At 67.2% G+C, this 905224-nt stretch carries 820 protein-coding genes, 18 tRNA genes, 2 other RNA genes and 8 pseudogenes (1 of these 848 cut by a window edge); 474 read left to right on the forward strand and 374 right to left on the reverse strand.

Going from position 1 to position 905224, the window contains the following annotated elements; all coding sequences use genetic code 11:
• Positions 1-11 precede the first annotated feature (11 nt).
• Positions 12-413, forward strand: coding sequence for a DUF6165 family protein (locus ACZ0AE_RS04375; protein WP_038690128.1), 402 nt, complete (start codon positions 12-14; stop codon positions 411-413).
• Positions 414-475: 62 nt separating this feature from the next.
• Here the strand turns inward: ACZ0AE_RS04375 and ACZ0AE_RS04380 are convergent, their stop codons facing one another.
• Positions 476-1525, reverse strand: coding sequence for a glycosyltransferase family 9 protein (locus ACZ0AE_RS04380; RefSeq protein WP_463600460.1), 1050 nt, complete (start codon positions 1523-1525; stop codon positions 476-478).
• A 21-nt stretch (positions 1526-1546) separates the two neighbouring features.
• Here ACZ0AE_RS04380 and ACZ0AE_RS04385 point away from each other — a divergent pair, with 21 nt between their 5' ends.
• From ACZ0AE_RS04385 to ACZ0AE_RS04395, 3 genes are read left to right on the forward strand one after another with little or no spacing between them, the layout of a single operon-like run.
• The gene (locus ACZ0AE_RS04385) at positions 1547-2296 is read left to right on the forward strand and encodes a 3-deoxy-D-manno-octulosonic acid kinase (RefSeq protein WP_038690124.1); all 750 of its coding nucleotides are present in this window, start codon (positions 1547-1549) and stop codon (positions 2294-2296) included.
• Positions 2296-3063: an MBL fold metallo-hydrolase gene (locus ACZ0AE_RS04390; protein ID WP_463600461.1), complete on the forward strand. Its 768-nt coding sequence runs from the start codon at positions 2296-2298 to the stop codon at positions 3061-3063. The genes ACZ0AE_RS04385 and ACZ0AE_RS04390 overlap by 1 nt, the downstream gene beginning before the upstream one ends.
• Positions 3064-3065: 2 nt before the next feature.
• Positions 3066-3470: a nuclear transport factor 2 family protein gene (locus ACZ0AE_RS04395; RefSeq protein WP_463600462.1), complete on the forward strand. Its 405-nt coding sequence runs from the start codon at positions 3066-3068 to the stop codon at positions 3468-3470.
• Between the two features lie 103 nt (positions 3471-3573).
• Here ACZ0AE_RS04395 and ffs read toward each other — a convergent pair.
• Together ffs and ACZ0AE_RS04405 are read right to left on the reverse strand one after the other, a co-directional pair.
• Positions 3574-3670: signal recognition particle sRNA small type (gene ffs / locus ACZ0AE_RS04400), an RNA gene on the reverse strand.
• 133 nt (positions 3671-3803) lie between these two features.
• Positions 3804-4196: a hypothetical protein gene (locus tag ACZ0AE_RS04405; RefSeq protein WP_038690120.1), complete on the reverse strand. Its 393-nt coding sequence runs from the start codon at positions 4194-4196 to the stop codon at positions 3804-3806.
• 218 nt (positions 4197-4414) lie between these two features.
• Here ACZ0AE_RS04405 and ACZ0AE_RS04410 point away from each other — a divergent pair, with 218 nt between their 5' ends.
• Positions 4415-4732: a DMT family transporter gene (locus ACZ0AE_RS04410; RefSeq protein WP_448133117.1), complete on the forward strand. Its 318-nt coding sequence runs from the start codon at positions 4415-4417 to the stop codon at positions 4730-4732.
• Between the two features lie 66 nt (positions 4733-4798).
• Here the strand turns inward: ACZ0AE_RS04410 and ACZ0AE_RS04415 are convergent, their stop codons facing one another.
• Positions 4799-5251: a GNAT family N-acetyltransferase gene (locus ACZ0AE_RS04415; protein ID WP_463600463.1), complete on the reverse strand. Its 453-nt coding sequence runs from the start codon at positions 5249-5251 to the stop codon at positions 4799-4801.
• 100 nt (positions 5252-5351) lie between these two features.
• On the opposite strand from ACZ0AE_RS04415, the gene ACZ0AE_RS04420 reads away from it, so the two are divergent.
• Both ACZ0AE_RS04420 and ACZ0AE_RS04425 read left to right on the forward strand, forming a co-directional pair.
• The gene (locus tag ACZ0AE_RS04420) at positions 5352-6041 is read left to right on the forward strand and encodes a hypothetical protein (protein WP_463600464.1); all 690 of its coding nucleotides are present in this window, start codon (positions 5352-5354) and stop codon (positions 6039-6041) included.
• 137 nt (positions 6042-6178) lie between these two features.
• Positions 6179-6880: a hypothetical protein gene (locus ACZ0AE_RS04425; protein WP_463600465.1), complete on the forward strand. Its 702-nt coding sequence runs from the start codon at positions 6179-6181 to the stop codon at positions 6878-6880.
• A 121-nt stretch (positions 6881-7001) separates the two neighbouring features.
• Here ACZ0AE_RS04425 and ACZ0AE_RS04430 read toward each other — a convergent pair.
• Positions 7002-7094, reverse strand: a tRNA-Ser gene (locus ACZ0AE_RS04430).
• Between the two features lie 135 nt (positions 7095-7229).
• On the opposite strand from ACZ0AE_RS04430, the gene dnaX reads away from it, so the two are divergent.
• From dnaX to ACZ0AE_RS04450, 4 genes are all read left to right on the forward strand, one after another.
• A complete protein-coding gene (gene dnaX / locus ACZ0AE_RS04435) occupies positions 7230-9200 on the forward strand; it encodes a DNA polymerase III subunit gamma/tau (protein ID WP_463600466.1) in 1971 nt (656 codons plus the stop codon).
• A 6-nt stretch (positions 9201-9206) separates the two neighbouring features.
• A complete protein-coding gene (locus ACZ0AE_RS04440) occupies positions 9207-9527 on the forward strand; it encodes a YbaB/EbfC family nucleoid-associated protein (RefSeq protein ID WP_038690110.1) in 321 nt (106 codons plus the stop codon).
• A 99-nt stretch (positions 9528-9626) separates the two neighbouring features.
• Positions 9627-10226, forward strand: coding sequence for a recombination mediator RecR (gene recR, locus ACZ0AE_RS04445; RefSeq protein ID WP_038690108.1), 600 nt, complete (start codon positions 9627-9629; stop codon positions 10224-10226).
• A 150-nt stretch (positions 10227-10376) separates the two neighbouring features.
• Positions 10377-10736 carry a histidine triad nucleotide-binding protein gene (locus ACZ0AE_RS04450; protein WP_141057369.1) on the forward strand — a complete coding sequence of 120 codons (360 nt, stop codon included), beginning with the start codon at positions 10377-10379 and terminating at the stop codon, positions 10734-10736.
• Between the two features lie 183 nt (positions 10737-10919).
• On the opposite strand, the gene ACZ0AE_RS04455 is transcribed toward ACZ0AE_RS04450, so the two are convergent.
• The 4 genes from ACZ0AE_RS04455 to ACZ0AE_RS04470 are packed head-to-tail and all read right to left on the reverse strand — an operon-like array spanning position 10920 to position 15267.
• The gene (locus ACZ0AE_RS04455; protein ID WP_038690103.1) at positions 10920-11444 is read right to left on the reverse strand and encodes a Slp family lipoprotein; all 525 of its coding nucleotides are present in this window, start codon (positions 11442-11444) and stop codon (positions 10920-10922) included.
• A complete protein-coding gene (locus ACZ0AE_RS04460; RefSeq protein WP_463600467.1) occupies positions 11441-13390 on the reverse strand; it encodes a transglutaminase TgpA family protein in 1950 nt (649 codons plus the stop codon). Before ACZ0AE_RS04460 ends, ACZ0AE_RS04455 begins: the two co-directional genes overlap by 4 nt.
• Positions 13383-14339, reverse strand: coding sequence for a DUF58 domain-containing protein (locus ACZ0AE_RS04465; protein WP_447592202.1), 957 nt, complete (start codon positions 14337-14339; stop codon positions 13383-13385). The genes ACZ0AE_RS04460 and ACZ0AE_RS04465 overlap by 8 nt, the downstream gene beginning before the upstream one ends.
• Before the next feature lies 1 nt (position 14340).
• Positions 14341-15267: an AAA family ATPase gene (locus ACZ0AE_RS04470; RefSeq protein ID WP_425598281.1), complete on the reverse strand. Its 927-nt coding sequence runs from the start codon at positions 15265-15267 to the stop codon at positions 14341-14343.
• Positions 15268-15334: 67 nt separating this feature from the next.
• Here ACZ0AE_RS04470 and ACZ0AE_RS04475 point away from each other — a divergent pair, with 67 nt between their 5' ends.
• Positions 15335-17176 (forward strand): glycosyltransferase family 39 protein, encoded by a 1842-nt coding sequence (locus tag ACZ0AE_RS04475; RefSeq protein ID WP_463600468.1) that lies wholly within the window; start codon positions 15335-15337, stop codon positions 17174-17176.
• A 19-nt stretch (positions 17177-17195) separates the two neighbouring features.
• On the opposite strand, the gene ACZ0AE_RS04480 is transcribed toward ACZ0AE_RS04475, so the two are convergent.
• A complete protein-coding gene (locus tag ACZ0AE_RS04480) occupies positions 17196-17768 on the reverse strand; it encodes a Maf family protein (protein ID WP_463600469.1) in 573 nt (190 codons plus the stop codon).
• Positions 17769-17880: 112 nt separating this feature from the next.
• Here ACZ0AE_RS04480 and ACZ0AE_RS04485 point away from each other — a divergent pair, with 112 nt between their 5' ends.
• The 17 genes from ACZ0AE_RS04485 (at position 17881) to ACZ0AE_RS04565 (ending at position 30880) form a co-directional block, all read left to right on the forward strand.
• A complete protein-coding gene (locus ACZ0AE_RS04485; RefSeq protein ID WP_038690091.1) occupies positions 17881-18390 on the forward strand; it encodes a YceD family protein in 510 nt (169 codons plus the stop codon).
• A gap of 108 nt (positions 18391-18498) precedes the next feature.
• On the forward strand, positions 18499-18696 hold the full coding sequence (rpmF, locus tag ACZ0AE_RS04490; protein ID WP_038690090.1) for a 50S ribosomal protein L32: 198 nt from the start codon (positions 18499-18501) through the stop codon (positions 18694-18696).
• Positions 18697-18784: 88 nt separating this feature from the next.
• A complete protein-coding gene (locus ACZ0AE_RS04495) occupies positions 18785-19762 on the forward strand; it encodes a beta-ketoacyl-ACP synthase III (RefSeq protein WP_038690087.1) in 978 nt (325 codons plus the stop codon).
• A 74-nt stretch (positions 19763-19836) separates the two neighbouring features.
• Positions 19837-20619: a BUD32 family EKC/KEOPS complex subunit gene (locus ACZ0AE_RS04500; protein WP_313247169.1), complete on the forward strand. Its 783-nt coding sequence runs from the start codon at positions 19837-19839 to the stop codon at positions 20617-20619.
• Positions 20620-21230: 611 nt separating this feature from the next.
• Positions 21231-22175 (forward strand): ACP S-malonyltransferase, encoded by a 945-nt coding sequence (gene fabD / locus ACZ0AE_RS04505; protein ID WP_038692457.1) that lies wholly within the window; start codon positions 21231-21233, stop codon positions 22173-22175.
• Between the two features lie 70 nt (positions 22176-22245).
• The gene (fabG, locus tag ACZ0AE_RS04510) at positions 22246-22989 is read left to right on the forward strand and encodes a 3-oxoacyl-ACP reductase FabG (RefSeq protein ID WP_038690081.1); all 744 of its coding nucleotides are present in this window, start codon (positions 22246-22248) and stop codon (positions 22987-22989) included.
• A 153-nt stretch (positions 22990-23142) separates the two neighbouring features.
• A complete protein-coding gene (acpP, locus tag ACZ0AE_RS04515) occupies positions 23143-23382 on the forward strand; it encodes an acyl carrier protein (RefSeq protein WP_017357544.1) in 240 nt (79 codons plus the stop codon).
• A 136-nt stretch (positions 23383-23518) separates the two neighbouring features.
• On the forward strand, positions 23519-24781 hold the full coding sequence (fabF, locus tag ACZ0AE_RS04520) for a beta-ketoacyl-ACP synthase II (RefSeq protein ID WP_038690078.1): 1263 nt from the start codon (positions 23519-23521) through the stop codon (positions 24779-24781).
• Between the two features lie 85 nt (positions 24782-24866).
• Positions 24867-26222, forward strand: coding sequence for an aminodeoxychorismate synthase component I (locus ACZ0AE_RS04525; protein ID WP_463600470.1), 1356 nt, complete (start codon positions 24867-24869; stop codon positions 26220-26222).
• Between the two features lie 66 nt (positions 26223-26288).
• Positions 26289-27347 (forward strand): endolytic transglycosylase MltG, encoded by a 1059-nt coding sequence (gene mltG / locus ACZ0AE_RS04530; protein WP_463600471.1) that lies wholly within the window; start codon positions 26289-26291, stop codon positions 27345-27347.
• Entirely contained in the window at positions 27344-28012 is a 669-nt protein-coding gene (tmk, locus tag ACZ0AE_RS04535; RefSeq protein WP_038690072.1) for a dTMP kinase, read from the forward strand. The genes mltG and tmk overlap by 4 nt, the downstream gene beginning before the upstream one ends.
• Complete coding sequence (locus tag ACZ0AE_RS04540; protein ID WP_038690070.1) at positions 28005-28964, forward strand: DNA polymerase III subunit delta'; 960 nt, start codon at positions 28005-28007, stop codon at positions 28962-28964. The genes tmk and ACZ0AE_RS04540 overlap by 8 nt, the downstream gene beginning before the upstream one ends.
• Complete coding sequence (locus ACZ0AE_RS04545) at positions 28961-29314, forward strand: PilZ domain-containing protein (protein ID WP_038690068.1); 354 nt, start codon at positions 28961-28963, stop codon at positions 29312-29314. The genes ACZ0AE_RS04540 and ACZ0AE_RS04545 overlap by 4 nt, the downstream gene beginning before the upstream one ends.
• Before the next feature lie 65 nt (positions 29315-29379).
• Positions 29380-29454: transfer RNA gene (locus ACZ0AE_RS04550), tRNA-Val, on the forward strand.
• A 128-nt stretch (positions 29455-29582) separates the two neighbouring features.
• Positions 29583-29879 (forward strand): hypothetical protein, encoded by a 297-nt coding sequence (locus ACZ0AE_RS04555; RefSeq protein WP_448133129.1) that lies wholly within the window; start codon positions 29583-29585, stop codon positions 29877-29879.
• Positions 29879-30325 carry a hypothetical protein gene (locus ACZ0AE_RS04560; protein WP_463600472.1) on the forward strand — a complete coding sequence of 149 codons (447 nt, stop codon included), beginning with the start codon at positions 29879-29881 and terminating at the stop codon, positions 30323-30325. The genes ACZ0AE_RS04555 and ACZ0AE_RS04560 overlap by 1 nt, the downstream gene beginning before the upstream one ends.
• 171 nt (positions 30326-30496) lie before the next feature.
• Entirely contained in the window at positions 30497-30880 is a 384-nt protein-coding gene (locus ACZ0AE_RS04565) for a YbjQ family protein (protein ID WP_141057391.1), read from the forward strand.
• Positions 30881-31177: 297 nt separating this feature from the next.
• Here the strand turns inward: ACZ0AE_RS04565 and ACZ0AE_RS04570 are convergent, their stop codons facing one another.
• From ACZ0AE_RS04570 to ACZ0AE_RS04580, 3 genes are all read right to left on the reverse strand, one after another.
• Positions 31178-31801, reverse strand: a complete 624-nt coding sequence (locus ACZ0AE_RS04570) for an SMI1/KNR4 family protein (RefSeq protein ID WP_463600473.1) — start codon at positions 31799-31801, stop codon at positions 31178-31180.
• A 2-nt stretch (positions 31802-31803) separates the two neighbouring features.
• Positions 31804-32442 (reverse strand): SMI1/KNR4 family protein, encoded by a 639-nt coding sequence (locus tag ACZ0AE_RS04575; RefSeq protein WP_159495930.1) that lies wholly within the window; start codon positions 32440-32442, stop codon positions 31804-31806.
• Positions 32443-32618: 176 nt separating this feature from the next.
• Complete coding sequence (locus ACZ0AE_RS04580; RefSeq protein WP_463600474.1) at positions 32619-33692, reverse strand: NucA/NucB deoxyribonuclease domain-containing protein; 1074 nt, start codon at positions 33690-33692, stop codon at positions 32619-32621.
• A 394-nt stretch (positions 33693-34086) separates the two neighbouring features.
• Here ACZ0AE_RS04580 and ACZ0AE_RS04585 point away from each other — a divergent pair, with 394 nt between their 5' ends.
• The 3 genes from ACZ0AE_RS04585 to ACZ0AE_RS04595 all read left to right on the forward strand — a co-directional run bounded on the left by ACZ0AE_RS04585 (position 34087) and on the right by ACZ0AE_RS04595 (position 36865).
• A complete protein-coding gene (locus ACZ0AE_RS04585; RefSeq protein WP_463600475.1) occupies positions 34087-35469 on the forward strand; it encodes a serine hydrolase domain-containing protein in 1383 nt (460 codons plus the stop codon).
• A 31-nt stretch (positions 35470-35500) separates the two neighbouring features.
• Complete coding sequence (locus ACZ0AE_RS04590; protein WP_463600476.1) at positions 35501-35911, forward strand: hypothetical protein; 411 nt, start codon at positions 35501-35503, stop codon at positions 35909-35911.
• Between the two features lie 75 nt (positions 35912-35986).
• Complete coding sequence (locus ACZ0AE_RS04595; protein ID WP_038690043.1) at positions 35987-36865, forward strand: SDR family NAD(P)-dependent oxidoreductase; 879 nt, start codon at positions 35987-35989, stop codon at positions 36863-36865.
• A gap of 66 nt (positions 36866-36931) precedes the next feature.
• Here the strand turns inward: ACZ0AE_RS04595 and ACZ0AE_RS04600 are convergent, their stop codons facing one another.
• Genes ACZ0AE_RS04600 through ACZ0AE_RS04615 form a run of 4 tightly spaced genes read right to left on the reverse strand, consistent with a single transcriptional unit; the run spans position 36932 to position 40069 of the window.
• Positions 36932-37741 (reverse strand): hypothetical protein, encoded by an 810-nt coding sequence (locus ACZ0AE_RS04600; protein WP_038690041.1) that lies wholly within the window; start codon positions 37739-37741, stop codon positions 36932-36934.
• 30 nt (positions 37742-37771) lie between these two features.
• Positions 37772-37954 (reverse strand): hypothetical protein, encoded by a 183-nt coding sequence (locus tag ACZ0AE_RS04605; protein WP_463600477.1) that lies wholly within the window; start codon positions 37952-37954, stop codon positions 37772-37774.
• Positions 37951-39087, reverse strand: a complete 1137-nt coding sequence (locus tag ACZ0AE_RS04610; RefSeq protein WP_463600478.1) for a PepSY-associated TM helix domain-containing protein — start codon at positions 39085-39087, stop codon at positions 37951-37953. The genes ACZ0AE_RS04605 and ACZ0AE_RS04610 overlap by 4 nt, the downstream gene beginning before the upstream one ends.
• Positions 39088-39145: 58 nt before the next feature.
• Positions 39146-40069 (reverse strand): LysR family transcriptional regulator, encoded by a 924-nt coding sequence (locus ACZ0AE_RS04615; protein ID WP_463600479.1) that lies wholly within the window; start codon positions 40067-40069, stop codon positions 39146-39148.
• Positions 40070-40177: 108 nt separating this feature from the next.
• Between ACZ0AE_RS04615 and ACZ0AE_RS04620 the strand changes: the two genes are divergently transcribed.
• Complete coding sequence (locus ACZ0AE_RS04620; RefSeq protein WP_463600480.1) at positions 40178-41701, forward strand: MFS transporter; 1524 nt, start codon at positions 40178-40180, stop codon at positions 41699-41701.
• Here the strand turns inward: ACZ0AE_RS04620 and ACZ0AE_RS04625 are convergent.
• The 3 genes from ACZ0AE_RS04625 to ACZ0AE_RS04635 form a co-directional block, all read right to left on the reverse strand.
• Positions 41685-43784: a TonB-dependent siderophore receptor gene (locus ACZ0AE_RS04625; RefSeq protein WP_463600481.1), complete on the reverse strand. Its 2100-nt coding sequence runs from the start codon at positions 43782-43784 to the stop codon at positions 41685-41687. The genes ACZ0AE_RS04620 and ACZ0AE_RS04625 overlap by 17 nt on opposite strands.
• 92 nt (positions 43785-43876) lie before the next feature.
• Positions 43877-45262, reverse strand: a complete 1386-nt coding sequence (locus ACZ0AE_RS04630) for a sensor histidine kinase (protein WP_463600482.1) — start codon at positions 45260-45262, stop codon at positions 43877-43879.
• Positions 45240-45923: a response regulator transcription factor gene (locus ACZ0AE_RS04635; RefSeq protein ID WP_354287172.1), complete on the reverse strand. Its 684-nt coding sequence runs from the start codon at positions 45921-45923 to the stop codon at positions 45240-45242. The genes ACZ0AE_RS04630 and ACZ0AE_RS04635 overlap by 23 nt, the downstream gene beginning before the upstream one ends.
• Positions 45924-46176: 253 nt before the next feature.
• Between ACZ0AE_RS04635 and ACZ0AE_RS04640 the strand changes: the two genes are divergently transcribed.
• On the forward strand, positions 46177-47355 hold the full coding sequence (locus ACZ0AE_RS04640) for an efflux RND transporter periplasmic adaptor subunit (RefSeq protein WP_463600483.1): 1179 nt from the start codon (positions 46177-46179) through the stop codon (positions 47353-47355).
• A 4-nt stretch (positions 47356-47359) separates the two neighbouring features.
• Positions 47360-50461 carry an efflux RND transporter permease subunit gene (locus tag ACZ0AE_RS04645; protein WP_463600484.1) on the forward strand — a complete coding sequence of 1034 codons (3102 nt, stop codon included), beginning with the start codon at positions 47360-47362 and terminating at the stop codon, positions 50459-50461.
• Positions 50462-50733: 272 nt separating this feature from the next.
• Here ACZ0AE_RS04645 and ACZ0AE_RS04650 read toward each other — a convergent pair whose 3' ends face one another.
• Complete coding sequence (locus ACZ0AE_RS04650; RefSeq protein ID WP_038690030.1) at positions 50734-51147, reverse strand: GFA family protein; 414 nt, start codon at positions 51145-51147, stop codon at positions 50734-50736.
• 164 nt (positions 51148-51311) lie between these two features.
• On the opposite strand from ACZ0AE_RS04650, the gene ACZ0AE_RS04655 reads away from it, so the two are divergent.
• A complete protein-coding gene (locus tag ACZ0AE_RS04655; protein ID WP_038690028.1) occupies positions 51312-52289 on the forward strand; it encodes an Lnb N-terminal periplasmic domain-containing protein in 978 nt (325 codons plus the stop codon).
• Positions 52286-54235 (forward strand): esterase/lipase family protein, encoded by a 1950-nt coding sequence (locus ACZ0AE_RS04660; protein WP_463600485.1) that lies wholly within the window; start codon positions 52286-52288, stop codon positions 54233-54235. The genes ACZ0AE_RS04655 and ACZ0AE_RS04660 overlap by 4 nt, the downstream gene beginning before the upstream one ends.
• Positions 54236-54475: 240 nt before the next feature.
• Here the strand turns inward: ACZ0AE_RS04660 and ACZ0AE_RS04665 are convergent, their stop codons facing one another.
• Positions 54476-55852 carry an MFS transporter gene (locus ACZ0AE_RS04665; RefSeq protein ID WP_463600486.1) on the reverse strand — a complete coding sequence of 459 codons (1377 nt, stop codon included), beginning with the start codon at positions 55850-55852 and terminating at the stop codon, positions 54476-54478.
• 92 nt (positions 55853-55944) lie between these two features.
• On the opposite strand from ACZ0AE_RS04665, the gene soxR reads away from it, so the two are divergent.
• Positions 55945-56379, forward strand: a complete 435-nt coding sequence (gene soxR, locus ACZ0AE_RS04670) for a redox-sensitive transcriptional activator SoxR (protein WP_181393942.1) — start codon at positions 55945-55947, stop codon at positions 56377-56379.
• A 185-nt stretch (positions 56380-56564) separates the two neighbouring features.
• Here soxR and ACZ0AE_RS04675 read toward each other — a convergent pair whose 3' ends face one another.
• A complete protein-coding gene (locus ACZ0AE_RS04675) occupies positions 56565-57374 on the reverse strand; it encodes a short chain dehydrogenase (protein WP_447592274.1) in 810 nt (269 codons plus the stop codon).
• Here ACZ0AE_RS04675 and ACZ0AE_RS04680 point away from each other — a divergent pair.
• A complete protein-coding gene (locus ACZ0AE_RS04680) occupies positions 57265-58146 on the forward strand; it encodes a LysR family transcriptional regulator (protein WP_038690022.1) in 882 nt (293 codons plus the stop codon). The genes ACZ0AE_RS04675 and ACZ0AE_RS04680 overlap by 110 nt on opposite strands.
• A gap of 193 nt (positions 58147-58339) precedes the next feature.
• On the opposite strand, the gene proC is transcribed toward ACZ0AE_RS04680, so the two are convergent.
• Positions 58340-59161, reverse strand: a complete 822-nt coding sequence (proC, locus tag ACZ0AE_RS04685; protein ID WP_463600487.1) for a pyrroline-5-carboxylate reductase — start codon at positions 59159-59161, stop codon at positions 58340-58342.
• Positions 59162-59192: 31 nt separating this feature from the next.
• Entirely contained in the window at positions 59193-59873 is a 681-nt protein-coding gene (locus tag ACZ0AE_RS04690; protein WP_463600488.1) for a YggS family pyridoxal phosphate-dependent enzyme, read from the reverse strand.
• Between the two features lie 86 nt (positions 59874-59959).
• Between ACZ0AE_RS04690 and ACZ0AE_RS04695 the strand changes: the two genes are divergently transcribed.
• The 4 genes from ACZ0AE_RS04695 to ACZ0AE_RS04710 all read left to right on the forward strand — a co-directional run bounded on the left by ACZ0AE_RS04695 (position 59960) and on the right by ACZ0AE_RS04710 (position 64094).
• Complete coding sequence (locus ACZ0AE_RS04695; RefSeq protein ID WP_038690018.1) at positions 59960-60997, forward strand: type IV pilus twitching motility protein PilT; 1038 nt, start codon at positions 59960-59962, stop codon at positions 60995-60997.
• A gap of 78 nt (positions 60998-61075) precedes the next feature.
• Positions 61076-62218, forward strand: coding sequence for a PilT/PilU family type 4a pilus ATPase (locus ACZ0AE_RS04700; protein WP_038690016.1), 1143 nt, complete (start codon positions 61076-61078; stop codon positions 62216-62218).
• 176 nt (positions 62219-62394) lie between these two features.
• Positions 62395-62973 (forward strand): hypothetical protein, encoded by a 579-nt coding sequence (locus ACZ0AE_RS04705; RefSeq protein ID WP_448133148.1) that lies wholly within the window; start codon positions 62395-62397, stop codon positions 62971-62973.
• A 137-nt stretch (positions 62974-63110) separates the two neighbouring features.
• Positions 63111-64094, forward strand: a complete 984-nt coding sequence (locus ACZ0AE_RS04710) for an aldo/keto reductase (protein WP_463600489.1) — start codon at positions 63111-63113, stop codon at positions 64092-64094.
• A gap of 204 nt (positions 64095-64298) precedes the next feature.
• Here ACZ0AE_RS04710 and ACZ0AE_RS04715 read toward each other — a convergent pair whose 3' ends face one another.
• The gene (locus ACZ0AE_RS04715) at positions 64299-65120 is read right to left on the reverse strand and encodes an alpha/beta fold hydrolase (protein WP_463600490.1); all 822 of its coding nucleotides are present in this window, start codon (positions 65118-65120) and stop codon (positions 64299-64301) included.
• Between the two features lie 171 nt (positions 65121-65291).
• Between ACZ0AE_RS04715 and ACZ0AE_RS04720 the strand changes: the two genes are divergently transcribed.
• From ACZ0AE_RS04720 to ACZ0AE_RS04730, 3 genes are all read left to right on the forward strand, one after another.
• Positions 65292-65510: a DUF4287 domain-containing protein gene (locus ACZ0AE_RS04720; protein WP_038690009.1), complete on the forward strand. Its 219-nt coding sequence runs from the start codon at positions 65292-65294 to the stop codon at positions 65508-65510.
• A 64-nt stretch (positions 65511-65574) separates the two neighbouring features.
• Positions 65575-66276 carry a hypothetical protein gene (locus ACZ0AE_RS04725; RefSeq protein ID WP_463600491.1) on the forward strand — a complete coding sequence of 234 codons (702 nt, stop codon included), beginning with the start codon at positions 65575-65577 and terminating at the stop codon, positions 66274-66276.
• A gap of 68 nt (positions 66277-66344) precedes the next feature.
• The gene (locus tag ACZ0AE_RS04730) at positions 66345-67052 is read left to right on the forward strand and encodes a YitT family protein (RefSeq protein ID WP_038690005.1); all 708 of its coding nucleotides are present in this window, start codon (positions 66345-66347) and stop codon (positions 67050-67052) included.
• Positions 67053-67062: 10 nt separating this feature from the next.
• On the opposite strand, the gene ACZ0AE_RS04735 is transcribed toward ACZ0AE_RS04730, so the two are convergent.
• Positions 67063-67608: a DNA-3-methyladenine glycosylase I gene (locus ACZ0AE_RS04735; protein WP_463600492.1), complete on the reverse strand. Its 546-nt coding sequence runs from the start codon at positions 67606-67608 to the stop codon at positions 67063-67065.
• Entirely contained in the window at positions 67605-69407 is a 1803-nt protein-coding gene (locus tag ACZ0AE_RS04740) for a DUF4153 domain-containing protein (protein ID WP_463600493.1), read from the reverse strand. The genes ACZ0AE_RS04735 and ACZ0AE_RS04740 overlap by 4 nt, the downstream gene beginning before the upstream one ends.
• Positions 69408-69487: 80 nt before the next feature.
• On the opposite strand from ACZ0AE_RS04740, the gene ACZ0AE_RS04745 reads away from it, so the two are divergent.
• The 3 genes from ACZ0AE_RS04745 to ACZ0AE_RS04755 are packed head-to-tail and all read left to right on the forward strand — an operon-like array spanning position 69488 to position 71512.
• Positions 69488-70054, forward strand: coding sequence for a YqgE/AlgH family protein (locus ACZ0AE_RS04745; protein WP_038689999.1), 567 nt, complete (start codon positions 69488-69490; stop codon positions 70052-70054).
• Positions 70047-70544 carry a Holliday junction resolvase RuvX gene (gene ruvX, locus ACZ0AE_RS04750; protein WP_051598879.1) on the forward strand — a complete coding sequence of 166 codons (498 nt, stop codon included), beginning with the start codon at positions 70047-70049 and terminating at the stop codon, positions 70542-70544. The genes ACZ0AE_RS04745 and ruvX overlap by 8 nt, the downstream gene beginning before the upstream one ends.
• Positions 70545-70561: 17 nt before the next feature.
• Entirely contained in the window at positions 70562-71512 is a 951-nt protein-coding gene (locus ACZ0AE_RS04755) for an aspartate carbamoyltransferase catalytic subunit (protein ID WP_463600494.1), read from the forward strand.
• 441 nt (positions 71513-71953) lie between these two features.
• Here the strand turns inward: ACZ0AE_RS04755 and ACZ0AE_RS04760 are convergent, their stop codons facing one another.
• From ACZ0AE_RS04760 to ACZ0AE_RS04840, 17 genes are all read right to left on the reverse strand, one after another.
• On the reverse strand, positions 71954-72403 hold the full coding sequence (locus tag ACZ0AE_RS04760) for an REP-associated tyrosine transposase (RefSeq protein WP_463602058.1): 450 nt from the start codon (positions 72401-72403) through the stop codon (positions 71954-71956).
• A 330-nt stretch (positions 72404-72733) separates the two neighbouring features.
• Positions 72734-73495, reverse strand: coding sequence for a carboxylesterase family protein (locus ACZ0AE_RS04765; RefSeq protein WP_463602059.1), 762 nt, complete (start codon positions 73493-73495; stop codon positions 72734-72736).
• Between the two features lie 100 nt (positions 73496-73595).
• The gene (locus ACZ0AE_RS04770; protein ID WP_038689991.1) at positions 73596-73862 is read right to left on the reverse strand and encodes a hypothetical protein; all 267 of its coding nucleotides are present in this window, start codon (positions 73860-73862) and stop codon (positions 73596-73598) included.
• A 13-nt stretch (positions 73863-73875) separates the two neighbouring features.
• A complete protein-coding gene (gene mgtE, locus ACZ0AE_RS04775) occupies positions 73876-75237 on the reverse strand; it encodes a magnesium transporter (RefSeq protein WP_038689989.1) in 1362 nt (453 codons plus the stop codon).
• A 218-nt stretch (positions 75238-75455) separates the two neighbouring features.
• Positions 75456-77225 carry a phosphoenolpyruvate--protein phosphotransferase gene (ptsP, locus tag ACZ0AE_RS04780; protein WP_244880132.1) on the reverse strand — a complete coding sequence of 590 codons (1770 nt, stop codon included), beginning with the start codon at positions 77223-77225 and terminating at the stop codon, positions 75456-75458.
• Between the two features lie 2 nt (positions 77226-77227).
• Entirely contained in the window at positions 77228-77497 is a 270-nt protein-coding gene (locus ACZ0AE_RS04785; protein WP_038689987.1) for an HPr family phosphocarrier protein, read from the reverse strand.
• The gene (locus ACZ0AE_RS04790) at positions 77490-77882 is read right to left on the reverse strand and encodes a PTS sugar transporter subunit IIA (protein ID WP_038689985.1); all 393 of its coding nucleotides are present in this window, start codon (positions 77880-77882) and stop codon (positions 77490-77492) included. The genes ACZ0AE_RS04785 and ACZ0AE_RS04790 overlap by 8 nt, the downstream gene beginning before the upstream one ends.
• A 193-nt stretch (positions 77883-78075) precedes the next feature.
• Positions 78076-78966, reverse strand: coding sequence for an RNase adapter RapZ (rapZ, locus tag ACZ0AE_RS04795; protein WP_038689983.1), 891 nt, complete (start codon positions 78964-78966; stop codon positions 78076-78078).
• Entirely contained in the window at positions 78963-79913 is a 951-nt protein-coding gene (gene hprK, locus ACZ0AE_RS04800; RefSeq protein ID WP_038689981.1) for an HPr(Ser) kinase/phosphatase, read from the reverse strand. Before hprK ends, rapZ begins: the two co-directional genes overlap by 4 nt.
• Positions 79910-80362, reverse strand: a complete 453-nt coding sequence (locus ACZ0AE_RS04805) for a PTS sugar transporter subunit IIA (protein ID WP_038689979.1) — start codon at positions 80360-80362, stop codon at positions 79910-79912. Before ACZ0AE_RS04805 ends, hprK begins: the two co-directional genes overlap by 4 nt.
• A gap of 21 nt (positions 80363-80383) precedes the next feature.
• Entirely contained in the window at positions 80384-80701 is a 318-nt protein-coding gene (gene hpf, locus ACZ0AE_RS04810) for a ribosome hibernation-promoting factor, HPF/YfiA family (RefSeq protein WP_038689977.1), read from the reverse strand.
• A 55-nt stretch (positions 80702-80756) separates the two neighbouring features.
• Positions 80757-82196: an RNA polymerase factor sigma-54 gene (locus tag ACZ0AE_RS04815; RefSeq protein ID WP_447592308.1), complete on the reverse strand. Its 1440-nt coding sequence runs from the start codon at positions 82194-82196 to the stop codon at positions 80757-80759.
• A 41-nt stretch (positions 82197-82237) separates the two neighbouring features.
• Complete coding sequence (gene lptB, locus ACZ0AE_RS04820) at positions 82238-82957, reverse strand: LPS export ABC transporter ATP-binding protein (RefSeq protein ID WP_463600495.1); 720 nt, start codon at positions 82955-82957, stop codon at positions 82238-82240.
• Positions 82957-83508, reverse strand: a complete 552-nt coding sequence (lptA, locus tag ACZ0AE_RS04825) for a lipopolysaccharide transport periplasmic protein LptA (RefSeq protein WP_463600496.1) — start codon at positions 83506-83508, stop codon at positions 82957-82959. Before lptA ends, lptB begins: the two co-directional genes overlap by 1 nt.
• Positions 83509-83648: 140 nt before the next feature.
• Positions 83649-84209: an LPS export ABC transporter periplasmic protein LptC gene (gene lptC / locus ACZ0AE_RS04830; protein ID WP_038689969.1), complete on the reverse strand. Its 561-nt coding sequence runs from the start codon at positions 84207-84209 to the stop codon at positions 83649-83651.
• Positions 84206-84754, reverse strand: coding sequence for a KdsC family phosphatase (locus ACZ0AE_RS04835; protein ID WP_038689968.1), 549 nt, complete (start codon positions 84752-84754; stop codon positions 84206-84208). The genes lptC and ACZ0AE_RS04835 overlap by 4 nt, the downstream gene beginning before the upstream one ends.
• A gap of 45 nt (positions 84755-84799) precedes the next feature.
• Entirely contained in the window at positions 84800-85801 is a 1002-nt protein-coding gene (locus ACZ0AE_RS04840) for a KpsF/GutQ family sugar-phosphate isomerase (protein ID WP_463600497.1), read from the reverse strand.
• A 53-nt stretch (positions 85802-85854) separates the two neighbouring features.
• Between ACZ0AE_RS04840 and ACZ0AE_RS04845 the strand changes: the two genes are divergently transcribed.
• From ACZ0AE_RS04845 to ACZ0AE_RS04855, 3 genes are all read left to right on the forward strand, one after another.
• Positions 85855-86085, forward strand: coding sequence for a BolA family protein (locus ACZ0AE_RS04845; RefSeq protein WP_313246431.1), 231 nt, complete (start codon positions 85855-85857; stop codon positions 86083-86085).
• Positions 86086-86180: 95 nt separating this feature from the next.
• A complete protein-coding gene (gene murA / locus ACZ0AE_RS04850) occupies positions 86181-87458 on the forward strand; it encodes a UDP-N-acetylglucosamine 1-carboxyvinyltransferase (RefSeq protein ID WP_038689962.1) in 1278 nt (425 codons plus the stop codon).
• Positions 87455-87766, forward strand: coding sequence for a hypothetical protein (locus ACZ0AE_RS04855; protein WP_038689960.1), 312 nt, complete (start codon positions 87455-87457; stop codon positions 87764-87766). The genes murA and ACZ0AE_RS04855 overlap by 4 nt, the downstream gene beginning before the upstream one ends.
• Positions 87767-88053: 287 nt before the next feature.
• Here ACZ0AE_RS04855 and ACZ0AE_RS04860 read toward each other — a convergent pair whose 3' ends face one another.
• The 6 genes from ACZ0AE_RS04860 to purM all read right to left on the reverse strand — a co-directional run bounded on the left by ACZ0AE_RS04860 (position 88054) and on the right by purM (position 92485).
• Positions 88054-88737, reverse strand: coding sequence for a DUF3108 domain-containing protein (locus tag ACZ0AE_RS04860; protein ID WP_038689958.1), 684 nt, complete (start codon positions 88735-88737; stop codon positions 88054-88056).
• 3 nt (positions 88738-88740) lie between these two features.
• Positions 88741-89535 (reverse strand): DUF3108 domain-containing protein, encoded by a 795-nt coding sequence (locus ACZ0AE_RS04865; protein ID WP_038689956.1) that lies wholly within the window; start codon positions 89533-89535, stop codon positions 88741-88743.
• A 67-nt stretch (positions 89536-89602) separates the two neighbouring features.
• Complete coding sequence (purN, locus tag ACZ0AE_RS04870) at positions 89603-90262, reverse strand: phosphoribosylglycinamide formyltransferase (protein ID WP_463600498.1); 660 nt, start codon at positions 90260-90262, stop codon at positions 89603-89605.
• Entirely contained in the window at positions 90259-90900 is a 642-nt protein-coding gene (locus ACZ0AE_RS04875) for a DUF2238 domain-containing protein (protein WP_463600499.1), read from the reverse strand. The genes purN and ACZ0AE_RS04875 overlap by 4 nt, the downstream gene beginning before the upstream one ends.
• A 17-nt stretch (positions 90901-90917) precedes the next feature.
• Positions 90918-91409, reverse strand: a complete 492-nt coding sequence (locus ACZ0AE_RS04880) for a hypothetical protein (RefSeq protein WP_463600500.1) — start codon at positions 91407-91409, stop codon at positions 90918-90920.
• Positions 91410-91429: 20 nt separating this feature from the next.
• Positions 91430-92485, reverse strand: a complete 1056-nt coding sequence (gene purM / locus ACZ0AE_RS04885; RefSeq protein ID WP_463600501.1) for a phosphoribosylformylglycinamidine cyclo-ligase — start codon at positions 92483-92485, stop codon at positions 91430-91432.
• A gap of 108 nt (positions 92486-92593) precedes the next feature.
• Between purM and ACZ0AE_RS04890 the strand changes: the two genes are divergently transcribed.
• Genes ACZ0AE_RS04890 through hda form a run of 3 tightly spaced genes read left to right on the forward strand, consistent with a single transcriptional unit; the run spans position 92594 to position 95591 of the window.
• On the forward strand, positions 92594-93715 hold the full coding sequence (locus tag ACZ0AE_RS04890) for a DUF2066 domain-containing protein (protein WP_181406134.1): 1122 nt from the start codon (positions 92594-92596) through the stop codon (positions 93713-93715).
• On the forward strand, positions 93712-94884 hold the full coding sequence (locus ACZ0AE_RS04895) for an AI-2E family transporter (RefSeq protein WP_038689945.1): 1173 nt from the start codon (positions 93712-93714) through the stop codon (positions 94882-94884). Before ACZ0AE_RS04890 ends, ACZ0AE_RS04895 begins: the two co-directional genes overlap by 4 nt.
• Complete coding sequence (hda, locus tag ACZ0AE_RS04900) at positions 94881-95591, forward strand: DnaA regulatory inactivator Hda (protein ID WP_463600502.1); 711 nt, start codon at positions 94881-94883, stop codon at positions 95589-95591. Before ACZ0AE_RS04895 ends, hda begins: the two co-directional genes overlap by 4 nt.
• 100 nt (positions 95592-95691) lie before the next feature.
• Here hda and murU read toward each other — a convergent pair whose 3' ends face one another.
• From murU to ACZ0AE_RS04920, 4 genes are all read right to left on the reverse strand, one after another.
• Complete coding sequence (murU, locus tag ACZ0AE_RS04905) at positions 95692-96405, reverse strand: N-acetylmuramate alpha-1-phosphate uridylyltransferase MurU (protein WP_038689941.1); 714 nt, start codon at positions 96403-96405, stop codon at positions 95692-95694.
• On the reverse strand, positions 96402-97427 hold the full coding sequence (locus tag ACZ0AE_RS04910; RefSeq protein WP_447592332.1) for an aminoglycoside phosphotransferase family protein: 1026 nt from the start codon (positions 97425-97427) through the stop codon (positions 96402-96404). The genes murU and ACZ0AE_RS04910 overlap by 4 nt, the downstream gene beginning before the upstream one ends.
• A gap of 59 nt (positions 97428-97486) precedes the next feature.
• Positions 97487-97762, reverse strand: a complete 276-nt coding sequence (locus ACZ0AE_RS04915; RefSeq protein WP_038689937.1) for a GlsB/YeaQ/YmgE family stress response membrane protein — start codon at positions 97760-97762, stop codon at positions 97487-97489.
• Positions 97763-97832: 70 nt separating this feature from the next.
• Positions 97833-99326, reverse strand: a complete 1494-nt coding sequence (locus ACZ0AE_RS04920; protein ID WP_038689935.1) for a M20 family metallopeptidase — start codon at positions 99324-99326, stop codon at positions 97833-97835.
• Positions 99327-99555: 229 nt separating this feature from the next.
• Here ACZ0AE_RS04920 and ACZ0AE_RS04925 point away from each other — a divergent pair, with 229 nt between their 5' ends.
• The 4 genes from ACZ0AE_RS04925 to ACZ0AE_RS04940 all read left to right on the forward strand — a co-directional run bounded on the left by ACZ0AE_RS04925 (position 99556) and on the right by ACZ0AE_RS04940 (position 102713).
• Positions 99556-99855: a ComEA family DNA-binding protein gene (locus ACZ0AE_RS04925; protein WP_463600503.1), complete on the forward strand. Its 300-nt coding sequence runs from the start codon at positions 99556-99558 to the stop codon at positions 99853-99855.
• Positions 99856-100291: 436 nt separating this feature from the next.
• Complete coding sequence (locus ACZ0AE_RS04930; RefSeq protein WP_463600504.1) at positions 100292-101359, forward strand: L,D-transpeptidase; 1068 nt, start codon at positions 100292-100294, stop codon at positions 101357-101359.
• Between the two features lie 26 nt (positions 101360-101385).
• The gene (locus ACZ0AE_RS04935; protein WP_463600505.1) at positions 101386-102099 is read left to right on the forward strand and encodes a murein L,D-transpeptidase catalytic domain family protein; all 714 of its coding nucleotides are present in this window, start codon (positions 101386-101388) and stop codon (positions 102097-102099) included.
• Between the two features lie 14 nt (positions 102100-102113).
• Positions 102114-102713, forward strand: a complete 600-nt coding sequence (locus tag ACZ0AE_RS04940) for a HutD/Ves family protein (RefSeq protein ID WP_463600506.1) — start codon at positions 102114-102116, stop codon at positions 102711-102713.
• Between the two features lie 1332 nt (positions 102714-104045).
• On the opposite strand, the gene ACZ0AE_RS04945 is transcribed toward ACZ0AE_RS04940, so the two are convergent.
• The 12 genes and pseudogenes from ACZ0AE_RS04945 to ACZ0AE_RS05000 form a co-directional block, all read right to left on the reverse strand.
• Positions 104046-105653, reverse strand: coding sequence for a sulfite reductase subunit alpha (locus tag ACZ0AE_RS04945; RefSeq protein WP_463600507.1), 1608 nt, complete (start codon positions 105651-105653; stop codon positions 104046-104048).
• Positions 105650-106631: pseudogene (locus ACZ0AE_RS04950) on the reverse strand (FAD:protein FMN transferase). Before ACZ0AE_RS04950 ends, ACZ0AE_RS04945 begins: the two are co-directional and overlap by 4 nt.
• Positions 106632-106743: 112 nt before the next feature.
• A complete protein-coding gene (locus tag ACZ0AE_RS04955; RefSeq protein WP_038692444.1) occupies positions 106744-107550 on the reverse strand; it encodes a DUF4198 domain-containing protein in 807 nt (268 codons plus the stop codon).
• 124 nt (positions 107551-107674) lie between these two features.
• Complete coding sequence (locus ACZ0AE_RS04960; RefSeq protein ID WP_137188805.1) at positions 107675-108193, reverse strand: DUF2271 domain-containing protein; 519 nt, start codon at positions 108191-108193, stop codon at positions 107675-107677.
• A gap of 21 nt (positions 108194-108214) precedes the next feature.
• On the reverse strand, positions 108215-108850 hold the full coding sequence (locus tag ACZ0AE_RS04965; protein WP_463600508.1) for a PepSY-associated TM helix domain-containing protein: 636 nt from the start codon (positions 108848-108850) through the stop codon (positions 108215-108217).
• A gap of 348 nt (positions 108851-109198) precedes the next feature.
• The gene (locus tag ACZ0AE_RS04970) at positions 109199-110113 is read right to left on the reverse strand and encodes an IS110 family RNA-guided transposase (protein WP_038690353.1); all 915 of its coding nucleotides are present in this window, start codon (positions 110111-110113) and stop codon (positions 109199-109201) included.
• A 615-nt stretch (positions 110114-110728) separates the two neighbouring features.
• Positions 110729-113161: a TonB-dependent receptor domain-containing protein gene (locus ACZ0AE_RS04975; protein ID WP_463600509.1), complete on the reverse strand. Its 2433-nt coding sequence runs from the start codon at positions 113159-113161 to the stop codon at positions 110729-110731.
• A gap of 151 nt (positions 113162-113312) precedes the next feature.
• Entirely contained in the window at positions 113313-113744 is a 432-nt protein-coding gene (locus ACZ0AE_RS04980; protein ID WP_338092358.1) for a hypothetical protein, read from the reverse strand.
• 151 nt (positions 113745-113895) lie between these two features.
• Positions 113896-114615 carry a tetratricopeptide repeat protein gene (locus ACZ0AE_RS04985; protein WP_463600510.1) on the reverse strand — a complete coding sequence of 240 codons (720 nt, stop codon included), beginning with the start codon at positions 114613-114615 and terminating at the stop codon, positions 113896-113898.
• Positions 114608-115297, reverse strand: a complete 690-nt coding sequence (locus ACZ0AE_RS04990) for a Fe2+-dependent dioxygenase (protein WP_463600511.1) — start codon at positions 115295-115297, stop codon at positions 114608-114610. The genes ACZ0AE_RS04985 and ACZ0AE_RS04990 overlap by 8 nt, the downstream gene beginning before the upstream one ends.
• 49 nt (positions 115298-115346) lie before the next feature.
• Positions 115347-117632 carry a TonB-dependent receptor gene (locus tag ACZ0AE_RS04995; RefSeq protein ID WP_463600512.1) on the reverse strand — a complete coding sequence of 762 codons (2286 nt, stop codon included), beginning with the start codon at positions 117630-117632 and terminating at the stop codon, positions 115347-115349.
• Between the two features lie 159 nt (positions 117633-117791).
• Positions 117792-118184 (reverse strand): hypothetical protein, encoded by a 393-nt coding sequence (locus ACZ0AE_RS05000; RefSeq protein WP_463600513.1) that lies wholly within the window; start codon positions 118182-118184, stop codon positions 117792-117794.
• Positions 118185-118498: 314 nt separating this feature from the next.
• Here ACZ0AE_RS05000 and ACZ0AE_RS05005 point away from each other — a divergent pair, with 314 nt between their 5' ends.
• The 7 genes from ACZ0AE_RS05005 to ACZ0AE_RS05035 are packed head-to-tail and all read left to right on the forward strand — an operon-like array spanning position 118499 to position 124426.
• Positions 118499-118723 (forward strand): hypothetical protein, encoded by a 225-nt coding sequence (locus ACZ0AE_RS05005; protein WP_463600514.1) that lies wholly within the window; start codon positions 118499-118501, stop codon positions 118721-118723.
• Positions 118723-119598, forward strand: coding sequence for a TraB/GumN family protein (locus ACZ0AE_RS05010; protein ID WP_463600515.1), 876 nt, complete (start codon positions 118723-118725; stop codon positions 119596-119598). Before ACZ0AE_RS05005 ends, ACZ0AE_RS05010 begins: the two co-directional genes overlap by 1 nt.
• A gap of 4 nt (positions 119599-119602) precedes the next feature.
• On the forward strand, positions 119603-120808 hold the full coding sequence (locus ACZ0AE_RS05015) for a hypothetical protein (RefSeq protein WP_463600516.1): 1206 nt from the start codon (positions 119603-119605) through the stop codon (positions 120806-120808).
• A 2-nt stretch (positions 120809-120810) separates the two neighbouring features.
• Positions 120811-121902: an efflux RND transporter periplasmic adaptor subunit gene (locus ACZ0AE_RS05020; RefSeq protein ID WP_463602060.1), complete on the forward strand. Its 1092-nt coding sequence runs from the start codon at positions 120811-120813 to the stop codon at positions 121900-121902.
• Positions 121903-121932: 30 nt separating this feature from the next.
• Positions 121933-122619, forward strand: a complete 687-nt coding sequence (locus tag ACZ0AE_RS05025) for an ABC transporter ATP-binding protein (RefSeq protein ID WP_463600517.1) — start codon at positions 121933-121935, stop codon at positions 122617-122619.
• Positions 122616-123704, forward strand: coding sequence for a hypothetical protein (locus tag ACZ0AE_RS05030; protein ID WP_463600518.1), 1089 nt, complete (start codon positions 122616-122618; stop codon positions 123702-123704). Before ACZ0AE_RS05025 ends, ACZ0AE_RS05030 begins: the two co-directional genes overlap by 4 nt.
• Before the next feature lie 11 nt (positions 123705-123715).
• Positions 123716-124426: a hypothetical protein gene (locus tag ACZ0AE_RS05035; RefSeq protein WP_463600519.1), complete on the forward strand. Its 711-nt coding sequence runs from the start codon at positions 123716-123718 to the stop codon at positions 124424-124426.
• A gap of 85 nt (positions 124427-124511) precedes the next feature.
• On the opposite strand, the gene ACZ0AE_RS05040 is transcribed toward ACZ0AE_RS05035, so the two are convergent.
• The 8 genes from ACZ0AE_RS05040 to ACZ0AE_RS05075 all read right to left on the reverse strand — a co-directional run bounded on the left by ACZ0AE_RS05040 (position 124512) and on the right by ACZ0AE_RS05075 (position 131659).
• The gene (locus ACZ0AE_RS05040; RefSeq protein WP_141057317.1) at positions 124512-124844 is read right to left on the reverse strand and encodes a non-heme iron oxygenase ferredoxin subunit; all 333 of its coding nucleotides are present in this window, start codon (positions 124842-124844) and stop codon (positions 124512-124514) included.
• A complete protein-coding gene (locus tag ACZ0AE_RS05045) occupies positions 124841-125377 on the reverse strand; it encodes a GNAT family N-acetyltransferase (RefSeq protein ID WP_463600520.1) in 537 nt (178 codons plus the stop codon). The genes ACZ0AE_RS05040 and ACZ0AE_RS05045 overlap by 4 nt, the downstream gene beginning before the upstream one ends.
• A gap of 63 nt (positions 125378-125440) precedes the next feature.
• The gene (locus ACZ0AE_RS05050; RefSeq protein WP_463600521.1) at positions 125441-126202 is read right to left on the reverse strand and encodes an energy transducer TonB; all 762 of its coding nucleotides are present in this window, start codon (positions 126200-126202) and stop codon (positions 125441-125443) included.
• 166 nt (positions 126203-126368) lie between these two features.
• Positions 126369-127625, reverse strand: a complete 1257-nt coding sequence (locus ACZ0AE_RS05055) for a cysteine desulfurase (RefSeq protein ID WP_447592367.1) — start codon at positions 127623-127625, stop codon at positions 126369-126371.
• Positions 127622-128884, reverse strand: a complete 1263-nt coding sequence (gene sufD, locus ACZ0AE_RS05060; protein ID WP_463600522.1) for a Fe-S cluster assembly protein SufD — start codon at positions 128882-128884, stop codon at positions 127622-127624. Before sufD ends, ACZ0AE_RS05055 begins: the two co-directional genes overlap by 4 nt.
• Entirely contained in the window at positions 128884-129648 is a 765-nt protein-coding gene (sufC, locus tag ACZ0AE_RS05065; RefSeq protein WP_088432788.1) for a Fe-S cluster assembly ATPase SufC, read from the reverse strand. Before sufC ends, sufD begins: the two co-directional genes overlap by 1 nt.
• Positions 129649-129714: 66 nt before the next feature.
• Complete coding sequence (sufB, locus tag ACZ0AE_RS05070) at positions 129715-131190, reverse strand: Fe-S cluster assembly protein SufB (RefSeq protein ID WP_038689899.1); 1476 nt, start codon at positions 131188-131190, stop codon at positions 129715-129717.
• A gap of 16 nt (positions 131191-131206) precedes the next feature.
• Positions 131207-131659, reverse strand: coding sequence for an SUF system Fe-S cluster assembly regulator (locus ACZ0AE_RS05075; RefSeq protein WP_038689897.1), 453 nt, complete (start codon positions 131657-131659; stop codon positions 131207-131209).
• Positions 131660-131834: 175 nt separating this feature from the next.
• Between ACZ0AE_RS05075 and ACZ0AE_RS05080 the strand changes: the two genes are divergently transcribed.
• On the forward strand, positions 131835-132302 hold the full coding sequence (locus ACZ0AE_RS05080) for an SET domain-containing protein (protein ID WP_038689895.1): 468 nt from the start codon (positions 131835-131837) through the stop codon (positions 132300-132302).
• A 123-nt stretch (positions 132303-132425) separates the two neighbouring features.
• Complete coding sequence (locus tag ACZ0AE_RS05085) at positions 132426-132968, forward strand: type 1 glutamine amidotransferase domain-containing protein (protein ID WP_463600523.1); 543 nt, start codon at positions 132426-132428, stop codon at positions 132966-132968.
• Positions 132969-133037: 69 nt separating this feature from the next.
• Here the strand turns inward: ACZ0AE_RS05085 and ACZ0AE_RS05090 are convergent, their stop codons facing one another.
• From ACZ0AE_RS05090 to ACZ0AE_RS05105, 4 genes are all read right to left on the reverse strand, one after another.
• Positions 133038-133634 (reverse strand): DUF1439 domain-containing protein, encoded by a 597-nt coding sequence (locus tag ACZ0AE_RS05090; protein WP_038689892.1) that lies wholly within the window; start codon positions 133632-133634, stop codon positions 133038-133040.
• Positions 133635-133733: 99 nt separating this feature from the next.
• Positions 133734-134072, reverse strand: a complete 339-nt coding sequence (locus ACZ0AE_RS05095; RefSeq protein ID WP_463600524.1) for a hypothetical protein — start codon at positions 134070-134072, stop codon at positions 133734-133736.
• Between the two features lie 262 nt (positions 134073-134334).
• Complete coding sequence (locus ACZ0AE_RS05100; RefSeq protein ID WP_038689888.1) at positions 134335-134643, reverse strand: DUF3861 family protein; 309 nt, start codon at positions 134641-134643, stop codon at positions 134335-134337.
• A 493-nt stretch (positions 134644-135136) separates the two neighbouring features.
• Complete coding sequence (locus ACZ0AE_RS05105) at positions 135137-135535, reverse strand: HU family DNA-binding protein (RefSeq protein ID WP_038689886.1); 399 nt, start codon at positions 135533-135535, stop codon at positions 135137-135139.
• A gap of 376 nt (positions 135536-135911) precedes the next feature.
• Between ACZ0AE_RS05105 and ACZ0AE_RS05110 the strand changes: the two genes are divergently transcribed.
• Positions 135912-136343: an OsmC family protein gene (locus ACZ0AE_RS05110; protein WP_038689884.1), complete on the forward strand. Its 432-nt coding sequence runs from the start codon at positions 135912-135914 to the stop codon at positions 136341-136343.
• An 83-nt stretch (positions 136344-136426) separates the two neighbouring features.
• Here ACZ0AE_RS05110 and ACZ0AE_RS05115 read toward each other — a convergent pair whose 3' ends face one another.
• Entirely contained in the window at positions 136427-137302 is an 876-nt protein-coding gene (locus tag ACZ0AE_RS05115; RefSeq protein WP_463600525.1) for a PhzF family phenazine biosynthesis protein, read from the reverse strand.
• A 132-nt stretch (positions 137303-137434) separates the two neighbouring features.
• On the opposite strand from ACZ0AE_RS05115, the gene ACZ0AE_RS05120 reads away from it, so the two are divergent.
• From ACZ0AE_RS05120 to murD, 3 genes are all read left to right on the forward strand, one after another.
• Complete coding sequence (locus tag ACZ0AE_RS05120; protein ID WP_463600526.1) at positions 137435-140083, forward strand: bifunctional aspartate kinase/diaminopimelate decarboxylase; 2649 nt, start codon at positions 137435-137437, stop codon at positions 140081-140083.
• Between the two features lie 70 nt (positions 140084-140153).
• The gene (gene murL / locus ACZ0AE_RS05125) at positions 140154-141506 is read left to right on the forward strand and encodes a UDP-N-acetyl-alpha-D-muramoyl-L-alanyl-L-glutamate epimerase (protein WP_447592382.1); all 1353 of its coding nucleotides are present in this window, start codon (positions 140154-140156) and stop codon (positions 141504-141506) included.
• Positions 141487-142896 (forward strand): UDP-N-acetylmuramoyl-L-alanine--D-glutamate ligase, encoded by a 1410-nt coding sequence (murD, locus tag ACZ0AE_RS05130; RefSeq protein WP_463600527.1) that lies wholly within the window; start codon positions 141487-141489, stop codon positions 142894-142896. The genes murL and murD overlap by 20 nt, the downstream gene beginning before the upstream one ends.
• 204 nt (positions 142897-143100) lie before the next feature.
• Here murD and ACZ0AE_RS05135 read toward each other — a convergent pair whose 3' ends face one another.
• Positions 143101-143700 (reverse strand): SMI1/KNR4 family protein, encoded by a 600-nt coding sequence (locus tag ACZ0AE_RS05135; protein WP_463600528.1) that lies wholly within the window; start codon positions 143698-143700, stop codon positions 143101-143103.
• Positions 143701-143912: 212 nt separating this feature from the next.
• On the opposite strand from ACZ0AE_RS05135, the gene ACZ0AE_RS05140 reads away from it, so the two are divergent.
• Positions 143913-144713, forward strand: a complete 801-nt coding sequence (locus ACZ0AE_RS05140; protein ID WP_463600529.1) for a dienelactone hydrolase family protein — start codon at positions 143913-143915, stop codon at positions 144711-144713.
• Between the two features lie 458 nt (positions 144714-145171).
• On the opposite strand, the gene ACZ0AE_RS05145 is transcribed toward ACZ0AE_RS05140, so the two are convergent.
• Positions 145172-146170 (reverse strand): polyprenyl synthetase family protein, encoded by a 999-nt coding sequence (locus ACZ0AE_RS05145; protein ID WP_463600530.1) that lies wholly within the window; start codon positions 146168-146170, stop codon positions 145172-145174.
• 304 nt (positions 146171-146474) lie between these two features.
• On the opposite strand from ACZ0AE_RS05145, the gene ACZ0AE_RS05150 reads away from it, so the two are divergent.
• A complete protein-coding gene (locus ACZ0AE_RS05150; RefSeq protein ID WP_038689869.1) occupies positions 146475-148088 on the forward strand; it encodes an alpha-glucosidase in 1614 nt (537 codons plus the stop codon).
• A gap of 488 nt (positions 148089-148576) precedes the next feature.
• Here the strand turns inward: ACZ0AE_RS05150 and ACZ0AE_RS05155 are convergent, their stop codons facing one another.
• Together ACZ0AE_RS05155 and ACZ0AE_RS05160 are read right to left on the reverse strand one after the other, a co-directional pair.
• Positions 148577-151336 carry a TonB-dependent receptor gene (locus ACZ0AE_RS05155; RefSeq protein ID WP_463600531.1) on the reverse strand — a complete coding sequence of 920 codons (2760 nt, stop codon included), beginning with the start codon at positions 151334-151336 and terminating at the stop codon, positions 148577-148579.
• A gap of 313 nt (positions 151337-151649) precedes the next feature.
• On the reverse strand, positions 151650-153719 hold the full coding sequence (locus tag ACZ0AE_RS05160) for a glycoside hydrolase family 97 protein (protein ID WP_463600532.1): 2070 nt from the start codon (positions 153717-153719) through the stop codon (positions 151650-151652).
• A 274-nt stretch (positions 153720-153993) separates the two neighbouring features.
• On the opposite strand from ACZ0AE_RS05160, the gene ACZ0AE_RS05165 reads away from it, so the two are divergent.
• The 6 genes from ACZ0AE_RS05165 to ACZ0AE_RS05190 all read left to right on the forward strand — a co-directional run bounded on the left by ACZ0AE_RS05165 (position 153994) and on the right by ACZ0AE_RS05190 (position 163618).
• Positions 153994-156195 (forward strand): alpha-L-rhamnosidase-related protein, encoded by a 2202-nt coding sequence (locus tag ACZ0AE_RS05165; protein ID WP_463600533.1) that lies wholly within the window; start codon positions 153994-153996, stop codon positions 156193-156195.
• On the forward strand, positions 156192-157679 hold the full coding sequence (locus ACZ0AE_RS05170; protein ID WP_463600534.1) for an MFS transporter: 1488 nt from the start codon (positions 156192-156194) through the stop codon (positions 157677-157679). The genes ACZ0AE_RS05165 and ACZ0AE_RS05170 overlap by 4 nt, the downstream gene beginning before the upstream one ends.
• Positions 157679-159394, forward strand: a complete 1716-nt coding sequence (locus ACZ0AE_RS05175) for an alpha-amylase family glycosyl hydrolase (protein WP_463600535.1) — start codon at positions 157679-157681, stop codon at positions 159392-159394. The genes ACZ0AE_RS05170 and ACZ0AE_RS05175 overlap by 1 nt, the downstream gene beginning before the upstream one ends.
• Before the next feature lie 114 nt (positions 159395-159508).
• The gene (locus tag ACZ0AE_RS05180; RefSeq protein WP_314403253.1) at positions 159509-159889 is read left to right on the forward strand and encodes an SseB family protein; all 381 of its coding nucleotides are present in this window, start codon (positions 159509-159511) and stop codon (positions 159887-159889) included.
• Between the two features lie 179 nt (positions 159890-160068).
• Positions 160069-161580, forward strand: coding sequence for an ATPase domain-containing protein (locus ACZ0AE_RS05185; RefSeq protein WP_447596198.1), 1512 nt, complete (start codon positions 160069-160071; stop codon positions 161578-161580).
• Complete coding sequence (locus ACZ0AE_RS05190; protein ID WP_463600536.1) at positions 161570-163618, forward strand: hybrid sensor histidine kinase/response regulator; 2049 nt, start codon at positions 161570-161572, stop codon at positions 163616-163618. The genes ACZ0AE_RS05185 and ACZ0AE_RS05190 overlap by 11 nt, the downstream gene beginning before the upstream one ends.
• 62 nt (positions 163619-163680) lie before the next feature.
• Here the strand turns inward: ACZ0AE_RS05190 and ACZ0AE_RS05195 are convergent, their stop codons facing one another.
• On the reverse strand, positions 163681-167259 hold the full coding sequence (locus ACZ0AE_RS05195) for an ABC transporter permease/M1 family aminopeptidase (protein ID WP_463600537.1): 3579 nt from the start codon (positions 167257-167259) through the stop codon (positions 163681-163683).
• Between the two features lie 13 nt (positions 167260-167272).
• Positions 167273-168167, reverse strand: a pseudogene (locus ACZ0AE_RS05200) (ABC transporter ATP-binding protein).
• 209 nt (positions 168168-168376) lie between these two features.
• Between ACZ0AE_RS05200 and ACZ0AE_RS05205 the strand changes: the two are divergent.
• Positions 168377-169753, forward strand: coding sequence for an alpha/beta hydrolase family protein (locus ACZ0AE_RS05205; RefSeq protein WP_463600538.1), 1377 nt, complete (start codon positions 168377-168379; stop codon positions 169751-169753).
• On the opposite strand, the gene ACZ0AE_RS05210 is transcribed toward ACZ0AE_RS05205, so the two are convergent.
• Complete coding sequence (locus tag ACZ0AE_RS05210; RefSeq protein ID WP_038689848.1) at positions 169739-170770, reverse strand: LacI family DNA-binding transcriptional regulator; 1032 nt, start codon at positions 170768-170770, stop codon at positions 169739-169741. The two genes, ACZ0AE_RS05205 and ACZ0AE_RS05210, sit on opposite strands and share 15 nt — an antisense overlap.
• A gap of 292 nt (positions 170771-171062) precedes the next feature.
• Here ACZ0AE_RS05210 and ACZ0AE_RS05215 point away from each other — a divergent pair, with 292 nt between their 5' ends.
• The 5 genes from ACZ0AE_RS05215 to ACZ0AE_RS05235 all read left to right on the forward strand — a co-directional run bounded on the left by ACZ0AE_RS05215 (position 171063) and on the right by ACZ0AE_RS05235 (position 175960).
• Positions 171063-171629, forward strand: a complete 567-nt coding sequence (locus ACZ0AE_RS05215; protein ID WP_038689838.1) for a single-stranded DNA-binding protein — start codon at positions 171063-171065, stop codon at positions 171627-171629.
• Between the two features lie 385 nt (positions 171630-172014).
• The gene (locus tag ACZ0AE_RS05220; protein ID WP_463600539.1) at positions 172015-172911 is read left to right on the forward strand and encodes a hydroxypyruvate isomerase family protein; all 897 of its coding nucleotides are present in this window, start codon (positions 172015-172017) and stop codon (positions 172909-172911) included.
• A 30-nt stretch (positions 172912-172941) separates the two neighbouring features.
• Positions 172942-174627, forward strand: a complete 1686-nt coding sequence (locus tag ACZ0AE_RS05225) for a GMC oxidoreductase (protein ID WP_463600540.1) — start codon at positions 172942-172944, stop codon at positions 174625-174627.
• Positions 174627-175202: a gluconate 2-dehydrogenase subunit 3 family protein gene (locus ACZ0AE_RS05230; protein WP_320490490.1), complete on the forward strand. Its 576-nt coding sequence runs from the start codon at positions 174627-174629 to the stop codon at positions 175200-175202. The genes ACZ0AE_RS05225 and ACZ0AE_RS05230 overlap by 1 nt, the downstream gene beginning before the upstream one ends.
• Positions 175202-175960, forward strand: a complete 759-nt coding sequence (locus tag ACZ0AE_RS05235) for a 3-keto-disaccharide hydrolase (RefSeq protein ID WP_463600541.1) — start codon at positions 175202-175204, stop codon at positions 175958-175960. Before ACZ0AE_RS05230 ends, ACZ0AE_RS05235 begins: the two co-directional genes overlap by 1 nt.
• A gap of 30 nt (positions 175961-175990) precedes the next feature.
• Here the strand turns inward: ACZ0AE_RS05235 and ACZ0AE_RS05240 are convergent, their stop codons facing one another.
• From ACZ0AE_RS05240 to ACZ0AE_RS05260, 5 genes are read right to left on the reverse strand one after another with little or no spacing between them, the layout of a single operon-like run.
• Positions 175991-176287, reverse strand: coding sequence for a c-type cytochrome (locus ACZ0AE_RS05240; RefSeq protein ID WP_141057290.1), 297 nt, complete (start codon positions 176285-176287; stop codon positions 175991-175993).
• Between the two features lie 18 nt (positions 176288-176305).
• Positions 176306-177169 carry a sugar phosphate isomerase/epimerase family protein gene (locus tag ACZ0AE_RS05245; protein ID WP_463600542.1) on the reverse strand — a complete coding sequence of 288 codons (864 nt, stop codon included), beginning with the start codon at positions 177167-177169 and terminating at the stop codon, positions 176306-176308.
• Positions 177170-177188: 19 nt separating this feature from the next.
• On the reverse strand, positions 177189-178313 hold the full coding sequence (locus ACZ0AE_RS05250) for a Gfo/Idh/MocA family protein (protein ID WP_463600543.1): 1125 nt from the start codon (positions 178311-178313) through the stop codon (positions 177189-177191).
• Between the two features lie 12 nt (positions 178314-178325).
• Positions 178326-179543: a nucleoside permease gene (locus tag ACZ0AE_RS05255; protein ID WP_463600544.1), complete on the reverse strand. Its 1218-nt coding sequence runs from the start codon at positions 179541-179543 to the stop codon at positions 178326-178328.
• Positions 179544-179569: 26 nt separating this feature from the next.
• The gene (locus ACZ0AE_RS05260; RefSeq protein WP_463600545.1) at positions 179570-180622 is read right to left on the reverse strand and encodes a sugar phosphate isomerase/epimerase family protein; all 1053 of its coding nucleotides are present in this window, start codon (positions 180620-180622) and stop codon (positions 179570-179572) included.
• Between the two features lie 95 nt (positions 180623-180717).
• Between ACZ0AE_RS05260 and ACZ0AE_RS05265 the strand changes: the two genes are divergently transcribed.
• The 4 genes from ACZ0AE_RS05265 to ACZ0AE_RS05280 all read left to right on the forward strand — a co-directional run bounded on the left by ACZ0AE_RS05265 (position 180718) and on the right by ACZ0AE_RS05280 (position 183710).
• The gene (locus tag ACZ0AE_RS05265) at positions 180718-181725 is read left to right on the forward strand and encodes a LacI family DNA-binding transcriptional regulator (RefSeq protein ID WP_463600546.1); all 1008 of its coding nucleotides are present in this window, start codon (positions 180718-180720) and stop codon (positions 181723-181725) included.
• Between the two features lie 156 nt (positions 181726-181881).
• A complete protein-coding gene (locus ACZ0AE_RS05270) occupies positions 181882-182259 on the forward strand; it encodes a hypothetical protein (protein ID WP_463600547.1) in 378 nt (125 codons plus the stop codon).
• Complete coding sequence (locus ACZ0AE_RS05275) at positions 182256-182543, forward strand: hypothetical protein (RefSeq protein WP_463600548.1); 288 nt, start codon at positions 182256-182258, stop codon at positions 182541-182543. The genes ACZ0AE_RS05270 and ACZ0AE_RS05275 overlap by 4 nt, the downstream gene beginning before the upstream one ends.
• A 141-nt stretch (positions 182544-182684) precedes the next feature.
• Entirely contained in the window at positions 182685-183710 is a 1026-nt protein-coding gene (locus tag ACZ0AE_RS05280; RefSeq protein WP_463600549.1) for an AI-2E family transporter, read from the forward strand.
• A gap of 27 nt (positions 183711-183737) precedes the next feature.
• Here ACZ0AE_RS05280 and ACZ0AE_RS05285 read toward each other — a convergent pair whose 3' ends face one another.
• Complete coding sequence (locus ACZ0AE_RS05285) at positions 183738-185717, reverse strand: hypothetical protein (RefSeq protein WP_463600550.1); 1980 nt, start codon at positions 185715-185717, stop codon at positions 183738-183740.
• A gap of 151 nt (positions 185718-185868) precedes the next feature.
• Here ACZ0AE_RS05285 and ACZ0AE_RS05290 point away from each other — a divergent pair, with 151 nt between their 5' ends.
• Positions 185869-186084 carry a hypothetical protein gene (locus tag ACZ0AE_RS05290; RefSeq protein WP_463600551.1) on the forward strand — a complete coding sequence of 72 codons (216 nt, stop codon included), beginning with the start codon at positions 185869-185871 and terminating at the stop codon, positions 186082-186084.
• Here the strand turns inward: ACZ0AE_RS05290 and ACZ0AE_RS05295 are convergent, their stop codons facing one another.
• Both ACZ0AE_RS05295 and ACZ0AE_RS05300 read right to left on the reverse strand, forming a co-directional pair.
• Positions 186085-187146: an MBL fold metallo-hydrolase gene (locus ACZ0AE_RS05295; RefSeq protein WP_463602061.1), complete on the reverse strand. Its 1062-nt coding sequence runs from the start codon at positions 187144-187146 to the stop codon at positions 186085-186087. It abuts the gene before it with no gap.
• A 112-nt stretch (positions 187147-187258) separates the two neighbouring features.
• Positions 187259-187828 carry a TetR/AcrR family transcriptional regulator gene (locus ACZ0AE_RS05300; protein ID WP_463600552.1) on the reverse strand — a complete coding sequence of 190 codons (570 nt, stop codon included), beginning with the start codon at positions 187826-187828 and terminating at the stop codon, positions 187259-187261.
• Between the two features lie 165 nt (positions 187829-187993).
• On the opposite strand from ACZ0AE_RS05300, the gene ACZ0AE_RS05305 reads away from it, so the two are divergent.
• The 6 genes and pseudogenes from ACZ0AE_RS05305 (at position 187994) to ACZ0AE_RS05330 (ending at position 192313) form a co-directional block, all read left to right on the forward strand.
• Entirely contained in the window at positions 187994-188500 is a 507-nt protein-coding gene (locus ACZ0AE_RS05305; protein WP_448133207.1) for a GNAT family N-acetyltransferase, read from the forward strand.
• A 74-nt stretch (positions 188501-188574) separates the two neighbouring features.
• Positions 188575-189024 carry a DUF1801 domain-containing protein gene (locus ACZ0AE_RS05310; RefSeq protein WP_463600553.1) on the forward strand — a complete coding sequence of 150 codons (450 nt, stop codon included), beginning with the start codon at positions 188575-188577 and terminating at the stop codon, positions 189022-189024.
• A gap of 54 nt (positions 189025-189078) precedes the next feature.
• Entirely contained in the window at positions 189079-189597 is a 519-nt protein-coding gene (locus ACZ0AE_RS05315; protein ID WP_463600554.1) for a DUF1801 domain-containing protein, read from the forward strand.
• 146 nt (positions 189598-189743) lie between these two features.
• Positions 189744-190862 (forward strand): annotated as a pseudogene (locus tag ACZ0AE_RS05320) (metallophosphoesterase); the annotation flags it as partial.
• A 102-nt stretch (positions 190863-190964) separates the two neighbouring features.
• Entirely contained in the window at positions 190965-191897 is a 933-nt protein-coding gene (locus ACZ0AE_RS05325; protein WP_447596201.1) for an alpha/beta hydrolase, read from the forward strand.
• Positions 191898-191899: 2 nt separating this feature from the next.
• A complete protein-coding gene (locus ACZ0AE_RS05330) occupies positions 191900-192313 on the forward strand; it encodes a hypothetical protein (protein WP_463600555.1) in 414 nt (137 codons plus the stop codon).
• Between the two features lie 10 nt (positions 192314-192323).
• Here ACZ0AE_RS05330 and ACZ0AE_RS05335 read toward each other — a convergent pair whose 3' ends face one another.
• Positions 192324-193733: a DUF2867 domain-containing protein gene (locus ACZ0AE_RS05335; protein WP_463600556.1), complete on the reverse strand. Its 1410-nt coding sequence runs from the start codon at positions 193731-193733 to the stop codon at positions 192324-192326.
• Positions 193734-193763: 30 nt separating this feature from the next.
• A complete protein-coding gene (locus ACZ0AE_RS05340) occupies positions 193764-194078 on the reverse strand; it encodes a metalloregulator ArsR/SmtB family transcription factor (protein WP_016922200.1) in 315 nt (104 codons plus the stop codon).
• Positions 194079-194492: 414 nt separating this feature from the next.
• Between ACZ0AE_RS05340 and ACZ0AE_RS05345 the strand changes: the two genes are divergently transcribed.
• The 6 genes from ACZ0AE_RS05345 to ACZ0AE_RS05370 all read left to right on the forward strand — a co-directional run bounded on the left by ACZ0AE_RS05345 (position 194493) and on the right by ACZ0AE_RS05370 (position 199253).
• Entirely contained in the window at positions 194493-194936 is a 444-nt protein-coding gene (locus tag ACZ0AE_RS05345; protein WP_463600557.1) for a hypothetical protein, read from the forward strand.
• Between the two features lie 99 nt (positions 194937-195035).
• Positions 195036-195470: a pyridoxamine 5'-phosphate oxidase family protein gene (locus tag ACZ0AE_RS05350; protein ID WP_038689788.1), complete on the forward strand. Its 435-nt coding sequence runs from the start codon at positions 195036-195038 to the stop codon at positions 195468-195470.
• Positions 195471-195481: 11 nt separating this feature from the next.
• Positions 195482-196222 (forward strand): DUF72 domain-containing protein, encoded by a 741-nt coding sequence (locus ACZ0AE_RS05355; protein ID WP_463600558.1) that lies wholly within the window; start codon positions 195482-195484, stop codon positions 196220-196222.
• Complete coding sequence (locus ACZ0AE_RS05360) at positions 196215-196943, forward strand: DNA-formamidopyrimidine glycosylase family protein (RefSeq protein ID WP_463600559.1); 729 nt, start codon at positions 196215-196217, stop codon at positions 196941-196943. The genes ACZ0AE_RS05355 and ACZ0AE_RS05360 overlap by 8 nt, the downstream gene beginning before the upstream one ends.
• Positions 196944-197138: 195 nt before the next feature.
• Entirely contained in the window at positions 197139-197810 is a 672-nt protein-coding gene (locus ACZ0AE_RS05365; protein WP_463600560.1) for a class I SAM-dependent methyltransferase, read from the forward strand.
• A gap of 204 nt (positions 197811-198014) precedes the next feature.
• The gene (locus ACZ0AE_RS05370) at positions 198015-199253 is read left to right on the forward strand and encodes an MFS transporter (RefSeq protein WP_463602062.1); all 1239 of its coding nucleotides are present in this window, start codon (positions 198015-198017) and stop codon (positions 199251-199253) included.
• 256 nt (positions 199254-199509) lie between these two features.
• On the opposite strand, the gene ACZ0AE_RS05375 is transcribed toward ACZ0AE_RS05370, so the two are convergent.
• The 11 genes from ACZ0AE_RS05375 to mqo all read right to left on the reverse strand — a co-directional run bounded on the left by ACZ0AE_RS05375 (position 199510) and on the right by mqo (position 212738).
• On the reverse strand, positions 199510-200229 hold the full coding sequence (locus ACZ0AE_RS05375) for a GntR family transcriptional regulator (RefSeq protein WP_038689779.1): 720 nt from the start codon (positions 200227-200229) through the stop codon (positions 199510-199512).
• Between the two features lie 92 nt (positions 200230-200321).
• Positions 200322-201689: an SLC13 family permease gene (locus tag ACZ0AE_RS05380; RefSeq protein WP_038689777.1), complete on the reverse strand. Its 1368-nt coding sequence runs from the start codon at positions 201687-201689 to the stop codon at positions 200322-200324.
• A gap of 86 nt (positions 201690-201775) precedes the next feature.
• A complete protein-coding gene (mdcH, locus tag ACZ0AE_RS05385; RefSeq protein WP_463600561.1) occupies positions 201776-202696 on the reverse strand; it encodes a malonate decarboxylase subunit epsilon in 921 nt (306 codons plus the stop codon).
• Entirely contained in the window at positions 202693-203550 is an 858-nt protein-coding gene (gene mdcB / locus ACZ0AE_RS05390; protein ID WP_463600562.1) for a triphosphoribosyl-dephospho-CoA synthase MdcB, read from the reverse strand. The genes mdcH and mdcB overlap by 4 nt, the downstream gene beginning before the upstream one ends.
• Positions 203547-204197: a malonate decarboxylase holo-[acyl-carrier-protein] synthase gene (gene mdcG / locus ACZ0AE_RS05395; RefSeq protein ID WP_038689771.1), complete on the reverse strand. Its 651-nt coding sequence runs from the start codon at positions 204195-204197 to the stop codon at positions 203547-203549. The genes mdcB and mdcG overlap by 4 nt, the downstream gene beginning before the upstream one ends.
• On the reverse strand, positions 204190-204894 hold the full coding sequence (mdcE, locus tag ACZ0AE_RS05400) for a biotin-independent malonate decarboxylase subunit gamma (RefSeq protein ID WP_038692426.1): 705 nt from the start codon (positions 204892-204894) through the stop codon (positions 204190-204192). The genes mdcG and mdcE overlap by 8 nt, the downstream gene beginning before the upstream one ends.
• Positions 204895-204896: 2 nt before the next feature.
• On the reverse strand, positions 204897-205805 hold the full coding sequence (locus tag ACZ0AE_RS05405) for a biotin-independent malonate decarboxylase subunit beta (protein ID WP_463600563.1): 909 nt from the start codon (positions 205803-205805) through the stop codon (positions 204897-204899).
• A complete protein-coding gene (mdcC, locus tag ACZ0AE_RS05410) occupies positions 205802-206122 on the reverse strand; it encodes a malonate decarboxylase acyl carrier protein (RefSeq protein WP_038689767.1) in 321 nt (106 codons plus the stop codon). The genes ACZ0AE_RS05405 and mdcC overlap by 4 nt, the downstream gene beginning before the upstream one ends.
• Positions 206123-206133: 11 nt before the next feature.
• Positions 206134-207777 carry a malonate decarboxylase subunit alpha gene (gene mdcA, locus ACZ0AE_RS05415; protein ID WP_463600564.1) on the reverse strand — a complete coding sequence of 548 codons (1644 nt, stop codon included), beginning with the start codon at positions 207775-207777 and terminating at the stop codon, positions 206134-206136.
• Positions 207778-208086: 309 nt separating this feature from the next.
• The gene (locus ACZ0AE_RS05420) at positions 208087-210279 is read right to left on the reverse strand and encodes a TonB-dependent siderophore receptor (protein ID WP_448133219.1); all 2193 of its coding nucleotides are present in this window, start codon (positions 210277-210279) and stop codon (positions 208087-208089) included.
• 761 nt (positions 210280-211040) lie between these two features.
• Complete coding sequence (mqo, locus tag ACZ0AE_RS05425) at positions 211041-212738, reverse strand: malate dehydrogenase (quinone) (RefSeq protein ID WP_463600565.1); 1698 nt, start codon at positions 212736-212738, stop codon at positions 211041-211043.
• 207 nt (positions 212739-212945) lie between these two features.
• On the opposite strand from mqo, the gene ACZ0AE_RS05430 reads away from it, so the two are divergent.
• The 3 genes from ACZ0AE_RS05430 (at position 212946) to ACZ0AE_RS05440 (ending at position 215139) form a co-directional block, all read left to right on the forward strand.
• The gene (locus tag ACZ0AE_RS05430; RefSeq protein WP_463600566.1) at positions 212946-214061 is read left to right on the forward strand and encodes a PAAR domain-containing protein; all 1116 of its coding nucleotides are present in this window, start codon (positions 212946-212948) and stop codon (positions 214059-214061) included.
• On the forward strand, positions 214046-214549 hold the full coding sequence (locus ACZ0AE_RS05435) for a hypothetical protein (protein ID WP_038689760.1): 504 nt from the start codon (positions 214046-214048) through the stop codon (positions 214547-214549). Before ACZ0AE_RS05430 ends, ACZ0AE_RS05435 begins: the two co-directional genes overlap by 16 nt.
• A gap of 80 nt (positions 214550-214629) precedes the next feature.
• Positions 214630-215139 carry a hypothetical protein gene (locus ACZ0AE_RS05440; RefSeq protein ID WP_463600567.1) on the forward strand — a complete coding sequence of 170 codons (510 nt, stop codon included), beginning with the start codon at positions 214630-214632 and terminating at the stop codon, positions 215137-215139.
• A 45-nt stretch (positions 215140-215184) separates the two neighbouring features.
• Here the strand turns inward: ACZ0AE_RS05440 and ACZ0AE_RS05445 are convergent, their stop codons facing one another.
• Together ACZ0AE_RS05445 and ACZ0AE_RS05450 are read right to left on the reverse strand one after the other, a co-directional pair.
• Positions 215185-215769, reverse strand: a complete 585-nt coding sequence (locus ACZ0AE_RS05445) for a hypothetical protein (RefSeq protein ID WP_038689755.1) — start codon at positions 215767-215769, stop codon at positions 215185-215187.
• Positions 215770-216080: 311 nt separating this feature from the next.
• Positions 216081-216986, reverse strand: coding sequence for a LysR family transcriptional regulator ArgP (locus ACZ0AE_RS05450; protein WP_038689753.1), 906 nt, complete (start codon positions 216984-216986; stop codon positions 216081-216083).
• Positions 216987-217121: 135 nt separating this feature from the next.
• Between ACZ0AE_RS05450 and ACZ0AE_RS05455 the strand changes: the two genes are divergently transcribed.
• Both ACZ0AE_RS05455 and ACZ0AE_RS05460 read left to right on the forward strand, forming a co-directional pair.
• A complete protein-coding gene (locus ACZ0AE_RS05455; protein WP_038689752.1) occupies positions 217122-217757 on the forward strand; it encodes a LysE/ArgO family amino acid transporter in 636 nt (211 codons plus the stop codon).
• Between the two features lie 668 nt (positions 217758-218425).
• Positions 218426-220399 (forward strand): alpha/beta hydrolase family protein, encoded by a 1974-nt coding sequence (locus ACZ0AE_RS05460; RefSeq protein ID WP_463600568.1) that lies wholly within the window; start codon positions 218426-218428, stop codon positions 220397-220399.
• A gap of 70 nt (positions 220400-220469) precedes the next feature.
• Here ACZ0AE_RS05460 and ACZ0AE_RS05465 read toward each other — a convergent pair whose 3' ends face one another.
• Entirely contained in the window at positions 220470-222245 is a 1776-nt protein-coding gene (locus ACZ0AE_RS05465; RefSeq protein WP_463600569.1) for a peptide MFS transporter, read from the reverse strand.
• 202 nt (positions 222246-222447) lie between these two features.
• The gene (locus ACZ0AE_RS05470) at positions 222448-223599 is read right to left on the reverse strand and encodes an acetyltransferase domain-containing protein (RefSeq protein ID WP_463600570.1); all 1152 of its coding nucleotides are present in this window, start codon (positions 223597-223599) and stop codon (positions 222448-222450) included.
• A 223-nt stretch (positions 223600-223822) separates the two neighbouring features.
• On the opposite strand from ACZ0AE_RS05470, the gene ACZ0AE_RS05475 reads away from it, so the two are divergent.
• From ACZ0AE_RS05475 to ACZ0AE_RS05485, 3 genes are all read left to right on the forward strand, one after another.
• Positions 223823-225793 carry an OPT family oligopeptide transporter gene (locus ACZ0AE_RS05475; protein ID WP_463600571.1) on the forward strand — a complete coding sequence of 657 codons (1971 nt, stop codon included), beginning with the start codon at positions 223823-223825 and terminating at the stop codon, positions 225791-225793.
• A gap of 136 nt (positions 225794-225929) precedes the next feature.
• On the forward strand, positions 225930-227993 hold the full coding sequence (locus tag ACZ0AE_RS05480) for a dipeptidyl-peptidase 5 (protein ID WP_463600572.1): 2064 nt from the start codon (positions 225930-225932) through the stop codon (positions 227991-227993).
• Between the two features lie 303 nt (positions 227994-228296).
• On the forward strand, positions 228297-229541 hold the full coding sequence (locus ACZ0AE_RS05485) for a DUF819 family protein (RefSeq protein ID WP_463600573.1): 1245 nt from the start codon (positions 228297-228299) through the stop codon (positions 229539-229541).
• Between the two features lie 120 nt (positions 229542-229661).
• On the opposite strand, the gene ACZ0AE_RS05490 is transcribed toward ACZ0AE_RS05485, so the two are convergent.
• The 5 genes from ACZ0AE_RS05490 to ACZ0AE_RS05510 are packed head-to-tail and all read right to left on the reverse strand — an operon-like array spanning position 229662 to position 232705.
• Complete coding sequence (locus ACZ0AE_RS05490) at positions 229662-230147, reverse strand: hypothetical protein (protein WP_447592491.1); 486 nt, start codon at positions 230145-230147, stop codon at positions 229662-229664.
• 45 nt (positions 230148-230192) lie between these two features.
• Positions 230193-230453, reverse strand: coding sequence for a cell division topological specificity factor MinE (minE, locus tag ACZ0AE_RS05495; RefSeq protein WP_017355894.1), 261 nt, complete (start codon positions 230451-230453; stop codon positions 230193-230195).
• Positions 230454-230455: 2 nt separating this feature from the next.
• Positions 230456-231265 (reverse strand): septum site-determining protein MinD, encoded by an 810-nt coding sequence (gene minD / locus ACZ0AE_RS05500; protein ID WP_038689737.1) that lies wholly within the window; start codon positions 231263-231265, stop codon positions 230456-230458.
• Between the two features lie 35 nt (positions 231266-231300).
• Entirely contained in the window at positions 231301-232095 is a 795-nt protein-coding gene (gene minC / locus ACZ0AE_RS05505; RefSeq protein WP_463600574.1) for a septum site-determining protein MinC, read from the reverse strand.
• Between the two features lie 13 nt (positions 232096-232108).
• Complete coding sequence (locus tag ACZ0AE_RS05510; RefSeq protein ID WP_038689735.1) at positions 232109-232705, reverse strand: GNAT family N-acetyltransferase; 597 nt, start codon at positions 232703-232705, stop codon at positions 232109-232111.
• A gap of 137 nt (positions 232706-232842) precedes the next feature.
• Here ACZ0AE_RS05510 and ACZ0AE_RS05515 point away from each other — a divergent pair, with 137 nt between their 5' ends.
• From ACZ0AE_RS05515 to ACZ0AE_RS05535, 5 genes are all read left to right on the forward strand, one after another.
• On the forward strand, positions 232843-234033 hold the full coding sequence (locus tag ACZ0AE_RS05515) for a sensor histidine kinase (protein ID WP_038689733.1): 1191 nt from the start codon (positions 232843-232845) through the stop codon (positions 234031-234033).
• A gap of 11 nt (positions 234034-234044) precedes the next feature.
• Positions 234045-234686, forward strand: coding sequence for a response regulator (locus tag ACZ0AE_RS05520; protein ID WP_038689731.1), 642 nt, complete (start codon positions 234045-234047; stop codon positions 234684-234686).
• A gap of 315 nt (positions 234687-235001) precedes the next feature.
• A complete protein-coding gene (locus tag ACZ0AE_RS05525; protein ID WP_038689730.1) occupies positions 235002-236081 on the forward strand; it encodes a polyketide cyclase in 1080 nt (359 codons plus the stop codon).
• Between the two features lie 101 nt (positions 236082-236182).
• On the forward strand, positions 236183-236554 hold the full coding sequence (locus ACZ0AE_RS05530; RefSeq protein ID WP_038689728.1) for a DUF423 domain-containing protein: 372 nt from the start codon (positions 236183-236185) through the stop codon (positions 236552-236554).
• A gap of 1 nt (position 236555) precedes the next feature.
• The gene (locus tag ACZ0AE_RS05535) at positions 236556-237230 is read left to right on the forward strand and encodes a DNA-3-methyladenine glycosylase family protein (RefSeq protein ID WP_448133229.1); all 675 of its coding nucleotides are present in this window, start codon (positions 236556-236558) and stop codon (positions 237228-237230) included.
• Between the two features lie 229 nt (positions 237231-237459).
• Here the strand turns inward: ACZ0AE_RS05535 and ACZ0AE_RS05540 are convergent, their stop codons facing one another.
• From ACZ0AE_RS05540 to ACZ0AE_RS05565, 6 genes are read right to left on the reverse strand one after another with little or no spacing between them, the layout of a single operon-like run.
• The gene (locus ACZ0AE_RS05540; protein WP_463600575.1) at positions 237460-238278 is read right to left on the reverse strand and encodes a M15 family metallopeptidase; all 819 of its coding nucleotides are present in this window, start codon (positions 238276-238278) and stop codon (positions 237460-237462) included.
• 9 nt (positions 238279-238287) lie between these two features.
• Entirely contained in the window at positions 238288-238842 is a 555-nt protein-coding gene (locus ACZ0AE_RS05545) for a PH domain-containing protein (protein WP_463600576.1), read from the reverse strand.
• Positions 238839-240137: an alpha/beta hydrolase gene (locus tag ACZ0AE_RS05550; protein WP_463600577.1), complete on the reverse strand. Its 1299-nt coding sequence runs from the start codon at positions 240135-240137 to the stop codon at positions 238839-238841. Before ACZ0AE_RS05550 ends, ACZ0AE_RS05545 begins: the two co-directional genes overlap by 4 nt.
• A 1-nt stretch (position 240138) precedes the next feature.
• Positions 240139-240315 carry a DUF4177 domain-containing protein gene (locus tag ACZ0AE_RS05555; protein ID WP_081797247.1) on the reverse strand — a complete coding sequence of 59 codons (177 nt, stop codon included), beginning with the start codon at positions 240313-240315 and terminating at the stop codon, positions 240139-240141.
• On the reverse strand, positions 240312-240491 hold the full coding sequence (locus tag ACZ0AE_RS05560) for a type II toxin-antitoxin system antitoxin (RefSeq protein ID WP_038689718.1): 180 nt from the start codon (positions 240489-240491) through the stop codon (positions 240312-240314). The genes ACZ0AE_RS05555 and ACZ0AE_RS05560 overlap by 4 nt, the downstream gene beginning before the upstream one ends.
• 3 nt (positions 240492-240494) lie before the next feature.
• Positions 240495-241364 (reverse strand): SPFH domain-containing protein, encoded by an 870-nt coding sequence (locus ACZ0AE_RS05565; RefSeq protein ID WP_448133232.1) that lies wholly within the window; start codon positions 241362-241364, stop codon positions 240495-240497.
• A gap of 123 nt (positions 241365-241487) precedes the next feature.
• Here ACZ0AE_RS05565 and purT point away from each other — a divergent pair, with 123 nt between their 5' ends.
• On the forward strand, positions 241488-242672 hold the full coding sequence (purT, locus tag ACZ0AE_RS05570) for a formate-dependent phosphoribosylglycinamide formyltransferase (protein WP_463600578.1): 1185 nt from the start codon (positions 241488-241490) through the stop codon (positions 242670-242672).
• An 85-nt stretch (positions 242673-242757) separates the two neighbouring features.
• On the opposite strand, the gene ACZ0AE_RS05575 is transcribed toward purT, so the two are convergent.
• A complete protein-coding gene (locus ACZ0AE_RS05575; protein ID WP_463600579.1) occupies positions 242758-243960 on the reverse strand; it encodes an endonuclease/exonuclease/phosphatase family protein in 1203 nt (400 codons plus the stop codon).
• Between the two features lie 41 nt (positions 243961-244001).
• Positions 244002-244757 (reverse strand): arginyltransferase, encoded by a 756-nt coding sequence (locus ACZ0AE_RS05580; RefSeq protein WP_463600580.1) that lies wholly within the window; start codon positions 244755-244757, stop codon positions 244002-244004.
• 152 nt (positions 244758-244909) lie between these two features.
• On the opposite strand from ACZ0AE_RS05580, the gene ACZ0AE_RS05585 reads away from it, so the two are divergent.
• Positions 244910-245500, forward strand: coding sequence for an EF-hand domain-containing protein (locus ACZ0AE_RS05585; protein WP_463600581.1), 591 nt, complete (start codon positions 244910-244912; stop codon positions 245498-245500).
• A gap of 54 nt (positions 245501-245554) precedes the next feature.
• Here ACZ0AE_RS05585 and ACZ0AE_RS05590 read toward each other — a convergent pair whose 3' ends face one another.
• From ACZ0AE_RS05590 to ACZ0AE_RS05605, 4 genes are all read right to left on the reverse strand, one after another.
• Positions 245555-246760 (reverse strand): RNA polymerase sigma factor, encoded by a 1206-nt coding sequence (locus tag ACZ0AE_RS05590; RefSeq protein ID WP_038689706.1) that lies wholly within the window; start codon positions 246758-246760, stop codon positions 245555-245557.
• A 266-nt stretch (positions 246761-247026) separates the two neighbouring features.
• Positions 247027-247530 (reverse strand): putative signal transducing protein, encoded by a 504-nt coding sequence (locus tag ACZ0AE_RS05595; RefSeq protein ID WP_463600582.1) that lies wholly within the window; start codon positions 247528-247530, stop codon positions 247027-247029.
• Between the two features lies 1 nt (position 247531).
• On the reverse strand, positions 247532-248440 hold the full coding sequence (gene tesB / locus ACZ0AE_RS05600; protein WP_038689702.1) for an acyl-CoA thioesterase II: 909 nt from the start codon (positions 248438-248440) through the stop codon (positions 247532-247534).
• A gap of 120 nt (positions 248441-248560) precedes the next feature.
• On the reverse strand, positions 248561-249340 hold the full coding sequence (locus tag ACZ0AE_RS05605; RefSeq protein WP_038689700.1) for an enoyl-CoA hydratase/isomerase family protein: 780 nt from the start codon (positions 249338-249340) through the stop codon (positions 248561-248563).
• Between the two features lie 34 nt (positions 249341-249374).
• Here ACZ0AE_RS05605 and ACZ0AE_RS05610 point away from each other — a divergent pair, with 34 nt between their 5' ends.
• Entirely contained in the window at positions 249375-249818 is a 444-nt protein-coding gene (locus ACZ0AE_RS05610; protein ID WP_463602063.1) for a copper chaperone PCu(A)C, read from the forward strand.
• 40 nt (positions 249819-249858) lie between these two features.
• On the opposite strand, the gene ACZ0AE_RS05615 is transcribed toward ACZ0AE_RS05610, so the two are convergent.
• The 3 genes from ACZ0AE_RS05615 to uvrA all read right to left on the reverse strand — a co-directional run bounded on the left by ACZ0AE_RS05615 (position 249859) and on the right by uvrA (position 254208).
• Positions 249859-250632: an enolase gene (locus tag ACZ0AE_RS05615; protein ID WP_463600583.1), complete on the reverse strand. Its 774-nt coding sequence runs from the start codon at positions 250630-250632 to the stop codon at positions 249859-249861.
• 175 nt (positions 250633-250807) lie between these two features.
• A complete protein-coding gene (locus ACZ0AE_RS05620; RefSeq protein WP_463600584.1) occupies positions 250808-251215 on the reverse strand; it encodes an acyl-CoA thioesterase in 408 nt (135 codons plus the stop codon).
• Entirely contained in the window at positions 251215-254208 is a 2994-nt protein-coding gene (gene uvrA / locus ACZ0AE_RS05625; RefSeq protein ID WP_463600585.1) for an excinuclease ABC subunit UvrA, read from the reverse strand. Before uvrA ends, ACZ0AE_RS05620 begins: the two co-directional genes overlap by 1 nt.
• A 294-nt stretch (positions 254209-254502) precedes the next feature.
• On the opposite strand from uvrA, the gene rplU reads away from it, so the two are divergent.
• The 3 genes from rplU (at position 254503) to obgE (ending at position 256349) form a co-directional block, all read left to right on the forward strand.
• Positions 254503-254820 carry a 50S ribosomal protein L21 gene (gene rplU, locus ACZ0AE_RS05630; RefSeq protein WP_038689690.1) on the forward strand — a complete coding sequence of 106 codons (318 nt, stop codon included), beginning with the start codon at positions 254503-254505 and terminating at the stop codon, positions 254818-254820.
• A gap of 15 nt (positions 254821-254835) precedes the next feature.
• A complete protein-coding gene (rpmA, locus tag ACZ0AE_RS05635) occupies positions 254836-255096 on the forward strand; it encodes a 50S ribosomal protein L27 (RefSeq protein ID WP_038689688.1) in 261 nt (86 codons plus the stop codon).
• 200 nt (positions 255097-255296) lie between these two features.
• Positions 255297-256349: a GTPase ObgE gene (gene obgE / locus ACZ0AE_RS05640; protein WP_038689686.1), complete on the forward strand. Its 1053-nt coding sequence runs from the start codon at positions 255297-255299 to the stop codon at positions 256347-256349.
• Between the two features lie 385 nt (positions 256350-256734).
• Here the strand turns inward: obgE and rpsT are convergent, their stop codons facing one another.
• The gene (gene rpsT / locus ACZ0AE_RS05645) at positions 256735-257004 is read right to left on the reverse strand and encodes a 30S ribosomal protein S20 (RefSeq protein ID WP_019184515.1); all 270 of its coding nucleotides are present in this window, start codon (positions 257002-257004) and stop codon (positions 256735-256737) included.
• A gap of 116 nt (positions 257005-257120) precedes the next feature.
• Between rpsT and murJ the strand changes: the two genes are divergently transcribed.
• From murJ to ACZ0AE_RS05695, 10 genes are all read left to right on the forward strand, one after another.
• On the forward strand, positions 257121-258725 hold the full coding sequence (gene murJ / locus ACZ0AE_RS05650) for a murein biosynthesis integral membrane protein MurJ (RefSeq protein ID WP_463600586.1): 1605 nt from the start codon (positions 257121-257123) through the stop codon (positions 258723-258725).
• A 75-nt stretch (positions 258726-258800) separates the two neighbouring features.
• On the forward strand, positions 258801-259748 hold the full coding sequence (locus tag ACZ0AE_RS05655; RefSeq protein ID WP_463600587.1) for a bifunctional riboflavin kinase/FAD synthetase: 948 nt from the start codon (positions 258801-258803) through the stop codon (positions 259746-259748).
• A complete protein-coding gene (gene ileS, locus ACZ0AE_RS05660; protein WP_463600588.1) occupies positions 259745-262576 on the forward strand; it encodes an isoleucine--tRNA ligase in 2832 nt (943 codons plus the stop codon). Before ACZ0AE_RS05655 ends, ileS begins: the two co-directional genes overlap by 4 nt.
• The gene (gene lspA / locus ACZ0AE_RS05665; protein WP_128095195.1) at positions 262576-263082 is read left to right on the forward strand and encodes a signal peptidase II; all 507 of its coding nucleotides are present in this window, start codon (positions 262576-262578) and stop codon (positions 263080-263082) included. Before ileS ends, lspA begins: the two co-directional genes overlap by 1 nt.
• Positions 263083-263137: 55 nt before the next feature.
• Entirely contained in the window at positions 263138-264088 is a 951-nt protein-coding gene (ispH, locus tag ACZ0AE_RS05670) for a 4-hydroxy-3-methylbut-2-enyl diphosphate reductase (RefSeq protein ID WP_038689676.1), read from the forward strand.
• A gap of 136 nt (positions 264089-264224) precedes the next feature.
• Positions 264225-265787 carry an AAA family ATPase gene (locus ACZ0AE_RS05675; protein ID WP_463600589.1) on the forward strand — a complete coding sequence of 521 codons (1563 nt, stop codon included), beginning with the start codon at positions 264225-264227 and terminating at the stop codon, positions 265785-265787.
• A complete protein-coding gene (locus tag ACZ0AE_RS05680; RefSeq protein WP_463600590.1) occupies positions 265780-266655 on the forward strand; it encodes an HNH endonuclease in 876 nt (291 codons plus the stop codon). The genes ACZ0AE_RS05675 and ACZ0AE_RS05680 overlap by 8 nt, the downstream gene beginning before the upstream one ends.
• A gap of 517 nt (positions 266656-267172) precedes the next feature.
• Entirely contained in the window at positions 267173-267424 is a 252-nt protein-coding gene (locus ACZ0AE_RS05685) for a hypothetical protein (protein WP_463600591.1), read from the forward strand.
• Between the two features lie 294 nt (positions 267425-267718).
• On the forward strand, positions 267719-269602 hold the full coding sequence (locus tag ACZ0AE_RS05690; protein WP_463600592.1) for a M61 family metallopeptidase: 1884 nt from the start codon (positions 267719-267721) through the stop codon (positions 269600-269602).
• Positions 269599-270297: a lysoplasmalogenase gene (locus ACZ0AE_RS05695; protein WP_463600593.1), complete on the forward strand. Its 699-nt coding sequence runs from the start codon at positions 269599-269601 to the stop codon at positions 270295-270297. The genes ACZ0AE_RS05690 and ACZ0AE_RS05695 overlap by 4 nt, the downstream gene beginning before the upstream one ends.
• Positions 270298-270315: 18 nt before the next feature.
• Here ACZ0AE_RS05695 and treA read toward each other — a convergent pair whose 3' ends face one another.
• Positions 270316-271944 (reverse strand): alpha,alpha-trehalase TreA, encoded by a 1629-nt coding sequence (treA, locus tag ACZ0AE_RS05700; protein WP_463600594.1) that lies wholly within the window; start codon positions 271942-271944, stop codon positions 270316-270318.
• A 114-nt stretch (positions 271945-272058) separates the two neighbouring features.
• On the opposite strand from treA, the gene ACZ0AE_RS05705 reads away from it, so the two are divergent.
• The 13 genes from ACZ0AE_RS05705 (at position 272059) to ACZ0AE_RS05765 (ending at position 288141) form a co-directional block, all read left to right on the forward strand.
• Positions 272059-272134 (forward strand) — tRNA-Thr (locus tag ACZ0AE_RS05705).
• 289 nt (positions 272135-272423) lie between these two features.
• Positions 272424-273353, forward strand: a complete 930-nt coding sequence (locus ACZ0AE_RS05710; protein ID WP_463600595.1) for an RHS repeat-associated core domain-containing protein — start codon at positions 272424-272426, stop codon at positions 273351-273353.
• The gene (locus tag ACZ0AE_RS05715; protein ID WP_463600596.1) at positions 273331-273852 is read left to right on the forward strand and encodes a hypothetical protein; all 522 of its coding nucleotides are present in this window, start codon (positions 273331-273333) and stop codon (positions 273850-273852) included. The genes ACZ0AE_RS05710 and ACZ0AE_RS05715 overlap by 23 nt, the downstream gene beginning before the upstream one ends.
• 486 nt (positions 273853-274338) lie before the next feature.
• The gene (locus ACZ0AE_RS05720) at positions 274339-275196 is read left to right on the forward strand and encodes an RHS repeat-associated core domain-containing protein (RefSeq protein ID WP_463600597.1); all 858 of its coding nucleotides are present in this window, start codon (positions 274339-274341) and stop codon (positions 275194-275196) included.
• On the forward strand, positions 275193-275624 hold the full coding sequence (locus ACZ0AE_RS05725; protein WP_463600598.1) for a hypothetical protein: 432 nt from the start codon (positions 275193-275195) through the stop codon (positions 275622-275624). The genes ACZ0AE_RS05720 and ACZ0AE_RS05725 overlap by 4 nt, the downstream gene beginning before the upstream one ends.
• Positions 275625-275858: 234 nt before the next feature.
• Positions 275859-276251 (forward strand): hypothetical protein, encoded by a 393-nt coding sequence (locus ACZ0AE_RS05730; RefSeq protein ID WP_463600599.1) that lies wholly within the window; start codon positions 275859-275861, stop codon positions 276249-276251.
• Positions 276252-276595: 344 nt separating this feature from the next.
• The gene (locus ACZ0AE_RS05735; RefSeq protein ID WP_463602064.1) at positions 276596-277609 is read left to right on the forward strand and encodes an RHS repeat domain-containing protein; all 1014 of its coding nucleotides are present in this window, start codon (positions 276596-276598) and stop codon (positions 277607-277609) included.
• A gap of 15 nt (positions 277610-277624) precedes the next feature.
• Complete coding sequence (locus ACZ0AE_RS05740; protein WP_463600600.1) at positions 277625-277957, forward strand: hypothetical protein; 333 nt, start codon at positions 277625-277627, stop codon at positions 277955-277957.
• Between the two features lie 162 nt (positions 277958-278119).
• Entirely contained in the window at positions 278120-278773 is a 654-nt protein-coding gene (locus ACZ0AE_RS05745; protein ID WP_463600601.1) for a polymorphic toxin type 47 domain-containing protein, read from the forward strand.
• Positions 278770-279195, forward strand: a complete 426-nt coding sequence (locus ACZ0AE_RS05750) for a hypothetical protein (protein ID WP_463600602.1) — start codon at positions 278770-278772, stop codon at positions 279193-279195. Before ACZ0AE_RS05745 ends, ACZ0AE_RS05750 begins: the two co-directional genes overlap by 4 nt.
• A 316-nt stretch (positions 279196-279511) precedes the next feature.
• Entirely contained in the window at positions 279512-280486 is a 975-nt protein-coding gene (locus tag ACZ0AE_RS05755; protein ID WP_463602065.1) for an RHS repeat-associated core domain-containing protein, read from the forward strand.
• Between the two features lie 1202 nt (positions 280487-281688).
• The gene (locus tag ACZ0AE_RS05760; protein WP_463600603.1) at positions 281689-287298 is read left to right on the forward strand and encodes an RHS repeat protein; all 5610 of its coding nucleotides are present in this window, start codon (positions 281689-281691) and stop codon (positions 287296-287298) included.
• Positions 287299-288015: 717 nt separating this feature from the next.
• Positions 288016-288141, forward strand: coding sequence for a hypothetical protein (locus ACZ0AE_RS05765; RefSeq protein ID WP_463600604.1), 126 nt, complete (start codon positions 288016-288018; stop codon positions 288139-288141).
• A 42-nt stretch (positions 288142-288183) separates the two neighbouring features.
• Here the strand turns inward: ACZ0AE_RS05765 and ACZ0AE_RS05770 are convergent, their stop codons facing one another.
• Both ACZ0AE_RS05770 and ACZ0AE_RS05775 read right to left on the reverse strand, forming a co-directional pair.
• Positions 288184-289494, reverse strand: a complete 1311-nt coding sequence (locus tag ACZ0AE_RS05770; protein WP_463600605.1) for a GGDEF domain-containing protein — start codon at positions 289492-289494, stop codon at positions 288184-288186.
• A complete protein-coding gene (locus ACZ0AE_RS05775) occupies positions 289491-290291 on the reverse strand; it encodes an alpha/beta fold hydrolase (RefSeq protein ID WP_447592557.1) in 801 nt (266 codons plus the stop codon). Before ACZ0AE_RS05775 ends, ACZ0AE_RS05770 begins: the two co-directional genes overlap by 4 nt.
• A 145-nt stretch (positions 290292-290436) precedes the next feature.
• Here ACZ0AE_RS05775 and ACZ0AE_RS05780 point away from each other — a divergent pair, with 145 nt between their 5' ends.
• From ACZ0AE_RS05780 to cyoD, 6 genes are all read left to right on the forward strand, one after another.
• Positions 290437-291441 carry a 2-hydroxyacid dehydrogenase gene (locus ACZ0AE_RS05780; protein ID WP_463600606.1) on the forward strand — a complete coding sequence of 335 codons (1005 nt, stop codon included), beginning with the start codon at positions 290437-290439 and terminating at the stop codon, positions 291439-291441.
• Positions 291442-291489: 48 nt separating this feature from the next.
• Positions 291490-293112, forward strand: coding sequence for a lactate permease LctP family transporter (locus ACZ0AE_RS05785; RefSeq protein ID WP_463600607.1), 1623 nt, complete (start codon positions 291490-291492; stop codon positions 293110-293112).
• Between the two features lie 266 nt (positions 293113-293378).
• Positions 293379-294467 carry a ubiquinol oxidase subunit II gene (gene cyoA / locus ACZ0AE_RS05790; RefSeq protein WP_137188923.1) on the forward strand — a complete coding sequence of 363 codons (1089 nt, stop codon included), beginning with the start codon at positions 293379-293381 and terminating at the stop codon, positions 294465-294467.
• Positions 294468-294475: 8 nt separating this feature from the next.
• Positions 294476-296473, forward strand: a complete 1998-nt coding sequence (gene cyoB, locus ACZ0AE_RS05795) for a cytochrome o ubiquinol oxidase subunit I (RefSeq protein WP_038692409.1) — start codon at positions 294476-294478, stop codon at positions 296471-296473.
• Positions 296470-297111: a cytochrome o ubiquinol oxidase subunit III gene (gene cyoC, locus ACZ0AE_RS05800; protein ID WP_038689650.1), complete on the forward strand. Its 642-nt coding sequence runs from the start codon at positions 296470-296472 to the stop codon at positions 297109-297111. Before cyoB ends, cyoC begins: the two co-directional genes overlap by 4 nt.
• Positions 297111-297455, forward strand: a complete 345-nt coding sequence (gene cyoD, locus ACZ0AE_RS05805; RefSeq protein WP_038689648.1) for a cytochrome o ubiquinol oxidase subunit IV — start codon at positions 297111-297113, stop codon at positions 297453-297455. Before cyoC ends, cyoD begins: the two co-directional genes overlap by 1 nt.
• Positions 297456-298382: 927 nt before the next feature.
• Here cyoD and ACZ0AE_RS05810 read toward each other — a convergent pair.
• Entirely contained in the window at positions 298383-300446 is a 2064-nt protein-coding gene (locus ACZ0AE_RS05810) for a putative bifunctional diguanylate cyclase/phosphodiesterase (protein ID WP_463600608.1), read from the reverse strand.
• 151 nt (positions 300447-300597) lie between these two features.
• Between ACZ0AE_RS05810 and radA the strand changes: the two genes are divergently transcribed.
• The 4 genes from radA (at position 300598) to ACZ0AE_RS05830 (ending at position 306846) form a co-directional block, all read left to right on the forward strand.
• Positions 300598-301980 carry a DNA repair protein RadA gene (radA, locus tag ACZ0AE_RS05815; protein ID WP_038692408.1) on the forward strand — a complete coding sequence of 461 codons (1383 nt, stop codon included), beginning with the start codon at positions 300598-300600 and terminating at the stop codon, positions 301978-301980.
• A gap of 127 nt (positions 301981-302107) precedes the next feature.
• Entirely contained in the window at positions 302108-303964 is a 1857-nt protein-coding gene (locus ACZ0AE_RS05820) for an ATP-binding protein (RefSeq protein ID WP_463600609.1), read from the forward strand.
• 45 nt (positions 303965-304009) lie between these two features.
• Complete coding sequence (locus ACZ0AE_RS05825; RefSeq protein ID WP_463600610.1) at positions 304010-306316, forward strand: hypothetical protein; 2307 nt, start codon at positions 304010-304012, stop codon at positions 306314-306316.
• Between the two features lie 59 nt (positions 306317-306375).
• Entirely contained in the window at positions 306376-306846 is a 471-nt protein-coding gene (locus ACZ0AE_RS05830; protein WP_463600611.1) for a hypothetical protein, read from the forward strand.
• 180 nt (positions 306847-307026) lie between these two features.
• Here ACZ0AE_RS05830 and ACZ0AE_RS05835 read toward each other — a convergent pair whose 3' ends face one another.
• Positions 307027-307821, reverse strand: a complete 795-nt coding sequence (locus ACZ0AE_RS05835) for a cytochrome C assembly family protein (RefSeq protein ID WP_038689637.1) — start codon at positions 307819-307821, stop codon at positions 307027-307029.
• A gap of 131 nt (positions 307822-307952) precedes the next feature.
• Between ACZ0AE_RS05835 and ffh the strand changes: the two genes are divergently transcribed.
• The 9 genes from ffh (at position 307953) to ACZ0AE_RS05880 (ending at position 314666) form a co-directional block, all read left to right on the forward strand.
• A complete protein-coding gene (gene ffh, locus ACZ0AE_RS05840) occupies positions 307953-309332 on the forward strand; it encodes a signal recognition particle protein (protein ID WP_038689636.1) in 1380 nt (459 codons plus the stop codon).
• Positions 309333-309481: 149 nt separating this feature from the next.
• Positions 309482-309916: a hypothetical protein gene (locus ACZ0AE_RS05845; RefSeq protein ID WP_463600612.1), complete on the forward strand. Its 435-nt coding sequence runs from the start codon at positions 309482-309484 to the stop codon at positions 309914-309916.
• Positions 309917-309991: 75 nt separating this feature from the next.
• Positions 309992-311068: an NAD(P)H-dependent flavin oxidoreductase gene (locus ACZ0AE_RS05850; protein ID WP_463600613.1), complete on the forward strand. Its 1077-nt coding sequence runs from the start codon at positions 309992-309994 to the stop codon at positions 311066-311068.
• Complete coding sequence (locus ACZ0AE_RS05855) at positions 311065-311871, forward strand: aminotransferase class IV family protein (RefSeq protein ID WP_463600614.1); 807 nt, start codon at positions 311065-311067, stop codon at positions 311869-311871. Before ACZ0AE_RS05850 ends, ACZ0AE_RS05855 begins: the two co-directional genes overlap by 4 nt.
• Positions 311872-311983: 112 nt before the next feature.
• The gene (rpsP, locus tag ACZ0AE_RS05860; RefSeq protein ID WP_017356068.1) at positions 311984-312244 is read left to right on the forward strand and encodes a 30S ribosomal protein S16; all 261 of its coding nucleotides are present in this window, start codon (positions 311984-311986) and stop codon (positions 312242-312244) included.
• 43 nt (positions 312245-312287) lie between these two features.
• Entirely contained in the window at positions 312288-312800 is a 513-nt protein-coding gene (gene rimM / locus ACZ0AE_RS05865; RefSeq protein ID WP_038689629.1) for a ribosome maturation factor RimM, read from the forward strand.
• 4 nt (positions 312801-312804) lie between these two features.
• Positions 312805-313563: a tRNA (guanosine(37)-N1)-methyltransferase TrmD gene (gene trmD, locus ACZ0AE_RS05870; protein ID WP_038689627.1), complete on the forward strand. Its 759-nt coding sequence runs from the start codon at positions 312805-312807 to the stop codon at positions 313561-313563.
• A 154-nt stretch (positions 313564-313717) separates the two neighbouring features.
• Entirely contained in the window at positions 313718-314128 is a 411-nt protein-coding gene (rplS, locus tag ACZ0AE_RS05875; protein WP_038689625.1) for a 50S ribosomal protein L19, read from the forward strand.
• A gap of 169 nt (positions 314129-314297) precedes the next feature.
• Entirely contained in the window at positions 314298-314666 is a 369-nt protein-coding gene (locus ACZ0AE_RS05880) for a DUF6404 family protein (protein ID WP_463600615.1), read from the forward strand.
• Here the strand turns inward: ACZ0AE_RS05880 and ACZ0AE_RS05885 are convergent.
• Positions 314663-316153, reverse strand: coding sequence for an MATE family efflux transporter (locus ACZ0AE_RS05885; RefSeq protein WP_463600616.1), 1491 nt, complete (start codon positions 316151-316153; stop codon positions 314663-314665). The two genes, ACZ0AE_RS05880 and ACZ0AE_RS05885, sit on opposite strands and share 4 nt — an antisense overlap.
• Positions 316154-316217: 64 nt before the next feature.
• Between ACZ0AE_RS05885 and ACZ0AE_RS05890 the strand changes: the two genes are divergently transcribed.
• The 3 genes from ACZ0AE_RS05890 to ACZ0AE_RS05900 all read left to right on the forward strand — a co-directional run bounded on the left by ACZ0AE_RS05890 (position 316218) and on the right by ACZ0AE_RS05900 (position 318228).
• Positions 316218-316505: a hypothetical protein gene (locus ACZ0AE_RS05890; RefSeq protein ID WP_244880126.1), complete on the forward strand. Its 288-nt coding sequence runs from the start codon at positions 316218-316220 to the stop codon at positions 316503-316505.
• Between the two features lie 9 nt (positions 316506-316514).
• On the forward strand, positions 316515-316919 hold the full coding sequence (locus ACZ0AE_RS05895; RefSeq protein WP_038689619.1) for an RNA-binding S4 domain-containing protein: 405 nt from the start codon (positions 316515-316517) through the stop codon (positions 316917-316919).
• A gap of 112 nt (positions 316920-317031) precedes the next feature.
• The gene (locus ACZ0AE_RS05900; protein ID WP_463600617.1) at positions 317032-318228 is read left to right on the forward strand and encodes a glycoside hydrolase family 5 protein; all 1197 of its coding nucleotides are present in this window, start codon (positions 317032-317034) and stop codon (positions 318226-318228) included.
• 84 nt (positions 318229-318312) lie between these two features.
• On the opposite strand, the gene katG is transcribed toward ACZ0AE_RS05900, so the two are convergent.
• From katG to mutS, 3 genes and pseudogenes are all read right to left on the reverse strand, one after another.
• The gene (gene katG / locus ACZ0AE_RS05905) at positions 318313-320538 is read right to left on the reverse strand and encodes a catalase/peroxidase HPI (RefSeq protein ID WP_463600618.1); all 2226 of its coding nucleotides are present in this window, start codon (positions 320536-320538) and stop codon (positions 318313-318315) included.
• Between the two features lie 308 nt (positions 320539-320846).
• Positions 320847-321488, reverse strand: coding sequence for a DUF937 domain-containing protein (locus tag ACZ0AE_RS05910; protein WP_137188936.1), 642 nt, complete (start codon positions 321486-321488; stop codon positions 320847-320849).
• Between the two features lie 372 nt (positions 321489-321860).
• Positions 321861-324460, reverse strand: a pseudogene (gene mutS, locus ACZ0AE_RS05915) (DNA mismatch repair protein MutS).
• 206 nt (positions 324461-324666) lie between these two features.
• Between mutS and ACZ0AE_RS05920 the strand changes: the two are divergent.
• Positions 324667-325023: a hypothetical protein gene (locus ACZ0AE_RS05920; protein ID WP_463600619.1), complete on the forward strand. Its 357-nt coding sequence runs from the start codon at positions 324667-324669 to the stop codon at positions 325021-325023.
• A gap of 555 nt (positions 325024-325578) precedes the next feature.
• Here ACZ0AE_RS05920 and ACZ0AE_RS05925 read toward each other — a convergent pair.
• Complete coding sequence (locus tag ACZ0AE_RS05925) at positions 325579-325971, reverse strand: barstar family protein (protein ID WP_463600620.1); 393 nt, start codon at positions 325969-325971, stop codon at positions 325579-325581.
• Positions 325972-326249: 278 nt separating this feature from the next.
• Here ACZ0AE_RS05925 and ACZ0AE_RS05930 point away from each other — a divergent pair, with 278 nt between their 5' ends.
• Both ACZ0AE_RS05930 and ACZ0AE_RS05935 read left to right on the forward strand, forming a co-directional pair.
• Positions 326250-326591, forward strand: coding sequence for a glycine zipper 2TM domain-containing protein (locus ACZ0AE_RS05930; protein ID WP_463602066.1), 342 nt, complete (start codon positions 326250-326252; stop codon positions 326589-326591).
• A gap of 125 nt (positions 326592-326716) precedes the next feature.
• The gene (locus ACZ0AE_RS05935; RefSeq protein WP_448133261.1) at positions 326717-328093 is read left to right on the forward strand and encodes a hypothetical protein; all 1377 of its coding nucleotides are present in this window, start codon (positions 326717-326719) and stop codon (positions 328091-328093) included.
• Between the two features lies 1 nt (position 328094).
• Here ACZ0AE_RS05935 and ACZ0AE_RS05940 read toward each other — a convergent pair whose 3' ends face one another.
• From ACZ0AE_RS05940 to ACZ0AE_RS05955, 4 genes are read right to left on the reverse strand one after another with little or no spacing between them, the layout of a single operon-like run.
• Complete coding sequence (locus tag ACZ0AE_RS05940) at positions 328095-329210, reverse strand: ABC transporter permease (protein WP_463600621.1); 1116 nt, start codon at positions 329208-329210, stop codon at positions 328095-328097.
• Positions 329207-330388: an ABC transporter permease gene (locus ACZ0AE_RS05945; RefSeq protein WP_463600622.1), complete on the reverse strand. Its 1182-nt coding sequence runs from the start codon at positions 330386-330388 to the stop codon at positions 329207-329209. Before ACZ0AE_RS05945 ends, ACZ0AE_RS05940 begins: the two co-directional genes overlap by 4 nt.
• Entirely contained in the window at positions 330385-331401 is a 1017-nt protein-coding gene (locus ACZ0AE_RS05950) for an HlyD family secretion protein (RefSeq protein ID WP_038689594.1), read from the reverse strand. The genes ACZ0AE_RS05945 and ACZ0AE_RS05950 overlap by 4 nt, the downstream gene beginning before the upstream one ends.
• Positions 331394-332722: a TolC family protein gene (locus ACZ0AE_RS05955; RefSeq protein WP_463600623.1), complete on the reverse strand. Its 1329-nt coding sequence runs from the start codon at positions 332720-332722 to the stop codon at positions 331394-331396. The genes ACZ0AE_RS05950 and ACZ0AE_RS05955 overlap by 8 nt, the downstream gene beginning before the upstream one ends.
• Before the next feature lie 364 nt (positions 332723-333086).
• Between ACZ0AE_RS05955 and ACZ0AE_RS05960 the strand changes: the two genes are divergently transcribed.
• The gene (locus ACZ0AE_RS05960) at positions 333087-335069 is read left to right on the forward strand and encodes an oleate hydratase (protein WP_447592594.1); all 1983 of its coding nucleotides are present in this window, start codon (positions 333087-333089) and stop codon (positions 335067-335069) included.
• A 95-nt stretch (positions 335070-335164) separates the two neighbouring features.
• Here ACZ0AE_RS05960 and fabR read toward each other — a convergent pair whose 3' ends face one another.
• Entirely contained in the window at positions 335165-335830 is a 666-nt protein-coding gene (fabR, locus tag ACZ0AE_RS05965) for an HTH-type transcriptional repressor FabR (RefSeq protein WP_038692404.1), read from the reverse strand.
• Between the two features lie 92 nt (positions 335831-335922).
• Here fabR and ACZ0AE_RS05970 point away from each other — a divergent pair, with 92 nt between their 5' ends.
• The gene (locus tag ACZ0AE_RS05970) at positions 335923-336999 is read left to right on the forward strand and encodes a ferredoxin reductase (protein ID WP_463600624.1); all 1077 of its coding nucleotides are present in this window, start codon (positions 335923-335925) and stop codon (positions 336997-336999) included.
• A 2-nt stretch (positions 337000-337001) separates the two neighbouring features.
• Positions 337002-338135: a fatty acid desaturase family protein gene (locus ACZ0AE_RS05975; RefSeq protein WP_038689586.1), complete on the forward strand. Its 1134-nt coding sequence runs from the start codon at positions 337002-337004 to the stop codon at positions 338133-338135.
• A gap of 16 nt (positions 338136-338151) precedes the next feature.
• On the opposite strand, the gene ACZ0AE_RS05980 is transcribed toward ACZ0AE_RS05975, so the two are convergent.
• Together ACZ0AE_RS05980 and ACZ0AE_RS05985 are read right to left on the reverse strand one after the other, a co-directional pair.
• Positions 338152-339282, reverse strand: coding sequence for a metallophosphoesterase (locus ACZ0AE_RS05980; RefSeq protein ID WP_463600625.1), 1131 nt, complete (start codon positions 339280-339282; stop codon positions 338152-338154).
• 124 nt (positions 339283-339406) lie between these two features.
• Complete coding sequence (locus ACZ0AE_RS05985) at positions 339407-340831, reverse strand: GGDEF domain-containing protein (protein WP_463600626.1); 1425 nt, start codon at positions 340829-340831, stop codon at positions 339407-339409.
• A gap of 148 nt (positions 340832-340979) precedes the next feature.
• Between ACZ0AE_RS05985 and ACZ0AE_RS05990 the strand changes: the two genes are divergently transcribed.
• The 3 genes from ACZ0AE_RS05990 (at position 340980) to ACZ0AE_RS06000 (ending at position 345166) form a co-directional block, all read left to right on the forward strand.
• Complete coding sequence (locus ACZ0AE_RS05990) at positions 340980-342011, forward strand: cation diffusion facilitator family transporter (protein WP_463600627.1); 1032 nt, start codon at positions 340980-340982, stop codon at positions 342009-342011.
• A gap of 87 nt (positions 342012-342098) precedes the next feature.
• The gene (gene gpmA, locus ACZ0AE_RS05995) at positions 342099-342848 is read left to right on the forward strand and encodes a 2,3-diphosphoglycerate-dependent phosphoglycerate mutase (RefSeq protein ID WP_354287303.1); all 750 of its coding nucleotides are present in this window, start codon (positions 342099-342101) and stop codon (positions 342846-342848) included.
• 221 nt (positions 342849-343069) lie between these two features.
• On the forward strand, positions 343070-345166 hold the full coding sequence (locus ACZ0AE_RS06000; protein ID WP_463600628.1) for a M13 family metallopeptidase: 2097 nt from the start codon (positions 343070-343072) through the stop codon (positions 345164-345166).
• A gap of 1719 nt (positions 345167-346885) precedes the next feature.
• Here the strand turns inward: ACZ0AE_RS06000 and ACZ0AE_RS06005 are convergent.
• The 5 genes from ACZ0AE_RS06005 to ACZ0AE_RS06025 all read right to left on the reverse strand — a co-directional run bounded on the left by ACZ0AE_RS06005 (position 346886) and on the right by ACZ0AE_RS06025 (position 353393).
• On the reverse strand, positions 346886-347491 hold the full coding sequence (locus ACZ0AE_RS06005) for an HD-GYP domain-containing protein (protein WP_463600629.1): 606 nt from the start codon (positions 347489-347491) through the stop codon (positions 346886-346888).
• A gap of 51 nt (positions 347492-347542) precedes the next feature.
• Positions 347543-348064 (reverse strand): kinetochore Spc7 family protein, encoded by a 522-nt coding sequence (locus ACZ0AE_RS06010; RefSeq protein WP_038689572.1) that lies wholly within the window; start codon positions 348062-348064, stop codon positions 347543-347545.
• An 82-nt stretch (positions 348065-348146) separates the two neighbouring features.
• Positions 348147-351614, reverse strand: coding sequence for a transcription-repair coupling factor (mfd, locus tag ACZ0AE_RS06015; RefSeq protein ID WP_038689570.1), 3468 nt, complete (start codon positions 351612-351614; stop codon positions 348147-348149).
• 280 nt (positions 351615-351894) lie between these two features.
• Complete coding sequence (locus ACZ0AE_RS06020) at positions 351895-352440, reverse strand: GNAT family N-acetyltransferase (protein ID WP_038689569.1); 546 nt, start codon at positions 352438-352440, stop codon at positions 351895-351897.
• Between the two features lie 95 nt (positions 352441-352535).
• Positions 352536-353393, reverse strand: a complete 858-nt coding sequence (locus ACZ0AE_RS06025; protein WP_137188950.1) for a 23S rRNA (adenine(2030)-N(6))-methyltransferase RlmJ — start codon at positions 353391-353393, stop codon at positions 352536-352538.
• A gap of 45 nt (positions 353394-353438) precedes the next feature.
• Here ACZ0AE_RS06025 and creB point away from each other — a divergent pair, with 45 nt between their 5' ends.
• The 7 genes from creB to ACZ0AE_RS06060 all read left to right on the forward strand — a co-directional run bounded on the left by creB (position 353439) and on the right by ACZ0AE_RS06060 (position 361166).
• Positions 353439-354131 carry a two-component system response regulator CreB gene (creB, locus tag ACZ0AE_RS06030; RefSeq protein WP_463600630.1) on the forward strand — a complete coding sequence of 231 codons (693 nt, stop codon included), beginning with the start codon at positions 353439-353441 and terminating at the stop codon, positions 354129-354131.
• A gap of 3 nt (positions 354132-354134) precedes the next feature.
• Positions 354135-355595 carry a two-component system sensor histidine kinase CreC gene (creC, locus tag ACZ0AE_RS06035; protein ID WP_447592614.1) on the forward strand — a complete coding sequence of 487 codons (1461 nt, stop codon included), beginning with the start codon at positions 354135-354137 and terminating at the stop codon, positions 355593-355595.
• Positions 355596-355694: 99 nt separating this feature from the next.
• Positions 355695-357014, forward strand: coding sequence for a cell envelope integrity protein CreD (gene creD, locus ACZ0AE_RS06040; protein ID WP_159496236.1), 1320 nt, complete (start codon positions 355695-355697; stop codon positions 357012-357014).
• A gap of 10 nt (positions 357015-357024) precedes the next feature.
• Positions 357025-357435 carry a hypothetical protein gene (locus tag ACZ0AE_RS06045; protein ID WP_038689558.1) on the forward strand — a complete coding sequence of 137 codons (411 nt, stop codon included), beginning with the start codon at positions 357025-357027 and terminating at the stop codon, positions 357433-357435.
• Positions 357436-357603: 168 nt separating this feature from the next.
• A complete protein-coding gene (locus ACZ0AE_RS06050) occupies positions 357604-359166 on the forward strand; it encodes a M28 family metallopeptidase (protein ID WP_463602067.1) in 1563 nt (520 codons plus the stop codon).
• Between the two features lie 94 nt (positions 359167-359260).
• A complete protein-coding gene (gene gltX / locus ACZ0AE_RS06055; RefSeq protein WP_463600631.1) occupies positions 359261-360664 on the forward strand; it encodes a glutamate--tRNA ligase in 1404 nt (467 codons plus the stop codon).
• 16 nt (positions 360665-360680) lie between these two features.
• On the forward strand, positions 360681-361166 hold the full coding sequence (locus ACZ0AE_RS06060; RefSeq protein WP_137188956.1) for a Fur family transcriptional regulator: 486 nt from the start codon (positions 360681-360683) through the stop codon (positions 361164-361166).
• 577 nt (positions 361167-361743) lie between these two features.
• On the opposite strand, the gene ACZ0AE_RS06065 is transcribed toward ACZ0AE_RS06060, so the two are convergent.
• From ACZ0AE_RS06065 to ACZ0AE_RS06100, 8 genes are all read right to left on the reverse strand, one after another.
• Complete coding sequence (locus ACZ0AE_RS06065; protein ID WP_463600632.1) at positions 361744-362475, reverse strand: hypothetical protein; 732 nt, start codon at positions 362473-362475, stop codon at positions 361744-361746.
• Positions 362472-363665 carry an HlyD family secretion protein gene (locus ACZ0AE_RS06070; protein WP_463600633.1) on the reverse strand — a complete coding sequence of 398 codons (1194 nt, stop codon included), beginning with the start codon at positions 363663-363665 and terminating at the stop codon, positions 362472-362474. The genes ACZ0AE_RS06065 and ACZ0AE_RS06070 overlap by 4 nt, the downstream gene beginning before the upstream one ends.
• 8 nt (positions 363666-363673) lie before the next feature.
• Positions 363674-365359, reverse strand: a complete 1686-nt coding sequence (locus tag ACZ0AE_RS06075; protein ID WP_038692398.1) for an MFS transporter — start codon at positions 365357-365359, stop codon at positions 363674-363676.
• Positions 365356-365922, reverse strand: coding sequence for a TetR/AcrR family transcriptional regulator (locus ACZ0AE_RS06080; RefSeq protein ID WP_038692396.1), 567 nt, complete (start codon positions 365920-365922; stop codon positions 365356-365358). The genes ACZ0AE_RS06075 and ACZ0AE_RS06080 overlap by 4 nt, the downstream gene beginning before the upstream one ends.
• Before the next feature lie 122 nt (positions 365923-366044).
• Positions 366045-366272: a hypothetical protein gene (locus tag ACZ0AE_RS06085; protein WP_447592625.1), complete on the reverse strand. Its 228-nt coding sequence runs from the start codon at positions 366270-366272 to the stop codon at positions 366045-366047.
• Positions 366273-366285: 13 nt separating this feature from the next.
• Positions 366286-367524 (reverse strand): MFS transporter, encoded by a 1239-nt coding sequence (locus tag ACZ0AE_RS06090; RefSeq protein WP_463600634.1) that lies wholly within the window; start codon positions 367522-367524, stop codon positions 366286-366288.
• The gene (locus ACZ0AE_RS06095) at positions 367521-367955 is read right to left on the reverse strand and encodes a MarR family winged helix-turn-helix transcriptional regulator (protein WP_038689550.1); all 435 of its coding nucleotides are present in this window, start codon (positions 367953-367955) and stop codon (positions 367521-367523) included. Before ACZ0AE_RS06095 ends, ACZ0AE_RS06090 begins: the two co-directional genes overlap by 4 nt.
• A 769-nt stretch (positions 367956-368724) precedes the next feature.
• Positions 368725-370920 (reverse strand): TonB-dependent receptor, encoded by a 2196-nt coding sequence (locus ACZ0AE_RS06100; RefSeq protein WP_463600635.1) that lies wholly within the window; start codon positions 370918-370920, stop codon positions 368725-368727.
• A gap of 157 nt (positions 370921-371077) precedes the next feature.
• On the opposite strand from ACZ0AE_RS06100, the gene ACZ0AE_RS06105 reads away from it, so the two are divergent.
• Positions 371078-371491, forward strand: coding sequence for a MerC domain-containing protein (locus ACZ0AE_RS06105; protein WP_038689545.1), 414 nt, complete (start codon positions 371078-371080; stop codon positions 371489-371491).
• A 116-nt stretch (positions 371492-371607) separates the two neighbouring features.
• The gene (locus ACZ0AE_RS06110) at positions 371608-371790 is read left to right on the forward strand and encodes a 30S ribosomal protein THX (RefSeq protein ID WP_038689543.1); all 183 of its coding nucleotides are present in this window, start codon (positions 371608-371610) and stop codon (positions 371788-371790) included.
• Between the two features lie 91 nt (positions 371791-371881).
• Here the strand turns inward: ACZ0AE_RS06110 and ACZ0AE_RS06115 are convergent, their stop codons facing one another.
• The 3 genes from ACZ0AE_RS06115 to ACZ0AE_RS06125 form a co-directional block, all read right to left on the reverse strand.
• A complete protein-coding gene (locus ACZ0AE_RS06115; RefSeq protein ID WP_463600636.1) occupies positions 371882-373138 on the reverse strand; it encodes an alkaline phosphatase family protein in 1257 nt (418 codons plus the stop codon).
• An 87-nt stretch (positions 373139-373225) separates the two neighbouring features.
• Positions 373226-373717, reverse strand: coding sequence for a methylated-DNA--[protein]-cysteine S-methyltransferase (locus ACZ0AE_RS06120; RefSeq protein WP_038689539.1), 492 nt, complete (start codon positions 373715-373717; stop codon positions 373226-373228).
• The gene (locus ACZ0AE_RS06125; protein WP_463600637.1) at positions 373714-375180 is read right to left on the reverse strand and encodes a DNA-3-methyladenine glycosylase 2 family protein; all 1467 of its coding nucleotides are present in this window, start codon (positions 375178-375180) and stop codon (positions 373714-373716) included. The genes ACZ0AE_RS06120 and ACZ0AE_RS06125 overlap by 4 nt, the downstream gene beginning before the upstream one ends.
• A gap of 169 nt (positions 375181-375349) precedes the next feature.
• On the opposite strand from ACZ0AE_RS06125, the gene ACZ0AE_RS06130 reads away from it, so the two are divergent.
• From ACZ0AE_RS06130 to ubiM, 4 genes are all read left to right on the forward strand, one after another.
• Complete coding sequence (locus tag ACZ0AE_RS06130; RefSeq protein ID WP_038689537.1) at positions 375350-376495, forward strand: COG3904 family protein; 1146 nt, start codon at positions 375350-375352, stop codon at positions 376493-376495.
• Positions 376496-376551: 56 nt separating this feature from the next.
• On the forward strand, positions 376552-377085 hold the full coding sequence (locus tag ACZ0AE_RS06135; RefSeq protein WP_463602068.1) for a DUF4019 domain-containing protein: 534 nt from the start codon (positions 376552-376554) through the stop codon (positions 377083-377085).
• Between the two features lie 30 nt (positions 377086-377115).
• Positions 377116-377505: an MAPEG family protein gene (locus tag ACZ0AE_RS06140; protein ID WP_038689533.1), complete on the forward strand. Its 390-nt coding sequence runs from the start codon at positions 377116-377118 to the stop codon at positions 377503-377505.
• A gap of 99 nt (positions 377506-377604) precedes the next feature.
• Positions 377605-378825, forward strand: coding sequence for a 5-demethoxyubiquinol-8 5-hydroxylase UbiM (gene ubiM, locus ACZ0AE_RS06145; protein ID WP_463600638.1), 1221 nt, complete (start codon positions 377605-377607; stop codon positions 378823-378825).
• Between the two features lie 6 nt (positions 378826-378831).
• On the opposite strand, the gene ACZ0AE_RS06150 is transcribed toward ubiM, so the two are convergent.
• A complete protein-coding gene (locus ACZ0AE_RS06150) occupies positions 378832-379062 on the reverse strand; it encodes an RNA-binding S4 domain-containing protein (RefSeq protein WP_038689530.1) in 231 nt (76 codons plus the stop codon).
• A gap of 265 nt (positions 379063-379327) precedes the next feature.
• Between ACZ0AE_RS06150 and ACZ0AE_RS06155 the strand changes: the two genes are divergently transcribed.
• The 6 genes from ACZ0AE_RS06155 to ACZ0AE_RS06180 all read left to right on the forward strand — a co-directional run bounded on the left by ACZ0AE_RS06155 (position 379328) and on the right by ACZ0AE_RS06180 (position 388829).
• On the forward strand, positions 379328-381283 hold the full coding sequence (locus ACZ0AE_RS06155) for a DEAD/DEAH box helicase (RefSeq protein WP_137188966.1): 1956 nt from the start codon (positions 379328-379330) through the stop codon (positions 381281-381283).
• 175 nt (positions 381284-381458) lie between these two features.
• Complete coding sequence (locus ACZ0AE_RS06160; RefSeq protein WP_038689526.1) at positions 381459-383888, forward strand: putative bifunctional diguanylate cyclase/phosphodiesterase; 2430 nt, start codon at positions 381459-381461, stop codon at positions 383886-383888.
• A 141-nt stretch (positions 383889-384029) separates the two neighbouring features.
• Positions 384030-385694, forward strand: coding sequence for a sensor domain-containing diguanylate cyclase (locus ACZ0AE_RS06165; protein WP_038689525.1), 1665 nt, complete (start codon positions 384030-384032; stop codon positions 385692-385694).
• A gap of 45 nt (positions 385695-385739) precedes the next feature.
• A complete protein-coding gene (locus tag ACZ0AE_RS06170) occupies positions 385740-386462 on the forward strand; it encodes a pseudouridine synthase (RefSeq protein WP_038689523.1) in 723 nt (240 codons plus the stop codon).
• Between the two features lie 70 nt (positions 386463-386532).
• Positions 386533-387603: a sensor domain-containing diguanylate cyclase gene (locus ACZ0AE_RS06175; protein ID WP_447592653.1), complete on the forward strand. Its 1071-nt coding sequence runs from the start codon at positions 386533-386535 to the stop codon at positions 387601-387603.
• 65 nt (positions 387604-387668) lie between these two features.
• The gene (locus tag ACZ0AE_RS06180; RefSeq protein ID WP_463600639.1) at positions 387669-388829 is read left to right on the forward strand and encodes an AAA family ATPase; all 1161 of its coding nucleotides are present in this window, start codon (positions 387669-387671) and stop codon (positions 388827-388829) included.
• Between the two features lie 31 nt (positions 388830-388860).
• Here the strand turns inward: ACZ0AE_RS06180 and ACZ0AE_RS06185 are convergent, their stop codons facing one another.
• A complete protein-coding gene (locus ACZ0AE_RS06185) occupies positions 388861-389808 on the reverse strand; it encodes a DMT family transporter (RefSeq protein WP_141058815.1) in 948 nt (315 codons plus the stop codon).
• 70 nt (positions 389809-389878) lie between these two features.
• On the opposite strand from ACZ0AE_RS06185, the gene ACZ0AE_RS06190 reads away from it, so the two are divergent.
• Positions 389879-390559, forward strand: a complete 681-nt coding sequence (locus ACZ0AE_RS06190; protein ID WP_051598865.1) for a Pr6Pr family membrane protein — start codon at positions 389879-389881, stop codon at positions 390557-390559.
• A gap of 64 nt (positions 390560-390623) precedes the next feature.
• Here the strand turns inward: ACZ0AE_RS06190 and ACZ0AE_RS06195 are convergent, their stop codons facing one another.
• Together ACZ0AE_RS06195 and ACZ0AE_RS06200 are read right to left on the reverse strand one after the other, a co-directional pair.
• On the reverse strand, positions 390624-391439 hold the full coding sequence (locus tag ACZ0AE_RS06195) for a DUF72 domain-containing protein (RefSeq protein ID WP_448133293.1): 816 nt from the start codon (positions 391437-391439) through the stop codon (positions 390624-390626).
• Positions 391436-391876, reverse strand: a complete 441-nt coding sequence (locus ACZ0AE_RS06200) for a VOC family protein (protein WP_463600640.1) — start codon at positions 391874-391876, stop codon at positions 391436-391438. The genes ACZ0AE_RS06195 and ACZ0AE_RS06200 overlap by 4 nt, the downstream gene beginning before the upstream one ends.
• Positions 391877-392008: 132 nt before the next feature.
• Here ACZ0AE_RS06200 and ACZ0AE_RS06205 point away from each other — a divergent pair, with 132 nt between their 5' ends.
• Together ACZ0AE_RS06205 and smrA are read left to right on the forward strand one after the other, a co-directional pair.
• Positions 392009-393586, forward strand: a complete 1578-nt coding sequence (locus ACZ0AE_RS06205) for a serine hydrolase (RefSeq protein ID WP_448133294.1) — start codon at positions 392009-392011, stop codon at positions 393584-393586.
• A gap of 87 nt (positions 393587-393673) precedes the next feature.
• Complete coding sequence (gene smrA, locus ACZ0AE_RS06210; RefSeq protein WP_463600641.1) at positions 393674-395506, forward strand: multidrug efflux ABC transporter SmrA; 1833 nt, start codon at positions 393674-393676, stop codon at positions 395504-395506.
• 130 nt (positions 395507-395636) lie between these two features.
• Here smrA and ACZ0AE_RS06215 read toward each other — a convergent pair whose 3' ends face one another.
• A complete protein-coding gene (locus ACZ0AE_RS06215) occupies positions 395637-397448 on the reverse strand; it encodes a DUF885 domain-containing protein (protein WP_038689511.1) in 1812 nt (603 codons plus the stop codon).
• Between the two features lie 103 nt (positions 397449-397551).
• On the opposite strand from ACZ0AE_RS06215, the gene ACZ0AE_RS06220 reads away from it, so the two are divergent.
• Together ACZ0AE_RS06220 and ACZ0AE_RS06225 are read left to right on the forward strand one after the other, a co-directional pair.
• Positions 397552-397908: a GFA family protein gene (locus ACZ0AE_RS06220; protein ID WP_038689509.1), complete on the forward strand. Its 357-nt coding sequence runs from the start codon at positions 397552-397554 to the stop codon at positions 397906-397908.
• Positions 397909-398721 carry a DUF4349 domain-containing protein gene (locus ACZ0AE_RS06225; protein ID WP_455898844.1) on the forward strand — a complete coding sequence of 271 codons (813 nt, stop codon included), beginning with the start codon at positions 397909-397911 and terminating at the stop codon, positions 398719-398721.
• A 44-nt stretch (positions 398722-398765) separates the two neighbouring features.
• Here the strand turns inward: ACZ0AE_RS06225 and ACZ0AE_RS06230 are convergent, their stop codons facing one another.
• Together ACZ0AE_RS06230 and ACZ0AE_RS06235 are read right to left on the reverse strand one after the other, a co-directional pair.
• Entirely contained in the window at positions 398766-399059 is a 294-nt protein-coding gene (locus ACZ0AE_RS06230; RefSeq protein WP_038689504.1) for a hypothetical protein, read from the reverse strand.
• A gap of 69 nt (positions 399060-399128) precedes the next feature.
• Positions 399129-400076: a LysR substrate-binding domain-containing protein gene (locus ACZ0AE_RS06235; RefSeq protein WP_463600642.1), complete on the reverse strand. Its 948-nt coding sequence runs from the start codon at positions 400074-400076 to the stop codon at positions 399129-399131.
• A gap of 161 nt (positions 400077-400237) precedes the next feature.
• On the opposite strand from ACZ0AE_RS06235, the gene ACZ0AE_RS06240 reads away from it, so the two are divergent.
• On the forward strand, positions 400238-401119 hold the full coding sequence (locus ACZ0AE_RS06240; protein WP_463600643.1) for a DMT family transporter: 882 nt from the start codon (positions 400238-400240) through the stop codon (positions 401117-401119).
• A 234-nt stretch (positions 401120-401353) separates the two neighbouring features.
• Here ACZ0AE_RS06240 and ACZ0AE_RS06245 read toward each other — a convergent pair whose 3' ends face one another.
• A complete protein-coding gene (locus ACZ0AE_RS06245) occupies positions 401354-402256 on the reverse strand; it encodes a peptidylprolyl isomerase (protein ID WP_463600644.1) in 903 nt (300 codons plus the stop codon).
• A gap of 124 nt (positions 402257-402380) precedes the next feature.
• On the opposite strand from ACZ0AE_RS06245, the gene ACZ0AE_RS06250 reads away from it, so the two are divergent.
• The 3 genes from ACZ0AE_RS06250 to ACZ0AE_RS06260 all read left to right on the forward strand — a co-directional run bounded on the left by ACZ0AE_RS06250 (position 402381) and on the right by ACZ0AE_RS06260 (position 405459).
• The gene (locus ACZ0AE_RS06250; protein ID WP_463600645.1) at positions 402381-403865 is read left to right on the forward strand and encodes a hypothetical protein; all 1485 of its coding nucleotides are present in this window, start codon (positions 402381-402383) and stop codon (positions 403863-403865) included.
• Between the two features lie 230 nt (positions 403866-404095).
• Complete coding sequence (locus ACZ0AE_RS06255) at positions 404096-404461, forward strand: PadR family transcriptional regulator (RefSeq protein WP_038689494.1); 366 nt, start codon at positions 404096-404098, stop codon at positions 404459-404461.
• Positions 404458-405459, forward strand: a complete 1002-nt coding sequence (locus tag ACZ0AE_RS06260; RefSeq protein WP_313425822.1) for a sensor domain-containing protein — start codon at positions 404458-404460, stop codon at positions 405457-405459. The genes ACZ0AE_RS06255 and ACZ0AE_RS06260 overlap by 4 nt, the downstream gene beginning before the upstream one ends.
• Positions 405460-405742: 283 nt before the next feature.
• On the opposite strand, the gene ACZ0AE_RS06265 is transcribed toward ACZ0AE_RS06260, so the two are convergent.
• Both ACZ0AE_RS06265 and ACZ0AE_RS06270 read right to left on the reverse strand, forming a co-directional pair.
• A complete protein-coding gene (locus ACZ0AE_RS06265; protein WP_038689490.1) occupies positions 405743-407059 on the reverse strand; it encodes a polyhydroxyalkanoate depolymerase in 1317 nt (438 codons plus the stop codon).
• Between the two features lie 97 nt (positions 407060-407156).
• On the reverse strand, positions 407157-407753 hold the full coding sequence (locus ACZ0AE_RS06270; protein ID WP_038692386.1) for a class I SAM-dependent DNA methyltransferase: 597 nt from the start codon (positions 407751-407753) through the stop codon (positions 407157-407159).
• Between the two features lie 162 nt (positions 407754-407915).
• On the opposite strand from ACZ0AE_RS06270, the gene ACZ0AE_RS06275 reads away from it, so the two are divergent.
• The gene (locus ACZ0AE_RS06275) at positions 407916-408371 is read left to right on the forward strand and encodes a CopD family protein (protein WP_463600646.1); all 456 of its coding nucleotides are present in this window, start codon (positions 407916-407918) and stop codon (positions 408369-408371) included.
• A 217-nt stretch (positions 408372-408588) separates the two neighbouring features.
• Here ACZ0AE_RS06275 and ACZ0AE_RS06280 read toward each other — a convergent pair.
• The 17 genes from ACZ0AE_RS06280 to ACZ0AE_RS06360 form a co-directional block, all read right to left on the reverse strand.
• Positions 408589-409823 (reverse strand): IS3 family transposase gene (locus ACZ0AE_RS06280; protein ID WP_463600647.1). Its coding sequence is split into 2 segments (ribosomal slippage): positions 408589-409472 and positions 409472-409823, totalling 1236 coding nucleotides; the frame shifts between segments, so codons are not numbered across the junction.
• A gap of 119 nt (positions 409824-409942) precedes the next feature.
• Entirely contained in the window at positions 409943-410902 is a 960-nt protein-coding gene (locus tag ACZ0AE_RS06285; protein ID WP_038689484.1) for an acetyl-CoA carboxylase carboxyltransferase subunit alpha, read from the reverse strand.
• A gap of 113 nt (positions 410903-411015) precedes the next feature.
• Positions 411016-411888: a hypothetical protein gene (locus tag ACZ0AE_RS06290; protein ID WP_038689483.1), complete on the reverse strand. Its 873-nt coding sequence runs from the start codon at positions 411886-411888 to the stop codon at positions 411016-411018.
• Between the two features lie 56 nt (positions 411889-411944).
• Positions 411945-415526: a DNA polymerase III subunit alpha gene (gene dnaE, locus ACZ0AE_RS06295; protein WP_463600648.1), complete on the reverse strand. Its 3582-nt coding sequence runs from the start codon at positions 415524-415526 to the stop codon at positions 411945-411947.
• 986 nt (positions 415527-416512) lie between these two features.
• The gene (locus ACZ0AE_RS06300; protein WP_038689479.1) at positions 416513-417157 is read right to left on the reverse strand and encodes a ribonuclease HII; all 645 of its coding nucleotides are present in this window, start codon (positions 417155-417157) and stop codon (positions 416513-416515) included.
• Positions 417154-418422: a lipid-A-disaccharide synthase gene (gene lpxB / locus ACZ0AE_RS06305; RefSeq protein WP_447592684.1), complete on the reverse strand. Its 1269-nt coding sequence runs from the start codon at positions 418420-418422 to the stop codon at positions 417154-417156. Before lpxB ends, ACZ0AE_RS06300 begins: the two co-directional genes overlap by 4 nt.
• The gene (lpxA, locus tag ACZ0AE_RS06310; RefSeq protein WP_448133303.1) at positions 418419-419210 is read right to left on the reverse strand and encodes an acyl-ACP--UDP-N-acetylglucosamine O-acyltransferase; all 792 of its coding nucleotides are present in this window, start codon (positions 419208-419210) and stop codon (positions 418419-418421) included. The genes lpxB and lpxA overlap by 4 nt, the downstream gene beginning before the upstream one ends.
• A gap of 18 nt (positions 419211-419228) precedes the next feature.
• On the reverse strand, positions 419229-419687 hold the full coding sequence (gene fabZ / locus ACZ0AE_RS06315) for a 3-hydroxyacyl-ACP dehydratase FabZ (RefSeq protein ID WP_038689474.1): 459 nt from the start codon (positions 419685-419687) through the stop codon (positions 419229-419231).
• Positions 419684-420706, reverse strand: a complete 1023-nt coding sequence (gene lpxD, locus ACZ0AE_RS06320; protein ID WP_447592688.1) for a UDP-3-O-(3-hydroxymyristoyl)glucosamine N-acyltransferase — start codon at positions 420704-420706, stop codon at positions 419684-419686. The genes fabZ and lpxD overlap by 4 nt, the downstream gene beginning before the upstream one ends.
• 525 nt (positions 420707-421231) lie before the next feature.
• A complete protein-coding gene (gene bamA / locus ACZ0AE_RS06325; protein ID WP_448133304.1) occupies positions 421232-423652 on the reverse strand; it encodes an outer membrane protein assembly factor BamA in 2421 nt (806 codons plus the stop codon).
• 73 nt (positions 423653-423725) lie between these two features.
• Positions 423726-425084 carry an RIP metalloprotease RseP gene (rseP, locus tag ACZ0AE_RS06330; RefSeq protein WP_038689469.1) on the reverse strand — a complete coding sequence of 453 codons (1359 nt, stop codon included), beginning with the start codon at positions 425082-425084 and terminating at the stop codon, positions 423726-423728.
• 34 nt (positions 425085-425118) lie between these two features.
• Positions 425119-426309: a 1-deoxy-D-xylulose-5-phosphate reductoisomerase gene (dxr, locus tag ACZ0AE_RS06335; RefSeq protein WP_038689467.1), complete on the reverse strand. Its 1191-nt coding sequence runs from the start codon at positions 426307-426309 to the stop codon at positions 425119-425121.
• 2 nt (positions 426310-426311) lie between these two features.
• Positions 426312-427136, reverse strand: coding sequence for a phosphatidate cytidylyltransferase (locus tag ACZ0AE_RS06340; RefSeq protein ID WP_463600649.1), 825 nt, complete (start codon positions 427134-427136; stop codon positions 426312-426314).
• Positions 427133-427903, reverse strand: a complete 771-nt coding sequence (gene uppS, locus ACZ0AE_RS06345; protein WP_463600650.1) for a polyprenyl diphosphate synthase — start codon at positions 427901-427903, stop codon at positions 427133-427135. The genes ACZ0AE_RS06340 and uppS overlap by 4 nt, the downstream gene beginning before the upstream one ends.
• Before the next feature lie 5 nt (positions 427904-427908).
• Positions 427909-428466 (reverse strand): ribosome recycling factor, encoded by a 558-nt coding sequence (frr, locus tag ACZ0AE_RS06350; RefSeq protein WP_038689461.1) that lies wholly within the window; start codon positions 428464-428466, stop codon positions 427909-427911.
• A 151-nt stretch (positions 428467-428617) separates the two neighbouring features.
• The gene (gene pyrH, locus ACZ0AE_RS06355) at positions 428618-429349 is read right to left on the reverse strand and encodes a UMP kinase (protein ID WP_038689459.1); all 732 of its coding nucleotides are present in this window, start codon (positions 429347-429349) and stop codon (positions 428618-428620) included.
• 123 nt (positions 429350-429472) lie between these two features.
• Positions 429473-430972: a GGDEF domain-containing protein gene (locus ACZ0AE_RS06360; protein WP_038689457.1), complete on the reverse strand. Its 1500-nt coding sequence runs from the start codon at positions 430970-430972 to the stop codon at positions 429473-429475.
• Positions 430973-431209: 237 nt separating this feature from the next.
• Here ACZ0AE_RS06360 and ACZ0AE_RS06365 point away from each other — a divergent pair, with 237 nt between their 5' ends.
• Entirely contained in the window at positions 431210-431905 is a 696-nt protein-coding gene (locus ACZ0AE_RS06365) for an AIM24 family protein (RefSeq protein ID WP_038692384.1), read from the forward strand.
• Positions 431906-432746: 841 nt separating this feature from the next.
• Here ACZ0AE_RS06365 and tsf read toward each other — a convergent pair.
• The 7 genes and pseudogenes from tsf to ACZ0AE_RS06400 form a co-directional block, all read right to left on the reverse strand.
• Positions 432747-433625, reverse strand: a complete 879-nt coding sequence (gene tsf, locus ACZ0AE_RS06370) for a translation elongation factor Ts (RefSeq protein WP_038689454.1) — start codon at positions 433623-433625, stop codon at positions 432747-432749.
• A 126-nt stretch (positions 433626-433751) separates the two neighbouring features.
• Positions 433752-434594 carry a 30S ribosomal protein S2 gene (gene rpsB, locus ACZ0AE_RS06375; protein WP_038689452.1) on the reverse strand — a complete coding sequence of 281 codons (843 nt, stop codon included), beginning with the start codon at positions 434592-434594 and terminating at the stop codon, positions 433752-433754.
• A 211-nt stretch (positions 434595-434805) separates the two neighbouring features.
• Positions 434806-435504 carry a fimbrial biogenesis chaperone gene (locus tag ACZ0AE_RS06380; protein ID WP_463600651.1) on the reverse strand — a complete coding sequence of 233 codons (699 nt, stop codon included), beginning with the start codon at positions 435502-435504 and terminating at the stop codon, positions 434806-434808.
• 361 nt (positions 435505-435865) lie between these two features.
• Complete coding sequence (locus ACZ0AE_RS06385; RefSeq protein ID WP_463600652.1) at positions 435866-436915, reverse strand: Csu type fimbrial protein; 1050 nt, start codon at positions 436913-436915, stop codon at positions 435866-435868.
• A pseudogene (locus tag ACZ0AE_RS06390) lies at positions 436912-439259 on the reverse strand (fimbria/pilus outer membrane usher protein). The gene ACZ0AE_RS06385 and the pseudogene ACZ0AE_RS06390 overlap by 4 nt, the downstream one beginning before the upstream one ends.
• A gap of 7 nt (positions 439260-439266) precedes the next feature.
• A complete protein-coding gene (locus ACZ0AE_RS06395) occupies positions 439267-440013 on the reverse strand; it encodes a fimbrial biogenesis chaperone (RefSeq protein ID WP_463600653.1) in 747 nt (248 codons plus the stop codon).
• Between the two features lie 9 nt (positions 440014-440022).
• Entirely contained in the window at positions 440023-440547 is a 525-nt protein-coding gene (locus ACZ0AE_RS06400) for a Csu type fimbrial protein (protein WP_463600654.1), read from the reverse strand.
• A 264-nt stretch (positions 440548-440811) separates the two neighbouring features.
• Between ACZ0AE_RS06400 and map the strand changes: the two genes are divergently transcribed.
• Genes map through dapE form a run of 5 tightly spaced genes read left to right on the forward strand, consistent with a single transcriptional unit; the run spans position 440812 to position 446792 of the window.
• Complete coding sequence (gene map / locus ACZ0AE_RS06405) at positions 440812-441585, forward strand: type I methionyl aminopeptidase (protein ID WP_038692380.1); 774 nt, start codon at positions 440812-440814, stop codon at positions 441583-441585.
• 20 nt (positions 441586-441605) lie between these two features.
• Positions 441606-444224, forward strand: a complete 2619-nt coding sequence (locus ACZ0AE_RS06410) for a [protein-PII] uridylyltransferase (protein WP_463602069.1) — start codon at positions 441606-441608, stop codon at positions 444222-444224.
• Positions 444224-445297, forward strand: coding sequence for a 2,3,4,5-tetrahydropyridine-2,6-dicarboxylate N-succinyltransferase (gene dapD / locus ACZ0AE_RS06415; RefSeq protein ID WP_137189005.1), 1074 nt, complete (start codon positions 444224-444226; stop codon positions 445295-445297). Before ACZ0AE_RS06410 ends, dapD begins: the two co-directional genes overlap by 1 nt.
• An 8-nt stretch (positions 445298-445305) precedes the next feature.
• Positions 445306-445668 (forward strand): Spx/MgsR family RNA polymerase-binding regulatory protein, encoded by a 363-nt coding sequence (locus tag ACZ0AE_RS06420; RefSeq protein WP_038689439.1) that lies wholly within the window; start codon positions 445306-445308, stop codon positions 445666-445668.
• The gene (gene dapE, locus ACZ0AE_RS06425; RefSeq protein WP_447592712.1) at positions 445665-446792 is read left to right on the forward strand and encodes a succinyl-diaminopimelate desuccinylase; all 1128 of its coding nucleotides are present in this window, start codon (positions 445665-445667) and stop codon (positions 446790-446792) included. The genes ACZ0AE_RS06420 and dapE overlap by 4 nt, the downstream gene beginning before the upstream one ends.
• 197 nt (positions 446793-446989) lie before the next feature.
• Here the strand turns inward: dapE and ACZ0AE_RS06430 are convergent, their stop codons facing one another.
• Together ACZ0AE_RS06430 and ACZ0AE_RS06435 are read right to left on the reverse strand one after the other, a co-directional pair.
• Entirely contained in the window at positions 446990-447673 is a 684-nt protein-coding gene (locus ACZ0AE_RS06430) for a pentapeptide repeat-containing protein (protein WP_447592714.1), read from the reverse strand.
• A gap of 320 nt (positions 447674-447993) precedes the next feature.
• Complete coding sequence (locus ACZ0AE_RS06435) at positions 447994-448872, reverse strand: tetratricopeptide repeat protein (protein ID WP_463600655.1); 879 nt, start codon at positions 448870-448872, stop codon at positions 447994-447996.
• Between the two features lie 337 nt (positions 448873-449209).
• On the opposite strand from ACZ0AE_RS06435, the gene asnB reads away from it, so the two are divergent.
• A complete protein-coding gene (gene asnB, locus ACZ0AE_RS06440) occupies positions 449210-450901 on the forward strand; it encodes an asparagine synthase B (protein WP_314404613.1) in 1692 nt (563 codons plus the stop codon).
• A 71-nt stretch (positions 450902-450972) separates the two neighbouring features.
• The gene (locus tag ACZ0AE_RS06445; protein ID WP_463600656.1) at positions 450973-452355 is read left to right on the forward strand and encodes a cation:proton antiporter; all 1383 of its coding nucleotides are present in this window, start codon (positions 450973-450975) and stop codon (positions 452353-452355) included.
• A gap of 211 nt (positions 452356-452566) precedes the next feature.
• On the opposite strand, the gene ACZ0AE_RS06450 is transcribed toward ACZ0AE_RS06445, so the two are convergent.
• Complete coding sequence (locus ACZ0AE_RS06450) at positions 452567-454924, reverse strand: penicillin acylase family protein (RefSeq protein ID WP_463600657.1); 2358 nt, start codon at positions 454922-454924, stop codon at positions 452567-452569.
• A 154-nt stretch (positions 454925-455078) separates the two neighbouring features.
• On the opposite strand from ACZ0AE_RS06450, the gene bfr reads away from it, so the two are divergent.
• Complete coding sequence (gene bfr, locus ACZ0AE_RS06455) at positions 455079-455567, forward strand: bacterioferritin (RefSeq protein ID WP_038689427.1); 489 nt, start codon at positions 455079-455081, stop codon at positions 455565-455567.
• 428 nt (positions 455568-455995) lie between these two features.
• Here bfr and parC read toward each other — a convergent pair whose 3' ends face one another.
• Positions 455996-458239 carry a DNA topoisomerase IV subunit A gene (parC, locus tag ACZ0AE_RS06460; RefSeq protein ID WP_038689425.1) on the reverse strand — a complete coding sequence of 748 codons (2244 nt, stop codon included), beginning with the start codon at positions 458237-458239 and terminating at the stop codon, positions 455996-455998.
• Positions 458240-458297: 58 nt separating this feature from the next.
• Positions 458298-459176, reverse strand: coding sequence for an AraC family transcriptional regulator (locus ACZ0AE_RS06465; RefSeq protein WP_463600658.1), 879 nt, complete (start codon positions 459174-459176; stop codon positions 458298-458300).
• A 147-nt stretch (positions 459177-459323) separates the two neighbouring features.
• On the opposite strand from ACZ0AE_RS06465, the gene ACZ0AE_RS06470 reads away from it, so the two are divergent.
• From ACZ0AE_RS06470 to emrB, 4 genes are read left to right on the forward strand one after another with little or no spacing between them, the layout of a single operon-like run.
• The gene (locus ACZ0AE_RS06470; protein ID WP_038692375.1) at positions 459324-459767 is read left to right on the forward strand and encodes a MarR family winged helix-turn-helix transcriptional regulator; all 444 of its coding nucleotides are present in this window, start codon (positions 459324-459326) and stop codon (positions 459765-459767) included.
• Complete coding sequence (locus ACZ0AE_RS06475) at positions 459764-461257, forward strand: efflux transporter outer membrane subunit (RefSeq protein ID WP_038689421.1); 1494 nt, start codon at positions 459764-459766, stop codon at positions 461255-461257. The genes ACZ0AE_RS06470 and ACZ0AE_RS06475 overlap by 4 nt, the downstream gene beginning before the upstream one ends.
• A gap of 10 nt (positions 461258-461267) precedes the next feature.
• Entirely contained in the window at positions 461268-462449 is a 1182-nt protein-coding gene (gene emrA / locus ACZ0AE_RS06480; RefSeq protein ID WP_447592730.1) for a multidrug efflux MFS transporter periplasmic adaptor subunit EmrA, read from the forward strand.
• 7 nt (positions 462450-462456) lie between these two features.
• Positions 462457-464043: a multidrug efflux MFS transporter permease subunit EmrB gene (gene emrB / locus ACZ0AE_RS06485; RefSeq protein ID WP_038689417.1), complete on the forward strand. Its 1587-nt coding sequence runs from the start codon at positions 462457-462459 to the stop codon at positions 464041-464043.
• A gap of 896 nt (positions 464044-464939) precedes the next feature.
• Here emrB and ACZ0AE_RS06490 read toward each other — a convergent pair.
• Both ACZ0AE_RS06490 and ACZ0AE_RS06495 read right to left on the reverse strand, forming a co-directional pair.
• Positions 464940-465026 (reverse strand) — tRNA-Leu (locus tag ACZ0AE_RS06490).
• A 187-nt stretch (positions 465027-465213) separates the two neighbouring features.
• Positions 465214-465300 (reverse strand) — tRNA-Leu (locus tag ACZ0AE_RS06495).
• 154 nt (positions 465301-465454) lie between these two features.
• Here ACZ0AE_RS06495 and ACZ0AE_RS06500 point away from each other — a divergent pair.
• Positions 465455-466141: a glutathione S-transferase family protein gene (locus ACZ0AE_RS06500; RefSeq protein ID WP_463600659.1), complete on the forward strand. Its 687-nt coding sequence runs from the start codon at positions 465455-465457 to the stop codon at positions 466139-466141.
• Positions 466142-466216: 75 nt separating this feature from the next.
• Here the strand turns inward: ACZ0AE_RS06500 and ACZ0AE_RS06505 are convergent.
• Positions 466217-466303 (reverse strand) — tRNA-Leu (locus ACZ0AE_RS06505).
• Between the two features lie 86 nt (positions 466304-466389).
• Here ACZ0AE_RS06505 and rnr point away from each other — a divergent pair.
• The 3 genes from rnr to rlmB all read left to right on the forward strand — a co-directional run bounded on the left by rnr (position 466390) and on the right by rlmB (position 470386).
• On the forward strand, positions 466390-468900 hold the full coding sequence (gene rnr, locus ACZ0AE_RS06510; protein WP_425598278.1) for a ribonuclease R: 2511 nt from the start codon (positions 466390-466392) through the stop codon (positions 468898-468900).
• Positions 468901-469074: 174 nt separating this feature from the next.
• A complete protein-coding gene (locus ACZ0AE_RS06515; RefSeq protein WP_463600660.1) occupies positions 469075-469533 on the forward strand; it encodes a GFA family protein in 459 nt (152 codons plus the stop codon).
• Positions 469534-469639: 106 nt separating this feature from the next.
• The gene (gene rlmB / locus ACZ0AE_RS06520; protein ID WP_038689409.1) at positions 469640-470386 is read left to right on the forward strand and encodes a 23S rRNA (guanosine(2251)-2'-O)-methyltransferase RlmB; all 747 of its coding nucleotides are present in this window, start codon (positions 469640-469642) and stop codon (positions 470384-470386) included.
• 166 nt (positions 470387-470552) lie between these two features.
• On the opposite strand, the gene ACZ0AE_RS06525 is transcribed toward rlmB, so the two are convergent.
• Genes ACZ0AE_RS06525 through ACZ0AE_RS06535 form a run of 3 tightly spaced genes read right to left on the reverse strand, consistent with a single transcriptional unit; the run spans position 470553 to position 475197 of the window.
• On the reverse strand, positions 470553-471992 hold the full coding sequence (locus ACZ0AE_RS06525; RefSeq protein ID WP_463600661.1) for a TolC family protein: 1440 nt from the start codon (positions 471990-471992) through the stop codon (positions 470553-470555).
• On the reverse strand, positions 471989-473959 hold the full coding sequence (locus tag ACZ0AE_RS06530) for a MacB family efflux pump subunit (protein ID WP_463600662.1): 1971 nt from the start codon (positions 473957-473959) through the stop codon (positions 471989-471991). Before ACZ0AE_RS06530 ends, ACZ0AE_RS06525 begins: the two co-directional genes overlap by 4 nt.
• Positions 473956-475197: an efflux RND transporter periplasmic adaptor subunit gene (locus ACZ0AE_RS06535; RefSeq protein ID WP_038689403.1), complete on the reverse strand. Its 1242-nt coding sequence runs from the start codon at positions 475195-475197 to the stop codon at positions 473956-473958. Before ACZ0AE_RS06535 ends, ACZ0AE_RS06530 begins: the two co-directional genes overlap by 4 nt.
• A gap of 201 nt (positions 475198-475398) precedes the next feature.
• Between ACZ0AE_RS06535 and ACZ0AE_RS06540 the strand changes: the two genes are divergently transcribed.
• From ACZ0AE_RS06540 to ACZ0AE_RS06550, 3 genes are all read left to right on the forward strand, one after another.
• Positions 475399-476127 (forward strand): response regulator, encoded by a 729-nt coding sequence (locus tag ACZ0AE_RS06540; RefSeq protein WP_038689401.1) that lies wholly within the window; start codon positions 475399-475401, stop codon positions 476125-476127.
• Complete coding sequence (locus tag ACZ0AE_RS06545) at positions 476124-477527, forward strand: ATP-binding protein (RefSeq protein WP_463600663.1); 1404 nt, start codon at positions 476124-476126, stop codon at positions 477525-477527. Before ACZ0AE_RS06540 ends, ACZ0AE_RS06545 begins: the two co-directional genes overlap by 4 nt.
• A gap of 153 nt (positions 477528-477680) precedes the next feature.
• Positions 477681-480704: a two-component regulator propeller domain-containing protein gene (locus ACZ0AE_RS06550; protein WP_463600664.1), complete on the forward strand. Its 3024-nt coding sequence runs from the start codon at positions 477681-477683 to the stop codon at positions 480702-480704.
• A 465-nt stretch (positions 480705-481169) separates the two neighbouring features.
• On the opposite strand, the gene rnt is transcribed toward ACZ0AE_RS06550, so the two are convergent.
• From rnt to ACZ0AE_RS06630, 16 genes and pseudogenes are all read right to left on the reverse strand, one after another.
• Positions 481170-481820 (reverse strand): ribonuclease T, encoded by a 651-nt coding sequence (gene rnt, locus ACZ0AE_RS06555; protein WP_425598277.1) that lies wholly within the window; start codon positions 481818-481820, stop codon positions 481170-481172.
• A 40-nt stretch (positions 481821-481860) separates the two neighbouring features.
• Positions 481861-482370 carry an HvfX family Cu-binding RiPP maturation protein gene (locus tag ACZ0AE_RS06560; protein ID WP_463600665.1) on the reverse strand — a complete coding sequence of 170 codons (510 nt, stop codon included), beginning with the start codon at positions 482368-482370 and terminating at the stop codon, positions 481861-481863.
• Between the two features lie 22 nt (positions 482371-482392).
• Positions 482393-483148, reverse strand: coding sequence for an HvfC family RiPP maturation protein (locus ACZ0AE_RS06565; protein WP_463600666.1), 756 nt, complete (start codon positions 483146-483148; stop codon positions 482393-482395).
• Positions 483141-484013 carry an HvfB family MNIO-type RiPP peptide maturase gene (locus ACZ0AE_RS06570; protein ID WP_038689393.1) on the reverse strand — a complete coding sequence of 291 codons (873 nt, stop codon included), beginning with the start codon at positions 484011-484013 and terminating at the stop codon, positions 483141-483143. The genes ACZ0AE_RS06565 and ACZ0AE_RS06570 overlap by 8 nt, the downstream gene beginning before the upstream one ends.
• Positions 484000-484377 (reverse strand): HvfA family oxazolone/thioamide-modified RiPP metallophore, encoded by a 378-nt coding sequence (locus ACZ0AE_RS06575; RefSeq protein ID WP_463600667.1) that lies wholly within the window; start codon positions 484375-484377, stop codon positions 484000-484002. Before ACZ0AE_RS06575 ends, ACZ0AE_RS06570 begins: the two co-directional genes overlap by 14 nt.
• A 659-nt stretch (positions 484378-485036) precedes the next feature.
• Positions 485037-485743, reverse strand: a pseudogene (gene phoU, locus ACZ0AE_RS06580) (phosphate signaling complex protein PhoU).
• 31 nt (positions 485744-485774) lie between these two features.
• Positions 485775-486605, reverse strand: a complete 831-nt coding sequence (pstB, locus tag ACZ0AE_RS06585) for a phosphate ABC transporter ATP-binding protein PstB (RefSeq protein WP_038689387.1) — start codon at positions 486603-486605, stop codon at positions 485775-485777.
• Between the two features lie 19 nt (positions 486606-486624).
• Positions 486625-487500 carry a phosphate ABC transporter permease PstA gene (gene pstA / locus ACZ0AE_RS06590; protein ID WP_463600668.1) on the reverse strand — a complete coding sequence of 292 codons (876 nt, stop codon included), beginning with the start codon at positions 487498-487500 and terminating at the stop codon, positions 486625-486627.
• Entirely contained in the window at positions 487500-488468 is a 969-nt protein-coding gene (gene pstC / locus ACZ0AE_RS06595; RefSeq protein ID WP_038689384.1) for a phosphate ABC transporter permease subunit PstC, read from the reverse strand. Before pstC ends, pstA begins: the two co-directional genes overlap by 1 nt.
• A gap of 109 nt (positions 488469-488577) precedes the next feature.
• Positions 488578-489669, reverse strand: a complete 1092-nt coding sequence (gene pstS / locus ACZ0AE_RS06600) for a phosphate ABC transporter substrate-binding protein PstS (protein ID WP_463600669.1) — start codon at positions 489667-489669, stop codon at positions 488578-488580.
• A gap of 881 nt (positions 489670-490550) precedes the next feature.
• Complete coding sequence (pstS, locus tag ACZ0AE_RS06605; protein ID WP_038689379.1) at positions 490551-491570, reverse strand: phosphate ABC transporter substrate-binding protein PstS; 1020 nt, start codon at positions 491568-491570, stop codon at positions 490551-490553.
• Positions 491571-491693: 123 nt separating this feature from the next.
• A complete protein-coding gene (locus ACZ0AE_RS06610) occupies positions 491694-492470 on the reverse strand; it encodes a PA3715 family protein (RefSeq protein ID WP_463600670.1) in 777 nt (258 codons plus the stop codon).
• Positions 492471-493131: 661 nt separating this feature from the next.
• Entirely contained in the window at positions 493132-494343 is a 1212-nt protein-coding gene (locus tag ACZ0AE_RS06615) for an OprO/OprP family phosphate-selective porin (protein WP_038689373.1), read from the reverse strand.
• 181 nt (positions 494344-494524) lie between these two features.
• Positions 494525-495214, reverse strand: coding sequence for an endonuclease III (gene nth / locus ACZ0AE_RS06620; protein ID WP_038689371.1), 690 nt, complete (start codon positions 495212-495214; stop codon positions 494525-494527).
• Positions 495214-495573, reverse strand: a complete 360-nt coding sequence (locus ACZ0AE_RS06625) for a hypothetical protein (protein WP_463600671.1) — start codon at positions 495571-495573, stop codon at positions 495214-495216. Before ACZ0AE_RS06625 ends, nth begins: the two co-directional genes overlap by 1 nt.
• A gap of 3 nt (positions 495574-495576) precedes the next feature.
• A complete protein-coding gene (locus ACZ0AE_RS06630) occupies positions 495577-496359 on the reverse strand; it encodes an enoyl-CoA hydratase-related protein (protein ID WP_448134830.1) in 783 nt (260 codons plus the stop codon).
• Positions 496360-496541: 182 nt separating this feature from the next.
• On the opposite strand from ACZ0AE_RS06630, the gene ACZ0AE_RS06635 reads away from it, so the two are divergent.
• The 3 genes from ACZ0AE_RS06635 to ACZ0AE_RS06645 all read left to right on the forward strand — a co-directional run bounded on the left by ACZ0AE_RS06635 (position 496542) and on the right by ACZ0AE_RS06645 (position 499108).
• Positions 496542-497243, forward strand: a complete 702-nt coding sequence (locus ACZ0AE_RS06635) for an FKBP-type peptidyl-prolyl cis-trans isomerase N-terminal domain-containing protein (protein WP_038689367.1) — start codon at positions 496542-496544, stop codon at positions 497241-497243.
• A gap of 162 nt (positions 497244-497405) precedes the next feature.
• A complete protein-coding gene (locus tag ACZ0AE_RS06640) occupies positions 497406-498209 on the forward strand; it encodes a CoA pyrophosphatase (RefSeq protein WP_394343854.1) in 804 nt (267 codons plus the stop codon).
• Entirely contained in the window at positions 498206-499108 is a 903-nt protein-coding gene (locus tag ACZ0AE_RS06645; RefSeq protein WP_463600672.1) for a sulfurtransferase, read from the forward strand. The genes ACZ0AE_RS06640 and ACZ0AE_RS06645 overlap by 4 nt, the downstream gene beginning before the upstream one ends.
• Positions 499109-499181: 73 nt before the next feature.
• On the opposite strand, the gene ACZ0AE_RS06650 is transcribed toward ACZ0AE_RS06645, so the two are convergent.
• Positions 499182-499751 carry an N-acetylmuramoyl-L-alanine amidase gene (locus tag ACZ0AE_RS06650; RefSeq protein ID WP_038689364.1) on the reverse strand — a complete coding sequence of 190 codons (570 nt, stop codon included), beginning with the start codon at positions 499749-499751 and terminating at the stop codon, positions 499182-499184.
• 57 nt (positions 499752-499808) lie between these two features.
• On the opposite strand from ACZ0AE_RS06650, the gene ACZ0AE_RS06655 reads away from it, so the two are divergent.
• The 3 genes from ACZ0AE_RS06655 to ACZ0AE_RS06665 all read left to right on the forward strand — a co-directional run bounded on the left by ACZ0AE_RS06655 (position 499809) and on the right by ACZ0AE_RS06665 (position 503307).
• The gene (locus ACZ0AE_RS06655) at positions 499809-500336 is read left to right on the forward strand and encodes an alpha/beta hydrolase (RefSeq protein ID WP_447592765.1); all 528 of its coding nucleotides are present in this window, start codon (positions 499809-499811) and stop codon (positions 500334-500336) included.
• A gap of 275 nt (positions 500337-500611) precedes the next feature.
• Positions 500612-502756 carry a bifunctional 23S rRNA (guanine(2069)-N(7))-methyltransferase RlmK/23S rRNA (guanine(2445)-N(2))-methyltransferase RlmL gene (gene rlmKL / locus ACZ0AE_RS06660; protein WP_038689361.1) on the forward strand — a complete coding sequence of 715 codons (2145 nt, stop codon included), beginning with the start codon at positions 500612-500614 and terminating at the stop codon, positions 502754-502756.
• Positions 502757-502770: 14 nt separating this feature from the next.
• A complete protein-coding gene (locus ACZ0AE_RS06665) occupies positions 502771-503307 on the forward strand; it encodes a GNAT family N-acetyltransferase (RefSeq protein ID WP_463600673.1) in 537 nt (178 codons plus the stop codon).
• Positions 503308-503488: 181 nt separating this feature from the next.
• Here the strand turns inward: ACZ0AE_RS06665 and ACZ0AE_RS06670 are convergent, their stop codons facing one another.
• From ACZ0AE_RS06670 to ACZ0AE_RS06685, 4 genes are all read right to left on the reverse strand, one after another.
• Positions 503489-503824 (reverse strand): DUF3325 domain-containing protein, encoded by a 336-nt coding sequence (locus ACZ0AE_RS06670; RefSeq protein WP_448135558.1) that lies wholly within the window; start codon positions 503822-503824, stop codon positions 503489-503491.
• Positions 503821-505467, reverse strand: coding sequence for a PepSY-associated TM helix domain-containing protein (locus ACZ0AE_RS06675; RefSeq protein ID WP_463600674.1), 1647 nt, complete (start codon positions 505465-505467; stop codon positions 503821-503823). Before ACZ0AE_RS06675 ends, ACZ0AE_RS06670 begins: the two co-directional genes overlap by 4 nt.
• Positions 505464-505787 (reverse strand): DUF3649 domain-containing protein, encoded by a 324-nt coding sequence (locus ACZ0AE_RS06680; protein ID WP_038689355.1) that lies wholly within the window; start codon positions 505785-505787, stop codon positions 505464-505466. The genes ACZ0AE_RS06675 and ACZ0AE_RS06680 overlap by 4 nt, the downstream gene beginning before the upstream one ends.
• 118 nt (positions 505788-505905) lie before the next feature.
• The gene (locus tag ACZ0AE_RS06685) at positions 505906-508140 is read right to left on the reverse strand and encodes a TonB-dependent siderophore receptor (RefSeq protein WP_463600675.1); all 2235 of its coding nucleotides are present in this window, start codon (positions 508138-508140) and stop codon (positions 505906-505908) included.
• Between the two features lie 373 nt (positions 508141-508513).
• Between ACZ0AE_RS06685 and ACZ0AE_RS06690 the strand changes: the two genes are divergently transcribed.
• On the forward strand, positions 508514-509728 hold the full coding sequence (locus ACZ0AE_RS06690; RefSeq protein WP_463600676.1) for an aminotransferase class V-fold PLP-dependent enzyme: 1215 nt from the start codon (positions 508514-508516) through the stop codon (positions 509726-509728).
• A gap of 6 nt (positions 509729-509734) precedes the next feature.
• Here the strand turns inward: ACZ0AE_RS06690 and ACZ0AE_RS06695 are convergent, their stop codons facing one another.
• The 6 genes from ACZ0AE_RS06695 to aptA all read right to left on the reverse strand — a co-directional run bounded on the left by ACZ0AE_RS06695 (position 509735) and on the right by aptA (position 514798).
• A complete protein-coding gene (locus ACZ0AE_RS06695) occupies positions 509735-510040 on the reverse strand; it encodes an addiction module antidote protein (RefSeq protein WP_038689351.1) in 306 nt (101 codons plus the stop codon).
• Between the two features lie 39 nt (positions 510041-510079).
• Positions 510080-510370, reverse strand: a complete 291-nt coding sequence (locus tag ACZ0AE_RS06700; RefSeq protein WP_038692358.1) for a type II toxin-antitoxin system RelE/ParE family toxin — start codon at positions 510368-510370, stop codon at positions 510080-510082.
• A 56-nt stretch (positions 510371-510426) separates the two neighbouring features.
• A complete protein-coding gene (locus ACZ0AE_RS06705) occupies positions 510427-510825 on the reverse strand; it encodes a DUF4124 domain-containing protein (protein ID WP_181406228.1) in 399 nt (132 codons plus the stop codon).
• A 97-nt stretch (positions 510826-510922) separates the two neighbouring features.
• Positions 510923-512215 (reverse strand): DUF445 domain-containing protein, encoded by a 1293-nt coding sequence (locus ACZ0AE_RS06710; RefSeq protein ID WP_038689349.1) that lies wholly within the window; start codon positions 512213-512215, stop codon positions 510923-510925.
• Between the two features lie 257 nt (positions 512216-512472).
• On the reverse strand, positions 512473-513345 hold the full coding sequence (locus ACZ0AE_RS06715; RefSeq protein WP_448133335.1) for a ParB N-terminal domain-containing protein: 873 nt from the start codon (positions 513343-513345) through the stop codon (positions 512473-512475).
• 100 nt (positions 513346-513445) lie between these two features.
• Positions 513446-514798, reverse strand: coding sequence for an omega-aminotransferase AptA (gene aptA / locus ACZ0AE_RS06720; protein WP_463600677.1), 1353 nt, complete (start codon positions 514796-514798; stop codon positions 513446-513448).
• A gap of 110 nt (positions 514799-514908) precedes the next feature.
• Here aptA and ACZ0AE_RS06725 point away from each other — a divergent pair, with 110 nt between their 5' ends.
• Together ACZ0AE_RS06725 and ACZ0AE_RS06730 are read left to right on the forward strand one after the other, a co-directional pair.
• Positions 514909-516411 (forward strand): aldehyde dehydrogenase, encoded by a 1503-nt coding sequence (locus tag ACZ0AE_RS06725; protein WP_463600678.1) that lies wholly within the window; start codon positions 514909-514911, stop codon positions 516409-516411.
• Between the two features lie 106 nt (positions 516412-516517).
• Positions 516518-517810 carry an MFS transporter gene (locus ACZ0AE_RS06730; protein WP_463600679.1) on the forward strand — a complete coding sequence of 431 codons (1293 nt, stop codon included), beginning with the start codon at positions 516518-516520 and terminating at the stop codon, positions 517808-517810.
• Here ACZ0AE_RS06730 and ACZ0AE_RS06735 read toward each other — a convergent pair.
• Positions 517791-518252 carry a bacteriohemerythrin gene (locus ACZ0AE_RS06735; protein ID WP_038689338.1) on the reverse strand — a complete coding sequence of 154 codons (462 nt, stop codon included), beginning with the start codon at positions 518250-518252 and terminating at the stop codon, positions 517791-517793. The two genes, ACZ0AE_RS06730 and ACZ0AE_RS06735, sit on opposite strands and share 20 nt — an antisense overlap.
• 70 nt (positions 518253-518322) lie before the next feature.
• Positions 518323-519663 carry a GGDEF domain-containing response regulator gene (locus ACZ0AE_RS06740; protein ID WP_038689337.1) on the reverse strand — a complete coding sequence of 447 codons (1341 nt, stop codon included), beginning with the start codon at positions 519661-519663 and terminating at the stop codon, positions 518323-518325.
• A gap of 340 nt (positions 519664-520003) precedes the next feature.
• Here ACZ0AE_RS06740 and ACZ0AE_RS06745 point away from each other — a divergent pair, with 340 nt between their 5' ends.
• Positions 520004-520450, forward strand: coding sequence for a hypothetical protein (locus tag ACZ0AE_RS06745; RefSeq protein WP_463600680.1), 447 nt, complete (start codon positions 520004-520006; stop codon positions 520448-520450).
• Between the two features lie 96 nt (positions 520451-520546).
• On the opposite strand, the gene ACZ0AE_RS06750 is transcribed toward ACZ0AE_RS06745, so the two are convergent.
• On the reverse strand, positions 520547-522175 hold the full coding sequence (locus tag ACZ0AE_RS06750; RefSeq protein ID WP_463600681.1) for an MASE1 domain-containing protein: 1629 nt from the start codon (positions 522173-522175) through the stop codon (positions 520547-520549).
• A gap of 165 nt (positions 522176-522340) precedes the next feature.
• Positions 522341-523636 (reverse strand): NAD(P)/FAD-dependent oxidoreductase, encoded by a 1296-nt coding sequence (locus ACZ0AE_RS06755; RefSeq protein WP_463600682.1) that lies wholly within the window; start codon positions 523634-523636, stop codon positions 522341-522343.
• Positions 523637-523818: 182 nt separating this feature from the next.
• Here ACZ0AE_RS06755 and ACZ0AE_RS06760 point away from each other — a divergent pair, with 182 nt between their 5' ends.
• From ACZ0AE_RS06760 to ACZ0AE_RS06790, 7 genes are all read left to right on the forward strand, one after another.
• Positions 523819-524577: a gamma-glutamyl-gamma-aminobutyrate hydrolase family protein gene (locus ACZ0AE_RS06760; RefSeq protein WP_038689329.1), complete on the forward strand. Its 759-nt coding sequence runs from the start codon at positions 523819-523821 to the stop codon at positions 524575-524577.
• Complete coding sequence (locus ACZ0AE_RS06765) at positions 524574-526007, forward strand: glutamine synthetase family protein (protein ID WP_038689327.1); 1434 nt, start codon at positions 524574-524576, stop codon at positions 526005-526007. Before ACZ0AE_RS06760 ends, ACZ0AE_RS06765 begins: the two co-directional genes overlap by 4 nt.
• A gap of 136 nt (positions 526008-526143) precedes the next feature.
• On the forward strand, positions 526144-527250 hold the full coding sequence (locus tag ACZ0AE_RS06770; RefSeq protein ID WP_038689325.1) for a polyamine ABC transporter substrate-binding protein: 1107 nt from the start codon (positions 526144-526146) through the stop codon (positions 527248-527250).
• Positions 527251-527434: 184 nt separating this feature from the next.
• Positions 527435-528568, forward strand: a complete 1134-nt coding sequence (locus ACZ0AE_RS06775) for an ABC transporter ATP-binding protein (protein ID WP_463600683.1) — start codon at positions 527435-527437, stop codon at positions 528566-528568.
• Positions 528565-529476 (forward strand): ABC transporter permease subunit, encoded by a 912-nt coding sequence (locus ACZ0AE_RS06780; RefSeq protein WP_038689321.1) that lies wholly within the window; start codon positions 528565-528567, stop codon positions 529474-529476. Before ACZ0AE_RS06775 ends, ACZ0AE_RS06780 begins: the two co-directional genes overlap by 4 nt.
• A complete protein-coding gene (locus ACZ0AE_RS06785; protein WP_463600684.1) occupies positions 529473-530318 on the forward strand; it encodes an ABC transporter permease subunit in 846 nt (281 codons plus the stop codon). Before ACZ0AE_RS06780 ends, ACZ0AE_RS06785 begins: the two co-directional genes overlap by 4 nt.
• Before the next feature lie 933 nt (positions 530319-531251).
• Positions 531252-532616, forward strand: coding sequence for an NAD-dependent succinate-semialdehyde dehydrogenase (locus ACZ0AE_RS06790; protein ID WP_038689317.1), 1365 nt, complete (start codon positions 531252-531254; stop codon positions 532614-532616).
• Between the two features lie 578 nt (positions 532617-533194).
• Here the strand turns inward: ACZ0AE_RS06790 and ACZ0AE_RS06795 are convergent.
• The 7 genes from ACZ0AE_RS06795 to ACZ0AE_RS06825 form a co-directional block, all read right to left on the reverse strand.
• Positions 533195-534193: a magnesium and cobalt transport protein CorA gene (locus ACZ0AE_RS06795; protein WP_038689315.1), complete on the reverse strand. Its 999-nt coding sequence runs from the start codon at positions 534191-534193 to the stop codon at positions 533195-533197.
• Positions 534194-534208: 15 nt separating this feature from the next.
• Positions 534209-535423, reverse strand: a complete 1215-nt coding sequence (locus tag ACZ0AE_RS06800) for a lipoprotein N-acyltransferase Lnb domain-containing protein (RefSeq protein WP_244880247.1) — start codon at positions 535421-535423, stop codon at positions 534209-534211.
• 62 nt (positions 535424-535485) lie between these two features.
• Positions 535486-536367 (reverse strand): HlyC/CorC family transporter, encoded by an 882-nt coding sequence (locus ACZ0AE_RS06805; RefSeq protein WP_038689313.1) that lies wholly within the window; start codon positions 536365-536367, stop codon positions 535486-535488.
• A 64-nt stretch (positions 536368-536431) separates the two neighbouring features.
• A complete protein-coding gene (locus ACZ0AE_RS06810) occupies positions 536432-537019 on the reverse strand; it encodes a hypothetical protein (RefSeq protein ID WP_463600685.1) in 588 nt (195 codons plus the stop codon).
• A gap of 31 nt (positions 537020-537050) precedes the next feature.
• Positions 537051-537536, reverse strand: a complete 486-nt coding sequence (ybeY, locus tag ACZ0AE_RS06815) for an rRNA maturation RNase YbeY (RefSeq protein ID WP_128095419.1) — start codon at positions 537534-537536, stop codon at positions 537051-537053.
• A 56-nt stretch (positions 537537-537592) separates the two neighbouring features.
• Positions 537593-538459, reverse strand: a complete 867-nt coding sequence (locus tag ACZ0AE_RS06820; protein WP_463600686.1) for a hypothetical protein — start codon at positions 538457-538459, stop codon at positions 537593-537595.
• Between the two features lie 38 nt (positions 538460-538497).
• Entirely contained in the window at positions 538498-539481 is a 984-nt protein-coding gene (locus tag ACZ0AE_RS06825; protein ID WP_038689307.1) for a PhoH family protein, read from the reverse strand.
• 660 nt (positions 539482-540141) lie between these two features.
• Here ACZ0AE_RS06825 and ACZ0AE_RS06830 point away from each other — a divergent pair.
• From ACZ0AE_RS06830 to ACZ0AE_RS06870, 9 genes are all read left to right on the forward strand, one after another.
• On the forward strand, positions 540142-543366 hold the full coding sequence (locus ACZ0AE_RS06830) for a type VI secretion system Vgr family protein (RefSeq protein WP_463600687.1): 3225 nt from the start codon (positions 540142-540144) through the stop codon (positions 543364-543366).
• A 3-nt stretch (positions 543367-543369) separates the two neighbouring features.
• On the forward strand, positions 543370-546741 hold the full coding sequence (locus ACZ0AE_RS06835; RefSeq protein ID WP_447592813.1) for a phospholipase D-like domain-containing protein: 3372 nt from the start codon (positions 543370-543372) through the stop codon (positions 546739-546741).
• Positions 546738-547466, forward strand: a complete 729-nt coding sequence (locus tag ACZ0AE_RS06840; RefSeq protein ID WP_463600688.1) for a hypothetical protein — start codon at positions 546738-546740, stop codon at positions 547464-547466. Before ACZ0AE_RS06835 ends, ACZ0AE_RS06840 begins: the two co-directional genes overlap by 4 nt.
• A gap of 37 nt (positions 547467-547503) precedes the next feature.
• Entirely contained in the window at positions 547504-548364 is an 861-nt protein-coding gene (locus ACZ0AE_RS06845) for a hypothetical protein (protein ID WP_463600689.1), read from the forward strand.
• Positions 548361-548822 carry a hypothetical protein gene (locus ACZ0AE_RS06850; RefSeq protein WP_354282297.1) on the forward strand — a complete coding sequence of 154 codons (462 nt, stop codon included), beginning with the start codon at positions 548361-548363 and terminating at the stop codon, positions 548820-548822. Before ACZ0AE_RS06845 ends, ACZ0AE_RS06850 begins: the two co-directional genes overlap by 4 nt.
• Before the next feature lie 78 nt (positions 548823-548900).
• Positions 548901-550430: a hypothetical protein gene (locus ACZ0AE_RS06855; RefSeq protein WP_463600690.1), complete on the forward strand. Its 1530-nt coding sequence runs from the start codon at positions 548901-548903 to the stop codon at positions 550428-550430.
• A gap of 178 nt (positions 550431-550608) precedes the next feature.
• Positions 550609-551577, forward strand: a complete 969-nt coding sequence (locus ACZ0AE_RS06860) for an HlyD family secretion protein (RefSeq protein ID WP_463600691.1) — start codon at positions 550609-550611, stop codon at positions 551575-551577.
• 77 nt (positions 551578-551654) lie between these two features.
• Entirely contained in the window at positions 551655-552590 is a 936-nt protein-coding gene (locus ACZ0AE_RS06865) for an ABC transporter ATP-binding protein (protein ID WP_314403040.1), read from the forward strand.
• A complete protein-coding gene (locus tag ACZ0AE_RS06870; RefSeq protein WP_038689288.1) occupies positions 552587-553702 on the forward strand; it encodes an ABC transporter permease in 1116 nt (371 codons plus the stop codon). Before ACZ0AE_RS06865 ends, ACZ0AE_RS06870 begins: the two co-directional genes overlap by 4 nt.
• Before the next feature lie 126 nt (positions 553703-553828).
• On the opposite strand, the gene miaB is transcribed toward ACZ0AE_RS06870, so the two are convergent.
• Positions 553829-555286 carry a tRNA (N6-isopentenyl adenosine(37)-C2)-methylthiotransferase MiaB gene (gene miaB, locus ACZ0AE_RS06875; RefSeq protein WP_463600692.1) on the reverse strand — a complete coding sequence of 486 codons (1458 nt, stop codon included), beginning with the start codon at positions 555284-555286 and terminating at the stop codon, positions 553829-553831.
• Between the two features lie 198 nt (positions 555287-555484).
• Between miaB and ACZ0AE_RS06880 the strand changes: the two genes are divergently transcribed.
• From ACZ0AE_RS06880 to ACZ0AE_RS06905, 6 genes are all read left to right on the forward strand, one after another.
• On the forward strand, positions 555485-556429 hold the full coding sequence (locus ACZ0AE_RS06880; RefSeq protein ID WP_463600693.1) for a lytic transglycosylase domain-containing protein: 945 nt from the start codon (positions 555485-555487) through the stop codon (positions 556427-556429).
• Between the two features lie 182 nt (positions 556430-556611).
• Positions 556612-557232, forward strand: coding sequence for a ubiquinol-cytochrome c reductase iron-sulfur subunit (gene petA / locus ACZ0AE_RS06885; protein WP_038689281.1), 621 nt, complete (start codon positions 556612-556614; stop codon positions 557230-557232).
• A 2-nt stretch (positions 557233-557234) separates the two neighbouring features.
• A complete protein-coding gene (locus tag ACZ0AE_RS06890; protein WP_128095957.1) occupies positions 557235-558494 on the forward strand; it encodes a cytochrome b in 1260 nt (419 codons plus the stop codon).
• The gene (locus tag ACZ0AE_RS06895) at positions 558487-559233 is read left to right on the forward strand and encodes a cytochrome c1 (protein ID WP_137189071.1); all 747 of its coding nucleotides are present in this window, start codon (positions 558487-558489) and stop codon (positions 559231-559233) included. The genes ACZ0AE_RS06890 and ACZ0AE_RS06895 overlap by 8 nt, the downstream gene beginning before the upstream one ends.
• Positions 559234-559393: 160 nt before the next feature.
• Positions 559394-560029, forward strand: a complete 636-nt coding sequence (locus tag ACZ0AE_RS06900; RefSeq protein ID WP_038689276.1) for a glutathione S-transferase N-terminal domain-containing protein — start codon at positions 559394-559396, stop codon at positions 560027-560029.
• A gap of 149 nt (positions 560030-560178) precedes the next feature.
• Positions 560179-560622, forward strand: coding sequence for a ClpXP protease specificity-enhancing factor (locus tag ACZ0AE_RS06905; protein ID WP_463600694.1), 444 nt, complete (start codon positions 560179-560181; stop codon positions 560620-560622).
• Between the two features lie 244 nt (positions 560623-560866).
• Here the strand turns inward: ACZ0AE_RS06905 and ACZ0AE_RS06910 are convergent, their stop codons facing one another.
• The 4 genes from ACZ0AE_RS06910 to ACZ0AE_RS06925 all read right to left on the reverse strand — a co-directional run bounded on the left by ACZ0AE_RS06910 (position 560867) and on the right by ACZ0AE_RS06925 (position 563674).
• Positions 560867-561223, reverse strand: a complete 357-nt coding sequence (locus tag ACZ0AE_RS06910; protein ID WP_038689272.1) for a DUF3301 domain-containing protein — start codon at positions 561221-561223, stop codon at positions 560867-560869.
• An 81-nt stretch (positions 561224-561304) separates the two neighbouring features.
• Positions 561305-562408: a DUF2272 domain-containing protein gene (locus ACZ0AE_RS06915; protein WP_463600695.1), complete on the reverse strand. Its 1104-nt coding sequence runs from the start codon at positions 562406-562408 to the stop codon at positions 561305-561307.
• A 142-nt stretch (positions 562409-562550) separates the two neighbouring features.
• Positions 562551-563408: a carboxylating nicotinate-nucleotide diphosphorylase gene (nadC, locus tag ACZ0AE_RS06920; protein ID WP_038689271.1), complete on the reverse strand. Its 858-nt coding sequence runs from the start codon at positions 563406-563408 to the stop codon at positions 562551-562553.
• Entirely contained in the window at positions 563405-563674 is a 270-nt protein-coding gene (locus ACZ0AE_RS06925) for a Trm112 family protein (RefSeq protein WP_128095951.1), read from the reverse strand. The genes nadC and ACZ0AE_RS06925 overlap by 4 nt, the downstream gene beginning before the upstream one ends.
• A 59-nt stretch (positions 563675-563733) precedes the next feature.
• Between ACZ0AE_RS06925 and purE the strand changes: the two genes are divergently transcribed.
• The gene (gene purE, locus ACZ0AE_RS06930; protein WP_038689267.1) at positions 563734-564237 is read left to right on the forward strand and encodes a 5-(carboxyamino)imidazole ribonucleotide mutase; all 504 of its coding nucleotides are present in this window, start codon (positions 563734-563736) and stop codon (positions 564235-564237) included.
• Positions 564234-565382, forward strand: a complete 1149-nt coding sequence (locus ACZ0AE_RS06935) for a 5-(carboxyamino)imidazole ribonucleotide synthase (RefSeq protein ID WP_463600696.1) — start codon at positions 564234-564236, stop codon at positions 565380-565382. Before purE ends, ACZ0AE_RS06935 begins: the two co-directional genes overlap by 4 nt.
• Positions 565383-565528: 146 nt before the next feature.
• Here ACZ0AE_RS06935 and ACZ0AE_RS06940 read toward each other — a convergent pair whose 3' ends face one another.
• The gene (locus ACZ0AE_RS06940; RefSeq protein WP_141058632.1) at positions 565529-566110 is read right to left on the reverse strand and encodes a superoxide dismutase; all 582 of its coding nucleotides are present in this window, start codon (positions 566108-566110) and stop codon (positions 565529-565531) included.
• Positions 566111-566229: 119 nt separating this feature from the next.
• Between ACZ0AE_RS06940 and grxD the strand changes: the two genes are divergently transcribed.
• From grxD to ACZ0AE_RS06995, 11 genes are all read left to right on the forward strand, one after another.
• Entirely contained in the window at positions 566230-566550 is a 321-nt protein-coding gene (gene grxD / locus ACZ0AE_RS06945) for a Grx4 family monothiol glutaredoxin (protein WP_038689261.1), read from the forward strand.
• Positions 566547-567293 (forward strand): SDR family NAD(P)-dependent oxidoreductase, encoded by a 747-nt coding sequence (locus tag ACZ0AE_RS06950; protein ID WP_463600697.1) that lies wholly within the window; start codon positions 566547-566549, stop codon positions 567291-567293. Before grxD ends, ACZ0AE_RS06950 begins: the two co-directional genes overlap by 4 nt.
• Before the next feature lie 289 nt (positions 567294-567582).
• Positions 567583-570795 carry a TonB-dependent receptor gene (locus tag ACZ0AE_RS06955; protein ID WP_038689258.1) on the forward strand — a complete coding sequence of 1071 codons (3213 nt, stop codon included), beginning with the start codon at positions 567583-567585 and terminating at the stop codon, positions 570793-570795.
• A 263-nt stretch (positions 570796-571058) separates the two neighbouring features.
• Positions 571059-572447, forward strand: a complete 1389-nt coding sequence (gene ppnN / locus ACZ0AE_RS06960) for a nucleotide 5'-monophosphate nucleosidase PpnN (protein ID WP_128095943.1) — start codon at positions 571059-571061, stop codon at positions 572445-572447.
• Between the two features lie 218 nt (positions 572448-572665).
• Positions 572666-573181: a GspH/FimT family pseudopilin gene (locus ACZ0AE_RS06965; protein ID WP_463600698.1), complete on the forward strand. Its 516-nt coding sequence runs from the start codon at positions 572666-572668 to the stop codon at positions 573179-573181.
• Positions 573178-573654, forward strand: a complete 477-nt coding sequence (gene pilV / locus ACZ0AE_RS06970) for a type IV pilus modification protein PilV (RefSeq protein WP_038689254.1) — start codon at positions 573178-573180, stop codon at positions 573652-573654. Before ACZ0AE_RS06965 ends, pilV begins: the two co-directional genes overlap by 4 nt.
• Positions 573651-574820, forward strand: coding sequence for a PilW family protein (locus ACZ0AE_RS06975; protein WP_463600699.1), 1170 nt, complete (start codon positions 573651-573653; stop codon positions 574818-574820). The genes pilV and ACZ0AE_RS06975 overlap by 4 nt, the downstream gene beginning before the upstream one ends.
• A 4-nt stretch (positions 574821-574824) precedes the next feature.
• Positions 574825-575334 carry a pilus assembly PilX family protein gene (locus tag ACZ0AE_RS06980; RefSeq protein WP_038689250.1) on the forward strand — a complete coding sequence of 170 codons (510 nt, stop codon included), beginning with the start codon at positions 574825-574827 and terminating at the stop codon, positions 575332-575334.
• Between the two features lie 10 nt (positions 575335-575344).
• A complete protein-coding gene (locus ACZ0AE_RS06985) occupies positions 575345-579199 on the forward strand; it encodes a pilus assembly protein (protein ID WP_463600700.1) in 3855 nt (1284 codons plus the stop codon).
• Positions 579200-579211: 12 nt separating this feature from the next.
• Positions 579212-579640 carry a type IV pilin protein gene (locus ACZ0AE_RS06990; protein WP_447592857.1) on the forward strand — a complete coding sequence of 143 codons (429 nt, stop codon included), beginning with the start codon at positions 579212-579214 and terminating at the stop codon, positions 579638-579640.
• A gap of 58 nt (positions 579641-579698) precedes the next feature.
• Positions 579699-579775 (forward strand) — tRNA-Asn (locus ACZ0AE_RS06995).
• A gap of 61 nt (positions 579776-579836) precedes the next feature.
• Here ACZ0AE_RS06995 and ACZ0AE_RS07000 read toward each other — a convergent pair.
• Positions 579837-580373 (reverse strand): GspH/FimT family pseudopilin, encoded by a 537-nt coding sequence (locus ACZ0AE_RS07000; protein WP_038689245.1) that lies wholly within the window; start codon positions 580371-580373, stop codon positions 579837-579839.
• A gap of 151 nt (positions 580374-580524) precedes the next feature.
• On the opposite strand from ACZ0AE_RS07000, the gene uvrB reads away from it, so the two are divergent.
• The 12 genes from uvrB (at position 580525) to ACZ0AE_RS07060 (ending at position 594108) form a co-directional block, all read left to right on the forward strand.
• Complete coding sequence (uvrB, locus tag ACZ0AE_RS07005; RefSeq protein WP_038689243.1) at positions 580525-582549, forward strand: excinuclease ABC subunit UvrB; 2025 nt, start codon at positions 580525-580527, stop codon at positions 582547-582549.
• A gap of 107 nt (positions 582550-582656) precedes the next feature.
• Positions 582657-582731: transfer RNA gene (locus ACZ0AE_RS07010), tRNA-Val, on the forward strand.
• 190 nt (positions 582732-582921) lie between these two features.
• Entirely contained in the window at positions 582922-585324 is a 2403-nt protein-coding gene (locus ACZ0AE_RS07015) for a DNA internalization-related competence protein ComEC/Rec2 (RefSeq protein ID WP_463600701.1), read from the forward strand.
• Between the two features lie 3 nt (positions 585325-585327).
• On the forward strand, positions 585328-585999 hold the full coding sequence (locus ACZ0AE_RS07020; protein WP_038689241.1) for a MotA/TolQ/ExbB proton channel family protein: 672 nt from the start codon (positions 585328-585330) through the stop codon (positions 585997-585999).
• 3 nt (positions 586000-586002) lie between these two features.
• Complete coding sequence (locus tag ACZ0AE_RS07025) at positions 586003-586425, forward strand: ExbD/TolR family protein (RefSeq protein WP_038689239.1); 423 nt, start codon at positions 586003-586005, stop codon at positions 586423-586425.
• Positions 586422-588170, forward strand: coding sequence for a lipid A export permease/ATP-binding protein MsbA (msbA, locus tag ACZ0AE_RS07030; RefSeq protein WP_448133369.1), 1749 nt, complete (start codon positions 586422-586424; stop codon positions 588168-588170). Before ACZ0AE_RS07025 ends, msbA begins: the two co-directional genes overlap by 4 nt.
• Complete coding sequence (lpxK, locus tag ACZ0AE_RS07035) at positions 588170-589192, forward strand: tetraacyldisaccharide 4'-kinase (RefSeq protein ID WP_038689235.1); 1023 nt, start codon at positions 588170-588172, stop codon at positions 589190-589192. The genes msbA and lpxK overlap by 1 nt, the downstream gene beginning before the upstream one ends.
• A 49-nt stretch (positions 589193-589241) precedes the next feature.
• Positions 589242-590015 carry a 3-deoxy-manno-octulosonate cytidylyltransferase gene (gene kdsB, locus ACZ0AE_RS07040; protein WP_463600702.1) on the forward strand — a complete coding sequence of 258 codons (774 nt, stop codon included), beginning with the start codon at positions 589242-589244 and terminating at the stop codon, positions 590013-590015.
• A gap of 78 nt (positions 590016-590093) precedes the next feature.
• Positions 590094-591509, forward strand: a complete 1416-nt coding sequence (locus ACZ0AE_RS07045) for a nhl repeat protein (RefSeq protein WP_038689231.1) — start codon at positions 590094-590096, stop codon at positions 591507-591509.
• Positions 591506-593353, forward strand: a complete 1848-nt coding sequence (gene uvrC, locus ACZ0AE_RS07050) for an excinuclease ABC subunit UvrC (RefSeq protein WP_038689230.1) — start codon at positions 591506-591508, stop codon at positions 593351-593353. Before ACZ0AE_RS07045 ends, uvrC begins: the two co-directional genes overlap by 4 nt.
• 9 nt (positions 593354-593362) lie before the next feature.
• Positions 593363-593986 (forward strand): CDP-diacylglycerol--glycerol-3-phosphate 3-phosphatidyltransferase, encoded by a 624-nt coding sequence (gene pgsA, locus ACZ0AE_RS07055; protein WP_128095903.1) that lies wholly within the window; start codon positions 593363-593365, stop codon positions 593984-593986.
• Between the two features lie 46 nt (positions 593987-594032).
• Positions 594033-594108 (forward strand) — tRNA-Gly (locus ACZ0AE_RS07060).
• Between the two features lie 90 nt (positions 594109-594198).
• Here ACZ0AE_RS07060 and ACZ0AE_RS07065 read toward each other — a convergent pair.
• Complete coding sequence (locus ACZ0AE_RS07065) at positions 594199-594546, reverse strand: hypothetical protein (protein WP_463600703.1); 348 nt, start codon at positions 594544-594546, stop codon at positions 594199-594201.
• 169 nt (positions 594547-594715) lie between these two features.
• Between ACZ0AE_RS07065 and ACZ0AE_RS07070 the strand changes: the two genes are divergently transcribed.
• Entirely contained in the window at positions 594716-595828 is a 1113-nt protein-coding gene (locus tag ACZ0AE_RS07070) for an NAD(P)/FAD-dependent oxidoreductase (RefSeq protein ID WP_463600704.1), read from the forward strand.
• 56 nt (positions 595829-595884) lie between these two features.
• Here ACZ0AE_RS07070 and ACZ0AE_RS07075 read toward each other — a convergent pair whose 3' ends face one another.
• Positions 595885-598173 carry a hypothetical protein gene (locus tag ACZ0AE_RS07075; RefSeq protein ID WP_463600705.1) on the reverse strand — a complete coding sequence of 763 codons (2289 nt, stop codon included), beginning with the start codon at positions 598171-598173 and terminating at the stop codon, positions 595885-595887.
• A gap of 258 nt (positions 598174-598431) precedes the next feature.
• Between ACZ0AE_RS07075 and ACZ0AE_RS07080 the strand changes: the two genes are divergently transcribed.
• The 6 genes from ACZ0AE_RS07080 (at position 598432) to ACZ0AE_RS07105 (ending at position 600234) form a co-directional block, all read left to right on the forward strand.
• Positions 598432-598507: transfer RNA gene (locus tag ACZ0AE_RS07080), tRNA-Gly, on the forward strand.
• A gap of 146 nt (positions 598508-598653) precedes the next feature.
• Positions 598654-598729: transfer RNA gene (locus ACZ0AE_RS07085), tRNA-Gly, on the forward strand.
• Between the two features lie 73 nt (positions 598730-598802).
• A tRNA-Cys gene (locus tag ACZ0AE_RS07090) sits at positions 598803-598876 on the forward strand.
• 135 nt (positions 598877-599011) lie between these two features.
• Positions 599012-599461: a BLUF domain-containing protein gene (locus ACZ0AE_RS07095; RefSeq protein WP_463600706.1), complete on the forward strand. Its 450-nt coding sequence runs from the start codon at positions 599012-599014 to the stop codon at positions 599459-599461.
• A gap of 84 nt (positions 599462-599545) precedes the next feature.
• Complete coding sequence (locus ACZ0AE_RS07100; RefSeq protein ID WP_463600707.1) at positions 599546-599767, forward strand: hypothetical protein; 222 nt, start codon at positions 599546-599548, stop codon at positions 599765-599767.
• 230 nt (positions 599768-599997) lie between these two features.
• Positions 599998-600234, forward strand: coding sequence for a hypothetical protein (locus ACZ0AE_RS07105; RefSeq protein WP_038689216.1), 237 nt, complete (start codon positions 599998-600000; stop codon positions 600232-600234).
• A 65-nt stretch (positions 600235-600299) separates the two neighbouring features.
• Here the strand turns inward: ACZ0AE_RS07105 and ACZ0AE_RS07110 are convergent, their stop codons facing one another.
• The gene (locus tag ACZ0AE_RS07110; RefSeq protein WP_463600708.1) at positions 600300-601319 is read right to left on the reverse strand and encodes a 4Fe-4S dicluster domain-containing protein; all 1020 of its coding nucleotides are present in this window, start codon (positions 601317-601319) and stop codon (positions 600300-600302) included.
• A 74-nt stretch (positions 601320-601393) separates the two neighbouring features.
• A complete protein-coding gene (locus tag ACZ0AE_RS07115; protein WP_447592878.1) occupies positions 601394-601690 on the reverse strand; it encodes a hypothetical protein in 297 nt (98 codons plus the stop codon).
• A 138-nt stretch (positions 601691-601828) separates the two neighbouring features.
• Between ACZ0AE_RS07115 and ACZ0AE_RS07120 the strand changes: the two genes are divergently transcribed.
• The 4 genes from ACZ0AE_RS07120 to ACZ0AE_RS07135 all read left to right on the forward strand — a co-directional run bounded on the left by ACZ0AE_RS07120 (position 601829) and on the right by ACZ0AE_RS07135 (position 604890).
• Positions 601829-602266, forward strand: a complete 438-nt coding sequence (locus ACZ0AE_RS07120) for a group III truncated hemoglobin (protein WP_038689210.1) — start codon at positions 601829-601831, stop codon at positions 602264-602266.
• Positions 602267-602310: 44 nt separating this feature from the next.
• Positions 602311-603720, forward strand: coding sequence for an oxygen-independent coproporphyrinogen III oxidase (gene hemN, locus ACZ0AE_RS07125; protein WP_463600709.1), 1410 nt, complete (start codon positions 602311-602313; stop codon positions 603718-603720).
• Positions 603721-603787: 67 nt separating this feature from the next.
• Positions 603788-604750 (forward strand): hypothetical protein, encoded by a 963-nt coding sequence (locus tag ACZ0AE_RS07130; RefSeq protein WP_463600710.1) that lies wholly within the window; start codon positions 603788-603790, stop codon positions 604748-604750.
• Between the two features lie 53 nt (positions 604751-604803).
• Positions 604804-604890 (forward strand) — tRNA-Leu (locus ACZ0AE_RS07135).
• A gap of 174 nt (positions 604891-605064) precedes the next feature.
• Here the strand turns inward: ACZ0AE_RS07135 and ACZ0AE_RS07140 are convergent.
• Entirely contained in the window at positions 605065-605265 is a 201-nt protein-coding gene (locus tag ACZ0AE_RS07140) for a hypothetical protein (protein ID WP_038689206.1), read from the reverse strand.
• 210 nt (positions 605266-605475) lie between these two features.
• Here ACZ0AE_RS07140 and ACZ0AE_RS07145 point away from each other — a divergent pair, with 210 nt between their 5' ends.
• Both ACZ0AE_RS07145 and ACZ0AE_RS07150 read left to right on the forward strand, forming a co-directional pair.
• Positions 605476-606180, forward strand: a complete 705-nt coding sequence (locus tag ACZ0AE_RS07145; protein WP_463600711.1) for a glutathione S-transferase family protein — start codon at positions 605476-605478, stop codon at positions 606178-606180.
• 36 nt (positions 606181-606216) lie between these two features.
• Positions 606217-607191, forward strand: a complete 975-nt coding sequence (locus tag ACZ0AE_RS07150) for a hypothetical protein (protein ID WP_463600712.1) — start codon at positions 606217-606219, stop codon at positions 607189-607191.
• Between the two features lie 9 nt (positions 607192-607200).
• Here ACZ0AE_RS07150 and ACZ0AE_RS07155 read toward each other — a convergent pair whose 3' ends face one another.
• Complete coding sequence (locus ACZ0AE_RS07155; protein WP_447592890.1) at positions 607201-607533, reverse strand: phosphohydrolase; 333 nt, start codon at positions 607531-607533, stop codon at positions 607201-607203.
• Positions 607534-607759: 226 nt separating this feature from the next.
• Here ACZ0AE_RS07155 and ACZ0AE_RS07160 point away from each other — a divergent pair, with 226 nt between their 5' ends.
• The 5 genes from ACZ0AE_RS07160 to ACZ0AE_RS07180 all read left to right on the forward strand — a co-directional run bounded on the left by ACZ0AE_RS07160 (position 607760) and on the right by ACZ0AE_RS07180 (position 613129).
• Positions 607760-608776, forward strand: a complete 1017-nt coding sequence (locus tag ACZ0AE_RS07160) for a TraB/GumN family protein (protein WP_463600713.1) — start codon at positions 607760-607762, stop codon at positions 608774-608776.
• Positions 608777-608888: 112 nt separating this feature from the next.
• The gene (locus tag ACZ0AE_RS07165; RefSeq protein WP_038689196.1) at positions 608889-609344 is read left to right on the forward strand and encodes a BLUF domain-containing protein; all 456 of its coding nucleotides are present in this window, start codon (positions 608889-608891) and stop codon (positions 609342-609344) included.
• A gap of 294 nt (positions 609345-609638) precedes the next feature.
• Positions 609639-610925 carry a nucleotide sugar dehydrogenase gene (locus ACZ0AE_RS07170; RefSeq protein WP_463600714.1) on the forward strand — a complete coding sequence of 429 codons (1287 nt, stop codon included), beginning with the start codon at positions 609639-609641 and terminating at the stop codon, positions 610923-610925.
• A 30-nt stretch (positions 610926-610955) separates the two neighbouring features.
• Entirely contained in the window at positions 610956-612578 is a 1623-nt protein-coding gene (locus ACZ0AE_RS07175) for an FMN-binding glutamate synthase family protein (protein WP_141058656.1), read from the forward strand.
• Between the two features lie 104 nt (positions 612579-612682).
• On the forward strand, positions 612683-613129 hold the full coding sequence (locus tag ACZ0AE_RS07180) for a GNAT family N-acetyltransferase (protein WP_463600715.1): 447 nt from the start codon (positions 612683-612685) through the stop codon (positions 613127-613129).
• Between the two features lie 354 nt (positions 613130-613483).
• Here the strand turns inward: ACZ0AE_RS07180 and ACZ0AE_RS07185 are convergent, their stop codons facing one another.
• On the reverse strand, positions 613484-614731 hold the full coding sequence (locus ACZ0AE_RS07185) for a TIGR03862 family flavoprotein (protein ID WP_463600716.1): 1248 nt from the start codon (positions 614729-614731) through the stop codon (positions 613484-613486).
• Positions 614732-614740: 9 nt separating this feature from the next.
• Positions 614741-615181: an FKBP-type peptidyl-prolyl cis-trans isomerase gene (locus ACZ0AE_RS07190; RefSeq protein ID WP_137189118.1), complete on the reverse strand. Its 441-nt coding sequence runs from the start codon at positions 615179-615181 to the stop codon at positions 614741-614743.
• A gap of 64 nt (positions 615182-615245) precedes the next feature.
• Between ACZ0AE_RS07190 and ACZ0AE_RS07195 the strand changes: the two genes are divergently transcribed.
• The 4 genes from ACZ0AE_RS07195 (at position 615246) to ACZ0AE_RS07210 (ending at position 618174) form a co-directional block, all read left to right on the forward strand.
• Positions 615246-615611 carry a DUF6164 family protein gene (locus ACZ0AE_RS07195; RefSeq protein WP_038689187.1) on the forward strand — a complete coding sequence of 122 codons (366 nt, stop codon included), beginning with the start codon at positions 615246-615248 and terminating at the stop codon, positions 615609-615611.
• Positions 615612-615665: 54 nt separating this feature from the next.
• Positions 615666-616421, forward strand: coding sequence for a sulfurtransferase (locus ACZ0AE_RS07200; RefSeq protein ID WP_038689185.1), 756 nt, complete (start codon positions 615666-615668; stop codon positions 616419-616421).
• Between the two features lie 152 nt (positions 616422-616573).
• Positions 616574-617560: an LLM class flavin-dependent oxidoreductase gene (locus ACZ0AE_RS07205; protein ID WP_448133388.1), complete on the forward strand. Its 987-nt coding sequence runs from the start codon at positions 616574-616576 to the stop codon at positions 617558-617560.
• 104 nt (positions 617561-617664) lie between these two features.
• Complete coding sequence (locus tag ACZ0AE_RS07210) at positions 617665-618174, forward strand: pyridoxamine 5'-phosphate oxidase family protein (RefSeq protein WP_128096695.1); 510 nt, start codon at positions 617665-617667, stop codon at positions 618172-618174.
• A gap of 217 nt (positions 618175-618391) precedes the next feature.
• Here the strand turns inward: ACZ0AE_RS07210 and ACZ0AE_RS07215 are convergent, their stop codons facing one another.
• Positions 618392-619048, reverse strand: coding sequence for an exopolysaccharide biosynthesis protein (locus ACZ0AE_RS07215; RefSeq protein ID WP_448133389.1), 657 nt, complete (start codon positions 619046-619048; stop codon positions 618392-618394).
• Complete coding sequence (locus ACZ0AE_RS07220) at positions 619032-620342, reverse strand: hemolysin family protein (protein ID WP_137189122.1); 1311 nt, start codon at positions 620340-620342, stop codon at positions 619032-619034. The genes ACZ0AE_RS07215 and ACZ0AE_RS07220 overlap by 17 nt, the downstream gene beginning before the upstream one ends.
• 282 nt (positions 620343-620624) lie before the next feature.
• On the opposite strand from ACZ0AE_RS07220, the gene ACZ0AE_RS07225 reads away from it, so the two are divergent.
• The gene (locus tag ACZ0AE_RS07225; RefSeq protein ID WP_038689176.1) at positions 620625-621251 is read left to right on the forward strand and encodes a DUF47 domain-containing protein; all 627 of its coding nucleotides are present in this window, start codon (positions 620625-620627) and stop codon (positions 621249-621251) included.
• 13 nt (positions 621252-621264) lie between these two features.
• Positions 621265-622386: an inorganic phosphate transporter gene (locus ACZ0AE_RS07230; protein WP_038689173.1), complete on the forward strand. Its 1122-nt coding sequence runs from the start codon at positions 621265-621267 to the stop codon at positions 622384-622386.
• Between the two features lie 732 nt (positions 622387-623118).
• On the opposite strand, the gene ACZ0AE_RS07235 is transcribed toward ACZ0AE_RS07230, so the two are convergent.
• The 3 genes from ACZ0AE_RS07235 to parE all read right to left on the reverse strand — a co-directional run bounded on the left by ACZ0AE_RS07235 (position 623119) and on the right by parE (position 626197).
• Positions 623119-623670: a GNAT family N-acetyltransferase gene (locus ACZ0AE_RS07235; RefSeq protein ID WP_141058661.1), complete on the reverse strand. Its 552-nt coding sequence runs from the start codon at positions 623668-623670 to the stop codon at positions 623119-623121.
• Between the two features lie 12 nt (positions 623671-623682).
• Positions 623683-624141 (reverse strand): acetyltransferase, encoded by a 459-nt coding sequence (locus ACZ0AE_RS07240; RefSeq protein ID WP_463600717.1) that lies wholly within the window; start codon positions 624139-624141, stop codon positions 623683-623685.
• A gap of 166 nt (positions 624142-624307) precedes the next feature.
• Positions 624308-626197 (reverse strand): DNA topoisomerase IV subunit B, encoded by a 1890-nt coding sequence (gene parE / locus ACZ0AE_RS07245; RefSeq protein WP_038689167.1) that lies wholly within the window; start codon positions 626195-626197, stop codon positions 624308-624310.
• A 162-nt stretch (positions 626198-626359) separates the two neighbouring features.
• On the opposite strand from parE, the gene ACZ0AE_RS07250 reads away from it, so the two are divergent.
• From ACZ0AE_RS07250 to truD, 8 genes are all read left to right on the forward strand, one after another.
• Complete coding sequence (locus ACZ0AE_RS07250) at positions 626360-626599, forward strand: hypothetical protein (RefSeq protein WP_038689165.1); 240 nt, start codon at positions 626360-626362, stop codon at positions 626597-626599.
• A gap of 379 nt (positions 626600-626978) precedes the next feature.
• Positions 626979-628637, forward strand: coding sequence for a CTP synthase (locus tag ACZ0AE_RS07255; protein ID WP_313243816.1), 1659 nt, complete (start codon positions 626979-626981; stop codon positions 628635-628637).
• 37 nt (positions 628638-628674) lie between these two features.
• Positions 628675-629019, forward strand: a complete 345-nt coding sequence (locus ACZ0AE_RS07260) for a hypothetical protein (RefSeq protein WP_463600718.1) — start codon at positions 628675-628677, stop codon at positions 629017-629019.
• Positions 629020-629147: 128 nt separating this feature from the next.
• On the forward strand, positions 629148-630440 hold the full coding sequence (gene eno / locus ACZ0AE_RS07265; protein ID WP_313424615.1) for a phosphopyruvate hydratase: 1293 nt from the start codon (positions 629148-629150) through the stop codon (positions 630438-630440).
• A gap of 4 nt (positions 630441-630444) precedes the next feature.
• Complete coding sequence (ftsB, locus tag ACZ0AE_RS07270) at positions 630445-630792, forward strand: cell division protein FtsB (protein WP_038689160.1); 348 nt, start codon at positions 630445-630447, stop codon at positions 630790-630792.
• Positions 630789-631487, forward strand: a complete 699-nt coding sequence (ispD, locus tag ACZ0AE_RS07275; RefSeq protein WP_038689158.1) for a 2-C-methyl-D-erythritol 4-phosphate cytidylyltransferase — start codon at positions 630789-630791, stop codon at positions 631485-631487. Before ftsB ends, ispD begins: the two co-directional genes overlap by 4 nt.
• 35 nt (positions 631488-631522) lie before the next feature.
• Positions 631523-632020: a 2-C-methyl-D-erythritol 2,4-cyclodiphosphate synthase gene (gene ispF / locus ACZ0AE_RS07280; protein WP_038689156.1), complete on the forward strand. Its 498-nt coding sequence runs from the start codon at positions 631523-631525 to the stop codon at positions 632018-632020.
• Entirely contained in the window at positions 632017-633054 is a 1038-nt protein-coding gene (gene truD, locus ACZ0AE_RS07285; protein ID WP_463600719.1) for a tRNA pseudouridine(13) synthase TruD, read from the forward strand. The genes ispF and truD overlap by 4 nt, the downstream gene beginning before the upstream one ends.
• Before the next feature lie 455 nt (positions 633055-633509).
• On the opposite strand, the gene ACZ0AE_RS07290 is transcribed toward truD, so the two are convergent.
• Positions 633510-634049: a Smr/MutS family protein gene (locus ACZ0AE_RS07290; RefSeq protein ID WP_463600720.1), complete on the reverse strand. Its 540-nt coding sequence runs from the start codon at positions 634047-634049 to the stop codon at positions 633510-633512.
• 187 nt (positions 634050-634236) lie between these two features.
• Here ACZ0AE_RS07290 and surE point away from each other — a divergent pair, with 187 nt between their 5' ends.
• The 4 genes from surE to ACZ0AE_RS07310 are packed head-to-tail and all read left to right on the forward strand — an operon-like array spanning position 634237 to position 637103.
• Complete coding sequence (gene surE, locus ACZ0AE_RS07295; RefSeq protein ID WP_038689150.1) at positions 634237-635016, forward strand: 5'/3'-nucleotidase SurE; 780 nt, start codon at positions 634237-634239, stop codon at positions 635014-635016.
• Positions 635013-635690, forward strand: coding sequence for a protein-L-isoaspartate(D-aspartate) O-methyltransferase (locus ACZ0AE_RS07300; RefSeq protein ID WP_038689147.1), 678 nt, complete (start codon positions 635013-635015; stop codon positions 635688-635690). Before surE ends, ACZ0AE_RS07300 begins: the two co-directional genes overlap by 4 nt.
• Positions 635691-635709: 19 nt before the next feature.
• Positions 635710-636324, forward strand: a complete 615-nt coding sequence (locus tag ACZ0AE_RS07305) for a YqaA family protein (RefSeq protein WP_038689145.1) — start codon at positions 635710-635712, stop codon at positions 636322-636324.
• Positions 636321-637103, forward strand: a complete 783-nt coding sequence (locus ACZ0AE_RS07310; RefSeq protein WP_038689143.1) for a peptidoglycan DD-metalloendopeptidase family protein — start codon at positions 636321-636323, stop codon at positions 637101-637103. The genes ACZ0AE_RS07305 and ACZ0AE_RS07310 overlap by 4 nt, the downstream gene beginning before the upstream one ends.
• A gap of 387 nt (positions 637104-637490) precedes the next feature.
• On the opposite strand, the gene ACZ0AE_RS07315 is transcribed toward ACZ0AE_RS07310, so the two are convergent.
• Together ACZ0AE_RS07315 and yhbY are read right to left on the reverse strand one after the other, a co-directional pair.
• A complete protein-coding gene (locus ACZ0AE_RS07315; RefSeq protein WP_463600721.1) occupies positions 637491-637865 on the reverse strand; it encodes an Mth938-like domain-containing protein in 375 nt (124 codons plus the stop codon).
• Positions 637866-637878: 13 nt separating this feature from the next.
• Entirely contained in the window at positions 637879-638184 is a 306-nt protein-coding gene (yhbY, locus tag ACZ0AE_RS07320) for a ribosome assembly RNA-binding protein YhbY (protein WP_038689139.1), read from the reverse strand.
• A 65-nt stretch (positions 638185-638249) separates the two neighbouring features.
• Between yhbY and rlmE the strand changes: the two genes are divergently transcribed.
• The 17 genes from rlmE to ACZ0AE_RS07405 all read left to right on the forward strand — a co-directional run bounded on the left by rlmE (position 638250) and on the right by ACZ0AE_RS07405 (position 655426).
• The gene (gene rlmE, locus ACZ0AE_RS07325; protein ID WP_038689137.1) at positions 638250-638882 is read left to right on the forward strand and encodes a 23S rRNA (uridine(2552)-2'-O)-methyltransferase RlmE; all 633 of its coding nucleotides are present in this window, start codon (positions 638250-638252) and stop codon (positions 638880-638882) included.
• A gap of 53 nt (positions 638883-638935) precedes the next feature.
• A complete protein-coding gene (gene ftsH, locus ACZ0AE_RS07330; protein WP_038689135.1) occupies positions 638936-640882 on the forward strand; it encodes an ATP-dependent zinc metalloprotease FtsH in 1947 nt (648 codons plus the stop codon).
• A 100-nt stretch (positions 640883-640982) separates the two neighbouring features.
• The gene (locus tag ACZ0AE_RS07335; RefSeq protein WP_038689133.1) at positions 640983-641171 is read left to right on the forward strand and encodes a hypothetical protein; all 189 of its coding nucleotides are present in this window, start codon (positions 640983-640985) and stop codon (positions 641169-641171) included.
• Between the two features lie 24 nt (positions 641172-641195).
• Positions 641196-642140 carry a dihydropteroate synthase gene (gene folP / locus ACZ0AE_RS07340; protein WP_463600722.1) on the forward strand — a complete coding sequence of 315 codons (945 nt, stop codon included), beginning with the start codon at positions 641196-641198 and terminating at the stop codon, positions 642138-642140.
• The gene (gene miaA / locus ACZ0AE_RS07345) at positions 642140-643093 is read left to right on the forward strand and encodes a tRNA (adenosine(37)-N6)-dimethylallyltransferase MiaA (protein ID WP_463602070.1); all 954 of its coding nucleotides are present in this window, start codon (positions 642140-642142) and stop codon (positions 643091-643093) included. Before folP ends, miaA begins: the two co-directional genes overlap by 1 nt.
• Positions 643094-643199: 106 nt before the next feature.
• Positions 643200-643484: an RNA chaperone Hfq gene (gene hfq / locus ACZ0AE_RS07350; protein WP_137190031.1), complete on the forward strand. Its 285-nt coding sequence runs from the start codon at positions 643200-643202 to the stop codon at positions 643482-643484.
• A 26-nt stretch (positions 643485-643510) separates the two neighbouring features.
• Positions 643511-644821 (forward strand): ribosome rescue GTPase HflX, encoded by a 1311-nt coding sequence (hflX, locus tag ACZ0AE_RS07355; RefSeq protein WP_038689128.1) that lies wholly within the window; start codon positions 643511-643513, stop codon positions 644819-644821.
• A gap of 297 nt (positions 644822-645118) precedes the next feature.
• A complete protein-coding gene (locus ACZ0AE_RS07360) occupies positions 645119-645613 on the forward strand; it encodes a CinA family protein (protein WP_137189137.1) in 495 nt (164 codons plus the stop codon).
• A gap of 35 nt (positions 645614-645648) precedes the next feature.
• Complete coding sequence (gene ubiB, locus ACZ0AE_RS07365) at positions 645649-647325, forward strand: 2-polyprenylphenol 6-hydroxylase (RefSeq protein WP_038689124.1); 1677 nt, start codon at positions 645649-645651, stop codon at positions 647323-647325.
• Between the two features lie 746 nt (positions 647326-648071).
• Positions 648072-648722, forward strand: coding sequence for a transcriptional repressor LexA (lexA, locus tag ACZ0AE_RS07370; RefSeq protein WP_128096926.1), 651 nt, complete (start codon positions 648072-648074; stop codon positions 648720-648722).
• A 204-nt stretch (positions 648723-648926) separates the two neighbouring features.
• Positions 648927-649967, forward strand: a complete 1041-nt coding sequence (gene recA / locus ACZ0AE_RS07375) for a recombinase RecA (protein WP_038689120.1) — start codon at positions 648927-648929, stop codon at positions 649965-649967.
• 115 nt (positions 649968-650082) lie between these two features.
• Positions 650083-650574 (forward strand): recombination regulator RecX, encoded by a 492-nt coding sequence (recX, locus tag ACZ0AE_RS07380; protein WP_313424594.1) that lies wholly within the window; start codon positions 650083-650085, stop codon positions 650572-650574.
• 105 nt (positions 650575-650679) lie between these two features.
• On the forward strand, positions 650680-653328 hold the full coding sequence (gene alaS / locus ACZ0AE_RS07385; RefSeq protein ID WP_463600723.1) for an alanine--tRNA ligase: 2649 nt from the start codon (positions 650680-650682) through the stop codon (positions 653326-653328).
• A 141-nt stretch (positions 653329-653469) separates the two neighbouring features.
• Positions 653470-653673 (forward strand): carbon storage regulator CsrA, encoded by a 204-nt coding sequence (gene csrA / locus ACZ0AE_RS07390; RefSeq protein WP_019183311.1) that lies wholly within the window; start codon positions 653470-653472, stop codon positions 653671-653673.
• An 81-nt stretch (positions 653674-653754) separates the two neighbouring features.
• Positions 653755-653847 (forward strand) — tRNA-Ser (locus ACZ0AE_RS07395).
• Positions 653848-654047: 200 nt separating this feature from the next.
• Positions 654048-655052 (forward strand): sensor histidine kinase, encoded by a 1005-nt coding sequence (locus tag ACZ0AE_RS07400; protein ID WP_463602071.1) that lies wholly within the window; start codon positions 654048-654050, stop codon positions 655050-655052.
• A complete protein-coding gene (locus ACZ0AE_RS07405; protein WP_038689114.1) occupies positions 655049-655426 on the forward strand; it encodes a response regulator in 378 nt (125 codons plus the stop codon). Before ACZ0AE_RS07400 ends, ACZ0AE_RS07405 begins: the two co-directional genes overlap by 4 nt.
• Positions 655427-655498: 72 nt before the next feature.
• Here the strand turns inward: ACZ0AE_RS07405 and ACZ0AE_RS07410 are convergent, their stop codons facing one another.
• Entirely contained in the window at positions 655499-655870 is a 372-nt protein-coding gene (locus ACZ0AE_RS07410) for a hypothetical protein (protein ID WP_038689112.1), read from the reverse strand.
• Between the two features lie 331 nt (positions 655871-656201).
• On the opposite strand from ACZ0AE_RS07410, the gene ACZ0AE_RS07415 reads away from it, so the two are divergent.
• Both ACZ0AE_RS07415 and ACZ0AE_RS07420 read left to right on the forward strand, forming a co-directional pair.
• Positions 656202-658349: a TonB-dependent siderophore receptor gene (locus tag ACZ0AE_RS07415; protein WP_463602072.1), complete on the forward strand. Its 2148-nt coding sequence runs from the start codon at positions 656202-656204 to the stop codon at positions 658347-658349.
• Positions 658350-658489: 140 nt separating this feature from the next.
• Positions 658490-659653 (forward strand): aldo/keto reductase, encoded by a 1164-nt coding sequence (locus ACZ0AE_RS07420; protein ID WP_463600724.1) that lies wholly within the window; start codon positions 658490-658492, stop codon positions 659651-659653.
• A gap of 54 nt (positions 659654-659707) precedes the next feature.
• Here ACZ0AE_RS07420 and ACZ0AE_RS07425 read toward each other — a convergent pair whose 3' ends face one another.
• The gene (locus ACZ0AE_RS07425; RefSeq protein WP_313424585.1) at positions 659708-660409 is read right to left on the reverse strand and encodes a pirin family protein; all 702 of its coding nucleotides are present in this window, start codon (positions 660407-660409) and stop codon (positions 659708-659710) included.
• A gap of 142 nt (positions 660410-660551) precedes the next feature.
• Here ACZ0AE_RS07425 and ACZ0AE_RS07430 point away from each other — a divergent pair, with 142 nt between their 5' ends.
• Positions 660552-661478 (forward strand): LysR family transcriptional regulator, encoded by a 927-nt coding sequence (locus tag ACZ0AE_RS07430; protein ID WP_463600725.1) that lies wholly within the window; start codon positions 660552-660554, stop codon positions 661476-661478.
• A gap of 130 nt (positions 661479-661608) precedes the next feature.
• Positions 661609-662754 carry an alpha/beta hydrolase family protein gene (locus ACZ0AE_RS07435; protein ID WP_463602073.1) on the forward strand — a complete coding sequence of 382 codons (1146 nt, stop codon included), beginning with the start codon at positions 661609-661611 and terminating at the stop codon, positions 662752-662754.
• Between the two features lie 477 nt (positions 662755-663231).
• Here the strand turns inward: ACZ0AE_RS07435 and ACZ0AE_RS07440 are convergent.
• From ACZ0AE_RS07440 to ACZ0AE_RS07485, 10 genes and pseudogenes are all read right to left on the reverse strand, one after another.
• Positions 663232-663308, reverse strand: a tRNA-Arg gene (locus ACZ0AE_RS07440).
• Between the two features lie 82 nt (positions 663309-663390).
• Positions 663391-663467: transfer RNA gene (locus tag ACZ0AE_RS07445), tRNA-Arg, on the reverse strand.
• Between the two features lie 53 nt (positions 663468-663520).
• Positions 663521-663597 (reverse strand) — tRNA-Arg (locus ACZ0AE_RS07450).
• Positions 663598-663658: 61 nt separating this feature from the next.
• Entirely contained in the window at positions 663659-664498 is an 840-nt protein-coding gene (locus ACZ0AE_RS07455) for an alpha/beta hydrolase family protein (protein WP_463600726.1), read from the reverse strand.
• The gene (gene thiD / locus ACZ0AE_RS07460) at positions 664495-665304 is read right to left on the reverse strand and encodes a bifunctional hydroxymethylpyrimidine kinase/phosphomethylpyrimidine kinase (RefSeq protein WP_448133394.1); all 810 of its coding nucleotides are present in this window, start codon (positions 665302-665304) and stop codon (positions 664495-664497) included. The genes ACZ0AE_RS07455 and thiD overlap by 4 nt, the downstream gene beginning before the upstream one ends.
• Before the next feature lie 36 nt (positions 665305-665340).
• The gene (locus ACZ0AE_RS07465; protein WP_038689100.1) at positions 665341-666012 is read right to left on the reverse strand and encodes a YoaK family protein; all 672 of its coding nucleotides are present in this window, start codon (positions 666010-666012) and stop codon (positions 665341-665343) included.
• A 42-nt stretch (positions 666013-666054) separates the two neighbouring features.
• Complete coding sequence (locus ACZ0AE_RS07470; protein WP_425598275.1) at positions 666055-666561, reverse strand: hypothetical protein; 507 nt, start codon at positions 666559-666561, stop codon at positions 666055-666057.
• A complete protein-coding gene (locus ACZ0AE_RS07475; RefSeq protein ID WP_038692321.1) occupies positions 666558-667955 on the reverse strand; it encodes a PhoH family protein in 1398 nt (465 codons plus the stop codon). Before ACZ0AE_RS07475 ends, ACZ0AE_RS07470 begins: the two co-directional genes overlap by 4 nt.
• Before the next feature lie 81 nt (positions 667956-668036).
• Positions 668037-668516: a peroxiredoxin gene (locus ACZ0AE_RS07480; RefSeq protein ID WP_463600727.1), complete on the reverse strand. Its 480-nt coding sequence runs from the start codon at positions 668514-668516 to the stop codon at positions 668037-668039.
• Between the two features lie 78 nt (positions 668517-668594).
• Positions 668595-669154 (reverse strand): annotated as a pseudogene (locus ACZ0AE_RS07485) (glycine cleavage system transcriptional repressor).
• Positions 669155-669317: 163 nt separating this feature from the next.
• Between ACZ0AE_RS07485 and dapA the strand changes: the two are divergent.
• Positions 669318-670211: a 4-hydroxy-tetrahydrodipicolinate synthase gene (gene dapA / locus ACZ0AE_RS07490; RefSeq protein ID WP_463600728.1), complete on the forward strand. Its 894-nt coding sequence runs from the start codon at positions 669318-669320 to the stop codon at positions 670209-670211.
• A gap of 27 nt (positions 670212-670238) precedes the next feature.
• Positions 670239-670760: a hypothetical protein gene (locus tag ACZ0AE_RS07495; protein ID WP_038689092.1), complete on the forward strand. Its 522-nt coding sequence runs from the start codon at positions 670239-670241 to the stop codon at positions 670758-670760.
• Positions 670761-670993: 233 nt separating this feature from the next.
• Here the strand turns inward: ACZ0AE_RS07495 and fdxA are convergent, their stop codons facing one another.
• From fdxA to ACZ0AE_RS07510, 3 genes are all read right to left on the reverse strand, one after another.
• The gene (fdxA, locus tag ACZ0AE_RS07500) at positions 670994-671317 is read right to left on the reverse strand and encodes a ferredoxin FdxA (RefSeq protein ID WP_137189155.1); all 324 of its coding nucleotides are present in this window, start codon (positions 671315-671317) and stop codon (positions 670994-670996) included.
• 254 nt (positions 671318-671571) lie between these two features.
• Entirely contained in the window at positions 671572-672480 is a 909-nt protein-coding gene (locus ACZ0AE_RS07505; protein ID WP_463600729.1) for an SMP-30/gluconolactonase/LRE family protein, read from the reverse strand.
• A complete protein-coding gene (locus tag ACZ0AE_RS07510) occupies positions 672477-672674 on the reverse strand; it encodes a hypothetical protein (protein WP_463600730.1) in 198 nt (65 codons plus the stop codon). The genes ACZ0AE_RS07505 and ACZ0AE_RS07510 overlap by 4 nt, the downstream gene beginning before the upstream one ends.
• A 135-nt stretch (positions 672675-672809) precedes the next feature.
• On the opposite strand from ACZ0AE_RS07510, the gene ACZ0AE_RS07515 reads away from it, so the two are divergent.
• Complete coding sequence (locus ACZ0AE_RS07515) at positions 672810-674240, forward strand: sugar porter family MFS transporter (RefSeq protein ID WP_463600731.1); 1431 nt, start codon at positions 672810-672812, stop codon at positions 674238-674240.
• A gap of 152 nt (positions 674241-674392) precedes the next feature.
• Here ACZ0AE_RS07515 and ACZ0AE_RS07520 read toward each other — a convergent pair.
• Positions 674393-674467: transfer RNA gene (locus tag ACZ0AE_RS07520), tRNA-Glu, on the reverse strand.
• Positions 674468-674517: 50 nt separating this feature from the next.
• Here ACZ0AE_RS07520 and pcnB point away from each other — a divergent pair.
• The 6 genes from pcnB (at position 674518) to pgi (ending at position 680259) form a co-directional block, all read left to right on the forward strand.
• Positions 674518-675891: a polynucleotide adenylyltransferase PcnB gene (pcnB, locus tag ACZ0AE_RS07525; RefSeq protein WP_038689084.1), complete on the forward strand. Its 1374-nt coding sequence runs from the start codon at positions 674518-674520 to the stop codon at positions 675889-675891.
• Between the two features lie 3 nt (positions 675892-675894).
• A complete protein-coding gene (gene folK, locus ACZ0AE_RS07530) occupies positions 675895-676383 on the forward strand; it encodes a 2-amino-4-hydroxy-6-hydroxymethyldihydropteridine diphosphokinase (RefSeq protein ID WP_463600732.1) in 489 nt (162 codons plus the stop codon).
• A gap of 31 nt (positions 676384-676414) precedes the next feature.
• The gene (gene panB, locus ACZ0AE_RS07535; protein WP_038689080.1) at positions 676415-677230 is read left to right on the forward strand and encodes a 3-methyl-2-oxobutanoate hydroxymethyltransferase; all 816 of its coding nucleotides are present in this window, start codon (positions 676415-676417) and stop codon (positions 677228-677230) included.
• Entirely contained in the window at positions 677227-678069 is an 843-nt protein-coding gene (gene panC / locus ACZ0AE_RS07540) for a pantoate--beta-alanine ligase (RefSeq protein ID WP_038689077.1), read from the forward strand. The genes panB and panC overlap by 4 nt, the downstream gene beginning before the upstream one ends.
• Before the next feature lie 298 nt (positions 678070-678367).
• Complete coding sequence (panD, locus tag ACZ0AE_RS07545; protein ID WP_038689075.1) at positions 678368-678748, forward strand: aspartate 1-decarboxylase; 381 nt, start codon at positions 678368-678370, stop codon at positions 678746-678748.
• Positions 678745-680259 (forward strand): glucose-6-phosphate isomerase, encoded by a 1515-nt coding sequence (gene pgi, locus ACZ0AE_RS07550; protein WP_463600733.1) that lies wholly within the window; start codon positions 678745-678747, stop codon positions 680257-680259. Before panD ends, pgi begins: the two co-directional genes overlap by 4 nt.
• Positions 680260-680475: 216 nt before the next feature.
• On the opposite strand, the gene ACZ0AE_RS07555 is transcribed toward pgi, so the two are convergent.
• Together ACZ0AE_RS07555 and ACZ0AE_RS07560 are read right to left on the reverse strand one after the other, a co-directional pair.
• Positions 680476-681039: a response regulator transcription factor gene (locus ACZ0AE_RS07555; protein ID WP_463602074.1), complete on the reverse strand. Its 564-nt coding sequence runs from the start codon at positions 681037-681039 to the stop codon at positions 680476-680478.
• A 10-nt stretch (positions 681040-681049) separates the two neighbouring features.
• Positions 681050-682276, reverse strand: a complete 1227-nt coding sequence (locus ACZ0AE_RS07560) for an ATP-binding protein (protein ID WP_038689069.1) — start codon at positions 682274-682276, stop codon at positions 681050-681052.
• Positions 682277-682404: 128 nt separating this feature from the next.
• Here ACZ0AE_RS07560 and ispG point away from each other — a divergent pair, with 128 nt between their 5' ends.
• The 4 genes from ispG (at position 682405) to ACZ0AE_RS07580 (ending at position 685648) form a co-directional block, all read left to right on the forward strand.
• Positions 682405-683670 carry a flavodoxin-dependent (E)-4-hydroxy-3-methylbut-2-enyl-diphosphate synthase gene (gene ispG / locus ACZ0AE_RS07565; RefSeq protein ID WP_038689067.1) on the forward strand — a complete coding sequence of 422 codons (1266 nt, stop codon included), beginning with the start codon at positions 682405-682407 and terminating at the stop codon, positions 683668-683670.
• Positions 683651-684400, forward strand: a complete 750-nt coding sequence (locus tag ACZ0AE_RS07570; protein WP_038689065.1) for a phosphatase PAP2 family protein — start codon at positions 683651-683653, stop codon at positions 684398-684400. Before ispG ends, ACZ0AE_RS07570 begins: the two co-directional genes overlap by 20 nt.
• 181 nt (positions 684401-684581) lie before the next feature.
• Positions 684582-685229: a response regulator gene (locus tag ACZ0AE_RS07575; RefSeq protein WP_038689063.1), complete on the forward strand. Its 648-nt coding sequence runs from the start codon at positions 684582-684584 to the stop codon at positions 685227-685229.
• Between the two features lie 167 nt (positions 685230-685396).
• Complete coding sequence (locus ACZ0AE_RS07580) at positions 685397-685648, forward strand: hypothetical protein (protein WP_463600734.1); 252 nt, start codon at positions 685397-685399, stop codon at positions 685646-685648.
• A 173-nt stretch (positions 685649-685821) separates the two neighbouring features.
• Here the strand turns inward: ACZ0AE_RS07580 and ACZ0AE_RS07585 are convergent, their stop codons facing one another.
• The 5 genes from ACZ0AE_RS07585 to zwf form a co-directional block, all read right to left on the reverse strand.
• Positions 685822-686481: a bifunctional 4-hydroxy-2-oxoglutarate aldolase/2-dehydro-3-deoxy-phosphogluconate aldolase gene (locus tag ACZ0AE_RS07585; protein ID WP_128095761.1), complete on the reverse strand. Its 660-nt coding sequence runs from the start codon at positions 686479-686481 to the stop codon at positions 685822-685824.
• 195 nt (positions 686482-686676) lie between these two features.
• Complete coding sequence (gene edd / locus ACZ0AE_RS07590; protein WP_447592964.1) at positions 686677-688593, reverse strand: phosphogluconate dehydratase; 1917 nt, start codon at positions 688591-688593, stop codon at positions 686677-686679.
• 45 nt (positions 688594-688638) lie between these two features.
• Positions 688639-689361, reverse strand: coding sequence for a 6-phosphogluconolactonase (gene pgl, locus ACZ0AE_RS07595; RefSeq protein ID WP_141058688.1), 723 nt, complete (start codon positions 689359-689361; stop codon positions 688639-688641).
• The gene (gene glk, locus ACZ0AE_RS07600) at positions 689358-690365 is read right to left on the reverse strand and encodes a glucokinase (protein WP_137189169.1); all 1008 of its coding nucleotides are present in this window, start codon (positions 690363-690365) and stop codon (positions 689358-689360) included. Before glk ends, pgl begins: the two co-directional genes overlap by 4 nt.
• Entirely contained in the window at positions 690362-691804 is a 1443-nt protein-coding gene (gene zwf, locus ACZ0AE_RS07605; RefSeq protein ID WP_038689052.1) for a glucose-6-phosphate dehydrogenase, read from the reverse strand. The genes glk and zwf overlap by 4 nt, the downstream gene beginning before the upstream one ends.
• Before the next feature lie 354 nt (positions 691805-692158).
• Between zwf and ACZ0AE_RS07610 the strand changes: the two genes are divergently transcribed.
• Positions 692159-693250, forward strand: coding sequence for an ABC transporter ATP-binding protein (locus ACZ0AE_RS07610; RefSeq protein ID WP_038692319.1), 1092 nt, complete (start codon positions 692159-692161; stop codon positions 693248-693250).
• Positions 693251-693390: 140 nt separating this feature from the next.
• Here ACZ0AE_RS07610 and ygfZ read toward each other — a convergent pair whose 3' ends face one another.
• Entirely contained in the window at positions 693391-694254 is an 864-nt protein-coding gene (gene ygfZ, locus ACZ0AE_RS07615; protein ID WP_463600735.1) for a CAF17-like 4Fe-4S cluster assembly/insertion protein YgfZ, read from the reverse strand.
• Positions 694255-694293: 39 nt separating this feature from the next.
• Here ygfZ and ACZ0AE_RS07620 point away from each other — a divergent pair, with 39 nt between their 5' ends.
• The 10 genes from ACZ0AE_RS07620 (at position 694294) to ACZ0AE_RS07665 (ending at position 701387) form a co-directional block, all read left to right on the forward strand.
• The gene (locus ACZ0AE_RS07620; protein ID WP_081797234.1) at positions 694294-694467 is read left to right on the forward strand and encodes a DUF1674 domain-containing protein; all 174 of its coding nucleotides are present in this window, start codon (positions 694294-694296) and stop codon (positions 694465-694467) included.
• A gap of 56 nt (positions 694468-694523) precedes the next feature.
• Positions 694524-694916: a succinate dehydrogenase, cytochrome b556 subunit gene (gene sdhC, locus ACZ0AE_RS07625; protein ID WP_038689047.1), complete on the forward strand. Its 393-nt coding sequence runs from the start codon at positions 694524-694526 to the stop codon at positions 694914-694916.
• Positions 694913-695299 (forward strand): succinate dehydrogenase, hydrophobic membrane anchor protein, encoded by a 387-nt coding sequence (sdhD, locus tag ACZ0AE_RS07630; RefSeq protein WP_038689045.1) that lies wholly within the window; start codon positions 694913-694915, stop codon positions 695297-695299. Before sdhC ends, sdhD begins: the two co-directional genes overlap by 4 nt.
• Positions 695300-695330: 31 nt before the next feature.
• A complete protein-coding gene (sdhA, locus tag ACZ0AE_RS07635) occupies positions 695331-697121 on the forward strand; it encodes a succinate dehydrogenase flavoprotein subunit (protein ID WP_141058690.1) in 1791 nt (596 codons plus the stop codon).
• 163 nt (positions 697122-697284) lie between these two features.
• On the forward strand, positions 697285-698070 hold the full coding sequence (locus tag ACZ0AE_RS07640; RefSeq protein WP_038689041.1) for a succinate dehydrogenase iron-sulfur subunit: 786 nt from the start codon (positions 697285-697287) through the stop codon (positions 698068-698070).
• A 148-nt stretch (positions 698071-698218) separates the two neighbouring features.
• Positions 698219-698467, forward strand: a complete 249-nt coding sequence (locus ACZ0AE_RS07645; RefSeq protein WP_038689039.1) for an FAD assembly factor SdhE — start codon at positions 698219-698221, stop codon at positions 698465-698467.
• Positions 698418-698867 carry a hypothetical protein gene (locus tag ACZ0AE_RS07650; protein WP_448133404.1) on the forward strand — a complete coding sequence of 150 codons (450 nt, stop codon included), beginning with the start codon at positions 698418-698420 and terminating at the stop codon, positions 698865-698867. Before ACZ0AE_RS07645 ends, ACZ0AE_RS07650 begins: the two co-directional genes overlap by 50 nt.
• A 23-nt stretch (positions 698868-698890) precedes the next feature.
• The gene (locus ACZ0AE_RS07655; RefSeq protein WP_038689035.1) at positions 698891-700132 is read left to right on the forward strand and encodes a lipoprotein-releasing ABC transporter permease subunit; all 1242 of its coding nucleotides are present in this window, start codon (positions 698891-698893) and stop codon (positions 700130-700132) included.
• Positions 700125-700838 carry a lipoprotein-releasing ABC transporter ATP-binding protein LolD gene (gene lolD / locus ACZ0AE_RS07660; protein WP_038689033.1) on the forward strand — a complete coding sequence of 238 codons (714 nt, stop codon included), beginning with the start codon at positions 700125-700127 and terminating at the stop codon, positions 700836-700838. The genes ACZ0AE_RS07655 and lolD overlap by 8 nt, the downstream gene beginning before the upstream one ends.
• An 87-nt stretch (positions 700839-700925) precedes the next feature.
• The gene (locus ACZ0AE_RS07665) at positions 700926-701387 is read left to right on the forward strand and encodes a DUF6491 family protein (protein ID WP_038692317.1); all 462 of its coding nucleotides are present in this window, start codon (positions 700926-700928) and stop codon (positions 701385-701387) included.
• Positions 701388-701482: 95 nt separating this feature from the next.
• Here the strand turns inward: ACZ0AE_RS07665 and ACZ0AE_RS07670 are convergent, their stop codons facing one another.
• The 3 genes from ACZ0AE_RS07670 to ftsY form a co-directional block, all read right to left on the reverse strand.
• Positions 701483-701752 carry an oxidative damage protection protein gene (locus tag ACZ0AE_RS07670; RefSeq protein ID WP_128095612.1) on the reverse strand — a complete coding sequence of 90 codons (270 nt, stop codon included), beginning with the start codon at positions 701750-701752 and terminating at the stop codon, positions 701483-701485.
• Between the two features lie 3 nt (positions 701753-701755).
• A complete protein-coding gene (gene mutY / locus ACZ0AE_RS07675; protein ID WP_463600736.1) occupies positions 701756-702895 on the reverse strand; it encodes an A/G-specific adenine glycosylase in 1140 nt (379 codons plus the stop codon).
• Between the two features lie 181 nt (positions 702896-703076).
• Positions 703077-704534 (reverse strand): signal recognition particle-docking protein FtsY, encoded by a 1458-nt coding sequence (ftsY, locus tag ACZ0AE_RS07680; RefSeq protein ID WP_463600737.1) that lies wholly within the window; start codon positions 704532-704534, stop codon positions 703077-703079.
• A gap of 234 nt (positions 704535-704768) precedes the next feature.
• On the opposite strand from ftsY, the gene ACZ0AE_RS07685 reads away from it, so the two are divergent.
• Entirely contained in the window at positions 704769-705101 is a 333-nt protein-coding gene (locus ACZ0AE_RS07685) for a hypothetical protein (RefSeq protein ID WP_463600738.1), read from the forward strand.
• Positions 705102-705242: 141 nt separating this feature from the next.
• Here the strand turns inward: ACZ0AE_RS07685 and htpG are convergent, their stop codons facing one another.
• Entirely contained in the window at positions 705243-707141 is a 1899-nt protein-coding gene (htpG, locus tag ACZ0AE_RS07690) for a molecular chaperone HtpG (protein ID WP_038689026.1), read from the reverse strand.
• 545 nt (positions 707142-707686) lie between these two features.
• Between htpG and rsmD the strand changes: the two genes are divergently transcribed.
• The 6 genes from rsmD (at position 707687) to ACZ0AE_RS07720 (ending at position 712491) form a co-directional block, all read left to right on the forward strand.
• Positions 707687-708292, forward strand: a complete 606-nt coding sequence (gene rsmD / locus ACZ0AE_RS07695) for a 16S rRNA (guanine(966)-N(2))-methyltransferase RsmD (RefSeq protein ID WP_448133409.1) — start codon at positions 707687-707689, stop codon at positions 708290-708292.
• Positions 708293-708299: 7 nt separating this feature from the next.
• Positions 708300-708809, forward strand: a complete 510-nt coding sequence (gene coaD / locus ACZ0AE_RS07700; RefSeq protein ID WP_038689023.1) for a pantetheine-phosphate adenylyltransferase — start codon at positions 708300-708302, stop codon at positions 708807-708809.
• A 48-nt stretch (positions 708810-708857) separates the two neighbouring features.
• Positions 708858-709349 carry a hypothetical protein gene (locus ACZ0AE_RS07705; protein WP_038689021.1) on the forward strand — a complete coding sequence of 164 codons (492 nt, stop codon included), beginning with the start codon at positions 708858-708860 and terminating at the stop codon, positions 709347-709349.
• Between the two features lie 125 nt (positions 709350-709474).
• Positions 709475-709756: a YfhL family 4Fe-4S dicluster ferredoxin gene (locus tag ACZ0AE_RS07710; RefSeq protein WP_038689019.1), complete on the forward strand. Its 282-nt coding sequence runs from the start codon at positions 709475-709477 to the stop codon at positions 709754-709756.
• Complete coding sequence (gene ggt / locus ACZ0AE_RS07715) at positions 709753-711495, forward strand: gamma-glutamyltransferase (protein WP_463600739.1); 1743 nt, start codon at positions 709753-709755, stop codon at positions 711493-711495. Before ACZ0AE_RS07710 ends, ggt begins: the two co-directional genes overlap by 4 nt.
• Before the next feature lie 108 nt (positions 711496-711603).
• Entirely contained in the window at positions 711604-712491 is an 888-nt protein-coding gene (locus ACZ0AE_RS07720; protein ID WP_038689015.1) for an MBL fold metallo-hydrolase, read from the forward strand.
• 212 nt (positions 712492-712703) lie between these two features.
• On the opposite strand, the gene ACZ0AE_RS07725 is transcribed toward ACZ0AE_RS07720, so the two are convergent.
• Both ACZ0AE_RS07725 and upp read right to left on the reverse strand, forming a co-directional pair.
• The gene (locus ACZ0AE_RS07725; RefSeq protein ID WP_463600740.1) at positions 712704-712988 is read right to left on the reverse strand and encodes a PsiF family protein; all 285 of its coding nucleotides are present in this window, start codon (positions 712986-712988) and stop codon (positions 712704-712706) included.
• Between the two features lie 106 nt (positions 712989-713094).
• Positions 713095-713730: a uracil phosphoribosyltransferase gene (upp, locus tag ACZ0AE_RS07730; protein ID WP_019183235.1), complete on the reverse strand. Its 636-nt coding sequence runs from the start codon at positions 713728-713730 to the stop codon at positions 713095-713097.
• A gap of 199 nt (positions 713731-713929) precedes the next feature.
• On the opposite strand from upp, the gene ACZ0AE_RS07735 reads away from it, so the two are divergent.
• The 6 genes from ACZ0AE_RS07735 (at position 713930) to ACZ0AE_RS07760 (ending at position 720589) form a co-directional block, all read left to right on the forward strand.
• A complete protein-coding gene (locus tag ACZ0AE_RS07735; RefSeq protein WP_463602075.1) occupies positions 713930-716434 on the forward strand; it encodes a TonB-dependent receptor in 2505 nt (834 codons plus the stop codon).
• Positions 716434-717534 carry a phytase gene (locus ACZ0AE_RS07740; RefSeq protein WP_463600741.1) on the forward strand — a complete coding sequence of 367 codons (1101 nt, stop codon included), beginning with the start codon at positions 716434-716436 and terminating at the stop codon, positions 717532-717534. Before ACZ0AE_RS07735 ends, ACZ0AE_RS07740 begins: the two co-directional genes overlap by 1 nt.
• The gene (locus ACZ0AE_RS07745) at positions 717531-718913 is read left to right on the forward strand and encodes a purple acid phosphatase family protein (RefSeq protein ID WP_463600742.1); all 1383 of its coding nucleotides are present in this window, start codon (positions 717531-717533) and stop codon (positions 718911-718913) included. Before ACZ0AE_RS07740 ends, ACZ0AE_RS07745 begins: the two co-directional genes overlap by 4 nt.
• Before the next feature lie 49 nt (positions 718914-718962).
• Positions 718963-719598 carry an inorganic diphosphatase gene (locus ACZ0AE_RS07750; RefSeq protein WP_463600743.1) on the forward strand — a complete coding sequence of 212 codons (636 nt, stop codon included), beginning with the start codon at positions 718963-718965 and terminating at the stop codon, positions 719596-719598.
• 44 nt (positions 719599-719642) lie between these two features.
• Positions 719643-720074, forward strand: a complete 432-nt coding sequence (locus ACZ0AE_RS07755) for a hypothetical protein (protein WP_185753342.1) — start codon at positions 719643-719645, stop codon at positions 720072-720074.
• 86 nt (positions 720075-720160) lie between these two features.
• Positions 720161-720589, forward strand: a complete 429-nt coding sequence (locus ACZ0AE_RS07760) for a hypothetical protein (protein WP_185753341.1) — start codon at positions 720161-720163, stop codon at positions 720587-720589.
• Between the two features lie 6 nt (positions 720590-720595).
• On the opposite strand, the gene ACZ0AE_RS07765 is transcribed toward ACZ0AE_RS07760, so the two are convergent.
• The 5 genes from ACZ0AE_RS07765 to ACZ0AE_RS07785 are packed head-to-tail and all read right to left on the reverse strand — an operon-like array spanning position 720596 to position 723206.
• Positions 720596-720922, reverse strand: a complete 327-nt coding sequence (locus ACZ0AE_RS07765) for a tetratricopeptide repeat protein (RefSeq protein ID WP_463600744.1) — start codon at positions 720920-720922, stop codon at positions 720596-720598.
• Positions 720913-721479, reverse strand: a complete 567-nt coding sequence (locus ACZ0AE_RS07770; protein ID WP_463600745.1) for a flavin reductase family protein — start codon at positions 721477-721479, stop codon at positions 720913-720915. The genes ACZ0AE_RS07765 and ACZ0AE_RS07770 overlap by 10 nt, the downstream gene beginning before the upstream one ends.
• Positions 721479-722108: a superoxide dismutase gene (locus tag ACZ0AE_RS07775; RefSeq protein WP_038689000.1), complete on the reverse strand. Its 630-nt coding sequence runs from the start codon at positions 722106-722108 to the stop codon at positions 721479-721481. The genes ACZ0AE_RS07770 and ACZ0AE_RS07775 overlap by 1 nt, the downstream gene beginning before the upstream one ends.
• A gap of 55 nt (positions 722109-722163) precedes the next feature.
• Positions 722164-722610, reverse strand: a complete 447-nt coding sequence (locus ACZ0AE_RS07780; protein ID WP_463600746.1) for a hypothetical protein — start codon at positions 722608-722610, stop codon at positions 722164-722166.
• Positions 722607-723206 carry an RNA polymerase sigma factor gene (locus tag ACZ0AE_RS07785; RefSeq protein ID WP_463600747.1) on the reverse strand — a complete coding sequence of 200 codons (600 nt, stop codon included), beginning with the start codon at positions 723204-723206 and terminating at the stop codon, positions 722607-722609. The genes ACZ0AE_RS07780 and ACZ0AE_RS07785 overlap by 4 nt, the downstream gene beginning before the upstream one ends.
• A 111-nt stretch (positions 723207-723317) precedes the next feature.
• On the opposite strand from ACZ0AE_RS07785, the gene ACZ0AE_RS07790 reads away from it, so the two are divergent.
• Positions 723318-723644 carry a hypothetical protein gene (locus ACZ0AE_RS07790; RefSeq protein ID WP_463600748.1) on the forward strand — a complete coding sequence of 109 codons (327 nt, stop codon included), beginning with the start codon at positions 723318-723320 and terminating at the stop codon, positions 723642-723644.
• A 6-nt stretch (positions 723645-723650) separates the two neighbouring features.
• Here ACZ0AE_RS07790 and ACZ0AE_RS07795 read toward each other — a convergent pair whose 3' ends face one another.
• Both ACZ0AE_RS07795 and ACZ0AE_RS07800 read right to left on the reverse strand, forming a co-directional pair.
• On the reverse strand, positions 723651-724724 hold the full coding sequence (locus ACZ0AE_RS07795; protein ID WP_463600749.1) for a catalase family protein: 1074 nt from the start codon (positions 724722-724724) through the stop codon (positions 723651-723653).
• A gap of 182 nt (positions 724725-724906) precedes the next feature.
• Positions 724907-725485: a hypothetical protein gene (locus ACZ0AE_RS07800; protein WP_463600750.1), complete on the reverse strand. Its 579-nt coding sequence runs from the start codon at positions 725483-725485 to the stop codon at positions 724907-724909.
• Positions 725486-725626: 141 nt separating this feature from the next.
• On the opposite strand from ACZ0AE_RS07800, the gene ACZ0AE_RS07805 reads away from it, so the two are divergent.
• A complete protein-coding gene (locus ACZ0AE_RS07805; RefSeq protein WP_463600751.1) occupies positions 725627-727042 on the forward strand; it encodes a cryptochrome/photolyase family protein in 1416 nt (471 codons plus the stop codon).
• A 136-nt stretch (positions 727043-727178) separates the two neighbouring features.
• Positions 727179-727874, forward strand: coding sequence for a YiaD family glycine zipper/OmpA-like lipoprotein (locus tag ACZ0AE_RS07810; RefSeq protein WP_038688990.1), 696 nt, complete (start codon positions 727179-727181; stop codon positions 727872-727874).
• Between the two features lie 200 nt (positions 727875-728074).
• On the opposite strand, the gene ACZ0AE_RS07815 is transcribed toward ACZ0AE_RS07810, so the two are convergent.
• Positions 728075-729097, reverse strand: coding sequence for a LysR family transcriptional regulator (locus ACZ0AE_RS07815; RefSeq protein ID WP_038688983.1), 1023 nt, complete (start codon positions 729095-729097; stop codon positions 728075-728077).
• Positions 729098-729301: 204 nt separating this feature from the next.
• Between ACZ0AE_RS07815 and ACZ0AE_RS07820 the strand changes: the two genes are divergently transcribed.
• The 7 genes from ACZ0AE_RS07820 to ACZ0AE_RS07850 all read left to right on the forward strand — a co-directional run bounded on the left by ACZ0AE_RS07820 (position 729302) and on the right by ACZ0AE_RS07850 (position 737482).
• Entirely contained in the window at positions 729302-729466 is a 165-nt protein-coding gene (locus tag ACZ0AE_RS07820; RefSeq protein ID WP_236546213.1) for a hypothetical protein, read from the forward strand.
• Positions 729463-730236, forward strand: coding sequence for an SDR family NAD(P)-dependent oxidoreductase (locus ACZ0AE_RS07825; protein WP_038688979.1), 774 nt, complete (start codon positions 729463-729465; stop codon positions 730234-730236). The genes ACZ0AE_RS07820 and ACZ0AE_RS07825 overlap by 4 nt, the downstream gene beginning before the upstream one ends.
• A 91-nt stretch (positions 730237-730327) precedes the next feature.
• A complete protein-coding gene (locus ACZ0AE_RS07830) occupies positions 730328-731542 on the forward strand; it encodes an efflux RND transporter periplasmic adaptor subunit (RefSeq protein ID WP_038688977.1) in 1215 nt (404 codons plus the stop codon).
• Between the two features lie 160 nt (positions 731543-731702).
• Complete coding sequence (locus ACZ0AE_RS07835; RefSeq protein ID WP_038688975.1) at positions 731703-734873, forward strand: efflux RND transporter permease subunit; 3171 nt, start codon at positions 731703-731705, stop codon at positions 734871-734873.
• Between the two features lie 25 nt (positions 734874-734898).
• A complete protein-coding gene (locus ACZ0AE_RS07840) occupies positions 734899-735636 on the forward strand; it encodes an SDR family oxidoreductase (RefSeq protein WP_141058713.1) in 738 nt (245 codons plus the stop codon).
• Positions 735630-737060, forward strand: a complete 1431-nt coding sequence (locus ACZ0AE_RS07845; protein WP_320488147.1) for an efflux transporter outer membrane subunit — start codon at positions 735630-735632, stop codon at positions 737058-737060. The genes ACZ0AE_RS07840 and ACZ0AE_RS07845 overlap by 7 nt, the downstream gene beginning before the upstream one ends.
• A gap of 155 nt (positions 737061-737215) precedes the next feature.
• Positions 737216-737482: a hypothetical protein gene (locus ACZ0AE_RS07850; RefSeq protein WP_463600752.1), complete on the forward strand. Its 267-nt coding sequence runs from the start codon at positions 737216-737218 to the stop codon at positions 737480-737482.
• A gap of 1 nt (position 737483) precedes the next feature.
• On the opposite strand, the gene ACZ0AE_RS07855 is transcribed toward ACZ0AE_RS07850, so the two are convergent.
• The 5 genes from ACZ0AE_RS07855 to ACZ0AE_RS07875 form a co-directional block, all read right to left on the reverse strand.
• The gene (locus tag ACZ0AE_RS07855; protein ID WP_463600753.1) at positions 737484-737867 is read right to left on the reverse strand and encodes a VOC family protein; all 384 of its coding nucleotides are present in this window, start codon (positions 737865-737867) and stop codon (positions 737484-737486) included.
• Between the two features lie 150 nt (positions 737868-738017).
• Positions 738018-738884 (reverse strand): endonuclease/exonuclease/phosphatase family protein, encoded by an 867-nt coding sequence (locus ACZ0AE_RS07860; RefSeq protein ID WP_463600754.1) that lies wholly within the window; start codon positions 738882-738884, stop codon positions 738018-738020.
• 131 nt (positions 738885-739015) lie between these two features.
• Entirely contained in the window at positions 739016-739258 is a 243-nt protein-coding gene (locus tag ACZ0AE_RS07865) for a hypothetical protein (protein ID WP_038688965.1), read from the reverse strand.
• Between the two features lie 88 nt (positions 739259-739346).
• A complete protein-coding gene (locus tag ACZ0AE_RS07870) occupies positions 739347-740015 on the reverse strand; it encodes a hypothetical protein (RefSeq protein ID WP_463600755.1) in 669 nt (222 codons plus the stop codon).
• Positions 740016-740017: 2 nt separating this feature from the next.
• The gene (locus tag ACZ0AE_RS07875; RefSeq protein ID WP_137189209.1) at positions 740018-740428 is read right to left on the reverse strand and encodes a g-type lysozyme inhibitor; all 411 of its coding nucleotides are present in this window, start codon (positions 740426-740428) and stop codon (positions 740018-740020) included.
• A gap of 118 nt (positions 740429-740546) precedes the next feature.
• Here ACZ0AE_RS07875 and ACZ0AE_RS07880 point away from each other — a divergent pair, with 118 nt between their 5' ends.
• Genes ACZ0AE_RS07880 through ACZ0AE_RS07890 form a run of 3 tightly spaced genes read left to right on the forward strand, consistent with a single transcriptional unit; the run spans position 740547 to position 742167 of the window.
• Positions 740547-740858, forward strand: a complete 312-nt coding sequence (locus tag ACZ0AE_RS07880) for a hypothetical protein (RefSeq protein WP_038688959.1) — start codon at positions 740547-740549, stop codon at positions 740856-740858.
• A gap of 34 nt (positions 740859-740892) precedes the next feature.
• Complete coding sequence (locus ACZ0AE_RS07885) at positions 740893-741564, forward strand: hypothetical protein (protein ID WP_463600756.1); 672 nt, start codon at positions 740893-740895, stop codon at positions 741562-741564.
• Between the two features lie 54 nt (positions 741565-741618).
• Positions 741619-742167 (forward strand): GNAT family N-acetyltransferase, encoded by a 549-nt coding sequence (locus ACZ0AE_RS07890; RefSeq protein ID WP_463600757.1) that lies wholly within the window; start codon positions 741619-741621, stop codon positions 742165-742167.
• On the opposite strand, the gene ACZ0AE_RS07895 is transcribed toward ACZ0AE_RS07890, so the two are convergent.
• Positions 742125-742646, reverse strand: a complete 522-nt coding sequence (locus ACZ0AE_RS07895) for a DUF1203 domain-containing protein (protein ID WP_463600758.1) — start codon at positions 742644-742646, stop codon at positions 742125-742127. The genes ACZ0AE_RS07890 and ACZ0AE_RS07895 overlap by 43 nt on opposite strands.
• A 188-nt stretch (positions 742647-742834) precedes the next feature.
• Between ACZ0AE_RS07895 and ACZ0AE_RS07900 the strand changes: the two genes are divergently transcribed.
• Together ACZ0AE_RS07900 and ACZ0AE_RS07905 are read left to right on the forward strand one after the other, a co-directional pair.
• Complete coding sequence (locus ACZ0AE_RS07900; protein ID WP_463600759.1) at positions 742835-743560, forward strand: enolase; 726 nt, start codon at positions 742835-742837, stop codon at positions 743558-743560.
• A 130-nt stretch (positions 743561-743690) separates the two neighbouring features.
• The gene (locus ACZ0AE_RS07905) at positions 743691-744185 is read left to right on the forward strand and encodes a GNAT family N-acetyltransferase (protein ID WP_463600760.1); all 495 of its coding nucleotides are present in this window, start codon (positions 743691-743693) and stop codon (positions 744183-744185) included.
• Here ACZ0AE_RS07905 and ACZ0AE_RS07910 read toward each other — a convergent pair.
• Complete coding sequence (locus ACZ0AE_RS07910; RefSeq protein ID WP_463600761.1) at positions 744154-744663, reverse strand: P-loop nucleotide/nucleoside kinase family protein; 510 nt, start codon at positions 744661-744663, stop codon at positions 744154-744156. The genes ACZ0AE_RS07905 and ACZ0AE_RS07910 overlap by 32 nt on opposite strands.
• A 249-nt stretch (positions 744664-744912) precedes the next feature.
• Here ACZ0AE_RS07910 and ACZ0AE_RS07915 point away from each other — a divergent pair, with 249 nt between their 5' ends.
• Complete coding sequence (locus tag ACZ0AE_RS07915) at positions 744913-745818, forward strand: ADP-ribosylglycohydrolase family protein (protein WP_463600762.1); 906 nt, start codon at positions 744913-744915, stop codon at positions 745816-745818.
• A 96-nt stretch (positions 745819-745914) separates the two neighbouring features.
• Here ACZ0AE_RS07915 and ssrA read toward each other — a convergent pair.
• The 6 genes from ssrA to smpB all read right to left on the reverse strand — a co-directional run bounded on the left by ssrA (position 745915) and on the right by smpB (position 749390).
• Positions 745915-746314, reverse strand: a transfer-messenger RNA (tmRNA) gene (gene ssrA, locus ACZ0AE_RS07920).
• 115 nt (positions 746315-746429) lie between these two features.
• Entirely contained in the window at positions 746430-747500 is a 1071-nt protein-coding gene (locus ACZ0AE_RS07925) for a tetratricopeptide repeat protein (protein WP_463600763.1), read from the reverse strand.
• A gap of 89 nt (positions 747501-747589) precedes the next feature.
• Positions 747590-747952 (reverse strand): DUF6713 family protein, encoded by a 363-nt coding sequence (locus ACZ0AE_RS07930; protein ID WP_463600764.1) that lies wholly within the window; start codon positions 747950-747952, stop codon positions 747590-747592.
• A gap of 49 nt (positions 747953-748001) precedes the next feature.
• Positions 748002-748361, reverse strand: coding sequence for a hypothetical protein (locus ACZ0AE_RS07935; protein WP_038688945.1), 360 nt, complete (start codon positions 748359-748361; stop codon positions 748002-748004).
• Positions 748362-748452: 91 nt separating this feature from the next.
• On the reverse strand, positions 748453-748890 hold the full coding sequence (locus tag ACZ0AE_RS07940; protein WP_463600765.1) for a GNAT family N-acetyltransferase: 438 nt from the start codon (positions 748888-748890) through the stop codon (positions 748453-748455).
• Positions 748887-749390 (reverse strand): SsrA-binding protein SmpB, encoded by a 504-nt coding sequence (gene smpB / locus ACZ0AE_RS07945; RefSeq protein WP_038688943.1) that lies wholly within the window; start codon positions 749388-749390, stop codon positions 748887-748889. Before smpB ends, ACZ0AE_RS07940 begins: the two co-directional genes overlap by 4 nt.
• Positions 749391-749449: 59 nt before the next feature.
• Between smpB and ACZ0AE_RS07950 the strand changes: the two genes are divergently transcribed.
• A complete protein-coding gene (locus ACZ0AE_RS07950; protein WP_128096163.1) occupies positions 749450-749878 on the forward strand; it encodes a type II toxin-antitoxin system RatA family toxin in 429 nt (142 codons plus the stop codon).
• A 3-nt stretch (positions 749879-749881) separates the two neighbouring features.
• Positions 749882-750142 (forward strand): RnfH family protein, encoded by a 261-nt coding sequence (locus ACZ0AE_RS07955; protein WP_038688939.1) that lies wholly within the window; start codon positions 749882-749884, stop codon positions 750140-750142.
• Positions 750143-750159: 17 nt separating this feature from the next.
• On the opposite strand, the gene ACZ0AE_RS07960 is transcribed toward ACZ0AE_RS07955, so the two are convergent.
• A complete protein-coding gene (locus ACZ0AE_RS07960; RefSeq protein ID WP_038688937.1) occupies positions 750160-750555 on the reverse strand; it encodes an outer membrane protein assembly factor BamE in 396 nt (131 codons plus the stop codon).
• Positions 750556-750658: 103 nt separating this feature from the next.
• Between ACZ0AE_RS07960 and fur the strand changes: the two genes are divergently transcribed.
• Positions 750659-751075: a ferric iron uptake transcriptional regulator gene (gene fur, locus ACZ0AE_RS07965; RefSeq protein ID WP_038688936.1), complete on the forward strand. Its 417-nt coding sequence runs from the start codon at positions 750659-750661 to the stop codon at positions 751073-751075.
• 171 nt (positions 751076-751246) lie between these two features.
• Positions 751247-751726, forward strand: coding sequence for a CPCC family cysteine-rich protein (locus ACZ0AE_RS07970; protein ID WP_463602076.1), 480 nt, complete (start codon positions 751247-751249; stop codon positions 751724-751726).
• Between the two features lie 25 nt (positions 751727-751751).
• Here the strand turns inward: ACZ0AE_RS07970 and ACZ0AE_RS07975 are convergent, their stop codons facing one another.
• Positions 751752-752975 (reverse strand): SGNH/GDSL hydrolase family protein, encoded by a 1224-nt coding sequence (locus ACZ0AE_RS07975; protein WP_463600766.1) that lies wholly within the window; start codon positions 752973-752975, stop codon positions 751752-751754.
• A 95-nt stretch (positions 752976-753070) separates the two neighbouring features.
• Between ACZ0AE_RS07975 and ACZ0AE_RS07980 the strand changes: the two genes are divergently transcribed.
• Positions 753071-753988, forward strand: coding sequence for a LysR family transcriptional regulator (locus ACZ0AE_RS07980; RefSeq protein WP_463600767.1), 918 nt, complete (start codon positions 753071-753073; stop codon positions 753986-753988).
• A gap of 217 nt (positions 753989-754205) precedes the next feature.
• On the opposite strand, the gene recN is transcribed toward ACZ0AE_RS07980, so the two are convergent.
• The gene (recN, locus tag ACZ0AE_RS07985; protein WP_463600768.1) at positions 754206-755867 is read right to left on the reverse strand and encodes a DNA repair protein RecN; all 1662 of its coding nucleotides are present in this window, start codon (positions 755865-755867) and stop codon (positions 754206-754208) included.
• Between the two features lie 111 nt (positions 755868-755978).
• Here recN and hrcA point away from each other — a divergent pair, with 111 nt between their 5' ends.
• From hrcA to ACZ0AE_RS08015, 6 genes are all read left to right on the forward strand, one after another.
• Positions 755979-757046 carry a heat-inducible transcriptional repressor HrcA gene (gene hrcA, locus ACZ0AE_RS07990; protein WP_038688925.1) on the forward strand — a complete coding sequence of 356 codons (1068 nt, stop codon included), beginning with the start codon at positions 755979-755981 and terminating at the stop codon, positions 757044-757046.
• Positions 757047-757130: 84 nt separating this feature from the next.
• On the forward strand, positions 757131-757646 hold the full coding sequence (gene grpE, locus ACZ0AE_RS07995) for a nucleotide exchange factor GrpE (protein ID WP_038688923.1): 516 nt from the start codon (positions 757131-757133) through the stop codon (positions 757644-757646).
• A gap of 186 nt (positions 757647-757832) precedes the next feature.
• A complete protein-coding gene (gene dnaK, locus ACZ0AE_RS08000; RefSeq protein WP_463600769.1) occupies positions 757833-759761 on the forward strand; it encodes a molecular chaperone DnaK in 1929 nt (642 codons plus the stop codon).
• A 161-nt stretch (positions 759762-759922) separates the two neighbouring features.
• Positions 759923-761056, forward strand: a complete 1134-nt coding sequence (dnaJ, locus tag ACZ0AE_RS08005) for a molecular chaperone DnaJ (RefSeq protein WP_038688919.1) — start codon at positions 759923-759925, stop codon at positions 761054-761056.
• Between the two features lie 285 nt (positions 761057-761341).
• Positions 761342-762250: a pyridoxal kinase gene (gene pdxY / locus ACZ0AE_RS08010; RefSeq protein ID WP_463600770.1), complete on the forward strand. Its 909-nt coding sequence runs from the start codon at positions 761342-761344 to the stop codon at positions 762248-762250.
• Positions 762247-763356: a prephenate dehydrogenase gene (locus tag ACZ0AE_RS08015; RefSeq protein WP_463600771.1), complete on the forward strand. Its 1110-nt coding sequence runs from the start codon at positions 762247-762249 to the stop codon at positions 763354-763356. The genes pdxY and ACZ0AE_RS08015 overlap by 4 nt, the downstream gene beginning before the upstream one ends.
• 168 nt (positions 763357-763524) lie before the next feature.
• Here ACZ0AE_RS08015 and ACZ0AE_RS08020 read toward each other — a convergent pair whose 3' ends face one another.
• From ACZ0AE_RS08020 to ACZ0AE_RS08040, 5 genes are all read right to left on the reverse strand, one after another.
• Positions 763525-763728: a hypothetical protein gene (locus ACZ0AE_RS08020; protein ID WP_463600772.1), complete on the reverse strand. Its 204-nt coding sequence runs from the start codon at positions 763726-763728 to the stop codon at positions 763525-763527.
• Between the two features lie 71 nt (positions 763729-763799).
• Positions 763800-765566 (reverse strand): ABC transporter transmembrane domain-containing protein, encoded by a 1767-nt coding sequence (locus ACZ0AE_RS08025; protein ID WP_463600773.1) that lies wholly within the window; start codon positions 765564-765566, stop codon positions 763800-763802.
• Positions 765559-766167, reverse strand: a complete 609-nt coding sequence (locus ACZ0AE_RS08030; protein ID WP_463600774.1) for an IMPACT family protein — start codon at positions 766165-766167, stop codon at positions 765559-765561. Before ACZ0AE_RS08030 ends, ACZ0AE_RS08025 begins: the two co-directional genes overlap by 8 nt.
• A gap of 42 nt (positions 766168-766209) precedes the next feature.
• Entirely contained in the window at positions 766210-767196 is a 987-nt protein-coding gene (locus ACZ0AE_RS08035; RefSeq protein WP_463600775.1) for a hypothetical protein, read from the reverse strand.
• A complete protein-coding gene (locus tag ACZ0AE_RS08040; protein ID WP_244880244.1) occupies positions 767193-767711 on the reverse strand; it encodes an RNA polymerase sigma factor in 519 nt (172 codons plus the stop codon). The genes ACZ0AE_RS08035 and ACZ0AE_RS08040 overlap by 4 nt, the downstream gene beginning before the upstream one ends.
• Positions 767712-767983: 272 nt before the next feature.
• On the opposite strand from ACZ0AE_RS08040, the gene ACZ0AE_RS08045 reads away from it, so the two are divergent.
• Positions 767984-770833: a bifunctional diguanylate cyclase/phosphodiesterase gene (locus ACZ0AE_RS08045; protein ID WP_425598274.1), complete on the forward strand. Its 2850-nt coding sequence runs from the start codon at positions 767984-767986 to the stop codon at positions 770831-770833.
• 43 nt (positions 770834-770876) lie between these two features.
• Here ACZ0AE_RS08045 and ACZ0AE_RS08050 read toward each other — a convergent pair whose 3' ends face one another.
• Both ACZ0AE_RS08050 and ACZ0AE_RS08055 read right to left on the reverse strand, forming a co-directional pair.
• Positions 770877-771470: an LOG family protein gene (locus ACZ0AE_RS08050; RefSeq protein ID WP_038688904.1), complete on the reverse strand. Its 594-nt coding sequence runs from the start codon at positions 771468-771470 to the stop codon at positions 770877-770879.
• A 259-nt stretch (positions 771471-771729) separates the two neighbouring features.
• Complete coding sequence (locus ACZ0AE_RS08055) at positions 771730-773226, reverse strand: aminotransferase class III-fold pyridoxal phosphate-dependent enzyme (protein WP_038688902.1); 1497 nt, start codon at positions 773224-773226, stop codon at positions 771730-771732.
• Positions 773227-773439: 213 nt separating this feature from the next.
• Between ACZ0AE_RS08055 and queA the strand changes: the two genes are divergently transcribed.
• From queA to fabV, 6 genes are all read left to right on the forward strand, one after another.
• Positions 773440-774504, forward strand: coding sequence for a tRNA preQ1(34) S-adenosylmethionine ribosyltransferase-isomerase QueA (gene queA, locus ACZ0AE_RS08060; protein WP_463600776.1), 1065 nt, complete (start codon positions 773440-773442; stop codon positions 774502-774504).
• A gap of 232 nt (positions 774505-774736) precedes the next feature.
• Positions 774737-775867: a tRNA guanosine(34) transglycosylase Tgt gene (gene tgt, locus ACZ0AE_RS08065; protein WP_128096752.1), complete on the forward strand. Its 1131-nt coding sequence runs from the start codon at positions 774737-774739 to the stop codon at positions 775865-775867.
• A 151-nt stretch (positions 775868-776018) separates the two neighbouring features.
• Positions 776019-776366: a preprotein translocase subunit YajC gene (gene yajC / locus ACZ0AE_RS08070; RefSeq protein WP_038688897.1), complete on the forward strand. Its 348-nt coding sequence runs from the start codon at positions 776019-776021 to the stop codon at positions 776364-776366.
• Between the two features lie 60 nt (positions 776367-776426).
• On the forward strand, positions 776427-778280 hold the full coding sequence (secD, locus tag ACZ0AE_RS08075) for a protein translocase subunit SecD (protein ID WP_038688895.1): 1854 nt from the start codon (positions 776427-776429) through the stop codon (positions 778278-778280).
• A gap of 16 nt (positions 778281-778296) precedes the next feature.
• Entirely contained in the window at positions 778297-779274 is a 978-nt protein-coding gene (gene secF, locus ACZ0AE_RS08080; protein WP_038688893.1) for a protein translocase subunit SecF, read from the forward strand.
• 463 nt (positions 779275-779737) lie between these two features.
• Positions 779738-780994: an enoyl-ACP reductase FabV gene (gene fabV, locus ACZ0AE_RS08085; protein ID WP_038688887.1), complete on the forward strand. Its 1257-nt coding sequence runs from the start codon at positions 779738-779740 to the stop codon at positions 780992-780994.
• Between the two features lie 50 nt (positions 780995-781044).
• On the opposite strand, the gene ACZ0AE_RS08090 is transcribed toward fabV, so the two are convergent.
• Together ACZ0AE_RS08090 and ACZ0AE_RS08095 are read right to left on the reverse strand one after the other, a co-directional pair.
• Positions 781045-782250, reverse strand: coding sequence for an MFS transporter (locus tag ACZ0AE_RS08090; protein WP_463600777.1), 1206 nt, complete (start codon positions 782248-782250; stop codon positions 781045-781047).
• Complete coding sequence (locus ACZ0AE_RS08095) at positions 782247-783488, reverse strand: MFS transporter (RefSeq protein WP_463600778.1); 1242 nt, start codon at positions 783486-783488, stop codon at positions 782247-782249. Before ACZ0AE_RS08095 ends, ACZ0AE_RS08090 begins: the two co-directional genes overlap by 4 nt.
• Positions 783489-783620: 132 nt before the next feature.
• Here ACZ0AE_RS08095 and ACZ0AE_RS08100 point away from each other — a divergent pair, with 132 nt between their 5' ends.
• Entirely contained in the window at positions 783621-784208 is a 588-nt protein-coding gene (locus ACZ0AE_RS08100) for a TetR/AcrR family transcriptional regulator (RefSeq protein ID WP_463600779.1), read from the forward strand.
• Between the two features lie 62 nt (positions 784209-784270).
• On the opposite strand, the gene ACZ0AE_RS08105 is transcribed toward ACZ0AE_RS08100, so the two are convergent.
• From ACZ0AE_RS08105 to ACZ0AE_RS08115, 3 genes are all read right to left on the reverse strand, one after another.
• Positions 784271-786343, reverse strand: coding sequence for a GGDEF/EAL domain-containing response regulator (locus tag ACZ0AE_RS08105; RefSeq protein WP_463600780.1), 2073 nt, complete (start codon positions 786341-786343; stop codon positions 784271-784273).
• Positions 786344-786433: 90 nt separating this feature from the next.
• Positions 786434-787618 carry a BaiN/RdsA family NAD(P)/FAD-dependent oxidoreductase gene (locus ACZ0AE_RS08110; protein WP_463600781.1) on the reverse strand — a complete coding sequence of 395 codons (1185 nt, stop codon included), beginning with the start codon at positions 787616-787618 and terminating at the stop codon, positions 786434-786436.
• Between the two features lie 8 nt (positions 787619-787626).
• Positions 787627-788175: a YaeQ family protein gene (locus ACZ0AE_RS08115; protein WP_038688875.1), complete on the reverse strand. Its 549-nt coding sequence runs from the start codon at positions 788173-788175 to the stop codon at positions 787627-787629.
• A 122-nt stretch (positions 788176-788297) separates the two neighbouring features.
• Here ACZ0AE_RS08115 and ACZ0AE_RS08120 point away from each other — a divergent pair, with 122 nt between their 5' ends.
• Together ACZ0AE_RS08120 and ACZ0AE_RS08125 are read left to right on the forward strand one after the other, a co-directional pair.
• Positions 788298-788672, forward strand: coding sequence for a hypothetical protein (locus ACZ0AE_RS08120; protein WP_463600782.1), 375 nt, complete (start codon positions 788298-788300; stop codon positions 788670-788672).
• Entirely contained in the window at positions 788669-789550 is an 882-nt protein-coding gene (locus ACZ0AE_RS08125; protein WP_463600783.1) for a pseudouridine synthase, read from the forward strand. Before ACZ0AE_RS08120 ends, ACZ0AE_RS08125 begins: the two co-directional genes overlap by 4 nt.
• 476 nt (positions 789551-790026) lie before the next feature.
• Here the strand turns inward: ACZ0AE_RS08125 and ACZ0AE_RS08130 are convergent, their stop codons facing one another.
• Positions 790027-790503 carry a YaiI/YqxD family protein gene (locus ACZ0AE_RS08130; protein WP_447593131.1) on the reverse strand — a complete coding sequence of 159 codons (477 nt, stop codon included), beginning with the start codon at positions 790501-790503 and terminating at the stop codon, positions 790027-790029.
• 300 nt (positions 790504-790803) lie between these two features.
• On the opposite strand from ACZ0AE_RS08130, the gene ACZ0AE_RS08135 reads away from it, so the two are divergent.
• The 15 genes from ACZ0AE_RS08135 (at position 790804) to pcaC (ending at position 805652) form a co-directional block, all read left to right on the forward strand.
• Complete coding sequence (locus ACZ0AE_RS08135; protein ID WP_017356920.1) at positions 790804-791013, forward strand: cold-shock protein; 210 nt, start codon at positions 790804-790806, stop codon at positions 791011-791013.
• 154 nt (positions 791014-791167) lie between these two features.
• Positions 791168-791860 carry a glutathione S-transferase family protein gene (locus tag ACZ0AE_RS08140; protein ID WP_038688868.1) on the forward strand — a complete coding sequence of 231 codons (693 nt, stop codon included), beginning with the start codon at positions 791168-791170 and terminating at the stop codon, positions 791858-791860.
• A 37-nt stretch (positions 791861-791897) separates the two neighbouring features.
• Entirely contained in the window at positions 791898-793463 is a 1566-nt protein-coding gene (locus ACZ0AE_RS08145) for a protein adenylyltransferase SelO (RefSeq protein WP_463600784.1), read from the forward strand.
• Positions 793464-793763: 300 nt separating this feature from the next.
• Positions 793764-795275: a right-handed parallel beta-helix repeat-containing protein gene (locus ACZ0AE_RS08150; RefSeq protein WP_463600785.1), complete on the forward strand. Its 1512-nt coding sequence runs from the start codon at positions 793764-793766 to the stop codon at positions 795273-795275.
• A gap of 23 nt (positions 795276-795298) precedes the next feature.
• Positions 795299-796594 (forward strand): carbohydrate porin, encoded by a 1296-nt coding sequence (locus ACZ0AE_RS08155; RefSeq protein ID WP_463600786.1) that lies wholly within the window; start codon positions 795299-795301, stop codon positions 796592-796594.
• Positions 796594-797481, forward strand: coding sequence for a type I 3-dehydroquinate dehydratase (gene aroD, locus ACZ0AE_RS08160; protein WP_463600787.1), 888 nt, complete (start codon positions 796594-796596; stop codon positions 797479-797481). Before ACZ0AE_RS08155 ends, aroD begins: the two co-directional genes overlap by 1 nt.
• 49 nt (positions 797482-797530) lie before the next feature.
• A complete protein-coding gene (locus ACZ0AE_RS08165) occupies positions 797531-798850 on the forward strand; it encodes an MFS transporter (RefSeq protein ID WP_447593139.1) in 1320 nt (439 codons plus the stop codon).
• Positions 798851-799000: 150 nt separating this feature from the next.
• A complete protein-coding gene (locus ACZ0AE_RS08170) occupies positions 799001-799696 on the forward strand; it encodes a 3-oxoacid CoA-transferase subunit A (RefSeq protein ID WP_038688858.1) in 696 nt (231 codons plus the stop codon).
• Positions 799693-800340 (forward strand): 3-oxoacid CoA-transferase subunit B, encoded by a 648-nt coding sequence (locus tag ACZ0AE_RS08175; RefSeq protein WP_137189252.1) that lies wholly within the window; start codon positions 799693-799695, stop codon positions 800338-800340. Before ACZ0AE_RS08170 ends, ACZ0AE_RS08175 begins: the two co-directional genes overlap by 4 nt.
• A 1-nt stretch (position 800341) precedes the next feature.
• On the forward strand, positions 800342-801556 hold the full coding sequence (gene pcaF, locus ACZ0AE_RS08180; RefSeq protein WP_463600788.1) for a 3-oxoadipyl-CoA thiolase: 1215 nt from the start codon (positions 800342-800344) through the stop codon (positions 801554-801556).
• 106 nt (positions 801557-801662) lie between these two features.
• Entirely contained in the window at positions 801663-802373 is a 711-nt protein-coding gene (pcaH, locus tag ACZ0AE_RS08185) for a protocatechuate 3,4-dioxygenase subunit beta (protein ID WP_038688855.1), read from the forward strand.
• Between the two features lie 4 nt (positions 802374-802377).
• Positions 802378-802941 carry a protocatechuate 3,4-dioxygenase subunit alpha gene (gene pcaG, locus ACZ0AE_RS08190; protein ID WP_038688853.1) on the forward strand — a complete coding sequence of 188 codons (564 nt, stop codon included), beginning with the start codon at positions 802378-802380 and terminating at the stop codon, positions 802939-802941.
• A gap of 69 nt (positions 802942-803010) precedes the next feature.
• Positions 803011-804354, forward strand: coding sequence for a 3-carboxy-cis,cis-muconate cycloisomerase (locus tag ACZ0AE_RS08195; protein WP_463600789.1), 1344 nt, complete (start codon positions 803011-803013; stop codon positions 804352-804354).
• 19 nt (positions 804355-804373) lie between these two features.
• Positions 804374-805150: a 3-oxoadipate enol-lactonase gene (pcaD, locus tag ACZ0AE_RS08200; protein ID WP_463600790.1), complete on the forward strand. Its 777-nt coding sequence runs from the start codon at positions 804374-804376 to the stop codon at positions 805148-805150.
• Between the two features lie 109 nt (positions 805151-805259).
• A complete protein-coding gene (gene pcaC / locus ACZ0AE_RS08205; protein WP_463600791.1) occupies positions 805260-805652 on the forward strand; it encodes a 4-carboxymuconolactone decarboxylase in 393 nt (130 codons plus the stop codon).
• A 270-nt stretch (positions 805653-805922) separates the two neighbouring features.
• Here pcaC and ACZ0AE_RS08210 read toward each other — a convergent pair whose 3' ends face one another.
• Entirely contained in the window at positions 805923-806777 is an 855-nt protein-coding gene (locus ACZ0AE_RS08210; RefSeq protein WP_051598847.1) for an IclR family transcriptional regulator domain-containing protein, read from the reverse strand.
• A gap of 95 nt (positions 806778-806872) precedes the next feature.
• Entirely contained in the window at positions 806873-809314 is a 2442-nt protein-coding gene (locus tag ACZ0AE_RS08215) for a membrane-bound PQQ-dependent dehydrogenase, glucose/quinate/shikimate family (RefSeq protein ID WP_463600792.1), read from the reverse strand.
• A 307-nt stretch (positions 809315-809621) separates the two neighbouring features.
• Here ACZ0AE_RS08215 and ACZ0AE_RS08220 point away from each other — a divergent pair, with 307 nt between their 5' ends.
• Positions 809622-810158, forward strand: coding sequence for an adenine phosphoribosyltransferase (locus tag ACZ0AE_RS08220; RefSeq protein ID WP_038688841.1), 537 nt, complete (start codon positions 809622-809624; stop codon positions 810156-810158).
• 151 nt (positions 810159-810309) lie between these two features.
• Here ACZ0AE_RS08220 and dbpA read toward each other — a convergent pair whose 3' ends face one another.
• The 3 genes from dbpA to ACZ0AE_RS08235 are packed head-to-tail and all read right to left on the reverse strand — an operon-like array spanning position 810310 to position 813021.
• Positions 810310-811686 carry an ATP-dependent RNA helicase DbpA gene (gene dbpA, locus ACZ0AE_RS08225; RefSeq protein WP_038688839.1) on the reverse strand — a complete coding sequence of 459 codons (1377 nt, stop codon included), beginning with the start codon at positions 811684-811686 and terminating at the stop codon, positions 810310-810312.
• Between the two features lie 48 nt (positions 811687-811734).
• The gene (locus tag ACZ0AE_RS08230) at positions 811735-812019 is read right to left on the reverse strand and encodes a hypothetical protein (RefSeq protein WP_038688837.1); all 285 of its coding nucleotides are present in this window, start codon (positions 812017-812019) and stop codon (positions 811735-811737) included.
• Positions 812020-812046: 27 nt separating this feature from the next.
• Complete coding sequence (locus ACZ0AE_RS08235) at positions 812047-813021, reverse strand: YeiH family protein (RefSeq protein ID WP_463602077.1); 975 nt, start codon at positions 813019-813021, stop codon at positions 812047-812049.
• 210 nt (positions 813022-813231) lie between these two features.
• Between ACZ0AE_RS08235 and ACZ0AE_RS08240 the strand changes: the two genes are divergently transcribed.
• Together ACZ0AE_RS08240 and ACZ0AE_RS08245 are read left to right on the forward strand one after the other, a co-directional pair.
• Positions 813232-814134, forward strand: coding sequence for a LysR family transcriptional regulator (locus ACZ0AE_RS08240; RefSeq protein ID WP_463600793.1), 903 nt, complete (start codon positions 813232-813234; stop codon positions 814132-814134).
• Between the two features lie 36 nt (positions 814135-814170).
• On the forward strand, positions 814171-816057 hold the full coding sequence (locus tag ACZ0AE_RS08245) for an ATP-binding cassette domain-containing protein (RefSeq protein ID WP_463600794.1): 1887 nt from the start codon (positions 814171-814173) through the stop codon (positions 816055-816057).
• A gap of 311 nt (positions 816058-816368) precedes the next feature.
• Here ACZ0AE_RS08245 and ACZ0AE_RS08250 read toward each other — a convergent pair whose 3' ends face one another.
• Together ACZ0AE_RS08250 and ACZ0AE_RS08255 are read right to left on the reverse strand one after the other, a co-directional pair.
• The gene (locus tag ACZ0AE_RS08250) at positions 816369-816830 is read right to left on the reverse strand and encodes a c-type cytochrome (RefSeq protein ID WP_038688828.1); all 462 of its coding nucleotides are present in this window, start codon (positions 816828-816830) and stop codon (positions 816369-816371) included.
• Between the two features lie 9 nt (positions 816831-816839).
• Positions 816840-817256, reverse strand: coding sequence for a c-type cytochrome (locus ACZ0AE_RS08255; RefSeq protein WP_463600795.1), 417 nt, complete (start codon positions 817254-817256; stop codon positions 816840-816842).
• 206 nt (positions 817257-817462) lie between these two features.
• Here ACZ0AE_RS08255 and ACZ0AE_RS08260 point away from each other — a divergent pair, with 206 nt between their 5' ends.
• The 3 genes from ACZ0AE_RS08260 to ACZ0AE_RS08270 are packed head-to-tail and all read left to right on the forward strand — an operon-like array spanning position 817463 to position 825206.
• Positions 817463-818617: an efflux RND transporter periplasmic adaptor subunit gene (locus ACZ0AE_RS08260; RefSeq protein WP_463600796.1), complete on the forward strand. Its 1155-nt coding sequence runs from the start codon at positions 817463-817465 to the stop codon at positions 818615-818617.
• Entirely contained in the window at positions 818614-822120 is a 3507-nt protein-coding gene (locus ACZ0AE_RS08265; protein ID WP_463600797.1) for an efflux RND transporter permease subunit, read from the forward strand. The genes ACZ0AE_RS08260 and ACZ0AE_RS08265 overlap by 4 nt, the downstream gene beginning before the upstream one ends.
• Entirely contained in the window at positions 822117-825206 is a 3090-nt protein-coding gene (locus ACZ0AE_RS08270) for an efflux RND transporter permease subunit (protein ID WP_463600798.1), read from the forward strand. Before ACZ0AE_RS08265 ends, ACZ0AE_RS08270 begins: the two co-directional genes overlap by 4 nt.
• 370 nt (positions 825207-825576) lie before the next feature.
• Here ACZ0AE_RS08270 and ACZ0AE_RS08275 read toward each other — a convergent pair whose 3' ends face one another.
• The 6 genes from ACZ0AE_RS08275 to ykgO all read right to left on the reverse strand — a co-directional run bounded on the left by ACZ0AE_RS08275 (position 825577) and on the right by ykgO (position 830520).
• Positions 825577-826812, reverse strand: a complete 1236-nt coding sequence (locus ACZ0AE_RS08275; RefSeq protein ID WP_038688820.1) for a TraB/GumN family protein — start codon at positions 826810-826812, stop codon at positions 825577-825579.
• Positions 826805-827335: a GNAT family N-acetyltransferase gene (locus tag ACZ0AE_RS08280; RefSeq protein WP_038688819.1), complete on the reverse strand. Its 531-nt coding sequence runs from the start codon at positions 827333-827335 to the stop codon at positions 826805-826807. The genes ACZ0AE_RS08275 and ACZ0AE_RS08280 overlap by 8 nt, the downstream gene beginning before the upstream one ends.
• Before the next feature lie 19 nt (positions 827336-827354).
• Positions 827355-828242 (reverse strand): carbon-nitrogen hydrolase, encoded by an 888-nt coding sequence (locus ACZ0AE_RS08285; protein WP_038688817.1) that lies wholly within the window; start codon positions 828240-828242, stop codon positions 827355-827357.
• A 583-nt stretch (positions 828243-828825) separates the two neighbouring features.
• Positions 828826-829863, reverse strand: a complete 1038-nt coding sequence (locus ACZ0AE_RS08290; RefSeq protein WP_447593173.1) for an agmatine deiminase family protein — start codon at positions 829861-829863, stop codon at positions 828826-828828.
• A 49-nt stretch (positions 829864-829912) separates the two neighbouring features.
• Entirely contained in the window at positions 829913-830239 is a 327-nt protein-coding gene (locus ACZ0AE_RS08295) for a hypothetical protein (protein WP_038688813.1), read from the reverse strand.
• A 155-nt stretch (positions 830240-830394) separates the two neighbouring features.
• The gene (ykgO, locus tag ACZ0AE_RS08300) at positions 830395-830520 is read right to left on the reverse strand and encodes a type B 50S ribosomal protein L36 (RefSeq protein ID WP_005409283.1); all 126 of its coding nucleotides are present in this window, start codon (positions 830518-830520) and stop codon (positions 830395-830397) included.
• A 194-nt stretch (positions 830521-830714) separates the two neighbouring features.
• On the opposite strand from ykgO, the gene cmk reads away from it, so the two are divergent.
• From cmk to galU, 8 genes and pseudogenes are all read left to right on the forward strand, one after another.
• On the forward strand, positions 830715-831395 hold the full coding sequence (gene cmk / locus ACZ0AE_RS08305) for a (d)CMP kinase (protein ID WP_463600799.1): 681 nt from the start codon (positions 830715-830717) through the stop codon (positions 831393-831395).
• A gap of 193 nt (positions 831396-831588) precedes the next feature.
• Entirely contained in the window at positions 831589-833274 is a 1686-nt protein-coding gene (rpsA, locus tag ACZ0AE_RS08310; RefSeq protein ID WP_038688807.1) for a 30S ribosomal protein S1, read from the forward strand.
• Positions 833275-833360: 86 nt separating this feature from the next.
• Positions 833361-833666 (forward strand): integration host factor subunit beta, encoded by a 306-nt coding sequence (locus ACZ0AE_RS08315; RefSeq protein ID WP_017355596.1) that lies wholly within the window; start codon positions 833361-833363, stop codon positions 833664-833666.
• A 97-nt stretch (positions 833667-833763) separates the two neighbouring features.
• Positions 833764-834054 (forward strand): LapA family protein, encoded by a 291-nt coding sequence (locus ACZ0AE_RS08320; RefSeq protein ID WP_038688804.1) that lies wholly within the window; start codon positions 833764-833766, stop codon positions 834052-834054.
• Positions 834055-834060: 6 nt separating this feature from the next.
• Positions 834061-835239 carry a lipopolysaccharide assembly protein LapB gene (gene lapB / locus ACZ0AE_RS08325; protein ID WP_038688802.1) on the forward strand — a complete coding sequence of 393 codons (1179 nt, stop codon included), beginning with the start codon at positions 834061-834063 and terminating at the stop codon, positions 835237-835239.
• Between the two features lie 3 nt (positions 835240-835242).
• Positions 835243-836216: pseudogene (locus ACZ0AE_RS08330) on the forward strand (MraY family glycosyltransferase).
• A 16-nt stretch (positions 836217-836232) separates the two neighbouring features.
• The gene (locus tag ACZ0AE_RS08335; RefSeq protein WP_038688798.1) at positions 836233-838140 is read left to right on the forward strand and encodes a polysaccharide biosynthesis protein; all 1908 of its coding nucleotides are present in this window, start codon (positions 836233-836235) and stop codon (positions 838138-838140) included.
• Positions 838137-839021 carry a UTP--glucose-1-phosphate uridylyltransferase GalU gene (gene galU / locus ACZ0AE_RS08340; protein WP_081797227.1) on the forward strand — a complete coding sequence of 295 codons (885 nt, stop codon included), beginning with the start codon at positions 838137-838139 and terminating at the stop codon, positions 839019-839021. The genes ACZ0AE_RS08335 and galU overlap by 4 nt, the downstream gene beginning before the upstream one ends.
• A 220-nt stretch (positions 839022-839241) precedes the next feature.
• On the opposite strand, the gene ACZ0AE_RS08345 is transcribed toward galU, so the two are convergent.
• From ACZ0AE_RS08345 to ACZ0AE_RS08355, 3 genes are all read right to left on the reverse strand, one after another.
• Complete coding sequence (locus ACZ0AE_RS08345) at positions 839242-840450, reverse strand: acetyl-CoA C-acyltransferase (RefSeq protein WP_137189272.1); 1209 nt, start codon at positions 840448-840450, stop codon at positions 839242-839244.
• Between the two features lie 131 nt (positions 840451-840581).
• On the reverse strand, positions 840582-842954 hold the full coding sequence (locus ACZ0AE_RS08350) for a 3-hydroxyacyl-CoA dehydrogenase/enoyl-CoA hydratase family protein (protein WP_463600800.1): 2373 nt from the start codon (positions 842952-842954) through the stop codon (positions 840582-840584).
• Positions 842955-843029: 75 nt separating this feature from the next.
• The gene (locus ACZ0AE_RS08355; protein WP_038688790.1) at positions 843030-843692 is read right to left on the reverse strand and encodes a TetR/AcrR family transcriptional regulator; all 663 of its coding nucleotides are present in this window, start codon (positions 843690-843692) and stop codon (positions 843030-843032) included.
• Between the two features lie 321 nt (positions 843693-844013).
• On the opposite strand from ACZ0AE_RS08355, the gene ndk reads away from it, so the two are divergent.
• The 12 genes from ndk (at position 844014) to guaA (ending at position 858354) form a co-directional block, all read left to right on the forward strand.
• Positions 844014-844439, forward strand: coding sequence for a nucleoside-diphosphate kinase (ndk, locus tag ACZ0AE_RS08360; RefSeq protein WP_038688788.1), 426 nt, complete (start codon positions 844014-844016; stop codon positions 844437-844439).
• A 10-nt stretch (positions 844440-844449) separates the two neighbouring features.
• Positions 844450-845655, forward strand: a complete 1206-nt coding sequence (gene rlmN / locus ACZ0AE_RS08365) for a dual-specificity RNA methyltransferase RlmN (protein WP_038688786.1) — start codon at positions 844450-844452, stop codon at positions 845653-845655.
• Positions 845642-846439, forward strand: coding sequence for a tetratricopeptide repeat protein (locus tag ACZ0AE_RS08370; RefSeq protein WP_038688785.1), 798 nt, complete (start codon positions 845642-845644; stop codon positions 846437-846439). Before rlmN ends, ACZ0AE_RS08370 begins: the two co-directional genes overlap by 14 nt.
• A 6-nt stretch (positions 846440-846445) precedes the next feature.
• Positions 846446-847315, forward strand: a complete 870-nt coding sequence (locus ACZ0AE_RS08375; RefSeq protein ID WP_447593192.1) for a helix-turn-helix domain-containing protein — start codon at positions 846446-846448, stop codon at positions 847313-847315.
• Between the two features lie 58 nt (positions 847316-847373).
• Positions 847374-848012 (forward strand): YfgM family protein, encoded by a 639-nt coding sequence (locus ACZ0AE_RS08380; RefSeq protein WP_463600801.1) that lies wholly within the window; start codon positions 847374-847376, stop codon positions 848010-848012.
• On the forward strand, positions 848012-849220 hold the full coding sequence (gene bamB / locus ACZ0AE_RS08385) for an outer membrane protein assembly factor BamB (protein WP_038688778.1): 1209 nt from the start codon (positions 848012-848014) through the stop codon (positions 849218-849220). The genes ACZ0AE_RS08380 and bamB overlap by 1 nt, the downstream gene beginning before the upstream one ends.
• Before the next feature lie 12 nt (positions 849221-849232).
• On the forward strand, positions 849233-850624 hold the full coding sequence (der, locus tag ACZ0AE_RS08390) for a ribosome biogenesis GTPase Der (protein WP_038688776.1): 1392 nt from the start codon (positions 849233-849235) through the stop codon (positions 850622-850624).
• 138 nt (positions 850625-850762) lie between these two features.
• Positions 850763-851902: a molybdopterin-synthase adenylyltransferase MoeB gene (gene moeB, locus ACZ0AE_RS08395; protein WP_463600802.1), complete on the forward strand. Its 1140-nt coding sequence runs from the start codon at positions 850763-850765 to the stop codon at positions 851900-851902.
• Between the two features lie 272 nt (positions 851903-852174).
• Entirely contained in the window at positions 852175-854001 is a 1827-nt protein-coding gene (locus tag ACZ0AE_RS08400; RefSeq protein ID WP_038688772.1) for a monovalent cation:proton antiporter-2 (CPA2) family protein, read from the forward strand.
• Positions 854002-854070: 69 nt separating this feature from the next.
• Positions 854071-854955 (forward strand): bifunctional methylenetetrahydrofolate dehydrogenase/methenyltetrahydrofolate cyclohydrolase FolD, encoded by an 885-nt coding sequence (gene folD / locus ACZ0AE_RS08405; RefSeq protein ID WP_038688770.1) that lies wholly within the window; start codon positions 854071-854073, stop codon positions 854953-854955.
• A gap of 264 nt (positions 854956-855219) precedes the next feature.
• Positions 855220-856677: an IMP dehydrogenase gene (gene guaB / locus ACZ0AE_RS08410; protein ID WP_038692289.1), complete on the forward strand. Its 1458-nt coding sequence runs from the start codon at positions 855220-855222 to the stop codon at positions 856675-856677.
• Positions 856678-856788: 111 nt separating this feature from the next.
• A complete protein-coding gene (gene guaA / locus ACZ0AE_RS08415; RefSeq protein ID WP_463600803.1) occupies positions 856789-858354 on the forward strand; it encodes a glutamine-hydrolyzing GMP synthase in 1566 nt (521 codons plus the stop codon).
• 236 nt (positions 858355-858590) lie between these two features.
• On the opposite strand, the gene ACZ0AE_RS08420 is transcribed toward guaA, so the two are convergent.
• The gene (locus ACZ0AE_RS08420; protein ID WP_463600804.1) at positions 858591-859460 is read right to left on the reverse strand and encodes a hypothetical protein; all 870 of its coding nucleotides are present in this window, start codon (positions 859458-859460) and stop codon (positions 858591-858593) included.
• Positions 859461-859961: 501 nt separating this feature from the next.
• Here ACZ0AE_RS08420 and ACZ0AE_RS08425 point away from each other — a divergent pair.
• Positions 859962-860924, forward strand: a complete 963-nt coding sequence (locus ACZ0AE_RS08425; RefSeq protein ID WP_463600805.1) for a PIN domain-containing protein — start codon at positions 859962-859964, stop codon at positions 860922-860924.
• An 809-nt stretch (positions 860925-861733) separates the two neighbouring features.
• Here ACZ0AE_RS08425 and ACZ0AE_RS08430 read toward each other — a convergent pair.
• Positions 861734-862654, reverse strand: coding sequence for a LysR family transcriptional regulator (locus ACZ0AE_RS08430; RefSeq protein ID WP_463600806.1), 921 nt, complete (start codon positions 862652-862654; stop codon positions 861734-861736).
• A 96-nt stretch (positions 862655-862750) separates the two neighbouring features.
• On the opposite strand from ACZ0AE_RS08430, the gene ACZ0AE_RS08435 reads away from it, so the two are divergent.
• From ACZ0AE_RS08435 to ACZ0AE_RS08445, 3 genes are all read left to right on the forward strand, one after another.
• Positions 862751-863590: a type 1 glutamine amidotransferase domain-containing protein gene (locus ACZ0AE_RS08435; protein WP_463600807.1), complete on the forward strand. Its 840-nt coding sequence runs from the start codon at positions 862751-862753 to the stop codon at positions 863588-863590.
• A 190-nt stretch (positions 863591-863780) separates the two neighbouring features.
• Positions 863781-864563, forward strand: coding sequence for a 3-hydroxybutyrate dehydrogenase (locus ACZ0AE_RS08440; RefSeq protein ID WP_463600808.1), 783 nt, complete (start codon positions 863781-863783; stop codon positions 864561-864563).
• A gap of 195 nt (positions 864564-864758) precedes the next feature.
• A complete protein-coding gene (locus ACZ0AE_RS08445; RefSeq protein WP_463600809.1) occupies positions 864759-865397 on the forward strand; it encodes a hypothetical protein in 639 nt (212 codons plus the stop codon).
• 182 nt (positions 865398-865579) lie between these two features.
• On the opposite strand, the gene ftrA is transcribed toward ACZ0AE_RS08445, so the two are convergent.
• Positions 865580-866578, reverse strand: a complete 999-nt coding sequence (gene ftrA / locus ACZ0AE_RS08450) for a transcriptional regulator FtrA (protein ID WP_463600810.1) — start codon at positions 866576-866578, stop codon at positions 865580-865582.
• A 397-nt stretch (positions 866579-866975) separates the two neighbouring features.
• On the opposite strand from ftrA, the gene ACZ0AE_RS08455 reads away from it, so the two are divergent.
• From ACZ0AE_RS08455 to ACZ0AE_RS08500, 10 genes are all read left to right on the forward strand, one after another.
• Positions 866976-869552: a TonB-dependent receptor plug domain-containing protein gene (locus ACZ0AE_RS08455; protein ID WP_463602078.1), complete on the forward strand. Its 2577-nt coding sequence runs from the start codon at positions 866976-866978 to the stop codon at positions 869550-869552.
• A 96-nt stretch (positions 869553-869648) separates the two neighbouring features.
• On the forward strand, positions 869649-870224 hold the full coding sequence (gene msuE, locus ACZ0AE_RS08460) for an FMN reductase (RefSeq protein ID WP_463600811.1): 576 nt from the start codon (positions 869649-869651) through the stop codon (positions 870222-870224).
• Between the two features lie 10 nt (positions 870225-870234).
• Positions 870235-871272: an LLM class flavin-dependent oxidoreductase gene (locus tag ACZ0AE_RS08465; RefSeq protein WP_463600812.1), complete on the forward strand. Its 1038-nt coding sequence runs from the start codon at positions 870235-870237 to the stop codon at positions 871270-871272.
• Positions 871273-871421: 149 nt separating this feature from the next.
• Entirely contained in the window at positions 871422-871784 is a 363-nt protein-coding gene (locus ACZ0AE_RS08470) for a DUF3088 family protein (RefSeq protein ID WP_447593229.1), read from the forward strand.
• Between the two features lie 14 nt (positions 871785-871798).
• On the forward strand, positions 871799-872794 hold the full coding sequence (locus tag ACZ0AE_RS08475) for an MsnO8 family LLM class oxidoreductase (protein ID WP_463600813.1): 996 nt from the start codon (positions 871799-871801) through the stop codon (positions 872792-872794).
• A gap of 17 nt (positions 872795-872811) precedes the next feature.
• Positions 872812-874155 (forward strand): LLM class flavin-dependent oxidoreductase, encoded by a 1344-nt coding sequence (locus ACZ0AE_RS08480; RefSeq protein WP_463600814.1) that lies wholly within the window; start codon positions 872812-872814, stop codon positions 874153-874155.
• 12 nt (positions 874156-874167) lie between these two features.
• Entirely contained in the window at positions 874168-875379 is a 1212-nt protein-coding gene (locus ACZ0AE_RS08485; RefSeq protein ID WP_463600815.1) for a M20 aminoacylase family protein, read from the forward strand.
• Positions 875376-875921, forward strand: a complete 546-nt coding sequence (locus ACZ0AE_RS08490; RefSeq protein WP_447593236.1) for a GNAT family N-acetyltransferase — start codon at positions 875376-875378, stop codon at positions 875919-875921. The genes ACZ0AE_RS08485 and ACZ0AE_RS08490 overlap by 4 nt, the downstream gene beginning before the upstream one ends.
• Positions 875918-877663 carry an amino acid ABC transporter permease/ATP-binding protein gene (locus tag ACZ0AE_RS08495; protein WP_463600816.1) on the forward strand — a complete coding sequence of 582 codons (1746 nt, stop codon included), beginning with the start codon at positions 875918-875920 and terminating at the stop codon, positions 877661-877663. Before ACZ0AE_RS08490 ends, ACZ0AE_RS08495 begins: the two co-directional genes overlap by 4 nt.
• 29 nt (positions 877664-877692) lie before the next feature.
• Complete coding sequence (locus ACZ0AE_RS08500; protein ID WP_463600817.1) at positions 877693-878667, forward strand: ABC transporter substrate-binding protein; 975 nt, start codon at positions 877693-877695, stop codon at positions 878665-878667.
• A gap of 3 nt (positions 878668-878670) precedes the next feature.
• Here the strand turns inward: ACZ0AE_RS08500 and ACZ0AE_RS08505 are convergent, their stop codons facing one another.
• The 3 genes from ACZ0AE_RS08505 to ACZ0AE_RS08515 form a co-directional block, all read right to left on the reverse strand.
• A complete protein-coding gene (locus ACZ0AE_RS08505) occupies positions 878671-879078 on the reverse strand; it encodes an Imm1 family immunity protein (RefSeq protein ID WP_463600818.1) in 408 nt (135 codons plus the stop codon).
• The gene (locus tag ACZ0AE_RS08510; RefSeq protein WP_463600819.1) at positions 879075-882191 is read right to left on the reverse strand and encodes a discoidin domain-containing protein; all 3117 of its coding nucleotides are present in this window, start codon (positions 882189-882191) and stop codon (positions 879075-879077) included. Before ACZ0AE_RS08510 ends, ACZ0AE_RS08505 begins: the two co-directional genes overlap by 4 nt.
• Positions 882192-882306: 115 nt before the next feature.
• Complete coding sequence (locus ACZ0AE_RS08515) at positions 882307-883206, reverse strand: LysR family transcriptional regulator (RefSeq protein ID WP_463600820.1); 900 nt, start codon at positions 883204-883206, stop codon at positions 882307-882309.
• A gap of 83 nt (positions 883207-883289) precedes the next feature.
• Between ACZ0AE_RS08515 and ACZ0AE_RS08520 the strand changes: the two genes are divergently transcribed.
• The 3 genes from ACZ0AE_RS08520 to ACZ0AE_RS08530 all read left to right on the forward strand — a co-directional run bounded on the left by ACZ0AE_RS08520 (position 883290) and on the right by ACZ0AE_RS08530 (position 885454).
• Positions 883290-884069 (forward strand): NAD(P)H-dependent oxidoreductase, encoded by a 780-nt coding sequence (locus tag ACZ0AE_RS08520; RefSeq protein WP_463600821.1) that lies wholly within the window; start codon positions 883290-883292, stop codon positions 884067-884069.
• A gap of 58 nt (positions 884070-884127) precedes the next feature.
• Positions 884128-884940 carry an APH(3')-II family aminoglycoside O-phosphotransferase gene (locus tag ACZ0AE_RS08525; RefSeq protein ID WP_463600822.1) on the forward strand — a complete coding sequence of 271 codons (813 nt, stop codon included), beginning with the start codon at positions 884128-884130 and terminating at the stop codon, positions 884938-884940.
• A 214-nt stretch (positions 884941-885154) separates the two neighbouring features.
• On the forward strand, positions 885155-885454 hold the full coding sequence (locus tag ACZ0AE_RS08530) for a DUF6916 family protein (RefSeq protein ID WP_038688735.1): 300 nt from the start codon (positions 885155-885157) through the stop codon (positions 885452-885454).
• Here the strand turns inward: ACZ0AE_RS08530 and ACZ0AE_RS08535 are convergent.
• Genes ACZ0AE_RS08535 through ACZ0AE_RS08550 form a run of 4 tightly spaced genes read right to left on the reverse strand, consistent with a single transcriptional unit; the run spans position 885447 to position 887606 of the window.
• Positions 885447-885992 (reverse strand): GNAT family N-acetyltransferase, encoded by a 546-nt coding sequence (locus ACZ0AE_RS08535; protein WP_463600823.1) that lies wholly within the window; start codon positions 885990-885992, stop codon positions 885447-885449. The genes ACZ0AE_RS08530 and ACZ0AE_RS08535 overlap by 8 nt on opposite strands.
• Entirely contained in the window at positions 885989-886522 is a 534-nt protein-coding gene (locus tag ACZ0AE_RS08540; protein ID WP_463600824.1) for a phage tail protein, read from the reverse strand. Before ACZ0AE_RS08540 ends, ACZ0AE_RS08535 begins: the two co-directional genes overlap by 4 nt.
• Before the next feature lie 51 nt (positions 886523-886573).
• On the reverse strand, positions 886574-887104 hold the full coding sequence (locus ACZ0AE_RS08545) for a phage tail protein (RefSeq protein WP_463600825.1): 531 nt from the start codon (positions 887102-887104) through the stop codon (positions 886574-886576).
• A 13-nt stretch (positions 887105-887117) separates the two neighbouring features.
• Positions 887118-887606 (reverse strand): phage tail protein, encoded by a 489-nt coding sequence (locus tag ACZ0AE_RS08550; protein WP_463600826.1) that lies wholly within the window; start codon positions 887604-887606, stop codon positions 887118-887120.
• Positions 887607-887789: 183 nt separating this feature from the next.
• Between ACZ0AE_RS08550 and ACZ0AE_RS08555 the strand changes: the two genes are divergently transcribed.
• The 3 genes from ACZ0AE_RS08555 to ACZ0AE_RS08565 all read left to right on the forward strand — a co-directional run bounded on the left by ACZ0AE_RS08555 (position 887790) and on the right by ACZ0AE_RS08565 (position 897344).
• Positions 887790-894749: a putative Ig domain-containing protein gene (locus tag ACZ0AE_RS08555; protein WP_463600827.1), complete on the forward strand. Its 6960-nt coding sequence runs from the start codon at positions 887790-887792 to the stop codon at positions 894747-894749.
• Between the two features lie 137 nt (positions 894750-894886).
• Positions 894887-895906 (forward strand): phosphotransferase, encoded by a 1020-nt coding sequence (locus ACZ0AE_RS08560; RefSeq protein ID WP_463600828.1) that lies wholly within the window; start codon positions 894887-894889, stop codon positions 895904-895906.
• A 271-nt stretch (positions 895907-896177) separates the two neighbouring features.
• On the forward strand, positions 896178-897344 hold the full coding sequence (locus ACZ0AE_RS08565) for a nucleotide sugar dehydrogenase (RefSeq protein WP_463600829.1): 1167 nt from the start codon (positions 896178-896180) through the stop codon (positions 897342-897344).
• 78 nt (positions 897345-897422) lie between these two features.
• Here the strand turns inward: ACZ0AE_RS08565 and ACZ0AE_RS08570 are convergent, their stop codons facing one another.
• The 9 genes from ACZ0AE_RS08570 to ACZ0AE_RS08610 form a co-directional block, all read right to left on the reverse strand.
• A complete protein-coding gene (locus ACZ0AE_RS08570; protein WP_463602079.1) occupies positions 897423-898310 on the reverse strand; it encodes a DMT family transporter in 888 nt (295 codons plus the stop codon).
• A 32-nt stretch (positions 898311-898342) separates the two neighbouring features.
• The gene (gene murB / locus ACZ0AE_RS08575) at positions 898343-899392 is read right to left on the reverse strand and encodes a UDP-N-acetylmuramate dehydrogenase (protein WP_463600830.1); all 1050 of its coding nucleotides are present in this window, start codon (positions 899390-899392) and stop codon (positions 898343-898345) included.
• Positions 899389-900444, reverse strand: a complete 1056-nt coding sequence (locus ACZ0AE_RS08580) for a quinone-dependent dihydroorotate dehydrogenase (RefSeq protein WP_141058388.1) — start codon at positions 900442-900444, stop codon at positions 899389-899391. The genes murB and ACZ0AE_RS08580 overlap by 4 nt, the downstream gene beginning before the upstream one ends.
• A gap of 9 nt (positions 900445-900453) precedes the next feature.
• Positions 900454-901224, reverse strand: a complete 771-nt coding sequence (locus ACZ0AE_RS08585; RefSeq protein ID WP_137189316.1) for a class I SAM-dependent methyltransferase — start codon at positions 901222-901224, stop codon at positions 900454-900456.
• Between the two features lie 7 nt (positions 901225-901231).
• A complete protein-coding gene (locus ACZ0AE_RS08590) occupies positions 901232-901516 on the reverse strand; it encodes a DUF4190 domain-containing protein (RefSeq protein ID WP_038688720.1) in 285 nt (94 codons plus the stop codon).
• Between the two features lie 86 nt (positions 901517-901602).
• Positions 901603-902376, reverse strand: a complete 774-nt coding sequence (locus ACZ0AE_RS08595; RefSeq protein WP_463600831.1) for an SDR family NAD(P)-dependent oxidoreductase — start codon at positions 902374-902376, stop codon at positions 901603-901605.
• Entirely contained in the window at positions 902376-903908 is a 1533-nt protein-coding gene (gene amaB / locus ACZ0AE_RS08600; protein WP_141058386.1) for an L-piperidine-6-carboxylate dehydrogenase, read from the reverse strand. Before amaB ends, ACZ0AE_RS08595 begins: the two co-directional genes overlap by 1 nt.
• Positions 903909-904131: 223 nt before the next feature.
• Positions 904132-905163, reverse strand: coding sequence for a UDP-glucose 4-epimerase GalE (gene galE / locus ACZ0AE_RS08605; RefSeq protein WP_463600832.1), 1032 nt, complete (start codon positions 905161-905163; stop codon positions 904132-904134).
• 52 nt (positions 905164-905215) lie between these two features.
• A protein-coding gene (locus ACZ0AE_RS08610; protein ID WP_463600833.1) for an acyltransferase family protein crosses the window boundary here: on the reverse strand, positions 905216-905224 show its 3' portion. Its footprint extends 918 nt past the window's final position; 9 of the gene's 927 nt are visible here — the last part of the coding sequence; its start codon lies off the right edge, out of view; the stop codon is at positions 905216-905218.

Below are 905224 nucleotides of genomic sequence, written 5' to 3' on the forward strand. Positions count from 1 at the left end.
GGATGGCCCCCATGACCGCTGAAATCCTTGTTCCCGTGTCCTTTGGCGAGCTGCTGGACAAGATCTCGATCCTGCAGATCAAATCCGAGCGCATCGACGATGCGGCCAAGCTGGCCAACATCCACGCCGAGCTGAGCGCGCTGGACAAGACCTGGATGGCGCACCCGGCCGCGGTGAAGGACATCGCGCGCCTGCGTGCCGACCTGAAGGCGGTCAACGAGCGTCTGTGGGACATCGAGGACAACATCCGCCTGCAGGACAAGGCGCAGGCCTTCAACGAGGACTTCGTCGCGCTGGCCCGCAGCGTGTACCTGCAGAACGACGAGCGCGCCCGCATCAAGAAGGCCATCAACCTGGCGCTGGGCTCGAGCTACGTGGAAGAGAAGTCGTACAAGGATTACGCGGCCCGGTAGTGCCGGCCGCTGGCCGGCAACCCCGCATCGCCTGACGTCGGAGGACGTTCCCGGCCAACCGATTACCCGGGCCGGTGATCGGCCACGTAGCGCTCGAACGCCGCAACCCCGTCCTCCACCGTGATCAGCTGCATCACGTCGTCGAACTCCACCTTCGCGCCCCACTTCAGTTCGCTGGCTGGCTTGCCCAGGAATTTGCGCGCGGCATCGTCGTAACGGTCCACGCAGTAGCGCCGGTCGGAGTAGGGGCCGCTGCGGTGCGGGTTGCTGGCCGCGTGCAGGCCCAGCACCTTGGTGCCCATGGCGTTGGCGATGTGCATCGGGCCGGAGTCCGGGGTCATCACCAGCGCGGCACGCGCCAGCAGCGCCGGCAGCTGCTTCAGCGTGTCCTTGCCCACCAGGTCCAGCGCCGGGGTAGTCAGCTGGGCCAGGATGGCATCGCTCATGCCGCGCTCCAGTTCACTGCGGCCCCCGCACAGCACCACCCGCCAGCCGCGCGCGGTGGCATGGTTGGCCACGGCGGCGTAGCGGTCGGCGTACCAGTTGCGGCGCACATGGCTGGAGCAGGGCGAGATCATCAGCACCGGGCGGCCGTCGTCCTGCCACTGTGCCTGCGCCCATTCCACCGCGGCAGGCGGCACCGCCAGATCCCAGCTGACCTGCTGCTGGACGATGCCCAGCGGCTCGCTGAAGCTGCCGATCGCGTCCAGCACGTGGATGCCGGGGCGGTCGGGAATGCGTTCGTTGATGAAAAGCCCGTGAAGGTCCTTCGAGCGTGCCTTGTCGTAGCCGATGCGGCGCACGGCCGGCACGAACGCCGACAGCACATTGGCGCGGAAGGCCACCTGCATCTGCAGCAGCGCCTCGAAACGGCCGGGCGGGAAGGTCGCCTTCAGCGCCCGCATGCCGGCCAGGCCGGTCTTCTTGTCGTAGGGGTGGAAGACCACGCCGGGCAGGCCGTCGAGCAGTTTGTGCCCGGCCTTGTCGATGATCCAGTGCAGCGGCGTGCCCGGCCTGGCCTGCTGCAGGGTCCGCACCAGCGGCACCACGTGGGTGACATCGCCCAGGGCGGACAAACGCAAAAGACACAAGGAAGAGGACGTTGGTGCCATGGTGTTGTTAGACTCGAAGGAATGGTCGCATTCGACGCCAATGAAGCGCTGACGCCCTGCCGTGATGGACGCGGACTGGGTGCCATTCTGTTCGACCGCGAACGGCTGCGGCAAGCCGAGATCGAGTTGTTCTCGCCGGCCCACTGGGCCGAGCGGGCGCGGCCGGTCGGTGATGGCGGCCGCGGTGGTGCCTGGTTCGTGGATGCGCCGTTCGGCCAATGCGTGCTGCGCCAGTACCTGCGCGGCGGCATGGCGGCCAAGCTGAGCCGCGACGCCTACCTGTGGCGCGGCGCCGACCGCACCCGCAGTTTTGCCGAATTCCGCCTGATGCGCGCCCTGCGCGCGCTGAAGCTGCCGGTACCGCGCCCGATCGCCGCGTTCTACATGCGCGAGGGCATGCGCTACCGCGCCGCCATCCTGATGGAGCGGCTGGAGGGCGTGCGCTCGCTGGCCGATCGCGCGCTGGTCGCCGGGCGCGGCGCCCCGTGGGAGGAAACCGGCCGGCTGGTCGCGCGCTTCCATCGCGCCGGGCTGGACCACGCCGACCTCAACGCACACAACATCCTGTTCGATGCCAACGGCCACGGCTGGTTGATCGACTTCGACCGCGGCGTGCAGCGCATTCCGGCCACGCGCTGGCGCGAGCGCAATCTCAAACGCCTGCTGCGGTCGCTGCTCAAGCTGCGCGGCGAGCGCAGCGTGGAAGACGTGGAAAAAGACTATGCACGGCTGCGCCGCGCCTACGACCTGGCCTGGAACCGGGGCTACTGATGGACTGGGCACTGCGCTTCATGGGGGTCGGCAATGCGTCGGCCGTGCAGCTGGGCTCGCCGATGGCGGTGATCGAGCGTGACGGCCGGCCGTGGCTCACCATCGACTGCGGTGGCGAAGGCCTGACCGCCTTCCTGGCGCAGTATGGGCAGGTGCCGCAGGCGCTGTTCGTCACCCATGTGCACCTGGACCACGTGGCCGGTTTCGAGCGGTTGTTCGTGGATGCGTATTTTTCGCCGCACCGGCGCGGGCGCATCCGCGTGTACGTGCCGGCCACGGTGGTGCCGCTGCTGCACAAGCGCGTGGCCGACTATCCCAACGTGCTGGCCGAGGGCGGCGCCAACTTCTGGGACGCCTTCCAGCTGATCGTGGTGGGCGATGCGTTCTGGCACGACGGGGTGCGCCTGGAAGTGTTCCCGGTGCGCCACCACTGGCCGGAAACCGCCTATGGCCTGCGCCTCAAGGGCGCGGTGACCTGGAGCGGCGATACCCGCCCGATTCCGGAAATGCTGGCCCGCTACGCCGATGACAACGAACTGATCGCCCACGACTGCGGCCTGCACGGCAACCCGTCGCATACCGGCGTGGACGACCTGGAGCGTGAGTACAGCAGTGCGCTGCAGGCGCGGATGATGCTGTATCACTACGCCAGCGAGGCCGATGGGGCCGCGCTTCGCCAGCGCGGGCATCGCGTGGCGCTGCCGGGCGAGCGTGTGGCGCTGGCCGCGCCGACCGCCCTGCACGTGCTGACGCAGGATCCGCCCTGAGCATGGCGCAGGCGACGGACAGCACCGCGCTTGCCGCCCATCTGGAAGCGCTCGAACGCGCCCTGCATGATCCGGTGGTGCGTGCCGATGCCGCGCGCCTGGACGCACTACTCGATCCGGAGTTCAGTGAAATCGGCAGCTCGGGCACCTGTTACGGGCGCGCTGCCGCGCTGGCTGAGATTCCCGCCGAGCGCGCCGTGGTGGAGATCATCTCCGACGACTACCGCGTTTCCCTGCTGGCCCCGACCGTGGCGCAGGTGCGCTATTGCAGCTGGTATGTGGTCGACGGTGTGCGCCAGCGCGCGGTGCTGCGCAGTTCGCTGTGGCGGCTGCACGATGTGGGGTGGCGCGTGCTGTTCCACCAGGGCACGCCCGGCGTAGAGCCGACCGTTGGTCGGCTGACGTAATCATCCGGGGAGCTGAGGGCAGCCGACCAACGGTCGGCTCTACGGATCAGCCGACCAACGATCGGCGCTACGCGCGCGATGGCAGGGGCCCAAAAAGGTGGCGGCCCCGCCGGCTGACCTCGGCGCCCGCGTCGATCGATACCGTTGCTGCCTTCCGGCCCTGGCGGGATTTTCGACCTAGCGTCGCGAGGGGCCGACGGGGCCACCATAGAGACGTTCCAGACACCGGGTGATCAAAATCAGCGGGTGCCGGAGGTGCAGTGCAGGGACAGCCCCGCAGTGCAGTCGCGCATTCTAGCGCATGCGCCGCGTGCAGTGCCAGCGGCGCGCCACTCAGCCGTCACGCTGCCACAGCAGCTGCAGGTCGCCATCGACGAAGCCCAGCCCGATGCCCTGCACCTGCGCGGTCAGGCGCGGGCCGAAGCGGGGCGTGGCCAGGGCCTGGAGCAACGCGGTGTGCAGCGCGGTCAGGCAATCTTCCCAGTGGTGGCCGGTCAGCGAATACGGCACTTCGATTTCGCGGACCTCCGGTGCCCAGACTTCATCACAGGCCCAGTCAGGATCCTGTGCATCGAAACGGTCGGTACCGACCAGTTCGATGCAGAAGCCGGCATCGTCGCCCGCCGCACCTTCGCTGAGGTTGAATGACAGGCCCACCACCGCGTCGGGGAGTGGCGACTGCAGCGCTTGTTCCAGCCAAGGGGCGAGCGTCGAATCAAGCGTCATGCGGGCCTTCCTGTGCCAGGGCGGGTCAGGATGCCATGCCTGCCGAGCGTCCGTGTGGCTGAATCGGCGGTAGCCGGGGGCTGAACCCCGCGAAAAGCGCCGGGCATGCAGGTGCCGGCCATGGTCCGGCGTTGCTAGAATCGCCGCAGGAGGAACGGCCTCCCCCGCAGCGGGACACACTGACCAGGACGGCCTGGCCCCTATCAAAGGAGGGCCACATGGCCTGGATCTATCTGTTGGCAGCCGGCGTACTGGAAATTGTCTGGGCGTTCGCGATGAAGCAGTCCGACGGCTTCAGCAAGCTCACCCCCAGCATCATCACCGTGGTCACCATGATCGCCAGTTTCTGGCTGTTGTCGCTGGCCATGCGCACCTTGCCCCTGGGCACCGCGTACACGATCTGGACCGGTATTGGCGCAGTGGGGGCGTTCATCATCGGCATCACGTTCCTGGGCGAGCAGGTGAGTGCGATGCGTATCGCCGCGGCGGTGCTGATCGTGAGCGGGCTGGTGCTGATGAAGCTGTCGAGCACCTGAGTCCACGCGGTAGCGGCGAGGGCGCCACGCCCTGCGTGGTGGCCCTGCGCGCATACCTTTCGGCGTTCAACCCAGCGACAGCACGCATTGCATGTCCACCGCGTCCAGGCCCGGGCCGTGGCCATCGGTCACGACCCGGGTGATGCCGAATCCCAGTGCGCTGTAGAAGTCGCAGGTGTGCTGGCTGGTGCTAAGCACCACGCGGCGCGCGCCACGTGCGCGTGCCTGCTGCAGGCGCGCCTGCGCCAGCTCACGGCCCAACCCCTGCCGGTGCACGGTGTGGTCGACCATGCCCCAGCAGAACGCGGCGGTCAGCGCATCGTCCATCGCCAATCCGCCGCAGGCCACCACCCGGTCGCTGCGTTCGATCACCAGATAGTCCGCAGCGCGCGCAGGCTGCTGCAGGTAGGTGGAAAAATCCGCACGTTCATGCGCGCCGAAGAAGCGCGGCACATTGCCATCGAAGATGGCCAGGCAGGCGGGTGCATCGGCGGCGGTGAAGGCGCGGATCGTGGACATGGGACGGCTGGCAGTGGCGGGGTAGCGCGACTGTGCCACGGAACCCGCTGTTGGTCCGCCGCGCTACCATCGGGGCGGACAGGTGAGGCAGGAGGCCGGAATGTTCAGAGCGAAGATCGCCGCATGCGTCGTGCTGGCGTCGTCGGTGTCGGGGTGCACGTACGTGGTCAAGGACACGGCCGTGGTCTGCGACACGGTCGGTCACGCGCCGGCACAGGCGACGCTGCCGGCGATGGCGGGGCAGCCGGCACGCCGCATCGCGCTGGTGCTGGACTACTGGCTGGTGGAGACCGCGCCGGGCCAGGCAGACAACGTGGTATGGCTGGCGTTGAGTGCGAGCAATGAAGGGCGGCGGCGCTACGACACGCGCCGGCACGGCCCGTACGCGCCAACCGTGTGGGGCCCGGGCGAAGCGCCGGTACCGCTGTGGTATTCCTCGGCGGGGGCGTACCTGGTCCGCGAAGACGGCCAACGCATCGCCGCCGATCCGGCGTTGTATCGCGGTTTCAGCACGGCATTGAGCGCCCGCCAGCGCCGCCCGGAGCGGTACGACGCGCGCCGGCTCGACCTCAACAGCGATGTCATCTGGGGGCCGCGCCAGGGCGGAGACCTCAACCAGGCCATCATGATCCGCTTCGATATTCCGCCACCGGCGCCGGACGCGCGCTGGACGCTGCATCCGGGCGAGGTGACCGTGGGTGACACCGACGCCGTCGTGGCATTTCCCGCGCGCGGGTTGTGCCTGCGCAAGGGCCATCGCGGCAAGGTGCACTGGAGCATGCTGCCGTGACGCATGCGGATCTGCGTCGCCCGTTGCTATGCTTGCTTCACAGGGAATGGATGCCCACGTCGGGCGTGATGAGGATCATCAACATGTCGCATGCTGCACCCCGTGTCTGCAATGAACCCGCACCTACGGCGCGCCCGATGACGACGCAGCCCGGGCCGATGCGTCTGCGCCTGCTGCGCGGCGCGTTCTATTCAGGCCTGGTGCTGGCCATGGCCGCCTGCCAGCCTGCGCCCGACGTCGCGCAGGACGCGGCATCTACAACGGGCGCTGCGCCCGCATCGTCGCCCGCACCTGGCACTGGTTCGGCGCCGCTCGCATTCAAGGTCGCCACGTTGCCGGTATCGCGTGCACCCTTGGGCCCATTCCCGTATCTGGATCTGCCGCCGGGGTACGTCCGCCAGGACGAGCTCCAGGGCGGATTCGACCGCGTGCCGTTCTGGACCGGCGACCGCGTGGAGTGGGTGGACGGAACGGTGTACTCGACGATGATCCACAGCGACGGCGCGCACGCGTTTTCGCCGGTGGCGCTCAGCCGCCACGTGCAGGCGCGGGTGGAGTCACTGGGCGGCCAGCGCATCTTCAGCGGGACGTTGCCTGCCGAGGCGTCCGGCGCGATCGGCAACAGCAAGGCAGCGGTCACCTATGTGGGCGGGCTGGGGGACATCTACAACGCCCCGGCCCAGACCTTTGTGATCCATCGTGCCGACCGGGATATCTGGGTGCACCTGGGCGAATCCGGCGATGCCGCGGGCCTGCTGGTGGTGGAAACCCGGCCGGTACAGGTCACCGGCGGTGGCCGGCCCCTGGATGCATTGAAGCGGGAGCTGGGCAAGGGGTAGAGCCAACCCATGGGTGGCTGCAGGCCGGGAAGCGAAGCCACCCATGGGGTGGCTCGACCGGGGATTCTTTTGCGTCGCGCAAACAAAAAGGCCGCCCCGTAGGGCGGCCTTTTCATGTGTGTGGCGGAGAGAGGGGGATTCGAACCCCCGAAGCGCGGTTTAGACGCTTACACACTTTCCAGGCGTGCTCCTTCAACCGCTCGGACACCTCTCCGGACCTGCTGCGATAACCCGCTGCAGGGGCGCAGATTCTAGCGGGGGAATTGCATTCGCACAAGCGGTACGCCGCCGGGGCGGGAGGACTGGACAGGCGTGGCACAATGGACGTCCCGATGAAGACGGTGGCCTGATGTCCTATCTCGTCCTTGCCCGCAAGTGGCGTCCGAAGCGTTTTGCCGAGCTGGTGGGCCAGGAACACGTGGTCCGTGCGCTCAGCAATGCGCTGGACAGCGGCCGGGTGCACCATGCGTTCCTGTTTACCGGTACCCGCGGGGTGGGTAAGACCACCATCGCGCGTATCTTCGCCAAATCGCTGAACTGCGAGCAGGGCACCAGCGCCGACCCGTGCGGCCAGTGCCCGGCCTGCCTGGATATCGACGCCGGGCGCTACATCGACCTGCTCGAGATCGATGCCGCGTCCAACACCGGCGTGGATGATGTCCGCGAGGTGATCGAGAACGCCCAGTACATGCCCTCGCGTGGCAAGTACAAGGTCTATCTGATCGACGAAGTGCACATGCTCTCCAAGGCGGCGTTCAATGCGCTGCTGAAGACGCTGGAAGAGCCGCCGGAGCACGTGAAGTTCCTGCTGGCCACCACCGACCCGCAGAAGCTGCCGGTGACGGTGCTGTCGCGCTGCCTGCAGTTCAACCTGAAGCGGCTGGACGAAGACCAGATCCAGGGCCAGATGACCAGGATTCTGGCGGCCGAGGAGATCGAGTCCGACCCGACCGCGATCGTGCAGCTGGCCAAGGCCGCCGACGGCAGCCTGCGTGATGGTCTGTCGCTGCTCGACCAGGCCATCGCCTACGCGGGCGGCGCGCTGCGTGAAGACGTGGTGCGCACCATGCTGGGCACGGTCGACCGTACCCAGGTGGCCGCCATGCTGGACGCGCTGGCCGATGGCGACGGCGTGCGCCTGCTGCAGGTGGTCGCCGCGCTGGCCGAGTTCTCGCCAGACTGGAGTGGCGTGCTCGAGGCGTTGGCCGAGGCCCTGCACCGCATCCAGGTGCAGCAGCTGGTGCCGGGCGCGCAGTCCGACGGCGAGGGTATCGATGCGGCGGCGTTCGCCCAGCGGTTGCGCCCGGAAGTGGTGCAGCTCTGGTACCAGATGGCGCTGGGTGGTCGACGCGACCTGTACCTGGCCCCGAGCCCGCGTGCGGGCTTCGAAATGGCCGTGCTGCGCATGCTGGCGTTCCGCCCGGCTGCCGCGGTACCGCCGGTGCCGCGCGATCCGGGCACCGGCACCGAGGTGAACAACGGCGCTGGCAGCCCCGCCCAGGGCAGCGGCATGGCGGCAGCGCCTGCCGCCGTGGCCGCCGCGCCGGTCGCCCGGGTGGTACCGGCCGCAGCCAGCGTCACCCCGGTGGCCCCGGTGGCCCCGGTAGTTGCGGTGGCGGCCCCTGTGGCTGCCCCGGCCGCCGCGCCGGAACCCGCCCGGCCGACCCCGCCGCCGGCGGCAGAGCCGGCGCCTGAAGACGACCTGCCGCCGTGGCACCAGGCCGGTGCCGAGGAGCGTGACGAGGCGCTGGCCGCCGAACTGGCCAGCCCCGACGCGGCCATGGTGGCACCATGGGAGGCGCCGCCGGCGCGTCCTGCCGCCCCGGCCCCGGCCCCCGTGGTAGCGCCGGCTGCCGTGGCGCGCCCGCAGGGCATCGCCATTGCGCCCTCGGCGCCGGCCGCCGAGGCAGGGGCTGCCGCGCCAATCGCCCTGGCCTCGCCCGAAGCCTGGCTGGAACTGGTCGCCCAGAGCCAGCTCAACGGCCCCTCGCGGCAGCTGGCGGCCCACGCGGCGTTCATCAGTTTTCAGCACGGCATCTTGAAACTGGCGGTATCGCCCGGATTTGAGTACTTGTGTTCGGACCGTTCGCTGGCGGCGCTGACCGATGCGCTGTCCGGCCCGCTGGGGCAGACCCCGCGGATCGTGATCGAACATGGCGACGCCGAGGCCGAAACGCTGCACCAGCGTTCCGACCGCCAGCGTGGCGAGCGGCAACAGGCGGCCGAAGCCGCCTTCATGGCCGACCCGCAGGTGCAGGTGCTTATCCAGCAGCACGGCGCGCGGGTCGTGACCGATTCCATCCGTCCTTTTGATGAGTAACACGACATGCGCGGCAACATCGCCCAATTGATGCAGCAGGCCCAGAAGATGCAGGAAAACCTGCAGAAGGCCCAGGAAGACCTCGCCAAGCTGGAAGTCACCGGCAGCGCCGGCGGTGGCATGGTCAGCGTGACCCTGACCGGCACCAAGGAGTGCCGCAAGGTGCGTATCGATCCGTCGATCCTGGGCGATGCGGAAATGACCGAAGACCTGGTCGCGGCCGCCTTCAACGATGCGTCCAACAAGATCGACGCCGAATCGAAGAACCGCATGGGCTCGGCCACGGCCGGCATGCAGTTGCCGCCGGGCATGAAGCTGCCGTTCTGACCCACCGCAGGTGCCGGGCCCGTGCCCGGTACCGGTGGGGTGACCGCGACGCGAAGCCTTCGGGCTTCGCGCGTTCGTTTCTGAGATGAGCCCATCGCCATGAGCCTGCCCCTGCTCGAACAATTGATCGAGGCCTTCCGTGTGTTGCCGGGCGTTGGCCAGAAGACCGCCCAGCGCATGGCCTACCACGTGCTCGAGCGCGAGCGCGTGGGCGGGCAGAAGCTGGCCGAGGTGCTGGCCAAGGCCATCGAACGTATCGGCCATTGCGTGCAGTGCCGCGATTTCAGCGAGACCGAGACCTGCGCGGTGTGCGCCAACGGCAGCCGTGAGCGGCAGCAGCTGTGCGCGGTGGAATCGCCCGCCGACCGGCTGGCGATCGAGCATGCGACGGGGTTCCGCGGCGTGTACTTCGTGCTGCAGGGGAGGTTGTCGCCGCTGGACGGCGTGGGCCCGCGCGAACTCGGCCTGGACCAGCTGGAGGCCCGCCTGAAACAGGGTGAGGTGCAGGAACTGATCATCGCCACCAGCGCCACGGTGGAGGGCGAAGCCACCGCGCATTACCTGGCGCAGCTGGCACGCGCACACAAGGTGCGCCCCAGCCGGTTGGCGCAGGGCCTGCCGTTGGGCGGCGAACTGGAATACGTGGACCGCGGCACGCTGTCGCACGCCTTCGGCACGCGCACCGAAATCCAGGAATGACCCCGGGCAACCGCGCCGCGCCGACAGGGTAGAGCCGACCGTTGGTCGGCTGGCCGCGCTGACCGCAGCGCCCGTGCACCGCGCCGCACCCGTCGAAACCGGCAGCGCATCCGCGCTACTCTCCTAGCCCGTGTTCCAAAGAGGTGCCCCATGAGCCAAGACACCCTGTTCGGCAAGATCATCCGCCGTGAAATCCCGGCCACTATCGTCTATGAGGACGACGACGTGCTCGGCTTCAAGGACATCGCGCCGCAGGCGCCGGTGCACGTGCTTTTCATTCCCAAGAACGAGGCGATCCCGACCCTGGACGACGTGCAGCCCGCGCAGGCGCACCTGATCGGCAAGCTGGCGCTGGCGGCGGCCGAGTACGCCCGCCGCGAAGGCTTCGCCCAGAACGGCTACCGCATCGTCATGAACTGCCGCGAGGACGCCGGGCAGACCGTGTTCCACATCCACCTGCACCTGCTGGCCGGCGCGCCGCTGGGCCACTTCGGCACGCCGAACGGCTGAGGCACCCCACGCCGACGGCCTCCCGGGGTAGAGCCACCCCATGGGTGGCTGCACGCGATGGTCGATGCCACACCGCGCTGCATCGGCCCGCGGTGGAACAAAAAAGCCGCCCTTGGGCGGCTTTTTTTGCAAGGCGTACCGACCAACGGTCGGCAGCTACCTTTGCGGTCGGTATCTACCCGTTTACCACCAGCCCCAACCGCGGTAGCCCCAGCCCGGGCCCCAGCCCGGACCCCACGGCCCGTACGGGTAGGCCGGCACCACGTCCACCTGGCGCTGTTCCGGCCACAGGTAGATGACATCGGCATCGAGCTTGGGCAGGCGGTAGTCGTACTCGCCGATGCGGGTGTTCTCGTAACCGGCGATCTTGCCGATGAAGGTCACATCACGGCCCGGCTCGAACACGGCCGGGTCGTAGAAGCCGGCGCGGCAGGCGACGAAGCGGCCGTCGCTGGCATCAGCCGAGGTGGTGCTCGGGCGGCCACTGCCGTTGAGCGGGCGCGAGATCATCTGGAAACAGGTCTGGCCCTGCACCGGATTGGTTTCGATGATGCGGCCACCCCAGCGCACCGGGGTACCCACCTGCTGGGTGGGCACCGCATCGCGCGGGCTGACCATGCTGAACTGGCCTTGCAGCGGTTTGGGCGCGGTGGCGCAGGCGGCCAGCGCCAGCGAAGCAGCGAGGGGAAGCAGAATCTGGATCTTCATGGGGATGCTCCGGAGGACGGGCGATGCCTGCGCAGGTCGCGCAATAATGAAGTGAGGTCGACGTCCGCGCCAGCGTAGCGCGCGAGAACGAAACGGCTGCTGAGCGACAACAGCGCCGGGTCGGGCCGCTGCTGGTGGACGCGCTGGGCCCAGCGGTCCGCTGGCTCGGCACTGTCACGCGCCAGGCCAAGCCGGGCGTAGCGCCGCCCCAGCCGGTGCCAGGCGCGCAGCAATGGATCGCGCTCGCGTTCGCCACGGCCCAGCAGCCACGCCATCCAGCCTAGCGTGGCCAGCGCGAAGACCGTGAAAACGGCAATCAGCTGTGCCGGTTCCAGCTTGTCGATGCCCAGCGGGCGCAGCATGCGCTGCTGGCGATCGGCATCGAAGGACAGCACCAGGTCGTTCCAGCCCCGGCGCAGCCAGTCGGTGGCCTGGCCCAGCTGCAGCCAGCGGCTCTGCAGGGTGGCCCCGCCGCCGCCCTGCAGACGGTCTTCCAAGGTGTCGTAGATGCGCTCGGGGGCGACCGCGGCGGTCGGGTCCACGCGTACCCAGCCGCGCTCGGGCAACCACACCTCGGCCCAGGCATGGGCATCCATGCGCCGCACCACCCAGTAGTTGCCGTAGGGGTTGCGCACGCCGCCGGCAAAGCCGGTCACCACGCGTGCGGGAATGCCGGCGTTGCGCATCAGCACCACGAACGCCGAACTGAAGTGCTGGCAGAAGCCGACCTGCTGGTCGAACAGGAACTCGTCCACGCCATCGCGACCGGGCAGCGGCGTGGTCAGGCTGTAGGCGAAGCGGGCACGGATCCAGTCCAGCGCGCGCGCCACGATGGCCGCATCGTTGCTGCCGGCCTCGGCGCGCCACTGCCGGGCCAGCGCGGCCGTGCGCGGATTGAAGCCGTCCGGCAGTTGCAGTGCCTGCTGGCGCTCGTACGGCCGCAGTGCGTCGCGGTAGCGGCTGGGCGGGGCGGACTGCAGGCGCCAGCGGGTCAGGGTGCTCAGGTTGCTGCGGCTGCGCAGGCTGTGGTCGGCATCCAGCGCGCTGCCGGGCGGTGCCTGCAGCGGCAGGTCCAATGCCACCAGCTGGCGGCGGTCGGTGGGCTCGTAATCGATCTGGTAATCCCAGCGCAGCGTGCCCGAGGTGACCGCGGCGGGTGGGCGCTGCCGGGCGTCCTGATCCCGGGTCCAGCTGCGGCCATCGAAGCGGGTCATCACCGGGCCGCGCCAGTAGCGCTGCTCGGGCGCCGGCACCGCGCCGAAGAACGTCACGCGCAGGGCGGGCGCATCGTCGGCCATCAGGTCCAGCCACTGCCCCGGTTCCATGCGGTCGGACAGGCCCGGCTTGCCCACCGCGCGGTCGGGAATGCCCCACAGCGGCTCGCTCAGGCGCGGGAACAGCCAGAACCCGGCCAACGCCAAGGGCAGGCCCAGTGCAACCAGGCGGCCAACGCCGCGCAGTTGGCCGCCCAGGCGCGGGCTGGGCGCTTGGCCTTCGGCATGGGCCAGCCGCTGCAGGGCGAGCAGGGCGGTCAGCGCGGCCAGTACGGCCAGCGCCATGGTCAGCGGCCCCTGGTCGAGCAGGAAGGCGGCGAACGGGGCAAACAGGGCAAACCCGAGCAGGCTGCGGGCATCGCGCAGGCTGCGCAGTTCGCTGGATTTCAGTGCCAGCATGGCCGCCAGCAATGCGCAGCCGGTATCGCGGCCGGGGCGTGCGCCCATCTGCCAGTAAATGGCGGCCAGCATGCACAGCACCAGGGCCAGGCGCAGCACGGCAGGCAGCACGCGTTGGCGGGCCGCCAGGGCGGTCACCAGCGCGACCAGCGCGATGATGGCGGCGAGCAGGTCAGGCAACTGCAGCAGCAGCGGCACCAGGCCGAGCGCGGCGCTGGCCAGGGTCCAACGCCGCGCGCTGGGGCTCAGGGTGGGGGAGGTGGGCTCAGCCATGCGGCATCAGCGCCAGTGCGCGTTGGCACAGGTGGTGGTGGGCGCTGCCATTGCCAGGCCCCAGTATCGGCTGCCCGGGCAACTGCAGGGTGTAGCGGCGGCCATCGCGCTCGGCGAGGTCCACCCAGCGCGCCAGCCGCGCGATGCGTGCTTCGACCGGCAGCGCGGCCAGTTGCCGCCAGTCCAGCAGCACGTCCACGCCCACCGGTTTTTCATACTCGCGCACCAGCAGGGTGTCGCGCCGGGCGGAGTGCTTCCAGGCGATGCTGCGCGGCGGGTCGCCCGCGCGGTAGGGGCGCAGTTGATGCAGCTCATCGCCGCTGGCATGCACGCGGGTATGCAGCGGGTCGCCGCCACTTTCCGGCAGCGCGGGCGCCTGGAGTTCGGGGGCGGCGTAGACCAGCAGCGGCGCGTCGGGCCACACCCACGACCAGGCGCGCACCAGGCCCAGCGGCTGGGTGGTGGAAATGCGGATGCGCGTGAGGTCGAGCCAGCCGCGTCGCACGGTGGGCAGCATCAGGTCCACTTCGATCTGGTCGGTGTCCAGCAGATGGCCGAAGGCCACCGCCTGATCAAGGGCCAGTTCCAGCCCGCGTCGTGCGCGCGCGTCGGGCCGCGACAGGCTGATCCGCAACCGCATCGGCTGGCCGGCATGCACCGGTTCGGCCGACACCGCATCGATCTGCAGACCGGACAACTGCAGGTGCGCGCTGATGGTGCTGGCAATCGCCACGGTGGCCAACAGCAATGCCAGCAGCAATGCCGGGTTGTTGTTGTAGTTCAGCGCGCCCAGCAACATCGCCACCAGCAGGGTGGTCACGAACATGCCGAAGCGGGTGGGCAGCACGTAGATGCGGCGCCGGTCCAGCCGGCGCGGCAACGCTTCGGGCTGCCGTGGCCGCGCCAGCAACTGCAGCTTCTGCCAGCGGTCTCCCCAGCCGCGGCGCATCTCAATCCACCGCGACGGTCTGGAGGATCGCGCGGGCCAGTGCCGGGCCGGTGCTGGCTTCTGCTTCGGGCACCAGGCGATGGCCGGCGACGGCCACGAACAGGGTCTGCACGTCTTCGGGCACCACGTGCGTGCGACCGAGCAGCAGCGCATGCGCCTTGGCCGCGTGCAGCAGGGCCAGCCCGGCGCGGGGCGACAGCCCCACGCGCACGCCGGCGTGCTGGCGGCTGCGGGTAAGCAGGGCCTGCACGTAGTGGATGAGTGCGTCGCTGGCATGCACCTGGCGGGCCGCGTCGCGCAGCGTGCGCACCTGTGCCTCGTCCAGGCGTGGCTGCGCCTGTGCGATCAGGTGGCGGCGGTCGGTACCGCGCAGCAGCTCGCGTTCGGATTCGGCATTGGGGTAGCCCAGTGCCAGCCGCAGCAGGAAGCGGTCCAGCTGCGAGTCGGGCAGCGGGAACGTACCCGACAGGTCCACCGGGTTCTGCGTTGCGATCACGAAGAAGGGATCGGGCAGCGGGTGGGTGACACCGTCCAGGGTGACCTGCTGTTCGGCCATCGCTTCGAGCAGCGCGCTCTGCGTGCGCGGCGGTGCGCGATTGATCTCGTCGGCCAGCAGCACGTGGGTGAACACCGGGCCGGGATGGAACTGGAACTGCCGGCTGGCGGCATCGTAAACCGAGACGCCGAGCACATCCGCGGGCAGCAGGTCCGAGGTGAACTGCACGCGCTGGAAGCCCAGCCCGAGGCTGGAGGCCATCGCATGGGCCAGCGTGGTCTTGCCCAGGCCCGGCAGATCTTCAATCAACAGGTGACCGCCCGACAGCAGGGCGACGAACGCCAGCCGCACTTCATGTGCCTTGCCCAGCACCAGCCCGTTGACCTGGTCCTGGGCGCTGCGGAGGGCCTGTCGCACTACATCGGTTAGCATGGCTGGCACCTGGGGCGAATTTTCCATGTCCGTCTCGTGTCGATGATTCCTTCGATTCTATAGAGCAATGCAGGGCGAACAACGCGCACGCACAATTTTTCTGCTGTTGTGGACGCTGGTCACCGCAGTAAAGCTGGTGATCGCCGCGCGTCTGCCGTTGTTCGTGGACGAAGCGTTCTACTGGCAGGAAGGCCAGCACCTGGCCGCGGCCTATTCCGACCTGCCGGGGCTGACGGCCTGGCTGTCGCGGCTCGGGGTGGAACTGGGCGGCGCGCACGTGCTGGCCCAGCGCCTGCCGTTCCTGGCCATCGGCGCAGCGCTGCCGTGGTTGGTCTCGCGCATTGCCACGCGCTGGTTCGGTGCAGTGGCCGGCTGGCAGGCCGGCAGCCTGACCTTGCTGATGCCGTTGTCGGGCACGCTGGGCATCCTGGCGGTGCCGGACGTGCCGATGGCCCTGGCCGCGGTGCTGTGCCTGGATGCCGGCGCGCGCCTGCTGCGCAACGTCGACGCTGCGTCGGCCATGAAGCTGGCACTGGGCCTGATGATCGGCGCGCTCAGCCATTACCGTTTCATCGGCGTGATCGTGGTTGGCTTCATCGCCCTGCTGCTGTTGCCGCAGGGGCGCCGCATGCTGCGCGATCCGCGCGTGTGGGTGGCGCTGGCGGTGGGGGTGTTGGCGTGGTTGCCGCTGCTGTCGTGGAATGCCGACAACCAGGATGCCGGCCTGAAATTCCAGGTGGTCGAACGCCACCCGTGGGCATTCGAATGGAGTGGTCTGTGGTTCCTGGTGATCCAGCCGATGCTGGTCACCCCGATCCTGTGTATGGCGATGTGGAAGGTGGCGCTGGCCGGCACCCGCAGCGGTGGCGGTGCGCGTGCGCAGTGGCGCTACTTCGGTCTGGTGGGCGCGGTCTCCACGGTGGCGATCTTCGGGCTGGGCTTCTTCACCGATGTGGAGCGCATCAGCTTCCACTGGCCGTTGCCGGGGTATCTGGCGCTGCTGGTGGCGGTGCCGGTGGTGCTCAACGGCTGGCCGCGCTGGCTGCGGCGCGCCGGCTGGTGGCTGGCCGGTGCCGGCCTGGCACTGGCCTTCGGCTACTACCTGATGGCGTCCACGCCGAGCCTGCGCGAGCAGCTGGCCGGCGACAAATACTACCCGCGCAATTTCGCCGGCTGGGAACCGCTGGCCGCCGCGGTGCGCGACGAACTCGCTGGCATGCCCGAAGGTACCCGGGTGCTGGCCGGCAACTTCAAGGTAGGCGCCGAGCTCGGCTTCCAGCTACGTGATCCGTCCATCGAAGTGCTGCGCCACCCGCTCAACGACAAGCACGGTCGCAGTGCGCAGCTGGGGCTGTGGGGGCTGTTGCACGATGGCCGGCGCAACGCGCCGATGCTGCTGGTGCTGTCGCCCAGCGACCAGCGTTACCGCGACCTGCTGCAGCGCTACCACGCAGTGTGCGAGCAGGTGGGCCCGCTGCCGCCGCCGCGGGTGGTCAGCAACGATCATGGCTACCAGCGCTTCCTGTTGTTCAAGCTGCCGGCCGAGCGCGCGTCCGGCCCGTGCGTGACCCCGGCGATGGCCTGGATCGACACGCCGCAGGCGGACGCAACCGTGACCGGCGTGGTGGAAGTGCGCGGCTGGGCCTTCAAGGACGGGGTGGGGCTGTCGCGGGTGGAGGTGCTGCTGGATGGCAAGGCCGTGGCCGAGGCGGACTACGGCCGCACCTACGACATCACCAGCTTCTGGACCAACTCCAACGATCCGCAGCACCCCAACGTGGGCTTCACCGCCCGGGTCGATACGCGCGCGCTGGCGCCGGGCAGGCATTGGCTGGGCCTGCGCCTGCACGGGCGCGACGGCAGCGTGGAGCCGTGGCAGGAGCAGGCACTGCAGGTGCCCGCGCGCTGAGCGTGCGCGGCGGCAGGGATCAGGGCAGGATGTAGCCGGCCTGGCGCAGCAGCTGGCTGGTGGCGATCAGGGGCAGCCCGATCAGCGCGGTGGGGTCGCGGTTCTCGATGGCCTCGAACAGGGCGATGCCCAGCCCCTCGCATTTGAAACTGCCGGCGCAGTCCAGCGGCTGCTCGGCAGCCACGTAGCGGGCGATCGTGGCCGCATCCAGGGCGCGGAAGTGCACCCGGGTCAGGTCGCAGGCCGCCAGCTCGCGATCGTCGCAGCGCAGGCTGACCGCCGTATGGAACGCCACCACTTGGCCGGACATCGCCGCCAGCTGCGCCTGTGCGGCCGCCACCGTGCCCGGCTTGCCCAGCGGGGAACCGTTCAGCTCGGCGACCTGGTCCGACCCGATCACCCAGCGCCCGGGGTAGCGGGCGGCCACCTCGGCGGCCTTGGCCCGGGCCAGACGCACCGCCACCGCACGCGGGGTTTCACCCGGCTGCGGGGTCTCATCCACGTCCGGGCGTGCGCAGTCGGGGGCCAGGCCCAGCCGTTGCAGCAGTTCCAGGCGGTAGCGGGAGGTGGAGGCAAGCACGGGCGGAAGCATGCGAAAATACCGGTTGGTGGGGTCGGCAGTCTGGCCGCGGCGGCCGGGCGGGGCAAGCCGGTACACGAGGGATTTGACAGCCGGGCAGACGGTCCTTAACATTCAGCGGCTTATGTCCGCGAACGTGCCCGAATTGCTGGATGCTTGGCGGATGGTTGCAGCACGCAGGTGCTTCGACGGCCAGGTGAATCTAGCTGAATTGACCCGCCTGCAAGGGCTTGTTGCCGATACCGAAGGTCAGTGCACCTATGCACTGGAATTCGCGCACGACGACATCCTGCGGGTATCCTATGTTGAACTGACCATTGAAACCGCGCTGCCGCTGATCTGTCAGCGCAGCCTGCAGCGCTTCCTGCTGCCGGTCTCGATGGTGCAGCGGCTCGGCCTGATCCGCAGCGAAGAGGAAGAATCCTCGTTGCCGGAAGGGTACGAACCGTGGCTGGTGCCCGAAGACGGCATGCTGCGACCGCTGGAACTGGTCGAGGACGAACTGGTCCTGGCCGTGCCCGTTGTGCCGTTGTCTCCCGATGGGCAGGCAGTGGACCGCGACTGGGCACCGACCGAAGAAGAAATCAGCAAGGCCAATCCGTTCGCGGCGTTGGCGGCACTGAAAAAACAATAGCAGCCGGATTGTCGTCGGCGGCTGCGGCGAAAGCGAAGACTGTGCTGGGCGCTGGCGTCCTGCGCGACGAAACGACGAAGCAAAACGAACCGAGTTTGGAGCAATCCCATGGCTGTGCAGAAATCCCGTGTCACCCCGTCCCGCCGCGGTATGCGCCGTGCGCATGACGCCCTGAGCGCCAAGCAGCTGTCCACCGATCCGACCACCGGTGAAGTGCATCTGCGTCACCACATCACCGCTGACGGTTTCTACCGTGGCAAGAAGGTGATTGCGACCAAGTCGAATTCGGCCGTCGAAGAAGATTGATCCGTGAAGGCCGCTGCCCGGTCGGGCAGCGGCCTTTACTCCATTCTTCCCGGCTGTCGGTGTTGATGGCCGTGCTACAGGACATGCAATGAGCAAGCGGATCTACTCGAGGATCGCGGGCACTGGTAGCTATTTGCCCGAAAAAGTGTTGACCAACCAGGATCTGGAGAAAATGGTCGACACCACCGATGAGTGGATCCAGTCGCGAACGGGTATCCGTGAGCGGCACATTGCAGCGGAAAACGAAACCACCAGCGACCTCGGCTATCACGCCGCGGTGCGTGCGCTGGAAGCGGCCGGTATCGACGCTTCGCAGCTGGACATGATCGTGGTGGGTACGACCACGCCCGATCTGATCTTTCCCTCCACCGCGTGCCTGATCCAGGCCAAGCTCGGTGCGAGCGGGTGCCCTGCCTTCGACGTCAACGCCGCCTGTTCGGGCTTCGTGTTCGCGTTGAGCGTGGCGGACAAATTCATTCGTTCCGGTGATGCACGTCATGTGCTGGTCATCGGTGCGGAAACCCTGACCCGGATCGTCGACTGGACCGAGCGCACCACCTGCGTGCTGTTCGGCGACGGCGCCGGCGCGGTCGTGCTGAAGGCCGACGAAGACACCGGCATCCTTAGCACCCACCTGCATTCGGATGGCAGCAAGAAAGAGCTGCTGTGGAACCCGGTGGGCGTGTCGGCTGGTTTCGGCGAGGGCGAGAACGCCCGCGGCGCGATCCTGATGAAGGGCAACGACGTGTTCAAGTACGCCGTGAAGGCGCTGGACTCGGTCGTCGACGAAACCCTGGAAGCGAACGCGCTGACCAAGGCCGACCTGGACTGGCTGATTCCGCACCAAGCCAACCTGCGCATCATCGAAGCCACGGCCAAGCGCCTGGACATGTCGATGGAGCAGGTGGTGGTGACGGTGGACAGGCACGGCAATACGTCGTCCGCCTCGGTGCCGATGGCGCTGGACGTGGCGATCCGTTCGGGCCGCGTCGAGCGTGGCCAGCTGCTGTTGCTGGAAGCCTTCGGTGGCGGCTTCACCTGGGGTTCGGCTCTGCTGCGCTATTGATAGTGCTCGTTACGACAACGTGACGTTTTCATTACGGCCCCATTTGGGGCCGTATGCATTTCAGGAGACCTGTCATGGTTGAGCCCATCGTCATTGAAGGGCAACGTGCCTGGCTGAAGCAGTACGGCGAAGGAAGCCGCGCGGTAGCCTTGGGCCTGCTCAATTTTGTTGCACACCGTTTCCAGCTGGATGCGCTGCGCCCGCCGCCGCATCGCGGTGGCGATGCCGCGAAGGAAACCGAGGCGCGCCGTCTGGGCGAGCTGGCCGCGCAGGGCGTGAACGTGCCGCACGTGATCGGCAGTGGTCACGCGGCGTTGGTGCTGGAAGACAACGGCAGTTCGTTCAATACCTGTCTGCGCCAGGCGGATGCGGCCGGGCGCGACGTGCTGGTGGCGGCGGCGATGCAGGCGATTGCGGCAGCGCATGCGAAGGGGGCCTACTTTGGGCAGCCGTTGCCGCGCAACCTGACCTGGGACGGGGCGAAGGTGGGCTTCATCGATTTCGAGGAAGACCCGCTGGAGGTGATGGACCTGGCGCAGGCGCAGGCACGCGATTGGCTGATGTTCGGCTACGGTGTGGCGAAGTATTACGAGGACCGTCCGCAGCAGTTGCAGGCGCTGATGGCGCAGGCGATGGACGGGGTGGAGGCGCCGGTGATCGCGCATGCGCACGCGGTGTCGGGGCGGCTGCAGGGGCTGGCCCGGGCGAGTCTGAAGATGGGCCGTTCGGCGCGCGCGCTGGCCCACGCGATTCTGATCGTGCACGGGGCCACGACGCTGGGGGTGCTGATGCTGGCGGTGATCTGCTACGACTTCTTCTCCGACGGCGACCTCGACATCCTGCAGTTGTTGGTTTGATCGGGTGGGGCTTTTTTTTGAAGCCAGAGCTTTTAAGAGCGTAGAGCCAGAGCGTTGTTGCTCGCTTGCGGCGTGCCGGGTCGGCGTGGGTGGGTTGGCGGGACACGCCGTAAACCCATCCATGGGGGCTCGTGGGCGCCATCCATGGCGCCCAACGGTCCCGCCAACCCACCCACGCCGACCCCCGAGAGATTCCGGGCGGGCATGGGCAATCAACGGCACTTCGTCTCAGCGTTGCTGAGCCTCAGCAGAGCATCCCCGCCCGTGAGAGGGGGGAGGGGTAGTGCCGAGCGAAGCTCGGCACCTCTCAAACCCAAAGCAGGCCGCTGCGCTGCTCTTGATCTACGTTGCGCACCAGCCATGTCTGGAGAGGCTGGGGTGGGTGAGGTTGCGGGGCCCTCCACCGCATGGATGCGGTGGCGGAGCTTACAAGGACGTACTTGCAGCGTGCCCCGCAACCTCACCCACCCCAGCCCACTTCCCGACAGTGACTGACCGCTCTGGCTCCATGCTTGCGCTCAAAGCGGCCAAGCCACATACGCGTCAGTACAGACGGAGGGCGGTATTCCCCCTTATCATTCGCCGTTCGATTTTTGCAGGCGGATGACCGCGTGACCGATTCCAATCTCGCATTCGTGTTCCCCGGCCAGGGCTCGCAGTCGCTGGGCATGCTCGCCGAACTGGCTGAGCTGCACCCGCAGGTCCGCGAGGCCTTCACCGAGGCCTCCGATGGCGCCGGCGTCGACCTGTGGGCGCTGTCGCAGGGCGGCCCCGAGGAAATGCTCAACCGCACCGAATTTACCCAGCCCGCCCTGCTGGCCGCCAGCATCGGCGTCTGGCGCGTCTGGAATGCCGTCGGTGGCGCCAAGCCCGCCGTGCTGGCCGGCCACAGCCTGGGCGAGTACACCGCCCTCGTTGCCGCGGGCGCCCTGACCCTGCGCGATGGTGCCCACCTGGTGCGCCTGCGTGGCCAGCTCATGCAGGAAGCCGCCCCCGCCGGCGTGGGTGCCATGGCCGCCGTCCTCGGCGCCGAAGACGCCCTGGTCCTGGACGTCTGCGAACAGGCGGCCGGCAGCCAGATCGTCGTGCCCGCCAACTACAACTCGCCCGGCCAGATCGTCATCGGTGGCGACGCTGCCGCCGTCGACCGCGCCCTGGCCCTGCTCGCCGAAAAGGGCGTCCGCAAGGCCGTCAAGCTCGCCGTCAGCGTCCCCTCGCACACCCCGCTCATGCGCGAAGCCGCCAACCGCCTGGCCGAAACCATGGCCGGCCTGGACTGGCGCGCGCCCGCGCTGCCGGTCGTGCAGAACGTCGACGCCCGCATCCACGACGGCGTCGAGGCCATCGCCCAGGCCCTGGTCCAGCAGCTTTACCTGCCCGTCCAGTGGACCGGCTGCGTGCAGGCCCTGGCCGCCCGTGGCGTCACCCGCGTCGCCGAGTGCGGCCCGGGCAAGGTCCTGACCGGATTGATCAAGCGCATCGACAAATCGCTGGACGCGCGCACACTGTCCACGCCCGCCGATTTCGAGGCAGCCCGCGAAACCTGGGCCGCCTGATCCTTTGACTGGCTTTGCGTCGCCCGGCCCCGGCCTGGCGCGTGGACCGGTCCCGTTCGAGGAACTACAGATGAGCAAGCCCCTTCAGGGTGAAATCGCACTGGTGACCGGCGCCAGCCGTGGCATCGGCGCCGCCATTGCCGACGCATTGGCCGCGCAGGGCGCGACCGTCATCGGCACCGCCACCACCGACGCCGGTGCCGCCGCCATCGGCGAGCGCCTGGCCGCCGTGGGTGGCCACGGCCGCGCGCTGAACGTCACCGACGCCGCCGCGCTGGACGCCGTGCTGGACGGTATCGCCAAGGAATTCGGCGCCATCAGCATCCTGGTCAACAACGCCGGCATCACCCGCGACAACCTGCTGCTGCGCATGAAGGACGAGGACTGGCAGGCCATCCTCGACACCAACCTGACCAGCGTGTTCCGCACCTCCAAGGCGGTCATCCGCGGCATGATGAAGGCCCGCAAGGGACGCATCATCAACATCGCCTCGGTGATCGGCGTGACCGGCAATGCCGGCCAGGCCAACTATGCCGCCGCCAAGGCCGGCATCATTGCCTTCTCCAAGTCGCTGGCCAAGGAAATCGGCTCGCGCGGCATCACCGTCAATGTGGTCGCTCCCGGCTTCATCGACACCGACATGACCAAGGCCCTGCCGGAAGAACAGCGCACCGGCCTGGTCAAGACGATCGCCCTGGAACGCCTGGGTGAACCGTCCGACATCGCCAACGCGGTGGCGTTCCTGGCCGGTCCCTCGGCCAGCTACATCACCGGCGAAACCCTCCATGTGAACGGCGGCATGTACATGCCGTAAGCATGTGGCGCACGGATCGCGCCGCAAGTGGTTGATCTGAAAGATGTTTTGCGGCAATGCAAGGCATCGCCGGTTTCCACTACACTATCCCACGGTCATCCGACATCGGATGGCGTCATTTTTGAACCACTACTCCATCTGGAGCGATATCCAATGAGCACCATCGAAGAACGCGTCAAGAAAATCGTCGTCGAACAGCTTGGCGTCAAGGAAGAAGAAGTCACCAACAGCGCATCGTTCGTCGATGACCTGGGCGCTGACTCGCTGGACACCGTTGAACTGGTGATGGCGCTGGAAGAAGAGTTCGAGTGCGAAATCCCGGACGAAGAAGCCGAGAAGATCAGCACCGTCCAGGCTGCAATCGACTACATCAACGCCCACGTCAAGGCTTGATGTCAGGCGGCTTGCGCGCGGCGGTGGCACCAGCCCCGGCCGCGCGCGGCAATCCCATGGGGCCGCACTTGCGGCCCTGTGCATTTGAGCGTTACACCGCGTCATACCCGTGAACCACGGGCCAGGAGAATCAGCAATGAAGCGTCGCGTCGTCGTCACCGGCATGGGCATGGTCTCGCCCCTTGGCAATGATCTGGACACCAGTTGGAAGGGCATCAGCGAAGGCCGTTCGGGCATCGCTGCGCTGACCAACGTTGCCGACAGCTACCTGGAACGGTTCACCACCAAAATTGCAGGTGAGGTCAAGGGATTTGACATCACCGCCGACAACGCACTGTTCGGCACGTACCGGGTCAGCGGCAAGGATGCCAAGAAGATGGACCCGTTCATCCATTACGGCTTGGGCGCAGCGTTCATGGCCCTGCACGATTCCGGCCTGGAGATCACCGACGCCAATGCCGAGCGCATCGGCGCGATCGTCGGCGCCGGCATCGGCGGCCTGCTTGGCATCGAAGAGCAGACCATCGATTTCCATGAGGGCAAGAAGATCTCGCCCTTCTACGTGCCCAAGACCATCATCAACATGTTGCCCGGCCAGCTGAGCATCATCAGCGGCCTGAAGGGCCCGTCGTTCTCGGCGGTGTCGGCCTGCGCCACCTCGAACCATTCCATCGGCACCGCCATGCGCATGATCCAGTACGGCGATGCGGACGTGATGGTGGCCGGTGGCGCCGAGCGTGGTTCCTCGCCGACCGCCCTGGGCGGCTTCTGCGCGATGAAGGCCATGAGCACCCGCAACGATGATCCCGAAGCGGCCTCGCGGCCGTGGGACAAGGACCGCGACGGCTTCGTGCTCGGCGATGGTGCCGGCATCCTGATCCTGGAAGAGTACGAACACGCCAAGGCCCGTGGCGCGAAGATCTACTGCGAACTGGCCGGTTTCGGTGCCAGCTCCGACGCCTACCACATGACCGCGCCGAGCGAGAACGGCGAAGGCGCCGCGCGCTGCATGGTCATGGCCATGAAGGACGCCGGTGTGACCCCGGAGCAGATCGGCTACCTCAACGCGCATGGCACCTCGACCCCGCTGGGTGACCTCGGCGAGACCATGGCGATGAAGGCCGCCTTCGGTGACCACGCCTACAAGATGATGGTCAGCTCGACCAAGTCGATGACCGGCCACCTGCTCGGTGCCGCTGGCGGCGTCGAAGCGATCTTCTCGGTGCTGGCCCTGCGCGACAACGTGATTCCGCCGACCATCAACCTGCACCAGCCGGGCGAAGGCTGCGACCTGGATTACGTGCCCAATGAAGCACGCCAGGCCAAGGTGGACGTGGTGATGTCCAACGGTTTCGGCTTCGGTGGCACCAACGGCACGCTGGTGTTCAAGCGCGTCTGATCGCCGCGCTGCCGTACCCGCACCCGGGCCGCCATCTTGGCGGCCTTGGTGTATCTGGCCCTCCCGCACCTTCCGGTTCCCCGCCATGCTGCTGACCCATCCGCTGCCCGCCACCACCGACCTGCTCGCGCTGCAGCGCGTGGCGCCATCGCGCTATCCGCTGCTGATGGAGTCCACCGCCTCGGGCACCGCGCAGGGCCGCTGGGACCTGCTGCTGATGGGCAACGGGCAGGTGCTCGCGCTGCACGCGGATGGCGTCGTGCGCGATGCCGAAGGCGTTGCCCATCCGGGCACCTTCCTGGGCGTGCTGGACGCGCAGTGGGCGGCGCTGCGCCAGCCACGCGAGGAGATCCAGCTGCCGTTCCGTGGTGGCTGGGCGCTGATGCTGGATTACGAACTGGCCGGACAGATCGAAACGGTGCTGCAGCTGCCCGCGCGCGCCGACGGGCTGCCCGCCGCCCTGGCCCTGCGCTGCCCCGCAGCGGTGCTCCACGACCGCGTGCTGGGCCAGTACCACGCCGTGTGCGAAACCGACCACGCCGCACTGCTGCAGACCCTGCTGGCCGACCTGGACGCCGCACGTGCGTTGCCGCCGCTGCCGGCCTGGCAGCCGCCGGCCGAGGTGGGCGAGGATGCGCCTGCGCGCTTCACCGACGGCGTGGGCAAGGTCATCGAGTACCTGCGTGCCGGCGATGTGTTCCAGGTGAACCTGTCGCGGCGCTGGAACGCGCAGTTCGCCAGCACGCTGTCGCCGCAGGCGCTGTACGCGCAGCTGCGGGTGGCCAACCCGGCCCCGTTCGCCGGGCTGTTCATGGCGCAGGGCAGGGCGGTGGTCAGTTCCTCGCCGGAGCGGCTGGTGTCGGTGCATGGCCACGACGTGCAGACCCGGCCGATCGCCGGTACCCGCCCGCGCTTTGCCGGCGACGATGACGCCGCGCGCATCCAGGAGCTGGTGGGCCACCCCAAGGAACGCGCCGAGCACGTGATGCTGATCGACCTGGAGCGCAATGACCTGGGTCGCATCTGCACGCCCGGCAGCGTCGAGGTCGACGAGCTGATGACGGTGGAAAGCTACGCCCACGTGCACCACATCGTGAGCAACGTGCGCGGCCGCCTGCGCGCGGGCGTGAGCCCCGGCCAGGTGATCGCCGCCACCTTCCCGGGCGGCACCATCACCGGGTGCCCGAAGGTACGCTGCATGCAGATCATCGCCGAGCTGGAGCAGACCGCGCGTGGCGCCTACACCGGCGCGTTCGGCTGGCTCAACCGCGATGGCGACCTGGACCTGAACATCCTGATCCGCACCGCCGAAGTGGCCGCGGCCAGCGCCACCTTCCGCACCGGTGCCGGCATCGTGGTCGATTCGGACCCGGACAAGGAACTGGACGAAACCCGCGCCAAGGCGCGTGGCCTGATGCGTGCGCTGGGCCGGCATGACTGAGCCGTTTGGGCGTGTGCAGCGGTCGCGCGGTATGCTGCGCGGCGGCGAAAACCATTCGAGGTGACCATGGCGGGTGCGAAACGGGGATGTCTGGCCGTGCTGGCGGTGCTGCTGTTGGGGGCATTGCTGCTGGCTGGTGCAGGGGCGTGGTTCTGGCATAGCCAGCGCGGCTTCGCCGATGCGCCGTTGACCCCGGACCAGCCCAGCGTGGTGATCGCCTCCGGCGACGGCCTGAACACGGTGCTGGGCAAGCTGCGTGCGGCCGGCGTGGACGAAGGCAGCGACACCCAGTGGCAACTGCTGGCGCGCCAGCTGGATGCGGCCGGCAAGCTCAAGGTGGGTGAATACGCGCTGGACCCCAGCCTGACCCCGCGCGAGCTGCTGCTGCGCATGCGCCAGGGCCGCGTGCTGCAGCACCGGGTGACCATCGTGGAAGGCTGGAACATCCGCCAGGTCCGGGCCGCGCTCAAGCGCGCCGACCCGCTGGTGCACACCACCGACAGCCTCGACGACGCTGCCCTGATGAAGGCCATCGGCTTCCCCGGCGAACACCCCGAAGGCCGCTTCCTGCCCGAAACCTACGTGTACCAGCGCGGCGACAGCGACGTGGACGTGCTCAAGCGCGCGCACGCGGCGATGGAAAAGGAACTGGCCGCCGCGTGGGACAGCCGTGCCGACGATCTGCCGCTGAACACGCCGTACGAACTGCTGACCCTGGCCTCGATCATCGAGAAGGAAACCGCGCTGCCCAGCGAGCGGCCGCAGATCGCCGGCGTATTCATGCGCCGGCTGAAGATCGGCATGCGCCTGCAGACCGACCCGACCGTGATCTACGGCATCGGCAGCAGCTACGACGGCAACATCCGCAAGCGCGACCTCACCACCGATACGCCGTACAACACCTACACCCGGGCTGGCCTGACCCCGACTCCGATCGCCATGCCGGGTCGCGACGCCCTGCAGGCCGCCGCGCAACCGGCCGCCGGCGATGCGCTGTACTTCGTGGCGGTGGGCGATGGCAGCGGCGCGCACGTGTTCTCGGCCAATTACACCGACCACAACGCCGCCGTGGCGCGCTACCTGCAGCAGCTGCGCCAGCAGCGCAGCCAGGCCGCACCGCAATGACCGCCTCGCTGCTGCGCCACCCGCGTTTTGTCAGCCTGGAAGGTGGCGAAGGCGCGGGCAAGACCACCGCCATCAATGCCATCCGCGAGGCCCTGCACGCACGCGGCCACGAGGTGTTGTTGACCCGCGAGCCCGGCGGCACGCCGTTGGCCGAGCGCATCCGCGCGCTGGTGCTCACCCCTGATGCGGAGATCGCCGCCGAGCCGTTGTCGGCCGAGGCCGAGCTGCTGCTGGTGTTCGCCGCGCGGGCCCAGCACGTACGCCAGGTGATCGAGCCGGCGCTGCGCCGCGGCTGCTACGTCGTCAGCGACCGCTTCACCGATTCCAGCTACGCCTACCAGGGCGGCGGTCGCGGCCTGGACGCGGCGTGGATCGCCGACCTCGAGCGCCGCGCGGTGGGCCTGCTGCCCGGGCTGACCCTGCTGCTCGACGTGGATGTGGCCGTCGGCCGCGCCCGCGCCAATGGCCGCGACCTGTGGCCGGACCGCATCGAGAGCGAGCAGGACGACTTCTTCCAGCGCGTGCGCGCGGTATTCCGCCAGCGCGTCAGCGCCGACCCCGCCCGTTTCCGCCTGATCGACGCCAGCCAGGACCAGGTCGGCGTTGCCGCATCGGTGGTGGCGGCGGTGGATGCCTGGCTGGCACCGGAGCCTTCCCATGAGTGAGACCTTTTCCCCGTGGCAGCAGCGCGCCTATGACCAGACCGTGGCCGCGCTGGACGCCGGGCGCCTGGGCCATGGCCTGCTGATCTGCGGCCCAGCCGGGCTGGGCAAGCGCGCCGTGGCGCTGCGCATGGCCCAGCACATCCTGTGCAGCGGTGAACCGGCCGCTGCCCAGCGCAGCGCCCAGCTGATCGCCGCCGGCACCCACCCGGACCTGCAGCTGATCTCGTTCGTGCCGAACAAATCCGGCGACAAGCTGCGCACCGAGATCGTGATCGAGCAGATCCGCGAGATCTCGCAGAAGCTGGCGCTGACCCCGCAGTACGGCATCGCCCAGGTGGTGATCGTCGACCCGGCCGATGCGATCAACCGCGCGGCCTGCAACGCGCTGCTCAAGACCCTGGAAGAGCCGCAGCCGGGCCGCTACCTGTGGCTCATCAGCAGCGACCCGGCGCGCCTGCCGGCGACCGTGCGCAGCCGCTGCCAGCGACTGGAGTTCAAGCTGCCCCCGCGTGAGGAAGCACTGGCCTGGCTGCACGCCCAGGGCCACACCCCGCGCAGCGCCGAAGAGGCCCTGGACGCCGCGCGCGGCCACCCCGGGCAGGCCGACGACTGGCTGCGCGAGGATGGCCTGGCGCTGCGCCGGCAGGTGGCCACCGACCTGGAGGCGCTGGTGGCCGGGCGCGCCGGTGCGGTGGAGCTGGCCCAGCGCTGGACCGCCGACGACAACGCGGCGCTGCGCCTGCGTCACGCCGCCGATCTGGCGCTGGCCCAGGCCAGCACGGGCGGCTTGACCGATCCGGACCGATTGCACAAGCTGGCGGCGTGGTTCGACGCCGCCAACCGTACCCGCGATCTGCTGCGCACCACCGTGCGCGCCGACCTTGCGGTGGTGGAATTGTTGTTGGCCTGGAACAAGGTCAACGAGCGGCAAGCAAAGGGGAATAGAGCATGAGTGCCACCAACGCCCGCCAGGGCATCCTGTCGCTGGCGGTCAAGGACAAGGCCGCGCTGTACAGCGCGTACATGCCGTTCGTGAAGAACGGCGGCGTCTTCGTCCCCACCCCCAAGCGCTACTTCCTGGGCGATGAGGTGTTCCTGCTGCTGACCCTGCCGGACTCCAGCGAGCGCCTGCCGGTGGCCGGCAAGGTCATCTGGGTGACCCCCGCCGGCGCCCAGGGCAACCGCGCGGCCGGCATCGGCGTGCAGCTGGCCGAAGGGGCCGAGGGAGAGAACGTGCGCAACAAGATCGAGACGTTGCTGGCCGGCATCCTGACCTCGGACAAGCCCACGCACACGATGTGAAGAAATTTCGGCGAAACCGTTGACGCCGAAAATTGCCGCCCTATAATGAGCGGCTCAGCAGCATCGGGCGGTTAGCTCAGCGGTAGAGCATTGCCTTCACACGGCAAGGGTCGCAGGTTCGAACCCTGCACCGCCCACCACGATTCAGTCGAAAAAGCCTCCGGAAACGGGGGCTTTTTTGTTGGGCGTTTTCCCGGCGCCTCCGCTTGCAGCGGGTGCGGTAAGGTGGCCATGCAGGCATTCCCGCCCCTTTGACCCGGAGATGTGCATGGCTCCCGCTGGAACGGCTTCCGCCGTTGGCACCCCGGCCGATTACAGCAATGCGCTGTACCGGGTGTACGTCGAAGTAGGGGAGTCGGACTTCATTGCGCGTGACGCCATCACGGCGTTCCTGGTCGAGCGCAGTGCGGATCATCCTGCGTTCCACTTCGTCCCTGAGGCGCTTCTCGCCCGTGACCACGGCTACGAACTGGACCTGCCGATGCAGTTGATTCCCGAGGTGGTGCGCGCGCTGGCTGCGGCCAATGTCGCTGTCTACCAGGTCCGGCGGCTGGGGCTGGCCTGATGCGCCGCCATGCCGCGCAGTTGACCACGCCGACTGTGCGCCTTTTGCTACGTGCAGGGTGGTTGCTTCCTGCACTGCTGTGCATGCCGCTCCCGGCGCTGGCGGCGGATCCGGCAGGCATGCTCACCGTCTTCGTCGGCTTGCCGATACTGGTCGCCGCGGTTGTGGTCCTCGGTGTGCTGGCGCTGTTTCGGCGGCATGCCTGGGTGCGCGGACTGGGCACGTTGGTCGGCGCATGCGTGCTGCTGATCGGCGTGTACGTCGCATGCGTGGATACGTGGCGATTCTGGCCAGACCGCGGGGGTGCCGATGCACCGACGCAGGTGGCCATCGTCATTGGTTATGGGCTGCTATGGCTATGTCTGGTAGTGCTGACGTCTGCAGTGTGGCGGGGCACGTCGCGCGTGGCAGGCGACGATGTTCGCGCACCGACGCGGTATCCCTGATCGGGGTTTCAGGACGTTGCGCCGGCCTCGTTGATGGCTTGCTGGGTCTTTATCGGCGCCATAAGATCGTGGAGGCACCCGGGGGAAACGGGTGCCCCGCCCAACCTGTTCAAACCGATACCGACGCACGCGTTGTTGTCGGTCATGTTCTCAACGCAGATCGAGGTAGCAATGGCAGATCCCTACAACAGCGGACCACGGCCGCCGTCCGCGCCGCGTCTGGACGATTCGATGGTCACCACGGCAATGGAATTGCCCGGCTTCCGCGTTGTGCGCAGTCTGGGCGTGGTGCGCGGCATCACGGTGCGCTCGCGTTCCATCGTGGGCAATTTTCTGGGCGGATTGCAGACGATCTTCGGTGGCAACATCACCATCTACACCGAACTCTGCGAACAGGCCCGGGAAGAAACCTACCGCGACATGGCCAAGCACGCGCGGATGCTGGGGGCGAACGCGATCATCGCGATGCGCTATGACGCTACCGATGTGATGACCGGTCTCACCGAGGTGCTGTGTTACGGCACGGCGGTGGTGGTGGAGCCGGTGCGGTTGTAGTGCCGGGTAACGCGTCGGTAGTTCGAGGCCGAGGTGTTGCTCGGCCTCTGGCGCTCCCTACGGCGTCCATGCCAACTACGTGGTCAGTTCCTTCGTGTGTCTACAGCAAGCAGGGTCATACTGCCGCTTGGATACCCTTCTATCATCTTGGTCATCCCGAGTCCCAGCGAAGGAGGGGCCAGAGCGTGCGGGATGATCTCCTGGCAACGTTGGTTAAGTTCGATCAGAAGCGAACGCCAGGTTTAGGTGGATGAGCCGATCACCAACGCCGCCTCATGGGTCACAGTTGTGGGTCTTTCATCTGCGAAAGCTTGCTTGGTAGGAGCTGACGAGCTCCTGGATGAGATCCAAAAAAGTCTCCTCACAGTCATATCCCTGGCGGCTGTACATGACCGTCCATGGCTCGCCTTTGGGGCTCGCATTGATCGGGTCGAACAGGACGAACCAGTCATAGTCCGAAGGCTCAGCGGTTACCTGGATGGCGTCGCCCATGCGATAGGTCACATCCTCGATATCAAGTAGCGGGTCCTTGGCGTGCGCATTCGCCCACATCGCGACGATCTGCGCATTGTCGTCCCCGAACTTTCGGACCAGCTCCACGGGAAGCAGGACGCAACAGTAAGTTCCAGGAACTAGAAAGCCGTTCGACTCCAAGAGGAACTCCCGGTAGCTGTCAGGGAACCTAAATCCAAGTCGCTCTTCAGCGTCAGCGATCTGTTGGGGTGTTGCGCCCTTCTGACCCAGCCATGTCAGTTCTTCACGACCAACCTTTGATGCAAGCACCGCTAGAGGGGCGTCTGGGAATCCGTTGATGAACGGCTCCAGGCCAAGGTACTCAATGGCATCATCCCTGCCGCGTTCAATGCACGCCAGTCCCACTGCATTGAGCTCCACAAGAAGCTCTTTCCACAAGGCGCTCATGTCTATTTTTCCTGGTACAGGCGAAGGCCGTAATTCACTGAGAAGAGCTGGAGCTCCATGAACTGCTCAAAACCATCGATGTATTCCGCGCCCTCATGAACGAGTTTCACCACCTCCACCTCTCCCTTTGGTGACTTTTCCTGTGGGTCAAGAAGGACGAATTCGGGGCGGTGATTGGGTGGGCCCGAAAGCTGGATCGTGCCCTCAAGGCGATTCTGGACGTAGTCGTCCACTTCAGCTGGCCAGGTGTCCAATGTCTCTCGGTAGAACCGTGCTACGTCTGCATGGTCGTCGCCGAGGTGCGCGATCAGTTCTACAGGCAGGATCGAGCTTGTTGATTGGCCTGGCATGAGAAAGCCGTTCGAAACGCGAAGAAATGCCGTGTAGGTAGAGGGCAGCGTGACGCCCAGCCGCTGTTCGGCGGATGTGATCTGCACCTGCGTTGCAGGCGGCATACCAAGCCAGGTAGCGTGCCCGGCCATCGCAGAAATCGCAACCTGAGCCATTGCGCTGTTTGAGTGCCGGTCGACAAACTGCTGCATCCCCAACTCAGGGGGAGGGTTCGCCACGATGTACGGGATGCTGGTGAGACATGCTTGATTGAGATCGGTGAGGAGGCGGCGCCAGTCTTGTTCGTTCATGGACTTCTCGATCCTTGGCAGTTCAAGGGAGTTCTGTCGCGCTCGTACCTTGAGATGTTGAGGCGGACACGTGGCTTTCTTCCTGGCATGTACACTTTGCTGAGATCATGGCGGGCCAGAGCATAAGCTCCGTCTGCCAGCTACAGTTGGTCTGGCATTTCCGATCTGCACTTCTACTACTCCACTACCCTCACCCAGAACTCCTCCCCATCGAGCACCCTCGCTTCCGTGCACAGGAACCCTCCTAGTCGATTGCCAACCTTCTGGTTGTCCGCGCCAAGAATGTACTTGACGGACATTGAGGTTTCCGGGACCAAAGAAGCGCCTTGGTTGGTAGATGCGAAGGGGTACTCATCGCAGTTGAGACCTGCCTCGTAGCCCTCCGGAAATCGCTTCCTGCACAGTGTTCCCGATGCATTTCGATTGGCATTGTTGATCTTGTCATCTCTCGTGCGGGTCAATGCCGCACCGCGGCGCGCAGGATCTACATGCCAGCGTCCTATCATGCCAGGAAGAATCTCCTGCGCGACTTTGATGTGCGTTGCCGATTCATCCGTTTCCGAGTCGGAAAGGCTGACGTCAAACACTGCGGGATACTCCAGGAATCTGCACCCAGATGTTCGCTTCTTGGACAGCGTGTCGCAGCGCAATTGCGGCGCGACCATTTGTATTGGCGTCTGGTCGACGTTGAATCGGGTCAAAACCAGCTGTGTGTTCTGACTGGTCTTGCCATCGTCCGTATCGAAGCGAAGCGCTGCGGAGAATTCGTAGATTCCTGGTCCACTCAGCGTTTGTGGCTCAAACTGCTGCTTCTCAGTGCAACTGCCGCAGTATAGATCGGGGGCTACGATCAGCCCGGCCATTGCGTTGCCTTGTATGGCTTCAAACTCGACGCGGACGCGGTGCGTCCATGCGGTACGACTTTGCGGGACAGACACATAGTCATACATCGTCACGTTTGCCACTTCTTCCTCACCCGTTTCCGGGTTGTGCGAGGAGTACGTCGCGACCCGTTTTACGCAGTAGTGCTTTCGCGATCCAGTGGCTTCTTCCTCATCCTTGTCCGTCGCGTCCTTGCAGGCTTCTTCGAAGGACATCTCCGGATTCTGCAGGCTGTGCTCGTACTGCCGCAGTTCGTCCAGCGTCATGCTGGCGACCATTTCTTCATCGGTGGGGCAGCCTTCTTCATCCTGCGCATGGGCAGGCAATGCGAACAGCGCGACGGCCAGGGCCAACGGACTGAGCTTCATGTATTGCTCCTGGAAGTTGGATGCGTGGCTGCATCCGGTATCCCGGTGTTACGCCTGCTCAAGGTGCTTCGATGTAGGGAAACTACACGGCGTGCGCGAAGCGTGACGCTCCGTCGGCGGCGGCTGTGCCGCACTGCACGCTTGGCGACGGGGAAGTGAGTTGGCGGCACGGCTACATAACCATCCCTCACTGTCAGAGCGTGTCGCGATCGGCCGCTTGATGCGCGTTCCAATCAGAATCGGCGGTAGAGACGTGCATGCCGAGGCCGTTCCGCCACGTCCTGCGCCGCCGTTGAAACCGGCCGCCATCTATCCGATAGTGTCCCGGCCACGCACCTGCCCCGGCGCGGTGGACATTCTCCAAACGGACGAGGTGGAATGCATGCGGCGGTTGATGATTGTCGGAATTGCAGCCCTGCTGCTGGTCTCACTGGCGTCCCATGCCAAGCCACCGGTGGCGAAACAGGACACGGCCCAACAGGCCCTCACGGCGTGGCTGGCCGCCTTCAACAACGCCGATGGCGATGCCCTGCGCGCGGTGCGCGAGACGTACGGCATGCGCTCCAAAGGCCAGGCCGATCTGGATTTCCGCAAGGACACCGGCGCCCTGCAGATCCTCGAAGCCAGGCCGGGCAAGCCAGGCACGGCGCAGGTACTGGTGCTGCCAACGGTGAATGACCGCGCGATGCTCGTCACCGCGACCGTCGACCCAACATCAGGCGCGACCACGCTCCAGTTCGAAGGCGCCGAAACGCCGCCCCGGTTCGCGCCCAAGCGTGTGCCCGAAGCCGCCCTCCTGGCCGAGGCGACGACCCGGCTCGACGCATTGCAGGCGTCGGACGAGGTGGCCGGTGCCTTCCTGGTCGCCAGGAACGGCGAGGTGCGCATGCAGTGGCACGGTGGCCTGGCCGACCGCCAGCGTGCGCTGGCCGTCTCCCCCGACACGCGGTTCCGCCTGGCCTCGTTGAACAAGATGTTCACTGCCGTGGCGATCCTGCAGCTGGAGCAGGCGGGCAAGTTGACCCTCGAGGATTCCTTGGGCAAACACCTGCCCACCTATCCGAACCGTGCGGTGGCCGATGCAGTCACGCTGCGCCAGCTGCTGAACCACACCAGTGGGCTTGGCGACATTTTCGGCGAGAAGGCCAGCAGCAATGCCGCTGCGCTGCGCACCCTGCAGGACTATTGGGCGGTGTTCGCCGACGAGCCGCTGGCCTTCCCGCCGGGCAGCAAGGACCAGTACTCGAACTACGCCTACATTCTGCTGGGCTCGGTGATCGAGGCGGTGTCGGGGCAGTCTTACTACGACTATGTGGATACCCACGTCTACCGGGTTGCGGGCATGACCGCGACCGGATCACTGCCGGAGTCGACCCCGGTCCCGGCAAGGGCGAACGCGTATACCCGGGTGGATGGAAAATGGACGCTGGAAACGGCGTCGCTGCCCTGGCGCGGCACCTCGGCGGGCGGGGGCTACAGCACGGTGGGCGACCTGCTGAAGTTCGGCGAGGCACTGCGCACGGGAAAGCTGCTGGCTCCGCGTGCATTGGCCGCAGCCACCGCGCCGCAGAACACCATGGCGTGGTATGGCTATGGCTTCATGGTGCGTGGCCAGGGCAGGGAGCGTGTGTATGGGCACGAAGGCGGGGCACCCGGCGCAAACGCGGTGTTCTATGTGCTTCCCGAGCAGGGCTATGTACTGGTGGGGTTGAGCAACGTGGATCCGGAGGCGATGGGCAATGTGGTCAACTTCGTGGCCAACCGGCTTCCCTTGTGAGCGTGCTCGCGCGGACACAGGCGGCAGCACGGTGAGCGCGTACCTCGCGGGTCCGTGCCTGGGCAGGCGCCTGGCGCGGTTGTATGTGGGCCTTCTGGCCTGTCTGCCACTGCCGGCGCTGGCGTCGGATTTCACCGGCCTGCTCACTGGCATGACGCTGCTGCTGCTCGCGGCCACCCTGGTGATGCTGCTGCCCTTGCTGCTGGTCCGCCGGCATGCCTGGGTGCGGTGGCTGGGCACGTTCGTGGGCGTGGGCGTATTGCTCATTGGCCTTGGCACCGCGGGCGTGGATACCTGGCGGCTGGTGGCCCGGACCGAGGCCAACGACGTGCTGTCGGTGGGCACCGGCCTGCTGCTCTACCTGCTGCTATGGCTGGCCATTGCCTACACGACGTACCGTCTTCAGCGCAGGCCGCCCGGCCCGGGCACGCGCCAGCGCTGACGATACGCGCAGCGTATCGCCACGGCACGCAACAGATATTGGCGGCGCACCCCGTCGCTGCCCGATGCTGTGCGGATGACGACATCGAATCCCGTTTCCTTCGACGGCCAGGTGGGCCTGGTGACCGGCGCGGCCAGCGGGCTGGGTCTGGCCTATAGCCGCCTGCTGGCCCAGCGCGGCGCACAGGTGGTGATGCACGACGTGGGGGCCGGGCTGGATGGCACCGGCCAGGATCCGCAGCGGATTGCCCGCACGGTCGCGCTGCTGCGCGAGGGCGGGCTGGGCGTGCATGCGGCACACGGCAGCATCGACACGCGCGCCCACTGCCAGGCCTTGGTCGCCGCGATCCTGCAGCACCACGGTCGCCTGGATTTCATCATCCACAACGCCGGTTGGGTGGAATACCAGCCGATCGAGGCGCTGGATGACGAGCACTTCGACCGCATGATGACCCTCGCTGCCAAGACGCCGCTGTGGCTGGCGGAGGCCGCGTGGCCGTCGATGCAGGCCAATCGCCATGGTCGCATCGTGCTCACCACGTCCGACCGTGCGTTGTACCCGCAGTATGTGCAGAAGGGGCTGGCGGCCTATGCGGCGGCCAAGCTGGCGGCGGTGGGCATCGTCAACGTGCTGGCCGCCGAGGGCGCAGCGCACGGCATCGTGGTCAACGCGGTGTCGCCGGTGGCCAAGACCCGCATGTGGGGCGTGGAAGGCGAGCCGGACGAGCTGCACCCGGACGCGGTGGCCCCGGGCGTGGCGTTCCTGGTGTCCCGTGCATGCGTGGACGGCGGCTGGATCCTGCGGGCCAGCAACGGCCAGTTCCACGCCACGCGCAGCACCGAGGCCGACGGCGTGGCGTATCCGCGCGATTTGCGTGCGGTGCGTGCCGGCAGCATCGAGGACATTGCCGGGCAGTGGCCGGCGATTGCGCCGACGGTGGCGGAACCGCGCTGACGGCCGCCCGCAGCGGCGCGCAGGCGCCGACATTGCGCGGCGCTCACGTCGCGGTCGTGCCGACGGTCACCGCTGTGCAGGATGCCGGGCGCGCAGACCCTGGGTGAGGCGGAACACATCACTGACGACGTACAGGCCGTCGCGTCGCTGCAGGTGCTGGTTGTCCGGGCCGTCCACCGCGCTGGCGAGCAGCACGAACTGGTGGGCAGGATCGGGCTGGTGGACCAGCCCGAACAGGGCGTGCCGATCCAGATAGCTGCCTTCGTCCGACGCCGGCGTGCCACGCGCACGCAGCGCGCGCAGGGTGTCCATCGTGGGCGGCTGACGGTCCACGTAGTCGTAGAACTCGACGATTGGTGCGCCGTGGGCGACCTGCAGCACGTACATGGCGTGGAAGTGGTCGTCCACCTGCACCGAGGCCACGTCGCCGGCGCGCCACAGCGTGAGCGATTTCTTGTGAGGGGGACGGCGTGCGGGCATCAGCGGTGCGCTTTGCAGCAGCGCGCGGATCTCGCCACTCTTGCGGTAAAAGTGATCGCTCAGGGCCACGGCGTCGTTGAGCGCGGTGATCGCGGTGAGAGCACGGGCGGTCAGCGCAGGTGCGTGAAAGCCCTGCTGGTGCAGCGCGGTGGCCAGTGCCAGTGCGGTCGTGTGGCGGTACAGCGGAGTGGTGATGCTGTCGTCACTGTCCAGGATGCACTGCCAGCGCAGCATCAGGGTGGCAATGACCTCCGCGCCGATCTCGGCCGGATCGCGGGCGGCCTTGTCCGGGGCAAGGCGCGCCCGCAGCGCGCAGCGCTTCACGTCCGATTCGATGGCTTCCACCAGTTCGCCGCCGGCCAAGTGGTTGAGCACGCTGCGGTAGGTGATGGTCATGGTGGCCTTTCGGTGTGCAGGCCGGACAGTTTAACGGGTGCGTTTGACCCACGCGCGCACGGCCAGCGCCACCAGCCCGGCAAAGACCACCCACGACACCGCATCGAAGATGCCATCGCCGAGCAGGGCGCTCACCAGCCCGAGCAGGCTGGCCAGGGCGATCCAGGCCGGGGCAACGAACGGGCTGCGCGGGGCGGAGGAGGGTCCGCTCATTCGGCCGCTCCGGTGCGTGCGGCGCGTTCGATCTCACTCACGCGCGCGTCGGTGTTGCCGCGCTTGAACCACAGGTACAGGCCGCTGATGAGTACGCCGATCGTGAGCAGATCCAGCAGCGCCCAAAGGATTTTCAACGGCAGCTTGCCGTAGTCACCGAAGTGCAGCGGCTGGCTGAGCAGCAGCACGCTCATGTAGAGCGGCAGCTGCGGCTGCGCGGTGAGCGCGCCGGTCTGCGCGTCGATCAGCACCGGGCGGTACAGGCGCTCGGTGAGTGCGCTGTTGCCCTGCATGAACACGCCATAGTGGTGGTTGCCGCTGTAGCCGGTGCCGGGGAAGCTGACGAAGGCCGGGCGCATGCCCGGTTCGGCGGCGCGCGCGGTGTCCACCGCGGCCTGCAGCGAGGCCAGCGTGGTGGGGCGTGGCTGACCGGCGTAGCGCGCGGCGAATTCGCCGAGCTGTTCGCCTTGCCAGGCTTGTTCGAGCGGCTTGGCGATGGTGTTGATCGCCCCGGTGATGCCCACCACCAATGCCCAGCCCAGGGTGACGATGCCGAGCACGTTGTGCAGGTCCAGCCAGGCCAAGCGGCGGCTGCGCCCGGTGCGCAGGGTGCCGAACGGCTGCTTGCGCATGAACGGGCCATACAGCACCAGGCCCGAGATGATCGCCACGGCGAACAGCAGGCCCATCGCGCCCATGAACAGCATGCCGGGCAGGCCCAGGAACAGGTCGGTGTGCAGGCGATACAGGAAGTACATCACGCCTTCGTTGAACTGCGCGGCCGGCAGCACCTCGCCGCTGATCGCATGCAGCAGCGCGGTCTGCATCTGCGGCGGCGGGGTGTCGGCGCGTGTACCGGTGTTGACGTATACGGTGGGCGCGTCCGGGTCCCAGCCGACGAACAGCGGCACGTTGCCCGGATACTGCGCCAACGCGGTGCGCACCTGTGCGTCAAGATCGCGTGGGGCGGCATCGGTGGCCGGTGCGTCCACATGCGGTTCGGCCAGATGGGCGATCTCTTCGCCAAACACCAGCGGCAGGCCGGTCAGGCACAACAGCAGCAGGAACACGGTGCAGACCAGGCTGGTCCACTTGTGCACGAGGAACCAGGCTTTGAGGGTGGATCGTTGCATTCGGCTGGCGCAGGGCTGGCGGGGATGCGGGCGATGGTACGGGATGCAGCCGGCGCGGTCAGCGCCGCGGGCGCGGCGCAGGCGGCGACGGCGCGGCGTTGAACAGGTGCTCGGCCATGAAGTCGATGAACACCCGCAGGCGCGCGCTGGGCTGCCGCGTGCCCGGCCACAGCAGTGAAAACTGGCCGGGCTGCCGCGGCTGGTCGGGCAGCAGCGCCTGCAGCCGGCCGTCGGCCAGCGCGTCGGCGGCCAGGAAGTCGGGCATCCACGCCACGCCCAGCCCACCCATGGCGGCGGCCAGCAGGGCTTCCATGTTGTTGCAGGTCATCACCGTGGCCAGCGCGGCGCCGGCATCGCCCTCGTGCCCGGGCAGCAACCACGGCTGCAGCTTGCCCGTGGTGGGGTAGCGGAAGCGCACCGCCGGATGCGTTGCCAGCTGCGCCAGCGTGGCCGGTTCCCCGTGCGCATGCAGGTGCGCCGGCGCGGCGCACAGCACGAAGTGGAACGGTCCCAGGCGGCGCGCCATCAGGCTGGAGTCGGCCAGTTCACCGCTGCGGATCACCACGTCCAGCCCTTCGCTGACCACATCGACCAGGCGGTCATTGAAGTCCAGCTCCAGCTGCACGTCCGGATAGCGTTGCCGGAACAGCGGCAACAGCGGCAGCAGGAAACGGTAGCCAATGGTGGGCAGGCCCACCCGCAGCAGGCCGCGGGGCGATTGCTGGCGCTGGGCCAGGTCCGCCTGCACATCGGACAGCTCATCCAACGCGCGTCGGCAGCGCTGCAGCAGCAGCTCGCCTTCTTCGGTGAGGTGCACCCGCCGCGTGGTGCGCTGGAACAGGCGCACGCCCAACTGCTGCTCCAGACGCGCAATGCGCTTGCCGACCGTGGAAGGTGACAGGCCCAGGCTGCGGGCAGCGCCGACGAAGCTGGCGGTTTCGGCGGTGCGGACGAAGGCGAGCAGGGCGGTAAGCGAATCCATGGGGGCGATGATTGCGGAACAAACGTCCGTAATCAAATGCCTTGGCGGGCATTTTTGCCGAATAGACGCCGCTGTATCGTCAATTTCCCCTTGTTGTCTGGAACCACCATGTATTTGTTGTCCCGTGATGACCTGCGCCGCGATCCGCGCTGGGGCGTGCTGGCGGTGTGTCTGGTGGCGCTCGCGCTGCCGTTGTCGTTCTCGGCCGGTGCGGTGGCGGTGCCCGCGCTGGCCGGCCGGTTCCAGGGCGCGCCGAGCGCGCTGGCATGGGTCACCAACGCCTTCATGCTCAGCTTCGGCAGCCTGCTGCTGGCCGCCGGGGGGCTGGCGGACCGGTGGGGTCGCCGCCGGCTGTTCCTGTGCGGCAGCGCGGGCTTCGCACTGGCGACGTTGGCGGTGTGCCTGGCCGCGGACCTGCGCGCGCTGGACCTGGCGCGTGGCGTCCAGGGCGTGGCGGCCGCCGCCGCGTTGGCGTCGGGCAGTGCGGCGTTGGCGCAGCGTTTTGAGGGCCATGCGCGTACGCGGGTGTTCGCGCTGATGGGCACGATGTTCGGGGTGGGGCTGGCGCTGGGGCCGCTGCTGGCCGGCCTGCTGCTGCAGACGCTGGGCTGGCGCGCGGTGTTTGCCAGTGGTGGGGTGCTGGCGCTGGCCGGCTGGGCGCTGGCCTTGCGCCACCTGGACGAGAGCCGCGGCCCGCCGGCGCGCCTGGACGTGGCCGGCATGCTCTGCTTCAGCCTGATGCTGGCCGCGCTGACGGTGACGCTGCTGGTGCTGGCCGAGCACGGGGTGGGGTCGCCACAGGTGATTGGCGCGGCGCTGGCCACGCTGCTGTTGCTGGTGCTGTTCGTGCGGGTGGAAGCACGTGCGCGGCCGCCGCTGCTGGATCTGTCGCTGTTCGCGCAGCGCCGCTTCCTGGGCGTGCAGTTGCTGCCGGTGGCCACCTGCCTCGGCTATGTAGTGTTGTTGGTGGTCCTGCCGTTGCACCTGCTCGGGGTGCAGGGTCAGTCGCCGAGCCGGGTGGGTCTGCAGATGCTGGCGTTGTCGGCGCCGATGCTGGTGCTGCCGATGCTGGCAGCCGGCTGGTCGCGACAGGTGGGCGCGGCGCGGTTGTGCGTGCTGGGGCTGCTGGTGTGTGCGGCGGGGTTGTATGCGCTGTCACGCCAGGTGCTGCACGCACCACCCGCGCAGTGGTGGCCGGCGCTGCTGCTGATCGGCGCGGGCACCGCGCTGCCGTGGGGGCTGATGGATGGTTTGTCGGTGAGCGTGGTACCGGTGCAGCGCGCGGGCATGGCCGCGGGGATCTTCGGGACGGTGCGGGTGGCCGGCGAGGGCATCGCGCTGGCTGCGGTCACTGCGTTGCTGGCGATGCTGGTGGCGCAGCGGTTGGCGGTGGACGGCGGGTTGCCGGCCGCCACGCTGGCGCGGGCCGGCGCCTACCTGGCCACCGGGTCGCTGGCGCAGGCCGCCGCACTGCTGCCGGGCCTACCGCCGCAGGCGCTGCAGCAGGCCAGCAGCGAGGCGCTGGTGGCGCTGCTGCGCGGGCTGGCCGTGCTCACCGCCGGCAGCGCGCTGCTGGTGCATGCGCTGCTGGGGCGGTCGCCGGCACCGGCGGCGATCAGAACCGGTAGCTGATCGTGCCGGTGACCGTGCGCGGGTTCCCGGTGAAGCAGTCACCGAAGTTGCGGCACGGCGCGAAGTATTTCTTGTCGGTGAGGTTGGTGATGTTCAGCGCCATGGTCCAGTCGGTGACCTGCACTTCGAACAGGCCGTCGACCAGCGTGTAGCTGGGGGTGCGGATGAAACCGCCGTAGCCCAGCGACTGGGTGTTGCCGACATAGCGGCCGCCCACGCCCACGCGCAGGCGCGCGTCGGCATCGAGCGTGAAGCCCTTGGCGATCCACAGCGAGCTCAGCTCCTGCGGGGTGTCGTTGAGGCGCTGGTCCACTTCCATGGCGAAGTTGCTCTTGGTGACTTCGGCCTTGTTGCGCGCGTAGGCGGCGGTGATGGTGAGGTCGTTGGCGAAGGAGAACTGGCCTTCCAGTTCGACGCCCTTGGACTGGATTTCGCCGGTCTGGATGACGTTGAGCACGTTGTCCGGATCGTTGGTCTGGCGGTTGGTTTCGGTGATGCGGTAGAGCGAGGCGGTGACCAGCACGGCGCGCGCCGGCTGCCACTTCACACCCGCTTCGGTCTGGTGGCCCTGCATCGGCTTGAACGCGCGGCCGTACAGGTCCTGGCCGTTGACTGGCAGGAACGACTCGCTGTAGCTGATGTACGGCGATACGCCCGCGCCGATATCGCCGATCAGGCCGGCGCGGTAGGTGGTGGCGTTGTCGGTCTGGCTGGCCAGGCCTTCGGTCTTGCTGCGCGCATGGTCGCGACGCGCGCCGAGCACCAGCGAGACGCGGTCGGCCCAGCGGATCTGGTCCTGCACGTAAACGCCCAGCTGGGTGGTGCGCTGGTTGGGCAGGCGGTTCCAGCCGTTGATGGTCACCCCGGTGGAAACCGGTGCGTAGATATCGATCGGGGTCGGGGTGGCATCCAGGCTCAGCGATTCCTCGCGGTAGTCGGTGTAGTCCACGCCGGCCAGCAGCAGGTGCTGGAACGCGCCGGTGGCCACGTCGAACTGCAGCGCGGTGTCGCTGGTCAGCACGCGCACGTCCGGGCGCACGCCGTAAGCGTTGCGGTTGACCACGCGCTTGTCGGCATCGATGAACGGGTCGGTCGGGTTGGTGTAGGTGTCCGGGTACAGCTCGCGGAATTCGGTCTTGCCGTCCAGGTAACGCACCGAGGAGCGCAGGCTGACGGTGTCGTTGAAGGCGTGGTCGAACAACGCGGTGAGGCTGTACACGCGCGAATCGAGCGTGTCGAAATCGTGGTCGCCCAGGAAGGTCGACGGGTCCAGGCGCGGTCGGCCGGCCGGTGCGTTCAGGGTGGCCACCACCGGCAGGAACTGCTGGCTGGAGGCGGTCTTGTCATGCTGGTAGCTGGCCAGCAGGGTGAGCGTGCTGCGCTCGCCGCGCCAGCTGATCGACGGGGCGATGTACACGCGGTCGTCGTCGACGCCGTCGGTCTGCATGCCCGCGTTGCGGACCAGGCCGACCACGCGGCCGGCCACGGTGCCAGCGTCGTTGAGGCTGCCGCCGATGTCGCCCTGGAACTGCTTGCGGTCGAAGTTGCCCAGTTGCACGCCCAGCTCACCGCCGATGTCGGTGAAGGTGGGGCGCTTGGTCATGGCGTTGATGATGCCGCCGGTGGCGCCGGCGCCGTACAGCACCGACGACGGGCCGCGCAGTACTTCCACCCGCTCCAGGCCATACACCTCGGTGCGTGCCATCGGGTTGAAGCCGTAGCTGCGGCGCAGGCCGTCCAGGTACTGCACCGGGTCCAGGCCGCGCACGGTGCTGCCGTCGCTGCGGGTGTCCAGGCCGTAGGCATCGGCGGTGACACCGGCGCTGTAGCGCAGGGCTTCCTGCAGGTTGTGCGCGCCCCGGTCGGTGAACAGCTCGCGGGTTACCACGCTGATCGCCTGCGGGGTCTGGGTCAGCGGGGTGTCGGTCTTGGTGGCGGTGCTGGCGCGCTCGGCCACCACGCTCACTGCGTCCAGGGTACGTGCGGCGCTGGCGTCCTGGGCCTGGGCGATGGCCGAGGCCAGCAGGGTGGGGGTAGCCAGCGACAACAGCAGCAAGGTGCGGGAACAAGGCAGGGCGGGCATCGGGGTGGTCCGGGCAGGCAGGTGGCGACGGATTATCCGGATGGCCTATTGCGAATACAAATGATTCTCAAACTGAACGGATGGGGGTGTCGTCAGTGCAGGGCGTCGGCCACGCAGCGGATGCTCAGCCAGGCACCGCCGTCCGGGCTGGCGTCGGTACGCAGGCGGAACCCATGCAGGCCGACGATCGCCGCCACGATCGACAGCCCCAGCCCGAAGCCTTCGCCATGCCCGGCCTCGGCGTTGCCGCGGAAGAAGCGCTGGTAGACCAGGGTGCGGTCCTGCGGGGCGATACCCGGGCCGTTGTCGATGACATCGATACGGGTGGCGCCGCCTTCGTCCACCGCCCGCAGCAGGATGCGTCCGTGTTCGGGGGTGAAGCGCAACGCGTTGGACAGCAGGTTGGCCAGTGCCTCGAACAGCAGTTCGCGGTCGCCGCTCACCGGCGCCAGCGACGGTGCGATTTCCAGTGCCAGTACCTGCTGCTTCTCTTCGGCCAGGGGCAGGTAGAACTGATGCACCTCCTGCAGCAGGTCGGCCACGTCGATATCGATGAAGGCCGAGCGGCGTTGGTGGCTTTCCAGTTCGGACACGCGCAGCAGCGCCGCGAAGCGCGCCATCAGCAGGTCGGTTTCCAGCAGCGCCTTGTCGATCTGGTCTGCATGCGGGTCGTGTTCGTCCAGCGCTACCCGGGTGCGGTACAGGTGGGCGCGCAGCCGGGTGAGCGGCGTGCGCAGGTCGTGCGCGATGCTGTCGCACACCCCTTTGACCTCGGTCATCAGCTGCTCGATGCGCTCGAGCATGGCGTTGACGATGCTGGACAGACGGTCGATCTCATCGCGCCGGTCCGACACCGGCAGGCGCTGCCCCAGATCACCGGCGACGATGCGGTTGGTGGCCGCCTCGATCTGCTGGATGCGCTTCAGCGGGCGCCGCCGCAGGATGTGCCACCCGGCCAGCCCGGGAATGACCGTGAGCGACACACCCCACAGCAGGGCGTCCAGGATGATGCTGTTGACCGCGGTCAGCTTGCCGTTCTGGCGGACGAACACCAGCACCCGGCCGTCGTGGGTGGCCACGCCGAGTGCGCTGCCCCCTTCATCACGCGCGCCCGTTGCCAGGACCCAGCCGTCCACCGGATGCGAGCGGCCGTCAAGGGGCAGCTCCGAAGGCACGGCCACCAACGGACCCGCCAGCGGTTGCCCGGCGGCCGTGAACAGGCCATAGGCGTATACCTGGTGCAGGTCGTAGCGGAGGCTGTCGCGCAAGGCGTCATCCAGCGCCGGGCCCTCGAAGGTCATGAACAGGTGCGCGCGCTGCTGCAGGCCCGATTCGGACAGGTCGTTGAGATAGTCGGAGATGCGCCAGTACATGACCCCGAGCAGCATGCTCGACCAGGCCACGAACAGGATGCAGTACAGGCCCAGCAGGCGGCTGCTGGAGGAGCGCCATTGCTCAGGGGTGTGGGTCGAGGACATAGCCGGTTCCGCGTACGGTCTTGATCGGCTGCTCGCGGCCGGGATGTTCGATGCGCTTGCGCACCCGCCCGATGTGCACGTCGATCAGGTTGGTGCCAGGGTCGAAGTGGTAGCCCCACACTTCCTGGAACAGCATGCTGCGGGTGACCACCTGGCCGGCGTTGCGGACCAGGAATTCCAGCAGTTTGAACTCGGTGGGCAGCAGCGCGATCTCCTGCCCGGCGCGGCGCACCGAGCGGGTCATCAGGTCCAGTTCCAGGTCGCCGGCGCGCAGCACGTTGTCGGCGACGCTGGCCTGGCCGTGGCGGCGGATCAGCACTTCCACCCGCGCGGACATTTCATCGGAGGCGAACGGTTTGGTCAGGTAGTCGTCGCCGCCGGCGCGCAACCCGCGCACGCGTTCGTCCACGTCGGACAACGCGCTGATCATCAGCACCGGGGTGGTGATGCCGTCGCGCCGCAACGCCGTGACCAGCGCCAGGCCGTCGATGCCGGGCAGCATGCGGTCCAGGGTGATCACCGCGTAGTCGCCGCGACGCGCCATCGCCAGGCCGGTGTCGCCGTCGGCCACCAGGTCCACCTCGAAGCCGTGGCTGCGCAGTTCGGTGGCGATTTCCTCGGCGGTGACAAGGTCGTCCTCGATGGTGAGTACGCGCGGCATGGGCCACTTTGAAGGCTGGGTCCTGCGCATCGTCGCAACCGGGGGCAGCCACTGCAAATGAAAAATGTTTCATGCGTTCTTCGCTGGATCACGCTGCTGCGTCTTCTATATTCGGCCCCGTGGAACCCCGCTGCGGCCCTGGCCGGGCGTGTCCACACAGGACGTCTGCCTTGGGTATCGACGTCCCCGGGCCGTGCGCCGTTGCAGTGGCGGCACGGCCAGCGCTTCCCCCACGCCTGGAACCCCGTACCCGATGATCCCCACGTATTCCTCCTTCCCGGCCCGTGACCGGCCGTCTCCCCGGGCCTGGCGCGCGCTCTGGCTCGCCGTCGGCATGGCCACCCTGCTGGCGGCATGCGGCAAGGACGCACCCAAGGCGGCGTCCGCCGCGCCGGAGGTGAGCGTGCTGACCCTGCAGGGCCAGCCGCTGGCGCTGGACCAGGAGTTGCCGGGGCGCACGGTGGCCTCGCAGGAATCGGAGGTGCGCCCGCAGGTGGACGGGGTGCTGGTGGCGCGGCTGTTCGAGCAGGGCCAGATGGTGCGGGCCGGGCAACCGTTGTTCCAGATCGAACCGGCGCTGTACCAGGCCGCGCTGAACGAGGCCCAGGCCAACGTGACGACCGCCGAAGCCACGGCGGTGGCCGCGCGCCTGCGCGCGCAGCGGCTGCAGGCGCTGGGCAAGGACCAGCTGGCCGCGCGCCAGGACGTGGACGACGCCATCGCCAGCGGGCAGCAGGCGGCTGCGGCGGTGCAGGCCGCGCAGGCCGCGCGCGATACCGCCCGTACCCGGCTGGGCTTTGCCACGGTAACCGCGCCGATCGCCGGCCGGATCGGCCGCGCGCTGTTCACCCCGGGCGCGCTGGTCACCTCCGGCCAGGCCGAACCGCTGGCGCGGATCCAGCAGGTGGACCCGATGAACGTGGACATCACCCAGTCCAGCAACGAATACCTGGCGCTGCGCCGGGCGATTGCCGAGGGCGGTGTGCAGGCCAGTACCGCGCCGGTGCGGCTGCGCCTGTCCGACGGCACCGACTACCCGCTGCCGGGCACGCTGGAATTTGCCGACATCGATGTCGAGCAGGCCACCGGCAGCATCACCCTGCGCGCGCAGTTCCCCAACCCGGCCGGCCAACTGCTGCCGGGCATGTACGTGCGTGGCCAGGTGGGCCAGGGCATCCGCCAGCAGGCGCTGCTGGTGCCGCAGGCGGCGGTGGACCGCAGCCCCAAGGGCGAGGCGCAGGCGTGGGTGGTGGACGCCGATGGCAAGGCGCGCTTGCGCGTGTTCCGCACCGCCCGCGCGGTGGGCAACCAATGGCTGGTGCTGGATGGCATCGCGGCCGGCGAACGGGTGGTGGTGGCCGGCGCGCAGGGCCTGGCCGACGGCATGCCGGTACGGGTGAAGCCTGCCGCCGCCCCCGCCGGGAAGGGCTGAGCGCATGCTGCCGCGCTTCTTCATCCATCGCCCGGTGTTCGCCTGGGTGCTGGCGATCTGCATCATGGCGCTCGGCGCGATTGCAGTGACCCAGCTACCCGTGGAGCAGTATCCGGACATCGCCCCGCCGCAGGTCAACATCACCGCCAACTACACCGGCGCCTCGGCGCAGACCGTGGAAGACAGCGTCACCCAGGTGATCGAACAGCAGATCAAGGGCATCGACCACCTGCTGTATTTTTCCTCCACCAGTTCGTCCTCGGGCCAGGCGCGCATCACGGTCACCTTCGACCAGCGCGCCAATCCGGACATCGCCCAGGTGCAGGTGCAGAACAGCGTCAACCAGGCCATCAACCGGCTGCCGCAGGAAGTGCAGCAGCAGGGCGTGACGGTGGCCAAGTCGCAGGGCGATGCGTTGATGGTGGTGTCGCTGTACGACACCAGCCGGCGCATGGAACGCGTGGACGTATCCGACTTCCTGGTCAGTAACGTGCAGGACCCGATCAGCCGCATTCCGGGCGTGGGCGAGATCAACGTGTTCGGTGCGCAGTACGCCATGCGCATCTGGCTGGACCCGCACAAGCTGCGTGCCTTCAACCTGATGCCCGCCGATGTGCGCAGCGCCATCGAAGCGCAGAACACGCAGGTGACCGCCGGTGAACTGGGGGCGTTGCCGGCCGCGCCCACGCAGGGCCTCACGGCCACGGTCACCGCGCAGTCGCGGTTGCAGACCCCCGAACAGTTCCGCGCGATCATCCTGCGCACGCTGCCCAGTGGCGCGGCGGTGCACCTGGCCGACGTGGCGCGGGTGGAGATCGGTGCGGAGAATTACCAGACCAGCAGCTACCTCAACGGCTACCCGGCGGCGGGCTTCTCGGTGACGCTGGCCTCCGGTGCGAACGCGCTGGAAACCGCCGACGCGGTACGCGCCACCCTCGAGAAACTGCGCCCGGGCTTCCCGCCCGGGGTGCAAGTGGCCTACCCGCGCGACAGCACGCCGTTCGTGCGGGTCTCCATCGAGGGAGTGATCCACACGCTCATCGAGGCCATCGTGCTGGTGGTGATCGTGATGTTCCTGTTCCTGCAGAACGTGCGTGCCACGCTGATTCCGGCGATCACCGTGCCGGTGGTGCTGCTGGGCACGTTCGGCGTGCTGGCGGTGGCTGGCTTCACCATCAACACGCTCACCCTGTTTGCGATGGTGCTGGCGATCGGCTTGCTGGTGGACGATGCCATCGTGGTGGTGGAGAACGTGGAGCGCATCATCCACGAGGAACACCTGCCGCCGCGCGAAGCCACCGAAAAATCCATGGGCGAGATCACCGGCGCGCTGGTCGGCATCACCGTGGTGCTGGGGGCGGTGTTCCTGCCGATGGCGTTGTTCGGCGGTTCCACCGGCATCATCTACCGGCAGTTCTCGATCACCATTGCCTCGGCGATGGCGCTGTCGGCGCTGGTCGCGCTGACCTTGACGCCTGCGCTGTGCGCCACGCTGCTCAAACCATCGGCGGCACAGAAACCGCCGGGCCGTTTCTTTGCGTGGTTCAACCGCGGCGTGGAGCGCAGCCAGGACGGTTACCGGCGGCGGCTGGGCGGTGTGGTGGCCGCGCCCAAGCGCTGGATGGCGTTTTACGTGTTGGTGATCGTGGCCATGGTGGCCCTGTACGCACGCATGCCCACCGGCTTCCTGCCGGTGGAAGACCAGGGCCAGGTGATGTTCCAGTTTTCCACCCCGGAAGGCACGCCGATGGCGCGCACCGAGGCGCTGGGCGCGCAGATCAGCCAGTACTTCCAGCAGAACGAAAAGCAGAACCTGGAAGCGGCGTTCGTGGTGGTGGGGCGCAACAATGCCGGCACCGGGCAGAATGCCGGGCAGGGCTTCCTGGCGCTCAAGCCGTGGGGCGAGCGCGATGGTGACAACACCGCCGCGGCGATCATCGCGCGGGCCAACGCGCATTTCCGCGGGCTGGCCGATGCCAAGGTCAACGTGCTGGCCCCGCCGGCAGTGCGTGGGCTGGGCCAGTCCAGCGGTTTCGAACTGTGGCTGCAGGACAGCAGCGCCGCCGGGCGCGCTGCGTTGCAGGCCGCGCAGCAGCGGGTGGTGGGCGCGGCCAACCAGGACGACGGGCTCAGCTCGGTGCGCTTGAACGGGCTGGGCGACAAGGCCGAACTGCACCTGGATATCGACCACGCCCAGGCCAGTGCGCTGGGGCTGGCGCAGGCCGACATCAACAGCACCCTGGCCGCGGCCTGGGGCGGTACCTACGTCAACGACTTCCTCGACCGTGGCCGGGTCAAACGCGTCTACCTGCAGGGCGATCAGCCCTACCGCAGCGTGCCCGACGACATCGGCCAGTGGTACGTGCGCGGCAGTGACGGGCAGATGGCGTCGTTCGCCAGTTTCGCCAGCAGCCACTGGGCGCGCGGCCCGCAGCTGCAGCAGCGCTTCAACGGCCTGCCGGCGATGGAAATCCAAGGCAGCGCCGCAGAAGGACGCAGTTCCGGCGAGGCGATGCAGCGCATGCAGGCGCTGGTGGCCGCCGAACCCGGTTTCGAGCTGCAATGGAGCGGGCTGTCCTACCAGGAACAGCTGTCGAGCAACCAGACGCTGTGGCTGTATGCGGCGTCGATCGCCTTCATCTTCCTGTGCCTGGCTGCACTCTACGAGAGCTGGACGGTGCCGGTGGCCGTGCTGCTGGTGATTCCGTTGGGCGTGCTGGGTACCGTGCTGGCCACCACGGCGGCCGGGTTCGTCAATGACATTTACTTCCAGGTGGGCCTGCTCACCACGATCGGGTTGTCGGCCAAGAACGCCATCCTGATCGTGGAATTTGCCGAGGCCCGGTACCGCGCCGGCAGTTCGGCGGTGGACGCGGCGCTGCAGGGCGCGCGCCTGCGCCTGCGTCCGATCGTGATGACCTCGCTGGCGTTCATTGCCGGCGTCATTCCGCTGGCCCTGGCCACCGGCGCCGGTGCGGTCAGCCGCCGCGAGATCGGCATGAGCGTGATTGGCGGCATGCTGTCGGGCACGCTGCTGGCGATCGTGCTGGTGCCGCTGTTCTTCGTGCTGGTGCGGCGGCTGGGCAGGCCCGTGCCGACCGCGTAACCGGCGCGGCGCGGCCGTCACATGGCTGTCGTGCCGACCTCACCTGGCCTATGCCGGGGCGCCGGTAACGTGACACGTCCCCGTCCCCCACGGAGACATGCCATGTGGTTGCTTGACCGACTCTGGCCCGCACGCCCGGCCCCTGAGGCCGCTACGCCCCCGCCGTTGCCCGATGCCGCCCAGCGCAGACTGCTGCTGAAGCGGCCTGCACGCGCGGGCCGCACCCGCATGGCGCCCTGGCAGAAAGTGGGTACCCCGGCGCGGCGACGCAGTCACTGAGCCGGCGGCCGGTCGGCAGGGTGGTTGACCCCGTCGTTCACCGGCACCTCGCCCAGCGCATACGGATTGATCCCGTCCAGGCAGCCCAGGTTGTAGCCGTACTCGTCCGGCGATGAGCGCCGCTGGTGGTGGGTGTAGATGCCGCAGGTGCCGCAGAACCAGTGCTTGGCCACGTGCGTGTTGAACTGGTACAGCCGCAGCGCGTGCTTGCCTTCGATGACCTCCAGGTCGGCCAGCTTCACCGACCCGACGATGGCGCCCTTGCGCCGGCACAGCGAGCAGTCGCACCGCCGCGGCGACAGCACGCCGTCGGGCAGGTGCAGGCGCAGGACCACCGCGCCGCAGTGGCAACGGGCCAGGTGGTGGCGCTGGATCGGCACCCCGCCGATGGAATGAATACCGGGCATCGCAAGCGCCTCCTGTGCGCAATGGGGACGCCGCCAGTATGCCGCCGGCCCAAGCTGAACACGCGGACATGTAACCCACACCGCGGTTGTGGCTAACTAGCGCCCCCGAACCAACGATGGACCGACGCGTGAAGAAGGCAGGACGATGGGGGCTGGCGCTGTTGATGCTGGTCGCAGCGCTGTGGGTGACCGGCCTGTTGGCCTACCAGCTGCCCGGACCGGGCTGGCTGCGCTGGGTGGCCATCGCGGCGTGGGCGGGCTTTGCGCTGACCACGGCGGTGGGCGTGGCGCGTGCGCGGGCAGGGCGCTGGCCGGGTGCGGTGTACGTGGGCGCGCTGGTGCTGTGCGGCGTCTGGTGGCTGCTGCTTACCCCGCGCCAGGACCGGGTGTGGGCCGACGACGTGGCGCAACGGCTGAAGGTGGTCGAATTTGACGGCACCCACGTGGTGCTCGACAACGTACGCGCCTTCACCTGGCGCAGCGAGGACGACCACGACGTGCACTGGGTGCGCCGCAGCTATGACCTGGACCAGCTGCGCTCGGCCGACCTGGTGATGTCGTACTGGATGGGGCCGATGATCGCCCACACGCTGATCTCCTTCGGCTTCGCCGACGGTCGCCAACTGGTGTTCTCGCTGGAGATCCGCAAGGAGCGCGGCGAGTCGTTCTCGGCGCTGGGCGGGTTCTTCCGCAAATTCGAAATGACCCTGGTGGCGGCCGAAGAGACCGACATCATCCGCGTGCGCAGCAACGTGCGGGGCGAAGACGTGTACCTGTACCGCCTGCAGGGCATGACCCGTGAGCAGCTCAAGGGCCTGTTCGTGTCCTACCTGGGCGAGGCGCGCAAGCTGGACGCGGCCCCGGCGTTCTACAACACCCTGACCAGCAACTGCACCACCATCGTCTATGAGCTGGCCAAGCAGATCGCCCCCGGCCTGCCGCTGGACTACCGGCTGCTGGTGTCGGGCTATTTCGCCGAATACGCCCGCGACCTGGGCGTGCTCACCCCCGGCGTGGACTTTGCCACGCTGAAGGCGCGGGGCCGCATCACCGACCGCGCCCGCGCCGCCGGCAACGACCCGGCGTTCTCGCAGTTGATCCGCCAGGGCGTGCCGGGCATGCACCAAGGAACCGCACCATGACCTCGCCCCACGCGTTCTCCCGCCGCCTGCTGCCGCTGCTGGCGGTGGTGCTGTCGCTGCTGCTGTCCAGCGGCTGCGCCATGGTCACCATGAAGCAGGTCGCGCCCACCGACTACCTGGCCAACAAGCGCGGCGACGTGCTCACCTCGGGCAAGCTCAGTGCGGCGTCGCAGGAAACCCTGAGCGTGGTCGGGCTGGACGAGGACCTGTGCGCCAAGGACGTGGTCACCTGCCAGAAGACCCTGGTAGACACCGCGGTACTGCCGGAAGAACAGCGTCTGTCGGCGCTGTCGGAGCTGTGGGTGAAAACCGCGCTGGGGCTGAGCCCCAAGCCGAAGGACCGCGACAAGCATCCGATGAGCGATGCGGCGCTGGATGCATGGCTGGAAGCGGCGCGTTACGCCTATGCCTACCTGTTCTTCAGCGGGCGCACGCCGTCGGACCGTGCCTTCGAAGACCGCCAGACCCAGGTGCGCGACTACTACAACTACGCCGCCGAGCAGACCGCAGCGGTGGTGTTCAAGCGCGCACGCGAGAGTGCGCTGGAGGGCGAGGACTACAACGCCCCGGTGGCGGGCGAGCGCTGGACGCTGACGTCTGACTTCGATGAACTGCGCATGCCCAGCATTCCCACCCGCATGGTGTCGGCTTCGTCGGTGAGCTTTGCCGGCCTGCGCAGCACCTACCGGCGTGATGGCTTCGGCGCCGAGCTGGTGGTGGTGATGGACCCGCCCAAACTGATTGCCGCCGCCGACGGCACCAAGGCGGAGATTCCGCAGTACAGCGAGATGTCGGCGATCAACGCCACCGCGCTGCTGCGCTTCAAGGGCGACAGCCTGCAGCAGGTGCTCGACACCACCCAGGTGCTGTTCGATGTGTATTCGCCCGAGTCCACCGAAAGCGTGGACCTGCACGGCGAGAAGGTGCCGCTGGCCGGCAACTTCACCGCCGCCTACGGCATGTGGCTGGCGCAGTCGGGGTTTGCCACGCAGTCGCTGCGCACGCTGTTCGGGCTGAGCGAGGGCATCGGCGAACCGCACATGTACCTGATGCAGCCGTGGGACCCCAACCGCCGCATCATCTTCATGCTGCACGGCCTGGGCAGCAGCCCGGAGGCGTGGGTGAACGTGGCCAACGAGATCATGGGCGATCCCGAGCTGCGCAGGCACTTCCAGGTGTGGCAGGTGTATTACCCGACCAACGCGCCGATTGCGTTGAACCGGTTCGAGATCGACGCGGCGTTCGACAACACGCTCAAGCACTTCGACCCGACCGGCAGCAGCCCGGCGTCGAAGGACATGGTGTTCATCGGCCACAGCATGGGCGGCGTGCTGGCCCGGCTGCTGGTGACGTCCTCCGGTGACGTGCTGTGGAACGACCTGCTGGCCAACTACGACCTCAAGGGCGAGCGCCTGAAACGGGTGCAGGCCAAGCTGGGACCGCTGCTGCATTTCAACGCCGAGGCGAATGTGGAGCGCGCGATCTTCATCGCCGCCCCGCACAAGGGCACCGACATCGCCGGCAACCGGCTGGGGCGGCTGATCGGGCGCCTGGTGCGCCTGCCGATCACGATCCTGGGCAAGTTCGATGACGTGTTCCAGACCCTGCAGCAGTCGGAAAGCCAGTCAGCGCAGCCGACCAAACTGCAGATTCCCAACAGCATCGACAACCTCAAGGCCAGCGATCCGTTCGTGAAGGCGGCCGGCGCGTTGCCGATCATGCCGGGGCTGAAGTACCACTCGATCATTGCCCAGCGCAAACCCGACGTGCCGCTGCAGCAGTCCGACGATGGCCTGGTGCCGTACTGGAGCGCGCACCTGGACGGGGCGGTGTCGGAGAAGGTGATCATCTCCGGGCACAGCGTGCAGGAAACCCCGCAGGCCGTGCTGGAAATCCGTCGCATCCTGCGCGAAGACCTGAAGGAAGTGGGCGACACGCACCCCTGAAGCGGGGACCGGCCTGCTGAAACGCGCCCGGCGGGAAACGGGCGCGTTTGGGGATGTGCATTCAGCGGCGAACGGATCGATCGGCAATGTGCATTCATCGTCGAACCGGGCCGACCGGCACTGTGCGGTCGCTCGTAGAGCGGGGCTCTGCCCCGCTGCCCTTCGCGGTGAAAGACAGCCGGGCAGAGCCCGGCTCCACGGTCCAGCCGGGCAGAGCCCGGCTCTACGCGCGTGCGGTGTTCAGATCCGCCGGGCGACGACTACGCTGGCCACGGCCAGTACCAGCATGATGGCGTAGGTGAGCAGGTAGCCCAGCATCACGTTGCCCTGCAGAAACAGCGCGAACAACGAACCGGAGATCGCCAGCGTGGTGGCCACGCCCAGCGCTTCGCTCAGCTGCAGCGCCGAGGTGTTGGCGCCCTGTTGCGCGGGCGGCGACAGCGACAGGGTCAGCACCGACAGCGCCGGGTAGATCAGGCCCATGCCAAAGCCGGTAAGGGTCCAGCCGGCCAGCGCGAACCACAACGGCGTGGCCGGTTGGATCGCCAGCGACGTGGCCACGATGCCCACGCACATCAGCAGCGCGCCGACGATGAGCAACTGCTGGCGCGTCCAGCCGCGTTGCTGGTGGCCCTGCAGCCAGGAGCCGCTGAACCAGCCCAGCGCGCCCAGGCTCAGCGCCACCCCGGCCAGCAGCGGGCTCAGCCCGCGTTCGCGCTGCAGCAGCAGCGGCAGGAAGGCTTCGCAGCCGAAGAAGGCCGACGCAGCGATGCCACGCAGCGCAATCACGCTGGGCAGCCCCCGGCGCAACCGCAGCGTGCCGGTGGGCAGCAGCTTCCAGCTGCACAGCGCCAACAGCGCCAGTGCCGGTGCCAGCATCGCCAACGCGGTCCAGCCCTGTTGCTGGCCGCCGATGTACAGCAGCAAGGCCCCGGCGGCGGCCCCGATCGCCCAGCGGATGACGCGGTCATCGTTGCGTGCCGACGGCGGCGGCGCGCCCACGTCGCGCAGGGCGGGGCGCAGCAGCAGGGCGGCCGGCACCGCCAGCAGGGGCACGATCAGGAACACCCAGCGCCAGCCCAGGTGCTGCACGATCAGCCCGCTGATGCCAGGCCCGATCAGCGACGGCACCACCCAGCCGGCCGAGAACGCGGCAAAAACACGCGGCCGCATCGCCTCGGGAAAGGTGCGCCCGACCATCACATACAGCGACACCGAGACCGCACCGGCCCCCAGCCCCTGCAGCAGCCGGCCCAGCACCAGCTGCGGCATGGTGTGGGCGAAACCGGCCAGCAGCAGCCCGGCGATGAAGCAGCCCAGGCCCAGCCACAGCGGCCGCGCCGGCCCCAGCCGATCGCTCCAGCGCCCCGCCAGGGTCATGCCGATCACGCTGGTGGCCAGGGTCCCGCCAAAGGCCAGCGCGTACAGGCGCAGGCCGTCCAGTTCGTGGGCCACCGTGGGCATGGCGGCGGCCACGGCCAGCGCTTCGAAGCCATACAACGAGACCAGCGCGACCATGCCGATGGTGGTGGCGCGGTAGCGGGGCGACAGGATCGACGGCGTTGGCACGTCGGCAGGGGCCGCGGCGGCGGCGGCGGCGGTTACATCGGAAGACATGCGGGATACCAGGCAGCGGACGGGCAGGGTGTGCTTGCAGCGCATCCCCGCGTCACGCAGGATGCCACCTGAACCATGGTTGAGGTCAAGCAGTGATCGCGCAGGAACTGAGTGTGGGTGAAGTGGCCAAACGCAGCGGGGTGGCGGTGTCGGCGCTGCACTTCTATGAACGCAAGGGGCTGATCCGCAGTCTGCGCACCGCCGGCAACCAGCGCCGGTTCGCGCGCGATGTGCTGCGCCGGCTCGCGGTGATCCGCGTGGCCCAGCGCGTGGGCATGCCGCTGGAAGCGGTGGCGACCGCCTTTGCGGCGTTGCCGGAGAACAAGACGCCGACCAAGGCCGAGTGGGCGCGGATGTCGGCGTTGTGGCGCAGCGAGCTGGACCAGCGCATCGAGCAGTTGTTGTTGCTGCGCAACCAGCTGACCGACTGCATCGGCTGCGGCTGCCTGTCGTTGAAGCGCTGCAGGCTGGCCAACCCGGGCGATGCGCTGGGCGACCAGGGCGATGGACCGCAGCGGTGGGGGTGAGGGGGCTTACAGGGCGTGCGGCTGGCACCGCGGGGAGCCGGCCAGCGGCCGGCACTACCGTTCTGCCGACCAACGGTCGGTAGCTACCGTTTCGTTCGGTCGTTGCCGTTTCATCAACGTTCGGTCGTTGACGCCGGTAGGTATCGACCGTTGGTCGATACGCATCGTCCGCCCACGGCCACACCTCACCATACGTTGAACACCTGCCCGCTCTGCACGCCTTCCACGCTGCGCTGGTAGGCCAGCGACGCGCGCTGGGCGGTGACCGCTTCAAAGCCGGGGAAGTAGGCGCCGTAGTCGGCCAGGGATTCGACCAGCACGTTCGGGCTGACCACGTTGATGCGCAGCCCGCGCGGCAGCAGTTCGCAGGCGGCGCCACGCGCGAAGCCCTCCAGCGCGGCGTTCACCGCGGTGGCATTGGCACCGTCGCGGATCGGCTGGGCGCTGACGATGCCGCTGGTGAGGGTGATCGAGCCGCCGGCCGTGAGGTGGTGCTGGGCCGCCAGCGCCAGCCGTACCTGGCCCAGCAGCTTGTCCTGCAAACCCACGTTGAACTGCGCCGGCGTCATGGACCCCAGCGGGCCGAAATGCAGCTTGCCGGTGGTGGCCACCACCGCGTCCACCGTGCCGACCTGGGCGAACAGGGCCTGCACGCTGGCATCGTCGGTGAGGTCCACCTGCACGTCACCGCCATGGCGGCCGGCGCGGATCAGCTGGTGATGGGTGCCCAGGGTCGCGGCGACGGCCTGGCCAAGGGTGCCGCTGGCACCGACGAGAAGAATCTTCATGCGGGAGGCTCCAGAAAGGACGTGCAGCCAGTCTGCGCCCGCGGCGGCAGTTCGGTAACCGGCGTATGCTTTGCAGATTGCAAACCAGTGGTTACCAATGGATACCTTGCGCTGCATGCAGGCCTTCGTGGCCGTGGTCGAACACGGCAGCTTCAATGCCGCCGCCGAGCACATGGCGGTGTCGTCGGTGATGGTGGGCAAGTACATCCAGCAGCTGGAAACGCACCTGGGCGTGCGCCTGCTGCAGCGGAACACGCGCCGGCAGAGCCTCACCGATGCCGGGCGCAACTACCTGGCCGGCTGCCGCAGTGTGCTGGAACAGGTGCAGCAGGCGAACGCCAGCGTGGCCGGCCTTCAGGCCCAGCCCCAGGGGCTGCTGCGGATCAGCGCGCCGGTCACCTGGGGCAGCTGCGTGCTGGCCCCGCTGGTGGCGCAGTACCTGGCCGCCTACCCGCAGGTAACGGTGGAGCTGGACCTGAGCAACCGCCGGGTGGACCTGATCGAGGAGCAGTTCGACGCGGTGGTGCGGATGGGGCGGATCGGCTCGGCCGAATGGGTGGCGCGGCCGTTGCCGCCGTACGCGATGCAGATCTGCGCCGCGCCGGCCTACCTGCAGCGCAAGGGCATTCCGCAGCATCCCGGCGAGCTGCGCGATCACGACTGCCTGACCCACGTGGCCTGGCGCGGGGGCCATGGCTGGCGTCTGCGCGGGCATCCCGAGCAGGACTGGTCGGAGCATTCGCGGCTGCTGTGCAACGACGGTGATGGCCTGCGCCGTGCCGCCTTGGCCGGGGCCGGGCTGATCCTGCAGCCGGCGGTGCTGCTGGCCGACGACATCGCCAGCGGACGCCTGCAGCCGGTGCTGGCCGACTACCTGCCCGAACCGCGTCCGCTGCACCTGGTGTACCTGCCGGATCGCCGCCCGCGGCCGAAGTTGTCCAGCTTCGTGGATTTTCTGCTGGACCGGATGACCCGGTAGAGCCACCCCATGGTTGGCTGTCGAGCTGGACCGGTAGAGCCACCCCATGGGTGGCTGTCGTGCGATCACGGTTTCCGTCAGCCACCCATGGGGTGGCTCTACCTTGCGATCGGGGTTTCCTTCAGCCACCCATGGGGTGGCTCTACCGTCCCGGAGAGGGGCGGGGCATCGGGATCAATCGGCCGTCGGTGTCTCAGTCGTTCGCGGCCGACAGCGCCTGGCCGCGCCGGGTCGCTGCGTCGATCGCGCGCGCGACGATGGCCTCGAAACCGTCGGCCTGGAAGGATTCAATCGCCGCCTGGGTGGTGCCGTTGGGCGAGGTCACCCGGCGGCGCAGTTCGGCCGGGGCGTCGCCGGATTCGTCGAGCATGCGGCTGGCGCCCAGCAGGGTCTGCACCACCAGCGTGCGTGCTGCCTCGGCCGGCAGGCCCTGGGCCACCGCGGCGGCTTCCATCGCTTCGGCCAGCAGGAACACATACGCCGGGCCACTGCCGGACACCGCGGTCACCGCATCCATGCGGGCTTCGTCGTCGATCCACACGGTGCGCCCGGCGCTGGCCAGCACGGTATCGGCCTGGGTCCGCTGGGCATCGCTCACCGTGGCGGTGGCATACAACCCGGTCACCCCCGCGCCGAGCAGGGCAGGGGTGTTGGGCATCGCCCGCACCACCGCCGCGCTGCCGCCCAGCCAGCGTTCCAGCTGCGCACTGGTGATGCCGGCGGCGATGGACACCACCAGCGGCTGCCGGGCACCGGCCAAGGGCACGAGCGACGCGCACACATCGCGCAGCACCTGCGGTTTCACCGCCAGCACCCACACCTCGCCCTGGGCGGCCGCTTCGGTGGCACTGGCGTAGGTCTTCACGCCGAAGTCGGCGGTCAGCTGTTCGCGCAGCGCGGTGACCGGCTCGGCCACGTGGATATGCGCGGGCGCAACGCCCTGGCGGACCAGCCCGGCGATCAGGCTGCGGGCCATGTTGCCGCCGCCGATGAAGGTAAGTGTGATGGCGCTCATGCAATCTCCGGGTAGTGCGTATGAAAGGGAGTCAGGCCGGGCGCGGGCGCGCGCCGAACAGGGCGGTGCCGATCCGCACCAGGGTGGCGCCCTGGGCGATGGCCTCGGCGTAGTCGCTGCTCATGCCCATCGACAGTGTGTCCACCTGCGGATGCGTCGCGGCCAGTGTGTCCAACAGGGCGCGCATGCGCGCGAACGCCTGCTGGCGGCGCTCGGCCTGGGGCCACGGGGCGGGAATGGCCATCAGCCCGCGCAGCTGCAGGCGTGGCGCGGCCTCGATGGCAGCGGCCAGCGCAGGCACGTCCTCGGGGGCGCAGCCATGCTTGCTGTCCTCGTCGTCGATGTTGACCTGGATGAGCACGTTCAACGGGGCCAGCGCCGCCGGCCGGTGCGCGGCCAACGCCGCCACCAGCTTGGGCCGGTCCACGCTCTGCACCCAGTCGAAGCGCTGTGCGGCCAGCTCGGCCTTGTTGGACTGCAGGTGGCCGATCAGGTGCCATTCCAGCCCCAGCGCCGCCAGTGCGTCGATCTTGGCCACGGCCTCCTGCACGTAGTTTTCGCCGAATGCACGTTGGCCCTGGGCGGCCAGTGCCGCCACCGCCTCGGCCGGCTGGGTCTTGGAGACCGCCAACAGCACCGGGTCTGGCCGCCCGGCGGCGGCAGCCGCGTTGCGCAGGTTCAGCAATATCGTGGACAGGGGCAGCGCGGACACGGGCGTTTTCCGGTAGATCAGGAACGCTATACTGCCGCCCGGGGAAAGAACCTTCCAGTCGCAGCAGTCATGGGGAGTAGCAGCGCATGGATATCGCCGAACTGTTGGCGTTTTCCGTAAAGAACAAAGCGTCGGATCTTCATCTGTCGGCCGGCTTGCCGCCGATGATCCGCGTGGACGGCGATGTCCGTCGCATCAACATTCCGGCTTTGGACCACAAGCAGGTGCATGCGCTTGTGTACGACATCATGTCGGACAAGCAGCGCCGCGATTACGAGGAATTCCTCGAGGTCGACTTCTCGTTCGAGATTCCATCGCTGGCGCGTTTCCGCGTCAATGCGTTCAACCAGAACCGGGGTGCCGGTGCGGTGTTCCGTACCATTCCCTCGGAAGTGTTGACCCTGGAAGACCTGGCCGTGCCGCCGATCTTCCGCGAGCTGATCGACCAGCCGCAGGGCCTGATCCTGGTCACCGGCCCGACCGGTTCGGGCAAGTCGACCACGCTGGCGGCGATGATCGACCACATCAACAAGAACGAATACGGCCACATCCTCACCGTCGAGGATCCGATCGAATTCGTGCACACCTCGCAGAAGTGCCTGATCAACCAGCGCGAAGTGCACCGCGATACGCACGGCTTCAACGAAGCGCTGCGCTCGGCCCTGCGTGAAGACCCGGACATCATCCTGGTCGGCGAATTGCGCGACCTGGAAACCATCCGCCTGGCGCTGACCGCCGCGGAAACCGGCCATCTGGTGTTCGGCACGCTGCATACCAGTTCGGCGGCCAAGACCATCGACCGCATCATCGACGTGTTCCCCGCCGGCGAGAAGCCGATGGTGCGCTCGATGCTGTCCGAGTCGCTGCGTGCGGTGATCTCCCAGGCCCTGTTGAAGAAGGTCGGTGGCGGGCGTACCGCTGCATGGGAAATCATGGTGGGCACCCCGGCCATCCGCAACCTGATCCGCGAGGACAAGGTGGCGCAGATGTACTCGGCCATCCAGACCGGCCAGCAGATGGGCATGATGACTCTGGACCAGCACCTGCAGGACCTGGTCAAGCGCAGCCTGATCACCCGCAACCAGGCGCGCGAGTACGCCAAGGACAAGCGGATCTTCGAATGATGGTAGAGCCGGGCGCTGCCCGGCGTCCTGCATCGCCGGCCGCTGGCCGGCTCCCGGCAATCTTCGGAGCACACCGCAATGAACACCACCACCACGACCATCGACTTCACCTCGTTCCTCAAGCTGATGGCGCACCAGAAGGCGTCGGACCTGTTCATCACCGCGGGCATGCCGCCGGCGATCAAGGTCAACGGCAAGATCTCGCCGATCACCCAGACCCCGCTCACGCCACAGCAGAGCCGCGACCTGGTGCTCAACGTGATGACGCCGGCGCAGCGCGAAGAGTTCGAAAAGACCCACGAGTGCAACTTCGCCATCGGCCTGTCCGGCGTCGGCCGGTTCCGCGTGAGCTGCTTCTACCAGCGCAACCAGGTGGGCATGGTGCTGCGTCGCATCGAGACGCGCATTCCCACCGTGGAAGAGCTGAGCCTGCCGCCGATCATCAAGACGCTGGCGATGACCAAGCGCGGCATCATCCTGTTCGTGGGCGCTACCGGTACCGGTAAATCGACCTCGCTGGCGGCGATGATCGGCTACCGCAACCACAACTCGACCGGGCACATCATCACCATCGAAGACCCGATCGAATTCGTGCACAAGCACGAGGGCTGCATCATCACCCAGCGTGAAGTGGGCATCGATACCGACAGCTGGGAAGCGGCGCTGAAGAACACCCTGCGCCAGGCACCGGACGTGATCATGATCGGCGAGGTGCGTACCCGCGAGGGCATGGACCACGCCATCGCCTTCGCCGAAACCGGCCACCTGGTGCTGTGCACGCTGCACGCCAACAACGCCAACCAGGCGATGGACCGCATCATCAACTTCTTCCCCGAAGACCGCCGCAACCAGTTGCTGATGGACCTGTCGCTGAACCTCAAGGGCGTGGTGGCGCAGCAGCTGATTCCCTCGCCGGATGGCAAGTCGCGCAAGGTGGCGATGGAGATCATGCTGGGCACGCCGCTGGTGCAGGACTACATCCGCGATGGCGAGATCCACAAGCTCAAGGAAGTGATGAAGGAGTCGGTGCAGCTGGGCATGCGCACCTTCGACCAGAGCCTGTTCGAGCTGTACCAGGCCGGTGAGATCAGCTACGAAGACGCGCTGCGCTACGCCGATTCGCAGAACGAAGTGCGCCTGCGCATCAAGCTGTCGCAGGGCGGCGACGCACGCACGCTGTCGCAGGGCCTGGACGGGGTGGAGATCTCCGAGGTCCGCTGACCGCACCGGGCGCGCACGACGCGCGCCCGTGCCCCGGCAGCCTTGGCGCGCCGGGCCGCGGGGGATCTGGAAAAACCCCCGGCGCTCTGCGATAGTCGCGCCGTCCCGGGTTCCCGGGATACAGGGGGCGCCGGCACCTCGCCGGTAGATGCATTACAGGTGATCCGCATATGGAAGTGGACGATCCTTACCGTGCGCCGGCAACTCTGCCGGTCGCAGCACCACCGTTTACCCCGGCACCCCGCATCGCCACGCGCGATGTGGTCGCTGCCGCGTACTACTCACCGCCCACGCTGAAACTGGCCTCGCTGTCGCTGGTGACGCTCGGGCTGTACCCGTTGTACTGGTTCTGGCAGAACTGGCGGGCGATCAAGCGCGAAACCGGCGGCACCCAGTGGCCCTGGGCACGGGCCCTGTTCGCCCCGCTGTGGTCATTCCTGTGCTTCAGCGACCTGCGTGACATCGCCGTCAGCCGCCGCCGCGAACTGGCCTTCGCGCCGGGCCTGCTGGCGGCCGTGTACTTCCTGCTCAACCTGGGCGGACGCCTGCCGGGCGGCATGGGGCTGGTGTCGTTGTTGACCTTCGTGCCCATTCTGCCGATCAACAGCCTGCTGCGGCGCTACCACCGCGAGGAAGGCGTGGACATGCAGCGCATGGACCGTTTCGGGGTGTGGCACATCCTGTTGCTGCTGTTCGGGGCGGGGTTCCTGCTGCTGGTGCTGTTCGGGCTGTCACTGCCGGATACGGAGCGCTGAGGCAGGCACGGGCATAGCGCTGGATTGATGAGCCTGTTTCATTACCACCAGCGATCACGCCGGTTCATTTCCTGCCGTCGGGCGGTTCAAGATGGGCATCCCCCATCAACGCCGACCCCGCCGGCAGGAGCACCACCATGCAGACACGAGAACTGGGCAACAGCGGCCTGCGCGTTTCCGCGCTGGGCCTGGGGTGCATGGGCCTGAGCTTCGGCTACGGCCCGGCCACCGACAACGGTACCGCCACCGCCCTGCTGCACGCGGCCGTGGCACAGGGCGTGACCTTCTTCGATACCGCCGAGGTGTACGGTCCGTTCCGCAACGAGGAACTGCTCGGCCAGGCATTGGCGCCGTATCGCGACCAGGTGGTGATCGCCACCAAGTTCGGGTTCAAGGACGGCCACGCCGATGCCGGGCTGGACAGCCGCCCCGAACGCATCCGTGCGGTAGCCGAGGCCAGCCTGCAGCGGCTGCAGACCGACCGCATCGACCTGTTCTACCAGCACCGGGTGGACCCGAACGTGCCGATCGAAGACGTGGCCGGCACGGTCAAGGACCTGATCGCCGAAGGCAAGGTGAAGCACTTCGGGCTGTCCGAGGCCGGTGCCGATACCATCCGCCGCGCGCACGCGGTGCAGCCGGTGGCCGCCCTGCAGAGCGAGTACTCGCTGTGGTGGCGCGAACCGGAGCAGAGCGTGCTGCCGGTACTGGAGGAACTGGGCATCGGCTTTGTACCGTTCAGTCCGCTCGGCAAGGGCTTCCTGACCGGCGCGATCAACGCCGACACCGCGTTCGCCGCCGACGACTTCCGCAACAGCGTGCCGCGCTTCGCCGCCGACGCGCGCCAGGCCAACCAGGTGCTGGTAGATCGGATCCGTGCGATTGCCGCCGCCAAGGGTGCAACGCCTGCCCAGGTTGCACTGGCCTGGCTGCTGGCGCGCAAGCCGTGGATCGTGCCGATTCCGGGCACCACGAAACTGCACCGCCTGCAGGAAAACCTCGGCGCCGTCGCGCTGCAGCTCAGCACCGACGATCTGCAGCAGATCGGCGTAGCGCTGGACAGCATCGCCATCGTCGGCGACCGCTACAACGCCGCGCGACAGAAGCTGGTCGCGCGCTGATACCTGCAAGGCGCACGCACGACCAACGGTCGTGCGCTACCGGCCCCGTGATCGGCACGCCGATCACCCCGCCATCCCGGGGTAGGTACCGACCGTTGGTCGATACCCCGATCATCCAATCACCCCGGTACGTACCGACCGTTGGTCGGTACCCCGATCACCCAACCACCCCGGGTAGGTACCGACCGTTGGTCGGTACGCCCCTCATCCCCGGATAAACGCCAGAAGATCCCGGTTGATCACCTCGGCATGCGTGGTGCACATGCCGTGCGGATACCCCGGGTAGACCTTCAACGTGCCATGCCTGAGCAGTTTGATCGCAAGCTCGGCCGAATCGGCGATCGGCACGATCTGGTCGTCATCGCCATGCATCACCAGCACCGGCACATCGATCTTCTTCAGATCCTCGGTGAAGTCGGTTTCCGAAAACGCCTTGATGCAGTCGTAGTGCGCGTTGATCGCCCCCATCATCCCCTGGCGCCACCAGTTGTCGACCACCCCCTGCTGGACCGGCGCACCGTCGCGGTTGAAACCGTAAAACGGAATGGGCACCTCGCGGTAGAAGTTGGCGCGGCCTGCAGCCAGCTGCTGGCGGAAGCCGTCGAACACCGCCTTCGGCGTTCCGCCCGGGTTGCGCTCGCTCTGCACCATGATCGGCGGCACCGCGCCGATCAACACCGCCTTGGCCACCCGGCCAGGTTTCGCCTGGGCCACGTAGTGCGCCACTTCGCCGCCACCGGTGGAATGACCCACGTGCACCGCATCGCGCAGGTCCAGGTGGTCGGCCAGCGCGTTGACGTCCGCCACGTAGGTGTCCATCTCGTGGCCGCCGCTGGTCTGCGAGGACCGGCCATGGCCACGGCGGTCGTGCGCGATGACCCGGTAGCCCTGCAGCAGGAAGAACTGCAGCTGGGTGTCCCAGTCATCGGCAGTGAGCGGCCAGCCGTGGTGGAACACGATGGGCTGGCCCTGGCCCCAGTCCTTGTAGAAGATCCGGGTGTTGTCGGCGGTGGTCAGGTAGGGCATGACGCGGACTCCTGCAAAGGACGAGGGGAGGGTGCGGAGGTGCCCTGGCATGCTGCGGCAGCGGGGTGTTCAGCGGGCATGAAAGCCCGTGTCGATTTCGCGCCCCCCGCCACGTCATACACAACGAGCCCCGCCATTCCGGCGGCGCGCCACCCCTGCGAGGCATCCGCCATGAGCGATACCCCCACCCTGAAAGGCCCGGCGTCGTACTTCCCGTCCATCGAAAAGACCTACGGCCAGCCGGTCGGCCACTGGCTGGCGCTGCTGGTGGCCCAAGGCGGGCTCAAGCACATGGAGCTGGTGGCCTTCCTGAAGACCGAGCACGGCCTGGGCCATGGCCACGCCAACGCGCTGGTGGCCCATCACCTGGCCGCTGCACGGGTCGGTTGAGCGCAGCGGCCCGCGTGACAGTGGCATGCTGTGCGGCCTTGCCGCCGACAGGAGTCACGCCGCGATGCCCCGCTTCACCGAACTACGCGTGGAATCCAGCCCCGACGGCACCCACGCCGGGCGCGTGCTCGACGGCGTTCCGTTTCGCGCGGACGCCTACCATGTGGCCGCGCTCTTCATGGCGGCGTTGCCGCGCGACTACGTACTCGATGGCGCCAGCCTGCTGACCCTGCAATGCGGTCCGCCCGGCGATGAACCGCGCTACCAGCGTTTTCCCGGGGCCAGCGTGGTGTGCGTGGACCCGTTCGATTTCGCTGCCTACGCCGGCAGCGACCCCGCAACCCGCGAGCGCGCGGTACTGGCGTTGATCGAACAGCACGGGCTGGCGCTGATCGACCGCGTGGGGGCCGATCCCGGCCCGTGGCGGGCGGCTGCCGCTGCGGTGCGCGCACAGGGCTTCCAGCGCGAGGACGAGGTGGCACGGCTGGGGCGGGCGCTGCCCGGCCGGGCCGGTTGGGTCCGGGTCTACCGCGGCCTGGGGGCCGGGTTCGGCGAGCGTTGGCAGGCACGCGTGCTGGACCGTGGCGGGGCGCTCATCGCCTGCCACCCGATGCGCAGCCCGGCCGCGCTGGACCAGCGCGACTGGTTCAAGCGCTCGGCGTGGGAGCAGGGCGTGTTCGTGGTGCGCCAGCGCCTGGGCCAGGCGGTTTTCAGGCTGGAGCCGCCGAGCGCCGCAGGTCCGGGCAGCAGCTGGATGGCTGTCTGAATCATTTCACCTGCAACTGTCACGCTGATCGTGTCTAATACCGCTCCCCACGCACAGCCCCCACCCCCATGTCCCTTGATTCCCATGGCCCCGCGCCGTGCGACGACGCTGACGGCCACCTGGTCACCGCTGGCCCGCTGACCCCGCCGCCGGACAGTGCCGGCACCGTCGCCGATGAAAAAGCGCTGCGCCATTCGGTGGCCGAGGACGTGCAGGGCATGATCCTGGCCACGTTGGTGGCCTCGCTGGGCCTGGCCATCTTCGCCAAGGGTGGGCTGATGATCGGCGGCATGGCCGGGCTGGCCTTCCTGGCGCACTACGCCTTCGACTGGAACTTCGGCCTGGTGTTCGTGCTGGTCAACCTGCCGTTTTACTGGGTGGCCGTGCGGCGGATGGGCTGGGAGTTCACCCTGAAGACGTTCGCGGCGGTCACCGCGTGCGGCGCGCTCACCGACCTGCTGCCGCGCTGGGCCGATTTCGCCCATATCGCCCCGCTGTATTCGGCCCTGGTGGGCGGCGCGCTGGCCGGCCTCGGCATCCTGTTCTACATCCGCCACCGCGCCAGCCTGGGCGGCATCGGCATCCTGGCGGTGTACCTGCAGCGCACCCGCGGCTGGAGCGCCGGCAAGGTGCAGATGTCCTTCGATACCCTGCTGATGTGCGTGGCGTTCTTCGTGCTGTCCCCGTCGCAGGTGATGTACTCGGCGATCGGTGCGGTGGTGCTCAGCCTGGTGCTGATGTTCAACCACCGCCCGGGCCGTTACATGGGGGTGTAAGCCCCCTGCATCACCCGGTCGGTGCCGACCGTTGGCCGGCACGCAGGCGTTGCAGGCGCGCGTATACCGGGCAGTCCGGGCTGTGCGCGCCGGGCAGGTAGCCCAGGCTCATCAGGAACTCGCCGGTGATCTCGCCGCCGGTGAAGCGGAACGTCTTCTTGAACAGCTTCACCCACGCCGCCTTGTCCTGCGGATGGTGTGCGTCCAGCCACGCCGCGAAACTGCCGTGGCTGGCGCGCAGCTGCTGGATCACCTGCGCGTTGTGCACCGCTGCGTGCACCTTGAGCCGGTTGCGGATGATGCCGGCATCGTTGAGCAGGCGCTCGATGTCGCGCTCGCCGTAAGCGGCCACGGTATCCACGTCGAAGCCGGAATAGGCCGCGCGGAAGCCCTCGCGCTTCTTCAGGATGGTTTCCCAGCTCAGGCCGGCCTGGTTGATTTCCAGCAGCAGCCGTTCGAACAGCTCGCGCTCGTCGCGCTGCGGGAAGCCGTATTCGTGGTCGTGGTAATGGCCGTGGACCGGGTGGCCGGGGGCGATGAGGCAGTAGCCGCTCATGGGCGTGATTCCTTGTAGGCGGTTTCGTCGATGGTCTGGGCCGGCCCGCCGTCGATGGACAGGCGGGGCCAGCGCGGTGCCTGCAGGTGCAGCTGGCCGTCGCGCAACGCGGTGTTGCCACGGGCGACCCCGCCGCTGCCGTCGCCTTCCGGGAAGGACGCCGTGCCGACGTCCTGCCACCCGCCTGCGTCACGGGCATGCACCCGGCAGTAGGCGCGACGATGCGGCGACAGGTTGCACAGCAGCACCTCGTCCACGCCGTCGCTGTCCAGGTCGCGGCGCAGCACCACGCAGTCCTGGCCCACGTCCAGGCAGTCGCTGGTGGCCAGCGTGCGCGCCAGCACGGCCTGCCACCAGTCCGGGTCCGGGGTGGGCAGGCCCTTGGCGAGGGTCAGCTGGCGCTGCAGTGCAGGCAGGTCGGCAATGCCATCGTCGATGTCACCCAGTTGATTGTCCCGGCCCCACCGCGTGTCGCGGGCCAGCGCGGAGGCGATCACGCCGGCGGCGCGTGCATCCTGGCTGAAACGCGGGTCGCGCTGCAGCGTCTTGAGCGCGTCCACGCCGTGGCGGCCGTAGGCGAAGCGCAGGGTAGTGGCCTGCTCGGCGTCGATCGCCGGTGCACCGGCCTGCACGCGCGCCAGCTGGCTGCCGGCACTGATCCGCAGCGGGTCGAGCAGCGGCGAGTTGGCCAGCACCGCGCTGCCCAGCACCGCCCAGCACATCCAGCGGTTCACCGGTTCAAGCCGCTGCAGCCAGCGCGCGCCCGGGCGCAGCACCGCCAGCGCATAGCCCAACGCGTAGCCGCATACCAGCACCGCCACCAGCGCGCCCCAGAAGCGTTCCGGGGTCCACCCGTACTGGGCGATGCGCAGCCCCATCGCGTACAGCGCCACGGCCGCGTATACCGGCAGCGCGAGCAGGGCGGCCTCGATCAAGCGGCGCAGCCAGGCCGGGTAGGGTGGCTGCTCGCTGTCGTGCTGGTAGACCGCATTGACGAACACCACCAGCAGCAGCGACAGGGTGATCAGCAGGCTGGCCGCCGAGCGGGTGCGCCACAGCGGCTCGAGCCCGGTGAACGGCAGGCTGAGCACGAACAGCAGCGCAATGAAGGCCAACAGCGGCAACAGCCCACGGCCCACCGCGAACAGCACCGAACGCACCGTCTGGATGGCGCGGTGCTGGGTTCGCCCGATCAGCACGCCAAAGCCGAACAGCGTGCCGGTGGCCAGCGCGATGAAGGCATCGTCGCGGAACAGGGTATGGAAGAAGCCGATATCCACCAGCTGGAACAGCGCCGCCCACAGCCACAGCAGCAGCCAGGTCAGGCCGGTGAAAGCCACCGCCAGTGCCAGCGTCAACCCGTTCTGCCAGGCGTGTTCGAACAGGGCGGCGTAGGACGCGCGCCAGTGGCCGTGCTGCAGGCGGAACTGCCACCACGGCAGGCTGACAAACACCGCGATGGCCATGCTGACCGAGAACGGCCACAGCACGCCGCTCTGCTCCAGCCCCTTGGCGCCGCCACCGAGCGTCCAGCCGATGCCGCTGGCCAGGGCCAGCACCAGCACCGTGGCCAGCCCGGCATGCAGCCACAGGCGTCGATCACGCAGCTGCACCAGCGTCAGGGCGACGGCGGTGGGCACGCTCAGCACCCAGGCATACCAGCACACGCGGTTGCCGAGATCGTGGAAGGGCCAGCTGTCGGCGGCTTCCTGTGCGGCGTACAGCATCAGCCCCTGCAGCAACGCGATCAGCACGATGGCGCTGCGCGACGCAGTAGGGAGTGCAGGGCTGGCGGTCATGCGGTGCGATCCTTCCTGGAAGGCCTGCATCCTAGCAGCGCTCACGCCCGTGTCCCGGGCCCAGCGGGTAGAATGGGCCCATGTCCGAGCTCTCCACCTCCCTCGCCCATCACCTGCTGGTCGCGCTGCCGTCGCTGACCGATCCCACCTTCGCGCGCAGCGTGGCGCTGATCTGTCAGCACGACGACAACGGTGCCATGGGCGTGCTGGTCAACCAGCCGTCCGAGTACACCCTGGGCGACGTGCTGGCGCAGATGGAAATCACCACCGACAGCCCCGACCTGCGTGGCCAGATCGTGCTCAACGGCGGCCCGGTGCATCCCGAGCGCGGCTTTGTCATCCATGACGATGCGCGCAGCTGGGATTCCAGCCTGGCCGTCGGCGAGGGCGTGTACCTGACCACCTCGCGCGACATCCTCGAGGCGATGGCCCGCGGCGAAGGCCCACGCAACGCGCTGGTCACCCTCGGCTGCGCCGGCTGGAGCGAAGGCCAGCTGGAAAGCGAGCTGGGTGAAAACAGCTGGCTGACCGTGCCGGCCGATACCGAACTGCTGTTCAGCACGCCGTTCGAACAGCGCTGGCAGGGCGCCGCCTCGCGCATTGGCGTCGACCTGTTCCTGCTGACCGATTACAGCGGACATGTCTGAGCCGACCCCGCCGCCGCCCGCTGCAGCCGCCCCCGGCACCATCCGCCGCGATGGCACCGTGCTGGGCTTCGACGTCGGCTCGCGCCGCATCGGCGTGGCCATCGGCAGTTCGTTCGGCACCCACGCCCGCGCGATCGCGGTGGTGGATGTGCACGGCAACGGCCCGGACTGGGCCGCGGTGGAGCGCCTGATCAAAGAATGGCGGCCTGACGGCCTGGTGGTGGGCGACCCGCTCACCCTGGACGGCCAGGACCAGCCCAACCGCAAGCGTGCGCAGGGCTTTGCCCGCCAGCTGCGGGAGCGTTTCAAGCTGCCGGTGGTGCTGGTCGACGAGCGCTCCAGCTCGGTCGAAGCGGCCCGCCGGTTTGCCGTCGAACGTGCCGAAGGCCGCAAGCGTCGCCGCGATGCTGCCACCCTCGATGCCGTGGCCGCCGCGGTCATCATCGAGCGCTGGTTGTCCTGCCCGGACGATGCCACCCCCGTTTCCTGACTCACAGACTCCCGCCCATGACCGCTTCGCAACTTGATTCCGATGGACGCCTGCGCCACCTGCTGACCCTGGAAGGTCTGCCCCGTCAAACCTTGTTGCAGCTGCTCGACCGTGCCGGCCAGATCCGCGATGCGGCAGTGGGCCGGGTGGGCAACAAGCGCCACGTGCTGGGCGGCGCGGCGGTATGCACGCTGTTCTTCGAACCGTCCACGCGTACGCGCAGCTCGTTCCAGCTGGCCGCGCAGCGGCTGGGCGCGGACGTACTGAACTTCGACGCGTCCACCTCGTCCACGCGCAAGGGCGAAACCGCCTGCGACACGCTGAAGAACCTGGAAGCGATGGGCGTGCGCGGCTTCGCGGTGCGCCACCCCGACGACGGCGCCGTGGCGGCACTGGCGGCCGCCGCAGGCGAGGGCACCGCGCTGGTCAATGCCGGTGACGGCCGCAGCTCGCATCCAACCCAGGGCCTGCTGGACATGCTGACCCTGCGCCAGGCCAAGGGCAGCGATTTTTCCAAGATGAAGGTGGTGATCGTCGGCGACGTGAAGCACTCGCGCGTAGCCCGCACCGACCTGCACGCGCTGCGCACGCTGGGCGTGGGCGAGATCCGTGTGTGCGGCCCGCAGTCGCTGCTGCCGGACGATGACACCCTGAAAGGCTGCATCGTCGGCCAGGATTTCGACGCCATGCTGGAAGGCGTGGATGCGCTGATGATGCTGCGCCTGCAGCGTGAGCGCATGGAAGAAGGCCTGGTGCCGTCGATCGAGCAGTACCACACGCAGTACGGCCTGGACGCGAAGCGCCTCAAGCGCGCCGGCACCGATGCCGCCGTGCTGCACCCGGGCCCGATCAACCGCGGCGTGGAAGTCACCGACGAAGTGGCCGACGGCCCGCAGTCGTGGGTACTGCGCCAGGTCGCGAACGGCGTCGCCGTCCGCATGGCAGTGTTGGAAACGTTGTTGGGGTGAGGCGCGGAATGTGCGGCGTGCGGAGCATCCGGATACGTCCGTGCCCGCCGCCGCCCCTCCAACCTCCCGCACCACGGTAGTGCCGGCCGCTGGCCGGCTCCCCAGCCAACCACCCGCCCAAGGGTAGTGCCGGCCGCTGGCCGGCTCCCCAGCCAACCACCCGCGCAGGGGTAGTGCCGGCCGCTGGCCGGCTCTGCATGAATCCAGCGGTATGAGGAGCCGGCCAGCGGCCGGCACTACCGGTGGGTCCATACGAAGAGCCGGCCAGCGGCCGGCATTGCCGGTGGGTCCATACGAAGAGCCGGCCAGCGGCCGGCACTACCGGTGGGTCCATGCGAAGAGCCGGCCAGCGGCCGGCATTGCCGGTGGGTCCATACGAAGAGCCGGCCAGCGGCCGGCATTGCCGGTGGGTCCATACGAGGAGCCGGCCAGCGGCCGGCACTACCCGGTCCATAGGCTCCAGGCGTACGGGTAGTCCTCGATCTGCTCAGTCAGGCCTGCCCGGACCGGATTGCCCAGGATGTACATGGCATGGCGATGCAGCGAATCGTCCGACCGTACGGCGTGATCGTGATAGCCAGCCTGCCACAGCGCGCCACCGCGACCGAGCGCTCGGTTGATGGCCAGGGCACTCGATGATTTGAAACGGCGCGCGATACCTTCCAGCGGCTGGGTCCCGAGTTCCACCAGCCAATGCACGTGATCGGGCATCACCACCCAGGCCAGTGACCGGGCGTAACCACGTTGGTCGATGTCGCGCAGGTGATGCATGGCGATGGCGGCCATGCCGGGATCATCAAACCAGCGGTGCCGGTTGTGGCACACCATCGTCAGGGTGTACGTCTGCCCGGGAAGCGAACAACGGCCGATGCGCAGTCGGGAAGAGCTCATGGGGCATCGTGATTCATCGCCCAGCGCAAGGGTGTCAGGCAAGCGCGCACGCGCCCGTGGTGCAACACCGCGGCAATGCAGGCCGCCGGCCGCAAACGGGTAGTGCCGGCCGCTGGCCGGCTCTGCATGAATCCAGCGGTATCGAGGAGCCGGCCAGCGGCCGGCACTACCGGGTTGGATTGCGAGGAGCCGGCCAGCGGCCGGCACTACCCGGTTGGATTGCGAGGAGCCGGCCAGCGGCCGGCACTACCCGGTTGGATTGTGAGGAGCCGGCCAGCGGCCGGCACTACCCGGTTGCGGGATCCAGGAACCCGGTATGCGGCGTTACGTTTACCGCTTCTGCGCCCACAACCACGCCCACATCGCGTCATCGGCATACGTGGCATCCCAGGCGTTGTGGTTGCCATCCGGGTACTCGGTGTAGCGCACGTCCTTGGCCCCGGCCTGCTCGAAGGCCGCCTTCAGCCGGCGGTCGTCTTCCGGCGGCACCACGTCGTCGCGTGCGCCATGGAACATCCAGATCGGGGTGTGTTTCAGGCGCTGGGCGATGGCCGCGTACGGGTCGGCTTCATGCGCCACGTCTTCCACGAACAGGGTCGGGCGCACCGCACGCGGGGCCAGTACCGCGCCGCACACCGGCACGATGGCGGCGAAGCGCTGCGGGCTGTCCAGCGCGATGTTCCAGCTGCCGTAGCCGCCCATCGACATGCCGGTGAGGTACTGGCGCTGCGGGTCGGCGTTGAACTCGGCCACGGTGGCATCCAGCGCGGCCAGCGCGACGCGGTTGTTGTCACCCGACCATTCGCCGTCGTCCGGCGCCTGGGGCAGCACCACCAGCGCGGGGAACGTATCGGCATGGCGGCGCAGGTACGGGCCCAGTCCGGCCTCGGTCTGGGCCTGGTTGTCGTTGCCGCGTTCGCCCGAACCGTGCAGGAACAATACAACCGGCAGGCGATCGGCCTGTGCCCGTGCGCTGCGAGGCACGAAGACCTGGTAATACGCGGTACGTCCGTCAACCTTCACCGCGCGGGCTTCAAACCGGCCCACCTCCTCGCGGGTGGGCGCACACCCGGCCAGCGTCACCATCGCCATTGCCCACAGCAGCCACCCGGTGCGTCGTGCCATTGTCCATCCTCGACTGAAAGCGTTTTCAGTCTAGGCGCCCTGGCGCGCCGGGGCATCGTGCAGTGCATCAGTCCGGGCGCGGCGCGGCGGCCAGGATCTCCATCTGCTCGATCGCCTCGGGATGCCCGTCGGCGGCGGCCGCCTGCACCTGGGCCAGGGTGGGGTGGACCACCAGCAGGATCGGGTTTTCGCACTGCGGGCAGTCGAACTGCGCTTCGTCTTCGTGCAGTTCCATCGGCATCTGGCGCGCGCTGCCCTGCCATTCGCAGGCGGCGCAGGTATACGTCGCGTCGCGCCAGCCGGGGACGAAGTAGTTGTCGAGGGTCACGGCCATGCGGGGTCCAGGGTCAGTGCAGCAGGATCAGGGTGGCCAGCCCAAGGAAGCTGAAGAAGCCCATCACGTCGGTGACCGCGGTCACCACCACGGTGCCGGCCACGGCCGGATCGACGTTCATGCGCTTGAGCATCAGCGGCAGCAGCACGCCGGCCAGCGCAGCGGCGCAGAAGTTGATGATCAACGCCAGGGTGATGACCAGCGACAGCAGGAAACTGTGGAACCACAGGAAGGCGATGATGCCCACCACCGTGCCGATCAGCGTGCCGTTGATCAGCGCCACGCGCGATTCCTTCCACAGCAGGATGCGTGCATTGCTCGGACCCACCTGGCCCAGCGCGATGCCGCGCACCATGAGGGTCAGCACCTGCACGGCGGCATTGCCGCCGACGCCGGCCACGATCGGCATCAGCACCGCCAGCGCCACCACCTTCTGCAGGGTCAGCTCGAACTGTCCGATCACGCTGGCGGCCAGGAACGCGGTGCACAGGTTGATGCCCAGCCAGACCACGCGGCCGCGCACGGCGCGCTTGATCGGCGAGAACAGGTCTTCCTCTTCGTCCAGACCGGCGGCGCCCAACGCCTGGTGCTCGGCCTGCGAACGGATGATGTCGACCACGTCATCGATGGTGATGCGGCCGAGCAGGATGTTGTTGTCGTCCACCACCGGCGCGGACACCCAGTCATGATCGGAGAACTGCCGGGCCACTTCCTCGGCGCCCTCGCCGACGTCGATGGCCGGCTGCTCGTCGTCGATCAGCCGGTTGATCGGGGTGTTGTCTTCGTGGGTGACCAGCGCGGCCAGCGACAGCCGGCCCAGGTACTGGTGGCGACGGCTGACCACGAACAGGTGATCGGTGTGGTCGGGCAGTTCGCCGCGCAGGCGCAGGTAGCGCAGCACCACGTCCACATTGACGTCGGCGCGCACGGTCACCACGTCCGGGTTCATCAGGCGGCCGGCGCTGTCCTCGGGGTAGGACAGCACCTGCTCGAGCCGCTCGCGGTTCTCGCGGTCCATCGACTTGAGCACTTCGTCGATGACCGTGTCGGGCAGGTCTTCGACCAGGTCGGCCAGGTCATCGATGTCCAGGTCTTCGACCGCGGCGATGATTTCGTCCGGGTCCATGTCGGCCAGCAGGCTTTCGCGCACTTCTTCGCCGACGTGGACCAGCACCTCGCCATCGTCTTCCGGGTCGACCAGGCCCCACACCACTTCGCGCTTGCCCGGCGGCAGCGATTCCAGCAGGTTGCCGATCTCGGCCGGCGCCAGCGTGTTGACCAGCCGGCGCACCGGACCCAGTCGCCCGCTGTCCAGTGCATCGGACAACAGCCGCAGCTGGCGTGCCGTCTTGTCGTGGCGTACGGCTTCGGCCATGGGCAGCTCCTGCGGGAAAAGAAAAGGCCGCGATCCGGACAGGATGCGGCATGCGGGGTGGTCAGCGCGTCATTATCGCGTGCTTGTGTGTCAATCGGGTAGGCCGCCGACGGCGATGCGCGTGGGACGCGCGCATTCAACGACGGTAGTGCCGGCCGCTGGCCGGCAACCACGCATGCCGATCCGAAGGTTCATGCGGAGCCGGCCAGCGGCCGGCACTACCGGGCTTTTTCGATCCAGCGTTCAATGCCGCGGCGGTCGCGCGCCTGCATCAGCTTCGGCGCCATCGCCTGCAGCACGGACAGGTCGCTGTCGCGGATCGCGCGGCGCACTTCCAGCAGCGTGCCCGGGTGCAGGCTGAACTCGGTGAGGCCCAGGGCCAGCAGCAGCGGGGTCATGCGCGGGTCGCCGGCGATCTCGCCGCACACCGCCACCGGGATGTCGTAGGCCTGGCCGGTGCGCAGGATATGCGCCAGCAGGCGCACCACCGCCGGATGCAACGGCGAGTACAGCTCGGTCACCGCTTCGTTGTTGCGATCGGCCGCCAGCAGGTACTGCACCAGGTCGTTGGTGCCGATCGACAGGAAGTCGACCAGGTCGATGAAGCTCTCCAGCGCGATCGCCGCGGCGGGCACTTCGATCATCGCGCCGAAGGGAATGTGCTCGGCCACCTCATGGCCTTCGGCGCGCAGCAGCTCGGCCTGCTTGGCCAGGCGCCGGCGCACCGCAAGGATTTCCTCGCGGGTGCTGACCATCGGGATCAGGATGCGCAGCTTGCCGTAGGCCGAGGCACGCAGGATCGCGCGCAACTGCGTGTCAGCCACTTTGGGCCGGGCCAGCGACAGGCGGACGCCACGCAGGCCCAGCGCCGGGTTTTCCTCGTTGCTCAGGGTCAGCCCGGTGCGGTCGGCCTTGTCCGCGCCCAGGTCCAGGGTGCGGATGGTCACCGGCCGCCCGCTCATGCCGAGGGCGGCATCGCGGTAGGTTTCAAACTGTTCCTGCTCATCGGGCAGCTCGTTGCGCTGCAGGAACAGGAATTCGGTGCGGTACAGACCCAGCCCGTGTGCGCCCAGTGCATGGGCCTGGGTGACGTCTTCGCTGGATTCGGCGTTGGCCAGCAGCGCGATGTCGACGTTGTCGCGGGTGCGGGTCGGCTTGGTGCGCAGGCGGCCGAGTTCGCGCTGTTCGCGCGCGTGCTCGCGCAGGCGCACGCGGTAGTCGCGCAGGTCCGGGGCCTGCGGGTTGATGGTGACCGTGCCGTCGCTGCCATCCATGATCAGCACGTCGCCGTCGGCGACCTTCTGCAGCACGTTGGGGACGTTGACGATCAGCGGCAGGTGCAGGCTGCGGGCCAGGATCGCGCTGTGCGACAGCGCACTGCCGCCGGCGGTGACGATGCCGACCACACCGTGCGCCTGCAGCTGGGCCAGCTCGGACGGGGCGATGTTGTCGCAGACCAGTATTTCGCCGGCCATGCCTTTGACGTCCGGCGGGCGCTTCTGCAGGAAGGCATGGATGCGGCCGATCACATGGTCCAGGTCGTCCATGCGGCTCTTCAGGTAGGCATCGTCCATGCCGTCGAAGACCTTGGCCAGGCGGTCGCGCTGCACCCGCAGCGCATACCCGGCGCTGTAGGGGCCGCTGCGGATCAGCTCATCCAGCCCGAACAGCAGCTCCGGGTCGTCCAGCAGCAGTGCGTGCAGGTCGAGGAATTCGCCGACTTCCTTGTTCAGGGCACCCTGCAGTCGCTGGCGCAGGTCGTGCATTTCCGCACGCGCCGCGTCCACGGCCTGGTGCAGGCGCTGCAGTTCGGCCTCCACCTTGGCCGGGGGGATGCGCTGCTCGGCCACTTCCAGCGCGTGCGGCAGCCTCACCCGGGCGCGGCCGAGCGCATTGCCACGCGAGGCACCGTGCCCGGTCAACAGCAGCGCGCCGGACGCCGTCCGGCTGGCGGCGGTCGATCCCGGTCGCGACGGCTGCCCCGGCATGGTCAGTTGTCCTCGTCGAAGCGCCGCTCGAACAGGCCCACCACCGCGTCCATCGCGGCGGCTTCGTCTTCGCCGTCGATGCGCACGGTGACCGGGGTGCCCTGGCCGGCGGCCAGCAGCATGACGCCCATGATGCTCTTGGCGTTGATCTCACGGCCCTTGGCGGCCATGGTCACGTTGCAGCGGAAAGGGGCCAGCTCCTGCACCAGCTTTGCAGTGGCGCGGGCGTGCAGGCCCAGGCGGTTGGATACGGTGAGTTCACGTTCAAGCATCGTCGACAATCGCTCCATTGCGAGTGCCTGCCGCGGCAGTGGCAGGCAGTTGATCCAGTCCCTGTTCCGGATAATTCATCACCCGCAACAACATCGGCAGGCTAAGCGCCGAAACCCGGCGAGCCGGGGTGCCCAGACGAGCCAGTTGCCCGGCCAGATTGCTGGGGCTGGCGCCGTACAGGTCGGTCAGGATCAGCACGCCCTGGCCACTGTCCACCCGGCGCAAGGCGGCCGAGGCGAGTGGGAGCAGGACGTCCAGGTCTGCGTCGAACGGTACTTCGAAAGCTTCGGTCTTCAGCGGCAGGTGCCGCAGCAGCCGGGTCGCCACATCCAACAGGGACGTGCCGACGCCGGGGTGTGTTACGAGGAGAATGCCACAGGTCATCCCCGAACGTTAACAGGTCAACATGAATTGGGGGTAGGGGTAGCCCGCATGCGGGCTACCCCGGGTAGCGCCCGATCGTCGGTCGGGTGACATTTCAAAGTGCTCCAGTGGCCGCAAAAAAAGCGCTTCCGCGCGCACAGCCCCCAATCCAACGACATTTCTGTGTTCCAAATCGGGTGCCCCAGGCACGCCGTCAATCCAGTTCCCGGTGGAAGGTGGCCACTTCCGGCCAGCCCTGCTCACGGGCGTGGCGGGCCATGCGTTCGGCCAGGTACACCGAGCGGTGCTTGCCGCCGGTGCAGCCGAAGGCCACGGTGACATAGCTGCGGGTGTCGTTGCCCAGCCGCGGCAGCCAGGTATCCAGGAAGTCGATCAGCTGGCCGGCATAGCGCTGCACGTCGGGCTGGGCGTCCAGGTACTCGCGCACGGGGCGCTCGCGCCCGGACATCGGGCGCAGTTCGGGGTCCCAATGCGGGTTGGGCAGCACCCGGGCGTCGAACACGAAGTCGGCTTCGGCCGGCACGCCGCGCTTGTAGGCGAACGATTCAAACAGCAGCGACAGCTTGCTGCCATGGTTCAGCGCGAACTCGGTGACCACCTTGCGGCGCAACTGGTGCACGTTGAGGGTGGTGGTGTCGATCACCGCGTCGGCGGCGCGCCGCAGCGGGGCGGTCAGTTCACGCTCGCGCGCGATCGCTTCGGGCAGCGACAGGCCCAGCTGGCTGAGCGGGTGGCGGCGACGGGTGTCGGCGTAGCGCTTGAGCAGGGTTTCGTCGGTGGCATCGAAGAACAGCAGCTGCGCGTCCAGGCCGGCCGCCAGCGCATCTTCGCGCCAGTGCGAGAGCTGGCTCAGGTCGCTCTGCCCGCGCACGTCGATGCCCACGGCCAGGCGGCGCGGTGCATCGGCATCATGGCCGGCCAGCAGGCTGCGCACGAAGTCCGGCAGCAGGTTGATCGGCAGGTTGTCCGAGCAGTAGTAATCGAGGTCTTCGAAGGTTTTCAATGCGACCGTCTTGCCGGAACCAGACAGCCCACTGACGATGATCAGGGTGGCGGCGGTCGGGGCGGAGGCGGGGGTGTTCATGGCGTTCGGCGTTCCAACAGGTTGCTGTGGCGGGCGATGAACATCGCCGCAGGATCGATGCCCTTGGTGCGCAGGATGTGCAGCCGGGTGGCGGCTTCGGTCAGCACCGACAGGTTGCGCCCGGGCATCACCGGCAGGGTGATCAGCGGCACGTCCAGGTCCAGCACGTGGCGGGTGCCGGAATCGCCGGTCAGGCGCTCGTAACCATGCGGGGTGGGCTCGGTCATGGGCTTGGTCAGGTGCACGATGAGCCGAAGGTACTTGTTCTTCTTTACAGCGGTGTCACCGAACATCTCGCGCACGTTGAGCACGCCCAGGCCGCGCACTTCCAGCAGGTCCTGCAGCAGTTCCGGGCAGGTGCCGTCGAGCACGTCCGGGGCGATCTGGGTGAATTCCGGGGCGTCGTCGGCCACCAGCCGGTGCCCGCGGCTGAGCAGCTCCAGGGCCAGTTCGCTCTTGCCCGAGCCGGCTTCGCCGGTGATCAGCACGCCAATGGAGTAGATCTCCATGAACACGCCATGCAGGATCACCCGCGGCGCCAGCGTGCGCGCCAGGTGGTAGGACAGGTGGTTGAGCAGTTCGTGGCCGCGCTTGGGCGAGATCCACAGCGGGGTCTGCGATTCGTCGGCGGCTGCGCGCAGGTCTTCCGGGCACGCCTGGTTGCGGGTGATCACCAGCGCCAGCGGGTGCGAATGCATGATCCGCTCGATGGTTTCCCAGCGCTGGCGCGAGTCCAGCGAGTCCAGCCAGGACAGCTCCTCGGTGCCCAGGATCTGCACCTTGTTGGGGTAGATCGCGTTGAGGTAGCCGGCCAGCGACGGCCGCCGCGAGACGGTGTTGCCCGCTTCCAGTTCGCGGCGCTCGCCCTGCTGCCCGGCCACCCAGCGCAGGGCCAGGCGGTCGCGCTGCTGTTCGAACAGCTCACGCGCGGTGATGCTGGTATTCATGCGGCACTCGCCGGCGGGGGAAATTCGATGACCTGGCGCAGTGCCTCGCCGTCGCGCGCTTCGCGCAGCGCCTGGCGGATGTCCGGCTCGGAAAACAACTCGGCCAGCTCTGACAGCAGCATCAGGTGTTGATGGGTGTAATGGGCCGGGACGGCAATGGCGAACACCAGGTCCACCGGTTCGTCGCCGCCGAATTCGACCGGGCGTTCCAGTCGCAGCAGGGCGCCGCGCGGGCGCTCCAGCAACGGCGCGCGACCGTGTGGAATGGCGATGCCGTGGCCGATCGCCGTGCTGCCCAGCTGCTCGCGCTGGCACAGGTTCTGGTAGATCAGGTCGGCATTGGCTTCGCGGCAGGCCAGCAGCCGGGCGGCGGCATGCAGGACGCTGTCGCGATCGGCGGCCGGCAACACTTGCGTGCGCACGGCCGCCAGGAGATCAGTCAAGGGCATGTCAGGGGAAGAACGAGGACGTCAGTCGTCATTGTCGCCCACTGGCAGCGGCGCGTGCTGCTGTTTTTTCTCCTTGTGCTTGATCACAAGGCGGTCCAGCTTGTCGGCCAGGATATCGATCGCGGCATACATGGTCTGACCGCCAGCCTCGGCGTGCAGGGTCTGGCCGGGGACGTTGGCACTGGCATCGACGTGGTGTTCGTTCTTGCGCAGCTCCAGGGTGACCCGCACCTCGCAGTGCTGGTCGAAGTGCTTGCCCAGGCGCTGCAGCTTGGTTTCCACGTACTCGTGCAGGGCCGGGGTGACTTCTACGTCTTTGCCAAACGTCTCGATGCGCATCGGGTTTCTCCTTTGTTCGGATGAGCCAATGAACCTTTCCGCCGGGCGCGGTGCGTCAGGCGATTCGTACCCGTTCGTGCGAGGCGGAAATGTTCATGGCCTCACGATACTTCGCCACGGTGCGCCGCGCTACCGGTATTCCCGAGGTCTTGAGCAGGTCAGCCAGCTTGGCGTCAGAAAGCGGCTTGCGCGGGTTCTCGTCGTCGATCAGGCGCCGGATCATGGCCTGGATGGCAGTGCTGGACGCTTCGCCGCCACTGTCGGTGTCGATGCCCGAGGCGAAGAAGCTGCGCAGTGCCAGGGTGCCGCGCGGGGTACGCACGTACTTGCGCGCGATCGCCCGGGAAATGGTCGATTCGTGCAGGCCCAGTTCGGCCGCCACCTCGCGCAGGGTGAGCGGGCGCAGCGCCTGTTCGCCGAACTCCAGGAACGCGGCCTGCTGCTGCAGCAGGCTGCGCATTACCCGCAGCAGGGTTTCCCCGCGTGCCTCCAGGCCCTTGAGCAGCCAGCGCGCTTCCTGAAGGTGCGCACGCAGGTAGCCGGCGTCGGCCTCGCCGCAACGGCGGATCATCTGTTCGTAGCCGCGGTGGATGACCACTTTCGGCCCGGCATGGCTGGCCAGCGCGGCGCGCCAGACCCCATTCTGGCGCCAGACCACGCAGTCGGGCACGACGTAGCTGTCATGGGCCAGCTCGCCGATCTGGGTGCCCGGGCGCGGGTCCAGCGTGCGCAGCAGCTGCACGGCCACCTCCACCTCGGCCACCGGTTCCCGCAGTTCGTGCGCCAGCCCGGCCACGCCGCTGCGCGGCAGCCGCTCCAGCGGGCCATCGGCGATGCGCCGCGCCAGGGCCAGGCCCGGGGTGTCCGGGCACAGCACGTCCAGCTGCAGCCGCAGGCATTCGCCCAGCGTGCGCGCGCCGACCCCGATCGGGTCGAAGCGCTGGATCTGGTGCAGCACCGTGAGGATCTCGGCGTCATTGGCATGAATGGCCGGCAGCAGGGTCTCGGCAATGGCCGACAGCGGCTCGCGCAGGTAGCCGTCGTCCTCGAACGCGTCGATGAGTGCGGCGCCGATGCTGCGATCGCGCGTGGACAGGTGCGACAGATGTAGCTGCCAGAGCAGGTGGTCGACCAGGCTGTCGGTGTCGGCCACGCGCTCGGCGGCGCTGCCGTTGTCGTCATCGTCGAACGAGCCGCCGCTGTTGCCGCTGCTCCAGTCGCCTTCCCCCGGGGCCCAGTCTTCACTGGCTGAGGCCTGGTGCTCGCCGTCGCCGTGGGTGTCGGTCGGGGTGGGCGGGCGCTCGTCGTCGCTGGGCGCCACCTCCAAGGCGGGCTCGGCGTTCTCGGCCCAGTCCAGCAGGGGGTTGGTTTCCACCGCCTCGGCGATTTCCAGCTCCAGCTCGGCGCTGGACATCTGCAACAGCTTGATCGCCTGACGCAGCTGCGGCGTCATGACCAGTTGTTGTCCCAGCGATGTCTGCAGCCGTGCTTTCATGCCTGTGCCGAACGAAGGGAAGGCGCCGCAGCGGCCGGGCGTCAGAGCTTGAAGGTGTCCCCAAGGTAGACGCGACGGACATCGGCGTTGGCCAGAATCGCCTCTGGTGCCCCCTGCGCCAGTACGCTGCCTTCGTTGAGGATATACGCGCGGTCGCAGATTCCCAAGGTTTCCCGCACATTGTGGTCGGTGATCAGCACCCCGATGCCGCGCTGCTTGAGGTGGGTGACGATGCGCTGGATCTCGCCGACCGAGATCGGGTCCACGCCGGCGAAGGGTTCATCGAGCAGGATCAGGCGCGGCCGGGCGGCCAGCGCGCGGGCGATTTCGCAGCGCCGGCGCTCACCGCCGGACAGGCTGGCGCCCAGCTGGTCGGCCACGTGGCCGATCTGCAGCTCGTCCAGCAGCGAATTCAGCTCGTCCTCGCGGCCGGCCTTGTCCAGGTCCTCGCGCAGCTCCAGCACCAGGCGGATGTTGTCGGCCACGGTCAGCTTTCGGAATACGGACGGTTCCTGCGGCAGGTAACCCACGCCCTGCTTGGCCCGGGTGTACATCGGGTCGCCGGTGATGTCCTTGCCGTCCAGCACGATGCTGCCGGCGTCGGTTTCGACCAGGCCGACGATCATGTAGAAGCAGGTGGTCTTGCCGGCACCGTTGGGGCCCAGCAGGCCCACCACTTCACCGGCTTCCAGGGTCAGACCGAAGTCCTTGACCACTTCGCGCTGCTTGTAGCGCTTGCGCAGGCCTTTGGCGACGAGCATTACTTCTTGCTCCCGGCAGTGGGGACAGTGGTCTTGGCGGCCGGGGTGGCCGCGGCGGGCGCCGCAGTCTTGTTCTTGGGCGGAATCACGGTGCGCACGCGGGTGCCGTCGCCGCCGCTGTTCATTTCGCCGGTGCGGGTGTTGTAGGTCATCTTCTGGCCGGCGTTGGTGCCGCGCGCGCTCTTGACGTGGTAGTTGCCGGTCATCACCAGCACCTCGGACTTGATGTCGTAGTCGATGCGGTCGGCGCTGGCGTCCATCCAGCTGCCGTCATCGAGCTGCTGCCTGAGCTTGGCCTGCTTGCCGGTGAACACCGCGCGTACCGCCTCGCCGTCCTTCATGTAGATCTCGGCATCGGACGAGCGCAGGTCCAGCGTGCCTTGGGTGATCACCACGCCCTGGGACAGGGTGGTCTTGCCATCGCCGACCAGGGTGCCCGACTGGGCGCCGGCGTCGATGGTCATGTCCTGGTTGCGGTCGGTGGACTTCGCGCTGGTGAAGGTGGGCACCAGAAGACTGATCGCGCAGAGGGCTGCAAATGGGATCTTCATGAAAGGGTCTGTCCTGCCGGAGAAGGGGCGTGGCCGGAAGCCACGGGGTAAGGGGGCATTGGCCAGGCACGGGCCTGGCCGGCGGGTGGGGCGATGCAGCGGCGCCGGTCCAGGAGGACGTCGCCTGCGGGTGCACCGGCTCAGCGTTGGGGCGTGTAGCGGCCCTTGGACTGGCTCAGGAAATGGTAGGTCTTGTTCTTGGAATCCAGCTCGAACCCCACGCCGGACTGGGTCATGCCCGGGCGGGTCATGGTCACCAGCGCATCGGTCTTGGCCCGGTTTTCCTTCGGGAACACGTCCAGGTGGTCGGTGCGGAAGGTGGTGGGCGGCACGTTGGCCACCTTGGGGCTGTCGCCACTGACGTTGCCGGCAAGCTTGAGCTGGTCGCCCTTGGCGCTGACCCAGCCAGTGTCGCTGCGCAGTTCCCAGTGGTTGCCGTCCTGGTCGGGCAGCAGGAACAGCGGGGTGGTGATGCTCATCGTTTCGTCGTTGCGCGACCGCTCCAGCAACGGCGCACGCAGGGTGGTGGATTCCTTGCCCTGCTCATCCAGCGCGATGATCTGGAAGTCGTGCAGCACGTAATCCTTGCTGCCGTCGTCGGTGGCCTGCGCGGCCGGCTTGTCGCGGTGGCGCAGCAGCGACCAGCCGCTGAGTACGGCAGCCACCAGCAGCAGACCGCCCAGAACGGTGCGCCAGTTCATGCGCCGAACCTCGCCAGTACCGCGTCCACGTGGCCCTGTGCGGCCAGCAGCACGTCGCACAGCTCGCGCGCCGCGCCACGGCCGCCATCGCTGCGGGTCTGCCAGTGCACGCGCTCGGCAATCCAGGGATGGGCATTGGCCGGTGCCACTGCCAGGCCTACCGCGCACAGCGGGGCCAGGTCGGGCAGGTCGTCGCCCATGAAGGCGACCTGGTCCAGCCCGATGCCGTGGGTAGCGCACAGCGCGCGTACGCTGGCCAGCTTGTCGCCCACCGCGATCTGGGTGTCGATGCCCAGGTCCGCGCCACGCTTCTGTGCCGACAGGCTGTTGCGCGCGGTGATCAACACCGGGTGGATGCCGTGTTGCTGCAGCAGTTTCAGGCCAAGTCCGTCCTGCACGTAATACGCCTTGCTCTCGTTGCCGTCACGGTCGTAGTAAAGCCGACCATCGGTGAGCGTGCCGTCCACGTCGAAACAGGCCAGCCGGATGCGGCCGGCAACGGCATGCAGGTGGGACGGGAAACCGGGCAACGGGGAATAGGGCATCGGCAGGGGGCAGGTCGTGGCTGAATGGAGGAAGGCAACTGTGGTTTAAACCACCCGCGCCCGCAACAGGTCATGAATGTTGAGCGCGCCGACCAGCTTTCCCTGGCCGTCCACCACCATCAGGCCGGTGATCTTGTGGGTCTCCATGAGCCGGGCGGCCTCGGCGGCCAACTGGTCGGCGCCGATGGTGCGCGGGTGGCGGGTCATCACCTCGGCGATCTTCGCGCTGCGCACGTCCAGCTCGGTGTCCAGCGCACGGCGCAGGTCGCCGTCGGTGAACAGGCCGATCAGGCGCTGGTCGGCGTCCACCACGGCGGTCATGCCCAGCCGCTTGCGGCTCATTTCCAGCAGCGCCTCGCTGAGGCTGGCGTCGGCGTCCACCTGCGGCAGCTCCTCGCCGCTGTGCATCACATCGGTGATGTGCAGCAGCAGGCGGCGGCCGAGGCTGCCGGCCGGGTGCGAGCGGGCGAAGTCGTCGGCGGTGAAGCCGCGTGCGTCCAGCAGGGCCACGGCCAGCGCATCGCCCATGGCCAGCGAGGCGGTGGTGCTGGAGGTGGGGGCCAGCGCCAGCGGGCAGGCCTCGGCGGGCACGCTGACGTCCAGGTGGACGTCGGCGGCCCGCGCCAGGCTGGACTGCGGGCGGCCGGTCATGGCGATCAGCCGGTTGCCCTGGCGCTTGAGCACCGGCAGCAGCATCAGCAGTTCGTCGGACTCGCCCGAGTAGGACAGGGCCAGCACCACGTCGTCTTCGGTGATCATGCCCAGGTCGCCGTGGCCGGCCTCACCGGGATGCACATAGAAGGCCGGGGTGCCGGTGGAGGCCAGGGTGGCGGCGATCTTGCGGGCCACGTGGCCGGACTTGCCCATGCCGGTGGCCACCACCCGGCCCTTACCGTGCAGGACCAGCTGGCAGGCCTGGCTGAACGCATCGCCAAGCCGGCCGGCCACGGCGGCCAGGGCGTCGGCCTCGATCTGGAACACGCGGCGGCCGCTGGCGACCAATGCCGCAGGGTCGGCCGGATGGGGGAGCAGGGGCGATACAGCCATGCGGGCGCCACGCGGAAGAGTAGAATGAGCGCTCATTTTATTAGGAAAGCCCGTTGGACGCCGAGACCATCCGCAATCTGATCGAAACCGGCCTGCCCGGCGCCCGCGCGGACGTGCAGGGCGACGATGGCGTTCACTTCGAGGCCACCGTGGTCTGCGACGCCTTTGCCGGCAAGCTGCCGCTGGCGCGCCACCGCATGGTCTATGCCACCCTGGGCGATCTGATGGGCGGGGCGATCCACGCGCTGGCGCTGAAGACGGTGACCCCGGCCGAAGCGGGTTAGTCCGCGGACCGATCAGATCAGCCGACCAATTAGATCAGCCGACCAATTAGATCAGCCGACCAACGGTCGGCTCTACCTCATTCAAAGTAGATTCCATGGCCAAGATTGTAGTGACCGGCGGCAAGCCGCTGCACGGTGAAGTGAACATTTCCGGCGCCAAGAACGCCGTCCTCCCCATCCTGTGCGCCACCCTGCTGGCCGACGCGCCGGTGGAAATCACCAACGTGCCGCACCTGCACGACGTGGTCACCACGGTGAAGCTGCTGGGCGAACTGGGGGCCAAGGTCACCATCGACCAGGGCACGCTGTCGCGCGGCAGCGCGATCGTGGTCGACCCGCGCCCGGTGAACCAGCACGTGGCCCCGTACGAGCTGGTGCGCACCATGCGCGCCTCGATCCTGGTGCTGGGCCCGCTGCTGGCCCGCTTCGGCGCGGCCGAAGTGTCGCTGCCCGGCGGCTGCGCCATCGGCTCGCGCCCGGTTGACCAGCACATCAAGGGCCTGCAGGCGCTGGGTGCGGAAATCACCGTCGAGAACGGCTTCATCAAGGCGCATGTCGCCACGCGCCTGAAGGGCGCGCACTTCACCTTCGACATGGTCAGCGTCACCGGCACCGAGAACGTGCTGATGGCCGCCGTGCTTGCCGAAGGCACCACCGTGCTGGACAACGCGGCGATGGAACCGGAAGTGACCGACCTGGCGCACTGCCTGATCGCACTGGGCGCGAAGATTGAAGGCCTGGGCACCGCCCGCCTGGTGATCGAAGGCGTGGAGAAGCTGTCCGGCGGGCGTCATGAAGTGCTGCCCGACCGCATCGAAACCGGCACCTTCCTGGTGGCCGCGGCGATGACCGGCGGCAAGGTCACGGTGAACCGCGCGCGTCCCAACACCATGGACGCGGTGCTGTCCAAGCTGGTGGAAGCCGGTGCGAAGATCGAGACCACCGAAGACAGCATCACCCTGGACATGGAAGGCAAGCGCCCGCGCGCGGTCAACCTGACCACCGCGCCGTACCCGGCGTTCCCGACCGACATGCAGGCGCAGTTCATGGCGCTCAACTGCGTGGCCGACGGCGTGGGCGTGATCAACGAAACGATCTTCGAAAACCGCTTCATGCACGTCAACGAACTGCTGCGCCTGGGTGCGGACATCCAGGTGGAAGGCCATACCGCGATCGTGCGCGGTGCCGAGCACCTGAGCGGTGCGCCGGTGATGGCCACCGACCTGCGCGCGTCGGCGTCGCTGATCCTGGCCGGTCTGATGGCCGACGGTGACACCACCATCGACCGCATCTACCACCTGGACCGTGGCTACGAGAACATCGAAGAGAAGCTGTCTTCGCTGGGCGCGACCATCCGGCGCGTGGCCGCATGATCCTGCGCGGCTCGTTCACCCGCCGCCGCAAGGCGCTGCTGGTGCTGATCCTGGTGGTGCTGGCGTGGCTGGGCTATGCCTGGTACGCCAACATCGCCATTACCCAGGGCATCGAGCAGCAGGACATGGACTGGAACGCCGACGGTACCGTCAGCCGCACCGAAGTGCTGCAGGCGTTCTATGCGGTGGGCGTGACCAACCAGCAGGAAGGCAACCGGCACTGCCGCACCTTCTACTGGCGCAGCAACGGCGAGCAGATCCGCGTGGACTGCAAGACGGTGTTCGGCGACGAGGCCAAGAAAGAATGAAAAAAAGCCCGCGCAAGCGGGCTTTTTTGTATCCGGCGGCATAGAGCAATGGCCACACGCCGCAATGGCGAAACGCCGCAATCGGTAGGTACCGACCGTTGGTCGGTACCCATGCAAGCAGCCGACCAACGGTCGGCTCTACCGCGGGAATGGCGGCATAGCGCAATGGCCACACGCTGCAATGGCGACGCGCCGCAGTGGTGGCGGCACGCCGCAATCGGTAGGAACGGACCGTTGGTCGGTACCCATGCAAGCAGCCGACCAACGGTCGGCTCTACCGCCCGCGCTTAATTCATCCCTTTGATCGTCAGGTCCAGCGCGTCCTTGCCGCCCTCACGCTGCAGCAGGCGGGCCGGTACCGGGAACTCCTTGACGATCCAGGCGATCAGTTCCTTGTTGCCGTCGGTGCGCGACACCTTGGTGGCGTCATACGACTTGCCGCCCACCGTGATCTTTTCCTGGCCGACCACCTTGTAGCTCATCGGCTTGATGCGGCCTTCGTCCACCATGCGGTAGTTCAGCGGCTTGCCGGCGGCCAGGTCGCGCGCGATCGCCAGGTTGATCAGCAGCGCGTCCATGTCACCAGTCTTCAGCGCCACCGGGCCACGGCGGTCGCCCTTGACGTCACCGGTCCAGGTGGCCTGGTTGCTGGACCAGTTGTAGGTGGCATCCACGTTGCGCTTCTTCACCAGCAGCACCGAACGGTCGTTGCTGCTGAGCGGGCGCAGGCGGCCGTTGGCTTCCTCGAACACGGTGCTCTGGCTGAGATCGGCCAGCTGGTTCTTCACGTTCAGGCTGTAGCGCCACTTGTTGCTGCCCTCGCTGGCCAGCGTCATCGTGCCGTTGGCCTGCATGCCCATGTAGCTGGCCAGGTAGTCAGCCTTGAACGGCTGCAGCGCCATGGCCGGCAGGCTGACCAGGGCCAGGGCACCAGCGGCGAGCCAGCTCAGGGGGCGGTTCATCAGGTTCATTGCTCAGACTCCTTGGTATTCGATCAGGCGAAGATCGATCCGATCTTCCCCATCTTCGCGTTGCAGGATGCGCACCGGCGTGGGAACACCGTTGGCGATCCAGAGGATGGTTTCGTCATTGCCGCCGTTGGTCCGGTGGACCCGCAGCGCGTTGTAGGACAGGTCGCCGACCTGCACGTTCTCGGTGTCGGCCGCCGCCTGGTAGTCGTGCTGGCGCACGCGGCCCACGTCGACATAGCGGTAGTGCATCTGGCTGCCGGGGCGGGCGTCGCGCATGATCGCCAGGTTGATCAGCAGCGCGCTCTGGTCGCCGGGCTGCAGCGGAATCGGCTGGGTGCGTTCCTTCTTCAGGTCGCCCAGCCATTGCGCGGTGCCGGCCTGCCAGTTGTAGGTGCCACTGACCTTCTTGCCCAGGAACAGGCCCTTGCGCACGGTGGCCTGGCTGATCGGTACGTAGACCTCGCCCTGCTTCTCGAACACGGTGCTCTGTTCCAGGTTCAGGCCCAGCACGCTGGCAAAGCCGCGCCGGCCCACGACCTGCATGTCCACCCGCCACTGCGCGCCGCCGGTGTGGGTCACCTTCATGGTGGCGTCGCCCGCATCCTTGCCCTTGTACAGGGCCTGGTAGGTGGCGGTGAACGGCTCCAGCGGCGGCGCTTCCCAGCTGATCGCCGGTACCGGCAACGGCGCGGCCGCCTGTTCCGGCGCGGCCGCAGGCGGTTCCTGTGCCTGTGCGATCGCCACGGTGCACAGCAGGGATGCAATCAGCAGCACTGGCTTGGACAGGGAGGTGTTCATGCGGGCACGGGAAAGGAGGAAGGGGGAGGATGCCAGCGTCCGGATCAGCAGCGCGTGTGCGCGCCGCTCACCTGTTCAGCTTACCGGCGGAATCTAGGCGCAAGGGGCTAAACAGGGGGTGACCGTCGACCACCAGCTCTCCGTGCCGTTCAGCCACGCGGCCCGACACCAGCCACTGCAGGCTGGCAATCAGCAGCGGGTGTTCCACCGCCAGCACCCGCTGGGCCAGTGTTTCGGGGGTGTCGCCGGCCAGTACCGGCACCCGCGCCTGCGCCAGCACGGTGCCGGCATCCAGTTCGGGCACCACGAAGTGCACGCTGGCGCCATGCGCGACGTCACCGGCTTCCAGTGCGCGGGCGTGCGTGTGCAGACCCTTGTACAGCGGCAGCAGCGACGGATGGATGTTGACCAGCCGGCCGTCGAAACGTTCGACGAAGGCCTGGCCCAGGATGCGCATGTAACCGGCGCAGACCACCCAGTCCGGGGCGAACCCGGCCAGTGCGTCGCCCAGTGCAGCATCGAAGGCGGCGCGGTCGGCGAAGGCCTTCGGCGAGCGCGCCCAGCGCTGTTCGGCAGCAACCTGCTGCAGGGCCGGCGCATCGGGTTTGTCCGACAGCACCGCCACGACCTGCGCATCGAGCTGGCCGGCCGCGATGGCCGCGGTGATCGCCTGCAGGTTGCTGCCGCGGCCGGACGCGAGCACCGCCAGGCGTGCCGGTGCGCTCATCGCTGCACGCTCCGCTGCGCCACCGGCCACACCAGCAGGCTGCCCAGCGTGGCCAGCAGCATGTCGGCGTGCGCGTCCCACATATCGCCCTGCTGGCCGTTGTAGGCCTCGGCCGCTTCGGGCGACAGCAGCAGCGCAATGCCCCATTCCAGCCATTCGTAGGCCAGGCTGGAACACATCACCACCATCACCGCCAGGGTGAAGGCCTGGCCGATGCGCAGCGCCGGCCACGCATGGCGCGCCAGTTGCAGCAGCGCCGGGGTGAAGCAGACGCCGTACAGGAAATGGATGAGCCGGTCGAAGTGGTTGCGCTGCCAGCCGAAGGCGGCGTTCGGCGACCAGTGCAGCGCCGCCTGCAGCCACGCGTCGTAGGGCACGTTGGAATACAGCCAGCGCGCGGCGATGCAGTGGATGGCGATGAAGCCGCAGATCGCGGCGAACGCGCCGCTGCCCAGCCCCCAGCGGCGGTCGACCCGCCACAGCGCCACCAGACCGATCACGGTCAGCGAGCTGTGCAGGGTCTGCTCAAGCGGCCACAGCGGTTGGATCCAGCTGGCCGCGAACACCCCCAACACGGCGGCAAGGGCGAGCTTCTTGGCCATCGAAAACGGACGGGCACTGCGGCCACGGTGGTTCATGCGCGTCAGCCGGCAGGTCAGGGCGTGGAAGGGGGCGGGGTGGCGCCGTGCGCGAAGCGCTCACGCACCGAGGTGCGGGTCAGGGTGACCAGGGTGAACACGCCCAGGATGGTGCCCAGCGGCATGAACATGCAGCACACGCCGGCGGCGACCATGCACAGCGTGTGGCGCTGCTCGCGCGCCAGGCAGCGCCCGGCGTAGCCGACCAGTCCGGCCATGCCGAGCATGCCCACGAAGAACACCGCACCCAGGCCGGTGAACACCCAGCCCATCAGCTGGACCTCGCCCGGCGACGACGCCGTGCTGCTGTCCACCGGCATGGACCCGCTGAGCACCGCGATGCCCAGCACCAGGTAGATCACCGGGAAAAAGGAAAACAGCGCGGTGAAGCCGGCCATTACGTAGTGCAGCACCGACAACAGGCGCAGCTGCGCCGCGTCGTCCTGGCCGCCGCGCGGCGGTGCCATGGGCAACCGGGGCGGCAGCGGCGGTGGAGCGAGGGCATCCATGCGGGGCTCCATGGGCGCGATCAACCGATCTTGACGCGCTCGGCACCGTCGGCGACGGTCACCGTGCCGATGGTCCAGTGGTCCAGGCCCTGTGCGGTCACGGCAGCGGACACGGTCTCCACTTGGTCAGCGGCCACGATCAGCACGAAGCCGATGCCGCAGTTGAAGGTGCGCCACATCTCGCTGTCGGCCACCGCGCCTTCCTTCTGCAGCCACTGGAACACCGGCGGCAGGGTCCACGCGTTGGCCTGGATGTCCAGGCCCAGGCCATCGGGCACCACGCGGATGATGTTCTCGGTGAGGCCGCCACCGGTGATGTGGGCCATGCCGTGGATGGCCGCGCCATGTTCCTTCAGCAGCGCCAGGATCGGCTTGACGTACAGCCGGGTGGGGGCCATCAGCGCGTCGACCAGCTTGACCCCGCCGTCGAGCTCCAGGTCCGCCGGCTGGCCGGCGCGGTCGTAGATGCGGCGCACCAGCGAGTACCCGTTGGAGTGCGGGCCGGAGGAGGCGATGCCCATCAGCACGTCGCCGGCGGCCACGCTGGCGCCGTCCTTCAGTTCGCTCTTCTCGACCCCGGCCACGGTGAAACCGGCCAGGTCGTACTCGCCCGGGGCGTACATGTCGGGCATTTCAGCCGTTTCGCCGCCGATCAGCGCGCAGCCGGCCTCGGTGCAGCCGTTGGCGATGCCGCCCACGACCGCCGCGGCGGTGTCGATGTCCAGCTTGCCGGTGGCGAAGTAGTCCAGGAAGAACAGCGGCTCGGCGCCCTGCACCAGCACGTCGTTCACGCACATGGCCACCAGGTCGATGCCGATGGTGTCATGGCGGCCCAGCTGTTGTGCGAGCTTCAGCTTGGTGCCCACGCCGTCGGTGCCCGACACCAGCACCGGCTCGCGGTACTTGTTGGACAGGTCGAACAGCGCGCCGAAGCCCCCCAGCCCGCCCATCACTTCGGGGCGGAAGCTGCGCTTGACCAGCGGCTTGATGCGCTCGACCAGTGCATTGCCCGCGTCGATGTCGACACCGGCGTCGCGGTAGGTCAGGGGAGAGGGGTTGGACGGGGAGTTGGTCACGGGCGTCGGCGCTGCGCTGGGGTGAATCGGCGATTTTAACAGGCCACGTTGGCGCGCAGGCCCTATTCGGGCAACAATTCCCCCCGGATACGCTCAATGGAAGTCCTGATGCGCCGCAGCCTCTTTTTGATGATGCTCCTCACGCTATGCCTGCCGGTGGCCACGATGGCCCAGAGCGGCCTGCGTACCGAAGGCGACGTGGCCAGCGCCACGGGCGCCTATGAGGCCGAAGTGCCGGTCAACAGCCAGGCCGACGCCGACCGCAATGGCGCGTTGGCGCGCGCGCTGGGCAACGTGCTGGCCAAGCTGTCGGGCGACCGCAGCGTGATGGGCCGCCCGGGCGTGGCCCAGGCCCTGCGCGGGGCCAAGGATTACGTGGCCAGCTATGACTATCGGCAGGACCAGAGCACCTCGGCCAGCGGGGCGCCCAGTTTCCGCACCACCCTGGTGGCCCGTTTCCGCCAGGACGACGTGGATGGGCTGATTTCCGCGCTGGGGCTGCCGCTGTGGCCGCAGCCGCGGCCCAAGCCGGTGGTCTGGCTGGCCATCGACGATGGCAGCGGCCCGCGTCTGGTCAGCGTGCAGCAGGCCAACGCCGCCCGCCCGTTGCTGAACCGCGCCATCGAACGCGGTTACAAGCTGGGCCTGCCCGGTGGCAGCGCCGCCGAGCAGGCGGTGGTGGGCGCCATCTGGCGCCAGGACACCGCCGCGGTGGCCCGCGCCTCCTCGCGCTACGCCCCGCCGATGCAGCTGGTGGGCAAGCTGTACCGCGCCAACGGCGGCTGGGTGGCCGACTGGGTGTTCGTGGACGGTGGCAAGGAACTGAACAAGTGGACCACCAAGGACACCGACGCCCGCCGTGCCATGGCCAGCGGCGCCGACGGCACCGCCGACGCGCTGGTCCGGCGGTACGCCAAGGCCGGGGCCGCCACCGGCGCGGCCGGCAGCTACACCATCGTGGTGAGCGGGCTGGACAGTGCCGAGGACTACCTGCGCCTGGCCGCCGGCCTGCGTGAAAACCCGGTGGTGCGCAACATCACCCCGCTGCGCGCGTCGGGCAACCGCCTGGAGCTGTCGCTGGAGATGACCACCGGCCTGTCCGGCCTGAACCGCATGCTCGGCGACAACGGCGTGATCGTGCCGCTGGCCCCGCTGCCGGTGCCGGTCGACGGCGATGACGCCCCCGGCACCCCGCCGCCCCCGGCCAGCAACGAGTACCGACTGCGATGATCCTCACTCCCGAAGCCGAGATCGCGCAGTTCCTGCGCCGCCTCAAGTACGTTCTGGCGGCGCTGGCAGTGGGCTGGGTGATCTGGCTGCTGGGCCCGATCCTCACCCCGTTCGTGCTGGCCCTGGCGCTGGCGTGGCTGGGCGACCCGCTGGTCGACCGCATCGAAGCCACCGGCCGCTCGCGCAACACCGGCGTGGTGCTGGTGTTCGTGGCGATGATCCTGCTGATCACCGCCGCGCTGCTGATCCTGGTGCCGATGATCGAGCGCCAGATCGCCACGCTGGTGGCGGCCATCCCGCAGGCCCAGCAGTGGCTGATGCAGACCGGCATTCCGTGGTTCGAGCAGAAGACCGGGTTGGAGATCATGCAGTGGATGGACCCGGACCGGCTGATCGAGTGGGTACGCAGCCACTGGCAGCAGGCGGGCGGCTTCGCCAAGACCTTCTTCGGCTACGTGTCGCGCTCGGGCTTCACGATGGTGACCTGGGTGGTCAACATCCTGCTGCTGCCGATCCTGGCGTTCTACTTCCTGCGTGACTGGGACAAGTTGGTGGAGCGGGTGGCGTCGATGATCCCGCGCAACCACATCGGCACCATCACCAAGCTGGCCCGCGAGTCCGACGAGGTGCTGGGCGCGTTCATCCGCGGCCAGTTCCTGGTGATGATCGCGCTGGGCGTGGTGTATGCCGCCGGCCTGTCGCTGGTGGGGCTGAAGCTGGGCCTGTTGATCGGCCTGGTGGCCGGCCTGATCAGTTTCATTCCCTACCTGGGCGCCACCACCGGCATCGTGATGGCCATCGGTGCCGCGCTGGTGCAGGCGCAGGGCTTCGACCTGAAGCTGCTGATCCTGGTCGGCGTGGTGTTCACCGTCGGCCAGCTGCTGGAAAGCTACGTGCTCACCCCGCGCATCGTGGGCGACAAGATCGGCCTGCACCCGGTGGCGGTGATCTTCGCGGTGATGGCCGGTGGCCAGTTGTTCGGCTTCCTGGGCATGCTGCTGGCGCTGCCGGTGGCGGCGGTGAGCAACGTGCTGCTGCGCTATGCACACCAGCGTTACCGCCAGAGCGACCTGTATGCCGGCGAGAAGTCGGCGATCGTGCTGGATTCCTACATCGACACGCCCACCATCATCGTGGATACCTCACCGAAGGCGCCTGACTCGAAGTGAGCGTCGTTCCGCAGTTGCCGCTCGCCCTGCGCTACCCGCAGGACGAGCGACTGGAAACCTTCATCGGTGCACCGGATGGTGCGCTGGCGCAGCTGCGTGCGATCGCGGTGGGGGCCGCGCACGACTGGGTGTACCTGGAAGGCGCGGCCGGCACCGGCAAGACCCACCAGGCGCTGGCGATGTGCTCGCTGGCCGAACAGGTCGGCCGCCAGCCGACCTACCTGCCGCTGAAGGCGGTGGTGGGGCGCACCCGTGCCGCGCTGGAATCGCTGGAAGGGCGCGACCTGGTCGCGCTGGATGGGCTGGATGCGGTGGCCGGGCAGCGCGAGGACGAGGTGGCGCTGTTCGATTTCCACAACCGCGCGCGCAGTGCCGGCATCACCCTGCTGTATACCGCCCAGCACGGGCCGGACCAGCTCGGCCTGGTGCTGCCGGACCTGCGCTCGCGCCTGCAGCAGTGCGTCCGCGTGCAGCTGCAGCCGCTGGATGACGAAGGCCGCGCGGCGGTGCTGCGCGAACGCGCGTTGCGCCGTGGCCTGGCCATCGACGAGGCGGCGATCGAATGGCTGCTGACCCGCACCGGCCGCGAACTGGGCAGCCTGGTCAGCCTGCTGGACTGGCTGGACCGCGAATCGCTGGCCGCACAGCGACGCATCACCGTGCCGTTCCTGCGGCAGGTCCTGGAAGACGGCCCGCACCGGTTGTAGAGCCGACCGTTGGTCGGCTGCTCTGGTCGGCTCGGGCGGAGAGCAGCCGACCAACGGTCGGCTCTACCACCGGGTCGCCCAGGTTCGTGCCTGCGGTGTTTTACCCGTGCCGGGACTGCAACTGGGCGTCCAGCTGCGCCAGACGCTCCGGCGTGCCCACGTCGGTCCAGCGCCCGCGGTGATGCTGCCCGCCCACGCGGCCCTGGCCCATGGCATGCCGCAGCAGCGGGGCCAGGCCGAACTGCGGCGGTTGGGCCGCCGCGCCTGCGGTGGCGCCGATCACCGCGCGCCAGCGGTCAAGGATGGCCGGGCGGTACACGCCGATGCCGGCATAGGTCAGGCGTGCGGCGTCGCCATCTTCATCAATGCGGCCATCGGGATGCAGGATGAAATCGCCGCGCGGATGCTGGACCGGATTGTCGACCAGCACCAGGTGCGCATCGCCCGCCGGTGCCTCCGGCAGCGTGCCGAAATCCAGGTCGGTCCAGACATCGCCGTTGACCACCAGGAACGGCGCATCGCCGAGCAGCGGTAAGGCGTTGAGGATGCCGCCGCCGGTTTCCAGTGGTACCGGGCCTTCGTCGATGAGGTGCAGGCGCAGGCCCCAGCGCGCGCCGTCGCCCAAGGCGGGGGCGAACTGGTCCCCCAGCCACGAGGTGTTGACCACCACCTCACGGACGCCCGCAGCGGCCAGCTTTTCCAGGTGCCAGGCGATCAACGGCTTGCCGCCGGCCCGCAGCAGCGGCTTGGGCGTGTGCAGGGTCAGCGGGCGCATGCGCTCGCCTTTGCCCGCCGAGAAAATCAGTGCCTTCATGGGCGCGCCAGCACCGGGCTGGCCAGCTGCGCCAACGCCGGTTTGATGCGCCGCTGCAGCAGGTCGTCCAGCGCGGCCAGTTCGGGATGGCGCGGCAGCACTTCGTCCAGGTAGGCGATGAAGCGCGGCGCGTCGTCGAAATAGTGGCCCTTGCCGTCGCGGTCGCGCAGGCGCACGAACAGGCCCAGGATCTTCAGATGGCGCTGCACGCCCATCCAGTCGGCGTCGCGCAGGAATTGCGGCCACGGCCGCACCGGCAGGCCCGCGGCCAGCGCCTGGGCGTGGTAGCGCGCCAGCCACGCATCCACCTTGGCCAGCGGCCAGCTCAGGAACGCATCCTTGAACAGGCTCACCGGGTCGTAGGCGATCGGCCCGCGCACCAGGTCCTGGAAGTCCAGCACGGCCGGGCCGCCGTCGACCGGCATCAGGTTGCGCGGCATGAAGTCGCGGTGGGTGAGCACCTGCGGCTGGTTCAGCGCGTTGTCCATCAGCCGCCGGTGTACCAACTGCAGCTGCTCCAGCTCGCCACAGTCCAGCTGCAGGCCCAGGTGGCGCTGCAGGAACCATTCGTCAAACAGCCCGGCGTCGCGCTGCAGCAGCGCCTCACCGAAGCTGCCCATGCCCTCGGGCACGGGAATCTGTTGCAGGCGGATCAGCTGCGCGAACGCGGCATCGAACCACGCATCGGCATTGCGGTCGTCGATGTGCCGGGCCAGCGTGGGCCCGCCCAGGTCTTCCAGCAGCAGGAAGCCCTGCTCGACATCGCGCTCGAGCACCTGCGGCACGCGCACGCCGTTGGGTTCCAGCAGGTCGTGCATGCGCAGCCACGGGCGCACGTCCTCCAGCCCGGGCGGGGAGTCCATCACGATGTGGCTGCCGCGCGTGCTGGTGGCACGCCAGTAGCTGCGGAACCCGGCGTCGACCGAGGCGCGGTCGAGCGCCAGCTGCGGGTCGTTCAGCGCGGTGCTGGCCCACTGGCGGCGCAGTTCGGCGCGCAGGGGATCGGAAGCAGGATCGTTCATGGACAGGTACGTCGAAGCGGCACCGGGGGGCGCCAGGGGAATGGGAAACGTGCGGGGGCTCAGCGCTTGTCGCCGCCGCTGACCAGTCGCAGCACTGCGAGCACGGCCACCGCACCAAGGACCGCGCCGAGGAAACCGGCCGGCTCACCGGCGGCATACCAGCCCATGTACTGGCCGAACCAGCCGGCCAGCAGTGCGCCGACGATGCCCAGCACGATGGTCAGCAGGCAGCCCATGCGATTGTTGCCGGGCATGAAGAAGCGCCCGAGCAGGCCGACCACGAAGCCGACCAGGATGATGTAGAGCCAGCTGGTGCTGCCAAACAGTCCGTTCATGCCATCTGCGCCGTCGAAGGATGGACGCAGCCTAGCAAGGCCAGGCTGCGTCCGTCACGGCATCACGCAATCAGCAGCAGCCGTGGCCGCCGTGGCGGGTGCCGCTGTCGGCGGCAACCGGCGAACCGCTGGTCTCGCCGCGCAGGCTGGCCGCGTAGTGCTCGCTGATCACCTTGGACACGCACGCGGTGACCTTCTTGCCCATCGGAATGTGCAGGAACTCGTTCGGGCCATGCGCGTTGGAATGCGGGCCCAGCACGCCGGTGATCATGAACTGCGCGCCGGGGAACTTCTCACCCAGCATGCCCATGAACGGGATCGAGCCGCCTTCGCCCATGTACATCGCCGGCTTGCCGAAGAAGGTCTGGCTGGCATCGTCGATGGCCTGGGTCAGCCACGGCGCCATGGCCGGGGCGTTCCAGCCGCTGGAGGCCTTTTCCAGGTCCAGCTTCACTTCCGCACCGTTCGGCGGATCGCGCAGCAGCGCTTCCTTGAGCAGCTCGCCGCAGGCCTTGCCGTCGGCGGTGGGCGGCAGGCGCAGCGACAGCTTCACCGCGGTATGCGGGCGCAGCACGTTGCCGGCCGACGCCAGCGGCGGCATGCCGTCCACGCCGGTCACCGACAACGCCGGGCGCCAGGTGCGGTTGAGCACCAGCTCGGTGAGGTCTTCGTTCATCGGCTTCAGGCCGTCGACCATCGGGAATTTCTCGAAGATCGCGGTGTCTACCACATCGGCGGCGCGCTTGGCCTGTTCCAGGCGCTCGGCCGGGATCTCGACATTCATGCCGTCGATCAGGATGCGGCCGGTGTTCTCGTCCTCGATGCGCGACAGCAGCTGGCGCAGCAGACGGAAGCTGGACGGGATCACGCCGGAGGCATCGCCGGAATGCACGCCTTCGTTGAGTACCTTGACCGAGAAGTTGCCGCCGGTCAGGCCGCGCAGCGAGGTGGTGCACCACAGCTGGTCGTAGTTGGCGCAGCCCGAATCCAGGCACACCACCAGCGACGGCTTGCCGATGCGGTCGGCCAGGTGGTCCACGTAGGCCGGCAGGTCGTAGCTGCCCGATTCTTCGCAGGCTTCGATCAGCACCACGCAGCGCGCATGCGGCAGGCCCTGTTCCTGCAGCGCCAGCACGGCAGCCAGCGAACCGAACATGGCGTAACCGTCGTCGGCGCCACCGCGGCCGTACAGCTTGTCGCCGCGCAGCACCGGAATCCACGGGCCCAGGTCGTCGTCCCAGCCGGTCATTTCCGGCTGCTTGTCCAGGTGGCCGTACAGCAGGATGGTGTCGTCGCCGGTCTCGGCGCCGGAGGCGGGGATTTCCAGCAGCAGCAGCGGCGTGCGGCCTTCCAGGCGCACCACCTCCACCGTCAGGCCCGGCAGATTCTGGGCACGGGCCCAGGTTTCCATCAGGGTAACGGCCTGCTCCATGTACCCATTGGCCACCCAATCTGCGTCGAACATCGGCGATTTGTTGGGAATACGGATGTAATCGACCAATTGCGGGACGATTTCGCTGTCCCACTTCTCACTGACGAATTGGCCGAGTTTGGTGCTGTCCATCTGACACTCCGGATGCATTGGCAAGTCCTCACATTCTACGCCCGGGAGAGGGGTAGGGATTTCCCTACACAACGTCAGGTATTTGGCTGGCTGTGTGAAGCTGCTGTGGACGATAGGCTGTGTGTATGTGGCGAGGCACGCTGGAGCTTCCGACGGGATAGCCGGCAGGCACCGGTTCCGAGCCACAAGGAGTAGCAAGGTGGGGCCTTGGTTTTCGTGTAAGGCGCTGGTGCTGGGACTGTTGCTGATGGGGGCTGCGCAAGCATCCGACCGGATCGACATCAATACAGCAGATGCGTCGACGCTGCAGCAGGGATTGGCGAACGTGGGGCCACACAAGGCCGACGCGATCGTCGCGTACCGGCGACAACACGGCCACTTCCTTCGCGTCGAGGATTTGACGCGGGTGAAGGGGATAGGGACAGCAACGGTCGAACGGAATCGACAACGGATGACGACGGGGATCATGAAGAGTCCCGCCGCGGAATCGCCCAGGAGGGCGTTGCCGGCATCCGTACCGAGGCGCTGACCAGACAGGACAGGTCGGGGACGGGCAGGGAGCCTGTCACTGGTTGCCGCGCAGGACGCGCGGTGACACCGACATACGCAGGGACGCGGTGCGCAGGGATGCGGGCGCGGAAGGAATGGCGCGGATCCACCAGGACGGTGGCATCCAGACCCGGGAAGGGCTGTGATGGCGGAACAGGATACGGCCGAGTGCAGGGAGCATGGCCGGCACCCATACTGGGCAGGATGCACAGGGGGAAGGCGGGATGCCGACAAGGATGTGACGATTGCCCGGTACTGCGCAGGGATGCGTGGCCGGGCAATTTCTTTTTGGACGGCGTGGTGTGTTCGCGCCGCTGGCGCCACACGCTGCGTGGCGGCGGCTCCCCGCCCTGCGAACACCTGTTTCATGCAGCGCGTTGGTGTAGCGTCTGCGCATCACTGGATGGAATGACCCCATGGCACCACGCCGCGCGTTGCTTACCCTGGCCCTGGCCACCCTGTTCGCCAGCGGACTCTGCTCGGTTGCGGTCGCTGCACCGCCGGCCGCAGCCGCCGTCGAAAAAGCCACCGCCGCACCGCGCGGGCCCACCGATCTCAAGCCGGGCGAATTTCTCTGGCATCCGGAAATCTCGCCGGCCGGGCCGATCGTGCTGGTGGTCAGCCTGGACGAGCAGCGCGCCTATGTGTACCGCAACGGCATCGCCATCGGCCTGAGCACGATCAGCTCGGGCAAGACCGGGCATGAAACCCCCACCGGTGTGTTCACCATTCTGCAGAAGGACAAGGACCACAAGTCCAACCTCTACAACAGTGCGCCGATGCCCTACATGCAGCGGCTGACCTGGGACGGCATCGCCCTGCACGGCGGCAACCTGCCCGGGCACCCGGCCTCGCACGGCTGCGTGCGCCTGCCGCAGGCGTTCGCACAGAAGCTGTTCGGTGAAACCAAGCGCGGCGACACCGTGGTGGTGGCCGACGCCAAGAGCGCGCCGATGACCCTGGCCTACCCGGCGGTGCTGGCCCCGGTGAACAGCACCGGCAAGCCGCTGGTGGAAACCACCGATGCGCCGGCGCATTACTGGAACGACGCGGCCGCGCCGAATGGCCAGGTGGGCATCCTGGTCAGCCTGCACGACCAGCGCCTGTACGTGCTGCGTGATGGCGTGCTGATTGGCGAATCGCGGCTGGAGGCCAAGGCGCTGCCGGCGTTCGAGGGCACCACCCTGTTCGTGATGCAGCAGGGCTACTCGGACGTGCCCAGCCCGCTGGACGCGCACCAGCGCCTGCACAAGTGGACCGCCTACCCGTTGCTGGGGCAGAGCGCCGGCAACGCCAGCCCGGACCTGCTGGCTACCCCCAGCCTGCCGATGGCGCTGCCGCCTGAATTTGCCGAGCAGCTGTACAAGGCGCTGGTGCCGGGCACCACGCTGTTGGTGACCAGCCTGCCGGCGGTACGCCCGGTGGCCGATGAACAGAACCTGCAGCCGGTGTTGGAATCGGACGCGGGTGGGTCCACCTTGTAGGGATTGGCCCTGTTGGTATGTCGTCCATGCGCGTGACCCGGATAACTCGAACTGCCCTGTGTGGGCTGGCGCTGGCCGGGTCGGCCGTGGGCGCGTGCGCTGCCGCCGCGCCGGCACCGCTGCCGCCGGCGAAGCTGGCCGACATGCTGGCGCGCGCGGCGCCGGGCGCCGACCGCAAGGTGCTGCAGCTGGCGGCCAAGGCGATGACCTGCGCGCTGCGGCGGCCGGAGCTGGGCATCGACCCGACCCGGCTGAGCGTGATCGACTACTCGCGCCCGTCCACCGAGCAGCGCATGTGGGTGTTCGACCTGGCCCGGCAGAAACTGCTGTTCGAGGAATGGGTGGCGCATGGCCGCAACAGCGGCGGCAACCAGACCGAACATTTTTCCAATCGCGATGGCAGCTTCATGTCCAGCCTGGGCGCGTTTACCGCCAAGGAAACCTATATGGGCGGCAATGGGTATTCATTGCGCCTGGAAGGGCTGGAGCCGGGCTTCAACGACAAAGCGCGCGACCGCGCCATCGTCATCCACGGTGCGCCGTATGTGAACCCGACGATGGCCCGGTTGCAGGGCCGGCTGGGCCGCAGCCTCGGCTGCCCGGCGGTACGGCTGACCGTGGCCAAGCCGCTCATCAACAGCCTGCGTGACGGTGCGATGGTGTTCGCCTACTACCCCGACAAGGACTGGCTGGCGCGCTCGCAGCTGCTGGGTCCGGACTGCGGCGGCCGCGCCGGCTGAGGCACAATGCGGGCATGTCGACCGACCCTGTCCTGAGCGCGGCCACGCGCGTGATTCCAAGTTTTGAGTACCGCCGCGAGCGCTGGCGCAATGGGCTGGGCTGGACGCGGGAAATTCTGCGCGTGCCCGACACCGATGATTGGCAGGTGCGCCTGTCGATCGCCGAGATCGAGCAGGATGCGGCGTTCTCCTCGTTCCCCGGCATCGAGCGCGAACTGGTGTTGCTGCGCGGCGAAGGCCTGCGTCTGCGCTTCGCCGACGGGGCCGTGCAGACGCTGCTGCCGCCGCACGACCGGGTGCGCTTTGCCGGCGAAGCGGAGATCCACGGCGAGCTGGTGGACGGGCTCACCCACGACTTCAACCTGATGTGGCGCCGCGACGCACTGGAGGCCGAACTGCTGCACCGACCGCTGGTGGGCAGCATGTTCTTCTTCACCGAACCGACCACGGCGTGGGCGATCCATTTGTTGGCCGGGCAGGCGCAGTTCGAGGGCGACACCGACCTGCCGCCAATGGAAGCCGGCGACACCGCCTGGCTGGCGGCCGGCCCGCGCACGCGATTTGCGTTGCGTGGCGGCGGTGAACTGCTCGCGATTCGACTGAGCCCACGGTAGGGTCGCATCCCGATCGACTGCCGATAACCTGTGCAGCGTTCGGTGGTGGCATGACCTGTGTCGAAGACGGCCACGTTGCGGGTCATGCGTTCGCCGCGTCGATCACCGTCATCGGCAGTCGTTTGGGAACCCACCCTACCGGTGGTCGTGCAAACGGTCATCGGCGGTCGCGCGAGAGGTCATCGGCCGTCGCTTGGAAACCGGCGTTGGTGCGAGAGGTCATCGGCCGTTTATTGGGGGCGGTGGCGGCGTGATCTGCCTTGGTAGGGTCGCATCCCGATCGACTGCCGATAGCCTGTGCAGCGTTCGGTGGTGGCATGACCTGTGTCGAAGGCGGCTCCGTTGCGGGTCATGCGTTCGTCGCGGCGATCACCGTTATGGGCAGTCGTTTGGGAACCGACCCTACCGGTGGTTGTGCCAACGGTCATCGGCGGTTGATTGGGAGCCGGCGGTCGCGCGAGAGGTCATCGGCCGTCGCTTGGAAACCGGCGGTGGCGCGAGAGATCATCGGCCGTTTATTGGGGGCGGTGGCGGCGTGATCTGCCTTGGTAGGGTCGCATCCCGATCGACTGCCGATAGCCCGTGCAGCGTTCGGTGGTGGCATGACCTGTGTCGAAGGCGCCCCCGTTGCGGGTCATGCGTTCGCCGCGGCGATCATTGCCATCGGCAGTCGTTTGGGAACCGACCCTACCGGTGGTGGTGCCAACGGTCATCGGCGGTTGATTGGGAGCCGGCGGTCGCGCGAGAGGTCATCGGCGGTCGTTTGGAGGCCGGTGGCGGCGCGAGAGGTCATCGGCCGTTTATTGGGGGCGGTAGCGGCGTGAACTGCCCTGGTAGGGTCGCATCCCGATCGACTGCCGATAGCGTGTGCAACGTTCGGTGGCGGCATGACCTGTATCGAGGGCGGCCCCGTTGCGGGTCATGCGTTCGCCGTACCGATCACCGTCATCGGCAGTCGTTTGGGAACCGACCCTACCGGTGGTTGTGCAAACGGTCATCGGCGGTTGATTGGGAGCCGGCGTTGGTGCGAGAGGTCATCGGCCGTTTATTGGGGGCGGTGGCGGCGTGATCTGCCTTGGTAGGGTCGCATCCCGATCGACTGCCGATAGCCCGTGCAGCGTTCGGTGGTGGCATGACCTGTGTCGAAGGCGGCTCCGTTGCGGGTCATGCGTTCGTCGCGGCGATCACCGTTATGGGCCGTCGTTTGGGAACCGACCCTACCGGTGGTGGTGCCAACGGTCATCAGCGTCGATTGGGAGCCGGTGGTGGTGCGAAAGATCTTCGGCGGTCGTTTGGGCACCAACGTCACCGGCGCGCGGCGCGTCCGTGCACTCAATACACGTCGCGCCGGTAGCGGCCGGCCACGATCAGCGCTTCCTTGCCTTCGCGGCCCAACGCGCGTTCGATCACTGCGTCCACGGCCGGGGCCATGCCCTGCAGGCTGCCGCAGACCAGGATCGTGGCGCCTTCGCGCGACCACTCCCACAGCCGGTCGATGTGGGCCTGCAGGCGATCCTGCACGTAGCGGTGCTCGCCGCCGTCGCGGCTGAACACCGTATCCAGGTGTTCGATCCAGCCGGCCTGCTGCCAGGCGGTCAGTTCGTCGCCAAAGTAGAAATCGTGCGCCTGCGTGCGCTCGCCGAACAGCAGCCAGGTGCGCCGCGCGCCGGCGTCGATGCGGGCACGCAGGTGCGCGCGCAGGCCGGCGATGCCGGTGCCGTTGCCGATCAGGATCAGCGGGGCGTCTGGCGCAGGGGCATGGAAATTCGGGTTGCTGCGGAAGCGCAGGTCGATGCGGCCGCCCAGCGCTGCGTGGTCGCACAACCAGCCGCTGCCCAGACCGGGCGTGCCGTCCGGACGCAGTTGCCGGCGCAGCAGCAGCTGCACGTGGCCTTCGCCGGGCATGCTGGCGATGGAGTATTCGCGGTGCGGCAACGGGCGCAATGACGCCACCAATGCCGCCGCATCGTTGTCCGGTGTTTCATCGGCATCGGGCAGATGCGCGCGCGACAGGTGCGTGTGCAGGGTGTCGCCGTCGATCTGCTGCGTGCCGTCCAGCGCGGTGGCGGCCAGCCACGCATCCACCGCGGCGGGCGCATGCCGCGGGCCGATTTCCACCACGTCGCCGGCCTGCCACGCGGGCAGGACGCCGTCGGCGGGCACCAGCGATACGCGCCAGGTGCCGGCACCGGGGCTGCCCGGGTTTTCCAGCGTGCGGCTGCGCAGCTGCCAGTACAGGTAATCGGCCGGGGTCCAGTCGGGCAGGTCGGTGGCGGTGCCGCCGAGCTGGCCCAGCAACTGCTGCCAGTGGCGCAGCGCAGCCGGGTCGGCGTTGTCCACTTCCACGGTGTCGAACAACGGGTGCGCACCGTGCTGGCGCAACCACGCATCCAGTTGGTGGCCGAACGCGCAGAAGTGCCCGTAGCTGCGGTCGCCCAGTGCAAGCACGCCGTACTGCAGCTGCGGTAGTGCCAGCGCCTGTGGCATCACCGTGCGCAGGAACGGCAGCGCGTGGTCGGGCGCATCGCCCTCGCCGGTGGTGCTGGCGATGAACAGGACCTGCGTGGCCTGCTGCAGCGTGCTGGCGTCCACCTGGTGCAAGCCGCGCAGCCGCACCGGTATGCCCGCCGCGCGCAGGGCCTCGGCGCTGCGTTCGCACAGTTGCTGGGCAAAGCCGGTCTGGCTGGCCCAGACCAGCAGCAGTGGTGCCTGCCCGCCTGCCACCGCGGCATCGTCGCGCGGCCGGCCCCGCCACCAGATCAGGGCGCAGAGCACGGCATAGCCGAACACGCTGGCGGCGGCGATGCGCCAGTGCGATGCCAGCGGTGCGCCCTGCCACCACGGTTCCTGCAGGTGCAGGCGCAGCAGCAGCCACGCCATCACCACCAGCAGGGCGATCACCAGCACGTTGCCGACCGTGGCGCGCGACGGACGGCTCATGCGCGCGGCGCCGGCGGTGCATCAAGCAGCTGCGCGAAGGCCGGGCTCATGTGTTCTTCGATGCCGTGCGCGCCGCGGCTGACAAAACGTGCGGCCAGCGCGTGCTCGCGGGCGAAGGCCAGGCCCTGCGTAACGCCCATCACGGTCAGCGCGGTCGCCCAGCCGTCGGCGTGCATCGCATCGTGTGCGGCCACGGTGACGGCCGCGGCGGCACGCGTGACCGGCGCGCCGGTGCGCGGGTCCAGGGTGTGGCTGAACTGCGCGCCGTCCTGTTCGAAGTGGTGCCAGCGGTCGCCGGAGGTGGCCACGGCCAGGTCATCCAGTGCGAGCACCCGCGGTGGCAGCGCGGCGCTGGCCTCTTCCTCGGGACCGGCTTCGACCAGTACGCGCCATGGCTGGCCATCGGGCTTGCGGCCGTAGCCGTGCAGTTCACCGCCCACTTCCACCAGCGCGGCGTGCACGCCCTGCTGGCGCAGCCAGGCGCTGACCTGGTCCACGCCGAAGCCTTTGGCAATGGCGGACAGATCCAGTTCCACGCCACCGGGTTGCTGCAGGGTCTGGTCGGCCCAGTGCAGGCGCTGCCAGCCGCAGCGGGCGCGGGTGGCGGCCAGCGTGGCGGGGTCGGGAATGCGTTGTGCGTGGGCGTGCGCGCCAAATCCCCACAGCGCGACCAGCGGCCCCACGGTGGGGTCGAAGGCGCCCGCGCTGCGGCGGGCGATGTCCACGGCGGCGTCCACCACGCGTGCGAACAGGTCGGGCACGCGCTGTGCGCTGCCGGGCGCGGCACGGTTGAAACGGGCGATGTCACTGTTGGCTTCCCAGGTGCTCATCTGCGCCACGATGGCGTCGAGCTGGGCCTGGATGCCGGCATGCAGGGGGTGCAGATCGCGCGCGCGCGCGACCACCAGCTTTACCTGCCAGGTGGTGCCCATGGTGCTGGCCACCGAGGCTGGCGATGTCGAGGGGTACGTCATTCATGGGCTGGGGCAGGGTGGGCATGCGGCCCGCGCCATCATCGATCCTGGTCAAAGGCCCCCTCCGCCGGGGAGGGGGCGTGCCGCCGGTGCGGCCTGAAGTGGAACTGCGCGGGTTACTGCGGCAGCACTTCGAGGGTGGCCACGTAGCTCAGACGGCGGGTCTTGGCCTGCTTGAGCGAGGTCTTCTTGTCTTCGCTGCCGGTTTCCAGCCAGTACATGCCAGCCTCGGGCCAGGTGACGCTGAACTCGCCCTTCTTGTCGGTGGTGACCTTGATCTCTTCCTGGGCGTTGCGGTAGCGCGTGCCGCCACGGGTGATCTCGAAGGCCAGGCCGGCGCGCGGCTTGCCGTCGACCAGCACGCGGAAGCGGGCGGCTTCGCCGGCAACCAGGTCGTTGGGATGACCCAGTGCGACCATTTCGATGCCCTGCTTGGTCGGCTTCAGCGCGGTGTCGTTGGGGGTGCCGTTGGTGACGAAGGTTTCCACCCGGCCGACCGACTGCGCTACCTGCAGCTTCTTGGCCTTCTTCGGCACTTCGGTGGCGAAGGTGGCCGGGGTGCCGCGCCAGCGCTTGGGCTTGCCGTCTTCTTCCCAGCTGGCCGACAGGCCGTTGTTGACGGTGGCCAGGCGGTAGGTGCCCTGCTGGGTGAGCTCGACATCGAACACGCTGCGGAACTTGCCGGTGGCCGCGTTCTGCGGCTGCACGAGGGTGCCGTCCGGGGCGGTGATGATCAGGTTGTCCAGGCGCAGCGGCACGTGGTTGAAGTAGAACAGGTCGTTGGACACGGCCGCATCGACGGTGATCCACGGCTTCTCGCCGGCGACGACGGTCTGCGAGGGCTGCAGCCAGGCTTTGTGGGCCAGGGCGGAGAACGGAAGTGCGGCGGCCAGGGCGGCGGCTAGGACGAGCGAGCGCTTCATCAACAACTCCATGTAAGGGGGCAGGTGCAAGGGACGTGCCCGGTGAACGGGGAACGGTCCGACCGCCGATGCTACGCGGCGGTGCGGGGGTGTGGTGTGCCCGCCGGCGAAGACGGGCGGAAGGTCACGGTTTGGCGGTGAGGGTGACCAGGCCGAGTTCGGTGGCGCCCTGCGCCTTGCCGTTCTGGGCGGTGGTGACCGGCCAGGTGAAGGGGATTTTGAGCAGTTCGCGGCCACCGACTTCGCGCACGGCTTCGACCACGAGGGTGTAGTTGCCGGGGGCCAGGGCCTTCAGCGCGGGCTGCTTGTCGTTGAACGACAGGGCCTGCTTGCCGGCGGGGCGGGTGGGGCCGGTGACGCCGTCGACGGGCACGTCCAGGGTGCGGCCGCTCTTGCGCCACCACTGGCGCAGGTCGGGCAGCCACTTGGTGCCATGGCCTTCGCTGTTGCCGGTCTGCTGGTACCAGACCGAGAGGTTGGCGGCCACTTTCTGGTCGGCGCCTTCCAGCCACACGGCGACGTAGGGGCGGTGATATTCGGCGACGGTGAGCTTGGGCACTTCGACGTTGATGTCGAGGGTGGCGGCGTAGGCGGGGCTGGTGGCGAGCAGGCCGCTCAGGGCGATGGTCAGGGTGACGCGCATGGTGCGGCTCCGTGGGGGCGATCAGTGGATGAGGATGAGGGCGATGAGCAGGGGGATCATCAGGCCGAGGCCGACCAGGGGCCAGGTCATGCGCCGCTGGCGGGCATGCAGGTGGAGCAGGAACAGGCCGGTGATGCAGAAGACCAGGCAGGCGGCAGCGAACACGTCGAGGAACCAGCCCCAGGCGGGTCCGGCGTTGCGGCCTTTGTGGAGGTCGTTGAAGTAGGAGACCCAGCCGCGGGTGGTAGCTTCGTATTCGACGGCGCCACTGTCGCGGTCGATGCTGAGCCAGGCGTCACCGCCGGGGCTGGGCATGGAGAGGTAGATTTCGCCATCGGACCATTCGGCGGGGCGGCGGCCGATGGCGATGTGCAGTTGGGCATCGAGCCAGCGGGTGGCGGCACGGGGCAGGGGCGCGTTGCCGTCGGCGCGGTCGCCGAGCGTGGCGAGCAGGTCGGCGGGCAGGTCCAGCTGGCGGTTGACGACCTGCGGGGTGGCTTCGATCCTGGCGGCGTGGTTGAGGGTGATGCCGGTGGCGGCAAACAGGAGCATGCCGATGAGGCAGACGGCCGAGCTGATCCAGTGCCACTGGTGCAGGGTGCGCAGCCAGAAGCCGCGACTTTGTTGCTGCTGCACGCTGGAGGTTGGAGTGGGCACTGGGGTGGACTTTGATCGAATGGCGAATTACACCATTGATGAGAATGGTTCGCAATTTGTGGGTGGTTTTGGCCAAAGCTCAAAGCTTTCAAGCAAAGCAGCACTTTGATGTGTGGGGGCGTGACGGCGGGTATGGGTTCACGGGACACGCCGCAAGTCCCGCTCCGCGGCCCGGCCCAGCCGCTGGCGGCTGTGCGTTCGGGCGCATGCGAGGCGATGCCTCGCAAGCAATGCGCCCTCACCCGTGTAGCAACTGTGTTGCTGGAGGAGGCTTCGGCCCCTCCAGCAGACGGGCACGGTAGTGCCGGCCGCTGGCCGGCAGCCGTTGGAGATGTGCCCGGGCGCGCTTCAGGCGGGGATCGGTCCGCTTTGAGCGTCGCGCACGCGGGCGTTGAGGATCACCAGCATCTTTCGCATTACCGCCACGATGGCTACTTTGGCCTCCTTGCCGCGGGCCCGTAGCGACCGGTAAAAGTCCCGTATGCGCGGTTCGTGCTGCAGGGCTGACATGCCGGCCATGTAAAGCACCTGACGGATCTCGGCTCGACCGCCGTGGATGCTTCGTTTTCCACGCATCGTCCCGCTGTCGTGGGACATCGGCGCCACGCCCACCAGGCTGGCGATGGCCTTTCCACTGATATGGCCCAGCTCAGGCAGGTAGCTGGCCAGCACCGCCTGTACCACCGGCCCCACGCCCTTCATCGACTTCAGAACCGTGAGCTGGGGCTGTTGAGCGAGCTGCTCGGCAATCTGCTTTCCCAGGCGTTTGACCAGTGTCTTCAGGTGGGTGATGTTGGCCTGCAAAAGCCGGCGCAGTTCACGATCACCCACCATTTCCTGCTGCTGTCGCGCGACGGCCAAGGCCTGGATCATCTGTCGACGTGCCCGCACAAACTCCCGCAGTTTCTGCTGCCAAGGCTCCAACGGCTGATAGGCCGGCAGCTTCACCAGCGTGGCCATCTGTGCCAATGCATAGGCATCCAAGCGGTCGGTCTTGGCCCTCTGGCCCAGCCCCTGAGCAAGCTTCCGCGCCCGCAAGGCATTGGCCCGAACCACCGGATGACCGGCCTTGTGCAGAAAATCCAGCACAGGCTGTTCGTAGCCACCGGTGGCCTCCAGCACGATCTGGTTACTCGGGCGCTGCCTCAGCCAGAGGTCCAATTCAGTGAAACCGGAGGGGTCATTGCTGACCTGCAGGGTTTGGCCGTCGGAGGTTCCAACATCCAGCCGGCGCTTGCTTACATCAATCCCGATCCCGTTCATCGCCCGACTCCGTATAGTCTGGAAGGGTCGAGAGCTCCCCGCTTGCCCAGTCTTATCGCTTCGAGTGACAGCTCCAGCAACTGTTCGGGCGGATCAAGGGAGATTCCGGCGTGGGCGCCAAGCTACACGGCGATCGTCGAGATCCAGGCTCACACGGCGGCCCACGCCGGCTCTCGACACCTAAACTGCCAGATTCCGGTCAGATAAGGCTCCGCCACCGCATCCATGCGGTGGAGGGTCCCGTGAACCCATACCCGCCGTCGCGTGGACACAGGGTCGGCGCGCATGGGAAGAGCGGACTGTTGGCCGTTTTTTGGAGAGGGGTGCCGAGCATGGCTCGGCGAAAACCAGGCCCCGATCCGGTAGAGCCGAGCGTTGCTCGGCTGCTGTTGCACTCGCTGTTGCACTTGCTGTTGCTCTTGCTCTTGCTCCCCCGCCCTTGACTGCGCCGGGGCCCCCGACCACCTGTCTGGGGTCGGTGGGGGTGGGGTTGCGGGGCCCTGAGCCGCATGGATGCGGCGACGGAGCTTACACGGACGTACTTGCAGCGTGCCCCGCAACCCCACCCCCACCGACCCAGCCATAGACCCAAAAAAGCCCCGACGCACTTGTTCCTCAGAACTTCGCGTTCAACGAAACCCAGTAGCTGCGGCGCTGGTCCTTGGTCGCGTAGTCGTCCACGCAGTTGTATTCGCTGTCGCTGATCAACACGCACGACTGCGACACGAAGTCCTTGTCGAACAGGTTGTTCACCCGCGCATTGAGCGTCAGCCAGCGGTTGATGTTCCAGCTGCCGCCCAGGTGGAAGATCGTGTAGTCCTCGTAATACCGCACCTGCGACGTGCTTACCCCGCCCACGTTGCCCACCAGCGTGTCGCGGTAGCGGTCGTAGCGGCCTTCGCCGATCAGCGACAGACTGACCGCATCGTTGAGCTGCCAGTTCAGGCTGGCATTGGCCATGTGCCGGGCCGGCGTGGTCGTGCCGCCCACCGGCTTGCCCTTGTCCACGCCGCTGGTCTGCTCGGACGTGGTGTAGGAGTAGTTGCCGCGCAGCTGCAGGCTGTCCAGCAGGTCCACGTAGGCCGCCGCCTCGACACCACGCGTTTCGGCCTTGTCGATGTTCACGCTCTGGCTGAAGGTGCTGTAGCCCAGCGCTGCCCAGCCCGGACCCACGTCCACGCAGTAGCCGTTGCCGGCCGGGGCCACTTCGCAGTTCGGGAACGTGCCGCCGCTGGCGATCTTGTCGTCGAACTTGTTGAGGAACCCGGTGACGTTGAAGCCCCAGTCGCTGCCTGCGTAGTACGCCGCCACCTCATAGTTGGTGCTCGTTTCCGGCTGCAGGTTCGGTGAACCCACCAGCGGCAGCACGCCCTGGCCACCGAACCCGGTCACGCCCGGGAACAGCTGGTCCGGGCGCGGGGTCTTGTAGCCGGTGCTCACCCCGCCCTTGATCGTCCACGCGTCGCTCGCGTTCCACACCAGATACCCGCGCGGGCTGACGTGGCTGCCGAAGATGTTGTGGTCGTCGTAGCGCACGCCCACCGTGGCGGTCAGCGCGTCGGTCAGCGACCAGTTGTCCTCGGCGAACACCGACCACATCCGGTGCTGCTGCTTGACGTTGTCACGGTAGCCGGCGCCGTCCATGCCGAACACGCCGTCCACCATGTCGGTGTCGTTGTACTGGCCACCCACGGTCAGCTTGTGCGCGCCGAAGGTCATGTCGAGCATCGTGTCCAACACGTAGCCTTCCAGCTCCATCGTGCGCAGCGGGCGCGGCAGGAACGCCTGCAGGCGGGCCTGCTCGCTGGCGTTCAGGGCGGTCAGCGCATTGCCACGCCCTGCGGCGCAGTTGGCCGCCGCGCCGGTGCGTGCGCACACATCGTTCCACAGCGTCTGCAGGTCCGCGCGCTCGTCCAGGGTCAGCGGCAGCGAGCGGCCCAGGTTGTTGCTGGTGGTGTGGGTCAGCGTGGTCTGCCAGGTACCGAAGCTGTAGCGGCCCTGGTGGCTCAACGCCAGCTGGTCGCGCTCATAGCGCTGGTAGGCGGTGTAGCCCACGCGCGGCTGCACCACGCGGCGGGTGACCGTGCCGCTGCCGTTCGGATTGGGAATGGTCGCGTTGCCCACGCGCCACAGGCTGGCGGCGCTGTCCAGGGTGCCGGTCTGGCCTTCGCTGTTGTCGTACTTCTGGCGCGAGACGTCGTAGTCCAGGCTCAGGTCGTGGTCGTCGTTGATCGTCCAGTTCAAGCGCAGGCCGGTATTCCAGTTGGTGTTGGCCACCGCCTTGCCGCCACCGCCGAAGCCGATGCTGCGCTCCCACAGCGTGCCGTCCGGCAGCGGCAGGTCATCCCACTCCGGGTTGGATGCCTTGGCGTCGTAGTAGCTGCCGCGCACCGCCAGGGCCAGGCGGTCCTTGAGCAACGGCCCAGTCAGATACACATCGGTGGTGCGCGCATCGCCGAACTGGTCGTCCTGCTGCACGGTGAAGCCCTGGGTGACCGAGCCGTGCCAGCTGTCCTGGTTGCGCCGGGTGATGATGTTGATCACCCCGCCCATCGCATCGGAGCCATACAGGGTGGACATCGGGCCGCGCACCACTTCGATGCGCTCGATCGCATCCAGCGGCGGCAGGTAGGCGAACTGGCCGCCGCCGAAGTTGTTCGGGTACAGCTGGCCCACGTTGCTCTGGCGGCGGCCGTCGATCAGCACCAGGGTGTATTCGGACGGCATGCCGCGCATGGAGATGGTGGCGCGGCCGTTCTTGTCGGTGGTTTCCATGCCCACGTCGATGCCTTCCACGTCGCGCAGCGCATCCACCAGGCTGGTGTACGGGCGCTTGCTCAGTTCTTCGCGGCTGACCACGCTGATGCTGGCCGGGGCGTCAGTGATCTTCTGCTCGAAGCCGGCGGCGGTCACCACCACCTTGTCCAGGGTGGTCGGCGAGCTGGCAGCGGCACCGTTGGCGAAGGCCGGGGCACTGAGCGCGCCGAGCAGGGCGATGCTCAGCGAACAACGGGAAAGGGACGTATGACGACGCTGGCGCTGGGCCATGGCAATAACCTCGAAGGAAAGCAGACAGACGCGCGCGGGCGCGGCCAGCAGGCCACGCCGCGCACCACAGATCAGGAAGGGACCCGCAGGGCGGGCAGACAGGCGGTGATCGGCATCGACGGCGCGTTGGCGCCGCAGGCGATGCGCGGGATCAGCCCTGCGGTGGCGCCTGGCCGCGCTGTACGCGCAGCCCCGGGGCCGACGGCAACGGCGTGGCCGGTGCCGAATCAACAGACGGCGATACCTGCGGCGGCAAGGCGATCATCGTGGCCATCAGCGCGCCCAGTGCATCCACCGGTTCGGGCAATGGCGGCAGCGGCGTACGCGACGCCCGCGCGCTGGCCACCCGGCGCAGCTTGGCCGGTGCGTCTTCCTGCGCGGCGGTTTCGCCGCCGCCAGCCGGGCGTTCTTCCACCGGCATCTGCAGCACCATGGCGCTGCTGCCTGGTACGGCGTGCTCCAGCACCGGCAGGCCGGTGAGCAGCATCGCCACCAGGGCCAGCCAGGCCAGCACGCTCGCCAACGCCGGACGCTGCCCGCGCATGGCGGGGGCGAAGCTGCGGTGGCGGTGCGGGTGGCGCAAGTGGGATTCCCTGCTCAGGACATTCGGCGAAGGGGGGCACGGATGCCCCGCGCCACGCGTACGGAGGCGTGGCGCGGCGGATTGTAGTGAGATACGTTTACGGACGCAAATGGGAATGATTTGCGAATGGGCAGGCTCCCGACGGAATCGCCTATGGATGCTCTACCAGTGCCCGGATCTGCGGGTGCGGCGACACCGCCAAGGTGGGGCGGATGTGCGCCAGAAACGCCGGGCTGCCCTGGCTGAGCGCGCGCTGCAGCCACCCCGCGGCGGCGTCAACGTGGCCGGTGGCCAGCAGCACCGAGGCATGGCTGGCCTGGCCGCGGAAGTCGCCGGCTTCGGCCGAGCGCTTGTACCAGGCCGGCGCAGCGGCGGGATCGGCCGCCACGCCAACGCCGTCTTCCAGGCAGCGCCCGACGAGGTTCATCGATTTGGCATGGCCGGCGCGCGCGGCCTGCAGGTACAGCGCAAACGCAGCGGCGTCATCGCGCGGCACGCCACGGCCGGTGCCGAGCAGGTTGGCCAGGTTGTACAGGCCCCACTCCAGCCCATGGTCGGCCGCCTTGCGGTACCAGACCGCTGCCAGCGCCAGGTTGAGCGGGGTGCCGGTGCCGAGTTCGTGGCAGCGCCCGAGCATGTTCATGGCCAGGGCGAGGCCACCGTTGGCAGCGCGCTCGAACCAGAGCACGGCCGCGGCGGCATCGGACGCGATACCGCGTCCTTCCATCCGGGCCTGGCCGAGCAGGAACTGCGCCTGCGGGTCGCCGCGCTGGGCGGTGGCTTCCAGCGTGGCGAGTGCGGCGGCCGGCTCATGCTGTAGTTGGGCGGCCAGTGCCGCTACGTCGAGTGCAGGCAGTGCGGACTCAGACATCGGCCCATTGCCGCAGCAGGTTGTGGTACACGCCGGTCAGGTTGACCAGCGCGGGGTGTTCGGGGTGGTCGTGGGTGAGGCGGCGGATCGAGGTGTCCAGGTCCCACATCAGGCGCCGCTGGCCATCGTCGCGCAGCATGCTCTGGATCCAAAAGAACGAGGCCAGCCGCGCGCCGGCGGTCACCGGGGTGACCTGGTGCAGGCTGGTGCCCGGGTACAGCACCATGTGCCCGGCCGGTAGTTTCACCCGCTGGTTGCCGTAGGTGTCTTCGATGACCAGTTCGCCGCCGTCGTATTCGTCCGGGTCGCTCAGGAACAAGGTGGCCGACAGGTCGGTGCGCACCGGTTGCGGTTGCCCTTCGGCGCTGTAGTCGTAGCGTACGGCGTTGTCGACATGGAAGCCGAAGTTCTGCCCCGGCTGGTAGCAGTTGAACAACGGCGGAAAGATGCGCCGCGGCAATGCGGCGGAAAAGAACGTGCTGTTGCGGCCGAGCGCATCCAGGATGGCCGAACCGACCGCACGCGCGGCCGGATCGGTGTCGGGCAACTGCAGGTTGTGCTTGGCCTGCGCGGACTGGTAGCCGGCGGTCAGGCGTCCGTCGGTCCAGCCGGCCGTGGCCAGCTGCTTGCGGGCCAGGGTGACCTGGTCGGCGGTAAGGACGTCGGGGATGTGCAGCAGCATGATCGGCTCCAGCCCCTCCCGCACCGGGGTGCGGGAGGGAGCGTATCGCTTAGAACTTGAAATTGAAGGCCAGCGTTGCCGAACGGCCCGGCGCGATGGCGGCGTAGTGCGAAGCGTACGCCTTGGTGAAGTAGGTTTTGTTGGTCAGGTTCTGCACGTTCAACTGCAGGCTGTAGCGCGGGTTGAAGGCGTAGCCGACCATCGCGTCCCAACGGGTGTAGGACGGCACCCACTTGGTGTTGTTGACGTTGCCGTAGACCTTGCCCACGTAGTTGGCACCGGCGCCCAGGCTGAGCCCTTCTACGAACAACGGCGACCAGGTGGTCCACAGGCTGGCGCTGTGCCTGGCGGTGTTGGGGAAGACATTGCCGTTGAACGGCGACGGCACGTAGGCGCCATTGACCAGCGCGAAGCCGTTGTCCTCGACCACCGGATCCAGGTAGGTGTAGCCACCGAAGACCTGCCAGCCGTCCACGATCGTGCCGCTGAAGCCGATCTCCGCGCCCTTGACCTTCTTGCGTCCGGCATTCTGGGTGGTGCCGGCATCGCTGGTGACGCGTGCGTTGGTCATTTCGGTTTCGAAGATCGCACCGGTCAGCGACAGGCGTGCATCGAACAGGTCCCACTTGGTGCCCAGCTCGATGTTGCGGCTGCGCTGCGGCTTGAGGTCCTGGATGGTGGCGCTGATGCCGTCTGCGCCATCACCGCCATCCACGCCAACCGGGGTGGAGGAGGTGCCCCAGGACAGGTAGATGCTGCCGTTCTGGGTCGGCTTGAACACCAGGCCGGCCTGGCCGTTCCAGAAGGAGGTGTCGTTGCGCAGGTGCTGCAGGTTGGCCGCGGCGGTCGGCACGAACTGGTGGGTGCTGTAGTCGTCGAAACGCGCGCCCAGGTTCAGCATCCACTGCTCGCTGAAGCTGATGGTGTCAAACACATACGCCGACTTGGTGCGGGTGGTCTGGCGCACATCGTTGAGCGGGTTGCTGCGCGTAACCGTATGGCTGGCTGACCACGGATCGTGCGGGTTCGGGTTGGTCAGGTCGGTGCAGTTGTAACCAGTGGCCGCGCCGGTGGTGGGGCAGCTCTGGTTGCCGGTGAGCGGGTTGTTGGTGCCGCCGGTGGTCTGGCCATTCGGGCGCACCACATCGCCGATCACGAAGTTGCCGCGCACGGTCTTTTCACTGCTGTACTCCACGCCCGCGTTGAAGCTGTGGCGCAGCGGGCCGGTCTCGATCTCGCCGGTGACGCTGGTCTGGTTGACGAAGCTGTCGGTCTGGGTGGCGCGCGAGTTGGTGCGGCGCCAGACGGTGCCGAACAGGTTCGGGTTGCCCTTGCTGTCGTCCGGCTGGGTCCACAGGTAGTCGTTGCGGGTGTCGCCGTAACGGGTGATGTTGCGCAGCACGATGCCGCCGAAATCATGCGACAGGTTCAAGGTGGTGATGTCGGCGCGGGTCTTCTGGAAGTCGCGGTCGACCAAGCCGTAGAACGCGTCGCGGTTGGTCACGATCGGGCTGCCGTCGCCATTCAAGGGCAGGTTCGGGCCGCTGGCGAACGGGTTGTTGTACGGGAAGCCGCCGGCGTCGGGCAGGTCGTCGGTTTCCATGTGGTAGTGGCTGATCACCGCCTGGGTCGGGCCGTTCAGGCCGAACGCCAGCGACGGGGCGATGCCCCAGCGGCGGCTGTTGACCTCATCGCGGCCGGCCACGTCGGCGTCGTGCTTCATCAGGTTCACGCGCGCGGCGATGCCATCGCCGATCACCTGGTTGGCATCCAGCGTGCCGCGGTAGTAGCTGTCGGTGCCCGCGGCCAGCGAGCCCTGCACGAAGTTGTCCAGCTTCGGGGTCTTGCTGACCAGGCTGATGGTGCCACCGGCCGAGCCGCGGCCGGAGTAAGCCGAGCTGGGGCCCTTGACCACGTCGATCTGCTCGATGGCGAACACCTCGCGGGTCTGGCTGCCGGCATCGCGGATGCCGTCCACATAGATGTCCGAGGCCGAATCGAAGCCGCGGATGAAGGGCCGGTCGCCGGTCGGGTTGCCGCCTTCGCCGGCACCGAAGGTGATGCCGGGCACGGTGCGCAGCGCGTCCAGCAGGGTGGTGGCGGCGGTCTGCTCGATCACCTGCTGGGAAATCACGCTCACCGACTTCGGGGTGTCCAGCAGCGGCGCGGTGAACTTGGACGACTGCGCGCGCACGCGTTCGGCATGGACGTCCACGCCGTCCAGTTCGGTCGCGCGCTGCGGGTCGGCGGCGGTATCGGTGTCAGCGTGGGCGAGGGCGGGCGCGGCGATGGCCAGCAGCAGGGCGGACGACAACGGGGTCGGGCGGACGGTCATGGGCATTCCTGAAGGTGCGGACGACGACGGACGGCCGGAAACGGCGGTCACGGCGAACAGGTGAGGACAACGGAAAAGGGGAAGCGGCGAACAGGCGCGGCCGCTGGCTGCGCGACGCGCAGGCAGGGCAGGGCCACCACGCGGTGCGTGGCAGCGGGATCAGGCGTGGGGAGGGGCGTGGCCGGGGTTGAGCCGCAGCGACGGTTCCATCCGCTGCCAGCGCAGCGCATCGGCCGGCCACAGCGGCACCACCGCCACCCAGGCGGTGCGGCGCAGGCGCAGGGCCACCCCCGCGGCGCTGGTGTCAGGATCGGCGCCGCCTTCGGTGGTGGCGGCCTGTTCACTGGCCGGGGGTTCGGGGCAGGGGGCCGGTGTCTGCGGTAGCGTGGCGGTGGCATCGACAGGCGACAGGGACAGCGCGGACAGTGCCACGGCCGGCGGTGCCAGCGGGATGCTGGCGCGTGCGCCGCTCAGCCAGCTCGCAGCCAGCAGCACCACGCAGAGCGTGGCCCACAGGGCAGCAACACCGAGGGCGGAACGGGTGGCGGACACGGTTTACCAGGCAGGCGCGGCCGGGCGGCCGCGGTGCACATGGTAATGCTAGCGATTCGCATTTTCAAAACATCCCCGTTCAGTCCAGATGTTCACTGGACGGGCAAGCGGAAAGGGCTGAGGCATAGCCAGCGCTGCTTGCCTACCACGCGTCGTATGTGCGCGCACGCGACGCATATTTGCCCGTTCATGGTTCATTGACAAATATGAATTGACCTCGGCATCATCGGCCCGTTCCTGCAGGGACAAGTAGTGTGGATTGAGTAGTTAAACGAATAAGGAAGTTCGTACTCTGATAAATAAGGACATTGCACATGAACAGAATAAAGCTGCTCGCTATGGCGCTGGTTTTTGGTGCTGCCGGGGTTCTTGCTCCCAACGGAAATGTATCGGCATCGCCAAGTATGGTGCTTGACAGTGTGGCTCCGTGGGTAGAAGTCGTTCGCTACATCCCGGTCTATGTTGACGGCAAGTTGGCCGGCTACATTGCTTCTGTTGAATGGGTCTACGTTGTTGAAGAAAGCCCGATCGAGTCCTGATGTTGCAGGCAAGTCAATTGCCGTTTAGCCAAGCAAGGGCTTTTGCCCTTGCTTGGCTTCTGCTCGCGTCCAGCGCGCCGGTGAGTGCGTCCTCGATCATCGCGTGGCAATTTGAGCGAGGAAACGTGAAGGGCGTCGTTGTCGCCACGATGCACGCTATTCCAGTGGAGAATCGCCAACAGCGAGCGACAGCTCTGCATTTCAGGCAGGATCTGCGGAAACTGACGGCGAACGCAACACACATCTATTTTGAGAGGCCTCCGTTCGACCGGGTTAGGCCTGATCGACAACGGAAGAAGCCGCTGCCGGCGAATACGTGGGACGCGATATCGCGGCGCCTGTCTGCGATGCCTGCTGCTGCGAGGAGCGCACTTGCCGACAAGCCTGACTGGGAAATCGCAATGGCCGTGGGGGAGGTTCGTCTGGCCCGCATTCGTATGAAGAGTCAGCTTGGGAGCACAGAGTCGGAAATACTGAAGTTGACCGCCGATGTCACAAGGACGTATGACGGCTTGGAACAGGCGTCGACGCTGTTTGCCGCTTTCAACGACTTGTCAGGCGCGGCCCAGGCGGAAATGCTGCGTGATGCGCTCGCTGATGACGACCAATATGAGGCTGAGCTCCAGGAGCTGGCAGGATCCTATCTGTCCGGCGACCATGCGGCCCTTTGCAGAAAGATTGCTGCAGGTGGCCGACAGTCGGAGTACTGGAAGAGCGTTGTGGCCGGAAGGAATCGGCGATGGATTGAAACCCTGGATCGTTTCGAAAGTCCTGGCTCTTACCTGCTGGCGGTTGGTGTGGCACACACATGTGGTCCAGGAAGCCTGCAGGAGTTGATGGTGGCTGCTGGATTCAGACTGACAAGGTTGGAATGAGACAATGCAGAAGTTCGATTGGTTCTGTCTGATCTTGATTGGATGTCTGAGTGCCGTGCATGCGGGCGGCGAGTGGCTGGCTGCCGACTACGTGCAGAACATCGAGAATCAGCGGCGAGCACATCATTTCGATCGCACGCTGATCATCAGTGGCGAGCAGTCGGCACGGATGGTCGCGCGTGATGCCAGCGCGGCCCCAACACAGGCGCCGGGGAGCGGCGGAGGACAGGCTTCCACGCAGTTTCTTTCCTCTGCCAGCCTTGAATGGCTGCTGCGGCGCCCGTTCGTAAGCTCCGTTCACCCATGGTCGGTGCAGAACTGGGAAGCCAGCGCGGCCAGCGCTCCCCCCTTTCAAGTCAGTGTTTACGGGATTGATGCCCGGGACGTCAGTGCGTTTCGTCTCGGGGATCAGAATGCACTGGAAGATGGCTCTCTAGTGCTTTCTGAAACCACCCGTAAAGCGCTGCGGCTTGGGTCCGGCGAGGTCACGTTGAGTCTTCCCAGCGAGATCCTGGCGCAGCTGCCTGCTGAGACTGCCGAGTTCGCACGCCAGTCTGGAAGCGCGATTCTTCCGCTCTCCAGAGAAACACTTGCCGATCCTCCCGGACTCAAGCCAGGGAAGAATGTCGCCTACATCCATCGTGATGCTGATCAGATCAGCGGTGTAATGAAGCCGGCGGCGCTCTATCTGGTTCTGCTGGTCGATGGTGCCGATCTGGCGGATGCCAAGGCTGAAATGGGGGCCTATCTTGATGAGTTTGAACGCACAAGCTCCCTCGGCGTGCGCCCGGTGGTACGTGCCGTTGATGAGTACTTCCCGCCTGTAGTCAGCGATGCGGAGGTGCGCACCTGGCTGATCTGGCTGCGCATTCTACTTGTCGCTCTTTACCTGGTTGCTGGCCTGGGCGCAGCCTGGTTGAAGCTGCGCCAGCACGAGGTTGAAATGGCCTTGAGAGTGGCGCTGGGATTTACCCCCGTAGATGCGTTCGGTGTGGTTTACGGGCGATGGCTGGGGCAGCTGGCATTGGCGTCGCTGGTGGGCTTTGTTGCAGTCTCCAGCGTCGCGGTCTTCATGGGGCAACTGAATCACCTGCCGGTATCGATGGGCGTGCTGCTCCTGGCTTTACTGGCGCTGCTGTTGGGTACATTGTGGGTCGCGCGTGCGTCCCTTGAACAAGAGCCATTGCGCACGCTGGCCGGAGAGAGTTGAAGATGGTTGTCCGATCTGTGCTGTTGGCGGTTGGGTTGGCGTCGTTGTTGTCCGGCTGCGACCAAGGAGAGACTGAGTCCGTCGTTGCCGATCGAACCGTGGTGTTCGGGCAATCGCAGGCGACCGAGCGGACCTCGTCACCGTGCGTCATTCGAGCCAAGACGCTGGTGAAGATCAAGTCAGAAGTGGCAGGACGGGTCAATGTGATCGAAGTCGCGCCAGGTGATGAGATTACCAAGGAGGCATTGCTTGCCAGCATTGATACGCGTGCGCTCAAGAATGATCTTGAACGCAACGAGCTGGCCCAGCGTCGCGTGCAGTCCGAGATGAAGCTGCTGCGCCTGCAGAGCGAGCGCGCACGACGCGCAAAGCAGGCCATTGACGAGATCAATTCACGCGCGGAGTACCTGAGTCCGGCTGCCCGCAGCTCCGCCGTCGTGGGGCGCTATGGCTCGGAGGCAATGGAGATGAACGAGCGCGACGCAAGCCTGGAGCAGCTGTCGATTTCCTTGCAGGACATGCAGTTGCAGGAGCGCGAAATCATTCGAAATCTCGGATTGGCACAGATACGGTCCCCGCTGGACGGTGTCGTGCTTTCCCGTTTCGTAGAAGAAGGCGCAATCGTGGGATCGGGTACGAGCCAGTTCGGCGGCGGGGACGTACTGTTCGAGGTCGCCGACGTGGGAACGCTTCGTGCCGAATGCTATGCCAGGGAATCTGAATCCTGGAACCTGAGGGTGGGTATGCCCGCAAAGGTCACCCTTGATGTTCGGAGCAATCGTGCCGTAGAAGCGGCGATCACGCATGTATCCCCTGCCGTGGAGATGGTGTCGGGCGTACCACGGCTGAAGTTTGAGGCGGACTTTGCGCCTCCTGATGCAGGGTGGAGGGTGGGGGCGAATGCCGCGATCGCCATCGAGGCACCCGGTGCCGCGGATTCAAACACGTTGCCAGCGTCCGCGGTCGGCACTGAGGGGGGAGGCAAGTGGTTCGGGTGCGGAGGGGCCGTGCGTTCGTGGTTACCCCGGTGGTTGCGCAACGCGAGGGCTCGGGTTGGGTGGTTACCAAGGGCATTGCGGACGGGGATCTTGTAGCACTCTCGTTCAACATCGATGGGGCTCGGAATGGCCAGTGAGTTGATTGGTCTTGGTGCAGTGCGCTATGCGTATGCGAGGTCGGGCCAGGCGCCCGTCCTGGACGGATGTGACCTGAGTGTGGGTGCCGGCGAGTCGGTCGCAATCGTCGGGCAGAGCGGGGCTGGCAAGTCGACGGTGCTTGGTATCCTGGGGGGACTGTTGCGCCCTGAAGCTGGCGAGTACCGATTCAAGGGAAAACCCATGCCGTTGCAGGATGCAAATGCCATGGCCATTTACCGCCGCGAACATACCGGTTATGTGTTCCAGAACTTTTGCCTTCTCCCTCAATTGAGTCTGCTTGACAACGTATTGCTACCTTCGCGGGTCGCCCGTTTGAGCGGCTCGAGATGGCGAGATCGAGCTGTCGGGTTGTTGGATCGCCTGGGGCTGGATGGCATGCACTCGAGAAAGCCCAATCAGATTTCCGGCGGCCAGGCGCAGCGCGTCGCGATCGCTCGTGCCCTGCTGCGTGAGCCGGAGATTCTTCTGGCTGATGAGCCGACGGGAAATCTGGATGCGGAGACAGCTGCGGCTATCACCGACGAGTTGCTCCGCCACGTCGAGAGCGGAGGCGTCCTGGTGCTTGTCACGCACAGTTGGGAGGCTGCCAGGAAGATGCAACGCGTTCTCGAGCTTCGAGGAGGTCAACTGCTGGCACCTGATCTGTCCACTTGATGCTGCAGCTCACTCTCCAGCGGATGTGGCTGATGCCCGCACGATTGGTGCTGGCGCTGCTGTCGGTCTGTGTCGTTTTCTGCGGTCTTGGATGGATGCAGTACTACGCCTGGCAGGTGAATCAACGCTTGGCGGATTCGGTTCTGTTCGACGGCAACGAACTGTATGTCCTGACGACGTCACCCACGGGTGGAGGCTACAACGATCTGGTCGCACCTTATCTGGATCAACGCGTGCTTGATCAATTATCAGGCGTAACCAACGTAGGCATCTGGTTGCTTGCCACGGAACAGCCGGTGCAGGTGGGAGATGAGGGGGCTGTCCGGAATCAGAGGCTGGCTGTCGCGGTCAACGATGAGGCGCTGGCCGCGGCACACCACCCGCGATGTGTTTGGATTGGCGGGGAAGAGCCTTCGGTTTCACAGGAAGTGATTCGCTTCCCGCTGGGTATGGAGTGTCAAGTGGTTGAAGCTCCCGCCGCGTGGCGTGCCGTGCAGCATGCAACGGAGTCGCGGATTCTGGTGGTGTCGCTGCCGTTTGCAGAGCAGGTCTCGGGGCCTCGCTGGACGTGGATGATCACGAAGGCGATGCTGTCGCTTCCCATGGAAGAAGCGACGATCTCCGCCGCGTTTGCCGAGGCAGGGGTGGGAGTGAAGATCAATCGCCCTGGAAGTGATGCAATGCCCATCTCTGACGTGGAGCACAGGCGGAGACTCAACAGGACGACGGACTACCTGCGTACGTTCGGGATTGTGGTGAGCAGCGTCTGCTTTCTGCTGTTGTTGGCTGGACAGTCTTTTCTGCAAGTGAGGGAGATCGGCTTGCTTCAGCTGCTTGGCGCATCACCTCGCAGGGCCGTATGTTTTTTCCTCCAGGACGTTACGCTGCAGGCTGTTCTGGTCAGCGTGCCGGTGCTTCTGCTACTGCCGGTGGCCATGTTCCTTCCGTATTCCGGCCCATTGCTGAGGTTCGGTGTGGTGTTCTTCGGTGTGTTGGTTTTGGTGGCATGGGGGTATGCATTGGTCGAGCTTTGGCTGATTAGACGTATGGAGCCTGGTGCCATGGTGAGAGGAGATCGGTCATGAGGGTGTGGGGAATGATGTTGCTGGGGTCGGTGCTCGCTTCATCGAGTGTCGTTGCCACGGCCGATACCCGTTCAGGCGGTTGGTATGTAATCAGTCCAAAGCAGAGTCAGAGTGAGCCGCCACGTCGCAGTGCGCAGCGTTTCGTGCCGCTGGCGGTGTTGGGCGCGGCGAGGACCGACCCATGCGTCGCGGCAGTGGGAACGTTGCAGCTGCAATCGGTGGCTGTGGAGGCCAGGGATCGGCGTACGATCAACCTGTTGAGCGCACAGGTTTCACCTGCGATTCTCTCCGCAATGGCGGGTGCGACTCTCGATCGTCCTGTCCTGGACGGCCGTACGTCCATCATCCTGCCGCGCGGCATGCAGCAGCTCGGATGGCAGCAGGACGCGCTGCCGCGCACGCTCACGCGCGTGATTCAGGTCAAGTCTGTGCCGGGTGCGCCACCGGACGCTGCTCAACGGGTACTTGAGTCATTCCCCGTGGTGTCAGCAGATCGTCTGGATATGAGAAGTTCCGCGGTGCTGGAGCGCGTCGCAATTCTCCAGGCCAGAGATGACAACCGGCTTACGTCGCCATTTTCGCCGCCGACCTTGGTAGTGAAGCTTGCTCAGACTACCCCGCAATGTACGGCGCGGATCGAGGAGTGGGCCGCATTGCTCAGCCGCAACCCGGTGGGGCAGGCTTTTCAGGCACAGCCTATGGCTGAGCCAAAGCGCAGGTAGCTGCGCTTTGGCTAGACCGCGAATGGACTGTGATCGCGAGCTTGCAGCCGCGAGGCACAGGTTCGGAGTGTCACGGTGACGGCTGTCAGTCGCGGTCGTCGCGGGCCCAGACCCCGTCGTGTTCGCGCTTGACCGGGAACCTGGCCACCGGCGAATAGGCCGGGGCGCACAGGGCGCGGCCATCGCGGATGTCGAAACGGGCGCCATGCAGCACGCATTCGATGCTGGCCTCGGCGGTGTCAAAGGTGCCCGAGGACAGCTCGAACTCGTCGTGGGTGCACTGGTCTTCCAGGGCGTACAGCTCGCCGTCCAGGTTGAACACCACGATCGGGGTACCGGTGACCTCGTCGAAGGTGCTTTTCATCTCGCCCGGCAGCAGGTCGGCGCTGGCGCAGACGAAGGTCCAGGTGTCGCTCACGCCGGGACCACCAGCGGCTTTTCCAGGATCTCAAAGCGCAGGTCGTCGCGCTTGGGGATACCGAAGCGCTCATCGCCATACGGGAACGGCTTCTTGATGCCGGTGCGCGCGTAGCCACGGCGCTCGTAGAAGGCGATCAGCTCCTCGCGCACGTCGATCACGGTCATCTGCATCACCGACACGCCCCATTCGCGGGCGGCGTGGGCCTCGGCAGCGTCCATCATCTGCTTGCCGATGCCGCCACCCTGCTGGGCGGGGTCGACCGAGAACATGCCGAAATAGCCCTTCCCGTTGTCGTCGGCCACGTGCGCGCAGGCCAGCAGGTAGCCATCGCGCTCAGCCAGCAGGATCGTCGAACGCGGCTTGGCCAGGTCGGCCTGCAGGCCCTGCGCGTCGATACGGGCGCCGTCCAGCAGGTCGGCTTCGGTGGTCCAGCCGGCGCGGCTGGCGTCGCCGCGGTAGGCCGAGGTGACCAGGGTGATCAGGGCGGGGATGTCGGCGGCAGTGGCCGCGCGGAAGGTCAGGGTGCTCATGCCGCCCATTCTAGGCGGGGGGCGCGGCGCCGGGTAGGTACCGGCCGTTGGCCGGTACGCGCTTCAGCGCATGAAAAACTCCACCGGGAACGACAGCTCCACCGGTGCCGGGCGCTCTTCCGGCACCTTGGGCAACGGCGCGGCGCGGCGGAAGGTTTCCAGCGCGGCTTGGTCCAGCAGCGGGAAGCCGGAGGTGGCTTCCAGCGAGAGCGCCAGCAGGCTGCCGTCGCGGGCCACGCTGACCCGCAGCTGGGTGATGCCTTCCTGGCGACGCGCGCGGGCGGCGTTGGGGTAACGCCGGAAGCGCTCCAGGCGCGCCATTACCCGGCCCTCCCAGCTGTCGCGGCCGGGCGTGGCTTCGCTGGGGCCGGCCGGCAGCGGCGGGCTGGGCGGTGCGGCGGCAACCGAGGCCTCCTGCTGCTGGGGCGCGGGTGAATCGGGGGTGGGCTGCGGTGGTGTAGGCGGCGGAATGACCCAGTTGGCGGTGGCGCGTGGCGGTGTCTGCGGCAGCGGGCGTGGCGGTTCGGGCTTCTGTTTGGCCACCGATGCGGCGGTGCTGGGCGTGGGCGCGACGATCTCTTCCAACGGCACTTCGGGCGCACGCGGCGGCAGCAGGATCAGCTGGGTGCGCTCGGCCGGCGGTGGGGGCAGGTTGGCGGGCGAATAGGTCTGCGTCCAGAGCAGGGCAACGAAGACGCCCACATGGGCCAACGCTGTGATGCCGGCCGCCAGGGCACGCGCATGGCGTTCGCCGAACGCCGGCAGGCGGGGCGACAACGGCGGACCGACGTGCGGCTGGCCCGTGCGAAGGAGGGGAGACGACATCGCCAAGTGCGCAAATGAGAAGTGTTCGCATTATCGCATTGTTGGGCCGCTGGCGGCGTGCCCTGGGCTACGGTGCCCGGAGCGAACGTGGGGCCACCGGGAGCGCCGGAACGCAGAACGCCGCGATCTCTCGCGGCGTTCCGGGGTACCCAACGTTCGGCTGCCGTCAGCCCAGCAGCTTGCGCACCTTGTTCAACGCCACGATGAAGCGCTCGATCTCGTCGTGCGTGTTGTAGAACGCCAGCGATGCACGGCAGGTCGCCGCCACCCCGTAGTACTGCAACAGCGGGTGCGCGCAATGTTGGCCGGACCGCACGGCCACGCCTTCCAGGTCCAGCAGGGTGGCCAGGTCGTGCGAGTGGGCGCCTTCGATCAGGAACGACACCACCGCCGCCTTGTCCGGCGTGGTGCCGAAGATGCGCAGGCCGTCGATCTTGCCCAGTTCTTCGTTGAAGTGCGCCAGCAGTTCGGTTTCGCGTGTTTCCACGTGGTCCAGGCCGAGCGATTCAAGGTAGTCCACCGCCACGCCCAGGCCGATGAAACCGGCGATGTTCGGGGTGCCGGCTTCGAACTTGTGCGGGGCATCGTTGAACACGGTGCCCTCGAAGCTCACTTCCTTGATCATCTCGCCGCCACCGATGAACGGCGGCATCGCGTCCAGGTGCTCGCGGCGTGCCCACAGTGCGCCGGTGCCGGTGGGGCCACACATCTTGTGGCCGGTGATGGCATAGAAGTCGCAGCCGATGGCGGCCACGTCCACCTTGCGGTGCGGCACGGCCTGCGAACCGTCCACCACGGTGATGATGCCGCGCTTGCGCGCTTCCCGGCAGATCTCGCGAACCGGGTTCACCGTGCCCAGCACGTTGGACACGTGCGCCACGGCAAGCAGCTTGACCTCGGCGGTCATCGCACGGCGCAGCGCGTCCAGGTCGAGCGCGCCGTCGGGGGTGATTTCGGCCACGCGGATCGTGGCGCCGGTGCGCTCGGCTACCAGCTGCCACGGCACGATGTTGGCATGGTGCTCCATGCGCGACACCAGAATCACATCGCCGGCCTTCAACCGCGGCAGGGCCCACGAATAGGCCACCAGGTTGAGTGCGAAAGTGGTGCCGCTGCACAGCACCAGTTCGCTGGCGCGCACGTTGAGGAAGCGCGCCAGCTTGGTGCGCGCGCCTTCGTAGGCATCGGTGGCCTCGGTGCCCAGCGCGTGCACCGCGCGGCTCACGTTGGCGTTGTAGCGGCGGTAGAACTCATCCACCGCGCCAATGACCTGCACCGGCTTCTGACCGGTGTTGGCATTGTCGAAGTACACCAGCGGCTTGCCGTGCACTTCGCGCATCAACAGCGGGAAGTCCAGGCGGACGCGGTCCCAGTCCGGGGCCACCGCGGTATCGGGGGCCGGGCGCGCGGTGGAGAGGTTCATGCCACGCCTGCCTGGGCCAGGGCGATGTCGAGCTGGCGGCGCAGCTGTTCGGTCAGGCGGGCGTCCAGTGCGTTCAGCGGTTCATGGCAGAACGCCGCACTGAGCAGCTGCTGGGCCTGGTCGGCGGCCAACCCGCGCGAGCGCAGGTAGAACAGGGCGTTGGCATCGAGCTGGCCGACGGTGGCACCGTGGGCGGCCTTCACTTCGTCGGCGTCGATCACCAGCGTGGGCTGGGTATCGATCTCGGCATCGGCCGACAGCAGCAGGTTCTTGTTGGACAGGTTGGCATCGGTGCCATCGGCGCCGGCGCGGATGTGGATGCCACCATGGAACACCACGCGGCTGCGGTTGGCCGCCACGCCACGCCACAGCATCTGCGAGCTGGTGTCGCGGGCGATGTGCTCGATGCCCAGGCGGGTATCGATATGGCGGCGGCCATTGCCCAGCAGCACGCCGTTGGCAGTGAGCTGGGCGTTGTCGCCTTCCAGGCGCACGTTGAGCTCGTGGCGGCTCAATGCGGCGCCCAGTTCCAGGTCGATGCGGCGGTACTGCGCGTTACGCGCGAGCACGGCATCGGTGCGCAGCAGAGTGGTGGCGCGACCGCTGTCGGCCTGCACGCGGGCGTGCGAGAGCACGGCGTCCTGGGCCAGGTGCACGTGCACCAGGGTGTTGCCCAGGTGCGCGGCATCGCCTACATGCAGGTGGTGTTCGACCACGCCGAGCGCAGCGCCGGCGCGCAGTTCGATCAGGTGGCGATGGTGCCAGGACAGGTCGGTCTCGCCGGCCACGCTGATGAAGACCAGCTGCAGCGGCAGTTCGACCTGTGCACCGTCTTCCACGCGCACCACCACGCCTTCATCGGCGAGGGCGGCGTTGAGGCGCGCGAACACTTCGTCGCTGCGCTCGAAACGGCGGCCGAGAAAGCGCAGGGCTTCGTCGCCGGCGGCCAGCGCCGAGGACAGGGTCTGCAGCTGGACGCCGGCCGGCAGCGCGGCCACATCGCTCAGTTCCTGCGACGGACGGCCGTTGACGAACACCAGGCGCGGCGACGGAATGTCGGCCAGCAGCGCGGCATCGACGTCGGTGGCGGCCAGGGGCGCCGGGCTGAAGCTGCGGCGTTCCAGCTGGCGCAGCGAGGTGTACTTCCAGGCTTCGGTACGCGGGCCGGGCAGGCCGGCCTGCAGGGCGGCGTCCAGTTCGGCGCGGCGCGCGTCGCTGCCGCAGAAGCCGCTGGCAAGGGAATCGAGCAGGGCGCTCATCAGACCGCTGCCTCCGGCACCACGCGGTCCTTCAGGAAGTGGTAGCCGTGGGCTTCCAGTTCCAGGGCCAGTTCCGGGCCGCCGCTCTGCACGATCTTGCCGTCGGCCAGCACGTGCACCACGTCCGGCTTGATGTAGTCGAGCAGGCGCTGGTAGTGGGTGATGACGATGAACGAACGGTCCGGCGAGCGCAGCGCGTTGACGCCGTCGGCCACGCTCTTGAGCGCGTCGATGTCCAGGCCCGAATCGGTTTCATCCAGGATCGCCAGCTTGGGTTCAAGCACGGCCAGCTGGAAGATCTCGTTGCGCTTCTTCTCGCCACCGGAGAAGCCTTCGTTGACGCCGCGGTGCAGCAGTTCGTCCTTCAGGTGCAGCACGGCCAGCTTCTGGCGCACCAGCTTGAGGAACTGCATCGAATCCAGTTCCTCTTCGCCGCGCGCCTTGCGCTGGGCGTTGAGCGCGGCGCGCAGGAAGTAGGTGTTGTTGACGCCGGGGATTTCCACCGGGTACTGGAAGGCCAGGAACAGACCGGCGGCGGCGCGTTCTTCCGGCGCCAGCTCGAGCAGGTCGCGGCCTTCGAACTGCACGCTGCCCTCGCTCACGTCATAGCCGTCGCGGCCAGCCAGCACGTTGCCCAGGGTGGACTTGCCGGCGCCGTTGGGGCCCATGATGGCGTGCACCTGGCCGGGCTTCACGTCCAGCGACAGGCCCTTGAGGATTTCTTTCTCGCCGATGCGGGCGTGGAGGTTGTCGATCTTCAGCATGATACGAATCCGGGGTAGCGCCACGCCATGCGTGGCTGAAAAATTCAAACGAAGGCGGCGGTGGGGTTAACCCACAGACCCTTCCAGCGACACTTCCAGCAGCTTCTTGGCTTCCACCGCGAACTCCATCGGCAGCTCGCGGAAGACCTGCTTGCAGAAGCCATCGACGATCATCGACACCGCGTTTTCCTGGTCGATGCCGCGCGCGCGGCAATAGAACAGCTGGTCGTCGGAGATCTTGGAGGTGGTTGCCTCGTGCTCCACCGTCGCGCTCGGGTTCTTGACCTCGATGTACGGGAAGGTGTGCGCGCCGGAGGTCTTGCCGATCAGCAGCGAGTCGCACTGGGTGTAGTTGCGCGCGCCGTCGGCGTTGCGGTCCACCTTGACCAGGCCACGGTAGGTATTCTGGCCACGCCCGGCACTGATGCCCTTGCTGACGATCTTGCTCTTGGTGCGCTTGCCGATGTGGATCATCTTGGTGCCGGTATCGGCCTGCTGACGGTGATGGGTCAGCGCGACCGAGTGGAACTCGCCCACCGAGTCATCGCCCAGCAGCACGCAGGACGGGTACTTCCAGGTGATCGCCGAGCCGGTTTCCACCTGGGTCCAGGTGACCTTGCTGCGCGCGCCACGGCATTCGGCACGCTTGGTGACGAAGTTGTAGATGCCGCCGACGCCGTTCTCGTCGCCCGGGTACCAGTTCTGCACCGTGGAATACTTGATTTCGGCATCTTCCAGCGCCACCAGCTCGACCACCGCGGCGTGCAGCTGGTTTTCATCGCGCATCGGCGCGGTGCAGCCTTCCAGGTAGGACACGTACGCCTTGTCCTCGCAGATGATCAGGGTGCGCTCGAACTGGCCGGTGTGGCCGGCGTTGATGCGGAAGTAGGTGCTCAGTTCCATCGGGCACCGCACGCCCTTGGGAATGAACACGAAGCTGCCGTCGGAGAACACCGCCGAATTCAACGCGGCGAAGTAGTTGTCGCCAACCGGCACCACGGTGCCCAGGTACTGTTTGACCAGTTCCGGGTGCTCCTTGATGGCTTCGGACATCGAGCAGAAGATCACGCCCTTCTCGGCCAGTTCCTTGCGGAAGGTGGTGCCCACCGAGACCGAATCGAACACCGCATCCACGGCCACGCCGGCCAGCTTGGCGCGCTCGTGCAGCGGCACGCCCAGCTTGTCGTAGGTGTCCAGCAGTTCCTTGGGCACGTCGTCCAGCGAGGCATACTTCGGGCCCTTCGGCGCCGAGTAGTAGCTGAGCGACTGCAGGTCGATCGGGGCGATCTGCAGCTTGGCCCAGTTCGGCATCGGCATGGTCAGGAAGTGGCGGTAGGCGTCCAGGCGCCACTGCGTCATCCATTCCGGCTCTTCCTTCTTGGCCGACAGGGCACGGATGGTGTCCTCGTCCAGGCCAGGCGGCAGCGAGTCCGATTCGATATCGGTGATGAAGCCGGCCGAATACTTGCGGCCAAGCTGCTCGTGGATCTCGCGGTTGGGGGTGTCGCCGGTGGCGACGGTGTCGAGGATATCGGTGGCCATGGGGGCTGCCTGTGGATCAGGAGACGACATCGGCCGCGATCACGCGGCGCGAAGCATCAACAAGGGGAAGAGGGGGCAGGATCTGCGCCAGGCTGACCGCGCGCAGTGCTTCGGACACCACGTCGTTGATCAGCCGCCAGCTGCTGCGCGCGCCGCATTGCATCTCGCGCCCGCACTGACTGTGCTCGTGGGCGCACTCGGTCAGCCCCAGCGGGCCCTCCATGGCTTCCACGATCTCGAACAGGGTGATCTGCTCGGCCGGGCGGGTCAGGCGGTAACCGCCGCGCACGCCGCGCAGGCCTTCGACCAGCCCGGCCTGGGCCAGCGGCTTGAGCAGCTTGCTGACGGTGGGCGGTTCAAGGCTGGCGAACTCGGCCAGTTCGGTCGCACTGAGCACTTCGCCCGGGCGGGCGGCGAGCACGGTCAGCACGACGGTGGCGTAATCGGTGAGTTTGGTGACGCGGAGCATGGGGAGGGTGGAATCGTAAAGCGGACTGAAATTGTACGCTTTTCTCCGCGGGCATCCAACCCACCCCGTTCAGGGGCGATCCGGCGAGGCGTTGCAGGGGCTGGGTGTCGCGTGGCTTTGGCAATCACAAAGATTAAGCGAGAATCGGGGCTTACCTTCCGCAACGGCCAGCCACATGCCCAAGAAGATCCAAGCCCGCAAGTCCTCCATCCACGGCAATGGCGTGTTCGCGCTGGCGCCGATCAAGCAGGGCGAGCGGGTCATCCAGTACAAGGGGTTGCTGCGCAGCCACGCCGATGTGGATGCCGATGATACCGGGGATGTCGAGAGCGGGCACACGTTCCTGTTCACCCTGAACGACGATTACGTCATCGATGCCAACTACAAAGGCAACGACGCGCGCTGGTTGAACCACAGCTGCGACCCGAACTGCGAAGCGGTGATCGAGGAAGCCGAGGGCGACAACCGCCGCGAGGACAAGGTGTTCATCGAGGCGATCAAGGACATCAAGCCGGGCGACGAGCTGACCTACAACTACGGCATCACCCTGGCCGAGCGCCACACCGCGCGCCTGAAGAAGATCTGGGAATGCCGCTGCGGGTCGAAGAAGTGCACCGGGACGATGCTGCAGCCCAAGCGCTGATCCGGCGGCGTGCGCGGGGTGCCGGTGGCCGCCGGCACTGCCCACGCGGCCTGCACATGCCGGTCACCGTTGCCCAATACGCGGCGCGGCAGACTGAAGGCTCCTTTCTACCGGAGCCTTTTCATGGCACACGCACTCAACGGCAAGCAGGTGGCGATCCTGGCCACCGACGGTTTTGAACAGTCCGAGTTGCAGGAACCCAAGCGCCTGCTGGAAGGCTGGGGCGCCACGGTCACGGTCATCGCGCCGGGCGATGCCAGCCAGATCCGCGGCTGGAGGGGCAAGGACTGGGGCGAATCGGTGGCGGTGGATCAGGCGCTGACGGCGGCGAAACCGGACGCGTACCACGCGCTGGTGCTGCCGGGTGGGGTGATCAACCCCGACAAACTGCGCATCGACACGCAGGCCGTGGACTTCATCAAGGCATTTGGCGCGTCGGGCAAGCCGGTCGCGGCGATCTGCCATGGCCCGTGGCTGCTGGTGGAATCGGGGTTGGCCAAAGGCCACGCGGTTACCTCGTGGCCGTCGCTGAAAACCGACCTGACCAACGCGGGCGCGCAGTGGCGCGATGCCGAGGTGGTGGTGGACGGCAACCTGATCACCAGCCGCAAGCCCGATGACATTCCCCCGTTCGCCGACGCGGTGGCCAAGGCATTGGCCGGTTGATCGGAGCGGGGACCGACGGGGCGCGTACCGACGTGATGCGTACCGACCAACGGTCGGTACGCCCTTGCATCACTTGCCCAACATACCCGCCGGGACCAGCTTGCCCAGGTCCTGGTTGAAGGTCACCACCAGCTTGCCGTTCTCCACCTGCGCCGACTGCACCTGCAGCGCGCCGAGCACGCTGGCCACGGTGGGGTCGATCTTGTAGATCGGCTCGCGGCGCGCATAGTCGGTCAGCCAGGCATTGAGCAGGCTGCGCGTGCGCGAATCCAGGCGCCCGCCGTTGTTGGCCGGGGTGAAGTCATCCACGGTCGGCTGGTCCAGGTGGAAGCCCTGGGTCTGGGCGTCGTAGCGCAGGCCACTGCTCAGTTTCACCTTGCCCAGCGCGGCCGGCGCACTGCCGGCCGTGGCCATGGCCACATCAAACCCCAGGTCCAGGCGGTTGCCCTGCGGCAGCGCCAGCTGCGGGTGGCTCATGGTCATGGCGATCAGGCCGCCGAGCGCATCCTGGGTGCGCGGGAAGCTGCCGTCCAGGTACTGCTGCACGTCGCTGGCGCCTACCGACAACTGGCGACCGGACACACTCGGCGCCGCCTGCGCACCAACCGCGGCGGCGATCAGCACGGTGCATGCGGCGAGGCGGGACAACAACGGGCGTGCGTTCATGGGGGCGGGCCGTGGCGAAGGAGGAGACGCCAACGATAGCGCTTCCGGCTGAATCCAGCTTGGACGCCGCCTCGACGTGGCGCTGTCGTTGCCGGGCGGTCAGTCCAGTACCGGTTGCAGCGACGCGCCGTGGATTTCCCAGCCGCTGCCGTCGGCCCGCGGCTGCAGGCGGTACCAGCCCTGGAACCGCAACGTGCGCTCGCCGGTGACCACGCGGATCCGCACCGGTACTTCGCGCAGGCGCGAGGGCTGTGCGTCGTCGCGGGCGATGGGCAGGTCGCTATCCATGCGCAGTGAGCGCACGTCGGCCTGGTCGGGGTGATCGGCGAGGCGGCGCAGCGCCGCGTCATCGGCGTGCGAGGCCGGCTGCCCGCCGCTCCAGAACGCGTCGGCGGTGGCACGGTCGCCCCGCATCAACGCATTGAAGTAGTCGCGCACCACGGTGCTCTCATCATCGGCGCCCGCGGCGACGGCACTCAGCGCCGCCAGCGGAGCCGCCGCCAGCGCGGTGGCGGTAGCCGGGGCGTGATCGGTGGCGGCGACGGGTGCATCGGCGGTCGGTGGCGCCGGGGGGGAGTGCTGTCATCCCCGTGGCGCTGGCAGGAACACCCACCCAGCAGGAGCAGCGGCAACAGGATCACGGCACGACGCATTGGACTCTCCCCGGGCAAGGGCAGAGTGTAGCGGCCTGTTGCGGTGATCAGGGTGCCTGCTGGATCGCCTCGAGCGCCTGCAGCACGTCGCCCAGCTGCGGCTGAAGCGCCGTCAGAGGGTGGCTCGGGTCCTGTGCGTGGCGGCGCGCCAAGTCGTGCAGCAGCTGGGTGGCGACGATGGCGGCGGCACGCTCGTCACCGCTCAGGCCGGTCTGGCGTCGCGCGATTTCCAGCAGGCGCATCCAGTCCTGCTGCGCGCGGTGTTCCAGTTCGATCGTGCAGCGTCCGCTGCACTGCAACCCGTCCTTCTCGATCGGGGTGACGGTAATGCGGTAGCGCTGGGAGGGGCTGGTCATGGCGGCAGGTGTTGGGGGGACGAACCCACCATAGGCGTGCCCGTGGCCGGCGGCGACGGGCGCCGCCGCACGCAGTGTTCCACCGTGTGCGTTCCACGCCGGTGCACGCGGCCGGAGATGGCCGTGGGCGCAGCGTTTGCGCGGCATGCGGGACGGTTTGCCCCAATTGGCAACGCTGTGTTTCGCTGCGTGCGAGGGGGGGCAAAGACCGCTTGTTTGTCTCCTCGCCGGGGAAGACAGACGGTTGGCGCTGTTGCCTGCATCGGGACAGAGCCGGGATAGGTGAGCCCCAAAGAGATTTGTTTGCGAATGCAGTGAACGCTCTGCGTTTCCGTGTCCCGCCCATCCCTCCGCATCTGCCCACACACGGTACCGTCCGCACTAGCCGCGCTGGTTCTGGCGCCATTCCAGCTGAGTGTTCCCAAACGAAAGACGCCAAAAAAGAACGGGACGGCCAAGGCCGTCCCGTTCGGTGCTGCAGGAAACGCGCTGTTTAGAGCGCAGCGTCCTTGAGCTTCTTGAGCGGACGCACCTTCAGCTTGGTGGAAGCCGGCTTGGCGGCAAACCACTGCTCTTCCTTGGTGAACGGATTGATCCCCTTGCGCTTCGGCTTGGCCGCAACGCTGACGGTGGTGATCTTCAGCAGGCCCGGCAGGGTGAAGCTGCCCGCGCCCTTCTTGTGCACCGAAGCGGCGACGGCGCCTTCCAGCGAGGCGAGCACGGCGCGCACGTCCTTGGCGACAACGCCGGACGTTTCAACGATGTGTGCAACCAGACCAGACTTGCTCAGTACGTCCTTGATCGGCTTGGGAGCGGCCGGCTTGGCGGCTGCCTTGGTAGCGACTTTCTTTACTGCCTTCTTCGGGGCAGCCTTCTTAGCGGTCTTTGCCATGGTTTCCTGTTCCGTGAACGGTTGGTTGTTTGGTCGCGCCGAACCCGGTCGGCAAGCGAAATGTAGGCCAACCAGGCGGCGCCGCCAATAGGCAATCGCATAAAAGTTCGCGATTTCCTGCCTGCCGGTTACTGCAGTGCATCAGCACATGCCCGAAAAACAGGGCCGACGGTCGGTCCTGTGGCGTCGGTCAGGATCGCCTGGCGGCCTGCCGCTACCGCCCAAACCCCTTGAAAACAGCGGTTTTCCTGTTGCCGTGTGGTGCGGCGACGGGGCCTGGGTCAGCGCCCGGCGTGGGCGCGGCCGCCGGACCGACGCCGTGCTAACGCCGCCTCGTCCATGCTGGACCTGCCATTCATCCGCAGGAGACACACCGATGGGTATTTCGCGTCATGCCACCGCGCACTGGGAAGGTGACCTCAAGACAGGCAAGGGACAATTGAGCACGCCGCAGAGCGGCCTGCTGGACAAGACCCGGTATGCCTTCAGCAGCCGCTTTGGCGATGAGAAGGGCACCAACCCCGAAGAACTGATCGCCGCCGCGCACGCCGGCTGCTTCACCATGGCGCTGTCGGCCAAGCTCACCGAGGCCGGGTTCGTGCCGACCTCGCTGGATACCGAAGCCAAGGTGGATCTTTCCATGGAAGGCGGCCCGCAGCTGTCGCAGATCACCTTGAAGGTGAAGGCCGTGGTGCCCAACATCGACGCCACCCAGTTCCGGGCGATCGCCGATGACGCCAAGCAGAACTGCCCGGTGTCCAAGGCGCTGAGCGCAGTGCCGATCAGCATGGAAGCCGAGCTGGCGTAACGCCCGACGGCTGCTTCAGGGGTGCCGGCCAATGGCCGGCACCCGCAGGGCCGCGGTACCCGTAGGGCAGGCCGCGGCTGGTTCTACCAGTCCAGGGTGCCGCGGATCACGGTCTGCACCTGGCCGCCCGACCACACATCCCCGTCGGCATCGATATACAGGCTGAGCCGCGCGTCGTGGCCCACTTCGCGACCCTGGCTCACCACGTAGCGGCGCCCTTCGCCGGGCAGCGCATTGCGGGTGTCCAACCACGCGGCGAGCACCGCGTTGGCGGCCCCGGAGGCGGCGTCCTCGAAGCGGCGACCATTGCCGACGAACGCCCGCACCGCCAGGTCCCACGACTCGCCGGTGCTGCGCGCATAGGCGAACACACCCATGCTGTCGGTGCTTTCGGCCAGTGCGGCAATTGCGTCCCAGTCGGGCCGCAGCGCACGCAGGGTGGCCTCATCGCGCAGTTCCACCACCCACCAACTGCGTCCACCGGCCATGCGCGCCGGCGGCAATGCGCCCAGCGCCCAGCCGGCCAGTGCGGCCTGCAGGCGCGGGTCGCCCGGCTGCGCCACCTCGGCCACGCTGGCGCGCGGGGTGCGGATGGCGATGGTGCGGGCCGCGCCCGTGCCCTCCACCTGCAAGGGCAGCGTGCCGGCAATGCCGTCCTGGAGCAGCACGCCGTCCACCGGCGCGGCCACCGCTTCCTCCAGCACCGCGTGCGCGGTGCCCACGCTGGGGTGGCCAGCGAAGGGGACTTCCTTCTGCGGGCTGAACATGCGCAGGCGGTAGCTGCTGCCGGGCGCCTCCGGTGCGAACACGAAGGTGGTCTCCGGCAGCCGGGTCCAGCGCGCGATGGCCTGCATCGCCGCCTCGTCCAGCCCTTCGGCGTCCAGCACCACCGCCAGGGGGTTGCCGGCGCCGGGGTAAGGGGAAAACACGTCCAACTGCAGGAAACGGCGGGAAGTCATGGCGTCAGGGTCTGCGAAACGGTCGGGCAGCTTACCAATCCGGGACGGCCCCGGGCCCGGTTTCGGGGCGCCCAAGGTGGCCGCGCAGGCCCTGCCGGGGCCGGGCTTGGCATAGAATCGGGAGTTCGGCCGGTGTGCCGGGCGAATCCCCCCTCACTACGAAACCCTCTTTACTTCCATGTCAGCTTCCCCCTTGTCGATCGTTGGATCGTACTGAAGTTCGGCGGCACCTCCGTGTCGCGTCGTCACCGCTGGGACACGATCGGGAAGCTGGCGAAAAAACGTGCGGAGGAGACCGGCGCGCGCGTGCTGGTGGTGGTGTCGGCGCTGTCCGGGGTCACCAACGAACTGACCGCCATTGCCGACGGCGCCGCCGACAGCCGTGCCCGCGTGGACGCGCTGGTGGCCCGCCACCGCGAGTTCCTGGGCGAGCTGGGGCTGGACGCCACCGCGCTGGATGAACGCCTGGCCGGGTTGTCCGGACTGCTCGATGACCCGCGCGCGGCCAGCCGCCCGCTGGACTGGCAGGCCGATGTGCTGGGCCAGGGCGAGCTGCTGTCCTCCACCGTGGGCGCGGCGTACCTGCATGCCAGCGGCCTGGACTTCGGCTGGATGGACGCGCGGCAGTGGCTGGATGCGCTGCCGCCGCAGCCCAACCAGAGCGACTGGTCGCAGCGGTTGTCGGTGAACTGCCAGTGGCGTGCCGATGCCGACTGGGCCGCGCGTTTCCGCGCCCAGCCCACGCGCATGCTGATCACCCAGGGCTTCATCTCGCGCCACGCCGATGGCGGCACCGCCATCCTCGGCCGCGGCGGCTCGGACACCTCGGCGGCGTACTTCGGTGCGCTGCTGGGCGCCAGCCGCGTGGAAATCTGGACCGACGTGCCGGGCATGTTCAGCGCCAATCCGCGCGACGTGCCCGATGCGCGCCTGCTGACCCGGCTGGACTATTACGAAGCACAGGAAATCGCCACCACCGGCGCCAAGGTGCTGCACCCGCGCTCGATCAAGCCGTGCCGTGACGCCGGCGTACCGATGGCCATCCTGGACACCGAGCGCCCGGAACTGCCGGGCACCAGCATCGACGGCAATGCCGCGCTGGTGCCGGGGGTGAAGGCGATCAGCCGCCGCAACGGCATCGTGCTGGTGTCCATGGAAGGCATCGGCATGTGGCAGCAGGTGGGCTTCCTCGCCGACGTGTTCGGGCTGTTCAAGAAGCACGGGCTGTCGGTGGACCTGATCGGTTCGGCCGAAACAAACGTCACCGTGTCGCTTGACCCGTCCGAGAACCTGGTCAACACCGACGTGCTGGCCGCGCTGTCGGCCGATCTGTCGCAGATCTGCAAGGTGAAGATCATCGTGCCGTGCGCGGCGATCACCCTGGTCGGGCGCGGCATGCGGTCGCTGCTGCACAAGCTGTCGGACGTGTGGGCCACGTTCGGGCGCGAGCGCGTGCACATGATTTCGCAGTCGTCCAACGACCTCAACCTGACCTTCGTCATCGATGAAGCCGACGCCGACGGCCTGCTGCCGATCCTGCACGCCGAGCTGATCGACAGCGGCGCGATGCCGGTGGAAGAAGGCGAAGTGTTCGGCCCGCGCTGGCGCGAGATCGCCGGCACCGTGCGCCCGCGCGAAACCGCCTGGTGGCGGGGCCAGCGCGCGCACCTGCTGACGCTCGCCCAGGCCGGTACGCCGCGCTACGTGTACAACCTGCCCACGGTGCGCGCCCGTGCGCGCGCGCTGACCGCGATCAAGGCCATCGACCAGCGTTACTACGCGATCAAGGCCAACTCGCACCCGGCCATCCTGGAAGTGCTGGAGCAGGAGGGCTTCGGCCTGGAGTGCGTGTCGCACGGCGAGCTCAAGCACGTGTTCAACACGCTGCCCACGCTGTCGCCCAAGCGCGTGCTGTTCACCCCCAGCTTCGCCCCGCGCAGCGAGTACGACGCGGCGTTCGCGCTGGGCGTCACCGTGACCGTGGACAACGTGGAGGCGCTGCAGCGTTGGCCGGACCTGTTCCGCAACCGCGAACTGTGGCTGCGCGTGGACCTGGGCCGTGGCGAAGGCCACCACGCCAAGGTCCGCACCGGCGGCAAGGACTCCAAGTTCGGCCTGCCGATCGCCCGCGTGGACGAGTTCGTGCGCCTGGCCACCGAGCTGGGCACCCGCGTGGTGGGCCTGCATGCGCACCTGGGCAGTGGCGTGGAAACCGCGCAGCACTGGCGCCTGATGTGCGATGAGCTGGCCGGTTTCGCGCGGCGCATCGGCAGCGTGGAAACCATCGACATTGGCGGTGGCCTGCCCATTCCCTACAGCGCCGACGACGAACCATTCGACCTGGACGCCTGGGCCGTCGGCCTGGCCGAGGTCAAGGCGGTGCACCCGGCGTTCCGGCTGGCGATCGAACCGGGCCGCTACCTGGTGGCCGAATCGGGCGTGCTGCTGGCCACGGCCACCCAGGTGATCGAAAAGGACGGCGTGCGCCGCGTGGGCCTGGATGCGGGCATGAACACGCTGATGCGCCCGGCCCTGTATGACGCCTGGCACGACATCGAGAACCTGAGCCGGCTCGGCGGCTACGCCGAGGCTGCGTTCGACGTGGTCGGCCCGATCTGCGAGTCCAGCGATGTGTTCGGCAAGCGCCGCAAGCTGCCGGTCTCGACCGCGCCGGACGATGTGATGCTGATCGCCGATGCCGGTGCCTACGGTTACGTCATGGCCAACACCTACAACCAGCGCGAGCTGCCGCGCGAGGACGTCATCGATGACGGTCCTTGACCGCCGCCTGCCGCCCACCCTTGAAGACGCGCCGTGCACACGCACGGCCGCCCTCTGAACCGGATACACCATGACTGCTTTCGATAAACACCAGGTTGCCGTTTTCCGCTTCGTCCGCTGCGAGTTCGCCGCGGATACCGGCGTGGCGCAGCTGGTCTATGCCTTCGACGACGGCCCCGAGCTGACCGAGACGGTCACCATTCCCGGCGCACCGTTCGCGCTGGACGGCGCGCGTGCCGAGGCGGTGCAGCGCGCCCTGCGCCTGCTGCACCTGATTGCCGGCGTGAGCTACTACAAGGCCGGCGTGCCCGAACAGGTCCGCATCGACAGCTACAGCATCGACGCGGCCACCGCGGCGCTGGTGGAGGAGATCTACCTCAACGGCCTGGGCGAGTTCGCCTACCGCAACGGCCTGAACCTGCGCGGTCGCTTCCGCCTGCCGGTGGACGGCGAGGCGTTCAGCGCCCCGGCGGTGGGCCTGCGCGAACACGCGCTGGTGGCCATTGGCGGCGGCAAGGATTCGCTGGTCAGCATCGAGGCCCTGCGCGGGCTGGGCATTGCCGAAACGGTCACCTGGATCGGCGGTTCGCAGCTGATCCGCGCCTGCGCCGAGCGTACCGGCCTGCCCACCTTGAACATCGGTCGCGCGCTGGCCCCGGAACTGTTCGACCTGAACCGCCAGGGCGCGTGGAACGGGCACATCCCGGTGACCGCGGTGAACTCGGCGATCATGGTGCTGGCGGCGCTGCTGCAGGGCGTGGACCAGGTGGTGTTCTCCAACGAGCGCTCGGCCAGCTATGGCAGCCAGATTCCCGGCACCGGCGAGGTGAACCACCAGTGGTCCAAGGGCTGGGCGTTCGAGCAGGCGTTCGGGGAATACCTTGAGCAGCACGTGGCCGCCGACCTGCACTATTACTCGCTGCTGCGCCCGCTGTCGGAGCTGGCGGTGGCGCGGCAGTTCGCCAAGAGCGACTTCTACGACGCGCACTTCTCCAGCTGCAACCGCAACTTCCACATCCTGGGCGAGCGCCCGGTGAACCGCTGGTGCGGGGTCTGCCCGAAGTGCCACTTCGTGTTCCTGGCGCTGGCCCCGTTCATGCCCAAGACCCGCCTGGTGGCGATCTTCGGCCGCAACCTGCTGGACGATGCGGAACAGGCCGGCGGCTTCGATGCGCTGCTGGAATTCCAGGACCACAAACCGTTCGAATGCGTGGGCGAAGGCCGCGAATCGCGCGCGGCCATGGCCACCCTGGCGGCACGCCCGGAGTGGGCCGAAGATGCGCTGGTGAAGCGCTTCGTCAGTGAGATCCAGCCGCAGCTGGACAGCGCCGAGCTGGGCATCGCGCCCTTGCTGGTGCTGGAAGGCGAGCACCGCATTCCGGCGCGGATCTGGGAGCGCCTGCGTGCGAATTTCGCAGCTTGAGGGCAAGCGCGTTGCGTTGTGGGGCTGGGGACGGGAAGGGCGCGCTGCCTTCGGCGTGCTGCGTCAGCGGCTGCCATCGCTGACGCTGACCCTGTTCTGCCCCGACGCCGAGGCCGCTGCCGCACGCGCGGAAACCGCCGGTGCGTTGACCGTGCGTTCGGACGTGACCGGCGAGGCCTTGGCCGCGTTCGAGGTGGTGATCAAATCGCCGGGCATCAGCCCGTATGGCGAGGCGGCACTGCACGCGACGGCGGCGGGCACACAGTTCATCGGCGGCACCTCGCTGTGGTTTGCCGAACACGCCGCGGCTGATGGCACCGTGCATGACACTGTGTGCGTGACCGGCACCAAGGGCAAAAGCACCACCACCTCGCTGCTGGCGCACCTGCTGCGCGCGTCCGGCGCACGCACCGCGCTGGTGGGCAATATCGGCCTGCCGCTGCTGGAAGTGCTGGACCCGCAGCCGGCGCCGCAGTACTGGGCGGTGGAGTTGTCCAGCTACCAGACCGGCGAGGTCGCGCGCAGTGGCGCGCACCCGCAGGTGGCGATCGTGCTGAACCTGTTCCCCGAACACCTGGACTGGCACGGCAGCGAAGCGCGCTACATCGCCGACAAGCTGCGCCTGGTCACCGAGGCGCAGCCGCGCATCGCCGTGCTCAATGCCGCCGACCCGCACCTGGCCGCGTTGTCGCTGCCGCACAGCCAGGTGGTGTGGTTCAACCAGCCGCAGGGCTGGCACATGCGGGGCGAGGTGGTGTATCGCGGCGAACACGCGGTGTTCGATACCGCCAACACGCCACTGCCCGGGCGGCACAACCGCGGCAACCTGTGCGCGGTGCTGGCCGCGCTGGAGGCGCTGGGGCTGGATGCCGCGGCATTGGCACCGGCCGTGCAGGACTTCCGCCCGCTGCCCAACCGCCTGCAGACCCTGGGCACGCGCGATGGCCTGACCTTCGTCAACGATTCGATCAGCACCACCCCGCACGCCAGCCTGGCGGCGCTGGACTGTTTCGCCGGGCAGCGCATCGCGCTGCTGGTGGGCGGCCATGACCGCGGGCTGGACTGGCACGACTTCGTGCAGCACATGGCCCACGACGTGCCGCCGGTGGAGATCATCACCCTGGGCGCCAACGGCCCGCGCATCCATGCGCTGCTGCAACCGCTGGCCGACGCCGGCCGCTTCGGGCTGCATGCCGCCGCCGACCTGCCTGAAGCACTGCAGTTGGCCCGCACCGCACTGGGCGATCAGGGCGGGGTGGTCCTGATGTCGCCGGGCGCGCCCAGCTACGGCGTCTACCGCGACTACGTCGCCCGCGGCCGCCATTTCGCCGAACTGGCCGGGTTCGACCCGGACGCCATCACCGCCATCGCCGGCATCGGCATCGCGTAGCGCCGACCGTTGGTCGGCTTCCGAACCGGACGGTGGATCGGCCTTCGTCACCGTTGGTAGAGCCGACCGTTGGTCGGCTGCCGCACCGGACGATGGGTCGGCTCTCATCGCCATTCGTAGAGCCGACCGTTGGTCGGCTGCGTCCCCCAAGGCAAACGACCCCGCGCCCCACGCGTGCACCCGATCCCACCGGGCTTCAACCCATCACCCGTCCTGCTCAGCCATGAACAGGTACTCGCCCTCGATCAACTGCTCCAGGTACGCATCGAAACCCGGCGCGATCACCGCATAGCTGTCCGGATCATGCAGGTAGCGCACCACTTGGCCCACGGTGCCGCCAGGCGCGGGATCGAAATCCAGGTACAGCACCGAGGTGCCCCCGTTGTTGCAGCAGTGCGAAAAGCACAGGCGCTGGCCCATCGGCAGGTCGGCATCGATGCCGGCGCCGAGGATGTCGGGGTCTTCCTCCAGCCATTCCTCGTAGATCGAGCGGATGCTCTCGCCCCAGCTGTCCCACTGGGCGGTGTCTTCGAAGATCTGTTCGACCGACCGCAGGTAGTACGGATAGTGGCCGACGTCCGAGCCAAGCATCAGCACGCAGACTTCGCCGGCGGGGTAGGCACGGTAATGCGTGCCATCGATCCGGCCCAGCAGTTCCACCAGGCTGTCGGGCACCTGCGGCCAACGGGCACGCAGGCGCTGCAGGTCGGCTGCGCTGGCACCTTCGGTCCAGGCCCACATGGCGACGTCGTCGTCGGGCAGGCGGGGCACCAGGCCGGTGAGGAAGCGGTCGACAAGCGTCATGGAACAGCGTCCGTGCAGAAGCGGCCGACAAGGGTGACAGATTTTCGTAGAGCGGGGCTCTGCCCCGCTGCTTTGGATTCCGCGTGGTACGGAAGGGCAGCGGGGCAGAGCCCCGCTCTACGGGATGTGCACAGCGGGGCAGAGCCCCGCTCTACACGGGGTGTTCGCCTGGCCGTCCTACACTCGGGGTTCTTATCCGGAGGAGCAGGCGCATGGTCAGGCAATGGCGGTGGGGGGCGGCGGTGCTGTTGGGGATGGTGGCGCTGCCGGCGATGGCGGCAATGAAGACCCAGCCGGTGGAGTGGCAGCTGGACGGCACCACCTTCAGTGGCGTGCTGGTCTACGACGACGGTGACAGCGAAAAGCGCCCCGGGCTGGTGATGGTGCCGAACTGGAAGGGGGTCAACGACTCGGCGATCGCCAAGGCCAAGCAGTTGGCCGGCGACGACTACGTGGTGCTGGTGGCCGATGTGTACGGCAAGGGCGTGCGCCCGAAGACCGACGCCGAGGCGGGGCCGGTGGCGACCAAGCTGCGCAACGAGCGCCCCGTGCTGCGGGCGCGCGCGCTGAAGGCCATCGACGTGCTCAAGGCCCAGGCCGGCAAGGCGCCGCTGGATGCATCGCGGATCGGCGCGGTCGGCTTCTGCTTCGGCGGCACCACCGTGCTGGAAATGGCCCGGGCTGGCGCACCGCTGGCCGGCGTGGTCAGCCTGCACGGCGGGCTGGGCTCACCGTTGCCGGCCAAGGCCGGTGGCCCCCATCCGTCGGTGCTGGTGCTCAATGGCGCTGACGACAAGGGCGTGAGCAAGGACGACATCGCCAGCTTCGAGCAGGAAATGAACGCGGCCAAGGTCGACTGGGAGTTCACCAACTACAGCGGCGCGGTGCATTGCTTCGCCGAAGCCGACGCCAACAGCCCGCCGGGCTGCCTGTACAACGAACGCGCCGCCAAACGCGCCTGGAAGGCGCTCGACGAATTCTTCGACGAGCGTTTCGAGACGCGCCGCCGGTAGAGCCGACCGTTGGTCGGCAAAGGCAAGCGGTAGAGCCGACCGTTGGTCGGCTGCACCGCGCAGCGCGCGGTGCATGTATCGGGTATCGCGGCGCTGGGAGGGAGGGCAGCCGACCAACGGTCGGCTCTACCTGGGAGGGACCAGATTGCCTCGGGTGCCGATACGAACAACCCGGTAGAGCCGACCGTTGGTCGGCTGCACCGCGCGGAGCGTGGTGCATGTGTCAGGTATCGCGGCGTTGGGAGGGAGAGCAGCCGACCAACGGTCGGCTCTACCTGGGTGGGCCCAGATTGCCTCGGGTGCCGATACGAACAATCCGGTAGAGCCGACCGTTGGTCGGCTGCACCGCGCATGGCGCGGTGCATGTATCGGGTATCGCGGCGTTGGGAGGAAGGCAGCCGACCAACGGTCGGCTCTACCGGTGAGGGCCGGTGCCGGCGGTCAGCCAGCACACCCCGTCAATGCGAACGCTGCACCGCGTAACGGGCCAGCCCGCGCAGGGCGGCAACGGCGTCGTTGTCGGCCAGGCCGTCAAGCGCGCGTTCGGCGGCATCGGCGTATTCCACGGCGCGGGCGCGGCTGTATTCCAGGCCGCCAGTGGCGTGGATGGCGGCCAGCACTTCCGGCATGGCGTCGGCGTCGCCGGTCTGCACGATCGCGCGCAGGCGCTCGCGGGTGGTCGCGTCGGTATGCGCCATGGCGTGGATCAGCGGCAGCGTCGCCTTGCCCTCGGCCAGGTCGTCGCCGAGGTTCTTGCCCAGCTCGTCGGCGTTGGCCGAGTAGTCCAGCACGTCATCGGCAATCTGGAAGGCATACCCCAGCGCCATGCCGTAGTCGTACAGCGCCTGCTGGGTGGCCTCATCGACCCCGCTGGCCAGCGCGCCCAGGCGGGTGCCGGCCGCGAACAGCACGGCGGTCTTGCGCTCGATCACCCGCAGGTAGGCCGCTTCGTCGGTATCGGGGTTATGCACGTGCAGCAGCTGCAGCACCTCGCCTTCGGCGATGCGGTTGGTGGTGTCGGCCAGGATCCGCATGACCGGCATGCGGTCCAGTTCGACCATCAGCTGGAAGCTGCGCGAGTACAGGAAGTCGCCCACCAGCACGCTCGGCGCGTTGCCCCACAGGGCATTGGCGGTACTGCGGCCGCGGCGCAGGTTGGATTCGTCCACCACGTCGTCGTGCAGCAGGGTCGAGGTGTGGATGAACTCGATGATCGCCGCCAGCTGGTGGTGTTCCGGGCCGGCCTGGCCCACCGCGTGGCCGGCCAGCATGACCAGCATCGGCCGCAGGCGCTTGCCGCCGGCGGAGATGATGTGGTCGGCGATCTGGTTGATCAGCACGACATCCGAGGACAGTCGGCGGCGAATCAGCGCATCGACGGCGGCCATGTCGGTCGCGGCGAGCGTCTGGATCTGGGGCAGGCCCAGCGCGGGGCGGGTGTCTTCGGTGATGGTCATGCGGTCTGACTTTCAGGCTTGACCTTAATTATAGGCGGTGCCGTCGTGTTTCGCCCGCGAAGGCCGGCCGCGGCCCGCTGCCCGGCGCGCGGGCGGTCATCCGGCCCGCCGGAGGGGCCGGCGGCACCTGACCATGACCCCGGCGCCCGGTGGTCCCACAGGTCGGCCCGGAGGGCGCCATCGGCGCGTATGACGTGAATACGTATGCATGCAGCGCCATCGCTGAAGGTGCAGGGCTAAGCTTGTCGGGTTCGTTTTGGCACCCCGTTCGGCGGGTGCATGGAAGCCCGGAGGGGGGCCCTCGATGTCGCAGACTCCATGGTGGCGCGGTGCCGTCATCTACCAGATCTACCCGCGCAGTTTCCTCGACGCCAACGGCGACGGGGTCGGTGACCTGCCCGGCATCATCGACCGGCTGGAGTACGTGGCCGCGCTGGGCGTGGACGCCATCTGGGTGTCGCCGTTCTTCACCTCGCCGATGGCCGATTTCGGCTACGACATCGCCGACCATCGCGACGTGGACCCGCTGTTTGGCACGCTGGCCGATTTCGACCGGCTGCTGGCCAAGGCGCATGCGCTGGGCCTGAAGGTGATGATCGACCAGGTGTTCAGCCACACTTCGATCGACCACGCCTGGTTCCGCGAGAGCCGCCAGGACCGCACCAATCCGAAGGCGGACTGGTACGTGTGGGCCGACCCGCGCGAGGACGGCACGCCGCCCAACAACTGGATGTCAATCTTCGGCGGGGTGGCCTGGCAATGGGAACCGCGCCGGGAACAGTACTTCCTGCACAACTTCCTGGCCGACCAGCCGGACCTGGATTTCCATAACCCGGCGGTGCAGCAGGCCACGCTGGACTACGTGCGCTTCTGGCTGGACCGGGGCGTGGACGGGTTCCGCCTGGACTCGATCAACTTCTGCTTCCACGACGCGCAGCTGCGTGACAACCCGGCCAAGCCGCTGGAAAAGCGCGTGGGCCGTGGCTTCAGCGCGGACAATCCGTACGCCTACCAGTACCACTACTACAACAACACCCAGCCGGAGAACATCGGCTTCATCGAGCGCCTGCGCGGGCTGCTGGACGAGTACCCGGGCACCGTGAGCCTGGGCGAGATCTCCGCCGAGGACTCGCTGGCCACCACCGCCGAGTACACCGCGCCGGGCCGCCTGCACATGGGCTACAGCTTCGAGCTGCTGGTGAAGGATTTCAGCGCCGGCTACATCCGCGACACCGTGTCGCGGCTGGAAGCGACGATGACCGAAGGCTGGCCGTGCTGGGCGATCTCCAACCACGACGTGGAGCGTGCGGTGACCCGCTGGGGCGGCCATCCGGCCCAGCCGCGGCTGGCGCGGATGCTGGTGGCGCTGCTGTGTTCGCTGCGTGGCTCGATCTGCCTGTACCAGGGCGAGGAGCTGGGCCTGGGCGAGGCGGACGTGCCGTTCGAGGCGCTGCAGGATCCCTACGGCATCACCTTCTGGCCGAACTTCAAGGGCCGCGACGGCTGCCGCACGCCGATGCCGTGGATCGATGCGCCGTTGGCAGGGTTCACCAGCGGTGAGCCGTGGCTGCCGATTCCGGCCGAGCACCGCGCCGCAGCGGTGGCGGTGCAGGAACACGACCCGCACTCGGTGTTGAACGCGTTCCGCCAGTTCCTGGCATGGCGCAGGACGATGCCGACGCTGCTGGTGGGCGACATCGTCTTCCTGCAAACGGCCGAGCCGGTGCTGATGTTCGAGCGCCGCCATGCGGGGGAGACGCTGCTGCTGGCCTTCAATCTGGCGGCCGACACCGCGCACGTGGCGCTGCCCGCCGGCAGCTGGCAGCCGATGCACGTACCGGGCCCGGACGTGGGCCAGGCCGACAACGGCACGCTGGTACTGCCGGCGCAGTCGATGTACTGCGCGCGCCTGGGCTGATTCGATTTCCGGTGGTATTGAGAGGGCGGGGCTTGATGGCCTCGCCCTTTTTTTTGTCTTCTCCCCGGTCCAGGGGCAATGTGGATCTGGTGGTGTCTTCGCTCGGGCGTGCCGCGATCCGAAGGGCTCCGTAGCCGCCGGCAGGCCCCTGGCGCAAATGTCCCCCGGCCGCGTGGCGGCCTCCTCCTTTATTTTGCCCAGGGGCCTACCGGCGGCCACGGAGCTCGGCGTGCGGTGCGCAGCAGGAAGCGCGGCTTTTCTGGCTCTGGTCGGTGGGTCGGGCGTTGGGCCCCGATGCCCTTGGAGGCGAAATAAAGGGGGAGGGGGCGGCCGCAGGCCGACGCCGGAGGCCGACGCCGGAGGACATTCGCCGGAAAGGGTATCGGGGCCCAGCGCCCGACCCGCCGACCGCCGCCGCCGTTCATGGCACAACAAAAAACCCCGCTGCCGAAGCAGCGGGGTTTTTTGTTGGTGCAGCTACCGTTGGATCAGAACTTGTAGTTCACGCCCAGCATGTAGGTGCGGCCCCACTCGATGTATTCCAGCGGGCGGTCCTTGGTGCCGGCATAGGTGCGGTACGGCTCGTTGGTCAGGTTGCTTCCCTGCAGCAGCAGCGTCAGCCCGTGCAGGCTGCTGTCGTCGGCGAAGGTGTAGCTGATCTGCGCGTCGGTCACGTTCTCGCCCACCACGTAGCGCAGCGTGCGGTTGCCGTTGAAGTTGCCGATCTCGCCAATGAAGTCCGACCGACGACGCTGGCTTACGCGGGCCTCGAACCCACTCCGCTCGTAGTACGCAGTGAAGTTGTACACGCGCTTGGACAGCCCCGGCAGACTGATCGGATCGCTGCCCACGCTGGACGCGCTTTCCGGGTCCAGGATCTCGATGTTGCTGTCATTGAACGTCGCACTGGCCTGCACGCCGAACCCGCGCAGGCTGTCGGTGAACATGTCCAGCGGGAACGACGCCGTCAGCTCCAGGCCCTTCAGCTTGCCACCCTTGCCGTTTTCCGGCGAAGAGAAGGTGCCGGTGGTCAGCAGCGGGGCGGTCATGCCTGGCGGAATCACGTAGCTGGCCAGCAGGTCGCTGAAATCGTAGTCATCGCGCGACTGCGTGTAGACATACGACTTCAGGTCCTTGTAGAAGATCGCCGCCGCGACATAGGCCTTCTCGCCGAAGTACTTTTCATACGACAGATCCAACGCATTGGCGCGCCACGGATCCAGCAGCGGATTGCCGCCGCTGCCGCCCGGCTTGCCGGTGGCCGTATCCACGCCGAACTCCAGGCCGGCGCGCATCTGGTCCACGCGCGGACGTGCCACCTGCTTGGCCGCGGCGAAGCGCAGCGTCTGCTGGTGCGGGAACATGAACACCAGGTTCAAGCTTGGCAGCCAGTCGGTGTAGGTCTTGCCCGCATCGATCGGCAGCACTTCCTGCCCGGCCGGGCGCGACCGGTCGAAATAGTTGGACTGCGAACTCTGGTCGGTGCGCACCATCTGCACGCCTATGTTGCCGCGCACGCCCACCGCGCCGATGTCGGTATTGATGTTGGCGCGCACCCACGCCGTGCTGGTCTTCTCCTGCACCGTCCACGCCTTGGGAATCAGGTAGTCCAGGTTGGTGACCGGGTTGAACACCATGTAGCGGTCCACCGCGCCCGGCACGTTCCAGGCCGGAATGCTGCCCAGCCCGGCAAAGCCCAGGTTGACCGGACGGTACTGCAGGTCGCCGGCGATGTTGGCATCGCCCTGGTCGCCAAGCAGGATGTTGCCTTCGGCCTGGGTCTTGTCCTTGCGGCGGTCGGCGTAGTTGACGCCCACGTCCACGTCGGCAAACCACTTCATCGCCTCGGGCAGCGCGAAGGTGGCCTGCAGGCGCGCGGCCTTCAGGCGGTCTTCCACCTGCGGCACCTTGCCGTAGCCGGAGCCGTAGATGGTGTTGGTCAGGAACAGCGCATCGGGGTTGGAATAGTCCAGGCCCGGGCGGATCTGCGAGAACCCGTTCGGGTTCACCACCACGCCCACCGTATCCAGCTGCGGCATCGGCGTGAGCTGCAGGTTGTTTTCCAGGTTCAGTTCGTCGCGGGTGGCCTTGGAGTAGTTGACGTCCGCCACCACCTTGACCGATTCGAAGTTGAACTCGTTGTTCCAGCCAAACGCATCGATCTTGTCCTTGCGCTTGTTGTACATGCCGCGCACCAGCGGATACACGCCGCTGGCCACGCCACCGGTGAAGGTGCCATCGGCATTGACCTGCGGGTTGCTGATCAGCAGGCCCGGGGTGTAGTTGCCGTTGTAGTTGCTGAGATTGAGCTCGAACTGGTTGGCGGTGTCGATCTGCTCGGCTTCGGTGTGGAACGCATCCAGGGTGCTGGTCCACACGTTGGACGGGCGGAACTGCACGGTGGCCATCACGCCGTCGCGCTTGGTGTTGCCGGTGCGGCGCAGGGCCTTGATGCCGTCGGAGAACACCGTGCCCGGGGCCAGCCCGGGGCGGTTGCCGTTGTCGGTGTTTTCAGTGGTCCACGGCTCGTACAGGCCCACCTGGTTTTCCTGGATCGGCATGTCGCTGTGCGCGTAGCCGATCGCAACACCCCAGGTGTTGTCCATGAACTGGTCGATGTAGCTGGCGCTGAAGCGGTTGCCGTAGGGGTCCACATTGGCCGCCTTGCCCAGCGAGCTCTTCTGGTAGCGGCCGCTGACGGCGATGACGCGCTCGGCGAAGCTGAGCGGGCGCGCGGTCTGCATGTCGATGGTGCCCGACAGGCCCTGGCCGACCAGCGCCGCATCGGGCGTCTTGTAGACCACCACGCCGTTGACCAGTTCCGAGGGGTACTGGTCGAATTCGACGCTGCGGTTGTCGCCGGTGCTGACCACTTCACGCCCGTTGAGCAGGGTGGTGGCGAAGTCCGGCGACAGGCCGCGCACGCTGATCACCTGGGCACGGCCGGCCACGCGCTGGGCAGCCAGGCCGGGCAGGCGCGAGATGGATTCGCCGATGCTCACATCGGGCAGCTTGCCGATGTCTTCGGCCGAGATCGCCTCGACCACCGAGGTGGCGTCCTGCTTGATCGCAATGGCGTTCTCGATACCGCGGCGGATACCGGTGACCTGCACGGTATCCAGGTTGGTGGCCGCGGTCCCGCTCGACGGGGTGGCGGTAGTGGGTTCGGCGGTCTGCGCCGACGCCATCAACGGCGTCAGGGCGACGGCCAGCGCGATACTCAGCGCGCTGCGCTTGCGGTTCAACATTTTCCCCTCCCAGGCAATGTTGCCAATCGATTTTTTGGTTGCCCGGAGAACCGGGAGCGTCACGGCACGGTGGCCGTTGACTGCGTGGCTATGGTAGGCAGCGGGTCGGCTGCGGGAACCACCCTGCATACGTATTCAATGGCATTTGCAGCGTTGGAATCGGTTACAGGTGCGTCATCACAGCCGCACCGACACACACGCGCCCGGTAGGTGCCGACCGTTGGTCGGCACGCCGTATCCACGCACGGATGGGCCGGCGCCGCGTGCGTCGCCCGACCATCGGTCGGGCGCTACCCGGGGCTGGCGTAGCCACCTACAACGGGGTGAAACGGATCGCCTGGCCGCCGCCGGGGGCCAGCGTCAGCACCAGTGCGTCGGCGCTGGTGACCTCGCGGGTTTCGCGCACGAAGGCGAACGGGTTGCTGCGGAAGTCCGCGCCGTCGCCGTCCCGGTAGATCTCGGCGCGGTAGCGCACGCCCGGGTCCAGGAAGCCCAGCGGTACCGGCAGCACGCGGCCGTGTTCGTCGGTGATGCTGCCCAGGAACCAGTCGCGGCTGTTGCGGTCCTTGCGCACGAGGGTCACGTAGTCGCCCACCTCGCCATTGAGCACGCGGCTGTCCTCCCAATCCACCGCCACGTCCTCGATGAAGCGGAACGCTTGGCGGTGCTGCAGGTAGTGTTCGGGCAGGTCGGCGGCCATCTGGATCGGGCTGTAGATCGCCACGTACAACGCCAGCTGCCGCGCCAGCGTGCTGGGAATGGCCTGCCCGCCGCGGCCCTTCAGGCTCAGGATGCCGGGCGTGTAATCCATCGGCCCGGACAGCATGCGCGTGAACACCAGGTTGACCTCGTGCTCGGGCGGGTTCGGCGGCTGGCCCCAGGCGTTGTATTCCATGCCGCGCGCGCCTTCGCGCGAGATCCAGTTCGGGTAGGTGCGGCGCAGCCCGGTGTCCTTGATCGGCTCGTGCGGGTTCACCGCGATGTGGCGTTTGGCCGCTTCCTGCACCACCTTCAGATGGTGGCGGGCCATGAACTGGCCGTCGTGCCACTCGCGCCACAGCGGACCGCCGGCCGGGTTGCGCCGGTCCACCTGGCCGTCGTCGCACACATAGCCACTCTTGAACGCATCCACGCCCAGCCGCGCGTACAGGTCCAGCGCGGCGCCCAGCTGGTCTTCGTAGTGCTCGATGGCGCAGCCGGTTTCATGGTGGCCGATGAGGTGCACGCCCTTCTTCGCGCCGTAGGCCGACAGCGCCTCGATATCGAAGTCGGCGGTGGGCCGGGTGAAATCGAAGTCGTAGCCGTTACCTACCCAGTTGCCGTCCCAGCCCGGGTTCCAGCCTTCCACCAGCACACCGCGGAAGCCATGTGCGGCGGCGAAGTCGATCACTTTCTTCGTCTTGGCGGTGGTGGCCGCATGCCTGGGCCCGGTGGCCCAGCTTTCGTGGTCCAGGTGCATCGACCACCACACGCCCAGGTACTTGGACGGCTTCACCCAGCTCACATCGCCCAGCGCGTTGGGTTCGTTGAGGTTGAGGATCAGGTCCGATTCCACCAGTCCACCGGCGCGGTCGCTGATCTGCAGGGTGCGCCACGGGGTATCGAAGGGCACGCTGCGGCGTACCTTCCAGCCTTCGGCCGACGGCGACAGTTGCGCGCGCAGGCGCTGGCCGTCGGTGCGGCGCAGCCACATGCCTGCGTAGTCGACCAGGGCGGCTTCATGGATGGCGATGTGCAGGCCGTCTTTGCTGCGCAGGGTGATCGGGGTATGCACCAACGGCACCTGGTCCAGCGGCGTGCGCTGGTACAGGTACTCGTAGTGGATCGGCTCGCCGGCCGGGATCCACCAGGCGGTGGCGGCCGGGGCAATCGCAAATTCGGTCAGTTCGTCGTCGATGATCGCCTCGCGCAGGCCCGGCTGCTCGGGGAAGCGGTAGCGGAAGCCCACGCCGTCATCGAAGGCGCGGAACACCACCTCGAAGCGGCGCTTTGCCCCACTGCGCTCGCCCAGCTGCACCACCACTTCGTTGTAGTGGTTGCGCACCCGGCGGCGCTCGCCCCAGGGTTGTTCCCAGGTCTCGTCGAACGCACGCGTGTGCTGGCCGAGCACCTCCAGATCGCGGTCGAGCCGGCCATCGCGCAGCTGGAAGCCCAACCGCGACGGCGCCACCACCGTGTCACCCAAGCGTTCCACCTGGTAGCTGGGCGTGCCGCCATCCAGCTGCACCGACACCCGCAGCACCTTGCCCGGCGACGCCACGCTGGCCACCGTGACCGGTTCGGCGGCAGCGCCGAAGGCCAGCAGAAGCACGGCGGCAGCCAGCCAGGGCAAGCCGCTGATAGTGCGTGATCCACGCGGTGAATGCGGCTGTTTCGTCGGCATTTTCCCCTCCCAAGGCGGCCGTTGTCTGGCTCGGACTATAGCCACGCCGTCCCGCTCGTCCCGCCGCTGCGCCATGAATACGTATGCAAGGCGGCGCGCACCGGAGCCTGCCGTCTACCATGGGGCCAGGCACCCTGGGAGGGGGCCGCGAGCGCAACGCCACACCGGTGCACAGACCGGGAGGTACCGACCTTGGCCGGCACCGTGCGTTGCGTAACCACAACGCGTGCAAAGAGGGAGGGAGGCGCCGGGCGCAAGCCGGGTAGCCGCTTCGATGCTGAAGATGATCTGCCTGACCGCTGCCCTTGGGCTGGCGCTGGGTTCGACCGCAACCGCGGCGGACCTGACCTTCGACGGCCGCACCGCGCGCGCCGACACGGCCGCCGATGGCGGCTTCCGCCTGCAGGCCGCCGGCCAGACGGTGGCCATTGCCGCCCAGCCGATGCGCAGCCGCACCGACAGCGTGCTGTTCGATGCCCTGTTCGCACTGGCCCAGCAGGAGATGGACGCCGACCGCGTGGATGCGATCCGCGACCCGGCCTTCAACCAGGGCAACCCGGTGCCGTGCGACTGCTTCCAGACCGGCGAGCGCTGGCCCTACGTGTGGACCCGCGATGTCAGCTTCGCAGCCGACCTGGCACTGGCCCGGCTGGACCCGCAACGTACCCGGCAGTCGCTGCAGTTCAAGCTGTCGCCTGCGCGCGACGGGCGCACCCCGGGGTTGTTCGTGGCCCAGGACACCGGCTCGGGCGGCAGCTGGCCGATCAGCAGTGATCGGGTGGTGTGGTTCCTGGCCGCGCGCCACCTGCAGGATGACCCGGCCTTCGCCGAGCAGACCTGGCAGGCGCTGCAGGCCACCCTGGCGCAGGACCGCGCGGCGGTGTTCGATGCGCGCATCGGCCTGTACCGCGGCGAGACCTCGTTCCTGGACTGGCGCGAACAGACTTACCCGGACTGGACCCGCCAGGACGTGCGCTTCATCGGCGACTCCTTCGCGTTGTCCACCAACGTTCTGCACTACCAGGCGCTGCGCCTGGCCGAGCAGCTGGCGCGCGCCCGCGGCGACGCCCGCGCCAGCCAGTACGCCGGCTGGGCCGCTGCGCTGGCCACGCAGATCGACGCGCGCTTCTGGCGCGACGATGCCGGTATGTACATGAGTTACATCGGCGAGGCGGCGCACCCGGTGCCCTATGCCAAGTACGACCTGCTGGCGCTCTCGCTGGGCGTGCTGGCCGACGTGTTTCCCGCCGACCGCGCGCGCCGCGCGCTGGCCGCTTACCCGGCGGTGGAGGGCGGCAGCCCGGTGGTATGGCCGCAGGAAGCGCAGCAGCCGATCTACCACAACCGCGCGGTCTGGCCGTTCGTCAGCGCGTATTCGCTGCGCGCCGCGCGCCGGCTGGACGATGCCGCACGCATCCAGCTGGAGATCGAATCGCTGATGCGTGGCAGCGCGCTGGCCGGTTCCAACATGGAAAACTACGAGATGCGCAGCCTGGCCGTGCATGTCGACGAGGGCGCATTGAGCGGCCCGGTGGTCAATTCGCCGCGCCAGCTGTGGTCGGTGGCCGGTTACCTGTCGATGGTGCTGGAAGGTGTGTTCGGCGTGGAAGCCGACGGCACGGCGGCGCCCAAACTGCCGACCGCGCTGGTGCCGCAGTTGTTCGGCACGCGCCGCAGCATCGAACTGGACGACGGCCAGCGCCGCTACATCCTCACGCGCCCGCGCACGCTGGACGGCGACCTGCTGGTGGCAAAGAAGATCGTGCGCCGGGGCAACACGGTCACCGTGCATCTGGTGGCCCAGGCCGCCGCAGGCAGCGCCGAGCCACGCCCGGCCGCGTCTGGATCTGCAACCGCCTACGCCCCCGCCACGCCCGCCGCACCGACACCCACCGCGCGCGGCACCGCATGGTCGATCCCGATCCCGGCCAACCACGTACTGTGGCGGGATGGTCGCGCCGTCACCGCCGCCTCGCCGCTGCTGCTTACCGACGACGGCGACCAGCACTGCCTGAGCTTCACCCGCCGCGAAGGTGCGCTTGAATCGCTGCACAGCCCGACGACCTGCATCGGACCGCAGCAGCGGCTGCGCGGGTCCACCACGTGGAACTGGACCGCCACCAAGGCCACCCGGGTGCGCGTGCGCCTGCGCTACGACAACCCCAATGGCCCGATCAACACCGGTGTGACCGCTGCGGTGAAGCAGCTGGTGGTGCAGTGCCCGGGCCAGCCGGCGCAGCGTGCCAGCGTGGTGATGCCGCACAGCGTAGGTCCGCAGGACTCCACCGCCGCCGAATTCGAGCTGCCCAGGGGGCGCTGTCGCTTCGCGCTGGAAGACGGCGTCAACATGAGCGCACTGGCGCACTTTGCCACCTACAACGGCGGCAAGGGCGGGCGCGACGGCGTGCTCAACCAGGCCACGGTCAGCGCGCTGCTGATCGCGCCGATTGCCGCCACCGACGGGGACGCACGATGAGCCGCCCCGACAAGCCCACGCTGTCGTTCTGGCAGATCTGGAACATGTGCTTCGGCTTCATGGGCATCCAGTTCGGGTTCGCGCTGCAGAACGCCAATGCCAGCCGCATTTTCGAGACCCTCGGCGCGCCGATGGATGCCGTGCCCGGGCTGTGGATCGCCGCGCCGTTGACCGGGCTGCTGGTGCAGCCGGTGATCGGCTACTGGTCCGACCGCACCTGGACCCGCTGGGGCCGGCGTCGCCCCTACTTCATGATCGGCGCGGTGCTGACCACGCTGGCCCTGCTGGTGATGCCCAACTCGCCCACGCTGTGGATCGCCGCCGGCACGTTGTGGGTACTGGACGCGTCCATCAACGTGTCGATGGAGCCGTTCCGTGCCTTCGTCGGCGACCAGCTGGCGCCGCGGCAACGGCCGACCGGCTACGCGATGCAGAGTTTCTTCATCGGCATCGGCGCAATCGTGGCCAGCTTCCTGCCCTTCCTGCTGGCCCACTTCGGCGTAGCCAACACCGCCGGGGCAGGGCAGGTGCCCGACACCGTGCGCTACGCGTTCTACGTGGGCGCGGTGGTGCTGCTGGCGGCCATCTGCTGGACGGTGTTCAGCACCCGCGAGTACTCGCCGGCCGAGCTGGCCGGGTTCGCCGACGCCGAGCCGCCCGCGCACCAGGCCGGTGCCGCCCTGCGCGGGCCGGCACCGTGGTACCAGGCGGCGCTGTGGCTGGGGGTGGGCGTGGTACTGGCCGGGCTCATCGCCTGGTACCGGGGCGACAAGATGCTGTACGTGCTGGCCGGGCTGTGTGCCGCGTACGGCGTGCTGCTGGGCTTGGCGCGGGTAGTGCCCGGCACCCACATGCTGGCGCAGATCGTGGGCGACCTGCGCACCATGCCGACCACCATGCGGCGGCTGGCATGGGTGCAGTTCTTCTCGTGGTTCGCGCTGTTTGCGATGTGGATCTTCACCACGCGTGCCGTTGCCGGCGTCCACTTCGGTGCGACCGAGACCGAATCGGCGGCCTATAACGAAGGCGCCAACTGGGTGGGCGTGCTGTTCGGGGCCTACAACGGCTTCGCCGCGCTGGCGGCGCTGTTGATCCCGCCGATGGTGCGCGCGCTCGGGCTGCGCTGGAGCCATCTGCTCAACCTGTGGCTGGGCGGCGCGGGGCTGATCTCGATGATGTTCATTGACGATCCGCGCTGGCTGCTGCTGTCGATGGTGGGCGTGGGCATAGCCTGGGCCTCGATCCTGTCGCTGCCGTACGCACTGCTGTCCGACAGCGTGCCGGCGGCGAAGATGGGCGTGTACATGGGCATCTTCAATTTCTTCATCGTGATCCCGCAGCTGGTGGCCGCCAGCGCGCTCGGCTTCGCCCTGCGTGCCTGGCTGGGTGGCCAGCCCATGCATGTGCTGGTGCTGGGCGGCTGCAGTCTGCTGGTGGCCGGTCTGTGCGTGCTGCGGGTTCCGTCCCGTCCGGAGGTGGTGTGATGCGTGGTGCGTTGTCTGTTGCTGTCCTGCTTGTTCTGTCCGCCGGCCAGGCCGTGGCTGCGCCGCGCCCGGACTACATCGGTACCACCGAGCCGTTCGCCAGCGATGCGGTGTACTTCGTGGTCACCGACCGCTTCGTCAATGGTGATCCGTCCAACGACCACCGCGACCAGGGCGGCAAACACCGCACCTTCGACATCCCGGTGCCGTGCCCGGACAAGGTGGACGGCAACATCGGCTACCTGGGTGGCGACTTCAAGGGCGTGCTGGACAATGCCGACTACATCCGCCGCCTTGGGTTCGGTGCGGTGTGGATCACGCCGATCGTGGACAACCCCGACGAGGCGTTCACCGGCAGCAAGCCGATCAGCTGCACCAGTACCCTGACGGACCGCGGCAAAACCGGCTACCACGGCTACTGGGGCGTCAATTTCTACACGCTGGACGAGCACCTGCCCAGCGCCGACCTGGACTTTGCCGGGCTCACCCGCGGCCTGCACGCGGCCAAGCTGAAGGTGGTGCTGGACATCGTGGGCAACCACGGTTCGCCGGCCTGGACCATGCCCACGCGCCAGCCGCAGTTCGGCCAGATCTTCGACAAGGACGGCACCCTGGTCGCCGACCACCAGAACCTGCCGCCGCAGCAGCTGGACCCGCAGCACAACCGGCTGCATGCGTTCTACAACACCACCGGCCCGGTCGACGGCAAGAACGGCTCGATCTTCGACGGCAACCTGGCCGAGCTGTCCGACTTCAACGAACACAACCCGGCGGTAATGGACTACCTGGTGGGTGCCTACCTGCAGTGGACCGCGCAGGGCGTGGATGCGCTGCGCATCGACACCATCGGCTGGCTGCCGCATCCGTGGTGGCACGAATTCGTGGGCCGCATCCGCGCCGCGCACCCGGGCATGTTCATGTTCGGCGAAGCGTTTGACTACGACGCCAGCAAGATCGCCGAACACACCTGGCCGGCCAACGCCAATGTCAGCGTGCTGGATTTCCCGCTGCGCGGCGCGCTGTCGTCGGTATTCGGCAAGGAGCAGAAGGGCTTTGAAACGCTGGCCGAACCGCTGCACCTGGTGGGCGGCCCGTACGCCAACCCGTACGAGCTGATGAGCTTCTACGACAACCACGACATGGCCCGCCTGGACGCCACCGACGCCGGCTTCATCGACGCGCACAACTGGCTGTTCACCGCGCGCGGCATTCCGGTGCTGTACTACGGCTCGGAAACCGGCTTCATGCGCAGCCGTGCCGAGCACGCCGGCAATCGCGCCTACTTCGGCCAGCCGCGCGTGGACGCCGCGCCGCAGAGCCCGATCTTCGGGCCGCTGCAGCGCATCGCCACCCTGCGCGAGGCGACCCCGGCGCTGCAGCGCGGCCTGCAGGTCAATGAGCGGCTGCAAGGCGACGAAGCGGTGTTCTTCCGCGTGCTCCAGCACGGCGACACCACCCAGACCGCACTGGTGCTGCTCAACAAGGGCGACACCGCGCGCAGCATTGAGGTTCGTCGCTATCTGCAGCCGGGCCAGTGGCACGACGCGTTGGACGGGGGCAGCCAGCAGGTGGGCGGCAGCCTGAAGGCCACGGTGCCGGCGCACGGGGTCAAGGTGTATCTGCTGGATGCTCCGGTGAAGCAGAAGGACCTGCAGGCCGAACTGCAGCGCGCCATCGCTGACCAGCAGGCACGCAGCGCACGGCTGGCCCGCTGACCTGTTCTGCCGGCCGCTGGCCGGCTCGCGGGATACTGTGGTGCGATCGGCGTGCCGGCCAGCGGCCGGCACTACCGGTACAATTCCGGCCCGCCACGCCCCGACAGGTTGCCCATGACCGAACTGCCCCCGCAAACGCCGATCGAAACCCTGCTGCAGTCCGCGATGGACGGCCAGTTGCCGATCGGGTTGTTCATGAAGGCCTTCGTGGCCTCCGAGGTGGTGCTGCTCACCGGCAGCCTGGTCACCCCCGACGGCAGCGGGTTCGACCCGTTGCTGTTCGACAAGCAGGGCGTGCTGCACGTGGCCGTGTTCACCGATATGGCGCGGGTGGGCTTCCACAGCCAGCAGGCGCCGCACACGATCCGGATGCAGATGATCGAGGTGTTGAAGCGGGTGCCCGGCGGCTACGGCGTGGTGGTCAACCCGGGGACGCGATTGGGGCTGGAACTGTCGGCGGCGGGGATCGGCGAGATTTTGAAGGATTTTGGTTGATCGACGGCCGCCGGGCAGAGCCCAGCGTTACGGGGTGGGGCGGCCGGGCAGAGCCCGGCTCTACGCGTGGGGCACGGTTGCTTTTTACGCGGCATCGACATTACTTAATCGGTCCTCGTCGAGAGGTGCCGGTCACACAATATCTACACAGAAGCCGTTGCTAGACTCGCCGCGTCGAAATTGGCGAACCTATGCAGACACAAACTTCCCGCGTCACCACCGGCATCCAGGGCCTGGATCAGATCCTCCGCGGCGGCTTCCCGCAAGGGCGGCTGTACCTGCTGGAAGGCCCCCCAGGCTCCGGCAAGACCACGCTGTCGCTGCAGTTCCTGCTGCAGGGACTCAAGAAGGGCGAGCGCTGCCTGTACATCACCCTGTCCGAGACCGCCGAGGAGCTGCGCGAAGTCGCCAGCGCACACGGCTGGTCGCTGGAAGGGCTGCACCTGTTCGAACTGGGTTCGGCCGAGGACGCGCTGGGCAACGGCCGGCTGCAGTCGGTGCTGCACGCCTGGGAGGTCGAGCTGGATGAAACGGTCAACCTGATCCTGGGGGAAGTGGACCGCATCCGCCCCAGCCGGGTGGTGTTCGACTCGCTGTCCGAGCTGCGCCTGCTGGCGCAGGATTCGCTGCGCTACCGTCGCCAGATCCTGGCGCTGAAGCAGTTCTTCGCGCCCAAGAGTACGACCGTGTTTCTGGTCGATGACCTCACCTCCACCAGCGAAGACCGCGACGGGCAGCTGCACAGCCTGTGCCACGGCGTGCTGTCGCTGGAGCGGCTGACCCTGGACTTTGGCGCCGCACGTCGTCGGCTGCAGGTGCAGAAACTGCGCGGCGTGGATTTCGTCGCTGGCTACCATGACATGGTGATCCGCGAAGGCGGGCTGGAAGTGTTTCCGCGCCTGATCGCGTCCCAGCACCACGAGCAGTTCGTGGGAACCACGATCAGCAGCGGCGTGCCCGCGATCGATCACCTGCTCGGCGGGGGACCGCTGCGCGGCACCTGCACGCTGTTGACCGGCCCGGCCGGCAGCGGCAAGACCAACGTGGCCCTGCAGTACATCTGGGCCGCCTGCGAGCGGGGCGAGAAGTGCTGCATCTTCGAGTTCGATGAGCGCGTAGGCACGCTGCTGATCCGGGCCAAGGCGCTGGGCATGGACCTTGAGGCGCACCTGCAGGCCGGTCGCCTGGAGATCATGCAGATGGACCCGGCGGAGATCTCGCCGGGCGAGTTTTCCTGGAACATCCAGCGCGCGGTCGAGGAACGCGGCTGCAGCGTGCTGTTGATCGACAGCCTCAACGGGTATGTCGCGGCGATGCCGCAGGAAAAGCAGTTGATGCTGCAGCTGCACGAGATGCTCTCCTACCTCAACCAGAAGGGCGTGGTGACGTTCCTGATCAATCCGCAGCACGGACTGGTCGGCACCATGTCCACCGGCAACATCAACGTGTCCTACATCGCCGATGCGGTCATCCTGTTCCGCTTCTTCGAGGCACAGGGCCGGATCCGCAAGGCCGTCTCGGTGATCAAGAACCGGGGCGGTGGCCATGAAGACACCATCCGCGAGCTCAAGATAGACGGCCGCGGGGTGTCGCTGAGCAGCCCGCTGAAGGAATTCAAGGGCATCCTGACCGGCACCCCGGAGTTCGTCGGCGACAACGGCGCGTTGCTGGGCCATCCCTATGCCGGATGACAGCGGCGGGGCGGGCGTTGTCCACATCGTTGCCCCGTTTGGACGCGATGCCGAGAGCATCGCCGCGGTGCTGCACAGTGCCGGGCTGGCCACCGCGATAGCGCCGACCCTGGCCGCACTGGGCGACGCGCTGGATGCGCGCGCCGGGGCGGTGCTGGTCACCGAAGAGGCGGTCGCAAGCGGCACCGATGCGTTGGTGGAGGCGCTGGCGCAGCAACCGGCCTGGTCGGACCTGCCGTTCATCCTGCTGCGCTCGCCGCGCGCGCACCGCCGGTCGCCGGCCGATGGCCTGCTGCCACGCACGCTCAACGTGATCGAGCTGGACCGGCCACTGGGCAGCATTTCGCTGCTCAGCGCGGTGCAGGGCGCGCTGCGTGCACGCGAGAAGCAGTACGTGGTCCGCGACCAGATGCAGGCACTGGCCGACAGCCGCGTGGCGCTGGTCCGCAGCGAAGCCGAGCTGCGCCTGATCGCCGACGCCATGCCGGTGCTCATCGCCTTCATCGACCGCTCGCTGCATTACCGGTTTGCCAACAAGGCCTACGAAGCCTGGTTCGACCTGCCGATCGGTGAGGTCATCGGCCAGCATGTCAGTAAGGTGATCGGTGCCGAGGCGTGGGAGTCGCGCAAGCCGGCGATGGCGCGCGCGCTGGCCGGGCGCGAAGCGCTGTTCGAGACCAGCTGGCCGCGCCGGGATGGCCGCCGCCGCGATGTGGAAGTGCGCTATTCGCCGCGCTTCGGCGCCGATGGCAGCCCCGACGGCTTCCATGTGTTCGTCACCGACATCACCGCCTCCAAGGTGGCCCTGGAGGTCAGCCGGCAGCACGCCCAGCAGCTGGAGATGATGGTTGCCCAGCGCACGCGTGAGCTGGAAGCGCAGATGGCCGCGCGCGAAGCCAGCGAAGCCGCGTTGCGCCAGTCACAGAAGATGGAGGCCATCGGCCAGCTTACCGGCGGCATCGCGCACGACTTCAACAACATGCTCACCGGCATCCTGTCGGCGCTGGACATCGTGCGGCTGCGGCTGGAAAAGGGCCGCTACGATGACCTGGAGCGCTTCCTGGACACAGCCACCGCGTCCAGCCAGCGTGCGGCCAGCCTCACCCAGCGCCTGCTGGCGTTCTCGCGCCGGCAGTCGCTGGACTCCAAGCCGGTGGAGCTCAATGAACTGGTGGGGTCGCTGCAGCACCTGCTGCGCAGCACGCTGGGCGAAACGGTGCACATCCAGACCCGGCTGGCGGACGATCCGCTGCATGCCGCGCTGGACACCAACCAGTTCGAAAGCGCGGTGCTGAACCTGGCGATCAACGCACGCGATGCAATGCCCAATGGCGGCCAGCTTGAACTCAGCACGTCGCTGGTGCGGGTGGGCGAGGGCGTGTCGGCCACGATCCCGGCCGGCGTCTACGCGGTCGTCGGGGTCGCCGACACCGGCACCGGCATGCCGCCGGAGGTGGTGGAGCGCGCCTTCGAGCCGTTCTTCACCACCAAGCCGATCGGCAAGGGCACCGGCCTGGGCATGTCGATGGTGTATGGCTTCATGCAGCAGTCCGGTGGCCACATCGCCATCGACTCCGTGCCCGGCCAGGGCACCACCATTTCGCTTTACATCCCGCTGGCCGAGCCTGCGGCGGAGCCGGACCCGGTCGTCAGTGCGGCCCAGGTCTCGCTGGGCGCCGGCCAGTCCATCCTGGTGGTCGAAGACGACGAACAGGTACGCATGCTGGTGACGGTGGTGCTGGAGGACCTCGGCTATCAGGTGGAGGTGGTGGGCGATGCCAATGGCGCGATCCCGATCCTGCAGTCCGCGCGCGGCATCGACCTGCTCATTACCGACGTCGGGCTGCCCGGGCTCAACGGCCGCCAGCTGGCCGAGATCGCGCGACAGTCGCGCCCGGTGTTGCCGATCTTGTTCATGACCGGCTATGCGGAAAAGGCGCAGGAGCGCGCAGCGTTTCTGGAAACGGGCATGGCGATGATCGCCAAGCCGTTCCTGCTCGATGAGTTCAGCGCGGCAGTAAGGCAATCCCTCGGGTAGAGCGGGGCTTTTGCCCCGCTGCTCCACTGCGGTTGTACCCGACAGTCGGGTAGAACCCGGCGCTACAGGCTCACCTTGCGCCGGTTGTCGTCGCTGACCCGGTCGATCAACTTGTTGTACGGATCAAATCCGGCCTCGTCCGGCTTGCCGTCCACCACCACGGTGATCGTCGGCGCCGCCTCGGTGACGTGGTGGCGCTGCAGGTACAGCACCTTCTGGTCGCGCTCCTTGCCCGAGGGGGCATTGGCGAATACGCCCAGCTCGATCCAGTCGTCCATGGTGCCGGCCGTCTCCTTGCCGCCGCCGTCGGCGTAGCGCTTTTCGGCGTGCAGCTTCAGGGTGACCTCGTACTTGCCATCGGCACGCTTGCGCGCCTTGGCGTCCAGCAGGCGGTTGTCGTACAGGGTGATCTTCTCGAACAGGTCGGTGACCACCTGCTGGCGATCGGCCGGGGTCTCGGCGCGGATGTAGCCCAGCAGCTCGCGTGAGGTGGTGTACGGCGGCTGCTGGTAGCCCTTGTCCTGCAGGAAGCGCTTGAGCGCGCGGTTGAGCGCGGCCTCGCCGATCTCCTCGCGCAGGCGGTAGAACACCAGCGAACCCTTCTCGTAGTGGATGTACTGCTGGTTCTCCACCCGCTCCAGCGGCAGCTCCTTGATGCGCTCGCCGCCACGCCCGGCCAGGTAGCGGTCCAGTTCGGTCTTGAGGAACTGGCGCATGTGCGCGCGGCCGTACGTCTTCTCCATCACCATCAGCGCCGAGTACTGCGACAGCGACTCGGACAGCACCGTGGCCCCCTGCACGTTGGCACCGATCACCTGGTGCGCCCACCACTGGTGCGCGATCTCGTGCGCGGTCACGTAGAACACGTAGTCGATCTTGTCCGGGTCGCGCAGGTCGGCGATGAAGCCGATCGACTCGGCGTAGGGAATGGTGTTGGCGAAGGACTGCGCGAAGCTTTGGTAGCCGGGGAACTCGATGATGCGCACCTGGCGGTGCTGGTACGGGGTGAAGTTGGCCTCGTAGTACGCCAGCGACTTCTGCACCGCCTCGATCATCCGGTCCACGTTGTAGCCGTGGCGCGGGTCGTAGTACACCTCGATCGGGATGTCCTTGTACGTGCCGCGCTTGACCTCCCAACGCGCGGACAGGTACGCGTAGAAGTTGAGCATCGGCCGGTCCATGGCATAGCGGAAGCAGCGCCGCCCGTCCACCGTCTTCTCCTCCTGCAGGTAGCCGGGTGCCAGCGCGATCTGGTCCGGTGCGGTGCAGATGGTGGTGCGGAAGTCGAGCCAGTCGGCATCATCGGAAATGTAGGTGTTGGCGCGCGCAGCCTCGTCCTCCAGCTTGGGCATGCGGGTTGGCTCACCCAGCCCGCGCTTGCGGCGCTCGTTGCGGTCGTCCAGCTCGTTGCCTGCGTCGTAGCCGAACGAGGGCAGCATGCGGCTGTTGAAGAAGCTGCCGTTGGCCACCAGGTTGGTTGGCGCCTGCCCGGCGGTGATGCCGTTCGGGTGCTGGTCCACGCGGAAGTGCACGCGGCGCTCCTCGCCCGGCTGCAGCGGCGTTGCCAGGCGGTAGATGCGGTAGCCCAGGTCCACGTCGTGGAAGGCCAGCGTCTGCCCGCCCAGCTCCACCGCCACCAGCTGGCGGTCATCGCCCATCGCGATATGGATATCGGTGATCGGCGCGGCGTGGGTGTTGCGCACGGTCCAGTCGGCTTCAATGGTGACCGACTGGGTTTCCGGGTGCAGGTCCACGCGGTTGTCCACCGCGGTGATCCGCGGCTGCGGCAGGTGGCGGTACTTGGACAGCTCGCGCTCGTAGCGCACCTGCAGGTCGCGTTGCTGGTCCGGAGAGAGGAACGGATTGCGGATGTTGGTGTTCCAGTACAGCCAGCCGCCTACCGCGACGAAGGCCAGCAAGGCCGCCACCGCGCCCACGCCGGCGGGGCCGCGCAGGCGGCGTCCGGCCAGGGCGAGGCGTTGGCGCAGCCCCATGCCGACCCCGCGTACCCAGAACGCCGACGCCAGGCACAGCAGCGCCACCAGCAACAGGCCCCAGTAGCCCTGGAAGGCCAGCTGCCCGGTCAGGAAGTGGCCGAAGCCGTTCATGTCCGAATACGGTGCGTTGGGCCAGTTGCCGAAGTTGTAGAGGTTCTGGGTGTAGTCCAGCATTCCCAGCGCCACCTGGCCGATCATCACCACGATCAGCAGCGCATAGCCGAGGAACTTGTTGTTGGTCAGCACCTGCAGCACCAGTGCCATGCCGCCCATCAGCACGTAGAACACCGAGCCCAGCGCCAGCGTTTTGAGGTACACCAACGGCTCAAGGTGGGTGTAGCCCTGGCCCAGCTGCAACGCCATCGAGGCCAGCGCGCCAATCGCCTGGAAGCACACGATCACCATCACCAGCACGCTGAACTTGGCCAGCAGCGGCACCCAGTTGGGCACCGGCATAGCGTCGTTGACTTCATTGAGCCGCGCGGTGCGTTCCTTCCACACCAGCTCGCCGGCGTAGAACAGCACGATGATCACCAGCAGCCAGCTGTAGGCGCCCTGCAGCGCGCCGAGCATCTGCGCCGTGACCGGGTAGATCGGCGTGCCGTACAGCGTCTCCTGCGACAGCGCGCCCGGGATGAAGTTGGCCAGGCCCAGCACCAGCAGCACCAGGAACGGCACGCTGCGTAGCACGCCGGCGGTGTCGAAGCGGACCTGGCGCAGGTACTGCCGCCAGCCGGTAACGGCGCCGAAGGTCGGGTGGATGCGCGGCACGGTGAGCTGCGTGGGGCGGGTGGCGGCGGCGGTCGGCGCGGCGGGCTTGCGGCCCCAGCGTCGGCGCCCACTGCCGCTGCGCTCGGTGCGGAACAGCGCGAAGGTCGCCGCGAACAGCGCCACCGCCACGCCCAGCCACAGCGCGCGGTTGGCCAGCACGTAGCCGGCCAGCTGCGGCAGCTGGGTGTTGCTCTGCTCGGTCGCCCAGTAGCGCACGGTGCGGCCCAGCGCACGCATGCCGAGCGGTTCGGCCAGCGTGGCGATCCAGGTGTTGTCGATGTCGCGCAGCAGCGAGGCGCTCACCCCGTACAGCACGAAGTAGCCCACCAGGCCGATGTACACCCACAGGATCGAGCGGGTCAGCGCGGCCAGCATGGCCAGCAGCGCGGTGGTGAACACCAGGTTGGGCAGCACGATCACCGCGAACGTCCACGCGTAGGCGCGCAGCGGGGTGGGGCCTATCCGTGCCGGGTCCACCCACGGCATGAACGGGGCCAGCAGCAGGCCCAGCGCGATGATCAGGTAGAACAGCAGACCGGCGCACAGCGCGGCCAGGATGCGCCCGGCCAGGTAGTCACGGCGTTTGATCGGGCTGGCGAAGATCAGCTCGGCGGTGCCCAGCTCGAAGTCGCGCAGCAGCGCGTTGCTCACCAGCAGCGCGGACACCAGCATGCCCATCATGGTGAAGATGCCCATGAAGCGGGCAATCACGATCGGGGCGTTGCTGTGCACGTTGCCGGCACCCCCGCCGATCTGCACGGCATCGCTGGAGGCCGCCGCGAAGGCCAGCGCGGCAAACAGCACCGACAGCAGCCACAGCAGCGGGGAACGGAGCTGCTCGCGCAGCTCGAAGCGGAAGAAGGCAGTGATCATCGGCGCGCTCCGGTCAGGCGGCCCGCGACTGCAGGCGCAGTCGCTGGAAATACACATCCTCAAGGTCCGGGGCCACCGGCTGGAACCCGTCGCCGGGGTCGCTGGCGCTGTGCACGTGGATCACCGGGCGGCCGCCCACCAGACGGGTGGACAGCACCACATGGTTGGCTTCGTAGGCTGGCCAGTTCCGCACTGTCCACCTGCTTGCGCCAGACCTGCTGCTGCAACGCGTCGATGGCATCGCTCGGCTTGCCGGTCAGCAGTACCTGGCCCTTGTTCATGATGGCCATGCTCGGGCACAGGTCGGTGACGTCTTCGACGATATGGGTGGACAGGATCACCGCCACGTTCTCGCCGATGGCGGCCAGCAGGTTGAGGAACCGGTTGCGCTCTTCCGGGTCCAGCCCGGCGGTGGGCTCATCGACGATCACCAGCCGCGGGTCGCCCAGCAACGCCTGGGCAATGCCGAAGCGCTGGCGCATGCCGCCCGAATACGTGCCCAGCTTGCGCTTGCGGGCATCCCACAGGTTCACCTGCTGCAGCAGCCCGTCCACCACCTCGCGGCGCTGCGCCTTGTGGGTGATGCCCTTGAGCACGGCGAAGTGGTCCAGCAGATCCAGTGCGCTGACCTTGGGGTACACCCCGAAATCCTGCGGCAGGTAGCCCAGCCGGCGGCGCACCGCATCCTTGTCGCGCAGCACGTCGATGGCCGGCTCGCCGGGAATCTCCAGGGTCACGCTGCCGCTGTCGGCTTCCTGCAGCGTGGACAGCGTGCGCATCAACGATGACTTGCCCGCGCCGTTGGGGCCGAGCAGCCCGAACATGCCGCGCGGAATGTCGAGGGTGACGCCGTTGAGTGCGTGCACGCCGTTGGCGTAGGTCTTGGACAGCGAGCGGATCTGCAGCATGCGTCGGACACCTTCCCCTGAATGGTGAACGACTTATCGCGGCAAAGCGGCCCGGCCACATCACCCGTAAGTCATGGGTGCGGTCGGGAGCGGCGCCCCTCTGCTCCCGGCACGACGGGCTTCATCGCGGCCAGATCGGTTTCATCGCACCGCGCTGGCGCCTGGCCAGCCGGGCAGGCAGGCTGGGCCATCCACTGCAGGAGCGTGCCATGCCGATCCACCTCCATCTGACCCGCACGGCCCTGCGCGGGAGCGCGTTGTGGGCGCTGCTGGCCAGCAGCGCACTGGCCAGCGCCGCGCCGGCGCCCGATGCCGCAACCGCCGCGCAGTGCGCGGTCGGCAGCTACCGCATGGCCGATGGCGGCAGTCTGGACATCGGGCCGGGAGCAACGGCCGAACAGCTGCGCTGGCGGCTCCCGGACGGACGCACCGGGCAGCTGCACGCGCGCGGCCATCGTCGCTGGGCCAGTACGCTGGGCTGGACTGACCGCGCCGATGGCCACACGGTCGTGCTGCCTGCATGCGGCAGCACGGCCATCCGCTTCGACGGCCAGCCCGGTGAGCGCATCGCACTGGTACAGACCGACACCCGCTTCGTGTCCGGCGGCGTCACGCTGGCCGGGCGGCTGACCTTGCCGCCGGGCAACAGCCAGGTGCCGATCGTGGTGCTGGTGCATGGCGCCGAGCACGATGCCGCGTTGCCGGCCTATTCGCTGCAGCGCGAATTCGCCGCCGCCGGCATCGGCGTGTTCGCCTACGACAAGCGCGGCACCGGTGCCTCGGGCGGGCGCTACACCCAGAACTACCTGACCCTGGCCAACGACGCCATCCACGCCGCACGCCAGGCCCGCCGCCTGGCGGGCGCGCGGGCCGGCCGGCTCGGCTACCAGGGCGGCAGCCAGGGCGGGTGGGTGGCGCCGCTGGCGGCACGCATTGAGCCGGTCGACTTCGTCATTGTCAGTTTCGGGCTGGCGGTATCGCCGCTGGACGAGGATCGCGAAGCCATCGCCTATGACATGGCACGCGCAGGCGTAAGCGCCGATGACACCGCCAAGGCGATGGAGGTGGCCGACGCGTCGGCGGCCATTGTCGGCAGCGGCTTCACCGACGGGTTCACGCAGATGGCGTCCGTCAAAGCCCGCTACGGCCACCTGCCCTGGTTCAAGGCGGTGCGCGGCAACATCAGTGGCTACCTGCTGGCGACCCCGGAAGCGACCGTGCGCGTCGACGGCCCGCGCCTGCTCGAGGGCGTGCCGGCCGACTACGACCCGCTGCCGGTGCTGGAACACCTGGACGTGCCGCAGCTGTGGCTGCTGGCCGGGCAGGACCGCGACGCGCCGCCCGGCCAAACCCTGCAGCGGTTGGCCTGGCTGCAACGCGATGGCCGCCCGATCCAGACCGCGGTGTTTCCCGATGCCGACCACGGCATGTACGACTTCGAACGGGACGCGGCCGGCGAGCGCGTCTCCACCCGCCAGCCCGACGGCTACCTGCGGCTGATGCAGGACTTCATCCTGGCGCGGCCGTTGGCGGCGTCCTACGGTGCGGCAAAGCTTGCGGCGGGGCCGCGCTCAACGCCGCCGTGACGACTCGCGCAGCACCTGCTTCACCGGAATGGTCTGCCCGTCCACCGGCGCGCCGCTGATCAGCGCCAGCAGCTTTTCCACCAGCAGCTGCCCGGCCTGTTTGGTGTCCTGCTGCACGGTGGTGAGCGGCGGCGACACCGATGCGGCCAGCGGGATATCGTCGAAGCCGGCCAGGGCCACATCCTGCGGCACGCGCAGACCGTGCTCGCGCAGCGCCCGCATGGCGCCGATCGCGATCAGGTCGCTGGCCGCGAACACGCCATCCACTGTCTCGCCGCGTGCCAGCAACGCCTGGCAGGCGTCGAACCCGTCCTGCTCGGTGGTGATCGCGTCGTGCTGCAGGCCCGGTTCGGCGCGGATGCCGCGTGCCGCCATCGCCGCCACATGCCCGCGGTAGCGCTCCTCGAACTCGGGATAGTGGCTGGACGCGTGGCCGATGAAGGCGATGCGCTGGCAGCCCTGGTCGAGCAGGTGGGCGGTGATGTCGAACCCGCCCTGGAAATTGTCGCTGCCGATCGAGACCCCGGGCTGGTCGGGCAGGGCCGCGCCCCAGCGCACGAAGTGGGTGCCCTGTTCAACCAGCCGCTGCAGCCGCTCGCGCGACTCGTGGTAGTCGCCATAGCCGAGCAGGATGATGCCGTCGGCCTTGTTGCTGTCTTCGTAATCGGCCTGCCAGTCGGTGGACAGCTGCTGGAAGGACACCAGCAGGTCGTAGCCGCGCAGCGCGCAGGCACGGGTGATCGAGCCCAGCATGGCGTGGAAGAACGGGTTGATCAGCGAGTCGTCGTTGGTGGGGTCTTCGAAGAACAGCAGGGCCAGCGTGCCGGCATTGCGCAGGCGCAGGCTGGAGGCGTTCTTGTCGACCTTGTAGTTCAGCTCCCGGGCGATGCGCAGGATGCGCTCGCGGGTTTCCGGATTGACCATCGGGCTGCCGCGCAGGGCGCGCGAGACGGTCGGCTGCGACACCCCGGCCAGGTGGGCGATGTCCAGGGAGGTGGCTTTGCCGCGGATGGTCATTGCTGGGAACGGCGGGAACGACGACCTGCATGATGCCATGCGGCCGCGCGGGTGGGCGCGGCCGGGCGGGAGGCGGCCTGGCTGGACCGGCGCGGGCCTTGCCGGCCTTGGGCTGCGGGGGAATCCGACGGGTTCTGGCCGGAATCCTGACGGGGGCGGGCGGGGCGGCGATGGTAAGATGGGGCATTCTGGACCCCACCCCATTCTCCCGTGGGTGGCCCTGCGTATCTGCAGCCCGCACGGCGCTGTGTTATGACTGCGGCCTGCCCTCGGACAACGGAAGAGCAACCCTATGGCGCGCGGCATCAATAAAGTCATCCTGGTCGGCAACCTCGGCAACGACCCGGACGTGAAGTACACCCAAGGCGGCATGGCGATCACCCGCATCAGCCTGGCCACCACCAGCGTCCGCAAGGACAAGGATGGCAACCAGCAGGAGCGCACCGAATGGCACCGCGTGGTGTTCTTCGGCAAGCTCGGTGAAATCGCCGGCGAATACCTGCGCAAGGGCAGCTCGGTCTACGTCGAAGGCAGCCTGCGGTACGACAAGTACACCGGCCAGGATGGCGTGGAGAAGTACTCCACCGACATCATCGCCGACGAAATGCAGATGCTGGGCGGCCGCGGTGAAGGCGGCGGTGGCGGCGGTGCAGGCGCCGGTGCCGGTGGCAACTACGGCGGCGGCGAGCGTCCGCAGCGCCAGCAGGCCCCGCGCCAGGAGTACGGCGGTGGCGGCGGTGGCGGTGGTCAGCGCCAGGGCGGGCAGGGCGGTGGTTACGGCCAGCAGCGCCCGCAGCAGCAGCCGCAGCAGCCGGCCCCGCCGATGGACGACTTCGCTGACGACGACATTCCGTTCTAAGCAAAACTCACCGGTACATCCCGGCAGAGTTTCAAGAAAAGCCCCGTTCTTACGGGGCTTTTTTGTGGGTCTTCGCCTGTTCACGGGGAGCAACGCAGACCGATCAACGGTTCGGGCAACGCAGGCGCCCGTGAAACCGGATCTGTCTGCGCGGGAAGATTGCACGCGCACCGGTAGAGCCGACCGTTGGTCTGCTTCTCCCAGCGCCCGACGATACCGACGTAAGCCCCAAGGTCGAGCCAAACGCACGTGGGCTTTGTGCTCTGCAGCATAGGTTTTTAGTGCACTGCGTCTTGCAAAAAAAAGACGCGCTCCTCTATGGTGCAATCGATTGCATTAAACCGAATCGTCAGCGTGTGATACCGGTTGGGAGGCCGGAAAGTGGATGCCTATCCATTCGATCGGACCCGACCCGGCCCCGGGGCTCACACGGCGCGATGCGCTGCGCATGGCGGTGGCCGGGAGCGTTGGCCTCGGCGCAGCGGCCGTTCTGCCCGCGTTCGCAGCCACCGCGCCGCTCAAGGGCAACCTGAAGCACTCCGTCGCCCGCTGGACGTTCCCGCAGCAATCGATCGCCCAGCTCTGCCAGACGGTGAAGGGCATCGGGTTTTCCGCCATCGATCTGGTGGGGCCGGAGGACTGGCCCACGCTGAAGGCCCATGGCGTGGACAGCGCGATGTGCAACGGCGCAGAGCTGGGCCTGACCAAGGGCTTTGCCGGCCGCGAGTTCCACGAGGAGCTGGTCGAGCGCTATACCCGGCACATCGATCTGGTAGCCGATGCCGGCTATCGCAACCTCATCTGCTTCTCCGGCAACCGCAACGGCATGGATCCCCAGGAGGGCATGACCCATGCCGAAGCAGGGCTCAAGCGCATCCTCGGGCATGCCGAGAAGCGCGGCGTGGTGCTGGTCATGGAGCTGCTGAACTCCAGGGTCGATCATCCCGACTACCTGTGTGACCACTCCGCATGGGGCGTCGAGCTGTGCCGACGGATCGGCTCGGATCACTTCGGCCTGCTATACGACATCTACCACATGCAGATCATGGAGGGCGACATCATCGCCACCATCGGCCGGCATCACGCGTACTTCAAGCACTACCACACCGCGGGCGTGCCTGGCCGACACGAGATCGGCGACCAGCAGGAGCTCCATTACCCCGCCATCTGTCGCGCGATCCGCGACACCGGTTTTGATGGGTATCTGGCGCAGGAGTTCATGCCTGCCGCGCCGGATCCCGTCGGCTCGCTGCGCGAGGCGATCCGCCTCTGCGACGTCTGAAACGCTATCCACCCAGGTGAAGTAGAACCCATGGCAGACAATCACTATGACGCAATCGTCGTTGGCTCCGGCATCAGCGGCGGTTGGGCGGCGAAGGAACTGACCGAGAAAGGTCTCAAGGTTCTGATGCTGGAACGCGGACGCAACATCGAGCACGTCAAGGACTACGTCAACGCGATGAAGGAGGCGTGGGATTTCCCGCACCGCAACCGGCCCACCCAGGCGATGAAGGCCGACTATCCGGTGTTGATGCGCGACTACGGTCTGGCCGAGAACCTTGAGGGCATGTGGGCCAACGAAAAGGAATCGCCCTACACCGAGACCAAACGATTCGATTGGTTCCGCGGCTATCACGTCGGCGGGCGGTCACTGATGTGGGGGCGGCAGAGCTATCGCTTCTCCGACCTGGACTTCGAGGCGAATCTCAAGGACGGCATCGCCACGGATTGGCCGATCCGGTATGCCGACATCGCACCGTGGTACGACCATGCGGAGAAGTTCGCGGGTATCGCCGGCACCCGGGAGGGGCTGGATGTGCTGCCCGATGGCGAGTTCCTGCCGCCGATCCCGTTGAACATCGTCGAGAAGGACGTGGCCGCGCGGATCCGGAAAGCCTTTGGCGGAACGCGCCATATGATCCACTCGCGCACCGCCAACATCACCCAGCCCATGCCCGAACAGGGCCGGGTCAACTGCCAGTACCGCAACAAGTGCATCCTGGGCTGCCCCTTTGGCGCCTATTTTTCGACCCAGTCGGCGACGCTGCCGGCGGCGATGAAGACCGGCAACCTGACATTGCGGCCGTTTTCGATCGTCAAGGAAGTGCTCTATGACAAGGACCGCAAGCGTGCGCGCGGCGTTGAGATCATCGACGCCGAGACGGGCCAGACCTACCAATACACGGCCAAGGTCATCTTCCTCAATGCGTCGTCCTTCAATTCGACCTGGCTGCTGATGAACTCGGCGACCGATGTCTGGGACGGTGGGCTGGGATCCTCGTCCGGCGAACTCGGGCACAACGTGATGGACCATCACTTCGGCGCGGGCGCCTCCGGTCGGGTCGAAGGGTATGAAGACAAGTACTACTTCGGCCGCCGTCCTTGCGGCTTCTACATTCCCCGTTTCCGCAACGTCGCTGCGGACAAGCGCGGTTACCTGCGTGGGTTTGGCTATCAGGGCGGTGCCAGCCGCAACGGGTGGTCCCGCGAGATCGCCGAGCTGAACATCGGTGCCGACCTGAAGGAGGCGCTGACCGTTCCCGGTGACTGGCGCATCGGCATGACCGGCTTCGGCGAAATGCTGCCGCACCACGACAATACGATCCGCCTGGACGCCGAGCGCAAGGACAAGTGGGGCCTGCCGGTATTGGCGATGGACGTGTCCATGCGCGCGAACGAAAAGGCGATGCGCAAGGACATGGCCGCCGATGCCGCCGAGATGCTGGAAGCCGCCGGTGTGAAGGACGTGGAGATGCACGACAACGACTACGCCCCGGGCAAGGGCATCCACGAAATGGGGACCGCGCGCATGGGCCGTGACCGCAAGACCTCCGTACTCAACCAGCACAACCAGGTATGGGATGCGCCCAACGTCTATGTCACCGACGGTGCCTGCATGACTTCCAGCGCCTGCGTGAATCCTTCACTGACCTACATGGCACTCACCGCGCGCGCTGCCGACCACGCCGTGCGCGAACTGAAAGCGGGGAACCTCTGATGGATCGCCGCGAACTGCTGAAGATGATCGTCGCCGCCACCGGCGCGGCCATGATCGGCCTGCCCGCGCTCGTCCAGGGCCAGGCGCCCGCCGCAGGGATGAAGACGCCTTTCTCCGACGCCGATGTAGGCACGCTGGATGAGATCGCCGAGACCATCCTGCCGCGCACCGCAACGCCGGGCGCGAAGGACGCCGGGGCCGGTCTGTTCATGGCGCGGTTCGTCACCGACTGCTACACGGCCCGGCAGCAGGCGACGTTCCGGGCCGGCCTGGCCGATATCGACAAACGCGCGGGCGGCCGGTTCGTTTCGCTTGCGCCGCAGGCCCGCACCGAACTCCTGCGCGCGCTGGATGCAGAGGCCCGGAAACACGCGGTCGACGTGACCGAGACCGGCACCGCCGAGGAAGGAGAAGCGATGCCGCACTACTTCACGATGATCAAGCAGCTCGCCATCTTCGGCTTCTTCACTTCGAAGGTTGGCGCGACCGACGTGCTGCGCTACGTCGCGGTACCGGGTCGCTACGACGGCGATCTGGCCTATGTTCCTGGCACGCCCGCCTGGGGGACCAGCTGATGGACCGCAGCACGTTGATCAGGTCTCTCCACGTCGCAGCGGGCCTGCTGGCCACCGCATCCGTGTTTGCGCAGGCCGAGACTGATCCTGCGCGCGATCCAGCCAAGACCGAGGTGTGGACGCCCGTGCCTGCCGTGGTGTCCACGCCGCCGGGCAAGGCTCCTTCCGATGCGATCGTGCTGTTCGACGGCAAGGATGTGTCTGCCTGGGAGTCGGAGCAGGGCGGACGCGTGCCTTGGCGCATAGCCGACGGCGCGCTCACGGTGGTTCCGGGCAGCAAGGGCATCCGCACCCGGCAGCGCTTCTGCGACATCCAGCTGCATGTCGAGTGGCGCACGCCCACCGACACGAAGGGGTTCGACGGTCAGAACCGGGGCAACAGCGGCATCTTCCTGCAGGAGCTCTACGAGCTGCAGGTGCTGGACAGCTACAACAACCCGACTTACGCCAACGGCCAGGCTGGCTCGATCTACAAGCAGGCCATGCCACGGGTGAATGCCTCGCGTGCGCCGGGCCAGTGGCAGGCCTACGACATCCTCTGGAAGGCGCCGCGCTTCTCGCCGGGTGGCGGGCTCATCTCGCCCGCGCGCATTACCGTGCTGCACAACGGTGTTCTGGTGCAGGACGACACCGTTCTCTCGGGCAAGACCGAGTACATCGGCGCACCGTCGTACGCGCCACACGGGTGCGCGCCGCTCTACCTGCAGGAGCACGATGCCAAGGTCAGCTACCGCAACATCTGGGTACGCGAACTCTGACGGCGCAGGACCGGTGCCAGTGCCGGCCTGCTACTTCGCCAGGTAACTGCTGATGTCGTCGATCTCCTGCTGTGACAGGTGGGAGAAGGGCGGCATCAGCCCGCCACCTTTGCTGATCTTCTCCTTGATCTGCACCGGCGTCATGCGCTTGCCGATGTCGGTCAGCGCGGGGAACGCGCCGGGCATGCCCGCACGGTCCGCGCCATGGCAGGCCGTGCAGTTGCTCGCGTACAGCTTCGCGCCCGCCGCAGGGTCGTCCTTGGACCACGCCGCCGGGGCATGCGTTGCCGCCCACAGGGCCAGCGTCAGTATCAGGGTCGTTTTCAAGCAGGGCTCCTTTGCGGGCTAGCGCGGTGCGCGGGCGGGCAGGCTGACGGTCAGGTGGTCGCGCAGGTAATCGGCACCGGTCTTGATGACCTTGGCAGGATCACGGGGTTGGTCGTGTTCGACGATGTACCACTGCACACCGGCACCCGCCGCCGCCGGGAGGATCGCGTTCCAGTCGAGCACGCCCTGACCGACCGCGGCGAAACCGCCTTCGTCTTCGGCCTGGCCCTTGGGCGCATTGTCCTTGGCATGGACGGCGAACAGCCGGCCGCGGAACTTGCCCAGCATCACCGCCGGGTCGTAGCCGGCGCGCGCCACCCAGGCAAGATCCAGCTCGGTCTGCAGGTCAGGCCCGGCCGCGGCGAACAGCAGTTCCAGGCCGGTCCTGCCATTGAAGTCGACCAGCTCGAAGTCGTGATTGTGGTAGGCCAGGCGCATGCCCTCAGCCCGTACCTGTTTGGAGATCCGGCCCAGTTCCTGGCCCAGTGCGGTCCAGCCTGCGGCGTCTGTGGGCCGATCCTTCGCATCCAGGTAAGGCACCACCAGCGTGGTGTTGCCGATCGACCGGTTGAAGGCCACCACGCCGGGCAGGTCCTTGCGCAGCTCGGCCAGGGGCACGTGCGACGAAATCGCCTTGATCGCGTATCGGTCCAGCAACCGCTTGAGTTCGGGGGCGCTGACGCCCTGCGTGCCCACCGTTTCCACCGCACCTACGCCCGCGTCATGGACGATCTTCAACTGCTGGTCGAGCGAGCCGGCGTTGCGCAGTGAGTACATCTGCACTGCGATGGGCTTCTGCGGAGTGGCCATGTCGTGCGCGAAGGCGGGCAGGGCAGCGAGCAGCAGGGCGAGGATTGCAGTTCCGCGAACAGAGGTGTTCATCAAGAAAGTCTCCCGGGATTCAGCTGATGGTGGTCCAGGCGCGTGTCCTGGCCGATGCAATGACGCGGTCGACGATCAGCGCCGAGCGCACGCCGTCTTCGAAGGTGGGCAGGCCTTGCGGCTGCTCGCCTTCGATGGCGCGATAGGTGTCGGCGACAAACGCCTCGAAACACTGGGCGTAACCCTGCGCATGCCCGGCGGGCAACACCGATAGCCGGCGTTGTTCGGCACTGCCGGCGCTCGGCCCACGCACGAAGACTTCCTCGCGCTGGTCGGGCAGGCCGATCCACAGCCGCTCGGCGTCTTCCTGGTTGAACGCCACGCTGGCCCTGGCGCCATCGATCTCGAACCAGAGGCGATTGTGGCGTCCAGCCGAGACCTGGCTGACCGTCAGCGACGCCAATGTGCCTGCACCGGTCCGGAACATCGCCGCCGCCACGTCCTCGCTTGCAACCGGCTGCATCGCGCCACCGGCCACCGCTGTGGTGAAGCTCTGCCCGGTGTCGGTGCTGCGTTCGGCGATCACCGTGGCGAACGCCGCGCTGACCTCGGCGAAGCGCTCGCCGCTGACCCATTCCACCAGGTCGCACCAGTGCGAGCCGATGTCGGCGAACACGCGCGACGCGCCGCCCAGCGCCGGGTCCACGCGCCAGTTGTTGCTGGCCGGGTCCAGCAGCCAGTCCTGCAGGTAGCTGCCATGGATGAGGTGCAGCGGCCCCAGTTCGCCCTGCGCGATCCGGGCGCGGGCCTCGCGGATCACCGGATGGTAGCGGTAGACGAAGGGCACCGTGGCGACCAACGCGTTCGAGGCGGCCAGTGCAGCCAGGGCCTGGGCGTCTTCCAGCGTCGTCGCCAGCGGCTTCTCACAGATCACGTGCTTGCCCGCTTCCAGCGCCGCCTGTGCCATGCCGCGGTGCAGATGGTTGGGCGTGCAGACGTGCACCACCTGGACCTGTGGATCGGCGACCACGTCCTCGATGTCCCGATAGGCACGCGGAACACCCCACGCCTCCGCCACGTCGCGTGCGCGTTGCGGTGACGAGGCGGCCACGCCACGGATCTCCGCACCGGCCAGCAGCGCCGCGCGACGATGCACGGCGCCGATCATGCCGGTGCCGACGATGGCAATTCCAAGCTTGGGCATCGGGTGGGGTCCTCAGGGTGTGGAAGGGGCGACCGCGACCACCGGCCGGTCGCGGAACAGCAGCAAGAAGGCGATCAGCACGACCAGCGCCACACCTGCCGGGAACAGCCAGATCTTCTGCCAGTCCGGGCCAGCTGCGGTGGTGTAGTGCTCCACCACCGCGCCGGACAGGAACGTGCCGATCAGCATGCCCACGCCATACGTGGCCAGGGTGATGAAGCCCTGCGCGCTGCTGCGCGCGGCCGGGCCGGCATGCGCATCGGTGTAGATCTGGCCGGTGACGAAGAAGAAGTCGTAGCAGATACCGTGCAGCACGATGCCGATCACCAGCAGGGAGAAGCCGCTGCCTGCATCGCCAAAGGCGAACAGGACGTAGCGCACCACCCACGCGGCCATGCCCACCGCCAGCATGGTCTTGACCCCCAGCCGCACGAACAGGAACGGCATGGCCAGCATCAGCAGGACCTCGGACACCTGGCCCAGCGATTGCAGGCCGGCGGCGCTGCGCACGCCCAGATCGTTGAGATACGGGTTGGTGAAGTTGTAGTAGAACGCCAGCGGGACGCAGATGGCGATGGAGGACAGGAAAAACACCAGGTAGGCGCGCGACTTCAGCAGCCGCAGCGAATCCAGCCCCAGGATCTGCCCGAGACCGGCGTCGCGCTGTTGCGCCAGCGGCGGCGTGTGCGGCAGGGTGAATGCATACAGGCCCAGGGCCAGCGACGCCATCGCGGCCATCTGGAAGGTCAGCTCCAGCCGGTGTGCCTGTTCCCAGCCCAGCCAGCCGATCAGCACGCCCGCCACGATCCAGCCGACGCTGCCGGCCACCCGCACCAGCGGGAAGTGTTTCTCAGGCGATTGCATGTGCCGCATCGCCACGCTGTTGGCCAATGCCAGCGTCGGCATGAACAGCAGCATGTAGCCCATGACGCAGGCGAAGAACATGCGGAAATCGGTTGCGGTGGACGCCAGCCACATCAGCACCGCGCCGGCCAGGTGCAGCACCGCGAGAATGCGCTGCGCCGCGAAGTAGCGGTCGGCGATCAGGCCGACCAGGAACGGCGCGACGATGGCGCCGATGGACTGGCTGAGGAAGGCCGTCGCCACCTGGCTCGCACTGGCCTGCAACGGCCCCTGCACCAGGTACGTTCCCAGGGTCACGAACCACGCGCCCCAGATGAAGAACTGCAGAAACATCATCGCGCCCAAGCGCGACATGGTGTGCGTCATGGCTTGCCCTCCCAGGCAGTGATGGCTCAGATCCCCAGCATGCGGCGCAGTGATCCAGGATCGGTGCCGCTGTCGGCAAAGTCGTCGAAGGCGCGCTCGGTCACGCGGATGATGTGGTCGCGGATGAACGCGGCGCCCTCGCGCGCACCGTCTTCCGGATGCTTCAGGCAGCACTCCCACTCCAGCACCGCCCAGCCGGGGAAGTCGTACTGCGCGAATTTCGAGAAGATCGCCTTGAAGTCGATCTGCCCATCGCCGAGCGAGCGGAACCGGCCCGGACGATCGATCCAGTCCTGGTAGCCGCCATACACCCCACTGCGCGCGCTGGCGTGATACTCCGCGTCCTTGACATGGAAGATGCCGATGCGCGCGTGGTAGCGGTCGATGAAGCCGAGGTAGTCCATCTGCTGCAGCAGCAGATGGCTGGGGTCGTACAGGATCTTTGCGCGGGGATGGTGGTCCACCACGTCGAGGAAGCGCTCGAAGGTCGCGCCGTCATGCAGGTCCTCGCCCGGGTGAATCTCGAAACACAGGTCCACGCCGCAGGCGTCGAAGGCATCCAGGATGGGGCGCCAGCGGCGGCCGAGTTCGGCGAAGGCTTCTTCCACCAGTCCGGGCGGGCGTTGCGGCCAAGGATAGAAGTAGGGCCACGCCAGTGCGCCGGAGAAGGTGGCATGCGCCGTCAGCCCCAGGCGTTGGCTGGCCTTGGCCGCCAGCAGCAGCTGTTCCACTGCCCAGGCCTGGCGGGCGGCCGGATCGCCGCGCTTGTCCGGCGGCGCGAAGCCGTCGAACAGGCTGTCGTAGGCGGGATGCACGGCAACCAGCTGCCCCTGCAGATGGGTGGACAGCTCGGTGATCTGCAGGCCGTGCCCGGCCAGCATGCCGGCGACGTCGTCGCAGTAGGTCTGGCTGCGCGCCGCCTCGGCCAGATCGAACAGGTGGGGCGCGCTGGTCGGTACTTGTACGCCAGAATAGCCCAGCCCCGCGGCCCAGCCGGCCAGCGTGTCCAGCCGATCAAAAGGAGGTGTGTCGCCGATGAACTGCGCCAGGAACAGCGCTGGACCCTTGAGCGTTTTCAAGAGGATTCGCCCTCGATGCAATCGATTGCATTATCCTAGCAGGGGCATTCGAAAGACCCGTTGTGCACTGCACAGCGGAAGGAAGAGGTAACGCCATGGCCACCATCTACGACATTGCAAAGCACGTCGGCGTCTCGGCCGGCACGGTGTCGCGGGCGCTGTCCCGGCCGGAGAAAGTGCTGCCGGCCACGCGCGCGCGCATCGAGCAGGCGGCCGCCGCGCTGGGCTATGTCCCCAACACGGTGGCCAGAACGCTCAAGACCCAGCGCAGCGGCAAGATCCTGGTCACCGTGCCGGACATCGCCAACCCGTTCTTCGCCCAGATCCTGCAGGGCGCGGAGGACGCGGCGCAGGCCGTTGGCTACGCCGTGCTGTTGGGCGATACCCAGAACCTGCCCGAGCGCGAGGAGCGCTACGCGCAGATGCTCCGGCGCAACGAGGCCGACGGCCTGATCGTGCTGGGGCATCGCCTCCCGCCTACGGCACGTGACATCGTCCAGCAGCAGGGCAGTGCCGCGCCGGTGGTCAACGGCTGCGAGTTCGATCCCGCGCTGGGCATCCCCAGCGTCCACATCGACAACGCGGCTGCCGCGCGCGCGGTGATGGACCACTTGTATGGCCTGGGACACGAACGCATCGCCGTGGTCGGCGGGCCGCCGGACAATCCCCTGCACCAGCAGCGACTGGAAGGGGTTCGGGCCGCCGGCAAGGCGCGCGGTCGCCTGCGTCACCTGAGCGTTGTCCCGGGTGACTTCTCGGTGGAATCCGGCCATGCGGCCGGGATGGAACTGCTGGCCCGCGCGTCGGTGCCGACAGCGGTGTTCTGCTTCAGCGACCAGATGGCACTGGGCGTGCTGGCGGCCTGCCGGGATCTGGGCATCGGCGTGCCCAATGGCCTGTCCGTCGTCGGCTTCGACGACCTGGCGTCGTCGCGTTACCTCACGCCCCCGTTGACGACCATCCGGCAACCCATGCGGGAGATCGGCGCCCGCGCGGTCCACCTGCTGCTTGCCATCATCGAACGTGTCGATGTGCCGCTTCAGCAGACCCTGGATTTCAGCTTGATGGTGCGGGGTTCGACGGCTGCGCCGGGGAGCAGGTAATGGCAGGGGCCCAGGCGCGGTAGAGCCACCCCATGGGTGGCTGCTGTTCCGACCTGCACCACGTGCAGCTACCCGTGGGGCGGGGGCAGCACGATAAGATCACTCGAACAGCCACTACGGAACGGTGTGCAATCACATGGAGAGGAGCGCAGAGCGATGGCACGACAGGTTGCTGCTTTCCTGACCCTGCTGGCCCTGTCACTGGCGGCCGCGTATTTTCTGCAGATTGCGATAGTGGCCAAGGGCCGGTTCGAATTCGGCGTGGCGGACATCGTCTCGTGCGAATCCGGACTGCTGTTCGCAGTGGCGGCAGGCTTGATTTCCAGGCGCTATGGTTTCGCCGTGGTGGTCGGCGTGACGTACGCGGCCTTCTGGGCATTGGCGATCTACCACCTGAATACATCCACGGGCGGCGGTTGGGTCTTGGAAATTCTTTCGGTGAACGCAGTGAACATTGCCGTATCAGTGCTCGCCGGTATCGCGGGCGCGTGCCTCGGGGTATTCCTTCGCAACCGCAACCGGGCGCGGCCGTGAGTAGCCTGAAGCGACGCAGCGCTGCGCTTGGATGGAGCCTGCTGCTGGGTTGGATCGCGCTGCCATGGCTACTGGCGCGGGCGGACAACCTGGCGTTGTTCGCGCTCCATCAGTTGTACCACCTTCCGCTCGCGGCGTGGATCGGCGCACCGTTCTTCCGTGCCGACAGCGAGGTGATGTTCGTTGTGCAGCCTGCGGGTCGGGTGTTGATAGGCCTGTTCTACCTGGCGATCGGCGGTGCAATCGCGCTGGTCGGCCAACGACGGAACAAGCGCACCGGGTGACCACCACGCAGGTAGCCTTGACCGCAGGCGGGCAAGCGCGCTGCGCATGCCGGGTGGTGGGTCACGTGCGGGTCACCCGCGGGTCACCCGCCCTGCCATCGGCATCCACTACCATGGGCCGACCCCGCCGGATGCTCCCCCATGTCCCTTGTGATCCCCACGTTACCCAGGCCCCCCACCGCCCGCATCGCGGCCTGGCTGCTGATGCTGCTGGGCATGTGGCTGGCGTTGAAGCTGGGCCTGGTGGTGACGCTGCTGTCGGGCCTGCTGGTGTTCCAGCTGACCCACGTGCTGGCATCGGTGGTGGAAGGGCGGCTGCGGCCGGGGCGGGCGCGGGCCATCGCGGTGATCGTGCTGGCGGCGGTGATCATCGGCGTGCTGGTGTTGGCCGGCATCGGCATCGCGGCGTTCTTCCGCAACGAGACCGGCGGCCCGGACGTGCTGCTGGCGCGCCTGATGGACATTCTCAATACCTCGCGCCACCAGGTACCCGCGCTACTGCAACCCTATATCCCCGAAGACCTTACCGCGCTGCGCGCGGCACTGAACGACTGGGCCGCCGAACACCAGCGCCAGCTGGGTGTGGCCGGCACGTCGGTGGTGCAGGTGAGCGTGCGGGTACTGATCGGCATGGTGCTGGGCGCGATGATCGCGCTGTACGACGAACTGCCGCTGCCGAAGATGGGCCCGCTGGCGCAGGAACTGATCGGCCGCACCTCGCGGCTGGCCACTGCGTTCCGCCAGGTGGTGTTCGCACAGGTCAAGATTTCCCTGCTCAACACGCTGTTCACCGCGATCTTCCTGCTCGGCGTGCTGCCGCTGTTCGGGGTGCACGTGCCCCTGTCCAAGACCTTGGTGCTGATCACCTTCCTGGCCGGTCTGTTGCCGGTGGTGGGCAACATCATCTCCAACACCGTCATCACCATCGTGGCGCTGTCGGTGTCGTTCTACGTGGCGATGGCTGCGCTGCTGTACCTGGTGGTGATCCACAAGCTGGAGTACTTCCTCAACGCGCGCATCGTCGGCGGCGAGATCCAGGCACGGGCCTGGGAGCTGCTGCTGGCGATGCTGGTGATGGAGGCGGCGTTCGGGTTGCCCGGGTTGGTGGCCGCGCCGGTGTTCTATGCGTACATCAAGCGCGAACTGCTGGACCAGCGCTGGATCTGAGCGCGACCGCGCACACCCTGGGCGGCGCTACCGCCGGGTGATTTTGCTGCGGCGGTAGTCGGTGCGGTTGGCCTGGAAGCGGGCGATGCTCTGGCCCAGTTCGTCCAGCGCCCCGGCCGGCAGCCACAGCTGCTGGGTGCCGCGCGTCATTGCCGTGTACGCCGCACGCACCGGGTTGTGCGCGTAGCCCCGGCCGAAGCCGGTGCGGAAGCAGCACATCGACATCGCCACCACCGCGAACTCGGTGTTCTTGGCATGCTCCACCAGCAGCAGTTGCAGCGTGGCGTCGTGGAACTCGGCCAGGCGCTGGCCCAGTTCGATGAAGCGGTCACGGTTGTAGCCGCGCATGAACATGCGCGGGATCTGCGGCATGTCCTGCTCGCTGCATTCGGCCAGCAGCGCTTCCCAGCGCTGGCTGCTGCCGCCATGCGAGGTCATTTCGCGGTAGGCCTCTTCGCCGCGGTTCACCTCGCGGCCCACGCTGGTCAGCGTGTCGGGGTGGATGCCGAACGGGATGCCGGCGGCAGCCAGGCGCTGGGCTTCTTCCAGCAGCCGCCATGGGTTGCCGAAGACGCGCGCACCCTTGCCGGGAACCTCGTCCCAGCGGGTGTAGGTCCGGGTCAGCGTGGGCTGGTCGGCCGAGCCTTCGAACGGCCCGTCGAAGAAGCCGGTGGCGTCCAGCGCCACGGTCTCGTTGACCAGTTGCTCCACCAGCCGGCCCTGGCGCACGGACTGGGCGATCTCCAGCTTCATGCCGGTGGCAAAGCGCGGCGCACGTCCCACCAGGCGCTGATTGGGGTCGCCCAGGCTGATCACCGACCCTTCGTAGCCGGACAACAGGCCTTTCCAGGCCGGGCTCATGTCGTGACCTTCATCGATCAGCAGCGTGCCCCACAGGGTCGGAATGCGCGCGCGATGGAGCGCCAGCCACTTGCCGATGTGGTCGACGTTGAGGCTGAGCAGGGGGGTCTTCTGCACGGTCGGGTCGAACATGCAGCGCCACACGTGCTCGGCGGCGGCGATGTAGGGGCCGGCATCGATCATCGCCCACGGCAACGCGCGGGCGAAGTGGCGCGGCTCCAGCCGCTCGGCCGGGGACCGGCACCATGCGGCGATGCCGTCGAAGGCCACGCGCAGCACGCTGGTGGGGGCATGGTTGCCGATCGGCTGCAGGCCGATGCGCTGGGCGATATCCCGGAACGAGGCCTTGCTGATCTGGAAGGTCGGGCGGAACGCGGTGCCCAGAATGCCCTGGCGGAACGCGGCGCCGGCGATCTGGTTGGCGAAGCTGATCTGCGACAGGATCTCGATCGGCAGCGCGCCACTCAGCCGGCGCCGGAATGCCTGCACCTGGCTGGGGCGTGGCGCGATGTAGGTGTAGCGCCGGGTCGCGCTGTCCAGCAGCTGCAGGATCAGGTGGGTCTTGCCCGCGCCTGCATAGGCGTCCAGGTCGATGTGTTCGTCATCGTTGGCCACGATCGCGCGCAGTGCACGGGCCTGCTCGGCGGTGTAATCGTGGGTGCGCTCGACATAGGCCGGTGCCTGCGCACTATCGATTCCGACGTCGTCGGGTTCTTCACCGGCGGCGTCGGTATAGAAACGGATGGTGTGCGGCTCCAGGGTGGTGCGGCAGGCCGCCTGGAACGGGTCGACCGGGTAGTCCGTCGGCGACATCCGGCAGAACTCGGCCACCACCGCGTCCGGGCCCAGCACCACGCTCTGTGCGGCCAACGCCTGCAACGCGTCGTTGAGCTGGCCAGGCATGCCGGCGGCCAGGGCCTTGAACTGGGCATCGGCATCGTCGGGCTGCGCGGCAAACAGCGCGCAGGCCTGGTCGATCAGGCGGGTCAGCGCGGCGCTGTGATGGGCGCGCCCCTGGCACAGCGCTGCGGCGAACAGGCCGGCACGCTCCAGCGCGCTGGCCGGGATCTGCCCCACATCAAGGAACGCGGCAAGCGCTGTTTCGCTCAGCGGCAGGAAATACACGGGTTGGGTCGGCAGGGGCATTGCAGGGGCAGTCGGACGGCTGCCGGCACGGTAGCAGATGCATCCCGGCTGCGCGTGCAACCGGGGTGCGTTGGCTTATGCTGCGGCAGTGCCCGGCACCTGCCCGGGTCGCCGTGCCTCTTCCAGCATCACCCGGATCAAGGACCTGTCCATGTTGTTCTTCCTGCTGTTGCTGGCCATCACTGCGGTGAGTTTCTGGATCGTCTTCCTGGGCGGCGCCGAGCGCGTGCAGGGGCTGTTTTCGCTGCTCAGCTTCGACCTGGTCGACCTGTTCACCGACCCCCTGACCGTGCAGCAGGTGCGCCTGTGCACGGCGATCACCTGGTGCATCGCGGTGGTCATCATCGCGGTGGTCGGCCTGCGCTGATCACATCGCGCTGCCCACCGGGGTGATCCGGCGCGCGTCCTGTTCGGCCTTCACCTGGCGCCACCACGGCGTGCCGGGTTGCGGGGCGTCCAGGTCCAGGCGTTCGCCCATGCCCGGTGTTGCCAGCGGAATGGCGCGCTGCCGCGCCAGGGCGCTGACCCGTTCAAACGGCTCGTCCCACTGGTGCAGGGCCAGGTCGAAGGTGCCGTTGTGGATCGGCAGCAGCCAGCGGCCCCGCAGGTCCTGGTGGGCCTGCACGGTCTGCTCGGGCTGCATGTGCACGAACGGCCACTTGGCGTCGTAGGCACCGGTTTCGATGAAGGTGACGTCGAACGGCCCATAGCGCTCGCCAATCTGGCGAAAACCGTCGAAGTAGCCGGTGTCGCCGCTGAAGAACAGGCGCAGGCCGTCATCCAGGATCACCCATGACGCCCACAGCGTGCGGTTGCCGTCGCGCAGCCCGCGGCCGGAGAAGTGCTGGGCCGGGGTGGCCGCGAAGCGCACGCCGTCCACCTCGGTTTCCTGCCACCAGTCCAGCTGGCGCACGCGGTCGCGCGGCACGCCCCAGGCGATCAGCCGGTCGCCCACGCCCAGCGGGGTCAGGAACACATCGGCGCGGCTGGCCAGGTACTTGATGGTGGCGCGGTCGAGGTGGTCGTAGTGGTCGTGCGAGAGCAGCACGCCACGGATGGGCGGCAGGTCGTGCAGGGCGATCGGCGGGGCGTGGAAGCGCTTGGGGCCCATCCACTGCACCGGCGAGGCACGCTTGGAGAACACCGGGTCGGTCAGCCACCAGCCGCCGCGCAGCTTCACCAGCAGGGTCGAATGGCCCAACCGGTACAGGCTGTGCTCGGGGGCACTGGCCAGCTCGGCGGCGGTGATCGCGCGCACCGGTGGCGGCGCGGGTGGCGTGCTGCCTGCGGGGCGGTCGAACAGGAATTCCCACAGCAGCTTGAGCGTACCGGTCACGGTTTCCTTGGGCTTGGGGGCAACGTTGGTGAAGTGGCCGTCGTGCATCTGCGGCGACTGGTCATTGGGGGCGATAGGCACGGTCAGGGTCATCCCGATAAGTAGGGTGAGGGAGAAGGCAAGGGCAAGCAGGGGGAGGGCTCTCATGCGGTGCCTTCTGGTTTATGAGTGTGTACGCACTCATTTAATGGAGGAAAAAACGGGTTCATCGTTGGATGCCTTTCCAGAACAGGTCGAACCCGGCCTGCTGCAGCGTGGCGGCGTGCGCGGGGTCGGCCGCCATCGCCTCCAGCGTGGTTTCCAGCAGGTTGATCAGCACCCGGCCCAGGTAGAACGGCAGCCGTTCGGGATCGATGTGGCCGGCCAGGCTGGTTTCCAGCGCCTGCAGCATGCTGCCGAACAGGCCCGCGCATTCGCTGCGGGTGTGCGCGCTGATGCGCTCGGACACCTTGAGCTGGCGCAGCGCCATGCGATCAATGGGGTAGGTCGAGCCCCATGCGATCAACGCATTCCAGGCATGCAGCACCAGGTCGCGGGCGTCGGCCTGGTCCGGGAAGTCCGCGCCGAGCACCATGGCCAGCCGGGTTTCCAGACGCACGAACAGCGCGTTGAGCAGCGCGTCCTTGGTCTCGAAGTAGGTGAACACCGTGCCTTCGGCCACCTTGGCCGCCCGTGCGATCTGCGCCGTGGACGCGCCAATGCCCTGCGCGGCCACCAATTTGGCGGTAGCGTCGAGGATAGCGTCGCGTTTCTGTTCGCTGAGCGGGCGGGCCATGGGAATGAGTAAGTGAGTGCTTGCTCATTTATAGGCGCGCGACCTTCCCGGCGCAAGTGCTGGCGGCCGCGCTGGCGGGTTTTGTTCAGCCACGCCGGTCCAGGGGCTTGATCGGCCGGTGGCCCCCGCGTGACCATGCCGGCCTGTCCACCTTGGGACCCTGAAATGGCGCCCGCCGCCCCGATCACCTTGCGCACCCCGCGCCTGCTGCTGCGCGCGCAGGCCATCGCCGATTTTCCCGCGTATGCCGCGTTCCTGGCGTCGCCGCGCGCAAGCGGGCTGGGCGGTCCGTTCGACCTGCGCGCGGCGTGGGGCATGTTCTGCCATGACCAGGCCTGTTGGCACTTCTTCGGCCACGGTGCGCTGATGATCGAGCACGCCGACACCGGCACCTGCCTGGGGCAGATCGGCATCAACGACGGCCCGTTGTTTCCGGAAAAGGAGCTGGGCTGGCTGCTGTATGCCGGCCACGAGGGGCACGGCTATGCCACCGAGGCGGCGCAGGCCATGCGCGACTGGGCCTTCGGCACGTTGGGCGTGGCCACGCTGGTCAGCTACGTGGCGGCCGACAACCCCGGTTCGGCGCGGGTGGCCCAGCGGCTGGGCGGAACGCTGGATGCCGGCGCCCCGCGCAGCGATCCGCACGATCGGGTGTACCGCTACGCGCGCTGAGCCCTGCCCGCGTTGCCATCCCATGCGCTGGGGTCTATAAGGCGGTTCTGATCTGCTTCCGGAAGGCGTACACCATGCCAACGCGATCGACACCGTCTGCCACCACTCCGCCCGCCAACGCCGCGCCGCGCCTGTTGGCCGGCGGCAATCCGCAGATTGCCAAAGGCGAGGGCGACGCGCCCGTGCAGGCCTACATCGCGGCGATGCCCGGCTGGAAATGCGCCGTGGGTGAACGCCTGGATGCCCTGATCAGCGCGGCGGTGCCGGGCGTGCGCAAGGCGGTGAAGTGGAATTCACCGCTGTATGCCGCCGGCGATGACGGCTGGTTCCTGAGCCTCCATTGCTTCACCGGGTACATCAAGGTGGCCTTCTTCCGCGGCACCGCGCTGAAGCCGGTGCCGCCGGAGCCGTCGAAGAGCCAGGACACGCGCTACCTGCATATCCGCGAAACGGTGCCGTTGGATGAGGCGCAGTTCAGCGCCTGGGTCCGCCAGGCCAGCCGCCTGCCCGGCGAGCGCATGTAACCGGCCCGCGTGCCGGTGGCGCCTTCCAACCGTCATCCCTGCCAGGACATTCCCATGACCAAGGCTACCTCCAGCGTCACCCCGAGCGCATCGGCCGACACGGAGGGGCCTTCGGCCGCGCAACTGATCGACGCGAAGATTGCCGGCCTCGACGACTGGCGCGGTACCACCCTGGCGCGCGTGCGCCGCATCATCCACCAGGCCGACCCGGCCGTGGTGGAAACGGTGAAGTGGCGCGGCGTGCCGGTCTGGGAGCACGACGGCATCCTGTGCACCGGCGAAATCTACGCGCGGGCGGTCAAGATGACCTTCGCCAAGGGCGCCGCACTGGCGGATCCGGCCGGGCTGTTCAACGCGAGCCTGACGGGCACCACGCGCCGGGCGATCGATTTGCATGAAGGCGAGACCATGAACGCGACGGCCTTGAAGGCGTTGATCCGTGCGGCGGTGGCAGCGAACGTGGCGGCCACGACAGCGAAAACGCCGCCAGCGCGCAGACGTGCCGCAACAAAGACGCCAGCGGACACGCGTGCCGCGGCGCCTACCAGCAGGTCACGCACTCCGCGGCGATAGGTGGTCGCACGCCGGCCGCGAGGCGCATCGCGGCCCACATGACAGTGGCGCGGTGGCAGCCACCGGCGGATTCGGCAAAGATGGGGGCTGCCTTGTCGCCGTGTAGCGGCGATGTCGGCTCTCCCCCATTGAAACTGGATCTGCCTGTGCTGAGTGTTGTTGGTGTGTTGCTTGCGCTGTACGTGGTGTGGCGTGTGGTGTGGCCGTTGCGGGTGTCGCTGTCGCTGCGCGGCCCGCTTGGATTGCTGGTGGTGTCGCTGGCCCTGCATCACCGCATCGTGGCCCGGTTCGCCGGCACCATGGCCTCGCCGGAACTTCCCAAGCCGGTCATCGCGGTGCTGGCCACCGGCTTCACCGCGCTGCTGATCGGCGCGCTGGCGGTACTGCTGCTGGATATCCTGCTGCTGGGCGCGCGCCTGTTGCGCCGCCCCCGTGCCACCGCCGCACTGCGCACCCCATGGCTGCGGCCAGCCGCGATGGGCGCTGCACTGGTGGTATCGGCCTATGGCATCTGGCAGGGTATGGCCGTGCCGCAGACGCGGCAGATCGAGGTGACCCTCGATGGCCTGCCGGCACAGTTCGACGGCTACCGCGTGCTGCAGCTCACCGACATCCACGCCAGCCGCCTGCTCACCGGTGGCTGGGTGGCCCAGGTGGTGGCCAACAGCAATGCGCTGTCGCCGGACCTGGTGGTGATCACCGGTGACCTGATTGACGGCACGGTGGCGGCACGTGCCGCCGACTTTGCCCCGCTGGCCGGGCTGCGCGCCCCTGATGGTGTCATCGCCATCACCGGCAACCACGAGTACTACGCGCAGTACGCCGACTGGATGCAGGCGTTCCGCGCGCAGGGCATGCAGGTGCTGGAGAACTCCCACACCGAGGTCCGCCGCGACGGCGCCGTGCTGACCATTGCCGGTGTCACCGACCCGGTGGCCGTGCGCTATGGCCTGCCCATGCCGAACCTGGCCGCCGCACTGGCCGGCGCCGATCCGCGCGCCCCGGTGATCCTGCTCGACCACCGCCCGGGTGCGGCGCGCGCGAACGCCGCGCACGGCGTTGCACTGCAGTTGTCCGGGCATACCCACGGCGGTCACATCCTGGGCATGGACCAGCTGGTCAAGCACGCCAACGGTGGCTACGTGTCCGGGCGCTACACGGTGGACGGCATGACCCTGTATGTCAGCAACGGCGCCGGTCTGTGAGCCGGATTCGCCGCGCGCATCGGCGTACCGTCGGAGATCACGCTGATTACCCTGCGCCAGGGCGCGGCCGGCCGCACCGCAGCTGAACGCCCCGGCTTGGCAAGCCCGCAGGGAATTGCGACGCTTGCGCGCTGATACGGCGGAAGAACGCGGATGAAAGCAATGCGCAACGTGCTGGGAACGATGATGGTGCTGGCCACCACCGGTGGCTGTGCGCTGCACGGCGATGCGCTGCGCAGTGCACCTGCGGCGGCGGTGCCGGCGGCAGGCGTGGTCCTGCCCGATACCGAGAGCTGGAGCGTGCATGATCCGGCCGGGCGCGACTACCCGATCTGGGTGGCGCTGCCGGCCAGCTACGCGCAGCACCCGGAGCGGCGCTACCCGGTGCTGTTCGTCACCGACGCGCTGTACAGCTTTCCGCTGGTGCGCAGCGTGCGCAACCTGGTGGGGCAGGGCGGCGCCAACCTGGAAGATTTCATCCTGGTCGGGCTGCCGCCGCAGCAGGGGCTGACCTCCAAGCAGAGCCGCTCGCGCGACTACACGCCCACCCAGCCGCAGCGCACTGCCGACGACGACTACAGCAACGACGTGGTCTACGGCGGTGCCGCGCACTACCGCGATTTCCTGGCCACGCACGTGTTGCCCGCGGTGGACGCGCGCTACCGCACCGATCCGGCACGGCGCAGTTTCGCCGGGCATTCCTACGGGGGTCTCTTCGGCACCTATGTGCTGCTCACACGCCCGCAGATGTTCCAGACCTACATCCTGTCCAGCCCGTCGCTGTGGTTCGACGGGCACTATATCGACCGCCTTGAACAGGACTACGCGCAGCAGCACCGCGCACTGCCGGCACGGGTACTACTGGCGATCGGTAGTGAAGAGACGCCCACGCCCGATACGGTAGATGGCCCGCGCAACGACATGGTGCGCGATACGCAGGCCTTCGCCGATCGCCTGCGCCAGCGCGGCTACCAAGGCTTGCAGGTGGACAACCGGGTGGTCCCGGCCGAAGACCACCTCACCGTGTACCCCAGCACGCTCACCCGCGCGCTGCTGCAGGTTTACCCGGGCACCGGGCCGTACAACGGCGGCTGAGCATGCAGACCGTGCGCACCGTGCCGTTGTTTGATGCCCGCTGCAGCCACTGCGGTGAGGCGTTTGCCCATCCCAGCCTGGGCGATGCGGTGTACGGCGCGCTGATGCTGTGCAGTGTGGACGGACGCCAGCACGCGATCGTGGACGGCTTCAGCGCGGTGCCAGCGCAGGTCGCCGCGCTGCTCGCTGACGATCCGGACACCGCGCTGTGGCCGGTGCTTGCCGCGTTGGCCGATCCACCTGAAGGCTCGGCCTGGTCGGTGGAGCTGCATTGCCCGCACTGCGGTCAGCCCGATCCGGCCTTCCAGGAAGGCACGCGCCGCGGCATGGCGGACATTCCGCTGGCCCGCTTCGGCCAGTGCGCAGCGGGCGACCTGGCCGCGCAGGTCGCACGGCTCGGGGGTCGCCAGCGCTGAGCCCACCCGATCAGGCCAGGGCGGTGTCCTGCAGCGATATCGCGGTGGCCAGTTCCGGTGCCAGCGCATGTGCCACGGCCATGCGCAGCATCGCCGGGCTGACGTGGCGGCGGTGCACCCGGTTGATCGCCGCCATGTACAGGCGGCCGAACGCATTGAGCGTGCGCACCCGGGTGCCCAATGCGATCACCGCCGCACCATCGTCCAGCACCTGCACGCGCACGCACGAGCGGAACTGCAGGTGGCGGTCGTCGGCACCGAGCAGGACTTCGGCGCTGCGGTCGGCGGCGTCGGTGGCCTGGGCATGCACCGGGAAGCGACCGGCGAAACGCTCGCCGGGCCCGTCGGACAGCAGCGAGGACACCGGGCAGCCCAGCGGCGAGGTGCGCAGCCGCAAGGGGGTCACCAGCACATTGCGCAGGGCCATCAGCCGGCCCACGCCCGGCGGTGGGTTGCGGACGAATCCCTCCAGCACCGCTTCCAGCAGCGCACGCGCCGAGTGCCCGCCGAGGCTGTGGGCGGGCAGGGTGAGACAGGTGTAATCCTGGTGGTCGAAGCCCTGCGGCAACGCGTGCTGCAGCAGTGAATCGGCCGGCGCTGCAGGTTGCGTGGCCAGCGTGCCGCATGCCGCGCGCTGCCCGATGTAGCCATGGGCCGGGCGCAACCGCGCCAGGCCGCTGCGCACCCGCCCGACCAGGTCGCGGCTGCCGGCGCACCAGCGGGCCAGCACCGACGCGGCCGGTGCGCGCAGCGACAGCGTCACCCGCGGAAGCTGGTCCAGGTCGGTCTGGTCAAGCAGCTGCTGCAACGCCGACGGCAGGGTGTCGGTCAGCGAAGGAATGTCGGCGGCGCCTGCATCGATGCGCACACGTTGCGCCTCGCTCAATGCGCCACTGCGCTCATCGGCATGGCAGGACAACGCAAACAGCGCCGGGTGCCGGGGATGACGCGACACGAACTGGTGCCAGGTACCGCTGCCGAAGCGCACGGTGAACAGGCAGTCCGGCGGCACGTCGATGCAGCGCAGGGCGCGCACGAAGGCGGCCAGGTCCTGCTGCAGCTGTGCGTCGGACACGGTGGAAAAACGCAGCTGGGCGCCGCCGCTGCCGGCAATGGCGGTGAACATGCGCGGGCCGGCATGGCGATGAAACGGATGCCCAGTCCGGCCTACCGAGAACGAGTACAGCGACGAGGCATCGCCGTGCGCCAGGTGCATGCCGCCCAGCCGCGCGGAGGGTTCGTCCAGTGCATCAACGAAGCGCGGATGCTGCGCCTGGCGCAGGCCCGCATCGCGCAGCAGCGCATCGCCGGCACCGATCCCAAGCTGGGCGATCAACGCTACCTCGACCGGGCTGCCATCGCCGCAGGAGGGCAGGCTGATGCTGGGAAACGAACGACTCACGTGGGCGGTGTCCAGCATGCCGATCTCCTTGTCGTTGGGTCGCTCAGCTCACGCGGTGGGTTTGCGGCGCGCACGGGCGCGGCTTTCGCGCTGCAGCGGGCCGCCCACCGGACAGACCTCGGCGGCCCACGCGAACAGGGTATTGGCCAGCGTGTCGGGCACCTGCCGGAAATACACGAACTGGCCGCGCTTCTCGCGCTCGATCAGCCCGGCGTCTTCCAGGATGCGCAGGTGGCTGGACAGCGCCGGCTTGCTGAAATCGAAGCGCTCGCCCAGCTCGCCCGCGCTCAACTCGCCGCCATTGAGGTAGGCCAGGATCTGCCGGCGTGCGGTGGAGGCGAGGGCTTCGAAGATGCGGTCCATGGGTGGTAGTTAACTAATTCGTTAACTGATGGTGTTCCGCCAGCGCACTGATGTCAAGCGCCTTTTCAAGCGCGACCTGGGCGTTACCTGTCCCTGCCTGCGGAGTCTTGTGCGCGCCCGCGGCAGCAACACGGGCGTGCCTACCCCGCTGGCCGACCTCAAGGGCGAAGACCCGTGGCAGGACCTGTGGTTCCACTCCAACCCGTGTTCATCGACGCGCGCCCCCGGTAGGGCCACGCCATGCGTGGCTGTGGGACCATTCGCGCATAATCAGCCCGACGCATGCGCGAAGAGGTGCGTGCGCAGGCCAATGGCGTGATGCCCTGCGGTTCTCGGCCTGGCGTTGTGGGTCGCCTGGGCGGTGGATGTAGTGTAGGCGTTCTCTCCCGATCCTCGTCCAACCAGGAATCAGACATGAACTACCTGTGGAGCCTGATCGTCGCACTGTGCGCATTTCCAGCCTCGGCGACCTCCATAGTGCCGAAGTCCCTGGAGGAGATGGTCGCAGAGTCGGATCACATCGTGGTGGCCACCATCCGCGCGGTGGACATGGTCAATGCGCGTGGAGTGCCCGTCCTTGCCCCTGACGCGCGTACCGGTCCCGGCGAAACCAACCAGATGCGCCTGCAGCTGGAGATCAGTGAAGTATTGTCGCCGCGCGACGGTGCCATACCCGTTGCGGTGACCGTGCCGCTATGGAAGATGTGGCACTACCGTCTGGGCACGATGCAGGAAGAACTGGTGGGATCACGCGGCATCTTTCTGCTGGTCGGCCCGCAGCATGCGCCGGTGTATCCGATCGGTTTCCAGCGCTCACCGGAGGAGCGTCAGGCCATTCTCGCCTTGCTCCGGAACTGAGCGCCCGCGCCCGCGCGTGAAGGGTATGACAGGAACCGTGCACGGCGCGGTCACCGTGGCGCGCCGACGCTGGCACCCTGTCCCCAACCCGGATCCGCCATGACCACGCTGACCCTGCCCGAACTGGCCAAGAAGATGGCCAACATCGACTTCACCATGCTGCAGACCCATGCCGACAGCGGCGAGATCGCGGCTCGGCCGATGAGCAACAACGGTGATGTGGACTACGACGGCGACAGCTGGTTCTTCACCACCGAAGACACCGACATGGTCCGCGAGATCACGCACGACCCGAAGGTGGCGCTGAGCTTCACCGGCAGCAAGTCGCTGCTGGGCAAGCCGCCGCTGTTCGTGGCGGTGCAGGGCAGGGCGACCCTGATCCGCGACAAGGCGGTGATGCAGCAGCACTGGGTGAAAGACCTGGAGCGCTGGTTCGAGCAGGGCGTGGACAGTCCTGGGCTGGTCCTGATCCAGGTGGCTGCGGCGCGCATCCACTACTGGGATGGGGAAGACCAAGGCGAAATCCTGCGCTGAAGGAGGCACGCATGGCTGCGTCGCGTATGCCGAAGATCGGGTGTGCCGGCTGGTCGATCCCCAGCCGCTACGCCACCCACTTCGGGCCCGGCGACAGCCTGCTGGCGCGCTATGCCACGCGCTTTGACGTGGTGGAGATCAACTCCTCGTTCTACCGGCCGCACCAACGCACGACCTACGCGCGCTGGGCGGCCACCGTACCGGCCGACTTTCGCTTCTCGGTAAAGCTGCCGCGGACCATCTCGCACGATTCGGGACTGGTCGGCGTGGGCCCATTGCTGGACCGCTTCCTCGACGAGGTGGGCGGACTGGGGCGCACGCTGGGCGCCCTGCTGCTGCAGTTGCCTCCATCGCTGGTACTGGACACGCGCCGCGCCGGGAGCTTTTTCCGCGCGCTGCGTCGACGCAGCCCGGTGCCCGTGGTCTGCGAGCCCCGCCATGCCAGCTGGTTCAGCACGCAGGCCGATGCGCTGTTGCAGCGCCACGCGATTTCCCGGGCCGCAGTGGATCCGGCGCGCGTTGCCGCCGGCGCGCTGCCTGGCGGCGCGCAGGGCTGGCACTACTGGCGGTGGCACGGTTCGCCGCGCATGTATTACAGCGATTACCCCGATGCCGCACTGGCCGATCTGGCGGCACAGGTCGTGCACCAGCCTGGGCAGGCGCAGGCACCGTGGGTGATCTTCGACAACACCGCGCATGGCTTTGCGATTGCCAATGCCCTGCGCCTGAAGGAGATCGCCGCGCATGCCTGAAGGCCCTTCCATCGTCATTCTGCGCGAAGCCACCGCCAAGTTCCGCGGCAAGACCGTGCGCCGCGCACTGGGCAACAGCAGCCTGGACCTCACCCGCATGGAAGGGCGGCGGGTGCTGGCGCTGCGCAGCTGGGGCAAGCATTTTCTGATCCAGTTCAGCGGCTTCAGCCTGCGCGTGCACATGCTGATGTTCGGCAGCTACCGCATCGACGAACGCAAGCCCTCACCGCCGCGCGTGTCGCTGCAGTTCGACAACGGCGAGTTGAACATCTACGCCTCGTCGCTGAAGTACATCGAAGGACCGCTGGAGGACACCTACGATTGGCGTGGCGACGTGCTCTCGCCGGACTGGGATCCGCGCCTGGCCCGGCGCCGGCTCAAGCAGCAGCCAGACACCCTGATCTGCGATGCGCTGCTGGACCAGGCGATCTTTGCCGGGGTCGGCAACATCATCAAGAACGAGGTGCTGTTCCGCACCCGCGTGCATCCCGAATCGACGGTGGGCAGCATCCCGCCGCGCACGTTGGGCAAGGTGATCGCCGACGCGCGCACCTACAGCGAGGCCTTCCTGGCCTGGAAGAAGGCCGGCACGCTGCGCCAGCACTGGCAGGTGCACACCAAACGGACGTGTCCGTGCTGTGGCGGGCCGTTATCCAAGACCTACCCGGGGCGCAGCAAGCGGCGGACCTTCTTCTGCCCCAACTGCCAGGTGAAGTACTGACACAACGGGCGTATGGGCCGCCGTAGAAGGCATCAGACGGGTGAAACTGCCGGTGGGCAAGCTGCTGTAGGATGGCTGCGTCACACGCCATTACGCGCGTCCTGCGCGGTCTGCACCTGACCGCCCGCTTCGCTCCACTTTTCGGGTACGGCGTCCAACAGGGCCGCCGTGCTCCCCGTGTCCAACGGAGCGCACATGCCGGGCTATACCACCCGCATTCTCACCATCCCGGTCGGGGGTCACGACTTCCGTATCCGCGCGCTCAGTGATCTGCAACAGTTCGCCGATCCCACCGGTCGCGCCCAGCGCGCCGGCATCCATTCCTCGTTGTGGAGCCTGTTCGGCCAGATCTGGCCGGCCGGTCGCGTGCTGGCCGAAACGATGCACAGCTTCGACGTGGCCGGCAAACGCGTGCTGGAACTGGGCTGCGGGCTCGGTCTGGCCAGCCTGGTGCTGGCCCATCGCGGCGCCGACGTGGTGGCGAGCGACCACCACCCGCTGGCCGAATCGTTCCTGGCCTACAACGCCGGGCTCAATGACCTGCCCGCGCTGCACTACCGCGATCTGCCGTGGGAACTGCCAGATACGACACTCGGTCGCTTCGATCTGATCATCGGCAGCGACGTGCTGTACGAGCGCGGCCACGCGCTGCAGATCGCCCGCATGATGGAGCGCCACGCACGGCCCACCGTCGAACTGCTGCTCACCGATCCGGGGCGCGGCAACGTGGGGTCGTTCTCGCGTGCCATGGCCGCGCAGGGCTACACCGTGGACGAGGCCTACGGCCTGTTTGATGACGAAGGCGATGCGCCGGGGCGCGGGCGGCTGCTGCGCTACACGCGCGAGGCGGCCTCCCAGGCGGCCTGAGGTGGTCCGGCGGTTTCTGCGCGGTCGCGATGTGGTGACTGCGTGAGCCTGCTGCGCGGTCGCATATCGTAGGCTCGGCGGCATTCCAGTGCAGGTGGGAGTCGTGATGCCGTTGAGTCTGTCCCGCTGTCGTGTCGACAGCGCACCCGCGCGTTGGCGGTGCCGGTGAGCGCGCCGTCGTCGGCCCCGGCGCGTACCCGTTCGATGATCGTGGCCGGGTTGTCGACCGTGGTGGAGTGGTACGACTTCACCTTGTACCTGTACCTGGCCACGGTGCTGTCGCGGGTGTTTTTTGGCGGCGGCGACAACGCCCTGCTGGCCACGCTGGCGGGGTTTGCGGTGTCCTACCTGATGCGCCCGCTGGGTGCGCTGTGCTTTGGCCACCTCGGCGATCGCTTCGGGCGGCGCTACATGCTGCTGGCCTCGATGCTGCTGATGACCCTGGCGATGCTGGCCACCGCGTTGCTGCCCACCTTCGACAGCATCGGCGCCAGCGCCGGGGTGCTGCTGTTGCTGCTGCGCTGCCTGATGGCGTTTTCGGTAGGTGGTGAATACACCGGCGTGGTGGCCTACCTGCTGGAGACCGCGCCCGCCCGCCGGCGTGGCCTGGTTACCTCGTTGGCCTCGGCGGCCAGCGAGGTCGGTGCGCTGCTGGCGGTGGCGCTGTCGGCCTTGACCGTGGCGGTGTTGAGCACCGCGCAGCTGGACGGGTGGGGCTGGCGCATTCCGTTCTTCGTCGGCGCGGCGTTGGCCGGGGCGATCCTGCTGGCACGCTCGACCATGCACGAATCGCCCGAGTTCGAGCGGCAACAGGCGGCCGGCACCGTGCCCACCTCGCCGATCCGCGACACCTGGCGTTACCACCGGGGCGCGGTGGCCCGCACCTTCGCGATTTCCGCACTCGGCTCGATCACCTATTACGTGGGCATCACCTACGTGCCGGCGTTCCTGGGATCGGCCGGTGAGGTGGGGGAATCGGAGGCGCTGTGGCTGTCCACGGTGGCCGCGGTGGCGGTGATCGTGGTGACCCCGCTGGCTGGCGCATTGTCTGATCGGATCGGGCGGCGACCGGTATTGATCGCCCTGGCGCTGTTGTCGGCGTTGCTGCCGTTGAGCATGTTCAGCCTGATGGCCGGGGGCAATACCTGGTTGATTGGCGGCGCGGCGGTGGTGCTGGCCTGTCTGGCCGGCGGCGTGAGCGCGGTGGCTGCACCGGCCACCGCCGAACAGTTTCCCGGCGAGGGCCGCCTCAGCGGTTTGGCGCTGGGGGTCACCATGGCCACCGCGTTCTTCGGCGGCGCCACCCCGCTGCTGGCCGAGCTGCTGGTGCGCCAGACCGGCTGGGCCGCCGTGCCCGGCGCGATGATCGCCGTGGTGGCGCTGCTGGTGTTGCCGGTGATGTGGACCCTGCGCGAAACCCGTCCGCCGCGCACACCCGGGTAGGTACCGACCGTTGGTCGGTACACCGCAATGCACCCTGGAACACCGCGCGCACCTCGGAACATCGCGCGCACCCCGGAACATCGCGCGCACTGGTAGTGCCGGCCGCTGGCCGGCTCTGCACCATGTTGGATCGCGAGGAGCCGGCCAGCGGCCGGCACTACCGGTGAGGTGGATTTGCGAGGAGCCGGCCAGCGGCCGGCACTACCGGTGAGGCGGGTCTGCGGGGAGCCGGCCAGCGGCCGGCACTACCGGGGGGTCAGGTCCCACCCTCGGTGGGCAACGGCGCGGGCACGTTCAGCAGGCCGCCCGAGGCGACGTAGGCGGCCAGCGCCTGGCCCTGGCTGAGCAGGTGGCGTTCCATGGTGCGTTCGGCCGCCTCGGCATCGCGCTCACGGAAGCACGCCAGCAATTCACGGTGTTCGGCCAGCGATTGCGCGGTGCGACCCGGTGCCAGCAGCTGGCGGCCGCGGTGCATCTTCAGGATGCGGTGCAGGTCATGGGTGATGCGGATCAGCCACGGGTTGCCGGCGTAGTGCTGCACGGTCTCGTGGATGCGGTAGTTGTTGCGGTAGTACTCGGCAATGTTGCCCTCGGCGGCCGCGGCCTCCATGGCTGCATGCAGCTCTTCCAGCAGTTGCACGCCCGCATCGTCGATATGTTTGACGGCCTCGTGGGCGCAGCGGCCTTCCAGCATCGCCATCACCGGGAACAGCTGGTTCAGGTCTTCCAGGGTCAACCGGGTCACCCGGCACCCACGCCCGGCATCGATCTGCACCAGGCCTTCGGCGGCCAGCAGCTTCAGCGCCTCGCGCAGGGGAGTGCGGCTGATGCCCAGCTCCTCGCACAGCGCCGGCTCGTCGATCCACTCGCCCGGGGGCAGGCGGTAGTCGTAGATGCGCTCGCGCACGTGCTCGGCCACCTCTTCGTACAGCGGGGCGCGTTTCTTGGTCGAGCGTGGTGCGGGAGCAATGGCCATGCGGAATTGTAATCCCTCCGTTCGTTGACCGGCCCTGACAGCATGCTTCCGGGCGGAAAGCCCCCTGAGTCAGGGGGCGACAGCACGTAGCCTTACATCCAGCCCGGCACCACGAACACCAGCCAGGCCAGCAGCGGGCCAAAGGCGACCACCAGGCCGCTGTAGATGAGGAACTGGCGGAACAGCGATTCACGCTCTTCCTTGGCGGCCGAGGCCACCACCAGCGCACCGTTGGTCGAGAACGGGCTGACATCCACGATGGTCGAGGAGACCGCCAGCGCGCAGATCACGCCCGCCGCGCCCAGGTGCCCCTGCATCAGGAACGGCACCGCCAGCGGGATGGTGGCGCCCAGCACGGCCGCCGACGAGGCGAACGCCGAGACGATGCCGCCCACGTAGCAGACCAGCAGCGCGCCCAGCAGCGGAATGCCGATCTGCGATACGCCGTTGCCGATGAAGTCGACCGCGCCGGCTTCCTGCAGCACGCCGATGTAAGTGACCACGCCGCAGATCAGCAGCACCGTGGACCAGCTGATGCCGTCCACCGCGCCCTTCTGGCTCTTCGGCGACAGCAGTGCCAGCGCCACCGCAACGGTGATCGACACCAGGCCAACGTTGAGGTTGTAGATCAGCGCGGCCACGCCCAGCCCGAGCAGGCCGATCAGGGTGAACACACGCTCGCGGGTGATGCCCACCGCCTCCAGTGCATCGGGGTCGTTGGACAGCGTGCCGCCACCGGCCGACACCAGCGCACCGTGGCCTTCAATCGCGAACTGCCGCGACGACGCCTGCGGCCCACCGGCCATCGCCAGCTCGGCCGTACCCACGCCACCGCCCACCGACACCGCACCGCGCCGCAGCAGCGCCACGCCGCCGAAAGCGAAGAAGCAGATCGTGGCCATCATGAAGTTGAAGCCCAGGCTGGTCAGGAACACCGCCATCTCGGTCACTTCCAGCCCGGCCTTCTGCACCACGCCGTTGGTGATGCTGCCGTACACGCTGATCGGCGAGAAACCGCCGGCCTGCGCGCCATGGATGACCAGCAGGCCCATCAGCAGCGGGTTGATCTTGTACTGCTTGGCAAACCGCAGCGCCACCGGACCGATGATCGCCACCGCGGCCGGTCCCAGCGCACCGAATGCGGTGAGCACGGCGGTCACCACGAACATCACCCACGGAATGGCCACGATGCGCCCACGCACCGCACGGACCGCCCAATGCACCAGCAGGTCGATGGTGCCGTTCTTCTGGGCGATGGAAAACAGGTAGGTGATGCCGACCAGGGTCAGGAACAGGTCCCCGGGGAATCCGCCCAGCACCTCTTTGCCTTCCATGCCGACGAACACACCGCCGATGATGAAGGCCAATGCAAACGCGACCGCACCCATGTTGATCGGCAAGGCGGTGGCGACGATGAACATGATCACCAGACCGATGATCGTTGCGACTTGTGGACTCATGCGCCCTCCCAGACACTTGACTCGCGTACAGCAAGGATGGAAACCCGCCATCCCGGGTTACGGCGTGCTACAGGCAACTCCCACCTTCATTGCTGCCGGCCCAGCGCGGCATGTACCCACGCCGCCGCGCCCTCCAGCTGCTGGAACTCTTCCACCGCGCGCACCTCGCAGCACGGGTACGCGCTGGCCACCATGCGCGCCAGCGCCGTGCCGGGACCCAACTGCAGGAACACCCGCGCGCCGCGCTCGAATGCCTGGCGCATCAGCTGCGCCCACTCGATGGTCTGCGCCAGTTGCGCGGCCAGACTCTGTTCCAGCGCGGCCCGCGTGCGCACCGGACGTGCATCGATGCCCGCCAGTACCTGCAGCTGCGGCGCCTGCAAGGGCGCCTGCGCGAGTACCTGGGCGAAGCCGTCGGCGGCGCTGGCCAGCAGCGGGGTATGGGCCGGCACATACACCGGCAGCACGCGCACGTCGGCACCCTGCTGCACGGCGGCAGCGGCCAGCGCATGCAGCGCGAGCAGACGCCCGCCCAAGATGAAATGATCGGCGCCGTTGGCAATGGCGATGTACGCGCCGTGTGTCTCGCACAGCGCCTGGACAGCGGCACGCGGCAGGCCCAGCACCGCCTGCATGCCCGCGTCGGGCGGGCTGGCGGCATCCATCAGCTGCGCGCGTTGGGACGCCAGCGTCAGGCAGGTGGCCGCACTGAAACTGCCGGCAATCGACTGCGCCGCCAGTTCACCGATGCTGTAGCCGGCCACCAGCGCAGGCGGCGGCAACCGCTCGCGCAGGCCGTGCCAGTGCGCCAGGCTGGCCGCGCAGAGCAGCGGCTGGGCCACCGTGTTGTCGAAACGATCGTCTGCCGCCGCCGCTGCGGTGACATCGCGGCCCAGCAGCGCGGAGGCGGTGTCGAGCACCTCGCGTGCGGCGGGCAGGTCGCGCACCCGGTCGAACATCGCCGGATGCTGCGCACCTTGGCCGGGGCAGAGCAGGGCCAGGGTCATACGCGCTCCTGCTGCAGCAGGAACCAGCTGCAGGCCAGCAGATCGGCGCTGCCACCGGGGCTGAGCCGGCGCGCCACGAAGGCATCGCCAAGCTGCTGCAGGCGGGTACGCCAGTGCGGTGAAAAGGCGCCGCCGTCGGCGATGAAGCTCGCCGCCTGCGCACGTGCCCACGCCAGTCCCTGCGCACCGCCGCGATGCAGCAGGTTGAGGTCATCGGTGTGGGCCAGCAGGTGCATCAAGGTGTGGCACAGCGCGGCCTCACGCGGCAGCCCGGCCGCCAGCGCGTTCCGCAGCACGGGCACGCCGATGTCACGCAGCAGCGGATAGCCGGCGATGGCCTGCTCACGGACCCCGGCGATGCCGTGCTGTGCACGTGCGCGTTGGCCGGGGCTGTTTGGATCCAGCGGGGCCACGGCCAGCGCCGGCGCCCAGCGCTGCACTGCCACGCACACGGCGTCGGCGGTAATCACGCCGCGGCGCTCGCGCCGGCAGGCGGCCGCCGCGGCCACCAGCAGGCCCAGGCTGAAGATCGCGCCGCGATGGGTATTGATGCCGCCGGTGGCGCGCAGCATCGCCGCTTCGGCGGCGATGCCATGGCCGCGCAACACGGAGAAGGGAGCGCTGTCAGCGCCGGCCTGGGCCACGTGGCGGAAATAGTGGCGCAGCGCGAACAGGCTGCGCAGGAAGCTGCCGGCATCCATGTCGGTGTGGCTGCCGCAGTCGAACGGCGTCACCAGCCCCGGCTTGGGCGCGCAGGCCAGTTCGGCGTGCAGGCTGACGATGGCCAGCCGCCCCAGGCGCGCGCAGTCGACCTGTGCAGCCGCCGGGGGATGCGCCTGTACCACGGCGTTCATGCGGCAACACCGGCGGGCACGAACAAGGTGTCGCGCGGGGCCAGCATGGCGCCGTCGATGCGCTTGACCAGCACCTCCCGCGCGCTGCCGGCGTACTCGCGCCAGTTCACCGCCGCGCCGCCGGGCAGGCACAGCTCGCCATCCACACGCCGACCCTCGCGCACTTCCCACGCCTGCAGCCGTTGCACCAGGCGGTCGGCCACTTCCGGCGCGTGCACCTGCCACAGCAGATCAATGTCCGACTGGGCGTGCACATAGGGCAGCCCGGTGAGGGCCTGCCAGGCAAACGCGCCAAACACCCGTGCCGGTGCGATCGCGTCCAGTCCCTGCAGCGCCGTGTACCACTCGGCGCTGATCAGGCGGTCGGGCCGGGCGATCAGCGCGTGCAACGCCAGCGGTGGTTGCTGCCGCGCGATGTCCTGCAGCGGCACGCGCAACGCCAGCCGCTGCTTGCCTTCGTTCGGCGGCAGCGGCACGCCCAGGCGCACGCGCGGATCGGGATCGTCGGCGGCGCGGCGCGCCACCACCGCCGGCCAGCCCTGGGCGAACCAGGTGGCCAGGCGCGGGTCCTGCGCGGGCACGTCGGCGCGCCAGTGGGCCTGCGCGGACATCCACACCAGCGTGTGGCGGGCAGGCTGCTCAGGCATCGCCGGCCACCACCGCCGCAGCGACCGACGCGGCCAGGGTACGACCGCCGCGTTGCGCGCCGAGGACCGCGCGGCGATCGCCGTCGGCGGGTGTGCGCAGCGCTTCCAGCAGGGCCTGGGCCAGGTCGTGCTCCCACACCGTGTGCACCGCGCCCATGGCCACGTAGTTCTCCACGCCGGGCGCGAACACCGGTGAGCTCTGGCTCAGCGCCTGCAGCTTTTCCAGGGGTTGTTTGGTGACGCGCGCCATGGCGCGCAGGTCCATCACCCGCACCTGTGCGTCGGGCAGGGCGTGGATGTGGTCGGCCATCAGGCCGAAGGACAGGAACCCACCGCTCACCGATTCGCCGTACACCAGGGTGACCAGCGTCGCGCCGCGGCGGCGGGCCAGGTCCAGCGTCTGCGCCAGGTGGGCGAAGTAGCCGTTGATGCCCAGCAGTTCATCGCGTCGGGCTAGGCGCTGGCCGGCGGTGTCGACCAGCATCACGATCGGCCGCCGAGGATCGGCGGCGGTACTGGCGAGCACGGCGGCGGCCAGGGTGAGCGCATGGTCCACGCCGACCTCAAGCTTGTCGGTGGTGCCGATCACGGTCACCTCGCCTTCGTCGGTGCTGGCGCTGCCGGTCAGCACCGCATCGTTCACCGCGACGGCGTGCCCGCGCGGGAACAGCGCATCCAGCAGCGTGTTCAAGGGCATGCTCATGGCAGTCTCCGGGCGGCGGTGGCGGCAAGGAAGGCGTCGGTCTCCAGCAGCGGCAGTTGCTGCGGATCGGCAATGCCCTGCAGCGCCCAGATGTCCAGCCCATCCCGGCAGCCGCCCCAGGCCTGCACCCGTGCCTGCAATGCGGCATGGCGGGCCTGCAAGGCGGCCAGTGCCGCATCGGTGTCGGTGCTGTCGGTATCGGGCCCCAGTGCATCGAAGGCGGCCTGCGCGAAGGCGCTGATCGCATCGGTCACCAGTACCTGGGCCTGGTCGATCAGGTAGCGGTGCTTGCCGCCGGTGACGCGCCACACCAGGGCGCGGTCGCGGGCGTCGAACTCTTCCACGCCGCGCACCGTTTCGATCACCTCCGGCCCGGACAGCGACAAGCGCCCCTCTTCGGACATGATCACCGTGGTGCAGCAGCGCGCCACGATGCCCATGCCGCCGAACGCGCCGTTGCCGCTGCCGATCAGGGCAATCACCGGCACCCCGGCGGCACGCGCGGCCAGGGTGGCGCGCATGATCTCGGAAATGGCGATCAGCCCGGCATTGGCTTCATGCAGTCGCACGCCGCCGGTATCCAGCAGCAGCAGCACGCCGTCGGGGCGCTGTTCGGCGGCACGGCGCAGCAGGCCGGTGAGCTTGGCGCCGTGCACCTCGCCCACGCCGCCGCCCATGAAGTGGCCTTGCTGTGCGGCCACCAGCACGTGCTTGCCGCGCAGCAGGCCTTCGCCCACCACGATGCCGTCGTCGAACGCGGCGGGCTGGTCCAGCTGCGCCAGGTGCGGGCTCATCGCGCGCCGGGCCGGGCCCAGCAGTTCCTTGAACGAGCCTGCATCGAGCAGGCCGGCGATACGCTCGCGCGCATCGGCTTCGTAATAGCTGTGGCGGTGGGCGATGCTCATGGCTGGGCTCCACTGCGCAGGGTCTGCACCGCCTGGTCCAGGCGCAGGCTGACCACGGCCGGGGTGGCGCCGGCATCGTTGATCGATACCTGTACGTCACGCAGCGGATGGCGTTGCGCGAAGTCGCCGATCACCGCGGCCCAGATGGTGCCGAAGCCCTTCGCAGCGGTGACGATGTGGACCGCCATGGCGCCGTCCAGCGCGGCCGGTTCCAGCAGCACTTCGAGGTTGCCCGACGCGAGCACGCCGACCAGTACCGCCTCGGTGGGAAAGCGCACGGCGGTGGTGCCGTCGAATCGATATGTGAGGGTTTCCATGGGCCTGTCCCTTACCAGTTGCGGAAGCGCTTGGGCGGGTCGTACAGACCGCCGGACCAGCGCACCAGGTCTTTCACCGAGCGCGCGGCCAGCAGGTCGCGGCTGGCATCGCGTACGTTGATGCCCAGGTCGTCGGGGCGTTGGATCACGCCGCGGTCGCGCAGGTTCTCGACCATGGCCCGGTCGCGGCCCAGGCCCACCGCGGTGTAACCGGCCACGCCACGGATGGCCTGTTCGCGCTCTTCGGGAGTGCGGCACAACAGCAGGTTGGCGATGCCTTCTTCGGTGAGCACGTGGCTCACGTCGTCGCCGTAGATCATCACCGGCGGCAGGGGCATCGCGGCGCGTTCGGCCAGCTCCCACGCATCCAGGCGATCGACGAACGCCGGCGCCATGTGCTCGCGGAAGGTTTCCACCATCTGCACCACCAGCTTGCGCCCGCGCGGCATGTCGCCGGGGCGTGCGGCCTGCTGGCCGGCCTTGAGCCAGGCATCGCTGGCATGGCGGCGACCGCGCGCATCCGAGCCCATGTTGGGTGCGCCCCCGAAGCCGGCGATACGGTCGCGGGTGGCCGTGGAGCTGTTGCCCTGCAGGTCGATCTGCAACGTGGAGCCGATGAACATGTCGCAGGCATACAGGCCGGCGGTCTGCGAGAACGCGCGGTTGGAGCGCATCGACCCATCGGCACCGGTGAAGAACACATCGCCGCGCGCGGCGATGTACTTCTCCATGCCCAGTTCCGAGCCGAACGAATGCACCGATTTGACGAAGCCCGACTCGATGGCCGGGATCAGCGCCGGGTGCGGATTGAGCGCCCAGTGCTGGCAGATCCTGCCCTTCAGCCCCAGCGATTCGGCATAGGTGGGCAGCAGCAGTTCGATCGCCGCCGTGTCGTAGCCGATGCCATGGTTGAGGCGGTTGACCCCGTACTCGGCGTAGATGCCCTTGATGGCCATCATCGCCATCAGCACCTGGATCTCGGAGATCTGTGCCGGGTCGCGGGTGAACAGCGGCTCGATGTGGTTCGGGCGCGGCGCCTGCACCACGAAGTTGACCCAGTCGGCGGGGATGTCGACGCGGGGCAGGGTATCGACGATCTCGTTGACCTGCGCGATGACGATGCCGCCTCCGAAGGCGGTCGCTTCGACGATCACCGGGGTGTCTTCGGTATTCGGGCCGGTGTAGAGATTGCCGTGCCGGTCCGCCGCCTGCGCCGCCACCAGCGCCACCCGCGGGGTGAGGTCGATGAAGTAGCGGCCGAACAGTTCCAGGTAAGTGTGGATCGCGCCGATCTGGATGCGCCCTTCGGCGACCAGGTTGGCCAACCGCACCGACTGCGGCCCGGAGAAGGAGAAGTCGAGCTTCGAGGCGATGCCGCGCTCGAACACGTCCAGGTGCGCGGGCAGCGACAGCACCGATTGCACCATGTGCAGGTCGTGTACGCGCGCCGGGTCGAGGTCGGCCAGGGCCTGGGCGAGGAAGTCGGCCTGCTTCTGGTTGTTGCCCTCCAGGCAGACCTTGTCGCCCGGTTCAAGCAGGGCGTGCAGCAGCGCGGCGACATCGCCGGCCGCCACCTCACGGCCCCTGGCCCATGGCGCGGCGCGTTCCAGCCGTGCCTGGCGGCCGCGCTCCAGTGTGTCCCAGCTCGGGTTCATCGACGGACTTCCGATTGGCGTTGAGATAATTACGCCATAATTATGGAGCCGTGCGCAACCCGCAGTGCAGCAAAAAAAGGCCCGCCGAGCGGCGGGCCTGTTCAGGTTGATGGCGTGGGACGCCGTAGCGCCGGGCTCTGCCCGGCCGGTGTCCGCAGCCGGGCAGAGCCCGGCTCTACGTGTGTGGTCCGGCAGCCGGGCAGAGCCCGGCTCTACGTGAGTGGTCCGCAGCCGGGCAGAGTCCGGCTCTACGTGTGTGGTCCGGGTAGTGCCGGCCGCTGGCCGGCAACCCCATGACCCCCGGCAGCCTCAGAACGTCCAGCGCAGGCTGGCCGCCACGAAGCGCGGTTCGCCGTAGTTGTTGTAGTCCAGGTTGGCCCAGTAGGTCTTGTCCAGCGCGTTGCGCACGCTCAGGGTGGCCGTCCAGTTGTCGGTGAGGCGGTAGTTGGCGTTGAACTGCACCAGCGCATACGCCGGCTGGTTCACCGTGACCGTGCCGCCCAGCGGGTAGGGGATGTTGTAGCCCTGCACCTTGCTCTGCCACTGCACGCCGCCGCCCACGCTCAGGCGCGACAGCGCGCCGCGCAGCTGCACCTGCGTGTTGAGCTGCAGCAGGTCTTCGGCCGGGTTGGCGTACAGCTGGTCGGTGGCCGCGCGGGTCACCTTGACGTGGGTGAAGCCGGCATTGACCGTCCAGCCCGGCAGGATCTCGCCGTTGATGTCCACTTCCCAGCCGCGCGCCTTGGTGCCGTTGACGCCGATGTAGGCCGAGCTGCCGTCGCTGAGCGAGCCGTCCGGCACGCTCATGTCGCGCATCGCGTAGTTGTCCTGCTTGGCCTCGAACACCGCCGCGTTGGCGGTCAGGCGGCCGTCGAACCACTGGCTCTTGATGCCCGCTTCCAGGTTGGAGCCCTGCACCGGCGCCAGCAGGTTCTCGTTCTTGTCCTTGAAGTTCTGTGGATTGAAGATTTCGGTGTAGCTGCCGTAGACCGAGAACTGCGGGGTGATGTCATACACCAGGCCCACGTACGGCGTCACTTCGTCCTTCACCTTGTAGGCGCCGCTGGTGGCGGTATACGCACCGGCCACGTTGTAGGCGCGGGTCAGCGTCTCCCAGCGGCTCAGGCGCGCGCCGGCGATCAGCGACAGCGGATCGGCCAGGCGCAGGCGGGTAGCCAGGTACACGCCGCTCTGCCGGGTGCGCGCCACGCGGCGGGCACCGGTACGGGTGTAGGTCACTTCGGAAATGTCGCCGTCCCACGACCGGATGTTGGGAATGTAGTAGCAGCGCTCGGTGCCGCAGCGCGCCCAGTCGGTGGGGTAGTTCAGGGCGAGGGTGTTGGTGGTGCTTTCCAGGTCGGACCACTGCCCGCCCAGGGTCACGTCATGCTCGCGGCCGAACAGATTGAAGGTGCCGCTCAGGTAGGCATCCACGTTGCGCCGGGTGTCTTCAGAATCGCCGGCGGCCGTACGCAGGTAGATGCCCGCGCCGGTGGTCGGGTCCGGGTAGCCGGTGCCATACAGGCGCACGTTCTGCACGTTGCCACGGGTGTAGGCGGTGTTGACCTTGAGCAGCCAGTTCTCGCCGAAATGCTGTTCCAGGTTGGCGAACACGGTACTGGTTTCGCGCTGCCAGTAGCTCCACTTCGGGGCCACGTTGGTCGAGCGCGGCAGGTGCGCGAAGTTGCCCTGGCTGTCGAAGAACGGCACGGTGCCCCAGGTCGAGCCGACCGGGTTGTTGTCCTGGGTCTGGTAGCCCACGGTCACGGTGGTGCTGTCGGTGAGATCACCTTCGAGCACGGCCATGCCGGCCATCTTGTTTTCCTTGTAGCGGTCGTAATAGAAATCACGATCGGTGTAGGCGGCCACCACGCGGCTGCGGAAACGGCCGTCGGCGGTCAGCGGCGCGGTCACGTCCGCTTCCATGCGGCGATAGTCCCAGCTGCCGGCGCTGACCGAGAAGGACGCGTCGAACTCCTTGCCCGGGCGCTTGCGCAGCAGGTTGACCGTGGCCGAGGGCACGCCGGCGCCGCTGAGCAGGCCGTTGGCGCCGCGAATCACTTCCACGCTGTCGTAGAAGGCGGTGTCGTATTCCTGGTTGGTCGAGCCGCTGTAGGTGGGAATGCCATCCACCTGGAAGTCGGTGATGGCAAAGCCGCGCGCGTAGTACAGCGGGCGCTGGGTGTCATAGAAGGACACGCTGACGCCGGTGACGTTGCGCATCACGTCGTTGAGGCTGAACAGCGATTCGTCCTGCAGCCGCTGCAGGCCGATCACGCTGGACGACTGCGGGGTTTCCTGCAGGCTGATGGGCAGGCGCGTGGTGCTGGACGGCGCAGCGCGCTCGCCCAGCACGCTGACCTTGTCCAGGGTTTTGGCATCGCTGGCGTCGGCGGCGGTGTCGGCCTGGGCCAGGGGCGAGGCCAGCGACAGCACGGAGAGCAGGGCCAGGCCCAGCGGGGCGCGGCGGAGGGGGCGGGGCGAAAGATCGCGGAGGGACATGCGCAGGTCTCGAATCGGTCTCGGGAGGGAAACAGCAGGCGGCAGGCACAGCACGTCGGGCGCTCGGGCGCCAGGCGGTAGATCCTTCTGGGGTGGGAGCCAGCGGGTGGCGCCATTGCGGCCGTGGGGCGTGCAGCAGGCCCGGCGGCAGTCCATTGAGGCCGTCCCGGCCCGCGCCGGCAGCGCAGGGGTGCGTAAATGTAAAGCGTTCTCATTCGCTTTACAAATACTGAATGCGGCCGGAGGCCCTCTGAGGGGAGCGTCGTGTTGCAAGAGCCGTCGCGGAGTGAGCACGACGCTACGCGGGTGGCCGGGTGTGCCAGGTGACGTTTGGATCGGCGTCTCCGATCGGGGCGGTCGCGAGCGTGAGGGCCCCGTAGTGGCCGGTAGGCCCCTGGTGCAAATGTCCCCCGGCCGCGGTCGCGGCCTCCTCCTTTATTTTGCCCAGGAGCCTACCGGCCACTACGGGGCTCGGCTTGCGGTGCGCAGGTGGACGCCACGCTTTTGGGAGGTGGTCGGCGGGTCGGGCGCTGGGCCCCGATGCGCTTGGAGGCGAAATAAAGGGGGAGGGGGCGGCCGCAGGCCGACGCCGGAGGACATTCGCCGGAAAGGGTATCGGGGCCCAGCGCCCGATCCGCCAACAACCGCGCCCGCAAAAATTCAAAGCACGCTTCTATTTACCCCGCTTGATCAGGGGCGAAGAACGCAAAAAAAATCCGGCCCACGATGGGGCCGGATCTGATTCACGCACGCGGCAGGCGTTACAGCGCCTGCAGCTCCTCGTTGGCGTTGCGGCTCTTCTGCTTCTGCGCCGGCGCGTTGGCCGGCGGCGGGGTCAGCATCACCGCCGGCGAGGTCTCCACCGGCACGTCCAGGTAGGGCAGTTTCAGCGTATCGCTGGTCTGGCGGCGGATCTCGTTGGTCAGCGCCGCGCTCTCGTTGAGCTTGCGCCCATAGGACGGCACGATCTGCTGCAGGCGCGCTTCCCAGCCGGCAGCCATCTGCTGCGGGAACGCCTTCTTCAGCAGGTCCAGCATGATCGGCGGCGAGGTCGAGGCACCCGGCGAGGCACCCAGCAGCGCGGCCAGCGTGTGGTCCTTGTCGGTCACGATCTCGGTGCCGAACTGCAGCACCGGACCCTTCTCCGGATCGCGCTTGATGATCTGCACGCGCTGGCCGGCGGTGACCAGCTTCCAGTCCTCGCGCTTGGCGTTGGGGAAGTACTTCACCAGTTCGGCCTGGCGGTCGGCATCGTTCAAGCGCGCCTGGCCCATCAGGTACTTCACCAGGTCCAGGTTCTCCGCGCCCACGTCCAGCATGCCGGCCACGTTGTTGTGGTTCACCGACGAATACAGGTCGAACCACGAACCGTGCTTGAGGAACTTGGTGCTGTACAGGGCGAACGGACCAAACAACACCACCGGCTTGCCGTCCAGCTTGCGCGCATCCAAGTGCGGCACCGACATCGGCGGCGACCCGGTTTCGGCCATGCCGTAGGCCTTTACCGAATGGCGCCCGGCAACGGCCGGGTTCTGGAAGGCCAGGAACTGGCCGCCCACCGGGAAGCCAGCGTAGTTCTTCGACTCGGGAATGCCCGACAGCTGCAGCAGCTTCAGCGCCGCACCACCGGCACCGATGAACACGAAGCGCGACTTGATCGTGGACTCGGTGCCGGACGTCAGGTCCTTCACGGTCACGTTCCAGGTCTTGTCATCGTTCTGGCGCAGCGCGCCCACTTCGTGCTGCAGGTGCAGCTGGAAGTTCGGGCTGCGCTGCAGGCCGGCGGTGAGCTGGCGGGTGATCACGCCGAAGTTGACGTCGGTGCCCAGCGGCATCCACGTCGCGGCCACCTTCTGCTTCGGGTCGCGGCCTTCCATCAGCAGCGGCGCCCACTGCTTGATCTGCGCGGCGTCTTCGGAGTACTGCATGCCGTAGAACAGCGGGTTCTTCACCAGCGCCTGCTGGCGCTTGTGCAGGTAGGCGATGTTGTCATCGCCCCAGACGAAGCTCATGTGCGGGGTAGGGTTGATGAAGTCCGACGGCTGGCTGAGCCGGCCCGCCTTCACCTGGTGCGACCAGAACTGGCGCGAGATCTCGAACTGCTCGGCGATGCCCACCGCGCGCTTGGTCTCGATGCTGCCATCGGGCAGTTCCGGGGTGTAGTTCAGCTCGGCGAAGGCCGAATGGCCGGTGCCGGCGTTGTTCCAGCCGTCCGAGCTTTCCAGCGCCACGCCGTCCAGGCGCTCATACACCTGGATGTTCCAGTCCGGCTGCAGCTCCTGCAGGAACGTGGCCAGGGTGATGCTCATGATGCCGCCACCAACCAGCACGACGTCTACCGGCTTGTCGTTGCCGGCGGCCGGGACCGAGCGCTGATGCAGCGGCCAGTACAGGAACACGGCCGCCACCAATAGCAGCAGCACGAACAGGCCGAGGACGACCTTCGCGAGTTTTTTCATGGGAATCTCAAAGGGGGGAGATATGGAAAGGATGCCGCCGTTGGCGCGCAAGCCTGTGAAGACGGGCTCAAAGCGGCTTCCTGGCACGGATTTTAGCCCTTTTTGGTACGGATTTGGTGCAACGCAGCATCCGACGGGGTGCCGGTGGCAGGGAGTCTCCGGTTAAACTGACAAGGCTGAATACGTCGAAATAAAGATAGGTACGCAATGGCAAGGATGCTGGTCGTGGTCGGTGACCACCTCCATCTGGGCGGTACGGTAGTAGCCGGTTCCCCGTTCACGGATATCGACGGGCGCGCCGTCGCCCGGGTCAACGACCCGGTGGTCTGCAAGGTGCATGGCCCCGGGGTGATCGCCAGCGGCGACGCCACTCTCATCATTGACGGCAACCCGGTGGCCCGCCACGGCGACAAGGCCAGCTGCGGCTGTACGCTGCTGGCTGGCCAGCAGGCGATGGTCAGCGTGGATGCCGGTGGCAGCGGGGGGGCCAAGGGCAGCAGTGGCGGCGCAGGCAAGGCGGCGGTGATCGCTGCGGCGGTGTCGCTGGCCGGGGCGGTGCTGAAACAGACCGCCGCCGCGTCGCCGCCGTCGCAGACCCCGCCGCCGCAGTGCTGGCTGCGCGACCATGAAGCGCAGATCGCGGTGGATGCCGATGGCCGCTATTTCGAAACCCTCGACCCGCAGGGCACCAAGTACGAAGGCCCGTTCCCGGTGTCCTACCACATTGCCGTGCCGGCCAAATCCGGTGGCGATGTGGTGGTGTCGATCAAGGCACGCGTCACCGCGCTGGCCGGGGTCACGCCGGGCGACGTCACCACGGCCAAACTGCGCATGATGGAAGGCGTGGCCAGCCACTGGAACGGCAAGTTCACCCTGGCGGTGAACGACCCGCAGTGCGGCACGCGGTCCTTCCCGATCCGCTACGAGATCCAGTGGGTCGATGCCGGGCAGGATTACACACTGCTGCTGCACAAGGACTACGATCGCGAAATGGTCGATCCGCCCACGGTCTACGTTGCCACCACCACCGACGGGTGGACCTACGCGCACGAGTTCGCCCACTGCCTGGGCCTGCCCGACGAGTATTCGGAGAACGAAGACGACGCCCCGGACACCGTGCGCTACATACGCCCGGATGGCAGTGTCGATCCGGCCACGGTGGAGGCGCTGGCGTTCCGCGACAGCACCGATGCGCTGGCCACCATCATGTCCACCTACCATGCCACCCGTACCCACCCCAGGCACGCCTGGAACATAGGTCGCGAGGTGCAGGAACTACTCCGCCGCGACCTTGGCCGGGAGATAACATGCACCGTTTCCTGATTCCGCTGATTGCCCTGTTTGCCGCCTCACCCACGTTTGCCCAGACCCCGGAACCCGCCCCCATGATCGAACTCCACGCCCGCTGCATCGATGATGCCCAGTGCCGTTTCCTTGGCGATGACGTGCGTGTCGAGCTGGAGCTGCGCAACAGCGGCCGCAACAACGTGTCGCTGCCCGTGGCCTTCCTGCGCAAGCGCGGCCCGGCCGTGCGCCTGGTGGACCGCCATTCGGGCAAGGAAAAGCAGTTGCGGCGCAATCCTGTCGACGGCCTGATGCTCAAGGACCTGGAGACGCTGGCCCCGGGCCAGTCGGTGCGCTTCACCTGGCCGATCACCCCGAAGGAAATCACCGACTTCGCACTGCGCCCGATCGATCTGGACGCGGTGTTCGGTTTGAACATCACGCCCGAGCGCAAGGGCGCAGACGCCACCATCATCCGCGCCAAACTGCACATCGTGGACGGCCGGGTGGGCGAGGGCGCGCGCTGAGGCGCGCCGTTCCCGGCGACATGACGGCGCTGCCAGGTACATCCACTGCCGCGGTCGACCGGCCCGGGAAGAATCGGGTGATGGACAAGCGATATCCGATGCGCTGGTGCAGGGCGCTGTTCCTGCTGGCCTTGGTGTCTCTCCCTCACCTGTCGGTATCGGCAGGTGAGGCCGAAGCGTCCGTTGAACTGCATGCGCGCTGCCTGGATGCCCGCTGCCGCTTCTCCGACGGCAGGCTCGATGTCGAACTGGAGATACGCAATACGGGATCAGAACCGGTCGTCCTGCCCTTGGAGTACTACCAACGCCGTGGGCCGACAATCACCTTTGTGGACAACCACTCTGGAAAGCGCATTCGGAATCGGATGGGACCTCCCAATTCCCGGCTTCTTGATCACCTGCAGGTGATCGAACCTGCGCAATCCCGACGGTTGCGCTGGATACTGATGCAGCATGACATCGGCCAGCAGCCCGGTCAGCCGGCTGACGTCACGGTGGAATTCGGGTACAGCGTGCAACCATGGCGAGGCGCAGAAGCTCAGATGATTCGTACCACGCTCCGGGTCGGCGCAGACCCGGGTACCGATTAGACGCAGCCTGTTCCCACGCCGTATCCACGCTTCCTCCAGGCGCGCTCAATCGCTCCCCAGCGTGAAGTACTCCGCTGCGAAATACCCGCACTGGTAACCCAGCGCCGCCAGTGCCAGCCACAGGTGGCCCCGCCGGGTTTTCATCGCCATACCCAACGCGGCGATGGCCAGCATCAGCACGGTATGCACCCAGTACGCCTGGCCCAGCATCTGCCAGCGGCTGTGGCCTTTGATCGCGGTGTCCACCAGGTCCAGCACGGTGATCAGCGCCAGCACCCCGAAGAATCCGCCGCGCCGCTGCAGCAGGTAGTTTTCCAGGCTGCCGAACTCGCGCACGTCGTCGGGGAACAGCAGGGTGCACAACATGAACCACGAGGCGCAGTAGCCGATGACGAACAGGTAGGTCTCGACGTTCCAGTGCCGCACCTCGCCCAGGCGGAACTCCCACCACCAGAAGGTGACCACCGACACCAGCGCCCACACTACCCAGCACAGGTGGATCCACGACCAGCCACGTCGTTTCGGGTGCTCGATGATCGAGGCCAGCCCGCGCAGCAGGGTGGTGATGCTCAGGCCCAGGATGATGCTGAGCACCACCCGGATATGCAGGTAGACCGGATCGCTGTCCATTGAGGCCCCCGTGGCTGGATTGCGCTGATGCTGCGCTGGGCGGGGTGGTCGGGTCGTGTAGGGCTTGGGTACGGCCCTGGTCAGGCAGCCGACCAACGGTCGGCTCTACCGCGGGGTGTGAACGGTGGATTTGTGCAGCCGACCAACGGTCGGCTCTACCGCGGGGTGTGAACGGTGGATTTGTGCAGCCGACCAACGGTCGGCTCTACCGGGGGTGTGAACGGTGATTTGTGCAGCCGACCAGCGGTCGGCGTTGCACGGGGGCGTTGGATTTCTGCAGCCGGCCAGCGGTCGGCGTTACGGGCTGGCGGTTATCGCTTCTTTCTTACCAGCGCCGCCGAGGCGGCCAGCACGGCCCGGGTGAGCAGGGCCATTGTCTGCACATCGCCCTTCCAGTGCTGCCAGTACAGCGGCACGTCTTCCCACGCGCGCTGCTTCATGTAGACCAGTCGGCCAGCTTCCAGGTGGCGCTTGACCAGCGGCAGCGGGTTCATGGTCCAGCCCAGCCCGCCCAGGTTGGCCTGCACGAAGGCGCGGGTGGAGGGAATCCACCAGGTCGGCGCGGTCAGCGGCAGGTCCTCGCCGGCCAGACGCCGGGCGAAGCGCGCCTGCAGGTCGTCCTTGCGGTTGAACACCAGCACCGGGGCCTGTGCCAGCGACTGCGCGTTGACCCCCTTGGAGAAGTGCCTTTCGTGGAACGCCGGGGTGCAGGTGGCGGCATAGCGGATGCTGCCCAGCGCGTGGATCTGGCAGCCCTGCACCGGCTCATCCAGCGTGGTAACCGCGCCCAGCACCGCGCCCTGGCGCAGCAGCGCCACGGTGTGGTCCTGGTCTTCCAGGCGCAGGTCCAGGGTGGTCCCGGTCTGCGAGGCGAAGCTGCGCGCCGCCTCGGGGAACCAGGTTTCCAGGCTGTCGTGGTTCACCGCCACCGGGATGCTGGCCTGCGGCAGGTCTTCGTCGGCCAGGCCCATCCGGTGCAGGGCGTCGTGCTCGAGCAGGGCGGTCTGCTCGGCCAGCTGCACCAGCACCTGGCCCTCGGGGGTGGCCACGGCCGGCGAAGACCGCTTGACCAGCAGCCGTCCCACCCGGTCTTCCAGTGCCTTGATCCGCTGCGAAACCGCGGAGGAGGTGACATTGAGCGACTGCGCGGCGCGCTCGAAGCTGCCCTCGCGGACCACGGCGGCAAGGGCGCGAAGCTGGGCATGGTCGATCCGCATGGTCTTAAGCCTGGCTAATGGTGGTTAAGCAAGTTTAGCTCTACTTTTCCATGTTGCGGCGCGACAATATGCGCCATCCGGTGCTGTACGCCTTGGCGAGGCACCGCCCCCACAAGCAAGACAAGGCGGTATCCCATGTTCTCCTTCATCTCCGGCGGCCCCGGTCTGGCCGCGTGGTTCAGTGGTGCGGCAACCGGCATCGGCCTGTTCGCGGTGGTGGGTGCACAGAGCGCCTTCATCCTGCGCCAGGGCATCCTGCGCAAGCACATCGTGCCGGTGGTGGCCACCTGTGCGGCCATCGATGGCATCTTCATCTTCGCCAGCGTGGCCGGCCTGCGCACGCTGACCCAGGCGCTGCCGTGGCTGACCACCGTGGTGCTGTGGGGCGGCGTGGCCTTCCTGGCGTGGTACGCCTGGCAGTCGGCGCGGCGCGCGCTGGCCGGTGGCGGCGGCATGCACGTGGACGACGGCGACAGCACGTCGCGCCGCGCGGTGCTGATGTCGGCGGTCGGCTTCTCGCTGATCAACCCGCATTTCTGGCTCGACATGATGGTCATTGGCGGCATCGCCGAAAACTTCGGCAATGCGCGCATGGCCTTCGCGGCCGGCGTGTTCACCGCCAGCTGCCTGTGGCTGACCGCCCAGGGCCTGGGCGCGCGCCTGCTGGCCCCGCTGTTCACCAAGCCGAAGACCTGGCGCATCCTCGACGGCACCATCGCAGTGATCCTGTCGATCCTCGCCTTGACCCTCGCGTTCCGCGGCATGCATTGAACTCTCTCCTCAATGTATTCCTGGAGTGGCACCGCTTGCGGTGCCATTTTTTTTGCTTCTTCGTCCATATGCGGTGCAAGCAAAAACGTGCCTTGACGCTTTCCAAGCGCAGCCGTCGGCGGCTCGGGCGCTGGGCCCCCATGCCCTTTCCGGCGAATGTCCTCCGGCGTCGGCCTGCGGCCGCCACCTCCTCCTTTATTTCGCCTCCAAGGGCATGGGGGCCCAGCGCCCGACCCACCGCCCAGCGTCAAAGAAGCGTGGCGTCCACCTGCGCACCGCAAGCCGAGCCCCGGAGCAGCCGGTAGGCTCCTGGGCAAAATAAAGGAGGAGGCCGCCCCGCGGCCGGGGGACATTTGCGCCAGGGGCCTACCGGCTGCTACGGGGCCCTCACGCTCGCGACCAGCCTGATCGGAGACGCCAGCCGATCCAAGCCTGCACACCCGACAACCCGCGTAGCGTCGTGCTTACGCTGCGACGGCCTTGCTGCAAGACACTCCCCTCAGATGGGCGAAGAACTGTTTTTTTGTCCCCATTCGAAGGGAGAAGCACCATCCTCCCGGGGCAAGAGCGACACCGCCTGCCGGAATTGACGCTCACTGGCACCCGCGCGGCGCTTACGCCTAGAATCGGCCACCCGGACAAGGTGTCCGGACGTACAGGGGATAAGGATGCGCACGACGACGTGGGTGGCGTTGATCGCCATGGGGATGCTGGCCGGGCAGGCCAGCGCAGTGGATCTGGAGCACTACCTCAAGCGTGACCAGTTCACCGATATCAAGATCTCGCCCGATGGCGAGTACTACGCGGCCACCGTGCCGATGGAAGACCGCACCGCACTGGCCATCCTGCGCCGCACCGACGGCAAGATCGTCGGCTCGTTCGTGCCGCCGCCCAAGAACCATGCCACCGAGTTCGACTGGGTCAACCGCGAGCGCGTCCTGATCGGCCTGGCCGAGAAAATGGGCTCGCTGGACCAGCCGCGCCTCACCGGCGAGCTGTACGCCATGAACGCCGACGGTGGCCGTGGCGAACTGCTGGTCGGCTATCGCGTGGAAGGCAGCGGCCCCGGCACGCGCATCCAGCCCAAGAAAGTCGAAACCGTTGCCGCCTTCATGTTCGATGAGCTGGCCCAGGACGACCGCAACGTGCTGGTCTCGATCTGGCCGTTCGCCGAAGACCCCTTCACCCGCGTTGATCGCCTCGACGTACAGAGCGGGCGTCGCACCACCATCGCCCGCTCGCCGGTGCGGCGCGCCGACTTCACCAGCGACAACGCTGGCCAGGTGCGGTTCGCCCACGGCGCCGGTGCCGACAACGTCAACAAGCTGTACTACCGCGAAGCCAGTGGCGACACCTGGAAGCTGGTCAACGACGAAGCGGTCAATGGCCGGATCGAACAGGCGATCGGCTTCTCGGCCGACAACAGCCTGGCCTACTTCACCAGCGAACAGGACAAGGGCCCCGACGTGATCGTGTCGTGGGACCCGGCCACCGGCAAGCGCACCCCGCTGCTGCGCGACCCGCAGGTGGACCCGAGCCGGATCATCCGCCGCCCCGGCACCTCGATTCCAGTGGGCGCGTTGTACCTGGGCGACAAGCCGCGCACCCGCTTCTTTGATGAAACCTCGGCCGACGCGCGCCTGTACCGCAGCCTCGAAGCGGCGTTCGGTGGCGATGCCATCTACATCACCTCCAGCACCCGCGACGGCAAGCAGCTGCTGGTCCAAGCGTGGTCCGGACAGAACCCCGGCGACTTCTACATCTTCAACACCGACGCCAAGAAGGCCGAGCACCTGATCAGCCGTAGCAGCTGGGTCGACGCCACGATGTCGGCCAAGGTCACCCCGGTGGCATTCAAGGCGCGCGATGGCTTGGACATCAACGGGTTCCTCACCGTGCCCGCTGGCAAGGCCGGCGCCAAGCTGCCGCTGGTGGTGCTGCCGCATGGCGGCCCGTTCGGCATCTTCGATGACGGCAGCTATGACATCGAACCGCAGCTGCTGGCCGCGGCCGGGTATGCGGTGCTGCAGGTGAACTTCCGCGGCTCGGGCAACTTCGGGCGTGCGTACCGCTCGGCCGGTGCGCGCCAGTGGGGCGGGGCCATGCAGGACGATGTCACCGACGCCACCCGCTGGGCGATCGCCCAGGGCCATGCCGACCCCGCGCGCATCTGCATCTACGGCGCCAGCTACGGCGGCTACGCCGCGTTGATGGGGGCGGCCAAGGAGCCGGCGCTGTACAAGTGCGCGGCCGGCTATGTGGGCGTATACGACCTGCCGATGATGTTCACCAATGGCGACATCCAGAGCCAGGGCTCGGGCGAAACCTACCTGAAGGAATGGCTGGGCAACCCGCAGCAGCTGGGCGCGATGTCACCGGTCAACCTGGCCGCGCAGATCAAGGTGCCGGTGTTCCTGGCGGCCGGCGGCGAAGACAAGCGCGCGCCGATCCAGCACACCAAGCGCATGGAAGCGGCCTTGAACAAGGCTGGTGTGCCGGTGGAATCGCTGTACTACCCGACCGAAGGTCATGGCTTCTACACCGACCCGCACCGCCGCGAGTACTACACCAAGCTGCTGGCGTTCCTGTCCCGGCACCTGGGCGGAGAAACGGCCGCTGCCAGCAAGCCGGCCCAGCCCTGAGCCGACGCACAGCGCAGACACAACAACGGCACCGCGAGGTGCCGTTGTTGTTGATGGCCCCGCACGCGGCTTACTTCACCCCGTGCATCATCTTCTTCAGCAGCGGCGAGCAGGCCAGGGCCACCGCCGCGCAGCCCAGGCCGATCCACATCAGCAGCCAGAACAGGTGTTCGTAGCTGGCGGCGGCGCTGGCGATGTTCATCGTCTGGCCTTCGGGCACTTCGATCGCGGCCAGCTTGCCGAACAGCGCGGCCAGCGTTTCGGAGAACGCCGTGGCCAGGAACCAAGTGCCCATCATCAGGCTGACCACGCGCGGTGCGGCCAGCTGGGTCACCGCCGACAGACCCACCGGCGACAGGCACATCTCGCCGATCTCCAGGATCAGGTAGGCCAGCACAAGCCACCATACGCTGGCCATCTGCCCGGTCGCGCCCACCTGCTGCGCAGCCAGTGCCAACGGCACGAACGACAGCGCGGCGAAGATCAGCCCGAACGACGACTTCACCGGCTTGGACGGGTCCAGCCGACGCCGGTCCAGCCAGGCCCACAACGTGGCGAACAAGGGCGCCAACACCACCAGGAACAACCCGCCCAGGTAGGTCAGCGAACCGGCGGTCTGCGGAATCACCAGACAGTCGCGGACCAGCATCACCAGCATCAGCACGACGATGCCGACGAACAGGTTGCGCGGAGCCGTCGAGCCGGGGTTGCGCTCGGACAGCCGTGCCGCCACCACGAAGCCCAGCGGCGCCAGCAGCAGCGAGGCGATCGACCACGGCAGCGGCGTGCCGCCCTGGATCACCAGCGACGGCACCAGGTCCTTGGTCAGCAGGCGGTCGGTGAAGGTCACCCACGAACCGTAGGTCTGCTCATACAGGGTGAAGAACACCAGCGCCATGAAGATCAGCGCCATCAGCGCGATCATCTGCTGGCGCTGCACCGGCGTGCAGCGGGTGCCGGTGAACCAGGCGAACCACACCAGCACGCCGCCCAGCACCACGATCATCAACATCAGCGCCAGGCTGATTTCACCGCCCAGCGCGAACGCGCCATTGGCAGCGGCCCACATCAGCGCTGCCACCGGCACCACCCCGAGCACGGCCACCGCATAGATCAGCCATTCGCGGCGGATGCCCAGCACGCGCTGGCGCAGGGCGGGCACGTCGGTGGGCTCGGCGTGGCCCTGCAGGTACTTCTGGCCCCACAGGAACATGCCCAGGCCGATCACCATGCCGATCCCGGCGGCACCGAAGCCGTACTTCCAGCCGTAGGCCTCGCCAAGGAAGCCACACACCAGCGAGGCGAACAGCGCCCCCAGGTTGATGCCGGCATAGAACAGCGAGAAGCCCGAATCGCGGCGCGGATCGTTTTCCGGGTACAGCTTGCCGACGATGGTGGAGATATTGGGCTTGAGGAAGCCCACGCCCATGATGATCAGCGCCAGCGACAGGTAGGTGATGCCCAGCGCGGCATCATCGCGCACCACCTGGCCGTCGATGCGGGTGGCCGCGTGGCCTTCAAAAGCCATGCCCAGGTGCCCCAGCACCAGCAGCACGCCGCCGAACACCACCGCCTTGCGCATGCCCAGCCAGCGGTCGGCCAGCAGGCCGCCGAACACCGGAATGCAGTACACCAGCCCGCCATACGCCCCCAGCAGGTCCAGCCCGGCCTTGTCGCCGAACAGGTGGTACTTGGTGAGGTACAGCAACAGCAGCGCCTTCATGCCGTAGAACGAGAACCGCTCCCACATCTCGGTGAAGAAGCAGACGTAGACGCCCTTGGGATGGCCGAGGAAGTCGTCGGTAGCGGTGGACGTGGCGGAGGCGGGCAGGGCGGCTGCGGTCATCGAGGGATCGGGCAGGGCGGACAAGGGGGCGAGTATAGGCCCGGGGCGAAGGGACAGCCGTGCCACATCTGGCCGCTCCGCCGTCGTGGTGTCGGCCGCTCCGCTCCCGCAGTGCCGGGCGCTCCGCTCTCGTACTGCCGGCCGCTCCATTGTCGTAGTGCCGGCCGCTGGCCGGCAGCCTCACCATCCCGGCATCGCGCGCTTACAGATAGCGAAGCCAGGCCAGATCCCGCCGCCGCGCCTTGAACCGCGCGAATGTTCTGGTCGGCCAGTACAGCGCCAGTGCCAGCGCCGCGGTGATCACCCACAGGCTCGCCACGTGGTCCACGGCGAAATACGCGCCGTGGGTGTGCCCCCAGCGGGCTTCGGCCAGCACATACAGCAGCTTCAGCACGTACAGGTGCAGCAGGTAGAAGAACATCGGTGCCGCGCCGATGTCGGCCAGCGGCGCCAGCGCCCGGGCCACGCGCGGCTGCTCGTACAGGCGCAGTAACAGCAGGCCGATGCCCAGGGTCAGCAGCAGGAACAGCAGCGAAGGCGGGTACTTGGTGACATTGAAGATGCTCATCAGCGTGCTGCCCACTGTGGCGAAGGACTGCCACGGGCTGTCCCCGTAGAGGTTTACTGCCCGCAGGATGACGAACGCCAGCAGCGCACCGGCGCCGGCCATCCACAGGCGACGCTGGCGCAGGAGGGCATCGCCGCCGCGCGCGAACCACGGGCCGATCACCCAACCCAGCGCAATGACGCCGATCCACGGCAGCACCGGGTAGGAGGTGCGCAGGCGCAGCCCGTCGGTCACGGCGATCCAGTCGCGCTGGTGCAGCACCTTCCACAGCACGGCCAGCGCCCCGTCGCCCTGCACGCGGACGCCATCGAGCAGGTTGTGGCCGGCGATCACGGCCAGCGCCAGCACCGCCAGTGCGCCGCGTGGCAGCCACAGCAGCCCGGCCAGCGCGATCATGCTGATACCGATCGCCCAGATCACCTGCAGGTACATCACGCTGGGCGGGAACTGCAGCGTCCACGCGAAGTTGACCACCAGCAGTTCCAACGCCACCAGGAACAGGCCGCGCTTGAGCAGGAAGGCCGACGCGGCCCGGCGCCCATCCGGCTTGCCATTGGCGTACAACCAGGCCGACAGGCCGGTGAGCAGCACGAACACCGGGGCACACAGGTGCGCCAGCAACCGGCTGACGAACAGTGCCGGCTCGACCTGGTCCACCGCCATCGGGTCGCCGACCTGCTGGTGCATATGGAAGGTTTCGCGCACGTGGTCGAGCAGCATCAGCACGATGACGGTGCCACGCAGCTGGTCGATGGAGGTCAGGCGGGAGGTGGGGGGATACGTCACAGCAGCGCCAGTTGCTCGGTGCGATAGGATATAACATAACTAAAGTGGGCGGGCCCGGCCGTGGACGTTGCCGAGTCCGGCGTGTCGCGGCTGCGGCGGCACGCGTAGGTCAACGGGGGCCTGGATCGGGTGGTGCAAGGTTGCCGGCCAGCGGCCGGCACTACTGGACTTGCCCGTACATGAACGCTAGCGTGGCAGGGATTTTTTGCCATCAGGGGCATCCATGAACAACGACGCTGCGCCCAAGCAGCTCACCCTCCGCGCGGTGGTGCTTGCCATCGTGCTGGCGGTGGTGCTGTCGGCCGCCAACGCCTATCTCGGTCTGTTCGCAGGCCTGACCATCGCCACCGCGATTCCCGCGGCCGTCATCTCCATGGGCGTGCTGCGCCTGCTGGGCGGTGGCACCATCCTTGAAAACAACATCGTCCAGACCGGCGCTTCGGCCGGCTCGTCGATCGCCGCCGGTGTCATCTTCACCATCCCCGCGCTGGTGATCATGGGCTACTGGCCGGACTTCAAGTATTGGTGGGTGCTGGGCATCGCCGGCCTCGGTGGCCTGCTGGGCGTGCTGTTCTCGGTGCCGCTGCGGCGTTCGATGATCGTCGAAGACCCGCTGCCCTTCCCGGAAGGCAAGGCGGCCGCCGAAGTGCTCAAGGCCGGTGAAAACCCCGGCCCGGGCCTGAAGATCCTGGCCGTGTCGGCCGTGATCGGTGCGTTCGTGAAGGTCGCTGCCGCCAGCGGCATGCGCCTGATTCCCGATGCCTGGGCGCAGTCGGCCTACATCGGCAGTTCCAAGATCACCGCCTTCATCGGCACCAACCTGTCGCCGGCGCTGCTGGGCGTGGGCTACATCGTCGGCCTCAACGTCGGCATCGTGGTGGTGTCCGGCTCGATCCTGTCCTGGCACATCGCCATTCCGCTGTACCAGGCGTTCTTCATGGACAGCGACCCGGCGCTGGCCGCCTCGATCGTCAGTGCGTCCTCCACCGATGCGGCCTTTGCGATCTGGAGCGCCAAGATGCGTTACCTCGGCGTCGGCGCGATGCTGATCGGCGGCGTGTGGACCCTGATTTCGCTGCGCAAGTCACTGCTCAGCGGCGTCAAGAGCGGCTTTGCCGCCGCGCGCAAGAGTGGCGGTCCGGCCCTGGCCGAGACCGAGCGCGACCTGCCCATGAAGTGGATGCTGGTGGCGCTGGTGGTGTTCACCCTGCCGCTGCTGGCGCTGTACCAGGCCATCGTGGGCCAGTGGCACGTGTCGATCCCGATGACCATCATCATGATCGTCGCCGGCTTCCTGTTCGTCTCGGTGTCGGCCTACCTGGCCGGCCTGATCGGCTCGTCCAACAACCCGGTCTCGGGCATCACCATCTCCACCATCCTGTTTGCCTCGGCCGTGCTGGTAGTGCTGCTGGGCAAGAGCGGCCTGACCCCGGTCGGCGTGGGCGGTGCCCCGCTGGGTGCGGTGGCGGCCATCATGATCGGCGCGGTGGTGTGCTGCGCCGCTGCGGTCGGCGGTGACAACCTGCAGGACCTCAAGGCCGGCTACATCGTCGGTGCGACCCCGTGGAAGCAGCAGTTGATGCTGGGCATCGGTGCGTTCTCGTGCGCATTGATCATGGCGCCGGTGCTGAACCTGCTGGCCACCGCGTACGGCATCGGTGCGCCGACCGCCGCGCACCCCAACGCGCTGGCGGCGCCGCAGGCCAACCTGATGGCCTCGGTGGCCAAGGGTCTGTTCGGTGGCCAGTTGCCGTGGACCTTCATCGCCATCGGTGCGGGCATCGGTGCGCTGATCATCGCCTTCGATGGCTGGCTGAAGTCGCGCGGTTCCCGTTTCCGCGTGCCGGTGCTGGCCGCGGCGATCGGCATCTACCTGCCGCTGGAGCTGATGGTGCCCATCTTCCTGGGCGGCCTGATCTCCTACCTGGTCGAGCGCTTCCACAAGGTGCGTGCCGAGGACGAAGAAGGCCGCGACTGCGTGCACAAGCCGGGCGTGCTGTTCGCCGCCGGCCTGATCACCGGTGAAGCGCTGATGGGTATCGCCATTGCGATCCCGATCGTGCTCAGCGGCCGCGCCGATGTGCTGGCCTTGCCGTTCGCCCTGCCGGGTGCCGACTGGATCGGCCTGGCCGTGCTGTTCCTGGTGGGCTGGCTGATCTACCGCACCGGCAAGCGGTCCGGCGGCAAGGTCTGACCGACCTGGTCTGATGCCCGACAAACCCCGCCCCGGCGGGGTTTGTCGTTTCCGGGCAGCGCCATGACCGATGGCCTTTGCAAGGGCCACCCCCTCGGCCCTACCATCGGCGTTTTGCCGTTCCGCGGAGAACCCGATGAAACTTCGTTACGCCCTGCTGCCGTTGTGCCTGCTGACCGCGCTGCCGTCGCTGGCCGCCACGCGTGGCCTGGATGTGCGCGACATGATCGCGCTGGATCGGGTTTCGGCCCCGCTGCTCACCGCCGACGGTGGCAACGTGGTGTTCGCCAAGCGCGTGGTCGGCGCCGACAGCAAGGCCAGCACCGGCCTGTTCATCCGCAACCTGCGCACCCGCGATGCCGCTCCGCCCAAGCCGCTCACCCCGGCCGGCTGGAACGTCAACTCGGCCGCGCTGTCGGCCGACGGCCAGAGCGTGTACTTCCTGAGCGCCAAGGGCGGCAGCCAGCAGCTGTACGTGCAGCCGATCAGCGGCGGCACCCCGCGCCAGCTGACCGATTTCCCGGTCGACGTGGACGGCTTCCACATCTCCCCGCAGGGCGACCGCGTGGTGTTCAGCAGTGGCGTGTTCCAGGCCTGTGGTTCGGACCTGGCCTGCACCAGCAAGAAGCTGGACGCGCACAAGGCGCGCAAGAACACCGGCGAAGTGTTCGACAACCTGTTCGTGCGCCATTGGGACACCTGGAACGATGGTCGCCGCAACACCCTGTTCGTGGCCCCGCTGCCGGCCGCCAAGGGCGCGGCGGTGAAGGGCGCCTCGGCGATCAGCGCCACCCTGGATGGCGATGCGCCGTCCAAGCCGTTCGGCGGCAATGACGACTTTGCCTGGGCGCCGGACGGCAAGACCGTGGTGGCCTCCATCCGCGTGGCCGGCAAGCAGGAACCGTGGTCGACCAACTTCGACCTGTACCAGCTGGATGTGGACGGCAAGCAGGCGCCGGTCAACCTGACCGCCGCCAACCCGGCCTGGGATGCCGGCCCGGTGTTCAGCGCCGACGGCAAGACCCTGTACTACCGCGCCATGAAGCGCCCGGGCTTCGAAGCCGACCGCTTCGGCGTGATCGCGCTGGACCTGGCCACCGGCAAGGCCCGCGAGATTGCCCCGACCTGGGACCGCTCGGCCGGCGAGATCGTCCTGAGCGCCGACGGCAGCAGCTTCTACACCGCCGCCGATGACCTGGGCGAGCACCGCCTGTTCAACATCGACATCGCCAGCGGCAAGGCCACGGTCGTCGCCGAGGGCGGCAGCATCGGCTCGCCGGTGATTGCCGGCACCACCCTGGCGTACACGAAGAACAGCCTCAAGAGCGGTGACCAGATCGTGGTGGCCGGCGCCGACGGCAGCAGCCCGCGCGAGATCACCCCGAGCGCGGCGCAGATGCTGCCGGACGTGGCCTTCGGCGATTACGAGCAGTTCCAGTTCAAGGGCTGGAACAACGAAACCGTGCACGGTTACGTGGTCAAGCCGTACAACTACCAGGAAGGCAAAACCTACCCGGTGGCCTTCCTGATCCACGGCGGCCCGCAGGGCAGCTTCGGCAACGGCTGGAGCTACCGCTGGAACCCGCAGACCTATGCGGGCCAGGGCTACGCCGTGGTGATGATCGACTTCCATGGGTCCACCGGCTACGGCCAGGCGTTCACCGACGCAATCAGCCAGCACTGGGGCGACCGCCCGCTGGAAGACCTGCAGAAGGGCTGGGCCGCGGCGCAGAAGCAGTACGCCTTCCTCAACGGCGACAAGGCCTGTGCGCTCGGCGCCAGCTACGGCGGCTTCATGGTCAACTGGATCGCCGGGAACTGGAATGCGCCGTGGAAGTGCCTGGTCAACCATGACGGCGTGTTCGACCAGCGCATGATGGGCTACGCCACCGAAGAGCTGTGGTTCACCGAGTGGGAGCAGGGCGGCACGCCGTACCAGAAGGCGGCCAACTACGAGAAGTTCAACCCGGTCAACCACGTGTCCGACTGGAAGAAGCCGATCCTGATCATCCACGGCCAGCTCGACTACCGCATTCCGGTCGAACAGGGCCTGGCCGCGTTCACCGCAGCACAGCGCCAGGGCATCGAGTCCAAGTTCCTGTACTTCCCGGACGAGAACCACTGGGTGCTCAAGCCGCAGAACAGCGTGCAGTGGCACGACACCGTCAACGGCTGGCTGAAGCAGCACATCGGCGAATAAGCCGGATGGACGCGCCGCCCCATGGGGCGGCGCTTCTTCATGGCACCGGCTCTTGTTGGCCGCGGTATCACCGGTGATCGGCGGCTGTGCAACCGGCCATCGCCGGCGGTGCAACCGGTCATCGTCGGCGGTGTAACCGGTCATCGTCGGCGGTGTAACCGGTCATCGTCGGCGGTGTAACCGGTAGGGCCGACCGTTGGTCGGCTGCTCTTTTACGGCAGCCGACCAACGGTCGGCTCTACCGGTGATTGTTTTCCCGAAACGTGTGGAATCGCACGCCCCTCCTCCAGGTACTCCACACCCGTGAAAGCTCCCGCCCTGATCCAGAACGACATCGTCGTCTTCGGCCTGATCGCCGCCACCCTCGGCGCCGTGTTCTGGACCGCCTCGCGCGAGCAGGGGGTGTGGAAGCGCTTCTATACCGTCGTGCCGGCGTTGCTGCTGTGCTACCTGATCCCGGGCATCTACAACACGTTCGGGCTGATCGACGGCCAGAACACGCACCTGTACAACCCGATCGCCCGCGACATCCTGTTGCCGGCGGCGCTGGTGCTGCTCACCCTGGCGGTGGACATCAAGGGCATCCTGCGGCTCGGGCCGAAACTGATCGTGATGTACCTGGGCGCGTCCTTCAGCATCATGCTGGGTGCGGTGGTGGCGTTCCAGTTGATGAAGTGGCTGCACCCGGACACGGTGGCCGGCGACACGTGGGCCGGCATGGCGGCGCTGGCCGGCAGTTGGATCGGCGGCGGCGCGAACATGCTGGCGATGCGCGAGGTGTTCGACGTCAACGCCACCACGTTCGGCCAGTTCGCGGTGGTGGACGTGGGCGTGGGCTATGTGTGGATGGCGGCGCTGATTTTCCTGGCCGGGCGGTCGGCGAAAATCGATGCGCGCAGCGGGGCCGATACGTCGGGCATCGACGAGCTGAAGCTGCGTATCGAGAAGTTCCGCAGCGAGCATGAGCGGGTGGCGAGCCTGACCGATCTGATGCTGATCGTGGCAGTGGCCTTCGGCACGGTGGGGCTGTCGCACGCGATCGCAGGGCCGCTGTCGGCGTGGTTCAAGGGCCATGTGTCGTGGGCGTCGCAGTTCAGCCTGGACGCGCCGTTCGTGTGGGTGGTGGTGATTTCCACGACGTGCGGGTTGGCGTTGAGTTTCACGCGCGCGCGCAACCTGGAAGGGGCGGGGGCGTCGAAGCTGGGCTCGCTGCTGCTGTACTTCCTGATTGCCTGCATCGGGATGCAGATGGATCTGCTGGCGCTGCTGGACCGGCCGTGGCTGTTCCTGCTGGGCATCATCTGGATCGCGGTGCACATCGTGTTGCTGTGGGCATTGGCGCGGGTGCTGAAGGTGCCGTTCTTCTACTTCGCCATTGGTTCGCAGTCCAACATCGGCGGGCCGGCGTCTGCGCCTGTTGTTGCGGCGGCCTTCCATCCTTCGCTTGCGCCTGTTGGGGTGCTGCTGGGGACGATGGGGTATGCCACTGGGACGTATCTGGCCTACATCGTGGGCATCACCCTGCGCGCGATGGCGGGGCAGGGCTGATCCGGGTAGTGCCGGCCGCTGGCCGGCAATCTCCTGGACAAGTGACGCATCGCCTGGTTGCCGGCCAGCGGCCGGCACTACCGGGGATCAAGGCCGCCAGGAATGACCGCGCGTGCGGATTTACGCAGGAAGAAGGCCGCGTTCGAGCAACCACGCTTTGGCATCTTCCGCATCCTGCTCGAACCACGCCCGGGTGGAACCAAGGCGGTACGTATACCCCCACGCGTCCATGTCCAGCATCAGGCGGTCGCTGCCCACGCCGGGCAGTTGCCCGGCCAGCACGATCTGCAGGTAGCAGGTGGCGTCTTCTTCGGGGACCGAATCGGTGGCGTCGGTGTGCACCAGCGCGCGTCGCTCCGGTGGCAGCACGATCAGGTGGCAGGCCTCGTGCAGCATCGAGTGCACCGGCGTGTCGTCGCGCACGTACACATCGCTGCCGATGATGCCCGCCTCCGGCTCGCCCCAGTAACTGCCTGGAATCGGCGCGGCGGCGGCTACCCGGTGCAGCCGCAGGTCGTGCGCGGCAAGCAGGGCAACGGCATCATCAAAGTGGATATCGCCGACGCAGGTAACCTGCACATCGGCGGCGGCAACGTCGGTCGTCATGGCATGCATTCAACCGCCCCTCCCGTCGGGAAGGGGCGACAAGGCTCAGGGCTGCTGCGGGCCTTCCGGCAAGGCGACGGAAATATCGAGCACATCGTGCTCCCCGTCCTTCACCAGATCGACCTTCACCGCATCCGCGTCGATGTTCACGTACTTCTTGATCACTTCCAGCAGCTCACGCTGCAGAAGCGGCAGGTAGTCTGGGCCACCGCGATGGCTGCGCTCCTGCGCAATGATGATCTGCAGGCGGTTCTTCGCCGTTTCGGCCGTCGTCTTCTTCCGGTTCAGGAAATCGAACAGTCCCATGCTTACCCTCCGAACAGCTTGCTGAAGAAGCCTTTCTTCTCCACGGTGGTGAAGCGCATCGGACGCTCTTCGCCAAGAATGCGGCCAACCGCATCTTCATACGCCTGGCCCGCCGCCGATTCGGGGTCCAGGATCACCGGCTCGCCCTTGTTGGACGCATTGAGCACGTCGCCCGACTCGGGCACCACGCCAATGGCCTTCAGGCCCAGCACTTCCTCAACGTCGGTGATGCTCAGCATCTCGCCACTTTCCACCCGGGCCGGGCTGTAGCGCGTGAGCAACAGGAACGCCGGCACGTTCTGGCCCGATTCGGCCTTGTGCGTCTTCGAGTCCAGCAGCCCGATGATCCGGTCCGAGTCGCGTACCGACGACACTTCCGGGTTCACCACCACCACCGCACGGTCGGCGTAGTACATCGCCAGGAACGCACCCTTCTCGATACCGGCCGGCGAGTCGCAGATGATGTACTCGAAACCGTCCGCGGCCAGGTCCTTCAGCACCTTGCCCACGCCTTCCTGGGTAAGCGCATCCTTGTCGCGCGTCTGCGAGGCTGCCAGCACGTACAGGTTGTCGAAGCGCTTGTCCTTGATCAGCGACTGCTTGAGCGTCGCTTCGCCGTGCACCACGTTCACGAAGTCGTACACCACCCGGCGCTCGCACCCCATGATCAGATCCAGGTTGCGCAGGCCGACGTCGAAGTCGATCACCGCCACCTTCTTGCCGCGCCGCGCCAGGCCGCATGCCAGGCTGGCGCTGCTGGTGGTCTTGCCCACGCCGCCCTTGCCGGAAGTGACTACGATGATTTCAGCCAAAGGACTTCTCCTGATTCATATGGTTGGGCGCCGGATCAGTCCAGCGCCGCGATCTTGATCTGGTCCTGCTCCAGCCACACCTGCACGGCCTTGCCGCGCAGCGTGTCCGGAACATCGTCCAGTACCTTGTAATGGCCGGCAATGGCGACCAGTTCAGCATGGAATTCACGGCAGAAGATACGTGCCGTGGTGTTGCCTTGGGCACCGGCCAGGGCACGGCCCCGCAGCGTACCGTAGATATGGATGCTGCCATCGGCGATCACCTCGGCCCCGGCGCCCACCGTGGCCATCACCGTCAGGTCGCAGTTCTCTGCGTACAGCTGCTGGCCCGAGCGCACGTTGCTGGTCTGCATGCGGCCCGGCTGCGGTGCCTTGGCCGGGGTGGCAGGTACGGCGGCCGGCGTGGCCGCGCGTGCACGCCGTGCCGGTTCCGGCGCAGGCGCAGGCGCAGGGGCGGGGGCGGGCGGCGGCGGGGCGACCGGGACCGCGTCCAGCTCGGCGCGTTCGTACTGCGCGCGGAACTTGGCCAGCAACGGCAGCCCCAGCTGCTGCGAGAGCAGCTCGGTCTCGGTGGTGCCGTAGGCCAGCGCCACCGGCAGCACGCCGGCGCTGCGCAGCCCATCCAGCAGTGCCTTGGCCGTGGCCACGTCCGGGATCTGGCTGAGCCCGCCGAAATCCAGGATCACCGCGGCGCGCCCGAACAGCTTCGGCGCACGCGCCACGCGGTCGTGCATCTCGCGGGTGAGGCGTTCCACATCCAAGGTGCGGATGCGCAGGTTGGCAATCCCCACCTGGCCGATCTTCAGTTCACCGGCCTGTTCAAAATCCATGTTCGCCGCCACCTCAGGTCCCCGTCGGCCGGTGCGCACGCAGCGGCTCGCGACGATGGCCCACCCAGGGCACGTCGGGCAGCTGGTCGCCGTAGGTAGCGTGTACCCACTGGTAACTGCACAGGTCCTTGAGCAGCATGCTGGCGCGCACGTCGACGTGGGCCATGTTGTTCTGCCCGACCTCGCGGAAGCCGAAGCTGCCATGGAACAGCAGCGCCGCGTCGGCGCCGTGGTCCAGGAACACCTCGCAGGTCATCTGCGGGTAGCGCAGCTCGGCGTAGCTCTGTGCATCGGCATAGAACGCACGGCCGACGCCACCGCCGCGACGGCGGCTGGCGACCACGATGCGGTCGATATAGAAGAATTTGCTGTCCAGCTGCTGCTGGAACCAGGCGAAGTTGCTGCTGTCGTGCTGGCTGTCGCTGCCGAAGCCGATCAAAAAGCCGGCCAGGTTGCCGTCGCGCTCGGCGACGCGGAAATACTCAGCGGTTTCATAGAACAGGCGCAGGCGGGCGGCATCCAGCGGCAGGATGGCCAGGCCGGCGTTGTTGTTCAGGGCCAGGACGGAATCGAGCTCGTGCTCGCGCACGTCGCGGATGACAATCGACATTGTGACTCCGTGGGGTAACGCGGTTGGTCCATCAAGGGACCCTCATCGGATTATTGCACGGGTGGCGGGCCCGGGCGAATCGCCGCCCATGACTTATGTGGGAGTGCAGGGGCGCAGGTTCAGCCTAAGATGCGTCCATGTTGGGATACCTGAGCCAAACCCGAGTACTGCGACTGGCCGGCCTGTTCACCTGGGTCATGGTCGGCCTGCCCGTGGTCTATTCCCAATACGAGTCGCTGCTGCGCCACCGTGGCGACGGCCTGGACAGCTGGGCGGTCTGGCTGTTCACCGCCTACCTCACCTTCGGCGCCTGCTACTTCTGGCTGACCCGCGGCCTGCGCGATGGCGGCGGCCATTCGGCCTGGTACGACCGGGTGGTGCTGCTGCTGCTCACCACCTCGGCGCTGGGCGTGAGCTACCTGAGCGGGTCGGGCCTGGGCAGCATCCTGATGATGGTGGCCGCCGGGGTCATCCCCTGGATGCTGCAGGTGCGCGGCGGGGTCCTGTGGCTGTTGCTCAGCCAGCTGGCGGTGCTGCCGGTGTACTACCTGATCCTGCGCATGCCGCTGTTCGAGGCGCTGATGCAGTCGCTGCTGTATGGCGGGTTCTCCATGTTCATCTTCGTGACCAGCCTGGTCGCGCGGCAGCAGACCGACGCCCGTGAAGAACAGCGCCGGCTCAACACGGAGCTGCGTGCCACCCGCGTGCTGCTGGCCGAGAGCGCCCGGGTCAACGAGCGCACCCGCATCTCGCGGGAACTGCACGACCTGCTGGGCCACCACCTCACCGCGCTCAGCCTGAACCTGGAAGTGGCCGGCCACCTCACCGACGGCCAGGCCCAGGAGCATGTGCACCAGGCCCATACCCTGGCCAAGCTGCTGCTCACCGACGTGCGCGAGGCGGTCAGCCAGATCCGCGACAGTGGCGCCATCGACCTGGCCGCCGCGCTGCGCCCGCTCACCGAACAGGTGCCGTCGCTGGCCATCCACCTGGACATCGCCGAACCGCTGAACGTCGAAGACCCCGAGCGCGCCCATGTGCTGCTGCGCTGCACCCAGGAAATCATCACCAACGCGGTGCGCCACGCCAACGCGCGCAACCTGTGGATCCAGGTCCGGCGCGAAAGTGGCGGCGAAGTGGTCATTCAGGCGCATGATGACGGGGTGGGCGCGGACGGCATCGTGGTCGGCAATGGCCTGCGCGGCATGCGTGAACGCTTGTATCAATGTGGCGGTGAGCTGCAGATTGAAACCCGCCGGGGTCAGGGCTTCCGCCTGCGCGCCTCGGTTCCCGGCGCGCCAGTGCTGATGCTGGCCCCCGTTACTTGAGGAGTTCGTTGATGATTCGCGTCTGCCTGGTCGACGACCAAACCCTGGTGCGGCAGGGGATCCGCTCGCTGTTGGCGCTCGACGACGGGATAGAAGTGGTCGCCGAGGCCGCCGACGGCCGCCAGGCGGTCGAGGTGGTCCCGCAGATCCGTCCGGACGTGGTGCTGATGGACATGCGCATGCCGGTGATGTCCGGGCTGGAGGCGCTGCAGATGCTGTCCCGGCTGGGCCAGCTGCCGCCGACCATCATCCTGACCACCTTCGACGACGACCAGCTGGTGCTGGCCGGGCTCAAGGCCGGTGCCAAGGGCTACCTGCTCAAGGACGTCACCCTGGAACAGCTGGTGGGCGCGATCCGCACCGTGGCAGACGGCGGTTCGCTGGTGCAGCCGGCGGTGACCCAGCGGCTGCTGTCCGGGCTGGAGCACATGCGCAATGAGTTCGTCAGCCTGGACCGGCCGGACCCGCTGACCGACCGCGAGACCGAGATCCTGCGGCTGATGGCCAGCGGTTTCTCCAACAAGGAGATCGCCAATTCACTGGGCGTGGCCGAGGGCACGATCAAGAACCACGTGTCCAACATCCTGTCCAAGCTGGGCGTCCGCGACCGCACCCGCGCGGTATTGAAGGCCTTCGAGCTGCAACTGGTCTGAGACCGCGCCAGGGCCACCGGCGAGCCGTTGCCGGTGGTCTTTGTGCAATATCCTGAATATGCGCCGGATCCCTTGTGCCACAAGGGCTGCGCGCCGAGAAACGGCCCATTCGGCCGAATCCGGCAAAGAAATATTCCCGAACCGCTACGTGCTGACACGCGCGATACGTTATCGTTCCGCTCCTTGTCTATGCAAAACCGCTGCCGGCATGGAAACCGGTGCGCCAATCCTGATCTACAACACCCGCGAAGCCTGCTAGGATTGGCGCTTCGCTTCAATCAACCCGGCCGTGGGATCGGCCCCGGAGACTTCTGAATGACCCGTATTATCGAGTTCCTGATCGCCTTGGGGATCGTGGCTGGCCTGTTCGTCATCATTGGCGTATGTCTGCCGGGCGAGCGCCATATTTCCGAAAGCATCGAGACCAACCGCAAGATGACGATCGTGTTCGACACGGTCAACAGCCTGCGCCGCTTCAAGGACTGGAACCCGCTCGTACTGCGCGATCCCGCCGTTGAACTGAAGCTCTCCGGCCCTGCTGCCGGCGTTGGCGCACGTCTGGATTATTCTTCCAAGGAAAGCTCGTTGGGCCAGGGCAGCTGGGAGATCACCGAGTCGGAGAAGAACAAGCTGGTGTCCATCGCCATCGAGGACCCGACCAAGGGCCACGACAAGAAGACCAGCTTCACCCTGGAGCCGACCGGCAAGGGTGGCCGCAACGTCAAGATCACCCAGGACTACAGCATCAAGTACGGCTTCAACCTGTTTGGCCGTTACGCGGGTCTGTATGTCAGCCGTCACGTCGGTGACGACCTGAAGCTGGGTCTGTCGCGCATGGCCAACATGCTGGCCACCGTGCCCAACATCGACTACCGCACCGCCGAAGCCCCGCTGACCGATCTGGCCATCGTGGACGTCCCGGTTGAAGACCTGCTGGTGGTCACCGCCGGCAACGTCGATCGCGGCCAGGAGACCATCACCAAGTCCATCAAGGACAACCAGGAGTGGATCAAGCGCGTGATGGAGGCCAATGACCTCGAAGCCGCCGGTCCGTTCCGCATCATCACCACCGATTTCGGCGCCGAGAAGTACGCCTTCGACGTGGCCCAGCCGGTCAAGAAGAAGGGCACCCAGGGTGCTGCTGCTGATGCCCTGACCGTCAAGATCGACGCCGGTGCCCCGGTGAAGTACGTGCACGTCGCTCCGCACCGTTCGGCCCACGCGGCCTACACCGGCCACATGGCTGGCCTGGACATCGCCCGCAACGCCCTGCGTGCGTGGTCGGTGACCAACGGCAACGAAGTGATCGACCGTCCGTACGAGTCCTGGAAGGACGGCGTGGACAAGTCGTTCACGCCGGAAGGCACGTACGACATCTACTGGGCCGTCAAGTAATCCGACGGTCACCGGTGATGTAACGCACGACGAAAAACGCGCCGCTTCCTGCGGCGCGTTTTTTTGCTCCGCCCGCGGAGCATTCATCGAAGGATGCCCGCATGCTCAACCTGGAACGACGCGCACGCAAACCCTCCCTGCTGGCCTGCTTCGGCGGCCTGCTGGCCGCCACCGCCGTGGGCCTGTCGGCCTACGCCTCACATGGCATCGCCGACCCGTTGGCACAGTCGCACGTGACCACCGCCGCGCTGTATGCGTTCGGCCACGGGGTGGCCCTGGCGGTCCTCGGGCCCACCCAGCAGAACAGCCTCGGCAAGCTGGCGCTGTATGTGCTGCTGATCGGCACGCTGCTGTTCTCCGGCAGCCTGGTGGCTGGGGCGTTGTGGAAGCTCAGTACGCAGTTGGCGCCGGTCGGCGGCACCGCACTGATGCTGGGCTGGCTGGCGTACGGCCTGAACGCGCTGCGCCGCTGACATGCCACGCTTCGCTCGCGGCTTCGACGTAGCGGAGGCACACGCCTGGCTGAGCCGACGCGACCGCCGCCTGGGCACGTGGATGAAACGGCTGGGTCCGATTGATGCCCAGCCCGGCTGGGCCAAGCGCTTCGACCCGGTCGATGCGCTGGCGCGCGCGATCCTGTTCCAGCAGCTCAGCGGCAAGGCCGCCTCGACCATCGTAGGGCGGGTAGAGGTAGCCATTGGCAGCCAGCGCCTGCATGCCGATACGCTGGGCCGCATCGACGACGCCGCGTTGCGCACCTGCGGGGTATCGGGCAACAAGGCACTGGCGCTGCGCGACCTGGCCCGGCGCGAAGCCGACGGCCAGATTCCCGACCTGCGCCGGATGTCGGTGATGGGGCACGACGCGATCATCGACGCGCTGGTGCCGATCCGCGGCATCGGCCGCTGGACTGTGGAAATGATGCTGATGTTCCGCCTGGGCCGCCCGGACATCCTGCCCATCGACGACCTGGGCATCCGCAAGGGCGCCCAGCGCGTGGACAAGGCCGAGACCATGCCCACCCCGAAGGAACTGCAGGCGCGCGGCGAGAAGTGGGGCCCGTACCGCACCTACGCCAGCCTGTACCTGTGGCGCATCGCCGATTTCAGCGCGGACGCCAAAGAAACAACCAACCGCTCGCAGGACTAGACCAACCGGTAGTGCCGGGCTCTGCCCGGCAACGCAAGATCCCGTAGCGCCGGGCTCTGCCCGGCAACGCAACCTCGTAGTGCCGGGCGCTGCCCGGCAACGCCACGCCAGCAAAAAAGCAGCCGGGCAGAGCCCGGCTCTACGCGGGAACGCCATCCCAGCCCAAGTGCAGCCGGGCAGAGCCCGGCGCTACGCGGCCATGCCAGCCCAGCGCAGCCGGGCATACGACTCAGCCCACCGGGCTTCCAGCACGCCAGCACCAGTGCCAAGGCTCGTAAACGATGCCGTGCGTGTTGTCGCGCGGGTAGCTCAGCTGGAAGCCGAACCGCCCCGCATTGTCCTGCAGCCACGCAAACGCGGCGGTGTGTTCGAAACTCTCTTCGGCCGGCGGTTCGCCGGGCGTGCCGATATCCAGCGCGAAACCGCTGTGGTGTTCGCTGTAGCCGGGGGCGGCATTGACCTGGAGGATGTCGGCCACGGCCAGCCCGCGCGCGCGCTTGCGCTCGAAAATGCCCAGTTGATAGGCATGGCTGCGGTAACCGGAGATCGCATCCAGCGCGACGCCCTCGGCGGCGGCCGCCAGCTGCAGGCGCTGCCAGCCGCGTGCGGCAGATCGGCGCAACCACAGGGGGCGCCGGTAGCGATCGAACCCAGCCAGGTGCAGCTGCGCCGGCTCGGCCTCCAGCGCCAGCCCGGTAGCGGCTTCATAGCCGTCTGCATCGATCTCCAGCTGCGCCAGCCGCTGCTGCAGGCCGCTCAGTGGCAGCAGCGTGCTGTCGGCCGCCGCGCGACGGGCAGGGGCCAGCGCCTGCTGGTCCAGCGCGTCGAGCGCGGCTTCAATCCCGTCCTCACGCATCAGGCGCGGCACCAGGGGCAGCACGCCGTGTGCGGTGGCAACAGCGAGATAGCGGCCATCGCGCTTGCGCCGCAGTACCCAGCGCGCCTGGGCCAGCGCGCGCGCGTCGGCGTTGCTGCGTGCGCGCAGCAGGCCGCCGGGCCACAGTTCGATGTCGGCGGTGTTGATCAGCAGGGCAGGGGCGCGGCGCATGCGACAAGCTTAGTGCGTGCGCCCAGGCGCGGCCAGCGCCTGCAGGGCCGCCAACAGGTCGCGGGGCTTTTCCGGGCTGAGCACCAGCACGCTGCCATCGCGCAGCGGCAGATACAGAACGCGGCTGGCATCGGTGAGCAGGCAGAACGCCTTGCGCCGGTCACGCATGCGGTAGTGCCCGGACAGGAAGCCGGGCATGCCGTAGCCGTTGGTCTTCACCATCGGCTTGAGGCTGCCATGCTCGGCCAGGTCCACCACCCGCGCCTGGTCCAGCTGCAGGGCGTCCACCGCCACCCGCTTGCGATAGAACGTGGACACCACCTCCAGTTCGCGACCCTGCAGGTGGATGCGGCGGCGGAAGAACGCCGCGCTCAGCACCGCCGTGAGCACCGCCAGGAACGGCAGCGTCAGGCCCAGTTCGTGCGGGGTGCGCTGGGCCGACTGCAGCGTGGTGGCCACGATCACCGCCGCCACGGCCAGCATCGGCACCCACAGCCACAGCAGGCGCCAGATCGGGGCCGGAGCCACGGCAAAGGCGGTGTCGGTCGCGCGCGCCACACTCATGGCTGCGCCGCTATCCACGCGGCGACATCGTCGATCAGCGCCGGCAGCACGTGGCCCGGCCGGCTGTACTCCTGCAGCGACCCCGGTCCTTCGCCGGCGATGCCGAGGTGGTTCAACGGCGGGTAGTGCTTGAAGCTGACCTGGCGCTGGCGGGCCAGGCCGCGCTGCCACAGCTGCCAATCGGTCTCCACCACCTGGAAGTCACGGCCGCCCTGCAGCAACAGCATCGGCAGCGGCGACGCCCGGGCATCGGCGACCGGATCGATCGCCTCGAATGTGCGCCAGTAGTGGGCCGGCATGCGCAGCGGCAGGTCGGCCGGGGCCACGTCGGCATCACTGCGGGCCGCGGCGATCTGGCGGTCCAGCGTGTCCAGGAACACGTGTTCGTCGGCGCTGATCTGGCCGTCCAGCCCGAGCAGATAGCGGTTCTGTTCGGGCAGCAGGGTCAGCAGCGACCGGGCCGGTGCCGCCCACAGGATCAGCCCGGCCACCTTGCCCGATTGCGCGGCGATGCGCGGCGCCAGCATCCCGCCCTGGCTGTGCCCCATGACGTAGACATGGCGCGGATCGATCCCGCGCTGGGCGGCCAGCGTCGCTACGGCGGCGATGGCGTCGTGGGTGGTCTCATCGTCCACGGTGTAGCGGTTGCCGCTGAAATCCTGCGGCCGCACGCGGCTGCGCTTTTCGTAGCGCAGCACCGCGATGCCCTGCGCGGCCAAGCCGCGCGCCACGTCCAGGAACGGACGGTTGGCACCGATGGTTTCATCCCGGTCCTGTGGTCCGGAGCCGTGTACCAGCACCACCGCGCGCACGGGGCCGTCGCCCTGCGGCCGGGCCAGCGTGCCGGGCAGGGTGCCCGTGGCGGTCACCACGTCCAGCGGCACTTCGGCGTAGGGGGCATCGGCCGGTACCGGCGGCGCGGCGGCAGGCGCGGCGGGCTTGAAAAGCAGCCCGGCGATACGGCCCTGGTCGTCTACCACCACGGTGGCCGCAATGGTGCCGGCGGCAAACTGCAGCGGTTGCGTCACCACGTCGGGGCGGTGGCTCGTGGAGATGACCTCCGCTGCGCCGCGGCCACGGGGTTCGCCGAACGATTGCCACAGGGCCAGCAAGCCGGGCGCGGGGGCGGCCTTGGCCATTTCCGGGGTGAACATCGCCACGGCGGCGGCACCGTCACCGGCCTGCAGATGGTCGAGCAGCCGGGTAGCCACCTCCTGGGGTGGCGTGGCGGCCGAGGCGGCAAAGGCCAGCGTGGACAACAGCAGTGCAGCACCGCGCCAAAGCAGGGCGACCACCTCAGACCTCCTTCTTGAACATCAGCACCGCCACGCCCATCGGCTGGGTCTGCAGCACGTTCACCAGCTCCCAGCCGAGTTGGCCGTGGCGGTTGAGTTCGGTCTGCAGCTCATCGGACTTCACCCCGGTCCACGACGGCTTTACTTCGACAGTCAGGTAGCTCCAGCGCTTGCTCATTCCTTGCTCTCCTTGCTCGACTCGGGTTTGGGAAGGCGTCCAGCCTTGCGCAGTGCATCGCGCAGGACGTACTCGATCTGCGCATTGGCACTGCGCAGTTCGTCATCGGCCCAGCGCTGCAACGCCGCCAGGATGTCGGCGTTGATCCGCAGCGGGTAGGCTTTCTTCTCGCTCATGGCTCAGTACAACGAGCCGGCGTTGACCACGGGCTGGGTGCCGCGGTCCGAGCACAGCACCACCAGCAGGTTGCTGACCATGTGCGCCTTGCGCTCTTCATCCAGCTGCACCACGCCGTTCTTCTGCAGCTCGGCCAGCGCCATTTCCACCATGCCCACCGCGCCGGCGACGATCCGCGTGCGCGCGGCGATCACAGCGTTGGCCTGCTGGCGCTGCAACATCGCCTGCGCGATTTCCGGTGCGTAGGCCAGGTGGCTGATGCGCGCATCGATGACCTGCACACCGGCATCGGCCAGGCGCTCGGCCAGTTCGTCCTTGAGGTGCTGGGAAATCTCGGCGGCGTGGCTGCGCAGCGACAGCTGGCCTTCCTCGTGCTGGTCGTAGGGGTAGCTGGTGGCCATCGCGCGCAGCGCCGATTCGGACTGGATGTGCACGAAGCTCTCGTAGTCATCCACGTTGTAGACCGCCTCGGAGGCGTCCACCACTTGCCAGACGATCACCGCGGCGATTTCGATCGGGCTGCCGTCCAGTTCGTTGACCTTGAGCTTGCCGCTTTCGAAGTTGCGCACGCGCTGGCTGACCTTCTTCTTGCTGAAGAACGGGTTGTTCCAGCGCAGGCCGTTGTCCTTGACCGTGCCCACGTACTTGCCGAACAGGCTCAGCACCACGGCCTGGTTGGGCTGCACCGTGTACAGGCCGGTCAGGCTGAGCATGGCCACGATCGCCAGCGCGACGCCGCCCAACATCAGGCCGGGCGACACCGGAAGCGTGCGCGCGCCTGCGATGAACAGCCACGCGGACAGCCCCAGCAGGACCAGTACCCCGAGCAGGAACGGCAGGCCGGACAGGGAACGGGTGGGCATCTCTTTCATGGCGGGGCGTCCTTGGGTGGTTGACTGAAACGATATCAAATTGATATCAGGTTGCAAGTGCCCGGTTTCGCCCGCGAGGAAGCCTTAAAATGCGCTCCCACCCTGTTGCCCCGGAATACCGCCATGTCCACGCTCGGCACGCCGTTGTCTCCCTCCGCCACCCGCGTCCTGCTGCTGGGCTCCGGTGAACTGGGCAAGGAGGTCGCCATCGAGCTGCAGCGCCTGGGCGTGGAGGTGATTGCCGCCGACCGCTATGCCGATGCGCCGGCCATGCAGGTGGCGCACCGCTCGCACGTGATCGACATGCTGGACGCGATGGCGCTGCGCGCGCTGATCGCCCTGGAGCAGCCGCACCTGGTAGTGCCGGAAATCGAAGCCATCCACACCGAAACCCTGGTCCAGCTGGAGCAGGAAAGCGGCCTGCGGGTGATTCCGACCGCGCGCGCCGCCCGCCTCACGATGGACCGCGAAGGCATCCGCCGGCTGGCCGCTGAAACCCTGGGCCTGCCGACCTCGCCGTACCGGTTCGTGGATACGGAGGCCGAGTACCGCGCCGCGGTGGCCGCGATCGGCCTGCCGTGCGTGGTCAAGCCGGTGATGTCGTCCTCGGGCAAGGGACAGAGCACGCTGCGCAGCGAGGCCGACATCGCCCCGGCCTGGGAGTACGCGCAGACCGGCGGCCGTGCCGGTGCCGGGCGCTGCATCGTGGAAGGCTTCATCGACTTCGAGTACGAAATCACCCTGCTGACCGTGCGGCATGCGGGCGGGACGTCGTTCTGCGCACCGATCGGGCACTGGCAGAAGGACGGCGACTACCGCGAAAGCTGGCAGCCGCAGCCGATGTCGCCGCGCGCGCTGGCGCGTGCCGAGGAAATCTCGCAGGCGATCACCGACGACCTCGGTGGCTGGGGCCTGTTCGGCGTGGAGCTGTTCGTGAAGGGCGACGAGGTGTGGTTCAGCGAAGTGTCGCCGCGCCCGCATGACACCGGGCTGGTGACGCTCGCATCGCAGGAGCTGAGCGAATTTGCCCTGCATGCACGCGCGATCCTGGGCCTGCCGATCCCGCTGATACGCCAGAACGGTCCGTCGGCCTCGTGCGCGATGCTGGCCCACGGCGAAGGCGTGCCGTTCTTCAGCAACGTGGCCGAAGCGCTGGTGCAGCCGGATTCGGCGCTGCGCCTGTTCGGCAAGCCGAGCGTGCATGGGCACCGCCGCGTGGGCGTGACCCTGGCGCGTGGCGAAGACATCGATGCCGCGCGGAAGATCGCGCGTGAGGCGGCGGAAGCGATCGGGATCGAATTGCGGTGATCGAACGGGGGCGACGACCAACCGTCGTCGCCTATCGCGGGGATGGATTACCGGTAGGTACCGACCGTTGGTCGGTACGCTTTTGTCAACGCACGTCCACCCACACCAGATGGTGGTCGCTGCCATCGGCGATCTTCGCGTCCGGGCTTTCGTTGGCCGGCCAGAACACGCCGCTGCCGATGTAGTTGAAGCCGACCGAGGGCAGGACGTAGTCCAGCCGCATCGTGCCCGACTTCGGGCCGAAATCGCCGGTGGCATGGAACGGCGCGCCCTTGCGGACGATGCCCTTCTCCGCATACGCCAGGCTGGTCTGCTCCGCGCCGACGCTGCGCGGGGTGGGGTAGCGCAGGACGCGGGGGTTTTCGATCAGTTCGACGATTGCTTCGTGGCGGCCATCGCCATCGACCGGGTCGTTGTTGAGGTCGCCGAGGATCACGAAGCGCGCGTCCTGCGGGAGGCCGCCGCAGTGGCCACGGTCATCGCACAGCCACGAGGTGTCGCGGTCCTTGAGGTAGTCCTGCCACAGCCGCAGCTCGTCGTGGTTGCGCGCCGCGTTGCGCTTCTCCGGGCCGTCGAACACCGGCGGGGTGGGGTGGGACACCAGCGCATGCACCACGCCATTGGGCGTGGTCACCGGGACGTCCCAATGCGACTTGGACGACAGCCGCAGCTGCGACCAGACATGGTCGTTGTAGAAGGATTTGCCGGTGCGCGGGTCGATCGGGCGCAGCGCGCCGGGCATCGTGCTCCACTTCAGCAGCTGGAAGCTGCGCACCTTGGCCTCGTCGATCGGGTAGCGCGACAGCACCAGCATGCCGTACTGGCCCGGGTGCAGTCCGTAGCCCCAGGCGTCGTTGCCACGGGCGCGGCCATCGCCGCCGATCTGGCCGTTGTTGTCCAGGTCCAGACCGCTCTGCACGCCGGTGTTGACCGGCGCCAGGTAGCGGTAGGCGTAGTGCAGCGGCTTGCCGCCGCCGGGCTGGGCGGTTTCCAGGTAGCGCTGCTGGAACAGGTCGGCGGCGCGGTGCGCGTCGTCGTAGTCGAACTCGTTGAGCAGCACCAGGTCCGGGCGGACCTGCTGCAGCACCGCGGCGATCTTGCGGGCGTGCTCGCTGTCGCCTTCCAGCTCGGCGATCAGCCCGCCGGTCTCGTCGCTGTACAACGAGGTGTTGTAGGTGGCAATCCGCAGCGGTTCGGTGGCGGCTTCCTGCATGGCGGTCTTGGCGGGTGTCTGGGCGCAGGCGCTGCACAGCAGGGCCAGGGCGAGGATCAGGGGATGGGCTTTCATGCGCCTATTCTGCACCGGCGCGCATTGCATTGCTGGGTCAGTCAGCGCCCTTCCCGGGCGTCGTCGAATTCGTGCCAGCGGCGCCCGTCGTAGGCCTCCAGCGGACGGAAGCGGCGCTTGTAATCCATCTTGCGGTGGTCGCGGATCCAGTAGCCCAGGTACAGGTGCGGCAGCTGCTCGCGCCGGGCCCAGGCAATCTGCTGCAGGATCGCGAACGTGCCCAGGCTGCGGTGCGCATGCTCGGGGTCGAAGAAAGTGTACACCGCCGACAGCCCCTGCGGGGTGACATCGGTGACCGCCACGCCCAGCAGATCGCCGCGCCTGCCGGGCTGGCCGGGCGCGCGCAGTTCCATGAAGCGGCCCTGTGCCCATTGCCCGATCAGGAACTGGTCGAACTCGTGCGGCCCGTGCCCGTCCATGCCGCCCTGCGCGTGGCGGTGGGTGAGGTAGCGGTGGTAGAGCGCGAACTGCTCTTCGGTCTGCTCGGCCGCCACGATCCGCACCTCCAGGTCCGCGTTGCGGGCCAGGCAGCGGCGCTGGCTGCGGTCCGGCGCGAAGCGTGCCACCGGAATGCGCACCGACACACAGGCGTGGCAGTTGGCGCAGTGCGGCCGGTACACCAGGTCGCCGGAGCGCCGGAAACCCCAGCTCAGCGCCATCGGGTACAGCGTGCCCAGCCGCGCATCGTGCGGGTCCAGTACCAGGTCGCGCGCGGCCCGTTCCGGCCAGTAACCACAGGGGTGGTCACCGGTCTGGAACAGTCGCAGCTCGTCGTCGCGGTCGCCATGCATTGCCATGCCCACAGCATAGCGCCGGGGCGTCGCAGCCGGCGCGACTGTCCGCCAGATGAACATGACCGGCGGGGCTGTCAACGCCGCCGGCGGCCGCGCGTTGTTGTAGGCGTGGGTGCCGATGCACCGCACGCCGATTTCCCCTACCGGAGTGACCCATGCGCAATCGCAAACCCCTTCTGCTGCTGGCCCTGCTGCTGTCCACCGGCGCCGCCGGCCTGGCCATGGCTGCTGATGTTCCGCCCCCGGCCGGTGCGCCGCCGCGCGCCAAGCTGGACACCAATGGCGATGGCGTCATCGACCGTGCCGAAGCCGCTAAGGCGCCGCGTCTGGCCGCGCAGTTCGACACGCTGGACAAGAACAAGGACGGCAAACTGTCGCGCGACGAACTGCCGCGTTGGCACGGCAAGCGGCATGGCCGCGGCCCGGGTGGCCGTGGCGAGATGATGGCCAAGCTGGACACCAACAAGGACGGCCGCATCAGCCGCGAGGAAGCCAAGGCCGATCCGCGCCTGGCCGCGCGCTTCGATCAGATGGACGTCAACAAGGACGGCTACCTGGACAAGGCCGACCGCGAGCTGGGCCGGAAGCAGCACCGCGATGCGTGGTTCGCCGCCGCTGACACCAACAAGGACGGGCAGCTGAGCAAGGCCGAGTTCGACGCGGCCAAGGGCCCGATGGGTGGCCCGCGTGGCGGCCACCGCGATGGCAAGCCGCCGATGCCGCCGAAGGCGCCGGCGGCCAAGTAAGCCCCCGCTGTACTACGCACGGGCGCCGGTCATCGACCGGCGCCCGTTTTTCGTTCAGAGCCGCCCGGTGCGCACCAGGCTGTACAGCACCAGTGCGGCCACGCCCAGGGTCACCAGCACGATCGCCCAGCGGCCGTACATCAGCTGATAGGCCCAGCTAGGCCCATTGCGGCCGTGGCGCGCCGCATCGCGCGCCAGCATGGGCGCCATCACCTTCTGCAGCGGGTACAGGCACTGGTAGTTGACCGCGGCCATGCCAAGCGCCATCGCCGACAACAGCATCCAGACCGGCGCTTCCAGCACGCTCAGCATCAACACCGACAGGCACATCACCATCGCGGTGACGCTGCTGAGCACCACGAACCGGCGGATCTGTTCGCGTTCGCCGGACGATTCGGCATACGACAGCAGGTAGCGCCCGCCGAGATAGCTGCCCAGCATGCCGCCGACCAGGCCGCCGATGGCCGCCCCCAGGCTCAGCATCTCGCCCGGTGCCGCATTCTGGCTGAACGCCGCGCTGAGCGAGCCCAGGGCCGTGCCGCCGGAGACCGTGGCCCCGCCCAGGCCGAGCTTGCCGGTGCCCAGCCCGGTGCCGAGCAGGATCGCGGCACTGGCGGTGCCGGGCGCGGCGATCATCAGCGCCGAGGCCAGGGTGGTGGCGAACGCGGCGCTGGGAGCGCTGCTGCGCGCGAAATCGCCGAAACGGCGCAGCATCTCTTCGCGCACGCTGGCACGGGCGCGCGACAGGCGCTTGCGCACAGCGGCATCGCTGAGCCCCAGCAGGTCGGCCACCTGCTGCGAGCGCTGGCCCTCGCGGTAGTACAGCAGCAGGGTTTCGCGGGCGTCTTCGGGCAGGGCCGAAATGATCTCTTCGGCCGCCAGTTCCTCTTCCACCCGCTGCAGGCGCTCCGGTGCGGTCGGGCCGGGGTCGGCGGCCATGCTGATCGCGATCTCGGCCGCTTCGCCGGACAGCGGGCGGCCTCGGTTGGCGCGCAGCCAGTCGCGGGCCAGGTTGCGGGTGATCTGGCGCAGCCACGGCAGGAAGCTGGACGGATTGCTCAGCTGGTTGAGCTGCTGCCAGGCCTTGATGAAGGCCTCCTGCGCAATGTCCTCGCTGGCCTGCACGTCGCGGGTGATCGCCAGGGCGATCGCGGTGACGGTGTTCTGGCAGGCCAGCACGATGCGCCCGTACGACTGGGTGCAGCCGGAGGCGGCCGCGGGCAGTTCGCGTTCCAGGGTGGCGGTCAGCAGGGGCGTCATGGCGGAATTTCCGGAGGTGATCCGAGTATGACGATGGCCGCGAAAGAATGTGACGGGGTAGGGGCCGGTTGCTTGTGCCCGGTAGTGCCGGCCGCTGGCCGGCTCTGCATGGGGCAGGCCGTACGGGCAGCCGGGCAGAGCCCGGCTCTACGTGGGCGGGCTGTCGGGCAGCCGGGCAGAGCCCGGCTCTACGTGGAGCCGGCCGTACGGGCAGCCGGGCAGAGCCCGGCTCTACGGGGCGGCCGGGCAGCGCCCGGCATTGCCGGTTACTTCGCCGGTTGGATCCGTACCCGCACTTCCTCTTCTTCCGGGGGCGCGGGCTGGGCCGGGGCTGCGGCCGGGGCCTGCTGTACGGCGGGGGTCGGGGCCACCGGTGGGGCGTTGCGGTGGCGCATCACCACCACCATCGCCACGGCGGCAATCACCAGCAGCAGGCCGATGCGGATGCGCCAGGCCCAGTTGCGGCGCGGGGCCACCTCGCCCACCTGGTCGCGGAAGGCGAACTCGGCGGTGGGGTGGTCGCGCCGCGTGGTTTCCAGCAGGCGCGCGTCGCGCAGGATCTCGCGCGCACGCGGCTGGTCATTGGCATGCACCACCCAGAGCGTGGGATGGGTGGTGGCCTTGCTGGTATCCAGATAGCTGAACTGGCTGCCGCGCTTGCTGTGGTACGAACGGCCGTTGGTGATGCGCACCTCGATGCCGGCATCGCGCAGCAGCTGGGCCACGCCTTCCACGGTTTCCACGCGCTGGCTGTTGAAAATCTGTCTCATGTCAGTCCTTGGCCGGAACGGCGGCCGCCGCGGCGCTGTCGGGTACCACGCGGATCAGGCCTTCCTGCGCGGTGCTCGCCACCAGCAGGCCATCGCGGGTGAAGAACTGGCCACGGGCCAGTCCGCGTGAATCCTGCGCGCTGGGGCTGTCCAGCGAGTACAGCAGCCAGTCGTCGGCGCGGAACGGGCGGTGGAACCAGATCGCGTGGTCGAGCGAGGCCATCTGTACGTGCGGCTGGTAGTAGCTGATGCCGTGCGGGAAGGTCGCCGTGCCCAGCAGGTGGAAGTCCGAGGCATAGGCCAGCAGCGCCTGGTGCAGCTCCGGCGCATCGCCCACTTTTTCATTCAGGCGCAGCCAGACCTGGTGGTAGGGCGGGCGCTTGGGCGGGTTGAGTTCGTCGCGCGGGTACACGTGGCGGAACTCGAACGGGCCGCCGCGCGACAGCCAGCGCTGCACCTTGATCGGCAGGCGTTCGAGCACCTCCGGCGGCAGCGGGCGGTTGGGTTCGATGTCTTCCGGCTGCGGCACTTCGGGCATCTTGTGCTGGTGCTCAGCGCCCTGTTCGGCCTGCTGGAAGGAGGCCGCGCAGAAGAAGATCACCTTGCCGTGCTGGATCGCGGTGACCCGGCGCACCGAAAAACTGCCGCCGTCGCGGGTGCGGTCCACGTCATAGACGATGGGGTGGTCGATGTTGCCCGCGCGCAGGAAGTAGGCATGCAGCGAATGCACGTGGCGACCGTTGTCCACGGTGGCCTGCGCGGCCGACAGCGCCTGGCCCAGCACCTGGCCGCCAAACACGTACTTGGTCCCGATGTCGCGGCTCTGGCCGCGGAACAGGTTGTCTTCCAGGCGCTCGAGCGTGAGCAGGTCGATCAGCTCGGAGACGACGGGTTCGTGCGTGTCGGACAAGGGAAGCAACCTGCAGGGGGCAAGCCCGAATTATAAGGTAGTGCCGGCCCATGGCCGGCAACCAGGCAATGAACGATCAAAGGAGTGCGTGGTTGCCGGCCAGCGGCCGGCACTACCGGGTCAGGCCTTGCCGAGTCGGGCTGCCAGCTGCTGCAGCGCCTGCTGGGCGTCCGGGGCGTACCAGGCCTCGACGAAGCGGTCGAGCTGGATCAGGTCGGCGTGCAGGGCTTCGTGCAGGTCGGCGCGGGCGATGGCGCGGGTCAGCAGCATCGGCTGGCGGGGCAGCTTGAGCAGGCGCTGCAGCCACGCCACCGCGCGCGGCACCACCTGGGCGGCGTCGGCCAGTTCGTCCACCAGCCCGATTTCCAGCGCACGCTCAGCCGGCACCATCTCCCCGCCCACCAGCAGCTGGGTGGCGCGGTGATGGCCGACCACGCGGCGCATCAGGCGCTGGATGCCTTCGGGGGCCACCAGCCCCACCTGGACCTCGTTCAGGCCGATCACGGTTGGCTGGGCCGGGTCCGGGCTGCGCGCCAGAATCCGGTAATCGCAGCACAGCGCCAGCACGCAGCCGCCGGCCGGCGCATGCCCGGTCAGCGCGGCCACCACCGGTACCCGGCATTCGGCCAGGGTGCGCACTGCGCCGAAGAAGGCCTGCCAGCTGTCGAGCAGCTTATGCCTGTCCTCGCCATGGCCGAGCAGGTGCGGCACGTCCATGCCGGCGCTGAAGATGCGCGCGCTGCCCGACAGCACGATGCCGTGCGCGTCATCGGCCATGGCCTGGTTGATCGCGTGGATCAGGTGGCGGCACAACTCGGTGTCCAGCGCGTTGACCGGCGGCCGCGCCAGCCGCAGTTCGCGGATGGGGCCATGGTTGATCACCTCGATAAGCGTCGTCATGCTGCGATCTCGTTGCGGACGGGAAACTGAGGCGATGATAACCAAACCATTCGTGTGCGTATTGTTGGGCCTGTGTGCGCTCGCAACATCGGCCGTCGCTGCCGAGCCGGCCTGCGTGTCGGTGCGCGAGGGCTGGGTACGGCTGCCGCCGGGGCCGATGCCGATGGCGGCCGGCTACGGCACGATCCGCAACGACTGCCGCAGTACGGTGGTGGTGGTCGGCGCCGGCAGCAAGGCCTTCGGCGATGTGTCGCTGCACGAAACGACCCTGGTGGAGGGCATCAGCCGCATGCGCGAGGTGGAGCGGTTGCCGATTGCGGCGGGCGCTACGGTCGAACTCAAACCCGGTGGCCTGCATCTGATGCTGATGCAGCCCGAGGTGACCCTGAAGGAGGGCGCCGCGTTGCCGTTGCGGCTCAGTCTTGAAGATGGGCGCAAGGTGGATGGCGTGTTGCAGGTCCGCAAGACGGCGCCGTGAGGCGTTCAGCGGCTGCCGTTCACGACCACGGCGCGGTCTGTCACGACCAGTCGAAGGTGAACAACACCGTCCGGCTGCGCGGCTCGTAGAACATCAGGATCGCGTCGGCGCCGCCGGCGCACCAGTTGTAGGACGCGACATCGGCGACGTGGAAGAACGGCTCGCCGTCGCGCGTGATGCGGATGCCGTCGTCCGGCAGGTGTGCGCTTTCGTTGCGGAAGTGCAGGGTGCCGCGCTGAGTGGTGCCGGCCAGGTCTTCGATCCGGAATGCCGACGGGATCGTGCTGTAGTCGGTCCAGTTGCCGTGCCAGAACGGGCCGCCCAGGTTGTCCAGGTAGGCCTGCTGCTGCGGTTCTTCGTCATCGTCATCGACGTCCACGCCGCTGACCAGCATGCCGTGCTGCTGAAAATACGCACGGGCTGCGGCATGGCTGTCCTGCATTTCCGCGGCGTGCTCACGCAGGTCCTCATCCACTGGCAGCGCATCGCTGTTCTGCGGCGCGCGCTGGAAATAGCCTTCGTTGCCGAGGAAGCGCAGCCGGTTGTCGGCCTGCAGTTCGAAGGCCAGCCAGTTGCTGCCGGTGAACGCGTTGTGGTGCGCCTCGGTGCCATCGCCCAGGCAGCCTTCGTACGGCTCGATCGGGCACAGCAGCGTGACCACGCTACCAGCCAGTTCCGGCCGCAGCAGGCCCAGGTCGATGCCGATCAACGGCAGCAGGTGGTCGGCCAGCCAGGGCTGGTCGGGCGCGAACACATCGACGGGAAACGGCGTAAGCCCCGGCTGCAACACGCGGACATCGGTCTGATGAAACATGGCGATCCTTTGCACACAACGCGGTAATGGCGCCCGAGGAAATCCCGGTGGTGCCGGCCGCTGGCCGGCAACCAGGTACATCCGTCCGGCGTCATGAAGCTGCCGGCCGCTGGCCGGCAACCAGATGCATCCGTCCGGCGTCATGAAGCTGCCGGCCAGCGGCCGGCACTACCCATCAGGTGGAGGCGGTGCGGATCGCGTCGGGCAGCGGTGCGCTCTTGCCGGTCTGGGTATCCATCCACACCACCACCACGTTGCCATCCGAATACAGCGTGCTGTCGTTCTTCTCGTCCACGATGCGATGGCCGATGGTGACACTGCTGTTGCCCAGGCGTTCGACGAACAGCTCCACCACGATGTCGTTGGGCCACACGATGGGCAACCGGTAGTTGACGTTGGTGGCGGCCACCACCGGTGCGATGCGGTCGGTCATCGCGACACCGTCCACGCCCAGCATCCAGCGCACGCGCGCCTCTTCCAGGTAAGAGATGTACTTGGCGTTGTTGACGTGGCCCATGCTGTCCATGTCGCGCCAGCGCACGCTGATCGGTACGCGGGCCAGGATCTTGTGTTCGCTGCTCATCAGGCGTCCTTCTTCTTCTTGCTGGCGGTGCTGGTCTTGCTGGCCTTGCCGGTGCTCTTTGCCGCGGCCGCCTTCTTGGCCGGCTTCTCCGGCTTGGCCTTGCGGGGCGGGCGCGCATCGGGCTTGTTGGCCATCGCGGCGGGCTGCTGCGGGCGGGCGCTGATCGAGGGCAGCATCTTGGCCAGGAACTGGCCGGTGTACGAGGTCGGGCAGGCCGCCACGTCTTCCGGCGTACCGGTGACCAGGATGGTGCCACCGCGGTGGCCGCCCTCCGGACCCAGATCGACGATCCAGTCAGCGGTCTTGATCACGTCCAGGTTGTGCTCGATCACCACCACCGTGTTGCCTTCGTCGCGCAGCTTGTGCAGCACGCCGAGCAGCGCTTCGATGTCGTGGAAATGCAGGCCGGTGGTCGGCTCATCCAGGATGTACAGCGTGCGGCCGGTATCGCGCCGCGACAGTTCCTTGGACAGCTTCACGCGCTGGGCTTCACCACCGGACAGCGTGGTCGCGCTCTGGCCCAGCTTGATGTAGCTCAGGCCCACGTCGACCAGCGTTTCCAGCTTGCGCGCGATGCTCGGCACCGGCTCGAACAGCTTCAGCGCATCTTCGACGGTCATCTGCAGCACGTCGTTGATGTTGAAGCCCTTGTACAGAATCTCCAGCGTTTCGCGGTTGTAGCGCTTGCCATGGCACACGTCGCAGGGCACGTACACGTCCGGCAGGAAGTGCATTTCCACCTTGATCAGGCCATCGCCCTGGCACGCTTCGCAGCGGCCACCGCGGACGTTGAAGCTGAAGCGCCCCGGCGAATAGCCGCGCGCACGCGCTTCGGGCACCTGTGCGTACAGCTCGCGCAGCGGCGTGAACAGACCGGTGTAGGTGGCCGGGTTCGAGCGCGGGGTGCGGCCGATCGGCGACTGGTCGATGTCCACCACCTTGTCGAACAGGTCCAGCCCGTCCACTTCCTTGTACGGCGCGATCGGGTGCGAGGCACCATTGATCTCGTTGGCGGCCAGCGAGAACAGGGTGTCGTTGATCAGGGTCGACTTGCCCGAGCCGGACACGCCGGTGATGCAGGTCAGCAGGCCCGACGGAATGTCCAGGTCCACGCCCTTGAGGTTGTTGCCGCTGGCACCGCGCAGGTGCAGCGTCATCTTCGGGTTGGGCTTGTGCCGGCGTGCGGGAATCTCGATGGCGCGCTTGCCCGACAGGTACTGCCCGGTGAGCGAACGCGGCGCATCCAGAATGTCCTGCAGGGTGCCCTGGCCGACGATCTCGCCGCCATGCACGCCTGCGCCCGGACCGATGTCCAGCACGTAATCGGCCAGGCGGATCGCGTCTTCGTCGTGCTCGACCACGATCACGGTGTTGCCAAGGTCGCGCAGGCGGGTGAGGGTGCCGAGCAGGCGTTCGTTGTCGCGCTGGTGCAGGCCGATGGACGGCTCATCGAGCACATACATCACCCCGACCAGGCCGGCGCCGATCTGGCTGGCCAGGCGGATGCGCTGGGCTTCGCCACCGGACAGGGTGTCGGCCTTGCGCTCCAGGGTGAGGTAATCCAGGCCCACATCGACGAGGAAGCCGAGGCGCTCGCCGATCTCCTTGACGATCTTGCCGGCAATCTCGCCGCGCCAGCCGGGCAGGGTCATGCCGCTGAAGAACTTCAGCGCTTCATCAATCGGCAGCACCACCAGTTCCGGCAGTGCGCGGTCGGCCACGAACACGTTGCGCGCGGCCTTGTTCAAGCGCTGGCCCTGGCACTCAGGGCAGTTGCGCTCGCTGATGTACTTGGCCAGTTCTTCGCGCACCGCCGCCGATTCGGTTTCCTTGTAGCGGCGTTCGAGGTTCGGAATGATGCCCTCGAAGCGGTGCTTGCGCTGGGTACGGCCGCCGGCTTCGGTGAAGTAGGTGAAGGTGATGGTCTCTTCGCCGCTGCCGTACAGCACCGCCTGGCGCACGTCCTCGGGCAGGGTCTGCCAGGCCGCATCGACGTCGAACTTGTAGTGCTTGGCCAGCGAGGCGATCAGCTGGAAGTAGTACGCATTGCGGCGGTCCCAGCCGCGCACGGCACCGGCCGACAGCGACAGCTCCGGGTGCACCACCACGCGCGAGGGGTCGAAGAACTCGGCCATGCCCAGCCCGTCGCAGCCCGGGCAGGCGCCGACCGGCGAGTTGAACGAGAACAGGCGCGGTTCCAGCTCCGGCAGCGAGTAGTCGCAGACCGGGCAGCTGTACTTGGACGAGAACAGGTGGGCCGGCGCGTCTTCGACGTCCAGCGACTGCACCGAGACCATGCCGTCGCCCAGCTTCAGCGCGGTTTCAAAGCTCTCGGCCAGGCGCTGCTTGATATCCTCGCGCGGGCGGAAGCGGTCGATCACCGCCTCGATGGTGTGCTTCTGGCGCAGCGCCAGCGGCGGCACCGCGTCGATTTCATGCAGGATGCCGTCCACGCGCACGCGCACGAAGCCCTGCGCGCGCAGCTGGTCGAACACCTGGGCGTGCTCGCCTTTGCGCTCGCGGATCACCGGGGCCAGCAGCATGTAGCGCTGCTCGGCATCCAGGCTGAGCACGTGGTCGACCATCTGGCTGACCGTCTGCGCCTCCAGCGGGTAGCCGTGGTCGGGGCAGCGCGGGCTGCCGACGCGGGCGTACAGCAGGCGCAGGTAGTCGTAGATCTCGGTGATGGTGCCCACGGTGGAACGCGGGTTGTGCGAGGTCGACTTCTGCTCGATCGAGATCGCCGGGGACAGGCCCTCGATGTGGTCCAGGTCCGGCTTTTCCATCACGCTGAGGAACTGGCGGGCATAGGCCGACAGCGACTCCACGTAACGACGCTGGCCTTCCGCGTAGATGGTGTCGAACGCCAACGAGGACTTGCCCGAGCCGGACAAGCCGGTGATGACAATGAGCTTGTCGCGGGGCAGGTCGAGATCGATGTTCTTGAGATTGTGCGTCCGCGCGCCGCGGATGCGGATGAAATCCATCGCCATGGGGGATCCGTTGTGGGGCTCTGGCCCGGAGGGCCGGCAAGCGGGTGGGGCAAGCGGAGACGGCAATCGGTCAGCCTACCGAGCTTGGGATTTGGGGGCAATCGCGCACATTGCCAGCCCCGGGTCTCACCGCCTGAGACCTGCCGGGGCGTTACCTGAACAGGATTCAGCCCCAGACAGGGCAAGGCGGGGGGTGACTTGACCCGACCCACTACCAGTCATTAAAATCCCGCTTCTGTCTGCCCTCGATGGCAGCAGTCCATAGACCACAATAACTACAGAGGAAGTCTGGTCATGTACGCAGTACTGGTAACCGGCGGTAAGCAATACCGCGTGGCGCAGGGCGAAACGCTCCGCGTCGAAAAACTCGAAGTCGAAGTCGGCAACGAGATCACGTTCGACACCATCCTGATGCTGGGTGACAGCGACGGCATCAAGCTGGGCGACGCTCTGAGCGGCGCTTCGGTCACTGCCAAGGTCGTGTCCCAGGGTCGTGCTGACAAGGTCCGGATCATCAAGTTCCGTCGCCGTAAGCACCACATGAAGCGCCAGGGTCACCGTCAGTACTACACCGAAATCGAGATCACCGGCATTGCCGGTGGCAGCAAGTAATAAGGAGAACCAGTCATGGCACATAAAAAAGGCGTAGGCTCTTCGCGCAACGGTCGCGACTCCAACCCGAAGTACCTCGGCGTCAAGATCTTCGGTGGCCAGGCCATCGATGCCGGCAACATCATCGTGCGTCAGCGCGGCACCCAGTTCCACCCGGGTAGCGGCGTTGGCCTCGGCCGTGACCACACCCTGTTCGCGCTCGTCGACGGCAAGGTGGAGTTCTCGGTCAAGGGCCCGAAGAAGCGTCGTACCGTCAGCGTCGTCGCCGAAGCCTGATCTTCGCGATACGCAGGCGCCCACGCCTAGCGCGTGGGGCCGCTGACGAAAGCCCCGCTTCGGCGGGGTTTTTGTTTTTTGTTTTTGTTCGAACATGGGCGGGGATCCTTCCCGCCACCGTCCACGGATCGTACCGGGGACGTTAGACTCTGCGGTCGGGTGCATCCGCTGCCCGCCGCCTCCAGTTGGCATCCAGAATCATGAAACTTGTAGACGAAGCAGAAATCCAGGTCACCGCCGGCAATGGCGGCAACGGCTGCGTCGGTTTCCGTCGCGAGAAGTTCATTCCGCTGGGCGGCCCGGACGGTGGCGATGGTGGCAATGGCGGCAACGTCTGGATCCGCGCCGACGCCAACCTGAACACCTTGGTCGACTTCCGCCACGAGCGCATCTTCAAGGCGCAGCGCGGTGAGAACGGCATGGGCCGCCAGGCCTACGGCAAGGGCGGCGAAGACCTGGTCATCACCGTGCCGGTTGGCACCGTGGTCATGAACGTGGCCACCGATGAAATCATCGGCGACCTGACCCAGCACGACGACCGCCTGCTGGTGGCCAAGGGCGGCCGCGGCGGCCTGGGCAACATGCATTTCAAGAGCTCCACCAACCGTTCGCCGCGCCAGGCGCTGCCGGGCGAAGAGGGTGAAGAGCGCCTGCTCAAGCTGGAGCTGAAGCTGCTGGCCGACGTGGGCCTGCTGGGCTTCCCCAATGCCGGCAAGAGCACCCTGATCCGTGCGGTGTCCGCCGCCACGCCGAAGGTGGCCGATTACCCGTTCACCACGCTGTACCCGAACCTGGGTGTGGTGCGCGTTGAAAATTACCGCAGCTTCGTCATCGCCGACATTCCGGGCCTGATCGAAGGGGCCGCCGACGGTGCCGGCCTGGGCGCGCAGTTCCTGCGCCACCTGCAGCGCACCCGTCTGCTGCTGCACCTGGTGGACATCTCCCCGATGGAAGGTGGCGTGGAAGGTGTCTCGCCGATCGAGCAGGTCCGTGCGATCGAGCGCGAGCTGGAAAAGCACGATCCGGAGCTGCTGGACAAGCCGCGTTGGCTGGTGCTGAACAAGGCCGACCTGATGTTCGAGGACGAGGCCAAGGCCGCGGCCGAGAAGATCGTCGCCGAGCTGGGCTGGACCCAGCCGTGGTACCTGGTCTCGGCGCTGGGCCGTGAAGGCACCTGGCCGATCATGACCAACATCATGGCCTTCTTCGATCGCCAGAAGGAAGACGAGGCGCAAGCGCGCGATGCGTACTGAGCGCCTCCGCGCGCCCCTGAACAACCCGGCTGCGGCCGGGTTTTTCTGTGGTGCGCCCGCACCGCGTGTGCAGGGCATCGTCTTGCGGACGCTGCGTTTGAATGGCCTCGTAGAGCCGGGCTCTGCCCGGCTGGCGTCCGACGTTCACGATATTGCCGCGCAGGGCAGCCGGGCAGAGCCCGGCGCTACGACGGTGCTTGCTCACGATATCGCTGCGAAGGTCAGCCGGGCAGAGCCCGGCGCTACGGGGCGGCTTGCTCATGATGTCGCCGCCAAGGGCGCTACGGTTCTGCGGGCAACAAAAAACCCGGCCGGGGCCGGGTCTTTTTCTGCGGTTGGGTCGAAGCCACGCGGGGCGTGGCTCTACGACACCCGCAGCGCCGTATCAGGCGGCCTTGATGGCCTTGATGCGCGCGGTCAGGCGGCTCTTGTGGCGAGCAGCCTTGTTCTTGTGGATCAGACCACGCGAGCTGAAACGGTCGAGGATCGGCTGGGCAACAGCAAAGGCTGCCTCGGCGCCGGCGGCGTCATTGGCATCCAGAGCCTTGATCACCTTCTTGACAGCGGTGCGCAGCATCGAACGCTGAGCCGTATTGCGCGCGTTGCGCACGACGGTCTGCTTGGCGCGCTTCTTGGCGGACTTGATATTGGCCACAGTGGTGGTTTCCTGAAAAATCGGTGTAATGGGAACAGCAAGCTGGAAAGTATGATGGCTCGAAAAATGTACGTCAAGTCAATTGTCAAGAGGGAACACGGGTGAGTTCACCAAGGATGTTGCGGGGTCTGCTGTCTTTCAGCAGCATGACCATGATTTCGCGGGTGTTGGGGCTGGTTCGCGACCAGGTCATCACCACCACGTTCGGCACCAATGCGGTGACCGACGCCTTCTGGGTGGCCTTCCGAGTGCCCAACTTCCTGCGCCGGCTGTTCGCGGAGGGCTCCTTCGCCACCGCCTTCGTGCCGGTGTTCACGGAAGTGAAGGAAACCCGCCCCCACGCCGAGCTGCGCGAGCTGATGTCGCGGGTGGCCGGCACCCTGGGCGGCGTGTTGATGCTGGTCACCGCGCTGGCGCTGATCTTCGCGCCGCAGCTGGCGACCCTGTTCTCCAGCGGGGTGGACACCGACCCGGCCAAGCACGGCCTGCTGGTCGACCTGTTCCGGCTGACCTTCCCGTTCCTGCTGTTCGTGTCGTTGACCGCGCTGGCGGGCGGCGCCCTGAACAGCTTCCAGCGTTTTGCGATGCCGGCGCTGACCCCGGTCATCCTCAACCTGTGCATGATCGCCGGCGCGGTGTGGCTGGCGCCCCGGCTGGGCGGCACCCCGGAGAAGCAGATCCTGGCCCTGGGCTGGGCGGTGCTGGCAGCGGGCCTGCTGCAGCTGCTGTTCCAGCTGCCCTCGCTGAAGGGCATCAACCTGCTGACCCTGCCGCGCTGGGGCTGGCGGCATCCGGGCGTGCGCAAGGTGCTCACCCTGATGGTGCCGACCCTGTTCGGCTCCTCGGTGGCCCAGATCAACCTGCTGCTGGATACCGTGATCGCGGCCAAGCTGACCGACGGCTCGCAGTCCTGGCTGTCGCTGGCCGACCGCTTCCTGGAGCTGCCGCTGGGCGTGTTCGGCGTCGCGCTGGGCACGGTGATCCTGCCGGCGCTGGCCCGCCACCACGTCAGCACCGACAAGGCCGGCTTCTCCAGCGCGCTGGACTGGGGCCTGCGCACGACCCTGCTGATCTCGGTGCCGGCCATGCTGGGCCTGGTGCTGCTGGCCGAGCCGCTGATCGCCACGCTGTTCCAGTACAAGGAATTCACCGCCTTCGACACCCGCATGACCGCGCTGTCGGTGTACGGCCTGAGCTTCGGGCTGCCGGCGTTCGCGCTGCTCAAGGTGGTGCTGCCGGCGTTCTACGCGCGCCAGGACACCCGCACCCCGGTCCGGGCCGGTATCGCCGCGCTGGTGGCCAACATGGTCTTCAACTTCATCCTGCTGGCCGTGCTGTACCAGGTGATGGTGCCGGATGAACTGAAATCGCAGGGCGTGTGGGTGGCGCTGGGCAAGCAGCCGGGCCTGCATCTGGCGCTGGGCATCGCCAGCGCGCTGTCCAGTTACCTGAACCTCGGCCTGCTTTGGTACTGGCTGGGCAAGACCGATGTGTACCAGCGCAAGCCCGGCTGGGGCGGCTATGTGACCCGCCTGGGCCTGGCCTGCGCGGCCATGGTGGCGGTGCTGCTGGGCCTGCTGCACGGCATGTCCGGCTTCACCGAGATGGACAAGTGGCACCGGATGGGCAACCTCGCGCTGCTGGTCGGCGGCGGCGGCCTGACCTACCTGGTGGCCCTGGTGGCGATGGGGTTCCGCCCGCGCCACCTGCGCGAGCATTGATCCGTGGACACCCCGGCTATACTTCATGGCTATCCCTTGCACTCTATCGGGCCTGGTGGGCCGGATTCCCAGTTGATGAGCAGGTTGTTCAGAAGCATTGAAGGCGGGCAGTTGTTCCCGCACGGAAGCGTGGTCTGCATCGGCGCATTCGACGGCCTGCACCTCGGCCATCGTGCGTTGGTGCGGCATGCGGTGGCGCGCGCGCGCGCGTTGGGCGTGGCCGCCGTGGCGGTGGCGTTCGAACCGTTGCCGCGCGAGTACTTCGCCCAGGGCGAGCCGCCGCCGCGGCTGACCCTGGCCCGCGACAAAGTGGCCATGCTCAACGAACTGGGTGTGGATGCGGTGGGCCTGCTGCGCTTCGATGCGCGCATGGCCGCCATGCAGCCCGAAGACTTCGTCCAGCAGCTGCTGGTGCAGCGCCTGAGTGCGCGTGAAGTCTGGATCGGCCCGGAGTTCTGCTTCGGCAACCGCCGTCGCGGCGACCTGGCGCTGCTGCAGGCCATGGGCGCGGAGCAGGGCTTTACGGCGGGCGAAATCGAGCCGGTGGACCTGCACGGCGAGCGCATTTCCAGCACCCGCATCCGCCAGCTGCTGCGCGAAGGCAACTTCACCCACGCCAACGACCTGCTTGGCCGCCCGTACTCGATCGGCGGCCGGGTGGTGCGTGGGCGCCAGCTGGGCCGTACGCTGGGCTTCCCGACGGCGAACCTGCGCTTCCCCAAGACCCCGGCGTTGTCGGGCATCTACGCTACCTGGGTGCACGGCGTGTTCGACCAGCCGTGGCCGTCGGTGTCCAGCTTCGGCACCCGTCCCACCGTGGACGGCGTGGAGCCGCTGCTGGAAGCCCACCTGTTCGATTTCCAGGGCGACCTGTACGGTCGTCATATTGAAGTGGAATTCGTCGCCAAGCTGCGCGATGAAGAGAAGTTCCAAGATCTGGCTGCGTTGACCGACCAGATGCACCGTGACGCCGAACAGGCGCGTCACATCCTTTCCGAACACAGATTGCGAGCCACTGCGTGAGCCAGGACTACAAAGCCACCCTTCATCTGCCGGCAACCGAATTCCCGATGCGCGGCGACCTGCCCAAGCGCGAGCCGGGCATTCTGTCGCGCTGGGAAGACGAGGGCCTGTACGCCCGCCTGCGCGAGAACGCGCAGGGTCGCCCGCTGTTCGTGCTGCACGACGGCCCGCCCTACGCCAACGGCCAGATCCACCTGGGCCATGCGGTCAACAAGATCCTCAAGGACATCATCGTCAAGTCGCGCTACCTGGCCGGCTTCGATGCGCCCTACGTGCCGGGCTGGGATTGCCACGGCCTGCCGATCGAGATCGCGGTCGAGAAGAAGTGGGGCAAGGTCGGGGTCAAGCTGGACGCCGCGCAGTTCCGCCAGAAGTGCCGCGAATTCGCCGAAGAGCAGATCGAGCTGCAGCGCCGCGACTTCAAGCGCCTGGGCGTGATCGGCGATTGGGACAACCCGTACAAGACGCTGAGCTTCGATTTCGAGGCCAACGAAATCCGCGCGCTGTCCAAGGTGTTCGCCAACGGCCACATCGTGCGCGGCGCCAAGCCGGTGCATTGGTGCTTCGACTGCGGCTCGGCCCTGGCGGAAGCGGAAATCGAATACCAGGACAAGACCTCGCCGGCAATCGACGTGGCCTACGCCGCGCGTGATGGCGCGCAGCTGGCCGCGCGCTTCGGCGCGACCGTGCCGGCCGATGTCGAGGTGGCCGTGCCGATCTGGACGACCACCCCGTGGACGCTGCCGGCCTCGCTGGCGGTGTCCCTCGGTGCGGAGATCGAGTACGTGCTGGCCGAAGGCCCGGCCCACAACGGCACGCGTCGTTGGCTGGTGCTGGCGGCCGCGCTGGCCGAGCGTTCGCTGCAGCGCTACGGCGTCGATGGGCTGGTCGTGCACGGCCACGCCACCGGTGCGGCGCTGGAAAACCTGCTGCTGGCCCATCCGTTCTATCCCACCCGCGACATCCCGCTGCTCAACGGCGAGCACGTCTCGGCCGAAGACGGTACCGGTGCGGTGCACACCGCTCCGGGCCATGGCCAGGAAGATTTCGTGGTCAGCCAGCAGTACGGGCTGATGGAGAAGTACAACGCAGGCCAGATCAACCCGGTCGACGGCCGCGGCGTGTACCTGTCTTCGACGCCGCCGGCCGGCGATGTCGAGCTGGCCGGTGTGCACCTGTGGAAGGCGCAGCCGCTGATCGTGGACGTGCTGCGCGCCTCCGGTGCGCTGCTGGCCTACGTCGAGATCGTGCACAGCTACCCGCACTGCTGGCGTCACAAGACCCCGGTGGTGTTCCGCGCCACCCCGCAGTGGTTCATCTCGATGGACAAGGCCAACCTGCGCAGCGATGCGATGGCCGCCATCGACAACGTCGGCTGGTTCCCGAGCTGGGGCAAGGCGCGCATCGGCGGCATGGTCGAAGGGCGCCCGGACTGGTGCATCAGCCGCCAGCGCACCTGGGGCGTGCCGATCGCGATGTTCACCCACCGCGAAACCGGCGAGCCGCACCCGCGCACCGTTGAACTGATGCAGCAGGTGGCCGACCGCGTGGAGCAGGGCGGCATCGACGTCTGGTATTCGCTCGACAGCGCCGAGCTGCTCGGTGACGACGCCGCGCAGTACGAGAAGGTCACCGACATCCTGGATGTGTGGTTCGATTCCGGCGTCACCCACGAAGGCGTGCTGCTGGCACGTGGCTTCGGCAAGCCGGCCGACCTGTACCTGGAAGGGTCGGACCAGCACCGCGGCTGGTTCCAGTCCTCGCTGCTGACCGGCGTGGCCATCGACAAGCATGCCCCCTACAAGCAGTGCCTCACCCATGGCTTCACCGTGGATGAGAAGGGCCGCAAGATGTCCAAGTCGCTGGGCAACGGCATCGAGCCGCAGGACATCATGAAGACGCTGGGTGCGGACATCCTGCGCCTGTGGATCGCCTCGGCCGACTACAGCAATGAAATGTCGCTGTCGCAGGAGATCCTCAAGCGCAATGCCGACGCCTACCGGCGCCTGCGCAACACCGCGCGCTTCCTGCTGGGCAACCTGGACGGCTTCGATCCGGCCCAGCACCTGGTGGCGCCGGCCGACATGGTCGCGCTGGACCGCTGGATCGTGCATCGCGCCTTCGAGGTGCAGGAGAAGATCAAGGCCGCCTACACCAGCTACACCATGGCCGAGATCGTGCAGCTGCTGCTGAACTTCTGCAGCGTCGACCTGGGCTCGCTGTACCTGGACGTCACCAAGGACCGGCTGTACACCATGCCGGTGGACTCGCGCGGCCGCCGCTCGGCGCAGACCGCGATGTACCACATCGCCGAAGCGTTCACCCGCTGGATCGCCCCGATCCTGAGCTTCACCGCCGACGAGCTGTGGGGCTACCTGCCGGGCGAACGCAAGGACAACGTGCTGTTTGCCACCTGGTACGACGGTCTGGAACCGCTGCCGGCCGACGCGCCGCTCACCGCCGCCGATTTCGACCAGCTGCTGGCCCTGCGCGAGCAGGTGTCCAAGGTGCTCGAGCCGATGCGCGCCAACGGTGCCATCGGTGCGGCGCTGGAAGCGGAGATCACCGTGGCCGCCGACGCGGACACCGCCGCCCGCTGGCAGCCGCTGGCTGACGAACTGCGCTTCCTGCTGATCAGTGGCGATGTGCAGGTGCGCCCGGCGACCACCGATGAGGTGTTTGTCAGTGCGCAGCCGACCGAAAAAACCAAGTGCGTGCGCTGTTGGCATTACCGTGCCGATGTAGGCACGGTGGCGGCCCATCCGGAACTGTGCGGTCGCTGCGTGACCAACATCGACGGTGCCGGCGAAGATCGGCGGTGGTTCTGATGAGCGCCGTCCGTCCGCGTCCCAATGCGTTGGTGTGGTTGCTGCTTTCGGTGGCGATCATCGGCCTGGACCAGTGGAGCAAGGCCTGGGTGCTGTCCAGCCTGCCCGAGTACCAGCCGGTGGTGGTCATCGAGGGCTTCTGGAACTGGTTCCGCACCTATAACACCGGTGCGGCGTTCAGCTTCCTGAGCGATGCCGGTGGCTGGCAGCTGTGGTTCTTCACCGCGCTGGCGGTGGGCATCAGCGGCCTGATGGCGTTCTGGCTGTCGCGCACCGCCCGTGCCCACTGGCGCAGCGCAGTGCCTTACGCGCTGGTCATCGGCGGGGCGATCGGCAACGTCATCGACCGGCTGATGCACGGCCACGTGGTGGACTTCATCCAGTGGCACATCGGCGACCATTACTGGCCCTCGTTCAACATCGCCGATGCGGCGATCGTGGTCGGGGCGGTCGGGATCGCTGTGTTTGGCCTGTTCGACGGCAAGTCCGAGAAAAAAGCGGGATAATTCCCTCCTGTTTCCTGCAATCAACCGGCCGCGTGCCGGCCGGAGTATCTGACCGATGGACGTGTTGCTCGCCAATCCGCGTGGTTTCTGTGCCGGTGTCGATCGTGCGATCGAGATCGTCAAGCGCGCGATCGAGACCCTTGGGGCGCCGATCTACGTGCGCCACGAGGTCGTGCACAACCGTTTCGTGGTGGATGACCTGAAGGCGCGCGGCGCGATCTTCGTCGAGGAACTCGACGAAGTGCCCGACGACAACACGGTCATCTTCAGCGCCCACGGCGTGTCCCAGGCCGTGCGCCAGGAAGCCGAGCGCCGTGGCCTGAAGGTGTTCGATGCGACCTGCCCGCTGGTCACCAAGGTGCACCTGGAAGTGGCCCGGCATTGCCGGGCCGGCCGCGACGTGGTGCTGATCGGCCACGCCGGCCACCCGGAAGTGGAAGGCACCATGGGCCAGTGGAACCGCGAACGCGGCACCGGCCGCATCTACCTGGTGGAAGACGTTGAAGACGTGGCCACGCTGGAGATCGAGCAGCCGGAAAACTTCGCCTACACCACCCAGACCACGCTCTCGGTGGACGACACGCGCGGCATCATCGAGGCCATGCGTGCGCGCTTCCCGGCGATGCAGGGGCCGAAGAACGACGACATCTGCTACGCCACCCAGAACCGCCAGGACGCCGTGCGCGACCTGGCCCAGCGCTGTGACCTGGTGCTGGTGGTGGGCTCGCCGAACAGCTCCAACTCCAACCGCCTCAGTGAACTGGCGCGCCGTGAAGGCGTGGAGTCGTACCTGATCGACGGCGCCCACGAGATCGATCCGGCCTGGGTGGTGGGCAAGAAGCACATCGGCCTGACCGCCGGCGCATCGGCACCGCAGGTGCTGGTGGACGGCGTGATCGCACGCTTGAAGGAGCTGGGTGCCACCGGCATCGGCGAACTCGACGGCGAACCGGAATCGATGGTGTTCGCGCTGCCCAAGGAACTGCGGCTGCGTTTGATCAGCTGACGCGGCAAATCTGTCCGGGAATTTGTTGCCGCCCAACCACTCAAATTGAGCTGGCTGTACGGAGTGCCTCGTTGCAATCCCCATTTGCATTGAGCTCCTGCGCTGTACGATATGCCTCGTATGAATGGAGAATCTCATGGAAGAGCTTATTAAGTTCATTATAGTGCCGAGATCCGGAAGAAATCCGGCGCCGTCTCGCCGAACCGTTCACCTCCATGTGGATCATTGGAACGATTATTCCTTCGTTACGATGTTCTACGCTCGATTTTTTGATTCCGAAGGAGTCGAGCATGAGCTAGGTCAGTTAAAGATTGGATTCAAAGGGCAGGCGGAGGAACAGTCAACCTATAGCGTGCTGGGTTCATTCTTCGAAGAGCTCGATGAGTCGTTCTTCTCTCTCGGGCAGGACGTGGATTATTACAAGCGCTTATCCAGTCTCCTTCCTAAGGATCGCGACGTGCTAGTTCGATCAGTGCGAGACCTTGTTGCATTCCCGGAACTAATTGCCGGGGTGGAGAGTGAGGCAGTTCTTAAGACGTCTCTTCTCCGCCATGTAAGTGTTTCGCTTGTGAAGGGGCAATACGGACGAGTGCTAAGGGGCGCTGCCGAACTAACAAATTACAAATTTTCATTCATTAAATCCCCGGTTGGAGATTTTGATGGATTGCGTATGGACTTCAATGTCGAGGCGGAATCTTCTCCTAGTACAAACATACATGCGATCATTGGACGAAATGGTGTTGGGAAAACTACGATTCTCAATGGGATGATCAATGCTGTAATGTCGCCGGGTGGATCAGATAGTTTTGTTCAGAGGGACGACTTTGCTGACGTGCCCATTGATAAAGATTATTTTAGTGCGCTTGTTTCTGTTTCATTTAGTGCGTTTGATCCTTTTGATCCTCCTGAGGAACAGCCGGACCCGACTAAGGGGACTTGTTATTTCTATGTGGGTTTGAAGGATAGGAGGAATCCAGGGGGGCTGCGTACTATCGAAGCACTTCGGATTGATCTTGCGAAAGGTTTGATAGAGTGCTTCTCAAATGTAAGGAAGAAGTCTCGCTGGATTGCTGCGATTGAAAAGCTGAACTCCGATGATGTATTTGCATCCATGGATTTACTCAAGCTGCCGAGCTATTACGATCAGCAAAGCTCGCCTGGCTTGTCGGATGGATTGAGGAAATTTAGGCTCAATATTGAAGAGTTTCTTCACAAGTTGAGTTCGGGGCATGCCATCGTTTTGTTGACGGTGACAAGGTTGGTATCTCGTGTCGAGGAGAAGACTCTTGTCCTTCTCGATGAGCCTGAGAGCCATCTCCATCCTCCGCTCCTTTCTGCTTTCGTCCGGGCACTTTCCGATTTACTTCAGGATAGAAACGGCGTTGCGATAGTGGCTACGCATTCTCCTGTGGTTCTTCAAGAGCTTCCGAGGGATTGTGTATCCAAAATTTGTAGGGTAAAGAAAAGGATTGCTGTGGATGCACCTCTGATCGAGACATTTGGTGAAAATGTCGGAATTCTCACTTCTGAAGTCTTCGGGCTTGAGGTGGCAAGGTCTGGATTTCATGACCTCTTGGCTAAGTCCGTTGATGCGGGAATGAGCTTTGATGAGGTTATTTCTTTGTATGGTGGTCAGCTGGGGTTTGAAGGAAGGGCGGTTTTGGCTGCGTTGGTACACGCAAGGGTGGGGAATGAATAGGATCGAGCGTCCCGCCATGGAGTATGCTGACGTGCTTGCGCTATGTGCAGAAGGAGTTACAGGATCTAGATCGCTTAAAGCCCGCTTCGAATCGAGTCGACAGGCGCTCTTGGAGATGGCGCTGGATTATGAAGTCCGTGCAGAGGTGGGTGGGTTTTATCAAATTCTGCCGTTCCAGGGCTCCGACGACTCCATAGCGGTTGGTGATCTTTCGCCCGCTGATCTCACTAAAATGTACAAGCAGTATTTTTCTGCAAAGGGGAAGCCTGCGAGAGAGGTGTATGAACGTCTGATGCTCGCGGCTCGAGAGCATTGTCCTTTCTGTGGGGGAATTGGAAGGCCTTCGAATTTGGATCATTTTCTTCCAAAGGCGAAGTTCCCTGCCTACGCTGTTTCACCCGCTAATCTTGTTCCAAGTTGTAGGGATTGCAACATGGGAGAGAAGGGCGAGGTTTTTTCCTTGAGCTATGAGAATCAGTTGATCCATCCGTACTGGGAGAATGAGAAGTTCTTCTCCACTCAATGGGTCTTTGCTAAATTCACTGCTTGGCCATCCGCGGATGATAGTGTTATTGCGTATTCTGTGAGTGCGCCTGCTGACTGGCGGGGCTTGGAGCGAGAGAGGGTTCGTCATCACTTCGAGTCGTTGAATCTTCCAAGCCGTTACTCAGTGAAGGCGGCCGAGCAGCGCGGAACAGTCGTGGCTCAGATTGAGGAAATGCTGAAGTTGGGCATGGGGCCAGATCAGATAGAGCGCGTACTATTGGCTCCTGCCATTGCAAGCTTGCCACTGCCCAACGCTTGGATGCGCTGCATGTATCAGGCATTCTCAGATTGGTTGCTCAGGCATGGGCGCGTTCGGCAGTAGTGGTCTGGTGGCGGAATGCGCACCTGATAATCAGCCATCGCGCTAGGCTTTGCGCCTCCTGCCCCGTCAGCCCTGCATCCAGTCTTTCCAACTCGCCCTCCGACAACCGCTGGCACTGGAGGCTCTGAACCGGTGTTGGGCCTCTCCCCGGAATCTCGCACGGGTAGGATGATGCCTTTGCCTAAGAGCATGTAGCCGATGTGCGGTGCCACCACTAAGCTACGCAGCGAGCTCCGCGCGCTGCCCGCGGGTGCCTGCTGCCACTCCAAATGTGCATACGCGCCCGCGACGACGCCATCGTCGCCTGGCGCCGGTCGTTGAACGTTGGAATCTGGAAATTTTCGCTGGTGTAGGTTCGCTCGGCTTGCAGTACCACCATTGGTCTGCGCGCGGGCTGAGCGGCCTGCGCGCAACGCGTCGCCAGTGGCCTAGCCTAGTCCCGACAGTGCCGGGCAGTTCATCCACGGCGTGGTGACTTACTCAAGCGCCAACGCTACGGACTACCCACCGATCACCCATGCGAGCGCACGCCCCGCATGCCGGTTTTGCGTGCACGCGCCAGCAGGTGCGGATCAACCAGCGGCGCCAATCCCGCAACTGCTTCGTCACGGGCGAATTGGCATGTGGCATCAGGATGGAGCTGCGGAATACCATCGCCGCGACGTCTCGGCTCAACACCAAGGGATCGACCTGCGCCACCTCGGTGGCCAGCGAACTGGCAAGGTGTGGACCGAACGAGTTGAACGCCAGGATCCAGAGCCATAGCTGAGCCGGCCCCGGCAATCGGAGCAGCCTTCATGAGTGGCAGCGCGGCCAACTGCTCGTCAATGCGGCGGTGGCGACTGCTGCCGAGACAACCAGCGGTCCCGACAATCAGCGTTCATGCATGCGCAGCGTCTCCAACACTGCAGGGTGCGGCCGGTGTGGCGTGGCCCCGGTGAATGGCGCGCCCCGCTGCCCATGCTTTGCCCGTTCTGGCCGCTGCCCCACGCATGACCTTTGGCCATGGGGAAGGGCAGTGACGAGGGCTAGGATCGGCTCTATCACCGCCGGAGCGTTGCCGATGAACATGCGTACCACCGTCCTGTCCGTGCTGCTGGCACTTACCGCCACCGGCGTACAGGCGCAGACGCCGCCCCCGCAGGATGTTGCCTGGCCGGGTGTGCTGCGCATCGAGGTGGACGCGCGCGACATCGGCCGGCGCATCTTCAAGGTCAAGGCGACCATTCCGGCCAAGCCCGGTCCGCTCACCCTGCTGTATCCACAGTGGCTGCCCGGTGCGCATTCGCCCAGCGGCCCGATCGACAAGGTGGCCGGGCTGGTGGTCACCGCCAACGGCAAGCCGCTGCCGTGGACGCGTGATCAGTACGACGTCTACGCCTTCAAGGTGAATGTGCCCGACGGTGCCAGCGAAGTGGTGGCCGAGTTCAAGTTCCTGTCCTCGCAGGGCGGCAGCCAGGGCCGGGTGGTGATGACCCCGGAAATGCTCAACCTGCAGTGGAACGCCAACTCGCTGTATCCGGCCGGCGTGATCACCCGCAACCTGCAGGCGCAGGCCAGCGTGACCCTGCCCAAGGGCTGGAACTACGCCACCGCGCTGGAAACCGAGCGCCGCGACGGCGACACCGTGGTATTCAAGCCAATCAGCTACGACCACCTGGTCGATTCGCCGCTGTTTGCCGGCCGCTACTACCAGCAGTTCGACCTGGATCCGGGTGCCAAGGTACCGGTGCGCCTGAACGTGTTTGCCGACGATGCCAAATCGCTGGTCGCCAAGCCCGAACAGCTGCAGGCGCACCGCGCGCTGGTGCAGCAGATCTACAAGCTGTACGGCGCACGCCACTTTGATCATTACGACTTCCTGCTGGCGCTGACCAGCAAGCTTGGCGGCATCGGCCTGGAGCACCAGCGCTCCAGCGAGAACAGCGCCGAACCGGGCTATTTCACCGAGTGGGACAAGAACTGGCTGGGCCGCGACCTGCTGCCGCACGAGTTCAACCACTCCTGGAATGGCAAGTACCGGCGCGGTGCGGATCTGTCCACGCCCAACTTCAACGTGCCGATGGGCGACAGCCTGCTGTGGCTGTATGAAGGCCAGACCCAGTTCTGGGGCCAGGTGCTGGCCGCGCGCTCGGGATTGTGGAGCGTGCAGCAGACCCGCGAAACCCTGGCCAACGTGGCAGCCACCTACGATCGCGGCCGGCCGGGCCTGGCGTGGCGCGCGCTGCAGGACACCACCAACGATCCCACCATCGCCCAGCGTCGCGCGCTGGCGTTCCGCAACTACCAGCTGAGCGAGGACTACTACTCCGGTGGCCAGATGGTGTGGCTGGAAGTGGAAGGCAAGCTGCGCGCGCTGACCGGCAACAAACGCAGCCTCGACGATTTCGCCAAGGCGTTCTTCGGCGTGAACGATGGCGACTGGAACGTCCATCCCTACACCTTCGAGGACGTGGTGCGCACCTTGAACGGGATCGCCCCGTTTGACTGGGCCAGCTTCCTGCGCGAGCGCCTGGACGGGCATGGATCGCTGACCGGCGGGTTGGAAGCGGCCGGCTGGAAACTGGTCTACACCGATACCCCGAGCGATGCGGTCAAGGCCCAGGAAACCCGCGCCGCCGGTATAAACCTGACCTACTCGCTCGGCGTCAGCGTGGCCAACAGCGGCGCGCTGACCGACGTGCTGTGGGACAGCCCGGCGTTCAACGCCGGCCTGGCGCCGGGCATGACGGTGCTGGCCGTCAACGGGCGCGTGTTCAAGGGCGACGTACTGAAAGACGCAGTGACGGCCGCCAAGACCGACAAGGCGCCGATCACCCTGCTGGTGCGCAGTTTCGACCGCATCGACACGGTGAGCCTGGACTACCACGGTGGCCTGCTGTACCCGTCGCTGCAGCGCATCGCCGGCAAGCCTGATCGCCTGGCCGAGCTGTGGAGAGCCCGATGACCTCGCGCGGCCGCGATGTACTCATCGTGGCCGTGGCCATCGCGGCCATCGTCGGCGCGGGCCTGGACGGCGATGGACGTTGGGTGCACTGGCTGGCCAAACCACTGGCGACCTTGTTGATCGCTTCGATCGCATGGCAGGCCGTGGCCTCATCAATGTCACCGGCACCCGGCTACCGCCGTGCGGTGCTGGCCGGTATGGGCCTTTCCTGCCTCGGCGACATCGCGCTGATGCTGCCGATGGACGCCTTCGTGCCGGGCCTGGTGGCGTTCCTGCTGGCGCATGTCTGCTACATCGTCGCGTTCCGCGCCGGCATCCACGCCGGGCGCGGACTGGGCGTGGCGGTCGTGCTGCTTGGCGCGTTCGCCGCAGGCAATCTCATCGCGTTGTGGCCGCACCTTCCGGCCGACATGCGCGTGCCCGTCCTGGCCTACGTGGTGGTGCTGGCGTTCATGGCGATCCTCGCGCTGGCCCGGCACTGGCGCGCGCCGGCACCGCACGGCATCGATCGGCGCAGCACGGCGTGGGCGGCCGGCGGCGCGGTGTTGTTCGTGGCCAGCGATTGCCTGCTGGCCTGGGACCGTTTCGGCGGTGGGTTGCCGATGGCCAGCCTGCTGGTGCTGAGTACGTATTACGCCGCGCAATACGGCATTGCGCGGTCGGTACCGGGCGCCCACGGCACGCGCGGAAGTTGATTGCCGCTGCGCCGCAGCTCAGTCTGCGGCGCCCACATCCTGTGCACTGACGCACATACGTCGCGGCGGACACAGCCGGTCCAGCAGCGCCAGGGTCACGCCGTTGCTCCACCCGAAGCCATCCTGCAGCGGGTACTCGCCGCCACCGCCGCCGCCGGCCGAGCCGTCCACCACGTACTTCTCCACCAACTTGCCTTCGCTGTCGTACACGGCCTGCACGGTGTGCAGGAAGCGCGTGCCGATGCGACGCGCCAGTGTGTTCTCGCCATAGCGCTGCAGCCCATCCACGGCGATCCACTGCAGCGGCGCCCAGCCGTTGGGCGCGTCCCACTGCTGCCCGGTGCGCTCCGTGGTGGTGAGCAGGCCGCCCTGGCGCAGCAACTGCGCATCCACCGCCGCTGCCGTCTGCCGGGCCTGCGCGCGGGTGGCCACCTGCAGCCATAGCGGAAACAGCGCCGCTGCCGTGAGAGCAGGGCGGGTTTGACCGCGCCCGATATCACGATCCACATACCAGCCTTGGGCGGCGTCCCAGAGCAGCGTATTGATCGCCTCCTGGCGCGCCTGCGCCCGCTGCTCGTAATCGCGTGCAGCAGCGCGGTCACCGGCCACCTTGCTCGCGCGGGCCACGGTTTTTTCCAGATGGAACAGCAGGCTGTTCAAGTCCACCGGCACGATGGTGGTGGTGTGGATGCTGCCCAGCGCGGCCGGGTCGGCCAACCAGCGGGAGCTGAAATCCCAGCCCGATTCCGCGCCCGCGCGCAGGTCGCGATACACCTGCGATGGCGCGCGTCGGGGCGCCTGCGCCGCGGTGGCCAGATCGTCGGTCCACGATTCAGTACGCGGTACCGCACGCGCATCCCAGTAGCGGTTGAGCAGTTGGCCGTCGGCCAGGCGCACCACGCGCTCGCTGGCCGCACCCGGTGGCAGGCCGTCGGCACCGCGCATCCAGAACGCATGCTCGGTCCGCAGCTGGGGCAGGTAGCGGCGGTAGGCGTCATCGCCTTCGTGGGTGGCCAGTAGATCCACCATGACGCTAAAGAAGGGCGGCTGCGAGCGGCTCAGGTAGTAGCTGCGGTTGCCGTTGGGGATGTGCCCGTACTGGTCCAACTGCCAGGCGAAGTTGTCGACCATGTCGCGCACCTGCTGCCAGCGCCCGCTGGACGCCAGCCCCAGCATCGTGAAGTAGCTGTCCCAGTAGTACACCTCGCGGAAACGCCCGCCCGGCACCACGTAGGGCTTGGGCAGCGGCAGCAGTGAGCCGTGCGGGTCGACAGTGCGGGTGGTGCGGGTCAGTACCGGCCACAGGCCGTCGATGTGGGCCCGCAGGCTTTCGCCGGCCGGGGGCACGTAGGCGGCCGTATCGCCGGGTACCGTGAACTGGGCGGCGACGAAGGCGGGCAGGCTGTAGCCTGGCCGCGTCTGCGCCTGCTGCCAGTGATCAAGCAGCGCACGGGCGTCCTCGCGCGGAATGGCGTCGGCGAAGGTCTTCTGGTCCTTGAACAGGTGAGCACCTTGGACCTGCTGGAACAGCGGCTGCCACTGCTGGTCCGGTGGCTGCGGCGTCTGGCGGGCGGGTTCGGCGGCGGCGCTGCCGGTGCAGAGCAGGGCGGCCAGCATGAGGCCGGTCAGTCGGGAACAGGCGGGCATCGCGGGCTTCCAAGCGGGACAGGGCCACTGTAGGTGGCCTTGCGTCAACGCCTGGTGGGGTGGGGCGGTGCCAATTGACCGCTTGGGGGCCTCCACCGTAGAATTACCTGCTCAGCCGGAATAGCTCAGTTGGTAGAGCGGCGCATTCGTAATGCGTAGGTCGTAGGTTCGATTCCTATTTCCGGCACCAGATACAGCAGAAAGCCCCGGCCTTGGTCGGGGCTTTTTGTTTGGGGCGATACGGCCGTTGGTAGCGCCGGCCGCTGGCCGGCAACCCGGTAGTGCCAGCCCATGGCTGGCAGCCCAGAATTTCCGAGCCGCGCGACTCGCCCCAGCGGCTTCCCAGGCGCTTAGGTCCTGGCACCGTTCCTGACCTCGAAACCGCAACCGGCCATTGCTGTGCTATGAATACCCGGCCTTGCTTCAAGGCTCTTTCAGGGATTGGAGGGATGGGGAGTTTCGGGGGAACTGCAAGCGGTGTGTTGACCCGCTTCAGAGGATTTGAAGATCGAATTCGGAAGTTGGGGGCATTAGGTGCCTGGCTGAGCTGCGTGCTGTTGCTGGGTGTGGCTGCTGTGCCGACCGCAAGCGCACAAACGGTCACCTACATTCACACCGATGCACTGGGCTCCGTTGTGGCCGAGAGCGATGCCAACGGCAACGTGACCAAACGCTATGACTACGAACCTTACGGGGCAGTCGTAGGTGGTCAGGTCGCGGATGGGCCGGGATACACCGGGCACGTAAGCGACTCGGCCACTGGCCTGAGCTACATGCAGCAGCGCTACATGGATCCGAAGTTGGGGATGTTCCTGTCGGTGGATCCGGTGACTGCGTATGAGCAGCCTGTGGAACAGTTCAATCGGTACCGGTATGCAAACGGGAATCCGTACAAGTTCACGGACCCGGATGGGCGGAATGCCACGATGGTGGCGCCGTTGGTTCTCGTACCCATCGTCGTTGGTGTTACTTACTACGCCACTACGACGCCAGCGCAGCGAGCTGAGACTGCGAAGGCGATCGATAGGGGCGTCAAACGCCTGTTCCAAAATGCAGAGGTCGGTGACCCAAGTGGTGGGGGCGCTGATGCAGGCAAACCAAAGGTGCCAGCGTTGCCTAACGGCTTGGTTGGAGACCAAAGTAGCCCGCTCGCCGGACCTAACAAGGCAGGTACAAGAAACACAAGTGGAAATTTGACACCTGAGAATGGTGGGACAGGCAACTACGACGATGACCTCAAGACACTTGCCGGAGATACGAGGCCTGCAGTGAAGGGAGACAGCGCTCCGCCAGGAGCTAAAATCGGAGAGAACGGCGTATTCGGTCGCGACACCAACAGTTCAGGTGGGAAGAGCATAGACATTCCCGCTAACGGAAATAAACCACATGAAACCCTTCACTACGATTGATTCTCTAGCTGATGGATCGCTCTACCTTCCAGCGCAGCTTAAGGGGCTGGATTCTTTCGATCAACTTGATTTGTTGCGTGGGGCGGAAGTAACGCGTTGCTGCATTCCTGCTGCTCAGCGCTCGGATCTTGCGTGGTGGGCCTGTCTGGAGTTCAGTTCTGGGTACTCACTTGAAATTACTTCATCCAGCACCCTGGTTCGTGGCTGGGATGAGTATGGGACGATCAATCTTGCTTTGGCACCAAGTGCCGTCAGCGATGGGGATCAGGTTGGCCTCTCAGAACCGGTGGGCTTTGTGGTAGGCCAGATCAGCATCCTCCGGTGGCAACGTGATGGCATCCTTGTCGATGCGGGAATAGAGTTCCGTTCAAAGGATGGCGGAGAGGTATTCAGTGCAGTAGCTGTCGACATTCCCGGTGCCTTTTCGATGTCGTTTCCTGGAGGAGCCCCCAAAAATTGGCAGTTCCCTGCGGACGAGTACGCGCGGGTAGATGTATGAATGCGTAGGTCGTGGGTTCGATTCCTATTTCCGGCACCAGATACGGCAGAAAGCCCCGGCCTTTGTCGGGGCTTTTTGTTTGTGGCGATACGGCCGTTGGTAGCGCCGGCCGCTGGCCGGCGCCCAGTAGTGCCAGCCCATGGCTGGCAGCCCAGAATTTCCGAGCCGCGCGACTCGCCCCAGCGGCTTCCCAGGCGCTTAGGTCCTGGCACCGTTCCTGACCTCGAAACCGCAACCGGCCATTGCTGTGCTATGAATACCCGGCCTTGCTTCAAGGCTCTTTCAGGGATTGGAAGGATGCGCAAGTTAGGGGGAGCTGTACGCGGTGTGTCGACCCGCTTCAGGGGAATTGAAGGTCGAATTCGGAAGCTGGGAGCATTAGGCGCCTGGCTGTGCTGCGTGCTGCTGATCGGCCCTGGCCTGTCGTCAGCCGCAACTGCCTAGACGACGGTCACGTACATCCACACTGACGCACTGGGCTCCGTTGTGGCTGAGAGCGATGCCAGTGGCAACGTAATCAAGCGCTATGACTACGAGCCGTATGGAGCGGTGGTTGGTGGCCAAGTTGAAGATGGCCCGGGGTACACAGGGCATGTGAGCGATGCGGCAACTGGGCTGAGCTACATGCAGCAGCGGTACATGGATCCGCAGTTGGGGGTTTTCCTGTCGGTTGATCCGGTGACGGCGTATGAACAGCCCGTGGGGCAGTTCAATCGGTATCGGTATGCGAACGGGAATCCGTATCGCTTCACCGACCCAGACGGACGCCTGTCACGTGGTACGGGCTGGACCGAGAGACAATGGAATCAGTTCGACCGCGCCCAACAAAGTGCCGCAGGTAGCTTGGAGAAGGCGGCTGGAAAGATCACCGGCGCCATGGCCGAAGGAGGTAAATCGCTTCAGCGCGCCGAGAAGGCATTTGAGCGGAACTTTGGCGCTGGCTCAGCGACGGCAGAGAATATGTCCAAGGCAGCCTCGGATATGAGTTCCATGGCTGCGGCATTGCGGGATACCAGCGCAGGAGCCATTCCGGCCAATGGCATGACGGGCGCACAAATCACCGCCACGTATGGGGGCGCTGGAGATACCTTGGCGGGGGTGCCTACTACCGGGCCGAAAATGGTCATCGTCAACACTACGCATGCGAGTTTTAGTGATTCCTCCAAATTGGCCTGGGGGGTGGGCCACGAAACCGGACATGCCGTGCTGGGCTATAAGGACCAGTTCTTCAATGGAGACACGGCATACAAGTTTGGAACCCCTCAGCAGCAAAATATCTTCAAGACGTTGCCCAGTGAGCAGCGCCTTATCAATCCGGACCACATCATGGATCAGGCTCGATGAAAAAGTTATTGGTGGCTGCCTTGTTGTGCATGTTGATACCGGCCTGTGCAACTCAGCTTCGGCGTGCGGACTCCAAGGATTTCAGCGTTTCTGTGACTGACCGCGCGACGGAAAAGCGATACGATGTAGTCTTGGATTCTGCCGCTGACGGGCCTCTTTGCCTGTCAAAGGAAAGCTGGCCTATCGAAAATGGAACGTTTCCGATGGGTTACGAAGGAGCCGTCTTGACCACGACCAACGGCCCTCTGCATCCGAAAGCAGCTATGACCGCGTACTGCCCCGGAGGATGTGGCGAGGTTCGCTTGGAGCCAGGTCAAACCTTGCGGGCCAGCATTGCCTATGCAGCATTTGGCGATGCGGAAGTCATCGCAGCTGACGCAGTTCGCTCGCTATCATTTCCTGTCTACCCCTACTACTGCGAACGGTAGTTTTACTCCTCAATGGCGTTGAGATAAACAATTCCGGTGGCAAAGTCATCGGAATCCATGCGATCGTTCGTAAGGCGGATGAAGCGCCGCTCAATGATCACGTTGATTGGATGAGAGCGCAACGAGGCACCATGTCGAGCGACACGCCGATGGTGGTTCTACAACATCCCGCAATTCTGAGACTGGTCAGATCATCGAGCCAAAAACTGTGATCAATCCATAGGTGAGTGTCGTATGAAAGTACAGGCGTTGAGAATGGGCATGGATGTGTCGCCTTCGTTGGGTACAGATCGGCGGAGGGAATTCCCGATCAACATTGGGCATGAGTACCTTGTGTACACGGTTGCCTGCATCTTCGAGAAGGGCGAATACCATGGTTTGACTCTCTACGGAGTCGAAGATGAGTTCGGACGATTGATTCCTGTCCCTTCAGGGTTGTTCGAAATCACCGATCCAAGAGCTTCACGCTTTTGGGTGGTCACCAGTGACGAAGGCTCGTTCTATATGCGGCCACGTGAGTTTGTAAACAACGTGTATCTTTCAGACGACATCCATGAGGATCTCCCTGGAGCACGAGCGACGCTCCAGGAGATCAAGGCTCGGCTTGAGGCCGAAAGCCTCGAATAGTTGATGCAGGTCCGGACTTCCTCATTGCGTAGGTCGTAGGTTCGATTCCTATTTCCGGCACCAGATACAGCAGAAAGCCCCGGCCTTGGTCGGGGCTTTTTTGTTTGTGGCGACACGGCCGTTGGTAGCGCCGGCCGCGGGCCGGCAACCTCAGCTCCGCTTGATGCGCCTTGGCTGACATCGCCACCACGACCCGATCCGGCTTCGCTGGCGCTTAGCGCCAAGAGCGCTGCTCCCGTCAGGATGGCGTGATTGGCCTCAATCACACCGTTGGATTCCTGGCCGATCGTTCCTGTGCTATCAATACCAAGCCTTGCTTCAAGGCTCTTTCAGGGATTGGAAGGATGCGCAAGTTAGGGGGAGCTGTACGCGTTGTGTCGACCCGCTTCAGGGGAATTGAAGGTCGAATTCGGAAGCTGGGAGCATTAGGCGCCTGGCTGTGCTGCGTGCTGCTGATCGGCCCTGGCCTGTCGCCAGCCGCAACTGCCCAGACGACGGTCACGTACATCCACACTGACGCACTGGGCTCCGTTGTGGCTGAGAGCGATGCCAGTGGCAACGTAATCAAGCGCTATGACTACGAGCCGTATGGAGCGGTGGTTGGTGGCCAAGTTGAAGATGGCCCGGGGTACACAGGGCATGTGAGCGATGCGGCAACTGGGCTGAGCTACATGCAGCAGCGGTACATGGATCCGCAGTTGGGGGTGTTCCTGTCTGTGGACCCGGTGACACCACACGACAATCCTGGATCGTCCTTCAACCGATACAAATACGCTGCAAACAATCCTTACCGGTTTAATGACCCTGACGGTCGTCAGGAGCGTGCAGCCGAGCGACACGCTGATTCGGTAGCAAGCGATCCTGCCGCGTACAACACATTTGGTCCCGCGGCCCTTGTGTTGACCTACGCGATAATTCGAGCAACTCCCGTCGTTGGTCCTGCCGCCGCCTCGTTGATGTCAGGCGCGATCGACTCTGCACAACAGTCTCGGGCACTACCCGCACCAACAACAGCGGCGTCAACATCTGCTTCAGTTGCCGCTCCAGCACCTGCTTCCTCTCCAAATTTTGTTGTCTCATCAAACGGAACGGCGTTTCCTGTGCCCCCAGGCTCAACAGGGCCCTCTCCAGTGAAAAATCCGGGGGGCAAGCAAACCGGTGTCGCCTTTACAGGTGGGGCGGGGGGCGCCAACCGACAAGTGGCAACGATGCGGATGATGGATCCGACGCCGCCAAAGGGGGCCAGTCCCGGATACCCGGCGGGCTACATCAAATATGAGAACGCAGGTAAGCAAGGTGTTGATCCATATTCAGGAAAGACCCTGCCCAATTCAAAGTCGCATTTTCCAATCAAGTAGGGTGAGATACGTCACATGAACGAGCATCGATCAGACGCTTTTCAACATCTCAAGGGCAAGTATGTAACGTTGACCGTCGAGGATGAGCAGCTCCAGGTTGGAACTGATGATGGATGGTCGCTTCATATTTATAACGGATACACGCTCTCCTGCGGCGAGCGGGTGGGCGCACTGACGCATGCGTCGCTCCGATTGAAGTTGGTCGATTGCCTGGTCGATGACGTCAAAATGACCATGATGTTTTCGGGCGATAATTTTCTCACCGTCGACTTGACAGACGACGGATACTCCGGGCCGGAAGCCATGCAGCTGAACGGGCCCGACGGTAGCATCGTTATCTGGAGCTGAGCCTGTTTATTCATATAATGATGAATGGCGCATGTCTGAAGATAATGAAATGGCAAGGACTAACTCAACCCAGCTGCATACGGTGTCAGTGCAACTTGCCCGTGCGTGGCCTCGGATATCTCATTGACCGCGGCCGTGAGCTGCTACATGTAGTAGCGGTACATGGATCCGCACTTGGGCGTGTTCCTGTCGGTGGATCCGGTCACGGCGTATGAGCAGCTTTTGGGGAAGTTCAATCGATACCTGTACGCGAACGGGAATCCTTACAGGCTCAAAGACCCTGACGGTCGCATCGTCGAGGCCGTATGGACTGTTGCCAACATCGCGATGGGTGCGGCCAGCGCCTATTCGAACTTCAGTCAAGGCAATGTAGGTGCCAGCATCGTCCATTCTATTGGGGTAGCGATAGATGCAACTGCGGCGGCCCTGCCATTCGTTCCCGGCGGAGCTGGAACGGCGATCAAGGCAGCGAGAGGAATTGAGAAGGCTGTTGAAGGTGCACGTACGGCAGAAAAAGCGGGAGACAGCTTCGACTCCGCGAGACGTGGTGCGTTTGAGAGCGCTGGGATGAATGATCCCAGCAAGGTTACCTTCTCAAAGGTTGATGAGAAGACCGGTACAGTTGTGGAATTCAACGGGGAGGGTGGGGCGAAGATTGGATACGATGGACCACATGCCAGTCCGGGGCCTCACCATGACACCCAGCATATAAGTTGGCAGTCTGCGGGAAAGAGAGGCGGCGGTGGTGCACAGCCGGGAAATATCCCATATTCCGGAGAACGCCCTCCATCAAGGCCGGATAGGAAAGACCAATGAGCACGAAAGATAGTGGTGCTGTGGCGGCATCTAAACAAATTTGCTCTCTTGGGTATGGCAGTGTTTCAGTAGCGTCTGATGCGGATGTGCTGCTTCGAAGGCTGGTCGAGATACATGGGATTGATTCAACCAGGCACTATTGGTGGGAGTCTTTGGAGACGTCCCGTTTCGTTCGCTACAGCACATCAGGCCATGGTTGGAGGGAGCAGATTGCGGTGTTTCTGGCTGACATGGAAGATCCCGTATTTCTTGCCATCACCGATGATGAGCCACCGCCGTGGCCGGTGTTGAGAATTGAGCATGGTTCGGAAGTTGCAACTTTGCTCAGCGAAATGCACTTTTTTGAGTATTTCGTATTCTCGCAAGACTGCGCGCGAGTCTTCTTTGATACACACCATAACGTTTTGATCTCCTCGCCATAAGGGTAGTGGTCGTAGGTTCGGTCCCTATTTCCGGCACCAGATACAGCAGAAAGCGCCGGCCTTGGTCGGGGCTTCATGTTTGGTATCGCTTGCGGGTGGTGCCGGCCGATGGCCGGCCACCTCAGGTCCGTTCGACGCACCCCGGACTGACATCGCCACCACGACCCGATCCGGCTTCGCTGGCGCATAGCGCCAAGAGCGCTGCTCCCGTCAGGATGGCGTGATTGGCCTCAATGGCACCGTTGGATTCCTGGCCGATCGTTCCTGTGCTATCAATACCAAGCCTTGCTTCAAGGCTCTTTCAGGGATCGGAAGGATGCGCAGGTTCGGGGGAGCTGCAGGCAGTGTGTCGACCCGCTCCAGGGGAGTTGAAGATCGAGTTCGGAAGCTGGGTGCGGTAGGCGCTTGGCTATGCTTTGTGCTGTCGCTGGGTCTGGCTGCGGTCCCGACCGCAAGCGCGCAAACGGTCACCTACATCCATACCGATGCCTTGGGCTCAGTTGTGGCTGAGAGTGATGCCAACGGCAACGTGACCAAGCGCTATGAATACGAACCCTACGGTGCCGTTGTAGGTGATCAGGTCACGGATGGGCCGGGGTACACAGGGCATGTGAGCGACTCGGCCACCGGGCTGAGCTACATGCAGCAGCGGTACATGGATCCGCAACTGGGAACGTTCCTCTCGGTGGATCCGGTGACGGCAGATGGTGGCGATTGGAGACACTTCAATCGGTACGCGTACGCGTACAACAATCCTTACCGCTTCACGGATCCGGATGGACGTTGCCCTGTCTGTCCCGTTCCCGTGGTCATCTTTTTCGTAATGGCATTAACGCACTCGGACCCTGCCAATGCTCCCGCCCAAGGCGAACAAATTCAAAGTGGATCTGTGGGAGATGCCATTGCAGATGCCGTGCCCGGTGGACGAATTCTCTCTCCCCTGAAGGGTGCCGTTGGATCGGCGGAAAGACTTAGCCAGCGTGCGTCGACCAGAGAGGCCAAGCGACAGGGAAAAATTCCAACGAGCCAGCAACCTGTGAGTCAAACAAATGGACGGGCGCGTGACGGTACACAAGTTGGCCGTCAACAAAGCTACGAAGTCGCGAAGCCTGGTGGGGAGGTTGAGACGAAGTCGGTACAAGTATCTCGAGACATCAGGGGAGAGCATGCGGGGATGCCACAGATTGAGGTGGGTACAGTGAAAGCTAACGGGCAGATGGACAGCGCAGGACGGCCAAGAATTCAAAATGAGGGAAAAATTCGAGTGGACTATAAGCGGAGAGGAGAGTAGCCATGTCGGAGGAAAGGACTCGCAGAGCTAAGGCGGTAAGGCTGAATGCCATACTTCAGCGGGAAAACGTAGAGAAGCGGGACAGGTATGCTCCTCGTTTGGTCAGGTCGGTCAATGAGTGCATGGGTACTAGTCTCAACCTGGCGGATTTCTGCAATATCCCTGGAGTCGCTAATGTTGAATGGCCCTCCAACCTGCACGACGCTCCAGGGCTTGTCGCGGCATCTGTTGATCTAGAGAGTGCCCGCAGAATAATGGACTGCATTAGTAACAATATTGGTCCCGTTGACGGTGTAATCTCTTTTCATGAAAAGGATTTCCTTGGAGGTGCGCCGGTCCGAGGGGTGCGCGTGGCGGGGCTGCTTCCGCTTTCAGCGCAGACTGAGGATTCTGTTGTTCTATCTCTCGATGCTCCAAGGGGAGTAATACTGGTTGACTGCTATTTGGTTGCCTGTTCGCCCGAGTTCAGTGTCGTTGTACAAGGCGATGATCTGGTAGCGAAACTTCACGCTTGCTTTGGTTCTGGATAGGTTGTTTCTCTGGTTAAGTTGGTTGCTTGTTTTATCTATCTTTGTCCGCGGTCTGTCGCCACTTACGGACCGTCCGGACTATGTCATCCGCCCTCAGGGACACCTGAGCAGCAGGTGGCAAAGCCTACAGCTCAGCCAGATCATCAAGCCAAAACTGCAGATGGGTACGCTCCTGCCAGGGTGGACAAGAGCTCTTCAAATCCTGATGCAATCGCTGGATGCGAGCAGCGCCTTATTGAAAGTAATGGTGGGGCTCAGTCCCAAGGATGGACATCAGCCAACAATATCAATGCAAGCTCTCCCAGTAATCCAAGACACGACGCCCGAATGGAGGCGTGCAAGAGTGAGTTCGGTGAGGGGCCGCTGACGGACAGATTGCTTGCTCGGCGTCTCTGCTGCTAGTTGCGGATGGTTGTTGTCCGCGCGGATGGGGCGCGTTGGCTTGATAAGTTGGCTTCATTCCAACTTATAGGAAAGTGTCCAATGGCCTCGCTGATCGAGGCTGCCCCGATGTCTTCGGAAAAATTTGGATGGTAGTAGCACAGTAGGCTCTGATGGGTTACGTTCCGCTGTTGCCGGTGCGGGAACCGCATGATGGGTAGTGGAAATGACACCTTCATTCAAACTGGGAAGTTGAACCTACGGGAGTAGTTGACGTTGAACGGATTCAACTTGAAGTTTGTCGTGGGCGCACTTGTACTGGGAACGCTGGCTTCATCCTACGGCCTGCACGCACAGGAGCGGAGGGTCTGGGAGGAGTACGGAAGCCGGGTAGGGCGTGCCACGCAGCCGACACAGGTAGGGAGTGCTGCGTTCGGGGAAGAGGTTGACACGTATATGGGTGGCATATCCTTCAAGATGACGGATGTGGATCTCCCGGGGAACAACGACTTGCCCGTCAGGTTCGAGCGGTCCTTCCGGGTGAGAAACAACCCCATCCCAGGTGTGTTCTACCGCAGCTTCGCGATGGCGGACTGGGAGGTGCAGCTGCCTTCGTTGTCGGCCGACTTTGCACCGAACTGGGAAGTTTCGCTTCTGGAAGAGCCCAACCGGCGCTGCTCAGTGCCGAACGTCTCTGACGCACGGCCCCTCCCGATCCGGGTGGGCACCGAATACGTCAGGCCGGATGAGTACTGGGATGGCGTCAACCTGCAGATTCCCGAAGGCGGCGGGGAGTTGCTCTACATCGCCGGGAACGTGCCTGTTCCGGGCGATGCGGCCACCTACTACTGGACCGCCGGCGACAATATCCGCATTTCCTGCCTGCCTTCGCTGGCCAATGGCAGTGGCGAGGGCTTTCTGGCGGTGGCGCCGAACGGGAACCGGTATCGGTTCGACTGGATGGCACAGGACGTCGAGCCTTCGCTCGTGTCGCAGACAGCAGAGTCGGTGTCCAATATCTCCCACACCGTCGAGCGCCGCATTCCGCGTAGCAGGAATTCCATCTACCCAACGCGCGTAGAGGACAAATACGGGAACTGGGTCGCCTACACATATGCAAATACGTGGAACCAAGCCGTCAAGCTGACCCGCATCGAGAGCAGCGATGGTCGGTGGATTGCGGTGCGGTATGACACGTCGGGAAACATCAGCCAGGTCGAAGCTAACGGACGGGTCTGGAACTACGGCTACGTCAGTGACAGCGGAAAGCGCTCCCTGAGCAGCGTTCGTCTGCCGGACCAGACGCAATGGCAGATCGATCTGCGCGGACTGGGGAGGGCGCACATCGCGTACGCAGTGGTAGAGCCGGGCGATCAGGTCACGCGCAACTGCACGCGCCAGGGAACGTTGATGGAGCCCAGCCAGTTCTCGGGAAGCATGGTGCACCCTTCCGGGCTTCTCGCACAGTTCACGGTGGGCATCGTGCTGCATGGACGCAGCAATGTTCCGCTGTACTGCAAGAACGTGACGCGGCCATTCAACGACCGCAGTGACGACATTGCGTGGATTCCTCCGGCCCACCACGGCCTTTCCCTGCTTCGCAAAGAGCTGAGCGGTGTGGGCATTGCGCCGATGCTGTGGACCTATGAGTACTCCACGGGGAGCAGCTACAAATATCTGAGCACTGACAGCAAGTTTCCGATCTGCCCGCCCGAGGTGCTCGACTGCACCGCGCCGCTCTGCACGTCCGACGATTGTGCGGGAGCGAAGGGTACAACCATCACGGCTCCGGACGGCTCCTCCGTTCAGTATCGCTATGGAAACTCCTATCGCTACAACGAAGGAAAGTTGCTGGGCACCGTTCACAAGGGCAGCAACGGGGAAACGTTGCGCAGTGAGCAGCTGCGCTACGACTTCAGCCTGGCCGACGGGGTCTATCCCGCGCGATGGGGCGTCAGTCCCCGGTACCGGCAAGCAGGATTTCCCTCGGAGCTGCACCGGCCGCTGGTGTCCAAGACCATTACCCAGGACGGCGTCAACTTCGCCCTCAGCGTCCAACAGTTCGACTCGTTGGCGCGCCCGGTCATTGTTCGCAAGCAAAGTAGCGTGCCTGGGGCTGCGGCGCGCAGCGAGTCGACGCAGTACCATGACAATGTAGGGAAATGGGTGATGGGTCAGGCTAAAAGCCTGTCTGTGAATGGTGTGCTGGCCTATGAAACGCAGTACAACGCCCAGGCTGCGCCGGAAGTTCAAAAGGAGTTCGGGCGTGTCGCGCAGACGATTGGCTATGGACCGGACGGTACGGTCAGCTCGGTGCGTGACGGTAATGGAAACCTGACCGCCCTCGGTGCCTGGAAGCTCGGCGTGCCGCAGCGCGTCACGTTTGCAGATGGGGCATCCGTGTCCGCTGTTGTGGATGACAACGGTTGGATCACCCAGGCGGTCGACGAAGGTGGCTACGCCACGAGCTATCAGTACGATGTCATGGGCAGGATTGTGCGCACCGCCTATGCGGCAGGTGACTCGGTGGCGTGGAATCCTGTCGTGCAGACCTTCGAACGGGTTGCAGGTGCGGAGTACGGACTGCCCGCCGGGCACTGGCGGCACACGGTAGAGACAGGGGCTGCGCGCAAGATCAGCTATCTCGACGCGATGTGGCGTCCCCTTCTGGTTCGCGAGTTTGACGCCAATAACGTTGCAGCGACGGAGCGGTTCAGCGGCATCGAGTATGACCACGAGGGTCGCAAGCTGTTTGCGTCGTATCCCTCCACGTCGAGCAATTCCGATGTGGGTGTCTGGACGCGTTACGACGCTCTGGGTCGGGTGACGGGCGTATCGCAGAACAGTGAGTTGGGCCTGCTGACCACCACCACGGTCTATGCGTCTGATGGTGAGGGGGCCTACTCCAAGGTCACACGCGCCGATGGCCGATCGGTGCTTACTCGCTTCCAGGCATTCGACGAACCCGCGTACGAATCTGCCCTGGTGGTATCCGAGCCGGAGGGCGTCGTCACCCGGATTGCCCGCGACGTCTTCGCTCGCCCGCTGACGATTTCAAGAGGCAGCGCGGACGGTACCACCCAGCTGACCCGCAGCTACGCCTACGATGCCCAGGGCCGGCTGTGTCGCCAGATCGAACCAGAAACCGGGGCAACCCTGACCGGCTATGACGGCGCTGGCAATGTCACATGGTCGGCAGCCGGCCTGGCAGCCAATAGCGCGTGCAGTGCCAGCGGTGACGGGGCGGGTACGGCCGCCGTCCGGGTCACCCGCACATATGACTCACGCAACAGGTTGAGAACGCTGGTCTTCCCTGACGGGAATGGCGACCAGCTCTGGCGTTACACGAGCGCTGGGAAGCCGGACCAGATCGTGACCAAGGCTGCGGGTTCACCCGACGTGATAAATGTCTATGCCTACAACCGTCGCGGGCTGCTGACAGGGGAATCGGGCGGCGAGCTGGGGGCACACAACTGGTCGGTGGGCTATGCATACGACAGCAACGCCACATTGTCTGGTGTGCGCTACCCCAGCGGCCTGTTCGTGGACTACGCACCAAACGCACTGGGCCAGGCAACACGTGCGGGGACCTATGCGCAAGCGGTCAGCTATCACCCCAATGGTGGGATGAAGGGCTTCGCGTACGGAAACGGTATTCAGCACACCATGCAACAGAACGCGCGCCAGCTTCCCGCGCGCGTGCAGGACGGGGCAGTGCTGGACAATGGTTACACCTACGACAGCGCCGGCAACGTCATGGCTATACAGGACGGACACGATGCGACCCGAACCCGGACGATGCAGTACGACGGCCTTGACCGACTGGTACGGGCGGTCTCTCCCTCCTTCGGTGGCGATGGTATCGCCAGGTTTTCCTACGATGCCATCGACAACCTTCGGTCCTCGCATCTCGGAGGCAAACGTCAGTTCAACTATCTGTATGACGTCAGCAATCGCCTCACCAACATCCGGGATGACGCGGGGGCAACCACTATTGGGCTGTCCTATGACGCAAAGGGCAATCTGAAGAGCAAGAACGGAATGCAGTTTGCCTTCGACCATGGCAATCGCCTGCGGCAGGTAGCGGGCGTGGAGTCCTACCGCTATGACGGGCATGGCCGTCGCGTGGCCAATATTCGTCCCGGCGGTGCTTCACGTCTTTCCTTCTATGGCTTTGACGGAGTGCTGAGGCGGCAGCAGGATGCGGCGGGGAAGGGGGACGAGTACGTCTACCTCAACGGCAGCCTGGTTGCCCAGGTCGAGACAGGAGAAGTGATGTCCAGCCCTGTATTGACGCTGCCGTCCTTCAGTCCTGGTGGCGCCTACGCCGTCGCATGGACCAGCGTTGCATCAGCAAGTACTTATGAACTCCAGATGCGAGTGGGGGGCGGCGCTTGGAGCGCGGTCTACTCCGGTGCCGCGACGTCCTGGAATGCCACGGGACATGGCTCCGGCATCTATGCCTATCGGGTCCGCTCATGCAAAAGCGGCGCTTGCGGCGAATGGAGTGCCGAGGCAAGCGTGCGCGTTCAGCTTCCGCCCTCCGGCGTACCAACGGCCAGTGTGCCCGCGCTTTCCACCGACGGTCGTTTTACGGTCAGTTGGACGCAGGCCAATGGCGCGACGGATTACCGCCTGGAGGAGAACGTCAACGGCGGTGGTTGGTCCACTATCGCCACTACATCGGCCGCCTCGCACGCACTGGCAGGGAAATCAGCCGGTAGCTATGCCTATCGGGTGGCTGGATGTGCAGGGGGAGCCTGCGGTACCGCCAGTCCTGTTGTCACGGTGCTGGTGGCGTTTCCACCAAGCGGCGTGCCGGTGCTCAGTGCTCCTCCGCGAAGCCCCAATGGCGCCTACGTGGTTCAATGGGCTGCGGTGGCAGGTGCCAACCGCTACGTGCTTGAAGAAAGTGCCAACGGCGCAGGTTGGCAACAGGTGCACGCAGGAGCGGCGGCGTTGCTCGCTGTCAGCGGAAAGATGGCGGGCACCTACAGTTACCGGGCATCGGCATGTAGCGCGGGGGGCTGTGGCAACGTAAGTGCTGCGGTGGTGGTGGTGGTGCTGTACCCGCCTTCCGGGGCTGCCACGATCAGCGTTCCTTCGTTCTCGCCCGATGGCAGCTACACCGTCAGTTGGACGAGCGTGGCGACAGCTGGCAGCTATCTGCTTGAGGAGAGCGTCAATGGGGGTGCCTGGACCCCGGCACCTGAAAGTGGCGGTGTCGTCCGGACCTACTCAGGAAGGGCTATCGGGCAGTACAGCTACCGGGTGCGGGCAGCAAACGTATCCGGGATTGGGCCCTATTCGTCGGTCGTGTCAATCAATGTGCTGCGACGTCCATCGCCGCCCCAGCTCAGTGGCCCAACCTACAACGGTGAGAACGGCTATGTGATCAGCTGGAACGCAGGCGACGGCGGCGGATCGCACTCTTATCGGGTGGAGCTCTCCGCCAATGGAGGAGCGTGGGGGCAGGTGGCCATCGCTGACACGCTGTGGCACGTGATCAATCGCCCTGACACGGGTTCGTATGGAATACGCATCCAGGCATGCAATCTGGCTGGATGTAGCGACTACTCCAACGTGGTGGGGCTCAATATTGCGCCTGAGCCTATCCCGGCAACGCCATCGATCACCTATTCCGTGAAGACGCAGCGAAAGGTGGGGGCGACGCTGCAGTTCAGTTGTTCAGTGCGTTGGACGGTATCGCAGGGTACGACACGCTACGAGTTGGTATCGGTGCCCACGAGCCAGATCCAATATTCGGGTCCGTTGAACGACCTGACGCGGTCCGGCAGTTACTACTGTGCCTCTTCGCATGTCGTAAGGGCCTGCAACGCGACGGGTTGTTCGGCCAACTCTGTTCCGTTCCGGCAGGAGACAGTGAATATTGCGCAGTAAGTGTCACGACGTGGAGAGCTTGCCGACAGTGCACCGTCGGCAGTGCTCGCCGGTGCAGTGGAGCCTTTGGGTGGGCGCTGTAAATCGCAGATCGGCGAATGCGGGATCTGCGACCTCCCTTAAGAACTGACGAGGCGCCAGACTTTAAGGTCACGCGCTGAATGGCCTGAACAACCGGGCTCACGATTGAAGCGAGATTGACGGTGCGTCGAAACGGAGAGCATCTCATGGGCGTCAGAAAGCTGTTGGCTGTAGCTGCACTGGTGATATGTGCCACATCGTGCAGAACCCACCTCCCCGCTGTTCAGGGCGAAACAACACTCCGCGGGGTCATGACGGTGTACGTCGGTGGGCATGGATTGGGCTCACTCCAGACGCAGTCGGGCGAGTGCGTTGATCTCGCTCTACCCAAGAACGTCCTGCGCAGATCTGGTGCGTGGGATGGAAAGGCCGTGGTACTCACCGGGACCATGGATTCTCGGCCGCGGTCTTTGAATCTACTGTGGTACGACATCAGAGACAGGCGCATTGAAGGCGGTGGATGCTCCGACGACGTCCTGTATGTTCAGACCATCGAGGCACTGCGGTGACAAGGGGGCGATCTTCAATAGCCCTCTATCCAAGCGCCGATGGCGGCGCGCTGTTTTGCCTCGCTCCTGAGGTTTGGTGACGAACGCTACAGGCGTATGGCAATGCCGATGCCGCCAGGAAACGGGCATGACGTTCATCAGCGACGCGCGTTCGGACACCGCCTGGTCCTGCGAGTACGAAGGCGATGGCCGGTTGTGCAGGGTGTGGGTGGGGGATGACGGAAAGGTCGAGATCGATCCGCTCCAGAACTGAGGCCTGCGCGACCCGTGCCGGTGATGGTCGAGACCGATCAGCCTACGCCGCCATGCTCACCCGGTTACGCCCGGCCGTCTTCGCCTGGTACAACGCCTCATCCGCACGCGCCACCAGGTCCTCCAGCAGCGTCGCATCGCAGCCCGGCAGCGCTTCGCCCACCGCACCGCCCACGCTCACCGACACCGCAATGCGGGTGCCGCCCACGGTGATCGGCTCGGCGGCAATCGCATTGCGCAGGCGCTCGGCGGCGGCGGGTACTTCATCGATCACAGGCGCCGACAGCAGTGCAATGAACTCCTCACCGCCGAACCGCGCGAACAGGTCGCGGTCGCGCAGCGCGTCGCGGCAGCGCCGGGCCACGATCTTGAGCACTTCATCGCCCACCGGGTGGCCGTGCGTGTCGTTGATCGCCTTGAAATGATCCACGTCGACCATGAGCACCGCCACCGAATGTCCGCTGGCTTCGCGGGCGGCGATGATCTGCGCGGAACGTTCCTCAAAATGACGTCGATTGGGAACGCCGGTCAACGGGTCCGACGACGCCAGGCGGCGCAGTTCGGCGGCCATCAACAGGTCGGCGGTGACGTCGGTGAACAGCCAGATGCGGCCATGCTCGCCGTTGCCGCGCACCGGGTGGGTGTCCACCTCGAAGGTGCGTTCGCCGAACGTCCAGTTCAACGTGGCGGCGAAGTTGACGTTGCCCATCTGCGCGGCATACGCCTGCTCCAGCTCGGCGTGATTGTCGCTGCGCAGGCGCAGCGCCCGCATCGGGCCGGCCAGGTCGGCGGCGCGGAGGTTGCCTGCGGCACAGCCCAGTAGTGCCGCAGCACGTTCGTTGATCACCGCGCCCACGCCATCGCCGTCGATCAGCACGATGCCGGCCGGCACGCTTTCCACCAGATCGATGAACTGATTGTGTGCAATGAGCTGGCGGGTGGCCTCGCGTCGCGCGGAGAGAAGTCCGGCCACGCTGCTGGACAGCAATGGCAGCTGGGCCGTGATCCCCTCGGCAGGCGCCTGGTGTTTCCAGAGCAGCAACAGGCCGCTGTGCGGGCTGTCGGCCGACGGGGCCGGCACATACAGCAGGTGGGTGGGGGCACCCTGCAGGGCATGCAGGATGGCCGTCGGCAGGCGGAAGCCGGCCGCGTCCACGGGTTGGCCCTGCCAGGCGCGCTCGAGAATGCCGCTGCGCGCCAGGTTGAAGCCGGACAGTGGCAACGCGGGCGATCCGGTCGACCACGTCGAACGGCCCTGCGCATCCAGTTCAACGGCCAGGGCCAGGTCTGCGTGGGTGGTGAGCCGGGCGAAGCTGCACAGCGCCGCGAGTGCCTCGCTGCTGGGCGCGTTCAAGCCGCCGCCCCCATCAATCGCCGTTCCAGGATTCGGGTCACCTCGTCGGCGGCGGTCATATGCGGCAGGTGCCCCGACGCATCGATGATATCCAGCGTTGCCCCGTCGATGGTATCGGCCAGCCACTGGGCCACCTCGACCGGAACCGCCATGTCCACCGCGGTCTGGATCACGTGCACCGGCATGGACAACTGCGGCGCCAGCGTGCGCATGTCCGAGGTGAAAATGGTGCGCGAGGTGTTGAGCGCGATGTCCGGCTGCATCTGGAACAGCGTGCGCGAGAAGTCCGCGAGCACGCGGTTGTCCTCGACGCCCACCACCATGGGCGCGAACCCGGCCACCCAAGCCTGGTAATTGGCCTGCATGCTCTCGAACAGGTTGTCCAGGTCCTGCGGCTTGAAGCCGCCGGTGTAGCCGTCATCGTCGAGGTAGCGCGGCGAAGCGCCGATGGTCACGACGCGTTCGAACAGCTCCGGGCGTGCAACCGCGGCGGCCGCCCCGATCATGCCGCTCATCGAGTGCCCGACATACGTAAATCGGTGCAGGTCGAGCTCGTCGACGATATCGAGCAGATCGTCGGCATAGCCGAACATCGCGCCATGCCGGTCGAAATCGTAGGTGTCCGCGCCGTTGGGACCGCAGCCGGCGAGATCAAACGAGATCACGTCGAACCGTTGGTCGAACCAGGGCCGCAATGCCGTCCACGCGGTCTGGTCGGTGCCGAAGCCGTGGGAGAGGATGACGACGTCGTTGCCCTGACCGCTGCGGCGGCCGTTGAAGCGCTCAAAACTGCCCAAGTACGTTTACCCATGGCGTTTCCCAAGGGGCGAATACTAGGGCAGGTGGGCAGCCGGGTCCATGGTGGGGGCCGGTATCTGGCGCGTGTTTCCGTGTGTCATCGAGGAGCGGTATGGTGGGGCTGGAATTCCCGGAGAGCCCGTCATGCGAACTGCCGTCTTCAGCGCCCGGCCCTACGACCGCCGCTTCCTCGAGGAGGCCACCCAGCGTGCCGATGCGGCCCGCCCGGTGGAGTTCCTTTACTTCGACGCCACCCTCGACGTGCATACCGCGGCGCTGGCGCAGGACTGCGAGGCGGTCTGCGTCTTCGTCAACGACCGTCTGGACGCGCCGGTGCTGCAGGCCCTCCACGCCCTGGGCGTGCGCGCGCTCCTGCTGCGCTGCGCCGGCTTCAACAACGTGGACCTCGCCATGGCCGGGCAGCTGGGCTTCTTCGTGGCGCGGGTGCCGGCGTATTCGCCCGAGGCGGTGGCCGAGCACGCATTGGCGCTGGTCATGACGCTCAACCGGCACACCCACCGCGCCTACAACCGGGTACGCGAAGGCAACTTCATGCTCGACGGGCTGCTCGGGCGCACGCTCTACGGCAAGACGGTGGGCATCGTGGGGACCGGCAAGATCGGCCTGGCCACGGCGCGCATCTTCAAGGGCATGGGCTGCACCGTGCTCGGCCACGATCCGTACCCGTCGTCCGCGTTCGATGCGATCGGTACCTTCGTCGCGCTTGACGAGCTGCTGGCGCGCGCGGACATCGTGTCACTGCATTGCCCGCTGACCCCGGACACCCACCACCTGATCAACGCCACCTCGCTGGCGCGGATGAAGCCCGGCGCGATGCTGGTCAACACCTCGCGTGGCGGGCTGGTCGATACCCACGCGGTGATTGGTGCGCTCAAGGCGCGGCACCTGGGGTACCTGGCCATCGACGTGTACGAGCAGGAAAGCGCGCTGTTCTTCCAGGACCGCTCCGGGGAGATCATCGATGACGACGCCTTCCAGCGCCTGATGACCTTCCCCAATGTGCTGGTCACCGGGCACCAGGGCTTCTTCACCGTGGAGGCGCTGCAGGAAATTTCCGAGATCACCCTGCGCAACCTGGGGGATTTCGCCGCTGGCCGGCCGTGTCCCAATGCGGTGCCGCTGCCCTGATCCACGCGTACCGCTGTTCCCCGTCTTTTCCCACCGCAGGGGCTGACCATGTGGCATCAGAACTACGATCCGCTCGGCAATGCGAATCTCTCGGCGCTGTTGGCCGTGTTGCCGGTGCTGGTGTTCCTGCTGGCGCTCACCGTGCTTCGCCTCAAGGGCCTCACCGCCGCGCTGCTGGCGGTGCTGGTCTCGGCACTGGTGTCGTCGCTGGTGTTCGGCATGCCGCTGGACACCCTGCTGGGGGCGGCGTTGCTCGGCATTGCCAACGGCGTATTCCCGATCAGCTTCATCGTGCTGATGGCGGTCTGGCTGTACAAACTGGCCATCCGCAGCGGCAAGTTCGAGGTGATCCGCGGCAGCATCGCGACCATTTCCGAGGACCAGCGCATCCAGGTGCTGCTGATCGCGTTCTGTTTTGGCGGCTTCCTCGAAGGCGCCGCCGGTTTCGGCGTGCCGATCGCGATCTGCGCCGCGCTGCTGGTTGAACTCGGCTTCCGCCCGTTGAAGGCGGCCATGCTGTGCCTGGTCGCCAACGGCGCGGCCGGTGCCTACGGCGCGATCGGCATTCCGGTGCTGGTGGGTGCGCAGCAGGGTGGGGTGGGGCTGGGCGAGATGTCGCAGATGCTGATTCCGCTGGTTCAGCTCTGCGCGCTGCTGCTGCCGGCGGTGCTGGTGCTGCTGCTGGACGGCTGGCGCGGGGTGCGCGAGACCTGGCCGGTGCTGCTGGTGGTCGGCGGCGTGTTCAGTGGCAGCCAGACGCTTGTGCTGTACCTGCTGGGGCCCGAACTGGTGGATATCATCGGGCCGCTGGCCGCGATGGGCAGCCTGGCAGCCTTCATGCAGGTTTGGCGCCCGCGCCGGATCTACCGCGAGGCGCAGGCGCCGCCGGTGTCCAGCCAGCGCTGGACGCTGCGGCAGGTGCTGCTGGCCTGGTCGCCGTTCTACATTCTTACCGCCACCATCCTGGTCTGGAGCCTGCCGGCGTTCAAGGCGTTGTTCGCCGCCGATGGCGCGCTCGGGTCCACGGTGCTGCACCTGCCGGTCAGCCTGCTCCACCAGCGCGTGCAGGAATTGCCGCCGCTGGTGGCCGCCGCGCACACGCTGTCGGCGGTCTGGACCGTGGGCTGGCTCAACGCCTCGGGCACCGCGATCCTGATCGCCGCGCTGCTTACGGTGGTGCTGTCGCCGAAGCTGGGCCTGCGCGCGGCCGGCGAGGAGCTGGCCCAGTCCGGCCGGGAGATGTGGAAGCCGCTGGCCACCGTGGCGCTGGTGATGGCCGTGGCCTACATCACCAATTACTCGGGGGCCTCGTCCGCGATCGGGCTGGCGCTGGCCCAGGCCGGCGGGGTGTTCCCGGCGCTGGCGCCGGTGATCGGCTGGACCGGCGTGTTCATCACCGGCTCGGTGGTCAACAGCAACACCCTGTTCGCCCACCTGCAGGCGGTCACTGCTGCGCAGATCGGGGTCAGCCCGGCGCTGCTGGTGGCCGCCAACACCGCCGGCGGGGTAATGGCCAAGCTGGTGTCGCCACAGTCGATCGCCATCGCGGCCGCGGCGGTGAAGCTGGTGGGCCAGGAATCGGCGATCATGCGCACCACCCTGGCGGTGAGCCTGGCGCTGCTCGGCTATGTCTGCCTGTGCACGCTGCTGCTGTCGTGGCTGCTCGGGTGACGGGCAGGGCATTCATGTCTATACATGAACGTGTTGGCGTGCTGAATCGGGCGTATTGCCCGCACTGCGACAACGTGTCGCAGCCAAAACGGGGCTTTCCTGCGCTGGATCATTGTCAATGCCTTTCTTAAATGATGCATGACGGCCTAAAATTAGAGGGCTGACATGATCGTCCCCTGTGCCTGTCCCCCTGGACCGGCACAACCGGCCTTTGGCCGGGACGGGGCGCGCTTGAGCTGGCATTCCCTACGCAATTGGATCGACCGATGATTCCGTTGAAACCCCTTGGACGCTATTTGCGTCCGGGCCTGCTGTTCGCGTTGTCCGTGTTCCTGACGGGCTGCAACTCGGCCATCCTCAACCCCAAGGGCCAGATCGGCCACGATGAGAAGACGCTGCTGATCACGGCTACCGTGCTGATGCTGCTGGTCGTCGTGCCGGTCATCATCATGACCCTGACCTTCGCCTGGAAGTACCGCGCGACCAACACCAAGGCCCGTTATGAGCCGAAGTGGTCGCACTCCACCGCGATCGAAGTGGTGGTGTGGTCGATCCCGTGCATGATCGTGCTGGTGCTGGCCGTGCTGACCTGGCGTTCCTCGCACGCGCTGGACCCGTACCGTCCGCTGGAGTCGGACAAGAAGCCGGTGGTGATCGAAGCCATCTCGCTCGACTGGAAGTGGCTGTTCATCTATCCGGAAGAGAAGATCGCCACGGTCAACGAGATCACGTTCCCGGTCGATACCCCGCTGAACTTCAAGATCACGTCCGATTCGGTGATGAATGCCTTCTTCATCCCGCACCTGGGCAGCATGATCTACTCGATGACGGCCATGGAGACCAAACTCCACCTGATCGCCAACGAGACCGGTGAGTTCCCGGGCATGTCCTCGCACTACAGCGGCGCGGGCTTCAGCAAGATGCATTTCAGCGCCCATTCGGTGACGGATGCGCAGTACCAGCAGTGGCTGGCCAAGGTCCGCGCCGACACGGCGACCCTGGACAAGACCGCGTTCAATGCGCTGGTGGCCGAAAAGAACCACGACTGGCACCCGGTGACGTACTTCGGTACCGCCGAAGCCGGCCTGTTCGACTGGGTCATCGCCAAGCACATGGGCGACAACCAGCACTACGGCATGAAGCACGACCACAACGCGATGGGCCATGACGGCGCCGCAGGCGAAAGCCACGCCGGCCACGACATGCCTGCCGCTGCAGGTCCTGCCCCGGCGGACGTGCACGCCGACGACACGCACGCGGCGCATGCCGCGGGTGCTGACGCCGAGCACGCCGAACACACTGCAGACGAGCATGCCGCCGCCGGTCACACCGGCCACGCAGGCTCGGGAGAATAAGCATGAATCTGTTGGGTAAACTGACATTTGCCGACATCCCGCACGATCCGATCATCATCACCACGTTGATCGGTGCTGGTATCGGTGGCCTGCTGGTGCTGGCCCTGATCACCAAGTTCAAGCTGTGGGGCTATCTCTGGAAAGAGTGGTTCACCTCGGTGGACCACAAGAAGATCGGCGTGATGTACCTGGTCATCGCCTTCGTCATGCTGCTGCGCGGCTTCGCCGACGCGATCATGATGCGTGTCCAGCAGGCCATGGCCGCCGGCGGTAACGAAGGCATCCTGCCCCCGCATCACTACGACCAGATCTTCACCGCCCACGGCGTGATCATGATCTTCTTCGTGGCGATGCCGCTGATCACCGGCCTGATGAACGTCGTGGTGCCGCTGCAGATCGGCGCGCGCGACGTGGCCTTCCCGTTCGTCAACTCGCTCAGCTTCTGGCTGTTCGTGGCGGGCGCGGGCCTGGTGATGATCTCGCTGGGCGTCGGTGAGTTCGCGCAGACCGGTTGGCTGGCCTTCCCGCCGTTGTCGGGCAAGGAATACAGTCCAGGGGTAGGTGTCGACTACTACATCTGGGGCCTGCAGGTAGCAGGCCTGGGTACCACGCTGAGCGGCATCAACTTCTTCATCACCATTTTGAAGATGCGTACCCCGGGCATGAAGCTGATGCACATGCCGGTGTTCACCTGGACCGCGCTGGTCACCAACGTACTGATCATCGCCGCCTTCCCGGTGCTGACCGTCACCCTGGTGCTGTTGACCCTGGACCGTTACCTGGGCACGCACTTCTTCACCAACGACGGTGGCGGCAACGCCATGCTGTACATCAATCTGATCTGGATCTGGGGTCACCCGGAAGTCTATATCCTGGTGCTGCCGGCCTTCGGCGTGTTCTCCGAGGTCATCGCCACGTTCTCGCGCAAGGCGCTGTTCGGCTACAAGGGCATGGTCTACGCCACCGCCTGCATCGGCGTCCTGTCGTTCATCGTGTGGCTGCACCACTTCTTCACCATGGGCTCGGGTGCCAACGTCAATGCCTTCTTCGGCATAACGACGATGATCATCTCCATTCCCACCGGCGTGAAGATCTTCAACTGGCTGTTCACCATGTTCCGCGGTCGCGTGCAGTTCACCACGCCCGTGCTGTGGACCATCGGCTTCATGGTCACCTTCACCATCGGCGGCATGACCGGCGTGATGCTGGCGATTCCGGCCATCGATTTCGTGCTGCACAACAGCCTGTTCCTGATCGCCCACTTCCACAACGTCATCATCGGCGGCGTGGTGTTCGGCATGTTTGCCGGCATCACCTACTGGTGGCCGAAGATGTTCGGCTTCCGCCTCAATGAAACCTGGGGCAAGCGCGCGTTCTGGTGCTGGTTCATCGGCTTCTACGTGGCCTTCATGCCGCTGTACATCCTGGGCTTCATGGGCATGACCCGCCGCATGCAGAGCTACCCGAACCCGGAATACCAGCCGCTGCTGGTGATTGCGATGTTCGGTGCGTTCATCATCGGCGCCGGCATCCTGTGCCAGGTGATCCAGATCGCCGTGTCGATCCGCGATCGCAAGAAGACCGCCGACCTGACCGGCGACCCGTGGGATGCACGTACGCTGGAGTGGGAAACCTCTTCGCCGCCGTCGTTCTACAACTTCGGCTCGCTGCCGCGCGTCACCGAACTGGACGAGTTCTGGGAGCGCAAGCAGCGTGGTGAAGCGTGGGAGCGCCCGGCCAAGTACACCGACATCCACATGCCGCGCAACACCGGCACGGGCGTGGTGATCGGTGCCTTCAGCCTGGTCCTGGGCTTTGCGATGATCTGGCACATCTGGTGGCTGGCCATCGTCGGCATCGTCGGCATGATCGGAACCTTCATCTGGCGCACCTTCGACAAGGACACCGATTACTACGTGCCCGCCGCCGAAGTGGAGCGCATCGAAAATGAGCACCGTCGCCACCTGGTGGCGCAGGGCCTGGTGAAAGCGGAGCTGAAGGCATGAGCAGCACTACCTCCAACGCCATGAACCATGGGCACGCCGCGCACGCGGCGGCCCACGGCCATGATGACCACGAGCACCACGACACCGGCGGCAATACCGTCTTCGGTTTCTGGGTGTACCTGATGAGCGACTGCCTCATCTTCGCCAGCCTGTTTGCCACCTACATCGTGTTGTCCGGTGGCACCAACGGTGGCCCGGGCCCGAAGGATCTGTTCGACCTGACCTTCGTTGCCTGGGAAACCACGCTGCTGCTGGTCTCTTCGCTGACCTTCGGCTTGGGCATGATTGCCCTGCACAAGCACAAGGTGGGCCAGATGTACCTCTGGCTGGGCCTGACCTGGCTGTTGGGCTTCGGCTTCATGGTCATGGAAGTGTGGGAGTTCAACCACCTCATCCATGAGGGCTTCGGTCCGGACCACAGTGCGTTCCTGTCGGCGTTCTTCGCGCTGGTGGGCACCCACGGCCTGCACGTCAGTGCCGGTCTGCTGTGGCTGCTGATCATGTTCATCCAGATCAAGCAGAACGGCCTGACCCCGACCAACAAGACCCGTATGGCGTGCCTGAGCCTGTTCTGGCACTTCCTGGACCTGATCTGGATCGGCGTGTTCTCCGTCGTCTACCTGAAGGGAGCGCTGTAATGTCCGCACACGACAACCACGCACACGACCATGGTGCCGGCGGCGAAAGCCACGGCAGCGTCAAGTCGTACCTGGTCGGCTTCGCGCTGGCCGCGATCCTGACGATCATCCCGTTCTGGCTGGTGATGCACGGCAACCTGCCGACCTTCACCACCGGCGTGATCATCGTGATCGCCGCGGTGCTGCAGATCCTGGTGCACCTGGTGTTCTTCCTGCACTTGAACCGCTCGTCGGAGCAGCGCTGGAACGTCAGCGCGGCGGCCTTCACCGTGGTGGTGATCGGCATCATCGTCGCCGGCTCGCTGTGGGTCATGCACAACATGAACGTGCACATGATGCACTGACGTCCTCGCGACGTTGCTGCACGGAGAAAGGCCGCCTTCGGGCGGCCTTTCTGCGTCTGGCACCCGCCGAGGCAGGGCCGGTTCCCAAACGACTGCCGATATCCCGTCCACACCCGGCGAACGCATGACAATCATCGCGGCCGCGCACCGCAACGGCAGAGCCGGCGTCGTTCAATGGCACGGCAGAGCCCGCGCCGTTCAACAGTCATGTCGCCACCGCGCGTTGCACCGTTACCGGCAGTCGACCAAGGTTCGACCCTACCGGCAATCTGGCACCCGCCGAGGTAGGGTCGGTTCCCAAGCGACTGCCGATATCCCGTCCACACCCGGCGAACGCATGACAATCATCGCGGCCGCGCACCGCAACGGCAGAGCCGGCGTCGTTCAATGGCACGGCAGAGCCCGCGCCGTTCAACAGTCATGTCGCCACCGCGCGTTGCACCGTTAACGGCAGTCGACCAAGGTTCGACCCTACCGGCAATCTGGCACCCGCCGAGGTAGGGTCGGTTCCCAAACGACTGCCGATATCCGGTCCACACCCGACGAACGCATGGCAATCATCGAGGCCGCGCACGGCAACGGCAGAGCCGGCATCGTTCAATGGCACGGCAGAGCCCGCGCCGTTCAACAGTCATGTCGCCACCGCGCGTTGCACCGTTACCGGCAGTCGACCAAGGTTCGACCCTACCGGCAATCTGGCACCCGCCGAGGTAGGGTCGGTTCCCAAACGACCGCCGATATCCCGTCCACACCCGACGAACGCATGGCAATCATCGCGGCCACGCACGGTCACCGCAGAGCCGGCATCGTTCAATCGCAGGGCAGGACCTGCGCCGTTCAACGGTCATGTCGCCACCGCACGTTGCACCGTTACCGGCAGTCGATCAAAGGTTCGACCCTACCGGCGGACGCGGTGCGTGCGGTCTCCTACGCCGCCTGTGCCAGGCGCAGGAACGCGTCGGCGGCCACCGGCCGGCCCAGGTGGTATCCCTGCAGCAGGTCGCAACCGAGGTCGCTCAGGTACTGGCGCTGGCCATCGGTCTCCACGCCTTCGGCGACGATCTGCAGCTGCAGCGAGCGCCCCAGCGCGATGATCGAGGACACGATCGCGGCGTCTTCGGCGTTGTCTTCCAAGTCGCGCACGAACGCACGGTCGATCTTCAGTTCCGTGGCTGGCATGCGCTTGAGGTAGAGCAGGCTGGAATAGCCCGTGCCGAAATCGTCGATGGAGATGTTCACGCCCATGTCGGTCAGGCCGTGCAGGATCTGCAGGCTGGCTTCCACGTCCTTCATGGCGGTGGTTTCGGTGACTTCCAGGGTCAGGTGGCGCGGATCCAGGGCGTGCTTTTCCAGCGTGCGCCGCACCGTTTCCAGCAGGGAACTCGAGGCGAACTGCAGCGGCGACAGGTTCACGGCCATCGACCAGTCCGGGTGGCCGGCGTCGTGCCACTGCCGCAGCTGCGCGCAGGCCCGGTCCAGCACCCAGTCGCCCAGCGGCAGGATCAAGCCGCTGCGTTCGGCCACCGGAATGAAGCTGTCCGGACTGAGCAGGCCCAGCTCCGGGTGCTGCCAGCGCACCAGGGCTTCGGCGCCGATCAGGGCCTGGCCATTGGCCGGGAACTTGGGCTGGTAGTGCAGCACCAGTTCGTCGCGCTGGATGGCGCGGCGCAGTTCCTGCAGCAGCTTGAGCTGGCGGTTGGCGCTGACATGCATCGATTCGGTGAAGAACGTATAGCCGTTCCGGCCCGAATCCTTGGTGTGGTACATCGCCGCGTCGGCATGCGCCATCAGCGCCCGCTCGTCGGTGGCATCGGCCGGGTACAGCGCGATGCCCAGGCTGGCGGTGACCTGCAACTCCAGCGCATCGATAAGGAACGGCTCGGCCACGCAGGCGATGATGCGTTCGGCAACCACGGCGGCATCTTCGGGATCGTCCACCTGGAACACGATCACGAACTCATCCCCGCCCAGCCGCGCGAAGGTGTCGTGGCTGCGCAGCAATGCACTCACGCGCTCGCTCATCTGGATCAGCAGCTTGTCGCCAAGCTGGTGGCCGTAGGCATCGTTGATGGCCTTGAAGCCGTCCAGGTCGCAGAACATCACCGCAAAGCTGAACTGCCGCCGCTGCGCCTTCTCGATGGCCTGTTCGATCCGGTCCTGCAGCAGCATGCGGTTGGGCAGCTGGGTCAGGGGGTCGTGCAGGGCAGCCTGCAGCAGCTTCTCGTTGGCGTGGGCCAGTGAATCGGCCAGCAGGCCGGTGCGGGTGCGCATCTGGCGGTCGAACACCGAGGCCAGCAGGGCAATGCCGAGCGTGGCCAGGGTGGTCACGATGACCAGCACCGCCAGCCACTTGCTGTCCAGCCCGTCGCCGATCACCGCGCCGCAGATGCTGCCGGCGGGGAAGTTCGCCGCCGCCATGCCGGTGTAGTGCATGCCCACAATGGCCAGCCCCATCACCACCGAGGCCATGCCACGCAGCAGCAGTGCACGGCGCTGTTCCAGCCGCAGCCGGAAGGCGATCCAGAGGGCTGCACCGGCCGCAACCACGGCAATCAGCAGCGACAGCGTGAACCAGAACGGGTCGTACTCGATGCCCGGCTGCATCTGCAGTGCGGCCATGCCCAGGTAATGCATGGCCGCGATGCCCAGGCCCATCAGTACCGCCCCGGCGCACAGCCGCGTCCACGGCAGTGCCGGGCGCGAGACCAGCCACAGCGCGTAGGCCGACGCGCCCACCGATACCGCCAGCGAGAACAGGGTGATGCCCAGGTCGTAGCCCACCGGGATCGGCAGGTGGAAGGCCAGCATGCCGATGAAGTGCATCGACCAGATGCCCAGCCCCATCGCACCGGCGCCGCCGGCCAGCCACCAGCGGGCGACCCGCCCCTGGGTGCTGGCCAGCCGACCGGCCATGTCCAGCGCGGTGTACGAGGCGAGGATGGCGACCAGCAGCGAGAACACGACAAGACTCTGGCTGTAGGTGCCGGTCATGGAAAAGCCTGGAAAAGAACGGAAGGGGCAGTCGCCCGCTGTGGTATCGGCATCGCCGGGAGGATCTTTAGCGATGGGGGTGAGGCGGCGTCTCGGTTGCTGCGACGCGGCTCGGCTATCCTGCCCGACAACCGATGAAGTGGAAGTGGACATGGCCAAGCGACTCACCGCGTACGTCTGCAGTGAATGTGGCGCCGAATACAGCAAGTGGCAGGGCCAGTGCAGCGAGTGCGGGGTCTGGAACGTGCTGACCGAGATCACTCTGGAAAGCGCGACCCCCGCCGGCAAGGCCTCGCCGGCGTCGCGCCGCTCGGGCTGGGCGGGCAAGGTCGACGCGCCCAAGATCATGGCGCTCAAGGACGTGCAGCAGACCGAACACCTGCGGGTGAGTACCTGCATCGGCGAGTTCGATCGCGTGCTCGGTGGTGGCCTGGTGGAGGGCGCGGTGATCCTGGTCGGCGGTGACCCGGGCATCGGCAAGTCCACGCTGCTGCTGCAGGCGGTGGCGAAGATGGCCGCCACCCTGCCGGTGCTGTACATCACCGGCGAGGAATCGCTGTCGCAGGTCGCCGGCCGTGCGGTGCGGCTGGATCTGCCGCTGGACAACGTCAACGCACTGGCCGAAACCCAGGTGGAAGCGATCCTGCAGCACGCCAGCGTGGCCCGGCCGAAGCTGATCGTGGCCGACTCCATCCAGACCCTGTGGACCGAATCGCTGACCGCCGCGCCCGGCTCGGTCAGCCAGGTCCGCGAGAGCGCCGCGCGGCTGGTGCGCTTCGCCAAGGAAACCGGCACCGCCGTGTTCCTGGTCGGCCACGTCACCAAGGAAGGTGGTATCGCCGGGCCGCGCGTGCTCGAGCACATGGTCGATGCGGTGCTGTACTTCGAAGGCGAGAGCGGCAGCCGCTTCCGCCTGCTGCGCGCGTTCAAGAACCGCTTCGGGGCGGTCAACGAACTGGGCGTGTTCGCGATGGGCGAGAAGGGCCTGAAGGAAGTCTCCAACCCGTCGGCGATCTTCCTGTCCGGCGGCAGCACCCAGCAGCCGGGCAGCTGCGTGATGGTCACCCGCGAGGGCACCCGGCCACTGCTGGTGGAGGTGCAGGCGCTGGTGGACACCTCGCCGTTGTCCAACCCGCGCCGCGTCGCGGTGGGGCTGGAGCAGAACCGGCTGGCGATGCTGCTGGCGGTGCTGCACCGTCACGGCGGCGTGCTCACCGGCGACCAGGACGTGTTCGTGAACGTGGTGGGGGGCATCCGGGTGCAGGAAACCGCGGTAGATCTGCCGGTGCTGTTGGCGGTGCTGTCCTCGCTGCAGGACCGGCCGCTGGCCGAGAAGACCATTGCCTTTGGCGAGGTTGGCCTGTCGGGCGAAATCCGCCCGGTGCCCAACGGCGAAGATCGCCTGCGCGAAGCGGCCACCCATGGGTTCAAGCGCGCGATCGTGCCCAAGGCCAACGCGCCCAAGACCGGCAGCGTGAAGGGCATGGAGGTGATCGCGGTGGAGCGGCTGTCCGAGGCGATCGAGGCGATCTGAACGCGGTGTTTCCGAGGCACCCGCCGCGCAGGTAATGCGCGGCCAGGCTGTGCTAGTTTTCCTCCCCTGAAATCCTCGTTCCAGCGCGTATCCCGGCCGGGGTGCGCCCGCCAGAGAAAACGATTCCATGCAAGAGACTCCCCTGGATGTACAGGGCGCCAGCGAGATCCGTCGCGCGGGTGTCGACCTCAACGGATTGATGACTGTCCTTGGCAAGCATCTGTATTCCACCCCGGTGGTGGCACTGCGCGAACTGGTGCAGAACGCGCACGATTCGCTGGTGCGACGGCGCCTGGAACAGGCCGACTGGCAGGAGCCGGGCCGGATCGAGGTGCACGGCGATGCGGTCAACGGCATCGTGCGCATCATCGATACCGGCGCCGGGCTGACCCAGCAGGAAATCCACGATTACCTGGCCACGGTTGGCGTGGGCTATACCCGTGGCCTGCGCCAGGCCGGCGAGGACGACGAAGGCCTGATCGGCATGTTCGGGCTGGGCTTCCTGTCCGCGTTCGTGCTGGCGCGCCGGGTGACCGTGCGCACCACCTCCTACCAGCAGCCGATGCTGGGCCACTGCTATGTCTCCAGCAACGCCGAGCAGTACACGGTGTCCCCGATGCCGGCGCGCGCGGTCGGCACCGAAGTGGTGCTGGAACTGCATGGCAGTTACGTGCACCTGGCGCAGGAGCAGAACCTGCGCGATATCCTCGGCCGCTATTGCGCGCTGCTGGGCGAGCCGATCCACATCGGCCAGGATGCGCGCGCGATCAACCCCGAGCCGCCGCCGTGGCGTCCGCAGGCCGGCGTGGTCATGCACCCGCTGCAGGCGCAGCGCCGCGGCCTGGAGTTCGCCGCGCACTTCGAGCGCAGCTTCGAGCCGATCGCCTGCATGCCGCTGCGCGCCGATGGCGGCAGCGATGCGGTGGGCCTACTCTGGGTACAGGACGGCGCCACCTACGGCACCAGCGACAACCGCAATCTCTCGGTGTTCGTGCGCGGCATGCTGCTCGATGACGACGCACGCGAGCTGCTGCCGCCCTGGGCCGGTTTCATCGGTGGTGTCATTGAATCCAGCCGGTTGACGCCTACCGCCAGCCGCGAGGACCTGCAGCGCGATGAAACCTACAGCGCAGTCCAGCATGCATTGGGCGAGGCGCTCATCGATGGGCTGGTGGAGATCGCACGGCAGCAGCCGGAGGCCTGGCGACGCATCCTGGCGCGGCACAATGAAGCGCTGCTGGGTGCCTCGCTGTGCGATGACCGCCTGTTCCAGTTGCTGCTCGAACACGTGCGCGTGCCAAGCTCGCAGGGCGACATCAAGGCAAGCGAACTGCCGTCGCGCGGTGCGGTCCACGTGATCCTGGACAACGGCGGCGGTTTCGAGGAAATGCTGTTCCGCGCGATGGGCGTGCCGGTGGCGCATGGCAACCGTTACGCGGTGGTGCCGTTCCTGCGCCGCTGGACCCAGGCCAAGGGCATGCGCCTGGTGGAGCTGGGCACCGAACAAGGCAACCGCGCGCTGTTCCGCACCGATACGCTGCCCGAGGCGGACATGGAGTGGCTGCAGACCCACCTGGGCGACGGTGAGCAATTGTTGCCGGCGCATTTCAGCCCGGCCGAACTGCCGGTGGTGGTGGTGCCCGACCGCGAGGCCGAGCTGAAACGCCGCCTGGAAGACGACGAAAACGACAAGCGTGTATCAATGGCCGCGCTGCGGCTGGCGCGCCAGTTCACCGCCCGGATCGTCGCGCGCGCACCCTCGCGCCTGTACCTCAACCTGGACAACCCCGCCGTGCAGGCGTTGCTGGCGGCGATGCGCGCCGGCAACCCGCAGGCCGCGTCCGCCGCGCGCCTGCTGCGCTCGCTGAAGGTGATCGTCAGCGCGCAGGGTCGCGCCCAGGACGGCGGCGCGGCCAGTAGCGACCTCAACCGCGCGTTCGGCGACATCGCCGATGCCTTGCAGCAGATGCTGCAGGCGCGCTGATACTCCCTTTCTTCATCATTACGCACTGCAGGACGACACGACCGCATGGATATCTGGAACTGGGTGGAAAAACTGCAGGATGATCTTGGCGAAGCCGGGCAGGCGCAGAGCGCACAACTGCTGACGCGCTTGACCGACGAAGTCTGCGAACTGCGCCTGGACCGTGTGGACGCCTTGCTGCCCGAAGCGCGTGCGTTGGGCAAAACGCTGGGCAATCCGTGGCTGGACGTGTTCGTCGGCCATTGGGACATGCGCAACCGCGTCGGCAACCGCCTGGAAGGCGAGTCGGCGCTGGGTGACGCCGTGGCGCTGTTCGAGCGCGCGCACCGTGCCGACACGGTGGAGTGCCCGCAGTCGATCTGCGTAACCCAGGACCTGGCCGCCTGTTACGGCAACATCGACGGCCCCGGCTGGGTGCCCGAGCGCATCGAGGTCTGCGAGGAAACGCTGGCGCGGATCGATCCGAGCTGGGCATGCTTCCAGTGCCTCAGCTGCGAGAAGGCCGATGCATTGCTGGACGACGGCAACAGCCAGGGCGCCCTGGATTACCTGGACGTGCAGGCCGGCACCGTGCTGGCGCATGGCGGCAAGGTGTACGACAGCTTCCCGGAAATGCGCATCAAGATCCTGCTCGCCAGCGGCCGCGCGGCCGAGGCGCTGGCATTGATCGACGCGCGCCAGGCCGAGGTGGATGCCGAGGGTGACTACGAGCCGGCAAACTGCACCATCCCGCGCAAACTGTCGCGCGCATGGGCGCTGGCGCAGCTGGGTCGCGATGAAGAAGCGCTGGAATCGCTGGTGCCATGGAACCAGTTGTCGCCGAACTACCGCCGCATGTGGGCGCATACGGTGGCGCTGCTGGTGCGCAACGCACCCGAGCGCAACAGCTGGGACCTGGGCCGCCGGCTCAGCGCGACCCTGGCGCATTACGCAGCAGTCGGCGCGCATCGCTTCGTGATCGAGATTGCCGGACTGTGCGTGGACATGGCGCTGCAGCGTGGCGCGGTGTGGACCGCACGGCGCCACCTGGCGCTGGCCCGGGAGCACCTGGGCAGCCTGCGCCAGGACCGCGGTGCAAGCGAGGCCGTGGCCGCGATGGCTGCGCGCCTCGATGCCGCCCCCGGCGCGGCGGCGTTGCCGGTGCCCGCCGAGGGCCTGCTGGACTGGCTGGTCGAACAGGGCGAGCAGGGCGACGGGCGCGACCCGGAACGCGAGGCGCAGTGGTTGCTGCAGGGCGTGGAGCAGCGTCCCGACGACGCGGCGATGCTGGATGTCGCCGCCTCGGCGCTGAATGCCTGCGGCGCCGAGAATGACGCGATTGCGATGCTGTGGGCGTTCGTCGAGCGCCACGCGCATGAGGATGCTCCCCCGGCGTACTCCTTGATGGGCCTGCTGGTGCAGCGTGGCGACCAGGCTGGGGTGGATCGCCTGGCGCAGCATTACCAGGCGCGGGTGCCGGTGTTCGCACTGTGGTGCCAGGCGCAGATGGCGCACAAGCTCTCCGACTGGCCCGCGCTGGAGCAGGCGAGCAGCGCGCTGCTGGCACTTTCGCCGCAGTCGCATGGCGCCCGCAACCTGCTGGCGATGGCCCTGATGGCCATGCAGCGCTTCCAGGACGCGGCCGCGCAGTACCGTCACCTCACCGAGGTGCTGGAAGAGCCGCGCAGCGCGCACTGGGACCACATGACCGCCGCCAGTGCCGCCCGCGACTGGGCCGCCGTGCGTGGCTCGGCAGCGGCCATCGGCATGGAACTGGAAAGCACCGATGGCCCGGTCGAGGAATCCTTCGGCTGGGTGATCATCCGCTGCGCGGACGGCGGCGAGCCGATCGAATACTATGCGCGCCGCACCGGCCCGGTCACCGCGCGCATTGTCGAGAACGCGCCGGCCAACCGCCGCCAGCGCGTGGATGACTGGGTGGTGTTCGACGCCGAACTGGTCCATCCGGCACCGGAGGACGAGCAGGAGCGCGAGCGCTTCATGCCCACCTACGCCGAAGTCCACCTGCTTCAGCGCGGTGGCTATGCAGGCAGCTGGCTGGTCGATGGCGTGCACCCCGGTGAAGACGCGTGGACCGCATTCTCCGAGGCCGTGGAGGCCCGGGGCTGGAAGCTGTGGACGCACAGCCCGGACGATTACCAGCTCACCGATGCCCAGGGCGACGATGCGCCGCTGCCGGGCGTGCTGTTCACCCTGGCGCAGCCGCTGGAACAGCCGCCGCTGGACCTGCACCGGTTCCTGCTCGAGGCCACCGCGCACTGGCCGCACCGGCTGTGCTGGCTGCGCCTGGCCGAGGCCTGTGGCCAGGACGAGCAGCGTCATGTGGACGTGATCGAGCGCTACGGTCTATAAGAGCCAGGCCGGGTGCGCCACTGGGGCGCCTGGCCCATTCACAGGGAAGGGAACGGGATATGCGGACACGTGGTTGGAAAATGTGCGGTGGCATGGTGCTGATGGCGCTGTGCGTGCCGGTGGTACAGGCCGCGCCGGCCTGTAGCGATCCGGTGGCAGTGGGGCAGGCCTTCCTGAAGGCCAGTGCGGACGATTTCCTCGCCACCTCGCCGAGCGTGCTTACCCCCGGTTTCGCCCAACTGCTGGCGGCCGAACGCGAATGCCAGCGGGTGGAGGAGGGTATCTGCCGGTTCGACAGCGATCCGTGGCTGGATGGGCAGGACGGTGAGATCGATGCGCCGCCGGTGTTCACGGCCACGCCGTCGACGCAGGCCACGCGCGTCACCGTGGAAGCGCGCTACCGGGTGTGGAAGGCCGCGCGGTTGACCCGCCTGACGCTGGTGCGCGCCGACGATGGCTGCTGGCGGGTGGATGACATGATCACCAACAGCGGGCAATCGCAGCGCGCCTTGTTGTCGGCGCCGATGTAACCCATTGCCCGGGTCCCGCCCGGCAATGGGAACCCCCGTAGTGCCGGGCTCTGCCCGGCAACCCTGGATCAGCAGCCGAGCGTAGTGCCGGGCTCTGCCCGGCAACCCTGGATCAGCAGCCGGGCAGAGCCCGGCTCTACGAGGCAACCCGTGGATCACGCAGCCGGGCAGAGCCCGGCTCTACCTGGAATGGCCGAACACCAGTTCGATCACGAACTGGCTGCCGAAGAACGCCAGCAGCAGCAGCGCCATCGCGGTGAGGGTCCAGTGCACGGCCTTGGCGCCCCGCCAGCCGTACCGGCGGCGGCCGATCAGCAGCGTGCCGAACACGATCCACGACAGCACGCTGAGCACGGTCTTGTGCACCAGCTTCTGGGCCAGCAGGTCATCGACGAACAGCACGCCGGTGACCAGGGTCAGGGTGAGCAGCGCGAAGCCGACCGTGATCACCCGGAACAGCAGGGCCTCCAGGTCGGCCAGCGGCGGCAGGGCCCGCAGCCAGGGACGGAAGTCGCGGCGGCGCAGCGCACGTTCCTGCAGCCACAGCATGATCGCCAGCAGCGCGGCCACGCTCAGGGTGGCGTAGGCCAGCAGCGCCATCCATGCGTGCGTGGCCAACTGCCAGCCCAGCGGCTTGCTCGGCTCGTGCCCATACCCGTGGTAGATGCACAGCACCGCTGCGGCCATCGGGAAGACCAGTACGCCGAGCGCTGCCATGCGCCCGCGCGCGGCCACCAGCGAGGTCAGCCAGGCCATGCCCAGGCCCACCAGCGACAGCGCGGCGAAGAAGTGCATGTCCGGGCCGCCGGTGGTGCGCATCGCCACCAGCACGTGGTAGCCGCCGTGCAGCAGCATGGCCGGCAGCGCCGGCCACAGCCAGGCAGGTGAGCGGATCGCGTCATCGCGGCTGACGGCGCGCACCAGCAGGGCGGTGGCGGTCAGGTACAGCAGGGTCGCGATGAGAACGATTGTCATCGTGGCAGTTTCGCATACCCCCGGGGTGCTGGCGATGCCTGCGGCCACGGGGCGCAGGTGCGGTCCGGGGTGCTTGGTGGACCCGCTATACTGTGCGTCTCTCTGTCTTTCGTTCTGAACAGGTTGCCTCCATGTTCGAGTCCCTGACCCAGCGCCTCTCCGGCACCATCGAGCGGCTGCGTGGCCGCGGTCGCCTCACCGAGGAAAACATCCGCGAGGCCACCCGTGAAGTGCGCATCGCGCTGCTCGAAGCCGACGTCGCCCTGCCGGTCGTGCAGGCGCTGGTCGAGCGCATCAAGGTGCGCGCCGTCGGCCAGGAAGTGCTCAAGTCGCTGACCCCCGGCCAGGCGCTGATCAAGGTCGTGCGCGACGAGCTGACCACGGTCATGGGCTCGGCAGCGTCGGACCTCAACCTCAACGTGCCGGCCCCGGCGATCATCCTGATGGCCGGCCTGCAGGGTGCGGGCAAGACCACCACGGTGGCCAAGCTTGCCAAGCACCTGAAGGAAAAGCGCAAGAAGAAGGTGATGGTGGTGTCGGCCGACGTCTACCGTCCGGCCGCGATCGAGCAGCTCAAGACCCTGGCCGACCAGGTGGGCGTGCTGTTCTTTGCCTCCAGTGCCGACCAGAAGCCCGAAGCGATCGTGCGCGCGGCCATCGATGACGCACGCAAGTCGTTCGCCGATGTGCTGATCGTCGATACCGCCGGCCGCCTGGCCATCGACGACGCCATGATGGCCGAGATCAAGGCGCTGCACGCGGCGGTCAACCCGGCTGAAACCCTGTTCGTGGTCGACGCCATGACCGGCCAGGACGCGGCCAACACCGCCAAGGCCTTCGGCGAAGCGCTGCCGCTGACCGGCGTGGTGCTGACCAAGACCGACGGTGACGCCCGCGGCGGTGCCGCGCTGAGCGTGCGCTACATCACCGGCAAGCCGATCAAGTTCGTCGGCGTCAGCGAAAAGCCCGACGGCCTGGACGTGTTCCACCCCGACCGTATCGCCAGCCGCATCCTGGACATGGGCGACGTGCTGTCGCTGGTGGAGCAGGTCGAGCAGCAGGTCGACAAGGACAAGGCCCAGAAGCTGGCCGAGAAGGTCGCCAAGGGCAAGAAGTTCGACCTGAACGACATGCGCGACCAGCTCGAGCAGATGCAGAACATGGGCGGCATTGGTGGCCTGATGGACAAGCTGCCGGGCCTGGGCAACATTCCCGAGCACCTCAAGCAGCAGGTCAGCCAGGGCAAGGAAGTGCCGCGCATGATCGCCATCATCAACTCGATGACCAAGAAGGAACGCCGCAACCCGGGCCTGCTCAACGGCTCGCGCCGTGCCCGCATCGCGCGCGGTTCCGGCCTGACCCCGGCCGACGTCAACAAGCTCATGAAGCAGTTCCAGCAGATGGAAAAGATGATGAGCAAGATGGCCGGTGGCGGCATGAAGGGCATGATGCGCAGCATGAAGGGCATGATGGGGGCCATGGGCGGCCGCGGCGGCCTGCCATTCCGCTGAGCACCCTGTGCGCGGAAGGCCTGCGGGCCCCGCGCGCCTCTGCTTCAACGTAATGTCCGCATGCGTCATCGGCCTGCGCTGTTGCCTCTTGCCAGCGTCTTGGCCGGGTGATTGACTAGCCCGCTGTTGAACCTCTCAAAGGAATGCCCGTGAACAAGTCGATCGTGGTGGTGGCGCTGGTCCTGGCGCTGGCCGCCTGCAAGGACGACACGTCGATGTCGCAGAAGGCAGGCAGTGCCATCAGCGGCACCGCCGCCGATTTCGTCGCCGGCCTGGGCGAGGGCGTGGACAAGCGCATGAGCGTGACGCTGCAGACCGACCCCGGTCTGGCCGCGCGCGGCCTGACCGTGACCCAGGGCAAGAGCCGTGGCATGGGCTCCAAGGACGCGGCGGTGTACGTGGTGGCCGACAAGCCGTTCAAGGGCAAGCTGGTGGCACGCGCGCTGGATGCCGACGGCACCGAGATCGGTCGGGCTGTGGTCGAAGAGGAATTCTCCGCCGACGACGCGCGCTATGTGACCTTCACCTTCAACGAAGAAATGGACAGCCAGCTGGTCCGCACCTACGCGGTGTCGGCGCGCTGAATCCTGCCGGCGTGCATGCCGGGCAGGGCGGTGCGGCGTATGCTGGCCGGGTCTGACCCTACAGGTGCGCCGCGCGTGAGTCTTTCGCCGATCCTCGAACGCGCCGACAGTTTCTGTCGGCGTTTTGCCTTGCAGGCCCCGATCCTGCTCGCCCCGATGGCCGGCGCCTGCCCGGTGCCGCTGTCGGCCGCGCTGGCCACCGCCGGCAGCATGGGCGCGATGGGTGCGGTGTTGTCCCAGCCGCAGGACATCGTGGCGTGGATGGACGATTTCCGCGCGCAGTCCAGCGGGCCGGCCCAGGTCAATGTGTGGGTGCCCGACGCGCCGCCGCAGCGCGATGCGCAGGCCGAGGCCGCCACGCGCGCATTCCTGGCGCAGTGGGGGCCGGAGGTGCCAGCCAGTGCCGCCGATGCCGGCCCGGCCGATTTCGATGCGCAGTTCGATGCGCTGATCACCGCGCGTCCGGCGGTGGCCTCGACCATCATGGGTGTGTTGAACGCCGGCCAGGTGCAGCGTCTGAAGGACGCCGGCATCGCCTGGTTCGCCTGCGCCACCACCTTGTCCGAAGCATTGGCCGCGCAGGCCGCCGGTGCCGATGCCGTGGTCGCGCAGGGCTTTGAAGCGGGCGGCCATCGCGGTGCCTTCGAGCCGGACGCGGCTGAGCGCCAGCTGGTGGGGCTGTTCGCGCTGCTGCCGCGGCTGGCCGACAACCTGCAGGTGCCGGTAATCGCCGCCGGTGGCATTGCCGATGGGCGCGGCGTTGCGGCGGCGTTGCTGCTCGGTGCCAGTGCGGTGCAGGTGGGCACCGCCTTCCTGCGCACCCCCGAATGCGCGATCGACCCGGCCTGGTCGGAGGCGCTGGCCGCGGCCGAGCCGGAAGACACCTGGCCGACGCGGGCCTTCAGTGGCCGTCTTGGTCGCGGGCTGGCCACCGCCTACGTGCGTGCCGCTGCCGGTCCCGACGCGCCGCCGCCGCGGCCGTATCCAGTGCAGCGTGGGCTCAGTGCGCCGATGCGCGCGCAAGCCAACCGCGAGCACCGCATCGACGCCATGCAGGCCTGGGCCGGGCAATCGGCCTGGATGGCACCGGCGCGCCCGGCCACCGAGGTACTGCAGCAGATGTGGTCCGACGCACGGGCGCTGCTGGAATGACGCTCTACTGCAACGGCCAGCGCGCCAGCGTCGAGGATCTTGCCGGCGCGTTGACCAACTACGGCCACTTCACCTCGCTGCAGGTGCGCGGTGGCGCGGTGCAGGGCCTGGACCTGCACCTGCAGCGCCTGCAGGAGGGCACCGAGGCCTTGTTCGGCACCGCGCTGGATGTGGCGCAGGTACAGGCCTGGATGCAGCACGCGCTGCACGCCGAAGAAATGCGCGATGCCGCGTTGCGGGTGACGGTGTTCTCGCGTGCGTTCGATTTCCGCCAACCGCTGCGCCCGGTCGCGGTGGATGTGCTGGTGACCGTCGCAGCGCCGGTGTCGATGCCGGCCACGGCGCGGCGCGTGCGTTCGGTGGTGTACCAGCGCGAGCTGCCGCACCTCAAGCACGTAGGCACCTTCGCGCTGTTCGAACAGCGTCGGCGGGCGGTGCAGGACGGGTTCGATGATGCGCTGTTTGTCACCGACGACGGCGAGGTCAGCGAGGGCAGCACCTGGAACATCGCCTTCCTGCACGACGACCAGGTCGTGTGGCCGCAGGCGCCGGCCCTGCGCGGTACCCACGAGCGGCTGCTGCAGGCCGGGTTCGCAGCGGCGCAGCAGCAGGTGCGCCCGGTGGCGCTGGCCGAGCTGGACCGGTTCAGTGGTGCCATCGCCTGCAATTCGGCCGGGGTCTGGCCGATAGAAGCGATCGACGGGGTGGTCTTCGCCCGGTCCGAGATGTTCTGCCAGTGGGCCCGGGGCAGCCTGGAGGCCGCCCCCTGGCAGCCTCTGGGGGGCATCAGTAGCGCAGGTTAGCGCGCTATTCAGCTTGGCCGGTCTTCACAGGCTTGGAATGGCGGCAGGCCGCCGCTATAATCGCCGGCTTACCGCGCCATCCTGGCGACTGGGCAATTGAGGAAACAACACCATGGTCAAGATTCGACTGACCCGCGGCGGCGCCAAGAAGCGTCCCTTCTACCACATCATCGTGACCGACTCGCGCAGCGCCCGTGATGGCCGCAACATCGAGCGCGTCGGTTACTACAACCCGGTGGCCCAGGGTGCGGAATCCCGCATCGTGCTGGACCTGCCGCTGGTCGACAAGTGGGTTGCCAACGGCGCCCAGATGACCGACAAGGTTCGCAACCTGTACAAGGAAGCGACCAAGGCCCAGGCCTCGGCGGCCTGATCCTGAAGGGCCGCGCCTGCCGCGGCCCATTCGGTCTATTCAGATGAAAGATACCGAGCGCCGGATCCTGCTGGGCAGGATTGTCGGCGCTTTTGGTGTGCGAGGCGAGATCAAGCTCGAGTCCTGGACCGAGCCGCGTACCGCCATTTTCAACTATCAGCCCTGGATCCTGCGTACGCCCGCCGGCCAGGAGAGCACCCTGACCGGGGCACGCGGACGTCAGTCCGGCAAGCATCTGGTCGCGGTGTTTCCGGGCATCACCGACCGCGATGTGGTCGAGTCGATGTACGGAACCGAAGTCTATGTATCGCGCAGCGCACTGCCGCCGCCGAAGGCCGACGAGTATTACTGGGTCGACCTCGAAGGGTTGCAGGTGCGTACCGTTGACGGCGTCGAACTGGGGCGGGCTTCGCACCTGTTCTCGACCGGCTCCAACGATGTGCTGGTGGTGCAGGGCGACCGTGAGCGGATGATTCCGTTCGTGCAGCCCGAATTCGTTGTCTCGGTGGATTTCGAGACCAACCTGATCGTGGTCGACTGGGACCCGGAGTTCTAATCCGGTGCGCATCGACGTCATCACGTTGTTCCCCGAGTTCATGGCACAGTCGGCCGCGCTGGGCGTGGTCGGCCGTGCCGCCGAGCGCGGCCTGCTCGACCTGCATGGCTGGAATCCGCGTGACTATGCCGAAGGCAACTACCGCCGGGTGGACGATCGTCCGTTCGGCGGCGGCCCTGGCATGGTCATGCTGATCGAGCCGCTGCGCGCCTGCCTGGCCGCGGCCAAGGCGGCCGATCCGGCGCCTGCGCCGGTGATCTACCTCAGCCCGCAGGGCGCGCCGCTGACCCAGGCCAAGGTTCGCGAGCTGGCCGCGTTGCCGCGCATGATCCTGCTGTGCGGGCGGTATGAAGGCATCGATGAGCGGTTCCTCGATGCGGAGGTCAGCGAGGAAATCTCGATCGGCGATTACGTCCTGTCCGGCGGTGAGCTGGGTGCGGCGGTGATCGTCGATGCCGTCACCCGGTTGCAGGAGGGCGCCCTGGGCGATGCCGAATCGGCGGCCCAGGACAGTTTCGAAGGCCCGCAGGGGCTGCTGGACTGCCCGCATTTCAGCCACCCGGCACAGCATGAATGGGGCACTGTCCCGGATGTGCTGCGCTCGGGCAACCATGCCGCCATCGCCCGCTGGCGCCGCCAGCAGTCGCTGCTGCGGACCGCAACCCGGCGGCCGGACCTGCTTGACGAGGCCCAGCTGTCCAAGGCCGACCGGATTCTGCTCGCGCAGGCCCGGCAGGCCCTTGCCGACGACCCTTCCCCCTAGCGCGGGGCGGGAATCTTCGGTTATCATTGGCGATTCCCATCAGGCCTTTGCGTCCGGTGGTGGAAACCCTACAAAAAACGTGCAGCACAGTCCGGTGACTGCATGAGCCCACGTTGTCGAACGACACGACCACCCGAACACTATCGGTGCACCCATGAGCAAGCTGAACAAAACCATCCTTGCGGATTTCGAATCCGCCCAGATCACCCGCGAGCTGCCGAAGTTCAGCCAGGGTGACACCGTCGTCGTCAACGTGAAGGTCAAGGAAGGCAACCGTGAGCGCGTCCAGGCTTACGAAGGCGTCGTGATCGGCACCAAGAACGCCGGCCTGAACTCCGCTTTCACCGTCCGCAAGATCTCGCACGGCTACGGCGTCGAGCGCGTCTTCCAGACCCACAGCGCCATCATCGACTCGGTCGAAGTGAAGCGTCGTGGTAAGGTCCGCGCCGGTAAGCTGTACTACCTGCGTGGCCTGGAAGGCAAGGCTGCCCGCATCAAGGAAGATCTGGCTGCCGCTGCGCAGGCCAAGCAGGCCCGCCTGGCTGCTGCCAAGGCTGCCCAGTAATACCGCGCCGACAACCCCGGTTGTCGCGCAACGAACGGCCACCTTCGGGTGGCCGTTTTCGTTTGTGGCGCAGGCCAACGGCGTGGGCATGATCCGCAGGTGTCCGTTGGAGTTGCCCTACCGGCCACGCACCGATTACGGTAACCCCCCCGCTCAAGTCAGGACGACGATGCCCCATTACCCCGCCAAGGTCCGCACCGCGCTGCAGCTCATGCACGACGCGGGTGTTCCGCAAACGCTGCGCGCGCCGCCGTTGCACCGGCTGCTGTGGCGGTTGGGCATCGCGGTGCCGCCACCGCTGCTGGCCGGGTTCGCCGCCAACGCGCTGTCGATGGGCGTGTTCTTCGGCGTGACCTGGGGCGTGTTGATGCTGCCGCTGTTCGGGCTGCTGGTACCGCTGAAGACGTGGGGGATCGCGGGTAGCGCCTGCTTGGCCGGCGCATTGTTCGGCGTGATCATGGGGCTGATCATGCGCGCCCAGCAGCAGCGCTACCGGCTGCCGGCCTGGCGCAGCCTGCCGGGTGGGCGCGCGGCTTAACCGGTGCGGGTCGGCACCGGTTGCGGGGCCGCCGAGGGCGGCGCTTCCGGGTTGAGGTCGGCCACGGGCGAGGGCGGCATGGCCGGCACTTCGGCCGGGGCCGCCAGTTCCTCGCGATGAGTCGGCAGCATGTGCGCCTTGCGCCAGCCGCCCCAGCGGTAGTACGCCAGCGACAGCAGCATCGCGCAGAACGAGCTGACGGGGAAACTCCACCACACCGCGTCGGCACCCCAGCTGTCCTGCAGCAGTTCGGCGAACGGCACGCGGATGCCCCACAGCGAAACGGCCAGGATCAACAGCGGCGGAATCACCGCGCCGGTGGAGCGCACCACGCCGGAGATGACGAAGTTCACGCCGAAGAACAGGAACGACCACACCGCGATGTGGTTGAGGTGGCGGGCCACCTCCAGCGACTCGCTGGCCTCGGGCAGGAACAGCGCCAGCGTGTAGCGGTCCAGCAGGATCAGCGGCAGGATCAGCACGCCGGTGAGCAGGAAGTTGTACAGCACGCCACTGCGCGCGGTGCCCCGCACGCGATCCCAGTTGCCGGCGCCCACGTTCTGCGCGGCCATCGATGAGCAGGCCGCGCCGATCGCCATCGCCGGCATCTGCACGTACGTCCACAGCTGCAGCGATGCGCCGTAGGCGGCGGCCGTGTCGGTGCCGTAGCCGTTGACCATGCTCATCATCAGGATCATCGACAGCGAGATCAGCACCATCTGCAGGCCCATCGGCACGCCCTTGACCACCAGCGCACGCAGGATGGTGGGGTCGATGCGGAACATGGCCATGTCCTTGCGGCCCAGCCACAGCACGTGCCGCTTGTTGCGCATGTACCAGAGCAGGCCGATCAACGACAGCGTCTGCGCGATCAGCGTTGCCCAGGCCGCGCCGGCGATGCCCAGCTGCGGGAACGGACCGATGCCGAAGATCAGCAGCGGGTTGAAGCCGATGTCCAGCACCACCGACAGCAGCAGGAAGCGGAACGGTGTGCGCGAATCGCCAACACCGCGCAGCGCCGAGCTCAGGAACGCGAAGGCATACAGCGTGGGCATCGCCAGGAAGATGATGCGCAGGTACGCCTCGGCCAGCGGCAGCGATTCGGCCGGGGTGCCCATCGCGGCCAGCAGCGGGTGCGACAGCCACCAGCCGGCGATGGCGATCACCACCGACAGCCCGATGAAGAAGGTGGCACTGGTGCCCATCACCCGGCGCGCCTGGGGGATGTCGCGCGCGCCCATGGCCTGGCCGATCAGGATGGTGGCGGCCATGCCGATGCCGAACACCGAGCCGATCAGGAAGAACATGATGTTGTTGGCGTTGGCCGTGGCCGTCAGCGCCGCTTCGCCGAGGAACCGCCCCACCCAGATCGCATTCACCGACCCGTTCAATGACTGGGCGATGTTGCCGGCCAGGATCGGCAGCGCGAACAGGAACAGGTTGCGCCCGATGGGGCCGGTGGTCAGGTCAAGCGGCGCCTTGGCCATGTGCGGTGGAGATCGGGCTCGGGGAGAGGCACACTAGCATCAAGCCCGTCAGGGGAACATCGCGATGCCAACCTTCATCCGCAACAGGTGCCGGCGCGCCGCGCTTGCTGACCGGTTCATGCCCGCGCTGGCGCTGCTCTTGATTGCCGCGGTGCTGCCCGCATGTTCTTCGGGTATGGACCGCCTCGGCGATGCGCAGGTGCGGCCCATGGACCGACCGGAATGCCAGGTCGGCAGCGAGCGCCGGGATCTCGATGCGGGCGTGCCCGTGCTGATCGGTGGCACCGGCTGCCGCGGCAATCCGGCGGCGCCGCAACCCTTGAACCGACGACCGGCAGAGCCGGGGAGCTGAACAACCCGCATGATCGAAGCAACGCCGTTGGCCGCCGTGCGGCTGGACGTGTGGCTGTGGGCCGCACGCTTCTTCAAGACCCGCAGTCTGGCCAAGCAGGCCGTGGAGACGGGCAAAGTGGACGTGGCCGGGCAACGCCCCAAATCCTCGCGCGCGGTGCGCGTGGGCGAGCAGCTGCAGATCAGCCGGGGCGACGACGTCTACGAGGTGCAGGTGCGCGGCCTGAGCGAGCTGCGCGGGCCGGCACCGGTGGCGCAGCAGCTGTACGAGGAAAGCGAGGCGTCGCGCGCGCGACGGGCCGAGGCGCATGCCCAACGGCAGGCTGCGCGCAACGGTTACCTGCCGCCGGAGCATCGGCCGGACAAGCGCGCACGTCGCTTGATTCGTGCGCTTGGGGACATCGATTCGCTCTAGTGGTTTCGTGGCTTCCACGCATTGTGACTATTGATGCCGGAAACAGGGCCTTAGTCACGGTGTGGTCCATGGGCATGCGTCAGGCTGCCGCTTCGCTCAAGGAGGTGCGCCCATGCGCCCGCTGTCGATTCGCCTTTGCTGCATGCTGCTATGCCTGTTCGCTTTCAGCGCGCAGGCCGCCGTCAACACTTTCTGGAGCCAGCCGCAGCGCGGCGGCAACAGCTTCAACGAACAGCCACCGGACCGCGCCTATTTCGATGCGCTACGTGCCACCGGCGCCACCTGGGTACGGCTGACACCGGACAAGTGGCGTTCGGCCGGCGGCCGCGATTTCCTGATGGGCAATGCCGATCGCTACCAGGGCTTGGTGCCGGCCGACGTCGCCACCCTGCGCCGGGTGCTCGACGATGCCGATGCCGCCGGCATCAAGGTGGTGCTGGTGCCCTTGTCGCTGCCGCTGCTGCGCTGGAAGCAGAAGAACGGCGGGGTGGTCGACCAGCGGCTCTGGCAGTCGTTCGACAACCATCGGCCCGCGCAGGCGTTCTGGCGCGACCTCGCGCGTGCGCTGCACGGGCACCCGGCGCTGGTGGCGTACAACCTGATCAACGAGCCCGCCCCGGAGTACGGCACCCCGCTGCGCGAGCATGCCGACCCGGCCGCGATGCGCGCGTGGTATGCCACCGTGAAGGACGGGCCGCGTGATCTGCCACGCTTCTACACCGGCTTGATCGCGGCCGTGCGCGAGGTCGATGCCGAGATGCCGTTGATGCTGGACCCGGGCTGGTATGCCGCGGCGGACGCGCTGGCGTACTGGCCCGCGCCGCTGAAAGATCCGCATCTGCTGTACAGCGTGCACATGTATGAGCCGTATGCGGCCACCAGCGCCCCCAACCAGAAGCGGGCCACGCCGTATCGGTATCCGGCCGTGGTGCCGTTCGGCCCGGGCAAGACGCAGTGGAATGCAACGCGCGTGGCCAGCTATCTGCAGCAGCCCCTGGCGTGGGCCGACGAGCATGGCGTGGCGCGAAGCCAGATGGTGGTCGGTGAGTTCGGCTGCATGCGCCGTTGGCCGGATTGCCCGGCCTATCTGGACGATGTCCTGCGCGTGCTCGAGGCACAGAAGGTGCATTGGGCGTTCTACGCCTTCCGCGAAGACGCGTGGGATGGCATGGACTACGAACTGGGCGACGCCGCACTGCCGGCGTCGTACTGGCGTGACGTGGAGGCGGGCAAGGTGCCTACGCCCATGCGCACCGAAAGCCCACAGTTCGCGCCGATCCTCAAACGTCTGCGCGCTGCCGGCCGCTGATACCCGCATGCGGCTGCAGGCCGTGGCATTGCATGTCGACGGACGCTTGAAGGGACCGACCCGCAGGTCGGTCCCCTGGATCACTCAAGCGTGCAGGTCGTAGCGATCCAGTTCCATCACCCGCGTCCAGGCGGCAACGAAATCCTGGACCAGCTTCTTCTCGCCGTCGGCACTGGCGTACACCTCGGCCAGGGCACGCAGCACCGAGTTGGACCCGAACACCAGGTCAGCCCGGCTGCCGGTCCAGCGCTTGGCGCCGCTGCTTTCATAGCCACCGCCAGCGGCCTTCCACTGCGTGCGCATGTCCAGCAGATTGACAAAGAAATCGTTGCTCAACGTGCCCGGGCGATCGGTCAGTACACCCTGCGCATTGCCATCGACGTTGGCACCGAGCACGCGCAGCCCGCCGACCAGCGCGGTCAGCTCCGGCGCGGTCAGCGTGAGCAGCTGCGCCTTGTCGATCAGCAGCACCTCGGCGGGCACGCTGTAACGGCCCTTGAGGTAATTGCGGAAGCCGTCGGCATACGGTTCCAGCACCGCGAACGAGTCCACGTCGGTCTGTTCCTGGCTGGCATCGGTGCGGCCGGGCGTGAACGGCACGCTGATGTCGTGGCCACCGGCCTTGGCCGCCTGTTCAACACCCACGCCGCCGGCCAGCACGATCAGGTCGGCCAGCGATACCTGCTTGCTGCCGCTGCCGTTGAAGCCCGACTGGATCTTCTCCAGCGCGGCCAGCACCTTGGCCAGCTGCTGCGGCTGGTTCACCGCCCAGTCTTTCTGCGGGGCCAGGCGGATGCGCGCGCCGTTGGCACCACCACGCTTGTCCGAGCCGCGGAAGGTTGATGCCGACGCCCACGCGGTGGACACCAGCTCGGCCACGCTCAACCCGGCGCTGGCGATCTGTTGCTTCAAGCCGGCGATGTCCTGGGCGTCGATCAACGGCCGTGTCGCTGCGGGCACCGGATCCTGCCAGATGAATTCCTCGGCCGGGATCTCCGGGCCCAGGTAGCGCGAGCGCGGGCCCATGTCGCGATGGGTCAGCTTGAACCAGGCGCGTGCGAAGGCGTCGGCGAAGGCCTGCGGCTCGGCCAGGAAGCGGCGCGAGATCTTCTCGTAGGCCGGGTCCACGCGCAGCGACAGGTCGGTGGTGAGCATGGTCGGGCGATGCTTCTTCGACGGATCATGCGCGTCGGGAATGATCGCCTCGCTGTCCTTGGCCACCCACTGATGGGCACCTGCCGGGCTCTTGGTCAGTTCCCACTCGTGGCCGAACAGGATCTCGAAGAAGTCGTGGCTCCACTGCGCCGGGGTGCGCGTCCAGGTCACTTCCAGGCCGCTGGTGATGGTGTCGCCGCCCTTGCCGGTGCCGAATCTGTTGGCCCAGCCCAGGCCCTGGCTCTCCAGGCCCGCCGCTTCCGGTTCTACATCGACGTTGTCGGCCGGACCGGCGCCGTGGGTTTTGCCGAAGCTGTGGCCGCCGGCGATCAGGGCAACGGTTTCCTCGTCGTCCATGGCCATGCGCCCGAACGTGTCGCGGATGTCGAAGGCGGCCTTGAGCGGATCAGGATTGCCGTCCGGGCCTTCCGGGTTCACGTAGATCAGGCCCATCTGCACGGCCGCCAGCGGGTTCTCCAGGTCGCGCGAGTGCACGTCGCCGTCGGCGTCGTCATCGGACACCAGCACGCCGTGGTCTTCCTGCACGCCCTCGGAGCCATGCGCATAACGCACGTCGCCGCCAAGCCAGGTGGTTTCGCGGCCCCAGTACACGTCCTGGTCCGGTTCCCAGGTATCGGGGCGGCCACCAGCGAAGCCCAGCGTCTTGAAGCCCATCGATTCCAGCGCGACGTTGCCGGTGAGGATCAGCAGGTCAGCCCAGGAGATGGCTTGGCCATACTTTTGCTTGATCGGCCACAGCAGGCGGCGTGCCTTGTCCAGGCTGACGTTGTCCGGCCAGCTGTTGAGCGGGGCGAAGCGCTGCTGGCCGCGACCGCCGCCGCCGCGCCCGTCGCCGATGCGGTAGGTGCCGGCGCTGTGCCAGGCCATGCGCACGAACAGGCCGCCGTAATGGCCGAAGTCGGCCGGCCACCACTCCTGCGAGTCGGTCATCAGTGCGGTGAGGTCGGCTTTGAGCGCGGCGTAGTCCAGCCCCTTGAACGCGGTGGCGTAGTCAAAGCCGTCATCGAGCGGGGTGGAACGGTTGGAATGCTGGTTGAGCAGGTCCACGCGCAGCTGCTTGGGCCACCAGTCGCGGTTGGTGGTGGCATCGCCGACGAGGGCGTGGTTGAACGGGCACTTGGCTTCGCTTTTCATGGGTCGCTACCTGTGTACTTGCGAATGTGGGCACCTGCCGCGGTTGGGCAGGGCAATCGGAAAGAGCGCTTCGCTCAGGGCGAGGAGCATCCGGCACGGTCGATGGGCATGGATTGGACGCGCGTGCGCGATGGGGTCAATCGATGCATCCGAGGATCTCCTGCGGGAATGCCTCTACGTTAAGCACGTTCAGGCATTCGGTAAATTCGAACGAATCAACCAAAGCGATAGGACAGGCCTATACCAAAGCGGCCCGCCGGTAGTGCCGGCCGCTGGCCGGCTCCCAGCACCCTATGGTCAATCGGACATCACCGCTTGCCGAGCAACCCGCCCCCCAGCTTGAGCAGATCCCCAATTCCCAGCTGGCCATCGCCGTCCTGGTCCAGCACCGAGGTGAGCAGGCCGCCACTGCTGGCCGCTTCCGCTTCCTGGCCGAGCGCCTGGCTGAGCTGGCCGGCGTTGCCGCCGTTGGCGAAGCGCTGCGCCAGGTAGGACATGACGATCGGGGCGAGGATGGCGAGCAGCTGGCTGGTCTTGCTGCTGTCCAGCCCGGTGGCCTGGCTCAGGCCCTGCGCGGCGCGGTCGCTGTTGCCGCCAAACACATGGCCGAGGATGCCGGCCCCGTTGGTGGCGTTGCCACCGCCGCCGCCCAGCACGCTGCCGAGCAGGCCGCCCAGATCGAAGCCACCCCCGGCGGCCGGCGCGTGATCGCGCTGCAGTGCGCCAAGCAGGGCGTCGGCGCCCTGCGGTTGCTGGGCGTTGCGGCCCATCGCGCCTAGCAGCAGCGGCAGCGCGGCGCCGACGGCGCTGCTGGCCTGGGCAGGTTCGATGCCCAACTGCTGGGACACCTGCTGCAGGCCTTGGCCCTGCTGCAGTTGTTGGAAGAGGGAAGCAGCAAGCGATGCGTTGTTCACGACGGACTCCAGGCAGGTGGCGGACCGCCCGAGCATACCGCCGGATTTACTACGGGGATGCGAAGGGCCCACCCGACCAACGGTCGGGTGCTACCGGGGGAAGAGGCCACCCGACCAACGGTCGGGTGCCACCGGTGTGGGGGGCCGTCCGACCAATGGTCGGTCGCCCCCGTTGTGGTGTTCCGTGGGCGGTGCCCGGTTATCACCCGGTAGGGCACGGCCGTTGGTCGTGCTGCGGTGGGGGTGCGTGGAGCCGGCCAGCGGCCGGCACTACCGGGGCTGTCCGATGGGTGGCGTCGTTGGGTTCGTCGTGGCCAGCCCGACCGACGGTCGGGTGCCACTGCGTGGGCGCGTGGGCGTCCTCGCATCGCCCGGTAGGGCACGACCGTTGGTCGTGCCGGGCGCCGGTCAGACCAGCGCCTTCAACCGGTACAGCGCTTCCAACGCCTGCTTGGGGGTGAGCTCGTCGGGGTCGATCGCGGCCAGCGCGTCCTGCGCGGCGGTGTTGGGCGCGTTGAACAGGCCGAACTGCTGCGGTGCATCCAAGGCCTGCGGGGTGACCGTGGCGACGTGGCTTTCCCCGCCACGCTGCTCCAGTTCGGCCAGACGCCGGCGGGCCTGGGCCACCGTGGATTTCGGCAGTCCGGCCAGCGCGGCTACCTGCAGGCCGAAACTGCGGTTGGCCGGGCCGTCCTTCACCGCATGCATGAACACCAGCGCGTCGCCATGCTCCACTGCATCCAGATGCACGTTGGCGATACCGCTGGTGCCGCCTTCGTGCTGCTCGTCGGCCAGTGCGGTCAACTCGAAGTAATGGGTGGCAAACAGCGTGTAGCAGCGGTTCTGGTAGGCGAGGTGGCGCGCCACCGCGTCGGCCAGGGCCAGGCCGTCGTAGGTGGACGTGCCGCGACCGATCTCGTCCATCAACACCAGCGAGTGGGCGCTGGCGTGGTGCAGGATGTAGCTGGTTTCGGCCATTTCCACCATGAACGTCGACTGCCCGCGCGCGAGGTCGTCGCCGGCACCGATGCGGGTCAGGATGCGGTCGATCGGGCCGATCACCGCGCGGCTGGCCGGCACGAAGCTGCCGATGTGGGCCAGCAGCACGATCAGCGCGTTCTGGCGCATGTAGGTGGATTTACCGCCCATGTTCGGGCCGGTGATCACCAGCATGCGGCGGTCCGGGTGCAGGTCCAGGTCGTTGGGTTCGAACGGCTGCTCGCGCACCGCTTCCACCACCGGGTGGCGGCCACGCTCGATGCGCAGGCACGGTGCGGTTTCCAGTTCCGGGCGCGCCCAGTCCAGCGCCTGGGCGCGCTCGGCGAAACCGGCCAGCACGTCCAGCTCGCTCAAGGCACCGGCGCACTGCTTGAGCGGCTCCAACTGCCCGCCCAGCGTGTCCAGCAACTGCTCGTACAACACCTTCTCGCGCGACAGCGACCGCTCGCGCGCGGACAGTACCTTGTCCTCGAACGACTTCAGCTCTTCGGTGATGTAGCGCTCGGCATTGGTCAGGGTCTGGCGGCGGGTGTAGTGCACCGGCGCCTTGTCGCTCTGGCCCTTGCTGATTTCAATGTAGTACCCGTGCACGCGGTTGTAGCCGACCTTCAGCGTGGCGATGCCGCTGCTGATGCGCTCGCGCTGCTCCAGGTCGATCAGGAACTGGTCGGCATGGGTGGACAGGCGGCGCAGTTCGTCCAGCTCTGCATCGAAGCCTTCGGCGATCACGCCGCCATCGCTCAGCTTCATCGGGGGCGTCGGCGCGATCGCGCTGGCCAGCAGGTGCGCGCATTCGTCGTGCTCACCCAGCGCTGCATGCAGCGCCACCAGGCGCGGCGAATCCAGCGGCGCCAGTACCGCGCGGACCTCGGGCAGCAGGCCCAGGCCATCGCGCAGGGTGGAAAAATCGCGCGGGCGCGCCGAACGCAGCGCCACGCGGGTGAGGATGCGCTCCAGGTCGCCGAGCGCCCGGAAGGCATCGCGGATGTCGCCCTCGGCACCGCGGTCGATCAGCGTGGCCACCGCATCGTGGCGGTGCACCAGCACCTCGCGCAGCCGCAGCGGGCGGTGCAGCCAGCGCCGCAGCAGGCGCCCGCCCATCGGGGTCACCGTGGTGTCGAGCACGCCGAGCAGGGTGTTGCGGGTATCGCCGTCTACCCGCGTGTCCAGTTCCAGGTGACGGCGCGTCGCCGCGTTCATCGCGATGGCCTCGCTGGCCGTCTCGGTGGCGATCGCGGTCAGGTGGGGCAGGCGCTGTTTCTGGGTCTCTTCGACATAGCCCAGCAGCGCGCCGGCCGCGGCGGTGGCGCGCGGCTTGTCGTCGATGCCGAAGCCGGTCAGGTCGTGCAGTTTGAAGAACGCCAACAGCTGGCGGCGGCCGCTGTCGGCGTCGAACAGCCACGGCGCGCGACGGCGGATGCCGTTGCGGTGCTTGAGGAACTCGGGCCAGTTTTCTTCATCGGGCACCAGCAGCTCGGCCGGCTCCAGCCGGGCCAGCTCGGCCTCCAGCGCGTCTTCCGAATCCACCTCGTTCACCAGGAAGCGGCCACCGGCCAGGTCGGCCCAGGCCAGGCCATAGCCGTGCTTGCCGCGCGACAGCGCCATCAGCAGGGTGTCGCGGCGCTCGTCCAGCAGCGCTTCGTCGGTGACCGTGCCGGGGGTGACGATGCGCACCACCTTGCGTTCCACCAGGCCCTTGGCCAGGGCCGGGTCGCCGATCTGCTCGCAGATCGCCACCGATTCGCCCAAGGCCACCAGCCGGGCCAGGTAGCCTTCATAGGCATGCACCGGCACGCCGGCCATCGGGATCGGCGCGCCGCCGGAGCTGCCGCGCTGGGTAAGGGTGATGTCCAGCAGGCGCGCGGCCTTGCGCGCGTCGTCGTAGAACAGCTCGTAGAAATCGCCCATGCGGAAGAACAGCAGCAGGTCCGGGTACTCGGACTTTGCGGCGAAGAACTGCTTCATCAGGGGGTATGTTCCGCGGCCCCCTTGCTGTCCTTGGATTTCATTGTCGAATCAGTGGTTTGCAAGAAACGTCCTTACGAAACTGGCGGTCAATCCGGGTGCTCACGGGGAGAATCGGTACCCTGGTGGCGCTGCGCGGGAACCGGGTGGGATTGACCATGGATCTGGTGGGTGCGATCGAGGGGGAAGCCCTTCGTCGGCGTGACGCCAAGTGTAACGTGACACCCTCCGACGGATGCCAGGAAGCCCTATGCGCGATGCCAAGAAGACCCTGCTGCCGCTTATGAGCGGCATGCGCTGGCCGGGTGGGTCCTATGTTGAGGTGGCCAAGCTCTCCATCACGGACGCGGATGTGACCGGCTACTTTGGCTGCGATCTGGTCCGGGGCAATGAACCCGGTCTGGGGCCATGGCGATCGATCGGAATGCAGTGTGCCTCCGGCGCCATTGCCGAATTGATTTCCTACGAGGCGGAGGAGGGGCAGGGATTTACGCTGCGGATCGATGCGCTCTCGGACCCGCCCAGCGTATTCAACGAAATTGTGTCCGAGCTTGTGCCCAGCAGGAATCACGTTCTATGGCGAAGCGCCCTGATCGGATCCGCGTAGACGGGTAGCTGCAATGACCACCGCACACGCACGCCCACCCACGGCCGACATGGATGCATCAAGGCGAGGTACCACCGTGAAGCAATGGCTACGCGCACTGACAAGCACGGCTGTGTTTGCATGTGTCCTGGGCATGATCTCTCCGGCGGGTCTGACCCACGACCGGCAAATGCGATGGTCGCCGAGTGAGGATCTTTCCCATTACAGCGGGCTTGACGGTGATGCGTCCGGGGGCGGGAGTACGGCCTTCCCTGCATACCTCAATGCTGCTCTTCAGTCGCCGAACTATCGTGAGGGCACGCGCCGGGCTTCCGAATCCGCTTGCAGTGCCTGGGTCGCGGTGCAGGTGATCAACGCGTACTCCTCGATGTACGCATACACGTTCCACGCGCCAGAAGCTGCGTCGTCAAGCGGAGACTCCCGCGCGGTCTCAGCGGTCTCAGCGGTGTCGCTTGTGCGCGGTGTGGAAGACCTGGCCAGACGCGCAAGGCAGAAATGATCCTTCTGTGTCGCGCCGGGCAACGCGGCCGTCATGTTCGCAGTATGCGTGTCCCCTCAGGAGGTCAGCCGCACGTTGGGATGCGCGGCGAAGATGTCCATCACGATGTCGAAGTAGGTCTGCCCCTGGCCGCGCTCCAACGCTTCGAGCTGGGCATCGATAGCACGGATATTGAAGGTACCGGGGCGCGCGCGTTTTTCCTGCAGCCAGACGCGCGTTGCTGCCTCGCCGAGTGCCACACGGCTGTGTGCGATGTCTTTCCAGTGCACGCTCACTGCCGCATGCCCGGCCATTGCGCCGTAGCCGCCGTACAGCAGGTCATCCAGCGCGTCCAGGCTGGGCCCGAGCTGCCAGTCTTCGTCGGCCATGAACACGCGGTTGATCTCGGCATAGAAGCTGGCGATGTCGTGTATCGCGCTGCCGTCGATAAGCAGCGAGGGGGATCTCATCGCGCTACCCACGGGCTGGCAGCAAAAGATGGTTTTCCAGTGCAGCGCATGGAGGTCCACCACGGCGTGGGTGAGAGGGTCACGCCGGATCATACCGGGCCGTTGGACACGCCTGCGTCGACGCCGCGCCGCATCGCCCGCAGGTGTCCGCCGCCTGAACACAATCACGACATTGACGTGGCCTCGACATGTTTTCACTGCCGGTTGCAGCCAACGGGCGCAGGCTGGCCCCATGTCCTGCGAATGAGGAGACGAACGTGAAGACGATTCAACGTGTGATGTGCATGGGCGCGCTGGTGGCCGCTTCGTTCGGCGCCGCTGCGCAGACCTATGGTCCGAAGGACGAAGGCCGCCGTTTCAACGACGGCAGCAAGGTGGTCTGCAAGAACGTGGAAGTGCAGCGCAACGCCAAGGACCCCAATCGTATCGCCGGTACCGCCACGGGTGCGGTGGTGGGTGGCCTGCTGGGCAACCAGGTGGGCGGTGGCAACGGCAAGAAGCTGGCGACGGTGGCCGGTGCCGTCGCGGGTGGCGCTGCAGGCCGTAACATCCAGGGACGCAGCCAGCAGAAGAACGGCGACCGCGTGGTCGAGCGCCGCTGCGAGCGTCAGTACCGCTGATTCTGCGCCCCCTGTAGCGATGACACGATGCCGGCCACTGGGGGCCGGCATTTTCGTGTCCGGGCCAGTGGCAACCTCGGGGACCGGCCGTATACTCCGGCAACACACCCCAGCACGAGCTGCCCGTGAGCGAAGCATTGGAGCCTGGCAGTACCCCCGGCCACCCGCCAACGGCGCCGGACCACGAGGGACGCTTCGCACGCCTGCGCGAACGCACCGATGAGCTGGAGCTGTTCATTTCGGGCCTGTTGGCGTTCGCGCTGTTGGCCGTGCCGGGGCGCATCTTCGAGGCGTGGGCCACCAGTACCGTGCATACCGAGGGCGTCTACGGCTACGCGTTGTGGTTTGGCTTCAGCACCAGCGTGGGCCTGTGCTACGTGGTGGCGGTAGCGCTCATCGCACACCTCGCCATCCGCGGGTACTGGGTGGGCCTGATCGGGTTGAAGGTCCACTTCCCCGACGGAATCCGCTGGGAACGGATACCGCTCATGGGGCGGGTGTCGCGGGTGTTCTACCAGGCACGCGTGGGTAGTCTGGACGGGGTGATCGCCAACGCCGACCGCGCCGCGTCCACGCTGTTTTCGGCCACCCTGCTGTTCGCCCTGACCATGGTGCTGATCGGCGCGGGCGCGGTTCTGCTGTTCGCCGTCGCCGGCGCCATCGGCGCGCTGTTCGGGAATGCCGACCGCTTCATGCTGATCATCGCCGGGCTGTTCTTCACCGTCCTGGTGCTGAGCAACTGCGTGCCCCTGGTACTCGAGAAAGTGATCGCGCGCCGGCACCTGCGCGGCGTGGCCAGCCCGGGGCTGGAACGGATCACCCATCGCGTGCTTGCCTTCAACCAGTGGTTGATCCCGATGCGCCTGCTGCTGCCGGTGCAGTTGACCCTGCAGAGCAACCGCTACGCCCGCAATTTCATGGTGGCGTACTTCGTCGCGGTGATGGTGGCGATGTCCATCGGTGGGTTGCAGGCGATCAGCTCGGCCAAGTTCTCGCTGTTCAACCGCTATGAGGTCATCACCACCGAAGCGGTGGACGAGGGCATGGTCAGTGCGCATTACGAGTCGCTGCGTGCCGACCACGATCGCCTGCTGCGCTACCCGATGATTCCCACCGACGTGGTGGAGGGTGCGCTGCTGCGGGTGTTCATTCCGCACCAGCCGCAGCGTGACAATGAACTGGCACGGCGGCTGTGCGGCGCACTGCCCGGCGGCGAGAACCGGCTGCGCGGGCCGGCGGCTGAAACGGCGGCGGTGCAGTGCGTGGCGCGCTTCTGGGCGGTCACCCTGGATGGCACGCCGGTCGCGTTGGACGGATTCGTGGCAATGGAGCGGCGCGACCTGGAAATGCGGGGCCTGGTCGGCTACCTGCCGCTGTCGGCGTTGTCACCCGGCCGCCACGACCTGCGGCTGGTCTGGAATGCCGGCGGGCCCGAGCGGGGCGCCATGCGCCACCGCGAGTTCCGCATTCCGTTCTGGTACGCGCCGGACGCTTCGCGCTGACTCAGGGCGTGCGCCGGCGCGCGCCCAGCCGCCACACGGCAAGCGCACCGTAGAGCACCAGCAACGCGGCCAGCGTCCACAGCTCATGGCTGACCTCGCCCAGGCGGGCATCCATCTGGTTCAGGCGCACCATCAGGTTGATGCCGGTGGTGGTGGGCAGCAGGTGTGCCAAGGCGACCAGCGCTGGCGGCGAGGTAACCGCGGGCCAGGACAGGTTGGCCAGGAAGAACAGCGGGATCGAGCAGGCGATCACCACCTGGAAGGCGCGTTCGCGGGTGGCGAAGAAGCTGCCGACGAACAGGCCGAACGCCACCGTGGCGGCAATGAACAACGTCCCGCCCAGCAATTGCCCGAGCGGATTTCCGCCGCGCGGATAGTCCTGCACCCACGCGGTGAAGCCAGCGTAGTAGAGCAGGCCCAGCAGGCCGATGATGCCGAAGCCAAGCGCCATGCCGGCCAGGGTGGGCAGGTCGAAGCGCAGGCGCCGGCCGAGTGCCCGACGCCGCGTACCCAGCAGCACGCCAATGCCCATCAACAGCGTCTGGTGCACGATCAATTCGGCCACACCGGGCACGATGGCGCTGCCGTAGCCTTCCAGCGTGTTGAACAGCGGCCGCTGCACCAGGGTGATCGGCGGTGGCTGCGGGGCGCCCATGAAGGCGGCCTGCGAGACCGCTGTTTCGCGCGCGAACGCGGTCAGTGCATCGGCCACGCCACCGAGTACCCAGCTGGCCCGGCCGAGGTAGGCACCGTTACCCATCAACACCAGGTGACCGGCGCCGCCGCGCAGGATGTCGCGCTCCAGTTGGGCGGGAATCAGCAGGATGCCTTCGGCCTCCCCACGCTCGAGCGCGTGGCGGGCCTGGTCGAGGGTGGCGGGTTGGGCAACGATGCGAACGGTACGCAACGCGTCCACGCGCCGCAGCAGTTCGCGGCTGGTGGCACTCTGGTCGTGGTCGACCACCACGATGGGCAGGTTGCTGGCCACCTGGTGGCGGTACGCGGCCGGGTAGAAGAACGAGTACAGCACCACCGCGCCAATCATCAGCACCACCGCATAGCGGTCGGTCAGCACCGCACGCAGGGTCTGGCGCAGGCTGGTGGTGAAGCGGCTCATGCGGCCGCCCCGTTGGAGGCCACCGGCGTGGGCAGGGCGCGCGCTGCGACGATCAGGCGCCAGCCGCCGATGCCGCCGGCCACCAGCACCATCAGCAGCAGCGTAGCCAACGGCCACAGCGATACCGTCCACGGCGCGCCGACAAACTGCTGCTGCGTCTGCAGCTTGACGTAGGCGGTGAGCGGCAGCAGCAGGTTCCAGATGCGGGTGAACAGCGGCGCATCCACCACCGGGAAGGTGGCCCCGGAGAATGCCAGCGCGGTGCCGATGCTCAAGCCGATGGCCGACAGCGCGGTGCCCATGTCACGGGTGAGCCCCACAAACAGCAGCGCCACCGCCGCGCACGCGAGGTAGAACAGCGGCTGGCCCAGCATCAGCAACAGCAGGCTGCCGGCGATGCCGTCGCCGCGCAGCAGCGCCAGGTACAGCACGCCGAGTGCGCCATACACCGAGAACAGCGCGACATAGGGGCAGATCTTGCCGGCGATGGCCGCCCAGGGCGTGCTGCCCAGCCACGCACGCAGCTGGCCGTCGCGCACCTCGCGGCCCAGGCTGGCGGCCACCGCCAGCGCCAGGCCCAGCGACAACACTGCCGGAAACAGCAGGGGCAGCAGGAACAGTTCGTAGCTGCGCGCCGGGTTGTGCAGGATGTCCGACTGCACCGCGATGGGCGGCGCGCGCAGTTTGGCCGGGCCGACCTGTTTGCCGATGCCGCCGGTCAGCAGGCGCGCGTTCCAGGCACCGACCGCTTCCACGATATCGCGCACCGCCGACTGCCCGGTGGTGAGGTAGGTCGCGTTGTAGTAGGCGAACACGGTGCCCTGGCTGCCACGCAGCGCCTGGCGGGTGGCGTCGCGGGGGACCAGCACCACGGCAAAGACCTCCAGCCGCCGCAGCTCGGCCTGTGCATCGGCCAGGCTGGCCGGTTGGCTGGCCACGGCGATGCCCGGGCTGGCATCCAGCATGCGGGCCAGCAGGCGGCTCTCGGCACTGTGGTCGAGGTCGACAAGGGCAATGGGGATGTCGCGCATCACCGACGCGGCAAACAACCAGGCCATCACCGCCAGCATCAGCAGCGGCAACAGTGTCACCAGCAGCAGGTCGGCGCGGTCGCTACGCAGGTGCTGCAGCTCGCGTTGGAAGGCGGCGCCGAAGCCCGCCCGCCGCGACCGGTTCATCCCTGCGGCCACGCGAACAGCACGCTCATGCCAGGGCGGAAGCCCTCCACGCGCGCCACCGGGCGCAGCCGGATCTCGAAACTGCGCACGTCGTAGCCCGACGACTGCCGGGTAGCGCGCCAGGTGGCGTAATCGCCGGCCGGGTTGATGAAGTACACCTCGAACTCGACATCGCGATCCAGCGCGGGGACCTGACCGCGCAGTCGGTTGCCGATCTTCAGGCCCCGCATCTGCGATTCGCGCAGGTTGACCGATACCCACATGCGGTCGATGTCGACCAGGGTGAACACCGGGTAGCCTGCCGGCACCAGTTCGCCCACATCGGCCATGCGCTTGTTGATCTCGCCGGCCAGCGGCGCGCGGCCGTTGACCTCCTCGCGCGCGGCATCCACTTCGGCCACTGCGCCGCGTGCCTGGCGGACCTGGCCCTGTGCGGCACGCTTGTCCTGCTCGCGCGCGCCGGCCAGCGCCTGGTCGTACTGCGCACGGGCGGCATTGGACAGCTCGCGCGAACTGCGTGCCTGGGCCAGCGCTTCGTCGCGCTTCTGCCGGGTCATCACGCCTTCGTTGAACAGGTTCTGCACGCGCTGGTAGGTGGCATCGGCCAGCGTGGCACCGGCTTCAGCGCGTTTCCAGTTGGCCTGCGCGGCGCGGATGTCTTCGCTGCGCGCGCCGGCATCGGCCTTGTCGGCCACGGCGCTGGCAGCCTCCAGCGCGCCTTGCGCCTGTTCTTCCTTGGCGGCCACTTCCGGGCTGTCCAGCACGAACAGCACCTGGCCGGCCTGGACCCGGTCGCCTTCGCGCACCTTCAGTGCGGCCAGACGTGCGGTGATCTTGGCGGCCACGTTGACGGTGTCGGCGTCGGCCATGCCCTGCAGCTGTTCGGCCGGGCTGCGCCAGGCCAGCCACAGGCCAACCACCACCACGATCGCCAGCACCAGCGCGAGGGCAATACCGAGTTTGCGCTTGTTCGGCGGCGGCGCATCGGCGGGCGCCTGCAGTGTGTCATTCATGCGCGATCACCTCGTCGGCCTGGCGGCGGAATTCGTCATAACGGTCCATCTGTCCACTGATCTCCAGCAGTTGTGCCAGCGCCACGTCGTACTGGTACGCCGCCTGTGCGCGTTCCACCTGTGCACCGCCCAGCCCCAGCCGCGCATCGATCACGTCCAGCGAGGTGGCCTGGCCTTCGCGGAACGCCAACTCCTGCAGGCGCAGGTTCTCGCGGTTCTGTTCGATGCTGCTGTCCAGCAGCAGGAACTGCTGGCGTGCGGTATCCAGTTCGTACCAGGCCTTGCGCACGCCCAGGGTGACCTGGTTTTCCGCTTCGCGCAGGCCGGCCTCGGCCTGCTCCTGCTGCGCGCGCGCGGCGCTGATCTGCGCCGGGCGTGAACTGGGGGACAGGAAGGTGTACTTCAGGCCGATGCCGAACGCCCAGTCCGGGTCGGTCAGCATTTCGTCGCGGCGCAGGAAGTCGTACTGGCCAAACAGATACACGGTGGGCTTGAGCTTGGCCTGCTGCACGCGTACGCCTTGCTCGGCCTGAGCTACCAGTGCGCGCAGCCGCGCGATCTGCGGCTGCCGGGCCTGCGCATCGCGTTCGAAGCTGGGAAGCGCGCCGATCGGCGTGCGATGTACGAACAACGGCGACAGCGGGCGCACTTCGCCCCCGCTGCGCAGCAGGGTGGCCAGCGCGGCCTTCAGGGTCTGCAGGTCGTTGAGCGACTTCTGGTAGTCGCGCTCGGCCTTGTCGCGGGCCACGTTGGCCTGCAGGCGCTGGGCGCGGGTGGCGAAGCCTTCGCGTTCCAGCTTCAGTGCATCGTCGAGGTGGCGCTGCAGCCCGTCGCGCACGTCACGGCGCACGTCCACGGCCTGCTCGGCCAGGCGCTGCCCGAAGTAGGCCTGGGCCAGCTGCACGCTCAACGACTGGCGCTGCGATTCGCGTTCGGCGCTGGCCTGCGCGGTGGCGCCGGCGGCGGCCTGCTGCGCAGCCGGGATCAAACCGCCGGTGTACAGCGGCAGCACCGCGGTGACGACCGGGCGGGTGCGCCAGTCGCGCTCGGTGAACTGCAACGGCGACTCGATGCCGAACGCCTCGGCCACCGGGGCCAGCGAGCCCAGGGGCAGGGTCAGCGTCTTCTGGAACTGCAGGCGGCGCACTTCACCGGTGATCTCCGGCAGGCGCAGCAGGCGGGTGGCGTCCTGCAGGTCCTGCTTGTTGCGCACCGAGGCATCGGCGGCGGCCAGTGCGTCGGACACCTGTTCCAGGCGCTGCTGCGACTGCTGCCAGTCCAGCGCCGGAACGGCCGTCTCGCCGATGGGCGACTGGGCCATGGCCGCGCCGCTGCACAGGAGCAGGGCGGTGCAGTGAAGTCCTTTCTTTGCGCGCGCAAGCGCCGTGTGCCGGCTCACGAATGGGCGTTCCGTATGTAAAGCATTCGGCAAAGTATGGTGCGCGCCGCGTGAAGCCCGGGTCTTCACGCCGGTCACGTGCGGTGGCGGCGGTCTGCGAACCGCGTTGAGATGCGGTGCCTCGCATCATCGTTCGCTCGCACGCAGGCGATGCCGTGCGTATTGATGTCGATCAAGGCGCGGCGGGATCGGCGGCGTAACCTGACGGAAAGCACGGCGGTGCTACCGTCGGCGCAAGGCCGCGAGCGGCCATGCGATACCCCTGCAGACCAGAAGGATAGGTGCAATGACCCAGCAGCCCGCGCAGTCCGCTACGCCCGCCACGTCGCCCACGTTCGACCATGAGCCCGACGGCAGTGGCACCTACTGGTCCAACCAGCCGCTCAACACCCTGCCGCCGCCGGACACGATGGGCGCCTACATGCGCAATCGCCCGCTGCCGACGGAAGGCATCGCGCAGCGCCATGCGTACATCATCGGCACCGGCATTGCCGGGCTCGCCGCGGCGTTCTACCTGATCCGCGATGGCGGCATGCCGGCGGCCAACATCACCCTGATCGACAGCCTGGACATCGAAGGCGGGTCGCTCGATGGGGCAGGCAATCCCGAGCAGGGTTACCTGGTGCGCGGCGGGCGCGAGATGAACTGGAACTACGACAACTTCTGGGACCTGTTCCAGGATGTGCCCGCGCTGGAACTGCCCGAGGGCTTCAGCGTGCTGGACGAGTACCGCGCGGTGAACGACCACGACCCGAACTGGTCCAAGGCGCGGCTGCTGCACCAGCAGGGCAAGGTCCAGGATTTCTCGACCTTCGGCCTGAGCCGTGGCCAGCAGTGGGAACTGGTGAAACTGCTGCTCAAGCGCAAGGAAGAGCTGGACGATGTGACCATCGAGGACTACTTCAGCGAAGGCTTCCTGCAGAGCAATTTCTGGTTCTTCTGGCGATCGATGTTCGCCTTCGAGAACTGGCAGAGCCTGCTGGAGATGAAGCTGTACATGCACCGCTTCCTGGACGCGATCGACGGCCTCAACGATATGTCGGCGCTGGTATTTCCCAAGTACAACCAGTACGAGAGTTTCGTGGTGCCGCTGGCGCGCATGCTGCGTGCGCAGGGCGTGCAGATCCAGTTCGATACGCGCGTGCATGACCTGGAAATGGCCGTGGACGGCGATGCACGCACCGTCACTGCGATCCGCTGCAAGGTGGGCGGGCGCGAGGACCGCATCGCGGTGGGCGAGGGCGACCTGGTGTTCGCCCTGACCGGTTCGATGACCGAAGGCACCGCCTACGGCGACATGGATACCGCGCCGGTGCTGCAGCGTGATCGCCACGAACCGGGCGAAGACAGCGACTGGTCGTTGTGGCGCAACCTGGCGCGGCAGTCGCCGGTGTTCGGCAAGCCGCACAAGTTCTACGGCGACGTGGACCGCTCCATGTGGGAGTCGGCCACGCTCACCTGCCGTCCGTCACCGTTGGTGGACAAGATCGCCGCGCTGTCGGTCAACGACCCGTATTCGGGCCGTACCGTCACCGGCGGGGTCATCACCATCACCGACTCCAACTGGGTGCTCAGCTTCACCGTGAACCGCCAGCCGCATTTCGTCGACCAGCCACGCGACGTGCTGGTGGTCTGGGTGTACGCACTGCTGATGGACCAGGACGGCAACCACATCAAGAAGCCTATGCCGGCCTGTACCGGTCGCGAGATCCTGGCCGAGTTGTGCCACCACCTGGGCATTGGCGACCAGCTGGATGTGGTGGCCGAGGCCACCAAGGTCCGGCTGGCGCTGATGCCGTACATCACCGCGCAGTTCATGCCGCGTGCCGCTGGCGATCGCCCGCACGTCGTCCCGGCCGGCTGCACCAACCTGGGCCTGCTCGGCCAGTTCGTGGAAACCCGCAACGATGTGATTTTCACCATGGAAAGCTCGGTGCGTACCGCGCGGGTGGCGGTGTACACGCTGCTGGGGCTGGCCAAGCAGGTGCCGGACATCAGCCCGGTGCAGTACGACGTGCGCAACCTGCTCAAGGCGGCGCGGGCGTTGAACAACGGCGAGCCGTTCCCGGGCGAGCGGGTGCTGCATCGGTTGCTCGGCAAGAGCTACTTCGCCCACATCCTGCCGCCGCTGCCGGACGCGGAGAAGGCGCAGGACAAGCGCGGTTTCATGGAGGACGAACTGTCGTGGCTGTCCAGCAAGGGCAGCCTGGCATTGAAGGAGGTCTCGGCCCGCCTGGACCGCCTCGGCGACAAACTCGGCAAACGGTAGGTACCGACCGTTGGTCGGTACGTTGCGCGACCACCAACGGTGGTCGCCTACCGGGGCATTCACGTTGGGGTTGGCCGTGGGTCGACCGACACCGGTCAACGCGTCGGCGGATTCCCGGCGATGGTGCGCGCGCCGGTGATGATCATGCGCAGCATCTGCGACAGCTGCTCGATCAGTTCGGCGTCCTTTTCCTGCGGCTGGTCCACGGCGGTGGCCCCCATGGCAAACACCAGCCGGGTGATCGCCTTGGACGCGAGCGCCGGTTCGTGCAGCACCGCGCCGCCATCGGCGGCGGCCAGCCGGATCAGGTCGACCCGCAGTTCGTCTTCGAAGTAGTTCAGTTCGCGATCCACTGCCTGCTTGAACGCGTCCGAGCCGGCGCTGCCTTCGCGCAGCAGCACGTGCAGCAGCTTGTGGTCGGCGCGCAGCTGCTCGAAGAAGGTCTCCACCGACAGCCGGATCACGCTGCGCTCGGACGACGCCGCGCGCTGGCGCGCCTCGCCGATGATCGTGCGGAGAGAACGCCCGGACAGATCGATCAGCGCCACGGTCAGTTCGTCCATGTCGCGGAACTGGCGGTAGAACGAATTCGGGGCGATGCCGGCCTCGCGGGCCACTTCGCGCAGGCTCAGCGTGGAGACACTGCGGTGCGGGCCGATCAGGGCCAGCGCGGCGGCCAGCAGGTCGTCGCGCGAGATCGAGGCTTTGCGCGCCGGATGGGCATCGTCGGCAGCGGACAGGGGCAGGTCTGGGGAGGTCATCGGGGGCAGGGCGGTCAAGTCCCTGAATCATAGCCCGTCCGGTCAATATACAAGTGTATACACGCCTGTATGTGCGTGCGTATAGTGACCCCATGAGCGCCCAACCCCGCCCCCCGATCCGCCGCCGCAACCCGATCTCGCCCCGTCATTGGGTGTCCGAGGAGCTGTTCGACTTCTGGGCCGGGCGCCTGCACCCGTTGTGGACCCTGCGCCGGGCGCGGGCGCGGCTGGTGGCGCGCGAGCAGGCCAGTGCCGATGCGGTCACCCTGGTGCTGCGCCCGAACCGGCATTTCCGTGGGATGCAGCCGGGCCAGCACGTCACCCTTGGGGTGGACGTGGATGGCCGTCGCCTGTCGCGCAGCTACAGCCCCACGCGGCTGGCCGATGGCACCCTGGCGATCACCGTCAAGGCGATCGAGGGTGGCAAGGTCAGCCAGCACCTGGCCCACCATGCCGTGATCGGCGAGGCGTTCGAACTGGGCCAGGCCTTCGGCGAGATGACCGTGGACCCGCGCCAGGCCCAGCGCCTGCTGCTGTTGGCCGCCGGCAGCGGGATCACCCCGATGCGTGCGCTGCTGCGCCAGCTGGATGCCGCCGGCATGCCCGGCACGGTGGACCTGGTGTACTGGGCCCGCCGCCGCGAGGAACTGTGCTTTGCCGACGAACTGGCGGCACTGGCCGCGCGTCACCCGAACCTGCGCGTGCACCTGGCACTGACCCGCGACCCACACGCCGCGTCGCCGCGCGTGGATGCCTACGCGTTCGATGCACTGGGCGACCTCCGTGCGGCCCAGGTGCTGGTGTGCGGCCCGGGTGGCTTCGTTGATGCTGCCCGCGCACGCCTGCAGGGCAGCGTGGCCGCGCTGCAGTTCGAAGCGTTCACCCCGCCGCTGCTGCCCGACGCGGAAACCGGCACGGTGCAGGTCGAACTGCGCCGCAGTGGCCGCACCCTGACCCTGCCGCGCGGCACCTCGCTGCTGCAGGCGCTGGAAGCCGAAGGCCTGCGCCCGGCCAGCGGCTGCCGCATGGGCATCTGCAATACCTGCGTGTGCGGCAAGGCGTCCGGCGTCACCCGGCACACCCTGACCGGCGACTACGCTGATGAACCGGCCACGCAAGTGAAGCTGTGCGTCAACAGCGCCAGCACCGACCTGATCCTGGAGCTCTGAGCATGTCTTCCGTGCACAACCGCGTGCTGTCGCCTACCGAACTGGATGCGTTCGGCAATGAACTCGATGCGCTGCGTGCGCGCCAGCTGGCCACGCTGGGGGCCGCCGACGCGCGTTACATCCGCCGCGTGGTGGCCGGCGTGCGCTGGACCGGCGTGGCCGGCCGCGCGCTCCTGTTCCTGGGTGCCTTCGTGCACAGCGTGCTGATCCCGGCGTGGATCGCCGGCGTGGTGCTGCTGGCGCTGTCCAAGATCCTGGAAAACATGGAGCTGGCGCACAACGTCATCCACGGCCAGTACGACTGGATGGGCGACCCGCAGCTGCAGGGCAGTACCTACGAATGGGACATCGTCGGCACCGCCGACAACTGGCGCAAGACCCACAACTTCCGCCACCACACCTACACCAACGTGCGCGGGCTGGACGATGACATCGGCTACGGCCTGCTGCGCATCTTCCCCGAACAGCGCTGGCGCCCGTTTTACCTGACCCAGCCGGTGGTGGCGGTCGTGTTCGCACTGCTGTTCGAATGGGGCATCGCCATCCAGGACCTGCGCCTGGGCCGCTGGTTCGCCGGCAAGATCACCTTCCGCCAGCTGCTGGCGCAGGCGCGCCCGGTGGGCCGCAAGATGGGCAAGCAGATGTTCAAGGACTACCTGCTGTTCCCCGCGCTGGCCGGCCCGTTCTTCCTGCCGGTGCTGCTGGGCAACGTGGTGGCCAACCTGATCCGCAATGTGTGGACCTACGTGATCATCTTCTGCGGCCACTTCACCGCCGACGCCGAGACCTTCCCCAAGGAATGCGTGCGCGACGAAAGCCGTGGCCACTGGTACCTGCGCCAGCTGCGCGGCTCGTCCAACCTGACCGGTGGCAAGCTGATGAATGTCATGTCGGGCAACCTCAGCCACCAGATCGAACACCACTTCTTCCCGGACATCCCGGCCAACCGCTATGCAGCCATCGCGGTGGACGTGAAGGCGATCTGCGCACGCTACGGCCAGCACTACAACACCGGCTCGTTGCCGAAGCAGTTCGGCCAGGTGATGTGGCGCATCGTGCGGCATGCCTTCCCGAGTCGACCGGTGCGCGCCAAGGCCGCTGCCGTCAACGCTCAGCCACTGCCGCAGCAGGGCTGAGCCGGAACGCCGGGGCTCAGTCCTCCAGCCCCATCGTCCCCTCGGCCAGCGGCACCCGGCTGCCGTCGAGCAGGCCGCGGCTGAGCACCCCGTCCTCGATGAACAGCAGTTCGCCGTTCTCGCCATTCTTGATGCTGCTGTCGATGGCGATGATGCGGTCGCCGTGGAAACTGCTCACGTGCGGCATCGAGGTGTGCCCGACCACGATGCGCTTGAGGTCCAGCTGGGTGAGCAGCGCATCGACCTGGGCGGTGTCAAGTTGCCCGTCGAAGTAGCCGCGGTACCAGATCGGGCTGGTCTTGCCGTCGAACAGGCGCGCCGTGTCAGGCGCTGCCTTGACCTGATCGCGCGGCAGCCCCACGGCGGCCTGGTAGGTGGCGTTGGTGGCGTCCATGCCGCGCACCAGGTCCAGGTTCTCCGGTGCTATGCCACCGTGCAGGAACAACGTGTCGCCGATCTTCAGCAGCACCGGGCGGGTGCGCAGCCACTGCCCGATCACCGAATCCGGCCCGTACAGCGCCGGGTAGCTGCGGCCCAGCAGCTGCGCGCTCCGGAGGTACTTCGGGTTCACGTAGCGCAGGTCGTCGTAAAGCACCATCGTTTCGTGGTTGCCCAGCACGAAGTGCACCGCGCCGCCGGCCGCGCGCGCCTGCTGCTGCAGGTTGTACAGCAGCCAGAACGCCTCGGTCACCTGTGGGCCGCGGTCGAAGACGTCCCCGGCCACCACCAGGGTGGCACCGCCCAGCGACCACTGGTCGTGCGCGTCGATCACGTGGTGGGCGCGCAGCAGCCTGACCAGCAGGTCGTACTGGCCGTGGATGTCCGACACCGCGACGATGCGGGGCGTGGCCGGATACTGCGCCACCTCGGCAGTGCGCGGCGGCAGCACGGTCACCGGATGCGGGTAGCCACACTCGGGCAGCACCTGGGTGGTATCGCCGCGGGCGTTCAGCGTACGGCGCACGATGTGGTCGTTGCAGATCCACTCTGCCTCGTGGCCCTTGGCGGTAACGAACACGTACGGGCCGTCTGCATCGACGTGCTCGGCCGGTGCGGCCACCTCGCGCGCGCTGGTTGTGGACGTGGCCAGCAACAGCAGGCAGGGAAGCAGCGCGTGCATCGCGCGCAGGGAACGGCAGGCAGGCATCGGCGACGTCCAGGCAGAAAAAGGCGTGCGCAGGCGCACCGGATGATCCTACTCGGCGGCGCATGCGGTGGGCATGCGCCGTTGGTACCGATGGATGTGCAGGAACAGGCGGTTGGCGGGTGACTCAGCCGCGCTGCAGGGCCTGACGGCCCGGCGCTTCCGGCAACGTATCGTCGGCCAGCACCACGCGGTTGCGGCCGCGCTTCTTGGCCTGGTACATCGCTGCATCGGCGCGCGCCATCAAGCGCTCATAGTCCGGGTGACCATCGTGCGCCGCCACGCCGATGCTGGCGGTCAATGCCAGTGCGGTGCCATCGGCCAGCTGTGCCGGGGCCTGTGCAATCTGCCGGCGCAGGTTCTCGGCGATCACCTCGGCCTGTGCCGCGGTGGCCGCCACCAGCACCACCACGAACTCCTCGCCGCCATAGCGGAACAGGTAGTCGCTGCCACGCGTCAGCTGCCCGAGCAGCGCGGCCACGTGCTGCAGGGCGCGATCGCCGCCGTCGTGCCCGTGCGCATCGTTGATCGCCTTGAAATGGTCCAGGTCCAGCAGCAGGACCGAGAAGGGGGTGCTGGCCGAGGTGGCCAGTTCGATCTCACGGCGCAGCACGGTGGGCAGGAAGCGCCGATTGAGCAGGTTGGTCAGGGCATCGCTGCCTGCGTCCAGTTCGCCGATCCGCTCGAACAGCATGCCCATCAGGGTGCGGATGCGCGCCAGCTGCTCGCGGATGCCCTGCAGCGCGCCGAAGCGTGCGGCCACATCGGCATGGGCCAGTGCGGCGTGCAGCTGCGCGTCCACCTGGGCCACCAGTGTGCCCACCTGCGCGGTCTCACTGCTTTCGCCGAAACTGGGAATGCCCTTGTGGGTGAACCACAGGCCGAAGTCGGAGTGCGCCAGATCGACGGTATCGGCGTCGGTGGCCTGGCTGGCGATGGCGTACAGCAGCGCGTTTTCCCAATCCAGCAGCAGGGCCCGTTGGCGTTCGCGTTCGGTGCTGACGTTCTGCACCAGCGAAAACAGCCGGTACGCCGCATCGGTGCGCGAGGAGCGCTCGCGTGCGTGCGTGTAAGCCAGGGTCATGCCTTCCAGGGCGATGTCCACCGAGGCACTCAGGCAACTGATGGCGTCGAACGCCACGTGGCTGTTCGGTGCCTGGGCGACGATCCGCTCGAACAGGCGCTGCTTGAGCACGCGCGTGCCGCGCGTGACCAGGTCCACCGGAATGCCGACGCGCGCATGCACGTCGCCGATCACCCGTTGCGCAGCCACCAGTGCGGCGACGCTGGCGGGCGTGGCCGTCAGCAGCTGGGTCAGCCAGCGCTGCATGGCCGGCTTCAGCCGCAGCCGCACCTGGTCGTGGGACAGGAAGCGGCTGGCGCGCGGGTCCTCCAGCAGTACGTCATAGAAGTGATGGGCCAGGTCAGGCGGCGAGTGGGCTGCCAGATCGGCCAGCAGTGCGGCCGCCTCGGGGCGGGTGGCCTGCAGCGTCTGCTGCCATGCATCGGCCAGTGGCCGGCTGGCCTCATCCAGGTTTGGAACGATATCCACGATGGTTGCTCTTCCCGCCACACAGGCCGTCGAAGGTTAACGGCCGCGCGTGGCTGTAATGAAGTTACAGAATGAACGCGAGCCCAAGTGTAATAGTCTCCGCCGCATTGCCTGCTTACTCTGCGCGCATTGCAACGGAGACACCTTCATGGGTCACGACCACGATCACCTGCCCAGCGAAATCCGCCACGAAAAACCCTTGTGGTGGGCGCTGGGCCTGACCACCACCTTCCTGCTGGTGGAAGTGGCCGGCGCGTTCTGGACCAACAGCCTGGCGCTGCTGTCCGACGCGGCGCACATGGCCACCGATACGCTGGCGTTGATGATCGCACTGGTGGCGGTGCGGCTCAGTCGCCGCCCGCCGGATGCCAAGCGCACCTATGGCTACGCGCGGCTGGAAGCGCTGGGCGCGATGTTCAACGGCGGCATGCTGTTCGTGGTGGCCGGCTACATCCTCTGGGAAGCCATCGAACGGTTCCGCCAGCCGCAGGAGATCGCCTCCACCGGCATGCTGGTGATCGCCGCGTTTGGTCTGGTCATCAACCTGATCTCGATGCGCCTGCTGCGTGCGGGCAGCGGCGAAAGCCTCAACGTGAAGGGCGCCTACCTGGAAGTCTGGGCCGACATGCTCGGGTCGGTTGCGGTGATCATCGGCGCGCTGCTGATCCGCTGGACCGGCTGGAAACCGATCGATCCGATCCTGGCGGTGCTGATCGGTCTGTGGGTGCTTCCGCGGACGTGGGTGCTGATGCGCGAGGCCATCAACGTGCTGCTTGAAGGCGTGCCCAAGGGCACCGACATCGCGGCCGTGCGCGCGGCGTTGTGCGCGCAGGACGGCGTGGTCGATGTGCACGATCTGCACGTATGGGCGCTGGCATCCAGCACACCGGCATTGACCGCGCACGTGGTGATGGCCGACGGCGTGGAGGCCGATGCGCTGCGACGCGCGCTGACCACCACGCTGCATGACCGGTTCGAGATCGAGCATGTCACCCTGCAGATCGAAGCCGATCATTGCGGCGACAGTTGCAGCGTGGGCAGCCCCAAGGCGGGCGATGCGCATGCCGGCCATGACCACGGCGACCACGCCCATGCCCATGCCGATCACACGCATGCTGCCACCGAAAGCGGTCGCACCGGCACCGACGCGCAGGGCCACCACGGTCATCCACATCCCTGAACCGGCCCGCCCGGCTGCCGGGTGCGGGGCAGGGCAGGCTTGCCGCTACAATGCGGGTCTGCCTTGCCATCTGTCGGAGATACTGCAGTGACCCGGAAACTCGTACTGTTGCGCCACGGCCAGAGCCAGTGGAACCTGGACAACCGCTTCACCGGTTGGGTGGACGTGGAACTCACCGAACAGGGCCGCCGCGAGGCCGCCGCCGCCGGCCGCCTGATGCGCGAAGAAGGGCTGCAGTTCGATGTGGCGCATACCTCGGTGCTCAAGCGCGCCATCCACACCCTGCAGGGTGCACTGGCCGAGCTGGACCAGGACTGGCTGCCGGTGAGCAAGAGCTGGCGCTTGAACGAACGCCATTACGGCGGGCTGCAGGGCCTGGACAAGGCCGAGACCGCGGCCAAGCACGGCGAGGACCAAGTCAAGATCTGGCGCCGCTCCTACGACATTCCGCCGCCGGCGATGGACGTCGAAGACCCGGGCCATCCGATCCACGACCGCCGCTACGCCGGCCTGGACCGCAACGCGCTGCCGGGCACCGAATCGCTGGCCACCACGCTGGACCGCGTGCTGCCGTACTGGTTCGATGCGATCGCCCCGCAGCTGAAGGACGGCAAGACGGTGCTGGTGACCGCGCACGGCAATTCGCTGCGCGCGCTGTACAAGTACCTCAACAACGTCTCGCAGGAAGCCATCCTGGAGCTCAACATCCCGACCGGCATTCCATTGCTGTTCGAGCTCAACGACGACCTGACGGTGCAGTCGTTCCGCTACCTGGGCGACCCGGAGGCCGCCCGCAAGGCCGCCGAAGCGGTGGCCAACCAGGGCAAGGCGAAATAACAACGAAAGGCCGGCGCAAGCCGGCCTTTTCTTTACCCCTGCGGGTAGAGCCACCCCATGGGTGGCTGCACGCGATGCACGGTTCACGCAGCCACCCATGGGGTGGCTCTACCGGCGTGTGATGGTGTGACCTTTGGCCGGTCCCCCGCCGCCGCTCCCGCGCTACGCTGCCTGATTGCCCGCCCGCCGGGCAATGCATCCATCTGTAGCCGGAGAGACGAATGAAGTTTTCCAAGCTGGTCCCGCTGGGCCTGACCGTTGCCATCGCCGCGTCGCTGGCGTCCTGCGGCAAGACCGATACCGCGCCTGCCGCCACCGCCGATGCGGCCACGCCGGCGTTTGATCAGTCGCAGATCAAGACCGCGCTGATCTCGCTCAACAGCGCCGACCTGGACCCGTCGATCGCCGCCTGCACGGACCTCAACGGCTTCGTCAACAGCAAGTGGCTCACTGCCAACCCGGTGCCCAACGACCAGACCACCTGGGGCAGCTTCGAGATCCTGCGCGAGCGTTCGCTGGAAGTGCAGCACGCGCTGGTCCAGCAGGCCGCCGCCAGCAAGCCCAAGGCCGGTTCGGTGGAAGCCAAGATCGGTGACATCTGGAGCACCGGCTCGGACGAGGCCAAGATCGAAGCGGCCGGCATCACCCCGCTGCAGCCGCAGCTGGACAAGATCGCCGCGCTGAACGACACCGCCGCCATCACCCAGTACCTGCGCGACAGCCAGGCGCAGGGCCAGGGCGTGCTGTTCTCGCTGTCGGCCAATGCCGACTACAAGGATTCGGCCAACGTCATCGCCTACGTGGGCCAGGGCGGGCTGGGCCTGCCGGAGAAGGGCTACTACGTCGATGATGCGCAGGCCAAGATCCGCGACGCGTACGTGGCTTACATCGCGCAGGCGCTGACCCTGTCCGGCGTGGATGCCGCGCAGGCCAAGACCGAGGCCAAGGCCGTGCTGGACTTCGAAACCCGCCTGGCCAAGGCCTCGCTGTCGCGCATCGAACTGCGCGATCCGGCCAAGCGCTACAACCCGGTCAGCGCCGCCGAAGCCGACAAACTGACTCCGAACTTCAGCTGGACCGCGCTGTTTGACACCCTGAAGGTGCCGGCCGCGCAGAAGTTCTCGCTGGCCCAGCCGGGTTTCTTCACCGAAGTGGACAAGATGCTCGCCGACGTGCCGGCCAGCACCTGGCAGGCCTACCTGCGCTTCCACACCATCGATGATGCCTCGCCGTACCTGAGCAGCGCGTTCGAGAAGGCCAACTTCGACTTCTACAGCACCACCCTGCGTGGCCAGAAGGAAATGCAGCCGCGCTGGAAGCGTGTGCTGGAATCGGTGAATGGCGCGATCGGCGAAGGCCTCGGCCAGCTGTACGTCAACGCGGTGTTCCCGGCCGACTCCAAGGTGCAGATGCAGCACCTGGTGGAGAACCTCTCGGTGGCGCTGAAGGCGCGCCTGGAGAAGCTGGGGTGGATGGGCGAGGACACCCGCAAGAAGGCGCTGGAGAAGTGGGCCAGCTTCACCCCGAAAATCGGCTACCCGGACAAGTGGCGCGACTGGTCGGGCTATGAAACCAACGCCGACAGCTACCTGGGCAACATGCAGGCCGCGCGCGCGTTCAACTACCGCTACATGCTGAACAAGATCGGCAAGCCGGTGGACAAGACCGAGTGGGGCATGACCCCGCAGACCGTCAACGCCTACTACAACGCCACCAAGAACGAGATCGTGTTCCCGGCCGCCATCCTGCAGGCGCCGTTCTTCGATGCCAAGGCGGATCCGGCGCTGAACTACGGCGGCATCGGCGCGGTGATCGGCCATGAAATGATGCACGGCTACGATGACTCGGGCAGCCAGTTCGCCGCCAACGGCAACTTTGACAACTGGTGGACCGACAGCGACCGCAAGGCCTTCACCGGCCGCACCGACCAGCTGGTGGCGCAGTTCGACGGCTATGAATCGCTGCCGGGCGTGAACGTGAAGGGCAAGCTGACCCTGGGCGAGAACATCGGCGACCTGGGCGGCCTGACCGTGGCCTACGACGCGCTGCAGATGGCGTTGAAGGAAGACCCGAAGGCCAACGTGGCCGTGGACGGTCACAGCCAGGACCAGCGCTTCTTCATGAACTGGGCCACCGTGTGGCGCCGCAACTTCAACGAAGGCGAGCTGCGCGTGCGTCTGAACACCGACCCGCACGCCCCGGCCAACTTCCGCGCCAACGGCGCACCGTCCAACATGCCGGCTTATGCCAAGGCGTTCGAGTGCAAGGCGGGCGATGCGATGGTGCGTGCCGATGACAAGCGTGTTGTGATCTGGTGATCGCACGCGGTTGAGTGAAACAAAGAACCCGGCGCAAGCCGGGTTTTTTGTTGGAGCATCGCTGCGAGGCGGTTGGCCATGCCTGGCGATCCGTGCGCGTCGCCGTGGCACGCGGAGGTAGGGTTGGATCCCAATCAACTGCCGTGAGCGGGTCAACATGCTCTGGCGCATGGACCTTGAACCGGAAAGCGCCTTCACCGTTCTCAGCTCATGCGTTCGTCGCGTGTTGAATGATGGTCTGCGGTCGATTGGGATCCGACCCTACCTCGGTCGGGCAGGCGCTCGGTGACGCGCGGCATCGGAACGGAGAACGAGAGTGTTCTCCGCCCGCGTTGCCGTGGCACGCGGAGGTAGGGTTGGATCCCAATCAACCGCCGTGAGCGGGTCAACACGCTTTGGCGCATGGACCTTGAACGGGAAAGCGCCCTCACCGTTCACAGGTCATGCGTTCGTCGCGTGTTGAATGGTGGTGTGCGGTCGATCGGGATCCGACCCTACCTCGATCGGGCAGGCGCTCGGTGGCGCGCGGCATTGGAACGGAGATCGAGAGCGTTCTCCGCCCGCGTCGCCGTGGCACGCGGAGGTAGGGTTGGATCCCAATCAACTGCCGTGAGCGGGTCAACACGCTTTGGCGCATGGACTCTGAACGGGAAAGCGCCTTCACCGTTCTCAGGTCATGCGTTCGTCGCGCGTTGAATGATGGTCTGCGGTCGATCGGTATCCGACCCTACCTCGATCGGGCGGGCGCTCGGTGACGAGCGGCATTGGAACGGCGTTCGAGGGTGTTCTCCGCGAGCGTCGCCGTGGCACACGGAGGTAGGGTTGGATCCCAATCAACTGCCGTGAGCGGGTCAACACGCTTTGGCGCATGGACTCTGAACGGGAAAGCGCCTTCACCGTTCACAGCTCATGCGTTCGTCGCGCGTTGAATGATGGTCTGCGGTCGATCGGGATCCGACCCTACCTCGGTCGGGCAGGCGCTCGGTGACGCGCGGCATTGGAACGGAGATCGAGAGTGTTCTCCGCTCACGTTGCCGTGGCACGCGGAGGTAGGGTTGGATCCCAATCAACCGCCGTGAGCGGGTCAACGTGCTTTGGCGCATGGAGCTTGAACGGGAAAACGCCTTCACCGTTCACAGCTCATGCGTTCGTCGCGCGTTGAATGATGGTCTGCGGTCGATCGGGATCCGACCCTACCTCGGTCGGGCAGGCGCTCGGTGACGCGCGGCATTGGAACGGAGATCGAGAGTGTTCTCCGCTCGCGTTGCCGTGGCACGCGGAGGTAGGGTTGGATCCCAATCAACCGCCGTGAGCGGGTCAACGTGCTTTGGCGCATGGAGCTTGAACGGGAAAGCGCCTTCACCGTTCATGGGTCATGCGTTCGTCGCGCGTTGAATGATGGTCTGCGGTCGATTGGGATCCGACCCTACCTCGGTCGGGCAGGCGCTCGGTGGTGCGCGGCATTGGAACGGAGATCGAGAGTGTTCTCCGCCCGCGTTGCCGTGGCACGCGGAGGTAGGGTTGGATCCCAATCAACTTCCGTGAGCGGGTCAACACGCTTTGGCGCATGGACCTTGAATGGGAAAGCGCCTTCACCGTTCTCAGGTCATGCGTTCGTCGCGTGTTGAATGGTGGCGTGCGGTCGATCGGGATCCGACCCTACCACTGTGGGGCAGGACCGCTTCTATACGTTGGGCTCATGGACCTTGCGTTCGGGCCTTACGCCAGCGCCGGTTCGCGCCGCAGCAGGTCCTGGAAGGCATCCAGCAGGTACGCGTCGATCATGCCACCGGACGCATCGTCCAGGATGCGCATGACCCGGCCGCGCTCCATGGCGCCGCGGTAGGGACGGTCGCTGGTCATCGCGTCCCAGGCGTCGACGATGGTGAGGATGCGTGCGCCCAGCGGAATGCTCTCGCCGCGCAGGCCGTCGGGATAGCCGCTGCCGTCGAAGGCTTCGTGATGGGCGCGGATCAGGCGGGCCACGTCGGCGGCGTCGGCGCGCCCGGTGGCCAGGAAAATGCGTTCGCCGTGTTCGGGGTGTTGGCGCATGATCGCCTGCTCGGCGTGGTCATGCCGCCCGGGGTTGAGCAGGACGTCGTCGGGAATGCCGATCTTGCCGATGTCATGGAAGCAGGCGGCCAGTTCGATCTGGTCGCACTGGGCAGGGTCCAGGCTGCAGTGCCGGGCCAGCGAGCGGGCCAGCAGGCCGACGCGGTCGCAGTGGTGGCGGGTGTAGGCATCGCGCAGCTGCAGCGACACCGACAGCGCGTCGATGGAGCAGGCCAATGCGGCGGGGGCGTCGTGTGGGGAGTAATCGGTCACGGGGAAATACTGCCACGCTCCCGGTCGCCGAAGCGACCGGGAGCGGCGGAATCAATGCCTCTGCAGCTGGATGCCGTGCTTCTTGGCGTACGCATCCTGCGCCGCGTCCAGGGCCTGCATTTCCGTATCGATACGGTTGCCGACGGTCTGCAGCTTCTCGGCCAGCGGCATGACCTGTTCCTTGGTCTTGTCGGCCGGCAGCGCGGCCATTTCCACCAGGATGCCGAACATTTCCTCGGCGCTCTGCACGTAGGCGCGCAGCTTCTGGTGCACGTCCTTGGCATCCTCGTCCGGCGGCATCTGGTCGATGCGGGTCAGGTACTGCTGCATCTCGGTGCGGGCGCGTTCCAGGCCGGGCTTGAGCGTGTCCAGGCCCTCACCGGTGGCCAGCGCCTTCTGCAGCGGCTCGCTCTTGTTGCCGACGGTCCACTCCTGCACGGTGCTGGCAGCGCCGTTCCAGAAGGCGACGTTCTCGGTGAGGTATTCGCTGGCGCTCATGCCACTGCCACTGCCACCGCAGGCGCTCAACAGGCCGAGGCTGGCAGCCAGCAGCAGGGTACGGAATCGTTTCAAAGCAACTCTCCTTGTCGCGGGCAGATAACAGGGAAAAAACCCTCCGGCCCGCAGAAGCGGAGGGTCACAGGGGAAACAGGGATCAGCGTGGCGACAGGGTCAACAACAGGGCCTTGGCCGCGCTGAAACGGTCTTCGGGCAACGGCAACGGGTGCTTGATGCGCAGTTTGTCCGGGCCGTCCATGGTGTACAGCTTGGGCTGCTTCTGGATCATCTGGATGACCGCCATCGGGTCGATCGCCGGCTTGGCCTCGAACACGATGCGCCCGCCATTTTCGCCCAGTTCCAGCTTGCGCACGCCCAGCACGTTGGCCTGCAGCTTCAGTTCGGCGATGGCGAACAGGTGCTTGGCCGGGTCGGGAAGCAGGCCGAAGCGGTCGATCATCTCCACCTGCAGTTCGCGCAGTTCATCGGTGTCGCGCGCGCTGCTGATGCGCTTGTACAGGGTCAGGCGGGTATGTACGTCGGGCAGGTAGTCGTCGGGGATCAGCGCCGGCACATGCAGTTCGACCTCGGCACCGCGCACTTCCTCGCCGGCATCCAGGTCGGGCAGCTTGCCCAGGCGGATGCTGCGCACCGCCCGTTCCAGCAGTTCGGTGTACAGGCTGAAGCCCACCTCGGCCATCTGGCCGCTCTGGTCTTCGCCGAGCAGTTCGCCGGCACCGCGGATTTCCAGGTCATGGGTGGCCAGGGTGAAGCCGGCGCCCAGCTCGTCCATCGACGCGATCGCATCCAGGCGCTTCTGCGCGTCGGGGGTCATCGCGCGCTTGTCCGGCACCACCAGGTAGGCATAGGCGCGGTGGTGCGAGCGCCCCACGCGGCCGCGCAGCTGGTGCAGCTGGGCCAGGCCGAAGCGGTCGGCGCGGTTGATGATGATGGTGTTGGCGTTGGGGATGTCGATGCCCGATTCGATGATCGTGGTCGACAGCAGCACGTTGTAGCGCTGCTTCTGGAAGTCCAGCATCACCCGTTCCAGCTCGCGCTCGGGCATCTGCCCGTGGGCGATGCCGATGCGGGCCTCGGGCACCAGTTCGGCCAGGTCGCGCTGCATGCGGCCGATGCTTTCCACGTCGTTGTGCAGGAAGTACAGCTGGCCACCGCGGGCCAGTTCGCGCTGGAAGGCTTCGCGCAGCAGCGCGTTGTCCCAGGCAGTGATGAAGGTCTGCACCGCCAGCCGGTTCGGCGGCGGGGTGGCGATGATCGACAGGTCGCGCAGCCCGGCCATGGCCATGTTCAAGGTGCGCGGGATCGGGGTGGCGGTGAGGGTGAGCAGGTGCACGTTGGCGCGCATCGCCTTCAACGCTTCCTTCTGGCGCACGCCGAAACGCTGCTCCTCGTCCACCACCACCAGGCCCAGGTCCTTGAACTTCACGTCCGGCTGCAGCAGGCGATGGGTACCGATGATGACGTCGATGGTGCCGGCGGCGACCTTCTCCAGCTCGGCCTTGATTTCCTTGGTGGTCTTGAAGCGCGACAGCACTTCCACGCGCAGCGGCCAGTCGGCGAAACGGTCGCGGAAGTTGCGGTAGTGCTGCTCGGCCAGCAGCGTGGTCGGCACCAGCACGGCCACCTGCTTGCCGGCACTGGCGGCGGCGAACGCGGCGCGCACGGCCACTTCGGTCTTGCCGAAGCCGACGTCGCCGCAGACCACGCGGTCCATCGGCTGGCTGCTGGCCAGGTCGCGCAGGGTGGCGTCGATGGCGGCCAGCTGGTCGGGGGTTTCCTCGAACGGGAATCCGGCCGCGAACGGCTCGTACATCGAGCGGTCCACGTGCAGCGCCAACCCCGCACGGGCGCGCCGGCGGGCCTGGATTTCCAGCAGTTCGGCGGCCACGTCGCGGACCTTTTCGGCCGCACGGCGCTTGGCCTTGCTCCACTGCTCGCCGCCCAGCGAATGCAGCGGCGCGGTTTCGGCCGATGCGCCGGAGTAGCGACTGATCAGGTGCAGCTGCGCGACCGGCACGTACAGGCGGTCGCCCTTGGCGTATTCGATCTCCAGGAATTCGCCCGGCATGCCGCCGGCGTCGAGCACGATCAGGCCGCGGTAGCGGCCCACACCGTGGTCTTCATGGACGATCGGCGCGCCTTCGGTGAGCTCGCCGAGGTCGCGGATGATCGCTTCCGGCTCGCGCCCCACGCGGCGGCTGCGGCGGGTGGTGCCGGCGCGCTCGGGGAACAGCTGGCGCTCGGTCAGCACCGCGATCTGCGGCGTGTCCAGCGCGAAACCGTCTTCCAGCGGCGCCACGGTGATCGCAAAGCGGTTGCTGGCGTCGGCCAGGAACGCCGGCAGGTCGACCACCACCGGCGGCTTCAGCTCGGCTGCCTGCAGCACTTCCAGCAGCGCTTCGCGGCGCCCCGGCGAATCGGCGGCAATCAGCACCCGACCCGGGTAGTGGCCTATGAAGGACTTCAGTGCTTCGCCGGCCGGCGCATCGCGCGCGGCCACCGGCAGCGGCGGCAACGGCTGGTCGCCCAGCGGCTGCGCGTCGTCGATGCGCGCGTGGTCGGCGTTCCAGATCTCGATGCGGGGCAGGGCATTGAGGGTGGAGTTCAATGTTTCCGGGCTGAGGTACAGCTCCTGCGGCGCCAGCAACGGGCGCTCCACGTCATGCCGGCGCTGCTCGTAGCGGTTGCCGGTCTGCGCCCAGAAGGCGGCGGCCGCTTCGCCCACGCCGGCGCCGACCACCGGCAGCACGTTCGGCTGGAGGTAGTCCAACAGGGTCGCGGTCTGGTCGAAGAACAGCGGCAGGTAGTACTCCACGCCGGCCGGGGCCAGCCCGGCCTTGAGATCCTGGTACAGCGCGCTGCGCCGGGTATCCACATCGAAGCGCTCGCGCAGGGTGGCCAGCACCCGCGACACGGCCAGGTCGTCCAGCGGCACTTCGCGGCCGGGCAGCATGCGGACCGCATCCACCTTGTCCAGCGAGCGCTGGCTCTCCGGGTCGAAGGCGCGGATCGAATCGATGTCCTCGTCCAGCAGCTCGATGCGCAACGGCGTCTGTGCGCCCATCGGGAACACGTCGAGCAGCCCGCCGCGCACGGCGAAATCGCCCGGGTCCATCACCTGCGGCACGTTGCGGTAGGCCGCCGCTTCCAGGCGTCGCTTCTCCGCATCCAGGTCCAGGCGCTGGCCGACCTTCAGGTCGAAACTGCCCCCGATGATGTACTTGCGCGGGGCCAGCCGCTGCAGCAGGGTCTGCACCGGCACCACCACGATGCCACGGGTGAGCGTGGGCAACTGGTGGAGCGCGGCCAGGCGCTGGGAGATGATGTCCGGGTGCGGGCTGAAGGCGTCGTAGGGCAGGGTTTCCCAATCCGGGAACGCGACCACCGGCAGCGCGGACGCGCTGCCCAGCAGGGTGCGCAGATCCGATTCGATCTGGTTGGCCCCGTGGTTGTCGCGTGCGATGACCAGCAGGGGCCCGTCATGGACCTCTGCGGCACGGGCGACGTACCAGGCCAACGCCGTGGCCGAAGCGGGAGCGCGCCACCAGGCGCGGAGCTGGCCGGAACGGGGCAGCGGCGGAGCGGGATAGGAGGGACGTGACATGAACCGTCGATTTTAGCAGACGCCGAAGTCACGGCCATGTCAGCCCGGCTCGTCGCCGCTCGGCCCGCCCCGCTCACCGTTGCGTGTCGGGTGGCAAAGCCCCGCTAGGTGCCGGCCGTTGGCCGGCACGCGCGCAAAAAGGCAGGTGCCGACCGTTGGCCGGCACGCGCGCAAAAAGGCAGGTGCCGACCGTTGGCCGGCACGCGCGCAAAAAGGCAGGTGCCGACCGTTGGCCGGCACGCGCACAAAAGGTAGGTGCCGGCCGTTGGCCGGCACATCCTCAGCTATCGAGCTCTAAAACCATGCGCACCAACCCGGGCGTGCCCTGCGGGTGCGGCACCGGCTTGAAGCCCAGCGAAGCGGCCAACTGCTTCATCGGCTCGTTCTCTTCGGCCACGTCGCCGTACAGGCGATCCAGGTACTTGCCGCGCGCCCACTTGACCAGCTTGCGCATCAGCTGCCGGCCCAACCCCTGGCCCACCAGGAAGCGGCTGACCAGGATGGCGTACTCGGCCTCGCGGGTGCCTTGGATGATCGAAGCCCGTGCCACCGCGCCGACCACGGCTTCACCGGCGGGCAGCGACTCGGCCGCCACCAGGGTGATTTCGCTCTTCGGATTGGGGTGGGTCAGGCGCTGGGTGGTTTCCGGCGACAGCTCGGTCACCGATTGCAGGAAGCGGTCGCGGATCTCTTCGGGCCCGAACAGGCTGAAGGCCGCATGCAGCGGCGCCCCGTCTTCGGGGCGGATCGGGCGGATCAGCAGCTCGTGGCCACTGGGTGCCTTGAAAATCTCGTGCCAGGGCGGCATGCGGTTACGGGTAGCCATACCGGTGATTCCTAGGTGGTCTTTGGATTCTCGCATCCCGGGGCGCCGGTTCCGTGAACGGAACGCTCACGCCGTTCAGGGGCGCGCAAGGACGCTCATTCGGCCTGCTTGAGCCACTGCAGCCGGGTGCTGGCGCCGGCCTCGCCCAGGAACTGCTTCAGCGCCGGCATGGCCGGGGCCAGCACCTGGTCGAACTGCCAAGGCGGGTTGAGCAGCAGCATGCCGCTGCCATTGAGCCGCAGCGGCGAGTCGTCCGGCCGGATCAGCAGTTCGGCGGTCAGCACCGACTTCACCGGCAGCGCACAGGCCTTGCGCAGGAAATGCAGGATGGTGCGGCGCTGCTTGATCGGGAACCAGATCGCGAAGGTGGCCTGTGGCCAGCGGCCGAGGATCTCGCTCACCGAGGCCAGGATGGCCTGGTATTCGGCGTCCTGGCCCTCGTAGGGCGGGTCGATCAGGACCAGCCCGCGGCCGATCTTCACACCGTTGGCCTTGGGCGGCAGCAGGGCACGGTTCTGCGCGTAGCCGTCGGCGTGGTAAACGCCGACCCGGCTGTCATGGGCGAACAGCGCCTTCAGCGAGGCGGCCTCGTCGTCCTGCACCTCGCAGACCGCCATGCGGTCCTGCTCGCGCAGGGCGCGGGCGGTCAGCAGTGGCGAGCCCGGGTAGCTGATCATGGCCCCGACCGGGTTGTCGGCCTGGACGGCCTTCAGGTAGCGCTCGACCACCGCCGGCAGCGTGGGCTGGGCCATCAGGCGCATCACCCCGTCCTCGGCCTCCAGGGTCTTGCGGCTTTCCTCGCTGGCCAGCAGGTAGCGGCCAGCGCCGCCGTGGGTGTCCAGCACGAAGAACGGGCTGTCCTTGCGCTTGAAGGTGTCGAGCAGGGCAAGCTGCACGATGTGCTTGAGCACATCGGCATGGTTGCCGGCATGGAAGGCGTGGCGGTAATTCATCGGCGCAGTGTACGGGGCGGCGGGCCCAGCGGCTATGCTGCGCGCATGAACCGCCCCCTGCACAACGTCCTGGTCGTCGAAGACGAAACCGCCATCGCCGACACCGTCCTGTATGCCCTGCGCAGCGAGGGCTACGGCGCCCAGCACTGCCTGCTGGGCGGTGGCGCGCTGGAGGCCCTGCGCCAGCAGGCCTTCGACGTGGTGGTGCTGGATGTGGGGCTGCCGGACATGAGCGGGTTTGATGTGTGTCGCAGCCTGCGCACCTTCAGCGAGGTGCCGGTGATCTTCCTGACCGCGCGCAACGACGAGTTCGACCGCGTACTGGGCCTGGAACTGGGCGCGGACGATTACATGGCCAAGCCTTTCTCGCCGCGCGAGCTGGTGGCCCGGGTGCGTGCGCGGCTGCGCCGCAGCAGCAGCGCCCCGGCCGAGCAGGCCGGCTGGCAGCAGCACGGCCGCTTCGCGATCGACCGCGAGGGCCGTCGCATCCGCTTCGCCGAGCAACCGCTGGAGCTGACCCGCTACGAGTACGCACTGATGGCCGCGCTGCTGCAGCGCCCGGGGTCCATCCTGAGCCGCGCCCAGCTGATGGACCGTGGCTGGGACACCGACGCCGACAGCGCCGACCGCACCGTGGATACCCACGTCAAGACGCTGCGGGCCAAGCTGCGTGCCGCAGGGGCTGACCCCGACCCGATCCGCACCCATCGCGGGCTCGGCTACGCGCTGGAGGTCTGAGCCATGCGGCTGGGCCTGAAGCTGTTCCTGGGGTTCTTCCTGATCGTGGGCATCGCCGCGTTCTTCGTGATGCGCATCTTCGTCAACGAGGTCAAACCGGGCGTGCGCCAGGCGATGGAGTCGACTCTGGTCGACGCTGCCAACGTGTTGGCCGAGATGGCCGCTGCCGACCTCAAGGCCGGGCGCATCCGCAACGGTGCGTTCGTGGCCAGCCTGGCGCGCGCGCAGCGCCGCGACCCCAAGGCGATGGTGTGGCGTTTTCCCAAGCGCACGCTGGATTACCGGGTGACCATCACCGACGCCAAGGGCATCGTGGTGTACGACTCCACCGGGCAGGGCATCGGCCGCGACAACTCGCGCTGGAACGATGTCTACCGCACCCTGCGCGGCGAATACGGCGCCCGCTCCAGCCCGGAAACGCCCGGCGACGACACCCATTCGGTGATGCACGTGGCCGCGCCGATCCATGACCCGGCCGATGCCACGCGCCTGATCGGCGTGCTCAGCCTGGCCCAGCCCAACCGCAGCATCGACCCGTTCATTGCCGCCAGCCAGCGCGCCATCATGCGGCGGGGCGCGTGGTTGATCGGCTTGTCGGCGCTGATCGGGCTGTTGATGACGGCGTGGTTGATGCATGGCGTGAACCGGCTTAACCGCTACGCCAAGGCGGTCAGCGCCGGCGAACCGGTGCCGCCGCCGAAGCCGCGCCGCGATGAGATCGGCGACCTTGGCCAAGCGCTGGAAACCATGCGCCGCAAGCTGGAGGGCAAGGCCTACGTGGAGCAGTACGTGCAGTCGCTGACCCACGAAATGAAGAGCCCGCTGGCCGCGATCCGCGGTGCGGCCGAGCTGCTGCAGGAACCGTTGCCCGATGCCGACCGCGTGCATTTCGCGCGCAGCATCCAGGGCCAGGAGCAGCGCCTCACCGAAACCATCGACAAGCTGCTGGCGCTGGCCGAAGTGGAACAGCACGGCTGGCTGCAGAAGCGCGAACGCATCGCGCTCGCCCCGTTGCTGCAGGCCGCTGCCAGCGCGGTGGCAGTGCGCGCGCAGGCGGCCGCGGTGGCGATCGACGTGGAGGTCCCCGATGGCCTGGTCATCCAGGGCGACGGTTATTTGTTGCGGCAAGCCTTGAACAACCTGCTGGAGAACGCGCTGGCGTTTTCCAGTGCCGACAGCCGGCTGCAGCTGAGCGCCGCGCGCGAGGGCGACGGCGTGGTGCTGCGCGTGGCCGACCGCGGCAGCGGCGTGCCCGACTATGCGCTGGACCGCGTGTTCGAGCGCTTCTATTCGCTGGCGCGGCCCGCTACCGGCCTGCGCAGCTCCGGGCTGGGGCTGTCGTTCGTGCAGGAAGTGGCGCGCCTGCATGGTGGGCGGGTGCAGCTGCGCAACCGCGAAGGCGGCGGTGCGCTGGCCTCGCTGTGGCTGCCAGAGCGCGACCCGGGCGCGCCGATCCGGCGCTGAGCCCAGTCGCCGCGGGCACTTCACACAGACTTCAAACTCAGCACAAACCCCGCACACCACCGCGCCCGAAGCTGGCCCCCTCCCAACCGAGGACGGGCCATGAAATCCCTGAAGATGCTGTTGCGGTTCGCCATTGTCGGCGGGCTGATCCTGTTGCTGCTGATCCCGTTGATGATGATCAAGGGCGTGATCAAGGAGCGCGAGGCGTACCGCGACGAAGCCTACCTGCGCGTGTCGCAGAGCCGCGCCGGCGCGCAGACCCTGACCGGCCCGGTGCGCGTGGTGCCGTGGACCGATACCCGCGAGGTCGAGGTGGTCGACGCGGCCGGCAACAAGAAGAAGGAAATCCAGACCGAGCACAGCTACTGGCTGCAGATGCCGGCCACGCTGCGGGTGGACGGGCAGATGCAGCCCGACGAACGCCGCGTCGGCCTGTTCCGGGTGCCGGTATACAGCTGGAAGGCGAAGATCACCGCCGAGTTCGCCGACGATGATTACCCGATCAAGGCCGGGCGCGTGTATGGCACCCCCTACCTGGCCGTCGGCATCGCCGACCTGCGTGGCCTGGTCGGTTCGCCCACGCTGCAGGTCGATGGCCAGGCGTTGACGCTGCAGCCGGGCATTGGCGAGGTCAACGGGCTTGGCAAGGGTCTGCACGTGCCGCTGCGCGACTTCGACGACAGCATCGGCGGCATGCTCAAGGGCAGCCGCCTGCAGTTGGACATGGTGCTCGACGGCACGCGTTCGCTGGCGGTGGTGCCGGTGGGTGACGACAGCCGCATCGCGATCCGCTCGCCGTGGCCGCACCCGCTGTTCGGCGGCAGCTTCCTGCCCAACCAGCGCACCGTCACCGACACCGGGTTCGACGCCCAGTGGGCCGTCTCCTCGCTGGCCTCCGAAGCACAGCGCCAGCTGCGCGACAGCAAGGACCTGGACCCGGAAACGGTCAGCGTGGAACTGGTCAACCCGGTGGACATCTACACCCAGGCCGATCGGGCCAGCAAGTACGGCATCCTCTTCATCCTGCTCACCTTCGTCGGCTTCATCCTGTTCGAGCTGATCAAGCGCCTGCGCATCCATCCACTGCAGTACCTGATGGTGGGCCTGGCCCTGGCGATCTTCTTCCTGCTGCTGCTCAGCCTGTCCGAGCACATTCCGTTCTGGCTGGCCTATCTGGTGTCGGCGGTGGCCTGCATCGGGGTGCAGGCGGTGTATCTGTCGGGGGTGTTGAAGAGCTGGACGCGCGGCCTGGGCTTTGCCGGCATGCTCACGGTGCTGTACGGCGCGCTGTACGGCCTGTTGATCTCGGAGAACAACGCGTTGCTGATGGGCTCGCTGCTGCTGTTCGGCGTGCTGGCCAGCGCCATGTGGATCACCCGCCGGATCGACTGGTACGAAGTCGGCGCGAGCCTGAAGTAAGGAGAGGCACATGAGCTGGCGCAACGGGTTGCGGCAACGCGCGTGGCAGGGCATTCCGGAACTGCTGGAAGTGGACGCGCTGCTGCAGGCCAGCAGCGTGCTGGCGGCCTTGCCGGGGGCGCGCATCGCCCCCGGCCTGGTGCGCTTCAAGCTCGCGGCGCGGACCTGCGAAGGGGTGCAGCAGCAAGGCCTGGACTGGTTGTCCGGCGCACGCCAGGGCCGCGGTGCCCTGGCCGGAAAGGTGCCGCGTTACCGGCCATGGAAGGCCGGCAATGCGGCGCTGGCCGAGATCGGCATCGCCGGGCTGCCCATGGACTGGCCGGCGCACGCGGCGGTGTATGGCTGCAGCAGCGTTGACCGCCGGCACTGGCTGTTGCTGGTGCCGGGCAGCGCTCAACTGTGGCTGGGCTGGACCGGCTGAGCAGCGCCCGCCGGACACATCCATGCGTGCGCACATGACCGATGGGACGGGGGCCAGGCGCTCGCGCTGGCTAGACTCGATGGCTTGACGAGCAGTGCCGAAGGGCCGGGGTGGGGCGTGTTGAAGTGGAGCGGGCTGAAGTGGGGCGTGCTGGCTGTAGCGCTGGCGATGGGTGGCAATGCAATGGCGCAGCAGCGCGAAACGGTGGACCTGGACATGGTGGGGAAGATCCGCCAGCAGGCCTTCCACCAGTCCCAGGTGATGGACACCTTCAGCTACCTCACCGAACGCATCGGGCCGCGCCTGACCAACTCGCCGGCGATGGGGCGCGCCAATGCCTGGACGCGCGGCCGGTTCAACGACTGGAAGCTGGACAACGTCCACGACGAAGCCTTCGATGCCTTCGGCCGTGGCTGGGAATTCACCTCGGCCAGCGTGGAAATGCTGGGCGATCGCGTGCAGCCACTGCATGCGCTGCCCAAGGCCTGGACGCCGGGTACCCAGGGCCCGGTCGAGGGCGAGCTGGTGCAGGTGGACATCAAGAAGCCCGACGACATCGAGAAGTACCGCGGCAAACTGCGCGGGAAGATCCTGTTGCTGGGCGAGGCGCGCGAGTACAAGCGGGGCACCGACGCCGATTCGCACCGGCATGACGCAACCTCGCTGGAGGGCCTGCAGGAATTCACCCTGCCCAAGGACAAGGACGTGGCGGCCGACCGCGCCAAGCGGGTCAAGGAGTACCAGGAGAAGCAGGCGCTGGCGGCCAAGGTCAACGCCTTCTTTGTCGACGAAGGCGCACTGGCCTCAATCAGCATCAGCGGCTGGGACAACGGCATCATCCGTGTTGCCGGCGGTGGCTCGCGCAAGGCGGGTGAATCGGCCGGCATTCCCGAGCTGGCGATGATCGCCGAGCATTTCAATCCGCTGGCGCGTGCGCTGGAGGCCAAGCAGACCGCGCGCCTGCGCGTGGATGTCGCGGCGCGCTTCACTGACCAGACCGACCAGCCGGGCTACAACACGCTGGCCGAGATCCGCGGCAGCAGCCGGCCCGATGAAGTGGTGATGATCGGCGCGCACCTGGATTCGTGGCACAGCGGCACCGGCGCCGCCGACAACGCCGCCGGCGTGGCGGTGATGATGGAGGCCATGCGCATCCTCAAGGCCGCTGGCGCCAAGCCGAAGCGCACCATCCGGGTGGCCCTGTGGAGTGGTGAAGAACAAGGGCTGATCGGCTCGCAGGCCTATGTGGCCAAGCACTTCGGTGGCTTCCCCGAGCCTGCCGATGCGGCGCAGAAGGCGCTGCCGGCCTCGTTGCGCGAACCGACCGGTGCCCTGCAGAAGACCCGCGATTACAGCAAGTTCCAGGTCTACTTCAACATGGACAACGGTTCGGGCCGCTTCCGCGGGATCTACGCGCAGGAGAACATGGCGGCCGTGCCGATCTTCGAGGCCTGGCTGGCCCCCTTCCATGACGTGGGTGCCACCACCGTGGCCACCCGCAACACCGGCAGCACCGACCACATCAGCTTCGACCGCATCGGCCTGCCGGGCTTCCAGTTCATCCAGGACCGGCTGGACTACTTCACCAACGTCCACCACAGCCACCTCGATACCTGGGACCACGCCGAACCGGAAGACCTGAAGCAGGCCGCCGCCATCGTGGCGTCCTTCGCCTACCACGCGGCCATGCGCGAGCAGTCCTTCCCGCGCAAGCCCGCGCCGCAGCCGTAGCCGTAAGGAGGCCGGACGGAGGGGGCGCCCGCCGCCTCCGTGCCCTCCCGGGGGTAATGGTAAAATCGGGGGATTCCCGTTCCCCGAGCCTTCCATGACCTGCCGCACCCGCTTCGCCCCCAGTCCCACCGGCTACCTGCACATCGGTGGCGCCCGCACCGCGCTGTACTGCTGGCTGGTGGCCCGTCACCGTGGCGGCGAATTCGTGCTGCGCATCGAAGACACCGACCGCGAGCGCAGTACCCAGGGCGCGATCGACGCGATCCTGGAGGCAATGGACTGGCTGGGCCTGGGCTACGACGAAGGTCCGATCTACCAGACCCAGCGCGTGGCCCGGTACCTGGAAGTGGCCGAGCAGCTGGTCGCCGACGGCAAGGCCTATTACGCCTACGAAACCCGCGAAGAGCTCGACGCGATGCGCGAAGCGGCGATGGCGAAGCAGGAAAAGCCGCGCTACAACGGCGCCGCGCGCGACCTGGGCCTGCCGTACAAGGACGACCCCAACCGCGTCATCCGCTTCAAGAACCCGCTCGAGGGCACGGTGGTGTTCGACGACCTGATCAAGGGCCGCATCGAGATCGCCAACAGCGAGCTGGACGACATGGTCATCTTCCGCCCGGACGGCTTCCCCACCTACAACTTCGCGGTGGTGGTGGACGACTGGGACATGCGCATCAGCGAAGTGATCCGCGGCGATGACCACATCAACAACACCCCGCGCCAGATCAACCTGTACGAAGGCATCGGCGCGCCCGTGCCGAAGTTCGGCCACATGCCGATGATCCTGGACGAGCAGGGCGCCAAGCTGTCCAAGCGCACCGGCGCGGCCGACGTGATGCAGTACAAGGACGCCGGTTACCTGCCCGATGCGCTGCTGAGCTACCTGGCCCGGCTGGGCTGGTCGCACGGTGACCAGGAACTGTTCAGCCGCCAGGAGCTGATCGACCTGTTCGACGTGACCAACTGCAATTCCAAGGCCGCGCGCCTGGACATGGCCAAGCTGGGCTGGGTCAACCAGCACTTCCTGAAGACCGAAACGCCGGACAGCATCGCCCCGCACCTGGTCTACCAGCTGAACAAGCTGGGCCTGGATCTGGCCGCCGGCCCGGCCCCGGCCGACGTGGTGGTGGCACTGCGCGACCGCGTGCAGACCCTGAAGGAGATGGCCGAGAAGGCGGTGGTCTGGTACCAGCCGCTGACCGAGTACGACGAGGCGGCCGTGGCCAAGCACTTCAAGCCGGGCGCGGAACTGCCGCTGGGCAAGGCCCGCGAGCTGTTGGCAGGGGTTTCCGACTGGACCGCCGAGGGCGTGTCGGTGGCGCTGCATGAGGTGGCCACGGTGCTGGAGATCGGGATGGGGAAGGTGGCCCAGCCGCTGCGCGTGGCCATCACCGGCACCCAGGTCAGCCCGGACATTTCACAGACGGTATTCCTGGCCGGGCGTGAAGAGGCCTTGAAACGCATCGACGTCGCACTCACTAAAGTACCGACGGCCTGACCACAGGAGACCGCGCATGCCTGCCAAAACCGCTTGTACCGCCCCGCACCACCACGTCCACGACGCATCCGACTTCGTGAAGGTGGTGGAACGCGTGTGCTCGGAACGCGGGCTGCGCCTGACGCCGATCCGCGCCAACGTGCTGCGCCTCATCGCCGAGGCCGGCAAGCCGGTCAAGGCCTACGAACTGCTGGAGTGGGTGCGCAACGGCAAGGGCGTCGGTGCCGACGCCCCGCCCACGGTGTACCGCGCGCTGGATTTCCTGATGGCCAACGGTTTCGTGCACAAGCTCGAATCGGTCAACGCGTTCGTGGCCTGCCACCATCCCAGCAGCGCACAGCATTCGGTGCCGTTCCTGATCTGCAACAGCTGCCACAGTGCGGTGGAACTGGAAGACAAGGAGATCGTGAGCCAGCTGGAAAAGCGCGCCAAGGAGCTGGGCTTCCAGCCGCAGGCGCAGACCCTGGAAGTGCACGGCCTCTGCGCGCGCTGCGCCGGGTAGGTACCGACCGTTGGTCGGTGCGCTCCCTGCAAAAATCGCCGCGCCCTGCGCGGCTTTTCTTTGGTTTTTCGCCCATATGCGGGACAAGCAGAAACGCCCCTTGACGCTTTCCAGGCGCGGCCGTCGGCGGGTCGGGCGCTGGGCCCCCATGCCCTTTCCGGCGAATGTCCTCCGGCGTCGGCCTGCGGCCGCCACCTCCTCCTTTATTTCGCCTCCAAGGGCATGGGGCCCCAGCGCCCGACCCACCGACAGGGCCAGAAAGCCTGGCTTCCCCTGCTTACCGCAAGCCGAGCCCCGTAGCAGCCGGTAGGCTCCTGGGCAAAATAAAGGAGGAGGCCGCCCTGCGGCCGGGGGACATTTGCGCCAGGGGCCTACCGGCTGCTACGGGGCCCTCACGCTCGCGACCAGCCCGATCGGAGACGCCGGCCGATCCAAACGGCGCCCGCACACCCCGGCACCCGCCCTTGCAACAAAGACGCCCCCCTCTGATGGTGATGGGAGAAGAGCCTTTTCTACGCGATCTCCCGGATCGATCATCCCCTTGGCAGAGCCACGCCATGCCTGGCCGCCCCGGTGATCAGGTGGCCCTGCTGCGTGCCTTCGCGATCTCACGCCGCTTCCGGGCGTCCGGGGCTGCGTAGTTCGCATCCAGGCGGCGTGTGAGACATTTCAGGACGCCCCGGCGGGCGGATACGAGATCGGGGTCCGCCACGACCAGCGCATCAACCCACGCAAGCGATGCGGCCACGGGGGCGCCGCGCAGGGCGTAGAGCGAGACGGCCTTGAGGTGCGTAACAGAGGTCGCATCCCATGCCTTCACGGCCGTCTCGTACAGCGCATGCTGAAGCGTCGCATCGATCGGCACACTGTCGTCGAAGGAAAGCTGCAGGTTCAACGCACCCAGCGCCCTCCACGGCGCTGCGTCCGCGTCGCTCGCCCGCCAGTCGGCACGTTCGCAGTAGGCAAGCAGTTCGGCGACGGCGTCGCGCGTGCGTACCGCTTCAAGCACGTCGATTGCGAAGGCGGCCATCACCGGATCGGCCAGCAGGGCGCGCAGTCCGGCAACACCGTCGCGCGCGTACGCCGCGCAGGCGGTCGCCCATCGCGCGAACGGCACCACGCGACGGCCATCCGGCAGCAGGCCGTCCTCCAACCAGCCATGCAGGGCGCACAGACGCTCGATTTCGTCGGCGCCCGCAGCACCATGTTCGAGGGCGAAGGCGATCAGCTGCTCCACCTCCAGCGCACCACCGTAAGCCGCCGGCGCACTGCCCTTGGCCGCCTTCTGCGCCAGTGCGTTGAACTTCATCGGCGCTCCGCCGCGGCGGTATCGCTGCCGTCTGCCGCCGTATCCACCTTCACCACCACCGACATGCCCGGGCGCAGCCGCTTGGCCAGCGGCTGGTCCGGGTCGATGGAAATGCGGATCGGCAGGCGCTGCACCACCTTGGTGAAGTTGCCGCTGGCGTTGTCCGGGCGCAGCACGCTGAACTCCGAGCCGGTGGCCGGGGCGATCTGTTCGATGTGCCCGTGCAGCTTTTCACCGTCGAAGGCATCCACCTTGAACGAGGCGGGCTGGCCGATGCGCATTTTCCAGGTCTGGCCTTCCTTGAAGTTGGCCACCACCCACAGCGTGTCCGGCACCAGGAACAGCAGCTGCGAGCCGGCCGTGACGTACTGGCCCAGGCGCACCGAGGCTTCGCTGATCTGGCCGTCGCGCGGGGCATGGATGACCGTGTTGGCCAGGTCGATCCGGGTCAGTTCCAGCTGCGCCTGTGCGGTTTCCACGCGGGCTTCCAGACTCTTGCGTGCCACCTGGGTGGAGGTCAGCGTTTCCTCGGCGATGCGGATCTGCGCCTGCGACTGCAGCACGGCCGCCTGCGCCGACTGCGCCCCGGTGCGCAGCTTGTCGCGGTCGCTGAGCGCCACCAGCTGCTGCGCGGCGAGGGCTTCATAGCGCTTGAGCTCGGTGCGTGACCGCGCCAGCTCTGATTGGCCGGCAACAAGGTTGGCCTGCGCGGCACCAATCTGCGCGCGGTTCTGCGCCTGGGCCTGGTCGGAGTTGGCCAGCGCGGCCTTGGCGCTGTCCAAGTCGGCCTGGGCCTGCGCCACTTTTTCCTTGTAGATGCGGTCATCGACGCGCACCAGCGGGTCGCCCTGCTTCACGTGCTGGAAATCTTTGACCAGCACCTCGGTGACATAGCCATTGACCTGCGGCGCCAGCACGGTGATCTGGCCGCGCACGTAGGCGTTGTCGGTACTCACCCGGGTGCTGTCGAACGGCCACAACGACCACGCGCGCAGGATCAGCGCGATGCCCAGCAGCGCGATCGCGATCATGATCACCACGCTGCGGGTGCTCGGCTTGAGGTACTTGGGCGCGCTCGGCGGCGGCACCGCACCCGGCGCGGCCGCACTGCTGGCGGGGGCGGCATCGGTCGGCGGGGCCGGGTTGACGTTCTCGGGTGCGCTGTCGTCGCGGGGCGGGGGCGTGGGCATGGGGGGGCTCATCGGGGCGGGGCGGGCAACGGCGCCGCGACTGAAGGGGAAGAGGGGGCAGGGTGGCGCTTGCGCCACTGCTTGAGGACGGCGGTACGCACCGATAGCAGCAGCAACCAGCCCAGGAAGCCCAGCGCGACCGTGCCGCTGAGCCGGAACACATCATTGAAGGCGCGCACGTTGGCTTCGCGGCGGGCGGTCAGCGCCAACTGCGCCGTGCCCTGCGCACTGCGCTGAACCGGGTCGGTGATCAACCCGGCGTAGAGCTGCTGTTGTTGTTTCAGGCGCTGTGCGACCACGCCGTCGGCCGGGTCGAGCTGGCTGACCAGTGCGCTGGAATACAGCTGCTCGCGGTGCAGCTGGTAGGTGCCCAGCACCGCCGAGCCGGCCAGCCCGCCCAGGGTCTGGGTGATCGACAGGGTGACCAGGAAGGTGATCATGTGGTCCACACCCTGCTTCAATGCCTGGGTGATGCCAAGCATGATCAACGGCCCCATGAACATGCCGGCGCCCACCGACGCCAGGAACTGGCTGGCGTAGAAATCGTGCGGGCGATCCAGGCTGGTGCGGCTCTGGTCGAGCAGGGCCGCGCTGCCGAGCAGCAGAATGGCCATCAGCAGCTGGGCGATGATGCGCTTGGGGCCGAAGGTGAGCGAGGCAGCCGCGATGCCGGTGACCACGCCGGCCAGGATCACCCCGAACAACGGGCGCATCTGGTCCGGCCCCATGCCCAGCTGGCGCATCAACCCGACCACGCCGTACGACTGCTCGGTGGTGAGAAAGCGGATCAGGAACGCGCCGACGATGAAGTGCAGCACCGGCAGGCTGGCCAGCCAACGGGTCTGCAGCAGCGGGTTGCGCCGGTAGTGCTCGAGGATGAAGCCGGCGGTGGCCAGCGCGACGGAGGCCACCAGCGCCCAGCCCAGCCACGGCGTGTCCAGCCACCAGCGCACGTAGCCCTGCGCCAGCACCACCACCAGCAGGCCCACCGCCGGGGCGAGCAGGGCGAAGGTGAGGAAGTCCAGCGGCTCGAAGGCCTTGATCTGCACGCCTGGCGGCAGCTTCAACACCACCACCGCGGCAAACGCGCACAGGGCCAGCCCGGCCTCGAACAGATACAGGTTGTGCCACTGGCCGGTGTCCACCAGCCCCGGCGACACCAGCCAGGCGATCGGCACGGCCAGCTGCGAGATGCCCACGCCGATTACCAGCAGGTTGCCGGTGTATTTGCGCGGCAGCGACTGCAGCATGTACAGCGTGCCCAGGGTGCTGCAGGCAGCGCCGGCGAACCCGCTGGCCGCGCGGGTCAGCACGGTGGTTTCATAGCTGCCCACGAACAGGTGCAGCACCGCCAGCGCGGCATACAGGCCCAGGCCGATTTCGGCGAACAGGCGGATGCCGTACTGCTGGCGGAACTTGAAGGCGAGCAGGTTGGCGGTGACATTGACCATCGCATAGGCGGCCACCAGCCAGCTGCCCTGCGCCGGGGTCAGGCCGAGCTGGCCCTGCATGAAAGGCAGGTTGGCGGTGACCAGCGCATTGCCCAGCCCGCCGGTGATGCCCACCAGCAGCGCCACGGCGGCATAGGCCACGCGCCGGTGCCAGGGATGCCACGGCATCGACGCCGAGCCGGGCAGGGTCGGCTTTTCGTGGTCTTCCCAGTCCGGGATCGGTTTGAGGTACTGCGCCATCAGCCCTCCGCGTCGACGGGTCCCTGCAGTCCGGTACGCAGCAACTGCAGGGCGCGCGCCACCAGCTTGGCCCGCTCTTCGCGGGATTTGCCACGCAGCGCGGCTCCCAGCATGCCTGAGATCAGTGAAATGTCCGTCACCTGCAGGTCCGCCCGGCACAGGCCGGCGGCGATCGCGCGCTGGATCGGCGCTTCCAGCAGGCCCCAGATGGTGTGCCGGGCGGCCTTGATGGCCGGGTCATCGGGGTCCACCGCGCGCCAGTAGTCCGACAACGCCGGCGACTGCACGATGCGGGCGGCCATGCTTTCGAGCACGTCGAACAAGGCATCATCGCGTTCGCCAAGGCTCTGCACCTGGCGGTTGATGCGGGCCACCGTGCGCTGCAGCAGCGCCTCCACCAGCGCGGTGCGGTCGGGGAAATTGCGGTACAGCGTGGCGCGGCCGACCTGCGCACGTTCGACCACCAGGTCGAGCGGGGCGGTGACGCCATGCTGGCCGAACACCGCATCGGCGGCGTCCAGGATGAGGGCGCGGCGGGCAGCCGCATCGGCACGTTGGGAGGTCATGAGACATCTTCGGACGAAAATGTCCGCAACGGAAGGGGCCGATGAGACGGGGGTGGGGCAGGATGCGGAAAGGTCTGCGGGGCGTGAAGCCGTCGACGATCGCGGGCCCTGGCAGTGTCAGCTCACAGCACCCGCGGACGGTATTGCAGGATCCGATCGGCGATCTGGGGCGCGGACAGGTCCGCATGGAAGATGTAGTTCACCGCGTCCGGATCGAGCACAGCGTCCACCAGCCGCTGGATATCGGCATCGGTGTCCTGTTCGGTGCCCGGTGCGGCCTGGATGCGCGCGATGAGCGCGACCAGTGCGTCACGGTCCAGGCGTGAACCGGCGGGGAAGGAATCGGTCATCGGTACACCGGCATCAACGGGAGGTGGGGACACCGTGGCAACCATAGCGCGCCTCGCGGATCGGCAGGTTGACCAGGGCGGCGATGGCGGCCAGCGCGATGTCGGCGTACCACATCCACAGGTAGTTGCCGGAATGGGCCAGCGCCACGCCCCCCAGCCACGCACCGAAGAAGCCGCCGAGCTGGTGCGAGAGCAGGGTCAAGCCGAACAGGGTGCCGAGGTAGCGTGGCCCGAACAGCTTGCCGACCAGGCCGGCGGTAGGCGGCACGGTGGCCAGCCAGGTGAAGCCGAGCGCGGCGGAGAACACGTAGAAGGTGGTCGGGGTGGGCGGGGCAACCAGGTACAGGCCGATCATCACCGCGCGGCTGGCGTACATCCAGAACAGCAGGTACTTCATGCGGTAGCGCTGGCCGAGCGCGCCCACGATGAGGCTGCCGGCGATGTTGAACAGGCCGATCAGCGCGATCGAGGTGGAGGCGACGGTGGGCGACAGCCCGCACAGGGCGATTTCGCCGGGCAGGTGGGTGACCAGAAAGGCGATGTGCAGGCCGCAGGTGAAGAAGCCCAGGTGCAGGCACCAGTAGCTGCGGTCGCGCACGGCCAGGCGCAGCTGTGCGCGAAGGCCGCCGTCCTCGTCGCTGCTGGCGCCGGCGGCGTGGTCGCCGGCACGGCGGCGCAGGGGCCAGGCCAGGGGGAGCGAGAGCAGGGTGATGGCGGCCATGGTGAACATGGCGCGGGCCCAGCCGGCGCTGCTGATGATCCATTGCACGAGCGGGGCGAACACGAACTGGCCCAGCGAGCCGCCGGCGTTGATGAGGCCGGCGGCGAAGGAGCGTTTTTCAGCGGGCAGGCGGTGCGCGGTGGCGCCGATCAGTACGGAGAAACTGCCGGCGCCGGCACCGGCGGCCATGAGCAGGCCGAGGCTGAAGCTGAGGCCGAGCGGGCTGGTGAGGTAGGGGGCCAGCAGGAGGCCGATGGCGAGCAGGACGCCACCGAACAGCAGTACGGGGAGCGCGCCGCGCTGGTCGGCCACGGCGCCGAAGACGGGTTGTACGGCGCCCCAGACGAACTGGCCGATGGCGAGGGCGAAGCTGATTTCAACAATGCTGACGCCGGTGCTGCGGTGGATGGGGTCGAGATAGAGGCCGCTGGTCTGGCGCACGCCCATGGTGACCATGAGGATGGCGGAGGCGGCGACGAGCAGGCCCCAGTGCATGGTCGGGGCACGCGGGGTGGCGGGCTGGGCGGTCATGCGGGGGCTCCAGGCGCGAGGGCGTGGTCGAGCTGGTCGAGGAGGGTGTTGAGGTGGGTGGTGGGGAGGGTGCCGAAGGCGCGTTCGATGTGTGCCTGGGCGCGCTGCCAGAGGGGGCGGGCGCGGCGCAGGACGGCTTTGCCGGCGGGGGTGATGGCGATGAGGCGTTGGCGGGCATCGTGTCCGCGTTGTTCCTGGAGCCAGCCGGCGAGGAGGAGGGGTTTGAGGTTGCGGGTGAGGGTGGTGCGGTCCATGCCGAGGGCGTCGGCGAGTTCGCCAAGCTGGCGGGGCGCGGGGGCGCGGCGAAGGATGGAGTAGGCGTTGAGGCTGAGCCCGGCGGGCGCGAGGTGGCTGTCATAGATCTGCGAGAGCTGGCGCGAGGCGCGGCGCAGGCGGAAGCAGGTGCATGGGCTGGCGGTGGTGGGGTCCATTGGGGCGCGCCGGGTGGTCTGGCTGGATCATACGTGTATATGCACGTAAAAGGTCAAGTGCCAGGGCCAGAGCTGGAGCCGAAGCCAGAACCGGAGCCGGAGCGGTTTGGCGGTGGCCGGTGGTTGGCGTGTATGGGCGGCGGGTACGCGGTTCCAGGACACGCCGTGAACCCATCCCTGGGGGCTCGTGGGCGCCATCCATGGCGCCCAACGGTCCTGGAACCGCGTACCCGCCACCCATCTCACAGATCACGCGCGTGCTGGCAAACAGCTGGGGCATCGGGGCTTTTGTTTACTGCGACGCTGGCATTGGTGATCGAAGCGGCTGTTGCTCTAGAAATTGCTTTCGCAGTTGCGATGGCAGTCGATCTTGTTGTTGATCTTGTTGATCTTGTTGTTGTTGTTGCTGTTGTTGCTGTTGTTGCTGTTGCTTTAGCGCTTTCGATTGCTCTTGTTTTTTTGGGCCACCGTAAAACTGTCGAGGGTGGGGGTCTGTGGGTTCACGGGACCCTGAGCGCCATGGATGGCGCGACGGAGCCTACATGGGTGAGGGCGCATTGCTTGCGAGGCACTGCCTCGCATGCGTCCGAACGCACAGCCGCCAGCGGCTGGGCCGGGCCGCGGAGCGGGACTTGCGGCGTGTCCCGTGAACCCACAGACCCCCACCCACCCAGGTAGACAGTGGAACAACAAGCTTTTAGCTTCAGAAAAAAAGGGGGCCTTTCGGCCCCCTCAGGGTGATCAAACGACCCCAGTCGAAACGAGTGTCTTAGAAGAAGGCGCGGATACCGAAGGCGACGCCGCGGCCCGGCAGTGGGGAGTAGTCGCGCAGCAGCGAGGTGTGCGGGCGCACTTCCTGGTTGGTCAGGTTGTTGCCGTCCAGGAAGACCTCGTAACTGTTGCTGTCGTTGCGGTCCCAACGGTAGGCCAGGTGCGCGTCCACCAGCGTGTAGCCCTTGCTCGTATCCTCGTTCTGCGCCACGTCCTTCTGGCTGCTGTAACGCACTGCGCCCACCGATGCCCGCCAGCCGTCACGCGACCAGCGCAGGTCCGCGCCCACCCGGCCCGGCGCGATCCGCGGCAGATAGCCGGTGTTGGCCAGCTCCACGGTGTAGTTGTGGTTGTGATCGCCGTGCGGCACGGCGATGTCCACGTTGCGGCTGCCGCTGCCATCCAGCTCCGCCTTCACGTAATCGCCGAACACCCGCAGATCCCAATCACCCGCGTTGCCCTCGAACAGGTGGAACAGCGCTTCCGCTTCGGCACCCTTGAAGGTGGCGTCCTGCTGCGTCCACAGGCGGACGGGCAGCGATTCGACCACCCCGGTGTCGGCCAGGTAGATGAAGTCCTTGAACTTGGTCTGGTAGATCGAGGCGGAGAAGTCGACGCGGTCGCTGTGGGTATGGATGCCCAGTTCGACGCGCTGGCCGCGTTCGGTCTTCAGGTTTGCATCGCCGATCTCCAGCGAGCGGGTGGCGATGTGCGCACCGGCGGCGTAAAGCTCTTCGTTGGTCGGGGCGCGCTCGGAGCTGTCGATGCCGAAGCGCAGATCGACGGCGTCGTTGAGGGTCCAGATGCCGGCCGCGGAGAGATTGGTGGCGTCGAATTTACGCGCGCGGTAATCGCCGGTCGGGTCCAGCTTCACCTGGTCATGGCGGCCGCCCAGTTCCAGCTTGAACGGGCCGAACTGCTTTTCCTGCAGCACGAACAGGCCGATGTTCTTCGTGCCCGTGTCCGGCACGAACGCTTCCTCGCCCTTCGCGCCGAAGTCGCTGTTGCCGAACTGCAGGCCGAACGCGCCGTCCCAGCCGCCGATCTGTTCCTGCACCGCTTCCAGGCGGCCTTCGATGCCACGGTTGGTGAAGCGCGTGGCCGGCGTGCCGGCTTCCAGTTCGGTGTGCTCGTAGTCGGTGTAGGCCGTACGCAGGTTGATGTTCTTCAGGAACGAGGTCGGCTGGTAAATGCCGCCCTTGGCCTCGAAGCGGTTCTGCACCATGTCGATGCGGACGTCATGCTCGTCGCCTTCTTCCTCGTCGCCATGGTCGTGATCGTGGTCATGACCATGGTCGTCGTCGGCATGCACGTGCGCGCCGTTGGGAATGCCGTAGTTGGTGCGGTAGGTGCTGGCGGACACGCCGAAGTAGCCGTCATCGCCCAGCCAGGTGGCACCGACGCCACCGGCGCGGGTGCGGATCGAACTGTTGTCCAGCCGGCCGCGGCGCGGTTCGTCGGTGTCGCCTTCGGCGTGGTCGTGACCGCTGTGGTCTTCCAGGCCGTCGATCACCGCATAGCCGGGAATGCGGTAGTCATCGCCGTTGCGGACCAGGCCGTCCACATGCAGCACGACGTTGCCGCTGACACCGTCCAGGCGGAACATGCCGCTGCGCTCATCATTGACCGAATTGCCGCGCAGTTCGGCGCGACCACTCAGCGGACGGTCCGGCAGTTCGCGGGCGATGCGGCCGTCCACCACGTTCACCGCGCCGCCGATCGCGCCACTGCCGAAGAGCAGCGTGGCCGGGCCCTTCAGGACCTCGATCTGATCGGCCAGGAACGGCTCGATGCTGGTGGCATGGTCGGCGCTCACCGTGGAGGCATCCATGTTGCCCATGCCATTGGACAGCACCGCCACGCGCGGACCTTCCTGCCCACGGATGATCGGGCGGCCCACGCCGGGGCCGAAGAAGGTGCTCTGCACGCCGGGCAGCTTGGCCACGGTGTCGCCCAGGGTGCCGGCCTTCTGCTCGTCCAGGCGCTCACCGGCCAGCACGTCCACCGGGCGGGCCAGCGATTCGGCATCGCCCTGCAGCGGCGAGGCGGTGACTTTCACGGTGGACAGTTCGGTCAGGTGGCCGTCGCGGTGGCTGCCGGGGGCGTCCGCGGCCATGGCCAGCGACGGCAGCAGGGCGGCGGCAAGCGCCAGGGACAGGGCGTGGGGTGTGAGCAGGAGGGAGCTGGAGCGCATAGGGCAAGGGCCTTCGGTCAATTGTTACAATATATCAATGGTAGGGCGCGCGAATCCCGTAACGGGACGGGGGAGGGCAAGTCAGGGGGAGGCAAAGGTGCGCGTCAGGATTGATGTTATATTATTCCATAACGCTTCGCCGACCCTGCTGGAAGTCATGCCCCTGTTCGCTCGTGTTCGCCATCTGCTGGATCGTTTCGGTGCCACCGGCTCGTTGCTGTGCGCCGTGCATTGCGCTGTGCTGCCGGTACTGCTGGCGGCTGCGCCGTCGTTGGGGCTGTCGGTCTGGATGGGCGACGGCGTAGAGCTGGCTCTGGTGAGCTTTGTCACCCTGCTGGGCCTGTTCAGCCTGGTCTGGGGCTGGCGCCGGCACGGCGCGTTGCGCGCGCTGGCCTTTCTGATTCCGGGCCTGACCGCGCTGTGGGCGGGGTTGCTGTATGACCCGCTGCATCACTCGGCGGTGCCGCATGCGGTGGTGATGACCTTGGGCGGCGTGCTGGTCGGCGTGGCCCATCTGGTCAACCTGCGCCTGAACCACGGCCACGTCCATGACGCCAGCTGTGCTCATTGAGAGCGCGCATGGTAGGCTTCCAGATCGTGCGCGGGGGCGCCTGAGAGGGCGGCCCCGCCGAACCCGTGTCAGTGCGGGGTAATCAGAATCAGGTTTCAGACTAAGGAGTTGACGACATGGGTAAGGGTGACCGCAAGACCGCCAAGGGCAAGCGTTTCAACGCCAGCTACGGCAATTCGCGCTCGCACGTGGTGAGCAAGGTGGCCGTGGGCGCAGCTGCGCCGGTCGCCAAGAAGACCGTTGCCAAGGCACCGGCCAAGAAGGCCGTGGCCAAGAAGGCTGTCGCCAAGGCCGGTTGATCCCGCCTGGCGGGTCGAAGAAAACGCGGCGCTTGCGCCGCGTTTTTTTTATGCGTCACGCACAGGCCGCGCGGCGCGCGCGGCATGCAGATCAGCGCAGCGCCGGCAGCAGCCGCTCGGCATCGCCATCATTGGGGGCCGCTGGAACGCCCAACAGGCGCGCCAGCAGCGGATACACGTCGACGTTGTCGAAGCCTGCGATGGTCTGGCCCTGCTTGAACGATGGACCGCGTGCAATGAATACCGCGCGCATCGAGGGCAGGGCGTTGTCGTAGCCGTGCGAACCACGGGTACCGGGCGCGCGGGTGGCCACGCTGGCGCGGCTGAGTGCGTTCCAGCCCTCGTGCATCTGGCACACGATCGGCGGAATACGCGGGTTGGACCCGTAGTGCCAGCGCGCCGGCAACGTTTGCCGGGTCCAGCAGTCGTACTGCGCATGTGCGCCCAGCAGCACCTTTTCGGCTTCGCGGCGCTTGCCCGGCAAGGGCGCAAACCCCACCGACTGCCCCATCGACACATCCGTGGCAATCGTCGGGTCGACCATGTCTTCGATGGCGATGGTCTGGCCGTCGGGCACGCTGGCCATGCCGTGGTCGGACACCACGATCACGTTGGTGCTGTTCTCCAGCCCGCGCGATTGCAGGCCGTCCAGCAGCCGACCGATGGCCTGGTCGACCTCGCCGATCGCGGCGGCATATTCCGGCGAATCCGGGCCATGGTCGTGGCCGGCGTGGTCCACCTGTTCCATGTACAGCGTGACCAACCGCGGCGCATCGACATCGGTCTGGCCGACCCAGCCCAGCACCTGGTCCACCCGGTCGGGCAACGGCACGCTGGCATCGTAGGTGCGCCACTGGCTGGGGCGTACGCCCTGGATGGCGGCTTCGCTGCCGGGCCAGGACAACGTCGCGGTGCGCACACCGGCTTTTTCCGCGCCCACCCAGATCGGCTCGCCGCCCCACCAGCGTGCATCGGTCACCGCTTCACGCTTGCTCAGACGGAAGCTGCCCAGTGCGTCCTCGTGCATGCTGTTGTGGATGATGCCGTGGTGGTCCGGACGCAGCCCGGTGACGATGGTGTAGTGGTTGGGGAAGGTCAGGGACGGATAGGACGGCGTCATCCAGCGTGCACGCACGCCCCCGTCGACAAGGCGCGACAGGTTGGGGGTGATGCCGCGGTCGAGCATGTCCGCACGCAGGCCGTCGATGGACACCAGCAGCAGCTTCGGCGTGGTGGCGGGCGCGGCAACCGGCACGCGGCCCGCCGTCGCAGAGTCGAAAGGAACGCTGGCACAGCTGGTCAACGCGAGGGTGGCGGCAAGCGCCAACGAAAGGCGGACGGAAGTCATCCGGCCATGATAGTCCGGTGGGGTGACGCGGCGAAGACAACCGATGGCAGGGTCAGGCCAGGTGCGCGGTGTGCATCACCTGCGCGATCAGGCGAACAGCGCGCCAGTGTGCGCTTCCAGCTGCAGCAGCGCGGCCTTGGTCGGCAGCCCGCCGCCGAAGCCGGTGAGTGCGCCGCTGCTGCCGATCACGCGGTGGCAGGGCAGCACGATCGGCAACGGATTGCGGCCGTTGGCGGCACCGACCGCGCGGCTGGCCGTGGGGTGGCCGATGTGGCGGGCCAGCTCCACGTAGCTCCAGGTCTGGCCGAACGGAATGTCGGCCAGCGCCTTCCACACGCGCAGCTGGAAGGGCGTGCCATGCGGGGCCAGCGGCAAGGCGAAGCGCTGGCGCTCGCCCTGCAGGTACTGCAGCAGTTGCGTACGCGCATCGCGCAGTGCATCGGCGTCGTGCTGCCACTGCGCGCGGCCCTTGGCGTCGTAGCGGTTGTTCTCGAACAGGATGTGGTGGATGCCCTGGGCGTCACCGGCCACGGTCAATGCGCCGATGGGGCTGTCGAAGGTGTCGTAGAACAGGGTCATGGGGTCGCTCCGGAAGTGGGGGTGGACAGGTGCCAGAGGTGCAGCACCGCATAGGCGCGCCACGGTCGCCAGGCCTGCGAGCGCGCTTCGGTGGCGCGTTCGCTCAGGCGGGTCTGGCCGCCAAGCACCTGCTGCAGCACCAGGTCGCCGGCGGGGAAGGCATCGGGAAGCGCCAGTGCGCGCAGTGCCATGTAATGCGCGGTCCACGGCCCGATCCCGGGCAACGCCACGCAGCGTTCGACGAAACTCTCCAGCCGTTGGCCGGCGCTGAAATCCAGGCGGCCTTCTGCTACCGCCAGGGCCACGGCGCGCACGGTGGCGGCGCGGGTTTTCGGCAGCCCGATGCTTTCCAGCGGCGCCTCGGCCAGCGCCTGCGGAGTGGGAAACTGGCGGTCCAGTCCGGCCGGCATGCCCGCCAGGTCCTGTCCGAACCGATCCACCACGCGCCGCGCCAGGGTCGTGGCGGCGGCCACGCTGACCTGTTGGCCGAGCACCGCGCGCACCGCCACTTCGAAGCCATCCCAGCCACCGGGCACGCGCAGCCCGGGGCGCAGTGCGATGCCGCGCGCGAGCAGCGGGTCCTGCGCCAGCGTGGCGTGCACGATGCGCAGGTCGGCATCGAGGTCGAAGATGCGACGCACCCGGCGCACGATCCCGGGAATGGCACGCGGGTCGACCTGGCCCAGCTGCAGGCGCAGCTCGGCACGTTTGGGGTCGGCGCTGACCCGCAGCACGCTGGGCCGTTCGGGCGGGCCGATGACGCGCTGATAGCTGTCCGCGTCGATGCACTCGATGCCGGGAATGGAGCGGCGGCGCAGGAAATCCAGCATCGCGGCGAAATCCAGCGGCGGCCGATAGCCCAGGCGCAGGGTCAGCGCGCCATCATCAAGCGCCCCGCGCTGGCGGCGGATCGCGGTGGGCGGCATGCCGCAGCCGTCCACGAAGGCGGCGTTGAAGCGGCGCAGGCTGTTGTAGCCGGCGGCCATGGCCACGTCGGTCACCGGCAGCGCGGTTTCGGTCAGCAGCTGCTTGGCCAGCAACAGGCGGCGGGTGGCATGGATCTGCGCCGGCGCCGCGCCCAGGCGCGCCACGAACAGGCGCTGCAGCTGGCGCGCGCTCAGTCCCAGCCGGGTGGCCAGCGCGGGTACGGCGGCGTCCTGCAGGTAGCCATCGTGGATCAGGGCCAGGGCGCGCTGCAGCGTTTCGTTGCTGAGGGCGTCCTGGGCCTCCGGCGCCAGTTCCGGGCGGCAGCGCAGGCAGGGACGGAACCCGGCCGCCGCGGCGGCCGCAGCGGTGGGGTAGTAGTCCACGTTGCGCGGCTTCGGCGGGGGCGCCGGGCACACGGGCCGGCAGTAGATGCCGGTACTGCGCACGGCGGTGAAGAACACCCCGTCGAAGCGCGCATCGCGGGCAAGGCGGGCGCTTTCGCAGGCGGCGTAGTCCAGGGGCAGGGCGGTGTTCATGGGGCCCAGTCTATGCCCGGCCGCGGCGCTCGGCTCGCCATTTTCGGACAGCAATGCCACGGCCGGTCGCGCTGGTTCAGGGCAGGTTCCCGCGCAGACGGTCGCGCGCACTAGACTGTGTGTTCACGCGCCGCTGCGCGCGCTCCTTCGTACGGATACCGGGTCGTTCATGTTGCTCAAGTCGTGGTGGTTGCCCCTGTTGTGCCTGGGTCTGGCCGGTTGCAGCCAGCTGGAGAATCCCGGCAACGTCACTGCCGCCGACAAGGCGGTGCGTGCACAGACCGCCGATGGCGACCACATGGTGTCGTTCAACGCCGCCGATGCGCCGGCACCGGCCCCGTTGCCGCCCAAGCGCGGCGACCAGGGCTGGGGCGAGGCTGCGCTGGAGAACGGCAAGGCGTGGGTGAGCTGCGACACCGATTACGCCGGCGAAGGCGGCGATGGCATCGCGCTGGAAACGCTGGACCGCGCCAGCATCGACGCCGCGCTGGCACCGTGCGTGGAGCGCGGGCTGGTGCGGGTGCGCTACGTGGGCAAGATCAACCCCGGCTTTTCCGAGCTGGTGGCGCGGTTGGCGATGGTGGCCGACGCGCAACGCATCTCCAAGCGTGTGCTCGACCTGGATTCCAGCGGTGGCCAGGTGGAAGCGGCGATCGTGGCCGGCGACCGCATCGGCGAATCCAACTGGACCATCTGGATCCGCGAAGGCTCGGTCTGCCACAGCGCCTGCGTGTTCGTGCTGGCCGCCGGCGACAACCGCCTGGTGGCCGGCAAGGTCGGCATCCATCGGATGATGCGGATCAGTTCCAAGGCGACCTCGCGGGCCGAACTCAACCGCGAGCTCCATGAGGTCTACGACAACGTCAAGGACTACCTGCAGCGCAATGGCGTGGCGGTGGGCGTGGCCGACCTGATGATGACCGTGCCCAACCGCAGCCTGCGCCTGCTGACCAGCGACGAGCTGCGCCAGTTCGGGCTGGATGGCACCAACGCGGTGCAGGACGACCTGGAGAGGATCAAGCAGATGCGCAAATGCGGCGATGATTTCGTGCGGCGCAAGGACGCGTTCCTGATTGCCTTCGACCAGACCTGCAAGCGCGAAGGCACCGAACTGGAGACCGTCAACAGCTGCGGGCAGACGCTCAAGCAGCGCTACGGTTTCCCCGACGCCACCTGCCCGGACGAGAGCCCGCTGTCGGAGATCGACGTGTCCACGCTGCTGCCGTCCAGCGTTGCGCCCGGCCATGACGCGCCGGCCGAGCGCACTGCCAGCGACGTCGGCCAACCCTCGCCGGAAACCGCCGAACGCAACTGACGAACCACTCACGGGGTTCCCGTAGACTGGTCTGGATCCTTCCAGCCAACGGTGTCCTGATGCGTGTTCCGCTGCTGCTGTCTTCGCTCCTGCTTGCTGCTGTTGCCCAGGCCCAGACCCCGCCGCCGGCCACGCCCGCGCCGGCCCCTGCGCGCCCGGCACCGGCCGCCGCACCCGCTGCACGCCCGGCCCTGACCCCGGCGCAGCAGGCGCAGGTGTACAAGCAGGATGCGGAAATGAGCGCAGCCGCGTTGCAGGTGGCGCAGCTGGTGGACACCAACCGCGCCGCCGAGGCATGGAAAGGCGCCTCGGCCGTGGCGAAGAAGTCGGTCACCGAACAGGCCTTCGTCAGCCAGCTCAACGCCGACCGCAAGCGCCTCGGCGCGCTGGCGGCGCGCGGCCAGCCGGTGGTGACCCGGGTCAAGTACGCCGCCGGCGCAACCGTGCCCGAAGGGCTGTACATCAACGTCAGCTTCCCCACCCGGTTTGCCAACAGCGCCCAGCCGGTACGCGAGCTGGTGTCGTTCCGGCTGGACGAAGACCGGGTCTGGCGCCTGGCCGGTTACAGCGTGCGCGCCGCTACGCCCTGATCGACCCCGTCATTTCCTGAGGAGTGCAGCATGAGTATCGAGATCCAGATGCTGGTGTGGTCGATGGTGCTGGGCATCGTGCACCTGTTCGCCGCCTCCACCGCCGTCACCCGCGAGCGCGGGCTGCAGTGGAACGCGTCGGCCCGCGATGGGCAGAATCCACCGGTGCGGCCGCTGACCGGGCGCCTGCAGCGTGCGCAGTCCAATTTCATGGAAACCTTCCCGTTCTTCGCGGCGGCGATCCTGGCGGTGGTGCTGACCCAGCGTCAGGACGGGTTGACCGCGCTGGCCGCGCAGCTCTATTTCTGGGCACGGGTGGTGTATCTGCCGCTGTACGCAGCCGGCGTGCCGTACGTGCGCAGCCTGGTGTGGCTGGCCTCGCTGGTGGGCATCGTGCTGTTGCTGTGGGCGTTGCTGTAACGCACCAGTGAACGGCGGCTGCGGCCGCTGATCCAGATCAAGGCGGGGCGCGCGCGATCGGCGCTAAGCTGGCATGGACCAGTCACCGCAGGATCGGACATGTCGGACCAACCCACCCAGGAGCAGTGCATGCCGGAGCAGCCGGTGGACGTGGTGGTGGTGGGCGCCGGCCCGGCCGGGCTGTGTTTCGCCCGCGCGCTGGCCGGCAGCGGCCTGCAGGTGGCGCTGGTGGAACAGCAGCCGCGCGCGGCACTGGCGGAGGCCGCCTTCGATGGCCGCGAGATTGCGCTGACCCATGCCTCGCGGCAGATCCTGGAGACGCTGGGCATCTGGCAGCGGCTGGACCCGGCCGAGATCTCCCCGCTGCGCGACGCCAAGGTGATGGACGGCAGCTCGCCGTTCGCGCTGACCTTTGCCGCCACCCAGCGCGATACGCAGGATCTGGGCTGGCTTGTACCCAACCATCTGATCCGCCGCGCCGCCTGGGCCAGCGTGCAGGACCAGCCGGGCCTGCAGATCCTGGATGAAACGCGCGTGGCCGGCATCGTGCCGGGGGCAGGGCGCAGCGTGGTCACCCTGGCCGATGGACGCCGCCTGGCCGCGCGCCTGGTGGTGGCCGCCGACAGCCGCTTCTCCAGTACCCGGCGCATGCTCGGGATCGGGGCGCGCATGCGCGACTTCGGCAAGTCGATGCTCGTCTGCCGGATGCAGATCGAGGTGCCGCACCAGCACACCGCGTGGGAGTGGTTCGGGTACGGTCGCACGATGGCGCTGCTGCCGCTCAATGGCGACCAGGCCTCGGCGGTGATCACCCTGCCGCCGCGCCTGATCGAGGCCTTGATGGCGCAGGACCCGGCCCGTTTCGGGCACAGCATCAGTGGCTTGTTCGAGCAGCGGCTGGGGGCGATGGTGCCCAGCGCGGCCCCGGTGGCCTATCCGCTGGTGGGGGTGTATGCCCATGCGTTCGTGGGCGATCGCTGCGCGTTGATCGGCGATGCAGCCGTGGGCATGCACCCGGTCACCGCGCATGGGTTCAACCTGGGGCTGGCCGGCGCGCACCGGCTGGCCCGCGTGCTGAACCAGGCGGCGGCCCGCGGCGGCGACATCGGCGCACCGGCCGGGTTGGCCAGTTTTGAGCGCGGCCACCGGCTGGCCTCGCGCCCGCTGTACGAGGCCACCAATGCCATTGCCACGCTGTACACCGATGACCGCCTGCCCGCGCGGATGCTGCGCCGGGCCGGGTTGCGCCTGGCGCACGGGGTGGCCCCGTTCCGCCAGTTGATCGCCGCCCACCTGACCCAGCGCGACGCGCGGGTCTGAGGTGGGTCAGGGAGCGTCGCTGTCGGCCAGTACGTTGATGGTGGTGTCGCCGAACTGCACCACCTGGCCGCCGCGGATCTTGCAGGCCTTGCGCAGTTCGACCTCGCCGTCGACCAGGACCTGGCCGTCGCCGATCACGGTCTTGGCCTCGCCGCCGCTGGTGACCAGGTCGGCCAGCTTGAGCAGCTGCTTGAGCTCGACGTAGTCGCGGTCCAGTTCAAATTCGAGGGTCTGCATGGAACGGGTATCCTGGGAAGGGGCGCGGACGTGGGACCGGGCCGGGAGAGGGCGCGTATTGTGCGCCAGCAGGCGGCAGAACGGCATCCATGCGGAAATCTGTACGCGTTGTTCAGGAACGATGGAGTATCATCGCGGCCTGAGCGAGTGAATTCTCCTCCGACCGAGCAGCGCTAGGGCACGCGATAAGAAAGGGCGCCCAAAGCGCGGACCATCCCCTTTTTTATCTCACTGCCTCCTCAACGGCAGTGCTTTGGAGTTCCCCATGTCCCAAGAAACCTCCGCGCCGCTGCTGTTCGCAGACCTCGGCCTGTCCGACGCTGTGATGCAGGCCGTTGCCACCGTCGGTTACGAAACCCCGTCGCCCATCCAGGCTGCCACGATCCCGGCGATGCTGGAAGGCCGCGACGTGCTCGGCCAGGCCCAGACCGGTACCGGCAAGACCGCCGCCTTCGCGCTGCCGGTGCTGTCCAACCTCGATTTCAACCAGACCAAGCCGCAGGTGCTGGTGCTGGCGCCCACCCGCGAACTGGCCATCCAGGTCGCCGAGGCGTTCCAGACCTATTCGTCGGGCATCCCCGGCTTCCGCGTGCTGCCGGTGTACGGCGGCCAGCCCTACGGCCAGCAGCTGCAGGCCCTGCGCCGTGGCGTGCACGTCATCGTCGGCACCCCGGGCCGCGTGATCGATCACCTCGAGCGCGGCACCCTGGACCTGTCCGAGCTGAAGACGCTGGTGCTGGACGAAGCCGATGAAATGCTGCGCATGGGCTTCATCGACGACGTCGAAGCCGTGCTGAAGAAGCTGCCGGAGACCCGCCAGGTCGCCCTGTTCTCGGCCACCATGCCGTCGCAGATCCGCCGCATCGCGCAGACCTACCTGAAGAACCCGGCCGAAGTGACCATCGTCAGCAAGACGACGACCTCGGCCAACATCCGCCAGCGCTACTGGTGGGTGAGCGGCATGCACAAGCTGGACGCGCTGACCCGCATCCTGGAAGTGGAACCGTTCGACGCGATGATCATCTTCTCGCGTACCAAGGCGGCCACCGAAGAGCTGGCCGAGAAGCTGCAGGCGCGTGGCCTGGCCGCGGCCGCCATCAACGGCGACATGCAGCAGGCCCAGCGCGAGCGCACCATCGGCATGCTGAAGGAAGGCAAGCTGGACATCCTGGTGGCCACCGACGTGGCCGCCCGTGGTCTGGACGTGGAGCGCATCAGCCACGTGCTGAACTACGACATCCCGTACGACACCGAAAGCTACGTGCACCGCATCGGCCGTACCGGTCGTGCCGGCCGCACCGGTGACGCGATCCTGTTCGCCACCCCGCGTGAAAAGGGCATGCTGCGTGCCATCGAGCGCGCCACCCGCCAGCCCATCGAAGAGATGCAGCTGCCGAGCGTGGACGCGGTCAACGACACCCGCATCACCAAGTTCATGAGCCGCATCAGCGATGTGCTCGATGCCGGCGGCACCGAGTTCTACCGCGACCTGCTGCAGCGCCTGGAAGGCGAGAAGAACGTGCCGGCCATCGAGATCGCCGCCGCGCTGGCCAAGCTGCTGCAGGGCGACTCGCCGTTCCTGCTGACCCCGCCGGTCCGTGGTGCCCGTGAAGAGCGTGCCCCGCACCAGCGCAACGAGCGCAGCAACGACCGTGGCGAGCGTCCGGCCCGTTTCGAGCCGCGCTTCGAGCGTGGCCCGCGTCGTGAAGACGACCGCGGCCCGCGTCCGCCGCGTCCGGAAGGCGACTTCGGCAACAGCGACGGCGGCTTCGAACGCGCCCCGCGCCGTGACATCGCCCCGCGCGGTGCCGCCGAGCCGGGCATGGAAACCTTCCGCATCGAAGTGGGCCATGTGCACGGCGTCAAGCCGGGCAACATCGTCGGCGCGATCGCCAATGAAGCCGGGCTGGAAAGCCGCTTCATCGGCCGCATCGACATCCACGACGACTTCTCGGTGCTGGACCTGCCGGCCGAAATGCCGCAGGACCTGCTGACCCACCTCAAGAAGGTGTGGGTTTCGGGCCAGCAGCTTCAGATGCGCAAGGTCGAGCCGGGTGAAGACCTGACCCCGTCGGCGCGCCCGGCCTTCAAGCCGAAGTTCGGTGGCAAGCCGCGTGGTCCGGGTGGTCCGGGTGGCCATCGTGGTCCGGGCGGCCCGGGCGGCAATGATCGCCCGCCGCGTCGCGACGGCTTCAAGCCGCGCGGTCCGCGCAACGGCTGATCGCCCACGCGATCCAGACAACGCCAGCCTTCGGGCTGGCGTTGTCGTTTCCGGGGGGCGGAAATGCCGCAACGCGCCGCCGCTCGGTTTCGCACCGTTTCAACATCCCCCGATCTAGCCTGAAGGTTGATGGGCTCGATACACCACCCACTCCACGGCTCCGGGGGGATCCGCGATGCTGGCAACTGGCAGGGATGTTGGTGCAACAGCGGTACCGTATCTCACGCGGGGATTGACCCTGCGCTTCGTCCTGCTGACCGGCATGGCGATTGGCCTGGTGGGCATTTCCGCGCTGATCCAGGAGCTGCAGGCCGCGTCCACCGCGTGGATCGTGGGGCAGAGCCACTGGTCGCGGAGCCAGCAGCAGGCCAGCTTCGCGCTCAGCCGCTATATCAACCACGGTCGACCGCGTGACTTGGCTGAAGCCCGCCAGGCGCTGACCGTGCCGTTGGGCGACCTGGACGCGCGGCGCGCGCTGGAGCAGGACGACGCCGACCTGGCCCGGGCCCGGCGCGGGTTCCTGGCCGGCGGCAACGCGCCAGGTGACATCAACCGCCTGATCCTGTCGTTCCGGTACCTGGGCCACCTGGGCTATTTCAAGGACGCGGTGCGGCTGTGGCGACAGACCGACGCCCCGTTGCTGGAGCTGGCCGGCCTGGTCGGCGCGGCGCAGGTCCTCCACGCCCGCCGCGACGTGGAACCGGTGACCCAGGCGCTGTTGCTGGACCAGCTGCAGGCCCTGGATCGTGACCTGCAGGCCCGTGCCAAGGCCTTTTCGATGTCGCTGCAGCGCACGGCCTCGATCGTGCGCATCACCACCTTGCTGGTGGGCGGATTGTCGGTGCTGTTGATCACCCTCGTGGCCGTGATGCTGTCGCGACGGGTGCGGCACGATCTGCTGGAACAGGAAAGCCGCTTCCGTGCGGCCTTCTACCAGGCCACGGTGGGCATGCTCAAATTCGACCAGACCGGTGGCGTCATGGAGGTCAACCAGGCCATGGCCGACATCCTGGGCTACTCGCGCGATGCGCTGCTCGGGCTGTCCATCCAGGACCTGGTGGCCGAGGGCGAACTGGTGCTCGACGACGCGGGCCAGATCGACTGGGGGCGCCAGCTGCGCCCGGCCGAGCTGCGCTTCCGGCGCGCCGATGGCGGGCTGATGTGGGGCCGCTGGAGCGGCACGCTGGTGCGCACGGCCGGCCGCGAGGTGTCGGTGTTCGCCATCGTGGAAGACGTGTCGCAGAACCATGCGCTGGCCCGCGAGGTGGAACACCACGCCAGCCACGATCCGTTGACCGGGCTGATCAACCGGCGCGAGATCGAACGCCTGCTGGAGCAGGCCCTGATCGACGTGCGCAACCATGGCGGCGTGCACAGCCTGTGCTACATCGACCTGGACTATTTCAAGCTGGTCAACGACGGGCTGGGCCACGCCGCGGGCGACCAGTTGCTGCGCAACTTCGCCGATTACCTGGTGGGGTCGGTGCGCGAGGGTGACTGGGTAGGGCGGCTGGGCGGCGACGAGTTCGCGCTGTTCCTGGCCAATGCGGCCCAGGAAGAGGCCAAGCAGGTGCTGCAGCGGATCGTGCGTTCGCTGGGCCAGGCCAACTTCCAGCATGGCGACGGCAGCCTGCGGGTCAGTTGCAGCGTCGGCGTGGTGGAGGTCACCCGCGAGGCGGTGGACGTCAACTGGCTGATGAGTGCGGCCGACAGTGCCTGCTATGCCGCCAAGGAAGCCGGGCGCAACCGCGTGCACTGCTACAACGAAAGCCGCATGGCGCTGGACGAGCGCCGGCAGGAAGCCGAACGCCTGGCGCGGGTGACCAGTGCCATCGCCGAGAACCGCATGCTGTTGTATGCGCAGCGCATCGAGCGCGTCGGCGATCCGGGCTTCCTGCATTACGAAGTGCTGGTACGCATGCGCAACCCCGACGGGGTACTGCAGGCCCCCGGTGAGTTCATGCCGGCCGTGGAGCGCTATGGCATGGGCATGGCACTGGACCGGCACGTGCTGGGGCTGCTGTTCCGCCACCTGCAGGTGTGCCCGGCGCACGTGCAGCGGCTGGGCCTGTGCAACGTCAACGTGTCGGCGCAGTCGATTGCCGAGCCGAGTTTCCTGGCCTTCGTCTGCGACCTGCTGGAACGCAACCGCGGGCTGGCGCGCAAGCTCTGCTTCGAGGTCACCGAGACCGCCGCCATCAGCAGCCTGGCCCAGGCGCGCAGCTTCATCGAAGCGGTCAAGGCGCGGGGCTGCCAGGTAGCGCTGGATGACTTCGGCTCGGGGCTGTCCTCGTTCGGCTACCTGCGCCAGCTGCCGGCGGACATGCTCAAGATCGACGGTGTATTCGTGCGCGACATGGACATCGATCCGGTCAGCCGCGCGGCGGTGCGCGCGATCACCGAGATTGGCCGTGAGCTGCACATGACCGTGATTGCCGAATGGGTGGAATCGACCGAGGTGGCCGAACAGCTGCAGGTGCTGGGGGTGGACGGGCTGCAGGGGTATGCGATCGAGCGACCGATGGCGCTGGAGCGGATGACCCAGCCGGCGCTGTGGCCGGGGCGCAGCGCGTTGCCCTCGGAGGGCCGGCCGGGCCTGCCATGAGACCAATGGCCCGCGCCGCCCGCGGCGATGGGCTGCGTGAAAGCGCCAGGTTCGGGCGATAATCCCCGCCAGGGGCGGCGCGCGACCTGCGTGGCGGCATCGAGGTTGGGGCAGGGTGTGAGGGGATGGCGCGGCAGGTGGATGGAATGGGGCGCAGTGCAGGTACTGCTGGCCCTGCTGTTGCTGCCGGCCTGGGCGGCCGCCGACACCGTGCTCGCCGCCACCACCCGGGTGGGCACCGACGTGCTGCTGCTGGGCGCCGCTACGGCTGAACGCACCCCCCAGCGCGCCTGCACTGCCGAAGTGCTGGCCCGCCACCAGCAGGTGCTGCACGTGCCCGCGCCCGCGGGCGGCTGGTCCGGTGAGCCGCAGGCGGTGGACGTGTTCGGGGTGCTGGCCGGCGAGGTGCGGATCAGCCACGGTGACCGCCAGATCTGCGGCAGCATGCATGATGCGCGCACCCGTGATTCCCGCTTCCGGGCCGGGGTGGGCATGGTGGTGGTGCCCACTGCCGGCGATCACGAACCGATCGTGGTGTCGTGGGCCGCGCCGATCAAACCCCGCTGGATTCCCACCGTGCAGCTGGGCGCGCCCAGCCCGGTGCAGCAGGACGACACCGCCCGGCTGCTGGTGCGCGCGGCCTGCGTGGCGGTGGCCATTGCCTTGGCGCTGTCGGCGCTGATGGGCTATGTGACCACCAAGGACCGCTCGTTCCTGATCTACGTGGCCATCTGCCTGCTGCTGGTGCTGTGGCAGGCCGTGCTGGGCGGGCTGAGCGGGTATCCCGAGCCGTGGTTGCCGGTCGAGAACCGGGCCTCGTGGTGGCTGGTGTCGCTGACCGCGTTCACCGAGGCAGTGCTGCTGCCGGTGCTGTGGCGCCTGTGTGGCGGCGACCGCCGCTGGCCAGGGTCACGGCCGGCCCAGCATGTGCTGCTGTGGGGCTTGTTCGCGCTGGGTCTGGGCGTGCCCTGGATGCACTTTGCGGTGTTGCCGGGCGTGGCCGCCGGACTGGAAGCGTTGTTCGTGCTGGGCTGCGTAGCCTGCCTGGCGGCCGGCAGCTGGGGCGTGCTGCACCGCGACCGCTATGCGCTGGCCGGGCTGAGCGCGCTGCTGCCGTGGTGGATCATGATCATGGCCGATGCGCTGCACGCGCAGTGGCTGGTGGCCTACCGGATCGAGTCGCTGCAGCTGGGTACGACCTGGTTCCTGATGATGGCCGCCTACGCGCTCAACCTGCGCCTGGGCCGGCTGCGCCAGCAGCGCGACGAACTGCGCCAGCTGGCGGATACCGATGCCCTGACCGGCCTGCCGAACCGACGCGCCGGCCTGCGCAAGCTGGCCCACTACCTGGAACGTGCCGTCCAGGACGAACAACCGCTGGCGATCGGGTTCCTGGACATCGACCTGTTCAAGGACATCAACGACCAGTTCGGCCATGCCGTGGGCGACCAGGTGCTGGTGGCGGTGGCGCGCCAGCTGCGCGATTCGGTGCGCAACCACGATGATGTGATCCGCATGGGCGGTGAGGAGTTCCTGGTGCTGCTACCGGGCGCCAACCGTGCCAGCGCCTTCGCCCGCCTGGAAACCGTGCGCCAGCAGGTGCAGGCGGTGACCCGGGTGCTGGCCGTGCCGGGGTTGGAGGTGTCGGGAAGCATCGGCCTGGCCGTGCTGCGCGGGGACGGCGACGACCTGACCTCGCTGCTGCGCCGCGCCGACCACGCCATGTACTGCGCCAAGCGGGCCGGCCGCAACCAGGTATTCGACGCCGACCAGGCCGCCCCGGCCGACGCGCCGCTGCGTGTGTGAACAGCCGGCGCCCTGCGCGGGCCGGGTTTGCCGGATAATGGGCCGATGACAATCCGACTCAACAAACACATCGCCGAAACCGGCTTCTGTTCCCGGCGTGAAGCCGACCGCCTGATCGGCGAACGCCGCGTCACCGTCAACGGCCACCCGGCCGGTACCGGTGCGGTGGTCGGCGAGGGTGACGTGGTGCTGGTCGACGGCCAGCCGCTGCGTGCCCGCGAAGCCAAGAAGGCCGGCGGCCGCAAACACGTCTACATCGCGCTGAACAAGCCGGTCGGCATCACCTGCACCACCGAAAGCACGGTCAAGGGCAACATCGTCGAGTTCGTCGGCCACGAGCAGCGGATCTTCCCGATCGGCCGCCTGGACAAGGATTCCGAAGGCCTGATCCTGCTGACCAGCAACGGCAACATCGTCAACCAGATCCTGCGCGCCGAGAACGGCCACCAGAAGGAATACATGGTGGCGGTCAACAAGCCGGTCACCGACGAGTTCCTGCGTGGCATGGCCCGCGGTGTCCGCATCCACGACGAAACCACGCTGCCGTGCCGCACCAGCAAGCTGGCCAAGTTCGGCTTCCGGATCACCCTGCAGCAGGGCCTGAACCGGCAGATCCGCCTGATGGCCGCGGCCTTCGGCTTCCGCGTCACCCAGCTGCGCCGCGTGCGCATCGACAACATCAAGCTGGGCGCCCTCAAGCCGGGCCAGTGGCGCAACCTGACCGACGCCGAGCTCAAGGGCCTGCTGCCCAAGCAGCTGGAATGGTAAGGACGCGCATCACGCGGTGAGCTGGCCGTCCGGCTAGACTGCGCAGGCACAACCCGCCTGCCTGCCGCCGATGATCAAGCCGTCCCTGCCGGACAACGAAGAGCAGCGCCTGCTGGCGCTGCAGCGCTACCAGATCCTGGATACCGCCAAAGAGCGGTCCTTCGAGGATCTGGTCACCATTGCCACGGCATTGTGCGGCACCCGCATGGGGGCGGTGACCCTGGTCGACCGCGACCGCCAGTGGTTCAAGGCCCGCCAGGCGCTGGACGCCACGGAAACCTCGCGCGATATCTCCTTCTGCGGGCATGCCATCCTGCAGCCTGACCAGGTCATGGTGGTGGAAGACGCACGGCAGGACCCGCGGTTCTTCGACAACCCGGTGGTGGTCGACGACCCGCATATCCGCTTCTATGCCGGCGCGCCGCTGCTCAGTTTCGATGGCCTGCCGCTGGGCACGCTGTGCGTGTTCGACGCCAACCCGGGGCACCTGCGGCCCGACCAGGCCCAGGCGCTGGTGGCGCTGTCGCGCCAGGTGTCGCTGGTGATGGAGCTGCGCCGCTACGCGTATGAGATCCAGCAGCACATGCGTGACCGGGCCTGGTACGAACAACGCCTGTCCGAATACAACGCCCTGCTCGAACAGCAGAACGCCGACCTGGCCGAGCAGAGCCGCACCGATCCACTGACCGGGCTGCCCAACCGGCGGGCGATGAGCCTGGCGCTGGAAGCGGCGGTCACCGATGCGGACGGACAGCCGCGGCAGACCGCGGTGGCACTGCTGGACATCGACCATTTCAAGAACGTCAACGACCTGTACGGCCACGCCACCGGCGACCACGTGCTGGCCGAACTGTCGCGCCTGCTGCGCGCGCATTTCGCCGGGCAGGGCCTGGCGGCACGTTACGGGGGCGAAGAGTTCGTGGTGCTGATGCCCGACACCACGCTCGGCACCGCCGAGCTGCAGTGCGACTTCCTGCGCATGGCCGTGGCCGACCTGCCGCTGGGCATTCCGTTGACGATCAGCATCGGGGTGGCCGCGCATCGCCATGGCGACGGCGTGGACCAGACCCTGGCACGTGCCGACGCGGCGCTGTACCGGGCCAAGCACGAAGGCCGCAACCGGGTGGTGCGCGCGGACTAGGCGCGTCGCACCGCCTGCGAACGCGCTGCCGCAGACTGCCAGGCCCTCCACGCCGAGCCCTGCGCATGCTGCAGACCCTTGCCATTGCCAACTACCGCTCCCTGCACCAGCTGGTGGTGCCGATGGAGCGCCTGAACCTGGTCACCGGCGACAATGGCAGCGGCAAGTCCAGCCTGTACCGCGCGCTGCGGCTGTTGGCGGAGACCGCGCAGGGCGGGGTCGCCGCGGCCCTGGCCCGCGAGGGCGGGCTGGGCTCGGCGCTGTGGGCCGGCCCCGAGCAGATCGACCGGCGCATGCGCCAGGGCGAGGTCCCGGTACAGGGCACGGCGCGCACGCAGCCGGTGTCGCTGCGGCTGGGCTTCGCCGCCGAGACGTTCGGCTATGCCATCGACCTGGGGTTGCCCGTGCCCAGCCAGTCGATGTTCGATCTGGAGCCGCAGATCAAGTCCGAGTGCATCTGGGCCGGGCCGTTCCTGCGCAGCAGCACGCTGCTGGTGGAGCGCCGTGGCGCGCGCGTGCGGCGCCGCAGCGGCCACGGCTGGGAAGGGCTGGACGAACCGCTGTCGGCCTTCGACAGCTTTTTCACCCAGCTGGCCGACCCCCAGCGCATGCCGGAAGTGATGCAGCTGCGCGAGTACATCCGGCGCTGGCGCTTCCACGATCATTTCCGCACCGACAGCGGCGCGCCGGCACGGCAGCCCACGCTGGCGATCCGCACCCCGGTGCTCAGCCACGATGGCCACGACCTGGCGGCCGCCTGGCAGACCATCCTGGAAATCGGCGACGCGCCTGCGCTGGCGCGTGCGGTGGACGACGCCTTCCCGGGCGCACAGGTGCACATCGACGCACACGAAGGACGCCTGGCGCTCAAGTTTCTACAGCCAGGTCTGTTGCGGCCCTTGGCGGCAACGGAACTGTCCGACGGCACGCTGCGTTACCTGCTGCTGGTCGCCGCGTTGCATACGCCGCGACCGCCACCGTTGATGGTGCTCAACGAACCGGAAACCAGCCTGCACCCGGACCTGCTGCCCGCGCTGGCGCGGCTGATCATCGCGACCAGTGCACGCAGCCAGCTGTGGGTGGTGTCGCACGCCAGCCGGCTGATCGCGGCGCTGCAGGAGGCACCGGCCTGCCACACCATCGGGCTGCACAAACCGTTCAGCCGAACCGAGGTGATGGGACAGGGGCTGCTGGACGCACCCGCCTGGCACTGGCCGTCGCGGTAGATGGCTACCGTCGGTCGGCACGATGCGGCGTTCAATCGACGACGTTGTGCGCCTCGGCCGTGCCCAGGATCTCCGGGTGTTGCACCCGCTTGCGCCGGTTCAACAACGGGTGCAGGAACACCGCGCCGACGATGATGGCCACGCCGACGTAGAACACCGGGGTCAGTTCACGCTGCTCGCTGAGCAGCACCATCGCCAGCAGGATCGCGTACACCGGCTCCAGGTTGGTCACCAGCTGCGAGGTGTAGGCGCTGATATGGCGCAGCGCGACCAGGGCCAGCGCAAACGGCAGTAGGGTGCAGACCCCGGCCAGCACCAGCAGCAGCACGCCGTCGTGCAGGCTGGGCACTACCCACAACGGGCCGGCCAGCGGCGGCAGCAGGAAGGGCAGCAGCGGTGCCAACAGGGTCAGGGTGACGGTACCGGCACCCAGTTCCAGCGCCGTCACCGTGAGCGGGTCGGCATGGCTCACAAGACGCTTGTTGAGCGACCCGAACACCGCCACCAGCAGCGCCGACAGCGCCCCGATCAAGACCCCCAGGCGCATGCCATGCGGCACGCCACCCACCACCAGCGCCACGCCCGGCAGCACGGCGATGCCGAAGGCCAGTTCGCGCAGCTGGAACGGCCGCTTGGCCACCCACGGTTCGATCACCGCGGTGAAGACCGGGGCCAGTGCGATGCAGGTGGCGGCCACCGATGCGTTGGCCAGCTTCACCGCGCCGTAGAAGGTCAGCCAGTGCAGCGCGACCAGCGCGCCGACCCCGCAGTAGCCGGCAAACAGCGCCGGTGACAACTGGCGCAGGCCGCGCCAGACCCGCGGCAGCACGGCCAGCATCGCCACCACCAGCAGCATCCGCCACCACACCAGTGGCAGCGCGGGCAGGGTGATCAGCTTGCCGAGGATGGCGGTAATGCCCCACAGCAGCACACAGAAATGGATTTGCAGCAGCGCGCGGCGGGTATCGGTCATCGGCATCGCGATATTGTGCGGCAAGCCGCGGCCGACCGCGACAACCGCGCGGCACCTGGCATGGCATCCTGCGCACATGCAGCCCCATGTCCACGCCCCGCGTCCGCCCGCCGCCGCACCTGCCGTGCCGTCCGCCAGGGCGCGCGCGTGGGCCGGCCTGACCGCCGTCGTCGCCGTCGCCGCGATCACGCTGCAGTACGCGGTGCTGCTGGCCTCGGTGGGGGCCACCGCCGGCAGCGGTCAGGCACTGCTGCGGCTGCTGGGCTACTTCACCATTCTCAGCAACATCGGCGTGGCTGCCGTCTGTCTGGCGCGCCTGCGGGGACGCACCGGCGGCATGGCCGCCCCGGCACCCAGCGCCGCGGTGGCGGTGTACATCGGCATCACCGGCCTGGTCTACGTGCTGGTGCTGCGCACGCTGTGGCACCCGCAGGGCCTGCACTGGTGGGCCGACACCGGCCTGCACTACGTGGTGCCCGTGCTGTACCTGCTGGGCTGGCTGGCCGGACCGCATGGACAGCTGCGCTGGCGCCAGCTGGGCGGCGTGCTGCTGTTCCCGGCGCTCTACCTCGGCTGGGCGCTGCTGGTGGGGCGATGGAGCGGGCAGTACCCGTATCCGTTCCTGGATCTGGCGGCGCTGGGTGCGGTGGGCGTGGCACGCAACGCGGCCGTGGTGGGGCTGGCCTTCGTGGCCCTGGCCGCGTTGCTGTGGCGGATCGACATGCGGATGGGCGCGCGATCACGCACCGTGCGGTAGGTATCGACCGTTGGTCGATACGGGTTTGACGCCGGGCGCAATGGCAGCCGACCAACGGTCGGCTCTACGTGGCGCCTACGCGCGCCAACTGGTCGCGCAACGCCATCGCCGCGCCGGGATTGCGCTGCTTGGCCGCACCAATGAACAGCATGTACACCTCGCGCGGGCCCGAGGTCGGCGCTTCGGCGGCTACATGCGGCAGGTCCGGATTGTCCTCGCCGCGGGCCCAGCGCATCGCCCGCAGGCACCACTGTTCCAATGCGCGCTCCGGGTAGCCAGCACGCAGGTTCGCGCGCGCATGCATCAGCCGCGCGTAGACGAAGTCCGCGGTGGGGTCGGCAAAGCTCGGGTAGTCGTTGGAGCCGCTGAAGACCAGCGCGGCGTTGTGCGCGCGCGCCACCGCCACCAGTTCCGCGCTCCACGCGGCCGGGTTGCGCACCTCCAGCGCGTGCTGCAACGCGCGCCCGTCGGCCGTGCGCGGCAGCTGCGCCAGGAACCGGTCGAACTCCTGCGCGCCCGCCGGATGGGTGTCGCCGAACTGCCACACCAGCGGTCCGAGCCGATCGCCCAGCGCGACGATGCCGTCGATGAAGGCCTCCGCACGCGCGCCTACCGTCGTCAGGTCATGGGTCTGGGTGACGGTGCGGGGCGCCTTGGCCGAAAAACGGAACCCGGGCGGCGTCTGCTCGCGCCACTGCGTGTAGATGGCCGGCTTCTGTGCCCGGTAGAAGGTGCTGTTGATCTCGATGCAGCCCAGCGCCCGGCTCGCGTGCGCCAGCTCTTCGCGTTGCGCCAGGCCGGCCGGATAGAAGGTTCCGCCGCGCCAACCCGGAAACACCCAGCCGCCGATGCCGGTACGGATGCGTCCTGCCGCCGTCATGTGTCGCCCGCGTGGGCGCGCCACGGGTCGTAACTGCCGAACCACCACAGGTAGCCTTCCAGGTCGCGGCACGCGTAGCCGCGGCCGCCATAGGCCTGGTCGGCGATGTCCATCACCACCTGCGCGCCAGCGGCCACGGCGCGCGCGTAGTGCGCATCCGGGTCGGCCACGATCACGCAGGCACTCTGGGTCTGGCGGCCGTCCACCTCGTCGGGGTGCACGCTGTAGCGCCCCCACTCGCTGGCGTTGTCGACCGAGCCGAGCATGATCATGCCGTGGCCGTACACCAGCTGCGCGTGGTGCACGACGTCGCCATCGGCATACACCGCCTGCGGCTCGAAGCCGAACGCGCGCTGCAGCCAGGCAATGGCGGCGTGCGCATCGCGATAGCGCAGGCAGGGAATGACGGTGGATACGGTGTCGGCAGGCGCGGTCATACAGGGCTCCGGGGCGGTCCGCCTTCTGGCACAGGCGAGCCTGAGCGCCCCCGCGTTACCATCGTGCGAAACCCGGCCCAAGGCGCGCCTGCGCGCCTCAACGCCCCCGCGACACGCAACTGGAGACACTGCTTGAACACATCCTGGATCGGAGGCGTTGTGCTGCTGGCATGCGCACCTTTGGCATCGGCGGCAGTGCCGGCCGAACTGCAGCGGCTGGACGCCACGGTCGAGCGTGCGCGCAGCACATTCGACGTACCCGGCATCGCGGTGGCGGTGGTCAAGGATGGCCAGGTGGTATTCGAGCGCGGCTACGGCGTGCGCGAGCTGGGCAAGCCGGCACCGGTGCAGGCCGATACCCTGTTCGCCATCGCCTCCAACACCAAGGCGTTCACCGCCACCGCGCTGAACCTGCTGGCCGAGCAGGGCAAGCTGAAGATGGACGACCGGGTGATCGACCACCTGCCCGGGTTCCGCATGTCCGACGCCTACGTCACCGGCGAAATGCGCATCCGCGACCTGCTCTCGCACCGCAGCGGGCTCAGCCTGGGCGCGGGCGACCTGCTGTTCTGGCCGACCACGACCTACAGCAACCAGGAAGTGGTCGCTCGCCTGGCCAAGGTGCCGCTGAAGGCCGGTTTCCGTGACCGCTACGCGTACGACAACATCCTGTATGCAGTGGCCCAGCAGGTGATCGAGCAGGTGTCCGGGCAGTCCTACGCCGATTTCCTGCAGCAGCACATCTTCACCCCGGTTGGCATGGCCGGCACCCGCTACAACGCCGACCACCTGCAGCCGGGCGACAACGCCGCCGTTGGCCATGCCAAGTACGACTTCAAGGCCCTGCGCACGGTGGCGCCGCTGACCTGGTCCAACAACGCCGGTGCGGGCGGCATCTATTCCAGCGTGCATGACATGGCGCGCTGGATGAACGTGCAGCTGGCCCACGGCACGCTGGAAAACGGCACGGCGCTGTTCAGCGCAAAAAGCCAGCAGGGCATGTGGCAGATGATCACCCCCCAGGTGGTACCCGAACCGAGCGTGCCGCAGCTGGCGGCCGCGCGCCCGAACTTCGCCGGCTATGGCGAAGGCTGGAGCCTGAGCGACTACCGCGGCCAGAAACTGGTCTGGCATACCGGCGGCTGGCCGGGCATGGTGTCGCGGGTGACGCTGGTGCCCGAACAGAAGCTGGGCATCGTGGTGCTGACCAACCAGGAAGTGGGCGCGGCCTTCAACGCCATCACCATGGACGTGCTGGACGCCTACCTGAGTGCACCGCAGACCGACTGGGTGGCGGCCTATGCCGCGGCCGTGGCCAAGGCGCAGGACAAGGCCGATGAAGGCTGGGCCACCCACCAGGCCGCACGCGACGCGAAATCCACGCCCTCGCTGCCGCTCGCAAGCTACGCGGGCGGCTACCGCGACGCGTGGTATGGCGACGTCTTCGTCGAGCAGAGCGCGGGCAAACTGCGCCTGCGCTTCGGCAGGACCGCGCAGCTGGTGGGCAAACTGGAGCACTGGCAGCACGACACCTTCATCGTGCGCTGGGACGACCGCTCGCTCAACGCCGATGCCTTCGTCACCTTCAGCCTGGACCCGGACGGCAAGGTCCGCGATGTGCGCATGCAGGCCATCTCGTCGTTGACCGATTTCAGCTTCGATTTCCAGGATCTGCTGCTGGTGCCGATCAAGACCGACGTCAAGGGCTGAACCGCACGCGCGGCGTGAGCTGCAGGTAAAGGCATGCAGCAGGCCGCGGTGGGATAATCGCGGCCTGCTTTGCTTCGGGGTAATGGAATGTTCCGCTGGTTCGAGTCGCTGATTCCGGTTTTTCCGCCCATCGACGGGCGCATGCCACCGCGCAAGGTCGTGCCGTTCTACATCCACTACCTGCGCCCGGTGTGGCCGGTGCTGCTGGCCACGCTGATTGCCGGGCTGCTGCTGGCGCTGGTGGAAGTGGCGATGTTCGACTTCCTCGGCCGCATCGTGGACATGGTGGCCGAACAACCCGGTGCCGGGTTCTTCCAGCGCCACGCCAACGAGTTGCTGTGGATGGTGGTCATCACCGTGCTGCTGCGCCCGGTGCTGATGGGGCTGCACAACCTGCTGGTCAACCAGGCCATCGTGCCGGGGCTGAGCAATCGCTCGCGCTGGCTGATGCACAACTACGTGGTGCGGCAGAGCCTGAGCTTCTTCCAGAACGATTTCGCCGGCAGCATGGCCAACCGGGTGATGCAGACCGGTACCTCGCTGCGCGAATCGGCCGTGCAGATGGTCGATTCGCTCTGGTACATCGTGGTGTACACCGGCACGGCGCTGTACCTGTTCGCGCAGGCCGACTGGCGGCTGATGATTCCGCTGCTGCTGTGGATGGCCGCCTACGTGGTGATCATGTGGTACTTCGTGCCGCGTGCGAAGGAACGTGCCTGGATCGCCTCCGAAGCGCGCTCCAAGGCAATGGGCCGGATCGTGGACGGCTACACCAACATCCCCACGTTGAAGCTGTTCGCCCACGGCGGGCGCGAGCAGGCGTATGTGGCCGAGGCGATCGACGAGCTGGCGGCCAAGCACCGCCGACAGACCCGGGTGACCACCGGCATGGACCTGACCATCGCCATCGTCAACGGTTTCCTGATCGCCGGCACCTGCGGCCTGGCGCTGTGGCTGTGGAATGGCGGGCACATCAGCGTGGGCGCCATCACCCTGGCAACGGGGCTGGTGATCCGCATCCACAACATGTCCGGCTGGATCATGTGGACCATCAACGGGATCTTCGAGGACATCGGCACGGTGCAGGACGGCATCACCACCATTTCCCAGCCGTTGACCGTGCAGGATCGCGACGACGCGACCGCGCTGCAGGTGACGCAGGGTGGGGTGCATTTCGACCACATCCACTTCCACTACGGCAAGACCGGCGGGGTGATCGCCGGGCTGGACCTGGACGTGAAGCCGGGCGAGAAGATCGGCCTGGTCGGGCCGTCGGGTGCGGGCAAGTCCACGTTGGTGAACGTGCTGCTGCGTCTGTATGACCTGGAAAGCGGGCAGATCCGCATCGACGGCCAGGACATCGCCAGCGTCACCCAGGAAAGCCTGCGCCGGCAGATCGGCGTGGTGACCCAGGACACCTCGCTGCTGCATCGCTCGATCCGCGACAACCTGCTGTACGGCCGCCCCGACGCCACCGACGCGCAGCTGCGCGCCGCCGTGGCCAAGGCGCGTGCGGAAGCATTCATCGACACCCTGCGTGATGGCGAAGGCCGCCAGGGCTACGACGCGCACGTGGGCGAGCGCGGGGTGAAGCTGTCCGGTGGCCAGCGCCAGCGCATCGCAATCGCACGCGTGCTGCTCAAGGACGCGCCGATCCTGGTGCTGGACGAGGCGACCTCGGCGCTGGACTCGGAAGTGGAAGCGGCCATCCAGGACAATCTGGACGAGCTGATGGCGGGCAAGACGGTGATTGCCATCGCGCACCGTCTGTCGACCATCGCGCGCATGGACCGGCTGGTGGTAATGGACCAGGGGCGCATCGTGGAAACCGGCACGCACGCTGAGTTGATCGCGGCCGGCGGCCTGTACGCGCGCTTGTGGGCGCGCCAGACCGGCGGCTTCGTCGCCGCCGACGCCTAACCGATGCCGACGCTGCCGGGGGGGGGGTAGAGCCGACTGTCAGTCGGCTGCTCCGGCTCTACGAAACCACACAAAAAAATGGCCCGGTTCGCACCGGGCCGTTGCCTGTCTGACGAGGAACCAGGCGGGTTTACTCGATCGGCTGGTCCAGCATCAGCTGGCGCGCGAAGCGCACCGGCGGGGCGCCGTAGGACAGCATCTGGTCGTGGTAGGCCTTCAGGTTGAACTTCGCGCCCTGCTTGTCCTGCACGGCCTTGCGGGTGTCGAAGTGTTCCTGCGCACCGACGAAGTAGGTCGGCAGCTGGGCCGAGGTCAGCTGTGCACGCACCCACTTGCCCGACGCTTCGCTTTCCTGCTGGAAGGCATCGTGGGTCATCAGCTGCATCGCCTGCTCACGCGTCCAGTTGTCCACGTGCACGCCCTGGTCCAGGATCGCGTTGGAAATGGTGCGCAGGTAGAACTTCAGCTGCACAAGGTGGAACAGCGGATCGTTGTCCAGGTAACCCTGCTCCTGCATCATCCGCTCGGTGTACACCGCCCAGCCTTCGGCGAACAGGCCCGAACGCAGCACCGCGCGGAGCGTGGACGGGAACTTGCCCGAATGCCAGCCTTCCAGGTAATGGCCCGGCGTGCCTTCATGGATGCTCAGCAGGTGGATCATGCGGCTGTTGTATTCGCGCAGGAACGAGTCGACCTGCTTGTCGTTCCAGTCGTCGGGAATCGGCGAGACCGCGTAGAAGGTCTTCAGGTTCTTGTCCAGCGGGCCCGGCGAATCGCAGTAGGCCACGGCCACGCCGCGCTGGAACTCCGGCATCAGGATGATGTCCACTGGCGAATCGGGCAGGGTCATCAGGTCATGCTTGCGCACGAACTCGGTGGACTGCGCCAGCGCGGCCTTGGCATCGTCGACCACCTTGTCGCGGGCCGGCTTGTCGGCGTAGGCCAGCTCCAGCGCTGCTTCGATCGCGGCCTGCTGCTGTTCGTCGCTCGGGTTGGCCGGCAGTGCCGGGGCACCCGGCTTGTCCTTGAGCACGGTCTGCGCGATGCCGTACATGTCCTGGCGCACGCGCTTGAGTTCGGCGCGCGCGCGCTCACCGATCTCGGCGCGCGACAGCGACGAGTTCAAGGCGAACTTCAGCTTCTGGTCGTACAGCTCCGCACCGATGCGGAAGTCGCCCTTGGCATTCGGCACCAGGGTCTTGTCCAGCCAGGTCTGCTGCTCTTCAACGGCCTTCTTCAAGCCATCGATGGCCGCCTGCAGGCGCTTGCCGTCTTCGGCCGGCAGCTCGCCGATGTGCGGGGTGATGAAGGTATCGACGATGCTCAGGATGCCGCGGTTCTGCTTGGCCACGGTCTCGGCATGGATCTTCGGCACGCGGGCCGGGTCCAGGTTCTCACGGGCCTGGGCAAAGATCTGCGGCAGCTTCTCCATGCGCGCGGTGGCCGACTTCAGGCGCTCGGGCAGCGGTGCGAACTCGCGTGCCATCAGGCCGTAGATCGCGCTGCCTGCAACGCCGTTGTAGATCTGCGGATCCCACTTGGACGACTGCAGCACCTCGGCGCTCCAGATTTCCGACTGCAGCTGGTTGCGCAGGATCGCCGCGTCCACCTGGTTCTCGCGCGACAGCTTGCTGACGTCGATGCGGTCCAGGTCGGCGACAAGGCCCTTGTAGGCCGTCAACATCTTCTGCTGGCCGGCGGCGCTCAGGTCGTCGATCTCCGCATCGTAGCGGTGGTCGCCGATCTGGGTGGCGCTGATCGGCGACAGCTGCATCCAGGTATCCAGCGCGCGCTTGGACAGGTCGGCGAAGGCGGCGTCCACGGCGGCGTCGCCAGCGGGGGCAGCGGCGGCCGGCGTACCGGGTGCCGCGGGCGGGGCGTCAGCCTGCTGGCAGCCGCCGAGGGCGGCGATCAGGGCGAGGGCGAGAAGATGCTGGCGCATCGGCGATCCTGTGCTGTGGTCAATCGCCGAGCATAGGCCCCCGCGCCCGGCCGCGCCCGTGCCATTGGATTACCATGGCCCTTTCCCAGCCGGAGGGTGCGCCATGCAGTACGAAGGGAGCTGCCATTGCGGGCAGATCGCGTTCGTGGTCGAGGCGGCCGAGCCGATCACCGAGGCCCTGGACTGCAACTGTTCGCTGTGCCGTCGCCGCGGTGGCCTGCTGTGGTTCGGCCCGCGCGAGGCGCTGCGGCTGACCACCGATCCGGCCGACGTGGCCACCTACCAGTTCAACCAGCACCACCTGGAACACCACCATTGCCGTACCTGTGGCACCGCCCCGTTCAGCGAGGGCGTGGACCCCCGCAGTGGAAGCAGGATGGTGGCGGTGAACGTACGTTGCCTGCCCGGGGTGGACCTGGACGGGCTCACGATCAATCGCTTCGACGGAGCAAGCAAATAAATGAAACGGACGATGTGGCACCCCAAGGGTGCATGGGCAGGGATGCTGGTGCTCGGGCTGGCCGGCTGCGCGGCCCAGAAGCACGGCGAAGCGGCCGCCGACGCGGGCGCCGGTGCACTGGCATCGCCGGAAGGCGCGATGCTGGCCTACGAACACGATCTGGACATCACCCTGGACGCGGCCGGTATCGCCCCGCGCGTGAAGCAGATCGCCGAGGCGTGCCAGTCCGCGCGGTTCGGTGACTGCGCGGTCCTGCAGGTGGGCCAGCAGGGCGGCGAATACCCCAGCGGTTCGGTCAAGGTGCGGATCGCGCCCAAGGGGGTTGAGCCGCTGATCGGGCTGGCCGGGCAGGGCGGTGAGGTGGCCTCGCGCAACACCCATGCCGAAGACCTCGCCCAGCAGGTGGCCGATACCGCACTGACCAAGGCGCGCCTGCAGAAGGAACACGAGCGGCTGCTGGCCTACCAGGACAGCAAGGACATCAAGCTCGCCGACCTGCTCACCATCACCCAGCGCCTGTCGGAAATCGAGGCCGGGGTCGAGCAGGCCAACAAGGAGGCGGCCCAGCAGCACCGCCGTATCGACACGCAGCTGGTGACGATGCAGTTCCACACCCCGTCCGGGCAGCGCAGCCGCAGCCAGATCGGTGAAGCGCTGAGCGAGTCCGGCGCCGTGCTGACCACCAGCGTGGCCTTCCTGATCCGCGCGCTGTCGGCGTTGCTGCCGTGGGCCGTGGTGGCCTGGGTGTTCGCTTGGATCGGCAGCGTGCTGTGGCGCCGCCGCAAGCGCCGCCTGGCCGCACGGGCCAGCTGACGCGGCAAGGCGCGGTGCCGGTCAAACCCGGCACCGCGCAGCCATCAGCCTTCGTCGTGTTCGTATTCCACGAACACGTCCAGCTCCAACGCCAGTTCCTGCACCGCATCGCGCACGCGCTGGGCGGCGAGCGCATTACCCACCTCCACTTCCAGCTCGTGGATGCCCGGGCCGATGTCGTCGGACAGGCCGGCCGAACTGGAATCGTCATCGTCCATGTGCGGCATCAGGTCGTCGGTTTCTTCGACATGCTCGATGCCTTCGATGCTCTGCAGCAGGTCGGTGATGGCACGCGCGTCGTCATCGCTGCCGGTAATTCTGAGTCGCAACAGGGCCATGGAACACGCCTTGGGGGAAAGGAACTCCAGCCTAGCCAGCGCGTGGACAAGGCCGGGTGAGGATGGGCGCTACCGCGCACCGGACAATGCGGGCCGGCCCAGCAGTTCATCCGGCAGCGCCGGTATCGGTGTGCGCTCATCCAGCGCTTCGCGTTTGAGCCAATCCATGAAGGCCACCGCGGTAGGGCTGAGCGGGCGGTGTTCGGCATGCACCACGTAATAGGCATAGCGCGCCTTCAGGGCCGGGCCGGGCAACCGCACCAGTTCATAGCGTTGCAGATACGGCTGGGCGATGTGCTTGCGCGCCAGCACCGCGCCGATGCCATACACCGCCGCGCGCATCGCGTCGGTGCTGTCGCTGAATGAATGCACCGACGGCAGTTCCAGACCGCGCACCCCGGCGGCGCGGAACCAGTCGCGCCAGCCCTGCGGCGACATGTCGCTGATCAGGGGCAACGCCGCGATCTGCGCCGGTTCGCGCAGGGCCGCCACGCCGGCCAACGCGGGCGACGCGACCGGGCATAGCTCGTCGTCCATCAGGTGATGCGCGCGCAGGCCGGGCCATTGCCCCAGCCCGTAGCGGATGCCCAGTTCCGGCCCGGCCTCGTCGAAGCGCACCAGCTCGGTGCTGGTCTGCAGTTCGATGCGCACCTGCGGGTACTGGGCGGTGAAGCGGGCCAACCGGGGCACCAGCCAGCAGTACGACAGCGAGCGGATGGTGGTCACCCGCAGCGGCACGATGTCGGCCTGGGGATGCAGGTTGCCGGCCACCGCGTTGAGATCGCTCAACGCCGCGGCGGCGGCATCGGCCAGCTGGCGGCCTTCGGCGGTCAACCGCACCCCGCGCGCGTGGCGCTGGAACAGCACCGTGCCCAGCAGCACTTCCAGCTTGCGCACGTGGTGGCTGACCGCACTGGCGGTCAGGTGCAGCTCTTCGGCGGCATGGGCGAAATTCTGGTGGCGCGCGGCGACCGCGAAGACCCCCAGCGCGGGCAGCAGGGCAGGGCGCAGGATCATGGACGAGACCCAAATGAGATTTGTGGCTTGCCCGGATACTACGCGCTTGTGGGCCCCTTCCGGTAGGCGGATGCTGTGCCCCTGTCCCCTGGAGCCGCCCCCATGTTGCCGTCCGCGACCGCCATTCAGCCACGCATCTGCCTGTTGTCCGGGGTGCGTCCATGAGCGGCGCACCGCTGGCCAGCGCCGTGGTCGAACGCGACTGGCGCACCCCGCTGGAACTGACCGTGTTGGGCGCGATCTGGGGCTGCTCGTTCCTGTTCATGCGCGTGGCGGTGCCCAGCTTCGGCCCCTATGCGCTGGTGGAAGTGCGGCTGCTGCTGGGCGCGCTCGTGCTGCTGCCGTTCCTGTGGCAAGCCCGCGCGCAGTTCCCGGCACGGCGCTGGCTGTGGTTGGCGCCCATCGGCGTGATCAACTCCGCGATCCCGTTCGTGCTGTTCGCCTGGGCCGCGCAACACGCCCCGGCTGCGATCGGGGCGATCTGCAATGCCATGACCGTGCTGTTCGCCGCGCTGATTGCCTTCCTGTTCTTCGGCGAAAAGATCGGCATGCGCCGCGCCATCGCGCTGCTGGTCGGCTTCGCTGGCGTGGTGGTGCTGGCCACCGCCAAGGTGTCGGGGCTGAGCATCGGCGCGGCGGTCATCGCCGGCGCATTGGCCGCGCTGCTGTACGGCCTGGGGGTGAACCTGGTGAAGCGGCACATGACCGGCTTGCCGCCCGCCGCATCCGCGGGGGCCACCCTCGGCTGCGCCGCCATCGCGCTGCTGCCGATGGCGCTTACCCACTGGCCCACCGGCCCGATCCCGACGGTGTCCTGGGTTTGCGCCATCGCCTTGGGCGTGGTGTGCACCGGCCTAGCGTTCCTGATGTTCTACCGCCTCATCGCCCGCATCGGCCCGGCCCGCGCCTCGACCGTCACCTACCTGGTCCCGATGTTCGGCGCGCTGTTTGCCTGGTTGTTCCTGGGCGAAGCGGTGACCGGGGCGATGGTGGTCGCCGGTGCGTTGATCCTGGGTAGCGTGGCGGCGTCGCAGAAGCGGTAGGTCGTGCGCTCGCGGGCAGGGGCAGCCGACCAACGGTCGGCTCTACCAACGCCTCTTACCCAACCGCACGCGCAATCTGTCCAGAGGCAGGCCGGTAGCCCTGCGCAGGACCGTCCACAACATGGATGTTGTGGACGAGCCCCCAAGGATGGGTTCACGGCGTGTCCTGCGCAGGGCTACCGGACTGCCTCAAGCGCAGAAAAACCAGACGCCGAAGCGTCGGTTGTCTCACCCTTACCGCACCGGCACCGCGATGTTGCACAGGTCGATGTGCCCCGCCGGGCGCTTGTAGAAATCATCCACCCGGTTGCGGCGTGCCTCCACCACATCGGCGAACGTCTTCGACTCGGTGCGCAGCACCTCCAGCTTCGGCCGTTGCGCCGCCGGCACATCGCTGGCGCGCTGGATCGACTGGATCGCCGTGCGCTGCGCGGCGTCGGCATAGAACCCCATCGGCGCCGGCCCACGCGGCAGCGCACTCAGCAGCTCCATGCCCTGCAGCACCCGGCCCACCACCGTGATGTTGCGGTCGAGCTGGCGCGGCGACTGCCCGGTCACCACGTACAGCTCCGCCCCGATGCTGCTGTCTTCCTCGTTGCTGCGCCCGGCACCCAGCGCGCCGTAGCAGTGCGCCAGCCAGGTCTTCCCGTCCTGCCGGTCCTGGCCCACCGGGAAGCCATCGACGAAGCCGGTCTGGTCGGCCCAGCCGTCACGGTCGGGCAGCACGCTCACCTTCAACCCCTTGCTGTCGCGCTGGAACTCGGCCGGGAGCGTGCGCTTGGCACTGCCCAGGGGCTTGGCCTTGGCCGCATCGTCGGCATCGGCATCGCCGAACTGCACCACGAAGTTGTCCTGGGCCCGGTAGATGCTCTCGCCATCCCAGAAATGTTCGTGCGCCAGCGTCTGGATGTTGGCCACGTGCTGGGGCGCGAACGCCGGGGCCAACTCGATCGTGACCCGCCCGGCCGGCAGGTTCATGTACAGCACATTGGCCGGGTCCGGCGTGCGCCAATCGCTGGCCGGGGAGGCATCCAGAATCTGCTGCGGGCTGCGGTAGGGTGTGGCCGCGCTGGCCACTGCGGGCAGCAGGCAGGCGAGGGCGAGGGCGGTCAGGGCAAAGCGGCGATGCTGTGGCATGGGATCCCCGGAACATGAACGAGGTCCTGATTCTGCGCGAGAGTGCGCGCCTGCGCCACGGTGGCGTGCTGGCCCGATCAATGCGTGTGCGGCACGATGGTCATCCTCCCCATGGAAGCACGCGATGGTGATGTCGCACCTGGAAGCGCCCGAAGCCGCACTGCGCGCGATGATCGACCCGATCCTGAAGGGGGTCGTGGATGAAGGTGTGGACCGCGTGTGCTGGTTGCAGGCGTTGCCGCCACGGGGCCTGTTCGATCTTGATGAGCGTCGACGCAGTTGGTGGGCCCCCAACGATGATGGACTGCTCGCCTGCCTGCAGGCCTGTCCGGATGCGCCGGTTGAGGTGCAGGCGGTGGCACTGTTCCTGGCGGGCTCCGATGGCAATGGTCACACGCGCGAGGCTGCGCTCCGGATGATGCGTTCGGTGCCCGGCCATCTGACCCTGTCCTGTGCCTTGCTCCGCTGCAATGACTGGGTGGTCGAGGTGCGTGTCGTGGCACAGGAGGTGGTGATGACTCTCCTCGGGAAGTGCTCGGTGCAGCACGTGCTGGCGGCCTGGCCGATTGCAGTCCGCTTGCGGGATGCGCAGCGCGTGCAGCGGGAGTGGCTTGAGGGAACCTTGTTCGCCTGGCTGTCATCGCCCTCTGCTCAGGTCGTACTGGAAGGGCTCTTGGGCCATACCGATGCACGAACCCGGCTGGCGGCCTATGCCATCGCTCTGCAGATCCATCCGGACCAGGCGGAACTGCGCGCACACGCGCTGCTGGACAGTGATCCACATGTCTCGCATCTGGCGCTTGACCATCTTCTGGAACACGGCGAGCCCGCACAGGTCGAAGCGCAATGTGTCCTCGCATTGTCCGCCCCCTCGAGCAGGGTACGTGGCGCGGCACTGCGCGCGCTGGTCAAACGCGAAGCGCCTGGCCTCGATGCGTGCATCGACGCTGCTGTGTTCGACCGTTCGCGCAGCGTGCGCAGGCTGGCGGCGTGGTTGCTTCAACAGCGTCAGGCTACCTCTGCAATCCAATTGTGGCGCGACGAGCTCAAGCACCGTACACGCGGGCGCTGGCGCGAGGCATTGGAGGCTCTTGGCGATCATGCCGAGGCTGGCGATGTGCATGGATTGCGCACCCTGCTGCCCCAGGTATCGGCGCGTCATCAACGCAACTGTCTACGCGGCTGGCTACGGGCCGAGGGTGGCGCCAGTCTGGCGTTCTTGCGTGTGGCGCTGGAAGCGCCAGGACGGACCGTGAACCAGCTGTTGGCGGGCGCGACAGCACTGTGGGCCACCGAACTGGATCCGGCGCGGCTCTTGGCGTTCTGTCACGACGGTCCTTCGCCCGTGGCGCAGTCTGGCCTGCTCGGACAGTTGCCGATGCTGCCCTTGTGGCAGCACCTCGATCTGCTGCTGGACGCAGTACCGCAGCGCCCCGATGAGCGTGCCTGGCACCTGCAACTGGTGGAAAACTGGCTTCGGGTGAGCCGGCGCTACTCGCCGCTGGGGGCCGCCCGTCGGCAGGCGTTGGTCAGCCGCCTTGAAGAGGGCAGGCACGCCTTGGCGGATCCGGCCGCCGCGCAGGTGCTCGCTGCCATACGGCAGGCTTGAAACCCGCTCGCTGTTGCTGACGAAGGCAGCGCTGAACTCCCGGAGCAACAGCGAGGTGGGCGAGGGCAGACAGGAGAGGGAATCGCTTTCCAGAGAGGCAAGCCGGTTGACGGAGAGCTGTGCCGGGCAGGCGGGTGGCCGACGGACTCCCAACCGGCACGGTGACTAAGGGCACATTCGCTATACCGGACTTCACACTAGTGTTGACTCCACGCTAGTTGGAGAACGCGATGAGCGACCACGATGCCTACCTGAAGAAGTTCCAGAAGGAGCTCAGCTCCGGCACGGTCTCGCTGGCCTTGCTGGCGGTGCTGGCCAAGGCCGGCGAGCCGCTGTACGGCTACCTGATCGCCAAGGAGCTGGAGCGGGTCGGCGAAGGCGTGCTGAGCGGCAAGCAGAGCGCGCTGTACCCGGTGCTGCGCAACCTGGAAGGGGCCGGGTTGCTGGAAAGCCATGTTGAACCGTCGATGGCCGGTCCGCCGCGACGTTACTACCGCATCAATGACACGGGCCGTGAGGTGCTCCGGCAATGGACCGCCGCGTGGCGCGCTACCCGTGATTCCGTCGATTCCGTCCTGGAAGGGGTAATTGAATGAACATCGCGTCCGTGGCCGGTCGGGCCTTGCCGACCACCATTCCCGAGTACCTGGCGCAGCTGCGCGCCGCCCTGCATGACGCCGACCCGGCGATGGTGCAGGACGCGTTGTACGACGCCGAAGAGTACCTGCGCTCCGAGCTGGCGGCCCAGCCCGGCCGCAGCGAGGCCGAGGTGATCGCCGACGTCGCCAGCAGTTACGGCGCACCCGAAGAAGTGGCCGACATCTACCGCGAAACCGAAATCACCGTGAACCGCGCGCTGCGGACGCCCAGCGCGGGTGCCGCGCCGCTGCGCCGGGCCGTGGTGGCCACTGGCACTGTCGGTGGGGCGGCGGCCGCGGCAAGCATCGGCACGCCGCCGCCTGCCACGCCCAAGCCGCGTTCGGCGCTGGCCCGGTTCTTCGGCGTAGCGCTGGAAGCACGCACTTATGGGGCGCTGTTCTACATGCTGCTGTCGCTGGCTACCGGCACGTTCTTCTTCACCTGGGTGGTAACCGGGTTGTCGCTGTCGCTGGGGTTGATGGTGCTGATCATCGGCATTCCGATCACCGTGCTGTTCTTCGGATCGGTCCGCGGCCTGTCACTGCTGGAAGGGCGGCTGGTGGAAGCACTGCTGGGCGAGCGCATGCCGCGCCGGCCGACCTATTCCGACCGCAGCCGCAGCTGGCTGCAGCGGGTGGGCGACATGTTCACCGATGGCCGCACCTGGCTGACGCTGCTGTACTTCGTGCTGATGCTGCCGCTGGGCATCGTGTACTTCACCATCGCGGTGACCTTGCTGTCGATCTCGCTGAGCTTCATCTGGGCGCCGGTCGCAGCCTTGTTCACCGGTGAGATACCGGGCATCTACATCGAAGGCGAGCAGATGCTGTCGATGTGGGCCACGCCGCTGCTGGCGGTGGCCGGGGTGCTGCTGCTGTTCGTCACCCTGCACCTGGCACGCGGCATCGGCCGCCTGCACGGGATGATGGCCAAGCACCTGCTGGTGCGGCTGTAGATCCCGACGGTTGCCCGGTGAACGAAACCCGGTAGTGCCGGCCGCTGGCCGGCTCCAGGCAACGCAGAACGAAACCCGGTAGTGCCGGCCGCTGGCCGGCTCCAGGCAATGCAGAACGAAACCCGGTAGTGCCGGCCGCTGGCCGGCTCCAGGCAACGCAGAACGAAACCAGGTAGTGCCGGCCGCTGGCCGGCTCCAGGCAATGCAGGATGTACGAGGAGCCGGCCAGCGGCCGGCACTACCGGATGCGATGCGGCTGCGCCGCACGCATGGCAAGGCGGTCTTAGCCCGCCTTGCGCCGCAACGGGGTGACGTTGCTGGTGATCTTGGCGGCCTTCTTCGGCTTGGTCGCGGCGGTCTGCGCATGGGCCGCGAAGAAATCACGCACCTTCGGGTACACCGTTTCGCGCCAGCGGCGGCCGCTGAAGATGCCGTAATGGCCGGCGCCTTCCACGATGAAATGCTCACGGTGCTCGGCCGGAATGCCGCTGCACAGCGCCTGCGCCGCTTCGGTCTGGCCCAGCCCGGCGATGTCGTCCAGCTCGCCCTCGATGCTCAGCAGGGCCGTCCCGGTGATCGCCGCCGGGTTCACGTGCTCGCCGTTGACGTACCACTCGCCACGCGGCAGCAGGAACTGCTGGAACACCACCTCGATGGTGTCCAGGTAGTACTTGGCCGGCATGTCCAGCACCGCGTTGTACTCGTCGTAGAAACGACGGTGCGCGTCGGCGTCTTCCATGTCGCCCTTGACCAGGTCGGCGTAGAAATCCCAGTGCGAACTGAAGTGCCGGCTCGGGTTCATCGACAGGAACCCGGCATGCTGCAGGAAGCCCGGGTACACGCGGCGACCGGCGCCGGGGTAGGTGCCCGGCACGGTATGGATGACGTTGTTCTCGAACCACGACAACGGGTTCTGCGTGGCCAGGTTGTTCACCGCGGTGGGGCTGCAGCGGGCATCGATCGGGCCACCCATCATCACCAGCGTGCGCGGCGTCGGTTCGCCACGGCTGGCCATCAGCGATACCGCCGCCAGCACCGGCACGGTCGGCTGGCACACGCTCACCACGTGCAGCTTGTCCGCGCCCAGGTGGCGGATGAATTCCTGCACGTAGGCGATGTAATCGTCCAGGCCGAACTCGCCTTCGCTACCCGGCACCATGCGCGCGTCCACCCAGTCGGTGACGTACACGCGGTGGTCGCGCAGCAGCGTGCGCACGGTGTCGCGCAGCAGCGTGGCGTGATGGCCCGACAGCGGCGCCACCACCAGCACGAACGGCTGGTTGAGCATGGTGTGCAGCTGGTCGGCTTCGTTGCTGTGGCGCTTGAAGCGCAGCAGCTTGCAGAACGGCTTGCTGACTTCCTCGTGCACCACGATCGGCACGCGCTCGCCATCGACCTCGATTTCGTTGATGCCCCACTCGGGCTTCTCGTAATCCTTGCCGATGCGATGGAACAGCTCGTTGACCGCCGACAGGCGATCAGCACCGGGCATCTGCGACCACCAGTGACCCTGGTTGGCGAAGAACTTGGCGTTGGCCTGGGCCTGGTGAACCCACGGGGCGAGCATGTTGCGGGTCAACTCATGCAGTTGATAGAGCATGGCGTCCGAATATGTATGGTCTTATGTTGCCGCGCAGCATAGCCTACCGGCGGGATCGGCGCGTTAATACGGGGACTGTCTCAGTTGTTATCGAGATTCAGCGGTCGGCGCGTTCCAGCGCGGCCGCATGCCCGGCCAAGGCCGGAGAAAGCCAGCAGTGCGAGCCCAGCGCGGTGAACCCGGCGTTCTTCAGTCCGCTGCGGTACCAGCGCGCCGGACGCGCCTGGAAGCCCTCATGGTCGCCGTCGAATTCGTCCTCGGCGCTGAACGCCTCCAGGAACGCCACGCCGCCAGTGAGTTCGGCGAAGCCGTCCAGCGCCGGGCGCAGCTCGCGGCTGGGCACGTAATGCATCACGTCCGAACAGACCAGCAGGTCGACCGGCGCACACGGGCGCAACCAGGCGAAGTCACCGACCTTGGCCATGTGCAGGTTGCGGCTGCGGCCATAGCGCTGGATGGCGTACGCGCTGCTGTCGAAGCCCAGGTACTGCACGCGCGGGCGCAGCTTGAGCAGCGGTGCGCGCCAGGCGCCTTCGCCGCAGCCGATGTCGAGCACGCTGCGGATCGGGCGTTCCAGGTAGTACTCGGCGCTGGCCACGGCCAAGGCCACCTTGCGCGCCAGGCGCGCGGCACCACCGGCTTGGTCGGCCTGGTACCAGCGCTTGAAGTAGTCGGCGTCGTAGGTCTTGTCCATGGCGATCATGCGAAGTCGTGAAAACGGCGCCTATCGTACGGTGTCGCGCGGTGGCCTGGGTGGCGGTGGTGTGGCGATTGGTCGCGCCATCCACGCATGGGGCGGCTGTACTCGGGCGTGCGAGAATGCCCGACAACCTACGCCAGCCGCTGGAGCGAGCGCATGCAGAGCTATTACTGGGTCAAAACCTTCCATCTGCTGTTCGTGGTGGCCTGGATGGCGGCGGTGTTCTACCTGCCGCGGATCCTGGTGAACCTGAGCGAGACCGCCGGCCAGCTGCCGGTGACCGAGCGGCTGCAGCTGATGGGCCTGCGCCTGTACAAGTTTGGCCACATGATGTTCGGCTTCGCGCTGATCCTGGGCCTGGTGCTGTGGCTGGGTTACAAGGTGATCCCCGAATTCCCGACCATGGTGGCCCCGGGTGCGGCCGGCTGGTTGCACGCCAAGCTGGGCCTGGTGGTGCTGCTGCTGGTGTATTACTCCTGGACCGGTCGGTTGCTGAAGGGCAACGTGCGCGGCAAGCCGCTGCCGACCTCGCGCGCGCTGCGCTGGTTCAACGAACTGCCGCTGGTGCTGTTCATCGGGGTGGTGTGGTTGGTGCTGGCCAAGCCGTTCTGAGGGGAGCAACCGCAGCCGACCAACGGTCGGCTCTACCCGATCGGGTAGAGCAACGGTTGGGCAACGGCAACGGCAGCCGACCAACGGTCGGCTCTACCGGTAGTGCCGGCCGCTGGCCGGCTCTCGACCTCGATAGCCGACCAACGGTCGGCTCTACCCGGTGGGGGTGACCCGTCCTGCCATAGGTTGACACCTGTGGCGGATGTAGCGGCCGCCGTCAGGCGGCCAAGGACGCCCGATGCACTGCATCGGGCGTCTGCATTTTAAGGGACAGGTGCGGCCGCTCGGCGTTATAGATCGCCACCGACTCGGCCACCATCTGCCGCGCCTGCGCCAGGTCCCGAGGGCGATGCAGCAGAAACTCGCCTTTCAAGATCCCATTTACCCGTTCTGCCAACGCATTCTGGTAGCAGTCGTAGCCGTCGGTCATCGAGCAGGTCACGCCGTGCGCGGCGTGGATCTTCTGGTAGTAATCCGAGCAGTATTGGATACCTCGATCGGAGTGGTGGACCAGTTGTTGACGCGTTTTTCGTCCTTTCAGCGCCATCTGCAACGCCTGGGCAACCTGCTCGGTCTGCAGCGTGTCGTGCACACTCCAGCCGACGATCTTGCGTGACCAAGCATCCGTAATCAGACTCAGATAGACGAATTTTCTTTGCGTCGGCAGGTAGGTGATGTCGGCGACCCACACCTGCTCGCAGCCGGTGGGTACCACGCGCCCCTCGCCAGCTTTGAGCAGGTTGGGGTGCCGTCGGAAGCGGTGATGGCTGTCGGTTGTCTTGTGATATGCCCGCCGCATGGGAACCAGGAGCCGGGCATCACGAAGGACTCCAAACAGGCGGTCCCGTCCCATCGCTATCCCCGATGCCTGCAGTGCCGGCCTGATCAGACCGTGGAGCTTGCGGGTGCCGATGCGGGGCTGTCGCGCCCGATAGCCACCCACCAAGGCGATCGCCCGTGCGCCCTCGACCAGCTGCCGTTGCTGGCGATGGCCGGCTTGGTAGTACGCCTGTCGACTAATGCCGAAATGTCGGCAAGCCCTTGCCACGCTTACGCCTTGGAGGCGACCTTGCGTGAGGACTTGCCGGAAGGCTTTTTTACGATGCGTACCCCGTAGTCCTCTTTGAGGACATCGACGATGGCTTCGAAAAGCTGCGCTTTCTCGTTGGCCTCCCGCAGTTGCACCTGCAAGGCCTTGATCTGTTGTTCCGGCGTCAGCGGCTTGGCCGTCCCGCTTTTGGGTGAAGTGGTCATGGGGGCAGATGATGCACCACCGGACCAATCCTGCCGACCATGGCGGCGAAGCCAGCCAAGGACAGTGCTCCTTCCTTGGATCCCGTATCGCTCCTGGGCCTTTTTGTAGGTCAGCTCCCCGCGCTCGACCTGGTCGACCACCGACAATTTGAAGGCCAACGAGTAATCCCGCTGGCTGCGCCTGAGTGTTGAATTCATTGAACATTCCTCTTCCTGTGGGAAAAGGTGTCAACTCCATTCAGGACGGGTCAGGGGCATGAAAAAAGCCGGGCGCTTTCGCGTCCGGCTTTTTTCGTTCCACCCGGAAGACAATCCGCTTAGATGGTCTCGTAGGTGCCGTAGCTGCGCAGGCGCTCGTAGCGCCGGGCCAGCAGCTGGTCCACCGACAGCTTCTGCAGGGCGTCCAGTTCGTTGAGCAGCACGGCCTTCAGGCGCTTGCCCATCTGGTTCGGGTTGCGGTGGGCGCCGCCGGTGGGCTCGCGCACCATCTTGTCGATGAGGCCCAGGCTCTTCAGGCGCGGGGCGGTCATCCCCAGCTGCTCGGCCGCTTCCTTGGCCTTGCCGGCGTCCTTCCACAGGATCGAGGCGCAGCCTTCCGGGGTGATGGTCGAGTACACGCTGTACTCCAGCATCACGGTACGGTCGCCGACGCCCAGCGCCAGCGCGCCGCCCGAGCCGCCTTCGCCGATCACGGTGCAGATCACCGGTACCTTCAGCTCGGCCATTTCCATCAGGTTGCGGGCGATCGCCTCGGACTGGCCGCGCGATTCGGCATCGATGCCCGGCCAGGCGCCTGCGGTGTCGATCAGGGTCAGCACCGGCAGGCCGAAGCGCTCGGCCATCTTCATCAGGCGCAGCGCCTTGCGGTAGCCCTCCGGCTTGGGCATGCCGAAGTTGCGCTTGATCTTTTCCTTGGTGTCGCGGCCTTTCTGGTGGCCGATCAGCATGACCGAGCGGCCGCCGATGCGGGCCAGGCCGCCCATGATGGCCTTGTCGTCGGCGAAGGCGCGATCGCCTGCCAGCTCCTGGAACTCGTCACAGAAGATGCGGATGTAGTCGGCGGTGTACGGGCGCGAGGGATGGCGGGCCAGCTGCAGGACCTGCCACGACGTCAGGTTGCGGAAGATCTGCGCGGTACGCACCCGCAGCTTGTCCTGCAGGGCGTTCACCTCGGCCTCGACATTGACCGCAGGCCCGGCGCTGGCGCTGCGCAGGTCCTGGATCTTCGCCTCCAGATCAGCGATGGGTTGCTCGAAGTCGAGGTAGTTCGGATTCATCGGAAACCGTCGTGAAGTAAAGAGGGAAAGTGTAGCCGAATGCGCCGAAAAGCCCCGTACGCCGTCGTCTGGAAACCGACGGTAGCGCAGCGGGGCGGGTCGCGCCAGTCAGCTCAGGGCACAACCAGCGCGGCACTGCCCATCAGGCTGCCGCGGGTCTGCACGAAGGTGTTGTAGGCCTCGTTGGCCTCCACCGGCAAGCCCGAGCCGAGCGCGGCGGTGGCGGCGGTGAAGGCCATCTGCGCCTGGAACGCCTCCTGCTGCAGCTGCAGCTGGGCGTCGGCGGTGGTGGCCTTCAGGTAGCGCGCATACAGTTCGCGCAGGGGCGCGGCATGCCGTTCGAAGGCCGGGTCCAGCGCGGGCAGGGCGGTCGGCGCCGGCTCCAGCGTGTAGGTCGGGGCCTGGTAACCGGCCGGCTGCTGCCGCCGGTAGGCGCCGGGCTGGCCGCTGCGCGCCTCGGCGTAGTCGATGAAATCGGCGGCGGTGAAGATCTTGGTGTTGATCCGGCCACCGGTCTCGTCCACGTGGGCCACGGTCTGTTCGTCGGGGAACGGCTCGCGCACGCCGAAGGTCCAGGCGTGGTCGATGAACAGCGCGTGGGTCGTGCTGTACGGGCCATCAAAGCCGACCCCGCCCAGCGCGATGTGGTTGTCCACGGTGCCGAAGTGGCGCAGCTTGTCTTCCCCGGTGACGTAGACCTCGCTGGCAATCACATACTCGCCCAGCGTCGGGTTGATCAGGCCGCCCTTGCCGCGCGCGTAAACGATGAACCGCACATCGCCCAGGGCCGGGGTCTGCAGGTGGTGCTCGCCGGGCTTGAGCTTCACCGGCCGCGAGGCGTGCGCGGCGATCGGCAGTTCGTTGCCGTCGATGCGCAGGGTCAGCGGGGTGTCGCCCGGGTTGTCGATCTCGAAGGTCTGGGACGGGCTGGTGCAGCCGCTGAGGGCAAGGGCGGCAAGCAGCAGCCCGGCAAAACGTGTGATCAAAACCGGTTACCTGTCGTGTAGCGGAAGAACGGTGGGACGTGGAACGGTGGAGCGGATCAGTTCGCCCAGGGCGGGCTGTAGCGGACCTTCACGGTGCGCACGGCGGGGTCGGCGCGCAGCGCGTCCACCAGCTGGCTGTCCACCCGCACGGCGATGTCGCCGCCGACGTCGAGCATGCCGGCCACCGGACCCTGCTCGGACCCCAGCAGCAGGTCCATGCGCAGCGGCGTGCGGCCGGGGCGGTGACGGTCGAGCAGGGCGTTCACGCGCTCCCACACCGGGCCGTCCTGGCGCAGGTCCAGGCGCAGCGACAGGCGGGTGGCGTAGTTGGCGCACACCTCTTCGTAATCCCAGCACTGGCGGATGCGCAGCGCGTAGCCGCCGTTGAATTCATCCTCGCGCAGGCCGCCCTTGACGATCAGGATGCGGTCCTTGGTCATCAGGTGGCCGAACTCGGCCAGGCCGTCGGTGAAGGCACTGCACTCCACGCGGCCCTTGCTGTCTTCCAGCTGCATGAACACCTGGCTTTCGCCCTTGCGCCGCACGCCCACCACCTGGCCGGCCAGGATCACCGGGGTTTCCTGGCGCCACGCGCGCTTCTCGCCGTCCTTGCTGGGACGGGCCGGGGGAATCAGGCGTTCGAGCATGCCCAGGTCGGTACCGACCAGTTCCTTGACGTCGTCGGCGTACGGATCGAACGGATGCCCGCTCAGGTAGAAGCCGAGCGTGTCGCGCTCGCCGTCGAGCAGCTGGTTCAGCGCCCATTCCTTGGCTTCGGGCAGATCCAGCTGCTGCGCGGTGGCCTGCGGGCTGGGGGCACCGAACAGCGAGTTCTGCCCGGACGCCTTCTCGCGGGTGATCTGGTCGGTGGCCTTGAGCACTTCGGGCAGCTGCAGCATCAACGAGGCGCGGTTCTTGCCCAGGCCGTCCATCGCGCCGCAGTTGATCATGGCTTCCAGGGTGCGCCGGTTGAGCTTGCCCGACTCGGCGCGCATGCAGAAATCCAGCAGCGATTCGTAACGGCCGCCACGCGCGCGTTCCTCCACCACCGCTTCGCATGCGCCCTGGCCCACGCCCTTGATCGCGCCCAGGCCGTACACGATGGTGTCGGCACTGGAGGCTTCGAACATGTAGGCCGATTCGTTCACGCGCGGCGGCAGCACGGTCAGGCCGAGGTTGCGCACTTCGGCCAGGAAGCCCACCACCTTGTCGGTGTTGTCCATGTCCGAGGACAGCGTGGCCGCCATGAACTCGGCCGGGTAATGGCGCTTGAGCCAGGCGGTCTGGTAGCTGACCAGCGCGTAGGCGGCGGCGTGCGACTTGTTGAAGCCGTAGCCGGCGAACTTTTCCATCAGGTCGAAGATGGCGTCGGCCTTGGCCTCGCTCACCCCGTCCTTGGCCGCGCCCTCGCGGAAGATCTCGCGATGCTTGGCCATTTCGGCCGGCACCTTCTTGCCCATCGCGCGGCGCAGCAGGTCGGCGCCGCCGAGCGAGTAACCGCCCACGATCTGCGCCATCTGCATCACCTGCTCCTGGTACACCATGATGCCGTAGGTGTCTTTCAGGATCGCTTCGGTGCGCGGATCGGGGTAGATGATTTCTTCCTGCCCGTGCTTACGCGCGTTGAAGGAGGGAATCAGGTCCATCGGGCCGGGGCGGTACAGCGACACCAGTGCGATGAGGTCTTCGAAGCGGTCGGGGCGTGCGTCCTTGAGCAGGCGGCGCATGCCCGAGGATTCGAACTGGAACACCGCGCCGGTGTTGCCGTTGGCGAAGATGTCCTTGTAGGTGGCCACGTCGTCCAGCGGCAGCGCGGTGATGTCCACCGGCGGAATGCCCGCGCGTTCGTGGCGCTTGTTGATCGCCTTGACCGCCCAGTCGATGATCGTCAGCGTGCGCAGGCCGAGGAAGTCGAACTTCACCAGGCCGATTTCTTCGACGTCGTTCTTGTCGAACTGGGTAACCGGGTTGCGACCGCGGCCGCCTTCGTCGTGTTCGGCGAACAGCGGGCAGAACTCGGCCAGCGGCTCGGGCGCGATCACCACGCCACCGGCGTGCTTGCCGGCGTTGCGGGTGAGGTCTTCGAGCTGGCGGGCCAGGTCGATCAGGTCGCGGACGTCGTCTTCGTTCTGGTAGCGCTGGATCAGCTCCGGCGACGCCATCTCCGAATCCTTGCCTTCGCCCATGGCGTCCTTGAGCGAGATGCCCAGGATGTTGGGGATCAGCTTGGAGACGCCGTCGACCAGGCCATACGGGAAGCCGAGCACGCGCCCGGAGTCGCGCACCACCGCCTTGGCGGCCATGGTGCCGTAGGTGATGATCTGGCTGACGCGTTCGCGGCCGTACTTGCGCGCGACGTAGTCGATGACTTCGTCGCGGCGGTCCATGCAGAAGTCGATGTCGAAGTCGGGCATCGACACGCGTTCGGGGTTGAGGAACCGCTCGAACAGCAGGTTGTACGGGATCGGGTCGAGATCGGTGATCTGCAGCGCCCAGGCCACCAGTGAGCCGGCACCGGAACCACGGCCGGGGCCGATCGGGATGCCCTGGTTCTTTCCCCACTGGATGAAGTCGGCCACGATCAGGAAGTAGCCGGGGAAGCCCATCTTGATGATGGTGGCCAGCTCGAATTCCAGGCGCTCGAAGTAGTCGGCGCGGGTCTTGCCTTCGGCCAGCGGGTTCTTTTCCAGGCGCGCTTCCAGGCCCTTGCGCGATTCGCTGCAGATCCAGCTGTCGAGCGTTTCGTCTTCGGGCACCGGGTAGTTGGGCAGGAAGTAGGTGCCCAGGCGCATTTCGATGTTGCAGCGTTCGGCCAGCGCAAGGGTGTTGTCGATCGCGTCGGGAATATCGGCGAACAGCGCGCACATGTCGTCGGCCGACTTGAGGTACTGCTGGTCGCTGTAATCGCGCGGGCGCTTGGGATCGTCGAGCACGCGCCCGGAAGAGATGCATACGCGCGCTTCGTGGGCGGCGAAATCCTCCGGCTGCAGGAAGCGCACGTCGTTGCTGGCCACTACGGGCAGGCCGCGCTGGCCTGCGGCGAGCAGGGCAAACTGGTTGAAGGCTTCTTCGCCCTCGCGCCCGGTGCGGGTGAGCTCCAGGTGCAGGCCGTCGCCGAACACGCGCTGCCAGTCGGCGAGCTGCTGCTCGGCCAGGTCGTGGCGGCCTTCGCCGGCGAGGCGGCCGGCCAGGCTGTCGCGGCCGGCCAGGGCAAACAGGTTGTGGCAGCCGGCCTTGAGCCAGTCCGGATGCACGGCGACGCCGCCTTCGGGGCGGTGGCCTTCCATCCAGGCGCGGGTGAGCAGGCGCGAGAGGCTGAGGTAGCCCTCACGGTCGCGGCACAGCAGGGTCATGCGCCAGGGGGTCATGCCCTCTTCGGCGATCATGATGTCGGCGCCGGCGATGGGCTTGATGCCCACGGTTTCGGCGGCCTTGTAGAACTTGACCAGGGCGAACAGGTTGTTCAGGTCGGTCACTGCCAGGGCAGGCAGCTTGAGTTCCACCGCGCGGCTGAGCAGGTTGGCCTGCTTGGCTTTCTTCGGGTCAGCCTGATCCGGCTTCGCCGGGACACGGATGGTCGAATCCGCCAGCGAAAACTCGGTGTGGACGTGGAGATGTACGAAACGGGAAGTGGACATGCCGGGCCAATGTAATGCCCGGTCAGGGTAGCGGCGCGCGCCTGAGCGAACAAGGCTTGACAGGGGTGTTACAGGGGGCGGGGTGGGTTGTGGGGTTCAGGTTGGTTTTTGTTTTTTTCGAAGCTGAGGTCAAGTTCAACGGCAACGGCAACGGCAACGGCTACAAGCCCGGGGTGCGGGTGCCGAAGGGCTGGGGCGGGGGAGGCAGGGTCGCGGGACACGCCGCAAGTACGTCCTTGTAGGCTCGTTCGCGCCATCCATGGCGCTCTACGGTCCCGCAACCCTGCCTCCCCCACCCCCCGATAGTGCGGCTTTGCTCATGGGGGAGCAGGAGCGGAGCAGGAGCCGAGGCCGAGGCCAGAGCCAGAGCCAGGGCGGTTGGGTGGTCGATTGGGGGGAGGGCAGTGCCGAGCAACGCTCGGCACCTACGAACAAACCCCAATACCCACAATCCCCAATTACCGAATTACCGAATTACCCAATCTACGAATCCGACGCCGAAGCCCCAGTGCGTGGATTCACAGAGAACGTCCCCGAAACCAAAAGGCCGCTGTCACTCACGGCTACGGGTGGTCTGTCGAGGGGCGGTACGGTTGGGTTGGCGGGACCGTAGAGCGCCATGGATGGCGCGAACGAGCCTACACGGACGTACTTGCGGCGTGTCCCGCCAACCCAACCGTACCGTCCCAACAGTGAGCAACCGGGCCCCCGGCTGTGGCAGTTGCAGTTGAAGTTGCTGTTGCTGTTGCAATGGCTCCCGCCTCGGCCATGCGCAGCATAAAAAACCCCTACACCACCTCAAAACAAGCGCGAACCGGCGCAAAGCTGCGGCGATGCTACACGGACGTACTTGCGGCGTGTCCCGCCAACCCAACCGTACCGTCCCAACAGTGAGCAACCGGGCCCCCGGCTGTGGCAGTTGCAGTTGAAGTTGCTGTTGCTGTTGCAATGGCTCCCGCCTCGGCCATGCGCAGCATAAAAAACCCCTACACCACCTCAAAACAAGCGCGAACCGGCGCAAAGCTGCGGCGATGCTGCGGGCAGGGCCCGTGACTGCGCAGTGCCGCCAGATGCGCCGGCGTCCCATAGCCCTTGTGCTGATCGAACCCGTATTCCGGGTGCTCCTCGTGCAACGCCAGCATGAAACGATCGCGCGTCACCTTGGCCAGAATCGACGCCGCCATGATCGCCCGGTCCAGCGCGTCCCCGCCCACCAGCGCCTGCGCCGGACAGGGCAGCCCCTTCGGCACCACGTTCCCGTCGATCCGCGCGAACTGCGCCACGTGCGACACCCCCTCCACCGCACGCCGCATCCCCAGCATCGTCGCCTGGTAGATGTTCAGCGCATCGATCTCGCCCACCTCCACCATCACCACGTGGAAGGCCAGCGCACGGTCCTGGATCTTGTCGAACAACTGGTCACGACGCAGCGCCGTCAACTGCTTGGAATCGTCCAGCCCGTTCAACCGCGGCCGGTCCGGGCAGAACACCACCGCCGCCACCGCCACCGGCCCGGCCAGCGGACCGCGACCGGCCTCGTCCACCCCGGCCACGTAACGCGGTGCCACCGTGGCCAGCGCCGCCCCGTCGAACAGCGCCATCGACGCCGCCGCCGCGTGCCGCCGGCTCATGCCGTCGCCTTGCGCGCCAGCAGCTCGGCCACCGCATCGGCCGCACGCGCCGACGCATCCTGGCGCAGTTGCAGGTGCAGCTGCTGGTAGGTGTCCTGCAGGTCGATCGCGCGCTGCGGATGATCGAACCACTGCAGAATCGCCGCGGCCAGCTTGTCCGGCACGCAGTCGTGCTGGATCAACTCCGGCGCCAGGTCCTTGCCCGCCAGAATGTTCGGCAACGCGAACCGGTCCACCTTGATCAGCCCCAGCGCCTTCACGATCCGGTACGTCAGCTCGGCCACGCGGTAGCCCACCACCATCGGCCGCTTCACCAGCATCGTTTCCAATGTCGCCGTGCCCGACGCCAGCACCACCACGTCGGCGGCGATCATCGCGTTGCGTGCATCACCATCGAGCAGGTGCGAATAGGCCACCGGCAACGCCGAGCGCGACAACTGCTCGCTGATCAACTGGCGGCAGGCCGGGTTGGCCGCCGGTACCACCACGTGCAGGCCCGGAATCCGCTCGGACACCTGCCAGGCGGCTTCGAAGAAGGGTTCACCCAGCTTGCCGATCTCGCCCAGCCGGCTGCCCGGCAGCACGGCCAGCACCTTTGCATTCGACGGCAGGCCCAGCGCCATGCGTGCCTGGTCACGGTCGCTGTGCAGCGGAATATCGTCGGCCATCGGGTGACCCACGAAGCGCGCATCGATGCCGTGCTTTGCGTAGATCGGCGGTTCCATCGGGAACAGGCACAGCACCAGGTCGGCGCTGGCCCCGATCTTCTCGGCGCGCTTTTCGCGCCAGGCCCACACCGACGGGCTCACGTAGTGCACCGTGGTGATGCCGCGTTCCTTCAGCCAGCGCTCCACGCCCAGATTGAAATCGGGGGCGTCGATGCCGATGAAGACATCCGGCTGCCAGTCGAGTGCACGGCGACGGAACTCGCCGCGCAGTTTCAGCAGCCGGGGCAGGTGGCGCAGGATCTCGGTCAGGCCCATCACCGCCAGCTCGCTGGCGTCGAACCAGGTCTGGCAGCCGGCGCTGCGCATCGCGTCACCGCCGATGCCGGCGAACTCGGCATGCGGGAAGCGCGCCTTCAGCTCGCGCACCAGCCCGGCACCGAGCAGGTCGCCGGAGGCCTCGCCGGCCACCAGCGCGATCCGCACCGGCCGGTTCGACGTTGCCGACGGAACCGCGTTGTCCAGTGCGCCCATCACCGCCGCCAGTTCGATGACCTGGGCGGTGGTGCCCGCTGGAGTGTGCCCGCCAGAGGCCGTCATCGCAGCAGTGGCCTCTCGGCGTGCTCGATGAAGTCCAGCAGGTCCTTGACGTCGGCACTGTGCTCGGCCTGTTCGGCCAGCTGCACCTTGGCTTCGGCCAGCGGCAGCCCGGCCACGTACAGGGTGCGGTAGGCGCGCTTGATGCTGGCGATGCGCTCGGCATCGAAACCACGACGCTTCAGCCCTTCGCTGTTGATGCCGCGCGGGCGGCCGAGCGAGTCGCTGCCCACCATGGTGAACGGCGGCACGTCGCCATTGGTCAGCGCGCCCATGCCCAGGAAGGCGTGCGCGCCGATCCGGCAGAACTGGTGCGCGCCGGCGAAGCCGCTGATGATCACGTAGTCGCCCACGCTCACGTGGCCGGCCAGCGTGGTGTTGTTGGAGAACACGCAATGGCTGCCGACGTGGCAGTCGTGGGCCACGTGGGTGTAGGCCAGCATCCAGTTGTCGTCGCCGACGGTGGTGATGCCGCCGCCGCCTTCGGTGCCGCGGTTGATGGTGACGAACTCGCGGATGACGTTGCCGTCGCCGATCACCAGTTCGGTGCGTTCGGCGCGGTACTTCTTGTCCTGCGGTTCGCCGCCGATCGCGGCGTGGCCGATGAAACGGTTGTTGCGGCCGATGCGGGTCGGGCCGTGGATCGAGCAGTGCGGACCGATCACGGTGCCGGCGCCGATCTCGACATCGGCACCGATCAGGGTGAAGGCGCCGACCTGGACGTCGTCGGCCAGGCGCGCGCCTTCCTCGATCACTGCCGTGGGATGGATCCGTGGTGCGTTGTCAGTCATTCCTGCCTCCGTGGTGGCTCAGCCCTTGGCGCCGGCGCACATGACTTCCGCGCTGGCCACGACTTCGCCGTTGACCCGGGCTTCGCCGTAGTACCAGCCCATGTTGCGGATCAGGCGCTTCATCTGCACATGCAGCATGAGCACGTCGCCGGGAACCACCTGCTTGTTGAAACGGGCGTTTTCGACCTTGACCATGTAGAACAGCTTGGACTGCGCGTCACGCCCCAGGGTCAACTGGGTCATCACGCCACCGGCCTGGGCCAGCGCTTCGATGATCAGCACGCCGGGCATGATCGGGCGACCCGGGAAGTGGCCCTGGAAGTACGGTTCGTTGTAGCTGACGTTCTTCTGGCACACGATCTGCTTGGTCTCGACGTCGAGTTCGACGACCCTGTCCACCAGCAGGAACGGGTAGCGGTGGGGGATCAGCTCCTGGATCTGGGTGATGTCGATCGGGAGCTGCAGCGTGTCGTTCATTCTTTCTCCTTGCCAGCAGCCAGGACCCGACGTGCGAGGGCGTCCAGCTGCTTGAAGCGCGCGGCGTTCTTGCGCCACGTGCGGTTGTCGGTCAATGGGGTGCCGGAGGAGTACTCACCCGGCTCGTGGATGGAGTTGCGCACCACCGACTTGCCGGTGATGACGACCTTGTCGCAGATTTCGAGGTGGCCGACCACGCCCACATGCCCGCCAAGCAGGCAGTAGCGGCCGATCTTGGCGCTGCCGGCGATGCCGGTGCAGCCAGCGATGGCCGAATGGGCGCCGATCTGGACGTTGTGGGCGATCTGCACCAGGTTGTCCAGGCGCACGTCCTCGTCGAGGATGGTGTCTTCCAGGGCGCCGCGGTCGACGCAGGTGTTGGCGCCGATCTCGCAATCGTCGCCGATGCGTACGCCGCCCAGCTGCGGCACCTTGATCCACTTGCCGGCATCCATGGCCAGGCCGAAGCCGTCGGCGCCCAGCACGGCGCCGGGATGGATGCGCACGCGCTTGCCAAGCTTGACGCGGGTGACCAGGGTGACGCGGGCGATCAGTTCGCAGCCGCTGTCCAGGGTGCAGTTCTCACCGATGATGCTGCCGGTGCCGATGATGCAGTTCTCGCCCACGACGCTGCCGGCGCCGATGCTGACGAACGGGCCGATGTGGGCACTGGCGGCGACCTGGGCGGTCGGGTCGATGACGGCGCTGGGATGGATGCCGGGCGGTCGCGCAGGGGCGATGTCGAACAGCGCACCGATCTTGGCGAAGGTGGTGTACGGGTCCTTGGCGATCAGGGCGCTGCCGGGGGCAGCCTCGGCGTCCTCGGCGCGCAGCACCACGATGCCGGCCTGGCTGTCGGCCAGTTGGGCCCGGTAGCGCGGGTTGGCAAGGAAGGTGAGCTGGCCGGGGCCGGCATGGGCAAGCGTGGCCACGCCATGGATGGCGGTGCTGCCGTCGCCATGGACCTGCAGGCCGAACTGCTCGGCGAGTTGCTGGGCGGTGTAGGTAGGAGTATTCACGGCGGAAGTTTACCGTGTGGCGCAGGTTCGGTCATGCGGGGTGGGGCCTTGCCTACCGGCGGGCTATCGGCTTCTGCCCAGACAGTGGGTCGCAAGCGCGGCGGTAGTGCCGGCCGCTGGCCGGCTCCGCGCGGTGGTTGAAGGGCCGTGCCGACCAACGGTCGGCAGCGACCGGCGTGTCGGATCGGCTTTCCGTGGAGCCGGCCAGCGGCCGGCACTACCGCTGTCAGGCGGATCGGCCACGCCGCCGGTCGTGCCGGCCGCTGGCCGGCTCCCCAGCAGATCCGATCCCACGCGACGGTAGGTGCCGACCGTTGGTCGGCACGGAGTTCCCACCATCCCGCGCAGCCGGCCAATGGCCGATACCCCACAAACGAAAACGCCGGGCAAAGCCCGGCGTCTCGTAGCGCATCTGGTGGAAAGGCCCCCTTCTGTTAAGGGGGCCGCGCCAACGGCGCGGGGGATAGGAAGCATCGTGGGCCCCAAGGTTTGCAACGCAAACCTTGGGCAATTTAGCTTCGTCGGTCAGAACTGACCGCCGAAGGTAAATTGGAGGCGCTCGATTTCGTCGCCGTCCTTCTTCTTCAGCGGGAACGCATAGCTGATCGAGATCGGGCCGACCGGGGCGCGCCACAGCAGGGCCACACCGGTGGACACGCGCAGTTCGTTGGCCTTGAAGTTGTCACTGCCGTTGTACACGTTGCCGAAGTCCACGAAGGCCGAGATGCGGGCCGACGGGCTGTCGAACAGGCGCGGGAAGTAAGCCTCCACCGAACCGACGGTTTTCAGAGAGCCACCCAGCGGCTGGCCGTTGGGATAGCCGGGCGTCCATTCGCGCGGACCGAGCGTGTTGTCTTCGAAGCCGCGCACCGAGTTGGTACCGCCGGCGTAGAAGTTCTCGTAGAACGGCAAGCCGGTGGCGGTCACGGTCTTCACGTAGTCGGCCGAGGCGGAGTTGCAGTCCACCGTCTGGGTCGGATTCGGGTTGGCCGCGGTCGGTGCGGTGTAGCAGAGGTCGCGGGTGATGTCCTTGCCATAGCTGTCGCCGTAGCCGATTTCGGCACGGGTGTTGATGACCAGCGACGGGATGATCGGCCAGTACTTGGAGAACTGGTAGTTCAGCTTGTAGTACTCGATCGTCGAGCCCGGCAGGGTGGTTTCCAGGCCGATACGCTGGTAGGTACCGCGGGTCGGCATGAAGTAATCGTTGCGGGTATCGCGGGCCCAGCCCAGTTCGGTGCGCCAGGAGTGGAACGTCTTGGTGCCGATGGCATCGATGTAATCGATGATCGACTGCGGCGTCGAGCCCTGGTAGGTGTTGATCTGGTTGCTGTCGATACCGACCATCAGCGAGACCGTGTCGTTCTCGGTGATCGGCACGCCGAACACCATCTGCGCCGAACGGTTGGTGCTGTTGTACTGGGCGGTGTTGAAGTCGGAGTAATCCAGTTCGCGCCAGGACAGGTTGTAGCCCAGCGACACGCCGTCATCGGTGAAGTACGGGTTGGTGTAGCTGAAGCCGTAACGCTGCAGGTAGCTGCTGCGCGACGCTTCAACCGACACGCGGTTGCCGCCGCCGAGGAAGTTGTTCTGCGACAGCTGCACCGAGGTGGTCATGCCGTAGGACTGCGAATAGCCCAGGCCGAACACGAAGCTGCCCGACGTGGTTTCCTTGACGTTGTAGACCACGTCGACCTGGTCGTTGCTGCCGGTGACCGGCGGGGTCTCGACGTCGACCGATTCGAAGTAGCCCAGGCGCTGCAGGCGGATCTTGGAACGATCGATCGCGGCCTGCGAGTACCAGCTGTTCTCGAACTGACGCATTTCACGACGCAGCACTTCGTCGGAGGTGCGGGTGTTGCCCTTGAAGGTGATGCGACGCACCTGCACGCGCGGGCCCGGCACGACCTGCATGTTGATCGCCACGGTACGGTCGGCGCGGTTGCTGGTCGGGATCGGGTTCACCTTGGCGAAGGCGTAACCAATGTTGGACAGCGAATTGGTGATCGCGTCCGAGCTGAATTCCAGCAGCGCACGCGAGAACGTGTCGCCGGACTTCTGGATCACCATGCGCTCGACATCTTCCTGCGGCAGGATGGTGTCGCCGGTGACCTTGATGTCGGAGATCTTGTACTGCTCACCTTCGGTCACGCCGGCAGTGATGAACATGTCGCGCTTGTCGGGGCTGATCGAGACCTGGGTGGAATCGATGCTGAAGTCCACGTAGCCGCGGTCCAGGTACCAGGAATTGAGCTTTTCCAGGTCGCCGGACAGTTTTTCCTTGGAGTACTGGTCATCGCGGCGGTACCACGAGGCCCAGTTGTGCTCCTTGGACTCCCAGGTTTCCAGGATGTCTTCGGAGGCGAATTTCTCGGTGCCCACCAGGTTCACGTGCTGGATCTTGGCGGCCTTGCCTTCCTTGATCGCGATGGTGATGTCCACGCGATTGCGGTCCAGCGGGCTCACCGTGGGGGTGATGTCCACGTTGTATTTGCCGCGGTCGTTGTACTGGCGGCGAAGTTCCTGGGTCACGCGGTCCAGGCTCAGGCGGTCGAAGGTGCCGCCCTCGGTCAGGCCGATGTCGCTCAGGCCCTTGAGCAGCTGGTCGCTCTTGATGTCCTTGTTGCCGGTGACGGTCAACTTGTTGATCGCCGGGCGCTCCTTGACCGTGACCACCAGGATGTCGCCCTGGCGATCCAGCTGCACGTCTTCGAAGAAGCCGGTCTTGTACAGCGCACGGATGCTCTCGCCGACCTTGTTGTCGGTCAGGGTTTCGCCACGTTCCACCGGCAGGTAGGTGAACACGGTACCGGAGGTGATGCGCTGCAGACCATCGACACGGATGTCGCTGACGGTGAAGGGCTCGGCTGCCTGGGCCAGGGCGGGCGCGCCGAAACCGGCGGCGAGTGCAAGGGCAAGCAGGCGGCGATTGGGGAGTCGCGTCATGTCACGTCCGGTTGGAGTCGAATGCAATGTTGCGGGATGCCGGCGCATAAGACGACGACAAAAGGGAAAAAGTTCATCGCGCGGCCAGGCCGAGGATGTCGTTGTAGAACGCCAACCCCATCAGCCCGGCCAGCAGCGCCAGCCCGACGTACTGGCCGGCAGCCATGGCGCGCTCGCTCAGCGGGCTGCCCTTGACCAACTCAATAAGGTAATACAGCAGGTGCCCGCCGTCCAAGATGGGGATGGGCAACAGGTTGATGATGCACAGGCTCAGCGACAGCAGGGCCAGGAAGAACAGGAACCAGTCCAGCCCCCGCTGGGCGGACACATTGGCCACGCGGGCAATGGTGACCGGGCCGGAAATGTTCTGCAGCGAGGCGTTGCCGGTGACGATCCGGCGCATCATGCCCAGCGAATCACCGGCCATGCGGGCGGTTTCACGCAGGGCCACCGGCAGTGCCGCAAGGGGCCCGTACTTGAGTTCGGCGTCGTAGGCCGGGGCGCTGGACTGGGCAAAGCCGATCCCGATCTGCCAGGTCGGCTGGCCACGGCCGTCCTTGCCCTGGCGCGGGGTGATTTCCAGCGCCAGGCGTTCGCCGCCGCGCAGCACTTCGATCATGCCCGGGCCGCCGCGCTTGCCCAGGGTGTGGATTTCGGTGAACACCTGGTCGATGGCGTCGATGCGCTGGCCGTCCACGGCCACGATCAGGTCGCCCGGCAGCAGCACGCCCTGGGCGGCCGAGTCGGGCACGACTTTTTCGACCAGCGCCGGCTGCAGCCAGAACTGCCAGGTCAGCCCGGCCAGCACCGGCACGCGGCGCTCGTCGAAGCCTTGCGGCAGCTGCGACAGCGGCAGCACCCGGGTCTGTACCCGGTCCTGCGCGTCAAGCACTTCCAGGCGGGCGTCGTGGCGGTCCATGGCGGCGGTGGTCAGCGCCATGCTGGCCTGGCCGGCGGTGACCACGCTGCGCGCGTCCACGCTGATCAGCCGGTCGCCCGACTGCAGCCCGGCGGCCTGGGCCATGCCGCTGGTGCGGCCGATGGTGGGGGAGTAGTCCTGCTTGCCCAGCACGAACATCGCCCACAGCAGGGCGATGCACAGCAGCAGGTTGGCGGCCGGGCCGGCGGCCACGATCGCGATGCGCTGCCACACGCTCTTGTGGTTGAAGGCCTGGTCACGCTCGTGCGGATGCACCTCGACTTCGCGCTCGTCGAGCATCTTCACGTAGCCGCCGAGCGGGATGGCCGCGATGGCGAACTCGGTGCCGGCGCGGTTGCGCCGCATCCACAGCGGGCGGCCGAAGCCGACCGAGAACCGCAGTACCTTCACCCCACAGCGGCGCGCCACCCAGTAGTGGCCGAATTCATGGAACGTCACCAGCACGCCGAGGCTGACGATCATCCACCAGACAGATCCGATGAATTCACCCATGGTGGACAGCACTGGAGAGAGGCGGGAAGGGCATTCAGGCGTGGTCGATGGCGGCTTGGGTGATCAGGCGGGCACGCTGGTCGGCAGCCAGCAGGACCGCCAGTGTATCGGCGGACTCGACCGACAGTGTTGACAGAGCGTTAGCCACCAGCGCCGGAATGGCAAGGAAAGCGACTTTTCCCTGAAGAAATGCTGAAACAGCCACTTCATTGGCAGCATTGAGGATCGCCGGTGCGGTACCGCCGGCCGCCATGGCCTGCCAGGCCAGGCCCAGGCAGGGGAAGGCGTCGGTGTCGGGCGCCTCGAAATCCAGCCGTCCCTGGGTCAGCAGGTCCAGCCCGCCGACCCCGGATTCGATCCGCTGCGGCCAGCCCAGGCCCACGGCCAGGGTGGTGCGCATGTCCGGCAGGCCCATCTGGGCCAGGGTGGAGCCGTCGACGAATTCGACCAGCGAATGCACCAGGCTCTGCGGGTGCACCAGCACCTCGATGCGCTCGCCCGGGACGCCGAACAGGTGGTGGGCCTCGATGACTTCAAGGCCCTTGTTCATCAACGTCGCCGAATCGACCGAGATCTTCGGCCCCATCGACCACTTCGGGTGCGCCACGGCCTGCGCCGGGGTGACCTGGCCCAGTTCGGCGCGGCTGCGCCCACGGAAGGGGCCGCCCGAGGCGGTCAGCAGGATCCGGCGGACGCCGGCGCCCTCCAGGCTGGCATCGCGCGAGCGCAGGCACTGGAAGATCGCGCTGTGTTCGCTGTCGATCGGGATGATCTCGGCCCCGGCGGCGGCCGCCTGGCGCATCAACAGCTCGCCGGCCAGCACCAGCGACTCCTTGTTGGCCAGCAGGATGCGCTTGCCCGCCGTGGCGGCGGCCAGGGTCGAAGACAGCCCGGCGGCGCCGACGATGGCGGCGACCAGGGTGTCGCATTCGGCACTGGCGGCGAGCTGGTCCAGCGCGGCTGCGCCGGCGTGGGCCTGGGTAGGCAGCCCGGCGTCGCGCAGACCGTCACGCAACGCGGCGAACAGGGTGTCGTCGGCGATCACGGCATGGTCGGGTCGATGCTGCACGCACAGCGCCACCAGCGCCTCCACCTGCCGCCCGGCCGCCAGCACGCTGGCGCGGTAGCGGTCAGGATGACGCGCGATCACATCCAGCGCCGATGCGCCGATCGAGCCGGTGGCGCCGAACACGGCGACCCGGCGGGGAGCGGTAACGCTGACCATGTTCAGAATCCGAAGATTTCCTTGCCCAGTGCGAACACGGGCAGGGCGGCAAGCACGCCGTCGATGCGATCCAGCACGCCACCGTGGCCGGGAATGATGTGGCCCGAGTCCTTGGCGCCGGCGTGGCGCTTGATCAGGCTCTCGTACAGGTCGCCCAGTACCGAGGCGAACACGGTCACCACGGCGGTGATGATCAGGCCCAGCACGTGGGCGTTGTCGATGCCGGCCATGTAGCCAAAGCCCAGCGCGACCGCCAGGCCGGCCACCATGCCGCCAGCCAGGCCTTCCCAGGTCTTGTTGGGGCTGATCCGCGGGGCCAGCTTGGTGCGGCCGAAGGTGCGGCCGGCGAAGTAGGCGCCCGAATCGGCCGCCCAGACCACGGCCAGTGCCGTCAGCAGCCACAGGTGGCCGTTGCTGCCGCTGGCATGGATGAGCACCAGCGAGGCCCACGCGGGCACGATGGCCAGGGTGCCGGCCAGCAGCTTGAGCGCACGCGCCGGGCTGCTCGGGCTGGCGCCGAAGGTGAAGAAGCGCAGCCACAGCAGCGCCATCAGCCACCAGGCGATACCGACCAGCGCGGCGATCTGGTACAGCACCAGCGAGCCGTCGCCGGCCCACACCATCAGCACCATCAGCAGCAGGTTCAGCACCAGCAGCACGGTGCGGGCGAGGGTGTCGTCCACGTCGGCCAGCTTCAGCCATTCCCACAGGCCGATCAGGAACACGGCGGCGGCAGCGGCGGCCAGCCATTGGGTCGGCAGCAGCAGGATGGCCGCGATGGCGACCGGCGCCATGATCAGCGCGGCGATGACTCGGGTCTTGGTCATGGGGTGGACGTCTCGGTGGCCAGGGCGGCGATCTGGGCGCTGGTCAGGCCGAAGCGGCGTTCACGGGCGGCATAGGCGTCGAGCGCCTGCTGCAGGACGGCGGCGTCGAACTCGGGCCACAGCACGTCGGTGAACCACAATTCGGTATACGCCAGCTGCCACAGCAGGAAATTGCTGATGCGGGTGTCGCCGCCGGTGCGGATGAACAGGTCCGGTGGCGGCAGGTCGGCCAGGGCGACCCGGCTGGACAGCATCGCTTCGTCGATCTGTTCGGGCAGCAGGCGGCCGGCGGCCACCTCTGTGGCCAGTTCGCGCGCCGCGCGGGCGATGTCCTGGCGGCCGCCATAGCTGGCGGCGATGTTCAGGGTCATCGCGCGGTTGTCGGCGGTGCGCTGTTCGGCCAGCTGCATGCGGCTGACCAGCCCGGCGCCGAAGCGCTCGCGTTCGCCGATGAAACGCACGCGCACGCCACGCCGATGCAGCTCGTCCACTTCGCGGTCGAGCGCATTGAGGAACAGCTTCATCAGCGCGTCGACCTCGTCGGTTGGCCGGCCCCAGTTCTCACTGGAGAAGGCAAACAGGGTCAACGCGGCGATGCCGCGTTCCAGGCAGAAATCGATGGTGCGGTTGACCGCGCGCGCGCCGGCGCGATGGCCGATCAGGCGCGGGCGGCGTCGCTTCTGCGCCCACCGCCCGTTGCCATCCATGATGATGGCAACGTGGCGCGGGATGGCCGCAGGGGTGCTGGAGGTCGGGGCCTGGGACATGGGGCTCAGACCGACATCAGTTCCTTTTCTTTTTCGGCCACGACACTATCGACGTCCTTGATCGACTTGTCGGTCAACTTCTGGATGTCGTCTTCGCCGCGCTTCTTGTCGTCTTCGCTGATCGCCTTGTCCTTGATCAGGGTGGCGATGGCCTTGTTGGCGTCCTGGCGGATGTTGCGGATGGCGATCTTGGCGCCTTCGCCTTCCTTCTGCACCTGCTTGCCCAGCTCCTTGCGGCGCTCTTCGGTCGGCGGCGGCAGGTTGAGGCGGATCACGGTGCCGGCCACGTTCGGGGTCAGGCCGAGGTCGGAGGCGTAGATGGCCTTCTCGACGTCCTTGATCATGCCCTTGTCGAACAGGGTGATGACCAGGGAATGGCCTTCGGACACGCTGATCGAGGCGACCTGGTTCAGCGGGGTGTCGGTGCCGTAAGCCTTGACCGTGATGCGGTCCAGCAGCGCCGGCGAGGCGCGGCCGGTGCGGATGGAGGTCAGGGTGTGCTTCAGAGCATCGATGCTCTTGGCCATGCGCGTCTGCGCGTCCTGCTTGATATCGTTGAGCATCGCCCGAATCCTGGATGTAGCTGGTAATCGGACGATTATAGGCGAATAAGGGGGCAGCCCGCCTTATCGGGGCCGGCCGTTGGCCGACGCCCGCAGGTACCTGCACCCGGCAGGCGCGGCTACAGGCCGGCTGCCGGGATGACTACGTCGTTCAGGCAGCCTGGTCGCGACCGCGCACCAGGGTGCCGATGTTGTCGCCGTGCAGGATCTTCAGCAGTTCGCCCGGCTGGCCCATGTCGAACACGCGCAGCGGCAGGTCGCTGTCGCGCGCCAGGGCGAAGGCGGCGGTGTCCATCACTTCCAGGCCGCGGCGGATCACTTCGTCGTAGGTCAGGCTGTCGAAGCGGACCGCATCGCTGTACTTGTTGGGGTCCTTGTCGTACACGCCGTCGACCTTGGTGGCCTTCAGCAGCAGGTCCGCGCCGATCTCGATGGCGCGCAGGGCAGCGCCGGAATCGGTGGTGAAGAACGGGCTGCCGACGCCGGCCGCGAAGATCACCAGCCGGCCCTTCTCCAGGTGGCGGATGGCGCGGCGGCGGATGTAGTCCTCGCACACGTCGTTGATCTTGATGGCGCTCATCACGCGCGCCTTGGCGCCGAGCTTTTCCAGTGCGTCCTGCATGGCCAGCGCGTTGATCACAGTGGCCAGCATGCCCATCTGGTCGCCGGTGACGCGGTCCATGCCGCCGGCCGCCAGGCCGGCGCCGCGGAAGATGTTGCCGCCGCCGATGACCAGGGCCACTTCCGCGCCGGCCTGCTGGGCTTCGATGACCTCACGGGCCAGGCGGTTGATGACCTTGGGGTCGATGCCGTAGTCCTCGTCTCCCATCAGCGCCTCCCCGGAAACTTTCAGCAGGATGCGGCGATAGGCAAGACTGGACATGGTGACCTCTGGATGCGTGGAAAACGCGGGAATTCTACTGGAAGCCGGCTCTGCCCGTGCGTTTATTTTGCTGCGCTGCGGCGCAGGCCCGGGGCCCGTCCCTCGCGGGTAGGGGCGTCCGGTTCACGCCGGCGCCGTTCCCGGAGAGCGCGCGATGACACGGTTGCGGCCCAGGTTCTTGGACCGGTAGAGCACATCGTCGGCGGCCTTCAGCAGGTCCTGAACATCGGCGAAACGCTCGTAGCCGCCCTGGGTGGCGACGCCGGCCGAGAAGGTCACGAACAGGGGGCCGTCGGGCACCTCGGCCATCGGCGTATTGACGATGTTGGCCAGCACCCGGCGGACCACCTCCAGTGCAACCAGTTCGGTGGTGTTGGGCAGCAGCGCGATGAATTCCTCGCCGCCGAAGCGGGCCACGGTATCGCTGGTGCGCAGCTGCTCCTGCAGCTTGCCGGCGAACACGCGCAGTACCTGGTCGCCCATCAGGTGGCCGTGGGCGTCGTTGATCTTCTTGAAGTCATCCAGGTCGATGAAGGCCACCGACAGGGGCCAGCCGTGACGGGTGGCACGCAGGAATTCCTGTTCCAGCACCGCCTCCAGCTGGCGCCGGTTGAGCACGCCGGTCAGTGCGTCGCGGTGGGCCTGTTCGGCCAACCGGTTGGCGCGCGCTTCGAACTCGTCGGCGCGCTGGCGGGCCTGGGCGGCATCCTGCATTTCGCGCAGGTTGCGCAGGGTCGCCAGTTCCTGGGCGTGGTCGATCAGCTGCTGCACGCGCGAGGGCGACAGCAACGGCGTCTCGAACAGGGCGCTGATGTCGGGCAGGGCGTCGCTGATGCGGGCCAGCACCTGGTCGAACTGGGCACTGTCCAGCTGCAACGTTTCGTGGACCAGGTGCAGGGCGTGCTCGCGCGCGGCGTCGGCGTCGGCGCTGAGCCAGATATCGGCGACGGCACCGGACAGGGCCACGCAGGTCTGGAAGTTGTCTTCGGCCGCGGCAGGCGATTCGCTGCGGGCGATGCTGTCCACCAGGTAGCGCGGCAGGTCCCACTGCTCGGCCATCAGGGCGCCGACGTCGGCATGGGTGCACTGCAGGTGTTCGCGCTCAAGCGCGACCAGCGCGTCGTTGTCCGCGGCCTGGCGCAGCAGCGGCAGGTAGGTGTCCGGCTGGGCCTGGGCCAGCACCAGGATGCCCAAGTCCTGCAGCAGGCCGGCCAGCATCAGTTCTTCGGCCTTGCGCAGGCCGCGCGCCTGGCCCAGCAGGCTGGCGGCCAGGGCGCTGAGAATGCTGCGCCGCCACGCACGTTCGCGCAGGTCCTGGCCGTCGCCGGGCGCGGTGAGGCCCTGGGTGACGGTGAAGCCGAGCGCGAGGCTGACGGTGGCATTCAAGCCAAGCATGGTCAGCGCCTGGCCGAGGTTTTCGATGCGGCGGCGGCTGGCATACAACGGCGAGTTGGCGATGCGCAGCATGCGCGCGCTCAGCGCCATGTCGATGGCGATGATGTCGGCGGCGGTGGTGATGTCCGCTTCCGGGTCCTGGGCCAGTTCGATGATGCGCAGGGCAATACCGGGCGGCGAGGGCAGGTTGCGGCAGAGCGCCAGGGCGGCTGTCAGCTCGGGAGGCATGGCATGACTGATGGTGTGTTGGGGCAAGAATACATGGAGTGCGTCACAGATTTTGGCGTTGATACTTGCGTTGGTGGGTCGATTGGCGTCGGCACTGCGTTTGCCGATGCGCCACGTACTGCAAAACCAACGGGCAGATCGCGGCGGGCGGGGTCATCGCGCCCTTGGTAACACATTCCCCGGCGCAGGGGGAGGGGCGCTACCATTCGCGCTCCCTTTGCATGGATGACGCACGACATGGCCGTAAAGACGTTGCAGGAGTTTTTGTCCACCACCCAGGAGAAGGATGTCAGCGCGGATGCGTTCGAGCTGGAAAGCCCGCACATGCTGGAGGTCCGGGTGGATGGGATGGTCTGGGCGAAGGCCGGTTCGATGGTGGCCCGCAAGGGCGGGGTGAAGTTCACCCGGCAGGGGCTGCTGGAGCAGGGGCTGGGCACGCTGCTGAAGAAGATGGTGACCGGCGAGGGTCTGCAGTTGATGAAGGTGGAGGGCCAGGGGCGGGTGTACCTGGCCGACGCGGGCAAGCAGGTGACGTTGCTGCGGCTGGCGGGGGAGTCGATTTTCGTGAACGGCAATGATGTGCTGGCCTTCGAGACGGGGATCGCGTCGAAGATCACGATGATGAAGAAGGTGGCGGGGATGCTGTCGGGCGGTCTGTTCAACATTCAGTTGAGCGGGCACGGGATCGTGGCAATGACGTCGCACTACGAGCCGATGACACTGCCGGTGAACGCGCAGACGGGTCCGGTGTTCACCGATCCGAACGCGACGGTGGCCTGGTCGGGGTCGCTGGTGCCGGAGATCGTGGCGGACATTTCGTTGGGCACGCTGGTGGGGCGCGGGTCGGGCGAGAGCCTGCAGATGCGGTTTGCCGGCGAGGGCTGGGTGGTGGTGCAGCCGTACGAGGAAGTGTCGTTCCAGTCCAAGGGGTGAGGGTGGGTTGATGGTTGTGCGCTGGCGCGCGGCTTTTTTACGGCGACGTCAAGGTCAACTGCAACTGCAACTGCAGCTGCAACTGCAACGTCAACTGCGGCGCCGCGGTGCTGGGGGCTGGGTCGGTGCGCGTGGGTTGGCGGGACACGCCGTGAATCCATCCCTGGAGGCTCGTGGGCGCCATCCATGGCGCCCAACGGTCCCGCCAACCCACCCGCACCAACCCCCGACAGAGTGCGGGTGCGGTTGGGAGAGCAGCAGCCGGCGGCCAGTGGGGTGTCGGTTTGCTGCGGGTTGGTGGCTGGCGAGTGATTGGTTGATTGTTGGTTGGTTCGTGGCCGGCCCTTGGCCGGCGGGTGGGTGGGTGGGGATATTGGGTGGCGGATTCATTGAGGTATGGGGGTAGAGCCGACCGTTGGTCGGCTGCTCCAAACCACCCAATACCCACCCCAAATCAAAAACCATCCAAACCATCAAATCCAACCAACCGCACCGACAGCCCAACCAGAACAATCAACTGCAAAAAACACAGCCCCGCTGTTACCCATCCATCCGTTAGCGAAACAACGTCGGGGCTGGCAGGCTTACCCCCTGCCGGGACCGTTGGGCGCCATGGATGGCGCCCACGAGCCCCCAGGGATGGGTTCACGGCGTGTCCCGGCAGGGGGTAAGCCTGCCAGCCCGCACGGAACCGCAAACAGCAAGGAAACCAGCTTTGCGCTTTACGCTCTGCGCTTCACGCTTCGAAAAAAAACAAACACCCACAAAAAAACCCGACCGAAGCCGGGTTTTTTCGTAGAAGCAGATCAACCCGCCATCACCGAAGCGACAGCGTAGTGGATCAGGCCAGACCGGCCTGCTTCATCACTTCGGCGGCGTAGTCTTCCACCACCTTCTCGATGCCTTCGCCAACGGCCAGGCGCTTGAAGCCCACCACGTCCGCGCCGGCAGCCTTCAGCACCTGCTCGACCGACTGGTTGGTGTCCAGCACGTACGGCTGGCCGTACAGCGTCACTTCGTTCACGATCTTGGCGATCTTGCCGCTGATGATCTTTTCCAGGATGTCGGCCGGCTTGGACTTGTCCTTGTCGGTCATCTTGGCCAGCTCGATTTCCTTTTCCTTCGCAACGAACTCGGCCGGCACATCGGCCGCCTTGTTGTGCGGCGGGTTCATCGCAGCCACGTGCATGGCCAGGCCACGGGCCAGCTCGGCGTCGCCGCCGGCCAGTTCCACCAGCACGCCGATGCGGCCGCCGTGCACGTAGGCAGCAACGTTGTTGGTCGATTCCAGACGCACGATGCGACGCACGTCGACCTTCTCGCCGACCTTGGCAATCACCGCGGCGCGGGCTTCTTCGATCGTCTCACCGGTCGGCAGCTTGGCGGCCTTCAGTGCGTCGATGTCGGCAGCACCGGAGCTCAGCGCGGTAGCGCCGACAGCCTTGGTGAAGTCCAGGAAGTTGCTGTCCTTGGCGACGAAGTCGGTTTCCGAGTTGACTTCCACCAGCACGGCCTTGTTGCCGTCCTGTGCAGCCACGATGATGCCTTCGGCAGCCACGCGGTCAGCCTTCTTGTCGGCCTTGGCCAGGCCGGACTTGCGCAGCCATTCGGCCGAGGCGTCGATGTTGCCGCCGTTTTCGACGAGTGCCTTCTTGCACTCCATCATGCCGGCGCCAGTGCGCTCGCGCAGTTCCTTGACCAGGGAAGCAGTGATTTCCACGGGATTTCCTCACGAAAGAAAGGGGTTGGGCCGGCATGGTGGCCGGCCCGTGTGACAGTGTCCTGTCGTCGCGCCATCGGCAGCGGACAGGAACGGTGGGCGCGTGGCGCCCACCGTGGGCCTGGATCAGGCCTGGGCTTCGCCAGCCGCCGGAGCGTCGGCAGCCGGAGCTTCAGCGGCCGGAGCGGCAGCAGCCTTCTTGGCCGGAGCGCGGCGGGCCGGCTTGGCTTCTTCGCCAGCAGCGGCTTCGCTGAACTCTTCTTCGCGGACGGTGGCAGCGTGCGGCGCAGCAGCCTTGCCTTCCAGCACGGCGTCGGCAGCGGCGCGGGCGTACAGCTGCACGGCACGGATGGCGTCGTCGTTGCCCGGGATCGCGTAGTCGACCAGTTCCGGGTTGTAGTTGGTATCAACCACGGCGATCACCGGGATGCCGAGCTTCTTGGCTTCCTTGATGGCGATGTCTTCGTGGCCGATATCGATGACGAAGATCGCGTCGGGCAGACGGTTCATGTCCTTGATGCCGCCCAGCGAGGCTTCCAGCTTGTCGCGCTCGCGACGCAGGCCCAGCACTTCGTGCTTGACCAGCTTCTCGAAGCTGCCGTCGGTTTCGCCGGCTTCCAGTTCCTTCAGGCGGGCAACCGACTGCTTCACGGTACGGAAGTTGGTCAGGGTGCCGCCCAGCCAACGCTGGTTCATGAAGGGCATGCCGCAACGCTCGGCTTCTTCACGGATCGACTCGCGGGCGCTGCGCTTGGTGCCCAGGAACAGGATGGTGCCGCGCTTCTGCGCAACGCTGGAAATGAAGTTCATCGCGTCATTGAAGAGCGGAACGGTCTTTTCCAGGTTGATGATGTGGATCTTGCCGCGGGCGCCGAAGATGTACTGGCCCATCTTGGGGTTCCAGTAACGGGTCTGGTGGCCGAAGTGGACGCCGGCTTCCAGCATCTGACGCATGGTGACCTGAGGCATTGCAGTAACTCCTGATAGGGAACCGGCCGCCACGGGTAATAGAGGGCGGTCCGCCGCGAGGCGGGTGGTTCCGGGGTTTGGCTTCCCTGTCGCTTCCGTGACCGAACTCCTTGCGGAGCACCCCGGCACGGATATGGGCGGCAGGTGTGAATTCACCGGTGACGTCCGGTGTTGACGTATTCCCGCGCCAAGGCGGCAGGGATCCGGTCGATTATAGCCCGGTGCCGGGGGCGGGCGCAATCGCGGCGGGAAGTGGGGCGTCGGCGGCATCGTTGAGCCGGGCCCGGAACTGGCCGCCGGCGTAGCCATCCGGCCGCGGCGGCAGGTCCCAGCTGCGGGCACTGCGCGGCAGCACATAGCCGGCCAGGCCCTCGATCAGCGGGTGGCGACGCCCGTGGGCGTCCACGAAGACGAGATCTGCCAGGTGGGCATGGCCGTCGCCGTCATTATAGAGACGCAGGCGCGGCGCCGAGGGGTTGCCATCGGTGCCGACCTGCACCCGTGGCAGCGGCACCCCCGGCCTGTCGGGCTCCACGAACACCGGCAGTGAGTACCGTGCAACGCCGGCGCCCGGGTCCGGGCTGATCACCAGCCGGTAGCCGTGCTGGACGGCGTCGGGCACGGCGCCGAGGCGGACCACGCGGACCCGCTGGCGCTGGCCCGGCGCGATCTCCAGCCGGGTCGGGCTCACCGCCAGGTCCGCGGCGGGCACCAGCCGTTCCTGGTCGCCCGCCTGTTCCCAGCGGTACAGCCGGGCCTCGCCAGACCAGGCTGCGCCGTCGGGGTTGGCCAGCCACAGCTCGGCATGGGCCGGGCCGGCCGGTACCGACACGCGGACCGGGCTGATCTCCAGGGCGTGCACAGGCAGTGCCGCCAGCGCACCGAGCACGAGCGCCGCGGCGGGTCGCATCAGTAAGTGACCGTGACCACGTCCGGCTGCCCGGGGCGCGATGTCGCGGGCGCCGGGCTCAGGGCCGTCACCTGGGCGGGGACCGGCTGGCGACCGTCGCTGCGCTGCTGTGCGGGTCGGCAGGCCGGTTCGCGGGACGTGCCGGGGCGGCTGCAGTCCGCGACGATCCGCACCCCGATCCGCAGCCCGGCGCTGCCGCCCGCGGCGGGGCGGGCGGTGGCGGGCGATGCGGCGGCACAGAGCGCCAGCAGGCTGGCCAGGACGACGGAAGGCGATCGCGGGGGCATCGAACATCGCACGGCGGGGGATGCGACCGTTAACGGCCGGGATCGCACCCGCTTGAGTCTATGTGTGGACTAGTTCAATAAGTGATGGTGACGGTTATCACGTCGTTGTAGCTGCCCTGCGCAGGTATCGCGCCAGTGGTAGGCGGGGCCCGGCCGTATACCGTCAGCGTCTGCGCCGCGCCGTTGCCGGTGCCGGACTGGGTGTCGGTGTTGAGGGTGTTGCCCCAGCGCTGAGAGCGTGCCGGGTCGCGGTACAGATTGTAGGGAATGTAGTAGACGCTGCTGTCCGGTGCGGTGAAGCGCATGCGCCGGGTGGTGCCCTGCGCACTCTGCCCGTTGTCCAGGCCGATGCTGTAGGCGGTGCGGTTGATGCAGGTCAGGCCGATGGTGGAGGTGCGGTCCAGGTTGGCGGTGATCGCCCCGGCATTGCTGCCGAAATCCATGTCCGTGGTGACGTAGGTGCTGCACTGGGGCAGCACGTTGGCGCTGACGGTGAACGGGAAGGCGCTGTCGGCGGTCTTGTGGCCGCTGACGCCACTGGCCGTGGTGCACAGCGCCGGCGGCTGCGCGGTACCGATGACGCTCTCGTTGTACGCGTATTCCAGGCTGACGTTGGCGGCGGTGAACGTGCTGGCGAAGCTGCCGGCCGACAGCACCTGCGCGGCCGGCACCTGCCCGTACACGGTGATGGTCTGGGCGCCGCTGCCGCCGGTGAGCAGCGGCACGGCGTAGCTGAGCGTGACCACCGCAGCGGGCGGGGTCCCGGCGGGTACCGTGCCCCACACCGTGGTGCGCCCCGCATTGGTGTACAGCTGGAAGGCCATCGGGTCGGCGCTGGCGTTGGTCATGCTGCGGGTGGGCAGCAGGGTGCTGCCGGTACTGCCGGTGCCGATCTTCAGGCAGGCGCGCACGCTGGCGCTGCCGAGGACGCTCAGTGCGGCGGTGGTGCAGGTGATGGTGAAGCTGGTCACGGCGTTGGTCGCGGTGGCGGCACCGTTGGTGATGGTGCCGAACGCCAGTGCGGTCGGCGCGGTGGCCGTGCAGGTGGTAGCCGCACGCGCCGGGGCGATATGGCAGGCCAGCGCCAGTACCAGCAGCACGGCGATCAACCGCACGGCGTTCATCGCGCGGGCACCGGCAGGCAGCGCAGCGGGCCGATCCGCGTGGTGCCGGGCGAGGTGGGGGCCACGGCCGGGGCCAGCCGCACGCTGCAGCGGCCGGCCGGCAGCTGCACCTGCAGGTCGGCCGGCAACGCCACGTCTTCCAGGTAGGTCTCGCCGTCGTAGCCCACCGTGGCGGTACGCCCGCCGGGCAGCAGCACGGTGCTGCCCACCGGCAGCGGCAGGCCGGCGGCATCCTGCAGCACCACGCTCCAGGCCAGGGTGCGGCGCAGGCCGAAGTCCACGCCCAGCCCGGCGCTCTGGCGCGGAGTGACCCAGGCATCCACGCGGTCGGCGCGCATGTCCGCGGGCAGGTCCAGGGTGTCGATCGAGAGCCGGTTGCGCTGCCAGGACAGCAGCGAGGTCACCAACAGCAGGCCGTTGCGGTCGGTACTGCCGATCAGGCGGTTTTCCAGCCGCACCGGAATGCCGGGGTGGCCATCGGTGGAGACCAGCGCGAACGCATCGGTTACTTCGCGCGCGGCAAACAGGTGCCCGCCCATCCACACCAGGCTGCCGCTGGCGTTGGCATAGCCGTAGTCGAAATCGCCCTGCCGTGAATAGCCCAGCGCGTAGCGGCCTACCTGGTTGAGCCAGCCCAGTTCGGCCAGCCCGCCGGCGCCGTCATCGCCACCGCGCGCCTGCACGCGCCAGCCGTATCCGCCCTGGCTGCCATCGCCTGGCACCGGTTGGGAGACGTCGGCCACGTAGGTCACGCGCTCGCCGTTGCGCTGCGCCGACACGCTGCTCTGGCGGTTGCGGCCGAGCGCGGCCGACACCGACAGGTACGCGCTGCGGTCGTCGCTGTCGGACAGGTTCTGGTTGAACGACAGGTAGGCCGACCAGCGCTCGCCGAAGCTGCGCGACCAGAACAGGCTGGCATAGCGGTTGTCATCGCCGTCGGGATAGCGCAGCCGCAGGTAGCTGGCGCTGAGCGAGCCGGCGCGTGCCAGGTTGAGGCCCACGGTGGCCTGTTCGCTGATGTCCGGCGGCAGCGTGTTCTGCAGCGCGCCCAGGTCGCGGTAGTCGCCATGGGTGCGCCGGGTGAGCAGGTTGAGGTTGAAGCGCCGGTTGTTCCAGCTGTACCCCAGCGAATACTGGCCGCCCTGCAGACTGTCCAGGCGGCTGTGCGTGTAGGCGGCGTTGAGCACGCCGGCGCCGCCGAGCAGCCACCAGCCACCGGCCCCGCCATTGAGCACCCCGCCGCCGCCTTCCAGGTGCGTCTCGGCGGTGAAGCTGTCGCTGGCGCCGTAGCGCCAGGTCGCGCTGCCGATCACCGGCGCTTCGTAGCCGAACGAGCGGATGCCGTAGTCGCGGCGCATCCGGCCCACGCCGGCCGACCAGTCCGACAACCCCTTGGCCAGCAGTTGCTGGGCGCCGTAGAACGCGAAGTCCAGGGTCTGCATGCGGCCGAACGCGTCGGTGATGACCACCTGGGCGTTGCCGATGCCGCTGATGCCGGGTTGCGCGGCCAGCTGGAACGGCCCGACCGGAACCTCGCCGTTGTACTGGCGCAGGCCGTCCACATACAGCTCCACATTGGAGGGCACCACCGCCTCGCCGAGGAAGGTGGGGGTGGGGGTCAGTACGCGATAGGGTTGCAGGCCGTAGTTGCGCCCGATCTGCACGCCGCCCATGCGCACCGGGCGGCTCCAGTCGACGAAGCCGCTGTAGAAGTCGCCCACCGTGAGGGTGACGGCCGAATCGGGGAAATCCAGCCGCCACGCGGTATCCAGGCGCACGCTTTCCCCCGCCACTGGCGGTCTTCCGGATCCTGGTAGGTGCGCAGCAGTGCACTGGATTCGAACACGCCGCGACCCAGCCCGAACAGGCGCAGTTCGGTGGTCAGGGCGAGGTTGCCGCCGCCTTCGGTGTGGCTGCCGTACACGTCGTAGTTGAGCAGCGCGCCGGGCGATGCCGCCGCTGCCGGTGCGGTTTCGGCCGGGCGCTCCAGCCGTGTGGTCGGCAACGACAGCTGCTCCAGCGGCACGTCCAGGGCCAGCGTCTGCAGGCTCGCGTCGTAGCGCACCACCACGCCGCTGAGCAGGTCCAGCGCGACCGGTTCCTCGCCCCGCGCGGAAAAGCCCAGCTGGCGCAGGGTCGCGGCCGAGGCCATCAGCCGGCCCTGCAGCTCGGTGAAGGGCAGCAGGCCGCGCGGCGCCTGGTTGAGGGTCACCTCCAGGTACAGCGTCTGCCCGGCGGTCAGTGGCGTCGGCGGCGGCAGCAGGGCTTCGCCGGACACCCCGATGTCCGCGTCGGCCGCCATCGCCGCGCACGGTGCCAGCGTCGCGGTGAGCAGCATCCGCATGCAGGCCTCAGCGAGCCGCAGGCGCGACGGGCAGCGGCGTCTGGGCCGACTCGCCATTGATCTTCGCCGAGAACGTGGCGCCTGCGAGGCGGGCCGCCGGAACATCCAGCGGCCAGCGCATGGTCTGTCCGCCCAGGACATAGCCGAGCAGGCCGGGGTGCACGATCTGCGGCCGATCCGCACTGCCCAGGCCGATATCGGCCAGTTGCGCATAGCTGTTGCCGCTGTTGTGTACCTCCAGGGCCGGCCGCCCGTCATCAAGCCGCAGCAGGCGGGCCTGCAGCGCGTGTTTGAGCGGGGCCTCGCCCGCGGGCTGGATGAACACCGGCATCGAATAGCGAAGCACGAACTGCATGCCGGTGCCCTGTGGCACCGCGCTGGGCAGTTCGTCCACCACCACCCGGTAGGCGCGTTGGGCGGTGGGCGGGGCGGGGTCGCTGCGCACCACCCGGATCAGCTGCTGCTGGCCGGCGGCCAGCGCCTGCATGGGCGGGCTCACCTGCAGCTCGGTGGTGGGCAGAAGCTGGTCCTGGCCGCCGTCCTGGCGCCATTCGAACACCCGCACCTGCACCTGGACCGGTGCGGTGCCGCTGTTGGTGAGCCACAGCGCGTCGGCGTTCTGGCGCGGTGTGAGCTGCAACGAAGTAGGGGCGACCTGCAGGCTCGCGGCGGTGGCGCTCCCCATCAGCAGCCACAGCCAGCCAAGGGCCGCGTACCCGAACCGCCACGGGCGTCGCCCTGCGGAAATCGGCATGGCGGACCCTCAGTAGGTGATGGTGGCGGTGATGGTGTCCTGGTAGTTGCCCGCAGCGGCGTTGTTGACGCTGGGGTTGGCGATCTGGCCGTAGACGTTGAGCGTCTGTGCCAGGCCGGTGCCGATGCCGGCGGCGGTGTTGGTGCCGGTGGTGGCGCCCCACACATCGGTATGCGCGGCGTCGCGGTACAGCTGGTAACCGACGAAGTTGTTGGCGGTCACGCTGACGTCGGTGTTCTTCATGCGCCGGGTGGTCACGTCACTGGCCGTGCCGGCATTGGCGCCTGCGTTGAGGGCAACCGTATACGGGGTCAGCGCCGAGCACTGGGCGGTGATCGTGCCCTGCGCGTTGGACGGGGTGGTAGCGGTGGACAGAGCCGAACCGAAGTCCACGTCGGTGGCGGCCGCGGCGGTGATCGTGCACGCCTTGGTGATGATGATCTTGACGTTGAAGGTGGTGGTATCGGCCGCCAGGGCGGGCGCGGCCAGGCTGGCGACGGCCAGGCTGAGTACGGTAGTGCGGAGAAATCGCATGGGCATGCTCCTTGGACGACGGTCCTTGCTGAACAACACGATGCTGCCGGACTTCTACTGCGGTCTTGTCCCGGTTATAGGTTCGGCCCTGTATGGGAGCCGTGAGATCCGGGGAAATCGATGGCCGTTTTCGGCATGGGGGCGCGTTTTGCGATGCAGATCACGCTGGTTCAGCTATCTGACCAAGGCCCAGCCCCAATCCCGGCTGTCAGCGTTCCACCCGATCCCGTTCAGATTGGTCCCGGATCGGCGATAATGGGCGCCATGAGCGTGAATCTGAAAACCCCCCAGGAAATCGAACTGATGCGCATCGCCGGCCGCCTGGCCAGCGAGGTGCTCGACATCGTCACCCCGTATGTAAAGCCCGGCGTGACGACCGAAGAGCTGGACCGCATCTGCCACGACCACATCATCAACGTGCAGAAGGCCACGCCGGCCAACGTCGGCTACCGTGGCTTCCCCAAGACGGTCTGCACGTCGGTCAACAACGTGATCTGCCACGGCATTCCCAGCGAAGCCAAGGTCCTCAAGGACGGCGACATCGTCAACATCGATGTCACCGTGATCAAGGACGGCTGGCACGGCGACACCAGCCGCATGTACTACGCCGGTACGCCGTCGACGATGGCCAAGCGTCTGGTCGACACCACCTACCAGGCCATGTGGGCCGGCATCCGTGCGGTCAAGCCGGGCGCCACCCTGGGCGACATCGGCCATGCCATCCAGAGCCTGGCCGAAGGCGAGCGTTTCAGCGTGGTGCGCGAGTACTGCGGCCACGGCATCGGCAAGGTCTACCACGATGAGCCGCAGGTGGTGCATTACGGCCGCCCGGGCCAGGGTCTGGTGCTGCAGCCGGGCATGACCTTCACCATCGAACCGATGATCAACGAGGGCACCCGCTACAACAAGGTGCTGCCCGATGGCTGGACCGTGGTGACCAAGGACCGCAAGTTGTCGGCACAGTGGGAGCACATGATCGCGGTCACCGAGACCGGCGTGGACGTGCTGACCCTCTCGCCCGGCGAATCGCAGGTCTGAGCATGTTGCCGGCGAGCCCGATGCTGGACGCGCCGGCAGCGTCCGTCACCGACCTGGAATGGTCGGCGCTGGCGCGGCAATCGCTGCAGCAGACCGACGCGCGGCTGTACCGCCGCTTCGACCAGGGCGACAACATCGAGCGCCTGCTGGCGTTGCGCGCGCGTGCGGCCGACCACCTGATCCGGCTGGCCTGGCAGCGTTGCCTGCCGGCCGGTAGCGGCCTGGCGCTGTTTGCCGTGGGCGGTTACGGACGCGGCGAACTGTTCCCGCGCTCGGACATCGACCTGCTGGTATTCGGCGAGCCCGGTCACCAGCGCCAGCACGAATCCAGCCTGGCGCGGCTGTTCGCGCTGCTCTGGGACTGCGGGCTGCCGGTCAGCCACGCGGTGCGCTCAGCGGCCGAGTGCATCGAGGCCAGTGCGGATCAAACCGTGATGACCGCGCTGATCGAGTCGCGGCCGCTGCTGGCCGATGAGGCGGCACGCCTCGCGCTGAAGGCGGCGGTCAACACCGACGGCCTGTGGCCGCCGCGCGAATTCTTCCTGGCCAAGCGCGAAGAGCTGCTTGCCCGCCACCAGCGCTTCGGCGACACCGCCGACAACCTGGAACCGGACATCAAGGACGGCCCGGGTGGGCTGCGTGATCTCAATACGCTGGGCTGGATGGCCCTGCGTGCGTTCGGCGTGCGCGACCTTGAAGCGCTGGTCGGGTTGGGCCATCTGGGCGCCGACGAAGCGGCCGCGCTGAAGCGCGAACGCTGCGCGCTGGCGCGGCTGCGCTTCGGCCTGCATCTGGTGGCCAACCGCCCCGAAGAACGCCTGCGCTTCGATTACCAGAAAACCCTGGCCGCGCGCCTGGGCTTCGAGGATGACCTTGAAAGCCTGGCCGTGGAAAAGATGATGCAGGGCTTCTACCGCAGCGCCAGCGTGGTGCGGCGGATCAGCGACCGGCTGCTGCAGCGTTTCGAGGAACAGTTCGACGGCGAAGCGGTGCCCGAGCCGGTCAGCGTGGGCTTCTCGCTGCGCCGCGGCTACCTGGCCGCCAACGACGCGCGCTGGCCGCAGGGCGACATCGAACAGGTGTTCGCGCTGTTCTCCAGCTGGGCCTACAACCCCGATGTGCGCGGCCTGCATTCGCTCACCGCGCGTGCGCTGGCCGAAGCGCTGCCGGAGCTGCCGGCCTACACCGATGCCAGCGTCGCGGCGCGCGAACAGTTCATGGCGCTGCTGCGCAGCCCGCGCGCGGTCGATACGCTGGCACGGATGGCGCGGCTGGGCGTGCTGGGCCAGTGGGTACCAGCCTTCGCGCAGGTGTCCGGGCGCATGCAGTTCGACCTGTTCCATGTATACACCGTGGACCAGCACACGCTGATGGTGCTGCGGAACATCGGCCTGTTCGCCAGCAGCCGCGCCGACGACCGTTTCTCGATCGCCCACGAAGTGTGGCCGCGCCTGCGCAAGCCCGAACTGCTGCTGCTCGCTGGGCTGTTCCATGACATCGCCAAGGGCCGCGGTGGCGACCACTCCGAACTGGGCGCGGTGGATGCGCGCGCGTTCTGCCAGGCGCATGCGCTGAGCACGTCGGACACCGAATTGGTGGCATGGCTGGTGGAACAGCACCTGCGCATGTCGGTGACCGCGCAGAAGCAGGACATCTCCGACCCGGAGGTGATCCACCGTTTCGCCACGCTGGTGGGCAGCCGCGACCGCCTGGACTACCTGTACCTGCTGACCTGTGCCGACATCGCCGGCACCAGCCCCAAGCTGTGGAATGCGTGGAAGGACCGGCTGCTGGCCGACCTGTATTTCGCCGCACGGCGCGCGCTGCGCGACGGCCTGGAAAACCAGATGCCGGCCGCCGAGCGGGTCGCCGAAGCGCGGGATTCGGTGCGTGCGCTGGTGCGCGAGCGCGGCTACGACGACGCCACCATCGATCGCCAGTTCGCGGTGATGCCCGACGAAAGTTTCATCCGCCTGCGCCCGGAGCAGCTGGCCTGGCAGGCCGCCGCACTGGTGCCGGTGAAGCCCGGCCAGACCCTGGTCAAGGTGCGCCGGATCACCCCGGACGACCACGCGCTGGAAGTGTTCGTGCAGTCGCCGGACCGCGATGGCCTGTTCGCCGCGATCGTGATGACGCTGGACCGCAAGGGCTACGGCATTCACCGTGCGCGTGTGCTGGACGGCCCGGTCGACACCATTTTCGATACCTTCGAAGTGACCCCGGCCGACAGCTTCGCCGACGGTGACGCGCCACGCCTGGAAGCCGCGCTGCGCGATGCGCTGGCCGGCGACCTGACCCGGCTGCGGCCCTCGCGGCGGGTGATCCCGCGCCAGCTGCGGCATTTCCGCTTTGCACCGCGCATCGAATTCCGCGACGGCAGCGATGGTAGCCCCGGCACCCGTTTCAGCCTGATCGCCCCTGACCGCCCCGGCCTGCTGGCCGACGTGGCGTTCGTGCTGCGCAACCAGCGACTGCGCGTGCACGACGCGCGCATCGCCACCTTCGGCGAGCGCGCCGAAGACATGTTCGTGATCAGCGATGAGCACGACCACCCCCTTACCGAATCTGCCAGGCAGCAGCTGCACGACGCGATGCTCGCGTGCCTGGACCCCGATCGAAACGCCGGAGACCCCCACTGATGGCCACCAAGCCCGCCAAGAAGACTGCCGCCAAGACCGCGGCAGCCAAGAAGACCGCTGCCGCACCGGCCGCCGTGAAGAAGCCCGTTGCCGCCGCCAAGGTGCCGGCGGTGAAGAAGGCCGCTGCGAAGAAGGCCCCGGCCAGCAAGGCCGCCACCCCGGCCGAGAGCGCGGCCAAGCGCAGCGCCAGCCGCGATGCCACCATTGCCCGCAAGTCGCTGCGCAAGCCGGCCACGCCGGGCGTGGAAGAGCTGAAGTTCGGCATCGAGAGCGCCTTCGAGCGCCGTGCCACGCTGACCCTGCATGAGCTGGAAGGCTCGACCAAGCCGCTGGTCGGCCGCGTCATCGACGGCCTGGAAACCGGTGAATTCCGCGTGGCCGAGCCCGATGGCCACGGCGGCTGGAAGGTCAACGAGTGGCTGAAGAAGGCGGTGCTGCTGTACTTCCGCGTCAACGACATGGCCGTGGTCGATGCGCGTCCCGCACCGTTCTGGGACAAGGTGGAATCGCGCTTCGCCGGGTTTGACGAGGCCAAGTTCCGCCGCGCCGGCGTGCGCGTGGTGCCCGGTGCGATTGCCCGTCGCGGGACGTATTTCGGCAAGGACGTGGTGCTGATGCCGAGCTTCACCAACATCGGCGCCTACGTCGGCGAAGGCACCATGGTGGACACCTGGGCCACGGTGGGTTCGTGCGCGCAGATCGGCAAGCATTGCCACCTGTCCGGCGGCGCCGGCATCGGTGGCGTGCTCGAGCCGCTGCAGGCCAGCCCGACCATCATCGAAGACCATTGCTTCATCGGCGCCCGCTCGGAAGTGGTGGAAGGCTTCGTGGTCGGCCACCACAGCGTGATCGGCATGGGCGTGTTCCTGGGCCAGAGCACGCGCGTGTACAACCGCGCCACCGGCGAAATCAGCTACGGCTCGGTACCGCCGTACAGCGTGGTGGTGTCCGGCCAGCTGCCGTCCAAGGACGGCTCGCACTCGCTGTACTGCGCGGTGATCGTCAAGCAGGTGGACGCCAAGACCCGCAGCAAGACCAGCGTCAACGACCTGCTGCGCGGCCTGGCCGACTGAGTCCTGCCATGACCACCACCGTGTATGGGTTGAAGAACTGCGACACCTGCAAGAAGGCCACCAAGTGGCTGGATCGTTTCGCGGTGCCGTATGCGTTTGTCGACTACCGCGAAGCGAAGCCGACACCGGAAACGCTGGTCGACTGGGCCGGGCAGGCGGGCGGCTTCGCTGCCCTGGTCAACAAATCGTCGACCACCTGGCGGCAGTTGCCGGACAACCGCAAGGCGGCCGCGTCCGATGCCGAGTGGAAGCTGCTGTTGCGCGAGCACCCGCAGCTGATCAAGCGCCCGGTGGTGGTCACCGCCGATGGCGTGATGACCCAGGGCTTCACCGACAACGGCTTCAAGCAGCGGTTCGGGGTGGGCGCGTGAGCGATGTGCTTGCGCTGACCTGCGACCTGATCGCACGGCGGTCGGTCACCCCCGACGACGCCGGGTGCCAGCCGTTGCTGGCCGCGCGGCTGGCGGCTGCCGGCTTCCACTGCGAACACCTGCGCCTGGGCGAGGTCGACAACCTGTGGGCCACCCACGGCCAGGGCGCGCCGGTGCTGGTGCTGCTCGGGCATACCGACGTGGTGCCGACCGGCCCGGTCGAGGCCTGGACCAGCGATCCGTTCGATCCGCAGATCCGTGATGGCGTGCTGTACGGGCGCGGTGCGGCGGACATGAAAGGCAGCGTGGCCGCGTTCGTGGTCGCTGCCGAGCAGTTCGTGGCTGCCCATCCCGAGCATCCCGGCACGCTGGCCGTGCTGCTGACCAGCGACGAGGAAGGCGATGCCATCGACGGTGTGCGTCGCGTGGCCGACATCTTCCGCGAACGCGGCCAGGCCATCGACTGGTGCATCACCGGTGAGCCGTCGTCCACCGCAGTGCTGGGCGACCTGCTGCGTGTGGGCCGCCGCGGCAGCCTGTCGGCGACGCTGACGGTGAAGGGTGTGCAGGGCCATGTGGCGTATCCGGACAAGGCGCGCAATCCGATCCATCTGGCCGCTGCGGCACTGGCCGAACTCACCGCACGGCACTGGGACGATGGCTTCGAAAGTTTCCCGCCGACCAGCCTGCAGGTGTCCAACATCCATGCCGGTACCGGGGCCAACAATGTGATTCCGGGCGAGCTGCAGGTGCTGTTCAACCTACGCTACAACCCGCACTGGAACGCGCCGACGCTGGAGCAGGCCATCGGCGCGCTGCTGGATGCGCATGGCCTGGACTACACGCTGAAGTGGCATCGCAGCGGCGAGCCGTTCTACACCCCGGAAGGCACCCTGCGCCGCGTGGCGCGTGAGGTGCTGGGCGAATTCGCCGGCGCACCGCCGGAAGAGAGCACCGGCGGCGGCACCTCCGACGCGCGCTTCATCGCACCGCTGGGCGCGCAGTGCATCGAAGTGGGGCCGGTCAATGCCAGCATCCACCAGGTGGACGAGAACGTGCGGGTCGCGGATCTGGAGGCGCTGCCGGCGTTGTACCAGCGGTTGATAGAGCGTTTGCTCGCCTGACGCCATCGGGTTGAATCAACCGCCGCTCGATTAGTGCCGGCCGCTGGCCGGCTCTCCTTTTCGTCTGGCAATCACGAGAGCCGGCCAGCGGCCGGCACTACCGGGTTTACATGCTGCGCCGACCAACGGTCGGCGCCTACAGCGTCAGGTAGGAACCGACCGTATCAGGTAAGAACCGACCGTTGGTCGGTTCGCCGTTACGCCACGATCAACCCGAACGCAGCCAGCGCGGCGGCCGCCTGCTGCTGCGAAATCACCGCCTTCTTGAACAGCTTGGCGTCCATCACGTTGAGCCCGCTGATGTCGGTGCCGCGCAGGTCGGCGCCCTCGAACCGGGTCAGCCGGGTCTGTGCGTTGCGCAGGCTGCCGCCGGTGAACACCGCATCGCGGAAATCACAGCCGGACAGCTCCGCATCGGAAAAATCCATCCCCTGCAGGTCTGCCTTGCGGAACGAAAGGCCGCGCAGGTCGGCACTGACCAGCAGGCAATCGCGGAATTCCAGTGCCCAGCCAGTCACTTCCTGCAGGTGCGCGCCGGTGAGCTTGCAGTCGTGGAACTGCACCGAGGACAGGGTCGCGCGGCGCCAGTGACTGTTGTTCAGATCACAATGCGAGAAGCGCGCATCGCTGAGCAGCGCCGAACTGAAGTCGCACTGCCCGCCCCGGCACTTCAGCCACTGGCTTTCCTCCAGCGACGCGGCCAGCCAGTTCGCACCGGCCACCGAGCACTGGTTGAACTGGAAGCCGTCCATGTCCAGACGCGAAAAGTCGCCCTGGTCGAAGTTGCAGCCCTCGAAGACGGCGGCACGCGGATGCGCGGCGATGATCGTCTGCATGCGCGCGCGGGTGATGGTGTCGTCGCGGAAAATGGCGGTGGTCATGCGGCCATTCTGGGTGATGTGTGGCGTGGGCGGGAGTCTTGAAGGTGGGTGCGGAGTGTGTACAAAGCTTCCCGGCGCGTAATGCGACGTTCAATCCGATGCGAAATCCGACGTCCAATCCGACGTCCCATCCGCGGGTAGAGCCGACCGTTGGTCGGCTGCCGTTGACGCCGGCACGTGCAGCCGACCAACGGTCGGCTCTACCGGGTTGGGTGGACGTGCAGCCGACCAACGGTCGGCTCTACCCGGGTTGGGTGGGTGGGTAGCCGACCAACGGTCGGCTCTACCGGGGTGGGCGTGCAGCCGATTACCGGTTGGCGTCAATCGAAGGTCCAGAAGGGCGGTTTGATTCGCTCGCGCCAGTACGATTCGCCGGCCAGGTAGAACTGCTGCGCCTCGGCCCTGGTGAACCATCCGGCGGCGGCGTCCAGGTCGCGGGTCACGCCGGCGCGGCCGCGGCCGAGCAGCAGCCCGCTGAAGTACTGCCCGTAGACATTGCCCTGGTCGCCTGCCTGCCGGTACCAGCGCAGTGCCTGGTTGCCATCGCGGGGCAGGCCGCCCATCCCGGTTTCATACAGCGTGCCCAGGTCGACCTGGGCGTCGGCGTCGCCGCGCCGGGCGCGTTTCTGGATGTCCAGCACGAGCGGGTGCAGTGCGTCGTCCTGCGGCGCGATGGCCTGCGGCAGCCGCGACGATTCGGAGGGCATGTGGTTGTAGATCGTCGCGCGCAGGTCCCAGCGCAAAGCGCTGGCGGCTTCGCCACGCTCGCGATGGAAGCGCGCCAGCATCAGCATGGCCATCGGATTGCCGTGTTCGGCGGCGGCGCGGTACCAGCGCTCGGCCCGGCGCGGCGAGGGGCGCAGCGCGGCGCCCTGGACCACGTGCGGGCCGTCACCGTGCAGCAGCTGGCCGTCGGTCCAGATCCGGCCCAGCGCCTCTTCGGCCTGGGGGTTGTGGAACGTCCACGGTGTGGCTGCGGCGGCGCGCTCGTACCAGCCCACGGCACGGGGGTCGTTGAACCGTTCATAGGTGCGGGCCGCCTCCCAGGCGCTGTCGAAGCGGCCGTCGGCGGCCTTGGCCTCCACCGCCTGGACCAGTGCAGCGGGGGTGCGTGACGGTGTGCTGGCGCACGCGGCCAGGGCGAGGGTGAGGGCGATGCCGCCCATGCGGGGGGCGATGCGTCCGATGCGAAGGGTCATTCCAGCCGGGTCGTGCAGAGGGGGCGTGATTATCGCCCCGGTCGGCTGTACCCCTGCGGTGCCGACGGCCGCATGGTTGCCATCGCAACAGTTGCACGGCCGCCAAAACCCGGTTACGGTCGATCCATGTCCTCGTTCCTGGCCACCGCCGTCACCAATACCAACCGCAGCAATCTGCGCGCGAATAATCGTGCGCGGCCGATGCGGGACTGCGACCAGGGCTAGTACAAGCAACACGCCCGGACTCCAGAAAACCCGCATCGTCCGATGCGGGTTTTTTTATGGCCGCTCGAACGCATGCATCACGTGTATTCCCCCATCATCAGGAGCTGTTCCCATGTGTTCGATCTTCGGTATTTTCGGCCTGCAGGCGGGCGACGACCTTCCCGCTCTGCGCCGCCATGCGCTGGACCTGTCCCAGCGCCAGCGCCATCGCGGCCCGGACTGGAGCGGGGTGTACGTCGATGCCGGCGCCATCCTGGTCCACGAACGCCTGGCGATCGTCGATCCCGCCGGTGGCTCGCAGCCGCTGCTGTCGCAGGACGGCGGCCTGGCCCTGGCCGTCAACGGCGAGATCTACAACCACACCGAACTGAAGGCCGAACTGGCCCAGCCCTACGCGTTCCAGACCGGCTCGGACTGCGAAGTCATCAACGCGTTGTACCGCGAAGACAGCCCGGCCTCCTTCCTCAACCGCCTCAACGGCATCTTCGCCTTCGCGCTGTGGGACCGGGACCAGCAGCGGGTGCTGATCGCGCGTGATCCGATCGGCGTGGTGCCGCTGTATTGGGGCCACGACAAGGACGGTCGCCTGGTGGTCGCCTCGGAACTGAAGTCGCTGGTGGACATCTGCGCCGATGCCGCGCAGTTCCCGCCGGGCCACTGGTACGACAGCGCCACCGATACGCTCACCCGCTACTACGTGCGGCCGTGGCGTGACTACGACGCGGTGGAAGGGGTGGAGGCCGACCGGGTGGAACTGCGCGAAGCCTTCGAGCGTGCGGTGCACCGCCAGTTGATGACCGACGTGCCGTACGGCGTGCTGTTGTCCGGCGGGCTGGATTCCTCGCTGGTGGCAGCGGTCGCCGCGCGGTACGCACGGCACCGCATCGAGGATGGCGACCAGAGCGAAGCGTGGTGGCCGCGCCTGCATTCGTTCGCCATCGGCCTGAAGGGCTCGCCGGACCTGGCCGCCGCAGCCATCGCCGCCGAGGCGCTGGGCACCGTGCACCACGGCTTCGAGTACACCTTCGAAGAAGGCCTCGACGCGCTGCCGGAGGTGATCCGCCACGTGGAAACCTACGACGTCACCACCATTCGCGCCTCCACGCCGATGTTCCTGCTGGCGCGGCGGATCAAGGCGATGGGGGTGAAGATGGTGCTGTCCGGCGAGGGCAGCGACGAGATCTTCGGCGGCTACCTGTACTTCCACAAGGCGCCCAACGCACGCGAGTTCCACGAAGAGCTGGTGCGCAAGCTGGATGCACTCAACAACTACGATTGCCTGCGCGCCAACAAGTCGATGATGGCCTGGGGCGTGGAGCCGCGCGTGCCGTTCCTGGACCGTGAGTTCCTCGATGTGGCGATGCGCATCGACGCAAAGCACAAGATGGTCGGGCAGGGGCCGCAGGGCGCCCGCCGGATCGAAAAAGCGGTGCTGCGCGAAGCGTTCGAAGGGTACCTGCCCGAGTCGATCCTGTGGCGGCAGAAGGAGCAGTTCAGCGATGGGGTCGGCTATGGCTGGATCGACGGGCTCAAGGCGCATGCCGAGGCGCAGATCAGCGACCGGGTGATGGCCGCGGCCGACAAGCGCTTCGTGCACAACCCGCCGCAGACCAAGGAGGCGTACTACTACCGCCACGTGTTCGAGCAGTACTTCCCGACCCAGGCGGCGGCTGAAACGGTGCCGGGCGGCAAGTCGATCGCGTGCTCCTCGCCGGCGGCGATCGCCTGGGATGCCAGCTTCGCCAGCATGGCCGATCCGTCCGGGCGCGCGGTGGCCGGCGTGCACGAGCAGGCCCTGGCCTGATCGCACGTGGCAGGGCTGGCGGGAATACCGCCAGCCCTTAGAATCGCTCCCTCAATCGATGGGGATCGGGAATGGAAGCAGATACCACCGGCGGCATGCGCCGTAGCGGGCTGGCGTGGCGTTACCTGGGCTGGGTGGCGCTGCCGTTGCTGGTGGGCCTGGGCCTGGCGCGGTATGCCGGCCCCACCGTGGCGGTGCAGGTGGAACGGGCGCAATCGTCGCTGGGCGCCGACTGGGCCGCGCACCTGCATGCCCCGCTGGGCCTGTTCCTGATGCAGCTGCTGGTGCTGCTGCTGGTGGCCAAGGGCGCCGGCTGGCTGTTCCGGCGCTTCGGCCAACCGGGCGTGATCGGTGAGATGGCCGCCGGGCTGATGATGGGCCCGCTGGTGCTGGGGGCGCTGTTGCCCCAGGTGCACGGCGCGCTGTTCCCGGCCGCGTCATTGGGCTCGCTGGGGCTGCTGAGCCAGTTGGGCGTGCTGATGTTCCTGCTGGTGGCCGGTGCCGAACTGGACCTGGGCGGATTGCGCGGTCGCCGCCGATTTGCGTTCGTGGTCAGCCATGCCAGCATCGCAGTGCCGTTCGTTCTGGGCGTGGCCTTGGCGATCTGGCTGTACGGTGCGCACGCGCCTCGCGGGATCGGGTTTACCGGGTTCGCCTTGTTCGTGGGCATTTCATTGAGCATCACCGCGTTCCCGGTGCTGCTGCGCATCCTGGCCGACCGTGGCATGACCACCACACCGCTGGGCCAGACCGCCATCGCCTGCGCCGCGCTCGGCGATGCCACCGCGTGGTGCCTGCTGGCGCTGATCGTGGCGGCCGCACAGGCGCAGGGCTGGGTGCCGGCAGCGCTCAACCTGGTCTGCGTGGTGGTGTTTGTCGGGGTGATGCTGGGCCTGGTGCGGCCGTGGTTCTCGCGGCAGGTGATTGCAGCCGGGCAGGAAGGCCGCTGGCTGCTGGTGATGCTGCTGATGGCCTTGGGCTGCGCACTGATCACCGAAATGCTGGGCATCCATGCGCTGTTTGGCGCGTTCGCCGCTGGCGTGGCGGTGTCGGGCAACGCCACCCTGCGGCATACCGTGGCCACCCGGGTCGAACCGTTCGCGGTCACGCTGCTGCTGCCGTTGTTCTTTGCCATGACCGGCCTGCGCATGCGCGCCGACGCCCTGCAGGCCAGCGACCTGCTGTTGTGCGTGGTGGTGATCGCCGTGGCCACGCTGGGCAAGCTGTTCGGTACGTGGAGCGCGGCGCGCAGCGCCGGCATGGGCAACCACGAGGCGTGGAAGCTGGGCGCGTTGATGAACACCCGCGGCCTGATGGAGCTGATCGTGCTGAACCTGGGCTACGAACTGGGCTTCCTGGGCGACCGCCTGTTCGCCGTGCTGGTGATCATGGCGCTGGTGACCACGGCGATGACCGGGCCGTTGTTGAGCCTGATCGAACGTTGCCGACGTTGAATTTCGGCGGTGTACCGACCAACGGTCGGTACCTGCCGGTGGGGCGTATCGGCCGACCGTCGGCAGGCTCGGGTGCGGTGTACCGACCCACGGTCGTTACGTACCGGTCTGGCGTACCGACCCACCTTCGGTACGTCCGGGTGGGGGTTGGACCCCACATCGCGGTAGAGCCGACCGTTGGTCGGCTGCTCCGTCACCGTCCGTCACCCCGTCATTCCCGCGTCGGCACCAACCGGAGCGTATGCACCGTCGCACCGGGCAGGAATGGTGTCGGCGTGCCGTTGACCCAGTCCTCGTGCCCGGCCCCCCAGAACGGTGACAGGGGGTGCCCGCTCTGGCCGCCGGGCATGTGGATGATGCCGTCGGCTTCATGCCCGGGCGACACCACCATGCGCTGGGACGCGCCAAACGCCGGGCCTTGCACGCGGGGCATGTCGCGGTCGCCTGGCAGGCGGTCGGCCGGCATGCACAGCCATGACCGGGCGAAGGCGGGCAGGGCGCGGCTGACCGGGTGGCAGATCGCCGCGGTGTTGCGCTCGCCCCAGCTGCGCTCGGCCAGTGTCGGCCCCTGCGCGGCCAGGTCGGCCTCCAGGCGCCGGGCGGCGTCGGCCAGCAGCGCGTCCCAACTGGCATATGGCGGCGGCAGCAGGTGCGCGGGGCGTTCGTTGACCAGCGGCCACAGCACGCCTTCGATCTGCGCCAGGCGCGGCTCCAGGTAGGCATCGCCCAGGCGCTGCTTCGCCGGTGCCAGCAGGCCCGCCGATACGCTGTCCAACACCATGCCGCGGAAGCCGCGCGTCATCCGGTAGCTCACCGAATCGGCGGCGGCGCGCCCGTCCCACTGCCGGCTGGCCCGCTCCAGTCGCTGCAGCGCCGGGTCGTCGCTGTGTTCGACCACTTGCCTCAGCAGCGTCCACCAGCGCTGCAGGAACACGGCGCGGTCGTCGAGCTGGATGGCCAGCAGGTCGCGTTCGTCGAAGCGTTCCTTCGCCAACAGGCCATCGCGGATCTGCTGCCCACGCGCGCCCAGGTCATAGCCGCCGTTGCCCGCCACCGCCAGCGCGCTGCCATCGAGCACGCGGCCGTTGGCGGTCCACAAACGGTGGTTGGCCGGGTCGATCAGCGCCGGCGAGGCGTCGCTGCGGATCGGCCAGGGCGCGCAGTGCGCGGCCACCGGCGTGGCCGCGCCGGCCGGCGGGCAGTCCGCGCTGCGGTCCGGGCGGGCACCGATCAGTCGCCAGGCGATGCGGCCCTGGCGGTCGGCCAGCAGCAGGTTCTGGGTCGGGATGCCGGCGCGGTCGGCGATCTGCAGCGCGTCGTCCAGGGTGGCCGCTCGCGCCATGTCGGCGAAGTCCAGGCGCACCGCGCCGGGCAGCTGTGCGGTCCAGCGCAGTGCCTCGCCACTGCCGTCGGGACGCTCGTGCAGAATCGGGCCCCAGGCCGTCTCGCGCACGCGCAGTATCGTGTCCGGCTGGCCAGCCACACGGATGCGCTCGGTGTGGGTGGTGATGCCGTCGAGGGTGCCGGGCGCATGTGCCGACACGTGGACGTAATCGGCGTTGTCGATGTAGCTGTTGGTGAAGCCCCATGCCACGTGGCCATTGCTGCCCACCACGATTGCGGGCAGCCCGGGCAGCGAGAAGCCGCTCACATCGACTGTGCCGCCCGGCGCCTGGGCGTCGGGGTAGCGCAGCCGCACCCGGAACCACAGGGCCGGCGCACGCAGCCCCAGGTGCATGTCATCGGCCAGGATCGCGCGGCCATCGGCGGTAAGTGCACCGGCCACGGCGAAGTTGTTGCTGCCATGCACGTCCGGGTCGGCGTGCCCGGCGGCGCTGGCCGAGCGCGCGGTAGCGGGCGCGCGCAGATTCACCGCGTCCGGTCCCGGCAGCACCGCATTGCCGCGTGGCGCGCCGAACAGCGGTGCATCCCACTCGCTGCCGTCGTGGCTGAGCAGGGCGTACAGCGCGGGCGGCACCACCGCGCGGATGCGCGCCATGGCCAGTTCGGTCTGGTTGGTGGGGTCCTGCAGGTCGGCGTACATCGCCAGCCCGGTCAGCACGCTGTCCTCGGCCAGCCAGGGGGTGGGCCGCTGGCGCAGCAGCAGGTAGGGCCAGGGCCGCACCCGCAGGTCGGTCAGGGCCTGGTTGACCCCGGCCACGTAGGCCTGCAGGGGCAGGGGGTCGGTACCGACGGCCGCGGCCAGGTGGGCGTGGGTGCGGGCGCGCAGGCGATGCACGCGCATGCGCTGGTCGACCGGCACGGCGGCCGGGCCAAACAGCTCGGCCAGTTCCCCGGCGGCGCTGCGCCGCATCAGGTCCATCTCGAAGTAGCGTTCCTGCGCATGCACCAGCCCCAGCGCCCGCATCGCATCGGCCTGGCTGGCCGCGTCGATGGTGACCACCCCGCGCGCATCGCGGCTGACGGTGGCCGGTGCCTGTAGCCCATCCACCGGCAGCGCGCCGTCCAGGTGCGCCAGGCTGCCGCGCAGCAGCCACCACAGGGTGGCGATGAGCACGACGCCGAACACCAGCGACACCCACAGCAACCGCGTAAGCCAACGACGCATGCAGCATCCCCCGATGGTGGTATGCGTTGGATTGTAGGGGCTGTGAACGCCACGTGGAGGCCGCTGCAAGCGCAACTGCAACTGATTCCGATTAGATCATTGGAATTCTGGATGGGGCACCATGCGCGCATTGATTCATCAGGAGCACCCCTACATGAAAGGCAATCCGGACGTCATCGCGTGCCTGAAGGAACTGCTGCGCGGCGAACTGGCTGCGCGTGACCAGTACTTCATCCATTCGCGCCGCTACGAAGACCAGGGCCTGATGGCGCTGTACGAGCGCCTCAACCACGAGATGGAAGAAGAGACCCAGCACGCTGATGCGCTGCTGCGCCGGATTCTGTTCCTCGGTGGCACCCCGGACATGCGTCCGCATGGCTTCGAGCCGGGCGTGACCGTGGAGGAGATGCTGCAGAAGGACCTGGACACCGAATACAGCGTGCGCAACAACCTGGCCGCCGGCATGAAGCTGTGCGAGCAGCACCAGGACTTCGTGAGCCGCGACATGCTGCTGGTGCAGTTGAAGGACACCGAAGAAGACCATGCCTGGTGGTTGGAACAGCAGCTGGGCCTGATCAAGCGGATCGGGCTGGCGCTGTACCAGACCAGCAAGATGGATGCGAAGGGTACGCCTGCGCACTGACCTGCCTTCGGGCATCGCGTCGAGCCGGCCAGCGGCCGGCACTACCGGTGCCTTTGTTCCGCTTCTGCACGCCAGCCAGCCTTCGCCAGCACGCTGCAGAAGCCATCGTCCGCCCGCCAGCATCCGCCAGCCAGCGACGAACGAAAAAGCCGGGGATTTCCCGGCTTTTTCCTTTTCCGGACACGTTCGCCAGCAATGCGTAGTGCCGGGCTCTGCCCGGCAACCGCGCAACGTGCGGCGGATGCAGCCGGGCAGAGCCCGGCTCTACGGGGATCGTGCAACGCGCGGCAAGTGCAGCCGGGCAGAGCCCGGCTCTACGGGGATCGTGCAGCCGACCAACGGTCGGCTCTACGCGCGGTGGGGCCGTGTGGGAACGCAAACGGCCGGGTTTCCCCGGCCGTTTTTTCATCTGCGCGAATTGCTTGCGGTTATTCCACCGCCAGCCCTTCCACCTTCTGCCAGCCACGCGGCAGCAGGTGGCCACGCGTGGCGCGCGTGCCCAGGTAGGTTTCCAGGTCCTTGAAGGACAGGTTCATGGTGCGCGTGCCGCTGCGTACCAGCAGGGTGTTGCCCGGGCCCACCGACACCACGGCGACCACGCGCTCGGTGGCGAGCTTGGCCTTGGGGATGTCGATGATCTTGTTGCCCTTGCCCTTGTCCAGTTCCGGCAGGTCGCCGGCGGCGATCGCCAGCAGGTTGCCCGAGCTGGTCACCGCCACGATGCGATCGGTTTCCGGGTTGGCCACCACGGCCGGGGTCAGCACCTTGGAGCCGGAGGTCAGGTTGAGCATTGCCTTGCCGGCCTTGTTGCGCCCGGTCAGGTTCTCGAAGCGGGTCACGAAGCCGTAGCCGTGGGTGGAGGCCAGCACGAAGCGGGTGTTGTTTTCCCCGCTGGCCAGGGTCAGGAACTGGCTGCCGGCGGCCGGCGAGAAGCGGCCGGTCAGCGGTTCGCCGTTGCCACGGGCCGAGGGCAGGGTGTGGATCAGCGTGGAGTACGCACGGCCCTCGCTGTCCAGGAACGCCACCTGCTGGGTACTGCGCGCCCGCACCGAGCCGAGCAGGGCATCGCCGTCGCGGTAAGACAGCGTGGACGGGTCCATGTCGTGGCCCTTGGCCGCGCGGATCCAACCCTTCTCCGACAGCACCACGGTCATCGGCTCGCTCGGCACCAGCTCGGTTTCGTCGATGGCCTGGGCCGCACCGCGCTGCACCAGCGGCGAGCGACGGTCGTCGCCGAACTTCTTGGCATCGGCGGTCAGTTCGTCGCGGATCAGCTTCTTCAGCTTGGCCTTGCTGTCCAGGATGGCCAGGATCTTGTCGCGCTCCTTGGCCAGCTCGTCCTGCTCGCCGCGGATCTTCATCTCTTCCAGGCGGGCCAGCTGCTTCAGGCGGGTGTCCAGGATGTACTCGGCCTGTTCCTCGCTCAGGCTGAAGCGCGCGATCAGCGCCGGCTTGGCCTCGTCCTCGGTGCGGATGATGCGGATCACTTCATCCAGGTTGAGGAAGGCCACCAGCAAGCCGTCCAACAGGTGCAGGCGGCGCTCGACCTTCTGCAGGCGGTGGGTGAGGCGGCGGGTGACGGTGGTGGCGCGGAACTGCAGCCATTCGCTGAGCAGCATCTTCAGGTTCTTCACCTGCGGACGCCCGTCCAGGCCGATCACGTTGAGGTTGACCCGGTAGCTGCGCTCCAGGTCGGTGGTGGCGAACAGGTGGCCCATCAGCTGGTCGGCATCGACGCGGTTGGAGCGCGGCACCAGCACCACCCGCACCGGGTTGGCATGGTCGGACTCATCGCGGATGTCTTCCAGCCACGGCAGCTTCTTGGCGCGCATCTGCGCGGCGATCTGCTCGATCACCTTCGACGGCGATACCTGGAAGGGCAGCGCGTTGATGACGATGTTGGTCGATTCCTTGAAGTACGTCGCGCGCGCACGCACGCTGCCGTAGCCGGTTTCGTACATGTTCCGCAGGTCGGCCGGGGCGGTGATGATCTCGGCGAAGCTGGGGTAGTCAGGGCCCTTTACGTGCTCGCACAGGTCGGCAACGGTCGCGTCCGGATCGTCCAGCAGGTGCAGCAGCGCGCTGACGATCTCGTTGAGGTTGTGCGGCGGCACGTCAGTGGCCATGCCCACGGCGATGCCGGTGGTGCCGTTGAGAAGCAGGTGCGGCAGGCGCGCCGGCATCCAGGTCGGCTCTTCCAGGGTGCCGTCGAAGTTCGGGGTCCAGTCGGTGGTGCCCTGGTTGATTTCGCCCAGCAGCACCTCGGCGATCGGGGTCAGCTTGGATTCGGTGTAACGCATCGCCGCGAACGACTTGGGATCGTCGGTGGAACCGAAGTTGCCCTGGCCTTCGATCAGCGGGTAGCGGTAGGAGAACGGCTGGGCCATCAGCACCAGGGCTTCGTAGCACGCGCTGTCGCCATGCGGGTGGTACTTACCGATCACATCACCCACGGTACGCGCGGACTTCTTCGGCTTGGAGGCGGCATTCAGGCCCAGCTCGCTCATCGAATAGATGATGCGACGCTGCACCGGCTTCAGGCCGTCGCCGATGAACGGCAGTGCGCGATCGAGCACCACGTACATCGAATAGTCCAGGTACGCCCGTTCGGCGTACTCGCGCAGGGGCAGCTGTTCAAAGCCGTGGAAGGCGGGGCGGGCAAGATCGGTCATGCGGGATTGTTACCTGTGGCAAGGGACGGCGACGGCTGTCGCCCTCGCAGGCGGTCGATTATCCGGATGCGGCCGGGGATGCCAAGCCGCGTGTTGGATTCAGGGGCTGGCCGCTGCGCGCCAGGTAGCGCCCGGGCGGGCAGCCGAAGTGCCGGCGGAACACGGTAACGAACGCGCTGGGGCTGCTGAAGCCCAGTTCGTGGGCGATATCGGACACGCTGTGGCCGTCGGACAAGCGGCGCAGGCCGTCGGCCAGGCGGGCCTGCTGGCGCCACTGGGCGAAGCTGAGCGTGGTTTCGTCGCGGAAGTGGCGGGTGAGGGTGCGCGGTGACAACCCGGCCCACTGCGCCCACTGTTCCAGGCTGCGGCCGTCGGCCGGGTCGGCGATCAGCTGCGAGGCGATCCGCAGCAGGCGCCGGTCCTGTGGCATCGGCAGGTGCATGCGCTGGCGTGGCGCGTTGCGGATCTCGTCCAGCAGCACCTCGATCATGTGCTGCTGGCGCAGGTCGGCCGCCGCGGCGGGGGTCCAGCGGGTCACCCGCATGGCCAGGGCCTGCAGCAGGTCGGAGATGGCTACCACGCAGGGTTCGCTCGGCAGGTCGTGGGCCAGCGCCGGGCTGATGATCAGTCCCCAGCCGCGCAGCGGCCCGGAGATGTCCACCGTGTGCGGCTCGCCGGGCGGCATCCAGCCGGCGCAGCCGGGCGGCAGCGACCAGTTGCCGTGGCGGGTGCGGGTGTTGAGCAGGCCGGCCTCCACGCAGATCAGCTGGGCGCGGTGGTGCTGGTGCCAATCGATCTCGCGTTCCAGCCCGCGCGCGCTGTCGACCTGGAAGCCCAGTACGCCCAGCCCATCGTCGCGCTCGAACCAGTCGAGCACCTCGTTGCGGATCATCTGGGTGGCGGCTGAAGCCGAGTCTGGCCTGAATGTGTTATCCATTGTCCAAATTGTAATACCCGGCCAGCTGAAGCGGCCATTAAGGTAGCCATGCCCGCATTGTTCCGGTTGTTGCAACACAGCATTTGGTTCCAGATTGAATATTTCCATTGAGAAATATATTTTCTGGAAGTAAAGTGCCGCCCCATGATGATCTGCCCTGAAACCACTCCTCCCAGCTTCGGGCTGCTGTTGCGCCAGGTGCGCGACGGCCTTGTCCGTCAGCTCGACACGTCGATGGCCGAGGAAAACCTTGGCATTGGTTTCACCCACTACCTCGGATTGAAGGTGCTCGCGGCCAAGGCCCCGTGTACCGCCAACGAGTTGGCCCAGGCCCTGGACCAGGTGCCCAGCGCGGTGACCCGCCTGCTGGACAAGCTGGAAGCCATGGGCTGCGTGCGGCGCGAGCCGCATGCCCAGGACCGGCGGGCGTTGCAGATCGTACTGACTGATGAAGGCCGCCAGTTGTGGGCCCGGCTGAAGCAGCGCGGCGACCAGACCATCGATGACGCCATGCGCGACCTGTCCACCGACGAGCGCGCCCAGCTGCTTTCCCTCATGACCCGTGTACGTGACTCGTTGATTACGCCATGACCTCCTCCCTTGATCGCACTTCTTCGCTGCGTCCGCTGCGCCCGGTGCTGGTATCGGTGCTTGCGCTGGCGCTGGCCGCCTGTGCCAGCAGCCGCGGCCTGCAGCCGCAGGCCACGCTGCTGGATGCCGACAGCCTGCAGACCCAGCGCACCCTGTCTGCCGCTGGCCTGAGCCAACCCGGCTGGCCGGCCGCCGACTGGTGGCGCGCACTGGGCGACCCGCAGCTGGACGCCCTGATCGCCGAAGGCCTGCAGCGCAACCCCGGCCTGGACGCGGCCGATGCGCGCCTGCGCCAGGCCCGCGCCCGGATCGGTACCGCCCACGCCGAGCGCCTGCCCAGCGTGTCCGCCTCCGGTGGCTACACCGGCGTGCGCCTGCCCGAATCGATGGTCGGCGACGAGCTCGGTGGCAGCTATGCCGGCAGCGGCCAGGCCTACCTCAGCTTCAGCTACGGCATCGACCTGTGGGGCGGCAAGCGCGCCGCCTGGGAAGCGGCCGTGGACAGTGGCCATGCCGCCGAAGTGGACGCGCAGGCCGCACGCCTGAACCTGTCGGCGGCCATTGCCGAGGCGTATGCGCAGCTGGGCTACGCCTACAAATTGCACGACGTGGCCAGCGAAGAGCTGGCGCGCTCGCAGAAGACCCTGGACCTGACCGCCCAGCGCCGCCGTGCCGGGATCGACAGCGACCTGCAGACCCGCCAGGCCGAAGCGCGCATTCCGGCCGCGCAGCAGCAGCAACAGGCCGCCCAGCAGCAGATCGACGAGGCCCGCACCGCGCTGGCCGCGCTGGTCGGGCAGGGCCCGGACCGCGGCCTGCAGATCGAGCGCCCGCAGGTGCTCAATCCGCTGGCCCTGCAGCTGCCCGGCGTGTTGCCGAGCGCGCTGCTGGGCCGCCGCCCGGACATCGTGGCCGCGCGCTGGCGCGTGGAAGCGGCCCACCGCGAGATCCATGCCGCGAAGGCCCAGTTCTATCCCAGCCTCAACCTGACCGCGCTGGGCGGGGTGGTGTCCAGTGAAGTGGACCAGCTGCTCAAGAGCGGCTCCACCTTCGCCTTCCTCGGCCCGGCGCTGAGCTTGCCGATCTTCGATGGCGGCCGCCTGCGCGCCAACCTGGACAAGACCGACGCCCAGTACGACCTGGCCGTGGCCGACTACAACCAGTCGGTGGTGAACGCTTTGCGCGATGTGGCCGACCAGGTCAACGCGGTGCGCTCGCTGGCCAGCCAGGCCGCCGCGCAGCAGCAGGCGGTGGATACCGCCCGCGCAGCGCATGACCTGGCCGAGCAGCGCTACCGCGCCGGCATCGGCAGCTACCTGGAGGTTCTGGTGGTCGAAGAGCAGCTGCTGGTGTCCCAGCAGCGGCTGGCCGAACTGCAGTCCCGGCAGATCCTTGTTTCGGTGCGGCTGAGCCAGTCGCTGGGCGGTGGGTTCACCCCGTCCGGCGACACCGCCACGCTCGCCACCGCCCCTGATTCCACGCATTCCTGAGACACATCCCATGAGCCAGACATCCGCTCCCGCTGCCGCCCCGGCAGCTCCGTCCCGTCGCGGCAAGCTGCTGCGCGGCCTGTTGGTCATCGTGGTGCTGCTGCTGGCGGCGCTGGCGCTGTGGTACTTCATGTTCGGCCGCTGGTTCGAAGACACCGACGACGCCTACGTGCAGGGCAACCAGGTCCAGATCACCCCGTTGGTGAGCGGTACCGTGGTGGCGATCAACGCCGATGACGGCATGCGCGTGGAGCGTGGCCAGCTGCTGGTGCAGCTGGACCCGGCCGACACCGAAGTGGCGCTGCAGCAGGCCGAAGCCAACCTGGCCAAGACCGTGCGCCAGACCCGCGGCCTGTACCGCAGCGTGGAAGGCGCCCAGGCGGACTTGAATGCCCGCCAGGTGACCCTGAAGCGCGTCCGCGACGACTTCAACCGCCGCAAGGGCCTGGCCGCCAGCGGTGCGATCTCCAACGAAGAACTGGCCCACGCGCGTGACGAGCTGGCTGCCGCCGAAGCGGCCGTGGCCGGGTCGCGCGAGACCTTCGAGCGCAACAACGCGCTGGTCGATGACACCGTGATCGCCACCCAGCCGGACGTGCAGGCCGCCGCCGCGCAGCTGCGCCAGGCGTACCTCAACAATGCCCGCGCCGGTATCGTCGCCCCGGTGGCCGGCTATGTTGCCCGTCGTTCGGTGCAGGTTGGCCAGCGCGTGCAGCCGGGCAACGCCCTGATGGCCGTCGTGCCGACCGAACAGATGTGGGTGGAAGCCAACTTCAAGGAAACCCAGCTGCGCCACATGCGCCTGGGCCAGGAAGTGGAGCTGCGCTCGGACCTGTACGGTGGTGATGTGACCTACAAGGGCCGCATCGACAGCCTGGGCCTGGGCACCGGTTCGGCGTTCTCGCTGCTGCCGGCGCAGAACGCCAGCGGCAACTGGATCAAGATCGTGCAGCGCGTGCCGGTGCGCATCGCCATCGACGCCAAGCAGCTGGCCGAACACCCGTTGCGCATCGGTCTGTCGATCAAGGCCGAAGTGAGCCTGCGCGACCAGAAGGGCACGGTGCTGCCGACCCAGGCCGCCAAGGGCCAGGTCTTCGACACCGACGTCTACGCCAAGCAGCTGCACAGCGCCGATGATGCGATCCACGCCATCATCCAGCGCAACCTGCCGCAGCAGGCCAAGGCGAGCTGAGGTCACCATGTCCGCCCAAGCTCCAGCCGCGCCCGGCAATCCGGGCGCACCGGCGGCGCCCAGTGCGGCCGCCGGCTTCCTGCCACCGAGCGTGGCCCTGTGCACCGTGGGCCTGGCGATGGCCTCGTTCATGCAGGTGCTCGACACCACTATTGCCAATGTGTCGCTGCCCACCATCGCCGGTAACCTCGGCGCCAGTTCGCAGCAGGCCACCTGGGTGATCACCTCGTTCGCGGTGAGCACCGCGATCGCGCTGCCCCTGACCGGTTGGCTCAGCCGCCGCTTCGGCGAACGCAAGCTGTTCGTCTGGGCGACGCTGGCGTTCGTGATCACCTCACTGCTGTGCGGCCTGGCCCAGAGCATGGGCATGCTGGTGCTGTCGCGCGCGCTGCAGGGCTTCGTGGCCGGTCCGATGTACCCGATCACGCAGTCGTTGCTGGTCTCGATCTACCCGCGCGAGAAACGCGGGCAGGCGCTGGCGCTGCTGGCGATGATCACGGTGGTGGCGCCGATCTGCGGCCCGATCCTGGGCGGCTGGATCACCGACAACTACAGTTGGGAATGGATCTTCCTGATCAACGTGCCGTTGGGCATCTTTGCGGCGATGGTGGTAGGCAGCCAGTTGAAGGGCCGCCCGGAGCAGACCGAAAAGCCGAAGATGGATTACGTCGGCCTGATCACCCTGGTGATCGGCGTGGGCGCGCTGCAGCTGGTGCTCGACCTGGGCAACGATGAGGACTGGTTCGCCTCGACCAAGATCGTGGTGCTGGCCTGCGTGGCGGTGGTGGCGCTGGCGGTGTTCCTGATCTGGGAGCTGACCGACAAGGACCCGATCGTCGACCTGAAGCTGTTCCGGCACCGCAATTTCCGCGCCGGAACGCTGGCGATGGTGGTGGCGTATGCGGCGTTCTTCAGTGTGTCGCTGCTGATTCCACAGTGGTTGCAGCGCGACATGGGCTACACGGCGATCTGGGCGGGCCTGGCGACGGCGCCGATCGGCATTCTGCCGGTGATCATGACGCCGTTCGTGGGCAAGTACGCCTCGCGGTTCGACATGCGCATGATCGCGTCGTTCGCGTTCGTGTTCCTGTCCTTCACCAGTTTCATGCGTTCGGACTTCAACCTGCAGGTGGACTATGCCCACGTGGCAGGCGTGCAGTTGATCATGGGCATTGGCGTGGCACTGTTCTTCATGCCGGTGCTGCAGATTCTGCTGTCGGACCTGGACGGCCGCGAGATCGCGGCGGGGTCGGGGCTGGCAACGTTCCTGCGTACGCTGGGCGGCAGTTTCGCGGCATCGTTGACGACGTGGCTGTGGGCACGCCGGACGCAGGTGCACCACGCGGATCTGACCGAGCACATTTCGGCATATCAGCCGGGCATGCAGGATCAGGTAGCGGCGATGGGGCAGGGCAACCTGCAACACGGGGCGGCAGCGCTGAACAACATGATCAACCACCAGGCATCGCAGATGGGCTTCAACGACATCTTCTTCCTGCTGGGCTGGATCTTCCTGGCGATCATCGCCTTCCTGTGGCTGGCCAAGCCGCCGTTCGGTGCAGGGGCGGGCGCAGCATCGGCCGGCGGGCATTGATCCGCGTCTGATCTGAAACGAAAAAACCCCGTCGAAAGGCGGGGTTTTTTTTCATGTTGGCTGGGAAGAGCACGTGCAGAGCAGAGCAGAGCAGAGCAGAGCAACAGCAGAGCAACAGCAGAGCAACAGCGCATCGTCTGTATGTCTCTTGGCTTGGTCGGGTACGGGTGGATTGTCGGGACACGCCGCAAGTCCCGCTCCGCGGCCCGGCCCAGCCGCTGGCGGCTGTGCGTTCAGTCGCATGCGAGGCAGTGCCTCGCAAGCAATGCGCCTTCACCCTTGTAGGCTCGTTCGCGCCATCCATGGCGCTCTACGGTCCCGCCAACCCACCCGTACCCGTCCTTGAAAGTGAGTCGGTGCGCGACGAAGAGCGAACGGCCAAGAGCCCAAGAGCCCAAGAGCCCAAGAGCCCAACAGCCCAACAGCCCAGCAGCCCAGCAGCCCAGCAGCCCAACAGCCCAACAGCCCAACAGCCCAACAGCCCAACAGCCCAACAGCGCAACAGCGCAACAGCGCAACAGCGCAACAGCGCAACAGCTCAGCAGCCGAGAGGCAGAGCAGCCGACCAACGGTCGGCTCTACCGCGGCGTTGCGTTGTTGTTCCATGGGCACCGGCCCACTGTCTGGGGCGGGGGTGTGTGGGTTCGCGGGACCGTTGGGCGCCATGGATGGCGCTCACGAGCCTCCAGGGATGGATTCACGGCGTGTCCCGCGAACCCACACACCCCCGACCACCCCGTCGCACGCGCACAACCAACGCTCCGGCTCTGGCTCTGGCTCTGGCTCTGGCTCTGGCTCCGGCTTCAGCTCTTGATCTAGCTTCTAAAAAAAAGAACCCCCCCAAACCCCAGACATGAAAAAACCCGCTTGCGCGGGTTTGATCATTGTCTGAGTCATGGTGCCCAGGAGAGGACTCGAACCTCCACGAAGTTGCCCCCGCTAGCACCTGAAGCTAGTGCGTCTACCAATTCCGCCACCTGGGCGACTCAGGAGGAGAATTCTGCGGGAGAACCACCAATGTGTCAACAGCATGTCGCGGAAAATTTCGCTCGTCGCGCACTGCCGGATCATCGCCCTGCATGTCGGACGCAGCGTGCATGCGACACGCAGAACATCGCACCGCAGAAACGAAAAAACCCGCTTGCGCGGGTTTGATCATTTACCGAGTCGTGGTGCCCAGGAGAGGACTCGAACCTCCACGAAGTTGCCCCCGCTAGCACCTGAAGCTAGTGCGTCTACCAATTCCGCCACCTGGGCGACTCAGGAGGCGAATTATGCGGAAGCATGACAGGGCTGTCAATGCATCCTGACGGCATATCCGCACAGAGTGCATCGGCCGGTGGCGCGGCGCGGCTTGACCCGGGCGGGGGATGCTGAAAATACTCATCCCACCCGGCAGCAAGGCGTTCCCATGGAAACCCCGATCCTGCACTTCCATCCGCTGTCTTCCTGCTGCCAGAAGGTGCTCATCGCCGCCCACGTCCTGGACGTGGCGCTGGACGCGCGGCTGTTGAACCTCGGCGACCCGGTCGAGCGCGCGGCGTTCCGGGCGCTGTGGCCGCTGGGCAAAATGCCGCTGCTGGTCGAGCAGGGCAGGCCCATCGGCGAAACCAGCATCATCATCGAGCACCTGCAGCGCCATCATGCCGCCGACGGGCCGCGGCTCATTCCGCAGGATCCGGCGCAGGCGCTGGAGGTGCGGTTCTGGGACCGGGTCTGCGACCTGTATGTGATGACGCCGATGCAGGCGCTCACCGCCGCCTTGCTGCAGCCCGCCAGCGACGCCGGTGGCGCGGCGACCGCCGCCGCCCGCGCGACGCTGCTGAACAGCTATGCGCTGTTGGACCGGCAGGTGGACGGGCGACGCTGGTTGGCGGGCGAGGCGTTCACCCTGGCCGATTGCGCTGCGGCACCGGCGCTGTTCTATGCCGTGGCCTACGTGCCGGTGCCGGACGCGCACGCGGCACTGTCTGCCTATGTGGAGCGGCTGATGGCGCACACGGCGGTGGCCGCAGTGATCGATGCGGCCCGGCCCTGGTTCAAGCACTTTCCCGGGCGGGCGGGGCTGGCGCGCCGCTACTACGATCCGGATGCCTGACACGCCCCGTCTGTGACGAGCAGACCCCGGAAACGAAAAAACCCGCTTGCGCGGGTTTGATCATTGTCTGAGTCATGGTGCCCAGGAGAGGACTCGAACCTCCACGAAGTTGCCCCCGCTAGCACCTGAAGCTAGTGCGTCTACCAATTCCGCCACCTGGGCGACTCAGGAGGCGAATTGTGAAGATGCCGCAGGGGCTTGTCAACGGTTTTGTTAAATTTCTTCACAAACCTGCATATGCCGCGCCCATGACCGGTTCTGCACACTGTCAGCGGTTACCATGGAGGCCAATGAAACCAAAGAAACCGACCCAGGGCGCGAAAGCCCCCAAGTCCCCGGCGCCCAAGCAGGCTGCCGGTCCGTCGGGCAAGCCCCGCGCTGCCGCCAAGAAGGCCGGCAAGCTGCCACCGTGGATGCCCGAATCAATGAACACCCCAGCGCCGTCGCGCGGTGGCAAGCGGTCCGGCCCCAAGCCGGATGCCGGCGCGCCGATCCCGACCCGTCGCCGCCCGCATCCCACTGCTACCGACATGAATGTGATCGATCCCCATGCCGAGCGTGAGGCAGAGCGCTATGCGCAGCCGATCGCCAGCCGCGAAGCCATCCTGCAGCTGCTTGACCGCTGTGATGGCCCGCAGACCGCCGAGGAAATCGGCATCCACCTGGGCCTGACCGAACCTGACCGCGCCGACGCGCTGGGCAAGCGCCTGGGCGCGATGGTGCGCGATGGCCAGCTGGTGCAGAACCGCCGCGGCGGTTTCGCCCCGGTGCAGGCCACCAACCTGATCACCGGCGTGGTCATCGCCAACCCGGAAGGCTTCGGCTTCCTGCGTCCGGTGGAGGGCGGGGACGACCTGTTCCTGCCGCCGTATGAAATGCGCAAGGTCATGCACGGCGACCGCGTGCTGGCCAACGTGACCGGTATCGATCGCCGCGGCCGCCGCGAGGGCAGCATCGCCCGCGTGCTCGAGCGCGGTATGACCCGCCTGATCGGCCGCTTCAGCGTCGAGTTCGGCATCAATTACGTGGTGCCCGACGACAAGCGCGTGCAGCGCAATGTCCAGATCCCGCCGGACCAGACCGGCGAGGCCCGCGACGGCCAGCTGGTGGTCTGCGAGCTGACCCAGGCCCCGGATACCCGCCGCCCGCCGATCGGCCGCATCATCGCGGTGCTCGGCGACAAGCTGACCGCCTCGCTGATCGTGGAAACCGCCATCCACGGCCATGAACTGCCGTTCGAGTTCCCGCAGGAGGTGCTCAACGAGGCCGCTTCGGTGCCGCTGGTGGTCGAGCCGGCCATGCTGGGCAACCGCGTGGACCTGCGCAGCACGCCGCTGGTGACCATCGACGGTGAGGACGCCAAGGACTTCGATGACGCGGTGTTCTGCGAACCGAATGCCGAAGGCTTCCGCCTGGTGGTGGCCATCGCCGACGTGTCCAACTACGTCCGCCCTGGCACCCCGCTGGATGACGAAGCGCAGAAGCGCGCCACCTCGGTGTATTTCCCGGGCTTCGTGGTGCCGATGCTGCCCGAGACCCTGTCCAACGGTATCTGCTCGCTGATGCCCAAGGTCGACCGCATGTGCTTCGTCTGCGACATGCAGGTGAACCGCGACGGTGAGGTGATCCATTCGCGCTTCTACGAAGCGGTGATGAATTCGCATGCCCGCCTGACCTACAACCAGGTCTGGCAGGCGGTCGGTGAAAACGACCCGGCGGTGCGCAAGGAGATCGCTGCGGTGCTGCCGCAGGTCGAGCGCCTGCACCAGCTGTACAAGGTGCTGGCCAAGGCCCGTACCAAGCGCGGCGCGATCGAGTTTGAATCCTCTGAAGTGCGCTTCGTGCTGGACAACACCGGCGAAGTGACCCAGGCCGGCATGCTGGTGCGCAACGATGCGCACAAGCTGATCGAAGAATGCATGATCGCCGCCAACGTGCAGGCCGCGCGCTACCTGCTGCACAAGCAGGTGCCGGCGCCGTTCCGCGACCACGCCAAGCCGCCGGAAGCCAAGTACGACGACCTGCTGGAGTTCCTGAAGGAATTCAAGCTGAGCCTGCCGCCGTGGTCGAAGGTGCAGCCGGGCGATTACACCAAGCTGCTCAAGAAGGTGCGCGAGCGCCCCGACGCGGCCCTGCTGGAATCGGTGCTGCTGCGCAGCCAGAGCCTGGCGGTGTATTCGCCGGACAACCAGGGTCACTTCGGTCTGTCGCTGGATGCGTACGCGCATTTCACCTCGCCGATCCGCCGCTATCCCGATCTGCTGGTGCACCGTGCGATCAAGCATGCGCTCAGCGGCGCACCGGCCGAGAAGTACACCTACTCGCCGCGAGAGATGGCCGCGCTGGCGCTGCAGTGCTCCGAACGCGAGCGCCGGGCCGACGAGGCCGAGCGCGAAGTGGACGAACGCTACCGCGCCGCGTGGATGGAAAAGCACGTGGGCGGCCAGTTCGAGGGCGTGATCAGCGGCGTGACCAGCTTCGGCCTGTTCGTGGAACTGGACGAATCCAAGGTCAACGGCCTGGTCCACGTGACCCAGCTGCCGCACGACTATTACCAGTTCGACGCCACCCGCAAGACGCTCAGCGGCGAACGCCGCGGCAAGGCCTACCGCCTGGGCGACCGCGTGCGGATCCTGGTGCTCAAGGCCAGCATGGAAGAGCGCAAGATCGACTTCCGTCTGGTCGAGGAGCAGGGCGACGAGGTGGCCGAACTGCCACCGCGCGGCCAGCCGGCCAAGCGCAAGAAGCAGAAGTACTGAAAGACGGGCGTACCGGCCACCGGCCGGTACGCCGCGGCCGCCCTGCCGGTGCGGCCACACCCAAACCGGTGGGTACCGATCGTTATCCGGTGGGTACCGACCGTCATCCGGTGGGTACCGACCGTTGGTCGGTACGCGTTGATCGGCCCCGCATTCCCGATTCGGAGCGCGCCCATGCCCGACCTCCCCGAATACAGCGGCGGCTGCCAGTGCGGCGCCATCCGCTTCCACGTCCGCGGCGAACTCACCGACAGTTCGATCTGCCATTGCCGGATGTGCCAGAAAGCCTTCGGTGCCTATTACGCCCCCTTGGTCTCCGTGCGCACCGTCGACTTCACCTGGACCCGGGGCGAGCCACGCCGCTTTGCCTCCTCCAACCTGGTCCAGCGCGGCTTCTGCCCCGACTGCGGCACGCCGCTGACCTACGAAGCACCCGACGGCATGGCCATTGCTGCCGGTGCCTTCGACGAACCCGCGCGCCTGCCGCCCACCGTGCAGTACGGCACCGAGGCCAAGCTGCCGTTCGTGGACACCCTGGCGTCGCTGCGCGTGATCCGTGACCAGGATGACCCCGAGATGGCCCTGCTGCAGGGCCTGGTCAGCCACCAGCACCCCGACCACGACACCCCCTGAGCGTGCCGCACCCCCGGGGTCGGGCCCCCGGCGTGAACACCCGGCGGGGCAGGCGGGGCCTTGATGCTCTACCATTACCACCCCCTGTACCGGTCGTGCCCCCGCAATGAGCAAGCAAAGCCAGTGGATCGTCGGCGTCAACGCTGTCGCCTCTTCGATCGAGAACGATGCCGAGAACGTCCGCGAGGTGCTGATCGAGGCCAGCGCGAAGAATCCGCGGCTGGTGGAGATTGAAGAGAACGCGCGCCGCAAGGGCATCGACGTGCGCAAGGTCAACACCCAGGCGCTCGACGGCGTGGGCGGCTCGGTACGCCACCAGGGCGTGGCCGCGCGCTATCAGGCGGCACGCACCTACGGTGAGAACGAACTGGAAGGCCTGGTCGAGGCGGCCGAGGGCAAGGCCCTGCTGCTGATCCTCGACGAGGTGCAGGACCCGCACAACCTGGGCGCCTGCCTGCGCAGCGCGGCGGCCGCCGGTGCCACCGCGGTGATCATTCCCAAGGACAAGTCGGCCACGGTCAACGCGACCGTGCGCAAGACCTCGGCCGGTGCGGCCGACCGCATCCCGGTGGTGGCGGTGACCAACCTGTCGCGCTGCCTGAAGGACCTGCAGAAGCTGGGCGTCTGGATCTACGGCTTGGCCGGTGAAGCCACCGCGTCGCTGTACTCCATCGACCTGAAGGGCAACGTGGCGCTGGTGCTGGGCGGCGAAGCCGACGGCCTGCGTCGTTTGACCCGCGAAAACTGCGATGGCCTGGTCAAGATCCCGATGCCGGGCGACATCGAAAGCCTCAACGTCTCCGTCGCCACCGGCGTGAGCCTGTTCGAAGCAGTCCGCCAGCGCGGCCTGTAACCCACCCGCGCGAGGGGGTAGAGCCGACCGTTGGTCGGCTGCTCTATGCGGCGTACGAAAGCCGACCAACGGTCGGCTCTACCGGGGTGGGTCGACAGCCGACCAACGGTCGGCTCTACCGGGTGGGTCGATAGCCGACCAACGGTCGGCTCTACCCCCCGGGGTGTCAGCCTGCGCTGCCGCCCAATGCCTTGAACAACGTTACGTCGTTGATCAACTGCCGCTGCCTCACCGAGGCCAGCGACAGTTCGGCATCGCGCCGGGTCTGCTGCGCTTCCAGCCAGGTGCGCAGGTCGGTGGCGCCTACCCGGTAGCGCACCTCGTACATCCGTTCGATCGCGACGGCTTCGTCGTAGGACGCCTGTGAGGCCGCCACCTGCGTGGCGAACTGCGTGCGTGCCGACAGGGCGTTGTCCACCTCCGACAGCGCGGTGTACAGCGTGCGGCGGAAGCCGTTGGCGGCGATCTGGTAATCGGTACCGGCCAGCCGGGTGTTCAACTGGGCCTGGCGCACATTGAGGAACGGCAGCGACAGCCCGGCACCGAGGGTGGCCACCGGGTTCTTCAGCACGTCGGAGAGCGAGGTGGCACCGGTACCGACGCTGCCGGTCAGGCTGAGCGCCGGGTAGTACTGGGTGGCGGTCACCTTGATGGTCTTCAGGCTGTTGCGCAGGCGCAGTTCGGCCGCGCGCAGGTCCGGACGGCGGCCGAGCAGATCGGCCGGCAGGCCTTCGCCCACCACCGGGCTGCCCACACGCGCCAACTGCTGCGGCTCATCGGCCAGTGCCAGCGGCTGCCCATCCAGCAGCACCGTCAACGCATTGCGGGCGGCAACGCGCTGCTGCTCCAGTGCACTCTGCGCGGCGCGCTGGGCTTCCAGGCTCTGGGCAGCCTGGCGCACTTCCAACCGCGACACCGCACCGGCATCGAAGCGGGCCTGGACCAGCTCGCGGGTGCGCTGCAGCCGTTCCAGGTTGGCCTGACCGGCGGCAATGGACTGGTTGAGGAACGCCAGCGTCCAGTACTGCGTCGCCACGTCGCTGATCACCAGCAGGGCGGTGTTCTGCAGGTCTTCCTGGCTGGCCTGGGCTTCCCACTGGGCGATGTCGCGCTGGGTGCGCAGGCGCCCCCACAGGTCGATCTCCCATTGCAGGGATACGCCGGCCGAGCTGCCGCGGTTCCAGTCCGCGCGCTGGTCGATCGGGCGGTTGCCGCTGCTGCTGACACTGCCCGAGGGCTGCGGCCACAGCGCGTTGTCGGCCAGCCCGGCCTGCAGGCGCGCGCGCTGCACGGCCAGCCCGGCAGAGGCCAGGTCTGTGTTGGCGGCCAGGGCGCGATCAACTACGCGGTCCAGGCCGGGGTCACCAAACTGGGTCCACCAGGCATCGCTGCGGACATCGGCGGTCGCCGCATGCGGCTGTTCGGTGACCGCCTCGGTGGGGGTGTTCAAGGCGGCATCGCCACGGCCGTAGCTGGCCGGGACCGTCGGTGCATCGATCGGGTAGCGGCCGGTGCTGACACAGGCCGACAAAGCCAGCGCGGTCACGCAGGCCAGGGCTAACGGACGCAGCGAAGCAGGGTGCAACAGGGCAGGAGAAATCTTCATTCGCGCGCCAGCGCCTCCACGGGATCAAGTTGGGCGGCATTGCGCGCCGGAAGGAAGCCGAACGCCACGCCGATCAGGCTGGAGCAGGCAAACGCGGCCACGATGGATGCGGTCGAGAACAGCATCTGGAAGTCCGGCGCGAATTTGCCGAACAGCCAGCCGACCACCAGTGACAGACCGACGCCAAGCAGGCCACCGAGCAGGCAGACCAGCACCGCCTCGATCAGGAACTGCTGGCGGATGTCGCTCTGCCGCGCGCCGACCGCCATGCGCACGCCGATCTCGCGGGTGCGCTCGGTCACCGACACCAGCATGATGTTCATCACGCCGATGCCGCCGACCAGCAGCGCGATCGCGGCGATCGCACTGATCAGCAGCGTCATCGTGCGGGTGGTCTGCTCGATGGTCTGGCGGATCTCGGCGCTGTTGCTGAGGAAGAAGTCCTCGGCGCCATGCCGCATGATCAGCAGCTTGGAAATCGCCGATTGCGCGGCATCCATCGGGGTGGCGTCATCCACGCGCACGGTGATGCTGGAGACATGGCTCTGGCCCAGCATGCGCGACATCACTGTGGTGTAGGGCACCCACACGCTCAAGCTGGTACTGCCACCAAAGCCGAAGCTCTGCCGCTGGGCCACGCCGACCACGCGGACCGGCACGTTGCCCAGCAGGATCACCTGGCCCACCGGGTCTTCGCCGTTGGGGAAGAACTGGGTGCGGGTGTTCTCATCGATGATCGCCACCTGGGCCAGGCTGCGTACCGCATCGGTGTCGAAGAAGCTGCCGGCGATCAGGGTGACGCCCTTGACCCGGAAGAACTGCTCGCCCACGCCGCTGACCTGCGCGGTGGCCGACTGGTTGCGGTAGCGCGCGGTTACCGAGGACGACACGCTGGGCGTGGCACTGTCGATGTAGCTCTGCCGCGCCAGCGCATCGGCATCGCTGGCCTTGAGGGTCTGCACCCGCGCCGAGCGCATGTCGCCGAAACCGCGTCCGGGATAGACGTCGATGGTGTTGGTGCCCAGCGCGCTGATGTTCTGCAGGATCTGCTGCTGCGAGCCATTGCCCATTGCCACCACCGAGACCACCGAGGCGATGCCGATGATGATGCCGAGCATGGTCAGGAAGGTACGCAGGCGGTGGGCATTCATCGCCAGCAGGGCCATGCGGAAGGCTTCGGTGAAGCGATCGCGAGCGGCCCGCCAGCTGTTGCCCTTGCCGGCGGCCACGGTCGGCTGGCGCTGCGCGCGGTAGCGCGGCGCATTCGGATTGAGACGGTCGGCGATGATCTCGCCGTCGCGGATCTCGATGATGCGCTGGGCGTGTTCGGCCACGCTCATGTCGTGGGTGACGATGATGATGGTGTGCCCCTCGGCATGCAGCTCGCCGAGGATGCCCATCACTTCTTCGCCGGATTTGGTGTCCAGTGCGCCGGTCGGCTCATCGGCCAGGATCACCTCGCCGCCGTTCATCAGTGCACGCGCAATGGACACGCGCTGCTGCTGGCCGCCGGAGAGCTGGCCGGGCTTGTGGTTCATGCGGTCGCCCAGCCCGAGCCGCTGCAGCAGCTGCTCGGCACGCGCGGTACGCACCGGCCCCGGGCTGCCCGCATACACCGCCGGCACGGCCACGTTGCCGCGTGCGTCCAGATCACCGAGCAGGTGGTAGCGCTGGAAAATGAAGCCGAAATGCTCGCGGCGCAGCTCGGCCAGTTCGTCCGGTTCCATGCTGCCGGTCTCGCGGCCGGCCACCTGGTAGCTGCCACGGGTAGGACGATCCAGGCAGCCGAGGATGTTCATCAGCGTGGACTTGCCCGAGCCGGACTGGCCGACGATGGCGACGATCTCGCCGGCGGCGATGTCCAGGTTGACGTCGCGCAGCACCGCGATGGTCTCATCGCCCGCGGGAAATTCGCGGCGCAGGTCGCGCAGCCGCAGCAGCGGCGTGCCGGTGGATGCCGGGGTCATCGACGCGGTCCGCCCATGCCCGGGCCACCGATCCGCACCTGCGCACCGCCGCGTCCACCACTGCCGCTGCCGCCGGCGGCAGCGCCACCTTCACCCACCACCACTTTCTCGCCTTCCTTCAGCCCGGACAGCACTTCGGCCGTGGCGCCGTTGTTGATGCCGATCTTGACCTTGCGCGGCGTGGGCATGCCGTCGGCATCGGCCACGCGCACCATGTACTGGCCATCGCGGGTCTTCGGGCCCAGGGCCACGGCCGGAATGGTCAGCACGCCCTTGGCCTGCTTGAGCATCACCGACACCTGCGCGGTCATGTCGATGCGCAGCGTGCCGTCGGGGTTTTCCACGTCGAACAGTGCGTTGTAGTACACCGCGCTGCTGGCGCTGGAACTGGACGAACTGGAACTGGACGAACTGTCGTTGGCGATCGACGACGGTGCCGGGTTCACCTGGCGCAGGGTGGCGTGGTACTTGCGGTCCGGCTCGCCCAGCGTGGTGAAGTACACCGGCATGCCGGCCTTGATCTTCACCACGTCCGCCTCCGACACCTCGGCATTGACCGTGACCAGGTCCAGCCGCGCCAGCATCACGATGGTCGGTGCGGTCTGGTTGGCGTTGACGGTGCGGCCTTCCTCGGCCACCACCGCGACCACGGTGCCGTCCATCGGCGCGATGATGCGGGTATAGGCCAGGTTGGCGCGGGCGGTGCCCAGTTCGGTTTCGCGGCCCTTGATCTGTGCGTCGTAGGACTGGATCTGGGCACGCGCGGTTTTCAGCTTGGCATCGGCGGCGTCGTACTCGGCGCGCGAGGTGGCCTCGGCGGCGAGCATCTGCTGCTGGCGGGCGAATTCCAGTTCTGCTTCACGCAGGCTGGCCTGCTGCACCGAGCGCTGGGCCTTGACCTGGTCCAGCGTGGCCTGCGCGTTGAGCACCTGGTTCTGCTGGGTGGTGGCGTCGATCTCGGCAATCAGGTCGCCCTGCTTGACGCTATCGCCCAGCTGCACCTTCAGCGACTTGATCTGGCCCGAGGCCTGCGCGCCGACGCTGACCAGCTTGTAGGCGTCGATCACCCCGGTGGCTTCCACGGTCTGTTCGATGTCCCCGCGGCTGACCGGCGTGGTGGCCAGGGCCGGTGCGGCCGGCTTGCGCAGGGTCCATGCGACAATCGCACCCAGCACGGCAATCACGATGATCAACAGCAGCACACGGCCGCGACGGGTGGTGGGCAGGCGGGGCTTCACGATGATCGTCTACTCGGCAGGCCGGCGTGCGGCGTTGTCAGCATTGTGAAGACCGCTCGGCGAAGGCTCAACACTCGCCATGTGTCGCGGCGTAACCAGACCGGGGCCGGTGTGTGTCGTTGTGTGTCTGTGGCGGCCCTTGAAACACGTGTACGTAAACCACTGGATGCGGTTCAGCTCCCGACAGGGGATCATGGCCGCATGGAGACTCCCAACCCGATGCATCGACTGCTGATCGTCGACGACGACAACGACATCCGCCAGCTGCTGGCCGAACAACTGGGCCGTGCCGGCTACCAGGTGAGCACCGCCGGCGATGGCCATGGCATGCGCCAGGTACTCGAGCGCGAGCACGTGGACCTGATCGTGCTCGACCTCAACCTGCCGCGCGAAGACGGTCTTACCCTGTGCCGCGACCTGCGTGCGCGCTCCAACACGCCGGTGATCATGCTCACCGCGCGCAGCGAGCCGATCGACCGCGTGCTGGGCCTTGAGATGGGTGCCGACGACTACCTGGGCAAGCCCTTCGAGCCCCGCGAACTGCTGGCGCGCATCCGCAACGTGCTGCGCCGTACCGAAGCGCTGCCGGCCAACCTGGAGCCGCTGGCCATTCGCCGTGCCCGGTTCTCGCACTGGATCTTCGACCTGGAGCATCGCCACCTGCTCGATCCCGATGGCCGTGTGGTGGTGCTGTCCGGCGCGGAGTTCCGGCTGCTGCGGGTGTTTGTCGGGCACGCCAACAAGGTGTTGTCACGCGAGCAGCTGGTGGCGCTCAGCAGCGGCCGCACCTATGAATCGCAGGACCGCGCGATCGACCTGCAGGTGAGCCGGCTGCGCAACAAGCTGGCCGACGACGGCGGCAGCGACGGATTGATCAAGACCGTGCGCAACGAAGGGTATGTGCTGGCCACGGCAGTGACGCTGGAATGAATCGCCTGCGCCGGTTCTTCGCCTCCATGGTGGGGCGCCTGTTCGTGATCCTGCTGCTGGGCATGAGCGTGGCCGCGATCGGCGCGACGATGCTGGCCAGTTCCAAGCGCCAGCAGGAGTTCGAGCGGCAGAACCTCAACCGCATCGCCGACCGGCTGCAGGGCTACGTGAACCTGCTCGATGGCAACCCCGAGCTGCGTGAGCGCCTGCTCGACAGCGGCGGCCCAAGCGTGCGGCGACTGCCGCCCGGTGCCCGGGTAGGGCGCCCGGACGCGGCCTTGATGGAAGTGCTGGACGATCGCCCCGGGCCGGTGTCGAGCAGCCAGGTGGCCTTCACCTCGTTCCGTTCCTGCCTGCCCACGTTGCCGGAGCTGCCGCACCCGAAGAAGCCGCGCAACGGCCCGCCGCGCGAGCGCGACCCGGCCTTCATTCCGCCCCGCTGCCGCATGGTGTCGCTGCGCCTGAGCGACGGCACGCCGCTGCAGCTGGCGCTGGACTCGCCGGCGGTGGCCCACAACGGCATCCTGGCCGTGGACCCGCTGTTTCTGACCCTGCTGGTGCTGGCCATCGCGGTGCTGGCCTATATCGTGGCGCGCATGGCCAGCGCGCCGCTGCAACGCCTGGCCGCGGCCGCCGCGGCACTGGGCGATGACCTGCAGGGCGCGCCGATGCCGGTGACCGGACCGCTGGAAGTGCGCCGCGCCGCAGAAGCGTTCAATGCCATGCAGAAGCGGCTGCAGCGCCACCTTGGCGAGCGCACCCAGATGCTGGCGGCAATCACCCATGACCTGCAGACCCCGGTTACCCGGCTGCGCCTGCGGCTGGAGAATGTCGCCGATGAAGCGCTGCGCGAGCGCCTTGTGGGCGACCTGGCCGCGATGCAGGCGCTGATCCGCGAAGGCCTGGAGCTGGCGCGCAGTGCCGAAAGCGCCGAACAACGCGCGGCGCTGGACCTGGACTCGCTGCTGGAGAGCATCGTGGAAGACGCCGGCGAAGCCGGTGCCGACGTGCGCTTCGAACACCCCAGCGGGGCGGTGCTGATGCTGCGCCCGTTGGCGATGCACCGGTTGTTCTCCAACCTGGTCGACAACGCGGTCACCTACGGGCACTCGGCACGGGTCAGCGTGGAGCAGGATGCCGAGCGGGTGGTCGTGCGAATCCGTGACAGCGGCCCCGGCCTGCCGGAAGAAGAGCTGGAGGCGGTGTTTGATCCGTTCGTGCGGCTGGAAACCTCGCGCTCGCGCGAGACCGGTGGCGCCGGGCTGGGCCTGACCATCGCGCGTGCCCTGGCCGAAAAAGACGGGGCGCGGTTGCTGTTGCGCAACCATCCGCAGGGTGGGCTGGAGGCGGTGGTGGAATGGCCGGCCACGTTGCGCGTGGGGACCTGGCGCCCGGGCTGAGCATTCTCGCCACACACACGCGCGGTTTTGCCTACTATGGGCAACTCCCCCCGCGTTATCCCGCATGAGCGTGCCTTTCTTCGTCGGTTGCCCCATTGGTGCATCGCCGCTTGCCGCGCGGCGCCCAGGCTGTTTCCCGGCCGGTCCCCACGGATGAACCCAGGGGGGCGCGGGAGCCGGTGGCGGCCGGTACATCGACAGTTTGCCCGGTGTCTTGGCACTGCCTTGGTGTGGTTGTGCCTGCTGTGCGCGCTGCCGTCCACGGTGGGGGCGCAGGACGGGCCACCGCCGCTGCGCGACTACGCCATCGACGTGTGGACCTCGCGCAATGGCCTGCCGCACAACTCGCTGCGCGACATCGCCCAGACCCCCGAAGGCCACCTGTGGTTCGCCACCTGGGAAGGGCTGGTGCGCTACAACGGCCTGGATTTCACCGTCTTCGACCGCAGCACTCGGCCGGGCCTGCGCGACAACGGCGTGGGCGCGTTGCTGGTGGACCGCAGCGGTGGGCTGTGGATCAGTGATTCACGCGGCAACGTGACCCGGCGCGGCAGCGACGGGCGCTGGCAGGTCTACGAACACCAGCCCGGTACGCCGCAGGTGCTGATCCAGGCCATGCAGATGGACAGCCACGGCCGCCTGTGGCTGCTTTACGAAGGGCAGGGCATCGGCAGCCTCGCCCCGGACGGTCGCATCGAGTACCAGAAACCGCCGGCCGGTGTGCCGATGGCCATGAGCTTCACCAAACTGGTGGTGGACGCGCAGGACCGGGTCTGGGTGGGCACCCTGGACGGGCTGGTGGTGCGCGACACCGACGGCGTGCTGCGCCGTGCGCCCGAGCGTTTCGGGCTCGGGCACGGCCTGGTGTGGCCCTACCGCGGGCCGGACGGCGTGGTCTGGATCGTGGCCGGCGAACGCATCTACCGCATGCAGGATGGCGTGCCGCAGCTGCAGCACCGCCTGCCCGGGGTGATGCACATCACCGCGATGCTGCAGGATCGCCATGGCGACCTGTGGCTGGGCACCGAGAACCAGGGCCTGCTGCGGCTGTCGCGGCATGGCCTGGAGCGCCTGCCCACCGGGCTGTCGCTGCCCGGCGGGCGCGTGGTGAGCCTGCGCGAGGACGCCGAAGGCAGCATCTGGGTGGGCGCCAACGGCGGCCTGTACCGGCTGCGCGAAACCTTGTTCAGCAGCTTCACCGAGCGCGACGGGCTCAGCGGCGACTACATCCGCACGGTGCTGGAGGACCAGCAGCGGCAGCTGTGGATCGGCAGTGCCAGCGGTCTGGACCGGCGCGATGCACAGGGCCGTTTCTCGCCGGTGGCGTTGCGCAACAGCGGCGGCAAGACCCCCTCGGTGCTCAGCCTGGCCCAGGACCACGAGAATGATCTGTGGGTCGGCACGTTCGGCGACGGGGTGTTCCGGCTGGATGCCCAGGGCCGCACCCTGCGCAACTACGGCACCGCCGATGGCCTGCCCGGCGGCAACATCCGCGCCATCAGCGTGGACCGCGCCGGCGTGGTCTGGGCCGGCACCCAGAAGGGCGTGGTGCGCATCGATGACCACGGCGTGGAAGTGCCGCGTGCGCCGGGCATGCCGGGCGGCCTGATTACCGCCCTGGCCCACGACGCCGACGGCGCCTTGTGGATCGGCACCATCGAGGGCATCCGCGTGCTGCGCGGCAACCGCGTGCAGAGCATCGACCTGGCCCCGCTGGGCGGCGGTCGCAGCGTGTTCGGCTTCCAGCAGGTGGGCGATGCGATGTGGGTCAGCAGCGACCGCGGCCTGTACCGCTGGCAGGACGGCCGCCTGGCACGGGTCGGGCTGGAGCAGGGCATGCCGGTGGACACCGTGTTCCAGCTGGTGCCCGACCGCATCGGCAACGTCTGGATCAGCAGCAACCGCGGCGTGCTGCGCACCGACATGGCGATGCTCAACGAGGTAGCCGATGGCCGCGCACCGCGGGTCGAGGTGGAGCATTACAACGAGATCGACGGCATGGCCAATTCGCAGGCCAACGGCAGTTCCGGCCCGTCGGCCATCCTGCGCCAGGACGGCACGTTCTGGGTGGTCACCGCAGGCGGCCTGAGCATGGTCGACCCGCTGCGCCTGCAGCGCTTCCGCGAGCGGCTGGCCCCGCCGGCGGTGATCGAAAGCGTGCAGGTCGATGGCAAGCCGCTGCACTGGCAGGGCGAGAACCACAACAGCATTCCCGGTGGACGCCGGCTCAGCGTGAGCTATGTGGGCCTGAGCTACCTGATGTCCGAGCGGATCCGCTACCGCACCCGCTTGAGCGGCCTGGACAAGGGCTGGATCGAACGCGGCCAGCAGCGCAGCGTGGAGTTCATCGGCCTGCCGCCGGGCGATTACACCCTGCACGTGTCCGCCGCGCATCCCGGTGGCAGCTGGAGTGACAGCGAGGCGGTGTGGGAATTCACCGTTGAACCGTTCCTGTGGCAGCGCCGCAGTGTGCAGGTGGTGGCCGCGCTGCTGCTGTTGGGCGGTCTGATCGCGTTGTACCTGTACCTGATCCATCGCTACAAGGCCAGCAACGTGCGCCTGGCGCGGATGGTGGATGAAGCCACCCGCGACCTGCAGGCGCAGACGGTGAACCTGCAGGCGTTGAACCAGGAAAAAACCGAACTGGCCGACCGGCTGGCGGTGCAGGCCGAGCAGTTCGGCCGGCAGGCACGCGAGGATGCGTTGACCGGTCTGCCCAACCGGCGGGCCTTCGATGAGGCACTGGCGCGCGACTTCGCCCGGTCCCAGCGCAGCGGCCACCCGCTGTGCCTGGTGGTGCTGGACATCGACCACTTCAAGGAGGTCAACGACCAGCACAGCCACAGCGTGGGTGACGTGGTGCTGGTGGAAGTGGCGCGCGTGATCGCCTCGGCCTGCCGCGATTCGGACATGCCCGCGCGCACGGGCGGCGAAGAGTTCACGCTGCTGCTCAACGACACTCGCCTGGCCGAAGCGGCGCAGGTGTGCGCGCGCCTGCGCGGGCTGTTCCATGACCACCCGGACTGGGCCGGCGTGCCGGGCCTGAAGGTGACCTTCAGCGCGGGACTGGTGGAACTGGACGCCGCCGACCGCACCCCGATGCTGCTCTACCAGCGCGCCGACCGCGCGCTGTACCGGGCCAAGAGCGAAGGCCGCGACCGCACCGCGATCGGGTAGAGCCGACCGTTGGTCGGCTGTTCGTGGTGTGTGGCATGCAGGCGGTTGGCGCGAAGAGCAGCCGACCAACGGTCGGCTCTACCCGGCGAAGCGACACCCCGGTAGAGCCGACCGTTGGTCGGCTGTACGTGGTGGGTGGCATGCAGGCGGTTGGCGCGAACGGCAGCCGACCAACGGTCGGCTCTACCAGGCGAAGCGACACATCGGTTAGAGCCGACCGTTGGTCGGCTGTTCGTGGTGCGTGGCATGCAGGCGGTTGGCGCGAAGAGCAGCCGACCAACGGTCGGCTCTACCCGGCGAAGCGACACATCGGGTAGAGCCGACCGTTGGTCGGCTGTTCGTGGTGCGTGGCATGCAGGCGGTTGGCGCGAACGGCAGCCGACCAACGGTCGGCTCTACCAGGCGAAGCGGCACATCGGGTGCAGCCGACCAACGGTCGGCTCTACCTTCGAGGGGCGTACCGGGTTACCGCGGCCAGGCGTTGGCGATGGTGCAGAACAGCTTGGCGGTCTGCTCGGTGTCGTACACCGCGCTGTGCGCTTCGTCGGCGTCCCAGCCCAGCCCGGCGGCAGCGGCGGCGCGGGCGAGGACGGTCTGGCCATAGGCGATGCCGGCCATGGTCACTGTGTCGAACACGCTGAAGGGGTGGAACGGGTTGCGCTTGTGGCCCACCCGGTTCACCGCGGCGTTGACGAAACCCAGGTCGAAGTGCGCGTTGTGCCCGACCAGGATCGCGCGCTGGCAGCCGTACTTCTTCACCGCCGCACGTACCGGCGCGAAGATGTGGTCCAGTGCATCCTTCTCGGACTTGGCCAGGCGGAACGGGTGGTCGAGGATGATGCCGGTGATTTCCAGCGACTTCGGGTCGATCTCCAAACCTTCGGCCGGGATCACGTGGGCGCTGGCGGTCTGGCCGGGGTACAGCAGCCCGTTTTCGTCCATTTCGATCGGCACGGCGGCGATTTCGAGCAGCGCATTGCGGTTGCAGTCGAAGCCGCCGGTCTCCACGTCGATCACGACCGGCAGGAAGCCGCGGAAGCGCTGGGACATGGCCAGGTTCACTGCCGGGGCAGCAGGCGCCGGAGCGGCGGTGTGGGGCGAGGCGGCATCTGTCATGCGGCGATTCTAGCAGAGGGGGGCTGTACGCCCCCCGCGCTCAGGCCAGCGCAGGCGTGCGTGCCAGGCAGCGTTGCAGCAGCCGGTCCAGGCTCAGTGGGCCGGCCCCCTGCAGGGCCAGCGGCAGCAGCATGGCCATGAACAGCACGGGCAGCTTGAAGTTGCCAAAGCCCTGGTCGGTGATGGCATAGCCCATCGCCAGCTCGCCCAGCCCGTCCCAGTGCATGGGCCAATGCACGGCGGCGGTGGCCACCGCGGTCAGCACCAGCAGGCTGCTGGCGGCCATGCGCGTGCCCAGGCCGACCAGCAGGCAGCCCGCGCCCACCAGCTCGAACCACGTGGCCAGCTGCCAGTTGATGCCGGCCGGTATCTGGTCGAAAGGAAACGGGAACGCCTGCTGCAGGTCGCCGAACCAGTTGCTGCCGTGCAGTTTCTCGCGGCCGGATTCGAAATACTCCCAGGCCATCAGCAGGCGCAGGCCAAGCGGGGCAATCCACGGGCCGAGCGGGTCCAGCCGGCCGCGCAGGGCGGCCAGGTACGGTGTCTTCATCAACGGAATCCTTGGTGGGGGATCAGGAAGCGGGCGGGGCCGGGCCGATAACGCCGCTGCCGTGGAACTGGCGCAGCAATGCTGCTCCGGGGGCGAGCAGTGCATCGGCGGCCAGGCCGTGGGCCCGTGCAAGCTGCTGCAGGTGCCACGTGCCGGCATGGCCGGGCTGTTGGCCGATTTGTTCCAGCAACTGCGCGGCCATCGGGCTGATGGACGCAAAACACACCTGCCCATCCGGGTCACGCCGCACCAGCAGCCCGGTGGGGACGTCGCCGGGCGTGTGAGGGGCGTCGTCGCTGCCCAGCCGGTGCACCGGCCAGTGGTACAGCAGCGGCCACGCCAACGGCGAACGCTGCAAGGGGGCGTGCATCGCGTCCCACCCGGGCGTGGCCGGCAGTGGTTGGGCATCAAGCTGGTACAACGCGGTTTCCACCCACTCGTAGTGGGCCAGTTCGGCCAGCGCCGGGTGCGGCAGCGTCGGCTGGGCCTGCAGCCACTGCACGAACTCGGCGGCCAGCTCGGTGAACAGCGGGGTCTGCGCACGGTGCTCGGCCACGAAGCGCCTTACCAGCACGGTCCACTCGGAATCACCCAGCAGCTGCACGCAGACCGGGAAGCCGGTGCCCAGCAGGCCCAGCAGGTTGTTGAACACCAGCCGCCGGTAAACCGCCACGCGCCGTGCATCCAATCCGGCGGGCGAGGCTACCTGTGCCGGGTCGCGCAGGTGGGTGGTGAGTGCCCGCTGCTGGGCGTGCAGGCGGGCCGGCGCGTCAGTCACGGGTGGCTCCGGCGTATGCGGCCATAAGCTGGCGGATGGTGCGCAGTTCGTCGCGCAGTTCGGGGTAGGGCGGGAAGTTGAAATCGCGTTCGAGCAGGGTGGGGCGTGCACCGATGCGCGCGTAGGTGCGGGCCAGCAGGTTCCAGACCGGATCGATCACGGCGCTGCCGTGGGTGTCGATCTTGAGGTCCTCGGCTTCGTCCAGGTGCCCGGCCACGTGCAGGCAGACGATGCGTTCGGCGGGCAGCCCGGCGATGAACGCGTCGGCGTCGTAGCCGTGGTTGCAGGCGTTGACGTAGACGTTGTTGACGTCCAGCAGCAGGTCGCAATCGGCTTCGGCCAGCACGGCGTTGGTGAAGGCCAGTTCGTCCATGGCCGGTTCGGGGGCGAGGTAGTAGGAGACGTTTTCCACCGCGATGCGGCGGCCCAGGACATCCTGCACGCGGGCGATGCGCGCGGCGGTGTGGTGCACGGCTTCATCGGTGAAGGGGATGGGCAGCAGGTCGTAGAGGTGGCCATCGTCGCTGCAGTAGCTCAGGTGTTCGCTGTACAGCGGTACCCGGTGCTGGTCGAGGAACCGGCCCACCTGTTCAAGGAGTTGGGTATCCAGCGGTGCGGTGCTGCCGAGCGACAGGGACAGGCCGTGGCAGCTCAGGGGGTAGCGCTGGGCGAGGTCGGCCAGGGCCTCCCCGGCAGGGCCGCCCACGCCGATCCAGTTTTCCGGGGCGCATTCGAGGAAGTCGAGGTCGCCGGCCGGGGCATCACGCAGGGTCTGCAGCAGTGCGCGGCGCAGGCCCAGCCCGGTCGCCGCCGCAGGCAGCGGCGACCGGTGCATGCCCGGGGCGATGCGGTCAGTGCTTGGCACCGCACTTGCCTTCGCCGCACTTGCCTTCCGCGGCCTTCTTGTCGCCGGCGGCCTTGGTTTTTGCGTCGGTACCCTTGCCCTTGTCGGCGCCGCACTTGCCTTCGCCACACTTGCCTTCGGCGGCCTTGGCGCCGGTTGCGGTGGCCGTTTTGTCAGCGGCCTTGGTGCCGGCCTTGTCGCCATGGGCGCCACACTTGCCTTCACCACATTTGCCTTCGGCGGCCTTGGTCGCGGCCTGTCCGGCAACGAGGTAGCCCTGGGCCAGGTCGGTCATGCTCAGCGCAGACGCCGACGCGGTGACGCCGAGGCCGGCGGCAAGCGCGGTGGCGGCCAGCAGGGACAGCGAACGGGTGGGATTGCTCATCGGGTGGTGCTCCTTGGTATGGGCCGGGGCCCGGGATGGCTGCGTGGGGTCAGCAGGTGTGGCCATGGTGGGCCGGCCCGGCTCAACGAATCCTCACACAGGATTCAACGTTTCGTGAAGTGTGGGGGTGGTTGTTTTTCTTTTTAGAAGCGAAAAGCCAGAGCTGGAGCAACAGCCACAGCCACAGCCACAGCCACAGCCGGTGGTGCGGGCGTGCCTGGCTTGGCGGGTACGGGTGGGTTGGCGGGACACGCCGCAAGTACGTCCGTGTAGGCTCGTGAGCGCCATCCATGGCGCCCAACGGTCCCGCCAACCCACCCGTACCCACCTATGACAGTGAGTCGGATCGCATCGAAAAAGCAGGGGATGTCTGCGCTTGCGATGTAGCTCTGCAGTGCGTTGCTTCTTCTATGGCTGCCGACCAGTTGTCTAGGGTGGGGGTGTGTGGGTTCGCGGGACCCTGAGCCGCATGGATGCGGCGACGGAGCCTACACGGACGTACTTGCGGCGTGTCCTGCGAACCCGCACACCCCCGCCCAACTCAGGTCAACGAGAAGACTGCAGCTGTTGAGCTCCATTCTTGGGCGACATGGAAGCCCGAAACGAAAAAAAGCCGCCACCCGAAGGCAACGGCTTTTGCTTTTCTACCATCAGGCAGTTCAGACGTGATCGGTGCTGCTGGTTTCGTCGCGCTTTTCGCGGGGGGCAGGACCTGCTCGCCGTGTACCAGGAACCAGACGTTCTCGGCGATGTTGGTGGCGTGGTCGCCCACGCGTTCCAGGTTCTTGGCCATGAACAACAGGTGCGTGCACGGCGTGATGTTGCGCGGGTCTTCCATCATGTAGGTCAGCAGCTCGCGGAACAGCGCGGTGTACTGTGCGTCCAGCCGTGCGTCGTCGTCGCGCAGTGCCAGCGCTGCGGCCGCGTCGTTGTCGCGGTAGGCCTCGATCGCGCGTCGTACCTGCTGGGCCGCCAGCCGACCCAGCGAACGCAGGCCCTGGATCTGCGGCAGCGGCGGTACCTTGCTCAGGGCGATCGAACGCTTCGCCACGTTCGCGGCGTAGTCACCGATGCGCTCGATATCGGCCGGAATGCGCAGGCCTGCCAGGATCTCGCGCAGGTCGCGCGCCATCGGTCCGCGCAGTGCAAGACGCATCACGTCGTGGCTGATCTGCTGCTCCAGGCCGTCAATCGCCTCGTCGTTGGCGATGATGCGCTGGGCGGCGTTCTCGTCGCGCTTTTCGATCACGTCCATCGACGCCTCGAGCTGTGCGACCGCCATCTCGCCCATGCGCACGATCTCGGCCACCAGCCGCTGCTGCTCTTCGTCGTAACTCTTGACGATATGGTCGTTGGGAATGCTCATGCGGGTGTCATCCAAAGGTTCGTGGCCGGGATCAGCCGAAACGGCCGGTGATGTAGTCTTCTGTCTGCTGCTTGTTGGGCTGCGAGAAGATCACTTCGGTGCGGTCGTGTTCGATCAGGTCGCCCAGGTACATGAAGGCGGTGTAGTCCGACACGCGCGCGGCCTGCTGCATGTTGTGGGTCACGATCACGATCGTGTAATCGTGCTTGAGCTCTTCCACCAGCTGCTCGATGCGGCTGGTGGAGATCGGGTCCAGCGCCGAGGTCGGCTCGTCCAGCAGCAGCACGTCCGGGCGCAGCGCCACGGCACGGGCAATGCACAGACGCTGCTGCTGGCCACCGGACAGGCCCAGCGCGCTCTGGTTGAGCTTGTCCTTCACCTCGTCCCACAGCGCACCCTGGCGCAGCGCCTGCTCGACGCGCACGGCCATGTCGGCCTTGGACAGCTTCTCGTGGTGGCGGATGCCGTAGGCCACATTCTCGAAGATGGTCATCGGGAACGGCACCGGCTTCTGGAACACCATGCCCACCTTGCTGCGCAGGCGGTTCATCGGGTACTTCGGCGCCAGGATGTTCTCGCCGTCCAGCAGCACCTCACCGCGCGCCTCCATTTTGGGGTACAGCGCGTAGATGCGGTTGAAGATGCGCAGCAGCGTGGACTTGCCGCAGCCGGACGGACCGATCAGGGCGGTGACGCGCTTTTCGGGGATCTCCAGCTCGATGTTCTTCAGCGCATGGAACTTGTCGTAGTAGAAGTCCAGTCCACGCGCGGCCAGCTTGATCGGCGCCGGGGTCTGCAGGTTTTCATGCGAGGCCGGGACCACGATGCGCTGCATCGGCACGGCGTTGGAAAGATCGTTCATGGCGATATCCGCGGAAAGGTCAGTCATGGGAGATACGGTTGCGCAGCAGGATGCCGCGCGCAGAGAGGCTGACCAGCAGCACGAACACGGTCAGCACCAGCGCGCCGGCCCAGGCCAGCACCTGCCAGGATTCATACGGGCTGCCGGCGAACTGGTTCATCACCACCGGGACCGAGGCCATCGGCTGGAACACGTTGCTGTTCCAGTACTGGTTGCCGAAGGCGGTGAACAGCAGCGGCGCGGTTTCACCGGAGATGCGGGCCAGTGCCAGCAGGATGCCGGTGACGATGCCGGCGGCGGCGCTGCGGTACAGCACCTGCACGGTCACCTTCCACTGCGGGATGCCCAGCGACAGCGCCGCTTCGCGCATCTGCGAGGGCACCAGGCGCAGCATCTCATCGGTGGTGCGCACCACCACCGGCAGCACGATGAAGGCCAGCGACAGCGCACCGGCGAAGGCCGAGAACTGCCCGCCGGTCTGCATCACGTACAGCGTGTAGACAAACAGGCCCAGCACGATCGACGGTGCCGACAGCAGGATGTCGTTGACGAAACGGACCACGGTGCCGGCCTTGCGGAAGTTGCCGTACTCGGCCAGCCAGGTGCCGGCCAGCACGCCCAGCGGCGTGCCGATGGCAATGGCCAGGCCGCACATCACCGCGCTGCCGAAGAACGCATTGGCCAGGCCGCCTTCCTGCATCGGCGGTGGGGTCATCTTGGTGAACAGGTCCAGGTTGATGCCCGCCAGGCCCTTGGAGGCCAGCGTCCACAGGATCCAGCCGAGGAAGAACAGGCCGAACAGCGCGGTCAGACAGGACATCAGCAGCGCGACCATATTGACGATGCGGCGGCGCAGGTACAGCGGCTGGGAAGAGCTCTTGGCGACGGTGGACATCAGTTGCCCTCCTTGCGGGACAGACGCATCAGCATCAGGCGGGCGATTGCCAGCACCACGAAGGTGACGATGAACAGCACGAAGCCGAGCAGCAGCAGCGCCGAGCGATAGGTTTCGGTGGCTTCACCGAAGTCGTTGGCGATCAGCGCGGCAATGGTGGTGCCCGGTTCCAGCAGCGACGGCGACAGGCGCACGCTGTTGCCGATCACGAAGGCCACCGCCATGGTTTCGCCGAGCGCGCGGCCCAGGCCCAGGAAGATGCCGCCGATGACCGCCGAGCGGGTGTAGGGCAGCACGATGTCCCAGCTGACTTCCCACTTGGTGGAGCCCAGCGCGTACGCCGATTCCTTCAGGCGGGTCGGCACGGTGAGGAACACTTCGCGCATCACCGAGGAGATGAAGGGAATGACCATGATGGCCAGCACGAAGCCGGCGGTAAGCACGCCGATGCCCAGCGGCGGGCCCTGGAACAGCGGACCGATGATCGGCAGGGTGCCCAGGTGGTCGTTGAGGAACGGGGTGACGTACTCGGTCATCACCGGCACCAGCACAAACAGGCCCCACATGCCGTAGATGATCGAGGGGATGCCGGCCAGCAGTTCGATGGCGGTACCGACCGGGCCACGCAACCAGCGCGGCGCCACTTCGGTGAGGAAGAAGGCGATGCCGAAGCTCACCGGCACGGCGATGACCATCGCGATCAACGCGGTGACCAGGGTGCCGTAGATGGGCGCGAGGGCGCCGAATTTGTTTTCGACCGGATTCCATTCGGACGAATAGAAGAAGCTCAGGCCCTGCTCCTGCAGGGCATGGCGGCCGCCCCACAGCATCGAGAGCGCGGCGCAGGCCAGGGCCACCAGCACCAGGATGACGGTGGCGATCAGGACCCACCGGAACAGTTTGTCATTGCGGGCGTCACGCAGGTCGCGGGTGGACGGTGCGGGAACAGGCTGGGCGATGGCATTCATGGGAAAGGCGGGGGCCCAAAATTAGGTGGGGTAGTGCCAGGCCATGCCTGGCAGAACGGTGTCATGGCGCCACACTCCGGACCCGCGCAACGCGCGGGTCCGGTCTGGATCACTTGAATTCAGCCGCCCAGTACCCTTCGATCTGCGTCACCAGCTCGGCCGGCAGCGGCACGTAATGCAGTTCGTTGGCCTGCTTCTGGCCGTTTTCGAAGGCCCACTTGAAGAACGCCAGGGTTTCCTTGCTGCGCTTGGCATCCTTGGGCTGCTTGTGCATCAGCATGAAATTGGTGGCGGTGATCGGCCACGCCTGGTCGCCCGGGGCGTTGGTGATGACCAGGTTGAAGTCCTTGGCGCTGGCCCAGTCGGCGCTGGCGGCGGCAGCGGCGAAGGTTTCCGCGCTCGGCTGCACCCAGTTGCCGGCGGCATTCTGCATCGAGGCATACGGCATGCCGTTCTGCAGCGCGTAGGCCAGTTCGACGTAGCCGATGGAGCCCTTGATCTGCTTCACGTACGAGGCCACGCCTTCGTTGCCCTTGCCACCCACGCCATCGGGCCACTGCACGGAGGTGCCTTCGCCGACCTTGCTCTTCCAGTCCGGGCTGACCTTGGACAGGTAGTTGGAGAAGTTGAAGGTGGTGCCCGAGCCGTCGGAGCGGTGGACCAGGGTGATCTTGCCGTCGGGCAGCTTGACGCCCGGGTTGGCGGCCACGATGGCCGGGTCGTTCCAGGTCTTGACTTTGCCCAGGAAGATATCGGCCAGCAGCGCGCCGTTGAGGCGCAGCTTGCCTGCTTCCAGGCCGTCGATGTTGACCACCGGCACCACGCCGCCGATCGCCGACGGGAACTGGCCAAGACCGGCCTGGGCCAGTTCTTCGCTGCTCAGCGGCTTGTCGGAAGAACCGAAGTCGACGGTGCCGGCCTTGATCTGCGCGATGCCGCCGCCGGAGCCGATGGACTGGTAGTTGATCTTGGCGCCGGTGGCGGTGTTGTAGTCAGCCGACCACTTGGACACCAGCGGGAAGATGAAGGACGCGCCGGCGCCGGAAATTTCAGCGGTCAGGCGATCACCGGCAGCGGGCGCAGCCGCGGGAGCGTCGGTAGCCGGCGCGGCAGCCTGGCCTTCGGCGCCCGGCTTGCAGGCGGAAAGACCCAGCGCGATGGCCAGGGAAAGGGCGGTCAAGCCAGCCGTGTGCAGTTTCATCGGTCACTCCGTAGCGGGATAGGGGCCGGTCTCTCCGGCGACGCTGCTATGAAATGATGTTTTTGTTACAGCCGTATGACGGTGTGACCGGGTGCACGTGGAGGCCTTGTGGGGCTTGGGTTCTGGTCGATTTCTCCAGGGGAAAGCATGAAGCCGCGCGGGCAACCTGCGCCCGGGCTGGGCGGGGAGGTGCGGGTTCGCGGGACACGCCGTGAACCCATCCATGGGGGCTCGTGTACGGCATCCATGCCGTACACGGTCCCGCGAACCCACACCTCCCCGCCCCTGAAAGTTGGCCGGAGGCCGTGGATAAGCCAAAGGCAAGACCCTCATCTTCACCCTCAGACATCCATCCCGGCATCCAGATCCCAGACGCCAGGCCAGGGCAACTCAGATCCAACCGCACTCCCGCTTCATTGCGCAGGCGCTTTCGCTGACCGGCCAGGAAACTGTCGGGGGCTGGTGGGGGTGGGTGGCCGGGGCCCTCCATCGCATGGATGCGATGGCGGAGCTTACAAGGGTGAGGGCGCATTGCTTGCGAGGCACTGCCTCGCATGCGTCCGAACGCACAGCCGCCGGCGGCTGGGCCGGGCCGCGGAGCGGGACTTGCAGCGTGCCCTGGCTGCCCACCCCCACCAGCCCAGCCAGCAGAACCGACCCGTCACGACGCCAAGCTCTGGCAATAGCTCCGGCTCTGGGCTCCGGCTCCGGCTCCGGCTCCGGCTCCGGCTCCAGCTCCAGCTCCAGCTCCAGCTCTGGGCTTTTAAGCTTCTAAAAAAAACAAACCCCACAAAAAAGAAAAGGCGCGGATCTTTCGATCCGCGCCCGGCGGCGGCAGGGGGAGAGAGGACCTGCCGCCGCCATTGCCTCGTTGTTGCCGATCAGTACTTCAGGTTCTGCGACCAGTAGGTCTCGATCTGCTTCACCAGCGTGTCCGGCAGCGGCACATAGTCCAGCTGCTTGGCCTGCGCATCACCGCTCTTGTAGATCCAGCGGAAGAACTCCTGGGTCGCCTTCGCGTTGGCCACGTTCTTCGGCTGCTTGCGCACCAGAATGAAGTTCGTCGCCGTGATCGGCCAGGCGTCCGCGCCCGGCGCGTTCGTCATCACCAGATAGAAGTCCTTCGAACTCGCCCAGTCAGCGCTGGCGGCGGCCGCCGCGAACGACGTATCGCTCGGCAGCACCACCTTGCCCGACGCGTTCTTCATCGCCGCGTACGACATCTTGTTCTGCAGCGCGTAGGACAGCTCCACGTAGCCGATGCCGCCCTTGATCTGCTTCACGTACGCAGCAACGCCTTCATTGCCCTTGCCGCCGATGCCCACCGGCCACTGTACCGAGGTGCCTTCGCCGACCTTGCTCTTCCACTCCGGGTTCACCTTGGACAGGTAGTTGACGAAGTTGAACGTCGTGCCCGAACCATCCGAACGGTGCACAACCGTGATCTTGCCGTCGGACAGCTTCACGCCCGGGTTCAGTGCCGCAATCGCCGGGTCGTTCCAGGTCTTGATCTTGCCCAGGAAAATGTTGGCCAGCGTCGGGCCGTCGAGCTTCAGTGCGCCCGGTGCGATACCGGCCACGTTGATCACCGGCACCACGCCGCCGATCACCGACGGGAACTGGGCCAGACCGGCCGCAGCCAGCTCTTCCGGCTTCAGCGGCGCATCGGACGAACCGAAGTCCACCGTGGCCGCCTTGATCTGGGCGATACCGCCACCGGAACCGATCGACTGGTAATTGACCTTCTTGCCGGTCGCGGTGTTGTAGTCGGCCGACCACTTGGACATGACCGGGTAGATGAACGAGGCGCCCGCGCCGGTCACATCGGCGGCATTGGCGGCGAACACGGACGACGCGGCGAGGACGGCAACGGCGGCGCGCGACTTGAAGGCGTGGATCACGGGGTGGCTCCTGGGATGGATGACGGTGCGGGGTGTCCCGCCCGGTGCTCATTCCATAACGGTTCGATGACAGCGCAGCGTCTGTCATATGACCGCACCGTGACATGCGTCATGAGGTGCCCGTCACAACGGGCGCAACGCCTCCGGAACCGCGTAGTGGCGCCCGTCATGGCGCAGCACGTGGCGTTCGTTGTCCACCGGCGTGTCCTGGTCGCGGCACGTCTCGCCGTCCATCCAACTGCGGCTGGTCACCCGGCGCTCGCTGACGATCAGCTCGGCCAGGCCGTGCTGCGGTTGCCGGCCCACCGAGAGCGTGCGTGTCACATCGGTGGACTCGCCTGCGCAGCGCGTGTCCCATTCGGCCTGGTAGCGACGCGTCACCAGCGGCAGGTTGAGTTCGCGCAGGCCCGTGCCCTGCATCGCCAGCAGCCGCAGCTGTTCCTCGCTGAACGGGTTGGGGCCGGAGCCATTGCGTCGCTGCAGGCGCAGCCCGAATGCCAGCGTGTCGGCGGCCAGCTGGTAGCGCGCGGTATCCAGGCGCATGCCGTCGAAGAACACCGCGTCGCTGTCCAGCGCGCCCGCCAGCACCGTCCAGGCGCGCGGTGCCAGGGTGTCGGAGTCGATCACCATCACCTCTACGTCGCCATCGCGGGAGTCGTGGTCGCCGCCATCGCGCCAGACCGGCGTGGCCAGCAGGGTCAGCCCGGGGCGGGCCGGCCAGCGCCGGCAGACGCTGCCCGTGGTGTCCCGGGTGTAGCCGGCGCGGTCCGGCAGCACATTGCCTGCCCGCTCCAGGTACGCCTGTTGCGCGGCCGCCTGCGCATCGTGGCAGTCCTGCGCGCGGGCGGGCAGGGCGGTGCCGCACAGGGCAGCCAGCAACAACGACAGGGCGATACGCATCGGAACATCCACGGGCCAGGGGGCGCCCAGCATACGCGCGCGGGCGCCCCGTCATTGCGTGACAACGCGACGCAACCGGGTAGAGCCACCCCACGGGTGGCTACGCAACCAACGCACGGGCGCCCACGCAAAAAAAGGTTCTTCGCCCATCTGAGGGGCAGGCAGAAACGTGCCTTGGCGCTGTCCAGACGCGGCCGTCGGTGGTTCGGGCGCTGGGCCCCCATGCCCTTTCCGGCGAATGTCCTCCGGCGTCGGCCTGCGGCCGCCACCTCCTCCTTTATTTCGCCTCCAAGGGCATGCATGGGGGCCCAGCGCCCGAACCACCGACAGCCTTCCAAAAAGCGTGGCGTCCACCTGCGCACCGCAAGCCGAGCCCCGTAGCAGCCGGTAGGCTCCTGGGCAAAATAAAGGAGGAGGTGGCCCAGCGGCCGGGGGACATTTGCACCAGGGGCCTACCGGCTGCTACGGGGCCCTGACGCTCGCGACCGGCCCGATCGGAAGGCAAGCCGATCCAATCGGCGCCTGCACACCCGGCCACCCGCGTCGCGTCGTGCCACTCTGCGACGGCCATTGGAACAAGACGCTTCCCTCAGATGGGAGAAGAACCAAAAAAGGGCGCAGCCCAAGCTGCGCCCTTTCTGTCACACGTTTACCGCCACGCTTACCAGAAGAACTGCAGGCGTGCTTCGAGGATGTTCGGGTCGTCGTTGACGAACGCACGCGCGGTCGAGTTGTACTTCTTGCTGTCCACCATCACGTAGTTCAGCGCGAACTTGGTGTTGGAGCGCCAGTAGTAGTTCACGCCCACGGTCCAGATATCCATCTTGCCGCCGAGCACGCCATCGACGATCGGCGGACGGCCGGCCACCGGGTTGGCGTTGACGTTGCCGTCGTTCAGATCCATGTGGTCGTAGCGCGCGCCCAGCTGCCACATGCCGCGGCCCGGCTCATCCGGCAGGCCGGTGGTCGGCGTGCCGCCCTTGTAGCCCCAGGTCTCGCCGGTGATGTTCCACAGGCCGCTGACGTAGAAGCCGTCGCTGGTGTAGTTGTCGCGGGTATAGCGCTTGGCCTTGCTGGTGTAGTACTCGGCCTGGGCCTTGAACGGGCCGCCGATGTACATCGCTTCGGCGCCGATCGTGCTCACGCGGTCGGTGTCCACCAGGTTGCCGCTGTCGACCAGGCGCGCGGTGGCCAGGTCGGCGTTGGGACGGGCACGCACGCGCAGGGTGTCTGCGTCGGTGTCGTAGTCCACATAGCTCAGGCCGAAGTGGAGCACCTGGCCCTTGTCGTTGATCGGCGCCCAGGTACCACGCGCGCCGTAGCCGCTGCCGTGGGCCAGGTTGCGGGTCAGCTCGCGGCCGAAGGCGCTGGCGGTCACCGACCAGTTGTTGTCACCGATGCTGTAGGCGCCACCGAGGCGACGGGCCACCGCGTAAGTATTGGTGACGGCCGCCTTGGAAATGAAGTCGTTGTTCTTGGTGCTGGACAGTTCTTCCAGGCTGTTGGGCTGCTTGAACTGGCCGAACTGCACGAAGTGGTTGGCGTTGCCGGCCAGCTTGTACTTCAGGTTGGTGTCCAGGAACTTGTCGGCCTTGGCGTCGTAGCCGACCACCCATTCGATGTTGCCCGGGCCCTTGCCCTTGAGCACCAGTTCGGCGCGGCGCAGTTCGAACTCGCTGTCCTTGCCGTTGCCGGCATCACCGCCGTTGAGGTCGGTCAGGTCGTTGTCGAACCAGTTGCCGTCGGCCTGGACCAGGCCTTCGAAGGTGATCTCCGAACCGCCGATCACATCGATGGCCACTTCGGCGTGGGCAGCCGGGACGAACAGCGCAGCCGCAACAGCCGCGGTCAGGAGTTGGCGATGCAGTTTCATGGAGAGGAGCCTTGCAGGCAGGTGGGAAGATGCTGCGCAGGCTAATTAGTGAAGATTGCGTAAATATGACAGTTTCAGACAAACCGACGGCCGGCCCGGGTCAGGCGCCGTCAGGGGTTGCCATTGATGCCCGACGCAGATGACCGCCGGGTTGCGTGCAGATGGCAGTCGCGACACCGCCTCAGGCGGCGGTTTTCTGCTTGAACCGGCACAGGTCGCGGATGACGCATTGCGGGCAGTCCGGCTTGCGCGCCTTGCACACATAGCGGCCGTGCAGGATCAGCCAGTGGTGCGCATCGAGCAGGAACTCGGCCGGGATCACCTTCACCAGCAGGTCTTCCACCGCGCGCACGTCCTTGCCCGGGGCCAGCCCGGTGCGGTTGGATACGCGGAAAATGTGGGTGTCCACCGCCATCACCGGCTCGCCGAACGCCGTGTTGAGCACCACGTTGGCGGTTTTGCGGCCCACCCCCGGCAGCGCCTCCAGCGCGGCACGGTCGCGCGGGACCTCGCCGCCGTGCTGGTCGATCAGCATCGCGCAGGCGGCGATCACGTTCTTGGCCTTGGCGTTGAACAGGCCGATGGTGGCGATGTATTTCTTCAGGCCGTCTTCGCCCAGCGCGAGCATCGCCTGCGGCGTGTTGGCCACCGGAAACAGCTTGCGGGTGGCCTTGTTGACGCCCACGTCGGTGGCCTGTGCAGACAGCGCCACGGCCACCAGCAGTTCGAACGGCGAGCTGTACTCCAGTTCGGTCTTCGGGTGCGGGTTGAGTTCGCGCAGGCGCGTGAACATTTCGATCACGTCGGCCTTGGGCATGCGCGCGCTGCGCGGCGCAGGTTTGGCCGCCGGGGTGCTCTTCATCGTGCTCATCAGGAAGTCTTGCCGGCAGCCTTGGCCTTCGCGCGCGCCAGGATCGCGGCGGCGGCGGGCGGCAGGGCCGGTTTCAGTTCGGGTGTGGGGGCCGGCGGTGCGCGGCGCGCCTCGCGTTCGGCGGCGCGGCGGGCCAGCCGCTGCGTGCGCTGCTGGTAGCGCGCACGCGCGGCCCAGGCACGGTACAGCTGCTGCTGGGCCTGCAGCAGGCGCGCGGCAAGATCCGGGTGGCCCGGCAGCAGTGCGGCGTCGCCCGGTGAGGGCACGTAGTCCATCAGGCCCGCCGCCAGCGCAGCGTCCAGGTCGTCATCGAGCACCAGCAACAGCAGGCGGGCGGGCAGGGCAGGTGCGGCGTGCATGGCTCAGCGGTTCTGGAACACCGGCGGACGCCGGGCAAGGAAGGCGGCGGTGCCCTCGCGCATGTCCTCGGTGGCGAACATCAGCCCGAACTGCGCGCTTTCGTACTCCAGGCCTTCGCCCAGCGCGCATTCGCCGCCCACGTGGATCGCATCGAGGATGCCGCGCAACGCCAGCGGCGCGGCCTTGGCCAGCTGCAACGCAAGCTCGGCCACGCGCGCGTCGAGCGCATCGGTAGCCACCACTTCATTGACGATGCCCAAGTGCAGGGCGCGCGCGGCGGCGATCGGCGTGCCTAGCAGGCAGAGCTCCAACGCAGCGGCGCGGCCGCACAGGCGCAGCAGGCGCTGGCTGCCGCCGAAGCCGGGAATCAGCCCCAGGTTGATCTCGGGCTGCCCGACCTTGGCGGTGTCCGCGGCGATGCGCAGGTGGCAGGCCATGGCCAGTTCCAGGCCGCCGCCCAGCGCAAATCCGTTGATCCGGGCCAGGACCGGCTTGGGCATCCGCTCGATGCGGCGCATCAATTGCTGGCCCAGCAGCGAGAAGTCCCGTCCCTGAACCGGGCTCAATCCGTTCATTTCCGCGATATCCGCGCCGGCCACGAAGGCCTTGGGACCGGCGCCGGTCAGCACCACCACGCGGACCGCCGGATCGGCAGCGGCCGCGGCAAACGCCGCATCCAGGGCCTCCAGCGTGGCGCGGTTGAGGGCATTGAGCTTGTCCGGCCGGTTCACGGTCACGGTGCGGATGGCACCGTCATCGGCAACGTCGATAGGGGCGGGGGCGATGGGGGCGTCGGCCACGGCAGGACTCCTGAAAACGTTAAAAAAAAGTGATGTTGAACTCTTGAAACGAAGTCAGGTCAGAGCCTGCGTCGTTAGTGGCGGTTCAACGTTGCGGCGGCTATCCTAACCCGTCGCCTCAGGGCGGCCCAATGCGTCCTGAGTTACCACCCCTGGAGAAACGTTTGATGAAGTTGCGTTCTATCGCGGTCGCCGTCGCGGCCCTGGCCCTGACGGGCAATGCCTTCGCCCAGGACACCTCGTCCGAAAAGGGCAAGCTGAGCTATTACTTCGGTTACGACTACGGTAACAACCTCGCTGAACTCACCGCACGCGGCGAGCAGCTGGACATCAACTCGGTGGTCAAGGGCCTGCAGGATGCCTACGCCAAGAAGCAGCCGTCGATCACGGCGGAGCAGTTGAAGCCGGCCGTCGAAGCCTTCCAGAAGCGCGAGCAGGGTCGTGCCCAGGCCGCCAAGGCCGAATACGACAAGGCCGCGGCCGACAACAAGACCAAGAGCACCCAGTTCCTGGCCGCCAACAAGGCCAAGGCCGGCGTGCAGGCGCTGCCGAGCGGCGTGCAGTACCGCGTGGTTGAAGCCGGCAAGGGCGCCAAGCCGACCCAGGCCAGCGTCGTGCAGCTGGAAGTTGCCGGTCCGTACCCGTACGGCACCCGTCCGGCTGAAGCGCGTCCGGCGCAGCAGATTCCGTCGATCAAGGTCAGCGAAGTCGAAATGAAGGCCATGCGCGAAGTGCTCGTGCAGATGCCGGCTGGCTCGAAGTGGGAAGTCACCCTGCCGCCGGAACAGGCCTACGGTGCCGACCCGCGCACCCCGTTCCCGCCGAACGTGGCTGTGCAGTTCGAGATCAAGCTGGTCAGCGTCAAGTAATCTGTCGTTGCACCCCGAACGCGCCGGTGAATCACCGGCGCGTTTTTTTGTGCCCGGCCGTGCGGCGTCACGCGCGCCTGGATGTACTGCAGACGCGGCCCGAAGGCGCCTGGAAACCGCGCAAATCCCGTGTATTCGCGCTAATGTTGCCCGGTGAATTCCCTGGCAGACCCCACGCATGCAATACCTACGCCCTGCATCGGCATCTGCGCGCTGGATCGCGCCGGCCTTTGCACGGGCTGCCTGCGCAGCGTGGATGAAATCACCCGCTGGTCCACGATGACTCGACACCAACAGAACCACGTCATGCAGCACACGCTGCCGCTGCGCGAGCAGTTGCGGCAATCGCTGCGCGGCTCGCTGGCCGAACACGAGCGCCTGTTGCGCGCCCTGCACCCGCTCGACCAGCCGCCGACCGGCGATGGCTGGAACCGCAGCGAACTGATTGATCTGCTGCCGCCCGGCCCGCCGGTGGAAGCGGCAGTGCTGGCCGGCATCGTGCCGCGCGCAGAAGGGGCCCAGGTGATTCTGACCCGGCGCACCGAAACGCTGCGCCAGCACGGCGGGCAGGTGGGCTTTCCCGGTGGACGTACCGAGCCGGACGATCGCGATGCGGTGGCCGCCGCGCTGCGTGAAAGCCAGGAAGAAATCGCACTGCCGCCCGAGCAGGTCCAGGTGCTTGGCTATCTCGACCCGTTCGTGACCATCACCGGCTACCGGGTGATGCCGGTGGTGGCGGTGATCGACCCGGCGTTCGTGGCGGTGCCGCAGCCGGACGAAGTGGCCGAAGTGTTTGAAGTGCCGCTGGCCTACCTGATGGATCCGGACAACCTGCGCCACGTGGACATCGAGCACCGCGGCCGTGTCCGCCACGTGCTGGAGTACGGCTGGCCCGGCCAGCGCATCTGGGGCGCCACCGCCGCCATTCTCTACAACCTGCGTCGCCGCCTGGAGCAGACCGAATGAACACCGCCACTCCCACCTGGACCACGCTGGTGGATGCCGCCGATCTGGCCGCGACCCTGGGCCAGGCCGGCACCCGCGTGCTGGATGCGCGCGCCACGGCCAGCACTGCGGTACGCGTGATGGACGCGCGGTTCGCGCTGACCGATCCGCAATCCGGTGCCCAGGCATACGCGCAGGGGCATATTCCGGGCGCGCTGCACGCCGATCTCAACCGTGACCTGGCCGACCTGGGCAAGACCGGCCAGGGCCGCCATCCGCTGCCCGACAGTGACACGTTCGCCGCCACGCTCGGCAGGTGGGGCATCGCGCCCGATACCCAGGTGGTGGTCTACGACGCTGCGGACGGCAGCATGGCCGCGGCGCGCCTGTGGTGGCTGCTGCGCCTGATCGGCCATGCCCGGGTGGCGGTGCTCGACGGCGGCGTGGCCGCCTGGCAGGCCGCTGGCCTGGCGTTGACCACCGACCAACCGGTGGTGGAGCCGCTGCCTCCCTATCCAGGCCGTTTCGATCGCGGCCGGATCGCGACGGTCGACGAAGTCGCCGCGCGCCTCAAGCACGCACCGGGGTGGCTGCTGGATGCGCGCGCGGGCGAGCGCTTCCGCGGCGACGTGGAGCCACTCGACGCGGTGGCCGGCCACGTACCCGGCGCGGTCAACCGCCCGTTCGCGCTGAACGTGGCAGACGGCCGCCTGCGCCCGGCCCCCGATCTGCGCGCCGCATTGCAGCCGTTGATCGGCACCCATGCCCCCGAACAGGTCGTGCTGATGTGCGGCTCGGGCGTCACCGCCTGCCACCTGCTGCTGGCCATGGAAGTGGCCGGCCTGCACGGCGCAAAGGTCTATGCCGATTCGTGGAGCGGGTGGGTCAGCGACCCCACGCGCCCGGTCGCCACCGGCTGATGCCCGCACCCGTAGTGCCGGGCTCTGCCCCGCAACCAAACCCGTAGTGCCGGGCTCTGCCCGGCAACCCGATTCACCCCCGCATTTCCTGCAGCGCCACCGCCGCCAACACGCGTGGCCACGGGAACAATGGACCCGGGTCGCGTTTGCGCGGCACCCGCCGTTCCGGATCGTCGCTGGCCACTTCCTCGCGCGTGTCCAGCCACTCGTGCCCGGCGATGTACTGCAGTGCTGGCAGGGTCTGGCACAGGTGCTGCAGCAGGTCGATCAGCGCGGCGATCTGGGCATCGGCGTAGGGCTCGTCCATGGCCTGGTGGCGCGAATCCAGCCAGTGCGGGTAGCGCCCGCGGTTGACCAGCTCGATACCGATCGAGCGCGGGTTGTAGCCGCTGACATGGTGCGCCACCCGGTCCACCGCCACGTACTGCACGATGCGGCCGTCACGGTCGATGTAGAAGTGACCGCTGTTGCCGCTGCCGCTGTCGTACAGCACGCGCTCGCCGTATGCGCGCGCCATCGCCAGGTCGGGCAGTTCGGTGCAGTGGATCACCACCAGGTCGACCTGCGCCGGCACACGCGCCTGCAGGCTGTCCTGGTAGGGCAGGGGCTGCGGATCGATCGGTGGCGGGGCGCGGCCGGGCATGGCGCGATGCTAGCATTCCGCCATGAACGCTCAAATCGATTCCTGCCCGGTGCGTGCATGAGCCGCGGCCACTGCATCCTTTCCCACGGCTTTGAAAGCGGCCCGGACGCCACCAAGGTGACCGCGCTGGCCGAGGTCGCCCAGCGCCTGGGCTGGACCCATGAACGCCCCGACTACACCGACCTCGACGCGATGCGCGCGGTAAGCAGCGTGGGCGACGTGCGTGCGCGCCTGCAGCGGCTGCTAGAGCTGGCCGCCGGCGCCGCGCAGCGCGGACCGGTGGTACTGGCCGGCTCCAGCCTGGGCGCCTACATCTCGGCGATCGCCTCGCTGCAGGTTCCCACCCGGGGCCTGTTCCTGATGGTGCCGCCCACCACCATGGGCCCGATGCCGGCCCTGGACGCGGCCCCGGTGCCCACCAGCGTGGTGCATGCCTGGCATGACGAACTGATTCCCGCCGCACAGGTGATTGCCTGGGCCCAGGCCCGCTCGGCGCGGCTGCTGCTGGTCGATGACGGGCACCGGCTGAACAATCACGTCGAAGTGTCGGCCCGGGCGTTCGAGGAATTGTTGCTGTCGTTGTGACGGCGGACCGACCCGGACAGCGCACCGACCAACGGTCGGTGTCTACCGTGCGTTGAGGGCCGACCGTGCGTTGAGGCCGACCGTGCGTCGCGAAGCCGACGGGGCGTTGACGGCGTGGCGACCCGCCGTGGGGCCGTGCCCCGGATCCGGTGGTCCGGCCGCACCGTCGGGGCGATCCTGCCCCGGTCACGTACAATGGACCTCCTGGCGCCCGCGCCGGGCTGCTTGCCGTGCCCGAGGGCACCCCTTCTCCGCTGACCTGCGATACCGATCCTGTGAAATTCTTTGTTTCCTGCGCCAAGGGCCTGGAGTACCTGCTTGCCGACGAACTGTTGGCGCTTGGCCTGGAAAAGGCCACCGCCACCATTTCCGGCGTCAACGCCGAGGGCGAACTGGCGCAGGCGCAGCGCGTGGTGCTGTGGTCGCGCCTGGCCAGCCGGGTGCTGTGGCCGCTGACCGAGTTCGACTGCCCCGATGAAGGCTCGCTCTACCAGGGCGTGTCGGCGATGGCGTGGGAGCAGCACATCAGCCCCGAGCTGACCCTGTCGGTGGACGCGCACGTCTCCGGGACCGAAATCACCCACGCGCGCTTCGCCGCCCAGCGGGTCAAGGACGGCGTGGTCGACAGCCTGCGTTCGCAGGGCCTGGAGCGGCCGTCGGTCAACACCGACTTCCCGGACGTGCGCATCAACCTGTCGCTGCGCAAGGGCCGGGCCACGATCTCGATCGACCTGGGCGGTGGCCCGATGCACCGCCGCGGCTGGCGCATGGCGCAGAACGATGCGCCGCTGAAGGAAAACCTGGCCGCCGCCGTGCTGCTGCGCGCCAACTGGCCGAAGATCCACAGCGAAGGCGGTGGCCTGCTCGACCCGATGTGCGGCAGCGGCACCCTGTTGATCGAAGGTGCCTTGATGGCCGCCGACGTGGCCCCGGGCCTGCAGCGCCACGGCAGCATTCCGCCGAGCCGCTGGCTGGGCTTTGATCGCGACGCCTGGAACAGTCTGATGGAGGAAGCGCGCGCCCGCGAAACCGCCGGCCGCAGCGCACTCAAGCAGGTGATCCACGGCAGCGACGTCGATCCGCACGCCATCCATGCGGCCAAGCAGAACGCCGAAACGGCCGGTGTAGGCCATGCCATCTGGTTCGGCGTACGCGACATCACCGATGTGCAGGTGCCGCCGCAGGAGACCGGCTGCGTGGTCTGCAACCCGCCCTATGACGAGCGCCTGGCCGCCGATGCGGTGCTGTACCGCCAGCTCGGCGACGCGCTCAAGCGCGCGGTGCCGCAGTGGCGCGCCAGCCTGTTGTGCGGCAGCGCCGACCTGGCCTTCGCCACCGGCCTGCGCGCCAACAAGAAGTACCAGCTGTTCAACGGCGCCATCGAGTGCGCGCTGATCGTCTGCGACCCCATCGCGGTGCCGCAGCGCGAGAACGCCGGGCAGCCGCGTGAGCTCAGCGAAGGCGCGCAGATGGTGGCCAACCGCCTGCGCAAGAACATCAAGAAGTTCAAGAACTGGCGCGCACGCGAAGCGATCACCTGCTACCGCGTCTACGATGCCGACCTACCCGAATACGCCGCCGCCATCGACGTCTACGAAGAAGACGCCGGCGCACGCCGTACCTTCCTGCACGTGCAGGAATACGCTGCACCGGCCACCATTCCCGACGTGGACGTGCGCCGCCGCCGCAACGAGCTGTTGTCGGCCGCGCGCGAGGTGTTCCAGGTGCCAGCCGAGCAGGTCGCACTGAAGTCGCGCGAACGCGGTAAGGGTGGCAGCAAGTACGGTCGTTTCGAGCAGCGTGGCGAGTTCGTGCTGGTGCGCGAGAACGACGCGCTGCTGCGCGTGAACCTGTTCGATTACCTCGACACCGGCCTGTTCCTGGACCACCGTCCGTTGCGCTGGCACATGGCCCAGGAGGCCATCGGCAAGCGCTTCCTCAACCTGTTCTGCTACACCGGCGTGGCCAGTGTGCAGGCGGCGGTGGCCGGTGCGGCATCGACCACCAGCGTGGACCTGTCCGGCACCTACCTGCAGTGGTGCGCCGACAACCTGGCCTTGAACGGCAAGGGCGGCAGCCAGCACCAGCTGATCCAGGCCGATGCGCTGGCGTGGCTGGAGGCCGAGCGGCACCGCTTCGACGTGATCTTCTGCGATCCGCCGACCTTCTCCAACTCCGCGCGCGCCGAAGACTTCGACGTGCAGCGCGAGCACGTACGCCTGCTGCGCGCGGCCGTGGCGCGGTTGAGCCCGGAAGGCGTGCTGTACTTCTCCAACAACTTCCGCCGCTTCAAGCTGGACGAAGAAGCGATCAAGGAGTTCGCCGAGTGCAAGGAGATCTCCGCCGACACCATCGGCGATGACTTCGAGCGCAACCCGCGCATCCACCGTGCATGGGAACTACGCCGCTACGGCGCATGACGGAAAAGGGCCGCATGGACGATCGCCACCTCCACACCCACGGACTGCTGCTGCGTCCCTTCGAGGACACCGATGCCGCTGCTTTCGCCGCGGCGGTGCGGGAATCGGCCGAGGGCATGCGGCGCTGGATGCCGTGGTCCTCGGTGGACTACGGCGACGACCAGGCGCTGCAGTGGTTCCAGGCGTGCCGCGAAGGCTGGGAGGCGGGCACGGCGTACGAGTACGGCGTGTTCGACCCGGACACCGGTGCGTTTCTGGGCGGCGCCGGATTGAACGCCATCCGGCGCGATCATCGCTTCTGCAACCTGGGGTACTGGGTGCGGCAGGCGGGGCAGGGCCAGGGCGTTGCCACCCGCGTCGTGCAGGCACTTGCGGCCCACGCATTCGGGTCGCTGCAGCTGCAGCGCGTGGAGATCGTCGTAGCGGTGGGCAACCTGGCCAGCGAACGGGTGGCGGTGAAGGCCGGTGCGCTGCACGAGTGCGTGGCACGCAACCGCTTGGTCATCGACGACATGGCCGCACCGGCGCACGTGTTTTCGCTGGTCCCCTGACGCTGCCGGTCCCGGTAGAGCCGACCGTTGGTCGGCTGCCTTTCGTTCGGGCATCGCGATAGCCGACCAACGGTCGGCTCTACCCGCTCAGGCATCGCGATAGCCGACCAACGGTCGGCTCTACCCGCTCAGGCATCGCGATAGCCGACCAACGGTCGGCTCTACCCTGTTCGGCCGCCGGTCAGCGTGCGAGCAGCGCCACCGCCAGCCCGATCACCGGCAACGCCCACGCCAACGGCGCGATCCAGCGTGGCCGGAACGGGTACAGGCCGAAGGCGATCAGCATGCCGCTGACCGTCATCGCACCCAGCCACAGCACCGGACCGGCGGCCCAGCCGTGGTCCCATACGCACAGCGCGAACGACAGCGTCAGCAGCGCCCAGCCCAGCCAACGCCACAGCCGCATGCGTGCCGGGCTGGCCGGCGCCTTGCCGTGCAGGTCCAGCTGGTGCTTGTCCATGGCCAGCGACAGCGCGGTAAAGGCCGAGAAGCTCACGGTGAGGGCCAGCAGCATCATGCGTTGGCCTCCACGTTCGCGCTCTCCTGCGCCTTGGCCGCTGCCGCCGCGACGGCCTGCCGCTTCTTCTTCTCCGCCGCGCTCAACGCCGGCTGCCAACGCTGCATGCGCAGCGCGCAGTAGGCCAGCACCGCACCGAAGGCCAGCATCATCAGGTCGAACCCGGCCAGCACCCAGTCGCCGGTGCGCAGGGTCACGCCCAGGTGTGCGTGGGTGGTGAGGGCATTGATCACCGGGATCAACAGGAACATCGCCGCGCCCAGGTACAGCTGCCATGCCCACATCTGCCGCTTGGGCCAGATGAAGGCCGCCAGCAGGGCCGCAGCCCAGGCGTAGAAGAACACGTTCACTTCGGCATCGGCGCGCTCGGCCATCTGCACCGGCAGCAGCCGGTTGCCCCAGAAGTAGGCGGCGAAGGCGATCGGCAGGCCGGCGACCGCGCCGATGTTGAGTGCGTCCACCAGGCGCAGGCCGAAGCCGATCTTTCCGCTCTTGGCATGCTTGGGCCGTTCCTTGACCGCCCACAGCACCACGCCGCTGGCCACCATCAGGCAGCCGATCAGGCCGGACACGAAGAACAACGCACGCAGTCCCCAGTCGGCAAAGCGGGCCAGGTGCAGGCCGTACATCACCCCGCGGGTCTGGGTGGCGCCACCGGACAGCGGGCTGGCCTCGATCAGCGCGCCGCTCACCGCGTCATAGCGCAACGACGGCGTATCCACCGACAGCCGCTTGCCATCACGCTGGTACACATCGATCACCGCATTGGCCCCACCGGGGTGATACAGGGTGAAGCCGCTCACCTGGGCGCCCTTCCACTCGGCGCGCGCGGCATCCAGCAACTGCTGGATGGGCAGTGCGGTGGCCGTGCCTTCGGTCGGTGTGTCGATATCGGCCAGGCGCGCGAAGGCCTCGCTGAAGAACGCATCCTCGTCCTTGGGGTAAGCCACGTTCACGCCCCACGGCAGGTACATGAACATCAGGGTGACGATGCCGGTGTAGGTAATCATCGCGTGGTACGGCAGGGCCATCACCGCGCTGACGTTGTGGAAATCCAGCCACGAACGCAGGCCCTTGTCCTTGCGGAAGGTAAAGAAGTCCTTGAAGATTTTCTTGTGGGTGATCACCCCGGTGATGATCGCCACCAGCATGAACATCGCGCAGAAGCCCACCAGGTAGCGCGCCCAGTACACAGGGATGTAGTGCAGGTCGAAGTGCAGGCGGTAGAAGAAATCACCGCCGCGGGTCTCGCGTGCGGCCACTTCCTCGCCGGTGCCCGGGTCCACGGTGGCATCGCCGAAACGGCCACCGCCACGGCGGCGCTTCTCCCCTTCCACCGGCGGCTTGACCATCGATTCGGGGTTGCGCCAGAACATCCGCATGGCCGGGTTGCGCGGGTCGGGCAGGGTCACGTTCCAGCTTTCGGCCTGCGGTGCCTTGTGCTGCAGGAACGCAATGGCGCGCTCGGCGGCCACCTCGCTGGACACCGAACTGCGCGGCAGTTCCGGCCGCATCCAACGGCTGATCTCTTCGCGGTAGTAGCTGGCCGTGCCAGCCATGAAAATCAGCAACAGCAGCCAGCCGACCAGCAGCCCGGTCCAGGTGTGCAGCCACGCCATCGATTGGCGGAATCCGTTCTTCATGCGCCCGCCCTCAGCAGTTCGGTACCCACCCAGAACAGCGCGGTGGGAATCAGGATGCCGACCCATGCGCGCAGCGCGGTACGGGTGGCGAACGCCCACAACGCCGCGCAGGCGCACAGCACGATGGCCACCAGCATGCCGGTCAGCACGGCCTGCCCACGCGCGATGGGCAGGGCCACGGCGAAGAACATCGAGCAGGTGGCGGCCAACGCGTAGCCGCCGAAGATCGCGGCGAACGAGCGTGACGCCACCCCCAACCAGGGGCGGGCGAAGAAACTTCCGAAGCGGCTGAACCAGCTGGCGTCAGGCGTGCTGTCCACGGGGAACCTGCAATGTCATGTCGAACAACGGACATCACCGGCCGCGGCCGGTGATGCATGGAAAAGTGGCCATCCGTGGCCGTGTCGCTGCACCAGGCAACGTTCCCTTGGAGAACGGTTACAGCTTCCAGCGCAGGTTCAACATCACGTTGCGCGGCTCGCCCCAGTACACGCCGTTGTAGAAACCGACGTTGCTGTAGTACTTCTTGTCGAGCAGGTTGTTGATGTTGAGCTGGGCCGAGAAGTTGTCATTGAAGCGGTAGCCGGCAAACACATTGACCAGGTAGAACGCGTCCTGGGTGATGCGTGCCGATTCGGTGCGGCCGCTGGTCAGGTAGTCGGCGCGCGGCTTGGTGCTGTTGCGGTAGATGCTGCTCTGCCAGCTCACGCCACCGCCCAGCGACAGCCGGTCCCAGGCACCGCTGGGACGCCAGCTGGTGTTGAGGCGGAAGGTGTCGATCGGGTTGGTGGTGTTCTGCAACACGCCCGCCTGGTTGCGGATGGTGGTATGGGCAAAGCCGGCCGAGATGTTCCAGTTTTCGGTGATGCTGCCCTGGGTCTCCACTTCCCAGCCCCGGACCTTGTTGCCCTTGCCGGTGGAACGGTAGGCATCGGTGCCATCGGGCAGGCTGCCTGGCGGCACCGCGTCGTCCAGTTCGGCCACGTTGTCCTTGACGCCCTTGAACACCGCCGCGGAGGCATTGAGGCGGCCGTTGAAGAATTCGCCCTTCAGGCCGGCTTCCCACATGTCACCGACCACCGGCTCCAGGTAGTTGTTGTTGCGGTCGCGGTAGGACTGCGGCTGGAAAATGTCGGTGTAGCTGGCGTAGGCACTGAGCTGCCGGGTGAAATCGTAGATCAGGCCGAAGTACGGGGTGAGCGAGTCGTCCGGCTTGTAGCCGCCGCGGGTGGTGCCGTTGCGGTTGCCGGCCGCGTCATAGCTATAGGCCCAGGTACGGGTTTCCCAGCTGCCGTAGCGCGCGCCCAGCACCGCCAGCAACGGATCGGCCAACTGCAGCTTGGCGGCCACGTAGGCGGCGCGCTGGCGCAGTTCGTTTTCCGAGGCGATGCGGCCCAGGCGCTGGATCGGCAGCTGCGGGACCTGGCCGGTCCAGTTGCGCCAGTCGGGCACCTGGACATAGCTGGCCGGGAAGTCGGGGATGTCGATGTCGGGCACCTCGCTGGCGCGCACCGACTGGCCGATGCCGGCCACCAGCTCATGCTCCTGGCCGAACAGACGGAACGGGCCGCTGACGTTGAGGTCGAACACCTTCATTTCGCTGCGTTCGGCGAAGTGGCTGGTATAGGCGGTGACGCCGGTGCCGTCCGCACGCGGGTAGCCGGCCGCGCCGTACCAGACGCTGCCGTCGGTATCGCGCTTGGCCTGGGTGGCGGCGGCCTTGATCGCCCAGCCATTGCCGAGCTGCTGCTCCAGGCGGGCGAAGGTGGTCTTCTCCACGATCGGCCAACTGCTCCAGTCGGCGGACATGTTGGTGGAACGCGGCAGGTTGGCCGGCGTACCGTCGGCTCCCCAATACGGCACCACGCCCCAGGTCACGCCGGTGGTCTTCGGCGACTGGTACTCATAGCCCACCTCGAACAGGGTGCTGTCGCCCAGGTCGGCCTGCACGATGCCGTAGAACACGTCCTTGTCGAGCGCGTAGACATCGCGGAACGAATCGCTCTGCTGCTTGGCGGCCACGAACCGCGCGCGCACGCGACCGTTAAGGGCGACCGGGCCGCCGATGTCCGCTTCCAGGCGCTGGTTGCCCCAGCGGCCCACGGTGATCCCGGCGCTCATCGCCACCGCATCGGTGGGGCGCTTGCGCACCATGTTGATGGTGCCCGACGGGTCGCCGGCGCCGGTGGTCAGGCCGGTGGCGCCGCGGACCACTTCGATGCGCTCGTAGATCGCACTGTCGGTATTGGTCTTGAGCGACCCACCGAAGGTGTTGAGCATGCCGTCGATCTGGAAGTTGTTGATGGCATAGCCGCGCGAGATATAGCTGATGCGCTCGCTGTCGGTCACCGACACGTGCACGCCGGTGACCTGGCCCATCACGTCGGACAGGGCGAACAGTCCCATGTCGTCCAGGCGCTGGCGGGTGAGCACGGTGACCGACTGCGGGGTGTGGCGCAGCGACAGGTCCAGCTTGGTCGCGGTGCGGGCCTGCTTGACGGTGTACGAGGTCGGGATGTCGCCATCGGCGGTGACCTTGACCGTGTCCAGCGTGGTTGCATCGCCCGGATCGGTCTCGGCCAGCGCCAACGGCGCATGGCCGGCAAGCGCGGCAAGCAGGGCCAGGCTCAGCAGTGAGGGGCGGATCAGCGGCGATGCGGTTGGAACGGTCATGTCAGGTGTCCAGGGTGGTAAAGCGGCGGTGCAATCCATTGCGGGCCGCGCGGTGCGGGGCGCCACATGACAACCGTGGTAGGGCAGGGGAAGCCTGCATCTCCGGCGGGATTGGTCTGGCGCACCGCTTCGCCGCCATCGGCAGGTGCGGGCTCCAGATCGGGTCGGTTGGGGGTGTACACGGGGCAGGACCTGGGTGCGCAGTGCGCTGCCGGGGCCGGAGGGGCTAGGCGTACAGCCAATGCGTGAATGATAGTCATTATCATTTCGTTCGGCAAGTGTTATCAATCCGTTCAATGCGTGCCCGGGGCGTGGTCATGCACGCCGCTCCACTGGCAGACTGAGGCCTGCCTAATACCGATGCGGACACGTAATGATGGAGGGGCTGGAACTGCCGACGATCACCAACCACGCACCCGACCTGCTGGCCACCGACGAAGCCTGGTGGGCGAACGTGCGGGCGCTGTACGACCTCGACGATGCGGTGGTGATGCTCGACAACGGGTACTGGGGCGCGATGGCACGCCCGGTACTGCAGGCCTACCAGCAGGCCACCGCCACGGTGAACGCCGGCAACGCGTGGTTCGGGCGGCGGGCGTTTCCACCCCTGTTGGAACAGGCGCGCACGCATCTGGCCGAGGTGCTGGGCGTGCATGCCGATGAGATCGTGCTCACGCGGGGCGCCACCGAGGCGATGCAGGTCCTGATCGGCGGCTACAACCGTCTCGCCCCCGGCGACACCGTGCTGTACGCCGATACCGACTACGACAGCATGATCAGCGCGATGCGCTGGTTGCACGCCCGCCGCAGCGTGGCGGCGCAGCGCATCGTGCTGCCCGAGCCGTTCGACCACGACAGCATCGTCGAAGCCTACCGGCAGGCATTGCAGCGCTACCCGCGTACGCGCCTGCTATTGCTCACCCAGGTCAACCACCGCAACGGCATGCTGCTGCCGGTGGCCGAGATCGCGGCGCTGGCCCGTGCCGCCGGCGCGGAGGTGGTGCTCGATGCCGCGCATGGCATCGGCCAGGTGGATACCCCGCTGCGCGCGCTGGGGGTGGATTTCGTCGGCATCAACCTGCACAAGTGGATCGGCGCGCCGGTGGGCATGGGCGCCATCTACGTGCGGCGCGGCCGCGTGCGCGACCTGGACCCGTACATGGGCGAGGCCGACGATGACCGCATCGACACCCGCATCCACACCGGCACGGTCAACTTCGCCGCGTGCATGGCGCTGCCGGTCGCGCTGGACCTGCACCAGCGCATCGGGGTAGCCAACAAGCGCGCCCGGTTGTTGTACCTGCGCAACCTGTGGCTGGACGCGCTGCGCGACGAAGAGGGCGTGCAACTGCTGGCCTCGGACGATCCACGGCTGTCCAGCGCGATCGCCGCCTTCCGCCTGCGCGGGCAGACCACTCTGGCCGACACCACCGCCACCGCCGAACAGATGGTCCGGCAGTCGGGCGTGTTCGTGGTGCCGCGTGACGGCCTGGCCTCCGGCGCCTGCCTGCGGGTAACGCCGGGCATCTTCGGCACGCCGGCGCAGATGGCGGCGTTGGTGGGCGCGGTACGTGCGGCGCTGGGGTAGGGACGCTCAGGCCTGCCCGGAGTGATCCAGCGGTGTCACCGTCAGCCGCACGCCGAGTGCGCCAAGCACGCGCTGCACCGTGTCAAAACGGGGATGCGCGCCGGGTTTGAGGGCTTTGTACAGGCTCTCGCGGCCGAGGCCGGTCGACTCGGCGATGTGGGCCATTCCGCGTGCGCGCGCCACGGCCTGCAGTGCATCCTGGAAATGCACCGCGTCGTCGGCGGCCAGCGCCTCGGTGAGGTACACCGCAATGGCGGCGTCGTCGACCAGGTGGTCGGCAGGGTCGAAGGCGAGAAGGTGAGGCTTGCGCATGGAGAGATTCCTGGAGAGAGAGCCGCGTGGCAGTGCGCGCTAGAGCTGGTCGGCGATCCGTTGCGCCTTCTTGATGTCCGATGCCTGGCTGTCCTTGCTGCCCGCACAGAGCAGGATGATCAATTGCTTGCCACGCCGCGTGAAGTACACGCGGTACCCCGGGCCATGATGGATGCGAAGCTCGCTGACACGGCCGCCGACCGGCTTGACGTCACCTTCGAGCCCATGGGCCAGGCGCTGGATGCGTTCTGCGATGAACGCGCGCGCTCGCGTGTCGCGCAACCGGCGCAGCCACCTGTCGAAGTCCTCGGTTGCCCGCACCGACGTCATGACGATGAGTGTATCTGATTGGATACTGGTTGCAAGCGGGCAGATGCCCGCTGCACTCACCGCTTCGCGCAGGCCTTCTTGATCTCGTCTTCGATGCGCGGCGGCGCGGTGCGCCCGAAGGCTTCGCTGATGTCGCGGCGCACACGCAGGTCGTCGCACTTTTCCGGGTCCACCGAACCGTCGATGACCGTACCGCGCACCGCCGGCTGACCGCGGCCGGCATCGGCCTGCATGCGCCGGCGGGCGTCGTACAGCTCGCGCTGGGCGCGGGTGCGTTCTTCCCAGCTGAGTTTGGGGTCGCGGGTGATCGGTCGGGTCACGCCGGTGTCCTGCTCGGGCGGGCAGGGCACGGTCTGGTAGATGGTCTGCCCGCCGGCGGCGCATTTGTACACGCGCCCGGCATGGGCGCTGCTGGCCAGCGCGCACAGCGCCAGCGCAAGGATGGTCCGTTGCATCATTCCCCCTGTGGGCCACACCAGCCCGGAATGCGCGGCAGAATACGCGAACCAATTCACAAAAACACCCGGTCAATCCGTCAACCGGGCGGGGTGCCTACCAGTGCATCCACACCGTCAGGGCGTGCAGCAGCAGGCCGATCAGGCCGCCCACCAGGGTGCCGTTGAAGCGGATGAACTGCAGGTCGCGGCCGACGCTCAGTTCCAGCTGTTCGACCAGGTGGCGCTCGTCCCAGCCCTTGACGGTCTGCGCGATGTGCTGGGTGACACCCTCGCGCAGGCGGCTGGTCAGCCGTTCGGCGCCGTCCATCAGGTGCTGGTTGAGCGCATCGCGCAGCGACGGATCGTCCTGCAGCGCCTGCCCGACCGAGGCCAGGCTGCGGCGCAGGTGGCCGGCCAGTGCCGAGTCCTCACTGGACAGGTCCGCGCGCAGGCTGGCGTGGATGCGCTCCCACAGGCCCTGCACATAGTCCTGCACGGCCGGATGGTCGATGATCTGCTGCTTGATCTGGTCGATCTTCCCGGCCAGCGCCGGGTCGGTGCGCAGGCGCTGGATATAGTCGGCCAGCCAGGTTTCGTAATCCCGCCGCAGCGGGTGCTCGGGCTGGGCCAGAATCTGCTGCAGCTCGGCCAGCACCGCGTGCGCCATGCGCTCGGCCAGGCTGTCGCCGATCTCGTCGATCGGCTTGACCCAGTTCACGGTGCTGGCCAGCTTGGGCCACTCGCGCTGGATGTAGCGCACGATCAGCTCGGACGCGCGCTGCTTCACCGATTCGTTGTCCAGCCACTCGCTGACCCGGGTCAGGCCCTCGTCGAGCACGCGCTGGTGGCGGTTGTCGGCGGTGAGCAGGCCCAGCAGCTCGCCGGCGGTGGCTGCGGCATTCCACTGGCGCAGCTGCTGGATCACAAAGCCCTGGATGCTGCGCCGTACCGCCGCCTCGTCCAGGAAGTCCAGCGCCTGCAGTGCCCAGCCGCGGGCCATGTCGGCCAACAGCCGCGACCGTGCCGGGTCGGCCAGCCAGCTGCCCAGCCGGCTGGCCGGATCGAACACCTGCAACCGCGCCAGCAGCGCCTGCGGTTCCAGGAACTGGTCGCGCACGAACACCGCCAGGCTGTCGGCGATGCGGTCCTTGCTGTGCGGGATGATCGCGGTGTGCGGAATGGGCAGGCCCAGCGGCCGCCGGAACAGCGCCACCACGGCGAACCAGTCGGCCAGCGCGCCCACGGCGGCGGCCTCGCAGAACGCCGACACCCACGCCCAGATGCCGCGCTCGCCCTGCAGATGGCTGATGACGAAGCCGGCCAGCATGGCCAGCAGCATCGCCAGCGCGATAAGTTTAAGACGGCGCAGCTGCGCGCGGCGGGGATCGGGCGGAGAAATAGGCGTCATCCCCACAGTCTACCCACCCCCGTATGAGCACCCGGTAGTGCCGGCCGCTGGCCGGCAACCAGGCGAACCCCGACAGAACGGTAGTGCCGGCCGCTGGCCGGCAACCCCGCACCCCGTACCGAAGCCAACCGGTAGTGCCGGCCGCTGGCCGGCAACCACGCACCCCGTCCGAAAGGCCACGGCGTTGCACGCACGAAGCGCAGCCGGGCAGAGCCCGGCTCTACGGGGATCGCGCTGCAGCCGGGCAGAGCCCGGCGTTACTCGGCCAGCTGCTTGCGCAGTGCCGCCAGCTGCTGGCGCAGGGCGTCGTTTTCCAGCGTCAGCGCAATCACCCGCTGGCGCAGTTCGGCGGGGCCTTCGCCCAATGCGTTGAGCGCGTCGGCAATCTCGGCTTCGCGGCTGGGGTCCACCTCGGTGTCACCGTCGGCGCTGTGCAGCACCTCCTGCACCGGCTTACGCGGCTTGCGCTTGGCCTCGCGCACGCGCTTGGCGGCCTGCTTCAGTTCGTCCTTGCCGCCCACGGCCGCAGCGCGCTGCTCATCCTCGGGCAGGTCGGCCACCGCCGCGGCGGCGCTGATCGAGATCACCCCGGTCTTCACCGCCTCCACCAGCTCCGGCGCGGCCTGCTTGTGGATGCGCTCGATCATCGTCACCTGGCTGCTGCTCAGGCGCGCTTCGCGGGCCATGTCGGCGCGGCTGACCTTCGGCGCCGGTGCCCACGGCGGGCTGTCCTCATCGCCTTCAGGGCTGGCATCGGCGATCTCGCCGTCGCTTTCCTTCTGCAGCTGGGCCTGCTCGGCACGATGGCGCTCGGCCAGGATGTCGCGCTTGCGCAGGGCCAGCACGCCGCGCTGGAAGTCCGACACGCTGCGCCGCCCCAGGTGCTGCTCGATCATCCACAGGTGCACGTCGTCCATCGACTGGAAACGGGTGTTCTGCACGGTCTGGAACGGCAAGTCGTGCTTCTGGCAGATGCCGAAACGGTTATGCCCGTCCACCAGCACATCGCCCCACAGCACCAGCGCATCGCGGCAGCCTTCGGCCAGGATGCTGCGCTCCAGCGCGTCGTGCTCGTCGGTGGTCAGGGGATCGATGTAGGCCTTGAGTTCTTCTTTGACAACAATGTCCATGCAATCCGGTACGCGAGCCAACGTGACCGACCATTGTAATGGGGCGGGGTAGTCGCGTCCCGGTCGCCGGGTTCAGACAGGCCGGCCGGCAGGCACGGCCTCAGGCGGTGGCGTTGATCATGTCGCCCAGGATCTCCACGATGCGGTCGATCTGCGCCTTGTCGATGATCAACGGCGGCGACAGCGCGATCACGTCACCGGTGCAGCGCACCAGCAGGCTGCCATCGCGGAAGCAGCGCTCGAACACCTCATAGCCACGCGCGCCGGGCGCATCCTTGCGCGGCATCAGCTCCACCGCGCCGATCAGCCCGAAAGTGCGGATGTCCACCACGTGCGGCAGGCCGCGCAGGCTGTGCAGCGCCGATTGCCAGTACTCGCCCAGCTCGATGGCACGCTCGAACAGGTGCTCCTCGGCATAGGTGTCCAGCGTGGCCAGCGCGGCCGTGCAGGCCAGCGGGTGGGCCGAATAGGTATAGCCGTGGAACAGCTCGATCGCCGCCGGCGGGCCCTGCATGAAGGCCGCATGCACCGCATCGGACACCAGCGTGGCACCCATCGGCACCGCGCCGTTGGTGAGCCCCTTGGCCAGTGTCATCAGGTCCGGGGTTACCCCGAAGCGCTGCGCGGCGAATGCGTTGCCTACGCGGCCGAAGCCGGTGATCACCTCGTCGAACACCAGCAGGATGCCGTGCTGGTCGCAGATCTCGCGCAGCCGCTGCAGGTAGCCCGGCGCCGGCAGGATCACCCCGGCCGAGCCGGCGACCGGTTCGACGAACACCGCGGCGATGGTGGAGGCATCGTGCAGCGCGATCAGCCGCTCCAGGTCCTCGGCCAGCTCGGCGCCATGCCGTGGCAGGCCGGGGCTGAACGCATTGCGCTGCAGGTCCAGGGTGTGGCGCAGGAAATCGCTGCCGGCCAGCAATGACCCGAACTGCTTGCGGTTGTTGGGCAGCCCGCCAATGGACATGCCGCCGAACCCGACCCCGTGGTAGGCCTTTTCACGGCCGATGAAGCGGGTGCGCTGCCCCTCACCGCGCAGGCGGTGGTAGCCCAGCACGATCTTCATCGCGGTATCCACCGCTTCGGAACCGGAGTTGCTGAAGAACACGTGGTTCAGCGGTGCCGGTGCCAGCGCGGCCAGGCGCTGGGCCAGCACGAACGGCAACGGCGTGCCCATCTGGAAGGGCGGGGCGAAGTCCAACGTGGCGGCTTGCTGCTGGATCGCCTGCACGATGCGCGGTCGCGCATGGCCGGCGTTACAGCACCACAACCCGGCCGCGGCATCCAGCACCGGGCGGTCGTCGACATCGTGGTAATACATGCCTTCGGCCCGCACCAGCAGGCGCGGTGACGCCTTGAACTGGCGGTTGGCGCTGAACGGCATCCAGAACGCGTCCATCGTGTCGGGGCGCTGCTGGGACAGGGACGACAACGGGTGTTCGGCACGGCGCATCGGCAACTCCGCAGGGAACCGGATGGTCACGACTCTATCGCAGATGCATCACGGCGCGGGGTGAGGACGGTGGGTATAAAGGGGGCCGATAGCCACTGCTGGAGACCCCGATGACCGCTGCCCGTACCCGCGAGGAATGGCAACGCCAGGCCGATGCGCTGGTGGTGAATGGCCAGGCCTTCATCGATGGCCGTTACGTGGACGCCGCCGATGGCGCGCGCTTTGCCTGCATCAGCCCGATCGACGGCCGCGTACTGGCCCAGGTGGCCGACTGCGGCAGCGCCGACGTGGACCGCGCGGTGGCGGCCGCACGGCGCGCTTTCGATGCCGGGCACTGGTCGCGCGCTGCGCCGGTCCACCGCAAGGCGCTCATGCTGCGTCTGGCCGACCTGGTGGAACAGCACGCCGACGAGCTGGCGCTGCTGGAAAGCCTGGACATGGGCAAGCCGGTGCGTGACGCGCGCCAGGGCGACCTGCCGGGTGCGGTGCGCTGCCTGCGCTGGACCGCCGAGGCCATCGACAAGGTGTACGGCGAGATCGCCCCGACCGCACCGGACATGCTGGGCCTGGTCAGCCGCGAGCCGGTGGGCGTGGTGGCGGCCATCGTGCCGTGGAACTTCCCGCTGCTGATGGCCTGCTGGAAGATCGCCCCGGCGCTGGCGGCCGGCAATTCGCTGGTGCTCAAGCCGTCCGAGCGGTCGCCGCTGAGTGCGATCCGGCTGGCGGCACTGGTCGCCGAGGCCGGTATCCCCGAAGGCGTGTTCAACGTGCTGCCCGGCGACGGAAAGCGCGCCGGCGAGCCGTTGGCGCTGCACATGGACGTGGACGCCCTGGCCTTCACCGGCTCCACCGCAGTGGGCCGGCGCCTGCTGCAGTGCGCCGGGTTGTCCAACCTCAAGCGCACCTGGCTGGAATGCGGCGGCAAGAGCCCGAACCTGGTGTTCGCCGATGCGCCCGATCTGGACAAGGCGGCCGAAGCGGCCGCCACCGGCATCTTCTACAACCAGGGCGAGGTCTGCACCGCGGCGTCGCGGCTGCTGGTGCAGCGCTCCATCCAGGACGAATTCGTGACCCGCGTGCTGGCCCATGCACGGCGCATGCAGCCCGGCCACCCATTCGATCCGGACGCGCCGATGGGAGCGCTGGTCGACAACGCCCATGCCGACCACGTGCTTGAGCACATCAACCGCGGCCAGGCCGAAGGCGCGCGGCTGCTGCTGGGCGGCAAGCGAGTGGAGGTGGTGGCCGGTGGCAGCTACGTGCAGCCCACCGTGTTCGACGAGGTGGACGCCGGCCACAGCATCGCGCGCGAGGAAATCTTCGGGCCGGTGCTGTCGGTGCTGGGCTTCGACCACGAGGCCGATGCGGTGCGGCTGGCCAACGATTCACGCTACGGCCTGGCCGCCGGGCTGTGGACCCGCGACCTGGGCCGCGCGCATCGGGTGGCGCGCCAGCTGCGCGCGGGCAGCGTGTGGGTGAACCAGTGGGATGGCGGCGACATGACCGCGCCGTTCGGCGGCTACAAGCAGTCCGGCATCGGCCGCGACAAATCGCTGCACGCCTTCGACAAGTACACCGAGCTCAAGGCCACCTGGATCCACCTGGGCGAGTGAGCGCGCCGGGCCAGCGTGCCGGCGGCGACGGTCACGTCTGCAACCATCGGCCGCAGCGTCGTGCGGCCATGGCAGAATCGGGCAGCTGCCCTTTTGCGTGTGCCCGATGTCGACTCCCGCTGCACCTGCTGCCAACTCCCCGCGCCGGATCCTGCTGGCCAGCCTGATCGGCACCACCATCGAGTTCTTCGATTTCTACATCTACGCCACGGCGGCGGTGCTGGTGTTCCCGCACCTGTTCTTCCCCGACAGCAGCGACGGCGCGGCCCTGCTGCAGTCGCTGGCCACCTTCGCGGTGGCCTTCATCGCGCGGCCGGTGGGCTCGGCGGTGTTCTGCCACTACGGCGACCGGATCGGACGCAAGGCCACGCTGGTGGCCGCACTGTTGACCATGGGCGTGTCCACCGTGGCGATCGGCCTGCTGCCGACGCACGCCAGCATCGGCATCCTCGCCCCGGCCCTGCTGGCGCTGTGCCGGTTCGGCCAGGGCCTTGGGCTGGGCGGTGAGTGGGGCGGGGCGGTGCTGCTGGCCACCGAGAACGCGCCGCCGGGCAAGCGCGCCTGGTACGGCATGTTCCCGCAGCTGGGTGCGCCGCTGGGCTTCCTGCTGTCGGCCGGCATCTTCCTGCTGCTGGGGCGGGCGATGAGCGATGCCGACTTCCTGCAGTGGGGCTGGCGCGTTCCGTTCCTGGCCAGCTCGCTGCTGGTGGCGGTGGGCCTGTGGGTCCGCCTGAACATCCATGAGACCCCGCAGTTCCAGGCCGCGCTGGACCGCAACGAGCGGGTCAAGCTGCCCATGTGGACGGTCATGCGCGAACACGGCCTGACCTTGGTGCTGGGCACGCTGGGCGCGTTCGCCACGTTCGTGCTGTTCTACCTGATGACGGTGTTTACCCTGGGCTACGGCACCACCGTGCTGCAGTACAGCCGCGAGCAGTTCCTGCTGCTGCAGATGGTGGGCATCCTGTTCTTCGCGGCCGGCATTCCGTTGTCGGCACTGTACGGCGACCGCTGGGGCACGCGCCGCACCATGATCGTGGCCAGCGGCCTGATCCTCGCGTTCGGCATCGTGTTCGCCCCGCTGTTCCAGGCCGGCAGCCCGTGGCTGGTGCTGGGCTTCCTGTCACTGGGGCTGTTCCTGATGGGCCTCACCTACGGCCCGTGCGGCACCTTCCTGGCCGAAATCTACCCGGTGCAGGTGCGCTACACCGGGGCGTCGCTGTCGTTCAACCTGGCCGGCATCCTGGGCGCGGCCCCGGCGCCGTATGTGGCCACCTGGCTGGCCGAGCGCTTCGGCCTGCTGGCGGTGGGCTTCTACCTGTGCGGCACCGCGCTGGTAACCATCCTGGCGCTGCTGGCCATGGGCCGGCGCGCGGCCGTCAGCGGAAGAAGCGCTTGAGCGTGCGCCCCAGCCAGCCACCCTGCTGGTGCTCGCGGGCGAACTGGTTCAGGTGCAGCTTGACCTGCGGCGCATAGGCCTTGTCGTCGCCACGGATGTGGTTGAACAGCCAGCGCGACAGCATGGTGCGCAGTTCGTCGCTGATGTCTTCGCCGGCCTGGAAGCGCAGGCGGTACTCGGCCACGCGCTTGATGAAAATCTCATGCACGCGCTTGTGCGCCGCACAGAACGGGTAGCCGGCTTCCTCCATCAGCTCTTCCTCGAAGGCGAAGTGCGACATGGTGTAGTCCACCAGTTCGTCGATCACCTCGGCCACCGCCAGCCGTTGCAGGCTGGTCTGCGCCACGTGCAGGTGGTTGAGCATCTCCACGATCCGCATGTGCTGGTGGTCGATGACGTCGATGCCGATGTTCAGGTCGTCCTGCCAGACCAGAAGTGCCATGGTGCGTTCCCTGTGGTGTTCAACTGGGAACGACTCTAGGTCGATCGCGACACGCTCGCGTTGATCTCGATCAAGGCGCCAGCGCGGTTTCCCGGGCGGCACTGGCCACGCTGGTACAGCTCACCCGGTTGCGCCCGCCAGCCTTGGCCAGGTACAGCTGGCGGTCGGCTTCGGAGATCAGACGGTGCAGGGAATCGCGCTGCGGGCGCAGGCAGCACAGCCCGATGCTGACGGTCATGCGCAGGGTGGTGTCGCCCAGCTTCACCTCCAGCGCGGCAATGCGCTCGCGCAGCATTTCGAAGTAGCCACGCGCCTCGTCTTCCTCCAGCCCCGGCACCAGCAGGCAGAATTCCTCGCCGCCGAAGCGGGCGATCAGGTCCTGGTCGCGGGCGTGGCCCGCCACCGCAGCGGCCACGGCGCGCAGCGCATCGTCGCCGGCCTCATGGCCGTGGGTGTCGTTGATGTGCTTGAAGTGGTCGATGTCGATCATCGCCACCGCCACCAGATCATCGTTGTGGTGCAGCTGCGGCAGCTGGCGCTGGCTCTGTTCCAGGAAGCTGCGCCGGTTCGGCAGCCCGGTCAGGAAGTCGCGCGTGGCCAGGTCCTGCAGGGTGCCGATCAGCTCAAGCTGGTCCACGTTCTGCGACACGCGGCAGAAGAACTCTTCGCGTGAGAATGGCTTGCGCAGGAAGTCGTTGGCCCCGTTCTTGAGGAAGCGCGGGATCAGCGAGGGGTCGGTGTTGCCGGAAATGCCGATCACCGCCACCTTGTCGCGCGAGCGCAGGGTGCGCAGCCGGCGGGTGAACTCCACCCCCTCCATGCCGGGCATCTCCTGGTCGACCACGGCGAGCCGGATCGCCGGGTGCGCCTCGATCGCCTTCAGGCCCTCGGCGCCGTCGGCCGCCTCGTACACGGTGTGGCCGTACATGCGCAGCAGCGAGGCGGCGTACATCCGCGCCGACATCGAATCATCCACCACCAGGGCCGCGATGCGCCGGTTGCGCTCCAGCCGCTGCACCAGCCACACCAGGTAGTCGATGCTGCCGGGGGTGTTCTTCAGGACGTAATCGATGATCTGCTGCTGCAGCACGCGCTTGCGCAGGTCTTCGTCGTAGACGCCGCTGACCACCACCGTGGGCAACCCGCGCGACAGAAAGAACTCCACCACATTGTCGCGGTCGCCATCGGCCAGCACCAGCCCGGTCAGGACCAGGAACCAGCCCTGTTCCTCGTCGAGCAGCCGCCCGGCCTCGGCCAGACTGGTGGCCACGAACACGGGCAGCTCCAGCCGCTGCTCGATCGCCTCGCGCAGCATGCTGGTGAAGGTGCGCGAGTTTTCCACCAGCAGGATCCGCTGGGGTAAGGCATCACCGGGGTCGCTGTCGAAAGCGCCCTGCAACAGAGCCGGCATGTGGCGTACGCTCGATTTCGAGTGGGTCGGCAGATATAGCGGCGATTTCACATGCAACTTTAGGGTGGATTGGCTGGCCTCGCAGCGGTGCCGGTTGGGCCGGGCGATGCTGGGCGCCCCAAGCTGCTGCGCCGGTGGGACCCCGGGCGCCAGACCGGGCCTGCGAAAACGTCAGCCGCGCGCTGCGTGGCACTGATGACACTGCCGGGGCCTGATACCCATGCTGGCGCGGCAAGCGAAACTGGGTCATTTCGCTTTAGGAATACTGTCAAGGAATATATGCCCGTGGCAACGATAGAATCGTCTGGCTGTTTCCATTACTTATACTCTGGAGGTGCTTGTGCGAATTTCCCGCGTTCGTGATGTGGTTTTGGCCGTAAGCCTGCTCTCGATGCCGTTCGTTGCGGCAGCCGCCTGCTGTCCGAGCGATGGCAACGGTATTGCGTTGGCCAAAAGCGGTATGGGTGAATCGCTTCCTCTGGCCGTGAACCTGAGCCAGGATCCCAACTGGCTGGTTTACGGTTTTGAGCGCGATGGAATCTCGTATTACCAGGTAAATGATCTTGCAGGCCAGGTGCGCGTGATCGTCGGCAAGATCGACGACCAGTTCTTCACCCTGCCGGCCGGGAAGAGCCCCGCGCGCACCTCGTTGCCGTCGCAACGCCTGGTCGTGCCGGGCAACGCCGTGCGCCGCGAGGTGTACAGGCGTGCCGAGTTCGCGCTGGTGGTGTACGGCGAGGGCAATGACGCCATCTGGTCCGTCGAGGTTCCCGCCAACGGCGGTTGATGTCCTGCGTGGTCCAGCAGGGAGCAGGAAACGTCTGCAGGTGGCTCAGGCCACCTGTAGATCCCCGTCGCGATCTGCAGGGCACCCGGGCCGACGCTAGAGTGCGTTTTCGCGTAGCACGAGTGGGGTCTGCACCGACTGTCTGGCGGTAGGTGCGGGTGCATCCACCAGAAGCATTCGGATCCGATTGCGGTGGCAGGTCACGGTTCCGCCATAGGCCAACGCTCGCGCTGCCAGACGTTCGGTGACCAAGGCCATGGTTGCCGGGGACAGGGTGCGGTTGACGTCCAACAGCCCCACGGTGACCAGAATGCCGCGGTGCTGCTGGAACTGACCGCAACGCGCGCGTACTTGAATCTGCCCGTATTCGTTCTTGAGGAGAATGGATACCGCGTCGGTGAGCGTCCGGTAGGTGGCCAACTGAAGTCCTACGCTCAACCTGCACGGATCTCCTCCCAGGCGAGGGCGCGATACCCTGTCGGTCGCGTCCCACGCTTCACGGGCACCGCTTACCTGCAGGGCAAGGTAAAGACCCACCTGCTCAAGCGCCGTTGGGTACACCATGCTGGTCTGCTCACGGAATTGCCGCGAATGGGCCGCCGAGGCACGCAGCAGCCGCTCGGCAGGCTCGTGGTGCCCGTGCCGCCTCAGCAGTTCAACCGTTTCCTGGATGGATACGTCCAGACCATCGGCGATCTTTCTCAGGCCGAGCGCCCGTTCGCGCAGGTCCATCTCGCTGGCGATGTGCGCTGTCCTGGAAAGCGTGAGTGCCCGCTTGCCGTCCAGGTCGCGGCGCGCGTACTGGTGGAAGTAGTGGCTGATCTGCGCGCCCAAGGCGAGCAGCGCGGTACCGGCAAGCGCGATGATCTGCTGGGTGGCGAAGGTGGGCGCGTCGAACGAGCCCGGCAGGCCGGTACTTGGGGTGGTCGCGCTGATGATCAGGTTCAGCAGCGGCACGCCTACCGCGGCGCCACGCCAGCCGTGCATGCAGGTCAAGGCAACCACGGGCAGGGCCATCATCAGTTGCAGGCTGGTTTTGGTCACGTCGCCATCGGCGGCGGCCAGGCGGGTCAAAACGGCAAGCACCAGCAGGGATGACAGCGCGATGACCGTCGGGAGCCCGCGCCATGCCTGCCAGTCGTAGCGCGCTCCGCGTTTAGTCCAGAGCAGCGCCAAGGGGGCGAGCGTCAGTATTCCGATGTAATCGCCCAGTGCGAATCGCGCTGCGCTGCTGAGGATGGGCAGGCTGGGCGGTATGGGCCACAACAGATGCGACAGTCCAAGCTTCAGAACCGTGGCCACCAGTGCGGCGGTCGCGGCGACCGAGAGAAGCCACACCTCCGTCTGCGCCGTCATCATCCTGCGATGCAGGCGTACCACCAGAGCCACCGCCGGCATCATGCATGCTGACGCGATCACGACCCAGGCCAGCCCGTACTTGTCGATCATGGGATACCGCATCTGAGCGAAGTACGCGTACTCACCCAGGATCAGGTACGGCCAGAGTCGGGCAGGGCAGAGCAGCAGGGCGGCCACCCGGACGCCGGCGGGCAGATAGAACTGATCAAGCGATATCTGTCGTGCGCCCCAACAGGCGAAGGCGTACAACACGGCAACGGCGAACCCGGCTGGCCGGATACGCAGGTTGAGTTGAAGTCCATTTCTCCACCAATCCAATCGTTGGTCCCTCCTGCTGTTCGTGCCGATACCCGTGCGTGTCGACATGGAAACTCATCAGCGCGACAGTATCGACTGATCCCTGCGCATGCAATCGTCGCGGGCGATTATCGGAATTCAATGAGGCGCGGCGGGCGTGAAGGGCCGCGCATTATCTATATCTGAATGTGATGCATGTCGCTATTTCTGTTGAAGCGAAATCTCCATCGCTGTTCACCACAACGCATCCCGCAGTTTGTACCAGGACATCGCCGCCACCAGCAGCGGCGTGCGCAGCAGCCGGCCGCCAGGGAATGGCCGGTGGGGGATGCGTTCGAAGACATCCAGGCGCGCGTTCTGCCCGGCGATGGCCTCGGCCAGCACGGCGCCGGCGAGCCCGGTTGCTGCCACGCCATGGCCCGAGAAGCCCTGTGCGAAGTACACGTTGGGGGTCAGCCGGCCCCAATGCGGCGCGCGGTTGCGGGTGATGTCGACGTAGCCGCCCCAGACCTGTTCCATGCCCACGTCGGCCAACTGGGGGAACACCTGGTGCATGCGCCGGGTCATCACCCCGCGCAGCCCGGGTGGCGGCAGGGCGGAGTAACTGGCGCGCCCGCCGAACAAGAGGCGGTGATCGGCGCTGAGCCGGAAGTAGTCCAGCGCCCAGCTGACATCGGCCACGGCCATGCCGTTGCGGATCAGCGACCGGGCGCGTTCGGCACCCAGCACCTGCGAGGCGCCGATATAGGTGCCCACCGGCATGATCCGGGTTTCCAGCTCCGGGGCGATGCCCTGCAGCCAGGCGTTGCCGGCGATCACCACGTGGTCGGCGCTGATGCTGCCGTGAGCGGTGCGCAGCTGCGGACGCGGGCCCCGCACCAACTGGATGACCGGCGATTGCTCGTGGATCACCACGCCCAGGCCTTCTGCCGCGCGTGCCAGGCCCTGTGCATAGGCCAGCGGCTGCAGGTGGCCGCTGGCCGCATCGAACATGGCCCCGGTATAGCGCGGGCTGTCCAGCTGCGCCTGCAGTTGGGTACGGTCCCACCACTGCAGCGGATAGTCGTAGCGCTCGGCCAGATCAAGCAGCCCGGCACGCAGCGCGCGCTCCTGGCGGGCCGTGATCGGCACGCTGGCGTGGCCATCGTGCCAGTCGCAGTCGATCTGGTAGTGCTGCAGGCGGTGGCGCAGCAAGGCCATGCCGTCGCGCGAATAGTCAAACAGCAGCCGCGCGTCTTCGGCGCCCACCAGCTGTTCCAGCGTATCCACTTCACACCCGTAGCCGACGATGGCCTGGCCGCCATTGCGCCCGGAAGCGCCCCAGCCCACCCGGTGCGCTTCCAGCACGCTGACCCGGTAGCCGCGCTCGGCCAGCGACAGCGCTGCTGACAGGCCGGTGTAGCCCGCGCCCAATACGCACACATCGGTAGCGTGGTCGCCGGCCAGGGCCGGGCGCAGCGGTTGCGCCGGCAGGCTGTCGGCATACCAGCTGGATACATGGTCCTGGCCAGCGCGGCTCACGGCGTGCACCTGCAGGGGGCGGTGGGGACGTCAATCATGGTGACAGCATGCCAGCAACGATGCGCGGTGACAGCGCGCAGTCTGTCGCAGGCATCGCAGCCGGCATGTGAGGGCGCATGCCCCCGGCAAGGCGTGTTGCGCCACGCCCGGCCACGGCGCTACCGTGGCAACAGGTCATCGGAGCATGCCGCATGGTCGCGCCCCCTTGGGTTGGCCTGCCCACCGACAGTACGCCGCTGGGCCACCACCGTTTCGCGGTGGCCGGCGAGAAGTACGTGCATGCGCTGGCCGTGGCGGCCGGTGCCACGCCGGTGCTGCTGCCCAGCCTGCAGCCCCCGTTGCCGGCCGCGCACTGGCTGGACCGGCTCGACGGTCTGTTACTGACCGGTGCAGTGAGCAACATCGAGCCGCATCACTACGGCGGTGCGCCCACCTGGCCGGGCAACCGGCACGACCCGGCGCGCGACGCCAATGCGCTGTCGCTGCTGCAGGCCGCATTGGAACGCGACATGCCGGTGCTGGCGATCTGCCGGGGGTTCCAGGAAGTGAACGTGGTGCTGGGCGGCACCTTGCATGCGCGCGTGCACGCGGTGCCCGGGCTGGCCGATCACCGCGAGGACCCGGCCGCGCCGGTGGAGCAGCAGTACGCGCCGGCGCACGCCGTGCAGTTGACCGGCGGCGGCTGGCTGGCGGCATGGGCCGGCGCAGACCGTGTGAAGGTCAATTCGGTGCACGGGCAGGGCATTGATCGCCTCGCCAACGGCCTGCGGGTGGAGGCCCGCGCCGACGATGGCCTGGTGGAAGCCGCGCGCAGCGACGCCCACACCTTCGTGCTCGGGGTACAGTGGCACCCGGAATGGCGTGTTACCGACCATCCCTTCCATCACCGCATTTTCCAAGCCTTCGGCGATGCTTGTCGCCGTTACTCCTGCAAAGCAGACCGGTCATGACCACCCGAACGCGTTCGCGTAAAGCCACAGCCCCGCGCAAAGCGGCCTCTTCTTCGCGCAAAGCCGCTCCGCCGCCCGTGCCCGAAGAAAGCACGCTGCTGCGCTGGCTCAAGGACCGGCGCATCACCGAGGTGGAGTGCCTGGTGCCGGACATCACCGGCAACGCGCGCGGCAAGATCATTCCGGCCGACAAGTTCTCGCACGATTACGGCACGCGCCTGCCGGAGGGCATCTTCGCCACCACGGTTACCGGCGAGTTCCCGGACGACTACTACGAGCTGACCTCACCGTCGGATTCGGACATGATCCTGCGCCCGGATGCCGACACCGTGCGCATGGTGCCGTGGGCCACCGATCCCACCGCCCAGGTCATCCATGACTGTTTCACCAAGACCGGCGAGCCGCATGAACTCGCGCCGCGCAATGTGCTGCGGCGCGTCCTCAATGCCTATGCCGAACTCGGCCTGCGCCCGGTGGTGGCGCCGGAGCTGGAGTTCTTCCTGGTGCAGAAGAACACCGACCCGGACTTCCCGCTGCTGCCGCCGGCCGGCCGCTCCGGGCGTCCTGAAACCGCGCGCCAGTCCTACTCCATCGATGCAGTCAACGAGTTCGATCCGATCCTCGATCTGATGTACGACTACTGCGATGCCATGAAGCTGGACGTGGACACGCTGATCCACGAATCCGGCGCGGCACAGCTGGAGGTCAATTTCACCCACGCCAATGCGATGGATCTGGCCGACCAGGTGTTCCTGTTCAAGCGCACCATGCGGGAGTCGGCGATGCGCCACGGCATCTACGCCACCTTCCTGGCAAAGCCGATGGAGAACGAGCCGGGCAGTGCGATGCACATCCACCAGAGCCTGCTGCGGATCAGCGACGGCAGCAACGTGTTCACCGGCGAGCACGGCGGTGAGGATTTCAGCCCGTTGTTCGGGCACTACCTGGCCGGCCTGCAGAAGTACGTGCCGGCGGCGATGGCGTTCTTCGCGCCGAACGTGAACTCCTACCGCCGGCTGATGTTCGGCGAGGTCTCCCCGAGCAACGTGCACTGGGGCTTCGACAACCGCACCTGCGGGCTGCGCGTGCCGCTGGATACGCCGGAGAACATGCGGGTGGAAAGCCGGTTCGCCGGCTCCGATGCCAACCCCTACCTGGCTATCGCCGCCACCCTGGCCGCCGGCCTGCTCGGCATCCGCGAGCAGGGCTCCCCCACCGCGCCGATCAGCGGCAGCGCCAAGGAACTGGGCTACGACCTGCCGCGCTCGCTGGGCGAGGCCCTGGACGGGCTGGAGGGCTGCCCGGAACTGCGCGAGATGCTGGGCGAGCGCTTCTGCCGGGCCTATGTGTCGGTCAAGCGCAAGGAATACGAGACTTTCTTCCGCGTGATCAGCTCGTGGGAGCGTGAATTCCTGCTGCTCAACGTCTGAACGGCGCCGCGTCGCCAGATCCGGCATGGCCGTGAGGGCCATGTGCTGGGAAAATGTGGGCATGCCCGTTAGGCTGGCACCCGTTATGCCGGTCTGGCCGGTTCCCCCATCTCGCACCTGACCTGTGGAGAGTCCGATGAAGCTGCGAATCCTCACCCTCGGCATTGCCGTATCCGTACTCAGCGCCTGTGGCGGCGGCAAGTCCGACGACGACAGCAAGGTGCTGAACGTCTACAACTACAGCGATTACATCGCCGAAGACACCATCCCGAACTTCGAAAAGGCCACCGGCACCAAGGTGACCTACGACGTGTTCGACAGCGACGAAATGGTGGAAACCAAGCTCTTGGCCGGCAACAGCGGCTACGACGTGGTGGTGCCGACGCTGAACTTCTTCGGCCGCCAGATCAAGGCCGGCGTGTTCCTGCCGCTGGACAAGAGCAAGATCCCGAACCTGGCCAACCTCGACCCGGACGTGATGAAGCGCATCGCCCAGCAGGACCCGGGCAACGAGTACGGCGTGCCGTACATGATCGGCACCACCGGCATCGGCTACAACGTGGAGCTGCTCAAGCAGCGCTTCGGTGGCAGCACCGACATCGCCAACAGCTGGGACCTGATCTTCAAGCCCGAAAACATCGCCAAGATGAAGGACTGCGGGATCACCATCCTGGACACGCCGTCGGACATGATCCCGATCGCGCTGCACTACCTGGGCGAGGATCCGCACAGCCAGGACCCGGCCACGCTGCAGAAGGCGGCCGACCTGCTCAAGGGCATCCGCCCCTACGTGCAGAACTTCCACTCCTCGCAGTACGTGGGCTCGCTGGCCAATGGCGGCACCTGCCTGGTGGTGGGCTGGTCGGGTGACATCATCCAGGCCCGCGACCGCGCCGCCGAAGCGGCCAACGGGGTGACCGTGGCCTATTCGATCCCGCGCGAAGGCGCCCCGCAGTGGTTCGACATGCTGGCCATTCCCAAGGATGCCAAGCACCCGGAGGCCGCCTATGCCTTCATCAACTACCTGCTGGAACCGAAGGTGGCCGCGGCCAACACCAACTTCATCCACTACGCCAACCCGGTGACCAAGGCCACCCCGCTGGTGGACGAGGCGATCCGCACCGACCCGACCATCTACCCGCCGGCCGACGTGGCCGCCAAGATGTTCACCTACTCGATCAACACGCCGGAGGTGGACAAGCTCTACACCCGGTTGTGGACCGAGGTGAAGACCGGTCGCTGAGCGGACCTGCGTGCCCCCTGCAACGCCGGCCCCCGGGCCGGCGTTGCCGTTTCCGGACGGGCAGGGCACCGGCCCGGCCGGGCCCATGAACGTCCGGATCCCCGGCGGGGCACAGCATGACGCGGCCACCACCGGTAAAATGCCATCCTCCCCCCGTCCGCTGCCGCTCCTGGAGCCGCCCCCCATGCCATTTGATGCCAAGCCGGAAGGCGAGGTCGTGCCGGTCCTCGAGCCGGGCTATCTGTCCATCCGCGCGCTGCGCAAGGAATTCGACGGCTTCGTCGCGCTCGACGATGTCAGCCTGGACGTGCGCAAGGGCGAAATCTTCGCCCTGCTCGGCGGCTCCGGCAGCGGCAAGTCCACGCTGCTGCGCTGCCTGGGCGGGTTCGAAACCCCCACCAAGGGCAGCATCGAGCTGGATGGCCAGCGCATCAACGACCTGCCGCCGTACCAGCGGCCGATCAACATGATGTTCCAGTCCTACGCGCTGTTCCCGCACATGACGGTGGAACAGAACATCGCCTTCGGGCTGAAACAGGACGGCCTGGCCCGCGATGCGATCCGCACCCGCGTGGGCGAGATGCTGGAGCTGGTGCAGCTGGGCAAGCTGGCCAAGCGCAAGCCGCACCAGCTGTCCGGCGGCCAGCAGCAGCGCGTGGCGCTGGCGCGGTCGCTGGCCAAGGGGCCCAAGCTGCTGCTGCTGGACGAGCCGATGGGCGCGCTGGACAAGAAGCTGCGCTCGCAGATGCAGCTGGAGCTGGTCAACATCATCGAAACCTCGGGCGTGACCTGCGTGATGGTCACCCACGACCAGGAAGAGGCGATGACCATGGCCACCCGCATCGCGGTGATGGACGCCGGCTGGATCCAGCAGGTGGGCAAGCCCGATGAGATCTACGAGCAGCCAGCCAACCGCTTCGTGGCCGAGTTCATCGGCTCGGTGAACCTGTTCGACGGGGTCATCGACGAGGACCTGCCGGAGTACGTCACCGTGCGCACGCCGCTGTTCCCCGCGCCGATCTACGTGGCCCACGGCATCACCGGCTACGAAGGCCAGCCGGTGGCGTTCGCGCTGCGCCCGGAGAAGGTGATGATCGGCAAGGACGAGCCGGCCGGGGACACCAACAAGGCGCGGGGGGTGATCGAGGAGATCGCCTACTTCGGCAGCCATTCGGTGTACCACGTGCGCCTGCCCAGCGGGGCCAAGGTGCTGTCCAACTTCGCCAACTCGCAGCGCTGGGCCAGCGACGGGCTGACCTGGGGCGACAGCGTGTGGGTGTGCTGGCGCGACAACGACGGCGTGGTGCTCACCGCATGAACGCCGCCGTCTGGAAGCGCTGGCTCCCCGGCACCCGCGGCAGTGTGATCGCCGCGCCCTACCTGTGGCTGCTGCTGTTCTTCGCGGTGCCGTTCGTGATCATCCTGATGATCTCGTTCGCGCGCACGCAGGTGGGCTCGCCGCCGTATACCTGGCTGCTGGAATACGTGGACGGGGCGTTCTCGCTGAAGCTCAACCTGGGCAACTACGCGGCGCTGGTGAAGGACAGCCAGTACGTGCTGGCCTACCTGAGTTCGATCAAGATCGCGGTGATCGCCACGCTGTTCACGCTGCTGATCGGTTACCCGATGGCCTACGTGATTTCGCGGATGTCGCCGGCCGCGCGCAACGTGGCGATGATGCTGGTGGTGCTGCCGTCGTGGACCTCGTTCCTGATCCGGGTATATGCGTGGATCGGCATCCTGGACCGCAACGGGCTGCTCAACCAGCTGCTGCTCAAGCTCGGGGTGATCGATGCGCCGTTGCAGATCCTGTACACGCCGACCGCCGCTTACATCGGCATCGTGTACTGCTACCTGCCGTTCATGGTGCTGCCGCTGTACGCCAACCTGGTCAAGCTGGACAACCGCCTGCTGGAGGCGGCCTACGACCTGGGGGCCAAGCCGTGGCAGGCGTTCCTGCGGATCACCTTGCCGTTGTCGCGCACCGGCATCATCGCCGGGTGCATGCTGGTGATGATCCCGGCGGTGGGCGAGTTCGTGATTCCCGAGATGCTGGGCGGTCCGGACACGCTGATGATCGGGCGGGTGCTGTGGGGCGAGTTCTTCAACAACCGCGACTGGCCGACGGCTTCGGCGGTGGCGATCGTGATGCTGCTGTTGCTGCTGGTGCCGATCCTGCTGTTCAACCGGGTCCAGCAGCGTGAGCTGGAAGGGAAGCTGGCATGAGCATGGTGCGCGGCAACCGGTGGCTGAGCTGGTCGGTGTTGGGGCTGGGCTTCGGCTTTCTGTATCTGCCGATCCTGCTGTTGATGATCTATTCGTTCAACGAATCCAAACTGGCCACGGTGTGGTCGGGCTTTTCCACGCGCTGGTATGGGGAGCTGTTCAACAACCGGCAGATTCTGGATGCGCTGTGGATCAGCCTGAAGGTGGCGTTCTGGACGGCCTGTGCGTCGACGGTGCTGGGCACGATGGCGGCGATGGTGATGACGCGTTTCAAGCGGTTCCCTGGCAAGACGGTGTTCGGTGCGCTGATCACCGCGCCGTTGGTGATGCCGGAGGTGATCCTGGGCTTTTCGCTGATGACGCTGCTGGTAGCGATGGGCGGTATTCCCGGCTTTCCGGCACGCGGGGTGACGAGCATCTGGATTGCGCATGTGACGTTTACGCTGTCATTCGTGACGGTGGTGGTGTCGTCGCGGCTGCAGGAGCTGGACCGGTCGCTGGAGGAAGCGGCGATGGATCTGGGGGCGGGGCGGTTGAAGGTGTTTCTGCAGATCACGCTGCCGATCATCGCCCCGGCGCTGGTGGCGGGCTGGTTGTTGGCGTTTACGCTGTCGCTGGACGATGTGGTGATTGCGAGTTTCGTGGCGGGCCCGAGTTCGACGACGCTGCCGATGAAGGTGTTCGCGTCGGTGCGGATGGGGATCAAGCCGGAGATCAATGCACTGGCGACGCTGATGGTGCTGGCGGTGTCGGTCGCGGCGGTGGTGGGGTGGTTCGTGACGGCCCGCGGCGAGAAGCGCCGCCAGCGCGACATGCAGATGGCGTTGCAGGACAAGGGGTGAGGGGGCGCGGCTGTTTGTTGAAGCAACAGCAACAGCAACAGCAACAGCGGGGCTGCATGTTCTGAGTGGCGTCGGCGTGGGTGGGTTGGCGGGACACGCCGTGAATCCATCCTTGGAGGCTCGTGGGCGCCATCCATGGCGCCCAACGGTCCCGCCAACCCACCCACGCCGACGCCCGACAGAATGCCTGCCCTTTTGTTGAAGGCGCAGGGCAACGGCGCAAGGCAGTTGCCGCGTTTTTGGGGAGGGGGAAGCAGGACGGTGTTCCACCGTCCCAGCCGGGCAGAGCCCGGCTCTACCTTTCACGATCCGATCCGCACCGACCCCATCCGTCCCGATCCCATCCGTCCCGATCAGACCCGGTCCGCACCGACCCCATCCGTCCCGATCCGTCCCGATCCGTCCCCATCCGATCCCATCCGATCCCATCCGATCCCATCCGATCCATCCGATCCATCCGATCCATCCGATCCATCCCGACCCGCGCCGCGCCGCGTAGAGCCGGGCTCTGCCCGGCTGCTCTTCTCTCCCCACCAACGCGACAGGCTGCTCTTGCCCCTCAGCGCGGCAACCGGCCAACTGTCCAGGCATGGGGCGGGTGAGTTGACGGGGCCCTGAGCCGCATGGATGCGGCGACGGAGCTTACATGGGTGAAGACGCATTGTTTGCGAGGCACTGCCTCGCATGCGACTGAACGCACAGCCGCCAGCGGCTGGGCCGGGCCGCGGAGCGGGACTTGCAGCGTGCCCCGGCAACTCACCCGCCCCATGCCCGCCCGGAAGAGGCGACTGCCCACGCTCTGGCTTCGCTTTGGCTTGGCTCTGGCACCTGCGACGCCACGTCGCAACCCACTCCCGGCTCGCCGCCAACCCCGGCAACATCCGGATCACAACACCGGGCGCAGAATGGTGGTCTGTCTTCCGGAGTACCACGATGACCGTTGAAATCGTCAATCCCGCGACCGGCCAGGTCACCTACCGCCATGAACTGCTCGATGCCGCCCAGGTTGAACAGCGCCTGGCCGCCGCGGCCGGCGCGTTCCCGGCCTGGTCTGGCCAATCCCTGCAGGCGCGCAGCGCCATCCTGCGTGGCATCGCCGCGCAGCTGCGTACCCGCAAGGACGACATCCAGCGGGCCATGACCAGTGAGATGGGCAAGCTCAAGGCCGAAGCCCTGACCGAAGTGGAGAAGTGCGCGCAGGCTTGCGAGTTCTACGCCGACCATGCCGCCGACTACCTCAAGCCGCAGTTGATCGACACCGAGGCCCAACGCAGCTACGTGCGCTACGAGCCCATCGGCTGCGTGTTCGCCGTGATGCCCTGGAACTTCCCGATCTGGCAGGTGTTCCGCTTCCTCGCGCCGGCCTTCATGGCCGGCAACGTCGCCCTGCTCAAGCATGCCAGCAACGTCCCGCAGTGCGCCGACCTGATCCTGGCCGTATGCCGCGATGGCGGCCTGCCCGCCGGCGTGTTCGACGTCCTGCACATCGACAACGACCAGGCCGCCGACGTGCTGCGCGACAAGCGGGTCAAGGCCGTCACCCTGACCGGCAGCGAACGGGCAGGGCGCTCGATTGCCGCCAATGCAGGTGACCAGCTCAAGAAGTGCGTCATGGAACTGGGCGGCAGCGACGCGTTCGTCGTGCTCGAGGATGCCGATCTCGACAAGACCGTCGCCGCCGCCGTGAAGTCGCGCTTCGACAACAGTGGCCAGACCTGTATCGCCGCCAAGCGCTTCATCGTCGTGGATGCCATCGCCGATGCATTCGTGGAAAAGTTCGTGGCCGCCGCTGCGCAGCGCGTGTACGGCGACCCGCAGGACGAACGCACCACGCTGGCCCCGATGGCCCGCGCTGACCTGCGCGACGAACTGCACAGCCAGGTGCAGGACAGCGTGGCCAAGGGCGCCAAGCTGCTGCTCGGCGGCGAGCCGGTGGCGGGCAGCCATGCCGGCTACCCGGCCACCATCCTGGACAACGTCGGGCCGGGCATGCCGGCCTATGAGGAAGAACTGTTCGGCCCCGCCGCGGCCATCCTGCGCGTGCGCGATGATGCCGAGGCGCTGCGCGTGGCCAACGACACCACCTTCGGTCTGGGGGGCAGCGTCTGGACCGCCGACGCGGTGCGCGGCGAAGCCATCGCCAAGAAGCTGGAATGCGGCGCGGCTTTCGTCAACGCCATCGTCAAAAGCGACCCCCGCCTGCCGTTCGGCGGCAGCAAGCGCTCCGGCTTCGGCCGCGAACTGGCCGACCACGGCATCCATGAGTTCATGAACATCAAAACGGTATACGTGGCCTGATCTGAAGAGGGTAGCGACCAACGGTCGCTACCTACCGACGATCACCCCGAGGTAGAGCCGACCGTTGGTCGGCTACCGTAACGCCGGCATACGTCGCGTATATCCGGCATCGCCAGGAGCCGGCCAGCGGCGGGCACTACCGGACATCGGATCGGTAGAGCCGACCATTGGTCGGCTGCCCGTAACGCCGGCACACGTCGCATATATCCGGCATCGCCGGGAGCCGGCCAGCGGCCGGCACTACCGGACATCGGATCGGTAGAGCCGACCGTTGGTCGGCTACCCATAACGCCAGCACACGTCGCGTACATCCGGCATCGCCGGGAGCCGGCCAGCGGCCGGCACTACCGGGCATCGCATCGTTCAAACCGAGGTAGAGCCGACCGTTGGTCGGCTGCCCGTAACGCCGGCACACGTCGCATATATCCGGCATCGCCAGGAGCCGGCCAGCGGCCGGCACTACCGGGCATCGCATCGTTCAAACCGGGGGTAGAGCCGACCGTTGGTCGGCTGCCCGTAACGACGACATCCTTGACGTACACCCGGCACCGTCGCCCGAAACGGGCGGCCGGCCAACGTCAGAGCCAACGCACCCGCTTGAACAGCCGGTACAACCCCACGCAGATCGCGCCCACGCCGATGATCATCGCCGGGTACGCCCACGGCTGGTCCAACTCCGGCATGTGGGTGAAGTTCATGCCATACCAGCTGGTGATCAGGGTCGGCGCCGCCAACAATGCCGCCCACGCACCCAACCGCTTCACCGTCTCGCCCTGCGCCAGCGTCACCAGCGACAGGTTCACGTTCAGCGCCGTGCCCAGCATCTCGCGCAGGGTGTCGATCACATCGCTGATCCGCACCGCATGGTCATGCACATCGCGCAGGTACAGCTTGACCTCGTCGGGCACCAGCTCGCCCTGGTAGCGCTTGATCTGGGCCAGCATGTCCTGCAGCGGCGCTACCGCCATGCGCATCTTGTTGAGCTCGCGCTTCAGTTCGTACAGCCGCACCACGGTCTGGCGCTTGTAACTGTCCGAGAAAATGTCCTTCTCCAGCAGCTCCAGCGTGTCGCGGTAGCGCTGGGTGATGGGCAGGTAGTTGTCCACCACGAAGTCCAGCACCGCATACAGGCAGTACGACGGCCCCATCGTGCGCAGCAGCTCCGGCTCGCGCTCCACCCGGGCGCGTGGCGCGGCATAGGACAGCGACGCCCCATGGCGGACCGTCACCAGGAAGCGGGGACCAAGGAAGGCATGGGTTTCGCCGTAGGCGATGCGCTCATCCACCATCTGCGCGGTGGTGACCACCACGAACAAGGAGTTGCCATACGACTCCACCTTGGGCCGCTGGTGGGCGTTGCGTGCGTCTTCGATGGCCAGCGAGTGCAGGCAGAATTCTTCCTGCAGCTTCAGCAGCACGCTGTCGGCCGGCTCGTACAAGCCAACCCAGACAAAGCCGTTGCCGCTTTCGATCACATCGCTGATCGCATCCAGGCTGATGTCATGGCGAATGCCCTGATCATCGTAGTGCACGCAGTTGATGACGCAGGGCGGGTTCACGGGTGCGGTACTTTCCATGGGCGGCATCCTGCGTCAGCGGCCCGTGACAGATGCGTCACGACGGCCCAGCGCCCATGCCAGTGCCAGGTGCACCGGCAGCAGCAGCACGATCCACTGCAGGTTGACCTGCGCCTGCAGGCTCAGCCAGTGCAGGACCAGGCCCAGCGACGCCAGCAGCGCCACCGCCCACAGCACCCAGCGGAACCACGCACGCGGGGTGCGCCCGCGCAGCAGCGTGATGGCACCGGGCAGCAACAGCAGGCACAGCGGCGACAGCACCAGCAGGTTGCGGTTGGCCCACGCAGCCTGGTGCGCGCTGAAGCCCCACAGGTAGGTCAGCAACGCACCGGCGATACCGCAGAACAGCCACACCGGCAGCGCGATGCCGCCCAGCAGGCGTCGGCGCGTGCGCAGTGCACACACGCCTGCCGCGGCCAGCAGGCCGCACAGCAGCCAGGGCCACCAGCGGCGCGGGGATTCGGTAGGCTCCGGCGCGATGCGGTGCGGCAGCAGTTCCTGCTCGGCCTGTACCAGCGGGCGGCCTTCGCTGTTGCGCGACTGGCGCAGCGCATCGGCCAGGCGCATCGGCACGAAGGCTTCCTGCCAACGCGACAGCGGCTGATCGGCGAACGGCCCCAGCCCGATGTCGAAGCCCAGCCACATCCACGGCGACGGCGAGGCCAACCGCACCGATTCGCTCCGGTAGGTGTTACCGCGCGAGCGCCCGGACAGCTGCGAATGCAGGCCGCCGCCGAGCGCCTGGTCCACCGCATCGCGGACCATGGTGGCGCAGTTGGCGGTGTAGTAGTCGTAGTGGTAGCGCGCGTTCTCCGGCTTGGCGCGCTCGGCCAGCGAGGCGGCCAGGGCGCGCGCCTGCTGCGGGTCCAGGTCCAGCCACTGGATGCTGGCCCCACGACCGCTCTCACGGTAGTAGGCCATGTCCTCGTCCAGCGGCAGTGCCACCAGGTAGTACATCATCTCGCCGCGCACGAAGCGGCCGATGAAGTCCGCTTCACCCGGATCGAAGTAACCGAAGTTGTAGGAGGTGGCCTGGCCCGTTACCGGGTCCACCACCACCAGCGCGTCGTGACCGAAGCGCTCGAAGAAAATCTCGCCGGGCTGCATGGTCACCACGCCGATGCGCGGTGCCGCCGAGGCGTTCGCGCCGGAGTCAGCCACCGGCACGGTGACGGGGGCCGTCGCATCCTGGGCCAGCGCCGCGAACGGCAGGCTGGCCAGGGTGAGCATCCAGCACAGGAACAACAGGCGGCACGACGGCCACCGCTTCAGCAGGGGCCGCATGGCGTGGATCAATCCTCGTTGTTCGTATCGGCCGGCAGCACGGTCACATGGAACGCCTGCACGCGGCGGGCATCGGCACGCGCCACCCGGAACACGAAGCGGTCCAGGCTGAGCTCGTCGCCGGTTTCGGGCAGGTGGCCGATCGCCTCGGTGACCAGGCCACCGATGGTGTCGTAGTCGTCGTCGGGGAAGCTGGCGCCGAAGCGCTCGTTGAAGTCCTCGATCGCGGTCAGGGCGTCCACCACGTACTGGCCGTCGGCCTGGATGGCGATCTGCGCGGTGTGGTCCTCGGCCTCGTCGTGCTCGTCGTCGATTTCACCGACGATCTGCTCCAGCACGTCCTCGATGGTGACCAGCCCGGCGACACCGCCGTACTCGTCCACCACGATGGCCATGTGGTTGCGCGAGAGCCGGAACTCCTTGAGCAGCACATTGAGCTTCTTGGCTTCGGGGATCAGCACCGCCGGGCGCAGCAGCTCGCGCACGTTGGCCGGGCCGTTGTCGGCAACCACGCCGCGCAGCAGGTCCTTGGCCAGCAGCACGCCAAGGATGTCGTCCTTGTTGTCGCCGTGCACCGGGAAGCGCGAGTGGCCCGATTCGACCACCTGCTTCATCAGTTCAAGGAAGGGCGCTTCGACCGGCAGCGAGACCATCTGCGAACGCGAGATCATCACGTCGCCCACGGTGAGTTCGGCGACGGAAATCGCCCCCTCCATCATGCGCAGGGTATCGGCAGCGATCAGCCCATCATCGTGCGCGGTGTGCAGCACCGCCACGAGCTCGTCGCGGGTGTGGGGTTCGCCGGAGAAGGCAGAGGTCAGGCGTTCGAGCCAGCTGCGCTTCTTTTCGTTCTGCTCCAGGGTGGAGCTACTACTGTCGTCTTCAGACATCTCTGGAAAAAGGGCACCCGGCGAACCGGGCGTTGGATTCAGTCTAGCAGGATGCGGGGCCCTGTCAGCGCCCGCCTGACGGGGCCGCATTCACCGAGGCGGCCGGCGGGGTGGGGGCCGGTGCCGGCGCCTCCTCCTCCGCGGGCAGGTCCAGGCTGTAGGTGCAGCCGGCCAGGGTCTTGCCCGGGTGGCTCTTGACCGTGGACAGGCTCAGGATGATCGATTCGATCATCGGCTCCCCGGTGGTCGGGTCGGTGACATCGCGGCTGACCAGCTCGCGCCCGGCCATGAACTTGCCCGGGTTGTCCACCCCGTCCTCCAGCGCCAGTGTCTTCGCCAGCGGGCGCGGGTCGGCCAGGTCCAGGATCGCCATGATGCTGGCGCCGGCCACCGCCACGTACTCGGTGCGCTGCCCGAACACCGTCAGCGGCGTGGCCAGCCGGAACTCGGTCATGAACTGGTTGCCCTGCGGCAGCGGCTGCAGGCCATTGGCCACTGCCTTGAGCGGGTCGGCCACGACCGGGCCGACCGCCCGGTAGTCGGCCACGCTCTGGCGGCACTCGATCAGCGCGGCCAGGTCCAGCGGGGAGGCCGACGCAGCGGCGGGCAGCAGGGCCAGCAGGCCCAGGCAGAGGGTCTTGAAAGCGGTCATCTGGAATCCGTGGGGAGCCGGGCGGCGCGGCTTACTGCTCGTTGGCGTAGGGGTCGTCGATGCCCAGTTCAGCCAGGATGTCGCGTTCCAGCTGCTCCATGGCCTCGGCTTCCTTGTCGTCCTCATGGTCCCAGCCGAGCAGGTGCAGCACGCCGTGCACGGTCAGGTGCGCGTAGTGGGCATTGAGCGCCTTGTCCTGCTCGGCCGCTTCGCTGGCCACCACCGGCGCGCAGATCACCAGGTCGCCGAGCAGCGGGAACTTCACGCCCTTGGGCAGGCCCTCGGGCACTTCGGCCGGGAAGCTGAGCACGTTGGTGGCGTAGTCCTTGCCGCGGTAGTGCCGGTTCAGCGACTGACCTTCCTTGGCATCGACCAGGCGGATGGCCAGGTCGGCTTCACGGATGCGGCCCTTGAGCGCGGCAGCCACCCACTTGCGGAAGCTCACCGCAGAGGGCAGCCCGGCGCGGGGCAGGGCGTAGCTGACGGCTACATCGAGGCGGACGGGGCCCTTGGTCATGGCGATACCGGTAATTCAGATCAATCAGGAGGGCACAGTATCGCGCGTGCGACGCCTCACTGCGACTTCCAGTCGTCGGCGTCGTAGGCGATCTCGATGACATCGGCGGTGGCACGGCGCTCCTCGATACGCACGGTGCTGGCCGAGCCGTGGCAGTGATACCCCTGTTGCTGGCTGAGCTGGCGGGTAATTGCGTGCATCATCTGCGTATCGGAGGCGTTGGAGTCGACCTGGATGGCGCCGGCGGCGCAGCCGCCAACGTTCTCCACCTGCACCGCCGGCACCAGTGCGCGCGTGGCCTGGTCCGCAAGCGCGTCGAATGCCTCGGCGCCGATGTCCGGCTGCGCGGCCGAGATGCGCACCTTGACGTAGTACAGCTGCTTGTAAAACAGATACGCATTGGAGCGCAGCGGGGCGTCGCCCGGCGCGCGATGCAGTTCCATGCGCAGCTTCTGCCCGTTCACCCCGCCGGCGTTGGCAATGGCGTCGCGCATGACGGCCTCCTCATCGTTGGCCGCCGCCGGGGGTGGCGCAGGGGTAAGCCGGAATGCGTCAGCCGGCCCCAGCGTCTGCTGGCGCGAATAGGTGCCGTCCTTGACGGCATGCTTCATGCCTTCGCCGAACGCCTGCATGCCCTCGATCACTGCGGTATCCGGATCGAGGCGGCCCGCTGCATAGATGTACAGGTTGATCGTCGCTTCGGGGTGATCCTTGGCGCGGTAGAGCAGGCTGGCCCCGGCCAACCGGTTATCCGGATCGAGACTGCTGCGTACCAGGGTGAAATCGCCCACCGACCTGGGGGCGATCACGTAGCTGGTTTCCACATACGGACGCGCGGGGGCGGCCGTTTTTTCAGTGGCCGACGCCGTTGCCGGCACGGCGGCCAGCAGGCAGAGGCACAACAGCACGCAGGTACGATTCATGGCACTTCCTGTGCGACGGGAGTGCCAGCAGTGTACGGCTACTCCGCGCCGGGATTCACCTGCTGCAGGTCGCGCCGGTCGTAGGCGCTGACGATGCGCGCCACCAGCGGGTGGCGGACCACGTCGCGGGCCTCGAAGAAGGTGAAGCTGACCCCGTCCACGTCGCGCAGCACCTCGATCGCGTCGCGCAGCCCGGACTTCACGTGCTTGGGCAGGTCGGTCTGGGTGAGGTCGCCGGTGACCACCGCGGTGGAGCCGAAGCCCAGCCGGGTCAGGAACATTTTCATCTGCTCCACGGTGGTGTTCTGCGCTTCGTCCAGAATCACATAGGCATCGTTGAGCGTGCGGCCGCGCATATACGCAAGCGGCGCGATTTCGATGACATTCTTTTCCAGCAGTTTCAGTACTTTCTCCACGCCCAGCATTTCATACAGCGCGTCGTACAGCGGGCGCAGGTACGGGTCGACTTTCTGGCTGAGATCGCCCGGCAGGAAGCCCAGTTTCTCGCCGGCCTCCACCGCCGGTCGGACCAGGATCAGCCGCTGCACGCGCGACTCGTTCAACGCGTCCACCGCGCTGGCCACGGCCAGGAAGGTCTTGCCGGTGCCGGCCGGGCCGATCCCGAAATTGATGTCGTGGGTGGTGATCTGGTGCAGGTAGCGCGCCTGGTTGGCGCCGCGGCCGCGCACCGTGCCGCGCTTGACCTTGATGGTCACTTCCTGTGCTTCGTAGGCCCGTTCGACCACCTGGTCGACATTGGCCTGGTTCAGGCGCAGGTGGATGGCGTGATTGTCGAAGGTCACCTCCGCCGCTTCGGCGTAGAGCGCTTCGATCAACAGCTGCGCTTCCTCGGCCAGGCGCCGCGGGCCGGTCACGCGGAACACGTGGCCGCGGTTGGCGATTTCCACGCCCAGTTTGAGTTCGATCTGGCGCAGGTGCTCATCGAACGGGCCGGCGAGGTTGGCCAGGCGTTCGTTGTCTTCGGGAGCCAGGGTGAAATCGCGTTGCGAGAGTGCGGTCATTGCGTCTGGCAGCCTTCGATCCAGGGGACCGCGGCCGCAAGCAGGGAAAGGGTCTACAGGGTAGCGCGCAGCCCGTGCAGCCGCCAGACCGGTGCCGGTTGTCCACACCGGGTGTGGGGGAGTCGTTGGCAAAGCTGTGGATATCCCGTGCCAGCCCTTGTGCGACAAGGTTGAACAAGGGCTGGTGAAAAAATGGCCGGTCGCTTCAGGAACAGGACACGCCGCCAGCCCGACCTGTACGCGGCACGCCCTCGGGCACTGGCGCGCTGTAGCCGGTGCATGCCCTGGTGGGGCGTTGGGAATTTGACGATATTTGCGTGGCGGAATCGGCCGGAATTATGTCGTTGGTTATGTTGATGGGCCAAGGCAGACATCCGGCGACGCTTCAGGCCCGCGCGTTCCGTGCGAGTAGGGGTTTTCCTACATTATCGTCAGAGTTGCCCCGGATATCGGGCCGCGACGATTCACTATATTCTTCGTCCATGCAGCTTGGTGCGTGCGTCTGTGTGGCGGGGAGAGCCTGCAGATAATGCGGCGGCGTGCGTTTCGACGGTAGCGACAGAGTGGGAGGTGCAGCGTGCTGCCGCCATGCCGGCGGGCCGGGTGCGCCATGGATGCTGGGCAGGTCACGCGGCCGGACGGCTGCAATGGATGGGCACGATGCAGGATGCAATCACACTGTTCGCCGGCGTCGCCGGGCTGGACGGCGCCAGTCGTCCGCACCGTCTGGCATTGGCCAACGGCCAGGCGCTGCTGGTGGAGCGCTGGTGCGGGCACGAACAGCTGTCCGACGGTTTCCAATGGTGGGTGGACGTGCTGGCCAACGATGCCCTGCTCGACGTGGATGCCTGGCTCGGCGTTGCCGCCACATTGTCCTCGCGGCAGGCCGGCGGGCACGACGTACTGCGCAGTGGCGTAGTGTCCGAGGCGGCCTGCGTGGCGTCCGATGGCGGGCTGGCGCGCTATCGCCTGTGCCTGGTGCCGTGGACCTGGCTGCTGGGGCAGGCGCGGCAAAGCCGGGTGTTCCAGGAACGGGCGGTGCTGGACATCCTGCAGGCCGTTCTGGACCCCTATGCCGCCCAGGGTACCTGGCGGGTCAGCGACGAAGTGATCGACTTTCTCGCCGCCGTGCCGCGGCGCAGTTACTGCGTGCAGTACCGCGAATCGGACCTGGACTTCCTGCAGCGCCTGCTCGCCGAAGAGGGCCTGGGCTGGCGCATCGAAGAAGACGCCGACGCGCCTGCCGGGCACGCACTGGTGGTCTTCGCCGACAGCGCCGCGCAGGCGCAGGACGCCACCTCCGAGCGCGACGGCGGGCTGCGCTTCCACCGCGCGGACGCCACCGAGGCCACCGACAGCGTGCTGACGCTGGGACGTTCGCGGCGTATCGGCGTAACCGCGCTGGTGCTGGCAAGTGACGACTATCTCGGCCAGCAGGCGCGTCAGGGCCAGACCCCGGTGCTGTCCGCGCAACGCGGGGAGACCGCCCTGGAGGCGTACACCCCGGTGGGCGCCTATGCGTTCGCCAACCGCGGCGTGGCCGACCATTACAGCCGCCTGGCTGCCCAGGCGCACGAATCGCGCAGCGCCAGCTGGGTGGGCAGCAGCACCGCCCCGGGGCTTCGCACGGGTACCTGGTTCACCCTGCGCCAGTGGCCGCTGTCCGACCGTGCCGGCGTGCCGAATGTGCTGGTGACGCGCATCTGGCATCAGGCCAGCAACAATTTTCCCACCACCGCGCGCGAGGCGCTGCTGCAGCGCCTGGGCCATGCGCCACCGGCGCCGATGGCCGGGCTGGAAACGCCGGCGCGCCAGCGCCAGCTGTGCACGCGGGCCGAAACGCTGGGCTATGCCAACGCCTTCGAGGGCGTGGACCGCGCCGTGGCGTGGCGCCCGGCGCGCGAAGACGGCACCGGCCTGCGTTTGAATCCGCGGCCGCTGGCACCGGGCTACCAGACCGCGCGGGTGATTGCCGCTGATGGCAGCGACAGCGGCGAGGTGTCCTGTGACGATCTGGGCCGGATCAAGGTGCGCTTCCACTTCCAGCGGGCAGGCAGCGGCGACGATGGCAGCAGCTGGCTGCGCGTTGCCCAACGCTACGCCGGCCCCGGGGTGGGTGCACAGTTCCTGCCACGGGTAGGGCAGGAGGTGCTGGTGACCTTCCTGGAAGGCGACATCGACCGCCCGCTCATCGTCGGTACGCTCTACAACGGTCGCGGCGAAGCCGGCACGGCCGCCACCCCGGCCGGCGCGTCGGCGACCAGCGAACGGGGCGCCTATGCGCAGGCGGGGGATGCCCGCAGTAGTGCGCAGGGCAACCTGGCCGGTGGCCACGCGCCCGCCTGGCATGCGATGGGCGCCGGCGAAGACGCGCACCGCAACCCGGCCGCGCTGTGGGGCATCCAGTCGCGCGAGTGGCACGGCCAGGGGCACTCGCGGTTGCTGTTCGACGACAGCGACGGACAGCTGCGCCTGCAGTTGGCCACGACCCATGCCAGCACCCAGCTCAACCTGGGGCACCTGATCCACCAGGCCGACAACTTCCGCGGCAGCCTGCGCGGCGAAGGCAACGAGCTGCGCACCGACGCCTGGGGGGCCGTGCGGGCCCGCGCCGGCCTGTGGCTCAGCGCGCAACCGCGCGCCGCCCGCGCGCCGGCCGGTGAGGCGGTCGCCCCCAGTGCGCTGCTGACCCAGCTCAACGAACTTGGCCGGGTCCAGCACCAGGCCACCCGCGTGCACCGCAGCGTCGCCGTCGCCGCGCACGCCGGCGTGGCGGGCCAGCAGGATGCGCCTGCGCCGCTGGCCAGCCTGCTGCGCAGCACTCGTACCACCGTGGCCGGGGACGCCTTCGACAGTGGTCGGGCCGACGCCCCAGCGTACGCCAGCGGTGGCGGACAAGGGCGCCTGCCGCACAGCGGCGATGCCACCCTGGGCCTGTCTGGCAGCGACGGTCTGGTGCAGGTCGCGGGGCAGGGCCTGCAATGGGCGGTGGGCGAGGTGCTCAGCCTGGCCAGCGGGCAGGCGTCCGAATGTGTCGTCCAAGGCCAGGCGCGTGTCCACGCCAGCCAGGCCATCGGCGTGCTGGCGGCCACCGTGGGCACGGCCGCCGGGAACACGCTCAGCGTGGTGAGCGGGCAGGGCGAGCTGATCGTGCAGGCCCAGGACAACCAGATCCTGCTGCAGGCGCGCAACGCCCTGCGCGCGGCTAGTGCCAGCGCGGCGGTCGAAATGGCCGCGCCCAAGACCGTACATATCGCCACGGCCGGCGGTGCCAGCATCACTCTGGCCGGCGGCAACCTGACCGTGACCTGCCCCGGCAACATCACCGTGCACGCGGGCCAGAAATCCTTCGTTGGCCCCGCGAACCTGACCTATCCGCTGCCCACCATGCCGCGCAGCGAATCCCCCGATGTACTGCCCAGCTTCGCCTTCCGTCTTCAGGACATCCCTGGCCCGCAGGGCATCGCGCTGGCCGGCCAGCCGTGGAAAATCGTGCGCACCCGGCAGAGCGCCAGCGATACGCCGGACAACCTGCATGCGGTGGATGCCGGACAGTGGGTGGAAGTCCTCAAGGAAGGCAGCGCCGACGACGACGGCAAGGTCGCCCTTGACGATGCCGACTGCAAGACCGTCTGGGACGCCGTGGCGCGGTTCCCCGGGCGCCTGTACCTGGTGCACGGCATCGACGCCATCCCGCTGCAGATGCGCCAGTTCAGCACCGGCCCCGGGGTACGCGAGATCGTCGAGACCCTGGATGCCAACAACTACAGCAAGGACCTGCAGCACCTGCCCGATGCCGATGCGCTACGCGCCATCCGCCACCGGGTGGAGTACGAGTTCCAGTCCCTGCTGACCACCACGCCCAAGCAGCGCAAGGAGCTCTGAACCATGGCCGACGGCACCACTACCAGTACGGTTGCGCGCAACGCGCTGACCTGCCAGTCCGGCCAGGTAGGTACCTCCAGCGGTGACTACTACGCGCCGCCGGATCGCCAGTTCGCCCCGGTACGGCATGGCAACGCGGTGAAGTCCTACACCGACGGGCGCTCGGCCATGCATGCAATGGCCGAGGCGATCCGCGGCGCGAAAAAATTCATCTTCATCGCCGACTGGCAGATGAATTTCGACACGGAGCTGACCGGACGGGGAGAGGCCGGGCACCGCGGTCGCCTGAGCGAGCTGCTGTATGACGCGATCAATGTGCGTGGGGTGGATGTGCGGGTGCTGCTGTATGACAGCATCGAAGCCGCCGCGTACACGCATGAGAACGAAGCACGGACCGCGCTCTACATGATGCGGGATGACAAGACGCCTGGAAACATCGAAGTTGGACTTCATAACCCGGCAACGGGACGTACGGATCCTTTCAATATCGGCTTCTCTCACCATCAGAAGATTCTGGTGGTTGACGGGAAGATTGGCTTTGTAGGTGGGTTGGATGTTGCACATGGGCGCTGGGATGATGGCAACTTCGACGTCGTCTGCGACCCCCGACTACACATACTGAATGACCACTACAACAACTGCTTGATGAAACCGCGCGGCATGACGGCGGATGAAGTGACGTTGACTCAACCCAAGAAGGAGACGGGCCCTGATGTGGCTGGGAGGACGCGCCCGGGGTTCGCGCCGGCCTATCTACCTGGGCTTACGGTTGCCTTCGACCGCATGAAGCAGCAATGGGAGGACGGAGCAGCGCTGGCCGAACTTCTGGACTACGCGGACAAGGCCGCCATCACGCCCCGCCTGGAAGAGAAGGGCAAGCAGGTCCTTAGCGATGCAATCATTTCAGTTCTTCAGGAAATGACAGACGTCAAGGGAATCAAGGAGATGATCGAGGTGGTGCGGACCGTAGGAAAGGTCCTCAATTCCATCAAGATCGATCTCGACCAGGCACGGCACAAGTATCGTGAGGTGATTGCTGCAAGCAACCGTGCCGCAGATGAGGCTGCGAAGGGCAATGCCGGAGGCGCTGCCAATGCGGCTTCGGATGCAGTGGACGCGTTCACTTCAATTCAAGCCAAGGCTATCAATGATTGGATCAACGAAAAGAAAGCCGAGCTCCTGAAGAGCTACGATCGCGCCGTGAAAGTTGTCGATCGACTGGGCACCTATGCCGCTGATCCATCTCAGCTTGTAAAGGACGTCGAAAAGGCGCGCGCAGAAGCACTGGCTGCGTTGGAGCGTGCCAAGGAGTCGTGGGAGTCCTTCCGGAAATGGCTGGACACCCCGATCAACCGTGCCCAGAGCCTGCTGGACAGTGGTCGTCAGCCACGCATGCCTTGGCAGGACGTGCATGCACGGCTGGAGGGCCCGGCTGTTTTCGATATCTGCCGCAACTTCATGCACCGATGGAATGCAATGGTCTGGCAGAATCAACGCGGTGAATCGCTGATCGGGAGAGGAGCGAATGCTGTCGTCAATGCCGGCATTGGACAGGCAAACGATCTGGGTGCTGGCGTGCCGGAGCAGAAGTCGTTGGGACGGGGTCTTGAGCTCACTGCGCTGACGGATGCCTGGTTGGATGCAATGGGCGGAAGAACGGCACTGTTTGGAGACCTGTGCAGCAGGGGCAGCGCAGGCGAGGTCAGCGTGCAGATCGTCCGGTCGTCTGGCACCGCACTGCACGATATGGAGCGGAAAGGCTGCAGACAATATCGGTTGAATATGGACGATGGCAGTGATCTGAAGCCGTACTGGGAGCGCAGCCTGCCTATGAGATCGATCCAGGATGCCATGCTGAACTGCATCGCATCCGCCAAGGCGTTCGTCTACATTGAAACCCAGTTCCTGATTTCCGACTGCGGCTTCTCGGATGCAGATCCTGGGCGACGTTTGGACACCATCATCAAGGGCGGCCAGCGGGGGCCTGCAACGCCGGCCCAGGAGAAGAAGGCACAGCGAACAGCGCGCGTGCTGGGCGCTGCTGCGGGTCCGCTGGACGCTGTACTGCCCGAGACGCCCATTGCTGATGTTCTTGCAAAGAAGCAGGGCGTGCCCTCCGCCGCGCGCAATACACTTGTTGACACCATTGCCACCCGCATCGCAAAGGCAATACGGAGTGGCCAAGGGTTCCACGTCTACATAACGCTTCCCGTGCATCCGGAAGGCAACGTGAAAGACGGTGCCGTGGTAAAGCAGCACTACTGGGCGCAGCAGACGCTGTTGCGTGGTCACGACAGTCTGATTCGCCGAATCAGTCGCACCCTCGTGGCCAAACGCAAGGATATTCGCGACGTAAGCGTCAGCGAAGAAGATCTGCGAGACGAAGTTGCGGCAGGTGGCTGGAAGAAGTACCTGACAGTCTTGAATCTACGCAGCTACGGTGTCCTGAAAGACATCAATCACGACAGTTATAGCCGCGGGCCGCAAACTGCCGGGGGCAGCAAGGGCAGTCCACCACTCTATCTGGTGACCGAGCAGTGCTACGTGCATTCCAAGCTGCTCATCGTTGACGATGCGGTCGCCATCATCGGAAGTGCCAACTGTAACGATCGAAGCCTGCAGGGCGACGGCGACACCGAGATCGCTGCGGTGATTGTGGATACGGCGACATCGGTGCGTGACCTGGGCAATGGCGTGAGGGTCGTGACGCGAAAGTTTGCACAGGACCTTCGGATGCGCCTGTGGAAGAAGTTCCTGGGCATGTCGATTCAGGAAGAGGTTGTGTTTGGCGCAATCAAGAAGCAAGGCGGATTTACGGATGCAACCGACAGAAGATTTCATCCTCCTATCGTGAAGCAGGACCATGCCGAGCTGAACCTTGAATTGCCGGCGAGTGCCGATACGTCGGATTACATCCGTAGCCTTGCGGAAAAGAATGCATCCATATACGAAGAGGTGTTCACGAACGTTCCGAGGAATTCCATGGCACGCTACGACTCAGTCTTCGATGGATTTCCTTCCGGTGGCTGGAATGAGAAAAAGGACGCAATCGCGCGCTACATCTACGCGCAGCCACCTGACCTTCAAGCGCAGTACATGGAAGTGGCAAGCACCAAGGTCGACGAGGCGACGCGCACTGTGGGTCGCCACAACATTGCCAAGGCGCTCTCACGACTGAAAGGCAGCGGGGCAGGGGACCGGGTCAGAGGATTCTGGGTGTCGATGCCGCTTGAATGGGGGCACGGGATGGATGATCCTGCTGCTGCAATGCCTGTAGAACTCATTGCCGCTCGTCCGGCCGTTCAAGGCGGTTCCAGCGGCACCCTGCAGGCGCTTGCTCGCTTGGACGTGAAATCCCCCACGGAGCAAACATGAAAATCAGGCAGTCCCTGTTGTCCCTCCTGGTCATCACAGGTGCCCTCTGCTCCGGCGGCCGCGCGCTTGCATGCACCGACAGGCTGGACCCTCTGGCATCGCCTGCAACCGGGGTAAGCCTGCTATTCAGTAATGGACAAGGTGGGGGCGTCGGCGTCGCCACTCCCCGTCTTTTGCCGGGCGGTCGACTGGCACCGCCTGCCGTTTCTCCCGCGCTGAAAGAGCTTAAGGCCGGAAAGTTCGATCAATGGGGAGGGGACGTTGTATTCACTGAAGATGATGGGCGAGGCGGTAAGCGGGTCTGCCGGGTGGAGACCTGGAAGAGTAGAACCTTGAACGCTGTTGTAAGAGACAGTCTTGGTGGGAAGCCCGAACGTCTTCGGGACAGTGATGGAAGGGTGGCGGCCATTGCGTACATGCCTACGCCAGCGCAGGAAAGACATCCCGTGCTGGTGAAGTTGCTGCCGCACTACTACATGAGCTCGGCAACCGCCTTCTACTACGATGGGTCCAATAATCTCATTGAGGTGGACAGGTACATGTCCCCTGAGGCCAACAGGCTCAACCCGAAGTACCCGTTGAAGATCGTTGCACGGGCCGTCCTGTACTGCTTCCGCTACGAGGATGGCAGGTTGGTGCAGTCTGCAGGCTTGCCGGGGCCTAGCGTCAGCAAGGACCCGGCGTTCTCGTGCTGGCCAGCTCAAGGCTGGCGAGCATTCGCTTGAGCGGTATCGCTACAACGCCAATGGAACCCTGCGCGCCATGCTGAACTACTACGGAGAGGGCGATGCCGACGCCTCCGACAGCCAGCGAAAGTCTGGCGGCGGAGGCTACGGGTCCATCTGGCTGCCCGAACGGCTTCCGTCCGGCGAGCAGGCGCGCGTGGAGCTTCATTTCAATGCGAAAGATGAACTGACCAACCTCAGTACAACGTTTCTGGAATTCGCGGCAGCAGACGCGCAGCCCTCGTATGCGGCGCGTGGCGATGCCGGCGGTTCGATGCTTGAGTACCGGTTTCCTGGTTCACCGGTGCCCTTGTCGGTGATAGACAAGGGATTCGCTGCGATCGGTAGCTACCCCAGGGTCAGGATCTTTCCTCATCGGAGCGGAATGACGGTGTCAGAAGTCTTCGACGCTGGTTCCAGAAAGCCGCGCCAGCGGCAGTGGCGCAGCTTGGATCTGAATCGTCAGGAGATGTACGGCGGCAATGGCAAGCTGATCCGCGTAGTTCAATACGGTGCCGCACCGCAGGATGCCTACGAGGAAGACCTGAAAGGCTATGCCGAAAGTGGCGTGCTGAAGGTTACGCCCACTACCACCGGCTACGCCAGCTACCGCGTCTACGACTACGACACAGCAGGCAAGGAGCGTCTGACCTTCGTCTGCTGGCAGCACGATGTCCCCAGCAACAAACCCCTCCGCCATTTCCCATGGTGGACGCCCGATCCAACACCGAAGCGCAGCAGGGAAGAAGCGCTGATCTACGGCATGAAGAACGTCGCCAATCGCTGTGGAACGCCCGATGGAAAGATGGTGGTTCAAGGGCTGGCGGCAATCGACAGCTACATGGCCAAGACGTACGGATATGACTTGGAAAAGCTGAGCTACGGCGAAGCGCGATGACTGTGCCGGCCAAGGTGCCCGAAGGTGTCCCGCCTGAGGAGGGTCTGGGCATCCCGATCGGTGACGGCGGCGCGTCAGCGCGGCTTTCACGCCTGACAAAGAGCGCGCTGGCCTTGTCGTTCCTCGGCCTGCTGGTCTTGATCGGTCTGGCCGTCGCCGCCTTGGCCGTCGAGTGGGAGTCCATCACCGAACGGCGCGTGATTACCGTCGCCGTGATACTGCTCTCCGTGTTGATCGTATTCCTTGCGGGCCTGTTGCTGGGCGTTGTCAGTCTGTTCCGGCGGCGGCAGGCCTGGCGCTCGGCAATGCTGGCGCTGGGGCTCAACCTGTTCGGGCTGGGCGCGATGTTCTACATCGGCTACATGATCGTTGCCGTGATGGCCGCTGCGGCAGTTGGCGCGGTGCAGGCAGCCCTCGGGGGGCTGATGGTGCTGCTGATGATGATATTTGCCAAGTAAGGTCGTCGAATCGGCGTGGCTCAGGCGGTTGCAGGCGAACCACGCGGAAGCTGTTTACAAAACTACGGATGAAACGTCATGGATGATCCGAGTAAAAGGAAGTCTCAACGGACAGTCACCAGCGTGCTCGCCGTTGCAGGCATGCTTGGCGCGCCGCTGGCAGCGGCCTGCACGGGAGATGCTGCAGCAGCAGGGACATCCTCTGGAGCGTCCGGAATCTTCATGACGGGCAACACCGATGGGTTCGACACCCGTATCGACCCGTTCCGCACGGACGCGCAGAACCGCGCTGTGCTGCCCGACGTGGAGGTTTCGCAGGCACAGAAGGATCCGCCGAATGACATGTTTGGTGCGGCGGGGGGTACCGCCATCCATGGGGAACGCATTGAAGACACGTGGCGCGTCTGCAGGGAGGAGCGCTGGCAACCGCGTCACGGTGACGGTGCCGTCAAGCAGGTTGATGCCGTAACACCCGTCGCAGAAGGCGCCAGGCGCTGGTCGAAGAATTTCTTCGTCGGCGCGGTGCGGCTCTACCACTATGATCGGGCGGGGCGCCTTGTCGAAGTGCGTGATGTCGTCGGCCCCGATGTGCTGCCACCCGACGGTGTCGCGTGGCTGGCGCCCAAGAGTGGTCTGCTGTACTGCGCACGGTATGACCAGGTTGGACGCCTGACATGGTCAATCGACACGGCCGGCGTCGGGCGGTGGGACTCCGGCAAGGCGTGTGCGGACCTGAGCGAAGACAACGTGGATTCGCTGCGGGTGATGTACAACGACGACGGTACCGTTCTGGCCCTGTTGCGATCCCGACCGCCCTCGCTCCCGGACGGGGGCGCCGTGGCGTTGATGCAGCCGGATGGCTATGACAACGCGGGTTGGACAGGGACCGCCACGTTCCTCATGCCGCCCCGGCCGGACGTCGCCGCTGCCGATAACACGGTTGGGGCACGGATTGCGTCGGGACGCGGGATTGCATCGTTGTACGCGTATCCGCCGGATTTCGCCGCCGACGATGCGCAGCCGATCTATCGGGAGCGGCCACAGACGGATGGGCGCTCCAAGGCGAGCGTGCATTACGATTTCCCCGAAGCGGATCTTCCGATGTCGGCCGCCCGCGATGGCTTTGCGAACCTGGCCAGCTACCCGCGTGTGCGCAGTTACGGCTATGGCAAGGACGTACGGGTGGAGGAAGTGTTCGCCGCCGGCAGCCATGTCCCTGTCCAGCGGGTGTGGCGGTCGCAGCTTGTGCTGCGTCAGGAAGACTACGACGCAGCAGGCAAGGTGCAGCAGGTGATCCGCTACGGCTCTGGTGGCCTTGGCGCCGTTGGCGAAGATCTTGCAGGTGCCGGCCGACGTGCGGGCTTCAGACAGACGCTGCTGGGGGACGGCAGCGCCGCGTACCGCGTGTATCGCTATGACCGCAAGGGGCAGGAGCGGCTTGAGCTGGCGTGCTGGTTGAAGCCAGCGGGTGCGGGGGACGGTGCAGGGGAGACGCAATGCGGTAGTCCGGACGGGAACGTGCTTGCCGAAGGCTCGCAGGCGATCGAGGCGCTGCTCCACGACACCTATGGTCTGACCCGTCGTCGCCTCGCATACAGCGGGATATGACGTGCGGCGTTGAGGGCGGGCACAGTGGGAAAGAGCCAGGGCCGCCCTGGGCAGGCAGGTAGCTCCGCCATGGTGGACGATTCACGGGCCGCAGTACGCGTCGCGCCCCAGGCCTTCACGGGCAGCCGCTGTTCGGAGAGGCAGCATGGCAGCATCCGGTCCCGTCTGGAACGCTGCGATGCCATCGCCAACGCTGCTTTGCCGCCTGTCGGCACTCTGCTTCTCGACCGCGCTGCTCGCCGCCTGCCACCCTGCGCCGCCTGAAGCCCTTGGCACCCTCGAATGGGACCGCATCACCGTACCGGCGCCCGCCGCGGAGACCATCGTCGCGGTCGCGGTGGTGGAAGGGCAGCACGTGCCCGCCGGCGCTCCCTTGCTGCAACTGGACGCCACCCGCACTGCCGCGCAGCTGGCCGCATTGCAGGCCCAGTCGCAACGCGCCGGACAGGCGCTTGAGGAACTCGAGCATGGCCCACGGGTGGAAGACATCGCCCAGGCCCGCGCCAATCTGGCCGCCGCGCGCGCACAGGCCGCGGACGCATCGGCGTACTACGCCCGCCTGCAGCCACTGGGACGGCAGCGCCTGGTGGCGGCGGCCGACGTCGACCGCGCCCGCGCCGCCGCTGGTAATGCAACGGGCGTGGTGCAGGCCGCCGAACAGGCATTGCTGGCGCTGCAGCATGGCACCCGCGCCGAGCAGGTGGCCCAGGGCGCCGCGTCGCTGCAGGCCGCGCAGGCCCAACAGGACGAACAGGCGGTTACGCTGGGCAAGCTGGCACTGGTGGCACCGCGCGCCGGGGTGATCGACGCGCTGCCGTACCGGCTGGGGGACCAGGCACCGGTGGGCGCGCCGCTGGCCGTGCTGCTGGTGGGAGACCATCCGTATGCGCGGGTGTACCTGCCCTCGGCGCTGCGCCCGTCGGTGGTGGTGGGGCAGGCGGCCCACGTTTACCTGCAGGGGCGCGACGGCGCCCTGGCCGGTCGGGTGCGGGCGGTGCGCAGCGACCCGGTGTTCACCCCGTACTACGCGCTCACCGGTGAGGACGCGGCGCGGCTGAGCTACCTGGCCGAAATTGAACTGGTCGGTACGGACACCGCCGCGTTGGCCCGGTTGCCCGCCGGGGTGCCGGTGCGGGTGACGTTCTGATGGTCCCGACGGCGCCGGCCGATCCCGCTGCGGCCGTACTGCCCGAACCGGCGGGGGCAGGTGGGGAGCCGCTGGCCATCCGCGCCCGCGGCCTGACCAAGCGCTTCGGTGACCTGGTGGCCGTCGACCACGTCGATCTGAGCGTGCCCCGCGCGAACGTCTACGGCTTCCTTGGCCCGAATGGTTCGGGCAAGTCCACCACCATCCGCATGCTGTGCGGGCTGCTCACCCCCAGCGAGGGCGACATCGAGGTGCTCGGCCTGCGCATCCCCGAGCAGGCCGAAGCGCTGCGCAGGCGCATCGGCTACATGACCCAGCGCTTCTCGTTGTTCGACGACCTGACCGTCCGCGAAAACCTGGAGTTTCTTGCCGCCGTGCAGGACATCCCGCGCGCTGCCGCACGCCAGCGCATCGATGCGCTGGTGGCGCAGTATCACTTTGAAGACCGCCAGAGGCAGCTGGCCGGAACCCTGAGCGGCGGCCAGAAGCAGCGCCTGGCACTGGCCGGGGCGGTGATCCAGCAGCCCGAGCTGCTGTTCCTGGACGAGCCCACCAGCGCGGTGGATCCGGAGTCGCGCCGCGACTTCTGGGAGAAGCTGTTCGACCTGGCCGATGCCGGCACCACGCTGCTGGTGTCCACCCACTACATGGACGAGGCCGAACGCTGCCACCGCCTGGCCATCCTGGACCAGGGCGCATTGGTGGCCGACGGCAGCCCCGCCGAGCTGACCGCCGCGCTGCAGGGCCGCACCCTGGAGGTGGCCGCTCAGCAGCCGCGGCAGGCCCAGCGCCTGCTGGCGGGCCTGCCTGGCGTGCTCAGCGTGGCCCAGATCGGCAACACCCTGCGCGTGCTGCTGGCGCACGCCGGCGAAGGTGAGGACCGCATCCGCCAGGCGCTGCGCAGCGGCGGGCAGGGCGCCGAGGTCGTGCCGGCGGCCGCCAACCTGGAAGACGTGTTCGTGTCGGCCACGCGAGGACGCGACAGCACTGCGGCGCAGGACACCTCCCCATGAGCCTGCGCCGGCTGTGGGCGATCGTGCTGAAGGAACTGCGCCAGATGCGCCGCGACCGCATCACGTTGGCCATGATCGTGGGCATCCCGGTGATGCAGCTGGTGCTGTTCGGCTATGCCATCAATCTCAACCTGCGCCACCTCGACACCGGCGTGGCCGATCAGGCCGGAACCTCGGCCTCACGTGCGCTGCTGATGGACATGGTGGCCACCGGGGTGATCCACCCGATCCTGCGCGTGGATACGCCCGAGCAGCTGGTGCAGGCGCTGCGCGAGGGACGCATCAGCATCGGGGTGGTGGTGCCGCCGGATTTCGAACGGCGCCGCTTCGACGGCCGCGAGGCCGTCCAGGTGATGGTGGACGGCAGCGACACCGTGGTGCAGAGCGCGGCGGTGCAGCTGGCGCAGGTGCCGTTGAGTACCCAGCCAGTGGGCAACGATCGGCCGTTGCGCAGCGGCGCGGTAGCCAGTGCCGGGCAGATCAGCGTGGTGGCGTTCTACAACCCGCAGCGGCGCTCGGCGATCAACATCGTGCCGGGGCTGATCGGCATCATCCTGACCATGACCATGGTGATGTTCACCGCCGTGGCGATCGTGCGCGAACGCGAGCGCGGCAACATGGAGCTGCTGATCGCCACGCCGTTGACCCGCAGCGAACTGATGATCGGCAAGGTGCTGCCGTATGCGGCGATCGGGCTGGTGCAGACCACGCTGGTGCTGCTGCTGGGCATGTGGCTGTTCGATGTGCCGGTGCGTGGCAGCGTACTGGACGTATACCTGGTGGCGATGCTGCTGATCACCGCCAACCTGTCGCTGGGGCTGTTGATCTCGACCAAGGCGCAGTCGCAGTTCCAGGCCATGCAGATGACGATGTTCGTGTTCCTGCCGTCGATCCTGCTGTCCGGCTTCATGTTCCCCTTCGCGGGGATGCCCAGGGTGGTGCAGTGGCTGGCCGAGGTGCTGCCGCTGACCCATTTCCTGCGGCTGGTGCGCGGCATCATGCTGCGGGGCGCGCGCTGGTGGGAGCTGTGGCCGGAGGTGCTGGCACTGCTGGCCTTCATCGCGGTGATGATGACCCTGGCGATCCTGCGGTTCCGCAAGCGGTTGGATTAGCAACGCCGACCGACGGTGGGCATGTGGCAACAATGATCCGGAGTGCCGACCAACGGTCGGCATCTACCGGGGCCGGCGGATACGGGTCAACGGTGGGGTCGGTGCCGACCGTTGGTCGGCACGCTGTTACGCGGTCACCATCCGCGCGCGCAGCGAATTGCTGTACGCCTCGGTGATCACCACGTCGACGAACTGGCCCACCAGGCGCGGGTGGCCGGGGAAATTCACCGAGCGCATGTTCTCGGTCTTGCCGGTCAACTCGTTCGGGTCGCGCTTGGACGGACCTTCCACCAGCAGGGTCTGCACGGTGCCGACCATCTTCGCCGAGATGCCGGCGGCATGTTCATTGATCCGCGCCTGCAGCCGCGACAGCCGCGCGTGCTTCTCGGCGTCGCTGATGGTGTCTTCCAGATCGGCCGCGGGCGTGCCCGGGCGGCGCGAATAGATGAAGGAGAAGCTGTGGTCGAAGCCGATGTCTTCGATCAGCTTCATGGTCTTCTCGAAATCCTCGTCGGTCTCGCCGGGGAAGCCGACGATGAAGTCCGAGCTGATCGAGATGTCCGGGCGCACCGCCCGCAGCTTGCGGATCTTGGCCTTGAATTCCAGCGCGGTGTAGCCGCGCTTCATCGCCGACAGCACCCGGTCGCTGCCGGCCTGCACCGGCAGATGCAGGAAGTTGGCCAGCTGCGGCACGTCGCGGTAGGCGTCCACCAGCGAGTCGCTGAACTCCAGCGGGTGCGAGGTGGTGAAGCGGATCCGGCCCACCCCGTCGATCTCGGCGATGGTGCGGATCAGCAGGCCGAGATCGGCGAACTCGCCCTCCCCATACGGGCCGCGGTAGGCGTTGACGTTCTGGCCGAGCAGGTTGATCTCGCGCACGCCCTGGGCGGCCAGCTGGGCCACTTCCACCACCACGTCCTCGAACGGACGGCTCACTTCGGTGCCACGGGTATAGGGCACCACGCAGAACGAGCAGTACTTGGAGCAGCCTTCCATGATCGACACGAAGGCCGAGCCACCGTCGGCGCGCGGCTCGGGCAGGCGGTCGAACTTCTCGATCTCCGGGAAGCTGATGTCCACCTGCGACTTGCCGGACTCGCGCCGCTGCCGGATCAGCTCGGGCAGGCGATGCAGGGTCTGCGGGCCGAACACCAGGTCCACGTGCGGGGCGCGCTTGATGATCGCCTCGCCTTCCTGCGAGGCCACGCAGCCGCCCACGCCGATGATCACGCCACGGCCGTTGTTCTTCAGCGCCTTCCAGTAACCCAGCTGGCTGAACACCTTCTCCTGCGCCTTTTCGCGGATCGAGCAGGTGTTCATCAGCAGCACGTCGGCCTCGGCCGGGTCGTCGGTGAGCTCCAGGCCTTCGGCGGCGGCGAGCACGTCGGCCATCTTGGACGAGTCGTACTCGTTCATCTGGCACCCGTGGGTCTTGATGTACAGCTTGCCGCGCACCGGGCCGTCCACCTTCGGCCGGGAGCCGGGCAGGGGGATCAGGTCGGGGCGGGGCGAATCGGGCGAAGCGGAGGCAGGCAAGGCGGAGCCGGCCGAAGTCGGCGCGGTCGAAGCTGGCGTCCCGGTCATGGCGCTTATTCCAGTCGGGTGGGCGGGCAGGCAGCCGGGAAGGCTGCTGGGAAGCCGCCCATTGTAGCGGGGAAGGGGGAGGGCGCCGGGCGCCCGGGCCGGCCCGCGATGTGACGGCCGTCGGGGTTGGAGCCGGCGGTCCGTCAGTGGCGCGTCAAAGACTTGGCAACGCTCCGTTAACTTGGGACACTCGCCGCCATGAAGGGGATCTTGGGGATCGCTGCGCTGGCCTTGGCTGCGCTGACCGCTTTGCCGGCCAGTGCGGGCACCCTGTACAAGTGCATCGGGGCCGACAACATTCCCAGCTACGTCAGCAAGCGGGTGGCGGGCGCGTCCTGCAGCGTGGTCAGCAGTTACCGGCCCGGCCGGGACGCCCCACGCCGGTACGTGCCGCCTGCACCGACCCCATCCGCTGTCGTTGCGGCACCGGCCGCCAGCCCGGCCGCGGCCGATCGCGCCAGCACCGGCACCGCACTGACCGCCAGCGCGCCGGCCCAGCCGGCCACCGTGCTCAGCGCCCCGGCGGCGGCGCCCGCCCCGCGGCCCAACAAGGCCGGACGGGTGGTCAACGGCCAGGTCTATTCCTACATGAAGGACGGGGTGCGCCACTACACCAGTGCCCGTCCCACCCAGCTGGCCAGCCTTGGCCAGGTGCGCACCATCCACTACAGCTTCATCGAGCGCTGCTACGCCTGCGGCGCCAACCCGGGGGTCAACTTCGGTTCGGTGCGGCTCAACACCACGGCCTTCCAGACCGAAATCGCCGCCGCTGCGCGCGAGTTCGGGGTGGAAGAGGCCGTCGTGCGTGCCATCATCCATGCCGAATCGGCCTACAACCCGACCGCGCTCAGTCGCGCCGGGGCACAGGGCCTGATGCAGTTGATGCCGCCCACCGCGCGGCGCTTCGGCGTCACCGATTCCTATGACGCAGCGCAGAACATCCGCGGCGGCGTGCAGTACCTGTCGTGGCTGCTCAAGCGCTTCAATGGCAACCTCACCCTGGCCGCAGCCGGTTACAACGCCGGCGAGGGCGCGGTGGATCGCCATGGTGGCGTGCCGCCCTACAGCGAAACCCAGTACTACGTGAAGCGGGTGGCGCAGTTGGCCGATCGCTACCGCGGTGCGCAGGCCACCACCCAATGAGGCACCGCGCCCATGGCGCTGGCGGCCCTTCATGGCGTAATGTCCTGCAGTAATGTTGTTCCGTAGTACCGCGTTGTGTGGCCGACTTCGGTTCAGCTACACTCGCGGCAGATTCAATGTGGACTGGCCCCCACCGGTCCACTGGCAGCCTCAAGCTACCTAAATCAATATCGGAGTGCCGGATGGCCAACGATGGGGTAAACGATCCAGTCAACACCGGACGTCGACGATTCCTTTCAGCAACCACCGCGGTGGTCGGAGCAGTCGGCGTCGGATTTGCAGCGGTACCGTTCATCAAGTCCTGGAATCCCAGTGCCCGCGCCAAATTGGCCGGTGCCCCTGTGATTGCCGATATCAGCGCCCTGCAGGAAGGCCAGCGACTGGTCATGGAGTGGCGTGGACAGCCGATCTGGATCGTCAAGCGTTCCAAGGCCATCCTGGAGGCACTGCATGGCCTGGACGATCGCCTGAAGGATCCCGAATCCGGCGAGAAGGACCAGCAGCCCGAGTACGTGCTCAAGCAGAACCCGGAGTTCCGTTCGATCAAATCCGACGTGTCGGTGCTGGTCGGGCTGTGTACCCACCTGGGCTGCTCGCCGGAAATGGTCGCCGAAATCCGTCCCGAGCCTTACGACCCGCAGTGGAAGGGCGGTTACTTCTGCCCGTGCCACAAGTCGCGCTTCGACATGTCCGGTCGTGTGTTCAAGGATGTTCCGGCACCGATCAACCTGCTGGTGCCGCCGCACCATTACCAGGACGACAACACCATCATCATCGGCGTTGACCCGCAGGGGGCGGCTTGATCATGGCCAACATCCTTACCCGCACCGCCACCGGCGTCGCCGACTGGGTCAATGCCCGCGCACCGGGCCTGATGCCGGTCTACCGCAAGCATGTGAGCGAGTACTACGCGCCGAAGAACTTCAACATCTGGTACTACTTCGGTTCGCTGGCGCTGTTGATCCTGGTCAACCAGATCGTGACGGGCATCTTCCTCACGATGCACTACAAGACCAACGCCGCCGAAGCGTTCGCCTCCATCGAATACATCATGCGTGATGTGGAGTGGGGCTGGCTGATCCGCTACATGCACTCCACCGGGGCCTCGCTGTTCTTCATCGTGGTCTACCTGCATATGTTCCGCGGGCTGCTGTACGGCAGTTACCAGAAACCGCGCGAACTGGTGTGGATCCTGGGCATGCTGATCTACCTGGTGCTGATGGCCGAAGCCTTCATGGGCTACGTGCTGCCCTGGGGCCAGATGTCGTTCTGGGGCGCCAAGGTGATCATCTCGCTGTTCGGCGCGATCCCGGTGATCGGGACCGGCCTGACCGAGTGGATCATGGGCGACTACCTGCCCAGCGACGCCACCCTCAACCGCTTCTTCGCCCTGCACGTGATCGCCCTGCCGCTGGTGCTGTTGCTGCTGGTGGTGCTGCACCTGGGCGCGCTGCACGAGGTGGGCTCCAACAATCCCGACGGCGTGGAAATCAAGAAGGGTCCCAAGGGCAACCGCTGGTCGGCCACCGCGCCTACCGATGGCATCCCCTTCCACCCGTATTACACGCTCAAGGATGGCGTGGGCGCCGGGTTCCTGTTGATCATCGCCGCCTTCATCATCTTCTTCGCCCCGGCCTTCGGGGGTCTGTTCCTGGAACACGACAACTTCACCGAGGCAAACCGCCTGGTCACGCCCGAACACATCAAGCCGGTCTGGTACTACACCCCGTACTACGCAATGTTGCGGGTGGTGCCCAACAAGCTCGGTGGCGTGCTGGTGATGTTCTCGGCCATCGCGATCCTGTTCCTGGTGCCGTGGCTGGACCGTGCGCGGGTCAAGTCCTACCGCTACCGTGGCTGGCTGTCGCGGGTGCTGCTGGGCGTGTTCGCGGTGTGCTTCGTCTGGCTGGGCGTGATCGGCTCGGGCCCTGGCACCGACGCCCACGAAACCTATGTGGGCCGCGTGCTGACCTTCCTGTACTTCGCCTTCTTCATCACCATGCCGCTATGGACCAGGCTGGACAGGACCAAACCGGTACCGGATCGGGTGACCACGCATGACTGACCACTGGATTGTCCGGCTGGCCTGCGCGGCCGCGCTGATGTTGAGCAGCGCCATCGCCGGTGCCGCCGAGGGCGGCAAGACCCTGCAGGCCGGCAACGACCTGAGCGACCGGGCCTCGCTGCAGCGTGGCGCGCAGCTGTACATGAACTACTGCTCGGGCTGCCACGCGCTGAAGTACCTGCGCTATTCGCGCATGGCCGCCGATCTCGGGCTTAGCGAGGAGGAGGTGATGAACAACCTCAACTTCACCGGCACCCCGATCGGCGAGCAGATCCCGGTAAGCATGCCCAAGGCGCAGGCGGAAAAGTGGTTCGGCAAGATGCCGCCGGACCTGAGCCTGATTGCCCGGGTGCGTGGCAGCGACTGGGTGTACACCTATCTCAAGTCGTTCTACGTGGATCCGTCTCGGCCCCTGGGCTGGAACAACAGCCTGTTCCCGAATGCGTCCATGCCCAACCCGCTGTGGGAGATGCAGGGCCTGCAGCACGCGGTGCACGGCAAGGCGGAAAGCCCGGGCGCCGACCCGCCGGTGATCGGCCTGAAGATCGAGCAGCCGGGCAACGTGGATGCACAGCAGTACGACCAGACGGTGCGCGACATCACCAACTTCCTGGAGTACGCCGGTGAGCCGGCTGCGCTCAAGCGCCAGAAGCTGGGCGTCTGGGTGATCCTGTTCCTGGCCCTGCTGACCTTCCTTGCCTACCTGCTCAAGAAGGAATACTGGAAGGACGTGCACTGAGCCTCCAGGCGCCACCGAGCGTGGATCGATCCCGGCAGGGGTCGATCGGCCTATTGGCTTTTGTGATGGGCGGTTGCACACTCGGGTACTGTGACGACCGCTGGCAATGGGCTGGCGGCGCCGATACGACCGGCGGTTACCGGACGTTGGAGAGCCTTTGATGGCGGCGAGCGTACGCATGCGAAACACCTTGACGCTGTTTTCCTCGAACGACGATGTCCTGTGCCATCGCGTGCGCCTGGTACTGGCTGCCAAGGGCGTGAGCTACGACTTCGTCCCGGTCGACCCGCAGAATCCGCCCGAGGACCTGATCGACCTCAACCCGTACCACTCCGTGCCCACCCTGGTGGAGCGCGAGCTGGTGCTGTACGCGGCATCGGTGGTCAGTGAGTATCTGGACGAGCGCTACCCGCACCCGCCGCTGATGCCGGTCGATCCGCTGTCGCGCGCGCGCATCCGCCTGGCGATGCTGCGCATCGAACACGACTGGGTGCCGCAGGTGCAGGCCATCCAGCTGGGCAACAAGACCCAGGCCGAAGCCGGTCGCAAGCGGCTGAAGGAATTGCTGACCAGCGCGGTGCCGCTGTTCAAGGCCAGCAAGTTCTTCCTCAATCCGGAGATGAGCCTGGCCGACTGCGCCATGGCCCCGATCATCTGGCGCCTGCAGTCGCTGGACGTGCCGTTGCCCAAGGACGGCAAGTCGATCGAAGACTACGGCAACCGCATTTTCCGCCATCCCGGTTTCATCCGCAGCCTGACCGACCAGGAAAAGAAGCTGCGCGATCTGCCGGGTTGACCGGGCGCACCGGCGCTGTCAACGGGCCGGTGCACTGAATGAAAACGCAGGGCGGGCGCGCGCGGAGGCTGACCTGCGGGTAGGCGGGCGCGTACACTTGTCACTACGCAATCGGATCCCCGCAGCCGAGCAAGGCTCGGCTCTACCCCATGACTGAAGACACTTTCCGCATGACCAGCCACCGTCCGTACCTGTTGCGGGCCTTGGTGGAATGGATCAATGACAACGACCTGACGCCGCACATCCTGGTCGACGCCGGGATGCCGGGCGTGCAGGTGCCGCAGAGCGCGGTCAAAGACGGCCGGGTGGTGTTGAACATCGCCGAACGCGCCGTGGTACAGCTGCGCATCGACAACGACGGCGTGAGTTTCTCGGCGCGCTTTTCGGGCACCAGCTACCCGGTGCACGTGCCGATTTCGGCCGTGTTGGCCGTGTACGCGCGCGAGACCGGGCAGGGCATGGCGCTGCCGGATGACATCCCCGGCCACGAGCCGGGCCCGGAGGATGAGCTGCCGCCGGACGACAGCCCGACCCCGCCCGATGACGTGCCGCCCAAGCCCAGCGGCCGCCCGCATCTGCGCGTGGTGAAATAGAACACGCATGGCCGCCGCAAGGCGGCCATTCCACCCCGGTAGAGCCGACCGTTGGTCGGCTGCTCTCCGCGGAAATCCACGGCAACCGAACGACGGCAGCCGACCAACGGTCGGCTCTACGACAAAATGCGGGGCACGTCAGCCGACCAACGGTCGGCTCTACCGTGGGATGCGGCAGCCGACCAACGGTCGGCTGTACCGCGGGATGCTTCAGCCGACCAACTGTCGGCTGTACCCCCGGGGGTCAGACGTCTTCGGCGCCGCTGGTGTCCACGCTCCGCCGGATCTCGCTGATGCGGGCCGCTGAGGGTCCGACGAACGACACCAGCTCGTCCCCGCGCAGCACCATGCGGCCGCTGTGGCGGTCCACGCCATCGTGCGAATACTCGAACTTGAACGTGCGCTCCCAGCCCAGCCAGCCGTTGGGCTTGCGGCAGACACGCAGCCCGGTGGAATGCACGCTCTGGTCCAGCCATTGCACATCGGCGGCGCGGCAGGCGTTGCGGCCCAGCTCGCCGGCACGCTCGGCGGCGGCGCGTGCAGAGTTCCAGAACGCGTACGCGAACGCACCGGCAATCATCAACAGGATCAAACTGGGCATGGGTGACTCGGGACGTTCTGAGCGGCTGGAACCCCCAAGATGGCGGCGAATCGTGCCCGGATCAAGCCAGGTACGCGCCCGTCATCCGTCGGTACGAGGCGTGGCCGCGGGCAATGGCACGGGAGGTTGGGGTGGCGTAGCCGGTAACGACGACGGCCGTGCCGGGACCGGTGCCGACCCCGGCGCAGCAGGCGACACCGGCACCGGGCGTGGCGGCGGCAACGGCTGGGCGGGGCCCGGTGGCATGCCATCCACGGCCGGTGATGGTGTCGTGGGCGAGGGCGGGAGCGCCGCAGGCGCGGTCGCCACCAGCTTCAGCAGCGCGGCCCAGTCCTGCCGGTTGAAGTTGCATTCCTCTTCGCGGCCCGGCGTGCACCCCAGTTCCATGCCATCGCTGGCATTGGCCTTGGCCGGCGGCAGTTCGATACGACCGCTGCGGTCCAGCGACAGCTTGCGCATCGCCACGGTGTTCATCACGTTGCCGCCGATCAGGTACAGGGTGCGGTCGCCGCCCATGTTGGCCGCGATCACCACCTCGCAATGCGACTTCCAGTGGGTCACCGCGCCACTGCCCAGCGACTGCACCAGGCCGCTGTAGCTGAGCGCTTCCCGGCGATCGCGCAGGTAGCACAGCAGGTCGCCCGGCGCGGGTTTTTCCTGCGCCGGATCGGCCATCCGGTACGGGCCGCTGTTCTGGTACGCCGCGCGGATGTAGTCGATATGCCGGGGCGAGCGGGTAAAGCCCGGCACGCTGGCGCGGGTCATCACCCAGGAAATGAAGGCGGCCGACCACGGGTTGTCGATCAGGAACGCCCGGCAGTCGGTATCGGTGTAGCGCGTGCCCGGCGGGGCCATGCAGCTGGTTGCACCGGGCTGCCCGCCCATCGGCGATAGCGTACCGCTCTGGCGCCAGTACCCCACCACGCGTTGCCAGGCGACCATGCCGTTGTCGGCGAGGTGCACGTCCTCGGCCTCGGTCGCGCTGATGCTGGCCACGCGGCCGTCGCGGTCGATGAACGGGCGATACCAGAGCCGATGTTCGTTGCAGGCGGTCTGCACGATGTTCACCGCCAGTGGGCTCAGCCCGAACCGGGGCGGGATGTCGCAGACCTCGGCCGCGGACGCGGTGGCCGGCAGCAGTGTCGCCAGCGGCGACAGGCACGCAAGCAGGAACAAGGGGCGCATACGCGCTCTCCGGGTGGGGGCAGGGCAAGCCTCGCAGACCGGGTCTGCCGATCCCGTGAACGCCGCGCGCCGATGCCGCACCACCAACGGCCGTGCGCTACCAGCCCGGTAGGTGTCGACCGTTGGTCGACACGCGCGCGCCTCAACCCGGCGGCGGGCCCAATTTCAACGACAGGTCGATCGCCTGCACGTGCTTGGTCAGGCCGCCGATCGAGATGCAGTCCACCCCGTCCTCGGCGATCGCGCGCAGCCCGTCCAGGCCCACGCTGCCGGAGACTTCCAGCGGAATCCGCCCGGCCGCGATCCGCACCGCCTCGCGGCGCAGATCGGCGTCGAAATCGTCGATCAGAATGCGCTCGCAGCCCACGGCCAGCGCTTCGCGCAACTGGTCCAGATCCTCGACCTCGACCACCAGCGGCAACTGCGGCCACTGCGCCCGTGCGGACTGCACCGCCGCCGTGAGCGAGCCCGCGGCGCGGATGTGGTTTTCCTTGAGCATCACCGTGTCGAACAATCCCAGCCGATGGTTGTCACCGCCGCCACAGCGCACCGCGTACTTCTGGGCCACGCGCAGCCCGGGCAGGGTCTTGCGGGTGTCCAGGATGCGTGCGCCGGTGCCCGCCACGGCGGCCACGTAGCGCGCCGTCGTGGTGGCCGTCCCTGACAGCGTCTGCAGGAAGTTCAGCGACGTGCGTTCGGCGCTCACCAGGCTGCGGTTGCGCCCGTGCAGGATCGCCAGCACCGTACCGGCGGCAACGTGGTCGCCCTCGGCCACCCGCCAGTCGATCTGGACCTGCGGGTCCAGGGCGCGATGGGTGGCGTCGAACCACGGCCGGCCGGCGATCACCGCGTCCTGCTTGCACAGCAGGTAGGCGCTGTCGGGGCGGTCGGGCAGCAGTGCGGCGGTGACATCGCCGCTGCCGATATCCTCGGCCAGCGCCCGTGCCACATCGGCCGTTACCCCGGCGGCATCGGGTGCCGCAAGCTCGGCCCGGCTCATTTTTCCGGGAAGTCGGCGATCTGCGCGGTGGCGATGGCCTCCTCGGCCAGCAGCACCGGAATGCCGTCGTCGACGCGGAACACCTGCTTGCGGTCGCGGGTCAGCAGCGCCTCGCGCAGGGCCAGCGCCTGGGTGCTGCCGTCGGCCTTGAGCACGGTGCCGGCGCCGATCGCGCGGTTGAGTGCCTCCAGGCCCTTCGCGTCCAGCAGGGACAGGGGCTGGCGGGTGTCGGGCGAGCACAGCAGGTCAAGCAGCTTGCGATCCATGGATTCTTCGTCTTGCGTGGAAGATGGCTAGAATACGTCTTTAAGGCAGGTGACGGCCAATGACCCCCAACCAATCCGCGCCGCTCGTCGGCATCGTCATGGGTTCCCGCTCCGACTGGGAAACCATGCAGCACGCCGCCCAGAAGCTCGATGCGCTCGGCGTTCCCTATGAAGTGAAAGTGGTCTCGGCGCACCGCACGCCGGACGTGCTGTTCACCTATGCCGAGCAGGCCGGCAGCCGCGGCCTGCGCGCGATCATCGCCGGTGCCGGGGGCGCGGCCCACCTGCCGGGCATGATCGCGGCCAAGACCGCCGTGCCGGTGCTGGGCGTGCCGGTGCAGTCCAAGGCCCTGAACGGCATGGATTCGCTGCTGTCGATCGTGCAGATGCCGGCCGGCATCCCGGTGGCCACCTTCGCCATCGGCAACGCCGGCGCGTCGAACGCGGCGCTGTTCGCGGCCGCGATGCTGGCCCCGGAGCAGCCGGCGATCGGCCAAGCGCTGGACGCATTCCGCGCCCGCCAGACCGAAGACGTCATGGCCCACGACGATCCGCGTCAATGAGCACCCGAACCGTAGGCATCCTGGGCGGTGGCCAGCTGGCCCGCATGATGGTGCTGGCCGGCGCGCCGCTTGGGCTGCGCTTTGAACTGTTCGACCCGGCTGCCGACGCCTGTGGTGCCCAGGTGGCGCCGCTGCAGGTGGCCGCGTTCGATGATGAGGCCGCGCTGGCCGCATTTGCCGCCCGCGTGGACGTGGTCACCTTCGATTTCGAGAACGTGCCCGCGCACAGCGCCCGCTTCCTGGCCGAGCGCGTGCCGGTGTATCCCAACCCGGATGCGCTGGCCGTGGCCCAGGACCGCCTGAGCGAGAAGACCCTGTTCCAGCAGCTGGGCATTCCGCTGCCGCCGTTCGCCGACATCCGCAGCCGCGACGAACTGGCTGCCCGGGTGGCCGAATTCGGCATGCCCTGCATCGTCAAGACCCGCCGCCTGGGGTACGACGGCAAGGGCCAGTTCCGCATCCGCAGCGCGGCTGATATCGATGCGGCCTGGGCCACGCTTGGCGAGTACGTCGAGAAGACCGGCCTGATCCTGGAAGGCTTCGTCGCCTTTGATCGCGAAGTCAGTGTGGTGGCCGTTCGCGGTCGCGACGGTGAGTTCCGTGCCTGGCCGGTGACCGGCAACTGGCATGTGGACGGCGTGCTGTCGGCCAGTCTGGCCCCGGCGCGGTTGAGCCCGGCCCAGCACGAGGCGGCCATCGGCCATGCCCGCGCGCTGGCCGAGCGTCTGGACTATGTCGGCGTGTTCGCGCTGGAGCTGTTCTGCCGGGGCGACGAACTGCTGGTCAACGAGATGGCCCCGCGCGTGCACAACTCCGGCCACTGGACGATCGAAGGCAGCGAGACCTCGCAGTTCGAGAATCACCTGCGCGCCGTGCTCGGCCTGCCGCTGGGCGACACCCGGATGCTGGGGCAGGCCTGCATGCTCAACTGGCTGGGCGCGATGCCGGCTGCCGAGCCTGTGCTGGGCCAGCCCGGCGGGCATTGGCACGACTACGGCAAACAGCCGCGCGACGGCCGCAAGGTGGGCCATGCCACGCTGCGCGATGACGACGCGGGCACGCTGGCCGATGCGCTGGAAAACGTGGGCGGGCAGCTCGATCGCGGCGCCCAGGTGGCCCCGGTGGTCGCGGTGCTGCGCGGGTAGAACGGCGGGAGGGTGCTGGCGCCCCGGTCACGACCAACGGTCGTGACCTACCGGAATCTGCCGGTACACGCAGCACCCCGAAACCCCGGTCCATACCGACCGTCAACGCCCCGGGTAGGTACCGACCGTTGGTCGGTACACACGGCTCAATCGCGCAACTGCGCCGCCACGAAATCCCAATTGACCAGCTTCCAGAACGCCTCCAGATAGCGCGCGCGCTCATTCTGGTAGTCCGTGTAATACGCGTGCTCCCACACATCACAGGCCAGCAGCGGGGTGCTGTGCCCAGTCAGTGGCGTGCCGGCGTTGCGCGTGCTCTGGATCGCCAGCGCGCCGGTCGGGTGCTGCACCAGCCATACCCAGCCCGAGCCGAACAGGCCCAGCGCGGCGCGCTCGAACTCCTCGCGCAACCGGCGCACGTCGCCGAAGTGGCGGGTCACCAGTTCGCCCAGCCGGTCCTTCGGATCGCCGCCGCCGCGCGGATGCAGGCACTGGAAGTAGAACGCGTGGTTCCAGGCCTGGGCGGCGGCATCGAACAGGCTGCCCTGGCTTTGCCGCACGATGTCCTCCAGTGGCAGGTCGGCCAGCTCGGTGCCTTCGATGCGCGCGTTGACCGCCTCGATATAGGCGCGATGGTGGCGACCGTGGTGCAGGTCCAGCGTTTCGGCCGACAGGTGTGGCTGCAGGGCGGTGCGGTCGTAGGGCAGGCGGGGCAGGTCGAGGGGCATGGCTCGCATTGGATTGGGGACGGGGGCGCCGGAGGCAGGGCCGGAAGGCTTACAATGGCGCTGAGGGAAGTCTATCCGACCGGCCAGGCCGGGTTGTCCCACCCGCAGGGAGAGTCGTTGTGGCGGTGATGCAGCAGATCCAGACCGAAGTGGAGCGTTACCCCCTCGTGTTGTTCATGAAGGGCACCCCCCAGTACCCCATGTGCGGGTTCTCCAGCCGGGCGATCCAGGCCCTGATGGCTGCCGGCGCGGTCGCGCTGCGCACGGTCAACGTGCTTGAGGAACCGGAGGTCCGCGCGAACCTGCCGCGCTTCTCCAACCTGCCCACCTTCCCGCAGCTGTTCATCCACGGCGAGCTGATCGGCGGCTGCGACATCGTGCTGGAGCTGTTCGAATCGGGCGAGCTCAAGCGCATCGTGGAAGAGGCGTCACTCCCATGAGTGCGGTCCCGTCCGTTGTGGTCGGGACTGGATCGCTTGCCGATCGCGTCATCCTCATCGCCGGTGCCGGCGGTGGCTTCGGCAGTGCCGCTGCCGTGGCCTGTGCCGAGGCCGGGGCCACGGTGGTCCTGCTGGGGCGCAAGCCGCGCCGGCTCGACCGGGTGTACGCGGCCGTCCAGGCCGCCGGCCCCGAGCCGCTGCTGTACCCGATGGACCTGGAAGGGGCCACCCCCGACGACTACGCCGCACTGGCCGAGCGCCTGCAGAGCGAACTTGGCCGTCTGGACGGCCTGCTGTACTGCGCCGCCGACTTCGCCGGCCTGACCCCGTTCGAACTGGCCGACCCGGCCGCCTTCGCCCGGGCGGTGCACGTCAATCTGACCGCCCCGGCGTGGCTGGCCCAGGCCTGCCTGCCGCTGCTACGCCAACGTGACGATGCCGCACTTGTGTTCACCGTGGACGATCCCGGGCGGGTAGGGCAGGCGTACTGGGGCGGCTATGGCGCCGCCCAGCACGGCCTGCGCGGCCTGATCAGCAGTCTGCATGACGAGCTGGGCCGCAGCACGGTCCGGGTCAGCGGCCTGCAGCCGGGCCCGATGCGCACGGCCTTGCGTGCCCGGGCCTTCTCACTGGATGAAGACCGCAGCGCCCGCGATCCGGCCGACTGCTCGCAGGCCGCCGTGCTGTTGCTCTCGGCCGCCGGTGCGCCCCACCGCGGCCAGATCCACACCCCCGCCGCGTAGCGCCGGGCTCTGCCCGGCTCTACGGGTTCGCGCGCTGTCATATCCCCGCCATTCAGCCGGTCCATCCTGAATGTGAAGAAAGCGTCACGATACCGTTGTGATGGCGTGTGTTTTGTCGCCAAACCGTCACAATCCGAAGCTACCGTGTTAATCTAGTGTTAACCGTTGCGGCTGAAACCAGCCAACGGCTAGGGAACCCAGATCAAAAGTCCAGTCAGCCGCCAGCAAGGCTGCTTGGGCGCGTTTTTTTCTCCGCCATCCCCAATCTCGCATCGAGGCTATCCCCAAAATGACCCACCTCCGGATGTCCAAGCTCACTCTTGGTCTCGTGGCTGCACTTGCCGCCGCTCCCGCCTTCGCCCAGAGCACCTCTGCCGGTGTCGGCGGCCAGGTCACGTCCGCCGCAGGTTCGCCTGTCGTCGGTGCCGAAGTCACCATCACGCATACCGAGTCGGGCACCGTCAGCCGCGCCACCACGGATGCGTCGGGTCGTTACAACGCGCGCGGCCTGCGCGTGGGTGGTCCGTACACCATCACCATCAACAAGGCCGGTGAAGGCACCAAGACCGAAGACGGCGTTTACCTGAACCTCAATCAGGTAAACACCGTCAACGCCAACCTGGCCGGTGACGTCGCAGCCACCAACCTCGATGCCGTGCAGGTCGTCGCCATTGCGGGCGGTCTGGACATCTTCAGTGCCACCAAGATGGGCACCGGCACCAACGTGACCCGCGAAACGATGGATGCGCTTCCGTCGGCCAACCGCAACATCCAGGACTACGTGCGTCTGGATCCGCGTATCTCGCAGGTCAGCAAGGCTGACGGCGCGATCTCGGCTGGCGGCCAGAACACCCGTTACAACGCCATCCGCATCGACGGCATCAGCGCCTCCGATCCGTTCGGCCTGGGCTCCAACAACCTGCCGACCGAGCGTCAGCCGGTGTCGATGGACGCCATCCAGGAAATCAACATCGACCTGGCCAACTACGACACGACCATCGCCGGCGGTACCGGTGCGGTGATCAATGCCGTGACCAAGTCGGGTACCAACGAATTCCATGGCACCGTGTACGGCTCCTACCGCGACAAGGACATGGTCCGGTCGCGCCTGGAAGGTGACACGCAGGACTTCAACGGGTTCGAAGACGAGAAGACCTATGGCATGACCTTCGGCGGCCCGATCGTCAAGGACAAGCTGTTCTTCTTCAGCAACTACGAAAAGTATGAGCGTTCGGCCGCCGGCATCAGCCTGAGCGATACCCCGATCGGCAAGGGCACGATCAGCACCGCCGATGTCACCCGCGTGCAGGACTACCTGAAGGGTCTGGGTTACGATCCGGGCACCCTGTCGGCGCCCAACAGCAAGACCGAGATCGAGGAATACGCGGTCAAGCTGGACTGGAACATCAACGAGAACCACCGTGCCGCCCTGCGCTACAACAAGATGGAGCAGAACGTCGTTCGCTTCCCGCAGGTTTCCAGCAGTGCCATCTCGCTGAGCAACTTCTGGTACCAGCAGCCGACCCAGTATGAAACCTGGATGGGCGAACTGTTCAGTGACTGGTCGGAGAACTTCTCGACCGAGTTCAAGATCTCGCACAAGGACTATTCGGCCAACCGCGTTCCGCTGGTCGACATGCCGCAGATCCGCATCCGCTCGGGCAACGACTCGCTGTACGTCGGTACCGAGCAGAACACCCACGTCAACATCGTGGAATCCAAGGAGCTGAGCGCCTTCGGTGCCGGTACCTGGTATGTCGGCGATCACACCGTCAAGTTCGGCTTCGATTACTCGAAGAACGACCTGATGAACTTCTACGGCCGCAACCTCAACGGCGTATATGAGTTCAGCAGCGTCAACGATTTCATCAACGGCACCGCCTCGCGCTACCAGCTGCGTGCGCCGCGCGCCGATGGCAGCCGCGACGATATCCCGGCCGACTTCACCCTGAAGAACACCGGCGTGTTCGTGCAGGATACCTGGGCGATCAACTACAACCTGAGCTTGATGTTCGGCGTTCGCGTGGACATGCCTGACTTCAGTGATCAGCGTCTGTACAACCCGCGCATCGAGCAGCTGTACGGGTTCAACAACACCCAGCTGGTCGACAAGGCGCTGGTGCAGCCGCGTGTCGGGTTCAACTACACCTTCGACAGCGACCGTCCGACCCAGCTGCGCGGTGGCGTGGGCCTGTTCGGCGGCGCGGCTCCGAACGTGTGGCTGGCCGGTGCGTACCAGAACACGGGTCTGAACTACATCGAGTATGACCAGCGCAACCCGCCGGTGGGCTCCTTCACCCCGGATGGCAACAACCCGTACGTTCCGGCCGGTGGCCCGGCGTCGGCGCGCCAGAACGTGGACATCATCGCCCCGGGCACCCGCCTGCCGTCGGTGTGGAAGGCCAACCTGGCGTTCGATCATGAGCTGCCGTGGTACGGCATCGTGGCGTCGGCGGAAGTGCTGGTGACCAAGGTCAAGGACGGCATCTACTTTGACCGCCTGGACGTGGCCGCACCGACCACCTACGGCCCCGATGGCCGTGCGATCTACTGGAACGCAGCGGGTCGCAACCAGGCCAACACCCGTGTCGACAAGGGTGTCGACTACGGCATCACGACCGGTACCAAGTCCGCTGTCGACCGCGCCAACCGTCCGAGCGACATGGGCGATGTGCTGGTCATGCGCAATACCGACAAGGGCCGTGGCAGCCAGGCTACCTTCTCGCTGGCCAAGCCGCTGACCGAGAATTGGGGCTGGTCGCTGGGCTACACCTACACCCAGTCCAAGGAAGTCAGCCCGCTGACCAGTTCGCAGAACACCTCGAACTGGAACAACACGCCGATCTTCAATTCCAACGAAGACGTGGCCTACAACTCGCGCTACGCGATCAAGGACCGCATCACCGGCACCCTGGAGTGGAAGCACAACTTCTTCGGTGACAATGCCACCCGCGTCGGCATGTTCTACGAAGGCCGTTCGGGTCGTCCGTTCAGCTACATCTTCTACAACGATGCCAACGGCGACGGTGCCACCACCAACGACCTGTTCTACGTGCCGAATGCTCCGGGTGACGTGCTGTTCACCGGTGGCGCGGCGATGGAGAAGCAGTTCTTCGATTGGCTGGCGCAGAATCCGGAGCTCGATGCCTTCCGTGGCGGCGTGGTCCCGGCCAATCAGCACCGGTCCAAGTGGACGAACTCCTTCGACGTGCGTATCAGCCAGGAGTTCCCGGGCTTCATGAAGGAGCACAAGGGTGAAATCGCCCTGGACATCATGAATGTCGGCAATCTGTTGAACAAGAAGTGGGGTCTGATCGACGACTACGGCTTCTACTCGACCCGCCGTGTAGCCAACTACGCCGGTATCGATCCGGCCACCGGCAAGTACGTGTACTCCTTCACTGGTGCGGACAGCTCTGCGATCCAGGAAAACAACAACGACAAGGGCAACACCGCCGTGTCGCGCTGGTCGATGCAGCTGACCCTGAAGTACAAGTTCTGATCCAGCGAGCTTGACGTGTCATTGAAAACGGCCGGGGAGACCCGGCCGTTTTTTGTGGCACCTCGCCCGTGTGTATCGGTCTTCTTGCCACATGGGTCCGGTCCATGTACTCTCAATGGGTTGCGCGGAAATCAGCGCGCCGCAGCGGCTCCAAATGGCCTGCTGACGTCAGGATGTATCCAACGGTCGGGTTTCCCGGCCGTTTTGCTTTTTAAGGGGGCAGCAGTACAGTCGTCTACCTTGAGGAAGCGAAAAGAATGGAAATGAAGATCACCGAAACCCCGGCGCGGACGCTGCCGGTGCAGGACGCGCGGATCTACCCGCGCGGTGGACTGGATGTGTTGTCGCGCGCCGAGGTGGCACGCCTGCGCGATGCGTCCGGCGGTGGCATGCACGAGCTGCTGCGCCGGTGCGCGCTGGCCGTGCTGACCAGTGGCAGCGCCTCCGACGATCCGCGCGCGGCGCGCGATCTGTACCCCGATTTCGACATCCAGGTGGCCCAGCAGGATCGCGGTGTGCGCATCGACTTGGTGAACGCACCGGCGATGGCCTTCGTCGATGGCGAGATCATCCGCGGCGTCGCCGAGCTGCTGTTCGCCGTGGTCCGCGACCTGGCCTACATGGCCATCGAAATGGGCCCGGCCTACGCGGCCGAATTGGAATCCTCCGAAGGCATCACCAACGCGGTGTTCGGGCTGCTGCGCAACGCGCGCATCCTCAACCCGGGCGATCCGAACCTGGTGGTGTGCTGGGGCGGCCACTCGATCGGCCGCGATGAGTACCTGTACACCAAGCAGGTCGGCTACGAGCTGGGCCTGCGCGGCCTGGACATCTGCACCGGCTGCGGCCCGGGCGCGATGAAGGGCCCGATGAAGGGCGCCACCATTGCCCACGCCAAGCAGCGCAAGCACGTCACCCGCTACATCGGCCTGACCGAGCCGGGCATCATCGCCGCCGAGTCGCCGAACCCGATCGTCAACCACCTGGTGATCATGCCGGACATCGAGAAGCGTCTCGAAGCGTTCGTGCGGATCGGCCACGGCATCATCGTGTTCGCCGGCGGCGTCGGCACCGCCGAGGAAATCCTGTACCTGCTCGGCATCCTGCTGCGCGAGGAAAACAAGGACCTGCCGTTCCCGCTGATCCTGACTGGCCCGACCGTGGCCGCGCCGTACTTCGAGCAGATCGACCGCTTCATCCGCCTGACCCTGGGCGATGCGGCGGCCGCACGCTACGAGATCATCATCGGCGACCCGGTGGCGGTGGCGCGGCGCATGTCCGCCGGCATCAAGCGGGTGCGCGAGCATCGCCTGGAGCAGAAGGATTCGTTCTTCTTCAACTGGTCCATCGAGATTCCGTGGGAGTACCAGCAGCCGTTCGTGCCGACCCATGAAGCCATGGCCGCGCTGGACCTGCACCACGGGCGTCCGCCGCATGCCCTGGCGGCCGATCTGCGCCGTGCGTTCTCCGGCATCGTCGCCGGCAACGTGAAGGAAGACGGCATGCGCCGGATCGAGGAGTTCGGCCCGTTCGAGATCCACGGCGACGCCGACATGATGCAGGCCCTGGACGAGCTGCTGCGCGCCTTCGTCGAGCAGCGCCGGATGAAGATCTCGGGCGAATACCAGCCCTGCTACAAGGTCCTGGCCTGAGCTGAGCGGTGACCTGGGCCGGGGTGGTCCGGGTCACGCAGGGCGGGCAGGGTGGGGTGCTGGCCGGGGAGCTGGCGACCCGCTCGAGGCCTGCGACCCTGCCTTGTCGTGTCAACCGATTGACGCCTGTCGCCCCCGGGCGACCGTTCGTCCTGCCGCCGCTTGCCGCCGGGCGGCGGGGCGTTCATCTTCTATGCCATCACGCTGGGGAGCGTTCCATGTCCGTCCGCCGATCCAAAGGCTTCACACTGGTCGAGTTGATGATCACCGTTGCGGTGGTTGCCATCCTGGCTGCGATCGCCTTTCCGAGTTTCCAGAGCACGCTGCGCTCGAACCGGGTCGCCTCCGGCATCAACGAGGCATCCGGGCTGGTTGCGCTGGCGCGCAGCGAGGCCATCCGCAACAAGCGGGGCGGTGGCGTCTGTGGCAGTTCCACCGGCACCAGCTGCGACGGCAGCTGGAGCAAGGGCATGCTGGCCTGGGCCGATGTGGACGGCGACAGCGGCTACTCCACCGGCGAAGTCGTGCTTCGCTACGTGGTGGTGAACCCGGCGCTGCAGACGGCCGGACCGTCGTCGGCGGCCATCGCGTTTGACGGCCACGGTCGTCGGCGCAGTGCCGATCCGCAGGAAATCAGCCTGCAGCCCAGCAAGTGTGGCACCCAGCAGTTGCGCCGCCGTTTGACCGTGAATGCCTCCGGGCAAGTCAGCACCCTCAAAGAGAACTGCTCATGAAACGCTTCCGTGCGCCAGGTGGCCGCCGTGCCGCCGGTGGTTTCAGCATGATCGAGGTTCTGATCACCATCATCGTGCTGGCCTTCGGCCTGCTTGGCTTTGCCCTGCTGCAGACCATGAATGTGCGCTTCGTACAGAGTGCCAATTACCGCACCCAGGCGACCAATCTTGCCTATGACCTGATCGACCAGATGCGCGCCAACCGCTTCCAGTCGGCCTGGTACACCAACGCCACGTTCGCCTCCGGCGCAGTGACCCGCACTGCCTGCTCGCGGCCGACCGGCACGGTGGACATCGGCCAGAACATCGCCCGCTGGCAGTGCCAGGTGGTACAGGCGCTTGGTGAGGGTGCCAGCGCGACGGTGGTCAACGCCAATGGCCGGGTCACTGTCGGCATCACCTGGGGCGACCAGCGATGGGACAAGGCCAACCCGAACACCACCACCACCTTCACCGCGGTGACCCAGCTATGAGCCCCGTCCTGGCCAGTTCGCGTCGCGTCGCGGGCATTTCGTTGATCGAGGTCATGATCGCGATGGTGATCGGCCTGGTGTTGATGCTGGGCGTCATCCAGGTGTTCTCGGCATCGCGCGAAGCATCCCAGCTTGCCGCCGGTGCTGCGCGCGCGCAGGAAAACGCGCGCTTCGCGCTGGAGTTCCTGCAGCGTGATATCCGCATGGCCGGCCACTTCGGCTGCGTCAACGACCAGGCCCACTTCGTCAAGAACCAGGGCGACCCGGTCGTTAACATTGCCGCAGCCACGACCGGTAGCGGCCATCCGTTGGACTTCTCGGTGTCGGTGCAGGGCTACGAAGCGCCCAATACCGGGCCCACCAACAGCCTGACCCTGGGCACCACGTGGGCAGCGCCCACCGCCGGGTTGCCCGATGCGCTGAAGAGCCTGCCGGTGCGCGGTGGCAGCGACATTCTGGTGCTGCGGTTCATGGCGCCCGTGGGCGTGCCGGTAACCAGCATCAGTACGGGCGCCAACAGCAAGGTCGGCTTCGATGCTCAACTCGGCAAGCGTCTTACCGAGGATGGCGTGACTGCGCCGGGTGTGTTCGGTATTGCCGACTGCAGCCACGCCGACATCTTCATTGGTTCCTACGCTGCCGGCGTGGTCACCGCCGCCGGGCCATCACTGCAGCGTTACAACGTGCAGCCGACCGGCGAAACGATGCTGTACCGCGCCGAGTCGATTGTTTACTTCATCGGCACCTCCACCAGTGGCGAGCCGGCGCTGATGCGCGCGCGCGCCAACAAGGGCGGCACCTACGATGCGGCTGAAGAACTGGTCGAGGGCATCGAGAACCTGCAGGTGATGTACGGCCTGGATGCGACGCCCATCATCAGCCAGACCACTCTGCCGACCGGCAACATTACCGTGCAGAACATCGCCACCGCGGTGGCCACCACCGACGACGCTGCCGGGGCAGGCCAGTGGCGGCGCGTGGGCCTGGTGCAGGTAGGCGTGCTGGCCCGCAGTCCGGGGCCGGCGACGGCGACCGCGTCGGTGGCGGCCGTCAACGACCCGCGTTCGCTGGGCCTGCGTTTCGCGCCGGCGGCGAAGAACGACACACGCTACCGCGCCGCGTACGAATCCTCCATCGCGCTGCGCAACCGCCTCTTCGGGAATTGATGCCATGAACCGGTCTTCCAGAGCATTCGTGGCGCCCGCACAACAGCGCGGCGCAGTGTTGTACGTCGCCCTGATCATGTTGATCCTGCTGGCCTTGATCGGCATCGCCGGCATGCAGGTGGCGGGCATGCAGGAAAAGATGGCGTCCAACTACCGGGCGACCAACACGGCATTCCAGAATACCGAGGGCCTGACCCGGCGCACCGAGCATGCCATCGAGGCGATCGCCAACCGCACCTCCCTGGCCAGCGACGCACCGATCCAGGACAGCAACATCAAGCTCAACTGCGACGATGGCTACGATCCGGTGAAGTGGGGCCGGGACACGGTCATTACCGCTGCCGACGCGGTCAATGTGCGCCGGATCGACTCCTGCATCATCGGCGGTGGTTCGCTGGGCATGGGCAAGCCGCTCGACCCGACCGCACCGATCTACCAGATCACCTCCTTCTCAACCGATGTGCCGGCGGGGCCTTCCTCGTCAGCTGTCATCGACACTGTTTTCAAGCTCTGAGGCCGCCGTCATGATTACGCGCAAATTCGGTATCACGGCAGCGGCAGGGTTGCTGCTGGTCGGCTCAGGTGCCTACTTCGTCTACAGCCTCTTCGCCGCGCAGGCTCAGGGTGAGTTGAGTCAGCAGCCGCTCAATACCGTGAGCTCGGCGACGCCGGCCTTCATCATGGCAGTCGATGACTCCAACTCGATGACGTTCGAGCGCATCTTCGTCGGCGGCGACGGGCGCATGCAGTGGAATGGCAGCAGCTTCTTCAAGTCGGCGGGCGTGTTCTATGACGTTGGCACCTCGTGTGATGGCAATTCGATTGATTGCTACCTCTACCTGTTTCCGCACAACGGCTACAACAGCTCCTACAGCTACGGACGGGCGATTCCGCCGTTCGATGCGTTTGGCTTCGCGCGCTCGCCGACTTACAACGCGGGTTACTTCAACCCGTCTGTGAAGTACGACCCCTGGCGGATGGCGCAAAAGGACAGCAAGGGCAATGCTCTGCAGCCAGATGCCTTGATCGGCTCGACCCGTGCTGATCCTCGGTCGGGCAGTGATTTCGCCGTTCCCTACGCGGTCACTTACAACATGGAATCGTCGCGCGCCTCGACCGCTGAACAGTTCCAGGTACTGGCAGGCATGACCCTGCCCAAGGGCTCGGTGTATTACGCAGACGGGCAGATCTGCAACAGTAGCTACTATGACTCGAACAACAGGCTGCGTTACAGGGACGATGGGCTGAAGGATAGTGGCCGCAAGTGGGTTACGCTGGCCGATGACTGGGTTTCGCCTGGCAACTGTCTGATACCGCTGCAGTATTTCCCCGCCACGTTCTACCTGCCCGCTAAGGATCCGGCGCCGGCCGGCTACAGGGACGACGATGCCAGCCGTCCGGTAATCAAGAATGCCTGTGGCCCCAGTTGTGATATGCGGCGCTACACCATCGTGCCGGGCAACTACGATAGTGGCTACAGTGACGCCATCAAGAACTTCGCGAACTGGTTCCAGTACCACCGCAATCGCATCCTGTCGATGGTTGGGTCGTCGTCCCATGCGATGGGCGAGATCGAGAACATGCGAGTGGGCTACTTCACGATCAACAAGCTCACCGACGTCACCATGTACGACGTCGTCAAAGAGCGGGCATCGCTGTACCAGCAGATCTACTCCTTGAAACCCAGCGGCGGCACGCCCAATCGCGAAGCGGTCGACTTCCTTGGCAAGCAGTTCAGGCGCACCGGGGCCGGGGCGCCTGTGGCGCTCGCCTGCCAGCGTAACGGCGGCATGCTCTTTACCGATGGTTACACCAATACTACCAGCAAGGTACCCAAGGGCACGGACTACGCGAACGCCGATTCCAGTGGGACCACGCATTTCACCGGCGCTCCGTTTGCGGACAACTACACCAATACCATCGCCGACATTGCGGCTGCGTACTACGATGGCTCGCTCGTTCCGTTGCGCACCGGTGCTGCGTTCCCGGCTGGGCAGGTCCCGGTAAGCAAGCAATGCGACACCCTCAGCAAGTCTTCGGCCGACTGGAAGCGCCTGGACTGCCAGACAGACCTGCACATGAACTTCTATGGCGTCACATTGGGCGCTCAGGGCAAAATCTACGAGGTGAACCAGGCGGCCACCAAGGACCCGTACACAACCACGCCAAACTGGAATGCCAACGGCAACCCGATGGACTCCGATGACGGCCGTGTCATCGATGAACTCTGGCATGCTGCGATCAACACCCGTGGCGAGTTCATCAATGCCAAGACACCCGCAGAAGTGACTGCGGCGATGCGCCGGGTACTGTCGGCCGTGTCCTCGGGCTCCTCGCCGTCCGGGACCATCGCACTGACGGGCGCGCGTATCGGCGCGGGCTCGCTCACAGTCAGCCCCAACTACGTAGTGGCCAACGAAGGCACCGACTGGTTCAGTCGTCTCTCGGCGAGCCAGGTCACGGTGGATCCGGCCACACGTGAGGCCAAGTACACGGCGATCTGGGAGGCCAGTACCCGGTTCCCCGCTGCGGCCGCCCGTAAGATCTATTACGCCAACGGCACCTCGGTGAGTGAGTTCAGTTCTTCTACTGTGACGCTGGATACCCTGTGCGGAACCCCGAGCGCCCTTTATCCGGGCATGAGTCGCTGTGATTCGGCGGGTCTGACCGGGCTGGGTGCGACGGCGGCATCTGCCGTGGCCTACCTGCGCGGCGATACCAGCGGAGAAGTCCGCAACGGCGGCAAGCTGCGTGACCGGACTGCGATCCTGGGCGACATCATCAATTCGTCGCCGCAGATCAGTTCACCCATCGACGACTACGGTTACCGGTCGTTGGTTGGCGACTTGGGCACCACGTACGACGCCTACATGAAATCCAAGCTGGCCAACAACTACATGGTCTACGTGGGCGCCAACGACGGCATGTTGCATGCTTTCGAGGGCGGTCTGGATGCAAAGGGTGCGACGGCGGGCAGTGGCGGTCGTGAATCGTTCGCGTACATTCCCGCGACGTCCATTGGTCACATGGGTAACCTGCTAAAGCCTTACAACCCACTCAACGTCGCCGACCAGGTGCCGCACCGCTACTTCGTGGACGGTCCGCTCGCGGTGGGTGACACGTACTATGAGAGTGCCTGGCATACCACGTTGGTAGGGACCACCGGCGCCGGTGGGCGCGGTGTGTTCGCATTGGACGTGACCAAGCCCGGGAGCTTCGGAAGTGGCAGCCGGTTGTGGGAGATCAATGATCTCACCGGTGCAACGCCCGAGATTCGAAACAATATCGGCCACGTGTTGGGCAAGCCGGTCATCGTGCCAGTCAAGTCGGGCAACACCGTGACCTGGAAGGCGATCTTCGGGAATGGCTACAACAGTCAGAATGGCAAGGCGGTGCTGTTCATCGTCGACATCGGTACCGGTGATCCGAAGGTGCGCATGATCGAGGCAACGGAATCCGGCGCGGGTACGCCGAGCGGCGTCAATGGCCTGGGCAACATCGTGGTGCTGGATCGCAAGGACAACGCCACGCCTTCCAATGCGGTGCGGGACGGCTATGCCGATACTGTCTATGGTGCAGATGCCAACGGTGCGGTGTGGCGCTTCGACCTGCTGGACAAGGCCGACAGCGTTACCACGCCGGTGTTCACCACGCTGTCGCGCACCGAATCCAAGATGGTCTACCGCCAGCCCATCACCGGTGGCCTGACGGCCGCTGCCGGCGAAGGTGGCGGTGTGCTGTTGATGTTCGGCACCGGCAGCTTCTCCTTCGTCAACGACAAGGCCGATGAAACCACGCAGTCTCTGTACGGTTTCACTGACCTGTCCGGAACTACGATCACGACGGTCACGCGTGCTTCGCTGCAGCCCTACGTGGTTGCAGCCGGTGCCGACGGCACGTCCCGGTCGATGACGGTCGGGACGACGCCTGCAAACGCTGTTGGCTGGTACATCGACCTGCCAAAGGGTGAGCGGGCGGTAGGGTATCCGGACATCGTGTCCGGCGTGGTGTTCATGCCGACTTATGCAGCATTGGCGAACGCGACCGGGTGCGGCACGATCGGCAACAACTGGCTGTTCGGACTGGATGCCCGATCCGGTGCCGCAGCGCTGTCGACCGTGCGGGTGGGCTCTCCCGGTGGCAAGGCGTATGCCGCTGGGACGGCCGCGGTGGCGTTGGATACCGGTGGTTCCGCACCAGTCAAGGACGTGGCCGTGTCGGTGGTGCCGCGTCTGCAGGCGCCTGCCAACCCGGGCGGCGGGGCCGCACCGCCGGCGGTGCCGGGCAGCGGGTGCTGGATGGTGGTCAACGTGGCCGGCGCCCAGCCGATGTACCTGCCTTACCCCTGTGGTCGCCAATCCTGGCGCCAGATTCAGTAACGGAGCACGCGCATGCGTTCTACACAGTTCTACCGGGCCTGCAGCGACCGTCGTCGGTCGCTCGGTTTCACCTTGATCGAGTTGATGATCACGGTGGCCGTGGTGGCGATTCTTGCAGCGGTCGCGGTGCCGACCTATCAGGACCAGGTGCGTAAATCGCGGCGTGCGCAGGCCAAGGCCGATCTGGTGGAGTACAGCCAGATGGCCGAGCGCTTCCATACCGTGCAGAACACCTACCAGGGCTTTGCACTGCCCTCGACGCGGTCGCCCCGCGAAGGGGCGACGGCCTGGTACACTCTGGGCATCCAGCAGGCCGCCGGTACCTTCACCATCACGGCCACGCCGCAGGGCGCGCAGACCAAGGACAAGTGCGGCACGATGTCCATCAACCAGGCGAGTGTAAAGACGCCCGCCGAGGCGACGGTTTCCGGCTGCTGGTAGCGCCGTGCGGGGCAGGGTGTTGCATCGTTTCGCGGCAACCTCTAGAATTCGGCTCCCCGCCCGAATAGCTCAGCCGGTTAGAGCACTTGACTGTTAATCAGGGGGTCGTTGGTTCGAGTCCAACTTCGGGCGCCAGATTCTGCAAAAGCCGCGAGAAATCGCGGCTTTTGTCGTTTCCGGGCCGCGGCTTCGGCGGTCACGGGCAAGGCTGGTGATCGCGGTAGGTGCGTGACCGCGCGCGGCCGCTGTTGTTGACGACTACCTCGCCATGGCGTTCCCCGCGGACGCACAGGGTAATGGTCAGGTTTCGGCCAAAGCTGCGCCCGTTGGGGCCGTAACGCAGGCGCGGCCGCCCCGAAGTTGCGCTTGCCCGCACCGCGCCAGCGCGGGTGCCGGCATGGTAATGCAGCACCTCGGCAGGGCCTGCCGGTTGTGCCAGGTCGTCGTGGTCCCGGTAAATCAACCACCCTGCGCTCCAGTCATCGCCGCACTGCTGCCCATCCTGGCTGGCGCATACCGTTACCGCATGCCGGCGGCTGAGCGCGGTACTGCGCGCAGAGGCAAAGGCGGACATCAGCTGCAGGCGCACGCCGTCGGCACGGGTGCGGTCCAGCAGCGCCTGAATGCCTGGCAGGGCAAGCGACGCGAGGATCGCCGAGATGCCCAAGGCAACCAGCACCTGGACCAGCCCGATCCCGATGGCCGTTGCCCGGGGGTGAAATGCGATATGCATGGTTCAGAACCGTTGATGGCAAGGCCTGAACATGCGCTCCCGGCCGCGATTGGGGCTACCGGCCAACGCCCCGCCTCCCCCTCGGCCTTCCCCTCAGCCGGCCGTCACTATTGCCCCCGGTATACTGGTAGGCCCCGGATATGGCGGCACCATGAGCGATCGCTTCGAACTTGTCTCCCCGTATTCGCCGGCCGGCGACCAGCCCGCGGCGATCGAGAAGCTGACGGCCAACTTCGAGGCGGGCATCGCCAAGCAGACCCTGCTCGGCGTGACCGGCTCGGGCAAGACCTACACCATTGCCAACGTCATCCAGAACGTCCAGAAACCGACGCTGATCATGGCGCCGAACAAGACCCTGGCCGCGCAGCTGTACGGTGAGTTCAAGTCGTTCTTCCCCAACAACGCGGTCGAGTACTTCGTCAGCTACTACGACTACTACCAGCCCGAAGCCTACGTGGCCGCGTCGGATACCTTCATCGAGAAGGACAGCTCGATCAACGAGCACATCGAGCAGATGCGCCTTGCCGCGACCAAGACCCTGCTGTCCCGCCCGGACGCGATCGTGGTGGCCACGGTGTCGGCGATCTACGGCCTGGGCGCGCCGGAAGACTACCTGTCGCTGCGCCTGATCCTGTCCACCGGCGAGCGCATCGAGCAGCGCGACCTGATCAACCACCTGACCTCGCTGCAGTTCACCCGCAACGAGTACGAGCTGCAGCGCGGTACGTTCCGCGTGCGGGGCGAGGTCATCGACGTGTTCCCGGCCGAGTCGGACAGTGAAGCGGTACGTATCGAGTTGTTCGATGGGGTGGTCGAGCAGATCAGCATGTTCGACCCGCTCACCGGTGAAAGCCTGCGCAAGCTGATGCGCTACACGCTGTACCCCAAGACCCACTATGCGACCACTCGCGAGCGCGTGCTGGCGGCGGTGGAAACCATCAAGGCCGAGCTCAAGCCGCGCCTGGAGCAGTTGTACGAACAGAACAAGCTGGTGGAAGCGCAGCGCCTGGCGCAGCGCACCCAGTTCGACCTGGAGATGATGGCCGAGGTCGGCTTCTGCAACGGCATCGAAAACTATTCACGCCATCTCACCGGCAAGGCCCCGGGCGAGCCGCCGCCGACCCTGTTCGACTACCTGCCGGCCGACGCGCTGCTGGTGATCGACGAGTCGCACGTGACCATTCCGCAGATCGGCGCGATGTTCAAGGGCGACCGGTCGCGCAAGGAAACCCTGGTGGAGTTCGGTTTCCGCCTGCCGTCGGCGCTGGACAACCGCCCGCTGCGCTTCGAGGAGTGGGAGGCACGGTGCCCGCGCAGCATCTACGTGTCGGCCACGCCCGGTCCGTACGAACTGCGCGAAGCCGGCGATGAGATCACCGAACTGGTGGTGCGCCCGACCGGCCTGATCGATCCGGTGGTGGAGATCCGCCCCGTGGGGACCCAGGTCGACGACCTGATGAGCGAAGTCAACGAGCGGATCAAGCTCGGCGACCGCGTGCTGGTCACCACGCTGACCAAGCGCATGGCCGAGAACCTCACCGACTACCTCACCGAGCACGGCATCCGCGTGCGCTACCTGCATTCGGACATCGACACGGTGGAGCGGGTGGAGATCATCCGCGACCTGCGCCTGGGCAAGTTCGACGTGCTGGTGGGCATCAACCTGCTGCGCGAAGGCTTGGACATGCCCGAAGTGTCGCTGGTGGCGATTCTGGATGCGGACAAGGAAGGGTTCCTGCGTTCCACCGGTTCGCTGATCCAGACCATTGGCCGCGCGGCGCGCAACCTGCGCGGCAAGGCGATCCTGTACGCCGACAAGATCACGCGCTCGATGCAGGCGGCGATCGACGAGACCGACCGTCGTCGCGCCAAGCAGGTCGAGTACAACGAATTGCATGGCATCACGCCGAAGTCGGTGCTGCGGCCGATCACCGATGTGCTTGAAGGCGCACGGTCGGATGCGGCCGAGAAAGAGTCGCGCGGCAAGGGCAAGGGCCGCGGTGGCAAGGTGGCCGAAGAGGCGGTGGATTACCGCACGCTGGGGCCAGCGCAGATCGCCAAGCGGCTGCAGGCGCTGGAGCAGAAGATGTACCAGCATGCCCGCGACCTGGAGTTCGAAGATGCCGCGCACGTACGCGACCAGATCCGGCAGCTGAAGGAGGCCAGTCTGGGCTGAACAACGCGTTGTGAAATACCTTCACAAAAGTGTTGCGCTTGTCGGGGGACGTCCGTAATATACGCGGCCTGCACCGACGCATTCGCAGCGGCGCAGGAGCAGCAAACGGGCGGTTAGCTCAGCGGTAGAGCACTACCTTGACATGGTAGGGGTCACAGGTTCGAACCCTGTACCGCCCACCACTCCAGTCGCAGAGACTGCAGTGGGACCCACAGAAAAGCCGACCATCAGGTCGGCTTTTTCGTTTGGGTCGGCGTTGGTCGGGTCGCCATGGCGGCACCCGCGACATTCACCGACATCCAGACGACGGCCTGCCCGATAGCGCAGGTATCCGGCCCGGCCCAGCATCGGGTTTTGTGCCCGGAGCGTTGCATGGTCATCGCGGCAGGCCGTGACGGTGTGCCAGCGGCGGTTCCACTTCCCCTGTTCGGCAAGGCGTGCGCTGCGGCGCTGCTGGTGGGCGTGTGCGTCATTGTCTTTGCGCCGCAGCTGCTGCCGCGTGGGCTGGGGATGGTGGCCGTCGGTGTCGGTCTGCTGGTGTGGTGCTGGCCCTCGCGATGGCGTTGGCTGGGCGCGGCGCTGCTTGGAGTGGGCTGCGCCTGCCTGCACGGGCACACGGCGCTTGCGCGGCAGCTGCCTGCCGCGGCGGCGGGGATCGATCACGTGTTGCAGGGCCGGGTGATCAGCCTGCCCGAGCACGGTGGGCGCAGCAGCCGGTTCCTGTTTCGCGTCGACGACGATCCGGCGCTACCGGTTGAGGTGCGCGACCGCGTGTTCGCGATGGGGTGGCATGCCCGGTCCGACAGCAGCGAGGATCCGCGTCGGCGCGTGCAGGCGGGGGCGCGCTGGAGGCTGCATGCACGGCTGCGCCCGCCACGGGGGCTGCGCAATCCCGGTGGCTTCGATGCAGAACGCCACGCCCTGTTGCAGGGGGTGGCAGGGTCCGGACAGGTCCGTGAACCGGACAGCGCCCGTTTACTGGCGCCCGGCAGCGGGGTGCCCGCCTGGCGTGAACGCATGGCGGCGGGCATCGCCGCCCAGGTAACGGGGGGCGGCGCGCGTTTCGTGCAGGCCCTGGCGCTGGGCGATACCCGGGCGCTCACCCAGGCCGACTGGGACGACCTGCGCGCACTGGGGCTGACCCACCTCATCGCGATCTCCGGCTTCCACGTCGGGCTTGTCGCCGGGTTTGCGGCGTGGCTGGCCGGCTGCGCCTGGCGCGTGTGGCCGCCGCTGGGGCGGTGTTGGCCTCGCCCGTTGGGGATGGCCGTTGCCGCCGTCTCCGGGGCGGCGCTGTACGCCGCGGTGGCGGGCTTTGCGCTGCCGACCGTGCGCACCGTGCTGATGATTGCCGTGCTGGCCGCCGCCCGCTGCAGCCGGCGCCGGGTGACGGTCGGCCAGGCCCTGGCGCTGGCCGCACTGGCGGTGTTGCTGGTGGATCCCCTGGCCGTGCTGGCGCCCGGCTTCTGGCTCAGCTTCGCCGGGGTGCTGTGGCTGGTGTGGTGCCTGCCGGGGCGCGATCCGCGTTGGCTGCGCACCTTCCTGGCGGCGCAGGGCGTGGCCACGCTGGCGCTGCTGCCGCTCACCGTGGCGCTGTTCGGCCAGGCCTCGCGTGCCGGGCCGCTGGTCAACCTGCTGGCGATTCCCTGGTGGAGCCTGGTGGTGGTGCCGCTGGCGCTGCTGGGCACTGCACTGGAAGCGTTGGTGGAGGGGGCAGGGCGCTGGCCCTGGCAGCTGGCCGCGTGGTGTTTCGAGGCCAGCTGGTGGCTGCTCGGCTACGCCGCCCGCAGCCCGCTGGCGCTGTGGTGGCTGCCGCAGGCCCGCGACGCGGCGCTGCCGGCGGCGGTGCTCGGGGTTGCGTGGCTGCTGCTGCCACGCGGTAGCGGTGGGCGTCTGCCGGCGGTCCTGCTGTGCCTGCCGCTGCTGTGGCCGGCCCAGTCGCGGCCAGGCGACGGTGAGGTGGAGTTGCTGGTGATGGATGTGGGGCAGGGCATGTCCATATGGGTGCGGACCCGCACCCACCGGTTGTTGTACGACACCGGCCCCGCTGCGACGGGCGGGTTCGACGCGGGCGAGCGGATCGTCGTGCCCACTCTGCACGCGTTGGGCGAGGGTCGGCTGGATCGCCTCGTGCTCAGCCATGGCGACCGCGACCACGCCGGCGGCGTTGCGGCGGTCAAGCGTGGCTTCCCGCGCGCACCGTTGCTGGCGCCGCAGGGTGCGTTGCCAGGCATCGATGCGCCCTGCCATGCAGGGCAGTCCTGGCGCTGGGACGGGGTCGACTTCCAGTTCCTGCACCCCCGCCCGGGCGCCCCGTACCAGGGCAACGAAAGCAGCTGCGTGCTGCGTATCGTGACCGCGCAGGGCGCGATCCTGCTGGCCGGCGATATCGGTGCGCGCAGCGAGACGGAGCTGCTGCAGGCCGCGTCCACGCTGCGGGCCGAGCTGGTGGTGGTGCCGCATCATGGCAGTGACGGCTCCTCCAGTGCTCCCTGGGTGGCCGCGGTGGCGCCCCGGCTGGCGATCGTCTCGGCCGGGCACGGCAACCGCTTCCGGCACCCGCGGCCAGCGGTGGTCGCGCGCTGGCAAGGCGCCGGAGCCGAAGTGCTGAACACCGCCGACAGTGGCGCGCTGCGCGCCTGGCTCGGGCGTGAAGGCCTGCACGTGCGTGAACAGCGGGTTTTTCAGCCGCGTTGGTGGGATGCCGCGGAGCGGGCGCGGTCGGCTGCTATCCTATCGGCGGTCAAACAAGCGGCTGATGGGCCGGAGGGTTGAAACGTGTGGGAACTGGTCAAGGCCGGTGGCTGGCCGATGGTGCCGCTGCTGCTGTTGGGCGTACTGGCTTTGGCAATTGTCCTGGAGCGTTTCTGGACCTTGCGGCGTAACGAGGTCCTGCCCCCCGGGCTGGGCCAGGAAGTGCGCAACTGGGCCGCGCGCGGCAAACTCGACCCCAGCCACATCCAGTCGCTGCGCGCCAACTCGCCGCTGGGTGCGCTGCTGGCCGTGGCGCTGGAAGCGCGCAACCGCCCGCGCGACCAGATCCGCGAGCGCATCGAGGATGCCGGTCGGCACCTGGTGCACCGCATGGAGCGTTTCCTGAACGCCCTGGGCACGATCGCCTCGGCCGGCCCGCTGCTGGGCCTGCTGGGCACCGTGGTGGGCATGATCCAGATGTTCCTGGGCATCCTCGACCACGGCGTGGGCGACGTGAACCAGCTTGCCGGCGGTATCGGCAAGGCGCTGGTGTGCACCGCCACCGGCATGATCGTGGCGATTCCGGCGCTGATGTTCCATCGCTACTTCAAGGGCCGCATCGGCGGTTACGTGATCGAGATGGAGCAGGAAGCCAGCGCGCTGCTGGATGCGCTGGACGGTCGCCCCGGGGTGATGAACACCGGCGCCCGTGCGCAGAGCGCCGCGCCGGCCGCACCCGTTACGGCCAAGGGCTGACGGATGCGTATTCGCAATGACCGGGTCCAGGACGAGCCGCATATCGATCTGGTACCCCTGATCGACGTGATCCTCGTGCTGATCATCTTCTTCGTGGTCACCACCACCTTCGACGCGCGCTCGACCCTGCAACTGCAGCTGCCGACCGCCAGCCAGCAGGACAACAGCGAGCCGCCGCGTTCGCTCAGCGTGCTGGTCAACGCCGAAGGGCGCTACTTCATCAACGACCAGGAAGTGCTGCGTACCGACGTGGAGGCGGTCAAACAGACCATCGCCGCGGTGGCTGGCAGCGACCGTGAACAGACCGTGCTGCTGCGCGCCGATGCGCGCACGCCTTACCAGGCCGTTGTCACTGCCCAGGATGCCCTGGGCCAGCTCGGCTTCCGCCGCATCGCCATCGCTACTGCGCCGGAGGTGCATCCATGAGTAAACAACACGCCCCGATCTGGCCGATCTACAAGCGCCTGCTCGGCTATACCCGCGCCTACTGGACCTTCATGGTGGCCGCGGTGATCGCCATGGTCGTCGAAGCGCTTGCCGGCTACCACTTCACCAAGCTGATGGAGCCGCTGGTCAACCGCGGCTTCGTCAACCCCGAGCCGCGCATGGCGGTGATCCTGCCGCTGACCATCCTCGGCCTGTTCATGATGCGCAGCCTGGCCACGCTGGTCAGCGACTACGCGCTGGCCCGCACCGGTCGCAGCGTGGTGCGTGATCTGCGCGAACAGGTGCTGGAAAAGTACCTGCACCTGCCGTCCTCGCACTTTGACAGCGAGGCGACGCCGGTGATGGTCAGCCGCCTCAACTACGACACCGAACAGGTCACCCAGGCCAGCGCCGACGCGCTCAAGACACTGGTGGCCGACACCCTGACCATCATCGCGATGCTGGTGGTGATGCTGCAGATGAGCGTCAAGGTCACCGTGGCGATGCTGGTGGTGGTGCCGCTGATCGGCGTGATCGTGTCGTTCGTGGGCAAGCGCTACCGCCGCATCAGCCGTGGCATCCAGGACGGCATGGGCAGCATGGCGCAGACCGCCGAGCAGTCGCTGGCCGCGCAGCAGGAAGTGAAGGTGCATGGCACCCAGGCGCATGAAATCTCGCGCTATGCCCGCCTGGCCAACCGCATGCTCGGCCTCAACATGAAGGTGGAGACCACCCGTGCACTGGCGTCCAGCACGGTGCAGTTCCTGGCCGCGCTGGCGCTGGCGGTGATCGTATGGGTGTCCACCCGCGAAGCTCTGGCCGGCAAGCTCAACGCAGGCCAGTTCATGGGCCTGATGACCTCGATGATGGCTATCATTCCCTCGCTGCGCCGGTTGACCAGCGTGCAGACCTCGATCTCGCGTGGCGTGGCTGCCGCCGAGCGCCTGTTCGGCATCCTCGACCTGCCGGTCGAGCGTGACGAGGGCATCCAGAAGATCGGCCGTGCGCGTGGCGAGCTCGCCTTCGAGCACGTGATGCTGCGCTACCGTGAAGACACCGGCATCGCCCTGGATGACATCAGCTTTGTCGCCAAGCCGGGCACGGTCACCGCGATCGTCGGGCGCTCCGGCAGCGGCAAGACCAGCCTGATCCGGCTGGTGCCGCGCTTCTACGAACCCAACGGGGGCCGCATCACCCTGGACGGCGTTTCGCTGGAGGACTACCCGCTGGCCGACCTGCGCCGCCAGGTGGCGATGGTGGGGCAGAAGGTGATGCTGTTCGACGACAGCGTGGGCGCCAACATCGCCTACGGCATGGACGCCAGCGAAGAGCAGATCCGCGCCGCCGCCGAAGCGGCCAATGCCTGGGAGTTCATCGAGCGCATGCCGCAACAGCTGCAGACGCCGGTGGGCGAAAACGGCGCGCTGCTGTCCGGCGGCCAGCGTCAGCGCCTGGCGATCGCACGCGCGATCCTGCGCGATGCACCGATCCTGATCCTGGACGAAGCCACCGCCGCACTCGACAACGAATCCGAACGCCTGGTCCAGGACGCGTTGCAGCGCCTGATGCCCGAGCGCACCACGCTGGTGATCGCACACCGCCTGTCCACCATCGAACACGCCGACCAGGTGCTGGTCATGGACCACGGCCGCATCGTCGAGCGGGGTACCCACCACGAGCTGCTGGCCCTCGGCGGGCTGTACGAGCACCTGCACAAGATGCAGTTCCGCGAAAGGCAGGCCTGATGGCGGCCAAGGGCACCCGCACGCCGTCGTACTGGTATGACGGCAGCGCCATTCCGTTGCCGGCGCGGCTGCTTGCGCCGTTGTACGGCGGCGCCATTGCGCTGCGCAGGCTGCTGTATCGGCGGGGCTGGCTGAAACGCCACGCGCTGCCGGTGCCGGTGGTGGTGGTGGGCAATGTCACGGCCGGTGGCACCGGCAAGACCCCGCTGACCATCGCGCTGGTCAAGCGCCTGCGTGACGCCGGCTGGAAGCCCGGCGTGGCCAGTCGCGGTTACGGCCGCGACGAGCCGGGCACGGCGCGCTGGGTGGAGGCCACCACGTCCACCGCCATCGGCGGCGACGAACCGGTGCTGATCGCGTGGAAGACCGGCGTGCCGGTCCGCGTGGATGCCGATCGCCTGGCCGCCGGCAAGGCGCTGGTCGAGGCCGGCTGCGACATCATCGTCTGCGACGACGGCCTGCAGCATTACCGGCTGGCCCGCGATATCGAGATCGAAGTGGTCGACGCGCAGCGTCGCTACGGCAACGGGCGGATGATCCCCGCCGGCCCATTGCGCGAGCCGGTCAGCCGCGCCAACGACTGCGATTTCCGTGTGGTCAACATGGGCCAGGCCAGTGATGGCGTTGGCGCGCAACCGGCGTGCGGCTTCGGCGAATGGCCGATGCAGCTGCATATCGACAGTGCCCAACCGCTCAGCGGTGGCCGCCCGCGCACGCTGGCGCATTTCCGTGGCCAGCGCGTGCATGCGGTGGCCGGCATTGCGCACCCGCAGCGCTTTTTCGACATGCTGCGCGCGCAGGGCATCGGCGTGGTGCCGCACGCGTTCCCCGATCATCACGCCTACCAGGCCGCCGACCTACGGTTTGGCAGCGAACTGCCCGTATTGATGACCGAAAAGGATGCGGTGAAGTGCAAGGTGTTTGCCAACGAGTGGCATTTCGCCGTGCCGCTGGCGGCCGATCTGCCCGCCGCGTTCTGGGTGAACCTGCTCGACCGCGTCGACAAGCTGGGCAAGCGCTGAGCGTGGTGCCCGTCGTCTCGAGTCCCCTGACATTTTCGTGAGTCCGCACATGAGCCAGCCCCTCGATTTCGTTGTCGCCATTCCGGCCCGTTACGCGGCCTCGCGCCTGCCCGGCAAACCGCTGCGCCTGTTGGGTGGCCAGCCGCTGGTGCTGCACGTGGCCGAGCGTGCGCTGCTGGCCGGTGCGCGCGAGGTGTGGGTGGCCACCGACGACGCCCGCATTGCCGATGCGCTGCAGGGCCTGTCCAGCGTGCGCGTGGCGATGACCTCGGCCGACCACGCCTCCGGCACCGACCGCCTGGCCGAATGTGCCGTACAGGCCGGTTGGAGCGACGACACGGTAGTGGTGAACCTGCAGGGGGACGAGCCGTTCGCCCCGGCCGAAGGCATTCGCGCGGTGGCCGAAGCGCTGGTCTACAGCGGGGCGGAGATGTCCACCCTGGCCACCCCGGTGGAAGACGCTGAGACGCTGTTCGACCCCAACGCGGTCAAGGTGGTGCGCCGGCAGAACCTGGATGCGCTGTACTTCAGCCGCGCGCCGATTCCGTGGCATCGCGACGCCTTCGCGCGCTCCCGCGACACCCTGGCCGGGCCGCACTGGCTGCGTCACATCGGCATCTACGGCTATCGTGCCGGCTTCCTGCGCCAGTTCGCGGCGTTGCCGCCGGGCACGCTGGAGCAGCTGGAGTCGCTGGAGCAGCTGCGCGCGCTGGAAGCGGGCCATCGCATCAGCGTGGCGCTGACCCCGGCCGAATTCCCGCCGGGCATCGACACCCCGGAAGACCTGGCCCGGGCCGAAGCCTGGCTGGCGGCGCAGGGCTGACCGGCCGGCGTGTGCGGGCCGCCGTCGGATTGACGCGGCACGACGATTGCATGACGCCGACTCCGGCATAATCGGGGCATGAACGTACAGCCCGTCCAGGACCTGCCCGAATTTGCCACGTGGCTCAACGCCACGCCCACCACCCTGACCGAACTGCGTGGGCGGCCGGTGGTGCTGGCCTTCGTCAACGCCGCCTCGGTGTGGTGCGCGCAGCGGTTGGCCGAGTTGGCGCAATGGCAGTCGCGCAACCCGGGCAAGCTGCAGCTGCTGATCCTGCAGGTGCCTCGCTTCGACTGCGAACGCGACCCCGCGCAGGCGCTCAAGCTGCTGCGCCGGCAGGGCCTGAGTGGCCCGGCGCTGCTCGACGCGGACTGGGATGGCTGGCGCCGCTTCGGCGTGACGGCTTGGCCGACGCTGGTCCTGCTGGATGCGCAGGGACGCGAGCGTGATCGCCTGGTCGGGTTCGGCGGCGAGCTGGAACGCGCGCTCAACGCGCTGTGCGAGGGCGGCGCCCGACCGGTCGACGGTGACATGGCGCTGGTACGCGAACTGAACCCCGAGCCGCGCCTGCCGCTGTCCTTCCCGACCGGGCTGGTGGCCACCACCGAGCGCCTGTACATCGCCGACAGCGGCCACCACCGCGTGCTGGAATGCAGCCACGGCGGGCGTGTGCTGCGCCAGTTCGGGCTGGGCACCGCCGATTTCATGGACGGCGGGCCGGCCGAGGCCGCCTTCAACCGTCCCCAGGGCCTGGCCCTGGAGCGCGAGTCGCTGTACGTGGCCGACACCGGCAACCATGCCCTGCGCCGCATCCACCTGCTGACCGGCCAGGTCGACACGCTGTGCGGCACCGGCCGCCCGGGCGAGCCGATCGAGGGGCCGGTGGCGCAGCCACGCCAGACCGCGCTCAACCACCCGCAGGGGCTGGCGGTGGCCGACAACCAGATCCACATCGCCATGGCCGGCGACAACCGCATCTGGACCTACCACCTGGGCCAGCGCAGCCTGCACTGGCGCGCCGGCTCGGGCGCCATCGACGAGCGCGACGGCAGCGGCCACCTGGCCGCGTTCGCACAGCCGACATCGCTGGCGGCCGTGCAGCAGGTGCTGTACGTCTGCGATGCGCTGGGGTCCTCGATCCGCGCCATGCAGCTGCGCGGCGACCTGGTGCAGACGCTGGTCGGGCAGGGCCTGTGGTCGTTCGGCGAGCAGGATGGCCCGCGTACGATCGCCCAGTTGCAGCATCCGCAGGCCATCGCGCTCAGTCCGGATGCGCCGTTGCTGTGGATCGCCGATGCCGGCAATGGCCGCCTGCGCACGCTGCGCCTGGGCGGCGGTGAACTGAGCACGCTGGAACTGCCGCGTCGTCTGCACGGCCCGGCCGGGCTGGCGCTGGGTGGCGGGGCGGTGTGGATCGCCGAGACCGACGCCCATGCCGTGCTGCGTTTCGACCCTGTCAGTGGCGTATTGAGCGAAGTCCCGATCAGCGAATGACTGTTTCCACCGCACCCGCCTTCGATGGCAAGGCATTCGCGGCCCACCTGAGTACCGCGCCCGGCGTTTACCGCATGTACGCCGCCGACGACAGCCTGCTGTATGTCGGCAAGGCACGCGCGCTGCGCAACCGGGTGGGCAGCTACTTCAACGGCACGCCCAAGACCACCCGGATCATGTCGATGCTGTCGCAGGTTGCGCGCATGGACGTGACCGTGACCCGCTCGGAGGCTGAAGCGCTGCTGCTGGAAAACCAGCTGATCAAGTCGCTGTCGCCGCGCTACAACGTGTCCCTGCGCGACGACAAGACCTACCCGCACGTCCTGCTCACCCGCGAAGACTGGCCGCGCATCGCGCTGCATCGCGGACCGCGCGCGGTGCCGGGCCGCTACTACGGCCCGTATCCGGGCGTGACCGCCGTGCGCGACACGCTCAACCTCATGCACAAGCTGTTCAAGCTGCGCAGCTGCGAGGACAGCGTGTTCCGCAACCGCTCGCGGCCGTGCCTGCAGTACCAGATCGGCCGCTGCAGCGCTCCCTGCGTGGATCTGGTGAGCACGACGGACTATGCCGAATCGGTGCGCCGTGCCTCGATGTTCCTCGAAGGAAAGAGCGACCTCCTCGCGCGCGAACTGGGCACCCAGATGCAGGCGGCCAGCGACGCGCTGGAATTCGAACAGGCCGCGCGGCTGCGCGACCTGGTCACCGCGTTGCGCAGCATGCAGACGCGCCAGTACGTGGACGGTCGCGCCGCTGATCTGGACGTGCTGGCCTGCGCCACCCGCGGGGCCAATGCCTGCGTGATGCTGCTGGCCTTCCGTGACGGACGCAACCTGGGCACGCGCCCGTTCTACCCGCGGACCAACGGCGAAGAGAGCGCCGAAGAAATTCTGGCGGCGTTCGTGTCGCAGTATTACGCCGAGCACTCGCCGCCCCGCGAAATCCTGCTGGACCGCGAAATCCCCGACGCCAGCCTGATCGAGTCCGCGCTCTCGGCCTCGGCCGAGGTCAAGGTGCAGTTGAAGTGGAACGTACGTGGCGAGCGCGCCGGGTATGTCGAACTGGCAAGCCGCAACGCGCAGATCACCCTGGTCAGCGAACTGAGCAGCCGCAGTGCCCAGCATGCGCGCAGCGAAGATCTGCGGCAGATGCTGGGCTTGGCCGAGCAGGTCAAGCGGGTGGAGTGCTTCGACATCAGCCACACCATGGGCGAAGCCACCGTGGCCTCGTGCGTGGTGTTCGATGCCGCCGGCCCGGTACGCAGCCAGTACCGCCGCTTCAACATCAGCGGCATCGAGCCCGGCGATGACTACGCGGCCATGCGCCAGGCGATCGAGCGGCGCTTCCGCCGTGCGGTGGAAGAAGACGGCGTGCTGCCGGACCTGCTGCTGATCGACGGTGGCGCCGGCCAGCTCGGCCAGGCCCAGGCGGCGCTGGCCGACCTGGGCGTGGAAGGGGTGATGCTGGTGGGCGTGGCCAAGGGCGTGGAGCGCCGGGCAGGGCACGAGGCCCTGGTGCTGCCCGATGGCCGCGAGCTGCGCCCCGGGGCGGCCTCGCCGGCCCTGCAGTTCATCCAGCAGGTGCGTGACGAAGCCCACCGTTTCGCCATCACCGGCCACCGCGGGCGCCGCCAGAAGGCCCGCATGACCAGCAAGCTGGAGGATATCGCCGGCATCGGCCCGCGCCGCCGCGCCAGCCTGCTCAAGCATTTCGGCGGCCTGGTCGGCCTGAAAGCGGCCGGCGAAGCCGAAATCGCGAAAGTCGAGGGCATCAATGACGCCCTCGCTGCACGCATCTACGCTAACCTTCATGGACTGCCCGCGCCCGACGCGGCGGGCGAGTAGAGAGATGCGATGAAGTTGACCCTCCCCACCTGGCTCACCCTGCTGCGGATCCTGATGATCCCGGTGCTGGTACTGGTGTTCTACCTTCCCTACAAATGGACCAATTTCGCCTCCGCGGCGATCTTCGGCCTGGCCGCCATCACCGATTGGCTGGATGGCTGGATCGCCCGCCGCTACAACCTGGCATCGGCGTTCGGCGCGTTCCTGGACCCGGTGGCCGACAAGCTGATGGTGGCCGTGGCGCTGTTCCTGATCGTGCAGGGCCATCCGACCGCGTGGATGGCGGTGTGGGCGGCGGTGATCGTCGGCCGCGAAATCGCCGTGTCGGCACTGCGCGAGTGGATGGCCGAGATCGGCCAGCGCGCCAAGGTGCGCGTGGCCCTGATCGGCAAGATCAAGACCACCGCGCAGATGGTGGCGCTGTTGTGCCTGCTGTATTCGGTGGCACCGCATACGCCGATGCAGGACATCTGGATGGGCGTGCAGGTGTTCCACATCGGCGACTGGACGCTGGCCATCGCCTCGATTCTCACGCTGTTCTCGGGCCTGCAGTACCTGCATGCCGCATGGCCGAGCCTGCGTGAAGACGAACGCCTGGCCCGCGAAACCGCCCGTGCGAAAAAGAATGCGTAAGGGCTGTTGACACCTGCGCATTTGGTTGTAGAATTTCGCCTCCCAAGCGGGAATAGCTCAGTTGGTAGAGCGCAACCTTGCCAAGGTTGAGGTCGCGAGTTCGAGTCTCGTTTCCCGCTCCAGATACAGCATCCACCGGCATTTCACCGCGGTGTGAGGCAACGAAAAAAGCGACCTTCGGGTCGCTTTTTTCGTATGCGCGGCGTGCGTCGTCAGCGGCGTTGTCCGATGCGCACATTGCACCAGGTGCGGATGTCATCGCGCTGGAAGCCGGGGCAGGCGTTGTCGATGGGCAGATACACGTAGGCGGCGTCGTCGCGGTGGACGAAGTGGTAGTAGTTCCGGCCGTCCTTGCCGTACAGCCAATAGTTCGACGACCCCTGGTTGATCACGTAGGGCTCGAACGAGAAGATCGACGACTCGGTCGGAAGCGTGTTGCTCCGGTCCGTCAACAGCATCCAGGCGTTGGAACCCAGCTGGGTCGCCATGCAGGCGATGAGCAGGGCCGACAACAATCCGGCCATGCCGAAAAAGATACTGCGCGAGGTGCGGCTGGTCATGGCGCTCTATAAGGGACGGCGTGGTTCGCCGGCGTAACGCGGATTCTCCCATGCGCGCTGGATGGTGAGGCGGACGGGCGGCGCTTCATCCTCGCTTCACCGGCACTTCATTGCCTCCCCCTCCATGCATTCGATCCTGTGCGCCTCGACCGCACAGGACCCCCCGTTGATGGAGACGTCTTCTACCGCCTACGACTGGGACCTTGTCGTCGTTGGTGCCAGCTTCGCCGGCGCGGCCTGCGCGCTCGCCGCCGTCCAGTACGGCCTACGCGTGTGCGTGCTGGAACGCAAGGCCGATCCCGGCGCGCGCCTGCACACCACCGGCATCATCGTCAAAGAGGCCATCGAACAGACGTGGCTGGGCCGGGCGCCGGGTGAGCTGCTGCAGCGGGTAGAGCGGGTGCGGCTGTACGCCCCCAGCCTGCGCAGCGTGCTGCTGGCGGCACCGGGCTACTACTTCATGACCACCGACACGCCGAACCTGCTGCGCTGGCTGGCGGCCGAACTGCGCGCCAATGGGGTCGACCTTCGGCTGCAGCAATCGTTCACCCAGGCACGGCGCGACGGTGACGGCTGGCAGGTGGAGGGGGCAGGGCGCACGCGCTATCTGATCGGTGCCGACGGCGCCACCTCACGCGTTGCGCAGCGCACCGGGCTGGGCCGCGTGCAGGACAATCTGTATGGCGTGGAGCAGGAGTTTGGCGGCGTCCAGCTGGCCGAAGCCGGGGCACTGCACTGCTTTGCCAGCAAGCGCTTCGCCCCGGGGTACATCGGCTGGGCGGCGCAGAATCCGACCGGCGTGCAGGTGGGTCTGGCGCTGCGACACGATGCGGCCCACGCACGGCAGCCCGACCTGGACGGCTTCCTGCAGCATGTGCGCGACGTGGTGGGTCTGCCGGCCGCGGCGGTGCCGACCGCCACGCGCGCCGGGCTGGTGCCGTGTGGCCTGCCGGACGGTCCGATCACCGCGCCCGGGGTGATCCTCACCGGCGACGCGGCGGGCATCGTGTCGCCGCTGTCGGCCGGCGGCATCCATTCGTCCTGGCGGCATGGCTGGGCGATCGGCGATGCCGCCGGCCTGCACCTGCGCGGCAATGGGCCGCCCGCAGAAGTGGTGGCACGCAGAGCGGCGCCCACCTTCCGCCGCAAACGCCTGCTGCGCTGGGCGATGGACCACCTGCAGATGGATTGGCCGCTCAACCTGGTGCTGCAGTCCGGCGCGATGCGACGGGTGGCCGAGCAGGTGTATTTCCATCGGCGCGGGATGCGGGTGGGGGCTTAGTCCTTTGGAAGCCAGGGGATCTGTCATCGGGCGGGCTCTGCATCGCGCCCCAGCCGTCAGCGCGGCAGATACCCGCGATCGCGCCAGTGACGCATCGCGAATGCATCGTCGGTCGCATGGAACGGCGGCGTACCTTCCAGGAGCGCTGCGTTGACCTTCTCCAGGTAGCCGGCGGCGCGATGGAAGAGTCGAACGGCCTCAACCAGCCGCGGGCCGCCCTCTGCATCCAGCGGAATCGCGGCCTGTTCGCTGTCCTCGTCGGCGAGGTGGCGCACGCGAACGCGTTCCTGCCCGTCCTGGCAGCGCTCCAGGTCGTAGTAGAAGCTCTCCATCGTGTGTTCATCGCTATCCCGACAGTAGCGGCTGCGGGAGAAGCGCAGGATCGGATGGTGGACTTCGCCGTCGGCACCGATGCGTTGCTGCCGAAAGGCGGCGTGGAAGCTGCCCACCCAGAGTCCGTTGCGATCACTATCGGTGTAGTCGTCATAGGGGGCGGCAACAGGCAGGGCCAACAGACCTCGCACCCGGTCGGCGGGAATCTGGCACGCGGCCCAGTGCCGATAGGATGCCCACTCCAGGAAAGCTGCCCAGCCCTTGAGGATGAGGGCGGTGTACGCAGGCGTGAAGGTGACGCCGTCCACCGCAACCCAGTCGGCGTCCGGGGTGTCGAGGTTGTCACAGGTGGCTTTCAGCAATACCCAGCCGCGTTGCGGCCTGCGCAGTGACACCACATCCCGCCACGACCAAGGGGCCGTCGCCGGTTCCTGCGTGAAGCTGACCCCGATGTTGCGCGCGATGTCCTGGATCAGGATGGCGCGTCGGGGGATGCGATGCTCTTCTGACAAGTAGGCCATCACGGTCAGGTCGAGTCCGTCGCGCTGAAAACTGTGCAGGCAACTTCCCTCGGGTAGCAGGTCCGGATCGGAGAGGCGGAGGAAGTTCTCGGGACTGACGTTGGCGTCTGCGAACAGCGATGGAATCGTGAACGGCGGATCGGGATGTTCCAGCGCATCCCTGCAGATGACGCTGTGGCCCGCTTCCAGTCGTTCGAGCATGGCGGTCGCATTGAGTGACCACTCCGGTGCCGGCTCTGGTTCCGCCTGCATCACGCAATCGGTGGCAATGATTTTCATCAGTTCATCGCCGTCCAATTCGTCCAGATCATCCACGCGCTTGAGGCAGCTCACCTTGCCGACAAGGTCCATGTGGTAGTCGGTTTGAATCAACAACGCGGCCGTCGTGTCGCCTTCTACATACAGGCACCCATGGTTGTAGTCGCCCCAGTACAGCTCCTCGATCGTGAGGTTGCCGCCGACATGGATCTGCTGGCCGCCTACGATGGCGTTGCGCGCCGTCAGATGACCCAGCACGACCAGGCCGCAGGCCCCATCGGTTTCCAGGCTCCATAGGTGTTGTTCAATGACGACGTTGCCGGTGACCAGGATGAACCAGGGCAGGACAACGTCGGCATCTGGCTGGCGCCAGCGGGCAAGCGGATCGTCCAGGTCCAGGCGGTCAAGATGCAGGTCGCCGTCGATGAGAAGGACGATCTGCTGGTCAGGCCGCAGGGATTCGTCATCGGCGCGATGGAACAGGGAGGTCTCCGGCACCTTGTTGACGACGTCTGCGTAGCCGACCACCTCGAAGGGCCGGTCGGCCGCCAGGGTTTGGCTCACCTGCGCTGGCGTTGGAAACGGCGTGGCCGCAATGGCGTCGCACGAGCGGATGATGGCGCCGAACACCGAAATCCAGTTGCCGACATCGGCGTCGGCCAACGATCCCATGCAATGCCGCAGCGCTTCTGCGACATCCCGATGCGACAACGTGACCGGCGCCGGGCGTACGCCATGGATCACGTCGAAGGCCCAGCCCAGCGGTTCATCGTCTTCGCCGGCCTGGTCCAGAGCGACCGCCCAGTCGAACATGGCCTGGAGCCGACCGTCGGCGATGTCGCCGTAGACCGCGTGCAGCAGATCCACGACGTTGTCCTGTACGTCGAAGGGGGAAGGGATGTCGTGTTGTGCTGCCATGCGCAGTGCCATTTCAACGGCCATCCGGTCGCGCTCTTCCACCACCAACGGCGTCGGCCAGCGTCGGGAGCGGGTAGTGGCCGCATGTATGTCGGTCAACCATGAGGCCGCGTCCCGCGGGCCGGCGTGCCCGCGCATCCACTGGGCTGCGAACTCGGCCATCTCCGACGGATCCTGGATCAAGGGCGACACGATGCGGTCTGTCAACGGGTCATGGCCGAAAAAGTGGCGTTGCCCATCCAGCAGCAGCGACTCGATGTGGCCCATGGCATTGAAGCGCTCAAGGATGGGGGTGTGCGGAGGAAAAAAGGGCATGTTCACGTCCCGGTATGCGAACGCACCAGTGTCCTTGTGCGGTCGCACGCGTGACCATGCAATTTGTTGCAGTCCTCTGTTTCAGGCCTGCGGCGTCCCCGGCTGCCTTGGGCGGGGCAACAACCGTAAATCGAAGCGGCTGCAGGCAGTTGACGGCGTGAAGGAATCCCGACACAATAGCGCTCCTTCGACGCAGGTCGATGGGCCGGCAGCCTCCAGCACTTCACGGTGCGGTGCGGCCGGGGCAAGCGAAAGTCTGCGGGAATAGCTCAGTTGGTAGAGCGCAACCTTGCCAAGGTTGAGGTCGCGAGTTCGAGTCTCGTTTCCCGCTCCACATTTCGACAGGGCCCCCTTGGGGCCTTGTTTTTCTCCGCGGTGGCACGCGGGCATCCTGATCGGCAGCGCCGGCGGGGATGTGAAATAAAGTGTGAAAAGGCTGGTGTGTTACCTGCGGTTTCGGTAAGATACGCGCCTGATTTTGCGGGAATAGCTCAGTTGGTAGAGCGCAACCTTGCCAAGGTTGAGGTCGCGAGTTCGAGTCTCGTTTCCCGCTCCAAATCCTGACCAGGCCCCGTTCTCGGGGTCTTGTTTTATCGGGGTATCATTGCCCGGTAAGCTGTAGGGTCACCGGCCTGGTGGCAGAGTGGTTATGCACCGGACTGCAAATCCGTTGAGATGGGTTCGATTCCCGTCCAGGCCTCCAAATTGATCACGCATAGAGCCCGCGAAAGCGGGCTTTATCGTTTGCCGGGTCGGCTCACATCTGAACGCTTCAGTGACGTGGTTTATCCGCACGGCTGAAAGTGACAGCATCTCCCTTCAATCCAAGGACCCGCCCATGCCCCTTCGCGCGATTGCCTATGTCAGTGAGGCGTCGGCCGGCTTGTCCAGCACCGTTCTGGATGGGTTGGTCGACGATGCCGCCCGCTTCAATACCGTAGCCGGCGTCACCGGCGTGCTGCTGTTTGATGGCGGCCGTTTCCTGCAGTACTTCGAAGGCCCGGAAGACGGCATGGCCGCCGTGCACGAGCGCATCCTGCAGGCACGCAGCCACCATGGCATCGTGGAGCTGAGCCGGGGCCGCGTGCCGCAGCGCTACTTCCCGTTCTGGGGCATGCGCTGGCTGGGGGTAGAGCCGGCCTTGATCCGCCAGCTGTCGGCCGGCGACTGGGCCGGGTTTGCACGCCGCATCAATGAAGGTGCAGCAGTGAGCACGGGCCTGGACCGGCTGCTCGACCTGTTGGCGCACACCTTGCCCGCGCCCCCGGCGATGCCGACAGCGGGGTAAGCCAGCCTGCGGCAGCCGCGCCTTCACCGCGTCGGCACGATCGGTTGACCACGATGCAGGCTGGTTCACTTCCGAGGTCCTGCCATGACACTGGTCCAGCTGTTTGCCGCCACCGGGGCGCCTGGCTCGTTCTGGGCATCACCCAGCAACGTCAACGGCGTGCTCTGGCTGGCGATCGGCCTGGCCGGCATCGGGTTCTCGCTGGTGCTGGCCAAGGCGCTCAAGCGCTTCAATGGCCTGGTGTGGGCGCTGCTTGGCGTGGGGATCGCCATTTGCGGCTACGGGGTCTGGCGGCTGGCGTCCTAGCCGGGCCGCGTAGCGGTTTCTGACATCACCCTGTCAACACTTTCCGCCCATCCTGCCTGGGCGGAACGGGCGCGGCGCATCTGAACCATTCAGCGATGTCCTCGTCAAAGTGCCTCCTGCCGATTGACTTGGTGCGAGGACCGTGCAAATTTTGGGTGAAGCGCAAGTGAACCTGTACCACGCAGGGTGGTAGCTCGTCTCCGATGCAAGGCAAGTCCAAGGGAGGTCGTATGCACTACGACGTACATGACTTGGCAAGTGGCGTGCGCACCGAGCTGGAAGCCAGTTACAGCAAGCATGGCTGCGGCCCGGAATTCTGGACCACCTACCAGCAGGTGCTGGAGCGGTTGGTGCCCAAAGGGCGCAGCCGTACCCAGGTCACCAATGAATTGGCGTTGATCATCGAGCAGTTGGGGATCGTGCGGCGCGCGCAGATGGTGCCGCCACGCAGTACCCGCCTGCGCTGAGTTTCCGGTCGGGGGGGCCGGTGCCATTCGGGGGAATGGCGGCCGTGGGGCAAGGGGTCAGTGGTCTATAGCCGATGCAGTCCGACACCCAGCAGCACCAGCAGGGTGATCAGTGCTGTGAGCGTGCGGGGCCGCAGCCAGCGCGTGCGGCGCTGCTGCATGTGGGCCGTGCTGGCATGGCGGAGCAGGCCGGCCGGGAACTGCCACGCGCGCATCTGCGTGTTGCAGGCGTCCACGCAGGCACCACAGGCGATGCAGTCCGCATGCGGCCCACTGCGCACATCCAACGCCATTGGACACACCGTCACGCAGGCACCGCACGCCAGGCAGTCGCCGAGCCGGTCGGCCGGAAAATGCGGCATCGGCCCCGCCAAGGCGGGATGGGCGGCGCGGAAGGCGTAGTCGCTGGCGCTGACCGCATCGAGCAGGCCGCGGCCGCGCTGCATCACCGCGCCCAGCCCGCGCGGGCGCGGGCCCCGCGGCTCGCCACGGCGTGCGTCGTACTGCACCTGCGGGGTGTCCGCATCACACAGGCTCGGGCAGATCCGCGCGAACGGGCACAGGTCGATGCACACCTGCTGGCGCAGGAAGCCGGCGTTGCCCCAGGTGGCCAGGGCGTAGAAGGCTACCCAGAAGGTTTCCCAGCCGCTCCAGGCCGGCGGCCACAGGCTGCTCACGAGCGCCTGGATCGGGCTGAACAGACCCACGAACGTCACCCCGGTCCACAGCGCCACCACCGCCCAGAGCAGGTGTTTGGCCGCGCGCGCCAGCGCAGGCTGGCGCAGGTGGCGCGCCGTGGCCTGCTCGATCCAGCGGAACAGACGGCTCCACAGGGTCTGCGGGCAGCCGTGGCCGCACCACACCCGCCCGGCCAGGGAGGTCAGCAGCACCAGGCCGGTGGCCATCACGGCCAGCAGCCCCAGCAGAACCCCGAGGTCCTGCGGCCACAGGGTCAGCCCGAACAGGTCGAAGCGGCGCCCCGGCAGGTCGAACAGCAGCGCCTGGCGACCGTTCCAGCGCAGCCACGGCAGTGCGTAGAAGGCGGCCAACAGGGCGGCCGACAGCAGCGGACGCCAGGGCGGCATGCGTCGCCCACGCGGCGGCGGAAGCGGTGGCGGGGCAGGGTCGACCAGGTGCAGGTGAAGGCGGGCTGGCATGGTCACCCCAGCTGCTCGTCGTCGTCATCGCGGCGCGGCGGCCGTGACAGATACCAGGTCAGGCCGCTGGCTGCGGCGGTTACCGCCCAGAACATGAAGAAGCCCAGCGTGTAGCCCAGCTCACGGCTCAGCGCACGCTGCGGAAAGCTGATGTCGCGCAACTGCAGCGGATCGACAATGGCAAAGAACACCATGCTGGCCAGGCCAGCGGCGACGAAGCTGGGCCACAGGATGGCGCCCCATTGCTGGATCAACAGCCGGCGGCGGCGGGCCCCGGGTGGGTCGTGCAGGTCGGTCATTGCAGCCACGGTCAGTGTTTGACTCACAGACTAGGGCGCACGATCTGCGCCGACATTGATCCTGATCAAGATGGCGCGCCCCCTGCGCGCGCATGCTCGGCACCACGCGCAGCACCCCACCGGCCGTAGAGAAACCGCATGCAGCATCCGCCCGTCACCGCGTTGCCCACGCCATCGCTGGACCTGTGCAGCGAGCAGGAAGTCACCCGGCTGGTGCACGATTTCTACGCGCGCGTGCGCGAAGAGCCGCGCCTGGCCCCGGTGTTCACCGCCCGCGTGCACGACTGGGACGCGCACCTGGCGCAGCTGGTCGATTTCTGGTCGGCGATGCTGCGCGGTACGCGCCGCTTCAACGGCGCGCCGATGCCCAAGCACATGGCGATGGACGAGCTGGACCGCGACCTGTTCGACCGCTGGCTGCAGCTGTTCCGGCAGACCACCGCCGAATGCGCCAACCCGCCGATGCAGCGCCTGGCCGATGACGTGGCCACGCGGATCGCCGATACCTTCTGGCGCCGCTTCCAGATGCTGCGCTGGCCGCAGCTGCCGATCGCCGGCGCCGCGCGCCTGGATTGATCTGGCTCAATGCGCGCGGGGCCGGCCGCGCGCACGCTGGCGGCATGGACATCACCTCGCCTGCTGCCGCCGGGCTTGCCTGGCACTTCGACCCGGACCTGCTGCGCCGCCACGACCGGCCCGGCCCGCGCTACACCTCCTATCCGGCCGCGCCGCATTTTCACGACGGCTTCGGCGCGCACCAGCTGCGCGCGGCCATCGGCGCCAGCAATGCCAGCGCCCGGCCGTTGTCGCTGTATGTGCATGTGCCGTACTGCAGCAGCCCGTGCTTCTACTGCGGCTGCAACCGGGTGATCACCCGCGACCACGGCAAGGGCGTGGCCTACGTGGCGCGCGTGCTGAGCGAAGCGGACCAGATCGCGCCGCTGTTTGATGGCACGCGCGAGGTGATCCAGCTGCACCTCGGCGGCGGCACGCCCAACTTCCTCGCCGCCGCGCAGTTGCGCGAACTGGTCGATGGCCTGCGCGAGCGGTTCCGCTTCAGCACCGCCGCGCACCGTGACTTCTCCATTGAACTGGACCCGCGTTTCGTCAGTCCCGACGACATCGCCACGCTGGCCGCGCTTGGTTTCAACCGGGCCAGCCTCGGCATCCAGGATTTCGACCCGGTGGTGCAGCGGGCGATCAACCGCGAGCAGGGTGTCGAGCCGACCCTGGAGATCCTGCGTGCCTGCCGTGCAAACGGCCTGCGCTCGGTCAACGTGGACCTGATCTACGGCTTGCCACACCAGACCCCGGCCGGCTTTGCGCAGACCCTGGAAACGGTGTTGCGCGAGCGGCCGGACCGGCTGGCCGTCTATGGCTATGCGCACCTGCCGCACCTGTTCAAGGCGCAACGGCAGATCCCCGATGCGGCGCTGCCCAGCCCGGAGCAGAAGCTGGCCCTGTTGGGGCTGGCGGTGCGGCGCCTGTCGCTGGCCGGCTACCAGTACGTGGGCATGGACCACTTCGCGCTGCCCGACGAAGACCTGTCGCAGGCGCAGCGCGCCGGCCACCTGCACCGCAACTTCATGGGGTACACCACCCATGCCGACACCGATCTGGTGGGGCTTGGCGCCAGCGCCATCAGCCATATCGGCGACAGCTACAGCCAGAACCCGCGCGACCTGCCGGGCTGGGAAGCGGCGGTGGATGCCGGGCGGTTGCCGGTGTGGCGCGGCCTGCAGCTGAATGCCGACGACGTGGTGCGCGCCGAACTGATCGGCCAGCTGATGTGCCAGGGTGAGGTGGACGGTCGCGCGCTGGCCACGCGCCATGGGCTGGATTTCGACGACTATTTCGCCGACGCGCTGGTGGCGCTGCAGGCCTTGCAGCACGACGGCCTGGCCGAGTACGCCGACGGCGTGGTGCGCACCACCGAGCGTGGCCGCCCGCTGCTGCGGCTGCTGGCGATGTGCTTCGACCGCTATCTGGCACGCCCGGACCAGCCGGTACGCTACTCGCGCGCCATCTGAGGGCCGGTCATCGGCGCGGTGATGCGCGTGTAGTACCCTCCGCTGGCCTCGGCCAGTGGAGTGCTGCATGAAGAAGATGCTGTATTTCTGGGCAGCGTACCTGCTGTTTTTCGCTCTTCCGTTCCCGTGCATCCTGTACTACAGCATCGGCTACCCGGTCGAGGCGGCCGACCGGACGTCGCCCGCCGTCGCCACCGTGTGGTTGGCGCTGTCGATCCTGCTGTGGGCGCTGCTGGCGGCGGCCTACGTGCATACGCTGCTGCGGGCGCCGTTCCGCGCACAGGCGCGCACCCGGGCGATCCAGCGTGCGGCGATCCGCCGCCGCGCCCGCGTGGTGCAGGCGCAGGATACCGGGCGGCTGATGCGGGGTTGGCGTGTATGGAGCCTGACCCTGGCCTTCGACAATCTGTCCGGCACGCCGATCCAGGACCAGATGCTGGCGGTGGACAGCCAACCGCAGCTGCAGCGGTTCGTGGCCGACAACCAGCTCGATGCGCTGCTCAGCGATGATCCGGGCGGGTATCCCAACGTGGTGCTGGAAGGGGCGATGCCGGAGATCGACCGGGGCCGGCTGCTGCGCCGCGCGTTGATCGGCGTGGTGCTGCTGGCTGCGCTGGCCGCCTACTACACCTGGTGCTGGAACGACCCGGGGCAGGGGAACGGGCAGGGCTGGACGTTCCTGGCTCCGTGGCATCCGTTGCTGGTCATGCCGGCCTGCCTGTGCGGCTATCTGGTGCTGGGCCGCCTGTTCACCCGCATGGTGGGGATCGACCGGCGCGCCGAAGCCCTCAACTACCGCGGCATCGGGGTCGACGCCCGGGTCCTGCACGTGCGCCAGACCGGCACCGAGGTCAACGCCCAGCCGCAGCTGGCGTTCCAGCTGGCCTTCGAGGACCGGCAGGGCACCACGCACACGGTGACCGTGCGCAAGGTGGTGAGCCTGCTGGACCTGCCCCGGGTCCCGCGTGAGCGCGCGCGCATTCTGTACCACCCCGATGACCCGTCGCAGGTGCTGATGCCGGACCTCTGAAACGCCCGCGCATTCCCAAACCGGGCGCGATCAGGCACCCTATGCCCCGCGTTGCCCGGATGGCGAAACTGGTAGACGCATCGGACTTAAAATCCGCCGGAGGCAACTCCATGCCGGTTCGATTCCGGCTCCGGGCACCAAACAATGTTGATGAGCAAGCCGCGCGAGGTCCAGCTGCTCTGGACCGTCAACGCCAGATTCGATCAACGATCTGACGACCGACAGAAGGATGAACATGCCTCCTTCCAACCTGCGCTTTGTGCTGCGCAGCAGGCGTACTGGCGGCGGGTTGACGCCGCCAGTGGCATCACGTGTTACTGGCAGAAATCCCGGACGCACTCGTCGCGCAGCTGCGTACATACCGGGACACTGCGGCCATCGGCCAGGCATTGCCGGTATTGATCGTTGCAGAACACGCGACCGGCGTTGCAGGCGATGGGATCCGCGTTGGCGATGGAACCGAATGCCAACAGCGCAATGAACGAAGCGACAGAAAGCCGAATCTTCCCTTTCATCCTTGTCTCCGTTGTTGTCAGGCCCGAATGGGCAGCGCCAGCGTATGAGAAAGCGTCATGCGGTTATGTGACCGCTATCGCGGAGTTTCCGTGAAGGCGAGGGAGCTGCAGCAGGGCGGGACCGCCAACCCCGCGCTGCCCGGAGTGGCCGCCGGGTCCACGCCGAATACCGGTAGCATGGGCGCTCCCTCGCCAGCCTGCGCCGCCGCCATGCTTACCCTCCATATCGGCAACAAGAACTACTCGTCCTGGTCGATGCGTCCGTGGGTGCTGATGGCCCAGGCGGGCATTGCGTTCGATGAAGTGTTGCTGCGGTTCGATAGCTTCGATCCCGACTCGCAGTTCAAACGCCAGGCCATGGCGCTGTCGCCGTCGGGTACGGTGCCGGTGCTGGTGGATGGCGACTTGGTGGTGTGGGACACGCTGGCGATCGCCGAGTACCTGGCCGAACGTTTCCCCGACCGCGCGCTGTGGCCGCAGGCGGTGGAGGCGCGTGCCCTGGCGCGCAGCGTATGCGCGCACATGCACAGCGGATTCGGCGCGCTGCGCCAGCACTTTCCGATGAACATCGAAGCCACGTTGCCCGAGGTGGGCGCACGCGTGCTGCGCGAGCAGCCGGCCGTTGTCGACGACCTGCAACGCCTGCAGGCGCTGTGGGAACGCCTGCTGGCGCGCCACGACGGCCCATTGTTGTTCGACCCGTTCAGCATTGCCGATGCCTTCTTCGCGCCGGTGGTGATGCGCCTGAAGACCTATGCGCTGCCGGTCAGCCCGCGCGTCCAGCGCTACATGGAAGCGGTGCTGGCATTGCAGGGCGTGCAGCAGTGGGTGGCGGGCGCGCTGGCCGAACACGACTTCCGCCCGTTCGAAGAGCCGTACCGGCAGGCACCGGACGCGCGCGACGGCGATGAATGACCGTCGCCGGTGCACCACCGGGCCTGCCACGCAGGGATGAACCTGGACGCATTGTTCAACCAGCGCATCGCCGCGTTCGTGCAGGGTGGGCCGCCTGCGCGCGCGCCGGGGCCGCTGTTCCATGTCGAGGATGACGGGCAGCCCGGGCGTTGGCACCTGTCGGCCCGTGACCACCGTGGCCGTCCGATCGCACTGGTGCGCTGGCATGACGTGATCCGGGTGCCCGCGTTGGCGCGCCGCATGCGCGACCGTGGCTACACCGAGGCCGATATGCATGCGCTGCTGCTCATGCTGACGCGGGCGGCGAACCTGTTTGCCGTCGACGCCGGGCAGCGCAGCAACAAGGATTACGCCCTGTTCGGCCACGTGCTGCACCTGTTGACGCTGACGCAGCAGACAGATGCGCACCTGGCGCTGCGCCAGCATGCGCTGTACTTCCTGCTGTTCGAGCTGGACATCGATGATGAAACGCGGGACCGCCTCCAGTTCGGCGAAGGACGCCTGCTGTTGCATGCCGAGCGGCTGGGCCCGCATCCGCTGTCGGTCGTTGTCGGCGCGATGTATGAGTGTCTGGCCCTTCCACGTCGGCGTTTCGCACCGTTCCTGGAAGTGGCCCGCGCGTTCCACCTGGGCTGGGTGCACTGGCTGGAAACGCCAGCGCCGCCGCCCTGGCGCCTGGCACTGGACGCACCCCATGCAGCCCTGGCGCATCCGGATGTCTTCCTGGCCACGCTGCGCGATGACGAAACGCGCATCTTCGACGCGCTGATCGATGCGGCGTCACCCCAGGCGAGTCCAGCGGCGGGATTGGTGTCCCGCCTTGTGCTGATGCACTACGGCCTGCACGTGCTGCGCCACACGCCCGGGGCGGTGCTGCGGCTGCGCGACTATGTGGGCGACCCGACGCGCTTCTCGCGGGTGCTGTGTGCGCTGGTCACGCAGGGCGCGGTGCCGGACCGGGGCCGGTTCGATGCGCTGGGTCTGAGCATCTGTCTGGTCCCCGCCGGATGACCGTGCCGGTCAGTTCGCGGCGGGTACCGGTCCCGCACCCAAGGCCAGCAGGGCGTGTGCATATTTCTGCGTCAACCGCTGCGACACCGCCACGGGCAGGTACTGCAGGCGCGCCGGATCGCTGTTGTCGGCAATGTCGGCAAGCTTGACCTTCCGCGCCAGCGGGTTGCGTGCGATGGCGGCGTAGTAGTCGTCTGCCGGTACCTCCTTGCGCCGGGTAAGGCAGGCGACCGCCGCGCGGATGTGGGCGGGGAACTGGTCCACCTCGGCCGCGAAGTCCGGGCAGTCTTCCACCACGTCGTGCAGCCAGGCCACCGCTTCGGCGTCGGCGTCGCCACGCACACGCGCGGCTACCCGCGCGACATGACCGATGTACGGGTGGCCGGCCTTGTCGATCTGGCTGGCATGGGCGCGGCGCGCCAGCGCCTCGGCACTGCGAAGGGTATCGATGGCATCTTCTCCTGGGGACCGATGGCTGCATTATGCCGGCAGCGGCCAAACGCAAACTTTACGCAGGCGCGCCGAGGTCCCCGTAGGCTGCGTTCGACCCCAACACAGGCAAGGCAGCATGGCGAGCGCGGCACGGGCAGGGAAGGCGGTGGCGGTACTGGCGATGGCGTTGTGGTGCGTGGCCGGCGCGCAGGCCCAGACGCCCGCGAGTGGGCCGGCGGTGGTCGATCTGGCGCCGGTGGTGGTGTCCGGTGTGCAGCCCGGTCCCGGCATGTGGAAGGTGACCGGCGGCGACGGCCATGCACTGTGGATCCTGGGCACGGTGTCACCGTTGCCGGCCAAGCTGGAGTGGCGCGCCGATGAAGTCCAGGCGGTGATCGCCAGCGCCGATGAGGTGCTGGGGCCACCCGGCTGGACGGTGGACGCCGACATCGGGGTGTTCAGGGGATTGACCCTGCTGCCCTCGGCGATGAAGGCCGCGCACGATCCGCAGGGCCGGCGCCTGGACGAGATCCTGCCGGCGGCGCTGTATGCACGCTGGCTGCCGCTCAAACAGCGCTACATGGGGCGTGACCGCGGCGTCGAGAAGGACCGTCCGCTGGTGGCGGCGGCCCGCCTGTATGGCGATGCATTGAAGTCGGTGGGGCTTGGCGGCAGCAAGCCGATGACCCGTGTGCTGGAGAAAGCCTACAAGGCCCGGGGCCTGAAGCCGGTGCCGACCCGGGTGGCAATCCGGGTGGAGGATCCGCGCGCGGCGTTGAAGGAAATGCGGGGCAGCACGTTGGCCGATGCCGCGTGCTTCCAGCGCACGCTGGAGGTGGTGGAACACCAGTTGCCGCTGCTGGTGGAGCGGGCCAACGCCTGGGCCGTGGGCGACACCGGGGCGCTGCAGCAACTGGCGGTGCAGAGCCAGTACGACGCCTGCGTGGGCGCGATCGCCGACAGCGAGTTCGGGCGCCGTCGCGGCCTGGCCGGGGTGGACCAGCAGGCGGCGGATAAATGGGTGCAGATGGCGCGGGCCGCGCTGGGGCGCAACGCAACCACCTTCGCGGTGGTGCCGGTGGCGTTGCTGGTGCAGCCCGGTGGCTATCTGGCGCGCCTGGAGCAGGCCGGGTTCGAGGTCCAGGCGCCCTGAGCCTGCGACAAGCGGACGCACGCCTGCCGGTGCCGTGGCGCCCCGTGATCATCTATCTACACATGCAGGTTCGTGGCATAGTCAAAGCAGTTCTCAGGGGAGTTCTGACTGCATGCCGTTGCGTGCGATCGCCTACACCAGCGTCGCCTTCGAAGGGATTCAAGCATCGGATATCGATCGCATCCTTGCCGCGGCGACAAGCTTCAACAAGGTCGCCGGGGTCACCGGCGTGCTCATGTTCGACGGCACCCGTTTCCTGCAGTATTTCGAAGGCCCCGAAGACGGCGTCGATTCGGTCTACCAGCGTGTCCTGAATTCGCGCAGCCATCTGTTCCTGCGTGAGCTGGCACGTGGCTCGGTCCTGACCCGCCATTTCCCCCGGTGGACGATGGCGTCGGCGGCGATCGAACCGCAGGTGCTCACCGGCATGATCGAGACCGCCTGGGAGGGCTTCAGCCCTGCAGCGCCGATCGAGGGCCAGGGCCGGGTGGGGTTCGCCCGCCTGCTTGAATTGTGGACCGGGGTAACCGGTGAACTGGAACCGGCGGCGGTCATGCTCGGCTCGTAACGCAACTGTTCGTTTCCCGTAACAAGAACATCACGGGTCCGCGCCTACTATCTCTCTACCAGCTGTGACCGGTCCTGCGGAAACTCCGCCAGGCTGTCTGAAAGGGTAGTAACCGCAGCTGGACCATTTGTTGGCCGTCGTCCGTACTCTCCGCGGGCGGCGGCTTTGTTCTTTGTGGCATGCGGCTTCCCGCGTTAGGCTGTGCCATTCTTTCCCCGGCGCCGCCCCCATGAGTCAGTCCGCCCCATTGCCGCCCCCTACCTGCCGTTGCTGCTTACCCCTGGGGCGCGGCTGATGGTCGCTGGAGCAGGCGCCGCAGATTCGCCGCAAATCGCGGTAATCGGGCTTGGCTACGTCGGGTTGCCGTTGGCCGTTGCGTTCGGCGCCCGTCAGCCAACACTCGGGTTCGACATCGACCACGCGCGGGTCGAGGAGCTCCAGCGTGGGCATGACCACACCCTGGAAATGGAGCCGCACGAGCTTGCCGCCGCACGGCACGCCCGTTACACCGCCGACCCCGCCGAACTGGCCGCGTGCACCATTTACATCGTGACGGTGCCCACGCCGATCGATGCGCTGGAGCAGCCGGACCTGGGGCCGTTGCGGAGCGCCTCGTCGCTGATCGCCGCCGTGCTCAAGCCGGGCGACCTGGTGATCTACGAATCCACCGTCTACCCGGGGACCACCGAGGAAGTGTGCGTGCCGCTGCTGGAAGCGGGATCGGGACTGCGGTTCAACCACGATTTCCATTGCGGCTACAGCCCCGAGCGGATCAATCCCGGTGACCGCCAGCGCCGCCTGCCCGACATCCGCAAGATCACGTCCGGTTCTACCCCCGAGATCGCGGTGCGCGTCGATGCGCTGTACGCGACCATCATCACCGCCGGCACGTGGCCGGCGCCGTCGATCCGCGTGGCCGAAGCGGCCAAGGTGATCGAGAACATCCAGCGCGACGTCAACATCGCGCTGGTCAACGAGCTGGCGTTGATCTTCGACCGGCTCGGCATCGATACCCAAGACGTGCTGGATGCAGCGGGCAGCAAATGGAATTTCCTGCCGTTCCGGCCGGGCCTGGTTGGCGGCCATTGCATCGGCGTGGATCCCTATTATCTGTTGCACAAGTCCGAAAGCGTGGGCTACCACCCGGACCTGATCCACACCGCGCGGCAGGTCAACAACCGGGTCGGTGCGCATGTGGCCCAGCGCGTGCTGGCGCTGCTGGCGGGGCGCGGCAAGGCGCCGGCCGCTGCGCGCATCCTGGTGCTGGGCGTGACGTTCAAGGAAAACTGCCCGGACCTGCGCAACAGCCGCGCGCTGGAGCTGGCGCAGTCGCTGCAGGCGGCCGGTGCGCGGGTGGACGTGCAGGACCCGTGGGTCGGGCCGGCGGTGTTGGCCGGCAGCGGCGTGCACTGGGTGGAGCGCGCCGATCCCGGCGTGTTCGATGCCGTGGTGCTGGCCGTGGCCCACGACGAGTTCCGTGCGTTCGACGCGGCCACCGTCCGCGCACTGCTCACCTCCGACGGGGTGGTGTACGACGTCAAATCGGTCTGGCCGCGGGACGTTGTCGACGACCGGTTGTAGACTCGAATGCGTTATTGATCGAGGAAAGCCATGCATCGTTACCTGGTCTACGTGCTCGCCATCCTGTTGTTGCCGGTCTGCCTGTGGCTGGCCACGATCTGGCCCGCCTGGTATTGGGGCGTCGGCGGCACCCTCGCGGTGGTGGTGCTGGGCACCTGGGACCTGTTGCAGAAGCGCAGCACGCTGCGCCGCAACTACCCGGTGATGGCGCATTTCCGCTACGGGCTGGAGTCGATCGGCCCGGAAATCCGCCAGTACTTCGTACAGAGCGACCTGGAGGACGTGCCGTTCTCGCGGCAGCAGCGCGCGCTGATCTACCAGCGCTCCAAGAACGAAATGGACGTGGTGCCGTTCGGTACGTTGCGTAGCACTTATGCTGTGGACTACGAATGGATCAACCATTCGCTGGCCCCCACCGAGATCGCGCACAGTGATTTCCGCGTGCTGATCGGCCCCAATTGCGCCAAGCCGTATTCGGCCAGCGTGTTCAACATCTCGGCGATGAGCTTCGGCTCGCTGTCGGCCAATGCAATCCGTGCCCTCAACGAGGGCGCGCGCCGCGGCAGTTTCTACCACGACACCGGCGAAGGCTCGATCTCGCCCTATCACCGCGAGATGGGCGGCGACCTGGTGTGGGAAATCGGCTCGGGCTACTTCGGCTGCCGCGATGACGCGGGCGGTTTCAGCGAAGAGAAGTTCGTGGCCAATGCCAACACCGATCAGGTGAAGATGATCGAGATCAAGCTGTCCCAGGGCGCCAAGCCCGGCCATGGCGGCGTGCTGCCGGCGGCCAAGGTCAGCGCGGAGATCTCGGTCACCCGTGGCGTGCCGATGGGCGTGGATTGCGTGTCACCGTCCAAGCACTCGGCATTCAGCACGCCGGTGGAGCTGCTGCAGTTCGTGGCGCGCCTGCGTGAGTTGAGCGGTGGCAAGCCGGTCGGGTTCAAGCTGGCCATCGGCCATCCGTGGGAGTGGTTCGGCATTGCCAAGGCGATGCACGAGACCCAGCTGCTGCCGGACTTCATCGTGGTCGACGGCGCCGAAGGCGGGACCGGGGCGGCGCCGGCCGAGTTCATCGACCATGTGGGCGTGCCGATGCACGAAGCGCTGCTGCTGGTCCACAACACGCTGGTCGGCCTGGACCTGCGCGACCGGATCAAGGTGGGCGCGGCCGGCAAGGTCACCAGTGCGTTCGAGATCGCGCGCACCATCGCGCTGGGCGCGGACTGGTGCAATGCCGGGCGCGGCTTCATGTTCGCGCTGGGTTGCATCCAGTCGCTGAGCTGCCACAGCGACAAATGCCCCACCGGTATCGCCACCCAGGACCCGCACCGCTGGCGCCACCTGGATGCGGCCGACAAGGCCACCCGCGTGCACAGTTACCACGACAACACCGTGCGCGCGCTGCGCGACCTGCTGTGCGCGGCCGGCTTGAACCACCCGTCCGAACTGGGTCCGGAGCACATCCTACGGCGGGTATCGCCGGTGGAGATCCGCTCGCTGGCGTCCTTGTACCGGTACCTGGCGCCGGGTGAACTGCTGCGGCAGGTGCCCGATCACGCGGTGTTCCATGATTACTGGAGCGACGCGCGCAGCGATTCGTTCCAGCCGCCGGCGCGGATCCAGGCGCTGCGCACGAGCAAGTCGCGATGATGGCTGGAACGGTTCGTGATGGTGGGGCTGCCGGGCAGAGCCCGGCGCTACGGGTGGGGACGGCCGGCGATGGCGGGGCTACCGGGCAGAGCCCGGCACTACGGGTGGGGACGGCCGAGGAGGCCGAGCGGCTGTGGGTGCTGCGCACCCGCTGCGTGCGTGAACTGTGCAGCACGGCGTACCCGCCCGAGGTGATCGCGCCGTGGGCGGCCTCGCCGCCGCCGGCGCAGTACGCTGGGCTGATCGCGCAGGGCGGCTGCGTGGTGGCCGAGGACGGGGCCGGGCAGCTGCTGGGGTACGGCATCCTCGACACGGCAGGCAATGAAATCGATGCGCTGTTCGTCGACCCCGACTGTGGCGGGCGTGGCATCGGCCAGGCCTTGATGCAGGCCCTGCAGGCCTTGGCCGATCCGGACAGGCCGCTGGTTCTGTCGGCCTCGCTCAATGCGGTCCCGTTCTACCAGCGCTGCGGTTTCCGGGCGCTGCGCGAGGAAACCTACCCGCACCCCAGCGGCGTCGCACTCGCCTCGGTGCGCATGCAACACCCCTGACCCGGTAGTGCCGGCCGCCGGCCGGCTCCCCGCGGTGCTCGTGGTGCAAGGTAGTGCCGGCCGCTGGCCGGCTCCCCGCGGTGCCCATGGATCTGCGTGGAGCCGGCCAGCGGCCGGCACTACCAGGGTGCTTCGAGGCGTGCGTGGAGCCGGCCAGCGGCCGGCACTACCAGGGTGCTCCGAGGCGTGCGTGGAGCCGGCCAGCGGCCGGTGGTATCCGCAGTGCTTCGGGGCGTGCGTGGAGCCGGCCAGCGGCCGGCGGTATCAGGGTGCTTCGAGGCGTGCATGGAGCCGGCCAGCGGCCGGCACTACCGTTTCAACGCGGCCCGTTACCGGCGTTTCAACGCGGCCCGTTTACTGGGTCTGCAGGTACTGGATCACGCCGCGCCCGGCGCGCAGACCGCTGGCAAAGCAGGCGGTCAGCAGGTAGCCGCCGGTGGGCGCTTCCCAGTCCAGCATCTCGCCGGCGCAGAACGTGCCCGGCATCTGCCGCAGCATCAGCTGCGCGTCCAGCGCCTCCAGACGGACGCCGCCGGCGGTGCTGATCACCTCGGCCATCGGGCGCGGGCGCAGCAGCGACAGCGGCAGGCGCTTCAATGCAGCGGCGATGCGGTCGGCGGGCAATTGGCCGGCGTCCTTGCCCAGCACTTCAAACAGCAGCGCCGACTTGACCCCGCCCAGGCCCAGCTGGCGGCGCAGGTGCTCACCGAAGCTGCGGCCCTGGCGAGGGCGCTGCAGCTTGTCCAGCAGCTGCGCCTGGGTCTGGCCGGGCAGCAGGTCCAGATGCAGCGTCACCGCGCCGTCGCGGGCGAGGGTGTCGCGCAGGTCGGCGGCCATCGCATAGATCAGGCTGCCTTCGATGCCGTCGGCGCTGATCACGCATTCGCCCTGCAGCGTGCGTGGTTGACCGTCCAGCGCGACCCAATGGGCCACCAGCGGCTTCAACGGAGCACCAGCCTGGCGATCGCGGAAGTACGCGGTCCAGTCGACGTCAAAGCCGCAGTTGGCCGATTGCAGCGGCGCCATATCAATGCCGCGCGCGGCCAGCGGTGCCACCCATGCCGCATCCGAGCCAAGCTGTGGCCAGCTGCCACCGCCCATCGCCAGAACCACGGCATCGGCCTGCACCGTGACCTCGCCCTCGGGCGTTTCAAAGCGCAGGGCACCGTCGTCTGCCCAGCCGGTCCAGCGGTGCTGTACATGCAGGCGTACGCCCTGTTCCTTCAGGCGGCGCACCCAGCCACGCAGCAGCGGGGCGGCTTTGCGGTCCACCGGGAACACCCGGCCGGAACTGCCCACGTAGGTTTCCACACCGAAACCCAGCGCCCAGTCGCGCAGTGCCGGGCCGTCGAAGTCGGCCAGCCATGCGCCCACCTCGCTGGCCCGCTCGCGGTAGCGCGCCACGAACACCTCGTGCGCATCGGAGTGGGTCAGGTTCAGCCCGCCCTTGCCGGCGATCAGGAACTTGCGCCCGGGCGAGCCTTTGGCCTCATACACATCAACCTGATGGCCGGCGGCGCGCACGGTTTCGGCCGCCATCAGCCCGGCCGGGCCACCGCCGATGATCGCCACACGTCGTGGGGCAGTGCTGGAAAGGGTCATGCAGGCCAATCAGCGCGGGGTGACGTCGAGCAGCTCGACATCGAACACCAGCGACGAACCGGGCCGGATCGGGCCGGCACCCCGGTCGCCGTAGCCGTATTCGGCTGGAATCATCAGGGTGCGCTTGCCGCCCACCTTCATGCCGGCGAAGCCTTCGTCCCAGCCCTTGATGACCTGGCCCTTGCCGAGGTCAAAGCTGAAAGGCTCGCCACGGTCGACCGAACTGTCGAACTTGTCGCCGTGCTTGTCGGCGGTGCGCTCGTCGTAGATCCAGCCGGTGTAATGCACGGTCACTTTGCTGCCGGGCGTGGCCTCGGCGCCGGTGCCCGGCTGGGTATCGATCTTCTCGAACTGCGCGATCGTGCCGCCCGGGGGCGGACCGGGCGGGGTGCAGCCGGCAAGCGCCAGCAGCATCAGGGGGGCAAGCAGATAGGAGGGCAGGCGGCGCATGGCGGCTCCGGATCGCAAAAACGGGACGCAAGGGTAGCGCATCGCCGGGCGCTATCATGGGCGCATGTCGAAACTGCTGCTCAACCTGCGCAATGTCGCGGACGATGAAATCCAGGACGTGATCGCCCTGCTGGACCAGGCGGGCATCGCCCATTACCGCACCGAGCCCAGCCCGTGGGGGATCTCCTGGGGCGGGATCTGGATCCGTGACAACGAGGACCTGCCGCGGGCGAAGGCCGTGATGGCGCCCTACCAGGAGGCCCGCGGGGTACGCGTGCGGGCCGAGCGCGAGGCGGCGCTGCGCGATGGCACCGCCGAAACCTTCGGCAGCCTGCTGCAGCGCCGGCCGCTGTTCGTGGTCGCGGTGCTGCTGGGCATGGTTGCTGCGGCGGCGCTGGTGTTCCTGCCGTTCGTGCTGCTGCGCGGCTGAATCGCCGGCGGTCACTGCCCCGGCAGCGGGGCGGTCGGCATTTATAATGGGCCGATGATCGCCAATACCGCCGCCTACCATTTCACCCCCATCGCCGACCCCGACGCGCTGTGCGCCACGCTGCTGGAGCGCGCCACTGCGGGCGGCCTGCGCGGCACCATTCTGGTGGCGGGCGAGGGCATCAACCTGTTCCTGGCCGGCACCGACACCGGCATTGCCGATTTCTACGCTGCCTTGCATGCCGACCCGCGCTTTGCCGGGTTGCGGGTGAAAACCAGCTACAGCCAGATGCAGCCATTCGCGCGGCTCAAGGCCAAGGTCAAGCCGGAGATCATCAGCTTCCGCATCGACGACGGGCAGCCGCTGGCCTACCCGCGCGCCCCGTCGGTGGACCCGGCCACGGTGCAGCGCTGGCTGCGCCAGGGCCATGACGATGCCGGCAAGCCGGTGGTGATGCTGGACACCCGCAACACCCAGGAAATCGAGTACGGCACCTTCCAGGACGCGCTGGTGCTGCCGATCACCAAGTTCACCGACCTGCCCGACGCACTGGCGCCGCACCGCGAGGCGCTGCGCGACAGCACCGTGGTCAGCTTCTGCACCGGCGGCATCCGCTGTGAAAAGGCCGCGTTGTGGATGCGCAACGACGGCATGGACAACGTGCTGCAGCTGGACGGCGGCATCCTGGGGTACTTCGAGGCCGTCGGCGGCGAAGGCTACGAGGGCCGGTGCTTCGTGTTCGACGAGCGCGTGGCGCTGGACGCGGACTTGCAGCCGCTGGTCGATCAACCCGGTACCGAAGCCGCCTGAGCGCTGGCGGCCGGGCAGGGCGCGGCACGACCGGCAGCTACGCGGCATCCTCACGAAGCCGAACCGCAGGAATCAGCATCCCGCCACCGGCACTGGCGGCGGGCGGTGGCCAGCCCCATCTGGGTGGGATGACTTCTGGAGGGAACGCGTCCATGCAATTGTCGATTCTTGATCTGGCCCCCGTGTGTGAGGGCAGTGACACCACCCAGGCCTTCGCCAACATGCTGGACCTGGCCCAGCACGCCGAAGGCTGGGGCTACCACCGCTACTGGCTGGCCGAGCACCACAACATGCCGGGCATCGCCAGCGCCGCCACGGCCGTGCTGATCGGCCACGTGGCCGGCGGCACCCGTCGCATCCGCGTCGGCGCCGGCGGCATCATGCTGCCCAACCATTCGCCGCTGCAGGTGGCCGAGCAGTTCGGCACGCTGGCCTCGCTCTACCCCGATCGCATCGATCTGGGCCTGGGCCGCGCGCCCGGCACCGACCAGCCCACCGCGCGCGCCCTGCGCCGCTACTTCGACAGCGCCGACCAGTTCCCCCAGGACGTGCGCGAACTGCTGCATTACTTCGAACCGGCACAGACCGGCCAGGCCGTGCGCGCCGTGCCCGGTGCGGGCATCCCGGTGCCGGTGTGGCTGCTTGGCTCAAGCCTGTTCAGCGCGCGCCTGGCCGCCGCGATGGGCCTGCCGTTCGCGTTCGCGTCGCACTTCGCGCCCGATGCGATGGACGAGGCGCTGGCGGTGTATCGCCGCGAGTTCCGCCGGTCGCAGTACCTGGAGGCCCCGTACGCGGTGCTGGGCATCAACGTGGTGGCGGCCGAGTCCGAGGCCGAGGCCAAGCGTCTGTTCACGACCCAGCAGCAGAGCTTCGTCAACCTGCGGCGCGGCAAGCCGGGGCTGATTCCGCCGCCGATCGACGACATCGAAGCCTTCTGGCAGCCGCATGAAAAGCTGGGCGTGCAGAACGCGCTGGCCTGCGCGGTGGTCGGTGACGTGCGCCAGGTGGGCGAGGGCATGGCGGCGTTCGCTGCGCGCCACAAGCCCGATGAACTGCTGCTCACGGCCAACATCTTCGACCATGCCGCGCGCAAGCGCTCGTTCGGGCTGGCGATGCAGGCGTGGAAGGCCAACGCGTAAGAACACCGTTGCGAATGCGCGCGAAGGCGGCGTGACCGCATGGTTCACGCTGCCGTGGCTGCCGATCGGCTGTGATGGGGGCTCCCGTTTCAGGAGCTACGTCCATGGCAGAACACGACCGCCAACAGCACATCAAACAACTGGCGGGCATGATCCGCGATGTCGACATCGCCATGTTCACTACCGTCGGTGTCGACGGCCGGCTCTACAGCCGTCCGCTCGGCACGCAGGAAGTCGAGTTCGATGGCGACCTCTGGTTCGCCACCGAAGCCGACAGCCCCAAGGTGGCCGAGATCGCGCTCAACCCGCGCGTCAACGTGTCCTATTCCTCGCCCTCGGGCAACACCTATGTGTCGGTCGCCGGCACCGCGCGCATCGTCGATGACCGCGCGAAGATCGAGGAACTGTGGTCGCCGGCGATGAAGCTGTTCTTCCCCGGCGGCAAGGACGACCCCAACCTGCGCCTGATCCACGTCAGCGCCGAATCGGCCGAGTATTGGGATGGCCCCGGCGGTCTGCTGGGTAGCGCGCTGTATTTCGTGTTGTCGGCCGTTACGGACGACCCGGGCGCGTTGTCGGATACCGGTACGGTGGATCTCAAGCCTGGGGCGTGATGGTTGGGCGGTTTTTGGGGCAGGTTTCGGGCGATTTCCGGGAAGCCGACCGACGGTTGGCTCTACCCTTGTCGGTGGGAAGCCGACCAACGGTCGGCTCTACCGCTTCGGGTGGCAGCCGACCAACGGTCGGCTCTACCGTCCGGGTGGGGCGTGACGGTCCGGGTGGGGGGGCGTGGTGTCGCGTCGGTAGGCGCCGACCGTTGGTAGGCGCGCGTCAGAACCAGCGCTGGACCTGTTCCACCGTGTAGCTCACCAACTGGCCGGAGCTGAAGCCGAAGAACAGCACGGCGGCCAGCGCGCCGATCCAGTTCAACAACATCAGCATGCCGTCGCGTTCCAGCAGCGCCAGCGCGAACAGCAGCAGCTGGAAGCCGAACAGGTAGTTGGTGAACGGGATCGGCAGCGACAGCAGCACCGCCACCAGGATCAGCAGCAGGCCGGTGAGCGCGTGCGCCGGCAGTGGCACCAGCAGCGCCGGCAGGCGCGGCTTCAGCAGCTTGTCCAGCCGCCGCAGGGGGCCGTCGATTCGGGCCAGGAACCGGTGCATCGTGCCGCGCTTCGGGCCGCGGTTGGCAATGAACTTCGGCAGCCACGGCCGGCGCAGGCCGAACAGCATCTGCCCGCCGATCAGCAGGATCAGCGGGCCACTCACCGCGCCGCCTACCCCGGGAATCGGGATGAATGCCGGCAGGATCGCCACGAACAGGAACACGCCGAACGCGCTCTGCTGCAGGTCCTGCAGGATCTTGCCCAGCAGCAGCCGCTCCTCCGGGTCGCCGTGGTCGAACATCGCCAGCAACGTGCGGATGCCTTCGTTGCGGTACGCCGGGCGTCCCTCGTCCGGCGGGGTTGGATCAGCCGGTGAGTTCATCGGTCTCTTCTTCGGACAGCGTGCGCAGCAGCAGCTTGTCCACCCGCGCGCCATCCAGGTCGACGATCTCGATGCGCCAGCCGGCCCAGTCGAAATACTCGCCTGCATGCGGAATGCGCCCGAAGAAGTGGATGCACATGCCGGCCAGCGTGTAGTAGTCGCCGTCCTCGGCGTCGGGCAGTTCGGCATTGCCCATCAGTTCGCGCAGGTCTTCGATCGACAGCGAGCCGTCGACCAGGTAGGAGCCGTCCTCACGGGTCACCACCAGGGCGTCCTCGTCCACGTTCTCCACCGACTGCAGGCGGCCGACCACCGCGCCCATCAGGTCACTGATGGTCACCAGGCCCTGGATCTCGCCGTACTCGTCCACCACCAGCGCCATCGACTGCTGTTCCTCGCGGAAGATCTCCAGCAGCTTCATCGCATGGGTGGATTCGGACACATACAGCGGCTCGCGCAGCTGCTGGAACAGCGAATGGTCATCGCGCACCAGGCGCGTCACCAGGCTCTTCACTTCCAGCACGCCCACGATGTCCTGGTCGTTGTCCCGGTACACCGGGTATCGGGAGAACTCGTTCTCGCGCATCGTGGCGATGTTCTTCTCCGGGTCGGCCACGGTGTCCAGCCAGGCGATCCGGTTGCGCGGGGTCATCAGGCTGTCGGCGGTCCGGTCGCCCAGGCGCATCACCCGGTTCATCATGTCGCGCTCGTGCGCGTCGATGACGCCGGCCTCGTGGCTCTCGGCCACCAGCATGCGGATCTCCTCTTCGGTCACCGATGCGGCCTCGTCCTTGCCCAGGCCCAGCACGCGCAGCACCAGCCGGGTGCTGTGCGAGAGCAGCCACACCGCCGGGAAGGCGATCCGGGACAGCCAGCCCATCGGCCAGGCGACCAGCCCGGCGATGTCCTCCGAGCGGGTGATCGCCAGCCGCTTGGGCACCAGTTCGCCGAAGATCAGCGTCAGGAAGGTGATCAGGGCCACGGCCAGTGCCTTGCCCACTTCACTGGCATAGGCAAAGGCGGGGAACACACCGTGCAGCCACTCGGCGATGGCCAGGCCGATCGCCTCGCCGCCGAACACACCGGTCAGGATGCCGATCAGGGTGATCCCGATCTGCACCGTGGACAGGAAGCTTTCGGGCTTTTCAGACAGTTCCAGCGCGCGTGCGGCGCGCTTGCTGGTGCCGGCCATCTGCTTCAGGCGGCTCTTGCGCGAGGTCATGACCGACATCTCGGACATGGCGAAGAAGCCGTTGAGCAGGATCAGGGCCAGGACAATAATCAGTTCAAACACGGGCGTCGTCCCCGGTTGGTGGCAGGGAGGGCGTGTTCAAGCGATGGCGGCTACCGTAGGGCGCGTGAGCGCGGCGGTGCGGCGGGGGGTAAGGGTCGTCGTCCATAGAGTGCGCCCGAAGGCGCCCGCGCATCTTAACAAAAGGCCGGGGCAGGGAAGCAAACAGAGTCGTTCAGGCAGCCCCTTTGCGGCGTGAAGACAGGGGGGAGTACCCGGAGTGGACATCAAACCGTCATAATTCCGCCCGGTGCCGTCCTTCCTCGACGGCGAATAGGTTTCTCAATGTTCTCTCTGCAGACCATTTTCGGCTCCGGCAAACAGTTCTACACCCTGCTGGACGAGGCTGCCCAGGCCGCCCAGGACAGCGCCAAGGCGCTGCACGCCATGCTGCGCGATTCGGACCGCCAGCCGGCGCTGGACGCCTTCAAGCTGGCCCGCCTGCGCGAACGTGCCGCCTCGGACAAGATCAGCCAGGCGCTGGTGGACAGCTTCATGACCCCGATCGAGCGCGAGGACATCGAAGCGCTGGGTTCGGCCCTGTACAAGATCCCCAAGCAGGTCGAGAAGTTCGCCGACCGCTACTCGCTGGCCACCGCCCACCTGGAGCACATCGATTTCGCGCCGCGCGCGGCGATGCTCGAACAGGCCGCCAGCGTGGTGGTGGAGATGGTCAACGACCTGCGCCACATGAATCTGGACCGGATGACCGCGCTCAACGAGAAGCTGCGCTCGCTGGAGAACGAAGCCGACCGCCTGATGCTCGAGCTGTACCGCGACATCTACTCCGGCCGCCTGGACAACCTGCAGATGTTCCTGCTCAAGGAGTTCTTCGAGATCCTGGAAAAAGCCATCGACCGTTGCCGCGAGGCCGGTGTGGTGGCGTACCAGATCGTGCTGAAGAACAGCTGACGGACGCCACAGCATGCTGACCCTTGTCCTGGTGGTGATCCTGGCCGCGCTCGTCTTCGAGTTCATCAACGGCTTCCACGACACCGCCAACTCCATCGCCACCGTGGTGGCGACCAAAGTGCTCTCGCCCGGTTGGGCGGTGATGCTCGCGGCTTTCATGAACCTCATCGGCGCCCTGACCGGCACCGCCGTGGCGCTGACCATCGCTTCGGGCCTGCTCAACACCAACGTGGTCGATGTGACCCCGCAGGTGATCCTGTGCGCGCTGCTGGGCGGCATCATCTGGAACCTGATCACCTGGTGGAAGGGCCTGCCTTCGTCGTCCTCGCACGCCCTGATCGGCGGCCTGTGCGGCGCCGGCCTGGCCGCGGCCCACAACAACTGGGATGCGTTGATCTGGTCCGAGCGGATCGGCACATGGGCCCAGAACAAGGGCCTGCTGTGGAAGGTGTTCCTGCCGATGATCACCTCGCCGGTGGCCGGCTTCCTGCTGGGCATCGTGGTGATGCTGCTGCTGTGGGCGATCATCGCCGGCATGGCCAAGGCCGGTGGCTGGCTCGGGCGCCTGGCGCGTCCGCGCATCGTCAATGCGTTCTTCGGCAAGGCACAGATCGTGTCGGCGGCCTACATGGGCTTCGCCCACGGCCACAACGACGCGCAGAAGACCATGGGCATCATCGCCATGACCCTGATCGGCGCCGAGGCGACCGGTGCACTGAACGACCTGCCGTCGTGGCTGGCCTTCATGCACCCGCAGGCCAGTGCCGGTGACGGCATCGCCATGTGGATCGTGTTGACCTGCGCGGTGGTGATGGCGGCCGGTACGGCGTCGGGTGGCTGGAAGATCATCAAGACCCTGGGTCACAAGATGGTCAAGCTGCATCCGATCCACGGCTTCGCCGCAGAAACCAGCTCGGCCACGATCCTGACCCTGGCGGCGCATTTCGGCATGCCGGTCTCGACCACGCACAGCATCTCCACCGCGATCATGGGCGTGGGTTACGCCAAGAACCCGCGTTCGCTGCGCTTCGGCGTGATCGAGCGCATCGTCTGGGCCTGGATCCTCACGATCCCGGCGGCAGGCGGCTGCGCATACCTGATCCTGCGCCTGTTCGAACTGTTCGGCTGGGCATAAGCCCTCGGACCGTAGAGCCGGGCTCTGCCCGGCTGCCACGAAAAACCCGCCGAAAGGCGGGTTTTTTGTGGGCGCAAGCAACGCATCAGACAGGCATGCCCGACAGATCCCGGCGACGCGGCGGCAGGACGTGGGCCCTCGGCCCGCGTTCCCGCACGCCGGGGCGCCGAATGCAGGACACCGGGATGCTGGATGCCGTGACGCCGAACGCCGGGACGCCGGTAGGGTCGCGCCCCAGCCGACTGCCGTGAACCCCTGCCGTCTCGATATCGGCATGGAAATGATCGGCATCCGCGCGCGCGGTGACGGACGGGATGTTGTTCGAGGGTCATGCCACCATCGAACGTTGCGCCGTTATCGGCAGTCGGCCGGGGCGCGACCCTACCTTGGGTGCCCATTGCTGCGGGACGCATCGGCACGACCCTATCGGTGTTGGCCCATGCGACGCGTTGGTCCGGCACGCGCTTCGGTAGGGTCGCGCCCCAGCCGACTGCCGTGAACCCCCGCCGCCGCGATATCGGCATGGAAATGATCGGCATCCGCGTACGGTGAAAGGCGGGATGTCGTTTGAATGTCACGCCACCATCGAACGTTGCGCCGTTATCGGCAGTCGGCCGGGGCGCGACCCTACCGGGGTCCATATTGCCGCAGGACGCGTCGGCGCGCCCCGACCGGGATCCATCGCAGCAGGACGCATCGCCCCCCAACCGGTGTCCGCCCCCGACACACTGCTCAGGCGCTGCGGTCCCCCGCCAGCAAGCCATACAACGCCGAGTCGGACAGCTCCCCGCCCACGCACCAGCGCTCGCGCAGCAGGCCTTCGCGCTGGAAGCCGATCCGTTCCAGCACCCGCGCCGATGGCACGTTGCGCGGGTCGATCTCGGCCTCCAGCCGGCGCAGGCCACGGTCGTCCAGCAGGTGGTCGATGAAACACTGCAGCGCTTCGCGCATGTAGCCCTTGCCCTGCGCCTCGGGCGCCAGGTGGTAGCCGATCTCGGCGCGGCGTGAATCGGCATCGATCGCAAACACCACGCAGATGCCGAGCAGCGGCGCATCGGCGTGCTCGCGGATGCCCAACTTGAGCTGGGTGCCGGCCCGCATCGCGGTCAGGTCGTCCAGGATCTGCGCGTAGGCCTGCTTGATGTCGGTCCAGGCGGGGTGGTTCCAGTAGCGCATCACCGCCGGATCGGACTGGATGGCGAACAGGGCGGCGCCGTCGCTGGCGCGGATCGGGCTCAGTACCAGGCGCGCGCTGTGGAGCTGCAGGGTCGGGTCGAAATACATGGGAACACTCGATCAGGAAGAGGGGCGGGCCGCATCGGGCAGCGCCATGTGCAGCAATGGATATGGTTGACCCTGGCCATCCAGCGGCGAGCGCCCGGTGACGACGAAGCCCAGGTGCTGGTAGAAGCCGACCGCCTGCGGGTTCTGTTCGTTGACGTCCAGTGCGGTGGCACCGAGCGTCTCGATGGCATGTCGCAGCAGGTGTTTGCCGATGCCGCCGCCGCGCCGCTGCGGGTGGATGAACAGCATTTCGATGCGGCCTTCGGCGACCCCGACAAAGCCGTCGATCGCGCCTTGCGCATCGCAATACACCCACAGGTCCACCGCGGCCAGATACACCTCGCGGATCAGCGGTCGCAGCGTCTGGATGGCGTGCTCGGGCAGGAAGTCGTGGGTGGCCCGTACCGATGCCTCCCACACGTCGGTGATGGCGTCGTAGTCGGCGGGCAGGGCGGGGCGGATGGCGATCATCTGAAGGTCTGGCGGTGAACCGTGTTCGATTATCGCCGTTTCCCGCACACGACCGCGCCCGGAGAGGTTCAGGGTGCATTACCGGCCCCTCACACGGACGGCAGAAGAGCAAAAAAAAGCCCGCCAGTAGGCGGGCTTTTTCATTGGGCGGCGGCTGGCGCTGCGATCAGACTTCCAGCGAGGCCAGGTCGCCCTTGTTCTCCAGCCACTGCTTGCGGTCGCCCGCGCGCTTCTTGGCCAGCAGCATGTCCATCAGCGAGTGCGTCTGTTCGCCATCATCGATGGTCAGCTGCACCAGGCGGCGCGTATCGGGGTGGATGGTCGACTCGCGCAACTGCGGCGGGTTCATCTCGCCCAGGCCCTTGAAGCGGGTCACGCTGACCGTGCCCTTGATCTTCTCGCGCTCGATCTTGTCCAGCATGGTGCGCTTCTCTTCTTCATCCAGCGCGTAGAACACCTGCTTGCCCACGTCGATACGGAACAGCGGCGGCATCGCCACGAACACGTGGCCGGCATCGACCAGCGCCGGGAAATGCTTCAGGAACAGGGCGGTCAGCAGCGTGGCGATGTGAAGGCCGTCCGAGTCGGCGTCGGCCAGGATCACCACCTTGCCGTAGCGCAGCCCGCTGATGTCGTCTTTGCCCGGGTCGCAGCCGATCGCGATGGCCAGGTTGTGCACTTCCTCCGAGGCCAGCACGCTGCCCGAGGACACTTCCCAGGTGTTCAGGATCTTGCCGCGCAGCGGCATGATCGCCTGGAAGTCCTTGTCGCGCGCCTGCTTGGCACTGCCGCCGGCCGAGTCGCCTTCCACCAGGAACAGCTCGGTGCGCGACAGGTCCTGGCTGATGCAGTCGGCCAGCTTGCCGGGCAGGGCAGGGCCCTGGGTGACCTTCTTGCGGGTCACCAGCTTTTCGGTCTTCAGGCGCGCGCTGGCGCGCTCGATGGCCAGCTGGGCGATCTTCTCGCCCATGTCCACGTTCTGGTTCAGCAGCAGGCTGAAGGCGTCGTGCGCGGCACCCTCGACGAACCCGGCGGCCTGGCGCGAGGACAGGCGCTCCTTGGTCTGGCCGCTGAACTGCGGATCGGTCATCTTCAGCGACAGCACGAACGACACCCGGTCCCACACGTCTTCCGGGGCCAGCTTGACCCCGCGCGGCAGCAGGTTGCGGAAGTCGCAGAACTCGCGCAGCGCCTCGGTCAGGCCGGTGCGCAGGCCATTGGCATGGGTGCCGTGCTGGGCGGTTGGAATCAGGTTGACGTAGCTTTCCTGGACCAGCTCGCCTTCCGGAATCCAGGCCAGGGCCCAGTCCACGATCTCGTTCTCTTTCTTCAGGTGGCCCACGAATAGGTCGGCCGGCAGCATCTCGCGCTCGCCCAGCTCGGCCTTGAGGTAATCGCTCAGGCCATCTTCGTAGTACCAGGTGTCCTGCTCGTCGGTGGCTTCGTCGCGCAGCTTCACGGTCAGGCCGGGGCACAGCACCGCCTTGGCGCGCAGCAGGTGGCGCAGGGCGCGCAGGTTGTACTTGGGCGTATCGAAGTACTTCGGGTCGGCCCAGAAGCGCACGCGGGTACCGGTGTTCTTCTTGCCGACACTGCCCACCACTTCCAGCGGGCTGGCGCGGTCGCCATTGCGGAAGGTGATGCGGTGTTCGCTGCCCTCGCGCTTGATGTGCACCTCGACCAGGGTCGACAGCGCATTGACCACGCTCACGCCCACGCCGTGAAGGCCGCCGGAGAAGGTGTAGTTCTTGTTGTTGAACTTGCCGCCCGCGTGCAGGCGGGTCAGGATCAGCTCGACGCCGGGGATCTTCTCCTCGGGGTGGATGTCCACCGGCATGCCGCGGCCGTCATCGCTGACCTCGCAGCTGCCGTCCTTGTACAGGGTGACCTCGACCGTACGGGCATGCCCGGCCAGGGCCTCATCGACGGCATTGTCGATGACTTCCTGCGCCAGATGGTTCGGGCGGGCGGTGTCGGTGTACATGCCGGGGCGGCGCTTGACCGGGTCCAGGCCGGACAGGACTTCAATATCGGCGGCGTTATAACGGGCGTTCATCTGTTTTCATATAGCGCAAAGCGACGGCGAAGTTTGCGGTCTGGACGGTTTTTTTGCACGCCGCACGTTCAGGGGGCGGCCGACCAGGGTTGGATACACTGTGCGTGGTGGAAACCGTACCCCGGCGACCCCATCCCAAGCCGATACCGCGAGGAGTGACCCATGAAGAAGTTGCTGACCATCGTTGCCATTGCCGCCGCCGTCGTGGCCGTGCCGCTGGCCATGGCCCAGAACGCCGGACAGGGCCAGCCCACGCCGCAGCAGGGCGAGCAGGCCGACAAGGCGCAGTCCGAGGCGGACGCCAAGGCCAAGCGCCGGGCCCAGGCCACGGCCGACATGAAGGCCAAGGGCGCGCAGGCCCCGCAGAAGGAAGAAGAGGAAGAGGCCAAAAAGAAGCGCTGAGCCTTCTTCTGCTGCCATGGGCGCCCCGGCCTTGCCGGGGCGCCTTTTTTTGTGGGGACCGCAATCCAGTGCTTGGGCTTGCGGCCTCCAATCTGTAAACTAGCGCTTTCCGGGAGCAGTGCGTGTCATCCATCAGCGAATGGACTGGCCTGATCGTGCGCGATCGCCAGCAGGGTAGGCAGGAGGTGACGGTCCCAACGGCGACCGGCACGGCCACCCCGACCTCGCCGACCGGTCCCCGCGCTGCCTCCCCGATCCCGTCCCCGGCGCGTGTGTCCACCGCCCCGGCCGACCGGATCCGCACCCCTTTCCCCTTCACGTCGTCCGCCGCCCTGCGCGTCGGCGCCGTCTCCCCCTTCCTGACAGGACACCCCCAGCCATGACTCCCTTGATCTTCGTAACCGGCGGCGTAGTGTCCTCGCTCGGCAAAGGCATTGCCGCCGCGTCACTTGCCTCCATCCTTGAAGCCCGTGGGCTCACCGTCACGATGATGAAGCTCGACCCGTACATCAACGTCGATCCGGGCACCATGAGCCCGTTCCAGCACGGCGAGGTCTACGTTACCGACGACGGCGCCGAGACCGACCTGGACCTGGGCCATTACGAGCGCTTCGTGCGTACCCGCCTGAGCCGCAAGAATTCGGTCACCACCGGCCGCATCTACGAGAACGTGATCCGCAAGGAGCGCCGCGGCGACTACCTGGGCGCCACCGTGCAGGTCATCCCGCACATCACCGACGAGATCCGCCGCTGCATGGACGAGGCCACCGAAGGCTTCGACGTGGCCCTGGTCGAGATCGGCGGCACCGTGGGCGACATCGAGTCGCTGCCGTTCCTGGAGGCGATCCGCCAGGTGCGCACCGAGCGTGGCCCGGAAAAGGCGCTGTTCATGCACCTGACCCTGGTGCCCTACATCGCCGCCGCCGGCGAGCTGAAGACCAAGCCCACCCAGCACTCGGTCAAGGAGCTGCGCTCGATCGGCATCCAGCCGGATGTGCTGCTGTGCCGTTCCGAGCAGGTGGTGCCGGACTCGGAGCGCCGCAAGATCGCCCAGTTCACCAACGTCTCCGAGCGCGCGGTGATCAGCGTGCCGGACGTGGACGTGCTGTACCGCATCCCGATGGGCCTGCACGCCCAGGGCCTGGATGACATCGTCATCAACCAGTTCAAGCTCGGCGACAAGGCCGGCCCGGCCGACCTGCACGAGTGGGAAGCGGCGGTGGACGCCACCCTGCACCCGCTGGACGAGGTCACCATCGCGGTGGTCGGCAAGTACGTCGACCACCAGGATGCCTACAAGTCGGTCGGTGAAGCGCTCAAGCACGGCGGCCTGCGCCAGCGCACCAAGGTCAACCTGAAGTGGCTGGAAGCCCAGGACCTGGAAGGCAGCGACATGGGCGCGCTGAAGGACGTCGACGGCATCCTGGTGCCGGGCGGCTTCGGCGACCGCGGCTTCGAAGGCAAGGTGCTGACCTCGCAGTTCGCCCGCGAGCAGCAGGTGCCGTACTTCGGCATCTGCTACGGCATGCAGGCCGCAGTGGTTGATTTCGCCCGCCACGTGGCCGGCCTGGAAGGCGCCAACAGCACCGAGAACGATCGCCAGTCGCCGAACCCGGTGATCGGCCTGATCACCGAATGGCGCACCGCCACCGGCGATGTGGAAAAGCGTGACGACAAGAGCGACCTCGGCGGCACCATGCGCCTGGGCCTGCAGGAGCAGCGCCTGAAGCCGGGCACCCTGGCCCGCGAGCTGTACGGCAAGGACGTGGTGTCCGAGCGCCACCGCCACCGCTACGAGTTCAACAACCGCTACCGCACCCAGCTGGAAGATGCCGGCCTGGTGATCGCCGGCAAGTCGATGGACGACACCCTGGTGGAAGTGGTGGAACTGTCGCGCGACCAGCACCCGTGGTTCCTGGCGTGCCAGGCCCACCCGGAGTTCCTGTCCACCCCGCGCGATGGCCACCCGCTGTTCATCGGCTTCATCCGTGCCGCGCGTGAGCGCAAGGCCGGCGCCCCGCTGGACGCGGGCGCCTGATCGCGCTGCGCACCGGTCGCCCTGCCGGGCGGCCGGCATGAGCCCGGACACAACGGCGGCGCAGAACGTGCGCCGCCGCTGGCGCGCCTGGCCCTGGGGCTGGGCCGCGCTGCTGCTGTCGATCGGCGCCTGGGCCTGTACCTTCATGCTGGTGGTGCTGGTGATGACCAGCATGGGCATGCCGGGCGATGGCAGCCATGCCCTGCAAGGCGTCGCCCCGTACCTGTATTTCACCCTGGCGCTGGGCGTCGGCCTGCTGATGGGCGGCGTGGTCGCCAGCGTCCTGGCCATGCGCCTGCGCCGGCAACCGGCCGGGGGCGTGTGTGCGCTGGTGTTGACGGCGCTGCTGCTGGTGGCCCTGCTGGTACCGGCGCTGTTCTAGGCCGCTGTCGCCGCGGCCCGCCCGCACGCCGATTTGGCAAGCGGCAGGTGGATGGCGATAATCACGCGGCAGCTTTTTCAGCGCTCCTTTTTTGGCGTTTCCCCTTCCTGACTGGTAACCGGCCCACCATGACCACGATCCGCAGCATCCACGCCCGTGAAATCCTCGACAGCCGTGGCAACCCCACGCTGGAAGCCGATGTCATCCTCGAGGACGGTTCGTTCGGCCGCGCCGCGGTTCCGTCGGGCGCCTCGACCGGCAGCAAGGAAGCGGTGGAGCTGCGTGACGGCGACAAGACCCGTTATCTGGGCAAGGGCGTGCGCAACGCCGTGGCCAACGTCAACACCACCATCGCCAACGCGCTGAAGGGCTATGACGCGGCCGACCAGGAAGGCCTGGACCGTCGCCTGATCGACCTCGACGGCACCGAGAACAAGGGCCGCCTGGGCGCCAACGCGCTGCTGGCCGTGTCCATGGCCACCGCGCACGCCGCTGCCGCCGCCCACAAGCAGGCACTGTGGCAGTACCTGGCCGCCAAGACCGGCGTGACCCCGTCGCTGCCGGTGCCGATGATGAACATCATCAACGGCGGCGCGCATGCCGACAACAACGTCGACTTCCAGGAGTTCATGGTGCTGCCGGTCGGCTTCACCTCGTTCTCCGAAGCGCTGCGCGCCGGCACCGAAATCTTCCATTCGCTCAAGTCCGTGCTCAAGGGCCATGGCCTGAGCACCGCCGTGGGCGACGAAGGCGGCTTCGCGCCGGACTTCCGCAGCAACGTCGAAGCGCTGGATACCATCCTCGAAGCGATCGGCAAGGCTGGCTACACCGCCGGTGAAGACGTGCTGCTGGGCCTGGACGTGGCGTCTACCGAGTTCTACGAAAACGGCAAGTACAACCTGGTGGGCGAGAACAAGCGCCTGACCTCCGAGCAGTTCGTCGACTTCCTGGCCGACTGGGCCGCGCAGTACCCGATCATCACCATCGAAGACGGCCTGGCCGAGAACGACTGGGCGGGCTGGAAGCTGCTCACCGACCGCATCGGCAGCAAGGTGCAGCTGGTCGGCGACGACCTGTTCGTGACCAACCCGAAGATCTTCAAGGAAGGCATCGCCTCGGGCACCGCCAACGCCATCCTGATCAAGGTCAACCAGATCGGCACCCTGACCGAGACCCTGGAAGCGATCGCCATGGCGGACGCGGCCAACTACGCGGCCGTGGTCTCGCACCGTTCGGGCGAAACCGAAGACACCACCATCGCCGACATCGCCGTGGCCACCACCGCCACCCAGATCAAGACCGGCTCGCTGTGCCGCAGCGACCGCGTGGCCAAGTACAACCAGCTGCTTCGCATCGAAGAAGCGCTGGGTGCGGGTGCGCGCTACGCCGGCCGTGATGCGTTCGTGTCGCTGAAGCGCTGATCCCATGCGCAACTGGCGTTGGATGTTGCTGCTGCTGGCGCTGTTGCTGGCGTGGCTGCAGTACCGTTTCTGGTTCGGCCCGGGCAATTCAGGTGAAGTGATGACCCTGGAAGCCCAGGTCGACAACCAGAAGCGCGACAACGCCGGTCTGCAACAGCGCAATGACGCGCTGGCCGCCGAGGTCAAGGACCTCAAGGAAGGCCAGGCCGCCATCGAAGAGCGGGCACGCAGCGAGCTGGGCATGATCAAGCCGGGCGAGAAGTTCTACCGCGTGGTGGAAGATGCCCCGGTTGCGCCCGCGCGCGCGCCGGTGGCCGTCGACCCTGACGCCCCGCACCAGGACGTGCCCTGATGGGTACGGTCTGGGCGGTGGTGCCCGCGGCCGGTCGCGGCACCCGCTTCGGCGGGGAAACTCCCAAGCAGTACCTGGTCGCGGGCGACCGGGTATTGCTTGCCCATACCCTGGAGGCCCTGCTGTCGCACCCGGTCGTGGCCGGGGTGATGGTGGTGGTCGCCGACGGCGACACCGACTGGCCGGGCTGGCAGTCGCTGGCCGACAAGCCGATCCTGACCTGCATCGGCGGTGCCACCCGCGCCGCATCGGTGCTGGCGGGGCTGCAGGCCTTGCCCGACAGCGTGCGGGCCGATGATTTCGTGCTGGTGCATGACGCCGCACGACCCAACCTGGCGGCCGCCGACCTCGGCCGGCTGCTGGAAGTAGGACGCAATGACCCGGTCGGGGCGATCCTGGCCGCGCCGGTGCGCGACACCCTCAAGCGTGCCGGCGATGACGGCGGCATCGATGCCACCGAGCCGCGTGCCCGCCTGTGGCGCGCGCTGACCCCGCAGCTGTTCCGCCGCCACCAGCTGGCACGGGCCCTGCAGGAAGCAGCCGACGCCGGCGTGGAGGTCACCGACGACGCCATGGCGATGGAGCGGCAGGGGCTGCGCCCGTTGCTGGTGGAAGGCAGCGAGGACAACTTCAAGGTCACCACCCCGGCCGATCTGTCCCGATTTGAATTCGAGCTGGCGCGTCGCGGGTACTGAGTCCGCGCGCGTCGCCACAACTGCAGGTTTTTGCCATGAACACCGCACCATTCCCGCCGGTCCGCATCGGACAGGGCTACGACGTCCACGCCTTTGGAGAGGGCGACCACGTGATGCTGGGCGGTATCCGCGTGCCGCACAGCTGCGGCGTGCTGGCCCACAGCGACGGCGACGTGATCCTGCATGCGCTGTGCGATGCGATGCTGGGCGCGCTGTCGCTGGGCGACATCGGCGTGCACTTCCCGCCGACCGACATGCGCTGGAAGGGAGCCGACAGCGCGCACCTGCTCGACCATTGCAACGGTCTGCTGCGCGAACGCGGCTGGCAGGTCGGCAACACCGACATCACCGTGATCTGCGAGCGGCCCAAGGTGGGCCCGCACGCGGCGGCCATGCGCGAGCGCATCGCCAGCGTGCTCGGCGTGGCGCTGGACTGCGTGAGCGTGAAGGCCACCACCTCGGAGAAGCTGGGCTTCACCGGGCGCGGTGAAGGCATTGCCGCCCAGGCCGTCGTGCTGCTGGTGGCGCTGTGATCGCGCTGCCGCTGGCGTTCGGCGCGCCGTTGCTGACCGCGAAGATCCGCACCACTCCCGACGATTTCCAGGTGGACGAGCTGCCCGCGTTCGAGCCGAGCGGGGAGGGCGAGCACCTGCTGCTCACCCTCCGCAAGCGCGGCGCCAATACCGTGCACGTGGCCAAGGTGCTTGCACGCTGGGCCGGGCTGCCGGACATGGCGGTCAGCTACGCCGGCATGAAGGATCGCCATGCGGTCACCACCCAGCGTTTCAGCGTGCACCTGCCCAAGCGGATCGCGCCGGACCCGGCGCTGCTGGCCTCCGATGAGGTCGAGGTGGTCGAATCCACGTGGCATAACCGCAAGCTGCAGCGCGGTGCGCTGGCCGGCAACCGCTTCAAGCTGGTGTTGCGTGACGTGCAGGGTGATGCGGCGGCGATTGACGAGCGGTTGTCGTTGATCGCTGCGCGCGGCCTGCCGAACTGGTTCGGCGAGCAGCGCTTCGGTCGCGACGGTGGCAACGTGCCGGCCGCGCTGGCGATGTTCGGCGGGCGCCGGATGCGCCCGGACCAGCGCTCGCTGCTGCTCTCGGCGGCGCGCTCGGCGCTGTTCAACCAGGTGCTCGCCGAGCGCGTGGCGCAGGGCAACTGGGACGCCCCGCTGGACGGCGAGGTGTGGATGCTGGACGGCAGCCGCAGCGTGTTCGGCCCCGAGCCGTTCACCGACCTGCTGGCCGACCGCCTGGCGCGGTTCGACATCCATCCCAGCGGCCCGTTGTGGGGTGAAGGCGAGCTGCGCAGCAGTGAAGCGGCTGCGGCGCTGGAACTGGCCGCAGTCAGCGACGAGCAGTCGCTGGCGCTGCGCGCAGGGCTGGAAGGGGCGCGCCTGAAGCAGGAGCGCCGTGCGCTGCGCCTGCGCCCGGCGATGCTGCAGCACCAGTGGCTGCAGCCGGACGTGCTGGAACTGAGCTTCGCGCTGCCGCCGGGCTGCTATGCCACCGCGGTGCTGCACGAGCTTGGGCAGGTGGAAGACGCCAGCCAGCCAGGCGCCTGAACAACGCGCCGGAACGGAATGCAGCCGACCAACGGTCGGCCAGACCCACACCCAGGTAGAGCCGACCGTTGGTCGGCTTGGCGCGGTGCGCGGCTTCCCGGTATCGGAACGGAATGCAGCCGACCAACGGTCCGCTCTACGCGCCTGATCCACGCGCCGGAACTAATGCAGCCGACCAACGGTCCGCCAGATCCGCGTCCGGTAGAGCCGACCGTTGGTCGGCTTCGCGCGGTGCCTGGTTCCCGGTACCGGAACGAAATGCAGCCGACCAACGGTCGGCTCTACGCGCCAGATCCACGCGCCGGAACGGAATGCAGCCGACCAACGGTCCGCCAGATCCGCGTCCGGTAGAGTCGACCGTTGGTCGGCTTCGCGCGGTGCCTGGTTCCCCGGTATCGGAATGAAATGCAGCCGACCAACGGTCGGCTCTACCGATGTGCGCTGCGTGGTGGGCGTTATCGGTTGCTCAGCAGCACCAGCACCGCGCCGGTACCGCCTTGGCCGGCCGGCGCCGAATGGAAGGCCAGCACGTCGTTGCGCTGGCGCAGCAGGCGGTCGACCAGGTTCTTCAACACCGGCGCGCCGCCGTCGGACTGCAGGCCCTTGCCGTGGATGATGCGCACGCAGCCATGCTCGTGCGCATGCGCTTCCAGCAGGAACTGGCGCAGCAGGGGTTCGGCCTGCGCCACCGTGGCGCCGTGCAGGTCCAGCTCGTCCTGCACCGAATACTGGCCACGCTTTAGCCGCTGGAACATGCGCGCCGGCAGGTTGTCGCGGCGGTAGCTGGCGGTGTCGCCGGCTTCCAGCGGGCTGCTGTCGCGCAGCAGCCGCGCGAACTCGCCGCGGGCCTCCTGGTCGTCGCGTTCGGCCATGCGCGCACGCGGCTTCGGCTTGGGCGTGGGCGGTGGCGCCGCCGCGGGCTTGCGCAGGGGTTTGACCTCGCCGATGGCCGAACGGAACAGCGCGGCGGGGTCTTCGTCTTCAGGATGTGACATGCGTACAGCGTAATGCCAGGCGAGGGCAGCTGCCTACGGTTTCCGGGGTAGGACGATCTGCCCGCTTGCGGCACAATAGCTGACGCACTTGCGCGGTCGACCCGCCCCATCTGGGGACGCGCCGGCCCCGCCAACGCTGGAAAGTGATGGAATCGAAGTCTTGAAAAATCAAGCGGTTAAATCGCAGATGCGGATCCTGGTCAGCAACGACGACGGTGTCGACGCCCCCGGTATCAAGATGCTTGCGTCGGTATTGCGTGACGCCGGTCATGAAGTGACGGTGTTCGCCCCGGACCGTGACCGCTCCGGCGCCAGCAATTCGCTCACCCTGGACCTGCCGATCCGGCTCAAGCGCATCGACCATTACACCTGTTCGGTGGCCGGCACCCCGACCGACTGCGTGCACCTGGCGCTGACCGGCGTGCTCGAATACGAGCCGGACATCGTGGTATCGGGCATCAACAACGCCGCCAACCTGGGCGATGACGTCATCTACTCCGGCACCGTGTCGGCGGCGATGGAAGGGCGGTTCCTGGGCCTGCCGGCGGTGGCCATGTCGCTGGTGACGCGCAACCACGAGCCGCGCAACTTCGAGACCGCCGCGCGCGCCGCGGTGGAGATCGTGACCCGGCTCAAGGCCGACCCGCTGCCTGCCGACACCATCCTCAACGTCAACGTGCCAGACCTGCCCTGGAGCGAGATCCGCGGCTTCGAGGTCACCCGCCTGGGCAACCGGCACCGTGCCGAAGGCTGCATCGCCCAGCGCGATCCGCGCGGCAACGAGGTGTTCTGGATCGGCCCGGCCGGGCGCGAACAGGACTCCGGCCCCGGCACCGATTTCCACGCTGTACGCAACGGTTTCATTTCGATCACCCCGATCCAGGTCGACCTCACCCGTTACCAGGCACTGGAGAAGGTGGCCAGCTGGGTAGGTGGGCTGACCGCCGCGCTGGACCAGCCCGCATGAGCCCGCGCCTGCGCCTGCAGCCCGAAGCGGTCGGCATCGGCATGACCTCCCAGCGCGTGCGCGACCGGCTGGTCGAGCGCCTGCGCGAGGCCGGCATCGCCGACGAAGACACGCTCAATGCCATCCGCGTGGTCCCCCGGCATCTGTTCATCGACGAAGCGCTGGCCTCGCGTGCCTACGAAGACACCGCGCTGCCGATCGGCCATGGCCAGACCATCTCCCAGCCGTGGGTGGTGGCCCGCATGACCGAAGCGGTGCTGAAATGCGCACCGAAGACCGTGCTGGAAGTCGGCACCGGCTCGGGTTACCAGGCTGCGGTGCTGGGCGCGGTAGGGCTGGAGGTCTACACCGTGGAGCGCATCGGCGACCTGCTGCGGCAGGCGCGCAAGCGCTTCCGGGCGCTGGGCATGAACATCCGCACCAAGCACGACGATGGCCGCGCCGGCTGGGCCGAGCACGGTCCGTTCGATGCGATCGTGGTGACCGCCGCGGCACCGGCACTGGTGGATGCGCTGGTGGAACAGCTGGCCGTGGGCGGCCGCCTGGTGGCCCCGGTGGGTGGCCCCGGTGCGCAGTCGCTGGTGCAGCTGACCCGTCGCGATGACGGCAGCATCGAACAGCAGGTACTGGCACCGGTCACGTTCGTGCCGTTGCTGTCTGGCATGCTGGATTGATTCCCAGGAGCGTTACGTCATGAAGATCTTTGGTCCGCTGTACGAGCGGGCGATGAAGTGGGCCGCGCACGAGCGCGCCCCGACCTATCTCACCGTGCTCAGCTTCATCGAGGCCATCATTTTCCCGGTGATGCCCGAGGTGATGCTGGCACCGATGTGCGTGGCCCAGCCCAAGCGCGGCTGGTGGTTTGCCACCCTGAGCCTGTCCGGCTCGATGGCCGGTGCACTGGTCGGCTACGCGTTGGGGCATTACGCCTTTGAAGTGCTCAAGCCGGTGTTCGCCGCGCTGGGCATGTTGACCAGCATTGAGAGCGGCATCGCGGTGGTGCAGGCCAAGATGGCCGAGTCGCCGTGGGCGGTGTTCACCTTCCTGGTGCTGGGTGGCTTCATGCCGATCCCGATGAAGGTCTTCACATGGGCATCGGGTATCGTCGGCGTGCCGTTGCCGCAGTACTTCCTGAGCATGTTGATCGGCCGGGGCAAGCGCGTGTTCGTGCTGGCCGCGGTGATCCGTATTGGTGGACCGCGCGCGGAAGCTGCGCTGCGGCGTTGGATTGAACCGCTGGGCTGGATCGCGACCGTGCTGGTCGTGGCGCTGGTCGCCTGGCTTGTCTGGAGGTCGAAGTTCGCATGAGTGCTGATCGGTTGAACAAGGGAATGCGCGCCACGGCGCTGCTGCTGGCGGTGGCCACGCTGGGCGCGTGCGGTACCGCGACGGTGGTGAAGCCGGCTGGCGGCCGGGGCGGCACCGTGCACACCACGCCGCAGGCGTCGGTGGCCAAGCCGGGCCAGACCGCGGTGATCCGCAAGGGCGACACCCTGTATGCGCTGGCGCGCATCCACAACATCACCCCGCGCGATTTGGCCGCCTGGAACGGGCTGTCCGAGCCGTACACCATCTACCCGGGGCAGACCCTCAAGCTGTATCCGGGTGGCGGCGCACCGGGTCGGGCGCCGACCACGGTGGTGACCGCGCCGCGTCCCGGCACGACCACGCCGGTAGCCACGCCGACGCCGTCGCCGACCACCGCCATCAAGAGCAACATCAGCTGGCGCTGGCCGGCCGATGGGGCATTGGTGGGCAGGTTCGTGGGGGCCGACGTCACCAAGCAGGGCGTGGACATCGCCGGCAGCAGCGGCCAGCCGGTCCGCGCCACGGCGCAGGGCGTGGTGGTGTATTCCGGCGCCGGCCTGGTCGGCTTCGGTGAACTGATCATCATCAAGCACAGCGACCAGTGGCTGTCGGCCTATGGCCACAACCGCAAGCGCCTGGTCAACGAGGGCCAGAGCGTGAAGGCGGGTGAGCAGATTGCCGAGATGGGCCGTACCGGCACCACCCGCGACATGCTCCACTTCGAGATCCGTTACAACGGCAAGCCGGTCGACCCGCTGCTGTACCTGCCGCCGCGGTAATCGGGGCAGCCGACCAACGGTCGGCTCTACCGGGTATTCCGTGCAGCCGACCGGCGGTCGGGTCTGCCGGGTGTTCCGTGTAGCCGACCAACGGTCGGCTCTACCGGGCATTCCGCGTAGCCGACCAACGGTCGGCTCTACCGGGTATTCCGTGCAGCCGGCCAACGGTCGGTTCTGCCGGGTATTCCGTGCAGCCGACCAACGGGTCGGCTCTACCGGGTATTCCGCGACCGGGTAGAGCGACGCCATGCGTCGCTGCGGGGTCGGAACATGCAGGCCCTTCCGCACCCGCGTACCCACCCATGGGGTGGCTCAACGTACGGGCCGGGGCCATAGGCACAAAAAAGGCCGCTCGCGGCGGCCTTTCCTGAACGAAAATCGCCGGTTTCAGCCGGTCAGGATGAACGCCGCCGCCACCTTGCGACCTTCGCCGGCCAGGATGTTGAAGGTCCGGGCCGCTGCCGGGTTGTTCATCACTTCCAGGCCGATGCCACGGGTCAGGCAGGCGGCCATCACGGCGGCCGGCGGGAACACCTGGGTTTCGCCCGTGCCCAGGACCACCAGCGCCGGATTCAGCGCCAGCACCGGCTGCAGGTGCTCGGGGGTCAGTTCGGCGATATTGACCACCGGCCACGCCTCGATCAGCGTCTCCGGGGTCAGCACGAAGCTGCTGGCCAGGGTGCGGTCATTCACCTTCGCGGTGCGGCCATCGGCGGCACGCAGGGCGTAGGCGTAATCGGGCAGTTCATGACTCAGTTGCATCGTGGGGTCCGGATCAGCCGCGCGGCAGCACGATCTGGCGCATTTCCTTGCTCGGGCGGTACAGCACGGCCACATGGCCGATGCGCTGCACCAGCGCGGCGCCAGAGGCGGTGGTCAGTTCGGCGATCATGGCGTCACGGGCATCGCGGTCTTCGGCGGCCACCTTCACCTTGATCAGTTCGTGGCGTTCCAGAACTTCCTCCAGTTCGGCCAGGAAGGCCGGCGTGACCCCCTTGCCGCCGATCTGCAGCAGGGCTTTCAGATCATGGGCATGGCCGCGGAGGAAGCGGGTCTGGGCAGAGGTCAGGGCAATAGACATTCAGGAACAAGCGGTTAACTGGGGCGATCAGGGTATCATGACCACCCGTTCCGGCCCTATTACCAATGGTATCGCGCAGCAAGAGCAGTCAACGCTGGTTGAAAGAACACTTTTCCGACCCCTTCGTGAAGAAGGCGCAGGCAGAGGGCATGCGCTCGCGCGCCGCTTACAAGCTGGAGGAGCTGCTCGCGCGTGACCGGTTGCTGAAGCCGCACATGGTGGTAGTCGACCTGGGCGCGGCCCCCGGCGGCTGGTCCCAGCAGGTGCGCCGGCAGATCGGCGACACCGGCCGGGTTCTGGCCCTGGACATCCTGGAGATGCCGCCGCTGGCCGGCGTGGAGTTCCTTCACGGAGACTTCAGGGAGCAAACCGTCCTATCGGAGTTTGAAGCGATGCTGGGGGATCAGCCGGTAGACCTTGTTCTGTCGGATATGGCCCCCAATAAAAGTGGCATGGACGCGGTCGACCAGCCGCGGATGATGCACCTGGCGGAGTTGGCGTTGGAATTTGCCGACAACCATCTCAAGCCGGGTGGTGCGTTCCTGATCAAGCTGTTCCAGGGCGTGGGCTTTGACGACTACGTGCGCGAGATGCGCCGCCGGTACGACAAGGTCGCCATCCGCAAGCCGGAAGCGTCCCGCAAGCGCTCTCCCGAGGTGTATGCCTTGGGGCAGGGCAAACGCGCGCAGATCAAGTAAGCTCAACCATACGAATCGCGTCAGGAATTAGAGGAACACCGGAGCCAATGAGGATGAACGACTTGACCAAGAACCTCCTGCTATGGGTGGTCGTCGCCGTGGTGCTGATGGTGGTCTTCCAGAGCTTCTCGCCCAAGAGCAGCGGCGCGGGAGCCCAGGGCGCGACCTATTCGCAGTTCCTGGACCAGGTGGACAGCGGCAACGTACAGAAGGTCACCTTTGCCGGTGACGTGCGCGGCGGCACCAGCCAGCTTTCCTACACCACCCGTGGCGGCCAGTCGGCCACCATCACCGCGCCCTACGATCGTGACCTGATCAACGTGCTGCGCGGCAAGAACGTGGAAATCGTCCAGGAAGAGCCGTCCAGCGGCATCTCGCTGGGCGCCATCCTGATGAACTTCCTCCCGGTGATTTTGATCATCGGCTTCTGGTTGTTCATCATGCGGCAGATGCAGGGCGGCGGTGGCGGCTCCAAGGGCGCCATGTCCTTCGGCAAGTCGCGCGCCAAGCTGCAGGGCGAGGACCAGATCAAGGTCACCTTCGCCGACGTCGCCGGCTGCGACGAAGCCAAGGAAGAAGTCGGCGAACTGGTCGACTTCCTGCGCGACCCGACCAAGTTCACCAAGCTGGGCGGCAAGATCCCGCGCGGCGTGCTGATGGTCGGTCCGCCCGGTACCGGCAAGACCCTGCTGGCCCGCGCCATCGCCGGCGAGGCCAAGGTCCCGTTCTTCTCGATCTCCGGTTCGGATTTCGTGGAAATGTTCGTCGGCGTCGGCGCCAGCCGCGTCCGCGACATGTTCGAGCAGGCCAAGAAGCAGGCGCCGTGCATCATCTTCATCGATGAAATCGACGCCGTTGGTCGCCACCGTGGTGCCGGCCTGGGCGGCGGTCATGACGAACGCGAGCAGACCCTGAACCAGCTGCTGGTCGAGATGGACGGCTTCGAGGGAGGCGAGGGCGTGATCGTCATCGCCGCCACCAACCGTCCCGACGTGCTGGATCCGGCGCTGCTGCGTCCGGGTCGCTTCGACCGCCAGGTCGTGGTGGGCCTGGCCGACGTGCGCGGCCGCGAGCAGATCCTCAAGGTGCACATGCGCAAGCTGCCGCTGGCCGACGACGTCGAGCCGATGGTGATCGCGCGCGGTACCCCCGGCTTCTCCGGTGCGGACCTGGCCAACCTGTGCAACGAGGCGGCGCTGTTCGCCGCGCGTGGTGGCGAGAAGGAAGTCCGCATGGACCACTTCGACCGTGCCCGCGACAAGATCCTGATGGGTGCCGAGCGCCGTTCAATGGCGATGAGCGAAGAAGAAAAGACGCTCACCGCCTACCACGAAGCCGGCCATGCCATCGTCGGCCGCCTGGTGCCCGAGCATGATCCGGTCTACAAGGTCACCATCATCCCGCGCGGTCGCGCGCTGGGCGTGACCATGTACCTGCCGGAAGGCGACAAGTACTCGATGAACCGCGTGGCGATCGAATCGCAGCTGTGCTCGCTGTACGGCGGTCGTGTGGCCGAAGAGCTGATCTTCGGTACCGACAAGGTCACCACCGGTGCGTCCAACGACATCGAGCGCGCCACCAAGATGGCCCGCAACATGGTCACCAAGTGGGGCCTGTCCGACGAGCTGGGTCCGATCGCCTACGGCGAGGAAGACGATGAAGTGTTCCTGGGCCGTTCGGTGACCCAGCACAAGAGCGTCTCCGACGACACCGCGCGCCGCATCGATGAAGTGGTGCGCAGCATCCTGGACAAGGCCTACGCCCGGACCACCGAGCTGCTGACCGCCAACCTCGACAAGCTGCACACCATGTCGCAGCTGCTGCTGCAGTACGAGACGATCGACGTGCCGCAGATCGATGCGGTCATGGAAGGTCGCGATCCGCCGCCGCCGATGGGCTGGGAAAAGTCCAACAAAGACGGTGGCAACGGCAGCAACAACGACAAGGGCGGCGACGCCCGTCCGGTGCCGCCGATCGCCGGTCCTGCCGAGCAGCTGTAAGCAGGCAGTGATGTGAATGACGAAGGCCGGGGCAACCCGGCCTTCGTCGTTTCCGCGCCATAATGGCGCCCTCGTTTTCGTCGTCCGTTCCGGAGCTGCCATGTCCATCCCGCCCCCGACCCCGGTGTCGCACACCGCCGAAATGGTGATCGCCACGGTGGTGGGCGTGGGCATCGGCCTGTTCCGCGACAACTTCCTGCTGGGCGCGGGCATCGGTATCGCGTTGGGCATCCTGCTGAGCATTGCCAAGACGCTGTACGTGGATCGCAAGCGCCGCCAGCAACGCTGAGCGAGGCGTCCCGGGCTGGTGGCGATGGGCCGGCGTAAACTACGCGCTGGCGTATTCCGTGGACCTGCCCATGTTCGACATTTCCCCCAGCTCGATTGCGGCGGCCGCGTGCTGCGACTGGACCGCCCGCGCGTGATGGGCATCGTCAACGTCACCCCGGATTCGTTCTCCGACGGCGGCGCCCACGACACCGTGGAGGCGGCGGTCGCGCATGGCCTGCAGTTGGTGGCCGAGGGTGCCGACCTGCTGGACATCGGGGGCGAATCCACCCGTCCCGGCAGTGCGCCGGTGCCGGTGGAAGAAGAGCTGCGCCGGGTGATCCCGGTGATCGAGCGGTTGGCAGCGGAAACCGCTGTGCCGATCAGCATCGACACCTTCAAGCCGGCGGTGATGCGTGCCGCCGTGGCCGCTGGCGCCGGCATGATCAACGACATCCATGCCTTGCGTCAGCCCGGTGCGCTGGACGCGGCCGCCGACCTCGGCGTGCCCGTGGTGCTGATGCACATGCAGGGCGAGCCGGGCAGCATGCAGGACACCCCGCACTACCACGACGTGGTGGCCGAGGTGCATCGCTTCCTGACCGAGCGCATGTTCCAGGCCGAGATGGCCGGTGTGGCCAAGAAGCACCTGGTCATCGACCTGGGCTTCGGCTTCGGCAAGACCACCGAACACAACATGACCTTGCTGGCACGCTCGGCGCGGTTCCTCGATCTCGGCGTGCCGATGCTGGCGGGCCTGTCGCGCAAGCGCAGCATCGGCGAGCTGACCGGCCGCGAGCAGCCGCGCGACCGCGTGGCCGGCTCGGTGGCCGCGCACCTGATTGCCGCCCAGCGCGGTGCGATGCTGCTGCGCGTGCACGACGTGGCTGCCACGGTCGACGCACTCAAGGTATGGGCGGCGGTGGACGCGGTGCCGATGCCGCGCGTGGACGCCGCCCCGGCGATGCCGCGCTGGCCGGACGACGCCTGATGGGCGCAGACCAGCGTCCGCTGGCGATCGCGGTGATGGGCCCGACGGCGTCGGGCAAGACCGCCACCGCGATCGCACTGGCCCAACAGCTGGGCGGCGAGATTGTCAGCGTCGATTCGGCGCTGGTCTACCGCGGCCTGGAGATCGGGTCGGCCAAGCCGGATGCGGCCGAGCGCGCGCAGGCCCCGCACCACCTGCTGGACCTGCGCGATCCATGGCAGACCTATTCAGCGGCCGAGTTCGCCGCCGATGCCGCGCGCGCCGTCGCCGACATCGTCGCCCGTGGCCGCATGCCGGTCCTGGCCGGCGGCACCGGGCTGTATTTCCGTGCGCTGCTGCAGGGGCTGTCGCCGATGCCACCGGCCGATCCCGACACCCGCGCGCGGATTGCCGAACAGGCGGCCGCCGAGGGCTGGGCGGCGCTGCACGCCGAACTGGCCGGCATCGACCCGGTGGCCGCGGCGCGCATTCACGCGACCGATCCCCAGCGCATCCAGCGTGCGCTGGAGGTGTACCGGCTGAGCGGCACCCCGATCAGCGAATGGCAGAAGCTGCCCGGCGTGGATCGCCTGCCGGTGCGTACCCTCAAACTGGTGCTGGCCCCGCGCGAGCGCAGCGTCCTGCATCAGCGCATCGAGACCCGCTTCGACGCCATGCTGGCCCACGGCTTCCTGGACGAGGTCCGCGCCCTGCGCGCCCTGCCGGAGATGACCCGGGTGGCGGCGCCGCTGGACCTGCCGGCCATCCGCGCGGTCGGTTATCGCCAGGCCTGGGAATTCCTGGACGGGCAGGGCAGTGCCAGCCAGTTCCGCGACCGGGGCATCCAGGCCACCCGCCAGCTGGCCAAGCGCCAGCTGACCTGGCTGCGCGGCGAGCTTGATGTGCGCTGGTTCGACCCCCATCTGGATAAGGCTTCCCTGGCAGACGCGGTGTCGACCTTCGTCGCACGCTGACTCCACGCCTTCTCCCCTCCGGCCCGTGTACCATCAAGGATTCCGGTGGGCGGCGGGGGGCGTGGAACTGCCGGAAGACCATAAAAACAATAATCAGGAGTTGGCAATGTCCAAGGGGCAATCGCTGCAGGACCCGTTTCTCAATGCACTTCGGCGCGAGCGCGTGCCGGTTTCGGTGTATCTGGTCAACGGCATCAAGCTGCAGGGAACGATTGAATCGTTCGATCAGTTCGTGGTGCTGCTGCGTAATACGGTGAGCCAGATGGTGTACAAGCACGCCATTTCGACCGTGGTACCGGCACGCAACGTGCGGGTCGGCCCGGGCGGCGGCTATGTGCAGTCCAATGAAGGTGGCGCCGAAGGCGTCCAAGGTGAAGACGACGTTGAGTAATACGTTCGGTATTTTCGGAGAACTGCGTGTTTGACCGTTCCAAGCGAGGCGAACACGCACTCCTGATCCAGCCGCATTCCGGCCGGCTCGAAGACGATGTGCTTGAAGAGTTCACCGATCTGGCCCGCTCGGCAGGGGCCAGCATCGCGGCGACCGTGACCGCGCGCATCGATCGGCCCAATCCGTCGATCCTGATCGGCACCGGCAAGCTGGACGAGGTGAAAGCCGTGGCCGATGCCACCGGCGCCGACCTGATCCTGGTCAACCATGCGCTGTCGCCGGGGCAGGAACGCAACCTCGAACGCTTCCTGGAACGGCGCGTGATCGACCGTTCCGGGTTGATTCTGGACATATTCGCCCAGCGTGCGCGCAGCCACGAAGGCAAGCTGCAGGTCGAGCTGGCGCAGTTGCGCCACATGTCCACCCGGCTGATCCGCGGCTGGACCCATCTGGAGCGTCAGCGCGGCGGTTCCATCGGCCTGCGCGGCCCGGGTGAAACCCAGCTGGAAACCGACCGCCGCCTGCTCCAGAAGCGGGTCGAGCAGCTGCAGAAGAAGCTGGAAAAAGTGGAAGTGCAGCGCACCCAGATGCGCCGCGCGCGCGTGCGCAGCGAGTTGCCGCGCGTGGCCCTGGTGGGCTACACCAATGCGGGCAAGTCGACGCTGTTCAATGCGCTGACCGGTGCCGAGGCATATGCCGCCGACAAGCTGTTTGCCACCCTCGACCCGACCGTGCGCCGCATCATCGTGCCCGGTGGCAGTGTCGTGCTGGCCGACACCGTCGGCTTCGTGCGCGACCTGCCGCATGAACTGGTGGCTGCGTTCCGCTCGACCCTGAGCGAAGCGCGCGAAGCGGATTTCCTGCTGCACATCGTCGATGCGGCCGATCCGCACCGCGAGGAGCGCATCGCCCAGGTCGACGAAGTACTGGCCGACGTCGGTGCAGGGGATCTGCCGCAGCTGCTGGTCTTCAACAAGATCGACCGCATCGACGGTGCCGACGTGCGTCACGACGCGCAGGACGGCATCCCCGATGAGGCGCGCCGTGAGCGGGTCTGGATTTCCGCGCGCGACGGGCTTGGCCTGCCGCTGCTGCAGTCCGTACTGGGCAAGCGGCTGGGCCTGCAGCATGTCACCGGCGAACTGCGGCTGCCGCCCAGTGCCGGCCGGCTGCGCTCGCGCCTGCACCAGCTGGAAGTGGTGCGCAGCGAACAGGCCGACGAAGACGGCTGGCTGCTGGATGTCGACCTGCCCATCGCCGAGGCCGAGAAACTGGCGGCGGGCGAGGGCGGCGAACCGATCCGCGCCCTGCTGCCGGAAAAGCTGCCGGAGTGGTAGCCCCGGCCGGCGCCCACGCCCGTAGCGCCGGGCTCTGCCCGGCTGTTCGCGATCCGTAGAGCCGGGCTCTGCCCGGCAGTTCGCGATTCGTAGCGCCGGGCTCTGCCCGGCAGTTCGCGATTCGTAGCGCCGGGCTCTGCCCGGCTTTTCGACACCTTCAAGCCGGGCAGAGCCCGGCTCTACATGCATCCGCCGTCCGTCGGCACCGGTCGCGACACTGCGCCGCACGCCCCGCACACGACACCGCCGTCGATATCGGCTAAAACGGGGGCATTCGTCCCCCGTTCCAGGATCCCCATGCACGTCCCCACCGATGCCGAACTCGGCGTCCTCGCCCGTGATGTCGGCCAGCGCCTGCAGCAGGCTGCCCTGCAACTGGTCAGCGCCGAAAGCTGCAGCGGCGGCTGGATCGCCAAGGCGATGACCGACGTGGCCGGCTCGTCGGCGTTCTTCGATTGCGGCATGGTGGTCTACAGCTACGAGGCCAAGCAGCGGCTGCTCGGCGTGCGCGCACACACCCTGGAACAGTTCGGCGCGGTCAGCCGTGAAACGGTGCTGGAAATGGTCTCCGGCGCGTTGATCAATTCCGGCGCCGGCATGGCCGTGGCCGTGACCGGCATTGCCGGCCCCGGCGGCGGCAGCCCGGACAAACCGGTGGGCAGCGTCTGGATCGGCTGGAAGCAACGCGGCGGTTACGCCCGGGCGCAGCTGTTCCAGTTCGATGGCGACCGCGATGCCATCCGCCGCCAGACCGTGCAGCAGGCACTGACGGGAATTTTCGCCCCGGTGTGACATCCTGAGCGCGTGCGTCGACAGGAGCTGTACCGATGTGGGAAACGCTGGGCACCGTGCGCGACCTGGGGCGATTGCAGGAAATCGCCTCGGTCCTGATCCGCTATGGCTTTGGCGACCTGGTGCGCCGGATCGGCTTGGCCGACGTGCTGGAACGCGCCGGGCGCCTGCTGCACTGGAACGACACGGAGATGCTGCGCATGACCGCCCCGGTGCGGGTGCGTCGCGCAATGGAGGACCTGGGCCCCACCTTCGTCAAGCTCGGGCAGGTGCTGGCCACCCGCGTGGATCTGTTCCCGCCCGACTGGATCGCCGAATTCTCCGAACTGCAGAACGCCGTGCCCGCGCTGCCCTACGCGCAGGTGCGCGAGCAGCTGGAAGCCGACCTGGGCGCGCCAGCCACCGAGGTATTCGCGTGGCTGGATGAAACCCCGATGGCGGCCGCCTCGCTGGCCCAGGCCCATCGCGCAACCCTGCACGATGGCACCGCGGTCGTGCTGAAGATCCGCCGGCCCGGCATCCGCGAAGTGATCGAGGCCGACCTGCGCCTGCTGGCCCGGCTGGCCGAGATCGTCGAAGCGCGCCTGCCGGACCTGCAGCGCTACCGCCCGGCCGAAGTGGTGCAGCAGTTCCAGGTGTCGCTGCGTCGCGAGCTGGATTTCGCTGCCGAATGCCGCAACGCCGAGCGCATCGCCCGCAACTTCCAGGGGCGCCAGGACATCCTGATACCCAACGTGCACTGGCAGTGGACCTGCGAAAGCCTGAACGTGCAGGACTTCGTGGATGGCATTCCCGGGCGCGACCTGGTCGGCGTCGACGCGGCCGGCCTGGACCGCGTGCAGCTGGCGCGTCGTGGCGCCCACATCGTGCTCAAGATGGTGCTGGAGGACGGGTGTTTCCATGCCGACCCGCACCCGGGCAACATCATTTACCTGCGCGACGGGCGGATCGGCGTGATCGATTTCGGCATGGTCGGCGCCATTTCCGAGCAGCGTCGCTTCCAGGTCGCGCAGCTGCTGCACGGGCTGGTCAGCCAGGAGCCCGAAGCGGTCTCGGACGTGCTGCTGGACTGGGCCGGTGGCGTGGATGTGGACGAATCGCGGCTGCAGCAGGACATCAGCACCTTCGTCGACCAGTACCGTGGCGTGCCGCTCAAGGACCTGCACATGGGCCTGATGCTGGGCAACATCACCACGCTGCTGCGCCAGTACTCGCTGACCCTGCCGGCCGATCTGGCGCTGATGATCAAGACCTTCCTGACCCTGGAGGGCATGGGCCGCCAGCTCGACCCGCAGTTCGACATGGCCAGTGCGGCGCGGCCCTACCTGGAACGGGTGATGTGGCAGCGCTACGCCCCCGGCGCGGTGCTCAAACGCGGCAAGCGCAGCCTGGTCGGGGTGATGGACCTGCTCGGCGACCTGCCGCGCGACGTCCGCCGCCTGCTGCAGATGGCGCGCCGCGGGCGCCTGCAGCTGAAAGTAGAAACCACCGCGCTGCAAGGCTTCGGCGACCAGGTCAACCGCGCCGCCAACCGGCTGGTGATGGGCATCGTGACCGCCGCGCTGATCATCGGCTCCTCCATCGTCATGCACAGCGTAGGCGGCGTCTCCAGCCGCTGGCTGCTGGCGCTGGGCGTGGCCGGCTTCATCGGCGCGGGTTTCTGTGGCGTGTGGATACTGTTTTCGATCTGGCGCAGCGGCAAGAACCCGTAGGGTTCTTGCCGCTGGGATCCGAAGGATCCCGCAATCTGCCGCCAACGCGGCAGATTGCACGTAGAGCCGACCGTTGGTCGGCTGCTCTACCTGGCCGCCCTCATGACCCTCCAGCTACGTCGCCGCCCTTCCTTCGCCGACCATGAACGCCTGATCGCGGCCACCGACCAACGGTCGGCGGCTACCGGCCCAGCCAACACAGATCTGGTTCGCCCACACGCGCTTGCCGAAGGATCAGACACCGCCCGGTAGAGCCACCCCATGGGTGGCTGCTCTCCGTTTCGGCGTCATGAATCCCTGACCCATGGGATTGCACACGCCAAACCCCGGAAACACAGTCGAAGCCGACAAAGATCCGCGCCGCCATGCATGGCCGCGCGTTCGCGCGGTCACCGACCAACGGTCGGTGGCTACCGGTCCAGCCAACACAGATCAGGTTCGTCCACACGCGCTTGCCGCACATCAGACCCCGCCCGGTAGAGCCACCCCATGGGTGGCTGCTCTCCGTTTCGGGCGTCATGAACCTCTGATCCTTGGGATTGCACACCCTAAACCCCGGAAACCGAGCCGAAGCCGACAAGAAACCTCGCCGCCATGCATGGCCGCGCGTTCGCGCGGTCACCGACCAACGGTCGGTGGCTACGAACTGCTGAGGGCTTCGGTGAGGGTGGGATGGTCCTGCCTCTGCTTGCTCTTCTTCTGTGGGCACTTGCGTGCCCACATCGTTAGTAGTAATACTACTAACCATGGACCTGACCGATACCCAGCAGGCGATCCTGCAGTTGATCGCCGAGCGTATAGAGACCGATGGCGCACCGCCGTCGCAGACGGAAATCGCCCGCGCGTTCGGCTTCAAGGGCGTGCGCGCGGCCCAGTACCACCTGGAAGCGCTGGAGCAGGCCGGGGCGATCCGTCGCATTCCCGGGCAGGCCCGCGGCATCCGGCTGGTGCAGGCGCCGCCGCTGCAGGACGGCCTGCCGGCCTCGCTGTCGGTGCCCGCATTGCCCGACCACGTGCTGCGCCTGCCGGTGCTGGGCCGGGTCGCTGCCGGTCTGCCGATCGGCGCGGACATCGGGTCCGACGATTTCGTGGTGCTCGACCGGGTGTTCTTCTCGCCTGCGCCGGATTACCTGCTCAAGGTGCAGGGCGATTCGATGATCGACGAAGGCATCTTCGACGGCGACCTGATCGGCGTGCACCGCACCCGCGACGCCCGCTCGGGCCAGATCGTGGTGGCGCGCATCGATGACGAGATCACCGTCAAGCTGCTCAAGATGGGCAAGGACCGCATCCGGCTGCTGCCCCGCAACCCCGATTACAAGCCGATCGAAGTGCTGCCCGACCAGGACTTCGCGATCGAAGGCCTCTATTGCGGCCTGCTGCGGCCGAACCGCTGACCCCTCTACTACGTAAAACCTGCACGGTCTTTTGTGGCGATTCTCTGGTTCCGCTGAGGTTGGTACGGATGTCCGATAATTTTTTTCCGAACGCCGGGCAGAATCTCAGCCTGTGCGATACGCCAGCCTTAAAGTGAACCCATGGCCAAGAAGACTTCCAAAGACAGCACCTCCACCGACACGACCTCTGCAAGGACCACTCCGATGGACGAAAACAAAAAGCGCGCCCTCACCGCCGCGCTGAGCCAGATCGAAAAGCAGTTCGGCAAGGGCGCCGTGATGCGCATGGGCGACCGCGTCGTCGAAGCGGTCGAGGTCATCCCCACCGGTTCGCTGATGCTGGATATCGCACTCGGCATTGGTGGCCTGCCCAAGGGGCGTGTCGTTGAAATCTACGGTCCGGAATCCTCGGGCAAGACCACCCTGACCCTGCAGGCCATTGCCGAATGCCAGAAGAAGGGCGGCACCGCTGCCTTCATCGACGCCGAGCATGCACTGGACCCGATCTACGCCGCCAAGCTGGGCGTGAACGTGGACGACCTGCTGCTGTCGCAGCCCGATACCGGTGAGCAGGCGCTGGAAATCGCCGACATGCTGGTGCGGTCCAGCTCGGTGGACATCGTGGTGGTCGACTCGGTCGCCGCGCTGACCCCCAAGGCCGAAATCGAAGGCGAAATGGGCGACCAGCTGCCGGGCCTGCAGGCCCGTCTGATGAGCCAGGCGCTGCGCAAGCTCACCGGCAACATCAAGCGCTCCAATACCCTGGTGGTGTTCATCAACCAGCTGCGCCACAAGATCGGCGTGATGATGCCGGGCCAGAGCCCGGAAGTGACCACCGGCGGCAACGCCTTGAAGTTCTACGCCTCGGTCCGCCTGGACATCCGCCGCATCGGCGCGATCAAGAAGGGTGACGAGATCATCGGCAACCAGACCAAGATCAAGGTCGTCAAGAACAAGCTGGCACCTCCCTTCAAGCAGGTCATCACCGAGATCCTGTACGGCGAAGGCATCAGCCGCGAAGGCGAGCTGATCGACATGGGTGTGGAAGCCAAGCTGGTCGAGAAGGCCGGCGCCTGGTACAGCTACGGCGATGAGCGCATCGGCCAGGGCAAGGACAATGCCCGCGGTTACCTGCGCGACAACCCGCAGATCGCCCAGCGCCTGGAAGCCGAGCTGCGCGAGAAGTTCCAGCCGGAAGAGGCCGCCCGTGAAGGCGGGGACGACGTGGAAGACGACGTCGAGTGAGTTTCCTGCGGGGCAGGGCAGCGCCGTCAGTGACGCTCGCCCTGCACCGCGGTTTCCGTATTCCCCCGACGGGGGGAGCGCCAAGGACGGCGCATTTGATTGAGTAAAGGTGGCCATGCAGGATTCCGACAGCCCGGCACCCCGCCGTAAACGCCGTGTCAGTGAACAGACCCCGGTCCAACGGGCGCTGGGGCTGCTGGTGCGTCGGGAGCACTCGCGCAAGGAACTGACCCGCAAGCTGCAGGCCCGGGGCATCGAGACCGAGGCCGCCGTGGCGGCGGTCGACAAGCTGAGCGAGGCGGGCTGGCAGGACGACACCCGGTTCGCCGAGAACCTGGTCCGGATCCGGGCCAACACCGGCTACGGTCCGATCCATATCCGTGCCGAACTGGGCACGCATGGGCTGGACAGCGAACAGATCGCGCTGGCCATGGACACCTTCGAGGGCGATTGGGCCGAAAATGCCCGGGATCTGGTCTGCCGTCGTTTCGGCGAGGCCGGCCCCCAGGAGCTGCCGCAACGCCGTAAAGCGGCCGATCTGCTGGCCCGGCGCGGGTTCGACGGCGACACCATTCGGCGTGCCACCCGCTACGACCCTGACGACTGAGCGGCCCGGGCCTGATACCCTTTGTGGTTTCGGCGGTCCAGCAGCGACACCCGGCCATTGGGGCTGAGTGCCATGGACCGGCCGGCCCGCATAAAGCCAGCCCCCATGAACGCATCCGTCACATTCACTACCTCCCAGATCCGCAGCGATTTCCTTGAGTTCTTCAAGGGAAAGGGCCACACCATCGTGCCGTCGGCGCCTCTGGTGCCGGGCAATGATCCGACCCTGCTGTTCACCAACTCCGGCATGGTGCAGTTCAAGGACGTGTTCCTTGGCGCGGAAAAGCGCAGCTACGTGCGCGCCGCGGACGTCCAGCGCTGCCTGCGCGCCGGCGGCAAGCACAACGACCTGGACCAGGTCGGCTACACCGCGCGTCACCACACCTTCTTCGAAATGCTGGGCAACTGGTCCTTCGGCGACTACTTCAAGAAGGACGCCATCGCCTGGGCATGGGAGCTGCTGACCCAGGTCTGGAAGCTGCCGGCCGAGCGCCTGCTGGTCACGGTCTACCAGACCGATGACGAGGCCTATGCGCTGTGGCGCGACATGATCGGCATCCCGGAAGCGCGCATCGTGCGCATCGGCGACAACAAGGGTGCGCCGTTCGCGTCGGACAACTTCTGGCAGATGGCCGAAACCGGCCCGTGCGGCCCGTGCACCGAGATCTTCTATGACCACGGCGACCACATCGCCGGCGGCCCCCCGGGCTCGCCGGACGAAGACGGCGACCGCTTCATCGAAATCTGGAACCTGGTGTTCATGCAGTTCGATCGCCAGCCCGACGGCACCCTGGTGCCGCTGCCGGCGCCCTGCGTGGACACCGGCATGGGTCTGGAGCGCCTGGCCGCGATCCTGCAGCACGTGCACACCAACTATGAAATCGACCTGTTCCAGGCGCTGATCCGCAAGGCCAGCGAACTGACCGGCATGGCCGACCTGGAGAACAAGTCGCTGCGTGTCATCGCCGACCATATCCGGGCCTGTTCGTTCCTGATCGTCGATGGCGTGCTGCCGTCCAACGAAGGCCGCGGCTACGTGCTGCGCCGGATCATTCGTCGCGCGCTGCGCCACGGCTGGATGCTGGGCGTGCGCCAGCCGTTCTTCAGCAAGCTGGTGCCGACCCTGGTCGAGCAGATGGGCGTGGCCTATCCGGAACTGCCGGCCCAGGCCGACACCGTGGTGCGCGCGCTGCAGGCCGAGGAAGAGCGTTTCGCTGAAACTCTCGACGCGGGCATGAAGATCTTCGACGACGTGGCGGCCAAGGTCAGTGACGGCGTGATCCCGGGCGTGGATGCCTTCCGCCTGTACGACACCTACGGCTTCCCGGTCGACCTGACCGCCGACATCGCCCGCGAGCGCGACATGACGGTGGACATGGACGGCTTCAACGCCGCGATGGACAACCAGCGCGAAACCGCGCGCGCCGCCGGCAAGTTCGGCGGCGGCGTGACCCTGTCCGCCGACCTGGTGGCCACGCTCACGCCAACCGTGTTCCTGGGCTACGACCGCCTGCAGGCCGACGGCTTGACCGTGCTCGCCATGCTCAAGGACGGTCGCCCGGTGGACGCGGCGCAGGCCGGTGACGAGGTGATCGTGATCACCGACCAGACCCCGTTCTACGCCGAATCCGGCGGCCAGGTCGGCGACACCGGTGAACTCGCCGGTGCAGGCGGCCAGGTACAGGTCAGCGACACCCAGAAGTTCGCCGGCCAGTTCCATGGCCACGTCGGCACGATCACCCAGGGCAGCCTGAAGGTCGGCGATGTGCTGCGTGGCCAGGTCGATGGCGAGCGCCGTGGCGCCACCATCCTCAACCACTCCGCCACCCACCTGCTGCACGCCGCCCTGCGCGAAGTGCTGGGCACCCATGTGCAGCAGAAGGGCTCGCTGGTGGCGCCGGACCGCCTGCGCTTCGACTTCGCGCACTTCGCCCCGATCAGCGCCGAGGACCTGGCGGTCGTCGAGCGCAAGGTCAACGCGCAGGTGCGCGCCAACAACGCCGTCGAAGTGCACAACATGGCCATGCAGGAAGCGCTGGACTTCGGCGCGATGGCGCTGTTCGGCGAGAAGTATGGCGAGAACGTGCGCGTGCTGAAGATGGGCGATTACTCCACCGAACTGTGCGGCGGCACCCACGTGGGCCGCACCGGTGACATCGGCCTGTTCAAGATCACCTCCGAAGGCGGTGTGTCCTCGGGTGTGCGCCGCATTGAAGCGGTGACCGGGCAGGGCGCGCTGGATTACGTGGCCCACGAAGAGGCCGTGCTCGGCGAAGCGGCGTCGCTGCTCGGCGGCAACGCCGGCGACGTGGTCGACAAGATCCGCCAGCTCGGTGAGCGCCAGAAGAAGCTGGAACGCGAACTGGACGCATTGAAGGCCAAGCAGGCTGCGGGCGCCACCGCCGATCTCGGCGCGTTGGCGGTCGAGGTCAACGGCATCAAGATCCTGGCCGCGCGCCTGGAAGGCTTCGATGCCAAGGCGCTTCGTGACGCAATCGACCGCCTCAAGCAGCAGCTGGGCGACTCGGTGATCGTGCTGGCCGGCACCCAGGACGGCAAGGCAGCCCTGGTCGCCGGCGTGAACGGCAGTGCAATGGGCAAGGTCAAGGCCGGGGAACTGTTGTCCCATATCGCCAGTCAGACCGGGGGCAAGGGCGGCGGCCGCCCGGATCTCGCCCAGGGTGGTGGCGAGGACGGGCCCGCCCTTGCTTCTGCCCTTGCGGCCGTTGTCGACTGGGTCACCCCACGTATCTGAACACCTGAAGCTTCCTGCTCCTTGAAGGGGCGGGAGGCCTGACGGTACTATGGCTAATCCTTTCCCTTTGTCGTGTGGCGTTCCTTGGCTGGGCGCCGAGCCGGTGGGGAAGATCCACCGGTTCCCTGGAGACTTGCAAAAATGTTGATCCTGACTCGCCGCGTAGGCGAAACCCTGATGATCGGTGACTCGGTCAGCGTGACCGTGCTCGGCGTCAAGGGCAACCAGGTGCGTATCGGTATCACTGCTCCGAAGGACGTGGCCGTGCACCGCGAAGAGATTTACCAGCGTATCCAGCGCGGCGATGAGCCGAATGCATCCGGAAGTGAAAATTCTTCGGATTAAGGCTTTACCTTCGGGCGCGGAAAACGTTATTATTCGCGCCCCCGCTGAGATGATTCAACGCAGCGGCGGAACCAGAACACTGGAGCGGTGCCCGAGTGGCTGAAGGGGCTCCCCTGCTAAGGGAGTATAGGGCTTAAAACTCTATCGAGGGTTCGAATCCCTCCCGCTCCGCCAGATGTGAGAAAAGCCCTTGAGCGCAAGCTCAGGGGCTTTTTTTTGCTTCTTTTTTACCCGTCTGCAGGGAAGGGCTGCTTCAAGGAAAAGCGCCTTCCTTTGGTGGCTGATGCAGCCATGAACGCCCGCCTGCTGCGCTGACCCGTCTTTCACAGGCGTACACCTATGGTTCTCATCCAACTGTGGATGGCCCCTCTGTGCTGCACGAACACGAACACGACACCGCGAAGTGGCGCATCTACGAGGCCCTCCTGCAGGCCACGCCGGATCTGTCGTATGTCTTCGATCTGCAGCACCGCTTCATCTATGCCAACAAGGCGTTGCTGGACATGTGGGGCATGCGCTGGGAGGAGGCGGCGGGCAAGACCTGCCTGGAACTGGGCTACGCGCCCTGGCATGCCGCCATGCATGACGACGAGATCGAGCAGGTGATCGCCACGAGGCGACCCGTACGTGGCGAGGTGCCGTTCCCGCATACCACCGAAGGCACCCGCGTGTACGACTACATCTTTACGCCAGTGTTCGGGCCGGACGGGCAGGTGGAAGCCATTGCCGGCAGTACCCGCGACATCACCGAACGTACCCGCCACGCCGAGCACCTGCAGTTGCTGGTCAACGAATTGAATCACCGGGTCAAGAACACGCTGGCCACGGTGCAGTCGATCGCGCGGCAGACCTTCGCCAATGCCGACGGCATCGACGACGCCTGCGGCAAGATCGAAGAGCGCCTGCTCGCCCTGGCCAGCGCGCACGATGTGCTGACCCGCGAGAACTGGCACAGCGCAGACGTGGCCGAGCTGGCCCGTGGGCTGGCCGCACAGGGCCGGTTTGATGCACGGCAGTTCGACGTGCAGGGCGAATCGTGCCGGCTCGATCCGCGCCGTGCGATGGCACTGGCCATGGCACTGCATGAGCTGTGTGCCAACGCGGCCCGGCACGGTGCGTTGTCCACGCCGGACGGGTCGGTGCAGATTGCCTGGCAGCGCAACCGCCGTGGCGATGGCGAGGAGCTGGAGCTGGTGTGGCGCGAGCGCGGTGGCCCGCAGGTACAGCCGCCGGCGCAGCGCGGCTTTGGATCGCGGCTACTTGAACGCGGGCTCAAACATGACATGGGGGGGAACGTGGACCTGGCCTTTGACCCGGAGGGCGTCACCTTCCGCGTATCGATCCCCCTGCCTGACGATGCACACGAGGTTGAACGATGAAGGCGCGCGTACTGGTGGTCGAAGACGAATCGCTGGTGGCGATGATGGTCGAAGACTGTCTGATTGAACTTGGTTATGAAGTGGCGGCGGTGGCCCCCAATGTCGATGCGGCACTGGCGGCGCTGCAGGGGGGCGGCATCGACTGCGCCATGCTTGACGTGAACCTCGGCGGCACGCCGTCGTTCCCGATTGCCGAAGCGCTGGAAGCGCGCGGCATCCCGTACATGTTCGTCACCGGCTACGACGGCACCGCCATCCCGCCGAACTTCCGGGCGCGACATGGCCTGCAGAAGCCGTTCCGGATGCGCGAACTGCAACAGGCCATGGCCGGGCTGCAGGATGCCCCGGCGGTGCCGGGCGACCTGATCGCCTAGCGCGGGCGTCGCCCAGCGGCCGGATCGGTCCGGCCCGCCGTGGCAGGGCAGGGCGGCAGCGCCGCCCGGTGATCAGGCCGCGCGTGCCTGTGCCAGCGCCAACCGCACCACGCCTTCAAAACGTTCCAGTTCGCCGCTGTCGGTGCCGGCGCGCTGGTACTGCGTCGGGTCGTCGAGCACATCCAGGACCACGGCGGTACCGCTGCCATCGTCGGCCATGACAATCACACTTTCGTAGATGCAGCCGCTGGTCAGCGCGCGCCAGCACCGCAGGGTGGTGCCGTCCAGCCACACCGCCCAGCGATCGTCGCTGGCGCGGGGCCACAGGCCGTCGCGCAGCTGCGCCAGTTCCTCGGCGGAAAAGCCGTGGCCGCAACGGATCGGCCAGCGGGTGCCGGTCAAGGGCGGAAGGCCGCCGCGCTGGGCGGGGGAGAAATCGATCATGTGCGTGCCTCGTGGGCCGTTGTGAGTGCATGCGCTGCGGTGACGCATGCCGGCACACAGTCTACCGGTGAGTTAGTAGTTTTGCTAATTTCGCGCCCGCCTACGGGCCCGGCGCCTGCGGTTGCCAAGGCAGGCTGCGTCATCGCGGACCGCGACAGCCCGCGGCTGCGGGAGTAGAATCGCGCCGCACTGAAGGCGTTGCAGCCTTCAAACCCCCTTTCCCTCCAGCCGCCGCCAGAGGACTTCCTTCCTTGCTGGAGGCGTTGCCGTGTCCGTTGCTTCGTTCCGTGTTGTCCCCACCCGCGTCGGTCGCGCTGCGTCGTCGCCGTCGTTGTCCCCGTTGAGCCTGGCACTGGCCAGCGCCCTTGGCCTTGCCGTGTTTGCCACGGCCGCACAGGCCGACGACGCGCCGGCACCGCCCAAGGACGACGCGGCGCAGACCCTGCAGACCGTGCAGGTCACCGCCAACCAGCTGGGTACCGTCACCGAGGGCAGCGATTCGTACACGCCCGGCACCATCGCCACCGCCACCCGGCTGGTACTGAGCCCGCGGCAGACGCCGCAGTCGATCAGCGTGATCACCCGGCAGGAGATGAATGATTTCGCGCTCAATGGCATCGACGATGTCATGAAGGTCACCCCGGGCATCAGCATCGTCACCTACGACAGCGAGCGCACCGAGTACTACGCGCGCGGCTTTGCGGTGCAGAACTTCCAGTACGACGGCATTCCGATGGCGCGCGATTCGGCGTACTCGGCCGGCAACACGCTCAGCGACATGGCCATCTACGACCGCGTGGAAGTGCTCAAGGGCGCCACCGGCTTGCTCACCGGCATGGGCGACCCGGGCGCGACCATCAACCTGGTGCGCAAGAAGCCGACCCGCGAACTGGCCGGCAGCGCCACGCTGGGCGTGGGCTCGTGGGACAGCTACCGCGCCGAGGTGGACGTGGGCGGGCCGCTGACCGAAAGCGGGCGCGTGCGGGGCCGCGTGGTCGGGGCCTACCAGGACAAGCACTCCAACGTGGACCACTACCAGCGCAGCAACCAGGTGTTCTACGGCATCCTGGAAGCCGATCTCGACGACAGCACGCTGCTCACCGTCGGCGCCGACTATCAGGACAGCGATCCGCGCGGTTCCAGCTGGGGCGGCATTCCGCTGCTGGACAGCACCGGCAGCTTCAACGACATGCCGCGGTCGTTCAACAACGGGGCGCGTTGGAGCCGCTGGGGCCAGTACAGCCGCACCGCCTTCGCCACGCTCGAGCACACCTTCGGCAATGACTGGGTGGCCAAGCTGCAGCTCAACCACCAGGTCAACGGTTACGACGCCTCGCTCGGCGCGGCCGCCGGTGGCAACCCGGACCCGGTGACGGGGGCGGGCGTGAGCATGTGGCTGGGCCAGTACATCGGCAAGACCACCAGCAACGCCGCCGACCTGTATGTCAGCGGCAAGTTCGACTGGTTCGGTCGCCAGCACGAACTGGTGGTGGGCGGCAGTGTGTCGCGCAAGCGCTGGGTCAACAACGGTTACTCGCCGCAGCCTGGTTACATCAGCAGCGTGGCCGACTATTACAGCTGGACCGGTGACGTGCCCGAGCCGGACTGGCAGTGGGGCTACGGCGACAACCAGGTGACCCGCGAGAGCGGTGCGTACGTGGTGGCCCGCTTCGACCTGGCCGATCCGCTCAAGCTGATCGTCGGCAGCCGCATCGCCAACTACACATCGCCGGACACCGACGAAAGCGGCGTGATCGTGCCGTACGCCGGCGTGGTCTACGACCTCAACCGCAACTTCTCGGTCTTCGCCAGCTATAGCACCATCTTCAAGCCGCAGGGCAACCAGGACGAGCAGGGCAAGACGCTCGACCCGATGGAAGGGCGCAGCTACGAGGCGGGCCTGAAGGCGGAGTTCCTGGAGGGCCGCTTCAACGCCAGTGCGGCGGTGTTCCAGCTCGACCAGGACAACTACGCCGAACCCACCGGGGGCCGCACCCCCAGTGGTGGCATCGCCTATCGCGGGCTGATGGGCGTGCGCACCAAGGGCTACGAGCTGGAGATGTCCGGCCAGGTGGCGCCGGGCTGGCAGGTCCAGGGCGGCTACGCGCACAAGATCGCGCGGCAGCAGTCGACCAAGGTCTCCACGCTGGAACCGGAAGACCAGTTCAGCCTGCACACCAGCTACCGCCTGCAGGGCGGCGCGCTGCAGGGCTGGAGCGTGGGCGGCGGTGCGCGCTGGCAGGGCAGCACCTTCGGCACCATCACCAACCCGGCCAACGGTGCCAGCCTGGTCCACCGCACCGAGCCGTACTGGCTGCTGGACGCGATGGCGCGGTATGAGTTCAACGAGCAGCTGTCGGCGACGCTCAACGTCAACAACCTGCTGGACAAGCACTACTACACGATCTTCAGCTGGTACAGCACCTACACCTGGGGCGAACCGCGCAATGTGCGGCTGACGCTGAACTACAAGTTCTGATGCTGCGCGGCACCCCGGCCAGTGCGCCGGGGTGCTGCAGGCGGTCCAGGCCGCCGTTGCCGTTACGTTGACGCCGTCCACGCATGGCGTGCACCGCGCGAATGCGAGGGTGGACATTGATCCGCCCTGCAGGAGCCGCCGTGAACGCACGTCGCCAGTTTCTTTCCGCTGCCGCTGTCGGCACTGCCGCTGTCGGCACTGCCGCATTGGCGGCGTCCCCGTTGCTTGCCCAGGCCGCCGGCCCGGGCAGCGTGCTGCCCACGCGCGGGCAGGTCAGTGCGCGCACGCTGGCCACCAACGCGGCGGGGCAGGCGGGGCGCTACCGGCCGCACACCCGGCTGGGGCTGGGCGGAGTGGCGATCGGCAATGGCTTTGCGGCCACCACCGATGCCATCAGTGAGGCGACGCTGGCAGCCGCCTATGCGGCCGGCGTGCGCTGTTTCGATACCTCGCCCTGGTATGGGCTGGGCCTCAGCGAGCGCCGCTACGGCCATCACCTGCACAACCACCCGGCACGCGAGTACACGCTGTCGACCAAGGTCGGCCGCCTGCTGACGGCCACGACGGGCGCACTGCAGAAAACGATGTGGCAGGAACCGTCACCGTTCCACTACCGGTACGACTATTCGGCCGATGGCACCCGGCGCTCGGTGGAGGACAGCCTCAACCGGCTTGGCGTGTCGCAGCTGGACATGGTGTTCATCCACGACCTGTCCCCGGACAACGAGAAGGACCTGGGCATGCCGTGGGAGCAGCGCTTCGCCGAGGCGGCCAAGGGCGCGATGCCGGCGTTGACCCGCATGCGCGAAGAAGGGCTGATCAAGGCGTGGGGATTCGGCGTGAACCGCCCCGAGCCTGCGCTGCGCGCGATCGACGAGGCCGACCCGGACATCTTCCTGCTGGCCTGCCAGTACTCGCTGCTGGACCACGCCCAGGCCCTGCACGACACCTTCCCGAAGATCGCCGCGCACGGCGCGTCGGTGGTGGTGGGGTCGCCGCTGCTGGCCGGCTACCTGGCCGGGCGCGAGCGGTATCTGTACGACGGCACGGTGCCGGCCTGGGCGCCGGACAAGCGCGCCAAGGTGCAGGCCATTTGCGACCGCCACGGCGTCGACCTGCGTACCGCGGCGCTGCAGTTTGCCGATGCGCCGGCGGTGGTGTCGGCGGTCATTCCTGGCGCGCGCACGCCCGAACAGGTGCTCGCCAACGTGGCGTCGATGTCGGTCGCCATCCCGGCCGCGTTCTGGGCCGAACTGAAACAGCAGCAGCTGATCGCCGCGGATGCGCCGGTACCCACGGCCTGACGCGCAGCAGGCGACCCCGATCGGGTCGGGGCCGCCTGCGTGCATCGCACCGGCTTACAGGGGCAGGTCGAACACCAGCACTTCGGCATCGGTGGCGTTTTCCAGCGTCACCTGTGCCTCGTCACTGATCTGCAGCGCGTCGCCGGTGTCCAGGGGGATGCCGTTGACCTGCACCTGGCCCCGGGCCACCTGTACATAGACGCCGCGACGCGGGGCCAGTGGCAGCTGCACGCGATCGTTGCCGTCCAGGATCGTGGCGTAGATGTTGGCGTCCTGGTGGATCAGCAAGGCGCCGTCACGCCCATCCTTGGCGGCGATCAGGCGCAGCTGGCCGCGCTTGGCCTCGGGGGCGAAATGGGTCTCCTGGTAGCTCGGGGCGATGTTCTCCTGGTCGGGGAACAGCCAGATCTGCAGGAAGTGCACCGTCTCGTCGGCCGAATGGTTGAACTCGCTGTGGCTGACCCCGCTGCCGGCGCTCATGCGCTGCACGTCGCCGTAGCGCAGCACCGAGCCGGTGCCCATCGAGTCCTTGTGCTCCAGTGCGCCGCCGAGGACGTAGGAGATGATCTCCATGTTGGCGTGGCTGTGGGTGCCGAAGCCCTGGCCACCCTGCACGCGGTCCTCGTTGATCACCCGCAGCGGGCCGAAGCTGGTGTAGCGCGGGTCGTAGTAGTTGGCGAAGGAGAAGGTGTGCATGGAGTTCAGCCAGCCATGGTCGGCCTTGCCACGGGTGGTGCTCTTGCGGATCTGCAGCATGGTGGATCTCCTCGGGTATTCGATGGTTTCGATGGTGGACCGGGAGGCGTTTGCCGCGTCCCTTTCCTGTTGGCGCCAGTATCCGCTTGCGCCTGGGGTTTGAAAAACGGATAGTTTCGCAAGCCATCATCGAAAAATTCGAATGCTCAAGCTCAGCCTGGATGCCCTGCAGATCCTGGACGCCATCGACCGCCGCGGCTCGTTCGCCGCGGCCGGCAAGGCGCTGCACAAGGTGCCGTCGACCATTTCCTACACGGTGTCCAAGCTGGAACAGGACCTGGGTGTGCAGCTGTTCGACCGGGTGGGCCCGCGCGCGCAGCTGACCCAGGCCGGACAGGCGCTGCTGGAAGAGGGGCGGCACCTGCTGCGTGCCGCGCGCGAGCTGGAGATGCGGGTGCGCCGGGTGGCCTCGGGCTGGGAAGCGGAGCTGACCGTCGCGGTGGACTCGATGTTCCAGCCGGCGCTGTTGGCCGAGGACGTGCGCGCCTTCAATGCAGTGGCCGAACAGACCCGCGTGCGGCTGATCAGCGAGTCGCTGTCGGGCACCTGGGAGGCCCTGCTGGACCGGCGCGCGGATCTGCTGGTGGGCGCGGCCGGCGAAGGGCCGAGTGGTGGCGGCTACGTGGTGGAGCCGATGGGCGTGGTGGAATTCGTGTTCGCGGTGTCGCCCTCGCATCCGCTGGCGGCCGCCCCCGGGCCGTTGGCGCGCGAGCAGCTGGCGGCCCACTGTGCGATCGCGGTGGCCGATTCGGCGCGGCGGTTGCTGCCCCGCACGGTGGGCCTGCTGATGGGGCAGGAGACGGTGACGGTGCCCGATACGGTCAGCAAGTTCCGCCTGCAATGCGCCGGGCTGGGGTTCGGTTTCCTGCCGGCGCCGTACGTGCAGCAGGCGGTGCAGCAGGGCCGGCTGGTGATCAAGCAGGTGGAAGAGCCCAAGCCCGACGAGACCTTCTGGCTGGCCTGGCGGCCGGGCGAGGAGGGGGCCGCGCTGCGCTGGTGGCGGGCGCGCATGCAGGGTCCGGCGGTGATGGCCGGCTGGTGGCCGACGATGCAGAGCTGGTTGGGATAGGACGCCTGGCCCGGTGCGGTCAAGCTGAATCGCCGCTGCGCTGTCATCGCACGGTCATGTGGATGCGATAGAGCGCCTCGGCATCGGTCGGTACCCTGCCGGGCTCAATCTGGTTTCCCGTGTGTCCCTCATGAAGCGCCTGCTGCTGTTGTTGCTGGCCGGGGCCGGCCTGTGGCTGGCTGCCTGCTCCTCGCTCACCTCCACCGCTGCCTCGACCTCGCTCAGCGACCGGCTGGTCGCGCCCGGTGGCGTGTCCACGTTGCTGGACACCGCGCGCATTGCCGCAGCGGTGGACAGCGTGCCCAACCGGCATGGCCGGGTCACCAGCCGGGCCGGCGTGCCGATCTTCTGGCGGGCGTTCGACCCGGGCCAGTACGGGCTGCGTTACGAATATCTGGCCCAGCAGCACGAGAACGGCGAGCCGCTGCAGACCGGGCTTGCGTTGGCGCTGCCTACGCCGTTCCGCGCGCAGCCGCCGCGCGGCACCGTGGTGCTGCTGCACGGCTGGATGATGAACGGCGATGCGATGCTGCCGTGGTCGTTGCAGCTGGCCCAGGCCGGCTACCGCGTGGTCACCATCGACCTGCGCAACCATGGCCATTCCGGTGCGGGTCCGTCGGGCTATGGCACGTTCGAGTCGGACGATGTGATCGACGTGATCGATGCGCTGCAGGCGCGTGGCGAAGTGGTGGGGCCGCTGTACCTGTTCGGTGTGTCCTACGGCGCGGCCACGGCGGTGTTTGCCGCCGACAAGCTGGGCGACCGGGTCAGCGGTGTGGTGGCGATGGAGTCCTTTGCCAATGCCGGCGATGCCATCCGCAGCATGATCCCGCACCTGATGGCATTGCAGCCCAGCGCGTGGAAGGCCCAGGCGATGGCGGCCTATGGGCGCTGGCGCTACGGCGGGCAGGACATCGACGCGGTGATTGCCGCGGCCAGCCAGCGCCTGGACCTGGACCTGGATCGCGTCGACGTGGCCGGCGCGCTGGCCGACACGCGTGCCTGCGTATTGCTGGTGCACGGGCAGGATGATCAGCACGTGCGGGTGGACCAGGGGCGGCGACTGGCCTTGGCCAGCCCGCGTGTGCATTACATCGAAATGCGCGGCGAAGACCACATTACGTTGCCGTTGCGGCTGGATCTGCTGGGTGGGGTGGTGGATGACTGGCTTGCGCAGGAGGGTCCTGCCGACGCGCGCTGCGCCGCGCCGCAGATGCCGCATGAGGCCGACCGGCTGGTGATGGCGCAACTGCAGGCGCAAGCGCCGCGCGGATGATCGCGCGATAGGTGTCGCAGGCCAATGCGGTAGTGCCGGCCGCTGGCCGGCTCCAGGCGATCCCAGCATTCGGTAGTGCCGGCCGCTGGCCGGCTCCAGGCGATCCCAGCATTCCGTAGTGCCGGCCGCTGGCCGGCTCCACGCAAATCTCCCAGCGTTCATGACGAGCCGGCCAGCGGCCGGCACTACGCGTGTTTGTTCGAGGGGCAGGGGGAGCCGGCCAGCGGCCGGCACTGCGCGTGGTTGTTCGAGGGTCATGACGAGCCGGCCAGCGGCCGGCACTACGTGTGGTTGTTCGAGGGTCATGACGAGCCGGCCAGCGGCCGGCACTACGCATGGTTGTTCGAGGATCATGACGAGCCGGCCAGCGGCCGGCACTACGCGGTCGTTCGTTGGTCGGGGTCGGTCGACGCGCGTTGGGCGATGCGGAACGCAAAAAAAACAGCAGCCCAGGGCTGCCGTTTTTCATCGATGCAATGGTGCGCCCGGAGAGATTCGAACTCCCGACCGCCTGGTTCGTAGCCAGGTACTCTATCCAACTGAGCTACGGGCGCATTTGCATTGTCTGGTTGTGCGTCCTGCCGTACGTGTTGCCACGTTCGACGGGAGGGCAGGCGAGCCTGCTGTGCGATGTAATGGTGCGCCCGGAGAGATTCGAACTCCCGACCGCCTGGTTCGTAGCCAGGTACTCTATCCAACTGAGCTACGGGCGCATTTACATCACGTTGTACTGCTGATGCCAACGGCGGAGTTGGCAACCTGTTGATGGTGCGCCCGGAGAGATTCGAACTCCCGACCGCCTGGTTCGTAGCCAGGTACTCTATCCAACTGAGCTACGGGCGCGTCAACAGGAGCGGAATTATGCGGATGTGGGCCGCATTCGTCAACGCCTTTGTGAAGAACTTCACTCAAATGAATGAAAAAGCAGCGTGGCCACGGCCTGCGGCGATTTCATCCACGCGAAGTGATCCGCATCGGTTCCCAGCGTCGCCGCATCGAGCACGCGCAGCGTGGCCTGCACCTGCGGCAGCTTGGCCAGCAGGCCCTGCATCGAAGGGACCGGCGCCAGCCAGTCCTGCGCCATCACCACGGCCGTGGCGCGGCCGCGCACGGTGCGCAGGCCGGCTTCAAGGTCGTCGGTGATGCCGACGCCGGCGTAATGATTGGTCAGCCCGACCCGGGCCCAGTCGCCGATCAGGCCGCGTGCCTCGGTGCCACCGAACCCCAGGCGGCGCCCGTGCAGCACGCCCTGGCGCTGCGCCAGCCAGGGCAGGAAGCGGTAGATCAACGGTAGCGTCCAGCCGCGCGGGCCGGGGAAGGTGCGCCAGTACGGCGTGCCGCTGGCGACCAGCCACACGCGCTGGAACACCGCCGGGTGCAGCCCGGCAAAGCAGCAGGCCAGCTGCCCGCCCAGACTGTGCCCGCCGATGAGGGTGTCCATCACGCCGTCCCGCGGGAGTGCGGCCAGGCTGGCCGGCAGGTCGTGGTAGAGGATCTCGCGATAGCCCCAGTCCTGCGTGCGCGAGGGGCGCAGGCTGCTGCTGCCGTTGCCGCGCCACTCGTGCAGGTACACGGCGATGCCGTACGCGGCCAGCGCATCGGCCAACGGCAGGTAATGGCGTGCCGCCACGCCCAGTGCCGGCAACCACAGCAAGCACGCGCGTGGCTGCGCCGGCACGCGGGCCAGCAGGTCGAAACGGTGGTCGTCGGCGGCCACGACCGGCAACGTCAGCGCCTCGATCATGCCGGGCGCGCCGCGCCGAAGTGGTCGATCACCAGCACTTCGCTGCGCCCCGGGTAGTAGCCCCCCTGCAGGCCGCGGGCGACGTAGTCGATGGCCGCTTCACAGGCATTGGGCAACGACAGGCCCTGGCACAACTGCGCGGTGATCGCCGAGGCCAGCGTGCAGCCGGTGCCATGGGCGTCCACCGGCAGGCGGGCGTGGATGAACTCGTCGCGGGTGACGCCGTCGAAGTAGCGGTCGACCACGCGGGCACCCTCGTGCAGGTGGCCGCCTTTCAGCAGCACCGCGCCGGTGCCCAGATCGAGCAGGGCCGCAGCGGCATCCTCGGCTTCGTCAGCGGTGGTGATGGGACGGCCGAGCAGCAGCTCCGCTTCGGGAATGTTCGGGGTCAGCAGCGTGGCCAGTGGCAGCAGGCGCGTGCGCATCGCGTGCAGCGCGCTGTCCTCCAGCAGCCTGGCACCGCTGGTGGCCACCATCACCGGGTCCAGCACCACGTGCGTGGGGCGGTACTTCTCCAGCGCATCGGCCACCAGCCCGATCACGTCGGCATTGGCCAGCATGCCCAGCTTCACGGCGTGGATGTCGAAGTCGGCAAAGCAGGCGTCGATCTGTGCCTGCAGGAACGCCAGCGGCGGTACGTGGACCGCGGTGACGCCGCGGGTGTTCTGCGCGGTCAGCGCGGCAATCGCCGACAGGCCATGCACGCGGTGGGCGGCGAACGCCTTGAGATCGGCCTGGATACCGGCGCCACCGCCGGAGTCGGAGCCGGCGATGGTGAGGGCGGAAACGGGAGAAGAGGGGGTCATGCGGCGATTGTGCAATGTTTGCCGCTGGCGTGCTGCTCAGTGCGGGCGCCACCGCCGCCATTGCTGGAACAGCATGTAGCCCAGGCCGGTGCAGCCGGTCAGCAGGGCAGGGGCCAGCAGCGCGTCGTACCCCCAGCGCAGGAACAGCCATGCGCCCAGGACGCCGCCGGCGAGGAAGCCGCTGACGATCAGCCCGCTGAGGGTCAAGCGCCGGATTGGCAACGGCAGCCCGCGCAGCAGGTGGCCCAGGCCGATGCCCAGGTCGGTGAACATGCCGCTGAGGTGGGTGGTGCGCACCACCGCGCCGCTGAAGGTGGTGGCCATGGCGTTCTGCAACCCGCAGGCCATCGCCGCGGCCAGTGCGCCCCAGATCTGCTGCTGTTTGAACAGCGGGATGGCGGCCAGCAGCAACAGCGATTCCAGCGTGAGCACCACCCCATAGCGGCGGCCCAGCTGCAGGGTGCTGTCCTGCACGATCATGCCGCTGAGCATCGCGCCCAGGCAGAACGCGATCAGCAGGCCCCACAGATGACCGACCACGCGCCAGTCGCGTTGTGCCAGCGCCATGCCAAGCTGGCTGGTGGTGCCGGTCATGTGGCTTACCGCCTGGTGTTCGAATCCCAGGAAGCCGACCACGTTGACCATGCCGGCCACGCAGGACAGCGCGATCGCACCGATCCAGACCCAGGTCGGAAGCCGGATGCTCATCCGGCGTGCGGGCGGCTCATCGCGGCACGGTCAGTGCCATGCTCAACGGCCCTTCGGCGGGCCGTTGAACTGCACATCGGAGAAGGTGCCGGTGGCCGGATCGAACACCGCGCCCCAGAACTGCGCCCCGCCGTCACAGACCCGGATGGCGTCGCGGGCCGGGTCGATATCGGTGCCGTCGGGCAGATGGAAGGCGTTGAGGTAGATCAGCTGCTTGCCGCCCATCTCGATGCCGACGTACTGCCGGTCGAAATCGGCCGCATGGGGCACCTGGGCGTCCAGGCCGGGCAGCTGGGCTTCCAGCTGTTCCACCTGCTGGCGGCTGGGTGCCCAGTAGCCGGTGACCGCCCCGGCCTCGCGGCCGGGGCTGGAACGTGAGCAGGTGTCCAGCACCTGGGCGGCGATCACCGGGCGGGTGACCACCCAGGACTGGCCGGTCTTGACTGCGGTGGGCACGCTGGCGCCCGGGCGGACGTTGGCAGGCGTGCAGGCGGCCGCCAGCGCGGCAAGCGCCAGCGGCAGGACGGCACGGGACAGGGAACGGCTCACAACACCTCCGAGGCGTAATCGGCCAGGCGCGAACGCTCGCCACGACGCAGCGTGACGTGGGCGCTGTGCGGCCAGTTCTTGAAGCGGTCCACCGCGTAGGTCAGGCCCGAGGTGGTTTCGGTCAGGTACGGGGTGTCGATCTGTTCGACGTTGCCCAGGCAGACGATCTTGGTGCCGGGGCCGGCACGGGTGATCAGGGTCTTCATCTGCTTGGGGGTGAGATTCTGTGCTTCGTCCAGGATCAGGTAGCGCGACAGGAAGGTGCGCCCGCGCATGAAGTTCAGCGAGCGGATCTTGATCCGGCTGGCGATCAGGTCGTTGGTGGCCGCACGGCCCCACGCGCCGCCCTCTTGGGTGTGGGTGAGCACTTCCAGGTTGTCGGTGAGCGCGCCCATCCACGGCGTCATCTTTTCTTCCTCGGTGCCGGGCAGGAAGCCGATGTCTTCGCCGACGCTGACCGTGGCACGGGTCATGATGATTTCGCGGTAGCGCTGCTGGTCCATGGTCTGGGCCAGGCCGGCGGCCAGCGCCAGCAGGGTCTTGCCGGTGCCGGCGGTGCCGAGCAGGGTGACGAAATCGATCTCCGGGTCCATCAGCGCGTTGAGGGCGAAATTCTGCTCGCGGTTGCGCGCGCTGATGCCCCACACCGCGTGGCTGCCGTGGCGGAAGTCGTTGACCAGCGACAGGGTGATCTTGTCACCGTCCACCTTGGCCACGCGCAGTTCGACTTCATCGTCGCCCGGCAGGTAGGCGTACTGGTTCGGGTGCCAGCTCTCGTCTTCGCTGGCGATGATTTCGTAACTGGTGCGGCCCTTGTCGCTCCAGCTGCGCAGGTTGTCGGTGTGCTTCTTCCAGAAGTCTTCCGGCAGTTCGGTGGCGCCGGTGTAGAGCAGGCTGAAATCGTCCAGCGCGCGGTCGTTCTCGTAGTCTTCGGACACGATCCCGGCGATGGCCGCCTTGATCCGCAGGTTGATGTCCTTGGAAACGAACACCACCGGGATCTCGGGGATCTGCTCCTTCAGCGCCAGGATCGCGCCGAGGATGGCGTTGTCCGGGATGACCGCGCCAAAGCTCTTGCCCGCGTCGAAATGACTGGTCTGGAAACGCAGGAGACCCACGCTCTGCTTGCCGCGCAGCTGCAGCCCGTTGGGCCGAAGCAGCGGAATGCCGTCGGCCAGGTTGTCCAGGCCCGAGGCCTGCACCAGCTCGTTGAGGAAACGGCTGACCTGGCGCGCGTTGCGGCTGGCCTCGGTGGTGCCCTTCTTGCCGTTGTCCAGCTCTTCGATCACCTGCATCGGCAGGTAGACATCATGCTCCTCGAACTTGAACAGCGCGGTCGGATCGTGCATGAGCACGTTGGTATCCAGAACGTAGATGCGCTTGCCTCGGGTCATCGTCATTTCCTGGTGGCAGAACAGGGACAAGCCATCACAGCCTGCAGGGCAGGGTGATGGCCATTGGGGGGTGCAGGTTGGTCACTGGGTTTTCGCGGCCTTCAGGGCTTCAAGGACGGTGTCTGCGTGGCCGGCCACCTTGACCTTGCGCCACGCCTGCACGATACGACTGTCGGGCGAAATCAGGAAGGTGCTGCGCTCGATGCCGCGCACCTGTTTTCCGTACATGTTCTTGAGCTTGATCACGTCGAAAGCGGTGCACAGCGCTTCGTCGCCATCGCTGATCAGCGGGAAGGCGAAACCCTGCTTGGCGCAGAAGTTGTCGTGGGATGTGACCGAATCGCGGGAGACGCCGAACACGCGCGCATCGAGGCGGGTGAATTCGGGCAGCAGGGCGTTGAAGTCGATGCCTTCGGTGGTGCAGCCCGGGGTGCTGTCCTTCGGGTAGAAGTACAGCACCAGCCACTGGCCGGCGAGTGCGCCGAGGGAGGTGTGCTCGCCGCCGGACAGCGCCAGCGGCAGTGCGAGGGTGGTGCTGTCCAGGGTGTCGCCGTCGTTCATGGGTTCCTTTCCGGATCCTGGGGTCGTGCCATTACAACTGCATGAAACGCTGCGCGCCCGTGACGAACGCGCGAACGATCAGAACTTCATCGGATCCATGATGGCATCCAGGTTCAGGTGGTCGCAGAACTCGAGGAAATCGTCGCGCAGCGCGGCGATGTGCATGTTGGCCGGCACCCCGATGGTGACCTGCGCCGAGAACATCTCCGCCCCGGTCTGCATCGCCCGGTAGCGGGTGCTCTGCAGATTCTCGATGGTGATGCCCTGGCGGTCGAAGAAATCGGCCAGCTGGAACAGGATGCCCGGCTTGTCGGCGGCGATCACTTCCACGATGTACGGCAGCAGGTTGGACTGCGCCTGCTTGGCACCGGTGCGGTACCACACCAGCTTCAGGCCCTCTTCGCGCTCGAGCCGGGTCAGCATGGCTTCCAGCTTGGCCACCGCGTCCCACGAGCCGGTGGCCAGCGCGGTCACCGAGACGTCGCGGCCCACCGTGGCCAGGCGTGCATCGACCAGGTTGCAACCGCTGTCGGAGATACGCCGGGTGACGGGCAGCAGGGGGACTCCGGATGCGTCGTGTAGGCGTTGATCAGGAGATGGTTTTCGGTCGGCGCAGGCCGCGGCGTGGTGTCGGTCAAGAGGGTTCCGGGTGATGCAAGGTGAGTCTGAACGGCCGGCGACGGCACGTTCGCCGGAGTCCAGCATACTTGCCCGTGCTTTCGACCCGCAAGTAACATGCAACGTACATCCGGCCGGCGTTTAGGCCCGCTGGGTTCCCCCTTTCTTCCGAGCAACGTTTCCTTGTCCCTTTCCGGTCTCATCACCGCGCTGGCCACGCCTTTCAAGGCCGATGGCGCATTGGATCCCGACGGTTGGCAGCGCCTGCTGCATCTGCAACTGGAGGGTGGCGTTCACGGGGTGGTGGTTGCCGGTTCGACCGGCGAGGCCGCTACCCTGTCCGACGACGAGTACGACCAGCTGCTGCGCAGCGCGGTCAAAGCCGTGGCCGGGCGCATCCCGGTGCTGGCCGGGACGGGCCTGTCGGGCACGGCGAAAACCATCGAACAGACCCGCCGGGCGGCCGCCAGCGGCGCCACCCATGCGCTGGTGGTGACCCCGCCCTACGTGCGCCCTACCCAGGAAGGGCTCATCGCCCATTACCGCGCCGTCGCCGACCAGGGCGGGTTGCCGGTGATCCTGTACAACGTGCCCGGCCGGACCGGCTGCGACATGCTGCCCGAGACCGTGGCCGTGCTGGCTGCCCACCCGAACATCGTGGGCATCAAGGAAGCGGTGGGCGATGTGGGCCGCGTGCAGGCCCTGCTGGCGCTGCGTTCGGCCGATTTTGCCGTTCTCAGTGGCGATGACGGCACTGCGGCGCGCTCGATCCTGTCCGGCGTGGATGGCTTGATCTCGGTGGGCTCCAATGCCTTGCCGGGCGCGTACCGACGCATGTGCGACCTGGCTGCGGCCGGCGAGCGCGAGGCGACCGAGGCGTGGGATGCCCGCCTGGAGCCGTTCCATGAATTCTGCGGCGTGGAGTCCAATCCGATCCCGGTGAAGGACCTGCTGCGCCGGATCGGCATCGGCCACGGGCTTCGCCTGCCGCTGCTGTCCCTGTCTGCGGCGCACCATGCCGCTGCCGAACACCTGGCCACCGATATCGGTGCGCTGGAAGCACTATCCAACCACTGACCACCCGTGGTCACCCAGGAGATTCCCATGCGTCAATCCGTTTCCGCCATCCGCGTGTTGTCCTTCGCGATCCTGGCCACCGCCACCCTCGTGGGTACCACCGGTTGCTTCAAGCGCGGGGCCAAGGGCGACTACGCGCTGGCGCCGGAAATGCGTCCGCTGGAAGTGCCGCCGGACCTGAACGCCCCGGGCGGCAGCCCGGCCGCCCAGGTGCCGGTGCTGGCCTCGCAGGCGGCCAAGCCCGCGCCGGCCGCAGCGTCCACCCAGGCCCCGACCAACGCCGCAGGCTTCACCGTGCCGGGCAGCAAGGACGAGGTGTTCGGCAAGGTCGGCACCGCGCTGGAATCGGTGGCCGGCGTGAAGGTCGCCAGCAAGGCACAGCTGCTGGGCTCCTATGACGTGGCCTATGAAGGCAGCGACTTCCTGGTCCGCGTGGTCGGTGTTGAAGCCGGCGCCTACGTGTCGGCTGTCGACCCGCGCGGCCTGCCGGCCACCGGCGCCGCCCCGACCAAGCTGCTGGGCGAGCTGAAGGCGAAGCTGGCTCCGTAAGGAAGCCTGCGGTAGGTCCGGTTGCTGGCCGGGCAGGGATGCATTGCGTGCCTGCCCGGGTCTGACGCTGATGGCGTTGGGGCGAAGGGCAGCCGGCCAGCGGCCGGCACTACCGGGGATCCGGTTGGGGAAACGAAAAGGGCGCCCTGGGCGCCTTTTTTCGTTCGGGGATCCGGTTGGAGAAACGGAAAGGGCGCCCTAGGCGCCCTTTTTCGTTTGCGGCAGGCCGCGGCTCAGCGTTCCAGAAGGGGCAGCTTGTCCGGCTTGCCGTCCCATTCGCCGGCGTCGGCGGGCGGGTCCTTGCGCACGGTCAGCACCGGCCAGGCCTTGGCCAGCTCGGCATTCAGGGCGACGAACGCTTCCTGCCCGGCGGGCACGTCGTCTTCAGGGAAAATCGCGTTGACCGGGCATTCCGGTTCGCACAGGGTGCAGTCGATGCACTCGTCCGGGTCGATCACCAGGAAGTTCGGGCCTTCATGGAAGCAATCCACGGGGCACACTTCCACGCAATCGGTGTGTTTGCACTTGATGCAGTTTTCGGTGACAACGAAAGGCATGGGGAAATCCGGCGTTAAGCCGCGTAATTCTAGAACAGGTTGTGGCTGAATGCTGGCGTGGCGTGCTCAGTCGGCCCGCCCAGATGTCCGGGTAAGTGCGGGCAGCCCTTGTGCGGCAACGCGTTGCGGGGTCTGCATGGCGATCGGGCCGGGCGGTTGCGGGGTCTGCGCACCCGCGCGCTGGGCGCGGGGATTCCCTGTACACGTGCGTCGCCGCTGCCTAAGCGCCCGGTGCATGCCCGACCCGCAGCGGGTCAGGCCACGTGGACCCGGCTCTCCGGCAGGCCGGGGTGGTCCTGGCGCGCGCTGAACAGGCTGCCCGCATGCGGGCTTGCGGCCAGGGCTTCGGGCGTGTGGTCCAGCTGCGAACTGATCACGTATAAGGTGCGCAGGTCGGCGCCGCCGAAGGCAACGCAGGTGGGGTTCTTCACCGGCACCGGCTGCACCTGCAGCAGTGCGCCGTCGGCGCCATAGCAGCTCACCTGGCTGGCGCGCCATTGTGCGTTCCAGACCCGCCCGCCGGCATCCACCGCCGACCCGTCGGGCTCGGCGGCGCGGTTGGCCAGCGTGGTGAACACGCGCACGTTGGCGGTGCTGGCGCGCTCGGGGTCGTAATCGCAGGCCATGATCCGTGGCGTCACCGAATCGCACCAGTACAGCGTGCGCCCGTCCAGGCTGAAGCTGATCGCGTTGGGAATCACGATGCCCGGCAGCGGCAGTTCGCGCAGGCCGTGGCGGCTGGAGTACTGATAGAAGCGGCCGTCGGCGGCGCGCGCCGGGTGTTCGTTCATGGTGCCGAACACGAAGTTGCCGTGGCGGTCGGCGCGACCATCGTTGCTGCGCGTGTACGCGTTGTGTGGGTCCACGTCGGCCAGCCACTGCAGCGGCAGCGCATCGTCGGTGGCTGCGGCCAGGTCCGCGCGGTGCAGCGAACTGACCAATGCCACCAGCAGCGTGCCGTCGTCGAACAGCCCGATGCAGCCGGGCCGGTCCGGCAACACCCAGTGGCGCGTGCTGCCGCTGGCCGGCGTGTGCTGCCACAACTGGCGTTCGGCGATGTCGATCCAGAGCAGGCTCTGCCGCCGGTCGCACCAGAGCACGCCCTCGCCGTGGGTGCAGCGGCTGTCCACCGCCAGCGTGGCCGGCGCGCGTTCGAGGCTCATCGCGACGCACCGTTGGGTACCAGCACCCTCGGCGTGGCGCCACAGCGGGAAGGGTCGATCGGGCGAACGTACATGGACATGGGCAGGCGTTCCTCGACAAATGCCGCGCCACGCCCGGGAGTGGGCAGGGCGGCCAGACGGGCATGGTCGCAGCGGAGGGCGTCGATGTTCAACCGGTCGTCGAGCGCGGCCATGCGCCCGCACCGCCGCGGGCCGCCGCCAGGTCCCGGTCCCACCGCCGCCGCCCAGCGGGCGCGAAAGGTATGAGAACCTGCGGCATCCGTCCCTGCTGCGGTCGTGCGCAGCGTCCCTTCAACCCAGGGTTTCCCATGACCAGTGCTTCGCTCAGCAGTACACGTGCCGGCAGCGGCGAGAACACCGGCTTCATCATCCTGATCAGCTGCGTGGCCACCATCGGCGGCTTCCTGTTCGGGTTCGACAGCGGCGTGATCAACGGCACCGTCGATGGCCTCAAGGACACCTTCCAGTCCAGCTCGGCCGGGATCGGCTTCGAGGTCGCCTCGATGCTGCTCGGCTGCGCGATCGGTGCGTTCTTCGCCGGCCGCCTGGGCGACCGGCTCGGCCGCCGCGGCGTGCTGATCATCGCGGCGGTGATGTTCCTGTTCTCGGCCTTGGGGGCCGGCGCGGCGCACAGCTCCACGGTGTTCATCATCGCCCGGGTGATCGGCGGGTTTGCGGTCGGCGCGGCCAGCGTGATGTCGCCGGCCTACATCGCCGAGGTGGCCTCGGCCCGGTACCGCGGGCGGCTGGCCACGGTGCAGCAGATCGCGATCATCAGCGGGTTGTTCTGCGCCTTCCTGAGCAACTACCTGCTGGCCAAGGCGGCCGGCGCCTCCACCGAGTCCCTGTGGCTGGGCCAGGCGGCATGGCGCTGGATGTTCTGGATGCAGGCCATTCCCTCGCTGCTGTTCCTGTGCCTGTTGCTGCTAATCCCCGAAAGCCCGCGCTTCCTGGTGGTCAAAGGGCGCCGTGACCAGGCCCTGGCGGTACTGACCCGTCTGTACGGGCCGGCCGAGGCCCAGGCCAAGATCACCGAGATCGAAGGCTCGCTGTCCCAGGACCAGCACCGCCCGACCTTCTCGGACCTGATCAGCAAGGCCACCGGCACGCTGCGCCCGATTGTCTGGATCGGCATCGGTCTGGCGGTGTTCCAGCAGCTGGTGGGCATCAACGTCGTCTTCTACTACGGCGCGGTGCTGTGGCAGGCGGTGGGCTTTTCGGAGAACGACGCGCTGCTGATCAACGTGCTGTCCGGTGCGCTCAGCATCGGTGCCTGCCTGGTCACCGTGGTGCTGATCGACCGTATCGGCCGCAAGCCGCTGCTGTGGATCGGCTCGGTGGGCATGGCGATCTCGCTGGCGCTGGTCACCATCGCCTTCGCCAGCGGGTCGCTGGATGCCGGCGGCAAGCTGCAGTTGTCTGACAGCATGGGCGTGCTGGCGCTGGTGGCGGCGAATGTCTACGTGATCTTCTTCAACATGTCCTGGGGCCCGGTGATGTGGGTGATGCTGGGCGAGATGTTCCCCAACCAGATCCGCGGCTCGGGGCTGGCGGTGGCTGGTGCGGCGCAGTGGACGGCCAACTTCGCCATCACCGTGTCCTTCCCGGTCCTGCTGGGCAGCATCGGCCTGGCCGGGGCGTACGGCATCTATACGGTGGCCGCGGTGCTGTCGGTGTTCTTCGTGCTGCGCTTCGTCAACGAGACCAAGGGCAAGGAGCTGGAGCAGATGGAGGGCTGAGCGCGCGCCCGACCGGGGCGACCCGGTCGGGCGATGCAGCGGGTGGCACGTGCTCCCCGTTGCGCGCCTGGCAGGGCAGGGGCTGGCGGCCCCGGGCCTGGAACGCAAAAAACCCCGCCGTGGCGGGGTTTTTGGCTTCCGTGCAGCGCGACTGGTGCTCCCTAGGGGACTCGAACCCCTGTTTTAGCCTTGAGAGGGCCACGTCCTAACCATTAGACGAAGGGAGCAGGCTTTGTCGCGAACTGCGCAGCGCGCTAGTATATGGACCTAGATGCCATTGGGCAATCCCGAAAACTCAACCGGAAGCGCCAACATCAATTCTTCTGCTACATCACCGTTCAGCCTGCGCGTGATTCCGCGCGACCAGCACACCATCTCCCGCAAGGACATCAGCCCCAACGCATTGCGCGTGTTGTACCGGCTGCGTGATTCCGGGTTCGCTGGCTACCTTGTAGGGGGCGCCGTGCGCGACCTGCTGGTCGGAGGCAACCCCAAGGACTTCGACGTGGCCACCGATGCCACCCCGGAACAGGTCAAGGCGCTGTTCCGCAACTGCCGCCTGATTGGCCGCCGCTTCCGGCTGGCCCACGTGGTGTTCGGTCGCGAAATCATCGAAGTGGCCACCTTCCGCGCCAACATCGACGATGGCAGCGGCGACCGCGAGATGGAAAACGGCATGCTGGTCCGCGACAACGTCTACGGCAGCATCGAAGACGACGCGATCCGCCGTGACTTCACCTGCAACGCCCTGTACTACGCGATCGAGGACTTCTCGGTGCGCGACTACACCGGCGGCTTCGAAGACGTCCAGGCGCGCCTGATGAAACTCATCGGCGACCCGGAAAAGCGCTACCAGGAAGACCCGGTGCGGATGCTGCGCGCGGTGCGCCTGGCGGCCAAGCTCGGTTTCCAGATCGACGACGCCAGCGCCGAGCCGCTGCCGCGGCTTGCCGGCCTGCTGGCCGAAGCCGCGCCGGCGCGTCTGTTCGAGGAAGTGCTCAAGCTGTTCCTGTCCGGGCACGGCGTGGCCAGCTTCGAAGGCCTGGAGCGTTACGGCCTGCTGGACGTCATGTTCCCGGAAAGTGCCGCCGCGCTGCGCAGCAACCGCAGTGGCGCGCTGCGCCGGATGGTCATCGAAGGCCTGCACAACACCGACCTGCGCGTGGCCAACGATGAGCCGGTGTCGCCGTCGTTCCTGTTCGCGCTGCTGCTGTGGCCGGCGTTCTGCCGCGCCCTGGCCAGCCTGCAGAAGCAGGGCGTGGCGCTGGAAGAGGCGCAGCGTCGCGCTGCCGACCGCGTCACCCTGCACCAGCTGACCACCATCGCGCTGCCGCGCCGCTTCTCGCTGCCGATGCAGGAGATCTGGCTGCTGCAGGGGCGTTTCAGCTCGCGCCAGCGCAAGCGCGTGATCCGCACCCTGACCCATCCGCGCTTCCGCGCCGCCTACGACTTCCTGGTGTTGCGCCAGGTGGCCTCCAGCGAGCACAGCGCCGATGTCGAGTTCTGGCGCGAAGCCCAGCTGCAGTCCGGCCCGGAGCTGGATTCGGCACTGGATGCAGCGCATGTCGAGGGTGAGGTCGACGAAGACGGTGCACCACGCAAGCGTCGGCGCCGGCGTCGTCGTCCGGGCGGGGCCGCCACGGGCGAGTAAGACGTGACCGCTGCCTGCATTGGATTGGGCGCCAACCTGGGCGACGCCGCGCAGACCCTGCGCGACGCGTTCGAGGCCCTGGCGGGGCTCCCGCGCACCACGCTGCGCGCGTGCTCCCGGTTGTACAGCACGCCGGCCTGGGGCAATGAAGACCAGCCGGCGTTCGTCAACGCCGCGGCGCTGCTCGACACCGCGCTGAGCGGCCCGGAGCTGCTGGACGCGCTGCTGGGCATCGAGCGCGACTTCGGCCGGGTTCGCCAGCCGGGCGTGCACTGGGGGCCGCGCACGCTGGACCTGGACCTGCTGCTGTTCGGCGAGGACGTCATCGACCTGCCGCAGCTGAAGGTCCCGCATCCCTACCTGCACGAGCGTGCGTTCGCGCTGCTGCCGCTGGCCGACGTTGCCCCGGACGCGGTGATTCCCGGCCACGGCCGTGTGCGGGATGCTGTGATGCGGGTCGAGGCCTGCGGGATCGCGCCAATAGGGGGATAATGCGGGGCTTATCGCCACCGGTTATCAGCTCATGAGTACCCACGCAGACAGCAAGCCCTGGACCGTTCCCGCCCTGGCCGAGGCCAAGCGCAACGGCCAGAAGCTGGTGATGTTGACCGCCTATGACGCCGGGTTTGCGCGTGCGTTCGACGCCAACGGCGTGGACCTGATCCTGATCGGCGACTCGCTGGGCATGGTGGTGCAGGGGCATGATTCGACCCTGCCGGTGACCACCGATGACATGGTCTATCACACCCGCGCTGTGGCCCGTGTGCTGCAGCGTGCGTTGCTGGTGGCCGACCTGCCGTTCGGCGCCGACGCCACCCCCGAACGCGCGCTGGATGCCTCGCTGCGCCTGCTGCAGGCGGGCGCAGAGATGGTCAAGATCGAAGGCGCCGGGTTCAAGCTGGACATCATCCGCTACCTGGTCGAGCGCGAGATCCCGGTCTGCTCGCACCTGGGCCTGACCCCGCAGTCGGTGCTGCGCCTGGGCGGTTACCGCGTGCAGGGCCGGGGCGATGCCGCCCAGCAGCTGCGCGACGACGCCAAGGCGGCGGTCGCCGCCGGTGCCACCCTGATCGTGCTGGAGTGCGTGCCTACCCCGGTCGCCACCCAGGTCACCGCCGACGTGTCCGTGCCCACCATCGGTATCGGCGCCGGCCCCGGCTGCGACGGCCAGGTGCTGGTGCTGCATGATTTCCTCGGCCTGGACAGCGGCCATCGCCGACCCAAGTTCGTCAAGGATTTCCTTGCCGACGGCGGTTCGGTCGCCGGTGCTGTCCGTGCCTACGCCGACGCCGTGCGCGACGGCTCCTTCCCCGACGCAGAACACGCCTACGCCTCATGATCGAAACCGTCACCGAACTGTCCCGCCTGCGCGCCGTCGTCAACGGCTGGAAGCGTGAGGGCCTGCGCGTCGCGCTGGTCCCCACCATGGGCAACCTGCATGCGGGCCACTACTCGCTGGTCACGCTGGCCCGGCAGTACGCCGACCGCGTGGTCTCCAGTGTCTTCGTCAATCCGACCCAGTTCGGCCCCAACGAAGACTTCACCCGCTACCCGCGCACCCCGGAAGCCGACACCTCCGGGTTGGAGCAGGCCGGCTGCGACGTGCTGTGGCTGCCGACCGTCGAATCGATGTATCCCTTCGGCATCGAACTGGCGGCCAGCGTCAACGTGCCGGGCATCAGTGGCCTGCTGGAAGGCGCCCACCGCCCGGGCCATTTCGATGGCGTGTGCACGGTGGTCTCGCGCCTGTTCAACCAGGTGCAGCCGGACGTGGCCGCCTTCGGCAAGAAGGACTACCAGCAGCTGGCGGTGATCCGCCAGATGGTGGAAGACCTGGCCTTCCCGATCCAGGTGGTGGGCGGGGACATCGTGCGTGAAACCGACGGCCTGGCGATGAGCTCGCGCAACCAGTACCTCAACGCCGAGCAGCGCCCGGTCTCGACCACCATCCACCAGGTGCTGCTGGGCATGCGCGAAGGCTTCATCGCCGGCAAGACCCGCAGCCTGATCGAAGCCGAGGCCACCGCCGCCCTGCAGGCCGCCGGGTTCCAGGTGGACTATGCGGTGGTGCGCAAGCCGGATCTGTCCGAGCCGGCCGACGCCAATGACGGCACCCGCGTGGCCCTGATCGCCGCGCGCATCGGCAACACCCGGTTGATCGACAACCTGGAGTTCTGAGGGGCAACCCTCGGGATTGAGGCGGGGGGGACCCAGGGGCGTCCGCCGTCCTGCGGGTGTGACCCGAGATGACGGTGCAGCCACCCATGGGGTGGCTCTACCCCCGGGGCGCCCGCCGTCCTGCGGATGTGACCCGAGATGACCGCGCAGCCACCCATGGGGTGGCTCTACCGCGGGGCGGGTGGGTCGTGACGATGCTGAACCGCTGGCAGCCCCCGGCACGGGCGGGCGCTGCTTGCCCTGCCGGTTGTCCGGCGGGTGCTAGAATTTCCCTTTCCTTTACCGTTGTCCCGTTGCCATGCATCTGTCCCTGCTCAAGACCAAGATCCACCGCGCCACCGTCACCCACTCCGAGCTGAACTACGAAGGTTCCATCGCCATCGATGACAACCTGCTGCAGGCCACCGGCATCCGTGAGTTCGAACAGGTGCACATCTGGGACGTCACCAACGGTGCGCGTTTCTCCACCTATGCCATCCGTGCCGAAGCCGGCAGTGGCGTGGTGTCGCTCAACGGTGGCGCAGCGCGCCACGTGCAGGTCGGCGACATCATCATCATCGCGGCGTTCGCCAGCATGAGCGAAGAAGAAGCTGACAGCTTCAAGCCGAAGTTGGTATATGTGGACGGCAAGAACCAGATCTCCCACACCAACGACAGCATCCCGACCCAGGCCGCATGACACAGCACAACGGATTCGACCCGCTCCACTCCCATGCCCAGCGCCTGCGTGGCGCAAGCATCCCTTCGTTGATCGCCGCCGAACCGGGCCGCGCACAATCGCTGGGGCTGCGGGTCGGTCCGTTGTACGTCAATTTCGCGCGGCAGAAGTACGACCGCGCGGCCTTGGACGCACTGTTGCAGCTGGCCGCCGAGCGCGATGTCGCCGGCGGCTTCCAGCGCCTGTTCCGCGGTGAAACGGTCAACCTGACCGAAGGCCGCGCGGCGCTGCATACCGCGTTGCGGGGCGACCTCAGCGGTGCACCGGTGGCCGGCGAAGCCTTCGCCACCGCCGCCCAGGTCCGCGCGCAGATGGGCGACCTGATCGCCGCGCTGGAAAAGACCACCGTCACCGACATCGTCAGTGTCGGCATCGGTGGCTCGGACCTCGGCCCGCGCCTGGTTGCCGACGCGTTGCGCCCGGTCAGCGGCGCGCGCTTCCGCGTGCATTTCGTTTCCAACGTGGACGGCGCCGCCATGCAGCGCACGCTGGCCACGCTCGACCCGGCCACCACCGCCGGCGTCCTGATTTCCAAGACCTTCGGTACCCAGGAAACCCTGCTCAACGGGCAGATCCTGCATGACTGGCTGGGCGGCAGCGAGCGCCTGTACGCGGTCAGCGCCAACCCGGAGCGGGCGGCCAAGGCCTTCTCGATCGCCGCCGGCCGCGTGCTGCCGATGTGGGACTGGGTGGGCGGGCGCTACTCGCTGTGGTCGGCGGTCGGGTTCCCGATCGCGCTGGCGATCGGTTTCGAGCGCTTCGAACAGCTGCTGGCCGGTGCCGCGCAGATGGACGAACACGCGCTCACCGCGCCGCTCGAGCAGAACCTGCCGGTCCTGCATGCCCTGACCGATATCTGGAACCGCAACCTGCTGGGCCATGCCACGCATGCGGTGATGACCTACGACCAGCGCCTGGCGCTGTTGCCGGCCTACCTGCAGCAGCTGGTGATGGAAAGCCTGGGCAAGCGCGTGCAGCTCGATGGCAGCCCGGTTGCCAGCGACACCGTGCCGGTGTGGTGGGGCGGGGCAGGCACCGATGTGCAGCACAGCTTCTTCCAGGCACTGCACCAGGGCACCAGCGTGATTCCGGCCGATTTCATCGGCTGCGTGCGCAACGATGACCCGTACGTGGTCAACCACCAGGCGCTGATGGCCAACCTGCTGGCACAGACCGAAGCGCTGGCCAACGGCCAGGGCAGCGACGACCCGCACCGTGCGTATCCCGGTGGCCGCCCGAGCACGCTGATCCTGCTCGACGCGCTCACCCCGCAGTCGCTTGGCGCGCTGATCGCCATGTACGAACACGCTGTGTACGTGCAGTCGATCATCTGGAACATCAACGCCTTCGACCAGTTCGGCGTGGAGCTGGGCAAGCAGCTGGCCAGCCAGTTGCTGCCGGCGTTGCAGGGTGAAGCGCATGCGATCACCGACCCGGTGACGCTGGAGCTGCTGGGCCGCCTGACGGCCTGACCACCGCGTAGAGCCGACCGTTGGTCGGCTAAAGGCCGCGTAGAGCCGACCGTTGGTCGGCTATCGCGCGCAACGCGCGGTGTTGATCGTTGTGGTGAAGAGCAGCCGACCAACGGTCGGCTCTACCGGTTGATGCGTCCGTGTTTGCGCAGCCGACCAACGGTCGGCTCTACCGATTCGTGCGCCCGCGTTTGCGCGGCCAACCCGCGCCCGGCCTTACCGGCTCGGGTCGCGTTCCGGACTCGGCCGCTTGGCCAGCTTGCGCTGCAGCGAGCGGCGGTGCATGCCGAGCAGGCGCGCGGCGGCCGATACGTTGCCGCCGGTTTCGTGCATGGCCTGCTGGATGTGTTCCCACTGCAGCCGGCTGATCGGGGTCATCGCATCCGGCGGCTCCAGGTCGCCATCGTCGGCCGGGCCATCGTCTTCTTCGCCCAGCGCGCGCAGGATCATCGGCACCGTGGCCGGCTTGGGCAGGTAGTCGTCGGCCCCCAGCTTGATCGCCTCCACCGCGGTGGCGATGCTGGCGTAGCCGGTGACCAGCAGGATCCGCATGTCTTCGCGCAGGGCGCGCAGCGGCTGGATCAGCGACAGGCCGGATTCGGAGCCCAGCTTCAGGTCGATCAGCGCATATGCCGGCGGGTTCTGCCGGGCCAGCAACAGCGCCGAGCCAATGTCGCTGGCGGTCACCGTTTCCAGGCCTTTGCGGCCCAGGCTGCGCTGCAGGGTGCGCAGGTACAGCTCGTCGTCGTCGACCAGCAGGCCATGGCTGGCAGCGGGCAGGGGGGAATGTTCATGCGGAAGTCTCCGAAGACGTCAAAGGCAGGCGGAAGCCGACGCGGGTGCCGGCGCCGTTGGCCGGGCGCATCCACAGTTCGCCGTCCAGGCGTTCAATGGTGGCGTGCGACAGCGCCAGGCCCACGCCCATGCCCTGCGCCTTGCCGCTGTTGAACAGGGTGCCGGGCAGAACTGCCTGGCGGGCATCGAAGCCGTGGCCGTAGTCGCGCACTTCGCCGATCAGGGTGTCCCCTTCAATGCGCAGCGTCAGGTCCACCTGCGGGCGCTCGGCCTTCTCGCCCGCGTCGGCGGCGTTGTTCAGCAGCACCATCAGCAGGTGGCCGATGCCCGGGTCCAGCGGCAGTTTCAGCGGTGCGTCGTCGTTGCGCTTGAGGGTGATGGTCGGGCGCACCAGCCGCCACTGTTCCAGCACCTGCGGCAGGGTCACGGTGTCGCGCCCGGGGGCGTCGCCGGCGGCCGGGCGGGCCAGTGCCAGCACCCGCTCGCGGCATTGCACCAGCAGCTCGCGCAGCGTATCCACGTCATCGCGCACTTCGCTGCTGTTGGTCTGGTCGGCGATGTCGTCGGCCAGCAGGGTCATGGTCGCCAGCGGCGTGTTGAGCTCATGGGCCACCGACGCGGCGTGGGTGGCCAGGGCCACGATGCCTTCGTTGCGTACGAAGCGTTCGCGCAGCAGGGCCAGCTCATGCTCGCGGTGGCGCAGGGCGATCGCCAGGCGGGTGGCGAACACCAGCACCACCGTGGCCGACAACAGGAAGTTGCAGACCACGCCCCACTGGTGCATCTGCATGGCGGTGAAGTAGCCGGCTGGCAAAGGCAGCCCGAAGATGCCGCTGACTGCATAGCCGATCAGGCAGGTCGCGGCCACCGCCAGGGTCCAGCGCAGGGGCAGCGCGAGCGCGGCCAGGGCGATCAGGATCAGGAACAGCGAGCCGAACGGATTGCCGATGCCACCGCTCCAGCCCACCATCCAGGTGAGCACGCTGACGTCCACCAGAATGTGGCCGAACGCGGTCACCGGCGCGGTGTCGGCGTCGTTCACGCGCAGCTGCGCGTACAGGTTGAACAGGGTCAGCGCGGCCACGCCGGCCCACAGCGGCAGCTGCGGCAGTTCCAGCCCCAGCACCGAGGTGGCCACCAGGATCGTGGCGGCCTGGCCGGCCACGGCCAGCCAGCGCAGGCTGCACAGGGTTCGGAGGAAGGGGGCGTCGGTGCCGGTCATTGCGCACATCCTATGCGCTCGGGGGCTGGCCTGCCTGCGACAATCGGCCGCATCGGTTGAATGAGTACCGACCAACGGTCGGTAGCCACGCCGCGCGCGTGAACACCCTTGGCGCGCTAAAATGGGGAATGCATGACGCCGTGACCCAACCGACCCAACCGTCCGACACCACCGTGTGGGCCCGCCGCCAGACCCAGGCCGTCCGCATCGGCGGCGTGGTCGTGGGCGGGGGCAGCCCCGTGGTGGTGCAGTCGATGACCAACACCGACACCGCCGACATCGCCGCCAGCGTCAAGCAGGTGGCCGAACTGTGGCGGGCCGGGTCGGAGATGGTGCGGCTGACGGTCAACAACCCCGAGTCGGCCGCGGCCATCCCGCGGATCGTGGAAAAGCTGCAGATGATGGGCATCGACGTGCCCCTGATCGGCGACTTCCACTACAACGGCCACCAGCTGCTGACCCAGGAGCCGGCCTGCGCCGAAGCCCTGGCAAAGTACCGGATCAATCCGGGCAACGTCGGGTTCGGCAAGAAGAAAGACACCCAGTTCGCGCAGCTGATCGAGTTTGCGATCCGCTATGGCAAGCCGGTCCGCATCGGCGCCAACTGGGGCTCGCTGGACCAGTCGCTGGCCGCGCGCCTGATGGACGAGAACAGCCAGCGCGCCACCCCGTGGGATGCCGGCCGGGTGCTGCGCGAGGCGCTGATCCGTTCGGCGCTGGATTCGGCGCATACCGCGGTCGAACTGGGCCTGCCGCGCGATCGCATCGTGCTGTCGGCCAAGGTCAGCGGCGTGCAGGAACTGATCGCGGTCTACCGCGACCTGGCGCAGCGCTCGGATTTCGCGTTGCACCTGGGCCTCACCGAAGCCGGCATCGGCAGCAAGGGCATCGTGGCCTCCTCGGCGGCGCTGGCCGTGCTGCTGCAGGAAGGCATCGGCGACACCATCCGCATTTCGCTCACCCCCGAGCCGGGCCAGTCGCGCACCGCCGAGGTGATCGTCGCCCAGGAACTGCTGCAGACCACCGGCCAGCGCGCCTTCACCCCGCTGGTCACCGCCTGCCCGGGCTGCGGCCGCACCACCTCCGAGTTCTTCCAGGAGCTGGCCAAGGTGGTGCAGAACCACGTGCGCGAGAAGATGCCGGTCTGGAAAATCAGCCACCCGGGTGCGGAGAACATGACCCTGGCGGTGATGGGCTGCATCGTCAACGGGCCGGGCGAGTCGCGCCACGCCAACATCGGCATTTCGCTGCCGGGTACCGGTGAAACCCCGGCCGCGCCGGTGTTCGTCGATGGCGAGAAGGCCGTGACCCTGCGTGGCGACCACATCGCCCAGGATTTCGTGGCGCTGATCGACGATTACGTTGAGCGAAAGTATGTCCGCAGCGTCGGATAAGCCCGACGTAATGGCCGGCCAGGAGCCGGTCGCGGGGTTCCGCCATTGGATGGCGCACAACGCGTGGCGGTTCGTCCTGCTGTTCGCCGGCGTGTTGCTGCCGCTGGCCGGCTTCGTCGCACTGGCCGACGAGGTGCACGAATTTGAATCGTTCCACTTCGATGCGCCGCTGCTCTGGAAGATGCACGGCCTGCATTCGCCGGGGCTGGACCAGTTCTTCACGCTGCTCTCCAAGCTGGGCTATGAGTGGTTCCTGATCCCGGCCGATGTGCTCATCGTGGTGGCGCTGCTGTGGCGCAAGCGCTGGCGCGAGGCCAGTTTCGTGGCCATCAGCTTCGTCGGTTCGGCGCTGTTGAACCTGGGCAGCAAGCAGTTCTTCCAGCGCGACCGGCCCAGCCTGTGGGAATCGATCGCCCCGGAAAGCACGTTCAGCTTTCCCAGCGGGCACGCGATGGGCTCGATGACCCTGGCGGTCACGGTGGCCCTGCTGGCCTGGAACACCCGCTGGCGCTGGCCGGTGCTGGTGCTGGCACCCGGGTTCAGCGTGCTGGTCAGCGTGTCCCGGGTGTACCTGGGGGTCCACTATCCGTCGGACATCCTGGCCGGTTGGTGTGCCGCCCTGGTTTGGGTGGTAGGGTGCTTCCTGGTCATGTTCAGGCGCCGGCATCCCTGGCGCCACCGCCCCCTCGCCGGGTCCTCGGCCGCAAAGGCCGATCGCGACGGGGTATAGGCGTAGAGTAATAGGCGTAGTAAACCGATATGGCCTGGGGTGAAAGGCTAAGGGGTAGGGGTAATCCAGCTTGGTTGTGATGCGGGCACCAGAACGCGCCGACGGGAAGGTTTCTTCCTTGTTATCGCATCGTCCCGCCGCTAGGCTTGCCCCCGTTCGCAGCGTTTGAAGAGGTACGTGGATGACGATTCGAGTGTATCTGGTGGACGATCATGCGCTGGTGCGAACCGGCATGAAGATGATCCTGTCCAACGAGACCGATATCGAGGTAGTCGGTGAAGCGGACTCCGGCGAAGATGCGTTGCCTGACATCCGTCAGCTGCGACCGGACGTGGTGCTGTGCGACCTGCACCTGCCGGGCGTCAGTGGTATGGAAGTCACCGAACGGGTGGTGCGTGGCGACCACGGCACCCGCGTGGTGATTGTCTCGGTGCTCGAAGACGGTCCGATGCCCAAGCGCCTGCTCGAAGCCGGTGCCTCCGGCTATATCGGCAAGGGCTGCGATGCACAGGAACTGCTGCGTGCCGTGCGCGACGCCGCGCTGGGCCGGCGTTACCTGGGCAGCAGCATCGCGCAGAACCTGGCGCTGTCCAACGTCGAAGGCACCCAGTCGCCGTTCGACGCCCTGTCCCCGCGCGAACTGGAAGTGGCCTTGCTGCTCACCCAGGGCCTGCGCCAGGAAGACATCGCCAAGCGCTTGAGCCTGAGTGCCAAAACCGTCAACACGCACAAGGCGCGCCTGTTCGAGAAGATGGGCATCCACGACAACATCGCGCTGGCCCGCATGGCCAGCCAGTACGGTCTGGTGGATCCGGCACGGCCGATGTAACGCGTTGTCGGTGAGATTTGTACCAGGAACAAGGCTGGTACGGTCACGGAGAACTTGTACTTGGGGGTGACGCCGTGAGAATTTGGCAGGCGGTCGTCAGTGATTCTGGTAGCAGGTCTCTCAATGTCGCGCATTTCGGTGCCGACACATCGGGTGGCGCGGGTATCGTGAACCTCGATGCAGGTGTTTATACGAGGATTCTTCGGATCGAAGAAGAGTCGGTCGGCTATTTTCTTCACAGGCTCGGTATGGATATGTCGCACCTGGCTGACACGTGGCATCAATCATTGGAAGAGGCGATGGAGCAGGCCGAAGAAGAGTTCGGCGTTCCGCCAGCAGCGTGGTCGCTGCTGATTGAGGGTTGTGACCAGTTCCGTCGGAGCTATGGACCTTCATTCACGAAGATCGCTCCGAAGTGACTCGGGGCCCACTCGTCAGGACTTCTGCTGTTTGACCTTCATGGGTCCCGCGCGCCGGACGTAAAGGTGGTCCCCGTTTTTGCAAAAAAAAGCCCGGGCAAGCCGGGCCTTTTTCGGTGCGCCATCCTACCGGTAGAGCCACGCCATGCGTGGCGGGCTCCGCCGACAGTGCCTCAGTGCGCGCGAACCCGCGCCACGATCTTCGCCGCCTGCGCCGCGCTGTCGCGCACCTTGTCCCACTGCCCGTGCTCGATCCAGCTGCCCGGCACCATCCACGAGCCGCCGATGCAGACCACGTTCTTCTGCTCCAGGTACTCGGCCGCGGTGTCCTCGGTGATGCCACCGGTCGGGCACAGCTTCAGGTCCGGAATCGGCCCGGCCAGGCCCTTGATCATCGCCAGCCCACCCACCGCCGAAGCCGGGAACAGCTTGCACACCCGGAAGCCCCGCGCATACAGCGCCAGCATCTCGGTCGGCGACGCCGCACCCGGCACCACCGGCAGTGCCGCCTGCGCCAACGCATCGGCCATGTGCGCCGGCGTACCCGGCGTCACCAGGAAATCCGCGCCCGCATCGATCGACTGCTGCATCTGCTCCACGGTCAGCACCGTACCGGCACCCACCACCACATCGGGCAGCTCACGCTTCAGCATCGCCAGCGCTTCCATCGCCACCGGCGTACGCAGGGTCAACTCGATCGCCGGCAACCCACCTTCCAGCAACGCCGCACTGACCGCACGGGCCTGGTCGAGCGTATGCACGGTCACCACCGGCAGAATGCCGGCTGCATGCAGCAGCTCGGCTGCGCGCTTCTGATGTTGCTCGATGCTCATTGTTGTCTTTCCCTTTGCTGATTCGAGCGACGCCATCAAGGCGCCGCGATATGTCGGGAGGGAGCGGTTGGCCCCCTTCGGGACCGTCCAAAACATGGATGTTTTGGACGAGCCCCCATGGATGGGTTCACGGCCTGTCCCGAAGGGGGCCAACCGCTCCCTCGGCACGGGACAGCCGCCGCTGCGTCGGTCGCCTCAGGCGTCCTTGGCTTCATGCGGCGCTTCCGCCGCCGCCGCATCACGCCCCAGGTCGTACTCGGCGTCGTAATTCCAGATATCGCCGTCGGCCGTTGCCGGCCCGCACGAAATCGAAATCGCGCCCTGGTCGGCCGGACCGACCACGCGCCGGTTCAGCGCGAACAGATTGCGCCCCATGTCGTGCGCCGCCGGTGCCGTGTTCGGTGCCGGCGCGCGCGCCGCGAACTCCGCCGCGTCCACCAGCAACTCCAGCGTCCCCGCCTCGCCATCCAGGCGGATCATGTCGCCCTCGCGCACCCGTGCCAGCGGCCCGCCGCGCGACGCTTCCGGCGTCATGTGGATCGCCGCCGGGAACTTGCCCGACGCGCCCGACAGACGACCATCGGTCACCAGCGCCACACGCCGCCCCTGGTTCTGCAGCAGCCCCAGCAACGGCGCCAGCGAATGCAGCTCCGGCATCCCGTTCGCGCGCGGCCCCTGGAAACGCACCACCGCCACGAAATCGTGCGGCAGCACACCGGCGGCATGCAGCTTGTTCAACACCTGCGGCGCATCCACCACCACCGCCGGCGCCTCGATCGTACGGAACTGCGGCTTCACTGCCGACAGCTTGATCAACGAACGCCCCAGATTGCCGCGCAGCAGCCGCAGCCCACCCTGGGCCTCGAACGGATCGGCCACACCGCGCACCACGTCCGCATCCGCGCTCTCGCGCAGCCCGTCGACGTACGCCAGCGTGCCATCGCGCAGCGCCGGCTCCTGCCCGTACTGCGCCATCCCGCCTTCGGCCACCGTCTGCAGGTCGGCATGCATCAGCCCGGCCTCCATCAGCTCGCGGAACACGAACGCCGTACCGCCGGCGGCCGCGAAGCGGTTCACGTCGGCCTCGCCGTTCGGATACACCCGCGCCAGCAGTGGAATCAGCTGCGACAGCTCGTCCATGTCGTCCCAGGTCAGCACGATACCGGCCGCCCGTGCCACCGCGATCCAGTGGATGGTGTGGTTGGTCGACCCGCCCGTGGCCATCAACGTCACCACCGCATTGACGATCGCACGCTCGTCGATCAGCCGGCCAAGCGGACGGAAATCGTCCCCCAGCGCGCAGATCTCCAGCGCACGCTCGCCGGCGCGGCGGGTCAACGCATCGCGCAGCGGCGTATCGGGATTGACGAAGGACGCGCCCGGCAGCTGCACGCCCATCGCTTCCAGCAACGTCTGGTTGGAGTTGGCGGTGCCGTAGAACGTGCAGGTGCCTGCACCGTGGTACGACGCCGCTTCGGCTTCCAGCAGCTCCTCGCGGCTGGCCAGCCCGGCCGCGTAGCGCTCGCGCACTTCGGCCTTCTGCTTGTTCGGAATGCCCGGCGTCATCGGACCGGCCGGCAGGAAGATCGCCGGCAGGTGGCCGAACGCCAGCGCGCCGATCAGCAGGCCCGGCACGATCTTGTCGCACACCCCGAGGTACACGGTGGCGTCGAACATGTCGTGGCTGAGGCCGATCGCCGTGGACTGCGCGATCACATCGCGCGAGAACAGCGACAGCTCCATGCCGCCACGGCCCTGGGTGACGCCGTCGCACATCGCCGGCACGCCGCCGGCCACCTGCGCGGTGGCGCCCATGTCGCGCGCAACGGCGCGCAGGATCTCCGGGTACGACTCGAACGGCTGGTGCGCCGACAGCATGTCGTTGTAGGCGGTGATGATGCCCAGGTTCGGGGTGACACCGCCGCGCAGGCGCGACTTGTCGGTTGGCCCGCACGCGGCGAACCCATGGGCGAGGTTGCCGCAGCTCAGGCGCGAACGGAACGGCCCATCGCGCAGCGAGGCATCGATCCCGGCCAGGTAGGCCGCGCGCGAGGCGACGCTGCGCTGGACGATGCGCTGAGTGATGGCATGGAGTTGGGGATGCAGGCTCATTGGCTACCGGCTATGAGAGGGCGGACGAACAACACCGGGGACAGGTCAGTCACACCAGTGGACGCGCAGTTTCGCGCCGTCGAGGTCGATCGCGTTGAGGATGGGATACAGCTGCGGGTTGTTGCTTTCCAGCGCCTGTTTGAGCACTTCCAGCTTCTGCTTGCCACGCAGCAGCAGCAGGCGCTGGCCGCTGTGCCTGAGCCCGTGCGGGGTCAGCGTGATGCGCAGCGGCCACTGGTTCGCGCCCGGGCAACCGGTGGCGTCCAGGGCGGCGTAGGGCAGGGTGCTTTCCAGCGCCCGGGCCAGGTCCTTGGAACCGGGGAACAGCGACGCGGTGTGGCCGTCGTTGCCCATGCCGAGCACGCTCAGGCACGGCGCCTGGCTGTGCTGGGCCTGCAGGTTGGCGGTATACACGCATTCCGGCAGCGGCTTGCCGACCCGCACCAGCGGATCGAAATGCGCGCCGTCGGCGCGGCCGAGGAAACTCTCGCGCACCAGCCAGGCGTTGCTGTCACGGTCCTGCGGCGACAGCCAGCGCTCATCGACCAGGCTGACTTCCACCCGGTCCCAGTGCACGTCCAGTTCGGCCAGCGCCTGGTACACCGGCGCCGGCGTGGTGCCGCCGGACAGCAGCATGCGCGCGCGCCCGAAGGTGGCGATATCGTTGTTCAACGCCTGCGCCATTTCGGCGGCGATGGCTTCGATCCAGGCATCGGCGTCGCCGTGGCGGATCAGGGTGAAGCGATCGGATGTATCCAGGCTGTTCATGCGTTGTTTCCTTGCAGGTCGCGTTCAACATCGGCGGCATAGGCAGCCGAACCCAGCAGGCCGGCATGCGGGTGCATCACCGCCAGCGACGGCACGCGGGCCATGATCGAAGAGAAGCGCCCCTTGTGCTCGAAGCGCTGGCGGAAACCGGAGTGCTGCAGCGAATCGAGCATCTTCGGGGTCAGCCCGCCGGTCAGGAACACGCCGTCCCAGGCGCCCTGCATCAGCACCAGGTCGCCGGCGATGGCGCCGAACACCGCGCAGAACACGTCCACCGCACGCATCGCCTGCGGGTCGCCGTGCAGCGCACGGGCGGTCACGTCCACCGGCTGCAGCTGGCCCGGATCGATGTCCGCCATCTCGCATACCGCGCGATGGATGTTGACCAGGCCAGGGCCGCAGATCAGGCGCTCGTTGGAGACCCGCCCGAACTGCTCGGAGAGGATTTCCAGGATGCGGATTTCCTCCGGCGTGCCCGGCGGGAAACTGACATGGCCGCCTTCGGTTTCCAGTGGATAGCAGCGGCCGTGGCGCAGGATCAGGCCACCGACACCCAGCCCGGTACCCGGGCCGATCACCGCATAGTTGCGCGGCTGGCCCGGCTTGCCCGGCACCCACGCCGCGCCGCCCACCTGGACCACGTCCTGCGGCTGCAGCAGCGAAATGGCCATCGCCTGGGCGGCGAAATCGTTGATCAGGTGCAGCTCGTCGAAGCCGAGCATGTGCGCGGTGCGGCTGCGCGAGATCACCCACGGGTGGTTGGTGATGCGCGCTTCATCGCCGTCCACGCGGCCCGCCACGGCGAACACGCCGCGCGTGGCCGAGGCGCCGACCTGTTCCAGGTAATGCCGCGCCGCATCGCCGAGCGAGGGGAAATCGGCCACCGCGAATTCGCGGATGCTGTCCTGCTGCAGCGGAGCCTCAAGGCTGGTGTCGGCAAGCGCGAAGCGGGCGTTGGTGCCACCGATATCGGCAACCAGGACCGGTTGGTTCTGCAGCGTCATGCGTCGCCGTCCTTGCGGCCGGCGTCGGCATCCACTTCAGCCGGCAGGAAGCCGGCCGCTTCGGCCGGACCCCATTCGCCGGCCGGGTAGGGCTGCAGCGGCAGGCTGGCGGCCTTCCAGGCATCACTGACGCTGTCGATCCAGGCCCAGGCGGCACGTACTTCGTCGTCGCGCACGAACAGCGCGTGGTTGCCGTTGAACGCATCCAGGAACAGCCGTTCGTAGGCGATGCGGCGGTGCAGGCCGGTCGGCACGGACAGTTCTAGTTCCAACGGATGCAGTTCCAGCGCGCCCCATTCCGGGCCGGCCAGCGAACTCATCAGGCCCAGCTCGATGTTCTCCTGCGGCTGCAACTGGAACACGATGCGGTTGGGCGTGGCATTGCGACGATGCGGCCGCTCGAACAGCCAGTGGGTGACCGGCTTGAGCGTGACCACCACGCGGGTGGTGCGCTCGGCCAGGCGCTTGCCGGTGACCAGGTGGAACGGCACGCCGGACCAGCGCCAGTTGTCGATATGCGCGGTGACCCCGGCGAAGGTTTCCACGTCGCTGCCTTCCGGCGGCTGGTAGGCCTGGGCCGGCTGACCGTTGATGGTGCCGGCGGTGTAGCGGCCGCGCACGCTGTCGCGGGCGGCGTGCTTGGCGTCCAGCGGGCGCAGGGCGCGCAGCACCTTGACCTTCTCGTCGCGGATGCGGTCGGCTTCCAGCGAGGCCGGCGGCTCCATCGCCACCAGGCACAGCAACTGCAGGATGTGGCTCTGGACCATGTCGCGCAGCGCGCCGGAGCGGGCGTAGTACGCGTCGCGGCCGTCCACGCCTTCGCTTTCGGCCACCAGGATGTGCACCGACTCGATGTAGTTGCGGTTCCACACGGCTTCCAGCAGCGTGTTGCCGAAGCGCAGCGCGATCAGGTTCTGTACCGCGGCCTTGCCCAGGTAGTGATCCAGGCGGAACACGCGGTCTTCGTCGATCCACTGGCCGATGGTGGAGATGATCTCCTCGGCGCTGGCGCTGTCGCTGCCGATCGGCTTTTCCAGCATCAGGCGGTGCGGTGCGGCCAGGGCGCCGCCCTTGGCCAGGCCTTCGCAGGTGGAGATGTACAGGCCCGGCGGAATGGCCAGGTAGCTCACGCAGTGGCGGTTGACCAGGTCACTGACCGACTCGGCCACCGAGTCCGCGTTGCGCAGGTCCACCGAACGGTAGTCGATGCGCGACAGCAGCGACTGGATGTCGTCCTGGCTGGCCATCGGCATGGCCTGCTGCAGGCGCGGGCGCAGGATGTCGCGGAAACCCTCGGTGTCGTGCGGGCTCAAGGCCAGCGCACGGATCTTGAAATCCTCCGGCAGCAGGCCGTCGCCGAGCAGGCGCAGCAACGAAGGGAACAGGTAGCGCTGGGCAAGGTCGCCGGTCGCGCCGAACAGGAAGAGGGTGTCGTGCATCGCTCGAGTTTCAGATCCGGGTGACATCGTTGTCAATCGCTTCTCGTCTATGTTCTCGGGGGTCCAGCTGGGCATGGTGTCCAGTGCTGCGGGTGCAACATGAACAGGCACCGGGCCAGCGCATCATGGGGCATGCACGGGGCGAATCGGGAGACTGTGCGGCTCCCGATGCGTCGCGGTCATGACCGACCAACGGATACTGCCACGTGAAAACGTTTACATGGCAGAATGAGCAGACTGTATTCGATTGCAGTGGTCGCCGTCATGCGGCACCACGCCATCGACCTGCCATCGGGAGGGCCGAAGGCAGTTCCGCATCAACAGCCCGGCAGCGGGCGGACTGGAATGGGTGATATGGCAAAAGTGCAGTTGCAGGGCGTTCGCAAGGTCTACGACAACGGCCAGGTGGCCGTCCAGGGCGCGACCTTCGAAGTGGCCGATGGCGAATTGATGGTGCTGGTGGGGCCGTCGGGGTGTGGCAAGTCGACCTTGCTGCGCATGGTGGCCGGCCTGGAAGAAATCAGCGGGGGCACGCTGACCATCGGTGACCGCGTGGTCAACGACGTGGCGCCCAAGGACCGCGACATCGCCATGGTGTTCCAGAGCTATGCGCTGTACCCGCATATGACCGTGGCCGAGAACCTGGCCTTCGGCCTGAAGCTGCGCGGCCACGACAAGGCCACGATCAGCAAGCGGGTGACCGAAGCGGCTGAAACGCTGGGCCTGACCGACATGCTCGACAAGCTGCCCAAGGCGATGTCCGGCGGCCAGCGCCAGCGCGTGGCACTGGGCCGCGCCCTGGTGCGCGAGCCGGCGGTGTTCCTGCTCGACGAGCCGCTGTCCAACCTGGACGCCAAGCTGCGCCACAGCGTGCGCACGGAAATCGCGCAACTGCACCGCAAGCTGGGCACCACCATGATCTACGTCACCCATGACCAGGTCGAGGCGATGACCCTGGGCCAGCGCATCGTGGTGCTCAAGGACGGCGTGATCCAGCAGATCGACACGCCCATGGCGCTGTACGACCGCCCGGCCAACCTGTTCGTGGCCGGCTTCCTGGGCAGCCCGGCGATGAACGTGCTGCGCGGGACCCTGCAGCGCAACGACAGTGGCGTGGTGGTGCAGGACACCCAGCTGACCGCGCCGCTGGGCCAGGCGGCGATCGATCCGGCCTGGATCGGCCGCACCGTGGCCGTGGGCGTGCGCCCGGAGCACCTGCAGCCGGCCGCCGCCGACGATGCAACCGCGTTTGTGGCCACCATCGACGGCATCGAGCCGGTGGGCAACGAGATCTTCGTCAACATGACCGGCGGCGGCCAGCCCCTGGTGATGCGCGTGGCCCCGCAGGCGCTGCCGGCAGTGGGCGAGACCATCCGCGTGGCGATCCACCCGCAGGGCCTGCATTTCTTCGATGCGGAGAGCGGCGAGCGGTTGAACGCGGCCTGAGGTGGCGGGCGGGTTTCCGGGATTGCCGGCCAGCGGCCGGCACTACCGGTGCCGCGTGATCGGGTGGTGCCGGCCGCTGGCCGGCAACCACGCAGCACGATCAACGCTCCTGATGTGGCGCATCGACCAACGGTCGATGCCTACCGGGCCAGGCCATCCAGCAGCGGCAGGTGCACGGCTTCCACGCCGTCCACCGACAGCGGATCGCTGGCGATCTCCAGCGGCAGCACCGCCAACGCCAGGTCGCCGGCCACGCTGGCCACCGTGCCGATGGCCGCGCCGTTCTGCTGCACCTGTGCACCGCTGGGCGTGCCATCGCCCACCCGCAGCAACTGCAACGCGCGCTTGGCCTTGCCCAGGAAATGGGTACGCGCCACGATCTCCTGGCCCGGGTAGCAGCCCTTCTTGACGCTGTACCCGTTCAAACGGTCCAGCCCCAGCTGCTGCGGCGTCCATTGCTCGCGCTGGTCGGCGGCCAGACGCGGCACACCGTAGCGCAGATCCGATTGGCGCCAGGCCAGAACGAAGCCGGCATCGTCGGTGGCCGTGGCACCGTCCAGCGGCGCGATCCGCAGCGTCCGCGGCAGGGCATCGCTGCCCACATCCAGCTCCAGCGTCTCACCGTGCACCGCGATTGCGGCGTCCGACGCCGCTTCCGGCGCAGTGAAGCTGCCGGCCACGATCCGGTCATCGCGCACCGCGATCTTGACCTTCCGGCGGAACACAAAACGCTGCAATTGCGACGCAATCGCATCGGCGTCGCCATCGGCCAGCACCAGCAGGATCCGTTCTTCATCCACCCGGATCAGCTGGAACACAGCAATGGTGCGGCCTTTGGCGCTCAGCCAGGCGCTCCACTGCCAATGCCGGACGGGCAGGGCAGTGACGTCGCTGGAAAACTGGGCGTGGGCGAACGCGGTCGCATCGGGACCATCCAGACTGAGCAGCTGGTGACCGGAGAGGCGCGGAAAACCGTTGAAATCCATGGGCAGGTTGTCAGGCACGTGAACGGGGTCTAAAATTTGTGCGTTGCGAGACCACCCATGATAGGCCAAACAACCCCCACTCCAGATTCCGACTCCGAAGCCCCGCAGGTCGATGAGAAGCAGCCGCTTCCGCAGACCCCTGTGGTGCCCGTGGAGATTGGTGGCCGCGGCGGACTCGATCCGGTGCGGTATGGAGACTGGGAGAAAAACGGACGCTGCATCGATTTTTGATCAGCATTGAGCCAACGCGGCATTGCGCCGCCCAGCCGAGACAACGAGCCCAGCGAATGGCCGCCAGAGAACGTCCCCTTTCCCCGCACCTTCAGGTGTATCGCTGGCAGATTCAGATGGCCACCTCGATCCTGCATCGAGCATCCGGCATCTTTCTGTCTGTTGGAGCCCTGATCATCGCCGGCGGCCTGCTCGCCCTGATGATGGGTCCTGAATCCTGGAACTGCTTCACCGGCCACGCCGGTAGCTGGTACGGCAAGTTGTTCCTGTTTGCATGGACGTGGGCCTTCGCCTACCACCTGTGCAACGGCATCCGGCACATCGTGCAGGACTTCGCGATCGGCTTCTCCATTCCTGCCTTCGTGCGCAGCAGCTGGATCTCGGTCTTCGCCAGCCTGGTGATCACCGCCCTGGTCTGGGCCTACGTCTTCGCCGGAGCCGCCGCATGAACAAGTTCCGTACCCCGCTGAAGAACGTGCGTGGCCTTGGCGCGGCCAAGACCGGTACCGAGCACTTCGTGATGCAGCGCCTGACCGCCACCGCGCTGGTCGGCCTGACCATCTGGTTCCTGGTGTTCGTGCTGAGCCTGATCGGCGCCGACTACGTGACCGCCACCGACGCGGTGTCCAAGCCGTGGAATGCGGTGCTGCTGGTCGGCTTCCTGGTCGCGATGTTCTGGCACGCCCAGCTCGGCCTGCAGGTCGTGCTGGAAGACTACATCCACAACTCGCTGCTGGCCCTGGCGCTGCAGACCACGGTGAAGTTCATCGCCGTGCTCGGCGCGATCGTCAGTGTTTTTGCGGTCGCCCGCATTGCGCTCGGCGTTGCCTGAGTCCAGGCACCAAGACAGGAATCCAGATTAGATGTCCGCTTACAAGATTACGGAACACAAGTACGACATGGTCGTGGTCGGCGCCGGTGGCGCTGGCCTGCGCGCTACGTTCGGTCTTGCCGCCAAGGGCCTGCAGACCGTCTGCCTGACCAAGGTCTTCCCGACCCGTTCGCACACCGTGGCCGCGCAGGGCGGTATTTCCGCCGCGCTGGGCAACATGGGTGAAGACGACTGGCGCTACCACTTCTTCGACACCATCAAGGGCTCGGATTGGCTGGGTGACCAAGACGCCATCGAGTACATGTGCCGCGAAGCGATTCCGGCCATCATCGAGCTGGAACACTACGGCGTGCCGTTCAGCCGCACCGAAGAAGGCAAGATCTACCAGCGCCCGTTCGGTGGCATGACCACCAAGTACGGCGAAGGCCCGTCCGCGCAGCGCACCTGCGCCGCGGCCGACCGTACCGGCCACGCCATGCTGCACACGCTGTACCAGCAGTCGCTGGCGCACAACGCGCGCTTCATGATCGAGTACTTCGCGCTCGACCTGATCTTCGATGACGAAGGCGTCTGCCGCGGCGTGCTCGCCCTGGACATGGCCGACGGCTCGCTGCACCTGTTCCGCGCCCACGGCGTGGTGCTGGCCACCGGCGGTTACGGCCGCGCCTACTTCAGCGCCACCTCGGCCCACACCTGCACCGGCGACGGCGGCGGTCTGGTCATGCGTGCCGGCCTGCCGATGCAGGACATGGAGTTCGTGCAGTTCCACCCGACCGGTATCTACGGCGCGGGCTGCCTGATCACCGAAGGCGTGCGTGGCGAAGGCGGCATCCTGCGCAACAGCAACGGCGAGCGCTTCATGGAGCGCTACGCACCGCACTACAAGGACCTGGCCTCGCGCGACGTGGTGTCGCGTTCGATGACCATCGAAATCCGCGAAGGCCGCGGCGTCGGCGAGCACAAGGATCACATCCTGCTCGACCTGACCCACCTCGGCCCGGGCGTGATCGACGACAAGCTGCCGGGTATCGCCGAAAGCGCCCGCATCTTCGCCGGCGTGGACGTGCACAAGCAGCCGATCCCGGTCATCCCGACCGTGCACTACAACATGGGTGGCATCCCGACCAACTACCACGGCGAAGTCGTGCGCAAGCTGGGCGACAACAACGATGCCGTGGTACCGGGCCTGTACGCCATCGGCGAAGCGGCCTGCGTGTCGGTGCACGGCGCCAACCGCCTGGGCTCCAACTCGCTGCTCGACCTGGTGGTGTTCGGTCGCGCCGTGGCCAACCGCTGTGCCGAGACCATCAAGTCCGGCGCGCCGCACAAGACCCTGCCGTCCGATGCGTGCGACAAGGCGCTGGGCCTGCTGGACAAGCTGCGCTACGCCAACGGCGACACCCCGACCTCGGTCATCCGCGACAACATGCAGCGCACCATGCAGAACGACGCCGCGGTGTTCCGGACCAGCAAGACCCTGGAAGAGGGCTGCAGCAAGATGGCCGAGATCTTCGACTCCTTCCAGGACGTCAAGGTCACCGACCGCTCGCTGGTGTGGAACTCGGACCTGATCGAAACCTACGAGCTGAACAACCTGCTGCTCAACGCGGTGGCGACGATCAACTCGGCCGAACAGCGCAAGGAAAGCCGTGGCGCGCATGCGCATGAGGACTTCCCGGACCGCGACGACGTCAACTGGCAGAAGCACACGCTGGTCAATGTCGACGACAAGGGCAAGTGCAGCTTCGACTATCGCCCGGTGCACATGTACACGTTGAGCAAGGACGTGGACGTGGTACCGCCGAAGCCGCGCGTGTACTAAGAGACCTGCGGGATGACCTCCGGCCACGCAGCGCCTGCCCACCTTCCTGTCCGCACGGGCAGGGTGGTGCGCGCGCTGCGGGCCGGCGGTGTCAACTTCCTCATCTTCCGTGCTAGCCGCGCCTGCATCGCAGCGCGAGCCGCCTGAGCCAACGAGAACAGCCATGGCCGAGTTTTCCCTCCCCAAGAATTCCAAGATCGGAAAGGGCAAGCACTTCCCCGCCAAGAGCGGTGCGAAGAACACGCGCACTTTCAAGATCTACCGCTGGAGTCCCGACGACGACAGCAACCCGCGGACCGATACCTACGAGATCGATCTGGACAGCTGCGGCCCGATGGTTCTGGACGCGCTGATCAAGATCAAGAACGAGGTCGACCCGACCCTGACCTTCCGTCGTTCGTGCCGCGAAGGCATCTGCGGTTCGTGCGCGATGAACATCGACGGCACCAACACGCTGGCCTGCACCCGTGCCATTGCCGATTGCGGCAAGGCCGAAGTGCCGATCTACCCGCTGCCGCACATGAGCGTGGTCAAGGACCTGGTGCCGGACCTGACCCACTTCTACGCGCAGTACGCCTCGATCAAGCCGTGGATCCGCACGCAGACCCCGCCGCCGCCGGATCGCGAGCGCCTGCAGTCGCCGGAAGACCGCAAGAAGCTGGACGGCCTGTACGAGTGCATCCTGTGCGCGTGCTGCTCCACCAGCTGCCCGAGCTACTGGTGGAACGGCGAGCGTTACCTCGGCCCGGCGATCCTGCTGCAGGCCTACCGCTGGATCGTCGACTCGCGCGATGAAGACACCGGTGCGCGCCTGGACGAACTGGAAGACCCGTTCAAGCTGTACCGCTGCCACACCATCATGAACTGCTCGCGCACCTGCCCGAAGGGTCTGAACCCGGCGCTGGCCATTGCCGAGATCAAGAAGTTGATGATGGCGCGCCGCGCCTAAGCTGGGCGCTGCCCCGCTGTGCACGTAGAGCGGGGCTCTGCCCCGCTGAAAGGATCCGGGCTCTGCCCGGCTGCATCAACGCCGGGCGCGACCCGGCTGCACGTTCGGCCGGGCCATGCCCGGCCTTGCTGTTTCCGGAGCCTGATCGATGGACGAAGCCACTGAACTGAAGAAGCTGCGCTGGCGTTGCCGGCGTGGCATGCGTGAACTGGACCAGCTGTTCGGGCGTTACCTGGACCGCTGCTGGCTGCAGGCACCTACCGAAGAGCGCGAGGTTTTCCTGTTCCTGCTGGAAAGCGAAGACGATAGGTTGTGGCGCTGGTTCATGGGTTACGAGGAGTGCCCGCATGCGCAGCCTGCCGCGCTCATCGCCCGGATCCGCGCCCTGCCGGCTTGAGTGGCGGCCTTCCCGCTGGCAGTGCGGAGCGCACTGGCTGATCACCGCGCTGCTGCCGTGGGCGGTGTTCAGCACCGACCTGACCGGCCGCTGGCACTGGCCGGCCGCCCTGCTGGCCGTGGCCATGGGCGCAACCGGGGCGTGGCGCTACGGGCGCATGCCCGCCCAGGCCATCGTGATACCGCCCGGTGATGACCCGGCGCAGGTGGATGGGCAGCCGGTCGATGACCTGCAGCTGTCCGATCGTGGCGTGCTGCTGCAACTGGCCTGGCGCCAGCAGGGACGCCGCCACTGGCGGCTGTTCTGGCCCGACACGCTCACCCCGGCGCAACGACGTGAACTGCGACTGGCCGTGCGCGCACGCTGCATTTCCCGTTCACGTCCAGCAGTGGCACCATAGCCTGAATTGTCCGGCGCACCTGCATGTTCAAACCCATACCTGTTTCGATCGGTCTGCGCTATCTGCGCGCCAAGCGCCGTAACGGCTTCATCTCCTTCATCTCGATGGCCTCCATCCTCGGCATCGCGCTGGGCGTGACCGTGCTGATCACCACGCTGGCCGTGATGAGCGGCTTCCAGAAGGAAATCCGTGACCGCCTGCTGCAGATGACCGCCCATACCACCATCACCAGCGATGGCGCGCCGATGTCGGACTGGCAGCGTGCGGTGGATGCGGCCAAAAAGGATCCACGCGTGGCCGGCGCTGCCCCGTACATCGAGATCCAGGCCATGCTCAGCGGTCCGCGCGTGCAGGGTGCGATCGTGCAGGGCATCGACCCGGCACTGGAGCCGGGCGTGTCGGTGATCAACCAGAAAGTGGTCAAGGGCAGTTTCGACAGCCTCACCCCGGGCAGCTACAACCTGCTGGTGGGCAAGGAACTGGCGATCTGGTTGGGCGTGAATGTCGGTGACACCGTGCTGGTGACCCTGGCCGAAGTGCAGGGCACCCCGGTGGGCGCGATGCCGCGGCTGAAGCGCTTCACCGTCAGCGGCATCTTCGAGGCCGGCTACAACGAGATCGACAAGGGCGTGGCGTTTGCCAACATGGCCGACATGGAGCGCGTGCTGCGCATGGACGGCGTGACCGGCGTGCGGCTCAAGCTGCACGACATGGACAAGGCGTTGGACGTTGGCGTGGACCTGGCCCACAGCCTGGGCGGCGCGTACCGGGTCAGCGACTGGACCCAGCAGAACGCCAACCTGTACCACTCGCTGCGCATGGAAAAGGTGGTGATGGGCATCCTGCTCTCGCTGATCATCGCCATGGGCGCGTTCAACCTGGTGTCGTCGCAGGTGATGCTGGTGACCGACAAGCAGGCCGATATCGCCATCCTGCGTACGCTCGGCCTGACCCCGGGCGGAGTGATGCAGGTGTTCATGGTGCAGGGCTCGCTGATCGGCATCATCGGCACCGTCGCCGGCGTGATCGGTGGCATCACCCTGACCTTGAACCTGGAACGCATCCTCGGTGCGATCGAGACGGTGTTCAACGTCAAGCTGTTGCCCGAGGACGTCTATTACATCACCGGCCTGCCCACCGACATGCAGGCACCGGACATCATCGTCATCACCCTCATCGCGCTGGCCATGAGTTTCCTTGCCACCTTGTATCCCGCGTGGCGCGCTGCCCGCACCCAGCCGGCGGAGGCCCTGCGCTATGAATGAGCCGATCGATCGCGGCGACGAAGTGATCCGTGCCCAGGGGCTGGCCAAGGTGTACGCCGAAGGCCGCATGCACACCCCGGTGTTCAACGGGCTGGACCTGACCGTGTCGGCCGGCGAAACGGTGGCCATCATCGGCGCGTCCGGCGCCGGCAAGAGCACGCTGCTGCACCTGCTGGGCGGGTTGGACACGCCCACCGCAGGCGAGGTATTTGTGACCGGGCATCGCATGTCGGGGCTGACCGATGGCCAGCGCGGCCTGCTGCGCAACCGGGCGCTGGGCTTCGTGTACCAGTTCCATCACCTGCTGCCGGAGTTCACCGCGTTGGAAAACGTGATGATGCCCGTGCTGCTGGGCGGCCAGGAAGTGGCGGCTGCCAAGGAGCGCGCGCAGCTGTTGCTGGAGTCGGTGGGCCTGGGCCATCGGCTGGAGCACAAGCCGGGCGAACTGTCCGGCGGCGAGCGCCAGCGTGCGGCCGTGGCGCGCGCGCTGGTCAACAAGCCGGCCTGCGTGCTGGGCGACGAACCCACCGGCAACCTGGATGACAAGACGGCCGCGACGGTGTTCGAACTGATGCTCGAACTCAACCGCGCGCACCACACCAGCCTGGTGCTGGTGACCCACGACCGCAACCTGGCGCGCAAGCTGGACCGCGTGCTGGAGCTGCGCGAAGGGCGCCTGCACGAACTGGCCAACAGCGAGGTCTGAGCTGGCCGCTGAATGGTCGGCGCGATCCTGTCGCCGGCCTCACCCAACAGGTGCATCATCGGCATGTTCATCCTTGAAGGTGGTGCCATGAAGACCCTGATCGGAGCGGCTGTGCTGTGCCTTGCCCTGGTGGCGTGCGCCACCACCGGGCGCCTGTCCAGCCAGCAGCGGCTGGAGCTGTACCGGGCCCATGCCGGCCCGCCACAGGACAGCCTGCAGTACTTCGGATCGTTGAATGGCTGGACCGAGCTGGGCGACAGTGCGCTCGCGGTCTGGACCCGGCCCAGCGAGGCGTATCTGCTGGAACTGCGCGGTCCGTGCCAGGGCCTGGACTACGCCGCGGCCATCGGCCTGACCAGCCAGATGGGGCGGGTGTCGGCGCGGTTCGACAAGGTGCTGGTGCGTGACCCGACGCCGGGGCCCACCCTGCCGTGCTTCATCGGCAGCATCCGCAAGCTGGATGTCCAGGCCTTGCGTTCGACCGAGAAGGAGCTGCGCCAGGCGCAGGTGCAGGAGCGCCAGGACGCGCAGGCCGTGCCGGCGAAGTGACGACGTAGGGACCGTTTGGCGGTCGGGCGTTGCGTGGTGGCGATGTACCGACCAACGGCCGGTACGTACCGGTCACGATGGTCGGCAGGCGGCAATCACGCTTCGGGAATGAAACCTGCCGGCTTTTCGGCGTCCTTCTCGAACAGGTATTTCACCAGTTCGGTTTCCAAGAAGGCGCGGTGCTTGGGATCGCGCGGCGACAGCCGGTTTTCGTTGATCAGCATGGTCTGGTGCGCCAGCCAGGCGCTCCAGGCGCTCTTGCCGATGCCGTTGAAGATGCGCTGGCCCAGCTCGCCGGGGTAGGGCACGAAGTCCAGGCCTTCGGTGTCGCGTTGTTCGTACTGGCAGAAAACGGTGCGGGGCATGGCTTACTCGGACTCGGGTGAAGGTGGTGCGCTTCGCATTGTACGGCGCTTGGGCCGGGCCGGCGGCGCACCGGTGTCCAGCAGCTTGCGGATCGGCGCAGGCAGGCCGAGGCTGGGCAGGTCGGCGGCGGCCACCCAGCGCAGCGTCGGGTCATCGCGTTGCAGGCCGTCCACGCGCTGCACCAGCACCTGCAGGTGCAGCCGGTAGTGGCTGAAGGTGTGCTCCAACACGGGCAGCACCTCGGCGTCATCCAGCGAACCGCTCACGTGGGTGTCGAACCAGTCCTGCAGGTCGCTGCCGGTGTCGGCCTGCGGCAGCGTCCACAGCTGCGCCCAGATGCCGGTGTCCGGGCGCTTCTGCAGCAGCACGCGGCCGTGCCCATCGCGCAGCAGCAGTGCGGTGGCTTCACGTTCGGGCAGGGTCTTGGTGGGCTTGGGCGTGGGCAGTTGGTCGGTGCGGCCTTCGCGGCGCGCCACGCAGTCCGCCTGCAGCGGGCAGATCACGCAGGCCGGCCGGCTGCGGGTGCACACGGTGGCGCCCAGGTCCATCTGCGCCTGGGTGTAGTCGGCCATGCGCGTGTCGGGTACGTGCGCCACGTGCGCGTCGGCCAGGGCCCACAGCGCCTTCTCCACCTTGGGCAGGCCGGGGAACCCGTCGATGCCGTGGTAGCGCGTCAGCACCCGCTTGACGTTGCCGTCGAGGATCGCAAAACGGTCGTTCCAGGCCTGGCTCAGGATCGCCGCGGCGGTGCTGCGGCCGATGCCGGGCAGCGCGTTCAAGGCCTCGACATCGCGCGGCAGCGCGCCGTCGTGCTGTTCAACGCAGCGCTGCGCGGCGGCATGCAGGTTGCGGGCACGGGCGTAGTAGCCCAGCCCGGCCCACTGCGCCATCACTGCATCGTTGCTGGCTGCGGCGAGGTCGGGCAGGGTGGGGAACACGCGCAGGAAGGCCAGGAAGTACGGAATGACCGTGCCGACCTGGGTCTGCTGCAGCATGATTTCCGACAGCCACACCCGGTACGGCGAGCGCGGATGCTGCCACGGCAGGTCGTGCCGGCCATGCCCGTCGAACCACGGCAGCAGCCGCGCGACGAAGGCATCGTCGGCGGGGACAGGGGTGCTGGCGGTGGGCTGGCGTGGCATGGTGATTCCTGGACGGGGGTAGAGCCACCCCATGGGTGGCTGCTCTATCCGGGCGGGGCAGCGCAAACTGCCGACGACGCATCCTGTGCGATACAGCCACCCATGGGGTGGCTCTACCAACCCGGGTGCGGCGATGCATTCACCGGGGACGCGCGGGACGTACGCCCACCGCGCCGTTGGATCAGCTGCCCAGCGCTTCGGGCAGCAATGCGTCGACGAAGGCTTCCGGATCGAACACCCGCAGGTCTTCCGGACGCTCACCGATGCCGGCAAAGCGGATCGGGATGCCGAACTCGCGGGCCAGCGCGAACACCACGCCCCCCTTGGCGGTGCCGTCCAGCTTGGTCACCACCAGCCCGGTCACATTGACCGCGGCATGGAACTGACGCAGCTGCGACAGCGCGTTCTGCCCGGTAGTGCCATCGATCACCATCAGCACCTCGTGCGGTGCCGCCGGGTCGATCTTGCCCAGCACGCGACGGATCTTGCCCAGTTCGTTCATCAGCCCGCCCTGGGTGTGCAGGCGGCCGGCGGTGTCGGCGATGAGCACTTCGGTGCCACGGGCCTTGCCGGCCTGCAGCGCGTCAAACGCCACCGAGGCGGCATCGGCGTTCTGGCCCTGGGCCACCACGGTCACGCCGTTGCGTTCGCCCCAGATCTGCAGCTGGGCCACGGCGGCGGCACGGAACGTATCGCCGGCGGCCAGCATCAGGCTGTGGCCATCGTCCTTGAAGCGCTTGGCCAGCTTGCCGATGGTGGTGGTCTTGCCCACGCCGTTGACGCCGACGGTGAGGACCACGAAGGGCTTGGCGCTGCGGTCGATGACCAGCGGCTTGGAGACCGGTTGCAGGATGGCGATCAGGTCGCTGCGCAGCGCAGCCAGCAGCGCGTTGGCATCGGCGAATTCGCGCGCCTTCATGCGCTTGCGCAGGCCCTCCACCAGCGCGGTGGTGGCGCCCACGCCCACATCGGCGGTGATCAGCGCGGTTTCCAGTTCATCCAGCAGGTCGTCATCGAGCTTGGGATTGCGCGAGAACAGGCCGCCGAAGCTGCGTGCGATGACGCTGTTGCGCAGGCGGTCGCGCCAGCCCAGCTTGCCCGGTGCTGCGGCAGCGGTGCCTTCAGCCGGCTCGGTCGCAAGCGGCTGCGAGGCTTCCTGGGTGATCTGGTTGGCGACCAGCACCGGCGGCGGCAAGGGCGCGGCGATGGGTTCGGCCACCACCAGCGGGGCCGGGGTGGTCGGTGCGACAACGGCGGGCGCCACGGCGGCAGCCGTATCGGGCGCAGCGGCCGGAACCACGGCAGGCGCGGCCACAGGCGCGGCGACCGGCGCTTCGGGCGTAACCGGTGCTGGCGCGACGGTGGCAGCAGGTACAACCGGCGCAACCGGCGGCAGCGGCGCGGCGAGCGGCGCAACGGGTGCCTCGGCAGCAGGCGTCTCGACAGCAGGCGCGTGAGCGGCAGGCACCTCAGCGGCAGGCACCTCGGCAGCAGGTGCCTCGATCGGCGCCGGCGCCGACGGGCCATCCTGGCTGGCCTGCGGGAACGCCGCGGCCAGTTCTTCGGCCGAATAGTGCTGGGTCTTGGGCGCGTCCTGGGGAGCGTCCTGGGTCTTTTTGCGACGGAAGAAACTGAGCATTGGATTCGGCGCTGAAATCAGGGGGATATGCTACCACTGCGCCCTTGGACGGCAGTGCGAACGTGGGTGGTGTGCATTGCTGCGGGCAGCCGACCAACGGTCGGCTCTACCGGCCACCACCCACCACCGGATAGAGCCGACCGTTGGTCGGCTGTCGGGTAGAGCCGACCGTTGGTCGGCTGCCGTCTTAAGCCAGCGCCGCGGCAGCCGCTAACGGCTGTGAAGCACTGCGTCATGCGGACGCAGTCGTACATCGTGGAGTGCAGGACCGTGAACGTGATGTCCATTGCCAGCTCGGGCCTGCGCGCCGCGACCCTTGGGGTGCAGGCGGCCGCGTCGAACGTGGCGCGCCTGCCGGTGGCCGAGGCCACCCGGATCGGCGTGGCCCAGGCCGCGGTTGCCGGCGGCGGGGTGGACGCCAGCCTGGTCGAGGTGGCGGCCGATCCGGCTGCGCCGGTGTCGGACCTGCTTGCCGCGCAAGAGGCGGTGCTGACGTTTGCGGCCAACGCCACGCTGATTCGCCGCAGCGACCAGATGCTCGGCGCGTTGCTGGACAAGCGCGCCTGACCCCGAATCGCACGGTAGTGCCGGCCGCTGGCCGGCTCCTCGCACCAGCGTGGTTTCCCATGAGCCGGCCAGCGGCCGGCACTACCGTGTGTGCGAATGCCGACCGTTGGTCGGCACGCACCCGTCCCACCATCGGTCGCCTTACGCCGACAATTCCAGCAGCAGCTTGTTGAGCCGGCGCACGTAGGCGGCCGGGTCCTTCAGCGTGTCACCGGCAGCCAGCGCGGCCTGTTCGAACAGCACGCGGCTGAGGTCGTCGAAGCGGGCGCTGTCGGCTTCCTGGTCCAGCTTGCCGATCAGCGGGTGGCCGGGGTTGAACTCGAACACCGGCTTGCTGTCGGGCACCTTCTGGCCGCTGGCTTCCAGGATCTGGCGCATCTGCAGGCCCAGGTCCTGTTCGCCGATGGCCAGGATCGCCGGGGAATCGGTGAGGCGGTGCGACACGCGCACGTCGGCGACATCCTCGCCCAGCGCGGCCTTGATGCGGTCGACCAGGCCCTGCTTGTCCTTGGCGGCTTCTTCCTGGGCCTGCTTGTCTTCGGCGCTTTCCAGCGCGCCCAGGTCCAGGTCGCCGCGGGCGACGTCAACGAATGACTTGCCATCGAACTCGGTCAGGTACCCCATCAGCCATTCGTCGATGCGGTCGGTGAACAGCAGCACTTCGATGCCCTTCTTGCGGAACACTTCCAGGTGCGGGCTGTCCTTGACCTGGGTGTAGCTGTCGCCGGTCAGGTAGTAGATCTTGTCCTGGCCTTCGATCATGCGGCCCACGTAATCGGCCAGCGACACGCTCTGCTCGCCGCTGGTGTCATGCGTGGAGGCGAAGCGCAGCAGGCCGGCGATCTTTTCGCGGTTGTTGAAGTCTTCGGCGGGGCCTTCCTTGAGCACCTGGCCGAACTGCTTCCAGAAGCCAGCGTAGACGTCGGGCTTGTCGGTGGCCAGCTTCTCCAGCATGTCCAGCGAACGCTTGGTCAGGGCCGACTTCATGGAGTCGATGACCGGGCCGGACTGCAGGATTTCGCGCGAGACGTTCAGCGACAGGTCGTTGGAGTCGACCACGCCCTTGATGAAACGCAGGTACATCGGCAGGAACTGTTCGGCCTGGTCCATGACGAACACGCGCTGCACGTAGAGCTTCAGGCCCTTGGGCGCGTCGCGGTGGTACAGGTCGAACGGGGCGTGGCCGGGCACGTAGAGCAGCGAGGTGTACTCGAGCTTGCCTTCGACCTTGTTGTGGCTCCAGGCCAGTGCATCCTGGTGGTCGTGGGCGGCGTGCTTGTAGAACTCCTGGTACTCGGCGTCGCTGATCTCGGTGCGCGGACGGGTCCACAGGGCGCTGGCGCGGTTGACGGTTTCCCATTCAACCTCGGCCGGGGCGTCGTCGCCGTGGTGTTCCTTGACCATCTGGATCGGCAGGCCGATATGGTCGGAGTACTTCTTGATGATGCCGCGCAGGCGCCAGCCATCGGCGAAGTCGTGCTGGTCGTCCTTGAGGTGCAGGACGATGCGGGTGCCGCGCTCGGGCTTGTCGATGGGTTCGACGTCGAACTCGCCTTCACCGCGCGAGGACCAGTGCACGCCCTCGCTGGCGGGCAGGCCGGCACGGCGGGAGTAGACGTCGACCTGGTCGGCGACGATGAAGGCGCTGTAGAAGCCGACGCCGAACTGGCCGATGAGCTGGGAGTCTTTCTTCTGGTCACCGGAGAGCTGGCGCAGGAAGTCACCGGTGCCGGACTTGGCGATGGTGCCGAGGTGCGCGATGGCATCCTCGCGGCTCATGCCGATGCCGTTGTCGTCGATGGTGAGGGTGTGGGCGTCGGCATCGAAGCTGACACGGATGCGCAGGTCGCCGTCGTTTTCGAGCAGGGCCGGCTGGGTCAGCGCTTCAAAGCGCAGTTTGTCGGAGGCATCGGCGGCGTTGGAGATGAGCTCGCGAAGGAAGATTTCCTTGTTGGAGTACAGCGAGTGGATCATCAGCTGCAGCAGCTGTTTGACTTCGGTCTGGAAGCCCAGGGTTTGTTTTTGGGTCTGCTCGGTCACGGTGACGATGCTCCTTGGACGATGCCGCGCCCGGCGCGGCGGCTGGCTCAAGGGGTAGGGGTGGTGGGGTGGGTTTTCAAGAGCGGGGGCCGGAGCGAGAGCCAGGGGCCGGAGCCGAAGCCGAAGCCGAAGCCGAAGCATGACGCCAGAGCATGAAGCCAAAGGCGCGGCGCCTATCTGTCTGCGTGGGAGGCCGGTGGGGATGCGGTCCCGGGACACGGCGTAAATCCATCCTTGGAGCCTCGTGGGCAACATCCATGTTGCCCAACGGTCCCGGGACCGCATCCCCACCGGCCTCTGGCAGACGTTCCGAGTGACGCGGGTAGAGCCACGCCACGCGTGGCTGATCTTCGTTCCGGGGCAGGGATGTTGGTAGCGGCCGGTAGAGCCACGCCATGCGTGGCTGCTCGTCGTTCTGGAATCGGTACTCGTGGTGGTGACGGTGGCCGGACCGCCTAGAATGACGCCCTGAATCGCCTGATCTTCGTACCCATGACCTGTTCCCGCTCGTTCGACCCGTCCGCTCTTTCCTTCTGGAGCCGCGCATGAAGCCGCGCCCGCCGGTGGCGGCGGCCGTGGGCCAGGTGCGGATCATCGGCGGCAAGTGGCGCGGGACGAAGTTGCCGGTGCCGCTGTCGCCGGGGCTGCGACCCAGCAGCGACCGGGTCCGGGAGACGCTGTTCAACTGGCTGATGCCGCGGATTGGCGGCGCGCGGGTGCTGGACCTGTTTGCCGGTAGCGGGGCGCTGGGGCTGGAGGCGGTGTCGCGTGGGGCCGGGCAGGCGACGCTGGTCGAGCGGGATGCCGGATTGGCCCGGCAGCTGCGCGAATCGGTGGCCAAGCTGGGCGCGCAGGGGCAGGTGGCGGTGGTGCAGGCCGATGCGCTGCAGTGGCTGGCGCAGCCGCCGACAGGGCAGGCCGATATCGTGTTCGTGGACCCGCCGTTCGCCGCCGGGCTGTGGGACCAGGTGCTGGCGGGGTTGGGGCCGCACCTGGCCGCCGATGCCTGGCTGTACCTGGAGGCACCGGCCGAGCAGGCGCCGCGGGTGCCCGCGCCGTGGCTGCTGCACCGCGAGGGCGGGACCCGGGAGGTGCGTTTTGCCCTGTACCGCCGCGCCACTGCTACACTTTCACCAGATCACAACGTGTAGCTGACGTATGACCGTGGCCAACCGCCGCATTGCCGTTTACCCGGGCACCTTCGATCCGATCACCAACGGTCACATCGACCTGGTGAACCGGGCCGCGCCGCTGTTCGAGAAGGTCGTGGTTGGCGTGGCGCAGAGCCCGTCCAAGGGCCCGACGCTGCCGCTGGAGCTGCGCGTGCAGCTGGCGCGCGATGCGCTGGGCCACAACCGCAACGTGGAAGTGATCGGCTTCGATACCCTGCTGGCGCATTTCGTGCGCTCGGTGCAGGGCGGGGTGCTGCTGCGCGGGCTGCGCGCGGTGTCCGATTTCGAATACGAATTCCAGATGGCGAGCATGAACCGCCACCTGATCCCGGAGGTCGAGACCCTGTTCCTGACCCCGGCCGAGCAGCACAGCTTCATTTCGTCTTCGCTGGTCCGCGAGATCGCCCGCCTGGGCGGCGACGTGTCCGGCTTCGTGCCCGCCTCGGTCCTCGAGGCGCTGCGCAAGGTCCGTGAAGCGAAGTCGGGCCCGTCGTAAACACCTGTCAGATCCACACATACCAAGAATCACCAAGGGAGGAATTCCATGAACAACACCATGCGTGCCATGTTGATCGCGTCGTTCGCGCTGGCCTTCACCGCCTGCAAGAAGGAAGAGGCTGCTCCGGTCGCCGAAGCCCAGCAGGCGCTGGTCGCCCCGGACGCCAATGACGACGCCGGCTGGAAGAAGTACCTGCAGGCCGTGGCCGTGCAGAACATGGGCAACATCACCAACAGCCCGTTCCTGTACTACCTGTCCCCGGAATCGGACCCGGAGTTCGCCGCCAAGTACGAGCGTCAGGTCGAGAGCGCCACCCAGGCCGTGGCCCGTGGCATCCAGCCGGGCAACATGCTGGCCTTCGGTTCGTCGGCGTCCTCGAAGATGGCCGACATGATCCAGGCCGTGTTCAAGGATGTGCCGGCTGACTCGATGAAGAACGTGCGCGTGGTGTTCATCGGCAAGGCCGCTGACAATGCCCGCGTGCAGTCCATCATCCAGCCGACCGGCGCCGAGTACATCTTCGTAGAAGCCAAGTAACCCGTGCAGTGGCGGCCGCGCGTCCCGCGTGGCCCGGGCGGCTTCTGCGAGGAAGCCGCCGATGACCGGCCGGCGCGCATGCGCTGGTCGGTCTTCATCCGCCGGCGCGGGCGTGGAGTAACGCCATGTCGCTGAAAATCAATGAGCTCTGCGTCAACTGTGACGTGTGTGAGCCAGCCTGTCCCAATCAGGCCATCTCGATGGGTGAAACCATCTACGTGATCGATCCGGCCCGCTGCACCGAGTGCGTGGGACATTTCGACGAACCCCAGTGCGTGGTCGTCTGCCCGGTCGAATGCATCGATCCCGATCCGGACATCCCGGAAACCCAGGACGCCCTGCTGGCCAAGTTGTTCGGGCTGCAGCGCGACCATCCCGAACTTTATGCGGAGCCCCCATCCGAATGAACATGTTGTCGCGTCGTTGGTTGCTGCTCGTCCTGTTGTGGTCCCCGGTGGCATGGTCCGCCGCACCCGCACAGGGTTTCCTGGCCAGCCATCCGGACGGCGCGGCCATTGCCAGCGGCCACCACCTGGCCACCGAGGCCGGCATGGAGATCCTGGCCAAGGGCGGCAATGCGTTCGATGCGGCGGTGGCGGTGTCGTCCACCTTGGCGGTGGTCGAGCCGATCAGCTCGGGGCTGGGCGGCGGCGGGTTCTTCCTGCTGCATGACGCCCGTACCGGCAAGGATGTGATGCTGGACGCGCGCGAAACCGCGCCGCAGGCCGGCACCGAAGCCGCGTTCCTGGACAGCAAGGGCCAACTGGACCGCGACCGCTCGGTCAACGGCCCGTGGTCGGCCGGCATCCCCGGCCTGCCGGCGGCGCTGGTGGAGCTGTCGTCCAAGCACGGCAAGCTGCCGCTGCGCACCTCGCTGGGCCCGGCGATGCGGATCGCCAGTGACGGGTTCCCGGTGTATGCCCGCATGGCCAAGGGCTATGCATCGCGCCGCGAAGTGATGGAACGCTACCCCGGCACGCGCGAGGTGTACCTGCGCAACGGCAAGCCGATCGCCGAGGGCGACCTGTTCCGCCAGCCCGAACTGGCTGCCACGCTGGAGCGGCTGGCCGACAAGGGCTTCGACGGCTTCTACCGCGGCCAGACCGGCAAGGCGCTGCTGGCCGGCGTGAAGCAGGCCGGCGGCACGTGGACCGCCGACGAGCTGGCCGGCTACCGGGTCAAGCTGCGCGAGCCGATCGTGTTCAAGTACCGCGACTGGACCATCACCACCGCCTCGCCGCCGTCGTCCGGTGGCATCGCGTTGGCATCGATGCTGCAGATCCTGGAAGGCTGGGATCTCAAAGCGATGGACCAGGCCCACCGCACCCACCTGGTGGTGGAAGCGATGCGCCGCGCCTACCGTGACCGCACGTTCTTCCTGGGCGACCCGGACTTCGTGCAGATTCCGCAGAAAGTGCTGACCAGCAAGGACTACGCCCAGGGCCTGCGCGCCACGATCCACCCGGAGAAGGCCACCCCGAGCGACCTGCTGTCGGGCAACCCGACCCCGCTGGAAGACGACGAAACGACGCACTTCTCGATCATCGACCGCGACGGCAACCGCGTGGGCGCCACCCAGACGGTGAACCTGCTGTACGGCTCGGGCCTGATTCCCAAGGGCACCGGCGTATTGCTCAACAACGAAATGGACGATTTCGCGCTGAAGCCGGGTACGCCCAATGCGTTCGGCGTGATGGGCTATGCGGCCAACGCGCCCAAGCCGGGCAAGCGCATGCTCAGCTCGATGACGCCCACCTTCATGGAATCGTCCGACAAGGTGGTGGTTCTGGGCACCCCGGGCGGCAGCCGCATCATCACCATGGTGCTGCTGGGCATCCTGGGCTACGACGACGGCCTGACTGCACAGCAGGTAGCCGCCTTGCCGCGCTACCACCACCAGTGGCTGCCCGACGAGATCTCGGCCGAAACCGGCGCGCTGTCGGTGGACACGATCAAGCAGCTGCAGGCGATGGGCCACAAGATCGAGCTGCCTGGCGACAGCGCCGAGGGCGGCCGTGGCTCCAGCCATGTGTGGGGCAACCTGCAGACCGTGGAGTGGGACCGCAAGGCCAACGTGCTCAGCGGCGGCAGCGACCCGCGCAATCCGGTGGGCAGTGCGGCGGTAACGCCTGCCGCCGCGCGCTGAGTCGGCGTCACCCGTTCCCTCGAAAACCCCGCCTGCCGGCGGGGTTTTTCGTTGTATGAACCGATGCGCCTAGCGAATATTTAACGCGTCCCGCCGGATAATTTGCGCATGAAACTATGGTCGATACGCGGTAACTCACAGAAGCTGGACGGCGGTGCGATGTTCGGCAATGCGCCGCGCGCGGTCTGGGAAAAATGGGCGGCACCGGATGATCTGAACCGGATCGAGCTGGCGTGCCGCGCCCTGCTGGCCAGCCCGCTGGCGGGCAAGACGGTGTTGTTCGAAACCGGTATCGGTGCGTTCTTCGAGCCGAAACTGCGCGACCGCTACGGGGTGCAGGAACCGCGCCACGTGCTGATGGAATCGCTGCGTGAGGCCGGCTTCGAGCACGAGGATATCGACGTGGTGGTGCTCAGCCACCTGCATTTCGACCACGCCGGTGGCCTGCTGGCACAGTGGAGCGAAGGGCGCGAGCTGGAGCTGCTGTTCCCCAATGCCACCTTCCTGGTGGGCGCCGAGCACTGGCAACGGGCGCTGCACCCGCACCCGCGCGACCGCGCCAGCTTCATTCCCGAGCTGCCCGGCCTGCTGCAGGCCAGCGGGCGGCTGGAGATCGTGGACGGGCCGTATTCCAAGGCGCTGGGCAACAGCGTGCGCTTCAGTTTCAGCGACGGGCATACCCCGGGCCTGATGCTGGCCGAAATCGTCGGCCCCGAGCAGGTCGATGGCCAGGCGCGTGGCGGGGTGGTGTTCTGCGCCGACCTGATCCCGGGTCGGTCGTGGGTGCACGTGCCGATCACCATGGGCTACGACCGCAACGCCGAACTGCTGATCGACGAGAAGCGCAGCTTCCTGGAAGACAAACTGGCGCGCAACGTGCACCTGTTCTTTACCCACGACCCGCAGTGCGCGCTGGCGCAGGTGGTGCGCGATGACAAGGGCCGGTTCGGCACCGTCCACGAGCAGGGCGAATTGAAGGCCCGCGCGCTGGCCTGATGCACCCGGCAATGACGGTAGATGCCGACCGTCGCTCGGCACGTCATGGTAGTGCCGGCCGCTGGCCGGCTCCTCTTGAACCTCGGACGCATAACGTGGAGCCGGCCAGCGGCCGGCACTACCGTCGGGGCGTCCGTCCAAGCGCACCGGTAGGTGCCGACCGTTGGTCGGCACGGCCCCAAATCACGCACCGGCCAAACCCGGCGCGAACCTCAATGCGCCTTCAGACACCCGCTCATGAACGTCTTGCGCGCATCGCCAGCCAGCTTCTTCGCGGCGGCATCGGCATTGCAGGTTTTCATGCGTTCCTGCGGCGTGGTCGCCGCCGGGGCCGGCCCGCTCAGGCAGGCCTTCTGCGCGGACTTGTAGTCCTCGCCGGTCTTGCCCTTGTTCTTGGCCGAACAGTCGGCCATGCGCTGTTGCTGCGGGGTAGCGGCATCGGCCAGCACCGGGCTGCCGATCAGCAGCAGGCAGGCCAGCAGGGACACAGTCTTCATGGCAACACTCCACGCACGGGTAGGGTTGCGCGCAGCTTCTGCCTCGCCCTGAGCAGGCCGCGTGAAGAAGCCGGCGGCCGCGCAGGGCCGCCAGCCAACGCGTGGATCAACCGACCACGCGGGTACCGAAGATGCGATCACCGGCATCGCCCAGGCCCGGCAGGATGTAGCCCTTTTCGTTGAGCTGGGCATCGATGGCGGCGGTGAAGATCTCCACGTCCGGGTGCACGGCCTGCACGGCGGCGATGCCCTCCGGCGCAGCCACCAGGAAAATGCCCTTGATGCGGCGCGCGCCCGCACGCTTGAGCATGTCGATGGTGGCGATCAGGGTGCCGCCGGTGGCCAGCATCGGGTCCAGGATCAGCGCATCGCGCTCTTCCAGGCGACCGGTCAGGCGCTCGAAGTAGGGCACCGGCTGCAGGGTTTCCTCATCGCGCTGCAGGCCCACCACGCTGACCCGCGCGGCCGGGATCAGCGACAGCACGCCGCTGAGCATGCCCAGCCCGGCACGCAGGATCGGCACCACGGTGATCTTGGCCCCGGCGATGCGCTGCACCGTCACCGGACCGGCCCAGCCGGCCATGGTGTGGGCTTCGGTGTCCAGGTCGGCGGTGGCCTCATAGGCCAGCAGGCCGCCGAGCTCGTTGGCCAGTTCGCGGAAATCCTTGGTGCTCAGGGACGCATCGCGCATCAGGCCGATTTTGTGCTGCACCAGCGGATGGCGCACTTCGACGATTTTCATGGGGAAAGGCAACGGTAAGCAGGAAGGCCACTAGTGTGCCGCAAGCCCCACCGAAGCCAAAGCCCGGCGCCGCAGCACCCTGTGTCACGCCCATGCAACCTCCCGGACATACCGTGCTGACCCAATCTTTACGCCGTTGGGGAATGCCGTGCAGAACAAGAGCGTGTTGGGCCGGGCGATCAGCCTGTCGTTGCTGGTGATGGCCAGTCCGTCGGTGTTCGCCGCCGACACCAGCGTGGGCACCGCGGCCAGTGGGGCCGGGGCGATCGACCTGGACCGGGTCGAAGTCCGCCCGCAGCTGGAGTCGCAGACCCGCGCGGTCGACCTCAAGCGCAGCAGCGACGCCATCGAGGATGCGGTATCGTCCGACGCCATGGGCGTGTACCCGGACAAGAACGTGGCCGAGTCGCTGCAGCGCCTGCCCGGCGTCAGCGTGACCCGCGACCAGGGCGAGGGCCGCTTCGTGGTGATCCGCGGCCTGGACGCCAACCTCAACAGTGTCAGCGTCGACGGCATCGCCATCGGCACCCCGGAAGACTCCAGCCGCGCCGCACCGCTGGACGTGATCCCTTCCGACTCGACCGAGCGCCTGCGCGTGGTCAAGTCGCCCACCCCGGACATGCCCGGCGATGCCATCGGCGGTGCGATCCTGGTGGAATCGGCCTCGGCCTTCGATCGCGACGGGCGCAGCCTGCGCGGCAAGATCGAAGCCAGCCACCAGCAACTGTCCGGTGAGACCAGCCCCAAGGCGGCCTTCAACTACAGCGAGGTGTTCGCCGACACCTTCGGCGTGGCGGTGGGCGTGAACTACCAGAAGCGCAGCTTCGAATCGGACAACACCGAAGTGGAGTACGGCACCTTCGAGGGCGGCGCCAAGGACGACCTGTTCGCCAACAGCCTGCAGCGCCGCAAGTACGAGATCGAACGCAAGCGCATCGGCGCCAACCTCAACCTGGACTGGCATCCCGACGAGGACAACCGCTACTACCTGCGCACGCTGTACAGCCAGTTCGACGATGCCGAAACGCGCCAGCGCACCATCTTCGATTTCGGTGACGAAGGCATCACCGCGCTGGGCGGCAACCAGTACCGCGTGGATGACCTGGCCGCCGACAGCATCCAGAAGCGCATGCGCTACCGCACCAAGAAGGAAAATACGTTCGCCGCCAGCGTCGGCGGTGAGAACCGCCTGAGCGGTGCGGTGGTCGACTACAAGGTGGGCTATACGCGCACCGAAGAGCGCGTCAACGACGAGATGGAAGCGCGGTTCGAATACGCCGGTGACGACCTGTCCGCCACCGTCGACCAGAACAGCCGCGTGCCGCGCATCGCCCTGAGCGATGCGGGCTGGATGGACAACGGCAGCTACGACTTCGACCGCATGGTGCTGTCGCCCAAGCGCGTGGACGACAAGGAACACAGCGCGCAGGTCAACCTGCGTTTCGACGGCGACAACGCCAGCTACAAGTTCGGCCTGCTCGGCCGCTGGCGCGACCGCGACGTGGACACCAACGAGCGCGAGCTGCGCGTTGGCCCGGACATCGCCCTGTCCGACTGGACCACCGGCACGCCCGAACACCGTGGCGGCACGCTGGGCCAGGGCATGAGCTCGGACGCGATGCGCCGCTACTGGGCGCAGTTCGGTGGCCAGTACAGTGCACGCCCGCAGGATGCCGGCGGCAATGCGCTGACCTCGCTGGAAGAGGACTACACCGCCCGTGAGGACATTTTCGCCAGCTACGCAATGGGCACCTGGGACATCGGGGCACTGCGCATCATCGGCGGCGTGCGCGTGGAGAACACCCAGTTCAGCGCCACCGGCAACAGCGTGGACGTGGCCAGCAATGGCCGCACCTACACCGTGACCCCGCTCACCGTCAGCCGCAGCTACAGCAACGTGCTGCCGGGCCTGCACCTGCGCTACGACGCCGGTGATGCCTGGGTGCTGCGCGCGGCCGCCAACAAGACCGTCTCGCGCCCGTCGTTCGGCGACATCGCCCCGCGCATCGGCCTGAGCCGTGGTGACGAGGAAGTGCGCATCGGCAACCCGCAGCTGGACCCGTACGAATCGAAGAACATCGACCTGTCGATCGAGAAGTACATCGGCACCACCGGCATCCTGTCGCTGGGCCTGTTCCACAAGGCGATCGACGGCTACATCGTCAACACGGTGAGCACGACCGACCCGGCCTACCCGGACTTCAAGGTCACCCGGGTGATCAACGGCAACAAGGCCACCGTCAAGGGCGCGGAGTTCAACTGGCAGCAGCAGCTGGCGTTCCTGCCGGCCGGCTGGGACGGCCTGCTGGTGGGCGCCAGCGGCACCTGGCTGGATACCGACTTCGATCCGGGCCTGGCCGGCCGCGAGCGCGACGACTTCATGCTGCCGCGCGCCTCCAAGCACGTCTACACCGCGCACATCGGCTATGAGAAGGCCGGCTTCAGCACCCGCGTGGCGGCGGTCTACCGCAGCGAGTACCTGGACACGCTGGGTGACAGCACTGCCTACGACATCTACGTGGCGCCCAACACCCAGCTGGATCTCAGCCTGGACTACAAGATCACCGCCAACGTGAGCGTGTACCTGGAAGCGCAGAACCTGCTCGACAAGCCGCTGGAGCTGTACCAGGGCACGCGCTCGCGCACTCTGCAGATGGAAGAGTATGGCCGCACCTATGCGCTGGGCCTGAAGGTCGCGCTGTGATGCGCGCACGACACGCCGTGGCGGTGGTGAGCCTGGCCCTGCTGGCGGCGTGCAAGCCGGCGTCCGGCCCGGCGGCCGATGCGCCGGCCGGCGCGGCTGCAGCGCGTTCGGTGGCCACGGTGGCCGAAGCCTTCCTTACCCCGATGACCCCCGCCGACAACATCGACTCGCCGGCCAGCTGGACTGCTCCGGACGGCAAGCAGTGGCTGATCGCCACCGCCAAGACCACCCACAAGCTGGTGGTCTATGACGGCCAGACCGGCGCGCACCTGCGTGACGTGGGCAGCCAGGGCACCGCACCGGGTCAGTTCGACCGCCCCAACGGCATCGCCGTGATCGACGACCTGGTGCTGGTGGTGGAGCGCGACAACCACCGCGTGCAGGTGCTGCACCTGCCCGATTTCACCCCGCTGGGGATGTTCGCCGCCGCCGACCTGCGCAAGCCCTATGGGCTGTGGGTGAACAAGCAGCGCGAAGGCTACGACGTCTACGTCACCGACTCCTACGATGCCGGCGAAGACGCGCAGGGTAATGACGTGCTGCCGCCCCTGGCCGAACTGGACAAGCGCGTGCGCCGCTACGCACTCACGATGAAGGGGAACACGCTGGACGCGACCCTGGTGGGCAGCATCGGCGACACCAGCGATGCCGGTGCCCTGCGCGTGGTCGAATCGATCTGGGGCGACCCGGCCAACGACCGCCTGTTGATTGCCGAGGAAGACGAGACCTACGCCAGCGAGATCAAGGTATACACGCTGGAAGGCCGCTTCACCGGTACCACCTTTGGCCGCGATGCCTTCCAGGCGCAGGCCGAAGGCGTGATGCTGAAAACCTGCGGCAAGGACGGCTGGTGGATCACCACCGAGCAGGGCAAGCAGCGCAGCGTGTTCCACCTGTTCGACCGCCACACCTTGAAGCATGTCGGTGCGTTCCAGGGCAACACGGTGGCCAACACTGACGGCATCTGGCTGGATCAATCGGCATCTGCGCGGTTCCCGCACGGCGTGCTGTATGCCGTGCATGACGACCAGGGCGTTGTGGCGTTCGACTGGGCCACTGTCGCCCGGCAGTTGTCGTTGCCGCTGGAGTGCGCGCCATGACCCGCGCCACGATCGCTACCGCAGCGCTGCTGGCCGCGTTGCTGCTGGGCAATGGCCCGGCCGCCGCAAAGGCACCGGACAGCGCTGCCGAACCCAACACCCAGGTGCCCGCCGGCAACCGCCACTATGCGGCTACTGGTTTCCCGGACCGCATGGTGGCCTCGCCGGCGCAGGACGCCGCGCGCGGCTTCGGCGTGTCCTGGCGCACCGATGCCTCCGTCAGCGCGCCAACCCTGGAGTGGGTGGTGGCCGGTGACTCGCCGGACGTGGGCACGCCCACCCGCATCAAGGCGGCCACCCGCGCGCTGGAGACCGAGAACGGCACGGCCCATTACCATCGCGCCGACGTGGCCGGGCTGCAGCCGGACACGCTGTATCTCTGGCGGGTGCAGGGCAACAGCACCTGGAGCGCGTGGCACCAGCTGCGCACCGCAGGCACCGCCCGGCAGCCGCTGACGTTGCTGTACTTCGGCGACACCCAGAACAAGAACCTCAGCCACGTCTCGCGCGTGCTGCGTGCGGGCATCAAGGCCGCACCGGATGCGCGCCTGAGCCTGTTCGCCGGTGACCTGGTCAGCGGCGGCGACGGCCAGGACGACAGCGAGTGGGGCGAGTGGTTCGCCGCCGCGGGCTGGCTGCCACAGGAAACCGCGGTGGCCCCGGCCATCGGCAACCACGAGTATTTCGAGGAGTTCGAAGACACCCCGCAGGAGCGAAGGGTGCTGGGCCGGCACTGGCCGGTGACCTTCGCGCTGCCGCGCAATGGCGTGGACGCCGCCGACACCAGCACCTACTGGTTCGACTACCAGGGCGTGCGCATCGCCGTGCTCGACGGCACCTCGGCACTGGACCTGGGCACCGCGCAGGCGCAGGCCGCATGGCTGGACACGGTGCTGGCCGACAACCCGCACCCGTGGAGCATCGTGCTGCTGCACCAGCCGTTCTACTCGCCGCGCGAGGGCCGCGAGAACGCCGAACTGCGCGACGTGCTGCTGCCGGTGGTGCGCCGCCATCAGGTGGACCTGGTGCTGCAGGGCCACGACCACACCTACGGCCGTCGTGGCGAGGGGCAGGGCGCCACCCCGCAGTTCGTGGTCACCGTGGCCGGTCCCAAGCAGTACCGCCTGTCTGAGCAGGCGCGCGCGACGATGGCGCCGGTGGGCGAAGACACCCAGCTCTACCAGGTGCTGAAGATCGACCCGCAGCACCTGCGTTACGAAGCACGCACGGTCACCGGCCAGCTGTATGACGGCTTCGAACTGACCCGTGCCGCCAATGGACGCAAGCGCAAGACCGAACTGACGCAGGGACGCATCGCCCCCCGTGACTGCACGCGCGCGCAGACCCTCAAGGGCCGCGCCGACCGTTGCTGGGAATGAACCCCGGGCCGGGCCGTTGCGACGCGCCCGGCCGATGCTGGAGAACAAGATGACCACCCGACGCGTTCTGCCCCTGGCCGCCATCGCCGCCGCCTTGCTGCTGCTGGCCGGTGCCGGTGGCGCCACCAACGCCGTGCTGCACCCGTTCCTGGCCGCCCAGCCCAAAGAGGCCCCGGACGAGGCCAACCTGGCAGTGGAAATACCGGCCGGCAGTTTCACCAAGTACGAGATCAAGGAAGACGGCCTGGTCCATGTGGACCGCTTCCAGTCGATGCCGGTGGCGTACCCGGCCAACTACGGGTCGATGCCGCGCACGCTGGCCGGCGACAACGACCCGCTCGACGCGCTGGTGCTGACCCGCGAGCCGCTGCATCCCGGCGTCATCGTGCGGTTTCGCCCGATTGGATTCCTGAAGATGGTGGACAACGGCGAACATGACGAGAAGGTCATCGGCGTACCCACCGACAAGCTCGACCCCACCTACGCCGGCATCCGCGACCTGCAGGACCTGCCACTGATCGAACGCCAGCGCATCGAAGCGTTCTTCCGCGTGTACAAGGACCTGCCCGAAGGGCGCAATCCGGTGCAGCTGGATGGCTGGGGAACCGCCGCCGAGGCCAAGGCGCTGATCCGTGCCTCGATGCAGCGCTTCGACCTGCAGCAGCAGCGCCGCAAGGGCGATTGAGGCATTTCGGCGCCGATGTATCCTCTGCCCACATGGACGAGGGCATGGCGATGGAGAAGGCAGGCTGGGCAACGCAGCTGAGTGTGGTGCTGCTGGCATGGGAACTGCAACTGCTGGCCGTGCCGATGACGGCGCTGAGCGTCTTTGCGCTGGCGTGGTTGTGGGGACCTGCGTTTCACCCTGACCACGTGCCGATGCGGGCGGCGGTGGTGGTGGCCCTGATCGCCTTCATGGGCTTCTGGCGGCTGGTGCTGGGGTTCTATCGCGCCGGCCTGCGCCTGGACGGGACACCGCTGTGGGCACGCGTGTGCACCGCTGCCGGCGCGACGCTATGCGCGGCGGGGCTGGCGGTGGGCATATTCCAACGTCCCACCGGTTGGGCCTACATCGGGGTCATGGGCGTGCCGATGCTGCTGCCACTGGGACACATGCTTGCCCTGTCGTGGCGTACCACCCGGCAACGACCGGTGCGCTGAGAAAGCGCGCCGCGCCGCCTGGCCGCCACGTACATGGGCTAGCCGGCCCGTTGTATGCTCGGCGCACTACAGCCGGGGGGCGGATGATGGGCAAGTCGCAGTGGGCGAACGGGGTTGGCGTGGCCTTGCTGGTGCTGGAGTTGCTGGTGTTTGCATTGCCCGTCACCCTGCTCGATGGCTTCGGCCTGCTGATGCTGTCGCGCCCCACCGGCCACCCGGATTACGCGCCGATGCTGGTCGGCGTGTTGCTGGCCAGCGTGGCACTGGTCGGCTTCTGGCGGCTTGCGTTCGGCTTCCTGCTCGATGGCCTGACCCTGCACGGCGCGCCTCGCTGGGCGCGCTGGTGCACCGGCACCGGTGCATTGCTGTGCCTGGGGGCGTTGCTGATTGCCGGCCTCTTCAACCGGCTCAACGCACTGGCCTTTGTCGGCGTGCTGGGGCTGCCGGTGATGGTGCCGCTGGGCCACATGCTGGTGGTATCCCAGCGCGTGCCCACGCCGCCGCCGCTGCCGTAGGCGCGCTCAACCGCGCGCGGCGGTCGCCTTGTCCACGCGGCGTTTGAACACCGCCATTTCCTTCTCGGCCTGCTTGTCACCGTTGCGCTGCGCCACGGCAATGCCTTCCTGCCATGCCCGTGCCGCCGCATCGGCATCGCCGGCGGCCAGCCACGCCTTGCCCAGCAGTTTCCAGCCCGCCGAATAGGCCGGGTCCTGCGTCACGCAGCGTTGCAGGTGCGCGGCCGCCTCGGCGGGCTCGCCCGCGTCCAGCAGGCCCTTGCCCAGGCTGAAGCGCAGCAGCGCACTGTCGCGGCCGGCGTCGAGCATGCGCTGCAGGGCGGTCATGTCCATGGCGACGCATCCACGTCGGCGCGGCCATCGATACGGGTGTAGCGGCTGCGGTGGTAGGCCAGTGCCGCGCCTGGCGCCGCCTCGAAACGGGCAACCCGGCCCACGATCAACACGTGGTCGCCCAGTGGCAGGCTGCGCTCCACCGTGCACAGCAGCCAGCCGACCGCCTTGCGCACCCGCGGTGCGGCGCCCCCCAGGTCGAGCACGTCCGCAGCGACCGGTGTGCGACGCCGCAGCGGGTCGGCGAAGTGGCGCGCCACCGCTTCCTGCCCGGCTGACAGCAGGCTGATGCCGAAGTACGCCGCGTCGCGGAACATGGGCAGGTCGGCGGCGCGCTCGCCGATGCTCCACGCCACCAGCGGTGGCTGCAACGACAGCGTGGTGAACGAGTTGATGGTCATCGCCACCGGCATGCCCGCCGCGCCGTGCACGGCGACCACCGCCACGCCGGTCGGGTACTGCCCGAACACATGGCGCAATGCAGCCGTGTCGGGCCCGGCACCGGACGCGTCGGCGGCCACGACCGGTGCCGCAGCAGGTGCCGGGCCCGCGCGCATCAGCGCCCGCCCGCCGCCTCGAAGCGACGTGCCACTTCGCTCCAGTCGATCAGTTGGAAGAACGCGCCGATGTAGTCGGGGCGGCGGTTCTGGTAGTGCAGGTAGTAGGCATGCTCCCACACGTCCAGGCCCAGGATCGGCGTGCCGCCGGACAGGTTGGCGTAGGCGCCCATCAACGGGCTGTCCTGGTTGGGGCTGCTTTCCACCAGCAGACGACCGTCGCGGCCCAGCGTCAACCAGGCCCAGCCGCTGCCGAAGCGGGTCTGCGCAGCCTTGGTGAAGGCGTCCTTGAAGGCGTCGTAGCCGCCCAGGTCACGCTCGATTGCCGCCGCCAACGCACCGGCCGGGCTGCCCCCGTTGCTGCTGAGCACGGTCCAGAACAGGCTGTGGTTGGCATGCCCGCCGCCGTTGTTGCGCACGGCGGTGCGTACGCTGTCGGGCAGCGCCTCGATATCGGCGATCAGGTGTTCAACCGGCATCGGTTCAACGCCGGCGTCGGCCAGCGCGGCGTTGAGGTTGTTGACGTAGGTCTGGTGGTGGCGCGCATGGTGGATTTCCATCGTCTGCGCGTCAAAGTGCGGTTCCAGGGCGTCGTAGGCGTAGGGCAGGGCGGGCAGGGTGTAGGTCATCGAAGACAACTCCTTCAGGGGAGGAGACATCTTCGGACCTCAAGCATGGTTGAGGTCAAGCGTGCCGGTGCAGCGCGTCAGCCATCGTTGGGGCGGGCCGACGCAACCAACGCCGGCACAGCCGCGAGGCAAGCATGCAGGCAGCCAGGGCGACGGCCCAGCGGATGCCATCGTGGCCTACGTATAGCTGCACCAGCTGCCACCAGTACCGGCCGAACAGCAGCACCATGCCCGCGGTCACCACCACAAGCACGGCGATCAGCACAGGCACCAGGCGTTTCTCGACCCCGGCCTCGTGCACGGTGACCTGTCGCAGTACCGCGGCGGTGAAGTCCGGTGGCGGCGCGCTGCGCGGCAACGATCGCAGGGCCATCGCGATCTGCCGGTAGTCGGCCGACACCGCGCTGGTACGGGCGTTTGCTGCGTCGCCTGCATGCAGCCGACCTTGCTCCTGTGCCGCCCATTCGTCGGCATCGACAGGGGAGATGCGATCACGGTTCATGCGGTAACTCCCATGCGGGCGTGCAGAATCTGCCGCAGCTGCCGGCGGCTGCGAAACAGATGACTCTTGATGGTGCCTTCGGCAAGCGCAGTCACACTGGCGATCTCCGCGATGGGCATCTCTTCCAGATGATAGAGCGTGAGCAGTGTGCGCTGCAGCGGCGGTAGTGCCTCGATGGCGGCATGCAGCAGGGCGTGGTCCTCCTGCGTGCTGGTATGGGTCTCCAGGTCGAACCCGTCGCTGACCCGTTCTGCTGCGGCATGCATCTGCCCATCCGGGCCATTGTCGGCGATGGGAATGCGACGGCGTTCGAGGTGCCGCTTGGCCATCGAGTAGGCGACCTGCGCGATCCATGCTTTCAAGGGGCGTTCGCCACGGTACTGGTGCAGTGACTGATGCACGCGCAGGAAGGTTTCCTGGCACAGCTCACGGGTATCGTCGGGATGGCGGACCATGCGGTCCACGATATGCCAGCACAGGCCCTGGTAGCTGCGCACCACCTTTTCGAACGCACCCGGCGCGCCGGCAAGGACAGCGGTGACCAGCGCGTGGTCGGCGTGCAGTGCGGCGTCGTCGGGAGCGATGGGGTCGGGCATTCCCATAGGGATACGTCCTGCGGCCGATCGGTTGCAAGTGCGCTGGGTGCAACCGCCGCCGCCCGCACCGTATCTCCTTCTGCACACACCCCCACCACAGCGAGGCCTTCCATGGATTTCAACCTCATCCTGCCGATCATCCTGATTCTCGGCGTCGTCTACACCATCAAGAGCGTGGTCGACGCCGGTACGCGGCGCCGGATCATCGCCGCGCACGGGTCCGAGGCGTTGGTGCGCTCCCTGCTCGATGGCGACGCCAGCAAGCGCCGGCAGTCGGCGCTGCACTGGGGCAGCGTGCTGGTGGCGGTGGCGCTGGGCCTTGGACTGATCGACCTGCTTGGCATCAACGAGGTGACCCCGGGCGCGATCGCGCTGTTGCTGGGTGCTACCGGGCTGGGCAACCTGGCCTATTACCTGCTGGAACGGCGGGTCCGCTGAGGGCGGTCACGGTTCGTGGATCGGGCAGCGGTTGAACCGGGAACGGAACTGCCGCGATGCCGCCATCACCACCCGGCGTGCACGGTTGAGGCTGCCCAGCGGGCGGTGCGTAGCAAGCGCGTGCCAGGGTGCGAAGGCCAGGGCATCTTCGCGCGCTTCCGCATCGGCGCTCCATGCCGGCTGTGCGCCGATCGACAACTGCCCCACCGGCAGGAACGGGCTGAGGCCTTCTGGCCAGGCCACGGAGGCATCCTCGATGGGCATCTGCGCCAGGTCGCGGCACAACTGCACGCGCAGCTCCCACATCACCGGGGCGGCCAGGTCGGCGAAGAATGCGGCGATGGCATCGCGCTGGGCATCGGCGCCGGAGGGCAGTGGCTGTCCACGCAGCGCCAGCAGGGCAGGTGACACCGGCACCCACGAAAACTTGGCCATGTACGGGCCGTACAGGAACGGCACCTGGGTAAAGAAGGTTTCGCCCAGCGGATGCTGCTGTGGCTCGCCGCCCAATGCCTTCAAGGTGGCGCTTTGCCCGCCCACTGCTTCCAACGCCGCTTCGGCACCGCGCAACGTCGCCGACAGCACCTGCTTGGTGCGCGGCATGCGCTCGGTGGTGGCCGCCAGCAGTTTCGCCGCGCGCAGGAAACCCTGCACGCCCGGTGTGGTGAACGCCGGTCCGTTGACCATCAGGAAGTCCTGGCTGTGCTGCTCATCGCCGCCTTCCACGCGCGCGCCCTGCACGCCCAGAATCTTTACGGCCATCGCGCGCGGGGTGGAAACGCTGTCCGGCAGCTGTTCGGCCGGCGGTGACGACAGCCGCACCAGTGCGTCATACGCGCCGGGGCGGGCGAACAGCCCATGGGCAAGGTCGGCGGGCAGGTCGTGTGCTACCTGGAAGCGTGCGCGCAGCAGTGCATGACCCTTGGCATGCACCGCCCGATGCGCATGACCGTCATGGTCGGCCACGGTGCGGGCCATATCGGTGAACACCTTGGCCAGGGCGGTGATCGTCTCTGCTTCGTCCGGCGCGCGCTGTTCAACGTCGGGCGAATAGGCAACAGCGGGCGCGAACGGGGTCATGGGGCGGCATCCTGGGCAACGGGAGGAAGTGCCGGCTGGGGTGACCGTGGGTTACGCCCTGGCAGCAGCCGGCTGGGGCATCGCATGCAGCCACCTTGAACGCCGCCGCGTGCAAGGCCGGTGCACGGCGCATGGCTGCCGTGCGAAGGACGTGCCCTGGTGCCCACCGCCGCCTGCCGACGTCACCACTCCAGCGTCTCGAAGAAGGTGTCCGCCGGCTCGTCATCGCCCAGCACGGCCGCCGCTGCCTTCAGGGCCGCGTCGCGATGCGCCGGGCGAAGGTCGCCGTCGTCGTCTTCCAGGTCGTCGCCGGCCTCCAGGTACACCGTGCCAACGGCTGCAAGGACGGCGACGAAGGTGGGCAGGTCCTCGGTGAGTACCGTTGCCTCCCACGTACCCGCCCCGTGGAAGGCAAACAGCACCTGGCCACTGTCGAGGTCAAGGATGAACGGGTCCGCGTTCTGGTCGGCGATCACCAGCCACTGTTCGGGCCACTCCGCGATGCGCGCCCCGGCGTCGCCTTCCCAGCGATAGCCTGCCTGCAGCGCCCACAAACGGTGCAGCGGCGGGAACGCGACGTTGACTCCTGGCACGCTGATGCCGACCGGGCCGACGCTGGCATTCACGGTCTCGCCCCACGGACCAACCTGCGCATAGAACGCGGCGAGCGCTGACGGCAGTGCGATGTCGCCTTGCCACAGGTCGGTCGATTGCGCCTTCAGCGGGCCGAAGCGGGCAAACGAAGCGTGCAGTGCGTGCATGGTGCGGGTCCATCCGGGGCGGGACTGCGAAGACTAGCCAGCATCGAGGCGGCGCACAAACCCGGTGTGGCGCCGGGCCAGTGCGTGTTCTTCACTGCGGCTGGCTATCATGGCCACGGTTTTTTCGCCTGGGTGGTGGTTGTGACGGTAGCGCTGGTGTGGTTTCGCCGTGATCTGCGGCTGCAGGACAACCCGGCCCTGCAGGCCGCGCTGGATGCTGGCCATGTGCCGGTACCGGTGTATATCCATGCGCCGCACGAAGAAGGTGATTGGGCCCCGGGTGGCGCCTCCAATGCCTGGCTGCACCGGTCGCTGGCAGCGCTGGATGCCGACCTGCGTGCGCGCGGCTCGGCGCTGGTGCTGTGCCAGGGCGGCAGCCACGCCGAGCTGGAGCGCCTGATCGCGCAGACCGGGGCGGTGGCCGTGTACTGGAACCGCAAATACGAGCCGGCCACCCAACCGCGTGATGCGGCCATCAAGCGCGCGCTGCGCGAGCAGGGCATCAACGCCGAAAGCCACAACGGCAGCCTGTTGCTGGAGCCGTGGGATATCGCAACGCTCCAGGGCAACCCGTACAAGGTATTTACCCCGTTCTGGCGCAACGCACTGACCCGCCTGCAGGTGCCGGCCCCCACGCCACCGCCGGCGACCTTGCCCGCGCACGCGGTGCAGGGCGTTGCACTGGACGCGCTGCAGCTGGCCGCGCCGCTGCCCTGGGACGCGCAGTTCTGGGACCACTGGCAGCCCGGTGAAGCCGGCGCGCACGAGGCGCTGACGGTGTTCATCGACGGCGCGCTCAACGGATATCGCCAGCAGCGCGACCTGCCCGACCGGGTGGGCACCTCGCTGCTGTCGCCGCACCTGCATTTCGGCGAGATCGCGCCCTGGCAGATCGTGCGCCGGCTGCAGGACGAACGCAGTGCCAGCCGTGACGCCGACATCGACGGTTACATCCGCGAGCTGGGCTGGCGCGAGTTCTCCTACCACCTGCTGCACCACTTTCCGCAGACCCCGGACCACAACCTCAATCCGCGTTTCGACGGGTTCCGCTGGGCGCCGCCCAACGCCGCACAGCTGCAGGCGTGGCAGCAGGGCCGCACCGGCATTCCGATCATCGATGCGGGCATGCGCGAACTGTGGGCCACCGGCTACATGCACAACCGGGTGCGCATGCTGGTGGCCAGCTTCCTGTGCAAGCACCTGCGCCAGCACTGGCGCGAAGGCGCGCGCTGGTTCTGGGACACCCTGGTGGATGCCGATCTGGCCAACAACACCATGGGCTGGCAATGGGTGGCCGGTACCGGTGCCGACGCCGCGCCGTACTTCCGTATCTTCAATCCGGTCACCCAGTCGGAGAAGTTCGACCCGCAGGCGCGCTACATCACCCGGTGGGTGCCCGAGCTGGCCCCCCTGCCGCTGAAGGCCCGCTTTGCGCCGTGGCAGCACCCGCACCTGCTGGCCGAGCACGCGCCAACCTATCCCACCCTGCCATTGGTGGACCTGGCGGCGGGGCGGGATGCCGCGCTGGCTGCTTACCGTCACACCGGCAGCGTGTAAACCCGGCCGCGCGGGCGCCGCTCAGAAAGCTGAACGGGGAGCCCGCAGGGTTTTGCATCGTCATGCCGGCATCGCGTCTGCGTGTTTATTCTTTGGGCGCTCGCACGCCGGTAGACCGGTAACCAAGGAGAACACCATGATTCGACCCGCAACCCGTAACGTGGCCCTGGCCCTGATGACCGCCGCTGCCTTGACGGCCTGCGCCACCGGCGGCTCGTATACCCAGTCCGATCAGTACGGCAACCCCACCCAGCAGCAGAACAAGACCGGCCGCAACGCGCTGATCGGTACTGCCGTGGGCGTGGCCGCCGGCCTGCTCAGTGGCAACAGCGCCACCGAGCGCCGCCAGCACGCGATGATCGGTGCCGGTATCGGCGCGCTCAGCGGGGCGGCCATCGGCCAGTACCAGGACCGCCAGGAACGCGCCCTGCGCGAGCGTACCGCCAACACTGGTATCGACGTGTCCCGCGATGGCGACAACCTGACCCTGAACCTGCCGGATGGCATCACCTTCGATTTCGGCAAGTCCACGCTGAAGCCGCAGTTCTACGGCTCGCTCAATGGCGTGGCCAGCACCTTGGCCGAGTACAACCAGACCATGATCGAGGTGGTGGGCCATACCGACAGCATCGGCAGCGACGCGGTCAACAATCGCCTGTCCAAGGAGCGTGCCGATTCGGTGGCTGCCTACCTGACCGCCCAGGGCGTGCAGGGTGCCCGTATCGAAACGCTGGGTGCCGGCAAGGCTTACCCGATCGCCGACAACAGCACCGACGCTGGCCGCGCGCAGAACCGCCGCGTGGAAATCCGGGTGATTCCGCTTCGGCAATAACGCGTAACGCGCAGCGTTACGGCTCCGGTCACCGGCCGGAGCAAAAATGCCGCCCTTGCAGGCGGCATTTTTGTGGGTACCGGCCGTTGGCCGGTACGCCATGAACACGCCCGCCCATTCGCGGGCCCGTGCCGACCAACGGTCGGCACCTGCCGGCGGTGGTTATGGATCGGTAATCCACCGCGTGCGATAACCCGCGATCAGGTCGCGGTGACCGTCTCCAGAATCCGCTTGCCGGTGGCCTGCAGTTCCTCTTCCACCTGCGCATTCTGCTGCTTGGCAAACTTCGCGTTCGGGCACTGCGCCAGCATGTAGTTGGCGTCGAAGTCGAGCTTGGCCACCAGGAAATCGACGAACGCACGCACCTTCGGCGAGACCAGCCGGCCGCCGGCGAACACCGCGTTGAAGTCCACCTCGGGGCCGGTCCAGCCCGCCAGTACGCGGCGCACCATGCCCGATTCGACGAACGGCTTGGCCATCACGTCACCGGTCAGCAGCAACCCTTCGCCACACACCAGTGCGCCGTTGAGCGCGGAGGGATCATTGGCCACCAGCAGTGGATTGACCGGGAAGTCGCGCAGGTCGCCACCGTTTTCGCCCAGCTGCCAGAAGAACCGGTTGTTGTTGAGGTTGCGCGCCTTGCGCATCGCCAGGATGCGATGGAACTGCAGTTCGTCCGGATGCAGCGGCTCGCCGTAGCGCTCGATGTAGGCCGGGCTGGCGAACACCTGGGTGCGCAGGCTGCCCAGCTTGCGCGCCACCAGGTTGGAGTCGGGCAGGGTGCCCACGCGCAACGCCAGGTCAGCTTCGCCTGCGATCAGGTCGAGCTTTTCGTTACCCAGGTGCATGTCCAGCTGGATTTCCGGGTACTGCGCATGGAACTCGCCCAGCAGCGGCGCGATCCAGGTGATGCCGATGGAGTAGGGCACGGTGAAGCGCAGCCAGCCGCGCGGGCCGGACTGCAGCTGGTTGACCGCACCTTCGGCTTCTTCCAGTTCGCGTGCGATGCGCTGGCAATGCTCGTGGTACACCGACCCGGCCTCGGTGAGGCCCAGCCGGCGCGTGGTCCGGTGCAGCAGGCGCGCGCCCAGGCGCGTTTCCAGTTCCTGCACCTTGCGGCTGACCGTGGTCTTGGGCAGGCCAAGCGCAGTGGCGGCGGCGATGAAGCTGCCTTGCTCGACCACCTTGACGAAGATCAGCGTGTCGTTGAGATCGTGGGCCATGACGGGTCCGAAGTCGGGGAGGGGATAGGGTGCCCGAAAGATTGTGCCGGGTACGGGACGATTATTCCCCTTAATCCGGACTAATCAAGTGGGAGTTTGAGGACTAATCTGGCGCCATTCCCGAATTGAAGGACCTCCGCCATGTGGTTGCGGAACATTCTTGGCCGCGTACTGACCGGCCGAACGGCCCCGCTGGACCTGGCGATGACCGTTGAGAAGCGGCCCTCGTCCTTGTCCTACAAGGCTTTCCGAGAGTTCACCCCGCCCGCCAAGATGCAGCGCGGCGGCAGCCTGCGCCTGGGCAATCGCGATCTGGGCCGACTGGGCCGGATTGGGATTATCCCGGCGGCGGGAGTGAAAGTCCCATGAGTGGGACGCTGGCCCCCGAGGTCCTTGTTCTGGGCGGCACCGGTAGTGTCGGCCAGGGCATCGTGGCTGCGCTGCTGGAGGCCGGTAGCCCGGTCCTGGTGGTCGGCCGCGACCCCGGTCGGCTGGCGGCCCTGCAGGAACAGTTCGCCGATGAGCCCGGTCTGGAGACCCTGCTGGGTTCCTTCGGCGACGACGCCTCGGCGCAGACCGTGGCCGAGCGCATCGCGCCGCGCCGGCGCGCGTTGTCGGCCGTGGTCGATGCAATGGGTGGGCCTTACAACCGTGGCCGGGTGACCGATCGCAGTGGCGACGCGCTGCTGCAGGCGCTGCAGGCCGACGTGATGCCGCACGTGCATGCCGGCCGCCACCTGCTGCCGCTGCTGCGCGGTGGCACCCATCCGCGTCGCTATGTGTTGATCGGCGGTCCGGCCGGCTTCAAGCCGTGGGCCGGGCACGGTGAATCGTCCATCACCATGTCCGCCACCCGCATGTACGCGCAGGTGCTGCACCAGGAAGCGCAGGCGCTGGGCGTACGCGCGCAGATGCTGGAAGTGTGCAACCCGGTCTGCACCCCGGCCAATGCGGCCAACGCCTGTATCGAGTGGCCCAGCGCCTTGCTGGTGGGCCGCCGCCTCGTATCGCTGCTGGACACCTGTACCGACAACCGCGCCATCGTGCGTTGCGATGCGCGCGATGCCGAACTGCCGCGCGGCCTGCTGCACAGGGATTGGCCTCCCCCGATGTCGCGCGACACCGCTGGTGCTGCTTGACCTCTACCAAGGTTGAGGTCGCAGGATGCGCCACCCACGTTCAGCACTATCCCCGATTTTCGAATACCACCCCTCCGTACGGATGCATGTCATGACCTCCCCCAATTCCACTCCGCATCGTCTTACCCGACGGCTGGCCATGGCCGGCGTCTCGATCCTCGCCGCCGCCGTGCTGGCTGCCTGCAGCGGTGGCCACGCAGAAGAAGCCGGCATGCCGCCGCCGCCGCAGGTGAGCGCCGCGCCGGTGCTGATCAAGCCCGTCAGCCAGTGGGACGACTTCAGCGGCCGCGTTGAAGCGGTGCAGAGCGTCGAGCTGCGCCCGCGCGTGTCCGGCTACATCGACAAGGTCAACTACGTCGAAGGCGAGGAAGTGAAGAAGGGCGACGTGCTGTTCACCATCGACGCCCGCAGCTACCAGGCCGAGTACGACCGCGCCCGTGCCGAACTGGCGCGCGCCCGCACCCAGTCCACCCTGGCCCGCAGCGAATCCGAGCGCGCCAAGAAGCTGTCCGATCAGCAGGCCATCTCCACCGAAACCTGGGAGCAGCGGCGTGCCGCGGCTGACCAGGCCGGTGCCAGCGTGCAGGCCGCGCAGGCCGCGCTGGATGCCGCCGCGTTGAACCTGGAGTTCACCAAGGTGCGCGCCCCGATCAACGGCCGCGCCGGCCGCGCGATGGTGACCGCCGGCAACCTGGTCACCGCCGGCGACAGCGCCAGCGTGCTGACCACGCTGGTGTCGCTGGACACGGTGTTCGTGTACTTCGATGCCGACGAAGCCACCTTCCTGCGGTACGCCCAGATGGCGCGCAAGGGCGAGCGCCCGAGCGAGCGTGACAGCGACCTGCCGGTCAAGGTGGGCCTGTCGGGCGAGGACGGCTACCCGCACGAAGGCAAGGTCGACTTCCTCGACAACCAGGTCACCCGCAGCACCGGCACCATCCGCGTTCGCGCGCTGCTCGACAATGCCGACCGCACCTTCACCCCGGGCCTGTTCGCCCGCGTGCAGCTGCTGGGCAGCGGCCAGTTCCAGGCCATGCTGATCGACGAGAAGGCCGTGCTGACCGACCAGGACCGCAAGTATGTGTACGTGGTCGACAAGGACGGCAAGGCACAGCGCCAGGACATCACGCTGGGCCGCAATGCCGACGGCCTGCGCATCGTGCAGCAGGGTCTGAAGGCCGGCGACCGGGTGATCATCGACGGCGTGCAGAAGGTCTTCATGCCCGGCATGCCGGTGCAGGCCAAGGCCGTTGCCATGCAGCCGGTTGCCGCGCCGGTCGCTGCGCCGGCTGTTGCAAAGAACTGAAGAGCAGCCGACTGACCGTCGGCTCTACGTAGGAGCCGACCCACGGTCGGCTCTACCGTGACTGCCATCGCCCCGTGCAGGGGAGCCCGCCACCGCTGTCACCTGTGACAGCGGCCGGGGTCGTGCACGCCGGCGATGGTGAAACCCCAGGAATCCACCCATGGACTTTTCCCGTTTCTTCATCGACAGGCCGATTTTCGCGGCGGTGTTGTCGATTGTGATCTTCGCCGCCGGCCTGATCTCCATTCCGATGCTGCCCATCGGCGAGTACCCGGAAGTGGTGCCGCCGTCGGTGGTGGTGCGTACCGTGTACCCCGGCGCCAACCCCAAGGTGATCGCCGAAACGGTGGCCACCCCGCTGGAAGAGGCCATCAACGGCGTCGAAGGCATGATCTACCTCAAGTCGGTGGCCGGCTCTGACGGCGTGCTGCAGATGACCATCACCTTCCGCCCGGGCACCGACCCGGACGAAGCGGCGGTGAAGGTGCAGAACCGCGTTGCCCAGGCCCAGGCGCGCCTGCCCGAGGATGTCCGCCGCCAAGGCGTGACTACCCAGAAGCAGTCGCCCACCTTCCTAATGGTGGTGCACCTGACCTCGCCCAACGGCAAGTACGACACCCTGTACCTGCGCAACTATGCCCGCCTGCACGTCAAGGACGCCCTGGCGCGTATCCAGGGCGTGGGCGACGCGCAGATCTTCGGCGGCGGCGACTACGCCATGCGCGCCTGGCTGGACCCGGACAAGGTGGCCGCGCGCGGCCTGACCGCCAGTGACGTGGTCGGTGCCATGCGCGAGCAGAACGTGCAGGTCTCGGCCGGCCAGCTCGGCGCCGAGCCGATGCCCAACAGCCAGTTCCTGACCCTGATCAATGCCCAGGGCCGCCTGCGCAGCGAAAAGGAGTTCGGCGACATCGTGCTCAAGAGCGGTACCGACGGTGAAGTGGTGCGGCTGTCGGACGTGGCCCGGGTGGAACTGGGCGCCGGCGACTACACCCTGCGCTCGCAGCTGGACGGCAAGAACGCGGTCGGCATCGGTATCTTCCAGGCCCCCGGCGCCAACGCGCTGGAGATCCGCGATGCGGTGATGGCCAGCATGGACGAAATGCAGAAGACCATGCCCGCCGATGTGAAGTACGAAGCGGTGTATGACACCACCATCTTCGTGCGCGACTCGATCAAGGCCGTGGTGTCCACCCTGCTGGAAGCCATCGCGCTGGTGGTGCTGGTGGTGATCCTGTTCCTGCAGACCTGGCGCGCCTCGATCATTCCGTTGATCGCCGTGCCGGTGTCCATCGTCGGTACGTTCGGTGCGCTGTACCTGCTGGGCTTCTCGATCAATACGCTGAGCCTGTTTGGCCTGGTGCTGGCCATCGGCATCGTGGTCGACGATGCGATCGTGGTGGTGGAAAACGTTGAACGCAACATCGAAGAAGGCCTGACCCCGCTGGCGGCCGCGCATCAGGCGATGCGTGAAGTGTCCGGCCCGATCATCGCCATCGCGCTGGTGCTGTGTGCCGTGTTCGTGCCGATGGCGTTCCTGTCGGGCGTCACCGGCCAGTTCTACAAGCAGTTCGCGGTCACCATCGCCATCTCCACGGTGATCTCGGCGATCAACTCGCTGACCCTGTCGCCGGCCCTGGCCGCCCGCCTGCTCAAGCCGCATGGCGCGCCGAAGGATGCCCCGACCCGCATCATCGACCGTCTGTTCGGCTGGGTGTTCCGTCCGTTCAACCGCTTCTTCAAGTCCAGCTCGGAGAAGTACGAGCGCGGCGTGTCGAAGATCCTCGGTCGCCGCGGTGCGGTGTTCGTGGTGTATGCGGTGCTGCTGGTGGGGACCGGTTTCATCTTCAAGCTGGTGCCGCCGGGCTTCATCCCGACCCAGGACAAGCTGTACCTGATCGCCGGCGTGAAGCTGCCGGAAGGTTCGTCGATCGCGCGTACCGATGAAATGCTGCGCAAGGTGGCCAAGATCGCCCAGGAAACCGATGGCGTGGCCCACACGATCTCGTTCCCCGGCCTCAACGCGCTGCAGTTCACCAACACGCCCAATACCGGCGTGGCGTTCATTCCGCTCAAGCCGTTCAACGAGCGCCATGGCCGCACCGCCGCGCAGATCAACGCCGAGATCAACCAGAAGATCGCCGGGCTGCAGGAGGGCTTTGCCTTCGCGATGATGCCGCCGCCGATTCTCGGCCTGGGTAACGGCAACGGCTACCAGATGTTCATCCAGGACCGTGGCAACCTGGGCTACGGCGCGTTGCAGAACGCGGTGCAGTCGATGCAGGGTGCGGTCGCGCAGACGCCGGGCATGGCGTTCCCGATCACCAGCTACCAGGCCAACGTGCCGCAGCTGGATGCCGAAGTGGACCGCGTCAAGGCCAAGGCACAGGGCGTGCAGCTGACCGAGCTGTTCGACACCCTGCAGACCTACCTGGGCTCGTCGTACGTCAACGACTTCAACCAGTTCGGTCGTACCTGGCAGGTCATCGCCCAGGCTGACGGCCAGTTCCGTGACAGCGTCGAGGACATCGGCAAGCTGCGTACCCGCAACGACCGCGGTGAAATGGTGCCGATCGGCTCGATGGTCACCGTCAAGGAAACCTTCGGCCCGGACCCGGTGCTGCGCTTCAACGGCTACCCGGCCGCCGACCTGGCCGGTGAGGCCGATCCGCGCATGCTGTCGTCAGCGGAAGCGATGACCAACCTCACCGCCATCGCCGCCAAGGTGCTGCCGGTGGGCATGGCCACCGAATGGACCGACCTGAGCTACCAGCAGGCCACCCAGGGCAAGGCCGCCTTCATCGTGTTCCCGGTGGCCATCCTGCTGGCGTTCCTGGTGCTGGCTGCGCTGTATGAAAGCTGGTCGCTGCCGCTGGCGGTGATCCTGATCGTCCCGATGACCCTGCTGTCGGCGTTGTTCGGCGTGTGGATGACCGGTGGCGACAACAACGTGTTCGTGCAGGTTGGCCTGGTGGTGCTGATGGGCCTGGCATGCAAGAACGCGATCCTGATCGTCGAGTTCGCCCGGGAGCTGGAGATGGGCGGCAAGGGCATCGTGGAGGCCGCGCTGGAAGCCTGCCGCCTGCGTCTGCGCCCGATCGTGATGACCTCCATCGCCTTCATCGCCGGCACCATCCCGCTGGTGCTCTCGCACGGCGCTGGCGCCGAGGTGCGCTCTGTCACCGGCATCACGGTGTTCGCCGGCATGCTGGGCGTGACCCTGTTCGGCCTGTTCCTGACCCCGGTGTTCTACGTGGCCCTGCGCAAGTTCGTCAGCCGTAACGGCGGCGGGCAGCTGGTGACCCACGGCGAACCCACCATCCACCATTGATCCCATCCCCCGCGAGGTTTCATACATGAATACCGCTACCCAAACGATCGCCCTGGTCACCGGTGCCACCCGCGGCATCGGCCTGGAAACCGTCCGCCAGCTGGCCCAGGCCGGCGTGCACACGCTGCTGGCCGGGCGCAAGCGCGACGTCGCCGTGGCCGAGGCGCTGAAGCTGCAGGCCGAAGGCCTGCCGGTGGAGGCGATCCAGCTGGACGTGGGTGATGCCGCCAGCATCGCCGCCGCCGTGCAGACCGTGACCGAACGTCACGGCCGCCTGGACATCCTGGTCAACAACGCCGGCATCCTGCTCGATGACATCAAGCTGGCACCGTCGGCGCAGACCCTGCAGACCTGGCGCGAGACCTTCGACACCAACGTGTTCGCGGTCATCGCCGTTACCCAAGCGTTCCTGCCGCTGATCACCGCCTCGCCGGCGGGCCGCATCGTCAACGTGTCCAGCATCCTGGGCTCGCTGACCCTGCACAGCCAGCCGGGTTCGCCGATCTATGGCTTCGCAGTGCCGGCCTACAACGCCTCCAAGAGCGCGGTGAATGCCTGGACCGTGCAGCTGGCCTATGAGCTGCGCGAAGGCACCACCAAGGTCAATACCGTGCATCCCGGCTACGTCAAAACCGACATGAACGGTGGCGAAGGCGAGATCGAAATTAGCGAAGGCGCACGCTCCAGCGTGGGCATGGCGCTGATCGGTGCCGACGGCCCGAACGGCAGCTTCACCTACCTCGGCGAGGTGCTGCCATGGTGATCCGCCTGTTGACCGTGGCCGTGACCAGCGCGCTGCTGGCCGGCTGCGTCAGCGTCGGCCCCAACTACCAGGCGCCACCGGCTACGCCGGTGACCCTGCAGGGCGCCGCCGCGCCGGTGTTCACCTCCGCCTCGCCGGTAGCCAGCTGGTGGGCGCAGTTCGATGACCCGGTGCTGGAACAGCTGGTGCACGACGCACTGGGCACCAACCTGGACCTGCGCATTGCGATGGCCCGCGTGCGTGAAGCGCGCGCGGTGTTCGTCGAACAGCGGCTGGACCAGCTGCCGCACGTCACCGCCGGCGGCAGCTACGACCGCCGCAAGCAGCCCGATGCCACCGTGGGCGGCGAGCGCGTCTTCAGCGAAACCTACCAGCTCGGCTTTGACGCCGGCTGGGAGCTGGACCTGTTCGGTCGCCAGCGCCGTGCCGCCGAAGCGGCGCGCGCGGACCTGGGTGCCGAGCAGGACAATCTTGCCGATGCCCAGGTCACCGTGGCCGCCGAAGTGGCGCGCAACTACTTCGAACTGCGTGGGTCGCAGAAGCGCATCGACGTGGCCAAGCGCACCCTGGTCAACCTGCGCGATACCCAGCGCCTGACCGAGGCCCGCTGGGAGCTGGGCGCCGGCAGCGAGCTGGACGTGCAGAGCAGCCGCGCACGCCTGAAGGCGATCGAGGCCGACATCCCGCTGCTGGAAGTGGCCGAAGTGCAGTCGCGGCACCGCCTGGCGGTGTTGCTGGGGCAGCGTCCGGATGCACTGGACGAGTTGCTGCAGCCGCGCGAAGTGCCGGCCTACGCCAAGCAGCTGCCGTTGGGTGACACCACCGACCTGCTGCGCCAGCGTGCCGACGTGCGCAGTGCCGAACGCCGCCTGGCGGCCGCCACTGCCCGCGTGGGCGTGGCCACGGCCGATCTGTTCCCGCGGATCAGCCTGACCGGCTTCGTCGGCTTCCTGTCCGGCGATGCCAGCGGCCTGGTCAACGGCGCCAACAAGGCGTGGTCGGTGACCCCGTCGATCAGCTGGGCCGCGTTCGATTTCGGTACCGTGCGGGCGCGCCTGCGTGCCAGCAAGGCGCAGGCCGACGGTGTGGCGGCCGAGTACGAAAAGGCGGTGCTGTTGGCGCTGGAGGACACCGAGAATGCGCTCACCCGCTATGCCAAGCAGCAGTCGCGGCTGGCCATCGTCGCCGAGCAGGCGCAGGCCGCGCGGCGTGCCGAGCAGCTGGCGCAGATCCGCTACCGCGAGGGTTCGGAAGACTTCCTGACCCTGCTGGATGCGCAACGCACCCAGCTGGCGGCGGACGACGCACTGGCGGCGGCCGAATCCACGGTCAACGTCAGCGTTGTGGGGGTGTACAAGGCCCTGGGTGGTTGGGGCCAGCAGCAGGATGCCGCACCACCGGCCGTGGCCGGCACGCTGCGCTGACCTGGCAGGTGAGGGCGGCCTGGCCGCCCTCACCTGTGCGCTGCGTCAGAGTTTGCCGCGACTGCGAGCCAGAAAAGAGGCCATTGGCGGCTTTGCCACTGCCGTAGACATCAATCCAAGTGATACAAAACGTCCCTTTTACCGGGGACGTTTCCATGATCACACCCAACCCGTGGCGAGGCGACGCCACGCCCGCGCAGACCGGGCAGGCGGCACTGTCGCCCGGCGCGATCACACTGCTGGTGCTTGCCGCAGTGATCGTGGCGCTCGGCTTTGCCAGGCTTCCCGACACGCTGCTGGCCATCGGCGTCCTTCTTATCGGGGTGTTCCTGGCCATCGTGGCCCGGATCTGCCAGGCGCGCGACCAGCATCTGGCGTTGTGCCGGCTGTTGGGGGAGCGCGCCAGCCAACGCAGGCCCTGACTCAATCCCAGTGGTTCACCGCCGCACCCTCCTGCCCATCGCGCATGCGTACGATGCAGAACCGGTGTCCGGTAGGGGCTTCCATCACCCACCAGCGTTTGACGAATCCGATCCGGCGCGCGCCCAGTGCTTCCAGGCGCGCGGCCTCGGCGTCGATGTCGTCGCTTTCGATATCCAGGTGCACGCGTGACGCGTGGTCCACCCGCTGCACTTCCACATTCAGCCCGGCTGGCGCCCCGGCCAGGTCGGCGTACTCGGCCCCTCCTTCGCTATAGGCCGGTTGGGCGCGGTAACCCAGTGCTGCCGACCAGAAGGCAGCGGCTTCGTCGGCGGGGGTGTTGTGGCAATCGATGATGAAACCGGCCAGGCGGCTGCGGTGGGACATGGTGGACACCTCCAGGGTGGGAGGGTGCCGGTATCGCACCGCGGGCATCGACGGGGCGTGACGTGACCCCGCCAACGGTGTCCCAACCGCAGCGGCCGCTACGGTGCCCAGGCCGCGCCGCGATGTGCGGCACGGCCTGCACGGGTTGCCTCAGCGCGCTGTCGCGGCCGGGAAGCGCAGCTCGGCCTGCACCGGATAATGATCCGACGGCAGCACGCCGCCGGGCGCATCGTCGAGCGTCTGGAAACGGTCGACCTTGAAGCCGCGCACCAGGATCCAGTCCAGTTCCACGGTCGGCTTGCCGGTGAAGTCGTGGAAGGTCAGCCGCGGGCCATCGACCTTGGTGGCCAGCTTGCGGGCATCGCCCAGTGCCGCGGTGAACGCCTGGTAGGTGGTGCTGCCCGGTTCGCTGTTGAAGTCGCCGGTGACCACCACCGGGATGTCCTTGGGCAGCGTGGCCAGGCGCGTGGCGATCAGCTTGGCGCCCAGCACGCGGCGCGGCTCGTCCTCGTCGCGGTAGGGCAGGTGCGTGTTGAGCAGGTAGAACTGCTTGCCGTCGGCCTGGCGCTGGAACAAGGCCCAGGTGACCATGCGCGGCATGAGATTGCCCCAGGTGATGCTGCCCGGCACGTCGGGGGTGTCGGACAACCAGAAATCGCCCTGTTCCACCACCGTCAGCTGCGCGCTGTCGTAGAACACGCCCATATGTTCGTCGCCGCTGCCGCCGCGACGGTCCTTGCCGAACCAGCGGTAGCCGGGCAGGTGGGCAACCAGATAGTCGGCCTGCTTCTGCACCAGTTCCTGGGTGCCGAACACCGCTGGGTGCTGCTCACGCAACAGGCTGACCATCGCATCGCGGCGGTCGTCCCAGCGTCGGCCGGGTTCGGTATCCACGGGGGTGCGCACATTGAATGACATCACCCGCAGCGGGGCAGCCGTGTCGGCCAGTGCGTGGCCGGCCGGCAGTGACAGGGCCATCAGCGCCAGCAGCGCGGTACGACGAAAACGAGACAACATTGGAATCCCTCCATCCCATGAAAACGTTTCCCCGAAGGGTCGCATGGAATGGGGCCAGGGGGAATTGCACGCATTGGCGGATGGAGGGGCAGGCGGAGCGCGCCTGCCCCGTGCGGCTCAACGCCGCCGTCTTACTCGTTGGGCACGTACCACTGCCCGTCCTGGTCGATGTGGTAGACACTGGCAACGTGGCGATTGCCGTTCTCGTCCAGGTAATAGGTGGTGCACCGCTGGTGGTACACGTACTTGGCGACCATGAACGGGACGCACTCGGTGAAATGACCGTCCAGTGGCGAGGCCTTGGCCATGCCGACGGTTCCGGTTGCGCCCAACGTGATTACCAATGCGGCCATCGCGGCCAAATGCAGTTTCATCAGCAGTATCCTTGCTTCTGCAGCGCACATGCGCAGGACTTATCTAGCATGTGGCGCGACGTGCAGTAAAGGCTGCACTGCCGCACGCTCAGTTCGCCAGCAGGATCCAGCCGATCAGGCTGTTGATCACGATGCCCAGCATCAGCACCCACGCGGTCGACAGCACCGTGTTCGGCCAGGAACGCTGCAGGGCCACCTTCAGCCAGCCAGCCTGGACCACGGCATACCAGAGCAGCGACAGCACCGACACCGCAATGCCAATCTGGGTGGACAGCGCGCCCGGAAGGCGCACGAACACCATGCTGGTCGACAACGCCACGGCGAACGGGGCCGTCAGGTAGCACTGCATGAAGAATGGACGGCGCAGGGATTCACGGGTCATCGCCACCTTCTTGCGCCGCAGCAGGTGCACGCTGCTGATCAGCGGCCACACCGCGAAGGTGATCGAGCGATACAGCAGCAGGCTTTCCTCGTTGCCGAACACCGTGCGCGACAGCTGTCCGGTCCCGGTCACCTGCTGGTGCATCAGCAACTCCACGCCGTGCGCGACCAGCACCGCCAGCATCAGGAACATCGGCGGGCTGATCGCATCGTCGAACTGCTTGTCCAGCTTCTGGGTCAGCTCGGTGTTGACGTACTGCGCCATGCGCCGCGGGTAGACGATCACCCGGTACAACGTGCGCGGAAAGAACAGGAACCAGGTACAGAGTTCGTAGAGAAACTCTTCCAGCGACCGGAGCAGTTTGAGGAAATCCATGGTCAGTGGATGGCGACGGTCAACGTATGCGGTGCCTTCTCGCCGCGACGTGCCTGCGCACGCATCTGATAGACCTGCACCACGTAGGTGCCGGAGGCGGGCAGGGTGCCGGTCCAGCGCCGCTTCTCATCGGTGCTTCCCAGTGCTTCGCCTTGGCCGGGCACCACACCTGGCGCGTACACGTTGAAACTGGCATTGGCGCTGCCCGCCAGCGTAACGGTCATGGTCTGGCCGGCGCGTGCGCCCACCGTATAGCGGACGGTGTCGTAGCCGGCAACAGTGCCGCGCAGCGTGGCGCTGCTGGTGCCCTTGGCGAACTGCACCGGCGTGGTGGTGACTTTGTCGGCCGCGCCGGCCAGGGTGGGGGCCAGTGCGAGCAGGGCAGTCAACAGGATCGAACGGAAGGGGGCCATGGCAATCTTCGCTGTCCGGGAGGGATGACCAGAGCATGATCGCCCGCACATCAAGGTGTTGTCGATGACGCCAGGGAGGGTAACCTTGGCGGTTCCTTCTTGAACGGCAGGCCCCCCGATGGATTACCAGCTTGTGATCAAGTTCTGGAGAAAGTCACTGGACGACGAGGCCTTCCTGGCCACCCTGGAGGCCGAGCTCAGCCAGGTCCTGGGCGCGACGGCGGCGCTGGACGGCCACGACATCAGTGCCAAGGAGATCAACCTGTTCATGTTCACCGACGACCCGCGCTCGGTCTTCCGGCGGGCCAAGGACGTGCTGGACCGGCTTGGGGTGCTGCACAGCGTCTCCGCAGCCTACCGGCTGGTCGGCGGCGCGCAGTTCACCTCGGTGTGGCCGCTGCGCATGGCCCGGAAATTCACCCTGCCGTGAGCGACCGTCGGCACCGTCACAGGGAGCGTCACGCGTGACCCAGGCCACCCAGGCAATGCTGAAGACGCTGACCGATGCCGTCGCCGCCGAGTTCGCGGCCGCGGGATTCGTGCTCAAGCGCGGGCGCCATTTCGAGCGTATCGGTGCTTCCGGCCGGACCCACCGCTACACGGTGGGGTTGTCCAAACAGAAAGGGTGGTACTCACTCCACCTCACCCTTGGCCTGGTCGATCGCGGGCTGATGGCGGGGGTGAACGCCGTGCTGGAACAGGCGCTGCGCGACGAGGCATTCGACTACCCGGAAACCTGGTCGCCCGCTCTGGTCGAATCCTCGATCAAGACTCGTGTGTCCAACCCGGTCGTGGCGGAGCTGACTGATTGGCGGAGCCTCAGGGACGACACCGAAGCGCTGGATGCCTTCAACGCGCGCTTCTGGATCTGGCTGCGCGCGTTCGACAGCCTCGACGAAGTGCCGGGCTGGCAGGCGCAGCTGTCCGCGAGCGTCACGCTATCGTTGGAGTGGTTCCGCAGGGCAGACGCAGCGGAATGGATCGAAGCCAACACCGACTATCCCGCGCTGTATCTGTTGCACCGGCGCTCGGCACACGACGCGCTGCAAGCACGCTACCAGGCGCTCTTGGAGCGCGCGCCCGACGCGCAGGAGATGCGGCTGTTCCACAAGCACCTGAGCGCGGCTGCCGGTTGACCCATCCGGTGTGACGCGGGCAGATTGAGGCAAACCGCACCGGCACCCAGCATCATGCGCACCAGCATTCCACCTTCCGGGCACCCCGAGGTCAGCCTGCGTCACTTGGTGCGGGACGACGCCGCCGACTGGTATGCCTGCCTGATGCAACCGGGCGTACTGGAACACACTAGCTGGCAGCTCTCCTCCGTGGACGATCTGGCGCCGCTATTCGACGCGCTGGAAACACCCCGCGCGCCTACCCAGATCCGCATGGCCGTCGTGGATCGCGCCGGTGCCTTGGTGGGCAGCATCGGCTTCCACAGCATCCAGTGGCCGCATGGCACCGCAGAAATCGCCTATGAACTCTGCCCGGCGTACTGGGGGCGCGGGATCGCCAGCGCGCTGTGCCAGTCTGTCAGCCGATGGGCGTTGGCGGCCTTCGGCTGGCATCGCATCCAGGCATGCGTGCTGGACACCAACGTGGCCTCCGCCGCCGTGCTGCGCCGCTGTGGTTTCCAGCACGAAGGCCGACTACGCTACTTCCGGCAGGTGCGGGGTGTGGCGCGTGACTTTGATGTCTATGGATTGATCTCGACCGACGGCGGCGTCGCGTCGGACTGAACGTCGGTCGTGCAGCGTTCGGCACGGCAGGAATAGCAGCCGCGCCCGGCGTTGTGCAGATGGACCTGGTGCACGTGGGGATCATCGAACAACTGGTCCAGCGTGGCGGCCACTTCAGCGCCTTCGCAGACCTGCCCGCTGAGCATGAATGCCCCGGCGTCGTAGGCGCGTACCGACATCTGCCTGCGATGCACGTAGGGCGGCACAACACCGGGTGGCAACACGCAGCGTACTGCCTGGCACCGGATGAACACCGGCCCGGATGCGCGGTAGGGCGAGGTGCATGCCAGGTGCGTGTAGGGAAGCAGCAACAGTTCTTCGCCGACGCGTGCGTCGACGAGGCTGATGCGGCACGGGAATCCGTGATCCTGCGTGGCTACGCAGCGCACGATCCCGCGCGCTGCGAGGTCGCTGTCATCCACCTCAACGAGGTATTCGAATTGGCGGTGGTCAAGGCCGCTCAGATGCCAACGGTGCATGGGCGTCTCCTGGTGTGCGCCCATCGTGATGCGATGTGGGGGAAGTTGCTCGCCATCTTTGGACACCACACCATCGGGCAACACAACACCGTGCTTTTGGTGCCGTCGGAGCCGCAGCGTTTCCTTCGCTCGCTGGCCGGGTGCACACTACGACGTATCGACCGTCTTTTTCTCATGCAGGGACCGCCATGTTCTACCAGACCGATATCCGCGAGCTCCAGCCGGGCCTCACCCCGTTTCCCACCGACGTATTCGCTCCCGGGCAGGCGTGGTTGGCGGCGCATTTACTGCCGCTGATCTCCGTGGACCTGGGCATTCTGCGTCCGGAATTGGCGGGCACTGTGGCCACGATGCTGTGCCCCGTCGAGCCCTATGAAGGATGCCTTGGCGAAGAGACCGAGGCGCATCACAACGCATGCATCGGCACCAACTGGATCGCGTTCGAGCTGACGACCGACAGCCGCATGCGTTTCCTCGGGGAAGAAGGCTACTTCCTGGGGAGCAACGTGCGGGACCCGGAGCTGGTGGAGCACATCGGCGAAATGCGGGACAGCTACGAAAGGGCGAAGGCCTATTTCAAGGACCATGGGCGGTTGGCCAGCTATTCGCACTTTGGCGAAGGCGGCCCCAACGAGCAGGCTTACCTGGACACACTCGGTGGACAGATCTCCGACGGCAACTGGACCGAGACCGCGCCCATTCCGCCTGCGTTCGAGCTGTGGCTGGATCCGCTGATGTACGAGCGCGATCGCGCGGCCGATGCGGAGAATGTGCGTATCACCCGTGCGGGCAGACCGTTCTTCGCGGTTGCCACGGTCGCCGGTTACAACTGGTGTGCCACCGGCCCGGATGCCATCGTGATGCTGTACGAACCGGACAGCCGCACCGTGCTGTTCTCGTTTGATTGGACCTGATGGACGACGGGGTGTTGAGGCGGCGGGCGAAAGAACGGGCGGGGGAGGGTGCCCACATGATCCGCTGTCGCTGAGGAGCAGCTCCGATTTGCTAGGATTCAAGGTCCCAACACTGCCAGCAGATGGAACCATGCAGTTCGATATATCCATCACAGACTCGCCTGGTGCAGAGGCGCTGGATCTGATCGCCAATGGATTGGATGGCTTCAATTTGGATGCGGCCGGTTACGCCGACCGGCGTGCGTTGGCGGTTCTGGTCACTGATCCCGAAACCGGCAAGGTGCTGGGCGGTCTGACTGGCCGGACATCATTGGGGATGTTGTTCATTGACCTGTTCCACCTTCCGGCAGAACTGCGTGGGCATGGCCTCGGCGCGCGCATTCTCGCGACCGCTGAGGACGAAGCCAGGCGGCGTGGGTGCTGCTCTGGTGTGCTGTACACCATCAGCTTCCAGGCGCCGGATTTCTATGTGAAGCACGGTTGGCAGGTGTTCGGCGAGATACCGTGCGAACCGGCCGGAACGCGTCGCGTGTTTCTCAGCAAAGACTTGTCAGCGGCCCGAGCGCCTGACGACCCCGGCGAGGTGGTGCAGATCACCCGCGACCGGCAATCAGGTGCTGGGTGACGATCGAAACGGCTTGCACCGGTGACATCAGTGCGGTGTCTATTGAAAACGGTGTATCGGCCCACGCTTCATACTCTTGATCCAACACAGATTGCCAAGAGGGGGGTGTCAGCCCCGGAACATCACCCGGCCTTGCTTCTACGCGCCGCTGATGTTCATTTTTATCCGAGCAGATCACTTCAATATTCACCAGCTCAACGCCAGCCGTCGAGGCGATCTCGCTCCAGGCAGTTCGGCTCTCCATTACGGGATTCACACCATCAACGATGACTGTCCGTCCCAGAGTTAGATTGCTCAGCGCAAGCGCATTGGCAACCATGTAGCCACTAGGCCCCACGTCTCGCGCAAGCGCACCGGAGTTTCGAATCGCTTGCTCAATCGTATCGATCCGCAGATACAGAGCGCCAATCTTCGCGGCGAGCCCCTTGGCGATAGTGGTTTTTCCGGTGCCAGGAAGGCCGCTGAATACGATAAGCACTCTCTGTCCTTGCGGTGGGGTCAACTCAATAGGCGCGTTGGCCGGATACACGATGGCCGCTGCCCAACCTCGCTCGCCGCTACGTCTGTCTGCAAGCGGGTCAGTTCCTGCATCAGATTAGCAGCTGTGGAGAGCGGGCTCAGGCCACGGCGGCGCGCCGTACGTCGCGATTGTTGCGCGGCGTGTTCACCGCGCGCCTGAAGCAGTGGGCCTGCATCGCGGGTGGCGCTGTTGTCCTAGAATGGCCACATGGACCTGAAGAATCGATACCGAGGCGCTTTGCTCGGCTTGGCCGCAGGCGACGCCGTTGGCACCACGCTGGAGTTCAAGCCACGCGGCAGCTTCGAACCGTTGACCGACATGGTGGGCGGCGGGCCCTTCGATCTGGAGCCAGGACAGTGGACGGACGACACGTCCATGGCCTTGTGCCTCGCCGAGAGCCTGATCCGCTGCGACGCATTCGATCCGCGGGATCAGATGAACCGCTACGCCAATTGGTATCAGCATGGCTACTGGAGCTCGACGGGCACCTGCTTCGATATCGGCGTGGCAACACGCGGCGCGATCAACACCTACCTCGTGACCGGGGAGCCTCTGGCGGGCAACACCGACCCCGATAGCGCCGGTAATGGATCGATCATGCGCTTGGCGCCCGTGGTCCTTCGGTTTGCCGGCATGCCGGAGCTGCAGGCCATGGCCGTGCTGAGTTCCCGCACGACGCACGCGGCGGGGGAGTGTCTGGACGCGTGTCGCCTGCTGGCCGTGGCGCTTGAACGCGCGCTGGCAGGGTGCGACAAGTCGAAGGTGTTGGACCTGGCCGCCATCGAGGTGTCCAGCCAGCGTCTGCGCGAGATCGCCGCCGGCGGATACCGGAGCGCCACGCGCGACCAGGTACGTGGCACAGGCTACGTCGTGGACAGCCTGGAAGCCGCCTTGTGGTGCTTCCACCAGCACGACAACTTCGCTGGTGCGGTGCTGGAGGCGGCGAACCTCGGTGACGATGCGGATACCACCGCGGCGGTTGTCGGTCAGCTGGCGGGTGCCTTCTACGGCGTGGCCGGCATCCCAGCGGCTTGGCTCGCCCGGGTGCACCGGGGAGACGAGATCGCGGCATTGGCTGATGGCCTGCTGCAGCGCAATCTTGCCGAGGCATAGGCTGACTGCGCACAGCCATGCCGGAAATTAAAAAGCCCGGGAACCCTTGTTGTGTAAGGGTTCCCGGGCTTCTTCGGATTCTTGCGAACCCGTCATTGGTGGAGGTGGGCGGAATTGAACCGCCGTCCGAAGGCACTCCATCCCCGGTACTACATGCTTAGCTCGCCGTTGAATCTCGCCCTGTGGCAGCACGGCGTGCAAAGCGCACCCCAGGACCAGCCTGCTTTAGTTAAGTCGTGACTGACAGGCAGCCATCACAACCGGTTCCGTGATAATGACCCTACATCTACGAGCACGGGCACAAGTAGGTTCGGGGGTTCGCCTTAGGCGGCTGTAGAACTAAAGCAACTGCTGCTGTTTAGGCGGCGATTGCGAAGTCCGAACCGTAGTTGTCGTCGTTGGCAACTAAAAGTTTGCTGCTGGATTAACGAGGAAAGCTGCCCCCTCGGCATGCACCAAGTAACTTCACAACCCCCGTCGAAACCAATGCACCCCCGGTTTCTTCAAGAACCGCAAGACGTCTGGCGACCCAGACGCTACTTGACGGGGCCAATGCTACTCCACTCCAGCTGAACAGTCACGCGAGCCCGTCGGTACGCGCGGAGGCGGTCTTACAGGTAGGTCCCTTCGCTGTGCAGCAGTTGGCGGATGCTGCGGAACAGCTGTAGCGCTTCGGCCTGCTGGGCCTCGGTCATGCGGGCCTGGAACATGGCCACCTGGTTGGTGAACTGGTGATCGTCGATCGGAAGCCCCTCGTCGTGCGCCGCCAGTGCGTAGGCATAGGCCTTCACGTCGTCCTGCTCGACGCCCGTGCCGTACTCGTGCAGCGCGCCGAGCTGGGCCAGACCGGGCGGGTGGCCCAGTTCGGCGGCGATCAACGTGTAATGCGCGCCCTTGGCCAGGTCCTGTGGCACGACGTCGCCGCGGCCATACAGGTACTGGTCGGCCAGGTAGAACACCGCATGGGCGCGGCGCTCCTTCCCGATCGCCTCCAGCCAGCGTTCGGCCTGCACCGGATCGGGGTCGAGGCCGAGCCCGGCGAGGTAGGCGATGGCCAACTGTTCCTGGGCGAACGCGTCGCCCGCCTCGGCCGCCTTCACGTACCACCGCGCCGCTTCGGGAAGGTCGACCGCGATGCATTGGGCGCCGGCAGGGTAGCGGTTGTAGCGGTTGATGGGGCCGCCGATGGCGTGGATGTCACCCAGCCGGCGCATCGCCTCCGCATTGCCCTGCGCGGCGGCCTGGCGGTACAGGGTGATCGCGCGGGTCAGGTCGGGCGGCGTACCCAGTCCGAACAGATGGGCCTCGGCCAGGCTGGACTGGGCGGCGGGAAGCCCCTGGTGCGCCGAACGCTGGTACCAGCGCAGGGCCTCATCCGGATCTCGGAGGACGCCGCTTCCCGTGGCGTAGGCGTGGCCCACCCGGTTCTGGGCAGGCGCATCACCGGCCTGGGCCAGCACCAGATCCGCCGCGAAGGTGCCGTCGGGTTCCTGCAGGGCCGTGCCTCTCATGCTGGCGGCGTCATCGGGGGTTTCCATGCGGTCGTCCGCGATGCGTCGGCGGTCCGCTTCGTCGGCCGTGCAGGCGTGCATCGCGGGGATGGCGGCGGGCCTGGCGGCCGTCGCCGCGGTCGCCGTGGCGGCCAACGCACCGAACAACAGCAGTGGGGTCAACATGCGCATCGTGAATGTCCTTTGCGGAATGGGGTGCATCCCGAAAGGGCCACCGGTAGTACGTACAGCGCCTGCCGTTGCCGGCGGCGTGGACTGGCTCAGGCCGACGCGGTGCGCCGGCTGCGCCACCCGAGCCATAGGCCGGCCAGCAGGCAGGCCGCGATGATCGCGATGGACAGGGGAAGGTGGAAACTGCGCTCGCCGGCGGCGGCGAAGCCGGCGTGGATAAGGAAGGTGGCGATCCCGAGCGCCGCGCAGATCCGCGCGTACGTCCGCGCCTGCGGGCTGCCCAGTACGACGTGCCGATAGCCAAGCAGCAGCACCGGCAGGGCCAGCAGGTTGAACAGCAGGTAGCCCTGCACGCCGCCCGGCAGGTGGAACAGGTCCCACTCATGCCAGTAGGCGGCGTCGATCTGGTGCACGATCAGTGCCAGCAATGTGGCGAAGTAACTCTTTTCCATGAGGTGCCGGCAGGCGTCCGTTCCTGTTCTGTCTGCGTGCCGCGGTGGTTCAGCGCTTGCCTTCGCGCTGGCGCTTGCTGTCGGCCTGGTGCTTGGCCTTCAGCTTGCGCTGGTGGTTCTGCTCGTTGCGCTGGGAAATGGCCTGCTTGCGGGCTTCCGGCTGGACCTGCGCCATCAGCGCGTCCACGCGTGCCACCAGGCGGCGGTGCTCGAGGGTATCGAAGGTCTGGTTCTCGGACGCGTCGCGCTTGGCATTGCGCACCAGGTAGGTCAGCACCTTGAGCAGGGCGGCCGGGTCCATCGCGCGGGTCAGCTCGGCGAAGATCGACTCATAGGCGGCGATATCGGCCTTGATTTCAGCGATCGGGTCCGCGCTCGCGGTGGTTTCCTGGGGGATTTCCTGTGTCACGCAACGCTCCAGCCTGGGTAATAAGCGGGGATTCTGACACTTGTGGGTGCGCTGCGGGAAAATGCCGTGCGCGTGGCCCGGCCGTGTGCGCTCAGGCGCTGGCCAGCCGCTTGCGCAGGTAGCTTCGGTGATGCCCGGGTGGGAAGTCCTCCAGCCGCCCGAAGACCTCATAGCCCTGCTTGAGGTAGAAGCCCTCGGCCTGCCAGGAAAACGTATCGAGCATGGCCGAATGGGCGCCCATCGCCCGCGCCTGCTGCTCGGCATCGGCGAGCAGGGTCTGGCCCAGCCGACGGCCGCGCTGGCTGGCGTCCACCCACAGGGCGTGCACCATCAGCCAGCCGCCGTAGACATCGGCCACCAGGCCGGCACAGGGCACACCATCCGCGTCGCGGATCACCCGATGCAGGGGCTGGTCGTCCAGTGCCGTGCCACAGGCGGCGTGGTTGAACGCACGCAGCCCGGCCAACACCGCCGCCGCGTCGTCGGCCGTGGCCGGTTCGATACGGGGTGGCGGGGCAGGGGCGGTCACGCGTCGCGGTTGTGGCGGCGCATGGTCCGCGACTTCTCGCGGGCCCAGTCGCGGTCCTTTTCGGCGTCGCGCTTGTCGTGGGTCTGCTTGCCCTTGGCCAGGGCGACCTCGAGCTTGATCTTGTTCTTGCTCCAGTACATGGCCGTCGGGACGATCGTGTACCCGTCGCGCTGGACCCGGCCGATCAGCTTGTCGATCTCGCTGCGATGCAGGAGCAGCTTGCGCTCGCGGCGGTCGTTGGCCACCACGTGGGTGGAGGCCTGGATCAACGGGGTGATCTGTGCCCCGATCAGGAAGATCTCGCCATCACGCACGTAGGCGTATGCATCGACGATGTTGCCGCGCCCGGCGCGGATCGACTTGACCTCCCAGCCCTGCAGGGCCAGGCCGGCCTCGAAGCGATCTTCGATGTGGTACTCGTGGCGGGCACGCTTGTTGAGCGCGATGGTTTTGTTGGCCGTCGCGCTCTTTGCTTTATCCTTGCCGCTGTTCTTGCTCATGTCCGTATTGTCTCCGATTCGGGCCTCCCCGGTCGATTCATCAGCAATCAGTAATCGAAATGCCAACTATCCGCCGTAGTGCCCTGGTCGAACATTCGGCTGCCCGCATGTTTGACCTGGTCAATGATATCGATGCCTATCCGCGCCGCTTCCGCTGGTGTTCGGCTGCGCAGATCCTGGAATCCGGACCGGACCGCCTGGTGGCGCGCCTGGACCTGGGGTTGGGCGCGTTCTCGACCTGGTTCATGACCGAAAACACCCTGCAGCGCCCGAGCAGCATTGATATGCAGCTGCGCGACGGGCCGTTCAAGCGCCTGCACGGGCGCTGGGAATTCCATGCGCTGGCCGAGGATGCCTGCAAGGTCAGCCTGACCCTGGAGTTCGAACCCACCTCGCGCCTGCTGGGGCCGGCGCTGGCGCTGGGCTTCCAGGGATTGGCGGACCGCATGGTCAATGACTTCGTCAGCGTCGCCGATGCGCAGGACTGAGCCGTGATTGCGGTGGAGGTGGTGCTGGCCTGGCCAGACCGGGTGGTGTCGCGGCAGCTGCAGTTGCCCGCCACGGCCACGGTTGGCGAGGCCATCGCGGCCGCTGCGCTGGAGGGCAGTGCGCTGTGCCCGGCGGTGGCCGTGCACGGGGTGCTGGCCCGCCCGACCCAGCTGCTCCGCGAGGGAGACCGGGTCGAGCTGTTGCGTCCGCTGCTGGCCGATCCCAAGGACAACCGCCGCCGGCGCGCCCGCGCCAGCAGCTGAAGCCGGGTCAGGCTGGCTCAGCGGCCGCGCTGCTTCTTCTTGTCCTTGGCCAGGTTGCGGCCGAACTGGCGCACGCTGGACTTGGCAAGCTCGGCATCCTGGTTGGGGAAGTACTCGCCGTCCCACCGGGTGACCTGGTCATTCTCGAAGTAGACCGTGAAGTTCTTCACTTCGGTCTGGCCGAGGCGGTTGACCCGCTCGCTGGCGGTGTAGTCCCAGCGCTGGGCGTGGAACGGGTCCGGGATCGAGGGGGTGCCGAGCAGAGCGTTGACCTGCTGCTTGCTCTGGCCCACCTGCAGCTGACCGACGGCCTGCTCCCGGATCAGGTTGCCCTGATAGATGGGTTGCTTATAGATGATGCCGCAGCCCGTGGTGGACAGGGCAACGGCGGCGACCAGCAGGAGATTGCGCATCGGGAATGGCGTTTGGGGAAATCCAGTCGATGATACACTCACGACGCGTCGCCGCGACCCAATCCGAGGCAGCTGGCGCTAAATCGCCAATGAACGGAGAACTATGGAAACCCACGACCTGCGCAAAGTCGGCCTGAAGGTGACCCATCCACGGATGCGGATCCTGGCGTTGCTTGAGCAGCGCAATGCCCAGAATCATCAGCACCACATGACCGCCGAAGACATCTACCGCCAGCTCCTGGAGCACGGTGACGAGATCGGCCTGGCCACGGTGTACCGGGTGCTGACCCAGTTCGAGGCCGCCGGCCTGGTGCTGAAGCACAACTTCGAGGGCGGCCAGGCCGTCTACGAACTGGACCGCGGCGGCCACCACGACCATATGGTGGACGTGGACAGCGGCAAGATCATTGAATTTGAAAGCCACGAGATCGAGGAGCTGCAGCGCAAGATCGCGGCGGACCACGGTTACGAGCTGGAAGAGCACTCGCTGGTGCTGTACGTGCGCAAGAAGCGCAAGTAAGCCCCTTGAACAGCCGAGTGTGACGAGACCCCGGGCATGCCCGGGGTTTTTCGTTATCCGTCGCCGTCGCCATCGGCCTCGACGGCGTCTTCGGATGGCGCGACTCTGAGGGATTGTGCGGAATGCGGGGAAGCGGGAATGCGTAGCGTTGGAAGGTCGGCTGCATTGGCCGTGTTGGCGGTGGATCGCCTGTCACAGCTGTCGACAGCCGAGCTGGAGGACCATCTGTCTGCGGACTATCTGGATGAGACGTCTGGCCAGCCCTTGCCCTACGGCAGTGTGTTCGACGAGGCGGCGCAGGCGTTCCTGCTGCGGCATTTCGTCGAGGTGGTCCTTCTGGGGGTCTCAAACGAGGCCCTTGAGACGCATTTGGCCGCCTGTATGGGGCGACCGGTGGCCGTGGTCGGCAATGAGCCGCCGCTGGAGGCCTGCCCCTGCTGCGGGTTCCTGACCCTCTCCCAGCGGGGTGAATATGACATCTGCCCTGTCTGCACCTGGGAGGACGATGGCAAAGGCGCGCACGACCCATCTCTGTACAGCGCGCCCAACCGCGCCTCGCTGCAGGACGTTCGGGTACGCGTCAGCGAGCGGATCGACAGTCGAGGCCGTTGGTACAGGCGGGCACGAATGCCAGAGGGACGACCGGATTGAGACGCCCTGCGGCGCTCGCTGGATATCACGGGCGCATCAGAATCGGTTCCAGATCCACCGCCTCGGCCATCGCCCGGTTGCCCGCATCGCCCGGATGCAGGTGGTCGCCGGAGTCGTAAGCAGCCGCCATCCGTGAGGGATCGGCCGGATCACGCAGCGCCGCGTCGAGGTCGATCACCGCGTCGAACGGGCTGTCGGTGCGCAGCCACGCGTTGAGCTGGCGGCGCAGTGCGTCCTTGTCCGCGGCGTAGTAGTCGTCCAGCGGCGTGCCGGGCAGGGCGCCGGCGAACGGGGGCAGGGTGGCGCCGAGGATGCGCAGGCCCCGTGCGTGGGCGCGCGTGGCCAACGCACGATAGCCTGCCTGCAGTTCGCCCAGCGTGGGCCGGGCCTGGTTCGGGGCAAAGGCGGTGCCGGGCCAGCTGATGTCGTTGATGCCGATCAGCACGATCACGCTGGCGACGCCGGGCTGGTCGAGCACGTCGCGCTGGAAGCGCTCAAGCGCCGATTCGCCCATGCCATCGCGCAGCAGGCGTCCGCCGGAAATGCCCGCGTTGACCACCGCCACGCCGCGTGGGGCCAGTCGTTCGGCCAGGTGGTCGGTCCAGCGCTGGTCGCGGTCCAGGCTGGCGGTGGCGCCATCGGTGATGGAGTCGCCTATCACCACGACGCTGCGGGCGCCGGCGGCGGCCTGCACCTCGATTCCGGTCACGAACAGGCGGGCAGTGGTGGTGGACGCCGTATCCATCCGCGGCGCCAGGGTCTGGTCGCCGGCCCCGATCGACGCGGTTTGCCGGCCGTCCCAATGGAAGGTGTGCAGCGGGGTGTGCGCGGGAACGTAGACGCTGACCTGCACGGCCTGCCGGTCGCGGGTGGGTAGCGCCACGGGGTCGCTCAGGCGCGCCTTGCCGGGTGCGATCTGCGTGCCGGCCCGCCCGTCGAAGGTCAGCGGAAGCGGTGCCTGGCCGTCAGCGCCGGCCACGCTGGCCGCGCCGATCTGCAGTGGCGCGGTGCCATACGCGTTGCTCAGGCGTACCCGCAGCTGGTCCCCGCCCAGGCTGAGGCGGGCGGTCTGGCGGAAGGTCTGCCCTTCCAGGGCGGCTGGGACCAAGGTGGGAAACAGGAACGACGCGTCCCATACCGGTTGTGGGCTGGCCTGCCAGCTGGCCACCCAGGTGGCAGGCGGCTGGGCCGACGCCGAGGTCGATGCGGCGAGCAGGGCCAGGGCGGTGAAGCGGGTGAGGGCGTTCATCGGGCGATCCGTTGGAGGGGACGGCCATCGTGATCTTCGCTGCATCTGTGAACTAGACTGCGCACGGACAATCATCTGTGAATTGGATTCACCCCATGGCAGGCACCGACATCAACCGTTCGGGCGAACTGGAAGTGTTCGTCCGGGTCATCGAAACCGGCGGCTTTTCGGCCGCCGCGCGCTCGCTGGAGCTGAGTCCCTCGGCGGTCAGCAAGCTGGTGTCCCGGCTGGAACAGCGGTTGGGCACGCGGTTGCTGCAGCGCTCCACCCGGCAGCTGCAGTTGACCCCCGAGGGCTGTGCGTTTTACGAGCGCGGGCTGCGCGTGCTGGCCGACCTGGACGAGGCCGAGCGCTGCGCCAGTGCCCATGCCGAGCCGCGCGGGCGCCTGCGGGTCAATGCCAACGTGCCATTCGGGCACCACTTTCTGTTGCCGCTGTTACCCGGCTTCCTGGCCGCGCATCCGCAGGTGGGCGTGGACGTGGTGCTGACCGACGAGGTCATCGACCTGCTCGAGCAGCGCACCGACGTGGCGGTGCGGGCCGGGCCATTGAAGAGCTCCAGCCTGGTGGCGCGGCGGCTGGGCGCGACGCGGATGATGATCGTGGCGGCGCCCGCCTACCTGGCGCGGCATGGGATGCCGCAGAGCGCCGACGCCCTGCAGGCGCACAACCGGCTGGATATCGCCCACCCGCGCGCGCAGTCCGGCTGGCCGCTGGTGGTCGACGGCGAGCGGCAGGTGGTGCAGACCGGCGGCAGTGCGCGTGCCAGCGATGGCGAGGCGTTGCGCCGGCTGGTGCTGGGGGGCGTGGGACTGGCGCGGCTGGCGGCGTTCCAGGTGCAGGCTGATGTTGCGGCCGGGCGCCTGCTGCCGGTGCTGGAGCAGGCCAATCCGGGCGATCTGGAAGAGGTGCACGCGGTGTTTCAGGGGCAGGGCGGGTACCTGCCGCTGCGGGTGCGTGCGCTGCTGGATTACCTGATGGCCCAGGTGGACCTGGCCAAGCCGTTGGGGTGAACGGCGTGCGGGTGGATGCATCGCGCGGGTCCGGCATCGGGGGAGCCGGCCAGCGGCCGGGGTTGCCGGGCGAGGTGCAGTGGGTCCGCGAGGAGCCGGCCAGCGGCCGGGGTTGCCGGGCGAGGTGCAGTGGGTCCGCGAGGAGCCGGCCAGCGGCCGGCACTACCGGGCGAGGTGCCGCCACGGGTAGGTACCGACCGTTGGTCGGTACCCGGCCTCACACCTGCAGCAGCTTGCGCGCCGCCGCGCGGGCTTCCTTGCTGACTTCCACGCCGCCCAGCATCCGCGCCAGTTCTTCCTCGCGGGCCTTGGGGTCCAGCTTTTCCACCGCGCTCTGGGTCATGCCGTCCACCGGCGCCTTGCTGACCCGGTAATGGGCGTGGCCCTTGGAGGCGACCTGCGGCAGGTGGGTGACGCACAGCACCTGACGCTTCTCGCCCAGGGCGCGCAGCTTGTGCCCGACGATGTCGGCCACCGCGCCGCCGATGCCCGAATCCACTTCGTCGAAGACCATGGTCGGCACCGCGTCCAGGCCCAGCGCCGCCACCTCGATGGCCAGCGAAATACGTGACAGTTCACCGCCCGAGGCAACCTTGCGCAGCGCACGCGGCGGTTGCCCGGCATTGGCCGCCACCAGGAACTCCACGCGCTCGGCGCCGTTCGGGTCGGGCTTGGCCACCGCCTGCGGTTCGATCTCGATCAGGAACTGGCCACCGCCCATGCCGAGCTCGCCGATCAGGGTGGTGGTGGTGTCCGACAGCGCCGTGGCGGCCTTGCGCCGGCTGGCGCTGAGCGTCTCGGCCACGGTCTGCCACTGGCCGGCGGCGCGCTCGATCTGGCCGGCCAGCGCCTGCAGGCGGGTGTCGGCGCCGCGCAACTGCTCCACTTCGGCTTCCATCGCGTCGCGGTGTTCGCCCAGCGTCTCCATCGGCACCCGGTGCTTGCGCGCCAGGTCGTGCAGGCGGCCAAGCCGGCGTTCGATGTCCTCGAACTGCTCGGGGTCGGCATCCAGGTCGTCATGCACCCGGTCCAGCAGCGCCAGGGCCTCGTCCAGCTGGATGGCGGCGCTGTCGAGCAGGGCGTCCACCTCGCCCAGGCGCGGGTCGTGTTCGGCCACGCGGGCCAGTTCGTGGCGGGTCTGCTGCAGCAGTTGCAGCGCCGAGGTGTCCTCGTCGCCATTGAGGCGGGCCACGGCGACATCGCAGGCGGCGATCAGGGCGCTGGCGTGGGCCTGGCGGCGATGGCTGCTGCCCAATTGGGCGATCGAGGCCGGCTCCAGGTCTTCGCGCTGCAGTTCGCCCAGCTGGTGTTCCAGGTAGCCGATGCGGTCGCTGACATCGCCCTGGCGCGACAAGGCTTCGGCTTCGTCCACCAGCGCCTGCCAGCGTGCGGCGGCCTGGCGGACCTGGCTGCGCTCGGCGTCGTTGCGCGCGAACGCGTCCAGCAGGGCCAGCTGCGAGGGCCGCGCCAGCAGGGCCTGCTGTTCGTGCTGGCCGTGGATTTCGACCAGGGTCGAGGCCAGTTCGGTCAACTGGGTGAGGGTGACCGGGCGCCCGTTGATCCAGGCGCGGGAGCCGCCATCGGCGCGGATGATCCGGCGCAGCTGGCACTGGTCCTCGTCGTCCAGTTCGTTCTCGCGCAGCCAGCGCCGCGCCGGGGCGTCCTCGCCGGGGGCGAATTCGGCCGACAGTTCCGCGCGGGCGGCGCCGTGGCGGACCACGCCGCTGTCGGCGCGCAGCCCGGACAGGAAGCCGAGGGCGTCGACCATCAGCGACTTGCCGGCGCCGGTTTCGCCGGACACCACGGTCATGCCCGGCCCGAATTCGAGTTCGGTAGCACGGACGACGGCAAAATCCTTGATCGATAGATGTTTGAGCATGGTTGTCTGTTCTTGAGCCGCGCAACGCTAGCATGGGGCGGGGACAGCTCCAATAACTTGCCTTCGGTCCCCGGAGCCATTATCTAGGATGGCGTCTCACAGGCTGATTCCATGCACCCCACTGCGTCACATCTTGCGCCCCGCGCCCGCCACCTGCTGCGGACGCTGATCGCCCGCCACATCCAGGACGGCGAGCCGGTGGGCTCGCAGACACTGGCGCGGCTGGCCGGGCTGGATGTCAGCCCGGCCACCATCCGCAACATCCTGGGGGACCTGGAAGACCTGGGCCTGCTCAGTTCGCCGCATACCTCGGCCGGGCGGGTGCCTACCGCGCACGGCTACCGGGTGTTCGTGGACAGCCTGGTCAAGATGCAGCCGCCCGGCGAGGGCGAGCTGAGCCGGCTGCGCACCGAACTGGCCAGTGGCAGCGGCACCCAGGCCCTGCTGGGCAGTGCCTCGGAGCTGCTGTCGGCGATGAGCCACTTCGTTGGCGTGGTCAGCGCGCCGCGGCGTGAACAGTTCGCCTTCCGGCATATCGATTTCGTGGCGCTGGACGCGCGCCGGGTGCTGGCCATCCTGGTGTTTGCCGACAACGAAGTGCAGAACCGGGTGATCGAACCCCGCCGCAGCTTCGGCCCCGGCGAGCTGGAGCAGGTGGCCAACTATCTCAATGCCAACTGCGCCGGGCGGCCCTTGTCGGAGATCCGCCAGCGCCTGCTGCTGGAGCTGCGCGACGCGCAGTCGGAAATGGAGCAGCTGCTGGCCCACGGCATCGAGCTGGCCGAACAGGCGCTGGTGCCGCCGGCCGACGACATGGTGCTGGCCGGCGCGACCCGGCTGATGGGCGTGCAGGACCTGTCCGACCTGGAGCGGCTGCGCGAGCTGTTCGAGGTGTTCGCCAGCAAGCGCGAGATCCTGCAGCTGCTCGAGCGCACCATCCAGGCCCCGGGGGTACGCATCTTCATTGGCGAGGAGACCGGGGTGATGCCGTTGGAAGGGGTGTCGCTGGTGACCGCGCCGTATTCGGCCGGTGGCCAGGTGCTGGGCGTGCTGGGGGTGATCGGGCCCAAGCGCATGGCCTATGACCGCATGATTCCGCTGGTGGAGGCCACCGCCCAGGTGCTGGGCGCCGCGCTGGCCGACCCGGCCGGCGGCGGATTGTCCCGCGATCGCACATAAAACCCGTCGCTGGACTCTTGAAACGGGACCCCGCGCCCACATAGGGGTGGGTGGAGGCGGAGAGTCACCGCCAAGGATCCGGAAATGAACCAAGATCAGCCTGATATCGCATCCCAGAATCCCGCCGGTGAACCGGCTGCCGAGCCGTCCCTGCAGCAGCAGCTGGACAGCCTGCACAATGAAGTGGCCCTGCTGCGCGCCGAGTCGCTGCGCGAGCGCGCCGACCTGGACAACCAGCGCAAGCGCGTGGCCCGCGACGTCGAACAGGCGCGCCGCTTCGCCAACGAAAAGCTGCTGGGCGAACTGCTGCCGGTGTTCGACAGCCTGGACGCCGGCCTCAACAGCGCCGGTGCCGAGCCCAGCCCGCTGCGCGAAGGCCTGGAGCTGACCTACAAGCAACTGCTCAAGGTCGCCGCCGACAATGGCCTGACCCTGCTCGACCCGACCGGCCAGGCCTTCAACCCGGACCACCACCAGGCCATCAGCCAGGTCGACGCGCCCGGCGCGGCGCCCGGCAGCGTGGTCCAGGTGTTCCAGAAGGGCTACCTGCTCAACGATCGCCTGCTGCGCCCGGCCCTGGTGGTCGTGGCCCGCGACTGATCCGGTCGTCAGCCAGCCGGGCATCAGCCAGCCGGGCAGAGCCCGGCTCTACGGACGCTGAACACGTTGGGCCGCCATCGGACACTGTGTTTGGTGGGTGGCTTGAAAGTCCTCCCGGCGTCCCACACATCCCATTCATAACCCGGCAACTGCCGGATGTTCCCCGACATTTCAGGAGTCTCCCTCATGGGCAAGATCATTGGTATCGACCTCGGCACCACCAACTCGTGTGTGGCGATCATGGACGGCGGCAAGGCCCGCGTCATCGAGAATTCGGAAGGCGACCGCACCACGCCTTCGATCGTCGCCTACACCAAGGACGGCGAAGTGCTGGTCGGCGCCTCGGCCAAGCGCCAGGCCGTCACCAACCCGAAGAACACCTTCTACGCCGTCAAGCGCCTGATCGGCCGCAAGTTCACCGACGCTGAAGTCCAGAAGGACATCGCGCACGTGCCTTACGGCATCCTGGCCCACGACAACGGCGACGCCTGGGTCCAGACCAGCGACGCCAAGAAGATGGCCCCGCAGGAAATCTCCGCCCGCGTGCTGGAGAAGATGAAGAAGACCGCCGAAGCGTACCTGGGTGAAACCGTCACCGAGGCCGTGATCACCGTGCCGGCCTACTTCAACGACAGCCAGCGCCAGGCCACCAAGGACGCCGGCCGCATCGCGGGCCTGGAAGTCAAGCGCATCATCAACGAGCCGACCGCCGCGGCGCTGGCCTATGGCCTGGACAAGGGCGACAACAAGGATCGCAAGATCGTGGTGTACGACCTGGGCGGCGGCACCTTCGACGTCTCGGTGATCGAGATCGCCAACGTCGACGGCGAGAAGCAGTTCGAAGTGCTGGCCACCAACGGTGACACCTTCCTGGGCGGCGAAGACTTCGACAACCGCGTCATCGAATACCTGGTCGACGAGTTCAACAAGGACCAGGGCATCGACCTGCGCAAGGATCCGTTGGCCCTGCAGCGCCTGAAGGACGCCGCCGAGCGCGCCAAGATCGAGCTGTCCAGCGCCCAGCAGACCGAAGTGAACCTGCCGTACGTCACCGCGGACGCGTCGGGCCCGAAGCACCTGAACATCAAGCTGACCCGCGCCAAGCTGGAAGCGCTGGTGGAAGAGCTGATCAAGAAGTCGATCGAGCCGTGCCGCGTGGCGCTGAACGACGCCGGCCTGCGTTCGAGCGACATCAGCGAAGTGATCCTGGTCGGCGGCCAGACCCGCATGCCGAAGGTGCAGCAGGCGGTCACCGAGTTCTTCGGCAAGGAACCGCGCAAGGACGTCAACCCGGACGAAGCCGTGGCATTGGGTGCGGCGATCCAGGGCGGCGTGCTGGGCGGCGACGTCAAGGACGTGCTGCTGCTGGACGTGACCCCGCTGTCGCTGGGCATCGAAACCATGGGCGGTGTGTTCACCAAGATCATCGAAAAGAACACCACCATCCCGACCAAGGCCTCGCAGGTGTTCTCCACCGCCGAGGACAACCAGTCGGCCGTGACCGTGCACGTGCTGCAGGGTGAGCGCGAGCAGGCCCGCTTCAACAAGTCGCTGGCCAAGTTCGACCTGTCCGGCATCGAGCCGTCGCCGCGCGGCATGCCGCAGGTGGAAGTGTCCTTCGACATCGACGCCAACGGCATCCTGCACGTGTCGGCCAAGGACAAGAAGACCAACAAGGAACAGAAGGTCGAGATCAAGGCTGGTTCGGGTCTGTCCGAGGACGAGATCGCGCGCATGGTCGCCGATGCCGAAGCCAACCGCGAAGAAGACAAGAAGTTCCATGAGCTGGTCCAGGCCCGCAACCAGGCCGACGCGCTGATCCACGGTACCCGTACCGCGATCACCGAGCACGGCAGCAAGGTCGGTGGCGATGTGATCGGCAAGGTCGAGTCGGCCCTGGCCGACCTGGAAACCGCCATGAAGGGCGACGACAAGGCGCAGATCGAAGCCAAGTCGAAGGTGCTGGAAGAAGCCGGCCAGGCGCTGTTCGCTGCATCGGCCGCGGCCGATCAGGGCGGTGCTGCCCCGGGCCCGGACGCCGGTGCCAACAGCGGCGCGCACGACGATGTGGTCGACGCCGAGTTCACCGAAGTCAAGGACGACAAGAAGTCCTGATCCGGCCCAGACACGGGGCGTTGCGCAGGCAACGTCCCGTTGTCGTTTTCCCTGGGTCCTGGCAGCCGTAACACGGTTTGTCGGGGCGCCCGACGAAAGAGCGGACGTGGTTCCGCTCTTCCGCTTTGACGAATCCCGACCTCCGGATACCGATTCAAGTTATGAGCAAGCGCGACTATTACGAAGTGCTGGGCGTGTCCCGCACCGCCAGCGAAGAAGAGCTGAAGAAGTCCTATCGCCGCTGTGCGATGAAGTTCCACCCGGATCGCAATCCGGGCGATGCGGCGGCCGAAGCCTCCTTCAAGGAGTGCAAGGAAGCCTACGAAACCCTGTCTGACACCAACAAGCGCCGCATGTACGACGCCCACGGCCACGCTGCGTTCGAGCATGGGATGGGTGGCGGCGGTGGTGGCCCGGGTGGTCCGGACATGGGCGACATCTTCGGTGACATCTTCGGCAACATCTTCGGCGGTGCTGCCGGCGGTGGTCAGCGCCAGGCCCGTCGCGGTGCCGATGTCGGCTACGTGATGGAGCTGGACCTGGAAGAAGCGGTGATGGGCGTGGAGCGCCGCATCGAGATTCCGACCTTGGCCGAGTGCGACGACTGCGATGGCAGTGGGTCCGAAGACGGCAAGGTGGACACCTGCAGCGTGTGCCATGGCCACGGCCAGGTGCGCATCCAGCGCGGCATTTTCGCCATGCAGCAGGCGTGCCACAACTGCAACGGGCGCGGCAAGATCATCCAGACCCCGTGCAAGACCTGCCACGGCAACGGCCGTGTGGAGGAAGACAAGGTGTTGTCGGTGAAGGTGCCCGCGGGCGTCGATACCGGCGACCGCATCCGCCTGTCGGGCGAAGGCGAGGCCGGTCCGGCCGGTACGCCGCCGGGCGACCTGTACGTGGAAGTGCGGGTGCGCGAGCACGCGATCTTCCAGCGCGACGGCGACGACCTGCACTGCGAGGTGCCGATCCGGATTTCGCAGGCGGCCCTGGGCGATACCGTCCGCGTGGCGACCCTGGGCGGTTATGCGGAAATCCGCATTCCGGCTGAAACCCAGACCGGCAAGCTGTTCCGCCTGCGCGGCAAGGGCGTGCGTTCGGTGCGCAGCCGCAGCGAAGGCGACCTTTACTGCCGCGTGGTGGTGGAAACGCCGGTCAACCTGACCACCGAGCAGCGCAAACTGCTGGAACAGTTTGAAACCACCTTCACCGGCGAAGAAGCGCGCAAGCACTCGCCCAAATCGGCGACGTTCATCGATGGCGTGAAGGGCTTCTGGGACCGGATGACCTCGTAAGCGAGGCCGTTTCTGCGATGCACCTCAAGGCCCGCTGGCAACAGCGGGCCTTTTTTGTGCGCCGACGACGGGGGTAGAGCCACCCCATGGGTGGCTGCACCGCCCGGCCCAAGGTAGAGCCACCCCATGGGTGGCTGCACGCGGTGCCGGGTGGGTCGACAGCCGCCCATGGGGTGGCTCTACCGGTGGACCAGCTCCGCGCAGCGACCCCGTGGGGTGCGGCGGGACAGCGCAGCCACCCATGGGGTGGCTCTACCGGCGCGGCGCGGGGCGTAAAATGGCGGCATGAACGAATCCCTCGAAAGCCACCTGGTCCACGGCCGCCGCCAGCGCCCGGACGGTCCGTCGCCGGTCGACGTCATCTCGGTGCAGTCGCAGCTGGTGTACGGCTATGCCGGCAACAGCGCGGCGGTGCCGCCGCTGCGCGCGCTGGGCGTGCGCGTGGCCGAAGTGCCCACCACGCTGCTCAGCAACGCGCCGTTCTACCCGACCACGCGAGGCCGCGTGCTGCCGGCCGACTGGTTCGCCGAGCTGCTGCTGGGGGCCAGCGAACGCGGCCTGCCGCAGCGCGCCCGCATGCTGGTGTCCGGCTACTTCGGCAGCGTCGGCAATGGTGCGGCCTTCGCCGACTGGCTCGACCAGGTGCTGCCCACCGCGCCGCAGCTGCGCTACTGCCTGGACCCGGTGATTGGCGACACCCACACCGGCCCCTACGTCGAACCCGGCTTGGAAGCCATCTTCGCCGAGCGGCTGCTGCCGCATGCATGGCTGGTGACCCCCAACGCCTTCGAACTGGGGCGCCTGACCGGCATGCCCAGCCTGGCCGAAGACGATGCCATTGCCGCCGCGCAGGCGCTGCTGGCGCGTGGCCCGCAGTGGGTGCTGGCCCACAGCGTGGGCGGCGAGCCCGGCCAGCTGGTCACGCTGGCGGTCAGCCGCGAGGCGATCTGGCGCTGGTCCTCGCCGCACCTGCCGGTGGACGTGGCCGGCACCGGTGACGTGCTGATGTCGCTGCTGGTGGCCTTCCTGCTGCGCGGCGAATCCTTCGAACAGTCGATTTCGCGCGCCATCGCCGGCGTGCACGTCGCGCTGGAAACCACGCTGGCCAATGGCCACGAGGAGTTCGACGTGCTGGCTGCCGCCCCGGCCGCATTGGCGCTGCCGCAGCGCTTCGTGCCCGAGCGCATCGCGTGAGCGCACGGGTAGTGGGCATCGTCGGCAGTGCCGGCGCGTATGGCCGTTGGCTGCGCGGTTTCCTGCAGCAGCGCATGGGGGTGGAGGTGATCGGCCACGATCCCGCCGACCCGCAGTCGCACACGCCCGACCAGCTGCTGGAGCAGGCCGATGTGCTGGTCTTCTCCGCGCCCATCCGGCACACGCCGGCGCTGATCGCCGACTACGTCGCGCGGTCGGCCGGGCGCGAGGCCGGGCGTCTGTGGCTGGACGTGACCTCGGTGAAAAGCGCGCCGGTGGCGGCCATGCTGGCCTCGCAGGCCGAGGTCGTAGGCCTGCACCCGATGACCGCACCGCCCAAGGCGCCCACGCTGAAAGGCCGGGTGATGGTGGTTTGCGAGGCGCGCCTGGCGCGGTGGCAGCCGTGGGTGCAGCAGTTGTGCGACGCGCTGGAAGCCGAATGCGTGCGCGCCACGCCCGAGCACCACGACCAGGTGATGGCGCTGGTGCAGGCAATGGTGCATGCCACCCACTTGGCCCAGGCCGGCGTGCTACGCGAGTACGCGCCGCTGCTGGGCGCGCTGCCCGCGTTGATGCCGTACCGCTCGGCGTCGTTCGAACTGGACACGGCGATCATCGCGCGGATCCTGTCGCTGAACCCGGCGATCTACGAGGACATCCAGTTCGGCAACCCGCACGTGGCGCCCATGCTGGACCGGCTGCTGGCCCAGCTGCAGCAGCTGCGCGCGCAGGTCGGGCAGGGCGATGATGCCGCGCGTGCGGCGTTCCGCCAGCAGCTGCTGCTGGACAACCGTGACAGCCAGGGCGAAACGGTCTTGGCCGAAGGCAACTACACCTTCGAGCGGGTGGGCTATCTGCTGGCCGACCTGACCGAGCGCAATGCCATCAGCGTGCATCTTCCCGAAGACCGGCCCGGTTCGCTGCGCGAACTGCTGCACGTGTTCGAGCGGCACGCGGTGAGCCTGGCGTCGATCCACTCCTCGCGCACGCCGGGCGGGGAAGTGCATTTCCGTGTTGGCTTCGTGGCCGGCAGCGATGTGCAGGCGCTGCAGCGCGCCGCCGTGGAAATTGATGCCACCGGCATCGGCCGGGTTCTGCCGCGCTGACGTGCTGCAACGCCGCATTCATCCACAGGGGGTGTGGATGAGTTGCGCACAAACATGTGGATAACCGCGTGCAGCCGTTGCAGGCAAAGGCTGTCAAGATGGCTGGTCATAAAATGACCAGCCTGTCGCAAACTTTTTTGGGTCGCGCTGATCCGGCGCGCCGCGCGCTCAGGTGGTGAGGGTCAATTCGCCGCCACGGGTGCGGAACTGACGGCCATCGCGGACCAGGTGGCGGCCATCGGCCAGCTCGTAACGGACGTTCGCGTCCGCGGGCGCAGCCGACGGTGCGGCGGCTGCTTCGTCCTGCTTGAACTCGATGATGACGTAGCTTTCGCCCGAGGCGTCGGTAGCGGGAAACTGTCGAAACGACATGAAGCACCTCCTGCAGTGGCATCGACCTGTGACCTGCGCACCATGCAACCGGCCGCGTTAGCGGTGCGTCATCAATCGATGAACTGCAGGCGTGCCAGCTCCGCGTACAGCCCGCCCTCGGCCAGCAGTTGTTCGTGCGTGCCTTGGGCGATGATGCGGCCGTGGTCCATCACCACGATGCGGTCGGCCTTGAGCACGGTGGCCAGGCGGTGGGCGATGACCAGCGTGGTACGCCCCGCCATCAACCGTTCCAGTGCCTGCTGCACCGCGCGCTCGCTCTGCGCATCGAGTGCGCTGGTGGCCTCGTCGAGCAGCAGGATCGGCGCATCCTTCAGCAGCGCCCGTGCAATCGCGATGCGCTGCTGCTGGCCGCCGGACAGGCGCGCGCCGCGCTCGCCCAGCTCGCTCAGGTAACCGTCGGGCAGTGCCTGCAGGAATTCGTCGGCTTCGGCGGCCTCGGCGGCGCGCTGCACCTCGTCATCGCTGGCTTCCAATCGGCCGTAGCGGATGTTGTCCAGTGCGGTGGCGGCAAACAGCGTGGGTTGTTGCGGGACCAGCGCCATCTGCGCGCGCAGCTGCGCCGGGTCGACCTGGCGCACATCCACGCCATCGACCAGGACGCTGCCGGTGGCCGGATCGTGGAAACGCAGCAGCATCGACAGCACCGTGCTCTTGCCGGCGCCCGACGGGCCCACCAGGGCAACGGTCTCGCCGGGCCGCACATGCAGGTCGAACCCTTCCAGCGCCGCGGTGTCCGGGCGCTGCGGGTAGTGGAACACCACGTTGTCGAAGCGGATCTCGCCCCGCAGCGGCAGCGGCATCGCCACCGGGTTGGCCGGTGCGGTGATCTCGATGTCTTCCTGCAGCAGTTCGGCGATCCGTCCCATGCCGCCGGAGGCGCGTTGCAGCTCATTCCAGACCTCTGCGAGCGCGCCGACCGAGCCGCCGCCGATCATCGCGTACAACACGAACTGGCCAAGCGTGCCGGCCGTCATGCGGCCGTCGTTGACATCGTGCGCGCCCAGCCACAGCACGCCCACGATGGCACCGAATACCAGCACGATCGCGGTGGCGGTGACGATCGACTGCGCGCCGATGCGGCGACGCGCGGCATTGATCGATTCGGCCAGCGCGACGTTGAAGCGGCCGCGTTCATAGGGTTCGCGTGCATGCGCCTGCACGGTACGCACCGCGCCCAGGGTTTCGGCGGCCAGGCTGTTGGCGTCGGCGACGCGGTCCTGGCTGGCGCGGGCGATGTTGCGCAGGCGGCGTGCACCGATGATCACCGGCAGCACGGCCAAGGGAATGCCCAGCAGCGACCACACGGCCAGACGCGGGCTGGTGACGAACAACATCACCAGGCTGCCCACCACGGTCACGCTGCTGCGCAGGGCCACCGACATGGTGGAACCGATCACGCTGCGCAGCAACTCGCTGTCGGCGGTCAGACGGGACACCAGTTCGCCGCTGCGGCTGCGGTCGTGGAAGCCGGCGCCCAAGGTGATCAGGTGGGTGTAGAGCTGGCTGCGCAGGTCGGCCACGACCTTTTCGCCCAGCAACGACACGAAGAAGAAGCGCGCGGCGGTGGCCAGCCCCATCACCACCGCGACCAGGAACAGCAGGCCGAACGCGCGATTGATCTGGCCGTTGTTGTTGAAGCCATGGTCGATCATCAGCTTGACCGCCGGCGGCAGGCTCAGCGTGGCCGCCGACGACACCGCCAGGGCGACCAGCCAGGCAGTGAACAGCCCCGAATGGCGACGGACGAACGGCCACAGCGTGCCCAGACTGCCCAGGCGGCGCAGCGCGGGGGTCGGGGCGGGGGTGGTGTCAGTCATCAAGGGGGCCTGGTTCGGTGCATCGTTGGATGCGGATACGATCACGGGTGGCGTCGCGGAGGCGGTTTTTCAACGGCTCGGCCTGGTCGGCCGGCAATTCAACCCGCATTTCCACCCCGGACGGGGTAAAGGATTCATCGAGTTTCTCGGCCGCATGGCTGGACAGCGCGGCATGCAATGCGCCCAGGTCCTCGAATGCAGCCTGCACGTGCAAGCGGGCCAGGGCCACCAGTGGCAGGCGCGGCGCGGTACGCAGGCATTCGGCCGCCGTGCCTCCGTAGGCCCGGACGAGGCCGCCGGCACCCAGCTTGATCCCGCCGTACCAGCGGATCACCACCACCATCACCCGGTCGAAGCCCTGGCCATCGATGGCGGCCAGGATCGGTCGGCCGGCGGTCCCGGCCGGTTCGCCATCGTCACTGGAGCGGTATTCGCTGCCGTGTCGGTAGGCCCAGCAGTTGTGGGTGGCATCGGGGATCGCCACCTGCTGCAGGAATGCCAGCGCGGCGGCCGCCGTGTCGATCGGCGCGGCATGCGCGATGAAGCGGCTGTGCTTGATCTCCAGGCTGTGGCTGACGACGGTGGCGAGCGTATCGGGCATTGCCACCATTGTAGGTGACGACCGTGGGTCGTCACGTGCCCCTCAGTTGTCCAGCAGCTGGCGAACGTCGCGTGGCACGCGCGCTTCCGGGTACTGCTGCAGGTAGCGTTCCAGGCTGGCGCGCGCGGTATCGCGGTCGCCGGCATCGCGACGCTCGCGGATGCGCTTGAGCCACTGCTTGCGCGGCAGCAGGGCATCGGCCGCAACGGCCGCATCGACGGCGCTGGCCGACAACGCGCCGCCCACGGCCGGCGATGCCGCGCGCCGCATCACGCCGGGTGCGCCTTTCATCGGGCGCGCCGCTTCGTTGGTCATCGGTGCCGGTGCGGCGGTGAGCGCGTCGTCCCGCGCCCGCGCGCCGGTCACGGTGACGGTGTCGTTGGGGCGCGCCTCTGCGCTGTCCATCACGTACGCGTCTGCACGCGGGGCAGCGGCGGCCTGCATCGGGGCGGCCGCGGGTGCGGGCGGGGCAGGCGGCATCGGCGGAGCCACTACCGAGGGCGCGGGCTGTGCCGCCATCGGTTGCGGCACGTCGTGGGGTGGCGGAGGCGGCGCGGCGGCCACCGAGCGTTGCTTGGCCTGCGGCTGGGCCACCGGCGCAGTGGCCGCATCGGCCACCTCGGCAGTGGCCATGGCAGGGGCGGTTGCATCGGCGGCCGGTGCCTGCGCGGCATCCTCGGCGGTTGCAGGCGCAGGTGCGACCTCAGCCAGCGCGGGCGGGGTCGGGGCGTCGGGCTTGAGCTGCCAGGCGATGCCGACCGCGAACACCACCGACGCGGCCAGGCCCAGCGCGGCGGGCAGCCGCGACCGCGGCCGGCGCGTGACGGGGGCGGCAGCCCTGGGCGGTTGTGATGCAGCGTCCGCGTCGCCGGAGGGAACCGCCGTGGCCACCGGTGCGGCCTGCACGGCCGCCCGCGCGGCCGCCAACACCGCCTCGTCCAGCGCGGCCGACGGTGCGTTGGGCGCGGCACGGCCGAGCAGGCGGGCCAGTTCGCGTTCTTCGGGGGTCAGCGGATCCGAGCGGTTCATTCGGACAACCCCGCGCGCAGCTTGTCCATTGCATAGCGCAACCGTGATTTGACCGTTTCGCGGCCAACGCCGGTGATCTGTGCGATCTCCTCCAGGCTCAGTTCCTGCTCCAGCCGCAACTGCAGTACCTCGCGCTGTTCATCGGGCAGCTGTTCCATCGCCAGCTGCAGGCGCCGGCGTTGTTCGAACTCCGACAGCTGGCTTTCCGGGGTGCGGGTATCGCTCATGCGTGCCACCCGCTCGTCGGCGTCGCCGGGCGCTGGCGGACGGTGCCGCGCGGCGCGCCAGTGATCGTTGAGCCGATTGTGGGCGATCCGGAACAGCCACGTGGTGAAGGCGGCGTCGGGCTGCCAGCCGGCGCGCGCGGCGATCACCCGCTGCCAGACGTCCTGGAACATTTCATCGGCCAGCGCGGCATCGCGCAGCTGGCGCAGCAGGAAGCTGTACAGACGGCTGCGGTGGCGCGCATACAGGGTTTCAAACGCGCGCAGCTCCCCGCCGGCCCAGGCCAGCATCAGCGATTCGTCGGTTGGCAGGGCAGCGGCATCCACGGCGCACAGGGTAAGCGCTGGGCCGCCGTCCGCATAGCGGGGCGGGGCGGCGAGGGCAGGCGACACCAGGGGCGCGGGGACGGGGGACATGACCTGTTCAACGTCCGAAGGTGCTGAACGGGGTTGTGGGCTTCCATTGCCCCCCGCCCGCCGCGTTATGCTCAGGGCACAGGGGAGGTGCCGGGCATCCGGCGCCAGAAGAGATCAGCATCGTGTCCAGCCAGGTAGCGACATCCGTGCGGCATTCCGATCATGACGCGGTGGTTTCCGCTGCGCTCGCGCAGGCGTTGGGCGCGCTGCTGCCCGGCGATGCGCAGGTGGCGCTGGCCTGGTCCGATCCGGGCCTGGGTGAAGGCTGCCAGGCCGATCCCGCCCCCGCGCAGGACCCGGCCGCGCTGCTGGAGGCACTGCTGGGCGGTGCCACCGGGGCCGAGACCGCGCTGCGTCGCTGGCAGGACCACGGCAGCGAACTGGCCGTCCAGGCGCTGACCGCCGACGGCGGCGTGCCCGACCAGGCCTGGTGGGACATTGCCCGCCAGGCGCTGCAGGACGCGGTGGCACTGGCTCGGCAGCGCGCACAGATCCGCTCGCTGGAGACGTCCAAACGGCTGCAGCAGGCGCTCTACGAGATTGCCGACCTGGCCGGCGCGGACCTGGAAATGGCCGACATGCTGCGCCACTTCCACCGCGTGCTCAATTCGCTGATGTACGCGCAGAACTGTTACATCGTCGAGTACGACGACGTGCGCCGACGGGTGCGCTTCCTGTACTTCGCCGACCAGCGCGACAGCTTCGTGGCCGACCCGGACCGCAGCTACGAAGAACACGAAATGCCGCGCAGCCTGACCTTCGCGCTGCTGCGCCACGGGCAGCCGCTGAGCGGGCCGTCCAACGAGCTGCTGGCGGCGATGAACGACGAATACGACCCCAGCCGCGGGCCGGAAAGCCTGGACTGGCTGGGCGTGCCGATGCTGCGCGAAGGCCGCGTGTGCGGGGCCATCGTGGTGCAGAGCTACGAGCACCGGGTGCGCTACAACGAGGCCGATCGCACTCTGTTGGGCTACGTGGCCCAGCACATCCTCACCGCGATGGACCGCCGTCAGGCCCAGGTGCAGCTGGAGCGCCAGGTGGAGCGGCGCACACTGGAACTGCAGCGCGCCAACCGCAGCCTGCAGGACGAAGTGGTGGAACGCCGCCGCGCCGAGAAGCTGCAGCTGGCGTTGTTCAACATCGCCGAAATGGCGATGAGCGCCGAGAGCCTGGCCCAGTTCTACGTGCAGGTGCATGGCGTGGTGGGCACGCTGCTGGATGCACGCAATTTCTACATCGCGCTGGTCAACGAGGTCGGCGATGGGCTGGATTTCGTGTACTCGGTGGATGAGTACAACGCGTCGCGCGCGCCGCGTCCGTTCAGCCAGGGCCTGACCGAGTTCATCGTGCGCAACCGGCAGCCGCTGCTGGCCTCGCGAGAGCACATCGACGCCCTGCGCGACGCCGGGCGGGTGCGCGAGTTCGGCGCGCGTTCGCATTGCTGGCTGGGCGTGCCGCTGCTGAGCGACGACGACGTGGTCGGGGTGATCGTGGTGCAGAGTTACTCGCCGGAGGTGAGCTTCACCGCGCACGACCAGCGCCTGCTCACCTTCGTGGCGCAGAACATCGGCAACGGCCTGGCCCGCCAGCGCGACCAGGAGCGCCTGCGCAACGCGCACGCCGAGCTGGAAAAGCGCGTGGACGAGCGCACCCGCGAGTTGGCCGAGGTGAACGACAAACTGCTCGGGCAGATCGGCGAACGCCTGCGCGCCGAGCAGCGCCTGACCCACCAGGCCATGCACGACGCGCTGACCGGGTTGCCCAACCGCCTTCACCTGCTGGACCGGCTGGAAGATGCCATCGCCCGCGCGCGGGTGCCCGACGGCCCGCGCTTTGCGGTGCTGTTCCTGGACCTGGACCGGTTCAAGCTGGTCAACGACAGCATCGGCCACGCGGCCGGCGACCAGATGCTGGTCGAGGTGGCCAAGCGGATCGTGTCGATGATCGGCCCGGGCGATGTGGTGGCGCGGCTGGGCGGCGATGAATTCGCGATCGTGCTGCAATGCGACCACGGGCTGGATTCGGCGCGGGAGTTCGCGCAGCGGATGCTGGTGGCGCTGGAAGAGTCGATGTGGGTGAAGGGGCGCGAACTGTTTCCGTCCGGCAGCCTGGGCATCGCGATGTGGAACCCGCGCTATCGCAATGGCGAAGAACTGGTACGCGACGCCGACGCGGCCATGTACCGGGCCAAGGCCCAGGGCAAGGACCGCTGTGCGGTGTTCGACGAGGCGATGCGCGAGGAAGCGCTGCGCAGCCTGGATTTGGAAGCGGACCTGCGCCGGGCGATCATCAACCGCGACTTCCTGCCGTATTACCAGCCCATCGTGCGGCTGTCCGACGGCGCGGTAGTGGGCTATGAGGCGCTGCTGCGCTGGCGCCACGAACGGCGCGGGCTGCTGTTGCCCAGCGCGTTTCTCGACCTCGGCGAGGAAAGCGGGCTGATCGAGCAGGTGGACTGGCTGCTGTATGAAGACGTGATCGGGCAACTCGCGCGGGGCGGCGAGGGCTATCTGTCGGTGAACGTGTCGCCGCGGCATTTCCGTTCGGCCGATTTCAGCACCCGCCTGTTCGGGCTGATCGAGGCGGCCGGTGCCGATCCCCATCGCCTGCGCCTGGAAATCACCGAAGTGGCGCTGCTCGACGACGGTCCGCGCACGCTGCGGATCCTGCAGACGCTGCGCGAGCGCGGCGTGCTGGTGCAGCTGGATGATTTCGGTACGGGCTTCTCGGCCCTGTCTTACCTGCACCGCTTCCCGATCTCGACGTTGAAGATCGATCAGAGCTTCATCGCCGGCCTGCACGGGCAGGACATGCAGAGCACCTATGCGCTGGTGCAGGGCGTGCTGTCGCTGGCCCGCACGCTAGGCATCGAAACGGTGGGCGAGGGCATCGAAAACGATGCCCAGCGCCAGACCCTGCTGCAGCTGGGCTGCGACTACGGCCAGGGCTACCTGCTGGGCCGCCCCGCCCCCATGGAAACCTTCGAAGCCCGGTAGTGCCGGCCGCTGGCCGGCACCCCCACATCACCGCATCAAGCGATCACACCAACGCGGCGCGACGCTTCTCATCGATCCACTTGGACGCCTGCGCCGGCTCATAGGCGCGCATCCAGTCCAGCATGGCGTCGATGTCCGAGCCGTACCAGAGGTCGGCGCGCTGTTCCGGGTGCAGGAAGCGCTCTTCGACCATGCGGTCGATCATGCCGATCAGCGGGGCGTAGAAACCGTCGACGTCCAGGAACGCGCACGGCTTGTTGCCGATGCCGAGCTGGCGCCAGGTGAGCATCTCGAAGATCTCTTCCATGGTGCCGAAGCCGCCGGGCAGGGCCACGAACGCGTCGGACAGCTCGAACATGCGCGACTTGCGCTCGTGCATCGAGCCGACGATCTCCAGCTCGGTCAGGCCGCGGTGGGCCACTTCCCAATCGGCCAGCTGCTGCGGAATCACGCCGGTCACTTCGCCACCGCCGGCCAGCACGGCATTGGCCACGGTGCCCATCAGGCCGACGTTGCCGCCGCCATAGACCAGGCGCAGGCCGTCGCGGGCGATGCGGTCGCCCAGCGCGATGGCGCGCTCGGTGTAGATCGGCTTGCTGCCGGGGTTGGAGCCACAGTAAACGCAAATCGACTTCATTGGATCTTCCTGTGTTCGGGAACGGGTGCGGCGGAAACGAAAAAGCCCCGCCGATGACCGATGTTCCGGCCTCGTGACGGGGTTCGTTCCGCGAATGCGGGGGGTGATTATCGCGCGTTCGCGGCGCGGAGGCCAATCGGCCCATCGCCGGTAGAGCCGACCGTTGGTCGGCTGCCATTGTCCGGGTAGAGCCGACCGTTGGTCGGCTGCCGTATCGCGGAACCGACCATGGGGGTTCACACCCGCACGGCCACGGGCCTCACGCCGCCTGCGACTGCTCCCGGCGCGGGCCTTCCTTCAACGCCCGGCCCACCAGCCCCACCAGCAGGTCCAGCTCTTCGCTGTCCATGCCGAAATGCGGGGTGAAGCGCAACGAGTTCTCGCCGCCGTGGATGACGTTGATACCGTGGTTGCGCAGCCATTCCTCGGTGGAACCGGCGCCGTAGCACTTGAACTGCGGGGCCAGCTCGCACGAGAACAGCAGGCCGGTGCCCTGCACCTTGGTGATCAGCCCGCCCAGGTCGCTCTTGAGCTGCTCCAGCTTGCGCACCGCTTCCTCGCCGCGCACGCGGATGTTGTCGCGCACCTGCGGGGTCAGCAGCGACAGGGTGGCGCAGGCCACGTCCAGCGCACGCGGGTTGGAGGTCATGGTGTTGCCGTAGATGCCCTTGCGGTACAGCTGCGCGGCATGTTCGGTGACGGCCAGGACCGACAGCGGGAACTGCGCCGCGTTGAGCGCCTTGGAGTAGGTCTCCATGTCCGGCGCGTCCAGGCCCTCGAACCCGGGGTAGTCCACCAGCGACAGCACGCCATGCGCACGCAGGCCGGCCTGGATCGAGTCGATCAGCAGCAGGCTGCCGTGCTGGCGGGTCAGCTCGCGGGCCAGCGCATAGAACGACGGCGGCACCGAACGGCCCGGGTCGCCTTCGCCCATCACCGGCTCCAGGAACACCGCTTCGATGAACCAGCGGTTCTGCTCGGCCTCGGCGAAGACGCGCTTGAGCGCCTCCTCGTCGTACGGGGCCAGGGCGATGACGCTGTCTTCGCCGCGGTAGCTGGCCAGGTGCTGGGTGTAGGTCTTGCGGCTGGAATCGGAGTACAGGCCGGGGCGATCGGTGCGGCCGTGGAAGCTGCCCTTGATCACCACCCGCTTGATCTTCGCGCCGGCATGGCGGGCGCCCGGGTCGGTCTGCAGCTTGGCGTTGACGTCGGCGATGCGCGCGGCCAGGCCGACCGCCTCGGAGCCGGAGTTCAGGCACATGAAGTGGCTGAACGGGCAACCGCCGCGACGGTGGCCGATTTCCTTGCGAAGCGCCTGGATGAAGCGCTGCTGGGACAGGCTGGGCGTCATCACGTTGGCCATCACCTGCGGGGCGGCCATCGCCTCCATCACCGCCTCGGGGGTATGCCCGAAACCGAGCATGCCGTAGCCGCCGGCGTCATACAGCACCGCACCCTTCAGGGTGACCACCCAGGAGCCGCGGGCGGCGAGGGCGACATACGGGGTCACCGCATCGTCGGCATAGAAATTGACGAAACCGTCCTGCATCGCATCGATCTGGGCGCGTTCGTCGGCGGCCAGCAGCGCGCCAAGATCGGCGCGCACGCGCTCGAATTCGGCGGCGGCAGCGTCGATCGCGGCAACCAGGTGCGGGTGGCCAGCGGCCAGGCGTTCCAGCGTGGCGTCATCCAGGCCGGCGGTGAGGCGGGTGCCGGGCTGGGCGCGAAGGGGGGCGAGGCGTTCGATGAAGCTCATTGCAGATCTCCTGAAACAATTGGCGGCACGGCGCAAAACGCAAAACGCGCGTCTATTCGCGCGCGCTCGGGGTATTCCTGCTCGTGCATCTGACTTCCAGCCCGATGCTATCACGCGGTTTTTCGCGCGATAACCCCGTCAAAAACTGTTGCATAGCAGCATTTTGCGCGACGTTCGGTAAAAGCTGCGTTGCCACCGAGGGCCAGTCGTACAATGGCCGACATTGCCTACACGTTGCCGTGCGCTGCCTTGAAGAAGTCCGATTTCAACTACGAACTGCCGCCCGAGCTGATTGCCCAGGCGCCCCTGGCCGAACGCTCCGCCAGCCGCCTGATGCTGGTGCCGCAGGCGCCGGCCGCCTTCGATCACCGCCATGTGCGCGACCTGCCGGACCTGCTCAACCCGGGCGACCTGTTGGTGTTCAACGACACCCGCGTGATCCCCGCGCGCCTGTTCGGGCAGAAGGCCAGTGGCGGCCGCGTCGAGATCCTGATCGAGCGCCTGCTGGGCGCGCAGCAGGCCCGTGCCCAGGTGGGCGCCAGCAAGTCGCCCAAGCCCGGCAGCCGGATCGCGCTGGACGCGGGCGGCGAGGCGGAGGTGCTGGGGCGCGATGGCGAGTTCTATGTGCTGCAGTTCCACGTGCCCGAGGCACTGGAGCAGTGGCTGCTGCATGCCGGTCGGCTGCCGTTGCCGCCTTACATCCAGCGTGAGCCGGGGCTGGACGACCGCGAGCGCTACCAGACCGTGTTCGCCCGGGAAGTGGGCGCGGTGGCCGCGCCGACCGCCGGCCTGCATTTCGACGAAGCGCTGCTGGCGGCCTTGAAGGACAAGGGGGTCGACTTTGGCCATGTGACCCTGCACGTGGGTGCCGGCACCTTCCAGCCGGTGCGGGTGGACGACCTCACCGACCATGTGATGCACCGCGAATGGCTGAACGTGGGCGCCGAGCTGGTCCAGCAGGTCCGCCGCACCCGGGCCGCCGGTGGGCGGGTGATCGGGGTGGGCACCACGGTAGTGCGCGCGCTGGAAAGCGCGATGCGCGAAGGCGAACTGCTGCCGTATGCCGGCGAGACCCAGATCTTCATCACCCCGGGTTACCGGATCCGCAGCGTGGACGCGATGGTGACCAACTTCCATCTGCCGGAAAGCACCTTGCTGATGATGATTTCGGCGTTTGCCGGCCAGGCGCGGGTGTTCGAGGCCTACCGGGCCGCCATCGCGGAGAAGTACCGGTTCTTCAGCTATGGCGACGCGATGTTGTTGTTCCCGCAGGGGTGAATTGAGGGAAGCCGGCCCACGGGCAGCCGACCAACGGTCGGCTCTACGTCGGCGCGCGCGCGGCCGGCCAAATGCCGGGTGCACCGTGTGGGTGGCCGATCGACGGTGGGTCCACGCGTTTGGGTAGGTACCGGCCGTTGGCCGGTACGGTTGGCGGGTCGATCCGTGCCCGTCCGGCCATGTCGGCCGCTTTTCGGCGATAATCGGCAATTATTTGCCCGAATCCCGCTCCATGTCCCGACTCCAGTTCCAGCTCCAGACCACCGACGGGCGTGCCCGCCGGGGCCGCCTGACCTTCCCCCGTGGCACCGTGGAAACCCCGGCCTTCATGCCGGTGGGCACCTATGGCTCGGTCAAGGGCATCCTGCCGGAGCAGATCCGGGCGCTGGGCGCGGAAATCATCCTGGGCAACACCTTCCACCTGTACCTGCGGCCGGGCCTGGACGTCATCGCCGACCACGGCGGCCTGCACGGCTTCGCGCGCTGGGATGGCCCGATCCTGACCGATTCGGGCGGTTTCCAGGTGTTCTCGCTGGCCCATCGCCGCAAGATCACCGAACAGGGCGTCACCTTCTCCTCGCCCAACGACGGCGCACGCGTCTTCCTCGGGCCGGAAGAGAGCATGCGCATCCAGAAGGTGCTCGATTCGGACGTGGTGATGATCTTCGACGAGTGCACCCCGTACCCGGCCACCGAGCCGGTGGCGCGCACCTCGATGGAGCTGAGCCTGCGCTGGGCCCAGCGCAGCCGCAACGCGCATGACGAACTGGGCAACGACGCCGCGCTGTTCGGCATCGTCCAGGGCGGGGTCCACCACGACCTGCGCAGCCGGTCGGCCGAGGGCCTGCAGAAGATCGGCTTCGACGGCTACGCCATCGGCGGGCTGGCCGTGGGCGAGCCCGAGCACGAGCGCAACGCCATGCTCGACCACATGCACCCGATCCTGCCCGCCGACCGCCCGCGCTACCTGATGGGCGTGGGGCGCCCGGAAGATCTGGTCGAAGGCGTCGCCCGTGGCGTGGACATGTTCGATTGCGTGATGCCCACCCGCAACGCCCGCAACGGCCACTATTTCACCTCGGCCGGCACCATCCGCATCCGCAACGCGCGCTACCAGCGCGACATGGACACCATCGAGCCGGGCTGCGGCTGCCACGCCTGCACCAGTGGCTACACGCGTTCCTATCTGCGCCACCTGGACCGCTGCAACGAAATGCTGGCCCCGATGCTGGGCACCATCCACAACCTGTATTACTACGAAAAGCTGATGGCCGACATGCGCGCGGCCATCGAGGCGGGAACCTTTGCCGCCTTCCGTGAGTCCTTCTACGCGGCCCGTGGCATGGCCACGCCGGCGTTGTAAGGGCCGCACGCAGTCCAAATCAGCGCGCAAACCCTGCCAAACGGCCCAAGGACGAACTCCCGGGGCCATGGCATACTTCGTGGCTGACCCCCGTTTCGCGGCGACTCCCCGGCCCACCTGGGCGGGGCGCCTCCCAACCCAAGGACACAAGATGAACCTGATCGCTTTCCTGATTCCCGCCGCCCACGCCCAAGCTGCCGGCGGCTCGCCGCAGGGCGGCATGGGTCTGACCACGCTGCTGTTCCCGATCATCCTGATCGCGATCATGTACTTCCTGATGATCCGCCCGCAGATGAAGCGCCAGAAGGAACACAAGGCGATGCTGGAGAAGATCAAGCGCGGCGACGAAGTGCTGACCAACGGCGGCATCGCCGGCACGGTCACCGACATCGGCGACAACTTCATCACCCTGGAAGTGGCTGACAACGTGCGCATCCGCGTGCAGAAGGGCGCCGTGGGCAACGTGCTGCCCACCGGCACGCTGAAGTCGGCCAACTAAGCCACTCCTTTCCGAAGCACAACCGCGGCGCCGGGATGGGCGCCGCGCGGGACCCAAGCAATGCTCGAATTTCCACGCTGGAAGTATTTCCTCATCCTGATCGTGCTGGCGCTCAGTACCCTGTACGCGCTGCCCAACGTCTATCAGAAGGACCCGGCCGTCCAGATCACCGCCAACCGTGGCGGCCAGATCGACGACGCGCTGCGTGACCAGGTGCTGGCCGACCTCAAGAAGGCCGGTATCGCCACCATGGGCGCGGAAAAGGAAGGCGACAGCCTGATCGTCCGCCTGCCGGACCTGCAGGCACAGGCCGCCGCCAGCGACACGCTGCGCGACAGCGTGGGCGAAAACTACGTGGTGGCCCTGAACCTGGCCTCGACCGTGCCGGACTGGCTGGCCAAGCTGGGCGGTCGCCCGATGGTGCTGGGCCTGGATCTGCAGGGCGGTGTGCACTTCGTGCTGCAGGTCGACCAGAAGGCTGCGCTGGACAAGCGCCTGGATGCCTACGCCGAAGACGTGCGGACCAGCCTGCGTGATGCCCGCGTGGCTTACCAGTCGGTGGAACGTCGCCCGGATAACAGCATCGTGGCCACCATCAGCCCGTCGGCCGGCGAAGAAGCGGTCACCAAGGCGCGTGATGTGATGGCCAAGGCGCAGCCCACCCTGGGCTACAACGTCACCGGCAACCGCATCGCCATCACCGTGCCGGAAACCGAGCTGAACCAGATCGCCAACGGGGCGATCGAGCAGAACATCAATACGCTGCGCAACCGCGTCAACCAGCTGGGTGTGGCCGAGCCGATCATCCAGCGCCAGGGTGCCGACCGCGTGGTCGTGCAGCTGCCGGGCGTGCAGGACACCGCCGAAGCCAAGCGCATGATCGGTGCCACCGCGACGCTGGAATACCGCGCCGTGGTCGACGGCAACGCGCAGGACGCCATCGCCAGTGGCCGCATCCCGCCGGAAGCCAAGGTCTACCAGCGCCGTGACAACGGCGGCCCGGTGCTGCTCAACAAGCGCGTGATCGTCACCGGTGACCAGATGGTCGCCGCGCAGGCCACCACCGACCAGAACGGCTCGGCCGCGGTCAGCGTGACGTTGAACAACGTCGGCGGCCAGCGCATGTTCGACTTCACCAGCGCCAACGTGAACAAGCCGATGGCCGTGGTCTACACCGAGCGCATCCCGACGGTGACCATGGTCGATGGCAAGGAAGTGCGCAGCTTCCGCGTCAAGGAAGAGGTCATCTCGGTGGCCAACATCAACGGCGTGTTCGGCAAGAACTTCCAGACCACCGGTCTGGAGAAGAAGGAAGCTGAAGACCTGGCCAAGCTGCTGAAGTCCGGCTCGCTCGCCGCGCCCATGGACTTCGTGGAAGAGCGCGTGGTCGGCCCGAGCCTGGGTGCCGAGAACGTGCAGAACGGTATTACCGCCGTGGTCTACGCGTTCCTGTTCACCCTGGTGTTCTTCAGCGTGTACTACCGCATGTTCGGCGTGATCACCTCGCTGGCGATGCTGTTCAACCTGCTGATCGTGGTGGCGGTGATGTCGATGTTCGGTGCCACCATGACCCTGCCGGGCTTTGCCGGTCTGGCGTTGTCGGTGGGCCTGTCGGTCGACGCCAACGTCCTGATCAACGAGCGTATCCGTGAAGAGCTGCGGGCCGGCATGCCGGGCAAGACCGCCATCGTGACCGGTTACGACCGCGCCAGCGGCACCATCCTCGACGCCAACCTGACCGGCCTGATCGTCGGTGTGGCCCTGTACGCATTCGGTACCGGTCCGCTGAAGGGCTTCGCGCTGACCATGATCATCGGTATTTTCGCCTCGATGTTCACTGCGATCACCGTATCGCGCGCCCTGGCGACGCTGATCTACGGCCGTCGCAAGAAGCTCCAGAACGTGGCCATCTGACGGGACGACTCGCACAATGAAACTGTTTCCGCTGCACATCCTCCCGAACGACACCAAGATCGACTTCATGCGGTGGCGTCATGCCGCCATGGTGGTCACCCTGCTGCTGTTCATCGGTTCGATCGCACTGATCGCCACCAAGGGCTTCAACTACGCGCTGGATTTCACCGGCGGCACCCTGATCGAGGCCCGTTTCGAGCGCAAGGTGGACGTCGAAGACGTCCGCGCCAAGCTTGAAGCCAACGGCTTCGAAGGCGCCCAGGTGCAGAGCTTCGGTGGCAACACCGACCTGCTGATCCGTCTGGCGCCGCAGGGCGAGCACGCACCGGGCACCGGCAATTCGGCCAGTGACCAGCGCACCGCCGCTGCGGTGGTCAAGGCGATCTCGCTGAGCGACAACCAGGCCACCATCCAGCGTAACGAGTTCGTTGGTCCGCAGGTCGGCAAGGACCTGGCGATGAACGGGCTGTACGCCACGCTGTTCATGCTGGTGGGCTTCCTGATCTACATCGCGTTCCGCTTCGAGTGGAAGTTCGCGATCACCGCCAGCATCGTGGCGCTGTTCGATCTGCTGGTAACGGTGGCCTACATCTCGGCCACCGGCCGCGAGTTCGACCTCACCGTGCTGGCCGGCCTGCTGTCGGTGATGGGCTTTGCCATCAACGACATCATCGTGGTGTTCGACCGCGTCCGCGAGAACTTCCGCAGCCTGCGCGTGGAGCCGCTGGAAGTGCTGAACCGTTCGATCAACCAGACGCTGTCGCGTACGGTGATCACCGCGGTGATGTTCTTCCTGTCGGCCCTGGCGCTGTACATGTACGGCGGCACCTCGATGGAAGGCCTGGCCGAAACCCACATGGTGGGCGCGGTGATCGTGGTGCTGTCCTCGATCCTGGTGGCCGTGCCGATGCTGACCATCGGCGCCCTGCGCGTGACCAAGCAGGACCTGCTGCCCAAGGCCAAGGACATCGAGGCGCTCGAGCGTCGTCCGTAAGCCACCGGCTGCATGAAGCACCTGAAAAGCCGCGCCCTGCGCGGCTTTTCTTTTGCGCGGCGGTAAAAGCCCAGCCGGGCAGAGCCCGGCTCTACGGATGTGTGGCAGCCGGGCAGAGCCCGGCTCTACGGGGCGTCACAGCGCGTAGAGCCGGGCTCTGCCCGGCTGCTCTTCTCTCCGCGCGCAGCCCACTGTCGGGCGAGGGACGGGATGGGCGTGGCAGGACCGTTGGGCCGCATGGATGCGGACCACGAGCCCCCAAGGACGGGTTTACGGCGTGTCCCGCCATGCCCATCCCGTCCCTCGCAACACCGGGGCAAGCAACCCGCCATACACCCCCGTCGGTTGTGAAACACCGCCCCGCACACTACGATCCCATGCGTTCCGCGCAGCCGCCCCGGTGGCGCGCACCGCCCCTTTTCATCGCGCAGGCCCGGCCTGCGCCAGTCCAAACGAGGTTTCCATGGTCATCAAACCGCGTGTGCGCGGCTTCATCTGCGTCACCACCCATCCCGTCGGCTGCGATGCGGCCGTCAAGCAGCAGATCGAATACATTCAGGCCAAGCCGAAGATCGCCAATGGCCCCAAGAAGGTGCTGGTGCTCGGCGCCTCCACCGGCTACGGCCTGGCCGCGCGCATCACCGCCGCCTTCGGCAGCGATGCCGCCACGCTGGGTGTGTTCTTCGAGCGTCCGGGCACCGAAACCAAGCCCGGCACGGCCGGCTGGTACAACACCGCGGCCTTCCACAAGTACGCCGAGCAGGCCGGCCTGTACGCCAAGAGCGTCAACGGCGATGCCTTCTCCGATGAAGTGAAGGCCAAGGTCATCGAACTGATCAAGCAGGACCTGGGCCAGGTCGACCAGGTGGTGTATAGCCTGGCCGCGCCGCGCCGCAAGCATCCCAAGACCGGCGAGATCATCAGCTCCACGCTCAAGCCGATCGGCGCGCCGATCACCCTGCGCGGCCTGGACACCGACAAGGAAGTGATCACCCAGACCACCATTGAACCGGCGACCCCGGAAGAAGTGGCCGGCACGGTGGCGGTGATGGGCGGCGAAGACTGGCAGATGTGGATCGACGCGCTGCTGGAAGCGGGCGTGCTGGCCGACGGCGCCACCACCACCGCCTTCACCTATGTGGGCGAAGAAATCACCCAGGCCATCTACTGGAACGGCTCGATCGGCGCGGCCAAGAAGGACCTGGACAACAAGGTACTGGGCCTGCGTGAAAAGCTGCAGGCCATCGGCGGCGATGCACGCGTGTCGGTGCTCAAGGCCGTGGTCACCCAGGCCAGCTCGGCCATCCCGACCATGCCGCTGTACCTGTCGCTGCTGTTCAAGGTGATGAAGGCTAAGGGCACCCACGAAGGCTGCATCGAGCAGCTCGATACGCTGTATGACATCGTGTACGGCGGCAAGGACACCGGCACCGCAACCGAACGCCTGCGCCACGCGCTCACCGATGGCGACCGCCAGGTTGACCTGATCGACGACGCGGGCCGCCTGCGTGCGGACTACAAGGAAATGGCGCCGGACGTGCAGGGCGAAGTGGTGGCCCTGTGGCCGCAGGTGACCAACGAGAACCTGTACGAGATCAGCGACCTGGCCGGCTACAAGGCCGACTTCCTGCGCCTGTTCGGGTTCGGCGTGGACGGCGTGGATTACGACGCCGACGTAGCCACCGACGTGCAGATTCCGAACCTGGTCGACATGGCCTGACCCAGGGTGCCCCACCAGGGCACGCCTGAGCTTCACGACAAACGCCGGGATTACCCGGCGTTTGTCGTTTGCGTCCGCGGCGGCTGCCCACGTGCGGTCAGCACCGCCGCCAGAATCAGCGCGGCGCCGGCACAGCCGGCCGACGTCCACAGCATGGCGTTCAGCCCCGGACCGTCCATCAGCTGGCCGCCGCTCCATGAGCCCAACGCGATGCCGACGTTGAACACGCCGACATAGAGCGCGCTGGCCATTTCAACGGCGTGCGGCGCAGCCCGCATCACCCAGGTCATTAGCGCCACCGACACCCCGCCGTAGGCCAGCCCCCAGACCAGCAGCACGGCGGTGCCACCGGCGACCGTGTCGCCGATGGTCAGGAACAGCACCGGCGTGAGCAGCAGGCCCAACGCAATGGCCGCGACCGTCGGTGCCGTGCGGCGCGCAGCCGCGGTGCCAGCGAGGAAATTGCCGCCGATGCCCGCGATGCCATAGCCGAACAGCACCGCACCCATCCAGCGCGGATCGATGCCGGCCACGCCGACCAGCAGCGGCCGCACGAAGGTGAAGGTCATGAAGTGGCCGCCGACCAGCAGCAGCGTCAACAGCAACCCTGCCTGCAATGCCCGGTTGCCCAGCTGCCCGCACAACTGCCGCAGCGTGGGCGAAGACGCTACCGGCAGCGCGGGCATCGCCAGAAGATGCAGCGCCAACACCGCCGCGCTGAACAGCGCCATGCCGGCAAAGGCCCATCGCCAGCCGGCCAGGTCGCCGATCCAGGTACCCAGCGGCACGCCCAGCACCGACGCCGCCGCGACACCGCCGAAGATGATCGACGTGGCCAGGCCCACGCCCTCGGCCGGCACCAGCCGCGCCGCCAGGCCACCGGCGATGGCCCAGATGCCGCCCATGCAGAACCCCACCAGCACCCGGGCGGCGAGCAGCCAGTAAATATCCACCGCCAGCGCGGAGGCCAGGTTGGCGACCACCAGCAGGGCAAGCAAGCCCGCCAGGATCCAGCGGCGGTCAATGCCCCCGGCGCCGATCACCGCGATCGGGGCGAACAACGCGGCCAGCAGCGCCGGTAGCGAGAGCGTCAGACCCACGGTGCCGGTGCGGGTGCCCAACTGTTCGGCGATGCTCGACAGCAGCCCTACCGGCAGCATTTCGGTGGTGACCACCGAGAACGTGGCCAGGCCGGCAGCCACCACCGCCAACCATGGACGCGGTGCGAAGGAGGGGGCAATGGAAACGCGGGTCATCGGTCGGATCCTGCAGCAAGGGAGGCGGGCGCTTCGGCCGCATCGGGTGCGGTGCCAGTCTTGCCGGGCAGCCGCTGATGTACCCACAGCGTGGTGATCACCACCAACGCAGCACCGGTCACGGCGACCCCGAACCCTGCGCGTGCACCGGCGATATCCACGATCTGGCCAGCACCGGCCGCACCCATCGCCACGCCCACGTTGAGACCGGCCAGCAGCCAGGTCATGCCTTCGGTCAGCCGATGCGCAGGCACCAGCCGTTCCACGATCGACATCGCCACGATCATGGTCGGGGCGAAGAACACCCCGGCCACCAGCACGGCCACCGCAAGCGCGGCGATGCTGTCCACCTGCAGCAGGGGCAGGGTGGACAGCGCGGTGGCCATGCCGCCCAGCAACAGCAGCCGCCGCAGTGGCCAACGCAGCGACACCGCACCGAACAAGAGGCCGGCCACGCACGAGCCCAGTGCATAGGCGGACAACACCACGCTGGCGGCACCGGGCACGCCGCGCTGCTCGGCGAAGGCGACACTGGTGATGTCCACGGTGCCGACAATCACGCCCATCGCCACCATCAGCAACGCCAGCAGACGCACGTTCGCCACGCCGAGCGCCGACCCGTGGCGGTCCCCCGCATGGATGGGCTGCAGCGGCGGTTCGCTGCCGCGTTGCACGACCAGCGCGGCAACGCCCAGGGCCAACAGCACGGCGGCAGCGAATAGGCCGGCCAGCGGATCGATCGCCACCGACAGCCCCACCGCCAGCGGCGGACCGGCAATGAAGGTCACTTCGTCCAGCACGGTTTCCAGTGAGTAGGCGGTCTGCAGGCGCGGTTGCCCCCGGAACATCGCGGCCCAACGCGCGCGCACCATCGCCGACATGCTGGGCATGGACCCGGCCAGCACCGCCCCGACAAACAGCGTCCATGCCGGTGCTTGCCGCGAGGCGGCGGCGAGCAGCAGCGCCATGCCGAACACACTGATCGCCGTGGCAACCGGCAGCACGCGCGATTGCCCATGGCGGTCCACCAGGCGTGAGATCTGCGGCGACAGCAGCGCGTAGGTGAGGACGAAGGTGGCGGCCACGCTGCCGGCCAGGGCGTAGCTGCCGCGCAGTTGCGCAAGCAGGGTGATGATGCCGATGCCGGTCATCGGCAGGGGCAGGCGCGCCAGCAGCCCGGCCAGGGCGAAACGCCCGGTTCCGGGGGCGGCGAACAGGATTCGGTACGGGGCGAACATCGGGTTTCTCCAGGATTCGGCCGTCCGCGCGATGGGCGGACGAACATACATACGGCGTGTATGAATAAAATCCTATATACATACGAGGTGAATGTAAATAATCATACGTAGCGTATGTAAGGAGCTGATCGCATGGCCCGCCGTACCCGTGCCGAGATGGAAGAAACCCGCGCGGCCCTGTTGGCGACCGCGCATGCGGTGTTCACCGCGCAGGGGTATGCGGACGCCTCGATGGACGATCTGACCGCGCAGGCCGGGCTCACCCGGGGCGCGCTGTATCACCACTTCGGCGACAAGAAGGGATTGCTGCAGGCCCTGGTGGCGCAGTTGGACGCCGCCATGGACGCCCGTCTTCAGACGATCTCGGCCACTGCGGCCGACCCATGGGACGGGTTCCGCCGCCGCTGCCATGCCTACCTGCAGATGGCGCTGGAGCCGGATATCCAACGCATCGTGCTGCGCGATGCGCGCGCGGTGCTGGGCGGGGCATCACCGGAGGCGCAGCGCCACTGCGTCGCCTCGATGCAGGGCCTGATCGAGAACCTCATGCGCCTGGGTGTGGTGGCGGACGCCAACCCGCAGGCGCTGGCCTCGCTGATTTACGGCAGCCTGGCCGAAGCGGCGTTCTGGATTGCCGAGGACCCCAACGCAACCGAGCGTCTGCGCCAGGCACAGGCCGCGCTTGATCTGCTGCTGCGCGGCCTGCTGGCCACCCGGTAGTGGGTCACGACCGTTGGTCGTGACGCAAACCGGTAGGTCACGACCGTTGGTCGTGACGCCCCTTACGCGAAATCGAAATTCATCACCGGCCCGGCGGGGCCGACGAAGTCGCCCTGCACGTAGTCCACCCCGGCACTGAACAACAGACTCATCGAGTTGGCATCGGCGACGAACTCGGCGATGGTGCGGATGTTGGCCGACTGCGCGCGTGCGGTGATCTCGCTGATCTTCTCGCTGTGCTCGCGGGTGCTGGCCACATCGCGGGTGAAGTCGCGGTCCAGCTTGAGGAACTGCGGCTGGAAGTGCGCCAGCAGCTGGAACGAATCCAGCCCCGAGCCGAACTGCTCCAGGCCGATCCGGCAGCCCAGCGGCGCCACCTCGGCCAGGAACTGCTGGGCATTGCGCAGGTGGGTGAACACCTTCGCTTCCGGCGCATGCAGCCACAGCCGCTCGCCCGGCACGCCCTGGGCCTGCAGTTCGCGGCGCAGGGTGGCCACCATCTGCGGGTCGTTGAACGATTCGGGGGTGATCTTGACCATCATCTGGGTGGGGTGGCCGGCGCGCTCGCGCTCGCCCAGCACGCCGATGGCGTGCGCCACCACCCAGCGGTTGATGTCGGCCAGCAGCCCGTGTTCCTCGGCGATGCCCAGGAACGCGGTGGGGCTGAGCAGCTCGCCGTTGTTGTCCAGGCGCAGGTACGCCTCGTACAGCTCCAGCGGCTCGCCCTGCAGGCTCAGCACCGGCTGGTAGTGCAACTGGAAGCCGTCGCCGCCCAGCGCTTCGCGGATGCGGGTGACCCAGCGCTGGATGCGTTCTTCTTCCACCCGGTCGATGGCGGCCGGATCGAAGATGCGGGTGGTGTTGCCCAGTTCCGACGCCGCCTGCTGGCATTCGGTGGCGCGCGCCAGCACCTGGCCGATGCTGGCGATCTTCTCGCCCACCTGTACGCCGCCGATGCTGACGGTCACCGTGGCCGAGCGCTCGCCGATGCTGAACACCTGGCCGGCGAACGCGTCGCGGATCTGGTCGGCCAGGGCCACCGTCTGCGCGTAGGCGCCTTCGGTCAGCACCGCAAAGCTGTGCTCGCCAAAGCGGGCCACCTGTGCCACATCGCCGACGCTGGCGGCCAGCACCTGGCCCAGTGCGCCGATCAGCGCATCGGCCGAATCCAGCCCGATGTCCGGCAGCAGGCGCGCGTAGTGGTCCGGCTCGATCAGCAGCAGGCCGAACTGGCCCTCGCTGCGGCCGGCCTGGGCCACCGCGTTCTCCACGTGCAGCATGAAGGTGGGGCGGTTGAGCAGGCCGGTGACCTGGTCGCGCTGGCGCAGGTCTTCGACCTCGCGGGCCAGTTCCGGGTCGAACTCCATCCGCCGGCGACGGAACACCACCTGCAGGCAGGATTCGCCTTCGTAGCTGGCCTGGGTGAATTCCATGGTGGCCGGGAACACCGCGCCGTCCTGGTTGCGCGCATCCACCTGGTACTGCGGCGGTGGCGCCTCACCCTTGCTCATGGACTTGAGCAGCTGCTTGAAGCCGTCCACGTGCTGCGGGGCCACCATGTCCAGCAGCGAAATACCTTCGACGTCGTCGAAGGATTCGTAGCCGAACATCTCCAGGTACGCCTCGTTGGCGCGGATGTGCATGCCTTCGTGGACGTAGGCGATGGGGTCGCGCGAGGAGGAGATCAGGGCATCGCAGCGGCGTTCGGTTTCGCGCATCTGCGCTTCGATGCGGCGCAGCCCGCGGCGCGCGTGCAGGTCGGTCCACTCGTTGCGCACCACCGCCAGCAGGTGCTCGGGGCGGTTGCGCAGGGCGATGGCGCGGATGCCGTTGGCCCCGGCTTCCACCCATTCGTTCTCGTCGATCGACTCGGCCAGCAGGATCATCGGGATGTCCTTGCCGCTGGCCGCGATCTGCTGGGTGACCAGCAGCAGCGGAATGCTCTGCGCAGGCGCGGCCAGCACAAGGTCGATCGGCTGGCTGCCCAGGATCTGGGCCAGCTCCTCGGCGTGCTGCGGGCGCGCCGGGCGCACCGCGATGCCGCTGTTGCGCAGCGTGCTGACGATGGTTTCAGCGTTTTCACCGCTGTCATCCACGATCAGCAGGCGCACGGTCATGTCATTCGTGTTCTGCATTCACTACTCCCCGGACTGCAAACTTGATACACGATGGCTGTGGATACGTCCATGCGGCAAACGGTAGCCGGTCACGAATCCGCCGCCGGCTTACACCACCTGGCCTGCGGCATGGCCGCTGGCCCAGGCCCACTGGAAGTTGTACCCGCCCAACCAGCCGGTCACGTCCAGCACTTCCCCCACGAAGTGCAGGCCGGGAACCAACTGCGATTCAAACGTACTGGACGACACCTTGCGGGTGTCCACGCCCCCCAGGGTGACCTCGGCGGTACGGTAACCCTCGGTGCCGCTGGCCACCAGCGGGAAGCCCTGCAGCAAGGCCGCGGCCTCGCGCAGCTGCGGTTCGTCGATCTGCTTGACCGGGCGGTCGGGCAGCCAGTGCTCGCACAGGCGCAGCGCCAGCCGCCGCGGCAGTACTTCGGACAGCACCGTGCGCAGTTCGGCGGCGCCGCGGTCGCGCTTCATCGCGCGCAGCCAGCCTTCCGCGTCCTGGCCTGGCAGCAGGTCCAGGCGCAGGTCGTCGCCGGGCTGCCAGAACGACGAGATCTGCAGGATGGCCGGGCCGCTGATGCCGCGGTGGGTGATCAGCATGGAGTTGCTGAAGGCCACATCGTTGCAGCGCGCCGTCACCGGCAGGGCCACCCCGCTGAGGTCGTTGAAGCGTTCCTGGTGCTTGCCGCTCAGGGTCAGCGGGACCAGCCCGGCGCGCGTGGGCAGCACCTCATGCCCGAACTGGCGGGCCAGCTCGTAGCCGAAGCCGCTGGCGCCCAGGCTGGGTATGGACAGCCCGCCGGTGGCCACCACCAGCGAGGCGGCATGGAACTGCCCCTGTGCGGTGGTGACATGGAAACGGTCGCTGCCGCGTTCGACCTTGGTCACCCCGCAGTCGGTGCGCACCTGCACGCCGGCGGCCTGGCACTCGTCCATCAGCATGCGCACGATCTGCTTGGAGGAGATGTCGCAGAACAGCTGGCCCAGTTCCTTCTCGTGGTAGGCGATGCCGTGGCGTTCGACCATCTCGATGAAGTGCCACGGCGTATACCGGGCCAGCGCCGACTTGCAGAAGTGCGGGTTGGCCGAGAGGAAATTGGCCGGCGTGGTGCCGGTGTTGGTGAAGTTGCAGCGCCCGCCGCCGGACATCAGGATCTTCTTGCCGACCTTGTTGGCATGGTCGATCACCTGCACCATGCGGCCGCGCTGGCCGGCGGTGAGCGCGCACATCAGCCCGGCCGCGCCGGCGCCGATCACCAGCACGTCGCATGCAATGGGCTTCATCGCCTGGCTCATTCCTTGATGCGCTTACGCCAGGTCGGAATCACGTCCAGCTGCATCTGGTCGTTGATCAGCTGCACTTCGCCATCCTGGATCAGCACATTCCAGCGCATGGCGCGCTGGATCTGCTCGGCCCAGCGTTCCACGAAGGTGCTGTCCAGATCCAGCACCGAGAGGTTGTCGAAGCGCTCCAGGCCCTTGGCCTGCTTGCTCCACCAGATATCGGCGCCGTGCCCGGCGAAGGTGATCACCTGCACCTGTCGGCTGCGGTTGCAGGCTTTGCGGATGCGCGATTCGTCGGGCTGGCCCAGGTCGATCCACTGCAGGATGTCGCCGGTGTAGTCGCGGTGCCACAGGTCCGGCTCGTCGTCGGTACTCAGGCCGCGGCCGAACTCCAGGCGGTCCTCTGCATTCAGCGCGAAGGCCAGCAGGCGCACCATCAGGCGCTCATCGTTTTCCGACGGGTGCTGGGCGAGGGTCAGGTTATGGGTCGCGTAGTAGCCGCGATCCATGTCGCTGATCTGCAGTTCGGCCTTGCGGATGGTGGCGGTGAGGGCCATGGGGATACCGGGAGCAAAGAGGACCATGATAGTGGTTTGCCCCGGGGGTGTCCGGGGCGATGCTTCTGGAGGAGGGCGTTTGGTGGCACGCTGGGCGCTTCGCGGTCCGGTTGTCGCCCTGCATGTCACGTTCCCCGCCACGCCGTCTGGTCATCGACGGTGCTCCCTTCATCTGCAGCGTCCGGCGTGGGCCGGTCACCGCCGACCCGGCCTGCACGGTGCTGTCGGCTTACGGTGCCGGGCGCCGCCTGCGTATCCGCTTCGCTGCCGATCCGGCAAGCGGTCGCCTGTCAGGCGACGCGGGGCTGGCCACGGGCAGCGTGCGGACTGCCGGCGGTCAGTGGGTCAACCTGCACCGGCCGGCGGTGATGCGCGCGCTGATCGACGCCGGGCTGGCAGCAGCCGATGTGCGGGGCGATGAGCGCGATGGCTGGGCATTGCTGGCGGTGGCCGCGCTGCCTGCCGACGCCGACGCAGGTACCGGGGGCTCGGCATGACCCCGCCCAGTCGGCTGCAGCTGCCGCCGGGCGCGTGGGCAACGCTGCTCGACGGCCTGTGCGCGCGCTTCCCGCGGATCGACCGGGCGCAATGGGAAAGCCGCTTTGCACGCGGGCGGGTGCTGGACGCGCAGGGCAGGGCGCTGGCGCCGGACCGGGCGTGGCAGGTGGGGCTGGAGATCCAGTATTTCCGTGAGGTGGCCGAGGAGCCGGTGATTCCGTTCCTTGAAACGGTGGTGCATCAGGATGCGCACCTGCTGGTGGCTGACAAGCCGCACTTCCTGCCGGTCACCCCGGCCGGGGCGCACGTGCGCGAAACCCTGCTGGCGCGGCTGGTGGCGCGCACCGGCAATGCGGACCTGGTGCCGCTGCACCGGCTGGACCGCCTCACCGCCGGGCTGGTGCTGTTCTCGACCCGCCCCGATTCCCGTGACGCCTACCAGCGGCTGTTCCGCGAGCGACGCATCGACAAGACCTACGAGGCGTTGGCCCCGGCGCTGCCCGGGCGAACCTTTCCGCTGGAGCGGCATACCCGGCTGGTAGCGGGCGAACCGTTCTTCCGCATGGCCGAAGTGCCCGGTGAGCCCAATGCCCGCACCCGCATCGAGGTCATCGACGCCGACGGCCCGATCTGGCGCTACCGGCTGCACCCCGAGTCCGGCCGCAAACACCAGTTGCGCGTGCACATGGCCGCGCTGGGCGCCCCGATCGAGGGCGACGACCTGTATCCGGTGCTGCGCACGGCGGGCGAGGGCGACGCCGCGGCACCGCTGCAGCTGTTGGCCCAGGCGCTGGCATTCCTCGACCCGCTGACCGGCGAACCGCGTCATTTCAGCAGCGACCAGCAGCTCACAGCCAACGTGGTGGCCCCCCGGTAGTGCCGGCCGCTGGCCGGCTCCCTGCGATGCCTGGATTCATGCAGAGCCGGCCAGCGGCCGGCACTACCGGGGTGCTCGAATTTCATGAGGAGCAGGCCAGCGGCCAACAGCCCCCGTGGTGCCCGAATATCATGAGGAGCCGGCCAGCGGCCGGCAGCCCACTCCCCGCAAAAACCCCGTAGCGCCGGGCTCTGCCCGGCTCCCGCAAAAACCGGTAGTGCCGGCCGCTGGCCGGCTCCCGGCGACGCCTGGATTCATGCAGAGCCGGCCAGCGGCCGGCACTACCGGGGGTGCTCGAATTTCATGAGGAGCCGGCCAGCGGCCGACAGCCCCCGTGGAGCCCGGATTTCATGAGGAGCCGGCCAGCGGCCGGCAGCCCCCGTGGTGTCCGAATTTCGTGAGGAGCCGGCCAGCGGCCGACAGCGCACGTTCTGCCCGGATTTCATGAAGAGCCGGCCAGCGGCCGCCCTCCCGGTTCAGCGCCCTGAACGCTTCGCCAGCCAGCGATCCAGTTCGGCCGCGAACGCCTGCCGTTCACGCGGGCCCAGCGGCGGCGGGCCGCCGGTCTGCACGCCGGCACCGCGCAGCTCCTCCATGAAATTGCGCATCGACAACCGCTCGGCCATGTTGTCGGGGGTATACAGCTGCCCGCGCGGGTTCAGCGCCACGCCCTGCTTGGCAATGACCAGCGCCGCCAGCGGGATGTCCTGGGTGACCACCAGGTCGCCGGCGGTTACCCGCTCGACGATGGCGCTGTCGGCCACGTCCAGCCCGGCCGGCACCTGAAGGAAATCGATCACCCGCGAGGGCGGGGTGCGCAGCCAGTGGTTGGCTACCAGCGTCAGCGGCACCTGCACGCGCTCGGCGGCCCGGAACAGGATCTCCTTGATCACCCCGGGGCAGGCGTCCGCATCAACCCAGATGCGGCATATGGCGGAACTTGAATCGGGCATTTGGCTGATCTTAAGGTAGGAAAAGTCTGAATGGGGCGTGCGAAATCGTGTAGGATGCGCCAATCCCTTGTCCCGTCAGGCGTGACGGGGGGATGGCTGAATAAACCAGCTATCGCTTTTTAGGTAAAACACGAGTATCGTCACCCACACTGTGTTTGCTAGGGTCACCGTGAATCGTGGCCTGGTGCAGTTGATCTCACGATCTGCTCATCGATCCGCTTTACCAACGCCTGCAACTCAGTCTCGGCTCCGATAAGCGGCGGCCGCGATTATTTCAACTATTGTTTCAGGAGTTAGTACATGTCTGATCGTCAGCAGGGCACCGTGAAGTGGTTCAACGATGCCAAGGGCTTCGGCTTCATCACCCCGGAAAGCGGCCCGGACCTTTTCGTGCACTTCCGTGCCATCCAGGGCACCGGCTTCAAGTCGCTGCAGGAAGGCCAGAAGGTGACCTTCGTCGCCGTGCAGGGCCAGAAGGGTATGCAGGCTGATCAGGTGCAGGCGGTCTAATCGACCCCCCGCTACCGTCAGGTTGCAATGAAACGCCGGGAGCGAAAGCTTCCGGCGTTTTTTATGCGTGCTGTTTTTTCATCCGCGGGCGGCCGATGACATCGGCAGGGCATGTACCTCGTTACGATGTCGCTTTGAACCTGCGGACCCGTCAATGATCAAGGTGCACCATCTGGACCACTCGCGCTCGCAGCGCGTGCTGTGGATGCTCGAAGAGCTGGGCCTGCCGTACCAGCTGGTCAACTACCAGCGCGACCCCACCACCTGGCTGGCGCCGCCGGCGCTGCGCGAGATCCACCCGCTGGGCAAATCGCCGGTGCTGCAGGACGACGCCCTGGTGCTGGCCGAGTCCGGGGCCATCCTGGAATACCTGGCCGACCGCTACGACAGCGCCCGCCAGCTGTCGCCCGAACTGCTGCCGGCCCAGGCCGCCGAACGCGTGCGCTACCGCTACTGGATGCACTACGCCGAAGGCTCGGCGATGCCGCCGTTGCTGTTGAGCCTGGTGTTCGCGCGGGTACGCAAGGCGCCCATGCCGTTCTTTGCCAAGCCGATTGCCCGTGGCATTGCCGACAAAGTGATGAAGGGGTTCGTAGGCCCGCAGCTGAAGCTGCACCTGCAATGGATGGAGCGCGAGCTGGGCCAGTCGCCGTGGTTCGCCGGCGAACGCTTCACCGCCGCCGACATCCAGATGAGCTTCCCGATCCAGGCAGCCGCGTCGCGTGCAGGCAGCATGGACGCGTACCCGAAGCTGCAGGGCTTCCTGCAGCGCATCGAACAGCGCCCTGCCTACCAGCGCGCCACCGAGCGCGGCGGGGCGCTGGACCTGGGCGCGGGCGCGGCGTGAACTTGCGGGGGCGCAGCGGCGCCCCCATCTGGTGAGCATGGATACCCAACCCCTGCGCTTCGACAACCGATTCATCGGCGACCTTCCCGGCGACGAGGAAACCGGCCCGCGCGTGCGCGAGGTACGCGGTGCCGCATGGTCGTCGGTGATGCCCACGCCGGTGGCCGCGCCGCAGCTGCTGGCGCTTTCCACCGAGGTGGCCGAACTGCTGGGCCTTGGCCCGGACCTAACCGACAGCCCGGATTTCGCGCGCGTGTTCGGCGGCAACGCGCTGTATGCCGGCATGCAGCCGTGGGCGGCCAACTACGGGGGCCACCAATTCGGGCATTGGGCCGGGCAGCTTGGCGATGGCCGCGCCATTTCGCTGGGCGAGCTGCTGGCCCCCGACGGCGCGCGCTGGGAACTTCAGTTGAAAGGGGCCGGGCGCACCCCGTACTCGCGCGGGGCCGACGGCCGCGCGGTCCTGCGCTCGTCCATCCGCGAATTCCTGTGCAGCGAAGCCATGCACCACCTGGGCGTGCCGACCACGCGCGCGTTGAGCCTGGTGGGCACCGGCGATGCGGTGGTGCGCGACATGTTCTACGACGGCCACCCGAAGGCCGAACCCGGCGCCGTGGTGTGCCGGGTGGCACCGTCGTTCATCCGTTTCGGCACCTTCGAACTGCCGGCCTCGCGCGGCGACGTGGCCTTGCTGCGCCAGCTGGCCGATGCCTGCATTGCCCGTGATTTCCCGGCGCTGGCCGATGCCGGCGCGCAGCGCTATGCGCAGTGGTTCGTGCAGATCTGCGAGCGCACCGCGATCCTGGTGGCGCATTGGATGCGAGTCGGCTTCGTGCATGGGGTGATGAACACCGACAACATGTCCATCCTGGGCCTGACCATCGACTACGGCCCGTATGGCTGGGTGGACGACTACGACCCCGACTGGACCCCGAACACCACCGACGCACAGGGCCGCCGCTACCGCTTCGGCACCCAGCCGCAGGTGGCGTACTGGAACCTGACCCGGCTGGCGCAGGCGCTGTCGCCGCTGTTTGACGACGTCGCGCCGCTGCATGACGGGCTGGCCCGTTTCCAGGCCGTGCACGCCCAGCGCGAGCGCGAGGACATCGCGGCCAAGTTCGGCCTGGCCCAGTGCGGCGATGACGACGTGGCGATGATGGCCGCCTGGTTGCAGATCCTGCAGGACGGCGAGATGGACATGACGCTGGCCTTCCGCGGCCTGATGGCGCTCGATCCGCAGGCGCCGTCGGTGCAGGTGCTGGACGAGGCCTTCTACAGCGCCGAGCGGCGCGAGGCCGTCGTGCCCGCATTGCAGGCCTGGCTGCAGCAGTACGCCGCGCGCCTGCGTGCCGATACGCTGGATGCGGCCATGCGCCAGCAGCGGATGGCGGCGGCCAACCCGCTGTATGTGCTGCGCAACTGGCTGGCGCAGGAGGCCATCGAACAGGCCGAGCAGGGCGACATGAGCGGTGTGCACACGCTGCTTGAAGTGCTGCGTACCCCCTACGACGTGCAACCGGGCCGCGCGCATTTCGCCGGCAAGCGCCCTGACTGGGCGCGTGACAAGGCAGGCTGTTCGATGCTGTCCTGCAGCTCCTGAGCCCGGGTGCGCGGTACGCCGCGCCTTCACTGCGACCCTTCTGACTGCACGCTATTGCATGCCGCCGCGCCTGCGGTGGCCGTTGTCGTGCCTGCGTCTACGACAATGGTCGTAGCGGTGAAATCCGATAATCGCACACGTAGTCGATAAACGCACTTGAATGGTGCAGTGCGATAAACCTACTTTCAATCCCGTTCCAAGCGATCCACCTCTGGCGGGCGAGGGCAGTGCCACTACGGTACTGAAGCCAGGTACAGGGGAAAGACCGCCGGAGTCCCTTTCCCTGTGCGGAGCCTGCGCATGCGTTGCCGTCTGTCTGTTGTTTCCCTGACCCTGCTTGCCCTGCTGCCGTCGCTGGCGCTGGCCTACCAGGCCGAGCCGCTGCCCGAGGTGCTGCAGGTCCTGCATGTGGACCGCTATGCCGACGACGCCGCCCCCGGGTCGCTGCGCTGGGCGATCACCACCGCCAACCAGGCTCCCGGCCGCTACCGCATCGAGATTGCCGCGGTGGGCAGCGCGCCGTACGTGATCCGCCCGGCGTCGCCGCTGCCGGAGATCGTCGGCCCGGTGCAGATCGTCGGCACGCCGTGGGCGAGCGCCGGCCAGTACGTCGCCATCGACGGCGTCGGCTACGTCACCGGCACCGGCACCGATGCCTGCCCGGGCGCCGAGCCGGGCCAGTCCGGCACCAACGTGCGCACCACCACGCTGCCGGGGCTGGTCCTGCGCGACACCACGGGCGTGGCGCTGAGCGGTCTTGAGATCCGCAACTTCTGCATCGGCGTGCTGATCAACCGCAGCAGCCACAGCGACATCCACGACAACCGCATCGTGGCCAACAAGGGCGGCGCCGGCATCATGCTGACCGGCGACGACGGCAAGGGCCAGTCCACCGCCACCACCACCGTGCACAACCGCATCGTGCGCAACCAGTTCGTCGACAACGGCGATGGGTTGGAACTGACCCGCGGCGCGGCCTGGAACCTGGTGGCCGACAACCTGTTCCAGTCCACCGCCGCCAACCCGGAGCCGTCGCAGGGCATCGAAATTCTGTGGGGCAACGACAACACGGTGGTGCGCAACCGTTTCGTCGACTATTCCGACGGCCTGCAGATCAACTGGGGCAACCGCAACTACATCGCGGCCAACACCTTCACCGGCAATTCGATCGGGGTCAGCGTCACCGGCAGCGACAACGTGGTGGACGGCAACACGATCACCGGCAACGGCATCGGCATCGCGGTGCGTCCGCAGCCGGTGAGCGCACCGAACCGCTTCAGCGCCAACCAGATGGTGGGCAACGGGCTGAAGATCGCGCGCTGCGAAGCCGGTGGCGCCTGTGCCACGGGCCAGCCGCGCGGGGCGATCGTGTTCGGCGTACCGGGGCTGGAACACGCGAACTTCGTGGGCTCGCGCGGGCGCGGGGTGGATACCGACCCGTCCAAACGCGCGCGCATCTGCAGCGGCGCCGATACCGCAGGGTGCCAGCCGGCGCCCAACCTGGGCCAGGCCGCGCCGGTGCTGCAGGCAGTGCAGGGCACCGGTACCGCACGCACCGTGCAGGGGGTGTTCCAGGGCGTGCCGGGGCAGCGCTACCAGCTGGAGGTGTTCGGCAACCGTGCCGCGAACAGCAGCGACGCCGAACGCCTGCTCGGCACCGTCGACGCCGTCACTGATGCGCAGGGGCAGGGCCGTTTCACGCTGGCGCTGCCGACCACCGGCGAGGCTGCCGGTATCGCCACGCTCACCGCCACCGCGACGTCCGCGCTGGGTGCCACCTCCCCGTTGAGCGCGCCGCTGTCGCTGCGCTGACCCGTCGACCCCGAGAGACTCCGATGCGATTTCCGAACCCCACTCCGCTGGCCCTGCTGTTGTCCGCTGCCGTGCTGGCGCCCGCGCTGGCCCACGCGCAGGACAGCAATCGTTACGACGGCAAGACCCTCACGGGCGACTGGGGCGGCACCCGTACCGCGCTGGACGAACGCGGCCTCCGCTTCCGTGGCGACTACGTGGGCGAGGCGATGGGCGTGGTCGACGGCGGCTACGGCCGCACCGGCGCGCGCTATGCGCAGCAGGTCCGGGTCGGCGTCGACCTGGACATGGGCCGCCTGGCCGGCTGGGACGGCGGCGCCTTCCACGTCACCCTCAACGACCGCCGCGGCAACAGCACCTCGGCCGATCTGGTCGGCAACCGCTTTCCGATCCAGGAGGCCTACGGCGGGCAATACACCCGGCTCACCGAGGCCAGCTACGACCAGACGTTCAACGCCGGGCAGTCGTATTTCAAGCTGGGCTACTACGCCATGGGCAACCAGTTCGGCCTGCACAGCCTGCTGACCCACTTCGTCAACGCCGCCTTCTGCGCGCATCCGCTGGCGATGTCCGGCAACAGCGGCTGGTACAACTACCCCACGGCACGCTGGGGCGGTGAAGTGGCCCAGCAGGTGAGCCCGGCACTGAACGTGCGCACCGGCTGGTTCCAGGTCAACCCGAACCTGGGCGGCAACATCGAACGCAATGCGTTCCGTCCGTTCGTGTCGGGCACCACCGGCTCGCTGATTCCGCTGGAAGTGACCTGGACGCCGGACAAGGGCGGGGCGCACCCGGGCGTGTACAAGTTCGGCGGCTACTACGACACCTCGCGGGTGGACCAGCGCGGGCTGGATACCTCGCCCACCACCGGCCGCCACGGTGCGTATGTGCTGGCCGAGCAGCGGCTTACCCGCGAAGCCGGCGACCCGCAGCGCGGGCTGACCGCCTTCGCGCAGTACATGGTGTCGGACACCGACACCGCGCAGATCCGCCGCTGGTACGCGCTGGGTGGCGTCTACCAGGGCATCGGCTCACGCGCGCAGGACAGCATCGCGCTGGGCTACGTGGGCGCGGACATCAACCGCCGCCTGGTCGACGCCCGCCGCGCCACCCTGGCCGACGCGGGCGTGCCGCTTGACTCGCCGCTGTACCAGCTCAGCCAGGCCGAGGAGCTGTTCGAACTGTCCTACAGCATCCAGGTGAATCCCTGGCTGATGGTCCGCCCTGACGTGCAGTACATCGTCAACCCCGGCACGTTCGCCTACACCCGCACCGACAACGCGTGGGCCGTGGGCGTGCAGGCCAAGGTGACCTTCTGATGCGCGCCTTCCTTCCCTCGTTCCTGGTGAACCGCATGCGTCCGCTCACTCCCTTCATGCTGGCCGCCGTGCTCGGCGGCGCGGCCGCCGTTGCCCACGCCGCACCGGTACCGGTCACGCCCTTGCAGGTAGGTACGCTGCGCATCGGCGAAGGCGCACCGCGCACCATCGTGCCGATCACCGGTGCCACCGCCGAACAGGCGCTGCAGCAGGCCGCCGTGATCGCCGCCAGCCCGGCCACCGACCTGGCCGAATGGCGCATCGACTACCTGGACATCGCCACCGACGGCAAGGCGCTGGTGACCCTCGGCAAGCGCATCGCGCGCACGCTGGACGGCAAGCCGATGATCCTCACTTTCCGCACCCAGGCCGAAGGCGGCAGCAAGCCGATCAGCGACGCCGACTACGCCGCGCTGTACGCCACGCTGCTGCGCGGCGGCTTCACCCAGTTGATCGACGTGGAGATGTTCCGCGATCCGGAGCGGGTGGCGGCACTGGTCGCGCAGGCGCATGCGGCCGGGGTGAAGGTGGTGATGTCCAGCCACGACTTCCATGCCACCCCCGCGCGCGAGGAGATCGTGGCGCGGCTGCTGCGCCAGGAGGCGATGGGCGCGGACGTGTTGAAGATCGCGGTGATGCCGCGCGACGCCGGCGACGTGCTTGCCCTGCTGGATGCCACCTGGCAGGTGCGCCAGCGCAGCAGCAAGCCGCTGCTGACCATGTCCATGGGCGGCACTGGCGTGGTCTCGCGGCTGGCCGGGGAAACCTTCGGCCAAGCGCTGACCTTCGGCATGATCGGCACCCCGTCCGCGCCGGGCCAGGTCGAGGTCGAGCAGCTACAGCAGGTGCTCCAGGTCATCCATGCCTCCAGCCAGGCCGGTCGTTGAGACCTCCCCGCCGGACGCCCCCCGCACTACGTCGTCGCAGGATCCCCGTATGAGCCATGCCACCGCCGCCGCTTCCCCGCTCGTGCTCGAGCGGATGAGTCCCTTCCAATGGACGGCGATTGCCATCTGCGTGCTGTTGAACATGCTCGATGGCTTCGACGTGATGGTCATGGCGTTCACCGCGCCGCACGTGTCGGCCGACTGGGCGCTGTCGGGCAAGCTGCTGGGCATCATGCTCAGCGCCGGGCTGGTCGGCATGGCGCTGGGCTCGTTCCTGCTGGCGCCCTTGGCCGACCGCTGGGGCCGGCGGCCGATGATCATGCTGTGCCTGGTGATCCTCACCGTGGGCATGGCGTTGTCGGCGCTGGCCGGCAACGCGTGGCAACTGGGCGCGCTGCGCGTGTTCACCGGCGTGGGCATCGGCGGCATGCTGGCCGGCGTAGGCGTGATCACCGCCGAGTACGCCAACCCCAAATGGCGCAGCACCGCGGTGGCGCTGCAGGCCACCGGCTACCCCATCGGCGCCACCCTGGGCGGCGTGCTGGCGGCCTGGATGCTGCAGCATTTCAGCTGGCACAGCGTATTCCTGATCGGCGCCGGCGCGTCGTTGCTGTGCATCCCGCTGGTGCTCAAGTGCCTGCCCGAATCGCTGGATTTCCTGGTGGCCCGGCGTCCGCCGGATGCCTTGCCGCGGCTCAACGCGTTGCTGGCGCGCATGCACATGCCCGCGCTGCAGGCGCTGCCGCCGGCACCGGTGCGCGCCGATGGGCGCAAGGGCTACGCCGCGCTGTTCGTCGGCGACCTGCGCCGGGTGTCGGTGCTGATCGCGATGGCGTTTTTCCTGCACATGTTCGCGTTCTATTTCGTGCTGAGCTGGACGCCGAAGTTGCTGGTGTCGGCGGGTGTGTCGGCCCAGCAGGGCATCACCGGCGGGGTGCTGCTCAACCTGGGCGGGATTGTCGGTGGCAGCCTGTTCGGCTGGCTGGCGTCGCGCTGGGCGTTGTCGCGGCTCACCGCAGCCAGCCTGCTGCTGGCGATGGTGGCGATGCTGGCCTTCGCCGGTTTCAACACCCAACTCGGTATCGCCTTCCCCGTGGCGTTCGTGATCGGTGCGGCGTTGTTCGGCGCCATGGCCGGGCTGTATGCCGCCGCGCCGGTGGTATTTGCCGCCGACGTGCGCACCACCGGGCTGGGCTGGGCGATCGGCATTGGCCGGGTCGGCGCCATCCTGTCGCCCCTTACCGTCGGCCTGCTGGTCGATGCAGGCTGGTCGCCCACCGCGCTTTACGTGCTGTGTGCGCTGCCGTTGGCACTGGCGGCGTGGGCCTGCCTGGGCCTGCGCGTCGGCGTTGGCCAGACGCGCAACTGAGCCGACGGGTATGGACATCCACGTGTGCGATTATCGCATCATGAGTCCGATTGTCGGATTGACCGCGTCGTCGCCGCTGCGCACCATGTCCGCGTCCCGTTTTCCCCCGTATGTCGCCGCCGCCTGCAAGGCACGGCAAGGAGCAACGCAGTGATCGACAAGACCGTGGCCAACGCTGACGCAGCGGTGGCCGACATCCACGACGGGGCGACGGTGATGATTGGCGGGTTCGGTACCGCCGGCATGCCCGACGCCCTGATCGATGCCCTGATCGCGCAGGGCGCGCGCGGGCTGACCATCATCAACAACAACGCCGGCAACGGCGACACCGGGCTGGCCGCGCTGATCCGGCACAAGCGCGTGCGCCGCATCGTCTGCTCGTTCCCGCGCCAGGCCGACTCGCAGCATTTCGATGCGGCCTACCGCGCCGGCGAGATCGAACTGGAGCTGGTGCCGCAGGGCAACCTGGCCGCGCGCATCCATGCCGCCGGCTCGGGCCTGGGTGCGATTTTCACCCCCACCGGCTACGGCACTGAACTGGCCCACGGCAAGGAAACCCGCGAGATCGACGGGCGTCACTACGTGCTGGAATACCCGCTGCACGCCGACTTCGCACTGATCAAAGCCCACCACGGCGACCGCTGGGGCAACCTGGTGTACCGCAAGACCGCGCGCAACTTCGGCCCGCTGATGGCGATGGCCGCGCGCTGCGCGATCGTGCAGGTGGATGCCGTGGTGCCGCTGGGCGACCTGGACCCGGAAGCCGTGGTGACCCCCGGCATCTTCGTGCAGCGCGTGGTTGCCCTGGATGCCACCGCCACTGCCACCGCTGGAGCCCGCGCATGAACCGCCTGAGCCGCGAACAGATGGCCGCGCGCGTGGCGCGCGATATTCCCGAAGGTGCCTACGTCAATCTGGGCATCGGCCTGCCGACCACGGTCGCCAACTTCCTGCCGGCCGACAAGGAGATCTTCCTGCAGTCGGAAAACGGCCTGCTCGGCATGGGCCCGGCACCGGCAGCGGGCGAAGAGGATCCAGACCTGATCAATGCCGGCAAGCAGCCGGTGACCCTGCTCACCGGCGGCTGCTATTTCCACCATGCCGATTCGTTCGCGATGATGCGGGGCGGTCACCTGGACATCTGCGTGCTGGGTGCATTCCAGGTGTCTGCGCAGGGCGACCTGGCCAACTGGAGCACCGGTGCGGCCGATGCCATTCCTGCCGTCGGTGGGGCGATGGACCTGGCCATCGGCGCCAAGCAGGTCTTCGTGATGATGGACCTGCTGACCAAGCAGGGGCAGAGCAAGCTGGTGGAGGCGTGCAGCTACCCGCTCACCGGGCTGCGCTGCGTGTCGCGCGTGTATACCGACGTGGCCGTGTTCGACCTGGGCGAGGCGGGCGCGCGCGTGCTGGAAATGGTGGACGGGGTGAGCCTGGAGCAGCTGCGTGAGCTCACCGGCCTGCCGCTGCAGATGAGCGAAGGAGCCTGACATGACCCTGCACGATACCTACATCATCGATGGCATCCGTACCCCGATCGGCCGCTACGGCGGTGCGTTGGCCGGCGTGCGCGCCGATGACCTCGGCGCGATCCCGTTGAAGGCGCTGCTGGCGCGCCATCCGCAGCTGGACCCGGCGTTGATCGACGAGGTCTACCTGGGCTGCGCCAACCAGGCCGGCGAAGACAACCGCAACGTGGCCCGCATGAGCCTGCTGCTGGCCGGCCTGCCGGTGAGCGTGCCGGGCAGCACCGTCAATCGGCTGTGCGGCTCGGGGCTGGATGCGATCGGCACGGTGGCGCGCGGCATCGCCGCCGGTGAGCTCGGGCTGGCCATTGCCGGCGGCGTGGAGTCGATGTCGCGCGCGCCTTTCGTGATGGGCAAGGCAGGCACGCCCTTCGCGCGCGACCAGGTGATGGAAGACACCACCATGGGCTGGCGCTTCATCAACCCGCAGCTGCGCGCGCTGTATGGCGTGGAGACCATGGGCCAGACTGCCGAGAACGTGGCCGAGCGGTACGCGGTGTCGCGCGCCGACCAGGACGCGTTCGCGCTGCGCAGCCAGCAGCGCGCCGCCGCCGCCCAGCAACGCGGGTTCTTCGACGGCGAGATCGTGGCGGTGGATGCACCCGGGCGCAAGCGCGGTGAAACCGTGCGCGTGGCGCGCGATGAACACCCGCGCGCGGACACCACGCTGGACGCGTTGGCCGCGCTCAAGCCGTTGTTCCGCCAGCCCGGCACCGTGACCGCCGGCAATGCGTCGGGCATCAACGATGGCGCCGCCGCGGTGCTGCTGGCGTCGGGCGCACAGGCGCGCGCACTGGGCCTCACCCCGCGCGCGCGCATCCTGGGCTTTGCCAGTGCCGGGGTCGAACCGGCGGTGATGGGCATGGGCCCGGTACCGGCCACCCAGCGCCTGCTGGCGCGGCTCGGGCTGTCCGTCGCCGATTTCGATGCGATCGAGCTCAACGAAGCGTTTGCTTCGCAGGGGCTGGCGTGCCTGCGCCAGCTCGGTGTCGCCGACGATGCCGCGCACGTCAACGCCAATGGCGGTGCCATCGCGCTGGGCCATCCGCTGGGCATGAGCGGTGCGCGCCTCGCCCTGACCCTGCTGCGCCAGCTGGAAGCCAGCGGGGGGCGGCGTGGCCTGGCCACCATGTGCATCGGCGTGGGCCAGGGGGTCGCGCTGGCCATCGAGCGCGTGTGACCGCCCCTGCTTTTTCCTGCTTCACGGCCGCTGCCGCCTTCGCATGGCAGCGTGCCACTGCCTTTCAGCTGCGGCCCCAACGGCCGCCCGCCAACCGGAGTACGCCATGAGCGATCCCACTGACCTGCGCGGCTATCGCAGGCCCTATCCCGGCACCCAGCCGGACCGCATCCACCTGCCGTATGCATCCACCCGCCTGCGCGGCCCCGGGCGCGACCCGATCCAGATTCCGGCCACGCTGTCCGAAGTGACCGGGCCCACGCTGGACCGCATCACCCTGGGCGAACACGCCGCCGACCTGACCGCCGGCTTCAAGGGCCAGCCGCTGGGTGAGCGCATCGTGGTCAGTGGCCGGGTGCTGGACGAGAACGGCCGCCCGGTGCGCAACAGCGTGGTCGAGGTATGGCAGTGCAACGCCGCCGGTCGCTACCTGCACAAGGGCGACCAGCATGACGCACCGCTGGACCCCAACTTCACCGGCACCGGCCAGGTGCTCACCGACGACCACGGCCGTTACCGCTTCACCACCATCAAGCCCGGCGCCTACCCGTGGCGCAACCACTACAACGCGTGGCGACCAGCGCATATCCACTTTTCGCTGCATGGCGAAGGCATCGGCCAGCGCCTGGTCACGCAGATGTATTTCCCCGGCGACCCGCTGCTGGCGTACGACCCGATCTACAACTGCGTGGACGACGCCAAGGCCCGCGAGCGCATGGTGTCCTCGTTCGACTGGGAAAACACCGCCAACGAATTCGCCCTCGGCTACCGCTTCGACATTGTGTTGCGCGGTCGCAAGATGACCGTGTGGGAGTAAGCAGATGAGTTTCCAATCCACTCCGTGGCAGACCGTGGGCCCGTACTACCGGCTGGGCCTGGAACCGCTGTACCGCACCGACATCGCGCCGGCCCAGGCGCAGGGTGAGCGCGTACAGGTGCAGGGCCAGGTGTTCGATGGCCTGGGCGTGCCGGTGTCCGATGCCGTGCTGGAAATCTGGCAGGCCGACGCGCAGGGCATCTACGCGCATCCGGAAGACCCGCGCCACGACGCGCATGACCCGGCCTTCGATGGCTGGGGCAGGGTGCCCACCGACGCGCAGGGCCGCTTTGCCTTCACCACCGTGCGCCCGGGCAGTGTGGCCGGTCCCAAGGGGCAGCCGCAGGCGCCGCACCTGATGGTGCTGGTGTTCATGCGCGGTCTGTTGCGCGCGGCCAGTGCGCGGGTGTACTTCAGCGACGCGCCGGGCAACGCCGACGATCCGATCCTGGCCCTGGTGCCGGCCGAACGCCGCGCCACGCTCATCGCCCAGGCGCAGGGCAACGGCCTGTACCACTGGGACGTGCGCATGCAGGGCGAGCTGGAAACCGTGTTCTTCGACTACTGATGCCGGCCTGCACGCGCGGCCTGACGACGCGCAGGTAAGCTGGGTCCACCTTTGACTGGATGGCGTTTGATGAGCGATTTCCCCTCGCTGCTTGGCGGCCTGTTCGGCGCGCCGGAGGTGGACGCGGTGTTCACCGACACCGCGCGCCTGCAGGCGATGCTCGACGTGGAAGCCGCGCTCGCACGCGCGCAGGTGCGCTGCGCGGTGATTCCGCCGGCCGCGCTCGGCGCGATCGAAGCGGCCTGCCGGGCCGACCTGTACGCCGTGCCCGCCCTGGGCCAGGCCACGTTGCTGGCCGGCAACCCGGCCATTCCGCTGGTCAAGGCGCTGACCGCGCAGGTGCGCCACGCCGATGCCGACGCCGCGCGCTGGGTGCACTGGGGGGCCACCAGCCAGGACATCATCGACACCGGCGCGGTACTGCAGCTGCGCGAGGCAGTAGGCCTGGTGCAGGAGCGGCTGCATGTGCTGTGCACCGCGCTGGCGGTGCTGGCCGATGCCGAGCGCGATACCGGCCTGCCCGGACGCACGCTGTTGCAGCAGGCGGTGCCGGTGACCTTCGGGCTGAAGGCGGCCGGTTGGCTCGATGCATTGCACCGCAGCCAACGGCGCCTGCAGGCGTTGTACGCCGACACGCTGGTGCTGCAGTTCGGCGGTGCGGCCGGCACCCTGGCCTCGCTGCAGACGCGCGGCCTGGACGTGGCCCAGGCCCTGGGCGACGAACTGCAGTTGCCGGTGCCGGCGCTGCCGTGGCACACCGCCCGCGACCGGGTGGCCGAACTCGGCAGCGCGTTCGCGCTGCTCACCGGCACGCTGGGCAAGATCGCCACCGACATCGTGCTGATGATGCAGTCCGAAGTGGCCGAAGCATTCGAGCCGGCCGGCGAGGGCAGGGGCGGGTCGTCGGCGATGCCGCACAAGCGCAATCCGGTGGGCTGCGTGGCGGCCATTGCCGCGGCCACGCGGGTGCCGGGCCTGTTGTCCACCTTGTTCGTGGCGATGCCGCAACCGCATGAGCGCGCGGCCGGGCAGTGGCATGCCGAGTGGGAAACCGTGCCGGAGATCGTGCGCCTGTGCGCCGGCAGCCTGGCCCAGGTGACCGTGGTGGTGCAGGGCCTGCAGCTGGACCGGGCGCGCATGCGCGACCACCTGGACAGCCACGGCGGCCTGCTTTACGCAGAAGCGGTGGCGGTGACGCTGGCTGAAACGCTGGGCAAGGCCACCGCGCATGCGCTGGTGGAACAGGCCGCGCGCCAGGCGCTGGCGCAGTCGCGGCACCTGCGCGAGGTGCTGCAGGAGATGCCGGACGTGAGCGCGCAGCTGTCGCCGACGCAGCTGGCGGCGTCGTTCGCGCCCGACAGCTGGCGTGGCATGGCCGACACCTGGATCAACCGCGTGCTGGCGCAGCGCTGACCCTTATTGGAGGGGTGCAATGGATTTTCTTGAGCTGGACACACATCGCCTGCATTACCGCATTGACGGGCCGGACGATGCGCCGTGGTTGACCTTCTGCAACTCGCTGGGCACCGACCTGCACATGTGGGACCCGCAGGTGGCGGCCCTGTCGGGGCGGTTCCGGATCCTGCGCTATGACCGCCGTGGGCATGGCCACTCCAGCGCACCGCCAGGCCTGTACAGCGTGGCCGACCTGGGCGCGGACGTACTGGCCCTGTGGGACCACCTGGGCGTGGCACGCAGCCATTTCTGCGGGCTGTCGATCGGTGGCCTGACCGGGCAATGGCTGGGCGTGCATGCCGGCACGCGCCTGCACACGCTGACGGTGGCGGCCACCGCCGCGAAGATCGGCACGGCCGAGAGTTGGGAGACGCGCATCGCGCAGGTGCGTGCGCAGGGCCTGTTGCCGTTGCGCGAAGGCACGGCCGAACGCTGGTTCACGCCGGCCTTCGTCGCGGCGCAACCGGCGCAGGTGGAGGACATCCTGCAGCGCTTTGTCACCACCAGCGTGGCGGGCTACGTTGGCTGCTGTCATGCCGTGGCCACTGCGGACTTCCGTGACCAGCTGGCACAGATCGGCGTGCCGACCCTGGCCATCGCCGGCGACGACGATCCGGTCTGCCCGCCCGCAGACCTGGAGGCCATCGCGCGCGGGGTCGCCCACGGCCACGCCGTCGCCGTGCCCGGCCGCCACATCTGCAACATCGAATCGGCCGACGCATTCACCGCCGCCCTGACCGCCCACACATCGTAGGTACCGACCATTGGTCGGTACACCCCCACACCGATCGTGACCGGCACGCCCCCACACCGTAGGTACCGACCGTTGGTCGGTACGCCCCACCCAAAACGAGGCATCCCCAATGGACGAACAGGAACGCTACGAAGCCGGCCTGACCGTGCGCCGCGCCGTACTCGGCGAGGCCCACGTCGAGCGCTCGCTGCAGGCGCGCACCGACTTCACCCACGAATTCCAGGACTTCATCACCCGTACCGCCTGGGGCGCGGTGTGGACCCGCGACGGCCTGCCACGTCACACCCGCTCGCTGCTGACCATCGTGATGATGGTGGCATTGGGCCATGACGAAGAGTTCAAGCTGCACATCCGCGCCGCGCGCAACAACGGCGTCACCCCGGACGAGATCAAGGAAGTGCTGCTGCAGGCCGCCATCTACTGCGGCGTACCGGCCGCCAACCACGCGTTCGCGCTGGCCAAGCCCATCCTCGAAGAACAAGCCAACGAACCACCGCGGTAAGCCCAGCACCGGTAGTGCCGGCCGCTGGCCGGCAACCCGATACACCCGAACGGAACCGGATACCGCCGGCCGCTGGCCGGCAACCCGATACACCCGAACGGAACCGGATACCGCCGGCCGCTGGCCGGCAACCCGATACACCTGAACGGAACCGGATACCGCCGGCCGCTGGCCGGCAACCCGATACACCCGAACGAAACCGGACACCGCCGGCCGCTGGCCGGCATCCCGATACACCCGAACGGAATCGGACACCGCCGGCACCCCCCCTCAATGCAGCAACGTACCCAACCGCTGCGCCGCTTCCCGCAGCCGCGGCAGCAACTGTGACTGCATCACCCCCAGGCTGATCCGCCCGGCCTGGGTGCCGATGTTCAGCGCGCCCACCACCGCGCCACTGCGCGCGTGCACCGGCACGGCGATCGAGCGCAGCCCGATCTCCAGCTCCTGGTCCACCAGCGCCACGCCGTCGCGACGCACGCGTTCCAGCGTGTCCAAAAACTCGTCCATGCGCGTCACGGTGCGCTCGGTGCGCGGCCGCAGCGGATTGCGTTCCAGGTAGCTTTCCAGCGTGTCGTGCGGCAACGCGGCCAGCAGCACGCGGCCCATCGAGGTGCAGTACGCGGGCAGGCGGCTGCCGGCGCGCAGCCCGATCGACATGATCCGCACGGTTTCGGCGCGGGCCACATACAGCACGTCATCGCCATCCAGCACGCCCAGCGAGCAGGACTCGTGCACGTCGTCGCGCAGCGCATCCAGCACCGGCTGCGCCGCCGCGGTCATCGACGACGACGCCACATACGCCCCGCCCATGCCCAGCACGCGCGGCAGCAGCACGAAACCGCGCCCCTGTTCGCCCACGTAGCCCAGCTTCTCCAGGGTGTACAGCACGCGCCGCACCGCCGCGCGCGAGATGCCCGTTTCGGTGCTGATCTGCGACATGGTCACTTCACGCGGGTGCTGCGAAAACACGCTCAGCACCACCAGCCCGCGACCCAGGGAGGTCATGAAATCCGGATCGCCCTGGTTGTCCTGGATCAGCTGCATCAGCTCGTGGCTGAGCCCGCGATCCTGCGGCGGGGCAGGGGCGCGCTTGGGGCGACGGCTGGGAGGTGCGGCAGACATGGCGGTGGTTCGTGCTCGGTGATCGTGCATGGTAAGGGCTGCACGCGATGAAGCGAAGCTGCGCGCCACGGTGCGAAGACCGTGGCGCGCGTGGCTCAGCGCGTGGCCGGCAACGCGTAGGCGATCACATAGTCGCCGCGATCCGGCGACTGGCGTGCGCCGCCGGCGGAAATCACCACGTACTGGCGACCGGTCTTCGGCGACACATAGGTGATCGGCGTGCCCTGGCTGCCCACCGGCATGCGTGCCTTCCACACTTCTTCGCCGGTGCGGCTGTCATAGGCGCGCAGGTAGTAATCCTGCGTGCCGGCGAAGAACAGCAGGCCCGACTGGGTGGCCAGCGAACCGCCCAGGGTGGGCATGCCGATCGGAATCGGCAGGCGCATCTTGACGCCCATCGGGCCGGTGTCCTTCACCGTGCCCACCGGCACCTGCCAGACCAGCTGGTGGGTGGCCAGGTTGATCGCCGACAGCGTGCCGAACGGCGGCTTCTGGCACGGAATGCCCAGCTTGGACAGGAAGCGGTCGCGCAGCGAGCCGTACGGCGTGCCGGTCTGCGAGGCTGCGCCCATTTCCACGCCGCCGGCGCCTTCGGTCATGTCCGCGCGCGGAATGAGCTTGGTCCACAGCCCCAGGCGCATGTCGTTGACGAACAGGTAGCCCGTGGTGGGATCCACCGACGCGCTGCCCCAGTTCATGCCCCCCAGCGAACCGGGCCACTGCAGGGCCAGGTCCTCGCCCGGCGGGGTGAACATGCCGTCGTAGCGGAAGCCCTTGAACTGGATGCGGCACAGCATCTGGTCGATCGGCGTGGCGCCCCACATGTCCGATTCGGTCAGGGTCTGCGCGCCGATCTGCGGCAGCCCCACCGACAGGCGCTGGGTAGGCGAGTAGCGCTCGCCTGTGGCGTTCCCCTGCGGTGCCGGGATGTCGCGCACCTCGGTGATCGGCTGGCCGGTGGCGCGGTTGAGCATGAACACCTGGCCGGCCTTGGTGATCTGCAGCAGCGCGGGCAGGGTGCCGCCCTTGCCGTCGGGCACGTCGGTCAGGGTGGGCTGCGCGGGCAGGTCGTAATCCCACAGGTCGTGGTGCACGGTCTGGTAGACCCAGCGCTCCTTGCCGGTGGCCACATCCAGTGCCACTACCGCCGAGCTGTACTTGTCGTCCTGCGGGGTGCGCTCGCCGGCCCACTGGTCCGGCGTGGTGTTGCCGGTGGGCAGGTAGACCAGGCCCAGCTGAGGGTCGTAGGCCATCGAGGTCCACACGTTCGGGGTGGCGCGGGTGTAGTGGATGGACGGATCCAGCGGCACGTCCGGGGTTTCGCGGGACAGGTCCCAGACCCAGGCCAGCGCGCCGCTGCGCACGTTGTAGGCACGCACCACGCCGGAGGGTTCGTTGACCTCGATGTTGTCGGCCACCCGGCCGCCCACGATCACCAGTTCGCCGGCCACCAGGGGCGCCGCGGTCAGCGTGTAGAAACCGGGCTTGATCTCGCCCATGCCACGCTTGAGGTCCACCACGCCGCCTTCGCCGAAGTCCGGGCAGGGCGCGCCGGTGGTAGCGTCCAGCGCGAACAGGCGCGCGTCGATCGAGGTCATCAGGATGCGCTTCTCGCACAGCGCCGGAGCCGTTGCAGCGGCGACGGTGGCCGGTGCGGCAGGGATCGGTACGGCAGGACTCAGTGCGGCGGCGACGGTGGGCGCGCCGACCAGCGGCTGGCCTGCGTCGAAATAGCCCAGGCCACGGCAGCGCTGCCAGTTCGGCGCGGTCGCCTTGGGATCGAACGCCCAGCGCTGCTTGCCGCTGTCCACGTCCAGCGCCACCACCTGGTTGTGTGGCGTGCACAGGTACAGCGTGTCGCCAATCTGCAGCGGGGTGTTCTGGTCTTCGGCGCCGAAGCCATCGCTCTGCGGCACGTCGCCGGTATGCGCGGTCCAGGCCACTTGGAGCTGGGTGATGTTGGCCGGGGTGATCTGGTCCAGCGCGGCGAAACGGGTGCCCGCGGTGGTGTTGCCCCAGTGCTGCCAATCACGTTGCTCGCTGCCCTTGGCCACCGGCACCACGGCCGGTGACGCGCCCTGCGCGGTGACCACCGGGCGCGGCTGGAACGCCGACACCGCCGTGCCCAGCAGGCCCACCAGCAGCAGCGCGGCCACGCCGTAGGCCGCACGCCCGAGGCGCTGGCCACGACTGCGCCGCAGCACCGGCCAGGTCAGCGCGACCAGCATCGCCAGCACGGCGGGCATCACCAGCCGCGACACCAGTGGCCAGAATTCCAGCCCGGCATCGGCCAGTGCCCAGGCCACGGTGGCGACGAACGCCACCCCATACAGCAGCGCGCCCAGTGGGCGGCGCAGGGCCAACAGGCCGCCGGCCACCAGCGACGCGGCGCCCATCAGCAGGAAGTACCAGCTGCCGCCGAGCTGGGCCAGGCGCACACCGCCCACCAGCAGAACCAGGCCGAACAGCATCACCACGATGCCAATCAGGACCACCAGGGTGCGGCACAGGGCCGACGGTTTCGTGTTCTCGTCCACGTTGCATGAACCTCTACAGGAAACCCGGTACCGACCGGCACCGGGCAGGCCCGCGCGCGCCATGCGTGGCGGGGACCGTTGGCCATCTCACCCCGGCATTGCCTTGCCCTGCAGGGGCGCGGGAATGCTTCGCTGCTTATCGCGGAAACGGAGTGAACGGCCGGTTAGGGCGATTATCGCACCGTTGTGCGATTTCGGCGTGAACCCGGGGTGCCACCGATGGAACGCAGCAACGCAGCGGCCTGGCCAGACGGGCAGTGCCGCGCCGAAGCGTTTACCCTATGCCACCCCGTTCGTTGCCCGCCCCATGACCGAGTCTTCCGCCACGCCCGCCTGGGCCGGCCGCCTGCGCGATATCGCCGATTTCCCCAAGCCGGGAATCCTGTTCAAGGACATCATGCCGCTGCTGGCCAATGGCGATGATTTCGCCGCTGCGGTCGATGCGATGGTGCAGCCGTGGCGCACGGCGAACCTGCAGGCGGTGATGGGCATCGAATCGCGTGGCTTCATTCTGGGCGCTGCCATGGCGCGCGTGCTGGGCGTCGGCTTCGTGCCGGTGCGCAAGCCGGGCAAGCTGCCGGGCCGCACGCTGAAGCAGGAATACACGCTGGAATACCGCACCGACACCATTGAAGTGCACGCCGACGCCTTGCCGGCCGGTGCACGCGTGCTGGTGGTTGATGATGTGCTGGCAACCGGCGGCACGTTGCTGGCCGCGTTGTCGCTGGCGCGCCAGTTGCAGGTGGAGGTCGTGGGCGCGGCGGTGCTGGTGGAACTGGCCGGGCTGGGCGGACGCGAGCGCTGGGACGGCGACGTGCCGCTGCTGGCCAACCTGGTGTATTGAAGCCGGGCAGGCACGTAGAGCCGGGCTCTGCCCGGCTGCTCGACATGGTGGAAGCCGACCAACGGTCGGCTCTACCGGGCAGGCACGTAGAGCCGGGCTCTGCCCGGCAGTTCGACATGGTGGAAGCCGACCAACGGTCGGCTCTACCCCGTTACATCCGGCGGACGCGGAAGCGGCGGCCCTTGATTTTGCCTGCTTCCAGCCGGTCGATCGCGCGGCCTACCTGCTCGCGCGCGATGGCCACGTACGAGCGGGTGGCGTAGATGTCGATCTTGCCGATCACCTTGGCCGACAGCCCGGCCTCACCGGTCAACGCCCCCAGGATGTCGCCCGGGCGCAGCTTGTCGGTCTTGCCGCCATCGATGCGCAGGGTTTCCATCGCGGCCTGCGGCAGCACGGCGGGGCGGGCCGTCGCCAGCGGGGTCTTCTGCCAGTCCAGCGGCTTGCCCTGCGCGGCTTCCAGCGCATCGGCGCGGTTGCGCTCGCGGCCGGTCACCAGGCTCACCGCCAGGCCGGACGCGCCGGCGCGGCCAGTGCGGCCCACGCGGTGCTCGTAGGTTTCGATGTCGGTGGGCAACTCGTAGTTGATCACGGCCGCCAGGTCCTGCACGTCCAGCCCGCGCGCGGCCACGTCGCTGGCGACCAGCACGTTGCAGCTGCGGTTGGCGAAGCGCACCAGGACTTCATCGCGGTCGCGCTGTTCCATTTCGCCGTGCAACGGCAGTGCCGAGAAGCCGAACTGCTGCAGCGAATTGGCCACGTCGTCCACGTCGCGGCGAGTGTTGCAGAACACCACCGTCGATTCCGGGTTGTACTTCAGCAGCAGGCCGGCCAGCGCCTTCTGCTTGCTGGCCAGGTCCACTTCGCAGAACAGGTGGCGAATCGCCGGTGCGTTGTCGGCACCCTGGACAGTCACTTCCACCGGATCGCGCAGCAGCACGCGGGCGATCTCGCGGATCTCATCGGGGTAGGTGGCCGAGAACAGCAGCGTCTGGCGGTCCTTGCTGGTGCGTCCGGCAATCTCGCGGATCGGCTCTTCAAAGCCCATGTCCAGCATGCGGTCGGCTTCGTCCAGCACCAGCGTGGTGACACCGCCCAGCTTCAGGGCGCGCTTGCGGCCGAGCTCCTGGATGCGGCCGGGCGTGCCGACCACCACGTGCGGGTCGTGCGCTTCCAGCGAAGCCAGCTGCGGGCCCAGCGGCATGCCGCCGGTGAGCACCACCAGCTTCAGGTTGGGAATGCCGGTGGCGAGCTTGCGGATCTGCTTGCCCACCTGGTCGGCCAGTTCGCGGGTGGGGCACAGCACCAGCGCCTGGGCGCGGATCACCGACGGGTCCAGGGCCTGCAGCAGGCCCAGCCCGAAGGCGGCGGTCTTGCCGCTGCCGGTGGGTGCCTGGGCGATCAGGTCGCGGCGCTCAAGGATCGCCGGCAGGCTCTGCGCCTGCACGGGGGTCATCTGGGTATAGCCCAGCGCGTCGATGCCCGCCGCCAGCGAGGCCGACAGGGGCAGTTCGGAGAATTCATTCATGGCGCATTCTACCCGCTGCGCCGCCCGTCGGGCGTGCGCCGGCGCTGCTCAGGCCAGATCCAGCGCCCGCAGCCCCTCCATCAACGCGGTGTGCTGGGCATGGCTGAACGCGCCCGGGCCGTCGCTGACATCCAGAATCAGCGTATGGAACCAGGGATTGGGGTGGCTGACATCCTGCTCCCAGCGGACCACGACATCCGGGCCCAGCACCCGCTGCAGCAGGTCGATCAGGTCGTCTTCGGCTTCATCGACGGCGCCATAGCGATCCAGCACCAGCCGGTACGGGATGTGCAGGCGGCGGCGATCGACGGGGGGAACACGCTCACGCTTCATCGCCCCAGTGTTGCACGCGGCACGCGCTCACCCCAGCAACGCGTGCACGCCCGCGTTGATGCCCAGGCCCCCGGCCAGCAGCCAGGCAAACAGCAGCAGGGCCAGCAGCAGCGGCTTCATGCCGGCCTGGCGCAGCGCCGATACATGGGTGGTCAACCCCAGCGCCGCCATGGCCATGGCCAGCAAAACCGTGTCCACCTCGATGGCCATGGCCACCCACCCGGCGGGCAGCAGGTGCAGCGAATTGAACCCGGCCACCGCAACGAACCCGAAGGCAAACCAGGGCACCACGATCTTCGCGCGCGCTGCCCCGGGCTGGGCGCTGGCGCCACGGGCCAGCAGCAATGACAGCGCGATCAGGAACGGGGCCAGCATCATCACCCGCACCATCTTGGCGATCACCGCGGTATCGGCGGCCCCTTCGCTGACCGCGCGCCCGGCCGCGACCACCTGCGCCACTTCGTGCACGGTCGAGCCGGTGAACACGCCATAGAACGCCTCGCTCATCGGCAGCACGCCATGCGCCAGGTTGAGCTGGTACAGCGCCGGGTACAGGAACATGCCCAGCGTGCCGAACACCACCACGGTCGACACCGCCACGGTGACCTGTTCGGCACGCCCGCGCACCACCGGTTCGGCGGCCATCACCGCCGCCGCGCCGCAGATCGCGCTGCCGGCGCCGATCAGCAGTGCGCTGGTGCGGTCCATCCCGAACCAGCGGGTGCCGGCCCACCACGCCAGCCCGAAGGTGCTGGCCAGCACCAGCGCATCGATCAGCACGCCGGCCACGCCGACCTGGCCGATGTCCTGGAAGGTCAGGCGCAGGCCGTACAGCACGATGCCGGCGCGCAGCAGCCACTGCTTGGAAAAGCCCACGCCCGCCGCGGCCCGGGGTGCCAAGCGCGGGTACACGCTGTTGCCCAGCGCGATGCCGAGCACGATGGCCAGGGTGAGGGCACTGATGCCGTGCGCCTGCAGCCACGGCAGGGTGGCCAGCGCCATCGCCGCCACGGCGACACCGCCCGCCAGCAGCAGACCGGGCAGGCGCCCGCGCCAACGTTGGGCGAGGGCGGGCAGGAACAGGGCAGGGCGGGGGCTGGACGCGTTCACGAAGCGGCTCCTTGTAGGGAGCCTCCAGCCTGCGCTTGGCCCATAAACCTGTAAAACGCATTATTGATGTGATTTCAACCGGTTTTATGGGTTAATGCGCGCATGCGCATCAGTCTTCGCCAATGGCAGGTATTCGTGGCCGTGGCCGACGCGGGCTCCACCGCCGCCGCCGGCGCGCAGCTGGCGTTGTCGCAGTCGGCCACCAGTGCGGCGCTCAACGAACTGGAAGCGCAATTGCCGTCGCTGCTGTTCGACCGCATTGGCCGCCGCCTGATCCTCAATGCGCAGGGCCGGGCCCTGCTGGACCCGGCGCGCGGGCTGCTGGCCGCGTCCGCGGACCTGGAGGCGATGGCCGGGGCAGGGAGGCCGGCATCGGCCACCGGGGTACCGCTGCAGCTGCGGATCGGGGCCAGCACCACCATCGGCAACTACCTGCTGCCCGCCCGGGTCGCCGCGCTGCTGGCCGACCAGCCGCACGTGGACGTGGACCTGCGTATCGGCAACAGCGCCGAGGTGGTCGCGGCGGTGCAGCGGCTGGAGGTCGACCTGGGCCTCATCGAAGGCCCGTGCCACGAGAGCGGGCTGAACGTGCTGCCCTGGCAGCAGGATGCCCTGGTGATCGTGGCCGCCGCCGCGTCCCCGCTGAGCGCCCGCCCCGACCTTTCCGACCTGTCTGCCGCGCGCTGGCTGCTGCGCGAACCCGGCTCGGGGACCCGCGAGGCGGTGGAGCAGGCGTTGCTGCCGCACCTGCACCACTTCGCCCGCGCCATGCAGCTGGGCAGCACCGAGGCCATCAAACAGGCCGCCGCCGCCGGGCTGGGCGTGGCCTGCCTGTCGCGGCACGCGGTGGCCGATCTGGTGGCGCTGGGCAGCCTGCGCATCCTGGACACCCCGTTGCCGCCGCTGTCGCGCCAGTTGTGGGTGGTCCACCACCCCGGCAAGCACGTACCGCCGCCGCTGCGCGCCCTGCTGGGGCTGGCCGCGGACGCTTTTGCGTCCGGTTGAGCGACGCCGCACACCGCCACACCGTACAATGGTCGGATGCCTCTGATTACTCTGCAAAACGTCGACTTCAGCGTCGGCGGCCCCCTGTTGCTGGAAAAAGCCGAACTGTCGATCGAACCGGGCGAGCGTATCGCCCTGATCGGCCGCAATGGCGCCGGCAAATCGACCCTGCTCAAGCTGCTGTCCGGCGACCACAAGCCCGACGACGGAGAAGTCCGCGTGCAGCAGGGGGTGCGCATCACCCGCCTGGAACAGGAAGTCCCACACGGTGCCGCCGGCAGCGTGTTCGACGTGGTGGCCGACGGCCTGGGCGAGCTGGGCCAGTGGCTGGCCGAGTTCCATCACCTGAGCATGGCCGACGAGTTCGACGGCGATGCCTTGTCGGCCGTGCAGGCCAAGATCGACGCTGCCAACGGCTGGGGCCTGGACCAGCGCGTCAGCGAAACCCTGACCAAGCTTGACCTGGACGGCGAAGCCGAATTCGCGCGCCTGTCCGGCGGCATGAAGCGCCGCGTGCTGCTCGGCCGCGCGCTGGTGTCCTCGCCGGACCTGCTGCTGCTCGACGAACCGACCAACCACCTGGACATCGAAGCCATCGACTGGCTGGAAATGTTCCTCAAGAACTGGAACGGCAGCGTGGTGTTCGTCACCCATGACCGTCGCTTCCTGCGTGCACTGGCCACCCGCATCGTCGAAATCGACCGGGGCCAGGTCACCAGCTGGCCGGGCGACTGGGCCAACTACGAGCGCCGCCGCGAAGAACGCCTCAATGCGCAGGCGCAGGAAAATGCGCGCTTCGACAAGCTGCTGGCGCAGGAAGAAATCTGGATCCGCCAGGGCATCAAGGCCCGCCGCACCCGCGACGAGGGCCGCGTGCGCCGCCTGAAGGCGATGCGCAATGATCGCTCGCAGCGCCGCGAACTGGGTGGCAACGTGCGCATGGAAGCGGCGCAGGCGGAGAACTCCGGCAAGAAGGTCATCGACGTCAAGGACATCTCCTTCGCCTTTGGCGAACGCGTGATGGTCAAGGATTTTGAAACCGTCATCCTGCGCGGCGACCGGATTGGCCTGATCGGGCCGAACGGCAGCGGCAAGACCACGCTGCTGAAGCTGCTGCTGGGCGACCTGCAGCCGCAGAGTGGCGAAGTGCGCGCCGGCACCAACCTGCAGATCGCCTACTTCGACCAGTACCGTGCGGTGCTGCGCGAAGACTGGACCGCGATCGAGAACGTGGCCGAAGGCCGCGATTTCATCGAGTTCAATGGCAAGCGCAAGCACGTGCATGCCTACCTGCAGGACTTCCTGTTCTCGCCCGAGCGCGCCCGCGCGCCGATCACCCGCCTGTCCGGTGGCGAGCGCAACCGCCTGCTGTTGGCCAAGCTGTTCGCGCAGCCGTCCAACCTGCTGGTGATGGACGAACCGACCAACGACCTGGACGTGGAAACCCTGGAGCTGCTGGAAGAGCTGCTCAGCGATTACGCGGGCACCTTGTTGCTGGTCAGCCATGACCGTGACTTCCTCGACAACGTGGTGACCTCCACGATGGTGATGGAAGGCGACGGCGTGGTGGGCGAGTACGTGGGCGGCTACAGCGACTGGCAGCAGCATGCCGCGCGCGTGGCGGCGGCGGCTGCCGCGGCACCGGTGGTGGCGGGCAAGTCGTCCGCTCCGGTAGCGGCAGCACCGGCCGAGCCGGCCGCTGCCAAGCGCAAGCTGAGCTACAAGGACGCGCGCGAGCTGGAACAGTTGCCGCTGAAGATTGAAACCCTGGAGAAGGACGTCGAAGGCCTCACCGCCGCGATGAACGACCCGGCGTTCTATCAGCGCAGTGCGGCGGACATGGCGGCGCACAACGCGAAGCTTGCCAAGGTGCAGGCCGAGCTGGATGCGGCGTACGCGCGCTGGGAAGAGCTGGACGCGTGACGCGCCCGTAGAGCCGGGCTCTGCCCGGCTTGGGTCGGGCGTTCATGGCCCGGACGGAGGGCAGCCGACCAACGGTCGGCTCTACCGGTCGGGCGTTCATGGCGCCTGACGGAGGGCAGCCGACCAACGGTCGGCTCTACCGGTCGGGCGTTCATGGCGCCGGACGAAGGGCAGCCGACCAACGGTCGGCTCTACCGGTCAGGTGTTCATGGCGCAGGACGAAGGGCAGCCGACCAACGGTCGGCTCTACCGGTTCTGGGGTTCATGGCGCCGGACGAAGGGCAGCCGACCAACGGTCGGCTCTACCGTGGTCATTTCAACCCGTGCAGGTCCCGCAGTTGCGTGGGGCGCGAGCCGAAGTAGGCGGCCAGGTCGGCGATGTCCTGGTCGCTCAGGTCGGTCGCCTGCGGGGTCATCAACGCGTGCTGGCGGTCGCCGGCGCGGTAGGCCTGCAGTGCGTGGGCCAGGTAGTCACCATACTGCCCACCCAGCTTCGGGTAGGTCGGGTCGATCGGCTTGTTGCCGTCGGCGCCGTGGCAGTCGATGCAGCTCTGGCCGGTGGCCTTGCCCTTGACCTGGGCACGGGCCTCGCCGGCGGCGATGCGTCCGGTGGGTAGACCGGCCGATGAGCCGGACCCGTGCTCGCCACTGGCGTGGCCCGGGTCGGCGGCGGAATCTGCGCTGTTTTCCACCTGCGACTGCGAACACGCAGCCAGCAGCAGGGCAACGGACAGGGCGATGGCATAACGCTTGAAGGGCGCGGCTTTCGTCATGGGCGGTGCTTACTTGACGGTGGACAGGTAAACAGCGAGATCGGCGATCTCCTGTTCGCTGAAACTCATGGACTGCGCCTGCATCGTCGGATGCTTGCGCTTGCCCTGGCGGTACTCGCTCAGCGCCTGGCTGAGGTACTGCTGGGTCTGCCCACCAATCTTGGGCACTTTGTAGCTGGGGTAGGCGTTCTTGTAGCCGGTGATGCCGTGGCACCCCTGGCAGGTGTAGGCCAGGACCCGACCATTGTCGAAACTGCCCGTCAGCCCAGCCGGAGCGGCGGGGGCGGTCGGGGTAGCGGCAGGGGCAGGGGCGGGTACGGGTGCGGCAGGTGCGGCGGGTACTGCTGGAGCAGTTGCGGCCTGTGCGGCGGCCCCGAGGGGCAGGAGGACGGCCAGAAGACAAGCGGCGAGCGGCTGCGGGCGCATGATGTCCTTTCCGGTGTACGGGTCTGGTCGTTCCGGCGTGGGGTACGGAACTGGCCCCGAGTATAGCCTGCGTTTTCATCTAGCTGAAACCGGGGGCGGCGCGGGCGTTGCCGCAGGTCACCATGACCTTTGGGATATGGTGTGATCGTGACGTGGTGCATTACTTTGCTACCACACCTGCCCACGCATCCCTCAGGGACACGACGATGTCGCGAAATTCTTTCCTGCACGGCCGCACCGGAACCTGCGCCGCTGCACTGCTGATCACCACCTCGCTGCTGCTCAGCGGCTGCGGCGCTGGCGCCGGCGCCACCGATGCGCAAGCCGCCGAAAAAGACCCCAAGGCTGAAAAAGCCGTCGACGCCGTACCGGTCGAGGCAGTCGCCGCCAGCCGTCGCGCCGTCGCCGCCAGCTACACCGGCACCGCCGCGCTGGAAGCGCGCGCCGAATCGCAGGTGGTGGCCAAGACATCCGGTGTTGCCTTGGCGGTCCTGGTCGAAGAAGGCCAGGCGGTACGTGCCGGGCAGCCGCTGGTGCGCCTGGACCCGGACCGTGCGCGGCTGGCCGTGGCGCAGAGCGAAGCGGTGATGCGCAAGCTGGAGAACAACTACCAGCGTGCGCAGAAGCTGATCGGCCAGCAGATGGTCAGCGCCGCCGATGTGGACCAGATCAAGTACGACGTGGAGAACGCCCGGGCGCAGTACCGCCTGGCCACGCTGGAGCTGTCCTACACCACCGTGGTTGCACCGATCTCTGGCGTGATCGCCTCGCGCTCGATCAAGACCGGCAACTTCGTGCAGATCAACACGCCGATCTTCCGCATCATCGACAACTCGCGCCTGGAGGCCACCCTCAACGTGCCCGAGCGCGAACTGGCCACGCTGCGCGCCGGCCAGCCGGTGACGCTGATGGCCGATGCGCTGCCGGGCAAGTCGTTCCCCGGCGTGGTCGACCGCATCTCGCCGGTGGTCGATGCCGGCAGCGGCACCTTCCGCGTGGTCAGTGGCTTCGGTGAAGACGCACAGGGCCTGCAGCCGGGCATGTTCGGCCGCATCCGCATCGACTACGACCAGCGCGCCGACGCGCTGGTGGTGCCGCGCCTGGCGCTGCTCGACGATGGCGAGCCGGCGGTGTTCCGGGTGCGCGCCGGCAAAGTGGCACGGGTACCGGTGAAGCTGGGCTATGCCGAAGGGCCGTGGGTGGAAATCCGCGAGGGCCTGGCCGAAGGCGACCAGGTGGTGACCGCTGGCAAGGTGGCACTGCGCGATGGCACGGCGGTGCAGGTGATCGGCGACAAGCCGGCCACCGCCACCGCCACCGCATCGGCGCAACCGGCGAAAAAGGCGGAGAGCCGTCAATGACCTCGGCCGGCAACGACCACGGCAACGATCCGCACCACGGCGACCGCCCGGGTGCACAGGGCGGGGGGCTGGTGGAATTTGCCACCCGCCGCCGCGTCACCATCGCCATGTGCACGGTGACGCTGATGCTGTTCGGCGTCATCGCGCTGGGCAACCTCAAGGTCAACCTGCTGCCCGACCTGAGCTATCCCACCCTGACCGTACGCACCGAATACACCGGCGCGGCCCCCACCGAAATTGAAACCCTGATCAGCGAACCGGTCGAAGAGGCCGTGGGCGTGGTCAAGAACCTGCGCAAGCTCAAGTCGGTCTCGCGTACCGGGCAGAGCGACGTCGTGCTCGAGTTCGCCTGGGGCACCAACATGGACCAGGCCAGCCTGGAAGTGCGCGACAAGATGGAAGCGCTGAACCTGCCGCTGGAGGCCAAGGCCCCGGTGCTGCTGCGCTTCAATCCGTCCACCGAACCGATCATGCGCCTGGTGATCTCGGCCAAGGCCGACGCCGCCACCGATGCCGACGCGGTCCGCCAGCTCACCGAGCTGCGCCGCTACGCCGATGAAGACCTGAAGAAGAAGCTCGAACCGGTGGCCGGCGTGGCCGCGGTCAAGGTGGGCGGCGGCCTGGAAGACGAGATCCAGGTCGACATCGACCAGCAGAAGCTGGCCCAGCTCAACCTGCCGATCGACAACGTGATCAAGCGGCTCAAGGAAGAGAACATCAATATTTCCGGCGGTCGCCTGGAGGAAGGCTCGCAGCGCTTCCTGGTGCGTACCGTCAACCAGTTCACCGACCTGGACGACATCCGCAACCTGCTGGTGACCACCCAGGGCAGCAACGGCAGCGCCGCCGACGCGGCCATGCAGCAGATGTTCGCCATTGCCGCCTCGACCGGCTCGGATGCGGCCGTTGCCGCCGCCTCGGCCGCGCAGAGCGCGTCCAGCAGCAGTTCCTCGACCATCGCCAATGGCGTGCCGGTGCGGCTGAAGGACGTTGCCAGCGTGCGCCAGGGCTACAAGGAACGCGAGGCGATCATCCGCCTGGGCGGCAAGGAAGCAGTTGAACTGGCGATCTACAAGGAGGGCGACGCCAACACCGTGGCCACCGCCGAGGCGCTGCGCGCGAAGCTGGAGCAGATCAAGGCGCAGATTCCCGGCGACGCCCAGCTGACCACCATCGAAGACCAGTCGCGCTTCATCGAACACGCCATCAGTGACGTGAAGAAGGACGCGGTGATCGGCGGCCTGCTGGCCATCCTGATCATCTTCCTGTTCCTGCGCGATGGCTGGAGCACGTTCGTGATCAGCCTGTCGCTGCCGGTCTCGATCATCACCACGTTCTTCTTCATGGGCCAGATGGGCCTGAGTCTCAACGTGATGTCGCTGGGCGGCCTGGCGTTGGCCACCGGCCTGGTGGTGGACGATTCGATCGTGGTGCTGGAGAGCATCGCCAAGGCGCGTGAGCGCGGCCTGGGCATCCTGCAGGCGGCCATTGCCGGTACCCGCGAAGTGAGCATGGCGGTAGTCGCCTCGACCCTGACCACCATCGCGGTGTTTCTGCCGCTGGTGTTCGTCGATGGCATCGCCGGGCAGCTGTTCCGCGACCAGGCGCTGACCGTGGCAATCGCCATTGCGATCTCGCTGCTGGTGTCGATGACCCTGATTCCGATGCTGAGCTCGCTCAAGGGCCGCCCGCCGCTGGCGTTCCCGGACGAGCCGGCACACGCGTCATGGCAGCCCGAAAAACGCTGGCTCAAGCCGGTGGCCAGTGGCCGCCGCGGCGTCGGTGCGCTGGTTCGTTGGGCCTGCTTTGGCGTGGCCTGGGCGATCATCCGCGTGTGGCGCGGCGTGGTGGCCGTTGTCGGGCCGGTGATGCGCAAAGCCAGCGACGTGGCGATGAAGCCCTACGCGGGTGCCGAACGCGGCTACCTCAAGCTGCTGCCGGGCGCACTGCATCATCCGGGCAAGGTCCTGGGCTTTGCCGCGCTGGCCTTTGTGGCCACCATGGCGCTGGTGCCGATGCTGGGCGCCGACCTGATCCCGCAGCTGGCGCAGGACCGCTTTGAAATGACCGCCAAGCTGCCGGCCGGCACGCCGCTCAAGCAGACCGATGCGCTGGTCCGCGAACTGCAGCTGGCCCATGCCAAGGACGACCAGATCGCCTCGCTGTATGGCGTCAGCGGCAGCGGCACGCGGCTGGATGCCAGCCCCACCGAAAGCGGTGAGAACATCGGCAAGCTCACCGTGGTGATGGCCGGTGGCGGCGATGCGCGCACGGAAGCGGCCATCACCGAGCGCCTGCGCGAGTCGATGCAGCAGCACCCGGGCGTGCAGGTCGATTTCGCACGACCGGCCTTGTTCAGCTTCTCCACCCCGCTGGAAGTGGAACTGCGCGGCCAGGACATGGCCACGTTGGAGCGCGCAGGCCAGGCACTGGCTGCGATGCTGCGCAACAACCCGCACTACGCCGACGTCAAATCCACGGTGGAAGAGGGCTTCCCGGAAATCCAGATCCGCTTCGACCAGGAACGCGCCGGTGCGCTGGGCCTGACCACCCGCCAGATCGCCGATGTGGTGGTGAAGAAGGTGCGCGGCGACGTGGCCACCCGCTACAGTTTCCGCGACCGCAAGATCGACGTGCTGGTGCGTGCGCAGGAAGGCGACCGCGCCAGCGTGGAGAGCATCCGTCGCTTGATCGTCAACCCGGGCAGCAGCCGTCCGGTCACGCTGGACGCGGTGGCCGAGGTGGTCGCCACCAACGGCCCGAGCGAGATCCATCGCGCCGACCAGACCCGCGTGGCGGTGGTCTCGGCCAACCTGCGCGACATCGACCTGGGCGGCGCGGTGCGCGAAGTGCACGACATGGTGGCCAAGCAGCCGCTGGGGGCCGGCGTGGGCATGCACATCGGCGGGCAGGGCGAGGAGCTGGCCGAATCGGCGCGCTCGCTGATCTTCGCCTTCGGCCTGGCGATCTTCCTGGTCTACCTGGTGATGGCCTCGCAGTTCGAGTCGCTGCTGCACCCGTTCGTCATCCTGTTCACCATTCCGCTGGCGCTGGTCGGGGCGATCCTGGCCCTGATGCTCACCGGCAAGCCGATCTCGGTGGTGGTGTTCATCGGCTTGATCCTTCTGGTGGGGTTGGTGACCAAGAACGCGATCATCCTGATCGACAAGGTCAACCAGCTGCGCGAAGCCGGGGTACCCAAGCAGGACGCATTGGTGGAAGGCGCCCGCTCGCGCCTGCGTCCGATCATCATGACCACCCTGTGCACGCTGTTCGGCTTCCTGCCGCTGGCGGTGGCGATGGGCGAGGGTGCCGAAGTGCGCGCGCCGATGGCGATCACCGTGATCGGTGGCCTGCTGGTGTCCACGCTGCTCACCCTGGTGGTGATCCCGGTGGTATACGACCTGCTCGACCGCCGCGGTGATGCCTACTACCGCGAGCGCGGCCGCAAGCATGCCGGCCACGCCGAGTCCGTCGGTGGCCCTGCGCAGGAGCCGGCATGAGCATCGCCGAGTTCTCCATCCGCCGCCCCATCACCACCATCATGTGTTTCGTGTCGCTGGTGGTGGTGGGCCTGATCGCCTCGTTCCGGCTGCCGCTGGAAGCGTTGCCGGACATCTCCGCGCCGTTCCTGTTCGTGCAGGTGCCCTATACCGGCTCCACCCCGGAGGAGGTGGAGCGCAACATCATCCGCCCCACCGAAGAAGCGCTGGCCACCATGACCGGGATCAAGCGCATGCGCTCCTCGGCCACCGCCGAAGGCGCCAGCATCTTCATCGAGTTCACCGACTGGGACCGCGACATCGCCATCGCCGCCTCGGATGCGCGTGAGCGCATCGATGCGATCCGCAGCGACCTGCCCGACGACCTGCAGCGCTACAACGTGTTCAAGTGGTCCAGCAGCGACGAACCGGTGTTGAAGGTGCGGCTGGCCAGCAGCACCGACCTGACCGGCGCGTACGACATGCTCGACCGCGAGTTCAAGCGGCGCATCGAACGCATCCCCGGCGTGGCCCGGGTCAACATCTCCGGTGCACCGCCGAACGAAGTGGAAATCGCGATCAGCCCCGACCGGCTCACCGCGCACAACCTCAGCATCAATGAGCTCAGCGACCGCCTGCGCACGCTGAACTTCTCCATCTCGGCCGGGCAGATCGACGATAACGGCCAGCGCGTGCGCATCCAGCCGGTGGGTGAAATCACCGACCTGCAGGAGCTGCGCGACCTGGTGATCGATACCAAGGGCCTGCGCCTGGGCGACATCGCCGAGATCCGGCTCAAGCCCACCCGCATGAACTACGGCCGTCGCCTGGACGGCAACCCGGCCGTGGGCCTGGACATCTACAAGGAACGCAGCGCCAACCTGGTGGAGGTCTCGCGCGCCGCATTGGCGGAAGTGGAGGCCATCCGCACCCAGCCGTCGATGCGCGACGTGCAGATCAAGGTCATCGACAACCAGGGCAAGACCGTGACCTCCTCGCTGCTGGAACTGGCCGAGGCCGGCGCGGTGGGCCTGCTGCTGTCGGTGACGGTGCTGTTCTTCTTCCTGCGTCATTGGCCGTCGACGTTGATGGTGACCCTGGCGATCCCGATCTGTTTCGTGATCACGCTGGGCTTCATGTACTTCGCCGGGGTCACCCTCAATATTCTGACCATGATGGGCCTGCTGCTGGCGGTGGGCATGCTGGTGGACAACGCCGTGGTGGTGGTGGAGAGCATCTACCAGGAACGTGAGCGCATGCCCGACCAGCCACGGCTGGCCTCGATCATCGGTACCCGCAACGTGGCCATCGCGCTGAGCGCCGGCACCTTGTGCCACTGCATCGTGTTCGTGCCCAACCTGTTCGGCGAAACCAACAACATCAGCATCTTCATGGCGCAGATCGCGATCACCATCTCGGTGTCGCTGCTGGCCTCATGGCTGGTCGCGGTCAGCCTGATCCCGATGCTGTCCGCACGCATGCAGACGCCCAAGCTGGTGCATTCGGAAACCGGCGTGATCGCCCGCCTGCAGCGCCGCTACGCCAAGGTGCTGCAGTGGACGCTGGAACACCGCGGCTGGAGCGTGTTCGGCATCCTCATGGTGGTGCTGATCAGCCTGGTGCCGATGAAGCTGACCAAGATCGACATGTTCGGTGGCGAGGGCGGCAAGGACATCTTCATCGGCTACAACTGGAAGGGGGCCTACACCTACAGCCAGATGTCCGAGGAGGTCGCGCGCGTCGAGCGCTACCTGGACGAGAATCGCGAGAAGCTGCACATCACCCAGGTCTATTCCTGGTACAGCGAGCAGGAAGGCAGCAGCACCACCGTGACCTTCGATGAGAAGCATGCCGACAACCTGCCCGCCGTGCAGGAGGCGCTGCGCAAGGGCTTGCCGCGATCGGCGCGCACCGATTACATCGTCGGCAACCAGGGCGGCGATGGTGGCGGTGGCGGTGGCAACCAGTCGGTGCAGGTGCAGTTGGTGGGCGACTCGACCAAGATGCTGCAGGAGATCGGCGAGGACGTGGTGCCGCTGCTGGCGCGGCGCAAGGAACTGCGCGACGTGCGCATCGACAATGGCGAGAAGGGCAGCGAGCTGTCCATCCACGTCGACCGCGAACGCGCGGCCGCGTTCGGCTTCAATGCCGAACAGGTGGCCAGTTTCGTCGGCCTGGCGCTGCGTGGCGCACCGCTGCGCGAGTTCCGCCGCGGTGACAGCGAGGTGCCGGTATGGGTACGTTTCGCCGGGGCCGAGCAGAGCAGCCCGGAAGACCTGGCCAGCTTCACCGTGCGCACCGGCGACGGTCGCTCGGTGCCGCTGCTGAGTCTGGTGGATGTCTCGATCAAGCCCTCGGCCACCCAGGTGGGCCGTACCAACCGCCAGACCACGCTGACCATCAAGGCCAACCTGGCCGAGAAGGTCACCGCGCCCGAAGCACGCAAGGCGATGGAGGAAACCCTCACGCCGATGAGCTTCCCGGCCGGCTACACCTTCACCTTCGATGGCGGCGATTACGGCAACGACAACGAGGCCATGCAGCAGATGCTGTTCAACCTGATCATCGCGCTGGTGATGATCTATGTGGTGATGGCCGCGGTGTTCGAATCGCTGCTGTTCCCCGCGGCGATCATGAGCGGGGTGTTGTTCTCGATCTTCGGGGTATTCTGGCTGTTCTGGATCACCGGCACCTCGTTCGGGATCATGTCCTTCATCGGCATCCTGGTGCTGATGGGCGTGGTGGTGAATAACGGCATCGTGATGATCGAGCACATCAACAACCTGCGCCGGCGCGGCATGGGCCGCACCCAGGCGCTGGTGGAAGGCTCACGCGAGCGCCTGCGCCCGATCATGATGACCATGGGCACGGCCATCCTGGCGATGGTGCCGATCTCGCTGACCGACACCCAGCTGCTCGGCGACGGCCCGCCGTACTACCCGATGGCCCGCGCCATCGCCGGCGGCCTGGCGTTCTCCACCGTGGTCAGCCTGCTGTTCCTGCCGACCATCTACGCCATGCTCGACGACATGAGCAGCGCGGTCTCCCGCATCATCCGCCGCGCCCGCGGCCTGCCGGCCAACGGCGAAGCAGCAACGGCCGCGTAGCGCCACAGAACCCGGTAGAGCCGACCATTGGTCGGCTCCAAGGAATGTGTAGGCACCAGCCGTTGGCCGGCGCCACGGAATGCGTAGATACCGGCCGTTGCCCGGTACACGAACGAACCACAGCCGACCAACGGTCGGCTCTACCGATGTATCCGGGCATCCGCGTTCGCCCGCGATGCGTAGGCACCGGCCGTTGCCCGGATCCGGTAGTGCCGGCCGCTGGCCGGCTCCACGGAATGCGTAGATACCGGCCGTTGCCCGGTACACGAACGAACCACAGCCGATCCACGGTCGACACCCAACACCCCGTCCGACAACAAAAAAGGCCACGCAGTGCGTGGCCTCTCGATTGTGCAGGCGCGCGCAGCGCTTACCCCGCCACCTTGCCCCACACCTGCAGCCCGGTCAGCCACAACCCCAGCATGCTGCCCAGGTTGGTCAGCATGAAGGTCAACACCACCCGGGTTACCCGGTTGCGGTACCAGCCCTTCACGCTCTGCGCGTCGTCACGCAGCTTGAGGAAATCCTCATACGCCGGCTTGCGCAGGCGCGTTTCCACCAGCGCGGCGAACGCGCCGGTTGGAATGCTCAACCGGAACGGCTTGAACGGCGCCACCACGATCGCGGTCAGGATGCTCAGCGGATGGCTGCCCGCCAGCAGGCAGCCCAGGCCCGCCAGGCCGCCGGTGTACATCGCCCAGGTCAGCAGCAGCTCGCCGCCCATGCCCAGGCCGCCCCGGTAGAAGCCGAGTGCGATCCCGGCCAGCACCACCGCCAGGATGGTCAGCGTGATCCAGGGAATGTTGCGCTTCTTCGGCACCGCTTCCAGCGACTCGCGCAGCGGGCCGGGGGCGTCGGTATCGGTTTCCAGGTACTTGGCCAGGCCGGCCAGATGCCCGGCGCCGACCACCGCCAGCACCTCGCGCTGGGCCGGGTCGTGCACTTCGCGCAGGCGCGTGGCCATGTAGCGGTCGCGCTCGCCGATGATGGTTTCATACAGCGCGGGGCTTTCGCTGGCGAACTCGCCGAAGCTGGCTTCCAGCATGTCGCCCTGCTTGAGCTTTTCGATCTCGTCTTCGCCAACCTCGTCGGACGCGAACAGGCCGGCGCCCAGGCCCATCACCAGCTTGATCCGGCCGAAGAACCCCAGCCGCTGCGAGGCGCGCTTGAAGGTCAGGCCCACTTCGCGGTCGATCAGGTGCACCGGCAGGTTGTGTTCGTTGGCCAGGGTCACCGCACGCTTGAGTTCGGCCCCCGGCTCGATGCCGAGCTGCTCGGCCAGGCGACGCTGGTAGGCGGCCAGCGCCAGGTTGGCGGCGAACAACGCCACGCGGCCCTTGCGGATGACCTCGACCAGATCAAGCTTGGCCAGTGCATCGGGGTTGGTCAGTGCCTGCAGGCGCTGAGCGTCCAGTTCCACGGCGACGGCGTCGAAGCGGCCACTGCCGATCGCCCGTTCCACCGCTTCCACGCTGGCCTGGGACACGTGCGCGGTGCCGAGCAGGGTGTAGCGCACGCCGTCGCGTTCGACCACGCGGACGGGCTGGCCGGCGAACAGGGTGTCGCCGGTGTCATCGAGTTGGGGTTCAGTCATTGCATCATTCATTCGAAGGGGCGCTGTCGGCACCATCGCCGAGCGCGCGCTGCATCTGGACGGTGTCCAGCCAGCGGCCATGCTTGCGGCCGAGGCCGCGGAAAATGCCCACGGTGTGGAAACCGAAGCGCTCGTGCAGTTTGATCGAGGCGGTGTTGGTCGGCTCGCCGATCACCGCCACCATCTGCCGGTAACCGCGTGCGACGCAGGCGTCGATCAGGCCCTGCATCAGCGCGGTGCCGACGCCACGGCCCTGGAAGGCGGCATCCACGTAGACCGAGTTTTCCACGGTCCACTGGTAGGCGATGCGCCCGCGGTAGGTGTTGGCGTAGGCATACCCGGCCACCTGGCCATCGACCTCGGCCACGATGTAGGGAAAGCCGCGGCCCACGATGTCGTGCATGCGCCGCCGCATTTCCGCCGCGTCGGGCACGTCGTACTCGTAGGTGTTGACCAGGTCGGTGACCTCCACCGCGTAGATCGCGGTGATGGCATCGATGTCGGTGTCGCAGGCGTCGCGCAGCAGCACGGTCACGGGGTGGGGGTCCTGGGGGTCAGTCGATGTAGCGCTTGAGCAGGTCGCCGTATGCATCGATGCGGCGATCACGCAGGAACGGCCAGATGCGGCGCACGTGCTCGCTGCGCTGCAGGTCGACGTCGCACAGGAGCACGGTGGGCTCGCCACCGGCTTCGGCGATGAACTCGCCCTGCGGGCCGAGGACGTGGCTGTTGCCCCAGAACTGGATGCCCGAGGCACCCAGCGGCGAGGCTTCATGGCCCACGCGGTTGCAGCTCAGTACCGGCACGCCGTTGGCCACGGCATGGCCGCGGTGGCTGAGCACCCAGGCATCGCGCTGGCGGCCCTGTTCGTCCTGCTGGTCGTCCGGGTCCCAGCCGATGGCGGTGGGGTAGAGCAGCAGCTCGGCGCCGGCCAGCGCCATGAGGCGGGCGGCTTCGGGGTACCACTGGTCCCAGCAGACGAGCACGCCGAGGCGGCCGACGGAGGTGTCGATCGGCTTGAAACCGATGTCGCCGGGGGTGAAGTAGAACTTTTCGTAGAAGCCCGGATCGTCCGGGATGTGCATCTTTCGATACTTGCCCAGCAGCGTGCCGTCCTTTTCGAAGACGACGGCGGTGTTGTGATACAGGCCGGCGGCACGGCGTTCGAACAGGGAGCCGACGATGACCACGCCGTGCTTTTTGGCCAGTGCGCCAAGGCGTTCGGTGCTGGGGCCGGGGATCGGCTCGGCGAGGTCGAATTCGTCCACCGACTCGTGCTGGCAGAAGTACGCGCCGTTGTGCAGTTCCTGCAGCAGGATCAGCTTGGCACCCTGGGCGGCCGCTTCCGCCACGCGCGTTTCGATCACGGCCAGATTGGCGGCGGCGTCACCGTGGTTGCGCTCCTGGATCAGGGCGACGGAAAGGGTGTGGCGTGAGCTCATCCGGGTGCGGTCCTGCAGGGGGAAAAACCCAGTTTATCGCGGATGGGTGCACGCAGCGTGCTGGGCGCTAAATGCGCGGCGGGCGCCTGCTCGTAGAGCCGGGCTCTGCCCGGCTGGACCGTATCCGTAGAGCCGGGCTCTGCCCGGCTGCCTCACCACCACGTCAAACCGACAGCCGTGGCTTGGGAATGCCCGAGCTGGGCCGGCAGGGATGGGGGTACGGGACACGCCGTGAACCCATCCATGGGGGCTCGTAGAAAACATCCATGTTTTCTACGGTCCCGCACCCCCATCCCCGCCGGCCCCAGACGGTGTGCAGGAGGCCACGGGAGAGCAATCGCCGTCATGCGCACTGTCTTTTTCCGTGGCCACCTGATCACTGTCGAAGGCGGGTCGGGGCGGGCTTGCGGGGGTGTGAGCCGCATGGATGCGGCGACCAAGCCCCCAAGGATGGGTTCACGGCATCCCCCGCAAGCTCGCCCCGACCTGCCAGTCCCGCGAGCGCGCAGACACCCGTGCGTTGCCGAAAACGAAAAGCGCCGGGACAAAGCCCGGCGCCAGTGTGTCGATCTGCGGTGTGGCGTTACGCCAGCAACCCTTCCGGCAACTGCATGGTGATGCAGTGCAGGCTGCCGTTCTGCCAGATCAGCGATCGGCACGGCACCGGGACGATCTCGCGGTCCGGGTAGGCCTGCGCCAACACGGCGCGGGCGGCCTCGTCGGCGACATCCCCGTAGGCCGGCATCAGCACCGCGCCGTTGAGGATCAGGTAATTGGCGTAGGACGCCGCCAGCCGGCGGCCATCGTCGATCACCGGCTGTGCCCACGGCAGCGGGAACAGCCGGTACGGCGCACCGTCGGCGGTCCGCAGCGCGGCCAGCTCGTTGCCCATCGCCTGCAGTTCGGCGAAGTGCGAATCGCTGCTGTCATCGCAGGCCTGGTAGACGATGCTGTCCACCGAGGCGAAGCGTGCCAGCGTGTCGATGTGCGCGTCGGTGTCGTCGCCTTCCAGATACCCGTGGTCCAGCCACAACACACGATCCTGCTGCAGCCAGCCCGCCAGGTCGGTGCTGAGCGAGGCGCGCTCGCGGTCCGGGTGGCGTTCGTGCAGGCACTGCCAGGTGGTCAGCAGCGTGCCCGCACCGTCGGTTTCGATACCGCCGCCTTCCAGTGCGAACGGAATGCTCTGCACCTCCGCGTTCGGCGCGAACACGCCCGCGGCGTGCAGTACGCCGACCAGCTGGTCGTCCAGGCTCGCGTCGAACTTGCCGCCCCAGCCAGTGAAGCGGAAATCGAGCAGCCGGAAGCCGCCGTCGGCGCGCTTGAGCGTGATCGGGCCCGAATCGCGCAGCCACGTGTCGTCGTACTGCGCGGTGACGAACCGGACCCGGTCCACGTCGATCCGGTTGGAGCGCAGGCGCGCATCGGCGTAGGCCTCCAGGTCATCGTCGGCAACGATGATCAGCACCGGCTGGAATCGGGTGATGGCCGCCACCAGGGCGATGTAGGTGTCCTCGACGTCACCCAGGCGGTCGGCCCAGTCGGTGTCGGCGTGGGGCCAGGCGATCAGGATGGCGGACTGGGTTTCCCATTCGGCCGGAAAGCGGAGCGTGTCGTTCATGGTCTCGGTGCGATGGCCCGCCGTGTGGCGGGCGGGAGAAAGGAAAGAATCAGCGGATCGGCGGCTTCGGGCCGACCTCGTTGGCGTCGGCCTTGTTGGCCACCACGTCGATCACCTTCTGCTTCTCGAAGTAGACGGTGAACTGCGGGTACACCCAGCGGTTGATGGTCGGCCACTGGCGCTTCTGTCCGCCGCGCGGCTCCAGGCGCTCGCCCGGGTCGCCGAACTGCGACTGCACCTGCTGCATGCTCTGGCCGCGGACGGGCAGGGCGGTGGCGGGCTTTTCCTGGCTGCGGTCGATCAGCAGCGTGTCGGCATGGGCGCTGGCGCAGGCCAGCAGGGCCAGCAACGGCAGGGTGGTCAGGTAACGCTTCATCTCGATCTACTCCCCAGTGGTCAAGAATACGGAAGGGGCCACGACCGACGGTCGTGACCCACCCGGCGATTACAACAAAAACGGCAATAAAAAACCGCCCGGAGGCGGCTTTTTATTCAGGTTGGTCGCGGCCGTGGGCCGTGACGCCTTCAGGCTCAGCGCTGGCGAGCCTTGAAACGCGGGTTCGACTTGCAGATCACGAAGATCTTGCCGCGGCGACGGACGACCTTGCAGTCGCGGTGACGGGCCTTGGCCGACTTCAGGGAAGACAGGACTTTCATTGCATACCTCGGCGTAAACGTTGGATTCGGTTGGAGCGCGGCCGCGATATGCAGATGACAATCGGCAGGTGACGCCCGTTCAAGCCCGCAATTGTACCGGTCTTTTTTCCATCCTTTCAAGTGGTTGCACGAAAAAGGTCTCAGGCGGCCCCGGGCGGGGGCTAGAATGGGCTGTCCATTCCACAGGGAAACCCATGAACCAGCTTCCTCCCGTGCTCACCATCGACGGCCCGTCCGGGGCCGGCAAGGGGACTGTCAGCCGCATTGTCGCACGCCGCCTGGGCTGGCATTACCTGGATTCTGGCGCCCTGTACCGCGCCGTGGGCGTGGCCGCCAGCTGGGCCGACATCGACACCTCCGACGCCTCCGCGCTGGTGCGCTGCACCTTCGACACCCATGTCCGGTTCGGCGAAGCGGCCGATGGCGGGCTGCGGGTGGTGGTCAACGATACCGATGCCACCGATGAGCTGCGCCTGGAGACCACCGGCGCGCTGGCCTCGGCCATTGCGGCCATCCCGGAGGTGCGGGCGGCCCTGAAAGAGCGCCAGCGCGCATTCAGGGTTCTCCCTGGTCTGGTTGCCGATGGCCGCGACATGGGTACGGTGATCTTCCCCGACGCCCCATTCAAGGTCTTCCTGACCGCCAGCGCCGAGGAGCGTGCCGGGCGTCGGCATAAGCAGTTGAAAGACAAGGGGGTTTCTGTTAACTTTGAAGACCTCCTGCGCGAGATCATGGCCCGCGACGCCCGTGATGCACAGCGCACAGTGGCGCCCCTGAAGCCGGCAGACGATGCCGTCATCATCGACACCAGTGGCATCGGCATCGACGCAGTCGTTGCCAACGTGTTGGATCTGCTTCCGGTTTCGGGTGCCTGATCCGTTGTACAGGAGAACCGCCAGCCCATCGGCGGTGTCGCACATCGCAAGGCAACAAAAGCTCCGTCCCGCAATAGTGCGTGGCGGTTTTCCTACTTAACACACGACTCGCCGTACCGGGGTCGACCAACAGGCGGGCAGTAAGCGGTTCCCTTCGGGGGCCAATGCCCATGTGTCCAACAGAGTAAATCTAATGACCGAATCATTTGCAGAGCTGTTCGAAGCCAGTCAGGCCAATCTGGCCAAGCTGAAGCCGGGCTCGATCGTCAGCGGTGTCGTTGTTGAAGTCCGCGGCGATGTCGTGGTGATCAACGCCGGCCTGAAGTCCGAAGGCATCGTGCCGATCGAACAGTTCCGTAACGACGCTGGCGAGATCGACGTTGCTGAAGGCGACGTCGTCAAGGTCGCCCTCGATTCCATCGAGAACGGCTTCGGTGAAACCGTCCTGTCGCGCGAGAAGGCCAAGCGCGCGATGGTGTGGGACGAGCTGGAAGAAGCGTTGGAAAAGAACGAAACCATCACCGGTCGCATCAGCGGCAAGGTCAAGGGTGGTTTCACCGTGGACATCAAGGATGTCCGCGCGTTCCTGCCGGGTTCCCTGGTCGATGTGCGCCCCGTGCGCGATCCGGCCTACCTGGAAGGCAAGGAGCTGGAATTCAAGCTCATCAAGCTGGACCGCAAGCGTAACAACGTCGTGGTCTCGCGCCGCGCTGTCGTCGAAAGCGAGCACTCGGAAGAGCGCGAGCAGCTGATGGACAAGCTGCAGGAAGGCGCGATCCTGAAGGGTGTCGTCAAGAACCTGACCGATTACGGCGCATTCGTGGACCTGGGCGGTATCGACGGCCTGCTGCACATCACCGACATGGCCTGGAAGCGCGTGCGCCATCCGTCCGAAGTCGTGAACGTCGGCGACGAGCTGGACGTCCGCGTGCTGAAGTTCGACCGCGAGCGCAACCGCGTTTCGCTGGGTCTGAAGCAGCTGGGTGAAGATCCGTGGGACAACATCGCCCGTCGTTACCCGGCCAACAGCCGCGTGTTCGGCAAGGTCTCCAACGTCACCGATTACGGCGCATTCGTCGAGATCGAGCCGGGCGTCGAAGGTCTGGTGCACGTCTCCGAAATGGATTGGACCAACAAGAACGTCAACCCGTCCAAGGTTGTGCAGGTCGGTGACGAAGTTGAAGTCATGGTCCTGGACGTCGACGAGGAGCGTCGCCGCATCTCGCTGGGCATGAAGCAGGTTGCCGCCAATCCGTGGGAAACCTTCGCTGCCATCCACAAGAAGGGCGACAAGGTGTCGGGCCAGATCAAGTCGATCACCGACTTCGGCATCTTCATCGGCCTGGACGGCGGTATCGATGGCCTGGTGCACCTGTCCGACATCAGCTGGAACACCACTGGCGAAGACGTGGTCCGCAACTACAAGAAGGGCGACAACCTGGATGCCGTCGTCCTGGCCGTCGATCCGGAGCGCGAGCGCATCAGCCTGGGCGTCAAGCAGCTGGAGCAGGATCCGTTCGGCCAGTACATGGCTGCCAATCCGAAGGGTTCCAAGGTCGAAGGCGTGGTCAAGGAAGTGGACGCCAAGGGCGCAACCATCGAACTGGCTGACGGCATCGAAGGCTACGTGGCTGCACGCGACGTTGCCAACGAGCGCGTCGACGACGCGACCCAGTTCCTGAAGGTCGGCGACAAGGTGGAAGCCAAGTTCGTGGGCATGGATCGCAAGGGTCGTACCCTGCAGCTGTCGATCAAGGCCAAGGACGACGCGGAAATGCGCGAAGTGCTGGAGGAATACCAGTCCTCTTCGGCTTCCAGCGGCACCACCCAGCTCGGCGCGCTGCTGCGTGCACAGCTGAACAGCAACAAGTCCGAGTAATCGGCCTCACGCTGTCGTAGTTTCCTGGACGGCCCGGACATCAGTCCGGGCCGTTTCAGGGTCTGAGTTCCCCCGAAGAGCCCGTAATGACCAAATCCGAGCTGATCGAAATCCTGGCGCGCCGACAGGCGCATTTGAAGTCGGACGATGTCGATCTGGCAGTGAAGTCGTTGCTGGAAATGATGGGTGGGGCGCTGGCTGGCGGGGATCGCATCGAGATCCGCGGGTTCGGCAGTTTTTCGTTGCACTACCGGCCACCCAGGCTGGGGCGCAACCCCAAGACCGGGGAATCGGTCGCGTTGCCGGGCAAGCATGTCCCGCACTTCAAACCAGGCAAAGAACTGCGCGAGCGCGTCAGCGCCGTGGTGCCGCTGGAAAGCGACCCCGCGTAGAGCGGACCGTTGGTCCGCTGCTTTTTCGTTCCGGGCCTCTTTGTCCCGCTGCTCTATATTCCGCTACTCTTGAATCCCCCGGAACTGGAGCTGCTCCATGAAAGTCGTACGTCTCCTTATCCTGCTGGCGGTTCTCGTCGCCGGGCTCATCATCGGTGCGCTCAACTCGGACAAGATGGTCCTGAGTCTGGGCTTTACCCAGATCACCACCACCACCGGCCTGGCGATCATTGTCGCCCTGTTGACCGGTGCGCTCATCGGCGGCGGCATCGTGCTGGCCAGTCTGGTGATCCCGCTGTACGCCAAGCTGCGCAAAGCGCAGAAGGCAAGCCCGACCGTGGTCGTGGCACCTGCTTCCACCCCTTCTTCTACTTTCGACGGACGCTGAGCCCCGATGGAATTTGTCTCCGAGTGGTTCTGGTTCTTCCTGTTCCTTCCGCTGGCCGCGTTGTCCGGCTGGGTGATCGGGCGTCGCGGCGGTCAGCGCCATGGCGACAACCAGGTCAGCCGCCTGTCCAGTACCTATTTCCGTGGCTTGAACTACCTGCTCAACGAGCAGCCGGACAAGGCCATCGAGCTGTTCCTGCATATCGCCGAGCTGGACAAGGAAACCTTTGAGACCCAGGTCGCCCTGGGCCATCTGTTCCGCCGCCGCGGTGAAGTGGACCGCGCCATCCGCCTGCACCAGGGCCTGGTCAACCGTGCCGACCTGACCGATGCACAGCGCGTCCAGGCGCTGCTGGCACTGGGCGAGGACTACATGAAGTCCGGCCTGCTGGACCGCGCCGAAACGGTGTTCACCGAACTGGCCCAGCTCGACCAGCGGGCGCCGCAGGCGCTCAAGCACCTGATCGGCATCTATCAGGCCGAGCGCGACTGGGAGAAGGCGATCGACAACGCCAGTCGCTTCGAAGAGGTCACCGGCGAGCCGATGGGCAAGCTGATCGGGCAGTTCGAATGCGAACTGGCCGAGCGCTTCCGGGGCGCAGGCAAGATCGAAGAGGCGAGGGCGGCCATCGCGCGCGCCTACCAAGCCGATGCCATGTCGGTCCGCGCCGGCATCATTGAAGGGCGTCTGGAAACCGATGCCGGCAATGCCGAAGCGGCCGTGCGCGCGTTCGAGCGTGCCGCACGCAATGATCCCGAGTACCTGCCCGAAGTGCTGCAGCCGCTCATGCAGAACTACCGCAAGGTCGGCGACCTCGGCGGTGCACGTGCGTTCCTGTCGGAGATGACCGAGCACTATCGGGGCATCGCCCCGGTGCTGGCGTTGACCCAGTTGATGGAAGAGCAGGAGGGCGTGGCCCCGGCGCGTGCCTACCTTGGCCGCCAGCTCAAGGACCGCCCCTCGGTGCGCGGCGAGTCGGCGCTGATCGACCTGACCCTGGCCGAAGGTGCCGACTCCACGGCCACCCTGCACGACCTCAAGCACATCACCGACCAGCTGCTGGTGCGCAACCCGGCTTACCGCTGCACCCGCTGCGGCTTCGGCGCCCGTACCCACCATTGGCAATGCCCCAGCTGCAAGGAGTGGGGAACGGTCAAGCCGCTGCTGAATTACGCGGTGCTCTAAGCCATGCCCGTGGCCTGGATGATCGGTCTGCCAGCGGTGCTGGCGATCGCGGCGGCGCTCACCTGGGGCGCGCGCCACTACGCGCTGCGCCGCAACCTGATGGACCAGCCCGGCGAACGCCGCAGCCATGGCGTGGCGACCCCGCGCGGGGGGGGATCGCCATCGTGCTGACCCTGCTGCTGGCGGCCGTCGCGGCCGCCGTGGCGTGGCCGGCCGCGCGCATAACGCTGGGGGTGTTCAGCCTGGGGCTGGCGCTGGTGGCCGGCATTGGCTGGTGGGACGATCACCGCCCGCTGCCGGCCATCCGCCGGCTGCTGGTGCACATGGTGGCGGCCGCGCTGCTCGGCGGCCTGGTCTGGCAGGCCAGTGGCAGCCTGGTGCACGCCGTGCTGGCGGCCCTCTTCACCACCTCGCTGATCAACATCTGGAACTTCATGGATGGCATCAACGGCCTCGCCACTACCCAGGCGATTCTGGCCGGGCTGGCCTTCGCGATGGTGATGCCGCTCCCGTTCGCGCTGGCCGGCGTGGTGCTGGCGTTGGCCTGCCTGGGCTTCCTGCCCTTCAATTTCCCGCGGGCACGCATCTTCATGGGGGACGTCGGCAGCGGCGCGCTGGGCTATGCGATCGCGGCCCTGGTGTGCCTGGCCAGCGTGGTCACCGAGATCAACTGGCTGCTGTTACTGGTGCCCCTTTCGGCCTTCCTCGTGGACGCAGGCTTCACACTGCTTTCGCGCATGCTGTCCGGGCAACGGTGGATGGAAGCCCACACCCAACACCTTTACCAGCGCGCGGTCAAAAGGGGTGCAAGTCACACCTTGGTGACCGGGTTGTATTTTGTTTTTGGCCTGTTCAGTATTACAGTGTTTAATGCTTGCAGTGATCTGCAGCCGAGGTGGGAGGCTGCCGTAGCGGGTGCGTGGATGATGTTCGCGACCGGCTTGTGGCTACTCCTGCGCAATGGAATGCGCAACTAGAAGGATTGTTTGTTTTATGACGCCTTGGCAGGACCGTCTTACCAGTTTGCTCCCGCGCGCCGCGATCGTGGCCCACGACCTCTTCATGGTCTGGGCATGCTGGCAGCTGTTGCATGCCGGCCGCTATTCGATGCTGGCCGACGCCCCCTCCCTCCCTCTCTGGAACATCGACACCTCACTGGTGTTGGCGATCCAGGCCGTGGTGTTCTGGCGGGTGGGCCTGTACCGCGGCCTGTGGCGCTTTGCCAGCGTGGCCGACCTGCTCAACATCTTCAAGGCCAGCTTCATCGGCCTGTTGGCCATTGTCGTGGCCCTGGCCTACAAGCGCTTCGCCGGCGTGCCGATGTCGGTGCTGGTGATCTATCCGTTCGCGCTGTCGGCCCTGCTCGGCGCGCCGCGCCTGCTGTACCGCGCGTGGAAGGACTATCAGGCGCTGCAATCGGATGCCAGCGCCCGCCGCGTCCTGATCCTGGGTGCCGGCCAGGCGGCCGAAGCTCTGGTCCGTGACCTGCGCCGCTCGGGCGACTTCCACCCGGTGGGCCTGCTCGACGATGCGCCGCACCTGCAGGGCGCCAAGCTGCAGGGCCTGCCCATCCTGGGCACGCTCGACGATGCCCCGTCGGTGGTGCGCGAGACCGCAGCCAAGCTGCTGGTGATCGCAATTCCGTCGTTGGATGCGGTCGGCATGCAGCGGGTGGTCGCCTTGTGCGAAGCCACCGGCGTGCCTTTCCGCATGGTGCCCAAGCTCAACGATGTGCTGCTCGGGCATTCGCTGCCCGGTGAACTGAAAGAGGTCGCGATCGAGGACCTGCTCGGGCGCAAGCCAATCCTGCCGGACTGGTCGCTGATCCGCGGCTGGCTGGGCGGGCGCACGGTGCTGGTGACCGGGGCAGGCGGCTCGATCGGTTCGGAGCTGTGCCGCCAGTGCGCGCGCCACGGTGCCGGCCGGATCATCCTGCTTGAGATGAGCGAGCTGTTGCTGCTCACGATCGAGGCCGAGCTGACGCGCAGCTTCCCGGACCTGGATGTACAGGCCGTGCTGGGCGACTGCGGCGATCCGTCGGTGATCCGGCATGCGCTGTCGCTGGCAAGCGTGGATGCGGTATTCCATGCGGCGGCCTATAAGCAGGTGCCGGTGCTGGAGCGCCAGCTTCGCGAAGCCGTGCGCAACAACATCCTGTCGACCGAAACGGTGGCGCGTGCCTGCGTGGAAGCGCGCATCGAGCATTTCGTGTTCATCTCCACCGACAAGGCGGTCGATCCGGTCAACGCGTTGGGCGCCAGCAAGCGCTACGCGGAGATGATCTGCCAGAGCCTGGACCAGAAAACCAGCCACACGCGGTTTGTCACGGTGCGCTTTGGCAACGTGCTGGCCTCGGCCGGCAGCGTGGTGCCGCTGTTCCGCGACCAGATCATGAAGGGCGGGCCGGTCACCGTGACCGACCCGGAAGTCACCCGTTACTTCATGACCATTCCCGAGGCGTGCCAGCTGATCCTGCAGGCGGCCGCGTCGGCATCGCATGGCGCGATCTACACGCTGGACATGGGCGAGCCGGTGCCGATTCGGGTGCTGGCCGAGCAGATGATCCGTCTGGCGGGCAAGCAGCCGTACAAGGACATCGCCATCATCTACACCGGGCTGCGCCCGGGCGAAAAGCTGCACGAGACCTTGTTCTATTCCGACGAGGACTACCGGCCGACCGCGCATCCCAAGATTCTCGAGGCCGGCGTGCGCACGTTCGCACGCGATCAGGTGCTGGGCAACATACCGCGCCTGCGCGACGCCATCGCCACCTACGACACCGACGCCATCAACAGCATCCTGTTCGCCACCATGCCGGAGTTCTCGCCCCTGCAACAGGACGATCACGTCGCGTCGGCTAAAGTACTTCCTTTCCCGGCACGAGAGGCCAACAGGCTGTGACGAACAAGCGTATTCGCAAGGCGGTTTTCCCCGTGGCAGGACTCGGTACCCGGTTCCTCCCCGCGACCAAGACGGTGCCCAAGGAGATGCTCCCGATCATCGATCGGCCGCTGATCCAGTACGCCGTCGACGAGGCGATCGAAGCCGGCTGTGACACCTTGATCTTCATCACCAACCGCTACAAGCATGCGGTGGCCGATTACTTCGACAAGGCCTACGAGCTGGAGCAGAAGCTCGAGCGTGCCGGCAAGCTGGAACAGCTGGAGCTGGTGCGCCACGTATTGCCCAACGGCGTGCGTGCGATCTTCGTCACCCAGGCCGAAGCGCTGGGCCTGGGCCACGCGGTGCTGTGTGCCAAGGCGATCGTCGGTGACGAACCATTCGCGGTGCTGCTGCCCGACGACCTGATCTGGAACCGTGGCGATGGTGCGCTCAAGCAGATGGCCGATGCGAACCAGGCCAGCGGTGCAAGCATCATCGCGGTGGAAGACGTGCCGCATGAGAAGACCGGCAGCTACGGCATCGTCGCCACCGACGCGTTCGATGGCCGCCAGGGCCATATCAGCGCGATCGTCGAGAAGCCCAAGCCGGAAGACGCGCCCAGCGACCTGGCCGTGGTCGGCCGGTATGTGCTGAGCCCGAAGATCTTCGAGCTGCTGGAAGCCACCGGCACCGGTGCCGGCGGTGAAATCCAGCTCACCGACGCCATCGCCGAGCTGCTCAAGAGCGAGCCCGTGGACGCGTACCGTTTCGAAGGCACGCGCTTCGATTGCGGCACGCACCTGGGTCTGGTCGAAGCCACCATCCGCTTTGCGTTGAACAACGACAAGCTGGCCGGCCCGGCGCGCGAGATCATGAAGAAGGCGTTGGCCGAGGGTTGATCGCGGTCGCGATCACCCGGGTAAGTACCGACCGTTGGTCGGTACACGCGCCAACAAAAAAAGGGCAGCCTCGCGGCTGCCCTTTTTGCATTTTGTTGGTTTTCCCGCATCGACCAACGGTCGATGCCTGCCGCGGCCGTTCGATTCTTTATCAACCAGCGTTCGATGCCGTCCAGCAGGGCAGGGTGCCGGCCCTTTGGAGCCGGCACCGCCCGCTACATCACAGCGACTCGAAGATACCCGCCGCGCCCATGCCGGTGCCGATGCACATGGTCACCATGCCGTACTTCTGCTGGCGACGGCGCAGGCCGTGCAGCAGGGTGGCGGTGCGGATCGCGCCGGTCGCGCCCAGCGGGTGGCCCAGGGCGATGGCGCCGCCCAGCGGGTTGACCTTGGACGGGTCCAGGCCGCAATCGCGGATCACCGCCAGCGACTGCGCGGCAAAGGCTTCGTTGAGCTCGATCCAGTCCAGCTGGTCCTGGGTCAGGCCGGCCTGCTTGAGCGCCTTGGGGATCGCGGCGATCGGGCCGATGCCCATCACTTCCGGGCGCACGCCGGCGACCGAGAAGCTGACGAAGCGCGCCAGCGGGGTCAGGCCGTAATCCTTGATCGCCTGCTCGGAGGCCAGCAGCACCGCACCGGCGCCATCGCTCATCTGCGAGGAGTTGCCCGCCGTGACGGTGCCGCCGAACTGGCCGTTGCGGAACACCGGGCGCAGCTTGGCCAGGCCTTCAGCGGACGAATCCAGGCGCGGGCCTTCGTCGGTATCGACGATCGTGTCGCGGGTGATGATGCGGCGGCCGTCGGCCAGGTCCGGCTGGCGGGTGCGCACGTCGTAGGGGCTGATCTCGTCCTTGAAGTCGCCGTTCTGGATCGCGGCGATGGCCTTCTGGTGCGAGGCCAGTGCGAAGGCGTCCTGCTCCTCGCGCGAGACCTTCCACTCTTCGGCGACCTTCTCGGCGGTGATGCCCATGCCGTAGGCGATGGCGACGTGGTCGTTGTCGAACACGCTCGGTGCCATGGCGATCTTGTTGCCCATCATCGGCACCATCGACATCGACTCGGTGCCACCGGCCAGCATCAGGTCCGAATTGCCCAGGCGGATCTGGTCGGCGGCCATGGCCACGGCCTGCAGGCCGGAGGAGCAGAAGCGGTTCACCGTCTGCGCGGCGATGGTGTCGGGCAGGCCGGCCAGCAGCACGCCGATGCGGGCCACGTTCATGCCCTGCTCGGCTTCCGGCATCGCGCAGCCGATGATGGCGTCATCGATGCGGTTGAGGTCGATGCCCGGCGCCTGTGCGACCACGGAGCGGAGCACGTGGGCCAGCATGTCGTCGGGACGGGTGTTGCGGAACACGCCCTTGGGCGCCTTGCCCACCGGGGTGCGGGTGGCGGCGACGATGTAGGCGTCCTGGATTTGCTTGGTCATTGCAGTGATCTCTCTAGATTTTTAGCCGGAGTGCCGACCAACGGTCGGCACCTACCAGAAGCGGACAGGTGTGCCGACCAACGGTCGGCACCTACCGGGCGCGGACGGGGGCCGTCGCGCCCGGCGCGCCATCAATTGCGCAGCGGCTTGCCGGTCTTGAGCATGTGCGCGATGCGGGCTTGGGTCTTTTCCTGCTGGGCCAGTTCAACGAAGTGCTTGCGCTCCAGGGTCAGCAGCCACTCTTCGTCGACCAGCGTGCCGCGGTCCACTTCGCCACCGCACAGCACGGTGGCGATGCGCACGGCGATTTCGTAGTCGTACGGGCTGATGAAACGGCCTTCCAGCATGTTGACCAGCATCATCTTGAAGGTGGCGATGCCCACGTCGCCGGCCACCTGGATGCGGCGGGCCGGCATCGGCGGACGGTAGCCGCCTTCGGCCAGCGCCAGCACTTCGGCCTTGGCGATATGCAGCGCTTCGAAGCTGTTGAACACCACCTTGTCGGTGGCACGCATCAGGCCCAGTTCCTTGGCATTGACCGCCGAGTTGGAGACCTTGGCCATGGCCACGGTTTCGAAGGTCTTCTTCAGTTCGGCGAACACGTCACCGCCCGGGCCTGCAGCCTGCGAGGCGCGCACGGCCAGTTCCTTCAGGCCGCCACCGGCGGGCAGCAGGCCGACGCCGGCCTCGACCAGTCCGATGTAGCTTTCCAGCGCAGCCACGCTCTTGGCGCTGTGCATCTGGAACTCGCAGCCACCGCCCAGGGCCAGGCCGCGCACCGCGGTCACCACCGGCACCAGCGAGTACTTGATGGCCTGGCTGGTGCGCTGGAAGTTGTGCACCATCTCTTCGAACTGGTCGACCTTGCCGGCCTGCAGCAGGCCGAGCGCGCCGGCCAGGTCGGCACCGGCGGAGAAGGGCTCCTTCTGCTGCCAGATCACCAGGCCCTTGTAGTCCTGCTCGGCGCGCTTGATCGCTTCCTGCAGGCCGTTGAGCACGTGGTCGGAGACGGTGTTCATCTTGGTCTTGAAGCTGACCACTGCGATACCGTCGCCGTCGTGCCACATGCGCACGCCGTCGTTCTCGAACACGGTTTCGCCCGGAGCGAACTTCTCGCCCAGCAGCGGATCCGGGAAGCGCTGGCGCTGGTACACCGGCAGCGCCGAACGCGGCAGCTTGGCGTTGCGGGTCGGGCTGTAGCTGCCTTCGGCGGCATGCACGCCGTCGCGGCCGTCGAACACCCAATCGGGCAGCGGGGCGTTGCTCATGCTCTTGCCGGCCACGATGTCATCAGCGATCCACTGCGCCACCTGCTTCCAGCCGGCGGCCTGCCAGGTTTCGAACGGGCCCAGCGACCAGCCGTAGCCCCAGCGGATCGCCAGGTCAACGTCGCGCGCGGTTTCGGCAATGTCGGCCAGGTGGTAGGCGCTGTAGTGGAACAGGTCACGGAACGTCGCCCACAGGAACTGCGCCTGCGGGTGCTGGCTTTCGCGCAGCTTGGCGAACTTTTCGGCCGGGTTCTTGATCTTCAGGATCTCGACCACTTCCGGTGCGGCGGTGCGGTCGGCAGGGCGGTAGTCCTGCTTCTCCAGGTCCAGCACCACGATGTCCTTGCCGACCTTGCGGAAGATGCCGGCACCGGTCTTCTGGCCGAGTGCGCCCTTGGCAATCAGCGCGTCCAGCCACTTCGGCGACTTGAAGAACTCATGCCACGGATCGTTGGGCAGGGTGTCGCCCATGGTCTTGATCACGTGCGCCATGGTGTCCAGGCCGACCACGTCGGAGGTGCGGTAGGTGGCCGACTTCGGGCGGCCGACCAGCGGACCGGTCAGGCCGTCCACTTCATCGAAGCCCAGGCCGAATTCCTGGGTGTGGTGGATGGTGGACAGGATCGAGAACACGCCGATGCGGTTGCCGATGAAGTTCGGGGTGTCCTTGGCGTACACCACGCCCTTGCCCAGCGTGGTGACCAGGAACGCTTCCAGGCCTTCCAGCACGGCCGCGTCGGTGGTGCTGGCCGAGATCAGCTCGGCCAGGTGCATGTAGCGCGGCGGGTTGAAGAAATGCACGCCGCAGAAGCGGTGGCGCAGCTGCTCGGGCAGCACGTCGGCGAGCTTGTTGATGCCCAGGCCCGAGGTGTTGGAGGCCAGCACGGCGTGGTCGGCCACGAACGGGGCGATCTTCTTGTACAGGTCCTGCTTCCAGTCCATCCGTTCGGCGATGGCTTCGATGATCAGGTCGCAGTCCTTGAGCTGCTCCAGGCCGGTCTCGTAGTTGGCCGGGGTGATCGCCTCGGCGTAGGACTTGCTGGCCAGCGGGGCAGGGCTGAGCTTGCCCAGGTTGGCGATTGCCTTGAGCACGATGCCATCGGCCGGACCTTCCTTGGCGGGAAGATCGAACAGCACGGTGTCGACGCCGGCGTTGGTCAGGTGGGCCGCAATCTGGGCACCCATGACGCCGGCACCCAACACGGCGGCGCGGCGGACTAGCAGGGAATTGGACATGTCGATAAGCCTTTGTTGGTCTGGCAGCCGGGCAGGGCCCGGCTCTACGGAGGGTTCAGTGGGCAGAGCCCGGCTCTACGGGGTGGAAACGGAGGTCGACGGAGCATCGGTGACCGCGCTGGCGCGGAAACCGGCTTCGGCGAAGTGGATCAATTCGCGGGCGGCATGGGCACGATGCGCCGCTTCGGTGACACCGGCGGGTCGCTTGATCAGGCCGAAGTCGGCCATCGCATAGGTCAGCGAGCCGGCCAGGAAGTCCAGCCGCCAATACAGCTCTTCCTTGCTCAACTCCGGCACGCAGGCCGCGATGGCCTTGCCGAAGTCGCGCAGCACGTGGCCGTAGTGGTCGGACAGGAACTTGCGCAGGTTGTCGTTCTTTTCCGCGTAGGCGCGGGCGATCACACGGACGAAGGCGCCCCCGGTCTGGCGGTCCTGGGCCATCGCCAGCGCCGGCTCGACAAAGGCGGCCAGCACCGGGCGCAGCTGGCCGGGGTGCTCGCGGCGGGCGCTGTCCAGCTGGGCCAGGCGGGCGGTGGTCATCTCGTCCATGCGCCGGCGGAACACCTCATTGACCAGGTTTTCCTTGGAGCCGAAGTGGTAGTTGACCGCCGCGATGTTCACATCGGCCTGGCTGGTGACCTGGCGAAGCGAGGTCCCGGCGAAGCCATGCTGCGCGAACAGCTCCTCGGCAGCGCCGAGAATGCGGTCCTTGGTGGAGAAGTGTGCGGGCTTGGCCATGGGTCGGGCAGGGTTCAATCAAACGATTGTTTGATATTAGACCCGGGGCTGCGCGGGTGCATTGTGCGGCGCACAATGGAAGGAGGGGTTCGTTCATCTGCCCCGGGGGTAGTGCCGGCCGCTGGCCGGCAACCCAAGACAGCTGAACGGGGGCGCGTCGCCTGGGGTTCATGGGGTTGCCGGCCAGCGGCCGGCACTACCGCGGGGGCGGGTTACACGTTAGAATTGCCTCACGTATATCAGGCTAAGCCCGCGTTTCGACGCGGGTTTTTTTCATGTTACTCTCGGGCCGATCAGTGGCCCGCCCAACGGAGAATTCCCATGGCGCTGGAGCGCACCCTTTCCATCATCAAGCCGGACGCCGTCGCCAAGAACGTCATCGGTGAAATCTACGCCCGCTTCGAAAAGGCCGGCCTGAAGGTCGTCGCCGCCAAGTACAAGCAGCTGTCGCGCCGTGAAGCCGAAGGCTTCTACGCCGTGCACCGCGAGCGCCCGTTCTTCAACGCGCTGGTCGAGTTCATGATCTCCGGCCCGGTGATGATCCAGGCCCTGGAAGGCGACAACGCCGTCCTGGCCCACCGCGACCTGCTGGGCGCCACCAATCCAAAGGAAGCCGCTGCGGGCACCATCCGCGCCGACTTCGCTGAATCCATCGATGCCAATGCCGCCCACGGCTCGGACTCGGTTGAGAATGCCGCGATCGAAATCGCCTACTTCTTCGCCGCGACCGAAGTCGTCTCGCGCTGAGAGTGATGCCGTGAACGAGGTCGTACAGCCAACCGCCATCCCATCCGTGCTCATCCCGAGCGTGGCTGTGGCCAAGCAGAACCTGCTCGACCTCGATCGCGAGGGTCTGGAGCGCTTCTTCGCCGAGACACTCGGCGAAGCGCGCTACCGTGCCCACCAGGTGATGAAGTGGATCCACCATCACTACGTCACCGATTTCGACGAGATGACCGACCTGGGCAAGGCGCTGCGCGCCAAGCTCAAGCAGCACGCCGAGGTCCTGGTCCCGAACATCGTGTTCGACAAGCCCTCCAACGACGGCACCCACAAGTGGCTGCTGGCGATGGGCAACGATGGCAAGAACGCCATCGAGGCGGTCTACATCCCGGACAAGAACCGCGGCACGCTGTGCGTGTCCTCGCAGGTCGGCTGTGCGCTGAACTGCACGTTCTGTTCGACCGCCACCCAGGGCTTCAACCGCAACCTGTCCACCGCCGAGATCATCGGCCAGGTGTGGGTGGCGGCGCGGCATCTGGGCAACATCCCGCACAAGCAGCGTCGTCTCACCAACGTGGTGATGATGGGCATGGGCGAGCCGTTGATGAATTTCGACAACGTCGTGCGCGCCATGAGCGTGATGCGCGACGATCTTGGCTACGGCCTGGCCAACAAGCGCGTGACCCTGTCCACCTCCGGCCTGGTGCCGCAGATCGACCGGTTGTCCGCCGAGAGCGACGTGTCGCTGGCGGTGTCGCTGCATGCGCCCAACGATGCGCTGCGCGAGACCCTGGTGCCGCTCAACAAGAAGTACCCGATCGTCGAGCTGATGGCCTCGTGCGCACGCTACCTGCGCGCCAACAAGCGCCGCGAATCGGTCACCTTCGAATACACCCTGATGAAGGGCATCAACGACCAGCCCGAACACGCCCGCCAGCTGGCGCGGCTGATGCGCCAGTTCGACAACGCCGTGCAGACGTCGCACGCGGGCAAGGTCAACCTGATTCCCTTCAATCCGTTCCCGGGCACCCGCTACGAGCGCTCCGGTGACACCGAGATCCGTGCTTTCCAGAAGATCCTGCTGGATTCGCAGGTCCTGACGATGGTCCGACGCACCCGCGGCGACGACATCGACGCCGCCTGTGGCCAACTCAAGGGCCAGGTGATGGACCGCACGCGTCGCCAGGCCGAGTTCAACAAGACACTCCAGGATGGGAAAAGCCGGGATGCCGCTGCCTGATTTCCGATTGCCAGCCGTTGTTTTCATCGCGCTGGCATTGGTCGGCTGCGGCAAACAAGGCATGAAGCCCCCCGCCTCCGCGCTGGGGGTAGCCCCCACGTATGAGGTCCGCGACAACGCGGCAACGCGTCGCCGGTTCAATTACCAGGACCAGATGACGCTGGCCGACCGGGCCTATCAATCCGGCTCGCTGGCAGCGGCGGAGAAAAACGCCCGTTCGGCGCTCAAGCTGGACGGCGACCGGCCAGAGGCCTATCTGATGCTGGCCACCCTGGCGGCCCGGCGCGGCGAAGATGTCGCTGCGGGCGGGCTCTACCGCAAGGCGGCCGAACTGGCGCCCGAACGCGGCGATGTGCTCAACAATTATGGCGCCTGGCTATGTACACATGGCCGCGCCGCCGAGTCGCTGGTCTGGTTTGACCGCGCGCTTGCTGCGCCGGGCTATGCCACACCGGCCTCGGCGCTGGCCAATGCCGGTGGCTGTGCGCTGGAGGCGGGCCAGTCCGAACGGGCCGCCCGCGACCTGCGTGCCGCCCTGCAGGTTGAGCCGGGCAACGCCTATGCGCTGGAGTCGATGGCGCGCAGCGAGTACGCCCAAGGCCGCTATTTCGAGGCGCGCGCCTTCTCCCAACGTCGTCTTGCGGCTGCACCGGCCACACGTTCCGTGTTACAACTTGCCTCTGAAATCGAGGCGCAGTTGGGTGACACGGTTGCATCCGGTCGCTATCTGCAGCGAATTCGCGACGAATTTCCGCAGGATGCGGCTCCTAATTCCCGGGGTTGAAGCATTGTGATTGATGACCAGACTGTGAACGCTTTTGATGCCGCTGCCGGCTGTGGGGTCCGTCTCCGCCAGGCGCGCGAAGCGGCAGGGCTGACGCTTGAAGCGGTAGGGCAGCAGTTGCACATGCCGGTGCAGGTGGTGAAGTCGCTGGAAGCCGAGCAGTGGGACCGCCTGGGCGCCCCGGTGTTCGTGCGCGGCCAGTTGCGCAGCTATGCGCGCCTGCTGAAGATCGATCTGGGCGACGTGCTGGAACAGGCCCGGATCGGGCCGGTGGTGCCGCCGCAGCTGGTCAGCCACACCCATACCCCGCGGGCCAGGCGCATTGCCGAGAGCCTCGGCCGCCGTGTGCTCTATGTGGGCATCACGGCCGTGCTGGCTGTCCCGGTCTGGTTTGCCACCCGGGGCCATTTCGACGGCAGCGCCAACACCCCCAATACCGCGTCGCTGGATGTGATCCCGGCGGCCGTTCCGGTGGGCGGCGGTGCCGTTCCTGCCGAGGCGACCCCGGCGGCGCCGGCACCCACCAGTGCCACCACCGGCAGCCCTTCGGCGCCTTACCTGGCGTCGCTGACCCCGGTGCCGCGCCCGGCGGCCACCGCGGCGATGCCGACCGGCGCGCTCAACCTGCAGTTCAAAGGCGACAGCTGGGTCGATATCGCCGCCCCCGACGGCAGCACCGTGGAAAAGGCGCTGATCAAGTCCGGCGAAGCGCGCAGCTTCACGCCGGGCCAGGTAGGCCGCATGGTGCTGGGCAATGCGTCGGCGGTCGAGGTTCAGCAGGCCGGCACTATCGTCGATCTTTCGCCGTACCAGCGAGCCAACGTGGCACGCTTTACGGTATCCTCTGACGGCTCCGTGGCCCCAGTTCCGCACTGAGTCGCGTTTCCCAATCCAATTCAAACAGCTCCTCCTTACGGGCGGGGCGAGAGTACGCATGGCGATCGACGACCTGCTCGACGAGCACGAACAAAGTGAACGCGTCCGCGGCTGGCTGCGGAAGAATGGTGTCAGCATCCTCGCCGGCGTGGCGATCGCAATCGGCGGCATCGCCGGTTGGCAGTGGTGGCAGAAGGACCACAGCAATCAGCTGGCCGGCGCCAACGTCCAGTACCAGGCAGTGCTCAAGCACCTGCAGGACAAGGATCTGGCCCAGGCGGCCAAGGGCGTGAAGGCGCTTGACGACGGCAAGGCCAACATTTATTCGGACCTGGCGGCGCTGCAGCTGGCCAAGGCCCAGGTCGAGGCAGGCAAGAACGAAGACGCGCTGGCAACGCTGCGCGCGATCAAGGCTGACCCGGAATTCCAGCCGGTCATCGAGCAGCGCATCGCGCGCCTGTTGCTGGCCACCGGCAAGACCGAGGATGCGATCAAGGCGCTTGGCACCGCCAGCGACAGTGCCAGCCTGGAAATCCATGGCGATGCACTGATGGCGCAGGGCAAGCGTGATGCCGCCCGGCAACAGTATGAGAAGGCGCTCAAGACGCTGGACGTGGCAGCGCCGCAGCGGCGCCTGCTTGAAACCAAAGTGATGGATGCCGGTGGCACCGTCACCGATGCTGCGGAGTCGGTGTAATGAAGCATATGGTCATGATCAAGCGCGTTGCCACCCTGGTTCTGCTGGGCGTGGCGTTGTCCGGTTGCACCACCGTCAAGGGGTGGTTCGCCGGCAAGGATGCAGCGGCCAAGAAGGCATTGGAGCCGGCTGAACTGGTGAAGTTCGAGCCGACCGCCAAGGTCGACCGGCTCTGGAGCGTGAACGTCGGCAAGGGCGAGAAGCGCATCGGCGTCCGCCAGGGCCCGACCGTGGCCGACGGCCGCGTGTATGCGGCCGCCATTTACGGCGGCGTGCATGCCATCGATCTGCAGACCGGCAAGAAGGTCTGGACCTGGGAGCCGGCCAAGGAAAAGAAGAAGCCCAAGCTGCGCCTCTCCGGTGGCCCCGGCGTGGGTGGCGGCCTGGTGGTGATCGGGACGCTGGACGGCCAGGTCATCGCTCTGGGTGCCGAAGACGGCGCCGAGAAGTGGCGCGCCAAGGTGCCCGGCGAAGTGATCGCCGCCCCGGCAATCGCCCAGGGCATGGTGTTCGTGCGCAGCAACGACGGTCGCGTGACCGCCTTGGATGCCGAGAACGGCACCCAGCGCTGGTTCAACCCGCGTGAGCTGCCGGCGCTGACCGTGCGCGGCAATGCCGCCGTGGTGGCTGGCCCGGGCGTGCTGTTCGTCGGCAACGATGATGGCAGCGTGTCGGCCCTGGCGATGACCGACGGCCGCACCGTGTGGGACCAGATGGTCGCCAACGGCGAAGGCCGTACCGAACTGGAGCGTATGTCCGACGTGGACGGCGCCCCGGTGCTGGAAGGCAATACGCTGTTCGTGGGCAGCTTCAAGAACCAGACCATGGCGATCGAAGGCCCGACGGGCCGTCCGCTGTGGTCGCGTGATCATGGCGGCGCCGGTGGCGTGGCCCTGACCTCGGGCAATGTGTTTGTCACCGACAACAAGGGTGGCGTGTTCGGCCTGGACAAGAGCAGTGGCAGCGCGATGTGGTCGCAGACCGCCTTGGCGCGCCGTTCGCTGACCGGGCCGGCGGTGCAGGGCGACTATGTCGTTGTAGGCGACTACAAGGGCTACCTGCACTGGTTGCGGACAGATAATGGCGAGCTTGCCGCTCGCGCCAAGAGTGGCGGTGACGCGCTCCTGGCGCAGCCGGTAACCGCTGATGGGATTCTGCTGGTGCAGAACGTTGATGGAAAGCTGACCGCATTCCGGTTGGCACAATAAGGAGTTACCGCGATGCTGCCCTTGGTCGCCCTGGTTGGACGGCCGAATGTCGGCAAGTCCACGCTGTTCAATGCGTTTACCCGTACGCGCGACGCGCTGGTCCATGACCAGCCCGGCGTGACCCGGGACCGTAATTACGGTGTTTGTCGTCTTAACGAAGACCACCCGTTCCTGGTGGTCGATACCGGCGGTATCGCCGGTGAAGAAGAAGGTTTGGCCGGCGCTACTGCCCGCCAGGCCCGCGCTGCCGCCGCCGAGGCGGATCTGATCCTGTTCGTGGTCGATGCCCGTGAGGGCCCGATGGACGACGAGATCCTGTCCTGGCTGCGCAAGCTGGCGCGTCCGACGTTGCTGTTGATCAACAAGATCGACGGCATGAACGAAGACACGGTGCGTTCGGAGTTCGCCCGTTACGGCTTCGGCGAAATGCTGACCGTGTCGGCCGCGCACCGCCAGGGTCTGGACGACCTGTTGGACGAAGTCGTGGAGCGGCTGCCTGAAGAGGGCACCACCGAGACTCTCGACACCGATCCGAACCGCATCCGCATTGCCTTCGTTGGCCGCCCCAACGTGGGCAAGTCGACGCTGGTCAATCGCCTGCTGGGCGAAGAGCGCATGATCGCGTCCGAAGTGCCCGGTACCACCCGCGACTCGATCGCGGTGGACATGGAGCGCGACGGTCGCGAGTACCGCCTGATCGACACCGCCGGCCTGCGTCGCAAGGCGCGCGTGGAGGAAGTGGTCGAGAAGTTCAGCGTGATCAAGACGCTGCAGGCGATCGAGCAGTGCCAAGTGGCCGTGCTGATGCTGGACGCGTCCGAAGGCGTGACCGACCAGGACGCCAGCGTGCTGGGTGCGGTGCTCGATGCCGGCCGTGCGTTGGTCGTGGCGATCAACAAGTGGGATGGCCTGACCGACTACCAGCGCGAGCAGGCCGAAGCGCTGGTGTCGCGCAAGCTCGGTTTCGTGCCGTGGGCTGAAGTGGTGCGCATCTCGGCCAAGCATGGCTCGGGCCTGCGCGAGCTGTTCCGCTGCATCCACGCCGCGCATGCCTCGGCGACGCATGAGTTCAGCACCAGCGAAGTCAACAAGGCGCTGGAAGTGGCCTACGAGACCAACCCGCCGCCGGCGATCCGTGGTCACGTGTCCAAGCTGCGTTACGTGCATCCGGGCGGCTCCAACCCGCCGACCTTCATCGTGCACGGTACGCGCCTGAAGGACCTGCCGGAGTCGTACAAGCGCTATCTGGAGAACTTCTTCCGGAAGCGTTTCAAACTGGTCGGCACCCCGGTGCAGTTCATCTTCCGCGAGGGTGTGAACCCCTACGAGGGCAAGAAGAACGTGCTCACCGAACGTCAGGTCAAGCGCAAACGGCGCCTGATCAAGCACGTCAAGGGCAAGTGACCCAACGAAGAGCCGGCGAAAGCCGGCTCTTTTCATTGCGGCGCTGCCGGCTGCTGGGCACACGCGACGGTAGTAGGCCGCTGGCCGGCAACCGCGACAAACCCGCCGCGCGCGCCTCGGTGCGCGATAATCCCGGCCATGCGCACCATCCCCGAACTCACCCCCGCCCAGGCACGCGAACGCGTCGCCCGTGGCGCCTTGCTCATCGATGTCCGCGAAGCGCACGAACGTGCCGCCGGCATGGCCGAGGGCGCGCTCGGCATCGCCAAGGACGAGCTACTGGCATCGCTTTCTACGCATCTGCCCGCCACCGATCGCGAGGTGGTGTTGATCTGCCAGAGCGGCAGGCGTTCGCTGGATGCCGCAGTCGCCCTGGCCGACCTGGGCTATACGCAGTTGGCATCCGTGGACGGCGGCACCAACGCCTGGCGGGCCGACGGCCTGCCCTTGGTGCAGCCGCTGCAGACCGACGCGGAGCGCGACTTCAACGAGCGCTACGCGCGCCACCTGCTGCTGCCCCAGGTGGGCGTGGCAGGCCAGCAGACACTGCTGACATCGCGTGTGCTGGTGCTCGGTGCTGGTGGGCTGGGTGCTCCGGCCGCCTTCTATCTGGCAGCGGCCGGGGTAGGGCACCTGCGCATCGCCGATGACGATGTGGTCGAGCGCAGCAACCTGCATCGCCAGATCCTGCACACCGATGCCAGCGTCGGCATGCCCAAGGTGCTGTCGGCACGCGACCGCCTGCTGGCGCTCAATCCGCACCTGGATGTGGACGCCGTGCAGGTGCGCGTCAGTGCCGACAACGTCGATGCACTGCTGGACGGGGTGGACGTGGTGCTGGACGGCTCGGACAACTTCCCGCTGCGCTACCTGCTCAACGATGCCTGCCTCCAGCACCGCATTCCGCTGGTGTATGGCGCGGTCGAGCGTTTCACCGGCCAGGTCAGCGTGTTCGACGCCGGCCGCCAGCGTGGTCAGGCGCCGTGCTACCGCTGTCTGTTCCCGGAGCCGCCGCCGCCGGAGTTCGCGCCCAACTGTTCTGAAGCCGGCGTGCTGGGCGTCTTGCCGGGGATGGTCGGGTTGCTCCAGGCCACCGAAGTGCTCAAGCTGCTGCTCGGCATGGGCGAGCCGCTGGTCGGACGGTTGCTGAGTTTCGATGCACTGGGCATGCGTTTTCGTGAGACCCGGCTGCGCCCCGATCCGGCCTGTCCGCTGTGCGCGCCAGGGAAGGCGTTTCCCGGGTACATCGATTACGCCGCGTTCTGCAGCGGACCGTAACGCCGGGCGCTGTCTGATTTCGGCGACCGCGTAGCGCCGGGCTCTGCCCGGCTGCATTTCGCACGTTGCCCGTCAGCCGGGCAGAGCCCGGCTCTACGTATCGGGTCGGCCAGCCGGGCAGAGCCCGGCTCTACGTGATTTCAGGACGATCCTCGCCGCCACCCGGCCCATCGTTCTGTTTTCGGCACGATCATGCGCAACATGGATGCTATTGCCGCCCGGCGCTTTGCCCTATCGTTGAGCCATCTAAAGTAGTCCGGGGAAACAACCGCATGGCGGTCGAAGCAGGTGCCAGTGAGCTGGTGAAAGTCGTGGCGCTGCTGGGCGCGGCGGTGGTGATGGTGCCGCTGTTCCGACGGCTGGGGCTGGGCTCGGTGCTGGGCTATTTCGCTGCCGGCCTGGCCATCGGCCCGTTCGGCTTCGGCTGGTTCTCCGACCCGCAGGCGATCCTGCACACCGCCGAACTCGGCGTGGTGATGTTCCTGTTCGTGATCGGGCTGGAAATGCGGCCCTCGCACCTATGGGGCCTGCGCAACGAAATCTTCGGGCTCGGCACGCTGCAGATCGTGGTCTGCGGCGCGGTGCTGACCGGCGTGTGCATGCTGTTCGGGTTCCCGGTCAACGTGGCCTTCATCGGTGCCTTCGGCTTCGTGCTGACCTCCACCGCGGTGGTGATGCAGCTGCTGGCCGAGCGCGGCGACATTGCCTTGCCGTCCGGGCAGAAGATCGTCTCGATCCTGCTGTTCGAAGATCTGCTGATCGTGCCACTGCTGGCCGTGGTGGCCTTCATGGCCCCCGTGCAGGCCGACGCCGGCGACAGTTCGCGCTGGGTCAGCGTAGGCATCGGTGCCGGTGCCATCGTCGGCCTGGTGCTGGTGGGCCGGTTCCTGCTCAATCCGCTGTTCCGCATCCTGGCCGCGGCCAAGGCGCGCGAAGTGATGACCGCCGCCGCGTTGTTGGTGGTGCTGGGCGCGGCGCTGCTGATGCAGCTGGGCGGGCTGTCGATGGCGATGGGCGCGTTCCTGGCCGGCGTGCTGCTCAGCGAATCCACGTTCCGCCACCAGATCGAAGCGGATATCGAGCCGTTCCGCGGCATCCTGCTGGGGCTGTTCTTCCTCAGCGTGGGCATGGCGCTGGACCTCACCGTGGTGGCCAACAACTGGCCGCTGATTGTGTCGGGCGTGTTCGCGCTGATGCTGGCCAAGGGCGTGTGCATTTACATCGTGGCGCGCATCATGGGCAGCGACCACCGCCAGGCGCTCGACCGCGGCGTGGTGATGGCGCAGGGCGGCGAGTTCGCGTTCGTGCTGTTTTCCGCGGCCGCAGCGGCCGGCGTGATCGGGGTGGAGGTCAACGCCAACCTGACCGCGATCGTGGTGCTGTCGATGGCGCTCACGCCGCTGTTCGTGCTGCTGCACGACAAGCTGATGCCCGACCGCGAAGTGTCGCTGGATGGCGTTGAAGAAGCCGACGGCCTGTCCGGCAGCGTGTTGATGATCGGCTTCGGTCGTTTCGGTCAGGTGGCCAGCCAGTCGCTGCTGGCGCGCGATGTGGACGTGACCATCATCGACAACGACGTGGACATGATCCACAACGCCGAGCGCTTCGGGTTCAAGATCTACTACGGCGACGGCACCCGCCTGGACGTGCTGCACGCCTCCGGTGCGGGCTCTGCGCGCGCCATCGCGGTGTGCGTCAACAACGCCCAGGACGCCGACCGTATCGTGGAACTGGTCACCCATCAGTTCCCGCAGGCCAAGCTGCTGGTGCGCTCGTTCGACCGCGAGCATTCGCTGCGGCTGATCCATGCCGGTGTGGATTACCAGATCCGCGAGACCTTCGAATCGGCGTTGCAGTTCGGTCAGGTCGCCCTGATGGAACTGGGCGCCGACCAGGACGATGCGCGCGAGATCGCCGAGCAGATCCGCGAGCGCGACGCCGAGCGTTTCGAGCTGGAAATGGCCGGCGGCAGCATGCGCGCCGGGGCGCACATGGTGTTCGGCACGGCGCTGCCGGGCGTGCCCACGCCCACGCCGTTCACCGCGCCCAAGCGCAAGGCACGCACGCTCAACGCCGACGAAGTGCCGGAAGAGGAATGACGCGCCGGTGGGCGGGGCGGGCCTAATCGGGGACAATGGCGTCCCCGCCGCCCCCGCCTGCCGCCCTCGATGAGCTCACCGACCCCCGCACCTGCCGTTCCCGCCCGCATCCTGGATGGGCGCCGCATCGCCGAAGATCTGCTGGACAGCCTGAAGGTCCGGGTGGATGCCCGCCTGGCCGCCGGTGGCAGCCGCCCGGGCCTGGCCGTGGTGCTGGTGGGGGGCGATCCGGCCTCGACCGTGTACGTGCGCAACAAGCGCCGCGCTGCCGAGAAGGTGGGCATCGAGGCCTTCGATTACGACCTGCCGGCGGGCACCAACGAGGCCCAGCTGCTTGAGCTCATCGACCAGCTCAACAACGACCCCAAGATCCACGGCATCCTGGTGCAGCTGCCGCTGCCGGGCATTCCCGACGCCAGCCGCCTGATCCACCGCATCGACCCGCGCAAGGACGTGGACGGTTTCCACCCCGAGAACGTGGGCCACCTGGCCCTGCGCGAGTTCGGCCTGCGCCCCTGCACCCCGCGCGGCATCGTCACCCTGTTGGGCCACACCGACCAGCCGGTGCGCGGCCGCAACGCCACCATCGTGGGGGTGAGCAACCACGTGGGGCGCCCGATGGGCCTGGAGCTGCTGATCGCCGGCTGCACCGTGACCAGCTGCCACAAGTTCACCCCGCGCGACGTGCTGGAGCGCAGCGTGCGCGACGCCGACATCCTCGTGGTGGCGGTGGGCCGCCCGGGCATCGTGCCGGGAGAATGGGTAAAGCCGGGCGCGGTGGTGATCGACGTGGGCATCAACCGCCTGGATGACGGCCGCCTGGTCGGCGACGTCGGCTTCGAGGCCGCGGCTCAGCGCGCCAGCTGGATCACCCCGGTGCCGGGCGGGGTAGGGCCGATGACCGTGGCCACGCTGATGCAGAACACGCTGGAAGCGGCTGAAGCGGCCGTCTGACCGCCCGTGCCGACCCCGGGTCGGCACATCGCCCGCATGCCCATGCGGCCTGGGCCCTGTGCCGACCAACGGTCCGCGGCGGCCATCCCGGTAGAGCCGACCGTTGGTCGGCTGCCGTTGGCGCGGTGGCGCATCGCTCGAGGGGCAGCCGACCAACGGTCGGCTCTACCGTTCGCCGGCGCGACACAGCGTCGCACCGGCCCCCTGCCCAAGCGGGCCGAATCAGGGTAAAATGTCGCGCTTCCCCACATCTCGGGTATGCCGATGCTGCGCATCCAGGCTGAAGCTCTCACCTACGACGACGTCTCGCTCGTCCCCGCACACTCCACGATCCTGCCCAAGGATGTCAGCCTGGAAACCCGGCTGACCCGCGACCTGCGGCTGAAGCTTCCGATCCTCTCCGCGGCCATGGATACGGTCACCGAAGCACGCCTGGCCATCGCCATGGCTCAGCTCGGCGGCATGGGCATCATCCACAAGAACCTGACCGTGGAGCAGCAGGCCGCCGAAGTGGCCCAGGTCAAGAAGTTCGAGGCCGGCGTCATCCGCGACCCGATCACGGTCGGCCCGGAAACCACCATCCGCGACGTGCTGGCCCTGACCCAGGCGCGCAACATCTCCGGCGTGCCGGTGGTGGACGGCGGCGGCCAGCTGGTCGGCATCGTCACCCATCGTGACATGCGCTTCGAGACCGAGCTGGACGATCCGGTCCGCCACATCATGACCAAGAAGGATCGCCTGATCACGGTCAAGGAAGGCGCCGCGTCGGAAGAAGTGCTGCAGCTGCTGCACCGCAACCGCATCGAAAAGATCCTGGTGGTCAACGATGATTTCGCCCTGCGTGGCCTGATCACCGTCAAGGACATCCAGAAGAACACCGACTACCCCAACGCCGCCAAGGACACCGCCACGCGCCTGCTGGTGGGTGCTGCGGTAGGCGTGGGTGGCGACACCGATCGCCGCGTTGAAGCGCTGGTCGCCGCTGGCGTGGACGTGCTGGTGGTGGACACCGCCCACGGCCATTCGCAGGGCGTGCTGGACCGCGTGCGCTGGGTCAAGAAGAACTTCCCGAACGTGCAGGTCGTGGGTGGCAATATCTGCACCGGCGAAGCCGCGCTGGCGCTGCTGGACTGTGGCGCGGACGCGGTCAAGGTCGGCATCGGCCCGGGCTCGATCTGCACCACCCGCGTGGTTGCCGGTGTCGGCGTGCCGCAGATCACCGCGATCGACCTGGTGGCCGAAGCGCTGCAGGACCGCATCCCGCTGATCGCCGACGGTGGCATCCGTTACTCCGGTGACATCGGCAAGGCGCTCGCCGCCGGTGCGTCCACCATCATGATCGGTGGCCTGCTGGCCGGCACCGAGGAATCGCCCGGTGAAACCGAGCTGTTCCAGGGCCGTTCCTACAAGAGCTACCGCGGCATGGGCTCGCTGGCCGCGATGGAGAAGGGGTCCAAGGACCGCTACTTCCAGGACGCCTCAAGCGCCGACAAGCTGGTGCCCGAAGGCATCGAAGGCCGCGTGCCGTATCGCGGCCCGGTGGGCGGCATCATCCACCAGCTGATGGGCGGCCTGCGCGCCACCATGGGTTACGTGGGCTGCGGCACCGTCGAAGACATGCGCAGCAAGCCGAAGTTCGTCAAGATCAGTGGCGCCGGCCAACGTGAGAGCCACGTCCACGACGTGCAGATCACCAAAGAGCCGCCGAACTACCGCGCCTGATGCGGCATGAGCAAAGAGGAACGAGGAAGCTGATTCCCGTTCCTCTTTCTCTATCGGCCGCCGGTTTTCGTATTCGTTTCCTGTTTTCTTTCCTGCATTGCCCAGGGCGCCATGACCAACATCCATAACGACAAGATCCTCATCCTCGATTTCGGTGCTCAGTACACCCAGCTGATCGCGCGCCGCATCCGCGAGCTTGGTGTGTACTGCGAAATCTGGGCGTGGGACCACAACCCGGCCGAGATTGCCGCCTTCGGCGCCAAGGGCATCATCCTGTCCGGTGGCCCGGAATCGACCACGCTGCCGGGCGCGCCCGCCGCGCCGCAGGAAGTGTTCGACAGCGGCCTGCCGATCTTCGGCATCTGCTACGGCATGCAGACCCTGGCTGCCCAGCTCGGTGGCGCCACCGAAGCGGCCGACCAGCGTGAATTCGGCCATGCCGAAGTCAACGTCGTGCACGCCGATGCGCTGTTCAAGGGCCTGAGCGACCACGGCGGCGAGCCGAAGTTGAACGTCTGGATGAGCCACGGCGACCACGTCTCCGTGGCCCCGCCGGGCTTCACCGTGACGGCCGTGACCGATCGCATCCCGGTGGCCGCGATGGCCAACGAAGAGAAGCGCTGGTACGGCGTGCAGTTCCACCCGGAAGTGACCCACACCCTGCAGGGCCAGGCGCTGCTGCGCCGCTTCGTGGTGGACGTGTGCGGCTGCGAAACCCTGTGGACCGCAGCCAACATCATCGACGACCAGATCGCCCGCGTGCGCGAACTGGTGGGCGATGACGAAGTGATCCTGGGCCTGTCCGGCGGCGTCGATTCGTCCGTCGTGGCCGCGCTGCTGCACAAGGCGATCGGCGACAAGCTGACCTGCGTGTTCGTCGATACTGGCCTGCTGCGCTGGCAGGAAGGCGACCAGGTGATGGCGATGTTCGCCGAGCACATGGGCGTCAAGGTGATCCGCGTGAACGCCGCCGACCGCTATTTCAGCAAGCTCGAAGGCGTGAGCGACCCGGAAGCCAAGCGCAAGATCATCGGCAACCTGTTCGTGGATATCTTCGATGAAGAGTCCACCAAGCTGAAGAACGCCAAGTGGCTGGCACAGGGCACCATCTACCCGGACGTGATCGAGTCGGCCGGCAGCAAGACCGGCAAGGCGCATGTGATCAAGAGCCACCACAACGTGGGCGGCCTGCCGGAGCACATGAAGCTGGGCCTGGTGGAACCGCTGCGCGAGCTGTTCAAGGACGAAGTGCGTCGCCTCGGCGTCGAACTCGGCCTGCCGCGCAGCATGGTCTACCGCCATCCGTTCCCGGGCCCGGGCCTGGGCGTGCGTATCCTGGGCGAAGTGAAGCGTGAGTACGCCGAGCTGCTGGCCAAGGCTGATGCGATCTTCATTGATGAGCTGCGCAAGGCGGATCTGTACGACAAGACCAGCCAGGCGTTTGCCGTGTTCCTGCCGGTAAAGTCGGTGGGCGTGGTGGGTGATGCGCGCGCTTATGAGTGGGTGATTGCGCTGCGGGCGGTGGAGACCATCGACTTCATGACGGCGCACTGGGCGCATCTGCCGTATGAGTTCCTGGGTACGGTGAGCAACCGGATCATCAATGAGCTGCGGGGGGTTTCAAGGGTTGTCTATGACATCTCGGGGAAGCCGCCGGCGACTATTGAGTGGGAGTAATCCCGCGTCGGCTTAGACCGGCCGCGAGCGAGTCGCAACAAACACAACGGAAGCCCGCGCAACTGCGGGCTTTCGGCTTTTTTGGCCTGATGAATTCGGAGGGCGTCCTGCATCAGCAAGAGCGGTTTTTATCTGGCATGGATCGAGAGTAATAGCCGAATCCCATGCTGAGCACGGCTTGCAGTGATTTCTTTCGGATACTGCTAAATTGATACAATTCCTAACGAGTCTGCAAACTAAGCTTGATAGTTGGGGGTGATTTTAGGAAGTCCACGATTCACCAGAATCTTGTTAATTTCCGAAACTGCTGCGTACCGCAGGGCGTTATAATTCGGCGCTTTCGATTTATTGAGTGCCCCATCTGCATGATCCTTGAGAGCAAATTTTCGAATCTCAGTGACATCATCAAGTAGACGTTTTCGCAATTTCTTGCTCTCCCCAGTTGGCAGCATGCTGAGCGGGTAAGTTCCGCGAAGCAACTCACTGGAAATTCGATCTCTCAGTAGTCCCGTTTGAAGGAATAGTCGTGTATGACTTAGAGCATCAAGGAAATCAAGTGCACTTAATTCGTGGTGAAAATCATCAATGAATGCGGGGCGAGAAAAGGCTTCGGCAATGGCTTCCAAATCAAGGAGTTGCTCGTTGAGGTTAAAGGATTGTGCGTAATTTCTATAGCTCTCAGCCATTAGTTTGCTAGATCGATTGAGCTTATCGTTGAAGTGGTTCCAGCTCCAGTAACTAATCTTAAACGGGTAGACTTTTGATTGATTAAGGGTGGTAACATCTTTGTGAAATGAAGTATCCTCAGCTAAGGTTGTGGCGATCACAAAGAAATCCAAATTCGGCTGGAAATCCTGTGCTGCATCGCACTCAATCTTGAGTGTCTTAAGATTTAGTATGCCGCCCGATTTAATTTCCTTGCACTGAACGCCCAGTTGAAGTTCCCCTGGCATTTCGCCGTAAACGTCCACGCCGTTCTGACGCTGGCCTTGTCTTCCATACTCGCGAACGGTAGTCGGCTCGCATACTTGTTCTACAAGACGTGCGGCAAGAACTTGAAAATCTTGCCAGTTTGAAGGTGGCGGGAAGTTGAGGTAAATTGACACTGAAACATTCTCCTAAATGTATTGTTGAACTGTGAGCTGTTACATCATGCGCGCAGTTGAAGTGAAAGTTGATGGTTGCTTTAAAATATGACCCCCAATTTTGACGGTCTCAAATCAATGCCACTAACTCGTTAGATCAAGGCCTTCTGCAATGACGGTCGTATTCTGCCCTTTTCATTGGCAGAGCGCGATCCGTTGCTGTCGTCGGCGCCTAATAGGGCTTCACAGTTGTGTAGAGATTGACGCTCTTTGTGCCTTCAGGTGAAGATGCAACTTTCGGACAGATGGAAGTCGTAGCGTCTTTGCGGGAAGGGACTGTGGGTGGCCTAGAGCCGGCTCGCCGATCCTTAATTGCATTGGCAAACAAGCAGTCGTGAATAGAATGCGATCATGCAATGCTGCGCATGAGGGTGGAAGGGATCATATCTTGGGGAATTTGGTGTTGATGTCGGCCGTAAGCTCTTGTTTTGGGGTGGGTTGTGATTTAATTATCGGATAGGGATGGGTGTGACAAAATTATTTGTGGACACTAATGTGTTTCTTGATTTCTATCGAGGTGCGAGTGATAGATTATCTTTGTTTGAGGAGCTTAAAAAACTGAAAGATACTCTCATAATATCAGAGCAAGGGTATAGGGAGTTTAAGCGGAATCGGGTAGCGCAGCTAAATGATCTCGCTAAAAATATTGGTAGGACCTCATCCGTCTCTATATTTACCACCGCTGTGGTGCGAGATATGGCTGAGCATCGGGAGGTAGTTCATCTGCAATCTCAGGTTCGTAAGCTCGGAATAGACTTGAAGGGCAAGATTGAAGCAATGATTGATGCTAAGTTGGGAGAAGATCCTGTTCTTGAGGCATACGGTAATCTGACTGAAATTTGCGATTTCATAGAGACGAAAGAGGAGTTTATTGCTAGGGCCAAGATGCGGAAGATATTGGGGAATCCCCCAATTTCGCCTGATAGGCACTCAGTTTGCGATGAGCTAATGTGGGAGGAATTGCTTGATTTCTGTAAGGAAGATTTGATACTCGTATCAAAAGATAGGGCGTTCACAGAAAACAAGAAGATTCTTAGAGATGAATTTTCTCAAGTCAATGATGGGAAGACGCTGACGATTGTAAATTCCGTGAGCGAGGCGCTTAGAATTCTAGGTGAGGTTTCAGATCGTATCGAAGCGACAGAGGCTGAGCTGGATTTCAACACCAAGCATATCCTGTCTCGAGCGGCCAATACTATAATGGAAATTGCAATTAGGAAATCGTCTCCAATCATCTCAAGGGTTGATCGCGACGCGTTGGCGTTGACGATCAGGAATGTCACGTTGCGGGAGGGCCGGTCTGATGATCCTTATCTTTCCGATGCAATTAGTGAGCTTGAAAGCTTGGGGCTAATTGAAGATGTTGGAGATGGTGTTTATAAGCTAACCGAAGAAGGTCGCGAATTTGATCCGTTCATTGACTGAAGCTGGTCGGTCCAGCCAGCCAGCGGGTGGCGCTCTGTGCCTGTTGTGTATCGCTGAAGAAGGTGCTGTGAATTTAGGTGCTTCGAACAGTGTGGGGCGCTCGATATAGGCGAGTAATGACCGACCAATTTCTGCTCAGGTCATGAGGTTAATGTAGCGGTGTAGGCCGCGTCAGGGGTCAGCATCTTTAATGCCTGATTAGGGCGCTATTGGTTGTAAAAGGTGATCGAGTCATCAATCACCCGAGTGGCGTGCACTAGGCTCTCTAGAATACTGTCCGTGCACGCATTCCTCCTTCAGCGATCGGATTGCCCCGCTGTGCATAAAGTCGTAGCGTAAGGAGGGTGGCGGACGATGCATCGCCGAAGAATCGCACGCACCGTCAGCCATGGACACCGACGGATTGCCCGCTGGCACCGGTTAAGGACGGTGCCGACGGGCAAGCGGAAACAACTTGCGCGTATATCACTTGCGCGTATATCAAATGGCTTTGCAGAGCCGGTCCCACCCGTCGTCGGTGGCGCGCAAGGTGATTGCGCCGATGTTCCGAATGCCAATAGAAATTCGCGGAGAAATCTCCGAGAAATCGCGGAAATGTGGAGCCAAGGCCTACTGTTGCATGCACCAATCGTGCAGCATGCGTCGCCATCAAACGCATTCGCGCACCTGCTCTGTTAGTTGCGTATCAAAGAGACGCAATCGCCCATGTGGTAAAGGTCTTTTCTTCGGCACCGGATCGCAACAGCGTCCAATCAGCCGCACATGCAAAAACCGGCTCTGATCCTGTGCCGCTGGTGAACGACGCATCTTCAACCAACGCCATTCCCAGTTACCACCGCACTCCCCAACAGCTCAATCATCGCCCTTGCCGCCGCAGACTGGCGCCGATGCGGCGCATAGATGACCGAGAACGGACGCGACCGCCCACGCAGCTGCGGCAGCACTTCCACCAGTTCCCCACGCTGCAGCCGCTCGCGCACGATGAACTCATAACTCTGGCAGATCCCAATCCCCTGTTCGGCCAGCGACACCACGCCCAGCACATCGTCGGAGGTCTCGATGGACGAACGCGGCAGCCAGTCTACGTCGCGCCCGCCGGCGCGGAACACCCACGGCGCCAACCGCCCGGTGCGCGGCATCACGAACGGCAGACACAGGTGCTGCTGCAGATCCTCCAGCGTCTGCGGCGTGCCGCGGCGCTGCAGGTAGTCCGGCGCGGCCACCAGCAGCAGCGGGGCGTCTTCCAGCTTGCGCGCCACCAGCCCGCTGTCCGGCAGCTGGCCCAGGCGGATGGCCAGGTCGAAACCTTCGGCCACCAGGTCCACGTTGCGGTTGGTGATGTTCAGTTCTACCTGCACTTGCGGGTACTGCTGCGCAAAGCGCGCCAGCACGGGCGGAAGCCGGTAGTGGCCATAGGTGGTCGGCACGCTCAGGCGCACGCGGCCGGCCAGCGCGCCGTCCTGGCCCTGCACGTCGCGTTCGGCATCGTCCAGCAGGCCGAAGGCGGTGCGCACCTGTTCCAGATAGAGCCGCCCGGCGTCGGTGAGGCCCACGCGGCGGGTGGTCCGCTGCAGCAGTTGCCGGCCCAGCCGGGCTTCCAGGCGAGTGACCGCGCGGCTCAGCACCGACGGGGTGGTGGACAGCGCCACCGCGCCGGCGGTGAACGAGCCGTGCTCGACCACCGCCATAAACACCTCCACATCGCCCAGGTAGTCGAACTTGCGGCTCATTTGGCGCTCCGGGGAACAGATGTTTTGCGGGAAGGCCAATTTATCGCCGCTGGGGCGATGAATAAAGTGGCGGCCATTCCCCGAAACGAGCTCCCCATGAACCTGATGACCCGGCTGGCCGCAGCGCTGGCCCTGACCCTGGCCGCGACCGGCTCGCATGCCGCCAACGTGCTGGTGGTGCTGTCCGATGAAAACCACCTGGACCTGAAGGACGGCAAGGTGCTGTCCACGGGCTTCTATCTCAACGAATTGATGCAGCCGGTGAAGCTGCTGCTGGACGCGGGCCACGAGGTGACCTTTGCCACGCCGCAGGGGCGGGCACCTACGATGGATGCGTCATCGGTGACGCCGGCCTACTTCGGCGACGATGCCGCGCAGTTGAAGGCGCATAAGGATCTGCTGGAAAAACTGGCCTTGACCTCGCCGACGGCGTCACCTGTGCTGAGCCTGGCGCGCGTCGAGCAGCAGGGTTACGCGCAGTTCGATGCGGTCTACATTCCCGGTGGACACGCGCCGATGCAGGACCTGCTGAAGAGCCCGGCGCTGGGCCGGTTGCTGGCCGATTTCCATCTGCGCAACAAGACCACCGCGCTGGTCTGCCACGGGCCGATCGCGCTGCTGTCCACGCTGCCCGATGCCCAGGGCTTCGTAGCGACGCTGGAAGCCGGTGCCATGCCGAGCACGCCGAAGTGGATCTACAGCGGTTACCAGATGACGGTGATCAGCAACCAGGAAGAAGAGCAGGCCAAGCCACTGCTGAGTGGCGGTGAGATGAAGTTCTACCCACAGACGGCGCTGCAGCGGGCGGGTGCACGGTTCAGCAGCAACACCACGCCGTGGACCGGCCACGTGGTGGTCGACCGCGAGCTGATTACCGGGCAGAACCCGGCTTCGGCGTTGGAGGTGGGGCAGCGGCTGGTTGAGCGGTTGAAATAAGCCGGTTCGTTCTGAGCGCGTGTGCTTGCGGAGAATTCCTCGCGAACTGCGCGGGATCTCCGCCAGTTGGTGAGGCGCGTTATCCCGGACGCCTTCAGCGCCGACGGCGGCAAGAGGTCACGGTCGCGGCATGCGCTGATGGGCTTCCCGGCCGCTACACTGGCGGCCTACGCCCGATGGAATCTCGCCCATGTTCACTGGAAAAGTCGCGGTGGTTACTGGCTCCACCAGCGGTATCGGTCTTGGCATTGCGACTGCGCTCGCGCGGCAAGGCGCTGACATCGTGCTGAATGGATTTGGCGATGCGGCGGAGATCGAAAGCATCCGTTCCCGCTTGGAGGCCGATTTTGGCGTAAGGGTCGCGCATGATGGCGCCGACCTTTCCCGTGGTGAGGCGGTGCGGGAAATGATTGCCCATGCCGTCGAGAAGATGGGGCGCATCGACATTCTGGTGAACAATGCGGGCATCCAGCACACCGCGTCGATCGAGGCATTCCCTGTCGAGAAGTGGGATGCGATCCTCGCGCTGAATCTATCGGCGGTGTTCCATGCAACAGCGGCCGCCTTGCCCTACATGAAGCAGCAGGGATCCGGCCGCGTGATCAGCATCGCGTCGGTGCATGGACTGGTTGCGTCGGTGAACAAGTCTGCTTATGTGGCGGCGAAACATGGCGTGGTGGGATTCACCAAAGTGACGGCGCTGGAGAACGCGGGCACGGGCATCACGGCCAATGCCATCTGCCCCGGTTGGGTGCGAACGCCGCTGGTCGAGCAGCAGATCACCGCGTTGGCGGAACGGGAGCGAACGGATAAGGAGTCCGCCGCGCGCGCACTGCTGGCCGAAAAACAGCCCTCGTTGCAGTTTGTTACGCCCGAGCAGCTCGGGGAACTGGTGGTCTTCCTGGCCTCGGACGCCGCTGCTCAGATTACCGGCACGGCACTTCCGATGGATGGTGGCTGGACAGCCCGCTGACTGGCCGGTTTGTGCCGGCCGCCGCAGCATCGGCAGTGCCACCAGTTTGCTACGCGTACGCTGTAATCCACGCACCAGGCGCAGCATCATGCCCATGCAGGTGGCCGAACCGGCCTGGGTGACGATGCCGCCTTATCGAATTCCGCCGTCAGGCGCTACAGTTCGCGGTTCCACCCTTACCTGCAAGGAAGCACGATGCCAGAGCTGGATTACCGCGCCTTCTACCGCTTGTTGGCTGCTGAGGTGCGCGCCTCAACGGACGTCAATCAGTCCATGCAGACGCTGCTGGACTGGGGCGACCAGCGCATCACGCACCCGTCCTGGGCGGCACTGAAGGAACTTGATTGTTCGGTTGAGAGTGCCGGCATGGGCAAGTGGCTCACCCGTGTGCTGCGGCGGGCACCGTGCCCCTTCCCGGTGCGCGCGATCTACTTCGGGCTGGGCGAACGTGCCACCCGCGACCGCGTGGAATTCGCGGACCTGTATTTCGGTCTGTTGAGTCACTACGAACCGGAGGACAAGGCCTGCGAGTGGTTGTGGCGCAACCCCAGCCACTATCCCGACAAGGCCTACCTCGGCTCGGCAACCTTGAAAGCGGCCGGCGTGATCTGCAACGCGGATGAGGTCGCCGGACTGGGCACGCCCGGCCACATAGTGTTTGCGTTGGCGTTCGCAACGTTGCTGCTCCAGGCTTCGCTGGACGGACGGATCCATCAACTGCTGGGTGCGGTGGAGCCGGTGGGCGTGGTCGTGGGCTTTGATTCGGGCGATCTGTTCCGGCTCGGGGAGCTCCATAGCGATGGTTTCCGGCCCACAAAAGGTGCAATGACCTAGGGAGCGCGGGAGTGCGGCCTGCACAATGCCGCATCGCCGACATGCGCGCGACCTGCCCGTGAACCGAGCTGGATGATGGGCTGGTGCTGTTCGTGATCGGCTTCGCGCTGCAGTGCTGGCATATCCGTGCGCAGTCGCACGGCGCACGCCAGTTGCAGCGCGCCGGATGAGGCAGTCGCCGGTCAGCAGCCCGGGCCGCGCGCCGTGGCAGCTTCCCGGTGCCGGTCGCGATAGGTCGCCGGGCTGAGCGCAGTCTGCCCGCGGAAATGGCGCCGGAACGATTCCTGCGAACCAAACCCGGCCTGCTCGGCCACCCAATGCAGCGGGCGGTCGGTGGTTTCCAGCAGCTCGCGCGCGTAGGCCACGCGCTCGCGGATCAGCCAGTCGATCGGTGACAACCCGGTCGCGTCGAGGAACTGCCGCTGCAGCGTGCGTTGGCTGAGGGCGGCCTGTTCGGACAGGCTCTTGAGCGAGTGTTCCTCGCGCAGGTTGCGGCGCAGCCATTCCATCAGCCGGGCAAGCCGGGTGGGTTCACCCACCGGTATCGAGCGCACCACGCGCTGGCTGCGCTCGGCATCCCGCCACGGTGCCAGCACCAGCCGCTCGGCCACCAGGTTGGCCACGCGCGCGCCGTAATCCTTGCGCACCAGGTGCAGCATCATGTCCATGCCGGTGGCCGAACCGGCCGAGGTGATGATGCTGCCCTCGTCGACGTACAGCGCGTTCTCGCGCACGCGCACGTTGGGAAATTCGCGGGCGAGGGTGTCGGTGAGCCGCCAGTGGGTGGTGGCGCTGCGGCCGTCGAGCAGGCCGGCCCACGCCAGCACGAAGGCGCCCGAACAGATCGAGGTGATGCGCGCGCCGCGCTGGTGGGCGCGGATGAGCGCATCCAGCAATACCTGCGGCGGCCGCTCGGCAGGATCACGCCAGCCGGGCACCACGATGGTGTCGGCGTGCTCCAGCGCCTCCAGTCCGTAAGGCAGCTGCACCTGGGTGCCGCCGAGCATACGCAGCGGTCCCGGTTCGGCGGCGCACACCTGGGTGGTGTACCAGGCCACGTCCAGTTCGGGGCGGATGGGGGCGAACAGGCCGACGGCGCAGCCGAACTCGAACAGGCCCTGGCCGTGGCAGGCCGCGATGGCAACGGTGGGCGGGGTGTGCGGGTCATGGGGGGAGGGCATCGTTTGATGCTAGCGGGGTGGGCGCTGCCACGCAGGGCGGGGCGCTAATGACGTCATGACATCGGGATATATGGCTGCCGATGTCGCGCATCGACGCACGGCGATGGGGGCATCCACGCAGGGTGTGCACGCGGTGTCGGCGTCTAACGACATGCCGAACGGGCATGTGCGTGGCGCGATGTTGCGGGTGGGTGGCGCGTGAACGGCTGTTGCGCGCTGCGTGCAGGCCATTGAATGGAGGCCTGTTTCCGATCAGGCCCTGAGATGTCCTTGCCCTCTCTGTCGCGATGTTGCCGGTGCGCTGCGTCCAACGCGAGTTGATGCCCTGCGACGCACCGTCGCGGACCTGACCGTCCTCCTTCCTTCAAGAGTCCCCATGCCTCCTGCCTTCCGCTCCCTGCCTGCGGCACGCGTGCCGACGCTGACCTCCCTGTCTGTTCTGATCGCGCTTGCACTGGGTGCAGGCGCTGCCCACGCCGCCGGTCCGGAGGCACCGCCCGAGGCGGTGGTGGCATCCGGTACCGCAGCCGCGTCCACGCTGGATGCGGTGGTGGTCACCGGCTCGCGCACCAGCAACCGCACGGTCAAGAACAGCTCCACGCCCATCGATGTGATTTCGGCCGAGGACCTGGCGTCCACCGGGCAGGCGAACCTGCTGGAAGCACTGCAGCGGAGCCTGCCGTCGCTGAGCCAGATCGGTGGCTACCAGAGCGACCAGGAGAGCCTGATCCGTGGCTACCAGCTGCGCAACCTGTCGCCGGGGTACACGCTGGTGCTGGTCAACGGCAAACGCCGCAACGCCAGCGCCTATGTCAGTGGCGCCAACGGGGGCGGTTACCCGGGCCATGCCTGGACCGACCTCGCGTTGATCCCGGTATCGGCCATCGACCATATCGAAGTGCTGCGTGATGGCGCATCGGCGCTGTACGGCTCCGACGCGATCACCGGGGTGATCAACGTGATCCTGAAGTCGAATGCGCACGGCGGCGATGTGTCGGTGGAGAGCGGGCAGAGCATCGATGGCGATGGCACCCGCGCCAGCGTGCGCGCCAACATCGGGCTGCCGTGGGGGCAGGACGGGTTCGTCAGCCTGTCCGGCGAGAACACCCGCCAGCACCATGCGATCCGCACGCGGCGCTACATTGATGGCTACCTGAGCTACCCGGCGGTGGACGCCAGCGGCAACCCGGTGGCGCTGCGCCCGAACAACCGCCTGCCTGCCGGCGCCACGCCGAACCCGGCCGAGGCATCGCGCGATCCGGAAGCCAACACGATCCTCAGTTCGCCGTCCTATGCGCTCACCGCGCTGTCGGTGAATGCAGGCCATGGCCTGGGCGAGAACGCGCAGTTCTACGCCACGGCGACGGCCAGCGACCGCACCGCACAGGCCATCCAGAACTTCCGCCTGCCGGCGACGATCTTCGGCACCTACAAGGCGCCGAGCGTGCTGAACGTGTGGCCCGATGGCTTCCTGCCGGTACTGGAAACCAAGGAGAAGCAGTACACCGGCACCGCCGGGGTCAAGGGTCACTGGGGTGGCTGGGACATCGACGGCAGCCTCACCGGCAACCGCAACACGGTGCGCACCTATACCCGCCACTCGGCCAATTTCTCGCTGGCCTATCCCGGTGCGCCCACCGATTTCTATGACGGCAAGCTGGACTACCAGCAGGGCATCGCCAACCTGGATCTGCGCCGTGGCTTCGACGTGGGCGCCTTCGCCTCGCCGTTGGAGGTGAGCGCGGGGGCCGAATACCAGCACGAGCGCTACGAGCGCGGGGCCGGGCAGTGGGAGTCGTATACCGGCTTCGGTGCGGCCGCCTTCGTGGGCTATTCCACCGCCGATGCGGTGGAGGCCACGCGCAACAGCAAGGCGGTGTACGTGGGGGCGGCGACCAACGTGACCTCGCGCTGGTACCTGGATGCCGCGGCGCGCTGGGAAGACCACTCCGATTTTGGCAGCGTATCGACCGGGCGGCTGACCACGCGCTTTGATGTGACCGATGCGTTCGGCGTACGCGCCACGGTGAGCAACGGCTTCCACGCCCCGAGCCTGGGCGCGCAGTATTACCAGGCCACCGGCAGCTGCCCGTGCGGCACCACGCTGGTGGCGCAGGTGTCCTCGCCGGCCGCGCTGGCGCTGGGTGCCACGCCGCTGCAACCGGAGAAGGCCGACAACTACAGCCTCGGCGTGACCTGGGACCCGAACGCGGCGTTCCACCTGGCCCTGGATGCCTACCAGATCGACATCCGCGGCCAGCTCGGTCAGTCCAGCCAGATCGGTTACAACGCGCAGGACCCGGCGCGCATCACCGACAACAGCGGCACGGTGCTGAGCGCTGCGCAGAAGAACACGATCGATGCACTGCTGGGCACGGCGGGTATCAGCATCCTGCCCGGCGATGCGTTCTATGCCAGCTACTTCACCAACGTAGGCGATACCCGCACGCGGGGCCTGGAGCTGACCGTGGAAGCCAACCAGGAAACCGCCTGGGGCAAACTGCGCTGGAGCTACGCCGCCAACGTGGGCCGTACCACCATCCAGAAAGTGCGCGACATCCCCGCGGTGCTGCAGGGGTTGCCCAACATCAACCTGCTGACCAAATCGAGCGAGTACGCGCTGCGTTTCCGCACGCCGTCCTACACGCAGGTGGCCGGGCTGGGCTGGCAACACGGGCGCTGGCGCTCGAATGTGGATTTCACCTATTACGGGCCGATCAAGCGCCTCAACAACGGGGTGGAGTACAAGCAGCCGCCGGTGCTGGTGACCAACCTGTCCGGCAGCGCGGAGCTGGGCGGTGGCTGGAGCGCGGCGCTGGGCATCAACAACGTGTTCGACAAGCGCACCCGCAAGGTGCCCGAGTACGCCCGCAGCGCCACCGACGTGGCCAGCATCGAAACCACCTGGGACACCGGCGATGTGCTGAGCACCATCGGCGCGTTCTGGTATGGGCGCATCAACTACCGGTTCTGAGCAAACGCAGCCGACCAACGGTCGGCTCTACCGTAGCCGAGCAACGATCGGTTCTACCGCAGCCGACCAACGGTCGGCTTTACAGGGAGCATTGGGATGTCATCTGCATTGAACGTGGTTGCGCTGATCGGCTCGCCGAACAGCTCGGCCAACTCACGCACGCTGTTGCTGGTACGGCAGGTGCTGGAGCAGCTGCGGCACCGGCTGCACATCGATGTGCAGTGGGTGGAACTGGCGCCGATCGCGCGCTCGCTGGGGCAGGCGCTTACCCGCGAGGAGGTGGAACCGCGCATCGAACAGGCGCTGCAGCGGATTGAAGCGGCCGACCTGCTGATCGCCGCTGCGCCGGTGTACCGCGGCTCGTATCCCGGCCTGTTCAAGCACCTGGTGGACTTCATCGGGCTGGAGGCGCTGGTGGATGTGCCGGTGCTGCTGGCGGCCACCGGCGGCAGTGAGCGCCACGCGCTGGTGATCGACCACCAGCTGCGCCCGTTGTTCAGTTTCCTGCAGGCGCATACGCTGCCGATCGGCGTGTACGCCACGCCGGCCGATTTCAGCGGCGACCAGGTCAGCAGTGCCGCGTTGCAGGCGCGGATCGTGCTGGCCGCCGAACGTGCCGCGGCCCACCTGTCACCGACGGCTGCGCCGCTGCCGTTGCGCCGCATCGCCTAGGCATCGGCGCATGCAGCTGCGGCATCTGGCCTTCCTCACCCCCGGCAGCTACCGGCCCGACGATCCGCGCAGCGGCCTGGACGATGCGTTGGCGCTGATCGCCTTTGCCGAGGCGCTCGGCTACGACGGCGCGTGGGTGCGGCACCGGCACCTGGAGCCGGGCATCAGCTCGGCGGCGGTGTTCCTGGCGGCGGCCAGCCAGCACACCCGGCGTATCGAACTGGGCACGGCGGTGATCCAGCTGGGCTACGAAACGCCGTTCCGCCTGGCCGAGGATCTGTCACTGCTGGACGTACTGTCCGGCGGCCGCCTGCAGGTGGGCGTGAGCGCCGGACCGCCGCCGTTTGCGGACCTGGTGGGCCACCTGCTGTTCGATGGCGATCCAACGCGGATCGACTTTTCGCATGCGCGGGTGGGGCGCTTGATCGAGGCGCTGCAGGGTCATCCATTGGGCGACACCGATACGCAGGTGGGCAACGCCGTATCACAGTACCGCCCACGGCTGCAGCCGCATGCGCCCGGGCTGGCACGTCGGCTCTGGTATGGCGCCGGTTCGCTGACGTCGGCACGCTGGGCGGCCGAGCAGGGGCTGCACCTGCTGCTGGGCAACGTGGCGCGCGCTGAAACCCATGCGGATTTCGTGAATACCCAGCGCGAGCACCTGGCGGCGTATCGCAGCGGCCTGGCTGATGGCGCGACCTCACGCGTTGCCGCCGGGCGTGTGCTGGTGCCGCTGGACGGCGCAGACGCTGCCACCCGCCAGCGGCTGCTCGCGTTTGCCGCGCAGCGCCATGCGCGCACGCTGGAACCGCAAGGACCGCGGCGCACGTTGTTTGCCGCAGACGTGGTGGGCAGCGCGGCGCAAATCGTGGACCTGCTGCAGGCCGACCCGGTGCTGCAGCAGGTGGACGAGCTGCGCGTGGAGCTGCCCTATGAACTGCCCGCCAGCGACTACCGGCGGATTCTGCAGATCGTGGCCGAACAGATCGCGCCGGCGCTGGGGTGGGCGGGCGCTGCCGCTGCACCGCGGTTGCGAGCGGCCCCATAACCCCAAGCGTTTTGCATATGGCCAACGCGCATTTGCGTGGCCGGATCCGACCGCTGATTGTCGAGTTACGACGCAGGCCCGCGCGGCCACGTCTCTAGCATCAAGGTTCCAACGGCGCGCTGCTGCCGGCCACGACGAGGAACGTATCCGTGTCTGCTTATCCCCCGAACAAACCCATCCTGTTCCTGCTCGACCGCGAATTCGAAGACGGCCAGCTGCCGGGCCAGCGCTTCTTCTGCCGGCACAGTCTGCTGCTGGAAGGTGCGCTGTCGAGCATCGAGGGACTGGATGCGCAGCTGGATGTGCGCCGGATCGGATTTTCCCGGCCGCGCCGCGAAGTGATTGCCGAGATCGGCGAACAGGACCAGTCGCTGCCCAAGCTGGTGCTGCCCCAGGGCGTGCAGTCGGCGCATGCCAGTGGCGCGCACGACGACCGCCAGTACATCTCCGGTGCCGAACCGATCCTGGCCGCACTGAACGGGTTGCTGGGCATTCCCGTGGCCCATCCCTGAGCAAGGAACACACGATGAGCTACCTGACCAGCGTGCTGGACAAAAGCCCGATCCGCGACGGCGGCACGCCCGAGCAGGCGCTGCGCGACAGCCTGCGCCTGGCCCAGCATGCCGAGCACCTGGGCTACCACCGGTACTGGTTCGCCGAACACCACGCCACCCCGCAGCTGGCCAGCCCTGCGCCGGAAGTGCTGGCGGCCTGGGTGCTGGCACAGACCGCGCGCATCCGCGTCGGCACGGGCGGGGTGATGCTGCGCCACTACGCGCCGTACAAGGTGGCCGAAACCTTCAACCTGCTGGCCAGCCTGGCCCCGGGCCGGGTGGACCTGGGCATCGGCAAGGCGCCCGGCGGACTGCCGGCCTCCACCGCGGCGCTGGCGGCCGGGCGTACGCCGGCCGGCGCGTTCGAGCAGCAGCTGCACGATCTGGAAGGCTTCCTGTCCAGCAGCCTGCCCGCCGACCACCCGCATGCCGCCGCACAGGCGCGGCCGCTGCCGCGGACGCCGCCGGAGCGCTTCCTGCTTGGGGCAAGCCCGCAGAGCGCGCGCCTGGCGGCCGAGCTCGGCTGGCGCTTCGTCTATGCGGCGCATTTCGATGGCGACCCGCGCAGCATCGAAGCGGCGTTCAACGCCTACCGCGCGGTGTCCTCGCACGCGCCGTTGCTGGCCACGGTGGCCTTCGCTGCGCCCACTGCCGAGGCGGCCGCACGCCATCTGGGTGCGTTGCGCATCTACAAGCTGCACCTGGGGCCGGGGCAGACCGTCAACCTGCCCAGTCCGGAAGCGGCCGCCGAGTATGCGCGGCAGGTGGGCGTGGCCGACTACCGCATCGAAGAGACCCATCCCAGCGTGCTGTCGGGCGATGCACAGCATGTGCGCCGCGCGCTGGACGACCTGCACCAGCGCTTCGGTGTGGGCGAATTCATCCTGGACGCGCCGGTGGCCGACCTCGACGCACGCCTCACCTCACTCGAACTGCTGTCGCCCGCGCCCCGCGCGGCGGTGGCCTGATCCCCCAGGAGAACGCCATGAGCAAGACCCCGCGTCCCATTCCGTTCGGCATCATGCTGCAGGGCCCCGGCAGCCACATGCATGCCTGGAAGCATCCCTCCAACGTGGCCGATGCCAGCGTCAACCTGCAGTACTACATCGACGTGGCCCGCACCGCCGAAGACCATGGCATCGCGTTCGGCTTCGTTGCCGACGGCCTGTACATCAACGAGAAATCGATTCCGCATTTCCTCAACCGCTTCGAGCCGATCACGCTGCTGTCGGCGCTGGCCACGGCCACCACGAAAATCGGCCTGGCCGGCACCTTGTCCACCTCCTACAGCGACCCCTATACGGTGGCGCGGCAGTTCGCCTCGCTGGACCTGATCAGCGGCGGCCGCGCAGGCTGGAACGTGGTGACCTCGCCGCTGGAGGGCTCCGGGCGCAACTACGGCCGCCCGCATCCCGAGCATGCGCTGCGCTACCAGATCGCCGACGAATACTTGGAGGTGGTGCAGGGCCTGTGGGATTCCTGGGACGACGATGCCTTCGTGCGCGATCGCGACAGCGGCACCTTCTTCGCGCCCGGGAAATTCCGCCGGCTGGACCACAAGGGCCGGTTCTTCCAGGTGGAAGGCCCGCTCAACATCCAGCGCTCGCCGCAGGGGCAACCGGTGATCTTCCAGGCCGGCGCGTCCGACGATGGCATCGCGTTGGCCGGCAAGTACGCCGATGCGGTGTTCACCCACGCGCCGTCGCTGGAAGAAACCCGCGCGTTTACCCAGAAGGTGAAGAACGCGGCGATCGCACACGGTCGCAGCGCCGCTGACGTGAAGATCTTTCCGGGCATCGGGCCGATCGTCGGTGCCACCGCGGAAGACGCCGAAGCCAAGTACCAGGCCATCGCTGCGTTGGCCGGGCTGGACGATGCACTGGCCTACCTGGGGCGTTTCTTCGACCACCACGATTTCACCCAGTACGACCCGGACGGCCCGTTCCCGGAGCTGGGCGACATCGGCGCCAACTCCTTCCGTTCAACCACCGACAAGATCAAGCAGGACGCCCGCGCGCATGGCCTGACCCTGCGCCAGGTGGCGTTGCAGGCGGTCAGCCCGCGACCGAACTTCATCGGCACCGCCGAGCACGTGGCCGACGAGCTGATCCGCTGGTTCGAGGCCGGTGCCAGCGATGGCTTCATCCTCGGCTTCTCGGTGCAGCGCGAGGGCCTGGACGACTTCGTCAGCCAGGTACTGCCGATCCTGCAGGCACGTGGTTACCACCGCGGCACGTTGGAGGGTGGCACCTTGCGTGACCACCTGGGGCTGCCGCGCAAGGCCAGCCGCCATGCCGGCGACACCGCACCCGTGCGCAAGGCGGGCTGAAGGAGCATCACGATGAACATCCTGCACCGGCCTCCGGTTGATATCGTTCCCCTGCACGGCGGCGTGCTGCCCGCCGTTGCAGCGCGCAACGCCGACGCCATCGCGATCCGCCACGACCTGCACCAGCACCCCGAGCTGGCCTTCGAAGAGCACCGCACCAGCGCCCGCGTGGCCGAGCTGCTGCAGCAGTGGGGCTATGCGGTGACCACCGGCGTTGGCGGTACCGGCGTGGTGGGCACGCTGCAGCGCGGGCAGGGCAGCCGTCGCCTGGGCCTGCGTGCCGACATCGACGCACTGCCGATCCATGAGGAATCCGGGCTGGGCTACGCCAGCCAGCGCGAGGGATTGATGCATGCCTGCGGGCACGATGGCCACACCGCCATCCTGCTCGCGGCCGCGCACTACCTGGCCCACCACGGGCGCTTCGACGGCACCCTGCAGCTGGTGTTCCAGCCGGCCGAGGAAACCGGCTCGGGCGCAACGAAGATGATTGCCGACGGCCTGTTCGAGCGCTTCCCGGTGGATGCGATCTACGGGTTGCACAACTGGCCCGGCGTGCCGGTGGGCCATTTTGGGTTCGTCGACGGCCCGGCGATGGCGTCGGTGGACTGGGCGAAAGTTCGGGTGGTGGGCAAGGGCGGCCATGGTGCCGAACCGCAGGGCAGCGTCGACCCGATCCTGGCCGCCGCGCATATCGTGACCGCGCTGCAGAGCGTGGTGTCGCGCAATGTCGATCCGCGCCAGATGGGCGTGGTCACGGTGGGCTCCATCCATGGCGGCAAGGCCGCCAACGTGATTCCCGATGCGGTCGAGCTGACCCTCACCGTGCGCGCCTACCTTCCCGAGGTGCGCGACACCCTGCGCCGCCGCGTCACCGAGATTGCCGAACACACCGCGGCCGCCTTCGGTGCGCGTGCCGAGGTCGAGTTCCCGCGTGGCTTTCCCAGCGTGATCAACCATCCCGAGCAGACCGCGTTCGTGCGCCAGGTGGCGCTGGACGGGTTCGGTGCGCAGCAGCTAGTGGACGGGTTCGCGCCGCGCACGGCCAGCGAGGACTTTGCCTTCCTGCTGCAGGCCCGGCCGGGCAGTTTCGTGTTCGTGGGTAACGGCGACAGTGCGCCGCTGCACAGCCCGCGCTACGTGTTCAACGATGCAGCCATCGCGCCGGCCGCCAGCCTGTGGGCGCGGCTGGCCGAGCGTTACCTGGTGGAGGATGCGGCATGAGCGACCTGTTCCTGTACACCTCGGTGCACGACCCGCTGGCCAAGCCGCTGTTCGATGGGCTGGAGCAGGAGTACGACAGCCGCTACGCGGATGTGCGCGGGCGTATCGGTGGCAGCGCCCGCGAAGAACTGCAGCGTTACCCGCCCGATGCCTTTGCCGCACCCGTAGGGGCGTTCGTGCTGCTGCTGCGCGACGGCGCGGCCATCTCCGGCGGCGCCTTCATGCCGCACCGCGATGCCGACACCGCCGAGTTCAAGCGGATCTGGACGTTGCCGGGTCTGCGCCGCCAGGGCATCGCGCGACGCGTGCTGCAGGAGCTGGAAGACCAGGCCGCGCGGCAGGGCTACCGGCGCGTCTACCTGACCACCGGGTTCCGCCAGCCCGAAGCGGTGGGCCTGTACCTGGGTCATGGCTACCGCGCGTTGTTTGACCTGCAGGCCGACCCGGAAACCGTGGCCCACCTGCCGTTTGAAAAGCACCTGCCACTACCGCACCCGGCTGCCAACGCCGCGCCGCCGCAGCGGCAGGGAGTCCACGCATGAGCACCCCATCCAGCACGCTGCCGGGTATCGTCGCACCCGCCACGCCATCGCCATCGCCTGCGCTGCGCATCGTGCCGGCGCGGCATCCGCTGCAGCTGGCCGGTACCGTGGTGGCGCTGGCCTTGATCCTGTTCGGCCTGCAGTCGGTGCTGGGCAACCCGCGCTGGGGCTGGGGCACGTTTGCCGAATGGTTCTTCGCCCGCCCGGTGCTGGAAGGGTTGGCCCGCACGCTGTGGCTGACCGCCTTGGGCACGGCGCTGGGCTTCGGCCTGGGCACCGTGCTGGCATTGGCGCGGGTGTCCGGCTCGCCGCTGCTGGCGGCGGTGTCGTGGGGCTACGTATGGCTGTTCCGCTCGATCCCGCTGCTGGTGCTGTTGCTGCTGCTCAACAACCTGGGCTATCTGTACAGCACCATTGCGCTAGGCGTGCCGTTCACCAGCATCACGCTGTTCTCGTACCCGACCACGCAGCTGATCGGCGTGTTCACCGCGGCGGTGCTGGGGCTCACCCTCAACCAGGCGGCGTTCTCGGCCGAGGTGATCCGCGGCGGCATTCTCTCGGTGGACCACGGCCAATACGAAGCGTCGGCGGCGCTCGGGTTGCCGCGTGGCCGGCAGATCCGCCGCATCATCCTGCCGCAGGCCATGCGCTCGATCCTGCCGGCCGCGTTCAACGACGTGATCGGACTGGCCAAGAGCACCTCGGTGGTCTACGTGCTGGCGTTGCCGGAGCTCTTCTACACGGTGCAGGTGATCTACCGGCGCAACCTGGAAGTGGTGCCGCTGCTGATGGTGGCCACGGTCTGGTACCTGGTCATCCTCACCGTGCTGTCGCTGGCCCAGCATCGCATCGAGCGACGTTTCGCACGCGGCCAACTGCAGCGCGAACGTACGGTGTCCAAGTTGCCACCGCGTACGCCTGCAGCGGGCAGCGCTGCCCGTGCCGGTTCGCGCCCGTCGATCGCCCCGGTGCTGCAGGGCAACGGCGCCACGGTATCGCTGCAGGGCGTGGGCAAGGTGTTCGGCGACCAGACCGTGCTTGAGGACGTGCACCTGGAGGTGAGCGCTGGCAGCGTCACCGTGCTGATCGGCCCGTCCGGCGCCGGCAAATCCACCCTGCTGCGCCTGATCAACCACCTGGAGCGTGCGGATCAGGGCTTCGTGACCGTGGGCGGGCAGCTGGTGGGCTACCGCCGCGAGGGCGACACGCTGTACGAATTGCCGGAAGGCGAGATCCGCCGTCGGCGCGCCGACGTGGGCATGGTGTTCCAGGGCTTCAATCTGTTCCCGCACCTGACCGCGCTGGAGAACATCGTCGAGGCACCGATCGCGGTGCGCGGCCTCGCCCGCGCGCACGCCGAGCAGCAGGCGTACGACCTGCTGGAGCGGATCGGCCTGGCCGACAAGGCGCACGCCTATCCGCGCGAGCTCTCCGGCGGCCAGCAGCAGCGCATCGCCATTGCCCGCGCGTTGGCGCTGCAGCCCAAGGTGCTGCTGTTCGATGAGCCGACCTCGGCACTGGATCCGGAGCTGGTGGCCGAGGTGCTGAGCGTGATCGAAGAGCTGGCGCGCTCGGGCACCACGCTGGTGATCGTCACCCACGAGCTCGGCTTTGCCCGCCGCGTGGCCGACCACGTGGTGATGATGGACCAGGGCCGGGTAGTAGAGCAGGGCCCGCCCGAAGTGGTGTTCGATCGGCCGCGCCAGCCGCGTACCGCCGAGTTCCTTGCAAAGACGCTGTAACCCCCTTTCACTTTCAGCAGGGAAACCGCATGAACGCCCCCCACAAACGACGCGTCTCCACCGGCAGTGCACTGGTTGCCGCGGTGCTGGTGATCGGTGTTGCCGGCATCGTCTACTCGCGCGTCGAGCAGGGCAGCGACGCGGCACCGGCTGCGCGCGCCACCCTGGCCGGTGATGCCGCGCCAGCCTTGAACGGCACGCCGGATCCGAAGGCGGCGGCCCTGATCCCGGCGGGCTTCACCTTCGTCACGCCAGGCGCGTTGACCGTGGCCACGCATCCGGCGCAGCTGCCGCTGGCCGATTACGGCGCCGACAACAAGCAGATCGTGGGCGTCGAACCGGACATCGCCCGGCTTATCGCCGACGGCCTGGGCCTGAAGCTGGTGCTGGTGCCGGTGGCGTGGCCCGACTGGCCGCTGGGTCTGCAGTCGGGCAAGTACGATGCGGTGATCTCCAATATCACCGTGACCGAAGCGCGCAAGCAGAAGTTCGACTTCTCCAGCTACCGCTACGACCTGCTGGGCATCTACACCCGCACCGATGGCCCGATCCAGAAGATCACCACGCCCGCCGATGTTGCCGGGCTGAAAGTGGTGGTGGGGGCCAGTACCAACCAGGACCAGATCCTGCGTGCCTGGGACCAGCAGAACATCGCCGCCGGCCTGAAACCGGTCGAGTACCAGTACTTCGACGACGCGGTGGTGGGCCGCCTGGCGGTCATCACCGGGCGCGCGGATGTGTCCTTCGAGCCCAACGCCACCGGGGCGTATTCGGCGCGCGACGGCAAGGTGCGGCGGGTGGGGCTGTTCCCCGGCGGCTGGCCCGATGCGGCGGCGATTTCGGTGACCACGCGCAAGGGCAGCGGGTTGGCCGAACCCATCACCCAGGCCTTGAACACGCAGATTGCCTCGGGCACCTATGCCCAGGCGCTCAAGCGCTGGAATGTGAGCGAAGAAGCGGTGGCGCAGTCGCAGACCAATCCGCCGGGGCTGCCGAACCTGTAAGCGTCAGGACGCCAGCCAGACGATGCCCTCGGGCCTGTCGCCACCACTGTGGAGAAAGGTGGACACGGCACTGAAACACTGCTCGACCGCCACGCACCAGGAAAGCGGGTAGGTGTCCACCTGCCCGTTGCCGAGCACGTAGTCGGCCGATCCGATGCGCGTGGCATCACCGCAGGAACGCACCCCGGCATCGCCTTCAACCGCGATGTACATCAGCCAGGCATGGACACCGTTGCGCAACATGCACAGGGTGGCACCGGTCGGCGCAGTCGCCCATAGCTCGAAGGCCGGCAGGGTGTTCGCCCGTGCGAGGGCTGCGTCCACCTGTGCTGGCGTTGTAGCGGCCACGCTCTGGCCGTTGAGGTCCATCTCCATCGCGCTCGCGTTCCTTTGTTCGTCTGTTGCGTTCACCAGCGCGCTTCAAGTGTGCGGAACGGCTGCGCCAGCCGCACCCCGTCGGCATCGTAATCGCGTACCGCGCGCCCATCCACGCGCACGCTGGCCGGGCGCGTGCGTGCCGGCCACCACACGCGCACGGCACTCTGCTTGCGCAGGCCCGGACCAAGGGTGACCCGCAACGTGCCGTCTTGCTGCCGCGCTTCCATCTGCAGGGTGCCATAGGCGGTGGGCAGGCGATCAACCGCCAATCCTTCCCCGGCCACCCACGACGGTGGGGCGCCCGGCAACAGCGACAGCGCATCGTCGTCCTCGCGCATCAGCATGCCGAACAGCGTGCGCCCGTACTCCGCGCCGATCCACGTGTGCGGCATGTCGCCCAGGTAGCGCGGGAAGCGCAGCCGCGAATGCACCACTTCGGCGAGTACCTGCCATTCCAGCGGGCGGCGGTCGTGCAGCAGGCCCTGCAGCAGCTCGTCGGCGGCGTCGGGCTGGTTGAGATGCACATAGCTCAGCACGTTGCGGATCTCATACGGCGTGTAGGCATACAACGCCCCCGGCTCATTGCGCTTGCGCACGTCCGCCAGGTAACGCGCGAACGTGGTGCGCAGCGCCTCCGCCGGCAACACGTCCTGCGCACCGGTGGGGTCCAGTGCGATCGACACGCCGGTCGGATCGCCGTCGCCCAGGTCGGCCGAGGAGGGAATGAAGTCGATGCCCTTCCACGCCATGGTCGCGCGGATCGAGGCGGCCAGCGCATCGTGCAGTGCGGTGTATTGTTCGCGCGCCCAGCGGGCGGTGTCATGGTCGCCCAGCGATTCGGCCAGCCAGGCGCCGTCGTGCCAGCCCTTCAGGCCCCAATAATCATCCCAGTAGCTGTGCGTGGGCGAGGGGTAGCCTTCGTGGCTGATCGACGGGGCCAGGATGCCGGCGAAACGTTCCGGTGACGGTTGGCTGGCCATGTAGCCCGGCACCAGTGTGCGTTCGCGCAGCGCCTGCAGAAAGCGCAGCGCCGCCTTCACCTTGGGCAGGTACGCGCGCACCGATTCGGGACCGCCGTCCAGCCGCGCCACATCGGCGACCAGCGAAACGTACTGGCCCTGGCTGTCATATTCGATGTCCGAGCCGAAGCCGGTGTTGACGCTGCCGTCGTCGTTGAGGATCGGCGAGACCAGGCCGTTGGCGTGCACGCCGTGCGCGCTGTACCAGGCCAGGTAATCGCGTGCGACCTTGGCCTCGCCCATGCGCAGCAGCACCGCCGAGGTGGCCATGCCGTCGCGGATGAAGGAGCGGTTGTAGTTGCGCGGCCCCGGTTGCATTGCCGGGCCGGTCTGGTTGATGAGCATGTACGCGGCCTGCGCGCGCAGCATGTCCACCAGCGACGGGTCGGGCAGGCGCAGCCCGACCTGGCCCAGCCGTGCCTGCCAGTCGGCCGACACCTCGGTGGCCAGCGCGTCGTAAGCGGCGTCGGGGTCGGCGGGCAGGTTGGCCAGGTCCAGCGCCGGTGCATCGGGCAGGCTGCCGTTGGCGGCGGTGGGCGCGGTGCCCAGCGGGAAGGCCAGCACCACCGAGCGGCTCGCGCCGGGCGCAAGCTGCACGCGGTAGGCCAGCGCGGCGGCCGCGAGGCCATCGGCGTCTTCGGCGTGCTGGGCGGCGGGCAGCATGCCGCTGGCGATGGCCGTGGTGATCTCGCTGCTGCCTTCGTTGCCGAACGGGGCCGCACCGGCGGCATCGACCGGCGTCAGCGACTGCAGCAGCGGTCGCCCGTTGATGCGCACCGCGCGGCCCTCGATGGCCACCTCGCGGATCGGCGACAGGCCGCCGTTCTGCCACGGCGGATTCATCTGCATCGGGCGTACTGCCAGCGTCAGCGTGCCCGCCACCGGCGTGGTGCCGGTATTGCGCAGCCGGTGGCGCACGAACGTGACCGGTTGGCCGCCGCGCTCGATGGCGAAGGTTTCGCTCTGCAGTTCCAGCCCGGGTTGCGGCGACCAGGTGGCCGACGGCATCGGTTTCCAGCCATCGCGCAGGGCGTGCGCTATCGGCGCTGCAGCGGCACCGGCCGTGGTGCCATCGGCGTTGCGCCAGATCGGTTGTACCAGCGGCGCGCCCTTGAACGCTTCAAGGTTGCCATACTCGTCGAAGATCGATTTCTGCCGGCCGGCATGCACGCCCACCGCCGTCCAGTAGGTCTGCTGCAGGTGCAGTGAGGCCGGGAACAGGGCGCGCTGCGCGCCGCTGGCGGCCACTTGATAACGCTTCATCGGGGTCATCACCGCGGCCGGTCCCAGCAGACGCAACCGTGCGATCCGCGGGGCACTGCCGGCCACGCGCAGGCGCAGCGCCGTTGCGGTCACGGCGGCGGTGCCGGCCAACCAGCTCTGGGTGCGGCTGCCGGCCTGCGGGTCGCGGGCGAGGTCGACCCAGCGGCCGTCGGTGCCCTGCGCCTGCAGGCGGGCGGCACCGTGACCGCCGGCCCAGTCGACGGCCAGCCCGGTGGTGGACTGCGCGCGCGGCAGGGTGATTTCCAGCTGCGATTCGCCGCCGGCGTGTGCGGGCATCGGGACGCTGGCGTCGCCCTGCCACAACGCCGCCGCCTGGGCCGGATCCAGGCCGGCCACGCGTGCGGCTGCCGTGGTATCCAGCGGCTCAAGCTCGAAGATCGACACGCCCCAGTCGGAGGTCTTGTCCGGGCTGGCCAGGCGCAGGTAGCGGGCCTGGCGCGGGGCGAAGAACAGGGTTTCGATCCCGCCCAGCGAATCCCGCATGGTGTAGGCGGGCTGCCAGTGCGTGCCGTCCACCGACGTCTGCAGGCTGTAGCCCTCCGGGTTGGAGACATCCCAGGTGATCCGCGCGCCGCCCAACTGGGCGGGTGCGCCGAGATCCACCTGGAACCAGTGGCCCGGGCTGAAGGCGCCGCCGGTGACGGTCTTCGGGTCGCCATCGATCAGGTGACTGACCGCCATCGCGGGCACCTGCTGCGAGGAGCTGCTGGCTTGCCATTGGGTGCGGGGCGGCAGGTTCTGCGCCAGGCCTGTGGCGGCCAGCGCCAGTGCGGGGAAGAGCAGGGCACGTGCCAGGTGGCGGGGCGTGGGCCCAACAGTCCAACGTTGAACATGCAGCCGCATCGAGGCGCTCCCGGTCATCAGGCCCCAACAGCGGGGCAGGGACACGCTAGCAGGGGATGTAACCGTTTACATGACGCGTCGCAATATCACGGTCCGATGGTCCGGGCCCGGTTGATCAGTCCATCGCCGCCGCGATCTGCTCGCGCAGCCAGCGGTGGGCCGGGTCCCGGTGCACGCGCTCGTGCCACAGCATCACCATCTCGAAACCGGGTACATCGATGGGCGCCTCCACGGCCTTCAGGGCGGGGTCCTGGGCCACAAGCCGCGAAGGCATCATCGCCACCAGGTCGGTGCGCAGCAGCACGCTGCGCAGGAACAGGAAGTGCGGCACTGACAGCACGACGTTGCGGCGCGCACCCACGTGGGCAAGCGCGGTATCGGTATTGCCGTGGAAGCCGCCGCCATCGGGCGAGACGATCACATGGTCCAGTGCGCAGAACTGCTTGAGCGTGGGCCGCCGCTTGAGCCTGGGGTGGTCGTGGCGCCCAGCCAGCACGTAGCGTTCCTGGAACAGAGGCCGATGGTGCAGGCCGGGCGGTGCCTCGGAGGCAATGTGGATGGCCAGGTCGATGTCACCGCGCTCGCTTTGCGGCACCATCTGCGCCGGCACCAGGCCGATCACGGCCAGGCGCACACCGGGTGCGGCACGGCGAAGGGCAGGCAGCGCAGGCAGCACCACAGTGGTTTCGCCGAAGTCCGATGCCATCACCCGCCATGTGAGCCGGGCCTGGCCCGGGTCGAACGCCTGCACCGGGGCCAATGCGCGCTGCAGTGCCGCCAGCGCCTCTGCAAGTGGCGCGCGCAGGGCATCGGCACGTGCGGTGCTGCGCATCCCGCGCGGACCCGGCAGCAGCAACGGGTCGCCGAACAGCTGCCGCAGCTTGGCCAGTTGCACGCTCACCGTCGGCTGGGCCAGATGCAGGCGCTCGGCGGCGCGGGTGACGTTCTGTTCGTCCAGCAATGCCTGCAGGGTGACCAGAAGGTTCAGGTCGATGCGCCTCAGTATATTGTCCACGGCAATGCCTTGAATTGCGGGAATTCATTTCAACTATAGCGAATCGCGGCGCAGCATCACCGCATTCCCTCCCAGGTCTGCCCATGAACGTTCTGCTTGTTTACGCCCATCCCGCATCCACCTCACTCAACGCCGCATTGAAAACCTTCACCGTCGACCGCCTGGAGCGGGCCGGCCACACCGTCCAGGTCTCCGATCTCTACGCCATGCAGTGGAAATCCCACGTGGATGCCGACGACCATGTCGGCCGCGATCCCGCGCTTCCGTTCCACGCCTCGCTGGATTCGCGCCAAGCGTTCGCCAGCGGCAGGCAGAGCGCGGATATCGCGGCCGAGCAGGACAAGCTGCGCTGGGCCGACGCGGTGATCCTGCAGTTTCCGCTCTGGTGGTTCTCGATGCCGGCGATCCTGAAGGGGTGGGTCGACCGCGTGTATGCCTACGGTTTCGCCTACGGTGTCGGCGAGCACTCTGACAGCCACTGGGGCGACCGCTATGGCGAAGGCGCCATGAGCGGCAAGCGCGCCATGCTGGTGGTCACCACGGGCGGCTGGGCATCGCACTACGGCCCGCGCGGCATCAACGGCCCGATCGACGACGTGCTGTTCCCCATCCAGCACGGCATCCTGTTTTATCCCGGGTTCGACGTGCTGCCGGCGCATGTGATCTACCGCAGCAGCCGCGTCGATGCAGCTTCGTATCCGCATGAGCTGGAGAAACTGGGCGCGCGCCTGGATGGGCTGACCAGCGATCCGGTGATTGCCTATCGGCGCCAGAACGGCGGTGACTACCAGATTCCCGAGCTGAGCCTGCGCGATGATCTTGCCGCGGGCCAGGCCGGCTTGGCGGTCCATATCGCCACCTGAGCGTCACCTGCGGCGGCCGGCCCCTTGCTTTTCATACGGACGGCCGCACGATGCAGGTATGCCATCTTCCACGATCATCCCTGAGCCCGCGGGCACCCGGCTTCTTCCCCACGTGTGGCGCCAGCGCCTGGCCGGCTGCCGCATCGAGGCCCAGGCGATCGGCGCCTCACGCGCGGATGTGTTCCGGGTGCACGGCGTCGACGGCCCGGATGTGTTCCTCAAGCGCGAGCCGGCCGATGATCCGTTCGGTGAACTGCAGGATGAAGTGGCGCGCCTGCGGTGGTTGCAGGGGCAGGGCGTGGAGGCGGCGCAGGTGCTGGATACGCACGACGATGCCAGTGGGCGCTGGTTGCTGATGCGCGCGGTGCCCGGCCGTGACCTGGCATCGTCGCCGGACCTCGCCCCGCTGCAGGTCGTGCATCTGGTGGCCGATGCGCTGCAGGTGCTGCACAGGCTGCCGATCGACACCTGCCCGTTTGACCACCGGCTGCCGCATCGCCTGGCGGCGGCACGGGCACGCATGGAAGCCGGCGCCGTGGATGCCGACGATTTCGATGACGCGCGCGCGGGGCAACCGGTGTCGCAGGTCTTCGCGGCGCTGATGGCGAGCGTGCCGGCGCAGGCGGACCTGGTCGTGACCCACGGCGACGCGTGCCTGCCCAACCTGATGGCGGCACAGGGCTGCTTCACCGGGTTCATCGACTGCGGACGGTTGGGCGTGGCCGATCGCCACCAGGACCTCGCGCTTGCTGCGCGCAGCATTGCCAGCAACCTCGGCGAGCAGTGGGTGGCGCCGTTCTTTGCGCGCTACGGCACCGTGCCCGATCCTGCGGCGTTGGCGTTTTATTGCCTGCTGGACGAGTTCTTCTAAGGGCGCACCACGTGACGCGTCGTCCACTGCCTTGCCTGTCAACTTGACGGGCAAACGTTCAATCGCTGCGTGCGCTGGCCCGGCCGCACTGTCCATTGACGCCGGGCGCGGCGGTTGCAGGCGTCTGCCCCGGCACGCGCGCATGCTGTTCCGCCCGCGACGGCTTTGTGCAAGACTCGCTCCCTGACCCTGGCGTTGCAAGGATGGGAAGCGCATGCAGTTTTTTGCCCTGGACAATTTTGCAGGACTGGTGAACCAGACGTTCGAGGTTGCGCTGGGCGATGTGGGAAACACCGCGTTCGTGCTGGTCGAGGCGCGCCCGTTGCAGCCGGGGGAGTCACTGCCGGGACAGGTACGCGCACCGTTCTCGCTGCTGTTCCGCCACGAAGCGGCGATCGTGTTCCCGCAGAAAACCTACCCGATGCAGCATGAAGCGCTGGGTGAGTTCGGCATCTTCCTGGTGCCGATCGCGCGCGATCGTACCGGGTTCATTTACCAGGCACTGTTCAACTGAGGGGCAGGCACATGCCGATGCGGCTGTCATCGGCACTGCTCTGGATGAATCCCAGACGGTGATACAGGCGCTGCGCGGCGGTGTTGTCGCGCAGCACGCTGAGCTGGATGCGGTGGCAGCCACGCAGGTGCGCCAGTTGCCGCACGTGGCCGAGCAGGGCGGTTCCCACGCCCTGGCCACGCACGGTGTCCAGCAGCAGGATATCCACGATGCACAGCGCATCATTTTCGGTATGTAGGTACAGGCGCCCCAGCGCGGCATCGTTGCGGGTCACGATCAGGAATTCGGGCTGCCGGTAGTGACTCACATAGTGGCGGTGCTGCAGTTCGAACTGGCTGTCAAGGAAGGCCTGCCGGGACGGCGGTGGCCACGGCACTGCAGCCAGTTCGGCGTGGCGTGATTGATGATAAAGCGCGCGCAGGAAGGTCAGATCAGCTGCTTCGGCGCAACGCAGGGTTACCCCACAGGCATGCAACGGGGAGGTCGCCGCCACGACCGGTGGCGGCGACAGGGGAAACCCGGGCAGTGCGTGGTTCAAGGGCGTTGCGGGAACACGCCGCTCAACGCAATACAGAAGTTCACCGTCAGGTAGGGCTGCCGGTTTTCATGCGGTTGGCTGCCGCCAGTGGGCACCACCATGGTCGGTGCAAAACTGGCATTGGACGGCGTGGTGTCGGCAAAGGGCGAGGTGGTGGTTGGAATGGTCACTGCATCGCCCTGCGCGGGTGTGCCGTGCAGCTTGGCTGGATCGCGTTGCGCGTACACGTTCATGGCGTGAGTGTGCGGTGGCATTTCCGTGGGCAACAGCGTCACCTGGGCAGTGCCAAAAGGCTCGCCCAGCGTGCGCAGAACGCCGCCCGCATTCTGTCCCTGGCTGGCGGCCGCGTTGCCTTGCAGGTTGGGCAGGCCGAACGTGGCGCGGCCATCGCCGCCAAAGTTCGTGCCCAACAGGGCGAACAGCGCGGTGTTCTGCTGGATGGGAAGAATCTGTCCGGTGCACATTGCCCAGCGGTAGGGCGCGAACTGGAAGCCGAACATCTGGATTTCGCCTAGAAACGGGTCAGTCATGGGTCAAATCCCTGTGGCAGTGCTGTGGTCCATGGTGGATAGGGCGGGTGTTCAACCCTGGCTCGGGTAGATGCCGTACATGCTGATGCAGTAGCGCACTGTCAGGCTCGGCATGGTGTTGTCATGCGGCTGCGCACCGCCTGCAGGGCTGAGCATGCTTGCCGCCAGGGATCGGCTTTCAATCCCGGTGATGTCGGCGGTGTACATGGTGTCGCCACTGACCGCGCCCAGCACGGAGGCCGCCGTTGGATTCGGCGAGTTGGCCGCTGCAGTGGTGGCCAGCATGGGATGGCTGTGCGCGGGCAGTTGCGGCAGGGTCAAGGTGACGGTGTCGCTGCCGCCCAATTGGCCCAGAACCCGCGTGCTGCCGCCAGGCATCGTGCCTTGGTGGACCGGAACGCGTCCGCTCAGGTTGGGCAATGCGAAGGTGTTTACGCCGTCACCGCCGTAGGTGGTGCCGATCAGGGTGAACAGCGTGTCGTATTCGCTGATCGGCACCAGTGCGCCATCGCAGTCCAGCCAGCCAGCCGGGGCGAAGTTGTAAGGCAACAACCGGATCTCACCAATAAATGTTTCGCTCATTCCAGATCTCCGATCAGTTGCGCGAAGGGTAGATGCCCTGCAGCAGAATGCAGAAGTTAAGCACGCTGTAGGGCTGCATATTGTCGTGGGGCAGGGTCTGCCCGCTGCTGGAAAGTGTCGACGGATGCAGTGCCACCGTCTGCGCGTTGGACGGTCCGTACAGGTTGCGGCCCGCTTTTGCGTAAAGGTTGTTCACCGGAGTACGGGCCGTGCCGTCGTCGCTGGTGGCGATGGCGATGTGGGTGTGCTGCGGAATCTGGGTCGAGAGCAGCGTGACCTGTTCCGTGCCTCCCGCGCTGCCGATCGGCAGATTCTGCGATTGCCCCACCGCTGCGCGCCCGCGCATGTCCGGCAGTTTGAAGGTGGTAACACCGTTGCCGCCATAGAAGGTTCCCAGCAGCGAAAACAGCGCCTGGTTCTGCGCGATCGGCAGCTCGCCTCCGTTGCAGAAGGCGGTGTATTTTCGCGCAAAACCGAATGAGTTGATGATTATCTGCCCCATAAATGCATCCGACACGGTGGCTATCCCCTTTCCTTGACTACAGCTCCCGCTCCTGACCCCAAGCGTGGCTGTACTGTTCATCAAACACATCGTGCTTGACAAGTGCTGCCGCTGGTTTCCTACTACGCCCGCCGGGGGGCGTTTTCGTGGGGAAGTGCGGCCCTGGTTTCAGGGGATAAATTCATGGCACAGGGAACGTGGGTCCAGCGCGCAGCGCTGGCCGTGGTGAATCAGCTGTCGGCATTCAAACTGCGTCGCGTCATTATATTGACGCCACTGTGGATGGCGTTGCTGTGGTCGGCCGGTGTGCAGGCTGCCAACTGCCCTGACATGACGGTGCCCGATGCGAACACCGTGCCGTCCACCTCGCCCATGGTCTCCGGCGGCACCATCGTCATCGATGCAAGCGCCTGCGATTCCTTCGGCGGCATCGGGGGCAGCGGCCCGGTTGGCAATCCCAACAACTACGCCACTGCCCACGGCCAGGTGAGCGTGAACTCGCTGACCAACCGGGTCACCTACACCAACAACGGCAGTGGCGCGCTGGTCGACACGTTCACCTTCAAGGATGACAACGGCCAAACCGTCAATGTCACCGTGAACATCGGCGCCGCATCATCCCCCATCACCGTGACGCCGGCCAGCGCGCCCAAGCCGATCATTGGTGGAAGCTACACGCTGCTCATGGGCAGCAGCGGCGGTACTGCTCCCTACACCTACACCCTGGGTGCGGCAACGCTGCCGCCGGGCATCACCTTCAGCAATGGCACGTTCTCGGGCACCGCCAGTGGCGGCGGCACCTATTCGGTCACGGTGAATGTCACCGATGCCGCCAGCCTGACCACCAGCAAGGCCTATACGTTCGTGGTGGACACGCCGACCATCACCTTGCTGCCCCCGCCGACGATGACCGTGAACGTGCCTTACAGCCATCAACTGGTCGGGCAGGGCGGTACGGCGCCGTACACCAGCTTCGCCCGGGACACCGGCAACCTGCCGCCGGGCATCGTCTTGAGTCCAGCCGGCGTGCTGTCGGGCACCCCCACCGCAGTGGGCAGCTACGCGTCCTCCATCAGCGCCTTTGACAGCAGCACCGGGACTGGCCCGTATCGCGACGCAACGGCCTTTACGATGGTGGTCTCGACGGCTCCGCCGATTATCATCTCGCCCACGACGTTGCCAAACGCTGGCGTGGCCACTGCCTACAGCACCACGCTGGCCGCCACCGGCGGTAACGGCGGGCCCTACAGCTATACGGTGGTCACCGGCGCACTGCCCACAGGTCTCACGCTGGCCACGAACGGCACCCTGAGCGGCACGCCGACCGCAGGCGGTACCTTCAACTTCACCCTGCGCGCCGCCGACACTGCCGGCAACACGGGGGCGAGCGGCTACACGCTGGTCGTGTCCGCACCGACAATTTCGATTGCGCCCACCACCTTGCCCACGCTCACCCGCAACGCGGCCTACAGTCAGACCATTACCGCTGCCGGTGGTACTGCGCCGTATAGCTATGCGGTGACCAGTGGCGTAGCGCCGGCTGGCATCACACTCTCCCCGACCGGGGTACTATCCGGCACGCCCACCACCGCCGGGGCCTACGCGTTCACCGTCACGGCCACGGACAGCAGTTCCGGCAGCGGCCCCTACACCGGTGCGCGTGGCTACAGCGGCACGGTGCAGCAGGACACCCCGGTGATCGGGCCGGCAACGCTGCCGGGTGGCACCGCCGGGGCTGCCTACGCCCAATCGCTCACGGTCACGGGCGGAGCAGGGGCGCCGTACACGTTTGCGATTGTCGCTGGGTCCTTGCCGGGCGGCCTGGCCTTGAATACCAGCACTGGGCAGATCTCCGGCACGCCCACTGCCGTAGGATCGTTCCCAGTGACTGTCCAGGTCGCCGATGCCGGTGCGTCCATCGGCGGGCGGGCGTACACGATCACCATCGCGACGCCGGTGCTTTCGCTTGCACCGTCTGGCGCTGCGCTGAATGGTACTTATGGGTCCGCCTACAGCCAGAGCTTCAGTGCCAGCGGTGGCACCAGTCCCTACGCCTACACGTTGAGTGGCGCGTTGCCCACTGGGCTCACCTTCAGTGGCACCACGGGTGTGCTTTCCGGCACGCCTACCCAGGCGGGCGCGTTTGCCTTCACGGTCAGCGTGACAGAGGCGACCACGGGTGCCGGGGCGCCATACACGTTCAGCCGCGTCTACACCCTTACGGTGTCCCCGCCCACCATCGCCATTGCACCGCTGACGCTGCCGTTCGGTGCTGCGGGCGCGCCGTATTCGCAGACCCTGACCGCCAGCGGTGGCGTGGCGCCGTACACCTTCCAGGTCGTTGCGGGCAGTCTTCCGGCCGGCGTGTCACTGTCGGCGTCCGGGGTGCTGTCGGGCACGCCAACGGCGGCCGGCACGTTCAACGTGACCTTCCAGGCCCGCGATGCCAACCTGCAGACAGGCCAGCGTGCCTACTCCTCCAACATCGCTGCGCCCACGCTTGCGCTGTCGCCGGCAAGCGGCACCCTGCTGGCTGCATACGGAATGGCGTACAGCCAGAGCTTTACCGCCCTGGGGGGCAATGCGCCCTACACATATTCCCTGAGTGGCACAGTGCCTTCCGGACTCAGCTTCAACAGCAGTACCGGCACGTTGTCCGGCACGCCGGTGCAGACCGGCAGTTTCCCGCTGACTGTTACTGCCGCCGACAGCAGCACCGGCACGGGTGCGCCGTTCAGTGTCTCGGCCAATTACACGCTCAACGTTGCGCCGCCTGCCATCGTCATTGCGCCGGCGAGCCTGCCGGTGGGGGGCGTAGGCAGTGCGTACTCGCAGACGGTGACCGCCAGCGGCGGCATAGCGCCGTACACCTTCGCGGTCGTCGCGGGTTCACTGCCGGCCGGTGTGACGCTGTCGTCCGCGGGTGTTCTGAGCGGCACGCCCACGGCGGGGGGCTCGTTCAACTGGACCGTCACGGCCACCGATGCCGGCAGCATGACGGGCGCGCATGCCTACACCATGACGATCAGTGCGCCCACCATCGACCTTACGCCAACAACGCTCCCCGATCCCACCCAGGGCGCAGCCTACAGCGCGGCGCTGAGTGCCAGTGGCGGCACGGCGCCGTACACCTTCAGCATCGTCGGAGGTGCCTTGCCCGCCGGCATGACCCTCAACACTGGCGGCACGTTGTCCGGCACGCCGATCAATGCAGGCCCGTATGCGTTCACTGTGCAGGCCAGTGACAGCAGTACCGGCGTCGGCCCCTTCAATGGCACCCGGTCCTACAACGGCACCGTGCAGCCCGGCATTCCGGTGCTCAACCCGGCGACCCTGCCCAACGGGGCGATCGGTGCGGCGTACACGGCGGCCTTGTCGGTAACCCAGGGCGCGGGTGCACCGTACACCTTCACCCTGGTGTCGGGCGCGCTGCCCGCGGGCCTCACTCTGAGCAGCGGCGGCGTGATTTCCGGCACGCCCAACACGGCCGGTTCGTTCACCGCCGTGGTGCAGGTGACCGATGCGGCTGCGCAGAACGGGCAACGCAGTTACACCATCACCATTGGTGCGCCGACCCTGACCCTGTCGCCGGCGGCCGGTACGCTCAACGCCACCTACGCGGCGGCCTCCAGCCAGGCGTTCAGCGCAGGCGGTGGCGTCGCGCCTTACACGTATGCCGTAACGGCCGGTACGTTGCCCACCGGGATGTCGCTGGCGGCGGCCACCGGGACGTTGTCGGGCACGCCCACCCAACCTGGTTCGTTTGCGATCACGGTGACCGCGACCGATTCCAGCGGTGGCGCAGGCGCACCCTTCAGCATCAGTCAGAACTACAACGTGGTCGTCGCGTTGCCCACCATCGCTGTTGCGCCGACGACGGTGCCCGGCGGCACCGTGGCCATTCCGTACTCGCAGGCCTTGTCCGCCACTGGCGGCATCGCTCCGTATACGTTCGTGGTCAGTGCTGGCGCACTGCCGGCCGGCATGAGTCTGTCCGGCGCTGGCGTGCTGTCGGGCACGCCGACGGCCAGTGGCACGTTCAACACCACCGTGACGGCCACCGATGCCAACGGCCAGACCGGCGCACGGGCGTATGCCCTGCAGGTTGCTGCGCCCACCATCGTCGTGACCCCGGCAATGCTGCCATCGCCGGCGCAGGGCCTGGCCTACAGCGCCACCTTCAGTGCGAGTGGCGGCGTGGCGCCGTACAGCTTCTCGGCCACCGGTGCGTTGCCGCCGGGTCTGTCGCTGACCACCGGCGGCGTGCTGTCCGGGACGCCGACCGCGTCGGGCACCAGCACCTTCACCGTGCTGGCAACCGACAGCTCGGGTGGGGCAGGGCCGCATACCGGCGCGCAGAGCTACACGCTGAGCACGTCGGCCGGTCCGTCCATCGACCAGACCAGCGTGCCGGCCGCCACCGTGGGTAGCGCGTACAGCACCACGCTCTCCGCTACGGGCGGCACCGCGCCGTACAGCTTCGCCCTGGTCTCCGGTGCGCTGCCTGCCGGCATCGTGTTCAGCAGCGGCGGTGCCTTCAGCGGTACGCCGACCCATGCCGGCAGCTTCGCCGTCACTGTGCGCGTCACCGACAGCAATGGCGTCACCAACCAGCAGGGCCTGGTGCTTGTGACCGGCGCGCCGACGCTGGCACTGACCCCGGCCGCAGGCAGCCTGCAGGCCGACTACGCGGTGGCCTATTCGACCACCTTCGCCGGCAGTGGCGGCACCGCGCCGTACACCTACACCGCCACCGGTGCGTTGCCTGCCGGGATCAGCCTCAATGCAGCCACCGGTGTGTTGTCCGGCACGGCCACGCAGAGTGGCAACTTCCCGATTGCAGTGACCGTGACCGATTCCTCCACCGGTGCCGGCGCACCGTTCCAGCGGATGCAGAACTACACGCTGGAGGTGGCCGCGCCCAACCTGGTGGTGACCCCGGGCAGCCTGCCCAACGCGGTGGTCGGCGTGGCCTACACGCAGGCGCTGACCGCCAGCGGTGCGGTGGCGCCGTACACCTACACGCTGCAGGGCGGCAGCCTGCCTGCGGGGATACAGCTGGATGCAGCCAGTGGCGTGGTGTCCGGTACGCCGGTCAGTGCCGGCAGCAGCACGCTGACCGTGCGCGCCACCGATGCCAACGGGCAATCGGTGGACCAGGCCTACACGTTGACCGTGGATCCGGCACAGATCGTGGTCGACCCGGCCGTGCTGGCCGCGCCGCAGGTAGGCCAGGCCTACCGGCATGCGTTCAGCGCCACCCGTGGCAACGGCAGCTACACCTGGAGCGTGACCAGTGGCAGCCTGCCGGCCGGGTTGGCGTTGGCAGCCGACGGTGTGCTCAGCGGTACGCCCACCAGCATCGGCACCAGCACCTTCGTAGTCAGCGCAAGTGACGGGCAGAACTACGCCGGCACCCGCAGCATCACCGTGACCGTCAGCCAGGCGCAGGCCGTGGCGGCGGCGCAGACGGTGACGGTGCTGGCCGGCCAGACTGTGACCTTCGATGCCACCACCGGCGCCAGCGGCGGCCCGTTCGACACCGCCGCCATTGCGGCTGCACCGGCCACCGGCAGTGCCAGCGTCGCCGGCCTGCAGATCAGCTACACGGCGCCGTTGGAGGCCAGTGGCGCGGTTGGGTTCACCTACACGCTGGCCAACAGCAGCGGCGTGTCGGCCCCGGCACAGGTGACGGTCACCGTCAACCCGCAGCCGATCGCTGCCGCGCTCACGGCCAGTGGCCTGGCGGGTACCACCATCAGCGTCGAGCTCACCGAAGGCGCACGCGGCGGTCCGTTCACCGCTGCCACCGTGGTGTCGGTGATGCCGGCCAACGCGGGTACGGCCACGGTGAAGGCAAGCGACGCCGGCTACCGGCTGGAGTTTGCCGCGGCGGGTGGTTATGCGGGCGTGGCGCAGTTGGTGTACACGCTGAGCAACGCCTATGCGACCTCCGCACCGGCCGCGCTGGCGGTGACCATCACCGCTCGCCCCGACCCGACCAAGGACGCCGAAGTGATGGGCATCCTGGACGCGCAGGCCGACGCCACCCGGCGCATGGCCACCGGCCAGATCAACAACTTCCAGCGTCGTCTGGAAAGCCTGCATCGTGGCGGCGGCGACGGTTTCAGCAACGGCATCAGCCTGTCGTCCGCCTCGTCGGGACGGACAGGGCCGCGCGCTAACCTCTCGGCAGTGGACCAGAGCCTGGCCGATTCCCTGCGCATGAACCTGATCGAGCCTGCGGCAGATCCGGCCGATGCCACGGCAGGCGATGCGACCCGCGGCACCGGCGGCCTGCCGGGCGGTATTTCGGTATGGACCGGCGGCGCGCTCAGCTTCGGCAATGGCAATAACCGCAACGGCCGCAGCTCGGCGGACTTCACCACGTCCGGCCTGAGCATGGGCGCCGACACGCGGATCAGTGACGGCGTGGCGCTCGGCGCGGGCGTGGGTTACGGCCACGACAGTGCCGATGTCGGCAACAAGGGCAGCCACAGCAGCGTGGACAGCTACAGCGTGGCGACGTATGCCAGCTGGCGGCCGAGCCGCAACACCTACCTCGATGGCCTGGTGGGGTACCAGTGGTTGTCGCTGGACGCGCGGCGCTTCGTCACCGGCAATGGCAATACCGTGCACGGCAGCCGCGATGGACGTCAGCTGTTTGCCTCGCTGGCACTGGGCTACGAACACCGCAGCGAGACCCTGCTGCTGTCGCCGTATGCACGACTGGACGTGGCCGACGCAACGCTGGACGGCTACACCGAGCAGGGCCGGGTGGGCGACACGCTGACCTATGACGAGCAGAAGCTGCGCACCAGCACCGGCAACCTGGGCCTGCGCAGCGAGTACCTGGTGCGCACCGACAGCGGTACCTGGCTGCCTGGCGCACGCATCGAGTTCCAGCGTGATTTCCAGGGCAGCAATGCCGCCACCCTGCGCTACAGCGACTTGTTGTCCGGCCCGGCCTACTCGGCGTCGCTGCGCGACCAGTCGCGCAGCCGCACGCTGCTCGGCATCGGGGCGCCGTTCCAGTCCACCTCCGGCTGGTTGTTCCGGTTCGAGTACCAGTTCCTGTTCGACAGCCAGGCGGGCGACGTGCAGTCGATCCTGATCGGCGCAGAGAAGAAGTTCATGCCGTAACCCAACGCGCGCTGCCGTCCTGACGGCAGCGCGCAGCGGTGTGGTTCGTGATCGGTTGCGCTGTGCGCCACGTATGTTTCTGACATAGTGATGGCGTGTTCGTGCAACACGGCGGGTTGATGCTGCATCCTCAGGAATTGTCCACGTCCCAGATTGGCCTGGCGTTGTCGCAGGCATGGGGCGTGCAGGCCAACATGGTGGTGCAACGGCCGACCGGTGCCGATGCGGGCGCCACTGTGTACCAGGTGATCGCACGCGATGGCGCGCGGTGGTGGCTGAAGTGCCGGCGCTACGCGGTCGATGAGACCGTGTGGAAGGTGCTGCAGTACCTGCGCAGCCAGCGCGGCCTGGACGAGATCGCCGCGCCACAGCCCACCCTGGAGGGCGCCCCGGCACTGCGCATGGACGGCCTGCAGTGGACGCTGTTTGCCTATGTCGAGGGTCAATCCGGTTTCGAGTCGGCGCTGTCGCAGGGGCAGTGGCGGCGGCTGGGAGCAGTGCTGCGGCAGGTGCACGACACGCCCTTGCCGGATGACCTCCGCGCCGGGCTGGCGCAGCCCCATTTCGATGACGACAGCGCGGTGGAGCGGGTAGGTGCGTGGCTGCATCGCACCGACGTGCGTTGGCCCGTGCGTGATGATCTTGCCGCGCAGTTCCTGCGCGCCTGGCAGCAGCATCGGCCCCGTATTGGCGAGGTCTGGCAGCACTGCACGCAGCTGCGTGAGCGATTGCAGGGCCGGGCATGGGCGCGGGTGCTGTGCCACGGCGACCTGCACGCCGGCAACCTGCTGCTGCGTGCCGACCACGGGCTGTGCCTGATCGACTGGGACGACATGCTGCTGGCCCCGCGCGAACGCGACCTGATGTTTGTCGGTGCCGGCGTGGGCGGGCGTTGGGGGCGCGATGATCCGCCGGGCTTCGGTGAGGGCTACGGCGAGGTGAGCATCGACCTCGAGCGCCTGGCCTATTATCGGCACTGGCGCATCCTGCATGACGTGCAGGAGTTCCATGACCTGCTGTTGGAGCCGGGTGCAGCCTCGCGCCCGCCGGCGCAGCGTCGCCAGGCCCTGCGCTACATGGAAGAGCAGTTCGCGCCGGGCAACGTGGTCGACAGCGCGGCGCGCAGCTGGATCGCGGCCACCGGGCAAGCGGGGTAACGCCATCCCATGGGTGGCTTCGGTGCGACCGGCATGGGAGGTAGAGCCACCCCATGGGGTGGCTGCCGTGCGACCGGGATCATTGGGGCGCCAGCCACCCATGGGGTGGCTCTAACGGCGGACATCGTCCCGGCCCCGGCAGGCGGCACAGGGTCGGGCTGTTTGCACGTGGAGATGGAGTGGATCGTGCGCGCGGGCGCAGAAACGACGCAACTCGACTATTTGCTACCATTCCTTCTTGTACGTTGAATTGCCTGAGAAGGACCTTGGAATGAAGATCGCAGTGGCCGGCACTGGATATGTTGGCCTGTCCAACGCGGTGTTGCTGGCGCAACACCATGAAGTTGTTGCTTTGGATATCGACAGCGCCCGAGTTGAAATGATCAATGCGGGGCGCGCGCCCATCGAAGATCGCGAGATCGAAGCGTTTCTTCAAGGCAAACGCCTGAATCTGGTGGCTACGTTGGATTCCGAGCTTGCGTATTCGGGCGCGACGTTTGTGATTGTGGCCACGCCCACTGATTATGATCCGAAGACGAATTACTTCGATACCACTTCTGTCGAGTCGGTAATCAAAGAGGTGATGCGTGTGAATCCGCATGCCGTCGTGGTTATCAAATCCACCGTTCCGGTTGGGTGCACCAGTGCATTGCGTGCGAAATTTGGCAGGGATAATATCCTGTTCTCGCCGGAGTTTCTTCGTGAAGGGCGGGCGCTTTACGACAATCTGCATCCCAGTCGAATCATCGTCGGTGAACAGTCAGAGCGGGCGTCGGTGTTTGCTGGGCTTCTGCTGGAGGGGGCAATTCGAAAGGATGTGCCGGTGCTCTTTACCGATGCCACGGAAGCAGAGGCCATCAAGCTATTCTCCAACACCTACCTTGCAATGCGCGTCGCCTACTTCAACGAGTTGGATACGTACGCGAGCTCTCACGGGCTTGACTCCCGACAGATGATTGCCGGTGTCAGTCTGGATTCCCGTATAGGAGACCACTACAACAATCCGTCATTTGGGTATGGCGGATACTGCCTTCCGAAGGATACAAAGCAGCTGCTGGCGAACTACGACAAGGTTCCGCAGAATCTGATCCATGCGATCGTGGAGGCCAATCGCACGCGAAAGGATTTTATTGCCGACGAGATCGTGCGTCGCAACCCCAAGGTCGTCGGCATCTACCGGCTGGTCATGAAGGCAGGGTCTGATAATTTCCGTGCTTCAGCGGTGCAAGGCGTCATGAAGCGGATCAAGGCAAAGGGAATCGAGGTTATCGTCCATGAGCCGGTTCTGACGCTTCCGGAGTTCTATCGATCCAAGGTCGTCAATGACTTCGATGCGTTCAGTGCACAAGCCGACATTATCGTTGCCAACCGCATGACGGATGAGCTGGCCAGGGTGGCGGACAAGGTTTACACGCGAGATCTGTTCGGCGCGGATTGACCCGTCTGCTTCTCGTGTGATTCCGGCGCGCGGCGAGATCTTCAATGAAGATCCAACCGCGCATGCGGTTCAGGCGTTTCACTCGCCGGGTTTCGCCGCGGCGGTGACAGCCTGGGATTTGGCGTGGCGGGCCAGTACCGCTTCACGATGGGCGATGTAGGCATTGGCGCCCAGGATGATGCCGGCACCGATCACGGTCCAGCGGTCCAGGGTTTCGCCGAACAGCAGCCAGCCCAGCACGGCAACCAGCGGCAACTGCATGAAGCTGATCGGGGTCAGTGCGGAGACCTCGCCCAAGCGCAGCGCCCGCGTCCACAGCAGCTGGCCCACCGTGCCAAACAGGCCGGTGGCGGCCAGCCACACCCACGCCATGCCGGTCGGCCACACCCAGGCGAACAGCGCGGGAACCAGCGACAGCGGCACCCAGAACACGTAGGTGTAGAGCACCACGGCATCGGCGCTGTCCACCCGGGTCAGCTGCTTGATCTGGATCGCCACCAGCGAACTGAGTACCGCGGCCAGCACCGCCACCAGGGTGCCGGGGGTAAAGCTGGTCGAGCCCGGCCGCACGATGATCAGCACGCCGATGAACCCGATGATCACCGCTGCCCAGCGTCGCGCGCGCACGGTCTCGCCGAGCCACAGCACCGCGGCGATGGTGACGAACAGCGGCGTGGAGTAGGACAGCGAGATCGCCTGCGACATCGGCAGGTGGCCGATCGCCCAGAACGCGCACAGCATCGACGCCAGGCCGATCGTACTGCGCAGCAGGTAGCGGGGCAGCTGCTGGGTCTTCAGCGACGCGCGCCCCGGGCGCAGCAGCATCGGCAGCAGGGCCATCAGCCCGAAGGCGTTGCGGAAGAACGCCACTTCCTGGGTGGGCACCGAGCGGGTGGCATAGCGGATGGCCACGGCCATCAGCCCGAAGGCCAGCGTGCTGCCCAGCATCAGCAGTGCCGCACGCAGGGGAGTGGGGGCGGGCAGGGCGAGTGGCGGGGTCACCACTGCGCGCCGATCAGGCGTGGCTCCGGTTCGATCGGCACGCCGAACTTCTCCAGCACCGAGGCCGAGATCTGCCGCGCCAGCGCCAGCAGCTGCTCGCCGCTGGCGGTGCCGTGGTTGACCAGCACCAGCGCATGGTGCGGCGACACGCCGGCGTCGCCGTCGCGGTAGCCCTTCCAGCCGCATGCCTCGATCATCCAGGCCGCCGACAGCTTGCGCCGGGTGTCCTGGTCGGCCGGGTACACCGGCAGGTCGGGGAAATGCTGCAGCAACACCTCCACCTGTTCCAGCGGCAGCACCGGGTTCTTGAAGAAGCTGCCGGCATTGCCCAGTACGTCCGGGTCAGGCAGTTTGCGGCGGCGGATGTTGATCACCGCGTTTGCCACATCGGCGGCCACCGGCAGTTCCACGCCCATGGCCTGCATTTCTTCCGTGATGCCGGCATAGCCCAGGCGCAGGGCGTGCAGCAACGGCAGGCGCAGTTCAATCGCGGTGATCAGGTAGCGTTCCGGCATCTGCTTGAACACGCTGTCGCGGTAACCGAACTGGCAGGCCTCGGGATCCAGCCGAACCCACGCAGCGGTCTCGCGGTCCCAGGCTTCGACGGTCTGGATGAACTCGTCCACCTGCACGCCGTACGCGCCGATGTTCTGGATGGGGGAGGCGCCGGCCGTACCGGGAATCAACGCCAGGTTCTCCAGCCCGGACAGGCCATTCTGCAGCGACCACATCACCAGCCCATGCCAGCTGACCCCGGCGCCGGCACGGACCACAGTGTGGTCGGCGCGGTGTTCCAGGATCTCGATGCTGCGGTTGGCAAACACCAGGACCGTGCCGTCCACGTTGCCGGCCAGCAGCACGTTGCTGCCACTGCCCAGCACCAGCAGCGGCGCGCCGGCGACCTGGGGCAGCGCCAGTACGTCCGGCAGCAGCGACGGGTCGTGCAGCTCCAGCAGCTGTGCCGCGCTTGCCTCCACGTGGAAGGTGTTGAGCGCCTTCAGCGACGCGTTCTCAGTCAGGGTCCAGGCAGGCATTGCATTACTCATAGGGGGGCAACCGCACCGCGGCTGGGGGCCTCGCGGCGTCGGCGGATGGCTTCAACGCAGTCCTGCACCAGGGCCGGGCCGCGGAAGATCAGGCCGCTGTAGCACTGCACCAGGGCCGCGCCGGCGGACATCTTGGCCACCGCATCGGCGCCGGACTGGATGCCGCCGACGCCGATCAGCGGCATCGACTCGGGCAGGCGTGCGCGCAACCGGCGCAAAACCAGCGTGGACTGGCCCAGCAGCGGCGCGCCGGACAGGCCGCCGGCCTCCTGCGCGCGCGGATCACCGGCCACCGCACTGCGGTCGATCGTGGTGTTGGTGGCGATCACACCGTCCACCTTCAATTCGCTGAGCACGCGGGCGGCCGCATCGATGTCGCGGTCGCTCAGGTCCGGCGCCACCTTGACCAGCATCGGCACGCGCCGGCCATGCTTGGCGGCGAGGTTTTCCTGGCTGTCGCGCAGCTGCGAGATCAGCTGGCGCAGCGCCGTTTCTTCCTGCAGCTCGCGCAGCCCGGCCGTGTTCGGCGAGGAGATGTTGACGGTGATGTAGTCGGCCAGCGGATACACCTTCTGCAGGCAGTGCTGGTAGTCGTCGAACGCCTGCTCGTTGGGCGTGTCCTTGTTCTTGCCGATGTTGATGCCGAGCAGCCCGTGGCGGCGCTTGGCTCGTTCAACATTGCGCACCAGTGCATCCACGCCGAGGTTGTTGAAGCCCATGCGGTTGATGATGGCCTGGTGGGCCGGCAGCCGGAACAGTCGCGGTTTCGGATTGCCTTCCTGCGGACGCGGGGTGATGGTGCCGATTTCGACGAAGCCGAACCCCAGCGCCAGCAGGGCATCGATGTGCTCGCCGTTCTTGTCCAGCCCGGCGGCCAGGCCAACCGGATTGGGGAACTCCAGGCCGAAGGCCTTGGTGGGCAGCGGTGCGATACGGCCGGCCAGCAGGGGCGTGGTGCCGGTGCGGTAGGCCAGCTCCAGGCCGCTCAGGCCAAGGCCGTGGGCGCGCTCTGCATCGAAGGCGAACAGGAAGGGGCGGGCAAGCGAGTACATGGCGTTCTATCAGTCCAGCGTGCCGACAAAGGCACGGGTTTGGTATTCAAAGGCAACCTGGCCGTCCACGGCGTGGGCATCGAACAACTGCTGCAGCGCCTCCAGCATCGGCGCATGGCGGGGGTGGCCGGCCTGCGGCGCGTAGGACGAGGACAGCAGGCGCCCACGCAGGCCATCGAGATCCATGCGCTGCACGTTGGGGAAGCTGGCCAGGCCGCGCAGGCCCGCGCCGAACCAGGCGCGCATGGCGTCATCGTCCTGGTAGCGCTCGGCCACCTGGGTGTAATCGGTGCCGAACTCCAGCAGCAGCTGCTCGTAGCCGATCAGGAACGGCGAGGCGTCCAGCAGGCGGGAGTTCCAGAACACCAGCGCCATCCCACCGGGATGCAGGATGCGCGACCACTCGCGGCGCACCGCGGCGGTGTCGAACCAGTGGAAGGCCTGGGCGGCAGCGACCAGACCAACGCTGTCGTCGGCCAGGGTGGTGGCCTCGGCGGTGCCATCGACCAGTTTCAGGCGCAGGTAATCGGGGGTCAGCCACTGCTCGGCGGCGGCGCGCATGGCCGCATTGGGTTCCACCGCGATGACCGGGTGGCCGCTGGCCAGGAACAGACGGGTGGAAATGCCGGTACCGGCGCCGATATCGGCGACCAGGGTCTCGGTGGGCACGCCGATATCGTGATGCAGCCAGTCCAGCAGGGCCGGCGGGTAATCGGGGCGGTAGCGGACGTAGTCGGCGACGCGGCTGCTGAAGCGTTCGGTCGAATCCGATGCACTCATGGGGACCTCACGATTGGGATGCGGCAAACAGGGCCAATCCACCGAAGAAGAGCACGAAACCCACCACCACCAGGATGCTGCCGATCACCGCCAGCCAACCCAGTACCAGTCCAGCGACCGCCAGGCCGTCACCTTCCAGGGCCTGCGGCTGGCGACGGATTTCCGCGCGCGCCATGTGGCCGGTGACGATGGCAATGAGACTGCCGAGAAACGGAAAGACCGTCCAGCCCACGATGCCCATGATCAAGCTGACTACGGCCAGCGAGCTGGTCTGTCGATAGGGCTGGTTCATCCGTTTCCTCCATGGCAGAGCGTCCATGATAGTGCCTGCGCCGGGATTAGCCCATCGGCGCGGGCGGCGTGCAACCCGGCAGGGCCTCAGCCCATCAGGACCTGGCCACCATCGACGTTCAAGGTGTGGCCGGTGATCCAGCGCGCCAGCGGCGAGCACAGGAACAGGGCGGCATCGGCGATTTCCTTCGGCTGGCCGAAGCGACCGAACGGAATTTTGGCCAGCGTGGCGTGGTACAGCGCCGGGTCGTGCTCGCGGCGACGGGCCCACAGGCCGTCCTCGAACTCGATCGAGCCCGGGGCAATGGCATTGACGCGGATCCGCTGCGGGGCCAGCGCCAGTGCCTGGGAGGTGGTGTAGTGCATCAGTGCGGCCTTGGCCGCGGCATACGGAGCAGCGCCCGGTCGCGGTTGCAGCGCGGCGATCGAGGCCAGGTTGAGGATGCAGGCGTCGCTGGACTGCTGCAGCCAGGGCAGGGCCAGTCGCGAGGCGCGTACCGCCGACATCAGATCGATGCCCAGGCTGGCTTCCCAGCCGGCTTCATCGTCGGCCATGCCGTAGCCGGTGGCATTGTTGACCAGCACATCGATACCGCCCAGCGCGTGGGCGGCATCGGCTAGCCAGCGGCCGATGTCGTCCAGCACCCCGAGGTCGGCCGATGCGGTGTGGATGTCCAGGCCCAGGGCCTGGGCATCGGTGCGCAGCGCAGTGAGCCCGGGCTCACCGCGGGCGCAGACCGACACGCGGGCGCCCGCCGAAGCGAACGCCAGCGCCATTGCCCGCCCGATGCCCTTGCTGCCGCCGGCCACCAGTACCCGGCGGCCGGTGAAATCCAGCGATGGGGCAGCGGGCGTGGGCATCACAGGTCGAACTTGATGCCCTGGGCCAGCGGCAGCGAATCGGAGTAGTTGATGGTGTTGGTCTGGCGACGCATGTAGACCTTCCACGCATCCGAGCCGGACTCGCGACCACCGCCGGTGTCCTTCTCGCCGCCGAACGCACCGCCGATCTCCGCACCGGAGGTGCCGATGTTGACGTTGGCGATGCCGCAGTCCGAGCCGGCCGCCGAGAGGAAGCGCTCGGCGACCTTCAGGTTGGTGGTGAAGATCGACGAGGACAGGCCCTGCGGCACGCCGTTCTGCATGTCGATGGCTTCGTCCAGGGTGCTGTACTTCATCACGTACAGGATCGGGGCGAAGGTCTCGTGCTGCACCACTTCGTCGCTGTTCTTCAGGCCGGTGACGATGGCCGGCAGCACGAAGTTACCGGCGCGGTCGATGCGGGTGCCGCCGGTTTCCACGGTGCCGCCGCTGGCCTTGGCCTTCTCGATCGAGGCCAGGAACTGCTGCACGGCGCCGTCGCTGTTGAGCGGGCCCATCAGGTTGGCCGGGTCGGTCGGGTCGCCGATCTTGCCTTCCACCTGCTTGTACGCCTTGACCAGCGTGGCCAGCACGTCGTCATGGATGGATTCGTGCACGATCAGGCGGCGGGTGGTGGTGCAGCGCTGGCCCGCAGTGCCGACCGCGCCGAACACGATGCCCGGGATGGCCAGCTTCAGGTCGGCGGTTTCGTCCAGGATGATGGCGTTGTTGCCGCCCAGCTCCAGCAGGCAGCGGCCCAGGCGGTGGGCAACCTTTTCGGCGACCTGGCGGCCCACCTGGGTGGACCCGGTGAAGCTGATCAGCGGCACGCGCTTGTCGGCCACCATCTTCTGCGACAGCTCGGTGCCGGCGTCGTTGATCAGGAAGAAGATGTCCGGGAAGCCGGCGCCGCGCAGCGCTTCATTGCAGATGCGCATCGAGGCGATGGCGGTCAGCGGGGTCTTGTTGGACGGCTTCCAGATGCACACATCGCCACAGATCGCGGCCAGGAAGGCGTTCCAGGCCCACACCGCGACCGGGAAGTTGAACGCACTGATGATGCCGACCAGGCCGAGCGGCTGGTACTGCTCGTACATGCGGTGGCCGGGGCGCTCGGAATGCATGGTGTAGCCATAGAGCATGCGGCTCTGGCCCACGGCGAAGTCGGCGATGTCGATCATCTCCTGCACTTCGCCGTCGCCCTCGGGCTTGCTCTTGCCCATTTCCAGCGCGACCAGCGAGCCCAGTGCGTCCTTGTGGGCGCGCAGCGCTTCGCCGCACAGGCGCACGGCTTCGCCACGGCGCGGGGCCGGGGTGGTGCGCCATACCTTGAAGGCTTCCTGGGCGCGGGCCACGATGGTTTCGTAGTCGGCGTCGGTGGTGGCGTGGACCTGGGCGATCGCCTCGCCGGTGGTCGGGTTGACCGGGGTGATCAGACCGGCGCTGGTGGCGGTGGACCACTCGCCATTGCCGAGGTAGGTGCCAGCGTTGGTCGCGTCCAGGCCGAGGGCCTTGAGCAGATCAGAGGACATGCAAACTCCTGTTGCGTTGCGTTTGTAAGGCGCTGGCCGCTGGCAGGGTGGGGGGCGGCAAGCTGACCGCTGATGGTAGCAGAGGGGAGCTGGGCTTCCCTTATCAGAAGGGGCGCGCTGGTGGTGAGGCGCCCCAGTGGACCACGGAGAATTCAAAAAATGCTTTCAAATTCAATAAAGTAAGCGTGATTGCATCCGCAGCGGCGTGCGGGCGCTGAATCGGTCAGGCGATATGGCCCAGTGCGTGTGCATGCGCATGTGCGTGAGGCGACCAGGACGGCGGGTCGCGATGCCAGCGCCAAGCACTCTCGATGATCGGTTCAAGCGCCGTCCATTGCGGCGTCCAGCCGAGCACCCGGCGTGCTTTTTCGCTGCTCGCCACCAGGCGGGCGGGGTCACCGGCGCGCCGTGGCGCGACATCGTATGGAATCTGAACGCCCGTGACGGAGGCGGCAGTTGCAATTACCTCCTGGACGGAGAACCCCTGGGCATTGCCCAGGTTGAACGTGTGCGCGCCCGCTTCGCGCGCCATGAACGCGAGTGCGAGTGCATGGGCCTGAGCAAGGTCCTGCACATGGACATAGTCGCGCACACAGGTTCCATCGGCGGTGTCGTAGTCGTTTCCAAACACTTTCAGCGCTGGCCCCTGGCCCAACGCTGCGCGAAGCACGTTTGGAATCAAGTGGGTCTCGCACGCGTGCGCTTCCCCGATGCCGTGCTCGGGCAGCGCGCCTGCAGCGTTGAAATAGCGCAGCGTCACAGAGCGCAGGCCGTAAGCATGCGCCGCATCGGCCAGAAAACGCTCGGCCATCAGCTTGCTGGCACCGTATGGATTGATTGGAGACCTGGGGTGTTCTTCATCGATGGCCTCGGATATTGGGTTGCCAAAGACTGCAGCGGTGGAAGAGAACACGATCTGGCTGACGTCATGATCACGCATGGCTTCCAGCAGATTCAGCGTGCCAGTAACGTTGTTGCTGTAGTACGGATAAGGCTCTGCGACAGATTCACCGACCAGGGAGCGCGCGCAGAAGTGCATCACGGCGTCGAAGTGTTGCCCGCTGAAGGCGCGTTTCAACCCCGCCGGGTCCATCAGGTCGGCCTCGATCAAACGGCCCCAACGGACCGCACCTCGATGGCCGGTCGACAGGTTGTCCAGCACCGTGACTGTGTGACCCTGCTCGGCCAGCCATTGGGCCATGTGGCTGCCGATGTAGCCGGCGCCACCGCAGATGAGAATGCTGGAAGTACTCAATGAACAAACTCCAAGTGCGACACATCGTAGGGTGAAGGGGGCGTCACAGGGATCAGGCGAC

Source organism: Stenotrophomonas sp. AC248 (assembly GCF_979258185.1).

Bases quoted from the DNA above. Each gene is read 5' to 3' on its own strand.
- mqo (WP_463600565.1), bottom strand. From the start codon at position 212,738: ATGAAAAAACTCGCGAAGGTCGTCCTCGGCCTGTTCGTGCTGCTGCTA.
- ACZ0AE_RS06735 (WP_038689338.1), bottom strand. From the start codon at position 518,252: ATGGCACTTCTGGTCTGGCAGGACGACCTGAACATCGGCATCGACGTC.
- ACZ0AE_RS04805 (WP_038689979.1), bottom strand. From the start codon at position 80,362: ATGCCCTTGACTGATCTCCTGGCGGCCGTGCGCACGCAAGTGTTGCCG.
- ACZ0AE_RS08355 (WP_038688790.1), bottom strand. From the start codon at position 843,692: ATGGCCAAGCCCGCACACTTCTCCACCAAGGACCGCATTCTCGGCGCT.
- ACZ0AE_RS04755 (WP_463600494.1), top strand. From the start codon at position 70,562: ATGACCGCTTCGCAACTTGATTCCGATGGACGCCTGCGCCACCTGCTG.
- ACZ0AE_RS08565 (WP_463600829.1), top strand. From the start codon at position 896,178: ATGAAGATCGCAGTGGCCGGCACTGGATATGTTGGCCTGTCCAACGCG.
- ACZ0AE_RS07740 (WP_463600741.1), top strand. From the start codon at position 716,434: ATGCGCGCACGACACGCCGTGGCGGTGGTGAGCCTGGCCCTGCTGGCG.
- mdcB (WP_463600562.1), bottom strand. From the start codon at position 203,550: ATGAACGCCGTGGTACAGGCGCATCCCCCGGCGGCTGCACAGGTCGAC.
- hrcA (WP_038688925.1), top strand. From the start codon at position 755,979: ATGCACCCCACTGCGTCACATCTTGCGCCCCGCGCCCGCCACCTGCTG.
- ACZ0AE_RS07610 (WP_038692319.1), top strand. From the start codon at position 692,159: ATGGCAAAAGTGCAGTTGCAGGGCGTTCGCAAGGTCTACGACAACGGC.
- ACZ0AE_RS05610 (WP_463602063.1), top strand. From the start codon at position 249,375: ATGATAACCAAACCATTCGTGTGCGTATTGTTGGGCCTGTGTGCGCTC.
- ACZ0AE_RS05245 (WP_463600542.1), bottom strand. From the start codon at position 177,169: ATGAACACCTCTGTTCGCGGAACTGCAATCCTCGCCCTGCTGCTCGCT.
- ACZ0AE_RS06850 (WP_354282297.1), top strand. From the start codon at position 548,361: ATGACTGTGCCGGCCAAGGTGCCCGAAGGTGTCCCGCCTGAGGAGGGT.
- ACZ0AE_RS06095 (WP_038689550.1), bottom strand. From the start codon at position 367,955: ATGGACCCCACCACCGCCAGCCCATGCACCTGCTTCCGCCTGCGCCGC.
- gltX (WP_463600631.1), top strand. From the start codon at position 359,261: ATGACCTGCCGCACCCGCTTCGCCCCCAGTCCCACCGGCTACCTGCAC.
- ACZ0AE_RS04790 (WP_038689985.1), bottom strand. From the start codon at position 77,882: ATGACCTGTGGCATTCTCCTCGTAACACACCCCGGCGTCGGCACGTCC.
- ACZ0AE_RS07640 (WP_038689041.1), top strand. From the start codon at position 697,285: ATGGCCGAGTTTTCCCTCCCCAAGAATTCCAAGATCGGAAAGGGCAAG.
- ACZ0AE_RS07195 (WP_038689187.1), top strand. From the start codon at position 615,246: ATGTCGAAACTGCTGCTCAACCTGCGCAATGTCGCGGACGATGAAATC.
- fabV (WP_038688887.1), top strand. From the start codon at position 779,738: ATGGTCATCAAACCGCGTGTGCGCGGCTTCATCTGCGTCACCACCCAT.
- ACZ0AE_RS05330 (WP_463600555.1), top strand. From the start codon at position 191,900: ATGCAGACCGTGCGCACCGTGCCGTTGTTTGATGCCCGCTGCAGCCAC.
- ACZ0AE_RS06760 (WP_038689329.1), top strand. From the start codon at position 523,819: ATGGTCGCGCCCCCTTGGGTTGGCCTGCCCACCGACAGTACGCCGCTG.
- lpxB (WP_447592684.1), bottom strand. From the start codon at position 418,422: ATGACGGCCTCTGGCGGGCACACTCCAGCGGGCACCACCGCCCAGGTC.
- ACZ0AE_RS07850 (WP_463600752.1), top strand. From the start codon at position 737,216: ATGATCACACCCAACCCGTGGCGAGGCGACGCCACGCCCGCGCAGACC.
- ACZ0AE_RS06240 (WP_463600643.1), top strand. From the start codon at position 400,238: ATGAGCGGCGCACCGCTGGCCAGCGCCGTGGTCGAACGCGACTGGCGC.
- asnB (WP_314404613.1), top strand. From the start codon at position 449,210: ATGTGTTCGATCTTCGGTATTTTCGGCCTGCAGGCGGGCGACGACCTT.
- ACZ0AE_RS08210 (WP_051598847.1), bottom strand. From the start codon at position 806,777: ATGTCTGCCGCACCTCCCAGCCGTCGCCCCAAGCGCGCCCCTGCCCCG.
- ACZ0AE_RS08350 (WP_463600800.1), bottom strand. From the start codon at position 842,954: ATGTCCAATTCCCTGCTAGTCCGCCGCGCCGCCGTGTTGGGTGCCGGC.
- ACZ0AE_RS08345 (WP_137189272.1), bottom strand. From the start codon at position 840,450: ATGACCAAGCAAATCCAGGACGCCTACATCGTCGCCGCCACCCGCACC.
- ACZ0AE_RS05285 (WP_463600550.1), bottom strand. From the start codon at position 185,717: ATGCCCCTGCCGACCCAACCCGTGTATTTCCTGCCGCTGAGCGAAACA.
- ACZ0AE_RS05325 (WP_447596201.1), top strand. From the start codon at position 190,965: ATGCGCAACGTGCTGGGAACGATGATGGTGCTGGCCACCACCGGTGGC.
- ACZ0AE_RS04730 (WP_038690005.1), top strand. From the start codon at position 66,345: ATGTCCCTTGATTCCCATGGCCCCGCGCCGTGCGACGACGCTGACGGC.
- ACZ0AE_RS08165 (WP_447593139.1), top strand. From the start codon at position 797,531: ATGAGCCATGCCACCGCCGCCGCTTCCCCGCTCGTGCTCGAGCGGATG.
- ACZ0AE_RS07765 (WP_463600744.1), bottom strand. From the start codon at position 720,922: ATGGACATGACCGCCCTGCAGCGCATGCTCGACGCCGGCCGCGACAGT.
- ACZ0AE_RS08130 (WP_447593131.1), bottom strand. From the start codon at position 790,503: ATGCCCGATTCAAGTTCCGCCATATGCCGCATCTGGGTTGATGCGGAC.
- ACZ0AE_RS05690 (WP_463600592.1), top strand. From the start codon at position 267,719: ATGAACATGCGTACCACCGTCCTGTCCGTGCTGCTGGCACTTACCGCC.
- ACZ0AE_RS07915 (WP_463600762.1), top strand. From the start codon at position 744,913: ATGGACCTGAAGAATCGATACCGAGGCGCTTTGCTCGGCTTGGCCGCA.
- ACZ0AE_RS07110 (WP_463600708.1), bottom strand. From the start codon at position 601,319: ATGCCGCCCTGGCGTCCGCTGCTGTCGGCCGCCCTGTTGGCCGCCTTC.
- ACZ0AE_RS04785 (WP_038689987.1), bottom strand. From the start codon at position 77,497: ATGCTTGAACGTGAACTCACCGTATCCAACCGCCTGGGCCTGCACGCC.
- ACZ0AE_RS04985 (WP_463600510.1), bottom strand. From the start codon at position 114,615: ATGTCTGAGTCCGCACTGCCTGCACTCGACGTAGCGGCACTGGCCGCC.
- ACZ0AE_RS05370 (WP_463602062.1), top strand. From the start codon at position 198,015: ATGATCGTGGCCGGGTTGTCGACCGTGGTGGAGTGGTACGACTTCACC.
- ACZ0AE_RS05045 (WP_463600520.1), bottom strand. From the start codon at position 125,377: ATGAGCACCCTGACCTTCCGCGCGGCCACTGCCGCCGACATCCCCGCC.
- ACZ0AE_RS05010 (WP_463600515.1), top strand. From the start codon at position 118,723: ATGTTGCAGGCAAGTCAATTGCCGTTTAGCCAAGCAAGGGCTTTTGCC.
- ACZ0AE_RS06530 (WP_463600662.1), bottom strand. From the start codon at position 473,959: ATGACCCCGGCATCCACCGGCACGCCGCTGCTGCGGCTGCGCGACCTG.
- ACZ0AE_RS07205 (WP_448133388.1), top strand. From the start codon at position 616,574: ATGCAATTGTCGATTCTTGATCTGGCCCCCGTGTGTGAGGGCAGTGAC.
- ACZ0AE_RS04955 (WP_038692444.1), bottom strand. From the start codon at position 107,550: ATGAAGCGCTCGCTCGTCCTAGCCGCCGCCCTGGCCGCCGCACTTCCG.
- ACZ0AE_RS06225 (WP_455898844.1), top strand. From the start codon at position 397,909: ATGAAACGGACGATGTGGCACCCCAAGGGTGCATGGGCAGGGATGCTG.
- purE (WP_038689267.1), top strand. From the start codon at position 563,734: ATGACCCCCAACCAATCCGCGCCGCTCGTCGGCATCGTCATGGGTTCC.
- ACZ0AE_RS06840 (WP_463600688.1), top strand. From the start codon at position 546,738: ATGAAAATCAGGCAGTCCCTGTTGTCCCTCCTGGTCATCACAGGTGCC.
- ACZ0AE_RS05730 (WP_463600599.1), top strand. From the start codon at position 275,859: ATGAAAGTACAGGCGTTGAGAATGGGCATGGATGTGTCGCCTTCGTTG.
- ACZ0AE_RS06670 (WP_448135558.1), bottom strand. From the start codon at position 503,824: ATGATGCTGCTGGCCCTCACCGTGAGCTTCTCGGCCTTTACCGCGCTG.
- ACZ0AE_RS05620 (WP_463600584.1), bottom strand. From the start codon at position 251,215: ATGAGCAGCGAACACAAGATCCTGGCCCGCGTACCGATCAGCGTGCGC.
- ACZ0AE_RS07405 (WP_038689114.1), top strand. From the start codon at position 655,049: ATGAAGGCGCGCGTACTGGTGGTCGAAGACGAATCGCTGGTGGCGATG.
- uvrC (WP_038689230.1), top strand. From the start codon at position 591,506: ATGACTGTTTCCACCGCACCCGCCTTCGATGGCAAGGCATTCGCGGCC.
- ACZ0AE_RS05180 (WP_314403253.1), top strand. From the start codon at position 159,509: ATGACCGAACTGCCCCCGCAAACGCCGATCGAAACCCTGCTGCAGTCC.
- ACZ0AE_RS07170 (WP_463600714.1), top strand. From the start codon at position 609,639: ATGGTCGCTGGAGCAGGCGCCGCAGATTCGCCGCAAATCGCGGTAATC.
- ACZ0AE_RS08115 (WP_038688875.1), bottom strand. From the start codon at position 788,175: ATGGCCCTCACCGCCACCATCCGCAAGGCCGAACTGCAGATCAGCGAC.
- ACZ0AE_RS07960 (WP_038688937.1), bottom strand. From the start codon at position 750,555: ATGCGCAATCTCCTGCTGGTCGCCGCCGTTGCCCTGTCCACCACGGGC.
- ACZ0AE_RS07875 (WP_137189209.1), bottom strand. From the start codon at position 740,428: ATGGCCCCCTTCCGTTCGATCCTGTTGACTGCCCTGCTCGCACTGGCC.
- ACZ0AE_RS06395 (WP_463600653.1), bottom strand. From the start codon at position 440,013: ATGCCGATTTCCGCAGGGCGACGCCCGTGGCGGTTCGGGTACGCGGCC.
- ACZ0AE_RS07835 (WP_038688975.1), top strand. From the start codon at position 731,703: ATGGACTTTTCCCGTTTCTTCATCGACAGGCCGATTTTCGCGGCGGTG.
- rplU (WP_038689690.1), top strand. From the start codon at position 254,503: ATGTACGCAGTACTGGTAACCGGCGGTAAGCAATACCGCGTGGCGCAG.
- yajC (WP_038688897.1), top strand. From the start codon at position 776,019: ATGAACCTGATCGCTTTCCTGATTCCCGCCGCCCACGCCCAAGCTGCC.
- ACZ0AE_RS07230 (WP_038689173.1), top strand. From the start codon at position 621,265: ATGCTGACCCTTGTCCTGGTGGTGATCCTGGCCGCGCTCGTCTTCGAG.
- mdcH (WP_463600561.1), bottom strand. From the start codon at position 202,696: ATGACCCTGGCCCTGCTCTGCCCCGGCCAAGGTGCGCAGCATCCGGCG.
- ACZ0AE_RS06515 (WP_463600660.1), top strand. From the start codon at position 469,075: ATGCCCGACCTCCCCGAATACAGCGGCGGCTGCCAGTGCGGCGCCATC.
- ACZ0AE_RS04460 (WP_463600467.1), bottom strand. From the start codon at position 13,390: ATGGCTGAGCCCACCTCCCCCACCCTGAGCCCCAGCGCGCGGCGTTGG.
- pilV (WP_038689254.1), top strand. From the start codon at position 573,178: ATGAAACGCTTCCGTGCGCCAGGTGGCCGCCGTGCCGCCGGTGGTTTC.
- ACZ0AE_RS05695 (WP_463600593.1), top strand. From the start codon at position 269,599: ATGACCTCGCGCGGCCGCGATGTACTCATCGTGGCCGTGGCCATCGCG.
- ACZ0AE_RS05135 (WP_463600528.1), bottom strand. From the start codon at position 143,700: ATGACGCTTGTCGACCGCTTCCTCACCGGCCTGGTGCCCCGCCTGCCC.
- ACZ0AE_RS07845 (WP_320488147.1), top strand. From the start codon at position 735,630: ATGGTGATCCGCCTGTTGACCGTGGCCGTGACCAGCGCGCTGCTGGCC.
- ACZ0AE_RS05560 (WP_038689718.1), bottom strand. From the start codon at position 240,491: ATGAGCGAGAAGAAAGCCTACCCGCTGCGGATCAACGCCGACATCCTG.
- ACZ0AE_RS05980 (WP_463600625.1), bottom strand. From the start codon at position 339,282: ATGCCTGCCTGCCGTTCCCTGCGCGCGATGCACGCGCTGCTTCCCTGC.
- ACZ0AE_RS06730 (WP_463600679.1), top strand. From the start codon at position 516,518: ATGTCGACTCCCGCTGCACCTGCTGCCAACTCCCCGCGCCGGATCCTG.
- ACZ0AE_RS07930 (WP_463600764.1), bottom strand. From the start codon at position 747,952: ATGGAAAAGAGTTACTTCGCCACATTGCTGGCACTGATCGTGCACCAG.
- ACZ0AE_RS06130 (WP_038689537.1), top strand. From the start codon at position 375,350: ATGTTGCTCAAGTCGTGGTGGTTGCCCCTGTTGTGCCTGGGTCTGGCC.
- ACZ0AE_RS06470 (WP_038692375.1), top strand. From the start codon at position 459,324: ATGATCTGCCCTGAAACCACTCCTCCCAGCTTCGGGCTGCTGTTGCGC.
- ACZ0AE_RS05365 (WP_463600560.1), top strand. From the start codon at position 197,139: ATGCCGGGCTATACCACCCGCATTCTCACCATCCCGGTCGGGGGTCAC.
- ACZ0AE_RS08250 (WP_038688828.1), bottom strand. From the start codon at position 816,830: ATGACGAAAGCCGCGCCCTTCAAGCGTTATGCCATCGCCCTGTCCGTT.
- ACZ0AE_RS05900 (WP_463600617.1), top strand. From the start codon at position 317,032: ATGCGCCCGCTGTCGATTCGCCTTTGCTGCATGCTGCTATGCCTGTTC.
- creB (WP_463600630.1), top strand. From the start codon at position 353,439: ATGAACCGCCCCCTGCACAACGTCCTGGTCGTCGAAGACGAAACCGCC.
- ACZ0AE_RS05295 (WP_463602061.1), bottom strand. From the start codon at position 187,146: ATGACCCTGACCGTGCCTATCGCCCCCAATGACCAGTCGCCGCAGATG.
- edd (WP_447592964.1), bottom strand. From the start codon at position 688,593: ATGAGCCTGCATCCCCAACTCCATGCCATCACTCAGCGCATCGTCCAG.
- ACZ0AE_RS04385 (WP_038690124.1), top strand. From the start codon at position 1,547: ATGGTCGCATTCGACGCCAATGAAGCGCTGACGCCCTGCCGTGATGGA.
- ACZ0AE_RS04585 (WP_463600475.1), top strand. From the start codon at position 34,087: ATGATTGTCGGAATTGCAGCCCTGCTGCTGGTCTCACTGGCGTCCCAT.
- ACZ0AE_RS04680 (WP_038690022.1), top strand. From the start codon at position 57,265: ATGGATACCTTGCGCTGCATGCAGGCCTTCGTGGCCGTGGTCGAACAC.
- ACZ0AE_RS04500 (WP_313247169.1), top strand. From the start codon at position 19,837: ATGGTTGAGCCCATCGTCATTGAAGGGCAACGTGCCTGGCTGAAGCAG.
- ftsY (WP_463600737.1), bottom strand. From the start codon at position 704,534: ATGCTCAGTTTCTTCCGTCGCAAAAAGACCCAGGACGCTCCCCAGGAC.
- ACZ0AE_RS07980 (WP_463600767.1), top strand. From the start codon at position 753,071: ATGGCAGGCACCGACATCAACCGTTCGGGCGAACTGGAAGTGTTCGTC.
- ACZ0AE_RS08055 (WP_038688902.1), bottom strand. From the start codon at position 773,226: ATGAGCTTCATCGAACGCCTCGCCCCCCTTCGCGCCCAGCCCGGCACC.
- folP (WP_463600722.1), top strand. From the start codon at position 641,196: ATGGGCCGGCGTAAACTACGCGCTGGCGTATTCCGTGGACCTGCCCAT.
- kdsB (WP_463600702.1), top strand. From the start codon at position 589,242: ATGAGCCAGCCCCTCGATTTCGTTGTCGCCATTCCGGCCCGTTACGCG.
- ACZ0AE_RS06230 (WP_038689504.1), bottom strand. From the start codon at position 399,059: ATGGCCCTGTTGCGACTCAGAATTACCGGCAGCGATGACGACGCGCGT.
- ACZ0AE_RS04580 (WP_463600474.1), bottom strand. From the start codon at position 33,692: ATGAAGCTCAGTCCGTTGGCCCTGGCCGTCGCGCTGTTCGCATTGCCT.
- uvrB (WP_038689243.1), top strand. From the start codon at position 580,525: ATGAGCGATCGCTTCGAACTTGTCTCCCCGTATTCGCCGGCCGGCGAC.
- ACZ0AE_RS04660 (WP_463600485.1), top strand. From the start codon at position 52,286: ATGACCTCGCCCCACGCGTTCTCCCGCCGCCTGCTGCCGCTGCTGGCG.
- ACZ0AE_RS08025 (WP_463600773.1), bottom strand. From the start codon at position 765,566: ATGACTGACACCACCCCCGCCCCGACCCCCGCGCTGCGCCGCCTGGGC.
- ACZ0AE_RS06810 (WP_463600685.1), bottom strand. From the start codon at position 537,019: ATGACCGCTTTCAAGACCCTCTGCCTGGGCCTGCTGGCCCTGCTGCCC.
- ACZ0AE_RS08550 (WP_463600826.1), bottom strand. From the start codon at position 887,606: ATGGGGCAGATAATCATCAACTCATTCGGTTTTGCGCGAAAATACACC.
- ACZ0AE_RS06880 (WP_463600693.1), top strand. From the start codon at position 555,485: ATGAAGGGGATCTTGGGGATCGCTGCGCTGGCCTTGGCTGCGCTGACC.
- ACZ0AE_RS05100 (WP_038689888.1), bottom strand. From the start codon at position 134,643: ATGACCAGCCCCTCCCAGCGCTACCGCATTACCGTCACCCCGATCGAG.
- ACZ0AE_RS04600 (WP_038690041.1), bottom strand. From the start codon at position 37,741: ATGACCATCACCTACCGCAGCGTGCTCAACCACTTGGCCGGCGGCGAA.
- lpxK (WP_038689235.1), top strand. From the start codon at position 588,170: ATGGCGGCCAAGGGCACCCGCACGCCGTCGTACTGGTATGACGGCAGC.
- ACZ0AE_RS07495 (WP_038689092.1), top strand. From the start codon at position 670,239: ATGCGTCAATCCGTTTCCGCCATCCGCGTGTTGTCCTTCGCGATCCTG.
- ACZ0AE_RS04620 (WP_463600480.1), top strand. From the start codon at position 40,178: ATGTATTTGTTGTCCCGTGATGACCTGCGCCGCGATCCGCGCTGGGGC.
- ACZ0AE_RS08125 (WP_463600783.1), top strand. From the start codon at position 788,669: ATGACCCCGCCCAGTCGGCTGCAGCTGCCGCCGGGCGCGTGGGCAACG.
- ACZ0AE_RS07360 (WP_137189137.1), top strand. From the start codon at position 645,119: ATGCACGTCCCCACCGATGCCGAACTCGGCGTCCTCGCCCGTGATGTC.
- ACZ0AE_RS05175 (WP_463600535.1), top strand. From the start codon at position 157,679: ATGCGTGGTGCGTTGTCTGTTGCTGTCCTGCTTGTTCTGTCCGCCGGC.
- ACZ0AE_RS05740 (WP_463600600.1), top strand. From the start codon at position 277,625: ATGAACGAGCATCGATCAGACGCTTTTCAACATCTCAAGGGCAAGTAT.
- pcaH (WP_038688855.1), top strand. From the start codon at position 801,663: ATGAGCGATCCCACTGACCTGCGCGGCTATCGCAGGCCCTATCCCGGC.
- ACZ0AE_RS05655 (WP_463600587.1), top strand. From the start codon at position 258,801: ATGAGCAGGTTGTTCAGAAGCATTGAAGGCGGGCAGTTGTTCCCGCAC.
- ACZ0AE_RS06975 (WP_463600699.1), top strand. From the start codon at position 573,651: ATGAGCCCCGTCCTGGCCAGTTCGCGTCGCGTCGCGGGCATTTCGTTG.
- miaB (WP_463600692.1), bottom strand. From the start codon at position 555,286: ATGACCGGGACGCCAGCTTCGACCGCGCCGACTTCGGCCGGCTCCGCC.
- lspA (WP_128095195.1), top strand. From the start codon at position 262,576: ATGAGCGCCGTCCGTCCGCGTCCCAATGCGTTGGTGTGGTTGCTGCTT.
- ftrA (WP_463600810.1), bottom strand. From the start codon at position 866,578: ATGCCCTCCCCCCATGACCCGCACACCCCGCCCACCGTTGCCATCGCG.
- ACZ0AE_RS04615 (WP_463600479.1), bottom strand. From the start codon at position 40,069: ATGGATTCGCTTACCGCCCTGCTCGCCTTCGTCCGCACCGCCGAAACC.
- ACZ0AE_RS05460 (WP_463600568.1), top strand. From the start codon at position 218,426: ATGCGCACGACGACGTGGGTGGCGTTGATCGCCATGGGGATGCTGGCC.
- ACZ0AE_RS06190 (WP_051598865.1), top strand. From the start codon at position 389,879: ATGCAGCCCCATGTCCACGCCCCGCGTCCGCCCGCCGCCGCACCTGCC.
- ACZ0AE_RS04555 (WP_448133129.1), top strand. From the start codon at position 29,583: ATGGCTCCCGCTGGAACGGCTTCCGCCGTTGGCACCCCGGCCGATTAC.
- ACZ0AE_RS07785 (WP_463600747.1), bottom strand. From the start codon at position 723,206: ATGCCCGACCCCATCGCTCCCGACGACGCCGCACTGCACGCCGACCAC.
- ACZ0AE_RS06180 (WP_463600639.1), top strand. From the start codon at position 387,669: ATGCTGCAGACCCTTGCCATTGCCAACTACCGCTCCCTGCACCAGCTG.
- ACZ0AE_RS05440 (WP_463600567.1), top strand. From the start codon at position 214,630: ATGGACAAGCGATATCCGATGCGCTGGTGCAGGGCGCTGTTCCTGCTG.
- ACZ0AE_RS05445 (WP_038689755.1), bottom strand. From the start codon at position 215,769: ATGGACAGCGATCCGGTCTACCTGCATATCCGGGTGGTGCTCAGCATC.
- rpsA (WP_038688807.1), top strand. From the start codon at position 831,589: ATGACCGAATCATTTGCAGAGCTGTTCGAAGCCAGTCAGGCCAATCTG.
- ACZ0AE_RS08500 (WP_463600817.1), top strand. From the start codon at position 877,693: ATGAACGCCCCCCACAAACGACGCGTCTCCACCGGCAGTGCACTGGTT.
- katG (WP_463600618.1), bottom strand. From the start codon at position 320,538: ATGAAAAGCGAAGCCAAGTGCCCGTTCAACCACGCCCTCGTCGGCGAT.
- ACZ0AE_RS05685 (WP_463600591.1), top strand. From the start codon at position 267,173: ATGCGAGCGCACGCCCCGCATGCCGGTTTTGCGTGCACGCGCCAGCAG.
- hpf (WP_038689977.1), bottom strand. From the start codon at position 80,701: ATGCGCATCGAGACGTTTGGCAAAGACGTAGAAGTCACCCCGGCCCTG.
- ACZ0AE_RS07025 (WP_038689239.1), top strand. From the start codon at position 586,003: ATGCGTATTCGCAATGACCGGGTCCAGGACGAGCCGCATATCGATCTG.
- lapB (WP_038688802.1), top strand. From the start codon at position 834,061: ATGGAATTTGTCTCCGAGTGGTTCTGGTTCTTCCTGTTCCTTCCGCTG.
- surE (WP_038689150.1), top strand. From the start codon at position 634,237: ATGCGGATCCTGGTCAGCAACGACGACGGTGTCGACGCCCCCGGTATC.
- ACZ0AE_RS05210 (WP_038689848.1), bottom strand. From the start codon at position 170,770: ATGACCATCCGCGGCAAAGCCACCTCCCTGGACATCGCCCACCTGGCC.
- fur (WP_038688936.1), top strand. From the start codon at position 750,659: ATGGAAACCCACGACCTGCGCAAAGTCGGCCTGAAGGTGACCCATCCA.
- ACZ0AE_RS04405 (WP_038690120.1), bottom strand. From the start codon at position 4,196: ATGACGCTTGATTCGACGCTCGCCCCTTGGCTGGAACAAGCGCTGCAG.
- ACZ0AE_RS05230 (WP_320490490.1), top strand. From the start codon at position 174,627: ATGGATCGCCGCGAACTGCTGAAGATGATCGTCGCCGCCACCGGCGCG.
- ACZ0AE_RS06365 (WP_038692384.1), top strand. From the start codon at position 431,210: ATGGCCGTAAAGACGTTGCAGGAGTTTTTGTCCACCACCCAGGAGAAG.
- aptA (WP_463600677.1), bottom strand. From the start codon at position 514,798: ATGCGCCGTGCCGAACACCCGTTGTCGTCCCTGTCCCAGCAGCGCCCC.
- ACZ0AE_RS04465 (WP_447592202.1), bottom strand. From the start codon at position 14,339: ATGCGCCGCGGCTGGGGAGACCGCTGGCAGAAGCTGCAGTTGCTGGCG.
- ACZ0AE_RS07780 (WP_463600746.1), bottom strand. From the start codon at position 722,610: ATGAACCGTGATCGCATCTCCCCTGTCGATGCCGACGAATGGGCGGCA.
- ACZ0AE_RS06065 (WP_463600632.1), bottom strand. From the start codon at position 362,475: ATGAAGTTCAACGCACTGGCGCAGAAGGCGGCCAAGGGCAGTGCGCCG.
- ACZ0AE_RS07790 (WP_463600748.1), top strand. From the start codon at position 723,318: ATGGATTTCAACCTCATCCTGCCGATCATCCTGATTCTCGGCGTCGTC.
- ACZ0AE_RS06430 (WP_447592714.1), bottom strand. From the start codon at position 447,673: ATGACCACCGCCATTTTCCGCGACGACACCATCACCCGCGCGCGCATG.
- ACZ0AE_RS08140 (WP_038688868.1), top strand. From the start codon at position 791,168: ATGATCAAGGTGCACCATCTGGACCACTCGCGCTCGCAGCGCGTGCTG.
- ACZ0AE_RS05490 (WP_447592491.1), bottom strand. From the start codon at position 230,147: ATGACGACCGACGTTGCCGCCGCCGATGTGCAGGTTACCTGCGTCGGC.
- ACZ0AE_RS07175 (WP_141058656.1), top strand. From the start codon at position 610,956: ATGCATCGTTACCTGGTCTACGTGCTCGCCATCCTGTTGTTGCCGGTC.
- ACZ0AE_RS07255 (WP_313243816.1), top strand. From the start codon at position 626,979: ATGACTCCCTTGATCTTCGTAACCGGCGGCGTAGTGTCCTCGCTCGGC.
- ACZ0AE_RS07475 (WP_038692321.1), bottom strand. From the start codon at position 667,955: ATGACCCGAGGCAAGCGCATCTACGTTCTGGATACCAACGTGCTCATG.
- ACZ0AE_RS08090 (WP_463600777.1), bottom strand. From the start codon at position 782,250: ATGACCCGCGTTTCCATTGCCCCCTCCTTCGCACCGCGTCCATGGTTG.
- ACZ0AE_RS04675 (WP_447592274.1), bottom strand. From the start codon at position 57,374: ATGTACTTGCCCACCATCACCGACGACACCGCCATGTGCTCGGCGGCG.
- ACZ0AE_RS08135 (WP_017356920.1), top strand. From the start codon at position 790,804: ATGTCTGATCGTCAGCAGGGCACCGTGAAGTGGTTCAACGATGCCAAG.
- ACZ0AE_RS04380 (WP_463600460.1), bottom strand. From the start codon at position 1,525: ATGGCACCAACGTCCTCTTCCTTGTGTCTTTTGCGTTTGTCCGCCCTG.
- ACZ0AE_RS07515 (WP_463600731.1), top strand. From the start codon at position 672,810: ATGACCAGTGCTTCGCTCAGCAGTACACGTGCCGGCAGCGGCGAGAAC.
- ACZ0AE_RS06990 (WP_447592857.1), top strand. From the start codon at position 579,212: ATGCGTTCTACACAGTTCTACCGGGCCTGCAGCGACCGTCGTCGGTCG.
- dxr (WP_038689467.1), bottom strand. From the start codon at position 426,309: ATGGTCAGCGTTACCGCTCCCCGCCGGGTCGCCGTGTTCGGCGCCACC.
- pdxY (WP_463600770.1), top strand. From the start codon at position 761,342: ATGAACGAATCCCTCGAAAGCCACCTGGTCCACGGCCGCCGCCAGCGC.
- ACZ0AE_RS04935 (WP_463600505.1), top strand. From the start codon at position 101,386: ATGCGCGTGACCCGGATAACTCGAACTGCCCTGTGTGGGCTGGCGCTG.
- nadC (WP_038689271.1), bottom strand. From the start codon at position 563,408: ATGAGCCGGGCCGAGCTTGCGGCACCCGATGCCGCCGGGGTAACGGCC.
- ACZ0AE_RS07870 (WP_463600755.1), bottom strand. From the start codon at position 740,015: ATGGATTTCCTCAAACTGCTCCGGTCGCTGGAAGAGTTTCTCTACGAA.
- ACZ0AE_RS07705 (WP_038689021.1), top strand. From the start codon at position 708,858: ATGAACAACACCATGCGTGCCATGTTGATCGCGTCGTTCGCGCTGGCC.
- ACZ0AE_RS06895 (WP_137189071.1), top strand. From the start codon at position 558,487: ATGACTGACCACTGGATTGTCCGGCTGGCCTGCGCGGCCGCGCTGATG.
- pyrH (WP_038689459.1), bottom strand. From the start codon at position 429,349: ATGTCCAGTCTTGCCTATCGCCGCATCCTGCTGAAAGTTTCCGGGGAG.
- fabF (WP_038690078.1), top strand. From the start codon at position 23,519: ATGAAGCGTCGCGTCGTCGTCACCGGCATGGGCATGGTCTCGCCCCTT.
- ACZ0AE_RS04875 (WP_463600499.1), bottom strand. From the start codon at position 90,900: ATGAACCACCGTGGCCGCAGTGCCCGTCCGTTTTCGATGGCCAAGAAG.
- ACZ0AE_RS07815 (WP_038688983.1), bottom strand. From the start codon at position 729,097: ATGGCCCACGATCTCAACGACACGCTGATCTTCGTCAAGGTGGTCGAG.
- amaB (WP_141058386.1), bottom strand. From the start codon at position 903,908: ATGTCCTCTGATCTGCTCAAGGCCCTCGGCCTGGACGCGACCAACGCT.
- ACZ0AE_RS08230 (WP_038688837.1), bottom strand. From the start codon at position 812,019: ATGAAGCGTGAGCGTGTTCCCCCCGTCGATCGCCGCCGCCTGCACATC.
- ACZ0AE_RS08555 (WP_463600827.1), top strand. From the start codon at position 887,790: ATGGCACAGGGAACGTGGGTCCAGCGCGCAGCGCTGGCCGTGGTGAAT.
- ACZ0AE_RS07685 (WP_463600738.1), top strand. From the start codon at position 704,769: ATGCGGACGCAGTCGTACATCGTGGAGTGCAGGACCGTGAACGTGATG.
- ACZ0AE_RS07830 (WP_038688977.1), top strand. From the start codon at position 730,328: ATGACCTCCCCCAATTCCACTCCGCATCGTCTTACCCGACGGCTGGCC.
- sufB (WP_038689899.1), bottom strand. From the start codon at position 131,190: ATGGCCACCGATATCCTCGACACCGTCGCCACCGGCGACACCCCCAAC.
- ACZ0AE_RS04415 (WP_463600463.1), bottom strand. From the start codon at position 5,251: ATGTCCACGATCCGCGCCTTCACCGCCGCCGATGCACCCGCCTGCCTG.
- ACZ0AE_RS08285 (WP_038688817.1), bottom strand. From the start codon at position 828,242: ATGAGCTCACGCCACACCCTTTCCGTCGCCCTGATCCAGGAGCGCAAC.
- ACZ0AE_RS05085 (WP_463600523.1), top strand. From the start codon at position 132,426: ATGGCACACGCACTCAACGGCAAGCAGGTGGCGATCCTGGCCACCGAC.
- ACZ0AE_RS05960 (WP_447592594.1), top strand. From the start codon at position 333,087: ATGACCCAGCAGCCCGCGCAGTCCGCTACGCCCGCCACGTCGCCCACG.
- glk (WP_137189169.1), bottom strand. From the start codon at position 690,365: ATGACGCTGCAGAACCAACCGGTCCTGGTTGCCGATATCGGTGGCACC.
- ACZ0AE_RS05020 (WP_463602060.1), top strand. From the start codon at position 120,811: ATGGTTGTCCGATCTGTGCTGTTGGCGGTTGGGTTGGCGTCGTTGTTG.
- ACZ0AE_RS07075 (WP_463600705.1), bottom strand. From the start codon at position 598,173: ATGCCCTTTTTTCCTCCGCACACCCCCATCCTTGAGCGCTTCAATGCC.
- ACZ0AE_RS04625 (WP_463600481.1), bottom strand. From the start codon at position 43,784: ATGCCCGCCCTGCCTTGTTCCCGCACCTTGCTGCTGTTGTCGCTGGCT.
- murJ (WP_463600586.1), top strand. From the start codon at position 257,121: ATGTTGCGGGGTCTGCTGTCTTTCAGCAGCATGACCATGATTTCGCGG.
- rseP (WP_038689469.1), bottom strand. From the start codon at position 425,084: ATGGGTGAATTCATCGGATCTGTCTGGTGGATGATCGTCAGCCTCGGC.
- ACZ0AE_RS05455 (WP_038689752.1), top strand. From the start codon at position 217,122: ATGTTCTCCTTCATCTCCGGCGGCCCCGGTCTGGCCGCGTGGTTCAGT.
- ACZ0AE_RS05145 (WP_463600530.1), bottom strand. From the start codon at position 146,170: ATGACCATCACCGAAGACACCCGCCCCGCGCTGGGCCTGCCCCAGATC.
- ACZ0AE_RS04440 (WP_038690110.1), top strand. From the start codon at position 9,207: ATGCGCGGCAACATCGCCCAATTGATGCAGCAGGCCCAGAAGATGCAG.
- ACZ0AE_RS06725 (WP_463600678.1), top strand. From the start codon at position 514,909: ATGACCGCTGCCCGTACCCGCGAGGAATGGCAACGCCAGGCCGATGCG.
- acpP (WP_017357544.1), top strand. From the start codon at position 23,143: ATGAGCACCATCGAAGAACGCGTCAAGAAAATCGTCGTCGAACAGCTT.
- pgl (WP_141058688.1), bottom strand. From the start codon at position 689,361: ATGAACAGCCTGGATACATCCGATCGCTTCACCCTGATCCGCCACGGC.
- ACZ0AE_RS06275 (WP_463600646.1), top strand. From the start codon at position 407,916: ATGCAGAGCTATTACTGGGTCAAAACCTTCCATCTGCTGTTCGTGGTG.
- rlmB (WP_038689409.1), top strand. From the start codon at position 469,640: ATGAGCAAGCAAAGCCAGTGGATCGTCGGCGTCAACGCTGTCGCCTCT.
- ACZ0AE_RS07775 (WP_038689000.1), bottom strand. From the start codon at position 722,108: ATGACCTACACCCTGCCCGCCCTGCCCTACGCCTACGACGCCCTGGAA.
- ACZ0AE_RS07185 (WP_463600716.1), bottom strand. From the start codon at position 614,731: ATGACCCTTTCCAGCACTGCCCCACGACGTGTGGCGATCATCGGCGGT.
- ACZ0AE_RS06915 (WP_463600695.1), bottom strand. From the start codon at position 562,408: ATGCGCCCCTTGTTCCTGCTTGCGTGCCTGTCGCCGCTGGCGACACTG.
- ACZ0AE_RS05155 (WP_463600531.1), bottom strand. From the start codon at position 151,336: ATGTTGAACCGCAAGCGCAGCGCGCTGAGTATCGCGCTGGCCGTCGCC.
- mdcE (WP_038692426.1), bottom strand. From the start codon at position 204,894: ATGCCCTTGAACACGCTGCTGGATGCGCTGTTCCCGCGCGGGCACGCC.
- ACZ0AE_RS07410 (WP_038689112.1), bottom strand. From the start codon at position 655,870: ATGATCGATTTCTCCCCCGCCCAGCGCGGCGGCCTTCCGCCCTTGACC.
- ACZ0AE_RS07165 (WP_038689196.1), top strand. From the start codon at position 608,889: ATGCCGTTGCGTGCGATCGCCTACACCAGCGTCGCCTTCGAAGGGATT.
- ACZ0AE_RS04840 (WP_463600497.1), bottom strand. From the start codon at position 85,801: ATGGCTGTATCGCCCCTGCTCCCCCATCCGGCCGACCCTGCGGCATTG.
- ACZ0AE_RS05945 (WP_463600622.1), bottom strand. From the start codon at position 330,388: ATGAACCGGTCGCGGCGGGCGGGCTTCGGCGCCGCCTTCCAACGCGAG.
- panB (WP_038689080.1), top strand. From the start codon at position 676,415: ATGAGTACCCACGCAGACAGCAAGCCCTGGACCGTTCCCGCCCTGGCC.
- ACZ0AE_RS05510 (WP_038689735.1), bottom strand. From the start codon at position 232,705: ATGTCGATTGTCATCCGCGACGTGCGCGAGCACGAGCTCGATTCCGTC.
- ACZ0AE_RS06380 (WP_463600651.1), bottom strand. From the start codon at position 435,504: ATGCGACCCGCCGCGGCGCTCGTGCTCGGTGCGCTGGCGGCACTGCCT.
- ACZ0AE_RS08585 (WP_137189316.1), bottom strand. From the start codon at position 901,224: ATGAGTGCATCGGATTCGACCGAACGCTTCAGCAGCCGCGTCGCCGAC.
- ACZ0AE_RS07235 (WP_141058661.1), bottom strand. From the start codon at position 623,670: ATGTATTTCGACCCGACCCTGCAGCTCCACAGCGCGCGCCTGGTACTG.
- ACZ0AE_RS06400 (WP_463600654.1), bottom strand. From the start codon at position 440,547: ATGCGATTTCTCCGCACTACCGTACTCAGCCTGGCCGTCGCCAGCCTG.
- ACZ0AE_RS05290 (WP_463600551.1), top strand. From the start codon at position 185,869: ATGTTGTTCTTCCTGCTGTTGCTGGCCATCACTGCGGTGAGTTTCTGG.
- ACZ0AE_RS04610 (WP_463600478.1), bottom strand. From the start codon at position 39,087: ATGCAACGATCCACCCTCAAAGCCTGGTTCCTCGTGCACAAGTGGACC.
- ACZ0AE_RS04920 (WP_038689935.1), bottom strand. From the start codon at position 99,326: ATGGACAGCACCAAACTCGGCCAATTCGTCAGTGAGAAGTGGGACAGC.
- rimM (WP_038689629.1), top strand. From the start codon at position 312,288: ATGAAAGATACCGAGCGCCGGATCCTGCTGGGCAGGATTGTCGGCGCT.
- ACZ0AE_RS06965 (WP_463600698.1), top strand. From the start codon at position 572,666: ATGTCCGTCCGCCGATCCAAAGGCTTCACACTGGTCGAGTTGATGATC.
- rsmD (WP_448133409.1), top strand. From the start codon at position 707,687: ATGAAGCCGCGCCCGCCGGTGGCGGCGGCCGTGGGCCAGGTGCGGATC.
- ruvX (WP_051598879.1), top strand. From the start codon at position 70,047: ATGTCTGAGCCGACCCCGCCGCCGCCCGCTGCAGCCGCCCCCGGCACC.
- ACZ0AE_RS08110 (WP_463600781.1), bottom strand. From the start codon at position 787,618: ATGAAGCCCATTGCATGCGACGTGCTGGTGATCGGCGCCGGCGCGGCC.
- ACZ0AE_RS05535 (WP_448133229.1), top strand. From the start codon at position 236,556: ATGCCACGCTTCGCTCGCGGCTTCGACGTAGCGGAGGCACACGCCTGG.
- ACZ0AE_RS05195 (WP_463600537.1), bottom strand. From the start codon at position 167,259: ATGATCACTGCCTTCTTCCGCTTCGAGCTGCGCGAGCAGCTCCGTTCC.
- ACZ0AE_RS04860 (WP_038689958.1), bottom strand. From the start codon at position 88,737: ATGAACCTGATGAACCGCCCCCTGAGCTGGCTCGCCGCTGGTGCCCTG.
- ACZ0AE_RS06900 (WP_038689276.1), top strand. From the start codon at position 559,394: ATGGCGGCGAGCGTACGCATGCGAAACACCTTGACGCTGTTTTCCTCG.
- ACZ0AE_RS05605 (WP_038689700.1), bottom strand. From the start codon at position 249,340: ATGACGACGCTTATCGAGGTGATCAACCATGGCCCCATCCGCGAACTG.
- ACZ0AE_RS06845 (WP_463600689.1), top strand. From the start codon at position 547,504: ATGCTGAACTACTACGGAGAGGGCGATGCCGACGCCTCCGACAGCCAG.
- ACZ0AE_RS07720 (WP_038689015.1), top strand. From the start codon at position 711,604: ATGAAACTATGGTCGATACGCGGTAACTCACAGAAGCTGGACGGCGGT.
- aroD (WP_463600787.1), top strand. From the start codon at position 796,594: ATGCGCGCCTTCCTTCCCTCGTTCCTGGTGAACCGCATGCGTCCGCTC.
- ACZ0AE_RS08120 (WP_463600782.1), top strand. From the start codon at position 788,298: ATGTCACGTTCCCCGCCACGCCGTCTGGTCATCGACGGTGCTCCCTTC.
- ACZ0AE_RS06090 (WP_463600634.1), bottom strand. From the start codon at position 367,524: ATGACCGCCCAGCCCGCCACCCCGCGTGCCCCGACCATGCACTGGGGC.
- cmk (WP_463600799.1), top strand. From the start codon at position 830,715: ATGAACCAGCTTCCTCCCGTGCTCACCATCGACGGCCCGTCCGGGGCC.
- murA (WP_038689962.1), top strand. From the start codon at position 86,181: ATGGCCAAGATTGTAGTGACCGGCGGCAAGCCGCTGCACGGTGAAGTG.
- ACZ0AE_RS06860 (WP_463600691.1), top strand. From the start codon at position 550,609: ATGCCATCGCCAACGCTGCTTTGCCGCCTGTCGGCACTCTGCTTCTCG.
- ACZ0AE_RS06420 (WP_038689439.1), top strand. From the start codon at position 445,306: ATGACCACCACCGTGTATGGGTTGAAGAACTGCGACACCTGCAAGAAG.
- pgsA (WP_128095903.1), top strand. From the start codon at position 593,363: ATGAAGTTGACCCTCCCCACCTGGCTCACCCTGCTGCGGATCCTGATG.
- ACZ0AE_RS04960 (WP_137188805.1), bottom strand. From the start codon at position 108,193: ATGCGCGTCACCCTGACCATCGCCCTGAGCGGCCTGCTCGCCACCAGC.
- ACZ0AE_RS06255 (WP_038689494.1), top strand. From the start codon at position 404,096: ATGAGCGACCACGATGCCTACCTGAAGAAGTTCCAGAAGGAGCTCAGC.
- sufD (WP_463600522.1), bottom strand. From the start codon at position 128,884: ATGAGCGCCCTGCTCGATTCCCTTGCCAGCGGCTTCTGCGGCAGCGAC.
- ACZ0AE_RS06300 (WP_038689479.1), bottom strand. From the start codon at position 417,157: ATGAGCCGGCGGCACGCGGCGGCGGCGTCGATGGCGCTGTTCGACGGG.
- ACZ0AE_RS05280 (WP_463600549.1), top strand. From the start codon at position 182,685: ATGTCCCTTGTGATCCCCACGTTACCCAGGCCCCCCACCGCCCGCATC.
- ACZ0AE_RS06820 (WP_463600686.1), bottom strand. From the start codon at position 538,459: ATGAATCGTACCTGCGTGCTGTTGTGCCTCTGCCTGCTGGCCGCCGTG.
- ACZ0AE_RS04545 (WP_038690068.1), top strand. From the start codon at position 28,961: ATGAGTGCCACCAACGCCCGCCAGGGCATCCTGTCGCTGGCGGTCAAG.
- pstA (WP_463600668.1), bottom strand. From the start codon at position 487,500: ATGTCCACCGTCGCCAAGAGCTCTTCCCAGCCGCTGTACCTGCGCCGC.
- ACZ0AE_RS06615 (WP_038689373.1), bottom strand. From the start codon at position 494,343: ATGAAACTGCATCGCCAACTCCTGACCGCGGCTGTTGCGGCTGCGCTG.
- rpmA (WP_038689688.1), top strand. From the start codon at position 254,836: ATGGCACATAAAAAAGGCGTAGGCTCTTCGCGCAACGGTCGCGACTCC.
- ACZ0AE_RS05465 (WP_463600569.1), bottom strand. From the start codon at position 222,245: ATGACCGCAGCCGCCCTGCCCGCCTCCGCCACGTCCACCGCTACCGAC.
- ACZ0AE_RS07650 (WP_448133404.1), top strand. From the start codon at position 698,418: ATGCGCAGCCTGCCGCGCTCATCGCCCGGATCCGCGCCCTGCCGGCTT.
- ACZ0AE_RS05005 (WP_463600514.1), top strand. From the start codon at position 118,499: ATGAACAGAATAAAGCTGCTCGCTATGGCGCTGGTTTTTGGTGCTGCC.
- mdcA (WP_463600564.1), bottom strand. From the start codon at position 207,777: ATGAACCCGAGCTGGGACACACTGGAGCGCGGCCGCCAGGCACGGCTG.
- murU (WP_038689941.1), bottom strand. From the start codon at position 96,405: ATGAAGGCACTGATTTTCTCGGCGGGCAAAGGCGAGCGCATGCGCCCG.
- ACZ0AE_RS05880 (WP_463600615.1), top strand. From the start codon at position 314,298: ATGCCCCATTACCCCGCCAAGGTCCGCACCGCGCTGCAGCTCATGCAC.
- ACZ0AE_RS06710 (WP_038689349.1), bottom strand. From the start codon at position 512,215: ATGACGCCTATTTCTCCGCCCGATCCCCGCCGCGCGCAGCTGCGCCGT.
- ACZ0AE_RS06625 (WP_463600671.1), bottom strand. From the start codon at position 495,573: ATGCACGCCGCACCTGCCCTGCCCGCCCGCCTGCTGTTGCTGGTGCTC.
- dnaX (WP_463600466.1), top strand. From the start codon at position 7,230: ATGTCCTATCTCGTCCTTGCCCGCAAGTGGCGTCCGAAGCGTTTTGCC.
- ACZ0AE_RS05075 (WP_038689897.1), bottom strand. From the start codon at position 131,659: ATGCTCCGCGTCACCAAACTCACCGATTACGCCACCGTCGTGCTGACC.
- ACZ0AE_RS05735 (WP_463602064.1), top strand. From the start codon at position 276,596: ATGCGCAAGTTAGGGGGAGCTGTACGCGTTGTGTCGACCCGCTTCAGG.
- ACZ0AE_RS07215 (WP_448133389.1), bottom strand. From the start codon at position 619,048: ATGAACTCACCGGCTGATCCAACCCCGCCGGACGAGGGACGCCCGGCG.
- ACZ0AE_RS08440 (WP_463600808.1), top strand. From the start codon at position 863,781: ATGTTCACTGGAAAAGTCGCGGTGGTTACTGGCTCCACCAGCGGTATC.
- ACZ0AE_RS07745 (WP_463600742.1), top strand. From the start codon at position 717,531: ATGACCCGCGCCACGATCGCTACCGCAGCGCTGCTGGCCGCGTTGCTG.
- ACZ0AE_RS05970 (WP_463600624.1), top strand. From the start codon at position 335,923: ATGAGCGCCCAACCCCGCCCCCCGATCCGCCGCCGCAACCCGATCTCG.
- ACZ0AE_RS08430 (WP_463600806.1), bottom strand. From the start codon at position 862,654: ATGAGCCGCAAGTTCGACTACCTGGGCGATGTGGAGGTGTTTATGGCG.
- ispG (WP_038689067.1), top strand. From the start codon at position 682,405: ATGCATGACGCCGTGACCCAACCGACCCAACCGTCCGACACCACCGTG.
- ppnN (WP_128095943.1), top strand. From the start codon at position 571,059: ATGAAGATCACCGAAACCCCGGCGCGGACGCTGCCGGTGCAGGACGCG.
- fabZ (WP_038689474.1), bottom strand. From the start codon at position 419,687: ATGAACGACACGCTGCAGCTCCCGATCGACATCACCCAGATCCAGGAG.
- ACZ0AE_RS04560 (WP_463600472.1), top strand. From the start codon at position 29,879: ATGCGCCGCCATGCCGCGCAGTTGACCACGCCGACTGTGCGCCTTTTG.
- ACZ0AE_RS07895 (WP_463600758.1), bottom strand. From the start codon at position 742,646: ATGCACCGTTGGCATCTGAGCGGCCTTGACCACCGCCAATTCGAATAC.
- ACZ0AE_RS06750 (WP_463600681.1), bottom strand. From the start codon at position 522,175: ATGTCGACACGCACGGGTATCGGCACGAACAGCAGGAGGGACCAACGA.
- ACZ0AE_RS05305 (WP_448133207.1), top strand. From the start codon at position 187,994: ATGGCGCCCGCCGCCCCGATCACCTTGCGCACCCCGCGCCTGCTGCTG.
- frr (WP_038689461.1), bottom strand. From the start codon at position 428,466: ATGCTCAACGATATCAAGCAGGACGCGCAGACGCGCATGGCCAAGAGC.
- lexA (WP_128096926.1), top strand. From the start codon at position 648,072: ATGGACCTGACCGATACCCAGCAGGCGATCCTGCAGTTGATCGCCGAG.
- ACZ0AE_RS08290 (WP_447593173.1), bottom strand. From the start codon at position 829,863: ATGAACGACACGCTCCGCTTTCCGGCCGAATGGGAAACCCAGTCCGCC.
- ACZ0AE_RS05105 (WP_038689886.1), bottom strand. From the start codon at position 135,535: ATGGCAAAGACCGCTAAGAAGGCTGCCCCGAAGAAGGCAGTAAAGAAA.
- zwf (WP_038689052.1), bottom strand. From the start codon at position 691,804: ATGCACGACACCCTCTTCCTGTTCGGCGCGACCGGCGACCTTGCCCAG.
- ACZ0AE_RS07725 (WP_463600740.1), bottom strand. From the start codon at position 712,988: ATGAAGACTGTGTCCCTGCTGGCCTGCCTGCTGCTGATCGGCAGCCCG.
- ACZ0AE_RS04410 (WP_448133117.1), top strand. From the start codon at position 4,415: ATGGCCTGGATCTATCTGTTGGCAGCCGGCGTACTGGAAATTGTCTGG.
- ACZ0AE_RS06765 (WP_038689327.1), top strand. From the start codon at position 524,574: ATGACCACCCGAACGCGTTCGCGTAAAGCCACAGCCCCGCGCAAAGCG.
- ACZ0AE_RS08270 (WP_463600798.1), top strand. From the start codon at position 822,117: ATGAGCATCGCCGAGTTCTCCATCCGCCGCCCCATCACCACCATCATG.
- tgt (WP_128096752.1), top strand. From the start codon at position 774,737: ATGTCCCGACTCCAGTTCCAGCTCCAGACCACCGACGGGCGTGCCCGC.
- ACZ0AE_RS06125 (WP_463600637.1), bottom strand. From the start codon at position 375,180: ATGAACACCGCCCTGCCCCTGGACTACGCCGCCTGCGAAAGCGCCCGC.
- pcaC (WP_463600791.1), top strand. From the start codon at position 805,260: ATGGACGAACAGGAACGCTACGAAGCCGGCCTGACCGTGCGCCGCGCC.
- ACZ0AE_RS08510 (WP_463600819.1), bottom strand. From the start codon at position 882,191: ATGCGGCTGCATGTTCAACGTTGGACTGTTGGGCCCACGCCCCGCCAC.
- ACZ0AE_RS04635 (WP_354287172.1), bottom strand. From the start codon at position 45,923: ATGCCGCGCGTACTCACCATCGAGGACGACCTTGTCACCGCCGAGGAA.
- pcaF (WP_463600788.1), top strand. From the start codon at position 800,342: ATGACCCTGCACGATACCTACATCATCGATGGCATCCGTACCCCGATC.
- ACZ0AE_RS04575 (WP_159495930.1), bottom strand. From the start codon at position 32,442: ATGAACGAACAAGACTGGCGCCGCCTCCTCACCGATCTCAATCAAGCA.
- ACZ0AE_RS04645 (WP_463600484.1), top strand. From the start codon at position 47,360: ATGCTGCCGCGCTTCTTCATCCATCGCCCGGTGTTCGCCTGGGTGCTG.
- thiD (WP_448133394.1), bottom strand. From the start codon at position 665,304: ATGACCCCCTCTTCTCCCGTTTCCGCCCTCACCATCGCCGGCTCCGAC.
- hprK (WP_038689981.1), bottom strand. From the start codon at position 79,913: ATGAATACCAGCATCACCGCGCGTGAGCTGTTCGAACAGCAGCGCGAC.
- alaS (WP_463600723.1), top strand. From the start codon at position 650,680: ATGAACGCATCCGTCACATTCACTACCTCCCAGATCCGCAGCGATTTC.
- ACZ0AE_RS06120 (WP_038689539.1), bottom strand. From the start codon at position 373,717: ATGACCCTGTTCTACGACACCTTCGACAGCCCCATCGGCGCATTGACC.
- ACZ0AE_RS08255 (WP_463600795.1), bottom strand. From the start codon at position 817,256: ATGCGCCCGCAGCCGCTCGCCGCTTGTCTTCTGGCCGTCCTCCTGCCC.
- ACZ0AE_RS06890 (WP_128095957.1), top strand. From the start codon at position 557,235: ATGGCCAACATCCTTACCCGCACCGCCACCGGCGTCGCCGACTGGGTC.
- ACZ0AE_RS05595 (WP_463600582.1), bottom strand. From the start codon at position 247,530: ATGAGACAGATTTTCAACAGCCAGCGCGTGGAAACCGTGGAAGGCGTG.
- ACZ0AE_RS06170 (WP_038689523.1), top strand. From the start codon at position 385,740: ATGACAATCCGACTCAACAAACACATCGCCGAAACCGGCTTCTGTTCC.
- ACZ0AE_RS05255 (WP_463600544.1), bottom strand. From the start codon at position 179,543: ATGACGCACACCATGTCGCGCTTGGGCGCGATGATGTTTCTGCAGTTC.
- ACZ0AE_RS05435 (WP_038689760.1), top strand. From the start codon at position 214,046: ATGCACCGTTTCCTGATTCCGCTGATTGCCCTGTTTGCCGCCTCACCC.
- ACZ0AE_RS07455 (WP_463600726.1), bottom strand. From the start codon at position 664,498: ATGATCGAGGCGCTGACGTTGCCGGTCGTGGCCGCCGACGACCACCGT.
- ACZ0AE_RS06025 (WP_137188950.1), bottom strand. From the start codon at position 353,393: ATGAATTACCGCCACGCCTTCCATGCCGGCAACCATGCCGATGTGCTC.
- ACZ0AE_RS05215 (WP_038689838.1), top strand. From the start codon at position 171,063: ATGGCGCGCGGCATCAATAAAGTCATCCTGGTCGGCAACCTCGGCAAC.
- ACZ0AE_RS07045 (WP_038689231.1), top strand. From the start codon at position 590,094: ATGAACGTACAGCCCGTCCAGGACCTGCCCGAATTTGCCACGTGGCTC.
- ACZ0AE_RS06060 (WP_137188956.1), top strand. From the start codon at position 360,681: ATGCCTGCCAAAACCGCTTGTACCGCCCCGCACCACCACGTCCACGAC.
- ACZ0AE_RS05115 (WP_463600525.1), bottom strand. From the start codon at position 137,302: ATGACTTCCCGCCGTTTCCTGCAGTTGGACGTGTTTTCCCCTTACCCC.
- ACZ0AE_RS05990 (WP_463600627.1), top strand. From the start codon at position 340,980: ATGGGTCACGACCACGATCACCTGCCCAGCGAAATCCGCCACGAAAAA.
- ybeY (WP_128095419.1), bottom strand. From the start codon at position 537,536: ATGACCAAGGGCCCCGTCCGCCTCGATGTAGCCGTCAGCTACGCCCTG.
- ACZ0AE_RS04710 (WP_463600489.1), top strand. From the start codon at position 63,111: ATGCAGACACGAGAACTGGGCAACAGCGGCCTGCGCGTTTCCGCGCTG.
- ndk (WP_038688788.1), top strand. From the start codon at position 844,014: ATGGCGCTGGAGCGCACCCTTTCCATCATCAAGCCGGACGCCGTCGCC.
- ACZ0AE_RS05380 (WP_038689777.1), bottom strand. From the start codon at position 201,689: ATGAGTCCACAAGTCGCAACGATCATCGGTCTGGTGATCATGTTCATC.
- grpE (WP_038688923.1), top strand. From the start codon at position 757,131: ATGAACCAAGATCAGCCTGATATCGCATCCCAGAATCCCGCCGGTGAA.
- ACZ0AE_RS07710 (WP_038689019.1), top strand. From the start codon at position 709,475: ATGTCGCTGAAAATCAATGAGCTCTGCGTCAACTGTGACGTGTGTGAG.
- rpsP (WP_017356068.1), top strand. From the start codon at position 311,984: ATGGTCAAGATTCGACTGACCCGCGGCGGCGCCAAGAAGCGTCCCTTC.
- ACZ0AE_RS04890 (WP_181406134.1), top strand. From the start codon at position 92,594: ATGCGCCGCAGCCTCTTTTTGATGATGCTCCTCACGCTATGCCTGCCG.
- ACZ0AE_RS06695 (WP_038689351.1), bottom strand. From the start codon at position 510,040: ATGCGCAAGCCTCACCTTCTCGCCTTCGACCCTGCCGACCACCTGGTC.
- bamA (WP_448133304.1), bottom strand. From the start codon at position 423,652: ATGACGCGACTCCCCAATCGCCGCCTGCTTGCCCTTGCACTCGCCGCC.
- ACZ0AE_RS05110 (WP_038689884.1), top strand. From the start codon at position 135,912: ATGGGTATTTCGCGTCATGCCACCGCGCACTGGGAAGGTGACCTCAAG.
- ACZ0AE_RS05855 (WP_463600614.1), top strand. From the start codon at position 311,065: ATGACGCTCTACTGCAACGGCCAGCGCGCCAGCGTCGAGGATCTTGCC.
- ACZ0AE_RS04760 (WP_463602058.1), bottom strand. From the start codon at position 72,403: ATGAGCTCTTCCCGACTGCGCATCGGCCGTTGTTCGCTTCCCGGGCAG.
- ACZ0AE_RS06340 (WP_463600649.1), bottom strand. From the start codon at position 427,136: ATGACCAAGACCCGAGTCATCGCCGCGCTGATCATGGCGCCGGTCGCC.
- lptC (WP_038689969.1), bottom strand. From the start codon at position 84,209: ATGAACTGGCGCACCGTTCTGGGCGGTCTGCTGCTGGTGGCTGCCGTA.
- ACZ0AE_RS07855 (WP_463600753.1), bottom strand. From the start codon at position 737,867: ATGTCCCACCGCAGCCGCCTGGCCGGTTTCATCATCGATTGCCACAAC.
- ACZ0AE_RS08220 (WP_038688841.1), top strand. From the start codon at position 809,622: ATGACCGAGTCTTCCGCCACGCCCGCCTGGGCCGGCCGCCTGCGCGAT.
- pstC (WP_038689384.1), bottom strand. From the start codon at position 488,468: ATGAATGCCATCGCCCAGCCTGTTCCCGCACCGTCCACCCGCGACCTG.
- mdcG (WP_038689771.1), bottom strand. From the start codon at position 204,197: ATGCCTGAGCAGCCTGCCCGCCACACGCTGGTGTGGATGTCCGCGCAG.
- panD (WP_038689075.1), top strand. From the start codon at position 678,368: ATGCATCTGTCCCTGCTCAAGACCAAGATCCACCGCGCCACCGTCACC.
- ispH (WP_038689676.1), top strand. From the start codon at position 263,138: ATGGACGTGTTGCTCGCCAATCCGCGTGGTTTCTGTGCCGGTGTCGAT.
- ACZ0AE_RS08445 (WP_463600809.1), top strand. From the start codon at position 864,759: ATGCCAGAGCTGGATTACCGCGCCTTCTACCGCTTGTTGGCTGCTGAG.
- ACZ0AE_RS06235 (WP_463600642.1), bottom strand. From the start codon at position 400,076: ATGATCCTGCGCCCTGCCCTGCTGCCCGCGCTGGGGGTCTTCGCGGTC.
- ACZ0AE_RS06285 (WP_038689484.1), bottom strand. From the start codon at position 410,902: ATGAATCCGAACTACCTCGACTTCGAGCAACCCATCGCTGATCTGGAG.
- ACZ0AE_RS08030 (WP_463600774.1), bottom strand. From the start codon at position 766,167: ATGCCCGATACGCTCGCCACCGTCGTCAGCCACAGCCTGGAGATCAAG.
- petA (WP_038689281.1), top strand. From the start codon at position 556,612: ATGGCCAACGATGGGGTAAACGATCCAGTCAACACCGGACGTCGACGA.
- ACZ0AE_RS08040 (WP_244880244.1), bottom strand. From the start codon at position 767,711: ATGCTGGCCTGGGCCGGCGGGGAGCTGCGCGCGTTTGAAACCCTGTAT.
- rpmF (WP_038690090.1), top strand. From the start codon at position 18,499: ATGGCTGTGCAGAAATCCCGTGTCACCCCGTCCCGCCGCGGTATGCGC.
- ACZ0AE_RS07905 (WP_463600760.1), top strand. From the start codon at position 743,691: ATGCAGTTCGATATATCCATCACAGACTCGCCTGGTGCAGAGGCGCTG.
- ACZ0AE_RS07105 (WP_038689216.1), top strand. From the start codon at position 599,998: ATGCACTACGACGTACATGACTTGGCAAGTGGCGTGCGCACCGAGCTG.
- rnt (WP_425598277.1), bottom strand. From the start codon at position 481,820: ATGACAGATGCCGCCTCGCCCCACACCGCCGCTCCGGCGCCTGCTGCC.
- ggt (WP_463600739.1), top strand. From the start codon at position 709,753: ATGAACATGTTGTCGCGTCGTTGGTTGCTGCTCGTCCTGTTGTGGTCC.
- mdcC (WP_038689767.1), bottom strand. From the start codon at position 206,122: ATGGAAACCCTCACATATCGATTCGACGGCACCACCGCCGTGCGCTTT.
- ACZ0AE_RS06360 (WP_038689457.1), bottom strand. From the start codon at position 430,972: ATGCCTCCCGAGCTGACAGCCGCCCTGGCGCTCTGCCGCAACCTGCCC.
- rapZ (WP_038689983.1), bottom strand. From the start codon at position 78,966: ATGAACACCCCCGCCTCCGCCCCGACCGCCGCCACCCTGATCATCGTC.
- ACZ0AE_RS06955 (WP_038689258.1), top strand. From the start codon at position 567,583: ATGACCCACCTCCGGATGTCCAAGCTCACTCTTGGTCTCGTGGCTGCA.
- mltG (WP_463600471.1), top strand. From the start codon at position 26,289: ATGGCGGGTGCGAAACGGGGATGTCTGGCCGTGCTGGCGGTGCTGCTG.
- yhbY (WP_038689139.1), bottom strand. From the start codon at position 638,184: ATGTCTATTGCCCTGACCTCTGCCCAGACCCGCTTCCTCCGCGGCCAT.
- ACZ0AE_RS07150 (WP_463600712.1), top strand. From the start codon at position 606,217: ATGAACCTGGACGCATTGTTCAACCAGCGCATCGCCGCGTTCGTGCAG.
- ACZ0AE_RS06795 (WP_038689315.1), bottom strand. From the start codon at position 534,193: ATGGAAAGTACCGCACCCGTGAACCCGCCCTGCGTCATCAACTGCGTG.
- ACZ0AE_RS05205 (WP_463600538.1), top strand. From the start codon at position 168,377: ATGCCGATCCACCTCCATCTGACCCGCACGGCCCTGCGCGGGAGCGCG.
- pcaD (WP_463600790.1), top strand. From the start codon at position 804,374: ATGGATTTTCTTGAGCTGGACACACATCGCCTGCATTACCGCATTGAC.
- ACZ0AE_RS06215 (WP_038689511.1), bottom strand. From the start codon at position 397,448: ATGCGCCAGCATCTTCTCGCCCTCGCCCTGATCGCCGCCCTCGGCGGC.
- parE (WP_038689167.1), bottom strand. From the start codon at position 626,197: ATGAACGCCCGTTATAACGCCGCCGATATTGAAGTCCTGTCCGGCCTG.
- moeB (WP_463600802.1), top strand. From the start codon at position 850,763: ATGCGCACCATCCCCGAACTCACCCCCGCCCAGGCACGCGAACGCGTC.
- ACZ0AE_RS08490 (WP_447593236.1), top strand. From the start codon at position 875,376: ATGAGCGACCTGTTCCTGTACACCTCGGTGCACGACCCGCTGGCCAAG.
- ACZ0AE_RS05080 (WP_038689895.1), top strand. From the start codon at position 131,835: ATGCCCAAGAAGATCCAAGCCCGCAAGTCCTCCATCCACGGCAATGGC.
- lptA (WP_463600496.1), bottom strand. From the start codon at position 83,508: ATGAAGATCCCATTTGCAGCCCTCTGCGCGATCAGTCTTCTGGTGCCC.
- ACZ0AE_RS05785 (WP_463600607.1), top strand. From the start codon at position 291,490: ATGTGGCATCAGAACTACGATCCGCTCGGCAATGCGAATCTCTCGGCG.
- dnaK (WP_463600769.1), top strand. From the start codon at position 757,833: ATGGGCAAGATCATTGGTATCGACCTCGGCACCACCAACTCGTGTGTG.
- ACZ0AE_RS08035 (WP_463600775.1), bottom strand. From the start codon at position 767,196: ATGAACCGCTCGGATCCGCTGACCCCCGAAGAACGCGAACTGGCCCGC.
- msuE (WP_463600811.1), top strand. From the start codon at position 869,649: ATGTCATCTGCATTGAACGTGGTTGCGCTGATCGGCTCGCCGAACAGC.
- ACZ0AE_RS05475 (WP_463600571.1), top strand. From the start codon at position 223,823: ATGAACAACGACGCTGCGCCCAAGCAGCTCACCCTCCGCGCGGTGGTG.
- ACZ0AE_RS06560 (WP_463600665.1), bottom strand. From the start codon at position 482,370: ATGAAGACACCGTACCTGGCCGCCCTGCGCGGCCGGCTGGACCCGCTC.
- ACZ0AE_RS07225 (WP_038689176.1), top strand. From the start codon at position 620,625: ATGTTCTCTCTGCAGACCATTTTCGGCTCCGGCAAACAGTTCTACACC.
- ACZ0AE_RS06450 (WP_463600657.1), bottom strand. From the start codon at position 454,924: ATGCGTCGTTGGCTTACGCGGTTGCTGTGGGTGTCGCTGGTGTTCGGC.
- ACZ0AE_RS06540 (WP_038689401.1), top strand. From the start codon at position 475,399: ATGGAGACTCCCAACCCGATGCATCGACTGCTGATCGTCGACGACGAC.
- ACZ0AE_RS04665 (WP_463600486.1), bottom strand. From the start codon at position 55,852: ATGTCTTCCGATGTAACCGCCGCCGCCGCCGCCGCGGCCCCTGCCGAC.
- ACZ0AE_RS05360 (WP_463600559.1), top strand. From the start codon at position 196,215: ATGCCTGAAGGCCCTTCCATCGTCATTCTGCGCGAAGCCACCGCCAAG.
- ACZ0AE_RS07210 (WP_128096695.1), top strand. From the start codon at position 617,665: ATGGCAGAACACGACCGCCAACAGCACATCAAACAACTGGCGGGCATG.
- ACZ0AE_RS05525 (WP_038689730.1), top strand. From the start codon at position 235,002: ATGACCCGTATTATCGAGTTCCTGATCGCCTTGGGGATCGTGGCTGGC.
- ACZ0AE_RS07015 (WP_463600701.1), top strand. From the start codon at position 582,922: ATGGTCATCGCGGCAGGCCGTGACGGTGTGCCAGCGGCGGTTCCACTT.
- mgtE (WP_038689989.1), bottom strand. From the start codon at position 75,237: ATGGCCGAAGCCGTACGCCACGACAAGACGGCACGCCAGCTGCGGCTG.
- ACZ0AE_RS07865 (WP_038688965.1), bottom strand. From the start codon at position 739,258: ATGAAACTGCATTTGGCCGCGATGGCCGCATTGGTAATCACGTTGGGC.
- ACZ0AE_RS07140 (WP_038689206.1), bottom strand. From the start codon at position 605,265: ATGAAAGGGAAGATTCGGCTTTCTGTCGCTTCGTTCATTGCGCTGTTG.
- ACZ0AE_RS07260 (WP_463600718.1), top strand. From the start codon at position 628,675: ATGAGCCCGGACACAACGGCGGCGCAGAACGTGCGCCGCCGCTGGCGC.
- ACZ0AE_RS07860 (WP_463600754.1), bottom strand. From the start codon at position 738,884: ATGTTGTCTCGTTTTCGTCGTACCGCGCTGCTGGCGCTGATGGCCCTG.
- pgi (WP_463600733.1), top strand. From the start codon at position 678,745: ATGACACAGCACAACGGATTCGACCCGCTCCACTCCCATGCCCAGCGC.
- ACZ0AE_RS06410 (WP_463602069.1), top strand. From the start codon at position 441,606: ATGCTGGACGCGCCGGCAGCGTCCGTCACCGACCTGGAATGGTCGGCG.
- ACZ0AE_RS06985 (WP_463600700.1), top strand. From the start codon at position 575,345: ATGATTACGCGCAAATTCGGTATCACGGCAGCGGCAGGGTTGCTGCTG.
- ACZ0AE_RS06775 (WP_463600683.1), top strand. From the start codon at position 527,435: ATGCCATTTGATGCCAAGCCGGAAGGCGAGGTCGTGCCGGTCCTCGAG.
- ACZ0AE_RS07670 (WP_128095612.1), bottom strand. From the start codon at position 701,752: ATGCCCCGCACCGTTTTCTGCCAGTACGAACAACGCGACACCGAAGGC.
- ACZ0AE_RS04450 (WP_141057369.1), top strand. From the start codon at position 10,377: ATGAGCCAAGACACCCTGTTCGGCAAGATCATCCGCCGTGAAATCCCG.
- ACZ0AE_RS06115 (WP_463600636.1), bottom strand. From the start codon at position 373,138: ATGACTTCCGTCCGCCTTTCGTTGGCGCTTGCCGCCACCCTCGCGTTG.
- ACZ0AE_RS07310 (WP_038689143.1), top strand. From the start codon at position 636,321: ATGAGTGCTGATCGGTTGAACAAGGGAATGCGCGCCACGGCGCTGCTG.
- ACZ0AE_RS04540 (WP_038690070.1), top strand. From the start codon at position 28,005: ATGAGTGAGACCTTTTCCCCGTGGCAGCAGCGCGCCTATGACCAGACC.
- ACZ0AE_RS07430 (WP_463600725.1), top strand. From the start codon at position 660,552: ATGCTCAAGCTCAGCCTGGATGCCCTGCAGATCCTGGACGCCATCGAC.
- ACZ0AE_RS05675 (WP_463600589.1), top strand. From the start codon at position 264,225: ATGGAAGAGCTTATTAAGTTCATTATAGTGCCGAGATCCGGAAGAAAT.
- smpB (WP_038688943.1), bottom strand. From the start codon at position 749,390: ATGAGCAAGAACAGCGGCAAGGATAAAGCAAAGAGCGCGACGGCCAAC.
- bfr (WP_038689427.1), top strand. From the start codon at position 455,079: ATGAAAGGCAATCCGGACGTCATCGCGTGCCTGAAGGAACTGCTGCGC.
- ACZ0AE_RS05590 (WP_038689706.1), bottom strand. From the start codon at position 246,760: ATGACGCCCCTGCTGACCGCCACCCTGGAACGCGAACTGCCCGCGGCC.
- sdhA (WP_141058690.1), top strand. From the start codon at position 695,331: ATGTCCGCTTACAAGATTACGGAACACAAGTACGACATGGTCGTGGTC.
- sufC (WP_088432788.1), bottom strand. From the start codon at position 129,648: ATGCTGAAGATCGACAACCTCCACGCCCGCATCGGCGAGAAAGAAATC.
- panC (WP_038689077.1), top strand. From the start codon at position 677,227: ATGATCGAAACCGTCACCGAACTGTCCCGCCTGCGCGCCGTCGTCAAC.
- ACZ0AE_RS04655 (WP_038690028.1), top strand. From the start codon at position 51,312: ATGCTGGTCGCAGCGCTGTGGGTGACCGGCCTGTTGGCCTACCAGCTG.
- ACZ0AE_RS07795 (WP_463600749.1), bottom strand. From the start codon at position 724,724: ATGACCCCGTTCGCGCCCGCTGTTGCCTATTCGCCCGACGTTGAACAG.
- ACZ0AE_RS05150 (WP_038689869.1), top strand. From the start codon at position 146,475: ATGTCGCAGACTCCATGGTGGCGCGGTGCCGTCATCTACCAGATCTAC.
- dnaE (WP_463600648.1), bottom strand. From the start codon at position 415,526: ATGTCCACTTCCCGTTTCGTACATCTCCACGTCCACACCGAGTTTTCG.
- ACZ0AE_RS06385 (WP_463600652.1), bottom strand. From the start codon at position 436,915: ATGAACGCCGTGCGGTTGATCGCCGTGCTGCTGGTACTGGCGCTGGCC.
- ACZ0AE_RS05250 (WP_463600543.1), bottom strand. From the start codon at position 178,313: ATGCCCAAGCTTGGAATTGCCATCGTCGGCACCGGCATGATCGGCGCC.
- folD (WP_038688770.1), top strand. From the start codon at position 854,071: ATGAGCTCACCGACCCCCGCACCTGCCGTTCCCGCCCGCATCCTGGAT.
- ACZ0AE_RS08595 (WP_463600831.1), bottom strand. From the start codon at position 902,376: ATGCCCACGCCCGCTGCCCCATCGCTGGATTTCACCGGCCGCCGGGTA.
- fabR (WP_038692404.1), bottom strand. From the start codon at position 335,830: ATGACCTCCCCAGACCTGCCCCTGTCCGCTGCCGACGATGCCCATCCG.
- ACZ0AE_RS04970 (WP_038690353.1), bottom strand. From the start codon at position 110,113: ATGAACGGGATCGGGATTGATGTAAGCAAGCGCCGGCTGGATGTTGGA.
- ACZ0AE_RS06870 (WP_038689288.1), top strand. From the start codon at position 552,587: ATGAGCCTGCGCCGGCTGTGGGCGATCGTGCTGAAGGAACTGCGCCAG.
- ACZ0AE_RS06265 (WP_038689490.1), bottom strand. From the start codon at position 407,059: ATGCTCTATCAACTGCATGAGTTGACCCGCAACATGCTCGCCCCGTGG.
- ACZ0AE_RS07900 (WP_463600759.1), top strand. From the start codon at position 742,835: ATGTTCTACCAGACCGATATCCGCGAGCTCCAGCCGGGCCTCACCCCG.
- ACZ0AE_RS05225 (WP_463600540.1), top strand. From the start codon at position 172,942: ATGGCAGACAATCACTATGACGCAATCGTCGTTGGCTCCGGCATCAGC.
- ACZ0AE_RS05950 (WP_038689594.1), bottom strand. From the start codon at position 331,401: ATGAATGACACACTGCAGGCGCCCGCCGATGCGCCGCCGCCGAACAAG.
- emrB (WP_038689417.1), top strand. From the start codon at position 462,457: ATGTCCGCCCAAGCTCCAGCCGCGCCCGGCAATCCGGGCGCACCGGCG.
- ACZ0AE_RS06675 (WP_463600674.1), bottom strand. From the start codon at position 505,467: ATGAAGAACGGATTCCGCCAATCGATGGCGTGGCTGCACACCTGGACC.
- ACZ0AE_RS05235 (WP_463600541.1), top strand. From the start codon at position 175,202: ATGGACCGCAGCACGTTGATCAGGTCTCTCCACGTCGCAGCGGGCCTG.
- ACZ0AE_RS06200 (WP_463600640.1), bottom strand. From the start codon at position 391,876: ATGACCGCGCCTGCCGACACCGTATCCACCGTCATTCCCTGCCTGCGC.
- ACZ0AE_RS06690 (WP_463600676.1), top strand. From the start codon at position 508,514: ATGATGGAGGGGCTGGAACTGCCGACGATCACCAACCACGCACCCGAC.
- ACZ0AE_RS08315 (WP_017355596.1), top strand. From the start codon at position 833,361: ATGACCAAATCCGAGCTGATCGAAATCCTGGCGCGCCGACAGGCGCAT.
- creC (WP_447592614.1), top strand. From the start codon at position 354,135: ATGCGGCTGGGCCTGAAGCTGTTCCTGGGGTTCTTCCTGATCGTGGGC.
- ACZ0AE_RS08275 (WP_038688820.1), bottom strand. From the start codon at position 826,812: ATGAATGATGCAATGACTGAACCCCAACTCGATGACACCGGCGACACC.
- ispF (WP_038689156.1), top strand. From the start codon at position 631,523: ATGAACACCGCACCATTCCCGCCGGTCCGCATCGGACAGGGCTACGAC.
- secD (WP_038688895.1), top strand. From the start codon at position 776,427: ATGCTCGAATTTCCACGCTGGAAGTATTTCCTCATCCTGATCGTGCTG.
- ACZ0AE_RS05925 (WP_463600620.1), bottom strand. From the start codon at position 325,971: ATGAGATCCCCCTCGCTGCTTATCGACGGCAGCGCGATACACGACATC.
- ACZ0AE_RS05755 (WP_463602065.1), top strand. From the start codon at position 279,512: ATGCGCAGGTTCGGGGGAGCTGCAGGCAGTGTGTCGACCCGCTCCAGG.
- ACZ0AE_RS06475 (WP_038689421.1), top strand. From the start codon at position 459,764: ATGACCTCCTCCCTTGATCGCACTTCTTCGCTGCGTCCGCTGCGCCCG.
- ACZ0AE_RS08530 (WP_038688735.1), top strand. From the start codon at position 885,155: ATGCAGTTTTTTGCCCTGGACAATTTTGCAGGACTGGTGAACCAGACG.
- ACZ0AE_RS06650 (WP_038689364.1), bottom strand. From the start codon at position 499,751: ATGCCCGGCCGCGCCCCGCCACCGATCGATCCGCAGCCCCTGCCCTAC.
- ACZ0AE_RS07585 (WP_128095761.1), bottom strand. From the start codon at position 686,481: ATGAGCATCGAGCAACATCAGAAGCGCGCAGCCGAGCTGCTGCATGCA.
- ACZ0AE_RS05430 (WP_463600566.1), top strand. From the start codon at position 212,946: ATGGCAAGGATGCTGGTCGTGGTCGGTGACCACCTCCATCTGGGCGGT.
- ACZ0AE_RS05565 (WP_448133232.1), bottom strand. From the start codon at position 241,364: ATGAAAGAGATGCCCACCCGTTCCCTGTCCGGCCTGCCGTTCCTGCTC.
- ACZ0AE_RS06715 (WP_448133335.1), bottom strand. From the start codon at position 513,345: ATGGACATTGTTGTCAAAGAAGAACTCAAGGCCTACATCGATCCCCTG.
- ACZ0AE_RS06700 (WP_038692358.1), bottom strand. From the start codon at position 510,370: ATGACGTCGGTGCGGGCAACCGAGGACTTCGACAGGTGGCTGCGCCGG.
- ACZ0AE_RS05340 (WP_016922200.1), bottom strand. From the start codon at position 194,078: ATGGACCGCATCTTCGAAGCCCTCGCCTCCACCGCACGCCGGCAGATC.
- ACZ0AE_RS05160 (WP_463600532.1), bottom strand. From the start codon at position 153,719: ATGCCGACGAAACAGCCGCATTCACCGCGTGGATCACGCACTATCAGC.
- ACZ0AE_RS08245 (WP_463600794.1), top strand. From the start codon at position 814,171: ATGCCTCTGATTACTCTGCAAAACGTCGACTTCAGCGTCGGCGGCCCC.
- ACZ0AE_RS08195 (WP_463600789.1), top strand. From the start codon at position 803,011: ATGAGCGATTTCCCCTCGCTGCTTGGCGGCCTGTTCGGCGCGCCGGAG.
- ACZ0AE_RS08545 (WP_463600825.1), bottom strand. From the start codon at position 887,104: ATGAGCGAAACATTTATTGGTGAGATCCGGTTGTTGCCTTACAACTTC.
- ACZ0AE_RS07620 (WP_081797234.1), top strand. From the start codon at position 694,294: ATGATAGGCCAAACAACCCCCACTCCAGATTCCGACTCCGAAGCCCCG.
- rpsB (WP_038689452.1), bottom strand. From the start codon at position 434,594: ATGCCTCAGGTCACCATGCGTCAGATGCTGGAAGCCGGCGTCCACTTC.
- ACZ0AE_RS08380 (WP_463600801.1), top strand. From the start codon at position 847,374: ATGGCGATCGACGACCTGCTCGACGAGCACGAACAAAGTGAACGCGTC.
- ACZ0AE_RS05575 (WP_463600579.1), bottom strand. From the start codon at position 243,960: ATGAAAGCCCATCCCCTGATCCTCGCCCTGGCCCTGCTGTGCAGCGCC.
- ACZ0AE_RS04605 (WP_463600477.1), bottom strand. From the start codon at position 37,954: ATGAGCGGACCCTCCTCCGCCCCGCGCAGCCCGTTCGTTGCCCCGGCC.
- ACZ0AE_RS05555 (WP_081797247.1), bottom strand. From the start codon at position 240,315: ATGAGCAAGCGCTGGAGCTACCTGACTGTCGAAGTAAAGCCGTCGTGG.
- ACZ0AE_RS05765 (WP_463600604.1), top strand. From the start codon at position 288,016: ATGACGTTCATCAGCGACGCGCGTTCGGACACCGCCTGGTCCTGCGAG.
- ACZ0AE_RS05220 (WP_463600539.1), top strand. From the start codon at position 172,015: ATGCCTATCCATTCGATCGGACCCGACCCGGCCCCGGGGCTCACACGG.
- ACZ0AE_RS08095 (WP_463600778.1), bottom strand. From the start codon at position 783,488: ATGTTCGCCCCGTACCGAATCCTGTTCGCCGCCCCCGGAACCGGGCGT.
- ACZ0AE_RS05090 (WP_038689892.1), bottom strand. From the start codon at position 133,634: ATGAACGCACGCCCGTTGTTGTCCCGCCTCGCCGCATGCACCGTGCTG.
- ACZ0AE_RS06175 (WP_447592653.1), top strand. From the start codon at position 386,533: ATGATCAAGCCGTCCCTGCCGGACAACGAAGAGCAGCGCCTGCTGGCG.
- uvrA (WP_463600585.1), bottom strand. From the start codon at position 254,208: ATGGCGATGGATTTCATCCGCATCCGCGGCGCGCGGACGCACAATCTC.
- ACZ0AE_RS08145 (WP_463600784.1), top strand. From the start codon at position 791,898: ATGGATACCCAACCCCTGCGCTTCGACAACCGATTCATCGGCGACCTT.
- ffh (WP_038689636.1), top strand. From the start codon at position 307,953: ATGTTCGAGTCCCTGACCCAGCGCCTCTCCGGCACCATCGAGCGGCTG.
- ACZ0AE_RS05190 (WP_463600536.1), top strand. From the start codon at position 161,570: ATGCCGGATGACAGCGGCGGGGCGGGCGTTGTCCACATCGTTGCCCCG.
- fdxA (WP_137189155.1), bottom strand. From the start codon at position 671,317: ATGCCTTTCGTTGTCACCGAAAACTGCATCAAGTGCAAACACACCGAT.
- bamB (WP_038688778.1), top strand. From the start codon at position 848,012: ATGAAGCATATGGTCATGATCAAGCGCGTTGCCACCCTGGTTCTGCTG.
- ACZ0AE_RS05825 (WP_463600610.1), top strand. From the start codon at position 304,010: ATGGATATCTGGAACTGGGTGGAAAAACTGCAGGATGATCTTGGCGAA.
- ACZ0AE_RS07755 (WP_185753342.1), top strand. From the start codon at position 719,643: ATGGCGATGGAGAAGGCAGGCTGGGCAACGCAGCTGAGTGTGGTGCTG.
- ACZ0AE_RS04855 (WP_038689960.1), top strand. From the start codon at position 87,455: ATGATCCTGCGCGGCTCGTTCACCCGCCGCCGCAAGGCGCTGCTGGTG.
- ACZ0AE_RS05450 (WP_038689753.1), bottom strand. From the start codon at position 216,986: ATGCGGATCGACCATGCCCAGCTTCGCGCCCTTGCCGCCGTGGTCCGC.
- ACZ0AE_RS04700 (WP_038690016.1), top strand. From the start codon at position 61,076: ATGAACACCACCACCACGACCATCGACTTCACCTCGTTCCTCAAGCTG.
- ubiB (WP_038689124.1), top strand. From the start codon at position 645,649: ATGTGGGAAACGCTGGGCACCGTGCGCGACCTGGGGCGATTGCAGGAA.
- ACZ0AE_RS08150 (WP_463600785.1), top strand. From the start codon at position 793,764: ATGCGTTGCCGTCTGTCTGTTGTTTCCCTGACCCTGCTTGCCCTGCTG.
- ACZ0AE_RS05895 (WP_038689619.1), top strand. From the start codon at position 316,515: ATGATCGAAGCAACGCCGTTGGCCGCCGTGCGGCTGGACGTGTGGCTG.
- ACZ0AE_RS07560 (WP_038689069.1), bottom strand. From the start codon at position 682,276: ATGACCGGCACCGACGCCCCCTTCCTCCGAACCCTGTGCAGCCTGCGC.
- ACZ0AE_RS06160 (WP_038689526.1), top strand. From the start codon at position 381,459: ATGCTGGCAACTGGCAGGGATGTTGGTGCAACAGCGGTACCGTATCTC.
- mutY (WP_463600736.1), bottom strand. From the start codon at position 702,895: ATGCCACGCCAGCCCACCGCCAGCACCCCTGTCCCCGCCGACGATGCC.
- ACZ0AE_RS06045 (WP_038689558.1), top strand. From the start codon at position 357,025: ATGAGCTGGCGCAACGGGTTGCGGCAACGCGCGTGGCAGGGCATTCCG.
- ACZ0AE_RS07735 (WP_463602075.1), top strand. From the start codon at position 713,930: ATGGCCAGTCCGTCGGTGTTCGCCGCCGACACCAGCGTGGGCACCGCG.
- ACZ0AE_RS06195 (WP_448133293.1), bottom strand. From the start codon at position 391,439: ATGACGGCGGCAGGACGCATCCGTACCGGCATCGGCGGCTGGGTGTTT.
- eno (WP_313424615.1), top strand. From the start codon at position 629,148: ATGACCACGATCCGCAGCATCCACGCCCGTGAAATCCTCGACAGCCGT.
- ACZ0AE_RS08240 (WP_463600793.1), top strand. From the start codon at position 813,232: ATGCGCATCAGTCTTCGCCAATGGCAGGTATTCGTGGCCGTGGCCGAC.
- ACZ0AE_RS06575 (WP_463600667.1), bottom strand. From the start codon at position 484,377: ATGAGCAATCCCACCCGTTCGCTGTCCCTGCTGGCCGCCACCGCGCTT.
- coaD (WP_038689023.1), top strand. From the start codon at position 708,300: ATGACCGTGGCCAACCGCCGCATTGCCGTTTACCCGGGCACCTTCGAT.
- lpxA (WP_448133303.1), bottom strand. From the start codon at position 419,210: ATGACTGACAACGCACCACGGATCCATCCCACGGCAGTGATCGAGGAA.
- ACZ0AE_RS08320 (WP_038688804.1), top strand. From the start codon at position 833,764: ATGAAAGTCGTACGTCTCCTTATCCTGCTGGCGGTTCTCGTCGCCGGG.
- ACZ0AE_RS07570 (WP_038689065.1), top strand. From the start codon at position 683,651: ATGTCCGCAGCGTCGGATAAGCCCGACGTAATGGCCGGCCAGGAGCCG.
- ACZ0AE_RS06740 (WP_038689337.1), bottom strand. From the start codon at position 519,663: ATGCCGGCTCTGTTGCAGGGCGCTTTCGACAGCGACCCCGGTGATGCC.
- ACZ0AE_RS06070 (WP_463600633.1), bottom strand. From the start codon at position 363,665: ATGCCCACGCCCCCGCCCCGCGACGACAGCGCACCCGAGAACGTCAAC.
- creD (WP_159496236.1), top strand. From the start codon at position 355,695: ATGAAATCCCTGAAGATGCTGTTGCGGTTCGCCATTGTCGGCGGGCTG.
- ACZ0AE_RS08175 (WP_137189252.1), top strand. From the start codon at position 799,693: ATGAACCGCCTGAGCCGCGAACAGATGGCCGCGCGCGTGGCGCGCGAT.
- ACZ0AE_RS06655 (WP_447592765.1), top strand. From the start codon at position 499,809: ATGAGCCGCGGCCACTGCATCCTTTCCCACGGCTTTGAAAGCGGCCCG.
- ACZ0AE_RS04990 (WP_463600511.1), bottom strand. From the start codon at position 115,297: ATGCTGCTGCACATCCCCGACGTCCTTACCGCCGACCAGGTCACCCTG.
- ACZ0AE_RS06935 (WP_463600696.1), top strand. From the start codon at position 564,234: ATGAGCACCCGAACCGTAGGCATCCTGGGCGGTGGCCAGCTGGCCCGC.
- ACZ0AE_RS07505 (WP_463600729.1), bottom strand. From the start codon at position 672,480: ATGAGCCTCGAACGCGCGCCGGCCACGCTGGCGGTGGACAGCCGCTGC.
- ACZ0AE_RS06550 (WP_463600664.1), top strand. From the start codon at position 477,681: ATGAACCCAGGGGGGCGCGGGAGCCGGTGGCGGCCGGTACATCGACAG.
- ACZ0AE_RS05035 (WP_463600519.1), top strand. From the start codon at position 123,716: ATGATGTTGCTGGGGTCGGTGCTCGCTTCATCGAGTGTCGTTGCCACG.
- ACZ0AE_RS04595 (WP_038690043.1), top strand. From the start codon at position 35,987: ATGACGACATCGAATCCCGTTTCCTTCGACGGCCAGGTGGGCCTGGTG.
- ACZ0AE_RS08485 (WP_463600815.1), top strand. From the start codon at position 874,168: ATGAACATCCTGCACCGGCCTCCGGTTGATATCGTTCCCCTGCACGGC.
- lolD (WP_038689033.1), top strand. From the start codon at position 700,125: ATGAATGAGCCGATCGATCGCGGCGACGAAGTGATCCGTGCCCAGGGG.
- ACZ0AE_RS04455 (WP_038690103.1), bottom strand. From the start codon at position 11,444: ATGAAGATCCAGATTCTGCTTCCCCTCGCTGCTTCGCTGGCGCTGGCC.
- ACZ0AE_RS07300 (WP_038689147.1), top strand. From the start codon at position 635,013: ATGAGCCCGCGCCTGCGCCTGCAGCCCGAAGCGGTCGGCATCGGCATG.
- ACZ0AE_RS05920 (WP_463600619.1), top strand. From the start codon at position 324,667: ATGCGCGATGCCAAGAAGACCCTGCTGCCGCTTATGAGCGGCATGCGC.
- dbpA (WP_038688839.1), bottom strand. From the start codon at position 811,686: ATGAATGAATTCTCCGAACTGCCCCTGTCGGCCTCGCTGGCGGCGGGC.
- recN (WP_463600768.1), bottom strand. From the start codon at position 755,867: ATGCTCAAACATCTATCGATCAAGGATTTTGCCGTCGTCCGTGCTACC.
- ACZ0AE_RS06185 (WP_141058815.1), bottom strand. From the start codon at position 389,808: ATGCCGATGACCGATACCCGCCGCGCGCTGCTGCAAATCCATTTCTGT.
- ACZ0AE_RS07825 (WP_038688979.1), top strand. From the start codon at position 729,463: ATGAGTGGGACGCTGGCCCCCGAGGTCCTTGTTCTGGGCGGCACCGGT.
- ACZ0AE_RS04720 (WP_038690009.1), top strand. From the start codon at position 65,292: ATGAGCGATACCCCCACCCTGAAAGGCCCGGCGTCGTACTTCCCGTCC.
- ACZ0AE_RS08580 (WP_141058388.1), bottom strand. From the start codon at position 900,444: ATGTACTCGCTTGCCCGCCCCTTCCTGTTCGCCTTCGATGCAGAGCGC.
- murB (WP_463600830.1), bottom strand. From the start codon at position 899,392: ATGAGTAATGCAATGCCTGCCTGGACCCTGACTGAGAACGCGTCGCTG.
- ACZ0AE_RS05780 (WP_463600606.1), top strand. From the start codon at position 290,437: ATGCGAACTGCCGTCTTCAGCGCCCGGCCCTACGACCGCCGCTTCCTC.
- ACZ0AE_RS07975 (WP_463600766.1), bottom strand. From the start codon at position 752,975: ATGAACGCCCTCACCCGCTTCACCGCCCTGGCCCTGCTCGCCGCATCG.
- smrA (WP_463600641.1), top strand. From the start codon at position 393,674: ATGTTCCGCTGGTTCGAGTCGCTGATTCCGGTTTTTCCGCCCATCGAC.
- ACZ0AE_RS07435 (WP_463602073.1), top strand. From the start codon at position 661,609: ATGAAGCGCCTGCTGCTGTTGTTGCTGGCCGGGGCCGGCCTGTGGCTG.
- ACZ0AE_RS07820 (WP_236546213.1), top strand. From the start codon at position 729,302: ATGACCGTTGAGAAGCGGCCCTCGTCCTTGTCCTACAAGGCTTTCCGA.
- ACZ0AE_RS06800 (WP_244880247.1), bottom strand. From the start codon at position 535,423: ATGCTCACCCTGGCCAGCCTGCCGTTCGCGGCGCTGGCCCAGGATGCG.
- ACZ0AE_RS05910 (WP_137188936.1), bottom strand. From the start codon at position 321,488: ATGCTCGGGCGGTCCGCCACCTGCCTGGAGTCCGTCGTGAACAACGCA.
- ACZ0AE_RS05810 (WP_463600608.1), bottom strand. From the start codon at position 300,446: ATGACCGGCACCTACAGCCAGAGTCTTGTCGTGTTCTCGCTGCTGGTC.
- ACZ0AE_RS06905 (WP_463600694.1), top strand. From the start codon at position 560,179: ATGACTGAAGACACTTTCCGCATGACCAGCCACCGTCCGTACCTGTTG.
- csrA (WP_019183311.1), top strand. From the start codon at position 653,470: ATGTTGATCCTGACTCGCCGCGTAGGCGAAACCCTGATGATCGGTGAC.
- ACZ0AE_RS07305 (WP_038689145.1), top strand. From the start codon at position 635,710: ATGAAGATCTTTGGTCCGCTGTACGAGCGGGCGATGAAGTGGGCCGCG.
- ACZ0AE_RS04865 (WP_038689956.1), bottom strand. From the start codon at position 89,535: ATGAACACCTCCCTGTCCAAGCCAGTGCTGCTGATTGCATCCCTGCTG.
- ACZ0AE_RS07200 (WP_038689185.1), top strand. From the start codon at position 615,666: ATGATCGCCAATACCGCCGCCTACCATTTCACCCCCATCGCCGACCCC.
- minC (WP_463600574.1), bottom strand. From the start codon at position 232,095: ATGGATTTTGAACAGGCCGGTGAACTGAAGATCGGCCAGGTGGGGATT.
- ACZ0AE_RS07645 (WP_038689039.1), top strand. From the start codon at position 698,219: ATGGACGAAGCCACTGAACTGAAGAAGCTGCGCTGGCGTTGCCGGCGT.
- ACZ0AE_RS07065 (WP_463600703.1), bottom strand. From the start codon at position 594,546: ATGACCAGCCGCACCTCGCGCAGTATCTTTTTCGGCATGGCCGGATTG.
- ACZ0AE_RS07120 (WP_038689210.1), top strand. From the start codon at position 601,829: ATGCAGCATCCGCCCGTCACCGCGTTGCCCACGCCATCGCTGGACCTG.
- radA (WP_038692408.1), top strand. From the start codon at position 300,598: ATGGCCAAGCGACTCACCGCGTACGTCTGCAGTGAATGTGGCGCCGAA.
- ACZ0AE_RS06260 (WP_313425822.1), top strand. From the start codon at position 404,458: ATGAACATCGCGTCCGTGGCCGGTCGGGCCTTGCCGACCACCATTCCC.
- ACZ0AE_RS05520 (WP_038689731.1), top strand. From the start codon at position 234,045: ATGATTCGCGTCTGCCTGGTCGACGACCAAACCCTGGTGCGGCAGGGG.
- ACZ0AE_RS07950 (WP_128096163.1), top strand. From the start codon at position 749,450: ATGCCAACTATCCGCCGTAGTGCCCTGGTCGAACATTCGGCTGCCCGC.
- ACZ0AE_RS05165 (WP_463600533.1), top strand. From the start codon at position 153,994: ATGCTGAAGATGATCTGCCTGACCGCTGCCCTTGGGCTGGCGCTGGGT.
- parC (WP_038689425.1), bottom strand. From the start codon at position 458,239: ATGACCGATCTTGCCCGCCCCGCCTTCCACGGCTTTGAACAGCTGCCC.
- nth (WP_038689371.1), bottom strand. From the start codon at position 495,214: ATGAGCACGATGAAGAGCACCCCGGCGGCCAAACCTGCGCCGCGCAGC.
- ACZ0AE_RS06050 (WP_463602067.1), top strand. From the start codon at position 357,604: ATGGGTGGCAATGCAATGGCGCAGCAGCGCGAAACGGTGGACCTGGAC.
- ACZ0AE_RS06080 (WP_038692396.1), bottom strand. From the start codon at position 365,922: ATGACCTCCCAACGTGCCGATGCGGCTGCCCGCCGCGCCCTCATCCTG.
- ACZ0AE_RS05350 (WP_038689788.1), top strand. From the start codon at position 195,036: ATGACCACGCTGACCCTGCCCGAACTGGCCAAGAAGATGGCCAACATC.
- ACZ0AE_RS06910 (WP_038689272.1), bottom strand. From the start codon at position 561,223: ATGCCCAGTTTGATCCTGTTGATGATTGCCGGTGCGTTCGCGTACGCG.
- ACZ0AE_RS05515 (WP_038689733.1), top strand. From the start codon at position 232,843: ATGTTGGGATACCTGAGCCAAACCCGAGTACTGCGACTGGCCGGCCTG.
- ACZ0AE_RS05580 (WP_463600580.1), bottom strand. From the start codon at position 244,757: ATGGCAATGCATGGCGACCGCGACGACGAGCTGCGACTGTTCCAGACC.
- ACZ0AE_RS05405 (WP_463600563.1), bottom strand. From the start codon at position 205,805: ATGAGCATCGCCCACCGCCACAGCTATTACGAAGCCGATGCGCGCGAG.
- cyoC (WP_038689650.1), top strand. From the start codon at position 296,470: ATGAGCAGCACTACCTCCAACGCCATGAACCATGGGCACGCCGCGCAC.
- ACZ0AE_RS05025 (WP_463600517.1), top strand. From the start codon at position 121,933: ATGGCCAGTGAGTTGATTGGTCTTGGTGCAGTGCGCTATGCGTATGCG.
- ACZ0AE_RS07145 (WP_463600711.1), top strand. From the start codon at position 605,476: ATGCTTACCCTCCATATCGGCAACAAGAACTACTCGTCCTGGTCGATG.
- ACZ0AE_RS05745 (WP_463600601.1), top strand. From the start codon at position 278,120: ATGGATCCGCACTTGGGCGTGTTCCTGTCGGTGGATCCGGTCACGGCG.
- ACZ0AE_RS06770 (WP_038689325.1), top strand. From the start codon at position 526,144: ATGAAGCTGCGAATCCTCACCCTCGGCATTGCCGTATCCGTACTCAGC.
- ACZ0AE_RS07890 (WP_463600757.1), top strand. From the start codon at position 741,619: ATGCGCACCAGCATTCCACCTTCCGGGCACCCCGAGGTCAGCCTGCGT.
- ACZ0AE_RS06805 (WP_038689313.1), bottom strand. From the start codon at position 536,367: ATGTCTGAAGACGACAGTAGTAGCTCCACCCTGGAGCAGAACGAAAAG.
- ACZ0AE_RS05050 (WP_463600521.1), bottom strand. From the start codon at position 126,202: ATGTCGTCTCCCCTCCTTCGCACGGGCCAGCCGCACGTCGGTCCGCCG.
- ACZ0AE_RS04525 (WP_463600470.1), top strand. From the start codon at position 24,867: ATGCTGCTGACCCATCCGCTGCCCGCCACCACCGACCTGCTCGCGCTG.
- uppS (WP_463600650.1), bottom strand. From the start codon at position 427,903: ATGTCCCAGGCCCCGACCTCCAGCACCCCTGCGGCCATCCCGCGCCAC.
- ACZ0AE_RS06940 (WP_141058632.1), bottom strand. From the start codon at position 566,110: ATGCCCCTCGACCTGCCCCGCCTGCCCTACGACCGCACCGCCCTGCAG.
- recX (WP_313424594.1), top strand. From the start codon at position 650,083: ATGCAGGATTCCGACAGCCCGGCACCCCGCCGTAAACGCCGTGTCAGT.
- ACZ0AE_RS06435 (WP_463600655.1), bottom strand. From the start codon at position 448,872: ATGACCCTTCGCATCGGACGCATCGCCCCCCGCATGGGCGGCATCGCC.
- ACZ0AE_RS05270 (WP_463600547.1), top strand. From the start codon at position 181,882: ATGGCACGACAGGTTGCTGCTTTCCTGACCCTGCTGGCCCTGTCACTG.
- ACZ0AE_RS06665 (WP_463600673.1), top strand. From the start codon at position 502,771: ATGGACGATCGCCACCTCCACACCCACGGACTGCTGCTGCGTCCCTTC.
- ACZ0AE_RS04395 (WP_463600462.1), top strand. From the start codon at position 3,066: ATGGCGCAGGCGACGGACAGCACCGCGCTTGCCGCCCATCTGGAAGCG.
- ACZ0AE_RS07655 (WP_038689035.1), top strand. From the start codon at position 698,891: ATGTTCAAACCCATACCTGTTTCGATCGGTCTGCGCTATCTGCGCGCC.
- ACZ0AE_RS07115 (WP_447592878.1), bottom strand. From the start codon at position 601,690: ATGACCGACCTGCACGACCCACCCGGGGCCCGCCGCCGCCGGCTGTTG.
- ACZ0AE_RS07480 (WP_463600727.1), bottom strand. From the start codon at position 668,516: ATGAACGACGGCGACACCCTGGACAGCACCACCCTCGCACTGCCGCTG.
- ACZ0AE_RS04740 (WP_463600493.1), bottom strand. From the start codon at position 69,407: ATGACCGCCAGCCCTGCACTCCCTACTGCGTCGCGCAGCGCCATCGTG.
- miaA (WP_463602070.1), top strand. From the start codon at position 642,140: ATGGGCGCAGACCAGCGTCCGCTGGCGATCGCGGTGATGGGCCCGACG.
- ACZ0AE_RS04910 (WP_447592332.1), bottom strand. From the start codon at position 97,427: ATGAACGATCCTGCTTCCGATCCCCTGCGCGCCGAACTGCGCCGCCAG.
- ACZ0AE_RS05015 (WP_463600516.1), top strand. From the start codon at position 119,603: ATGCAGAAGTTCGATTGGTTCTGTCTGATCTTGATTGGATGTCTGAGT.
- sdhC (WP_038689047.1), top strand. From the start codon at position 694,524: ATGGCCGCCAGAGAACGTCCCCTTTCCCCGCACCTTCAGGTGTATCGC.
- ACZ0AE_RS08335 (WP_038688798.1), top strand. From the start codon at position 836,233: ATGACGCCTTGGCAGGACCGTCTTACCAGTTTGCTCCCGCGCGCCGCG.
- ACZ0AE_RS08370 (WP_038688785.1), top strand. From the start codon at position 845,642: ATGCCGCTGCCTGATTTCCGATTGCCAGCCGTTGTTTTCATCGCGCTG.
- ACZ0AE_RS06100 (WP_463600635.1), bottom strand. From the start codon at position 370,920: ATGCGCTCCAGCTCCCTCCTGCTCACACCCCACGCCCTGTCCCTGGCG.
- ACZ0AE_RS04470 (WP_425598281.1), bottom strand. From the start codon at position 15,267: ATGCTAACCGATGTAGTGCGACAGGCCCTCCGCAGCGCCCAGGACCAG.
- pstS (WP_463600669.1), bottom strand. From the start codon at position 489,669: ATGAAACTGCACACGGCTGGCTTGACCGCCCTTTCCCTGGCCATCGCG.
- ACZ0AE_RS08235 (WP_463602077.1), bottom strand. From the start codon at position 813,021: ATGGCGCTGGCCACCCTGCCGTGGCTGCAGGCGCACGGCATCAGTGCC.
- ACZ0AE_RS05375 (WP_038689779.1), bottom strand. From the start codon at position 200,229: ATGGCCATTGCTCCCGCACCACGCTCGACCAAGAAACGCGCCCCGCTG.
- ACZ0AE_RS06790 (WP_038689317.1), top strand. From the start codon at position 531,252: ATGACCGTTGAAATCGTCAATCCCGCGACCGGCCAGGTCACCTACCGC.
- ACZ0AE_RS05715 (WP_463600596.1), top strand. From the start codon at position 273,331: ATGAAACCCTTCACTACGATTGATTCTCTAGCTGATGGATCGCTCTAC.
- ACZ0AE_RS05940 (WP_463600621.1), bottom strand. From the start codon at position 329,210: ATGAGCCGCTTCACCACCAGCCTGCGCCAGACCCTGCGTGCGGTGCTG.
- ACZ0AE_RS05585 (WP_463600581.1), top strand. From the start codon at position 244,910: ATGCGCAATCGCAAACCCCTTCTGCTGCTGGCCCTGCTGCTGTCCACC.
- ACZ0AE_RS05265 (WP_463600546.1), top strand. From the start codon at position 180,718: ATGGCCACCATCTACGACATTGCAAAGCACGTCGGCGTCTCGGCCGGC.
- ACZ0AE_RS04650 (WP_038690030.1), bottom strand. From the start codon at position 51,147: ATGCCCGGTATTCATTCCATCGGCGGGGTGCCGATCCAGCGCCACCAC.
- guaB (WP_038692289.1), top strand. From the start codon at position 855,220: ATGCTGCGCATCCAGGCTGAAGCTCTCACCTACGACGACGTCTCGCTC.
- tmk (WP_038690072.1), top strand. From the start codon at position 27,344: ATGACCGCCTCGCTGCTGCGCCACCCGCGTTTTGTCAGCCTGGAAGGT.
- ACZ0AE_RS06140 (WP_038689533.1), top strand. From the start codon at position 377,116: ATGAGTATCGAGATCCAGATGCTGGTGTGGTCGATGGTGCTGGGCATC.
- ACZ0AE_RS07190 (WP_137189118.1), bottom strand. From the start codon at position 615,181: ATGCGCCGCCTGCCCTCCTATCTGCTTGCCCCCCTGATGCTGCTGGCG.
- ACZ0AE_RS08265 (WP_463600797.1), top strand. From the start codon at position 818,614: ATGACCTCGGCCGGCAACGACCACGGCAACGATCCGCACCACGGCGAC.
- emrA (WP_447592730.1), top strand. From the start codon at position 461,268: ATGAGCCAGACATCCGCTCCCGCTGCCGCCCCGGCAGCTCCGTCCCGT.
- rplS (WP_038689625.1), top strand. From the start codon at position 313,718: ATGAGCAAGCTGAACAAAACCATCCTTGCGGATTTCGAATCCGCCCAG.
- ACZ0AE_RS08050 (WP_038688904.1), bottom strand. From the start codon at position 771,470: ATGAAGTCGATTTGCGTTTACTGTGGCTCCAACCCCGGCAGCAAGCCG.
- ACZ0AE_RS07760 (WP_185753341.1), top strand. From the start codon at position 720,161: ATGGGCAAGTCGCAGTGGGCGAACGGGGTTGGCGTGGCCTTGCTGGTG.
- ACZ0AE_RS08465 (WP_463600812.1), top strand. From the start codon at position 870,235: ATGCAGCTGCGGCATCTGGCCTTCCTCACCCCCGGCAGCTACCGGCCC.
- ACZ0AE_RS05975 (WP_038689586.1), top strand. From the start codon at position 337,002: ATGTCTTCCGTGCACAACCGCGTGCTGTCGCCTACCGAACTGGATGCG.
- ACZ0AE_RS05750 (WP_463600602.1), top strand. From the start codon at position 278,770: ATGAGCACGAAAGATAGTGGTGCTGTGGCGGCATCTAAACAAATTTGC.
- proC (WP_463600487.1), bottom strand. From the start codon at position 59,161: ATGAGCGCCATCACACTTACCTTCATCGGCGGCGGCAACATGGCCCGC.
- recR (WP_038690108.1), top strand. From the start codon at position 9,627: ATGAGCCTGCCCCTGCTCGAACAATTGATCGAGGCCTTCCGTGTGTTG.
- purN (WP_463600498.1), bottom strand. From the start codon at position 90,262: ATGAGCGCACCGGCACGCCTGGCGGTGCTCGCGTCCGGCCGCGGCAGC.
- ACZ0AE_RS05300 (WP_463600552.1), bottom strand. From the start codon at position 187,828: ATGGCCCGCCCGCTCAGCGAACAGAAACGCGACGCTATCCTCGACGCT.
- ACZ0AE_RS07425 (WP_313424585.1), bottom strand. From the start codon at position 660,409: ATGCTGCAGATCCGCAAGAGCACCACCCGTGGCAAGGCCGACCATGGC.
- ACZ0AE_RS05420 (WP_448133219.1), bottom strand. From the start codon at position 210,279: ATGTCCCTCCGCGATCTTTCGCCCCGCCCCCTCCGCCGCGCCCCGCTG.
- ACZ0AE_RS07070 (WP_463600704.1), top strand. From the start codon at position 594,716: ATGGAGACGTCTTCTACCGCCTACGACTGGGACCTTGTCGTCGTTGGT.
- ACZ0AE_RS05680 (WP_463600590.1), top strand. From the start codon at position 265,780: ATGAATAGGATCGAGCGTCCCGCCATGGAGTATGCTGACGTGCTTGCG.
- ACZ0AE_RS06855 (WP_463600690.1), top strand. From the start codon at position 548,901: ATGGATGATCCGAGTAAAAGGAAGTCTCAACGGACAGTCACCAGCGTG.
- der (WP_038688776.1), top strand. From the start codon at position 849,233: ATGCTGCCCTTGGTCGCCCTGGTTGGACGGCCGAATGTCGGCAAGTCC.
- ACZ0AE_RS06270 (WP_038692386.1), bottom strand. From the start codon at position 407,753: ATGGACAAGACCTACGACGCCGACTACTTCAAGCGCTGGTACCAGGCC.
- ACZ0AE_RS05170 (WP_463600534.1), top strand. From the start codon at position 156,192: ATGAGCCGCCCCGACAAGCCCACGCTGTCGTTCTGGCAGATCTGGAAC.
- ACZ0AE_RS04915 (WP_038689937.1), bottom strand. From the start codon at position 97,762: ATGAACGGACTGTTTGGCAGCACCAGCTGGCTCTACATCATCCTGGTC.
- ACZ0AE_RS04375 (WP_038690128.1), top strand. From the start codon at position 12: ATGACCGCTGAAATCCTTGTTCCCGTGTCCTTTGGCGAGCTGCTGGAC.
- pcaG (WP_038688853.1), top strand. From the start codon at position 802,378: ATGAGTTTCCAATCCACTCCGTGGCAGACCGTGGGCCCGTACTACCGG.
- ACZ0AE_RS05835 (WP_038689637.1), bottom strand. From the start codon at position 307,821: ATGACAATCGTTCTCATCGCGACCCTGCTGTACCTGACCGCCACCGCC.
- ACZ0AE_RS06020 (WP_038689569.1), bottom strand. From the start codon at position 352,440: ATGGCTACCCGTAACCGCATGCCGCCCTGGCACGAGATTTTCAAGGCA.
- ACZ0AE_RS04770 (WP_038689991.1), bottom strand. From the start codon at position 73,862: ATGGCCGTGACCCTCGACAACTACTTCGTCCCCGGCTGGCGCGACGCG.
- ACZ0AE_RS05890 (WP_244880126.1), top strand. From the start codon at position 316,218: ATGCCAACCTTCATCCGCAACAGGTGCCGGCGCGCCGCGCTTGCTGAC.
- ACZ0AE_RS04975 (WP_463600509.1), bottom strand. From the start codon at position 113,161: ATGGCCCAGCGCCAGCGTCGTCATACGTCCCTTTCCCGTTGTTCGCTG.
- ACZ0AE_RS04425 (WP_463600465.1), top strand. From the start codon at position 6,179: ATGACGACGCAGCCCGGGCCGATGCGTCTGCGCCTGCTGCGCGGCGCG.
- ACZ0AE_RS05615 (WP_463600583.1), bottom strand. From the start codon at position 250,632: ATGTTTCATCAGACCGATGTCCGCGTGTTGCAGCCGGGGCTTACGCCG.
- ACZ0AE_RS04895 (WP_038689945.1), top strand. From the start codon at position 93,712: ATGATCCTCACTCCCGAAGCCGAGATCGCGCAGTTCCTGCGCCGCCTC.
- ACZ0AE_RS07510 (WP_463600730.1), bottom strand. From the start codon at position 672,674: ATGGCCGCGCTCGACGACCGGTTGAACATCGACGCCCTCCGCTGCGAC.
- ACZ0AE_RS06445 (WP_463600656.1), top strand. From the start codon at position 450,973: ATGGAAGCAGATACCACCGGCGGCATGCGCCGTAGCGGGCTGGCGTGG.
- ACZ0AE_RS06825 (WP_038689307.1), bottom strand. From the start codon at position 539,481: ATGACCGCACTCTCGCAACGCGATTTCACCCTGGCTCCCGAAGACAAC.
- ACZ0AE_RS05820 (WP_463600609.1), top strand. From the start codon at position 302,108: ATGCAAGAGACTCCCCTGGATGTACAGGGCGCCAGCGAGATCCGTCGC.
- ACZ0AE_RS07290 (WP_463600720.1), bottom strand. From the start codon at position 634,049: ATGTCACATCCTGAAGACGAAGACCCCGCCGCGCTGTTCCGTTCGGCC.
- ACZ0AE_RS07575 (WP_038689063.1), top strand. From the start codon at position 684,582: ATGACGATTCGAGTGTATCTGGTGGACGATCATGCGCTGGTGCGAACC.
- ACZ0AE_RS04715 (WP_463600490.1), bottom strand. From the start codon at position 65,120: ATGCCCTACCTGACCACCGCCGACAACACCCGGATCTTCTACAAGGAC.
- murL (WP_447592382.1), top strand. From the start codon at position 140,154: ATGACTGCTTTCGATAAACACCAGGTTGCCGTTTTCCGCTTCGTCCGC.
- ACZ0AE_RS06165 (WP_038689525.1), top strand. From the start codon at position 384,030: ATGGAATGGGGCGCAGTGCAGGTACTGCTGGCCCTGCTGTTGCTGCCG.
- ACZ0AE_RS06610 (WP_463600670.1), bottom strand. From the start codon at position 492,470: ATGCGTATCGCCCTGTCGTTGTTGCTGGCTGCCCTGTGCGGCACCGCC.
- hemN (WP_463600709.1), top strand. From the start codon at position 602,311: ATGGACATCACCTCGCCTGCTGCCGCCGGGCTTGCCTGGCACTTCGAC.
- ACZ0AE_RS07130 (WP_463600710.1), top strand. From the start codon at position 603,788: ATGAAGAAGATGCTGTATTTCTGGGCAGCGTACCTGCTGTTTTTCGCT.
- ACZ0AE_RS06780 (WP_038689321.1), top strand. From the start codon at position 528,565: ATGAACGCCGCCGTCTGGAAGCGCTGGCTCCCCGGCACCCGCGGCAGT.
- ACZ0AE_RS05315 (WP_463600554.1), top strand. From the start codon at position 189,079: ATGACCAAGGCTACCTCCAGCGTCACCCCGAGCGCATCGGCCGACACG.
- ykgO (WP_005409283.1), bottom strand. From the start codon at position 830,520: ATGAAAGTCCTGTCTTCCCTGAAGTCGGCCAAGGCCCGTCACCGCGAC.
- ACZ0AE_RS04930 (WP_463600504.1), top strand. From the start codon at position 100,292: ATGGCACCACGCCGCGCGTTGCTTACCCTGGCCCTGGCCACCCTGTTC.
- recA (WP_038689120.1), top strand. From the start codon at position 648,927: ATGGACGAAAACAAAAAGCGCGCCCTCACCGCCGCGCTGAGCCAGATC.
- dapD (WP_137189005.1), top strand. From the start codon at position 444,224: ATGGCCACCAAGCCCGCCAAGAAGACTGCCGCCAAGACCGCGGCAGCC.
- ACZ0AE_RS04475 (WP_463600468.1), top strand. From the start codon at position 15,335: ATGCAGGGCGAACAACGCGCACGCACAATTTTTCTGCTGTTGTGGACG.
- ACZ0AE_RS08525 (WP_463600822.1), top strand. From the start codon at position 884,128: ATGCCATCTTCCACGATCATCCCTGAGCCCGCGGGCACCCGGCTTCTT.
- purT (WP_463600578.1), top strand. From the start codon at position 241,488: ATGTCCACGCTCGGCACGCCGTTGTCTCCCTCCGCCACCCGCGTCCTG.
- ACZ0AE_RS08020 (WP_463600772.1), bottom strand. From the start codon at position 763,728: ATGTCGTTTCGACAGTTTCCCGCTACCGACGCCTCGGGCGAAAGCTAC.
- ACZ0AE_RS06150 (WP_038689530.1), bottom strand. From the start codon at position 379,062: ATGCAGACCCTCGAATTTGAACTGGACCGCGACTACGTCGAGCTCAAG.
- cyoA (WP_137188923.1), top strand. From the start codon at position 293,379: ATGATTCCGTTGAAACCCCTTGGACGCTATTTGCGTCCGGGCCTGCTG.
- ACZ0AE_RS04480 (WP_463600469.1), bottom strand. From the start codon at position 17,768: ATGCTTCCGCCCGTGCTTGCCTCCACCTCCCGCTACCGCCTGGAACTG.
- fabG (WP_038690081.1), top strand. From the start codon at position 22,246: ATGAGCAAGCCCCTTCAGGGTGAAATCGCACTGGTGACCGGCGCCAGC.
- ftsH (WP_038689135.1), top strand. From the start codon at position 638,936: ATGAACGACTTGACCAAGAACCTCCTGCTATGGGTGGTCGTCGCCGTG.
- ACZ0AE_RS04485 (WP_038690091.1), top strand. From the start codon at position 17,881: ATGTCCGCGAACGTGCCCGAATTGCTGGATGCTTGGCGGATGGTTGCA.
- ACZ0AE_RS06645 (WP_463600672.1), top strand. From the start codon at position 498,206: ATGAACACCGCCACTCCCACCTGGACCACGCTGGTGGATGCCGCCGAT.
- ACZ0AE_RS04765 (WP_463602059.1), bottom strand. From the start codon at position 73,495: ATGGCGATGGTGACGCTGGCCGGGTGTGCGCCCACCCGCGAGGAGGTG.
- ACZ0AE_RS08400 (WP_038688772.1), top strand. From the start codon at position 852,175: ATGGCGGTCGAAGCAGGTGCCAGTGAGCTGGTGAAAGTCGTGGCGCTG.
- ACZ0AE_RS07770 (WP_463600745.1), bottom strand. From the start codon at position 721,479: ATGCGCGCGGGCCCGGCACCTGCTGCGGCACCGGTCGTGGCCGCCGAC.
- ACZ0AE_RS06980 (WP_038689250.1), top strand. From the start codon at position 574,825: ATGAACCGGTCTTCCAGAGCATTCGTGGCGCCCGCACAACAGCGCGGC.
- pstB (WP_038689387.1), bottom strand. From the start codon at position 486,605: ATGAACGATCTTTCCAACGCCGTGCCGATGCAGCGCATCGTGGTCCCG.
- ACZ0AE_RS08590 (WP_038688720.1), bottom strand. From the start codon at position 901,516: ATGAACCAGCCCTATCGACAGACCAGCTCGCTGGCCGTAGTCAGCTTG.
- msbA (WP_448133369.1), top strand. From the start codon at position 586,422: ATGAGTAAACAACACGCCCCGATCTGGCCGATCTACAAGCGCCTGCTC.
- ftsB (WP_038689160.1), top strand. From the start codon at position 630,445: ATGCGCAACTGGCGTTGGATGTTGCTGCTGCTGGCGCTGTTGCTGGCG.
- ACZ0AE_RS04695 (WP_038690018.1), top strand. From the start codon at position 59,960: ATGGATATCGCCGAACTGTTGGCGTTTTCCGTAAAGAACAAAGCGTCG.
- ACZ0AE_RS04630 (WP_463600482.1), bottom strand. From the start codon at position 45,262: ATGTCCTCGACCCACACCCCTGAGCAATGGCGCTCCTCCAGCAGCCGC.
- ACZ0AE_RS04945 (WP_463600507.1), bottom strand. From the start codon at position 105,653: ATGAGCCGTCCGTCGCGCGCCACGGTCGGCAACGTGCTGGTGATCGCC.
- ACZ0AE_RS05055 (WP_447592367.1), bottom strand. From the start codon at position 127,625: ATGAACCTCTCCACCGCGCGCCCGGCCCCCGATACCGCGGTGGCCCCG.
- ACZ0AE_RS08475 (WP_463600813.1), top strand. From the start codon at position 871,799: ATGAGCTACCTGACCAGCGTGCTGGACAAAAGCCCGATCCGCGACGGC.
- hfq (WP_137190031.1), top strand. From the start codon at position 643,200: ATGTCCAAGGGGCAATCGCTGCAGGACCCGTTTCTCAATGCACTTCGG.
- ACZ0AE_RS04570 (WP_463600473.1), bottom strand. From the start codon at position 31,801: ATGAGCGCCTTGTGGAAAGAGCTTCTTGTGGAGCTCAATGCAGTGGGA.
- ACZ0AE_RS06110 (WP_038689543.1), top strand. From the start codon at position 371,608: ATGGGTAAGGGTGACCGCAAGACCGCCAAGGGCAAGCGTTTCAACGCC.
- ACZ0AE_RS07800 (WP_463600750.1), bottom strand. From the start codon at position 725,485: ATGCACGCACTGCACGCTTCGTTTGCCCGCTTCGGCCCGCTGAAGGCG.
- ACZ0AE_RS08520 (WP_463600821.1), top strand. From the start codon at position 883,290: ATGAACGTTCTGCTTGTTTACGCCCATCCCGCATCCACCTCACTCAAC.
- ACZ0AE_RS04640 (WP_463600483.1), top strand. From the start codon at position 46,177: ATGATCCCCACGTATTCCTCCTTCCCGGCCCGTGACCGGCCGTCTCCC.
- sdhD (WP_038689045.1), top strand. From the start codon at position 694,913: ATGAACAAGTTCCGTACCCCGCTGAAGAACGTGCGTGGCCTTGGCGCG.
- ACZ0AE_RS05540 (WP_463600575.1), bottom strand. From the start codon at position 238,278: ATGCGCCGCGCCCCTGCCCTGCTGATCAACACCGCCGACATCGAACTG.
- mfd (WP_038689570.1), bottom strand. From the start codon at position 351,614: ATGTCACGTCCCTCCTATCCCGCTCCGCCGCTGCCCCGTTCCGGCCAG.
- dnaJ (WP_038688919.1), top strand. From the start codon at position 759,923: ATGAGCAAGCGCGACTATTACGAAGTGCTGGGCGTGTCCCGCACCGCC.
- ACZ0AE_RS07665 (WP_038692317.1), top strand. From the start codon at position 700,926: ATGAAGACCCTGATCGGAGCGGCTGTGCTGTGCCTTGCCCTGGTGGCG.
- ACZ0AE_RS05725 (WP_463600598.1), top strand. From the start codon at position 275,193: ATGAAAAAGTTATTGGTGGCTGCCTTGTTGTGCATGTTGATACCGGCC.
- ptsP (WP_244880132.1), bottom strand. From the start codon at position 77,225: ATGCCGGGGCAGCCGTCGCGACCGGGATCGACCGCCGCCAGCCGGACG.
- ACZ0AE_RS07880 (WP_038688959.1), top strand. From the start codon at position 740,547: ATGGATTACCAGCTTGTGATCAAGTTCTGGAGAAAGTCACTGGACGAC.
- ACZ0AE_RS04835 (WP_038689968.1), bottom strand. From the start codon at position 84,754: ATGCCCTATTCCCCGTTGCCCGGTTTCCCGTCCCACCTGCATGCCGTT.
- ACZ0AE_RS04940 (WP_463600506.1), top strand. From the start codon at position 102,114: ATGTCGACCGACCCTGTCCTGAGCGCGGCCACGCGCGTGATTCCAAGT.
- obgE (WP_038689686.1), top strand. From the start codon at position 255,297: ATGAAACTTGTAGACGAAGCAGAAATCCAGGTCACCGCCGGCAATGGC.
- ACZ0AE_RS08425 (WP_463600805.1), top strand. From the start codon at position 859,962: ATGGGTGTGACAAAATTATTTGTGGACACTAATGTGTTTCTTGATTTC.
- ACZ0AE_RS08155 (WP_463600786.1), top strand. From the start codon at position 795,299: ATGCGATTTCCGAACCCCACTCCGCTGGCCCTGCTGTTGTCCGCTGCC.
- ubiM (WP_463600638.1), top strand. From the start codon at position 377,605: ATGTCGGACCAACCCACCCAGGAGCAGTGCATGCCGGAGCAGCCGGTG.
- ACZ0AE_RS07750 (WP_463600743.1), top strand. From the start codon at position 718,963: ATGACCACCCGACGCGTTCTGCCCCTGGCCGCCATCGCCGCCGCCTTG.
- ACZ0AE_RS08295 (WP_038688813.1), bottom strand. From the start codon at position 830,239: ATGAAGCGTTACCTGACCACCCTGCCGTTGCTGGCCCTGCTGGCCTGC.
- ACZ0AE_RS06705 (WP_181406228.1), bottom strand. From the start codon at position 510,825: ATGCAACGGACCATCCTTGCGCTGGCGCTGTGCGCGCTGGCCAGCAGC.
- ACZ0AE_RS07100 (WP_463600707.1), top strand. From the start codon at position 599,546: ATGACACTGGTCCAGCTGTTTGCCGCCACCGGGGCGCCTGGCTCGTTC.
- ACZ0AE_RS07465 (WP_038689100.1), bottom strand. From the start codon at position 666,012: ATGAGCATCCGGCTTCCGACCTGGGTCTGGATCGGTGCGATCGCGCTG.
- ACZ0AE_RS06635 (WP_038689367.1), top strand. From the start codon at position 496,542: ATGAAGTTGCGTTCTATCGCGGTCGCCGTCGCGGCCCTGGCCCTGACG.
- ACZ0AE_RS08495 (WP_463600816.1), top strand. From the start codon at position 875,918: ATGAGCACCCCATCCAGCACGCTGCCGGGTATCGTCGCACCCGCCACG.
- ACZ0AE_RS06950 (WP_463600697.1), top strand. From the start codon at position 566,547: ATGAGTGCGGTCCCGTCCGTTGTGGTCGGGACTGGATCGCTTGCCGAT.
- ACZ0AE_RS05345 (WP_463600557.1), top strand. From the start codon at position 194,493: ATGAACTACCTGTGGAGCCTGATCGTCGCACTGTGCGCATTTCCAGCC.
- cyoD (WP_038689648.1), top strand. From the start codon at position 297,111: ATGTCCGCACACGACAACCACGCACACGACCATGGTGCCGGCGGCGAA.
- ACZ0AE_RS05830 (WP_463600611.1), top strand. From the start codon at position 306,376: ATGCGGACACGTGGTTGGAAAATGTGCGGTGGCATGGTGCTGATGGCG.
- rlmE (WP_038689137.1), top strand. From the start codon at position 638,250: ATGGTATCGCGCAGCAAGAGCAGTCAACGCTGGTTGAAAGAACACTTT.
- ACZ0AE_RS05530 (WP_038689728.1), top strand. From the start codon at position 236,183: ATGCTCAACCTGGAACGACGCGCACGCAAACCCTCCCTGCTGGCCTGC.
- lptB (WP_463600495.1), bottom strand. From the start codon at position 82,957: ATGCTCGTCGCCAAAGGCCTGCGCAAGCGCTACAAGCAGCGCGAAGTG.
- ACZ0AE_RS06250 (WP_463600645.1), top strand. From the start codon at position 402,381: ATGGTGATGTCGCACCTGGAAGCGCCCGAAGCCGCACTGCGCGCGATG.
- queA (WP_463600776.1), top strand. From the start codon at position 773,440: ATGGCCGACATTGCCTACACGTTGCCGTGCGCTGCCTTGAAGAAGTCC.
- ACZ0AE_RS05335 (WP_463600556.1), bottom strand. From the start codon at position 193,733: ATGCTGGACACCGCCCACGTGAGTCGTTCGTTTCCCAGCATCAGCCTG.
- ACZ0AE_RS06685 (WP_463600675.1), bottom strand. From the start codon at position 508,140: ATGACCGTTCCAACCGCATCGCCGCTGATCCGCCCCTCACTGCTGAGC.
- guaA (WP_463600803.1), top strand. From the start codon at position 856,789: ATGACCAACATCCATAACGACAAGATCCTCATCCTCGATTTCGGTGCT.
- ACZ0AE_RS05545 (WP_463600576.1), bottom strand. From the start codon at position 238,842: ATGAGTGTGGCGCGCGCGACCGACACCGCCTTTGCCGTGGCTCCGGCC.
- map (WP_038692380.1), top strand. From the start codon at position 440,812: ATGAGCGTGAATCTGAAAACCCCCCAGGAAATCGAACTGATGCGCATC.
- ACZ0AE_RS07840 (WP_141058713.1), top strand. From the start codon at position 734,899: ATGAATACCGCTACCCAAACGATCGCCCTGGTCACCGGTGCCACCCGC.
- ACZ0AE_RS07925 (WP_463600763.1), bottom strand. From the start codon at position 747,500: ATGCGCATGTTGACCCCACTGCTGTTGTTCGGTGCGTTGGCCGCCACG.
- ACZ0AE_RS04495 (WP_038690087.1), top strand. From the start codon at position 18,785: ATGAGCAAGCGGATCTACTCGAGGATCGCGGGCACTGGTAGCTATTTG.
- ACZ0AE_RS06220 (WP_038689509.1), top strand. From the start codon at position 397,552: ATGCAGTACGAAGGGAGCTGCCATTGCGGGCAGATCGCGTTCGTGGTC.
- ACZ0AE_RS08260 (WP_463600796.1), top strand. From the start codon at position 817,463: ATGTCGCGAAATTCTTTCCTGCACGGCCGCACCGGAACCTGCGCCGCT.
- ACZ0AE_RS08435 (WP_463600807.1), top strand. From the start codon at position 862,751: ATGAACCTGATGACCCGGCTGGCCGCAGCGCTGGCCCTGACCCTGGCC.
- ACZ0AE_RS06785 (WP_463600684.1), top strand. From the start codon at position 529,473: ATGAGCATGGTGCGCGGCAACCGGTGGCTGAGCTGGTCGGTGTTGGGG.
- ACZ0AE_RS07810 (WP_038688990.1), top strand. From the start codon at position 727,179: ATGATTCGACCCGCAACCCGTAACGTGGCCCTGGCCCTGATGACCGCC.
- ACZ0AE_RS04745 (WP_038689999.1), top strand. From the start codon at position 69,488: ATGTCCGAGCTCTCCACCTCCCTCGCCCATCACCTGCTGGTCGCGCTG.
- ACZ0AE_RS04565 (WP_141057391.1), top strand. From the start codon at position 30,497: ATGGCAGATCCCTACAACAGCGGACCACGGCCGCCGTCCGCGCCGCGT.
- ACZ0AE_RS07315 (WP_463600721.1), bottom strand. From the start codon at position 637,865: ATGCAACTGAGTCATGAACTGCCCGATTACGCCTACGCCCTGCGTGCC.
- ACZ0AE_RS04735 (WP_463600492.1), bottom strand. From the start codon at position 67,608: ATGAGCGGCTACTGCCTCATCGCCCCCGGCCACCCGGTCCACGGCCAT.
- ACZ0AE_RS06835 (WP_447592813.1), top strand. From the start codon at position 543,370: ATGGCCGACGGCACCACTACCAGTACGGTTGCGCGCAACGCGCTGACC.
- upp (WP_019183235.1), bottom strand. From the start codon at position 713,730: ATGAAAATCGTCGAAGTGCGCCATCCGCTGGTGCAGCACAAAATCGGC.
- ACZ0AE_RS05930 (WP_463602066.1), top strand. From the start codon at position 326,250: ATGTGCATGGGCGCGCTGGTGGCCGCTTCGTTCGGCGCCGCTGCGCAG.
- ACZ0AE_RS04880 (WP_463600500.1), bottom strand. From the start codon at position 91,409: ATGGATGCCCTCGCTCCACCGCCGCTGCCGCCCCGGTTGCCCATGGCA.
- ACZ0AE_RS06525 (WP_463600661.1), bottom strand. From the start codon at position 471,992: ATGAAGATTTCTCCTGCCCTGTTGCACCCTGCTTCGCTGCGTCCGTTA.
- ACZ0AE_RS04420 (WP_463600464.1), top strand. From the start codon at position 5,352: ATGTTCAGAGCGAAGATCGCCGCATGCGTCGTGCTGGCGTCGTCGGTG.
- ACZ0AE_RS07095 (WP_463600706.1), top strand. From the start codon at position 599,012: ATGCCCCTTCGCGCGATTGCCTATGTCAGTGAGGCGTCGGCCGGCTTG.
- ACZ0AE_RS06925 (WP_128095951.1), bottom strand. From the start codon at position 563,674: ATGGATCGCAAGCTGCTTGACCTGCTGTGCTCGCCCGACACCCGCCAG.
- ACZ0AE_RS07240 (WP_463600717.1), bottom strand. From the start codon at position 624,141: ATGATCGCCATCCGCCCCGCCCTGCCCGCCGACTACGACGCCATCACC.
- ACZ0AE_RS07335 (WP_038689133.1), top strand. From the start codon at position 640,983: ATGTCCATCCCGCCCCCGACCCCGGTGTCGCACACCGCCGAAATGGTG.
- ACZ0AE_RS06105 (WP_038689545.1), top strand. From the start codon at position 371,078: ATGCCCCTGTTCGCTCGTGTTCGCCATCTGCTGGATCGTTTCGGTGCC.
- ACZ0AE_RS05885 (WP_463600616.1), bottom strand. From the start codon at position 316,153: ATGGCCAAGGCGCCGCTTGACCTGACCACCGGCCCCATCGGGCGCAAC.
- ACZ0AE_RS06155 (WP_137188966.1), top strand. From the start codon at position 379,328: ATGTCCCAAGAAACCTCCGCGCCGCTGCTGTTCGCAGACCTCGGCCTG.
- ACZ0AE_RS04815 (WP_447592308.1), bottom strand. From the start codon at position 82,196: ATGAAAGCACGGCTGCAGACATCGCTGGGACAACAACTGGTCATGACG.
- ACZ0AE_RS05955 (WP_463600623.1), bottom strand. From the start codon at position 332,722: ATGGCCCAGTCGCCCATCGGCGAGACGGCCGTTCCGGCGCTGGACTGG.
- ACZ0AE_RS08100 (WP_463600779.1), top strand. From the start codon at position 783,621: ATGGCCCGCCGTACCCGTGCCGAGATGGAAGAAACCCGCGCGGCCCTG.
- rnr (WP_425598278.1), top strand. From the start codon at position 466,390: ATGACCGGTTCTGCACACTGTCAGCGGTTACCATGGAGGCCAATGAAA.
- ACZ0AE_RS05140 (WP_463600529.1), top strand. From the start codon at position 143,913: ATGGTCAGGCAATGGCGGTGGGGGGCGGCGGTGCTGTTGGGGATGGTG.
- ACZ0AE_RS08105 (WP_463600780.1), bottom strand. From the start codon at position 786,343: ATGCAGAACACGAATGACATGACCGTGCGCCTGCTGATCGTGGATGAC.
- ACZ0AE_RS04725 (WP_463600491.1), top strand. From the start codon at position 65,575: ATGCCCCGCTTCACCGAACTACGCGTGGAATCCAGCCCCGACGGCACC.
- ACZ0AE_RS06500 (WP_463600659.1), top strand. From the start codon at position 465,455: ATGGAAACCCCGATCCTGCACTTCCATCCGCTGTCTTCCTGCTGCCAG.
- ACZ0AE_RS08480 (WP_463600814.1), top strand. From the start codon at position 872,812: ATGAGCAAGACCCCGCGTCCCATTCCGTTCGGCATCATGCTGCAGGGC.
- ACZ0AE_RS04390 (WP_463600461.1), top strand. From the start codon at position 2,296: ATGGACTGGGCACTGCGCTTCATGGGGGTCGGCAATGCGTCGGCCGTG.
- ACZ0AE_RS06830 (WP_463600687.1), top strand. From the start codon at position 540,142: ATGCAGGATGCAATCACACTGTTCGCCGGCGTCGCCGGGCTGGACGGC.
- treA (WP_463600594.1), bottom strand. From the start codon at position 271,944: ATGCCCGCCTGTTCCCGACTGACCGGCCTCATGCTGGCCGCCCTGCTC.
- ACZ0AE_RS07250 (WP_038689165.1), top strand. From the start codon at position 626,360: ATGAAGAAGTTGCTGACCATCGTTGCCATTGCCGCCGCCGTCGTGGCC.
- ACZ0AE_RS06085 (WP_447592625.1), bottom strand. From the start codon at position 366,272: ATGACCGATTCCTTCCCCGCCGGTTCACGCCTGGACCGTGACGCACTG.
- ACZ0AE_RS04995 (WP_463600512.1), bottom strand. From the start codon at position 117,632: ATGACCGTCCGCCCGACCCCGTTGTCGTCCGCCCTGCTGCTGGCCATC.
- ACZ0AE_RS05310 (WP_463600553.1), top strand. From the start codon at position 188,575: ATGCCAACGCGATCGACACCGTCTGCCACCACTCCGCCCGCCAACGCC.
- ACZ0AE_RS05480 (WP_463600572.1), top strand. From the start codon at position 225,930: ATGAAACTTCGTTACGCCCTGCTGCCGTTGTGCCTGCTGACCGCGCTG.
- ACZ0AE_RS06545 (WP_463600663.1), top strand. From the start codon at position 476,124: ATGAATCGCCTGCGCCGGTTCTTCGCCTCCATGGTGGGGCGCCTGTTC.
- ACZ0AE_RS06465 (WP_463600658.1), bottom strand. From the start codon at position 459,176: ATGGATAACACATTCAGGCCAGACTCGGCTTCAGCCGCCACCCAGATG.
- ACZ0AE_RS08540 (WP_463600824.1), bottom strand. From the start codon at position 886,522: ATGACTGACCCGTTTCTAGGCGAAATCCAGATGTTCGGCTTCCAGTTC.
- ACZ0AE_RS06000 (WP_463600628.1), top strand. From the start codon at position 343,070: ATGAAGTTTTCCAAGCTGGTCCCGCTGGGCCTGACCGTTGCCATCGCC.
- ACZ0AE_RS05355 (WP_463600558.1), top strand. From the start codon at position 195,482: ATGGCTGCGTCGCGTATGCCGAAGATCGGGTGTGCCGGCTGGTCGATC.
- secF (WP_038688893.1), top strand. From the start codon at position 778,297: ATGAAACTGTTTCCGCTGCACATCCTCCCGAACGACACCAAGATCGAC.
- ACZ0AE_RS06245 (WP_463600644.1), bottom strand. From the start codon at position 402,256: ATGCCACAGCATCGCCGCTTTGCCCTGACCGCCCTCGCCCTCGCCTGC.
- minE (WP_017355894.1), bottom strand. From the start codon at position 230,453: ATGGGACTGTTCGATTTCCTGAACCGGAAGAAGACGACGGCCGAAACG.
- ACZ0AE_RS07000 (WP_038689245.1), bottom strand. From the start codon at position 580,373: ATGCATATCGCATTTCACCCCCGGGCAACGGCCATCGGGATCGGGCTG.
- ACZ0AE_RS07160 (WP_463600713.1), top strand. From the start codon at position 607,760: ATGGCGAGCGCGGCACGGGCAGGGAAGGCGGTGGCGGTACTGGCGATG.